The organism is Sorangiineae bacterium MSr11367, from assembly GCA_037157805.1.
GTDB lineage: Bacteria > Myxococcota_A > Polyangia > Polyangiales > Polyangiaceae > Pendulispora > Pendulispora rubella.
This window is the reverse complement of record CP089983.1, coordinates 2,593,172-3,515,917: the sequence shown is the minus strand read 5'-3', so window position 1 is coordinate 3,515,917 and position 922,746 is coordinate 2,593,172. Positions and strand designations below refer to the sequence as shown.

The following is a 922,746-nucleotide window of genomic DNA, read 5'->3' as shown; positions in this document are numbered from 1 at the left end:
ACCGCACCATCGGGAACCGTGGAAAAGCCGAACTCGACGCGCGGCCCCTCGACCTTGATGACCTCGCGCGCGATGCCCACGGGCTCCACGCGAAATGCCGCCGCCACGCCGGCCGCCTGCAAGGTGCCGCTCACACGGTGCACGGCGCCGCCGCCGACGAAGCGCAGATGCAAGGGCACGAGGCCGTCCTTGCCTTCCTTTCGCGAAACCGACTCGGCGCCGGCCACCGCGACATTTTTCTCGGCGGCGGCGAGGCGGGCCCGCATTTCGGCGACCAGGTCGGGACGGCCGGGGGCGATGTCATGGCGCTCGCCCGGATCGTCCTCCAGGTCGAACAGCTCCTCGCTCGCCGTCACCAGTTTGTCACCCTGGCGCGTCGTCTGCGCCTTGCCTTCGCGCGCGAGCAGCCGGTAGCGCCCCACCATGAGCCCGCGCGTGGCACGTCCCTCGGTGAGGACCACGCGCTCGTCCTCTTTGGCGCCGCCCATGAGCGGCACCAGGGAGCGGCCGGACATGCGCGTGGGCGGCGTGAGGCCTTGCAGCTCGAGCACGGTGGGGGCAATGTCGATGCTGCGAACGCGCTCGGTGACCGCCTTGTTGGCGGGGATCACGCCGGGGAGGACGGCAAGAATGGGAATGCGGCTCGTCTCCTCGTAGTTGCCCGCGGCGTGGTGGAAGCGCACCGGAAGCTCGTCGAGCGAGGTGACGCCATCGTGCGCCGAGGAAAGCGTCTCGCCGTGATCCGCGGTGACGACGATGAGCGTGCGCTCGCGCAGATGCGCCTCGTCGAGGGCGCGCACCACCTCGCCGATGGCCTCGTCGTCCTTCGCCGCCTCGGCCATGTAGCGGCGCACGTGCTTGTCGGAGGGGCCTGCGGGCGGCAACGGAACGCGGTCGAGGAACTTCTGCGGCGGCTCCCACGGCGAGTGGGGCGAGTTGTAGTTGCAAAAGAGAAAGAAGCGCTCGCTCGCGTGGTCGTGAATGAAGGAAACCGTATCGTGGGTGATCTCCGCGGTGTCGCGCGTGTGGTAGCGATGGTCGGCCACCCGCTCGAAGCCCATGTCGAGCCCCGCGGTGGCGTAACCCGCCATGAAAAAGTTGTTCACGAACGCGCGCGGGAGGACGCCGTTCTTGGCGAGGATGCGCGAGATGAGCGGCGGCTCGCTGGAGTAGTACCGCTCGATGTCGCTGTCGTGCAGGACGAAGTGCAGCGATTCGATGCCTATCTCGGAGGCACGGGCGCCGGCGAGCATGGCCAGGGTGCCCGGACGGGTCCACGTGGCGGCGGAATGCGCATTCGTGAAGCGGGTGCCGGCACGCGCGAGCGCATCGAGGGACGGGGTGAGGCCATCGATTTTCGGCAGGAGCGCATCGAGCGGTGGGTATGGGGCGGCGAGCTTCTTCACGTCCTCGGCGTCATCGTGAAAGCTTGGAATGACGTCGGGACGCAGGGCATCGACGACGATCCAAACGACGTTGTACGGGACGTTGGTGAGCTCCTTGGCCAGCAAGGTGGGGTTGCCCCACACCAGGAGCGGAAGGTTGGTGGCGAGGACGGGACCGAGATCGTCGTTCAGGGGGGCCTTTTCGGCCTTCGGGCGCCTCTCGGGGGGAGCCGGGACCGACGACGTTTGGAACCGCAATTCCACGTCGTGGCCGACCCACGGCTCCAAGGGGCACGTGACGTCGTGCCACACGGACGCCTCGGCGGAGGAGACGCGTTTGGAACAGAGCTCGTGCTCGGCGCCGCCGGCGTCGACCAGGGTCACGGTGAAGACGCCATCGTCGACGGCGCGGTTGACCATGGCCGCGGAAAACGAGAGCGCCGCGTGCGGGGGGATGCGAACGCGGTAGCCCACGGTGGCAGGCGGCGGGGCGAAGATGCCCTCGCGCTGATCGAAGCTTCCCTCGTTCATGTTCCAGACGCGCGCGTTGGGCATCCAGTTGCCGCCGCTGGGTGTCTTGGTGCTCCAGGCCTCTTCGTGGGCGCTGGTGCGCAGCACGATGCTCATGGCCAGCTTGCGCGCGTCGTCCGACAGCGACGCGAAGGGCACCCCCATCTTGCGCCAGTGCGGCTTCAGCATGGAGAGGCCCATCTTCGCGTTGGGGACGTCGAGGCGGGCGTCGCCGAGGGCGGACACGAAGCGGGTGCGCGCCTGGTAGGCCTCGCCCACGGCCACCGGTTTGGGGGCCACCTTGGAGGGCGCCACGGCATCGATTCGCGGAACGAGCGCGGTTTCGGCGCGGGTGCCGTAGCGATGGACGACGGCCAAGCCCGAGGCCGCGAGCACCACGCCCAAGCACGTCGACCCGAACCACGAACTCAAAGGGAAACCCCTGCGTTCAACGTCTGTCCCGGCGAGCCGGAAACCTCCGGACGCGCCGTGCTCAAGGCGTCGCGCGGAACGGCCACACCGTTGCGCATCGTCAGGCTCGGATCGCGCAAGATGTACGCGCGCAGCTCGGCCCCGAGGCGGGCCGCCTCCTCCGGGTATTCCGCCGAAACGTCGCGAAGCTCGTTCGGATCCGCCCGCGTATCGAAAAGCATGTACTTCGCACCCTTGCGGGTAGGCATGTACACGAGCTTGAAGCGCTCGTCGCGTGCCATGCGGTGCTTGGAGGCGATGATGGTGGGCATCATCTCCTTGCGCATCACCATCTCGCTGTGGTGGTCCTTGTCGACCTCGGTGACGTTCTCGATGTCGGGGTACGGGATGCGGAGACCGTTCGGGCTGAGCAGACCGGTCTCCTCCGAGAACCAGATTTCCGTTTCGGAGTACGCCAACACCGGGGCCAAATCGCCGCCGGTGAGGGCCGGCACGAGCGAGCGACCGTCCATGGGCTCGGAGGCGGGGGGCTGGGCCAGGTTGGTCAGCTCGTAGAGCGTGGGCGCCAGATCGACGGCGCGCGCAATGCGCGAAACGCGATGGCCGGTGCCGATGCGCGGATCGTAGATGACCAGCGGCACGTGCGTTTGCTCGTCACCGAACAGGTGATCGCCGTGGCCGAGGTTGCGACCGAATTCGAACAGCTCCTCGCCGTGGTCGCCGAGGATGACGACGATGGTGCGCTCGGCGAGATGGCGCGCGCGGAGCCCCTCGAGGATGCGCGCGAACGCGTGATCGACGCTGGCCACGGCGCTGTCGTAGAGGTTGCGAACGTGCGCGATGTCCTCGTCGGTTTCCTTGGAGGGGACGTCGAGATCCACGGGCCAGCTGTATTTGTACGGTCCGCGGTAGTCGGGCGACGTAAAGCGCCGGTGGAACGGCGCGGGCACCGGGTACGGGAAGTGGGACGTGCCAAAGAACACGGTCATGAAGAAAGGCTGATCGCGAGGCCCTCGATCCAACGCGTCCAGCGTATCTTCGACGAGGAAATCCGGATCGGCGGCGGCGCTGACTTCTCGCATGAGGGGCAGGACCCGGCGACCGACGCGCGTGTGCAGCATCGGCAGGAGCGGCGTCTCGCGCTGAATGAGATTCTCGCGCATCACCTCGACGAGATCGAAGGCCGGCGCATCGACCCCGGAGAAGCCGAGGTCGATGCGGGAGAAGATGTCGCCGACGAAGTCGGTCACGACCATGGTGCGGTAGCCGGCGCGGCGAAATCGGCTGGGGGCCGCGTCGAAGTCCTTCGTGCGGTCTTCCCATCGCGGAAACATCGTGACGATGCCGTGGTGGTGCGGCTGGCGCCCCGTGAGCCACGACGTCCACGACGGGAAGGTCCGCGGCACGGAGACGTAGGCTTTCTCGAACACCGTCGCATGCTCGGCGAGCTGCGTCATGTACGGCATCGTCCGCGCGTTGAAGCGATCGGCACGCAGCGAGTCCGCCGCGAGCAGCAAGATATTCATTCGGGCCTTGCGGCCCTCATAGGCCTCATCGGCCATCGATTTCTCATTCTGCGACCGGTTCATTCGGGCCTTGCGGCCCTCATAGGCCTCATCGGCCATCGATTTCTCATTCTGCGACCGGTTCATGGGCGCCTGACCAGGCGTCGGTGGCTTCGGTGCGGGAAAGGCGAGCTGCGGTGGCTGCGGGCGGGTGACGCCGAAGAGGAAGCCCGCGAGGACGGCGATGGCTGCGGCGCCGCCAACACCGACCGAGCGACGAAGCCGCCCCGGCCACCAAGGCCATTGGGCGCGGGGCCCCGCCAGGTACACGAGAAGGACCGCACACGCGAGGAGCGCCACGCCGGTGGGGCCGAGGACGTCGCACACCACGATTTGACCGAGGCGGCGCAAGCCACCCTTCATGTAGAACCACTTCGAGTACAACGCAGGGCGGCGTGACATGGTCCACGCAACCCAGGTGGCATGCAGGGCCACGACGACGCAGAACGACTCGAGGGCGAGGCCATACGACCCGCGCTCACGCCGGCGGGCCATCCGGTCGCGGCATGCCACGAGAAAGCGGGCCACGAGGCCTAGCAGTGCGCCCATGACCACGGAGGCGGCCAGGATGGCAACAGCGAACCGGTAAAGATCCGGTCCGAAGTGCCCCATGATGAAGGTGCGCAGCTCGTGCACGCGCGGACCACTCTCCTCCTCCGCCTGGCCCGCCCAGATCGCGAGCACGGAAACGTACGCGGCCCCGGTCGTCATCGGAGCGAGAAGGAGGTCCTTCAGTCCGCGCAAAACGCTAGTTCGAATGGGGCGCTGGACGGACCTTAATGGCATTCTACCTCTGGCGACGAAACATTAGACTTTAGCGAAAAGGCCAACATTGCCCAAGTACCCGCGCCTTCGGTCCGTTGAAACCCTCGTTGTGCCCGATCCGCGTCACGGACGGGTCCTGGTCCTCCGCGATACGCATGGAATCGCGAGCGGACACGCCTGTATCCCGCCCGCGCTGGTGCCCGTGGTGGCGCGATTTACCGGGGAACACGCGTACGAGCACATTGCACGCGATGCGTCAGCCGAGGCTGGGGTGCAGATACCGGTCGAGCTCGTTCGGAAGCTAGCCGATGAGCTCGACGAGGCGCTTTTTCTGGATAGCCCAACCTATCACCGAGCCCGCGCCAACATCGAACGAGACTTTGCCACGGCTCCGGTGCGCAAGGCGGCCCATGCGGGCGGCGCGTACTTGGGTGAAGCGGCGGATTTGCGCAAGTACCTCGACGAGAAATGCTTGGGCCGCGCGACCTTGGACGATCTCGATGGGCACGGTCGGAGCATCGTCGGGCTGGTGGCACCGCACATCGATCCTTGGCGCGGGGCGTTGGGGTATGGGCAGGCCTACTCTGCGCTGGCCTCCCGGCTGCCTCCCGAGGCGGACACGTTCATCGTCTTTGGCACATCGCACGCGCCGATGCGCGAGCCGTTCGCGCTCTGTCGAAAGACGTTCGACACGCCGCTGGGTGCCGTTTCGGCGGACTTCGAGGCCATCGATCAATTGGCCGGCGCGGCGCGGTTCGATCCGTATGCGGATCAGTTCAACCACAAGCGGGAGCACTCGCTGGAGTTCCAAGTCGTCTTTTTGAAGCACCTGCTCGGCGAGAAGCCGATTCGCATCGTGCCCATTCTCGCGGGGTTGGGAGAACATCAAGCCAACGGTGGCGATCCCTCCGAGGACACGCACGTGGAGGCCTTCCTCGACGGGGTGCGAAACCTCGTCGAGAGCCGGCCGGGCCGGGTGGTCCTCATCGCGGGTGCGGATCTCGCGCACGTTGGCCCGAGGTTTGGCGATGCGCAGGCGATGAACGAGCGCGAACGCGCCCACTTGGAAAAGACGGACCGCGAATCGCTGGCACGGGCCATCGAGCGCGATCCCAGCGCCTTCTGGGAAGACGTGGCGCGCGATCTCGATACACGCCGCGTGTGCGGGCTCGCGCCCATTTACGCGCTGCTCAAGTCTCTTCCGGCGAAGACGGCATCCCTCAAGGCCAAAGTGCGAAGTGCCAATGGCCACGCGAAGACGCGCACGAATGGCAAACACGCCGGCCGAATCGGGAATGGCAACGGGAATGGCCTCGCAAATGGGAATGGGCATGGCCGCGGCAACGGCGCCGCGTATGCGCAGCTCTTGCATTACGAACAGACTGTCGACAAAGAGGATGGCTCGATTGTCAGCCACGCGGGCGTAGCGTTCTTCGAATAATGAAGGTAGTAACGCCGTATTCCTATGAACTTGCGGAATACGGCGTGCACGCTTGCCATGGGCGCGATTGCGCTCGGGGTCGGATCGAGTTGCAGGGAAGCCTCGTTGGAATCGCCGGAAGATGCGATTTCGACACGCGAAACACCCCTCGTTGCCGAGGGCGAGTGGCCCGGGTACGGGCGCGATCCCGGCGGCGCACGGCATTCGCCGCTGGCGCAAATTGATCGAAGTAACGCGGCGCGTTTGCAGCCGGTTTGGACGTACCGCACGGGCGACCTTGCCCAGGGGATCTTCCAGCCGAACAAAAGCACCTTCCAGGCAACACCGATTTACCTTTGGAATACGCTTTACGTGAGCACGGGCTTCAACCGCGTGCTCGCACTCGATCCCGAAAATGGCAAGCCGCGTTGGACCTTCGATCCAGGGCTCGACATCTCGGTGCCGCGTCCCACGGGGCTCACGTCGCGGGGCGTCTCCGCCTGGGAGGACGCGTCGGCGCCCGAGACGGCACCGCGCAAGCGGCGCATTTTCCTGGGCACGCTCGATGCGCGCTTGATGGCCCTGGACGCGATGACCGGGCGGCGGTGCGCGGGGTTCGCGCAAAACGGCAGCGTGGACCTCACGACGGGGCTCGCGAACGTCACGCCGGGGCGTTACGGGGTGACCTCGCCGCCGGCCATCGTCAACGGGGTCGTCGTGGTGGGCTCGATCGTGCTCGATGGCACCGGGGTCGATGTGCCGAGTGGCGTCGTGCGGGCATTCGACGTGCGCACGGGCGCCGAGAGGTGGCGGTGGGATCCCATTCCGCGCACGCCGTCCGATCCAGGGTACGAGGCCTGGTCGCACGAAGAGGTGGCACGCGCCGGAGCGGGCAATGTGTGGAGCCTGATGGCCGTGGATGCTGAGCGCGACTTGGTCTTTTTGCCCACGAGCTCCCCTGCCCCGGATTACTATGGTGGATTGCGCAAGGGCCCGGGGCCGCATGCCAATTCGCTGGTGGCGCTGCGCGCCTCGACCGGGGCCCTCGTTTGGGCGTACCAAGTCGTTCACCACGACATATGGGATTACGACATTGCGTCGCCCCCCTTGCTGACCGCGATTCCACGCGACGGCGCGCTCGTTCCATCCGTTGCCGTGGCAACGAAGCCGGGCCATCTGTTCTTTCTGAATCGCGATACGGGAATCCCCATTTTTCCGGTGGAGGAGCGCCCGGTGCCGGCGAGCGACGTTCCCGGCGAGGCGGCCTCGCCGACGCAGCCTTTTCCGAGCCTGACACCGAACCTCGTGGGCGACACGCACGTCACTCCGGACGACGCCTTCGGGCTCACCTTGCTCGACCGCCAATATTGCCGCGGGCTTCTGGCCAGTGCGCGCTCCGAGGGACTGTTCACGCCGGCCAGCCGGGGCAGCTCGATCCAGTTTCCCGGCCCCATCGGCGGCGCCCATTGGGGCGGCATGGCCGTCGACGAAGCGCGCGGATTGCTGATCACCAGTGTGAACCGCGTGGCCGACATCGTGCGCGTGATTCCGCGCAACGAATTGTACATTCCGCTGCCCGGGGAGATGATCTACGAGCAAGTTGGCACGCCCTACAAAGTCGGTCGGCGCGTTCCGCGCGGGCTCGAAATCGGCTTTCCTTGCACCCCGCCGCCCTGGGGCAAATTGGTGGCCGTGGACCTGGCCACCGGCGGCATCCGCTGGGACGTGCCCATTGGGCAGTTCGCGGAGGCCAAGCTGATTCCCGGCTCCGAGAAATGGGGCTCCATGCTGCTGGGCGGCCCCATCGTCACCGACGGCGGGCTGGTCATCGTGGCGGGCACGATGGACGACCGCATTCGCATCTTCGACATCGAGACCGGCAAAGAGCTATGGCGCGCCGACCTTCCCGCCGGCGGACAGGCCACGCCCATGACGTACCGCGCACCGAGCGGCAAACAGTTCGTCGTGATTGCGGCGGGCGGTAGCACCTACCTCTCGCGCCCGCCGGGTGATTACCTGGTGGCGTTCGCGCTTCCGTGAACCTTCCAAGCCCCGACGTTTCGATGGCCATCGAAGTGTCCGTGCCGGCGGGGCGCTATAATACCCGGCGTGCCCCACGAACTGGTCCTCCTTGCCTCACGCTTCGACGTCGCGAACTTCGGTGAGCTCGTCAGCGATCCGTCGCGGGTGATCATGCTGCTTTCGCTGATGGACGATCGCGCGCGGCCCGCCACCGAGCTGGCCCAGCTCGCCGGAATCACGCCGCAGACGGCGAGCTTCCACCTGCAGCGGCTCGTCGATGGCGGGCTTCTTCGCGTGGAGCCGTTGGGCCGGCACCGGTATTTTCGTTTGGCGGGCGAAGAGGTGGCCGAGGCCATCGAGGCGATCTCGCTGCTGAATCCCCCGAAGCCCGCCCGCGTTCCCCAGAGTCCCGCAAGGCTCGAGCTCACGCAAGCGCGCATGTGTTACCACCACCTCGCGGGGCGCCTGGGAGTGGCGTGGCTCGCGGGCATCGAGCAGGCGCGCTTTCTGCGCGTGCGCGACGGCGCCTTTGCGCTCACCAAGCGCGGAATCGCGTGGTTCGAGGAATCGGGGCTTTCGGCGCCACGCTGGCGCACGGTGACGGGGAAATTTTGCCTCGACTGGACCGAGCGCCGCCACCACTTGGGCGGCTCGCTCGGGGCGCTGCTCACGCGGCATCTCTTCACCATGGAGTGGATCGCGCGGCGAGGCGGAGGCGCCAACGCACCTGTCAGCCGCGCGGTGCGCGTGACCTCGAAGGGCCGGCGCGAGTTCGCGCGCCAGCTAGCCTTGCCGAATGACGTTCTTTCGAATTAAGGAGCCCGGCCCGTAGTAACGTGTGGCGGTTCATGGATCGTCCGCCGCCCATCGATTACCGAGCCGCACTCATCGACGTGGTGGCCGTTGCGCAGAGTGCGCGCTCGGCCACCTTGGGGTGGCGGGCCATCTGCGTGCGGGAACGGCGGCGGGTCGGCGCCAAGTGGATCGAGCCGCTGACGACACTCGATTTGGACGAGGACGCTGCCAAGCTTTCGCGCGGTGTGCATCAGGTTGCGCGGCGCGCCAGTCGTCAGGTGGACACGCTGGTCTTCGGCCTCTTCGACGGCATCGACGACGGGAGCGGCGCCTACGCCGGATACCACGTGGCGGCCATCGCGACCAAAGGGCGCGCGGCGAACGACTTCATGCGCGATCCCTGGAGCGCGGAACGCCACTTCCTCCGAAGCGACGTGCTCGACACCATCGTCAAGGCCGCAGGGCGCGCGCCGAGCGATGTGCGGCCACTGCTCGAGTATTCTCTTTGCTTCGGCGCCGCCGCCCTGACGAGCCGTTTCGCCGCGGGCGGGCTTTCACACCGCGTCGTGGTGGCCTTCGACGACGACTACGGCCGCGCGCTGCCCAACGATGCACCACGTTTTGCCGAGCTCGTTCCGGTGCAACCCGTCGCCGAAGACGTGACGGATCTCCAAATGGCCATGAGACTTTTGACGCGCGTTTAGGTGTGCTGCAAGAGGTAGTTCGCGTGCCACTCGTCGGCCACCGCGCCGAGAGCCTCCAGGGCCTGGCAGAGACGGCGCAGGCGCTCCGTGGCGCTGTAGGTGACCTGCGGCGGAATGGTCTTCTCCTCGTGCCGATCGACGAAGCCCTGCGCCTCCAGCATGCGCAGACGCTCGGTGAGCAGACGGGAGGAAATGCCCGTGATGCGCCGTTTGAGGGCGCCGAATCGGGCGGGGCCTTCTTCGAACAGGCTCCACACGATGGGCATGGTCCACGGGCCCGACAGGAGGGCGAGGAGCAGGTTCGTCGGGCATTCGAGCTGGGGGTTGCAGCGGATCATGGTGGTTACTCTTCCGTGCCTACTTTACAGCGAGGGAGCGGGGCGCAACATCACGCGGCATGAAGCTTCTCGTTCTCGTGGGCAGCCCGCGGCGTGCGGGCAACTCCGCCACACTCGCGCAGGCCGTGCAACGCGGCGCCGAATCCTCCGGGGCCGACGTCGCCGTTCGCTTCATCGACGACTTCGTCACGAGCTTTCTGCGCGACTGCCGCACCTGCCGCGGCCCGAACGGAGAATGCCAAATAGCCGATCGCTTCGCCGAGCTATTCTTCGAGGATTTTTTGCCCGCACACGGCGTCGTATTCTGTTCACCCATCTATTGGTACGGGCTGTCGGCCCAGACGAAAGCCTTTTTCGACCGCACCTTTTGCCACTATGCAGCATCGTCTCCACGCTCGGCCGAGGTGCTGGAAAAGATGGGACGCAAGCGCCTCGGGCTGGTGTTGGCCTCCGAGGAAACGTACCCCGGCGCGTCGCTGGGCATCGTTCATCAGATGCAGGAATTTTCTCGATACACGTATTCCGAGTTGGTGGGTGTCGTGCGCGGGGTGGGCAACCGGCGTGGAGAAGTCCAATTGGATCCGGTGGATCCGGTGCGCGAGGCGGAGCGACTCGGGCGCGAAATGTTCGTTCGCGCCTACTCCGATTACCGGCTCGACACACCGCGCAGCCCGCGCGTGTGGCCTTGACGGGGCGGGGAATTACCGCCTCGCGTTCGAGAAGCGGTGACTTGCGCGGCGTAACGCTTCTGATCGCAAACGTGTGCGGCTCCCCTTGACTGTGATGATGACGAGCATCATCGATTGCTCGCCGTTCGTCGTCGAAGCTCAAGGAGGCGTCTCATGTGGAAGCGATTCTTCGCGCGTGGTGCTGCCCTGCTGCTCACGGTTTTGTGCGTCGGTTTCATTCTCCAATGTGCGCAGGATGAGCCATCGAGCGGCGTCGCCGAATCGAAGGCGCTGGCCGTCTGTGGCGCCACCAATGCCGCGTTGAATCGGCCGACGACGTCGTCCTCGCAGGAAAACGATACGTTTTCCGCGGGCGCGGCCACGGATGGGAATGCCGGCACGCGCTGGTCGAGTGCCTTCAGCGACCCACAATGGCTGCAAGTCGATTTGGCCTCGAATCAATCGATTTGCGGGATCCAATTGAACTGGGAGGCCGCCTATGCCCGGGCCTACCAGATTCAAACCTCTTCGGATGGTGTGAATTGGAATACGGTCTACAACACGACCACCGGTGCTGGCGGGACGGAAGTTTTGACCGTAAGCGGGAATGGCCGCTATGTGCGCATGTACGGCACCGCACGGGGCACGGCGTACGGATATTCCCTTTGGGATTTCCAAGTGTTCACCGGAACGGGCAGCGCCGGGAACCTCATTTCGCCATTTCGACCGGTGATGGCCTCGTCGTGGGAGGGCGGCAACGCGCCGGGGGCGGCGCTCGATGGGAGGGCGACCACGCGGTGGAGCAGCCAGTTCAGCGATCCGCAATGGATCTCCGTGGACCTGGGGGGCAACGCCACCATCACCGGTGTGACCTTGAACTGGGAGACGGCCTACGCCACGGGCTACCGCATCGAAGTGTCCAACGACGCGGTGACGTGGAATCCGATTCATTCGACGACCACTGGAAAAGGCGGCGTCGAAAACCTGGCGGTGAGCGGCACCGGTCGTTACGTGCGGATGCTCGGAACCGCCCGCGCGACCGCGTATGGGTATTCGCTTTGGGAATTCGAGGTATACGGGAGCGTCGATACCTCGAGCAGCACGCCGCCCATGCTGTCCGGCCCCACGCGCGCCCCGGGCAACCTCGGGCAATTCGCACTTTCGGCTCCGGCCGACGGCGCGATGGTCACCAACACGCGCCGGCCCGTGCTCTCGTGGGCCAGCGTCCCCGGGGCCGTACGCTACGAAGTGTGGCTCAACGTCAGCCGCACGGATTATGACTTTGCGGCACCGGGACGGTTGCTCGATTGGTATACGAAGGTGGCCGAGCCCACGGGCACGAGCTACACGCCAACGTGGGATTTGCCCGACCGATGGACATACCAATGGTTCGTCGTCTCGGTGGACGGAGGCGGCGCGACCCGCGCGTCGAACCTTCGCACCTTCGGTGTGTACCTTCCCACGGTGAGCACGGTGGCGGACGGTGTACCCATCGTCGATGGTTGCCGCGATTCGAACAAAGACGGGGCCATTCAACCCTACGAGGATTGGCACCAGCCCGTCGAAACGCGGGTGAGCGACCTTCTGGGTCGAATGACCACCGAGGAGAAGGCGTACCAGATGTTTTACAATGCGCAGGTGTTTCCGCGGGCGGGTTGGCACTTCGGCCCGGCGCAGGCGCAGGATCTCCATGGGTACCTGCTGGCGTCGTCGGGCTCGCGGCTGGGTATTCCGTTCATCTCCGCGGGCGATACCATTCATGGATATCAAACGACGTATCCGACGCAGAGCGGGTTGGCGGCGGCGCGGGATTATCCTTTGGATTATGCGCTCGCGGACATGCAGCGCCGCGAACAGCTGGAGGTGGGCACGCGCGGTGTGCTCGGGCCGCTCGCAGAGGTGGGGACGAAGGTGATTTACCCGCGCATCCAAGAGGGTGGCGGCGAGAATGCCGATGTGGCCGCGGCGCAAGTTCGAGCCTTGGTGGCGGGGCTCCAGGGCGGGCCGGAGTTGAACCCGCGATCGGTCCTCGCCACGGTGAAGCATTGGCCCGGTGAGGGCGCGGGCGGTGAGGCGCTGATTACCTACGACGCGGTGACCATCAAGTACCATATGATTCCGTTTCGGGCGGCCATCGAGGCGGGCGCGGTGAACATCATGCCCGGGTACGCGGGCAGCTCGTACCTCGATCCGGGTGGGCCCGGCGCGGGCAACAGCGCGCCGATCCTGGCGTACCTGCGGCAGAATTTGGCCTACACGGGGCTCATCACCACGGACTGGCTCCCATCCGGCGCGTGGGTGAGCGCGGCCAACGCGGGCTCGGACGTCATGGGCGGCGCCGATCCCGGTGCTCCAGGGTATTCCATCGCGACCTTCCTCGCAGGGGTGCCGGCGAGCCGGATCGACGATGCCGTGCGGCGGGTGCTGCGTCTGAAGTTCAAAATGGGCCTGTTCGAGAATCCATACGGCGATCCGGTGAATGGCCCCTACCGGTTTCACACGCCCGCGTATGCGGAATTGGCCAATCGCGCGTCGCGCGAGGCCATGACCTTGCTGAAGAACGACGGCGTGCTCCCGCTGCGCTTGGCGGCGGGCGACAACATCGTCGTCGCAGGCCCGCGCGCCGCGGACGGAAACGCCTGCTGCATCTGGACGAGCTATTTCCACCAGGAATATGGCTCGCTGACGATATTCGACGCCATCAAGACGCGCGCCGCAAGGGCCGGTGTGAACGTGTATCAGGACACGGGCCCATCGCCCAAGTTGGCCGTGGTGGCGGTCGGCGAGGCCTCGTACACGCACGCCACGAATTGGGTCAAAGAGCAGCCGTACCTGCCGGCGGAGCAATTGGCCGTGATCCAAAATTTCCGAAACCAGGGTGTCCCCGTGGTCGTGCTGCTGGTCCTCCCCCGCCCCTACGTCATCAGCGATTGGCAAGGGCTGGCCAGCGCCATCGTGGTCACCTACCGCGGCGGCGAAGAAATGGGCCCAGCCGCCGCCAGTCTGCTCTTCGGCGACTACACCCCGCGCGGACGGTTGCCTTGGCAACTGCCTCGCAGCCTCGACCAAGTGCTGAAACCCGGCGGTACCGATGTATTGGCCGACGCCAACGAGGGCTGGGATCTGCCGTACGATCTAGGCGCCACCGACGCGGAGCGTGCGGACATTCGCACACGCATCAACGCAGGCCAGACGGTGCCGGGCACCTATGGGAATCCATTGTATCCGTACGGGGCGGGCCTTCAGGGCTGGTAGCTCCGGTTCGAGAGGCGCGGGCTATTCTCGTAGGAGCCGCTCGTAGAAGAGGACCGCCGTGGCCAAGCCGCCCACCGGGGTGCGCTCGTCCGTGCCGTGGACCCTCGGGAGATCCTGAGGGCCCACGACGAAGGGGCTGAAGTGATACACGCCCTCCGCAAGCGATGTGTAGTGGCGTGCATCGGTCGCACCCAGCACGAGGGTCGGCGCGACGATGGCTTCGGGAAAGAGCTCGCGCACGGCGGCTTCGATCGCGCGGAATGCGGGCGAATCGTGGGTGGATACGGGTGGAGGGTCGCTGGCGAAGGTGTCGTGCAGTTTGACCTGTACGCGGTCGTCGGCGACCGTTTGCTTCGCGTGGGCGAGAACACCTTCGACGGTGTCGCCCGGCAAGATGCGAAAATTCACGAGCGCACGGGCGGTGGCTGGCAACACATTGGCACGCACACCGGCGTGGAAAACCGTGGGGGCCGTGGTGGTGCGCACGGCGGCGTTGCTCGCCTCGTGGGTGGTCATCGCGGAGACGACGAGGGGGCTGAAGAGCCATAGGTTCGAGGCGACCACGCGTTTGCCGAAGGACAGATCGGGCGCGATCGCCTCGAGAAGCTGGCGCGTCATCGGCGTGAGGCGCGGCGGCATGGGATGCGCCTCGAGCCGATCGATCGCGCGCGCGAGGACGCCCACCGACGTTCGGGGCGGGGGCATCGACGAATGCCCCGTGGGGGTGTCCACGGCGAGCTCGATGGTGGCCATGCCCTTTTCCGTCAAACCGATGAGGGCCACGGGCGACGACGCCTCCGGCACGATCCCGTGCGTGACCATGCTGCCCTCGTCGAGCACGTACTCGAAGCGCATCCCCTTCGCCGCGAAGCTCGCCGCCATGGCCTTCGCGCCCGCCATGCCGCCGACCTCTTCGTCGCAGCCGAGGGCAATGACCACGGATCGCCGCGGTGTGACGTGCTCCGCCAGCAGCGCTTCGACGGCCTCCAGGATGGCCACCACCGAGCCTTTGTCGTCAATCGCGCCGCGACCCCACACGAATCCATCCGCGACCATGCCCTCGAAGGGCGGGTGCGTCCACGTGCCCTCCGTCCCGGGTTCCACCGGAACGACGTCCTGGTGCGCAGCCAACAGGATGGGGCGAAGCGACGGGTCGCTCCCGCGCCACGTGTACACGAGTGCGCGCCCGCCGATGACCTCGCGCGCGAGGGCCGCATGGACCTTCGGGTACGTCTCCGCGAGGTATCGCTGCAGGCCCTCGAACTGTGCCGCGTCGTCCTCGCTTGGCTCGGCGTGCGACACCGTCTTGAACTGCAGTGCCCGGGCGAGATGCTCCGCCACGCGCGCGGCATCGACCGCGCCTGCCCGCGCGGGGGAAGGTGCGGCCGCTCCGCGCCTCCCCTGCCGAAGTGTATTCGCGATTAGAACAGCGACGAGCACCAGAAGCATCGCCGCCACGACCTTCGATCCTCGTAGGAACACGCGCCGAAATCTCATCTTTCGGAAGTGTACACCTTCAAGTTAACTTCAAGGTCAAGATGCGAATCGGTGAGCTTGCAAAACGACTCGGCGTGGCCACGTCGAAAATCCGGTTTCTCGAGGCTCGAGGGCTGGTCCACTCGACACGCCGCCCAAGCCAATACCGCGAATACGACGAAGGCGCCCTCGAGCACCTCGAATTCGTCCTCCAGGCGCAATCGTTGGGTTTCACGCTCGACGAAATATCGCGCGCCTTGATCGAGGCGGGAGGCCGCAAGCGCCTACGCTGCCATGAAATGGTTCGCCGTTTGAACGCGAAGCTCGAGGAAATCGATACGCACATTGCACAGACGCGCGCGTTGCGCACACGCGTGGTTCGGATGATCGCGCGCCTCGAGGCGAGGTAGGCGTTCTCCAGCGCAAATCCTCGATGGTGATTGTGAAGCCTGTGTTCAAAGCCCATCCCGCGAGGCGGGCGTAGTCGCCGCCGCGCCGAGACCGCATCTTCGTCGATACAAAAGGAGGCCTTTCGATGAAGACGTTCTCGGGGACGAACTTGGCGGCTTTTGGTCTGGTGCTCACGCTCGCAGGTTGCTCGGTGGCCCCGCCACCTGCGCCCCACACGGCGCCATCGCATTCCACGCGCGCGCTGGTGCAGGAGCTTTTCGACGCGTACGCGCAAGGGAACTCCCGACCCTTCTTCGATCACGTGGCCGACGACGTGCACTGGACCATCACCGGCACCAACATGCTGTCGGGCGAGTACCATTCGAAGCGCGAGTTTCTCGACGCCACGTACGGTCGCCTTGCACGCGTGCTGAAGGGCCCGGTGCGGCCGGCGGTGCAACGGATCGTCGTCGAGGGCAACGATGCCGTCGTTCAATGGCGCGGCTCGTCGACCAGTGTCCAGGGTCAACCCTACGACAATGAGTACGTCTGGGTCCTGCGGTTCGACGGCGCACGCATCGTGGAGGTGACCGCGTACTTCGACGGAGGGCGCCTCGATGCGCTGTTCCGGGCCACGGAGCCGCGCCCCGGCGGGTGAAGTCGCAGCTAAGCTCGCCCATCCCGCATTGCGCGCGCCCCGGTTTGTGGCATCGCTCTACATGGCGAGGGCGCGCCATGATTCCTGTCAGACACATCGACAAGTTCGGCGTCTCGGGGTCGATTTTCGCGGGGACGTGTTCCCTGGAGCTTCCACCGTTCGTCGCGATTTTTCCCGCGCTGGGCTTGGGGTGGCTCTTGGACGAGGCGGTGATCCACCAGATGCTCTTCGTGAGCCTGGTCGTCATGTTCGCGGGCCTCGTGGTCGGTGCGCGCTACCACCGCAACCCCTTGGCGCTCGCCATGGCCGTCGTGGGCGCTGGCTTGCTCGCCTCGTCGATGCTCGTCTTCCATGGCCCGTCGACGACCTACGTCGGCATGGCGCTGCTCATCGTGGCGAGCTGGCTGAACGATTTGCTCGGCCGTCCCCTGTTTTACGACCGGACCCATCCTTGATCGCCGTCAGGAAGGCCGCGACGCTCGGCGCCTGACGCTCGCGGTATGCCGCGCACGTGTTCACCGCGTCGACCGCCCGCGCCACCCCGCGCGCTCCCCCGGCATGCCGCGCGGAGCGCTCGCGGAAAAACGACTCCACGTCGGCTGCATGGGCTGCGTCGCAAAACGACGCACCGACCATCTCGGGAAGGTCCGCGGCGAGGTCGAAGGTGCTGTCCTCCTTGGGAAGGCGCGCCATGAGAGCATCGTAGTGCTCCTTGACGAAATCGAATGCGACTTGCCGCGTCACCGGCGTCTTCTGCGTCTCCCAGAGCATCCCGGTCGATTCACGCACCTCGAAATCGTCCTGCAGAATCAACGCGAGCGCCGCGCGCAAGGTGTCCGGTTCGCGAAATTGCCCCATCGCGCGCAAAATCGAATTTCGCTCCTTGCGATTCGAAGCACCGCGCGCGCGGGCCGCATTCCGCATCAGGTCCAACATCGCACGATCGCCGGAGCGTGCTGCGATGTTGAGAACCGATTGAACCAAAGCCGGCGGAATGGTCCCTTGGCCGTTCAGCCAGCGCTCGGCCAAGGCCTTCGCCTCGGCGCGCAGTGCCGGATCTTCCCCGGAGTCGGCCACCAAGAGCAGCAACTGCGGACGCAGCAATGCCTCATCCTCCGCTTCGCCCGCGCGCGGGACGAACCCAAGCCGCTTCGCCCGTGCGCCGTACGTGTCGCGCACGAAGCGTGCGTAGTTCGGCGCGAGCGACTCGGGGAAAATCTGTGCAACCCGCACCTGCGCGACAAGGTCGATGGTGGCGGCCGCAACGTAGTAGGTCGGATCGTCAGCCAGCTTCGAAACCGCCGCCAGGACGTCGGCGTACGACGATGCGCCACTGCGCACCTGCGCCCCCAGATCGCCGAGAAGGGCCACCTTCTCGGCGCGCGTGAGCACCTGGGGCACCGCGAGCAACTTCGGCAAAAGATTGCCTAGGTAACGAACGCGGTAGTAGCCGTGGGCATCGGAATTGGCATCGACCCACGCGGGGCAGGTCGCCGCGTCGTCGAGCACGAGCTGCCCTTGCCTCGCGCCCATCAACGCGCACGACGTCGCCTCGCCGTGCTTTCCCGGATAGCGTGCGCACACCGGAATTTGCCATACTGCATCGGATTTGCCCGATTGCCCGAGATCCAGCGCGGGCGGGCGACCGGCCTCGCAGCGGAGCGAGACATCCACCTGCGGCACACCGGGTTGATTCAAAAAGGACGCGAAGGCCTGGACCGTCGACGGCGGTGCGCCCTGCAACGCCGTTTCGAGGAACTGCTCGGCAGAGGCATTTCCGTACGCATACCTCGCAAGGTAACGCCGGAGCCCCTGACGAAACGCGTCGCGGCCGATCCATCGCTCGAACATATCGAGCACGGCGGCGCCCTTCCCGTACATCTCCCGGGTCCAAACGTCGCCCATATCGTCTTTGCTCTCCATCGGCTGACGCAAGCGTCGCACCCCGGCGATGTCGTCCCCAGCCATGCCGCGCACCGTTTCGGCCGCGTGATACGCATCGTGGTGCCACTCGGGTTTCCAGGCGTCGACGATGCGATCGGAGATCCACGGGGCGAAGGCCTCGTGGAGCCACATGTCGTTCCACCACCCCATCGTCACCAGATTGCCGAACCATTGATGGGCGAGTTCATGCGCGGCCGTGGTGGCGTAACCGCGCTGAAATGCGCTCGTTTCTTCGTTCGGACGGGCCAGAAGGGACCTCTGCACGAACATGATCAGCCCCGGACTCTCCATGGCGCCGCCAAAAGAGGGCACGTCGACGAAATCGAGTTTTTCGTACGGATACGGCATATCCAAATACGCTTCGATTCGATTCAAGATCGGGCCCGTCACCTCTTTTGCAAAGCGCGCCTCGGCGCCCCGACCCCGCGGAACGATGATGCGAATCGGGACGCGGTTCTTCCCTGCAACACCCGCGTCCACCACATCGAACGGCCCCACCGCCATGGCCAACAAAAACGATGGGAGCGGCTTCGTTTCCGCGAACTGGACGACTTTGTGCTCGCCGGAAATCTCTTCGGAAATCACGGGCGCGTTGGCAAAGGCCACGTCTTCGCGTTTCACCTCGAGCCGGATCTTCCACGGCGCCTTGAACGACGGCTCGTCAAAACATGGAAAGACGCGGCGCGCGTCCATGGGCCCCATGCTCGCGAAGGCGTACCGACGCCCGCCTTCCTCCTGCTCGAACAATCCGTTTTCGCCGTTGGCCGCGATGGCCCCCGAGTAATCGATGCTCACGGTGGCCGCCCCCGCAGGCAGCTGCCTTGGCAACCGAATCCCCAGGAGGTCGTTCCCGACCTGAGTCACCTCGGCCTTCTCCCGGTTCACCGTGGCCTCGCGGATCGTGAGGCCCATGGCGTGGAGCCACAGCGCGTGGGTCGGTGCCCGCACGTCGAGGGCGATGCGCATGCGCCCCGTAAAGCGCGGCTCCGTTGGGAGCACCGTCAATGATGCGTCATACCGGGTGGGTCGAACCGTGTCGGAAAGACGCCAGCCAGGGGGCTCTGGCCATGGCACGGTGGGCGAGGCCGAAGCCGCGACCGGCGCGGCCTCGCGTGCCGGGGTGCAATTCACCAACGCAACGAACAGAGCGGCAACGGCCAGGGACGGGGAGAATGTGCGCATCACCCCCTGTCCTTCGGCCGCCTTACCCCGGAAGTTCGGGCCTTTTTGCTAATCACGCGGCGCCGGGAGTCAAGGAACCCCCGGAAAACGCAGTGCCGGAAATGGGGACCGGCATGGCACCTGCATTGTATCGCAGCAAAACATGGCTCTCGCTTCCAGTCGCATTGCATCTCCGGATATGTCCGAGATTCGCTTGGTCGCTGCACCGGCGATGAATATTCCATTGAAGGTACTCGTCGTCGACGACCACGCTGCCTTCCGCGACGCATTGCAGGAGCTGATCGAAGGCTTCGGACACGAGTGCCGCGTAGCCCGAGACGGCCAGGAAGCCTGGGAAATGCTGGAGAACGAGCCGGCCGATGTCGTATTGAGCGATTGGCAGATGCCGCGTATGAATGGGGTGGAACTTTGCCGCTCCATTCGCAAAGCCGACGGTGAAGGCCGCTACACGTATTTCGTCGTTTTGACGGGAATGACCGACAAGGCGCGTTTTCTGCGCGCCATGGAGGCGGGGGCGGACGGATGTTACGCGAAGGGATGCGACCCCAACGAGGTGCGCGCCCACTTGATTTCCGCGGGACGCCTCGTCGGCCTTCACCGACGTGCGTACCAGGCTGCGCGGACGGATGCGCTGACCCAGATCGCGAATCGTTTGCGTTTGGACGAGGATTTGAACGCGGTTTGGTCGCACGCCAAGCGTTACCGGCGCAGCTGCTCCTTGGCCATCGCCGACATCGACGGGTTCAAGAATTACAACGATCACTTCGGTCACCTCGCCGGCGACGACGCGCTCCGTCGGATTGCGCGCACGTTGCGCCAAGAGGTCCGCGAGGTGGACACCGTCTATCGTTACGGCGGCGAAGAGTTCTTGCTGCTGCTCCCGGAGCAGTCGCTGGCGTCGACGAAGCTGGCCATGGATCGCGTGCGCGAGGTCGTCGAAAAGCTGGCCATCCCGAGTCCCTCGGCGCGGGGCGTGGTGACGGTGAGCGTCGGTGTGGCGGAGTTGAACCTCGCCACCGACGCAGACCCTTCGGCATGGATCCATCGCGCCGATGGCGCGCTCTATCGTGCAAAGGCGCTCGGGCGCAACCGCGTCGAGGTCGACGCGCGATGAACCGCATGCTCGCCGGCAAATGCTTTTGCGGCGCCGTGCACTATGCGGTGGCCGACGCATTCCTCTACGCGGCCAATTGCCACTGTTCCAATTGTCGGCGAACGACGGGGTCGGCGTTCAAGCCCTTCGCCGGCATCGAGCGCGACAAGCTTCGCGTCACCCAGGGTGGAGACCACCTCGCCCTCTTCGGCGAGGTGGATGCGAACGATACGCACTGCACGACGTGCGGCTCGTTGCTTTACTCCGTCGTCCGCGATGGCCAATTCGTGCACGTTCCCATGGGCACCTTGGTGGACGACCCCACCATTCGTCCGACGCACCACATCTTCGTGGGCTCCAAGGCACCCTGGTTCACCATCACGGATACGTTGCCGCAATACGAGGGGCACGTGCCCCATCAGGACTAGCCGGAATTAACTGGCGAGCAGGCGCCTCGATACGACGAACGTGAGCACGCCGCCGCCCAATCCCGCGACGCTCGCCGTCGCCACCCTGGCGCCCGACGAGAGGCGATCTTCCGCGCTGGCGTAGCCGGCAAAGATGATCAACGACAAACCTACGAACATGATCACGTAACCCGCGATATCGCGATACAGTTTCTTCATTGTATTTTCTCCGTTTTGAAAAGCCGTTTGCTCGTCGGAAACGGAGAGGCTCAATTCAGAAAGACCATCAAACGCGAGCGCGCACGCGACGGTGGAAGCGCGAAGGGCGGCGCGGTGCACGGCTCGCTCGGCAGCAAAAGACGCGCGCACGCGAGCATTCCCCCGCGCGACGGGACGAAGGCATCGCTGGAAGGCGCAGCGCCCGCCCCTGCGTGCGGCGAGCGCGGAGAGCGCGTCCTTTCGAGCCGAATCGGCGAAGGCGCGCGCGCGTAGTGCGTGTCCCGCTCGGGGGCGCGTTGAATGCGATCGGGCGCGGACAGCGGCCACACCGAGGCCGCGCCGGCCGGCGACGCGCGAAGGAACACGAAGAGCACGGCCAGTAGGCCGAGCACCATCGCGAGCCATCGTTTCACGTCACGGATCACGGAAAACGTCTAGCCGGTCACGCACCAAGGTCAAGGTGCGGGTCAGGGATTCCAGGTCGGCGTCGCTCAAGCCTTCGCAGAGCTTCGAGATGCGCCCCAAGTGATCGGGCAGCATATTCTCGAGAACCGAGCGCCCTTTGGGCTGCAGGTGCACGAGCACGACGCGGCGGTCGGCGGTGTCGGGCCGGCGCTCGACCAAACCTTCGCGCTCGAGCCCCGCAACCAGCCCCGTGACGGTCGCCGGGCGCACACCCAGCCCGCTGGCGATCTCGAGCGGGGTCAGCTGCTGGCCCTTCGCCTTCATCAGGAGGATCAGCAGCACGAACCGCGATTGCGAGAGGCCGTGGCGCCGAAAATGGATGGCTTCCGCCTCAGCGAGCTCATCCAGAACGATGCTCAGCGTGATGAAAGCGAGCACAGCACGTGGGGCGGCGCCGTACTGGGTCGCCATGGCGTCGATGGCCTCGTACTGGGGCAGCTCCCGGCGAGGGATCGGCTCGGAAATGGGATGACGCGGGGTTTGGCGATGACCTTGACTCATGTACTTAGGTCCCTAAATATATGGCGCCTAAACATTCTGTCACCCGGGGTTCCGACCCCGAAAAATCCGCGAGCTCATTGCCATGGACATCGACTCTACCATGCCCGCCACGGCGCCCGCCGTTCACACCCCCGCTGCCGAGGCATCCTCGCCGCCGAAAAAACGCCGTATCGCGCTGGGAGTGACCGCCCTGGTCGTGGCGGCGTCGGCCGCGTACTGGTACCGCGGCACCTTCTACGAGGAGACCGACAACGCGCAGGTCGACGGGTACATCTCCAACGTCGCGTCGCGCGTGGCCGGCACGGTGGTGGCGGTTCACGTCGACGACAACCAGGCGGTGACGGCGGGCCAGGCACTCGTGGAGCTGGACCCGAAGGATCTGCGCGTGGCGGTCGCCCAAGCGAAAGCCTCGCTGGCACAAGCCGAGGCGCAGCTCCGCGCCGAAGAGCCCTCCGTGGCCATCACCGAAACGACGAACGCCACGCTGGTGGCCACCACGACGAGCGACGTGGCCTCCGGGCGCGCGGGCGTGGCGGAGGCCCTGCGCTCGGTCGCGCAGGCGGAGGCGCAGTTGAAGCAGGGTGAGGCCAATTACAAGCTTGCCCAGCTCGATCTGGAACGCGCCGAGCGGCTCTACCAAACGGGGGCCGTGGCCAAGGCCGAATACGACAGCAAAAAGGCGGCTGCCGATGCCCAGACGGCGAACGTGCAGGCGTTGCGCGAAACGGTGGACGTGACCCGGCGCCGGGTCGAGGACCAAACGGCGCGCGCGCGGGCCGCCGGCAGCCGCGCCCGCGAAGCGACGGTGAATGCGTCGCCGCAGCTCGAGGCGAAGCGCGCCACGGTGGCCCTGCGGCAGGCGAACGTGGAGGCCAACAAGGCCGCGCTGGAGCAGGCGGAGCTCAATTTGAGCTACGCGAAGATCCCGGCGCCGGCGGGCGGCGTCATTGGAAAGCGCTCGGTCAACGTCGGCGATCGCGTGAACATCGGCCAGCAGCTGCTCGCGCTTGCGCAGACCGACAAGGTGTGGGTCACCGCCAACTTCCGCGAGACGCAGGTCACGCGCATGCACCCCGGACAACACGTGAAGGTGTACGTCGATGCACTCGACCAGCACTTCGAGGGCGAGGTGGAAAGCCTCGCTGCCGCCACGGGCTCCCGCTACAGCATTTTGCCGCCCGAGAATGCCACGGGCAACTACGTCAAAGTCGTTCAGCGGCTGCCGGTGCGCATTCGCTTGCTGCCGGGTCAGCAGGGCCTCGAGCGGCTGCGGCCGGGCATGTCGGTGGAGCCCGAGGTCCGCGTCAAATGAGCCAGGCGAACGCGGTGCCGGACGAGGGCTGGCACCCGGGGCACAACCCGATGTTGATTGCCCTCACGGTCACCATGGCCACGTTCATGGAGGTGCTCGACACGAGCATCGCCAACGTGGCCCTGCCCCACATGGCGGGCAACCTCTCGGTGAGCCAAGCGCAGAGCACGTGGGTGCTCACGGCGTACCTCGTATCGAACGCCGTGATTCTGCCGATCAGCGGATGGATCTCCGCCCGCATCGGCCGAAAACGCTTCTACATGTCGTGCGTCGCGCTCTTCACGATTAGCTCGTTCCTGTGCGGCATCGCGCCCAATCTCGGGTCGCTCATCTTCTTTCGCGTCCTGCAGGGCATCGGCGGCGGCGGGCTCGGGCCGAGCGAACAATCGATTTTGGCCGATACGTTTCCCCGCGCCAAACACGGTATGGCCTTTGCCATTTATGGCATGGCCGTGGTGCTGGCGCCGGCCATCGGCCCCACCCTCGGCGGGTTCATCACCGACAATTATTCGTGGCGTTGGGTCTTCTTCATCAATGTGCCCGTGGGCATCGTGTCGATGATCCTGACCAACAAGATGGTGGTCGACCCGCCATGGATCGCCCAGAAAAAGAGCACGCCCGTCCCCATCGACATTGCGGGGCTGACGCTCATCACCGTGGGGCTGGGAAGCCTGGAGGTCGTCCTCGACAAAGGGCAGGAAGAAGATTGGTTCCATTCGCCCTTCATCTGCGGCTTTGCCCTGGTCTCCGTCGTTTCGCTGGTGGCCCTGGTCCTGTGGGAGCTCAGAACGAAGCATCCGATCATCGACGTACGGCTTTTCAAAGATCGCACGTTCGCCGTGGCCTGCGGCATGATGTTCATGCTCGGTTTGTCGCTGTTCGCGACGACGTTGCTTCTTCCGCAGTTCACCCAAGTGATGCTCGGTTACTCGGCGCAGCAGGCGGGTATGGCGTTGTCCCCGGGCGCGGTGTTGGTCATCTGCCTGATGCCCTTCGTCGGGAAGACGGTCTCCAAGAGCGACCCACGAAAGATGATTGCGTTCGGCTTCTTCGTGCTCTCCATGGCGATGTTCTACATGTCCCATCGGCTTTATCTGGGCATCGATTTCAAGCATGCGATGCTCTTTCGCGTGTATCAGGCCTTCGGGCTCGCATTCCTCTTCGTGCCCATCAACACGCTGGCCTTTTCGTCCGTTCCGCCCGCAAAGAGCAATGCGGTGTCGGGCCTCATCAATCTATCGCGCAACATGGGCGGCGACATGGGCATCGCGCTGGTGACCACGATGCTGGCCCGGAGCGCCCAGGTGCATCAGGCGGAGTTGACCACGCACACGACCCTGTTCGATGCGCCGTTCCGCGACCGCTTGGCGGGCATCACCGCCGCCCTGCAGGCCGCGGGGACGAGCGCGGCCGATGCCACGCTCAAGGCCTACCGCGCGATTTACGGCACCGTGCTCGGGCAGGCGCAAACGATGGCGTACATGGACGTGCTCTACATCTTGGCGTGCGGCACGGTACTGATGGTCCCGCTCACGTTTTTCATGAAGCGCGCCCGGGGCCCGGCCAACATGGGGCACTAATTAGCGCCGCTTGGACGCGCGCCAGGCGGCGGGGGTGGCGCCGTGCGCGCGGCGGAACATGCGGATGAAGTGCGTGGGATCCGCGTACCCGACGCGCTCGGCGATGACGTCGACCATCTCGTCCGAGTGGAGCAGCATGCGGCGGGCCTCGGCCATGCGGCCGGCGACGATCCACTCGACGGCGCTGCGGCCGGTGGTCTGCGAGAGGGCGGTGGTGACGTACGCGCGACTGCGCCCGACGGCGGCGGCCACGTCGCCCAGTGTGATGCGCTCCAGGCAGTGTCGCTCGATGAAACGGAGTGCGTCGGCGACGATGCCCGCGGGCTTCGAGGGGCTTGCCTCCGCGCGGGCAGCACGCTCGACCTCGTACAAGACGAGGGTCAAGAGGCTATGCGCCACGGCGCGCGATTCGCCGTACCGTGCGGGCTCGGTCGCCTCCTGAAGCTCGGCGAACAGCGACTCCAGGAAGGCATGGCGCGCGCGGGGCACGCGCACGACGGGTGAGCCTCCCGCGCGCACGCGCTCGAAGGGACCGAGCAAGATACCCGCGTCCTCGGCGGCGAAGCATGACGCGCAGAAGCCAAGGCTCCATGCTTCGAAACCTTCGCGCGCGATGGCCCGATGCGGTAGGCCTGCGGGCACGAGCAGGGCCTCGCCCGCCTCCAAGGTCCACGCATCGGGCTGCTCCATGCGCAATCGACCCGCGGTGCAGAACTCCAAGGCTGCGAACTGGTGCGTCACCCGCTCCGCGCCGGAGCGCGGAATGTCGAGCGGGCGGCGCCTCGCCACGAAAATGGGCGCGCCGCCACCACGGAGATCATCGCGTTGGATCGGGTGCACGGCCATATGGCCAAGATGCCTCGGCCGCGCGCGTCACGCCAGAGCGTCCGTAGCCCGGCGATGCGTTCCTATCGAGCTGGGCGATGATTGGACACTTCGACGTATTGCCGAGTGTTCCGTATTGTCAGCCCCAAGCATCGAAAGGTTCGCCAAAATGCTCGAAGTGCTTGGAGCAGTAACGATTGGCGAACTCGAAGCTGTAGTCGGGGTGCTGTTCGCGTCCTTCGGCGGCAATCTCGTCGACGACCATGTCGACCAGACGAAGGTCGCCCTTCTCTCGAATCAGCTGGACGACCAGGGCGAGGCCCGCGGCCGATACATCGGTAAGGCTGATGGTCACCAGCGCGGCATCGAGTTCGCCAAGGCCTTGCACCTGAATGACCCGATCGAGATCCATTGTCACGCGCGCTCCCCCCGCTAAGAGTCACATCGGGCCCGCGCAGACGCAAACCAAAGTAGCAGTATTACACTACAATCCGTCGTTGCAGAGAGGCAACTCTTGGCTAGGCTCCCTCGCCACGAAAATCCGGCGTCTGGTCGAGCTGGGCAGCCAGTGTGGGCAGCCCGAAAGTTATGTAAGGATCGAGATGCGGCTGCAACTTGGCGCCGCAGCTCGAGTCCTTTGGGGGGAGGCCACGCCTGCGTCAAATCATGACACTCTGTGATTCGAATATAATTGTAGCGTTTCTGGACGGCGAGCTCTCGGCTCAGGAGCAGGCTGATTTCGAAGCGCATGTCGACACGTGCACATCGTGCCGCACGCTCCTGGCAGCATTGGCGCGATCCTCCGACGTCATGCCCTCGGCGGAGGGCGACCAGGATGCGCCGCTCCGGATCGGGGCCCGCGTCGGGCGGTACGTGATTCTCGATTGGCTGGGGGCGGGCGGCATGGGCGTGGTGTACGCGGCGCACGATCCCGAATTGGATCGAACCGTTGCCTTGAAGCTATTGCGCCCGAGCGTCTGCCGCACCCGGCCCGATCGGGGCGAAAGGTTCCTTGGCGAGGCACGCGCCATGGCCCGCGTGGGGCACCCGAACGTCATCACCGTCTTCGATGTGGGCACCCACGGCGAGAGCATTTTCATCGCCATGGAACGCGCCGACGGCCCCACCCTCGGCGACTGGCTGCATGCCGCCCCGCGCACGTGGCAGGCCATCGTGAACGTGTTCATCGAGGCCGGCCGCGGCCTGGAGGCGGCGCACGACGCGGGGCTGGTGCACCGCGATTTCAAACCCGACAATGTGCTCATTGGCAAAGATGGGCGCGCCCGGGTGAGCGACTTCGGCCTCGCGGGCTCGCCCGCCGGCGACGAGGACGGGGTCACTCCTCATCCGGCGTGGACGGCGGGAGGGCACGGCACGCCGGGGTACATGGCGCCCGAACACGCGCACCCGGACCAGATCGACGCGCGCACCGACCAATTCAGCTTTTGCGTGGCACTCTACGAGGCGCTCTGCGGCGTCCGTCCCTTCGCAGGCGGCGAGCTGGGGAAAGGGCCGGCGTACGGCCGCGTCCCCGAACCGCCCCCGCGCGTGCCCCGGCGCATCGCGCGCGCCGTCCTGCGCGGGCTTTCGCTGCGCAAGGAAGACCGCTTCCCATCCATGGGCGCGCTGCTCGCGGTCCTCGCGCCGCCAACCCGCGCGGGCCGGCGGCTGGTGGCCATGGGATGCGTGGCCCTGGCCCTGGGGATCGGTATTCCCTTGGCGATGCACCATCGCGCGGCGCGCCCCACGGTTTGCGCGGGCACCACGGAGTCGAAGCTCGCGGGCGTATGGGACGCCCCCGTGCGCGAGCGCGTGCACACCGCATTTCTGGCGACGAAGAAGCCTTATGCGGAGGATACCTGGCGCAAGACGGACCGCATCCTGTCGTCCTGGACGTCGTCCTGGCAGGCCATGAATACCGACGTTTGCGAGGCCACGCACGTGCGCCACGAGCAGTCGCCGGCGTTGATGGATCTGCGCACGCACTGCCTCGCCGACGAACTCCGCGTGATGAAAGCGCGGACCGCCACATTGGCCACCGCCGATGCGAAAACGCTGCACCGCGCCGTGGAATCCGTGCTCACCCTGCCGGGCGTGGACGCATGCGCCGACGGGCGCGCGCTCTTGACGAAGGAGCCGCCACCGGCCGATCCCATCGTGCGGGCACGCCTCGACGACATCGGCGATCGGGTGGCGCAAGCCGGGGCGCTGGAGAAAGCCGGCAACTACGCGCGGGCGCTGGAGATCGTGACCGCCGCCGTGCGCGATGCGGGGACCTTGGGCTATCCGCCCCTGCTCGCCGAGGCCCTCGGGTACCAGGGGAATATCCAAATGGAGCGTGGGGAGGACGCCCCGGCCGTCGCCAGCTTCTATTCGTCCATCGAGGCCGCCGAGATCGGTCGCGACGATCTCGGCAAGGCGCGCGCGCTCGTGGCTCTGCTGTGGGTCGTGGGCGATCATCAGGCGCGGTTCGAGGACGCGCGGCGCATTGCCCAGTTGGCCCAGGCGGCCGTCGAACGCGCTGGGGGCGATTCGGAGCTTCGCGCCCGTCTCGCCGCCGCACGGCATTCCATTTTCTTCGGCGAGGGCAACTACGAAGAAGCGCGGCGCCTCGGCGACGAGGCCGTGGCACTTTGGACCAAGGCTCGGGGCGCGGACTATTTCGAAGTGGCCATTTCGTTGAACAATGCGGCCCTGGCCGATCGACGCCTCGGCGATCTCGCAGGAACGCTGGCCAAAAGGGAAAAGGCCTGGAACATCCTGCAGCGCGCGATCGGGGAACGGCATCCGAAAACGGGTATCGTCCAAGGCAATGTGGCCGTCTCCCTCGCGGATGTGCGCCGCTTCGACGAGGCCGCCGCCGTGGCCGAGCAAGCGCGCGACATCGTCAGCGAAGCGCTGCGGCCCGATCACCCGCAGGTGGCCGCCATCGAGGACACGATGGCCACGATTCGTTTCGAACAAGGTCGCTATGCCGACGCGCTTCCCCACGCGCTGCGCTCCGCGGAGATCATGGAGGCCGAACTCGGGCCCGAGCACCCCGATCTGGCCGAGGCGCGCAACACCGTCGGGCGGATCGAGAACCGGCTCGGAAAACTCGCCGAGGCGTTGCGGCTGCACCAGCGTGCGCTGGTCGTCTGGGAGCGATTGAATGGCACGAGCACCGGATTTGCCAACACGCTGCAATACCTCGGTGAGGATTGGCTCGCGTCCGGTCGTCCGGGCGAGGCCATTGCTCCGCTGGAACGCGCGCTGAGCCTGCGAAGTGCACCGGACCGACGCCAAGACGATTGTGCCGAAACGCGATTCACACTCGCCCGCGCATTGGCGGGGGCACACCGCAATTCAGGCCGGGTGCGCACGTTGGCCGAAGAGGCTCTGTCGTATTACGAGAGAGCGCCAGGCCGCAATCGCGACCGCGACGAAGTCGCTGCGTTCTTGCGGACAGTGCGCCAGGCGACATCGCCATAAGTCGGAACGTTATTGGCAATGGAAGGCCAAACCCGATAGCGCGCTCGTGGGAACGGCGTACATGCCGAGGCCGGGGACAACAATCCCCTCGCCTTCGACTTCTTCACGGAGTTGGCCTGGCAAGAAGGGCCCGTGGACACGGCGGCGTGGTTCGCGCGGTGGGCGCACCTGCGCTATGGCGGCGCCGATCCGCATGCGGCGGCGGCGTGGGAGGCGCTGCGCACGTCGGCGTTCGCCATGTCCGGAGAGGACCGCTGGAGTGAGCCGCACGATGGTCTAAGCCGCACGCTGTTGCCGAAAATCGACGCGGCCTTCCGTGCAAAGGACGCCGCGGCGTTCGCGAAGCTCACCGAAACGTGGCTTCGCTTGATGGACCGCCTCGAAGCGGTCACCCGCACCGATCGGCGCTTCCTGCTCGGGCCCATCGTCGCCCACGCCTCGCGCGCGGCCGTGGGGCGTGCGGAGCGCGAGCAGCTCGAATACGATCTTCGTAGTTTGTATACCGTCTGGGGGACGCGGACGGCCTCCGAGGCGGGGCTCCACGATTACGCCAACCGCGAGCTCTCTGGGTTGATCGAGGGGCTCTATCGGCCTCGATGGCAGCGGTACTTCGAAGAACTGTCCAGCGCGCTCGCCGAGAATCGTGCACCGCGTGCGATGGATTGGTACGCCATGGAGGAGTCCTGGGCACGCACGCACGAGGAGCTGCCCACGGCCCCGAGCGGCTCGCCGTTCGAGGCCGCGCAGGCGGCGTTGGACGCGCTCACGCAGGAGTGATTCTCTTCGCGCGATTGGCGCTCCGAGGCACCTTTTTGGCGCCGTGGGGCACTTGAGCCGGATTCGCACGTCTACAATGCGAACCTCCCTTCCATGGAGGACCGCGTCGAACGCATCGTGCGAGCGCACTTGGCGAAGTTGCCGCTGGCCAGCCTGCCGGCGGGCCTCGATGGTGCGGCAGGCGCCGCGCTTTTGGCCTCGGCCCTCGGCGACCGAGAGCGGGCGCGCGTATACCTCGATCGGGCCATTGCTGGGGCGGAGGAGCTGGATGCGGGCCTGCACTCGGGGGTGCTCGGCATCTGCTGGGCGGCCGAGCACATCGATCCGGAGCGGGTCGCGCCGAACGCGTTGCCGCTGCTCGACGAATTGGTCGACGTGCCTGTGTGGAATAGCTATTACGATCTCGTCTACGGCTTGGTGGGCTTTGGCGTTTATGCGCTGGGCAGGCTGGCGGATCCTGGCGCCGAAGGGTGCGTCGAGCACATCGTTCGTCACCTGGAGGCGTCGGCGGTGGCGGCCGGCTCCGGGTGCGCGTGGCACACCGATGGCCGGCTCGTGCTGCCCGCATTGAAGGCCGCCGACGGGGGTTTCGACCTTGGCCTTGCGCATGGAATCCCAGGGGTCATCGCGTTTCTCGCGGCGTGCGTGCGGAAGAATGTCGCGGCAAAAGCGGCGCGCGCGCTGCTCGAGCCGGCGGTGTCTTGGTTGCTCGAGCAACGGTTGCCCCAAGGGACCTTCCCGGCCTTCGTGGCCCGCGGAGCCACCGCACCGCCGGGGCCGACCCGCACGGCGTGGTGCTATGGCGATCCCGGCGTGGCCGTTGCACTCCGCGCCGCAGGCCGGGCGCTGAACCGGCCCGCGTGGGAAGGAGAGGCCATCGCGCGGATGCGCGCCATCGCCGCGCGGCCGCTGGAATGCACGGGGGTCGAGGACGCGGGCATTTGCCATGGGGCGGCGGGGCTCGCGCTGATGTTCGAGGCCTTTGGCGAGTCCTCGGCGGCGCACGCCTGGCGCGAGCGCGCGGTGGAATGGCTCGAAACGAGCATACCGGATCTGGGGTTTCTGAGCGGTATGGCCGGAGTTGGATTGGCCTTGCTCCCGTCGATGGCAACATCGCTGCCCTTTCGCGAGTTGCTGCTTTTGGAGGCGCATGGCCCCTGAGCGCGAATTCGTTCACCACGGCGCGTGCGTCGTTCGAACACCCCTTCTCCCGTTTCGCATCCTCCGAGATGGTTTGACCCGCGAACGGCTCCTGAGCGTCCTGAAGAACCCCGTCGTACGGGAAGCCCTGTTTCTCGCCTCGCCCAGTTTGGATACCGCGATCGATGCGTGGATGCGCGATCCGAATGCCCCGCGCGCACACGACGTGGAGCTCACCGTGGCCCGCTACATCTCGCGCGCGGCGTCTCGGTCGACGCCCTTCGGGTTGTTCGCCGGGTGCGCCCTCGCCAGCCTCGGCGAGTCCACCTCACTCACGGGTTGCGCCCCCGGCGAGGCGCGGCGCAGCTCGCGGCTGGACATGCAGTACCTGTTCTTGCTCGCCGAAGCGGCCTTGCAGGACGACGCTGCGCGCGACACCGTTCGATTCCGGCCCAATTCGTCTTTGTCCCGTATGGGGGACGAGCTGCGCTATTACGAAGCACGCGTCGACGCGCGCTCGCGCACGCGCGGCTTTCACTTGGTGACGGTGGAGGCGACGGCCCCTTTGCAGAGCGCCCTCGATGCTGCCTCGTCCATGGAGGGCGCCAGCCGCGCGGCCATCGCGCGCGGGATCGTCGAGGCCGATGCGAGCATTCCGCCGTCCGCCGCAGCTGCCTTCGTCGACGAGCTGATTGAGGCGCGCATCCTCGAGCCGTCCCTTCAGGTCCCCGTCACCGGCGACGAGCCCCTCACGGCCTTCACCGAGTGCCTCCTAGCGAGCGGTGCCCGCGCCATGGCCGGGCGGATCGCCCGCGCGGGTCAAGCGCTCCGCGGCATCGACACGGAGGGCGTCGGCGTCGACCGCGATCGCTACCGCGCAATCGTCTCCGAGCTGGAATCCTTGCCGGTTCCCCTGGATCCGGCGCGTCTGTTCCAGGTCGACCTGTTCAAGCCCGCCACCACGCGTGTCGGAACGCGGATCGTGGCCGAGGTTCGACGCGCGGTCAGCCTCCTCCACGCCATGACCGACGTGCGCGGAGCTCCCGCGATGCAGCGCTTTCGAGAGCGCTTCGAAGCGCGCTACGGCGATCGCGAGGTGCCGCTGGCCCTCGCGCTGGACGAGGAACAGGGCATCGGCTTCGACGCGGAACGCTCGAGAGATCCGTCGCCGCTTCTCGATGGCATCGCGTTTCCGGCCGCGCCCGCACGCTCGGACGCACTGCGGGAGGGCGATGCGTACAAGCTCGAACGGCTCTTCGAACTCCAGGAACGCGGCCAGCGCATCTGGCAGCTCGACGAACGCGATCGCACCGCACTGGCCGCACCTGCGCCCTCTCCGCTGCCCGACGCCTTCTCGGCCATGGTCACCGTCGCGGCCCGATCCTGCGAGGCCATCGACCGAGGCGACTTCGAGCTGCCGGTCCATCAAATCGGCGGCCCCTCCGGCGCGCCGCTGCTCGCGCGTTTCTGCCATGGGGATCCGGCGATATCCAACTTGGTCGCGAGGCACCTGCGCGCGGAAGAGCAATGCCAGCCCCAGGCCATCTTCGCGGAAATCGTGCATCTTCCCGAGGGGCGCGTCGGAAACGTGATTTGCCGGCCGGTGTTGCGCTCCCACGAGATCGCCTACCTCGGCACGTCGGGTGCGCCGCCGGAGGCCTGCATCCCCATCGAGGATCTGCGCGTGAGCGTGCGCCACGGCATCGTGCGTTTGCGATCGGTGCGCCTCCACCGCGAAATCCGGCCCCGGCTTTCCAGCGCGCACAACCATCCGGCGTCTTCGCTGGCCATGTACCGTTTCCTCTGCGCGCTTCAATACGAGGGTGTCGCCCCCGCACTTCGATGGGACTGGGGCCCGCTCGAGCGCGCGCCCTTCCTGCCGCGGGTCGCATGCGGAAAGATCGTGCTGGCCCTCGCGACGTGGACCGTGAACGCGAGCGAGGTGGCCCAGCTGGCCACCGACGCCGACTTCCGCGGTGCGCGCGGCATTCCATCGTGGATCACCGTCAAGGATGGGGACCATACCCTTCCCATCGACCTCGATGGCGACGGTGCGGCAGCACAATTGAGCGCGCTCGCGCGCAATCGGCAAAAGCTGCGCATTCAGGAGCTCTTTCCCGATCCCGAACATCTCTGCGCGCATGATCCGCACAACGCCGAGGAGCGCTATGCGCACGAAATCGTGATTCCCTTCGTGCGCACGTCGAACGCCGCCGCGCGAGAGCCCGTCGTCGCGCCCCGTCGGGAAGCCCATCGCGCGTTTCCTCCGGGATCGGAGTGGCTATTCGCCAAGATCTATACGGGGCCGGTCACCGCCGATCGGGTCCTCCGGCACATTGGGCCGCTCCTGCGCGAGCTCACGGCCGAACGGGCCATCGAGCAATGGTTCTTCCTCCGTTACGCCGACCCCGAGCCGCACCTGCGCCTGCGGTGCCAAGGTGCACCGGACCGCTTGATGCGGGAGGTTTGGCCGCGGCTTTTGAGGCACCTCGAACCGTGGCTCGCCTCGGGTGCGATCGCCAAGCTCACACTGGACACGTACGAGCCGGAGACAGGGCGTTACGGCGGCCCACAGGCCATCGCGATCGCGGAGCGCATGTTTGCCGCGGACAGTGAGGCCGCGCTCGCCGCCGTCGAAGGCTCCGACGACGATTCGAGCATCGACGCGCGCTGGAGGTGGGCCCTGTGGGGCACGCACATGGCCCTTCGGGATGCCGGCTTCGACGATGCGTCGCGCCACGCCCTCGCGCAACGCGGAAGGGACGCCTACGCCGCCGAACATCGTTTGGACGCGAATGCGCGCAAAACTTTGGCGGCGCGCTACCGTTTGGAGCGCGCGCGCATCGAGCGCCTCCTCGAGGGCCACGGCGATCCTGCGCTGGCGCCGCTTCTTCCCCTCCTCGAGCAGCGCTCGAGAACTTGGCGCCCGGCATGGTCCGAGCTGCGCGCGCTGCACGACGCCGGTCGACTGGAAACCCCGCTCGACGACATGGCGATGAGTCTCGTCCATATGCACATCAACCGAGTGATTCGTGCTGACGCACGCGCTCATGAAATGGTGATCTACGATTTCCTACTGCGCACCTACGAATCATTCCTCGCGCGTAGACGGAAATAGCCTTGGCTTATCTCGTTTGAAATGTCAGAAAATCATCCAACGACTGCGAATACGAATCATGTCGTCCTTCGCAGAATTGCAATTCGCTCTATTGAACCATGGAGATTTCCACGATGAAAAAAGCAGAGTCGACGGGCGCCAAGCTCGAGTTGAAGCGCCTTACCGTTCGTAGCCCCGCCGACGTGAGCGCCCCGAACGGCCAGCCCGTTTCGCCGGCGAACCAGGTTCCGGGTGTCTCTCTGACCTGCTTCTGTCCGACCCGTTAGTCTTCAGCGCTCCCCGCCGGTGGCTCGCGCGAGGTTGGCCAACCAGCTTTCGACGAGCCCGGCGGCGGTGTCAGCCTGCTCGGTGAGGATCGTGAAGTGCGTGCCGGGTAGGTCGACGACGGCGTCGGCTCCGGCCCAGTGGGGCTGCCACGTGCCGCTGCCGGATACGATATCGCCTTCCATCCCGGGCATCGGTTCGGTGACGCGGAGAAACAGCGTGGGGCAGCCGAGACGCGCAGGTTCCCAATCTTCGAAGAGGTTCGTGTACCACGGCATGGCCGTGAACTCGTCCTCCGTTCGCGGGATGCTCGGGCGGTCACTCAGCCACGCGCGCCGAAACGTGCCGCCAATACCCGCGGAGATATCGCGCATTCGGTAGGTGTCGAGCAAGACGACCGCCGCCGGAAGAACGCCGAGGCGCTCGAGATGCTCCGCAGTCGCATGGGCAATCCAGCCACCCGACGAGCAGCCCACGAGGACGAACGCAGCGCCATTCGCGCATCGCACGACGTTCTCAGCGTGCGTGCGGGCTAGGCTCGCGAGGTCCTCGGGCAGACGTTCACCGCGCGCGAAACCGGGGTTCGGGAGAGCCCAGACATCGCGCTGACCGGAAAACGCGTTTGCGAATCGCGCATACTGAATCGAGCCCGTTGGCGGTGTCGTGGTGGGAAAGCACATGAGGGCCGGGGACGAAGGTCCTGCAACCAGCTTGACGGCCTGGGGCCGGGCAACGGGTTGTCGCGACGTGCGTTCACGAACGCGTCGAATGCGCGACGAGACGTCCACCAGCTCGAAGGCCAAATCGAATTCGCCGAGTGCGCCCAATCGTTCCACGTTGGGAAGGAGGGCGTCGTTGGCATGGGCGACAATGGGATGGGCGGTCGTCGGGATATCGAAGTTCATGTCGCGCATCACGCGATCGGCAATTTCCTCCGCCGTGGGGCATTCGAAGAGCAAGGTCGCAGGCAGCGACAGGCCCAATCGCGCCCCGAGCTGCCGTCGAATTTCGAGCGCCATGATGGAATTCAGGCCCAACTCGAGCAGTGCGCGGTGCGGGGCGAGATCCGCGGCCGTCCGAAGCCCGAGCCCCTTGGCCGCCTCCTCGCGCACCAGCTCCACGATGGCCGCACGGCGCTCGGCTTCGGAGAGAGCCGCCAGTCGCGCACGCGCATCGGCTCGTGCCGATGGATCACGCGCCGGGCTCGAAGGGGCCGCGGTGGGACGGAGCAGGCGCGCGAGAAGCGGCGGGACGCCTCGTTGCGAGCGCTCGAAGGCCGCGCGCATCGGGCCGAATTCCAGGGCGGCCGTGACTGCAACGATGTCGCCCGCATGAAGGGCGCTTTCGAGCAGCTGCATTCCGGCAGCCGCCGAAAGTGCGCCCAAGCCCGCGCGTTCCATGCGCGCGAGATCCGCATCACCAAGGCCCGCGGTCATGGTGCTTCGTTCGCCCCAGTAGCCCCAGGCGAGCGAGGTCGCGGGCAAGCCGAGGGCCCTTCGGTGCTGGGCCAGGGCATCGAGGAAGGCGTTGGCCGCGCCGTAGGTGCTCTGCCCCGATGCACCGAAAACGCCGACCAGCGACGAGAAGAGCACGAACGCGTCGAGGTTCAGGCCTTCGGTCGCCCGGTGCAGGTTCCACGCGCCCGCGACCTTGGGTGCCATGACGGAGGCGAAGCGCTCGGGGCTCTGGTTGAAGAGCACACCGTCATCGAGCACGCCGGCGCAATGAAAAACGCCGCGCAGCGGTGCCTGAGACGTCACGGTGCGAACGAGCGCGTGAACGGCGTCCGAGTTTGCGACGTCGCATGCGACGATGGTGACGTGCACCCCGAGGGCGGTGAGCTCCGCCTCCAAGCTGGCGGCACCGTCGGTGTCGCGGCCGCGGCGCGAGGTGAGGACGAGGTGCGACGCGCCCCGTTCGGTGAGCCAGCGAGCCGTGTGGCGTCCCAGCACACCGAGGCCGCCCGTGACGAGGAATGCGCCCTCGAACCGAAGCGGCGATTCGGAGCTCGGGGGCGCGGCTTTCGCACGGAGCAACCTCGGGACATGCAGGTGCTGGCCTCGAACCGCAACCTCCGGCTCGTCCTCGAGAGAGAGCGCGCGCATCAACGCGTCCGCGGTCGGGTCCTCGGGTCCCACGTCGATGATGCGGAGGTCGACGTCGGGGTGTTCGTGGCGTGCGCTGCGCAGAAGGCCCCAGAGCGGCGATTGCTCCAGCGCCGGCACGGCCTCGCCTGGCGCGGTGGCCACGGCACCGCGGGTGATCCACACGAGGCGCGGCGGCGGGTTTCCGCCCGCGAGCAGTGCTTGCAACGCCGCGAGCGCGCGGGTGGCTTCGGCGAAGGTGCGCTCGACGAGAGGCTCTCCCGGGTCGGTCGCATCGGGAGGAAGGCACAGATAGCCATCGACGTCCTCCGGGGTTGCGTGCGGCATCGTTCGAATGCGAAGGCCTGCCGCCTCGAGGGCACGCGCGAGAGCTTCGTTGCGCGGGCCGCCATCTCCCACGAGTGCCCAGCGCCCGGAAAGATGGCTCCGAGATCGCGCCGAGGTCTCTTCCCAGATGACGTGGTACCGATCGCGATCAGCGCGCGGACGCCACGCCGAATCGGGCGCTTGCTTCAGATGCAGCCCTCGCACCTCGCCGACGGGCATGCCTTGCTCGTCGTAGAGCATCGCGTCGAGACGCCGCAGCGTTCCGCCATCGTGCGTGTGCTCGACCCGGGCCCAGACCGCATGCGCGCCCTTCTGCCATAGCCGCAGCTCGGCGAGCGAGAACGGCAGATAAATACCGCCTCGCGCGTCGTCTTGCCAAAGGGCCGCGGCGTGAAGGACGCCGTCGAGCAAGGCGGGATGAATGCCATAGTCCTGCGCCTCTCCACGCGAGGCCTCGTCGAGTTCCGCCCGTACCCAGCGCACGGAGGGATTCTCACGCCACGATTCCCGCAGGGTTCGAAAGCGAGGACCGTAGTCCACGCCGTGGTCCTTCAGGGCGTCGTAACAGCCTTCGAGGGTCTCGCGTTCGCTCCCATCGGGGGGCAGCGTCGGCAAGGCAGAAGGCAGCGCGTGTTCCGCCGCGAGATGCGTGAAACGCGCTTCGGCGTGCAACGTCCACGCGAGCGTCTCGTCAGCTGGCGCGCTGTAGATATGGACCTCGACCGGATCCCCTGCCTCGGAAGGCGCCACGATCACTTGCAGCCGCACATCGCCATGCTCGGGTACGAGCAGCGGTGTATGCACCGTGGCGTCGGTGAGCGCGAACGCTTCCGCGCGACCGATGCCGGAGGCCGCGGCGCGCGCCCATTCGAAGAAGGCGACACCGGGCAGCAAGGTGCTCCCGCGAACGGTATGATCCCCAACCCAGGCCGGTGAACGCTGCGACAGGGTCGTCTCGAAGATCCACGCGCCCGTGTCCGCGGCCACGCGGGGTGGCCCAAACAACGGGTGCGCCTTCGGGTGCAGGGACGACCCGAGCCAGTAGTGTTCTCCCTGGAAGGGATACACGGGCAGATCCACGCGCCCACCCCGCGGAAGGACCTTCGCCCAATCGGGCGCAAAGCCTTGCGTGTAGAGCTCGGAGACGGCAAGCGACAGCCGTCGAGCATCCCCTTCGTCACGCCGCAGCGTGCCCACGACCGCGCCCTGGATCCCCAGCGATTCGAGCGTCTCCCGCAGGGCCATCCCCAGCACCGGATGCGGGCTCACCTCGACGAAGAACCGATGCTCGACGGCGAGCTGCGCGACCGCATCGCCAAAGCGAACCGCTTGCCTCAGGTTCTCGTACCAGTATGCCGCGCCGAGCTCCGTACCTTCGAGCTTGCTAGCTCTTACCGTGGAGAAAAATGGAATGCTCGCGGAGCGCGGTTGAACCCCGGCGAGGGACGCCAGGATCTCCTCACGCAGCTGCTCCACCTGCGCGCCGTGCGAAGCGTAGTCGACGCGCACTTTGCGGGCGAAAATCCGCGCAGATTCGAGCTCGCGAAGCAGTTCATCGATGGCCCCGGGTTCGCCCGAGACCACCGAACTGCGCGGACCGTTGACGGCGGCAATGGATAGCGCGTCGCCCCAGCGCCCGAGGCGCGCCTCGAGATCGGCGGCGGGCAGCTCCACGGCCGCCATGGCCCCTTTGCCCTCGAGGCGGGCGAGCGCACGGCTCCGAAGCGCAACGACCCTGGCCGCATCTTCGAGCGAGAGGGCACCGGCTACGTGCGCGGCCGCAATTTCACCTTGGCTATGGCCCACCACGGCATCCGGCGTGACGCCCATCGCACGCCAGACCGCGGCCAAGGAGACCATGACGGCGAAGAGCACGGGCTGGATCACGCCCGTCCGATCCTCGTCGTAGCCATGCTCGAGCACCGCGCGAAGTGACCAGTCGACGTGCGGCGACAGTGCACGCTCGCACGCGTCGATGTGCGTGCGAAAGACCTCGGACTCCTCGAGCAGCGCCCGCCCCATCTTCGCCCATTGCGAGCCCTGGCCGGGGAATACGAAAACGAGCTTGCCGCGCGCGTCCGCGGTACCGGAGACCAGGCCATCGAAGGAAGACGCATCTCCCCGCGCGAGCGCCTCGAGGGCGCGCAAGAGCCCCTCGCGATCGCGGGCGACCACCGCGCCGCGCTTCGCAAAATGCGTACGCGTGGTCGCAAGCGAATAGGCCACGTCGGTGAGGGCGAGCTCGGGATGGGCCTCGATGTGCGCGCGCAGCTGCCCGGCCTGCGCAAACAGCGCCGGCTCGGTGCGCCCCGCGAGGACGAATGGCCGCCACGAGGCATCCGCCGCTGGCGACGCCGGCGCAGCGCATTCGCGCACGGGTGCCCTCTCCAGAATGACGTGGGCGTTGGTGCCGCTGGCCCCGAATGCGCTGACGCCGGCAAAGCGCGCGTCGGGCCACGCGCGATGGGTGCGCGCCAACTCCAGAGAGAGAGCATCCCACGCAATGTCCGGATGCAGCTCCGCGGCGTGCAGGCTCTTCGGAATGGCGCGATGGCCGAGCGCGAGGGCGGCCTTGAGCACCGCCGCGATCCCCGCGGCCGCCTGCGTGTGTCCGAGGTTCGACTTGACCGAGCCAATGGCGAGAGGCTCCGTGCGGCCTTGGCCATAGACGGCACCCAAGGCGCGCGCTTCGATGGGATCGCCGAGGCGGGTTCCCGTGCCGTGCGCTTCCACGTAGCCAACGTGGTGCGGCTCGATGCCGGCCACGTCGAGGGCTCGGCGCAGCACGGCCTCTTGGGCGCGCCCATTCGGGGCGGTGAGGCCGGCACTGCGGCCGTCTTGGTTGACGGCCGATCCGCGCACCACGGAGACGATGGTGTCGCCGGCGTCCATGGCGTCGGAAAGCCGCTTGACCACCAGAACACCGGCGCCCTCGCTCCAGCCGACGCCGTCGCCTGCAGCGGAGAAGCTCTTGCAACGCCCGTCCGGCGCGAGGCCGCGCAGGCGTGAGAATTCCACGTAGACCCCGGGGGTCAACACCAAGGTGACGCCGCCCACCAGGGCCATGTCGCACTCCCCCGAGCGCAAGCTCTGACAGGCCACGTGCAAGGCCACGAGCGACGAGGAGCACGCGGTATCGATCGTCATGCTCGGGCCATGCGTGCCCAGCACATAGGACAGACGGCCCGAGGCAACGCTGCCCGTGTTGCCGGTCCCGATGTAGCCATCCAGATCTTCGAGGCCGAGCTGCGCCGGCAGGTAATCGTTCGACGACATCAGCCCGACGAAGACGCCGGTCTGCGTACCGCGCAGTTGCTCGGGCACGATGCCCGCGCGCTCGAGGGCCTCCCAAGCCGTCTCGAGCAAGAGCCGGTGGCGCGGATCCATCGCCTCGGCCTCGCGCGGCGAGATGCCGAAAAACTCCGCATCGAAGTGCCCCACGTCGTCGAGGAAGCCGCCGCGGCGCGCGACCATTTTGCCGACGGCGTCGGGGTCGGCGTCGTAGAGCGCGTCGACGTCCCAGCGCTCGAGTGGCACTTCGCGGGTTGCGTCGGTCCCGGCGAGGAGCAGCTGCCAGAGTGCCTCGGGATCGCGGATGCCACCGGGAAAGCGGCAACCAATGCCCACGATGGCGAGGGGCTCGTTCGCGATGGATGCGCGGGTCGGTGCAGGTTGCACCGTCGTGACGGGCTCGATCTCGCGCACCCTCCGACTCAACTCCGCGACCGACGGATGATAGAAAAGGTCGATCACGTCGAGCTTTAGCCGCAGTTGTTCGACGAGAAGCGCGTGGATTTGGACCAACGCCAGCGAGTCGGCGCCGAGTTCGAAGAAGGGACGCTGTCGATCGATGCGTTCACGTCCGAGCCGCTGCTCCACCACGGCCGCGATGCGGTCCTCGATGGATCCATGCGATGCCGCCGACGCTTGCGGCGCGGTGTCTTGAACCGGTGCACGCGTCGGATCGGGCAGCGCGCTGCGGTCCACCTTGCCGTTGGAGGTGATGGGAAGCGCCTCGAGCACGGTGACGTGCGTTGGCACCATGTACCCCGGCAAACGCCGGCCGAGCCAGCGCCGGAGATCGCCCGCGGTCAGTCGCAGCTCACTCCCCACTTCCTCGTGGAGCTGCGCGTCGGCAATGGGGCCCACCAGGAAGGCGTGAACGACGACGTGATCGGCCGTCCGCTCCGCGCCGAGGGCCTCGGGTGCCACCCACCCGATCGGGCACAGACCCACGCCGTGCGCGATGGCCGACTCCATCCAGCGATGCCCCAAACGACCCGCCCGATGCAGCTCCGCGGGGTCTCGTTTCCCGACGAGCACCAGCGCCGCAGGCGCGCCTGCAGCGACGGCCTCGTTGTTCGGAAATTGTTCATCGGCGATGCGGCCATCGGAGATCGGCACCCATCCGGTATCCGCATGGCGGTAGACCCCCGGCGACAGATCGGCCAGCGCCTCGCGAACCACGAGCCACGGCTCCACGGAAGCCTCTTCGGCAGAAGACGACGCGTGCAGACTCAGCGCGTAGAAGCCGTCGTCGCCAACCCAATGGGCCAAGGGCTCGGCGGTCGAGGCTAGCCCGAACGCGAGCCCGAGCTCTCCGGCACGGTCGATCAAGAGCTCCGCCAAGTAGCCCGCGTCGAGCTGGCATAGCGACTCGGCAAGATCGCCGTAGAGCGGCCGAACGCGGGCCACATCGGCCACGAGATGCAGGCCGAACGTCGTCACGGAAGCATCGCCGAGCCGCACCAGGCGATGGGCTTCCCGATCGTAGCCATAGCGGCCCGGGTGCAGATCGCCCATGGCCTCCGGAACATCGACGAGGACGTGCACCGCGTAGAGGCTTCCCGCCGACGCGTAGCGGTACTTCGGCAAGGGCTGCTGCGGTGCGGGCAACGGGCGCAGTACCTCGAGCCACGCCCCGAGGATCTCGGCCGAGGGCACGCGCTCGGGCGAGGTGACCGGCCGCGGCGCGGTCGTCACCACGCGCGCGAGCGCGGCGGCGGTGAGTCCTTGGCCCTCGAACACACGGTAGCTCTTACGCGGCCACGGCGGGGGCCGATCGCCACGCGCGGCGAGGTCGATCGACACCGCGCCCGAGGGCCGCCAGCCCTGTCCCAATTTGAACGCGGCACGCTGGGCGCGCGCATCTTTCTTGGGATCTGGGCCAGCAGCTGCGGGAACGAGGTAGGCGGCGAGCTGCTTGGGCCCCCTCGCCTGCCCCACCGTGCTCACCACCGCGCGCCCGACCAGCGGGTGCTGCTCGAGCTGCCACTCGATCTCGCCGAGCTCGATGCGGTGGCCACCCACCTTGACTTGATGGTCCTCGCGACCGAGAAACTCGATGTCCCCGTTCGCGTGAAAGCGCCCGAGATCGCCGGTTCGATAGAGCCGCTCCCCGCTGCGCGGGTGCACGATGAAACGCTCGCGGGTGCGTTCCGCATCGCCGAAGTACTCGCGCGCGAGCCCGATTCCGCCGATGTACAACTCCCCCGCCACCCCGTCGGGACAGGGCCGGAGCTGCGCGTCCAGGACGTGAAACGTCTGATTGCGCATCGCGCGGCCGTAGGGAATCGACGTCCAGCGCGGATCGACCTCGTCGATCGGATGCAAGATGGACCAGATCGACGCTTCCGTCGCGCCGCCCAGGCTCACGATGCGCCAAGAAGGAACGAGCGCACGTGCGCGATCGGGCAGCGCGAGGGGGATCCAATCGCCGGAAAGCATCGCCAAGCGCAAGGTGCTGGGCAGCACATCGGGGCGGCCCGCCGCGTAGTCGACGAGCATCTGTAGCAGCGCGGGCACCGAGTTCCAGACAGTGACCCCCTCGTTGCGCAGCCACTGGGCCACGCGCGCCGGATTGCGCACGGCACCAGGCTCCGGGAGCACCAACGTGCCGCCGGCACCGAGCACGCCGAAGACGTCCCAGACCGACAAATCGAACGACATCGAGGAGATCCCGAGCACGCGATCGTCGGGCCCGATGGCGAAGCGCTCTTCGAGGTCGAGCAGGGTGTTTACGGCGGCCCCGTGCTCGATGGCCACACCCTTTGGCTGCCCGGTCGAACCCGAGGTGAAGATGACGTAGGCCAGATCGGTCAGCGACTGCACCGGCTCGAGTGGACCTTCGTCCGCAGCATCGGACAGACCGCCAAGGACGTCGTCCTCCGTCAGCACGTGCCGCACGTGGCAGTGTGCGAGCAGCGCCTGCCGGCGCATTTCCGGTAGCTCGGGATCGATGGGCACGTACGCACCGCCGGCCATGAGCACGGCCAGGACGCCCACGATCTGCGGCCATCCCTTGGGCATCGACACGGCGACCAACTCGCCCGGGACGACACCGCCCGCGCGCAAGCGCCGCGCAATCGGGCGCGCCTCACGAACGAGCTCGCCGTAGCGAAGCCGCCGCCGCGCATCCACCACCGCCACGGCATCGGGGGTCCGCGAGGCCTGGAGTTCGACGCGCTCGTGCAACAGCTGCGTCGGAAGGGGTCCGGCCGTCGCATTGACCGCGGCGCGGCGCGCGAGCTGCTCGGGCGGCGTCAGGACCGCATCGGCCTTTGCCCACTCTTCGTCGGATGCCGCGAGGCGGCCGAGAAGCCTGGCGTAGGCCTCGAACATCGCCTCGATCATTCCGGGCGGGAACAAGCCCTCGACGATGTCCCACGAGTACGAGAGCCGGCCGGCGACCTCGAGAACCTGGTGATCGAGCCACACTTGCGGCGTCTGCGAAATCCCGAACGGCGTTCCGACGAGGCGCGTGCCATCGGACGGCGGGATGTCGGCCGTGAGATCGCCCACGCCAATCGAGCTGGTGAACACCACGGGGAAGCTCGCAAACCCGCCACGAGCGCGGGCAATCTCCCGGGTCACATCGAGACCGCCGACGAGATGGTGATCGAGGTCCTCGCCGAGTTGCCGCTGGTAACGCTGCGCGCGCGCCTCGAAACTGGGACCATCTCCCGGACCGATCTCCACCAGGATGACGGAGGTGAAGTCGCCGACGATTCGGTCGACGTCGGGGTGGACCGGTAGGCGATTGAACAGGGTCAGGTTGAGCGTGAAGTGCGGACGGCGGCTCCACGTCCCCAGGACCTCGGCAAAGGCGGCCATGAGCACGCCCGACGGCGTGAGCCCGCGCGCTTGCGCCCGGGCCTTGAGCGCTTTCCACGCCGCGTCGTCGAGCTCCGCCGCGAAGTGCTGGAAGCGGGGCGTCCCGATGCTTTCCGGCGCGACGGCGAGCGTCAGTTCGGGGCCGGGCGGCAACTTCTCGGCACGCGCGCGCCAGTACGCGAGATCGCGTTCGAGCGCCGGGGTGCCCGCCAGGCTCTCCTGCCAACGCGCGTAATCGCGAAACCCGAGTTCGAGGGGCGGCAGCTGGGCGTCCAGGTCCGCGTAGTACCGTGCGAGCTCGCGCACGATGATCATGAAGCTCTTGACGTCGGCGATCAAAAGATCGACGCCCACGTGCAAGCGGACCACGCCTTCCGGCAGTCGGGTGGCCTGCACCTCGAAGAGCGGCCACGTGTCCGTCGGCAGAACACGGTGCGACATGGCAGCCCGCACTTCGTGCGCGCGAGCTTCGGCCTCCGCGGGGGCCAGCCCCTGAACATCGAGGACCTCGATGGCCATGCGCGGCACCTCGGCCAGGACTTGCTGCAGGCCATCGCGATGGACGACCGCACGCAGCATGTCATGACGCGCGATCAAGCGATCCATCGCCGACTCGAGGCGCCCCAGATCCAGGCCGACGAAGTCGAGTTCGATGTAGAAGTGGGTCGCGACACCGCCGAGCGCGAAGAGCGAGCCACGACCGAGCCAATAGGCACGCTGGATCGGGGTCAGGGCAAAGGGTTCGTGGCGCGCGCTCGGATCCAAGGCCAAGACGGGCAGCCGCGTGGCCTCGCCGCCATCGTCGCGCATCGATTGGCCGAGCAGCTCGGCCAACGCACGCGCGCTGGTCTGCGCGAAGAAGGTCCCGACGGGAATGCGCGTGCCGGTCAGCTTGCCGAGGCGGGTGCGCAACTCGACGGCCATCAGGGAGTCGAGTCCGACGTCCCGAAGCGGGCGATCGAAATCGAGAAGGTGCGGCGCGGTGAGTCCGAGGACGGCAGCCGCCTGGACGCGAACGATGGGGACGAGGTGCGCCGCACGTTCGGCCGCGGGGAGGCGGCGTAGGGTCGCGCGCAGCTCGGTCTCCTGGGTGTCCGCAGACGGCGTCTCCGGAGCTCCCTCGAGGGCGCGACGCACATCGTCGATATCGTGGAGCAACGGGCGCGCCCGCGCTGCGGAGAAGGCGGGGGCGAAACGTGCCCAGTCGATGTCGGCCACGGTGAGGTTCGTCTCGTCGTGGTCGAGCGCCTGCGCGAGGGCCTGGATGGCCAGAGACGGGGCCATCGGCGCCATGCCCCGACTTCGCAGCTCGTCGACCGCGCGATCGACGACCATGCCGCCGCCGGCCCACGCGCCCCACGCCACCGACGTCGCCGCCAAACCGAGATCGCGACGCTGTTCGGCCAGCGCGTCCAAGAAGGCATTCGCGGCGGCGTACGCGCCCTGTTGTCCGCCGCCCCACACGGCAGCGCCCGACGAGAAGAGCACGAAGGCATCGAGCGGCTCACCCCGGAGCAGCTCGTGCAGGTGCTGCGCACCCGAGACCTTGGCGGCGGTGACGTCGGCCACCTCGGCCTGGGTCATGTCTGCCAGCAACGTCTGTTGGGGCATTCCACCCGCATGCACGACAGCCCGAACGAACGAACCTTCCGCCGCGAGTTTGGCGAGGAGCGCCGCGAGCGCATCGCGGTCGGCCACATCGCACGCCGCAAGCGTGACACGCGGGCCGAGGGTCGTGAGCTCGGCCCGGAGGTCCTCGGCGCCGGGCGCATCGGCCCCGCGGCGGCTGACGAGCACCAGGTGTTCGGCACCGCGTTCGGCGAGCCAGCGTGCGACGTGGGCACCGATGGCGCCGGTCCCTCCCGTCACCAGCACCGTGCCGCGGGGTGCGAAGGCGCGCGCGGGGCAGGCTTCCCCGAGCGGGCTCCGCACGAGCCGCCGCACGAAGATGCCCGACGGGCGCACGGCGACTTGGTCTTCTTCGCGATGGCCGTCCGCCAAAAGGGTCATCACGTGCTCGAGCGCACGCGTGTCGAGGGCATCCGGTAGATCGACGAGCCCGCCCCAGCGCTCGGGGTGCTCGAGCCCGACGACGCGACCGAGCCCCCAGATCATCGCGCGATGCGGATGCTCCACGCGTTCGGAGCGCCCGATGGCGACGGCGCCGCGGGTAAAGAGCCAGAGGGGTGCCTCGATGCGCGCATCGCCCAACGCCTGCACCAGGGCAAGTGTCACCGCAAGTGTCCCATCCGCCGGCCCGTCGACCGCCGCCAGCGAGAGCACACCGCGGAATGCCGCGCCATCGCCGGCGGCTTCGCGCGTGCGTGCCGCAAGGCGCTCGCGATCGGAGTCCTCTCGGGCGACGCCCATCACGACCACGGTGCCACCGCGCTCCGCGATCGCGCGCTGGAGGCCCGGCACGGGGTCGTCACCGTCGACGTGCGTCGGTGCGACGAGAAGCCAGCGACCCGCGAGATCGCGCGACGAACCGCCGTCCGTCAGCGGCTTCCACTGAATGCGGTAGCGCCAGGAATCAATCGGGCTTGCCGATGGGCGCGTCTCGACGGAGTCGATCCAGTACCGTTCACGCTGAAAGGCGTAGGTCGGGAGGGCGACACGCTGGGCCGAGCCCGGAGCGAAGACGGCGCTCCAGTCGACGGGATGCCCGAGAACGTGAATCTCGCCGAGGGATACGAGAATGCGACCGAAGTCCCCGTCGTCGCGGCGGAGCGTGCCGACGGCCGCCGCCGAGACGTTCGCGCTTTCGAAGGCATCCTGCAACGCCGGCGTGAGCACCGGGTGCGGGCTGACCTCGACGAAGAGGCGGTATCCATCGCCGAGAAGGCTCGCCGTGGCCTCTCCGAAGCGAACCGTTTGCCGGAGGTTGCGAACCCAGTACGCGGCATCGAGCTCGCCTTCGTCGAGCCGCGTTCCGGTCACCGTCGAGTAAAGCGGCACCGAGGGGGTGCGGGGTGCGAGCCCCGAAAGCGCCTGCAAGAGCGCGCCCTCGAGGGGTGCAACCTGCACGCTGTGGGAGGCGTAGTCCACCCGCACCTTTCGCGCAAAGATCTCCGCCGCCTCCAAATCGGCCAGCAGGGCATCGACCGCCTCGGGATCGCCGGAAATCACCGCGGTGTGCGGGCTGTTGATCGCCGCGATGGAAAGCCGCTCGCCAAAGCGAGCCAGGTGCGGTGCGAGTGCGTCCGCCCCGAGCTCGACGGCGGCCATGGCCCCTTGGCCCGCGAGCCGGATCAGCGCGCGGCTGCGCAAGGTGACCACCTTCGCGGCATCGTCGAGCGACAGCGCACCCGCCACGTAGGCGGCGGCGATCTCACCTTGGCTATGACCGATGACCGCATCCGGCTCGATGCCCATCGATCGCCATAGCGCGGCCAGCGAGACCATCACGGCAAAGAGCACGGGCTGCACGACGTCGACGCGGTCCAAGGACGCATCGCCGCCCTCCCCATGAAGCACCGCGCGCAGCGACCAATCGACGTACGGCGAAAACGCGCGCTCGCACGCCTCGAGCTGCTCGCGGAAGACCTGCGACGTTTCCCACAGCGGCAAGGCCATCCCGAGCCACTGCGAGCCTTGTCCCGGAAAGACGAAGGCAACGTGGCCGCGCGCCGCGGACGGCGGCGCATCCGCGGGAAGCCCACCCAAACGATCCATCAACGCCGCGCGATCGGCGGCCACCACCACCGCCCGCCGCTCGAAATGCGTTCGCGCCGTCGCGAGCGAATAGGCCACGTCCACGAGCCGCGCGTCGGGAGACGAGGCGAGGTGCGCCCGCAATCGCTCGACCTGGGCGCGCAGCGCCGCGTCTGTCCTTCCCGACACCACGAACGCCAGATGCCGATTTTCCAAATTCCCAATTTGGGGAGGGATCTGGCTCGCAGGCGCCTCCTCGATCACCACGTGCGCATTCGTCCCACTGATGCCGAACGACGACACGCCCGCACGCCGAAGCCCACCCCCCTGCCGACGTTCCCACGAACGCAGCGCATCGACGACGCGAACCGGCAACGCGTCCCAATCGATGTGCGGATTGCGCTCCCCGGCATGCAGCGACGCAGGGACGGCCTCGTGCTGCAAGGCCGCCACGACTTTGGCCACGCCCGCGAGCCCGGCCGCCGATTCGAGGTGGCCGATGTTCGACTTGATGGCCCCCAGCCACAGCGGCTGCCCGCCGTCACGCCCCTGTCCATACACCGCAGCCAGGGCCTGCACCTCGATGGGATCGCCCAACTCCGTGCCGGTACCGTGGCATTCGACGACGTCGACGTCGGCCGGGTCGAGCCGTGCATCGCGCAGGGCCTCGCGCAGCACCTTCTGCTGGGCCGTGCCGTTGGGCGCCGTGATGCTGCTGCTTTCGCCGTCGTGGTTGATGGCACTGCCCCGGACGACGGCCAGGACATTCCGCCCGTGCGCCTGTGCATCGCGCAGCCGCTCGAGGGTGACCACGACCGTGCCCTCCCCGCGGCCGTAGCCGTCGGCCTTCGCGGAGAACGTCTTGGAACGACCATCCGGGGCCAGGGCACGGATGCGCGACAACAGCACGAAGCCTTCGGGCGCACTCATCACCTGCACCCCGGCGGCCAGCGCGAGATCGCATTCGCCACGTTGCAGCGCGCGGCACGCCAGGTGAAGAGCCACGAGCGAGGACGAACACGCGGTGTCCACGGAAAGGGCCGGTCCTTGCAGACCCAAGGTGAACGCCAGCCGCCCCGCGGCAAACGAGGTATGCGTTCCCATGACGGCATAGGCCGCATCCGCGTGCCCGGCGCTTTGGAGCAACTCGTAGTCGCTCGGCCCAATGCCAACGAACACACCGGTTTTGGTGTCCCGGAGCGAAGCCGGAACGATGCCCGCGTCCTCGAGGGACTGCCATGCGACCTCCAGCAGCAACCGGTGCTGCGGGTCCATGTACGTCGCCTCGCGCGGGCTGATGCCGAAAAACGCGGGGTCGAACAGATCGACCCGATCGAGAAAGGCCCCGTCGCGGACGTAGCTCTTGCCCTGGGTGTCGGGGTGCGGATCGTAGAACTCGTGGGCGCGAAAGCGATCCGCGGGCATGGGGCCAACGGCATCGACGCCCCGCGCGAGAAGGTTCCAAAGCCCGCCCAGATCGACGACGCCCCCGGGAAGACGCAGGCCCATTCCCACGATGGCGATGGGTTCGACGTCATCGCCGGCGCGCGGCATGGGCGCGTCGATGGACGCTCGCTCGGGGGCTGCCGGCGCGAGGGCCTCGCGGAGAAAGGTCGCCACGCGGCGGGGCGATGGATGATCGAAGGCAAGCGTGGCCGGCAGGTTCACGCCGGTCACGAGCGCGAGCCGCTTGCGCAGTTCGACGGCGGTGAGCGAGTCCAGGCCCAGATCGAGAAAGCCCGTGTCCGGGTCGAGCTGAGAAGGATCCGGGTGGTGCAGGACCGCCGCCGTCTCCGCAAGCACGAGCTGCAAGATCTGCTGCGGCTTCGCCAGCCGCGCATCCACGCGCGCTGGCGGTGGAGCCACGGCGGTGCGGCGCGCCTCGGGAAGCTCGCCCAGGAGGGCGCGCGCGCGCGGCGACGCATAAAGGGGCGCCAGGAGATCCCAATCGATGTCGGCCACCGTGAGCGTCGTTTCATCGCGCTCGATGGCTTGCTGCAGGAGGGCGATGGCCGCTTGGGGATCCATCGGAAGCAGACCGCGCCGGCGAAGCAGGGGTTCGAGGTTGGCATCGGCCATGCCCGCCCCGCCGCCCCATGCTCCCCAGGCGATCGCCGTCGCCCGATGCCCCCTCGCCCGCCGCTGCACCGCCAGCGCGTCCAGATAGGCATTGGCGGCCGCGTACGCTGCCTGGTGCATGCCCCCCAGCACACCGGCGAGCGATGCGAAGAGGATGAACGCGTCGAGGGGCCGATCTCCGAGCAGCTCGTCGAGGTTGCGAGCCCCTTGCACCTTGGCCGCGACAACGTCGGCGAATTCGGCGGGGGTCATGGCCTCGAGCTTCGTTTGCTGGGTCACACCTGCCGCATGCACCACGATGCTCGGGGCATCCCCCCGCGCTTCGAGCGTTTCCAGAAGCGCGGCCAGGGCGTGGCGATCGGAGGCGTCGCACGCGACCACCGTGACCCGTGCGCCCGAGGCCTGCAGCTCGCGTTCGAGCTCGGACGCGCCCGGTGCAAGCAACCCGCGACGGCTGGTGAGCACGAGGTGCTCCGCCCCTTCTTTCGCGAGCCATCGCGCGACGTGCGCCCCCAGCGCGCCCGTCCCCCCCGTCACGAGTGCGGTGCCGCGTGGCTTCCAGTCGCGCGTGGGCTTTCCGAGCGGCGCCCGAAGAAAGCGGCACGCGAAGACGCCCGACGAACGAACGGCGAGTTGGTCTTCCCGGCGTTCGCCGCCCAAACCTGAGAGCGCAGCGACGAGCCACCCCATCGTTCGCGCGTCGAGCGCTGGCGGAAGGTCGACGAGGCCGCCCCAACGCTCGGGATGCTCCAGCGCAAGGCTCCGGCCCAGGCCCCACGCGAGCGCTTGCTCGGGATGCTCGAGCATCTCCGCGGGGTCGACACGAACCGCCCCACGAGTCAAAAGCCATAGCGGCCGGTCGACGTGGGCATCGCCCAACGCCTGCACCAGCGCGAGCGCGTCCCCATCGCTTTCCTCGAGGCCGAGCCACGAGACGATGCCGCTCGGTGCTCCCGACGCGACGGATGCCTCGCGCAGGCGCTCCGCCAGCTCGAACCGCGTCGCATGGCGGGACCATGTGAGGAGCACGACCCCGGCGCCGTGTTCCGTGAGCGCTCGTCCCAGTGCATCCGCCATGTCGTCGCCGTCCGGCGCGACGAGCCACCACGTTCCCGAGAGCGCCGCGGAGGGCGGGGGCGCAAGAGGCTTCCACACCGTGCGGTAGCACCAGCGATCGGCATCGACGAAGTGACGAACGATCGGCGGTGCCTCGAGCCAAAAGCTCTCGCGTTGGAAAGCGTACGTAGGGAGCGAGACCCTCCGGACGTCGAACGGTGCGAAGAAGGACGTCCAGTCGAGCGCGTGACCGCGAACGTGCAACGCCGAGGCGGCCGCCACCAGGGCTTCGCCCTCGGAGCGGCCTTTGCGCATGGCGGGCGCGAAGACCGCGGTGGTCGAATCCGACAGGGCGTGCTCTGCCAGCGCACAGAGCACACCGTGGGGCCCGAGCTCGAGAAAGCCGTCGACCCCTTCCGACGCCAAGGTTCGCACCCCGTCGGAGAAGCGAACCGCCTCGCGCACGTGCCGCACCCAGTACTCGGGTGAGCCCAGCTCGCGCGCGGAGGCGATCGTGCCCGTCACATTGGACACGATGGGAATGCGCGGCGCACCGTAGGACAGACCGCGGGCGACGCCTGCGAAGGCCTCGAGCATCGCGTCCATGCGGTGCGAATGAAAGGCGTGGCGGACGGACAACCGCGTGGCCTTGCCACCGCGCGCTTCGACGTGCGCCGCAATGGCCGCAACCGCGTCTTCCTCGCCGGAGACGACCGTGGCCCGAGGTCCATTGACGGCTGCGATGGACACCCGATTTCCGTGCGCTTCCAGCAGCGGAATGACTTCGTCCTCGGAAGCCCGAAGGGCCACCATGGCACCGCCCGGCGGCAAATCTTGCATGAGCCGCGCGCGCGCCGCGACCAAGGTGCACGCATCGTCGAGCGAGAGGACGTCGGCCACGTGGGCACAGACCAATTCGCCGACCGAATGCCCGATGAGGAAATCCGGCTCGAGCCCCCACGAGGCGACGAGCCGAAACAATGCGACTTCGAGCGCAAAAAGTGCCGGCTGCGTGAAACGCGTTTCATCGAGCCGTGCTGCGTCCTCCGAGCCATCGGCCGCGAAAAGCACGGTACGCAGAGGCCGATCCCCATGCGCATCGAAGCGCGCACACACGGCGTCGAGGGCGTCGCGAAAGACCGGGTACGTCGCGTACAGCTCCCGCCCCATGCCCGCGCGCTGGCTCCCCTGCCCCGTGAAGAGAAGCGCGAGTTTGCCCCGGCCCTTCGCGTGACCGACCACCGCGTGGGCCAAAGGCTGCCCCGCGGCCACGGCGCCGAGCGCCTCGAGCACCTGCGCGCGGTCCCCCGCGATGACCGCGGCGCGCTCTTCGAAGTGGGCGCGCGTGGTCGCCAGCGAAAAGGCCACATCGCCGAGCGCCCCTTCCGCCTGCGAGGCGAGATGCTCACGCAGCCGCCCCGCCTGCGCACGCAGCGCCGATTCCGATTTGGCCGAGAGCAGGATCGGCCACGACGGTGCAGCGCCCCCCGTCCGCGCGGCATCTGCACCGCGCGGTGCCTCCTCGAGCACGATGTGCGCGTTGGTCCCGCTGATGCCGAACGACGAGACCGCGGCGCGACGGGGACGGCCTCGCTCGTTCCACGGCACCGGCTCCGTCAAAAGGCGAATCGTGCCCGCGGTCCAGTCCACGCGACGCGACGGCACCTCGGCGTGCAGCGTCTTGGGCAGCACGCCATGGTGCATGGCCAGCACCATTTTGAGGATGCCCGCAACGCCCGCCGCGGCCTGGGTGTGCCCCAAGTTGGACTTGATGGTGCCCAGCCAGAGAGGCTGCTCCGGCGTGCGTCCCTTTCCGTACGTGGCCAGGAGAGCCTGTGCCTCGATGGGATCGCCGAGGGTCGTCCCCGTGCCATGGGCCTCCACCGCGTCCACATCCGCGGGGGTGAGCTGGGCATGGGCGAGAGCCTGGCGAATGACGCGCTGCTGGGCGGGGCCGTTGGGCGCGGTGAGCCCTTGGCTCCGTCCATCTTGGTTCACCGCCGAGCCGCGAATGACCGCAAGCACCGGGTGGCCGTGACGGCGCGCATCCGAGAGGCGCTCGAGCAGCAGCAAGCCGACGCCTTCGCCCCAGCCGACACCATCGGCGCCATCGGAGAAGGCCTTGCATCGCCCATCCGGGGAAAGCCCGCGTTGGCGGCTGAACTCGATGAACGCCGTGGGCGTGGCCATGACCGTGGCGCCGCCGGCCAAGACGAGCGCGCATTCGTTCTTGCGCAGCGACTGGCAGGCAAGGTGGATCGCGACCAGCGACGAGCTGCAGGCCGTGTCCACGGTGACGGCCGGCCCGTCGAGGCCGAACGTGTACGCGATGCGGCCCGACGCGATGCTGGCACCGCTGCCGATGGCGATGTTTCCCTCGAAGGCCTCGGGCGCGTGGAGCAGACGCGCGCCGTAATCGTTGTACATGACCCCGACGAACACGCCGATGGCATTCGCCTCACGGCCATGGCCCGATGCCGGATCGATGCCCGCACGCTCGAAGGCTTCCCACGACGCCTCCAGGAGCAAGCGCTGCTGCGGGTCGATGGTCAGGGCATCGCGATGGCTGATGCCGAAGAAGCCCGGATCGAAGTGGTGCGCGTCGTAGAGAAAGCCGCCATCGCGCACGTAGCTCTTTCCCTTGGCCTCCGGATCGGGATCGTACAGATCCGCCCAACCGCGTTCGCCGGGAAACGCCGACACGGCATCGACGCCGTCCTGCAACAGCCGCCAAAGATCTTCGGGAGAACGGACGCCGCCAGGAAAACGGCAGCTCGCGGACACGATGGCGATCGGCTCGTGGGCCTTTTCCTCGATGTCGCGGAGCCGCTCCCGGGTCTGACGCAGGGCGGTCGTCGCCTTCTCGAGGTACGCGCGCAATTTCTCTTCTTCGGTCACTGGCCAAGCTCCATGTCGGCGACTTCCTGGTCGATGAAGTCGAAAAGTTCTTCGTTGGTGGCGGTTCGAACCTCTGCGACGTCCGCACCGCCGGCGGCCGCACCCCACTTGGACAGAAGCGAACGCAGACGCGTACCGAGGCTCGCCCGTGTCGCTTCGTCGGGCGGCGCGGCCGAGAGCGCAGCCTCGAGCCTGTCGAGCTCCGCGAATGCCGGTGCGGCGAGCTCGCCCGCCTCGGGCTCCGTCTCCTCTTCGAGGCGCGCCGCCAGCGCCGCGGGGGTCGGATGGTCGAAGACCAAGGTCGCGGGCAGGCGCACGCCGCTCGCGGCGGCGAGGCGGTTGGTCAGCTCGATGGCCAACAACGAGTCGAGCCCGAGCTCCTGGAGGGGCCGGTGGGACTCGACGCTCTTCGGCGTCGTGAGACCGAAAACGGTGGCCACCTCACGGTGCACGAGCTCGAGCAGCGTCCGCTCGCGTTCGGCTCGAGACAGCGGCGCAAGTCGTTGCTTGAGCAATGAAAGCGTCTCGACCCGGTGCGCGACGGGCTGGCGCACGGGAATGCGCTGCAGGCGCGCGGGAACCAGCAAAGGCTCGGAGCGCGCGAGGGCCGCATCGAAGAGGGCAAGGCCGTCTTCGGTCGAAATGGCCGCGACCCCGGCGCGATTCATCCGCGCCAAGTCCGAACCGCCACGGCGCGTCGCCATGCCGCTTCCTTCCGCCCATGGGCCGAAGGCCAGCGAGACGGCGTGCAATCCGAGCGATCGACGATGGTGCGCGAGGGCATCGAGGAACGCGTTGGCGGCCGCGTAGTTGCCCTGCCCTGGCGCGCCGACGACGCCCGAGAGCGACGAAAAGAGCACGAACGCGGCCGGGTCGAGGTCCCGTGTGAGCTCGTGCAGATTCATGGCGCCATCCACCTTGGGGCGGAGCACGTGTGCGAGCCGATCGGCGGAGAGCGTGCGCAGCACCCCGTCGTCGAGCACCCCCGCCGCATGAACGACGCCGGTGAGGCGATGCTCGGACGGAATGGAGGCCACGACGCCTCGAAGCGCGTCCATGTCGGCCACGTCGCAAGCGCAAATGCGAACGCGGGCACCGCTCGCGGCCAGCTCGCGCGTCAAGGCATCGGCGCCCGGAGCTTCCGGTCCACGCCGCCCGAGAAGGAGAAGATGCCGGACGCCGTGCGCGAGCACGAGGTGCCGCGCAACCAACGCACCGAGGCCGCCCGTACCGCCCGTGATCAGCACCGTACCCTCGGGGTCGAAGGGGCGCGCCGTCCCCGCCCCTCCCGCGAGCCGCACGAGCTCGGGGGTCGATGCCAGGCCGCCGCGCAGCGCCATCTGAGGAAGCCCGCTGGCAATCGCGGCGGGCAGGACACGGAGCGACGTCTCGCTCGAGTCGAGATCGAGCAGCGAAATGGCCCGCTCCGGATGCTCCGATTGCGCGGTGCGAACGAGCCCCCAAAGGGCCGCGTGGCCGAGATCGGCGACATCGTCCTCCGGCCTCGCGGCGATGGCCCCGCGGGTCGCGAAGACGAGCCGCGCCTGCGAGAACCTCGGGGTCTCGAGCCATGTTTGGACGAGAGAGAGCGCGCGATGGGTCGCATCGTGGGCCGCGCGCGCGGGGTCGAGCCCATCGCGTTCGCACCGCACGACGACGACGTCCGGCACGTCGTCGCCCAGTGCCGCCAGATCGACGCATGTCTCGATCCGGAGCGGGGGCTCGGCGGCCTCCAAGGGCCGAGGCTCCCAGACGACGCCGTGAAGGTTCTTGCTCACGTCATCGCCGAGGAAGCGGTCTACTGGCGCACTCTGGGTCGTGTACGCTTCGATGTGCCCGAGCGGGCTGCCTGCTTCGTCCCAAAAGGTCAGATCGGAGACGTCGCGGTCGCCGTCACCCTTTCGCACCTCGTGCTCCGCCCATGACGGCGCATCGTGATGGCGTCCGTACCAAACGATGCGTTCGATGGCGAACGGCAGCTTCGGGACATCGGGGTGTGCCTCCGGCCCGCGCTCCGCGTCCATTTTGCTCCAGCGCACGAGGGCGAACGCGTTGTCGATCAAGCCGGGCGGCAGCGGCGCGTCGTTCGCGGGGACCCCCGGGGGCGCCTCGAGGTGCCCGAGGCCCGTGCGCTCCCGTGGCTGGCTCGCGCGACGGAGCCACCACCACGAGGGGCCCCATTCGATGTGCACCGAGCGCAGAACCTCGTCGAGCGATGTGCGCGCGTCACTTGCTTCGAGCGCGGAATCGGACGGCGGCCGCGGCGCACTCGTCCGCGAGGCGCCGGGGGCCATGCACGCGACGACGGCGGATGCATGAATGGTCCATACGCCGTCGATGCGCGTGGAAACGATGGCCGACCAGCCGGCGTCCTGCTCGGGAAGGGCGGTGAGCTGCACATGCAGAACGGCACGTTCGTCGGGGCGCTCGAAGCTGCGGGCGCGGAGGAACTGCACGTCGCGGATCTCGATGGCCTGCGAAGGCCAGTGGGACTCGCCGACGGCCAGGAGGACGGCCACGTAAAACGCGCCCGGCACCACGACGCGCCCGTAAACGACGTGACTCTCCAGGTAGGTCTGGACGCGAGGCCCGATCTCCAGCGTGTGAAGAACGGAGCCATCCGGCAGATCGTAGCGATCGCCCGCGAGAGGGTAACGCCCGCTCGACACCGCGGTCCCGCCACCGAAGGCGCGCGCGCTGGCACGCCAATGGCGCTCGCGTTGGAACGGGTACGTCGGAAGGTCCACACGGCGAGCTCCGAGCGGCGCGAAGAAGGCCGCCCAATCGACGGCGTGGCCGCGGGCATGCACCTCGCCGAGGGCGAGCAGCAACGTCTCCTCGTCCGGGCGATCCTTGCGCAGGGCCGGCGAGAACGTCCCCTGCACCGAGGCTTCGCGCCCCATCGCGCAGAGCGTTCCGTGGGGCCCCAGCTCGAGGTAGTGCCGAACGCCCTCGGCCTCGAGGCTCTGGAGGCCATCGGAGAAGCGAACCGCCCGGCGCACGTGGGCCACCCAATAATCGGGCGACGCCAGCTGCTCGAACGTCGCGACCTTTCCCGTCACGTTCGAGACGATGGGAATGCGCGGCGGGCGAAACGACAGACCGCGCACCACACCGGCGAAGGACTCGAGCATCCCGTCCATGCACGGCGAGTGGAATGCATGGCTCACGACCAAGCGCGCGGTCTTGCGGCCGAGTGCTTCGATCCGCCGCGCGATGGCCAGGACCTCGGTCTCCTGGCCCGACACGACGGTGGCGTTCGGGCCATTGATCGCCGCGATGGAGACCTCGTTCTCACGCCCCTCGAGGAGCGGGACGACGTCTGCCTCGGAGGCCTGAAGTGCGACCATCGCCCCCTCCGAGGGAAGCCGTTCCATGAGCGATGCGCGGGCGGCCACCAATGTGCACGCGTCGTCCAGCGACAGGAGCCCCGAAACGTGGGCCGCGACGACCTCGCCGATGGAGTGCCCGAGCAGAAACTCGGGCTCGACGCCCCACGATGCGACCAGGCGGAACAACGCGACCTCCAGGGCGAACAGGGCCGGCTGCGCGAACCCCGTTCGATGGATGCGCGCCGCATTCGGCTCTCCGTCCGATGCGAAAAGCACCTCGCGCAGCGGCGTCTCCAGCTCACGATCGAGGCGGGCGCACACCGTATCGAGCGCCTCGCGAAACACGGGGAAGGCCTGGTAGAGACCGCGCCCCATTCCGGGACGCTGGCTTCCCTGGCCGGTAAAGAGCAGCGCGAGCTTTCCGCCTTCCTTGGCGTGGCCGAGTGCCACGCTCCTCGGCGCCTCCCCGCGACCAAGGGCCGTCAGCCCCTCGAGCAACTCGGTGCGATCGCGCGCAACGACCGACGCGCGCCGCTCGAACTGTGAACGCGCCACGGCCAGCGAGAACGCCACGTCGACGCGGTGGAGCTCGGGATGCGCCTCGAGGTGCGCGCGAAGCTGCGTGGCCTGCGCGCTCAGCGCTGCATCGCTCTTGGCCGAAAGCAGCATCGGCAACGGACAGGGCGCGTCCTCGCGGGCCGCCGCCGGGGGCTCTCCCTCGGGCGCTTCCTCGAGGATCACGTGGGCATTGGTACCCGAGAGTCCAAAGGCCGAAACCGCCGCGCGCCGAGCTCGCCCCTCCGGCGCGGGCCACGGACGCAGCTCGTCGACGACGCGCACGGGCAGCTGCTCCCAATCGATGTGCGGGTTGCGCGGATTCGTGTGCAGCGTCGCCGGAAGCGCGCGGTGCCTCAACGCGGCGATGACTTTTGCAACGCCCGCGAGGCCGGAGGCGGCTTCGAGGTGCCCGACGTTGGTCTTCAGCGCGCCCAACCACAGCGGCCGTTCGCCGGAGTGTCCCTCTCCGTAGACGGCCGCCAGCGCGCGCACCTCGATCGGATCGCCCAGCACCGTGCCGGTACCGTGGCACTCGACCGCGTCGACATCGGCGGGGCCGAGCTTGGCGTCCTCGAGGGCGGCGCGCAGCACTTTCTGCTGCGAGGTGCCGTTGGGCGTGGTGAGTCCGCTGCTCGCACCATCGTGGTTGACGGCGCTGCCTCGGACGATGGCCAAAATTTTTCGCCCATGGGCGTGGGCATCGTGGAGGCGTTCCAGCGCAAGAACGACGACGCCTTCGCCGCGACCGTAGCCGTCGGCCTCCGCGGAGAAGGTGCGGGACCGCCCGCCGGGTGAAATGGCACGGCTGCGCGCGAGCAGCACGAAGGCCTCCGCCCGCGACATCACCTGCGCACCGGCCGCCAAGGCGAGATGGCACTCCCCCCGGCGCAGCGCCTGGCATGCCACGTGGAGCGCGACCAGCGACGACGAACAGGCCGTATCCAGGGAAAGCGCGGGCCCTTGCAATCCGAGGGTGAAGGCCAAGCGCCCCGCGGCGAACGACGGCTGCGTCCCCGTCATCGCGTAGATGTCCGCCTCGGCGTCGACGGCGCGCGCCGCACCGTACTCCCCCGGTCCGATGCCGACGAAGACACCGGTCGGCGAATCCTCGAGCGCCGCGGGGACGAGCCCCGCATCCTCGAGCGCCTGCCACGATGTCTCGAGCAAGAGCCGGTGTTGCGGATCGATGTGACTCGCCTCGCGCGGGCTGATGCCGAAGAAGTCCGCGTCGAACGCATCGACCCGATCGAGAAATGCGGCCTCGCACACCTCGTCGAGGTCGAGCCCGCGACCGGCCGGCGCCGGCCCCACCGCATCGACGCCCGATTGCAACAGGGCCCACAGCCCATCGAGATCGCCGACCCCACCCGGCAAGCGCAACCCCATGCCAATGACGGCAATGGCGTCCTCGCCGCCGCGTGGAGACGCCGAGGGCTCCGCTTTCGCCGGCATCGTGCCGAGCAACGGGGCCATGGCCTCGAGAACGAAGGCGGCGGCGCGACGGGGCGAGGGGTGGTCGAAGGCGAGGGTCGAGGAAAGCTCCGTTCCGCTCGCGGCTTGGAGTTGATCGACCAGCTCCACGGCCATCAGCGAGTCCAGCCCGAGGTCGACGAACCCCGTATCGGCGTCGAGCAGCGACGCATCGTGGTGGCCGAGGATCGACGCCGTTTCCGCGAGCACGAACGCCGTGAGGTGGCGCAAGCGATGGCGCGGCTCGAGGTCACGCAGTTGCGTGGGTAGCGCGAGCAGCACCTCGTCGTGCGCGGATGGCGCCAGGGTCGAGGCTCGCCGTGCCTCGGACAGCTCGTCGAGAAGGGGACGCGCGCGCGCCGCGGCGAACGATGGGGCAAACCGCGACCAATCCACGTCCGCCACCGTGAGCGTGGTCTCGTCGTGATCGAGCGCCTGTTGCAGAGCGGAAAGCGCGAGCTCCGGGGCCAAGGTCTTGATCCCGCGGCGCTCGAGCTGCTCGCGTGCGGAGGCCTCGAGCATGCCGCCACCGGCCCATGCGCCCCACGCGAGGGCCGTGGCCGTCAGCCCGCGTGCGCGGCGCTGCTCCGCCAACGCATCGAGGTAGGCATTGGCCGCCGCATACGCCCCCTGCCCGCCGCTTCCCCACGTGGCGGCGATCGATGAAAAGAGCACGAACGCATCCAGCGGCTTTTCACCGAGCAGCGCATCGAGGTGCGCGGCGCCCAGCGCTTTGCCCGCGACGACGCGTTCGAGTTCGGGAATGGTCATCGCATCGAGCGGCGTTTGCTGCGTGATCCCCGCCGCGTGCACGACGGCGCGCAAGGTATCTCCTGCGGCCTCCAGCCCTGCGAGGAGCGCGGCGAGCGCCGGGTGATCCGCGGCGTCGCAGGCGGCCACGGTGACCCGCACACCGAGCGCCTCGAGCTCACGCTGGAGCGTGCCGGCGCCTTCCGCTCGGACGCCGCGCCGGCTGGTGAGCACGAGATGCTCGGCACCATTTCGAGCGAGCCAGCGCGCCACCTGGCCGCCCAGCGCGCCCGTGCCGCCGGTGACCAGGACGGTGCCGCGCGGCTTCCACCGGCGGGCGGGCGCCGTGCTCTCCAGAGGCGCCCGGACGAGGCGGCGCACGTACCGATACACGCCGGAATCCAATCGACGGAGCGCGAGTTGGTCCTCGCCGTGCGGCATCGCCAATGCGGAGACCAGATGCTGCATCACCGCGTCGTCGGGCACCTCGGGAAGGTCGATGTGGCCTCCCCAGCGCTTGGGCATTTCGAGGGAAACGACGCGCCCAAAGCCCGCCGCGAGCGCCTGCGACGGATGCAGGACGGGATCCGAATCGCCCACGGAGACGGCGCCGCGGGTCACGATCCACAGAGGCGCATCGACCGTCGCTTGCACCAAGGCGAGCAACGGCGCCAAACCTTCGCCCACGGCGCGGTCCATGCCTGGGCCATCGGCGAGCAACGACACGATCCCCCGCACGTCGTCGAGCCCCTGGAGGGCATCGCGCAGACGTGGGGCCAGGCGCGCGCGGTCGGCATCGGCCTCGGTGAGCAGGAGTGGGACCACCCGCGCACCGCGTTGGGCAAGCGCGCGGGTCAGCCCACGAACGACGTTCGTTTCCGCCGCACCGGCCCCCAACGCCAACACCCACGTGCCCGAGGCATCGACCGGCGAATGGCTCGCGGGAGACGCCGCCGCGGGCTTCCAGTGGATCCGATAGCGCCACGCATCGAGCGCGCTCTCCGGCGCGCGCGCGCCATGCATCGCAGGGCCATCGGGCCAGTAACGTTCGCGCTGGAAGGCGTACGTCGGCAAAGGAACCGTCCGGCCTTGGGGCAGCACGCGGCTCCAGTCCAAGGGCAAACCGTGGGTGTGCAGCTCGGCGAGGGAGAGGAGGAGGCGCGAGAGGTCTCCCTCGTCGCGACGGAGCGAACCGACGACGGCGGCGGGGAGATCCGAAGCCTCGACGTTGTCGCGCAACGCGAGCGTGAGCACCGGATGCGGGCTCACCTCGACGAAGAAGCGATGGCCCTCCTCGAGCAGCCCCGAGGTCGCATCGGCCAAGCGGACCGTTTGGCGGAGGTTTTGGTACCAGTACGCGGAGTCCAGTTCGGAGCCATCGAGCCGCCCCGCGCGCACCGTCGAGTAGAACGGAATGTTCGCGGATTGCGGTGCGATGTCGGCAAGCGCGTGGGTGAACTCGGCCTCGAGCGATTCCACGTCGGCGCTGTGGCCCGCGTAATCGACACGCACGCGGCGGGCGAAGATCTTCGCCGCATCGAGCTCGCGCGCCAACGCATCGAGGGCTTCGGGCTCGCCCGAAACGTGCGTCGATCGTGGTGCATTGACGGCGGCAATCGAGAGGCGCCCGGCGAACGGTTCGAGGCGCCGGCGAAGGTCGTCCGCGTCGAGCTCGACGGCAAGCATTCCGCCGCGCCCCGCGATGTTCGTGAGCGCGCGGCCACGCGTCGCGATCACCTTGGCCGCGTCCTCGAGCGAGAGCGCACCGGCCACGTGCGCGGCGGCGATCTCCCCCTGGCTCTGCCCCACGACCGCGTCGGGGGTCACACCCCAGGAGCGCCAAAGCGCCGCCAGCGACACCATGACGGCAAAGAGGGCCGGTTGCACGACGTCGACGCGCTCCAGCCGCGCGCCATCACCGCGAAGAACTTCGAGCAGCGACCAATCGACGTGCGGCGACAGGGCGCGCGCACACGCTTCGAGGCCCGCGCGAAAGACGTCGGACTCGACGAGCAGCGAACGCGCCATGTCCGCCCACTGCGAGCCTTGTCCAGGAAAGACGAAGACGACCTTGCCGCGCACCTTGCCAGCACCGGTCGCCAGACCGCGCGCCCCTTCCCCCCGCGCGAGCGCCGCGAGCGCGTCGAGCAAGCCCTCGCGATCGTCGGCGACGACCCCGGCGCGGTGGTCGAAATGCGTGCGCGACGTGGCGAGCGAATGCGCGATGTCGGCGAGCGAATGCTCCGGGGATGCCTCCACGTGCGCGCGAAGCCGCGCCGCCTGCGCCCGAAGTGCGGCCTCGCTCTTGCCCGAAACGACGACAAGCGAGGGACCCGATGCATCGACCTGCGCCTGCGGCCGCGCGGAAAGCGCTGGGGCCTCCTCCAGGATGACGTGCGCATTGGTGCCACTCAGCCCAAAGGAAGACACCCCCGCGCGGCGAGGCTGCCCGTTCATCGGCCAGGGCATCGATTCGGAAAGAAGGCGCACCGTCGCTGGCGACCAATCGACGTGCGGCGACGCCTCGCCGGCATGCAGCGACTTGGGCAAGACCCCGTGCTGCATGGCGAGAACCATCTTGATCACACCGGCAACGCCGGCCGCGGCCTGCGTGTGCCCGAGGTTGGACTTGATGCTCCCCAGCCAAAGGGGCGTCTCGTGCGTGCGCGCCGCACCGTAGGTCGCGAGCAGCGCCTGCGCCTCGATGGGATCCCCGAGCGTGGTACCGGTGCCATGCGCCTCGACGGCGTCGACCTCGCGGGCCGAGAGGCCTGCGTCGGCCAAAGCTCGACGAATGACCCGCTGTTGCGAGGGACCATTCGGTGCCGTGAGCCCTTGGCTCCTGCCGTCTTGGTTCACGGCCGAACCTCGGATGACCGCGAGGATGGGATGGCCGTGGCGCTTCGCCTCGGAGACGCGCTCGAGCATCAGCATGCCGACGCCTTCACTCCAGCCGGTGCCATCGGCCGCGGAGGAAAACGGGCGGCAGTGACCGTCGTGGGAGAGAGCACGCTGGCGACTGAACTCGACGAACGTGACCGGCGTGGTCATGACCGTCACACCACCCGCGAGCGCGAGGGAGCACTCGCCGCGACGGAGCGCCTGACAGGCCAGATGGATGGCCACGAGCGACGAACTGCAGGCGGTGTCGACGCTCAAGGCTGGCCCCTCGAGCCCCAGCGCATAGGCAATGCGGCCCGACGCGATGCTGGCCGTACCCCCCGTTCCGATGTACCCCTCGAGATCAGGCGCCGCGTCGAGCAAGCGCGCGCTGTAGCCCTGCTCGATGATCCCGACGAAGACGCCCGTGGGGCTTCCGTGCAGCTGCGCAGGAATCATGCCTGCGCGCTCCACGGCCTCCCACGCGACCTCGAGCAAGAGACGATGCTGCGGATCGATGGCCACGGCTTCGCGCGGGCCGATGCCGAAAAAGGTCGGGTCGAAACGGTCGGCGTCCTGGAGGAAGCCGCCTTCGCGCACGTAGCTTTTGCCTTTGGCCGTGGGATCGGGATCGTAGAGTCCCTCGAGGTCCCATCCGCGCCCTTCGGGGAAGGCGGAGATGGCGTCGGCCTCTTGGTGAAGCAGGCGCCAAACGTCCTCGGGGGTGTTGGCTCCGCCGGGATAGCGACAGCCCATGGAGACGATGGCAATGGGATCGTCGCTGGGGCCGGCCATGGGAACCGGCGCCTCTGTGTGGGCACCGAAGAGTTCCCCGCCCAGGCGGCGCGCGAGCGAGCCCGGGCTCGGATGATCGAAGAGCAAGGTGGTGGGAAGACGGAGCCCGGTGGCCGCACCGAGGCGATTTCTCAGCTCGACGGCCATCAATGAGTCGAGGCCAAGCTCCTGCAAGGGCTGGGATGGATCGAGGGTCGCGGCCGTGGCCATGCCCAGAACGGACACCGCCTCGGCCGCGACGAGTTCGAGCAGGGCGCGTTCGCGGTCGCCTTCCGAGAGGGGCGCGAGGCGTTTCGCCAGCGACGCGTGCGGAGCGGTGCGCTCGCTTTCCTGCCGTGGCGGGCGCACGGCGGTGAGGTCGAGATGCGCGGGCGCGACGACCGGAAGCGAGAGGTTCAACGCGGCATCGAAAAGAGCGAGCCCCTCGGCGGGGGCGAGGACGCGGATGCCCATCCGCGCCAGCCGTGCGCGGGCGGCTTCGTCGAGCTGCGACGCCATGCCTGCGGATCCGCCCCAGGAGCCAAAGGCGAGCGAGAGGGCCGCCTGCCCGCGCGCAGCGCGATGATGGGCCAGCGCGTCGAGAAAGGCATTGGCCGCCGCATAGTTCGCCTGCCCCGGGCTGCCGATCAGCCCCGCCAGCGACGAGAAGGTGACGAAGGCACGAAGATCGAGGCCTTGGGTGAGCTCGTGCAGATGGAACGCCGCGTCCACTTTGGGCCGCATCACGCGGGCGAGCCCCTCGGCGGTCAGCGAGCCCACGACGCGGTCCTCGAGGACGCCTGCCGCGTGAACGATCGCCGTCAAGGGATGCTCCGCGGGTACGGTCGCCAAGATGCGCTCCAGCGAGGCGCGATCGGCGGCGTCGCACGCGAGCAGTGTCACCGAGGCGCCCGATGCCGTGAGCGCGTTCACCAAGTCGCCGGCACCCGGCGCCGATGGGCCCTGCCGCGACATCAGAAGAAGATGGCGAGCCCCGTGCTTTTCGACGAGGTGCTTGGCCACGAGCGCCCCCAGGCCACCCGTGGCTCCCGTGACGAGCACGGTGCCATGCGGGTCGATCCGGCGTGGGCTCTTCTCCGCCGACAGGCCAATGCGCGCCAGCCGCGGAGCGAGCACGCGGCCTTCGCGCAGCGCGAGCTGCGGTTCATCGACCGCGAGCGCCATGGGAAACGCGCGGAGCGAGTCTGCGTGCCCGTCGGTGTCGACGAGCGTCAAGGAAGCGTCGGGGCGCTCCTGCTGAACCGAGCGCACGAGGCCCCAGAGGGGTGCGGCACCGAGATCGAGGACGTCTTCCTCGGATCGCGTGGCCACCGCTCGGTGGGTGACGATCACCAGGCGTGAGGACACGAGGCGCTCGTCTCCGAGCCACGCCTGCAGCAGTGCCAGCACGGCCGCCGTTGCACCGTGCGCCGCGTCCACCGCGTCGCCCTGCGTCTGGCACTCCGCCACCACGATGGGCGGCGCCTCTTCTCCTTCGTCGAGCGCCCTTTGCAAGCCGCTCAAATCCATTCCGCGTAGGTGCAGTTCGCTCGACGCCGTAGCAGACGGCACCACCGATGGAGCGCCGGCATCCTGCCAGCTGGAAGCCGGCGATCCATGCTCGGCCCACTCGACCCACTCGACACGATAGAGTGATGGCTCACGTGCGCTCGATGGGCTTTCCGGTGCGTCGAGCCAATAGCGTTGCCGCTGGAATGCGTACGTCGGCAGCTCCACGCGACGCGGGCCAAATGGCGCGAAAAACGCCCGCCAGTCCACCGCGTGACCGCGCGTGTGCAGCTCTCCAACCGCCGACACCAGCGTCTCCACCTCCGAACGACCCTTGCGCAGCCCCGCCACGAACGTCGCGCCGGACTCCGTCACGCTCTGCGGCCCCAGCGCCGTCAACACTCCGTCCGGCCCCAGCTCCAGGTACCCACGAACGCCGCTCCCCTCCAGCGTCCTCACCCCATCCCCAAACCGCACCGCCTCCCGCACGTGACGGACCCAGTATTCTGCACGCCCCATCTCCTCGTCCGTCGCGCGCGCGCCCGTCACGTTCGACACGATCGCAACCTGCGCTCGTCCGTACGTCACACCCTCCGCCACACGCCGGAACGCCTCCAGCATCCCCTCCATCCGCGGTGAGTGGAACGCGTGGCTCACCACCAGCCGCGTCGTCTTTCGCCCCTGCGCCTCCACCGCGCGCGCCACCTCCACCACCGCCTCCTCGTCCCCGGAAAGAACCGTCGCATGCGGGCCGTTGACCGCCGCAATCGACACCTGCTCCTCCTTGCCAACGAGAAGCGGTCTCACCTCCGCCTCCGATGCTTGCACCGACACCATCGCCCCACCCGGCGCAAGACCCTCCATCAGCCGCGCACGCGCGCACACCATCGAACACGCATCCGTCAGCGACAGAACCCCCGACACGTGCGCCGCCACCAACTCCCCCACCGAGTGCCCAAGCAACGCGTCCGGCTTCAACCCCCAACTCCGCACCAGCCGATACAGCGACACCTCCAGCGCAAACAGCGCTGGCTGCGTGTTCCCCGTCCGGTGCAGCCGCTCCGAATCCTCCGCCGCGAACAACACCTCCCGCAACGGCCGCTCCAGATGCACGTCCAGCCCCGCACAAACCTCGTCCAACGCCTCCCGGTACACCGGGAACGTCTCGTACAACTCCCGCCCCATCCCCACCCGCTGGCTTCCCTGACCCGTGAACAGAATCGCCAGACCGTTGCGCCCCTCTCCCCGAGGGATCGCGGTGGAGTGGGTTCGCGACAATGCTTCGAGCTCGCCGTCGAGCGCAAAGCGGTCCCCCGCGCGCAGCACCGCACGGTGCTCGAAATGCGAACGGGTCGTCGCGAGCGAACAGGCCACGTCGAGCAACTCGAGCTCGGGGTGCGCGTCCAGATGCGCGCGGAGCCGCGCGGCTTGCGCGCGCAACCCCGCTTCGCTCCGAGCCGAAAGTGCAATCGGCCATACCGAGGGCAACGACGGCGGCCACTCGATATACGCCTCGGGCTCCGCCATCGGAGCTTCCTCCAAGATGACGTGGGCGTTGGTCCCGCTGATGCCGAACGACGAGACTCCCGCACGGCGCGGCCGCCCGGTATCGGGCCACGGAATCGATTCCGTCAAGAGGCGAAGGGCCCCCGAGGACCAATCGACGTGGGGGGACGGACTTTCGGCGTGAAGCGTCTTGGGCAAGAACCCGTGGTGCATCGAAAGCACCATCTTGATGATCCCCGCGACACCCGCCGCCGCTTGCGTATGACCCAAGTTGGACTTGATGCTTCCCAGCCAAAGAGGCCACTCCCGTGAGTGTGCCGCTCCGTACGTGGATGCGAGGGCCTGCGCCTCGATGGGATCGCCCAAGGCGGTGCCGGTGCCGTGGGCTTCGACCACGTCGATGTCGTCGGCCGAGAGGCGCGCATCTTCGAGCGCACGACGAATGACGCGCTGCTGGGCGGGCCCGTTGGGCGCCGTGAGCCCTTGGCTCTTGCCGTCTTGATTCACCGCCGAGCCACGCACCAGTGCGAGAACGGGATGACCTTTGCGCTGGGCATCGGACAGCCGCTCGAGGAGCACCATGCCCACGCCTTCCGCGAAGCTCGTGCCATCGGCCCCGTCGGAAAAGGCCTTGCAACGCCCGTCGGGCGCCAGCGCACGCAGACGACTGAACTCGATGAAGGCCGCGGGCGTCGCCATCACGAAGACGCCCCCCGCCAGCATGAGGGAGCTTTCGCCCCTGCGCAGCGATTGGCAGGCCAGATGGACCGCCACCAGCGAGGAACTGCACGCGGTGTCGAGGCTGAACGCCGGCCCCTCGAGTCCCCACGTATAGGCGATGCGCCCGGAGGCGACGCTGGCGGCGCTGCCGATGCCGATGTAGCCCTCGAAGGCCTCCGGTGCGCGCTGGAAGCGGCCACCGTAATCCTGCAGGCTGACCCCGACGATGACGCCGGTGGAGCTTCCTTGGAGCGAGGCGGGATCGATGCCCGCGCGCTCGAACGCCTCCCACGACGTCTCCAGGAGCAAGCGCTGCTGCGGATCGACGGCCAGCGTTTCACGCGGACTCATTCCGAAGAACACGGGGTCGAATCGATCGGCGTCGTGGAGGAAGCCGCCCTCGCGCACGTAGCTTTTACCTTTGGCCTCGGGATCCGGGTCGAACAGCGCGTCGTGATCCCAGCCGCGCGAGATGGGAAATCCTCCGATGGCGTCCGTGCCGCTCTGGAGCAGTTGCCAGAGTTCGTCGGGCGCATTCGCCCCGCCCGGGTACCGGCATGCCATCGCGACGATGGCGATGGGCTCGTCGTTTTCCACCGACGGCGGGGCGGCGGGCGTCAGCTCGGCGTTTTGGCGGCCGAAGACGCGTTCTTCGAGCCACCCGACGAGGCTCACCGGGGTCGGGTGGTCGAAGAGCAGCGTGGCCGGCAATGCCAATCCAACGGCGGCACCGAGGCGGTTGCTCAGTCGGAGGGCCATGAGCGAGTCGAGGCCGAGATCTCGAATCGGGCGATCGCGCTCCACGGCGTCCGAGGAGGTCAACCCGAGAACGGCGGCGATCTCGGTGTGCACGATGTCGAGCAGCGCGCGATGGCGCTCGCTGGGCGACAGCGGGGCGAGACGCTCCGCGAGCGGGCTAGCCGAAACGCGCTCCGCCGCGGGATTCCGCTCCGAGCCGCGGGCGAGGCGCCGGAGGAGCCACGGGAGAACGTCGTCGTCTTCGCGGGACGAGGTCACGGTGAGGTTGGCCGGTACCAGCAGTGGCTCGCGGCCCGAGAGACCCGCGTCGAACAAGGCGAAGCCCTCCTCGGGCGCGTGCGCGGAAACGCCGAGGCGCGCGAGGCGCGTGAGATCGGCCGGGCCGAGGTGCGTCGTTCGATCGCGGTCCGTCGCCCAAGGTCCCCAGGCCAGGGCGACCGCCTCGAGCCCCCGGGCCCGTCGATGGTGGGCAAGGGCGTCGAGAAAGGTGTTGGCCGCGGCGTAGCTGGCTTGGCTGGGCGCGCCCAGCACGCCGGCAAACGAGGAGAACAAGGCGAAGACGTCGAGGTCGAGCCCCTGCGTGAGCTCGTGCAGGTGGAACGCCGCGTCGATTTTCGGGCGAAGGACGCGGGCGATGCGCTCGGGCGAGAGCGCTAGCACGACGCCGTCGTCGAGCACGGCCGCCGCGTGGACGATGCCGGTGAGCGGGTGCTCCGCCGGGATGGACGCGAGCAACGTGCGCAGTGCTTCGCGATCGGCCACGTCGCACGCGACCACCGTCACATGGGCGCCGGCGGCGGTGAGCTCGCGCGTCAGGTCGTCGACACCGGGGGCGGAGGGTCCCTGCCGCGAGGCGAGCACCAGATGCCGCACCCCGCGCCGCTCGACGACGTACTTCGCGATGCGCGCACTCAGCGGGCTCGTACCTCCGGTGATGAGCATCGTGCCTTGCGCATTCCACGGTCGATGGCGCGCGGCGGCCTGCATGGGCACGCGTACGAGCTTCGGCCCGAGCAACGTCCCCTCGCGGAGCGCGAGTTGAGGTTCGTCGACGGCGAGCGCCATGGGAAGCGCGCGCACCGAGTCGGGGTGGGCGTCGGTGTCGAGAAGCACGATGGCGCGCCCGGGGTGCTCGGACTGTGCGGAGCGCACGAGGCCCCAGAGGGGTGCAGCACCGAGATCGAGGACGTCTTCCTCGGGGCGCGTGGCCATCGCTCGGTGGGTGACGATCACCAGGCGCGAGGACACGAAGCGCTCGTCTCCGAGCCACGCCTGCAGCAGCGCCAACACGGCCGCCGTTGCACCGTGCGCCGCGTCCACCGCGTCACCCTGGGTCTGGCACTCCGCCACCACGGTGCGCGGCGCCCCTTCTCCTCCGTCGAGCGCCTTTTGCAAGCCGCTCAAATCCGTTCCGTCGAGCCGCCAATACGCCGCCGGCGAAGTCCTTGCGCTCTGCGCGACCCACGCGACGCGGTAGAGCGATGGCTCACGTGCGCTCGATGGGCTTTCCGGTGCGTCGAGCCAATAGCGTTGCCGCTGGAATGCGTACGTCGGCAGCTCCACGCAGCGCGGGCCAAACGGCGCGAAGAACGCCCGCCAGTCCACCGCGTGACCGCGCGTGTGCAGCTCTCCAACCGCCGACACCAGCGCCTCCACCTCCGACCCACCCTTGCGCAGCCCCGCCACGAACGTCGCCCCGGACTCCGTCACGCTCTGCGGACCCAGCGCCGTCAACACTCCGTCCGGCCCTAGCTCCAGGTACCCGCGAACGCCGCTCCCCTCCAGCGTCCTCACCCCATCCCCAAACCGCACCGCCTCCCGCACGTGACGGACCCAGTATTCTGCACGCCCCATCTCCTCGTCCGTCGCGCGCGCGCCCGTCACGTTCGACACGATCGCAACCTGCGCTCGTCCGTACGTCACACCCTCCGCCACACGCCGGAACGCCTCCAGCATCCCCTCCATCCGCGGTGAGTGGAACGCGTGGCTCACCACCAGCCGCGTCGTCTTTCGCCCCTGCGCCTCCACCGCGCGCGCCACCTCCACCACCGCCTCCTCGTCCCCGGAAAGAACCGTCGCATGCGGGCCGTTGACCGCCGCAATCGACACCTGCTCCTCCTTGCCAACGAGAAGCGGTCTCACCTCCGCCTCCGATGCTTGCACCGACACCATCGCCCCACCCGGCGCAAGACCCTCCATCAGCCGCGCACGCGCGCACACCATCGAACACGCATCCGTCAGCGACAGAACCCCCGACACGTGCGCCGCCACCAACTCCCCCACCGAGTGCCCAAGCAACGCGTCCGGCTTCAACCCCCAACTCCGAACCAGCCGATACAGCGACACCTCCAGCGCAAACAGCGCAGGCTGCGTGTTCCCCGTCCGGTGCAGCCGCTCCGAATCCTCCGCCGCGAACAGCACCTCCCGCAACGGCCGCTCCAGATACACGTCCAGCCCTGCACAAACCTCGTCCAACGCCTCCCGGTACACCGGAAACGTCTCGTACAACTCCCGCCCCATCCCCACACGCTGGCTTCCCTGCCCCGTGAATAGAATCGCCAGCTTCCCCGGTTGCCTCGCGTCCCCGAGCAGCGCGCGCGGCGCAGGCCGGCCTTGGGCGATGGAGTCGAGCTCCGCGAGCAGCCCTTCGCGATTACCCGCCACCAGCACGGCACGCTGCTCGAAATGCGACCGCGTCGTGGCCAGCGAAAACACCACGTCCCGCAGCTCGAGATCCGAATGTGCCGCCAGGTGTTCCCGCAACCGAAGCGCCTGCGCCCGAAGCGCGTCCGCGTCCCGCCCCGAAAGCACGAGCGGCCATGCGTCGAGGCCCGCTGCGTTGGGCGCGGGCGTCGACTCCACGGCGGGGGCCTCTTCGACGATGACGTGTGCATTGGTCCCGCTGATGCCGAACGACGAGACACCGGCGCGGCGCGGACGTTCGCGCGTGGGCCATGCGAGGGGCTCCGTGATCAAGCGAAGCGTGCCCTCCGACCAATCGACATGGGGAGACGGCGCGTCCGCATGCAGCGTCTTGGGCAAGAGCCCGTGGTGCATGGCGAGCACCATCTTGATGACGCCCGCCACACCGGCCGCTCCCTGCGTGTGGCCAAGGTTCGACTTGATGCTCCCGAGCCAAACGGGGCTCTCCTTCGCGTGCGCCTTCCCGTAGGTCGCGAGGAGTGCCTGCGCCTCGATGGGATCGCCCAAGGTCGTACCGGTGCCGTGGGCCTCCACCACGTCGACCTCGCCGGGCCCGAGGCGCGCGTTGGCGAGCGCGCGTTGGATGACGCGCTGCTGGGCAGGGCCGTTGGGCGCGGTGAGGCCCTGGCTCTTGCCGTCTTGATTCACCGCCGAGCCCCGGAGCAGGGCGAGCACGCGATGCCCATTTCGCCTCGCGTCGGACAGCCGCTCCAGCAGCAACACGCCCGCCCCTTCGCCCCAGCTCGTGCCATCGGCCTGCGCCGAAAATGCCTTACAGCGCCCATCTGGCGCGAGGGCGCGCTGGCGACTGAACTCGATGAACGCGGCCGGCGTGGCCATCACGGTGATGCCACCCGCGAGTGCCAACGTGCACTCCCCTTGCCGGAGCGACTGACAGGCCAGATGAATCGCCACCAGCGACGAACTGCACGCCGTGTCGATGCTGACCGCCGGCCCCTCGAACCCGAACGTGTACGCGATGCGTCCCGTCGCCACGCTGGCCGTGCTGCCGAGCGAAACGTGACCTTCGAGCTCCTCTGGCGTCTGAAGAAGCCGCGCCCCGTAATCCTGGTACACCGTACCGACGAAGACCCCCGTCGGACTGCCCTGAAGCGAGGCCGGATCGATTCCTGCGCGCTCGAACAGCTCCCACGTCATTTCGAGCAGAACCCGATGCTGCGGATCGATGGTCCGCGCTTCGCTCGGGCTGATGCCGAAAAACCCGGGGTCGAATCGATCCGCGTCGTAGAGGAAGCCACCCTCGCGCACGTAGCTCTTGCCCTTGGCGTCGGGATCGGAATCGTAGAGCGCGGCCACGTTCCATCCGCGCTCCTCGGGAAACCCGGAGACGGCATCCACGCCGTCGCGAAGAAGCTCCCAAAGCCCCTCGGGCGTGGATACCCCCCCGGGGTATCGACAGCTCATGGACACGATGCCGATAGGCTCGTCGTTCTTTTCTTCCAGCTCGCGCACGCGCGCTTGGGTCTGCGTCAGCTCCTGCGTGACCCGTTTGAGGTACTCGAAGAGCTTGTCCTCATTGCCCATGGTTCGTTCCAGGCTTTCCCAAGTTTTGGTCGATGAAGGCGAAGAGTTCGTCGTGCGTAACGCCGTCCCCGAGCCCGGGCGCAGGCACGGCTGGACTTGGGTCGGCATGGAATTGCGCGAGCAGTGACTTCAGGCGTGCGGCCACCGAGGCGCGGGCCGCGTGCTCGGGCTTCAGGGCGGCGAGCAGCCCTTCCAGTTTTTCGAGCTCGTGGAAGATCGGGACCTCCGGCGCGGCATCGCGCGGAAGGAGCTCCGTCTTCAGGTACTGCACCAGCGCCGAGGGCGTCGGATGGTCGAAGAGCAACGTGGTGGGCAAACGAAGCGACGTCGCAAGACCGAGGCGATTCTTCAGATCGACCGCCATGAGCGAATCCAACCCGAGCGCCTTGAGCGGGCGCTCCGTTTCGATGGCCATGGGCGAGGCAACGCCAAGCACGGCCGCGGCTTGCTGCCGCACCAGTTCGAGCAACGCGTGCTCTCGCTCGGGATCGGAGAGGGCCGCCAAGCGCCCTTTGAACGAGGACGCGCGCGCATCCGGCGAGGGCACGTGCCGCGGCAGCACCGCGCTGCGCAGACGCGTGGGCCGCAGGCGCGCGGGCACGAGCAGCGCATCGGGCTGGGCCAGGGCCGCGTCGAAGAGGGCCAGCCCTTCGTCGTTCGAAAGTGCGACGAGGCCCAGCGCATCGAGGCGCCGTTGGTCCGAGGCGAGAAGGTGCGAGGTCATGCCACTTTGCGTGGCCCACAAGCCCCACGCCAGCGAGGTGGCGGGCAATCCGTGCGCTCGGCGGTGATGGGCCAGGGCGTCGAGGAACGAATTGGCGGCGGCATAGTTGCTCTGACCGGGGCTGCCCAGCACCCCCGCGAGCGACGAAAAGAGAACGAACGCCGCTAGATCAAGGTGCTCCGTCAGCTCGTGCAAATGGATGGCCGCGTCGACCTTCGCGCGAAACACCCGCGCGATGCGCTCGTCGGTCATCGACGAAAGAACGCCGTCGTCGAGCACCCCCGCCGCGTGTACGACGGCGGTGAGAGGATGCTCGGCCGGGACACCGGCGATGAGCTGCGCGAGCGCTTCGCGATCGCCGACGTCGCACGCGCAAAGCGTCACCTGGGCTCCGGCCGCCTCGAGGAGGCGCGCCCGCTCCACGACCTCTGGAGCCGCCGCCCCCTGCCGTGAGGCGAGAACGAGGTGGCGAACGCCGTGCTTCTCGACCAGGTGCTGCGCCAACGTCATGCCCAACGTGCCCGTGCCCCCCGTGACGAGCACGGTGCCGCCCGGGTCCAAGGGGCGCGGCACGGTGAGCACGATCTTGCCGACATGGCGGGCCTGGGCGACGAAGCGAAACGCCTCCGGCGCCTGGCGCACGTCCCACGCGGTCATCGGCAAGGGCTGCAGCACGCCCTTCTCGAAAAGGGACAACAGCTCGGTCAGCATGCGACGAATGCGCTCGGGCCCCGCGTCCATCAGCTCGAACGCGGCGTAGACGACCCCCGCATGGGCCGCGCCGACCGCGGCGGGATCGCGCATGTCGGTCTTGCCCATTTCGACGAAACGTCCCCCGCGAGGCAAAAGCCGCAAGGAGGCATCGACGAATTCGTGCGCCAGGCAATCCAGCACGACGTCGACGCCGGCGCCGCCGGTGACCCGCAGAAACTGCCCCTCGAAGTCGAGCGTGCGCGACGATGCGATGTGCGCGTCGTCCAGACCGAGCGCGCGCAGGCTGGGCCACTTGCTCGGACTCGCGGTGCCGAACACCTCCGCGCCGAGGTGCCGCGCGAGTTGGACGGCCGCCATTCCAACCCCGCCGGCTGCCGCGTGAACGAGCACGCGATCGCCCGCTTCGAGACGACCGAGATCGACCAATCCGTAGTACGCGGTCAGAAAGACCACGGGGACGGTCGCCGCCTGCGCGAACGTCCAATGGGCCGGCATGCGCGCCAGCAAGCGATGGTCGGCGACGGCCATGGGGCCGAACGCGCGCCGGAATACGCCCATCACGCGATCGCCCACGGACAGCGATGGCACGTCGGGCCCGACCTCGGTGACGATGCCGGCGCCCTCGAGCCCGAGCGGTCCCGCCTCACCGGGGTACATTCCGAGCGTGGTCAGGACGTCTCGGAAATTGAGACCCGTCGCACGCACGGCAATGCGAACCTGCCCCGGCTCGAGCGCGGCATCGGCCTCGGGGTGCGCCACGAACGCGAGATCTTCGAACGTGCCTCTGACCGGTGCATCGAGGTGCCACGCCGGCATGTGGCTCGGCACGGCGAGATGCGCCCCCGGGCGGAGCCGCGTGAGCCTTGGCACGTGGGGCACCCCCGCGCGAAGGGCAAGGCGTGGCTCACCGCATCCGATGACATCGGGCAAGGCGCGGCGCGAAGCTTCGTCGTCGTCGATGTCCACGATCGCCAGCGCGCAGTCCGGATGCTCCGCGATCACGGCGCGCATGAAGCCCCAACAGGGCGCGTGGACCCGATCGAGCACGTCCTCGTGGGGATGCACGGCCACCGCACGACGGGTGACCACCACCAGGCTGTGCGAAGCCAGACGCGCATCCGCGAGCCACGCGTTCACGAGCGCCAAAAGGCGCTGGGTGGCTTGGTGCACCGCGCTCGGATCGTGCGCGCCCTCGGCCATCCAGTGCGTGACGAGAATCTCGGGGACGACCTCCCCTCGGTCGAGCGCGCCCTCGATCGCTGCAAAGTCGGCGTACTCCGCCCACGCGCGCGGCGCTCTGGTGGGCATCTCGAGCACGGCCCAATCGACGCGGTGGAGCCACTCGTCGTGGGATGCGCGCTCGAGTCGATCGAGCGCGATCGGGCGCGTCACCAGGGCGTCGATCGCGGCGATGGGCTCGCCCGAAGCATCGAAGGTCTCGAGCGAAACGGTCCCCGATTCCGCCCGCGGCGAGATGCGCACCCGGAGCTCGGCGGTGCCGGTCTGGTAAAGGGAAACGCCGTTCCACGCGAAGGGCAGCACGAGCTCGCCCGAGGCCCGAACGGTATCCAGCGCGAAGGCGTGGAGGGCCGCATCGAGCAACGCCGGGTGGAGCGAGAAACCGTGCGTGTCCCTCTCGGGAAGGGACACGTCGGCGAGCCACGCACCGTCCTGCGTCCAAGCCGCGCGAAGGCCACGAAACGCACCCTCGTACGAGAACCCTGCCTCGGCGAGGCCTGCACGAACCTCGGCCACGTCGACCGCGACGGCTCCCGCCGGGGGCCACGCGCGCGCATCGGGCGGAGGCGCCGCGGCAACGGCGGGTGCCAGCACCCCCGTGGCATGACGGACGAAGGGCGCGTCGTCCGATGCGTCTTCGGGACGGGAATGCAGCACCAGGGAACGACGTCCGCCCTCGTCGAGCGGCCCGAGGGAGAGCTGAAGGCACACGGCCCCACGCGCGGAGAGCACGAGGGGCGCTTCGAGGGTCAGCTCGTCGATCCGCCCGAGCCCCACGCGATGCGCTGCGGCGTGGGCCAACTCGAGGAACGCGGTGCCGGGCAGGAGAACCGTGCCCCGAACGGCATGCCCGGCGAGCCAGGGGTGCGTCGAGAGGGAGATACGGCCCGTGAAGAGCCATCGATCGCCGTCGGCAAGCGCCACGGCCGTGCCCAGAAGTGGATGCTCGGCCGGGGCCAACCCCGCGGAGGCGACATCGGACTCGCGGGGGGCATCGAGCCAATAGCGCTCACGCTGAAATGCGTACGTGGGCAGCGGGACGTGCTTGCCCGAAAGGACCTTTCGCCAATCGAGCGGCAGTCCGTGGACATGAAGTTCGCCGAGCGAAAGAAGGAAGCGTTGCAGATCCCCTTCGTCGCGGCGCAGCGAGCCCGCGACGACGCACCCGTGCTCCGAGGCGTCGAAGGCTTGCTGCAGCGCCAAGGTAAGAACGGGGTGTGGGCTGGACTCGACGAAAAAGCGATACCCATCGCCGAGGAGGGCACCGACGGCGTCCGCGAAGCGAACCGTGTGCCGCAAATTGCGGTACCAATACGGGGCATCGAGCTCGGCGCCATCGAGTCGTTCGCCGGTGAGCGTCGAGTAAAATGGGATGTCGCACGCATGCGGATGCACATCGGCGAGGCATGCGAGAAGCTCGTCCCGAATGGCCTCGACGTGCGGGCCGTGCGACGCGTAATCGACACGCACCTTGCGTGCGAAGACGTTGGCCGATTCGAGACCGCGCAGAAGCTCGTCCACGGCATCGGCGTCCCCGGAGACGACGGCGGAGCGCGGACCATTGATGGCCGCGATCGCGATGCGATCCCCCCATGGCCCGAGCCACTCTGTGAGGGCTTCGCGCGAAAGGTCGACGGCGGCCATGGCTCCTTTCCCCGACAAGACGGAAAGAGCACGGCTTCGCAGGGCAACGATCTTGGCCGCATCGTCCAACGAAAGCGCGCCGGCCACGCACGCCGCGGCGATTTCGCCCTGGCTGTGCCCCACCACGGCATCGGGGCGCACGCCCATCGATTGCCACAGCGCCGCGAGCGACACCATGACCGCGAATAGAACGGGCTGCACGACGTCGACGCGATCCAGCGACGGCGCCGAGTCCTCCTCCTGGAGCACCGCGTGCAGCGACCAATCGACATGCGGAGCCAGAGCCTGCGCACAGGCGTCGATTCGCGCGCGAAACACGTCGGACGATGCGAGCAGCGCGCGCGCCATACCGGCCCACTGCGATCCCTGCCCTGGAAAGACGAAGACGACCTTGCCCGCGGTCTGGGCCTGGGCGACGACGGTCCGGGACGAGAGCTGCCCCTCGGCCAAGCCGCGGAGGGCTTCGAGCAACGCGGCGCGATCCGACACGGCGACCGCGGCACGGTGCTCGAAGTGCGCCCGCCCGGTGGCCAGCGCATGGGCGACATCGGCCAGCGGTAGCTCCGGATGCGCCGAAAGGTGCCCCAGCAGCCTTTCGGCCTGAGCACGCAGGGCCGTTTCGCTTTTCGCGGACAAAAGTAACGGTGATGCAGTTGCATCATCAGATGCAATTGCATCTATGAGCTCAATTGAATCTTTGATTGCAATTGCATCTCCACTGTCATTTGGAGCCTCTTCGAGGATCAGGTGCGCATTGGTGCCACTGATTCCGAACGAGGAGACGGCAGCACGGCGCGGGCGCTCCGCGCGGGGCCAAGGGGTCGCGGTGCGGAGAAGGCGCACGGTGCCCGACGACCAATCGACGTGGGGGGACGGCGTCTCGACGTGCAACGTCTTCGGCAGCGTCTCCTTCTGCAGGGCGAGCACCATCTTGATGACGCCGCCGACGCCCGCCGCCGCCTGCGTGTGGCCCACATTCGACTTGAGGGTCCCCAGCCAGAGGGGCCGCTCGGGCTTGCGCGCCGAGCCATAGGTGGCTTGAAGGGCTTGCGCCTCGACGGGATCCCCGAGCGCCGTCCCCGTACCGTGGGCCTCGACGGCATCGACGTCCGCGGGCGAGAGGCGCGCATCGTCGAGGGCGAGGTGGATGACCCGCTGCTGGGCGGGACCGTTGGGCGCGGTCAATCCTTGGCTTCGGCCATCCTGGTTGACCGCCGAACCGCGGATCAACGCGCGAACGGGGTGGCCGTTCGCGCGCGCATCGGAGAGGCGCTCGAGCAGCACCAGGCCCACGCCCTCGCCCCAACTCGTCCCCTCCGCATCCGCCGAGAACGACCGCGCACGACCATCGCGGGCCAACGCGCGCTGCCGGCTGAACTCGATGAAGTTCGCGCCGGTCGCCATCACCGCCACGCCGCCGGCCAGGGCCAGCGAGCACTCCCCGTTGCGCAGCGCACGGCAGGCGAGATGAATGGCCACCAACGAGGAACTGCAGGCCGTGTCGACGGTGATCGCGGGCCCCTCGAGTCCAAGGGCATACGCGACGCGTCCCGACGCAACGCTCGCCGCGCTGCCGATTCCGACGTAGCCCTCGAGGGCCGAGGGCGCCTGGAGCAAACGTGCTCCGTAATCGCTGTACATCACCCCGACGAAGACGCCGACGCGGCTGCCCTGGAGCGACGTGGGATCGATGCCTGCGCACTCGAGCGTTTCCCACGAGGTCTCGAGCAGGAGCCGCTGCTGCGGGTCGATGCAAATGGCTTCGCGTGGGCTGATTCCGAAGAACGACGCATCGAATCGATCCGCGTCGTGGAGAAAACCGCCCTCGCGCACGTAGCTTTTGCCTTTGGCGTCCGCATCGGGATCGTAGAGCGCATCCGCATCCCATCCGCGCCCCTCGGGAAAGGGGGAGATGGCGTCGGTTCCATCGAGCAGCAATTGCCAGAGATCTTCGGCGCTGCGAACGTCGCCCGGATAGCGGCACCCCATGGCGACGATGGCCATCGGCTCGTCGGCGGGTTCGCGGGCCGCCGCACGCGTCGAAGCCACCGATGCCGTACCCGCACCCGAAAGCCGGCGCGCGAGGGCGGAGGGCGTGGGGTGATCGAAAAGGAGTGTCGCGGGGAGGCGCAATCCCGTGGCGGCGCTCAGGCGATTTCGCAACTCGACGGCCATGAGCGAATCGAGCCCGAGCTCTTGCAAGGGACGATGCGCATCGATGGCGCTGGACCTCGGATGCCCGAGAACGGAGGCCACCTCGGCGCGCACCCTCTCGAGAAGAGCGGACTCGCTCCAATGTTCGCCCCCACGTCGCTCGACGCGACGATCGCGACGGATCACGGCCGGGGCCAGCCGCCGAAGCTCGAGATGCGCGAGAACGAGCGACGGTTCCTCGCGCCCCAGCGCCTCGTCGAACGCGCGCAACGCGTCCTCCGTCGAAAGGGGTGCAATGCCGCTGCGGGCCATGCGGCGCAGATCCGCCTCGTCGAGATGGGACGTCATCCCGCTGCGCGCAGACCAGTAGCCCCACGCCAGCGAGCACGCCGCAAGTCCCTGCGCCCTGCGATGGTGGGCAAGGGCATCGAGGAACGCGTTGGACGCGGCGTAATTGGCCTGCCCGGCGGTGCCCAGCACCCCGGCCACCGAGGAAAAAAGGACGAATGCGTCGAGGTCGAGCCCGCGCGTGAGCTCGTGGAGATGCATCGCGGCCAACGCCTTGGGGCGCCAAACGCGCTCGGTGCGCTCGGCGTTCAGCGATAGCAAGGCGCCGTCGTCGAGCACCCCTGCGGCATGCACGACGGAGGTCAACGGGCGCTCGGGCGCGATCGACGCGAGAAGCCCCTCGAGGGCCGCGCGATCGGCCACATCGCACGCGGCCACGGTGACGAGCGCGCCCTGGGCCTCGAGCTCCCGCGCCAACTCCGCGGCACCGGGAGCCGAAGGGCCCTGCCGTGAAGTGAGCACCAGGTGGCGCACGCCATGCACCGCGACGAGGTGCTTGGCCAAAAGCGCGCCCAAGGTCCCGGTCCCGCCCGTGATGAGGACCGTTCCCTCCGTGCGCAGCGGGCGAGACGGGCTGGGCGTCGTGGACGCGGCCGCACGCACGATGCGTGGAGCAAGGAGCTTTCCCTCACGAAGGGCGAGCCGCGGCTCCTCGGCCGCGAACGCCGCGGGCAGCGCCGCACGCGACGCCTCGTGGTCGTCGACGTCGAGCAAGAGCAGTGCGCGATCGGGGTGCTCGGATTGCGCCGTCCGCACCAGCCCCCAAAACGGTGCGTGCACCCGATCGAGAACGTCTTCACCGGGACCGGTGGCGACCGCACGATGGGTGAGCAGGACCAAGCGGCTCGACGCGAGACGATCGTCCGCGAGCCACACCTGGAGAAACTCGAGCAGCCGGCACGTATCCCGATGCGCCGCCTCCGCGTCGTGCCCGCCGTCCAATGTCCACGACGTGACGACGATCTCCGGCACGGACGCGTCGCGCTCGAGCAGCCGCTTCAGCGATGCGAGATCGTCGCAAGCTTCGACCCGGCACTCAGGGATCGCTGCATTGGGCACCACCGCCCAGTCGACGCGGTAAAGGGCATTGGGCCGCGACGAGCGGCGCAACACCAGCGACTCGATCGATGCCACCGGAGCCCCCGATGCATCGGCGACGCGCACGGAGAAGGCACCGCCTTCACCGGGAGACAGCTGCACGCGCAACGCCGAAGCCCCCGCGGCGTGCAAGGTGGCGCCGGTGAACGAGAACGGAAGCGCCACCTCGCCGGCACCCGCAGCGGCAAGGCTGTGAAGCGAGGCATCGAGCAACGCGGGATGCAGTTGGAAGCGCGCGGCATCCCGGTGGGATTCCCCGCCCTCGGGAAGGGCGACTTCGCCGAACACCTCGGGGCCGCGCGTCCACACCGCGCGCAGTCCTCGAAAATCGCCACCATAGGCGAGGCCTGACGCCGCGAGGTGCGCGTAGATACTCTCGACGTCGCACGCGACCGCGTCCGCGGGTGGCCACGCCCGCAGATCGAACGAGGGCGCTGCGGCCGCCGACGTCAGCGTGGCCGTCGCATGAAGGGTCCAGGGACCGCCGTCGTCGCGCGCATGCATGGCGAGCGAACAGTGCCCGGCCTCGTCGGGTGCACCGAGCGAGAGCTGAAGATCGACGCCACCTTCGACGGGCAGCGCGAGAGGTGCCAGGATCGTCAACTCCTCGACACGCGAAAGCCCCACGCGCTGCGCCGCGGTCTGCGCGAGCTCGAGGAATGCCGTGCCGGGAAGAAGCGTCGTGCCTCCGACCACATGCCCCGAGAGCCATGGGTGCGTGCGACGCCCGAGGTGCACGTCGAAAAGCCACCCGCCACCGGCCAGTGAAACACCGGCGCTCAGCAGAGGATGCATCTCGGACGCGCTGTCCACCCAATGCCGCTCGCGCTGGAAGGCATACGTGGGCAGCGGAACGGAACGCCCACCGGGAAAACACTTCGCCCCATTGAGGGGCAGCCCCTTCGCATGCAGTTCGGAAAGCGAGCGGAGAAACCGCCGCAGATCACCTTGATCGCGCGCGATCGACCCCACGACCGCCGCCTCGATCTCCGCCGCCTCGACGGTCTGCTGCAAGGCAAAGGTCAGCACCGGGTGCGGGCTCACCTCGACGAAGAAGCGATGCCCCTCCGCGAGCAAGGCCCGCGTGGCCTCTTCGAAGGCCACGGTGTGGCGAAGGTTCCGATACCAGTAGCTTGCCCCGAGCGCCTTCCCCTCGAGCCGCTGCCCGGTCACCGTCGAGTAAAGTGGAAGCGTGCCCTCGTGCGGGGTCAGGGACCCGATGCTCTGCACGAGCTCGCCCTCGATGCCCTCCACCTGGGCGCCGTGCGACGCATAGTCGACCCGCACGCGGCGCACGAAGATCCGGGTGCCCTCCAGCTCGCGAAGAAGGGTCTCCATGGCCCCGGGCTCGCCGGACACCACGCACGAGCGCGGCCCATTGACCGCCGCAATCGAGAGCCGCGCACCGAACCGTGCGAGCCGCGGCCCGAGCTCCGATGCCCCCAATTCGACTGCCGCCATGGCGCCTTGGCCGGCGAGACGGCCGAGCACCCGACTGCGGAGCGCGACCACCTTCGCCGCATCCTCCAGCGACAGGGCGCCCGCGACGTATGCCGCGGCGATCTCGCCCTGACTGTGACCGACCACGGCGTCGGGGACGACCCCCACCGATTGCCAAAGTGCCGCCAACGAGACCATGACGGCGAAGAGCACGGGCTGCACGACGTCGACCCGTTCGAGCGACGGAGCCCCCGGTTCGCCCCGGAGCACCGCCAGCAGCGACCAGTCCACGTGCGGCGCCAGCGCGCGCGCACACGCCTCGAGCTCGTCGCGAAACACGTCCGACGTCGCGAGCAGCGATCGCCCCATGTCCGCCCATTGGGAGCCCTGCCCCGGAAAGACGAACACCACGCGCCCCTTCGTGGTGGCGCGCCCCACGACGACGTTCGCCCCAGGCTCTCCGTGGGCCAGCGCGTTCAGCGCGTCACGCAGCTCGTCGCGATGCTCCGTGATGGCCACGGCCCGGTGATCGAAGTGCGTTCGCGTCGTCGCCAGCGAGTACGCGAGATCGGCCAGGTCGAACTCCGGGTGCGCCTCGATGTGCGCGCGCAGCCGCGCAGCCTGGGCGCGCAACGCCTCTTCGCTCTTGCCCGAAAGAGCAACCGGCACCACACCGCGGCGGGCGATGTGCACGCCCCGCACGGAGAGCGCGCCCAGGGTGTCGAGCATCGCGCGGCGCTCGTCGTCGTTGCGGCGCCACGACGGCAAGGTGACACCGTGGAGCCCCGCACAGCGCAAATTGGATTCGATCGCCGGCAAGAGCAGCGGGTGCGGGCTCATTTCGACGAAGGTGCGGAACCCCTCGCGCGAAAGACAGTCGACCGCCTTCCCGAACCACACCGGATCGCACAAGTTCCGAACCCAATGGCCAACATCGAAAGATTCGCCCTCCAGCACCGAGCCGATCACCTCCGAGGCAATCGGGATCGACCCGCGCCGCGGCTTCACGCTGGAAAGCGCCGCGAACAGCTCGGCGCGCAGAACGTCGAATGCCGGCGAATGCCCGGCCACGTCGATGGCCACCCGACGGCCGAAGACATTTCGGCGTTCGAGGACCTCGAAGAACGCGTCGAGGGCTTCGGGGGCTCCGGCGACCACCGTCGAGTCCGCGCTCTGTTGAATGGCACAGAAAAGCTGGCCCTCGTAGGCGAGCACCTCCCGCGAGGCATCCTCCCACGACAGCCCCACCACGCCCATGGCGCCCGTTCCCTGGAGCTGCCGAAGCGCGCGCCCGTAGACGCCTGCAATCTGCATCGCGTCTTCGAGGGTCAGAACACCAGCCGCTTGCGCCGCCGCGATCTCGCCGATGCTATGCCCCACCACCGCCGCCGGCCTCAGTCCCCACGCGCGCCAAAGCGCGACGATGGCGATTTCCACGGCCACGATGGCCGGCACGCCCACGTCGATGCGATCGAGCTGGGAGCGCTCGACATCGGCGGCCAGCTCGTCGAGCAGCGACCAGCCGAGATGCTCCTGAATGGCGCGGCTGCATCGCTCCAAGGTGGTCCGGAACGACGGTTCCCTTTGCAGCAGCGATTGACCCATCCCGAGCCATTGCGAGCCGTATCCTCCGAAAACGAAGACTGGCCCGGGTTCCGGACTCGCCAAGACTTCCGGTGCTTCGGCGGAGAACCTGGAAAGCTCGGCCCGCGCCGACGGCCCTTCCGAAAGCACGACGTGGCAATTCGTTCCCCCGAAGCCAAACGAGCTGACCCCCGCCGTGAGCGGCCGATTCATGGCGGGCCACGGTCCGAGGGCCCGTTGAACGCGGAGATTCAGCTCGTCGAACGCAATGTGCGGATTCGGTGTTTCGAAGTGAAGACTCGGCACCAGCTGCCGATGCTCGATGCACAGCACCGCCTTGATCAGCCCCGCAATGCCCGCGGCGCCTTCCAAGTGCCCGATGTTGGTCTTGATCGAGCCCACGTGCAGCGCACCTTCGCGCCCCGCCGCCCCACCGAGCACGGCACCGAGCGCGGCGGCCTCGATGGGATCCCCCAGCTGGGTGCCCGTACCATGCAGTTCCACGTATTGGACATCGGCCGGAGCCGTGCCGGCTCGCTGGTGCGCGAGCCGCAGAACCTCCTCTTGGGCTCGAGGATTGGGCGCGGTCAGGCCGTTGCTTGCACCATCGTTGTTCACCGCGGAGCCACGCAGGACGCCGCGGATGGGGTCGCCGTCGGCGAGGGCCCGCGGCAGCGGCTTCAAGACGACCACGCCCCCGCCTTCGCCCCGCACGTAACCGTTCGCGCGCGCATCGAAGGTGAAACAGCGCGCGTCGGGTGAGAGCGCCCCAAATTCGCCCACCCCGATGGCGCTTTCCGGGACGAGGTTGAGATTCACGCCACCCGCCAGCGCCAGCGACGACTCGCCGCGCCGCAGACTTTCGCACGCGAGGTGCACGGCCACGAGCGACGCCGAACACGCCGAATCGATGGCCATGCTCGGCCCCACGAGGCCGAGTGCATACGACACCCGGTTCGCGATGATGCTGCGATGATGCCCCGTTACCGTATGTTGGGAGATCTTCCCGCCCTGCCGATGAAGGAGGTGGGCGTAGTCGCTCCACACGGCGCCGACGAAGACGCCCGTTCGCGTGCCCGCCAAGCGTCCGGGGACGATCCGCGCGTCCTCCAGAGCCTCCCAGGCGAGCTCCAGCACGAGCCTCTGCTGCGGATCCATGGAAGCCGCTTCGCGCGGCGAGATGCCGAAGAACGCGGCATCGAAGCGATCGACCTCGTCGAGGAAAGCACCATGCGAGATTCCGTCGACGGATACGTCGTCGCCGGTCGCCGGCGTCCACCGACCCGGTGGTACTTCACGAATGGCATCGACACCGTCACGAAGTGCACACCATAAATGTTCCAAATTCGAGGCATTCGGGAAACGACACGAGAGCCCGATGATGGCGATCGGCTCGTCGCATGGATGTCCCTCGGCCACGGACGCTTTTGCGACCAGCGTCTCGCCGACGCTGCCCGACAGATACCGCGCGAGTGCCGAAACGGTGGGGTATCGCCAAATCAAAACAGGCGACAATGGCCGCTCGACGATTTGGGCCAACTCCGCCATGAATCCAGTTGCAGCCCTGGACTCTAATCCGTAATCGACGAATAATCCTTCGACGCTAATCGATGTCACATCGACTCGGCAATACTTCGCGAGCAGATCTCTTATCCATCTCGTTAAGCTCGTTAGGCGCGCCAGTCCGCTAACATCATCCTCGGTCCGCCGTGCGCCGCTTGCGTCGTTCGGGAGCGTCATTTTTCTCGGAATGCAGGAGAAAACTCACGCGGGTGATGGGTCACACGCGCGCCGACGACACCACGGCCATCGATGACGCGATTGTAAGAATTACGTCTATCGAGCCGCAGTGGTCGCGAATTTACTCTTCTCTAGATCTATATCGCCGAGACGGCAACGCTCCGGAAAATCTTTTGCGCTGGACAAGATTTTGTTCATGGGAAATGACAGTACCCACTAGCTAGCGATATTTAAATCACGATGCACCGCATTCGATTGCGTACTTATTTCTATGTTTGATTTGGATCCGTGACCGGAATGCGCTCAAGAGGAGAATGGCATGCACGTTGGAACGGGAGTCATCTTTCAATCCGAGCTCGAAGGTCGTACCGACCGTGACGTTTATCAAAACGAACTTCGCCTCGCCGACTTGGCCGAGCCGCTGGGTTTCGAGTCCCTCTGGGGCGTGGAACATCATTTCACCGGCCACGCCGTATGCCCCGACGTCCTGCAGTACCTGACGTACATGGCGGGGCGCACGCGAAGGATCCGCCTCGGGTCCATGGTGGTGGTGTTGCCTTGGCATCATCCCATGCGCGTGGCCGAACAGGTGGCCATGCTCGATACCATGAGCAACGGCAGGTTCATCTTCGGCATGGGGCGCGGCCTCGGACGCATCGAGTTCGAGGGGCTCGGGGTCCGACAAGAGGAGAGCCGTGGAAGCTTCAATGAGGCTGCAGAAATGATCCTCACGGGGCTCGAGCGCGGTTACTGCGAGTTCGATGGCAAGTTCATCAAGCAAGCAAAGCGCGACATCCGCCCGCGTCCCTTCAAGACATTTCGCGGACGCACCTACGCAGCCGCGGTATCGCCCGAGTCGGCACGCATCTTGGCCAAGCTAGGCATCGGAATGGTCATCATGCCCCAGAAGCCTTGGGACACGGTCGCCATCGAGCTCGAGGAGTACCGGCGCGTCTTCCGCGAGGTGAACGCGGCCGAAGCACCGCCGCCACTCGTCGTCGGCTGGGTGGTTTGCGACGACGACGTCGAGCGGGCCAAGACGCATGCCCGCGAGTACATCGGCGGCTATTGGCGCTCGCTGGTTCAGCACTACGAGCTCGTCGGAGATCACCTGTCGAAGATCAAGGGCTACGAGAGCTACGACAAACTGCAGGGCATGATGAGCGCCCCGCGCGGCATCGACTCGATGAGTGAATTCTTCGTCGGGCTGAACCCCTGGGGCACGCCGGACCAGTGTTACGAAAAGATCATCGATATCCAGACGCGCACCGGCGCCGAAGGCTTCATGGGCGTCTTCAGCATCGCCGGCATGCCCTACGACGCGGCCGAGAGGAGTCTGCGTCTCTTTGCCGCGAAGGTCATGCCGCGTCTGAAGCAGCGAATCCCCCTCGCCCAGCAGCGCATCGCGCGGCCAACGCCCTGACGCCAGCCATGGCGGGTCAGGTCACGGTGCGGCCGCCGTTGACGGCGAAGCGTTGGCCGGTGATGAAATCGGCTTTGTCGGACGCGAGGAACGCCACCATGTCGGCGATGTCCTCGGGCTTGCCGAAGTGGCGCAACGGCGTCCGCTCCAGATAGTCGTCACGGCTTCCTTGCGACGCGTCCACGTGACGCTCCACGGGAATCCAACCGGGGGCCACCAGGTTCACGGTAATGCCCTCGGGCCCCAATTCTCTTGCCCACGACCGCGTCATCGAAAGCATGGCGCCTTTGGCGGAGGCATAATTGCCGAAGTAGGGATTCCCCAATTCGGCCACCTCGGAGCCAATGTTGATGATGCGCCCCGATTTGCGCGCACGCCAATCGGGGAGTACGACCTGCAACAACTCGAGCGGCGCCTTGACGAAGAACTCCAATTGGTCGAGGTACGTCCGCCACGATTGCTCCAGGATGGGCATTTCCGGCTGCGGCCCGGTGGCGTTGTTGACGATCAAGTCCACCGGCCCCAATTGGCGCGCAATGGCCTCGAGGCCGGGGCGGAGCGCGGCGGAGTCGATCACGCTGAAGCGAGCCGCGAAGGCTCGGCCGCCGTGCGCTTCGATCCGGGAGACGACCTGGTTCGCCCCGGCGCTGTCGTTCGCGTAATTCACGGCGACGGCCCAGCCGTCCTTCGCCAGCGTCGTCGCCATGACCGCGCCCAAACCGCGCGATGCGCCCGTCACCAATGCCACCTTCATGAGCAAACTCCTCGGTTCAACGCGGGGGATTTCACCTCGCGAACGATGCATCGAATCAAGAATGCCACGAGAATCAGCGGCGTGAGAAGCATCCCGGCGCGAAGGTCCACCGCGTCGGCAATCATCCCCAAGCAAAGCGGCGCGAGGCCGATCGCACAGCCCGACGCAAGCGCGCCACGGGCCGCGGCCCGATGGGGATGGTCCGGCCAAGAGGCCATGACCGCGCCCAAGGTGAGCGGATAAAGCAACGCCACGCCGAGCCCCGTGGCGAAGAGCCCGAGCACGGTCGCTGCGGTATGATCGATTTGCCAGAAAATCGCATATCCGACCGTCGCCATGGCCGCCGAGCCGGCGAGAACGTGGCCCGGCCGCGGCACGCGTCGCAGCACCAACGTGCTGGCAATTCGCCCGGTGGCCATGCCCGATACGAAGAGCGCGACCATCGACGTGGCCGTGCCCGATGCGAGCTGGCGCCCGACCTGCAAGAAGTCCGCAGCCCAGAAGAGCACGGAGAACTCGACGGAGACGACGAGCACGACGTCGAGCCAGAGAAGGAAAAAGCCCGAGGGCGCCCGAGGGGCCTCGCGCGGTCTTCGCGTTTCTGGCGCCTCGCGCGTGTGCGCCGCGGGCATCGCTCGCACGACGAGGGGCAGCGCCGCCACCAGCGGGGGTGCGACGAAGGCCATGTGCCAACCTTTCCCCGCCGACAAGGACGCGCCCAGAACCAGCGGAGCGAGCACCGACGACGCGCTGGCCATGCCCGTGGCTTCGGCGATGGCCAGCGGCGCGAGATCGCCATGGTCCTCACGAAAACGCGCCGGTGCGAAGTTGACCATGATGGCCAGCCCCAGGCCGAACAGCAGCGCCCCCACGCCGCCGGCCAGGCGGCCGAAGCCCGACGCCAGGAGCAGCGCTCCGCCGATTTGCGCTCCGATGGCACTCCGCATGGCCTGCGCACCGAGCGCGCGCAACAAACCATCGCCGCACAAGCCCACGAGCACCAAGCCCAGGGCAAAGGCCGACGGGTAAAGCGCCACCTCGGCCCGCCCCAGGCCGAGGTCCTGACGCAGCTCCGGCAGGATCATGCCGAAGCCCGAGAGCAGGTACCCGAGAACGCCGTGCGCCGCGTAAATCCGCCGCGTGGACTCGCCACGGGAAAGCGCGCCCTCGATTTTACTCATAGCCCGAGTATAATAGCGCACCCCTCGAGGACAAGCCACACCGTGACCACGGACAATCACCACGCCACCGCCTTGCGCCGTCAGGGGGAGCTTGCCGTGTTGCGCTACGTGCACGCGAACCCCGGCTCAACCCGCGCGCAAATGGCCAAAGCCCTCGCCCTGGGCACGGGCTCGGCCACCGAGATCACGACACGTCTGCGCGCCAGGAAATGGATCGACGAGATCGAGGGCCCGAAGACGGGTCACCGTGGCCGCCCCTCACCGACGTTGGTCCCGCACCCCAAAGGGCCGTTGGTGTGCGCCGTGGAGATCGGCCACGAACGCTGGCGCATGGCCATCGTCGAATTGGGGGCGGGCATCGTCGAGGAGCGCTCCGGACGCCACGGCGCGACGGATGCGGATTCCGTGCTCGCCGTCCTGCGAAAGCAGATCGCGGGGGCGAGCCGCGAATGCGTGCCGCGGCTGCGGGCCATTTCGGTCGCCGTCTCGGGCACCGTGCAACGCGGCCGCGTCGTGCAATCCACCTTGGGCTGGAGTAACGTCGGAATCGAGGCGTTGCGCATTCGCCCCGGCATCACCTTGCTCTTGGGAAATGACGCCTCGCTCGCCGGCGTTGCGGAAGCCCGGCGCGGCGCCGGTCGCGGCGTGGGCGTGTTGTTGCATTTGACCATCGAGGTCGGCGTGGGCGGGGTTCTCGTCGTCGACGGCAGCCCTGCGCTGGGCTCGAGCGGCGCCGCGGGCGAGTTTGGGCACATGCCCTTTGGCGATCGCACCCTTCGCTGTCCGTGCGGCGCCCGTGGCTGCTGGGATCTCGAGGTCGACGGCCGCGCCATGGCCCGCCATCTCGGGCAGCCTCCCCCGCGCGATCCCCGCAGCGCCGCCGAACGGATCGTGCGCGATGCCCTGGGCGGCAACCCACGAGCCCGCAAGGCGGTGGCCTCGGTCACCGCCGCCTTCGGGCACGGCACCGCCGCGCTGGTCAACGCATTGGATCCCGACCGAATCACCCTTTCGGGGCTCGCGCGCGAACTCGCCACCGCCGCACCCGAGGCCCTCGACCGCGCCTACCGCGATGGACTCATGAGCTTTCGCCGCGAGGCTCCTCCGCCCTTCACGCTCTCCGCGCTGGGCACGGACGGCGTATTGCTCGGCGCCGCCGAGGTGGCCTTCGACGAGGTGCTCTCCGACGTGCGGCTTGCGGGAGAGCTTCGATGAGATCCGAACGCACGTAAGGCGCGTGCATCGCGTATCTTCGCCCCGGGAGGACTTCATGGCGAAGAAGCTGGCTGCGACGTCTCGAATTTTTGCTTGCACATGCGCCGTAGTCTCGTTGTTCGAACAGGACGCGGCCGCGCAGACGTTGCCCCCATCGACGGCCCCGCTCTCCGAGAAGCCTCCCGCGGCCCCGAAATTCGCCGTCCAGCCCGTCACTGACGGGGCCATCGTCGCCGTCAACGCGGGTTTCGCCGGCCTGCTCGATCTGGTCATGGGAACCGGGGAGATACGCCCGCAACAGATCAGCCCCACGTTCCAGACGAACAGTCTCCTGAAGATCGACCGCGGAGCGGTCACACAAACCATCGATCCGAATGCGGCCACGTACTCCAACATCGGCCTGGCCGCCTTGATCGGCTTCGCGCTCATCGACCCCATCGTGAGCGGCTTTCGCGAGAAGAGCGCCCACACGGTGTTGGTGGACGAAATCCTCTACGCCGAATCCGTCACCCTCACCATCGGCGTCACCAATCTCGCCAAGATTGCCGTCCGCCGCCCGCGCCCCATTGCGTACAAAGACTTGGACGAGCATCGGGACGATCCCAATTACTCGAACGCGAACACGGACAGCTCGCTCTCGTTTTTCTCGGGTCACGCGTCCGTCTCGGCGGCGATCACCGCGACGGCCACGTACCTCGCGTTCGTGCGCTCGCCGGGCTCTCTCCGTCCATGGATCACCCTGTTCGCGGGCTCGGCACTCACGACCTTCGTCGCGTTCGAGCGCGTTCGCGCCGGCGCACACTTTCCGACGGACGTGATCGCGGGCACGATGGCCGGCGCCGGCATCGGCGTCCTCGTCCCGCACTTTCACCGCGTGGATGCGTCCGCCCCGCGCACCTACTGGGTGGGCGCGGCCCCCGCCCCGAACGGCACCGGTGGCACGCTCTCACTGAGTGGCATTTTCTGAAACGGATTGCGCCGACCGGGAATGAATCCGCCCTAGGGCCTGTCCAGGGGATGGCTTCCTTCGGCGGGTTTCCCTTGCACATCAAGCAGACAACTCGGTTCATGGCGCTCGTGGCCATTTCAATCGTGGCCCACGTGAGTTACGCCACCATCGTGGAACGCATCGTGGCCGTCGTGGGCGAACGTGCGATTCTCCTGAGCGAACTCCGAAAAAGGGCCAAACCGCTCTTGATGCAGATTTACAAGAGCCCGACGAACCCGGCGACCCGCGCGGCGCAAGAGACGCAGGTATACCGAGAGCTTCTCGATCGCATGATCGACGATATGCTCTCGGAACAGGCCGCCACGCGGAGCAACCTCGCGGTGTCCAGCACGGAGATCGACCGCGCCATCCGGGCGGTGGCCGAAGGCCAAAAGCTATCCCCTGCGGCTCTTCTGAAAGCCGCCGAACGCGAAGGATTCAGCGAGGCCGATTACCGCGAGGAGCTGCGGCGTCAGGTGCTGCATGGGAAGTTGGTTCAATTGCGCATCCTCCAGCGCGTGCGCGTCGGTGAAACCGATATGCGCGCCGCATATGCGCGATGGCGCAAAAAAATGGAAGAAGGCCGTCCAGTCGATCTGCGGATCATCGCACTTCGACTCGACATGACGACCACCGAAGCGCAGCGGCGTGAGCGTGAACGCCTCGCCGCCGACATTTCACGGCGTGCGCGCGCCGGGGAAGACTTTTGCCAACTGGTGACCCGTCATTCGGACGACGTGTCCACCAAGAGCACCTGTGGCTCGAGCGGACCGCACCCGTTTTCCGATCTTCTCCCGGTGCTGCAGGACACGGTCAACTCGCTGAACGAGGGCGAAACGTCCCTCCCCGTCTTCGAGGGCGCGGACGCTATCCTGGTCGTGCAATTGGCCAAAACGCCGCCGATACCGGATTACGACTCCGTCAAACCACTCATGCGCGACGAGGCCATGAGGGACATCGTCGACCGCCAATGGAAAACCTGGCTCCAGGAGCAACGCCGCAACGTCTACATCGATGTACGGTTGTAGCTCTTTGCTTTTGCGGCGGCTACTCACTTCCGCGATAGGGAACTCGTTCGATATCGCGCATTTTGAACGCGGCCATGACGTACCGGACCCGCGCTCGAAGGATGTGGGCAGTCCCCAGCGGGTCGTGGTCGTCGTCGGCGACGCGACCGATGATCTGAATGGGCCATCGAGGCCCCACGAATTGGATGCCAAAGGCGCTCCCGTGCATCCGCCCCCTTACCCTCCGAGTCTTTATTTCGTAGGTCCAAATATCGCGACAATCGGACAGTTTCATCGTTCTCGTCCAACGCCCCCAGAGCACGCGAATCTCCTCGGGGGTGACGATCAAAGTGTGTGCACGTGCCAGCAGTCCGAGCTTGAAGCTCAAGAAGGGGAGAACAATCCACGCCGGAACGGACATGGACCGCACCGTATCGCGCCACGTTGCGCCGGGAGAAACCCGATCGACATACGCTAGTATGGCAGTGTTGAGGAGCGTGATGGCGAACAGGATGAGAAAGCACCAGCCTGCGGTGGCCCAAATCGGTGCGTCGATCACGATGCGCAACTCGGAGGGTGTCGATACTTCGTGGATACCCGGTATGCCAACGAGCGGGAGCGAGCCAGGTGCGGTCTTTTCGTTCGTGCTGCCCACCGAATTCACTCCTATTTTTCCAAACCGCGTACGGTGCAGCCAAACGTGCGCTCGGCAAACGTAGCCAATTGGTCTTTTCGCACGCGAATGCGCCGCATGACAATCGAGCTCGCGAGCCCGTGCATCGCGGACCATAGCGTGATCGCGCATTCGGACACGTCGGCCTCGTGCAGGAGGCCACGGGCCATGCCTGCGCGCAATTCGCTTCTCAAGAGATTCATGCCCACGTCGATGGGCACCTCCAATGCGGGAAAGCGGCCCTCCTCGTTGAGCCGCGGCCCGGTCATGACGCGGTAGCGCCCCGGCTCGCGGTACGCAAATTCGATGTACGTCCGGCCCAGCGCCAGGAGCCGCGCGTGCACCTGCTCCTCGGGGAGCTCGGCCAACACCGTGTTCCACGTTCGGGCGATGCGCTCGTAGCCCTCTTGAGCGAGCTCCGCCAAGACAGTGGCCTTGTCCGCAAAGTGCCGGTAGGCCGCGCGGTGATCGACCCCCACCCGGCGAGCGGCCTCACGCACGCTGAACGACTCCGGCCCGCTTTCGACCACCATGGTAAGCGCGGCCTCGAGCAGCGCACGGCGCAGGTCGCCATGATGGTACTCCCCCGGTTCTTTGCGCTTTGGAGCGCTCAATCGAGCCACGACCTCTACGGATAGCAGCTCCTCCCGTCCAGTGGGAGCCCTTGACGGCCGCCCGAAGCGCCCCCACCTTGGCCAATGTCACCACTGGGGACATTGATGATGACCATGCAAAGCATCCCATTCGAAAAGCGCTCCACTCCTCTTCCGCGCCATGCACGCGCGGGCGGCGGCGAGCCGTGGGCGATGGCCACGCGCGAAACCGAAATGCTCCAGGCCGAAGACGGCTACGAGCTCGGCACGAGCTGGTACTACCCGGAACGGCTCGCCCGCGGCGCCGTCCTGCTCGCGCCCGCAATGGCCGTGCCCCAACTCTATTACGACGCCTTCGCGCGCTGGCTTGCCGATCGCGGGTTCCTCGCCGTGACCTTCGACTACCGAGGTATCGGCGGCTCGCTCCACGGCAAGCTGCGCGACGTCGGCGGCGACTTATTCACATGGGCCCGCGACACGGGCACGGTGCTGTCGGTGCTGCGGCAACGCGCAAAAGGCCTCCCTATCACCTGGATCGGGCACAGCCTCGGCGGGCAACTCGTCCCCTTCGTGCCCGGCCACGAGCATGCGCAGCGCATCGTGACCATTGCAACGGGCACCGGTTACTGGCGTCACAATGCACGGCCCACGCGCCTGCGTGCCGGCCTCCTTTGGCACGCCATCGTGCCGCCGCTTCTTGCCGCGTACGGATATTTCCCTGGCAAACGATTCAACATGGTGGGCGACCTACCCCATGGTGTCATGAAGCAATGGCGCAGTTGGTGTATGCACCCCGAGTACCTCGTCGGCATCGAGGGCGACGCAGCACGACAACGCTTTGCATCGGTCACGGTGCCGTTGACGTCCATTTCCTTCACCGACGACGAAATGATGTCCAGCCGAAATACGGAGATCTTGCACGCTTTCTACACGGGCACCCGCCGCGAGATGGTACGGCTCACCCCGGGCGACGTGGGTCTGCCGCGCATCGGCCACTTCGGCTTCTTCCGGCGCAACATGAAAGACGCGCTCTGGAACCGGCTCATCGCACCGTTGCTTCCATCGTAAGCGCGACGCCTGGGCTGACCTTTCGCGCCATCGCACTCGCCCCCTCCGCGTCCCGTGGATATGCTGCCCGGGGCGAAACACCGATTCTGCGGAGCGAGCGATGGCGCAATCACATCTCGTCGCGGGCGTATTGGGCGTACTCCTCACCGTCGCATCGTACGAGATCCATCGCGCATGGACTCGAACGGGCGCGGCCAAGCCCTCGGCCTCGGGCCAGAGCAACACCTGCGCCGTCAGCGAAGACGCCTACCAGCGGGTGGCCGACTCCCTCGCGCGCTGCCAAGAGCGTTTGGCCGCGCACGAGTCCCCGTTCTCGCCCGGCATGGGCCCTTCCACCGAGATCACCGCCGCCACGGCCGCGGCACCGCCACCGTACGCGGGGGATCGATTCGACCCAAGCCCCGACGAGTGGAAAACACTGGCCGATGAGGGGCGCGTCAAATTGAGCCGCCCCTGCGCCATGACGGACGATTGGATGCCCGCACCGGAAGAATTGCATTCCGTGGGCCTCGGCCCCAGCGATGCCACGGCCGTCGCCGACGCGTACAAAGCGGCCGCCGCACGCGCATGGGAGGCGACGCGAACGCAATGCGCCGAATGGCTCGGGGTCGAGACGACGGTCGCCGAGCGCATCGGTGCATCGACGTGCGAATCGCTGCTCGACATGGCCGCGCAAAAAGACATGAGCGTCTTTCGACGGGTCGCCGAAACCCGCGCCGGGCGGCGCAAGGAGGGCACGTTGCCACCGGTCGAACGCTACTACCTCGCCAAGACGAAGGAGCTCGAGGACTTCGAAAGCGATCTCGCCAAACGGGTCGGTGCCGACGCTACCCGCAAGATCACCGAGTCGTCCACCTTCTGCATGTACCGCGAACTTTGGCCGGAGCTTCCACAGTAGTATCCAGAAACAACGGGGGAACCATGAAACCATCGATCTTCGCGCTCGCGCTGGGTCTGATCTTCGCCGTCGCCTGCACGCCGCCGCAGGTACCGAGCTCGCCCAACGGTGCATCCGCAACGCCGCCGTCGCCGGAGGTGAGAACGGCTTCCCATGCGGCGCCGCTCAAATCGGCACTATCGAGGCCCGAGCCGCGTGATTTTCCGTACCGCGACGCCACACCGGTGCGTTTGGGAATGGGGCACGTCACCATCGAACAGATCGTGCACATTGCCCGCGGGGGCGCGCCCGTTCGCGCGGAAGCTGCCCTGATGGACCGACTCGATCGCGCGCACCGATTGCTGCTGGCCGCCGCCCGGCACGATATCCCCGTCTATGGGTTGAACCGCGGGGTCGGCGAAAACAAAGATAAGACCATCTTTCAAGGGGATGCGCTCTCGGCCGAGACGAAGCAGGCTTCCGAGCGATTCAACGCGGCCTTGCTGCGCGCTCACTCGGCGGGTTTGGGCGACAACCTGCCCGAATCCACGGTTCGTGCCCTGATGGCCATTCGACTGAATACGATCCTGGCGGGCCACACTGGCTGTCAGCGAAGTGTCGCGCAGATGTACATCGAATTCCTGAATCGCCACATCCACCCCTTGGTTCCCTCGATTGGCTCCGTGGGAGAGGCCGATATTACGGTATTGCCCCACATCGGCCTGGCCATGATGGGCGAAGGCGAGGTCCTTCACCGTGGAGAGCGCATGCCCGCATCGCGGGCGCTGACCATGGAGGGCCTCTCGCCGCTCAAGCCGTACGCAAAGGATGCGCTGGCCATCACCAGCTCGAATGCGCATTCGGCGTCGCTCGCGCTGATGGCCTTGCACGATGCCGAACAGCTTCTCGATTCGGCCGAAGCGATTTACGCGCTGAGCCTCGAGGGATTGAACGGCAATGTCGCACCGATGCTGCCCATCGCGCAGGATCTGCAAGGCTATCCCGAGCAGAGCGCCGCGGCGGGGCGAATCCGACGCTACCTCGACGGCAGCTACCTCTGGCAGCCCGATCCGGCGCGCCCCCTTCAGGATCCCCTCAGCTTTCGCGATATGAGTCATTTGCACGGCGCCGCCCGCGCCGCGATCGAAGTCGCTCGCCGGTCGCTCACACTGCAGATCAATCAATCGGACGACAATCCCGCCGTGATCCTCGACGTCACACCGCCCGCCGAGGCTCCGCCCGCCCAGCGTGCCGCGTACGTGGTGGAAGGAGACGTGCGCGGGGCCGTGGTGCCCACGGCGAACTTCGAGCCGGTGGCTTGGGCCCTGCCGCTGCAAGCGGTGAACGTCGCCTTCGCGCATGTTTCCCGTGCGAGCTGCTACCGCACCCTCAAGTTGTCGATGAACCATTTCACCGGCCTCACGCGGTTTCTGGCACCGGATGACACGGCCATCGCGTTCGGCGCGATTCAAAAGCCGTGCGGCGCGCTCGACGCAGACATTCGAACGTTGGCCAATCCGGTTTCGCTCGATTTCCTTCCCGTGGCGGGCGACATCGAAGACCAAGGGACCAACGCACCGCTCATTGCGCATCGCTTGCGCCGCATCGGCGAACGCCTGGCCGGCGTTTTCGGGCTCGAGCTTCTTCACGCCGCGCAGGCTGTGGATCTGCGCCTGAGAAAGAATCCTTCCCTGCCCCTCGGCCGTTCCACGCGAAGGCTTCACTCGGCGTTTCGCACACAGGTCGCATTCCTCGACAAGGATCGCGCGCTCACGCCCGACATCCGCGCCTCACTCGAATTCGTCGCCGGCGGCCACGTTCTTCGCGCGCTCGAGCGCGATTGACGCATGCTAGAACGAGACGAGTGAGCGCCAAGGCCTTCGCCCGCGAGCAGGTGCATCAACTCGAAGCATCCGGCTGGAACGAATGCGCATCCATTCGAGACGGCCTGAAGCGGGTTCATTTGCCGGCGCCCACCCCGGCCTATTTGGCCAAGGCGTTCACGCCGGAGCATTGGGCCCGCGCCCACCGCGCGACACTGGCCATGAACGAGCGGTTTCGCGGGGCGCGATTTCTCGATGAAGCCAACATTGGCGTGGTCCTGGTGCCCGATCCCAAAAAGCTCGATACGCGCGGCGCCGTCGACGCGGCGATTCGACGCGATCAAGTCGAAGACGCCAAGGACTTCGTCGACCCTCGACTGCCCGCCGGCCCATTGCGCATCGCCTCCGGGCGCGATTGGACCCTGGTCGTCACCATCGCGGGCGCAGCCGGCATTGCGCTCGGCAGCTACGACGCCATTCGCGCGCGCCCCGCCGCCGACTTCACCGTGGATGGGGTGGACACCCGCACCCTGATGATCCGTCAAGTCTGGGGTGCCCGCGTCCTTCAGATGGGGAGCGAACCGCCCGACAGCAACGCGCGCGCGACATGGACTTTCACGCTCTTTCCGGGGGAAAAACCCGTCGATGGCGACGTGGCCTCCGGCACCGTGCTGCACGGGCGCGTCCGATTCCGCCTCGGACGCGCCGATCGCGGCATCTCCAGCGCACGCGTCTGCCCGGCTGTCGTCGTGGTGTGATGCTCTTTTGCGCAACCCCTGGCCATCCGCGGCCGATGTCTCGAATGTGCGTACGTCCCCCTGGTTGCTCGCCGTCGCCGCTCTCGCAGCAGGAGGGTGCGCCCAAGTCCCGACGGAACCGCCGCGAACCGCCCCCATCGTGGTCGTGGTGTACCTCACCAATCCGGAACCGCCGAGCCCCGCCGCCGGTCTCGTGTCCTGCGAGCCCACCGCACCGGCCCGCCCTGCCCGGCTCAAAAAGCGACTTCCTGGCTCAGGCATTTGAGGTAGCCATCAGGTCCTGAGGCTGACCTGCAAACAAGGGGTTGCACATCGAGGCGTGCGAAGTTAGATACTGCAACCAGGAGGTTGCACATGTCTTCGTTCGACCGAATCGAGAAAAAAGTCACGTTGCGCGCGCCGCTGTCCCGGGTTTGGCGGGCGATTTCCAATGCGGAGGAGTTCGGCCGTTGGTTCGGTGTCCAGCTCGATGGGGCCTTTGCGGTGGGCAAAAGCCTCCGCGGTAAATTCGATGCAGGCCTCAAGGAAGAGGCCATTCTCGCGTATCAAAAGAAACTCGGGCTGCCACCGTCGAAGGTAAAAATGCCCGACGAGGACATGGTCTTCTGCACCGTGGAACGCATCGAACCCGAGCACTACTTCAGCTTTCGCTGGATCCCCTACGGCATCGATGCCGAGATCGATCCAAAAGGCGAACCCACGACGCTCGTCGAGTTCCGGCTCGAAAAGGTGGCCGAAGGCACGTCGCTCACCATCGTGGAATCGGGCTTCGAGCGGGTGCCCGCGCATCGACGCGAACGTGCCTTCCGGATGAACGACGGCGGCTGGGCCGGGCAAGCGGAGAACATCAAGAAATATGTCGAGAGCACGTGAAGGTGCCGTCGCCGAGGTGTTCTTCGCCCTCGGCGACGAAACCCGCATCTCCCTGGTGCGCAAGCTCTGCGCCGACGGCGCGTCGTCCGCTACGGTGCTTTCCAATGGCCAAAAGGTAACCCGCCAAGCCATCGTGAAGCACTTGCAGGTACTCGAAGGCGCCGGCCTGGTCACGCACGAGAAGCGCGGCCGCGAGGTCCTTTACCTCATCGAAACGCGGCGCCTCGACGAGGCGCGCGTATTCCTGGATAGCGTCTCCGCGGCCTGGGATCGCGCGATCGACCGTTTGCGCTTCATGGTCGAAGAAGAAGAGACGCCTCCGCCGAGAAAACCGCGCTCGCAGTGACCGTCAGTTGAAGCTGCGGACGGCCTCGTCCTCGCTGTCGTACGCATCGAAGACGTTGATGAGCCCCGTGATCGTCAAAAGATCACGAATCTTCATGGGCAGGTTCATCAGCTTCAATTTGCCCCCTTGATTGGTGGTCGTGGTGTACGAATGCACCAATTCTCCGACCCCGGAACTGTCCATGAAAGACACGTCTCCGAGGTTCAAGAGGATGTTCTTCTTTCCCGCCTGTAGCAGGTGCCGCACCGTCTCACGCAATTGAACCTCGCCCTCACCAATCATGATTTTGCCGGCCAGATCCGCAATCGTGACATCGTTCACGTTTCGTTCTCGCACGTTCAGTTGAGCCATCGACTCATCCCCCTTTCGACATCCGCACGATCGTGCCACCACATGGATGCGTCGCGTATTCGACTTCATCCATATATGCCCGCATCAAGAAGACTCCGCGGCTGGATGGTTCCAGCAACCTATCGGGGGCGCGAGGGTCTGGCAAGGCCGCCGGTACGAATCCGATTCCGTGATCGCGAATCGTCACTTCGATATTTTTCGTGCCAATAACGAACTTCAGCTCGACGGGTTCGTTTGCACGGCTGCGATTCCCATGTTGAACCGCATTGACGATGGCTTCCCAAATAGCGAGCTGGATTCGTCCAGCTTCGACGTCGTCGAATCCACTCCGAGCCACGGCATCTTCTATGACGGGCGAGACGGCATCGAGCGACTCGAGCGTACTCGGGATGGATAGTTCGATGATTTCCCCCATGAGTCGTCCGAGTTTAGCAGCGTTGTCGTGGTCGTTCGTCCAGTCGCAACGAATTCACGAAACACGACGCGCGCTCGAGCCGAATAACGGAACGAGAGAGAAGCCCAACGTGGAAACGAGTACGCGACCCTCGCAAGTTGATAATCGGACATCACCCGAGCAGATCGCCATGCCGTTCGCCCGCGTGAAAGACGTCATTGCGGGACTATCCGTCGCGCTCGCCATGGTCGCCGTCGTCTGTTCCATCGAAGCGAAGTGCGACGAGTACGCGGCCCTCGAATGGAGTTTCGCGACCGAAGTACGAACCATCACGTTGGAGTGGTACGTCATCTTCCTTCTCTTCACTTAGAGCAGCATCGCGTCGTCGGCGTCGGGGACATGCGCGAGCTCGCGACGCACTTCCGAAAACCAGCGAAACGGACCACCTTCGAGGGGCCACGCGCGCGTGATGATTCGAAGGTACGGGCGGTCGTCGTGGATGCCTATGAGCAGTCGATTGGCCTGGTCGACCGATAGCTCGCGCCGCCCGGGACGGCGAGCTCCCACGTGCTGCTCGACTGCGTTCACCACAGCGGCCACCCGTTTGGGATCGGGTGCAACCGGACATTCGGTGAGAGGCAGAAGTGCGAGGCACGCTGGCAGGCCGTTTTCGAGCAGCGACGCCAGCAAGCGGTCATGCCCGTCCAAAATGACATAACGCTGCAAGCCGCTCATCCACATCACGAGCACCGGTGGCAGCACACCGTCGCGTGCGCTCTTGCGGTACGCTTTCACCCGACTGCTCGCCGGGTCCGACAAGGGACGAAGGGGCAGCGGCGCCAGTTCGAGCTGCCAGTCCGCAAAATCGTGGGGCAGAACCTCGTTCACACTCTCGAGGAAGTTGAACGGCGGCACGGCAACTCGGCCGCCGGCCGGCCCCCAGCTACCGTCGTCCCGCCAGGATTCCGCGCGCGCCAGCAGCATGGTCCCGTCCTGGAGCGGACTGCACGGACTTTGCGCCAACTCGTGGGCAAACGAGCGTGCCCACGCTTTGTACCAATCGTCCGAGCGGGGCACGGCGGCCTTCGAGCGGGCGTCGTCGAATCGAAGGGGTGGAAGGACACCCATGCCCCTGTGCGGGGGCGACGCACGAAGGTACGTATATCCCCAGTCCCCCCGTACGACGCGAGCCCACAGCAGGGAGGTCTCACCGCATGCGAGGCGCATCAACCGCGGGCCGCCAGCCTCCATCCGAAACGCGGGGCGGCGCGGGCATTCGGCCTTGGACGTCGCCACCTGCAACCCGACCCAAGCGTCGTTGCGCCGCTCATCGAGGAGATCCGTCCAGTGCATGGCCCGACGATGCCTCGGGATCGCGTACGCCGCAACGAAACAAGAACAGCGCGGACGCCATCGTGAGGAGTAGCGCGGCAAGATAAGGCGCGCTCGGGCCACAATGCGCATAAAGCTGGGTGGCGGCCAGAGGCATGGCGACGGCGGTCAATTCCTGCAAAGCGTGGTTGCCGCCTTGAATCTGCCCTTGGGCATCGGAACCTGCGGCGCGCGATAGAAACGCGGTCAACGTTGCGGTGAAGAGTCCCTCGCCGCAGGCCAAGGCCACGACGGCGGCGAGGAAGAATGCGCCGCTCGCAACGCTCAAGGCGCTCGATGCGCTCGTGGTTCGAGCGACGGCGACGAACCCACCGAAGCCCAGCATGGTGAGGCCCAGCCCGAGGGCGAGCACCCGCGTTGGACCGAGCACGCGCTCGAGAAATCCGAGCAGCAGACCTTGCACCAGGATATCGGCCAACCCCACGCAGATCAGCACGAAGCTCACCTTGTCGGCGCCCCACCCCAGGCCATCTTTGGCCAAAAGGGGAAAGGTCATGACGCAGGCGAAAGCAGCCATGAAAAGCACCCGCACGATCAAGAAGGGCCGAACATGGCGCCACGCAAAGAGCGTCGCGAGCTGGCCGAATGGATTCCACGTGGGCATCGAGCGCTTGCGGCGCTCTTTGGGTAGGCTCTCGGGCAGAAAGAAGAAGCCCAAGAGGGCATTGAGCGCCGTCGCGGCGGCTGCGCAGAAGAAGGGGGCTTTCAAGCCACCGAACCGCACGGCCAACCCGCCGAGTGCGGGCCCTACGATGAAACCTGCGCCGGCCACGGCCCCCATGCGCCCGAATGCGCGCCCGCGCTCTTCCTCCGAGGTGCGATCGCCGACGTACGCCAACAGCGCCGACGTGTTCCCCGCCGTGAGCCCGTCGACGATGCGGCTCGCGAACAGGAGCGGCAGCGCCCAGGCAAATCCGAAAAGGGCATACCCGACGGCGGATCCGACGATGCTCACCAAGAGCACGGGCCTGCGCCCCACGGCATCGCTCAACGCACCGAGCACCGGTGCCGCGAGGAAGGCGCAGAGCGCGTACGACGTCTCCAGCCACCCCACGATGCTGGCAACCCGAGCGGGCCCGAGTGCATAATGCGCTGCGAGAAAAGGCAATACGGGAATCGCCAGCCCCATGCCCGCCGCGTTCAGGAATGCCGTCGAATGGAGAACGAACCAGGTGGTCGCGCTTTGGGCGCGCGATGGCGAAGGAGCCTCGGTCATGCTGCGCGAAACCGTAGGTCGCGGCACGTACCGGGTATTGAACAAATGCGACGGCGTCAGCGCGTGTCAGCCAGGGCTTGCCTGCGCGCGACGAGAACTCCGCACCACCTGGGCAAACTGCCCCGGTGTTAGGCCGGCCAGCCCGCGAAAATCGCGATTGAAATGCGCTTGATCGGCATACCCGAGCTCGCATGCCAGCGCGGCGAGGCTGGTGCCGGGGTCGAGCTCGATGCGCTCCTGGGCATCGGAAAAGCGAATCAACCGCGCCATGGCCTTGGGCGAAACGCCGGCGGCGTCTTTGAACCGTCGCTCGAGTTGGCGCACGGAAAGGCCCAGCTCCGCAGCCAGTGGGGCGATGCGGGCGGCCCCGCGGGACTCGTGGAGCTCGAGCCCCGCCGCGTCCACGGCCTCCTGCGCATCGTCGCCCTTCGGCATGCGGGCGAGCAGCCAGGCTTCGACCTGGGCCAGGGCTTCCGGGCCGCCGCCCTCGTCGAGCAAACGCACCACGCGCCGCCCGAGCTCCTGCAGCTCGGGCCCCACGTCCGTGCAGATTCCTTGCAAATTTTCGATGCGCAGCAGGCGGGAGGCGCACCATCGGTGCATGGCCACCGAGGCCACCCGGGTCAGGCCACGCGCCACGAGGCACCCCGGCGCCGTCCGCGTTCCGAACACGAACACCGGCGGCAGCGCACGCGCTTGGCCATCGGCCCCCTCGAACCAGCACGCCCCCGTATAGAACTGAAGCTCGATGTACGCGTCCGGCAGGATCAGATGCCGCTCGGTGGCGGGGGTGTGAACCTCGGCATGCAGACCGCACCGGCGAACGGTGGTGCGCAAATCCGGATGCGCGGCCCGCCCGCCTTGGTCCAAAGCCTCAACCTTCACGTCGAGCATTTTAGGCACGCGCGTCGCGAAGTCGAGGTCCGTCCGGGACCGAGGCCGACGGATGCGGAGCCAACCGGGCGCGGTCGACGTCGGGGCTTCGGTACATCGACTCCTGGATCTGGCTCAACGTCGACGCGTGCACTTGCTCGTCCGCGAGCCCGTAGAATTTCTGAAAGCTCATGATGAGCGGCCGCCATTTGTCGGGGTCGACGCGATGGGAGTCTCCATCCATCAGAATCGAGGTTTCGAGGTGCACGCGCTGGACGCGCACCTCGAAGGTGACAATCCGGCCGGACAGCGCAGGATCGTCTTCCCCAATGCCGTGCTTGGCAGCGACCACCGCCTCGAGCTGCACGGGGCACTCGTGCACACGCGGCGCCGCCACCGTCTCGGACGGCACCGGGGTGAGCCCGGCCAATTCGAACTTGGCGCGCTCGTACCGATAGCCGCGCGCGACCTTGAACGGCGGCACCGGATTCATTCCCGTGGTGAGCGCCAATCGATTGACCGCAGCGACCTGCATCTCCGATGGCAAATTGAGCACGCATTGGCGCGTCCTGGTCATGTTCTGCGCCGTCTTCGAGCCTGCCCCCAACCCCAGCACGCAGCGCCATCCGAGCCAAAAGGCCGACGACATGGGCGCAAGATTGTACGAGCCGTCTTCGTTGACGGTGCTGATCAAGACCACGGGCGTACCGAAATAGAGAATCGCAGGTTCACTCGGGATGTGCATGGGGCACAATCATGGTGGTCCTCCTCGCGGGAAACACTCCGGACCTTGCTTTCGATTCGAACGACCTCAAAACCGGTGCATGGCTTTGCTTTTCGTACCTCGGAAGGTCTTTGCGTTGGTGATGGCGGGCGCCTCATGCCTGAGCATCGCGTCGTGCGGCGGCTCGGAGCGACATTCCTCGAATGTTCCCGGCGCGGCCGTGCCGGCGGAGCGCGTTTCGCGGTTCGAGGCACCGGAGCCCTTCTTTCCACGCGGCGAAGGCACGGAGCTCGGACTCGATTCCGATGCCCTTTCAGCGTTGATCGCGTCCGCGCAGGCGTCACGCTCGGATGCCCTCATTCTCATCAAAGAGGGTCATGTGGTCGTCGAACGCTATTTTGGCCATCGCCCGCGCCCCATCGCCACCATGTCCGTGACCAAGGGCATCGTCTCCCTCGCCATTGGCGCGCTCATCGACGAAAAGAAGATTGCGAGCATCGACGCTCCACTTGCAACCTGGTTTCCGGAATGGGCCGAAGGGCGGAAAGCCTCCGTCACGCTCCGTCACGTGATGACGCACACCTCTGGGCTCGAACATCAAGGCCCGGCGAGGAAACTCTACGACCAAGCAGACCGACTCGCGTATGCACGTCAATTGCCCGTGGTCGAACAACCGGGCAAGCGTGTCTCCTACAACAACGAAGCGGTGGAGCTTCTTTCGGGAATCGTTCGAATCGCCGCAGGAAAGCCGCTAGACGACTACATGCGTGAGAAGTTCTTCACCCCCATGGGTATCGTCGACTTCACGTGGGACAAGGACAAAGCGGGCAACGTGCAAGCATTTGCCGACCTAAAATTGTTCCCGCGCGATCTGGCGAAGTTTGGCCAATTGATGCTCGATGGCGGGCGATGGAACGGCCAACAGCTCGTCTCCTCGACATGGATTGCGCAGTCGACCTCCCCTGCCCGCGCGGACAGCGAAATAGGGTTGCTCTGGTGGGTCGCCTACACGTCGCTCGAGTATGTTCAGTCGGCCGCGACACGTGAAGCCTTTGGCCAATGGGGATTCACGGCAAGTAGCAAGCTCGCCCCGCTCGATGGGCGCATTTTCAACAATGCGACGAACTACTATGAGACTGCGACGGCCCTGCTCACGAACGACGAGATGTCGTCCTTGTTCCGCGTGCGCGGTCTTCCCGATAGCCCCAAATTGTTCGACGTCCGCCGGGGAGAGCCCATCGGCTTTCACCACGATGGCTCGAATGGTCAATTTCTCCTCGTCTACCGGCCTTGGCACATCGTGGCCGTGCGTCTGCACGATCCGGGCGATGAACCGCTCGAGACCCTGGCCCAATACATGGCTGAGGAACGAGAGCACGGATTCTCCGGCTTCCCGGAGGCCGTCCGCGCGACGGTTCGCCGTGGGAAATAGCGCGTGCGGCTTCTGCTGCGGGCATTACGCATCTGCTTCCATCGCAGCGGAGCCCATGTCATCGATGCAACGTTTTCGCTCAACCGCACGAAACAGCCTATTCACGCGTCGCGGGAGGAAGTAAAAATCGCTCACCATGCGAAACGTGTTCGGAGCTGCTCTGCCGAAAACGGACGCCGGCCATCGCGGTCCGCGCGATCTCTCCGCGCGCGTGCGTGCCCTGCTTGGCACCGTCGATGACGAAGATCGGGCGGAGCTCATCGGTTTGGAGTTGTGGGACCTATCGCCTGAGACGAACCCGTTCGGCGTCGAACAAATCGTCCTCGCGGCAGAATCCTTGGTGCTGGCGGTGCGGGGCCCCGAAGGGCACCCCATAGGCCCGGGCAGTACGCGCACACGCTCCCTTGCCGCCCACCATCGAGCCCAAGCGACCCAGGTGCAGCTGCGAGAACTCCTCAAGCAGCTCGATGAGGACGAACGCGCGCGGCTCCTCGCCGAGGCCATCGAGAATCTATCGGACGATATCGGCGATTACGCCATTCGATCCATCGAGCGTTACGCGGAAAAGGCACGACACGAAATCCTCGAACCGCATCGCTCTCACCTGGCCTCCGCGTGGCACGACGACGATCTGTGGGTCGATTGATTTCCAAATACGTCGAACGAATCCTGCGAGAACGCTATTCGTGCAGGACGTCTTCGGCGTCGGATGCCGTCGCCGCGCGATGAATCCAGCGGTCGAGGACGGCGAGATCGAGGCACGATAGGATCCGTGCCCGCACGGCACTGCTCACACGAACGTCGCGCGCCGAAAGTACGGCGAGAACGGCTCGAGCCTTCACCTTTGCAGCCTCTTGGCCGACAGCCAGCTCGAGCGCTTCGGCGAGCTGGCGCTTGAAGATTTCACTTTTGAATTTGTAATTGGAAAAATTCATTCTCCGAGGCTCCATCTCGGCCTGCGAAACGCCCACCATCGCGGGCCATCATGGGTTCACCTCTTTCGATGACAGGCGCGCCTTTCCGAGGCTCCAAGAAGCGCAGATTCGGGTTGCCTTCGAACCGATGTCACGAATGTTACGCCGCCGTCCTGCGACGATGGACGTTTCCTCGTTCCAGCGGCGTCGCCGATAGAAAAGTGGCGCGTGAGCCGGACGAAGCACGACGACGTGCGCTCGGATCCGATCAGAGGGTCACACCGTCGATTTCGAAGGTTTGAATCGTATTGGCGGGAAACCACGACCAAAAGCGTTTGCCCTGCAAATTTGTATCGGCGTGATATCCATAGTGCTCGCCCGCCCCGGTCCCGATCGTCGTAGCCCACCGTGGTACGAGCCCCGATTGCCCCGCGACGGAGGCAAAGCGCGACAAGTCGTAGTTGATCCATTGCGCGGTGCCATAATTCGTCGTCACGATGACCAATTTGCGCGCCGCCGCATCGTAGGCGGCCACCGTGTTGCCCTCGCCGCCGTCGAGGATGCGCATCCCGGGGCGAATGTGCCGCGCGTACTGTGCCAGCACGAAATACTTGTTGTTCACTTGCCCCAACGTGCCCGCCCCGCCGTTGGCGTAGATCAATCCCCAATTGAGGCCGTCGAGCGCTTGCCAATAGACCCACGCCGTGGGGTGGAGCCAGCGAAAATCCAAATTGAGATTCGACGCCAACGCATTTCCGCTGGCGTCGTTTTCTCCATACTCCGAGTTCCAGATCTTTCTCCCGGCGGCGGAGGCCGTCGAGTAGAGCAGATCGCGGCGCCCGTTGCCGTATTGATACCCGTGCACGTTGATGCGCCACACGTTGCCACGGGCCTCGGCGCTCAGCGCATTCCAGGTGTCCCGTGCCGTGTCGTAGGCGGTCTCGTCCGAGCCGGAGACCGCCATCCAACCAAGGCCGCGCGCATCGAGCTCCGCGCGCAGGTAGTTGATCACCTGCTGCTGAACGCCCACCCCGATGTGGCACCCTTCCTGTCCGCCGTCGGCCTTCCACCACGTGGCCGAGGGTTCATTGAAGGCTTCCACCGAGCTGAAATCGATGCCCCAGTGGTCGTGCGCATACCGCGCGATGGTTGCCAGGTACACCGCGTGCTGCCGGTAGTTCCACGATTGCAGATTCTCTCCGCCATCGGCCGCACCGGAGGGGTTGTGGTTGTAGAGCATCCACCACATGGGCGAGTTGGAAAAGAGTTCGAAGACGTTGGCACCGCGATCGCGTGCCTTCCACATCATGTTGCGCTGGGGCGAATCCGCGTACCAGTTCCAGCTGCTCGAGCTCGGGTCGGCACTGAACCAATCGAGCCAGTATCCTTCGATTTGCGTATATTTCGAAATATTCGGCGAGGCCACCATCGATTGGCCGTTGATGCTGTTCCACGTCGAGCCACCGGCGTTGTAACGCACGATGTTCAGACCCAAGCCGGGGATGTCCTGGTTGTCATAACGGACCACGTTGCGCGTAAAGAGAATATCTGCCACGTCATCGCGGTTGCCGAACGCATTTGCCCACCACGCCAACGACGTCCCCCACCCCTCCCACGTGCCCCAATGACTCTGAGCGTTCACCGTGGTCGTGTAGTCCGCATGCGCCACCCCCGGTGCAACCGCCAGAAGAACGCCGCACGTGCCAGCTACGAAGGCCGATACCCTCATGTTCATTTCCTCCTCTTCCTACCCAAGCGAGCCGCCGGTTACTTCATCACGATATCGCCAGGTTGGTTCGTCCATCGCACGCCGGTGGTTACTCGGTTGCGCAGTGTGCTTTGGCGCTTCCCTTTCGTGCGGCGGGTCGCCCGCACATCGGGCTGCCGCGCCCGACGCAGCGACGCCGGTATGCCAAACGGCGGCGAGCGCGCCGGCTTTGGCTCCTGCCGCCGGAGCAACGTCCTCGAAAATCGACGAGGTGGCCGCGGAATTGGTGCGCAAAATGAACGCCAAGGATGCACCGGGCATGGCTTCTCTTTTCGGGGACGGAATGCGCGAGGCTTTCCCCGTGGAGAAACTGACGCGCATCGTGGATGGCCTTCTCGAGGCCAAAGGGCGAATCGAAAGTTCGTCCCGCGTGGAGCCTCCGCAAGACGAGAATGAAGGCTTCTACCGCTTTCGAACGGAACGCGGTGAATGGCGCGTGGAGCTCCACGTCGACCCGAGCGGAAAAGTATCCGGATTGAAGTTCAACGAGCCACCGGCCCCGGCCCCTCCCGTCGTTACGAGTACCGTGTCGCTAGGACTACCCTACCGCGGACAATGGTTGGTCCATTGGGGAGGCGATCGTCGCGAGGTGAACGCCCATGTGGACAATCCGAGCCAACGACGAGCCGTCGACCTGGTGGTGGTCGGCCCCGATGGCAAAACACATCGCACCGACGGCCGGACGAACAAGGATTACCACGCCTACGGACGAGAGGTCCTCGCCGTGGCGGACGGCGTCGTCGTCGCCGCGGTCGACGGAGTTCAGGAGAATGAGCCCGGCGAGGAGAATCCGTACCTCGTACCCGGCAATATGGTCATCTTGAAGCACACCGATCATCTGTATTCGTTGTACGCGCATCTTCAACCAACCAAGTTGCGGGTGAAGGTCGGTGCACGCGTCAAGAAGGCGGCGGTCTTGGGCCTATGCGGCAATTCGGGAAACTCGACCGAACCGCATCTCCACTTTCAACTACAGGATGGCCCGCGACTCGAGGATAGCTGGGGCATCGAAGCCGTCTTCGACGACGTGACGGTGGCGCACGAGAAGAAGACGGGCCGCGTGATGCACTACACCTTTCTAAAAGGCGACCTCGTCGGCAATCCGGGAAACGCCTTGTAGGATCGGGCACAATCGATTGCTCCGGCATAATATCAATTACCAAAATTGGCGCATCGTGACACCCTTTTCGGTGAAGTATCGGCGATGCTGGGCCAAAAATCCGCCCCCGCGCCACTGGCCCTTGCCCACATTTGGGCTGCACGTCGACACACTCGAAGTGCGCCAGACCAAGGCCGCGGAAACGAAAAGGCGCTCCGATGGCGCAGAATTCATATCTATCTCTTGACGCCCGATAGGGTACCGGTAGCTTCGCCGTCTATGGATCTCAAAAATCAAATCAACAAACTCGCAGAAGATTTCGCGCAGGGCGTGCTCGCCGCCATGCGCAGTGCCTCCCTCGATGAGCTCGTGGGGGCAGGCGCCCGCACGGCTTCCGCGCCGGCAAAATCGAAGGCGGCCGCCGCAGCACCTCGGCCCGCCCGCGGTGGCGCGCCGGCGAAATCACCTCGTGGCCGTGGCGGGCGACTGCATCGCCGCTCGGACGAGGAGATTGGGGCCGTGGGCGATAACATCATCGGGCTCCTCAAAGCCCACCCCGAAGGTTTGCGCGCCGAACAAATCCGCGCGGAGCTGGGGCTCGAGGCCAAGGAACTTCCCCGGCCGCTCAAGGACCTCGTCGCTGGCAAGAAAGTCAAGACCAAGGGCCAGAAGCGCGCGACGACGTACTTCGCAAAGTGAGGGATGGCCGAGGCCCGCCCTCCAGCGGGCCTCCGGCGAATGGGTTGGAAATCGAGCCGGCGATGAATTGCAATCGTCCCAAAGCGTTGCGAAAAGGCCGCCGCACCTTGTGGGATGTCCGCACCTTGTACCTCCGGGTGCCGATGCGGCATCGTCGATGACGATGTACCGAGACGGATTGGCGGGGCTGTCGAACCAAATCGTAGAAAAGCGCGCAGCTTTCGCGAGCCTCGAGCGAGAGATTTCGCCGCTGTTGTATAGCCTCTTGCCGGCTCACGTCCGAGAGGCCGTCTCCGACTGCTACCCGCGTGCGTTCGCAGCCGTCGATGAGGGCAACATGGCGTCGCTCGTCCATATCGTGGGCGCGCTGGATGCGTTGCTGGCGATCTTCGAGGACGCGCGCCTGGAGGCACCGAATCTTCGACGGTGCCCCGACGAAGTCCCCAATCCGCCGTCACCCGCCGAGGAAGGGCCATGGCTCATCGAAGAACGGCCTTCACTCGAGTTTCGCGCCGCGGTGGCCAGTTGGCTAAAAGACTTCGTACCGGGTGCCCGCCTCGAGCGGTGGGGAGACTTCGGTTACATTTCGAAATTCCGTGTCGAGGATGTCCCGCTCATTTTCACCACGAGAATGGTATTCGCGAACGTATCGGGGCAGCCGACGTTCATCGAGATGATTTTGCCTGGGAGTGCAAACGGTTTTGCGAGCGCGTTGCGCACGAGCATTCCGGAGGCGCTTCCCGCCTTTGGCGTGCAGAAGGACCGCTTCTGGGGTGCAGAGACGTCTCTATCGGTGCTCACCGATCCGGTTCGTCGCGCCTTGATGGCGATGGTGGACGAGCGTCCCACGCTCCACGTCGGTCATGGTTTGGCGCATCTTACGTGGTCGGGGCCTTGGACGAAGGACGTTGGGGCACGTGCCATTCCCAAAGCGGCCCTCGACGCCGTGGTCGGCGTGCGACAAGCGGTCGCTTTCGCATAGCGGGCCGACGGCGAGTCCCTGATCGGCCGGTATCGCAATCCGCCGCCTTGGGAGAGTAGACACCCGGGCACTGAAGGATGCTACCGGGCTGCGCGTCCGAACAAGGGACGGCTTCCGCTTCATGCGTGTTGCGGGATCCTATGGCCCGGGCGGCAAGTACAAAGACGCTATCGCTCTGATGATGATTCTTCGCGCCGTCATCCATAGCGGCGCCTCGCCCCACTAGCGAAGAGCAGAGATCCAACGAAAAAAGCTAGCTAGGGTAGCGACCCTAACTAGCTCAATTTTCCGATGGACTTGGTTTAGTCTTAAGAGCGGGAGAAGGGATTCGAACCCTCGACGTCCACCTTGGCAAGGTGGCACTCTACCACTGAGTTACTCCCGCGTCTCTGAGGGCGCTGAATCTCGTCGATCGGACCTCTTCTGTCAACGCGAAGGTGGAGGGGCCGTGTCGTTTTTTCGAACCGAGGTCGCCCTCGCCTCAATCGAGGATGGCGCAAGCGGCTCGCCTTGACATCGCCGTCGCGCCTGCCAGGGATCGATGATGATCATCATCATTAAACGATTTCGTGGGATTTTAGGGGCACTGGCACTGGCAACGGTGGCGGCGGCGGGTTGTGTGGGCGCGGAGCAGGAGGCTGCGCCGGGTGCAACCGCTGCCCCGGAGGGCGAGACGAGGCAGGCGATCGTCAGCCAAGGCATCAAGGACAAAGTCATCGCGGGCTACCAGGGGTGGTTCACCGCCTACGGGGACGGCTCGCCCGTGGAGCGTTGGAGCCACTGGTCGCGCGGTACGTACCAATCGAATGCGGGGGCGCCGGCACCGGGGTATCAGTCGTTCGAGCTATACCCGGACGTCTCCGAGTATTCGGCCGCATCGCTCTTTCAGACCGGGTACGCGCCGCTCGGCAATGGATCGCCCGCGAAGCTCTTTTCGTCGTACCCGACGGAGGTCGTGAACAAGCACTTCGCCTGGATGCAGCAGTACGGCATCGACGGCGCGGCGCTGCAGCGGTTCGCGGGGGAGCTGCGCGATTCCGTCTTCAAGGCACACCGCGACAGCATCGCCACCAAGATGAAGAACGCGGCCGAGGCCACCGGGCGGCTCTTCTACCTCATGTACGACATCACCGGCATGGACGAGGCGACCTTCGTCCAGAACGTGCAGAACGATTGGACGAGCACCATCGTCGGGCAGCTAAGGCTCACGTCGTCGTCGCGCTATGCCGTGCAGGACGGCAGGCCCGTCGTCTCGATCTGGGGGCTGGGCTTTACCCACAATCCCGGAACGCCGTCGCAGGCCGCGGCGCTCATCGATTGGTTCCATGCGCAAGGGGTCTACGTCATCGGCGGCGTCCCCACGAACTGGCGCACGAGCACCGGGGACTCGAAGCCGGGATTCGAAGCGACCTACGCTAAGTTCGACATGATCTCGCCGTGGACGGTGGGGCGCTACAAGACCGACGGCGAGGTGGACAACCACCGCAACACCTACCTCGTGCCCGATCGCGACTACTGCAACGGGCGCGGCATCGCCTACCAACCCGTGTTTTTCCCCGGATTCGCCTGGTCCAATTGGAACGGTGGCCCGCGCAACGATTTCCCGCGACGCCAGGGAAACCTTTTCTGGAGGCAGGCCGTGAACATCCGCGAGGCGGGCATCCCGGCCGCCTACATTGCCATGTTCGACGAGTACGACGAGGGCACGGCCATCGCGAAGGCGGCCGAGGACTCGTCGATGGCGCCGACGAATCAGTACTTCCTGACACTGAGCTCCGATGGCGCGTACGTCTCCTCGGACTTCTATCTCCGCCTGGCCGGCAAGGCCACGCGCATGATCGAGCGGCTCGATCCGGTCAGTGCGCAGGTTCCCATCCCGCTCACCGCAGGGCCGGTCTTCTTCCGAAGCGGCGCCGAAGAGACGGATGCCGCGCTGTCCTGGAACAACACGACCGAGGCGATGCAGGGCGTGACGGGCGCGGAGTTCGGCGCGGTGTCGGGCGAGCCCGTTCATGCGGCGAGCCGCTCCTTCCGTCTCGCCGGGCGCGACACGCAGACCACCGCGTCGCATGCGTACTTCAAGGCGTTCGACGTCAACATCCCGGTGCAGTCTTCGACGCAGCTGTCGTTCTGGACGTACCCACAGAACAGCCTCGGGCAGCACATCACGGTCGATCTGATCATGACCGACGGTTCCACGCTCCGTGATTCGGGCGCGACGGACTTGAACGGCGTGAGCATGCACCCGGGCGCGCCGCGCGGAACCGTCAATGCGTGGACACAAACGCGCTCACGCATCGGCCAGTGGCTCGCCGGCAAGACGATCGACCGCGTCCTCATCGCGTACGATTACGGTCCGCTCACCGGCGACTTCCGCGGTTACGTGGACGACATCACGATCGCCAACCCGTAACGCGACGGCGCCGCGCGAAGAGAAACCCCAGCACCAGGGCGGATGCGGCCGCACCCGTGCCGCCTCCGCCCCGGCCAGGGGCCATGTCGCAACCGTCATCGCCACCGCCACCGCCCGCATCGGCGCCCGCGTCACGGGGCCCGGCGTCGAAGGAGGCATCGAGCCCCGCATCGCTACCAGCGTCCGTGCCCGCATCGGTATCGGTGCCCGTGCCCGCGTCAGCGTCCGTGCCCGCATCGACGTCCTCCTGCACCTCGTACGCGCCGATGTCGACCGCGGCACCGGAGATGCGCGCTCGCCCCCGTTGATCCGTGGCCGGCAATGAGGCGTTGTCACCCGCGTTGATTGCCGGGCTGCCGGCGAGAAGCGCATGCGTCTTGGTCAATCCGCCGTTGTCCGCGAGGTCGCCCGCCATGGGCGCCGTGCTCGGCTTGTCGGTGGCGTCGGCCAACTGGCACGTGGCATCACTGGAAAGGTTATGCCCCTTCGTGGTGATGTTCATCCGCGCGACCCGGCAGCGATCGCCCGTGCCGGAGAGGATCGTGTTGCGCAGCGAGAAGGTCGCAGCATGATCCGCCAGGACCGATGGCGCGGAGCCACCGATGGCCGTCACATTGAGAAGCTGGAAGGTGACTCCATCGCTATAGGTCCAAAAGTCACCGCCCAGACGACCGATGTTGCCCGAGAAGGTCGAGTTGGTGACGACCGCCGTACCGCCTTGAAGCTGCAGGCCGCCCACGCCTCGTGCGCCGTTGTTGCCCGATAGAGTGCACCGGTCGATGGTGAGCACGCGCGCCGCGGGCGGAAATACGATGGCCGTCGTCGCGTTGTCGGAGATGACGCTGTCGGTGATCGTGGCCGTGTTGAGGGCATAGATGGCGGCGTTCCCGCCCTTGTTCCCCGAAATATTCGTCCGCGTGATGGTCAGCGGTGCACTTGCGTAAATGGCCGAGCCCATGTCGGCCGCGTTGTCCGCGAGAACGCTGTCGGAGAGGCTCAACGAGCCGGAGCGAACCTCGATGCCACCGGCGCGGTCGCCGTCACCACCGGCAATCGTCACACCGGAGATCTCGACCGCCGCCGCGACGACGAAAACCGTAAAGCGCCCGCCGGTCTTTCCTCGCACCGACAGATTCGCCGCCCCCGGCCCGACGATTTTCGTCGCCTGAGCGATGTTCGGCAATGCGGTCGCCAGGCTGATCGCGCCCGTCGCCGTCAAGTTGATCGTGTGCGGCCCTGCCGCCGCATTCGCTTGCGTGATCGCATCGCGCAACGAGCCCGCCCCCGCATCCCCCGTCGTCGTCACCGAAAACGTGGCCGCGTGAGCACCACCGGCCATCGACGTCCCAACCGCCGCGATGCAAAGTCCGAAACGTACGCGCATCGAGCGAGCGTACCGCCACGCCCCCCGTCCACGGTAGAGCGGGCGCGAGCAATGGAGTGTTGCGCGGGTAACCAAAATGCTCCTTGACGATAATGATGACGTACATCATTTTTCCTCGGATGCGTCACCGCCCCTCGATGGTCACCTCGGCTCTGGGTTTGGGCGCGTGCCTCGCGCTCGCGGCCTGCAGCAGCGACGACGCACCGCAGGAAACCGCGGCGCAGGAAAACGTCCCCTCGGCTGTGGCCGCGGCAAGTCCAATTCAAGCGCCCGCGCGCACGTGGACGTGGGTCGACTTCCCCGGCGCGCGTTGCCGCGACGGCTCCGGCACCGGTATCGGCGTCAACTGGGTCCCCGGGTCGAAGAAGGTGCTCATCTACCTCGACTCGGGCGGCGCCTGCTTCAGCAAGTGGAGCTGCGACAACAACCGCGCCAACGGTGGGCCTCGTTCGGGCAACGATGGCATCTTCAACCGCGGCAATTCGGCGAATCCATTTGCAGACTACAACCAAGTGTTCGTGCCTTATTGCACCGGAGATTGGCACGCGGGCAACAGGCCCCAGGGCAACGTACCCGGCGTCGGCCCGCAGCAGTTCGTCGGGTACACGAACCTGGATCTCTTCCTCGATCGCATCATCGCCACGTTTCCCGATGCATCGCAGGTCGTTCTCACCGGCTCGAGCGCCGGCGGCCTCGGTGCCTTCTACAATGCGTCGCACGTCGCGCGCCGCTTCGGCAACGTGCCCATGGTCGCCATTCCCGATTCGGGCCCGCCCACCCCCACGCGAACGGCCCCCGCGTGCTTCCAGGATCTCATGCGGCAGCTCTGGAACCTGGATGCGACCGTGCTCGCCGACTGCGGCGGCGACTGCCCGAAGAAGAGCGACTTCCTCGTCGACCTCACGATGCACTACGCACGCGGTGCGAACCATCGCACGGGCATCGTCAACGCGTACGACGACGCCGTGGACATCGAGTGGTACAACATGGGCGGCCAGGCCTGCTCACCGCCCGCGGCGCGCTTCTCCACCGCCGACTGGGAAGCATCGCTCCGCGATCTGCGGCAGACCGGCGGGGGCGCCCGGAACCGCTTCGCCACGTACTACGTGCCCTCCACCGGCCACGTGTGGCTCGTGGGCGGCCAGTTTTTCTCCACCTCCGTCGGCGGCACGCGCATGACGGATTGGACGCGAGATCTTCTGAACGGCACGTTCCGCGACGTCGGACCGTAGTCTATTCCTCCAGCAGCAACGCGGGATCGGCCGTGACGCGGGAGGCGACGCTTCCCGCGGCGCCCAGCACGGCCGCGCCCCCCGCGAGCTCCGAGACGACCAGCGGCGGCAGCACATCGCGCAAGGTGCCCGCCCCCTTCGCGAGCGCTTTCTCGATCGACGGCTTGGCCCATGGTGCCAGCGGGGAAAAGATGCCGCCGAGCACGATGGCGTCGGGATCGAACAGATTGACCACCGCCGCGAGCGTCGCGCCCAGCGCCTTGCCTGCCCTCCGCACGGCGCTTCGCGCGCGATCGTCCCCCTTCGCGAGCCGATCGACCAACGCCGCAATCGACCCACCCGCGCTCGCCGCCGACGTGACCGCCACGGCATCGAGCCCCGCCGCGCGCAAGATGGCCTCCTGCCCCGCCATCTGCTCCAGGCAACCGCGTGCGCCGCACCCGCACCGCGCCCCGCCCGGCTCCACCACGATGTGACCGAGTTCGCCAGCGAATCCGTGCGCCCCGCGGAAGACGTTTCCGCCGACCACGATGCCGGCGCCAATGCCGATCTCGCCCGACACGTGCACGAAGTCCCCGAGCTGGGCACCCGCGCCAAACCAGAGCTCCCCCAACGCCGCAAGGTTGGCCTCGTTGTCGTATTCGACCGCGAGCCGAAGCTCGGGCAAGCCTTCCTGAAGAAGCTTTTGCACCGGAACGTCGCTCCATCCCAGGTTGGGCGCACGGCGCAAAAACCCGCGTTCGCGATCGAGCAGGCCCGGTAAGGCGACCGTGGCCCCGGCCACCGAGAGCCCTTGGTGCGACGCCGAGCCGAGGGCCTCTTCCGCGAGCCTCGCCAGCGATTCCACCACCGCTTCGGGGGGGCGGCCGCGGTGATCCGCCGCGACCACGTGCCGGTAGCGCACGCGCCGCGCGAGATCGACCACGCACGCCGCGAGGTAGTCGACGTTGATCTCGAGACCGAGCCCGGCGGCACCTGCCCCGTGAACGGAGACGGCCGTTCCCGGCCGCCCGCGGCGCTCTCCCTCGTACAAGATGCCGCCTTCGCGAACGAGCCCCGCATCCACCAGCACCGCCAACAGGTTCGAGACGGTGGTTTTGGTGAATCCCGTCATCTCGGCCAGCCGGGCGCGGGTGATGCGTTGATGACGCACGATCTGGTCCAGCACGAGCGCAAGGTTGCGGTCGCGCATGGTCCCATGACGCACGGGGCCAACGCCCCATCCTTGCTCGCCGGCCTTGATCGCCATCATTTGTCCATATAGTTTACGAATTCGATTTCGCTACAAAAGAGGCCTTATGAGCAGCGAACCATTGGTAGCAGGTATCGATTCGTCCACGCAATCGACGAAAGTGGTGCTCTGCCGCGCCCGTGACGGCGCGGTGGTCGACCAAGCGTCCGCACCGCACCCCAACGGCACCGAGTGCGATCCACGGCATTGGCAGCTCGCCTTGGAGCAGGCCAATGGCTTGCTCCGGCGCGCGGCGGCGGTGGCCGTGGCGGCGCAACAACACGGCATGGTCGTGCTGGATGCGGGCGGTACGGTGATCCGGCCCGCGATCCTGTGGAACGATACGCGCTCGGCACCGCAGGCTGCGGCCATCGTGAACGATCTGGGCGGCCCGGCCGCCTGCGCGTCGCTTCTTGGAAGCGTCCTCGTGGCCTCCATGACGGTGACGAAGTTGCGCTGGCTGGCCGAACACGAGCCGGCCAACGCCGCGCGTACGGCCACCGTGCTCTTGCCGCACGACTGGCTGACGTGGTTGCTCGGCGGGCGCAAGTCCCCCACGACGGATCGCGGCGATGCCTCGGGAACCGGCTACTGGTCCCCGGCCAAGAACGCGTACCGCCCGGAAATCGCGGCGGCGGCGCTGGGCCATCCCGTGGAGCTTCCGCGCGTCGCCGGTCCGAACGAGATCGTCGGTGAGACGGAATGGGGCGCCCTCGTGGCGCCGGGCACGGGCGACAACATGGGGGCCGCGCTGGGCCTCGGGCTCGCGCCCGGGGACGTGGTCGTGTCGATTGGCACCTCGGGCACTGCCTTCGCCGTGAGCGACGTCCCCGCGGCCGATGCCTCCGGTCTCGTGGCCGGCTTCGCCGATGCGACGGGCCGCTTCCTCCCGCTGGCGTGCACGCTGAATGCGACGGGCATCCTCACATCGACGGCCAAGCTGCTCGGCTGCTCCTTGGACGAGTTGTCCACGCTGGCCCTCGCGGCGCAGCCTGGGGCGGGTGGATTGACCCTCCTTCCGTACTTGGATGGCGAGCGCACGCCGAATCGGCCCGATGCCACGGGCGTGCTGCGCGGGCTCACCACGCGCAACGCCACGCGCGAAAATCTAGCCCGTGCCGCGGTGGAAGCGCTCCTCGCGTCCCTGGCGGACGCCGTCGATCACCTCGTGCAACAAGGCGCGCGCCCGCAGCGCGTGCTGATGATCGGCGGCGGCGCGCGATCGGAGGCCGTGCGGCGTTTGGCCCCGCAGATCTTCGGCATGAAGGTCAACGTTCCCGAGCCTGCGGAGTACGTCGCGCTGGGTGCCGCACGGCAGGCCGCATGGGCGCTCGCCGCCACGCCGCACCCGCCGGAATGGCCCGCCGCCCCCGCACGCGAGTACGAGGCCGCCCCCACGCCGCACGTGCGCGCGCGCTACGCGGACCTTCGCGATGCCACCGATGGATGGAAAGAAGCGCCACACGCAAACGAAGACGGAGGAGACAATCGATGAGCAAGGATCGCTATACCCCGCGCCGGGAAGACAAATTCTCCTTCGGGATCTGGACGGTGGGCTGGCAGGGCGTCGACGTGTTCGGCCCGGCCACCCGCGCACCGATGGCGGCCGATCGCGCGGTGCGCAAGCTCGCCGAGCTCGGCGCCTACGGCGTCAACTTCCACGACAATGACGTCTTCCCCTTCGAGGCGTCCGCCGCCGAACGGGACCGACGCGTCGGGGCCTTCCGCAAAGCCCTCGACGAGACGGGCGTGGTGGTGACCACGGCCACGACGAACCTGTTCTCCCATCCCATTTTCAAGGACGGCGCCTTCACCTCGAACGACCGCGACGTGCGCCGCTTCGCCTTGCGCAAGGTCATGGACAACCTGGACCTCGCCGCGGAGCTCGGCGCCTCGATCTACGTGTGTTGGGGCGGCCGCGAGGGCGCGGAGACGGGCGCGGCGAAGGACATGCGCGTGGCGCTGGATCGCTACAAGGAGGCGTTCGACGTCCTCGGGCAGTACGTGCTCGACAAGGGCTACAAGCTGCGCTTCGCCATCGAGCCGAAGCCCAACGAGCCGCGCGGCGATATTCTCTTGCCGACCATCGGGCATGCCCTCGCCTTCATCGAGGAGCTCGCGCATCCGGAGTTGGTCGGCCTCAACCCCGAGGTGGGCCACGAGGAAATGGCCGGCATGAATTACACCCATGGCCTGGCGCAGGCTCTCTGGCACAAGAAGCTCTATCACATCGATTTGAACGGGCAGCACGGGCCGCGCTTCGATCAAGACTTGCGCTTCGGCGCCGGCAACTCGCGCGGTGCATTCTGGGTGGTCGATCTGATCGAGTCGAGCGACTACGACGGGCCGATTCACTTCGACTACAAGCCTCCGCGCACCGAGGACGACGACGGCGTCTGGGTCTCGGCCGCCGCCAACATGCGCAACTGGCTCATTTTGCGCGAGAAGGTGCGCGCCTTCCGCGCGGATCCCGAGGTAAAAGCGGCACTAAAAGAGGCGCGCGTGGACCAACTCGCGATTCCAACCTTGGCCCAAGGCGAAACCTGGCGCACCGTCCGCGACTTCACCCCGGACATCGAGACCCTCGCCAAGCGCGGCGCCGCCTTCGAGCACCTCGACCAACTCGCCCTGGAACACCTCTACGGCGTGCGCAGCTAAGAGAGAGAATTCACGGGAAGACGGGAAGACGGGAAGATCAGAGAGAGTTTTTGGTGTTTTCATGGGTCTCGTTAGACCAATTGAAAACTCACAAAACCTTCCCGCCTTCCCGCCTTCATGTAAATCATCCGGCCGTTACTACGTGATGCGCCCGGTCTCGTTGAGCTCTTGGAGCAAGCGCTCGAGGAGGCCGATGACCGCGGGCGGCTGGACGATGGCGGCGCGAATCAGGTCGTCGAAGTGCTTCGTCAGGTGGCGAATGTGGTCGAGGCTGTTGAACACGAAATACATCTGCCCCACGTAGACAACGGCACGTTTGGCGCCGAAAACGGTGAGCGGAGCCGAATAGCGATTCCGTGAATCGTAGAGAAACCAGCGAAAGGCGGGATAGAGCTCGTCGGCCAGCGCGATCATGCGCGCGAGTTGCTCCTTGCGCGCCTCGAGCTCGAGGCCGCGCCATACCCCCTCGCCGCGGGCGAAGCCTTCGACGGCTTGCACGGAGTTGCAGACTTCGATCTCCGACTCCGAGCGCCGCTGAAGCTCGAGCTTCGCCTGGCTTTGCTCGAGGCTCTGATCCGGGTCGACGGTGGCGAACTGCCGGTACTCGTAGGCAATGATGCGATCGGTCTTCAACAGATCCGGCAACGTCGTCGGCACGTAGCGGATTTTGTAACCCGCGGCCTCCGCCTGCCATCGCGCGAGACGCTCGTCGGCGGGCGAAGGAGCGTCCGGCTCCACCTGCACCGATTGGCGAAGGATGTCCGCGCCAAGCGGTCCCCCTTGGCTGAGGCCCACCAGCCAATCGATGCTCACCTGTTCGGCGCTCGCGATGCTCGCCAACGTCTCCACGCGTGGAAGGCGATCGTTGTCCGGCGCGAGCAGCTGCGAGAGCGTCGACCGATCCATTCCGACCTTCTCCGCGAAGGCCGAGCGCGTGAGGCCAGTGCGCGCGATGACCTCTAGTAAACGCGTGCGGAATAACTCAACGGTCTCTTGCCTTCGCATCGGGCAATGCTCTGTTTACCCCATTTTGTTGGATTTTCAAACGTTGTGAGGTGAAACCAAACGATGCGCGTGATGTTGTGCTGATCTGCGATTCGTTGTGCGCATTGGCGCGTTGCAAGGTGGTCTATCTCATTGAATATGCTCTGTGTTCATGGTCCCGCCATCTTCGCTTCCGCGTCGTACTTACCTTGTTGAGCTTCCAACATTTGCTGTAGCGTTCGCCATTCACGCGCTATGGCTCATCCTGACCGCCCATGCCGCAACTCTTCCGTGGTGGCTGGTGGCACCGCTCGGTGGCCTGCTCGTGGCGTGGCACGGCTCGTTTCAGCACGAGACCATTCACGGACACCCGACCCCGTGGCGCAGGGTCAACGCGTGGTTCGGATCGATGCCGCTCAGTCTATGGCTGCCCTATGGCATCTACCGTGAGCAACACGAGGCGCATCACCGCACGCCGCATCTGACCGATCCCCTGGACGATCCAGAGTCGTTCTACGTCAGCAAAGAAACATGGTCCGAGATGAGCGCGCTGCGGCGCGCTTTTTTGCACGTGAACTCCACCTTGGTGGGGCGCTTGGCGTTCGGCCCCGCCATGGTCATCGTGCAGTTCGTGCTGGGTGAGGTGCGGCTGCTCCTTCGTGGAGCGTTCCCGCTCCGGCGCATGCGCGCATGGCTATGGCACCTCGTGGGGCTCGGCGTGGTGTTCGCATGGCTCGGACTCGTGTGCCACGTGTCGCTCGCGCGATACGTGCTGCTCTTCGTCTACCCCGGGCTCGGACTCACGTTGCTTCGTTCCTTCATCGAGCATCGCCCGGCAATGGTCCCCGAGCATCGGGTCGGCATCGTGGAGGCCGGGCGCCTTTGGAGCTTGCTCTTTCTGAACAACAACCTCCACGTGGTGCATCACGAAGCACCGTGGGTTCCCTGGTACGAGCTGCCCGCGGTCTACCGCGCGCGGCGACGCGCCGTGCTCGAGAGCAACGGCGGATTCGTCTTTCCTGGGTACCTCGCGGTGGCGGCGCGGTTCGCCTTCCGACCCAAGGACTCGCCGGTGCATCCATGGTGACCGCGTTCTCGCTGCCGTATGCCCAGGAAGCCGTCGCCCTCGACGGAACGCACCTCACCCTCGACGACGTGGTTCGCGTGGCACGCCATGGTGCGCACGCCGAGCTGACGCCGCCGGCCGAAAAGGCCATCGCGCGAGGGCATGCGCTCCTGCTCGGCCACGTCGCGCGCGGTGCGACGATCTATGGCCTGACGACGGGCGTGGGCGCGCTCGACGGCGAGACGCTTTCGAGCGAGGACAATCGCGCGTTCCAGCGCAACTTGCTCCTGTCGCACGCGGCGGGCACGGGGGCGCCCATGTCGCTCGAGGCGGTGCGCGCGATGCTGCTGGTGCGCGCCAACGTTCTCGCGCGGGGCCGAAGCGGTGCGCGGCTCGAAGTGGTGCGTGCGCTCATGGCCATGCTCGAGCGCGGCGTCTACCCGTACGTGCCGGAAATCGGTTCCGTGGGGGCCAGCGATCTCGCGGCGCTGGCGCACGCAGGCCTCCTTCTCGCGGGGGAAGGCTGGGCCCTCGCCTCGGGCGCACGCGTCCCCGGGGCCGAGGCGATGAAGGCTCACGGCATCGCGCTGCCGGAGCTCGCGGGGCGCGACGCCTTCGCGCTGATCAATGGGCCCGCGCAAACCCTGGGAACGGGGGCGCTCGCCGTGCACGATGCGGCACGCCTCGCACGCACCGCGGAGATGGCCGCCGTATCGTCGATGATCGGGGCGCGCAGCCGCACGGACTTTCTCGATGCACGGCTCTTCGAGGACGAGCACGACCCCTGCGCCGAAAGTGCCCGCCGCATGCGCGAGCTTCTCGCCTCACCGCGGCCGGCCATCGCATCGAGCAGCGTGCGCGAGCCGCTGTCGACCCGTTGCGCCCCGATGGTCGCGGGCGCTTTCCGCGCGGCCATCGCGCGGGCCGAGCATGTGCTGGGCGCCGAACTGAATCGCCCGGTGGACAACCCGACGCTGCTCGCCGACGGCAGCCTCACGAACAACTCGGGCGTGATGCACGCCGCCCCCGTGGCCGAAGTGCTCGATGCGCTGGTGACGTCCGTGACCAACGTGGCGCAGATGAGCGAGCGGCGCACGGCACGCCTCCTCGACCCCGCCCTCAACGATGGCCTGCCCGCGTTCCTGCTTCACCCGCGCGCAAAATCAGGACTTCACTCGGGCCTGATGATCCATCAGTACACGGCCGCCGCCCTCGTGGGCGAGCTCCGCACCGCGTGCGTCCCCGCCAGCGTGCAGTCGATCCCGGTGAGCAACGGCACTGAAGATCATGGCTCGATGAGCGCCCTCGCCGCCCGACGCGCCGTTCGCGCCATCGCGCTGGCAGAAACCGTCCTGGCCATCGAGCTCATCACGGCTGCGCAAGCCATCGACCTTCGTTCGCTCGCGAAGCCAGTGCCCGACGTGCCATCTCGCATCGATGCCATCCATCGCAACCTCCGCACCCGCGTGCCCGTTTTGGTCGAAGATCGCCTGGCCGCCGCCGACATCGAATCCATAGTGGAATTCGTCCGCGCTCAGTAAAGTAGGCGCAAGATGCGCCCTACCCTGCCGTTTTTCGCCGTCGCCGTCTCCCTGCTTGCTGCATCGTGTGCAGGCTCCACATCGCAGGCCGCCCCGCGCACCACCGCCGCGCGGGCTCCCAATGCGTACGATGCGTATGCGCGCGACACGTTGAAGGAGCTCATCGAGATCAACACCTCGGAGTCGTCGGGCGACACCACCAAGGCGGCACAGGCCATGGCGGCGCGGCTCCGCAACGCGGGCTTCCCGGAGTCGGACATCCGCGTCCTCGGCGAAGAGCCGCGGCACGGAAACCTGGTCGCACGCCTGCGTGGCAGCGGGAAAAAGCGTCCGCTGCTGCTCCTGGCCCACCTCGACGTGGTCGAGGCCAAGAAGGAAGATTGGTCGTTCGACCCGTTCGTCTTCCGCGAACAAGATGGCTACTTCTACGGGCGCGGAACCAGCGACGACAAAGACATGGCCGCCAACTTCGTCACCAACCTGGTGAAGATGAAGAAGGAAGGCATCGTCCCCAACCGCGACATCATCCTCGCACTCACCTCCGGCGAAGAGAGCGGCCCGTACGACGGCGTGCGCTGGCTGCTCGAAAAGCACCGCGATCTCATCGACGCGGAGCTTGCGCTGAACGAGGGCGGCGGCGGCCAGATCAAAAAGGGCAAGTACATCGCCAACGAGCTGCAGACGTCGGAAAAGCTTTTCACGTCGTGGGAAATCGAGGCGAAGAACAAAGGCGGCCATAGCTCCCTGCCCGGCCGCGACAACGCGATCTATCGCTTGTCCGACGCGCTCACGCGCATCGCCAAGTTCGCATTCCCCGTGGAGCTCAATGATACGACGCGCGCCTTCTTCGAGCGGCTCGCGGTCATCGAGCACAACGCCGACATGGCCGCGGTGGCCAAGGGCGGCGATCCCGCAGCGGCGGCGCGTCTCTCGGAGCATCCTCTCTACAACGCGACCCTGCGCACGACGTGCGTGGCCACCATGCTGCAAGGCGGGCACGCCGAAAATGCCCTTCCGCAATCGGCGCGCGCGACCATCAATTGCCGCATCCTGCCCGGCACCGAGCAATCGCGCATCGAGGAAACCCTCCGTCGCGTGATCGCCGATCCGCAGATCGAGATACGCATGATTCCCCACCTGCCCGCAGCACCGGCCTCGCCGTTGGCACCCGAGGTGCTCAAGGCCGTCGAGGGCATCACGAACTCCATGTGGCCCGGCGTTCCCACGCTCCCCGTCATGCTCACCGCCGCCACCGACGGCTCGCACCTACGCCGCGCAGGCATCGCCTGCTACGGCATCTCCGGCGAGTTCAGCGATATCGACGACGTGCGCGCGCACGGCAAGGATGAACGCGTGCTCGTGCGATCCTTCAACGAGGGGCGCGAATTCCTCGATCGCCTCGTGCGCAAGCTCGCTACCGGACCCTAGGGCTCGCCCGTGCAGCGCATAAATTTCATTTCATAGCAGTCGTTACAAAACGACCTTGACCACCGGTAGGTCGGAACTACATGGCTCCTACCCCAATGATGGAGCCTCGTTCCGTTTTGCAGTCATGGTTGGCGGTGGCCTCGATCGCGGTTGGCACCTTCGCGATGGTCACCACCGAGTTTCTTCCGATTGGCCTCCTCACGGACATCGCCCAAAGCCTGCACGTCTCCGACGGCACCGCAGGCCTGATGGTCACCACCCCCGGCATCGTCGCCACGTTTGCCGCGCCCGCTTGGATCCTCGCCGCGGGCAAACTCGATCGCCGGGTCGTTCTATGGTCGCTGACGATCCTGCTCATCGCCTCCAACGTCATCGCGGCGCTCGCGCCGAGCTTCTCCGTTCTCTTGGCCGGTCGCGTGCTGGTGGGCATTTGCATCGGCGGCTTCTGGACCTTTGCCATGGCCTTGGGCCGCCGGCTCGTCCCGGAGGAATCGGGCAATCGAGCCACCTCGATCATTGCGATCGGCGTTTCACTCGCCACGGTGTGCGGCGTCCCCGCGGGCACGTTGCTCGGTTCCATCGCCGGGTGGCGCGCCGTATTCGGCGCCACCGCCGGCCTCGCAGCGTTGGTACTCCTTGCACAGATTTCCCTTTTGCCGCGGCTGCCCGCCACGCAAGCCATCCGCGCCGGACAGCTTCTCGGACTCCTGAAGGTGCGCAACGCGCGCGTCGGTCTCGTGGCCGTGCTGTTCACCGCGGGCGGGCACTTCGCCGCGTACACGTATTTGAAGCCGTTTCTGCAGCAGGTCCCGGTGATGGACGAGAAGATGATCACCGCCGTGCTCTTCGCCTACGGCGCGGCCGGCTTCTTCGGCACCTTCTTCGGCGAGTTCGCCGCCGGGCGAAGCGTGCGCGGCGCCTATGCCGCAACCGCCCTCTTGCTGGGCGCCGTACTCGTGCTTTCACCCGCGCTGGGCGGAAACCGCACCGCGGCCACGGTTCTCGCGACGCTCTGGGGCTTCGCCTTCGGCTCCGTGCCCATCGTCGTGCAGGCCTGGATCTACAAGGCAGCGCCCGCAGACTTCGAAAGCGGCTCGGCCCTGCTGGTCTCGACATTCCAAATTGCGATCGCCTCAGGTGCGTTGCTCGGCGGCAGCATCGTGGACGGATTCTCCGTCTCGGGCGCCCTCGTCGCAGGTGGCCTCCTCACCTTTGCCGCATCGGCCACCCTGTGGTTCTTCGGCCGTGAAGACGCCGCCTCGACGGACGACGCGACGCCCCAATGGAGTGCGCAAGGCTCGCCGCACTGACGCAAAGCGCGATTGTCATATTTGACAAACACAATCAACTTGTCAATTTGTAACAAGTACCAATTGTAAACTCTGGCAAGTTCCGGCGGAGATGTAACACGGCAAAGCCGTTGCTCGGGCGCGAACGACCGAATACAATGACATACGTCATCGATGTTCGGAAGGAAGGCGCCCATGAAGCTCCGGCTTGGCCGATGTTCGCTGCCTGCGACTTTGTTGCTCCTCGCCTGTTCCGCCGAGCCCTCCGCCAACGAGGGCGCGCCCTCCGACTCCGCATTTACGAATAACAGCAAGCACGTACTTGCCGCCACGACGCACGCGTTCGATACGGGCGCTGGCAGCTTGAACGTGGACTACGCCGGCTTCCTGTCGAAGCACGACATCGTCTACGCCAAGGCCAACACCAATCCGGATTACGGACTCACCGTCGGCAATGGACGTATGGGTGCGATGGTGTGGAGCAACAACGGCCTCACCATGCAGGTCTCCGGCGTCGACAGCTCCGAGCAAACCGCGTTTTCGGCCGGGCTCGTCAACCTGAGCACGAGCCCGGGTATGGACTCGGGATACTCGAACTTTGCGCAACGCCTCGCGCTCTACGATGGCGTCCTCACGACGCGCTACGATTCGAATCGCACCGTCACCATCATGGGCTCGCCCAATTCGGAGGTGATGGGCATCCACGTCGACGATTCGCGCGGCAACGTGCAGACCATCTCGCTCGATTTGAGCCTGTGGGATCTGAGCAACCTCAATAACAACGGCGACGTCCCCGATCTGAACACGTGGAAAACGGTTTCTACGTACGCCGATGCGAACGGCGCCGGATTGAGCCGAGGTCAGACCGACGCGAATCACTTCGGCTACACCCTTGCGGCGACCGTCGAGGGGGCGAGTTTCACCACGCAGGTGGTAACCGGTAGCAAGGTGCGGCTGAACATCACGCCGTCGTCCAGCTACACGATTTGGGTCACCTGTGCGAGCCGCCTCAATGCGCCGAATTTCGATTCGGTGGCGCAGGCGAAGAGTCTTCTCGGCTCGGTCAAGAACACCGGGTACGCCACCACCCTGAACAACTACAAGAATTGGTGGCACGCTCTCTGGCGCAAGTCGTTCGTCCAATATTCCGGCCTATCGGGCGACGCCGACTACCTGGAGAACGTCTATTACCTGAGCACGTACCTCATCGCGTCCGGTGCGTACGGCAACTATCCGTTCCACTTCATCAACGGCGTGTACCGCGCCACCAACGACAACACGAAGTGGAGCAACTCGTACTGGTACTGGAACCAGCGCGACGTCTACAACTCGTTCCTCGCGTCGAACCACGCCGACATGATGGCGGTGTTCAATGGCATGCACAGCCGCAACTTCAATGCATTGAAGTCGTACACGCAAACGCGCTATGGCATCGACGGCATTTGGGTGCCGGAGACCATGGGGTGGGACGGCAATGCGCGGGGGACGATCAACAGCGATTATACGAAGAATATCTATTCCACGGGTACCGAAGCCGCGCTGAACATGGTTGCGCAGTACCGGTACACCAACGACAGCAATTACTTACGCAATACGGCGTATCCCTTCATGCGAGAGGTCGCCAAGTTCTACACGGCGAAGCTTTCGCGCGATGGCGCGGGCAAGTATTACATGGACGTCTCTAATTCCCACGAGACGTATTGGAACGTACGAAATGCGGTCACCGATCTGGTGGCCGTGCGCAAGATGTTTCCCATCGCCATTCAAACAGCGTCGTCGCTCGGCCTCGATGTCAATTTGCGATCGCAATGGCAGTCGGTGCTGGACAACTTGGTGCCGTACCCGAACGACGGGACCGATTATCTTCCGCATCAGGCACCCATTGCGCAAACACGCAACAACGAGAACGTAGCGGCCGAATTGATCTGGCCGTACAGCGTGACCGGCATTGGGGCATCCGATTATCAAATGGCATTGAACACCTGGAACCATCGACCTTTCCCCTACGGCAACGTGTGGGCAAACGATGCCATTCAGGCGGCGCGTCTGGGCTTGGGTGACCAGACCTACAATGGCATGAAGCTGATGCTCGGGAAGTATCAGAACTACCCCAATGGCTTCACGAACAACACGAACGGCGTGTTCGAGTACCACGGCGTTCATCTGTCGGCGGCGAACGAAGCGCTCTTGCAGAGCTACAACGACAAAATCCGCGTCTTCCCCGCCATTCCCAGCGATGGAAGCTTCGTCGGGCGCTTTACGCTCTATGCCGAGGGCGGCTTTGCCGTGAGCTCGGAGCGAGAAAGCGGCGAGATCAAGTACGTGGGAATCAAGAGCCTGTACGGCAACTCCGCCAAGGTGGTCAATCCTTGGGGCAATCAGGAGTTGCGCGTACGGCGCGTGTCGGACAATGCCACGATCACCACGACGGCGGCGGCCGAGGTCAGCTTCTCCACGACCGCCAATACCGTGTACGTCATCGAGCGTACGGCAAAGCCGCTGGGCAACTACACCTATACGAACATCTCCGGAACGGCGAACCAAGGCGCCAAGTATCTATCCGGTACCTCGTCCACCTTGGGCATTCCGGCAACACCGCCGCCCGACACCGGCAAATACGAAGGCGAGAAGGCGGCGTTGGTGAATTGCAATGCCGAGGGAGACAATGCCGCATCGAATCAGGGCCAAGTGGTCAACTTGCGCCAAGGCTCGTCGCTTTCGTTCTCCAATACGATCACGGGCAATACCCTGGACATTCGCTATTGCACGATGAACAACCCGGGGCGGCTCGGACTGTACGTGAATGGCTCGCTCAAACAGACCGTCGAGTTCCCCTCGACGAATAGCTGGAGCGGCACCTACACCACGAAAACGGTGAGCGTGTCGATTCCAGCCAGCGCCACCATCAAGTTGCAATATGACGCCGGAGGCGCGGGCGCGAACATCGATTACATTCAGGTGCGCTGATTAGGAAGGTTCCGTTCGTCAATGATCGCGAAAAGACCGCTTCGTGCGGATGCGCAGCGTAATCGGCAGATGGTCCTCGAGGTGGCGGAAACGGTGTTCGCCGCCGAAGGACTTGCCGTGCCCATCGACGAGATCGCGCGGCGCGCGGGGCTCGGGGTGGGCACACTCTACCGTCACTTTCCAACGAAGGAGGCACTCTTCGAGGCCATCGTGAGGCGACGCATGGAGCGCATGGTCGAAGATGCGCATGACCTCGTGCAGGCGACGGAGCCCGGGGACGCGTTCTTCGCGTTCCTCGCGCGCATGGTCGATGGGACGAAGAAGGACTTCGTCGACGCACTCGCGCGCTCCGGTGTCGACCTGAGCACCGAGTTGGCCGACGCCCGGGCGGAGCTGCGGCATGCCATGGGCGGGCTCCTCGAACGCGCTCAGCAGGCGGGCAACGTGCGCGAGGACATCTCGATTGCCGACGTCTTCGCGCTGGTCAGCGGCGTCTTCGTGGCCATCGATCAACGCGGCGGCGACGCCGCCGCGCGCCACCACCTCTTCACCGTCGTCTCGGACGGCCTACGCCCCCGCCCTAGCGCATCGGGCCCCGTCTAGAAGACGGCGAGCACGGTCCTCGACCAGGATCACGCGTTACAAAGTGAAGAAGGAAACCGCCAGGACGCCAGGGCCGCCAGGGGTTCCGAGGGCAACGGCAATAAACCAAATGAGGGTTTATGGTTGGTTCACTCGGCGATCCTGGCGCCTCTCGTTTGGCGTCCTGGCGGTTTCTCTTTCTATTCGAGAATTGGTCTAACCCGTCGCGGCGGAGCGATGAATGCGCAGAAGGCTCTCCTCACCAGGGACGCCGACGCGAAGGGGGAAGCCGTAGTGGCCGGTGCCGCGGTGAACGTAGAGGCGATTTCTTCCGAGGGCCCAGAGGCCGTGATCGGGGATGTCCGTGAAGGCGCTCACGAAGGTGTGCGGAAGGCCCAAGGTCAAAAGCCCGAGCTGCCCGCCGTGGGTGTGGCCCGAGAGCACGAGATCGGCCTCGCCGTCGGGTAGATGCTTGAACGCGCCGGGGTCGTGCAGCAGCACGAGGCGCAGGTGCCCGGGGATGCGTGGATGGCTCGCGCACGCGGCCCGCGTGCGTGCGGCGCGATCGCGGAAGTGAAAATCGATGCCCAGGATTTGCACGGGGCCCGCCGGGGTGTCGACCACCTGGGATTCGTCGATGAGGAGCCGTGCACCGATATCCTGCAACGCTCCCTCCACCGTGTCGGGAGCCTCGAGATCGTGGTTGCCGCGGCAGGCGAACACACGCCCCGGGGGAAGCGCCGTGAGGGGCGCGAGTGCGCGCGCGAGAACGGCGCGCGCCTCGTGCGATTCCATGGTGAGAAAATCGCCGGTGAGCAGCACGAGATCCGGATTGGCCGCAACGGCCCGCGTGGCAATGTCGCGAAGCCGCGCCTCGGACATGAAGGGTCCCAGGTGCGGATCGGTGATCTGGACGATGCGCAACGGGCGAGATGCCGGGTCCGCCGCGCCCAGCGACCAACGCGCGAGCGCGGGCGCCGAAGCATCGTCCAGCGCCACGTCGATTTCCTCGAAGCGATGCACGAGGCTCTGCACGAGCCCCACCGCCGCCACCGCGTACGGGATGAAGAAACCGTAAGGCTGCACGCCGAACGCAGCCGCCACGGCCCAGGGCAACGCGAGGAAGGTGCCCGCCGCGAAAAACGACGCTGGCAGGCTCACGAGGGCGCGGTACCAGACCGGCCGCATGTTCGGCCGCGTGAGAAAGGCGAAATGCGCGAACACAGCAAGCTGGAAATACGCGTACAGCGGCAGCAGCTCCCCGAACGAGGGCGCCAGCGCCGACGACACCAGCGTGTGAATCGTCAGGAGCACGGCCGCAAACATCGCGTAGAAGCGCCCGCGCAACCACGCGGCAAGGATGACGACCGCGAGCGCGGCCAACGCAGACAACCAGGGAAACCATTCCAACATGGACACCCGTGATTTAACACCAAGCGTCCTCCCGGCGAGCCCTGTCAACAATTCTTCACAGAGCGACCCGTAGAAGGCGGCAGCAGCACCAGGGTAAAGGCGTTTTCCACGAACTCGACGAGCGGCGTGGCGCTCTTTTCTACACGCATCGCCACGAGCGCGCCCTCCCACCCGCCGATGAGGAAGCGTGCGAGGCGATCCGGCGAGACATCGCGGCGCAGCTCCCCGCACTCTTGCGCCTCCGCCAAACAACCCGCGAGGCGTGCCGCCCATACCTCGAAGTGCTCGCGCAGGCGCTCGCGAATGGGCTCGCTCTCGTCGGTGCACTCCAGGCTGAAGTTGCCGAGCAGGCAGCCTTTGACGTAGCCGCGGCCGCGGTTCGCGGCGATGCGTGCCTCGAAGTACGCGCGAACGCGGGCGAGGGGCGAGCGCGATTCGTCGTCGACGAACGGCTCGAGCGCCCCGAGCACACCGGAGAAGAACGCGTCGGTGACCGCGGCGCCGAAAGCCTCCTTGCTGTCGAAGTGATTGTAAAATGTGCCCTTCGGAACCTCGACCCGCTCGACCACGTCGGCGATGCCGGTCGCGTGGTAGCCGCGGGTGTGCATCGCCTCGAGGCCCGCCGAAAGAAGGCGTTCGCGCGTGCCGAGCTTCGGCGGGCGACCGCGCGGGGCGGCTGCCTTGACATTTTTTGAACGACTGGTCATACAACAATTCTACCCATGTCGTCCTTGCCGTCAAGGTCGCCACGGATCCACTACGCGTGGGTCGTGGCCGCGGTCATTTTCGTGGTGCTCTTGTGCGCGGCGGGCGTGCGCGCCACACCGAGTGTTCTCATCGTTCCGCTGGAGCGCGAGTTCGGCTGGAGCCGGGCCCTGGTCTCCTCCGCGGTGTCGGTGAACCTCGTGCTCTACGGCTTGGTGGGGCCCTTTGCCGCCGCCATCATGCAGTCGTTCGGCATCCGGCGCACCACGCTGATCTCACTGGCGATCATCGCCGCCGGCGTGCTGCTCACCACGCAGATGCATGCGCCGTGGCAGCTGGTGACCTTCTGGGGCGTGCTCGTGGGACTCGGAACCGGCACCACCGCCATGGTGCTCGGCGCCACCGTCGTGCATCGTTGGTTCGTCGCACGGCGCGGACTCGTGATGGGCATGCTCACCGCCAGCACGGCCACGGGGCAGCTGATCTTTCTGCCGCTGCTTGCCATCCTCGTCGCGCGCCACGGCTGGCGGACCGTGTCGCTCGTGGTGGCCGGCGCCATCGCGTCGGTCATTCCGTTGGTCGCGCTTTTGGTCCGCGATCGCCCTGCCGACGTGGGCGCGCGTCCCTACGGCGCCGCCCCCGATGCCGAGGAACACGTGGCGGCGAACGTGAATCCGCTGGCCAACGCCATTGGTGCGCTGCGCCGTGCTTCCAAGCACCGTGATTTCTGGCTCCTCGCCGGCAGCTTCTTCATCTGCGGGGCGACCACGAACGGCCTGGTGGGCACGCACCTCGTGCCCGCGTGCATGGACCATGGCATCCCCGAGGTGCGCGCCGCCGGCTTGCTCGCGATCATGGCCGTCTTCGATCTGGTGGGCACCACCATGAGCGGTTGGCTGACGGATCGCTTCGACAGCCGCTGGTTGCTCTTTTGGTATTACGGACTGCGCGGCCTTGCGCTCCTTTATTTGCCCGCGGCGTTCGAAATGTCCCTTTTCGGCCTTCCGCTCTTCGCGGTGTTCTACGGGCTCGATTGGATCGCCACCGTGCCCCCCACCGTTCGCCTCACCACGCAAACGGTGGGCGCGGCCGACGGCCCCATCGTCTTCGGATGGGTCGTCGCCGCCCATCAAATCGGTGCGGGAGTCGGTGCCCTGGGCGCCGGCGTCGTCCGCACCACGCTCTCGACGTACACGCCGGCATGGGTCGTGGCCGGTGCCATCTGCCTCGCCGCCTCCGCGTTGGTGCTCCGCATCGGTCGCGGGCAGCGCCTCGCTACGGCATGAGCGAGACGACGCGCCCCTCCTCGGGGGCGCTCTCACCGCGCACGATGGCGTCGTAGTGCTGCTTCACCGCCTCGTCGCCCCGCCCCGATTCGATGCGCAGCCAGCCGCGCGACGGCTCCAAAATGGGAACCAAGAAGGCGTTCCATGCCTCTGCAACCCGCTGCCACATGACCGCCGGCGACCAATCCTCCGCACGCTGCTTGATGCGCGCCGGTGCGAAGAAGAGCGTTGGCGGCGGGCCTGGCAGAGGCTCTCCCTTCGTTTCGAGGGCGCCGGCATGCGTGGCGCCAATGGCGCTGCTGTGCGCGAGCGCATCGCCGAAGTGCCGATGCACGACGGCACGCGTGGCTCGACTGCCAGCAAAATCGATGTACACGGCTTTGCGCGACGGCGAAAGCGACGCCACGTCGTCGTAGGTGATCACGCGATCGTAGAGGCCCAGTCGCGTGACGAAGTCGACGTTGCGGCGTGACGTCATGCCGACGAGCTCGCAGTCGCGCGGACTCTGGCGCTTCAAGAGAAACGCCGTGCCGTACGCCGTCTTGGACGACGCGCTGGAGAAGAGGAGCTGCCCGGCCCCGAAAAAGCCCTCGGCCTGGAGGAAGTCGGTGAGAAAAAACGACGTCCCGAAGAGCGGCCGCAAGATGACCTGCTGGGGCTCCGTGTCGGGGCGGTAATTGGGATCGGTCGTCGTGAGCCGATAATGGTTGTACACGTTGCTCAACGGGCGCCGGTGTTCGGCACCATCGAGGAAGCCCGAGCCGTCGACCTTGTGCGGCTGCACGATCAGGTGCGTGGACATCGGGAAATATCCGTAGAAGCGCTGCCCGATCGCGACGTCCGGATGCTCGGAACGGGACACGGAGGCGAAGCCCCACACCGGGACGCTCCCCCACCCTGCCTCCCGCCGCGGGAAGAAATTCCAATACGAGAAGGAGTCGCCCAACGCCGCATAGGTGGCGTTGTTCGTGGTGAGCCCGAACCGGTCGATCTCGAGCTCCACCGTCCCCGACGCAAGCGGGACACGTTCCTCCGTGACAATCGTGTGTTCGGTCCAAACATCGCGCCGCACGATGAAGTGTTTGCTCAGCATGGGTCGATCCTTGTTCCTTTCCCTCCCCGCGGCAAGGGACATGGCGCCGCGACCCAGAATGACCGCGGCGCCATTTCGGGACACGGACTACTCGATGGTATCGACGAACGGCTGCAAGGATTTGAACTCGATGGTCGAGAAGTTCGTCACGCCCCGCAGCTCGAACGACGCCTCCGGAATCGCATCCTCGCTGGAGGACAAGTAATCGCGAGCGGAACCGTCTTCAAAGAGCGTAAGAACGCAGAGCACACGCGCGATGCCGCGCTGCACGTGCATTCGGCGCCGAAGTGGCTGCAATTCGAGCGCCAAACGCCCAGCCCCTCTGGCGACGAAGCATCGACCGTCAGCGACGAACGTTGACTAAAAAGAACGCGGGGGCGCAGCTTCAAGGTCTGCGCACAACATTTAGCACACAGGCTAACCTTGACATGGTTAGCGTTAACGCTAAATGACCATCCATGAGCAACGTCCATGAGTCCTCGGTGCTGGACACCGCCCATTGGGTAGCGGCCTATCGGGCCATCGAATCGTCGCGGAGCGACGCTATTTTTCGCGATCCGTTCGCCGCCCGCCTCGCGGGAGAAGGTGCGGTGCCCAAGACCGTGCCCACGTGGCCGATGGTCACACGGACCAAGGTGATCGACGACTTGGTCTACACCGCCGTGCGCGAGGGCGCCGATCGTGTGCTCAACCTCGCGGCCGGTCTCGATTCACGGCCGTACCGCCTGCAGCTTCCCGCATTGCTCGAATGGGTCGAGGGGGATTTCCCGTCGATGGTCGAACGCAAAGAGCGCATCTTGTCGACGGACAAGCCGGTGTGCCGTCTGCGGCGCGAAAAGGTGGACCTCACGGACAGTGCCGCGCGCGGGGCCTTCCTCGATCGAGCCCTCGACGGCGCCAAGAATGCGCTGGTCATCACCGAGGGCTTCTTGATCTACCTCGAAGATGCCGCCGTCACCGCCATTGCGAAGGACCTGGCCAAACGCCACGAGGTGGGTTCGTGGATCATCGATCTCGCGTCACCGGCCATGCTGCGTATGCTGCAGCGAATGACCGATCCGTACCTCGCCGCGGGCGACCGCATGAAGTTCGGGCCGGCGAATGGCCTCTCCTTCTTCGAGTCACTCGGGTGGAAGCCGAGGGAGATCCTCACCATGTCCAGCGAGGCGAAGAGGTACAAGCGCATTCCCTTCATGCTTGGACTCCTTCAGTCCGTACTCCCCGAGGTGGACCCTCGCCGTCCGGGAAAACACCGGTGGGGAGGGATCATCCGGCTGGAACGCGCGTGAGGAGCGGGGATTGACACGCTTAGCGCTACTGCTAAGCGTGTTTCATGCCCAAGACCACAGCCCTCACGGCCGTCTGCACCTACCGGGTCAAGCCCGGTAAGGAAAAGGAGATGCTTCGCCTGCTCGGCCAACAGTGGGCAACATTGCATCGCCACGGCTTGATCGTCGGAGATCGGCCGATCCGGCTGCGCGGCTTTCGGCAGCGTGCGAACCACTTTCGCCCGGCCATCGACGAGCGCACCATCGTGGAGATCGTCTCGTGGAAGAGCGCTCGGGCGTCCGAGCTGGCGCATCGCAACCCGGAGGTGCTCGCCATCTGGGAGCCCATGGCCCTGTGTTGCGAGTCGATGGAGTTCCCCAATTTCGTGGCACTCGAGAACTAGTGGCCACCTCCAAGTCGAAGCGCGCCAAACTCGATACGGTCGATACCGCGTTCGAGCGCACCGCACGCGCCGACGCCGAGCTCGAAGCCGTCTTCGAGGCCCTCGCCCATCGCCAGCGGCGGCTCATCTTGCTGGTGCTGAATTTCCGCGGCGGCTCGATGACCGCCGGCGACATCGCCCAACGCTTCGATTGCGCATGGCCCACGACGACACGCCACCTGCGCGTCCTCGAGGACGCCGGCTTGGTTCACGTCGAGGAGCGCGGCCGCGAACGCATCTACCACGTCGAACGCGAAAAACTCCGCCGCGTCCTCCTCAACTGGGCCAGCTGGTTCCGCGATCGGGAGCTGGAGTAAGTCGCCGAAGTACGAGGCGGAGCGCTCGGCCAAATAGTTAGTTCGATCGCTTGACGTTGATGTTGCCGTTCATCGTTTTAAGGGCGACTCGAGCGCCGCCGCGGCCGATTTTGGCGGAGATGCTCTCGGGGATGCCAGGCGGGCCGGCCGGCGCCGGGAGGGGGAAGTCCGATTGGATATGGCCGCTCATCGTGGAGGCGGAGAGTTCGAAGCTCGCGTCGCCGGGGGCGCGGAGTTCGATGGATCCGTTCATCGTTTCGAGTTGCACGGGGACGGTGAGTGAACTGGAGAGCGGCGCCACGATGCGGCCGTTCATCGTTTTGGCCACGAGGCGGCCCGTGGTTGCCACATCGAGATTCCCGTTCATCGTGTGAACACGCAGCGAGCTGCGCAGGTCTTTCGCGTCGATGTTCCCGTTCATCGTGGTCGCGTTCAATGAAACACCCGCGGGAACGCGCACCTCGAAGTCGATGGCCAAATCGCCATCGTCTTTGCCCTCATCGCCCCGGTGGCCGATGTGCCCCGCGTCACCCGGTTTGCAATCGTCGTCGGGCTGATTTGCAAACAGGGTACAAATCACCACTCCCCCCGAATGCTCCGTGGCAACGACGCGTTGACTTGCCAGGTCTCCTTTGCCGTTTGCGCGCTTCGTTCCGCGCACCTCGGCAGTGCCCGACGTCGTTCCCAGTATTTTCAAGTTGCCATTGATGCCTTTGATTTCGAGCGATTTCGGCGGAATGATCGCTTTCTCGAATTGAAAATCCCCGCTGGCGCTCGATACGGTTACCGGGGCTCCCGCCGGCGCTCCACCCGCTTTCGCGGGAGCGGCCGTCACGGTCTCCCCACCTGCGCACGCCAGCGCAGTACTCATCGTTCCGGCAACCGTCATGGTCCAGAGCCATCTATTCATCGCGGTCTCCTTGGAGGTCAGCCCGTGCACGGCGCGCACTAGGGTCGCGTGCTCGAGCATTCCCCTTTCGCCGAGGGTCCCCGCTTAATTTCACCTCCCCCTTCCGAATTTCGAAACCGCGCCGAATTTCGAAAGCTACGGATTCGGCTCTCGAACCACGGTTGCCACGAACTCGAGGACCGCGGGCTCCGCCAAGTCGATCATGTGCCCGCCAGGCACCAGGGCCGTGCGCGCCATGGGGATGGCTGCACCCATCGCCGCCACCACGTGACGAAACGCCGGCGGTGACTCGGCGGATGCGACGAGCAGCAACGGGATGCCCAGCTTCGACAGCGCCTCAGGCTCCGCCTCGAGGAAGCCACCGCGCATCTCCGCCACCACCGCCGCGCTGTTGGCCGCGAACATGCTTTGGAGTGGCGGGGGCAACTTCTCCCAGGCGCCCTCTCCGAGGATCTCGTGCACCAGAGCCTTCGCCGCATCGGACGGCTCGCCCTCGGCGGCCGCGAGCGTGCGCGCCATGACGCCTTCGGCCCAGGCCTTCGCCTCGGGAACGAGGTTCACCAGGCCTGCCTCGAGCAGGACCAGCGCGCGCACCGTTTCCGGATGGCGCAGCGCCAAGGCCAGCGCCACCTCGCCACCGTAGCTCCGTCCGATGACCACCGCCGGGGCGGCGTCGAGCGCGCGCAGCAGCGCGGCGGCATCGTCGGCCTGCTGCGTGATGTTCGTCGCATACGGCTGCGGGCGCTCACTGCGCGTGCAGCCACGTCGGTCGTAAACGATGGTGCGCCCCAGGGCAGCAACCTTGGCCACCGACGGTCCCCACACGAGGGCGGACGTGGACATGCCATGGATGCAGAGGATGGGCGCCCGCCCTTCCTGACCTTGGCCATGCTCCTCGAAATGGAGGCGCACACCGTTGACGAGGCAGTCGGGCATCAGCCTTGATTCAGTTGCGCGACGGAGGGATCGGGCCCTGGAAAACGCTGGGGCGCATGGCCCGCGCGGCCCGAAGCTTCACGTCCCAAAGCTCGTCCGAGGGGATCTCGCTGATGTTCGAAACCGTACGCGAATCCCCCTTGGCCCGGACGACGACCGAGAGGTGCCCCTTCTCCGCCGCCAAGGTCAGGACTTGCGCCTCTTGCAGGGTCACGCTCAGGGTGAGCAACGTGCTCTCCGCCTTGTCCATGTTCACGTTCGTCCCCGCGGGATCCATCACGTCCTGGGTCGAGATGTTCAGCCCCGACGCGAGCACGAGGACGCGCTGCAAAAGCACCACCGACGAGCGGCTCTCGCCCTGCCCGCCCCTCTCGGGACGGCCATCCGGCATGACGCTCAGAACGTCGACGTAGTCGCCAGGCCGAATCAGCGGCGTATTCGAATCTTCGCGCGAGGTGCGGATGGTGAGCGCGCGGCTGCCCGGCTGGATCGCACTGCTGAGGGGCTGCTGCTCCTCGCCCGACGTCAGGTCGGTCCACATGAGGGTCTCGTTTTCGCGCATCAAGTTGATGACGCGCAGACCGACGACCTTCCCGCGCTCCGCCTCTTTGATGGCCCGATCTTCGACGTAGGCCATGGGCACCTCGCGCACGGTGAGCATGTCGTCGACGATGACGGTCCCGCGCTCGACCTGCTTGGACACGGCGAGCAGCTTCACCTTCTCTCCGCCGGACGACGCCGCCTCGAACCTCCGCTGGTGCAGCGCCAGGAGGAAGATTCCGATGATGGTGGCAACGAGGGCGAGGAAAAAGATGCGACTTTTCATCAGGGCAGGCTCAGCTTCCCAGTCTACCTTCCCGCCCCCACCCTGGCCAGTGCCATCCGCCATCGCCGCCGGGACCGCCCATCCATGGTGCACATTGTGCGACTCCTGCGCCCTTGACTAGAACAATATTCTAGAACAACGTTCTAGTCATGCCGCCGGGCCGGGACAGACGATCCGAGATTCTCGATGCAGCCCTGGCCTGCTTCGTCGAACGCGGCATCGGGGCGACCACCATCGCGGACATTCGCGAGCGCGCGGGCGCCACCACGGGCAGCGTGTACCACTTCTTCGCGAGCAAGGACGCCATCCTGGGCGCGCTCTACGTCGATCGACTCGTTCGCTACCAGCGCGATCTCGCGTTGCGCGTAAAAAGGTATCGCACGGCGCGCACGTTCATCCGCGGCATCGTCGAGCACTACCTGGAGTGGGTGGACGCCGATCCGCCGTCGGCGCGCTTCCTTTTCGATGCCCGCCGCACCGAGGCCATCGCCGCGGTGGAAGCGGACATCGTGCGCGCCAACTCCGAGAGTTTCGCCATGGTTCGCGAGCTCGCGCGCGGCTTCGTGGCCAAGGGCGAATTGGAGAAGCTTCCCATGGACGTCTTCACGGCGCTGATCATCGGGCCCGCAGCGTCGTACGCGCGTCAATGGCTGGAGGGCCAATCGAAGACCGAGATGGTACGGGCCCGCGTGCTGCTGGCCGACGCCGCATGGGCGTCGGTGCGAAAACGAACGACGGAGGAGAGCGAATGAACACTGCCATGAGTCACTACGACGCCATGATCGAGGACTTTCGCGCGGCGGGTGCCGATCTCGTGAACGTCGCGTATCCATTCGAGGGATGCGCCGTCGTCCGCATGAACGATCCGGCGCGCCTCAATGCCCTATCGGGCCCTCTCACGGTGCGCCTGCGCGACGAGCTCGAACGGCTGGTGAACAACCCCGCGGTTCGGGCCATCGTGCTCACGGGCGCAAGCGGTGCTTTTTCCGCGGGGGGCGATCTTCGCTTGATGCGCGACACCGCGTGGCCGCTGCTCGATTCGAACGACGGGGCCACGGCGCTGTGGCGGTGGATCCGCACGCAGTTCGGCGGCATCGTGCGGCTCATCGCGCAGTCGGACAAGCCGTTCGTCGCGGCGGTCGATGGGGCGGCGGCCGGTGTGGGGCTGTCCTTCGCGCTCGCGTGCGATCTGGTTCTCGTCTCGTCGCGCGCACGGCTGGTGCCCGCGTTTGGCCGCATCGGGCTGGTGCCGGAGGTGGGAATGAGCTGGCTGGTGACGCGCAGGCTCGGGCATGCGCGCGCCTTCGAGCTTTTCGTCTCGGGCGAGCCCCTCGGCGGCGACGATGCCGTGCGCTTCGGACTCGCCAATGCGGTGCATCCGCCCGAGGCGCTGGAGGAAGCCGCCTTCGCCTGGGTGCGCAAGATCGCGGCGCTTCCCGAGCACGTGGTGCGCATGATGAAGCCTCTCCTCCGCGGTGCTCAGGACATGGCCTGGCCCCACGCCATCCTGGCCGAGGAGTTCGCGGAGCCGAATTGCTTCACCACCCGAGCGCACCGCGACGTGGTGTCGGCGATGCTGGAGAAGACCGGTCGTTAGCGGGTCGGGGTCGACTTGACATTGTCAAGGCGCCTCATGGTAAAGCATGGAGTTCGATGCCCAAGACGCCAGCCAAAGAGACGCCGCCCTTCGAGCGTGTATGGGAGATCCTCCAGCGCATTCCGCGTGGCAAAGTCATCACCTATGGTCAGGTTTCGCAGATGATCGACCGGCGCCTCACCCCGGTCGGCGTCGGGTGGGCGATTCGGGCGGCCCCCGATGGGGCGATTCCCTGGCAGCGCGTCGTGAACGGGCGCGGCGGTATCTCGACCGACGGGGAACATCCCGGATTGCAGCGGACCATTCTGGAGAAGGAAGGCGTACGCTTCAATCGGGATGGTACGATTGACCTCGAGCGCTACGGCTGGCTGTCCGAAGAGGAGACGCCACCACCGCGTGCGAAGAAGCGGGCAACGAAGCAGGTAAAGAGGCCAGTGAAGAAGCGGAAGAAAGCATGAGCGACGACCACGAACAGCTCCTCGAGATGATGCGTCTGGGGATCATCGCCGCGCGCAACTCCGAGCCTGCGCTGCTGGAGGCGATCCTGGCACCCGATTTCGTCATTTGCGTACCCGGCATGCCCAACATGACACGCGCGGAATTCATCGAATGGTTGCGCGCGTCCAAGGGAACCATCGTTTCGATGGAAGGCGAGGCGTTCGACGTGCACGTGTTCGGTGACACCGGCGTGGTGACGGGCATCCGGCGTGCGCACATGCGCACCGAAGCCGGCGATGTCATCGATGCCGACGGCTTCACGGAGGTGTTCGTGCGCCGCGACGGCCGGTGGCAGCTCGTTCATTCCCATTCGGTGCCTTGGACGGGATTGCCACCTAACGCGGCGTGAACGTCGCTATGACGGCATCGACGACGGGCTGGTAGCCCGGGGTGCCGCCGTCGGGAATCTGCCGGAGGCCGGGGCGCTGTTCGAGGTGAACGAGGCGGCCGTACTGCGTTCCCTTCTCCGTACATGCCTGGCTCGAACCGGCCGTCATGCGCGCTTCGACGTTGTCCGTCCCGCACAAGCTGCAACCCGTCTTCGGGTAACCCAGGCCGCAGCGGCCGACCGAGGGCCCCCTCGCCTCGATGGCCGCGGCGAGGCGCGCGGTCACCCCCGCATCGGAGTAGGTGCCCGATGCGTCGCTGATCAAGGCGTCGGGGCAGCTCTGTGCGTTGCCGTGCAATTGGAGAAAGGGTGCGTCGGTGCTCCTGGAAAGCTCGGCGTGAATGGCGAAGAAGGGCGACGTGGTCGCATGGGCCGTGTCCGATTCGCGATAGGGCGCCGAGTCGCCACCGCAGGCCGTGGTCGTGCCGTCGCAGCCGGCGCTGCCCTCATTGGCGCATCGATGCGCCCCCGCCATGAGAAACCACTCGGCACGCGCCTCGGAGAAGACCGCGCGCGATTCGTACGGTGTGTTCTTGTCGAACAAGGGATGCGGTGCCTCGACGACCAAGGCGCGCGTTCCGGGCGCGGGTCTCCGCGATGCGTAGGTACCCCAGAACGACTGCGGCGCGGGGTGCCCGGTGGCGTCGAGCTCGGCGACGAGGAGAATGTCCTCCGCCCCATCGTGGAGCGAGAAGGAGCGATACGATGCGGGGAGACCGCACGCCTTGTGCGTGTCGCCCGACAAGGTCGAAACCACGGAGGCCGCAAACGCGTCGCGGACACTCGGACTTGGGACCACGTACGCGTCGGAGCCAGCACCGGCCTTCAATCCCATGTTGGACACGATCGCGTGAACCAGATCGTCCAGGGACGCATTCAGCGCGATGGGTGGGCACGTGGCCTCTGCGTCTCGGATGTCGAGGACCGATTGCTTACGCCCATCATGGGTCGATTCCTGATTTGCGTGGCACGCCACGAGCAAGGCACCGAGGAAAAACCAGCGAAACGACATGGCATCGGGATGGTAGCATCCACCCCGTACGTTATGGGCGCTCTTCAGGGAGAAACCATGAACACCGACGACGTTGCCCAGCTGCTCGAAATCGTGCAGCTCGGGCTCATCGCCTTTCGAAACACCGAGCCGGCGTTGCTCGAGGCCTTCTTGGCGCCGGAAGCCATCTTCCGCACCGTGGGCGAGCCCGACATCGACCGCGAGGCCTTTCTCGACTGGGTGCGCTCGCCGCCCGCCATCGTCGTATCCAACGAAGGAGTCGGTTTCGAGGCACGCGTGTTCGGCGACGTCGGCATCGTGACGGGCATCACCCATACTACCCTGCGCGTCGATTCGCAGGAGATGGTCGCATCCATGGGCGTCACCGAGGTATTCGAGCGCCGCGAGGGCCGCTGGCAAATCGTCTACTGTTACAACGTGCCTCTGGGCCAGGCCCCAGCCGCGCCGCGCTGAAACAGGAGTTTCCCGCGCGCCACACCGCGGGCTCGAAAGCGTGCGCCACGTGCACACCGACTGAGGTCCTCATTTCACTAGGGCGCAAAATGCCTTACGCGCCGCGTGGCACGCGCATTGCGAAGTAGTGGCGTCACCATGACGTGGCTCTTCGCTTCTTCGCTTCTCGCAGTCCTTTCCCAACAGCCCGGTGAGATCGAACCGCGCGACGACACGCAGCTCGTGAACGAGGCGGCGCCCAAGAAAAAGCGCTGGAGCCCTGTCCGCGTGGCCGTCGGGGCCTACGGCGTCACCCCCAACATGAAGGGCTTTGCCTTCGGGTTCGACGCGTCCGTGCGTTACCACCTGCGGCGTTTCGCCATCGGCGGCGGCGGCCGCGCCGCGTTCCCCTCGAGCGACGCGAGCGAGACGCAACTCAGCTCCATCTATTTCGGCCCGCGGTACTACCCCTTTCCGGGCAGCATGAGCCCTTTGCTCGGGGCCGGCGTCGGCTGGTCCTGGTTCTCGACCCGCAACGCGCCCCTCGAAACCGGCCCTTCGGCCTACGTGGAACTCGGCATCGAGGTTTTCCGCAAAGACCAATTCCGCGTCGCCGGCTCCGCGCGCCTCGATCTTCCCTTTCACACGGTCCACGAGCGATACGACACGCCGGTGAGCCTCGGGCTCACGTTCTCGTTCTAATACCCAATCGTCAATCGCCGTTGGATGTATTTGGGGATCTCCACTTCATCGATCAACGCTACGGCGAAATCCTCGTAGGAGATGCGGCTCTTCCCGTCGGCGTCGAGCACCGGTTGATTCTCGCCGAGCCGGAATCGCCCAGTCCTCTCGCCGGGCCCAATCTGCTCGGCCGGGCTGAAGTACGTCCAATTGCGGTTGGACAGACGCAGCACGTTCAACGCATCCCGATGCCCGCGAACGGCCACCTCGTACTCGCGCGGTATTCCGATTTCGTCCAGGCGCTGCCCAACATCGGGCGAGTCGACCAACGCCAGACCGGGGCGCAGCTCCAAGCTCCCGGCCCCGCCCACCACGAGGAGGCGCAACGACGGTCGCGCGCTTGCCGCGATGGCCTCCAGCATCGCCGTCGCGGCCTTGGCGTACACGCCGGGATGGGCAATCGATCGGCGGATCACATCGTCGAGATCGCGCGCGCCGTTTCCAGGCTGGAAGGTGCTCACCAGCACGTCGAGATCTTCCAGCACGCGCCCGATGCTGGCGGCGTCGAGCACGTCGGCGACCTTCCACGTCGTCTTCGGCTGGTCGCGGAAATTCGAGGCGTCCCGGGTGATGGCGGTGATCCGATGTCCGCGCCGAAGGGCCTCCGCGGCAATGCGCTGTCCGATGTTGCCCGTTGCTCCAAGGATTCCGATGTTCATGCCCTGTACTTAGGTACGAACGCATCATCTCGGAAGTTGATATGATTGATCACGATGTTCAACCATCGTGATTATGCCAAACTGCGGCAGGTCGATCTCAATTTGCTGGTGGTGTTCGCTGCCGTGTTTCGCGAGCGAAGCGTCAAGCGGGCTGCCAAACGGCTCTTCGTCGGCCAATCTGCGGTGAGCATGGCCCTGGGGCGCCTTCGCCTTCTCTTGGACGATGCCCTTTTCGTCAAGGTGGCCACCGGGGTCGAGCCCACGGCGCGTGCGGTGGCCATCGAGCCGCTGGTGCGGCAGGCCCTCGAGCTGGTGCACGGCGCGGTGTTCGAGGCGAGCGAGTTCGATCCGAAAACCGCCTCGCGCACGGTCCGCCTGGCCCTGGCCGACGATCTCGATGTCTGGCTCCTGCCGCGGCTTCTCGACGACGTGCGCCGCAACGCCCCCGGGATCGTCGTCGTGGTCCAGGCCAGCAACTGGTACACCGGCACGAGCATGGTCGAGCGCGGCGAGGCGAACATCGCCATCGGCGTCTTGCCCAAGCCGGCGCACGCCCTGGTGGCCGAGGAGCTTTACGCACAGCGGTTCGTCTCCATCTTCGATCCGCGCCACGTCGAACGGCCGCTCACCATGAAGCGGTTCCTCGAGGTGCCGCACGTGATGGCCAGCATCACCGGCGACCTCGTGGGCCTGGTCGACGAGGCGCTGCGCACGCAAGGAAAGCAGCGGCGCGTCGTCGCCACGGTTTCCGGCTTCGCATCGATGGCGGCGCTGGTGAAGGGCCGGCCGCTCATCGCGACGGTCCCGCACGTGGCCGCGGCCATTCTGGCGCGCACCTACGGCCTCGCCACGGCCGCGCCCCCCGTTGCCATGGCAACGTATCCGGTGACCATGGTGTGGCACGGCAAAGACGACCGCGAACCGGCCCTGCGCTGGATGCGCGATCGCCTGCGCGGCATCGTCCACGCCGAGGCTAGCTCGGAAGCGTCTTTCCGTGCGTCTCGAGGGCGAAAGGAATGATGAGCAAGCCCAAAACGAAGGCCAGCGATGTGAGCGCCACGGGCGTACCCAGCGATCCCATGTGAAGGACCATGGCCCCCAGGGCGAAGTTGACACCGGCGCCGATGAAGCGCCCCACGGAGGTGCAGAAGGCAAACGCCGTCGCGCGCACCTCGGTCCCATATTGTTCGGGGAGCCATAGGCTGAAGAGGGCGAAGTTGCCGCCAAAGAAGCCGAGCAAGAACAGCAGCGCCACGAAGGGCCAGAGCCCCTGCTCGAGGTGGAAGGCCCACCCGAAGCTCAGTGCGATGGCCGCGGCCATGCCGATGAAGTAGAAGCCGAGGGTCTTTTTCCGCCCGATCCGCTCGGCCATGGGCGGCAGGGAAAGGCAGCCCAGGATCGTCCCGATGGCCAACACGCCGGTGGCGAGCGATGCCGTGCGTGCGGCGTCGGCCTTGTTCATCCCCGCCTTGAGCGCAAGCTGGGTGACGGCGGCCGGCTCGTAGACCGCGCCTGCCCAAAGTCCGATGATGGCGACGGTGAGGAGCGCCGCGTTCACGAGTGTACGGCGCCGGTAGTGGCCGCGGAAAATCTCGGCGAGCGGGCTTTTGCGCGGGGCCTTCTCGCGATCCTTCCATTTCTCCGGCTCCTTCACGCGAAGGAGCACGGCGATGGCCATGACCACGGGCACCGCACCGGTGAGAAACATGGCGCGCCAGCCGAAGTGCGCGCCAATGGTGTAGTTGAGCGTCGCCGCGAGAAAGAAGCCCGCGTAGTAGCCGGTCTGGAGGTAGCCCGCACCCATTTTGCGCCGATCTTCGGGCCATGCTTCTGCAACGTAGGTGCCGGCCAGCGCCCATTCGCCACCGATGCCGATGCCCGCGACGAAGCGGTAAAAGCCGAGCTCCCAAACGGATTGCGCGGTGGCCGAAAGCCCCGTGAAGATGGCAAAGGTGAAGATGGTGCCCGCGAGCACCTTGGTGCGACCGAACCGGTCCGCGAGCGGGCCCCAGATGAACGAGAGGCCCCAGCCCACGAGAAAGAGCGCAAAGAGGATGGAGCCGGCGAGCCCCACGTTGGCCGATGTGGCCGCATAGCCGGATTTGGGCAAGAGCTCGGTCAGCGCCGGGGCGAGCACGAGCGCGTAAATGAACGAGTCCATCCCGTCGAGCGTCCACCCGCCCCAGGCCCCCCAGAACCCCACGATCTGCGACCGATTGAGCGGCGTGCGTTTCTGACCGGCGCTTAAGGCCTGGGCCTGCATGTCCATCTCGACACCTCCGAAGTGAATATTATATATAATGTACACGTGAGCCGGTCCCCTGTTTCGCCCTCGAACGACAAAAAATCACGCAGCGGCCTTCAACGCGTTGCGGCGAAAGATGTACGCACAAGCATCCCGCAGACCATCGCACACGAACTTCGCCGGGCCATCGTCGAAGGGCGGCTCGCCCCCGGAGAGCCCTTGCGGCAAGATGCGCTGGCCAAGCACTTCGAGGTCAGCGCCATTCCGGTGCGGGAGGCTTTGCGCCGGCTGGAGACGGAGGGGTGGATCACGTTTTCGCCCAACAAAGGCGTTCAAGTGAGCCCCATGAGCGCGGACGAGGCCAAAGAGATTTACGAGATCCGCGCGGCGTTGGAGAGCTTGGCCATCGGCCTGGCCATTCCACGCCACACACCGGAGACATTGGCCGCGGCCGCCGCGCTGCTCGAGAAAGCCACGAGCGAGCGGGCCGAGGCACGCTACGTCGCCCACAACGAGCATTTCCACATGAGCCTTTATGCCCCTGCCGAGCGCCCCCATTTGATGGAGATGATCGAGAACCTCCACCGGCGGGGCGAACGCTACTTGCGCCTCAAGTTCGGATTGCCCAGCTACAAGGAGCAATCGGACGACGAGCACGCTGCGCTTTTCAAGGCGTGCCGAAAGGGCAATGTCGCACGCGCTCAGGAGCTGCTCACGAAGCACCTGCTCAGCACTGGCGAGCTGCTCGAGGCCTTTTTACGCGAGCGGAGCGCCCCGTGAGCCGGTGGGCCAAGCGCCGTGCCGACAAGGAACGCCGGCTGACGGCCGTCGGGGGTGCCGGCGAAATTCCGCGCGAACGCATCGTGGAAACGTTGCAAACGTTGATTGCGCCGGGCGATCGCGTGGCCTTGGAGGGGAACAATCAGAAGCAGGCCGACTTTCTGTCGCGCGCCCTGGCCGAGGTCGACCCGTCGCACGTGCACGACGTGCATCTGCTCATCTCGAGCATCGCCCGTCCCGAGCATCTTTCCTTGTTCGAGCGGGGCATCGCGCGCCGGGTGGACTTCTCCTACGCCGGACCGCAGAGCCTCCGCCTGGCGCAAATGGTGGAGGATGGGCAGCTGGAAATCGGAGCCATCCACACGTACGTGGAGCTCTACGCGCGCATGTTCGTCGATCTAACGCCGCAGGTCGCGCTGGTGTGCGCGGAAATGGCGGATACCGAGGGCAACCTGTACACGGGTGCCAACACCGAGGATACGCCCACCATCGTGGAGGCCACGGCCTTCCGGCACGGCATCGTCATCGCGCAGGTCAACGAGCGCGTGGAAAAGCTGCCCCGCGTGGACATTCCCGGTTCGTGGGTCGACTTCATCGTCGTGGCCGACAAGCCCTTCGCCGTCGAGCCCTTGTTCACGCGCGATCCACGGCACATCACCGAGCTGCAGATCCTGATGGCCATGATGGTCATCCGCGGCATTTACGAGCGCTACAAGGTCACCTCGCTCAACCATGGAATCGGGTTCGATACGGCGGCCATCGAGCTTTTGCTCCCCACCTACGGCGAATCGCTGGGGCTGCGCGGGAGCATTTGCACGCATTGGGCGCTCAATCCGCACCCGACGCTCATTCCGGCCATCGAGAGCGGCTGGGTGGAGAGCGTGCACTGCTTCGGCAGCGAAGTCGGCATGGAGGAGTACGTTCGCGCGCGGCCGGACGTCTTCTTCACGGGGCGCGACGGCAGCCTGCGCTCGAACCGTGTGCTGTGCCAGCTCGCCGGGCAATACGGCGTGGACCTCTTCATCGGCTCCACGTTGCAGATGGATGCCGATGCCAACTCGTCGACGGTGACGAGCGGCCGCCTCGCGGGCTTCGGCGGCGCGCCGAACATGGGGCACGATCCGCGCGGGCGTCGGCATGCGAGCCCGGCGTGGCTCCAATTGATCACGGGCGAAGGGCCCATCGTGCGCGGGCGCAAGCTGGTGGTGCAGCTCGCGGAGACGTTCCACAAGGGCGGCGTGCCGGCCTTCGTCGAATCGCTGGATGCCGTCGAGCTCGGGCAAAAGAGCGGCATGCCCATCGCGCCGGTGATGATCTACGGCGACGACGTGAGCCACGTGGTCACCGAAGAGGGCATCGCCTACCTGTACAAATCGGACAGCCAAGAAGAGCGGCGGGCCGCGCTTTCGGCCATTGCGGGTGTCACCGCCGTCGGCCTGCGGGCAGATCCGAAGCGCACCGCGCAGCTGCAGGCACGGGGCCTGGTGGCCTTCCCCGAGGACCTCGGCGTGCGGCGCAGCGATGCGCGGCGCTCGCTGCTCGCCGCGCGCAGCATCGACGACTTGGTCACCTGGTCGGGCGGGCTCTATGCACCGCCCGCGCGCTTTCGGAGCTGGTAGCGATGGAGCCCCTCGCGCGATTCGCGGTGCAGGCACTGATGGACGAGGCGACGCTCACGCCCAAGCCCGCGCTGGTCGATGCGCGAAGCAGCGGCGTGCACCGCGATCTGGATCTGCCGCGCATGCTTCGCTCGGCGGCGTCGCTGCGTCCGACGTTCGACGCGCTGGCGCGCGAAGCCTCGGGGCAGGCGCCGAGTCAACGGCTGCGCGAGCGGCTCGCCCACATCGGGCGGTGCGGCGAGGAGTCCATGCTCGCCGCGACGGGCGGAAGCAATTCGCACCGCGGGGCCATCTGGATCGTGGGCCTTCTCGTCGCAGGCGCGGCGATGCGCGGACCCGCGGCGGGTGCGAATGGAATTGCCGACACGGCCGCCGCGGTGGCGCGCTTTCCCGATCGACTCGCACCGCATCGCAGCTCCAACGGCACCCGGGCCTGCGCGCGCTTCGGCGTGGCGGGGGCGCGCGGCGAGGCCCGCGATGGCTTTCCGCACGCGGTTCGAATCGGCCTGCCGGCCTTGGGCGCGGCGCGCGGGCGGGGCATGCCCGAGGCGAATGCGCGGCTCGATGCGCTGATGGCCATCATGGCGCACATCGATGACACATGCCTTCTGCACCGCGGCGGCCAGCGTGCGCTGGACACCGCGAAAGCAGGCGCACGGCGCGTGCTCGACGGCGGAGGCACCTCGCGGCCCGAAGGTCAACGCGCCCTCCGCGCGCTCGATGCCGAGCTCGTGGCGTTGCAGGCTTCACCCGGTGGGGCGGCGGACATGCTCGCGGCCACACTTTTTCTGGATCGGTGCACCGCATGGAAACATTGACGTTCAAGTACCCCGCGGCGAGCCCCAAAGACGGCGTGCGTGCGCACGTCGGCGTCGTCGGCTCGGGCGATCTCGAGATTCTGTTCGAGCCTTGCGAGAACGACCACTCCGAGGTCACCGTGCTCACCAGCGTCGACGGATACGGCGAGGTGTGGAAGCACGTCCTGGAGCGCTTCTTCGCCCGCTACACTTCCGCGGTGCGCATCGAAATTCACGACTTCGGCGCCACCCCCGGGGTCGTCTTGCTCCGCCTCGAGCAGGCGGCGGAGGCGAGCCGCGCATGATCGCCGAAAGCTTCATCGAGAAACGCGCCCGCGAACGCGTGCGGAGTCTGCTCGACCCCGGCACCTTCCGCGAGCTCTTGGGGCCCTTCGATCGGATCATGTCGCCATGGTTGCCCATGCAACGAATCGTCCCGCAGGCGGACGACGGCGTGGTGATTGCGCGCGGAACGATGGACGGAAAGCCAGTGATGATCGGCGCCATCGAGGGGGCCTTTCAGGGCGGAAGCATCGGCGAGGTCTCGGGCAGCAAGCTCGCCGCCGCCCTCGAGCACACCCTCGTGGAGTGCGAGAACGGCCGCACGACGTACCCCGTCCTTTTGCTCGAGACGGGCGGCGTGCGGCTGCAGGAGGCCAACCTGGGCCTCGCCGTCATTGCGGAGATCCACGCGGCCATTGCCGCGCTGACACCCCGCGTGCCGGTGGTGGGTGTGATCGCGGGGATGGTCGGCTGCTTCGGGGGCATGTCGCTCGCCGCCGGTCTGTGCAGCCACCTGATCATGACGCGGCAAGGGCGGGTGGGGATGAACGGGCCCGAGGTCATCGAGCAGGAGGCGGGCATCGACGAACTCGATGCGGGCAACCCGCGGCTCGTGTGGAGCATTTTCGGCGGCGAGGCGCGGCATCGAGGTCACTTGGTGGACGCGTTGGTGCCGGACGACCTCACCGCGGTGCGCGAGGCCATTCGAGGAGCGTGGTCATGAGGGGCGCGACCTGGTTTACCGCGCTGACCGACGGACAGGCGCCCGAGCAGCGGCACTCCGCGGCGATCTGGGCGGCCGATGCGCCGCTCGGTGACGAGCAGGCACGCTTCATCGCGGTGGTGGCCGATCCGGCGAATCGATTTCCACGTGCGCGCCACGGCGAGGTCGGCATCGAGCAGGCGCGTGCGCTGGCTCTGGAGGTGCACGCGATCATCGGGCAAGCGAAGCGGCCCATCGTGGCCATCGTCGACGTGAGGAGCCAAGCCTATGGCCGCGAGGAAGAAGTCCTCGGGCTGCATCGCGCGTGCGCCAGCGCCGTGGCCGCCTACGCGGAGGCGCGCAGGGCAGGCCACCCAGTCATCGCGCTGATCGTGGGGCGCGCCATGTCCGGGGCCTTTCTCGCGCACGGCTACCAGGCGAACCGCATCCTCGCCTTGGACGATCCCGAGGTGCTCGTGCACGCGATGAGCAAAGAGGCGGCGGCCCGCGTCACACGCCGCACGGTGAAGGAGCTCGAGACCTTGGGCGAGGAAGTGCTCCCCATGTCGTATTCGATTCGCGCCTACGAAAAGCTGGGCCTCTTGCACGCGCTCCTCGGCGGTGTGAACGCCGACGCTCCGTCGAACGCGGACGTGGTGCGCGTCAAAGACGAGCTCGTGCGGGCCGTCCATGACGCCCGAATGAGCCCCGCCGATTTGAGCAGCCGCCTCGCCTCCCCCCAAGCGCGTCGAACGCGGGCAGCGTCCCTCGAAGTGCGCCGCCTCATGGCCCTGCAATGGAACGGGTAGCCACCGTCCACGATCTGCTCCGCATCGAGGGCGATCTCGGCGGCGAGGTGCCCGCATGGGTCGCGGCGTCCCTTCGTCGGGCGCCATGGGTCGTGGTGCGCCGCGGGGCATCACCCCCCTCGCACATCGCCGTAGGCATTCGCGGAACCTCACGCGATCAACGCTTCGCGGCCTTCGTCCCTGCGGAGCGCGTTCTCGAGCGCATCACCCCCGAGCACCTCGCCGCGTGCCGCACCTGGCGCACGAGCCACCGCCTTGGACGCGTCCCGGCGCTGTCGACGCTGGAGGCCATCGCGCCGGTGCTCGACGACACCGGCCTGCGCTGGGGCCCCGCCGGAAGCGTGGGGTTCGAACTCGCCAGCGGCGTCGACACCGCACGCGAGGGCAGCGATCTGGATCTCGTGGTGCGCGCGCAGGTGCCCATCCCGCGATCGCAGGCGCGCGCCCTCGTCGCCTACCTCGCGCGACAGCCCGTCGCCGTCGACGTGCGCATCGAGACACCGGCCGGCGCCATCGCGCTCCTCGAGCTTGCGTCCTCCACGGCAAGCCTCCTACTCCGCACCTCCACGGAGGGTGCCCGCCTCGTCGCCGACCCGTGGCAGGCACCATGAGCATCGCTTTTCTCTTTCCGGGACAGGGCGCGCAGAGCCCCGGGTTCTTGCACGCGCTTCCGCCGCACCCCGCCATCACCGCCACCCTCGAGGAAGCATGCCATGCGCTGAATGCATCGCTCGACGAACTCGATGCAACCGACGCATTGCACTCGACGGTCACCGTGCAACTCGCCACGCTGGTGGCCGGCGTCGCCGGAGCCCGTGCCTTGGCGGCGGAAGGAGCCCTCCCCTTCGCGGTGGCCGGGCTCTCGATTGGAAGCTATGCCGCGGCCGTCATGTGCGGGGCCCTCGCGTTCAGCGATGCCCTCCACCTCGCCCATCTGCGTGCATACTGCATGGAACGAACCTACCCGCGCGGCTACGGCATGGCCGCGATCACCGGCCTCACCGAGCGGCACGTTGCCCGCCTGATTCAGCCCATCGACGATGTCTACCTCGCCAACATCAATGCCCCCACGCAGCTCGTCGTTGCCGGCACGGATGCCGCCCTCGACGCTGCAATGGCCGCCGCACGAAAGGCCGGTGCACGCACCCTTCGCCGCCTCGACATCGCCGTCCCTTCGCATTGCATCCTGCAGCAAGATGCCGGTGCGCAGCTCACGCAGGCCTTCGACGCGGTGACGCTCGCACCACCGCGCATCCCCTACATCGGAAATCGGGGTGGGCGCGCACTCCGCACCGTCGATGCCATTCGCGACGATCTGGCGACGAACCTCGCCCATCCCGTGCGCTGGCACGACGCCACCTGCGTGCTCCATGAATTGGGCGCACGCGTCTTTCTCGAGTTACCCCCCGGGCACGCCCTCGCCGACCTTGCACGCGAAGCGTTCCCCGATGCGCGCGCCTTGGCCATGGAGAATCAATCCCCCGAGGCCCTCGCCCGCATTCTCACCGAGCCTCAGGGCACGGGCGTGTAAACCTGATCGCGGCCACCCGGCGTCGGTGTGTGGGCCGCATCCGCGCCGGCCGCGGCATGACAGCCCACGCAAACGCTTTTTGCGCTGCCGCTATTGCCCAAACCATCGGCCGAAATCTGATCCCCCGGAAGCCGCTCGTACCAATACCAATTGGCACCGCCCGCGCTGTCCGCACTCGTCTTCAAGTAAACGGCATATCCACTTGGGCTCGTGCTGGTGGCGCTGTCGTAAAGCTCTTTCACGGCGGCAGCACCTTCTGGCCAATTGCCCGTTCCCGTGGCATTCGCGGAAATGGCATCGTTCGAACAAATGCGGTTGTACCCATGCGGTGAAGGGCTTCGCGACGGGTGAATGGCGCTCTCGCAGTGCCACGATTTGTAGGCACCGGTCTGCAACCATGATTCCACGCTCGAACCGCCGGTGGCGGGTCGCTGCGCCGTTCCTGGGGTGGAGTAGGGAGAACCTTTGTCGTCGTCCGAGCTGCACCCGAACGCTTGAGCGGCCGCGGCAAGGACCATGAGGCAAGGCAACACTTTCATAAGAGCCCACTACGCCGCAGCCCCCGATCGGTTTCACGAAGCCGATGACGAATCTTCTTCTTCTTCCTCCGCACCCCAAGCGGGAAACGGATCGGGCAATCGACTCCATGCGTCGGTGCCCGCGGCCATCTCGGCATCGGTGAGCAGACACGACTGCAAACCCGCACGCAGGTCCGCCTCGTCCATATCCATGCCAATGAGCACGAGTTCCTGCCGGCGGTCGCCGTAGGGTAGCGCCCAATCGGCGCGAATCTCGGCCAGCGCCTCGGGGGCGGTCGGCCAATCCGACTCCGGGGAGGCCGCCCACCAGAAGCCCGCTCGGCCGGTTTGGCACGCCGCACCGGCTTGCGACCAGGAGCCCACCTCGTTCATGCGAGTGGCCAGCCAGAAAAAGCCCTTGGACCGGAGCACGCCTTCCCATTCGGTGCAGAGAAAATCGTGCAGGCGCTGCGGATGAAACGGCCGGCGCGCGCGAAAGACGAAGCTCGCGATGCCGTATTCCTCGGTCTCGGGCGTGTGGATGCCCGCCATCTCCTTGGCCCACCCCGCCGACGACGCGGCCTTCGCCTCGTCGAAGAGCCCCGTGTGGAGCACCTCGCGCAACGGCACCCGGCCGTGGGCCGCCCGCACGATGCGCGCATCGGGGTTCAGGTGGTGCAAAATAGCTTCGAGCCGCGCCACGTCCTCGGCCGGCACGAGATCCGTCTTGGTGATGACCAGCACGCTCGCGAACTCCACCTGATCGACGAGCAGGTCGCCGAGGCTCCGCGCATCGTCCTCCGAGAGCGCCATGCCGCGCGTCTGCAGGTCGTCCTCCGAGACGTACTCGGAGAGAAAGTTCACCGCGTCGACCACCGTCACCATGGTGTCGAGCTTCGCGATGTCCGACAGGGAGAAGCCCGCCTCGTCGCGGAACGAAAACGTCGCGGCCACGGGCATGGGCTCGGAAATGCCGGTGGATTCGATGAGCAGGCTGTCGAATCGCCCTTCCTTGGCCAGGCGCCCCACTTCGATCAAAAGGTCTTCGCGCAGGGTGCAGCAGATGCAGCCGTTGGACATCTCCACCAGCTTTTCCTGGGTGCGATCGAGCGAGGAGCCGCCCATTTTGACGAGCTGGGCGTCGATGTTCACCTCGCTCATGTCGTTGACGATGACGGCCACGCGGCGGCCCTCGCGCTGGGTGAGGACGTGGTTCAACAGGGTGGTCTTGCCGGCGCCCAAGAATCCCGAGAGCACCGTAACGGGCAGTCGTTCCATGGGCCGCCATTCAGTCATAAATGTAACTGTGTTGCAAATACTATTTGAGTACTGTTACATCACCATCATGCGCGACACCATCCAGCTCGTCTCCACCGCCGGCACGGGCTACAGCTACGTGACCACGAAGAACAAGCGAACCATGCAGGGCAAGCTCGAGATCAAGAAGTACGATCCGGTTGCTCGGAAACACGTGCTGTTCGTGGAAAAGAAAATCTCGAAGGGCTGAGGGTCAAGACCACGGCCAAGCCCGAGGCTGCGGCGCCCGCGACGAAGGCCGCGCCGTAGCCCATGGCCCGCACCAAGCCGCCCGAAAGCGGGACCAACAGACCGATGGCCACGTCGAAGAAGGCCACGTAGGCGCCGAGCACGACACCGCGGTTCGCGGGCGGTGCGTGCCGCACGGCTTCCACGCCGAGCGACGGAAAGACCAGCGAGAAGCCAAATCCGGTGAGCGTGGCACCGGCCATGGCGCCCGCGGGGCTGCTCGCCTGCGCGAGCAAGAGCTGTCCGACGATCTCGACGGCCAGCGAGACCACGGCCACACGCGCGCCGCCGAAGCGATCGGGAAAGGTGCCAAAGAAGAGGCGCGCCACGATGTACGCGGCGCCGAAGGCGGTGAGGGCCGCGGCGGATCCCGACCAGCCGTGCGCCTGGTAGTAGAGCGGCCCGAAGGCGGCGAGGGTCCCGAAGCCGAGCGTCGCCAGGGTGAGGCCCGCGCCCTGGCGCCAGACCACGCCGAGGACGCGATGAAACGGCGCGCGCGCGGCGCCCGTGGGCTTCACCTCGGGGATGGCGCGCATCACCGCGATGCCCAGAAGCGGCGCTACCATGGCGGCCAGCGAGACGCCGGCGAAACCGTAAGCCTTCGCAATGGCGGCCCCCACCGGCGCGCCGACGGCGAGCGCTCCGTACATGGAGATGCCCACCCACGCCATGGCACGGCCGGCGCGTTCGCGTCCGACCAAGGCCACGGCCCACGAGAGCACGCCCGTGGTGGCGAGGCTTTCTCCCAGGCCGAGAATGGCACGCCCCAAGAGGAGCACGTCGAGGCTCGCCGCCGGCGAATGGGCAGCAAACGGAATCGAGACGAGGTACACGCCACAGGCCAGCGCGCATACGAGCACCCCGGCGAACACCGCCCTGCGCGGCCCGCGCACATCGACCATCGTCCCCGCCATGTGACGGGTCGCCAAGGTCGAGACGGATTGAACGCCGATGGTGAGCGCTACGAGCAAGGCGTCGAAACCGAGCGCGTGATGAACGTGCCCGGGGAGCACGGGCAAGGGCAGGCCAATGGTGGCATAGCAAAGGAAGAGAACCGTGCAGAGAGGCAGCAAAAGTCGCGTCATGGCATGAAATGTAAAGAGCGAATCACATGCATCCAGTGCACTGAAAGCACGATATAAATGCGTTCCATGCACTCCATCGATGCGAACCTGCTTCTCGCGCTCGACGCCCTTTTGCGCGAGGGAAGCGTCCTCGGTGCCGCGCGGCGGATGAACCTCAGTCCACCGGCGATGAGCCGCACCCTCGCCCGCCTGCGCGAGGCCACGGGGGATGCGCTCTTCGTCCGCGCTGGCCATCGCATGGTGCCCACGCCCCGCGCCCTCGCGTTGCGCGAACGCGTGCGCGCGGCCGCCGATGAAGTGCAGAGCATTTTGCGGCCCGACGAGCCGCTCGATCTCACGAAGCTCGATCGGGCGTTCACCATCCGTGCGAACGACTACCTCTCCGTGGCGGTCGGCGACGCCTTCGATGCCATCGCCGGCAAGGAGGCGCCCCGTGTCCGCGTCGCCATCATCCCCGAGGGCCCCGGCGCGGAGGACGATGCACCGCTGCGCGCGGGGGAGCTCGATCTCGACATCGGCGTGCAAAGCGGGTTCGGACCCGAGATGCGCATCCAGACTTTGTACCGCGATCAGGTGGTCGCCATCGTGCGCGCCGACCATCGCCTCACGCGCAAGCGCCTCACGCCCGAGCGCTTCGCCACCGCCGCGGGCCACATCGGCATCTCACGACGCGGCAAAGCGAAAGGCCCCATCGATGCCATCCTCGCCGATCTGGGCCTTCAGCGTCGGGTCGAGCGCGTCTTTCCCTCGTACCTCGCCGCGGCCTGGGCGGCGGCGAACAGCGATCGCATCGCCATCGCCCCGGATCGCCTCGCTCAGCGCATCGCGCCCGTGCTCGGCCTTCGCATCCTCGCCATCCCCTTCCCGCTCGACCCCATCACCATCGCCCAGAGCTGGCACCCACGCTTCGACGGCGATCCGGCGCACACGTGGCTGCGCCACGCCATGCGCCGCGCCTTCGAGGCTCACGCCTTGCGGTAGTGATTCACCACGCGGTAGCCGTACGCGTACCAACCGAAGGCCGCCGCCGCCACCAGCGCAAAGCCCGCGAAGAAGAACATCTGGAAGGCGGTGACGCTGATACCGGTGCTCGCGATCTTCGCGGTGACGGCCTCGCTTTTGACACTGGCGTTGACCAAAAGCACCCAGAGATTGCCCACCGTGTTCGAGAGGAGCCAGAACGCCATGATGACCCCTTTCATGGACACGGGCGCCTGGCTGTAGGCAAACTCGTTCCCTGTCGCGGACACCAGCACTTCGCCGAAGGTGAGCAAGGCGTAAGGCAAGATCTGCCACGTGATCGAGAGCACCTCGCCCCGATCCATCACGAGCTGCATCGAGCCGACGACGATCCAAGCCAGCCCGGTAAAGGCGATGCCCGTGGTCATGCGGCGCAGCGCCGTGGGTTCGATCCCGAAACGCCGCAGCAGCGGAAACAGGACCGCGTTGTTGAAGGGGATGAGCGTCATCACCAGCGCGGGGTTCAGCGCCTGCATCTGCGCGGGCTGGAACCAATCGGGCGTGGACATCTTGTTCGCCTGGAGGATCCACGTGGAGGCCTTTTGATCGAAGAGCGACCAAAACGGCGTCACCAACGCGAAGACGACCAGAACGCGCAGAACCGCACGCACGCCCTCGCATACTTCCGCGGAGTGCTTCGATTTGGCCCGATCGAGCTGCATCCACGTGCCCACCCCGCCAAACGCGAGGAGCAGCACCAACGCCAGGCAGAACGCGGCAACGAAACCGATCTTCGGCAGCAGCAGAAACGACCCCAGCGCCAACACCGCGCCCACGGTGGCCAAGGCGAGCCCCGGACGCGACTGCCCCGGCTCGCGCGCGAGCAGTGCCGTGCGCACGACGTTGAGAAAGGAGTCCGGCTTCGGAGGCGAAGGCGGGATGATCACGTACCGCTTGCGACCACTCCAATAGATGAACGTCGCGACGAACATCAAGATACCGGGGATGCCGAAGGCCACCGACGGACCGTATTTGCGCAGAAAAATGGGCATCAAGAGCGACGCGAAGAACGAGCCGAAGTTGATGATCCAATAGAACGCGTCGAATACGACTTTCGCCAGATGGGCATTGCTCTTATCGAACTGGTCGCCCACGAACGACGTGATGAGCGGCTTGATGCCGCCCGAGCCCAGCGCAATCAGGAACAGCCCGGCGTAAAAGCCATAGCGATTGTTGTCGAACGCCGCGAGGCACGCGTGCCCGGCGCAATAGATCAGACTGAACCAGAGGGTCGTGTTGTACTTCCCGAAGAACCGGTCGGCCAGCCAGCCTCCGAGCAACGGAAAGAAGTACACGCCGATGACGAAGGAGTGAAACACCTCCTTGGCCATGGATCCCCGCTCCGACTCCGGCAGGTACAGCAGAAGACTGCCGACCAGAAAGGGCGTGAGGATGTTGCGCATCCCGTAGAAGCTGAATCGCTCGCACCCCTCGTTGGAGATGATGAACGGGATCTGCCGCGGCATCCGTGCAGGTGCGGCGGGCGTCACGGCGGCTTCACTGATGGCAGTCATGCAGGGTAGACTCTATGCCATGGCCGAACTCGCGGACAAAGTGGTACTGGTCACCGGGGCCAACTCCGGCATCGGGCTGGAAGCTTCGGTCAAGCTCGCGCGCATGGGTGCCCGGCTGGTGATGGTCGGGCGCAGCCGCCCGAAGCTCGACGCGGCCGTCGCGGAAGTGACGCAGCGCGCAGGCTCCCGGCAGGTGACGTCGATGCGATGCGATTTTTCGTCGCAGGCTGCGATCCGCGAGCTCGCGGAGGAGTTTCGTCGGTCGCACACGCGGCTCGACGTGCTCGTGAACAACGCCGGCTCGGTGAGCGATCGGCGGCAGGTAACGGTGGACGGCTTGGAGCAGACCTTCGCGGTGAACCACCTCGGGTACTTCCTGCTGACCAACCTATTGCTCGATCTGCTCAAGGCGGCCGCCCCCGCGCGCATCGTGAACGTCTCCAGCGATGGCCACCGCGGGGCCGATCTCGACTTCGACGATCTGCAGCTCGAAAAGGGATACCAAATCATGCGCGCGTACCGGCGCTCCAAGCTGGGCAACGTGCTCTTCACGCGCGAGCTGGCCAAGAAGCTCGCGGGCACCGGGATCACCGTCAACAGCCTGCACCCGGGCGAGGTGGCCACCAACATTTGGAGCCACGCCCCGTGGTTCGCAAAGCCCGTTCTGGCGGTGGCCAAGCGCTTCATGATCACCCCCGAGCAAGGAGGCGACACCATCGTGTACCTCGCGACGAGCCCCGAGGTGGAGGGCAAGAACGGCGGCTACTACGAGAAAAATCGCCTGGTCGAGCCGGCTCCGCTGGGCCGAGACGATGCGCTGGCCGAGAAACTGTGGCGGGTGAGCACCTCCCTCTGCGCCGGGGCCGGCGAGATCGTTTGAAAATCGGTTGGGTGGTGTAGCCTCGGAGCATGCAAATCATCGCGCTTCACACGAGACTTCGCCCCGGAAAAGAAGAGGAGTACGACAAAATCCACGCCGAGATCCCCGACGATCTCGACATCGCCCTGCGCGCCGCGGGCGTGTACGGATGGCGCATCTGGCGCAGCGGGCGCGAGCTCTTTCATCTCGTGGAGTGCGACGACTACACGCGCATGCGCGCGTACCTGCGCGAGCACCCGGCCAACGTGCCCTGGCAGGCACGCATGGCCGAGTTGCTCGAAGTCTCCGACGACTACTCCGGCAAGGACCCGGAGGTAAAATTGGTCTGGGAGCTACCGGAGCTGACCAAGTAGAAACGCGTAGTCGAACGCGGCATCTCGGAGCTTGTCGTAGCGCCCCGATTGCCCGCCGTGACCAGCTGGGTCCATGTTGATCTTGAAGAGCAACGGATTCTTCCCCGTGCTGGTCGCGCGCAGCTTGGCAACGTACTTGGCAGGCTCCCAATACATGACTTGGCTGTCGTTGTACGACGTGCGCACGAGCATCGTCGGGTAATTCTTCGGCGCCACGTTGTCGTAAGGGCTATACGTCATCATGTAATCGTATTGCTCTTTGATCTTGGGATTTCCCCATTCTTCGAATTCGCCCACGGTCAAAGGTAGCGACTCGTCCAGCATCGTATTGATGACGTCCACGAACGGCACGTGGGCGATGACCGCTTTGAAGAGCTCCGGCCGCAAGTTGGTGACCGCGCCCATGAGCAGCCCGCCCGCGCTTCCCCCCTCGATGGCCAGCTTGTTCTTGTCCACCCACCCTTCCTTCATCAGGTACTCCGCCGAATCGATGAAGTCGGTGAACGTGTTCATCTTGGCCATCATGCGGCCTTGATCGTGCCACTTCTTCCCGAGATCGCCGCCACCACGGATGTGCGCCACGGCGATGGCCACGCCCCGGTCGACCAGGGAGAAGCGGTTCGAGTTGAACCTCAAAGGATACGGATAGCCGTACGAGCCGTAGGCGTTGAGGAGCATGGGATGCGAGCCATCCGGCTTCCAACCCTTCTTGTAGAGCACCGAGATGGGCACCTTGGCGCCATCACGCGCGGTGGCGTAGAGGCGTTCGCTCTCGTAGTTCGACGGATCGTAGCCGCCCAGCACCTCGGTGCGTTTGAGCAGTTTTTTCTCGTGCGTGGCCACGTCGTAGTCGAACACCGATGGCGGCGTGATGTACGACTCGTAACCAAAGCGATAGAGCTTGCTCCCGAACTCCGGATTCTCCTCGCGTCGAATCGCGTACACGCGCTCCGGCATGTCGACCCGCTCCGTTTGCCCGGCGTGCGCCGCGTCGGTGTGCACGATGCGAATCACGGGCGATGCGTCCTGCCGCTCGTGGAGCACGTAGTGGTCGGAGAAAACGCCGATGTCCTCGAGCATCACGTCCTCGCGGTGCGGGAGCACCTCCTTCCACTTGCTGCGGGCCGGATCGCTCACCTTCGCGGTGACGAGGCGGAAATTTCGTCCACCGGAATTGGTGCGAATGTAAAAGAGCCCGCCGCCGTGGTCGACGTAATACTCGTGCCCTTGCTCCCTCGGAGCCAGAACCACAGGCGCCGCCTTCGGCTTGGCCGCGGGGACGATGCGCGCCTCGGTCGTGGTCTTGCTCTCCGAGCTGACGAAGATCCACTCCTTGCTCCGCGAACGCGTCACGTCGAGGGTGAATCGCTCGTCCTTCTCCTCGTACACCCGTTCGTCTTTGGAAGCGTCTTGCCCGAGCACGTGGCGATGAAGCTGATTGGGCCGCTTCGTGGTCGCGTCCTCGGTGACGTACAAGATCGTCTTGTTGTCCTTGGCCCAGGCCATGCTGTCGACGCGCGGGATGCGCTCGGACGATTGTTTCCCGGTCTTCAGGTCTTTGACGTGCAAAACGAATTGGCGATACCCCGTGGTATCCAAGCCATAGGCGAGTTGGTTTCCGTCGTCCGAGACTTCGAAGAACCCCAGTCCGACGTACTTTTCGCTTTTCCCAATTTCGTTCAAATCGAGAAGCACCGTTTCGGCGCCGTCGCCCGTAGCTTTCTTGCGGCAGTGAATGAGGTACTGTTTCCCCGCCTCGGTGCGCGTGTAATAAAGATAATCACCTCGCTTGACCGGCACCGAGAGATCGGTCTCTTTGACGCGCGCGAGCATCTCTTTGTAGAGCTGCTCCTGCAGGCCCTCGGTGGAGTGCATCATGTCGCGCGTATAGGTATTTTCGGCGGCGAGGTAGCCCAGCACCTCGGGTGAATCCTTCTTGCGGAGCCAGAAATAGTCGTCCGAGCGCTCCTGCCCATGAAGGCTCTCGGTATGTTTGACTTTCGCGGCCACCGGCGGCACCGGCTCCGTTTTCGCCGGCGCGGGCGGTGTCGCGGCCGCCGAAGCCGCGGGCTGCGCGGCTTGCTTGGCCTGTGGGCTGGACGCGGTTTCCGAACCGCACGCGAATAGAATGCACGGAAGGACGAAAAGAAGACGCTTCATGGGATTTTCCCACGGATAGCCCCTTCTGGTTCACCTTTCCAGAATTATAAGGAGCAGGTCGCCGAGCAATTGCGCTGGAGGCATTGCGCCAACTTGGTGACGTCGGCCTGGCCGCGGGGGTGGGCCGTGTAGCACCCGTAAATGCATCCGTTGTCGCCCTTCTGGCACTTGCTTTGGACGCACTCGACGATGGCGTTGCACTCGGGATTGGCGCGGCACGTCTCCGCCGGCTCGCAGCAATATTCGGCGAGGCAGGGATCGCATGCGGGATCGCCCGAGGTCGCCGTACAGGTTGGGCCAGGATCGCCCGCATCGATGGGCACCGGATCGGTACCGCTGTCGCGGGTTCCCGCGTCGCGACCGCCAGCGTCGGGTTTGCCGGCGTCGGATTTGCCGCCATCGGAACGCGATACGGGACCCGTGTCGGCCCCGCCATCGTTCATGGGGTTGCCGGGGTTTCCGCCGTCAGAAGCTCCGCCGTCGTTGCCCGGGTTGTCGAGTCCTTGTTGGTCGCCGTTGGTTTCGGTGCTTGAGCAGCCCGCGATCAAGACGAAAGCGCAGGCGATGCCGGCAACGATGCGCAGGGTGGTACGGCCCGTCATCATCGTTCCGATGCCTTGTTGTCGGACGGGGTCGCCAAGGTGTTTCGCGAACACGAGACGATGAGCCACATCGTGGCAGTCTGGTTCCGCCACCGCGCCCCCATTTGCAGCCCATTTGCGCCTCCACCTGCCAGGGGGCACGCGCCCTGCAGCTCCGCGCATTGCCATGAACCTTCCCCGCCCCGGGCTGTTCGGCGCGCTCGCATTTTTTGCGGCCTTGGCACCGTTCACGCTCACGCAATGCACCGTGCACACGACGCCCGAGCCTGCATATACCACCGTCTATGGCGCCGAAGTCTATTCCCAGCCCTATGTCGTTTATGAGGGACGGCCCAATTACTATGTTCACGATCATTGGGTTTACTCGACGCCGCAGGGATGGAGGACGTACCGCACTCCGCCACCCGCGCTCGAACGCCAGCGCCCGTACGTGCAGCAGGCGCCGCCCGCGTACCGTCAGCCGGCGCCGCCACCCGCATACCGTCAGCCGGCCTATCCCGCGGGGCGAACACCGAGGGCGGTGCGGGTGCCATGATGCGCGCGCCTTGGGCACTGGCTCTCGCAGCGCTCGCGTTGGCGTGCACATCGTGCATCGTTCATACGGACGACGACGATGACCATTACGGAAGGGACACGGGCAGCGTGACCCTTCGATGGACGATCAACGGCGCCGCCGATCCCGCGCAATGCCAATTGTCCGCGTCGGCGCGGATCTTCATCACGGTGTTGGCCGGCCCGTCCCCGCTCGATTATCGGCAAGACTGCACGGCCCTCGGTACGGCCATCGAGCTACCGCCCGGCACGTATTCGGGCGACGTTCACCTCGAAGATGCCGCGGGCCAACCCCGAACCACCGACATCCGCCTCGTTCCTTTCGATATCGTCGAAGGCTCCACCCTGAACATCCCCATCGATTTTCCGGCGGACTCTTTCTATTAAGACCACTAGACTCGTGGCGATGGACGTACGAATCGCCAAGTGTCTGCTCCTCACCAAGGTTCTCGTCGCCGACGGCATCATGACCGAGAACGAACGCGAGCTGCTCGAGAGCACGATGGAGCGGCATGGTCTTTCGCCCGAGGAAAAGCGCAGCGTCTTCGACTTGGAAGGGTGGGACGCCGCCGAGGCAGTCGTGGCCGAGCTGCCCGAGGACGAGAAGCGGCAACTGGTCGATCAACTCATCGACGCCGCCTCGGTCGATGGGCGCCTGTCTCCACTGGAGGCCGCCACGTTGAAGAGCATCACGGGCGCTCTCGGACTAGATTCCTGACTTTGTGAAGCAACCCTCGCAATGGCAATTCTGGATCGATCGCGGCGGCACGTTTACCGACTTGGTGGCACGTGACCCGAGCGGTACGATCTTCACGCACAAACTCTTATCCCACGCCCCCGAGCGCTACCGCGACGCGGCGTTGGCCGGCATTCGGCACTTCCTAGGCGTCGCCGAAGGCGAGCCGATCCCGGCCGAACGCATCGACGTCGTAAAAATGGGCACGACCGTGGCAACCAACGCGCTGCTCGAGCGCAAGGGTGAGCCCACGGCGCTGGTCATCACGCGTGGCTTCGGCGACGCGCTCCGCATCGCGTACCAGAATCGTCCGCGGATCTTCGACCGCCACATCGTGCTGCCCGAGCTGCTCTACACGCGGGTCATCGAGGTCGACGAGCGCATCGCCGCCGACGGCACCGTGCTCACACCGCTCGATCCGGTACCCGCCATCGAGCAATTGCGTGCGGTGTACAATGAAGGACTTCGCTCGGTGGCCATCGTCTGCATGCACGGCTACCGCTATTCGGAGCACGAGCGGCGGCTCGTGGAGTTGGCCCGCGGCATCGGCTTCACCCAGGTGAGCGCCTCATACGAGTGCAGCCCGCTCATGAAGATCGTGCCGCGCGGCGACACCACGGTGGTGGACGCGTACCTTTCGCCGATTCTGCGCAGGTACGTCGACGAAGTGGAAAAAGATCTCTCCGGCGTGCGCCTCATGTTCATGCAGTCCAACGGCGGCTTGGCCGAAGCCCATCGCTTCCGCGGCAAAGACGCCGTTCTGTCGGGGCCGGCCGGTGGCATCGTGGGCATGTCGAAGACGTCGGAACGCGCCGGCGAGACACACGTCATCGGATTCGACATGGGCGGCACGTCGACCGACGTCTCGCACTACCAGGGCGAATTCGAGCGCACGTTCTTCGCGCAGGTCGCCGGCGTCCGCATGCGCGCGCCCATGTTGAACATCCACACCGTGGCGGCGGGCGGCGGGTCGATTCTCACCTTCGATGGAAGCCGCCTGCGCGTCGGTCCCGAGTCGGCGGGCGCGGTGCCCGGCCCGGCGTGCTATCGCCGCGGGGGACCGCTCACGGTCACCGATGCGAACGTGATGCTCGGGCGCATTCAAACGGAGTATTTCCCGCGGGTGTTCGGCCCCTCGGGCGATCAGTCGCTCGATGCCGAGGTGGTGCGCGCGAAATTCGAGGCGATGGCCGCCGACGTGGGAAAACCCGTAGAGGACATCGCCGAAGGCTTTTTGCGCATCGCCGTGGCCAACATGGCCAATGCCATCAAGAAGATATCGGTTCAGCGCGGGCACGACATCAAGCGCTACGCGCTCACCACGTTCGGAGGTGCGGGCGGCCAGCACGCATGCCGGGTGGCCGACGAGCTCGGGATGACCAAGGTGCTCTTTCCGCCGTTCGCCGGCGTTCTCTCGGCCTACGGCATGGGCCTGGCCGACGCGGTGGCGATGCGCGAGCGCGCCATCGAGGCCGAGCTCACCGACGCGTTGGTTCCCGCGCTCACCGACGCGGGCGATGCGCTCTGCGCGGAAGCGCGGCGCGAGCTCGAAGGCGACGGAGTGGCTGCCGCGTCCATTTCGGAATCGCGCCGGGTGCACCTGCGCTACGCGGGGACGGACTCGAGCTTGCCCGTGCCCTGGGGTCCGCGCGCGGAGATGATGGCGAACTTCGAGCGCGTGCACCAACAGCGTTACTCCTTCGCGATGGATCGGCCGCTCGTCGTCGAAGCCGTCTCGGTGTCGGTCGTGGGCTCGGCCGAGGCGCCCGACGCGCACGTCAGCGCGCGCGCCCCGCGGCAGGGTGCGCTGGCATCGTGCGGGATCGCGCGCATGTTCCACGAGGGTGCATGGGAGGAGTCGCGCATCTACCGCCACGAGGACCTGCGTCCGGGCGATGGCGTGGAGGGCCCGGCCATCATCGCGGAGGCGAATGCCACCATCGTCGTGGAGCCTGGGTGGCGCGCCACGTTCCTCGAGGGCGACTACCTCACCATGACGCGGGTCCAGCCCCGCGCGCAGACGCATGCCATGGGCACGAGTGTCGACCCGGTGATGCTCGAGATCTTCAACAATTTGTTCATGTCCATCGCCGAGCAGATGGGCGTCATGCTGGAAAATACGGCGCACTCGGTGAACATCAAAGAGCGTCTCGATTTCTCGTGCGCCATCTTCGACAGCGAGGGCAACCTCGTAGCGAATGCGCCGCACATGCCCGTGCACCTCGGCTCCATGGGGGAGAGCGTGCAGGAGATCCTCCGCCGAAACGCGGGCCGAATGGAACCGGGCGACGCTTATGCCGTGAACGACCCGTACCACGGCGGCACGCACATTCCGGACATCACCGTGGTCACGCCGGTGTGGAGTGACGACGAAAAGGACATTCTCTTTTACGTCGCATCGCGCGGCCACCACGCGGAAATCGGCGGCATCACGCCGGGATCGATGCCTCCGTTCAGCAAGAACATCGAAGAGGAAGGCGTTCGCTTCGACAATTGGCTTCTCGTGCAGGGCGGTCGCTTTCGCGAGGACGAAACCCGCCAACGGCTCGAGGACGCGCGGTATCCGTCGCGAAACGCAAAAAGCAACTTGGCCGACTTGCGCGCGCAGGTCGCGGCCAACGAAGAGGGCATTCACCAGCTCCGCAAGATGATTGGGCACTTCGGGCTCGACACGGTGCGGGCGTACATGGGGCACGTCCAAGACAATGCCGAAGAGGCCGTCCGCACGGCCATTTCCGCGCTGCGCGATGGCCAATTCTCGTATGAGATGGATAGCGGCGCACGCATCGAAGTGGCCATTCGCGTGGATGCGGGCGCGCGCTCGGCGGTCATCGATTTCACGGGCACCTCGGCGGAGCTCGCGAGCAATTTCAATGCGCCCAAATCGGTCACCCTGGCCGCGGTGCTCTACGTGTTTCGCACCTTGGCGCAGGGCGATATCCCGCTCAATGCGGGCTGCTTTCGCCCGCTGCGGGTGGTCATCCCGGAAGGGTCGATGCTCGCGCCGTCGTACCCTGCGGCGACGGTCGCCGGCAATGTGGAGACCTCGCAGGCCATCACCGGCGCATTGTACGCCGCGCTCGGTCTTCAGGCGGAGGGCTCCGGCACGATGAACAACGTCACCTTCGGCAATGCGAAGCACCAGTACTACGAGACGGTGGCCAGCGGCTCGGGCGCCGGGGACGGCTTCGAGGGCACCGCGCTGGTGCAGACGCACATGACCAACTCGCGCCTGACCGATCCCGAGATCCTCGAGTGGCGCTACCCCGTCGTGCTGGAAAGCTACGCGATTCGTCGGGGCAGCGGCGGCGACGGTCGATGGCGCGGCGGCGACGGAGGAACGCGGCGCATTCGCTTCCTCGAGCCGATGACCGTGTCGCTGCTCTCGGGCCACCGGCGCGTCCCCCCGTACGGCATGGCCGGCGGCGCGCCCGGCGGCCTGGGAAAGAACTGGGTCGAACGCTCCAACACGGGAGGGGGCGGCGGCATCACCGAGATGAACGGCTGTGACTCCGCCGATGTCGAAGCCGGCGATGTCTTCGTGCTGCACACACCCGGCGGCGGTGGGTACGGCCCACCGCGCAAGGAGCCGTGACGTGAGCCGCAAGGCACGCCGCGTGGTCATAGCGAGCCTCGTGGGCACCTCGCTCGAATGGTACGACTTTTTTCTCTACGGTCTCGCCGCCGCGCTCATCTTCAAGAAGCTGTTCTTCCCCACGTTCGACCCGCTCGCAGGAACCTTGGCCTCGCTGGCGACGTACGCCGTCGGCTTCGTCGCGAGGCCCATCGGCGGGGCCATCTTCGGGCACTTCGGCGACACGATCGGCCGCAAGAACATCCTCATCTTCACCTTGGTGCTGATGGGAGCCTCCACCTTTGCCATCGGTCTTCTGCCGACCTACGACTCCATCGGCGTGGCCGCGCCCATTCTGCTGGTCGCGCTGCGCTTCCTGCAGGGGCTCGGCCTCGGCGGCGAATGGGGCGGCGCCGTGCTCATGTCCATCGAGCACAGTCACGAAGGGCGCCGCGGCTTGGCCGCGAGCTGGCCACAAGTGGGCGCCCCCGCGGGCAACCTCCTCGCCGCCGGCGTGCTCGGTGTGCTCTCGGCCGCGATGCCCGACGAGGCCTTCCATCGCTGGGGCTGGCGCCTTCCCTTCTTGCTCAGCGCCGCGCTCATCGTCGTGGGCCTCTGGATCCGCCGCTCGATCAGCGAATCGCCTCTATTTCTCGAGGCCAGGCAGAAGCACGACGTTCCCGAGATGCCGCTCCTCGAGGTGCTGCGCCAACACCCGCGCGAGCTCTTGGTCGTGCTGGGCGCGCGCATCGGCTCCGACGTTTGCTACTACATCTTCGCACTGTTCATCGTGACCTACGCCACGCAGCACGCGGGTCTGCCGCGCGAGGTTGCGCTGCATGCTGTGCTCATCGGGTCCGCATTTCAGCTCGTCTTCATGCCCCTCTTCGGCGCGCTGTCCGATCGCTACGGTCGCCGCCCCATCTCGATCGCCGGCGCGATCGGAGCTGCGGCATGGGGCTTCGTCTTCTTCCACTTGCTCGACACCAAGAAGGCGGTGCTTCTCTTCGCGGCCGCGGTCATCGGCCTCTTCTTCCACGCCGCCATGTACGGCCCGCAGGCTGCCTTCGTCAGCGAACTCTTCTCCACGCGCCTGCGCTACAGCGGTGCCTCTCTGAGCTACCAAGCCGCGGGCATCCTCGGTGGCGCACTCGCCCCCATGATCGCCCTCGCGCTCCTCACCTATTTCGGCACCTCCCTCGCCGTGAGCCTCTACCTCCTCGGCGCCCTCGTCATCAACATCGCCGCCATGCTCGCCGCCCCCGAAACCCGCCACGCGGACCTGCTGAAAAACTAGAGAGAATTTACATGAAGGCGGGAAGGCGGGAAGGACTTACGGCAGGGACGCGCGGAACGCTTTTTGAGGGTTTCCAGTTGGCCTACTGAGCCAATTGGAAAACCTCAAATCCTTCCCGTCTTCCCGTCTTCCTGTAAATCCCCCTCTTCTTTGCGGAGCGCGTCCTACCTCGCAGGTAATTGAGACGTTTCCCTTGGGGCACCATGGTGGGTGGTGTCGAAGATCGTTTCGACCCGAAGCAAGGAGCCTCTCATGAGCCGATCCGTCAGTGACTTGGTGCAGGGATACCTCGATAGCTGGAACGAGACCGATCCCAGCGCGCGTCGCACCGTCATCGAGAAAAATTTCACGAGTGATTGCACCTACACGGATCCATTGGCCGCCGTCGCGGGGTGCGAAGGGGTCGATGGCTTCATTGCCGCCGTGCAATCCAAATATCCAGGAATCGTCTTTACGCTCGGTAGTGCGATTGACGCCCACCACGACCAAGTCCGCTTCACATGGCACGCTGGACCGCCTGGGTCCAAAGAACCGGCCGCCATTGGCTTCGATGTTGCGGTATTGGAGAATGGCAAAATCCGTCACGTATTTGGATTTCTCGACAAGGCACCGCCCGCCTGATACGCGCTCGAAGCATCGAAGGCGGGTGTCCGCGTCGGCACGTGCAGAAGATTTTTCCGCTTCGCCTTGCCTGAAGATGGACGAATCGAGCAAGCTCCGGACATTCGAAATACGGGGGGAGACATATGACATCGAAATCTCGGCGGAGCTTCCTCGCGACGGCAGCCGGCGCATCGGCGATGGGAATGATGAACTGGGCGGAAGGCATTCCGCTGCTTCGAATTCCCGTCGCCAGCGCGGCATCCACATTGGCCGCGCCGTCCCGTTTTCCAAGTTTCATTCGACTCTACCAACAAGCGTATCAGAACTGGTCCGAACAAATCACCGTCGAACGGGTGTGGACGTGTGCTCCGGCGAATGCCCGAGAAGTCGTCGCCCTGGTCAATTGGGCCCATCAAAGTGGATATCGACTTCGTCCCAAGGGGATGAGTCATAATTGGTCTCCCGTCCTTTTGCCGAATGGCGCCGACGTCTCGAAGACCATCCTCGTCGACACCACACGCCTCGCCTCCGTGCGGGTCGATGCCCGCGGGCAGGTCAAGTCGGTCACGGCGGGTGCGGGCACACTGATGGCGCGGGTGCTCGAGGAACTCGAGGCGCGCGGCCTCGGTTTCGCGGCCATCCCCGCCCCGGGTGACATCACCGTCGGCGGCCTTTTGGCGATTGGCGCGCACGGCACGGCCATTCCTGCGCGCGGAGAAACCCCGACACCGGGACAGACGTATGGCTCGTTGTCCAATTTGATCCTCTCGATCACCGCGGTGGTCTGGGACGCATCCCGCAGCGAATACGTACTGCGCACCTTCCAGCGAAACGATCCGGACATTCGCGCCTTCCTCGTGCACCTCGGGCGCGCCTTCGTCACCGAGGTCACCTTGCAGGTCGGCACCAACGCGCGCCTGCGCTGCCAGAGTTGGTACGACATTCCCGCGCGCGTCGTCTTCGCGCCGCCGGCCTCCGCGGGTCCGCACTCCTTGGCCGCCCTCACCGAAAAAGCGGGACGGGTCGAGGCCATCTGGTTCCCCTTCACCACCGTGCCATGGATCAAGGTTTGGTCGCTGGCGCCGGAAAAACCTTGGCTCGCCCGCCACGTGCGCAAGCCCTACAACTACGGATTTGCCAATTCGATCAGCCAGGAGCAATCCGAGTGCATCGAGAAGATCAACGCCGGCGCGGCCTTCCTCACGCCGCTGCTCGCCAATTTGTTCACGGGCGCCGCCGGCGCGGGCCTCATTGCCTCGGGCACGTGGGATCTCTGGGGCTGGTCCAAAGACGTCTTGCTCTACGCCAAGGCCACCACGTTGCGCGTGGCCGCCTTGGGGCTCGCCATCGTGACGTCGCGTGAGAACCTCCAGCGCGTCGTCTCCGAGGTATACGCCGAATACACGCGGGCCATCTGCGCCTATCAGCTCAAAGGCCAATTCCCCATGAGCGCCCCGCTCGAAATCCGCATTACGGGGCTCGATCAGGCGCGCGACGTGCAGGTCGCCGGCGCGCAATCGCCGTTGCTCTCCGTCGCGAGACCGCGGCCCGACCATCCCGAGTGGGACACGTGCGTGTGGATCAACATGCTCACCATCCCGAAGATGCCGCACGCGAACGAGTTCTATGCGGAGATGGAGCGCTGGATGTGGACCAACTTTTCCGGCTCCTACGCCAGCGTGCGCCCCGAATGGTCCAAAGGCTGGGCACACACCGACACCGGCGCGTGGACCAACCAAGCGGTGCTATCCAGCGCCATCCCGGACACGTTCCGTGCCGGCCAAGCGCGGGGCGATGATTGGGATACGGCCCTCACGATCCTGGATGGCTATGATCCGCATCGCATTTTTGCCAATCCGTTCCTCGACTCGCTTCTCGTGTAGACGTCGACGCGACATTTTGCCGCTCCCCAACGCGACGGGAACGTGACAGAAGGGCGGCATGCGGTTGTTCGTTCCCCGTGCCCTCTTCGTCGCGTTCCTCGTCGCGTCCGCCTCGGCGCTCGCACATGGCGTACGTCCGCCCGTCGCCGAAGCGTGTGGCTCGGAAACGCACACGGCGCGGGGTGTGGTGCGATCGTTCGGGCCCGAACGAAAATTCGTGAACATCGCCCACGAGAAGATCGAGGGCTACATGATGGCCATGACCATGTCCTTCGAGCCGCGAGGCTCGGGCCAGCTCGAAGGGCTCGCCGTCGGTGACAACGTGGCATTCACGTTCACCGCAACGGAGGACGGACGCCGTCTCATCGACGCCATCACGAAGAAGTAAACGCCGTGACGGAAACACGTTCCTTTCTCCGGCGACACCTCCCCTGGGCGCTCTCGGCGTGGATCCTCCTCACGGCGGCCGTGGTCGGGGTCGTCGTGTGGCTCGATGCGCGGCGCCAACCGATGCCCGCCGCCGAAAACGAAGCATCCAAACACGAAGCGTCTGGCGTGATTCGCTCCTTCGGATCGGGCCGAAGCTACGTCAACATCGCGCACGATCCCATCGAAGGCTTCATGGCCGCGATGACGATGGCCTTCGAATTTCAGAGCTCCGAGCAATCGTCCGGCCTCGACGTGGGGGATCGCGTCACGTTCTCCTTTTCCGCGGATCGACAAGGCCGGCTGGTCATCGACTCCATCGCCAAAGCACCGTGACGAAAGCGGGGTCATGGGCTAAACCTGCCGAACACGACTTTTCTTCGTTCGGTAGGAGTTTCACCCATGCTCTTCTCTTGGCCCCGGCGCCACCTCGGTGCGTTCGCCGTCGTTGCAGCCTGCGCTGCCTGTAGCGCGAGTTCGTCGCCCGACGACGGCGGCGGCAACACCACGCAAGATTACGCCATTCGCACGCAGGCCATCGACAAGGTCGACCTGCTGCTCGCAGTCGATAATTCGTTTTCGATGGGCGACAAAGAGGCCATTCTGGCCGACGCCATCCCCGACTTGCTCGCGCGACTTCTCACGCCTCGTTGTGTGAACGACGAGGGCGCGCCCACCGGTGCATCGGCCGATGCCATGGGCAAATGCGTGGGCGGCAAACCCGAATTCGCGCCGATTCACGATTTGCACGTCGGCATCGTGTCATCGTCGCTCGGAACCTTCGCCGACATCTGCCCGCGCACGGAACCGGAAAACGACGACCGCGGGCATCTGCTCGCGCGTGTCGCCAGGGGCCAGCCTGCCGCGCTCTCCAAGCCGAGCAACTTCCTCACGTGGCTTCCCGAGACGCAGGAGAATCAAGGCAAGAGGCCCGTCGACGGCGCCACCACGGAACCGAGCGTCGAGAAGCTCACCCAGGATCTGTCCAACTTGGTGCGCGGCGTGGGCAATCACGGGTGCGGCTTCGAGGCGCAGCTCGAGAGCATGTACCGCTTCTTGGTGCAGCCCGATCCGTATGCGACGGCCGAGCGCGAGGGCGACAGCACCGTGCTGCGGGGCATCGATTCCGACATTCTCAGGCAGCGCCGCGATTTTCTCCGGCCCGATTCGATCGTCGCCGTCATCATGCTGACCGACGAAAACGAAGCTTCGCTCGACCCGCGAGCCTTGGCCGGCCGAGCGTGGCAGTACCAGAGCTCCGCGCACGTCAAAGGCGGTACGAGCCCGTGCGCGACCCATCCGAACGACCCCGCGTGCACGACCTGCTTTCTCGCGACGGCCAGCAGCCGTCCCGAGTGCGCGGCGGCCCTGGGCGACGAGGCCGATCCCCCCGCCCTGCGCTTCTTCGACATGAAGCGGCGCTTCGGCGTCGACGCACGTTACCCCATCGAGCGCTACGTTCGCGGGCTCTCCCAAGTGCGCATCCCCAACCGCGATGGGGAGCACCCCGGCGACGCACTCGCGTACTTGGGCGATGCCAATTGCAGCAACCCGCTTTTCGCGCGCGACCTCCCCTCGAGCGCGTCGGACACATCGCAGCTGTGCAACCTGCCGCGCGGCCCGCGCACGCCGGACATGGTCTTTTTCACGCTCATCGGCGGTGTGCCCTGGCAGCTTCTCACCACCGAGCCGGGTCGGTTCACCAACAACACCGGGTCGTTGAAGAACACGCTCGACGAGGCGGATTGGAAGCGCATCCTCGGGGCCGACCCGTTCCACTACGATTTCAACGGACTCGATCCGCACATGCGCGAGTCGATCACCAAGCGCGAGGGACTCCCAGCGCCCGATGATGCGCTGCCCCGTGAATGGGATACGCGTGGGCAGGACTTGCAGTATGCATGCACCTACCCGCTCGCCACCCCGAAGGATTGCTCGGCTTCACCGGACGGATGCGAATGCACCCAGCAATCGGACTCGTCGATTTGCGATCCGACGCGTCCGTCGATGCAGGTGCGCGGCAAGGCCTATCCCAGCGTGAACGCACTCGCCGTGGCGAAGGCACTCGGCCCGCAGGGCGTGGTCGCCTCGGCATGCCCGCGCACCATGGATGTGAACAGGCCCGAATACGGCTACCGCCCCGCGATCGAAGCGCTGGTCAGCCACATGAAGTCGGCCTTCGGCCCCGAGCAGTGCCTGCCCACGGCATTGGCCCCTCGGGAAAACGGCACGGTCGACTGCAGGTTGCTCGAGCTGCTTCCGGCGGGCGAGCAGGCCACCGCGTGCGATCCCGCCAAGGGGCTCGAGCAGCCCGAGGCCTCGGCCCTGACGCGCTTCCGGGAGAACCAGAAGGCCGCAAACGCCGACGCCGCATCGCTCGCCCTTCCCGTGTGCGCGCTGAAGCAGCTGCTTTCCGCGGATCTCGTGCAGGGCTCCTGCGAGTCATCACCCGCGCCCGGTTGGTGCTACGTCACGCGGGCAAGCCAGCCGGCCGCCAAATGCGAGCGCTCGATCCGGTTCTCCACCGGCGGAAAGCCGGCGCCGGGCACGGTCGTCGAGCTTCAGTGCACGCCGCAGGCTATATAGATCGTATGACCGCTTCCCCGTTGGTCCCGATCGTCCAAATCGGCGCCCCCGTGTTGCGTGGGGCCGCGCACGACGTCGACCCGGCGCGAATCGCCACCAAGGAATTCCGCGACCTGGTCCAAACGATGATCGACGTGATGCGCCAGGCCCCGGGTGTGGGCCTGGCCGCCCCGCAAATTGGCATTCCCCTCCGCCTCATCGTGCTGGAAGACCGCGAGGAATTCCTGACGCAATTGAGTCCGGAGGAGCGCGCCCTCCGCGGGCGCGTTGCCTTCCCCACGCGCGTCTTCGTCAATCCGGTGCTCACGCCCATCGGCGACGAGACCGCGACGTTCTTCGAGGGCTGCCTGAGCGTCAGCGGCTACGTCGCCCTGGTGGAGCGTTACCTCGAGGTGGAGGTGACCGGCCTCGACGAGAACGCCGCGCCGCAAACGTGGCGGGTGCGCGGCTGGCCCGCCCGCATCCTACAGCACGAGGTCGATCACATTGGCGGCACCCTGTACATCGACCGCATGAAGTCGCGCTCCTTCTCCACCGTCGAAGCGGCGAAGGAGCATTACGCGAACAAATCCATCGCCGAAATCGTCCACGCTCTCGACGCGAACCGTCCCACGTCCATCCCTTGACGACTTGCTCGTATGATGGTTCGTGAAAGCGATGAAAACGTACTCAGGCGGCTGCCATTGCGGCAAAGTTCGTTACGAAGTCACGGCTGAAATCGACAAGCTCATGCAGTGCAACTGCTCGATGTGCTCGAAGCGGGCTCACCTCTTGACCTTCGTGGGCGCCGACCAGTTCCGTCTTCTCGCAGGCAACGACGCCCTGCAGGATTATCAGTTCAACAAGAAGATGATCCACCACCTGTTCTGCTCGACCTGCGGCATCGAATCATTCGCCCGCGGCCAGAAGCCCGACGGCTCCGAAATGGTGGCGATCAACGCGCGCTGTCTCGAGGGCGTCGACGTCGGCGCCTACCCCATCCAACAAGTCGACGGCAAAAACTTCTGAGATCCCAGAAAGAGGATTCACAGGAAGACGGGAAGGCGGGAAGTTTTTTTTGGGGGTTGAGGACGATCTTCAATCCCCATCTCAAATCCCTTCCCGTCTTCCCGTCTTCCCGTCTTCCCGTCTTCCTGTGAATCCTCTCTTCTTCTTTCTTATTTGCGACCGGGCGTCAGGTCTTTGGCCAGTTCTTCGTACAAATAGATTGCGCTCTTGATCGCTTTTTCCCAATCGCCCAGGTGCAGGCTCTCGTTCTCGGAGTGGGCGTTGGTGTACGGATCTTCCACGCCGATGAGCAGCGCGGGCACGCCACCGAGCTCGTTGGCGAACGGCTCCACGAAGGGAATCGATCCGCCCGCACCAATGGTCAGCGGTTCACGGCCATAGCCCTTTCGCAAGGCGCGGAACGCCGCTTGGAACGCGATGTGCGACGAATCCGTGTACCACCAGCGGCCCGTGTGCTCGGCCTTGATGTCGATCTCGAGGCCCCACGGCGTGGCCTTTGTCAGCGCCTCGATCAGCCGGCCCTTCACGTCCTCCGGATCCAGATCGGGCACGATGCGAATGCCCACCCTCGCCCATGCCGATTCACAAATGATGTTTCGCGCGTCCTTGCGGCTGCTCGCCTGAATGGCATTGACCGAAATCGACGGGTGACGCCAATTGGTCTCCCACCAATGACGGCCACCGAGAAGTTCCACGCCGGGCAGCATCCCCGCCTGATCGCGGAAATTCGCTTCGTCACCCGGCAGCGCCTCGATGCTCACGCGCTCCGCCTCGGTCAGCGGTTTCACCTTGTCGACGATACCGGGAATGGCGATCGACCCGTCCGGATTGGTCAGGCTGGCCAGAATTCGGCATAGCCCCATCACGGGATCGGGAACCGGGCCGCCCCACATGCCCGAGTGCAGCGACTGCTTCAGCGCGCGCACCTCCACGTCGACGGCGATGATGCCGCGCAGCGACGTCGTGATCGACGGCAGCCCCGTCTCGAAGTTGCCCGTGTCGGTGAGCACGATGGCGTCGGCTTGCACCAGCTTCGAATTTTTCCGCAGAAACTCCGCCAGGTGCCCGGAGCCAATCTCCTCTTCACCCTCGATGACGACTTTCACGTTGAGCGGAAGGGAGCCCGCGCTCTTCAGCCAGGCGTCCACCGCCGATGTGTGCACGACGATGCCAGCCTTGTCGTCCGCCGCGCCGCGCGCGTAAAGCCGCCCATCGCGCTCGGTGGGCTCGAAGGGCGGGCTCGCCCACGCCTCGGCATCGCCCGTGGGCTGCACGTCATGGTGCGCATAGAGCAGGACCGTAGGCTTGCCCGGTGCCTTGAGCACTTCACCATAGACATAAGGGTGCGCGCCCTCGACCTCGAGAAGCTGCACATTGTCGAACCCGCGTTTCTCGAGAAGCCGCGCCGTCGCCTCCGCGCTCGCCCGTACATGGCGCGGATCGAAGCCGTCGAACGAGACACTGGGGATGCGTACCAGGGTCTTCAAATCCTCGAGGTACTCGCCCTTCCGCTCCTCGAACTGCTTGATTGCTCGGTCAATCGCCATGGTTCGATCCTCTAGCAGCTAACTTGACGAAAACCGAGGTCGTGCCCATATCATTGACTGTGTCAACCAATCCATTGACTGAAGCCAACGATACGAATCCCGTGACCACCGTCCGCGCGTTCAACCGCTTTTGGACGACCCGCATCGGCGCACTGGGCGGAAGCCACCTCCAGAGCACGTACTCGCTCACCGAGGCGCGCGTTCTTTTCGAGCTGGCCCAACGCGCGACCAACCAAGGCATGGAGGTGGCCGAACTCCGGCGCGAGCTCGAGCTCGATGCGGGCTATTTGAGCCGCATCCTCTCGCGCTTCAAGGCCGACCGCCTGGTGTCGCTCGAATCATCGGAGACCGATGCGCGCAAGCAAGTTGCGCATCTGACCCACAAGGGCCGCGACGTCTTTTTGGCGCTGGATGCCAAGGCCGTCGAGTGGGTCTCGACCATGCTTTCGTCGCTGTCGGCCGACGACAAGGTCCGCCTGGTGTCGGCCCTGCGCACCGCGCGCACCGTTCTCGAGGGCGCGCCGCAGCCGCCTTCGTACCTTCTGCGTCCCCTCCGCCCGGGCGATCTGGGCTGGGTCATCCGCCGCCACGGCATCGTGTACGGCGATGAATACGGCTACGACGCCTCGTTCGAAGCGTTGGTCGCGCGCATCATGGCCGACTACATCGACAACCACGACCCCGAGCTCGAAAGCGCCTTCATGGCCGAGGTGGACGGCGAGCCCGTGGGCAGCATCTTCTGCGTGAAAAAGACCGCCACCATCGCGCAACTCCGCTGCCTCATCGTCGACCCCAAGGCCCGCGGCATGGGCGTGGGCAGCCGCCTCGTCGACGAGTGCATCCGTTTCGCACGCCGCGCCGGCTACAAGAAGATGGTCCTCTGGACCCACAACTCCCTCGTCAGCGCCCGCCACATCTACGAGCGCGCCGGCTTCACCCTGCAGAAGCAGGAGAAGAACCACAGCTTCGGCCAAGACGTCGTCGACCAAACCTGGTCGTTGACCCTGTAGGACGCATCCGGCCACCGCAGAAACGCGGTGGGCACCGTTTCACCGCGGCAGGCAATGACCGTGGCCGCGATGGCCCGCGAGCAACTTGGCCCATGGGCCCCGGACCCGCGCGGGGAGGTGTCCCGGGACAGGCGGACGGCTGTCCTGGACAGGGACGCCGGTGCGGCTCGCGCCCTTTTTGCGGGCGATGCGGGTTGGCACTGCATTGGCAATGCATTGGGGCAGGCCTTGGAGTGCGGTGCTCCGGACACCACGCTCGCAAGGTCGCGGATCAAGATGATGGGTTGCCACAAGGTACGAGTGGGAGGCAACGGCCCTCCACGTGCCCGTTGACGCGCGGAGCCACTCCTACGGGAGTCCAGCCAGCGGGAACCACACGCGGTGGGTGAAGGGAAGCGCTGTGGGCGCGGACCGGTAGCCGAATTCCTCGTTGGGGAAGCAGCCAAAACTGCTCGCATCTACCGGAACTTTCTTACCCTCATTTTTATCTGGCAGAGAGAAGGCCAGAAGAAGACCGTCTGAGATTGCGCGGAGCGCGCGATCACGCACCCGTTTGTCCCCCTCCCCCCCTGTCATGCGCGCGCTTCACCCTCACTGCACACCGAGAAACGACAGGCCCCCTTCCTCCAGGTTCTTCCGCGCGAGCTCCCCAATATGCGCGCGCAGCCGCTCCTCCTCGGCGGCAGCGAGCGAGCCCATGGCCCGAGGAAACGCCGCCTCGAGATCGATGAGAACGTCCAGGACGACCTCGTCCAGCAACGCCTCCAGCGAATCGTCGCCCACCTTCGAGTGGGCACTTGCCAAGCGCGGCGGATTGACCAGCCGCGCCGCCCACATTTGCAGTTCATCCTCCGATAGACGAACACCCGAGTTCCAAGGCACGCTTTCGTCGAAACGCACCTCGCTGAACTCGGGGATCTTGACCTTGAACACCGGGCGGTCCGACGGCGCAAGATCGGCGTCCGGCTTCAGCACGAGCCCCTCGGCGAAATTGCCGGCCAACGCCGGCAGATCGCGCGGAACGCGCGTCTCGAACCTGGGTGCCAGCGCACTCACCTCGGCACGCGTTCCTTCGAGCAGGGTCGGCACCAGGCGCAACGCGGTGCCTTGCGTGAACGCGTCCAATTTGGAATGCGCCAGGAATACGCCGTCGTCGACGAGAATGTCGAACAGGGCAAATTGGATATCGGGCGCATACCAAATGCCTGTCTGCACGGCAGATACGCCGCGCATCGGCGTCACGTCGGGATGTGGGTATGCGCCGCCGTAGAGCTCCCCGTACAAATACATGGGACCGCGTCGCCCAACGCGCCGGTGCACCTCGCGGGCCGCGATCTCCAAGGGAGAGCGAAGCAGTTGCCATCCGAAGAAGGCATCGCCGGCACCAAGCCACGACTTTCGCTTCCCGAAATGGACCGAGACGCCGTCCGTGCCGATCACGACGTGTGCGCCGTGGATCTTTTCCGTCGCCACCCAACGGGAAGCCTTCGACGGCGCCGCGTCGCGTGGGTGCAGCGGAATCTTCGGGAAGGGTCGGTGTTCCATGGACAATGTCGGGCGGGCGATGGCAGAGGATGTCGGTCGTGCAACTTGACGTCGCTTCGCATGAAATTTTGCTTCCACGGGCGGATGCAGCCGATGCGTAGGCGCGCAAGAGCATGTCCGAGTCGATGCCCCAACCTGTAGACTCTCGGCAGCATGACCAGTGGACCTCTTTCGCCCGGAGACATCGTTGCCGGAAAATACCGCATCGAACGCCTGCTCGGCACGGGCGCCACGGGCATCGTCTTCGCTGCGCAGCATCTCCAACTCAACCAGCGCGTCGCGCTGAAGTTCCTCAACCCGACCTTCGCGGACGACCCCACCATCACCGCACGCTTCCTTCGCGAGGCACAGGCGGCCGCCCGCATCCAGAGCGAGCACGTGGCCCGCGTCTCCGACGTGAGCTCGCTCGAGTCGGGTCAGCTTTACATCGTCATGGAGTTCCTGGAGGGGCGCGACCTCGCCGCCCTTCTCGCCGGCGGAGCACGCCTCGAGGTGGCGACCGCCGTGGGCTATGTCCTGCAGGCCGCCGAGGCCATCGCGCATGCCCACGCGAACGGCATCATCCATCGCGATTTGAAGCCGGCCAACGTCTTCCTCGCCGTGCGCGAAGACGGCAGCATGAGCATCAAGGTGCTCGACTTCGGCATCTCCAAGTGGCTCGGCACGACGTCCCACTCGCTCACCGTCAAGGCCACCGGCCTCGGCTCGCCGGCGTACATGTCGCCCGAGCAGATCCGCTCCGCGAAAGACGTGGACCTGCGCACGGACATCTGGGCCCTTGGCGTCATCCTTTTCTCGCTCCTGACCGGACACGGCCCCTTCGAAGAGGACAATCTCAACGCCGTATTCCAGGCCATCATCCATCGCGCGACCCCGTCCCCGCGCGACAAGCGCGAAGACGTGCCGCCCGGCCTGGAGGCCGTCGTCCTTCGTTGCCTCCAAAAGTCGCCCGATGAGCGGTACGCCAACGTCGGCGAGCTCGCGCGCGCACTCGAGCCCTTCGGCCCCGCATCCGTGCAGGGCACCGCCGCAAAAATCGAACGGATCTTGGGCACCTCCCCGAACTCGAGCGAGCGAAAGGCATCTTCGCGCGGCGATCTCATCACCGCGCCCGCCACCGTCGTCGAGATCACCCGCGGGATGAGCCCGCCGTCGCATGCTGCGGGCCCCCCGCTCGGCGCCGTGATCCACGTCCTCGGCGGCCCGGCCACGCCCACGACGTTCCAGCTTTCCTCGGGCAGCTGCCGTGCGGGCAGCGGCACCGGCTGCGACATCGTCATCAACGAGCCCACCGTCTCACGGGTCCACGTCGAGCTCACGCTCCGCACCGAGGGCGTCGAGGTGCAAGACCTCGGGAGCACCAACGGCACGTTCTACCTCGGGCAACGCGTGCAGCGCATGGTGCTCTCCCTCGGCGCTCGCATCCAGATCGGCTTGGTCACCTTGGTGCTCGACGCCGATCGCGACCAATTGGAGCACGTACTCCGGCATTCCGAGACGTCGTACCGCGGGCTCTTGGGCGCGTCCGATCCGATGCGCCGCCTCTTCGGCATGCTCGCGCGCCTCGAGGCCTCGCTCACCCCCGTGATCCTGGAAGGCGAACCCGGCACCGGCAAGGAAGCCGTTGCGCGCGCCCTGCACGACGGCTCCAGCGTTTCGGGCGGTCCGCTGATCACCATCAACTGTGCCGCCCTCCCGCGGGAGCTCGCCGCGAGTGAGCTCTTCGGCCACAAGAGAAACGCGCTACCGGGTGCCGTCGAGGAGCGCATGGGCGCCTTCGAGCACGCCGACGAGGGCACACTCTTCTTGGACGAGATCTGCGATCTACCGCTCGACGTGCAGCCCATGGTGCTGCAGGCCATGGAGTCGGGCGAGGTACGCCGCGTCGGCGGCGACACGGCCCACCAGGTTCGGGTGCGCGTCATCGCCTCGACCAGCCGCGATCTCGCCGAGGAGGTGCGCCAGGGGCGCCTGCGCGAGGAACTCTATTTCCGCATCGCCGTGGTCCGCCTGCGCGTCCCGCCGCTCCGCGATCGCATCGAGGACATCCCGGCCCTGGTCGAGAAATTCGCCATCGACGCCGGCGTCGGGGCACTGCCGCAGCCCATCGTCGAGGACCTCAAGACGCGCGCGTGGCCGGGCAACGTGCGCGAGCTGCGCGACACGGTGCTCGCCTACGACGCCCTCGGCGCCCTTCCCGAGCTCACCCGTCCCAAGGGGGCGATCCTCGACCTCGCACTGCGCAAGCTCATCGATCCCCGCCGGCCCTACGAAGAGCAAAAGGCGGCACTGGTCGATCGCTTCACGGCCATCTGGCTCGAGGAGCTCCTCGAGCTCACCGCGGGCAACCACAGCGCCGCCGCGCGCTTCGCCGATCTGGACCGCGCCCACATCGCGCACCTCGCCACCCAATACGGCATCGGCAAGAGCCCGCGCAGCCGCTAAAGCGTCACCGCTTCGGGGTGTCCACGCGCGGCGACATGAGGTGACGGATGACCGCGCCCACCTCGTCGCGACGGGCGACGATGAGGACCGTCATCCCGCCGCGCAGAACCGAGGAGCCGCGGGGAGCATCGACGGCCCCGTGGGCATCGTAGAGACCTGCGAAGACGCACGACGGCGGAAAGCCCTTCGCGGCGGCAATCTCGGAGACGGGGCGCCCCACGACATCGGCGCCCTCGGGGATGGTCAGCTCGAACGCCACCGAGCCGCCGCCGCCGAGGATCATCGAGTGCTTCACCGCATCGTGCTCGATGGCCGTCGCGATACCGCCGACGAAGATCTCGATTTCCGACACGATGCGGTGCACGCCCGCGTCCATGTACACCTGGCGGTATTGCGGGTCGCGCATGCGCACCATGACGCGCTGGGCGCCCGCCGATCGCGCGAGCAGCGCCACCGCGAGGTTGTCCGCATCGCGTGCGAGCATGGTCACCACCACGTCGGTGCGCGACACGTCGGCCTCTTGAAGCAGCCCCGCATCGGTGGCATCGCCCGTAATGGCCACGAGACCGTGGCGCTCGAAGGCTTGCTTGGCGACCATCGGATCACGGTCGATGATGATCACGTCATGGCCCGTCGTCCGAAGATGACCCCCCACGCTGAGGCCCGCCCGCCCAGCTCCTGCAATGAGAACACGCATCGTTTCTACCGTTTCTCCTTATTCATGGTGCTCTTCGTTCATGAGGGCCATGCGCTGCTTGTCGAGCTCCCCCAGGCGCTCCTCGGCCACCTCGAGGGAGATGATGCCTCGCTGCCCCGCCTCCATGACGGCAGCCTTTTGCCCCTGCAGCAACGTCAATTCGAGGAACTGATCCTTCGCATCGATGGCACGCGCCTCGCGCAGGGCCAGCTCCGAGGCAATGATCTGCCGCTGAAACGCCGCGCGCCGCTCCGCGTGCTCGCGGCGTGAAACGAGGCCCGCGGAGAGCAGCTCGTCGAGCTCCGACTGACCGCGCCGCGCCACGATGAGCGTGGCCCGCGCCTCGTCCGTCGCCAGATCGGAGCGGAGCGAGATCCCCAACCAGCCGAGCATTCTGCGGAATGGAAGCGCCTGCGCGATCAACGTCACGAAGGTGCAACCGAACACGATGGCCACGAGGCGATGCCGGTATGGCAGGTCGGTGGGAAGTGCGAGCACGGCGGCCATGGAGAGGGCGCCCTTGATGTTGCCCAGCACCATGACGTGCTGCCACCGGATGGGAACGCGCTCGCCCTTGAGAATACGCAGGAGCCAAAAGCAGCCGTACACCGCCACCGCCCGGCCCGCGTGCAACGCCAGCACCGCGAGCACGATGGATCCCGCCTCGTCGAGCAGCATCGACGGCTGAATCTGCATCCCGACCAGGAGAAAAATGAGCACGTTGAGGCAGAAGCCCGCGGTCTCCCAGAAGCCTTGCAGGGCCAGCACGCGCGATGGCTCCAGCATGGTGCGCGCCGCGCGCCCCACGAGCACGCCGGCCACGACGACGGCAATGACGGGCGAGGCATGCACACGCTCCGCGGTGAGCGACGCCGCGAACACCAGCACGATGGAGGCCAATGTCGCGGTGAGCCGGTCCGGGGTGCGGCGGAGCACCACGTTCCCGAGCACCCCGAAGCCCGCGCCCAGAATGCCGCCGCCAAGCATGGTCACCACCAACGAGCGCAACGTACCGACGGCATCGAAGGTGCCTTTTTCGACCATCTCGGTCGCAATCAGCACGAGAACGAGCGCCGTCCCATCGTTGAAGAGGCTCTCTCCCTCCATGATGGACGCGAGCCGATGCGGCACACGCACGCTCTTGAACGCGAGGAGCACGCTCACCGTATCCGTAATGGCGAGCAGCGCGCCAAGAAGGACGGCGACGGCAAAGGGTAAATCGAGCGCGTACGTCGCCACCGCCGCCGTGCCCAAAAGCGAAATGGCCACCCCCGGCACGGCCAGCGCGAGAATGGGCCGCGCCGCCTGCCGGAGCGCATTGCCATCCGCGAAGAGCGCCGCCTCGAAGACGAGGATGGGCAAAAACGCCAGAAGTACGATTTCGGGATTCATCGGCGTGTGCGGAAGCACATTCACGAAGACGCCGAGCAACCCTACGATGACGAGGGCTACGTTGTAGGGAACGCCGATGCGCTTTGCGGCGATCGCGACGCTGGAGCCGGTGGCGAGAACGATGAACAGCGTCTCGAGGGCGTGCCTCATGATTTCGTACGTACCCTGATGCTTCCCGGATGAGAAGCTTTTCGCTCTCCTTCGAGGAAGACGCTGGCGCGCGCATTGCTGGTGCGCCGGCCGGAGGTGCTGTATGGGAATGCTTCATCAGGTCGCATCCGTCGTGGGACGCGCACTTCGCAACGTCCACGCGGGCGACGACAAGTTGGTCATCTCTCGCTTGCAACGAACCGTGGAAGCCATCGATGTTACGACTTCCGCGTTTTTGGCGCATGGGCCCATTCCGACGAAATACACCGCCGATGGGCTCGGCCTTTCGCCGCCCATTCGCTGGGGCAACGTCCCCGGGCGTACACGCTCACTGGTGCTCATCTGCGAGGATCCGGACGCGCCGCTGCCCAAGCCCTTCGTGCACTGGCTCGTGCATGGCATTGCGCCCGACATCCGCGAGATCCCCGAGGGGTCAATGACCGTCGGCATGGTGGGCCTGAACACGCGCCGCAAGATGGGCTACACGCCGCCCTCACCGCCGCCAGGGCATGGTCTTCACCACTACCATTTCCAGCTCTTCGCGCTGGACTTCGCCCCGGAGCTCTCCTCGGACGCCGATCGCGAAACCGTCGTGCGCGCGATGGAGTCCCACGTGCTCGCCTCCGGGCGCCTCATCGGCACGCACGAGCGGCGCTAACGCGGCTCGACCTGCAGCGGCAGTTGCCCGGCCCGCTGGCGCCATCCATCGATGAGGCGATGCAGGGCTGGGCGCGCCACGAGCCATTTGGCCACCCTGTGCTGAATCGGCAGGTCCATGACCAAAAGGCCCACGACGATGGTGAGCACGCCCTGGCCGGGCAGAACCAGCATGGCGATGCCGGCCAGCACGATCAGCACGCCCGCCACGGTCCGCAGGATGCGTGCGCCGGGGGTCCTCTCAGGCGCGGGGCGCAGGAAATAATCGGGCGGAATGCGCACGATGAACAGCTTGGCGCCCCACATCGCCGCAACGACCATCAACAGCGACAGTCCCCCGACCACGACCGCAAGCGCAGGCATCGAACGCATGTTCGCCTCTCTCCTCAACCATGCATTTGCAACACTGCGGCCCCGCGCACATCTCCCCGCGCAAGATCGCCGAGTGCGCGGTTGGCTTCGGCCAGTGGATAGACCGCCGTGGCGGTCCGAACCGGGATGTCTGCGGCAAGCTGAAGAAACTCGCGCGCATCCTGCCGGGTGAAATTGGCCACGCTGTGGAGCGAGCGCTCCCACCACAAATCGTCGTAGGAGAACGAGGGAATGCGATCCAGATGGATCGCATTGATGGCCACGGCCCCGCCGCGCTCGAGGGCTCGCAATGCGGCCACGACGACATCGCCCGACGGTGCGAAGGTCACCGCCGCGTCGAGCCGGACGGGCGGCACTTCGTCGTAGCCCTTGGCCCAAACGGCACCGAGGGCACGCGCGCGCGCCTGCTCCTCCGGATTGCGGGTGCAGACGTAAACCTCGCAGCCCCAATGAACGGCCACCTGAATCGCCAGGAGTGCGGAGGCGCCAAAGCCAAAAAGACCGAGCCTCCCCCCAGGGCGAATCCCCGATACCTTGAGTGCGCGATATCCAATGATGCCTCCGCAGAGCAGCGGTGCCGCGGCCATGTCGTCGAATCCATCGGGCAGCCGAAAGGCGAAATCCGCACGCAGCCGCGCACGCGTGGCATAGCCCCCATCGCGATCCCAGCCGGTGAACTCGGCGCGCTCGCAAAGGTTTTCGCGCCCCTCGGCGCAGCGCGCGCACGCGCCGCAGCTGCCACCGAGCCATGCCCCGCCGGCGCGATCGCCGAGCTTCCAATCGGTGACCCCTTCGCCCACGGCCGCCACCCTTCCGACGATTTGGTGACCGGGAACCACGGGACGCCGCCTCAACGGCACATCGCCTTGGCAAAGCTGCAAATCCGTTCGACAAACGCCGCACGCCGTCACGTCCAGGACGATTTCACCTGGCCCCGGCGCATCGTCGTCCGCGCGCTCACGAAGAACGAGCCACGGCACTTCCTCGGTGGCGTGCTTGGTCGGTTTTTCCAAGACCATGCAGTTCATCGCCTCATTCTAATGCCGTTGGCCGAAAGCGTGCCATTGCGCGCCACTCGAAAATCGGTCCCGCCGTGTGCGAAGATCCGTTTACGGAGCTCATGAGCGTATTTACGTTGCGATTCGACGAAAACGACGACGACTTCGACGAAAATCCAAACGGGCTTCCGCAAACGTTCGCGAGGCCACAACCATGTTTGCCTTTCTAAATCACTGGTCGAATGCACCGTTCCTGGTGATGCTCGGCCTCGTAGCCGTCATCGTGTTTTTGCAGGCCGCCGGATTGATGGGCCTCGTGGCAGAAGGAGGTAGCGATCACGAAGTGAATGTCGACGCCGATCACGACGTCGACCTGAATCACGATGTGGATGCAGATGGAGACGCGGACGCCGATCAAGATGCAGATTCCGACGCCGATGCCGATGGATGGCACGGCGCACTTTCGTATTTCGGAGTGGGTCGGGTCCCACTCATGGTGTTGGCGGTCACGTGGCTGCTCTTCACCGGCTTTTCCGGCATCTTGTTCAATAGTTTTGCGTACGTCCGCTTCGGAGGCACCTTCGTCTACCCGGGCTGGGTCCTCCCCGTCACCTATGGCACCTCTCTCGCGGTGGGCCTCGTCGCCACCCGCCTTTTCTCCCGCGTTCTCGGGAGGATTTTCGACCTCGGCACCCGCGGTGCCACGGCGAAACACGAATTGTCTGGACGCATCGGCGTCGTAGCAAGCCCCGAACTCGGATCGAAGTTCGGTGAAATCCGCGTTCGCGACGAACGCGGAAATGAGCTCTTGGTGCATGCCCGAATCGAAACGGGCGAAGATCCCCTCAAGCTCGGGGAAGAAGTCGTTTTGGTCGATTACGACACGGAATCGGAAATGTTCTTGGCCACGTCGGCCGCATTTGAAATCCGGCCCGGCCCAAAGCGGCCGGCCGGTGGTGAAATGGGCCCCCGAAAAGGGCTCGATGGTGAAAGGAAAGGGAGAAAATGATGTTCAATGGGTTCGAGGTCTGGCAGGTCGTTCTTGCGATCGTCGGTGCCATCGTTCTCGTGCTTTTCGTTTTTTTCGCGTCGATGGCGCGGTTTCTCAAGAGACCATCGCCCTCCGAGGCCATCATCCGCATCGGCCGAAACATGACCGACGTGTTCATCGGCCAGGCGTGTTGGATCGTCCCCGTGTTTCACCGGGCATCGACCATGTCGCTGTCCACCATCGGGCTGACCATCCGGCGTGCGAGCCACGACGCGCTCGTGACGAAAGACTACATCTCTACGAATCTTTCCGCGGAGTTCTACATTCGTGTCGAACCGAACGAGGACGACGTCAAGAAGGCCGCGCGCACCATCGGCATCGACGAGGGTCACGCGTCGTCTGATGCCATCCGCGTGAAGAGCCAACAGCTCCTGGAGCCGAAGCTCGTCGGCGCCCTCCGCGCCGTCGCCGCCCAAAACGACTTTCTCGCGCTGCACCTCAATCGCGAACACTTCGCCTTGGAGGTCTCCAATGCGCTGCGTGAAGATCTGGGCCGCAACGGCTTCACCCTGGAATCGGTCACCATCACGGAGCTGACGCAGACGCCCCTCTCCGAGATGCGCGCCGACGACATTTTCGGCGCCTCGGGCCGGCAAACGGTGACCAACACCGTGGTCGAGAAGAACATCGCCGTGAAGAAGAAGATCCAGGAGGAGGCCGAGCGCACCGCGGAAATCGCGCGCGAGCAGGAGATCAACGTCGCGACGCAGAACCGCCTCACGCGCGAGGGCAAGGCCAAAGAGGAAGAAGCGGCCATCAAGGCGGAGCTGGCGAAGAACGAGGCCATCGAGGCGCGCGATCTGCAGAGGCAATCGACCATCGCCGTCGAGCGCGCGAAAAAGGAGCAGACCGAGCAAGCCGTGGAAATCGGCAAGCAGAAGGTCATCGAGGCCGCGCAGGTCGACAAGGAGCGCGCCATCGAGGCAGCCCTCGTGGACAAGCAGATCACGCTCACCATGAAGGCCAAGGAGAGCGCCGAGGCAGACGCCCAAAAGGCCGCGGCCCTGGCGCTTCGCGAGAAGGCCGATCAGGAGGTCGTGACCGTGGCCCGCGTGGCGGAGGCCGAACGCCTCAAGCGCATCGCCATCGTCGATGCGGAGAAGCTCGGCGAGCAAGAAAAGATCGCCGCGGAGGTCGAGGCCTTCAAGAAGAAGGTGGAAACCGAAGCCATCGCCGCCGCCCAGCGCGCATCGGCGACGGGTACCGCAGAGGCTGCGCGCTTCCGCTCGCAGGGCGAGGCCGACGCGGTGAAGATCAAGGCGCAGGCCGATGCCGACGCCGCGGAGCTGCAAGCCATGTCCATCACGCGGCTGGCCGAGGCGCAGAGGGAGGCGGGCCTGAAGGAGGCGGAGGTGTTGCGCGAGAAGATCGTGGCGCAAAACTCCAAGTCGCGGGACATCCTTCTTCAGGAGACGATCACGACGCTCATCCAGAATGGGCCAGCCCTCGTGCACGAGCTGATGAAGCCCGCCGAACGCATCGGCGAAATCAAGGTGCTGAACCTCGCCGGAGGTCTCGGTGGCAACAACTCCACCGGCTCCTCCTCCAACGGCGGTGGCAATGGCTTCCCGCTTCTGGGCAACGCCCTCGGCCCCATCGCCAAGACCATGCTCGAGACGTCCGCCGTCATGCCGCTCCTCAAGGAGGTGATGAAGTTCGCCGACGTGGACGCGATCAAGAACATGGTCGCCCCCGTCCCGGGCCCCGTGAGCGTGTCACCGCCCACGGCCCGCCCCAGCGTGCAAACGCTGACCGAGAATGACTTCGTCTTCCACGAGGGCCCGGCCAAGTGACCACACAGGTTGCGCCTGCTGAAGAACTAGCGACGTTCACAGCATGGGCCACCGCGGTCTTCTACCTGGCAGAGTCCGACCACAACCCGCACATTCGCACCTACCTCGATGCGTACCACTACGTCGCCACATCACTGAGCGTCGGCTACGCCAACGTCTTCCCGGTCACCCAAATCGGGAAGGCGGTGGCCGCCGCCGTGATGATGGTCGGCCCTGCCCTCTCCGCCCGAGCCCTCGACGGCCCCAAGACGGAGAGCACCAACGACGCCCTCATCGCCAAGCTCGACGAAATCCTCATCGAGCTCCGCAAAAAGACCCCCTAAGCCCAATCTCCTCTCCCGGAGGAGATTGAACAGGAAGACGGGAAGACGGGAAGGAGTTCCGGCGCGAGCCGACGCGGAACGATTTTTTTGGTTTTCAATTGGCCCTCTTGGCCAATTGAAAACCTCAAAACCTTCCCGTCTTCCCGTCTTCCTGTGATTTTTCTCTTTAGGTTAGACCGAGTGCCGCGCGGACTTTGGCGGCGCGTTCGCCGACGCGGAACACGATTTCCTGGAACTCGGGACGCTTGCGGAGCGAGTCGAGCAAGGGACATCGGTTGCACCAGGCAATATCGAAGAAGCCTGCGCGATCCGCGTCGGCGAGGGCGGCGATGGCACCGTCTTCGTCGCCGCGGAAGCTGAGAACCTCCGCCTTAATCTGACGGAACATCGCCGTGCGGCGAAGCGCACCGCTCCCGGTCCTGGCGCGCGCGTCGAGGAACTCGAGCTGCGCGTCGAAGGCCTTGTCATCTTCCATCGACATCAGGATCCCGCGACCCGGTTCAATCGGCCCCGTCGGCCCCTCGTCGGCGAGGAGCGCACGGGCGGTCGCGTAGTCGCGCCGCCAGAAGACGATGCGCGCGCGCACCAGCCAATAGACGACGTGGGTCTGCGGATCGGGCGGAAGCGCCGCCAAAAGCTCGTCGGCGATCTGCGGCTTGCCCGAAAGCTCGTACGCCCGCGCCATCTCACCGCGGCTCACGAACGTGCGCGGCTCGATGGATAGCGCGGCCGATAGATGCTCGAGCGCCGTGTCGATGCGATCGCACTCCACCGCGATGCGGCCGTACATATCGTGCGCATCCGCCAACCGTTTTCCCGACCGCACCGCATCGCGGATGTCGCGGGCGCCGCGCTCGGAGTCGCCGAACGCGAACGCGACACACCCCGCCGCGAGCCGCGCCTCCGGCAGATCCGGCGCCAGCGCGATGGCCCGTTCCGCGGCGAGCCGCGTGGGATCGCCGCTCACCTCGCCGTCCGAGTACAGGTACTCCTTCAGGCGCGCGAGCGCGTAGCCCGAAAGAATGACGGCATCGTCCGGGCGCCGCTCCAGCGCCTGCTGGAACAACTCGAGGGCCCGCTGCGTGGTCTCCGGCGAGTAACGATGAAGCTCGTGCCGCGCCCGCAGGTACAGATCGTACGCGAGGGGATCCTCGATCGTCTGCCGGTTGCCCTCGGGCCGCTCGATGCTGAGCGCCCGCGAGATGGCACACGCGATCTCGTCGCCGACCTTGAGAAAGTCCGCCTCGGGCCGCTCGAAGCGCGAAGCCCAGAGCTGAAACCCGTCGCCCACGCTCACGATGCGCGCGCTCACGCGCAGCATTTCGCCGATGCGGCGAAGCGATCCCTCGACGACGACCTGCACGCCAAGCTCGCGCCCCACCTCCCGCGAGTCCGACGAGCGTCCACGCGCACTGATGACCGCGCCCAGCGGACGCACGCGGATGCCATCCATGACCGACAAGGTGTCGATCAAGTCCTCCGTGAGGCCGCTGGCCAGGTACTCGTCCTCCGGGCGCCCGCCATTTTGGAACGGGAGCACCGCGACCTTCTTGTCACCCGGCGGCGTCTCCGCCATCCCCGGCATCGACGGGCGCGCGACCGGCTGCGGCTTCGGCGCGCGCGGAGCCACGGCCGGCGCGACCGGAATGGTCAACGTCGACAGCGCAGCCGCAACGTCGGTCGCCGAGCCGTAGCGATCCTCCGGCTTGCGGGCCATGCAGCGCATGACGATCTGCGCGGCCCCGATGGGCACCGTCTGCCGGTGCGCCCGCGGATCGGGCGGCGGCTTCAGGAGACGCTGCGCCGCCACCTGGAAGATCGACTCGCCCGACCACGCCGTGACCCCGGTGAGCAGCTCGTAGAGGATCTCGCCCAGCGCATACAAATCGGCCCGATGATCGACGGAGAGCCCCTCGACCTGCTCCGGGGCCATGTATGCGGGCGTTCCCACGGGCGCGCCCATGGTCACGTGCGCGCTCAGCACCGCGCGCGCGATGCCGAAGTCCGTGATGGCCACGCGGTCGTCCTTGGTGACGAGCACGTTGTCCGGCTTCAAATCGCGGTGCACGACCCCCGCGCGGTGCGCGGCCTCGAGGCCTGCGCAAATCGCCAGGCCGATGTCGACCACCCGCGACAGCGGGAAAAGCTCCTCCCGCTCGTACAGAAGCTCCGCGAGGGACGTCCCATCGATGAACTCCATGGTCAAAAACTTCTCACCGTGGTGTTCCCCGATGTCGAACGTGCGGGCCACGTTCACGTGCGTAACGCGGCGGGCAAGCTTCACCTCTTGGCGAAATCGGGCGAGCATTTCCGGGGTGTTCACGAGCTCGCGCCGGAGCACCTTGAGGGCGACGACCTCATCGAGCTCCAGGTCGCGCGCTCGGTAAACGCTTCCCATCCCACCGGTCCCCACCAGGCCCAAAAGCTCGTAGCGGCCTGCGAGGACCTCGGCCACGGCGTGCTCTTCGTTCAACGGCGCGACGGCAGTCATTCAGTTTGGATTTTTAGCGCATCCCTGACTTTGGCCCAAGCGGCTTCGACCCGATGAGCAATGCAAAAGATCGCGGTGGCATCGTGTAGGTTGCGCCCGCTTGCAAAATCCCGTCATTTTCCGCGCAAGCGTCGCGTCGCCGGGTGTCCACCAGCACATGCCAGCCACCCTCGAGTTTGCCGGAGCTCTCACTTTTCTTTTTGTCGGACGGCCCGCCCGTATCTTGCGGAACGCTTGGCAAGCGAAATGCAACCTCGGCTTTGTCTCCGTTCAGAACGAAACAGAGCACGCTCTGGGGGTCTTCGCGCACCGGTTTCATCATCGCGGACAGGGCCATGACCTCGGGTGAGCCCCAATCTTCGAGCTGCATGGGGTGCCCATCGGCGTCGAGCCAGACGATGTCACCGCCGTCGAAGAAGGCATCACGCCGCAGGGCGGGAAAACGTTTGCGAAGCCGAGCCAGCGCCCCGCAGTAATCGCGCAGCGCACGCGCCTCGTCGTCGAGCGCCCAATTCAAATACGAAATATCGTCGTCGAGCACGTAGGGATTGTTATTCCCCTTTTGCGTTTTCCGTATTTCATCGCCCGACGTGATCATCGGCACGCCCGGCGTCAGATAGAGCATCGCCAGGAAATTGCGTATTTGCCGCCCGCGCGCCGCGACCACCATGGCATCGTCGGTCTCGCCTTCGACGCCGAAGTTCATGCTCAGGTTGTCGTTCGAGCCGTCGCGGCTGTTCTCGCCATTGGCGTCGTTGTGCTTGCGTGTATAACTGACCAAGTCACGCAAGGTGAAGCCGTCGTGGGCGGTGATGAAGTTGATGCTCGTCGTGGTCGTGCGTGCCGGCGTGTGAAAGAGATCGCTCGAGCCGGTGAGGCGGTAGCCCAAATCGGACAGCGATTTGTCGTGCCCATTCCAAAAACGCCGCATTCCATCGCGAAAACGCGCATTCCACTCGCGCCACCGGCCTGGAAAATGCCCCAGCTGCATGCTGTCGGGCCCGAGATCCCAAGGCTCGGCAATGAGCTTCACCCGGGAGAGAACGGGATCTTGGAAGATGGTGCGGAAGAACGCCGCATGCCGCCGGAAGTCCGCCCCTTCGCGCCCCAGGGTGGTCGTCAAGTCGAAGCGGAAGCCATCGACGTGCATCTCCGTCACCCAGTAACGGAGGCTGTCGCAAATCAATTTGAGCACCTGCGGGTGCTCCACCTGCAAGGTATTTCCGCAACCGGTGTAATCGACGCAGCGGGCGCCGTGGTCGCGCAATTTGTAATAGACGCGATTGTCGATGCCGCGCAAAAACAGAGTCGGCCCGGTTTCGTCGCCCTCGCACGAATGGTTGTACACGACGTCGAGAATCACCTCGATGCCGGCGGCGTGGAGCGCCTTGACCATGGCCTTGAATTCGCGCACCTGTTCGCCTGCGCGGCTGGCGAAACGTTGATCGGGCGCGAAGTACCCCAGGGTCGAGTAGCCCCAGTAATTCTTCTGACCGCGCCGGGCGACGCTCGGCTCGTCGGCCACCTCGTGGATGGGCATCAGCTCGATGGCCGTGACGCCCAGCCCGCGCAGGTGGGCGATCATGGGTGCGCTGGCCACGCCCAGGTAGGTGCCACGATGGGCGGGCTCCACGTCGGGGTGGCGAAAGGTGAGGCTTTTCACGTGCGCCTCGTAGATCACCGTGTCCCGCCAGGGTATGCGCGGTAGGGCGTCGCCCTCCCAGTCGAAGGGCTCGTCCAGCACGATGCCCTTGGGCACGAAGGGCGCGCTGTCGGTGTCGTCGCGAGCCGCGGTGGGAGCGTGATCGAAGATGGCCCCGGCGCGGTAGCTGACCTTGCCCTCGAGGGCCCGCGCGTACGGGTCGACGAGCAACTTGTTCGCGTTGAAGCGCTGACCGCGGCTCGGATCCCACGGGCCCTCGACGCGGAAGCCGTAGCGCTGGCCATGCCCGACGCCCTCGACGAAGCCGTGCCACACGTGGCCGGTGCGCCCCTCGAGCGGGACGCGCCGCTCGTGGCCGTCCTCGTCGAAAAGGCATACGGAGACCGCCGTCGCCGATTCGGAGTAGAGCGCGAAATTGGTACCGCCGGGAAGCGGCGTGGCCCCCTCGGGAAACGGGCTTCCTGCGCTCATTCGATGCGTCCGGACGACTTGGCCAAGGCGAGAAGGGCTCCCATGCGGGATCCGACGATGGGGTCGCGCTCCAGATCTTCCACCGGCTTGGGCAATCGGTAGGTCCAATTTTCCGGGCCGACCGTGCCCGGCGTGTTGATGCGCACGTCCTCGCCGAGGATCTCCGCGCTGAGGACCAGGGTCAGATCCGAACCCGCATGCAGCAAGCTGCGCATCAGCCCGAGCCAGCGCTCTTCGTCGCCCGCCTTGGGCTCGATGCCGGCCACCTCGGAGAGCCCCTCGCGCTCCCACGGCTGCAACTCGCCCCACCAGCTGACGATGGGCGCCGTATCGTGCGTGCTCCACGAGGCGACGCTCACCTCCTGAAACTCGTCGGGCGTCCGGTACATGTGGCGCACGTAATCGCGCTCCCACGGGATGACGCGGTAGCCGGGCATCTCCAGATCGCGCAGCGCCTCCCGCACGAAGTCGGGAATTTTGCCGAGATCTTCGGCGATGAGCTTGGCCGGGTGCGCCTCGTCAGCCATGCGCCGGAGCAGGCCCCGCCCGCGCTCGATCTGGGCGGCCTCGGTCGCGGGGTCGAACGTGCCCTTGGAGATGTGCCCCTTCTTGGGGGTCACGAACATGCGGAAGTACCCGACGACGTGATCGAGCCGGAACCGGTCGTAGAGCTTGGCCGCATGGCGCGTGCGGGCGACCAACCAACCGAGGTTGTCCGCATCCATCGCAGCCCAGTCGTAGGCGGGAAGCCCCCAATCCTGGCCCTCGGGCGAGAAGGCATCGGGCGGCGCGCCCAAGGTCACGTCCTTGCGGAATTGATGCGCGTGCGACCACACGTCCGCGCTTTCGTGCCCCACGACGAAGGGCAGATCGCCCATCAACTCCACACGGAGTTCCGCAAGGCCCACCCGCGCGCGCTGCCATTGCCGGTGCGCGATCCACTGCCCGTACTGATGCTCGAGGATGCGCCGTTCGAGCTGCTGGCCCTTGGCCGCGAGCGTCTCGGGATCGCGGTTGCGTTCCCCCTCGGGCCAGAGATCCCACGCGTGCTGCTGGTGCGACTCGCGCAACGCCACGTAGAGCGCGAGATCGTCCTCCCAATCGCGCTCACGCTCGATGAAGGTGCGCAGCTCCTGCCCGCGCGCGGTCCCGCGCAGCCATTCGTGCTCGTAGAACTGGGCGAACTTCTGCCGCAGCACGCCCGCCTTGAGCGCACGCACGGCGGCGTAGTCGACACGCGCTGCGTCACGCAGGCGTGCGAGCTCGCGGCGGCCGGCCTCGTCGAGCAGGGCCTCCGGATCGCCCAGGTCCTCGACGTCGGCGAGGTCGATGTAGACCGGATCGATGCCGAACGCGGTGCGTGCGCCGTACGGGCTCGTTTCCCCTTCGCAGAGCTCGTACGGCGGTAAAATTTGAAGCAACCGCATTCCACCGGAGAGGAGCCACTTGGCGGTGGGAACCAGATCCGAAATCTGCCCAATGCCCCAGCTTCGACGGGTTCGAAGCGAAAACAGCGGAATCGTGCAACCTGCAAGGCGGGTCATAAGGTCTAAGCTTATAGCGTGTCTCGTTCGCATCCCCCGGCATTCATGGTCCTCTCGCTGGCGATCCACATCGCGGCCGGGGCGGTCGTGTTGGGGCTCGGCACGGCGCAGGATCCCGCGGCCGAGGCGGATCCGCCCCCGAGTTTCGCGGGGGAGACGTTCGAGATCCCGGAGCTGGATCCGGAGAGGGCAGAAGAATCTACGAGCGCATCGCCCGCCGCCGCGAAGCCTTCGCCGGCCCGCGCGCCACGGCCCGCGCGAGCGGAACCGGTATCGACGACATCGAAGGCGCATGCGTCGGACGCGCCCGCGGCGGGTGGGGAGCCGAGTGCGCCACCGCTCTTTGGCGCCGTCGGCGAGCGCGGCGTCGTCGACCTCGCTACGGCGTTCACCCGAGCCTTTCCGCAGGCGGCGAGCGGGGATGCGAACTGGACGCGGGTGCCCTTCGGATCGGCCGGCGCGGCAGACGTCGCCCTGGAGATCGACGACACGGGGCATCTGGTGGACACCCACGTCACCGGCAGCCCGTCGCAGGCGCTGCGCGATGGCATTCAGCGCACCCTGGTTCTCATCCGGGCGCGCTCGTTCGTGGCCACGGCCGCCACAACGCGCCTTCACATCGTGTCCACCGTTTCGCCCGACGCCACGCACGACGGGCTTCACGGGGACGTGTTCGCCATCGGAGGCTCTTTCGCCGGCCGCGAGGGTAGCGCCTTCTTTGCGCTAGCCATGGGGCGGCGGATCGATCTGACCATCACGAGGAAATAGGGTTTAGGGTTTAGGGTTTAGGGTTTAGGGTTTAGGGGTTGAGAGGAGAGGAGAGAAATCCTTGCTCGTCTCCCTACCCCCTCTTTCTCTCTGCGCTCTCCCCTAACCCCTCCCCTCTTTCTTTCTGCTCTCTCCCTAAACCCTAAACCCTAAACCCTAACCCCTCTTTCTCCTCCGCTTCTTCCGTCCCGCCACGCGCGTCGGCGGCGTGCGCGGAGAGGCGGCGCGCACTTCCCACGCCGGCGGCGCCGGGGCGCGTCCCACCAGGTGCACGCGCTGGAAGGCGATGGTCTCGCCGTCTTTTTCGAACGAGGCATCGGCCAGGGAAACCAGGCCCGCGCGCGCAAGCCCGCCCACGACGTGCTCCAGCGAGGAGCGGTCCATCGTCTTGCCGGTACCGAACACGTCGCGGTGGATCTGCCCGACGGTGAGGCCATCGCGCTGCCGGAGCGCGTCCAGCACGCGCTCGGCCGCGCGCTGCTCGGCCGCCGTGGGCTCCCGAAAGCGCGCCGCAATCGCGTCCTTCGGTGCGCACACGTCGCAGAGCCCGCACGCCTCGCCGTCGTCCTGCTCGTCACCGAAGTGGCGAACCAGCTGCAACATGCGGCAAACGTGTTTCTCCGTGAAGCGGTGCATTGCCTCGATCTGCCCCGCGCGGTGCTTTCTCTGCGCTTCGTACGCGCGCTCCCAGCCGCCTTTGCCACGCCGCACCGTCTCGTCGGCCTCGACGATCGCCGCGCCAAGCGCACACAATTTGTCGAGGGCCTTTTCGAACTGCGTCTCCGGCACCTGCGTGGCGAGCCATGCCTTGGGCCGCGGCCCCTCGGACAGCGCGTCGAAGAGGCGTTGCACGATGTCGAGCGGCGGGTAGTCGCGGTCGAGAAAAAACTCGTGCATTTTGCGGTCGACGAACGACCCGAACAAGATGGCCCGCGACGGCTTTCCATCGCGCCCCGCGCGGCCGATCTCCTGGTAGTACCCCTCGAGCGACGCCGGAAGGGCCGTGTGGATGACCGTCCGCACGTCGGGCTTGTCGATGCCCATGCCAAAGGCAATGGTGGCGACCACGGCCTCGAGCTTGCCGCCGAGAAATGCAGTTTGCACCTTCGCGCGGTCCGCCGCGGGCAAGCCCGCATGGTACGCGGCCACGGGAAATCCCGCCGATCGCGCGAGCGTTTTCGCGAGCTCCTCGGTCTCCTTGCGGGTGGGCGCATAAAGGATCGCGGGGCGCCGCTCGCCCTTGGCCAAAAGCTTCGCCACCGCGGCAGTGCGGTCCTTGGGGTTCTTCTCGATGACCTCGATCGCGAGGTTCGTTCGCCGAAAGCCGTGGATGAACGCCGCCTGCGACGTCAGTCCCAACTGCGTGGCAATGTCCTCTTGCACCAGCGGCGTCGCCGTCGCGGTGAGCGCCATCACGGGCGCCGGCCGCAAGAGCGGCAGACGCTCCCCCAGGAGCCGATAGTCCGGCCGAAAATCATGCCCCCAATGCGAAATACAATGCGCCTCGTCCACGGCGATGAGCGCAGGCTTTCGCCGCGCGAGCATCTCGGGAAAACCAGGCACGCGCAGCCTCTCCGGCGCAATGAAGAGAAAATCGAGCGTGCCATCCAAATACGCCCGACACGCACTCCGCGACGCCTCCCGCTCGCGCCCCGAGTGAATCCTCTCCGCCGCAAGCCCCAGCGCTTTCAACTTCGCGACCTGATCTTCCATCAACGCAATCAGCGGGCTGATGACCAACGTCGTCCCTCCCCGCGCCAGCCCAGGCAATTGGTAACAAAGCGACTTCCCCGATCCCGTCGGCATGACCAACAGGACATCCTTCCCCTCCGTCGCCGTCCGACAAACCTCCTCCTGGTAAGGCCGAAACGCCCCAAACCCAAACACCTCCCCCAACAACGCCCCCAAATCCCGCGGCCTCTGACTCCGATTCGGACTCGGACTCGGACTCCGACCCGGAGTCGGCTTCGGTGTCGGACTCGCCGTCGGCGTCCGATTCGGACTCGGACTCCGATTCGGACTCGCACTCGCACCTGCACTCAGCACCGCCCCCCCCGCCCGAACCTTCCCCGTCACCTCCGTCACGAACTCCTCGATCCCCCTCATGAACCTCTCGAAATCCCCCTCCCCTCGCTCCAACCTCCGGAGCTCCCTCTCCCACTCCCCCGTGAGCACGGGACTCTTCACCCGCGGATGCACCGCCTCCACCAGCGCAATCCCGCGATCCGTCGCATGCAGCACCTTCTTGTCCCGCTCGAGGTACTCCCGCGCCAGCAGCGTCTCGATCGTCGCGGCACGCGTCGCCGGCGTCCCCAACCCGGACTCACGCATGGCCTCGGACAGCTCCTTGTCCTCGATCGTGCGCCCCGCGCTCTCCATTGCGGTCAGCAACGTCGCATCGGTGTAGTGATCCGGCGGCCGCGTCCTGCCCGGCTTGGCCTCCACCTTCTCCACCGACACGGCCATCCCCTGCGCCAGCCCCGGCGGCACCGTCGGCGCCGGTTCCTCCCTCCCGTCCTTTCCAGCCGACCTCGTCGATTTGCGGTCGAGCACCTTCCACCCGACGCGTTCCACCGACGTCCCCGTCGTCATGAAGCGATCCACATGCTCGCTGGACCGCACCGCCGTCACCACCGTCGTCGTCGCGTACCGATGATCCTCGTGCCACGCTGCGAGCAGCCGCCGGCAAATCAAGTCGTAAATATTCAGTTCTTCCCGCGACAACGCATCCCGGTCCGCCCGCACCGTCGTCGGAATGATCGCATGGTGATCGGTCACCGCCGCATCGTCCACGAAACGACGCCCCAACGGCCGCTGCCCCGTGCCCGGCGCCAAAAGCCCCTCGTACGCGGGTGCAATCGCATCCACCACCGCGCGAAGCGTCCCCGCCACCGAGCTGGAAAGCGCGCGACTGTCCGTCCGCGGATAGCTAATCAGCTTCCACCGCTCGTAAAGCGCCTGCGCCACATCGAGCGTGCGCTGCGCGCTCATTCCGAAAAGCCGGTTCGCGTGGCGCTGCAGCTCCGTCAGATCGTAGAGCCGCGGCGGCGGCATCGCGTGGTTCTCGCGTTCCACCGATTCGACCCGCGCCTGCCCGCCCCGCACGCGCTCGAGGATCTGCTGGGCCTCCTCGCCGTCGGGCGGCAACCGCACCGCCTCGCGTTTCGGCTTGCTCCCCTCTCCCTGCACCACACGAAACAGCAGACCGCGGTAATCGATTTCCGCATCCGCCTTCCCGAAGGTGGCCACGATCTCCAGATAGTCCTCGGGCACGAACGCGCGAATCTCCAACTCGCGCGCCACCACCATGGCCAAGGTCGGCGTCTGCACCCGGCCCACGGAATACAAAACATCGTGCGTGACCGTGTACGCCCGCGACAGGTTCATCCCCACGAGCCAGTCGGCGCGGCTTCGCGCCTTCGCCGCACGCGCCAGCGAATCGAACGCCGCCCCCGGCCTCAATTCGCGAAACGCCCGCGAAATGGCATCCGGCGTGAGCGACGAAAGCCATAGCCGCTTCACCGGCTTTCGGCACTTCGACGCCTCATACACGTATCGAAAAATGAGCTCCCCTTCGCGCCCGGCGTCCGTGGCGCAGACCACGCCTTCGACCTCGCGCGAATTGATGATGCGCTTCACCACGTCGAACTGCGACCGCGTCCCCTCGAGCACCTCCAGCGGCCACTCTTTCGGCAGCATGGGCAGATCGGCGAGCCGCCAAGACCGCCATCGCTCGTCGATTTGATGCGGCTCGGCAAGCGCGACCAGATGCCCGATGGCCCACGTCACCACGTAGTTGCCACCGCGCAGAAAGCCCTCCCCCCGCGTCGTTGCGCCGAGCACGCGCGCCAGATCCCGCGCCACCGCGGGCTTCTCCGCCAACACGGCGATCACGGCGCCGGCCTTCGGATTTTTATGGGGAGCCTGCTCTTCTTCACGCAGGCGGTATTAGCAGATTCTCGTCCCGGCCTGCGCAGGAGAACCATTTCGCGTCCGGGGTGGACGCGCGCGGGGACCAGATCGCGCGCGACGGATGCGATCGATGCGCTCCAACGCACGGATACACGCGACACCGGCCATCGTTATTTCGCGCCACGCATCGGCGGGCGCTTGCAGGTGACATGTCACTAACGTAATTAGTGAAAATTGATTTGAGTATGCGCGGTCACGCGCGTCTTTGGATGTCTGGGCGAGACCCGGGAAGAAGGATGATGGCATGACTCGACGCTTAAGTTTGGCGCTGCTATTGGCACTTTTGGCGATCATGGCCGTCGCCTGGGTGCCGGGATGCGGCAGCAACGACGGCAATGAATTCGAAGACCGAAACCCCGATGGTTCCCTTCCGGACGGCGGCGATCCGGGCGGTGGATTCGGCGATTCGGGCGGCGGTGGTGGCGGCGGCAATGGCACCGACGGAGATTTTTCCATCACGCCGCGCGACCAGACCATCGACGTGGCGATCGACCAGGAAAAGGTCACCGTCGCCCCGGCCACCTTGAAGTTCCAGGGCAAATGGCGAGACCAGGACGTCGTTGCCTCCTGGTCGCTCGACCGCGGTGAACTCGGTGTGGTCGACAACAATGGCGTCTTCACGCCGGCCAATACATTCGCACGCGCCATGAGCGGCGTGGTCCGCGTCACCGGACGTTACCAACGCGATCGCCTCTACCAAGCGTCCACCGCGGTGACGGTCCGCTTGCACATCACGCAGAACGGCAAACCCGCCGATCCCAATGGGCACGGCGTAGGCGGTGTGCCCATCGGCGGCACCGTCGACAACGCCACGAAAGCTCGCCTCAAGGGGACTCCGACCAATGCCCCCGATCTCATCGGACTCTATCCGTACGATGGCACGGTATGGCCGCGCGGCCTATTCGCCCCACTGCTTCAGTGGCAATCGGCGCATCCGGCCAAGGCGGTTTACATTCATCTTAAAGAAAACGGATTCGAATACGAAGGATTCTCCTCGGGGACGAATCTCGTCAATCAGCCGATTTGGCAAGCCATCTGGGACAAGGCCACGTACGGCAACAGCGGCGACCCCAAAGATCTCTTGACCCTGGAAATCAGAATCGACGACGGCGCCAAGACCTACGGAACCATCACGCGCTCGTGGACGATTGCTCCCGGTGCGCTCAAGGGCACGGTCTATTACAATTCGTACAATACGAAGCTCGCCGACGCGCCGACGAACGGCAACAGCGCCGGCGTCATTGCCATCCGCCCGGGCCAGAACCAACCGGTACTTGCCTTCCCGGAAAATAAGAACAAGTGCTTCGTCTGCCACACGGTGTCGGACGATGGCTCGACGCTATTTGCCCAGTACGGGGTGGAGGGCAATGACAGCACCGGTCGCCTCAACTACGCCAACGGCCGCTCGTACGACCTGCGCAACGGCCAAAGGATTGCCGATTATCCCGGCGATCAAGCCTCCAACGTGGCGAACAATCGCAAGTTCCTGTGGTCCGGTGTTTACAAGGACGGGAGCTTCGCCCTTCAGAGCTCACGGCACACGCAGGAATTCTACGATGGCGATACACACGTTTTTCGCCGCGACAATGGCCAGCCGGTGGCAGCCAGCGGCATCGATGGCGTCATCACCGAGGCCGTCACCCCCGCATTCTCGCCGGATGGGAAAAAGGTCGCCTTCAACCAGTGGACCGGCGGGCCGGGGGCTGGCAACGGCTACAGCCTCTCGATGATGGACTTCGCCTGCGGCGCGGGCGGAGGCGGCACCGGGCCGTCGTGCGGAAGCCTTGCGTTTTCCGGCCTGACGACGCTGTACACGAGCCCCGTTCGCGAAGATCGCAAGGGGTTCCTCGGCTGGCCCGCATGGCTTCCGGACTCGACGGGTCTCGTGTTTCACAACGTGATCAAGCGCCCGGACGGAAGCGACTCGCCGCTGGCCACCTGGAAGAACGCCGAGGCGCAAATCTCGTTCGTCGGAACCAACAAGGTCTTCAATGCGCTGAGAAACCTCAACGGCGCCAACCCGAACGGCAGCGAACGCTACCTGCCGACGAACGATTTGCACAAGAACGACGAGCGGCTCAACTACGAGCCCACCGTCAATCCCATTCCCTCCGGCGGATACTACTGGGTCGTCTTCACCTCGCGCCGCATGTACGGAAACGTTGCCCCCGGCAACCCGTACGAAGTCGGCAACGGTAGCGCCCCCGTGCCGAAGAAGCTGTGGGTCGCAGCCATCGACATCAATCGCACCGACGGCAAGGATCCCAGCCACCCTGCGTTCTATCTGCCCGCGCAGGAGCTCAACGCGGGCAACTTGCGCGGCTATTGGGTCGTCGACCCTTGCAAGAAGAACGGCAATTCCTGCGCAACCGGCGACGAGTGCTGCAACGGCTTCTGCCGCCAGAACGACCAGGGGGCATTGGTCTGCACGGACAAGCCGCAAGGCTGCGCCCAGGAATACGAGAACTGCGAGAAGGACTCCGATTGCTGCGGCGCCGGTGCGGGCTACGTCTGCATCAACAACCGCTGCGCGCGAAAGGTCAATTGAAGTAGGGAAGAACACACGGAGGTCGCTCGTATGCCGATACGATGCGACCCCCGTTGTTGTTGGGGCGAGTCGCGAGACTCGCCCTTCTTGTTTTGTCGATTGGACTCGATGGATGCTTTGGAGAGACCTCGCACGAGGCGTCTTCGGATGAGAACGAAGGTGCAGCGCGTGCCATGCTGGAAGGCATGCCGCTCGGCCACGTGGCTTCACGCGACGGGCGCGGCGCGGTGCGCCTCGTTCTGAGCGGAACCGACGAGGCAGCCCCCACGCTTCCCGTTCGCCCGGAAACGGCGGCGCGGCTTCATCTGGCGCGCCACGCTGCGCTTTTCGGGTGGTCCGAAGCGACGCTGCATTCGCTGGAGGTAACTCGTGCGCACGACGTGACCGGCGGCGCCAGCGTGGTGCAGTTCGCCCAGCGCGTGAAAGGCGTGGAGGTGTTCGGTACACGCGCCGGCGTCGTTCTGGATGCCTCGAGAAACCTCGTCTCCATCGCGTCGAATCTGAGTCGCGACGCGGAAGCCGTGGCAGGCACCCGCGCGCTGGAATTTCCTTTGTCGCCCGCGGCGGTGCTCCGCGGAACGGCAACGCCTCGAACGACGCCCAAGCGCGTCCTCGCCGCGGCCGGCCCCAAGTTAGTCCCCGCGTACTACGCGGAAACGTTGGAGCCTTCGCCCTTCTCCGGCGAGGAAGAGGGTTACGCGTACACCATCGATGCACGCGACGGCACCGTGCTGCGCAAAGTCTCCCTCACGGCGAGCGACAGCTTTCGCTACCGCGTATGGGCCAGCACCGACACGGGGCACGCGCCCCTCAGCGGCCCATGGGCGCCGCCGGCCCTCGTCTCGATGGAAGGATTCAACACGAATCCGCAGCGCAAGCCCGATCCATGGCTCGCCGCCGGCGCGACCACCACGTTCGGCAACAACGTGCACGCCTACGCCGACCGCAACGATCGACACGCCAACAAGGACGGCGCGAAAGGCCCCGGCAGCGGGTACGAGCCGGGCATCGATCTCGTGGCCGACGTCACCGCACCGCGCACCTTCGATCGCGTGTTCGACGTCACCGAGAGCCCCGACGGGAGCGAAGGCCAGATCAAGGCGGCCATCACGCAGCTCTTTTACGTGACCAACTGGCTCCACGACTATTGGTACGACTCGGGCTTCGACGAGGCCTCCGGGGTGGCTCAGGAGTCGAACTACGGACGCGGTGGCAAGGAAGGAGATCCCCTGCTCGCCGAAGCACAGGACGGTGCCGATTTCGGCAAGACCGACAACGCCCGCATGACGGCCTTCTCCGACGGCACGTCACCACGACTCGAGCTGCACCTGTGGAAGCGCGGCCGCTTCGGCCATGGGCCCGTCCGCGACAGCTCCATCGACGCGATGGTCGTCGCCCACGAGTGGGGCCACTACCTCCACCATCGCCTCCTGCCGTGCAGCACACCGTCGTGCCTCGGCATGAGCGAGGGCTGGGGCGACTTCGCCGCGCTCATGATGGTCCTCGACGAGCGCGATCTCGAAAGCGGCGCGCTCGAGGAGGGCACGTTCCCCATCGCGCAGTACACGGTGAGCGGCGTCGTACGCGACGCGAACTATTTCGGCATCCGGCGTGCGCCGTACTCCACCAATCCCGCGATGTATCCGTTCACGTTCGCCGACGTGCGCCGCTCGTCGAGGTTGCCCGCGGACGCGGTGCTCGCCCCCGGCCCGGACGACATGTCCGAGGCGCACAACGTCGGCGAGATCTGGACGGAGGCGTTGTTCGAGGGCTTCGTCGGCCTCGCCAAGGCCGGGAAAGCTTCCGGCCGCACCTTCGATGCCACCAAGCGCGCGATGGCCGACTACATCGTGGCGGGCCTGAAGGCGACGCCACCCGAGCCCACCTTCACCGAACAACGCGACGCCCTGCTCGCCGTCGTCCGCGCCACCGGCCACCCCGCGGACTTCGACGCCCTGGCACGAGGCTTCGCCAAACGCGGTTTCGGCCTTCACGCCATCGCACCCGAAGCCTCCTCCGAGGCCCTCGACGAAGCCGTCGCCAACTTCGAACGCGCCGGCACCCGCACCTTCCTCGACACGCACACCAAAGACTCCACCGTCCAGGTACGCTTCCGCAACATCGGCTGGACCGACCTCCCCGCCGCCCGCATGATCGTCCGCACCGGCGACTTCGCCGTCACGCAGACCATCCCCGCCATGGCGCCCTACGGCGTCGCCACCCTCATCGTCGAAGCCCCCAACGCCCCACGCGACGCCCTCTTCGAACTCGCGCCAGCTCAGTGAAAAGCCGAGAGAATTCACAGGAAGACGGGAAGACGGGAAGTTTTTTGGGATTTCAATCGGCCCAGTGAGCGAACTGAAAACCCCAAAGAAGCGTTCCGGTCCGGTCGCACCGTCAGCCCTTCCCGTCTTCCCGTCTTCCTGTGAATTTCTCTCTTCGGCGAGCCGTTGGCGGAGTGGCGTTAGTTGGCGGGGTCGTAATTGAGGTTCGGGCCGAGCCAGCGTTCGACTTGTTGATTCGTCATGCCCTTGCGCACGCCGTAGTCGGCGACTTGGTCGCGGTCGATTTTGCCGAGTGTGAAGTAGCGCGCTTCGGGGTGTGCGAAATAGAGGCCGCTCACACTGGAGCCCGGCCACATCGCGAAGGACTCGGTGATGAGGATCCCCGTGTGCTTCTCCACGTCGAGGAGGCGCCATAGGATGCCCTTTTCGGTGTGATCTGGGCAGGCGGGGTAGCCGGCCGCGGGGCGGATGCCTCGGTACTTTTCCTCGATGAGTTGCGCGTTGCTCAGGTTCTCCGTGCGGCCGTAGCCCCACTCCTCGCGCACCCGCTTGTGGAGGCATTCCGCGAAGGCCTCGGCCAAGCGGTCCGCGATGGCCTCGGCCATGATCGCGTTGTAGTCGTCGTGTTCGGCCTTGTACTTCTCGACCAGCTCTTTCAACCCGAAGCCCGTGCTCACGGCAAAGGCCCCGATATGGTCGGCGAGCCCGCTCTCCCTCGGCGCGATGAAATCCGCCAGCGAGCGATTGGCCTTCCCCTTCTCGGGCGCCGTCTGCTGCCGCAAGAAATGGAACCGCTCCAAAACATTGGAACGAGTTCCATCCTCGTAGATCTCGACATCGTCCCCCACGCGGTGCGCCGGGAACAAGCCGTACACCGCGCGCGCCTGAATCAGCTTCTTCGCGATGATCTGATCGAGCAACGCATTGCCCTCGGCAAAGATCTTGCGCGCCTGCTCGCCGTACTTCTCGTGCTCCAGAATGCGCGGGAACACACCCTTCAATTCCCACGTGTGAAAGAACGGCGTCCAATCGATGAACTCGCGCAAGGTGGCCAGAGGGAAGTCCTCCAGCACCCGCACCCCCGTGGATTCGGGCTGCGGCACGTCCTCCGCCCGCCATTCGATGCGCGGCCGATTCTCCCGTGCGGCCTCCAGCGAAATCAATTTGTGCTTCGGCGCGCCGTGGATGCGCCGAAGCTGCTCGTACTCGGCGCGGTGCTGCTGCACGAAGGCGGCGCGATTTTCGTCGCTGAGCAGGCTCGTGGTCACCGGCACCGCGCGACTCGCATCGAGCACGTGCACCACCGGCTCGCTGTAGTGCGGCGCAATCTTCACCGCCGTGTGCGCGCGGCTGGTGGTCGCCCCGCCGATGAGCAGCGGCAGCTTGAAGCCTTGCCGCTCCATCTCGCGCGCCACGTGGGTCATCTCGTCGAGGGACGGCGTAATGAGCCCGCTCAGGCCAATCACGTCCGCCTTCTCCTCCTTGGCGCGCTGAAGGATCTTCTCGCACGGGACCATGACGCCCATGTCGATGACCTCGTAGTTGTTGCACGCGAGCACCACGCCCACGATGTTCTTGCCGATGTCGTGCACATCGCCCTTCACCGTGGCCAGCACGATCTTGCCCTGCGTCCTCACCACCGCACCGGCCGCCGCCTGGGCAGCCTTCTCGGCCTCCATGAACGGCGTGAGGTACGCCACGGCCTTCTTCATCACGCGTGCGGACTTGACCACCTGCGGAAGGAACATCTTCCCCGCGCCGAACAAATCACCGACCACGCTCATGCCATCCATGAGTGGCCCCTCGATGACCAAGAGAGGTCGCCCCAACTTGACGCGCGCCTCCTCGGTGTCCGCATCGATGTACGCGTCGATGCCCTTCACCAGCGCGTGCGACAGCCGCTCTTCCACCGTGCCCTTGCGCCACTCTTCTTCCTTCTTCTCTCCGGCCGACGCCCCCGCCCCGGCCGCCTTGAGCTTCTCGCCGAAGTCGACGAGCCGCTCGGTGGCATCCGGCCGGCGATTGAGCAGCACGTCCTCCACCAACTCGCGCAGCCCCGGCTCGATCTCCTCGTAGACCTCGAGCATGCCCGCGTTGACGATGCCCATGTCCAGACCCGCCTGGATGGCGTGGTACAGAAACGCCGAGTGCATCGCCTCGCGCACGTGGTTGTTGCCGCGGAAGCTAAAGGAAATGTTGGACACGCCGCCGCTCACCTTGGCGTGCGGCAGGTTCTTCTTGATCCAGCGCGTGGCCTCGATGAAGTCGACCGCGTAGTTGTTGTGCTCCTCGATGCCCGTGGCCACCGTGAGGATGTTCGGGTCGAAGATGATGTCCTCGGGCGGAAAGCCCACTTCGTCGACCAGAATGCGGTACGCACGCGAGCAGATGCGAATCTTGTCCTGAAGGGTCGCCGCCTGGCCCTCTTCGTCGAAGGCCATGACCACCACCGCCGCGCCATAGTTCAGAATATGGCGCGCGTGCTTGCGGAACGTATCCTCGCCTTCCTTGAGCGAAATCGAATTGACGATGCCCTTGCCCTGAAGGCACGGAAGCCCGGCCTCGATGACCGCCCACTTCGAGGAGTCGATCATGAACGGCACCTTGGCCACCTCCGGCTCGCTCGCCAAGAGCGAGAGAAACCGGGTCATCGCCGCGACGCCGTCGATCATGCCCTCGTCCATGCAGATGTCGATCACGTTGGCGCCGTTCTCGACCTGCTGGCGGGCCACACTCACCGCCTCCTCGTACTTTCCTTCTTTGATGAGCTTTGCAAACTTGGGCGAACCGGCCACGTTGGTGCGCTCGCCGATCATCATGAAGACGCCCAGCTGCTGCGTGAAGGGCTGCGATCCCGAAAGCCGCAACGGCTTGTTGGGAATGGAGATGGTCACCTCCTTCTTCGCCAGGACATCGCGCGGGTGCCGGCCATCCAGCGCCTTGGCCACGGCGGCGATGTGCTCGGGTGTGTTGCCGCAGCAACCACCGGCAATGTTGATCAAGCCGCCCTGGGCGAACTCGCCGAGGTAGCGCGCCATGTCGGCCGGCTCCAAATCGAAGCCGGTGGGCGACAGCGGGTTGGGCAAGCCGGCATTCGGGTAACACGAAATCGCCACGTTGGCCTTTTCCGCCAACTCCGAGAGGAACGGGTACATCAAATCGGGCCCGAGCGAGCAATTCAGGCCGATGGAGAGCAGCTTCACGTGCTCCACCGCATTCCAGAGTGCCTCCGCCGTCTGCGCGGAGATCATCGTTTCCCCGCCGCGCCCCACGGCGGCCGACACCTGCACGGGCAGGATCTTGCCGTCTTGCGCGAAGACCTCCTGAATCGCGACCAAGGCCGCCTTCGCATTGAGCGAGTCGAAGATGGTCTCCACGAGCAACGTGTCCACGCCCCCCGCGATGAGTGCGCGCACCTGCTGGATGTACGCCCGCTTCACTTGATCGAAGGTGCACACGCGGAAGCCCGCATCGTCGGCATCGGGCGAATTGGAAAGCGACACGGTGAGCGGTCCAATCGCCCCCGCGACGAAGCGCTGGCGCCCGTCCTGGTTGGCCACGCGATCGGCCCACGTGCGGCACTGGCGGGCGGACTGCTCGTTGATCTCCCAGGCGAGGCCCTCGAGGAATGAATCGCCCACGATTTTGTCGTAGAACGCCGGGTCTTTCCTGCCGCCGTGCTCGCGCGGATCGTCGACGAAGAATTCGCTCTGGCCGATGCTGGTCGCGCCGAAGGTGTTCGTCTCGATGATGTCCGCCCCAGCCTCGAGGAAGCGCCGGTGGATGTCGCAGATCATCTCGGGCTGCGTAAGCGAGAAGAGATCGCCGTTGTTGAGCAGATCCTTCGTGGCGTTCGCGAAGCGCGTGCCGCGGATGTCGGCCTCCTTCATGCCGTAGGTGCGGATGGTCGTACCCATGGCACCGTCGATGATGGCGATGCGGTTCTGAAGGAGCTTCTCGAGGGGGTGAAGGGAGGTTGTCATTTGGTTTTCTCGGCGATGGCCAGCACGACCTGAAAATGCGGCTTCTTGCTTTCGCGGCAAGCGACCTGGGACGATGTAACGGCGAGCCCGGCACGCGCGAGCATGTTGCGCAAGGTGCGGGGCGAAAAGCCCGTGTGGCGCTCGCCATAGGGCGCGGTGATCTCGCGCTGCTCGTGTTGATCGAGCGAGAGCACCACGATGCGGCCGCCGGGACGCAGCACGCGCGCGCACTCGGCGAGGGCCCGCTCCGGGTTCTCGGCGTACGTCAGCGTGTGAAACACGAGCACCGCGTCGAACGACGCCTTCGCGAAGGGCAGCTCGTGCACGTCGGCCACTTGCGCGCGCACGTTCTCGTAGCGTGCGAGCCGCTCGTTCGCGGCCTCGATCATGCGCGCGTTCGCGTCGATGCAGGTGAGTGAACGGCAGTGCGGCGCGAGGTAGCCGGCGACGGCGCCATCGCCCGAACCGGCATCGAGCACGTCGCCCAGCCGCAGCAGCGCCGCGATCCCCACGACCAGCGACGGCCACGTGCGGCCCGGCGAATAGTGGAGATCCATCTTCCCGATGAACGATTCGGGAAGGGCGCCGCGCTGCTCGGCATCGAGCTCCGAGAGCCTTCGTCGATCGCCTTCCAACGTCGGATCGGCCGCACTCGTGGTCTCGTCGAGGATCGCCTTCGCCGTCGGCGGCAGGGTGTCCACCGCCAGCGCGTAAAACGAATGCTGCCCATCGCGCCGATCGCGCACGAAACCACCCTCGCGCAGCCGCGCCAGGTGCGTCGACACGCGCGACTGCGAGATCCCCGTCACGCGCACGAGATCCGTCACGCTCAGCTCGCGCTCGCGCAAGAGCGCACAGAGCCGAATGCGGCTCTCGTCGCCCAACAGGTTCAAGGTTCCGACGTACTGGGAGAGATTCATCTGCTTATCGGGATGAGCAGATTCAACTCTGGTACGCGCACGGATCCCTGTCAAGGCGCAGCCATGAGAGGGAGCGAACCGCCAAGACGCCAAGGACGCCAAAAGAGATGGATGAGCTCGAGTGTGGAGGAGCCCCCCCTCTCAAGCCCCCAACCCTTGGCGCGCTTGGCGTCTTGGCGGTTCGCTACTTCTCGACGGGCGAGAGGCGGCTCGCCTGCGCATCCGTGCGTCGGTAGATCGTCAGGTGCTCCTGCTTCAGCACCATCCGATACTCGGGCGGAACCAACGCCTGCACCTCCGGCGTGGCGTCCCACATCAGCACGGAGTCGAACTCCGGCGTGGCCATCTGCCAGAACTCTCGCCACTGGCGGCGCCAAACGCCTTCGCAGTCCTGCTCGTGGATCCCGCCCGTGCGCATGATGCCGCAGATCCAGTCGGGGTTCTCCATCGTTGGCGCGAAGCTCTCGAGCACCAGATGATTGAACTGCGGGTTCGGCGGATCGCGGTACATCACCGGGAACGACCGCGAGTGCGCGAAGAGCAGCGGCGCGCTGGTCTGCTTCTCCGACACGTAGAAGCCCCATGCATGCTGCAGGCTGCGCGTATTCTCGCTGGTCAGCTTCCGCTTGAAGATGAGCGGCAACAGCTTCGCGTTCTCCGGCACGGCGGACATGCCCGCGGTGAACTTGATGCGATCGTTGTCCAACCGCACGTAGTCGATGCCCATACCAACGGTGTACAGCCCCGCGCAGAGCGCCAGCACCTTGCCGAAACGCGCGTCAATGCGATCGGGCAGCCGAAGGAACGCTGCGACCCAGAGATACGGAATCACGCGCGAATTGACGTGGAACCAGTTCGTCGCGATGTAGGGCAAAAACAGGAACAACGCACCCAACAGGGCAAAGGCGAGCGGCGAGAAGAACGTCGGCGATTCACCCCGGCGCAGGTAGGCATAGAGGGCCACGCCCGCCGCCGGAACGAACGTCGAGATCGACAGCCAGGTGAAACCCCAGAACCACTCCGCCCACAGGTTGTACGCGAGCTCCCACGGCGGAATCATCATCCGCGTCACCGCGTAACCGGTCATCGCCCCGACGGGCTCGGTCATGTGGTTGTACAGAGAGATGAGCGTGAGGGCCGTCGCCGGCAGCAGCGGCACGAACATGCGCAGCGCCTCGGTGTACCGCTCGCGCCAGGTACGTCGCTGCACCACGTGAACCAGGAGCAGCATGCACGCGACCATCAAGGTGAAGACGTGCGCGTACCAATCGGCCAGAGCGATCACCGCCATCGCAACGCCGTTCCACCACGTTGGGGAGAGGCGCTGCCGATCCGCGGCCATGAGCAAGAGCAGCGAAAGCGGCACCCCCAGCGCGAAGTCGAGCATGCCCATCGACACGAACCAGTTGTGGATGGTCGGCCAGATGAAGAAGCTCGCGACGATGAGGCGCCGGCGGTTCGTGAACCGCAAAATGAACTGCGGGAAGACGAGCGCATTCAGCCCGAGGACGAGCAGCACGAACAGACGCGCCGCCGCCTTGACCCCGGTGAGCTTCCCCACGAGACACAACCAGCCGAACAATGCGGCGTTGGTCTTGAAAAAGCCGTTGGCAACGAACTCCGGGTAGTGCTCCGGATGCGTGATGACCGTCACCGTGGCGAGATGATTCGGAAGATCCTGTAACGGCGGCAACTCCACCAAGCTGAGCGGCCACGCAGCCAATAGAAAGAGAACGGCTCCGATGGCGAGCGCCAGCTTTTGGTCGCTCAGCCGGCGTATGAACGCTCGAGCTGGACCAAGAAGGGCTCCTAATTGGGGCCCCGCCTCGCCAATGGACGAGGGAAATTCGGGGGCAACGAGGTCCATCTTCTGCATGGGAAACGAATGGGAACCCCACTGTGGGGGAAGTGCCCGTGACTCCTAAAAAATGTGAATGGCGAAGGCTAGGGATCTTCAGCGCCTGGAGAAACCGGTGCTGCTAGGCAAAATCGCGGCCGATCTAGCAAAAGTTGCGTCCGCTTGTGGACTCGATCGACCAACGGGCTAGAAAACCCGCCGAAAATGCGGCCGGGCGACACTAGTACGGGGGTGGGGGGCTGTCCACCGGTGGGACTTTGCCACCACGCGTCGATGGCGAGGCCTGACAACTCGATCATGGTTTGTATTCCACTCCCCCCCTCTGGGGGGGACGCGTTGGCACATGGGCCGATAGCCGGGGGGAAGCCGTCCTGCTTCCTTCGCTCGTCTTCTTTTCGCGGCCGCTTAATGTCCGCAAGTGCCCCGCGGGATCAAAAAATCAGTGGGCCTCGTTCCAATTTTTCCCGCTGCCGATATCGACCACCAAGGGCACCCGAAGCGAAATCGCGTTCTCCATTTCGGAGCGAATGCGCTGCATCGCCTCGTCGACCCGATCCTCGGGGACCTCGAACACGAGCTCGTCGTGGACGGTCAGGATCATCTTGGCCCCCGGCACCACGGGGGCTTGGCCGAGTTTCACCATCGCCAGCTTCAAGATGTCCGCGGCCGTTCCCTGGATCGGCGAGTTCTTCGCCACGCGCTCCGCCTCCATGCGCAGGCCCCTGTTAGCCGAGTGCAAGTTCGGCAGAAAGCGCCGGCGCCCGAGCAGCGTGCGCACGGCTTCGCCCTTTCCCGCTGCCTGGATCGTTTCCTCCATGAAACTTGCGACGCGCGCGTATCTCCGGAAGTAGGCGCCGATGAAGGTTGCGGCCTCCGCCCGCGTGATGTCGAGTTGTCGCGCCAGGGCCGCGTCGCCCATCCCGTAGATCACCCCGAAGTTGATGGTCTTCGCGCGGCCGCGCATCTCCCGGGTCACTTGGTCGCGCGGCACGTCGAAGACGAGCGATGCGGTGTGCGTGTGGACGTCTTCGCCGGCGCCCGTGTTGGAGAACGCCGCGATCAGCTCGGGATCCTCCGACAGGTGCGCCAGCACGCGCAGCTCGATCTGCGAATAGTCGGCGCTCACCAGGACCTTGCCCTCGGGGGCCACGAACGCCGCCCGGATCTCCCGCCCGAGCTCCGTCCGAATGGGAATGTTCTGCAGATTGGGATCGCTCGAGGCCAGACGCCCCGTCGCCGCCACGGTCTGGTGGAACTGCGTGTGAATGCGCCCCGTTTCCTTGTTGATCGCCCGCGGCAAGGTATCGATGTAAGTCCCTTTGAGCTTGTCGATTTCGCGGAAATCGCAGACCACCTTGGGCAGCGGGTGCTTCTCCGCGAGCTCCTCGAGGACCTCGGCATCGGTGGATCGCCCGCCCTTCGGCGTCCGTTTGAGCACCGGCAACTTCAGCTCGTCGAAGAGAATCTTCTCGAGCTGATCGCGCGAACGCACGGAAAAATCCGACTTCGCGATCTCTTTCGCCTTGGCCTCCAATTCACGCAGCTCCACCTCCACCCGCTTGCCCAGCGCCTCGAGCACGCGCGCATCGACCAGCACGCCCGCGAGCTCCATGTCGGCGAGCACGCGCGCCAGCGGCAGCTCCACGTCGTTGAAAAGCTTGGCCAGCCCCTCGCGCTCGAGGCTCGGCGCGTAACGCGTGGCCAAGGTCACGCAGACGTCGGCCTCCGCCGCCGCGAACGGCGTAGCCTCCTCGACGGGCAGGTTGTCGAAGGGTACCGGCGCCGGGGCCTTCTTCCCGGGGGTCGCCTTCTTCTCGCCGTACACCGGAAGCTCGATGCCCAGTGCCTTGCGCGCCAGCTCGCGCAGCGAGTCGGGGACGTCCGGATCCAAGAGGTAGGCGCCCAACATCGAGTCGAACACCGCGCCCTCGATGCGCACGCCGTGCCGCAAAAGCACCAGATAGGCGCGCTTCAAGTGGTGCGACGTCTTCTCGATCGCCGGATCCCGGAACAGCGGCAACAGCGCTTCCTTCACCGTGTCCCACGACAGCATGGCCGGCGCACCGAGGTAGCGATGCGAAATGGGAACGTAGTACCCCTCGCCCGGCACCGTCGAAAGCGCGACCCCCACGATGGCCGCGCGCATCGGATCGCTGTCGCTCAGGATCAACTCGAACGCGAGCCGCTTGTTCGTCCGCGCATGCTCCACCACCTCCGCGAGCGCCTTGGCCTCGAGCACGCTCTGGTAGTTGCGCTCCACCGGCGCCGCTACCTGGAGCTGGTCCAGCAGCCGGTGAAACTCGAGATCCAAAAAGAGCTCGCGCAGCGCCATCGTGTCGGCGCCGCCGTACTTGAGGTGCTCGGGATCCCACGCGATCTCGCAGTCGTTGCGCAAGGTGACCAGCTTCTGGCTGATGCGCGCGTCGGCCTCGTGCTTCGTCAGCGCCTCGCGCAGCTTGGGCTTCTTCACGTTCGCGAGGCCCTCGTAAATCCCCTCCAGGGTGCCGAATTCGTTGAGCAGATCGGCCGCGGTTTTCGGCCCCACACTGGGCACGCCCGGGATGTTGTCCGACGTGTCGCCGGTGAGCGCGAGCAGATCACGCACCTTGCTCGGCGCCACGCCGAACTTCGCGCGCACCTCCTCGGGCCCGTAGGTCTTGTCGCGCATCGAGTCCCAGAGCAAAACGTCGTCTTTTTCGTCGTCGACGAGCTGCATCAGGTCCTTGTCCGCGCTCACGATCACCACGCGCATGCCGCTCTCGCGCGCCCGGCGCACCACGCACGCGATCAGGTCGTCGGCCTCGATGCCGTCGGCCTGGTAAATCGGAATGTTGTAGGCCTTGACGATGGCCTCGCACCGGGCCATCTGCAGGCTAAAATCCGGCGGGGGCGCGGGCCGGTGCGACTTGTAGCGCGCGTCGATCTCCTTGCGAAAGGTCGGTCCGCGCGAGTCCATCGCCACGGCGAGCATGGCGGGTTGGCGCTCGTTCACCACCTTCTGCAACATGTTGACCGTGCCCAAGGTGGCGTGGGTCGGCTCGCCCTTGGACGACGACAGTGGTGCGATGGCGTGGTACGCGCGGAACACGTAACCCGACAAGTCGATGAGGTACAGAATCCCCGGGGTCGCGGGGGACGGAAGGATCGTTCCGGCGGTAGCCATGACGCGCACCCTACCTCGAAGGCCCACCGCTTGCGGCAGCCGACTTTCAATGACGGCCGGCCCGTCATGTGTGCACTTTCGATTACGCTGCCGTATGGCGCTTAAACCGCCACAGCGTAGCGGGCGTCACGGTTTATCGGGCCGATTTCGCACGCAACGTCGCGGTGCTCATGTAGGCACGATGTGCGCGTACTCGAGAATTTCAGACGATTCGACATCATCACGAAACTGGCGCGGACATTGCTCGAGAAGCGTGCCGCACCGGTGGACGCCGAGTCGCACCCGAGATACGCTGCAAACGCTTTTCGCGCGCTCTTCTCTCGTTTCCGCATCCGTTTGCAAAGATGTCGACCTCCCCTCCTCCTCCCGCCGATCTCGTCGCTGATAAGTACAGGCTTGCCCGCTTAATCGGCCGTGGCGGTATGGGCTCGGTGTGGGAGGCGCGTCATGAGACCTTGGGCCTGCGCGTCGCCATCAAATTCATCGAGAAAGAGTACGCGGACAGCAAAGAGGCCCGCAGCCGCTTCGACAACGAGGCGAAGGCCGCGGCGAAGATTCAGTCGAAGCACCTGATCAAGATCTTCGACCACGGCGTGACGCCCGACGGCAAGCCGTACATCGTCATGGAGCTGCTCGAGGGCGAGCCGCTCGACAAGCGGCTGGACCGCCTCGGCCGTCTTCCGCTGCAGGACGTGGCGCGAATTCTCCAACAGGTCGCTCGGGGGCTGTCGCGCGCGCACGCCGCGCACATCATCCACCGCGATTTGAAGCCCGAGAACATCTTCCTCACGCAGTCGACCGACGACGACGAGGAGGTGGCCAAGGTGCTCGACTTCGGCATCGCCAAGATCCGCAGCACCGATCAAACGCTGTCGAACAGCACCAAGACGGGCGCGGTTCTCGGCACGCCGTACTACATGTCGCCGGAGCAGGCGCGGGGCCTGCGCGACATCGACCACCGGACGGACGTCTGGTCGCTCGGTGTCATCGTCTTCAAGTGTGTCACGGGCGTGCTTCCCTTCGAGGGCGAGTCGCTGGGCGATCTGCTGGTGAAGATCTGCACCGCGCCGCTTCCCGTGCCGTCGCATGTTCTGCCGGGGCTTCCGCAGGCGTTCGACACGTGGTTCGCCCGCGTGATGGATCGCGAGCCGGCGCGACGTTTTTCCAACGTGACGGAGGCGGCCGAGGCGCTCGCCTATCTGTGCGGTGTGACCGTGCGGCGGGGTCCCACGTCGGGCGCGTCGCGCGAGATCGATCCGGCCTCGATGTATCGGCCGAGCTCACCGAGTTCTCCGAGCAACCCCGGTGGCGAGGGACCTCCGCGCACCGTGCCGAGCGCACCGTTAGGAACGGCCCCCCAAGCGGGGCCTGGGGCTGCCGCCCACGCCTTCACGCCGCCCGCGTACGCGCAGCTGCAGGCGACCACGCCGCATCCCCATGCGACACCGCCGCAGCAGTATCGCTCGCCGAGCTCCCCGAGCTATCCGTCTCCGGGGCCCGGGCCGACGCCCACCACGCCGGGCTTCGCCGCCTCGACGCCGCGCGGGGTGAAGAGCTCGTCGGTGAGCTTGATCCTCGGCATCGTCGTCGGTGTCGTGGCCACCATCGTGCTTGCCATCGTGGCCTTCCGCGTGAGCCCGGGCACACAAGACAAGGCGAAAGCGGCGGCCATGGGCGGCGGTCACCACCCTGCGACCACCGCATCGGCGCCCAGTGACTCTTCGACCGCCTCCGCATCGGCGTCGACGCCGGGCCTTTCGCCCCTGACGCCTCCTGCGAGCGAGGCCTCCCCGACGCCGGACGAGGAGTCGTCCAAGACGGCGGCCGCGCAACCGTCGACGACGAAGACGGGACGCCGCACCGGCAAGGCCGACAAAACGGACAAGGCTGACAAGCCGGACAAAGCCGACAAGCCTTCGTCGAGCGCATCTTCGACGAGCACCAGCAACAACGCGACGGGCTCCGCGAGCGCGTCGCCGACCGCGAAACCTACCCCCCATCCTTCGACGCCCGGAAAGCAACCAGACGACAATCCGGGTTACTGAAACATGCTTAAAACTTCTCGTTTCTGCTTCGCCCTCGCGGCCCTTGGCATCGGCGTCGCGACGACCACCCCCCTCCAGGCCCAGCCCGTGAGCGACATGGATCGCGCCGCCGCACGCGATCTCTTTCGCGAAGGTGTGGAACTTCAACGCGCGAGCCGGTTCGCCGAAGCGCTCGATCGCTTCACGCGCGCCAACTCCGTGGTGAATGCGCCGACGAACATGCTGCGCATCGCCGAGTGCCACGCCGCCCTCGGGCACTTGGTGGAGGCGCTGGAGATGTACCGCGCGCTCCAGCGCTACCCCATGCCTCCGAGCCCGCCGCCCGCCTTCGTTCAAGCCGTCGAGCAGGGCCGCGAGGAAATGAAGACCATCGAGCCGCGCGTGCCCGAGTTGAAGATCGACGTCACGCCGCCGCAAGTGCCTACGCTGTCGGTCACCATCGACGAGCAGCCGCTGCACAGTGCGCTGGTCGGCGTCTCGCGCCCGATCAACCCGGGCGTTCACAAGGTCGTGGCCACCGCCCCCGGCTACACCCGCGCCGAGCAGACCGTCGACGTCAAAGAGCGCGCGCGCCAGGCGATCTCCTTGAACCTGACGAGCACCGGCGGCGTCATCTACGGCCCCGTGAGCGCCACGACGAACAGCCAGTACGTCCAGATTTCCCCGGCCTCCGGCTCCTCGCCATCGCCCATCGACAAGCCCCCCGCCTACACCGAGGGCGAGAAACCACGCCCCGCCACCGACCTGCGTTCGCGCACCAGCTTCTTCCTCGGCCCCCGCATCAGCGTCGCCATCCCGGCGGGGAAGTTCGTCACCGAGCAGGGCGGTGTCATTTCGATGGGCGACCTCGCCAATCCAGGCGCGGCCCTCGGTGCGGAAGCGGGCATTCGTTTCGCGCGCCTCTTTTACTTCAGCGCGCTGATCGAAGGCGCCAAGTACGGTGAGGTGAAGCAGGGCGCTACGAAGTACGACGCGAGCTCGTTCCTCGCGGCGGGCAAGTTCGGCCTCATCACCAACCCGGATGGGTTCGCTTTCATCGCGGACATCGGGATTGGCTACCGAAGCTTCTCGGTCGACGGTTCGGTGTCGAGCGGTGGGACCACCGCCAAGGGGAACAACTCCGCCAGCTCCGCGGATTTCCTGCTCGGCGTCGGCATGCACTTCAAGGCCGGCAAGATCCTGCGCCTCATTCCGAAGATCGACGTAAGCCTCGGCACCTTCGGCGACAGCAAATCGAATTTCAGCACGAACAGCACGACCGACTCGACGAGCCACGCCCTCTGGACGATCGGCCTCGCGGGGTACTTCGATATCAACCTCGATAAACGCGCTGCCGCTGCCCCGACCCCCGCACTCCCCCCTCCCTGATTTCGTTGAATGACGCGTCGAGACAACGACGTGCAACGAATTACAAGTTGGTGACAAAGTGTAGGGCCCTGGGTGCTTAGCTCCACGGGCATGTACCTGGCCCTTTGCGTAGCGTACTTCGTCGTCCTTCTTTTCCTCGCCATGTACGGCTTGCACCGATCGCACTTGGTGCTGACGGTGCTGCGGCATCGGAAGAAGCTGGCGGCCATGCGCGAGAACGCGCCCAAGCTCGAAGACTACGCCAAAAACGGCAAAGAACTGCCGCACGTCACCATCCAGCTCCCCCTCTACAACGAGGCGACGGTGGCAGCGCGCCTGCTCGAGCACGTGGCGGCCATCCGCTACCCGCGCGAGCTTTTCGAAATCCAGGTGCTCGACGACTCCACGGACGAAACGCGGGCCCTCGTGCGCAACCACGTTGCCGAGCTCGCTGCGACCGATCCGACGCTGGACGTCGTGTACATCCACCGCGTCGACCGCACCGGCTACAAGGCGGGCGCGCTGGATGCGGGGCTCAAGGTCGCCAAGGGCGAGCTCGTGGCCATCTTCGACGCCGACTTCCTCCCGCAGCCGGACTTCCTCGAGCAGGTCGTTCCCGAGTTCATCGATGACAAGATCGGCATGGTGCAAGCGCGCTGGGGCCACTTGAATCGCAACCACTCGCTGCTCACCCGCGTGCAAGCCCTCATGCTCGACGGCCACCACCTCGTGGAAAACCGTGCGCGCGCTGCCGCCGGCTGGTTGTTCAACTTCTCCGGCACCGGCGGCATGTGGCGCAAAGCAGCCATCGGCGCCTCGGGCGGCTGGCAGCACGACACGCTGACCGAAGACTTGGATCTCTCCTACCGCGCGCAGCTGGCCGGCTGGAAGTTCGTCTACCGCGACAACGTGGTGAGCCCCGCCGAGCTCCCGGAGGACGTCAGCGCCTTCCGCGCGCAGCAATTCCGTTGGGCCAAGGGCACGGTGCAGACCTCGCGCAAGCTGATGAAGCGCGTGATGACCTCGAACCTCTCGCTCTCGCAGCGCATCGAGGCCTTCTTCCACCTCACGCCGCACTTCGCCTACCCGCTCATGGTCTTCCTGAGCCTCCTGCTCCTGCCCGCGCTCGTCCTCATGCCGGCGACGAACCCGCAGGCCATGCTGCTCATCGACCTGCCGCTCTGCATCGGCACCACCGGCTCGCTCGCCGCCTTCTACGCGATGGCCGAGGCCGCACAGGGACGCCGCCGCATCGACGCGCTCAAGCAGCTCCCCGCACTTCTCGCGCTCGGTGCCGGCCTCGCGCCGCACCTCTCCAAGGCCGTCTTCGAAGGCCTGCACTCGATGGCCGGCGAGTTCGTGCGCACGCCCAAGAAGGGCATCGAGCTGAGCAACCCCGCCGCGAGCACGCCGCGTTACCGCGCCCGCGCCGATCTGCCGATGATCGAAGTCGGCCTCTGCCTCTTCTCGCTCGCCAGCACCGTCGCCTCCATCGAGACGGGCCACTGGTTCGCCACGCCGTTCGCGATGCTCTTCACGTTCGGCTACGGCTACGTGGCCTCACTCGTGGCGAGCGAGCAGGCCGCACGCCGCAAGGCCGCCGCCGAGATGCCCGCCCTCTCCCAATCGCCGGACAGCGTGCGCAACTTCGTTCCGACCCCGGCCGTTTCCACGGCCGACATCGCTGACGCGGAGTGATCGACCCGTCCTTGACGGTCGTTGCATCGCAGCAACCGTCTATGTTTGGCAAACGCGAATCCGAATCTGAATTCGTTTGCACTTGTCAAGCACAACCTCACCCTTGGGGGTGAAGGAGACGACGGCGCGGTGTTGTCAAGCCACAGCGAACCAAGCTAAACCGTTTTTGTTAGGCGGGGAGTTTTCCGGTAGCGCTTATCGAAGATTCCCGTTTACTATCCTCTGGATTGGTCCGGGTGGGTGCCTGTGCCATCGTAAGTGAGGTAGGTGCTGACAGGGGGTGGAGACGATCATGACGAAGGCTGAGATCGTCCAGGCGGTGTATGCGATAGGCGGATTCTCCAAGAAGGAGTCGGCGGATGTCGTCGACCTTGTCTTCGAGATGATGAAGGAGACCCTCGGGCGCGGCGAGAAGATCAAAATCAGCGGCTTTGGCAATTTTGTCCTACGCGACAAGAGGCAACGGCCCGGCCGCAATCCGCAAACGGGAGATCCCATCAAGATCAGCGAGCGACGGGTCCTCACCTTCAAGGCGAGCCAGATCCTGAAGCAAGTGCTGAACGCCAGCCCAACCGGAGCCGCAAACGCAAACACGCCGGGAAACCATTCCGCGCGCCCCTCACCCTCCGGGGTGCCCGGGCGCCTCGACACCGGCATCCCGCCGTCAGGAGCGGTCCCGCAGTCGGGACCTGGGACCGGAGACACCTCGGCGGGCAGCAGCTCGGGAGGACGCTTGTCGAACGGTCTCGCCACGGGGGAGCTCGCGGCCTCTGCAGCTCCATCCCCTGCAGCTCCGGCAGCGGGTCCCGCGCCCGCCAGCGTGACCCCGAGCCCGAGCGCCACCAACGAGTAACGGCGTGGGCGCCCCCTGGGCCGATCTCGAGAAGATCGATCCGTCGAAGCTCTATTTCCGAATCGGCGAAGTGGCCTCCATCGTCGGGGTAGAGCCACACGTGCTTCGCTATTGGGAGCGCGAGTTTCGAATGATTCGCCCCACCAAGAGCACAAAGGGGCAGCGAGTTTATTCCCGCCGAGATCTCGAAAACCTCCTTCGGGTGCGCGACCTCCTTTACAAAGAGGGCTTCACCATCGCCGGCGCGAAAAAGAGGCTACGCAACGCCGGGGACGAGCCGGAAGCACGCGAATCCGAAGAGCGCTCGGAGATCGAGGAACCGCCCCGTCACGGCGAACGCGACGGAGGCTCGAGCGAAACCAAGATGCGACAAACACTCGTGGACCTGCGCTCGGAGATCGAGGCGTTCCTCGCGGAAGACTGGTAGCCGTTTTCCTGCGCACTTCGTGGAAGTAGCCGTGTTACAAGGCCCTCCTACGATGCTTGGTCACGCGCGCACCCCGCGATCTAGAGTCTTCTCTTTGGCTTTTCCTTTCGCTCTCATGGGCGTCTTCGCCTCCACGGCGAGCACCGCACACGCACAGAGCGACGACAAAGCCACGGACAGCAAAGGGTCGCCCGCACCGCCGCCGTCTTCCTCGCCGCCCCCGCGTGGAAGTCTCCTGCCCAACCCGCAGGACGACGCCGCCCCGTCCACGCCTTCGCCCCCCGCAGCAGGCAGCGTCGACCCGGCCGCCGACCAACGCGAGCTCGAAGCGCAGGGCAGGCAGCGCCCCGTGGCCGATGGCCTCGTGGGCTCCCGCTCGCAAGACGTCTACAGCGAAGACTGGTTTAGCCGCATCCGCCCCGTGCTCGAGTTGCACGGCTACTTTCGCACGCGCGGCGAGCTATTTCACAACTTCGCCCTGGGCCGCCACGACGGCGCGAACAACGCCTTGTGGCCGCAGCCGATCGACAATTCGTTCGTTCCCGTCGGAGGCAACGCCAATGCGGTAAGCCTGGGCCTGTGCGGCTCGAACCCGAATGTCGCGGAGAGCTGCCAGGACAAGACGCAAGCCACGGCGAACATGCGCTTCCGCATCAACCCCGAGCTGCACATCTCGGACAACCTGCGGATCATGGCGCAGATCGACATGCTCGATAACCTGGTGTTGGGCTCCACGCCCGACGCCTATGCCATGCAGCCGGGCTCCGGTAGCAACGGGTACGTCCGGAGCGGCGGCAACCCGTATGCGCCCATCGCCCTTTTCTCCAACACGCAAGGACCACCCACGGCCGGCGTGAACGGCTGGCGCAACTCGATCGACGTCAAGCGCGCGTGGGGTGAATACATGACCCCCGTCGGCCAGATCCGTTTCGGCCGCATGCCGCACCACTGGGGCCTCGGCATGATGTGGAACTCCGGCGACAACATCGACGCCGACTACCACAGCACGATCGACCGCATCATGTTCACGTCGGGCATCAAGGCGCTCGATCTGTACTTCGGTGGCTCGTGGGACTTCGTCTCCAGCGGCCCCACCAACGCCAACGCGTACAGCGTCTACGGCGGCCAGCCGTACAACACGGGCAACCTGACCAACGTCAATCAGTGGTCGCTCTTCGTCGCGCGCCGGACGAACCCCGAGTTGCAGCGCCTGCAGCTGTCCCGCAACCAAGTCGTCATCAACGGCGGTCTCTATGCCGTTTACCGTAGCCAGTACTTGGACCTGGCCGGCAACAACGGCGTCACGGAGACACCGTGGACGTTCGGCAGCGGCGCAAACAGCGGCACCAACAATGGGCTGGAGCGTCGCAATGCGCAGATATTCATCCCCGACGCATGGGTGCAGATCCTCTTCAAGAAGTTCCGCTTCGAGGCGGAGTTCGCGAGCGTCTGGGGCAACATCGAGCGCGCGCCGAACGCCGCCGGCAACAACGCGAGCGACACCAAGGTTCGCCAATACGGTTTGACCACCCAGACCGAGTTCAAGGCGATCGAGGACAAGCTCCGATTGAACCTCGGCTTCGGTTGGGCGAGCGGCGATCCTTGGCAAGACAGCTTGCAGCCCCAGACCGGGCCGAACGCCTTCAACAGCGGCAACGGCCCCGTCTCGACGTTCCGCATGAACCCTGCGTACAACGTCGACCTCATCTTCTTCCGCCGCATCCTGTCGCGGGTCGAGGGCGCGTACTACTTCCGCCCCTCGGTGGAGTACGACTTCCTTCGCAGCCCCGGCGGGCAGAAGTTCGGAGGCAACGCGGCGGTCATCTGGAGCCGCGCGAGCGAATTCGTGCAGTCCCCGGGTCATAACCGCGACCTCGGCCTCGAGCTCAACTTGAGCCTCTATTACCAGGCGAAGGACGGCGCGTTGAACGACGATCCGGACAAGTTGGGTGGCTTCTTCGCCATGCTGCAGTACGGCGTCTTCTTCCCACTCGGCGGTCTGAACTACCTGCCGAACATCACCAGCGCGAACACGCCGGGCATCTCCGACTGGAGCACCTCCAGCGCCCACACCATCCGCCTCTTCATGGGCATCGTCTATTAACAGCACTTCAGGAACCGGGCACGGGCGCCGCCGCTTGGGCTAGTATTAGCCGCGGATGCGCCCGTTCGTTTTGGCGGTCGTCGCAGGTTGGGTCCTCCTCGCGTGCGGCGGAAGGTCCGAGGAAAGCCCGCAAAAAATGCGGCCCCCCTCTCCCGATGCCGGCGATGCGGGCGCAGCGGATGGCGACTCGGGCGCCGTTCCACTCTGCGTGGGCGCGGGCGCGCGCGGCACTGGCTTCACGTTCACGGAGCTCTACCAAGACTACTTCGGACGTGTCGGTCCCGGTGGTTGCGCCGGCAACGGACGATGCCACGGATCGAGCGATCAACCGGGCTCGCTCGGCAGCAACGGCTTCGTTTGCCCTCCCGAAAACGAACCCGACGGAAAAGATACGTGTTATCAGCACCTTCGAGATGCGGGGCTCGTTGCGGAGACCGAACAGACGGCGCCCGAACACTCGCCTCTCTACGTCGTACTTCGAAAGAGCACAGGCGGCGGCATCATGCCGAAGGCTCCTGTGTGCGCTTTCGACGAGGTCGACATGAAGCGCATCGCCAGCTGGATCCGGGCGGGCGCACCTGACAATTAGACGAGATCCATCCAGCCAGCCACGTACTAGACTGCCTTTGACCATGCCGAAGATTCTGATCGTCGATGATCAGCGCAACATGCGCACCACCCTGGCAATGATGCTCAAGGGGGCGGGATACGAAGTAGACGAGGCTGCCGACGGCGACGAAGGCGCCGAGCGGGGAGCCACGGGCGCATTCGATCTGGTGCTCACCGACCTGCGTATGGGCACGAAAGACGGCATGGAGGTGCTCGGCGCCATCAAAGAAGCGCAGCCGATGACCGAAGTCATCGTGATGACCGCTTACGGCACCATCGAGAGCGCCGTGGAAGCGATGCGGCTGGGCGCCTTCGACTACATCCAAAAGCCCTTCACGGAGCAGGAGCTCCTGGTGAAGGTCGACAAGGCCCTCGAGAACCGCCGCCTCGCCGGCGAGGTCGCGTTCCTGGCCAGCGAGTTCAAAGATCGCTACCGCTTCGAGAACATCGTCGGGCGTTCGGGCGCCATCCGCGATCTGCTCGGCCGCATCGTGCGCATCGCCCCGACGGACGCCATCGTCCTCATCACCGGCGAGAGCGGCACCGGCAAGGAGCTCGTCGCCAAAGCCATCCACGCGAACTCACGCCGGTGCGATCGCATGTTCGTACCGGTCAACTGTGCGGCCATCACCGAGACCTTGCTCGAGAGCGAGTTGTTCGGTCACGCGCGCGGTTCGTTCACGGGCGCGGTGAGCGCACGCAAAGGCCTCTTCGAAGAGGCGCACGGCGGCACGTTTTTCTTCGACGAAATCGCAGAGACACCGCTGTCGTTCCAGGCGAAGCTCCTGCGCGTCATCCAGGAGAACGAAGTGCGACGCGTCGGTGAGAACAAACCGATCCGCGTCGACGTGCGCATCATCGCCGCGACGAATCAGGATCTCTTGCGCGCCGTGCAAGAGAAGCGCTTCCGGCAAGATCTCTACTACCGCCTGAACGTGGCGCGCTTTCAGCTCCCTGCCCTGCGCGAGCGACGCGAGGACGTGCCCGAGCTGCTGATGCACTTCCTCGAGAAGTTCAACAAGAAGATGGGCGTGCGCGCGCGCCTTCATGACGGCGTGCTCGATGCGCTGGCCCACTACGACTTCCCGGGCAACATCCGCGAGCTGGAGCACATGATCGAGCAGGCGGTGGCGCTCGTGCAGAGCGGCACCATCACGGCAGATGACGTTCTGCCCCCGCCCATCGGTGAGGAAGCCCGCTCCGGTTCGAACCACGGCGGCCGAGCCTTGGCGGATGTCGTCGACACGGCCGAGCGCACGGCCATCGAAGGTGCCCTGCGCGAGAGCGACGGCAACCGCGAGAAGGCGGCGGAGCTCTTGGCGATCTCACCCACGACGCTCTGGCGCAAGATGACCCGTCTGGGCATCGTTTTCGATACGAAATAAAGCGCACTCGGCCTTCGCACGGGTTTCATTTTTGCGACCGCATTTCACGCTTGCACACTGAAACGTAGTCTTTTTGGCAATTTTTGTGCAGGTTACCGCCGGCACTAAATTTGCACCGCGCGAGTCCATCAGCGACCTCCGCTGCGTTGAAAATCGGTCGTCGCAAGCGGCGCACCCTGCGTTGAAAGTCGGGCGCCGCAAGCGGCGCACCCTGCGTTGAAAGTCGGGCGCCGCAAGCGGCGCACCTCCGGACCACGTGCCCGGATTCAGCAGCATTCGATAGAGAAGGATGAGAGGTGTTCTTGAGTGCAAAAGTTCTTGTCGTCGATGACGAGGTCAATCAAGGACGCGCTCTTGCGCTAGGTCTCCGCCTCGAAGGCTTCGAAGTCACCACCGTGCTCGACGCCGAATCGGCCCTCGCCTCGCTCGCTCTCTCGGCCGCCGACGTCGCCATCTTGGATTTGATGCTGCCGGGCATCAACGGCATCGAGCTCGCACGGCGGCTGTCGCGCCTCTACCCGAAAATGCTCCTGGTGCTGACCAGCGCCTACCATCTCAGCGAACGGCAACTGGTCCGCGCCGACTGCGGGGTCGTCGGATTCGTCCCCAAGCCGTACCGCCTCGACGAGCTCGCCGACTTCCTGCGCGCCAAGCTCGCGTCCGGTCCGGAGAGCGCCCGCCAGTTCCGCAAAGTCGCAAGCCACTGACCGATTACGCGGATAAGGCGAACGCACCATCCGCGGCGACGGCTCGAATCGAAACTCTCGCGGAAGCCAAGCAGCGGCAGCGGAACAATCCCGGCGAGGCCGGCGCCCTGCCCCATTGCTGAACGAAGGTCGTCAAACGCAATGGCGATCGTCGGCTCATTGCCACCTTCGTCCGGCTGCACAGTTCGATTGCACGCAAAGTTCAAGACCGGATGGTGAGATCCAAGTCAGTAGTGTTAATGTCCGCCCGCCTTGCGTATCGAAGCTTTTGATTACGACCTTCCGCCGGATCGCATTGCTCAGTATCCCACTCCGGAACGCGAGCAAGCGCGATTGCTCGTGGTGCCGCCCGACAGCGATGCGCTCGAGAATCACGGCGTTGCCGAACTCGCGGAGCTGATCCCCGAGGGCGCGCTCGTCGTGGTGAACGACACGCGCGTCATCCCCGCACGCCTGCTCGGCGTAAAGGCCGACACGGGCGGCAAAGTGGAAATCTTCCTCGTGCGCTTCGTCGAGGCGCGCACCTTGGAAATCCCCGGCGGCGATCCGCGCGAGGCCGAGGTGTGGCTCGCGCTCGGCAAGGCATCGAAGCCCCTGCGCTTCGGATCGGACGTCATCGCGGGCAACGTGATCATCCGCCTCCTCGGCCGCGGCGAAGACGGCCTGCTCGAGGTGGGCGTGAGCACGATGGCGCCCGCCCCCATCCGCAGCGCGATCGAGGCCGAAGGACACGTGCCGCTGCCGCCGTACATCAAGCGCAGCGACGAGGCGCTCGATCAGGAGCGGTATCAAACCGTCTTCGCGCGCGTGCCGGGCGCGCTCGCTGCGCCGACCGCGGGACTGCACCTGTCGCGTGCACTGCTCGGACGCCTCGCCGTGCGGGGCTGTGAGCTCGCCAGTGTCACGTTGCACGTGGGCCTGGGCACGTTCCAGCCCGTGCAGGTGGACGATCTCGATCAGCATCCCATGCACTCGGAGGTGTTCGAGATCTCCCGCACCACGGGCAGCGCCATCGCCCGTGCGCGCGAGCGCGGTAAGCCCGTGGTGGCCATCGGCACGACGGTGGTGCGCGCCTTGGAAAGCGCCGCGAGCCCGGACCGCGATGGGTACGTCGTGCCCACGCACGGCGAAACGCGGCTCTTGATTCAGCCTGGGTACCAGTTTCGCGTGGTGGACATGCTGGTCACGAATTTTCACCTGCCGCGCTCGACACTGCTTGCGCTGGTCTGCGCCTTCGGTGGATATGAACGCGTGCTCGCCGCCTACCGCCACGCCGTGCGCGAAGACTACCGCTTCTTTTCCTACGGAGACGCCATGCTCCTGACCCGTGCAACATGAAGCCGCGCGCTTCGGGGTTCGCCTTTCGCGTGCTCGCGCAGGATGGTCACGCACGCCGGAGCGTGCTCACCACGCCGCACGGTGACGTCGACCTTCCCACGTTCATGCCCGTGGGCACGCAAGGCAGCGTGAAGACGCTCACCCCCGACGAGGTGTCGTCGACGGGCGCGCGCATCGTGCTCGGCAACACGTACCACCTGTGGATGCGCCCGGGCCCGGAGACCGTCGCCGAATTGGGCGGGCTGCACGGCTTCTCGCGCTGGCCGCACGCCATGCTCACCGACTCGGGCGGCTTTCAGGCCTTCTCGCTTTCGAAGCTCACCAAGCTCACCGAGGACGGCTTCACCTTTCGCTCGCACCTCGATGGCAAGAAAGCCCACCTGTCGCCGGAAGAAGCCGTGCGCATCCAGGGCCTCATCGGCGCGGACATCCAGATGCAGCTCGACGTCTGCCCGCCCGGCGACTCGGAGCGCTCCGTCGTGGAAGAAGCCGTCGCACGCACCACCCGATGGGCGAAGCGTGCGCTCGCCGCCCCGCGGCCCGAGGGGCAGGCCCTCTTCGGAATCGTGCAGGGCTCGTGCTTTCCCGATCTGCGAAAGGCCCACGCCGACCAGCTCGCGGCGCTCGATCCGGGGTTCGATGGCCTCGCACTCGGAGGCTTCTCCGTCGGCGAACCGATCCCGCGCATGCACGAAACCTTGGCCGAGGTCGCGTGGTACCTCGATCCAGAAAGGCCGCGCTACCTCATGGGCGTCGGCACGCCGCTCGACTTGCTCGTGGGCATCGAGCACGGGGTCGACATGTTCGACTGCGTGCTTCCCACCCGCAACGCGCGCAACGGTCAGGCCCTCACCCGCTTCGGGCGGCTCATCATCAAGAACGCGCGCTACGCGAAGGACCCGCAGCCCATCGACCCGGAGTGCGGGTGCTCGGGCTGCCGCGCTGGTTTCAGCCGCGCGTACCTGCGCCATCTCTACATGTGCGGGGAAATTCTCGCCCTGCGTGTGCTGACGCTGCACAACCTGCACTACTACGGTCAACTCGTGGCGGGCGCGCGCCGGGCCATCGAGACCGGAACGTACGCCGCGTTCAAGAAGCGCTCGATCGAGCTGATGGAAGCCGGAGCGTAGCCTCAACACCCGCAACGCCCGCAATATTGGTGTACGATTCTTCTCGATGGCGAACGAGGAGAAGAAGCCGTTGGGGAGCATCCTTGTCGCACGCAAGCTCATCTCGTCGGATGTTCTTTCACAGTCACTCCGAGAGCAGAGGCAAGCAGGCACACATCGCATTCCACTGGCCTCGTTTCTGGTCGAGCGAGGGATCGTGCGCGAGGAAGACGCGCTGCGTGCCCTCTCCGAGCAGTTCGGCGTGCCGGGCATCGAGCTGCGGCAGCTCGCGATCCTGCTCGAGCACATTGCGGTCATTCCGCAGGCCCACGCCGAAACGCAGCTCATCTTACCCGTGCTCCTTCGTGGCGAGCGCCTCTTCGTGGCCACCGCGAATCCGTCCGACAAGCGCGCCATCGACGAGCTGGAGTTCGTCACGGGCAAGAAGGTCTACGCCTATGTCGCCCTCGCCCAGCCGCTGCGGCGCACGATAGCGGCCGCATACACGGCGAAAGAAGCGGGGGAAACCTATTACCTGGGCCCGCGCGTGCCGCGCGAGACCTTGGTTCGGCTGGGCATCGCCCCGGCGATCCCGGTGCCGCCCGCGCCGCCGCCGCCGCTGCCAAGCCGCGCGCGGACGACGGCCCCGCGCGGCATCGCCCTTCCTCGAACGATGCGGGAGGGCTCGGGAAGCGGGGTCGGAGGCCCGCCGCCCTCCACGGAGCCCGATGTCGTGGCCGCCGACGAGGCGCCTCCGGTGGTGGTCGACGATGCCATGCAGCGCGTTTCCTCGAATGCGCAGCTGTCGACCATGGAGTTCGGCCTGATGAGCCCCGAGGTCTCGCGCGTCGACGAAGCGCCCCCGCCCGCCGGCATCCTACCGATGTCGCCGGAGGACGCAGCGGGACCGCCGACCGTGGCTCGACCGGGAAAGACCATCCTCGTCGTCGACGACGAAGAAGAGATCCGTCGCATGCTTCGCCGCGTACTGCAGGAACGAGGCTATCGCGTCATCGAAGCCGACAGGGGCCTTCTCGCCCTTCGCATGGTCAAAGAACAAGTGCCAGACCTCATCGTGCTCGACGCCATGCTCCCCGAGCTGCACGGCTTCGACATCGCCCGCCGCATTCGCGGCAGCGAAAAGTACGGCACGATCCCCATCGTCATGGTGAGCGCCGTCTACCGCGGCTGGCGCATCGCACAGGACCTCAAGGACAACTACGGCATCGCCGCCTACATCGAGAAACCTTTCCGCATCCAAGAAGTGGTCGATGCAGTGGCACACGCACTCACCGAGCGCGATACACGACGTTCCGAGCACCCGGAGCGCGATGTGGACGTCATGAGCGCCGACGCGGAAAAATTGCTCGAACAAGGCGTGACGGCCTACCGCGCGGGCCACGTCGACGAGGCCATCGGTTTTCTCAGGCGAGGTATCGAGATCGATCCGCTCGCGTATCGGTTACACTTCCACCTGGCGCTGCTGTACGGGAAAAAGGGCGCCATCTACGAAGGCATCCACGAGCTCGAGCGCGCCATCGAACTGCACCCAAGGAACTTTGCAGCCCTCAAGAACCTCGCAGTGCTCTACGAAAAGGCAGGTTTTCGTCACAAGGCCGTCGAGGTATGGGAACGTTGCATCCAAGTAGCTCCCGACTCCGAAACGCGGGCGCAGGTGAAGGAACGCTTGATGACGCTTCTTTAATGAGGTCGCTTGACGTCACGCGAGATGTTGGGGTTGCTGCTGCTGCCACCGCGCTGACGGAACCGCTCGCACTCTCAACCCAGGATAAGTATCCTCCACGGACCTTTACGTGAAGTTTCTCTGCGAGCAGTGCAAGGCCAAGTACCAGATTTCCGACGACAAGGTCGCCGGCAAAACTGTGCGAATGAAATGCCGCAAGTGCGGCCATATGATTGAAGTGCGCGCAGAAGTCACCGAGACGAGTGTATCGCGCGGCATGCCCAAAGAACTCCAAGCCCGTGCCGCTGCAGAAGGCTCGGCGGCGGGCTCGGGTGCGCATGCTGCTTCCACTTCCGCTGCATCCGCAGGTGGCTCGGGCGCGCCCGTGCGAACGCCACCGCCAAGCCCGAGCCGGCCCGCAGGCTCGCCGCGCCCGCCGGCCGCCGGTGAAAACCATGGGACGAACTCGAAGGGAACGGGCCTCGCGACCAGCCTATCCGCGCGCAAGCCCCTTGCGCCGCGCTCGCTGATCACACCGCCGCCTACGCCCGCCCAGAACGTCGGTGAGGCCACCGTCGTCGCTCCCCCGCCCAACGTGGGTCCGGGATCGGGAGCCCTCGCGGGCGCGTTTCAAAAGAGCATCGTCAAGGACGACCCCGCGCTGCGCGACATCACCGGCCTCAAAGAGTGGTACGTCGCCATCAACGGCGTGCCCGTCGGGCCGGTGCGCATCGCAGAATTGCGCCGCAAAGCCTCGCTCGGTGCCGTCACCGAAGATTCGCTCGTGTGGCAAGAAGGCATGGAGGAGTGGCGCCCCGTCAAGGCGTACTCCGAGTTGCTCGCACTCGTGCGCGAGGCCGCGCAGAGCGGACGCCCTCCCCTCGCCGTCACCGGCGACGTCCGTCAGAGCACCCCGCCTCCGCCCGGCAAGGGCGCCTACGTTCCACGCGGCGCCGTCGCGCTGAACCGGCCACCTGCAGGTCCGGGTGGAGACACTTTCCGCCCGGCGCGCAGCAACGTGCTGCCGTTCGCCCCGCGCAACGCAGCCGCGGAAAAACTGGAAGATCCCGAGGCAACCGAGGTCGCCACGCAGGCGCTGCAGCAGCCCTCGCAGACGATTCAGACGCCCGTTCCGCCCGAGGTCGTCGATCCGTTCGCCGCACCGATGGTGGGCGGCCCCAAAGCGCAAGAGGATCCGTTCCGTGCAGGTCCGCCCGCGGGGACGTCACGGCCGCCGCTCAGCGTGCAGATTTCGCCCGCATCTGGAAGCGTCATCTCGCCGTTTGCGGCGGGTGCGAGTTCACCGGGCCCGGCACCCAACTTCGCGAGCAACGTCAACACGGGCGATCGCTCCTCGGTTTCGTTGGGCCCGCCCATTCTGGCGACGGAGCCGCCCCCGCAGAAGAAGGGCGTCCCGTGGATCCCACTGGCCATGGTCGCGCTGGCCGGTGCATTCGGCATCACCGCCGCCATCGTGATCTTCCGGCAGCCGGCACAAGCCCCCGCGGCCCCACCACCAGTCGCCGCGGCCTCGTCGACCCCGCCCGTGGCGAGCACACCACCGCCCGCCGCCTCGGCGGAAATCGAGCTGCCCGCAGAGTCACCTGCGGCCAGCGCCTCGGCGGACAAGGGCACGTCGACGGGCCCGAAGGTGGCCGCCGGCACCCCGAAGCCGGCCGCGTCGGCGTCGTCCAACGGCACCAAGACCGCGGACTTGAGCGACCTGCTCAAGGGCAGCGGCAGCGGCCCAAGCAGCGGCTCCGGCAACAGCGGAAGCGCTTCGGGCGGCGGAGGTTCGCTGACGGAGGATCAGATCCGCGCCGTGCTGAACCAGCACTCGCTCGGCGTCCGCCGCAATTGCTGGGAGCGCGGCAGCACCGGCCAGGTGTCGTCGGTCAACGTCGGCGTGCGCATCGTCGTGAACGGCCAGGGTCAAGTGACCAGCGCGAACGCCGACGGCAACGATCCCGCCATCGCCAAGTGCATCGAGACGTCCGTGCGCAGCTGGACGTTCCCCGCCACGGGCGGCACCTCGACGGTGAACATCCCGTTCAAGTTCGTACGTCAGTAAAGGCGAAGATCACGCCTGCCTGCACGGCGCCTGTCCCGGACAGGAGCAAATTCGTCCCGGACGGGGACCTCGAGGTGCGGACGAGCGCATTTGTCGATGGAAGGCATTGGCCCGCAATTGGCAATGCGTTGGGGCGGGCCTTGGTGCGCGTTGCTCCGGACAGCGCGCTCGCAAGGCCGCAGATCAAGATGATGGGTTGCCACAAGGTACGAGCGGGAGGCAACAGCCCTCCACGTGCCCGCTGATAGCGAGGAGCCACTCCTACGGGAGCCTCGCCAGCGGGACCCACACGTAGAGCGGTGACGGGAAACGCTGCGGGCGTGGACCGGTGGCCAGAAACCTCGTTGGGGAAGCAGCACACAACTGCTCGCATCCACCGGAACTCTTCTACCCTCATTTTTAATCTGGCAGAGAAGACCAGAAGAAGAACGTCCGAGGTTGCGCGGAGCGCGCGATCACGCACCCGTTCGCCCTCCCCTCCCCTGCTCGTGTAAAATCGCGCCCTCTCCTAGACGAGCGCGCTCGGCGCGAGCAACAGGTACGGCTCGGCGATCTCGTCCCCGCCATCGACGTGGACGAGTCGCAGCCCGTGCGCGCCGCCGTAGACCAACGTCGACGAACCCGCGCTGGAGTCTTCCACGGTGCTGCCCATCGCGGCCCCCCGCGTCCCGTCCGCATGCTCCGCATGCACGAGCCAAATGCCGTCGCGCCCGTCCTCCGACTCGTACCGCACGCGCTCCACGGTGAACGGTTCCCCCGTCCCGTGGAAGCGCATGCTGCAACCATCGGGCAGCACCTCGTGCTCCTCGACCTCGACGTGAATGAAGCGTCCTTTTTCGCGGAAAGTCAAAGTGCGACGAGGCTATCACCGCTCGGCGTTGGCTTCGACGGTGATCCCGAACGACGGATCCGCGTACAGCTGATCGAACACGGCGCCGAACGCCTTCTCGACGTTCTTTCGCTTGATCTTCAGCGTGGGCGTGATCTCGTCATTCTCGAGCGAAAACTCGCGGTCCATGATGTAGACGCGTTTGACCTGCTCGACGCGCGAGAGCTTCTGATTCCCGCGGCGAACGGCCTCGGCGATGCGCTGGCGAACGTCCGCCTCCAACGCGAGACGCTTCATGAGCGCGTCCAGGCCCTCGGGCTGGGACAAGGGATTCTCCATCAGCGCCTGCTTCATGCGGTTCGACACGTCGGGCCGTTCGACGAACCCTTTCTTCACCGCCCAATCGATGCCCTCCATCGGGCTGATCGAAACGAGTGCCGTGACGTACGCCCGACGATCGCCGTGGGCGTGCACCTGGCTGATGAGCGCATCCTCGGATTTGATCTCGTTCTCGATGTTGCTCGGCGTCAGGTTCTTCCCGCCCGCGGTGATGATGAGGTGCTTCTTCCGGTCGACGATGTAGAGGTAACCATCCTCGTCGTGCTTGCCGATGTCACCGGTATGAAGCCACCCCTCGGCATCGATCATCTCCGCCGTCGCCTGCGGGTCCTTGTAGTAGCCCTGGAAGACGACATCGCCGCGAACAAGGATTTCGCCGTCCTCCGCGAGCTTCTCCTCGCAGAAGTCGACCACCTTCCCCACCGATCCGAGGCGAACCGCCCCGGGCCGGTTCATGTGCGTGATCGCCGTGGCCTCGGTCATGCCGTACACCTCGAACACGGGAAAGCCGATCCCCCAGAAGAACTCGATGATCTTCTTGGGCGTGGGCGCCGCCCCCGTGAGAAGGAACCGCACGTTGCCGCCGAAGTGTGCGCGCAACTTGGAATACACCAAGCGATCGGCCACTTCGTATTGAACGCGCAGCGCCAGCGGCACGCGCTTTCCTTCTTGCCAATGGTGCACCGCATGCTGGGCCACACCTTCGGCCCAACGGAAGATGCCCTGCTTGAGCGGCGGTGCCTTGGTCAGCTCGTTCTGAATGCGCGCGTAGGCCTTCTCGAAGATGCGCGGCACGCTGCCGAAGTGGGTCGGCTGCACTTCGCGCAGTTCCTGGATGACCGATGAAGCGCTCGTCGCGTACGCCGTGCCCGTCCCGCAATTGATGCGGACGTAATGGGCGACGATGCGCTCGGCCGCGTGGGCCATGGGCAGAAAACTCAGGCAGACATCGTCCTGCTCGAGGGGGATGAAGCCGACCCCCCGAAGCAAGGTCATGATGTTGTGGTGCGAAAGCATCGCCCCCTTGGGCGGTCCCGTCGTGCCGCTCGTGTACACGATGATGGCGGTGTTCTTCTCGTCGACCTGCGATGCGCGCAGCTGCACGCCCACCACGTCCACCGCGGTGACCAACGCCTCGGTGAAGGGCCGCACCTTGGGGTGCGCGGCAAACACGGCTTCCAATCCGCGCGTCTCCCAAACCAGCACCGCCTCGACGTTGGGCAGGTCTGGCAGCAAGGCGAGCACCTTTTCGAGCTGCTCCGCATCCTCGACGAACACGAAACGGCTATCCGAGTGCCCGAGAATGTGCCCGAGTTGCGGCACGGACAGCGTCGGATACGCGCCGACCGTCACCGCACCGGCAAGCAGCCCGCCCATGTCGGCAATGCACCATTCGGGTCGGGTGCTGCCGACGATGGTGATCTTGTCGCCCAACGTGAGCCCCGCGTCCATGAGCCAGGTGGCGACGGCGGCGGCGGATTCGTAAAACTCGCTCCAGTTGGACTCGATCCAACGCTGGCCCGACTTCCGCTTCCAGGCCAACCGCTTCGGCGTGCGCAAGACGCGCTGGAGAAACATCGCCGGCAACGTCTTGCAGCCGTCCTTGCCCAGGGCGAGCGGTGTCGCCGGGTTCTTGGCGATCGCATTCGCATCGAACATCGCACGCCTCACTTAGTTAGTATTGATTGAGCGCCTTGTCGAAGTAGTCGCAATTCGCACCGCGCGGATTGTTCACCGTCGAAACGGTGGTATCGAGCACGATGGTCTTTTCGTCTTTCAAATCGTATTTCGGCCACTCTGGCAAACCCGCCACGTTGGGATTGCCGCCTACGAGGTGGGTCCAATACGTACGTGCCCGCGTGCCGAGAAGCTGCTCGACCGATGTTTGCGGATAGAGGAACGCGTCCGTCGTATTCCAGATGAACGGGAATTCAGCGGCGTGGAATGCGCCTTCGAGCGTCGAGAGAACGTGCGGCGGACGGTAGCCGTGGGTCCAAACGTAGCGGTACACGGCCGGCGTTCCACCTTTGAGCGCATTGCGTGCCACGCGCCGCTCGTCGCAGGCGAAGATGACGTCCGTCCCCGCCTCGATGACCGCCTGTCGGCCATTCGGAAATGGATTGAAATACGGATACATCTTTTTGATATCCGACGCAAAAGGCCCGCCCACGGCGCCAATCGCTATTTCGTACGAAGCGAGATCGGTCCCCAAAAGCGGAACGAGCGCCGCCTCCTGCGCATTGTGCCCGACGATGAGCGGCACCTTGTTGTGCCGTCCCTCGCGCATCGTCGTATACGGATCACCGGTGAAGACGTAGTTGTCGACGTTTGGACCGTACCAGAGCCACCACATGTGGCCTTCGTGAATCAAATTCACGAACAAGTCGGTGAGGAGCAGCCCATTGCCAATGGGATTCAAAAAGTCCGTCGCCGGACGTGAGCGCAGACAAGCCGGGACATCCTTCGCCCGCGCGCAGAGCTCGCGCGTGACCACGTCCTTCCCCTGGTTGTAGCGGTGCTCGCGGGGAGCCACGCCGATGCCGCCGCTCTCCATGATGGCCGCCGAGAACAGGCCGCTGGCCAACGGCGACACGAGAAGCAGCCCGACGCTGAGCGCACCCGCCGACTCGCCGAAGATGGTCACCTGATTGGGATCGCCACCGAAGTTCGCAATGTTGTCGTGCACCCATTGCAGCGCGGCAATTTGATCCAAAATGCCGTAGTTGCCAGAGGAGCCGTGCGGATCCTCGGCGGACAACGCGGGGTGGGCCGTGAATCCCAGCTCGCCCACGCGGTAGTTCATCGTGACGACGACGGTGTCCTGCTCCAGCGCGAAGGTTGCACCGTGGTACAGATTCCCGGTGCCGTTGAAGATGAGGTCTTGATCGCCGGCGCCCGCGGTGAAGCCGCCGCCGAAGAGCCAGAACATGACCCGCTTCTTGTTCCCGGAGGCGGAAGCAGCATTGGGGGGTGTGAACACGTTGAGGTAGAGGCAATCCTCACCGCCCAAGGTCGACTTCTGCGGCAGAAGCTGCAGGCACGCGCTGCCGTAGTGCGTCGCATCGCGCACGCCCTCCCAGTTTCGATCGAGCGGCTCCGGCGCACGGAAACGACGCTCGCCCACCGGCGGCTTCGCAAAGGGGATGCCCAGGAAGGCCGGAACCCCCTTGTCGATCTTGCCGCGAACCTGCCCGCGGGAGGTCGACACGACCAGAGGATCGGCGGCCTGCGCGCCGAGCTCGATCGCGTCCTGCTCGTGGATCGCTTCTCGAGGCGCATCGGCCGAACACCCGATGAATGCCGCAGCCAGCCCCGCGCCGAGGAAAAGTCTCTTCATGGCCCGTCTCCCTTTCCCACCGTGTTCGCTCCCAAAAAGAAGCTGTAACGAACGGACGCCCGCGTTCGACGGCAGACACGGGGCCTGGTTGGAAGCGCCAATCTTTTGAGCGCGGTTGCGGGTCCACCGGACGGTGGTCGAGAGTACGCGACGCATCGCGTCGTGAGCCGCGCCCTCCCTTTGAGGGGGAATCGACCAAATCCGTGAAAGTGCCGAGTGGCAGCGTTACTCTTTCCGGTGATGTCCGTCGCAAAGGAGCGCGAACCGACCATCGCTGCGGCGGCCTTTTGGCCCGTCATCGATTACCTCCGCGCCCGCGGACACGATCCGGATCGCATCCTCGCCAGCGGCAAAACCAGCATCGAGGAGCTGCGCAATGGCCATGCGCGCATTCCGCATGCGCGCGCGATGGCCATGTATCTCTCGATTCGCGCGGGCACGGACGAGGCGGGGCTCGGCCTTCGCTTTTCGTCGTTCGTGAAGGGCGAGACATTCGCCATCCTCGAATACGCCGCGCGCGCGAGTGCCACCGTGCGCGATGCCATCGAGGTGACCAACCGCTACGCGCGGCTCATCGACGACTCGTTCGCCTTTCGCCTCGAGCCGGCGGGCGCGTATGCGTTTTGGCGGCTGGACATGAGTTGGCCCGAGCCGGTGCGCGGCATCGTCACCGAGTACGTGCTGGGCATCGTCTCGCGTGCGAGCCGCATGCTCTTCGGCACCAAGCTGCCCTCGAAGGAGGTGTGGCTGCGCACGCCCGCACCGCGTGACACCCGCGTCTACGAAGAGCTGCTCGCCACCCCCGTTCGATTCTCCGCCCCCGATTACGGGCTGCTCATGTTCCCCGAGCTCCTCGAGCGCCGCCCCAACAGCGCCGATCCCGTGCTCGCGAATCTGCTCGGCCAGCAAGCCGAGTCGATGCTCGCGGGCTTGCGCCGCGAGAGCCTCTGCGACGAGGTCCGCCGCGTCGTCTCCGAGGAACTGCGCAGCGGCGCACCGGCCATGGATCGCATCGCACGCCGCCTGGCCACCACCCCGAGCACCCTGCGGCGCAGGCTCTCGGACGAAGGGGTCCGGTACAAAGACCTCCTCGAGGCCGCCCGGCGCGAATCGGCCTGCACCTACTTGAGCGATCAGCAGCTCACGGTCACGGAGATCGCCTTTCGCCTCGGCTACCGCGACGCCACCACGTTCTTCAAAGTCTTCAAACGCTGGACGGGGCAAACGCCCGCCGAGTACCGCAAGAACCTCGTCGGTTGCTCCCCTAACCCCTAACCCCTCATCCCTGCTTCACCGCGTACGCGACGCCGTCGCCCAAGGGCAGAATGACCGCGCGAAGCGACGGATGCTGCACCAGCGCGAGGTTGAACGCACGCAGCGCCTCCGTCGGGGCGCGCTGCGCGTCGGGCACCGAGGAGCGCGCCACATGACCGCCCCAGAGCACGTTGTCGGCCACCACGACGCCGTCGGGTGCCAGGCGCGGGACCAGCAGGTCGAGGTAGCGCGGATACTCCTCTTTCACGCAATCGATGTACGCGAGATCGATCGGCTCCTCGAGCTTCTCGAGCTCGTGCAACGCCGCGCCCTGGAGCACCGTGATGCGATCTTGAAGGCCGGCCTCGGCGATGAACTCGCGCGCCGTCTCGCAGAGATCGTGCGAAAGCTCGAACGTGAGCACCTTCGCCTCGGGCCCCGCCGCGCGGGCGAGCACGATGGCGCCGTACCCGATGTTGGTCCCCAACTCCACCACGAGACGCGGCCGCCGCGCCTGTGCCGTGACCGCGAGGAACGAGGCCACCTCGGGATCGCTCACCGGGTAACCTCGTTCGGCGGCACGCGCCTCCATTTTCACCAACAGCGCATCGCGCGGGGGCTCGAGGGCCTCCAGATAGGCGGCTTGCTCGGGACGGAGAATGGCGTCGGCGGCGGCTTTCATTCGTGCGATCGGCTACTTCTTCTTCTTCGGCCCGACGATGTCGGCCCGAAGCGGAGCAAAGAGCGCCATCAGCTCGTTCTTCTCGTTTTCCTCGATCTTGTTCTCATCCAGGGCCGCGCTGAAATCCTGAACGAAGGCATCCCACTGCGCATCGTTGATGCTGATACTCTCGTGGGCGGACTTCATGTCCTTGCCTTGGTACTTGCAGGGACCACCCGAGATCTCGCAAATTTGTTCGGAGAGGCTCGTCTTGAAGTTATTGAGTTTCTCCCCTTTGACCTTCGAGAACGATTTCTTGAGCTTGCCGTCCGCCGTCACGTTCTGGACGAGCGACTCGACCAGCTTGTCGATGCCGTCTTTGCCGCCGAGGCGCTCGAAAAGCGATTTGGGGGCCGGAGGGCCCGCGTCTTCCGGTTCCGCATCGAAGCCGGCATCGGCGCTGGTGTCGATGAGGGCCGGCTCCGCGGGCTTCGGGGGCTTTTTGCCGCCGCAACCAGCGCCGAGGAGCGCGAACGACCCGAGCGTGGCCGACGTGATCAGCGCAGCCAGAAACACTCGTTTTGCCGTGACATGTGGAGCTACCAGAGAGCGATTTCTCATGAGGGTCCTACGAGGGTTATAGGCGCGCTCTCCTACAAAGATCCACAATTCTGATGGTTATACTGCACTAGAAACGATGTCTCTTTGCGCACTCGAGATAGCCGGTCGCACCGTGCTTCGGTCCGACGCCGAATCGCCTCCAGCGGAGTGTGCGCTGTTCGTCCGTTCCGAGGCCGATGAAGGTGGATATCGCACGACCGCCGGAGCCGCCCTGGCCCGGCTCGAAGCTGCGGGCGTCACGGAAATGGCCGTCGACGAGGCCACGGCGGCGCTGCGCTGGACGGCGCATCGTTTCGCACGCGGAGCCGCCGCGCGGCAGGTGCTCCTCGAGCTAGGCCCCGCGGAACTTTTCGATGGTCATGTCTTTCATGGCGATGGCGCGGGCTACGAAGGACTCGTACTGGATTTGTGCGCCATTGCGGAGAGCCTCGGGCTGGCGCATGCGCCGGTGACGATGCAGTCGATTGCGCTCGCGAGCCTTCTGCGCCGCGCGCCGGCGGATGCGGAGGTGCTGCTCGTCGGTGCGAACGCGGACGTCGGCAAAGGCACGACTTCGCGGGAGATTCGCGCGTTGATTCATGCGTTGCGCAGCCTCGCCGGCGACCCATTCGACGAGGGAGCGGAAGCGCCAATCCGACGCGTCGACGATCTTTTGGAGGCTTTCCTTGAAAAAGGGCTTTCGCACGATGGCTTTTCGCGCATCCAACATTCGTTGACACTCCCGCCGCCTCCTTCCGCCGGACCTCTGTCCGAACCCGAAGCCTGGGCCATCGAACTTGGTCTAGGCAAAGGGGATCATGCCGCTTTGACGGGCGCGCTCGTGCGCATCGAGCAGCTCGAAAAATCGCGCGGCAAGAGACCCGTCACGGTGTACCTCCGATCCCGCGCCGCGCTGCTGCTCGGAGCCGAGCCACCGCGAATGATCGCCGAGAGGGTCGAGTCGCTCTGCGCGACGCAAGCCTTCCCCGAGCTGTCACTTTTGGCGGCGCAGGCATGGCTTGCGGCAGGCGAGCCGGATCGCGCGGTTCCGTTCGCGCGCGCGGTGCTGCTGAGCACCCAGTCCACGCGCACCACCCGCGAGCGCGCCGACGACATTTTGGCGTCGTCGCCGTCGTCGAGCCGAACGAGCTACCACGGCAACGACCGCGTCGATCGTTCCGAGGCGGTGATGTCGCCACTCGATCGCGGATGGGACGATGGGCATAGCCTTCCATCGCTGCACATCGCGAACAAGACGCGCGCCTCGCAGCGCATCGCCGCTGCCAAGGAGCGGCCGTCGTCGCGTTTCGCATTGGCGCTGCCGCGCAAGCCCTCGCGCCTCACCGTGCCGCGGCCCACCGCCCTGTCGCGACCACCGCCGCCGCCCATCTCGGTGCCCTCGGTGTATTCGGAGGCTCCGCCGGACCGCTCACGCCGCACGCGCGTGTGGAACTCGGCGGCCGCACCGCCGCGGCCCCCTTCGATCAACGTCATCGCTGCGGAAACGGAGCCGATGGTCCCCGTCGCACCGGTGATCACGGTGGAAGGACACGCCTCGCCCGAGGTTCCGCCTCCGCCCCGGCCGAACCCGGATCAGACCGAGAAGATGGAAGCGTCGGCGTCCACGCCCCTGGCGCTGGTCACGCAGCGCAGGCTGCCCACCGCGGCCGATACGCGGCAGACGCCTTCGGGCCCGGAGCCGAGCCTCGACAACCGCCCGACCCCGAGCGGTCCCACGCGCTCGCCGTCGTCGCCCGCCGGCACCATGCGTGGCGCGTCGATGCCGGCGTACCAGAGCGATCCGCCGCCGGTCCCGCCGATCGCACAGGGCCTGCGCCCGCAGCGTCTTCCACGCCTCACGCCGGCGCCGCCCGAATTGGCCGAAACCCTGAGCCTCCCGCCAGGCCTTCACGGCCAGATCGCACCGCTCGAGGGCGAGCTGCCCAAGACGTCGCTCGAAGCGCGCATCCTCTTCACGCACATGGCCCGCCGCCTCGGGCGCGAGTACCGCGAGAAGCACCAGATCCAACTTCGCACCACGGTGGAGAGCATCGAGCAGATCCAAGCGATCCTTCAGGACCGCTTCCCCGACGGCACCATCCGCACCCGCGAAGAGCACCTCTTCGTACGCCGCCACGGCGCATTCCTGAGCGAGATCCTCGCACGCACCTTGGAAGCCGAATGGGTCGACATCGCCCCCACCGAAATCGGCTACTGGGCCATGGTCGTGCCAGCCAAGACGCGCGTGTGGCCCTTCGGCCGCGTGCTCCGCCTTCTGTCGCGCGGCCACCGCGAACGCGACCTCGTCAGCTACTACCTCGAGCTGAAAAACCGCGCCCTCCGCGATCGAGAGTGAAGGGTTTAGGGTTTAGGGGTTAGGGTTTAGTGAAGAAGAGAGCCGTTTCTCTTCCCTAAACCGTAACCCCTAAACCCTCTCTTCGATGGCCGATCCGAACTACATCACGAAAGAAGGCGCCAAGCGCCTGCAGGACGAACTCGGGTACCTTCGCTCGCAGGAGCGACCCAAGGTCGTGCAAGAAGTCGCCGACGCCGCCGCGCAAGGCGACCGCAGTGAAAATGCCGAATACATCTACGGCAAGAAGCGACTGCGCGAGATCGACCGGCGCATGCGCTTCCTCACCAAGCGGCTCGAGGCGGTCCAAGTCGTCACCGAGCCGGCATCGACGGACCGCATCTTCTTCGGTGCCACCGTCGAAGTGGAGGACGAAGAGGGCGTGCGCGCCTCGTACCGCATCGTGGGCGAGGACGAGATCGACCTGAAACGCGGCCATATTAGCTGGCGCTCCCCCATCGGTCGCGCCCTCCTCAAGAAGGAAGAGGGCGACGTCGTCACGTTGCGACGTCCCAATGGTGAGATCGAGCTCACCATCGTGTCCGTGCGTTACTTGTGAGGCGGCGGAGGTACTTTGCCGGCCAGCTTGTCGCGCAAGACCTCGTAGCCGGTGCGTAGAACGAAGTCTTTGCTCTTCGTGGGATCGCTGGGAATGTCCCGCGTTTCGATGGGCTCGAGCGTGCCGCCATCGGGCGCCATGCGCGCGGCCGGCGCGTTCGCCACCGTCGTCGTGGTCTTGCGCGTCTCACCGGCGAGGTGGCCTTCGAGATCGCGCTCGTGCACGGCGCGCAGCGCATTGGGATCGCTCGACTTGGCCCCGAGGAGCACGTCGGGATGGATGCCCTCGGCCTGAATCGATCGCCCGCCCGGCGTGTAGTAACGCGCCGTGGTGAGACGCAGCCCCGCGCCACCGGGGAGCTCGATGATCGACTGCACGCTGCCCTTGCCGAAGGTGTTCGCCCCCACGACCGTCGCGCGCCGATTGTCCTGCAGCGCGCCCGCCACCAACTCCGACGCACTCGCACTCCACTCGTTCACCAGAACGACGATGGGCACCTCGCTGAAGGCCCCGCCCCCGCGCGCACGCACGTCGTCGATCGTCTGTCCGCGGTGACGCGTCGTGTAGATACCGCCGCTGGAGAGAAACTCGTCCGCGACCTCGGCCGCCTCGTCGACCAACCCGCCCGGGTTGCTCCGCAGATCGAGCAGCACACCGGCAAGCGATGCGGCCGGCGCCGGCTTCCCGTTGACGCTTCGAGTCGCTTCGCCCAATCGCGTGCGCAACTGCGCTGCGGCGCGCAAAAGCTCCTCGTGCGTCCGATCTTGGAACTGCTTGATCCGCACGTACCCGATATTTCCGTCGAGGACCCTCGACGTCACACTCGAGACGTGGATCACCTCGCGCACCAGGTCGAACGAGAGCGACTCTTTCACCCCCTCGCGGCGGACCGTGAACTTGATGTGCGTCCCCGGCTTGCCGCGCATGCGCTTGATCATCGTGTCGAGCGACGACGACAGTACCTGCTCACCATCGATGCCGATGATGCGGTCGCCACTGCGAATGCCCGCGCGCTCCGCCGGTGTTCCCTCGATGGGCGCGAGCACGGTGATGGCGTCGGAGCGCACGTCCACTTCGATCCCGACACCGCCGAATTTTCCTTCCGTATCGTCTTGAAACGCCGTGAACTCCTGCGGCGGCAAGTACGACGAGTGGGGATCGAGCTGCTCCACCATCCCTGCGATCGCACCATTGACGAGCTTCGTGCGCTCGACCGGCTCGACGTAGTTGTTCTCGACCTGAACCAGTACACGGCCGAGCTGCAACGTCGCCGCGTAGGGGTTCTCCGCTTGAGGCGTCGCATTGGCCAGCAGCGGTGAGACGAACACCGTCCCTACCAACCCACCGGCAAACGCCAGCGCACCCATGGCAACGCCACGAAGGATGGCGCTTCGATGTCGTTTTCGCCGATTCTCGCCGGGATTTCCTACTTCAAGCTCCGACGATTCGACGCTCCCTTGCGAACGGTCGCCCAGGTTTGCTTCGTTCATCTTGACCTATCGATGCTAGCAAACCTTTTGCTCCTCGCTGTTTATCGTAGTCAGGTCCAAAAAATAGCTGGTACTCTAGGGTGGCAGGTAGACGGAAAATGGAGGTCGACCTTGGGCATTGGTGACAAAGACCCGAGCGGTAGCGTTCGGAATGTGGAATCCAAGACCGACAAAAGGAAGCAAAGCCTCTACTTCCCTGAGTCGATGCTCCAGGAGATCAAGGAAGAGGCCGCTCGCCTCGACCGGTCACTCTCCTGGGTCGTGCAACGGGCGTGGAAGATCTCGCGACTTGAAATCAAGAAGCTCCCCAGCGTCAACGACGTTGAAGGGGGCGATGACGACGATACCGACGAGTAAGTAGTCCTGGTCGGGTGTAACGCGCTCCCGTGCAAATCGAAGCCACGCAGACGGGCCAATCCGGCCCGGAGGAGCAGACCATCGCCGTAGCTGACGACGACACGAAGCTTTTTGTCCGCTCGCGGACGATGGCATCCCCCCCTGATGGCCCTGATGTTCCTGGGACGGGCGGGATGCCGGATCTTCGTGTCTTTCTCTGCGACGGCATTCTCTGCGACGGCTTCATCTGGAAGTACTTATGGAACGATCTCGCTGAGATCGTGCCCCTTACTCATTGGCATTACCGAGGCCACGGTCGCAGTGGGGCCCCGCACGATCCGGACCGGATCGACGTGGCCGCCCACGCGGACGATCTGATGGCCGTTCGGCGTAAAGTTGGTGATCCTCCGGCGGTGCTCGTGGGCCACTCCATGGGTTGTCAGGTGGTTCTCGAAGGATATCGGCGTCATCCGAAGGGCGTACGCGGATTGGTTCTGATCTGCGGGACGTTCGGAAAGCTGACGAGCACCTTCAAGGGGCTACCTGTACTCGACATGGTGTTACCCAAGCTGCTCGACCTGGCGCTCAAGCGCCCCGAGTTGGTGCGTGCCCTTTGGTCGCGCATCCCTCCGGAGCTAGCCTTCAACGTGGCTGCGAAAATCGGCGAGATCGATCTCGGGCAAGTGTCGCGCGAGGACATCATGCCGTACCTGCAGCACGTGCCGCACGTCGAGCTTCCGTTGTTTCTGCGCATGCTGCGCGCCGCCGGTGAGCACACCGCGGGCGACTTTCTCGCGCAGATCGACGTGCCCACGTTGATCCTCACGGGCGAGCGGGACACCTTCACGCCCGCCTTCCTCGCCGAGTCGATGGCCAAGACCATCCCCGACGCGGAGCTGGTGGTGCTGAAGAACGGCACCCACGTCGCGGCGCTGGAGCAGCACGAGTTGGTCAACGCCAAGATCCGCGAATTCGTCCAGACGCGCGTGCTGATCTAGAGTTCCTGCGCATGAAGCGCGCAGCGTTGTGGGTGGTGCTTGCGGCACTGGTCGCATGCAACAAGGCACCGGAGGAACCAAGCAAGACGGAAACGGCGAAGGAGCCCCCCAAGGCGGAAACGCCGAAGGAAGCGCCCAAGACGGAAGCGCCGGCGCCGGCGGCATCGGACGCCGCGGATGCAGCGCCGCCCAAAGCCAAGGGGGAGTCGCCGCCCCCGAAGGTGGTGCTCGAAGAAAGCGCCTTCTCGGGCGCCACGCCGACGAGCGCCACGTCGATTGGGCACACGTCCGTCGTGTTCAAGGTCGACTTTTCCAACGGCCAGCGCGGCGCATGGAAGCCGCGCTCGAAGCGTGGAAAACTTCGCTACAAGGGCGAGATTGCCGCGTATCGATTGGGGCGCGCGCTGGCACTTCCCAACGTGCCACTCGCCTTTCCGTACCGCATCGCCAAAAAGGATCTGAGCAAGGCGACGAAGGGCAAGGACGCGAGCCTGCTCGACGAAGAGGCCATCGCCGAGAGCGACGGCACCGTGCGCGGTGCGCTCATTCCGTGGATTGCGAAGCTCGAGTTCTACCCCGTCGAGACGGAAAAGAGCCGCGCCGAATGGGAGCCCTGGCTCTTCACGGGTGCGGAGATCCCCGACAAAGATTGGATCGTCGCGGGGGACATCTCCACGCTCATCGCGTTCGACCTCATCACCGGCAACTGGGATCGCTGGAGCGGCGCCAACCTCGGGGCCAACGGGCCAGGCGGGCATCTGCTCTTCATCGACAACGACGGAGCGTTCTTCGATCCGGTACCACCGGGCCCCTTGGCCAAGCAGACCGCCCTGTTGGAGCGCACCGAACGCTTCTCACGAAGCTTCGTCGAAGCGCTCCGCAAACTGGAAGGCGATGCCCTCCCACGCGCCTTCGGCGAAGAGTCGGGCGAGCCGCTGCTCTCGGCGGCGGTCCTCAAGGGCGTCGCGGCACGGCGCGCCACGGTCCTGTCGATCATCGACAAGAAAATCGTCGCGCGCGGCGACAAGGCCGTGCTGTTCTTCCCCTAGAGCGGAAGGGTGATTCTCAGGGAAGAATGATGCCGCTGTACGGGCTGATCGTGTACAGGAAGACGAGCGCGAGACCGAGCGCGATGACGCCGAGCACGGCGAGCTTCGGGCCGGACCACTCGCCCCCGTCTTCATCGACCACGTCGTCCTTGCGGAGATCGGCCAGGGTGCGAACGGGGGGTGCGGATTCTTTCGTGGTCGTCGCCATGGTTGCGGGCGAAAAGAACCTCACTTTCGCTTCTGATGCAAGGGGGTACGACGCTCAGGCCGGTAGAATCAGCGAGGAATCACCGAATTCGTGCCCCAGGTACCCTTCCCGTTCGGCGTGGGCGTAGGCGCGCTCGAGCAGGGCCTGCGGCGCAAACGCCTGCAGCAATGAAAAATGGCTGGCCGCGGGATCGTGGACGCCGGTGAGAAGGCCGTCCGTCACGCGCGGACGGAAGCCCGGGCCGATGCGCAAGTTCGTCTCCCCGGCGCCGGGGACGAGGCCATCGTGGACGATGGCACACCCCTCGAGCGCGCGCACCACGGTGGTTCCCACGGCCACGACGCGTCCGCCTTCCCTTCGCGTTTTCGCCACCGCGCGCACCGTCTCGGCGGGGATCTCGTAGCGCTCCGCCAGCGGGAGACGCGCATCGAGCGCCGCATCCCCCGTCGACGAAAGCCCCGCCGCGTGCGTGAGCGACGCCAGGGCCACACCGCGCCGGCGCAGCCCGAGCAGCAGCCCCCACGTGAGAGGACGCCCGGCCGAGGGCATCTCCGCCGCCCACGGCCGTGACGCGTACGCCGTCTGCACGTGCCAGAGCGCGAGATCGCGCTCGATGTATGCATACTGCACAGGTTTCCCCATCCGATAGAGATCCTGCACGGTCGCCTCGGTTCGCAGCGTCACGAGCCGCGGCGATTGCGCATCCACCGCTTCGACGACCGCCGCGCGCGCGCCAAGCGCGAGACGGTCCCCGACGCGCACCTCGGGTGGCAGCAGACGCTCCTCGGTCTTCGTCCGCCAATCGCCCGGGCCGAAGAGAACCGCTTGCCACGTCGCGCCACCTCCGTTCCGCGCGAGCACCCGCACCTCCAGCGGCGCGCCCGAGGCGGTGCGCGCGGCGATCGCCGCGGGCAAGGTCGCGGCGTCGTTGACCACCAGCAGATCGCCCGCGCGAAGCAGCGACGTCAGATCCCCTACCCGCGCATCGCGCACCGTGCACGCGCGTGGGTCGACGTGGAGGAGGCGCTCCTCGAGCGGGCGATCGCGCGGAAACGTCGCAGCCTTCACGCGGTCACCTCCGTCGCAGCGCTGGAGGCCTCGAGCCGCGTCCCGCTGGGGATCCGCGCGCGCTGCTCCAGGATGGTGCCGATGCGCGCTGCCACCACCGCGGGATCGAGCAACGTCGCCGGATCGGCATCCGGAAGCGCGTCGGCGTGCATCTTGGTGTTCATGTCGCCGGGGTCGATGCTCAGAAACTGCACCCCCGCCTCCGCGAGCTCCGCCGCCCACACACGCGCCAGATGATCCTGCGCCGCCTTCGACACGCCGTACGCTCCCCAACCGGGGTAGCCATTCACGGCCGCGTCCGAGCTGATGAACAACACAACGCCGGCCCCGCGCAAGACCATCGGGCCGACGAGCGCCTTGGTCAGACGAAACGGCCCAATCAAGTTCGTCTCGAGCACGCTCGCCAGATCTTCGCACGCCATGTCCAGCAGCAGCGGCATGGGCAACGGCCCCAGTGCGCTGGCGCAGTGCACCACCAGATCGACGGGCCCGATCAGCTCGGCGGCCGTGCCCGCAAGGACGTACGTCGCGTCCTTGTCCCCGATGTCCGCGGCGATCGCCACGGCGGTTCCTCCTTCTGCCACAATCGATTCCTTGACGCGCTCGAGCTCATCGCGGCCACGCGCCACGAGGCCGACGCGTGCGCCCCGCTTGGCAAACCAACGGGCCAGCTGTTCCCCGAGCCCACGGCTCGCGCCCGTCACCAGCACCCCACGTCCAGACCATTCCATGGTGTCCTCCATCCGACGGACAGGGTGGGGCGCCGTCTCCGTTCTGTTGTCACGCTTGCCAATCTATTGGCACCGATCCAACCTGTCGTCATGAGCGACGAGCTGGCCACGCGGCTGGGCAAGAATATTCGGCAGCTGCGGGAAGCGCGCGGGCTCACCCAACAGCAAATGGCCAAGATTGCCAACGTCCCCCGCGCCACGTGGGCCAACGTGGAATCGGGCGCCGCAAACCCGACGCTCGCCGTCATGCATGCCGTGGCCGAAGCCTTTCAGGTCACCCTGGAGGAGCTCATCTCCACGCCGCGCGCCGCCTGCGAATTTTACCCGCGCGACACGCTCCGCACGCGGCAGCGTGGGGACGTCTTCGTGCGCAAGCTCCTGCCGGACGCCATCCCGGGCATGGAAATCGATCGCTTCGAGCTCCCGCCCAAGAGCCAGATGACCGGCGTCCCCCACACGCCAGGCACCCGCGAATACCTGACATGCGAGAGCGGCTGCATCGTTCTCGTCGCCGCCGGCGAGCGCTGGCAACTCGAGACGGGGGACGTCATCGCGTTCCGCGGCGACCAGCGGCACTCGTACCTCAACCCCGGTGAACGGCCCGCCGTCGCCTATTCGGTCGTCGCGCTCGCGCGCTCGTGAAGTTCGAGCGGCAACGCGGCCAGGGCGTCCGCCGGAGCAATGGCCACGCTCGGGGCCACGACACCGCGCGCATGCACCTTGCCCGCGAGCGCGCGCTCCACGAACAGCGCTTGAATCTGCGCGGTGAGGCCGTACGGATCGCGGCCCGTAAGGTAAACGCGCTTCACCGTATCTCCCGATCGGGCTTCGGCGAGGACGTCGAACTCCATGCCGCGCGCCTCGCCTTCGGGCCCCTCGGTCGTGCGACCGATCGCGCGCACCAAGAGCGGGCGCGCGACCCGCGCGAGGGCCGGCGCAACGCCCCGCGCCTTTTGAAGAAGGTGCGCGGCGGCCTTGTCCATGGCCATGAAGGTCCGCACCGTTCGCGCCGCCGTGTGCGACGGGACGACGATCGATTCGGGGCTCGGGATCGACATCGCCGTGATGGCCCGGCCCCCTTCCTCCCGCGCCGGAAAGGTGCGCACGGTGGCCGCCGGGGCCTCCCGGCGCAGGGCCCCGTCGATGTACTGTCGGCTCTCACCCGAGAAAATCGAGAGCACACTGAGCTTGGTCCCCCGCGTCGTGGCGTCGGCGAGGTTTCCACCCGCGCGCGGGATGTACACGATGTCGATCGCGTCGGGCTCTTTCCCCAGACGCTGCGCGGCCAAATGGGCCGCCCAGTCCGGCGGCGCAATCTCGTAGGCCATGGACGGCGCAACGCAGGCCCCGCTGGCTTCCGCCGTGGCGCGGTAGCGAAGGACCGCGAGGGCGACGAAGTTTTGCTCGCCCGTCGTGTCCGCGTAGTGGATGCCCATGCGCGCGCAACTCGCCAAAATGGGCTCGCCCACGTCGATGAATGGCCCGGCGCACGCGCTGACGACCTTGCGTCCGCTGAGGGCACGCACGATGGTCTCGGCGTCCTTCAGGTCGACGAGTGCCGTTTCGACCCCCCCGAGCGAGTCGGAAAGCGCATCGAGCTTGGCGCGGCTCCGGCCCGCGATGGCGAACGTCACCCCGCGTGTGCGAAGCGCATCGCAGACGAGCTTGCCGGTGAACCCGGTGGCCCCGAAGACCAGGACGTCGGCACGTGCGCTCGCCATTGCGATGTCGACTCTAGACCAGCGCGCCTTCGAAAAAGCCGAAAAAAAAGGCCCTCGCACTTCTGCGAGGGCCTAACGTGCTCCTTACCACCATGGCCGTCGGCGGTTTGCATGACCCCTAGCCGGTTGGCTAGGTGGGGGACCAATGATTGCGCATTAGGCTTCCGAGTTATCCGCGCGCGTAGGTAACTACGGTTTGCGGCCCGGCGTGCTCACAGAGCTATCGCTAATCCTCCGAAATCACGCCTGTAGGGATCATAATAAAACCGTCTCTTCTCGAACCGGGCAGAGGGAACAACAACCCATCATAGGAATCGGAATCGATGCGTCAACGGGGCAAGATCCAAACCTCTCATGCTAGGTACGCGAAAGCATGAACCTCCGGACCGACCCGCGGATCGCCATCTCGGATGACGAAGGCACCTGGACTTATGCGGATCTTCATGCTCGGGCGCGGCGCATCGCGGCCGCGCTGCTCTCAGCGAGTGGGCCGGATGGGGAGCGCAAGGATTCGCGGGCGGGTTTGGCAGGCGAACGCGTCGCCATTTTCGTTTCGCCCGGCGGGCACTTCGTGGCGTCGTTCTTTGGCGTGCTCATGGCCGGCGGCGTCGTCACCGTGCTGTCGCCCCTGCATCCATCGCGGGAGATGCTCTACTTCTGCGAGGACGCCGAGGTTCGCACCATCCTTGTTTCGCCGGATCTGAGGCCGCGGCTCGAGCAAGCGGCCGAAGGCCGGCGCGTCCTTTCCACCGACGAGGCGGTGTTTTCGGAGGGGCCGATGCTGGACGAAGGCCCCTCGCAAGCCCCCGACGCGCCCGCGCTGCAGCTTTACACGAGCGGAACCACGGGAAAGCCGAAGGGCGCCGTTCTGACCCACGGCAATCTGGAGACGCAGCAGCGGCTCCTGGCGGAGGCGTGGGAGTTCACCGAGCGCGACACGCTGCTCCATGCGCTGCCGCTGCACCACATGCACGGGCTGGCCATCGCACTGCTGACTGCGCTCGGTGCCGGGGCGACCGTGCGCATGCTCCCGGGCTTCGATGCGAAGCGCATCTGGAGCGAGCTTCCGCGGGCCACCGTCCTCATGGCGGTCCCCACCATGTATACGCGCCTCTTCAACGCCTTTGACGAGGCCGCCCCCGACCTTCGCGCCGAATGGCAACGCGGCGCACGCGGCCTGCGCCTGGCCACCAGCGGGAGTGCTGCCCTGCCCGCAACCCTCGCCGAGCGCTGGCAGATCATCGCGGGCGCCATCCCGGTGGAGCGCTTCGGCATGACCGAGATCGGCGTCGGCACGACCAACCCGGTGCACGGCGCCCGCAAGCCGGCCCACGTCGGCCTCCCCTTGCCGACGGTGCGAACGCGCATCGTCGACGATCAGGGCCAAGACGCCGAAGTCGGCGAACTCTGGATCGCCGGCCCCAGCGTCTTCTCCGGCTATTACAAGCGCCCCGACGCGACGCGCGACGCGTTCGTGCCCGACGCGACGGGCGAGCGATGGTTCCGCACCGGCGACACGGTCACCCGCGACGCCGACGGTTACTTCAAAATACTGGGCCGCACGAGCGTCGATATTCTGAAGAGCGGCGGCTACAAACTGAGCGCGCTCGAAATCGAGGAAGCACTGCGCGAGCACCCGGCCATCCGCGAGGTCGCCGTCGTCGGCGTGCCCGATGAAAACTGGGGTGACCGCGTCGTGGCGTGCGTGGTCGCGCACGAAGGCCGCGCGGGCGAGTGCGCGACGGAGCTCGTACGCACCTTCGCCAAGCAAAGCCTCGCCCCGTACAAGGTTCCCAAGCAGGTGGTGCTCATGACCGAGCTCCCGCGCAATGCCATGGGCAAGGTGCAGAAACCCGAGCTCACGAAGCAGCTTCTAGCTGAGGAGACCAAAGGCAGCGCTGAGCGCAAAGGCGAATAACCCCGTCGCCGACACGCGGTTGATCCACACCAGGTGCGCGCGTCGCAGGCGGTGGCGCAGCAGACTGACGCCTCCGCTGAGCGTGAACCACCACGCCGCCGATCCGAGAAACACCCCGCCCACGAGGGTGCCCGTATCGATCCACGCGCTCTCGCCTGGCTGGATGCCGAAGGACGAGAACATCGCGAGAAACGCCGCGATGGTCATGGGGTTCGTGATGGTGAGCGCCAAGGTCGACAGCCATGCCGAGAAGGCGCTGCCGCCGGCGACCTTGGCCCCCTCCTCCGGCACCGCGGCCGTCCAAATGCGAAACGCCAGGTAGCCGAGGTACAGCGCGCCCACGGTGCGAAACATGGCTTGATGCTCGGCAAAGGCCCGCGCGATGGCACTGACGCCAATCCCCGCAACGAGCCCGTAAATCGCGTCCGCCGTGGCCGCGCCCATACCGCACGCGAACCCCAGCTTGCGCCCATCGGTGAGCGTGCGCCGGATGCACAAGATGCCGATGGGGCCCACGGGAGCGGCCACCGAGAGGCCGAGAAAGACGGCTTTTAGAAAGACAGGAACCATCGTCATTCATCCGGTGCAAGGTGTTCGAGGGGCAGATGCGGAGCGTCCTTCAACGTGGAGAGCGCAATCGACGTGCGCGTCCCGATGACGCCATCGATGCCCTTCAGCGTTTCGCTGACCAGGGTCTCGAGCGTCTTGAGATCGGTCACGTGGACCTTGAGCAGGTAATCGTCGTCGCCCGCCATGTGATGGCACTCCACCACGGCCGCTTCTCGGCGCACCCGCTTCAAGAACGCCGCGCGATGCGTCGGCCGATCGAGCCGCACGGCGATGAACGCCGTGACTCCCAATCCGAGTCCCTCGGCATCGAGAACCGCCGTGTACCCGCGAATGAGCCCGAGCTGCTCGAGCTTCTTTACCCGATCCGCCGCCGCCGGCGCGGAGAGCCCGAGCTCGCTCCCGAGCTCGGCCCACGTCGTCCGCCCCTGCGCGGCGAGAAGGCCCAGAACCTTCGCATCGACGGCATCTAGCTTCTCGAACTTACGATTCAAAGGCATACATCAATACGTACGCCATTTTCGAATGTGCCGCAAATTTTACCAGTCCGTGCCCGTAAACGTGCCCGTGCCCCTGCCCGAACTCTCACGCCCGACGAACGGGCACGGGCACGGGCACGGGCACGGGCAATGTAGTTTCGTTTTGTGCAGCTAGGGATGGCTGCGGAGTTCGCGCCGGATTTCGTCGGCCTTCACCAAGCCGACGTTGCGCCAGACCACGCGGCCCTCGCGATCGAGGATTATCACTGTGGGCACGGCGTGGACGTCGCCGAAGGCGCCGCTGCCGGAGATGGTCTCGGCGTCACCGAGGGCGACGGGGAAGGTCACCCCCAGCTTGGTGCGATAGAGCTCGATGAGCTCGCGGTCCCGGCGCGGCTGCAGCGCCACCAGTGCGTAGGCCACCTGATCGCCGTCGCGCTTGGACATGGGCACGAGGTAATCGACTTGGGCTTGGCTCGAGAGATCCCAGGTGGTGATGAACGCGATGACGGAAAGCTTGCCCTTCATCGCCGCGGAGCTCACCGGACGCTCGTCCAGCGAGTCGTATTCGAATCGGACGGGCGCCTTGCGCTCGGTGCTCTGCACCGTGGAGACGCCCACCGGCGGCGGGGGCTTCGAGGAACCACACCCGAGAAGGCTGCAACCGCACGCAAAAGCAAGAACGTACCCGACCCGCATCAATCGTCTTTCGCGCCTTTTTGTCCGCTGAAGCCGTCTTCGCGCTCGGCGAACAGCACGTTGAACGTCGTCAGCGAGCCGTAGCACTGCGTGACGTACTGCTGCATCTGCACCTTTTCTTCGTCCGAAAGCTGCGGATGGGCGTTGAGCTTCTGTTCGAGCACGCGCAGCTTGTCGCGGACCATCACGATCTTGTGGAACAGCGACTCGATGGGGATGCGCTTTTCGGCCGTGCCTTCCTTGCCCGGCTTCAGGATCATCTCGCCGCCGCTCCAGCGGCCGCCGAGCTTCACCTCGCTCAGCCCGAGTTCGTCGCGGATGACGTAGCGGAGGACCCGTCGAAATTCGTCTGCGTCCATGTCCAAAAGCTCCTCTGGGATCTCCAGTTCGAAAGGCTCGCTCGTCTCGCTCGGCGCGACGGCCCCCGAGGTCCGGGAACTGCGCTCGGCGCGGGGTCTGCGCTCGGGTCGGCGGTTCGCTTGGACCGTCTTGGCGAACGTGCCGCGCAGCACGTACTGCGAGCAGGTGTTGGTCTCGCGGATCGGTGAGGGCCATACGCCGAGCAGGCACTCGCCCGTGCGATGCACCTCGCCGTTCGCGTCGATGGCCTCGACGACGCGCACGAAGCGCGCGCAGCTTCCGCATCGCTTCACGAGTTCGGGCGGTACCTCGTTCTCTTCGCTCACGTGCGCCCAGGATACACGGGCGTGAACAGATCGGAGAAACGAGCCATCACGTCCGGCAGGGTGTGCCCTTTTCGCCGCTCGGCCACCACCGCGTGCGCCAAGGCTTCCACCGCGTCCTCCAGGGGAACGGGCTGCAACTCCCCCGCGGCGAAGGGTTCACCGTCCACGGACTGGCCCGCCTCGAACGCGCGCCCATCGGAAAGCGGCTCGTGCACCGCGGACACGAGCACGTCATCGGGGGCCACGGTGCAGACCAAGAGCTCGACGAAGTGCAGGTAAAGCGAACGCACCAGCACCAGGATCATCGTCCCCTCGGGGGCGCCCGCCTGCGCCGAGTCCGCGCGCCACGCTTGCCATGCCGATTTTCCCTCGAGCGGTCCCATGGCGTGCACCATGCGAAGACGCAGCTCCTCGTCGGCCTCCACCGCGAGCAGCGGCGCGTAAACCGCCACCTTGGGCACGCCGAGGGTCGGAAGGTCCGCATCGAGCGCGTCGAGCCAATCCTGCCGGACGGCGCGGGGCAACTCCCCGTAGGTGAGGGCGGCCGCCCAAGCGGCTTCCGCATCGCTGGCCAACGCCTCGAGCCACACGCGCCAGGCGCCCAGCGACGGTTCTTGTGGGTCAATCGGAGGCAAAACGCGACTCTTCCCTAGGAAAAGGGTCCATTCCTCGGGTGCATGTGCGCTGCACATCGAAGAAGGGCGGAGAGCCTAGTACGTCGGAGGTCAAGTTCCTAGCTAAACTCCCATTCCTGCTGAGCCTCTGCGAGACTCTTGACAGCTGTTGCGCGGAACTAAGATGGTCTCCCATCTGATGTCCTCGAGCCCCGCCCCGAAAGCGCCCACACCGCCAACCAAGGCGGCCGCCGATTCTCCTGAGGTTCACGAGCGCGTCCTCGAGGGTATCTCGCTGGTCACGAGCCTGGCGCGTCAGATGCACCAACACCTCGGCGCCAGCTTGAGCGTCGACGACCTCGAGGCCATCGGCCGCGAAGGCCTGCTCGACTCGGCCCGCACGTTCGACCGTGAGCGGGGGATCCCGTTTTTGCGCTGGGCCAGCCTGCGCATCCGCGGCGCGATGATCGACGGCGCCCGTTCCCACGGTTCGCTTCCGCGGCGCGTGTACCGCAAGCTCCGCGCGTTGGAAGCGGCCGATCGCGTGCAGGAGGTCGTGGCCGAGGAACTGGCCGCCACCCCGCCGCCCAGTCCCGAGGCGGCCGATGAGAAATTGGGCGAGGCCCTGTCGAGCATGGCGCTGGCCATGGCGGCGGCGTTTCTCTCGCCGCAGACGCACGGGCTGGACGAGATCATCCACCCGGACACCGAATCGCCCGAGGAGGAGTTCGCCCACGCCGAACTCATGAACCGAGTCCGCGCCGCCATCGCAAAACGGCCCGAGAACGAGCGCACCTTGCTCGAGCGGCACTACTTCGACGGGGTCACCTTCGAGCAGGCGGCGCAGGAAATTGGCCTGTCGAAGTCGTGGGCGAGCCGGCTGCACGCCCGGGCCATCGAGGCCATCTCCCGCGAATTGAAACGGACCGGCATTAAGGATTGACCAATGCTATACGCACGCGCATGAAGCGCGAGCGCATCGTGGTGGCCATGAGCGGTGGGGTCGATTCCGCCGTGGCCGCGGCGCGGCTGCACGATGCCGGACACGAAGTGGTCGGCGTGACGTTGCACCTCTGGGACTACCCCGACGAGTTGGACGCCCCGGGCGGCCACGGGCGCTGCTGCGCACCGGAAGACCAGTACGACGCACGCCGCACGGCGGACGCGCTGGGCTTTCCGCACTACACCTTCGACCGGCGCGATCTCTTCGCCAAGGAGGTCGTGGCGCCATTCGTCGATGCCTACGTCGCCGGCGAGACGCCCAGCCCCTGCACGACGTGCAACCGCGAGGTGAAGCTCGCCGAGCTGTTCGCCATCGCCGATCGCCTCGGTGCGCGCGGGGTCGCCACGGGCCACTACGCGCGCACGGGGCGCGATGCCGACGGGACGCCGTTCTTGCTCGCGGGCCGCGACGACAAGAAGGACCAGAGCTACTTCCTCTACGCAACGCCCCGCGAAAAGCTCGAGCGCCTCGTCTTTCCCCTGGGCGAGAGCACCAAGGCCGAGGTGCGCGCCGAAGCCCTTGCGCGCGGCCTGCCCGGCGCCTCCAAGGGCGAGAGCCAGGAGCTCTGCTTCGTGGGCGGCGGCGAGCACGCGTACACGCGCTTCGTCGAAGAGCGCAGTGCCGACCGCGTTCGGCCCGGGCCCATCGTCGACGACACGGGGCGCGTGGTCGGGGAGCATGCGGGCGTGCATCGTTTCACCGTTGGCCAGCGCAAGGGCCTCGGCGTGGCGCTCGGGCGCCCCATCTGGGTGACGCAGATCGACGCCGCCACCAACACGGTGCACCTCGGCGGCGAGAAAGCCCTCGCCGGGGTGGGCGCCAAGCTCGACGATGTCGTGCTTGCCCCGGGCGTGTCCCTGCCTCTCTCGGCGCGCGTGCGCATCCGATACCGCCATCCGGGTGCGGAGGCCACCATCGTCATGTCGTCGGAGGAGCCGGGATCGGCCCACGTCACCTTCCGCGAGCCGGTGGCTGCGCTTACACCGGGCCAGATCGCGGTCTTCTACGATGGCGACCGCGTCCTCGGCGGGGGACGATTGCGCTCGCGCGACCTCGCTTCGTGAGTGCGCCGCGCCTCGATTGAGCGCTAGGATGCTCCACATGGGCCTCCTGCGCGGAATCGCTCCTGCCGTCGTTGCAACTGCGTTGGTCGGCGCCGTGGTCATTCCCGCGTGCGGCTCGCTCGGCGACGGCGAAGGCAGCATCTCGGGCACGCTCAACGTCCCCAATTGCTGGTCGGGCGACTTCAAACTCGCGCCGGACTTCTACGCGGGCATCCCCTACCGCGACAGCGTGCAGCTGCGCATCCAACACGGCGGCGACTTCGAGACCTTCAGCGACGGCGTCATGATCCTCGTCGACGACGTGCACGCCATCCGCGGCGATCCTGGTCACGCTTCGCGCCTCGGCCAGCCGCTCAAGGTCTCGCTCCCGGTGGGCGTTTACCCGCCGGGCGTGCCCATCACGCCCGATCCGGATCCAGGCCTGGTGCACCTCACCTTGTACCTGCAGCGCACTTGCCGCACGCAGAATGTGGCCCTGCACGCGGTCTCCGCGGCGAGCCTCAATGCCAACGGCACGTGCGACGCGATCGACAGCGGAGAGCCCTTCATCGGCCCGTGCCAAGGCGGCGCATCGCCTCCGGGTGCGGATGCGGGGGCCGGAGACGATGCCGGCGCCGATGGGGGGAACGGAAACGCGGATGGTGGCGCCGATGGCGGCACCTCGACCCCGCCCAAGGTTGGCTACAGCACCATCACGTTCGACCACCTGTACAACGCGGTGCCCGAGGAGTCGAACGCCGCCGAGCGCCTGAGCGAGGGGAGCTTCGAGGTGTACCTCGTCGATCCCAGGGAAATTTGTCCCGGAGGCCTCGGGCCGCCACCCCGCTGCCGCGGTCATCTCACCGGGAAATTCCGCTTTTACTTCGAGCGCGGGCGCCCAGGGCAGCCGTTCCCGTAGCACAGGCGCCACTCTCTCTCGCATTTCGGCTTTTTTCGTAGCCTTGCGCGCTTGGGGCGGGATCGATAACCTTCGCCCTAGAGATTTCAATCGTGCGAGATTTTCAGACGTTCTTTGCGCGCAGCGCGGGAGCGGTCCTTGCGGTCTGCCTGCTCGGGACCGGCGGACCACTCTACGCTCAGTCCGCCGGCGGCCCCGGCAGCGGCGCAGCGTCGGAACGGATCCGCAATGCCGACCCGCCGCGCGGTGGGCCCGCCCTCGATCGCGCCCAGGCCGCGTGGGGACGCGGTGACTTCGACGTCGCTGAAGCGCAGTTCGCCGAGGCCCTCGAGCAAGGCGGCCTCCCGCGCAAAGACCTCCTCAAGGCGCACGTCTACTTGGGCGCCGCACGCGCGGTCCTCGGAAAGCGCGATCGTGCCCTCGCCGCCTTTCGAATCGCCGCCACGCTCGATCCGTCGTTCAAGGTCCCTTCGGAGGCTGGCAAGAAGGCCACCCTCATCGCGGACACCGCCCGCAAACAGCACGGGCAACCCGTCGCGCTCCAGATGGAGGCCCCTGCGGACACCAGCGTGGGGCGCCCGTTTCGGGTGGAGGTCGCGCTTTCCGGAGCGGCGGGCTCGCAGACGATCACGCGCGTGATGCTCGCGGTGGGCGAGGGCCCGACGGCGTCGTACAGAACGGAGCAAGCGGCGAGCGCGCACATCGCGTTCGACGTGCCTGGCCGCATCGCCACCGACGGCGCGGCGCTTTCGGTGCGCGTGAGCGGTCTCGATGCCCGCGGCAACGAGTGGGTCTCCAGCGAATCGAACGTGCGCGTGGAGAGCGAAGGCCAAGGCCCCACGCCCTTGCCCCTGGCCGCGGTACCGCCGCCCCCCTCCGCGAACGAACCGGCGAAGTCCGGCTTCCGCGTGGCCACCGCCCCCGCTCCCAAGGACAACGCCGATCACGATTCGAAGGGGGGCTTCTGGTCCAGCCCGTGGCCGTACATCATCGGCGGCGCCGTGCTCGTGGGGGCCGGTGCAGGCGCGTACTTCCTCCTCCGTCCTTCGGACGACGTCACCGTCGCTCCCGTCCAAGTTCAAGCCATCCGATGAAGGAGATCCCAGACGTTGCCCCAAGATCGCGTCCACCGCCCCGACATCACAGGTAGCGCTTCCTCGGGTGGTGGCGGCAGTGGCTCGTCCACGGAACCGCGCGCGGGCACCTATTTTCTCGGGCGATACCGCGTCGTCGACGAAATCGGCATCGGCGGCATGGCCACCGTGCACCTGGCACGCATGGATGGACTGGGCGGCTTTCAGAAGTGGGTCGCCATCAAGAAGATTCACGCGCACTTGCTGGAGGACGAATCCTTCGTCCAGATGTTCCTCGACGAGGCACGCATCGTCGCGCGCATCTCGCACTCCAACGTGGCCACCGTCTTCGAGCTCGGGAAGCACGAGGACTGTTACTGGATCGCGATGGAGTACCTGCACGGCGAGCCGCTGCGCGAGCTGATGCGCCGCACCGAAGAAATCGGCACGCCCATGCCGCCGGAAATCGCCTGCCGGGTCATCGCCGATGCGGCGGAGGGCCTGCATGCCGCGCACGAATTGGTGGGCAAGAACGGCGAGAAACTGCAGCTCGTTCACCGCGACGTGACGCCGCACAACCTGTTCGTCACTTACGACGGGACGACCAAGGTCGTGGACTTCGGCATCGCCAAGTTCGCCTCGCGCATTTCCAACACGCGCGCGGGCACGCTCAAGGGCAAGCTGGCGTACATGTCGCCGGAGCAGGTGCACGGCGAGCCGATCGATCGCCGCACGGACCTGTTCGCGCTCGGCGTGGTGCTCTGGGAGCTGACCACCGGGCAGCGTCTTTTCCGCATGGACAACGATCTGGACACCTTGGCCAAGGTCCAGGAGTGCAACGTGCCGCGCCCGAGCACGTTGGTGCGTGGCTACCCGATCGACCTCGAGAAGATCGTCATGAAGGTGCTCGCGCGCAATCGCAACGAGCGCTTCAAGACCGCACGCGAGCTCTCACGGGCGCTGCAGTCGCTGCTGATGCGGCGCGGGCTCTTCATCGCCAGCGACGAGGTCGCGAGCTACGTGCAATCGATCTTCGCCGAGCGCATTCAGAAGCGCGAGGCGCACCTGCGCTGGGCGGCGGAGGTCACGCAGACCATCAACGTCGAGGGGCTCCGCGCCACGGAGGCGATCGCGCACCCGGTGGATCCGGCGTGGCCAAGCGCCGGACGCGAGATGCCCTTCCATCCCGACGCCAAGGCGGCGGCTCCGCCGCCCAATGCGCGCCTGCCGACGCCGAGGCCCGCGGCGGGCATGCCTGCCCTCGTGCCGCGCCGCGATCAGCAGATGCTGCGCAGCCAGGAAACGCCGTCGCTCGAGACGCCGCCCACCGGCGTGCGGCCGTACGACGATGGTCCGACGCTCCAGGGGTCGCTGCCCGACTTCGGCTACCACGGCGGCGAGGACTTCGACGACAACGACGATACACTCGTGGCCAAGGGGCGCGAGGGTGCGGCGAGCGCAAACCGGGATGCCCATCGCGAAAACGGCGCGGCGACGCAGCAAGCCGCTCCGCCGCCGAACAACACGGCGCAAAAGCCCGCGGTGCCGTTGCCCGCGGCCGGGCGACCCGTGGAGCCCTTCCCTCCACCGCCCCCCGCCGAAATGCACACCTTGGCGATGGAACAGGTTCCCGTCCCCATCCCCTCGCCGTTCGCCCCTCTCCCGGCGCCGAGCAACTTCTCGACCGACTTCGCGCATCTGGGGGCAGGAACGGCCCCCCAAGCGGGGCCTGGGGCGGCGCCGGCGCAGCCCAATCCGTTCATGGCCAGTCCGGTCTCGCCCGCACCGGATCCAGGGTGGAACGCGTCGGTGGGCATACCGGCACCCACGGGGCAGAGTCCGATGCTGCTGCCGCCGGATCTCGACAACCGCACCATGACGGCGCGCGCCCTGAAGCAGGGCATCCCCATGTGGGTCGTCGCGCTCGGATCGGGTCTTCTCGCACTCCTCTTCGTCGGCGCGATTTACCTACTTCTCTCGGGCACGCTGACGGAGAAGCCCGAGGCGAAGGTGGAGAAGTCGCCGGCCGCTTCGTCGAGCGCGGGCCCCTTTGGCGGGGCGCGCGATGCCTTTGCGGCCGCCATCGCGCCACAAACGTCCGTCACGGCGCTGCCGGCGGCGGAGGACAAGGCGCCCGCGCCACCCCCGGAGCCTCCGGCGGTCACGCCGCCCGCGTCGGCGAGTGCCACGGCGACGCCACCCTCGACGACAACGGCCACCAGCGCGAGCAAGAGCACCTCGTCCTCGTCACGATCCGCGAAGGAACCCAAGGAGACGGGGCCCGTCGAAATCCCGCGTGGGGGCGCCCCGACCGAGAAAAAATCGGAGCGCACGGGCCTGTTGACCATCATCTGCAAGCCCACGCAGTGCGACGAGGTTTACGACAACGGCAAGCTGCTCGGCTCCTCGCCGCTTTACCGGCAATCGGTTTCCGTGGGCGAGCATCGTTTGACACTCAAAACGTTGAACCCACCTGTAACGAAGACCCAAAAGGTCACCATCTCCGCCGACGAGCTCAATATCCAGCAAGTGACGATGTCGCCCTAACGTAAACGTCGACGGATCGTGGCGGATTCGCGAGCCGTTCGAAGGCGAGCAGCGGCAGCGAGACAATTCCGGCGAGACCGGCGCCTTAGTCCGTCCCCACGCGGCAGGATCGCCAGAGATATGGCGTTCCTGACCTTCTGGACCACACATCGCTCCGGTCGCCGGCTTCGTTCCGCTGCCGCGGTTCGCGTATCAGGTCATTGGACACCTGACATATTCCATCGACCGTTACCTTGACGCGTCGATCGAACGTTGCCTCGGCGGCGTGCTATCCACAAAGCCGTGCGCCGGCTTCTCTTTCTTGCCGCGTGGCCTCTCGTGGCCCTCGCGTCGTTCGCCGATACCGCCTGCAATCGCAAGCCGGAGCTCTCGTTCACGCTCCATGTGCCCGACGGCGTTCGCGATCAGGCCACGTGGTACGAGGTCGGCGTCTTCGCCGATGCGGCATGCCCATCGGGCGCCCAGCTCTCGGCGGGGATCCCCACGACGGGCACCCGCGCACGCGTCGCCTTCCGCAGCGGCACCAAGACCCCGCCCGCCATCGGCGATCTCCCGCGCGGCACCTATGCTTTCGCCGCCGTGGCCAAAAAGGACGACTGCACCGTGCTCGCCACGGGCTGCTCGTCGCTCGACGTGGGCGATGCCAACGAGGTCTCCATCACGCTGAAGGCCAAGGAAACGCCTTCGGGCGCCTGCGGCGAAGGCACCGTGTGCACCAATGCGCAATGCACCCCGTCCACGGACAACGATCAGCCGAGCGTCGGGGCGGGGTGCTCGCTCGAACTCGTCGGCGCCGGGCCGCTGGGCAATCCACTGGGCAGCGCCGGGACGATCATGAGCTACCCGGCCATCGTTCCCACGGAAAAGGGCTTCCTCGTCGCGTACCGCGAGTACGACGCAATCCAAGGCCGCTCGCGCCTCACCTTTGCGCCCATCGACTCGGGTGGGGGCTTGGGCACGCTCGTCACGCAGGATCTGCCCGATCGATGCAACACCGCCGAGGAGGCGGACGCCGTCGGCCTCGCCTATGAGAAGGATCGTGGACTTGCGGTGGTGGCGCGCGCGCTGTGCAACGACAAGGCGGGCTTCGATCTTCTGGCCGTCGATGCCGCGGGGACGATCACCAAGCAAGGCGCGGAGACGGGCGCGTTCGTCGCCAGCGCGCGGCTGTCGCTCTCGTCCGCCCACGCGGTGGCGAAAGCGCCGTCGGGCAAAGACTTCTTCGTCGCGGGGCTCAAGGACGGTCAGGCCCTGCTCAGCACCACGAACGACGTTCAGTTCGCCCAGAGCACGCCGGTCTCGGTCGGAGGCGCCGCGCCGCACAGCGATGCATGGGTCGCCACCAGCAACGCGGCCACCGCCGTGCTTTCCGCCGCACAGAGCGCCGGTGCCGCCGACGCCGGGGCGGACGCGGGCAAGGAAAGCGTGCTTCGCCTTCAAATGGTCGCGGGGGCGAGCGTCGGCAACCTTCCGCAACCGCTCGAAATACCGGGAACCTGGGGCTCGATGGCCCTGCAGGGAACGCGGCTCGTGGTGGCCAGCAATGGCAACACGGCCGGGCGCTCGGTCGTGTTTCATGTCTTCGACTTGGGCAAAAATGTGCCCACGGTCGAGGACGGCTTCAACACGGAGGCGCTCGGTAAGGTCTCGTTCGCCGACGTCGCGTACAACAAAGCGCACGCCTTTTTCGCGGTCGAGCAACCGGGGGCCATCACCATCGTGGCCTACGATCAGATGGCCACGGATACGCCCACATTTTTGCGCGAGGAGCAGCTCGCCCTCAACCCGCGCGTGCCCGCGCTCGCCCAGGTTCGCGACGGCCGCCTGGCCATCGCGGCCACCGACACGCGGGTCGCGGTGGTGTGGGCCACCGCACGCACCCTGACCGAGCACGATCCCACCGGCGGATACGCCGTGTTGGCATGCAGGTAGAGCGCGCGCTATGAACGGCGACGATGTCACGACCCCGTAAGGAAAAATCCCGGCCTTCGAACGACATGACGCTCGAGATCGCCGAGGTCGCCCCCGGCGGGGACGGCGTGGCCATCGTCACGCACCAGGGCGAACGCCGTGCGGTGTTCGTGCGCGGGGCGGCCCCCGGCGATCGCATCGAGGCCCGTGTGGATTTCGGCCCGCGTCCGGCGCGCGGGCAGCTGCGCAACGTCGTGGGCGCGGGCGTCGATCGGGTGGAGCCTGCGTGCCCCCACACGATGCGGTGCGGCGGCTGCAATTGGATGCAAATTGCAAACGATGCGCAGACGCGCATCCATTTGGAGCACCTGCGCGCCGCGCTTCCCGAGGCCTGGCGCGAGCATCCCGTGGAGTCCGTGCGCGCGACCTCGGCGCTGCGCTACCGCACGCGCGCGCGGGTGCACGTGCGCGCATCCGGCGGGCGCGCCATCGTTGGGATGCACGCGCCCTCGAGCCACGAGCCCATCGAGGTCGACGCATGCACCGTGCTCCATCCGACCATCGAGCGCGCGCGCCTCGAGCTCGAGCCTCGATTCGAGCGCGCCCACGGCACCGGCGACGTGGAAATTGCGTTGGGTCCACCCGTCGAGAACGACGACGAGCGCGGCCACGTGCTGTCGGTGCGCTGGAGCGGTGCGCTGCCGGGCGAAGTGTACGCGCGGTTCGAACGCGCGCTCACCCCGACCGGGGAGACCGGCTTGCGCGGGGCCAGCATCGTGTGCGGCGAGGCCACGCGCCCGGCGGTCATCGGCGATCCCACGCCGTGGATGGCCGGGGCCGATGGATCGCCGCTCCAACTTGCCGTCGGCGGCTTCGCGCAAGCGTCGGAGGAGGGCAACCTCCTTCTAGCCCGCCGCGTGGGCGAGCTTGCGGCGAGCGCGCTCTCCTCCGTGCCGAATGCCCACATCGTCGAGCTCTACGCGGGGGCGGGCAACTTCACGGTGCTGCTCGCGCCGCACGGTCAGCTCGTCGCGGTCGAGTCGCACGCGGGTGCGTGCCGCGCGGCGCAGGCCAACCTGAGCGCTCGCGGCCTCGCAGGCGCGAAGGTCGTCGAGGCCGACGCCAGCACGTACGCACTTCCCAAGGCGCTGCACCTTCTCGTGCTCGACCCTCCGCGAACCGGCGCCCGCGCTGTGTGCGAGCAGGTGGCCGGCCTTCGAAATCCGCCGCGCTTCCTCCTCTATGTGTCCTGTGATCTCGCGACACTCGGGCGCGATCTGCACACGCTGTCGCCGCTCTACCGACCGCACACCCTCGAAGCGTTCGAACTCTTTCCGCAGACAAGCCACCTCGAAACCGTGGTTCTGCTCGAGCGGGTGCGATGAAAACGAAGCTCGATGCCCGCTTGCTCCAGGAGGCCGAGCACTTCGCCTTTCGCTTCGCCTGCGAAGACTGCGTCCACTTCGACCCGGGGTCACCCGACGCGCCGGCTCGATGTGCACATGGCTACCCGCCCGGTCCACGCCGTGACCAGTTGGAAATCGCGCGCGGAGAGATCACCTTCTGCAAGGAGTTCGAGCTCCGATGAGCCGCCCCTCGCACCCGCCGACCTTGCTCACGATCGCGCGCCGCACCATCGTCGACGAGTCGCTCCTCGCGCCCGGTGATGCCGTTCTTCTCGCGGTGAGCGGGGGACGCGACTCGATGGCTCTTCTGCATGTGATGAGTCTTCTCGCGAAAAAAAATGCCTACCGACTCCTCGCCTTCGGCGTCGATCACGGTCTGCGGCCCGAGGCCGCGCGCGAGCTCGACCTGGCCGAATCGTTCTCACGCGAGCTGGGTGTCCCATTTGGGCGCGCCTCGGTCGACGTCGCGCCGGGCGGCAATTTGCAGGCGCGCGCACGTGACGCCCGCTACCTCGCACTGGAGGACGCCGCCGCGGCGTTTGGCGCATCCGTCATCGCCACCGCGCACCACGCGGACGATCGCGCGGAAACATTTCTTCTTCGCCTGCTTCAAGGTTCACACGCCGCGGGCCTCGCCGTGCTGCCGGCCAAGGCGCCCGCTGCGAATGAAGGGAAAATTACGCGCATTCGTCCGCTCATTCGGGCCAACCGCGAGAGCATTGACGCACACATAACGCGTCACGTCATTGCGTTTGCCAACGACCCTTCCAACGCGAACCCACGCTTCGCACGGGCGCGCGTGCGGCACGAAGTGCTTCCACTTCTTCGCACCATGAGCCCCAAAATCATCGAGCAATTATGCGGCTTAGCCGACGAGCTCGCTCCTTGCAGCGAAGCAGCGAACGCACGCGGTCACGCCTATCCGTTGTCCCGTGCGACCCAGCTCGCTCTCGCCGAACTCCGCAGGACCCAATCGGGCACGGCACGCATCCAACTGCCTGGAGGCCTTGTCGCGATGGCGGATCGGACGCACGTTTGGTCCGAGACCGCTGAGGCAACCTTATCGGAAACTGCTTCCACAAGGCCACTAAGGCGTCCCGCCCCTAAAGACTGATCACATACGCTGTTCCCCGTATGGATGCGCCCCTGGTTCGATGGTACTCGTTAAAGGACTCTTTTCCTGGCCGGCCCCCGAGGTAAAAACGTGAAGCAATCGCATAAAACGCTGCTGCTGTGGGTGCTGCTGATCCTCATGTTCTTGGCGATCTGGCAGTTTTTGAGCCCCGCAGACAGGAAGCAACCCGTCGCCTTCAGCGAGTTCCTCAATGAGGTTCACGCCGGCCACGTCGACGACATCAAGATCAAAGAACGCGAATACATCTTCCGCGTTCACACCAACGACGCCACCAAGTCGACGGTGACCAAAGAGACCGTCGGCCCGCTCGCCGACGAAGCGCTGCTCAACACCTTGAAGCCCGATTCGAAGGACGCCCCGGCGCCGAAGATCGCCTTCGAGAAGGAAGACGCTTCGCCCTTCTGGTCGAGCACCCTCATCACGCTGCTGCCGATGCTCTTCATCGGTGTGATGTTCTTCCTCTTCATGCGCCAGCTCCAAGCGGGCGGCGGCAAGGCGATGAGCTTTGGCAAAGCCAAGGCCCGCATGCTGAGCGACTCGCAGAACAAGGTCACCTTCGCGGACGTCGCCGGTGTCGACGAGGCGAAGGACGAAGTGGAAGAGATCATCGCCTTCCTCAAAGACCCCAAGAAGTTCCAGCGCCTCGGTGGCCGCATCCCCAAGGGCGTTCTGATGATTGGCCCGCCCGGCACCGGTAAGACGCTGCTCGCGCGCGCCATCGCCGGTGAAGCGGGCGTTCCCTTCTTCAGCATCTCCGGTTCGGACTTCGTCGAGATGTTCGTGGGCGTCGGCGCCAGCCGCGTGCGCGACCTATTCGAGCAGGGCAAGAAGCACGCGCCCTGCATCATCTTCATCGACGAGATCGACGCCGTCGGTCGTCACCGCGGCGCAGGCCTCGGCGGCGGTCACGACGAGCGCGAGCAGACGCTGAACCAGCTCCTCGTGGAGATGGACGGCTTCGAGTCGAACGAGGGCGTCATCATCATCGCCGCGACGAACCGGCCCGACGTGCTCGACCCTGCCATTCTCCGCCCCGGTCGTTTCGACCGCCGCATCACCGTCACGCGCCCGGACGTGCGCGGCCGCGAAGCCATTCTCCGCGTCCACGCGAAGAAGACGCCTCTGGCCCCCGACGTCGACCTCGAGACCATCGCCCGCGGCACCCCCGGTTTCTCGGGCGCCGATTTGGAGAACTTGGTGAACGAGGCGGCGCTTTTGGCGGCGCGTCAGGACAAGGACGCCGTGTCGATGGTCGACTTCGAGATGGCCAAAGACAAGGTGTACATGGGCACGGAGCGTCGCTCGATGGTCATCAGCGACGAGGAGAAGCGCAACACCGCCATCCACGAGGCGGGGCACACGCTCATCTCGGTGCTCATCAACCACCACGACCCGGTCCACAAGGTCACCATCATCCCGCGCGGCCCCGCGCTGGGTGTCACCTGGTACCTGCCCAAGGACGACCGCCACAACTTGAGCAAGGAGCAGGCGGAGTCCAGCATCGCCGTGGCCCTCGGTGGCCGCATCGCCGAGGAGATCATCTTCGGGCGGCTCACCACCGGCGCCGGCAACGACATCGAGAAGGCGACGGACATCGCCCGCAAGATGGTGTGCGAGTGGGGCATGAGCGAGAAGCTCGGGCCTCTGGCCTACGGCAAGCGCGAGGAGCAAGTCTTCCTCGGGCGTGACTACGGCTCGCGCCAGCAGGACTACTCCGAGCAGACCGCGGTGGAGATCGACCAAGAGGTGCGCCGCATCGTGGGCGATCAGTACAAGAAGGTCCGTGAGCAGCTCGACCTGCACAAGGACAAGCTCGAGTCCCTCGCCAACGCCCTCATCGAGCGCGAGACGCTCGATTCGGAAGAGATCGCTGCCGTGTTCGACGGTCGCGAGCTGCCGAAGCGTGAGCGCGTGGTGATCCCGACCTACGCCGAGAAGGAGAAGGCGGCGAAGGAGAAGCGCAAGGTCGCCAGCATCTTCGGCGGCCCGCCGAAGCCCGCAACCTCTGGCTGATAGGCGTTGACGAACAGCCGATAGTCAGGTGCGGCCCCCAAGCGGGCCTTGGGGAAACAAATGGAAAAACGGGACCTGGGAAACCTGGTCCCGTTTCCCTTTAAAGACTCGGGAAAAACGGCAAAACGAGCACGGCCAGGCATATTCGTGCGACAACGGGCGCGGGGTCTTGCTCGACCCGCGCGGTGGGGGTAGGTTGCGCGGGGCCTTCGGACGCAACCTCCGGCGGAAAGACGGTCGAAACCACACCGCCGGCTACGTCGGAGCCCGAGTCGAAGACAAACAGGAGAGCTTCGTCATGACGGTAAAGATCGGCATCAACGGCTTCGGTCGCATTGGACGGTGCATCGTACGCGCGCTCCACGAGCGCAACGTGAAGGACATCGAAGTGGTCGCGGTGAACGACCTGACCGATGCCAAGACGCTCGCGCACCTCTACAACTACGACTCCATCCATGGCCGCGCGGAGCCCCGCGCCAAGGCCGTCGAAGGTGCCTTCGAGATCGCAGGCAAGACTGTGAAGATCCTCGCCGAGAAGGAGCCCGGAAAGCTCCCGTGGAAGGCGCTGGGCGTCGACGTCGTGCTCGAGTCGACCGGCCTCTTCACCGACAAGGACAAGGCCAAGGCCCACCTCGATGCAGGCGCCAAGAAGGTCATCATCAGCGCGCCGGCGAAGAACCACGACATCACCGTGGTCCTCGGCGTCAACACCGAGCAGTACAAGCCGGCCGAGCACCACATCATCTCGTGCGGCTCGTGCACCACGAACTGCCTCGCCCCGGTGGCCAAGGTCCTCTTGGACAACTTCGGCATCAAGCAAGGCTTGATGACCACGATCCACTCGTACACGAACGACCAGGCCGTGCTGGACATCCCGCACCGCAAGGGCGACCTGCGCCGCGCCCGCGCCGCCGCCGTGAACATGATCCCGTCGTCGACCGGCGCCGCCAAGGCCCTCGCCGAGGTCATCCCGGCCCTCAAGGGCAAATTCGACGGCCAGGCCATCCGCGTCCCGACGGTGGACGTGAGCCTCGTCGACCTCACGGTGGAGACCGAGAAGACCCTCACCAAGGAAGCGATCCACGCGGCGATGAAGGCTGCGGCGGAAGGCCCGCTCAAGGGCATCCTCGGCTACACCGAAGAGCCGCTCGTCTCGAGCGACTACATCGGTGACCCACACTCGTCGATCTTCGATGCGACCGTCACCCAGGTCCTGGGCGAGCGCTTCGCCAAGGTCTTCAGCTGGTACGACAACGAGTGGGGCTTCTCCAACCGCATGATCGAGCTCACGCAGCTCGTCGGCAAGTCGCTCTAAAGGCTCCTGGTCGAACCATGGAAGGCTACCTCGAGGGGATCCGGCCGATTCGCGAGCTGGAAATCGAGAACAAGCGCGTCTTCATCCGCGTGGACTTCAACGTCCCGCTGGACGAAAACGGCAAAATCACGGACGACTCGCGCATCCGCGAAGCGCTGCCCACGATCAAGCATGCGGTCGAGCGGGGCGCGCGCGTCATCCTGGCGAGCCACTTGGGCCGTCCCAAGCCCGGCAAAATGTCCGATGCGGAGCTGAAGAAGCTCTCGCTCGAACCGTGTGCCGCGCACCTCGCGGGCCTTCTGGGCGCGGAAGTCACCCTGCCGGAAGACTGCATCGGCGATGCACCGAAGAAGGTCGTCTACGATCTTCGCGCCGGCCAGGTGTGCCTTCTCGAGAACCTCCGCTTCCACGCGGAGGAGGAGAAGGACGAGGAAGGCTTCGCACGCGAACTGGCGGCGCTGGCCGATGTGTACGTCGACGACGCGTTCGGTGCGGTGCACCGCGCGCACGCCAGCGTGCACGGCATGGCGAAACTGTTTCGCGATCGCGGGTGCGGATTCCTCCTCGAGAAGGAGATCCTCGCCCTCGGCAAGCTGGTGACCAACCCGGACAAGCCGTACGTGGCCATCCTGGGCGGCGCCAAGGTGTCGGACAAGATCGCCGTGCTGGATGCGCTGCTGCAGAAGGTGGACGCGCTCCTCATCGGCGGCGCCATGGCCAACACGTTCCTCGCGGCCAAGGGGCTCAACATGCAAGCCTCGAAGGTGGAAACGGACAAGCTGCCGCTCGCCCGCACCATCCTCGAGAAGGCACGTGAGGCCAAGGTCGACCTCGTTCTTCCGAGCGACGTCGTCACGGCCGGATCCCTGGCGGCGACGTCGGGCACGGTCGTGAACGCCGGATCGCTTCCGGAAGGCGGCATGGCGCTCGACATCGGACCGAACTCGGTGCGCGACTTCGTGCAGCGCTTCGCCAAGGCGAAGACGGTGTTCTGGAACGGGCCGATGGGCTTGTTCGAGAAAGAGCCGTTCGCCTCGGGCACCTTCGGCGTGGCCAAGGCCCTCGCCGAGTCGTCGGCCTTCACCGTCGTCGGCGGTGGCGACAGCGCAGCCGCCGTCTACGCGGCGGGCGATGCCGTCGCCAAGAAGATGGGGCACATCTCCACCGGTGGCGGCGCTTCGCTCGAGCTCATCGAGGGGAAGAAGCTGCCGGGAATCGAAGTGCTGCGGAGGCCGGAGTGAATCCGGAACGACGCCCACTCATCGCCGGGAACTGGAAGATGTTCCACGGTGGCAACAGCGGGCTCGCGCTCGCGGCCGACGTCGTGTCGATCGCGAAGCGCGTGCCCCACGCGGACCTGGTCATCTCGCCGCCGTACACGATCCTCGGTGCGGTCTCGCTCGATTGCCAGGGGAAGAAGGTCGCCGTCGCCGCGCAGAACCTCCACGCGAAGGACAAGGGCGCCTTCACGGGAGAGATCAGCGGACCGATGTTGGTCGAGAGCGGCTGCACCTGGGTCATCATCGGACATAGCGAACGTCGCCAGCTTTTCGGGGAGACGGACGCGACGGTGGCCGAGAAGACGGCCGCGGCGCTTCAGTACGGGCTTCTGCCCATCGTGTGCGTCGGCGAGACGCTCGCGGAGCGCGAGGCCGGCAACACGCTGGCGGTGGTGAAGCGGCAGGTCGAGGCCTTCCTCGACATTCTTGCCGGCTCGGACAAGGCCGCCGCCATCGCGTACGAACCCGTTTGGGCCATCGGCACCGGGAAAAACGCGGGGCCGGCCGAGGCGGAGGAAGTGCACGCGGCGATTCGGGCCTGGTTGGTCGAAAAGTCGCCCGCACTGGCTCAGCGCACCCGCGTGCTGTACGGCGGGTCGGTCAAACCGGACAACGCGAAGGCGCTTTTGGGCTGCCCGAACGTCGACGGCGCACTCATCGGCGGCGCGAGCTTGGATGCAGCATCATTTGGTGCTATCGCGGAGGCGGCCGAAGCCCTTGCCATCGCACGGTAGGGGCCTCACCTTGACGCCCCACGCCACCAGCCACGTACGCAGAGCGAGCGAGCACCGGTAGGACCTCATGCAATCGTCGATCTTAGAGACCCTTCTTCAAATCGTGCACGTGTTCGTCTGCTTGGTGCTCATGTTCGTCGTCTTGCTCCAGCAGGGGCGTGGCGGCGGCATGGGCGCCGCGTTCGGTGGTGGCGCTGCGGCGCAGGTCTTCGGCGGGCGCGGAGCGGGGAACATCCTCACCCGTGCCACCTCGATTTGCGCAGCCATCTTCATGCTCACCAGCGTGTCGCTGGCGTACCTCTCCTCCTCCGGCGACCGCTCCCTCCGCGCGAAGGCCGCCTCCGAGGACCGGAAGCGCAGCGAGCGCGGTACCGCGCGCTCGAAGGAAGACAAGCCCGCCGCGCCGAAGGAAGAGGCGCCCCCCGCGGGCGGCCCGACCGGCGCAAGTGGCCCGGGCGACCATGCGCCTGCGGCACCGGCGTCCTCTTCGTCGAGCCCGCAATAGCCTCCCTCGGCAACAACGAGCGCCGCGCCGTCTTTTTGGACGGCGCAGTCGTTTTTGCGCTGAAAGTTGCCCTTGGCCTTTGGCTCGTCCACCGCGGATTGAGCCATATCTCGGACGACGACTTCGCACGCACCGTCATCGCCGAGCGATTCGCGCACGCCCCGCGACTCGATCCCAGCGGAACCAGCTGGCTCCCCTTCCCGTTCTGGATCACCGGCGGGGCGATGATGGCCTTCGGGCGCTCGCTCGCGGTGGCGCGCGCGGTGGCCCTCGCGCTGGGCGGCGTGGGTGCGGTGCTCGCGTACGCGGCGTTGCGTGTGGCACGCGTCGATCGGCTGACAGCCCTGGGCGGGATCGCCTTGGCCATGGCCACGCCGTGGAACGCATGGCTTGGCGCGGCCACGGTGCCGGAGGGCTTCACCGGTGCCTTCGTGGCCGCGGCAGCCATCGCGGCCAGTGCGTGGCCCCGCGCAAGGGCGTCCATTGGAGTGGTGCTCCTCTGCGCCTCGCTCGCGCGCTACGAGGTTTGGCCCGCGTGCCTGGTGGTCACCGTGGCCTCACTCGCGCGCACGCGACCTCTCGTCTCGCGCGCATCGCTCGTTGCACTCGTGCCGGTGGCGGGCCCCCTCGCCTGGATGGCCTGGAACCTCCACGCCCACGGAAGCGCGACGCACTTTCTCGATCGGGTCACGGCTTACCGGCACGCAGTGGGCGCCGCAGGTGCGCCTCTGGCCGAGAAGCTGCTCGTGTACCCGCACGCGTTGCTGGGCGCTCCGGAGATCCTCCTCGTGGCGGCCGTCGGGCTCATGGCCTTCGTGTTCACCCCGGAAATGCGAAGGCGATGGTGGCTGCCGCTGACCGTGGCACTCGCGGTCTTGATCTTCCTCGTCTACGGCGAGACCAAGGAGGGCGCACCCACGCACCACCCCGAGCGCGCGTTGGTGGTCATTTGGTGGATCCTCGCGCCCTTCGGCCTCGACGGCGCACGCGAGCTCGTGGCGCGCCTCACCTTGCGCCCAGCCTACGGTGCGGTGAACGCCATCTGCGTGGCCGTGGCGGCCCTCGGCTGGAACGTCACGCAACCGGGCGCGTGGGATCTCTTCCGCGACAGCCAGATGGGCGAAGCCTCCCGGGCGGTGCAAGTTGCCCGCGGCCAGGAGTTGCGCGCGGCCGGTGCCCCGCACCTCGTCGTCACGCCGTGCGCCTACGAGCACTTTGCCCTCATCGCCGCCTACGGCGCGCCCGAATCGGTGGACATTCGCCCGCCCGAGCATCAGCCGATCCTTCGCGCGTGCCCCAAGGTCGAGCGATAGCCCGCCTCAAACGACGCGACCGCGATCGAGCACGACGACGCGATCTCCGAGCCGGATGATCTCGTCCGTGTGCGCCGCGATGCCCACCATGCGCCCCTCGGAGGAGAGCTCGTGCACGAGCTTGGCGAGCATCTCGACACCGGCTTTGTCCAGATTGGCATCCGGCTCGTCCAGCAGGACCAACGGCTTGTCGTTCGCGAGCACGCGCGCGAGCGCAAGCCGCTGCCTCTCGCCCACCGAAAGCGCCCCCACGTCCACCGTGAGCGGCTGCTCCGGCTGACGGCGCACGAGCACCTCGAGCAACCCCACACGCGCCAGCGCGCGCTCGATGACCGCGTCCACCGCATCGGGCGACACGATGGCAAACGCCTCGCGAACGCTTCCGCGTGCCGGCAGAAAGGGACGCTGGGCCACGTAGGCCACGCTCTTGCGCCATGCATCGAGATCGAGCTCCGCGAGCTCGACACCGCCGCATCGAACCGCGCCGCCATCGAGCGGCGCCACCGCGAGCAGCGTCCGCAGCAACGTCGATTTTCCCGAGCCATTGTGCCCGCGCAAAACGAGAACGGTTCCCGGTTCCCACACCAGGTGCACGTCTTCGAGCGCGCGCTCGCCGGCGCCGGCATAACGCACGGCAACGCCATCCCATGTCACGCGGGCGGGCAGCGCGACGTGCTCCGTGCCTCGGCCCGAAGGCAGCGGCGAGCCCCGAAGGAGCTCGGCAAATGGCGCGAAGCGCACGCCTTGCCGGGTCACATCGAGCCAGTTGCGCCCGAGATTCGCCATCGCGGGAATCGACGCACCGAACAACGCCGCGTGGGCGAGCATCGCCCCGGTGAGCTCCCCGCCCCGCGAGCGCTCGAACACGACGACCGCACCGACGACGAACACGACGACCGCCACGGGAAGCCGCGACGCCAAACCAATGAGCAACGTCGACCGATACACCGCGCGTTCCCACCGGTCCAAGTCGGCGCGCCGCCGAGCGCGAAACGGTTCGCCCACGCCATTGGCCACGATCTCCAGGCGGGCCCCGATCGCCGCCACGAGCCCGTCCACTACCGGCCCATACGCATCCCAACTCCGCGCCTCCTCGCGGCGCGCGATCCGATTCGAGAGCACCACCCCCGCCGCGGCCAAAGCCAGCGCAACCCCACCGATGGCGAGCAGCCGAATCGGTTCCACCACCGCGAGAATGGCGATCACGACGACGGAGGCCACCGCGTCGGCGAGGAGCTCGGGCAACACCGCCGACACCAGTGCCGTACCCGACCAGATCCCCTCGAAGATGGCGCCCTCGGTATCCGCCTCCACGATGGCACTCGCGGCCAAAAGATCGCCTTCGAGCAGCTTGTCGATCGCACCTCGATGCAACCGGGCCTGGACCCGCCGGCGCAATGTCACCCGCGCCGAGGTCCGAACCACGAACGTCAGCGCCAGCCCCAGCGCAGACAGCGATGTCGCCAAGGTGGACCCGTGGAGCAACCAGAGCGCCGTCCCCACGAGGACGAGGCGCTCCAAGAAGTGCAGCCCTGCATAGAGCCCCACCCAGAACGCCTCGTCACGGGCGAGCGACATCAACGTCGCACGGTATCCACCCGCCGTCATGCGCGAAGCAGCATGTCACCGATGGGGTGCCCGCGCATGCGGGCGCCCCATGATGGCCGCGATCCTTAGCGGGCTTGGTCGCCGTGGGGCCGCTTGCGCAGTCCGGGCTGATTCAACTCTTCCTGCGTCGCGCTCCGCTTGAACGACGACGACTCGGAGCGGAACGGCGGGCTCGCGTCGCCGGTCCCCGCATCCCGGACTCGAAGGATGTCGCAGAACTCGATGGCACCCACCAGCGGGTCGTTGGAGCAGTGTCCGTTGATCACGTATCCCGCATCGTCGACCGAGACGCCGTCGCAGTAGCTCGTGCTGCACTCCTGGTGGACGTAGCAGCCCGCGTCTTGGCCGGCGGGAGGTTGGCAAACGCGCCCGCCGTCCAGATCCCAGCCGTAGTACGTGTCGGCGTTCGCGCAGTATCCCGGATTGCCGCTCAGCATGTTGCCGCATTGCGCCTGCGGCTCGTAGTACAGATTCGCCGAGTTCGGGCGCAGGTTGCCCTCTTGGTCGTACTGGCCGTAGTCGCAGAGAGCGTTCGTCGTACGCGGGGCGACGCACGTTCCTAGCGTGGTGCCGTTGGGCAGACCACCATCGGCCAACTCGCAGTGAGCAGGCGGGACGCACTCCGGGGACCCCTTGCAACCCGATTGACCCACCGGGATCGTCCCCACCGCACCGGCCACGCAGTCGTCGTACGTCTTGCGAAGCGCCCCCGCCGTGGCGCCGCACGACAGTTTGTTGATGTCCTCGTAGCACTTCGTGGCAGCTGCGATGTCGAGCTTCATTTTTCCGCCGTCCAAGAAGGGCTGGGCGGGGTTGTTCTGCACGGCGCCGGGATTCGGCTTCGTCATGAAGATGCGCTTGCACTTCGCGTAGTCGAAATTGGATTCGCCGCAGCAGAACGCGGTCTTCTGGCAGTAAAGCTCGGTAGCCTGTTCGACCCACCTCTCGAGCGTCGGAAATCCCGCGTCGAAGTTCGTCGTCGAATCGGGGCCACCGTCGACCGGACCTGCATCGGCGTCGCTCTGTGCGTCGGTCTGCGCGTCGGTCCCAGTATCCTTGCCCGAATCCAGCGTCGCATCGCTGCCGCTGTCCTTTGGCGGGTGGACGATGATGTCATCGCTGGCGCACGCCGCCAGCATCGCTCCGCCAGCGCCACACCCCATCGCGACAGAGAAAAGCACCCAACGTATGCGAGCTAAGTTCTTCATGAAGACCTCTCCTCGGTGGCCTCAACGTAGCATGCGGCGTGACAACGCGATATGCGGGCGCCCTACTTACCTTGCGGCGCTTTCACTATCAACGTCGTTGCTCCGCGACACCTGCGTGTTCATGCTGTGCGCGCCATCCGTCCCAGACGCGCAATTTCCAGCCCTTGTGCGTCAGTCGGTCGGATGGGTACAGTACTTACTTCCACCCACGCATGAGCAAATAACGGCAACGCTGTATTCGCATTCGGATCGACACCAATCACCACCTCGGACGCGGGCAGACAGGCCGCAATGGTGAGTGCCCGGCTCAGGCAGGTTCCAGTTCCATCGAGTGAGGTCGCAGCCGCACAGGCCTCGTCCAGACTCATGAACGGTGGCAACAACCGGCCACATACATCGGTAATTCGTTTTGCACCACGCGGCTTGGCAATGCGAATTGCAATTCGCGCAATGCCATGAAGCAAGCGCACCCGAAACATCAGGGGCTCGGCTCCACCAGACCTTTGGCGATCAGTTCGTCGGTCAGTGCCACCAAATCGGCCAGTAGCTGCTCGGGTGCGGCTTCGTACTGGGGCGCCAGCTCTTTGGCAATTTCGGCGCACGAGTGGCCGCTCACCAAACCGCGCCAGAGGTGTGCACCAATCTCGTTGATACCGAAGTAGTCGCCTTTGGCGAGATCCAGAATCACGAGCTCTCCGTCGAATTCGCGCACGTGCACGTCGGACCCCACGTTCACGCGACCGTCTGCTCCAATGCTCATGGTTTACCTCCGCTCTCCGCGAGCGCACGAAGCGCGTCGCTTGCCGCCGCGAGTTGCTCGATGCGGTATGGCCGCGCAAGCTCGTAGACGGGTACGCACGAGACGAGTCGCGCGAGTTGCTCCAACTCGCGCCGGTGCCGCTCCGGCTCGTCCAGAATGAAACGCACCACGCTGGGAACGAGCCGCCCAAGGGCGTCGTGCCCGCGCAGCCGCCGCAGCTCGGGTGCGTCGATGTCGTCGTCGAAGGCGAGCATCACCAAGGCGCCGAGCGGCACCTCTCCCTGCGCCGCCCGCGCCGGCTCGACGGGAACTTTGGTCGCCGCATCATGGGCGTCGAAGCCGAGAGCGCGGCGCGACTCGGGCAGAAGCCAGGACACGGACTCCGTGGGCACGACGCCCGCGTACCCATCGCGGAGCACGATGGCCAAGGTGTCGTCCGACACGAGCTCCGCCCCGTGGTTCGCGACCAACTCGGCCGCGGCCGTGGACTTACCCGCGTGGCTCTCCCCTACACAGGCGATCGCAATGCCACCGACGGACGCGGCCGAAGCATGCAAGGTGAGCTCACCGGAAACGTGGCGCAGCAGCGCGCGCGCGAGCCCGCGGTGCAGTTTGGCGACCAGTTCGGGATCCGCGTCGGGTGCGGGAACGAGCTCGCTCGAGGTGCCATCGCGATCGGCCCACAGGGTGCAGATGCCAGGCCATTCGGCGATCAGGCGGTCCCCTTGGCGGCCGAGCCGAAAGCGGAGCTCGCCATCCTCGTGGGTCTCACTCGTCCAATGGACCTCGGGCCGATGCATCGCGGGAAGCGTAGCATGCCTCATGAGGTGGCCCCCGCCTGGTACCCTGCGACGAACGCTTCCACGGCGAGCGCCGGCCATACCTGCAGCCAACCAGCGCCATCTTCCGGCGCCCGCGCGAGCGCGTCGAACGCCTCACGGAACTTCGACGGCTCGATGAGCCCGAGGTCCGCGAGATGCGGCACCGCGGCGAGATCCGCGAAGGCCTCGAAACCGCCAGCAGCGCGCACGGCTTGCGCCATCGCAGGTTCGAACCAGGCCTTGTCGGTGCGTAGCCTCACCGTATCGGGAACGAGGCCCTCCATGGCGGCTCGAAGAAGGCCGCGCGCTCGACCTCCGTGGAAGAGCAGCTCGGGTGGTAGGCTCGAGATGAACGAGATCATCTCGTCATCGACCAACGGTTCGAGGTTGTCGAACCCCATCGCCTCGCGCAGATGGCCTCGAAAGTCGAAGAGCTCCATGAGGTGAGGCAACGTCACGAAGCGCGTATACCGCGCCGAGGCGGTGCTCGGCTCTGGAGCGCGCGCAGCATCGGCCACCCGCTCCAAGTGCGCGCGAAGCACGGGCCCGGCCCATGCGACCACACTGCGCCCGCGAATGCGGCGCCGCAGCCGGCGGACCGCGTGCGGGAGGCTGCGAACGAGCAGGGGGCGCACGACGAAATCCCACGCCTGGGTCACTCCGGGATCGCGCCAATGTACGCGCAACGCCACGGCCTCGCGGAGCGCGCGGATCGCATCACCATGAAGCGCGCGCTGGGGGAAGGTGTCCAGGCGTCCATCGTACAGATCGTCGCCCCCCGAGCCCCCCCACGCCGCATCGGCGCCTTGCTCGCGCGCCGCCTCGAGCATCATGCCGTCGTCGCATACGTTGGGCCACGGGCATGGCGCACCGTCGAGCGACATCATGCGCCGAACGAAACGCCCCGACCGTGACGGGGAAAGCCGAATGGGCACGATACCCAGCGCTTTCTCGAGCTCGCGCAAGTGCGGGCGGTCATCGCCGGGCCCTGCGAAATCCAGCGCGATAGCTTTAATCTCGGGCCCGTTTGCCCCCCGCGACCACGCCAAGGCGGTGGCCAACAGCGCACTCGAATCGACGCCACCGCCTGCGTAGATGGCAATGCAGCGTTTTCCTTCGGCATAGCGCGCGACGACCGCGGTGAGCCGGCGACGAAGCTCGTGCGCCGCGTCCTGCGCCGTCATCTCCGGCGCGCGCTCCAGCGATCGCGCGAACAAGGTGCTCGTCCGGCGACCATCGGGCCAAACGCGGACCGCATGATGCGAGGGCACACGATGGACGCCTTCGTACACGGTCGCAGAAGCGTCCTCCGTGGGCGTGAGCGAGATAACCGACGCGAGCCGCTCGACGTTCAGCGCGGGCCGCCGGCGAAGGCGCCCGACGAGCGCTGCAAGTGACCCCGACGCAAGGACGTGGCCGTGATCCGCCGTGTGGAACGTCGGCAGGGAAAGCCCTCGCCGCTCGAAAACGACATCCCGATCGTACGAAAACACCCGCCCTCCGGGCACTCCCGCGACCGACGTCGACTCCCCGTCCAAGGATTCAGTCGCCCTTGGCGTGCCGTGTCGTCCCTTCGCGAAGCTCGGCGAGCTGACGCTCGAGGCCTGCGATGGTCTGCTGCTGCTCCTGCAGTGCGGCCAAGATGGCCGAAGCGAATCCGTAGACATCCACCTGCTTGCGCTCGACGATGAACGGAGAGTCCGCTGGCGTGTCTTCGACGATGAAGCCGAGGCAACGGTGATCGAGCGGAAGCGGCGATGCAACCCCCTCCCGGTACCGGTAGTTGGCGAGACGCAGAGCCATCACCTCGTCGGCCAAGCGCTTGCGGGCGGCGTCATCCAAGTAGGCGATATCTTCCTTCGCCTCGCGCGACGACATCATCATCGTGCCGCCGCCCATGAATGTCCCTGCCTTGTCGCCAAGGCTGCCGGTGTCGCCTAGCGTGAGATGGCGCACCGAACCGAGATGCCGAAGCTGGGGCGGCACGTACGCGCGACGCACAGGCACCTGCGCCGCAGGTTGCTCCCCGGAAGCGTCAGAAGCTCGTTCGAAGTCCGCCGATCCAGTCGAAGCTCGTCGTTCGATTTCCATTCGTTCCCTCGGTCCCGGGCCTTGTCCCGCATACGATGCGAGGCCCCCGGCGAAAGTTCACCAAGCAAGTCGGCCGCGGGCTGCAACAAAGGACGAACCGGCTCGGGCGGAGAAAAGCACGGCTCGGCGCATCGCGCAATGCGAGAGAGCAACGGCCCCGAATCGATGGCGCAAAAGATGCCTCATGCGGAAATACGCCCTCACGTGAACTTCCGCAAAACCGCACGAATGGCGAACAGGGCCGCTTCGCGCGAAGGAAACTGCATCGGAAAGGCTTCTGCGAGCTTGGCCGCCGCCTCATCACGCGACGCTCCCGCATGCAGGAGTTCCAAGGCCCGCAACGTGTGGAGCCCCTCGGGGGCGAGCTTTCTCGGCCTCGGATCGTCCGCTCGGATGAGTTCGTCCATGCGCAGGCGGGTGAAGAAGTCGGTCTGCCGAAACTCCTGCGGCGAGGCCCCCCCGATTCGGGTGGTCCACGAAAATACGTAGTCATCTTCGGCGGGTACGGCGGACAGGTCCACCTCGATCGGCGTCCCCTCGTCGAGGGCGACGGCCGATGGCCACGGGAAGAACGCGCGACCGTGGATACCCGATTTGCCGGGTTGGTTCGAGAAATGGACGCCGTCGAGCAGCGTGGCATCGAACCATACGGCCAGCCCGTGCCCCGTGCCCGAACGCGCCGCCCGCAGCGCCCCGTGCCCGCGCACCTGCCGCTCCGTCACACGATCGTAGTCGATGGTGGCCCACACCGCGGACTCGGTGAGAAGGTGCGCTTCCGCGATTTCGTCCTTGCGATCCGGTATCCAGTTCGACATCACCGCGGTCGCCGCGGCCGAGGCGTCCATGCCGTAGTGGCTCTCGCGGTTCCAGGGTTGCAAGATGCTCTCGTACATCGATGGCACCTCCACCACGGCGGCGCGCAGCTCGTCGCGGCGCGGAAGCAGGACGCCTCCCGGCTTCAACCAACGAGAACGCGCGTCGATGATCGTGGAAAGGCTCGACCCGAAGGTGGGCAACACACCGCGCACGTCGGAGACGATGACGTCGGCCTTTTCGGGCAGCTCCACCTCGGTCGACATTTTCGGGATGATCTCGACCCGGTCGCGGAAGCCATTGTCCCGCACCAGCGCGCGCGCCACGTCGATGGCCGGGTTCGGGTCGATCGCGTAGACCTTCCGCGCGCCGAAACGGCACGCGAGGAGGGTGAAGATGCCCGTGCCTGCACCAATGTCGACGACGACGCTGCCCGGCTTCACCGATTGGCGAAGGGCCTCCTCGTAGGCGCCCATGCGCACGCGGTCGGCGATCATTTCGCCGAAGTCACGCACCGTGTACATGGGCGCAATCTTTCTGTCTTCGCGGCTTACGTCAAGCCGTCGAGCTTGCGCTACGGCTCTTTGGCCGCAGGGCGCGGCAAGCCAATGAGCAGCGAACGCCGCGCCCCCAGTGGAAACGTGAGCGTTGCCCACGCTTCACCGTGGCTCTCGACCCACGCAAAGGAGCCGCCGCACTTCATCGCGGTGCGCTTGGCGATGTCGATCCACAGGCCCTGGCGATCGCCCGGCGCGGGCACGGAAATGAGCAGGCGGTTCGCCTCGCGGCGGGTGCGCACGACGATGCGTCCTTTGCCGTCCAGCGCCTTGGCGCGCAGCTCGATGAGGGCGCGCACGACCACCGCGATTTCCCCTGGCGCCGATTCCACCGTGGAGCCGTTGGCGAGGCTCTCGATGCCCGCTCCGTTGGTCGCGTTGGGCTTGGTCACGACGAATGTGTCCGACTTGGCGTGCTCGGAGCCTTCGTGTTCGGCCACGACGACCAGCGCCGAAGGTTCGTCGAGGCGAACGAACTTGATCGCTTGCTCGACCGCATGAAGCGGATCGATGTCGGCCAGGCCGTGGTCCGGCGGAAAGCGTTCGTGCAGCCGCTCGAGCAGGTTGTCGGCGGCGAACACCTCTTCGTCGATGAGCGAGAAGAAGGTGCCCACCCGTGGGTCTTCGGCTTGGGGCACGCCCTCGAAGCGGCGCCGCAGCCAAAAGGCGGCGTTGCGAATGTTCCCTAAACGATTTCGCAGGTCGTGCCGCACGGAGGAGGCCAGCTCCTCCAAGATGACGATCTGCTCGGCCGCTCCCAGCGGGTCCTTCGTCAACATCGCTTCACCTCGACGAGCCGCTTTTTCGCGCGTGAGGGCTCCATGCAAGAGTGTCGGTCGGGATGGCGACCGGCGCTACCCACATTTTACCTCAGGGAGAACTATGCCGCCAGTTCGCATCTGCATACCTTGTGAGCTTTCGTGCGTGTCAGGCGCCGCCGCGCCGCGATTTGGGAAGGAACCCCGAAGTTCCGATGTTCGAGGAGCAGGGAATGATCATGCTGCCTCTATCTCGTTCGCGTTTCTCCGGTTCGTCTCGGTTTTTCTCACTCATCGCGCCCATCCTCGTTTTGGGCCTAGCCGGTTGCCAACCCGCCGCCGCAGCACCTCCCCCGTCGAATGGCGGGCAATCCTCCGCACCGTTCGCCTCGCCGCCCGTGCTTTCCGGTGCGCCGGACGTGGCCACCTTGGTCGCCAAGGTGAATCCGTCGGTCGTGAACATCACGGCGGTGCACGACGTGAAGCAACGCCGAATCCCCTTCCCCTTCGATTTCGGCGAGATGATGCCGCAGGGGGGAGGAGGAGGACGCGGGCGCGAGCGTGACAGCGTCACCCGGCAGCGCGCGCTGGGCACGGGGTTCATCCTCGATGCGAACGGGCACATCGCCACGAATGCCCACGTCGTCGAGGAGGCCGATCGCGTGCGCGTGCGCCTCGCCGACAAGCGTGAGTACGACGCCAAGGTCGTCGGGCGCGATGCCAACTTGGACCTCGCCGTGCTCGAGCTGCAAGGCGCCCCGAACAGGGAGCTGCCGGTCGCATCGCTCGGAGCGAGCGAGGGCGTTCGCGTGGGCGAATACGTCGTGGCCATCGGCAACCCCTTCGGGCTCGGCCACACGGTCACCATGGGCATCGTGAGCGCCAAAGGCCGCTCCATCGGGGCGAGCCAGTACGACGATTTCATTCAGACCGACGCCTCCATCAACCCGGGCAACAGCGGCGGTCCGCTCTTCGATTTGAAGGGCCAAGTGGTGGGCATCAACACGGCCATCAATCCGCAGGGCAAGGGCATCGGCTTCGCGATCCCCATCGATGCGCTCAAAGAGGTGCTGCCGCAGCTTCTCACCACGGGCCACGTGGCGCGCGGGCGGCTCGGCGTGAGCATCCAGGAAATCGACCCCACCTTGGCCAAGGCCCTGGGGCTCGATCGTGCGAGGGGTGCACTGATCGGCGACATCGATCCCGGCGGGCCCGCCGACAAGGCAGGGCTGCGCTCGGGCGACGTGATCCTCGAGGTCGACAAGGACCAAATCGACGACGCGCAGGAGCTTCCTCGTGTGGTCGCACGGCATGCGCCGGGTTCGCGGGTGACGCTGAAGGTGCTGCGCAACAAGAGCACGCAATCGGTGGACATCACCTTGGACAAGCTGAAGGACGCGGTCGCCGACAACGACGGCAGCGACACCAACACGGACGCCCCGAAAAAGAGCAACGCGGCGCCCACCGGCTACGGCATCGCCCTGGGCGATGCTCCCGGCGGCGGCTCGCGCGTGCAGCGCGTGCAACCGGGTGCTCCCGCCGACGAGCTCCTGGCCCCCGGCGACGTGATCCTGGAGGTGAACCACCAGGCCGTGGTCAATGCCACCGACACCGCAAAGGCGCTACAGGCCGCCCCCAAGGGCACCGTGCTCCTCAAGGTTCGGCGCGAGGGACGGACGAAGTACGTCGCGATCGATCGAAACTAAACGACGACCTTGAGCCGGGTACGCGTCTTGAGCACGTGCTGACTTCCTTCGACGTCGGGCGTGCGCAGGTACGTGGCACTCGGCTCCGCCGGGAGGGCGACGGCGTTCCACGCTTTCCAGTCCTCGGGCAGCGGCCCCGGGAGCGTGGGCTGCACGGTGCGCTCGAGGAGCTGAAAGTCGTGCCGCACGCTGAGCTGCAGGGGGAGCTTCCGCTCCGGGCCCCCCTGTTTGAACCAAGCGCGCGCCGCGTTCACGTTTTGGATCAGGACGAAGTGCTGCGGGTCGACCTTCGCCGCGTGGCTGAAATGGTCCATCATCCCTTGGAGATCGCCGCGCGCGTACGCGATGCACGCGAGGTGGTTGTACACGAGGCCCGGTAGCGGGTACCCGAGCTCCAGCGCCCGACGCACGTGGTGCTCGGCGCCGTCCATGTCCCCGGCCTGGTAGAGTGCGGCCCCCAAGTCCATGTGCGCGGCATGGTAGTCGCCGAGGCGCTCGAGGATGGCGCGGTAGTCGGCCACGCTGTCACGGTGCACCACGCGCAGGCCGCTGTTGGCGAAGAACCACGCGTTCATGCGCTGCGTGTCCTCGTCGGACGCGTCGAACGGCGTTTTCAGCTCCTGGAACGTCTCGGTGAAGAAGACCTCGCGGTCCACGAAGCCGGCTTTCTCCGCATCGTGAAAGTCGCGCGTGCCGGGGTAGATCGACAGGCAGGAGAAGATGTACTCGTGGGGGCTCGCCCGATCGAGAAAGTCCAAGGTTTCCTGGAAGGTGTGCTCCGTCTCCCCTCGGTTGCCGAGCATCATGTAGTAGCGGACCTTGATGCCCACCTGCTTGGCCATCTCCGTGGACTCGAGGATCTCGTCGGGCGTGATCTTCTTGTCGATGGCATCCAAAATGGCCTGCGAGCCCGACTCGACCCCGAGGCTCAATCGCTGGCACCCGGCCAAGCGCATCTCGCGCAAGAGCGGCTCGGTGAGCAGGTCCACGCGGGTGTCGCAGCTCCAGAAAAATTGAAGCCCGCGCTCGCGGATGCCATGGCAAAGCTCGAGGACGCGCTTCTTGTTCGTGGTGAACGTATCGTCCTTGATCTGGAGCATCTTCACCGGGAGCCGCGCGAGCACGCGCTCCAGCGCATCGAGCACGTAGCGCACCGAGTGCCCGCGAAAACCGCGTCCCCACGTGGTCTCCGCGCCGCAGAAGGTGCAGGCCCAGGGACAGCCGCGCGAGGTCATCACGATGTGCGTGTCGAAGTAGTCGTGCGGCGAGGCGAGCGTGTCCAGCTCGTGGATGGCCCGCCGCTCGGGGCCCTTTCGGATGGCATCGCCCTCGCGGTAGACCGTCCCGGCAATGCCCGATGTGGGCTTTCCCAGCTCCAGGCGCCCGATCAGCTCGAGAAAGGTCGCATCGCTCTCGCCGAGCGAGACGGTGTCGATCTCGGGGTGGTGCTCCAGCATTTCCGTGGCGAGCGGCGTGGCGTGCGGCCCGCCGACGATGATGTGCGCCTTCGGGTGGTGCTCCCGGATGCAGCGCGCGGTGAGGGCCACGCCGCGGCGGTTGGCCGTCCAGCACGACATGCCAAACAGGTCGGCATCGAGGCCGGCGATGATCTCCTCGACCCGCGACCACGCGTACGCCGATAAATTGAGCACCTTCACGCGATGCCCTGCCCGCAGCGCCTCCGCCCCCAGGGTGAAGAGGCCGTAGGGCGTCTGGTAGAAATCGGCGTCGAGATCCTGCGGCCGGTGGCCCGGCGGAGGCCCGTCGTGGCCGTAGGAAACGTTCTCCTCGCGCGCCGCGATCTTCCAGGGGGGAGGGTAAATGAGGGCTATACGCATCCGCCAACGGGGATGTTAGCGGATGCGTACCATCGTTGGACAGCTCAGCGTATGCGCTACTCGGTCACCCCCACCGCCGACCAGGCGTCGGCAACGGCGGAAATCTCCGCCTGCGTGTACCCGAGGTCCTGCGCAGCCTGCCCCGTCCACTGCTTGGCCTGGGCGAAGGTGGTGGAGGCGGTGAAGATTTGCGTGTTGGCGCGATAGAAGATCTGCGCGGCCTTTTCGATGCCGATGGCCGTCACGCTGACGGTGGTCTTGCTCCGTGGGTGCTTGCCACCCTGCGAGAGCAGGTAAAACGCGAGATTGGCAATTCCCGAGCTGTAGTGAACGTCGACCCCGGACGTGTAGTCCGGATAGTAGTCGAGCGAATCACCATCCTTGGCCGGATCGTTCATGTAGCGGAGGGCATCGCCCGCCGTGTTGGGGGTATAGACGTCTTCACCCACCTTCCAGGTGTTGTCGCTGACCACCTTTCCGGCGCCGTAATATTCGACGACATTGCCGAAGATGTCCGACATGGCCTCGTTCAATCCGCCGGATTCACCGGAGTATTCGAGGTTCGACGTGTTGGACGTCACGCCGTGGGTAAGTTCGTGGGCGGTCACGTCGAGCGAATTGGCCAGATTGGAAAACGTGCTTCCGTCGCCGTCGCCGTACACCATCTGCGTGCCATTCCAATACGCATTGTTGTACTTCGTACTGTAATGCACGGAGCTAATGAGCTTGCCGCCACTGCCATCGAGTGAGTCGCGGTTGAAGAGCTCTTTGTATGCGTCGTACGTCGTGCCCAGGCGATCGTAATTGTTGTTCACCACGGCATCCGACGTGGCGGCCTGCCCCTCCGTCCGCACGGTCGTTCCCGGCAGGGTGGTCTTGTTTTTCAAATCGTGCAGTTCGCGGTTCTTCGCGGTGTGAATCGTGGGCAGACGCGCGACCACCGAGCCGTCGACGGCATTGACGAGCACTTTGTCGAGGATGGGGGTTCCGTCGGCCTGGGTGCCTTTGACGGTCACTCGATGGAGGAGTTCGAGAGCGTCCCCCGTCCCATTCACCGTGCGGCGATACACCAATTGGGTGTTCGGGTCCGCCGAAGCGAAATCGCCGAGGTCGTACGCGGAGAGAGCACGGACGGCCGCCGCGGCCGCCGAAACCTTGGCGGCGGCTTCGGTGGGCGCCGAAAGGTTGCTGCGGGCGTTGCCATTGGCGGCGTAGATGACACCTTGGCGGCTATGCACCACCAATTCGCCACCCACGATTTCATATCCATTCTTTAATTGCGTGTAACGTTCGTGCACGGCACCCGATTCGTCTTGAAGGGTATTCTTCAATACCAATTCGGAACCACTTGCGTGCAGCGCGGAGGCGATGCTGGCCAATGCGCTCTTGGAGGCCGCGGCACCGAGTTGACCTTTCACGTAGGTGGGTATGCCGGAGAGCTTTTCCGTCGAGACGATTTGCATTCGGGTCGTCGACGGCTCCGGCGTATCGCTCGATTCACTGGAATTTCCCGAGCAAGCCACGGGTGCGCACGCCAAAATGGGCAATGCAACCAACGTCGCCCAGCTCCCGAAGGCGGGACGGCGATTGAGAATGGATTTCATGGCAAAAACCTCCCAGCGGGGGTCTCGTGGTGATGATGGCCGTGCCGCTCCGCGCAAACGAGCGACGATCATTAGGTATCATGATGTTACCCAATATTCATCCACGAATGACCATTTCGTCATTCGTGGAACGATCGAAGTTCGATTTACGGTCTAAAGGCCGAGTATTCGTGGGCCCAGGACAGCGCCCAGGATCGCGAGAACGACGGTCGGCAATACGTGGGAGAAGGCGATGTGGGGCACGCTCGCGCAGGTGCAGTGCAGGTCAATCAAGGTGCCCGCCCATGCCCCCATGGCCGCACCCAATGCCGCACCGGTCGAACGGGGATGAACCGGATCGGAGCCTCGGCGCGCGATGGTCAGCGCGATGAGCGGCAGAATGCCAAACACGCTCGTGAGCGTGAAGCAGCGGAGATAGTTCGGCCACGAGGAGTCGAAAATGGTCGCCTCGGGCCAAGGCATGGTCCACAGCACCGCCCAGGCAAACAACACGGGGCCCATCACCAGCGCGGAAAAGATGAGCGTCTGCCGGGTGGGCCCGAGCATCGATTTCCGGCGCGCGAACGCGAGATGGGTCGCGAAGGCCGCGACGAGCCCCCACCCCATGCCGGTGATGGCCACGAAGCCCAGGGGGCGCTTGCCGAGCTGGAATCCGCCCACGGCGAAGAACACGGTGAGCGCGGAGACGATGGCCAAGGCCACGAGCGAGCGGGTGGTCTGCGTCACCCGAGCGCGATCGGGCGAGGGCTCTTGCCGGGTGGCCTCGAGAATGCGCGCACGCAAATCCGCGCTCGGCTTCGGAGACGGCATCATGGAGACTCCTTCGACTCGGAAACGGGCCCGTCGTCCTCTGGGAGCACCGCGCCGAGTGACACGCGAAGCGCGGTGTACGCGCGGTGGGCGCGCAGTTTGACGGCGGCCACCGTGGTTCCGAGTACGGCTGCGGCCTCGCGCAGCGACAATCCTTCTTGCTTCACCAATTCGAAGGCGACCCGCTGGTTCTCGGGCAGACGTTCGAGCTCGCGGCCCAGGGCGCGGGCGACTTGGTTGGCCTCGGCCCATGCCTCCGGGCTGGCCTCCCCGGAGCTTGCCTCGGCCGACTTCTCGTCGTCATCGTCCACACCGATGACCTCGCGGCGTCCGCGGCGCATGCTGTCGATGAGGAGGCGGCGCGCAATGGCAAATGCCCAAGGCGTCACGGCCGACCCCGCCACGAAATGGCCCCGCGCCCGGTGGATGCGCAGAAACGTCTGCTGAACCAGGTCCTCGGCGCGGTCGCGCGAGCGGGTTTGGCGCAGCAGGTAACCGTAGAGCCGGGGGGATAGCTCATCGTAGACCTCTGCAAAGGCGGCGTCTTCGCCTTGCGCATAGCGGTCCATGGCAAGATCGAGCTTCGCCTCGTGCGGTTTTCGCCCGTCTCGTTGCCCGTCTTGCACGGACGGCTTTGTATCACCTTACCCACACCTTCCACTACGGAGGACAGCCGCCTCGGTTTCGGTGGTGTCGAAGAAGCCGTAATTATCCGGCGCCCCCTCCCGGGCTCATCACGGGACAGACAATCGCGGCTCATTCCCGTGGAGGTGGGCTTGGGACCCGCCGACCCACCTGAAGCGGCCATCGCTTCCGCGGCAGCGCTTAAAGAATCCGCGCACGTACCTACCAGCAGGTTTCAGGTGAGTCAGGTTATGCTATGTTTAGGGATTCACCATGGCCTCCCCTCTGGACTCCGGCCCGTTCCCCGCGGCGAATTCTCACCACGCACGGCTACGCGTCTTATGTGAGCACGCCGAGCCTTGCGGAGGCTGTCCCATCATTGGGCTTTCCTATGGAGAGCAGCTCACGCTCAAGCGCGGGCGTGTGGTGCAGTCGGTCTCGCGGTACACCGCGCTCGAGCTGCTCTACACCGAGCCGGTGATCTTCGCGGACTCCGTGACGGAGTACCGCACGCGGGCCAAACTCATCGTGGCGCCGGGCGGCAAGATTGGACTCTACGCGAAGGGCGGCGGTCACCAGATCGTCGACATTCCGCGTTGCCAGGTGCTCTCGCCGTCGCTGGCCCGCGTCACATCGCTGCTGCGGCGCATCGTCTCCCGGGACGAGGAGCGCGCGGGGCCGCTGGCGCCGTTCGACATTCTCGGCTCGGGCGCCCTGCGCGCGGTCGACCTGCGCGAAGTGCGCGATCGTCCCGATGGCCCGGCGCGCGTGCTCCTCACCCTCGTCCTGCAGCGTTCGCGCACGGCCGACTTGACGCAACTGCGCGTCGCCGCCGCGGAGCTCATGGCGGAAGAAACGCTGCTCATCGGCGTCGCCGCCAACTTCCACGAGGGCGAGGCCCCGCAGATCCTCGGCAACGAGACCGTGGTGCTCCGCGGCGCCACCTCCGCGCCCGATCGCGTGGGCGACTCCACACATCTGGCGACGTTCGGTTCCTTCGTGCAGGCACACCGCGATCAGGCGGCGCGCGTGCACCGCATGCTCATTACGGCGCTCATGGGCGGCAAGAATGGGGGAACGCGTCCGCGCATTCTCGACCTGTACGGTGGCAGCGGTGCCATTGCGCTGAGCCTCGCCACCGCCGGGGCCGAGGTAAAGCTGGTCGAGTCCTTCGCCCCCGCCGTGGCGCAGGCGAAGGCCGCTGCGGACATGCAGCACCTGCAGCTCGAGGCCGAATGCGGGGACGTGGCAGGGACGCTGCGCACCCTTTCGCAGCGCGGCGCGCGGTTCACGGCGGCGGTGGTCAACCCGCCCCGGCGCGGCATGAGCCCGGTCGCGCGCGAGCTCTTGTCGCGGCTGGAGATCGACACCATCGCGTACGTCTCGTGCGATCCGGACACGCTGGCGCGCGATCTGGACCACTTCGCGCGACTCGGCTTCACCACGACGCATCTGCGCCCGCTGGACATGATCCCGCTCACCGACGAGGTGGAGACGGTGGCCATCCTGCGGCGCTCGCAAGTACCCCGCGCGCGCGTCGTGTACGAGGACGACGACGTCCTGGTCGTCGACAAAGGCCCCTACGAGCCGACCACGCCGCAGGGCGAGTACAAGAGCTCTTTGGTCGTGCGCGTGCGCAAGATCCAAGGCGCCGAAGAGGCGGTGCCGGTGCACCGGCTCGACGTGGGCACCAGCGGCCTCGTTCTGTTCGCGCGCAAGCCGGACATGGTCGCGCGCTGGTCGGCCGCCTTCTCCGCGGCCACGGCGCGCAAGATCTACGTCGTCGGTGTGCGCGGCATCACCCCGTCGAAGGGCGCCATCACCCGCGATCTGCGGGAGGACGGCGTCGCGCACCCGGCGCGCACGCGGTATCGCCGCCTCGCCGTGGCCAGCGGCCATAGCGTGCTGCGGGTCATCCCCGAGCAGGGGCGCACACACCAGATCCGCCGGCACCTCGCAGCCATCGGCCACGCGGTGTTGGGCGACGATCGTTACGGCCACGCGCCGACGAACCGCTTTTTCGAGGAGCGCAACGGCCTCGATCGCACCTTCATGCATTGCGTGCGGCTCGAGTGCGACCACCCGATCACCGGGGCGCGCATCATCATCGAGGCACCCCTCCCGGGGGATCTTCGCGCGGTTCTCGAGCGAGCGGGCGGTCCGGGTACCCTGCGGTTCCTCGATCACAAGAATGCGCTGGGCACGGCGTCGAGCCTTCCGCCGCCGCCGCCGGATTCGCACCACGATCACGGCGCGCCCATCGACATCCAGCACGCGAACGAGACGGGCGCGCTCCCGGCGGTCAATCTGGATCCGAACGACACGGGCACCTTGCCGGCGATCATCCTCCCCGACAACGATCGCTCCAGCCGCGGTTTCTGACGCTACATGGCGCATTCGACGTACGAAACGCCCGTCTACGCGGCGACGGCCGCCATGCCCGTGCGCTCCCACATCGAGATGCACACCCTCATGGGGCTGCTCGGCGACGTCACCGGCAAGTCGATCCTCGACGTGGCGTGCGGCTACGGCTACTACAGCCGCGCGCTCGCGCAGCGGCATGCCGCCCGCGTGCTGGGCATCGACCTGTCCGAGAGCCTCGTCGGCGTGGCGCGCGAGCTCGAAGAGCGCGAGCGGCTGGGCATCGAGTACCGCGTGCTCGACGTGTTCGATGCGCCGGTGCTCGGGGCGTTCGACGTCGTGCTCGCGGCGTGGCTCCTGCCCTACGCCACCACGGTCGCGGAGCTCGAAGCGATGGCGCAGCGACTTCGCGCGCAGCTCGCCCCGGGTGGCATGCTGGCCGGCATCGTCCCCAGCGACACGCCGGATTTACAGAGAAACTACACGCAATATGGGATGACCGTCACCGCGCCGGATCCGCCCGGCGACGCGGCGGAGTACGACATCACGTTCCACGTCGAGCCACCGTTCGCCATCCGCTCGCGCATCTGGACCTTGCCCACGCTCGAGCGCGCGCTCGTGGCGGGCGGTTTTCGCGACGTTCGCTGGGTGCCCGCGCAGTGCTCGCCCGAGGGGCTCGCCGAGTTCGGCCGGGAGTACTGGGAGCCCATGCTCACCCGGCCGAACCTGGTGTTCTTCACGGCTAGAACGAAGTAACGGAGCGATCTCGAAGGTAGCCACGGGAAACGCGGCCGCGAAGGATTGCCGAACCGCCAAGGCGCCAAGGACGCCAAGGGTAGGAGTTTTGAGGCAGCCCGTTTCTCGGTGCACCAGCAAATCCATCCATCTTGGCGTCTTGGCGGTTCGATTCGCTCCGGTTTCCTCCGGCTTGGAATCGCTATCTGCGATTCAAAGGCGGAAGCCCGAGTCGACGCTGACTTCCTCGATGTCCATCTGCGCCTTCTGCAGCTTGCCGGCGTAGTCCCAGTTCATCGACTGCCAGCGGGTGAATTGGTCGAGAACCCAGACGCCCGATTGGCGTGAGCCGTTGCCCGACTTGCCGTTGCCGCCGAAGGGCAGATGCGCCTCGGCGCCCGAGGTGGAGTTGTTGATGCTGACCATGCCCGCGGAAACGCGCTCGCGGAAACGGAACGCATGGACCGGGTTGTTCGTGTAAATCGCGGAGGAGAGGCCATAGCCGTGGCCGTTGGCCAGCTCGATGGCCTCGTCGAACGACGAGAAGCGCATCACCGATACGAGCGGCCCGAAGGTCTCGTTCCGGTAGAGCGCATCCTCGGCGCGCACGCCGGTGACCACCGTCGGGTGGACGAAGATGCCCTTGTCGGGATCGCCGACGAAGCCCGCGCGCGGGTTCTTCGCGGTGATGCGCCCGCGCCCCGTCGAGCCGTGCACCTCGTGGTGCGAGGCGATGTGCCCGAGCCAATGCTCGAACGACTCCAGAAAGCGCTGCGCGAGCAGTGGTCCGTACAGGACGCCGCGGTGCGTGGGATCGCCGATGACCGCGGTCTGGACGCGCTGAACGAAGCGCGCGACGAAGGCGTCGTACACGCTGTCGTGCACGATGGCCACGCCCAGGGAGGTGCAGCGCTGGCCGGCCGTTCCAAAGCCCGAAAAGAGCGCGCCCTCGGCCGCGAGGTCGAGATCCGCGTCGGGCATGACCACGAGCGGGTTCTTTCCTCCGAGCTCGAGACACGGTGTCTGCAGGTGGCGGCCCGCGAGCTCGCCGATGCGGCGACCGATTTCCGTCGAGCCGGTGAAGCCAATTTTGTTGAGCAGCCCCGCCTCGAGCGCGCGCTCGAGCCCGCGGTACGTGGTGGCGCCGTCAGCGTGCACCGTATTGAGGACACCGCGAGGAACACCGCCCGCGACGAAGAGGCGCGTGAGCGCGTCGCCCAATGCAGCCGCATACTCGGCGGGCTTCCACACGACCGCGTTGCCGCAGAGCAGCGCGGGAACGAGGTACCAAGCCGGCACCGCCACGGGGAAGTTGCCCGCCGTGATGATGCCCGCGACGCCCACCGGGACGCGGAACGTGAAAAGCTGCTTGTCGCGCATCTCCGACGGCACGGTGTGCCCGTAGAGGCGCCGCCCTTCGCCGAGGAAGAAGTCGCAGGTGTCGATGATCTCTTGCACCTCGCCCAACGACTCGGCGTACGGCTTGCCGACCTCGCGCGTGACCAGCGCGGCCAGGGCCTCCTTGTTCGCCTCGACCAGCTTGCCGACGGCAGCGATCACGCGTCCGCGTTGCGGTGCGGGGGTTTGCGCCCACCCGGCCTGCGCCTTCTTGGCCGCGGCGAAGGCGAGCGCGATTTGGTCCTCGCTGGCGAGGGACACCTCGGCGACCACGTCATCGAGACGCGCAGGATTGACCGAGGAAATGGTGGACGCGGCACCGCGCAGGGGCTGGCCGTCAACGTAGGAGCTGAGGATCGAAGGCATGGTTACCGAGGGAGGGTATAGGGTTTAGGGTTTAGGGTTTAGGGGCGAGAATTAGGTGTTGGCGTCCCCCTAAACCCTCTCTCAATCGAGAACTAGGTTCCGGCGTTCTCCCTACACCCTAAACCCTAACCCCTTCTCTCAATCGACCCGCATGGCGCCAAGTTCGCGGCAGAGGTCGTCGATGATGGCGTCGAGTTCGCGTTCGCGGCCCTCGGGCGCGGCCAAGGTCAAGTCGCCGCCGCGCTCGGCGAAGACTTGCGCCACGCCTTCGAGCGCCTCGACGATGCCCTTGAGAAAGACGACGTCACGCGCACGCACACGAACCTGCCGCGTGATCATCCCGGGGCCAATGGCGGGGGGTACACTCATCCGAGGGGATCCTCCAACTCGCGATCGGCGAGGCGCTTTTCGCGTTTTTCACGAAGACGCACCTGCACGAACTCGACGAGGCGCTCCACGTAGGTCTCGAACGGCGGGCACTGGATGCCGGTCCCCGCGAGAATTTCGTCCGTGTTCGCCGTGCCGTAGACGACCGGCGTGCCCAGGGCATCGAGGAAGGCGCGCGGGCTCTTGGCGAAGCGGTCGATGCCCGGCGTGCGCAAAAGTGCCTTCGTCAGGTTGGCCGGGATGAAGCCACGCGGCAGGCGGCGTCCTCCCGCGCGTGCCACCAGCTCGAAGATGCCACGCGCGGTGAGCGGCCGCGGATCGACCACGTGGAACGTGCGCCCCACGCTGCGCGGATCGAGCCCAATGGCTCGCGCCACCTTGGCCACGTAATCGATGGGCACCAGGTGCAGCGGGGAATCGCCGCGCCCCGGCAGCGGCATGGCAAAGTCCGGCGGCGACGTCACCATCAGCAAAATGAGCAGGTACGGACCATCGAAGCGATCGACCTCCCCGGTCTGCGAATCGCCCACCAAGATGGCCGGGCGCACCACGGCGATGGGAAGGTTGGCCATCGCCTGGCGCATCATCCGCTCGGACCGCGCCTTGGTCTCTTCGACGACGTTGCGAAAGCCTTGGCCCTTGTCCAAGTCTTCCTCGCGCACGAAGCCGGTGCGGTCGCCCGAGACGGCGGCGGTCGAATGAAAGACGAGGCACTTCAATTGCGAGCAAGCTTCGGCGACCTCGAGGATCTCGCGGGTGCCACCCACGTTGGTCTGCTCGGCGATCGCCCGGTCGACACCGATGTACGAGACCTCGGCGGCGTGGTGAATGCGGTCGACCTCCTGCGTGAGGGTCCGCAGCTCCTTGCCCGAAAGACCGAGGTCCATCGCGGCGGCGTCGCCCTCGAGCAGGTTCACCCTGCGGCGTTGTTCGAGCGGCAGAATATCGAGCGAAAGCATGGCCTCGGCCATCGATTGCGGCCGCACGACGGCGTGCACGAGCGTCTTGGGCGAGAGAAGGATCTCCTCGCAGATCTTGCGTGCGCCGAAGGAAGGAAACCCCGTCAGCAATACGACTTCATCGAACCCCGGGCGTGACATGGCGCAGCGAGCGTACTCGTTCGCCGGTATTCCGGCGAGCGGAGCCTGACGAGTTTTTGTGACTCAGAAGCCTCCCGATCGCCGAATGAGCTCCCGTGCGAAGGCGTGGCTCGCTTCGATGGTGAGACGCGCATCGTTTCCCGTGCGCCCCCACCCCACCACGAGCGCAAGTCCCCCGCCCGCTCGCGCTGGGTCGATCGCCCCGCGGCGCAGTACGAGTGCCAACGAGACATCGGAGCCGAGTCGCTTCACCGCGCCGGCGAAGTCGGCGTCTTCGCCGGCCTTGCCCGAGCTTTCCGCGATCTCGCGAAGGACGGCCGCGGGATCTTCCGCCGCGGCCACCTCGATCTGCGGCGCCCCGCTCGTCCCGCCATGGACGGTCCATGCGATCCCTGCCTTCTTCGGCAGCGCGGCGGTCTTCGCCTTGGGATCCTTCGGCTCGGCCCGCGTCAGCAGCGCCTGCTCCACCTTGCCCAGGCCCGGCACGTCCACCTGCGACGTCGTCACCTGCCTCACTTGAAGGAAGGTCTCGAGCGGGCCTTTGAACGCGGGCTTGTCCGCCAGGGCCACCAGACCGCGCACCGCACGCGAGGCGCTTTCGGCATCCGTGGCGGGCGCGCGCAGGAGCAGACCCGAGCCGACCCATGCAACGGAGAGGACATCCCCACGCCCTTTGGACCAATCGGCCAGTGCGCGCTCGAGCTTGTCGCGACCGTCGGCATCGATGCGATCGCCCAGCGCCTTCACCACGGCGCCGGTCGCGTCATGCGCGCCCTCTTGCCGCTCCTTGGCGTCGCTTCGCAGAAGAAGCGCCGTGGCCGACGCCTTCGGCACATCGAGAAGCGGCGTGGCATCGCCCGCGTGCATCGCGCGGACGGTTTGCGCCGCAGGTCCGTCGGGCGATGCCGGCGTGAAGGTGCCCGCGATGCGCAGCCCCTCCTCCGAGGGATCGACGACGAAGTGGGCGCGTTCCAGATCGCCCAAGATGCCGAGCTTGCCCTTCACGAAGGCGTCACTCATCTCCACGATGGCGCGCGGATCGCCGAAGTCCGGGGCCTTTCCGCCGTGCGCCTCGCGCATGCGCGCATCCTTTTGCTCCATGTCGGTGCGGAACTGCGACCACAAGGAGGTGAGGTACGGACCAAAGGGGCCCGTGAAGGCCGCGCGGGGCACGTCGATCGCGATCGAGCCGCTGGGCGGCGGCTTCGCGGGCAAGGTGCGCGTGACGTAAGGCCCGAGGCGCGTGAGATCGGCTTCGGTGCGGGCCACGACGAGGAAACCTCCGCGCGCGACGGCCACCGCGGCGGGCATGGCCGGCGTGGCGGCCGCTCCTGCCTTTGCGCCCAGCACGGTGAAGCCGGCGGCATCGTGCGGTGCATAGCGCGGGTTTTGCCCTTCGAAGAGCGTCCCGCGTGTGCGGCGCTCGTCGAGAAGACGCACCGCCATCGCGTACGACAGAGGGCCTTCGGGCCCCGACGGCCCGGCCGCAAGAACGCCGAACGCGGGCGCGGTGCCGTCGATTTCGGGCCCGAGCCCCGGATCGAGCGAGGCCAGCGAGGTCAGGAGACCGCCCAGGGTCATGGGCATCAGCGCGAGCGCGCCGCCCGTCCCGCGCTGCACCTTGCCCCACGAGGCATTCGGGTCGATGACCACCGCCTCGGCCAGCAGACCGTCCGGAGCGGGCACCGGCGGCTCGATCGACGCGGCCGCATCGGGCGCAGCATCGGATTTTCCGCAGGCTTGGCAGGCGGCGGTAAGCCCAGCGACCATGAGCAAAACCAGGAAGCCGAAGCCGACCAATCCCCAACGACGATGGCGTGACACGCGCATTGTCTTACCTCGTCCATGGCAAAGCCAACAATCCAGCTGGAACTCCCTGGCAAAATGACGCTAAGGTGCGAGTTCCTACCTGGTTTGGCCCGGCCATTGCGCTAGCCTCACCCGCCAGAAAAAGGACCTGCGATGTTGGAGGACATACATAAAGACCTGTTCGGTGCCATCGGCAAAGCCCACGACAATCTTCGGAGGGAGTTAGCCAAGCTCCGGGCCGGGCGCGCCAACCCGAACCTGCTCGACAACATCCGCATCGATTACTACGGCTCGCAGACGCCGCTGAATCAGATGGCGCACGTCAACGTGCCGGAGGCGCGACTCATCACGGTCAAGCCGTGGGACAAGTCGCAGATCAAGCTGGTGGAGAAGGCGTTGCGCGAGAGCGATCTGGGGCTGAACCCTCAGGTCGATGGCGACATCATCCGCATTCCCCTTCCGCCCCTAACGGAAGAGCGCCGGCGCGACTTCGTGAAAATCGCGAAGAAATACGGCGAAGAATGCAAGGTTACGATTCGTAAGGCGCGTCACGACGCACTCGACATGCTGAATGAGATCGAAAACGAGGGGGGCGCAAGCTCTGATGATGTCGACCGAGCAAAAAAGAAGGCCGAGGAGACCGTGCAGGACGGGGTCAAGCAGGTCGATGCCCTCGTCGCGACAAAAGAGAAAGATATTCTCGAAATCTGAGCGCCTTCGTGAGAAACCAGAATTAAATGGACTCTACGGAGGCCCAGTCGCTTGCCCACCTTGACACACTCCCGGGCGAATGAAACCCTTGGGCTCTACTCAAAAGGAGCGACTCGGTTGATGCGGGCCATCGCAGCCGGGCTGAGCGACGTAGGGCTTCAGCGCGAGCACAACGAAGACTCCTTCATTGTACTCAAGGAGTACGATCTGTTCGTCGTCGCCGACGGCATGGGAGGCCATCGCGCGGGCGATGTGGCTTCCCGGCTGGCCACCGAGACGATCAGTGAATTCTTCAAGTCGACCGCGAACGAGGACGTGACGTGGCCGTTCCACTTCGACACGAATCTGTCGGAAGAGGAAAATCGGCTTCTCACCGGCATCCGCGTGGCGAATCGGCAAATCTTCGAGCGAAGCACGCGCTCGCGCGAATACCACGGGATGGGTACCACCGTGGTAGGGGCGATGTTCAGCCCCAGCAAGCGGCGCATGTACATCGGCCACGTGGGCGACTCGCGGTGCTACCGCATTCGCGACGGGCAGATTCGTCTGCTCACGCGTGACCACTCGCTCATCAACGACTACCTGCTCGCGATGCCCGACCTCACCGAGGAGCAACGCAGCGAGCTGCCGAAGAACGTCATCACGCGCGCGCTCGGTATGCAGGACCAGGTGGTGGTCGATCTGCAACACGACGATCCGAAGGACGGGGACGTGTACGTTCTCTGTTCCGACGGCCTGTCGGGGATGATCGTCGACGAGGAGATCAAGCGCATCGTCTCGCATGCGGCGAACATCTCCGAGGCGTGCCGAAAGCTCATCGAGAAGGCGAACGAACACGGCGGCGAGGACAACATCACCGCGGTGCTCATCAAGATCGAGGAGCGCGGAGACGAAGACGCACCTGTCGACGAAGGCAAGGCGTTGGCGTCCGAGAGCGAAGTCGACGGGGAGGACGATACGCCGGCTTCATTTGCGGATGAGCCTACGCATCCCGGTCTCGCCGGGTCACCCACCGCAGAGCCCTCTCTCAAGGGAGAGGGCAAGGGTGACAGCAAGAGCGAGCCCGCGACGGCCAAGTCCAAAAAAGAATCGACGTAGCGGCTCAGCTTGCCCCCGCCCTGCTGGGCTTCCGCTTGACCCAGTAGACGAGCCACGTTAGACCGCCATGGCTATTCATGGTCAAAGCCATCTTCCTCGTTCTTGGCGGCTTCTGCGTCTACGTCATGGGGACGCTCAGCTACATCGGTATTGCGCTGTTGATGGGCATCGAGAGCGCGTGCATCCCGCTCCCCAGCGAGCTCATCATGCCCTACGCCGGCGCGATGACGGAGCCATCGGTCAACGCGGAATTGTCGCGCCAGTTCAACATCGCGCTCCCGCAGTTCAATCTGTTCTTTGCCGCCGTGGCTGGCGCGCTGGGGTGCAACCTCGGTAGCGAGCTCGCATACCGCATCGGCGCCACCGGCGGCCGTCGCGCGATCGAGAAGTTCGGCAAGTACGTCCTTCTGAGCAAACACGAGCTGGCCATTGCCGATCGCTGGTTCGACAAGCGCGGCGACATCATCGTGTTCGTCGCGCGTCTGCTCCCCGTGGTGCGCACCTTCATCGCGTTCCCTGCCGGCGTGGCGCGCATGAATTGGACGAAGTTCCACATCTACACCTTCGTGGGTTCGCTCCCCTGGTGCTACGCGCTCGGCTACGTCGGCCAGCGTCTCGGCTTGTCGCTTCTCGACGAGAGCTCGCCGCTGAAGCACTTCATGCACAAGTTCGACGCGGTCATCGCCGCGGTCATCGTCATCGGCGCCGTCTGGTTCGTTCGCTCGCGCCTCAAGGCCCTGCGCGGTTACCGCGAAGAAGCCGCGGCGTCGGCCGAAAAAGCTCCGTAAATTCCCGCCTCGGGCGGCCAACTGGCGGGGGTGCTATCTTCACTCCATCATGAGCCAGCGACGCCGCTACCAGGTCGACCCGGCCGATCCACGAGCTCCGTCCATGGAGATCTGGGAGCAGCTCACGCCGGCGGAACGGACGCGGATCGTGGCGGAGCTTCCCGCGGAGGTTCCCTGGGAGCTCATGCCGCCCGAAGGCGATGCCCATCGCAAAGCAAAAGAGCGATCCGTGGATGCGCTCGATGGCTTCTTTCGCAAGGTGGGCCGCCGCGTTTACGTTTCCGCGGAGCTCGCGGTCTTCTATCCCGACGAGCCTCGATTTTCTCCGGACCTGCTGGCCGTGTTGGATGTCGACCATCACGATCGGTCGAAGTGGGTCGTGGCGACGGAGGGCAAAGGGCTCGATCTCGTCATCGAAGTCGTTTGGCAAGGCAGCGAGAAGAAGGACTACGAGTTCAACGTGTCGCGGTATGCGCGGCTGGGGATCGTGGAGTACTTCATCTACGATCGGAGACGAGGCCGGCTCGTTGGGTATCGGCTTCCGTCGTCCGACGCGAAGACATATCAGCCCATCGTGCCGCAGGGCGGACGTTGGAGCTCCCAGGTGCTTGACTTGGAGCTCGCGCTCGAGGCGGAACGCATTCGATTCTATTACGGAACGGCACCGCTTCCCGAGTCGGCCGAGCTCGCGGCGCGCACGGAAGGTCTGCTCCACGAGGCCATTCTCAAGAAAGAAGAGTCCGACCGGCGCGCCGAAGAAGAGACGCGGCGCGCCGAAGAGGAGACACGGCGCGCCGAAGAAGAGGCACGGCGCGCCGAAGAGGAGACACGGCGCGCCGAAGAAGAGGCACGGCGCGCCGAAGAGGAGACACGGCGCGCGGATCGTGCGGAGCAGGAGCTTGCTGCGGTGCGGGCGGAGCTCGAAAGACTAAAACGAGAGCGGCTCTAACCGAGGATCTGCCGGGCCACCGTCTCGGCCTGGCGGATGCAGTCGGGGATGCCCACGCCATCGAGACCGCTGCCGGCGGTGTAGAGACCGGGGTGGCGGGAGAGCTTTTCCGTCAGGGCGCGGATGCGCGGGAGGTGGCCGAGGTAGGGCTGCGGGCTCGCGCGGTGGAAGCGGAAGACGCGGGCGAAGAGCGGGCGGCCGTCGATCGGGGTGAAGATGCGGAGCTCGCGCAAGGCGAGATCGGCGAGTTCGTCGTCGTCGCCGGCGAGGATCTCGTCGTGGCCGGCGCCGCCCAAGAAGGCGCGCATGAGCACGTGGCCGGCGGGCGCGCGGTGGTCCCATTTGCTGGAGACCCAGGTGGCGGCCAGGATTTTCCGGCCGAGCGAGCGCGGCACGATGAAGCCGGTGGCATCGAGATCGTGGGCGATTTGCGCGCGCTTGAAGGCGAAGAAGACCGTCGCCGTGGAGGCGTAGTCGAGCACCTGCTCGAAGGCGTCGGCCAACGATGCATCGAGGCCGCGCACGATGTCGGCGCTGGCGTGGGTGCGGCTCGCGAGAACGACGTCGTCGGCGTACTCGACGCCGCGGGACGTTTCCACGGCGTAGCGGCCGCGCGGATCGGCCTCCAGGGCGGAGATGCTGCGTACGGGGCAGCTCGTACGGAGGTCGACGTCGTGAAGCTCGCCCTCGAGGGCCTCGATCATCGAGCCGAGGCCACCGCGCAGCGAGAGGAAGCCGGGCTTCGGCTTCTCGGCCTCGCCGTTTTCCGAGCTTGCCATGCGCGCACGGCGCTGGGCGCGCATCGCCAAAATGAGCGAGCCGTGATCGCGCTCCGCGGCAACGAACTGCGGAAAGGCGGCGCGCACGGAAATGGCCTCCGCGTCGCCCGCGAAGATGCCGCCGAGGAGCGGCCCGGCAAGACGGTCGGCGAGATCGTCGCCGAGGCGGCGCGACATGAAGGACGCGACCGATTCGTCCTCGTCACCGTGATAGACGCGACGCGGGACGAGCGGCTCGAGGGCCATGCGCAGCTTGGCGTCCCAGTCGAAGAGGCCCGTGGTGACCATCGGCCCCACGGCCGTGGGAACGCCGAGCACGAGGCCCTCGGGGATGCGGTGCAGATCTTTGCCCCACGCGACGTAGGCACCGCGGTGCGTTTCCACCGTGGAGATGAGCTCGGAACCGAGCTTGAGGGCGCGCACGAGGCGCTCGGCGTCGGGCTTCGTGGAGAGCCACGAATCGGGGCCGCCGTCGAGGATGAAGCCACTGCGGTTCTCGGTGACGATGTTGCCGCCAACCTTGCTCGAGCCCTCGCAGATGGTCACGCGGATGCCGCCGCGCTCCTTGCCCAGCCCCGCGAGCGCACGTGCGCAGGCGAGCCCGGTGACACCGGCGCCCACGACGAGGACGTGCCGTGTCGTCATGGGAGAAGCTCCTTCGCGACCGAGACGACCGCATCGACGAACCGCGGGGCCACGTTCAACGAGGCCGCACGGCTCGTGCCGAGGCCGCGCGCACGCCCGAGGGCGGCGGCCTCGATGTCCAAGTCGTAGAGAACCTCGACGTGGTCGCTCAAAAAGCCGATGGCCGCGAAGAGCACGTGCTTTTGCCCTCGCGCCGAGAGCGCGTCCAACGTCGACGGCAGATCGGGGCCGAGCCACTCCCCTCCCCCCATGCCTTGGCTTTGAAAGGCGACCTCGTACGGGATGCGCAGCTGCGCCGCGATGGCTTCGGCGCTCTTGCGCACCTCGCGCTCGTAAGGATCGCCGGCCTGGATGACCGACATGGGAACGCTGTGCGCGGTCATCACCACCGTCGCCTTCGCGCGGACGTCTTCCGCGAGCGCGTTCCAGGCTTCGCCGATCGACTCGGCGAACGCCGCGGTGAGATCCGGGGACGCGCCCCAATTCGTCGCGCAGCGCACCTCGAGAGGCTTGGCCACTTTGGCCGCCGCACGGTCCATCGCCTCCGCGTAGGCTGGCGTCGAGTGCTGCGCCAGCGGCACCACGACGACGCGCTCGATGCCTTCGTCGGCGAGCTGCGCGAGCACCTCCTCCGGGTACGGATGCCACATGCGCATGGCCATGCGTGTGGGAAGCCCGAGCCGTGCTTCGACGAGCCGTGCGAGCTCGCGCGTGATGTCTCCGAGCGGCGAGCGCCCGCCGATGGCCTGGTAGCGGTGCCGCAACTCGTCCACCACCTCCGTGGGCGGTGGTCGCCCGCGGCGGATGTTCGTCACGAACCCCTGCAGATCGTCCAGCTTTTCCACGGTACCGTGGGAAAAGAGGATCACGGCGGTCTTCGCCGGAGCGCTCACGTCGCGGCCGTTTCCGTGGAGCCGGTACGGAACCGCGGACTCTGCTCGTGCACGAAGTCGATGACCGCCTGCACCGTTTCGACCGGCGTCTCCGGCATGATGCCGTGGCCCAAGTTGAAGATGTGCCCAGGCCGCCCCGCCGCCTCCGCGAGCACGCGCGCGGCGTGGGTCTCGGCGACCGCGCGCGGCGCGAAGAGCACCGTGGGATCGAGGTTGCCCTGCACGGCGCGGTCGTAGCCGACCTTGCGCCAACCTTCTGCGAGCGGGGTGCGCCAATCGAGACCGATGACATGGCCGCCCGCATCGCGCATCGACTCGAGCAACGTGTGCGTTCCCGTTCCGAAATGGATGACCGGCACGCCGAGGGTCATCGCGTCCTGGAGGATGTGGCGCACGTGCGGTTGCACGTACTCGCGGTAGTCGTCGGGCGAGAGCTGGCCCACCCACGAGTCGAAGAGCTGCACCGCATTGGCGCCCGCTTCGACCTGCGCCCGCAAGTAGCGGCGCACGACCTCGGCCAGCTTGTGCATCAGCAGGTTCCACGCGTCGGGGGCGCCGTACATCATCTTCTTCGTCTTGGCGTACGTCTTGGTGCCGCCGCCCTCGACGAGGTAGCTCGCCAACGTGAACGGCGCCCCGGCAAAGCCGATGAGGGGCACGCGCCCGGAGAGCTCACGCTGGATCGTGCGAATCGACTCGAGCACGTACCCGAGCCCCTCTTGCGGGTCGATGATGCGAAGCTTCTCGATCTGCTCGACGCTCGCGATGGGCTCGTGGATGACCGGGCCCTCGCCCTTGGCAAACTCGAACGCGGCGCCCATCGGTTCCAGCGGCAACAGGATGTCCGCGAAGAGGATCGCCGCGTCGACCCCCAGCCGCAGGGGCTGCAGGGTGACTTCGCAGGCGAGCTCCGCGTTCTTGCAGAGCTCCAAAAGGGTGTGCTTGGCCCGCAGGGCGCGGTACTCCGGCATGTAGCGGCCGGCTTGGCGCATGAACCAGACGGGGGTCACATCGGTAGGTTCGCCTCGGCACGCGCGCAGGAATCGGTCGTTTTTCACGGGTGGAACTCTAATTCAGGGTGCGCGAATGTGCACCTGTCATCCGCTTCATCCGCGCCAAGTCAGAGTTTCATCCCGTTCGCGCGAAAGCAGGCGTCGTTCGCCGTCGAGCTGCGGCAGCCAGGATCGCCAGACGGAATGGCGATGCTGGATTTCTGAACGAAACATGGCCCCGGTCCCGCCGGTCATTCTCGCTGCCGCGGTTCCAGCACCAGGTCATTCCGAGCCTGGCGCGTCCGATGGACCGCTCCCTCTCAACTTTTCTGATTGTAGTTGGTGTTCTCGAGGAGAATCACGTTGGTCTTGCTGCGCGATTCGCCGACACTGGTGATGTAGACCGCCGGTTGATCCTGGACGGGGCAGACCTTTTCGCAGGCGCCGCACCCGATGCAGAGTGCCGGGTCGACGTGCGGGCGCTGAAGCTTGACGGTCTTCATGGCCGGCTGCTCGCCATTGGGGCCCGGCTTGGAGTCGCGCACGGGGGCTTCCACCTCCTCGACCCAGATGGCCTTGGGCGAGGTGGGGCAGAACTCTTCGCACACGATGCACGGCGTCTGCATGCTCCAGGGCAGGCAGCGCCCGTGGTCGTAGAACGCCGTGCCGATCTTCACCGGCGCGACGTCGATGCCGAGCTTCTCTTTCTCGGTGATCTTCTGGATGGCGCCCGTGGGGCAGACTTGGCCGCAGAGCACGCACGAGTGCTCGCAGTAGCCGATGCGCGCGATGAGGATGGGCGTCCACACGCCTTCCAGGCCCGACTCGAGGAAGGCCGGGTGAAGGGCGTTGTTGGGGCACACCTTCATGCATTCGGCGCAGCGGATGCACCGCTCGAGAAAGCCACGCTCTTCGACGGCGCCCGGGGGGCGAATCACCTTGGAGTGGTAATTCACGTCGAGGGCGTCGGCGATGCGCGAGGCCGGCAAAAAGAGCGCACCGGCACCGGCGGCGGCGAGTGCGGTGCGGCGCTCGGTGTCGGGCTTGGTGACGGTGCCTTTGCGGTTCGGCAGGAAGCGGAACTTGATGACGTCTTCCGGGCACGCCGTTTCGCAATTGAGGCACATGTGGCACTCGTCCTGGCGCCACTTCACACCGCCCTGCGGGCTATCCGCTCCCTGGCAGTTCACCAGGCAGAGGTTGCAATCGGTGCACTTTGCATGGTCTTTCTCCATGCCGAAAAGCGCGAACCGGGCGAAGACGCCGAGGAACGCGCCGAGCGGGCAGAGGACGCGGCACCAGAATCGCGGGATGAAGCGATTGGCGAAGAGCACTGCGATGAGGAGGAAGACGATGAGCCACGTCTGGTGGAAGTAAAACTGGTGCGACTGCCAGACGGAGCTGGCGAGGAAGTCCTGCGTGTGGTCGGCGACACCCTGCACCCCGCGCGAGGGCACCATGGAGGCCCCGCCGAGTGCGCGGCCGCCGATGTATTGCGCGGCGGGGATGACGCCGAGGCCGATCGAGCGCACGGCGATGCAGATGGGATCGAACAAGCCGCCGATGGCGCTGCCGAAGACGCCCGCAACGAGGAAGGCGTAGAGCAGGTAGTACTTGGCGCGCTGGTAGGTGTGCGTCTTGTTGGCTTCGACGCGCACGCCACCGCGCCCGCGGCGCGAGGGGAGCAGCCAGCCGAAGAAGTGATGGAGGGTGCCGAAGGGGCAGATCCACCCGCAGAAGACTCGGCCGAAGACGAGGGTGAGCGCGAGGAGGCCGATGCTCCAGAGCAAGCCGCGGTAGACGGTGTGCGTGGAGAGCACGGTCATCGCCGTCACGAAGGGGTCGGCGAGGAGGAAGGCTTCGACGGGGAGCGGGAGACGCACCGGCGTGTCCGCCTGGGCCGCGAAGGTGCCGCGGAACGCCGTCTGGAAGAGGAAGTACATGAACAGCGCGAAGAAGAAGACTTGCGACGCGCGGCGCACCCAGACGAGGGTGCGGATGCTCAGACGGGCTGGGATGCCGGAGCCGGGGAGCTTTTTCTTTTTGGGCTTTGGCTTTGCGGCGACGGGGATGGTGGGCGTGGCGACGGCGGTGGCCGTGACACTCCCCCTCCCCGGCGCTCCGGGGGAGGGAGCCGTAACGGCTTTTGCGCCTACGATCCAGGTGGTGTCGCGATCCAACGGGGCGACGGTGCCGGCGTGGCCGGTCTTCCAGGGGATGGGCTCCGGGAAGTCGTGCGTGTCGTGATGCACGTGGGCCAGCTTGGTCGCGGAGGCTGCCGCGACGTCGAGGGATACGCCGCCATGCTCGGAGGGGGCTACCATGACGTCACACCTCCTTTACGCGGAGGTTTTCCCAGTACATCGTGCCGATGCCGCGCTCGTGGCCCATCTTGAGGTACGGAAGGTTGTCGCGATGCTGCCCGATGAGGGTGCACGCGAAGGCGTCGGCCGCCACCTGATCGACGGAAGCCACGATGGTGTGCATCTCGCGCGTGTCGTCGATGTTGCCGCCCTGCGGGCCATTGCGCACGAGCACGCGGATCGCATCGACGACGGTGAGCGAAGGCCGCATGAACGTCGCCAAGTCGGCGATCGAGGTGTCGATGTTCTGGTGAAGCCGGTTGCGGCGGCCTCCGAGCACGCCGTACCAGTTCTTCATCGCGGCGGTGAACTTGGCCAGGTTGTGATGCTTCGCCACGGGCACGTTGATGACCTTGTCCGCGTCGACCAAGGTCGTGAAGATGGGCCACTCGTCGAGCACGTCGCCCTTGAGGCGCATCGTGCGGAAGCGGTGCTCGGCGGGAAGCACGACCTCTCCCCCCACCGCATACGCCTTGCGCCAGATGCCCGAGCGCTGAAAGCAGCGATTCGGATCGTTGCACGAGCCGTCGGCCACCACCACGCGCTTGGCGCCGGCCTCGTACGCGATTTGAACGACGGCGGCCACCACGTCGGGGTTCGTGTTGGCGGCGTGCACCGGCATCCGATCCCAACCGATGTTCGGTTTGACCACGACGATGTCGCCTCGACTCACGAAGCGCGCCATGCCACCCAGCGCCTCGAGCGCATTTCGCACGAGCTGCATCGGCGCGAGCGGCGGCTCGCCCGCCGTCTTCGCGAGCGGCGAACGCGCGATGGCCAGCTCCGCGAACTGCGTCTCCTTGCGCGCGGACGCCACGCGGAAGTCGCGCACCTGACGTGCACCCTCCGCCGAACCGACCCCGAAGCCCCCCTGGTCCCAGACCGCACGGCCGATGGCCGCCGACCCCGCGAGCACGCCGAGCGCAGCACCGCCGCGCACCAGCAATTCCCGTCGGGACGGCCGAACCAGCGTAGGCTCGGTCTTGACTTCCGGCTTCGACTTCACCCCTTTCTCTTAGCGCTTTTTTTGCCGGGCCGGCAACTTGTGGTGCAGCTTGTGGCCCAGCGCACGCCCCACTAGGCTCTACGGACGAGCGCCCCACGAGGCTCTCGCTCGCGCCCGCTTCCCTATGCTTGCCACCCGCCGAATTCTCGAGGGCCCCCTCGCGCGGGAGGTCGCACGCTTCGGCGTACCGCTTGCGGTGGGCATGGCGCTGCAGACCACTTTCAACCTGGTCGATGCCTACATGGTTGGCCAGCTCCCCCGGGAAGAGGTGGGCCCCGCCATCGGCGCCTTGGGCATCTGCGACCAGGTGGCAGCGCTGGGGACCATCTTCAGCTACGGCGTCTCCACCGCCTCGAGCGCCATCGTCTCGAACCGCGCGGGCGCGCAGGACAAAGAGGGCGTCGCCACCGCGGCGTGGCAATCGATCCTCATCGTCACCGCGCTCGGAGTGCTCTTCGGCATTCTCGGCATCGGCTTCGCGGGCACCATCGTCCGCGACATCATCGGCGTCAAAGGCAGCGTGGCCCTCTTCGCGACGCGTTACCTGCGCGTCGTCGTGGGCGGGAGCATCACCATCTTCCTCTTGTTGCAGCTGGCCAGCATCCAGCGTGCGCTCGGCTCGGCGAAGACGCCCGTGTCGCTCCTGCTCGCGGGCAACGTGCTCAACGTGGTTCTCGCCATCGTGCTCATGTTCGGCCCCGGGCCGGCGCCGGCGGCGTTCGCGTGGGCGGGCCCCATCGCCTCCTTCTTCCACATCCCGCGCATGGGCATGCTCGGTGCGGCGTGGGCCACGATCATCGCGCGCGGCGCCGTGCTCGTGCCCAACATGATCATCCTGGGGCGTCGCTTCCAAATCGTCATCCCGCCGCGGGGTGAGCGCGGGCCGCGCTGGGACGAGATCTCGCGCATCGTGGGCGTCGCGTGGCCGTCCAGTGCGCAGATGGTCATTCGCATCACCGCGATGCTGCTGGTCAATTCGCTGGTGGCGCGCTTCTTCACCAGCGAGACGGACCAAGTCGCTACCACGGGCCTCGGTCTGGTCTTTCGGGTCGACACGATGGCGCTCTTCGTCGCCATGGGCTGGGGTAGCGCGGCACAGACCTTCGTCGGCCAAAATATGGGCGCGGGGCAAGATGCCCGCGCCAGCTTGAGCGGCTGGACCACCGCGGTCTACGATGGCCTCACGAACATCGGCCTGATGGCGCTGCTGCTCCTGCATGGCGAAGCCATCTTGCGCATCTTCGACGACGATGCCGGCCCCGTGGGCGTCGCCTTGCGCTATTTGGCCATCATCGCGCCGACGTACATCGGCCTAGGCGTGGGCATCGTCCTCGGCAACGCCATGGCCGGCGCCGGCGCGACACGCACGTCGATGTGGATCGATGTGGCCGTCATCCTCGGGCTGCAAGCCCCTCTTTGCATCGTCGCGGTGGCGGTGTTCGACGCCTCGCTCGACACATTGTTCCGCTGCGTCGGCGCCACCAACGTCGTCAGCGCCCTGGTGTATGCGGTCGTCTACGGCCGTGGGAAATGGCGCCATGCGGCGGCCGCGCGCATCACGTAGCCGTTCATCTCATTCTCTCATTCGATGGGCTGGCCCCTAGCCGCATCTAGCCACCACCGCTACTCTCAGGGACGATGGTCGTTGTTACGTACGACAAGCTCCCGCCCCTCGCCATTGGACCGCACGAACGCGTCTTCGTGCTAACGGGCGCGGGCATCAGCGCCGAAAGCGGGATTCACACGTTCCGCGATCAGAATGGGCTGTGGCAACGCTACCGCATCGAGGACGTGGCCTCCCCCGCGGGCTGGCACAAGGATGCGAGCATGGTGTGGAGCTTCTACTCGCAACGCCGCGCGCAAGCCGAAGAAGTCTCGCCCAACCCCGCGCACCATGCGCTCGCCGAGCTCGAGGCCAAGCTGGAAAATCGCCTGTTCCTCTGCACGCAAAACGTCGACCCGCTGCACGAGCGCGCGGGCTCGCAGCGCGTTTGCCACATGCACGGGGAGCTTTTCAAGACGCGGTGCGAGAACGCGGAGTGCAGCACCCGTCCGCACGAAGACCACGGCGTTTACCTCACCAAGGAATCGATCCCGAACTGCGTGCTCTGCGGCCGTCGCTTGCGCCCGCACATTTGCTGGTTCGGCGAGATGCCCTTCGAGCTCGATCGCATCACGCGCGAGCTCGCGCGCTGCGACTGGTTCATCACCATTGGCAGCTCGGGGGCGGTTTACCCCGCGGCGGGCTTCGTGGAAGAGGTACGCTCCCACGGTCGCGCTCGGACCATCTATGTGGGTCCCGAACGACCCGACAATGCCGGGCATTTCGACGAATGCCGCCTGGGCAAGGCCGGGGAGGTCGTTCCGGTTCTGTTTGCGTAGGATTCCATTCTTTTCACGACCTGGCCGCTTTTTAGGATGACGGCTCTGGAAAAAGCGCCGCGGCACTTGAAAATTGCCCGTGCCTGAGCCATTGGACAGGGTCCCATGTCCATGAAGCGATCCAAGCCGCGTTCCAGCGGCAAAGGCCAAGATGCAGAGGGCGACAAAGATTTCTTCGCGAAGCCGAAAGAGGCCGAGAAGAATTGGGAAGCCGAAGTCGCCAGCAAACCCGATGAGGCGTTCAGCCCGTACGCCCTCACGACCCGATTCGACAAGGGCCAGCTCGTGACGCACCCCAAGTTCGGCAAAGGCCTGGTGACCTTCGTCGAAGGGACGCGCATCGAGATCCTCTTCCAAGAGGGAACGAAGAAGCTCGGTCACGCCGCGACCTGACGCGCTTCATCCCCTCGAACGCGATGTCTTCGTTACCGGCCGTGGCCCGGACCGAGGATGTCTTCCATCTTTCGCGCAGCGTCGAACTCGTGGACGTGCGGCGGATGATGGCATGCGAGGCAGCTTTCCGCGCTGGGCCTCTCGATCGGCATTTTGACCTTCGCAGGCGATGCCACGTGTTTCGAGCCCGCGCCGTGGCACACCTCGCATTGCACGTCTTTCAAGTCTTTGACGTGCGTCACCGTGCTTCCGCCGGGTAGATCGTAGCCCGTCACGTGGCAGCTCACGCAGTCGAGGTTGTACTCCTTGAACTGGTTGGAGAGCGTCGCGTAGGCGTGGGCGTGGGCGGTCTTGTCCCAGACTTTGCGGGCGTCGTCGTGGCACGTGGTGCAGGTTTCGATGCCCACGTAGGAAGCTTCGCCCTTGGGCGCGGGGCGCGGAGCCTTGTTGGCGAAGTTCTTTTTGTTCTCCTCGTTCACCTGCTTGTAATATGCAAGCATCTTCTCGGTGACCGCGGCATCCTTCCCGAGCGAGTCGCGAACCTCTTGCACGCGGTAGCGGAAGAAGCTGCCCTTGGCGGGTGTGGGGGCCTTTTCCAGCTCGGCGCGCTCCTTCTCGAGCACGGCGAGATCGCCGCGGCGTGCTTCGATGTCGGCGCGCGCGACCTTCTTGTCGCCCTCCCACTGCGCGATCTTGCCGCGTAGCTCGTCGATGCGGCGCATGACGTCAGTGCGCTTGCGCGCGAGATCGAGACCGGTGCCGTCGGCGAAGGCGAAGGAGCCTTCGCGCACGTAGAGATCCAGCGCGGCGGCGGTGGTGAGGTGGTTGCCCGTTTCGGCGATGAGGACGTTGCCGATGCGCTCCGCCGGCGGTGTCTCCACATTGACATCGCCGGAGCCGCCCGGCGATCCCACGACGATGGCGGTGAGCTCGGGAACGGCGTCGGCAAGGCGCTTCGCTTCGCCGCGGCCCACGGCGGCGAGTGCGACGATCACCTGCGCCCCCTGCCCGCGGAGCGAGGCCACGTCGGCTTTGACGGTTTCGACGGGTGAGGCCACGGTGATGCCCGCCGGCGAGCCGCCCTCGGCGCGATCGGGCATGGAGACCCCCAGGAGCCCGAGCTTCACGCCGTTGATCTCGCGCACGACCGGCCCTCGCCATGCGGGCTTCACCCCCTCGCCTCCGACGTTGGCCATGAGGATGGCGCCCTTGGTCTCGTTGCGAAAGCGTTCGAGCTCGGACACGCCGGCGACGAAATCGTTCTTGCCGGGGGCGAATCCGGCGAGGCCCAGACCCGCCAGCGAAGATGCGATGGTGGAGGCTTTGGCCACATCTTGTGTGCGCTTGTCATCCTTTAGAACAGGGTCGAGGAAAAAGAGTGGGCCTGCGGAAACCAGCACACTGTTCGGAGCCTTGGTGCGCTCCGCCGCGATCCAGGCGGCGAAATGATCCATGCCTCCGAGCTGATCTTTCACGCAACCGCAAGGTTCGAGTGCGCCGGCGAGATCCGACACGATATAGATACGGAGTGTCGGCGACGCGGGCTCCGGTGCGACGGCGCTTCCGGTCGCCGAGGTCGTTCGGCAACCTTGACACGCAGCCACGCCACCGATGCAAATCGCCATCGCGGGCAGGAGCCCTCGTACGAGTGCGGAGCGGGCCCAAACCAAAGACAAAGGATGGGAAGTCGGCTTGAGAGGATCGTGTTTCATTTGTGAACGTGAGGGCGAAAGGTAGTCTATCCATCGTGCAAGGCGAGAGTGTGCCCAAACGAGGGGTGCCCCAGCCCATTCGAGGAGGACCGATCAAGTTCGGCCGATACCTCCTCGAAGCGCGCATTGCCGTAGGTGGAACGGCGGAAGTGTACCTCGCGCGGCCCCTTCCGGAAGGCGCCGAGGCTGCCAGCCCGATGTCGAACGGCCCCACGAGTGGGTCCGCGGCACTGCTCATCATTAAGCGCTTATTGCCGCACTTCTTGATCGACCCCGAGGGTCGCACCATGTTCGAGCGCGAGGCTGCGCTCCACACCGCCGTGAACCACGAGAACGTGGTGAAGGTGTTCGGCTCCGGGCTGAGCGACACCGGCGAGCCGTACCTGGCCATGGAGTACGTGGACGGGGTCGACACCTACCGGCTTCTGCGCCGTTTTCGCGGTGACGGCAAGCTGCTGCCCGCGCACGTGGCCGTGCACATCGTGACCAAAGTGCTCGCGGCGCTGGAAAGCGTGCACACCGCCAAGGACGAGGCGGGCACGCCGCTGGGCATCATCCACCGCGACGTGACGCCGTCGAATTTGTACCTGTCGAAGGACGGGCGGGTGAAGCTCGGGGACTTCGGCATCGCGCGCTCGACCCAGCGGGCCACGATGCGCAACGCCGCGAGCGCGATGTTGAAGGGAAAAATCGCCTATTTGGCACCGGAGCAGGTGGCCGGGGAGCCCTTCGATTACCGCGCGGATCTTTTCAGCGTCGCGACGGTGCTGACGGAGATGGCCATCGGCAAGCCGCTTTTTCCCGGTGGTGGGCAGCTCGCCATTTTGCTGGCCATCCGCGATTGCCGGATCGATCCGCTGCGCGAAGCCAAGGACCTGGTGCCGCCGCTGCTCTACGACGCGCTGCTGTGCGCGCTCAACCGAGACCCCAAGGCGCGGTTTCAGTCGGCGGCCGCCTTTGCGCGGGCGATTGCCTCGCTCGATCCGGCGCCCGAGGCGACGGCCACGGAGCTCGGGTTGTACGTGACGCGCGCGCAGATGGGCGTTCCCGTCGATGGAGGGCGCGGGCCGGTGTCCAACCGACCCAAGGGGGTGCCCCCTCCGCTTCCGGCTTCCGCGGGAGGTTTGCGCAAGCGCACACCGCCGCCGCTTCGATCGCCGCTGCGGGATCCGTTCGAGGAGGAGGCGCCGGTCTCGCGATCGTCGCAGCTGCCGGAGCAGTCGCCCGAGCGAACGAGCCAGACGATGGTGCAGAACGGCCAGCGCCGGGCCGACGAGGACGACAACCCCAGCGAGCAGACGACCGCGCAGTATGCGCCGCTTCCGTCCCTCGTGGTGGGGGCCGATGGCGCACGGCGCGGGCCGTGGGCGTTTGCGCGGCTCGTCGAGGCTATCGCCACCGGCGAAGTAGGCCCGCGCGATCGCGTGTCGTTCATGGGGCGCGAGCTCGCACGCGTCGACGAGGTGGAAGAGTTGGTGCGCTTCCTTCCGGCCAAGACGACGACGACCACGAGCCAGCTCAAAGGGCCGGGCGCACCCGATTTTCACGATGATCTGCACACGACCACGATGGTGGACGTGCTGCTGCGCATTCTGGAGGTGCAGGACACCGGGGTGCTCTTCGCCGAGGGCAGCGTCGAAGAGAGCAAGGGCGACGGGAAGGCCACGAGCGGCCGCAAGGAGCTCTATTTCAAGAATGGGAAGCTGCTCCACGTGTCGTCGTCGAACGCGAGCGAGCTTTTCGGCGAGTACCTCGTGCGCCGCGGCACCTTGCGGCGCGATCAGCTGGACATCGCGCTCGACGTTCTTCCGCGCTACGGCGGGCGGATGGGCGACACATTGATCGCGCTCGGCTTGGTCGGCCCGGTGGACATCTTCCGAGCGATCCGTGAGCAAGGCCGCGATCGGGTGGCGGACATCTTCCGCTGGCAACAGGGCACCGTCTCCTTCTACCGCGGCCAAGCCCCGCCCCACGTCGAGTTCCCCCTCGACGTGGAGCTCGCGGATCTGATGATCGCCGGCCTCGAAGCCTCCTGGCCCGACGACTCACCGCTCGAGCGCTACGAGGGCCGCTTCGACGACCGACTCGTGCGCTGCGACCCAAGCCGCCGCGGCCTGATGAAAGCCATCAAGTGGCCCCCCCTCGTCGGCGGCGTCCTAAATCTCTGCGCAAGCCGCCCCGAGGGCCTCAGCGTGCGCGATCTGCTGCAAAAGACTTGCGGCGGGACGCTCGGCTCCGGCGACGTGCTGCGCGCCGTGGAAGTCCTGCTCGCTGCGGAATTCGTGACCTGGAAGAAGTGACCCGCGGGAGAACCGTAGAAGAGGAAACCGCCAGGACGCCAGGATCGCCAGGGGTGAACGGCGGGTGTTTGGGGTTGTTTTCTTGAGCCACAAACTCTCCCCAAACAAAAAACCAGGACCCAGAGGCGTTTCCGTTGGCCCCCCCTGGCGACCCTGGCGTCCTGGCGGTTTCCTTCTTCCTTTGGTGACGCGCGCTATCGACTTGGGGTGGCGCTGCCGGCGAAGGGGAGGATGGTCTTCAGGTCTTCGTCGGTGAAGCGGAGTTGCAAGCCGATGAAGTAGTCGCGCCGGTTGGGGAGGAAGACGTGGTCGACGCCGCCGAGCAGCCAGAGGCGGTGGATGAACTCGTAGCCGACGTAGACGCGGTAGCGCGGTTGGATCTCTTCGCCGAAGCCGAAGAGGTCCTGCTTGAACTCGAAGCGATCTTGCAGCAGGTGCAGGTCGAGCCCCACGCCGCCGGTGGACTCCTTGATGCCGAAACGGCCCGTGAAGGGGCCGAGGCGGCGCGCGAATTGGAGCGAGAAGCGGAAGGCGTCGGTCGTCGTGGTCGTGATGGTGCGGTAGTGCGCCGGATCCCGCGGGTTGGTCGTGTCGACGTCCGTCTGCGTGATGGTCGTCTTGCCGCGCGGATCGTTGATCAACTCGATGACGTAGTACTTGTCCTCGCGCGGCTGCAGTCGCAATTCGACGTAGTTTTTGACGGTGTTCGCGAGGAAGTTGTAGTCCGCGCGCAGTCCGACCACGGCCTGCAGGCGCGTGAGACCGCCCACGTAGTCGTTCACGCCCTCGGCAACACCCTGCACCTCGTTGATGAGGGTCTCGTCCTTCGAAAGACGCCCGAGCGTGCCCTCGCCGCGGTCGGCGCGGCCTGCAACGGTGTCGATGTGCCCCAGGGCGCTTTCGAGGCGCTTGCTCGACTCATTGAGGTGCGTGATGGTCTCGCGGATCTCGGCGCCGGTGCTCCCCTGCCCCGTCTGCGCGGTGATCTGCTTCACGTCCTCCGTGATGACCCGCACGTTCTCGAGGATCTTCGCAACTTGCGGCTCGCCGTTGGCCGCGATGGCCCCGACGTGCTGCAACGTCTCGCGGATGACCGTGCGGTTCTCGCGCACCGTCTGATTGAGCGCGTCGGTGGCATCGGCCAGGTTCTGCAGAATGAGGCGGATGTTCTGGCCGCCCTGCTCGGTGCCGACGGAGTTGGCGAGCTGCTTCGCCACTTCCTTCACCTGCTTGGCGATGTCCGCGACGTCGTTCATGATCTGGTCCGTCGAGGCTTGCTCGACGATGACGTTGATCTGGTCGCCGTCCTTGAGGCGGCGGTGGTCTTCGGTGCCCGGGGTGAGCACGATGACGCTTTCGCCGAGGAGTGACGCGTTCTTCTTGCCGATGGTCGCGTTGTCGTAGAGCGCCACGTCGCCGTTCACGCGAACGTCGATGCGGGCCATGCCATCCTCGAGCTTGATGCGATGGATGGTGCCGACGGGGATGCCGGCGATGGCCACGCGCGAGTGATTCGCGAGACCGGTCGCGTCCTTTAGCTTCGCAAAGATGATGTAGTTACCGCCGCCCGCGACGTCTTTGCTGACGGTGCGGTAGACGAAAAAAGAAGCGGCACCGGCCAAGACGACGAACGCTCCGACCTTCGCCGCCTGCGTGAGCTTCGCCATGAAGCGCGGAGGCTATCAGCCTTCGCGCCAGAAGGGGAATATGTGGGTCAGCCGTGATAGAGCTTGCCGGGGTATTTTTGTTCGAAGTGCCGGATCACGAGCTCCCCGAGGCCCTCGATCGTGCTCCCCGCAATGGCGCCCTTGACCCCCCACCCGATGACCGGAATGAAGTTGGCCCCCTCGTTGGCCACGGCTTTCAGGCCGACGCTCGCGAGCTCCAGGCCTGCGCCCAGCATGAGGATGTCCGGGCGGGAAAGCTCCTCGCCGTAGACGCGGCCCACCCAGTAAATCATGTGCGCCTCGAGTGCGCAGAGGCCGGCACTCGTCGCGATGGGAACCGGGAGCACCGCCCAGGCCGTGCCGAACAGAGCGTACTTGTGGATCAGGGACCGCGCCTTCTCGCGACAGGTCTCGCCGGAGGAACGGAGATCGGTACCGGACATTCCTTTAAGGGTAAGGCAAAGCGCGGGATGCGCCAGTGCGGCGTTTTGCCCGGCGCTAGTGCGCTTCCATGTCGTCGAGGATCTCTTCCGTCTCGTCGGGCTTCGGAGCACCCGCGTCGGCGGCGGCCGGCGGCGGCTCGGCCCCGGCGGGGAGACCGATTCCGTCCAGTTCGGTGTCGAGGCGCTTGCGCTCCTCGTCGAACTCGGCGCGCGCGAAGCTCGGAAGGACGCGGACCCCGTCGAGCTTGAGCGACAAGGGATCGATGAAGGCCCCGCGGCGCTTGACGGCAAAATGGAGGTGCGGCCCAGTCGCGCGGCCCGTCTGGCCGACGTAGCCGACGAGCTGACGGGCGTCGACGTTCTCCCCCGCGTGAAGGCCTGCGGCGAAGCGCGAGAGATGGCAGTACGAGGAAATGAGGCCGTTCTTGTGCTCGATCTGCACCATGTTGCCGCACGGACCGCCATCGCCCGCGTGCTTCACGACGCCGTCGGCGCTCGCATAAACGGGGGTGCCCGAGGGTGCGGCGAAGTCGACGCCATTGTGCGGGATGACGATGTGCAGCGTCGGGTGCTTTCGCTTCGGGTTGAAGCGCGAGGAGATGCGCGAGCCGGGCAACGGAGCACGCCATCCACCGCGGTAGGGACGCTTGCCCGCGGCATCGTAGTAGCCGCGCGCGCGGCGATCGTTCACGTAGTGGTAGACGCGTATGGGCGCAGCCGGTTCGGCGCCCGCCTTGCCGGAGGGCGCGGGAAAGTACTCGACGGCGTTGATGTCCGTGTAGCGCGTGAAGGCGCCGTCGATGCGCTCCTCGGTGGCGATGACGCGCAAGCGCGCGCCGGGGCGCACCTCCGCGAGCTCCGCGTGGCCGTCGAGTGCATCGTCGAGGGACTCGAGCAACGAGGGATCGAACCCAGCCTTCTTCACCGACTCGCGCAGATCGCCCTCGACGGGAAAGCCCGCCGTCACGTGTTTCTCTTCGACCGCGAGCTCGAGCTTCTTGCCTTCGAGCACGCCCAACTCGCTCTCGCGGGCCTGCCAGATCTGCGAAGGCGACTCGACGTACTCGAAGGCCAGCACGTGGGTCTTGCCCTTTTTGCGGGCGACGATGAACGTGTGCTTCGGCAGCGCGCGGTTGAAGTTTCGCACGTTGCGGAACGAGTTGAAGATGCGTTGCGCCTCGTTGCGGTTCACGCCCGATGCGGCGAGCGCCGTGACGAGCGGTCGCTTGCCGACGGCGGCTTCGACGATCTCGATCGACTTGTCCTGCGCAAGCTTCGCGATGCGCCACTGCGGTTCGTGCGGGGTGTTGGGCCGCTGCGACGTGGGCGAGCTCACGGTCGCTTCGGGCGCCGCGGCACTGGGCGACGCCGACGGCGATGCGGAGCCCGTGGCGAGGCTGGCGCTCGGAACCGGTGCCTTCGACCGGAACGGTGCCACGAAGATGAAGTAGGCGGCGATGAGCACGAGGCCGACGATGGCCGCCAGCATGGGCTTGTCGAAGCGGAACCGTCGTCGAGGAGGCTGAACACGCTCGAGCCGCGGGGACGGTGCCGGGGCAGCATCTTCCTCGCCGCCTTCGGCCTCGTGCGATGCGTGGCCGTTCTCGTCCGAGGGTTCGGCGTCGGCGAGCCCGTTGTCGCTCGAACCATTCGCAGCGTCGGGCTCGTTCGCATCGCCATGGCTCACGCCCGCGCCCTCGACCTCAGCTGCTTCGGGCGCATCCGGAGCGACGGGCACATTGGCTCCATCCTCCTCGGGCTTCTGAACGTCCTCCACTCATTCGCGCCTTAGCCTCGGTAGCGATGATCCGCAAGCTTGGAATTCGTTTGGAACTTCGTCAGCGTCGCTCTGAAAGGGGTGTAAGATTAGGTGGCTGCCATGGATGAACGCCTCAAGCAGGTCCTGCTCCTCGGCCGTGAACACTACGCAAAACGTGACTTCGAGAAGGCCGAAGAGCTGTTGCGTGAAGTGCTCAGCGCCTCGGAAGATCGCTTCGCCGATGTGCACGACATGCTGGGCGTGATTTGCCATTCGCGCGGTAACTACGTGCAAGCCGAACGGCATTTCGAGCGAGCTCTCTCGATCAACCCCGCGTACACGGAGGCCGCGCTGAACCTCGCTGTGACCTACAACGATCGCGGCAAGTACGACGCGGCCCGCGAGGTGTACACGCGCATCAAGGGCAGCCCGATGGGCACGGTGCAGACGCTCGATCCGTTCGCCCGCGGCAAGCTCGCCAACATGCACGCCGACCTCGCGCAGGCGTACGCCGACTTGGGGCTCACACGCGAAGCCATCGGCGAGCTCGAAAAAGGTGTGACCTTGTGCCCCACGTTCGCGGATCTCCGCACGCGGCTCGGCAACATGTTGCACCACGAGAACGATCTCGAGGCGGCGCGCGTGCAGTACGAGGCCGCGGTGGGTGCACGCCCCGAGTACGTCCCCGCGCGGGTGAAGCTCGGCGTGACGCTGTTGGCGCTCGGGCTACCGAACGACGCCGAAGACGCGTGGCAACGAGCGCTGGCCATCGAACCGGACAACGCGCAAGCAAAGATGTACCTGCGCATGTTGCAGCAAACGCGCTCGAAGGAGTCGCTCCGGGCGATGCCTGTCGCGAAGAAGGCGCCCGGGAGCGGCTGATACGGCGTGAGTACGGCGGAAGTTCGAGCGACGTCGTGGAAGGAGACCTTCCGCGCGGCATGGAAGCGTCTCCGCGGTGGCGAGCTGACCCCTGCCCGCGCGGCCGCCAGTGTGGCCGTGGGGCTCGCCATCGGCGTGACGCCACTCTACGGGGCGCACTTCTTTCTCGTGGTGGGCGTGTGCGTGCCGTTGCGGCTCGACGTGCCGGTCGCGTACTTGGCGGCGAACATTTCGCTGCCGTTCATCGCGCCGTTTCTCACCTTTGCGGAAATCGAGATCGGCGCGCGCCTCCTCGACGGGGCCTTCCTGCCGCTGACCTCGCGCGAGGCGATGCTCGCCCACGGGACGAAGCGGTTCCTGAAGGAGATCGCCGTGGGAACTTTGTTCTTCGCGCCGGCGATGGCGGCGCTCGGTGGAGCCCTGACGTACGTGATTGCCTCGGCCCGACGGAAACGCAGCGCGTTCGACGAGGTGGTGGATCGCGTGGCCGAGCGCTATGCGCGCGGCCGGAGGTTCACGCGCGGGTACGTGACGTCGAAGATGACGCACGATCCGGTGGTGCGGGCGGTGCTGGATTTGGCCAAAGCGGGAGGCTTTGGTGCGGTGGCGGACGTCGGCTGCGGGCGCGGGCAGCTGGGCATTGCGCTGCTCGAGTCGAAGGGCGCGTCCAGCGTCGGCGGCGTCGATTGGGACGCGGCGAAAATCGCGGAGGCGACCAAGGCGAGCGAAGGGCTGGCTGCGACGTTCGCGGTGGGCGATCTGCGCGAGGCACCGCGGGAGGCGTGCGACACGGCGCTGCTCATCGACGTGCTGCACTACTTCACCGAGGAAGAGCAGGATGCGCTCTTGACCCGCGTGGCGGGGCTTGCGCGCTCACGCATCGTCATCCGCGATCTGGATCCGGATCGCGGCTGGCGCAGTCAGGTGACGCGGCTGCAAGAGACCATCACGACGGGCTTGCGCGTCAACCGCGGGGCGAGGCTCTGCATTCGCCCCATCTCCGCCGCGACGCGCGTGCTCGAGGCCCACGGATTCCGCACGGAGATCACGCCGTGCTGGCAGGGGACTCCATTTGCGAACGTTCTGCTCGTGGCCACCAAGGCGCCGAGTCCTTGAGGCGAACGTTCGCGTCGAACACCGCCTCGACGTGGGGGAGTACCATCTTGGCCAGCTCGGACACCGGCGGCGCATCGCGATCGAGTGCTTCGAGCGAGGCGACGCCGTACTCCGTGATGCCGCACGGCACGATGAGCTGAAACGCGCGCAGATCGGTCGACGCATTGAAGGCGAAGCCGTGCATGGTGACCCATCGCGAGAGCCGCACGCCGATGGCGCCGATCTTCCCCGGGAAGACGCCCTTGGTCTCCGGTTGGCCGTCCCATGCCTCGGGGTGTTCCAAGTCGACCCACACGCCGATGTATTTGCCGTCGAGCATGTGCGCCGCGAGGCCGAAGTCCGCGGCGAGGCGGATCATGATCTGCCCGAGATCGCGCACGTAGCGGCGTACGTCGCAACGGTCCGGCTTCAAATCGAAAATCGGGTACGCCACGAGCTGGCCGGGGCCGTGGTACGTCACGTCGCCGCCGCGGCCCGTCTCGTGGAAGTCGATGCCGAGGTTTGCGCGCGCGGCGGCATCGAGCAACACGTTGTTCGCTTTGGCGCCCCGGCCCAAGGTGATGACCGGCGCATGTTCGAGCAAGAGCAACGTGTCGCCGATGGTGCCGGCGATGCGCTGCTGCACGAGCTCCTGCTGCAGCGCATGCGCCTCGGCGTAACGGATTCTTCCCAGCCAATGGGCATCGATGGTTCGCACGGCGTTGGACTTTAGCATCAGAGGTAGCCTTGCGCCTGCAGCGAGAAGAGGTGCGCGTAGCGGCCATTCCGCACGAGCAGCGCCTCGTGGGTCCCCTCTTCGACGACCTGGCCGTGTTCGATGACCAAGATGCGATCGGCCATGCGCACCGTGGGGAAACGGTGCGAGATGAGGATGCTCGTCTTGTCGCGGGTAAGCTCGCGAAAGCGCTCGAAGACCGCGTGCTCGGCCTCGGCATCGAGCGCGGCGGTGGGCTCGTCGAGTACGAGGATGTCGGCGCCTTCGCGCATGAAGGCGCGCGCCAGTGCGATCTTTTGCCATTGGCCGCCAGAGAGTTCGACGCCGTCCGCGAACCATCGCCCGAGGGGCGTTTCCAAGCCTTGTTTGAGGCTTGCGACCACGGCCTCGGCCCCGCCTTTGTGAACGGCGCGGCCGACTTGGTCGACGTCCTCGAGGTCATCGATGCTGCCCAGGCCGACGTTCTCGCGGGCGGTGAATTGGTATTGCGCAAAGTCCTGAAAGACGACGCCGATGCGCCGGCGCAGATCCGATTCGTCCCACTCGCGGAGGTCTTTGCCGTCGAGCAGGATGCGCCCTTCGGTGGGCTGGTAAAGGCGTGTGAGGAGCTTGATGAACGTGGTCTTGCCCGCACCGTTTTGGCCAACGAGGGCCAGGCTTTGCCGCGCGGGGATGACGACGTTCACGTGCCGGAGCGCCCATTCTTCGCGGCCCGGGTAGCGGAAGCCGACGTTGTCGAAGTGGATGCCGCGCTCGGCTACGGGGAGCGCGGGCACGGGCATGGGCGCGGACACGTTTACGGGAGAGAGGGGCGCGAGGTAGGCGAAGAGGTTGGACATGTACAGGTTGTCCTCGACCATTCCGCCGAAGGCGCCGAGCAGCGACTGAAACGCTTGCTGCCCCTGACGAAAGGCCACCATGCCCAAGGTGAGATCGCCCAGGGTGAGCGTGCCGCGCACCGCGGAAAGGGCCATCGACGCGTAGCAACCATAAAAGGTCAGCGTGGCCAGCATGGAAAGGAGGTAAGCCCACTTGGCCGCGCGCTTCGAGAGATCGGTGTCTTCGCGGTAGAAGAGCTCACCGATGTCGCGGTAGCGCGTCAAAAGGTGCGAGCCCAAACCGAAAAGCTTTACCTCTTTTGCGTGCTCGTCGTTGGAAAGGACGTATTCCAAGTACATGAGCTTTCGCGATTCGGGCGAACGCCAATTGCGCAGGCGGAAGGCCTGCGTCGAAAAGCGCATTTCGGCCACCGTTGCGGGAATGGCCGCGAGAAGCAGCGCCGCCACCGCCCACCCGCTGAACCGCAGCAGCAACGCCGCATATCCAAAGAGCGAAATCACGCTTTGCAGCATTTGAAACGCGCGCGTGATGACCGACAAAGGCCGCGACGAGGCCTCGCGGCGGGCCTTGGTCAGCCGATCGTAGAACTCGGGATCCTCGAAGTGGCGCAACTCCAAGGTCGTCGCCTTCTCCAGGATGGCCACGTTGATGTCCAATCCCAGACGCGCGCCCACGATGCGCCGCACCAAGCTCAAAGCCTGCGTCGACCCGGCCAGTGCGGCCACGAACCCGAGCTCCGTGAGCACCCAATGCCAGGTCACCTGCGCATCGCGCGCGACCACGGCGTCGACGATGCGCTTGCCCACGTAGGCGATGGCCAGCGGCAACACCGCATTCATGACGGTGAGCGCGCCGATTCCCAGCGTGCCCACCGGCGACGAGCGGAAGACGAGCCCCAACGCCTTCGGCGTATGTTCGAAACTGCTCCGCAAGGTCGACGTGAAGCTCCCTGCGGGCGGAGGCGCTCCCCCCTGAGCGCCCGGTGGAACTCTAGCTGCGGTAATTCGGAGCCTCCTCGGTCACGATTACGTCGTGCACGTGGCTCTCGCGCAAGCCCTGCGACGTGATGCGAAGGAAGCGCGTGTTCTTGCGCAGCTCCTGGATGGTGCGGCAGCCCGTGTAGCCCATGCCGCTGCGCAAGCCGCCGACGAGCTGGTACAGGATGGACGCGAGCGAGCCGCGGTGCGGAACGCGCCCCTCGATGCCCTCGGGCACGAGTTTCTCGTCCGCGGTGCCCGACTGCCCGTAGCGATCGCGCGAACCCTTGCGCATCGCGCCGAGGGAGCCCATGCCGCGGTACACCTTGTAGCTGCGGCCCTGCAGGAGCACGAGATCGCCCGGCGATTCGTCGGTGCCCGCGAAGAGCGACCCGATCATGACCGAGCTGGCGCCGGCCGCGATGGCCTTGGTGACGTCACCCGAGAACTTCACGCCGCCGTCCGAGATGATGGGCACGTCGTAACGATCGGCGACGCGGGAGCAGTCCGCCACCGCGGTGACCTGCGGGACACCGATGCCCGCCACCACGCGCGTGGTGCAGATGCTGCCCGGGCCGATGCCCACCTTCACGGCGTCCACCCCCGCGCCGATGAGCGCCTCGGTGGCCTCCGCGGTCGCGACGTTGCCGGCGATGACCTGCACGTCGGGGAACTCCTTCTTCGTCTCGGCCACCGCGTCGATGACCCCGCGCGAGTGCCCGTGGGCGGTGTCGATCACCAGCACGTCCACGCCGGCCGCAACCAGCGCCGCGGCGCGCTCCTTCCGATCGGGGCCCGGTCCGATGGCGGCCCCCACGAGCAGGCGACCGCGGCCGTCTTTGATGGCCAGCGGGTTCTTGTTCGCCTGGAGGATGTCCTTAATCGTGATGAGCCCGGCGAGCTTGCCGCCATCCACCACGAGAAGCTTCTCGATGCGGTGTTGGTGCAGGAGCTGTTTCGCCTGATCGAGCGGGGTGCCCGGCGGGACGGTGACGAGCTCCTTCGTCATGAGCGCGCTCACCGGTTGGTCGAGGTTGCGCTCGAAGCGGATGTCGCGCGCGGTCAAAATGCCCACCGGGTGGTCACCCTCGGTGACCGGAACGCCGGAAATGTCGTGCTCACGCATGATGGCGAGCACTTCGCGCAGCGACTGCGACGGCCGCACCGTGACCGGCTTGCTGACCATGCCGCTCTCGGCGCGCTTCACCCGTTCGACCTCCGCGGCCTGATGCTCCGGCGGAAGGTTCTTGTGAATGATGCCGATGCCGCCTTGCCGCGCCATGGCGATGGCGGTGCGGGCCTCGGTCACGGAATCCATCGCTGCGCTGAGCAGCGGGATATTGAGCTCGATCTTCTTCGTCAGACGCGTCCGAACGTCGGCGTCTTTCGGCAAAATCTCGCTGTAGGCGGGGAGCAGGAGAACGTCGTCGAAGGTCAAAGCCTCGCGCAGGGTATCGTCCAGCATGGTGCGCCGTGTTTTGACCCTAGCGAGACCTTTCGTCAACGCCCCCGACCCACTCTCACGGCCTATTCCGGCACCTTCTCCCCGGCGCTGGTGCGTTCTTCGCGATAATCGTCGAGGTGCTTGCAGAAGACAGCGGCCACTTCCGGGTCGAATTGCGTGCCCGAACAGAGCTCGATCTCGTTCACGGCGACCTCGTGGGGAAGTGCGCGCCGGTAGGCACGATCGCTCGTCATGGCGTCGTACGTGTCGGCCACGGCGATGATGCGCGCGATGAGCGGCACGTCATTTCCCTTCAAACGAAGGGGATAGCCGCGCCCGTCCCATCGCTCGTGGTGCAGGTGCACGCCCGGGATCAGCGGGTGCAGGAACTTGATGGGGTCCAGAATGTCCCGCCCGTAGCCGGGGTGGCGCTTGAAGATCTCGTACTCGTCCTGGGTGAGCTTGCCCGGCTTGTTCAAGTTCATCACGCAGCCGATTTTGCCGATGTCGTGCATCAGCGCGCTCTGCCGCACGGTTTCGACGACATCCGGCGGTAGGCCGAGCCGTGTGGCCAGATACACCGCATACAGAGCGACCCGCTCGGAGTGGCCCGAGGTGTACCGGTCCATCTTGTCGATGGCGCGGGCCAGCCCCTCGATGGTCTGCTGGAAGGTGGCCCGCAAATCCTCGTACAGGCGCGCGTTCTCGATGGCGGCCGCGGCCCGCGAGGCCACGATGGAGAGGAGCTTGCGCTGTCCCTCGTCGAACTTGCGCGTGCGCGTGAAGCTGGCGACCGCAATCCAGCCTAGAAGACGCGTTTTCATGCGCAAGGGCACGGCCAAGAGCGACTTGAGCGGCACCTCCGCCTCCTTGGCGAAAAAGATGCTGCCGCGCGTCCCCTGCTCCAGAAGCGTGGAGTCGTGGGCGAAATGATCGAGGAAGGCCTGGGCCGAAAGCTGGCCCATGTCCGCGTCGATGGCCGTCTCCGGTGAGGGCCCATCGGCCTGCGTGAGGCGCTGGCGCTCGAAGTAGCCGCCCTCCCCGTCCTCGAGCCACGTCGACACCAGATCGCCCCGGATCTCGTGCAAGGCGGTGTCGCCCACGGTGGCCAGCACCTCGTCGAGCGAAAGGCTCGCCGCAATGGCCTCGCTCACCTTGTAGAGGCTGAGGGCTTCACGCAGGCGCAGGTTTTCGGCCGAGAGCCTTTGCTTCTCCAGGCCGCGCTGCACGACGTGGATGACCTCCTCCACTTTGAACGGCTTCAAAATGTAGTCGTACGCACCCCGCTTCATCGCATCGATGGCGGTTTCCACCGTGCCGAAGCCGGTCATGATGACGGTAAGGGCATTGGGTGCGGTCGTCGCGATTGCATCGAGCAGCTCGATGCCGCCCATGCGGGGCATCTTCAGATCGCTGATGACCATGTCGTACGGCGCGGCCGTGAGCTCGGTGAGAGCGGCAGCCCCATCCTCGGCCGTTCGCACCACGTATCCTTCCATGCCGAGAAAATCTGCGAGGATGTCGCGAATGAATTTTTCGTCGTCGACAATGAGCACACGCGGACGCTCATCGTGCAAAGGCTGACCCATCGAGTGTACGATTCTACTTGGATCACGCAGCATCGGGGTGATCGCAATGACCATGCGGGTACTTTTTGACGGCGCCGGCGACGCCACGGAGAAATACCTCCTCGGCTTCGTGTATCTGGTCCTGGCAGCCGCCGGTGCCGGCGTCTCGCTCGCGCTGGGCCAGAGCCCGGTCACCATGCCTCCGTGGCTGCCCATCGGGCCCGAGACGGGGATTTGGGCCAGCCTGGCCATGGGGGCCTGCCTGGCCGGGGCCACGATCGTCGCCACCCGCTTCGTGGTCAGTCGATTTACCTGGGCACGCGCGCTTCACGTAGAACTCCGCCCGGTCGTTCGACGTCTCCGCGGCAGCTCCATCGCGGCCATGGCCCTCGCAAGCGGCATTGCGGAAGAGATACTCTTTCGCGGGGCCTTCCTGCAGGCCGTCGGCGGCGTGTTTGGCCTCGTGGTGTCGTCCGTCGCGTTCGGCGCCTTGCATCAAGTGCGGGGTGCCCGGTGGGTTTGGGCCGGCTGGGCGACCATCATGGGCCTCCTGCTCGGGTCCGTCTTCGCCCTCACCGGCAACCTCGCCGGCCCCATTGCGGCGCACGTCGTCATCAACGCGGTCAACCTACGCTTCTTGCGCGATCACGACCTGTGAGCCTACGAGACAGCGACGAAGCGTCTCACGGCTCGACGAACTCGGCCCCCTCGTCGTAGCGACTGCGGTCCGCGCATTTGGCCCGCACTTCGTCGACGGTTTTGACGCTGCTCTCGAACTCCGTGTTCTTGGCCCGCTCGAGATCGCTGACGTCGTAATACCAGTCATAGACCTCCGAGCCATCGTCGTTGGTGATCGACAGCTTGCAGCCGCCGATGATGCCCTCGCGCGGGCAGCGCCCTTCGATCGAGTGGGCGTGTTGGTTGTCCCGGCAATCGTCGCCAACCTGGGAGACGGCCACCGTGTCGATGACCTCCTGGCAAAACCCGGCAGGATCGGCCTCCGGGCCCTCGCCGTACCGGCGATCGCACGCCACGTCCCCTTTGCTTCCGACGACGTCACCTACGACGCTCGCCACCCATCCACCTGCGCGACAGCTCGCCGTGGCCATCACGAGGATGGCCATCGCGGCGAGTACCCGCGGTACTGCCTTGGTTGATTTCTGACCCATTTCGACACACGACCCCCGCCTCGTTTCCAAGAACGAGTGGCTCCCTCCCTTGTTCGAATGCGAAGCACAGCCGACGTGGGCAACAATCCGTAAGAAGACGGCCGCACAGCACCGTCGCCAGCTTCACTACATAGGATGCATGACCTCCGCCGTCGCGCTCACACAATGGCGAAAGGACGTGCTTTTTCTTTGCAGCTCTTGCGCTCTTCTTCCTCGGTCTTGCTCGGGTCCCGGAGAGCTACGGCTAGGCTGTGGTCACCAGCGCAGCCGCTTCGTCGAGGACCCGCACCAGCTCACGCGTCAGCCGTCGTACGGCGGAGATGGCCCCTTCGAGCAGCGCCGTGGCCTCGGTGAATTCCAGGTCGAGGCGCTCGTTCTTCTCATCGAGTTGGCGTTTGCGCATCTCGAGGCGCGAGGACAGGTCCGCGTCGACGAGGGAGGAGCGATCGCTCTCTCCGCGCAACGTCTCTTGTTCCCACGCCGATTCCGATGCCTGCTTTGGGCCAGGCTCCACGCCCCGCTCGGCGTTTTGCTCGCGCAGGCTGTCGAGGCGCGTGCGAATCGATGCAAGATGCAACCGTTCGCGCGAGCGCTCGTGCGACAGCTCGTCGATGGATCGCCCCAGCTCGGAGCGGAACTCGCGTCCCTGCGCCGCGAGGCGATCGACGCGACCCTGGTACTCGGAAACGCGGCCGGTCGCGCGTTCGACGGACATGATCAGCGCGCGAACCTGCACGGCGTGGTCCTTCGCCAGCTCCGCGCGCGCGGCCCTCTCGCCGCCTGCGGCACTGGCGCGAATGATGGCCTCCTCGAGGGCATCGAGCGCCGCGTTCCATCGCGCAGCGAGCGCGCTTTCACGCTGCGCGAGTTGCACGGTGGGACGCACCGACGGGCTCGGATGCTCCTGCATCGGCTCCTCGAAGGGATCGCCCTCGCCGATGGCCAGGGTGAGCGCATCGTCGCGCGCGGCCATGCTCGCGATGGCCGCATCGATGGCCAACGGTGTCACCTCGCTGTCGCGCAGCGCAGCATCCAGCGCGGCAGCGTCGAGGTGCGCGGTCACCGTCTCTTCATCTTCGGCGATGGTGGTGACCGGACGGCGAAGCGCGTGGATGAGCGCATCGTGCACGATGAAGGCGTCGGCCGGCCGATCGTCGCGCTGCCGGGCCAAAAGCGCGTGGACCAGCGCCTCGATGTCCGGAGGCACGTCGAGCCCGCGCTCGCGCAGGGGCACGGGCGCAGCCTCGAGCGGCTTGAAGAGCAGCTCGGCCTGCCCGCGCGCGTTGTACGGCAGCGTGCCCGCGAGCATCTCGTAGATGACCACACCGAGCGCGTAGAGATCGGCGCGGCCATCCGGTGCAAGGCCATCGAGGTACTCGGGCGCGATGTAGCCGGGCGTGCCGAACATCTGCTCGTGGAAGGTCAACGTCGGCGCATCGAGGATCTTGGCAATGCCGAAGTCGGTGAGCTTCACCGTGTCCTGGGCGTCGCCTTTGCTGACGAGCAAGATGTTCTCGGGTTTCAAGTCGCGATGGATGATGCCCATCTGGTGCGCGCGGCCGAGCGCCGAGGCGACCTGCGCCGCAATGTGCGCAACGCGCCGCCACGGAAAGCGGCCCACGCGCATGTGCGTGATGAGCGACTCGCCCTCGATGTATTCCATGACGAGGTACGCGAGGTTGTCGGTGTCGCCGAAGTCGGTGATCTCGACGATGTTGCGGTGGTTGATGCGATTGACCGCGCGCGCCTCGCGCAGAAAGCGCTCACGATGGCTCGGATTGAGCGAGAGCTCTTGGCGCAGGATCTTGATCGCGTTGAGGCGATCGATCATCACGTGACGCGCCAAATAGACGCTCGACATCCCGCCGGCGCCGAGGCGCTTGATCAGACGAAAGCGCCCCGCGATGGTGCGCCCGAGCAATGGATCGGTGCTTTTGGTGAGCGGTGTGCCTTCGAAGGGGCAAAAACCGGCATCGTCATGAAAGAGCTCGGAGCACTGCGGGCAAATCCGCATGTACTTCTTTCTACACAGCTCTCGGGTCCGAGGTCCAATGCGGCCGAGGGGAGCGGCTGCGATCTCGATCCTTTGGAGGCGTCGCCGCAGCGATCGCGATCCTGGGAAACCGCTTCTCGAAGCGCGATGACAAGCCTTGGCGATGTGTGCGATGCTCGCCGAACGCCCAAACTGAGGAGTTGACGATCTACGAGGGGGCGACACGCCTGGGCTGGGAAGCCCGCGGCGTCCCGACACGTAGACCGTTTCGCGAGGAGAAAAGAACCCCATGATGGTTTACGACCCGATGAGCGCAAACTCCACACATCACGCGGCAGGCGGATACGGGCCTCCCGGTGGCGGTGGCTTCCCTCCGCCACCTCCCGGTGGTGGCGGCGGTGGGTTCCCCCCGCCCGGCGGCGGCGGGCCGCCCGGTGGTGGCGGTTACGGGGGTCCTCCGGGCGGCGGCGGTCCCCCCGGCGGCTACGGGGGTGGGCCTCCCGGCTTTGGCGGTCCTCCTCCTGGTGGAGCCGGTGGGCCTCCCGGTTACGGCGGTCCTCCGGGTGGCGGTCCTCCTGGGTTCGGTGGCCCGCCGGGCGGCGGCCCTCCCGGCTTCGGTGGCGGCCCTCCAGGTGGCGGCGGCTACGGTGGCGGGCCTCCCGGTTACGGCGGCGGACCGCCCCAAGGCTACGGTGGCGGACAGCCGCCGCAAGGGTTCGGCCCGCCCGGCGGTGGCTTCCCCCCGCCCGGCGGCCCCATGGTCCCGGGCGCCGGTGGCGACGTCAACACGACCTTGCCGTTGGTGCTGAACATCGTCGCCATCTTCTGCTTCTGCATCGTGGGCATCATCGGGCTGGTTTTCGCGATCCAAGCCGGCACCGCGAAGAAGAACGGCGACATGGAGACGGCGCGCGCCAAGGCGAAGACGTCGCTCATCCTCGCCATCGTGGGCATTGCCCTCGGCATCGTGGGCGGCGCCACGAGCTTCATTCTGAACGCCGCGAACATGTAGCGTGGTCTAGAACGCGAGCCCGAAGGAGGCGCGGGGCTCGTACGACGTGATCACGCCGACGCTCTCGGCGCTGATCACGTTGATCCCAAGCGGGGAGAAGCCGAGCGTCACGTGGGAGCTGACGACCCACGCGACCTCGGCCCCCATGCGCAGCGCCCAAACGTTGACGTTGGAGTAAACCTTTGTATCCCAGACCAGCCATGTGTGGGTCGGGACGAAGATGGCGCGCACCTCGAAGTGGCGCCCCGCCTCGAGCGCGAATTGGAAGGGAACGCCGAGGCCGTAGTGGTACGCGACGTCGTTGGCGTAAACGCGCCCCTCGAGCCCCACATCGAACCGCGTCGAGCCGCCCAGACGAAGCCGGTAGAGGACATCGAGCTCCGAGGTGAGCCCCGACGGCACGTCCGGCCGCGCCAACGTGAGCGATGGCGCAATGGATACTTGAAGAGTGATGCGCCGCGCATGCTGCACGGATCGCGCATCACGCTCCGTCATCGGTGTCGGCGTCGGACTCGGCGTCGGGCTCGGTGTCGGACTCGGCGCCGTCGAAACCGGTTTGACCCACTCCGTCCGCCCTCCCCGTTCGACCTTGTCGATGAAGATCCATGAGATCGTCGTCACCTGCCCATTCGCCAAGCGAATCGCCACATGGTCCCCGGGGGAGAACTCGGTGATCGCCCCCGCGAGGCGCTCGCCCGTGTTGAGCACGATGGCATCGGTCCCCTGCGCAAACGCCGGGCGCGGGAGCAGCACGAGAAGCACGATCGACGCGATCCCCACACCACGCGCCAGCGGACGATGGAACACATCGATGCGCCAACGCCGCGACAAGACGAAGACGCCCGCGAGAAGCGCAAGGGACACGAACTGCGCGGAGCTCAAACCGAGGTACAGACCGCGATCGTCGTCGCCGCGCAGAAGCTCCAAGGCGAAACGCCCCGCGGCATACGCCGCCATCCACGCGAGAAAGGCGCCCCCGTCGCGGCGACGCACGAGGAAACGCCACGCGAAGAGCGAAGCGGCCAGCCCGACGAGCGACTCGTAAATCTCCGTCGCATGGACCGGCAAACTGGGCGCTCCGGCCGGGATCCAACCGCGCGCCAGGTGGTCCTCGGCGGCAATGCTGCCAACGGGAAAGCGCACGCCGAGCGGCGAGGAGGTGGGCTTGCCGTAGTCGCACCCCTCGAGAAAGCACCCCACGCGCACCATCGCGAAGGCGATGCCCATGCCCGGTGTCGCGCGATCGAGAAAGTGCCGGGCCGCCATCCACGAGGGCGCGCCGCCCTGAGGAACCCTGCGAAAGCGCAAGTAGAGCGAGGGGGCGAGAATGCCCGCGAGCAACCCTCCGTACGCCGCACGGCCACGGGTGACGATGGGATCGAACGAGCCGGCCGCCACCGCGTCGGGGATGGCCCGCACCCATTCGAAGACATACCCGCCGAGGAGGGCGCCGAGGTACGCGAGCACGAGGGCACGCGCCTGCACATGCAGAGACTCACCATCACGCGCGGCAAGGCGCAGCGCGATCATGGCGCCAAGCAAGGTCGCGAGGCCGCACATGGTCGCGTAGTCCGGAGCGAGCCAGCCGGGAATGCCATGGGCGGTGAGCCAGAGAACGAGTACGGGCCTCATGCGCGGCTCCCTTCGCGGCGCACGCGGGCGTTCTTCCCGAGGTAGACGAGCGGGAGGGCGAGCCAGAAAAACGAGGAGAACGGCGCCAGCGGCGCGGGATCCGGCGCTGTCTCGCATTTGCAATTGCTGCTGTTGCCACTCTTGCACGTGCCGCACGAGCTGGAGCTCGAGCCACCCGACGATCCCGAGCTGCTCGACGAGGACGACGAGCACGATTTGCACGACGAGCAATTCGAGCCCGACTCCGACGTGCCGCTCGAGGAGGACTTGCCGCATCCGCCGCCGCCCGAGGACGAAGATGAACCGCCGCCGCCCGTCCCACCGCCGCCCGTCCCACCGCCGCTTCCTCCGCCGCCACTTCCCCCGCCGCTGCTGCCCCCTCCACCGCCGGTGGTGCCGGTGGGCACCGGTGCGGGGTTGCCCGAGCCTCCGCTCCCGTAGCCCGAGGAGTCACCGCTGCGCGTGTTGGAGTCGCAGCCCGAGCACGACGAGCAGTTCTTGCACGACGTGCACGAGGGCCCACTACCGCCCGAGCATTTGCCCGAGCTGCACGCTTTGTCGCAGCCTTTGCACGACGAGGAGCATGCGGCCACGGGATCGGAGCACCCCGAGACCTTCACGTCGCCGAGCGAGAGCGGGCGCGGGCCGGCGTCGCCGCCTTCGTCGGAGCCCGACAGGCACAGGTTGAGCGCCCGCACGCACCGATCGTCCTGCAGAAACGCGTCGGCGGCCGGGAGGCTCGTCGACTTGCGCGAGCCCGTGGGCACGAGGCATCGCTCGTCGCGCACGCACTCGGCCACGGTGGAGACGCTGAGCAGCGCCATGGCGCACAACTCGTCGACGCGCGAGATCGGTGCCGCGTCGGGCCCCGCGTCGATGTCACCACGCGGCGCGAGAAGGTAGCCGCACTCCTCGCGGCCGTCGGCAAAGTCCTCGAGCGCCGCATCGTCGTCGCATGCCCCGTGATCGAGGCACGCCTGGCAACGCGAGGTCACGTCGTCACGGCATTCCCCAAGGGTGGCGTAAAGCCGATACGGATTGCCGCGCAAGCCCGAAGGGCGCACGTTGAAGGAAACGCCGTTCGCCGTCAGCGTGCTCGTACCGGCATCCTCGGGTTCGTTCATCGCCAAGAGAACGAGCCACGAAGCATTGACGTACACCGTGTCATCGATGGCCGCGGCGGCCGCGGGCCAGCCCACCACCCGCGCCACATGCTTCGCACCGGTGACCTTCATCAGCTCACGGACGGTGCGCCCGCCTTCCCCGGCAAGCGCCCGCGACTCCTCGCGCGCCGTTCCTTCGGGCGGTGTTCCCTCCACCGCGGGCAGCTCGGGAAGTGGATCGAGCCCGCCCGTGTCGCCGGCACGCGGATCGGGATGAGGCTCGGCCACAATGTTTCCATCGTCCACGCGCGCCTTCCACACCAACAGCGAATCTTCGTCGCGCTCCGCGCGTGCCCCGTCGACCTCGTTGACCTCCGCCGAGGGCGAGCGGCCCTTTTCGTTGGGCACCTTCTCGGATTGGGTCTGCGCACTGCGCGTCGTGAGCATGCGGTGGAGCAGCTGCTCGCGCGCGTCGGCCGGCAACGCGGTCACGACCGCGGGATCGGCCCCGAGGGCATCTCGCAGTCGCAAATCCTCGTACGGCGGGGCCTCCGCGCCGCACGCCGAGACGACTCCGCAGACGCAGACCACCCCCCACAGCCATGTTCCCCGCATGAACCCCGCGCTCCCACCAGGGGTCGTTGCGAGCCGCATACCAATGCTTGGGCTGGCTACAATCTAGCGTTATTTACGCAACGCAAGCAAACTCGACTGCGTAGAGCTCCGCGCGGTGGGCGGCACCGTACGCGCGGACCGCGCGGTCATTCGGCTTCGACGCCCAGCACGGCGAGATACGCCGCGCGCACTTCGGTGGTCACCCGAACGTAGCGCGCGAGCAGCGCTTCCGCGGCCGACCCGCGCGGGCGGCCATCGCGCATGCCCATGCGGCGCGCGAGCAAGGTCAACCCCGGGGCGCCCTCCTCGATGAAGGGGCTCGTGCTTCCGTGGTGGACGCGCGCACGCTGTTCCAATTGCCGGAGCAACCGGTAGCCCTCTCGCAACGATCCGGCGTGCCCCGAATCGATGTACCCGCACGCTTCCAGCGCGCCCAGCGCGGTCTCGGTGTCCTGGGTTCGCACCCGCGGATCGCGGCCATGCTTCATTTGCAGGTACTGCGCGGCGAATTCCACGTCGACCAAGCCGCCGCGTCCCAGCTTCATGTCGTAGCGGATCCGCCCCTCGCGGCGCTCGCCGGCGAGCTCGCGCTCCATGCGCATGCGCAGTCGATGCACGTCGGCAGCCGGCGGGGCGCCGCGGACGAAGGCGGCCTCGCGCGCAATGGCCTCGACTTGCGCGCCGAGCTCCGGATCTCCCGCGCATGCCCGCGCCTTGATGAGCGCCTGCCGCTCCCAGGCGGCCGCCTGCGTCTCCTGGTAGCGCCCGAACGCCTCGATGGACACCACCAAGAGCCCCTGGTTGCCCGAGGGGCGCAGGCGCGTGTCGAGTTCGTAGCCCGGCCCGTCGCCGTGGGGGGTGCCCAAAATGCGCAGCACCCGCTGGGCGCCGCGGATGGCGCGCTCCTGGGCCTCGTGCTCGTCCTCCCCCGCGGGGTCGAAGACGAAAAACAGATCCAAGTCCGATCCGTAGCCGATCTCACGCCCGCCGAGCTTCCCCATGGCGATGACGGCCATGCGGACGTCAGCGCCCAAGGTGAAACGAACCGTGTGGCGCAGCACCGCATCGGCCAGGGTGCTCAACGTCAGCGTGCACTTTCGCGTATCGAGCTCGCCCGCGAGATCCGCGATGCCGACCTCCATGGTCACCCGGCGCTTGGCCCGGCGCAGCGCGCCCACGAGGCGCTCCAGGCGCAAGCCGGCGTCGGTGATGCTCTGCAAATCGCCGAGCCGTGTCACCTCGTCGTCCACGACACGCGCCGCACCTTCGGGATCGCTCACCGGGGTGGTGCGAAAGAGCAGTTGGTCCACCAGATCGGGATGCAGTGCCGCGGCCTCGCCCAGGAAGGCGCTCGCGCCGAACAGCCCCGCCAGCCGACGCGTCCCCAGCGGATCCTCGGCCAGCGCGCGAACGTAGACGCTGGGCGTGATCATGCGCGCGAAGAACGTGGTCATCAGGCGCGCGGCCTGCTCGGGATCCGCCGCATCCGCGAGCGCGTCGATCAGCGTCTCCGCGAGCGAGGGATAGAGATCGCGCGAGACCGCGCCGAGTGGACCATCGGGGCGCTTGGCCAGGGCCAGCAGGTGCCGCAGCAATTCCGGCGCCCGAATCGGATCGAAGCGCTCCTCGAGGCACGTCAAAAGGCGGGCTTCGTCGCGTGCATCCAGCGCCACCAGCAGCCGCTCGATGGACGACGGCGCCGCGGCATCCGTCTTGGCCACGCCATGGCTCGTGAGCGAGGCCATGCGCGCGCCAATGCGCTTTCGCACGCGGTCGAGATCTTTCTCCAACTGCACCGTGCCGCGAAAACCCAGCGATCGGGCGATGCGCCCCAGAAGCGATGGATCCTCCGGCAAGGCGTGGGTCTGCAAACCCGTTGCAAACTGCACGCGATGCTCCAGACGCCGCAGTGCCAAATAGCCGTCGCCGATTTCACGCGCCTCGCGCTCGGTGACGAAGCCGCGCCCGCGAAGACGCCGCAACGCGTCCATCGTGTTGGTGCTGCGCACGACCGGATCGCGCCCGCCCCATACGAGCTGCAGCGATTGCACGAAGAACTCCGCCTCGCGGATGCCCCCGGGGCCCAATTTCAAATCGCGCCGCGGATCCTCTTCGCCGATTTCCGCGCGCGCCCGCAGCAGCATCGCGGCCATCTCGTTGGCCAATTGCGGATTCACTTCGCGCCGCCACACGAAGGGCGACAGCGCCGCCAACACTTGCTCCCCCACCGCCAGATCGCCCGCCGAAGGCCGCGCACGCACCAGGGCGGCGCGTTCCCACGTGCGGCCCCATGATTCGTAATAGCGCTCGGCCGCCGCCAGCGCGTTCACCAATGGGCCGCGCGAACCCTCGGGCCGCAGCCGCAGGTCGACGCGCCAGACCATGCCGTCTTCCGTGGGCTCCTCCAGGGTGGCGGTCAGCCGCTGGGCAACGCGCGTGAAGTACTCGTGCAGCGAGACCTCTTGCAGCACGGCGTCTTTGACCACGGAGCCTTCGTCCGTGTCGTAGAAAAGCAGGAGATCGACGTCGCTTCCCGCATTGAGCTCGCGGCCGCCCAGCTTGCCCATCCCGATGACGCAAAAGCCGTTGCGCGTTCCATCGAGCTTCGTCGGCACACCGAAACGGCGGTCGGCCCACAGCAGGGCCTCGCTCAGGGCCACCTCGATGCACACATCGGCCAGCTCGGAGAGCTCGCGCGCGGTCACGTCGACGTCGGTGCCACTTTCCAATTCGCGCGCCGCGATGCGCAATCGCTCGCGCGTGGCAAAGCGGCGCAATTTCCGCCGCACGTCGGCGGCGTCGGAGAGATCTTCGAGCTGGGGCAGCAGCAGCCGCCGATAGGCCCGAGCATCGCGGGCGCCGCGCCCGGAGTTGGCGATATACGACACGTCCTCGGGCCGGCTGCGAAGCGAGGGCCCGAGTGCGGGATAGGCCGATTCGAGCCAGTGCGAGAGCTCGACGGCGTCGCGGCGGAGCGGTCCGGTGATCAGAGGCCCGTCCCCCACAAAGGAAACATCACCACCATGCACCAGTCGAAGAGTGCATGTGCAATCATCGCGGCCACCAGACTACCGCCTTTCAGGCGCACCACCATGCCCCAAACGAGCCCTGCCCCCAGTGCCCCGATCGGCAAAAGCAGATTGACGCTTGCCCGCGGATCGGACAACGCCCACGCCGCCGGAAGGTGCGCCGCCGCATAGAAAAAGGCCGACGCGATCCACGCGGCGCGCGATCCCCACTGTTCGGCCAGCAAGGTGGTCACCAGACCTCGCCAGACGAGCTCCTCCGCGATGGATGCCGCAATGACCAGCGCCGCTACGGCCCCGGTGTGTTGCCGAAGCTGCGATAAATCCCCAATTTGCAGGTAAAGCCGGGCCAGCCAGACCTCACGCGGTCCGCCCACGGGCGCCACGATCCGCGTAAAATAATACGCGACTGCAACCAAGATTACGCCGCTCAGCACACCGACGGTGGCGTCGCCCCAACGAGGGCGAAGCCACTCGCGCAACTCCCCGTGGCGCTGGGCACGAACGGCCGCGAACACCGCGAGAAGAAGCGTGGGCACGACCACGAAGCCCCAGAACGCTGGGGTCCCGGCGCGTTGAATCTGCCAGCCGAAAAAGCCTGGAATCGAGACGATGAGGACGACGAGAATCGACAAAATTAGAGGGCGCATAGGATGCTCAGAAAGGCAAGTCGCGACAGACTAAGCCATTTGACGAGGTGCTTCGCCCGAGTTATAGCCACTCAGGCGTAGCTTTGTGAGGTCACGGGTTGCGCAAGCCACAGCCACCGCCGAGCGGGGCGTGGTGGGGATTCGACGGACGAAACCTGGGATTAATCTCGGCAAGAGGTTCACCTGGAGGTCGTCACGAGGGTCTCCTCGACGGGCGCAAGAGCCCCCCGATGCCACGAGGCGTCGTCACACAGACAAATGGAAAAACGACCATGACGTTCACCGAAGCCGCTGCAGAGGTCCTTCGACTCGCCGGCAAACCGCTTCATTACAAGGAAATTACCGAGCTTGCGATCGAGAAGAACCTCTTGTCCCACGTTGGCAAGAGCCCGGAGGTCACCATGGGTGCCCGGCTCGCCGCGTTGTTGAAGAAAGAGGACAAGACGAACCCGATCGTGCGGGTCAAGCCCGGTGTCTTCGCCCTCCGCGACTGGGATGGTAAGCGCGGCAAGAAGAAGAGCGAACCGGTCGCCGTGGCCGAGGTCGAGGACGAGGAGACGGGAGACGAGATCAACGCGCTCGAGGTCGAAGCGGCCACGCGCGAATCCACCCCGCCGCCCCCGCCGGTTGCCGAAGTCGAGGAAGAGGAAGAAGAGCGCCCCATCGTTTCGGGCGAGGACGCACTTCGGGCCGACTTGGCCGCCCAGGGCGCCGAGCTTTTCGACGACGAAGAGGACGACGATCAGCCGATTTTCGCCCCGCAGAATGCAGCGCCCGCCCAAGTGGGCGAGCCGCTCACCGAGGGAGGCCGCCGTCGCCGTCGTCGCCGCCGCCGCGGACGTGGCGGGAGTGGTGCCACGGACATCACCGCAGATGGTCTCTCGTCGCCGCGCCTCGAGGGTGGAGAGGCACGTGGGGCTACGCCGAACTCGTCGCGTTTCGATCCGGGACCGGGAACGACACCGCGTTTCGATCCGGGCCTCGCCGCCCAAGTCCTCAACGCGGGCGAGACCGAGGGCGGCGTCGAATCGCCGCGTGATCCGCTGGCGCCGGCTCCGCGCCCGCAAGTGCGCGATCGCCACCAGATCATGGCGGGCGGTGCACCCAGCGGCATCGAGGTTCCGATCGGCGAAGGCGAAGAGCTCTTCGGCCGCGACTTGGCGGATGCAGCGCTCACCGTCATGGCGTCCTTCGATCGCAACGCCGGCCCGGTGCCGCTCCGCGCCATCGTGGACGCGTTCATGCGCCGCGGTCGCCTCTCGGGCGATCCGTCGCTCGCGGTCATTCAGGTGGGCGCGGCCCTCCGCGCGGACAATCTGCGCCGCAACGCCGCCGGGCAACGCCCGCGTTTCCGCTTCGCCGCGGGTTCGCGCGTCGCCCCGACGGACTGGGTCCTCGGTTCGGATTTGGTCCGCCTCGAGCAAGAAGTGAACGGCGCGATCGAGCGCTACCGGGAGGCCACCCGCCGCGTGCTTCTGCGCCGCGTGCAGGAGCTGCCGGGCCACGCCTTCACCGAGTTGGCCCTGCTCGCCTTGGAGCGCGCCGGGATGTCGCAACTCCGCCCCGTGCGTCGCGCGGGCTCGCCGGGTGGCGAAGCGCACTTCAGCGCCATTCACCGCACCGGCAGCGACGAGATCCGCACGGCCATCGTGATCCGCAAGGACGGCCGCGAGCTCGGTCGCGAGCGCGTGAGCGATCTGCGTGGAGCACTGCATCATTACGGCCCTGCCGCAGCGGGTTGGCTCGTCACCACGGGACAGGTACTCTCCGGAGCCCGTGAAGAAGCCGGCGCCCCGAACGCAGCCCCCGTGGCCCTCTACGACGGACTTGCATTCTGCAAGCTTCTCGAAGAAGGCGACGTTGCCGTCGTCCGCACGCGGTTCTCGGTCACCATTCCCGACCTCGAGCTGTTCGAAACGTTGCGCGGGTGAGATGAAGCGCGCGACCAAAGCCGTCGTCGCGCTGGGTCTCGCGCTCCTTTCCTCGTTCGGATCGAGGGAGGCGGCAGCGGATACGTCCCTGCCGCCGCCCAAGGTGAATTTGACGCTGGCCACCGATTCGCTGAAGCGGTGGACGATGCGCCTGGAGAACACGGGCGAGTCGCCGCTGCGCATTGTGGCCGACCCGTACCTGCTCTCGTTCGAAATCATGATCCCCGAGGGCGCAGCGCCCTCGAAGGGAAAAAAGCCTTCGCCGGCACGCACGGTTCGCTGTTCGCTGCCGGCCGACATGCGCCCGTCGTCCGATCTGGCGCGGGGCCTCGTGCTCTTGCCGGGCAAGGCCTACAGCGAAGCGATCGATCCGCGCATGTATTGCTTCGGCGCGAAAGAAGTCGCCGGCCTCGTGCGCGGTGCGCGCGTGATTGCCCATTACGGATTTACGCCACCACGAGGGAAGGCCAAGCCCGCAGCTCCCTTCGCCGTCGCGCCGGTGGCCTCCGCGGAGCGCGCCGCCGACGTGACCATTGGCTCGCTCAAAGAGGTCATCTCGACGTCCTCCGTCGAGCTCTCGGAGGCCGCGCTGTCAGGTGTTTCAGGGGCGGTGGCCGATGCCACCTTGCCCGACAAAGGCAAGGACACCGTACCGGTGGCAAGCCGGACGACCTCCCCGGTCACCGAGAAAGACAGCCCTTCCTCCGGTGCCCCCTCCGCACCGAGCGACGGCCTTGAGCACGCGTTCGCGATCGCGCTTCCCGCACGAAGTGACGGGTTTCGCGGGCGGGACGTCAGCGTCACCGTCAGCCTGACCAACGTCGGAACGCGACGCGCGTCGGTGTACTTCCGGCCACAATCGGTTGCCTTCGACGTCATCGGTCCGGACGGCGAGGTCACCTGCCCCGCCTTGGGCGCCGGTGCCATTCGCGAGCTTTTCACCACGCTTTCGCCGCGCGGACGCGCCCAGGTCGTCATGCTTCCGTCGAGCTCCTGCCCGGATCATGCGTTCGACCTGCCTGGTCTCTACGAGGTTCGCCCCCGACTCGACACGCGGCACATCGCGGGGAGCCCAACCGCGCTTCACGCCTTTGACGGCGAGACCGCGGGCACCTGGTCGTTGGTGCGCATTCGCGCGGGAAAACCCGGCGTTTCGCGACCTCCGCCGACCGTGGAGTAACCGTTCGCATCCAATGCCGTACACGCCCGCTCCCTCGAGCTGGGGCGATAGGTTGCGGCGGCCCGGGCGACGGCGCGACCTTTGCTTCGATCTGGGGGGGCGATTCTGCCTTGAATCGACTCTTTCATGATGCAACGGATCCCTTGATGCAGAAGGCCACGGTGGACTTCGGGGTGTCGCTGATGCCCGAACACCAGGTCGAGCTCCTCGTGGCCGACCTGTCGCTGGCCCGCGCGCTCTTCGAGGGAGTCCCATCCGCGCGGCTTCTTTCGCGGGTCCAGCTCGCCCGGGACGAATCGAACCAGGCCGCGTGGGACGAATGGCTTGCGCGCGTCACGGCGCATCAACCCGAAGACCTGGAACGCCTTCGCCGCGCCATCGCGCGTCACGCCCGCCAAGCGCTCGACGAAGGGCCCATCGTCGCGGAAAACGGCACGGTCGCCGCCTTGGTTTTCGGCTTCTTCTGCAACGAGAGCGACGATGCCTCGCTGGCCGAGTCCAGCCATCCGCCACCCGAGGCCCTCGTGCGCGCCTGTTCGTTCTACGACGGCCGTCTGGGCGCAAAAGGCGACACGCGCGTGCCGATGCTCGAAGCCTGCATCCGCATCGCCACCCTCGCCTCGGCGGGGCCTTGGGCGCACGAACGGCTCATGGACGCCGTCGCGCAACTCGCCACCTCGGAAATCGGCATTCTCTGGCCGGCCGCCGAGCAGCGCCTGTTCCCCATCGATTTCCAGGTCGCGCCGGACCACGCGCGCATGACCCGCATCGACCGCGCGTCGCTCGATGCACTGGTCGCACGCGATCCGCGGGAGCTCGCCTCGGTGATCGCGCGGGCCGAACGCTCGCGACCCTTGCCGACGCCGATGGCGTCCTTGCCACCTTCGCGTCCGCGCGTGCGGCTGGACACGTTCCTGGCGGACCTCTCCGACCTGCTCTCCCGTCCGGGCACACTCGTGCTCGCGGTGCCGCTGGTGGATCCGGAGGTCGACGCGGCCGTGCCGAGCAAGCCCCCGTCGGATCGCCCGTCGAGCATTCCGCTCGACTGGTCGCAGCCGGATCTCGCGGAGAACATCGCCGAATCGATCGAGAATGGGCAAACCTCGTTTGCGCGGTTGCGCAACCTCATTGGCCGCGGCGGAGAGCCCGCCCTCGACGCCATCGGCGCGGAAATGCTGCGCACCTCGGGCCACGCGGCCGCCAATGCAATGTTCGCCGAGGTCCTCGCGCGCGCAGGCCGCCCGAGGGACGTGATCCGCCTGGTCACCCACTTCGCCATTGCATCGGATCCGCCCGTGGCGGCCCGCGCGCTGAGCGCCTGCAGCGCGCCCGAACTCCCCAGCGTCCTTCGCGCCTGGCTAGAAGCCATGCTCCCCACCGACGGCGCCGACGCCCAACTGGGTCCCGATCCGCACACGTCCAGCGCCGCACGCCTCACCGCCTGCGTCGCGTCCCTCGAGCCGTACCCGCACCTCTACGAAGCCGTCCGCCCCCTGCTTCTACGCGTCAGCGAACGCCCTCCCCCGAGCACCTCCGAGTAAGGCGGGTGAGTGCGCGCTCACCGCATCCAGTTGGTCACGGTTAGGTCGGCAAATACCTTGAAATCCTTCTCGTTGGCGGTCACGAGGGTCAGACGGTTCGCGGCGGCAATGGCCGCGATTTGCCCATCACCGTAGGGGAGAAGCCGTCCCTTCTTTTCCAGGCGCGCCCGCTCTTCTGCGTGCCATTCTGCCGCTCGTTGATCGTAGTCGAGGATCGGAAGGCGGATGGCTCGAAGGTACTCGTTCAGCTCTTTTTTTCGCCTGCCCTCTGGCAGCCGAGAAACGCCGCAACGCAACTCGTGCCAAGTAATCGACGAGATGGCCGCCGCATCCTCGTGTTCGCGCAGCTGTTCGAGCAAGTACTCGTTCGGCCGCGGTTTCGCAGGTTCCGAGACGACGTTGGTATCGAGCAGGTATTTGAGCAGCGCGCGATTCATACAACCGAGGGAGTAAGCGGTCCCGTGGACATCACCATTTCACGGCCCGAGCCGGCCTTTCCCCTCTCGTGCCCTCCAACGCACCGGCAAGGTCCAACTCCTCCATCTCGTCCTTGTGCTTCTCGCGCCAACGCATGATCGCGTCCCACGTGCCATTTCCCGGGCCACGCGACCGCCGCAAGCGCTCGTACTCGTCGTGAGCGACCAGTACCGCCACCGGCTTGTCGTGCCTCAGAATCTCGACCGGCCCCGTCTCTTCCGCCGCGTGAATCAGGGCAGGAAGGCGATTTTTTGCTTCGGCAACCGATACGCGCTTCATAGCCATAGGATAGCCATTTTCATCGCGTGAACAACTCCCCCGCTCTCACTTCCCCGTGAACTTCGGGGGGCGCTTTTCCAGGAAGGCCATGAGGCCTTCGCGGGCGTCGTCGGTGGCCAGGCATTCGGCGAGGCGTTCGCGCAATTTGGGAAGCGCGGTTTCGAGCGGCTCGTCGTCTTGCTCGGCGAAGGCGCGGAGACCCAGGCGCATCGTGCTGGGGCTCTTCGCGGCGAGCTTTTGACAGAGCGTGGCGACGGCGCCATCCAGGGCTGCCGGGGCGACGACTTGGTTCACCAGGCCGGCGGATTTGGCCTCCTCCGCGCTCAACTTTTCGCCGAGCAGCATCATCTCCATGAGGCGGCGGCGCGGAACGAGGCGGGCGAGAACGGCCATGATCATCATGGGAAAGAGGCCCACGAGGATCTCCGGGGTCCCGAACTCGGCCTCCGTCGACGCCACGACCAGGGTGCTCGCGGCCACCAGCCCCAGCCCGCCGCCCATCGCGGCACCGTGGACTTTGGCCACGATGGGCTTTTGCGCCCGCACCATGGCGAGCAGCAAATCGGCATAATCGCCCGGCTTCGAGTGGCGTTCGAGCTGCGGCGCGTCGGACGACGAGGTCATCTGCGCGAAGTCCCCGCCGGCGCAAAAGGCCTTTCCCTCACCGGCCAGCACGATCACGTGCACCTCTGGATCGGCGTGGGCCTCGGCGAGCGCGTGCAAAAGCTCGTTGACCATCTGCGGCCCAATGGCATTGCGCCGTTCGGGATACGCGAGCCGAGCGGTCAGAACGGGACCTTCCTTCTGCGTACGAATCTTCGCGTAGACGCTCATGGACTCTTTCTCCCTTGTTCAGGTTCGTGGACGCGCAAGGTGCATGCTTGTCGAAGCAGATCCAAACCGCTAGCTTCCAGCCGCACCGTTTACGTGCCCATGCGGCAATACGCGGTACGCCACGCTTCGTGCGCGTCGACCAGGAGACCCTTCGGATGTCATCGCCCCGTTCATCGGATCGTCCTTCCCGCCGTCGCATCGGCATTTATGGCGTTGGCGTGGTTGCGCCGGGGGGCCGCAACGTGCAGGCGTTCGAGGCGCTTCTTCAGCGCGGCGCCACCGCGCTCGGGCCCACGACCCGGCGCGAGTTCGGCAACGGTCTCTTCGCGGTGGGCGAGCCCGATTTTTCGTTCGATGACTATGCGGCGTGGATCGCCGAGCGGCATGGCGAGGCCTACGTGACGCGCCTCCGCGCCAAGATGGCCAACAATGTTCAGTTCGCCGTCGGCGCCACCATCCAAGCGCTCCAGTGCGATCCGAATTTGGAGCGCCTCGTGCGCGAGGTCGACGACGGATGCCACGTCTACGTCGGCTCCGGCGTGGGTGATCTGCCCGAGAGCTACCGGGCTGCCGCGTCGCTCGAGCGTGCGACCCGCGCGTGGAATCATTTCTGGGCGCAACCCGAACATTGTGCGGCGCGCAAACAATTCGATGCAAACGGCGCCGTTCCTACGGGCTCCGAAGCCCCGCCGCCGAACCCGACGACGTTCCCCGTCGACAGCGATGCACGCTTCGAGGCGCGCAAGGCGTGGGATGCGTATTGGGCCGCGCGTTCCGAGGTGCTGGACACCTTCTTGAAGCGGTTCGCGGCCATCGAGAAGCTCGACGCGGACGACGAGAACCAGGACAAGGCGCACATGAGCGCGATGCGCAAGCGGTCGCGCGCACACCGAGCGCTCGTCACGGAGTTCGGCTGCCCTCCCCCGCCGTGGACCGAGGTGAGCCCCAACCTGATTTGGAACATTCAAAACGGCCCCGCCGCGCAGATCACCATGCTGCTCGACGTGCACGGCGCGGCCTTCGCGCCCGTAGGGGCCTGCTCGACGTTCGGCGTCGCCCTCAAGTGCGGGCGCGACGCCATCCTCCGCGGCGAGGCCAAAATGGCCATCGTCGGCACCACCGACCCGCGCCCCGATGCGGCGCTGGTGGCTGCCTTCCACACCGCCCGCGTGATGCCGGGCATTCCCGAGGTGAACCTTCCCTTCACCTCGTTGCGTGGCACCCACGTTTCGGGCGGCTCGTGCATCTGGATCATCGGCGATGCCGAGTTCTGCGAGGCGCGCGATCTGCGCCCCATCGGAGGCTACGTCGAGGCCATCGCGCTCTCGTCCGACGCCGAGCACATCATCACGCCGTCGCAATCGGGCCCCAAGCGCGCCATTGCCCGCGCCTACGCGGAGGCCGGCATCGAGCCGTCGGACGTGGCGGTCATCGACCTGCACGCCACCGGCACGCCGGGCGACTTGAACGAGCTCGCGCTCATCGACGAATACGTCACCGATAAAACCCGCATCACCGCGCGCAAAGGCCAGCTCGGTCATGGCATGGCCAACTCGGGCGGTTGGGAACTCACCGAGCTCGCGCTGAGCCTCTCGCGCGGAACCGCATTCCCCACGGGCGTCGCCGATCACGCCCTGCACCCGCGGGTGCAGCGCAAAGGCTCCATCGTCATGTCGGAGACGCCGCTCGAGGGCGACATCGGCGTGAAGTTGATGCTCGGCATCGGCGGAATCACGGCATGCATCGTCATGCGCGGCGCACGGCAGAGCGCGGGCTAAAGCCCCAGAATCGCCTTCGCTTCGTCCACGGTCGCGACCTTTCGACCGACATCGCGCACCAGGCGTGCGGCCACCTCGATCAAGTCGCCGTTCGAGCGGGCCATATCGCCATTGGGCAAGTACAGATTGTCCTCCAATCCCGCGCGCACATTGCCCCCGAGAACCAGGGCCGCGGCCATCATCTTCCATTGGCAACGACTGATGCCAATGACTTCCCACTCGCTGCCCGGCGGCATGATGCGCGTCTGCAATTGCAGACTTTCGACCAACGGCGGAATGCCGCCCAAAACATTGACGATGAAGGAAAACTGCAGCGGCGGCCGGAGCACGCCCATGTCCAAAAGCGGCGCAATGCCCTGCGTGTGGCCGGTATCGAAACACTCGAGCTCCGGTTTGACGCCGCTCTCGTTCATCGCGGTCAGTAATTTGATGATCTTTTGATACGTATTCGAAAACACCATATCGAAGGCGAACTCTTTTCGCTTTTCCGAATACTTCGAATAATTCATCGTCCCCATGTTCAATGCGGCAATCTCGGGACGGCTCTCCCGGATGTAGGCGCATTGTTCGGAGACATCGTCGAAGATGGTGCCCGTCGAGAAATTGAGCAAGATGGGACAGCGCTCGCGGATCTCGCGCTTGATGGCCGCGAACGTGGCCGGGCTGAAGGTGGGCGAGCCATCGTCGTTGCGCGCGTGGATGTGCACCACCGAGGCGCCGGCGTCGTAGGCACGCTTGACCTCCTCGGCGATCTCCACCGGCGTGTACGGGATGGCCGGACACTGTTTGCGATTGGCCAGCACGCCCGTCACGGCGCAGGTGATGACGCAGAGATCCGGATCGCGGCGGGTCATGTGGGTCACTCCTTGGGATCACCCAGGTCGGGGAAGTCTCGCTTGATGATCGCTTTGATGCGCGCGGTGACCTTGCCGGCGACTTTGAGGGCATCGCGCAGCTCTTGAGGGCTGAGCGCTTCGAGCGCGCTCTCGAAGATGCCGATGGGCTCGATGGGGATCTCGCTGGCCAGCTTGTTCCCCTTCTCGGTGAGGTGGATGCGCACCACACGGCGGTCGTCGGTGGAGCGGACGCGTTCGACGATGCCCTCGCGTTCCATCCGATCGACGATGCCCGTGACCGTGCTGTTTTGGGCGCGGATGGCATCGGAAAGCTCCGACAGGGAAAGATCGCCCATGTGCTCGAGCATCTTCACCACGGTGAGCTGCGGCCCCGTCAGACTCGCCCGCGCGGCGAGAGCCTTCATGACGCGCCGGTTTTCGGTGTAGAGGTAGATGAGCGTCTTCAGGAGTTCGTCGATGTCTTTTCGTGCATCGGACGGGGAAGCGCTCGCGGCGGCGGCCTGGGATCGTTTCATGGTGGGCGCAGTCCAGAGAAGTTTCGTACGCGAAAATTCTAAAGGCGAACGGATTGCTCGTCAAACGCTCCCTTCATTCGCGTTCGAGCCAGCAGAAGAATGCGCTACGCTCTGTTTCCAAATGGTGGGCGGCGCACCTGTGCCCGAAAATCCAGTGCGACTGCTCGGTCGCTATGCGTTGCACGGGGAAATCGCCGTCGGTGGCATGGCGACCGTTCACTTTGGGCGCCTCCACGGAGCCATTGGCTTTTCGCGCACCGTGGCCATCAAGCGACTGCACAAACAGTACGCGCGCGATCCGGACTTCGTGTCGATGTTCCTCGACGAGGCCCGGCTGGCGGCGCGCATTCGCCACCCCAACGTGGTGCCGACGCTCGACGTGGTGGCCACCGAGGGTGAGCTCTTCGTCGTCATGGAGTACGTGCACGGCGAGTCGCTGTCGCGGTTGATTCGGCAAGAGACGCAGAAGGGCCAGGCCATTCCGCCGGCCATCGTGGGGAGCATTCTATCGGGCACGCTGCAGGGTCTGCACGCGGCCCACGAAGCACGCGACGAGCGCGGGCAGCCCCTGTCGATCGTGCACCGGGACGTGTCGCCGCAGAACATCCTGGTGGGCTCCGATGGGGTGGCGCGGGTGCTGGACTTCGGCGTGGCCAAGGCCGCGGGGCGGATTCACACGACGCAGCAAGGGCAGATCAAGGGCAAGCTGCCCTACATGGCGCCCGAGCAGCTCTCGTCGGAATCGGAGCTCACGCGGCAGGTGGACGTGTACGCGGCCGCGGTGTGCCTCTGGGAGGCGCTGACCGGGCGACGACTTTTCTCGGGCGACAACGAGGGCATCGTGCTGGCGAGGGTGCTCACGAGCGAGGTGGAACCGCCGAGCCGCTACGCGCGGGACGTGAGCCCCGAGTTGGACGACGTGGTGCTACGCGGGCTGGCGCGAGACCTGGGCCAGCGCTTTGCGACCGCGCGGGAAATGGCCATTGCGCTGGAGCGGGCACTGGGTCGCGTGGCGAGTGCCGCGGAGATTGCCGACTGGATGGAGGGGGCGGCCGGAGTGGTGCTGGCCGCCCGCCATCGAGCTGTGGCTGCGATGGAGCAGCAGACGCCGATCACGGGGCCGGTGAGCACCGAGCAGGTGCTGCACGAGATTTCGTCGATGCGGAAGGCGCCGGAGACGAGACCGACGGCCGAGATGGGTGTTCCGAGCGCTCCTGCGCCGGTGGAGATGCCTTCGGAGCCCGAGACGGCACCGTCGGCCATTTCGGCGTACTCGCAGGCGTTCTCGGAGTTCTCGCCGGGCGCCGAGCGGCGGCGGCGCGCGATCGTGGTGGCGGCGCTGGTGGGATTTGCCGGGCTGTTGGTGGTGTTGTTCGGGGTGGCGATTTGGGCTTCGCGAAAGGACGAGACGCGCGAGGAGCTCCGCGTGGGGCCGACGGTGACGGCGGAGCCGACAACGACGACCGTGGCGTCTGCGCCGCCGTCGCCGTCGGCGACCCCGTCCACGCCGACCACGTCGACGTCGACGTCCGAGGTGCCGAAGGCCGTGGGAAAGCCGATGGGAAAACCCAAGAAGAACTGTGATCCGCCCTATTCGATTGATGCGAATGGTCGGAAGCGGTTCAAGGCAGAGTGCCTGTGAGACGCGGGGCGTTGCTGCTGGTCTGCATGGCGTTGGCTGGGAATGCGCAGGCCAAGCCGAAAGGGGATCCGGTCAAGCAGCAGTGCATCGACGACGCCGAGGAAGGCCAGCGCCTCCGCGATGAGGGAAAGCTTGGGATGGCGCGGGAGAAGTTCGTGGGGTGCGCGAATCCAAGCTGCCCAGGGGCGGTGGTGAAGGAATGCCGCGCCTGGCTCACCGACGTGGAGGCGCGGATGCCCACGCTGCTGATCAGTGCGGTCGATGCGGCAGGAAATGACTTGGTCGACGTGAAGGTCTCCGTCGATGGGCGGCCATGGCTCGACAGGCTCACGGGGACGGAGACGGCCATCGATCCAGGGCCGCATCAATTTCGACTCGAGGCGGCGGGCGCCGAGGCGGTGGAAGAGACGCTCGTCGTGGCCGAGAGGCAGAAAGGACGGGCGCTGCGCGCCAAGTTCGCGCGCGTGAATGCGCCAGCACCCCCCAAAAAGCCGGAGGCGGCGTCGGCACCGGTCGCGGCGTACGTCGTGGGCGGCGTCGGGGTGGCGGCGCTGGCGAGCTTCGCATTCTTCGGATTGAAGGGAATCAGCGACTACAACCACCTCAAAGACACCTGCGATCCCAACTGCTCCACGTCGGACACCGACGCGGTCAAAACCAAGTTCCTCGTGGCCGACATTTCGCTGGGCGTCGGTGTCGTTGCGCTCGGTGTGGCCACGTACCTCTTTCTTTCGCACCCCGGAAAAAGCCCTTCACCAAGCCAGGCCACGATCACCCCATTGCGCGGTGGCGGCTGGCTCGCCGGATACGAGACGCGATTCTGAGCGCAAGAAGGCTTGCGTATGCCATGCGGCCGTGGAAGATTCCCCCGCCCTTCGTCATGGCCGAACTTCAGCGTCACCCCGAATTCCGAGTCCCGACTTCCGAACTCGATGTTGCCGGCAAGGATTACGACTTCCCGGTGCGGGCAAGCTGGGTGCGCGGTTTGCTCGAAGGAAACGAGGCGACACCGGCGGGCGACGATGGGCGCCTCGAGGTGCGTCTCTCGAAAAGCGGCAGCGACGTGGTCGTCTACGGCCGTCTCCGGTTCGAGCTGACCGCCCCGTGCGCGCGCTGCCTGGAGCCGTCCCGCATCCCGGTCGACGAGAAGCTCAGCCTCCTGATGGTGCCCGCCAGCCGGAACAAAGCCCCCGACGCCGAAGAGTACGAGTTCACGCCCGAAGAGGCGGATGTCGTGCCTTTCGACGGGGACAATGTCATCCTGGACGACGTCGTCCGGGATGAGCTCGTTTTGCAAATCCCGATGATCCCCTTGTGTTCCGAGGACTGCCCGGGTATGAGCGCCCCTGGTGTTTCCGGCGCGAGCCCTACCGAGGACACCAAGGAATCGTTGGACCCGCGCCTTTTGCCTTTGCTGCGTTTCAAGAATCTCAAGAAGGAGTAGCCGCCGTGGCCGTCCCCAAACGCCGTACCAGCCGATCCAAGCGCAACATGCGCCGCGCCAATCACGATAAAGTCACGGCAATCCAGCTCATTGCCTGCTCCAACTGCGGCGAGCCGAGCGTCCCGCACCGCGCCTGCGGAGCGTGTGGCTTCTACGCCGGACGCCAGGTGACCGCGGTCGCCAAAAAAGCCGACTGAGCGACGACCATGTCGGTAAAGACGGCATGGTTTTTCCCCGGTCAAGGCTCGCAAGCGGTCGGTATGGCCAAGGAGACCCTCCTTGCGTCAGCGGCCGCGCGTGGCGTCTGGGATCGGGTCGATCGCGAACTCGGGCCTGAACTCCGCACGATCGTGATGGAGGGCCCCGAGGACACGCTCACCCTCACCGCGAACGCGCAACCGGCCATCGTCACGACGAGCCTCGCCGTGTTGGCCGCCTTGCGCGAGCGCTTCCCCGACCTTCCCACCCCCGCGCTTGCCGCCGGTCACTCGCTCGGCGAGTACTCGGCGCTTGCGTCGGCGGGAGCCCTGTCCGTGGAGGACGCGGCTCGCTTGGTGCGCGCACGCGGCCTGGCGATGCAGGAGGCCGTGCCCGCCGGCGTCGGCGCGATGGCGGCCATCATGGCCCTCGATGCGACCGTCGTCACCGAGTTGTGCGCAGAGGCGGAGCAAGCCTCGCCCGCCGGTGAGGTGGTACGTCCGGCGAACTTCAACTCGCCCGGCCAAGTGGTCATTGCGGGCCACGCCGACGCGGTCAAGCGCGCGATCGACATCGCCGGAAGCCGCGGTGGAAAGAGCAAACTGCTCAACGTGAGCGCGCCCTTCCACTCTCCGCTCATGGAGCCTGCGGCCCGTGCTCTGGAAGCCCGGCTCGCCGAGGTGACCATTTCTCCCCTCGCCTTCCCCATCGTGACCAATGTCGAGGCACGCCCGAATCAAGATCCGGCGCGCGTCAAAGAGCTGTTGGTCAAACAGGTGGATGGCACCGTGCGTTGGGAGGAAACCGTTCGATTCATGCATGAGCAGGGAATCACCCGCGCCCTGGAAATCGGACCTGGAAAAGCACTCGCAGGGTTGAGCAAGCGCATTGCGAAGGACCTCAAAGTGTTGAGCGTCTGCGATCCCGCGTCGTTCGATGAGATTCCGGCGTTCCTTTCGTAGTCCGTCGCCCGTCCGTCCTGATCTCGCCTGGTCTTTTCCCGCCCGCCGACGTCGCTTGAAAGCGACCGGCCCCCACATGCTCCTCGAGCTGCGCGCGCCCCTTGGCTGATGACAAGTGACGAAAGGCGTGCGAGAAAGCGCCCCAAGATGTTTCGCCTGGATTCCAAAATTGCTCTCGTCACCGGCGGCTCGCGCGGCATCGGGCGGGCATGCGCTGAAGCCCTGGCCCGCCAGGGTGCGACCGTCATCATCAACTACGTCAAAGGTGAAGCCGCGGCACGCGAGCTTTCCGACCAGATTGTCGCCGCCGGCGGCAAGGCTGAAATCGCCGGCTTCGACGTCGCGGATAGCGCGGCGACCGAAACGCAGATCGAAGCGATCATCAAGCGTCACGGGCGGATCGACATTCTCGTCGCCAGTGCCGGCATCGCCATCGACGGACTCTTGCTTCGTCTGAAGGACGAAGACCTCGACAAACTCTTCACCACGAACGTGCGCGGTGCTCTCACCTGCGCGCGCGCGTCCACGAAGAGCATGATGCGCTCCAAATGGGGCCGCATCATCTTCCTCTCCAGCGTCGTCGGCGAGATGGGCAACGTGGGCCAGACGGCCTACGCGGCCAGCAAGGCGGCCCTCATCGGCGCGGCCAAGTCGATTGCGCGCGAGTACGCGACGCGCAACGTCACGGCCAATGTCATCGCACCGGGCTTCATCGACACGGACATGACCGCGGGCATGACCGACGCGCAGCGCGAAGCGATCAACAAGCTCGTTCCGCTCGGTCGCACGGGTAAGGCGGAAGATGTCGCGGCCGCCGCCGTGTACCTCGCGAGCGAGGAAGCAGGCTACATCACAGGTCAGGTCCTTCGGGTCAACGGCGGCATGTACGTCTGATTTTCGTTCAAGGATTCCAACGGGGTCCCCTAAGCTTTCCCCACGACGCACCCTTTTTCTGATACGAGGCACGCATGGCTCACGACATCCCCGCCGAGGTCAAACGCATCATCAAAGAGCAGCTCGATGTCGACGAAAAAGACATCAAGCCGGAATCGACGTTCATCGACGACCTCGGGGCCGACTCCCTCGGCCTGGTCGAGCTGGTGCTCGCTTTCGAAGAAGCTTTCGAGATCGACATTCCGGACGAGGACACCGAGAAGATCCGCACGGTGCAGGACGCCATCGACTACATCGAGAAGCACGCGAAGAAGTCGTAACGCGTCGTCCGCCGTTCGATCCTACGCCTCACCGGTTATGCCTCCCCCTGAGTGGGGAGGTGGCCGACTTTTTCGTCGGACACGGGGCGCGGCGGTCAGGCATTGGGCGGTCTTCGGCTATGTCCGGTTAACGCGGAACGGTACGGGCTAGCGCTCTCTGCCGCGGAGCCCAGCGCTCCGTGACAAGGCCCTCAGGCCGTACTAAAGACTTGCCGTTAACGCCTACTGCTCGGGAAGATTCATGGAACGCGTCGTCATCACCGGCATCGGTCTCATCACGCCACTCGGGATTGGAACCCAAGAGTCCTGGCGAGCTTTGCTCGCGGGCGAGAGCGGCATCGGTCGCATCACCCAGTTCGACCCCACGGCCTTCCGCGCGCAAATCGCGGGTGAAGTCAAAGGGTGGGACGGGACGCGCTTCGTCCCGAAAAAGAAGCTCAAGGAGATGGACCGCTTCACCGAGTTCGCACTCGGCGCGGCCGCCTTGGCCTTCGAGGACGCCAAGCTCGAATTGACCGAGGAAGAGCGCAACGAGGCAGGATGCTTCATCGGCGTCGGTCTCGGTGGCCTCTTCACCTTGGAGAAGACGAAGCAGACCGTCATGGAGAAGGGCCCTAGCAAGGTCAGCCCCTACTCCATCCCCGGCATCATCGCGAACCTCGCGGCCGGCCAAGTCTCCATCGCCCACGGTCTACGCGGCCCCAGCTACTGCACCACCAGCGCCTGCTCCAGCGGCGCCCACGCCATGGGCGAGGCCGCCGAGTGGATCCGCCGCGGACGCGTGCAAGTCATGGTCGCGGGCGGCTCGGAAGCCACGATCACCCCCGTCGGCATCGGCGGCTTCGAGGCCATGATGGCCCTGTCGCGGCGCAACGACGACCCCACACGCGCAAGCCGCCCCTTCGACAAGGGACGCGATGGCTTCGTGTGCGGAGAGGGCGGCGGCGTCCTCATTTTGGAATCGCTGACGCACGCCAAGAAGCGCGGCGCGAAGATTTATGCCGAGGTCACCGGCTACGGTGCCTCGAGCGACGGCCACCACATCACCCACCCCGCGCCGGATCACGAAGGCGCACAGCGCGCGATGCGTATGGCCCTTCGGGACGCGAACGTGGCGCCCGACCAGATCGACTACGTGAACGCGCACGGCACCTCGACGCCGGCGGGTGACACGGAGGAGTCGAAGGGCATCGTGGGCGTCTTTGGCGCGCACGCCCTGGACAAGAAGCTCTGGGTGAGCTCCACCAAGTCGATGATCGGCCACCTTCTCGGTGCGGCCGGCGCCGTCGAAAGCGCCATCGTCGCGCTGGCGATCGCGGAAGGGCGCATCCCCCCGACGATCAACCTGGACGATCCCGATCCGGAGTGCACGCTCGACTACGTCCCCAACAAGGCGCGTGAGCGACGCATCCGCCATGCATTGAACAACTCGTTCGGCTTCGGCGGGACGAATTGTTCACTGGTTTTCTCCAGGTTCGAAGGCTAGCGCGAAAGACGACAACACGATGAGCGAGCGGATCGTTTTGGCTTCCGACCACGGCGGCCTCGAACTGAAGAAGGAGCTCGTCGAGGGGTTGCGCGAAGGGGGATACACCGTCTTCGACATCGGCACCCACACGACCGAGTCGACGGACTACCCCGACTACGCGCACCAAGCCGTGCGCGGCATGCTCGAGGGCAGCTACGATCGCTGCATCCTCGTGTGCGGCACCGGCGTGGGCATGGCGATGACCGCCAACCGCCACCGGGGCGCCCGCGCCGTCAATTGCTCGGACGTGTTCACGGCGCGCTACAGCCGCGCCCACAACGATTCCAACGTGCTCTGCCTCGGCGGGCGCGTCGTCGGCTTCGGCTTGGCATGGGAAATCGTGAAGACTTGGTTGACCACGCCCTTTGGCGGCGACAAGCGGCACATACGTAGGGTCAACAAAATCGAGTCCGAATGAAGTGCCCATTCTGCGCGCACCTCGAGAGCAAGGTGACCGACTCGCGACTCTCCGCTGCCGGAGACGTGACCCGGCGCCGGCGCGAGTGCGAGAGCTGCGCGCGGCGTTTCACCACGTACGAGAGGGTCGAGGAAGTCGTCCCGCTGGTGGTGAAGAACGACGGGCGCCGGGAAAATTTCGACCGGCAGAAGCTCCTCGCCGGTATGCGCAAGGCTTGCGAAAAGCGCAACATCGCGCTGGAGCGCATCGAGGCCATCGTCGATCAAATCGAGCGTGAGCTCATCGACACGGGGGACAAAGAGGTTGGCGCCCAGCAAGTGGGTGAACGCGTGATGAATCATCTGCGCGCGCTGGACGACATCGCGTACGTGCGCTTCGCCAGCGTGTACCGGTCGTTCCGCGACCTGGATGAGTTCCGCGCGGAGCTCGAAAAAATCGCGAAGCTGCGCCAGATCGAGGAGACGTGACGATGAAAGAGCCGCCGGAAACCGGTGCGGCCGATGCCGCGGCCAAGGACCCCGCCGCCGCGGCCGATGTCGAATGGATGCGCCGCGCCTTGGAAGAGGGCCACAAAGGGCACCCTTCGCCGAACCCGCACGTGGGCGCGTTGGTCGTCAAAGATGGCGCCATCGTCGGCGTCGGTTTCCATGCGCGCGCGGGTGAAGTGCACGCCGAGGGTGCGGCCCTGGCCTCGGCGGGTGAAAAGGCCGAGGGTGCCACGGTCTACATCACCTTGGAGCCGTGCAACCACTTCGGAAAGACGCCCCCCTGCACCGACGCGATCATCGCGGCCAAGGTGGCGCGCGTGGTCATTGGCTGCGCCGACCCGAACCCCAACGTAGCGGGCGGCGGCATCGATCGCCTGCGCGCTGCGGGCATCGAGGTCACCACGTTCGTGTGCGAGGCGGAGGCCCAGCGCCTGATCGCCCCCTGGGGGAAGTACGTGACCCAGGGGCTTCCCTACGTCTCGCTGAAGCTCGCGCTCTCGCTCGATGGGCGCATCGCCACCCGCTCGGGCGCCTCCAAATGGGTCACGGGCCCGGATGCGCGGGCGCGCGTGCACGCCTTGCGCGCGCAGCACGACGCCGTGGCCATCGGCATCGGCACCGCGTTGGCCGACGACCCGCGGCTGACGGTGCGGGATTCCGTGGGGGCGAGCCCGGTTCGCATCGTGTTCGACACGAAGCTGCGTTTGCCGCCGGCGAGTCGCTTGGTCGAGACGGCGGTCGACGTGCAGACGTGGGTCATCTGCAACGCGGATGCATCGACGGCCGCGGAAGAGACGCTGACATCGCGCGGGGTCGAGGTTCTGCGTGCACCGAGCTCGGCAGAAGGCCGCATCGACGTCGCGGCCGCGCTGCGCCTTTTGGCGGCGCGAAGCATCGTGACCTTGATGGTCGAGGGTGGGGCCGAGCTGGCGGGAAGCTTTCTCGCCTCGCGGTTGGCCGACGAACTGCACGCCTTTCTCGCGCCGAGCCTCCTGGGCCCGCGCGGCCGTCCGGGCGCCGTGGATTGGGCTGGGCCCGCCACCCCCGCCGATGCACCGCACATTGCCGAGCCCACGTGGGAGCTCGTCGGCAAGGACGCGCACGTCTACGGGCCGCTCGTGTATCCGTAACCGGGTTGAAGACCGGGGGGCTCGCCAGAAGTCGATTTGGGGATTATTAAAAAGCTTCGGTCATGGCCATTCGCACGATTTTGCACTATCCGGACAAGCGCCTTCGCGTTCCGGGTGAAAAAGTAGACCCTGCCCGCATCGCGGATAAGGAAATCCAGACGCTCATCGACGACATGGCCGAGACCATGTACGCCGCGCCGGGCGTTGGCCTGGCCGCCACGCAGATCGGCGTTGCGCTGCAGATTTTCATCATCGACGTCGCGGGTGAAGACGAGCCGAGCGATCTGCGGGTCTTCATCAACCCCGAGATCATCGAGAAGCACGACGAAATCGTGTGGACCGAAGGGTGCCTCAGCTTCCCCGGCGTGACCGAAGAGATCGAGCGCGCCGCCCACGTGCGATGCCGTGCACTCGACCGCAACGGCAAGTCGTTCGAAATCGAAGCGGACGAGCTCCTCGCCGTGGCCATCCAGCACGAGAACGATCACCTGCTGGGCAAGCTGATGATCGACCGCCTCGGCCCGCTGAAGAAGCGGCTCCTGCACCGCAAGATGCAGAAGCGCGCCGAAGCGACGCAGTCTGCTTAGGAGCCTAAAAAATTCCGTTAAGTCGCAGCCTTGGCTGCACTTGTGCTACTGTAGCGGCGTGGACGTGGGGAGAATCCTCCTCATACATGGGGACGCAAACAAGGCGCAGCTGCTGGCTGCGAGCCTGCAAAGGCACGGTCACCAGGTGGACGTGCGGCAGAGCGCGCGCGCCGGGTTCGAGCGCGCGTGTGCGTGGTTGCCCGACTGCATCGTGTGCCATGTGAACCTGGAGGACATCGACGGCTTCTGGGTGGCCCGCCGCATCCGCACCGAGCTGGGAGACGTCGCGAGCACACCGTTTCTCTTTCTGACGTCGCACGAGGAGCGGCAAGCCCTGCTGCAGGGGCTCCACGTCGGGGCTGACGCCACCCTTTGCGAGCCGTTCACCGAGGAGGAGCTCGCGGCCCAAGTCTCGGCGCTCATCGAGATGGCCCGGCGACTTCACCAGCGGCGCGACTCGTTCATCGACGGCCCCGTGGACTCGTCGATGGGGGCGGCCTTCCGCGGCGATCTGGCCCAGATGTCGCTGGCCACGGTGCTGATGATCCTGGAAATGGAGCGCCGCACCGGCACCGTCACCGTCGTCACCGTCGGCGGACGAAAGGCCACCATGTCCGTGGCGGACAGCGGCTTCGTCGCGTGCACCTTGGACGAATCCGAGCGCCCCCCCACGGACGTGTTGCGCGAGGTGCTCCACTGGAAGCGCGGCCGCTTTTGGTTCCGCCCCGAGGACAAGGCCGACGACACGAAGGAGATCGCCATCCGCGGCTCCATCGGCGCCGTCATGCTCGACGCGATGCGCCTCGGCGACGAGGCGACCATCCTGGGCCCAGACGAAATCGAAGTCGATCTCTCACCGAGCTCGCGCCCAGCGATCCCGAGCAGCAAGCGCGGCGTCTAAACCGCACAGCTTGAGGCGACTCGGCAAATCGAGGACAGTCTCGGGGTGCAAGAGCAGGTGGCCGAGCTGGCGCGACCGCTCGTCGTCTACGATGGCGCCTGCGGCTTCTGCAAACGATGGATCGAGCGATTTCGCCTCCGCACCGGCGACGCCGTCGACTATGCGCCGTACCAGGACGTCGCCGAGCGCTTTCCCGAGATCGGCGAAGACGCCTTCCGCGCGGCACTGCACGTCATCGACCTAAACGGCATCGTGCACCGCGGCGCCGATGCCGTCTTCTCCGCCCTGGCGCATGCCCCGGGCGGCCGATGGCTGGCGATGCTCTATCGCGGTTCGCCGGGCTTCGCGCGGGTGAGCGAGGCCGTCTACGCGTGGGTCGCGTCCCATCGCATCGCGGCCTCGTGGCTGACGACGCTCTTCATCGGCCGCGACGTGCGACCCGCCACCTTCGTACTCACGCGGTGGATCTTCCTTCGCCTCGTGGGGATCTGCGCGCTCGCCGCATTCGTGTCGCTGGCCACGCAGATCGAGGGGCTCATCGGCTCGCACGGCATCGCGCCCGCGCCGCCGCTTCTCGGCATGGCCCTCGGCGACGGTGCGCTCGTGGGGATCGCGTGGGCGGGCGCCGCCGCCTCCGCACTGGTCGCCTTGGACGTGGCCACTGGATGGGCGCTTCTCGCCGCATGGCTGCTTTACCTGGCGCTGGCCAACGTCTCGGGGCCTTTTCTGCAGTACCAGTGGGACGCGCTTCTTCTGGAGACCTTGGTCGCCGCGCTTTTCCTCGCGCCCTGGCGGCGCATCCGGCCCTCGCTCGACCGAGAACGCCCGCCCGCACGCACGGCGTTGTGGCTCCTGCGGTTTCTCATTTTCAAGTTGGTATTCCTCTCCGGCGCCGTCAAACGACTCAGCGGCGACCCGAGCTGGCGCGATCTCACCGCGCTCGACTACCACTATTGGACGCAGCCCCTGCCAGCGTGGACGAGCTGGTACGTGGCGCAGCTTCCTCCGTGGGCGCACGCGCTCTCGGCGCGCGGCATGTTCTTCATCGAGCTTTATCTGCCGCTCCTGGTCTTCGTCCCGCGGCGCGGCCGATGGCTCGCATTCCTCGGCTTCCTCCTTTTGCAATTGGCCATCGGCGCGACAGGTAATTACGGATTCTTCAATGCCCTGACCATCGCCCTCGCCGTCATCCTCCTCGACGATGCGCAAATCCTCGGCGCCCTCCCTGCCCGCTTCGCGCGCAAACTCGAAGGCGTGCGCACCACCGCACAGCCGCTGCGGCGCCTCTCCATCGTGGCCAGCCTCGCCGGTGCCCTGCTCTTCTTCAGCGCCGAGCGAACGTGGTACGCCGTCCGCGGATTGCACGAGGAGCCCGCCGCGTTCCGAGCCATGGGGCACTCGCTCGCGCCGCTCTCGCTGGTGCACGCATACGGGCTTTTCGCCGTCATGACCACCACCCGCCGCGAGATCCACCTCGAGGGAAGCGACGACGGCATCACCTGGCAGCCGTACACCTTCCGCTACAAGCCAGACGACCCGCGCACCTCGCCACGTTTCATCCCGATGCACCTGCCGCGGCTCGATTGGCAGATGTGGTTCTTCGCCCTGTCCGAAGATTGCGCCGAGGACCCCGCGTACATCGCCTTCGTCGCGCGCCTGCTCGACGGCTCGCCCGCAGTTTCCGGCCTTCTCGCCGGCGATCCCTTCGCGGGGCGCAAACCGCGCTACATCCGCAGCCGCTCCGAGATGTACCGCTTCACCACGCGCGCCGAGCGCGCAGCCACCGGCGCCTACTGGGCGCGCGAGCCCACGAGCGACTATTGCCCCGTCTTGGGCGAACGCTGAGCAAGACCCGACAGATGATCCAGCACCGCGTGAAACTCGAGCCGCTGAAGCTCGCGGAGCAACCGCGCGCGCGTTTCATCGGGCCGGCGCGCCACCGCCTCGCACGCGTCCACGAACGCGCGCGCGTTCCATTCGCCGCGTGGAAGGAGCTGGACCTTCAGCGCATTCGTCTCGGCCGCGCCTTCCAAAAGCGCTCCGGCACCTGCAGCCAATGCGCGGAAGCTCGCATGGTCGCCCGCCTGGCCGAACCAGTACTTCGCATTGCCGTAGTCGGGCTCGCGCCGGTGCATCATGCCGTGGAGAAGGCTCGCGTCGGACGTACCCAAGGTCTGCGAAATCTCGTGCGAAGCATCCAGGTGGTCGTGCCAGAGAAGCACGAGCGCGCGGACGAGCGACGCCGCACGCACCGGCAACTCGGCGTCCCGAAGCAAACCATCGAGCTGCCGATTCAACGCGTCCTGCGACGTCACCCCCGGGCGCGGGCCGGGGCCTAGATCGGGCAGGTCACGCGTCTCGAGCAGATTCTTGAATTCCATGGCGGCGTTCATTCTAACGTGACCTCGGCAGAACATGATCGCGACCGCACGACTCGCCAAGGCCTACGGAGGCCGCACACTCTTCGAAGACGTCTCGCTCAAGCTCGTGGAGGGCTCCCGTTACGGGCTCGTCGGGGCCAATGGCTCGGGAAAGACCACGTTTCTCAAGATCCTCGCCGGGGATGAACCCGCCACCGACGGCAGCGCGACCATGCCGCCACGCGACCGGGTTGGCGTCTTGCGGCAGGACCATTTTCTCGACGACGCGCAAATCATCCTGAGCCTGGCCATGATGGGCGACGAGGTCGTCTGGCGCATGCTCCAGGAGCGTTCGCGCATCATCGACCACGGCGAGGGCGATCCGGCCCGCCTGGCGGATTTGGAGGAAGCGCTCGGGCTCGCCGGCGGCTACACCCTCGAGGCGCGGGCGTCGGGCATCCTCGAGGGCCTGGGCATCCCGCTGGCCGTCCACCGCATGCCGCTGTCCACGCTCTCGGGCGGGTTCAAGTTGCGGGTGCTCCTGGCCCAGGTGCTCGTGGGCGGGCCCGACGTCCTTCTGCTCGACGAGCCGACGAACCATTTGGACATCCTGTCCATTCGCTGGCTCGAGAAGTTCCTCATGGGCTACCGCGGCGTGGCGTTGGTCATTTCGCACGACCAGCGCTTTCTCGACAACGTGGCTACGCACATCCTCGACGTCGATTACGACACCATCACGCAGTACGTGGGGAACTACGCGGCCTTCGTCGAGAACAAGCGCCTCACGCGCGAGCGCAAAGAAACCGAAATCGCCCAGGCCGAGGCGGAAATCGCCCACAAGCGCGCCTATGTCGAGCGATTCCGCTACAAAGCCAGCAAGGCGCGGCAAGCGCAGAGTCGTTTGAAGCAGATCGAGAAGATCGAGGTCGAAGATCTGAAAACGAGCTCGCGGCGCACGCCGCTGTTTCGCTTCGAGCCGGAAAGGCCGAGCGGGCGCGACGTGCTCACCGTGGAGCACGTGTCCAAGTCCTACGGCACCAAAGAGGTGCTGCGCGACGTCTCCCTCACCGCGCGGCGCGGCGAAAAGGTGGGCATCATCGGTGCGAACGGACTCGGGAAGTCCACCTTGCTGAAGATCGTGATGGCGCGCCTCGACGCCGACGCGGGAAGCGCGAAGTTCGGCCACGAGGCGCGCGTGGGCTACTTTCCGCAGGACCACCACGAGGTGCTGCCCGATCCTTCCGTGACGGCGCTCGATTACCTGTGGAACACGTGCCCTTCGGAGGCGACGACCTACGTCCGGGGGCAACTCGGGCGCATGCTGTTCTCCGGCGAGAGCGTGGAGAAGCGCGTGGGCATGCTCTCCGGGGGCGAGGCCGCGCGGCTCGTCTTCGCGCGGGTCATCGTGGAGAAGCCCAACGTGCTCGTCCTCGACGAGCCGACGAACCATCTCGATCTGGAGGCCATCGATGCCCTGGTCGAGGGGCTGCTCGCCTTCGATGGCACCGTGCTCTTCGTGTCCCACGATCGCTACTTCGTCTCGCGCCTGGCCACGCGCATCGTGGAGGTCACGGCGAACGGACTGCGCGATTTTCCGGGCACCTACGCCGAATACCTGGCCGCGCTGGGCGATGACCACCTCGACGCCGACACGGTGGTGCTCAAGGCAAAAACCGCCAACGCCGTCGAACGCCGTGAGGAAGGGGCGAGCGCCAACGCGGTGAGCCGGGAGGAGCAACGCAAGCGCCGCAGCCGGGTCAATTCGCTGACCAACCGGCGCGACAAGCTGCTCGCGTCCATCGAGACCGCCGAGACGCGCAAAAAGGAGATCCTCGGCCTGTATGCCGAAGCGGGCTTCTTCGAGCGGACCGCCAAGGCCGACGTGGAGCGCCTGGAGAAGGAAAGCACGGACCTCGATGGCTCCATCGAAGCGTGGCTCGCCGAGTGGGAACAACTCGAGGCGGAACTGACCGATTTGCAGAAGGAGAGCTCCTGACCATGGAAAGCCTCGTTCATCACCTCGTCATCGACTCGTTCGTCCGCCGCGGGCATCCACCCACGGTCGATGAAATGGCCGCGGCCCTGAACATTCCGCGCGAGCGCGCCGCCGAAGCGCTCCGGCGCCTGCACGACGGGCACGGACTGGTGCTCCATCCGGGATCGCTCGAGGTTTGGCTCGCGCATCCCTTTTCGGCCTCGCCCACCGCCGTGTGGGTCGCCGCCGACGATGCGCGCGGCTGGTGGGCTCCATGCATGTGGTGCGCATTCGGCATCACCGTGTTGACCGCGCCCAATGCGACCATTCACGTGCGCCTCGGCGGGGAAAACGAGCCGGCCGACATTCGACTTCGCGACGGTGCGGTCGTGTCCGATCACGTCGTGCACTTCGCATTGCCACCGCGCGATGCATGGGCCAACGTCGTCCACTTTTGCTCCACCGTCCTCCCCTTTCGCTCCGCGGACGACGTGGCCCGCTGGTGCGAGCGCCACCGCCTTCCCCAAGGAGCGATCGTCTCGGCGGAGCGCACACTCGACTTGGCGCGTGCCTGGTACGGGCACCACCTCGATCGCGACTGGCGCAAGTGGACCTTGCACGAAGCGCAGGGCATCTTCGAGGGTGCAGGGCTCACCGGCGAGTTCTTTCGCCTTCCCGTCACGGACGGTACCTTTTGATGGGTCGTCCCGGTTCGGCAGCTCTTACCATCGAACGGCGGCAGCGGAACAGATCCGGCGGGACCGGCACCCTCGTCCGTCTCTCGCGCAAGGATCGCCGAGCGTGATGGCGATCCTGCTCTCTGCACCGAACAACGCGCCGGTCTCGCCGGTTTCATCCCGCTGCCGCGGTCCACGCACGAGCATAACTCGAAAGTCGATACGCTTCATTGCAAGTTGCCTTAGGGGGACCTTCTGAGAAATGGCCAATGCACTGTCGTCGATATTCGGGGGCTCGGTCGACGAGCTGTCGTTCAAGGTCAAGGCCGGAGAGCACGACGAGACGAAGCTGGTCGTGGCCAGCTTCAGCGCCCACGAGACGCTCTCGGCGTTGTTTCGCTGGGATGTCGACGTGGTCATCGACCCCGACGTCGTTCCATCGCTCGATGAAACGGTGGGGCTCGATGCGGAGTTTCGAATACTGCGCAACGACGAAGTACAGCGCGTCGTGCGCGGCATCGTCGGCGAGGTGATTCCGCACGGGACCGGGGAGCGCCAGCGGCTGGTGACCCTGGGCATCGTGCCCAAATTGGCCGAACTGCAATACACGTCGGACTCGCGCATCTTCCAGGATTTGCCGGTGCACGAAATCGTGGCGGCGCTGGTCAAGCCGCACGATATCGAATTGGAGTGGCGCGTCGATCGCCGGCCGGATCCGCGCCCTTACCGCGTCCAGAAGGACGAGACGGATTACGAATTTTTCTGCCGCATTCTGGCCGACGCGGGCATCCATTTTCACTTTTTCGCCGATGCGGATCATACGAAGTTGGTCATGGTCAACAACCCGAGTGGGTATACGCCCATCGACGGGGAGGAAACGCTGCCCTACCGCGAAACCGGTGGCGCCGTGACGACGGATCACGTCGGCAACGTATCGCGGGCGCGGGCCATTCGCCCCGGTGCGGCGGTGATGCGTGATTACGACTTCAAGCGGTCGCGGGCCGATTTGACGGCACGCTCGGAGGTCGATGGGCCGCACAATGCGGAGAATGCGCCCAAGCGCGAGCTCTTCCTCTTTCCGGGCGATTACACGGATGCCGCCGAAGCAGGGAAAACGCTGGCCGCGCGCCGCATGCAAGAAGCTCGCTCCGATTCGCTTCTTTTCCAAGGCAACAGTTCGTGCGTGCGGCTCCAGGTGGGGCGCAAGTTCACCCTGGCCGATCACCCGGACGAGACGTTCAACCAGGAACTCGTGATGACCGGTTTGCGCATGCGCGGCCAGCGCTCGGGCATTCTGGCCGAGACGGGACAAGGCGGCACCGGCCCGGGTTTCACGACGACGTTCTACGGGGCGCCGAGCAAGGCACGGCTGCAGCCCGCGCGTCCGAAGCAACCTTACGCCCCCTCGGAGTCCGCGCGGGTGGTGGGCCCGGAGAAAGGGACGCCGTTCGTCGACGAATTCGGGCGCGTGAAAGTGCAATTCCATTGGGATCGCGAGGGCAAATGGGACGAGAAGAGCTCGTGCTGGCTCCGCGTGATGACCCCCGCGGCCGCGGCCGATCGCGGCATTTGGTTTCCGCCGCGCGTCGGGGACGAAGTCGTCGTGCACTATTTGAATGGCGACATCGACCGACCTTACGTGGCCGGGGCCATTTACAATGCCCAGGAGCCACAGCCCAATGCCCTTCCGGCGGATGCATCGAAGAGCACCATCAAGACGTTGACCATCCCCGGCGGAAAGGGATTCAACGAGCTCACCTTCCAGGACCGCGCCGGCCAGGAGGAGATCTTCTTGCACGCGCAAAAGGACCGTAAGACGGTGGTGTTGCACAACCACTCGGAAACGGTGGGGGCGAATCAGACGTCGACGGTGGGGGCCAATCAAAGCATCACCGTGGGGGCGAACCGCACGGTGACCGTGGGGGCCAACGAGACCATCACGGTGACGGCCGTGCGAACGGAAACGGTGAAGAGCACGGAAAGCGTCACGGTGAACAAGGGGCGCGTGCACAACGTGCTCGAGGGCAATGACATTTTGAATCTGCCCACGGGCGATCACACTGTGAATGTGACGACGGGCAATCTGACGCACAACGTTTGCCTCACGGAAAAGACCGAGGCCAAGGACATTGCCCAACATGCCACCAACAAAGTGTCTTCGATTGGCGATACCACCGTGTACCTCGAACAGGGCGCTGCGAAGTACACGATGGAAGGGGCGACCATCGTTCTGACGTGTCCCTCGGGTTCCGTCAGCCTGAAGGAGAACAAGATTACCATCGATGCGGTGGACGAAATCGTTCTGCAATGCGGGCAGTCGTCCATTTCATTGAAGAACGACGGCACCATCGCCGTCACGGGCAGCAAGCAGGTGACCGTGTCGTCGGCATCGAGTGCGCTGTCCGTGGAGCCGGCGAAGGCGTCGCTCAATGGGCCGATGACCGACATTGCCGCCAAGGCCATTCTCAAGGTCAATGGCGCTTTGGTGAAGATCAATTAGCCATGCGCGCGCTCGAAGATCTGATGGTGCGCCTTCGCACCTTCGTGACCGACGAGGACGACAAGGTGCTGCTGGTCGTCGAGGTGAACGATGCTTCGAGTGGACTGGTGGTCAAATCGCTCGACATTTTGGACGAGGAGCTCGACGACGCGGTCTGGCTCTTCGTCGATGACTGCACCACGCCCTGGGAATTCGTCGATCGGGTCGCGTATCGCATTTACGAAAAGCGGGAATTGGCCAACGCGGCACTGGCCAAAGAGAACGAGCCGCCGTGGCCTCCCCTCCCCCGTGAGGCGTCGGATCGAACGATGCCGCACGTGGCGCGCATGCGCGCGCTCATGGCGTATCTGCGCGATCTGTCGCCGAACCTCGACGAGGTGAAGCTGGTGTGCGCCCTCTTTCCGGCGACCATCGCGGATCCCGCCGGGTACCGCGCGTTCGTGGTGGAGCTCATGGCGCATTCGTTCCCATTGCCGTGGTGCCATCACATGCGAATCATCCTGCGCGACGACAGCGCGCGGCCCGCCCTGAGCGATGCGGCGGACGTGCTGCGCGGAAGCGCGAGGTACACGCCGGATCTCACGATGGAGGACATGGAGAAAGCCGTGGAGGAGCAGGCCGCCGACGAGAATCGGTCCCTCGACGAGCGCATGCAGGCCTTGGTGACGTTGGCCGCGCTCGATCATGCCCACAAGCGATTTTCGGACGCGCTCGAGAAGTACGAGCTGGCAGGCAGCTATTACCGCGCCACCGGCAAGTTGGCATTGTATGCGCTGACTCTAAACGGCGTGGGCGAGGTCATGGCCCGCGCCGAGCAGCCCGAGGCGGCGCGGCAACATTTCGAGTCGGCGCTCACGCCGGCGGTGCAACGGCTCGCGCAGAAGGACGATCCCGCGCGCGGCGATGCCGTGCCGGTACTGTTGAACATCACGCTGAACCTGGGCAATTTGCATTTGTCGCAGCAGCGTTGGGTGGAAGCCGGCAATTATTACGAAGGGGCCAAAGGCATCGCCCAGGCCATGGCCAATGCGCAGGTGAAGATGCTTTGCCTGGAGAACATCGGCATATGCCATTACATGCTCGGGAGGCACGTCGAAGCCGTCAAGGCGTGGGAGGAAGGGACGGTGCTGGCACGCGGGATGGAGGCCGATGAACCGCTTCGCACGTTGCTTTCGAGGCAGCGCGATGCGTACCACCAGCTCAATCTTTTCGACCGGCGGGATGCCGTCATGGCCGAACTTCGGCAGGTGGAGGCGCGCGCGCCGCAGGGGGTCTCGTGAGCTATTTTTCCGAAACGGTGATGCCCGGGTTGAAGGCCACCGTGCAGGCCAAGATCGAGCCCGCGCAGCAGCAGGCCAAGGCCGCGGCGGCGGCCGTGAAGGGTGGCCCCGCCGTGGGGGCGGCTCCTGCCGCGGCTCCGGGCGAGGCACCTCCGCCCAAGCCACCGGTGAACCCCGTGGCCACGGTGATGGGCGCGGTGGGCGCCGTGCAAGAGGTCATGAGCATGCCCATCGAGTTGATCAACACGGGCGTCGCCATGGTGGCCAACCTCGTGCCGTATCCGTCGTTTCCGGCGGCGACGATGGGCTCGATGTACATTGCGCCACCGCACGCGCACTCGCACCCGCCGAGCCTCATACCGCCCGCACCGCCGGTGCCCCTTCCGAGCATCGGCGCCGTGCTCCTGGGGTGCACGATCAAGTGCCTCATCAACTACATGCCGGCTGCGCGCGCGGGCGACATCGGACTGGCGCTCACCTGTTGCGGCATCATGCCGATGTTCGAGATCAAAACCGGCTCGGCCACGGTGTTCATCGGCGGCGTGCGCGCCGCGCGCATGCTGGACATTGCGGGCGCTTGCATCAAAGCCACGAGCGGCTCGTTCCGCGCCGCCATGAAGGGCATGATCGGCGTCGGCACGGCGCTCGGTGTCGCGGGCATCGCCTCCGACGCCATCGATGCCTCCCAGGAACAAGACGCCGAAATGGCCAAGGCCAGCGCCAGCGCCGCGGCCATCGATGCCGCCGACATGGCCATCGACATGGCCGCTTCCGCCATCTCCGCCTCGATGGGCAGCGATCCGGCCATCCCTCCCCTGCCTGGCCTGCTCCTCACCGGCGCCCCCAATGTCCTCATCGGCGGAATCCCGCTACCGAACATCCCCGATCCCGTTCAATTGCTGCTCAAGAAGCTCAAAAGCAAATTGAAGCGAAAGAAAAAAGAAAACGGGGGCTCCGACGACGACATGCCCGGCGGCTGCCGCTGCCGCCGGGGGTAACGCCGCGACCTCCTCAGTTCGCGCAGGCCGACGGAGGGATGCCGCCGCATGTCGAAATGATGATGCCCTTGCAAGGCTGGGTGACGCACTTGTCGGCGTCGCCGCACTCTGCGTTGGTCTTGCAGATGCGACGGCTTTCGAACGGATTGCTGCACTGGCTCGCGGGCTTGCACTCGGCGGAGACGTCTCCGCCCTTGGCGGTCCCGCAGCACACGTCCCCGCCCTCGGTATCGCAGTCGGGCTGCTCGTCGCAGCCGACCTCGATGCCGCGGCACGCGCCCGCCTCCGGGCTGTTGCACGTCGCGCCGCCGTCCACCAAGCAGCAGTATTGCTCGTCCGTGTTGCAGACCTGATTGCCGCAGACGAGCTCCCCCGGATCCGATGCGCGCGCATCCCGCTCGGTGCGAGCATCCGTCTCGCTGCCGCTATCGTTGTCGACGGTGCTGTCGAGCCCCGCATCGGTGCGCGGCTTGGAGGGCGAGGAATCGTCGCCGCTGCAGGCCACGAAGCTGGTGCTGGCCGCGAGAATGCTCAGGCCAAAAGCTACCGCAAGTCGCGTCACATTCATGGATGTCCTCCCCAGATCGCCAACCGGCCAGTACCCTTGTATCATTTCACAAGAGGTGGCCTCGGCGCTAGCGCAGGGAGGTGAGAAAGCTCTGGATGGCCGCGTTCACGGCCTCGGGCTGCTCGACCGAGGAGCTGTGCCCCGCGCGCGGGATGCGGACGAGGGAGCTGCCCGCAATCGACCGCTGGATGCGCTCGGCCTTGGCCGGGACCGTGGCGGTGTCCTGCTCGCCCACGAGGATCAGCGTGGGGCTCGTGATGCGCGCGATCTCCGCCTCGATGCCTTCGCGCTCGATGACACCGTTGACGGCGCGGTAGATGGTTTGACGGTTGCCGAGGAGCTTCGACCGCCAGATGCGCCGGTCGACCTCGCGCGCAGGGTCCTCCAGGAAGTCGCGGCTGAACATGATGGGCATCACCTTGTTCGCCACGGGGGAGAGGCTCAAGTAGCGCGCGATGGCGTTGAGCATCTTGTACTTGCGGAGGTTCTCGCGAGGCTCGGGTTCCGCGCTCGTCTCGAGCAGGATCATCGACGCGAGCAGATCGGGCCGGCGCGCACCCAGGCGCATGGCCACGAAGCCGCCCATCGACAGGCCGGCGAAGTGGACCTTGCCCAGCTCGAGCGACTCCAACAGGGCGACCGCGTCGTCGTAGACCAGCTCGATGGTGACGATGCGGCTCGGGTGATCGTCGCTGCGGCCCTGGCCGCGGTGGTCGTACGCGATGCAGCGGTAGCCCAGACCGCGAAAGTGCGCGACCTGGGCGGCGAACATTTCGCCCGAAAAGAGCAGCCCGTGGCTGAAGACGATGGTCTGGCCGGTGCTGCCCGGGCCCGTGTCCTCGACGTAGAGCCGCGTACCGTTGACGGGAACGAGGGGCACGGTGCCCTTCCCTTTCTTTTTACGCGCGAGACGCCGCTCGCTTGAAGAGATTCGGGTCGACCTTGACGCCGCGGTTGCCGAACTCCGCCACCACGCGCGGAACGACGCCCGTCGCGTTGAAGGTGCCGTCGCCCCCGTCGGCCGCGGTGAAGATGTCGCGGACGACGACGCCCTTGGCGTCGGAGCCCGCGAATTCGGCGAGGCGCAGCAAACGATGGCGCCCGTCGGCGGTGGGTACGACTTCGACGGCGATGTCGAAGGCTTCGCCCACGATCTCACGGGCTGCGTCCAGGCTGGTGCCCGGCCGCAAGGAGGTGACCTGCGCCACGAGGCGCGAGACACCCTGTCGAAGCGACGGCGCCACGGAGGCGGCGAGAACGCCGCCGGTGCCTTCGGCAATCGCGTCCAAGGTGGCCACGGCCACGTGCCCCGCGAGCTGCGAGACGACGACGCGATCGGGATGGATCTTCGAGGCTACGCGCACCGCTTCTTCACCGCGTGCATGCACGTCGGAAAGAACGATCGACGTGACGTGTGCGTTGGGGACGAAGAACTCGTCCACCTCTTGAAGGACGCAGATGCGCTCGCCGGCGGGGCTCGCCGAGGTGAGCGCGGCCAGGAACGACGAGGCCGCGAGGCTGCTCGGACCGGTCACGAGCACGTTGGCGTGGGCCTGGAGGCAGTTCTCCAGGAAGGTCGCCATCGCACGCGAGAGGCCGCCGAGGCGCACGAAGTCGTCGAGGCTCAGGTCGAGCCGGCGGCGTTTGCGGATGACCAGAGCATGGCTCGAGGACGCGGGTGGCACGAGCGCGATCATGTTGGCGACGCGCGACAGGCGACGCTCGATGACGCTTTCCCCCGGACGCGGCGGATCGTCGGACTTTTGCACGAGGCGCCACACGATGCGCCGGAGCGCTTCGTCGCTGGTGAGCGGCACGTCCGACGCGGCGAAGGTGCCCCCGCGCACGGCGAGGACGTGGTCGTACCGCAGGCAGTGGATCTCGCTGACGTCGTCGTCGTCGAGCAAGGTGCCGACGGGCCCGAAGCCCGTGAGCTCGGCCATGGCATCGCCGACCAACGTATCGGCGTCGAGCCCTTCGGGGATTTCCCCGTCGCTCTGCATCGCGGTGGCTTGCTCGCGCGCGGTGCGGCCCAATCGATCGACGACCTGCTCGTCAACGAAGATGGACGCATTGAGCGCGCTCAAGTCGGTCGCATCGGCGATGCGATCGATGAGCGTCACGAGGGCGAGGCGCTTGGCGGCTTGCGCAGGCGTTTCACGCGGCGGAAGCCGCGAGGGAACTCCGCTCCCAGGGCCGGACGGCCGCGGCAGCGGCACCTGCTGGCCAGGGCTGGCCGGGCCGCCTCCCGCGGGCGTGCGCGCGAGACCTTGGCTCGGCGTGGAAGGAAGGGGCGCGGTTCCCGGTCCCGGAGCACGGGCTTGAACCGATGCGGGCGCGCCAGGCGCCGGGGCCGGCGCACCGGCCGAGGCCAGCGTGTTCGGCAGCCGAGCAGGCGCGGGAAAGCGCGCAATTGCAGGAGCGCTCGCGGCCGCTTGCGCGACCGCGCCACCACCGGCCGAAGGCGGCGGCGCCGGAATAGGAGCCATCGGTGCGGCGCCCGGGAATGGCGGCGCTCCCGCGGCCGGAGGAGCCGTGGCCAGCCCCGGCGGGGGTGCACCGAGACCAGGAGGCGGAGGCACCGCGGCCGGCTCGTTGTCGCGCGGAAGCGCGTCGAACGGCGAGTGGCCCAGCGGCGAAAGGCCGGGCGGCGGAGGTGGCGCACCGAGACCAGGAGGCGGAGGCGCACCGAGACCGGGCGGCGGCGGCGCGCCCATACCGGGAGCCGGCGACAACCCCAAGCCGGGCGGCGGCGGCGGAGGCGAGGCCCCGAGCCCCGGAGGAGCCGATGCATCGAGTGGCGGGAAGGCTCCACCCGGCCCCGGCATCGACGTATCGGCCGGGAGCGGCGGCATCCCCGCGGGACGACCGCCCGCGTTGTTGCCGGGCCCCGTACGCTGAAGGCTGCGACCGTCGTCGGGCGCACCACCGGTGCCATCGGCTGCGAGGGCCTCTTCGGAGGTGATCAGGCGAAGAACGAAGTCGCCGATGTAAATCTTGTCGCCCTCGCGGACGATGGTGGCTTGGGCAATTTTGCGCCCGTTGACGTACGTGCCGTTCGTACTCTTGAGGTCCGTAACGATGAACCGACCATCGCGATAAAGCAGCCGCGCATGATGCTTGGAGACGTTCCCCTTGGGGAGCATGAGATCGTTGCCCTGCACGCGGCCGACGTTGATCTCATTCTTGTCGAAGGTCTCCTTACGCTCGGAGCCTCCTTTTTCGCTGATCACGATCGAGAACATTGTCCCTCGGAAGAAGACACCGAATGCGGCGGCCCAATGAACCCGTAGGTTAGACCGCGTTCGAACGCTTCAACGCCGCATTCTCGGGGTGTGTTGCCAGCGTGTCAATTCTCCGACAGCGACCGAGCGCGCGGTCACACGGGCATCACGGCTTTTGAGGGGCTTTTTTCACGTCGCTCGCCACCATGCCGACCAACTCGCCGGCGAGGGCGATCACATCGCGCTCGGCGTAGCCGCTCGCGCGAAGCTCTCGGTAAATCGTCTTGGCCAGAATCGCGATGGCGCGCGCGTCGCGTGCGCCGTGGGTCTCGTCGAAGGGAAGTGCCATTCTCGTCCTGGACCTTTTTGCAGCCGCTCCAAAGCCGGCTTGTTGGGGTGCGGTCTACAAGGAACGTGCCACCTACCCCCACGCCGAAGGAGCGAACGGAGCGCGGACAAACGCGCACTTTGTCGAATGAATCCGCGGAGGATTGCGTACGTAGGTGCACGGCCCCGCTAACTTACATGCGAAGCAGCTTACGCGTCGGGAGCCCTAGCGGCTGTAGTACGGTCCGTCGCGCGATGAGCGAGACGGAGATCCAAGAGGAGACGCAAACCGAGCACCCTTCAAGCACGGCCACGACCAGCACGACGAGCGAGAAGGAGCGCGAGAGCGAGAGCACCCTTCCGCGGTGGCTCCGTCCCGGCACGCGGGCGCGCCGGCGCATCGTGGCGCTCGGCATCTACCTCGCCTGCGTGGTGGTCTTCGCCATCGTCGCGGGCAAGCAGCGCATCGCAGAGCACACGCCCTTCAACCACTACGCGCTCGTGGCCAACGCGTGGCTTCACGGCCGTCAGGATCTGCCGGGGGGCGCGCCGCACTACGCGCAGGGCAACGACTTCGCCGAGTTCGAAGGAAAGACGTACATCTCCTTTCCGCCCTTCCCTGCCGTGCTCATGCTGCCGTTCGTGGCCATCGCGGGTTCGCCCGAGGCCTTTCGCGATGGGCAGTTCATCATCTGGCTCGCGGGCATCGGGCCGGCGCTGCTCTTTCTCATCTTGGAAAAGCTGCGCGATCAGGGGCGGTCGGAGTGGGGCGAAACGTTCAACGCCACGCTCGCGCTGCTCTTCGCCTTCGGCACGGTCTACTTTTTCACGGCGGTGCAAGGCACGGTGTGGTTCGCAGCGCACGTCGTCGGCGTGGGGCTCGCCGCCGCGTACATGTTGGTGGCCATCGATGCGAAGCGCCCATGGCTCGCGGGCCTCCTCTGCGCCTGCGGCTGGGCCACACGTCCGACCCTTTTGCTGACGTCGATCTTCTTTGCACTCGAAGCGGTGCGCGTCTCGTGCGAGGCCAAGGGTGGCCTGCCCGCGGAGGGCACCTTCGTCGAACGGGCGCGCGAGACGTTGCGTCGGCTCGACGCCGGCGCCTTTCTGCGCAAGTGCATTCCCTTCGCGATCCCTATTCTGGGGGCCTTCGCGATCCTGAGCTGGATGAACAGCACGCGCTTTCACACGGCGAGTCCATTTGCGGGGCACGAGTTCCTCGGCATCCGGTGGCGTCCGCGCATCGATAAATGGGGCCTCTTCGGATACCATTATTTGGCAAAGAACCTGGGCATCATGCTGACGAGCCTCCCCTGGTTCCCGCCGGCGGGCACGCGCCCGCACGGAGCGCCGCCATTTCAGATCAATTTGCATGGGCTGGCGCTTTGGTTCACCACGCCGCTCTATTTTTGGCTCTTTCGGCCCAAGAAGGCCACGTGGCTCTATGGCTCTCTGGCCGTGACCGCCGTGGTCTGCGCATTGATGAATGCCCTTTATCAAAATAGCGGCTGGCTCCAATTCGGATATCGCTTTTCCAACGACTACGCGATTCTCCTGTTCATCATGCTCGCCTTGAGCGGGCGCAAGCCGGGGTTGGCGTTCCAAGTCGCGGCCATCTGGGGCATCGCGTGGAATCTCTTCGGCGCGATGACCTTCGACCGGGGCGGCCCGGCGGCGCAGTACTACTTCGCCGAGGGCACGCAATCCGTGGTGTACCAACCGGACTAGGCGCGTCGGGGGGCTCGGCGGCGCGTGACGACGAGGCCCACTGCCAGGAACGACGCCATCGCTACCGCGAAGCTTGCCGAGCGATCGTCCTGCGAGGCTGTCTCCGGCGAGTCCGACCCGGCGCGGGAGAACGAAGAGAACGAGGACACGGCGCAGCCTTTGGAGGATTCGCCGCCGCACTCCAAGGTGTAGCCGCCCGCCGGCGTGGGATCGCAGGCGAGGGCCTCCACCGGAGGGTCGCTGTTGCCGCGTTGGCCGTTGGGGAGGTACGAACCGCAGATGCCCGAGACGTCGTCCGGGGTGAGGTTGCGCATGTGCGTGGAGCCGGGACGGTACTGCGCGTACATCGTGGCGTGGTCATCGAGGGAGTGCGCCAGGCCGAGAAAGTGTCCTGCCTCGTGCGTGACGATGCTCGCGAGATCGTAACCGGCGGGCGGAATGGGATCGCGCACCGTCAGCGTTTGCTGTGCGGTGTTGAGCTCCATGTCCGCATCGAGGATCTCGCCGGTCTGCGGGTTGTACTGCACGCTGGTCAGCCCCAGCGTGTTGTTCGAGTCGACGTGGTTCCACTCGCCATCGCGAAAAACGATGACATGTTGATTCGGGCCGTTGTCGTTGAACTTCACGGTGCCGCAGTTGACCGGGCCGAGGTAGCGCACGTCGATGCTCACGCGCGAGGGACCGACGCCATCGGTGGGGCAGCTCGTGCCCGTCCATTTGTTGAACGCGGTAATGAGCGCCTGCTCGGCGTCGTTCAGGGATACTTGGTTGCTCGCATCCTTTTGCAGGCTGAATCCGACGCATGCGTTCTTCCAGTAGAGCGGCTTGCCGTAGGGGCAACACGAGCCCTCCACCGCCGCATTCCACGAGTCGCACTTGTTCCCTTTGACCGTCGGATCGCTCGGGTCGCGCCCGGTCATCGTTCGGCAGAACGCATCGGCGCGCGAGGCCGAGGTCACGATGGGGCCGGCGAGCGCGACGCTCACCAGGAACGTTGAGAGCCTCTGCATGTGTCCGCGATCGTACTCGGCCGAGCTGGAAGCATCGCTCTTATTTTTTTTCAAGATGTCGATGCGCGGAAGGACGGGTGCACACTGAGCGACATGCGTTACTTCTCATCGAACCTCGCCATCCTGCTCGCGGCAGCGTGCAGCACGATGGCCTGCAAATCGGTAGGAGGCCTCGCTCCGACCCCGGCCCCGGGCGTCACGGTCGCCACCATTGCGGTCACCAGTCAGGCCTTTACGGAAGGCGGTCCCATCCCCGTTGATGCCGGGTGTGATGGGAAAGACGTCTTCCCCGGCTTGATCTGGAGCGCCCCGCCCCCCGGCACGCGCTCCCTCTCGCTCATCGTCGACGATCCCGATGCGCCCGCGGGAACGTTCACGCACTTCATTGCCTTCAATCTTCCGCCCGAGTTGCGCGCCCTCCGCGAGGGTGCCGATCCCGTCAAGGAAGGGGGCCGCATCGGCCGCAACGACTTCGATACCCTACGCTACAACGGGCCCTGCCCGCCCAAGAGCACGGAGCACCATTACCGCTTTACGCTCTACGCACTGGATACTGCCCTCAACGCGAAAGACGGCACGCAGAGTGCCGACGTCATGAAGGCGATGAATGGGCATCTGCTTGGGCAGGGCACGCTTACTGGAAGATTTGGGCACTGAGAGAGGAAGAAGATCGAGCCCGTGCCCGTGCCCGATCCTCTCTCTCTTACTTCGCCGCGTCCTTGGCGCCGGCTTTGCCCGGCTTCTCACGCGCGACCTTGACGCTCTTGATCGTCACCGGGGTCTCCGGCGATTCGCCGCGGACCTTGACGCCGGCGATCTTGTGGATCGTGTCGACCGGCGAGCACTCGCCGAAAATCGTGTAGCTCACGTCGAGGTGCGCGGCTGCAGCGTCGGTGATGAAGAACTGCGCGCCGTTCGTGTTCGGACCGCGGTTGGCCATGCAGAGAAGGCCCGCGCGATCGTGCTTGCCGCCCGCCCACTTCTCGTCGGGGATGACGTAGCCCGGCTCGCCGCTGCCGTTGCCCTTGGCGTCACCGCCCTGGATCATGAAGCCCTTGATGATGCGGTGGAACGTCGTCCCGTCGTAGGCGGGGCGGTTGACCCAGGCTCCCTTCGGGTCCTGCCAGGTGCGCGCGCCCGTGGCGAGGCCGACGAAGTTGGCCACCGTCGTGGGGGCTTTGTCCTCGAGCAGCTTGCATTTGAGCTCGCCCTCGCTCGTGTCCATCGTCGCGATGAGGGCGCCCGTACCCGGAATATCCTTGGTGGCATCCGCGAGGGTGAACTTGCCCTCCAGCGGATCGCCCGCCTTGGCGGCGGCCGGTGGCTTCGACCCGAGCCCCGAGTTCAGCTCGGCGCCGCTCGCGGCCGTGGCGGGGGCCGCCGCGGCCGGATCTTTTTTCGTTTCGACCTCGGGCTGCGTGCGGCTACAGCCGGCCAGCGCAACGGCGAGAACGGCGGCGGACGATACAGCTCGAACGGAGAGGGTAAGGGAGATCATCGAGTTCATCGTCTTAGAACAAGGAAGCCTCAGTGGGGAAGCTTCATGCTCTGCCCGGCCCGCACCCCGTGGCGGCGGCACCAGCCGGCGTTCATCTCGAGCACCCAACCCGAAGGGCAACCCACCGTGCGCTCGGCGTCGTTCAACGTCGGAACGTTCTCCAGAATCCCGACGATCAGCCCGTCGGTGTCGATGAAGAGCATGTCCAGCGGGATGCAGGTGTTGCGCATCCAGAACGAGTGCTCCCGGCGCGGGGGCCCCAGATCGAAGATCATCCCCTGCTCTTCCGGCATTTGCGTGCGGTACATCAACCCCCGCTCGGTCTCGGACGCCGTCTTCGCCAGCTCTGCCTTGAACGGCACCGGCCCTCGCCCGGTTTCGATCGATAGGTCGACCATCGAGAGCGTGTTCGGGCTGGGATCCTTCGGGCAACGGCCTGCGGGCGCAGGCGCTGCCGCGGGCGGGGGTGTCACAGGTGTGGCCAAAATGCAGCGCGCGGGCTGCTCGCTCGGGCCGGCTGAAACAGCCTGCGCGGGCGCCGCAGGGCTCGACGACGCAGCCGAAGTGGACGTCGGCTCCGGAGGGGTACGGGTGCAGGCGCTAGCTACGATCAGCGGGGAAAACACGCCGACTGCCGCAGAACGAAGGAACCGTTTCATGGTCGTGCGCGCGACACTAACAGAACGCAGCGCACAAAAAGAAAACGGCACCACATAGGGGGCCCGGGGGGGGAGAGCCAACCTACGCGATGCCGCACCCTGTCTTAGCGATGTCCATGCCAGGACACCGCCAGCGATTTCCCCGACGTTTTTGCAAGGCAGAAGCGTCGGAATCGTTCAGAAGTGAAAACCCACATTACCGATCTGCACGACGCGGGTCGCCGGCCGGCAATGATTGCGCGGTTGGATCAATGACGGATAACGGGAGTCCCCCCTGGCTACGCACATTAGGCGCGTAGGCTTCGCACTCCTGATTGATGCACTTTCCCCGGAAGTGGTCGCCCAACAATGCTCTCGGCCGCCTTTCCGGCCCAAACGAGCTTCTCGAGGTCGATACCGGTCTCGATGCCCATTCCGTGGAGCATGTAAACCAGGTCTTCCGTAGCCATATTGCCGGCTGCGCCAGGCGCGTAGGGACACCCGCCAAGGCCGCCCACGGACGCATCGAAATCGCGAATCCCGATGCCAAGGCCCACCAGGATGTTCGCCAGCGCGGTGCCGCGGGTGTCGTGCATGTGCATCGCGATTTTCGACGCCGGAATGTCCTTGAGCATGCGCTCCAGGATCCGCGCCGTCTGGCGAGGCGTGCCGCAGCCGATCGTGTCGCCCAGCGAAATCTGGTAGCAGCCGAGCTCGATCAGCCGCATCGCGATGGCGTGCGCGCGCTCGACGTCGACATCGCCCTCGTAGGGGCAACCCCACACCGTCGAAACGTAGCCCCGCACGCGCATGCCTGCGGCCCGTGCCGGCGGAACGGTCTCCTCGAACTCGAGCAGCGTCTCGTCGATCGTCTTATTGATGTTCTTCTTGTTGTGCGTCTCGCTGGAGCTGAGAAACACGGCAATCTCTTCGAGGCCGGTCGCCTGGGCGCGCGCGAGGCCCTTCGGGTTGGGGCACAGCGCCGAAAACGTCACACCGGGTGGCGCCTTGATGTGGTCCGCAAGCTCGTCGGCGTCGGCAAGCTGGGGAATCCACTTCGGTGAGACGAAGCTCGTGATCTCGATGCGCTGGAGGCCCGCTTGGGCCAGGGCATCGATGAGCCGGATTTTGTCCGGCGTCGACACGGTGACTTTCTCGTTTTGAAGGCCATCCCTCGGAGAGACCTCGTAGATGGACACGCGTTCGGGGAGCCGCGACAGGTCGATCATTTCAGCTCCGTAGCTTAACCAGCCGAGAAGCTCAAAGCCCGTCACCCGTAACGCCACCCAAGGCCGGGCATCTCGTAGACCGAGCCCTCGCGCGTTGCCTTGTACGAACTGGGCAGGCCATCCAGGTCGACTTGGAAGAGCTCCACGCGACCCCAGAGCTTGCGGCCATCTTCGCGGGGCTTCGTGGCTTCGGTCTCGGTCGTCGTCGTCGTCTTCATGAGAACCATGATGGGACCACGCGCTGTCAGCCTTATGTCAGGTATATCCTACCCATCGACTGTCATCCTTATGTCAGGATATCCATGGGGCCGGGAAGGAGAACGGCGATTGCTTCTTGTCCGGATCGCATGCACGAGGACGAAAACGACCGTTCCACCATTCCAGAGCTCCGACTTCGCGGGCGGCTCGCGGCTGTGTATTACCCGGCCCTGCTCGCGCTCTCGCATCGCGCGCTCGCGCACCGCTTGGGCGAACGCGCCACCGTCTACGATCCCCTCGTCGGCGCGGCGGCGGGGTTATCGGCCATTGCTGCGACCCTCGAGGAGCTTGCGCGGCGCTTTGCCGACGCGAAGGTGTCGTACGAGCCGGCGCACGCGATCGTCGGCGCCTCACGGGATGTCACCGAAGGAACGCTGTCGCTCGATGCGCTCGATGGGAAAGGTGCCGCGCGCGTCAGCCTTCCCGTTGCATGCGTGATGCACCGTCGCAAAGAGCGACAGGCCGATCTCCGCACGTACCACGCGACGGTGCCTCTCGGGCGCGCGCAAGCCCACCGCACCGCGCGGGCCCCCGAAGAGGGATACGTGCTTCCCACCGACGTGGCGGAGCATTTGGCCGCGCTGCGGCTGGGTGATGCGGATGCGCTGGTGGCCAGCTTCGAGAGCGGCGGGCACCTGCGCGATGGGGCCGGGCGCATCCACCGCCGAGAGCACGACGAGCTGCACCACTTTTACGTGCGCACCCTGCAGAGCGAGCGCGGCGCGAACGACTGGGTACCCGTGGTCATCGCCACGGCGGAGGACGGGCGGCTCTGCGCCGTGGAGTACCGCACCGAGAAGTTGCGTGATGGCGAGACGTCACCCAAGGAAGGGCTGCTCGTCTTCGAGCGCGGCGACAGCGGACTCTTTCACAGTGTTCGCGTCTACGACGAATTGGGCCTATAGCTTCTTCGCATCGGTAGCATCGGCCGCACGCGCGGAATGTTCGCGTCCGCTTGCGAGTTACCGACATCGACCATGCACCCCACGCTCTTCACGTTCGACATTTTCGGCACGGTCCTCGACTGGCGCACCGGCATGCGCGACGCGCTTGCGCGGGCAAAACCCGACGGCATCGACGTCACCGACGATCTGTTCAACCGCATCGTCGACACGCAAGGCGCGCTCGAGTCGCGGGCTTTCCGTCCGTACGCGGACATCGTGGCCGAGAGTCTCATCGAGGTCGTCGGGCTGGATCCGGTGGCGGCGAAGGCCATCGGGGACGACGTCGGGCGGGGCGCACTTTATTCGGATGCCCGCGAGGGCCTTGCGCGATTGATGCGCGTTGCGCCGTGCGTCGCGATGACCAACAGCGATCGCGTGCATCGTCCGCAGGTGGAGGCGCAGCTCGGTTTCGCCATGTCGGACTGGTTTTGCGCGGAGGACACGCGCGTCTACAAGCCGGCGCACGAGTTCTGGCATCACGTAGCCCGCAAACGCGGTCTGCGGTTCGACAAGAGCTGGTGGCACGTCTCCGCGTATGCCGATTACGATCTGGACGTGGTGCGGAGCCTGGGGCTTACCGCGGTGTTCATCAAACGGCCGCACCGCCGCCCGGGTGGCGCAGATTACGAGTTCCGCACGCTGCTCGAGCTCGCCGACTACGTCGGCCACCCCTAGTCACGCCTCGTCACGCCTCGTCACCCATAGCGCCAACCGAGGCCGGGAAGCGTGTACGCCACCCGCCCCGTGCGCGCCGCGGCGAGCATGTCGAGATCGACCTGCGCGATCTCACAGGGCGGCGGGCCCGGGGGATTGGCCGCCGGCTCGGCCTTGGGCTCGTTGCGAGCCCTCCAGGGCAGTGGAAAGAGTGCCATCGTCTTCATGCAGAGCAATCTGCGCGCCCACCGCCATGGAGCCAAATGACACGTCCTGATCTTAGGGTTTAGGGTTTAGGGGAGAGTGAAGAGCGAAGATTTTTCCCTTCCCCCGCCCCCTCTCGTTCTTCCCCCCCCTCTCATTCTCTCTTCTTCCCCCTAAACCCTAAACCCTAAACCCTCTACCCTCTCCCCATGCACATCGCGTATCTGGGAACGGGCCTCATTGGTGCGGGGATGGTGGAAGGGATGCGCAAGCGCGGAGAGCGCGTGCGCGTGTGGAATCGGACGGCCGAAAAGGCGCGCGCGCTCGAAAGCGTCGGCGCCGAGGCGTGTGCGTCCCCGGTCGAAGCCGTGCGTGGGGCGTCGCGCGTGCACATTGCCGTGAGTGACGATGCGGCGGTGGACGCCATCCTGGCGGGCATCGACATGGCGCTCGATGCGAAGACGCCCATCGTCGATCATACGACGGCCTCGCCCGCCGGCACGGCCGCGCGCTATGCGCGGCTCGGGGAGCGCGGCGTTCCCTTTCTGCATGCGCCAGTGTTCATGTCGCCGCAGGCCTGCCGCGATTCGGGCGGAATCATGCTTGCTTCGGGCCCGCGGGCGACCTTCGAGGCGCTGGAGCCGGCGCTGCGTCCGATGACGGGAAATCTCTGGTGGATCGGCGAGCGCCCCGACCTCGCGGCGTCGTTCAAGCTGTTCGGCAACACGATGATTCTCACCATCACCGGCGGCGTGGCCGACATCCTCACCCTCGCGAGCTCGCTCGGCATTTCGGGCGAGCAGGCGCTGACGCTGTTTCAGCACTACAAGGCCGCATCGACCATCGACGTCCGCGGTGCAAAGATGGCGCAAGGCAACTTCGCGCCGAGCTTCGAGCTCACGATGGCCCGCAAAGACGTGCGCCTCATCATGGAGGCCGCCGCCCAAGGCGATGCGCCCCTGACGGTGCTACCGGCGCTGGCCAAACGCTTCGACGAGTTGATCGCCCGAGGTCACGGCAGCGAGGACGTCGGTGTCCTCGCCGTCGATGCCGTGAAGAAGTAGCGCGGCGGAACGCACGAATTGCGCGTCCGCGGCACCTCGCACTACCAGGAGGTGCCGTGTACGCCGATCTCGATGTTGCGCTCCGAGTCCTTCGGGTTGAGCCCGACGGAGGTGATCGTCAGTTTGACTTCCTTGGTCTCGAGGTCGACGCAGGAGTTCGGGACCAACTGAAAGAGCCCGCTACGCTGCGACGAGCTCAAGAGCATGTTGTACTGCGTGCCGTTCGAGCAGGTGACGTCGAAGCGGCCGCTCAACATGACCGGATAGAACGAATCGGACGTGAGGCCGAACGTGCGATGGCGCCGGCTCGTCGCGAAGCTCGCCGGGCAGCTGGGACAGCCCTCTTTGGTCACCAACACGCGCCCGAGCGCCGTCCAGTTGGCCAGGGAGGGTTGTCCCTCGGCGCGGCTCGTCTCGTGCCCCGCCACCAAGAAAAAACCAACCGCACCAACGAACCCAGCGACCTTGAAAAATGGATTCACGATTTACGCCTCAGATGGAGTTATTGCAGATAGTGAACCATCCTCGGCCCAACGCAACACCCCACGCGCTCCGCGGTTGGAATGTGCCTTAGACGCCAACGAGCCGCATCTGGCGCTTGCCGTTTGCAGGCGGCGTGAAAGCAATTGGGTATTCGCCCGAGAAGCACGCGTGGCAGTAGCCGGCGGGGGACTCGTTGCGAACGTCCGGCCCGCGGACCGCCCGGATCATGCCGTCGAGCGACAAATAAGCGAGTGAATCCGCGGTGATGTAGCGCGCGATTTCCTCGACGGTGTGGCTGGAGGCGATGAGCTCCCGACGGGTTGGCGTGTCGATGCCGTAGTAACAGGGCCACTGCGTCGGGGGGCTCGAGATGCGCATGTGCACTTCGCGCGCACCCGCATCGCGGATCATCTTTACGATTTTGCGCGAGGTGGTTCCGCGCACGATGGAGTCGTCGAGAACGACGACCCGCTTGCCGCGCAGGATGGTGGCGACGGGGTTCAACTTGAGGCGCACACCGAAGTGGCGAATGGACTGCTGCGGCTCGATGAAGGTACGCCCGATGTAGTGCGAGCGAATGAGCCCCATCTCGAAGGGGATGCTCAGCGCGGACGCGTATCCGATGGCCGAGGGCACACCCGAGTCGGGAACCGGGATGACCACGTCGGCATCGACGGCGCACTCGCGTGCGAGTGCCTCGCCGAGCGACTTGCGCACTTCGTAGACCGAGCGACCTTGGATGCGCGAGTCGGGACGTGCAAAGTACACGTACTCGAAGATGCACATGTGCGGCTCGGCCTTCTCGGTGAGACGCAACGAGCGCATGCCGTTTTGGTCGATGACCAGCATCTCGCCCGGCTCGAGGTCGCGCACGAACTCGGCGCCAATGAGGTCGAACGACGTGGGCTCGCTCGCGACGACGTGGGCGTCGCGGAGGCCGGACTGCTTCGAGCCCGGGAGGATGCCCAAACAGAGAGGACGCACACCACGCGGATCGCGCACGGCGACGATCATGTCCTCGGTCATGAAGAGCAGCGAGTAGGCGCCCTTGACCCGGGCGAGTGCGTCGGAGATGCGGTCTTCGACGGTGGTCTGCGTGGAGCGTGCGACCAGGTGGATCAGGACTTCGCTGTCGCTCGAGGATTGAAAGATGGATCCGCTGGCCTCGAGCTCGGCGCGAAGTTCGTCCGCGTTGGTCAGGTTGCCGTTGTGGCAGATGGCCAGGGAGCCGAGGGCGAAGTCGACGGCAAAGGGCTGCGCATTCTTCAGCCCGGAGCCGCCGGCGGTGGAGTAACGCACGTGCCCGATCGCGTAGCGGCCGGGGAGTTTCTCGAGCTGCGATTGGTTGAAGACGTCTTGCACGAGGCCCATCGCGCGGTGCACGAAGAGCTGCTCGCCATCGCTGGTGACGATGCCCGCGGACTCTTGTCCGCGGTGTTGCAGGGCATGGAGCCCGAGGTACGTGAGGTTCGCGGCCTCAGGGTGACCGTAGAGGCCGAAGACGCCGCACTCATCGTGAAAATGGTCGTCGTCGAGGTCGGCAGAACGAGCGGATGGGTGAATATCTTCGATGTCGTTGACCACGGGGCGCCGCTAACTTGGACGCAATGCGCCCGAACGGCAAGCCAGAACGCGCCTGTTCTTGCTACCGGCCGGCGTAGTTCGCCGTGACGGCGATCTTGTAACGCTCGTGCGCGTGGGGAATGTCGAGCGGGGTCGACGCTAGCTCTTTCTTCACCGCGAGCGCGCATGCGGATGCAAGCTTCGCGTTCTTCAACGTGCGCCCGTCGCGCGGGGCCAAGACGGCGATTTTATTACGGCTTCTCGCGAAGCCCACATCGGCGACGTACTGGATGGTGCCGCCGGTGGCGGAGGTGGGGACACAGTCGGCCTTTTTGACGATCGCAGCCGCAAGGGCCGTTTCGATCGCGGAGAGCCGGTCGCAGTCGCCCGGCGCCGTCTTGCGGGTGCCGCGATCGTGGCAGCTCAGAACGGTGATGTCCGAAAGGGAGATGCCCGAGGCTCCGGCATCCGGGGTCGTCGGTGCGGCCGTGTCCGCCGTGGCGGCCGCCGCGGTGTCGACGGCGACGGGGCGCGGGATGGGCGGAGCGTTGTCGTCGGAGCGAGGGCGGCGCCACAGGTACAGCGGAATGGCAACGAGCGCGAGCGTGAGCAGCCCCACGATGAGCAGCTGGATCTTGCCCACGCGATCGACGCTCGCGGCCAGGGCTTCGATGTCGGGCTTGGGGGGATCGCTCTTTGGGATCCCGATTTTCGGGTCGCCTTTGGCGAGCCCGAATCTTGACGGCGGGGACGACTTGAGCGGCATTTACAACTGCGGATCGACGAGCGTCCGAACGTTGACGCCCGGTTCGTAGCGCGCGATGGACGCCACCAGATCGAGCCCGTCCGGAAGCATGACCTGGACTTGCTGCACGACCTGCTCGACGAGGTTGCGCGCTTCCTGCGGCCCGGGGCCGGTCATGGCGACGACGAACCGCAGTGGGCCCGTGCGTCCTGCCGTGACGGCGATGAGCGACAGAAGGAGCATGTCCGTGAGTTCGACCACGCGGGTGGCCGCGCGGCGGAAGGCGAGCATCTCGAGGATGGTCGGCCGGTCCGAGACGAGGCGGTTCGGCCCGCGTAGCTCGTAGCGTGCGACGGTGAGCGGCGCATCGACCCACTCCGCGAACTGGGCCTCCTCGTCGAGCATCTTGAGGAGTTGATCGCGCGAGAGCAGCTGCGTGAGGCCGTCGCGTTTGGCCAGGTAGACGCGGGCGCGCTTGTGACCGACGCTGCCGGGCGCAAAGCTCACCAACTTGAAACGCAGCTCGCCGAGTTGCACTTCCCCGCCGTGCATCAGGTTGACCTGCTTGCGGCGCTCGTAGGTGTGATCGACGTACGTGCCGTTGGTGGAGCCCAGATCTTCGACGACCCAGGTTCCGTTCTGCCAGCGAAGCTGCGCGTGCTGGCCGCTGACCGTGGCCTCGGGCACGACGAGGTCGTTGTCCGAACGACGTCCGATGGTGATGGTCGGCTTCTCGAGGCTGTACAGATCGCCGACGCACTCGGAGGCGTTGGTCGCGTACGTCGAGAGGAGCGCCTGCTGCCCAGGCGAAAATTGCGCCGTGGCGCTGCGGCCGGGGGGCGGGCCCGGATCGAGCCGCTCACGCGGAACCTGGATGGGGTTCGTCGTGAGGGTGACCGGGTTGAAGAAGCGCATGTGCCGCGCCGGAAGGCGCTGCTGGGGATCGTCCGAGAGGCAGCGGAAGACCTGCTTGATCTCGTCGATGGACAGGCCCGCGGGCACGTCGAACATGATCTGCGCGCGCATCGGCTTGGAGCGCGGCTTGTAGCCGGGCTCGGGAACGCGGCAGGTCCACATCTCCCAGAGCGTGAGGCCGAGCGCGTAGACGTCGTCCTCCGGCGAGGCGCCGCCAGACCGAATACGCTCGGGCGCCATGTAGTTCGGCGTGCCGCCGTCGGGTGGGGCGCCGGGCCTTCGCCCGATCACGCGGGCGCGCTCTTTGGCGAACCCGAAGTCGAGGACCATGGCCTTGCCGAGGCCTCCGTCGGGATCCGAGGTGACCATGACGTTGCCCGGCTTGAGATCGCCGTGGACGAGGCCCTGGGCATGGATGGCGGCCACGCCCGACGCGATGTCGTGGGCAAGGCGGCGGAACTCATCAGATGTGTAGCCGCCTTGGGCTTTTTTCCGACGAATGTGCGTGTGCAGGGTCTGTCCGGTGATGTGCTCCATCACCAGGATCGGCCCGTACGCCGAGGGCGAAAGATCGTGCACCCGGCAGACGTTTGGATGACTGACCGAGCGGGCGTGCAAAAGCTCCTGGCGCAACGCCTCGTCATCGCCAGGCATGCGCGACTCCTCGCGCACGATCTTCAGGGCGACGGGCTGCTGGGTGGCACGGTCGTACGCCAGAAAGACCTCGCCCATTCCCCCTTTTCCGAGGCTCTGGCGAATTTCATAGCGGTCGTTGATGACCGTCCCCATCACCAAGGGGGCAAGATTGCTGCTACTCCGCGACGCGTCGGACACGGTGGCCTAGAGGGTCGTCGATCCCGTCGTCCGACGCAACCTTGGAAAGCGCCTTGTTCACCTCGTGCACGCCTCTTTTTCCGCTTGCGAAAGCTGCGCGGATCGCGGCGGCGTTTGCAGGTCCCGGTTGCGTCCGCATGACGTTTGCATAGTGCCCCAAATCTTCCGACCGCACTTGAAAATAGAACGACCGGTCGCAAAGTTGGCACCTAATTTGGACAACGATTGTCCTAGAGCTAAGCTGATTCCGTGGAACCGCCCGAGGTGCTCCGGGAACTCGAGAAGCTGGCCCGTCGCCTCGGCATGCGCGTGCGCCACGAGCCGTTCGACCCTCGTCTGATCGAAGGCAAGGGCGGCCTCTGTTGGGTGCACGGTCATCCCATCGTGATGCTCGACGGCGGCGCGCCGATCCTCGACAAAATTGGCGTGCTCGCCGAGGCGCTCGCGCGCTTCGATATCGTGCCGCTCTACCTGCCACCTGCCCTGCGGCAAAGCATCGAGCGACGCCGCACCGTACGCTCGGCCTAGTCATTCCGCGAGTTTGCGGATGGCGCCCACGCGGCGTTCGACCTCGGTGGGCGCGAGGTAAATGCGGAGGCTGTCCTCGATATACGGCAAGGCCTTGCGCAGGCCATCGGGCGTCATGGTGTCTACGTTGACGTTGGCGCGTGCACACGCGCGGCGAAGGACGCCATCGACGAAGATGCGCGAGAGGCCGCTCGAAGCGAGTACCCGTTCGTAGAGGGTCGTCGTGCCGTTGGCCATGATTCACCCGCGGACGAGGAAGCGCGCGCCGGCACCCATCATGTCGGCGATGTAGTCGGCGAAATAGCCCATCAGCCAATCGATGGCCGCGGGGCGCAGCTCGGGGGGAACCTCGGCGATCCAGTCGACGAGGAGCCCGGCCTGCGAGGCCACGGAGACGTGGACCAAGTAGTCGATGGGCACGCCGCTCTTGAGCATGCCCTCGACGATGCTGTCGATGTACGCCTCACGCCGCACGGTGCCCGTCTTCATCACGGTCTCTTCGAACACCGCGAGGTAGCCGCGCGCCAGCTGGCGATAGTCTTCGTCGACCCATGGCGGCATCGGAAGATCGAAGCGCCTGCGCGACTTGGGCACCGCTTTGCGCAGCGATTCGATCCACGCCTGCTCGTGGCCGCGTGCAATCTTCAAGAGCAAGATCGGGAGGTCGTTGGCTTCGGTACCCGCCACGATCCTCCCTTTTACCATCCCTCTGCTGTTGTGTACCCTTATGCGATCGCCGTGTAGAGACTGCTCAGGGCCTCATCGAGCTTGTCGGTCACTGTCCCACCTGCCTGGGCCATGTCCGGACGGCCCCCGCCCTTGCCTCCGACGATCTCGGCGACCGGGCGAATGAGTTCACCGGCCTTGTAGCGACCGAGCAGCGACTTCGACACGGTGAGGACGAGCGAGGCCTTGGGGCCGCTGACCGCGCCGACCAGCACGACAGCCTCGCCGAGCTTGTCGCGAAGCTTCTCGGCCATTTCGCGCAAGGTGGCGGGATCGTCGGTGTCCACTTTGACGGCGAGGACTTTCCCGCCACCCTTGCCTGCAATGTCGCGTGCGCTGCGCGTGAGCTCGTCGAGGCCTCCGCCGGATGCACCGCCGGTGGCGATCTTGCGTTTCAGATCTTGGACCTCTTTTTGGAGCTGACGTTCGTGCGCGGCGAGCTTTTCGACCTTGTCCGCGACGTCCGAAAGGCCGCTTCGGGCGAAGTCCGCGACGGTGCGGAGTGTCTTCTCCATCTGGCGGAACTGAGCGAGGGCGTTGAGACCGGTCGCAGCCTCGAGGCGGCGAACACCGGCGGCGACGCCTCCTTCGCTGAGGATTTTGAACAGGCCGATCTCGCCGAGGGCATGCGCGTGCGTGCCGCCGCATAGCTCGACGGAATCGCGGGTCATCGTGAGGACGCGCACGACGTCGCCGTACTTCTCTTCGAAGATGGCAATCGCGCCCTTCGCCCGGGCTTGCTCCATGGAGAGGATCTCGGTCTCGACGGGGGCGTCGGTGAGGATCTTCGCGTTGACCAAGTCTTCGATGCGCGTGATTTCCTCGGGGGTCACCGCGCGGCCGTGCGAAAAGTCGAAGCGAAGGCGATCGGGGCCGACGAGCGAACCTTTCTGCGCGGCCTGCTCGCCGATCACCTGGCGAAGCGCCCAGTGCAGCAAGTGCGTGGCCGAGTGGTTGCGGCGCGTGGCCGTGCGGCGCTCGTGATCGACCTCGAGTGCGACGGCGTCGCCCACCTTGATCTCGCCGGCGGTGACCTTGCCGCGGTGGGCGATGAGGCCCTCGATCGGCTTCTGCGTGTCCTCCACCGTGAAGAGGGTCCCCGCCTTGGTGCGAAGGACACCGCGGTCACCGACCTGGCCGCCCGCCTCGCCGTAGAACGGCGTGACGTCGGTGATGATGGCCACGGCGTCGCCCGCCTTTGCCGACGGAACCAAGGTGTTTCCCAGGACGATGGCGACGACCTTCCCCTCGCCTTCTTCGTGATCGTAGCCGGTGAAGCGCACCGCTCCACCGACGGCACCGATGGCTTCACGCCACACGGATTCGACGACGGCTTCGTCGTTGAGTTTCGATTCCTGGCTGCGCACGCGCTGTTCCTTCAGCGCCTTTTCGTAGCCGTCCTTGTCGACCTCGATGCCCCGCTCGGCCGCGATGACCTCGGTGAGGTCGACCGGGAAGCCGTACGTGTCGTAAAGCTTGAAGGCCGTAGGGCCGGGCAAGGTGTTCGCGCCCGCACTGCGAACGGTGGCGATCTCCTCGTCGAGGATGTGAAGGCCGCGTTCGAGCGTCTGCCGGAAGCGAACCTCCTCTTGCTCGGTCTGCGTCGCGATCAAATCTTTGCGGCGAACGAGCTCGGGGTACTGCTCGCCCATGAGCGCCACCACCTCGAGGGCCACCTCGTGAAGGAACGGACGCTCGATGCCCAGGCGATGGCCATGGCGGATCGCACGGCGCATGACGCGACGGAGGACGTACTCGCGGCCGTTGCGATCGGGCTGAACGCCCTCGGCCATGAGGAACGCCGTGGTGCGCGCATGGTCGGCGATGACCCGCATGGAGACGTCGTCGTCGCCTTGCGACGCGCGGTAAGCCTTGCCCGAGATGGCCGCGGCCTTGTCGACCAGGGCGCGCATCAAGTCGCTGTCGTAGTTGGAGAACTTGCCCTGGAGCACGCTGGCGATGCGCTCGAGGCCCATGCCGGTGTCGACACACGGCGCGGGGAGCTTCGCGAGGATGGCCTGGCCGTCGGGGCCGAGGCTTCGCTCGAACTGCATGAAGACCAGGTTCCAGATCTCCATCCAGCCATGGCCGGCGTCGTTGGGCTCTTCGTTGAAACGGGCGAGATCGGGCTTGTCGCCGAGGTAGTAGTGAATCTCGGAGCACGGGCCGCAGGGGCCGGTGTCGCCCATCTGCCAGAAGTTGTCCTTCATGCCGAGGCCGAAGATGCGCTCGTCGGAGAAGCCGGTGACCTTGCGCCAGATGGATCGCGCTTCGTCGTCCGCGGCGATGCCGCCCTCGCCGCCGAAGACGCTGACCACGAGGCGGTCTTTCGGGAGGCCGTAAACGTTGGTGAGGAGATCCCAAGCGTAGGCGATAGCTTCTTCCTTGAAGTAGTCGCCGAAGCTGAAGTTGCCGAGCATCTCGAAGAAGGTGTGGTGGCGTGCGGTGACGCCGACGTTCTCGAGGTCGTTGTGCTTGCCGGAGATGCGGATGCACTTCTGGCTGGAGGTGGCGCGCTTGTACGGACGCACGTCCTTGCCGGTGAAGACGTCCTTGAACTGGACCATGCCGGCGTTGGCGAACATCAGCGTGGGATCGTTGGCAGGCACCAACGGGCCGCTGGCACAGACTTCGTGCCCCTTCTTGCCAAAGAACTCGAGAAACGTGCGCCGGACTTCCGACGCGGGATGCACGATTTTTTCGCCGCCCACGGTGCTCATTGTACGGGGGCATTTAGCACGATCTGGCCCGATCTCGCTGGCCGATCCCGGAACTCTCCCCGTCCCTGGAGGAGGGTGCCTTAACGGAGCTGTTCGTAGAGCTCGTCGTACGCCGCGGCCACCGTGGGAGGGGTGAAGCGCTCGGTGTAGAGGGCGCGGGCGCGCTGGGGGCGATCCGCGGGGGCACGCAGGATGGCGACGGCGGTTCGGGCAAGGGCCTCGGCGTCGCCCGGATCGACGAAGTCGGCGGCGGAAAGTGCCTCGAGCGGACCGCCGCGGGCGAGGATCATCGGGATGCCCAGAGCCAGGGCTTCGAGGAGGACGATGGGAAGGTCGACCTTGCCGTAGAGATCATCCACGGGAAAAAGCACAGCCGAGGCGGCGGCGAGAAGCGGGACGATATCGGCCATCTGGCCCACGTGGCGCGTGCGGTGGAGCACGTGGGCGTCGGCCAAGATGCGCTCGACGTCGGCGCGGGCTTCCCGCGCGCGGGGTGACTTTGGGCGGCACGCGAAGACGATGCGCGCCTCGGGCACGGCCCGCGCGATGGCCGCGGCGGCGCGGGCCACGGTTTCGGCGCCGTGCGAGACCTCGTAGTCGCCCGGATAGAGGAGGATCGGGCCCGGGCCCAGGTCGAGCTCCTCGCGGAGCTGCGCCATTTCCGTGGGGGCCACCGCGCGGGGCGGGGCGCTGCACGGAGGGATGACCCGCAATTTCGAGCCGTCGACGCCCTCGGCGAGAAGGCGCGCGCGGGTCCACTCGGTGAGGGCGACGACGGCATCGCCGAAGAGCAGCGAGGGCGCGAGCTCGAACCGGCGCGGGGCGCTGGCGATGGTCTGCACGACGCGCCCGTTCCAGCCGAGGGCCCGCCGGGTCGCGATGGAGACACGCGCGGCGGCCGAGGAGGCCACGTTGGGCGCGAAGACGAAGTGCCACACGTCGTGCCCGCGATCGGACAAGAGGCGCCGCACGACGCGCGCGTTCGTGAGCACGCTGGGCGAGAAGCCCCCCGGCTCGCGGTAAATGGGATCCGAGGCGACGCGCCCGCCCAGCGGGGTCGCCCGTTCCGTCGTCATCACCGTGGGCCGCGCACGCTGGAGGTGCGTCGCGATGTCGCGAACCAAGTTTTTCGAGCCGTCGTGCCACGGCGGCACGATGGGCTTCGAGACGAACAGGACGTGTTTCATTGCAAGGCTTGCGAGAACCCTCGATCGGCGTTGCGCATGGCGCTCTCCACGGCCCCGTCGACGGCTTGGTCTTGAAGCGCGTACACGCGTTGTTCGTTCACCAGCGAGCGCGCGGTACCAATGCTCATCGCGTTGCCCGTGAGCGAGGCGCGGAGCGAGTGCTCGGGCACCTTGCGAACGCTGAAGTCGACCTGCGCGGAAAACCCCACGGTGCCGTTGGCCTGCGCCTGCTGCGACATGCGCACGAGCGTGCCGTCGATGACGAGCACCGGTACGTGCTGTTCGCTCGCACGGCGTGCCGCCGTCTGCGGATCCGGCGCGAGAACGGCTCCCGGCACGCTGGCCGCGCGCTCGCGGGCCGCCGAGCGCAGCACCTGCCCGAGTTGGTCGCCACGCGGGCCTCCCACACCGGAGGCCACGCGCATGGACCCGAGTTGCAATACGTACTTTGCGCTGCCCTTGGCAGCTTTGCCGCCGCCACCACCGCGGAGCGTGGACAGCGAACCTTCGAGCTGCGTGCGCACGCTGGCAGCGCCTTCCGTCGCGAGGTGTTGCTCGAGCGCCGGAATCGCCGCCGCGTCGCCATAAGAACCCAGCGCGGCCGCTGCAGCGGCCCTTACCGCGGGATGTGGATCGGACAGCGCTTTCTCTAGAAGCTGACGTCCGTCCGGTGGTTTGGTGCGACCAATGACGAGAGCAGCGCCGAGTCGCACACGAAAGTCATCGGCCTTCGTGATCTCACGGCGCGCGGCCGCCAGGTCTTGGGCAGGCGACACGTGTACATTCGCGGCCAGCAGCAACAAGGACGTGAGTCCTACGAGGCAGCGGCGAAAAATACGGGGGCGCCTGCGAATCATCCTCGAACGACCGTCCTCCTCGGGGCACTACAGGTACTGCGTGCTGCCAAGAGGACGGAGCGAAACTCAGAGAAGGCTCTTGATTTCCTTCTCGAGCTCGTCCTCTTCGCCATCATGATAGCCGAGATGGACGAAGCGCACGACGCCTTTTCGATCGACCACGAAGGAGGAGGGCATGCTCTTGGGCTCCCACTTCTTGGCGATGCCCTTCCCGTCATCCCACCCTATCGCGAACTTGGCACCATAGGTCGTACCGAAGTCCGAGATCTCCTTGCTCTTCTCGTCGTCCTCCGAGACCGCGAGGATCTCGAAGCCGTTCGCCTTGTACTTCGTGTGAAGCCCCTGCAGCTTCGGGAAGGATTTTTTGCAGGGCTCGCACCACGTCGCCCAGAAATCGACGAGAACCACCTTGCCTTCGAGGCCCTTGAACGACATTTTCCCCTGTCCGTTCACCGAGTCGACGGCGAAATCCGGACCGGGAGCTCCTACCAGCGGGTGCGCGCCTTCCGCGCCACCCGTCTTGGCTTCTCCACCTTCTCCACCGGTGCCTCCACCCCCGCACGCGCCGAGCGCGGAGGTGAGCACGGCCACTAGCACGACACGGAACAATGAAGTCTTCATACGCTGGGGTTTAGCACGCGTTTTTCTTCGGGAAATCCGGTAAAAAAAGGACCAGGGTGGTGGATCCAAGCATCCACCGTGCCTTGGTCGCTGGCGGCGAACGCACGCCAGATCGTCGAAAAACCCGGGAGTATCGCGGGCTTTCCAAACGGCTAATCGCTTGAAGCCGCGTTAGAGCGATAACAACCAGCGCTTGATGATTTGAAATCCGTCGTGCATGAGCGCGAGGGATGTCGATTCGTTCTTCTGGTGAGCCTGCGCATTTTCACCTGGGCCGAAGTTGACCGCCGGGATTCCGCGCGTCGCGAATCGGGCCACGTCCGTCCAGGCCTGCTTTGGTTCGACGGATTTCACACCAGCTTCGATCAACTTGGCAATCAACGGATGGTTGCCATTGGGCGGTGCGGCAGGGCTGCGGTCGGTGATGTCGATGCGCGGCTCGGGGCCATCCCAGCCGTGCTCGTGGGCGGGGCCAATGACCAGGGCGCGCAGCCGCGCTTCGGCGTCCTCGATCGAGACGTCGGGCGGGAATCGGTAGTTCAGGTTGAGCGCGAAGACGTCGGGCACGACGTTGCGTCCGCGGCCGCCATCCTTGGCCTGCGTGACGGTCACCACCCCGCGGTACGTGTGGCCGTCGAGAACATGGTCGTCGGGCTGGAGGCGCGCCAGCTCCGTGAGGAGCGCGCCGGCCTTCACGATGGCGTTGTCGCCCTGCCAGGGGCGCGAGCTGTGCGCGGTGCGGCCTTCGAAGGTGACCGTCGCGTGCAACGAGCCGTTGCAACCGAGTTGCAGGCGGTTGTCCGAGGGCTCGAGGCACACCGCGAGGTCGACGTTGGCGAGCTCGGGATCTTGCTCGAGCACGGGGCCGAGTTCGTTGCCCTCGTAGGGGCCCTCTTCCTTCGCGTAGAACACGAGGGTGACGTCGCATGGCAGCAGCGGGCGCGTGGTTTCGGCCAGCGCAATCATGACGGCGAGGCCGCTCTTCATGTCGGCGGCGCCGGCGCCGTAGATGCGGTCGCCGTCGATGCGCGCGGGACCATTTTCGGTGCGCACCGTATCGAGGTGACCCACCAGCGCGATGTGCGTGGAGCGTTCGCCGCCCATAGAACGCCGATGGCGCGTCAGCGGAACGACGATGGAATTGCCATAGCGGCGAATCGGCCCGGCGAGCTCCTGCTTCTGGAGCCGCGCTTGCACGGCATCGCAAATGGCGTCCTCTTCGCCGATGGGCGAAGGGATTGCACAAAGCCAGAGGAGCGTTTCGTCGAGTGCGCCGGAGAAGACGTCAAACGGGGACGTTAAAATCACGGAGCGCATCGTTCAGACTTACCTTCCGATCCGTACTCGGGTTTCGCTTCCCGATGATGAGGGCACAAGGTATCGCGAACTCCCCCGCCGGGAAACGCTTGGTGCGGCTTCCCGGGATGACCACGCTGCGTGCGGGCACGTGGCCTTTGCGCTCGACCGGCGTCGAGCCCGTCACGTCGATGATGGTGGTCGATGCGGTCAGCACGACGCCCGAGCCAATCACGGCCTCGCGTCCAATGCGAACCCCTTCCACGACGACGACGCGCGATCCAACGAAGGCACCATCTTCCACGATGACCGGGCTAGCGCCCGGGGGCTCCAGCACGCCGCCGATGCCCACGCCGCCGGACAGATGGACGTCTTTGCCGACCTGCGCGCACGAGCCCACGGTGGCCCATGTATCGACCATCGTGCGCTCGCCCACGCGCGCGCCGATGTTCACGTAACCGGGCATAACGATGCAGCCCGACTCGAGGAACGCGCCGTAGCGAACCACGCCGGGCGGCACCACACGCACGCCCGCGGCCTGGTAATTCTTCTTCAGCGGAATCTTGTCGTAAAATTCGAAGGGACCGACGTCGTAGGTCTCCATCTTTTGCACGGCGAAGAAAAGCAGGATGGCCTGCTTCACCCAGCTATGCGTCACCCACGAGCCGTCCTCTTCCCCCTCCGTTGGAGGTGATGCAACGCGAAGCTCGCCGCGATCGAGGGCGGCGATGGTGTCCAGCACCGCTTTCACGGTGGCCGGATCCTCGAGTCGTTTGCGATCCGCGAAGGCAGCCTCGATGAGAGGCCGCGACGTCTCGTGGGTGGTCATGAGGTTCTCAGGCCGTAGGGGAAACCAGCGAGCCAGGGAAGTAGTACGAGATCTCGATCTTCGCGTTCTCGAGGCTGTCGGAGCCGTGGACGGCGTTCTCGCCGACGCTGCTGCCGAACAGCTTGCGGAGGGTGCCGGCGTCGGCCTTGGCCGGATCCGTCGCGCCCATCACTTTGCGGTAGGCGTTCACGGCGTCTTCACGCTCGAGCACGGCGATGACCACCGGCGAACGCGTCATGAACTCGACCAATTCGCCGAAGAACGGACGCGCCTTGTGCACGGCGTAGAAGCCTTCGGCTTCGGCGCGCGTGAGGTGCGTGCGGCGGAGGGCCTGGATCTTGAAACCCGCCTCTTCGAGGTGGGCGAGAATTGCGCCGGTGCGGTTCTTTTCAACGGCGTCGGGCTTGATGATGGAAAGTGTCCTCTCGACGGGCATGGGGCGCCTTTTACGAGATGGATGGGGAAAGTGCAACCGGCCCCTCGCCGCTTCCTTCTCACCCCGTGCCCCTGCCCGTGCCCCTGCCCGCCCGTCGTGCCCCTACTCGCCCGTCGTGCCCGGCGGATTCTCGGGCAGGGATTTTCGGGCAGGGGCACGGGCACGGGCGCGTGTACGTGTGGGGAGGAGAGAGCTAGACTTGGCACATGGCAGACTCAGTAGATGCAATCGTGGTGGGTGCCGGGCACAACGGGCTCGTGGCCGCGCTTCTTTTGGCGCGTGCGGGGCTGAAAGTGCGCGTGCTGGAAGACAAAGGGGTCGTCGGCGGGGCGGCGCGCACGGAGCATCCTTTCAAGAAAGCGCCGAACCTCGGCATGTCGACGGGCGCCTACCTGCTCGGGCTCATGCCGCCGGAGCTGATTCAAAAGCTCGGCGTGGAGATGCCCGTCGTGCGACGTGACCCGCATTACTTTTTGCCCACGGAAGGCAAACGCTATTTGCTTTTCGGGTCGAACGCGGCGCAAACCAAGGAGCAATTCGTCTCGTTTTTCTCGGAGGCGGATTGGCGCGCGAACGTGGCGATGCACGAGGAGATCGCCCAGATTCGCGAGGACGTCGCGCCGACGTTCCTGCAGGAGCCGCTCACCATCGAGGAGACGGCGGAGAAGTACATCCGGCCGCAGCTTCGTCAGGTGTTCGTCGATCTATGCCGCAAGCCGGTGAACGAGTACCTGGAGCGCTTCCAGTTCAAGAGCGACTTGGTGAAGGCCATGTACGCGGTGACGGATGGCTTCTCGGGGCTCACCGGATCGTGGGGCACGCCCGGCACGGGGATGAATTTCCTCATCCACAACATGTGCCGTCTGCCCGGCGCCGATGGCACGTGGATGATCGTGCGCGGGGGCATGGGGACGGTGACGGGGCGCTTGGCCGAGGCCGCGCGCAAGCACGGCGCGCGCATCGACGTGAATGCCGGGGTGAGCAAGCTGATCCTCGAGGGCGGCGTCGCCAAGGGGGTGGTGCTGCACGATGGGACGGAGATTCGGGCGGAGGTCGTCGTGTGCAACGCGGACCCGTTCCGGATGCGGCAGCTCGTGGGGCGCGAAGCGCTGCCGGGCGACTACAACACGCGGCTCGACGAGTACGGGAAGAAGACGGGCACGACCATGAAGGTGAACCTTGCCCTGCGCGGGCTGCCCAAGTTCACCTGTTTGCCGGAGGACCGCGGGCAATACGGCGCCACGATCCATTTGCTGCCCAGCGAAGATCGGGTGATCGAGTCGCTCCGGACGGGCTTTGCCGACGTGCAGCAGGGCAAGCTCCCCGAGTTTCCGACCATCGAGTGGTACATCCACACCACGGTCGACCCCTCGCTGCAGGATGCGGACGGGAACCATAATTCCGCTCTCTTCGTGCAATGGGTGCCACGCGAACTTCGCGGCACGACGTGGGAAGCCGAGGAATCACGCTATGTGGCGCACCTGCTGTCGATCTGCGACCGCTTCGCACCCGGAACGTCGGATCTCGTGGTGGATACCTTCCCGCTGCACCCGCAGAAGATCGAGCAACACTTCGGCATCACCCATGGGCACATCCATCACGTCGACAATTCGTTCGGCTTCGCCGATCGGCTGCCCTATGTGACGCCGATTGCCGGGCTCTATTCCTGCAGCGCTGGCTGTCACCCGGCAGGCTCCGTGATTGGCGCGGCTGGACACAATGCCGCCATGCGGGTGTTAGGCGATCTCGGGCGCGCCGCCCAATAGCTGCTGGCCAATAGAATCGAGGAATCCTCCTTTACAGAAGGGCCAACTGAACGGATCCTAGTGCCATGTCGGGTCCTCGTGACCGGGATGGTGGGACATCGCAGCGTTCCCAAACGCTCATCGTGCAGGCGCCCGAGTCCATCAAGCGCACTCGTTCCAAGGCGGTGTTGACCACCGCCACGGGCACGCAAACCGCACGCGTTCACGTGCTCGCCCCATCGGAAATCGTCACGATGGGGCGCGGGGACGATTGTACGTTGCGCTTCGACGATGCCAGCGTTTCGGGCAGCCACGCGCGCATTCTGATGGTGGGGGCCGAATACGTGTTCGCCGACAATCGCTCGACGAACGGCAGCTACGTGAACGACACCCGCATCGACGGCGCCGTGGCGCTCAAAGACGGGGACCGCATTCGGCTGGGGCCGCATTGCATGCTGCGCTTCAACATCGTCGACGACGACGAGGAAGCCGCCCTCAAGCGGATGTACGAGGCCGCGCTCTACGACGGGCTCACGCGGGTGTACAACCGCAAGCACCTCGAGGAGCGGCTCGACGTGGAGGTCGCCTTCGCGATCCGCCATCAAACGGAGCTGTCGGTCATTTTGCTCGACGTGGATCACTTCAAGAACGTGAACGACACGTACGGGCACTTGGCGGGCGATGCGGTGCTGCGCACGGCAGCGCAAGTCATGTCGCATGGGTTGCGCCAGGAGGATCTGCTCGCGCGTTACGGCGGCGAGGAGTTCGTCGTGGTGGCCCGCGGGACCGCCGTGGCGAATGCGATGCTCGTGGCGGACCGTTTGCGCAATTCGATTGCCGCAACGATGATTCCATTCGAGGAGCACTTGCTCCACGTCACGGTGAGCGCCGGCGTGGCCTCCCTGCGCGACTGCGGTCCGCGCATCGAGAAGGCCACACCCACGAGCGTCCCGTCGCTGAAAACGAGCCTCCTCGGCGCCGCCGATCAGCGGTTGTACGCGGCCAAGCAAGCGGGCCGCAACCGCATCGTGGGTGTGTGAGTCGCGTGTGTGAGAGAATCTTCTAAGCCAAGCAAGGAAGCGGTACTCACGGACAGGTTCTCGTCTCGGCGTTGCACTCGAAGCCGCACGATCCCGTTTTGTATTGCGTGCCCGATTTGACGCAGTATCCGCCGGCGAGCAGTTCATCGGTCCCGGGGACCACCGCGCCGAGCTGCTCGCAGGTAAAGCCATCGGGGCACGCGCAATAGTTGGCGCCGTCGTCGGTGTTGCCGTCTTTGTTGGCGCAGCGGCAGGAGCAGTAGACGGCGTCGCTCGGCCTGCGCGCGCTGCACTGGGCTTTGACCTCGGCGCCTTCGTATCCAGATTGCGCGCCACCGACGACCGGCTTCTTGGCGACGGGTGTGACGCAAGCCTCCTTACCGCTGCGCGGAGTTCCGTCGGGGCGTTGGCCGTAAGGGCACGTGATGCGTCCTTGAAAGTGGTTCACGAGGCAGAGGCGCGTTCGGCATTGGTAGCTCCTCGACTCGACGACTTCTTGATCGATGTCGAAGCCGTTGAACGTGGCGGTGTATTCGATTTCCGGAACGCACGGATCACCGACGCCGAGATCCTCGCTGCAGCCCGACGCCGCGAAGATGGACGTCAGCACCGCAGCCGCGAGGCCGCTTAGGCATGCACGCTTCATCGTGCCGTCTCCCTTCTTTCCCATGCTTGGAACGAGGGAGCGCCGTTTGTCAGAAAATTATTCCATATCGCGCTGTGACGTTACGTCTCGACAGGATACGGGCCGTGCTCGAACGTCTCGGCGTGGTAGCCCTTCGAGCCGACCTGTTGCGCCAATTCGCTGCGCGGCTCGCGGCCGTGGCGCAGGCAGTCGACGACGTGGGCGAAGTCGTAGCGCGGGCGCCAGCCCAGCTCCGTGCGAGCTCGCTCGTTGACGTACACGCGCTCGATGCCAGGGAACATCTTCCAGCCGCGCTTCGCGTACTCGGCGGCGAACTCCGGGACGTGGCGCGCCACGACGGAGGAGGCATCGCGCTGGAGGTCGACGAGATCGCCCTGCGTGAAGGGCGTGGTGGCGCTGATGATGTACTTGCGGAAGCCGAGCGCGCGCGCCTTCTCGATCGCGAGCACGTGGGCGCTGACGATGTCCTCGATGTCGACGCGGCGGTAGAGGAACTCGTTGGCCTTCACGTTGGCGTCGTCGTACGCCTCACGCGTGTCCTTGTGGTCATCGGCCTCGGGAAAGAAGCGCGACGTCCGCAAGACGAGGCACGGCAGGCCGAGGTTTCGCTGAAAGAGCTCGCACAGATTCTCCGCGGCGAGCTTCGTGACGCCATAAATGTTCTTCGGAATGGGGACCACGTCCTCGGTGATCCACGTGGCGGGTGCGCCCGGCGGCGGCGTCAATGCGCGGCCGAAGGTGCTCGTGGTGCTCGTGAAAATGAAGGCACCGACGCGAGCTGCCACCGACTCCTCGAGCAGGTTCAACGTGCCCGTGACGTTGGTGTCCACGAAGTCCTGCCGCGTGTGCGTCGCCACGTGCGGCTTGTGCAAGGTCGCCGCGTGCAGCACGGCGTCCACGCCCTCCAAGGAGCGCTTCACCAGGGCCCGATCCGTGATCGAGCCCGTGACGTCCGTGAAGGGCGACGCTGCGATGTCCAGCCCGATGACCTGGTGCTCGCTTTCTCGCAGCGTACGCACGAGCGCCTCGCCCAAGTGGCCGGCGCTCCCTGTAACGAGAATTCTCACTTCATCATGGATTGCAGCGTGACGGCCATGTCGCTCGGCGTCGGAGCGACTTTGGCGCCTGCTGCTTCGAGGGCGCGGATCTTCTCGGCGGCCGTGCCTTTGCCGCCGGCGATGATGGCGCCTGCATGGCCCATGCGCTTGCCCGGCGGTGCGGTCGTACCGGCGATGAACCCCGCGACGGGTTTGGTCATCTTGGCCTTGATGAACTCGGCCGCGCGCTCCTCGGCGCCGCCGCCGATCTCGCCGATGAGGATGACGCCGTGCGTGTCCGGATCGGCCTCGAACAGCGCGAGCACGTCCACGAAGTCCATGCCCGCCACCGGATCGCCGCCGATGCCGATGCACGTCGACTGCCCGATGCCCAGTGCGGTCAGCTGACCGACGGCCTCGTAGGTGAGCGTGCCCGAGCGCGAGACGACACCGATGTTGCCGGCCTTGTGGATATGGCCCGGCATGATGCCGATCTTGCAAGCCTCGGGCGTGATGATGCCGGGGCAGTTCGGTCCGATGAGGCGCGGGATCTCGCCACCATGGGCCGTGCGCTCGGCCTGCAGCGCCTCGAGGAAGCGGCGCACCTTGATCATGTCGATGGCCGGGATGCCCTCGGTGATGCACACCACCAGCTTGCAGCCCGCATCGAAGGCCTCGACGATCGCGTCGGCGGCGCCGGGCGGCGGCACGAAGATGCAGCTCGTGTCCGCGCCGGTCTTCGCCACGGCTTCGGCGACGGTGTCGAACACGGGGACCTGCACGGCCTTGCCCGAGTGATCCTTCGCTTCGAACTTCTCACCGCCCCGTGTAGGCGTACATCCGGCGACGACGTTGGTGCCGTATTCGATCATCTGCTTCGCGTGAAACGATCCCGCACCACCGGTGATCCCTTGCACGAGCACGCGCGTTTGTTTTCCAACCAGAATGCTCATCGTGAAGTTCTCCTAGTTTTCCGCGTGGGGGATCAACCGGCAATCGCGCGCACGATCTTCTGCGCGCCGTCGGCCATGTCGTTGGCTGCCGAGATGGCCAGGCCGCTTTCGTTGAGGATCTTGCGCCCGAGCTCCACGTTCGTGCCCTCGAGGCGGACGACCAGCGGCACCTTCAGGCCGAGGTCCTTGGCCGCAGCGACCACGCCCGCGGCGATGACGTCGCACTTCATGATGCCGCCGAAGATGTTGACGAAGATGGCCTTCACCTTGCTGCTGGAGAGGATCATCTTGAAGGCTTTGGTGACCTGCTCCTGCGTGGCGCCACCGCCCACGTCGAGGAAGTTCGCCGGTGCCACGCCGCTCTTCGCGCCGTAGTGCTTGATGATGTCCATCGTGGCCATGGCCAGGCCGGCGCCGTTGACCAGACAGCCGACGTTGCCATCGAGCGAAACGTAATTGAGGCCCGCTTGCTTCGCCTCGAGCTCGACCGGATCTTCCTCGGCGGCGTCGCGCAGCTCGTCCCAGTTCGGGTGGCGGTAGTCGCCGCTGTCGTCGAAGTTGATCTTCGCGTCGAGCGCGACGATGTCGCCGCTCTTGGTGACGATCAGCGGGTTGATCTCGAGCAGCGAGCAGTCTTCCTTCACGAAGAGCTCGTACAGCGAGGAGACGAGCTTGACGAACTGGCTCACCGTCTCCTTCTTGTGCTTCAAGAGGCCCAGGCCGAACGCCAGCTGGCGCGCCTGGAAGGGCAAGAGACCCACGACGGGGTCGACGTGCACCTTGAGAATCTTTTCCGGCGTCTCCTCGGCGACCTTCTCGATTTCGACGCCGCCTTCGGTCGAGGCCATGAAGGCAATGCGCCGGCGATCGCGATCGACCACGGCGCTGAGGTACAGCTCGCGCTCGATCTCGAGCCCTTGCTCGATGTACAGGCGGCGAACCTTCTGCCCCTCGGGACCGGTTTGATGCGTGACCAACTGCATGCCGAGGATCTTCTCGGCGAGCTGCCGCGCCTCCGCGGCGCCGTTCTTGGCGACCTTCACGCCGCCGCCCTTCCCTCGCCCGCCGGCGTGGATCTGGGCTTTCACCACCACGATGTTCTTCCCCGTCTCCGCGACCAGCCGCGTGGCGGCCGCCTCGGCCTCCTCCAACGTGAACGCGGGATAACCTTTGGGGATCGGCACCCCGTACTTTTGGAAGATCTGCTTCCCTTGGTACTCGTGAATTTTCATAGAGGGCTCCGGTGGCGAAAAATCCTACCCGTACACGTGCCCGTGCCCGTGCCCGTCCCCCGACTCCGCGACCGATCTTCTGAAAGATCGGGCAGGGGCACGGGCACGGGCACGTGTACGGGAAGATGGAGAAAATCTAACTAGCTGGCCTTCTTCACGACGTCGATCACGCTCTGGACGCTCTTGGCGCTCTTCTCGAGCATGACCTTCTCGTCCGCGGTGAGCTCGATCTGGACGATCTTCTCCACGCCCTTGCCGCCGATGATGACGGGGACGCCCATGAAGATGTCCTTGTAGCCGTACTCGCCGTCGAGGTAGACAGCGCTCGGCAGGAGGCGCTTTTGGTCGAGGAGGTAGGCCTCGGCCATCGCCACCGCCGACGTGGCCGGTGCGTAGTAGGCGCTGGTGCCCATGAGGCCGACGATCTCGCCGCCGCCCTTGCGGGTGCGGTCGACGATGGCGGCGAGCTTCTCTTTGGCAATGAGCTGGCCCACGGGAACGCCGTTGATCGTGCAGGACCCGAGAACCGGAACCATGTCGTCGCCGTGGCCGCCGAGCACCGTGGTGCGTACGTCCTTCACGCTGACGCCAGCCTCGCGGGCCAAGAAGAGCTGCAGGCGCGCGGAGTCGAGCACGCCGGCCATGCCCACGACCTTCTCCTTCGGGGCGCCGACGACGCGCTTGTACTCGTAGACCATCGCGTCGAGCGGGTTGGAGATGACGATGACGAAGGCATCGGGACACACGCGCTTCGCGTTGCTGGCGACGTCGCGGATGATGGGCAGGTTGATCGCCACGAGGTCATCGCGGCTCTGGCCCGGCTTGCGCGGAACGCCCGCCGTGATGATGAGGACGTCCGCACCTTTCAGGTCGTCCCAGTTCGAGCTGCCCTTGATGTGCGAGTCGTAGCCGAGCACCGCACCGTTTTGCTCGAGGTCGAGCGCCTTGCCCTTGGCGAAGTTTTCCTTGGCCGCGATGTCGAACAGAACGACATCTCCGAGCTCTTTGTTCGCCACCAAGCGTGCGAGCTCGCCGCCAATGTTGCCCGCGCCGATCAGACCGATTTTCTTGCGAGTAGGCATTACCGTTTCTCCTTACTTGGAATCCCGCGAGCTCTCACATGTGCTCGATGATATTGTCGCCGAAAGCGCTGCACGCGATCTCGGTGGCGCCTTCCGTGAGACGCGCGAAATCATACGTCACGCGGCGGCTGCCGATGGCGCCATCCATGCCCTTGAGGACGAGGTCGGCCGCTTCGCTCCAGCCGAGGTGGCGGAGCATCATTTCGCCCGAGAGGATGACGCTGCCGGGGTTCACCTTGTCCAGATCGGCGTACTTGGGCGCCGTGCCGTGGGTGGCCTCGAAGATGGCGTGGCCGCTGACGTAATTGATGTTGCCGCCGGGCGCGATGCCGATGCCACCGACCTGCGCCGCGAGCGCGTCGGACAGGTAGTCGCCGTTCAAGTTCAACGTGGCGATGACGTCGAACTCCTTGGGGCGCGTGAGGACCTGCTGCAAGGTGATGTCCGCGATGGCGTCCTTGACGAGGATCTTGCCGCTCGCGAGGGCCGCCTTCTGCTCGGCGTTCGCGGCGTCTTCGCCCTTGGCTTCCTTGGTCTTCTCCCAGGTGGCCCAGGTGTAGACCTTGTCGCCGAATTCGCGATCGGCGAGGGCGTACCCCCACTTCATGAAGGCACCCTCGGTGAACTTCATGATGTTACCTTTGTGCACGAACGTGACGCTCTTGCGCTTGTTCTTGATGGCGTACTCGATGGCCGCGCGCGCGAGGCGCTCCGAGCCTTCGCGGCTGACCGGCTTGAGGCCGACGCCGGCGGTGGCCGGGAAGCGAACCTTCTTGTAGCTCGCCGGGAATTCCTTCTCGAAGAAGGCGAGGACCTTCTTGGCCTGCTCGCTCTCGGCCTCGAACTCGATGCCGGCGTAGATGTCTTCCGTGTTCTCGCGGAAGATGACCATGTCCACGTTCTCGGGGGCCTTCACCGGGCTGGGCACGCCCTTGAACCAGCGCACCGGACGGAGACACACGTACAGGTCGAGGAGCTGGCGCAGCTCGACGTTGAGCGAGCGGATGCCACCGCCGATCGGCGTGGTGAGCGGGCCTTTGATGCCCACGAGGTACTTACGGAAGGCTTCGACCGACTCCTGCGGGAGCCAGGTGTTGAACTTCGTGAAAGCCTTCTCACCCGCGTAAACCTCGTACCAAGCGATCTTGCGCTTTCCGCCGTACGCCTTCTCCACGGCGGCATCGAGCACGCGCACCGACGCGCGCCAGATGTCGCGCCCCGTTCCGTCGCCTTCGATGAACGGCAGAATCGGGTTGTTCGGCACGATGAGCTTGTGGTCGGCCCCCATGGTGATCGGCTCACCCTGGGAAGGAGGCGCAAAACGGGGAGAAGCGGTATCGGACGACATGGACTCTCCTTCTTTGACGTTATGTCTTGGGCTGGATGACTGACGTCGGGATGGGCCGAGCGCGTAGCATGCGGATAATCTCCGCTCAAGGCTCTCGTAGGGTCACTCCTATACTAAGGTGCATGGTGAAACCGAGGGTCGATGCGCTTTACTCCGATTAAGTGCCGCTATTTCCCTGTTCCGGCGGCGGTTTTCCTAGCAGCTGTTTCGCTGTCACCGGCGCCCGCCAAGGGGGCGGCCGACGCCAAGGACGTGGGCGCGCGATGGATCGCAGCCACCCCGGATCCGATGGCGAGCCAAGCTGTAGCGCGTGCCCTCGCGGCGAAAGGTCCCGCGGCCGAGCGGGAAGCGATCGCCGCCATGGCCATCTTGGTGAAGCTCGGAAGCCGCGCCTCGAATGGGCACGTGCGAACGCTGCTCGACGGGCTCGCGCGCAACACCACGTGGGCCGTGGGCGACGACGTGCGCGGGGAAGCTGCGCTGCTCGCGCGTTCCCTGGCGCCCGACGAGGGAACCGACGCGGGCATCCGCGCGGATCGGGCGGCTGGCATTTTGACCGACGTTTCGGTGCTCGGGCCCTTTCGGGACACGGGCGGCGGGCTCGATGCGCACGACGGACCGGAGGGGCCGGGCGGATCGTTTGCAGATACACGGACCAAGTATTCGTGGGGCGCCTTCGAGGTAGCTTGGCGCGCGGTACCACCGTCGTACGCGACGGCGTCGGGCGTGCCGCTCGATTTGTTCATTCATCCGCGCAAGGAAAGCTGCACCTGGGTGACGTCGCGCGTGCAGAGCGACAAGGCCGAGGTGCTGACCGTGCGCGTGGCATCGAGCGGGCAAGTGCGGCTGATGTTCGACGGGGCCGAGGTCGGACGAAGCGAAGACGTGCACGCGTCGGCGGTGTTCGATCGGCTGGCCGCGCGCGTGCAAGCGAGCGCGGGATCGCACGTGGTGGCCGCGAAGATCTGCAGTGGCGCGCTGGAGGACGATGGGCGGGTGCGCTTGCGGGTGACCCGCGAGGCTGCCGCAAAGGGGCCCGTGACGACCCCCCTCGGTAGGACGCTCGCGGCGAAAGACAGAGACCTGGACGCGATGCTCGACGCGGCGGTGGCGCGCACCTTCGGCGGGGCCGACGATTTGAAGAGCCCGCGCGCGCCGGGGCTGCTCGATGCGATCACGCGCGCGCCCAAGTTGGATGCGGACCGGCTCGCGCTGGCCGGTTGGATCGCGCCCTCGGGCTCGAACCGCAGCGGGTGGCTGCAGCGGGCCCTCGAACGGGCCGAGCAAAGCAACGACGAGGTGACGCGCGCATTCGTGCAGCGCCGGCAGGTGGCCGAGCATCTGCGGGCCAAAATGGCCGATTGGGCGATGGCCTCGCTGCGCGGGGCGAAGCTCGTGGAATCGCCGGACCCCGAGGCGGTGCTGCTGCGCGCCGAGACGTACGACGCCCTGGGCTCCGAGGCGCTGCGGCTCACGGCGATGGTCGAGGCGAAGAAGGCCGTCGATCGCGAGCCGGACAAGGTGCCGACGGCCTTGGTGGTGAAGCTTTTGTCGCTGACCTCGGGGCCCGATGCCGCGCGGGCGGCAAGCCTGGCGGCGCTGCTCGCCAAACGCGGATACGTGGGACAAGGCTACTTGAAGGCCGAGAGCCTGCGGGGCAGCAAGGCGGGGGTGGCGGCCGCGCAGTCCATTTTCGCGCGCGGGCTGGACGATCCCGACGATGGCGTGCGCATCGCGCGCGCGGTGTCGGCGCTGGGAGAGCACGAGGCATCGCGGGCGCTGTTCGCCCAATTGGTTGCCTGGGCACCAAATCGCTCCGAAGCGTGGGCGGGGCTCGCGGCGGAGATGGCGGCCGTCGAACCGAAGGCCAACGTCGTCGGGGCACTGCAGCGGGCGCGCGAGCTTTCTCCGGGCGATGCGAAGTACCGCGCCGAGTTGGCCCTGCGGCGCACGGGCACGAAGGAGGAGCGCGAGGCGGCGAGCGACGAGCGGTACATGGTGCCATCGCAAACCGTGCTCTCGCGCCGGCAAGGGGCACCCAAGGCGGGCGCGGTCCCCGACGTCGCCGATCGGCAGCTGTATTGGCTGCGCGCGGTGGTCACCCACGCGGACAAGCGCGTGTCGCAGTTGATTCAGTACGGGCGCGAGATCGTCATTGCGCCGCGCACGCAAGACGAGCTGTTCGAAGAGATCCCCGCCGAGGGCGATCTCACCGAGATCCTGCGTGCACGCGTGCACCGCAAAGACGGAGGCACGGCGTTCCCGGTGGAGGAGCACAACGAGGGCACGCGGCCGCGCATTCGCTGGCCCGAACTCGCCCCCGGCGACGTCATCGAGGTGGCGATCCGCACCTGGACCAGCCGCCCCATCGGCGGACGCGGAGATGCACCGTTCTACTTCCTCGACTACTCCGGTTCACCCTCGACGCACCCGCTGGCCTACAACGAGGTGGTCGTCGACACGTCGAAGGAGCACCCGATTTACCTCGACGTGGTGCAACCGAAATGGCTGAACGGCCTTCGCGACCGCTCCTGGGCTGGCCGGCGCGAGGAGCGCGACGAAAACGGGCGGCACGTCACGCGGCTCATTTGGCAAAACCCGATCATCGTCCCGGAGGAGCCGCTGGCGCCGGCGCTGAGCGAGACGGTGCCCTTGGTGGTGGGCTCGTCGTTCAAAGATTGGGACGCGTTCCGCAGTTGGTACCGCGAGGCGGTGCGCGGCTTCACGGAGCCGGACGACGAAGTGCGGCGCATCGCCGCGGAGCTCACCAAGGGCAAGACCTCACGCGAGGCGAAGCTGAAGGCGCTGTTCGACTTCGTGTCCGACGACATCCGCTACGTGAACTACGTGAGCGGCGAATGGTGGCTGCCGAACCGCCCGCAGCAGCTGCTCGCGCGGCGCGAAGGCGACTGCGACGACAAGGCAATTTTGCTCATCACCTTGCTGCGCTCCGTGGGCATCGAGGCGCAGGAGGTCATGGTGCAGACGCGGCAGACCGGGCAGCCATCGGTGGTGCGCGCGAAGAACGCGGCGGTGCCGATGTTCGACCATGGCATCGCGCTTTTGCCGGGCCCGAACGGCGGACGTTACCTCGATGCCACGAGCCCGCAGTCGCGTCTCGGGCCGATCCCGGCGATGGATGCGCGCGCGGTGGCGTTGCGCATGGACAGCGGACCCGCGGAAATCGTGGAGCTTCCTTCGAGCTCGCCGGACGACCACGGCGCCGACGTGAATTGGACCATCACCTTGCACCCCGATGGGTCGGGCGACTTGCTCGGCGAGGAGAAGCACGTCGGGGACGGCGCGTTCTGGTTGCGCACGTACCTGACGCAGGCGGATGCGCGCTCGCAGTACGTCGAGAACAGCTTGGTCGCAGGCTGGTTTCCGACGGTGCAGGTGGACAACAAGGTGGACTTCGACGGCGAGCGCCCGAACGGCGAAGCGTGGGTGCGCTACCGCGCGCACTCCGACGGACTCGCGCGGCACGAGCCGAACGAGCTCGTGGTGCCTCTCTCGCCGAGCATGACGCTTTCGTCGAACCTGGCACCGCTGGTGAAGCGCACCTTGCCGGTGTGGCTGCCTTCGCATCTGGCGCCGAGCCGGCAGCGGCGCACGATCAAAATCGTGGCTCCGCCGGGGTTCACGTGGGGTGAGCTGCCGCTGGGCGGCAAGGTGAACGGCGGCGACTTCGGCAGCGCGTCGCTCGAGATTGGCAAAGATCCGCGCGACCCGCGGGCGGTGCTCATTCGGCGCACCGTGGTGTTCGACAAGAGCCAAATACCGGTGGAGCAATACGAAGCGTGGCGGTCGTTCCTTTTGCAGACGGATGCGTTGATGCACAAGAGTGTGCGCCTCACCGAGCCGCCTCATCTCGATACGAAGGCGGTGGCAAAATGAGGGCGCTGGCATGGTTGGCGGTGCTGCCGATGCTGGCGACGGCGTGCGCGGGGAAGACGCCGCAGGCGCAAACGCCGGTGAGCGATCGCAGTGCGATCTCGAAGGTGGTGAACGCCACCCGCGAGGAGGCGTTGGGGGATCCCAACCGCGCGAAGCGGATGCACCTCGACGCGCTGGAGGGCCTGCCCCCGGCGACGGACCCATGGCACCCGATCCTGGTGCAAGCGTCGCTGGACGCGTTGGTGGCGCGGCGTATCTCCGCCCTGCAGGAGCTCACCGAGGACGCGGGGCTCGTGTACCGCACGCACGAGGCCAAGGATCCCGTGGCCGAGCGGCTGCCGCGCATCTACGAGAAGATCGCCGGACCGTTCGGCAAAGGCCTGGTGGCGCGCGCCCTGGAAGACATGGCGGTGCACGACGGCGATTGGGAGACCGCCGAGCGATGGCGCGCGCGAAGCGGCTGCGCGCGGGAGGCCACCGTGGTGGGACCTTTGGCGTGGGCGTCGATCACCGGCGTACGGGAAAAGGATCCCCTGGAGGCCTTCGACGCGCCACTCGCGGCGCGCTACGAGCCGGTGGGGCCGTTCGCGGTGCCCCCGGCACCGATTGCGGTGCGCGGGCACGGGTGCAACATCGATCTGTCGGCACCGAGCACGGACCGCGGCGTGCGCGATGTGGTGGTGGACTTGAAGGTGCCCGCAGCTGGGACCATCGGCGTGGCCCTGCGCGCGTCGAGTGCGGCCACGTTGCGCGTGGGCGGCAAGCTCGTGATCGAGCGGCCCTACGAGCTGGGCGACAACGCCGTGGTCCGCATGGCGTACGTGAAGGTGGAACGCGGCACGGTGCGGGTGGTGGCCCGCATCGGCACGACGGAGGACAACGAGACCGTCGAAATCGACGCCTGGGATGCCTCGGGCCAGCCGCTCGCCGCACACGCTCCGTCGGCGGGCGAGCGCGCAACGGCACGGGCCCTCGAGGGAGAGATGATCCCCTACCCCGCGGCACGAACGGCGGAGGAGAAAGTGGCGCTCGCGCTCGGCGCGATGGGGGCCAACGACGGGCGCACCGCCGAACGGGTTCTCTCCGAGAACGCGCGGGCCGGAGCGGCCACGCCCGAGACCTTGCTGGTCTACGCGCGCGCCGTGGATACCGCCCTGGATCTGCCGCCGGTGTACCGCTCGGAGCGCGCGCGGGCGGCGTACGAACGGCTGCTCGAGGCATGGCCGGGCGCATGGGAGGCGGTGCTTTCCCACGCGGTGCTCGCCGGCGTGCGGCGCGGTCAGGGCGAGGCGCGCATCGAGACGTTGCGCGATCTGGATGCCCACCGCGGCAAGGTCGGCCCGGCGGGTGCCGCAGTGCTGGACGCGTTCGACGCGGCCGAGAGCGCACGCGATGCTCTGTTCGACCGGGCGCGGACGGCGCTGGATCGGGCCGCGAAGCCGCTCGAGGGCACGGCGCTTCTGCATGAAGCGAAGCGTGTGGCCATCGAGCGCGGCCCCGTGGAGCGCGTTCGCTTCGCGTGCGGCGAGGCCCCGCCGAACGATCGCGCGGGCCTCATGTGCTACGACGCCCTGCGCGCCACCGGCGACGCGAAGGGTGCCGCGGTGGAGTTGGAGCGACTGCGCCGGCTTTTCGGCGCGCCGGACGTCTACCTCACGCTCTCCCTGCGCGATGCCCTCATCGCCGGCGACCGCGGCGCAGCACAATCCGCGTACGAGGCCATGCTGCCCGGCGAGCGCACCCTGCACGGGCTGACCAGCACACGCGCGCTGGAGAACTCGTGGCGCACGGGCTCGTGGCCCATTCCGAGCGTCGCGCTGGACAAGAAGCTGGTGCGCGATCTCCTGGCGCTCGCGCCGGACGCACGCGATGCCCCCTTCGGTGTCGCGCCGCTCTTGCTCGCGGCCGGAGAGGATCCCTTCGCGCCCTTCGCCGGCGTGGCCGAACGCGCCGTGGCCACCGACCGCGCGCAGCCCATCATGGCCCACGCGGCCACCGTCGTGTTGGCCCACGACGAGCGCTACGACATCGATCCACGCGGCCTGTTGCACTACCGCATGCTCGACGTGCGGCGCGTGAGCGGCACCACCGACGTGGAGTCCAACGCGCAAGCCGCCCCCGCGGCCATTTCGGGCAAGACGTCGGGCCGCGTGCTCCGGCGGCGCATTTTCAAGAAGGACGGACGCATCCTCGAGCCGGACGCCACCCCCAACGCCGCGCAGTCCCACGCCGATCTCGCGCAGCTCGAGCAAGGCGACACGGTGGAGGCCATCTACGAGGGCTGGGCGCTCCCCAGCGAGACCGGCGACATCGGCATCGACACACCGGACCTTCTGCCCGAGCGCACGGCCATCGCGAACGCATCCATCGAGATCCGCCTGCCCAAGGCGCTGAAGGTCGCGATGTGGAGCCACCCCCTCCTGGGCAAGGCCGCGCAGACCGCCGAAGGCGATCGCAAGACGCTGCGGTGGTCGCTCAAGGACCGCGCCGGACGCCGCCAGGAAGACGGCACGCCGAAGATGGACCGCAACGTCGCCGTGAGCCTCTCCACGACGTCGTGGGGTGAGGTTGCCCGCGCCCTGCGCGAGACGCTCGCCTCGTTCGACGAGCACGATCCCGAGGTCACCGCCTGGGCGCGCGAGGCCTCCAAAGGCAAGACTGCGTCGCGCGAGCTCGTGACCGCGGTGGTGGAGGCTGCGGGCACGACGGTGCGCGAAGCCTCGCAGGGCGTGCTCAGTGACTTCGGGGTGGGCGGCACGCAAGGTCCCCAGCAGAACACCGCCCGCACCATCCTCACGGAGCACGAGGGAAGCCGCACGTGGCTCATCGTGCGCGCGCTGCGCGAGCTGGGTGTCCCGGCCCGCATCGCCATCGCCGAGGAAGAGCCCTACAGCGCCGACCCGAATTTCCCGCCCGAGTTCGGGCGCTTCCTGCATCCGCTGGCCGTGGCCCGCGTGCCCGATGGAATGGGCGCCTTCGAGGACGTGTGGATCGATGCCGACGTTCCCGGCCCGCCCCTCCCCGCCGGGCGCATCTCGCCGGAGCTGCGCGGGCGCATGATGCTCGACCAAGACGGAAAAATGGTGGCCATCTCCGCGACCTCCGCGGGCCAGGGTGCGGCTTCGGCCGAGAGTGAACGCGACGAGGTCGACGTGCGCCTCGTGCTCGACGACAGGGGCGACGCCAAGGGCACTTTCCGCGCGACCCTGCGCGGGCGCGCGGCGCAGGACATCGCGGAGGCGCTGGTGCGGGTCGTCGGCGTGGAACGCCAGCGCGCGCTGCGCAACGTCGTCCTCGCGTGGGTGCCGTTTGCGAGCGTCGACGATGTCGCACTGTCGTCGACGGAGGGAAGCTGGCAGGTATCGCTGCGCGCGGACATCCGCGTCGGTGGCTACGCGCAGGTGGAGGGCGCCAAGCGCTCGTGGGTGCTTCCCGGCGTGGCCCCGATCCACGTGGTGTTCCCGCGTGCCTTCGTGACGACCCTCGGTTCGGCTTATGCCAGCGTGGGTGCACGGGAGGATGCACTGGCGATCAATCGGGCGATGCAGTACCACGCGCATTGGCGCATCGAATTGCCCAAAAGCGCGAAGGTGCTGGTGAAACCGGCTCCGTTCGAGCTGAAAACGGGCCCCCTCGACGCGCAGCGTCGGGTTTCGGTGGAAGGAACCGCCCTGGAAGACGATTTCGTCCTTTCCATCGCGACCTCGACCATTTCCAAAGGCCAATACGGGGCCTTCGTTGCGAACGCGCACCGCACGGACGACGCGTTTCTGGCCAGCACCCGGATTGCGCCGTAGCGCCTTGGTCCTGTAGGGTGTGTGTTCCCTACCCGTCCAGGCGGCGGCTCAGGGCGGCGATCAGAAAGAGGACATCATGAGCGGCCATTCCAAGTGGGCCACCATCAAGCACAAGAAGGGCGCACTCGACGCCAAGCGCGGGAAGCTTTTCACCAAGCTCATTAAAGAGCTAACCGTCGCAGCCCGCATGGGTGGCGGCGATCCGGGCGGCAACCCCCGCCTGCGAAAAGCGATTTCCGACGCCAAAGGGCAGTCGATGCCGAACGACACGATCAGCCGCGCCGTCAAACGCGGCACCGGCGAGATCGAGGGCGCGGCCTACGAAGAGGTTCTTTACGAAGGAACGGGCCCTGGCGGCACGCTGTTCCTCGTCGAGGGCATGACCGACAACCGCAATCGCACCGTCGCCGAGATCCGCAAGATCTTCGAGAAGAACAACGGCGTTCTGGGTGGCGGCGGCACGGCCGGGTGGGCGTTCGAGCGCAAAGGCGTGATCCAGATCGCCAAGCCCGACGCCAACGAGGATCAATTGATGGAGGTCGCCGTCGGCGCAGGCGCCGAGGATTACTCCGATCAGGGCGAAGAGTGGCACGTGACCACGCCGCCCGAGGCGCTGCACGGTGTGGTCGACTCCGTGGAGAAAGCCAAGATCACCGTCAAAGGCTCGCAGCTGTCGTACTTGCCCAAGACGAAGAAGCCCATCTCCGGCCGCGATGCCGAGGTGGCGCTCAACCTGGCCGAGGCACTCGACGACCACGACGACGTGCAGAACGTCTACGCGGACTTCGACGTCTCCGACGAAGAGCTGGCCCGCATCGCCAACGAAGCGTGAAAATGAGTACACCGGCAGGGTGCAGTCGCCTGCCGGCGCTGCAAAGCGTCCTCGGCATCGATCCGGGGACGCGGCGGCTCGGATGGGGCGTCGTCACCCGGAATGGTTCGCGGCTCGTGCATGTTGCGCACGGTGTGATTGCCCCGGGCGACTCGATGCCACTGCCCGATCGCCTCGTCGTGATCGAGCGCGAGTTGAACGAGGTGGTCGGCGCCCATCGCGTGCAGTGTGCAAGCATCGAGACGCTGTTCTTTCACAAAGATGCCCAGGCCGCTGCGAAGCTGGGCCACGCGCGCGGCGTCGCGATGCTGGTCTGCGCGCGCGCAGGGCTCGAGCTGGCCGAGTACGCGCCCGCCCGGGTGAAGCGCACGCTGACTGGCCGCGGGGCGGCGGACAAGGCCCAGGTGGCCCAGATGGTCCGTGCATTCCTCGGGCTTCCGGCCGCGCCCGCAAGCGACGCCGCGGACGCGCTTGCGCTCGCCGTTACGCACTTGCAAAACGCCCTGGCCAATGCCCACCTGAAGGCCGTGAAATGAATCCGCTGCGCCACGCGGCCGTCCAATCGCTCAATGGGAGCTCGTTTTAGGATGCGTCACCTTCGTTCATTCGCCCCCGCCACGCTCGTTTCCGTTCTCGCACTGGCTTCGCTCGCCGTCGTTCCGTCGGCAAGCCACGCGCAGCCCGCCGCCGCCGCAGCGGCGACGCCGCCGGTGGATCAAGCCGTCACCAAGGTGCAAGCCTTCTACGAGAAGACGACCTCGTTCAAGGCGGGCTTCACCCAGGAATTCTTCGTGAAGGCCTACAACCAGCGCAAGAACTCGCGCGGCAAGGTGACCTTCGCGAAGCCGGGCAAGATGGAGTGGGTCTACGACGAGCCCAAAGACAACAAGGTGGTCTCCGACGGCGCCACACTCCGCGTGTACGAAGCCTCGAACAAGCAGATGTTCGAGACGCCGGTCGACAAGAACCAAGGAAACTACGCCGTCGCCCTCTCATTCCTCACCGGCCAAGGCAAGCTCACCGATCATTTCACCTTCGAAATCGCCGGCGGCGACAAGATGGCCTTCCCCGGCGGCTACGTCCTCGTCGGCACCCCCAAGGTCCCGCAACCGGCCTACACGAAGGTCTTCTTCTACGTCGACGCCGCCTCGTCCCAAGTCCGCCGCGTCATGGTCCTCGACGGGCAGGGCAATCGCAATCGGTTCGATTTCGAGAATCCGCGCATCAACGAACCGGTCACCGAGGGCCAGTTCAAGTTCACGCCCCCTGCGGGGACCACCGTTGTGAAGCCTTAGGGCTCGCGCCCCTGACCTCTGCCTCTGCCTCGATCTCATACTCTGACTCGCACTCGCACTCGCGACAAAGCCCTGTGAGTACGGCGACCAGTTCGTCGGCGATGGGTAGGCAGGCATCGAATGCGCTTGGTTCGCAGTCTGCGGAGACGACGGCGATTTCGACTGCGGCTGCCGCCTCCATGGCTTCTCCGCGGGCGATTGCGAAAACCCGAGCGCGGTCTGCGGTCGAAACGCGCCCTGCGGCTTCGGCGATGTTCAATGCCGCGCTCTTGGCGGCACGCATCGCCTGATCGCGCAGCTTTCCGTCCCGAATCTGGGCGTTTCTTACGGCCGTGAGGAGATCTAACGCGAGTTGGTAGGCACGTAGTCTGTGATGGGGCAATTGGGAGCGCCCGGCCCGTCGTTCGGTCATACCGATCTTATCGGCCGAAGTGCGAGTGCGAGTGCGAGTGCGAGTATGAGGTTGAGGTTTGAGGCGGAGATCGAGGTTAAAGGGGGTTCAGCTCTGCCAGTAGCCCGCGGGGGCGCTGTGCTGTAGGGTGCGCGGCGCGATGGATGTCGGTGCGGAGGCGGCGGCGGAGTTGATGAAGCATCGGCCGTGTCCGCACTGTGGGGCGCGGGCGCGGATGGAGGAGGACTCCGAGCTGCGGTGGGTTTGCGGCGTTTGTGGTGGGCCGCGGGTGCCCGTGGAAGATGAAGCTGCGCACTCGGACCGCGAGCGGGAGGAGCTCGTCAAGGCGGGGCGGGCCAAGAAGATGGCGTTCACGTACCGCATCGCGAGCATTGGGCTGTCGCTCATGGGGGCGTTGCTGGCGGCGCTCGGCGTTGCGCTCGGTGCGGTGAGTGTCGCGGTGGGCGCGGTTCTCTTGGTGGCCGCGGTCGCCGGGATCGTCATGGGGATCGTCTACGGGCGGCGGGCGCACGGCAAGCGTGAGGAAGCCAAGAAGAGCACGTTCGAGGCATGGGAGAGCGTCGCGGAGGCTCTGCTCAAGGTGCGCGGGAGCGAAGCGACGGCGGAGCAGATTGCGCGGGAGATGCGGACCACGGTGGCCGACGTCGAGCGCATGATGTCCTTTCTCTCGGTGGACAACCGCGTGCGCATCGTCGTCAAAGATACGGAGCTGGTCTATACGACCGAAGCCGAAGCCGCGGCCATCGAGGCCCAGGCCATCATGGAAAGCGAGGAAGAGGATGTCGACGCCACGCATACGGCGGGCGCTGACGCACGTCGGCGGTAAAATCGAAACCGGCGGGGACCGAAAGGCCGCTGCACTCCTCGCGGCGGCCCTCGACGTGCCCAGCAACGAGGGCGACGACAGCGACCCCTCACGTGCCCACGTGCACGGCTTCCATGCGTACCCCGCGCGGATGCATCCCCTCACGGCGCGTCGCCTCGTCGAGCAGCTCGCCGCACCGGGCAAACGCGTGCTCGATCCGTTTTGCGGCTCCGGCACCGTGCTCATCGAAGCGCGGCTCGCGGGGCGGGAATCGGCGGGCACCGATCTGAACCCGCTCGCGATCAAACTCGCGCGGCGCAAGATCGCGCCCCTCTCGCCCGACGACGGCGCGCGCATCCTCGCGGCCTCGCAAACGATTCGGCAGAAGGCCGACGAACGCCGCATCGCACGCGCCGGGGCCACGCGGAGGCTCGCCGATCGCGACGTGGCGCTCTTCCCGCCGCACGTGCTCCTCGAACTCGACAGCCTGCGCGCCGGCATCGAAGCGCTCACCGCACCTGCCGACGCCATCGCGAAGGACGCGCTCTACCTCGTCCTCTCGTCCCTCTTCATCAAGGTCAGTCAAAAGAAGAGCGACACCTCGGAGGACGCCGCCCCGCGCCGCATCGCCGCGGGTTACACCGCGAAGCTCTTCTTCCGCAAAACCGAGGAGCTCGTGGCGCGCCTCGGCGAATACGCCAAGCTATTGCCCGCCACCGCGCCACGGACGCGCGTCGAGCTGGACGATGCCACCAAGCTCGCCACCGTCGAAACGGCGAGCATCGATGCCGTCGTCACGTCGCCTCCGTATGCGAACACGTACGACTACCTCGCGCACCATGCCGTGCGACTGCGCTGGCTCGGCCTCGACGAGCGGCTTCTGGAGCACGGGGAGCTCGGCGCCAAGCGGCGCTATGCGAAGATGCACCCCGATGCCGCCGAGGAAGCTTGGATCGAGGAACTCGCCGCGTTTCTTCGCGCCGCTTCGCGCGTGATGAAAGCGGGCGCGCCGTTGGTCATGCTCATTGGCGATTCTGCCATTGGTGCGCGTGCGCTGCGCGCCGACCAGCTCGTCGCGCGCGCCGCCGAGCGAACGAGGCTCGTTCCACTCGCGCGCGCCACGCAGCGAAGACCGCATTTTCACGGCCCGACGGCAAAGGCTTTTTCAGAAATTCCGCGTGGGGAGCATGCGCTCATGTTGCAAAGATCGTAAGCTTCGCGCGCTCTGCCATGCCTATCGTGATTTTCGAAGCCCTCGACAACAGCGACCCCGTTCGAATCGACGCGCCCGATGGCGGCGCCATCGCGGATCTCTGTGATGAAACCGATGCGCCCGTCCCCTTCTCGTGTCGGAGCGCCAACTGCGGCACCTGCCGCATCCACGTCCTCGAAGGGGCCGAGCTTCTTCTCGCTGCGGAAGACGAAGAACTCGACGTGCTGGATATCTTCGCCGTGGCGCCTCCCGCACAACGTCTCGCCTGCCAGGCGAAGATGCTTGCAGGTGCAGGTACCGTCCGCATTCGGGCCGTCGCCGACGACGAATAGCGTACGGCTTCCGTCACAGCGCGTACGCACCGCGTATCCATTTTCGCGGCTGTTTTGGTGTTTCCTACGTTGACGGGTCGCGCACATGCGCCATAGCGTCGGACAAGCTTCTCCCACGGATGGGCACGCCAAGTCCTCGAATCTTGGTCAGAAACCTGCATCCGTCCCGTCACCTCGAAGACACACCTCGGCTGTCCCGCCGGGGGCTGAGCCGACTGAATCGCCAATGACCCAGCAGTATCTCGACAAATCACTGTCCCGCGCTGACGCCACCGAGCTCTCGGAGGGTCGCAATGTACTCGCGGTCTTTGGCTCCCGGTTGGTGCGCAACCTGGCCGTCCAAGATTGGCTCGTGCTCGCCTACTTCACGGTGTTGCTCCTTGCCTTGGTGTTCGGCAGTGGCCCCGGGCGTGTGCGATGCATCGAGCACGTCCTCATCGACGTTGGGCTGGTGGGTCTCGGACTCGCGCTCTCGCGCGGCGGGCTCCTCCCGCACGGCAGCTTGGGCAACACCATCGTGTACCGCACCACCATGTTCGGCGCGGTGTTCCTCACGTACTTCCAGCTCCGCGACATCTTGCCCGCGGTCACGCAGCACGCCGTGGATGCCAACATCCTCGCGTTCGATCTTCGCGTCTTCGGGGTCGAGCCGTCGCTCGCGTGGGATCAGTACGTTACGCCCGCCACCACCGAGTGGTTCGCGTTCTTCTATTTCAGCTACTTCGCCATTCTCATCGTGCACGTCATTCCGTTCTTGCTCGCCGTGAAGAACGACAAGCTGATCACCCAGTTCGGGCTGGGCATCTGCGTCGTGTTCTGCACCGCCCACACGATGTACATGGTGGTGCCGGGCTACGGGCCGTACGCGCACATGGCGGGGCAGTTCAAGCACCAGCTGTCGGGCGGCCTGTTCTGGGGCCTGGTGCGCGAGGCCGTCGAAGCAGGCGGCGCGCAGAAGGACATTTTCCCGAGCCTCCACACGGCGGCGCCCACGTTCTTGGCCATCTTCTCGTACCGGCATCGGAAGCTGCTTCCGTTCAAGTACACGTGGCCCATCGTTGGATTTTTCGCCGTGCAGATCATCGGCGCGACCATGTTTCTGCGCTGGCACTACCTGATCGATATTTTCGCGGGCATCACGCTGGCCAGCTTCGCCAACTTCGTAGCGGCGAAGGTTCCGGCCTGGGAGTCCGCCCGGCGCGCGCGCCGTGGCCTGCCGCCGGTGTTCTCGCCGATTCAGTTCCGCGCCGCGGCTTCCACTGCAGAGTTGGCCGCGAAGGACTGAGTTTTTAGGCTATACATCGCATCGATGATGATGCGATGGGAACGTGCGCTCGGCGCCTTGGGCGGAACGGTGTTGGTGGCTGCGGGCGCGATCGAGCTCGCGGCGTGTTCGGAGGGCGGCACCGGGTTTCCCACGAAGCACGATGCAACCGCGAACCTGACGGACGCCGGGCTCGATGCCGCACCGGGCGACGATGGGGGCGGAAGCTCGGACGCGGGGACCGATGCACCGGTGGACTGTGGAGCGCCGTTGACGTTGCAGCCGTCGCCCGACGCGGGCGCGCTCTGTCCCTTCATGGCGGGGAGCACCAAGCGCAACTGCGCCCTGAGTGAGCATTGCTGCGTCTACCCCGTGGTGACGCCCAATGTGCCGTCGACGTGCAATGCCGCAGGCACCCCGTGCGAGGCGTTGGTGGACGCGGGCGGGGCCGACTTCGAGTGCGACGAGAAAGCGGACTGCGTCGATCCGAGCAAACCGACGTGCTGCCTGCAAGGGACCGCGACGGTCAATGCCGCGTGCAGCAACGGCTTCGTGTCGGGCATCAAGCGAACGTATTGCAGCGCCGACCCCACGTGCGGCGGCGGCTCCGCGATCTGCGGCACCAACGCCGAATGCGAGGGCGGCACCTGTGCGCCGGTCACCACGAAGACGAAGACGATTGGCGTCTGTACGCGCTAGAGAGCTGGACGCTACTTCACGCGTGCCAGGATCCAGTCGGACATGGTGTCGGCGATGTCGCGCCAGGCGAGCTCGTTGAGCACCTCGTGGAAGAGGCCCTCACGCGGATCCCAGGTCTTGTCGGCAGAGCGCACGGTGTCGAACCACTTCTTGCCGCCGTCGAACTTGGCGACGGGATCGGCCGCGCCGAAGACCATGTAGAGCGGCAAGGTGAACTCGGCGGCCTGCGTGAACACGCGGGCCTGAGCCTTCTGCGTCTCGCGGAACCAGCGAGCGCGGGCCAACGGGAAGACCAGCGGATCGTCGTCGTAGCTGCGCGCGCGCGCGGTGTCGTGCGTCAGGTCCTTGCCCTGCAAGCCCGAGGGAAGCCCCAGCTTGGGCACGATGCGCGAGGCGATGCGCCCGAGCGCGAGCTTGGCGCGGGGCACGTGAAGCGCGAGGTCGAAATAGGGAGCGCTCAGCAGAACGCCGCGCCACGTGCGCGCCGACTGAAGAACGCTGTGGGCGGCGACCAGGCCACCGAAGCTGTGCCCCATGAGGAAGAGCGGAACACCGGCCGCGCGATCGCTCAGCACACGTGCGAGCTCACCCGCGTCGGAGAGAAACTCCGTGAAGCGCCCGCAGTGACCCCGCGTGCCCTTGGCGCGACCGTGGCCGCGCATGTCGATGGCCACGCTGCCGACGCCGCGCTCGGCCCAAGCGTCCATCACGTGCGTGTAGCGCGCCGCGTGGTCGGCATAGCCGTGCAAAATGCCTACGGCCGCACGGGCACGCTTCGGCATGGCCGAAACGAAATACAAATCGGGTCCGTCTTCTCGTCGGTGCGTGATCGGGCCTTCGTCGCGCGCGATGGTCATGGCTCTTCTTTTGTAACATCGTAAACTCGACGAGTGTGAGAGGCGCTACGGGTGTTTGCGTCACCCTCCTCGCGGGGGTCGTGTCGAGTACGGTTGCGGCACCATTGGCCGCCGACGCCTCCGTGCCCCATTCCATGGGCCTCGCCAGCAAAAAGGCGACGCCGGTCCTCGACGACGGCCGCTCCCCGCCCGACCTTCCCCTCTTCGGGACACTGGTCCAAGTTCACACGAACGAGCGCGTGGCCTTCGATGCCACCGCGCCATCGCAGGAGCGCTTTTCCAAGCTTCTCGCGGATCGGGTGACCGGGTCGAGCATTCTGCTCGATGCACGCCTGCTCGAGCTATTGCGCACCCTGATTGCGCGCTATCCAGGGGCCCGGGTCGAGCTGGTAAGCGGCTTTCGCAGCCCCAAACTGAACGAAATGCTGCGAAAAAAAGGGCATCACGTGGCGTCCCACAGCCAGCACTCGCTGGGGCACGCGTGCGACTTTCGCATCGTGCCCGTTGGGACCGAGCGCCCGCTCGCGCCAGCCTTCGTGGAGCGGCAGATCCGCGACACGGGCTGGGACGGCGGCGTGGGCATTTACCCCACGCAAAAAGACTGGTTCGTCCACGCCGACGTCGGGCCGAACCGGCGCTGGGTGAGCAAGTAAGTCACGGTATGGTCAGCGTCGCCTGCGCGTAGCCGAAGTGCGCAACCGCCGCCGGCGCATACGCGGCCGCTCGGATGGTGCGCGCCCCGTCGCCCAGGATGAAGGCCGAGTAGCCCGCCCGCAGCTCGAGCGAAGGCCATGGGAGCCACGTGAGGAAGACGTCACCTTCCTGCCCCAACTCCGTCTTGTCGTTCGACGGTACGCGGCCGATGGTGCCGAGCGGCGCGGTGATCCAGTCGCCCGAGGCCTCCATCAGGCGCGCGTAGCGGTACTCGAGGCCGAACACACCGTCGGTCCACGGCACGAGGGTCAGACGCGCATGCAGCTCGGCAGCGTTGGACCACGCGAAGATGTCCATCGCCCCATGGTTCGTGTACACGTCGGGCAAGAGCGGATCGAACTGCGTGTACTTGCCCTGCCCATCGTCGCCAGAGGCAAACGAACCACCGACGCGCAACGTCGGCGTGAGCACCACGTTGTCGAAGGTGCGCCCCACGTACGCCGCCGCGGCATATGCCGCGCGATCGACGCCCAGCGCGCGCGCCGTGCCGAATTGGTACGCGCCCTCGATGGCATATTTGAAACCGCGCCCTTCGCCGAAGATGCGCAGATCGCCGGTGTACGCCTCGCCGTAAAGGCGCGACATGTCGAAGCGCGAGCCGGTGGGCACGGTGCGGGCGATGCGCGCGAGGCCCGAGAGCTCCACGCGCAGCAGAGGATCGAGCGCCCAGGCGATCTGCAGGCCATAGAGCTGCGTGCCCGTGGAGGTGCCGAGAAAGTCGGTCTGCCCAAAGGTGGGGCTCGCCGGCTGCGGCTGCTCGAGCATCGCCGCGAAGGCCTCGACGTCGAACGCGCCCGAGGCCACGTGCCCGCGCACCGCATCGAGCGAGCGCGCCACGGGGTGCCAATCGGCACTGCCGAGCAGCCGGCCATCGCCCCACGCAATGGCCTGCCGCCCGATGCGCAAGTACGCCGGCCGCGCGCTCGACGTGCGCGCCTCGGCGTAGGCCTCGAACGGCGCGAAGAACCGCGCCTGCCCGTTGGGGCTCGAGCCCCACGCGCGAGAATCCTGCAGCGTGATCTGCGCGTGCAGCGGCCCGCGGTCGGCTCCAAGGCCGAGCCGGGACCGTTCGAACACGAGCGCGGCATCCTCCACCCGGCGCACCGAGCCATCGGCGTTGCGGCCGCCCATGTCCACGGGATCGCGCCGGTACTCGCCCCGGGTGCGAAGCTGCAGGCTGGGCGTGAAGGTCCAATCGCCGATGGCGAACGTCTCCGGCGCAGGCGCGGCGGATTGCGCGAACGCGCGCGATTCGCCGAACGCGGCGAGCGAGAGAAGAGCCCCGAACACTGCCAGCGAGCGTCGATTCATGGTCCCGCGGCGCATCCTAGTCCTTCGCGAGCTCTTGCGCGCGGGCGAGAAGTGCACTGCGTTCGTTCAGCGCCGGTTCGGCGAGGACCTCCTCGAGCAGCTGCGTCAGAATGCGCCCCAGAATGGGCCCCGGCTTGAGACCGAGATCGCGCATCAGATCGTGCCCGTTGATCTTCAGCTCGCGCACGCTGAGGGCGTCGCCCGCGTCGATCACCTTTTGCACGTGGACCTTGAGGGCCTCGAGGCCGCGCAGCTCGTCCGCGACGTCCCTGCCCTTCCCGCGCAGATCAGCCTCGTTGAGTCGGTAGAGATCCTCCACCCGCTCGCGACCGACCCGGCGGATCCACCGGCGCACCGTGGAGTCGTTCCATTCGTCCGTGTAGTGAAAGAGGTGGTGGCGCACCAAATCGACGATGCGAGCGCGCTCGTCGTTGGAGAACTTCATGCGCGTCAGGATCGGGTCCGCGATCTCGGCGCCGATGCGCTCGTGATCGTAAAACGTGTAGTCCTGCGTCTTGTCGCTGAAGGCGCGCGAACGCGGCTTGCCCACGTCGTGAAGGAGCGCGGCGACGCGGAGCACGGCGTCGCCCTGGCAGGCGTCCATGCACTCCATGCCGTGGCGCCACACATCGTATTCGTGCCAGCGATTCTGCTCCATGCCGTAGCCCTCGAGCAGCTCGGGACAGGTGACGCCCAGAATGCCGGTCTCGCGCATCACGTCGAACGCGCGCGACGGCTTCTTCGCCTTCATGGCCTTGAGCCACTCGTCGCGCACACGCTCCATGCTCACCTTGCGGTACGTATCGAGCGTGGGTGCGATGGCCGCACGGGTGGCCGGCTCGAGATCGACCTCCAACGTCGCCACGAAACGCGCCGCGCGCAGCACGCGCAGGCCGTCCTCCGAGAAGCGCTCGCGCGGATCGCCCACGGCGCGCAGGACGCGCGCATCGAGGTCCTTTTGGCCGTCGAACGGATCGATGAGCGTGCCCGTCTCCGGATCGAGCGCAATGGCGTTGATGGTGAAGTCGCGCCGGGCCAAGTCGGCCACGATGTCGCTGGTGAAGTGGACCTCGTCGGGGTGGCGGCCGTCGGAATAGGTGGTCTCACCGCGGAGGGTGGTGATCTCGTAGCCGGTGCCCTGGACCATCACGGTGACCGTCCCATGGGCGATGCCGGTCGGAATGGCCCGCGGGAAGATCTTCATCAGCTCTTCCGGCAGTGCGTCGGTGCAGAGGTCCCAATCGGAGACGTTGCGGCCGAGCAAGAGATCACGCACGCACCCGCCCACGATCCACGCGCGCTTGCCGCGCTCGCGGAGGCGCCCGGCGAGCCCTTCGACTTCCTTGGGGATGCGATGCAACATGGTGGTACTTCTACCAAAAAGGCGGACCATACGATGCTCGACTTTTCCGAAGAGGAACGGACGATCCAGACCGCGATTCGAACGTATTGCGCCCAGCAAATCGAGCCCAAGGTGCTCGCCATGGAGGCTGGCGAAGCGAGCGTCTACCCGGTCATGCGCGATATGGCGAACACCTTCGGCCTGCCCGACATGGCCCGCGCGATGGTCGCGGGCGGCGGCAAACGCGAAGAAAACGACACGGAAAAGGGACCGAGCGCGAAAGGCCTGGGCATCAACACGGCGGTCATGTCGATCCTGATGATGGAGCTCGCCCGCGTCTGTCCCGGTTTCGCCCTGGCCTTCGGCGCATCGCTGGGCCTTTTCGGCGGCGCGGTCATGGCACGCGGCACGAGGGAGCAGAAAGAGCGCTGGGCACTGCCGGTGTTCACCATGGAAAAAATCGGGGCGTGGGGCCTGACGGAGCCATCCGCGGGCAGCGACGCGTTCGGCTCGATGAAGACGCGCGCGCGCAAGGTCCCGGGCGGCTACCGCCTGCACGGGAGCAAGACGTTCATCACCAATGCACCGTTTGCGGACTATTTCGTCATTTATGCGCGGCTCGAGCACGCGGAGGGCGCTGGCGCCGTGCGCTCCTTCATCGTCGAGCGCTCGGACGAAGGGCTCACCACCGGACCGCCCATGAAGAAGATGGGCATGCACGCCTCCCCCACCGGCGAAATCTTCCTCGACGACGTCTTCGTTCCGGCCGAACGCGTCATCGGTCGTGACGATACCTCCGACGCGCGCCAGGCCGCCCGCAGCTCCCTTCAGCAAGAGCGTTTCGCCATGATTCCCATGCTCTTCGGCATCGTGGATCGCTGCCTCGAGGAGTGCGTTCGCTTCGCCAAATCGCGCGAGCAATGGGGAAATGCGATTGCCTCCTTCCAGCTCGTGCAAGAGAAGATTGCGCGCATCTACACGGCGCGCACAGTCATGCATGCGCTGTGGATGCGCCAGATCGAGGCCGAGCGCAAAGGCGTGCACCTCCCCGCGCGCGAGGCCAGCGCCGCCAAGCTGTATGCCGCCCGGGCCACGACCGAGTGCGCGCTGGAGGCGGTGCAGATCTTCGGGGGCTCCGGCTATATGACGGGCAGCGTCGTCGAAATGATGGCGCGTGACGCAAAGCTCTTTCAAATTGGCGGCGGCACCGACGAGATTCAAATCTTGCGCATCGCGCGGGAACTTCTCGAGCCGTGATGCGTGGATCACTTCACCACCAGGGGCGAATTCCCGAGAAGGCGCGAAGCACAAGTTTCGGCGCAAACCGACCTGGGCAAAAAGGCACGCCATCTGCACGATGTGAGGCCATGGCTAGCCAACGCTTTTCCATTTTCGTTGCGACTGCGCTTCTCGTAGGCGTGGGCTGTTCGTCCGCGGATTCCGAATCACGGGACGTGGGCAGTAACGGCGTGCAGCAAGATCCCCTGGCCGGTGGGACCGTCGGCCAGGCGGTGCAAAACAGTTGTGAGACGAGCAGCGTTCGCGGATTGAGCGTGCAAATCATCGCCGAGGGGAACTGTTTGAAGCCAGGGGCCTACACGGTCGTCCCCAAGGCCGGCAAGGTCACGTTCGGCTCCAACGTATTTGCCAATATGCAGAAGCCTGGACGCGATCAATTGGTGGCCGCGCTGAATGCCAATCCGAGCAAGGCCATGGGCATCAACTCGATGCTTCGGACGGTAGCGCAACAGTATTTGCTTTATTCATGGTACCAAGCCGGGCGCTGTGGAATCGGTTTGGCGGCAACGCCGGGGAATAGCAACCATGAAACCGGATTGGCCTTCGACACGAGCCAATACGATGCGTGGAAGAGCATCCTGAAGGCACGCGGCTTTCGATGGCTCGGGAGCAGCGATCCCGTGCACTTCGATTACGTGGGCTCCGGGGCGAAGGATTACAAGGGGCTCGACGTTCAGGCGTTTCAGCGACTTTGGAACCGGAACAACCCGGGCGACAAGATTGACGAAGACGGCCTCTGGGGACCCAACACGAGCGCGCGCATGAAGAAGTCGCCCGCGGATGGATTTGCAAAAGGCGCTACGTGTGCGGCCGCTGCCGATGAATCCGAAATGGCGGCGCTGGATGAACGGGATACGGGCGGCGCGGTGACGGGCGGCCATGGGATTCTCTTCGACGACGGCCAGCTCCACGATGACCATGGCCACGAAGTGCTCGCCGGTTGGCTTTCCGCCCCCAACGACGTGCAGCCGGCCAAATCGGCCACGGCATGCGACGCCTGCATCGAATCGATATGTGCGGTCGATGCCGCATGCTGCGACGACCTTGCATGGAACGCCACGTGCGCGGCGCACGCCGAGTCACGCTGCAAGGAAACGTGCTTCTAAAGATTAGTGCCCCTGGCGCACGAACTTCACGGGGATTTGAACCGCACTGCCCGTGCCGCCCGGGGCCGTGAATTGTGCATTGCGCACGACACGCTGGATGCAGGCGATGACATCGCTCGACAGGCCGGTGGCGCGTGACGGCTCCGCCTCGAGCACCTCCCCGTTGGGTGCCACCTTTGCGACGATGGTGACCGCGCCGGCCATCTCCGGATCGGTGTTCAATCCGCGTTGGTAGCACCCGCGAAACCGCGGTCGCAGGGACAGAACGACCCGCTCGGCGTCGGCCACGGGTGCGGACCAGGTGGGCGGGTCGATGTGTGCTTCGCCGAGCGATGGGCCTTTGGTCTCGGTCGCGTGACCTGCACCATCGCGGTCGCCGATGCGGCGATTGCCAATGGCGGCAAGATCGTTGCGCCCTGCGCCGGGGCGAACGACGGGGTTGCCCGCGACGTGAATCTCATCGCCGGTGACGGCAGCCCCCGACTTCGCGGCCGGCGTCAGGTCGATCGTCGGGAGCTCGCCTCGGTCCAAGGCCTTCTGCACGGCGGGACCGGTGCGGAATGCACCGATCATCTGCAGGCGCATCGCTTCCGCACTCTCGGCCAGCGCGGCACCGTCGTCGCGGGGCGCAGGAGCGCCATGAGCACCTTTTGCGGCGGCGGACTTGGCCGCGGCGCTCTTTGGGACGTCGTCGGGCGCGACCTGTGTGGGCTCGGCCGGCGTTTCGGTCACCGGTTGCGGAATGCTCGGCGATGGATCGACGAGGCGCACGACGACGCCCTCGTCGACCGCGGGATCCATCCAATCCGAGCAGAGCGCCCCCACCAGACCGAAGTGCAGCAGAAAGCTAAACGCCGCGAGAATCGTCAGGTCCCAATCGATCTGACGCAGGATGCCGCCTTTGACCGAGAGCGGGAGCTGCGGGCGTGGCTGCGGAGGCGGCCTTAGGATGAATTGAAAGAGAAACGTCGTGCCGTCGCAAACGATGCGTCCGCGGGCATCGTCGGGCAGGCGAAGCCGCCGCGCATCGCCGGCTTGGGCAGCGAGGCTGCGCAAGGCATCCAGATCATGAATCACGGTGTCGAACGCGATGCGCGCGTCCACCGCGTGCTCGAGGTCCACGTGGTAATGACGGCCCACGCGCTCGAAGGGTGCCATGGCGCCGGTGAGCAGGAGTCGCTCCTCGAGGATGCGCCCGTGGCGCACCACGCCGATCCGCATCACCTTGGGGCCCCTTGGCGTAGGAACCGCGCGCATGGCGGCCGTCATCCGCCCCGGACGATTCGCTTCCGAGCCCGTACTTCGCTCCGTATGGACGTGCGCCATCCGCTGGTTTCCCTCGCTTGGAAGGGTCAGACCGGCGCCGATCGAAAAGGTTCCCGAGAAAGAAAAAAGTTTCAATCTTCGGGCACGTCGCCCGACGGGATGCACAAGACGATTCGCTCGCAGCTTCGCGCATCCAACGCATCCAACGCGCCGTGGAGGTCATCCCATGGGCGGGTTTGCCAGTCGCGCTTTGCTTCTTCGCCCAACGCCGCCGCGGCTTGCGCCAACGTTACCTCCGGTGGCACCACGGTGAGTGCCGCGGTGGGGATGGCCGCCCGCTCGGCCCATGCGCCTCCGTCCACGAGGCCGACGACCCGCGCACCGCGGGGAGGCCCCGAGCCATCGGCGGCAGCCTGGAGCACGAGGCCGGCGACGCCACGCCCGGGGATCCACGATTCGGTTTGCTGGCACAAACGATCCACGTCGTCGCGATCGAGGCCGAACGCGACCACGGAAACCAAGGCTTCATTGACGCGGGCAATGGGTGGCGGGACTTCACGGATCGCCACGCGCCACGGTGCATCGGGGATCACGGTCCAAGCTTTCATGTGCACTCTGTCATCTCGACCCACGCCAACGACGGTTGCCATAGATACGACGAACGAGCGACTGCGCATGGCGTCGATAGGGCAAAATCCTCGAAATCGACCCCATCTGCCGACCTCGGCCTCGTTCCGCACCATCCTCACCGGACGCGAGAGGGCGCGACGCGTGGGTGCCAATGCGACGCATTCACCAAGGCATCTCCGAATGGCCCGACGCGCAGGCGAATCGGTCGCGCGGCGACGTGGGACGTGGGACGTGCGCCGAGCTTGGTGCGGATGTTGCTGCAAGGCACCGGCATCATGAGATCGGAAATCATTGCCGAAGTGAAGGCGATTCGCTTCGCGATGTCGAGCTGCGCAAGCTTCCTCCTCTCGATCGGGCTTGCGGCGGCCGGGGTCGATCCGCTCGGCCGACGCCCGTCGATTCCGCAGCACCGAGAGGTCGTACGCCGTCCGACGCATCCCATCACAGAGGAAACGGGCTTTCAGGCGTTACAATCTTCGTCATGTCTTTGGCAATTCGAGACGTCGCCGTTCGACCGTCGTGCGGAATATCCGTAGTGAGCAGGATGACCAGCGACACGTCCCGTGAGACCCGATGAACCACCAGGCTCTCGAAGCCTGCAATCGATCCATTGTGCCCCAACCATCCCCCCGCATCGAACAGGCCGAGCGCGTAGGAGACGGCGGCCTTCTGGGAAATGAGGGCCCCCTTCAAACGCAGCGCGTACGTCTCCGGCGTCAGGAGGCGCCCCGTGGCCAGGGCCCTCGCCCAAAGTCGCATATCGTCCAACTTGGAAATGACGGCACCCGCCGCTCCCGCGGACCACAGATTCCATTCCGAGCCGTCCACCACCCGCCCATCGGGCGTCTGGTTCGTGTACGCATGTGGATGCGGCGCCGGAAAGAACGACGTGGTCGGATAGCTCGTATTCGTCAGGTGAAGTGGGGTGAATACGTGTTCCTGGAGGTACTCGCCCAACGGCTGCCCGCTGACGGTTTCGATCACCCGGCCGAGCAACACGGTGTTCGTATTGCTGTAGGCGAAGCGGGTCCCCGGCTCGAAGGACAATGGGTGCTGGAAGCCATATCCAAGTAGTTCGTCGGTCGTAAAAACGTGATGGGGGTCGCCGACCAGCGTCCTCGTGAAATCGGCATCGGCGTAAAAGTCATGAAGTCCACTCTGCATGCCGGCGAGGTGCCGCAACGTGATGCGGTTGCCCTCGGGCACGCCGGTGACGTATTTGAGAATGGGGTCATCCAGGCCAACCTTTCCCTGATCGACCAACTGCAGCAACGCGGTAACGGTAAACGTCTTGGTCACGCTGCCGATGCGCATGTACAGATCGGTCTTCATCGCTGCACCCGTGGCCTTGTCGGCCACGCCGAAGGCACGCACGTAAGCACCTCGATCAGGCATCCACAGGCCCACGAGCACGCCCGGGATATCCATCTCGTGCATGCCTTGAAGAACGGCCTCGTCGAGTCGCTTTGCCACGCTGGCATCGAGCTCGTCCAACTGCAGATCGGGCTCGCCGGCATCGGACGACGGTTGATCTTCGCGGCATGCCGCACTCCCAAATAGGGTTGCGGCCAAAGCCACGACCCACGACATACGTGTGAACGTCCGCATTTCGACCTCGCCTAAGAGATGCTCCCCCGCGAGGTTCGTCGCACCGGTTCACGAAATTCCGATTTGACGCATTCACACCGAAGCAGCGTCGCAGGTCGAAATCCACATCGACCGAAGAGCCGATGGCCCAGACGCCATACGACAAAAGACGAACGGCGGGACCTCTTGCGAGGGCCCGCCGCCGTTACGAATTTCAGCTGGTACGTTATTCCGCCGCGTCGGCTACCACGGGATTGGACTCTTTCTTCTCGGCGCGTGCGCGACGCGCTGCCTTCTTCTCCTCGGTGAAGGCGAGGATGTCTTGCTTCACGCGCTCCGTCACGGCCGGCGCATTCTCCGCCGCCGCCTTGACCATCTTGATGACCATGTGCGGCGACTTCTGCGCCAGCTCCTGGCTCTTGCGCGCCGTCACGCTGAGCCGATCGCGCAAACGCTCCCAGCGCGTTTGCGTGATGTGCGACGCCACCTCGGCGGCGAGATCGGCCGCGTTGCCTGCGTGACGGTGCGGTGCCTTGTAGAGCGGGCTCGCAAAGCTCGGCGTCGCGTCCAGGAAGGCCTGGATTTGCTCGCGCGTGAGCCCCTTCTCCTCGAGCACGCGCTCGTACTCGCTCAGGGCGGCCTGCTTCGCCTTGAAGAGGTACATCTGCACGCGTGAATAGAAGTTGACCCGGCCGTCGCCGCTCGTCTCCACGGGGCAGAAAATCGTCCCCGGGAACTTCTCGGTGATGGCCGATTGCACGCCGTCGGAAACGCCGGCGCTGGGCATGCAGCCGAACGGCTTCACGCTGAGCGTCATGTGCGCCTTCGCGTGCGTGACGTTCATGATGAGCTTTCCAACTTCCATGTGCCCTTCGCCGCCGCGAAGGTCGTTGTTGTAATACTCGTGGCTAATCTTCGCGATGACGTCCATGTCCGGCAGGTGGTAGCCATAGAGCCCGCCGGTATACGCGAAGGTGTGGAACAGCACGCGCACCAGCTTGTCCGCCGCCGTCACCGCGAGGATCTTCTTCATCGCGCCGAACGTGCCCAAGCCGCCCAGACCGAACTTGGCCGTGTCCTGCGCCTTCAGGTCCTTGCGCTCGATGGTGTCGCGCCGCGCTTCCCAGATCGTATAAAGGATCCACGCCGTCACCAATTGGATATCGGCTTCGGCGCCCTCGCTCTCCAAAAAGCGCTGGAGTTGGTAGTTGCCGTCTCCCTCGGTGGTCATCGCCCAGAACTCGCCGATGATGCTGACCTTGGGCTTGGGCAAGGTCTTGTCGACCTTGATCGCCTCGAACAGCGGCTTGCAGCTCCAGAGGGCCAGCAGAATGTTCGTGCGTTTCTCCATCGCCGCGTAGCAGATCTTCTTCGCCTGCTCGATCGCGCGATCGGTATCGCCCGCGGTGAGCTCGTAGGGGCGCAGGCGGTAGCCGATGGCATTGAGCACGTCGCCCACTACGATGCCCTTGATGATGGCCCAGAAGAACGTGGGGTTCATCTCCAGGCCGCTGGCCTCGCCCGTGGCTTGCTTCAAGCCGCCGGTCTGCTGGAACAGCATGACCCGGAAGCCGTCGAAGCCGGCATCGCGCAGCGCCTTGCGGTACTCGGTCACGTACATGCCGAAGCGGCACGGACCGCAGGCCCCGGCGGTCAAGAAGACGTACTTCTTGACGATCTCCTCGGAGCTCATTCCGAACTTGTCACGCAGAATCGTCAAATACTGAATCAGATTTCCCACGGTGAAATACGTGGGATTGCACTGCCCGCGGTTGCCGAACTCCTTACCGAACTGCAGCGCGGCGTTGCTCGGCGCGTCGAGCATCTGCACGTTGTACCCAACGCCCTTGAGACCACCCTCGATGAGGTAGTCGTGCGCGAGGGTCAACCCACCGATCAGCATGGTGATGTGCGCACGCTCGGACTTGGTGAAGGTGAGCCCGGCCATTTCCTCGAGCCACTGGTCCGTCTGTTGGTCGAGTCCCAGGCGCTTGCGCTCTTCTTCTTCGAAACGGCGCAGTTCCGCTTCGACGTCAATCACCGGGAGCTTGGCCTTCGGCCGTACTTCGTAATTCGTGGTCATGTTCGTTACTCCCCTTCTTGCGCCATCAGAAACGGTTGTTCTTCGATTTGTGCAGGCTTCGTCGGGATCCGAACCACCCCGCCTGCGGTTTTTCTTCCAAGCTGCACCACGCCCGAAGGCGGTTCGGCACGAGCCGGGGGCGCCGGCGGTGCCTCGTACGCGCGAACCTTCGCGCGCAGCGCCTCGATTTCCGCGAGCAGCGCCGGGTCGCCGTTGTGGCGATGGCGCGCCGCGATCTGCTCGTTGCGCAGCTCGAGCAGCATCAGCTTCTTCTTGTCGAGCGCGTGCATCAACTCCTCGCGACGCTTGGATGCATCTTGCAAGCGTTCTTCGTGGAGCCTCAGCGCGTGCGCGTAGGTCTTCACGCGGATCTTGATCGACCCGCCCGGCTTGTTCGCGTCGATGTCGTGGAGCGCGGCGTAAGGCGTTTTGCTCGTCTCGATGATCGAGTCGATGAGGCCGTACGTCGGCGCGTCGTGACCGCACTTGAAGGACGAAAGGTCCAGCACGACCACGTTGGGATGGTGCGCCGCGAAGTTCGCCGCCCACACTTTCTGCGCGCTGTTGGCCGAGTAGTTCTCCGGCCACACGTGATTGAGCTCGAGCGGGGTCTTGATCGTCCCCTTCTCCAGCTCCTCTTTGTAATACTTGTCCAGATACTCCCGGCTCTTCGGAATCGAACGAATCGACAGAACCGGATAGCCAAGAACCTGGAACTCCTCCGGAATGCCGTGATTGAGCCCCGGATCCGAGTGGTACGGCCGCCCGATCATCAGAATGGCGACCCGATCCTCGTGCTCCACCGTCTCCAGGATGGCCCGGCCCTTCTCCTCCACGTCGCGATCGAACTCGGTGAGCGCCTTCCAGGCCTCGCGGCACGCGTGCTCGTTCTCGTCTTCGGTCACCCCGAGGCGCGGGCCCCACGTCTCGAACATGCGGCGCGCCATGAGCGTCGGCTCGGCGAACGACAGCGCCGGGTCCAAGTACTCGATGCCGCGCTGCTTGAAGAAGTCGATCTCCTTGGTGAACGCCGCCTTCATGACGTCCGGCGCGCCGGCCACGATGGGGCAGCACGCGTTGTCCATCGTGTCGGCCACGAAGGAATTCACGTGCGTGAGGATGGGGAAGAAGATGTATTTGAGCGGCTTCTTCTTATCCGGCATGTGCTGGTGGAACAGCAAATGGTGGATGTGCGCCTGCGCCACCTTGGACGGGTAGCACGGGTCAATCGAGCCGTATTTGCCACCCTCGACCCACATTTCCTCGGTGGTGGCATCGCTGAAGACGATATTCTGCCGCTGAATGCCAATCGCCTCGAAGTACGCGCGAATCCACGGCCCCGTCGAGTAGACGTTGAGCACGCGCGGAACGCCGATGCGCACGCTGCGCCGCTTTTGCCAGACTTCCTCGCTGGCGCGGTTGAACGGGCGAACCGTCTCCACGCGGCGCGTGCCGAAGATGCCCTTCTTCACCTCGGTGGTGCGGATGGGCGACTTGTCCTCCGGCATGGGCACGCCCTTGTAGAAGTGCATGAAGGCGCGCTTCGACTCGTAGTCGACCATGTTGGGGAACTGCTGCGCGATCTTCTTGCGGTCCGCCACCAGCGCGAGCATCGCCTCCTTCGACTCGACGGTGCCCTTCTCGCACGAGAAACCGGCGATGTAGCGGCTGGTCGTGCCGTCGGGGCGGCGCGTGTCGATGAAGGTGCGCTTGCACTCGTTCTCGCAGAAGTGGCACACCGTCTCTTCGTCGTTCTTCGTGGTGAATTCCAGGTCCAACGTCGCCTGGACACCGATGAAGCTGGATTTGCCTTTGCGCTTCACCACGCGCAAGGTCTCCATCGCCGCGCCGATGGCGCCGGCCTCGCCCGTGTGCGGGTGCACGAACACCTCCGCCTCGGGCACGCGCTCCTTGATGTAGTCGACCTGCGCCTTCACCGCGGCCAAGTTGTATTGCGTGCCGCCCTGGAGCACGAACCTTCGCCCCAGTGCCGCGAGGCGCGGGATCTGCACCACGTATTGCCACACGTTCTTCGGCAGCACTTGGGCAAGGCCGGCGAGCATTTCCTCTTTGGAGAATCCCTCTTTTTGGAAATTGACCCGGTCCGTATCCAAGAACACCGCGCAGCCGTAAGAGAACTTCGGCGCGAGTTCGGCTTTGAAGGCCACGTCGGCGTATTGCGTGACCGGCACACCGAACGAATCGCTGGTGGCCTGGAGCAACATGCCATTTCCGGCGGAGCAGCTATTGGACAATCGGAAGTTGGCGATATCGCCATTCTTCATGAACAAGACTTTGATATCTTGCCCGCCGATGTCGCAGATGACGTCGACGTCGCCGAAGAAGTGCACGGCGCTCATCATGTGAGCGACGGTCTCCACCACGTTCACGTCGGAGTTGACGCACTCTTGCAGAACGTCGGCCGCGTAGCCCGTGGCGCCGAAGCCCATGACCTCGAGGGTTGCGCCCTGATCGACCTCCACGTAATCGCGGAGCTGCTTCAAAAGGTCCTTGGTGTCGACGATGGGATTGCCCTTGGAAAGTTGGTATCCCTTGCAAATGAGTTCGCCCGACTCGTAGTCGACCAACACCGCCTTGCTGGAGGTGCTGCCGCCGTCCAACCCGATAACCCCCTTCACGAGGGAGCCCGGTTCGAGCTTCATCGGCTGGAACTTGGCAATCGAATACAACTCACGGAACTGCAGGAGCTCTTCTTCGTTCTTCGAGAGCGGAGGGCCCGCCGATTCGCCCAGGCGCGCCTTGCGGCCCGTGGTCATGTAATCGCGCAGACCCTTGAGGGTGCTGTCCAGCACGCCGATGCTGGCATCCTCGTGCAGGCCGTAGAGCACCGCGCCCAGGGCAGCGTAGTATTGCGCGTTGTTCGGAACGAAGATGAGCTCTTCGACCGGCATGTCCTTCGGGTAATCGTAGCCGCGCTCGTCCCACGTTTGCGGGATGCGCAGGCGCCAGCAATCCTGCAGGAACGGCAGGTACGTATTGGGCCCGCCCAGGAGGCAGACCTTGTGCTTCAGGGTGCCGCCGCGCGTTAGAACGCTGAGGTTCTGCAGCACGATGGCGTCGGCCAAGGAGCAGAGCACCTCGGTCGCGGGAATGCCATTCTTGATCAGGTTGACGATGTCCGTCTCGGCGAAGACGCCGCACTTGGCGGCGACGTGGTGCAGCTTCGAGTCGTCGAAGCGCAGGGTCGTCACCAGCTCGGACGGGGCGTTCACCTTGAGGAAGCACTTGTCGATGGTGGCGCCCGTGCCGGAGGCGCACTTGTCGTTCATCGAGGCGGTGGCGGTCTTCTCGCCGTCCTGCCCCGACTTGAACATGATGATCTTCGCATCTTGCCCGCCGAGCTCGATGACCGAGCCGCAGTCCGGGTGGAGGTGCTCCACGGAGAGGGAGACGGCGTTCACCTCCTGGACGAACTTGCCGCCGGTGGGCCCGCAGAGCGGGCCGGCCCCCGAGCCGGTGAGGAACATTTTCCAGGGCGTCTCGGTGCTCCCCTCCGGAAACGCGCCGAGGATGGTCTCGAGCATCGCGAGCACGTACTCGGGCTGCTTCGTGTGGTGGCGCTGGTAGTCGCTCCACAATATTTCCTTGGTTTGGGCGTCGACGACGACGGCTTTGACCGTCGTGGAGCCTACGTCCATCCCAATGACAAGCTGTCGGCCTGCTCCCGCCATTGCTTTCTCCCGCTTGCGCGATCCGGTGCAGCCTGGACACGCGTGTCAGTTCCCAGCCCGTATCCTCGTGCCGGGGAGTAGCAAAGCGCAAGTCAAATGCATTCCCCCTCCGACTGACACGCGTGTCAGCGGGCGCGACGGATGACCTGCGCGTGGGCTTCGGGTGCGGCGTCGAGGCTGCATGGGTGCGGTGGCGAAGCTACGGCGTTGGGGGACGACTCCAGCAAGGCGACGCTCCAACTCGGCCACTGCGACGCTCCAATCCGGCCGTCGTATCGGCCGCCGGATGTGAAAGTTGCACGGTAATGCCGACATCCCGGCGCAATCTTGCTATGGTGGCGCCCTCTCCGACCCCAAGTTGCGGCGATCCATCGCCGCGATGTCACGTAGCACGTGCCTTGCTTACAAGGTGACCATGCAGCGGCTTCTCTCCCAACTCGAACGGATATCGCTCGACCCGGCGGAGGTGGCTGCTGCTTGCCGCGATGCCGGCGTCGCCTTTCTAGAGACCCGGCGCTGGAACAAGCGCGACCTCGCGGAGTGGTTGGTCGAATCCTACCAGTTCGCAACCTTGCGGGGTCACGGTGGTGGTGTTCCGAAGCATCAGGGCACCGTCGCCAAGGAGACGGTCACGGATCTGGTGGACCGGGTCCGCAACGAGGTGACCGACGCGCTCGACCACATCCTCACGGGCGACCCAACCTTCGCCGAGGATTGCGTCCGCGCCGGCCACGTGGCGACCCTCCAGATCGGAAACGGGCGCGTGATGTACGTGGCGATGAACCACAAGTCGCTGCGCCTGTCCGACCGGGTGCTCTCGCTCTTCGCGGCCGACTATCTGATGCGGCCGCAAGATTACCGCTGCAGGCTGTCCGTCTGCGAATATTGCCGCAAGGTCTCCTTCGACAAGGAGTGCGTGCATCCGCAGAGCGGTGTCTTCGCCCCTGGTGGCCGGGAGCTCGCCGGAGAGAGCCTTCCGACGCATACCATCGTGGTCGAAGAGGACGAGGTCGAGGAACTCGGCGTCGACGACATCATCGTGCTGGAGTCGCTGGCGAGTTAAGCGGGGTGGCTACTCGTGGTGCGCCGCCGCGCCATGAGCGTGATGGCGGCCCATGCGATGAACGCGAGCAGGCTCGCGGCGATCGCGGCGTGTATGTACAGTGAACCGCTCCACCTGGCTGGCTTCTCGTTCAATGACGACGGCGGGGGGAAGAGCGCGGGGAATAGCGAGAGGCGGTCGGCTCGCGCGGGTTCGCGAAAGGCCTCGGGGTGTACCCAAATGGGCGCGCCCGTGAAGGTATGAGCCTGGGTCTTTCCGTCGGCGAAGAAGATCCCGAGCAAGAAGACTTTGAACGGCTGGTCCGCCACGAAGGGACGAAAGTCGACCTCGACGCCCGCCTTGTCGATGCCACGGCAGCGTAATCCTTGGGGGTCGCAGGCCCGTCGGCAAAGTGGAACGTGACCGGCGATCCGGCCGGAAACGACGTTCCCGACGCCGACAACGAGGCGACGAGATTGCCCACTTGGAACGCGACGCGACTCCCCGGCTCGAAATAGCCGTCTTTGAGGAAATAGCCCCCCGAAGTAGAATCCCTTGGGCAAGCTGGCGAAGTCGAAGTTCCCCGCCGCCGATTGCGCGTAGGACCACGCCGTGGCCGACGTCCCCGCCCCCGGTGTTTGCCCTGCCCTGTAAATGCCGACCCAATCTTTGGCCAGTGCGGGCCCGCCCGCGAGCTTCACCGTGACGGTCTGCCCGACATCGTATTTCGCGGCGGTCGTTTGAAGAACGGGAATGTCGCCGTAATAAAACGATGCGCGCTTGGCGAGCTCTTTGTAGCCATCGTTCTCGAAGAGGTTCACCCAATAGAGATTGCTCGCCGGGAGCGCGAACGAGGTGGTCCCCGACGCGGTGGGGGAGTACGTCCAGGCCGTGGACGGCGTCGGGCCGGGCGTCTGCCCATCGACATAGAAAAAATGTCGACGTCTTTGTTCTTGTCGACCCACCAGTACTTCGGCGTGCCGCTTTCGCCCGTCGTTCCAAATAGGTCTTCGTAATCGCGGTACGAATCGACTTCGAGCGAGGTGAACGCCGCCGTGGGCGCGACCTGAAATTGCGTACTGTTGTTTGGCTCCTGGCTCGGGCTCGCGTACGCCGAGCTATGAAACGTGAACGGCAAGGTGACCGGCGCCGTCGGCGCTTCTTGGATGGCCGGCTTCTGCGGCGCGGCCTGTTGCTTGCGCCGGTGGAAGGAATCGATGAGCGTACTGGGGAAATAACCGAGCTTGGGGCTCCCCATGGCGTACGTCTCGTTGAAAACGTCGCCCTTCGCCTGATCGACGTCGACGATCTGGTAAGGCCAGAAGTCGATGGTCTTCTGCACGTCGTCGAAATCCGTTTCGTTCGACTGGCCCCAATATTGGTCCCACGCCGTGCCGCCCGAAATGAGGTTGTATAGCGGCTCGTTGCGAAGCTGGCCGCGCGCGTAAAGATGATGATGCGCACCGACGACGAAAACCGATTTGGGCGTCTTGGTGAGGATGGGCGCAACGATGTTGCGCATCCACGTGGAGATGTCACCGACGTACTGCTCGGCCTGATACGGGCGATGCCCGAGCGTGAAGCTCCAATCGACCCCCGTGTCGGCGGACGCATGGCCCACCAAGCGCTCCACGTAGCTGGCCTGCTCCGTCGACGTATGCTCCGTATCGGTCATGATGAAGAGCAGATTGGCCGCGCGAAGCGCGTAATACTTTTCGACATCGGCGGCGGGCGGGGCGATGCCGGCGTACTCCAATGCGTCATAGGCGAAGAGCTGCTTGTACAGCGCGAGATCCGTATCGTAATACGTCTCGTGGTTGCCGACGATGGTGGTCGTGGGAATGTACGGCGTGATCAAGGCCGATTGCTTGAAGTGAAGATTGCGCCAATGCTCGACATTCCCCACGTCGACTTGGTCACCCACGTTCACGTTGAGGCGAATCGCATCTTCGATGTACCCGCCGAACTTCTCCACGATCTTGTCGCGCGCGGCGGCGACCATCTTCGTGTGGCGCGGCTGATCGATAATCTGATGATCGCCGATGATGAGGAAACGAAAGTGGCCTTGTTTGTCGCCCGGCGGAGGGAGCGTGCGGAATCGGTACGTGCGCGAGACTTGGGTGCCGGTTTTGACGCGGTACCAATAGCGCGTATCCGGGGACAGGTTGTCGAGCTTCACGAGATGGTACGAGGCCGCGCCGAGATCCTGCGTCGATCCCGTGGCACTGCGATCCAGCGAAGCTTCCGCGATTCCGAATTCGACGTTCGACTCGGTCCCGGTATCGGTCCACCAGGAAACCCACATCGAGTCCTCGATCCGTCGGGCCCCTCGGTCGGCCACGTCTTTCGTCCTTCGACGGAGGAACTCTGGCTCGATCGCACCGCATCTTCTTCGGGCGAGACGTGGACAGCCTTCGTTGCGCAAGGCGTGCATCACATTCTGACCGGATTCGACCACCTGGCCTTCGTCATCTCCCTCGTCCTCGTGGTCACGAGCCTCCGCGAACTCGCCCTGGTGATCACCTCCTTCACCCTCGCGCACAGCATCACCCTCGCCCTGGGCGCGCTCGACATCGTCTGCCCGCCGGCGGCCTTCATCGAGCCCACCATCTGCGTGACCATCCTCTTCGTCGCCATCGAGAACCTGATCCTGGCCCGCGGCGTCTCGCTCCCATCGCTTCGCTGGCGCCCTACCCTCACCTTCGCCTTTGGGCTCATCCACGGCTTTGGCTTCAGCAACCAACTGCGCGAGCTCGGACTGCGCGCCCATGGCCTGGCAAAAACGTTGGTCGCCTTCAACCTCGGCGTCGAACTGGGGCAGCTCCTGGTCGTCCTCCCCCTCTTCTTCGCCCTGGGCTACATCGTTAAGTGGTTCACGAACCCCTCGCGGGCCAAACGCCGCATCGTCTTCGGCACAAGCGGAATCGTCGCCGCGCTCGCGCTCGTGTGGCTCACGGAACGCATCACCGACACACACATTCTACCATTCGGATAAGCTAGTATCTTCGATCCGTTGGAAAAGTCCGAGCGCCGGCAAAAGTTACTCATTCACGCGCGCGACGTGTTCGCGAAACGCGGCTACCACGCGGCCAAGGTGGAGGACATCGTCACCGCGGCCGGTGTGGCGCGCGGAACGTTCTACCTCTACTTCGCCGACAAGCGGGCCATCTTCGAGGAGATCGTCGATCGCTTCATCGCCAAGCTCGCGATGAACATCGTCCGCGTCGACCCCTACGACCAAGCGCGCAGCGTGGCCGACCAGGTCTCGGAGAACATCCGCCGCATCGTCAGCATCTTGCTCGAGGACCGCGCCACCACGAAGATCCTCCTCGCCGATGCCCTCGGTGTCGACCCAGCCTTCGACCGGCGCCTCCACTCCTTCTACGACGAAGTGGGCAAGCTCCTCGAACAGAGCCTGCGTGACGGCCAGGAGCTGGGCATCGTCGAAATCGGCGACGCCGCCATGTACGCCATCATGACCCTCGGCGTCGTCAAAGAGCTCCTGTATCAGGTCATCTTGCGCGGTTGGGATCACCCCGAGGAAACCATCGTCGAAGAGATCTTCACCTTCCTCCGACGCGGCTACCTACGGGTCGAACCCTCCAAATCACGCGCGCAGAAACGCCGCTGATTCCAAAAGAGCTGCCTCGCTGGGAGGCAGAGAAACACCATCGTGCATGTCGGCGACGTGACGCATGTCCCATTCTAACTGAACGGTACGCGGGAACATTTTTCGCGACTTCGCAGAAGAGCTACGTATAATGATCAGCATCATCGTCCGCTAACATTCGAATCTCCCGTACCATCGGTACCGACGGAGGGGATGCCGATATGCACGCTACACATGCTGCAATTCGATGGGTCTTTCCCATTGCCGCGTTGATCGTCGCGGCCTGCCACCGTGGTGAGGGCGCAAATAACAGCGCAAATGTGCCCATTCCGGTCAAAGTGCGCGCGGTCGAGACACCCGCCGATGCGCGCGGTGCTCGTTATTCGGGCAGCATCGAACCGGCCACCCGGATCGATTTGGCATTCAAGGTGGGAGGGTACATTCGCGAACTTCTTCAAGTGAAGGACAGTGATGGCAAAATGCGAAAAGTCCAAGAGGGCGATTTCGTCAAAGCCGGCACCGTCCTCGCGTCGATTCGTGAAAGCGATTACCAGCAGAAGGTCGCCCAAGCCAATGCCCAACTCGCGCAAGCAAATGCCAATCAGAAGCAAGCGCAAATCGATTACGATCGCGTGCAAAAACTCGTGGCCACCAACGCCATCGCCCCTGCCGAATTGGATTCGATGACCGCGAAGCTGGCCACCTCCAAGGCGCAAGTGCAAGGCGCCCAGGCCCAAGTCGGCGATGCGACGATTCTGCTGGGCGACACCACCCTTCGCGCCCCGATCGATGGGGTCGTCCTCAAGCGTGGCATCGAGGCCGGCACCTTCGTGGGGCCCGGCACCGTCGGATTCGTCGTCGCCGACACGAAGAAGGTCAAATTCGTATTCGGTGCACCCGACACCTTGATCGAAAAATTGAAAATGGGTGCCACCCTGGGCATCCGCGTGGATGCCTTGGGGGCCGACTTCGACGGCACCATCACCCGCATCGCGCCCTCGGCCGATCCCAAGAGCCGCGTGTTCGAAGTGGAGATTACCGTCCCCAACCCCAAGGATACATTGAAGGTCGGCATGGTCGCCTCGCTCAAGGTACCAGAGGGCGCCATTCAGGAGACCGCGCTGGCCTTGCCGCTCACCGCCATCGTTCGCTCGCCGAGCAATCCGCGGGGCTTTTCGGTATTCGTGGCCACCAAAGAGGGTGACCGCGAAATGGCCAATCTGCGCGACGTGGAGCTGGGTGACGTTTTGGGCAACGGCGTGCAGGTCACCCGCGGGCTCCAACGCGGAGAACGCGTCGTCTGCATGGGCGCGACGCTCCTCATCGACAAATCTCCGATTCGCGTTCTTCCCTAGCCAAAGGCACCCATCATGTCTCACGGCACCGAAGGAAAGTCGGACGAACAACGTATTGCCACCACCCGAAACATCGCACGCTACTTCGTCGAGACGCGCGCGGTCGCCTGGGTTCTGCTCATCGGCACCATCTTCTGGGGCATTTTCAGCTACATGGCGATGCCCAAGCGCAAAGACCCCGAGGTGCAAGTGCGCGTCTCGGCCGCCATCGTCGCCTGGCCCGGCGCCACCGCCGAGAAGATCGAAGATCTCATCGTCCGCAAGATGGAGACGACCATCGCAGAGAACCAGAAGATCGAAAAGATCGAATCCACGGTTCGCCAGGGCGTGGCGGTCATCACCATCACGCTGATCGAAGGCTTGAAGGACGTCAGCAAAGAGCTCGACGACTTGGCACTGCGCCTCGCCGCGCTCAATGGCCGCCTTCCGCAGGGCGCATCGCCCATTCAGTATTTGCGCGACTTCGGCGACACGACCAACATGATGCTCACCGTGGCCAGCCCGCGGGCGAACGACATCGAGATCCAGCTCCGGGCACGGCCCATCGAGCGGCTCATTCGCGAAACGCGGGCGGGCGCGCCGACGGAATTCCAGGCCAAACGAGGAAGCCTCGTCTACGCGTTTCCGGTCACCTTGGACCCGAAAGATCTGCGCCGCACCGTGCAGGCCATGGGCGATTACGCACGCCTTCACAGCGACGTGGCCATCGCGCACGACATTCGCTTTTTCGAGGGTCCCGGCTTCATGGGCCTCGACGCCCAGACCGACGCCAAGGAAGGACAGATCCGCGACATCGCCCTTTCCTTCGTGCGCGATCGCATGCGCACCTCGGAGATTCACCCCGACGTGTGGCGCGCTGCCATCGTCTTCGACCCCGCGGAGACGGAAACGCGCCTTCGCGAGGTGGCCGAGGCGAAGTACTCGTACCGCGAGCTGGACGACTTCACCGATGCCATTCAAAAGCGGCTCCTGGGCGTCCCCATCGTCTCGCGGGTCACGCGCAGCGGGGTGCTTCCCGAGCGGGTCTTTCTGGACTTCTCGCAGGAGAAACTCGCCAGCTACGGCCTCACCGCCGATCAATTGAGCCAGGCCCTTGCCGCGCGCAACATCACCACGCCCGCTGGTGTGCTCGATATCGGTGGAAAGTCCCTGGGCATCGATGCCTCGGGGGAGCTTCGCGGTACGGACGACTTGAAGAATCTGCTCGTCGCCACCTCGACCGGCGGACAGCCCATGTACCTGCGCGACGTGGTCGACGTGACCCGCGGTTACGAGAGCCCTCCGTCGTATTTGAATCGCCTCACACGGCGCACGCGCCCTTCAGGAAATGCCAATGCCGCCGAGGGCCAATGGGAGCGCACGCGCGCCGTCACGCTCGGCGTGTTCATGCGCTCGGGCGCGCAAATTCAGGACTTCGGCGAGCAGGTCGACGCCGCCCTGGCCGAGGTGGGGCACTCGCTGCCCGAGGACCTCGTCATTGCGCGCACCAGTGATCAACCGCGGCAGGTCGTGGAAAACGTCGACCTGTTCATGCGCAGCCTGTTCGAGGCCGTGGCGCTGGTCGTCGTCGTCGCCCTCATCGGCTTTTGGGAGTGGCGCTCGGCGCTCATGCTCGCCTTGTGCATTCCCATTACACTGACGTTGACCTTCGGCATCATGAAGCTGCTGGGCATCGACGTTCAACAAATCAGCATTGCCTCGCTCATCATTGCGCTGGGCCTGCTCGTGGACAATCCCGTGGTGGCCTGCGACTCCATCAAGCAGAACTTGGGAATCGGTCACCCGCGCACGATCGCTACCTGGCTCGGGCCGACCAAATTGGCCATGGCCATCATCTTCGCCACGATCACGAACATCGTGGCCTACTTGCCATTCCTCTCCCTACCTGGCGACGTCGGCAATTTCATTTTCACCCTACCGGTGGTGCTCACCACATCGCTCATTGCATCGCTCATCGTCTCGTACACCTTCACGCCGGTACTCGCCTATTATCTGCTCAAGCCTCCGGCGAAGCTCGAGCCGACGATGCACGAGCGACGGCAGCGCGGCTTCGGTCGCTTCTACGAACGCATCGTCGGTCGGGCCATCGACCGCCGCTGGTGGGTCCTCGGTGGATCGGTCGCGCTTCTCGTGGTGGCCTTTGGATATGCCAAGCACCTGAAGAATGCGTTCTTCCCGCACGACCTTTCCTACCTATCGTACATCGATGTCTGGCTGCCGGAGGACGCGCCCATTGGCGAAACCAACGAGGCGGTTCGCAAGGTGGACGAGGTCGTGCGCACCACATTGGATGCGTTCGAGAAGACGCACGTAGGGGAAAGTGGAAAGCCGGAAAAGGTCTTGAAAACGATGACCACCTTCGTGGGCGGCGGCGGCCCGCGATTCTGGTTCTCCGTGGTGCCGGAGCAACAACAGGTCAACTACGCGCAGGTGGTGGTGGAGGTCTACGACAAGCACCAGACCGCCGAGATCATCGGGCCCTTGCAGCAAGCTTTGTCGCGCGAGGTGCCGGGCGCGCGCATCGACGTGCGCGAATTGGAAAATGGCAAACCGGTCGGCATCCCCGTGGCGGTGCGCATATCCGGCGAGGATATGGGCACATTGCGTACGTTTGCAGAAAAGGCGAAATCAATCTTCCGCGAGGCCGCCAAAACGGAACGCGTACGCGATGATTGGGGTGACGAAAGCTTCCAGGTCAAGTTGGAGGTGGATCCCGACCGAGCCAACCTCGCCGGGGTGACCAATCTGGACGTGGCCCGCTCCTCGGCCGGCGCACTCGATGGATTGGCCGTGGGGACCCTACGCGAGCGCGATCACCTGATCCCCATCGTATTGCGCCTTCGTGCTGCCGAGCGCGCTGCGCTGTCCGATGTCGAAAATTTGTATGTACAAGGCAGCATTTCCAATCAGCGCGTCCCGCTGCGTCAGGTTTCCAATGTGACGTATGGGATGGTCACCGAGAAAATCAAGCGGCGAAACCAGTTCCGCACCATCACCGTGTCGGCCATGCCCGAGCGCGGGACCCTGCCCTCGGAGATCATGAAGCACGTGCATGCGCCCCTGGCCAAGTTGTCCGCCGAGCTTCCGCCAGGTTTCACGTTGGAAATAGCCGGTGAAGAAGAGGAGCAGGTCAAAGGCTTCAAGAACCTGGTCGTCGTCCTCGGGATTTCGATTGCCTGCATTTTTCTGGCGCTGGTCATTCAATTCAAGAGCGCGACGAAGCCCATGGTCCTCTTTGCCGCCATTCCCTACGGAGTGGCCGGTGCCCTGGTTTCCCTGACGCTCATGGATGCGCCCTTTGGCTTCATGGCTTTCTTGGGCATCATCAGCCTCATTGGCGTGATTGTCAGCCACGTCATCGTGCTGTTCGACTTCATCGAAGAGCGCCACGCGGAAGGCGATTCGCTGCGCGACGCGTTGATTGACGCGGGCATTCTGCGCGTGCGACCGGTGCTGATCACGGTGGCCGCTACGGTATTTGCGCTGTTTCCATTGGCGGTCGAGGGAGGCCCCCTCTGGGAGCCGCTCTGTTATGCGCAAATTGGAGGACTCACCGTCGCAACCTTCGTCACTTTGCTCATCGTTCCCGTCCTCTATTCGATTTTCGTGCTCGATCTGAAAATCGTAAAGTGGGAAGGCAAGCACACATAAAAAACCATCGACACCGGCACTAAGAACGGGCAACCTCGCTGCCCTTTCAAAGGCCGTATCACCCATCCTGGCGGGGGGTCGCGCTCGGCGACGCCTCCGGCCGTTTCTTTCTTTGGCCCACGTGGGCTCTCGAGAATGGAGGATGTCGATGGCGCATCGTAAGGCGTATCTCGGATTGTTTGGATTGCTCGTCCTCGCAGCCGCCTGCCAATCGGAACCTGGTAGTTCAAGTGGATCGGGCGCAAATTCGAATGATTTCAAAGTAGAGCAGCGCGAAGGCCAATCGACGTTGACCGTCGGGTCGGCCGTCGTGCGGACCACGCAAGCCAAAGTGGATGGCGCGTCCCTGGTAAAGATGCAGGGCGCCAAAGCCCAAACCCAGGTTCTTTCCTGGAACGAGACCATTTCGGGTGAGACCGTCCCCTACTACGCCATTCAAGACGCACGCGGATGGCACGCGGCCAAAAAGACATCGTACGACGTCGTCCTGCGCAATCGCCGCTTCGACCCGACGCAGGAAATCCAATCGCCGAGCCTTGGAAACGCCGCGTCGTCCAAGTTGCACATCGTCCAATACGTGTCGCAGCCTATCGAAGAGTACCGAAGCGCCATCAAGGCCGCCGGCGGCCAGGTGCATCAGTACATGCACGGCAACGCGCAACTTGTCCGCGCCGATTCGGAGGCGATTGGAAAGATTTCCGCGCTGCCGTTCGTCCGAGCTGTGACGCCGCTGAACGCGACGGACAAGACGGATGACGCGTTTGCGGCCGCCCGAAGCTTCGGTGGTTCCGTCCGCGTCAACGTCGTCATGGTCGACCCAAAGAACGATCGCGCCGTTTTGGCGGATCATATCCGTGCATTGGGTGGAAAGGTCATCATCAACGGCGAAGGCCTCTTGATTGAGGCGGAGGTTGCGCGCTCGCAGCTCGGTGCGCTGTCGCAGTTCGATCAGGTGCTCTGGGTCGAGCCGAGTTCGTCGATCGAAGAAGACTTCGAGAATGCACGCATCCAGGGTGGCGCGAATTATCTCGCTGCGCTGCCGCCCACGCTCCCCGACATCCCCAACTACACTGGGGTCGGTATCAACGGACACATCATGGAGGGCATCACCCCGACCCACAACGATTTCAAGGCCAACGACTACCGCGTCGTACCGTCAGCCTACCCGGATACCCCCGAGGCCAAGGCGTCCGATTCGCACGGACACCAGACCTTCGGCATCGTGTTCAGCGATGGCATCGGTAATCCGGCGGCGCACGGCATTCTGCCGAATGGCCAGGGGTACTACACGAACTACAACGGCACGGTCTTCGATCCCGATCCCACCCATGTCGGAGACCGCGCAGCGCTCGTCAAACAATTGATCGCTGAGCGCAAGGTCATGTTCCAGACGGCCAGCTGGGGCTACAACCGGACCCGCATCTATGACGCCAAGTCCGCGGAAATGGATGCGCTGATCCTCGAGCACGATATCCCGATTACGCAGAGCCAGAGCAATGCGGGTAATCAAGATTCGCGGCCGCAGGCGTGGGCCAAGAACATCATTTCGGTAGGCGCCGTCTACCACCAGGGAACGGTCGATCCGTCCGACGACAAGTGGAACCGCGGCGGCAGTACCGGTCCGGCGCAGGACGGACGCATCAAGCCCGAGCTCTGCGCCTATTACGACCAGACCACGACGGCCACGTCCACGTCCAGTACTAGCTACGGGACCTTCGGCGGCACGTCGGGTGCGACACCGATGGTCGCCGGGTTCGTTGGCTTGACCATCGAGCTTTGGACCAACGGCGCATTCGGCAACGAACTCATTCCGCGTGAAGAAGGGGAAAACATCGCGTCGTTCCGCTTTAAGAATCGTCCGCACGCGCAAACGACCAAGGCGCTTTTGGTGAACTCGGCCAGTCCCTACCCGTTCACGGGTGAGACGCACGACCTGACGCGCACGCACCAAGGTTGGGGCTTCCCTGACGTGAAGGGGCTGTATGAACGGCGCACGAACATCCTAGTGGTGAACGAAAGCGACGTTCTGCAGAACCTGCAAACCAAGGAGTACCGTCGCACGGTAGAAGCCGGCGCGACCGACTTCCGCGCGACCTTGGCCTACGCCGACAAAGAGGCCACGGTGCCGACGAGCACGGGCGTCCCGCATCGGATCAACAACCTGGACCTCAAGGTGACGGCCCCCGACGGCACCGTCTACTGGGGCAACAACGGCCTGAAGGTGGGGAACGTCTCCACCGCCGGCGGCGAGCACAACGTGCTCGACACCGTGGAGAACGTCATCGTTCCCAACCCCGCCGCCGGCGAGTGGATCGTCGAGGTCATCGGGGACGAGGTCATCGCCGACACCCACTCGGAAACGCCGGAAGTCGACGCGGACTACGCCCTGGTGGTGAGCAACGGCGCCCCGCCCCCGCCGGCCGCCGCACCGAAGAAGTAGGCTTACCGGTTGCAGCCTTCAGTCTACGGTCCCCGTCGGGGCCGTAGACTGTTGACTTTTGTGCAACCTGGTTGACGTTCGCAAAACGGACACCGCATGATGCGTCCACGAAAGATGGCGTCGCGGTCCGGAAGTACGAGCTTGCACCGATGCCGTTTTGCGTTCGTCTTCGCCGCAACGGTGCTACTCGGAGCGCCTGCCGTGAAGGCTGACCCCCCAACGACGCTCACGCGCGCCCAACGCGAATCGGGCGAGCACACCAAGCGGGCCTTCGATGCGGTAAGACGAGCCGACGCTGAGACGGCGAGGCTCGAGTTCTTGCAGGCGTACGCCCTCACTCCCACACCGAAGGCGCGATGGAATCTGCTGGTGGCCGAAGCGGACTCCGGTCATCCGCTGGAGGCGCTAAGGCATTTGCGAGCCTACCTCTCGGATCCGCGTGCGGACCCGAAAAAGAACGACAAGGCAAAGGGCCTGTTGGCTGAATTGACGGCGCAGGCCGGTCATTTGCGCATTGTTGCCCCTATCGGTGCGGCCGTGACCGTGGATGGCCTGGCCGTGACGAGCGAGGAACGTACCGACGGGATCGATGTTGCCCCGGGGGCGCACGTCGTCGAAGCCGTGATCGAAAGTGAAACCGAGCGCCGAGAGGTGGATGCCGCCGCCGGCGAACCGACGGAAGTATCGTTCGAGGCACCCTTGAGAGAAACGCCCATCGAGGCACCCGCGCCCATCATGGCGCCCGTCACGCCGGAACGGAAACCGGTGCCGCCGCCGGTCCGCGAGAGACCGTCCGGCGTTTCCACACCACCGGTGGCTACATGGATCCTGGGCGGTACGGCGGTGGCCGCGCTCGGAACGGGCATCGGGTTCTCGTTGGGTGCGAAGTACAACCGAGACAAGATGGATGAAAATCCGCGAGCGTGCGCCACGCCGAACAGTCCTGAGTGCGCACGTTCCAAGGCCCTCGCGAATGCGGGTGAGTTCGACTCGGTCGTTGCATGGATCGCATACGGCACGGCGGGTGCGGCGCTGCTGGCCGGTGGACTCATTTGGTATTTTTCGCCGAGGCACACGTCCGTGAATCGCGACGCGACTATCGTTCCCCTATTTTCACCGGGAATGTCCGGCGTCCAGGTTCGAGCGAACTTCTAGCAACGCGCGCCGTCGGGCGCGCATGCTACCGTAGGTGACGCGATCGAAGAACCATGCGTGCCACCACCATCTCTTCCTTACTCGGATTTGGAACATTGGCCGTCTTCTCTCTTCTCGGGGCCGGGTGTCCACCATCTTATTTCGAGACGTGCAAAGGTGCCGAGTGCGGGCAACCGGAAGACGACGGCGGTCTCGCATCGGAGACTGGTGGCGACGGCTCCGCTGCCGCGCTTCCCAAGATCACGGGTGTGACCATCTCGGGGAACCCGTCGAGAACGATTCGGCAAGGCTTCGGCGGTACGCCAACCAATCTCACGACGACGGTGCGCCTGTCAGGCGAACGTTTGGACCATGTCACAACCGTCGCGGTTGGGAACGCCCCGAGTGCCCTGGATGGAGTTATCTCCTCAAAGACATCGACGGAACTCGTTTTTACGCTGCTCGTTCGACATGGCGCCCCGATCGGATCGCTCCCTCTAAAGGTAACGAGTCCGTCGGGAACCGCAACGTTCTCGGATGCAATATCGATCACCGCCATTACAGCTTCGCCGCTGGGAACCGATGCGCTCGAGATTGGATTGGATTCATCAGGGACGAGCGAACACCCTTTCCGCTCCCTTTTGAAGGCAGCTGAAATCGCCGTTGCGGGTGATACGATATCCCTCAACGATGGCATTTACGACACAGAACACGGAGAACTGTTCACGCGGAATGGAAGAAGCATTCCTGCCGACATTACAATAAAAGGAGAGAGCCCCGGGGGAACTCTATTAATCGGACCTTCAAACGATTGCGGCATGATCAAAGACGGCCTGGTTTTGGTGGGAAGTGCGAGGCTCGAGAACCTGGTGATCCATCGTTTTTGCGGGACTGGTATCGTCACTTCAACTATCGGCACCGTCACGCTCAAGTCCGTAGACATCCACGACGTCGGCCAGGTTGGTCTGGCCGCGAACACCGAAACCATCCTCGATTCAGTCGACATCTCCGCCCCAATTGATGCGATCCACGCGGAGAATGCAAAGCTGACAATTGCTCACAGCCATATCCACCATAGCGCAACAGGAATCTTCGCAATGGGAGGAGCCCTCGCCGTCACAGCGAGCGAAATTGATCACCATTGCTGCTACCCATTTGACGATCGCGAAGGCAGCGCCGCAATTGTGACAGACAGCCCCGTCACACTCACCGACACACACATTCACGACAATGCTGCTATTGGATTGTTTATCAAATACACCGAACGGAGGGTACCGGTCCTCGTCGCAAAAAGCTCCTTCTCGGCCAATGACGAAGCCATCCGGTTCAGTGCGACCGTCGACGCTACAGTGCGCGACACGACGTTCGGCCGCGATAACAAGGCACTCATTCATGTGTACGGGGCGTCGGACCTTGATCTCGGAAAGCCGGAAACGCCCGGAAACAACAGATTCTGGCTCTGCGATACATGCGACGGCGTCATCGACTCTCGCTTTTCGCCCACCAACTTAAAGCCAATCACAGTATTTGGCAATTGGTGGTCCCTAGTTGACAGCATCCCCTTAGGTTGCATTGATCGTGACAGCCCCTCAGGCAAGACCAGCCCCCCTCGGCACTGGCATATCGACGCACCCGGCAAATGCGCATCGTCGACGGGAAATCGATTCTTCAACTGAAGCTACGACATAGCCCGCGGCGTCTTGCTACCACATTTGCTCATCTGCTCCTCACAACCAGGTAAGAAATGCAGAAGCTCAGATCGAAGGCTGCGTTCTCTGGCGAGTTATAGAATCTCAATTCATTTACGGCAATTCTAGCAGAATGCACCGTCGGAAGCGGCGCACGACTGGAGATCCAAAGGGCGCTAACGTTTGACGATCAAGACAAGGCGCTAGACATGGATACCTATAGTCTTTGCACTGAGGATGGCAAAACACACTATGGAGGGGTTCCCTCCTGACGCATGATCGAGAATATACTCGAAATACAATTGGACGAGTCTGCAGCCAAAGTGTTCGACGTCACCGGTGGATTCACAATAGAGCTGGAGTTGGATTCCGAAGGTCTTGCCTCGATAGAGGCTGGGGTGCGACGAGTGCTGGATGGGGTCCCGATGAGGATTTGAACTAAGACCCAAGGCTGGCTCACTTGAGCAGAAGCTCCGTCGCGTTCTGCCGGCGGCTATACCCGCGCAGAAACCACCAAGGATGGCGTAATCTCGGTTATCGTTCGATGCTTCTCAGGAGAAACTGCCCCATGAGCACTGTAAGGTGGATCGATTCGAATGGAGGGCCATTGGTATTCATGCCAGTGGAGGTGGTCTCCACGTGGGGTGGCATCCAAAAAGAAGGCAGTCAAATGACCGACTACGACCGTGCATGCACGGCACGAGACGAAATTGCAATCATTACCCTCCGGCACTGAAAATACAGATATCATCGTGCTAGGTGACGAACCACTCAGCACGGCTTGGATCTCGGAATCAAGCGCCCTTGTAAGATGTGTGTGGGCAGACGATGAGGCAGACTTACTTCAAGCAATTTCAGCACTTGACGTCGCTAGTTTCGAAGAAACTGAAATAGCAATAATGTCCCAAGGCAGCGGACAATGGATTTTGTTCGATTCGGCGGAGCTGGGGAATCAGATACTAGGTGCGAGTGAGCAGGCAGTGCTTCCGATCGGGGCCTACCGAGTCGAGTTTGGCGTTCGCAGATCGATGTCGGACGCAGCGCGAGAATCCTCGTGCATAGATTTCGTCCGTCGTCGACCTAAGTATCGTCCACGAATGCCTCAATGCAGGAGATTTCGAGAACCGGACGAAGCGGAGGCCATTCCTTGACGCCAAAACATTCGCTATTCGATGCTTTGCCATATGGACGTAACTGGACATATCGTAAACCCCGGCTCGTACAATGAACTATATACGCGTCAATTGGAGACACTCGCACCCCGATGAGCCCATTACCCTGTACAGCGAACTGAATGCAGAGCGTTGGGAGGTTCGAAAGGTAGAGGTCTTCAAGTGTGGGCGCTACGGATTCGCGGGTACCGAAGAGTCCAGTGGGGACACGAAGCTGGGCGAGATGCCAGTACCTGACCTGGATGAAATCGCGACGGATCCCCAGTTTGAACCTGCCGAGATCACGCGAGAGGAATTCGAAGATGCCTGGAATCAACGACACTCCGTACGTTGACCGCAGCGGACGTGGACATGGCAACGGTGCTTTCGCGGTGGGGCCATGGACCGGGCGACGCAAGTTACGCATCGTGCTATAGTGATGGGAATGTCGGGTACCATTGACTGATTACTCTCAGCCCGTCGGGCCTGGAGGTGCGTCTTGTCATGAGTGAGATGGGACCTTGGGACGGCACCAAGGAGCGATTGCTCAGGATACAGACCAGGCTCAACGAGTATCTCGCGTTCGCGCTTGATGGCGAGTTAAGTCGACGGTTCCCGGAGGACGTCGGAAAGAAGGTACACATTCGCATCGATTGCGATCACGTGCCGGACGATGTCTCTAGTGCTTTTCTGGAGCGGGCGCGGAAAGTTGCTGAGCTCAACGGAGTGTCCTTGTCCATTGAGCTCCTGCGGCAACTTGGGGAAGCGTAAGAATGTTCTTCGACAGGAACTACGTAATCCTGCTCTCGTTACGTCTGCACGAGGACAAGCTATGGCATCGGAGTACGTGGACTGCTCTCTCTGAGAGAATACTTCCCATCATATCTAAAGCTCGTGCGCCTGGGGCAGTCCGTTCCGATCAACTAGAAGGACGTAAGAAGGTTGCCTTTGGGCGTTTGGGACTCGACGACCGTAGTAGCTCAAAATGGGTCCAGAAACCCGCCGCTGACGAACAACGAAAATTCGTAAGTGCCGAAATTTGGTCTCCGCATTGGAATGCCTGCGTACGTGAGAACCTTGCTCCAGACGTATTCGCGCTCATGAGCGCACCCCCACTCTCATCGGTACTTGGCTTCGATCAAGCTCTGTTGTTCGCAGTTGAGGAGCGCCTTGCTGAGATATGCGCGGGGCACCTCGATGAGGTAGCGCGTTTTCTTGGGAGTGTGGCCGGTATACGACTCCTCGCCAAAACGAAGCGGCCTTGGGGTGAAAGGGTCCCAAATACCACGGGGTATACCAATGCGCTTCAGTTTTTTTTGTATACTGGTTTGTACTATCCAGGGATGAAGTGGCCTATCGATCTACAGAAGACACGTTGGCCAGATTGGGTATCCTTGGTCGTGAACGAATGAACGCTTTACGCGACCGCGTAGGGATGCGCGTTCGAAGAAACGATGAACAGATAGCCAGGTTCTCTGGAGGTGGCGGATGCCGGATTTCTCAGGTACTTTCGAGTGCCTCGCCCCATCCGTCATTGCTGCGGCCTGCCTGAGAGTTCGTTCCGCGTCGATGCGACATCACATCACAGATCTGAGATAAACTGAGTCGAGCATGATCCCTGCGAGAGCTGTCAAACGAAGGCTTTCCGTCGCGTTGGTTTCCATCGCCACCATTCTGGGCGTCAGTTCAGAGGGGTGCTCGAGTTCGGACGACAACGAACCCAACACGTATACCTACGACGAGCTTCGCACAGTGCTCGCTTCGTCGTACTGCGGTGCGCTGCGCGATTGCTGCACCGCGGCCAATACCGCCTACAGCGACACGTGTATTCATCAGGTCATCCCGGAGTGGTTCCTGCCTACGATTCAGGAGCAACGCTTCACTGCAACGATCGTCTACCGTCGAGAGGCGGCGGATCGCTGCGCGGCGGCGATCCATGCGCGCATGGCTCAGTGTACGGGCGAAGCCTCTTCCGCCGAGGCGTTCGCCGCAGATGCCGTCGCCTTGAACGGCGCGTGTGCAGACGTCGTGGACGGAACCGCACGACCTGGCGAGGCGTGTGAGCGAGATTACTCTCGTTACCCCGTAACGGTTACCACTTGCGCGCACGCCGGGCCGAATACTCGGGGTGTCTGTGGTTGGCTGCATCGTGACCCGAATGACCAGAGTCAACAACGCTCGGTGGGCAAATGCTATCAGGTGGCCATATCGAAATTGGACGAGCCGTGCGACCCACAGGGCACGCCGCTCGTAGAGGGGAAGTACGAAGGTTACCGGCGCTGCGATGGACTCGTGCACTATTGCGAGCTTCCCAATAGCGCGGCCACAAGCGGGATTTGCAAGCCGTTGAAGGCGGTCGGGCAGTCGTGCCGACCTTGGTCCGATCAGTATACGCAAAGTGAATGCTATCTTGGCGGATGCGATCGCGAAACGAATACGTGCAAGCCTTACGCTCGTGCGGGGGAGCGCTGCGGCGAGGACCTATCGATTTGCGCGGATGGACTCGAGTGCCAGGGGCCCGATGGGTGTGACGTGTTCGGCACTCCCGGATGCCCCACCGCTCAAGGGACGTGCGCCAAGCCCAAGCTGCCAATGTTCTCGACTGCCGCAACGGCCTGCCAATCCGGACCGCAACGGAACTAAGTACGAGCGCCTACGGCTCTCTTGTGAGGCTTGCCGGCCAGAGGCCGGCGGACCGCCGGCAAGATGCCGGCACTCCATGCGCCGGCATCTCGACTCCCGTCCCTCAGAACTGCATTCCCCAGCTGGCCTGCGCGCCGCCCTGGGCCGGGGCCACGGAGAACGAGCGCAGCGCCTTGGCCACGGCGGGCGGCGGGGCCTCTTCCACCGTGGGGCGCGTCAAATACAAATACACGGCGGCGACGCCGGAGATGACGCCGACGCCGAATGCGATGTCGGCGATTGCGTAGTTGCGGGACATGGAGTCCACGTCGCTCGGGTTGCACTGGGGTTTGCACTGATCCAAATCGCTCTTCTTCGAGTTGCCGCTCAGGGCGAAGAAGGTGCCGGCGGCGAGGCCGGCGACGCCGATGCCGCCGAAGACCCAGGTGGCCACGGGGACGGGGCGCGACTTGTTTGCGGCTTGGGCGCTGATCGATTTGTCTTCGAAGCTCGCGGAGACCTTGCGGTACTTCTCGCCTTCGCGGATGACGATGGTGGATTCGCGGGTGGCGTCCTTCAAGGCGCCGCCGGGAACGAACTTGAAGGTGTGCGTGCCCGGGTCGACGTCGAGGGCCTTGCCGTCGAGGCGGTCGACGACCTTCTTGCCGTCGAGGAACACCGTGACCTGCGTGAGCTCTTCGCCTGCGAGGCCGCGCACGTCGAAGATCACGGTGGGGATGCTGTTGTCGAGCTCCGTGATCCAGCGCTGGCAGTCGCGGGACAGAACCGCGGGGCACGTGTCGCGGGCGCACTCGAGGGCGCGCTGCCGTGCATCACGGAGCTTGCCGCCTTTGCGCAAACTCTGACTCTGTTCGTAGCTGCTCACGCACACGTTGGTGTCGGCCGCATATGCCGCAACGGGCGTCGCCGCCAGCACCGTCCATGTCGTCAACGCCGTGATTAGTTTGGTCCCGGAGGAGATGGAGAAAGAGCGCATCACTAGCGACGGGATGCTAGTCGCGAAGTGGTCAATCTGCCACCGCTACTTGGAACCAAAGCACTGCGGCTTGGGACGTTTGATACCCGATGAGTCGATGATGAACGGGTTCTCGCAATCCACACCGGCCGAAGGCGTCGTTCCCGTGTGCGAACGGTGCTTTCGCGAGGTGTTCGCTGGCGCAGTGGCGGTATCCGTCGGAACGGCCGCCGACGACGAAGCGTCGCTCGGTGCGGATGCCGACGCCGCTGGCGCAGTCGGTACAGGCTGTGGCGGAGCCTCTGTCGTGGCCACCGCAGGAGCAGTCTCCGTGGCCGCAGGCACGGGCGCGATGGGCTCGGGGCCCTTCGGCTTCCAAATCTGCACCATCGTGTAGATACCCGCGAGGCCTATCACCATCAGCAGCGCCAACGCGCCCAGCGCCTTCCACCAAGGAACGATGGATTCCGAGAAAGGCTGCAAGATGGACCGTGAGCCGGTCCCGGGGTGCACGTTCGACTGGTACGACGACGAGGACGCCGAAAGGCTACTCGCCGACGCCGCGATGGACCGCGAATGGCTCCCCGAGTGAAACGAGGGATCCTGCGGCCGCGGGCTCGCCGTCACCGCGCTCGCCATCTCCGTCATCGCGTTGGCGAAAACGGGGGCCTCCGCCGGTTGCGACGTCTCGCTCTCGATGCGCTCGACCAGCGACCGATTCGTACGCAGCGTGTTGCCGACGAGGAACTCGACCCATTCGGCGACCTCGCGCCCCGAGGCGGGCCGGCACACTTGCTCCAGCGCCACCGCGAACTCGTGCGCCGACCCGTACCGGCGATCGACCTCGCGCGCGAGACCTCGCATCACCACGGCATCGAGCTCCGGCGTCAAATCGGGCACGCGCGCGCTCGGCGTCGGTACGTCCTTGTTCACCACCGCGTTGACGATTTCGGCGAGGTTGTCGCCATCGAAAAGGCGCTCGCCGGTCAGCGTTTCCCAGAGCACGATGGCCGCGGCAAACACGTCCGTGCGTCGATCGACGTCGGAGCGTCCGAGCTGCTCCGGGGACATGTACGCGAACTTGCCCTTCACCGAGCCGTCCTTCGTCTCGTGAACGCGGCCCGCGGCCTTGGCCACGCCGAAGTCGAGCACGCGCGGCACACCGTCGGCCCCCACGATGATGTTCTGCGGCGAAATATCGCGGTGCACGATGTTGAGCGGCGTGCCGCGCTCGCTCGTCGCCTCGTGCGCGGCGTGCAGACCGTCGAGCGCGCCCACGAGAATGGCCGAGGCCACCGTGGGCGGAAGCTTCATCCCTTGCGTGCTGGCCGCACGGATGATGCGCGCCAAGCTCTCACCCTGGATGTACTCCATGACGATGAGCAGCTCGTTCTCATCCGAAACGACATCCAGCGTGTGGACGACGTTCGGATGTCGGATGCGCGACACGAGCCGGGCCTCGTCGAGGAACATCGCCACGAAGTCCGGGTTGCGGGCCAAGTGCGGATGGAGCCGCTTGATCGCGACGGTGCGCGAAAAGCCGGCCGACCCCATGAGACGCCCCAGGTGCACCGAGGCCATCCCGCCGCTCGCGATTTCCGCGAAGACGGTGTAGCGGCCCAGCCGCTGGGGCCCTCGTTGCGGGAAGGGATTTTGCGTCATCCTGGAACAGTGAGGAAATTAGCAGAAATCGGTCGACGACGAAGGTATCTCAGCAGATAAAGCGAGCCCAGCGCATTTCTACATACGCGGGCAAGGCTGCTTTAACCCTCTACGTAAGTCGCGCCGACCCCATTTGTCGGCTCACGGCACCGGTCGCTAATACGCCGTCGCTGCAATCTGCGACCGTGCGGCCGGCAGGGGTTCGCTCGACTGGGCGTCCCACCCCCCGAGCGTTCCATCCGGCAGAATCGGCGCCCAAAACACCGAGGTCGAACGCTCCGTCGCCCCTTCTCCGCCGATCACGTAGAGCCGCCCATGCGCAATGAAGCAGCCGGCCCCGGCGCGGCCCGCGGGCAACTTGTTCATGGCTTGCCATGGACCAAGCTTGCCGTTGCTCTCATCGATCCGCGACATGAGGACCACGTCGGTGGCCGATCCGACAGGCCGTCCGCCGATGACGTAGAGGGTCCCCTCCCCGGTGCAGACGGTGAAGTTCTCCACCTTGTTGGGCTGTCCTTGCACCTGCATCGCGGTGGTCTCGACGAACGGAGAAAGCGTCTTGTCGGTAAGCACGGACAACTCCACGGAGGGGGACTTGGTGTCCTCCCCCGTGATCGCACCGCCCATGACATAGACGAAATTCTTGTACGCCACCACAGTCGGATGCCCGCGTTTTTTCAGGAGCTTCAGCCCCGCATCCACACGCGGAGAGAACTTCTTTTTCGCCGCGTCGAACGCCGAGAACGAGACGTCATCGATATAGTCGAGGGTGGTCTGACCGTCGAAGCCTCCGAACGACCAGACCCCCGCAGGCAAGAAGAGCAGGCCCCCATCGCCGTTCGCCGGGAGGCCGGCAAACGTCACGTCCCACGAAGGGCCGAGCGACTCGTTCGCAAGCGGAAGCACCCCAATTCCCAGGCGGAACGTCGGATCGCCGCCCACGTCCCGATATCGAACGCCGGGAACGTAGAGGTTCCCGTCCAGGAGCAAGGTCGCCCGCGAATTCTGGAGCACCGGGGCCGAGGGCATCGCCGTCCACCCGACGATGCTGCCATCCGCGCGGAGACGCCCGGTCCATGCATCACTGGTCGGAACGTCGCCCAGCCCCCCGGGGAGGGGATCTCGCAGCCCCGCCACGACGAGCACGTGCGAGGGCGTCGCCGCAGTCTGCGGGGTGAGGTACTCGCTCGAATAGTCACCCGGCGACGAGGTCAGTGAGCAATGCACCGTGAACGCCGCGATGCACGCGAACGAAAGCGCGAAAAACCGACCCCTCATGGAAGCACCACCGCTGCGAGACCGCCACGTGGGGCGGGAAGTTTGCCTGCCTGGCTCCATGCGCCCAGGGTCCCGTCGGCGGCCACGTCGAGCGCGGAGATGCCGTCCGTCGGATTTTGATCGATGACGCCACCCGCATCATCGAACTTTTGCGCAACGCCGCCGAAGTAATAGAGCTTGTTCTTGTGGAGCAGCGGCGCTCCCAGCGCGAGCGGCTCGGGCATGGCGGGTCCCTCGACCCAGGGGCCGAGCGTCCCATCGGCTTCGTTGATGGGCGCGGAGAAAACCTTGGCGGTCACGTGCGAATCGCGCCCCACACCACCCACGACGACGAGCTTGCCGGCAACGGCGATCACCTCGGGGACCAACGTCGGAGCAGGAAGCTTCGTCGTCGCCGCAAACGCGCCCGGTTTGCCGTCGGCTCCGAGCCGTGCGACATCGACGACGTCGCTGACCCCCGCTTCGTTGCGCCCCCCGACGACGTAAAGAAAGTCCTTGTAGACGAGAGACCGTGCGCCGCTGCGTGCTGCGGATAGAGGGCCGCTCGATGGCACCCAATCGCCCATTTTGCGGTTTTCCAGATCGACACTCGCGGAAAACACGTTCGCGTTGAACTCGGTCGTCGGCGGCCCGCCATCCTCGCCGCGGATGTTCAGATTCCCACCCGATGCCACGAGCAGGGTCGGACGCACGAGGGATACGCTGGCCGACTGCTTCAAGGCCGAAGCATCGCCCACATCCACCGTCGACCAATCGTTGACGATGGCACCGGAGGCCGTATCCACGCGGGCGAAGGCAAGCCGTGGCGGTGTGAGGTCGAACGTCCCCCTCGTCCGAACGAGAGAGGCCACGAGCAACCTTCCGTTGTCGACCGTAGCCTGCACGTAATCCGTGGTTTCGACGGGCGGCACGCGCTCGTAGAAGAATTGCCCGACGGTTCCATCCGCCTCGATGATCCCCGCGATCGTTTCCTTGATGGCCCACTCGTTGTCGAGACCATCGACGGTTTTCCGCTGACCTCCGACCAGAAGAATCCTGGCCCCGCCCGCAGGCACCGGCGGTCGCGGGGCGGCAGCATCCTTGTTGCCGCCTTGCGCGTAATCACCCGGCGACGCCGTGAGCGAACACGCGGCCAGAGCCGAAAGAACCAGCGACGCTGCCGCGACGACCCCTCGTGTAACCGTAACGCGATGCATGGATCCGTTGCTCCATAGCATCCCATCCGAACGACAGTCGAGCGCACTCGCGGTTGCCGTCGCGCGCGCGGCCCGCGCGATTTGCGCGAGCTCTGCCCGTCAATTCCCGCGAAGGACGAAGTTTCGCACGAAATTTCGCAGGGTTTGCCCGTTCTCGGGTGCGGGACGGATCGCGCCGAGGATGGCCTCCGGATCGAGGCCTTCTCCGCGAATAATCTCGGCGCGGGCCTCGACGTAGCCGCGGATGATCGCGTCGTTCATCTCCGGGTGGTGCTGCACGCCGCGGATGTGCGCCCCCACGGAGAAAACGGTGTTCGGCTCCAGTGGGGTCGATGCGTGGACGACGGCACCGGGCGGCAAGCGAACGACGGAGTCGGAGTGCGTGGTCTGCACGTCGAAGGTGCGCGGCTGCCCCGCGAGCAGCGGATCGTCCTTGCTCACCTCGAGCCGCACGGTTCCAATTTCGCGCCCGTTCGGATTTCGCGCGACCTCGCCCCCCAGCGCCTGCCCAATGAGTTGGTGCCCGAAGCAAATGCCCAAAAGCGGCACCTCGGCGTCGGCGATGTGACGAATGTAGTCTTCGGTTTGCAACATCCAGGGTGCCCGCTCCGTCACACTGGACGCCGACCCGGTGATGATGAAGGCCGCAGCCGTCTTGAGAGCGGGCAACACCACATCGGGCGTGCGAACGTCGATGCACTCCCAGTCGTACGGCCACGAATCCGCCGCCGTGGTCTTGATGAAATCGAAAAACTGCTGCCCAGTTTTTTCCGCTACGGAAGGGATGGCGTCGCCCGTGCGCAAAACGATGATTCTCATTTATCGGCCCTGGTCTTCTCCCCTAACAAGCGTCGTTTAGAGTCTGTCTAGCTTTCCGGTCCAGTGCAAATTCACAGGCGCTTCGTCGCCGGGGTCCGATTCACTGGCCCACGTTTCGCGACGTCGACCTGGATCATCCGGCCGATGTGGTCGCCATCGGCGCCATGGGACCGCCGATCACCCTGACGCCATCGTCGTGGGTGAGGCCGAAACCGTGTTTGCCCGTGCCCTGGACGATCTCGCGGCAGGCCGCAGTGCGGGCGTGTACCGAGCGGGCGAGTTCGTTCGCATGGGAAAACGCTCTCACGCCCCAAAAATGATGACCGCACCATCGCGGAAATGCCGCATCCGGACATCTATCAGAACATCGACTACCACGATCTACGCGGAGGACCTGGCGGCACTCCAGGCCAAAGGGCATCCAGGTCATCGCTTTGATGATGTTCGGCATGGATGGGCAGACCGCCGGCGTTTTCGACGAGACCTTGAAATTTCTGGTGGACCAGAAAGTCTCACGGGTGAAATTCTTCACACCGGCGCCTCACCCCGGGACGGCGTATCATGAAGAGATGCGCCAGGCAGGCCGCATTTTCCCTTTCTCGTTCAGCCGACGCGGATGGACGCACGGAGCTTGCGAAGCGGCTTCGACCGAACGTACAAATATTTCTATGGGTTACCGGCCATGGCCAAGCGGACGTTGGCCCTTCCGCGCCGAAACCGCCGCGAACATGCGGCTTACCTCGTCGCCAACCTGAAAACGTGGCACTTTTTGAAGAAGAACCCCTCCGCCTGGGGAACCATTTCGTAGTGAACATATGACGGACCGAGTGAAAGCGTGACCGAAGCGCGGCCTTTGACAGCCATTCCGACGACACCTGCGACGGAGCAGCTGGTTCTCCCGATCGAAGACTTTCTCTCGCGGCCCTCGACGCCCGGCATCGTCCGCTCGCGCCGCGTGTTCGCGAATCGGGACATGCGGATGAGCGGCATCACCTGGGTCGGGTTCGACATGGACTACACCCTGGCGATCTACGACCAGCCGCAGATGGACCGGCTCTCCATCGATGCGACGGTCGACAAGCTGGTGCGACGGGGCTACCCGCATTTCATCGTCGACATCCCGCAGGAGGTCGACTTCGCGGTGCGCGGCCTGCTCATCGATAAACGCTTCGGCCACATCCTCAAGATGGACCGGTACAAGCATGTCTCGAAGGGCTACCACGGCTTCCGCCAGCTCACGAAAGACGAGCTGCGCGGGCTCTACCACGCGAAGAAGCTCCGCCCGGCCACGCCGCGCTACCACTGGATCGACACGCTGTACGCGCTGAGCGAGGCCTCGCTCTATGCGGCGCTGGTCGATGCGCTGGAGAAGCGCGGCCAAGCCGTCGACTACGCGAAGCTCTTCACCGACATCCGCGAGTGCATCGACGAGGCGCACCGCGATGGCACCATCCTGGATGCCGTGGTGAGCGACCTACCGCGCTTCGTGCACCGCGATCCGGATCTCGCGCTGACGTTGCACAAGCTGCGAAGCGCGGGAAAAAAGCTTTTTCTGCTGACGAACTCGCGCTGGCCGTACACCGAGAAGATGATGACGTACCTGCTCGGCGGCGCGATGGTCGAGTACCCGTCGTGGCGCAACTACTTCGACATCGTGGTGGTCGCGGCGACCAAGCCGGCGTTCTTCCAAGAGCGCCGCCCGCTGCTCGAGCGCATCGTGTCGGAGCGCGACGAAAAGGTGCGACCGGCCACGTTCCCGCTGGAGCGCGGCAAGGTCTACGAGGGCGGCAACCTGCACGACTTCGAGCGGGCGCTCGGCGTCAGCGGCGATCAGGTGCTGTACGTGGGCGATCACATCTACGGCGACATCCTTCGCTCCAAAAAGGAGAGCGTGTGGCGCACGGCGATGATCATCCAGGAGCTCGAAACCGAGGTGCATGCCCACCAAGCCTGCGCGGACGACTTCGAGCAGACGTTGCACCTCGAGGACACCCGCGAGCACCTCGAGGATGATTTGCGTTTCTACCAAGCGCGCTACAAGGAGCTCTCGCGGCTCATCGACGCGAAGCCGACCGGAAACGGGGCGCGCCTCACCGAGCTCGAGGCGGAACGCGGGCGGGTGAAACGCTCGGTGGAGCGCGTGCGCGGATTGCTCCGGGCGGCGGAGTCGGAGCTGTCGGTGCTCGAGCGGCGGATCGATTCGCGCTTCCACCCCTTCTGGGGATCGCTGCTCAAGGAAGGAACCGAGGAATCCAGCTTCGGTGCGCAGGTGGAGGAGTATGCCTGCGTGTACACTTCGCGGGTGTCGAACTTCCTCGCGTACTCGCCGCAGCAGCATTTCCGTGGTGCGCGCGACGTCATGGCCCACGAGCAAGGTGGATAGCCGTGCCGCCGCAGCGCCTTCGGCGGGGGCAACGACTCGGTCGCTACGAGCTTCTCGCCCAAGTGGGCGAAGGGGGAATGGCTTCCGTGTGGCTCGCGCGCTCGCACGGGCTGCGCGGTTTCGAGAAGCTGGTCGCGTTGAAGATGATCAAGGCGCAGCTGGCCGACGATGCGCTGTTCGAGCGATGGTTCCTCGACGAGGCGAAAATCGCGCAGCGGATCTTCCACACCAACGTGGCGACCACGCTCGATCTGGGCGAGGAGCATGGCTCGCTGTTCCTGGTGATGGAGTGGATCGACGGTGATTCGCTCGGGCGGGTGCGCCGCTCCTACCACCGAGCCTCGGGAAAGCCGCTGCCGCTTCCCATCGCGCTGCGCCTCGTGGCCGACATGTGCAAAGGCCTGCACGCAGCGCACGAGCTGAGCGACGAGCGCGGCGAAGGGCTTCACATCGTGCACCGCGACGTGTCGCCGAACAACGTGATGATCACCTCGAGCGGCGCGGTGAAATTGATCGACTTCGGCATCGCCACCGCACGCGATCGCAGCAGCCCCGAGACGACGTTGGGCATCGTGCGGGGGAAGATCAACTACTTGGCGCCGGAGCAGATCCACCGACGCAGCGCGCTGGATCGGCGATGCGACGTGTGGGCGGCGGGCGTATGCCTGTACGAGCTCGCGGTGGGGACGCTGCCGTTCACGGGCAAGGACTCCGAGGAGGTGATGCAGAAGATCGCCTCGGAAGGTGCTCCGCCGCCGTTCGACAGCGATCCGGACGTCGACGAAATTTTGTGCCGTTCGCTGGCGCACCACCCCGAGGATCGTTTCGCGACGGCGCTGGAGATGCAGCGTGCGATCGAGGCGCTTCTCGATGCCGGCGGCGGGGTCACGGAGCGGGACGTCGCCATCTTCCTGGCGCGGGAGGTTCCGGGGCTCGCCGAAGAGCGGCGCGCGTTCATCGACGATGCACTGAGTCCGCCCGTACCATCGCCCGCGAGCACGGGGCCCGCACTCGGTGCCGAAGTGGTGACGGGAGACGATCCCGATCGCACGCGCCCCGATCGCCCGGCGCGCTCGGGGCCGACCCGACCGACGCGGCCGACCCGAGCGCCGCGCGGCGTATTGGCCGTGGTTCTTCTCCTCGCCTTGGGCGCGGTGGCTGGCGTGGTGATGTTCACGCGGGGCCCCACAGCCTCCCCTTCGAGCGAGGTCCATGCGGAGGGTCCACTCACGACGACGGGTGCGCAACCCCCCGTCGCCTCCGGGGCCGCATCGACCGCGGCCCCGGCAAACCAATCGGTTGCGACGGCAACGGCCACCCCAAGCAAAAAGTCCGCTCCGAACGTCGGCACGAAAAAGGCCGCGGGCCGGGCCCCTTCTCCTTCGGCAAAGGCGGTATCCTCCTCCGCTCCGAAGGAGATCGACTTTGGCTTTTAGGCGGGCGCTTGGATGGATGGGCGCGTGTGCCATCGCGGGCGTGGCTCTGCTCTACGCTCCCGGTGCGCAGGCGCAATCGGCGATGGAGCGCGAGACCGCGCGGCAGTTGATGCATGAAGGCTATGCGCTGAAGAACAACGGACAGCATGCAGCGGCGCTCGAGGATTTCCGGCGCGCACACGCCATCATGAACGTGCCAACCACCGGCATCGAGGTGGGGCGTGAGCTGGCCGCGCTGGGCAAGGTGGTGGAGGCGCGCGATGTGCTGTGGCGCGTGGCGCGCATGAGGGACGCGCCGGACGATCCACCGGTCTACCGCACGGCGAAGGAGGAGGCGCGCAAGCTGACCGAGGCCCTCGCGCAGCGGCTGGCGTCGTTGCGCATCGTGCCGAAGGGGGCCGGCTACCGAATCTCCATCGATGGCACGGAGCTTTCGGAGGCAGCCATCGGGGTGTCGACGAAGGTGGATCCGGGCGAGCACGTGATCGTGGCGCAGCGCGATGGCCGCAGGGCCGAGGTGCGCGTCAGTGTGGGCGAAGGGGAAGTGCGGGACGTGCCGGTCGAGATCGAGGGAGCGCCGGCGGCGCCGCCCGCGCCCGTAGCGCGCAGCCCGGAGCCGAAGGCCAAGCCGCCGGCATCGACCGGCCCCAGCGCGTGGTTTTGGGCGGGGATCGTCGGGGCCGGCGCGGCCGTCGTGCTGGGCGGCGTGACCGGCGGCCTTGCCGTTGCGCGCAAGTCCGATGCATCGCAGCACTGCCAGGGGGACCGATGCTTGCCGGCGGCGCAAGATGCGCTGGACAGCTCACGGACGTTCGCCGGCATTTCGACGGGCGCGTTCATCACGGGCGGCGTCCTGGCACTCGCCTCGGGGGTGCTGTTCCTTATCGAAACGAGTGGAAAGAGCGGCAAGAATGCAAAGGCGCACGCCTTCGTCGCGAAGGACCATGCAGGCCTCGTCGGTACTTTTTAGCGCACTGGCGGGCAGCCTCCTCGCATGCGGCACGCTGCTTGGGCTGGACGACGTCACCATCGTCGACTGCCTCGCGTGCGGTGGCGATGCCCTTGCGCCCGACGCCTCGGATGCCGATGCCACCGACGCATGCCCCTCGGAGCGCGGCCCCGTCATGGCACGCGTCGGCAGCTACTGCATCGACACCACCGAAGTCACGAACGCGCAGTACGCCCCCTTCCTCACGGAGGTGCTGGCCAACCCGGCCATCGCCCGGCAGCCTGCCAACACGTGCAGCTGGAACACGGATTTCAACGTGTACACCGCCGGCTACCCCGATCCCCGCACCGGCTCCCCGGACGATCCGGTACGCGGCGTCGACTGGTGCGACGCCTATGCCTTCTGCCAGTGGGCCCACAAGCGACTCTGCGGCTCGCTCGGCGGAGAGGCCTCGGGCTACGGGGACTTTGCCTCCCCCCAAAACGAGTGGTATCTCGCGTGCTCCTCAAGCGGGAAGTACACCTACACGTTCGGTAAGACGTTCGACAGCCGCGCGTGCAATGGGGCTGGCACGGCCGATGGGAGCGTCCAGCGCGTTAAGGCATTTGCGCGTTGCCATTCACCCGATCCAACGTTCGCTCCCCTCTACGACATGACCGGAAATGTGTTAGAGTGGGAAAATTCTTGTGCAAGCGCTGCCGTGGACTCAAAGTGCTTGACACGTGGTGGCTGGTTCAGATCTCCCGAGCCCGCCTCTCTTGCATGCGACAAAAACGGTGAACGTGATCGCAACGACGCAGCCCAGGGCGTCGGAATCCGCTGTTGTTCTCCTTAATGTTTTACAATGAAAACACATGTCATCGTTTGACGAGACTCTGTCCAAGCGCCCGGGGGAGCTGAATGCCTATTGGCTGAAACCCGTCGCCGCTTACCTCGTTCTCGCGCTGCAATGTGACCGGCCGTTGGAGAGCGCCTCGCGGTACCGGCTCGAAGAGCTGGACGAAGTGCTCATCGGTCGAGGCGCAGCGCTCTCGACCTCGCGCGAAGCCGTCGAAGGGCGACGGGTTCTTGCCGTGCGCGTTCCCGACGGACGCATCTCCCGCGAGCACGCGCGCCTCGTCCGCGCGGGCGATCGCTGGGTGCTGGAAGATTCGAACTCGAAGAACGGCGTCATCGTGAACGGCTCCGTCACGCAGCGCGCGTGGCTCAGCGACGGTGACCTCTTCGAAATCGGCCACACCTTCTTTTTGTACCGCGAGGAAGCGTTTACCGGCGACGAGGAGAGCGCCCAGTCACGCCCGCAACCCGACGACGTGCCGAGCGTACCCGTACCGGCGATGCTGCCGGAGGGCCTGCAGACGCTGCTTCCGTCGTTCGAGCGCGAGCTGGCCAAGCTCGCCAAAGTCGCGCGCACCCCGGTGCCCGTGTTGCTCGAGGGCGAGACCGGCACGGGCAAGGAACTCATTGCGCGCGGCTACCACTATTTGTCCGGGCGCGCGGGGCCGCTCATCGCGGTCAACTGCGGCGCGTTGCCGAAGACGCTGCTCGAGGCGGAGTTGTTCGGCCACAAGCGCGGTGCCTTCTCCGGCGCGAGCGAAGACCGCTCCGGGCACGTGCGGAGCGCCCACGGCGGCACGCTTCTCCTCGACGAGATTGCCGAGCTGCCCTTCCCTTCGCAGGCCGCGTTCCTGCGCGTCCTTCAAGAGCGCGAGGTCGTGCCGGTGGGAACCACCCGCCCGGTGTCCGTGGACTTTCGCCTGGTTTCGGCAACCCACGGCGACCTGGCCGCCTTGGCGAGCCAGGGCGTCTTTCGCGAAGACTTGTATGCGCGCCTCGCGGGCTTCAAGCTGCGCGTACCGCCGCTGCGTTCGCGCCGCGAAGACCTCGGGCTGGTCATTCCGGCCATCCTGCGGCGCGCGCTGCTCGACGGCACGGAGCCGCGTCACGTGCGCCTCTCGCCGGATGTGGTGCGCGCCTTCTTTGCCTACAAGTGGCCGCACAACATCCGCGAGCTCGAGCGATGCCTCACCACGGCCGCCGCCCTCGCGCACGACCGCATCGATCCCGAGCATCTGCCGCAAGCCATTCGCTCGGAGCTCGTGATTTCCACGGAGCTCGACGAGGCCGAGTCGGTCCCCATGCTCGATCGCCCGCCGAAGGACGAGAAGCACGAGGAGCTCGTGGCACTGCTGCGCGAGCACCGCGGCAACATCAGCCGCGTGGCGGAAGCCCTGGCGACGTCGCGTGCGCAGGTGCATCGCTTGATGGACCGCTACGGGATCGAGCCGGAGAAGTTCCGGCAGTAGCCTCCGCCTTGCGCCCCCAGAGAAGGAAGCCGCGCGCCTTCGCCTCGTCCGCGAGCGCGCGCAGACGCGCGCGCCCTTCGGCGGTCCGTCCCGACGTCATCTCGATCTCGCCGGCCGCGAAACGCGCTTCGAGCTCCATCGTGTAGTACCCGAACGCGTGCGCCATCCCCACGAGCGTCTTCAGCGTGACGAGCGCTTGCTCCGCCCTTTCCGGCTGCTCCGCCACGAGGAGGGACGCCTCGACGATGCGCTGCTCCCATCGAATCTCGACCGAGAGCGCCGACGTGCGCACGTCGTTCGATCGATCGAATGCCGCGCGCGCAGAGGCCATGTCGCCCATGGCCAAGAGAGAGCGCGCCCGTAGAAGTTCGGCCCACGCGACCTCGGCGACCTGCAGGCGAGGTATCCGGGCGCGCAACTCGGTGGCGATCCGCAAGGCCTCGTGAGGGCGACCGTCGTCGAGGAGCCACCGCACGTGCGCGACCTCGAGAAGGTTCAACGTCCAAACCGCACTGCGCCGCGCGATCTCGAGGGCCGGTGTCAGCAACGATGCGGCATTCCCTCGCTCACCGCGAAGGCGCAGGACTTCGGCCTCGAAGCACATCGCGATCGCCAGGTTCTCTTCGTCGTGCTGCTCCATGGCCAACGCCCGCGCCTCTCGGGCCGCGGCGGAGAGAGCTTCCAGATCCCCGAGGTGAAGATACGCGGCCATCACGAACACGAGACGAGTTCGCTGAAGGGCATGATCGCCGATCTCACGCGCAAGCCCGGTGGACTCCTGCGCGAAGCCGAGTGCATCGCTTGCCTTTCCCGCCCGCAACGAAATGCGCGCGAGGGAGTACGCGACGTGGCCAAGCGCGCGAAGGTCGCCAAGCTCGCGGTAGGCATCCAACGCCGCACGGTAGATTTCCGCGGCCGCATCGAGATCGCCCGCTTCCTCGCGCTCTTGGCCGGCCAGGTACGACGCGGAGGCTCGGCTCGATGCATCGCCGGCACGCTCGTAGAGGGCAACGGCCTTCTGCCGGGAGTCCTCGGCCTCCATCGTCTTTCCGAGGAGCGTCAACGCGGAGCGTGCCGCATTGTAATTGGCCGCCGCACGCGACCATGCCTCGCGCCTCTGGGCCGTGTCCGCCGCGCGCAGGGCGGCGGTCTGGGCGCGCGGCAGGTCCGTCTCGCGCTCGGCGATCTCGGATTCCGCCTCGTCGATATCCAGAGCCGCGGACGGGTCCGTGGAGGCGCGGAGCTTGGCCAATGTCGCGAAAGCCTCGCGCGGATTTCCCGCACCTTGCAGATTGCGCGCGAGTGCGATTCCGTACTCGAGCTGCCGCGGGAAAAACTCGAACAGCGTGCGAAACACGCGCACGGCCGCCTCCCACTGGCCTGCAGCCTCGCGGTAGCGCCCCTCGATGAGAAGAGCCTCCTCGCGCGAGACCGGTTCATCGTTCGTCAAGGCGAAGGCTCTTTTCGCCGCCTCGAGCGCGCGCGGGCCGTTTCCCAATTGGCGATACGCCTCGGCCAATTGCGTGTGGCCGAGCGCGTAACCCGGCTCGAGCCCGACGACCCGCTCGAAGCGATCGCGCGCCGCGAGCGGCTCGAGGTGGCGCAGTTCGAGCAGGCCCTCGCCATACCATCGTGCGGCGTCCGCCTGGAGTGGACGCGAGGTCGGCGCGGGCATCGCCATCGGCGGCGGCAGGGATGCTGGAGCCTCGGACGGCGCCAGCTGCATCCGGGCGAGACGGCCTCCCAAGAAGGCGCAGGCCATCAGGGCCGAGATGGACGCCCACGTGCGCACGTAGTGCATGGGCGACTTCTGTCCCGTGTGTGGACGCGGCACCTCACCCGGCAGCGCCCGCGCGATGGCGTGAACGCTGGAAAAACGATGCTCCGGATCCTGCGCCAAGCAATGCGAAAGAAGGGCTTCCCACGCAGGACCGAAGCCGGGCACCCCGACCGGCCCCCGCGGCCGCACGCCCGTGAGCATCTCGCAGATGACCACGCCGAGCGCATAGATGTCCGTCGCGGGCGTGATGCGCCCCCCATCGAGCTGCTCGGGGGCCATGTACCCCGGCGTCCCCTCCGGGCTCTCCAACGGCGTGCTCGCGTGCCGCGCGTCGCGTGAGCGGGTGGCGAGGCCGAAGTCCGCCACCACGACACGCGGACCGAGAAAGACGTTCCCGCTCTTGAAGTCGCGATGCACGATGCCGACCGCATGCGCTGCACCGAGCGCGTCGATCATCTGCCGGATGCAGGGCAGCGCCTCCTCGAGCGGCAGCGGGCCCGTACGCCGGAGCCGGTCCGCGAGGGTCTCCCCCTCGATCAACTCCATGGTGATGAACGGAATGCGCCCGGCCTTCGACGTGCCCTGGGGCATGTGGAAACCGACATCGAAGATGCGGCAAACGTTGGGGTGGGTCACCTTGCGGGCGAGGTACATCTCGCGTTTCAGCTGCTCGAATCCCCCTTCATGCAAGGCCCGCTCACGGCGCACCACCTTGAGGGCAATGCGTTGACGCAGCTCGAGATCCTCCGCCTCGTACACCTCGCCCATGCCACCTTGCGCAATGGCGCGAACGATCCGATAGCGAAAGGCGATCAATTCGTCCTGCGCGAAGATGCGGTGCGTGCCCGAGGCTCGGCTCTCCGCGGCGGGCTTGCCCGGAACGGACACGCGCCCACTGGAATGCACCGCGCCAACCGTCAGCGTGGGGTCCGGCGCATCGCTCGATGCCGACGTTGCGGCCTCCAGCTCCTCCAGCTCTTCCGACTGGCACGCGTCGCCCATGCCGTTGCCGCTCATGCGTTCCCCGAACGATAGGACCAGACGGTCAAACGTCTTCCCAGCCTTCCTCGTTTTCCAAGATAGCGCGCTTGCGGCCGCACCCCCAACGGTCCAAACATCCGATTGCGCCAGCGCATTTGTGTGGACATCCCGCGCAAAGTTGCCTAGGCAATGTTGTTAGATGTATATATGACAACGTCGTAAGCTCGAACGAGCGCTGTTGCAGACACGGTGGATGACGTGATGGTGGACGCGATCGTGTCCTCTTGCGGCCGCTAATTCCGCAACTTACCAAGTTGGATTGGAGCGGCGGACCGATCCGCCACCCGACTGCTAGCGGTCAGGGTTACCAGCATTCGACCCGCTCCAATCCAGCCGACGTAACGCAGTGCTCGGGAGCCGACGTGTACCCGGGCGAGGGGGGGCACTCGAGTGGCTCATGCCGCGGGACCGTGCCTTCTGCAATCGATCCAACGCGAAGCACGAGCAGGACAACAAGAGAAGGGTTGCTCCATGTCGCTTATTCTCGAAAAAGGCGACGTCTATGACGTCGTAGGAATCGGCCTCGGGCCGGCGAATCTCGCTTTGGCCGTCGCACTCGAAGACGAGGCGGTGAAACGTGATGGCGTAAGTCTTCGGCGTCTATTCCTGGACGCAAAACCGTCCGCCGCATGGCATCCCGGAATGCTGCTCGAAGGGTCGGTATTGCAAGTATCGGTACTGAAGGATCTCGCAACGTTACGAAATCCTTGCAGCCCGTTCACATTTCTCAATTATTTGAAGAACAAGGGCCGTCTTCTCGAGTTTTTGAATCTTCGCGACCTTTATCCCACCCGCGTCGAATTCAACGATTATCTCGTTTGGGTCGCCCAGCAGTTGCACGATCGCGTGAGCCACGGCTGCGAGGTGCTAGCCATCGATCCGGTGCGGGTCGAAGGGAAAATCAAGGCAGTTCGCGTGACGTATCACGACGCCAAGACGGGCGAGGCCGCCTACCGGCTCGCGCGGAACGTGGTGTTGGCCACGGGCGGCGTTCCGTCGGTTCCGGACGGAATTCAGCTTCGCCCCGGCGGGCGTACCTTCCACTCGTCGCAAACGCTGCAAAAGCTCAAATCGGACTATCCGGACACGAATGCCCCCTATCGATTCGTGGTGGTCGGAGGCGGCCAGAGTGGAGCGGAACTATTCCACTATTTGATGACGCACTATCCGAATGCCGACGTGACGGCAACGATCCGTGGACTGTCTTACAAGCCGATCGACGACAGTCACTTTTCCAATGAAATATTCCACCCCGAGATGGTCGGCTATGTCTACGACCTGCCCGATTCCGTCCGCCGCCGGGTGCTGGGGCACTGCAGGGACGTGAACTACGGGGTGGTGAGCGCGGACCTGATCCGCCGCATTTACAATACGCTCTATCAAGAGAAGGTGGCCGGGCGAAGCCGGGCGCGCGTTCGGGGCTTCCTCGAACTGGAGCAGCTTTTGGAGACCGACGACGTGGTCATGACGCGCTTCCGCGATCTGACGACCAACGAAGTGGTCACCATGAAGGCCGACGGTGTTCTCATGTGCACCGGCTACGAATGGCGCTTGGAGCACCCGCTCTTGCGCGAGCTTTCGCCGTTCATCGAGCGCGAGGCGGACGGCAGCTACAAAGTGGAGCGAAATTACCGGGTGGCGACGGAATCGGGGTTCGAGGCCGGCATTTTCCTCCAGGGGTTCGCCGAGGCCACGCACGGCGTCACGGAAACGGTGCTCTCGCTTTTGTCGGTGCGCGCGGGGGACATCGTTCAGTCCATCCTGGAATCGCAGTCGCACGCGGAGCACCTCAACTCGGCCAATTACGCGTTCGGGCACACCCGGCATTGAGCGGCGAAGGGAACGATGAGCATTCAAAGGCTGGATTCGTCCAAATTGCAGTCGGCATACGGGATTCGCGTTCAATCGCTCTATCCATGGCAAGGGGTGGTCGAGCCCCCGTTCGGGGCCGCGTGGGCGGTGGTTGCCCCCGGCGAGCAAACGAAGCACCACGCCCACCAGGACGCGGAGACGTTCTTCATCGCCAAAGGGCGGGGCGTCATGCGCATCGGCGACGAGGTCTACGACGTCCAGGCGGGGGACGTGCTGTACCAGCCGCCGTTTCAATCGCATACGTTGGTCAACACCGGCGATGCGGAGGAGCTGCTCTTCCTGACGGTATGGTGGGAAGATTTGCAATTGTGGGCCCATGAGAGGCCCGCGCCCAACCATCGGCCGCGGCGCACCATGGTCACCGCGGCGCCCCCCACGCCCAATGGCGACTTGCACGTGGGGCACATCTCCGGGCCGTATTTGGCCGCCGACATTCATGCGCGCTACCTGCGGTTGCGCGGCGTCGACGCACGGTACATCTCGGGCAGCGACGACAACCAGAGCTACGTGAAGACCAACGCGGCGCGTCTCGGTATGGGGCCACAAGCGTCGGCCGATTTGCTGTCACACGATATTTTGACGACGTTAACGGAGATGGGCATTCAACTGGACCAATTCGTCCGGCCGAATGCCTCGCCGCATCACGGGCGCCTGGCACAGGACCTATTCCGCAGGCTCAAGGTGCATGGCCATTTGCTGGAAAAGGAAGCCGACTCGCCTTGGTGCGAAAAGTGCGATCGCTATTTGTACGAGGCGTACATCGGCGGGCGCTGCCCGCACTGCCATGCGCCGTCGGGCGGGAACATCTGCGAGGAATGCGGCCGCCCCAACGACTGCGCCGACTTGCTGGAGCCGCGTTGCACGCAATGCGGTAGTGCCCCGGTGTTCAGGCCCACCGCACGACTCTTCTTTCCATTGAGCCGGTGGGAGAAACCGCTGCGGGAATTCCATCGCAAAGTGGCCATGAACCCGAGCCTGCGGTCACTCTGCGAGCAGGCCATGGCGGCGGGGCTGCCCGACATCGCCGTCACCCACGTGACCGATTGGGGCATTCCGGTTCCCGTGGTGGGCTACGAAGATCAATGCATCTTTGTGTGGTGCGAAATGGCGGCACGTTATTTGGCGCACGCCCGCCATCTGTCCAGCGTGGAGGATTACTGGAAATCCGACGACGGGAACATCGTTCAGTGCTTCGGATTCGACAATGGCTTCTTCTACGCCGTCCTTCTGCCGGCGCTCTTCATGGCCTTCGATCCGACGCTGCGCCTTCCGTCGGCGTACTTGATGAACGAGTTTTATCACTTGGACGGGCGCAAATTCTCCACCAGCCGCCGCCACGCCATTTGGGCGCGCGAGCTGGCGGCCCAAGTGCCCGCGGACATGGTGCGCTTTTACCTTTCGTACACCCGGCCCGAAGTGGAAGCGACGAACTTCACCCGCGAGGACTTCAAGGCGACGTGCGAGCGCGAGTTGGTGGGCGTGTGGCAGCCTTGGCTCGAGAGCCTGGGCCAGCGCATCGCCGCCGACTTCGAGGGCGTCGTGCCATCCACCGGCGATTGGACGGCAGAACACCGTGCTTTCTACAATCGACTCGGAGAGCTCCGCGATGCGGCCGCCGCGTCGTACGAAGCCAGCTCCTTCTCACCGCAACGCGGCGCGCGCGTGCTCTGCGAGCTCGCGCGCGAGGCGCAGCGCTTCGGGCAAGCAGAAACGGTGTGGCGGCGGGTACCGACCCGAAAGGAAGAACGGCGCACCGCCGCCGCGCTGGAGTTGCTCGCCGCCAAAGTGCTCGCGGAGATCGCCGCGCCCATGCTTCCCGACTTCGCCGCACGACTCTGGGGCCACCTCGGTTACTCGGCACCGCTCTCCGAGCACCGCTGGGAGGTGCACCTCTCGTGGGTGCCGCCGGGACAGAAGACGCGCCAGCTCGGCGCGGCTTCGTACTTCACCGAGATAACGTAAAGGTCGAATCGATCGTGACAGAATCACAAAGTACTTCGATGTCCAGCAGCGGCAGCGGAACAATCCCGGCGAGGCCGGCGCCTTAGTCCGCTCGTTGCTCGACGATCGCCAGACGGGATGGCGATCCTAAGCAGCTGAAGCACACATCGCGCCGGTCCCGCCGGTTCGTTCTCGCTGCCGCGGTTCCAGCACGACGAAGTCTCAAAACTTGAAACGTTCATTCGAGCGACACCTTAACGTTAGGAAAATCGATCATGCGAGTATCCATTTTGGGTGCGTGCGCCTTCGCACTATGCGCGGCCATCGTGGGCTGCGGTGACGACAACAAGAGCGATCCCGGCCCGGCCGACTCCGGGAGCCCCGGCCAAGACAGCGGACCGGGCTCCGACGCTGGAACGGATGCCGGGACCAAGTTTGGTGGCAATGCCATTCTGGTCAACTTGAGCACCAAGGTGAGCATCGGCGGTACGCCGACCCCCGTGCGCGTCTTGAAGCCCGTGGTGGGCTTCAGCGCCCTGGGCGCGCTCAAGCACCAGTACGACGGCCGCACGGGTCTCTTTGGGTGCTACGCCGATCACTTCGGCGAAGGGCAGAACTTGGGAAGCGACTCCAATGCCGGCACCATCACCATCACCGACTACTCGCAGGCCAATTTCCTCGACGGCACGGCGGCGCCCAAGGAAATCAATTGCGTGCCCATGAGCACGTCGGGATTGTCGCTCTACCAATGCGGCTACGGCCCGCTCAAAGATGGGAAACCCGGTGCCACCGTGAATACGCCGTACCGGGGCGATGCGCAGCTCACCAAGGACAAGCAGATCATCCACGTGAAGGTCGCTGGCGGCAGCGATATCGGATCCATCGACACGGCCGCCGAGCTCACCTCGGTCGACAGCGCGCAGGTCGAGGAAGATCTGGCCACCGTCAAGTACGATCCGACCAAGGATACGACGCTCCACATGAAGGCGTGCGACAGCTGCGGGCTGGTCACCGCGGTGAACATCATTGCCAATCGGAATGCGCCGGACAAATTCGACGAGCCGTCGGCCACGTCGGGCGCCATCGTGTGCACGTTCCTGGGCTACGACCCGATTGTCATCAAGAAAGAGGCCATTTCGGCCATGTTGGGCAGCGACGCGGCGCTCAAGTCCGTGCAGACGTCCATCGTGCGCTTCGGATACCCACTGGCCAAAGCAGACACCAAGGGCAGCTCCGTCCAGTTTGCCGCCGGCGGTGGCGTCATCGGCGTGGCGCCTCGCTGAACCTCCACATCCTCTCCAAGCAAGAATGAGAAACCATGGGCATCAAGGACATCACGATCGAGACCGTCACACGGGACAATTTCGAAAAGGTGTTGCCGCTCATTGCGGATTATCAGCGCTTCTACGGCTGCACGCCGGACACCGAGCGAAATCGCACCTATTTTTCACGGTACTTGGACGACCATACGATGGGCATCCTCTTCGCCGCCTTCGACGGCGACGAAATCCTCGGCTTCGCCACACTGTATTTCATTCCGTCCTCGCTCTCCGCGCGCACGGCATGCACCTTCAATGATCTGTACGCGGTGCCCGGTGAACGGGGCCGATCCGTGGGCCCGGGCCTCGGTTTCCATGCGCTGCGCTACGCCAGCGACCGCGGGTACCCGAATGCCAGCTGGCTCACCAAGCCCGACAACCTGACGGCGCGAAAGATTTACGACAACTTGGGCGCGTCGCGCTCCGAATGGATCATGTACGAAGCGACGCTGGCCGGCGGTTACGCCCCAAGTTCCGAAGGGCCATGAAAGCGTTCGACGTCATCGTCCTCGGCCTGGGAGGTGTCGGCGCGGCGGCCGCGTATCATCTCGCGCGGCGCGAAGGCCGGCGCGTTCTCGGGCTCGAGCGCTTTGGCGTTGCACACGATCGCGGAAGCTCGCACGGCGAGACACGCATCTTCCGCCGCTCGTACGATCACCCAGGCTACGGCCCCTTGCTGGATCGCAGCCTCGAAGGCTGGCAGGCGCTCGAACGACACGCCGGCCATCCCCTGTTTCGTCGCACCGGGCTGGTCCTGGTGTCGGACGCCGCGGGCATGAACTACGAGCCCGACGCGGGCTACCTTCTCGTCGAAGAGAGCGTGCGCGCCCACTGCGACTTGGCCCGCGAGGCCGGGGCCGAGCTGCACTTCGACGAGCCGGCCCTGGCGTGGCACGCGACGGAAGACGACGGCGTGTGCGTAACGACGCCGAAGGGCCGCTACCTCGGTGACGCGTTGGTGATCGCCGGCGGTGCGTGGAGCGCCGACCTGCTCGCCGCCCTGGGGTTGCCGCTGGTCGTCGAGCGCATTCCGCAGGCCTGGTTCGCGTCGAGTCCCGTGTGGGAGGCCGACGCGCCTTGCTTCATTTTCGACATCGAGCGCGGTTACTTCTTTGGAGTACCCGGGCCCGTGGCCGGCCGGATCAAGGTCGCGGGAAGGGCCAAGCGCACCAAGGTCGCCGATCCAACGCAGCTCGATCACGCCCTCGCGCGGGACGAGCTCGAGGCCATCGGCGACTTCATCGACGAGCACCTTCACGGCGTATCGCGGACGCCGCTCGCGCAATCGGCGTGCATGTGCACCATGACACCCGACGAGCATTTCATCGTGGACGCGCATCCCGCATTCCCGCAGGTGGTGTTCGCCGCGGGGCTGTCCGGACATGGCTACAAGTTCGTTCCCGTTCTCGGGGAGGCGCTGGCGGACTTGGCCACGCGCGGCACCACCCAGCTTCCAATCGATTTTCTTCGCATGAGGGATAAACCATGTTGAACAAGGCTTTTGCCGTGGTGCTTGCACTTGGTCTCGCAGGCGTCGCCGCATGCAGCAGCAGCGACAGCCCGAGCCAGCCGCCCGCGGCCTGCGACGCGACGAAGGCGAGTCTCTGTTACTCGCGCCAGATGATCTGCGTCGCGGGTAACTCGGACACGAAATGCGAGACGTGTCCGGCAGGCTCGTATGCGTCGTCGTCGGGCGCTTGCGAGAATTTGGGCGCGCCGAAAATGCAGCATCAATTCCAAACATGGACCATTCCGCCCTACACGGAATATCGGGGCAAGTGCCAGAGTTGGACGTTGAACAACGCCGAGCCCCTTTACGTCAACGCAGTGGAACTCGAGCAGAACGAAGAGTCGCATCACTCGATTTGGACCTTCGTGCCCGACGACCGTTTCGCGGGGCCGGACGGCACGTGGGATTGCGCGGAGCGGAGCTACGACGAAATCAAAGGCGCCCTTCTCGGCGGCGTGCTGCTCGCGCAATCCACGCAAGCGCCCCACCAGGTGCAGAAGTTCCGCAAGGACGCGGCCGTGCGTATTCCGCCCTATTCGCGCATCATCAGCGATATCCATTTGCTGAATGCGACGGCGAAGGCCGTCACCGGCAGCTTGACGCTCAAGATTTACGATATGAACCCCAACGATGTGAAGGTGCAGCTCGTCCCCTTCCAAGTCGACGACCGCGCCATCAACGTGCTCGCGCGCGCCAAGACCCGGCTGGTGAATCATTGTCCGCTGGACAAGGATTTTCAGGCCAACGGCACGCCGTTCACGCCGAAGATCCATTACATCCTTCCCCATACTCACGGGTACGGAAAACGCTTCTACGTGAAGACGCTCGGCGGGACGCGGGACGGTGAGACCATTCTCGACGTCGATCAGAGCGCCGGTTACGAGGCGTACGGGCGCGCCTTCGATCCGCCGTTCGACATGACCGGCGCCGCCGGGTTGACGGTGGGCTGCGAATACGAGAACAACACCGATCAGACCTTGGGCTGGGGGTGGAGCGACGAGATGTGCCAGACACTCGGCTACATGGAATCGCCCGTCGCCTTCGTGGGAACGATCAGCACCGCCGCGCAAGGTGCGGCCGATGGATCCATGCAGGTGTTCACGGGCGAATGCGACGTACTCGCGACCCCGTGGGATTTCAACCGACCTGGCGGCCCGCCGCGCTAGCAAGCTTGGCCCAGTACGCGTACCCGCGGGCGCGCGCATCGTGCTCCAGTTCGCGCATGCGGGTGCGTGCGCGTTCGGCGTGGCCCGCTTGACGCTCGAGTTCGCCCGCGGTGAAGCGCGCCTGCAGCTCCATGGTGAAGAAACCGAGGGCGTGCGCGCGGGCGATGACTTCCTCGACATTGGCCAGGGCAACCCCGATCCGATCGGGCGAGGAGATGGCCAAGATGCGCGCGTCCAGAAGGCGCTGCGTGAGCACGAGATCGCCGCGACGGCTGCCGGGCGCGACGTCCTTCGAGCGATCGAGTGCGGCCTTGGCGCGGTCGATGTGTCCGAGGCCGAGCAGCGCCCGGGCGCGAAGCAACTGGGCGCTGGCCAGCTGGAGGCTCTTGTGCGGAGGCGTCCGCGCGAGAAGCCCCGAGGCTGCGCGCTCCGCCGCCTCCAAGGTTCCGTGGTCGAGCAGAAGCTCGGTCACGTCGAGCTCCAGCCAGAGAATGGCGCTGCGACGGCCCGCACGTTGGGCCGTGTCGAGCGCCTTCTTCTGCATGCGCATCGCACCTGCGACGTCATCCTGTTGACGGAGGATGTCGCCGCGCACCTCCATGGCGAGTGCTGCCAGCCCCGGATTGTGAAACCGCGTCGCCAGATCCAGTGCATCTTGCACGTACGCGGCGGCCCCAGCGAGATCGCCCGCGTTGAGGAGCGCGTCGGCGACGTCGATCAAGCGGCCGCCCAGCTCTGGATCGCCGATACCGCGCCCGATGGCCACCGACTCTTCGACCGCATCGAGCGCCTCGTGGAGCCGCCCCTGCTTCCACAAAACGCGGAACGCGTCGTACGCGGACAGGGCCACCTCCCGCATGTCGCCGGCCTGCCGGTGCTGCTCTTGAAGCTCGCGGTACATGTCCAGGGCGAGGTCGAACTCGCCCTCCTCTTCGCACTCGCGCGCAGACGCAAGGAACGCGGCCGCGAGGCTCGTTCGGTCGCCGGCGCGCTCGAACATGGCCACGGCTTCGCGCCGGTGCTCGTTCGCCGCCTCCGTCTTTCCTTGGGCGGCCAAAATGCCGGCCAGGAGGTAGCGGTTCTGACCGGCGCTGCGCCATGCACCGCGCGCCTCGGCCATCGTCGCTGCGCGCAACCGAGCCATCTCGGCGCGCCGAAAGTCCGAGAGGGCAATAGCCATGGCCGCCTCGGCCTCGTCGATGTCCACGGCCGGCGCGATGGCATGCGGCACCGCGCGCAACTTGGCCACCGTGGCCAGGGCCTCGTCGAGCTTGCCTGCGCGTTCCTGCGCGCGCGCGAGGGCCAATCCGTATTCGACGCTGCTGGGGAAAAATTCGAACAAGGTGCGATACACGTCGACGGCCTTCTGCCATTCGCCGATGGCGTCGTCGTAGCGCCCCTCGATCAAGAGCGCCTCCTCGCGCGAGAGCGGACCCGCGAGCCCGTAGGCCGTTTTCGCCTCGGCGGCGGCGCGCGCACCGTAGCCGAGCTTGCGGTACGTCTCGGCCAACTCGGCATGGGAGAGCGCATGCCCCGGCTCGAGCGCCACCGCATGCTCGAAGTGCTCACGCGCGGAGATCGCATCGAGATCGCGCGCGGCGGCCAGTCCCGCTGTGTAGTGCCGCGCGGCCTCGGGCAGGCGCGGAAGGGAACGCCGGACGCGGCCATCCCCTTCGGCGAGAATTCCCACGGGGCTCGGCACGCTCTTCGCGGCCATGGGGATGGGGCGAAGGTAATCGCGCCCGGCGATCCCACCGGCCGCCAGCGCAGCCATCGCGCACACCACGAGCGCTGGGGCCGACCACCGCGACCAGCGGCGGCGCCCGCGCGACAACGATGTCAACGCAACACCGAGGTCATGAACGCTGGCAAAGCGGTCCGCCGGCATCCTCGAAAGGCAGCGCAGGATGATGGCCTCGAGGCGAGGGTCGATCTCCTTGCGCAGGGTGCGCGGCGGCACCGGCGGCTGATCGAGGCGCGCCACGGCCGCTCCAAGCGAAACGTCGCCCGAGAAGGGACGCACGCCCGTGAGCATTTCGTACATGACCACGCCCAGCGCGTAGATGTCCGTGGCCTCCGACACGGGGCGGCACTCGATCTGCTCGGGCGCCATGTACGCGGGCGTCCCGCGCAGACGGCCCGTCCCGGTGCGCACGAACTCGGGGGTGTTCGCCGGCAAGGTGAGCTTGGCCAAGCCGAAATCGGTGACCACGACCCGGGGCCGCCGCCTCTGCCCCGTGTCCGCGGTCTCGCCCGTATCGCCCGTGGAATGCGCGTCTTCGAGGAACACGTTCGCGCTCTTGAAATCGCGGTGCACGATGCCCACTGCGTGCGCGGCGCCCAGTGCGCCAATCATTTGCAGAACGCACCCGATGGCTTCGCGCGGGTCCAGCGGCCCGACGCGCTTCAGACGCGCGGACAAGGTCTCGCCCTGGAGCAGCTCCATGGTGAAAAACGGAATGCGCTTCTCGCCGCCGGCGCGGGCCACGAGGTGGAAGCCCACGTCGAAGATGCGGCACACGTTCGGGTGCGTCACCTTGCGGGCGAGGAAGATCTCGCGTTTGAGCTGCTCGAAGACGCGCGTCTTCTCGTGGCGCTCCTGGCGAACGACCTTGAGCGCAATCCGCTCCCCCAGCTCGAGGTCGTGGGCTTCGTACACCTCGCCCATGCCGCCCTTTGCGACGAGGCGCACGATGCGGTAGCGATAGGCGACGAAATCGTCGCGTTCGAAGGTACTCCCTTCTCGAGCTCGCCGATCGGGACGGAGTTGCGCGCGGGCCTGCCGCAACTCGTCATCCACCAGACGGGCAGACTCCTCCAACAAGTCCACACTCCGTGCGCGTTGCTCGTGTTCGTCGTGCCTCGTCATGGCCAGGATCCGTGCACGTTGGACCATGACAGGACCGCGCCGCAATTCCAGCCTTTATCGCGCTTCAGGCAAAAGTGTGCACTGCGCGGTCTTTCACCCGGTCGCACTCTTGGAGGTGTACATCCTCGGGCGTCAAACCAGACCCACCTCCAGGTGTGTACTCCCTCGCCGGGTGCTTAGGTGTACCGGCGGTGTACCGGTTTGGTACGCGTGTACCAAGGCGCTTGGCGCGTTTGATACACCGAAGGCACATCTGCCGCGCGCTCCGATGTATTTCGAAACGCCGGATTTCCCGGGATCTGACGCGCCACCAACCGCGCTCGACATCATTTCGACATCGTGGCGCCCAGGCGGGGATGGTCACTCGAGTTGGCACCCAACTTGATGAATAGGGGGCATGTCCACCGCGCTGGAACCCCGAAAGTCCACCGATAGCAAACCGTCGCTGCCGCCTTCGAGTGGGCGAGGACGGGGAGGCCCTCGCTCGGTGCCGGGAGCGCGCCCGGAGTACGATGACGAGCAGCTCGCTGACCGACTCGGCATCAAGATCACGAGCTGGGATCCCGATCGCCTCGTCGGCACGATGCCCGTCAAAGCGAACCGGCAATCGTATGGCCTCCTTCACACGGGGGCGAGTGCGGCGCTCGCGTCGACGCTGGGTGGTATGGCCGCGGCCATGCGGGCGGGACCCGACCGCATGGCGCTGGGACTCGAGCTCTCGTGCATCAACCATCGCACGGTCTACGAGGGTCTCATCACCGCCGTGTGCACGGCCGTGCACGCCGGCAACAACGTGGCGACGTACGAGATTCTCGTGACCGACTCGAGGAATCGCCGCATCTGCACCGCACGATTCACCTGCGTGCTGCGCGATCGCACGACGGACGACCCGTCCACCATGTGATCGCGCGAAGCGCCCTCAGGTTTTAGTCACCAATCGAAGATGCTGGTGTTCGACGAACCGTATTGATTGACCTTCTCGTTCCACGCTTCGAGCGCGAGAGGCGAACCCGCGCGCGCAGAAGTGGTGGGACTCAGCTGAAAGACCCCCTCGTCGTTGCCGACTTGGTTCCACCACAGGACCATCCGAATCTTCGGTTGCCCCCAGACGTAGTCGAGGCTCTTTCGAATCAGGTCGGCACGCCGCGAATCGGGAATCTTCTGCGACAAAACGATGCTGTATTCGGTGATCAAGATGGGCTTTCCCTTGGGGAGCGCCCATTGGTACCAGCGCTGGAAATCCCCCTGTTGCGAGAGGTCGACGATGGGCTTCCAATCGCGGATGTACGCGTCGATGGCCAGATAGTCGGTGGCGTCGGCACCGATCCACCAGTCGTCGGGATTCTTGGTGCTCGCGGAGCCTTCGCGCCATTGGTAATCCATGGCGACGTAGCCCACGAGGACGTTCGGATTCGCCTTCTTGGACACGGCGTAGAAGTGGCGAAACATCTGCACGAAGGTGGCGCCGTCCATGTCGTTTTCGGGCTCGTGGTACATGGTCAAGTACGAGCCGCTGGGCATGCTCTCGGCGAGCGAGGTGATCTTCGCATCGTAGACGCCGTCGATGACCCCTTTGACGTCGTCGTTCGGGGGCTTCACGCTCAGGAACGATACGTTGCCGCTCGCGGGGTCCTGGCCGCCCGCGCTCTTGGCGTACGTGTCGGGGAAGTTCGAATACGTGTTGAAGACACGATGAACTTTGGTCTTGCCGCCGACGAAGTACTCGTCGGCGACCGCGCGAAAGGTGGAGGCATTCGCCGACTCGGTGCCGGGCGCGATGGCCGTATTGTTGTACATGCCAAGAACGAGGGGCTTTCGTTCTGCGGCCGTCAAAGAGTCGTCGTTTCGAGGGATATCGTGGTCGCGATCACCTGCGGCACACCCGGCACCCAGGCAAAGGGTGAGTGCGAACGCGGCGGTTTTGAGATGGAAGTCGAGCATGGCAACTCCGCAGTGCAAGACGGACGCCCTTCTCGAATGTGCGTAAATTCAGCCTCGTTCGCGATGGCGGCGTGCAAGGCTCGCTCGAATGATTGAGCAAGATTCGCTCAATCACCGCCGCTGCGCGGTCGCGGAATGTTGTACCGGCGCAACTTGTCGACGAGTGTGCGCCGCGGCATACCGAGAAGCTCCGCAGCGCGCGATTGGTTGCCGTTGGAGCGCTCGAGCGCGTCCACGATGCGCTGGCGTTCGAGCGACTGCATCTGCCCGCGCAGCGGCGTGGACGAGGGGGACGATGCCGGGGGCGCGCCACCTCCCGCCCAGGAAGACGGAGAGGACGACGGAGAAGACGAAGGCGGCTCCTGTTCGAGCCGGAGGTGTTCGGGGAGGATCACCCCGTCGGACAAAGCCACGGCCTGCTCGACAGCGTTGCGCAGTTCGCGCACGTTGCCGGGCCACGGATAGCGGAGCAGCGCCTGCTGCGCGGAGTCGGTGAGTTCGGGCGGGGCCTCCGGCGCGGCGAAGCGGGCGGCGAACATTTTCGCCAAGGGGACGATTTCCGACGGACGCTCGCGCAGCGGCGGAATGGGGATGGTGACACCGCTCAAACGGAAATACAGGTCGCGCCGGAATTGTCCGTTTTGGCTTTCCGCCTTCAAGTCGCGATGGGTCGCCGTCACCAGGCGGATATCCAGCTCACGCGCCTCGGTGCCTCCGACCCGGCGAATGCTGCGCTCTTCGATGACGCGAAGCAGTTTGACCTGGGCGCTCACCGGCAACTCGCCAATCTCGTCCAGGAACAGGGTGCCACCCTGCGCCTGCTCGAAGACGCCAGCTTTGGCGCGTGTCGCTCCGGTGAACGCGCCCTGTTCATGGCCAAAGAGCTCGCTCTCGAGCAATTGCGGGTTGTACTGCGCGCAATTGACGCGAACCAGGGGCCCGCCCGAGCGGCGCGAACAACGGTGCACCGCCTCGGCGACCACCTCTTTGCCAACTCCGGTTTCTCCGAGCAGGAGCACGTTGATGTCGCGCACGGCCACGCGCCGCACCAGATCGTGGAGGCGAAGCATCGCCGGATCGCACACGACGAAACCCGCGTCTTCGCCCGACGAGGACACGGGCGGCGGCGCGATGGTGGGCACGTTGCGCCGCGGAGACTCGGCCGAACGGCGCTGAATGAGCACGGTCACGCGTCCGAGATCGACGGCCTCCCCTGCCCCAATCTCGACGATCTCCGAGGCTTCGAGGCGCCGTCCGCGCACGAAAATTCCGTTTTGACTCCCCAAATCACGAATGCGAAACGTCCCATTCGAAACGAGCAGCTGCGCATGCTGCCGCGACACGGAGCCATCGCCGATGGGCACCGCGCAGTCATCGCCTCGCCCGAGCACGAGCTCGCCCGCTTCGGGCAAAGGCACTTCCAGAGCACTCCCGCCATCGCCTGACGGCAAGAGCACTAGCAGCCGAAACCCCTCGACGGAGGCGGGCGCACGAACGATGTCCGTCGGCCCTTCCCGATCGACCTTATTGGGACCCTTGGTACCGTGATCCATCGCTTCCCAGGGCACGTTACCATACGGAGCCGTTTGGGCTACACTTAGGGCATCATGACGCAAACCTCTACGAAACCGTACGTCACGTACCGTGATTACGTCGACGCCGAGGCCAAGAGCGAGACCAAGCACGAGTGGCTCGACGGCGTCGTGTACGACATGGCGGGCGGTACGCCGGACCATGGCGCGTTGGCGTTGGCGATGGCTCGCATCATCGGCAACGCCTTGGAAGGCCGCCCATGCCGCATGTTTTCATCCGACGTGCGCGTCCGCGTTCGGGCCACCGGCCTCGCGACCTACCCTGACGCAAGCATCGTGTGCGATCGCCTGGAGCTCGATCCCGAAGACGATCATTCCATCACCAACCCCGTCGTTCTCGTCGAAATTTTATCCGATTCGACCGAAGGCTACGACCGCGGCAAGAAGTTCGAAAATTACCGCCGCATCCCATCGCTCCGTGAGTACGTCCTCGTGAGCCAACACGAGCCGAGGATCGAAGTCTACCGCCGCAACGACTCGGGCTTCTGGGAGCTCCACGAATGGGGTGTCGGCGAGTTCGCCGAGCTCACCTCCGTGAACGCGCGGATCGGTGTCGACGACGTTTACCGCAATCCTCTCACGTCCTAACTCGTTGCCGAAAACGCACCTGAGGAGGTGCAACGGCCGAAGAATCTACAGTGAGGCGGGGAGTTTTTTTTGTGTTCCGTTCGCTCACTGAGCGAACGGAAAACCTCAAAAATCTCCCCGTCTCCCAGTTCAATCTCTGATCTTTAGCGCGACGCCTGCACCACGAGGCCGGGGCACGTGGTTCGATCGTCGATGATCGACGGGAACGGCAAATTCGTAATCCCCGCGAAAATGATGTTGTCGATGTCCCACCCCGCCGCGCCGGCGGCTTCATCGCTGCCGATGCGGAAACGCACCTTGACCGTCTTGCCCTGAAGCTGGGTGCCCAAGTTCAGCGACACCGTCGTGTAGTTCGGATACCCCGACGAATCCCCCGCCCAGGCCTTGCGCCCGCTGAGGGGATTGCCCGCCCCGGTCGTGAGCGTCTGCGGGTAGCCAGGATCCGTGTAGTTTGCAACATCGGCCCAGGTGCTACCGCCGTCCGTCGACAGCTCGAGCACGCCACCGTCCCAGTAGACGGCCGGGGAGCCACCCGAGGCCGGCGTCGTCTCGAATTGGAAACGATGCTTGAACGTGATTCGGAAATTGCCCGGCCCGACGACGAGATCCGGTGAGACGAGCCGCTCGTCGCCGAGCGCGCCAATGTCGTTGCCGTGCCAGACGTGGTTCGAGGCATCGCCTTGACGCGACCAAGCGCGCAGCGGCGGATTCGCATGCTCGAAGGTCCAGACCGGCGTCTCGCTCTCCACGTTGTCGACGGGCGACGAATTGCGCACGTCGTCGTAATTGTAGAGCAGATTCACCTGCACATCGGCATCTTTGGGAATCGCATTGTCGTTGTGAATCTTGATCGCGATGGGCAATTCTCCGCGCGAAAGCGGAATCGCATTGGCGGAGATCCCGATGCTGGCCGTGGCCACGCCGAACGCATCGATCGACTCGATGGTCACCGCGCCGTTGTTCTCCAAGGTGACGAACGGATCGGTCGTGGCTGCGCTCACCGCCGAACCGCGCAAGGTGATCCACCCCAGGTTGCGCACGCGGATCAAGAGCTTGCCGCTCTCCCCCGCATCGAGCACGCCGTCGTGGTCGCACGACGAGCCCGAGTCGTCGATCTTCGCGTCGATGAACTGGAGCTTGCCGCGAATGTCGAAGTTCTCCACCGCCTCGTCGAAGGATATCGACGACGTGGGCGGAGCCACCGCGTTGGAGCCGAGCCCGCGCTTGGCAAAGCCGCGCGCCAGCGCCAGGAAGTCTTCCTTTTCGCCCATGGCCCAGACGCTGGCCAAAATCGCATCGCGCTGCTCGGTGAAACTCGGCTCGGGCGGTGCGGCCTTCATGCCCGCCACGATGTAGTCGCTCATCCGGCGCTTGCTCTGCTCGAAGGTGCGGCCCAGCACCTGCCCGGCGTGGAGCACGTTGATGTACCCCTCGAACAGCGTCTCGGCCCAAATCTCACCGACGTTGTGCACCTCCGCCATGTTGGGTGCGGCCGGGGAGAGCGGCGCCCCTGCGGGGAGCGTGGAGCTCTGTCGAACGTGCCCGAAGGTGAACGGATTCTTCGCCCGATTGGCCGAATACGGCGCACGGCGAATACCGAAGTACGCCCCGCTGTTCGTGATCCCCGCCGCGGCATATTGCGACAAGGGGAATGCCGCGCCGAACAACTCGTTGTCCAGATCGCTCTCGCGAACCACCATGTGCAGCGCGGTGAAGTCGGCCCACCCTTCGCTCATGCCACCGCACGAGGCCGATCCGCATTGCACCAAGCGATGGTGAAGGTAGTGCCCCCACTCGTGCGCGACGATCGTATTGTCGATGGTCCCATCGTGCAGCACCTCGGGACCGCGCTTGATGTGCGCCGACAGCTCGCCAGCCGCCAGCGCCGCCTTCAACGTCGTGCCGTCCTCCAGGCTCAGGCCGATGAGCGGAATCGTGATCGTCGGGTCGCCCACGCCCGGGCTCACCGGCACGTGCCCCGCCACGTTGTTGATCATGAGGATGCCCGCGGCGCCCGCGTTCTGCGCGTTGATCGCTTTCTGCACGAAGGGGCACGTCCCGCGGTCGATCACGGCGATCTTGCCGGTCAAATCCGCGAGCGGCTCGCACGCGTCGGACGTCGGCGTGGTGCCGTCGTTGGCCAGCACCGCCGGCGCGGTCACATCGAATTGCTGCGGCCCGAACACCGCGGCCCCCAGCGGATCCGAGTAGGTGCGCGCCGGCGTGGTCTCGATCGCGCGATTCGCCACGCCCGACCACACGAACATCTGCATCCGCGGCGAGAGGCCATCGGACGGCGTCGACATGTTCGCATTGTTCGCCTGCCCGAAGTCGGCCCCATCCTGCGCCTCGGCGCGCAGCGGATCGCCCTCCACGCCCCCGCGGCCATAATTGGAAAGCTGCGCGACGCCCGACGCCTCGTCGAACCCCGAGTCGTACCAATAATCGTGCAGCCAGTTGTTCACGTAAAAGAGCTGCGTCGCCGCTGCCTTGATCTGGTCGGGGCTCGCGTTCGGCGCCTTCGTCGGGTCGAAGCTTCGATCGAAGGTCTTCGGCGCCGTGACGTCGGGCGCGATGTCGCCCGAATCGAACCCGTCACCGATGCCATTGTGCTGATCGTTCCGATCGCTGTAGGCGCGCACGTTGTTTCCGAACGTCGTCGTGTCGCTCGGCCCAAGCCACGGGTCGGCGTGCACGTTGAATCCGTCCGCCGAAACCAGAATGGGCGCCGCATAATCCGGCAGTTGGTTGTTCGGTATTCCCGTGGGGTGCGGCGACGAATCGACGTAAGGCCCGTCCGCTGGAATGTGATTCCCCGTGGGGTCCGCCCATACGCGGTATTTGAACGAGTCGCTCGCCGTGAGCGACGCGCGGTAAAGCACGCGCCCGTCGGCCGCGCCAATCACGTAGGCGTACGCCTCGTTTTCGGGCGAGCCATTCGCGCGGGCCGCGAGCTCGATGTAATACGCGGGAAGGAGCTGCTCTCCTTCCGGGAACAACACGCGCTTGGCAGCGGCCTCGAGCACCGCGGGGGTGTCCTCCGCCGTCGTCACGGCATAGCGCCGAAATGCGCCGCGCCCGCCCGCGTCCTTCACCGCGGTGGCCGAAATGGAGACGCCGAACTGCCCCGCGTAGGCATCGGCCAGCGCCGATTCCGCACTCTTGGGGAAGTCGAGCGCCTTCAGCGCGTGCGTCTGCGCCGCCTGCGGATGCAAGTTGGCGCCAATCGACACGAGGTTCTTCGAAGCATCGAGCACCACGCTGGCGCGCGCATGGAAGACATCCATGTCCCCCGCGCGTTGTGCAAACTGCACGATGGTGGCGCCGCCGGCGAGCTTCTGCAGGCCCACGCGCGAAATCTCGTAAACGGCAGCCTCGGTGATGCCCAAAAGCGCGGCGTGCCGCGAAAGGTGCACGCGCGCTGCCGTTTCCTCGGACACCGAAGCATCGAGCACCGCGGCGGTCGCTTCGTTCGAGCCCACGATCCAACGGGCCGCTCCGCGCGCGTCGCGCGAGACCACGTACCCGAGCGGCGTCGACGCAAGCGCCGCACGTGCGCCGCTATCGTCGGGTCTTTCCTCGGCCTTCGGCGGCGACGCCGGCGACGGCGCATCGTTCGCGCACATCGGAAGGCCCACGAGGAAAGCGCCAGCAGCCGCAAGCAGACCAAGACGAGAAACACGTGTTCTCATACGTCCCCCTCAAATTTTCAAGCGTTTAACGTTGCTGCGGGAGGTTACGTTTCGAATCGAAATCCTCGCTCAAACCAAGCCGCGGCAGCGAGATAATCCCGGCGAGGCCGGCGCCCTCGCCCACTGCCTGATGCGAGGGTCGCCGAACGTTATGGCGACTTCCGCCCGTCACAAGGGGCATGGCGGCGGCCCCACCGCGGTTGTCGCGCTGCCGCGGTTCGACATTCGAGGAGACTTTCGGTCAGAAACGTAACCTTCCGCAGGAGTGCCGAGCGTCGGTGTGCCGCGCAATTTCCTTCAATTCCGGTCTGCGGAAAAGAGCTTTGCTGCGGTTGCGCTTACAATCACGAACGGCGCCGCGCTGGCGCAAAAGGAAGTATCCCTGGAAGGTGCTCCCGCTCGGGCCCTCCCACGAGAACCGCGTATTCGGAGTCGTCCACCAGCGAACGCGCAATCGCCTCGTCCACCCAGACGCCGAGACCTCGGACCTTCCCACCTTCGACAGCGACCTCCTCCTTGAGGTAATACGAGCTGCCCGCCTCCGCCCGGAGCTTGGCGCTCGCCCACGCGTCGGCCTCGATGGAAAGATCGTGATCGCCGGGCTCGGCGTAGTAGCAAAAATACGTGGGCCCGCGCGTGGCCCCGACGAGCACGCCGTTGTCGCGTGAAACGAACGTCACTCCATGTTCGAGAACGGACGTTCGAATCACGCAGACTTTCGCGACGTGCGCGGGATGCGGCAAGAAGGGGTGAACGGCCACGGTATCAGGCTCGGAAAGCTTCCAACTTGCGCATGCCGTGGTGGAGGTCGCGACGACGCCCGCCAAGAAGGCGAGGCGCGTGAAGAAAAAAGTGTTCAGCAGCATGGCAGGTGTACAGCAGTCAAGAGCAGGATCGAGGCCACAGCGGCCATACAATCTCTGCGCGCCGGGCGCGCTCGAGCTGCGTCCTATAGATGGCCGCCGCTCCGCGCATTTTTATTGAACGAAGTGAAAACCTGGCGGCACTCACCTCCGACAGCACCCCATGGCACGTATCAAAGTTCTACCCGAAGACTTCATCGTCGAAGAAATCCCGCTGTATGAGCCCTCCGGCACGGGCGAGCATCTTTACATCCGCTTTACGAAGCGGGAGATGACCACCGACGCCGCCGTGGACGTGATAGCCCGTGCGGTCGGTGTCCGCTCCCGCGACGTTGGGGTCGCCGGGATGAAGGATCGCATGGCCATCACCACGCAGACGATTTCGGTCCCGCACGCCCCCGAACGCGACACGCGCGCGATGGCGCTGGTGCACGAGCGCATCAACGTGCTCGAGACCAAGCGGCACACGAACAAGCTGCGAACCGGTCACTTGCGGGCAAACAAATTTTCCATCCGCATCCGCGAGGTGGGCGACGTCGATGCGGCCATCGCCGCGTTCGAGCGCATCGGGCGCGAGGGTGTGCCCAACGCCTTCGGCGCCCAGCGATTCGGCCGCGAGGGCGACAACGCCGAGCGCACGCGCGCATGGCTCACCGGCAAGGCCCCCGCCCCGCGCGATCCACGCTTGAAGCGCCTCCTCTTCTCCGCGCTGCAATCGGCCGTCTATAATGAGGTGCTCGAGCGCCGCGTGCGCAACGGCACCTGGAACACGTGCCTCGAGGGCGATCTCGCCAAACGGCACGATTCCGGCGGCCTCTTTCTCTGCACCGATGTTCAGGAGGATCGCGCGCGTGCCGAGAGGGGAGAAATATCCGCCACTGGCCCGCTACCTGGTGCAAAGATGCGCGAGCCTGAGGGCGAGCCGCGCGAGCTGGAGCAACAGGTCGTGCGCGAGTTCCTGGGTGACGACATCGATCTGACGAAGTTGGTACCGCTCGGCGAGGGTACGCGCAGGCCCCTGCGCCTGTGGGTGTCGGATCTTCGTCTAGAAAGAGGACTCTCGGACAACGGCCGGGAAGAAGAGGACAGCATACGGGTTTACTTTGTGCTACCGAAAGGCGCCTATGCCACCACCGTGATCTCGGCCGCCATCCCTCTCGATGCAGAGGTCGGCAAGGTCACGGAACACCTCCCTGGGAATGGGGAGCCTTTCACCTGCGAGGACGGAGCTATCGAAGCCCATGGGCAACAACGAGATCATTGAGCGCGTCAAAAATGCGATGGTGGGGGCTGGGGCCGCTTGGGTCCTGTGGTTGATGCTGATTTTGAGCGTGGTCTCGTTGGCCATCATGCTCGAGCGCGCCTGGTTGTACTTCTCCCTGCGTGATGACGTCGGCGCGCTGATGCGCGAGCTTGGAAAATTGCTTCGTGCGGGCGATCTGGATGGTGCACGCAAGCGCCTCGAGGGCTCGCCGAGCGCCGAAGCCGCCGTGGTGCTGGCCGGCGTGGTCGAGGCGTCGTACGGCGCCGAAGCCGCCGAGCAAGCCATGGCCGGAGCGAGCGCGCTGCAGAGGACGAAGCTGGAAAAGCGCCTGGCGTACCTGGGCACGTTGGGCAACAACGCGCCGTTCATCGGGCTGCTCGGCACCGTCATCGGTATCGTCGGCGCCTTCGAGGAGCTCGGAAAAGCGAACGCGAAACCCGTTGCTCAGGCAGCAGGCGCCGCGGCGGCAGCGGCGGGTGCTGCGGCCCAGTCGGCCGGCGCGCAGATCGCATCGCAAGCGGTCATGACGAACATCGCCGAGGCGCTGGTCGCCACCGCGGTCGGTCTGGTCGTGGCCATCCCGGCCGTCGCGGCCTTCAACATGTTCCAGCGCATCGTGAAGACGACCCTGTCGAACACCGACGCGCTCGGCCACGTCCTCCTCGCCTACCTCAAGTCCACGGACAAGGGCGTCGCCCACGCGGGAGCCACCGCAGCCGCCGTTCCCGCAGGTACCCCCTCGGCGCGCCGCGTGTCATCGAACCCGCGCGAAGACGATGAGGGGGCCAACTAGCCATGGCCGGTGGTGCATCCGACGATACGGATGACGCGATCACAGCGATCAACGTCACCCCACTGGTCGACATCACGCTGGTGCTTCTGATCATCTTCATGGTGACCGCGAAGATCATCGTGAAGTCGGAATCGATCCCGCTCGATCTTCCCGGCGCCGCCTCCGGGTCGGACGTGCAGACCGTGTTTTCGGTCGCCCTCGGCGCCGACGGTCAAACGCAGGTGGATCAAAAGGCCGTCCAGAACGACGACGCGATCCTCGCGCTGGCAGCGGAAGCGCACAACAAAGACCCGCAGCTTCGCGCGGTCATCAAAGCCGACAGCGCCGTGCCCCACGGCCGTGTGATCCACGTGCTGGACTTGCTCAAGCAGGCCCACGTTGCGAAGATCGCCTTCGGCGTGACGCCTGCACCGCCCTTGGTCCCGGTCAACAAACCCAACAAGTGAGTTCCCACCGAGCCACATGATCGACGCCTCGCACGCGCAAACCAACGGTATCCATCCTGGCGCACCGGGCATTGCGCGCGCCGCACTTCTCGTCGATCGCGATCCGCTCGGGCGCGTGTTCGAGCTGGGCAGCAACGCGTCGAAGGGCATCGCGGTCGCGCTGCTCATCGCGAGCGCGGCCCATGCCGCCGCCGCCGTCCGCACCGCGATGATGTCGCTCGACATGTACCGATTCGCGCGCTCGGTGCAGGAGCATGTGGCCCAGCGACTCGTCGACATTTACGAAATCGACGAAGTGAAGCCTCCGGAGCCGCCGCCCCCCGAGCCGGAGCCGGAGCCCGCGAAGGCCGCCCCGCCTCCGCCGAAGGCCCCGAAGGACGCGCCGCCTCCGCCGCCTCCGCCACCGGAGGCCGCGAAAGCCGCGGCGGCGCTCACCGCCGATCCCAACGACGTCGTCGACTTCTCGAACACGATCATCACCGGCAAGAGCGACTCGTTCGGTGGTGGCGTCACCCAGTCGAATGGCACGGGCAAGGCCGTCTACAATCCGGCGGCCCGCGCAGGTGGAACCCCCGGTGGTACCGGCACCGCGCCTCCCCCGCCCCCGATGGACCGCTCCCGCGCCGCAGGTTTGCTCGGCGACCAAAATTGGAACTGCCCTTGGCCCTCGGAGGCCGACTCCGAGTCGGTCGACGAGGCGTACGTCACCGTCGAGGTCCTCGTGGGCACGAACGGCCGCGCGCAGCAAGTCACCGTCGTGAAAGATCCGGGCCACGGTTTCGGCCGCGAGGCGCGCCAGTGCGCCATGCAAAAGCCCTTCGCGACACAGCTCGATGTCAACGGAAATCCCGTTGCCGGCAAGACGAAGCCGTTCCGGATCCACTTCGAGCGCTGAGCCACGAAAAATGGCTTAAGATATCGGCGATGTCGCAGGACGATCCCCGAACCGAGCTTGCCCAGATCGCCGCATCCTTGCGCGCGTACCTCGAGTGGCAACAGGACTCCGGCTCCCTCGGCATCCCCCGCGGCAAGCGCCCCGCTCCATCCGTAGGCGCGAAGCAAGAAGGAAACCGCCAAGACGCCAAGGACGCCAAGGTGGATGTTGAAGCACCGCGGCACGCCCTGCCTCAGGAACCCCCAACCCTTGGCGCACTTGGCGCCTTGGCGGTTCCTCCCTCTCCGCCTCCGCCTGCACCTGCGCCGGCCGCCGTAGCCGCGCCCGTTTGGCACGACGAACCAAGGCCTTCGCCGCCTGTTGCCGCCCCGACCACCGCGCCGGTGATCCCCAGCACGGGCGCCGAAAGGCTGGTCCGTCTCGAACAGATCCGCGAGGAAGTCCGCAATTGCGCCAAATGCGAATTGGCCACCACGCGGACGAATACCGTTTTCTCCCGCGGCAATCCCGAATCCAAACTTTGCTTCATTGGCGAAGCCCCCGGCGCGGATGAAGATGCGCAAGGCCTCCCCTTCGTCGGTCGCGCCGGTCAGCTCTTGGACAAGATGATCGCGGCCATGGGTCTATCGCCCGAGGGCGACGTCTACGTGTGCAACATCATCAAGTGCCGGCCACCCGGCAACCGACGCCCGACGCCCGACGAGTCGAACACCTGCATCCCGTACCTGCACGAGCAGCTCGCCCTCGTGCGCCCGCGCGTCATCGTGGCCATGGGCAACACGGCCGTCGCGGCGCTTCTGCAGACCACCATGGGCATCACGAAGCTCCGTGGCCAATGGAAGCTCTATCGCGGAAGCACGTTGGTGATGCCGACGTACCATCCTTCGTACCTGCTTCGCCCGAGCGCGCAGCAACAACAGGCCAAACGCGAAGCGTGGGACGATCTCCAGCTGGTCATGAAAGAGCTGGGCATCGAGGCGCCGAAGCGCCGCTAGCCGTCGCGCCTAACGCAAAAGTCGATTGAACGTGGCAGATCGACGATTGCCTCGCAGTCGAGCAGCGGCAGCGGGACAACCCCGGCGGGGCCGGCGCCTTAGTCCGTCTCCAAGGAGAGGATCGCCAGGCGGAGGGGCGATCCCGGCGTTCAGCCCCGACACGTCGCGCCGGTTCCGCCGGTTTCCTCTCGCTGCCGCGGTCCCAGCACCAGGCAGGTTCGAGCCTGACACATTCAATCGACCGTTGCCTTAATCACCTCTGCGCGACGTCGACCGCTTCGCGCTCGGCGGCGCCGAAGGCTACGCGGGCGAGGCGCGCGTACGCGTCCACGCGCGTGTACACGTGGTTTCCATGGCCGGAGCAGCTCCCGCCGCGGGAGACGACGCCCACGATTTCGCCCGTGCGCACGTCGATGGCGGGACCGCCCGAGTCGCCGCGGCACGTCGCCGCATCGACCTCGAACTCACGCGGGCCCAGGACCGCGCCGGTGTCTTGGTTCGCAGCCGGACCGACGGCGAGCACGGTGCTGCGCTCGCGCGGGCGGCGCTGGCCGATGACGTTCGTCGCCCCGCCGCCGAATCCAACGGGGACCACTTCGTCACCCGACTGCACCGAGTCGTGGAGACGCAGCGGAAGAATCGTCACGCCCGTGATGGGGCGATCCAAAATGACGTACGCCACGTCCGCATCGCAAAGCACGTGGCCCGTGGGATGAAGCGTGCGCACGGCCCGCGCGCGCGGCACGTCGCGATCGACCTGCACGCGATCGCCGACGTACACCACGATGGCCGCAGGATCGGCGTCCTCGCCGATGTGGGCTCCGTTGTGCGACCGCCCATCGGCGTCGCACGACGGCATCGTGGTGATGGCCTTCGCCACGCAGTGCCGAGCCGTCAGCACCAGGTTGGGTGCGACCAAGGCCCCGCTGCACAACGTCACACTGGTTGGGTTACCATCGTGTGAGGTAGCTACGGCCAATACACCTGCGCTAGCGTGTTCGATTGTCCGTTGAAGTCGGATATCGGGCCCCCTCACGCAACCGCTGCCGATAATCGCCAACGATCCCGCGAAGATGGCGAGTGCAACGCCACGCGGAGTCATGCTTCGAATGCCTCTTTCATCTTGGATGACGGCATCCGAGGGCGCTTGCGGTCGAAGTTATTAAACGACCGAAGTTTGCGCGGGCGCATATACCGGCGAGATCGTCCGACATGTACCGCAACGTGCTTCCCCACACCTGTATACCGGAAGCGCGGGTTCGCTCGCACGTTGGTCGCTCTGTCTCTCTGTTATCGTGCACTCGGATGAAACCTGCTCGACCTGCCCGTTGCTCTAGCCCCTAATGTTCTTTCAATCCGACTTCGCATCGGTCGCCCGGGCGGCAGCTACCCGCATCGCCACCGCTATCGCGCGGGCCGAGGAAAGAGCCAGCGAAGAAGAGATCGCCAAGCGACTCGCGGCCGATGCACGTCTGACCGAGGCCGCGCAACGTGAGCGCGCTCGCCTCGTGGCAAAGATCGAGGGAGAGCTCGGGCCGTTCGACGATGCGCAGCTCCAAGCCTTGCTCCAGGTTCCACGCGAGCGGTTCGTGCGCCTTCAAGATTTGCCGCGGGCGTACGAAGACGTTCCTCTGCCGCTCGACGACGAGGGCTTCGCCACCATCAGCGCACCGCACGCATACCTGCTCTCGTTTCGCGTGCTCGCGTTGCGCGAAGGCGATTCTCTCATCGAGCTAGGCACCGGCTCGGGGTATGGCGCTGCACTCGCGTCCACCGTCGTGGGCGAACGCGGATCGGTGCGCACCTTCGAGATCGATGGCGCGCTCGCGGGCCGGGCGAGCCGGTTGCTCGCAGAGCGCTCCAACGTCCAGGTCTTTCATTTGGATGCGGCCGATTCGGCCTCCGTTTGGGGTCCTTTCAACAAGGTGGTCGCCACCTTTGCCGTCGACCCGGTTCCACACGCGTGGCTCGCAGCCCTTCCCGTGGGAACGGTGCTCGTCACGCCCGTGGGCCCGCGCGACAAAGATCAGCGGCTCGTGCGCATCGTGCGCACCGAGACGGAGCTCCTCACCTCGGACCACGGCGGGGTTCGCTACGTGAGCAACCGCAGCACCATTCCACCTAGCAGCGCCTAGACCCAACCCGACTAGGATTTCGGCTCTTCGTTCGTAGGCGAAGGCGGCGCATTCTCCGCGGCCGGCGGCGCTTGCGGGGCTGCGTTGGCACCATCACCACTACCTGGGGGCGGCGGTGCCTTCTTGCGACCGAGCACCTTTTCGTCGATGGCTTCCCCCACGGTCTCGAAAACCTTGCCCACGTCGCGGGCGCCCTGCTTCACCGCCTCTTCGATTTTCTCGGTGGGGAACTCATCGACGGCCGTCTTCGCGGCGCGAAAGAGAAGCCCCAGCCCGGTGCGAAGATCGTCCATCGGATCAGGTTTTTTCGGCTCGTCCGGCATGCCCCCATCATGCGCACGGCGCCGCGATGTGTCGAGCCGTAGACGCTACCGCGCCCGCGCGGTTTTTGGGAGGCGGCTAGCCCCCGCCGATGGCTCGGTTCGCGCAGTTGCCGCAGGAGGGGGCGGGGCACCCGCTGCGGTGCACCGATTCCGGCCCGTGCGCTTCGAAACGTAGAGCGCTTCGTCCGCGGCCTTGAACAGCGCATCCCAGCCGTTCATCTTCGCGGCCGATGCCGACGCCGGACGCGGGTTAAAGGTGGCGATGCCGATCGAACACGTAACCTGGAGCTTGCCGTTCGCCGAGTGAAACACGGTTTTCCCCAGCTCCTGCCGGATGCGCTCTGCGAGGAGCATCGCCCCCTCTTCGTTGGTTTCCTCGCAGAGCACCACGAACTCCTCGCCGCCGAAGCGCGCCACCAAGTCGGTCGCCCGACGCTGGCGCTGCAGGATGTCCGCGAGCCCCTTGATGACCACGTCGCCCACGTCGTGGCCGTAGGTGTCGTTCACCTTCTTGAAGAAGTCGATGTCCGTCACCATCACGGACAGCTTGCGGCCGAAGCGTGCCGCCGCGGCCACCTTTTGCGTCGCCGCCTCCAGCATGGCGCGCTTGTTGAGCAACCCGGTGAGGCCGTCGGTGGTGGCCATCATCTCGAGCTTGTGCACCATGCGCGCGTTGGAGAGGCTCACGGCCAGGTGGCTGGCCAACACCTCGAGGGTCGGCCGAACCGACTCCCCGAAGGCATTGCGCCGCCGCGCCCCGAGGATGAGCGTCCCCAGCGGTTTCTCGTGCTGCAGCAGCGGCAGCACGAGAAGCGACGGCAACTTGGGCCACGGGTGGCGCCGCGTGAGCACGGTCTGGTGCGTCGGGTCGTACTGGCCTTTGTACGGAAGCGGGAACCGATTCTGCACGACCATGGAGACGAGCCCCGTGTTGTGCGAAAAGCGCATTCCGACCAAGTCGTCGATCTGCCCATTCGCACTTTTCGCCGCGCACACCTCGTGGATGCGCGTGGCCTCGTCGTAAATGGTGACGGCCGCCAAGTCGAAGCTTGCAATCTCACGCGCCGCACGCACGCCGGCCTCGAGCACGTCTTGTTCGCTGGTCGCCGCGCCCAGCGCCTGCGCCGCGCGGTACAGTTTTCCTTGCTCCACCTTGGCGCGTTCGAGCTGCACGAAGACGCGCTCGTTCTGGATAGCGCGCAAGCAGTACCGTGCCGCCTGCGCCGCGAGGTCTTCTTCATGCGCGGTAAAGGCACGGTTCTCGCGGCGGTCGATGACCAACACGCCGCGCAACGCATCGAGTCCCTCGAGCACCGGGATGGCCGAGAGCACGCTCACCGGACAGGCCCCCGCATAGTACGGCACCTTGTACGACGGCTTGAGACCGCCCAAGGTCACGCGCTCACGCCTCGCCGCCACGGCGCCCAGCACACCATCGCCCACGGCGATGGGTGCATCGTGGATGTCGTCCGATTCGGTGGACAGCTCGCTGATCTTGAAGTGCGTCTCGGCATCGTTCAACCAGAGCAACACCGCCGTGTGCAGGCCCAAGGTGTGGCGCAGCAAATCGAGTGCATAATGCACGGATTGGTGAATCTCCTCGACGCTGGATCGCGCGAGCCGCTCCTCGGCGTCGGGGTTCGCCTCCCCTGCCCCGAGCAGACGGTAGCTGCGCGCATCGTCCTTGAGGCGGCGAAGCTCCGCCTCGACGCGTGCGCGGGCGGCTGCCCGGGTGCGGGCAACCTCGACGCGCAAGAACGCGAGGTTCAAAATGGCGAAGGTGATCGCGAAGACCGCGTGCGGGATCAGGCTGTCGAAGTTCGTCTCGAGCAAGAGGTAGTGCCGAACCAGCGCCTCGAAGCCGATGACCGACGCCAGCACGAGGATCGCGGCCGCCGGTCGCGCGAGCGCGGCCACCAGCGCGACCAACACGTAGATCACCGGAGCGAACACGCCATCGAGGGTCCCTTCGAAGCGAAGGAGCGAGGCGTTCAAGCCGATGGTGAGCAGCACCCCCAGCTCGAGATCGAGCAAGAGGGGCACGTCGGGCACGCTCTCGGGCGAGCGCGGCGAACGCGTCCGATCGTGCGACCAGCGCGCCCGAAGGCGCGGCACCAGCAGCACGACGAAGAGCGTGACGGCCAGTGCGGTCGCCATGCCCAACGGCGCGGTGGCCCCGCCCGCGATCACGTATGCGCCGAGCGCACACCCGAACGCGAGCCCGTGCCCACGCCGAATGATGCGCCGGACGAGGAGCGACCCTCGGACGAGCGGATCCATGCAGGGATTCGTCCGTATCAGGGGGCCGGCGGCGGGGCCAAATTCCAAGCGTCGCGCCGCCGCCACTCCTCGAGTCGGGCGGCAATTTCCGCGACCTTGCTCTTCGAAAGCGGAAAGCGCAGCGACTCCCCCGAAGCCGCGTGCGGGCCCATCCCCGTAGCTGAGGAGTTACCGCCCTCTGGGACTGCGAGCGGGCGGGGCACCACCACGAGGACCGCACCTTCGTGGCGGATGGCCTCGAGGCTGTCCCATGCGAAGAAGGTCTCCTCGTTTCCGAGGTGCACGAGAAGACCGCCCTCGACCACCGCGAGGTAGCGGTCGTCGAACATGAGCATGCCAATGCCGAAGAACCCGATGACGAGCCCTGCGATCATGAGCGCCGCGCCGAGCACCCCTATGGCCGTGCTATGCGGGAATTTGCGAACCGCGGCCGAGAAAAGCACCATGGGCGGCCCCACCGTGAGGAGCACCAGCGCCGGGATCAAGATGCGCTTCGTCGGTCCAGACTGGTCGACGCGATAAAATTCGAGATGTTCCCGAGTCTCCACGGCACAACCTGGCGTCGTCTTACCGCATGTAAAGAAGTTCGAGGAGTGGCGCCGTTCGATCCATTTCGTGTCGGCTGATTCGTACGATGGGCATTAGAATCGCACGGTGTCAAACGCTCAGGAGGAGACCGAAGAGTACGTAGCGCCGCGCGAGAAGGCCGGCGCCTATGCCGGCGCGCCCTTCACGCTGTTCGCGACCGTGGCCTGCATCCTCGTGTTCCTCGGCGAACTGTGGCTTTCGCTGGCGCCCGAGATGGACTGGTCGCAGCTGGGCAAGATCCTCTTCGATATTCCTCGCCCCGTGGTGTTGGCCTTCGGTGCCAACAACGCCACCTCCACGCTCTACGAAGGGCGCATCGACACGCTGGTGACCTCGTGCTTCGTGCACTTCGGCGTGCTGCACATGCTCTTCAACCTGTACATGCTGCGGGTCGTCGGATCGTTTCTCGAGCATGAGGTCGGAACGGGGCGCACGAGCGTGCTCTACCTTGGTTCGGGCATCGTCGCCAACATGGTGAGCGCGCTCTACCATGGGTGGTACGATCAGGGGCAGGGGCTACTCGTAGGGGCCTCAGGTGCATTGTGGGGCCTGATTGGGGGCGCCTTCATCCTCGGTTATCGGACCCACGGCTGGAAGAGCATGCTGACGCTCATCATGGGCATCTGGCTCGTGATCAGCTTTTCGCTGGGTTGGTGGAAGCCCGAACATTTCGACAACCCCGTACACATCGGCGGTGCCGTGGCCGGCGCAATCATCGCCGTGGCGTGGCGCCCCGGCCGGGAATCGGAGACGCTGCGCCGAATTTCCACGGGGCTGGTCATTGCGACCGTCGTGGTGTCCAGCATGGCCGTGGTGTACTTCGACTTCAACCGGCCCTTCGCAACGATGGAGGTGGCGCAGCGGCTGGCATTCGCGCAGAGAGCGGTCCACCTCGGCGCCTGCGACGAGGCGTGGGCGGCCGTTCGAACCGCTCGGCGGACGACGCCGCGGGCCCCCGACGTGCTGCAGGCCGTGCAATACGTACGCGCTCATTGTGGGCACGATCCCCATGTCCCGCTCGACGGGAGCGGCGCTTCGCGGTAAATCCCCTGCTGCCATGGCGCCGCCACCACCTCCGCACACCCGGCTGACCGCGACCGAGATACACTTCTTAACGAACCCCACATTCGGGCCATACAGTGGGGGAATATCGTGTGCCCTGGACCTGCTAACCATTCGTGCTTAGCAGCATGGAGCGCTCATGATCGACAAGACCGTCCTCATTACCGGCGCAACGTCGAGCATCGCATTGCTCACCGCACGGGAGCTTGCGACGCTCGGCGCGCAGGTGATCATCACGGGACGTGATGTGCGACGGGGCGATCGTGCCGCACAAGAGCTGCGTCGCTCCGCCAGTCACGATCGGGTGCATTTCATCCGGGCCGATACCGCCACCCTCGATCAACATCGCGACCTCGCGGAAGCGGTGTCGGTGCGCTTCCCGCGACTCGATGTGCTCATCAACCACGTCGAGGTGTCGTACGAACGGCGGTGGGAAACGGAAGATGGCCACGAGGCCACCCTGGCGACGAATCTGCTTGGCCCCCACGCACTCACATCGGGGTTGATGCCCCTGCTCCGCAAAGGGCATGACGCGCGCATCATCAACGTCACCTCGGATGCGTTCGCGACCATCATGCGCGACCCGTTCGACGACGTTCACGCCAAGCGCCACTACGACGGGCTCGAGGTGTTCGCCCGCTCGAAGATGCTGCGCATTCTTTGGACCTTCGCACTGGCCCGAAAGCTCGAGTCCTCGCAGGTGGTGGTCAACGCAGCCGATTCGAACAATCGGTGGCACACGGCGTCGAATGCCTCGGTCTTTCTGGCGATGGCCGACGCACGCACGGGCGTCACGGGCACGTACTACGAGGACTCGGGCAAGCCCGCCCGCAACACCATGCGAACGCTCGACGTCGAAGACCAGGATCGGGCGTGGGAACTTTGCACGTCGCTCACCGGTTCGCACTTGGGGGTAACCCCGGAATCGCCGCCACCGCGCTCCTCAGGTGGAAGCGGTGGGGAGACACCTACCTTCCCCCGTTCCACGGTGCGCGTCTCCAAGACGGCAAAATCGAGTTGGCTGTAATTGGTTGCGATTGGCGGCAATTGAACGGCACGATTACCGCGGAGTGATTCCCGATTAGTCCGGAGGAACCGGGGTGCAGGTCCGCCGATCCACCGATGGCCGGGTACGAGGTCGCTACACGTGACGCCATTGCGCTCGCGACCCGAGCGGATGCGCGGACACGCGTGGCAAAAACGTGGCGAAGTTCGCAACGTGCCGAAAAAAAAGGCCGAATTGTTTGTCGGCATGACTGTTGTGCAACGCATATGCCTCGGCAATTTGGCGCCCATTTCACGTGCGCGTGTCGTGGTGCGTGGCACGTGTGGCACTCGTTGCACATGCCCTTGGCGAGATGGTGCGTAATTTGCGCAGGCTGTGCTTTCACCGGAAACGCCGTATGATGAGGGCTTCGAAGTGGCGCGAGAAACAAGCAAAAGGGAAACGAATGGCGACGAGGGCACCTGGGGCGATGCCTTCTCGCGCGGAGTCATTCCAAAGAGTCCGCGCGTGGTGGTCCTCTGGGAGGGCGGCGAAGCGCAAATCGCCGCTCCGCTTTACGGCTCCTCCGTCACCATCGGCCGCGGCTCGACGTGCGATCTGATCATCCAGCACCGCTCGGTTTCGCGGCTCCACGCCAGGCTTCACGCCGTGCGCGACGGCTTCGTCATCGAAGATCTGGGCAGCTCCAATGGCACGCGCGTCCAAGGCGAGCCACTAGAGCGCGGCACGCGCACGCCGGTGACGTATGGGGACGTCGTCGAGATCGGCGGCACCTTGCTGACGTTCCAAGACGCCGGGCCGATTCCGTCGGAACTTCCGCCGCCGGCCGAGCCTTCGAGCCCGAAGATGCTCGTGGCCGATCCATCCATGTCGAAGGTGATGCAGCTCGCAGAGACGATCGCGCCCGGCCCGGTGAGCGTCGTCATTCATGGGGAGATGGGCGTGGGCAAGGAGCTGGTCGCCGAGACCATCCACCGCCTTTCCGGCCGCACCGGCGGGCCGCTTCTTCGCCTCGACTGCGCATCCCTCTCGGGTGAGCTCCTAGAGCGAGAGCTCTTTGGCTACGAAGAAGGCGCCTTCTCTGGAGCTACCAAGACGAAAATCGGCCTGCTCGAAGCCGCCAACCAAGGCACCGTCCTTCTGCACGACGTCGACGAGATGGCCTCGAGCACGCAGGACCAGCTTCTCCAGGTCATCGAATCACGCGAGGTCACCCGCATCGGCGGCACCGCCGCCCGGTCCATCGACGTACGCTTCCTCGCCGCGACGCATCGCGATTTGGCCGAGTTGGTGAAGAAGTCGCGATTCCGCGCGGAGCTGTATTCCAGGCTGAACGGGGTCACCCTCGAGGTGCCGCCCTTGCGCCGCCGCTCCCGCGAGATTCTGCCGCTGTTCGAGCGCTTCGTCGCCAGCGCCTCCTACGCCGCGCGCAAGCCCACGCCGGAGATCGCCCCCGCCGCACAAAATTGGCTGCATCAGTACACGTGGCCCGGCAACGTGCGCGAGTTGAAGAGCGTCGCCGAACGCGCCGCCGCGCTCTCCATCACGGGCATCATCCGCGTCGAGCACCTCGCCCCCACCGTCGCCGATACCTTGCCCATGGAGACGCGTGTCTCCGAGCCCTGGCGTTCGCAGCGCACCGACCCGAGCGACGACGTCGCCGAGAAAGTGCGCATTCTCGAAGTGCTCGCACAATGCTCGGGGAATCAAACGCGCGCCGCTCAGATATTGGGCATTTCGCGACGCACGCTGGTAAATCGGCTGGATACGTACAATATCGCGAGGCCGCGCAAGGGGGGATAGCGCTATTCGCCCTTTGCGCACCCCTAATTAGCGATGACGAGAACGCCTCGGCGCCGGAACGGAAGATGCCGGAGCTGAAGGTGCCAGGGCGGCCGGCGCTGCAGCCCCCCCCGCATCGTGGACATCGGTCGCGGAGGCAGAGGCGGCGGTGGTCTCTGGGGCGGAGGGCGCGATTGTCTCTGGGGCTTGCGCGGACGCCGGTTCGGCAGGCGCGCTCGGCGGCGGTGCCGGTTCCGTGGCGGCAGGGGACCGACCTAGGCGCGCGACGAATCCGACGAGAAGAACGACGGCGGCCGCGGCGAGGAGCATCGAGCGGCGCGGCGTGGAGGAGGTGGCCCGCGGCGAGGAAGCCGCGGGCGGCGGCACGGCCGTGGTCGCCCCGGGTGCCGTTCGATCCGGAGGCACCGACGGAGCGCGCGATTCGGGCTCCGAGCTCGCCTCGGCCTCCGTCGCGGGACGCGCGCTTTCCTCCGCGGGAGGCGCCTCCTCGGTGCGTGCAACAGTGCGGTCTTCGCCTGGATCGGGGAGGGAAGCGGAAGAAGCGGGAGGCTCGACCACCGGCGGGGACGCCGCTTCCACGGAGACGCTCGGCGGCATCGCAAACGGCGCGAGCGTGTGTGCGAAGTCCGCAATCGACGCGGTCCGGCCGTCGAGATCCGCAACCAGGGCGCGCTCGATCACCTCGTCGAGCTCACGCGGAGTCTCGGGAACGAGTTCGCTCAGCTTCTGAAACGCGCCGTGTGCGATCGCCTCGCGGACTTCCGTCGCGGTGGCGCCATCGAACGGGAACTTGCCCGCCACCAGCACGTAGAGCGTGACGGCGAGAGACCACACGTCGGTCCGCGCATCGAGCCCGCCCCGCGGACGTGCAGCAAGTCGCTCCGGCGAAGCAAACTTCAGCGCGTCGAGAAGCGCACCGTCGTGCTCTCCCTCGAGCGCGAGCTCGGTGCTGGAAAGCCCGACATCGAGGATCTTCACGAGCGGCCCACCGTCGGCCGCCTTCGTCAGAAAAAGATTCGACGGCTTGATGTTTCGGTGCACGACATGCGCCGTATGCAACTCCTGCAGACCGTTGCACGCCTGCAACACGTACCCCAGGGCTTCGCCCACGGGAAAGGGCCCGTACTCTGCCGCAAGCTCGGCGAGATTTTTCCCCTCGAGCCATTCCGTGACGACGTAGGGCGTGTCGTCTTCGACACCAACGTCGTACACGAAGATGACATTCTCCGAGCGAACCGCCTGCGCCGCCTCGGTATCGCGCATGAACTGCCGCGTGCGAATCGATGCCGGTAACCGCGCCACCTTGATGGCGACCCGTTGCGCTCGAAACCGTTCCTCAGCCGCAAAAATGGCTCCCGTGGGCCCCTCGCCGATGATGTCCCCGAGCGTATACTTGCGGCCGAGGATCGCTCCACGCGTGAACGCTGCCTCGACCATTGAGCGCATACTAGTACACGGAGCCGCCCATGATCACCTCCTCTCTCCTCAAAGACGTGACGCCCATCCACGACTTCGACACTCCCCGGGCGGAGCCTCTGCAGGGTCGTCGCTTCCGCGCCGTTCGCACTGCAGCCGAACGCGTCCGTGACCGCTTCGCTGCAGGCCCGCGCGTCGTTTGCGCGCGCACCATCAACCAAACGACGCTTCCCTACCCCACGAAGTACGCCTTCTATTCGGCCGCCTTCTCGCCCGCGCCCTTCGTGACGCTCACGCACCGCTGTGTTCTCGTGCAGTTCATGCAGCGCGGGTCGTTGAAGAACCTCCTCTTCAATCCGACCGACATCATCGCCGCCCGCCGCGCACCCTACTTCGCGCGCCTCGTCGAGCGATTCCGCGTCGTCGAGCCGCTCTTATCGAAGCAATGGGACTCCGTCCCCTACGTTCTCGCGTCCATGGGCCTGCGGGCCGCGGACATCGACTACGTCGCGTTCGATCACTTCCATACGCAGGACCTGCGCGGTCTGCTGGGCACACGCGACGGACGGAGGCAGGCGCTCTATCCCAACGCCGTCCTGCTGGCCCCTCGGGTCGAGTGGGACGACTGGGACGAGCTGCATCCGCTTCAGCGCGCCTTCTTCGTCCCCGATGGGAAAGAAGGTGTGCGCGAAGATCGCGTGGCGTTCCTCGATGGCGATCTGTCGCTCGGCGATGGCGTGATGCTTCTGCGAACGCCCGGGCACACATCGGGAAATCAGACGCTGTTTCTCAATACGGATAGTGGAGTCTGGGGCATCAGCGAAAATGGCACTTCCGCCGACAACTGGTCTCCGCTCGAGAGCAAGATCGCAGGCCTCGCGAGTGCCTGCCGCAATCAAGATCTGGACGTCATCCTCAACTCGAACACCCCCGAGTCGGCCGCCGATCAATATACGTCGATGATTCTCGAGCGAACCATCGTGGATCGCGTCAAGCGGGCGCCGTCCTTCGTGCAAATGTTCCCATCGAGCGAAGTGACCCCGAGTTTGCTCGCACCAGGACTGAACCCCACGATCCTTCATGGCGAGATCCGCAGCGGCGAGTTCACGAAACCGGAGGCCCGGGTTCCGCAGCGCGAGACCGAGATACGCGTGTAGGGCCGTCGCCATGTGACCAGGCGCCCGGAGGAACCATGCTAATTTGTCGGCGATGCATGACCGTTCGTCCGACCGCGAGGCGCTCGCGCGCGATGCGCTGAGCGAGGTGCTGCAGGATCTGCGCATTGCCAATGGGACCTATGCGCGATGCGGGCTTGCGGGCACGTGGGGTATCGACTTTGCGGCGCAGGGGCAGGCGCGGTTTCACTTCGTGGCGGCCGGCCATTGTTGGCTGCGTGGCCCCAAGCGCGCGTGGACGGAGTTGTACGCGGGCGATGTGGTGTTGCTCCCGCACGGAAAGGGGCACGCGCTCGCGTCGAAGGCGCGGGCGCGGCGGATACCGCTCGAAAAGATGCCCATTCAGCCCATTGGCGAGCGGACATACCAGATGCAGGCAGGCGTCCGCGGCTCGCCGACGACCCTCGTGTGCTGCAGTGTCGACTTCGAGCAACCGGCCGCGCATCCGCTCTTGGAGCTCATGCCCCCCATGCTTCTCGTGCGCGGTGGCGGCGCGCACGATGCTGCGCTGTCGCCGATTCTCGAGGCCATGGCCGCGGAGGTGCTCGCGCGGCGCGTCGGGGCGGCCACCGTGATGACCCGTCTCGCGGACGTGGTGATTGCGCGGGTCGTGCGCGCGTGGGCCGAATCGCGCACCGAGGATACGCGCGGATGGCTGGCGGCGATTCGCGATCCGCAGATCGGGCGCGCGATCGCCGCCATTCATCGAAAGCCGGGGGAGCCCTGGACCGTCGAATCGCTGGCCGATGTCGCCGGAGCGTCGCGTTCCGTCTTTTCGGAGCGATTCTCCGCGTTGATGGGGGTGCCGCCGGCGCGCTACCTCGCCCAATGGCGCATGCATCTGGCCAGCAGCTGGTTGCGCAACGACCGTGTGACCGTTGCCGAGGCAGCAATGCGCCTCGGCTACGAATCGGAGGCCGCGTTCAGCCGCGCCTTCAAGCGATTCACCGGGGTGCCGCCCAGCGCCATGCGCCGCGAGCCGGCGGCATCCCTCCCCCGTTGGCTCAACTAGCGAGCGAGCGACGCGTTGTCGATGACGAAGCGGTACTTCACATCGTTGCGGACCATGCGCTCGTAGGCCTCGTTGATCTGCTGAATCGGGATCACTTCGACGTCCGAGACGATGCCGTGCTGGCCACAGAAATCGAGCATCTCCTGCGTCTCGCGGAGGCCGCCGATGAGTGAACCTCCAATGCTGCGCCGTTTGAAAATGAGGTTCGTGATGTTGGGCGACGGGTGCGGATGCTCGGGTGCGCCCACCAGGACCAAGGTGCCGTCGCGCTTCAACGCACCCACGAACGGATCGAGGTCGTGCGACACGGCCACGGTGTTCACGATGAGATCGAAGCTGCCCGCTTGTTTGGCCATTTCGTCCGCGTTTTTCGACACGACGACTTCGTCGGCGCCAAGCCGTTTGCCGTCTTCGATCTTGCTGGGCGACGTGGTGAACAAGACGGTGTGTGCACCGAAAGCGTGCGCGAACTTCACCCCCATGTGACCGAGCCCGCCCAGGCCGACGATGCCAACTTTCTTTCCCGGGCCCGCCTTCCAATGGCGGAGCGGTGAGTACAAAGTGATGCCTGCGCAGAGCAACGGGGCCGTTGCCGCAGGATCGAGCGACTTCGGAACGCGCACGACGAAGCTCTGGTCGACGACGATGCGGTCCGAGTAGCCGCCGTAGGTCATCGCGCCAGGCAAATCCTTGTCCGGGCTGTTGTAGGTCAGGACGAATCCCGCCTCGCAGTACTGCTCGAGGCCCTCTTTGCATGCGGCGCAGGTTCCGCAGGAGCCGACGAGGCATCCGACGCCCGCGAGATCGCCAACGGCAAATCCGGAGACTTCACGGCCAACTGCGGTGACCCGGCCGACGATTTCATGGCCCGGAACCACGGGATAAACGGTGCCTTTCCATTCGTTGCGCACGCTGTGCAAGTCCGAGTGGCAAACACCGCAATAGAGAATTGCAATCTGGACGTCCCGTGCACCGAGCTCGCGACGCTCGAACGAGAAGGGGCCCAGCGGAGAGGTTGCGCTTTGTGCTGCGTATCCAAGGCTTTTGCTCACGGTCATCTCCTCAGTCGTCGAATCGTTGAAGGCTCGACGTGTGCTGGGAGATATGATGATCGCACCTGGCGTCCTCAAGGCACGATCGTCCGGAACGCTTGCCTGATCCTACGGTCGGCCACATTTAATGGATCGTGGAATCGATACCTGAATCGGGCGTGACGAAAAGCCGAATGGTTTCGCTACTGGAGGCGCTGACGTACCAACAAGGCATGCAGCCGTCGGCCCTGCCGGGTGTAAACCTGATGCGGGCAGACACCATGTGCCGGCAGCCGGTCGTGTACGAACCGAGCATCGTGATCATCGCGCAAGGACGAAAAATTGGGTACGTGGGCGAGCGTCTTTATACGTATGACGCGAACAACTACTTGGTGCTCTCGGTCCCGCTGCCGTTCGAATGCGAGACGTACGCCGCGCCCGGTGAACCGCTGCTCGGCCTCAGCATTTCGGTGAGCCTAGGCATGCTGGGTGAGCTGCTGCTGGAGATGGACGACCGCACGCCCAGCACGGAAACGATCTCCAGCATCTATGCGACCCCGCTGACCGAGGAGCTCACGGGTGCGGCGGTTCGCCTTTTGGAAGCGTTGCGATCGCCCGCGGAGAGCCGCATCCTCGGTCCGCAGATCGTGCGCGAGATCACGTACCGCGTGCTCTGCGGCGAGCAGAGTGGCGCGCTTCGCGCGGTCGCCACGCGACAAGGGCACTTCGCACAAATTGGCAAGGTGCTGCGCCGCATTCACGAGAACTACGCAGAAGCCTTTCAGGTCGAAGACTTGGCGCGCGAAGCCAGCATGAGCGTGACCACGTTTCATCAGCACTTCCGGGCGGTGACCTCGACGACGCCGTTGCAATACGTGAAGACGATCCGCCTTCACAAGGCGCGGCTGCTCATGGCGCAACAAGGGGTCAGCGCCAATTCCGCGGCACGGAGCGTGGGCTACGAGAGTGCTTCGCAATTCAGCCGCGAATTCAAACGATTCTTCGGCGACACGCCGTCGGAAGAAGCAGCCCGAATGCGTGCGTTCCTCGCGTAACGGAAACGGAGAATGCGAGATAAGGAAGCTAGACGAAGCTAGTCCATCGCGAAAAGCTTCTTGGATACGACCTTGTGGTCTCGCTCTTCGCACAAGGTCCGCGTCGCTTCAACGAAATTCTAAACTCCAGGAAAGCAACGGCACGGTGTCGTGCGAAAAGCCGATGTCTTTTCGCTATTTGTAGCTGCACCGGTGACGAAGTCGCGACGCCGCGACCATCAGGCAACGGAAGACGCCGCGAGCTCCTGCAAAACATCGAGCGCGTAGGGCCCGGGTTCCCCCGCCAACTCCGAGACCGCGGTCGCAATCGCGCGCCGCGAAGCATGCGCCGGAATGGAGAGAATCGCCCAGCGCGCCCCCGGTCCCCTTCCCCACGCGCGCCCACTCTGCACGGTCACCCGCGGCAGCCGCCCCGCCCCACGCGAACGCGTCGCCTTCTCGACACAGATGGCAATGCGCGTTCGCAATGGATTCACCAGGTCCAGCGCCCTCTGGGCGAACGCCAGCCGATCGAAGCGCTCGTCACTCGTTTCGAGCAACGCGCGCTCCTGCTCGGTGTACTCACGGATGTCGCCGAAATCGATCTCGAGCTTGGGCATGGAGGACTCAGTTTGGCAGGCCCACCGTGCCTTGGCGGATGATTTCGTAGAACTGTTCGAGCCCGCGCTCCTTGTCGAGCATGAACTCGCTCATCTCTTTCATCATGGTGCCGTAGTCCGGCCCTTGCAGCTTCGAGGCAAAGTCGTCGGGCGCGACGCGGTTCACTTCGGAGATGGTGTCGATGATGACTTCGAGCGGCGTTTGCGGGACCTTGCCGTCCTTGGCGGGCATGGGCTTCACCAGGTTTTGCAAGGCGAGGGTCAGCACCTGGTTCGGGTCGAGTTCGCGGTTGCAGTTCTCGATGCCCTCGGCGGTGAAGGCGCGGCCGCTGAGGCGGGCGAGAAGCGCGGTGACCGCGTCGACGACGCCGGTCTGGAGGAGGTTGCCGTCCTTGTCGACGAGCGACGATGCGGCGCCTTCCGACAAGGTGCGGATGAGCGGGGCGAGGCTGTCGTCGGCGAGGAGCTGCGGGAAGTCCACCAAGGTGGTGAGCATCGTCTTGCGGGCTTCGTTCACCGAGTTGGGATCCGTCATGTAGAGAAGGAACTTGGCCAACTCGGAGCGCGCGTTCGCGTCCTGACGAACGGCCTCGGTCACGTCGAGGATGGTGCCGAAGAGCGGGCCGCTGGTGACGTCACCGAACTTCTTCGTGATCTCGTCCTTCGCCCAGCCGCACGCCGTCGTGCTGTTCGTGGCGTACGTGTCGGGGCAGTGCGCCAACAGCTGCTCGCGGAAAAGCTGAATCAACTTCGGCAACAGCGGCGGCGTCACCCGATTGGCAAATGCCGAACCGGCGCCGCTGCCGTTCACCGTGAGGAACTGGTCGACCAGCTGCGAACGCGCACGCCGCCAGAGTTCGAGCCGGTTGTCGTTGGGATGCGTCGTCGACCAATCCGCAAACGACTGATCGAACTTGTTCAGCGCCTGCAGCACCAGGTACATCGGCGTGACCTGCGGGTTCTTCGTCCCGTCGTTGCGCAGGCCTTCCTTGCTGCCATCGCGATTCGTGACATTGCGCGCCTTGGCCAGTGCGGGGTCCAAGAGGATGCGCGTCCCGTCGACGAGGACCTTGAACCCGTCGGGGTTCTCCGTACCCGCGCACTTGTGAGTCTTCGGATCGATGGACGTGCAACGCGGCACGGTCACGTTCTTCTTCAGGACGGTCAGAATGTCGCGAACCGCCGGGAGCAGATCGCTCACGAATTGCTCACTGATCAGCGCCTCGTAGCTGGATGCGCCGTCCTTCGTGCAGAAGCCGTTGACGCATTCGGCCGCCGTCCCCTTGCTGCTCTGCCAATGCTTGTTGAGCGCGGTCATCAAGTCGATGAAGATGTCTTCTCGATTGCGCTTGGTGAACGGCAGAAGGAGAGGCTTTATCAGCTCGAAGAAGCGAAAATTCTCGGTAATGAACAGCGTATTGTCGTCACGCTGGTCGAGCCACTGCCCTTCCTCGCAGTCGCGCAGATGGTGAATCATGCCGTCGGGCGAGGGGTTCGGCCCCGGCTGGCAGGCATTGTCCCGACCGGCCTGACCGATGCACGGATCGGGAATCACGCGCTCCTTGCACAACTGGGTACCCGTGTGCGGATTCAATCGCTGCTTGTTGGCGTCGAAACGTCCGAAGAGATCTTTGATGAACCGAGACGTGGTCGCATTCTTCGTATCGGGCGTCGTGTAATCGAAGAACTGCAATCGCGTCAGGAACCGCGGCGTCGGTAGGAACGTCCTGCTGCCGGAGTCCACACCTTCGATGCTGTTATCGCTGTACGGATCGGAGCTCTGCCAGAATCCCCGAATGACGCTGGACTTCTCGAACACGCTGACCGTCGCCGGCGAAAGCCGAAGTCCGAGTACGTTGATGCCCAATCGGGCATCGTCGTAGCGCACGTACAGGTCGGCTTTGTGAACGATGGAGTCCAAGAAAAACGTGGCGGCATCGTCGATCTTCGTGAAGCTGCATTCCTTGAGCGGCTTGCCCACGAAGATGCCCAACAAATTGATCGGTATATCGGTATCTCCGATCAGCGTCCCCTTCGCGTGAACGACGGCACCATCCGAATTGCACACCGTCACGTTGTGCGCGTCCGTGACGAGCTGGGCAAACCGCTGAAAGAGACTCCGATTCAACCCGCTGTCCGGCTTGGAGCGATCCACCGGCGTCCGGGGCTCTTCGACCCGTTTCGTCGTGAGATTGTACGGCAGCACCCAGGGCAAGCCGTTGTTGGTCATCGCGCTGAGGTTGTCACGATCGTAAGAAATGAGATCGCTGTATTTCATTTGATTCGAAAACAGCGTTCCCAGGTCTTCGATTTTGGCAATTCCCTGATTCGGATCCCATAGAACGTTCAGCATGTCCTCGAGAAGGCGATTCCCTGTTTGCGGATCGACCTGCGTGTCCTGGGCAATCTTCACCAGCACATCGTGAATCTCGTCCCACAAGGTCGACTTTTCCGGGATGTCCGCCTCGGGATGCTTGTCGGCGATGGCCTTCGCCGCCAACCCCATGCCGGTCAGCCGTGCGACGTTCGGCAAGCGCTCCGTCACCAACTTCTGCGCGAGGGACAAGAGATCGTCGCCCGTCGGGTCTCCCACCACCGTGCCCAGCGCCCACATCAAATCGAGCAGTGCTGCACTCTCGCGATGGTACGCATCGTAATTCACGGCCACCTTGGACGTGCCCAAGTCGCCCGGGGGGTTCTCTCCGGGGTGCGTCACTTTCCAATCGTCGATGCGCGTCGGGTCGGGAGTGTACTCGCGCACCGACTTGTACCCGTTGTCGCGCGAGCCCATGAGCACTTCCAGGCCCGCAATGGCATCCATCAAGGTCTCGTGCTTCTTCGAGACGTCGGGATCGATCAGCGGCGGCAGATTCTTCATCAGCGCGTTCGCGAACGTCTGCGACGTATCCGTCATCGTGTAGATCGGCGCGCCACCCGCACCGTCCAGCGCGCGGCCGAACTGGTCGCGGGCCAGGGCGTCGGTGCCATCCACGGCGGGGAATGGAGAGGGCGCGGGCTTGCCGTCCTTGGTTAGGAATCGACCCAGGAAATCGATGGCTGGCAGCTTGGGATCCTTCGCGTCCGGCGTGAAGAACTTGGCCAAGGCGTCGGGCGAGACCGAGGCGTACCCGCGCGAATCGCGCGTCACCAGGTACAGCGGAGCGTCAGGCGGTGCGTTGCCATCGTTCTGCGCGTAGATCGGGTCCTGCATGTTCAGGAGGTAGCTCACGACCTCCAAGGTCGTGCGCGGCCGCGAAAGAATCGGGCGTCCCGCGGCGTCGGTGAGCGTCGTCGGGGCGGGTGACCACGGATCGGGCGCGAACGTGCGCAGCTCCTCGTGCGTCACCTCGAGCATCTTGGCGAATTGCGCGTGCGCCGGACCCGGAACCGGGACGCGACTGCCGTTGCCGTAGCGCGCGGCATTGAGGGCATACGGATCCGAGTCCCACGACAGAAGGCGCAGCGCGGCGTTCGACAGATTGCGCAACTGGGGATACGCCACCACGGGGCGGATGGCACCTTGCTCGATGATGTCCGGCTTGTAGCCGCGGCGCGATTCGAATTGCGCGAGGCCGTCGCGGGTCGCGTTGGCGTTGGGGTCCGTCGCGCGGATGTCGTCCATCACGCGGGCCACCGCTTGCGTCGTGCGCGGGATGGTGCCGTCGTTGTAGAGCGCCTGCAGCTTGCCCAGCATGTCGCTGAGCTGCTGCGTCAATTTTCCGCGATCGCCCGCCTTGTCGTCCGGAATGACGTTGCACGTCTTCGTCGCGTCGTCGTTTCGCTCGTCGACCACGGGGATGCGCACGTTGGGAAAGGTCGCGTCGAAGGCGGCGATCAACGAATCGCGCCGGCGCACCATCGCGTGGATGCGCCCCATCGCGTAGTTGCGCCACTCCTGCTGCTTCTGCAGCGGAACGGGCTGGCCCTTCACGTCCTTCAGGTTTTCGTCCAGCGGTGGAAGCCGAGTCTGATCCACGTCGTTCGCGTACGTCCCGTTGGGGCCGGGCGACTTGTGACAGATTGCGGCAAACGACGAGCCGTTGAGATCCTCCCGCAGCACCTGCGCGGAAACGCGATCGCAAAGGATCCCGTAGAGATCCTCGCCGACGGTGGTCTTACGATCCGGGACCGTGCGGTTCGTGTTGAAGTCCGAGCAGGCAGCACCCGTGGCCGCAAGAAGGAAGAGCGGAAGGAGCGAAGAAACGAGGCGCCTTTTTCCGAAGGTCGTACGCATGTGCAACTCCTCAAAGCCTCAAGAGGGGTGAGAGCGCGGCCGGCTTGGCTGGTCGTCGTTCGAATGTACCTGCCAGCGATTCGCATTGCAGCGCTGATTCGGCGTCAATAACGACGTTTCGGCTCAACCGATAATGCGACGCGTTATTACTGGCGCGGCGCGTCTATCGCTTTGGGTGCAACGAAGCAAAGCGCTAGACGCGCGACCTCACGACCCCGTTGATCGCATATCGAATACCTACGAAGCCGCATCCCGCGAGCGGTCTGACAGGCTCGGTGTGAATCGATATCACCTTCGAGGAGCGCTACTTCGCAGCGATCAGCACGATCACGGTGAGGAGCAGCAGGAAGCCGATCGACACCATGAGAATGATGTTCAGCCTGCGCGATTGCTCCGTGAAGGGCGTAAACGACATGCGCCCTTCTTCCACCTGACTGTCCGTGAGGGGCCGCATCGGGCCGGGCACGGGAAGGTCGAGATCTGCGACCGGCGCATCGACCGGCACCACCAGCGGAGCCGCGGGTCCGGCTTGCGGGCCGGATCCCGGCTGAACCGATGTAGGGGCTACATCGTCCGTGGAGGTCGTTGGGGCGGCGGGTGAAGGAACGATCGCGGGGGCGACCATCGGCACCGCAGGAACGATTTGGCCAATCTGCACGGCCGGGAGGCCAGCAGGTGCTGTAGGAGGAGAGGCCGCAGGGCCCGTTGCGGCGCCGAGCATCGAGCCCACGTAGTCCTGATCGTCGGAGGCGAGGCCCTCGAGGGTGAACTCCGCAGGTCCGTCGGTCCTCTTGGGGGGAGCCGGCGACCCGGCGGCAGGGCCAAAACTGGGCAGACCGAAGCTCGGGATCCCCTCAGCGATCGCCGGCGTGGTCTCGGGCGGCGGTGGGATCGTCGGCGTCACGCGCGGCACGGACAGCGGCCGCGGCACCGTGCGGGAAGCCGGCACGCTCGGACGTGAAGAAACAGCCCCCTTGTCCCCCAACGCCGCCACGAGATCGGGCGGCAATGAAGGACGCCCCGCCTCGCTGGCGTGCGCACGCTTCATCGCCTGCAGCAAATCCGAAGGGATTTTGCCGATGCGCGTCTCGGCACTGTACGCATCATCCTCGCCCGGAGGAGGAGGGACGGTGTCGATTTGATGCTCGTCCTCATCCCTCTTGTTCATCTCGTTCTCACGACTCTACCAAAGCCTTTGTCGACTCGCTAACGCCGCCGCGAACATGAGGTCCAGCGCCGCCGTGCGATCGCGCCTCCGTTATCCACCAAGTTGCCATCACTGCAAGCAACATAACCGCCGCGAGCAGGATGATTTTCGCCAATGGATCGGGTTGGAGACGCTCGAGCAGCACCCGTGCTGCATCCCGCACCGCAGGGTCCGTCGCACGAGAGGCAAGCTCGGGTGCTTGATCATGGACCTTGCGATAATTGCCCGAAGCGAAGGCTCGAACCAAGTCATCGAGCGCTCCATTGCGCGGAAATGACCGAGCAAAAGAAGGCACAATGGAATTTTCTTCGAGAAGCGCTCCAGGTGTTGCCAAATCGTTGCCTTGGTGTGGGTCCTTCGTCACATCACTCACGTTCGTCGGACCGTCCACGGCCGGCGCAGCATACCTGGTGCGCGGCCAGAAACGCGAACAATCGGGGCGAGCCATGCGAGACTGAGCTCGCATGCTCAAGTCCTTTCTGACGACATTCACCATCGGGGCCCTCGCATTGGCCCTCATCGGCGGCGGCCTTTACGGCTGGGTGCGCAAGAATCGCTACGAGAAAGATCTCTCGGAGGAGCGTGCGCACTGGACCAACCTGGAACAAAAACTCGACGAGTGCACCAAGGGGCGGGAGCAGGAGAAGACCTCGCGCGAGGGTTCGGAGCGGGTGGCGGCCGAGACGCAGTCCAACCTGGAGGCCTCGCGCACGGAGCTCGAGGAGTTGCGCGCCGAGCACGCGGAGGCGGAAAAACGCCTCGCTGCGTTCAAAGCCATCACGGAGAAGTTTCGCAAGATGATCGACAGCGGCAAGCTCGCGGTAACCGTGCGGCATGGACGGATGATCGTGAAGCTTCCTGCGGGCATCCTCTTTCCTTCCGGCAGCGCCGATCTTTCCAAGGATGGCACCGAAGCAATCAGCGACGTCGCGCACGTGTTGCGCCAGTTCCCGGATCGGCGATTCATGGTTGCCGGACACACCGACAACGTGCCCATCGGACCGCCGTCACCCTTCAAGAACAACTTGGAGCTGTCGACGACGCGCGCGCTCACGGTAACGCAACAGCTCATCAAGGCGGGGATGAACGCCGGACGGCTCGTGGCCGCCGGCTACGGTGAGTACGAACCCGCGACCCCCAATGTGAACGAGGCTTCGCGCCAGGAAAACCGTCGCATCGAAATCGTGTTGCTGCCGAACATCGCCGAGCTTCCGGCGATGCCGGGCGACGACGCCGGCGCCCCCGACGCCTCCGCGAAGGACATGAAGGACGGAACGGCGAAGGCCGTCAAGAATCCGTAGTCGTGACGGCGGCGGTGTGGCCGCCTTCGAACCCGAGCTCGGTGAGGTAATTCTTGTCGAGCTTCGAGGTGCTGCGCGCGAATTGGCTCCGCAAAAAGAGGGCGATGCCGAAGAGCATGGCCCAGAGGCGAAAGAGGAGGCCGGGGCGCTTGGCGGGGACGAAGCCGAGCTCCTGGCCCTGACGCCGCACGCGCTGGCGCACGTACTCGAGAAAGGGCCCGAGGTGACGAAGGACGCGGTGGTTCGACGCGCGCTTCTCGAAGGCGCGAACCATGAAGGGCAGCACGCCCATCTGCAGCTCGAAGAGGCCATAGTACGGCGTCTTCAGCCAGGGGCGCTCGGTGAGAAGACGGCGCGTTTCCTTTTCGCCCCAGGAGACGTGCTCGATTTCCTCTTTGCAGACGACGCGCAGCTTCTTCTTGATGAGAGGAATGTGCGCGTGTTCGTCGGGCAAGGTTTGCAGCAGTAGATCTTTGAAGATGTCGAGCACCATGCCTTCGCCGATGGCGTGCTCCATGAAGACTTTGAGCGGGTAGTAATTGTTGTGTGCCGCCAGAAGGCGGATGACCCAGTGGGCGGGGCTGGGGGTGATGCCGAGCAGGCGAAAGATCTCGGCGAAGAGCTGCAGGTGCGCGAGCTCTTGCTTGGCCTGGCGCACGTAGAATTTGGCAGCCTCGAGCGTGCCCGCGGCGTAGAGCGACTTTCCGCAGAAGACGCCCGTGGCCTCGCCGTAGAGCGCTTGGGAGAGGACGAACCGCACGATTTCGCGGTCTTCGGCGTTCTCGAGATCGAATCGGTCTTCGCCGAAGTCGTAACCGGGTGTGAGGTCGTCCACGTTCATTTTGTAGCGTACGGGCGCGCGCCCGTCTCGTTCAAACCGGATCCCTGCGCTTGAGCAAGATGAAGAGAAGCCCGAGCATCACCACGGTCATACCGTAGAGCACGACGAACGGGACCCAAGGCGTGGCCCATTCCACGAAGCCCCATGCGCCTGCGATGGAGTCGCTCTCGATTTGCGCAATGGCGCAGTGGAATTGCCCGTTGTGAACGAAGTCGGCAGGGCTGTTCAGGGCGGGCTTGGCCAGGTCGATCACCCACGCGGGTGCGTTGGCCAGCGCCGCGCGTTCCTCGGCGATGCTGCCCTGGAAGCCCCAGCGTGCCGGCATGATGTACATGAGCGGCTTGAGCATGGGATTCGTGGTCATAGGCACCATGAGACCGCCCAAGACGACCTGCGGGATGAGCGCGATCGGCGTGAGCGCCATCGCGGCCTCGGCCGAGGTGACCAAGGTCGACACCAAGAGACCGAGCGCCGTCGCATTCATGGAGACGGCGAAGAGCACCATGAGCTCCATGACGAAGGCCGACGGACCGCCCTCGAACCCGAGGACCGGAAAGACGATGGCCAGCAGCATGAAACACTGCAAAAAGCTGACGAAGCTCAGGATGATGTATTTGCTGATCACGTAGTTGAACAAGCCGAGATTCACCATGCGCTCGCGCAGGTAGATCGCCCGCTCGGTGACGATCTCGCGCGCCGAGTTGCTGGTGCCGAACCACACGCAGCTCACCACGAGGAAGAACATCGCGGCGGTGTGGTCGTCGGTCGGCTTCATGTTCTTCAAGAAGTCGGCGGTGTTGGATGCGGCGTCGGCCCTGCGGTTGGCCAAGTCCTGAATGGCGCCGAGGCACCAGAATGGGATCGCCGCTTTCTGCCCGGCGAAGACGCCCGCGAGCATGATGCCGATGATGGGCGCCTGCAGGAACATGATGGCCGCACCGGCGCGGTCGCGGATTTTCACCTTCCAGTAGCGCGACATCAGCAGCATCAGCTGGTGGAAGAGCGCCACGCCGGAGCGATGCGGCGTTCCCCGTGCGGCAGCATCGTTGCCCACGGCCCGCGGGCCGGAGTACATGCGCTGGTAAACGGGATTCGTATTTTGGAAGAACTCGTTCCGCCACGCGCGCGCCGCGTCCAATCGGGCGGGGATGCGCGGCGCATTGGGATCGCGGCGCTTCATCTCTTCGTGCACGGCGCGCTCGCGCACGTTGAGCATGTCGAACATGTCGCGCGGGTTGTCGACTTTGCGCGGCGTGCTGCGGGTGCCCATCTCCGGGTGGCGTTCGATGATCGAGCCGAAGAACCGATACGACGAGTCACCCGTGGGGCCGAAGTACGTCGGGATTCCGCCGTAGCCCATGATGAAGCAAAGATTGAATTTCTCGAATTCGTCTTTGGCCGGCTGGTGGATCGTCATGATGATCGTTTTGCCGGTCTTGCGCGTCAAATCGGACAATAGATTGATGAGCGCCGTCGTGTCGTCGGCGGCGAGGCCGCTGGTGGGTTCGTCCAAAAAGAGGATGACCGGATCGGTCACCAGCTCGAGGGCGATGTTGACGCGCTTTCGCTGTCCGCCGGAGAGGACCTTCTTTTCCGGTTTGCCAATTTGAAGATTCTTGACGCCCTCGAGGCCGAGATCGCGCAGCGTTTCCTCGACGCGGCGATTGATTTCGTCCTCCGAATAGTCATTGGGCAGTCGGAACCGTGCGGAGTACTTCACCGCCTCGAAGACGGTGAGCTCGGGGTGCACGATGTCGTCCTGCGGGACGTATCCAATGGATCCGCGGAGGGCATCGTAAATCGTATAAAGGTCTTCACCGTTGATACGCACTTGGCCGCTGGTGGGCGGCATGTAGCCATTGAGCGTCAAGAGCAGGGTCGTTTTGCCTGCGCCCGAGGGGCCCATGAGCGCAATCATGTCTCCGGGCAAAGCCTTGAAGGAGACGTGATCGAGCAGGGTTTTCATCGCGGCTTTGTTGTCGCGATCGGGGACCTCGAGGAAGAGGTCCCATGCTTCGATTTCGTAAAGCGGTTTGCCGGCCCACGAGGCCTGTTGGTCCTCGACGACGACGTTGACCTGCTGGCCGGCGATGTGAATCAGCAGCGGCATGGGGCCGATGAAGACTTTTTCGCCGTTCTGCACGGGAACGCGCTGGCCGGGCGCGAGGCGCTGGCCGCGTACGAAGGTGCCGTTGGCCGAGCGCAGGTCTTCCAAGAAGAGCTGCTCGCCTTGTTTGACGATTTGCGCGTGGCGCGACGACACCTGGGCGTGCTGAACGACGATCTTGTTCTCCGGCGTTCGGCCGATGCTGATGACGTTGGACGCGAGCTCCGCGAGGGATAGCTCACCGATGACGGTGCGGTGCTTGCGCGGGCCGCCGCCACCACCTTGGTCACCGCCCGGTGGATTGCCGGCGGCTGGTGGAGGCGCAGCGTGTCCGGCGGGGGCTCCGCCCTGCGAGGCTTGCGCGTACTGTGCGAGCAGGCCCACGGGCACGGGGATGGATCCGAAGGCGACGATGCCGTTGGGATCGAGCGGCACCGGCTGATTCGCGGGGATCTGACGGCCCTGAAGGTACGTGCCGCTGGTGGAGCCTTGGTCGACGACCATCATGCGGTCGAGCATCACCGTGGCGTGGAGCGCGCTCACCGAAGCATGCGCCACGACGAGCGATGCGCGCGCAGGGTCGCGGCCCACGACGACATGCCCTCGCTGCACCTGCGCGCTGCCCTGCGAGAGGAGCATGAGCGCGATGGCCGGATGGGCAAGCGGCACGGGCACTTGGCCCACCGCGAACTGGACGCGAAAGTCGTAGGGCACCGGCTGCTGCGGCGGCAGCGGTGCACCGTTCGCGAAGCTCGGGCCTTGCCCCAGGTCGACGAAAAAGATCTGCCCATTCTGCCGAACGACACGAGCATGGTGCGGTACGACACCAGGCCCCGCGAGGACGATGTCGTTATCCGGTGCGCTGCCGATGGTGACGGTTTCTTTGCCGAGCCCGGGAATCATCGGGGAGCACTCTATGCGCTTTCGAGGGGTTAGGGTTTAGGGTTTAGGGGTTAGGGAGGAGAAACGGAGAACCGTCTCTCTCTCTTCTTCCCTAACCCCTAACCCTCACCGATCGCGTTTGAGGCGCGGGTGCGTCGCGGGATGGATGAGCGAAGGGAGCGGTGCGGCTTCGGCGTCGGCCCCCGACGTGAAGGGGGTCGGGGCCGGGGCGGCTTGGCGCTCCATGGCGGGGGGCGGCGGAGGTGCGGCGGAGGCGCCGGCGTCGTCCTCGAGGACGGGATGGCGCTTTCGTGCGCCACCGCCCAGGTCGAGCAGGACGTAAATCGCGATGATGATGCCCACGCCGGCGAGGCCGAGGAGGACGCCGACGATGACGATGGGCGAGCGGCGCGTGGGCTGCGTCTCGGCGTGGTGCTCGTCCTCGTCCGTCGTGGTGGGCGATACGGGGCGTGCCACCGAGGGAGGGATCGGTGCTGCAGGGATGACCACGGTGCCCGAGGGGCCGACCGGCGGCGGGGGCTTCGTGTCCACCACCGTGGGCGCGAGAAATTGCGGCTGCGCGAGGGCGCTTTCGCGGGCTCGCAGCACCTGCACGGAAATGTTGTCGTGGCCGCCCCGCGCATTCGCGAGATCGACCAGCTGCCCCGCAGCCTGCGCCGAGGGCTGCACGCCAAGACGCAGAATGTCCGATGGCTCGACCATGTCGCTCAGCCCATCGGAGCAGAGCACGAAGACGTCGCCCACCACGTGCTGCACCGGTTGCGGGCGCAGTTCGACGTCGATGTCGGGCTTCATTCCCAGGGCGCGTGAAATCCGGTTGGCATCGGGGTGCACCGCGGCTTGCTCGGGTGTGAGCAGCTGGGCATCGACCATCTGCTGGACCATGGAGTGGTCCTTGGTGAGCTGCACGATGTTGCCCGCGTGAATCAGGTAGCAGCGGCTGTCGCCGGCATGCGCCACCTCGGTGCCGCCGTGATGGTGCAGAATCGCCACCACCGTCGCGCCCGGCCGCGCCGCCTCGGTGGAGGTCATGGCGTGCACGCGGCGGTTCGCCTCCTCGATGGCCTCGCGCAGAACGCGCGCCGGCTCACGGCCGTTGCCACCCAATGAAGCCGCGCCGCCGGGACCGATCAACGTGGCGCCTTCGCGCGGCTCGGCACCGGAGCGATCGAAGACCTCGAAGATCGTCTTGAGGGCCAGCTGCGAGGCTTCCCGCCCGCCCTCATGGCCACCCATTCCGTCGCACACCACCGCGAGATAGCCGAGGGCCGTCTCGCGGTGGCCGCAGGAATCTTCGTTGATCTGTTTGCTCGGATCGCGCCCCGGATGCGTCCGCTCGGCGAACTCGATGGCCGGGATCGTCACGCGGGCGTTCTCCTATGCGTCGAGGCGGACGGTGAACTCCACCGGGCCGAAACGGAGCTGCGCTCCGGGTGGTACCGGCACCCAAGTCCCCGGCTCGATGCGCGAGCCCGCGACGTAGGTGCCATTGTTCGACGTTTCATCCCGCACCCAGAGCTGCGAACCTTCCAGCTTCAAGGTCGAGTGAACGCCGCTGACCCGAGGTTCGGACAACGTCACCGGGCACTGCGCCGGATCGCGTCCGACCCGGATCTCGGTGCCCGGGCGAATCGTGTATTGGCCGGCCGTCCCCGAGAGAACGGCCGCCGTGGCCACACCGCCACTGCTGTACGAGCCATAGGGTGACGGCGGAGGCGCGAGCGGTTGTGCAGAGAGCGCTCCCGTCAATGGAAACGCCGGAGCGTTGCCGCCCCCACCTCCTCCCGCGAGATCGGCCGGCAAGGGCTGGCCGCATGAAAAGCACACCGAGGGCTGCCCCGGCGTGGCCATCGTCATCGATTGGCACGATGGGCAACGAACCTGCACCACGCCGCCCGGCACCTGCGGTGCGGCCGCTGCCACGGGCGCAACCGGAGGCGGCGCATACGCGGGCGCCTGCGCCTGCATCGGCGGCGCCGCATAACCGCCGCCTCCTCCCGGAGGAGGCCCTCCTGGCGGTGGATACCCGCCGCCGCCCGGCGGTGGATAGCCGCCACCGCCTTGTTGTGGAGGCCCACCGTAGCCACCGCCTTGTTGCGGAGGCCCACCGTAACCACCACCTTGTTGCGGAGGTCCGCCGTAGCCACCGCCCTGTTGCGGAGGTGGCGCGCCGTAGCCGCCACCCTGCGGACCATAGCCACCCGCCACCACCGGCGAAGGCGGCGCGCCACCGCGCTTTTTCGAGCCCTTTCCACCGCCGCGGATCAACACGATGACCAACAGCAGAATCACGATGACGCCGCCGGCGATGCCCAGAATGAGCAGCAGGTTGATCGGCTTCTTCCCCGCCCTGAGCGTGAGCACCGACTGCTCGTCGTGGCCGCTCGCGCGGTGGGCGACGTTGTCGTAAACGAGCACGCGCAGCACCATGTTGTCGCCCGTGCCCTCGAGCATCTTCTCCTCGTCGGGCACCTCGAACTCGACGAACGAATCGTTCGCATCCTTCGCGGCGCCGCGAAGCCCCTGGTTGATCAAGTTCTTCTGCGCGCGCTGAAGGGCCGCGAGATCCGTGTTGCTGAAGCTCGGATCCGGCTTCGTGCCCGCGGGCAGGAAGTACGCCTCGGCGCGCTTCGAATCACCGCCCCAGCAGAAGGTGCCGTACACCTTCAAGGTACCGCCCGGGTACACCGGATTGGCGGTCGCCTCGGCCTTGGTGCGCCCCATTTCGATGTCGAGCGGCCACTGCGAAGGATCCGCGCCGACGGGCACGTCCTTGAACGACGCATCGCCTTTGATCTGCGTCTTGCCGCCCATGAACTGCAGGCTGAACGTCTGCTCGAGGGTCGGGTTCAAACAGGAGACGCGCCAGCGCACGAGGTACATCGAGTTGAAGCGCTGCTTGACCAGGCCGATGATCGTCTTGCCCTTCGTCTGCCCCTGCCCGTCGCGCACGATGTCGAAGAATCCCCCGATCTCGGGGTTGGACAGCTCGCGCATGAACTGCTGATCGTTGTTGCGGAGCGCATCGTTGACGATGCCACCCGCCGTCGGAAGCCAGATGGAGACGACCGGCAGCGGCGTCTTCGGCGCCGAGGTGTTGTCCTCGGGAAAGCGCCCTTTGGTGACGAACTGCTTGAAGATCGTCGCGCTGGGGGCGGCGCTGGAGGCGTCCTCTTTGCCCGACCCGTTCGACAGGACCACCATGGCTTGGTGAAGCGGGATGTCCGGTCCTTGGATGTTTCCCAAGCTTCCAAACGCGTCGGTGGCGATGCCCTTGAGAAGGTTCATCAACGGCTTGGCCGCACCGGAAGACGGGGCCGTCGATTGCTGGTCGTTCAACGCCGTCACGAGCTCATTGCGCTGCTTGAACGTTTTCCACTTGGAGTCCTTGATGACCTGGCGATCGCTGAACATCTGCACGTTCATCACGTCGTTGGGGCCCATGGCCTCGACGAACTGGTGCGCGATGGTCCGGGCATCGTAGTAGCGCGAGCCCATGCCCGACGAGGCATCCAGCGCGATCAACCACGCGGTGCCGACGCCCTTCTCCTTGGAGTCGCCCCATTTCTGGATGTTGCCGTCGATCGCCGCCGGCGTGTCGGAGCCATTGACCTTCACCAGGAGCTGCGCGTTGTCCTTGGGGAATTGGAACGCGGTCCAGTTCGCGCCCGGCTTCTCCATGGCCTCGCTCACGCAGTCGAGGGCCGCGTTGCCCTTGAGCAGTCCACACGGGGTGACGTCCGGCGTGTTGGCCTGGATGACCTCGACCACGGTGGTGAGGAGCGGCGCGCCGTTTTGCACGCCGGCGCGCGGGTCGATGCGAAGGATGTGCGCCTCGGGTGCGGCAAAGGCGATGGCCGAGACCAAGACGAGGGCCATCGTGGTGACGATGGCAAGAAGGCTGGATCGAACGGTCATTGGAGCGGACCTATCACTTTAACGAGGGTCGTGTAGCCGCCGAAGCGGAGTCGATCTCCATCACGCAGCTCGCGACGGCCGTTGGGACCGATGTTTTCGTCGTTGACGTAGGTGCCGTTGGTCGACCCCGTGTCCTCGACGAAAATGGTTCCACTCGGGCCGTCGATCACCAGCGAAGCATGTCGCGACGAGATCGTGGCATCGGCCAAGGGAATATCCAGCTCGCCGGTGTTGGCGCGCCCCACCTGGAGGCGCCCGCCGAAGAGCGGCCAGAATTCACCCTGCGGGTTCGATTGAAACGAGATGAGGAAGCCGCGCAACATGTTGGTGGGCCCACCGCCCATGAGCGGCGCGCGGGCTGCAGGCGCTTGCAGTCCATATTGAGGCGCCTGCGGCGGTTGCCCATAACCCACGGGCGGACCGAATCCTCCGGGAGGCCCCGGCGGTGCGAGCGGCGCGCCGAACGGCTGCGGAGGTCCACCACCGAAGGGCGCGGGCCCGGCCAGTGGCGGCGACGGCGGAATGTCGCCAAAGGGCGGCGGCGCCGGGGGAAGGCCCCCGCCGTAGGCTTGCGGCGGCTGAATGCCGGGCGGCATCCCCGGCGCTCCTGGATGCGGTGCACCACCGAAGGGCGATCCGACGAACGGCGACTGCGGCGGGGCTCCGTACGCGGGCGGCGCTCCAAAGGGCGGCGGCTGTCCGTAGCCTGGCGCGGGGGGCGGCGCGGCGGGGGCGCCGTACATGTCGCTGCCGAAGTTCATCGCGTCGAGCGCGAGGGGGTGCCCTTCGCGGCAGTAGCTCTGGCCCGGGGCGATGTCGTGGCCCTGCGCGCACCGCGAACCACCAGGCGCAGCCCCCGGAACGGCACCGGGCGGCGGACCGTAGGGGCTACCGCCGCCTCCTTCGAACGGAGGCGGTGGGGGCGGCGGACCACCGAACGGGGATGCGGCCGGAGGAGGAGGCCCGCCAAACGGCGATGCAGGCGGCGGAGGCGGCGCGCCGAACGGACTCGCCGGGGGAGGCGGAGGGAGGCCACCGGCACCAGCGCCGGCGCTTGCGAGGGAAAAGCCGCACGAGTTGCAGAACTTGTCGCTGGGCTGTGTCGGCTGGCCGCACTTCGGGCAGGGCATCTTTCAAACCGTGGCTTTCCGCGCGTGTCGGGTCCGCGCACACCGGCAGCATAACGGAAAAAATCCTTCCGCAGAGGGGCTTTCGCCGCCCAGCGTCGCGTGTGCTCACGCGTGCGAATGCCCTGCGGCGGCGACGAGCGCCGCGCGGATCACCTCGCGCACCGGGACGTGATGTGCCTTCGCTGCGGCAGCGCAGGCGTCGAACTCGGGCTTCACTTGAGGCGGTCCGTAGGGGCCCTCGGATACCTTGACGGGAATTAACCCGAAGGGCGTCTCGACCTCGATGCGGCGGCGCGGTCGCTCCACCCGTGAGACGTCGTACCGACGCACGCCGAGGCTCGTCGTCTCGCGCAAGAGCAGCGCACTCATCGCCTCCGCGCGGGGAGTCGCCACCAGCGCGCTCAACGTGAGCGCCGGCCGCCCCTTCTTCATGGTGATGGCCGTGGCCCATGCATCGAGCGCACCTGCCTCGAGCAAGGTCTCGATGGCGCTCGCCACCAGCTCGCCGGTGGCATCGTCCACGTTGGTCTCGAGGACGGTGTGCGTCGCCCCCGTCGGATCCACGGAGGTACCGAGCACGGCGCGCAGCAGGTTCGGTCGATCGGCCAACTGCGCCGTGCCCGCGCCCCACCCCACCGCCTCGGGGACGATGGACGGCCAACGCGACGAGCCGCGTGCGTGCGCCCCCACGATGGCGGCCCCCGTGGGGGTCACGAACTCGAAATCGAGGCCTCCATCGACGGTGACGAGCCCGCGCAGGCACTCCACGGTCGCCGGCGCCGGCAGGGGAAGAATGCCATGGCGCGCCGGCACGAAGCCCCGCCCCATCGGCAGCGGCGAGACGATGACGTCCGCCCCGAGGTACTCGAGGGCGGCCGCGCTTCCGACGACATCGACGATGGCATCGACCGCGCCCACCTCGTGGAAGTGCACGTCGTCGAGAAGGCTCTTGTGAACCTTCGCCTCGGCGAGGGCGAGCCGCTGAAAGGTGGCCTGCGCCATCTGCAGCACCGCAGGCTCGAGTTCCGACTGCTCCAAGATGCCGCGGACGGTCGCATAGGTCCGCTCGGGCTGCGGCGTTTCGCCGTGCACCTCGAAGGAGGTGCCCACGATGCCGCTGCGCACACGCGTTCCGAAGTGGATGTGAAAGCCCGAGACCGGGAGCTTCGCCACGGCATTGGCCACCACGACCTCGGGCACGCCGAGATCGATGATGGCCGCGATGATCATGTCGCCGGCGAGGCCACTCGGTGCATCGAGAAAGAGAATCTTCCCCTTCCCTGCCCCGCGCGGCAGCTCGGCGCGCGGCGGCGCCCGACGCGAGTGCGGGGGGTGATCGTGGTCGTGAGGATGGGAATGCCCATGCTCGTGATGCCCGTGCTCATGCTGCCCATGCTGGTCATGACCGTCGTGCGGCATTAGCCTCGCGCTCCTGCGCGTAGGATCCGGGCGGCGGCGAAGGCCGCACCGAACCCGTTGTCGATGTTCACCACCGTTACCCCGGAGGCGCAGCTCGTCAACATCCCGAGAAGCGCCGCGAGGCCTTCGAACGCTGCGCCATACCCCACCGAGGTGGGCACGGCAATCACGGGCCCCTCGACCAGGCCGCCCACCACGCTGGCCAAGGCGCCTTCCATCCCGGCGATCACGATGATGACGCTGGTCGCGTCCAGCGCCTGCCGGCGGTGAAGCAGCCGATGGATGCCCGCCACCCCCACGTCGTAGACGCGCTCCACCTCCGCCCCGAGCATGCGCAAGGTCTCGGCGCATTCTTCGGACACGGGAAGGTCGCTCGTGCCGGCGGTCACCACCGCCACGGGGCGCGTTCCAAGACGCGGGATGGGCGCTTGCTCGAGCGTCGCCACGCGGGCCATCTCGTGGTAGCGGAGCGCCGGCATCGCGCGACAGACCTCATGGGCCTTCGCCGGATCGAGCCGGCTCACCAGGACGTTCTGCCCCGTGCGCGCAACCTCCGTGGCGATGCCCACGATCTGGGCCGCCGTTTTCGACTGGCCCAGGATGACCTCGGGCACCCCTTGGCGGAGGGCGCGATGATGGTCCACCACCGCGTATCCGAGATCGGCAAAAGGGAGATCCTTGAGCGCCAAAGCCGCGTCGTCGACGGACCGCGCGCCACTTTGCACCTGTTCGAGAAGCTCACGAAGCTTGGCAGGGTCCATCGAGGCGAATCCGGTCCTTTGAACGGACCGATCCCTTAGCACGTGGATTTTCCCCGGGGGAACCTCCATCATGCGCCTTTGCCGTGCCCATCCTCTTTGCACCGTTGATCGCCATCGCCCTGGGAGCCTTTTTTGCGTGGCTGGCCCGCGGGGAGCTTGCGCGCCATGAAGCCTCCGCGGTCGCCTCGCGCGGCTTTGGGGTGGTCGCGCTGTTCGCCATTTTCGTGTACGCGCCCATCGTCGGGTACTTTGCGGCGTTCCACGCGGACTGGGCCTACCTCTATTGGATCCGGCCGCGGGCGATGGCGTCCGCCATCGATTTGGCCCTGGTTCTCGCCTCCGGGGGTACGGTTTTGCTGGGCTTCCTCGCCGCCGCGCGGTGGGCTCGCATCGAGCGGCTCGGGCCCGTCGCCATCATCGGGGCGGTGCCCGTCGCCGTCGTGCTGAGCCTGGCCATGGTCTGGCAGCGGCGCCTCTCCACCAGCGCGACATTTGCTCATTTTCACGGGGATTTCGGCACCGAACCCATCACGAGCAGCGTGCTCGGGCGGGGGGTCCTCCTCATGGACGTGCTGGGCCTGGCCGGCATCGTTTGGTGCGGCCTTCAGATGCGAAGCATGAGCCGTAGACGGTCCCACGCTTCCGCTGGTCCGCTTTCCGGGACAGCCCCTCCATCGGGGGCGGGGCCATCCAAGCGCTGGCAGAAGAGAAAACACTGACGTAACGTGTGAATGTGTGGGTTCGGGGTGCGGCCATCCGACCGGTTCCGGGTTTCGCTGTCATTCACGGCGCCGTACTGGAGCGCATCGAGCGTGAGCTCGCGCACGATGCGGGCACACCGCACCGCGCGCTGAGCGCGCCCGATCCCATCGATCTCGAGGCGCTCTTCACGCGCTTCGAGCAGACGCAGCCCGCCCTCGCCCGCCGCGTGACCGACGTGTTGGATCGCCCGCTCGATCAAACGGCCATCGCGCTGGGGTGCTTTCTCAGCGTGACCATCTGGCTCGCCTTCGAGCGCACCTTCGGCAAACGCCTCATGGAGGTGAGCGAAGATGCACTGCGGGCGAGCGAAGCGGCGCTCAATCTGGAAGAAGAGATCCGCGCGGGGCAAGACACCGAGCCGTTCGAGCTGGAAGACATCATCGAGCAGCAGCAGCCGGCCATCGTCGACTTCGTCCACGAGCACCTGGAGGCGGCACTCGAGGGCGACGCCGAACCGGCGGAGCGCAATGTCGATGTCGACGACGTTCACCTGGTTTACCGCGCCATGCTGGTGCTCACGATTGCGTTGTCCCACGCCGTGAAGTCCGACGACGCGAGCTCGGTGGGCCCCGAGCTTTTGGCCTGAGCCTCGGACGAACGCGCGACTCGGGTATAGTGCGCGGGTGGACGTCTTTCTCCTTCGCGCTTCCCTTTCCCACGACGAGTCCGTCGCCGAGTCCCACCGTTACCTTTCACCCGAAGGCCGCCGCATCGTGCGCGCGCTGGGCAACAAGGTGCGCCTCGACGACGAGCCGAACTTCGACCACATCGTCTCGAGCCCGTTGCCCACGGCCTTGCAAACGGCGGAGCTCTTTGCCGATCGGGTCGACTACGTCGGCGTCATCGAGGTGCTTCCGTCGCTGACCTCGCGCGTGCCGCCCGAGCTGGTCGTGCCGACGCTTCTCCAACGCGGAAACACCATCGCCGTGGTCGCGGACGAACCCGTGCTCTCGGGCTTGGGCGCCTTCCTCATCGGCCGGCCGACGTTCCCGCCCCTTCTGCACGCGCAGGTCTCCGTGATCCGCGATCGCCAGCCCGCATGGTGCCTGCGTCCTGGCGAGATCGCGAAATCACTCCTCTTGGTCGCTTGACGCGCTACCCGACCGAAATCGCATCCACCTTGTTCGGGTAGAACGCGACGTGGTCCTTGATGACGGCCACCTCGTCGTAAGGGTGCTCATAGCTCCAGACAACGTTCTCCACGAGCTCGCCTTTGGCGTCGCGGAGACTGAAGTACGACGCCGTGCCCTTGAAGGGGCACTCCGTGTGGAGCTGCGTGCGCACGAGGCGATCCATCTTCACGTCCTCGCGGGGCACGTAATACACAGCGGGGTACGTGGCCTCCTGGAGACGGATGGCGTTCGAGCTGTCGGCGATGACCTCGCCTCGAAACGTGACGCGAACGCGTTGCGCCTCCGACTGCGTTTCGACACGATGCTGGGGATTCTTCGCATACCCGGGTCCGCTATTGCCCGCCATGGCTTCCTCCTTTTTGGTGCATAGACGTCTAGGGGCATCGCCAATGGGTTGACCAGCGCGAGCGTGACTCACTATGGATGAGGCCCTCCTTGTGATGCCCCGATGGACGCCTGCTCCATGGGCGATGGCCATCACGGCATCGGCCTCTTTTTCTTGCTTCAGCGCGGTCGCGTTCGCTGAAGACGAGCCGGGGACATTTCGCATTCCGGAAACGACGACCACGTTGACGTTCAGCGGGTATGCCCAACTCGATGTGGCGTACGACTTCAAAGCGCGCAATCCGTACGTCGAGGCAGACGATTACGCCATCATCGCGGCGCGCATTCCCCTGAGCTCGAGCTACGAAGCGCGAAAGAAGTCCGGCCAACTCTATTTGACGGCGCGCACGAGTCGACTCGGCCTTACGACATTGACGACGACACGGTGGGTCGATATCGGTGCACGGCTCGAAGCGGATTTCTGGAGTGGCAATCTTCTCACGAGCCAAGAGTTCACCAACTCGGTGCTGGCGCGTCTGCGGCATGCGTACGGCACGTTGAGCGGAAAGTACGGCACGCTCCTCGTCGGGCAAACGTGGTCCACCTTCATGGACCTCAACGCCGCCGCGCAGACGGTCGACTTCAATGGGCCGGGATCCGGTCCCGGGCTTCGCATGCCCATGATCCGCTACACCATCCCGTTGCAGGAGAATTTCACGGTGGCGCTCGCAGCGGAGAACGCGGCGGGCACCGACCAAAACGGCATCACCGATGGCCCGGGCACGAAAACGCCCTACACGCGCAAGGTTCAGCGGATTCCCGATCTGGTGGGCCGCGTGGAGACGGCGGGAACGTGGGGCTCGGTCTCCGCCGCCGGCGTGACGACGCACTACGAGGACGTGGGCGCCCCCGGCGGTGATTCGTATTCCAAACAGGGCTGGGGCGCGAGCCTCTCCACGGCGTTGAACGTCTTCGGGGACACCTTTCGCGCGAGCGTCACGGGGGGGCGCGGCCTCGGGCGCTACATGTTCGCGGCCGGCTCCGCGCAGGGTGTGACGGATACGGGCGAGCGCTTCGTGCTCTGGGATGCCCTCGGGTACCACGTCAATTACACGCACGTGTGGAATCCCCAATTTCGTTCCAACGTCGTTTGGAGCCAAACCTTTTTCAGAAACAACGGCGCAAGCTCGCCCGAGCACCCCTACGAGCCGACCTTCAGCCCGGAGACGATGGACATCGTCGATCCCGAGGTCAATCAGCAGCTCGAAGAATTGTACGTGAATACGTTCTGGACCTTGACCCGCCAAGTCGAGTTCGGGCTCGAATACACCTTCGGGCGGCGCCACACCTTCGGCAACGACGAGGCACGCGGCCCTTGTGTGCCGGGCATCCTATGCGCGGCCGAGGTGGGAACGATGCACCGCGTGACCAGCACCGCGCGGTTCAATCTGTTCTAATCGAAAGAATGATGAATTGAACGGGAAGACGGGAAGGCGGGCCGTCTTCCCGCCTTCCTGTAAATTCTCTAGTAGTTGAATTGGCATTGCAGGCGAAGAAACCGCCCGCTCTCTTGCGGATAGGGCTTTTCGGGGAAGGTTCGTTCGGCTTCGTTGTACGCCACGGTGAGCTCGAGCGCCTTGAACACCTGCCATTCGACGCCGGCCTCCACCTCGCGAACTTTGTAGAGCGGCGAATTCGTCTCGAACTTTCGTCCGCCGTCGTACATGGAGACCCGCACGTACGGAATGACGTTGCCTAGCTTCAGCGTGGCCAGCGCGTATCCACCGCTGAGCCAATCCTGCTTGATGCGATTATTGGCCTTGTCGAACTCCGGGCCGCGCCCAATGTTGTATTCGACCTGCAAGCCAATCGGCTGCGGGTACAGAATGAAGGCACCGTACGCGCGAACGTCCCGAATCTCGTTTGGGCCGCCGACGTCCTTGTCCTTACCGACGTAGTATTTACCCGTGTAGCCGCCGAGATTGAGCTCCACGATCTGTTTTCCGATTTGGAATGGATACGCGGCGCGCGCGACGACGTGAGGCTCGTCGTTCAACTCTCGTCGGTTCGCCGTCTGCCCGTTGTAGACGCCGAGGGCAACCATGCCATAATCGCCGGAGCCTTTGAGGCCGCTGTCCACGAGGTATTTGAAACGCTCGCGAATGGCTTTCGGCGCGTAGTAAACGAAGACGCCAATATCGCGCTCGTCCTTGGGCGCGCTGTTGATGGGATCGGAGCGATCGAACGGCACGCGATTCTGACTCGATTGCATGTTCTCGAAGCCGAATGGCACTTTGGACTGCCCGACCCGAACGCGAAGCTCCTTCGACTTGTCCAAGAAGACATCGGCGTACCAGTCGCGGAGAATCGTCACATTGAGCTGGTCGTTGATTGCCGAGGCAAAGTCCGGCTGCAGGTAGACGGAGACCTGCTCGTGCACATCGCCGTAAAGGACCACGCGGGCGCGCCGGAGGAAGAAGCCTCCGCCGTCCCCGATGGACCGATCGCCTTGAATGTTGACCAGTCGATCGTTGGATTCGAAAAGTCGGTTGTACCGAACCTGCGTATACCCGCGAATCTTGAGCTTGTCGTACCAGTGCTCTTTCTTCTCCGCAGGAGCGGGGGCCGCGGCCGCAGGGGCGGGAGGTGCCAGTTGGGCGTGCACCGTTCCCGGTTGGAGGGTGAACCATGCAAATGCGGCGGCAGCCGTCGCGCGGAGGAGCTGGGGGTATTTTCGAGGGAATTTCACGGCAAACGACCAAAACCTTACAGCGAGTTAAGGAAGCCGTGCTTTAGCCCTCCGCGTGTGACAGCGACGTGACGATTCCCCGACGATTCGACAAATGATGTCCGAATCGCACGAGCCGTTGGAGTTTTTCCGCCGTGCTGGAGTCGGGAGCGCGTCGCGCGAGTGATTTAGAGTGCGCAGCCATGAAAACCGAAGCCATGGTCATTCGGGAAAACGGTGGGGCCGAGGTCCTGAAGCGCGAAACCATCGACATCGCGGAGCCGGGGCCGCGGCAGGTGCTCGTGCGCGTGCGGGCGGTGGCGTTGAACCACATCGACGTGTGGGTTCGGCGTGGTCTGCCCAACGTCAAATACGACTTTCCGCATCGACTCGGTTCGGACATCGCGGGCGAGATCGAAGCACTCGGCCCGGGTGCAACGGGATGCAAGGTCGGGCAAAAGGTGCTCGTCTCGCCCGGGGTCTCGTGCGGCGTGTGTGCGAAGTGCCTCGCGGGCGAGGACAACCTCTGTTCGCGGTACAACATCCTCGGCGAGACGACGCAGGGAGGCTATGCGCGGCACGTCGTCGTGCCCGATGCCAACATCCTTCCCTACCCCAGCGCAGGGCCCGGCGGCGATCTGCCGTTCACCGAAGCGGCGGCGATCCCATTGGCCTTCCTCACCGCGTGGCAGATGGTCGTCACGCGGGCCCGCGTCGCCCCAGGCGAGACGGTGCTGGTGCAAGCCGCGGGGAGCGGCGTCTCGAGCGCGGCGATTCAAATCGCGAAGCTATTCGGTGCGCGCGTCATCGGCACCGCGGGCAGTGACGAAAAACTCGAACGGGCGCGCGCCCTGGGCATGGACGTGGGCATCAACTACACGACCACCGACTTCGTGGCCGAGGTGAAAAAGCTCACCGAGAAGCGCGGGGTCGACGCGGTCATCGAGCATGTCGGCGGCGACGTCTTCGTCAAGAGCATCCTGGCCACGCGTTGGGGCGGGTGCGTCGTCACGTGTGGGGCGACCATGGGGCATTCGCCCACCATCGACCTGCGGCACATTTTCTTCCGCCAGGTGCGCGTTCTGGGATCGACCATGGGTTCGAAGGGGGACCTTCACCGCATGATGCCGCTATTTTCCCAGGGTAAATTGCGCCCCGTGGTCGACCGCGTCCTGCCTTTGTGGAGCGCGGTGGAGGCCCACCGCGTCCTCGAAGAGCGAAAGGCGTTCGGTAAAGTCGTCTTGGAAGTGGAATGAGCGAGCCCGGCAGCGTATGTAAGAGAGCGATGGGACGGCGTCCGCTTCTTCTTCTCTCCCTTCTTCCGTGTCTTGCCTCGGTCGTAGCCACGACCATCCTTCTCGGCATCGGGGCCGCGGGCTGCGATGACAAGGATGATGGCCTGCCGACCACCTTGGGCTTGCCCAGTGCCATCAACTACGACGCGCTCTACGTACTGAACGGCAATGGCGATACGATCACCGTCGTCGACACCGAGAAGGAGTACATCAACCCTTCACGGATCCACCTTCGCAACGCGTCGTTCCCGCACTACCTCGCGCTCAGTAGGGATCGGCAGCAGCTCCTGCTCTCGGCGGGCTCCCTCGTCCCCGGAGTGGCGCCCGACGCCGGGGTCGATGCCCGTGCGGATGCGAAGGTAGACTCCGGGTTCGATGCAGGCTTCGACGCCGGCGGCGAGCCTCCCGACGCGGGTGAAGACGCGGGCGAGCAAGAAGCCGGCACGCCCCTTCGCATCCTGGCGGACAACCCGAGCTCGAAGGGCGCCCTCCTTCTCTTGAAGGCCACCACGGGTGTGACCATCAAAGGTCGCGTCACCGAGGCTCCGGTCTTCAACGCCGTCTTCTCCCCGGACGAGGAAGACATCTGGGCCACCTCGATGACCGCCCCGGGCAACGCGCTCCTGATCACCCCGACGACGTTGGTGGATCGGTTCAAGGTGGAGGTGGAGAACCAGCCCGCGCGCATCACCATCTCCAAGAACGGGCGCTATGCCTTCGTGGTGAATGCCGGGTCCAACTCGGTGACGGTCATCGACGCGGCGAGCAAGGTCGTGCGGGCCACCTTGAAAGTCGGCTCCGGCGGGGGCGTCTGGCAGGGCGAGAACGATCTCGCCTACATCGACGACGCCGAGAAGAAGACGCTGACCTCCGTGCAGACGACGAACCTCGGCATCCGCCGCACCTTTGAGCTCGGTTTCCGGGTCGGCACCGTAGTGCCCGGACCGGACGGTTACCTCTGGATCACCGACCCGGAAGGCGGCCGCGTGGTTCTGTATCAAACCGACACCGACGTGCAGGTCTTCGAGATCCCCACGGGCAAAGGCGCCTACGGCATGGCCTTCTCGGACGACGGCAAGTGGGGCTACGTCTCCAACACCGCCGAAGATACCGTCTCGATCATCGACATCAAAGGCCGCCGGGTACACCGGCGCCTGCTCGGGATTTCAAGCCCCAACTGGATCGTCTTCCGCAAGAAAGACAACGCTCCGCAGCTCCCGACGGACGCCGGCAAGAAGTAGCTGGCAGGATTCTCGGCAGGATTTTTCGGCGGAATTTTTTGATAAAGTTAGGCCATGCGTCCTGGTCTGGGAATGTTTCTCTTTGGCCTTGCGTTGCTGGCCGCGTGTGTTGGCGTTGCGCTCTACACGGAACACGGCGGTATCGTCATCGGGAATACCGTGGTCGTCTGGTGGGGGGCCGTTCCGCTCGGGCTCTGGTACGCCATCAAGGGCGTGGTCGTGCTTTCTCGTGGATCGGGTTAGCCGCGGAGTTGTGCTAGTGACGTACGCGCCATGCACGATGTCCGCGCTCTAAACGAGCTCGTTGCCAAAGAAAGCGCATTCGTCGACCGACTCACCACCGAGGTAGGAAAGGTCATCGTAGGTCAGTCCTACATGATCGAGCGAATCCTCATCGGATTGCTCACGGGCGGCCACGTGCTGCTCGAGGGCGTGCCCGGTCTCGCCAAGACGCTCACGGTCCGCACCCTCTGCGACGTCATCGCCGCGAAGTTCGCGCGCATCCAATTCACGCCGGATCTGCTCCCCGCCGACGTCATCGGCACCGTCATCTACAACCAGCAGAAGGGCGACTTCACCCAGAAGCTCGGGCCGGTGTTCGCCAACTTGGTGCTCGCCGACGAGATCAACCGCGCCCCGGCCAAGGTGCAGAGCGCGTTGCTCGAGGCGATGCAAGAGCGCCAGGTCACCATCGGCGACAAGACGTATCCCCTGCCGCAGCCGTTCATCGTCATGGCCACGCAGAATCCCATCGAGCAGGAGGGCACGTACCCACTGCCCGAGGCGCAGGTCGACCGCTTCATGCTCATGATCAAGGTGGGCTACCCCTCGCGGGAAGACGAGCGCAAAATCATGGACCGCATGACCGCGCTCGAACCGGCGAAGGCCGAGCCCATCGTGCACCCGGCGGATCTGCTCAATGCGAAGCAGATCATCGGCCAGGTGTACGTCGACGAGAAAGTGAAAGACTACATCGTCGAAGTCGTCTTCGCGACGCGCGAGCCTGCGCGCCACGGGCTGAAAGATCTCGCGCCGCTCATCGAGTTCGGCGCCTCGCCCCGCGCATCCATCGCGCTGAACTTGGCGGCGCGGGCGCACGCGTTTTTGCGGCACCGCGGCTACGTCACGCCGGAAGACGTCAAGGCAGTGGGGCCGGACGTGCTGCGCCATCGCTTGGTGCTCACCTACGAGGCCGACGCGGAAGAGGTCACCGCCGAGCAGATCGTCCGCCGCGTCTTCGAGGTGGTGGAAGTTCCCTGATCCGAGCCGTCGAGTTGACGCCATGATCCCCCGAGAGCTCCTCGCCGCGCTGCGCACCATCGAGATTCACACAGCGCGGCTGGCCAACGAGAACCTTTCCGGTACGTACACGTCGAGCTTCAAGGGCCAAGGCCTCGCCTTCCGCGAGGTGCGCCCGTACCAAATGGGCGACGACGTGCGCTCCATCGACTGGAACGTGTCGGCGCGCATGAACGAGACCTTCGTGAAGGTCTTCGTCGAAGAGCGCGAGATGACCGTGATGCTGGTGGTCGATCTCTCGCCCAGCGAGCGCTTCGGAACGCAGCGCGCACCGAAGACGCGCGTCGCCTCCGAGGTAGCCGCACTTCTGGCCTTCAGCGCCATCCGCAACAACGACCGCGTGGGGATGATCCTCTCGACGAACCAAGTCGAGCGCATCGTCCCGCCCAAAAAGGGCGAAAAACACGTGATGCGCGTGGTGCGCGAGATCCTGGGCTTCGAGCCCAGGTCCGCCGGCGTGGTGGCCGCACGCGCGCCGGATGCACCGCCGCCGCTGGGCGCGCAGACGGATCTGAAGACGGCCTTGGAGGCGCTGGTCGGCGTGGCACGGCGGCGCAGCATTGCGTTCGTGGTGAGCGACTTCTTTGCGCAGGGCTACGAGCGGGCGCTGGCGGTCGCGGCGCGCAAGCACGACGTGATCCCCGTGGTCCTGGTGGACCCGCGCGACATGGAGCTGCCCGACGTGGGGCTCGCGACGTTCGAGGACTTGGAAAGCGGGGAATCGGTGCTGGTGGATACGTCCGATCCGCACGTGCGGGCGTCGTATGCGGATGCGATGAAAAAGCTGGCTCTGGCGCGGAGTCAGGCCTTTCTGAAGCTGGGCGTGGACACCGTGGAGATCCGCACGGGGGGTTCGTTCGTCAAACCGTTGCGCGACCTCTTTGCGCGCCGCGCACGAAGGATGCGAACGCGATGACCCCGCGCCGGAGCTGGAGAGGATCACAGGAAGACGGGAAGACGGGAAGTTTTTTTGGATTTTCCGTTCGCCCCCTGACTCATTCTTCATCCCCAAACACCCTTCCCGTCTTCCCGTCTTCCTGTTCAATCACTCTGGCTGTTTTTCTGACGCTTTGTGCGTCGACGGCGAGGGCGGAGGAGGATGCGGGGGTGGCGGATGCGGCGCCGCCGCAGCAGGTGGGTGGGTGTGTCGAGACGGTGCCGAGTGGGGCGTTGCGGCCGGCGTTGAAGGAGACGTTTCCGGCGCGGGGGCTGAGTGGGTATGCGGCCACGCTCACGGTGGTGGTGGAGCACGGCAAGGGTGAGACGGTGCTGGCGCGCGGGCTCGAGTTTCAGAGCCAGAGCGAGGCCGCCAAGACGCTGAAAGGCGCAGGGTTCCATCTGCCGAACCAAGATGGCGGCGCGGCGGCGCAGCTCACCGTGGGGGCGCCCGATCCTGCAACGCCGGATCGCGCGAAGACGATTTTGGATCTGCCGCTGCTCGTGCTGCCGGCGGAACCGGGGCGCCACACGCTGACGTTGCCACCCCTGCCCATCGCGGTATCGCGCGCGAGCGGCGAGATCGCCACGGTTTGCACGTCGTCCCACTCCATCGTCGTCGAAGATCCCATCGCGTCGACGCCGGATGCCAAGCCGCTGCCCAACCCACCGCCGCGGCCACAACGGGAAGAGTGGACGGCGCTCAAGCGCGGGCTCATGTATGCCGCGATGGGCATCGCGGCGGGTGCGCTGCTCGCGTATGCCATCTGGTGGTACCGCCGCCGCCCCAAGCCGGTGCCTCCACCGCCGCCGCCGAGACCCGCGTGGGAAGTGGCCATCGAGAAGCTCGACGAGGTTCGCCATGCCGGCTTGCTCGAGGTGGGGCGCTTCGGCGAATACTTCGACCGCGTGAACGATGTCATTCGCTCGTACCTGGGTGCGCGCTACGGCTTCGACGGGCTGGAGTCGACCACCGACGAAACGCTGACCGCGCTGAGCAAGGCCCAGCTGCAGGGGATTTCGTACCCCGAACTCGTCGCGTTCTTGCGCGAATGTGACCTGGTGAAATTCGCCAACATGGTGCCCTCCACCGAAGAGTGCTCCCGCGCATTGGAAGCCGGCGAGCGCATCGTGCGTTCGACCACGCCGCATCTGGCACCGCTTCGTGCGGCCGCAGCCGTCGAAGAGCCGAAAGGCGGTGCGGTATGACCGCGAAACGCGTCCTTCGCGGCGTGCTGATCGTGCTCGGCATGGTGCTCGCCATCGTGCTCGGCCTGGTCTATCCGGCGCTGGCGCGCGGCGAGGCGTGGCACAGCGCCCAGTGGTCGTCGCGGTGGTGGCTCTTGGCGCTGCTCGCGGTGCCGCTGGTGGTATGGCGCATGACCCTCGGTGCGGATCACCGCGTGCCGAGGCTCGCCATCCCCACCATCGCCCCGCTGGCACTGGGCCCGCGCGGACTGCGCACCCGCCTGCGCGATGTTCCGGGCGCCCTGCGCGGTGCGGCGTTGGTGCTGGGCATCCTCGCGCTGGCGCGGCCGCAGAACGTGCTGCGGGGCGAAAGCGCCGAGGAGCTGGGCATCGACATCGTCATCGTGCTGGACCTCTCCGGCTCGATGCGCGCGGTGATGGATCAGCCTTCGCCCGCGGCCCGTGCTCCGCAAGCGCAGAACAACCGCAGGCCCACGCGCCTCGACGTCGCGAAGGAAGTCATCATGGACTTCATCGCGAAGCGAAAGACGGACCGCATCGGCGTCGTGGTCTTCGGCCCGATGGCCTACGTGCTCTCGCCGCCCACGCTCGACTATCCGCTGCTCACGTCGCTCGTGCAAAAGATGGAGCTGAGCGTCATCAGCGGCGACGGCACGGCCATCGGCGATGCGCTGGGCACCGGCGTGGCGCGCCTTCGCCAGAGCAATGCGCGCTCGAAAGCCGTCATCCTCCTCACCGACGGTGACTCCAACGCGGGGAGCATCTCGCCGGAGTACGCCGCGCACCTGGCGCAGACCCAGGGCGTCAAAGTCTTCACCGTGCAGATTGGCAACGGCGACGAGGTCGACGTGCTCGAGGGCACGGATCTCTTCGGGCAGCCGCGCTACGTGCGGGCCCACTTTCCCGTGAATCCCGAGCTGCTCAAGAAGATCGCCGGAGACACCGGCGGCGAGGCCTTCGTGGCCAACGACAAAGTCGCGCTCGAGAAGAGCATGCACACCATCCTGGATCGCCTGGAGAAGACGCGCTTCGAAGCGCTCTCCGCGACGATGGAGGATCTGTTCCCGTTCCTTCTGTTCCCCGCGGTCGGGCTCATTGCGCTGGAAGCGCTGGTGCGTCTGCTGCTGGTGCGGAGGTTTCCGTGAGATTCGCGTACGACCTTCTGCATTTCCCCGGGTTGCTCATCGCCATCGGGTGCGCGCTGTTCGTGGTGGCCTTTGCGGCGTCGCTGCTGCTCGCGTCGCTGGCGCGGGTGCGCGCGGAAAAGCGCTTCGGCGATCCGAGCCTCGTGGCCAAGCTGGCCACCTTCGATGCCGCCGGGCGGCGCGCGGCCAAGGGCGTGATGCTCGTCTTGGCGCTGGCGCTGGCCTTTGGCGCGCTCTCGCGGCCGCAGTCGGCGGGGCAGCGCGTGCTGCCGGCGACGAACCTCGATGTGGTGGTGGTGCTCGACTATTCGAAGAGCATGTACGCCCGCGACATTTTGCCGAGCCGCATCGCGCGCGCCAAGGCCGAGGTGAGCGAGTTGATTCGCAAGCTCAAAGGCGCGCGCTTCGGTGCGGTGGCCTTCGCGGGCGAGCCGATGAACTTCCCGCTGACCAGCGACGGTGCGGCCATCGCGCAGTTTTTCCGGCAGCTCGAGCCGAACGACATGCCCGTCGGCGGCACGGCCATCGCGAAGGCGCTGGAAAAAGCGCGGGACACGCTGGCGAGCGATCCCAAGTCGAAGGACCACGTGCGGGTCATCGTTCTCATCACCGACGGCGAAGACTTGGAGGGCGATCCGCTGAACGTGGCGCGCGAGGCCGCCAAAGAGGGCACGCGCATCGACGTGGTGCAGATCGGCGGGCGCGCACCGGAGGTGATCCCCGAGGTGGTGGACGGCAAGATCACGGGCATCCGCCGCGACGCCGCGGGCAAGCCGCTCACCACCGAGCTGAGCGCCGAGGGCGAGTCGCAGCTCGCGGGCATCGCGAAGGAGACGAACGGCAACATCGTGCGCTCGGACAAGGGGGAGACGGGCATCGACACGATTGCCGCGGGTCTGTCGCGCATGATGAAAGAGGAGCTCTCGGAGAAGATTCAGATCGTCGGCGAGGAGCAATATGCGTGGCCGCTGGCGCTGGCGTTGCTCCTGCTCATTCTCGAGGCGCTGATTCCAGAGGCGCCGCGGCAGAAGGTCGCCGTGCTCAAGGGCGCGCCGGCCCTCACGAATGCACGAAAGGGGGCGAACCGTGCGCGCGCATAGGGCCATTTTTCTGGCGCTGGCCGGGGCGTCGTTCGTCGTGGCGTGCTCGTGGGATCCGACGAAGCCGTTCGAACGCGAGGCACCTGCCGTGCGCGAGGCCATTTCGGCGCTCGATGCGGGCGATGCCTCGGCGGCCGCCTCGACCTTGCAGGAGTACCTGTCCACGGGCCAGTGCGAGTCGGGCAACATCGGCACCCCGACCTTCTTGAAGCAACGGCCCAATGGTTCGTTCGACCTGGGGCTCTCGCTGTTTCACATCGGCGAGGCCTTCGGCGGACGCTTTGGCGACGAGGAAGCCGACGGAGGAAAGCCCTCGCCGCAGCGCGATGCCCAGATCGATTGCGCACTCCGCATCGTGCGCGCCGTCGCGGAGGATGAGACGGCGCCCATCGACCTGCGCGCGCGCGCTCGCTACCTCGAAGGGAATCTGCTCTTCCTCGGCGGGCGTTACGAAGGGGCCGTGACCGCCTACAACCAAGCGCTCACGCTCGCCCCCGGGCAGGTCGATGCCGGCGATCCCGTCGGTCGCGACGCCGCGTGGAACCGAGCCATTGCGCTGCGGCGCATCGAAGACAAGAAAGACTCCGGCCCGCCCGATGGCGGCGGCGACAGCGGAGACTCCAAGGACCCCGACGGCGGAAACAACCCGCCGGACTCCGGCCCGCCGGACTCTGGACCGCCCGATGGCGGCGGCGACAGCGGCAAAGACGGCGGCGGCGACAGCGGCAACCCGAACCAAGGAAACGATGGTGGCGGCGGCGACAGCGGCGGCCCAGACGCATCGCCCAATCCGCCACCGCAACCGCCGGACGCAGGCGCCCCTCCCCCGCCGAGCAACCAGGATCAGGACGACAGGATCCTCGACCAACTCGAAAAAGCTCCCACTGTCCAACAGGAAGCCGCCAAGAAGATCCCGCGTCGTGCACGCATGCGGGGCGGCATGGAGGACAAATGAGACCGCGATTTCTGCTGTTTGTTCTGCTCGCGCTCCCCATCCTCGGCACCGTGACGTGGCCCGTCGCCGCCTTCGCGGCGGCGCCGCCGGAGCTGCAGGCGTCGGTGGACGATGATGTCGTGGGCGTGGGCGACGACTTCGAAGTCCACCTCAAGGCCATCGCCCAGGGTGAGGTCTCCGGCGTAAAGCTCAGCGAAGACCCACACGTCGCGCAGCTGGGGCGCCCGAGCATCGGCACCTTCCATGAGATGAACCTCCGCAACGGCGTGATGGTGCAAAAGCAGGGCGTGAACGTCACCTTCCGCCTCAGCGCGGTCAAAGTCGGTGCGGCGAAGCTCACGCCCTCCATCACGGTGGGCGACGTCACGTACCGCGCGACCCCCATCACCGTGCGCGTCGTGCTCCCGGGGCAGGCACCGCCGCGTCAACAACGGCGAGGGCAAGATCCCTTTGGCAACTTGCCCGATCCGTTCAGCGGCTTTCGCGGCCTGTTCGGCAATCCGTTCGGCGATCCCGACGACAGCGCGCGCCAGCCGCGCAGCACCTTCGAGATCCCCACCGATCCGAAGTACGCCCTGCCCGCGGCACGTGCACGCGGCACCTTTTTGCATGCGGGCATCGACAAGGGCAACGCCGTCATTGGCGAGCAGGTCACCTTGTCGATTTACCAATACATCGACCTCGGATTGAACCGCGAGCTCGAGTTCAACGACGTGCACGACGTCACCACCAGCGATTTTCTTCGCAAACCGCTGATGGAGGAGAGCCCCAACCCGAAGATCGTCGGTAACACGCGCATCGGCGACCATATTTGGGCGGTGCGCCTGATTCGCAAGATGGCGCTCTTTCCGCTCAAGGCCGGCGAGCTCAAAATAGGGCCCATGAGTCTCGGTATCGCCAAGTCCACCGGCGGCGTCACCGACAAGCGCGAAAGCGAGACCCTCACGGTGCACGTCGCCGAGCCCCCGGTGAACGGGCGGCCGCCCGGCTACGCCATCGGCGACGTCGGCCAATTCGAGCTATCGGGCAACGTCGAACCGCGTGAGATCGCCCACGGCGGCGTGGCCAGCGTCACCTTGGAGCTCTCCGGCACGGGCAACTTGCCCGCGAGCATCGTCCCGGCGGCGCGCCAGGGCGTCGAATGGCTCGCGCCCGACGTCAAAGAGCAAATGGGCCCGCAGCAGAACGATCGCTACGGCGGCAAGCGGACGTTCAACTTCGTGGTCCGCCTCACGCGCGAAGGCACCATCGAGCTCGGCGACGTGGCCATCCCTTTTTACAACCCCGATACGAGGGCCTACGACGTGGCGCGCGCCTCGCTGGGTTCCGTCGTGGTGAAAGCGGGAGGGGCTGCGGATAGCCATGTTGCCAGCGCCGCGGATCCTCTGCCCAACCTGCCGCCCCTACGCCTCGATCGCGCACCGGAGGCGGTGCCGCACGGACACCTCACCGACATGCGCGGCTTTTGGTTCGCGCTGGCGGCGCCGTCGCTTTCGTTCGTGGTGTTCGCCGGAGGGCGCGTCGCAGGGCGCCGCCTCAAGGAGCGCATCCGAACGCGCAACGGCTCGCCGGACACGCTGCTCAAGCAACGGCTGCAAGAGGCCGACGCGGCAGGTGCCGGCACCGATGCGCGGGCGGCCGATGCGGCCATTGCGCGCGCGCTCGAGCAAGCGATCATCGTGAAGGCCAACGTGAACGTGCGCGCGATGGCCACGCGCCAGATCGCGACGGCGTTGATCGAGCATGGAGTGGCCGAGCCCGTGGCGCAATCGATCGAAGAGCTGCTCGCCGCGTGCGAAGCCGCTCGATTTGCGCCAACTGGAAGTGATATTGCCGTCTCCCGCGAACGCTGGAAGGCCGCCCAGGAATGCATCTCCAAACTGAAAAGAGGATAGTCGCATTCGTCCTGGCGTCCGCGCTCGCGGGAAGCGCGTACGCGGGAGAGGCGCCGCCGGCCGAAGTCGACGCGCCGGACGCCGTCCTGGGCCGCGCGACCGCAGCGCTGGCCGGCGGCCGCCCGGGCGATGCCATCGCGCTTTTCGAGTCGCTCGCCGATCGCGGCATGGTGGACGAGAACGTCAGCTTCGACCGCGGCCTGGCCTACGCCGAGCGCGTGCGCATGGGCGCCGAGCAACCGGGAGATCTCGGGCGCGCGGCCCACGGCTTCGAGGAGGCGCGCTCGCTCGCGCGCAACAAGCCGCTCGAGCGCGATGCCACGGCCGCCCTCGGAGCCATCCGCACCGAGGTGGCACGCCGCCGTGCACGCAGCGGCACCGGCACGGAGGTCGAGCCCAATCCTTCCGTGGGTGAGACCCTCGTGCGCCTCGCCTCCGAGGATACGTGGGCCATCGCCGCGGCGCTCACCTCGCTGGTGGCGGGCATCGGTCTCTTCGTGCGGGCCGAGGCCAAACGGCGCCGCATGAAGATCAGCGGCACCACCGCGTTCGCCGTGTCGGCGCCGCTGTGCGTTGCACTCGCCGTGATGGCCTGGGCCGCGCGCGACAACCGCCTCAACCTGCGCGAGGGCGTGGTGGTCAATCCGAACGCGCGCCCCCTCGACGAACGCGGGATCGCGCTTCCCAATGCAAATCCGCTGCCGGAAGGGGCCCGCGTGCGCACCCTCGGGGTGAGCACCGGCACGACCGAGATCCAATGGGGCCGTCTCCATGCCTGGGTCCCCTCGGCGGCCATCCGCCCGATCGCGCGGCGCGACGCGCCTTAACGCGCGTTGAGGATTCTCCGGGACCACTCGGTAAAACGCGCAGCCCTCGACGGCGGCGCGTTTTCACCGTGTGTGCACGTTCTTGCAACTTGATCTCGATATGAACTTGTTATACCTGTCGGCGAACCTCGGTGTGTCATTCGCGTCATCTCCATGCTGCCAAGCACCTGGCCCTCGCGGCCGTGGCCGCCCTTTCCGTCGTTGCGCAGCCGGCGTTCGCGCAGCCAAAGGGCGTGGTTCCTCCCCGGCCCGTGTCCCGTGTGGATGCGACCTACCCGCGCGAGGCCAACAAGCAACACGGTGAGGTCGTGCTCGGCGTCACCATCGACGCCGAAGGGCATGTGCAGGCCGTGGAGGTGCTCGATTCCGCCGGCAAGCTGCTCGACGACGCGGCCGTGCGTGCGGCCTGGCAGTGGACGTTCGAGCCGGCCCAGCGCAATGGCACGCCCGTCGCCGCCAAGGTTCGCATCCCCTTCCACTTCGCCCCGCCCGAGGATCCGCCGCACGATTCGGTGCCTTCGCCGCCCGCGCCCCGCCTCGCACCGTCGAACACCGTCGAGGAGGCACCGAGCCCCGGGGCACGCGCCATCGGTACGGAAGCCGCAGCACCTTCCGCGCCCGCACCGGCGCCCGCAGGTGCCCCCGCCGCCGCATCGGAGACCGATCCCCACACGGTGACCATCATCGGTCACACGCGGCCGCCGACGCGCGGTGCGTCGGACTTCAACATCCGCGTCGGCCAGCTTGCCAATGTTCCCCGCAAAAATGCCGCGGAAATGCTCAAGCTCGCGCCGGGCATTCTGCTCACGAACGACGGCGGCGAAGGCCACGCCGAGCAAGTGTTCCTCCGCGGCTTCGACGCACGCGAGGGGCAGGACGTCGAGTTTACGGTGGGCGGTGTCCCCATCAACGACGTAGGGCATCCCCACGGGAACGGCTACGCGGACACGCATTTCATTCTGCCCGAGGTGGTCGAATCGCTGCGCGTGGTCGAAGGCCCCTTCGATCCGCGGCAGGGAAACTTCGCCGTGGCCGGCAGCGCCGACTACGAGCTCGGGCTGCGCGAGCGCGGATTCACTGCAAAGTACACGCACGGTTCGTTCAACACGCAGCGCATGCTCCTCTTGTGGGGCCCGCAGGGCGAGACGACGCACACCTTCGGCGCCGGGGAGCTCTTCAAGACGGACGGCTTCGGCCAAAACCGCGATGCGCGGCGCGGCAGCGTGATGGGCCAATACGAGGGCCACATCGGCGAGCGCGGAACCTATCGCATCACCGGCCAGGCATTCGCCATCGACTACCACTCCGCGGGCGTGCTCCGTCAGGACGACGTGGACGCCGGGCGAAAACAATTCTTCGATACGTACGACTTCAATCAAGGCGGCAACAGCTCGCGCTATTCTATCGCCGCCGATTTGGAGACGCGCACCGGAAATGCCTTTTTCCGGCAGCAGGCCTACGTCATCGCGCGCACCCAGCGCATTCGCGAGAACTTCACCGGCTTTCTGCTCGATACGCAGACGCCCTTGCAGAATCCGCACGGCCAGCGGGGCGATCTCATCGACATGAACATGACGTCGACGACCTTGGGCCTCAAAGGCTTCGGGCGCTCGCGGCAAAAGGTGCTCGGGGAGACGCAGGAGGCCGAATTCGGCTATTTCGCGCGGGCCGATCGGGTATCGGGCACGCAACACCGCATCGAGAATGCGACGCAGGTGCCCTACCACGTCGACAGCGATCTCGATTCGACGATGACCGATCTCGGTCTCTATGGCGATTTGAATCTGCGCGCGAACAAGTGGATCACCTTGCGCGGTGGCGCCCGGGCCGATCTGTTCACGTACAACGTGCTCAATAATTGCGCGGTCGACAGCATTGCGCATCCCACGCGGGACAATCCGCCAGGGGATGCGAGCTGCCTCTCGCAACAGGACTTCGGTCGCTACCGCGAGCCCGTCCAGCGCACCACCACCGCCAGCACCGCGGTCATGCCCCGCGGCTCGCTCTTGTTGGGGCCCTTTGCGGGATTCACGTTTTCCGGCAGCATCGGCAAGGGGGTGCGGTCGATCGACCCTAACTACATTACGCAGGACGCGCGCACGCCCTTCGCGGACATTCTCGCGTACGAAGGCGGCGTGCAGTTTGCGCGCGAGATCAGCAAAGTCGAAATCGTCGCGCGTTCGATCTTCTTTCAAACGAAGGTCGACCGCGATTTGATCTTCAGCGAAACCGCCGGCCGCAATGTTCTCGGCGGCGGGACGACGCGCACGGGCTGGGTGGGTGCGCTGCGGGCCACGGGCAGCTTTTTCGACGAGTCGTTCAACGTGACGTTCGTCAAGTCGACCTTCGACGATACGCATTTGCTCGTGCCGTACGTGCCCGACGTGGTCGTCCGCAGCGATACGGCCCTGTTTGCCCCCATGCCCTTCCGCATCGCAAACAAAGAGGTGCGCGGCACACTTGGGATTGGAGTCACCAACGTGGGACGGCGGCCGTTGCCCTACGGGCAGCGAAGCGACACCATCTTCACGGTGGATGCTTCGGCATCGCTCAAGTGGACGGCGTACGAGGTGGCGTTGACGTCGACGAATCTGTTCGATTCGAAATACCGTCTCGGCGAATACAACTTTGCATCGGATTTCCACAGCCAGGCGTCGCCCACCTTGGTGCCCATGCGGCATTTCTCCGCCGGCTCGCCGCGCGCGATCTTCGTGACCTTCGGGATCACCTTCGGAGGTGAGGGATGAAGGGGTTCTTCGCCGTTTTCGCCTTCGCGATACCCGTGGTGGCCTGCGTGGGCACCACCGGGAGCGATTTGATCACGTTCCAGGCGTCTGCGGCGGGGCCTGCCGACGTCACCGCCCCGCTGGTGATCAACGCGCGCAATGGATACCAGGTAACGCTGACCCGCGCCCGGATGCACATCGGGGCGATTTATTTGAATCAGACGGTGCCCATTTCGGGCTCGCAGGAAACGAGCTGCGTGCTACCCGGCATTTACGTGGCGCAGGTCTCCAGTGGGCTCGATGTCGACGTGCTCTCGCCGTCGCCACAACCGTTTCCCGTGCTCGGCCAGGCATTCGTCGGGCGTGCCGCCACGGGCGAGGTTTGGCTCTTCGGCAATACGGACATCAACGCCGCCGAGGACACGACGCCGATTTTGTCCATCGAGGGCACGGCCGAGCGGGGCGGGGTGAGCTACCCCTTCCGCGGCACCTTGACCATCGGCAAGAATCGAAACGCCGGGTCGACGGATCCCTCGCGCCCCGGCGCCAACCCGATTTGCAAACAGCGCATCGTCTCCCCAGTCGCGGCGAACCTGCAGGTCGAAGACGGCGGTTCGTTGGTGGTCCGCATCGACCCGCGCCGTTGGTTCGATGCGACGGACTTCTCGTTGTTGCAGCAAGTTCAGACTTCACCGCCCCTTTATTCCTTCGACGACCAATCGGCGAATCAGGCGAGTCAAAATCTGTATTCGGCGTTCCGCTCTCGTGTGGGGGTGTACTCGTTCTCTTGGATCAAGGAGTCTTCACCATGAAAATGATCAAGCGATCCGTGCTCCCGCTGGCACTGCTTACGATCGGCGCGCTCGGCGTCGCCGCCTGCTCGTCCGACGATGACAACACGTCGGGCAAACCGGGCGGGAAGATCCAGTTCAGCATCTCGGGCGAAGCGCTCGCCTACACAGGTTACAGCTTTCCGGCAGGCGAACCTGTGTTTGTCGATGGTTGGGCACTCGAATTCGATCGGGTGCTGACCACGGTGGACAAGATTACGCTGTCGCGAAATCCCGACAAGGCACCCACGGACCAATCACAGACGGACAATCTGGTCGCGGAACTCAATGGGCCGTGGGCCGTGGACCTGCACAAGCAGGGAACGCTCGAAGGCAAAGGCGGCAACGGCGAGACGGCCGTACTCATTGGTGAGCTCGCGAATCAGAATAGGAATGGCGGCGCGAACTTCAGCAACACGGACCGGTATGCCTTCGGCTTCGATGTCGTGACCGCGTCGGCTACCGCGACACAATTGAATCTCGACGATGCGGCCAAGACCGATTACGGCGACATGGTCACGAATGGATATACGACTTTGTTCGTGGGTACGGCCACGTTCAAAGGCGGCGACACGTGCACGTCGTCCGATCCGAAATACGACTTCGGGCAGCTGCCCAAGACGGTAAAGTTCCGATTCGGGTTCAAGACGTCGGCGACGTACGTCAATTGCCAAAACCCGGACAACACGGGCACGCCATTCGCCGGTGAGGAACATCAGCGCGGCGTCCAGGTCGTCGACAACAAACCGGTGACGGCGCAGCTGACGCTCCACACGGACCACGTCTTCTGGGATTCCACCTTGCACGATTCGCCACTGCACTTCGATCACATTGCGGCGCGCTTCGTGGGCCAGATCTCCGCGGGCGTGCCGACGGCGACCTTGCAGGACTTCGAGGGCCGCGCGATCAACCCCGTGGTGGACGGAAAGGGCGCTCCCCTTCCCTGGCGATCGTGCGTCGATACCGCCGCGTATTCTCTCCCCAAGGGCAACGTCACCTTCGAAGACAACGTCGGGCTGCAGAGCCTTTCCGAGTTCCTCAGCTACAACGAGCGCACCATGGGCCACTTGAACGCGGACGGCCTCTGCGCAGTGAAACCGAAGTAGCTTCGGGGCGTCAATCGCGAAAACACCCCATCTTCAGTGATTCATAATAACTCGGCTCGCGAAAATTGGGCACGTGGCGCCGGGCGATGTCCGTCGCAAATGTGAAATAGGCCGTGTGCGGCTTCTTCACCAGAAGCCGCCCCACGGCATCGCCCAATGCCTGCTGAATGCCGAGGCGCGGCAACACGGTGAGGATTTCCTCGAGAGCCTCGCTCGGCAGATCGCGCACGTGCATCTGCGAGGACTTCACGGTTACGCCGACAACGTCGAGCTGCGTTCCCAGATGAACCAGAGCCACCTCGGGCTCTTTGCGGTCAGCGATGCCGACGGTGGTGTGCAGTGCAATGGCGTCCCAAATGAGGGCGGTCCTCGCAACATCGACGCCGCGCTCCAAGAGAAACGTGCGCGCGGCGTCGGCGCCGTCGACTTCGAAGCGCTCGTCCGCGGCGAAGCGCTCGGTGAGTCCCAAATCGTGGAGCACCGACGCGACGTACAGCACCTCGAGGTCGTGGCGGACGTCGAGTTTCTGCGCGGCCAGCTCGGCGAAGACGTACGTGCGTACGACATGGTTGAAGATCGTGGGCTCGGAGCAGGCGTGCGCCAATTCCGTGGCCTCGCGTGCAAGCTGGCTGTCCGGGATGCGCACGCCGGCGATTCGATTGGGAAGGATCATGAGAGCACTCCTTTCGTGCTCGCCAAAAGTGCCTCCGTCCCGATCTGTCTGCTATGACAACGATCCCATGATTCCTGCCAAAAGGCCTTCGCGGTCGGTGGTGGTCCTGGCGATCCCGCCCGTCGAGGAGCTCGATGTCATCGGGCCGGTCACCGTCTTTGGCGCGGCCCGACGCATTTCGCCAAAGTTTGCCTACGACATTTCCTTGGTGGGCCCCAAGAAGGGTGCCATCGAGGGCGATGCGGGCGTGGCGCTCGTGGCGCATTCCCACTATTCCGACGTGAAGGGCAAGGTCGACACGTTGCTCGTCGCCGGGGGCGTCGGTGCGGAACGATGCCGGGACCCGGGCGTGGTGCGCTGGCTTCGCGCGACGGCACGGCGCGCACGACGCGTTGGTTCGATTTGCAGCGGTGCGTTCCTGCTGGCCGAGGCAGGCTTGCTCGATGGGCGACGCGCCACGACCCACTGGAGCCGCACGAAGCGATTGGCCGAGCTGTACCCGCGCGTCCAGGTCGATCCCGTCCCCATCTGGACGCAGGACGGCAACGTGTACACGTCTGCAGGCGTGAGTGCCGGCATGGACTTGGCGCTCGAATTGGTCGAGCAGGACTACGGCGGCGAAATCGCATTGCAGATTGCGCGCGCGCTCGTTCTCTTCCTGCGCCGTCCCGGAGGGCAGGCGCAGTTCAGCGTGGCCCTCGCGGCGCAAAGGACCGAGTTGCGGCCCCTACGCGACCTGCAGGTGTGGATGGCGGAGCACCTCACGTCGGATTTGTCGGTCGAAAAACTGGCCGCGCGGGTAGCGATGAGCCCGCGCAACTTCGCGCGCGTCTTCCGGCGCGAACTGGGAACCACACCGGCGCACTACGTCGACCAACTCCGCATCGAGGCCGCGCGGCGACTTCTGGAGCAAACGCAGCGCAGCACCGAGGAAGTGGCCGCGGCCTGCGGATACTCGAGCGCCGAACTCCTTCGCGTCGCCTTCCTCCGCTCCGTGGGCACCGCTCCGAGCCATTACCGGGAGCACTTTCGCCACCGCCCGAGCGGGCAGCGCGGGTAGTGCGCTGTGGACGGCCGGGGGGGCTTGCACAAACCGGTGCGTGATCGCGCTCCGCGCAATCTCACACATGCTGCTGCTGGCGACCTTTTATTTGCCAGACGAAAGGGGGTGAAGAAGAAAGTTCCGGTGGATGCAATCAGTTTCGCGCGACGCAGCTTCCCCAACTAGGAATTCCGCCACCGGTCGGCGCCCGCTGCGCTTCCCGTCACCCGCTGCGTGTTGGGTCCCGCTTATTCGGGGCTCCCTCAGGAGCCGGATTCCGACGTTCACGGGACACGCTGCGAGCTGTTAGCTCCCGATTGTACCAAATGCTAACCCATCGTCTGCAGCCCCAACGGCGTGGTGTCCGGAGCACCCGCCACGGGACTTGCCGGGGGTCATTGCGAAGTTGATGCCGGGCGGCAACCTCGCGCGCCGCGCAGAAATTCCCTCTCGCACGAGCATGCCCTCCTGTCCCGGACAAGCCCCCCCCTGTCCCGGACACCTACTCAACGCGCTGCGGCCCCCGCAACGCAGCCCGCAAGGAAAAGCTGAAGCAACGCGAGCAACGTACCCGGGGCGTCCTCCTGCGGAAAGTGCCCCGCCTCGGGAAGCTCGATCACCGGCGCATCGGGATATGCCATGCGAAATGCCGGAACGACATACCGCGGAAGCAGCGCAGTATCACCCATACCCTCGGCGAGCATCGCAGGCTTGCTCCGCACCGCGGCCACCGCCTCGGCATCCAAAGGCAACGCCCCATCGACAGGCACCACGAGCTGCTGCGGAAAGCGGATCACCCCCTCGCATTCCGCGCGCCCGACGAAGTGACTCGCATAGGCCTGCACCCACGTTGGAGTCATGACCTCGGGCCGCCGGATCGTCTGCAGCGCCAACATGAGATGCGTAACGGTGCTCCCCGCATTCCCCAGCACCTGCTCCAAGGTACCGTTCGCCTCCGCCGCCGCCACCCATCGGAACCAGGCGCTTTCCAGGAAATTGGCCCGAATCAAGTCGTCGTAGCCGGGCATCCCGAGCGGCAGCACCGTGTTCGTCGCGAAGAGGCCGGCCACCCGATCGGGATACCGCAGCGCAAACCCAGTGCCGATAGGCCCGCCCCAATCGTGCAGCACCAAGATAACGTTCTTCACGTCGAGCTCCCGGACGAGCAGCTTTTCCAGATTGTCGATGTGCTCGCCGGCAAGGTACCTCCGTCCCGACGGCGTCGCACTCTTGCCGAACCCCATGTGATCCGGCACCACGACCCGGTGGTTCCGGGCCAGGGGTGCAATCAGATGCCTCCACAGGTAGCCCCACGTGGGCTCACCATGCAGCAGCACCAAGGTGTACTCCGCATCGCGCGGGCCTTCGTCGACGTAGTGCTGCCGGAAACCGGCCACCTCGCTGTAGTGGGGTGAATACGGCCATGTACCTTCGAACGTCGCGTGGCTGGGAATCATGGCGATGTCCGTAGCCGCCCATCAGGTCAGGTTCCGCCCCAATTCGAACGCCGTGCCGCCCTGCGCCAAGCCCCCGCGCGCCACCCCGCCGCCAGAAAGCGCATACTGCATTCCAGTGGCGCCGGAATGGCCCCGGCTTGTGATACTTTTCCGGAGTTATGCCGAGCCGTGTGGACCAGCTCGCGCTTCTGTGGAGGCGCAACCCGGATGAGCAAGCGACGATCGCGCTATGCGACGCCTTGCGGGCGGGTGAGCACACGGAGCTCATGATGGAGGTCGGCGCCTTCGCGCGCGACAAACACGCGACGAGCGTGCCCTGCCTCGTGGCCGCCGCGCGCATGTACATGCGGGGCCTGCGGCTTGCGGAAGCGCAAAGCCTGCTCGTGCGCGCAGGCCGGCAAGCACCGCGCGAAGGCCGCATTTACCGCGTGCTCGGCGAAGTGCTGTTGCGGCGCGGCGACGCCGAGCGCGCGGAGAAAGTCTTCGAGCGCGCGGTCGCCTTCGGGGTGTCCGACTCGGAGACGCGCCTCTGGCTCGAGCGCTCGCGCGTGTTCAAACCGATGCACACCGCCGCGGGAACGCGCGCGGTCGCCGCGGAAGTCGAACGCACCGCGCCCGCCGCGCGCGAAGGCGCGCACCCCTTCGAGGCCCTGGCCGAATTGGACACCTCCGTGCGCGATGCTCCGACGGAGCCGCGCGGCGACGTCGCGCAGATCATCGCCAACAGCGGACCGTCCACGGTGCGCGGCATCGCCCCACCGTCACCCGCATCGCCGGTATCACCGGCGGCACCGACGCGCCCGCCCGAGTTACCGCTCATATCCGGCTTCAACGATGGCATGGATGCGACCGCCGTCGCTCCCCCGTCGCACGGCTTCGAAGCGATGCCCTCCCCCGTCGGGCGGGATCGCCATACGCCCATCGGCCTGGGCCCGGCGCCGACCCCGGCGCCTGCGCAAGCGGCCGCCGTCGTGCCTCCGCGCGCCGTCGGCAACGTGAACCTCGGCAACCTGCCGAACATCGGCATTCCGCGCATCGCGGACATCCCGAACATCGACGCCATCCCCAACATCGGCCTCCTCGAGCCGGACAGCAGCTCCGCGCTGCCGGTGTTCTCACCGCCGACGCGCCCCATCGACATTCCCATTCACGTCGAGTCTCCGGTCAACGGAGTCGTCACCGAGCAAGCCGTCGCACGCGTCCCCACGCCGAAGGAGCTGCTCAACGCGCTCGAGTTGGTCGGTGTGTACGAGCCCGCCGCCACCACCGGCCGCCCCAAGTGGGACAAGCCGGCGCGCCGTTTGCGCTGGAAGAGCGCGCTCTTTCTCGTGACGATGATGCTGGCCTTTGGCGGCGGCGTCTATGGAACCTTCCGCCACGTGAACGAGAAGCGCGCGGCCGCGCACCAAACCGCCGAGCGCATGCTGTCGAAGATCGAAGACGATCTGCGCGCCAGCAAGGCCTCCTTGCTGCCCGAAACCGAAAAGGCGTTTGGCCAGGTATTCGACTTGGAATCGCGCTCGCCGCGCGCCGCCGTCGATTGGCTGCGCGAGCGCGCCCTCCTCGGGCTGCTCAATGGCGGGCGGGACATCGCCTTCGAAGATGCCATTGCACGTGCACGCGAGTTGCAAATTCCCGAACGCGACTATGCGTTCGCGCAAGTCGCATCGTTCCTTTTCCAGAGCGACACCAGCGGTGCCGCGGCCCTGCTGCCGCGCTTCGATGGTCCCGCGGAAAAGGATGCACACTACCAGCTTTTTGCCGGCGCGACCCTCGAGCGCGCGGGGGATGCGCGTGCCGTCGAGCGCTACCTCGCCGCGACGCATCTCGATCCGGAATGGCTCCTCGCCAAGGTGCTGCACGTGCGTCATCTCGCCCTCGCGGGCGAATCCGCGAAGGCCTCGGAACAGGCCAAGGCCTTCCGCGCGAAGTACCCGGACCGCGCGGAGGGAGCGGCGCTCATCGCGCTGGCGTGGGCGCGCGATCCTGCGCGCAAAGACAAGCCGCCCGAGGTGAACGAGGTCATCGAGCGCGCCTTGGAGCTGCCTTTGCCGCTTCGGGTCGTACCGCACGCCGTCAAGGCGATCCTCGCCATCGACAAGCACGTGCCAGCGGACGCCAAAGCGGAAATTGAAAAGGGCCTCGCCGTCGTCGATGCACCGGGCATCGCGGTATGGCTCGGCGAGTTGGGCATCTCGCTCGGGGACGAGCAGCTCGCGCGAAAGGCCGCGCTGGTGGCCGTCTCGTTCTCCGCCGTCTATCCGCCGGCGCGCGTGCTTGCCGCGCGGGTCGCGCTTTTGAGCGGGCGATTCGACGAAGCGCTGAAGGCGACGGAGGGCCTGGAGCCCACCTCCGAAGACGTCGCCATCGTGCGCGCAACGGTGGCCTACGAGCGACTCGACGTCGATGGCCTCGAACGCGCCCTTTTGGCCCTTCCGGAGGCCACTCCACTTACGGCGGCGCGTGCGCCGATGATGAAGGCGCGCCTTATCCTCGTGGGCAAGATGCCTCCGGCTCCGACGAAAAAGAAGCCCGAGCCCAATGCCGACGCCGAGCCTTGGAACGACATCGTCGCCATGGACGCCGCGCTCGATCGCGGCGACCTCGACGCGGCGAAGAAGATCGCTGCCCCATGGCAAGCCGACACCACGTCGCTGGCGCGCGCCATTCGACGCTCGCGGCTTGCCCGCTACGACGGCCACCTCGACGATGCCGACGAGTCGAGCCGCGCAGCGCTGGCCGCCGGTCCCACGCCACGCGCCCTCGTCGAACGCGTTCTCGTCCTCGTCGCACGCGGCAAGGCCGCGGAGGTCGCGCCGCTCCTGGCCAAGCAAGGCCAACCCCTTGGTCCTCTGGCCACATGGCTCAATGCGTACGCGGCGGCGTCGGCCGACAAGATGAACGACGCGCGCGGAAAAACCGCCGCCGTCGATCCTCCGCCCGAACTCGCGCCGCTGCCCGCGCGCATCGTGGCCGCGCTGGCACTGGGCACCATGAAGGATGCGCGCCGCGGTTACGTCTACGTGCGCGCGCTCTACGATCTCGGCATCGTCGACCCGGACACCGCCGCCGCCGGCGCCCCACTCGGCATGCGCCCGCCGCCGGTCTGGCGTCGTTAGGCGTTACTCGTAGCGCAGCGCATCGATGGGATCGAGCTGCGAGGCACGCCGCGCCGGGTAGAGCCCGAAGATGATCCCCACGGCGCCGCTGAAGGCCGCCGAAAGGAAGATCACCTGCGGCTGCACCAGCACGGGCCAGCCAAATCGCCCTGCGAGCCATCGTGCAACGCCCACCCCGAATCCGACGCCCAAGATTCCGCCGGCCATCGCCAGCGACAGCGCCTCCACCAAGAACTGCAGCAAAATGTCCGCCGGCTTTGCGCCCAACGCCATGCGCACGCCAATCTCGCGCGTACGCTCCGTGACGCTGACCAGCATGATGTTCATGATGCCGATTCCGCCGACCAACAGCGAAACGGCCGCCACACTCGCCAGGAGCGTGGTCATCGTGTCCGTCCCCTGCTGCTGCGCGCCGGCGATTTCGGCCAGGTTCCGAATCGAAAAATCGTCGTCCGCTCCGTCCCCGAGATGATGCCGATCGCGCAAGAGCGCGGTCACCTCGGTCTGCGCGCGGGATGTGGCCTCGCCGGAAATCGCTTCCACGAAAATCGTGCCCTGGAGGTACTTCCCCAGGCCGCCCTGGATTTTGCGCGCGAACGTCGTGTACGGAATGAACGCGGCGTCGTCGTAGTCCTGCCCGCTCGCCGATTGCCCCTTTCGTGCGGCAACCCCCACGATGGTGAACGGCGTCGTGCCCACGCGCACCGACTGGCCCACCGGATCGGCATTCGCACCGTAAAGCTTCTCTGCCACAGTTTGCCCGAGCACGATGACCTTGGTGCCACCCTCCACGTCCGTGCTGGTGATGTTCACACCGCTCGATACCGGCCAATTGCGAATATCGAAATACTCGGGGCTCGTCCCGGTCACGCTGGTGGTCCAATTCTGCTCTTCACTGACCAGCGATTGCGTCGATCGAAGCGCCGCCGCCGCGCGCTTCACGCTGGGGACCTCGCTGCGAATCGCTTCCAGATCGTCCCACGTCAAGGTGGGCATCGAGCCGAACCCGCCGCGCGAACCACCGGTCGTCGTCGATCCTGGCATGACAATGAGCAAGTTCGTCCCCATTGCCGCGAAAGCCTGCTCGATTTGCGATTTGGCCCCTGCGCCAATGGCCATCATGGCAATGACCGCGCCCACACCGATGATGATACCCAACGTCGTGAGAAAGCTCCGCATGCGATTGCGCCATATCGCGCGCAGCGCCACGCGCAGCGTTTGAAACCAGGTCATGTGGGCGCTTCCTTGGGCGTCTGCCGTGTGTCCGATAGAATGTGCCCATCGCGGACCACCACCACACGCGATGCGTATTCCGCAATGTCCGGCTCGTGTGTGACCACCGCAATGGTGATGCCCGAACGCCCCAGCTCCTGAAAGAGCGACATCACCTCCACGCTGGTCTTCGAATCGAGGTTTCCCGTCGGCTCGTCGGCCAAAATGACCTTGGGCTCGGCGACCAAGGCGCGCGCAATCGCCACGCGCTGCTGCTGCCCGCCCGAAAGCTGGTTCGGGTGGTGGTCCAGCCGCGAGCCCAGCCCCACGCGCTCGAGCGCATGTTTGGCACGGCGATGCCGCTCCGCCGAGCGAATCTTTTGATACAGGAGCGGCAACTCCACATTTTCGAGCGCGCTCGTGCGCGACAGCAAATTGAAACTCTGAAATACGAAGCCCAACACCTGGCTGCGCACCTCGGCCAGCTCCACCTTGTTCATGCGCGAGACCTCGCGCGAGGCCAGCCGATAGCCACCCGAGGTGGGGCGATCCAGGCAACCCAAGATGTTCATCAAGGTGGACTTCCCCGAGCCCGACGACCCCATGACGGCCACGAACTCGCCAGCCTCGATGTCGAGCGAGACGCCGTCCAGCGCGCGCACTTCCACGTCGCCGCCGGTTTGGTAGACCTTGGTGACGTTGTCGAGTTCGATCAACATGGCCTAGAACAGCCGCCCTCCGCCACGGGGGAGCGACGTCGAGGGCGTACTCGGCGCGGCATTTTTGCCGGTCAGCGTGGCATCGATGATGGGCTGATCCCCCTCCTGCAGGTCACCGTTGACGATTTCGGTGTACGTGCCATCGCTCAAGCCGACGTGCACCCGCACCGGCACCGCATTGCCATTGCGCAAAACCCATAGGGTCTTGCGGTCACCGTGCGTCCCATCCTGCTTCGTCCCGCGCGCGGGCCTCGTGCGCCGCGGTACGGGTGGCCCGTTGGGATTCGCCGACGCCGGCGGAGCCTCGGCGCTCGACGGCCCCGCGTCCGCATCCGCGTCGACATTCGGCGGCCGAAAGCGCAGCGCCGCATTGGGAACGGAGAGCGCGTCGTTTCGCTGGGCGTAGACGATGGTCGTATTGGCGGTCATCCCAGGACGCAGCTTCAAATCGGTGTTGTCGACTTCGATGACCGCGTCGTACGTCACCACGTTTTGCACGGTCTGCGCGGCATTGCGAATCTGCCCGATCTTGCCCTTGAAGCGCTGGCCCGGATACGCATCCACCGTGAAGTAGACTTCCATGTTCGACTCGAGCCCGCCCACGTCGCTCTCGGCCACGTTGGTGTCGACCTTCATTTTGCGCAAATCTTCGGCAATCGTAAAAATGACTGGGGCCTGCAGCGAGGCCGCCACCGTCTGCCCCACGTCCACGCTGCGCGAGATGACCGTGCCATCGATGGGTGAAATGATGCTCGTATACGACAGGTTCACCTTGGCCTGATTGAGCTGTGCACGCGCCTGCGCCAGCCCTGCCTCCGACACACCGACGGACGCACGGGCCACCTGCGCGGCCGTCTCGGCGGTCTCCAAATCTTTCTGCGAGGCAAGCTCGGAATCGCGCAACGCCTTGGCGCGCACGTACTGGCGATCTGCGTCCATGGCCGTGGCCTTGGACTTGTTCAAATCCGCCTGGGCGGACAGATAGTTGGCATTGGCCTGCTCCACCGCCGCCTCGAACAGCAGCGGGTCGATCTTGGCCACGAGCTGGCCCTTTTTTACCGGTGAGTTGAAATCGGCATAAAGCTCTTTGATGCGCCCCGATACCTGGGTACCGACTTGCACCGTCACCGTCGCAGCCAATGTGCCGCTCGCGGTGACGCGCCCCACGATGCTGCGCTTTTCCGCCTTTGCTGTTTTGTAAACCACGGGAGGCTCTTTGTGAGCCTCGTGGTAACGCCACGATCCAAAGGCAAGACCGCTCAACAGCGCGATGGCAATCACCATCGTGACGACTTTTCGAATCTTTTTCATCGAAGTTTACATGCGTTTACATAGGACAATTACATACGCCGCAGTCCTGCCGTATTCGCCAATAGCATTTCGCGAATCGCCTGGGCCCGATCCCTAGCAACGGGCACCCGCACTCCATTCCCCTCGTCACGTAAACCCACGCCCACGAACAAGTGAGTCTCGTTGCCGTCGCGCTCCAGTTCCTTGACGGCAGCGGCGTTCACCAGCCAATTGCGATGAACGCGCGGAAACGCGTGACCGAACGAAGCTTCGATGGCCGAAAGCGATAAATCGATGTCGAACGTGCCGTGCACGGTGTGGACGAAGGTCAGCCGGTCGGCGGCCTCGAAGGCCCATATCTCCGGCGCGTCGAGAAAGACCAGCCTATTTTTCCGGCGGGCCACGATGCGCGAAGGCCCCGACGAGGGCGCCGGCGTGCTGCCCGGCGGAAACAGCGACGCACGCCGATCGCGCACGCGCAAAAGGCACTGCAGGACGCGCTCCTCGGTGAACGGCTTGAGCAGGTAATCGACGACGCCCAGGTCGAACGCCTCCAGCGCGTGCCGCTCGAAGGCCGTCGCCAGCACCACGGCGGGCGAGCGCGGTCCCGGGGTCATCGACCGCACCAGGTCGAGGCCTGCTTCGTCACCGTCGCCGGCGAATTGCACGTCGACGAAGAGCACGTCGAGCCCGAAACCGGGCGACTCGATGCGCATCGCCTCACGCGCCGATTCGATATCGCCGACGGCGCCAATCACCTCCGCGAGGCCCGTGCCGTGGAGCAGCTCCACCAGGTAGTTGCGGGCGGGCCATTCGTCCTCGACCACCAGTGCGCGAAGCCTTCCCCCGTCTTCCGATTTCATGATGTCCCCGATTTGACGAGTGCCGCCCGCGGAATGGCCACGGTGGACACGGTGCCTGTCGCCGAAGAAGCCAAGCGAAGCGCCGACCCCGGATAGCGCAGCGAAAGGCGTTGCCGCACCGAGGTAAGCCCGAAGGTGCCATTGCGCGTCTTTTCGGGGACGCCGGGGCCATTGTCCTCGACCACGAACACCGCTTCCTCACCTTCCACGAAGGCCCGCACCGTTACCTCGCCGCCGCCGCCCTTTCGCCGCAACGCACCGTGCTTGACGGCATTTTCGACCAGCGGCTGCAGAAGCAGTCGCGGAAGCTGCACGTCGGAAAGCTCTTTGGCGATGTGCCACTGAAAGAGCAACTCGCCACGATGGCGCGCCTCGAGGATGGCGGCATACCGTTTCAGCCAGGCCACCTCTTCTTTCAGCGATTGAAACTCGTGATCGTCGCGCAATGCATCGCGCAACAGATCGCCGAGGCAGGCGATGAGGCGGCGCGCCTCGCGCGGATCCTCGGTGACCAACCCGGCAATGGCGTTCAACGTATTCAGCAGAAAGTGCGGCTCGAGGTGCGCGCGCAGCCGGGAAAGCTCGGCCATGCTGCGAAGTTTGTCGGCCTCGAGCGCCCGCACCCGCGCGTCTTCTTGCGCGAAGGGGTACACGAAGGCGAGCGCCCAGATACCGAAATAGAGTTGGCTGAACGAGAGGCCGAACAGCGTCGCCTTCTCCAGCGGAACGTTGCGTACGCCCAGGTATTGCTGGACGAACCAGAGGAGTGCGCCGCCGACGAAGCCGATGGTGCCGGCCACGAGAGAGCCCGATACGATGGCGCGCGCCGAGGACATGTTGCGCCGGAGCGCCCATGCGTGGGTCGCCGACAAAGCCACCATGAGAATGGGCACCTCGATGGCGAGGTACATCGAGTGGACCGCCGCGCGGAACTTGTCCGGAATGACGTAAAATTGCGTCCCCGCCTGCAGCAGCACCGCGCCCGTCACGACGGCGGCGCCAAAGAGCCTTCGCCGCTGCGGTGTGAACCGCGCCTCCGCGCCCTCTGGCGCCGACGCCACCGGCACGACGTCCTCGCGCGCCTCACGCGCGGGATGACGCTGCTGCGTGGCAGCGATGGTCAGATCGCTCTTGGTCGCGGACATGACGTTAATCGTACTCATGGCCGCCCTTCGCGTCCCACGGCCGGTCTGCATGGGAACCCCCTTCGTCGGATCCGAACGACCTCAGCATTATTTCACCGGACAAACACGTGCCATTGAAGCGGACCGCTTGCGCCCCTATCGAGCCTGAGTGAATCGCGCTCTTGCATTCGTTGCTCTTACAATCGTGTCAGCCTGCGGAGGATCCGCATCCACCCACAGGGAGGGCGCCCGCCCGGTGCTCGCCGCGCCAGCCCCGGCACCGGCCGCCACGGACACGGCCTCGACCGCAGACGATGGCTTCCGGGCCCTCGAGCGCCGCTACGTGCTGGAATTTTTGCGCCGCAACCCGACGGCCAACACGTACCTCGGCGGCGCCGGATTGGATCCGTCGCTCGCCGAGGCCGACGGTCGCCTGCGCGATCACTCGAAGGCTGCGCTGGAGGCCGAGGATCGATGGCTCGCCGCGATGGACAAGGAATTCCGGGCGGCGACCGACTTGAAGACTCCGGCACTGCGCATCGACCGCGAGGTGGCGCTGGCCCAAATTCGGTTCCTTTTGCACCAGCACCAAGTGCGGCATGACCAAGAGCGCGCCCTCGACACATACGTCGACGAGCCCTCGCGCGCCGTGGACTTCACCCTGCAGGGCATGACGTCCTCGGGAACGCGCATCGGCACGCCCGAGGAATGGCGAAGGCTCGCCGCGCGGCTTCGCCGTGTGGGGCCCTACTTCAAGACGGCGCAGGAGAACCTCGCCATGGGCGTGGCCTCGGGGCGCACCCCCGATGTGCGCATGCTGGTCCGCAATGGCCTCACCGCCACGGAAGCCGGTGTTCCCTATTTCGAAACGAAGTTCCCGGGCATTGCGGCGGTGAACATCTCCGATGAATCCCTCCTCGCGGAGGTCCGCGAAGCGTCTCGCACGGCGGCCGCCGGCTACCGCGATTTTCATCGTTACGTGGCCACCACCTTTTTCGACGATCCCGCGAAGGGTGAAAAAGGCGTCAAGAAGGCCTTCGCCGGCGACCGTTATGCGATGGGTGAGGCCGAATACGATTGGGCCATCACGCACAATCTGCGATTGAACACCACGGCGGCGCGCCTCTACGAAGAATCATGGCCGGTCGTGCAGGCGACGCGCGCGAAGATGATCAAACTCGCACGCGAAATCGGTGCGAAGCGCAAGCTCGCACTCCCGGCGGACGACGATAGCGCCGTTCGGGCGGTGTTTGCGGCACTCGATCGCGATGCCCCGGCGACGAACGACGAGATGTTCAAGGCGTACCGCACCACGTGCTTCCGCCTCATCGACGGAGCGCGCCGCGCGGGCCTCTTCGAGATACCCACCGATTACCGACTCGACATCATGGAGACGCCCGAGCCGCTCCGGGTGAGCATCATGGCCGCGTACTATCCCGCCCCGCCCTTCAAGGCGAGTGGGGTGGGCCACTTCTACATGACGCCGACCGACCAAAAGCACCAAAAGGCCAATTTCCACGAGATGGCCGATTTGTGCGCGCACGAAGCCTTTCCCGGACACGACTGGCACTACAAAACGATGACCCGCTTCAAGGACGAGATAAGCCCCTTGCGCTGGCTGACGCCGGGCGCGGTGGAGGACTCGTCTTCGATGTGGGCCGACTCCATGGCCGTGGAAGGTTGGGGCGTCTACGCCGAGTCCTTGATGGCCGAGCCACTCGGCGATTCGCCGCACGGCTTGCTCACCCCCGAGGAGCACCTCTACGTGCTGCGCGGCATTCACTTCCGCGATTTGCGCGTGCGTGTCGACACGGGCATGCACATCGGGCGCCTCTCGTACGACGACGTCGTCGAGCTACTGGCCAACGGCCCCACCTTCCTAACCGGCTCCTGCCGCGACCGCAAGGCCAGCCCCGAACAACGCGCCGCCTGCGAGCGCGGCGCACAAGGAGCCGCCCGCTACGCCCGCTCGCCGACGCAAGCCATCACATACCGCCTCGGCAAAGAAGCCATCGAGGCCATGCGCCGGGAAGTCGGCGGCGATCACGCGAAGCTCCAACGCTTCCACCTCGCGTTCATGCGCCAGGGAACCATTCCGCCGGGCTACTTCCGCGACGAACTTCTCCGCGAGCTCCGCTAGGAGAGGGATTCACAGGAAGACGGGAAGACGGGAAGGTCAGAATTTTTTTTGTTTTTCTCCAGGTCGTCCCAATTGGACGACTGTTGCTAAAACAACAAAAACTTCCCGTCTTCCCGTCTTCCTGTGAATTCTCTTCTAGCCGCGAAAGAGTGAGGGCATTTCCAGATCGAGGAGCCAGCGCTTCGTTTCGATGCCGCCGCCGTAGCCGGTGAGGCTGCCGTTTTTGCCGATGACGCGGTGGCAGGGAATCACGATGGCGATGGGGTTGCGGCCGTTGGCGGCGCCCACGGCGCGAACGGCGTCGGGGCGGCCGACGGCGCGGGCGATGTCGGAATACGAGCGGGTCTCGCCGAAGGCGATGGTGAGCAGTTCGCGGTAGACGGCGCGCTGAAATTCGGTCCCGTTGGGGCGCAGCGGCATGTCGAAGACATGGCGTTTGCCCTCCAGGTATTCGTTCAATTGTGACTCGGCCGCGTCGAGCAGCTCGTGCCGTTTGGCCGGCTCGGAATCGCTCGCATCGCGGTCGTGCTCGAAATGAATCGCCGTAATCGCTTCGTGCGCCGCGACGATGCGAAGGGGCCCGAAGGGCGCCATCATGTCTCGGTGGTAGCGCGTCGTCGTCATGTTGGTCTCCTTGTTTATCCGCCCGAACCGAGCGACGTCCATAGATGCAGGACCGCGTAGGCGCGCCATGGGCGCCAGGGTTCGGCCATTTCGCGCACGGCCTTTGGCGGTGCCATGCCCAGCGCTTTGCGCACGCCCAGATCGGAAGCCGGAAACGCGTCGGGCCATCCCAGAACGCGCATGGCCATGTATTGCGCGGTCCAATCTCCGAATCCTGGCAGCGCCTCGATGGCGTTGATCTTCACTTCGGGTGCCACGCCATCGTCTTCCAGCACGAGGGTCCCATCGGCCACCACGCGCGCCAGCCCGATGATCGCGGATGCACGCGTCCGGGGGAAACCCTGCGAGGCCACTTGATCGACGGATGCGCGCGCGAGCACCTCGGCGGACGGAAAGAGGCAGTCGCCATTTTCCAGCGTCTCCCCGAAGGTGCGCGCGATGCGGCCGCTCAACGTCGTCGCCGCGCGCACGGAGACCAGTTGCCCCGCAATGGCGCGGACCGCCGTCTCGAAGCGGTCGAACGCGCCCGGAACGCGCAGCCCCGGGCGCGCCGTCACGAAGGCGCCCAGCACCGCGTCATGGCCCAGGTGCTCGGCGATAGCCAGCGGGTGCGCGTCCAGATCGAACAGCGCGCGCAACCTCGCACGGAGCGGCATGAGCACGCTCGCCAACGACAGCGACACGCGCGCCCAGAGGACCGGCTTCACCGGATCGTGGTGCACGGACACGACGCCGCACTTCCCATCGATGCGCACCGTACGCCGGTAGACGCCGTCCTTCACCGATTCGACACCGGGAATCGCGCGGTCGCCGATGAATCGAAGCAGCGTTTCCCATTCGAGCGGCGGCCGGTAATCGAGCCGCAGCGCAATCGGTTCCTCGGGCGCGTCACCCCCTGCCGCACGGCGCCCGCCGTGACCGCGGCGCACCGCCGACGGCGGCTTTCCAAACCGCGCCGAGAACAGCGCATTGTAGCGGCGCACGCTGGAGAAGCCGCTCGCGAACGCGATGTCAGTCAGCGAAAGATCCGTATCTTGCAAAAGCTGTTTCGCCAGCGCCAGCCGCCGCGACTGCGCCAGTTCCACGGGCGAAACGCCGAGCTCCGCCTCCGTCGCGCGCCGCAGATGCCGCGGCGTGACCCCGAGCTCGGCCGCCAGCTCGTCCACGGAGTGCTCGTTCAAATAGCCGCGATCGATGCGGGCGATCGCCGCCTGCACCAGCGCGGGAAGCGCATCGACGTTCGCCCCGCCCGGCGCGAGCTCGGGCCGGCAGCGAAAACAGGCGCGAAACCCATCGCGCTCGGCCTCGGTCGCCCGCCGAAAGAAGACGCATCGGTCTCTACCGGGCGTGCGCACCGGGCAAATCGGGCGGCAGTAAATGCCCGTCGTCGTCACCCCGACGAAAAACGCTCCGTCGAACCGCGCATCGCGCGCGCTCAGTGCTCGGTAGTAACCTTCGGCATCCACGCCACCTTACGTAGCGCCGCCGGGGGAACAAATCTGGCCATTTTCGGACCTGGCCACGAATCCCGCGTCAGGCCGCGATGAGCCCCGCGCTTTCCAGCAATCCGTCGCGCACTTCGTAGAGCCGCACGCGGATCGTATCTTCTTTTTCCGACACCACGGCCGGCGCCCCGAAGATGCGGTCTCGTCCGCCGACGACCACCCGATTCACCGTGTAGTGCAGGTGCCCGTGCAAGAGCTGCACGTCGCGGTGCTCCTCGAGGAGCTTCATCATCCGCGCCCAGCCGCGCAGCCCGTCGATCCACTGCCACGCCGGCACCTTGTGCGGGTGCGGCGGGTGGTGCTGCACCACCACGATGGCCTTGCGCGAGAACGCCGGATCCCGCAGCCTCCGCTCGAGCGCCTCGGCGTTGTCGTCCGAGAGCTCTCCCGACGAGCGGGTCACCGGCTGGTGACAGGCCACGTCGAGCGGCATGATGCAGAAGTTCGGACGCTCCACCACCGCCCCCGGACCATGGGCCGACGTCGGCGCATACTCGCGGAGCGGACCTTCGAGTGCCTTTTGCCAGGCGCCCGGCGACGTGTACGCGTCGTGGTTGCCCGGGACCATCGTCACGTCGGAGGGCGCGATCCCCGAACCGTGAAAGACTTCGGCCACCGCTTCGAACTGCCGAGCCGTCCCCGTCTCGGTCAAATCACCCGAGACGACGACATGATCGACGCCTGCGCGCCGCGCCGCCTGGAGCGCACGCGTCACTTTGCGCATGCGCTCCCGTGCATCCAACTTTCGACCAATGCTGACAAAGCGCACGTCGAATCCGTAGCTCCGGCTCCCGTCCGGACACGGCTCGAGCAAGTGCAAATCCGACAAATGAGCGATGCGGGTCGTCTTCACCGACATGGCTACCTCCAACGCGAGCACCCGGCGTTGAAAGTCGGACGCGGCAAGCCGCGTACCTCCGGGGCGCTCGTTGCACCCATATTTCGCAACGCCAGGTGTCTCGGTGACGGCGCACTCGCAACGAGTTCGCACCAATCCGGGCGCTTTCGAGAAACGTGCAAGTTACACGTGGGTGACCGCGACCCTCGAAGCGCGGCTGTGACTTTCGCGCCCCCGCAAAACCCGTAGCAAACCCGACCACACGGCAGGCAGGCCCATCTTTAGCCCTTGCAAGCTTGCATCGTGTGGGCTTTCAGGTAACCTCTCTTCTAACTCACGACCGCCGGGCACCACGCTTTCGCATTTTTCAACGGTTCAGACCGGCGAAGCACTGAGGTCAGACGATCGGGAGGTGGCGAGACCCGCCGCGCCCTCTCCTTCCGACTCTGCGGCTCAATTGGATGGTAGGTCACTTGAATGCGCGTCAGCATCTGCGCACTGTTTGCGAGCCGTAAGCGAGAAGAAGGATCATGGGGAATCGTCTCTACGTTGGAAATCTGTCATTCCACTCCACCGTTGATTCCGTGCGCGAAGTCTTCGCGAAAGTGGGAGAAGTGACCGACGTCCACATCGTTACGGATCGAGTGACCGGGCAATCACGCGGGTTTGGCTTCGTTACCATGGGTTCGGCCGCAGATGCCGACAAGGCCATCAAAACCTGCAACGGCATGAACGTGGACGGCCGTTCGCTTCGTGTAAACGAGGCGGAAGAGCGTCCGGCTCGTGGCGGTGGCGGCGGCGGTGGTGGCTACGGCGGCGGTGGCGGCGGTGGTGGTTACGGCGGTGGCGGCGGCGGTGGGCGTGGCGACCGCGGTGGTGACCGTGGTGGCCGCAATGGCGGCGGCGGCTCAGACCGGCGCAACCGCTGGTGAGCGCTCTTCCGTCGCAGCAGCCGGAAAACGGCGAGCCCACGGACCCGCGGCGTCGAGTCATCGAAGAAAGCGCAGCGGCCGTGGGCAAGCAGTGGGTGCGAACTTGGCGCGAATCTCTGCGCGCTGACGGTCGCCGCGTGGTTGGCGGTTGGCCGGGCACCCTCACGGAGGCGCGTGCGCGAGCCCGCGCTTACGTTACGGCAGAGCTTCGGCGACATTCGCTGGAGGCTCTCTCGCAGGCGGAATTCGAGCAGGTGGCCCGCGCCACCTACGCGTGCGCCCGCGACGAGTGGTCCTCCCAGGCGGAACCCGATCCGGACACGGATCTGGCCGCTCGCGATATTTAGCAAAAAATACCCGCATTCGAGGCGACGCGGGCGCGGCTCTACGCTAGAGAAGCGCCCGTGATTCGCCTCGATGCCATTTCAAAGCAGTACGCCGGACAGATCCTCTTCGTCGACGCCTCCCTCGCCCTCTTCCGGGGCGACAAGATCGGGCTGATTGGCCCGAACGGCTGCGGCAAGTCGACCGTCTTCCGGATGATCCTCAAGCACGAGGAGCCCGATTCCGGCCAAGTGGCCGTCGAACGCGGCGTGACCATCGGCCATTTCAGCCAAGACGTCGGCGAGATGAGCGGCACCTCCGTCGTCGGGGCCACCCTCGACGGTGCGGGCCCCATCTCCGAGGTGGCGTCGCGCCTTCGCGATCTCGAGCACAAGCTGGGCGATCCCGAACACGCCGACGACATGGAGCGCCTCATCGAGGAATTCGGTGAGGTGCAGGCCCGCTTCGAGGAACTCGGTGGCTACGCGCTCGATGCGCGTGCGCGCGAGATCCTCGCGGGCCTCGGCTTCAGCCAAGAGGTGATGGACGGCGACGTCGGCGCCCTCTCCGGCGGATGGAAGATGCGCGTGGCATTGGCCCGCATTCTCTTGATGCGGCCCGACGCGATGCTCCTCGACGAGCCCACAAACCATTTGGATATCGAATCCATTTTGTGGCTCGAGCAATTCCTCAAAGACTACGAGGGCGGGTTGATCCTCACCTCGCACGATCGCGAATTCATGAACCGCATCGTGACGAAGATTGCCGAAATCGATGGCGGCGAGCTCACCACGTTCACCGGCGACTACGAGTTCTACGTGAAGCAGCGCGCCGTGCTCGACGCGCAGGCGGAGAGCCAGTTCGAGCGGCAGAAGGCCATGCTGGCGAAGGAAGAAGCGTTCATCGCGCGCTTCAAGGCGCGCGCGAGCCATGCGGCGCAGGTGCAATCCCGCGTGAAGAAGTTGGAAAAGATCGAGCGCATCGAGCCGCCGCGGAAGCGCAAGAAGCTCTCCTTCCGTTTCAACGAGGCTCCGCGCTCGGGCGATGACGTGGCGAATCTGAATGGCGTCAAAAAGGCGTACGGAAGCAAAACCATCTACAACGGTTTCGACCTCCTGATTCGCCGCGGCGAGCGCTGGTGCGTCATGGGGGCAAACGGCGCCGGCAAATCGACCTTGCTCAAGCTGGTCGCCGGTGCGTCGAACCCCGATGGCGGAAAGGTCACGATTCCGCCAAGCGTCAAACTCGGATACTTCGCCCAGCACACGATGGAGCTACTGCAGCCCACGGACACGGTTTGGGAGTCGCTGGTGAGCAAGTTTCCCCATGCGTCCATCGGGTCGCTGCGCACGTTGGCCGGCGTCTTCGGCTTTTCGGGCGACGACGTGGAGAAGCCTTGCCGCATTCTGTCTGGCGGCGAGAAAGCGCGGCTCGTGCTCGCGCAAATGCTCTACGATCCGCCGAACTTCCTCGTGCTCGACGAGCCGACGAACCATCTCGACATCGACACGAAGGAGATGCTCATCGACGCCCTGTCGGAGTACGCCGGCACGATGCTCTTCGTCTCGCACGATCGCCACGTGCTTCGCGCCGTTTCGAATCGCGTGCTCGAGCTGACGCCCGACGGCGTGCACAAGTACGGTGGCGGATACACGGAGTACGTGGCCCAAACCGGACGCGAAGCGCCAGGCATGCGCTCTTAGTCGTAACGAAGGCGCCAATCGACCCTCGCCAGGAAATGTTGTGACGGAATGAGCGTGGCCATCCCGAGTCATGGGTATGGTCAAATCATTCTTCCTCGGGGGGACCCTTCTCACGCTGGGTCTGGTGTCGGCATGCAGCGCATCTTCGGAGAGCGGGGAGGGCGCGAGCGCCGAGGCTCGCTCCGACGCGCTCGCGACGGTGGCCGCTACGCTGACGCCGTCCAATCTGCCTGCGGATGCGTGCAACACGCCGGGGGCCAAGGACTTCACGGGCGGTCGCCTCCCCGAGGCGTGTGACGCGGTGGTCCATCAGACTGGGGCGCCGGATATTTGCGTGTACAAGTTCGCAAATGTCTCGGGCAACATCGAGCGAGGCAACGTCGAGTATGAGCTCATCGCGGTGGTGGCAACCCACGCGATGCAACTGGGTTCGTACACGGTGCCGTTTGCCTTCGGTCAGCGCGAGGGCCAAGGCTGGGGGCAATCAGGCCAGCCGTTCTGCGGCGGCAGCGGTGGTGGCTACGGTACCGCGGGAGGCGGCCCGGCCGGCGGCGCAGCGTTCGGCGCAGAGACCGCGATTCCGCTCCACACGGGCGGTTACGGCGGCTTTGGCGAGGGTGGCGGAGGCTCGCCGCAAGTGGCGGGTGGCATGGGCGCTTCGGCGGTCCAATTCGTATCGTGTGGCGAGCTGACGATCACCGGTTCGGTACTTGCCAACGGTGAACGAGGCGGCATGGGAGGCCCGGGCGGTGCCGGGGGCGGGGGCGGCGGCGCCGGTGGAACGATCCTGATCGAAGCCACCAAGGTGACGGCCCAAGCAGGCAGCGTGCTGCAGGCCAACGGCGGCGACGGTGGAGCCGGCGGTAGCGGCGCAGGAGCTTCGGGCGGAACGAGCAGCTCGGCGCCGGGGGCCGCAACGTGCGGCGATCCCTCGGGCGGCGGTGCGGGCGGCGCGGTGGGGAGGATCCGCATCAACGTGGCCGCGGGAACGCAGCCGGAGCTGCTCGGGACCGTGAGCCCCGCGCCGTCGATCGGGACGATTGCGACACACTGACGCGAAGCCGTGACGGAAGTCCGGCGGTGGCCCCAATACGAGATATGCGCCACGCATTCGCCATTGGGGCTGCGACCCTCGCATGGGTCGTGGTTGCCGCGTGCAGTTCGTCGAACGACGAGAACAACGGGCAGCAGTCGGACCGCACGAACACGTCCGACGCGTCCCTGGACGGTCGCGTCGCGACCGATGCTCCGGCAACGAGCGATGCCTCCGACGGGGACGTCGTTCATGCCTCCGACGCCGCCGTCGAAGAACCCTGCGATGCAGGGATGGAATGCCCACTCGGCTGCCGCGCGGGGCGATGTTTGGTCCTCACGCCGTCCAATCTCCCACCGGACATCTGCGACACGCCGGGAACGAAGGACTTCACGGGCGGTCGGCTTCCCGACGAACCCGACGCCGTGATCCACCAAATCGAAGGACCGGATATCTACCTCTACAAGTTTGCCAACGTTTCGGGCGACTTCAACCGTCAGAACGTGGCCATCGTCGCGACCAAATCCATGCGATTGGGCTCTTCCCCATCCGGCGGCGACTACTACTTACCCCCATCCCATCCCGGTAAAGGAAAACAAGTGGATTGGACATGCGGCGGAGGTGGTGGCGGGCACGGGACGCCGGGAGGTCCCCATGTGACATCGCATGGAACGTACACCGCCCAAGCCTACGGATCCGAGACCGGTATTCCATTGCTGCCCGGTGCAGAGGGCGCCATGACGGTCGACTACGAGCAGGGGGGCGGGATCCCGGGAGGATACGGAGGACGCGCGCTGCAACTCGTTTCGTGCGGAACGCTCACCATCACGGGCCACGTCAGCGCGGATGGCCTTGCACCTGAGCTTGGGAGTTGGCGCACCTCCGGGGGGGGTGGGGGAAGCGGCGGAACGATCGTCATCGAAGCCGCGAGCATTTCGGTGAGCGCCTCCGGTTCGGTGACCTCCAATGGCGGACCGGGTCTCGGGGGAATGAGTCGCGACGGGTTCATTCCAGGGGGTGCAGGAGGCACGGCAAACTCACCGCCAGCGGCGAGCACCTGCGGCACCGGAGAACTCGCCTGGACCGATGCAGGTATGCAATTCTTTGATGTGGGAGCGGGTGCCGGTGGCGCGGTGGGCCGCATTCGCATCAACGTGCGCGCGGGCACGCAGCCCGAGCTCCTCGGCAGCGTCAGCCCCCTGCCATCGATTGGCGCCGTCGCCACGCACTAGGCCCAACGCAGGGAAGAAATTCGCCGCGTTTGCGTAGAAGACGCCAGCGCATGGGCATGCTCCTTTTCGGTCAGCAAGAGACGGTGACGTGCATCGTGGATGTCGAAATCCACGGTCAGCACGACGAGCCGCTTTGCCTGGCGTACAAGACCAGTGTCTTTCACGCCGGCGCCGGCGTGTACTTTCGTGACGACGGGTACGTTCTCAAGCCGCGCAACAGCGCCAAGGAGGTCTACTACCCCCTCACGCAGGACGACATTCTTCTGCATCAGGGGGAAGGCAGCCTGCCGACTCCCCTGCCCGCGTACTCGATTCCTGCCTTCGAGTACGTCTGGGGCTATTTTCTTTGGATTGTCATCGCGGCCGTCATCCTTTGGGAAATCGGCAAGAAGAGGTGGCAGGCCCGCACGTTGCGCCGTCTTCAAAGCGAACTTGCGCAGGAGCCGCCGCGCCAAGGCGGGCCGAGTCTTCGCACCGATGCGGATCAGTTCATCTATGCGAGCGTGAAACCGCTCTTACGCCAGGGTGAGCAGGTGCTCCACCAGGCGTACGCACTCGACCGGTACAACGGTTCGGCGGGATATTTCGGCGCGCTGTTGGCGCGCGGGATGTTCGTGGCCTTGACGACGCAGCGCCTTTTGTTCTTTCCCTCGAAGCATCGCTTTCGCGGGGTCGTGCTGCAAACCACGGGATCCGAGGCCATCGAGCTGCAGCATGTTCAAAGCGTCGGACTCGATGGCAACGTACCGCTCGTCTATTTGACCAACGGCGACATGAAGCCCATCGTCGTTCCCCTCGGCGAAAGCGCGCTATCGAATCAGCGCGACTTCATTCGCGGCCTCCTCGAACTCGGCGATTCACGCGCTGCGGCCTAGAGCTGCGGCAGTTGGTCGAGCGAGGTGAAGACGCGCTTTCCCTCGCGCCTGGCCTGCGCCACCATTTCGTCGGCGCCGGCCGAGGGGCCGCCGATGCGAAGGACGGCATCGCAGTGTGCGAGGAGGCGTCGCGCGAAGGGGTGAAACACTTCGTCGAAGGCCGCGTCGCCCACGCAGGTGGAGCCGGCCAGTTCGCACAACGGCAAGGCGAGCGCCTCCCCCGTCACGGGCATGTGGCCTGCGCGGTACACGTCGAGCGCGGCCCGGTTCATCGCCTCGACGTTGTCGGCCAGCTTGCGAAGATCGTCCTGGGTACCCGAACGGTATGGGCCGGCGACCAAGATCAACAGCGGTTCATTCGACATAGGCGTACTCCCTTTCTAAGCAAGAACGACTTCGACGCCGGCCTTGCGAATGGCGGCAAGCGTTTCCTCGGCCTGATCGTCGCCCTCAACGACAGAGTCGGTGACGAAGGTGTCGACGGCATCGAGCGGGGCGACCCGCGCAAACGCGCGCACACCGAGTTTGCTCCCATCGGCGACGACGATGGTGCGCGCGGCGCGGCGAAGGCCGTGCTGCTTCACCGTGCCATCCTCGATGGAGAATTCGGACCAGCCGAGCTCGCGGTGCACGGCGCCGATGGACATGAGGAAGCAGTCGAACCAGAGCTCCTCGAGCATGCGCAAGGTGAGCGGGCCCACAAGGCTGCGTTCGCCCGGTCGTGATTCGCCGCCCAACACGAGCAAGCGGATGCCTGGCTGATCGGCCAAGCGCTCGGCGGCCTGCAGGCTGAGCACAGCGACGGTGAGCGGCGCCTTGGCGACGAGCAGACTGGCCATGGCCGCGGTGGTGGTGCCCGCATCGAGCAGCACCGTTTGCCCGGGTTGAATGCGCTCGATGGCGACCGCCCCGATGCGACGCTTGATGGCGAGCTGCCAGCGCTCGCGTGCGGCGAAGCCCGACTGCTCTTCCGGCATGGCCAGCGAGACGGCCCCGCCGTGCACCCGACGAACGAGGCCTTGGCGTTGAAGCTCGTCGAGATCGCGCCGCACGGTCATCGCCGAAACGCCCAGCCGCTCCGTGAGCTCGGTGAGCGAAATGCGCCCAGCGTTTCGGACCAAACGCAACGTGAGATCGAGGCGGTTTTCAGCGGCCACGGTGCATTTCTACCACAATGATGTGCGTTTTGTTAATTATTTGGTAGGTTCCATATCACCCATGAACGAGCATCCGCGCGTGCGCATCCAGAAGGTCGAAGTGCTCTCCGACGACTGGTACGTCCTCAAGAAGACGACCTTCGAGTACCTGCGGGCCGACGGCACCTGGCAGCGACAGAGCCGTGAGACGTACGACCGCGGCAACGGTGCCGTCGTCCTCCTTTACAACCGCGAGAAGAAGACGGTCGTGCTCATTCGGCAATTTCGTTTTCCGGCCTTCGTAAACGGCTTGGCCGACGGCTTGCTCATCGAAGCGTGCGCCGGTCTGCTCGACCGCGACGATGCCGAGACGTGCGTCAAACGCGAGGCCGAGGAAGAAACCGGCTACCGCGTGGAGCACGTTCGCAAAGTCTTCGAGGTGTACATGAGCCCCGGCTCGGTCACCGAGAAGCTCTACTTCTTCGTCGCCGAGTACGATGCCCGAAGCCGCGTCGCCCAAGGCGGGGGCGATGCCACCGAGGCCGAAGACATCGAGGTCCTCGAACTCCGCCTGGACGACGCGTTGCACATGATCGACCGTGGCGACATCGTCGACGCCAAGACGATCATGCTGCTGCAGTATGCAAAGCTACATCGGCTCGTGGATTGATTTACGGGTAGGCCAGCTCCCCGCGGTTCCACCCGGCGAGCGACGCCCCCGCGTCGTACGTGCCCTCGGCGAATTGGAGAATCATGTGCGCCGGATCGGCCGAGGTGCGTACCCTCTCGTAGGGCAAAAGGAACTCGCGGCGTTTCTCGTCGAAATAGGCACCCCCCACGTCGACGGGGTATTTGGTGAGCCCCGCGGGCTCGGGCACCGTGTGCGAATAGAACACGGCGTCGAGTGCCCGTTGGTCGCTCGAGCCCCACGCATCGCCCGGCCAGAAGCCGAACGAGATGCTCTCCTCGTCGTACCGATCCCGCAGAACGCGCGGTCCCGGCGGTGACGGAATGCGCCAACCGTTGAAGCGCGTCACCACCAAGTCGAACTGGCCCCAGAAGAACTGCACGGGACTGCACTTCCCCCGGAAACGCGAGCGGAATGTCTCGAGCACCGAGGCAACGCGGCGCAGCACCTGGAAGAACGCAGCCGCATCGTCGGGCAGGTACGTGTGATGCTCCGAGTCACGTGAAAACGGCATGGTCATCGGGATCCCGCACGCCGTTTGCCGGATGGCGACCTCGATGCCAAGCCCCACCAGAATGCGATTCAACTCGCGGTAGAAGTCCGAGACCGGCAACGCCGGCACCAACGCCAACGTCCGCACGCGCCCGTCACAATCCGAGATTTCCAGCTCGTGCCGGATGAAGTCGAACGCCATCTCGAAGGTGCGCTCGCCGACCAAACCGGGCTGCGGCACCGGCCCGGTACGAAGCCCGCGCGTGCTCACGTAAAAGGGCACATTCCACCATTGGTTCGTCTTCGGCGTCTGCGCGAGTTTGATCTTGCCGACGATCTGCGCGTAGAGATGCAGCGTGCGGTACGTCTCACGCCATCGATCGATGTGCAGCGCCGGCCACGACATCGCGCGCGCGGGCCGGCGATCGAGCGCGGGCGCCCGGCCGTCCAACTGCGAATGCATGGTGGCCATCAGCGATGATGCCTACCGAGCCGCCGCGGACCTTCATGGGCCATTTGCCATGTTGCAATCGACGAAGCGACAGCCACCGAGGCCGTTGCGAGCGCCACGACGATGGCGAGTTGGACGGTGAGACCGCTGCCAGCGAGGCCAATGGCCAAAGCCACGAGCGAGACGACGGCCGCAGAAATCGCAATGCCGAGCATGGACCACCTCGGTTCTTTCTGACCCTGATGAGCGCGTCGAAGGAGGGATACGCTCCGGGCGCCAGAGACAATGTGGGTAACCACCTTGCCGTCCGCAACCGCTTCCGCGCGAAATGTACTCGTGGTCCGCAGGGTCTAATGCCTGTGCAGCGCGAGCTTCTCGATGGCACGCATGTGCCGATGAACCTCTTCCGGGTTCATGTAGATCGCAAGAGCCTGGCGAATCGCAGGAATCGCCCGCGCGAGATCCGCGGGCGTGGACAGCGAAGCATGCACCCCGGCGCGCAGGCATGCGCGGCGAATCACCTCGGGCGCGATCAACAGCGCGAGCCCGCTCGTGGCGACCACGGCGTCGAACAACGTCCCGTTTTGGCTGTCGAGTTGCATTGCCGTTGCCCTCTTAACGACATGACCCCCTTCGCGAGCCGTCTAACCGATGCCCCCGGCGACGATCGCGTTGCAGCGGCCCCGATGCCTATCATTGGCATGGCGAAGCGGGAAAATTCACAGCGTGAATTCTCCCGCCATCAACATGGGTCCATGTAGTCGAGCAGACAACCCTCTACGCGCAACTACGAACTGTGCTCGATGCGCTTCTCGGTTTTCGCGTCGAAGAGCGTCAGGCGGCTCGGATCGAACTGCAGCCACGCGGTGTCACCGGAATGGCCCGCGTACGCTGCGCCGCCGCGCGCCGTCACACGTTCGCCGCCGATTTCGACCATGACCCACGTCTCGGCACCCATCGGCTCCACGACGTACACCTTGCCCGTCGGTGCATCCGGCGGCGGTGTTCCGGTACCTACGGAGATGTCCTCGGGACGAATGCCCACGAGCACGTCGCGCCCGCCGGAAAGGCGTCGCACGGCTTCTTCGCAACGCAGCGTCTTCGCCTTCACCATGTTGATCTTCGGAGAACCGAGGAAGTTCGCCACGAACACGTTGGAGGGCCGCGCGTAAATCTCCTTCGGCGGCGCGAGCTGCTGCACGATGCCTTTGTGCAGCACCACCACGCGATCCGAGAGGGTCATCGCCTCGGCCTGATCGTGTGTCACGTAGATGAAGGTGGCCTTCAAGTCCTCGTGCAGCTTCTTCAGCTCGGCGCGCATTTGATTGCGGAGCGCTGCGTCGAGGTTGCTGAGCGGCTCGTCGAACAAGCAGAGCTTCGGTTTGCGCACGAGCGCGCGCCCCAAGGCGACGCGCTGACGTTGACCGCCGGACAGTTCCTTCGGTTTGCGATTCAGCAAACCGTCGATGCCGAGGCGCTCGGCCGTCTCCTTCACGCGCGACTCGATCGTCTTGGGGTCGAGTTTGGCCACCTCGAGCGGGAAGGCCATGTTGCGGCGCACGTCCATGTGCGGGTAGAGCGCGTAGCTCTGGAAGACCATGGCCACGTCCCGGTCCTTTGGAGACCAGTCGTTGACCACTTGTCCGTCGATGCGAATCGTCCCCGACGTAGCCTCCTCGAGGCCGGCGATCAGGTTCATCGTCGTCGATTTGCCGCAGCCCGAGGGCCCGACCAACGTGACGAATTCGCCGTCGGCGATGTCCACGTCGATGCCTTTTACGACCTCGACGCCGCCCGGATAGGTCTTCTTCAGATTTTCCAGTGTTACGGATGCCACGGTTACCCCTTTACCGCGCCAGCGGTGAGACCAGCGACGATCTTGCGTTGAAAGAACATGGTGACGACGATGAGCGGCAGCGTCGCGATGACGGATGCCGCCGCGATCTCACCCCAAGGCTCTTTGTGTTCGCCCGCGAAGAGGCTAATCGCCACCGGAATGGTTCGCTTTTCCGGCGTTGATATGAACGTAAGTGCGTAGAGGAATTCGTTCCACGAGAAGATGAAGACGAGAATGGCCGTGGTGGCCAATCCAGGGGCCGCGAGGGGCAAGAGCACCTTGCGGAAAGCTTGAAACGGACTGCACCCGTCCACGCGTGCTGCGCGGTAAAGCTCGTCGGGGATGTCCTCGAAGAAGCCGGTGAGGATCCACAACGTGAGCGGCAGTGCGAACGTGGTGTACGGGATGATGAGCGACGTCAGGTTGTCGAGCAACCCCACGTTGCGAATGATGAGGTACAGAGGGCTCACCGTCGCAATCGGCGGAAACATGGAGACCGCGAGCGATGCAAAGAGCAGCACCTTGCGCCCGCGGAATTCGAGCTTGGCCAGCGCGAAGGCCGCCGAGGCGCCCACCGCGAGGCAGAAGAGCGTGGTGATGACCGCCACGATCACGCTGTTCAAGATGACTTGCCCGAACGGCCTTCCGTGAAAGGCACCCGTGTAGCTCTCGAAGGTCATCGTGCTGGGCAGGCCCAGGCTGGTCAACTCGCTCTCGGGGCGAATCGACGTGATCATCTGCCACACGAACGGACCGGCGCAAAACGTAATGGCCGAAATGAGGCCAAACCAAAGTGCTGCCTTCTTCATTATGCGCCCTTCCCTCTCTCCACACCGAGCACCTTGAGATAGACGAGGCTGATCCCCATCACGCACATGAACGTCACGACCGACAGCGTCGAGCCGTAACCAAAGTCACCCACGCGCATCAGCGTCTTGTACGCATAGATGGACAACGTCTCCGTGGTGTTCGCCGGGCCGCCCTCGGTGAGGACGTACACCGCGTCGAACACGCGCGAAGCATCCAGGGTGCGGAAGATCAAGGTGACGACGATGGTGTTGCGCAGCAGCGGCAACGTGATGGAGACGAACTGACGAATCGTCCCCGCACCGTCGACCTGCGCCGCCTTGTAGATATCCTGCGGAATGGTCTGCAGGCCGGCGAGCAAGAGAAGCGCGACGAAGGGCGTCGTCTTCCACACGTCGACCAAGATGGCCGCGTGCATGGCATAGCCCGGCATGCCGAGCCAGTTCACGTCATGACCGGGGAGCAAGTGCGTGACCAATCCGTATTCCGGATTGAAGAGCCACGCCCACAGCTTCGCCGAAACGACGGTGGGGATGGCCCACGGCACCAGGATGGCCGCACGCAGCAGGCTGCGCCCGGGGAATGCCGCATTGAGGATCAGCGCGAATCCGAGACCGAGCACCAGCTCGATGGCCACGGCCACCGCCGCGAAGTACGCGGTGTTGCTGAGCGCCGACCAGAAACGCGGATCGCTGAGAAGGAATCCGTAGTTGCCCAGACCGACGAATGTCTCCTCGTGGAAGACGAGGATCATGCGGTGGAGGCTGAGCCACATGGTGGCGAGAATGGGATAGAACGCGACGACCACCAGAATGACGACCGCCGGCAGCACCATCAATTGTGCCTGGCGGCGATCGGACTGGCCTGCGTGCTTCTTCTTCGCGTTGTCGAACGGGGCGTCACCGCTCTTGCGAAGGCCGGAATGTTCCGGGGTCAACTTCGGGGTTAGGCTCCCGCGGTCCAAGTTCTCGGCGTGCTTCGCTGTCATGACCCACCCTGCGTAACGTGGTCGAGGAACTTCTGCGCGCGATCCAAGGCCGACTCGGGCGTGCGAATGCCCGAAACGACCGCGGAAAACTCGCTCTGCAATACGTCGGACAGCATGCCGTAATACGGCGTGACCGGACGCGGCTTCGCGTTCTCCAGCACGGGCAGGAGATCCACGATGAACGGAGCTTCCTTGCGCAGGCCCTCGTCTTTGTAGGCATCCTTGCGCGAGGGATTTCGGCCGTAGTGAATGGCCAGGGCGACCTCGGCTTTCTTCGAGGTCATGTATTTCATGAATTTGACGGCGGCCTCGCGGCGCCAGCTCGGCGTGAAGGCGTTGAGCGCGAGCTGCCATCCACCGAGTGCGCCGTGCCCCGGCTCGCCATTGACGGTGGGCAAGGTGGTGAATCCGACTTTGCCCTTGATGGGCGAATCCGGCTTTTGCGCCTCACCCCATGCGTAAGGCCAATTGCGCATGAATACCGCTTTTCCATCTTGGAACGTGCGGCGCGCCTCTTCCTCGCCGGCGGAGGTGACCGACGGCGGCGAGATGCCCTCGGTAAACAGCTTTCGCTCGTAGGTGAGCGCGGCGCGTGCTTCCTTGGTGTCCACCGTCACGCGCTTGCCCTGCATCGACTCGCCGCCGAAGCCCCAAATGGCCTCGTAGGTGTCGCACACCAGGCCTTCGTATTGGCGGCCTTGCCACACGTAACCATAAAGCGACGGGTCTTTTTGCTTGGCCGCCTTGGCGAATTGGACCAATTCGTCGAAGGTCTTCGGCGCCCGCGGCACCAGGTCGGTGCGATAATAGAGAAGGCCCGCGTCCACGTACCACGGGAGCGCATAGGTCTTTCCTTCGACGGTTACCGCCTCGGCTGGGCCGGGGAGGAAATCGCGTTTGACGCCATCGGGCGGGAAGGTGTCGGAGATGTCCGCAATCCACCCCGCGCGGGCAAATTCTGGCACCCAGACGACGTCCGCGATGAAAACGTCGTATTCGCGCGTTTTCCCTTCCAGCGACGTAAGGAAATACTGGTGTACGGCGTCCGACGCATTCGGAAGGACTTCCGTCACCAGATCGATATCGGGATTCTCTTGCGAGAAGCCCGCGAGCAATTGCCGAAACGGTTCTGGCTCGCCCCACATCGGTTGGTGTTTGAACACCACCCGAATCTTCCCGGGCGGCTTCGCCGGCTCATTCGCGCCTGCAGCGCCTCCGCCCCCGGTGTGACATGCGGCCAGACAGACCAAACCCACCAGCGTGAGAATACGCATCACGCCGCAGCCCGCCTTGTGCATCGTATAGCCTCCGACATCGTCTCGTACGGTACTGCAAGTCATACGATGGCGAAGACAACAATCGCCGCACACGGGAATAAAATGAATGACCTATTGCGTCATTCATTCTTTCCCGTGTGTTTGATTGAGATGGAGATGCGACTGCTGGGAACTACGAATTCACGCTGTTCCAGAAAACATTCAGTTATGCGCGTCCACTGGATTGGCGCCCTCGGCGCGATACCGAGTCGATGACCACAGCCGCAAGCAAGACGGCGCCGGTGATCATGAATTGAACGGAGGAGTCGAGCTGCACGAGGTACATGCCGTTGGAAATCGAGCCGATGACCAGCATACCCAGCAGCGCCGAATACGTGCTTCCGCGCCCGCCGAAGAGGCTCGTTCCACCGATGACGGCGGCGGCGATCGCATTGAGGAGTTCGTTGTTACCGCCCGAGCTTTGATTGACCGCGAAGAGGCGCGATGCCGCCATCACGCCACCGGCAGCGCCCATGGTGGAGGAGAGCACGTACACCGAAATACGCACCAAGCGCACGTTGATGCCGGCGCGGCTGGCTGCCTCGGCGTTGCCGCCGACGGCGAAGATCATGCGGCCGTAACGCGTACGGCGAAGGATCCAATCGAAGGCGGCCACGAAGCCGATGAAGAGCACGAGGGCCAGCGGAAGCCCCTCGGCCTGGTTCAGCACGTAAACCGCAACGAAGATGGCGACGCCGATGAGCAGTGCGCGGATGACCGATTCGGAGATCGGGCGCGAGGGCAGCCCAGCCTTCGCACGCCGGCGCGAGGCGGCCATGTCGAGCAGCAGGTACACCGCGACAATCACGGCGCCGATGGCGAAGCCCACCGCGTGCGGAAAGAAGGTGTGCGTCAACATGGCGACGCCGCCTTCGTACGGCAGGTTGATCGTGCCCTCTTTGCCGAGCACGTAAAGCTGGAGGCCCTGCCAGCCGATGAGACCGGCCAACGTGACGATGAACGATGGAACGCCGACCCGCGCGAAGAAGAAGCCGTGGATGGCGCCAACGATCGCGCCGGCGACCAGCGCCGCCAGGATGGCCACCCCGGCGGACATACCCTGGTTGACGTTGAGGACCGCCAACACCGCGCCCGTGAGACCGCTGACCGAGCCCACGGCCAGATCGATCTCGCCCAGCAAAAGGACGAGGACGATGCCGACCGAGATGGTGCCGGTGGCCGCGATCTGCAGGGCCAGGTTCGACAGGTTTTGCGGCGAGAGGAAGTTCTCGTTCAGCGAATAGAACGTCACCCAAATGATGACGAGACCGATGGCGACGGGCAGCGCCCCGAGATCGCCTCCCTTGAGGCGACGCTGAAAGTCTTCGATGTAGCCTTTGACGCCGCTCTCACGAACGAGCAGGCGCGGGTCGACGGCGGCGGGGGCGGCGGAACTGGAGTCTTTCACTTCGGTGCTCATGCTTTTGCTTCCTCGCCTTCGGCCTTGCGAGACGTACGGGCCTGGCGGCGCGCGACAACGTTGTCTTGTGCACCGGTGATGGCGGCGACGATTTGTTCGTGCGTCACGTCCGCGACGCGGAAGTTACCGCCGTTCTTGCCGAGGCGCAGAACGACGACGCGATCGGCCACCGCGCGAACATCGGCCAGGTTGTGGCTGATGAGGATGACGCCGAGCCCCTGCTCGCGCAGCCGCTCGATGAGGTCGAGCACTTGCGCGGTTTGCTCCACGCCCAAGGCGGCGGTGGGCTCGTCGAGCAGCACGATCTTGGGCTGCCCCAGGAGCGAACGCGCAATGGCCACCGATTGCCGCTGTCCACCGGAGAGCGAGGCGATGGCAATGCGCACGCTCGGAATCTTGACGGAGAGTGTGCGCAAAAGCTCACGCGCACGCTTTTCCATTTCGATTTCGTCGAGCACACCGCCGGCACCGAGCTCGCGTCCGAGAAACAGATTCCCGACGACGTCGAGATTGTCGCAGAGGGCGAGATCTTGAAACACCGTGGCGATGCCAAGCGTTTGCGCGTCATGTGGACGCGTGATGTGCGTGGGTTTGCCTTCCCAGGTAATCGTTCCGCCGTCGGGCGTGATGACGCCGCTAATGACCTTGATCAAGGTCGATTTGCCCGCGCCGTTGTCTCCGACCAGCGCGACGACCTCACCGGCATCGACCTTCAAGTCGACATCGGTGAGCGCCTGCACGGCGCCGAAGCGTTTGGATATCCCACGTAGTTCGAGAACGGTCGTCATCGTGTCATCACCACCGCGGTTATTCCCCGCTCCCCCTCCCGCTCCCTCTCCCGAATTTTCAACCGAGTGGACTCGGCGAAAGCTCGAGAGGGGGAGCGGGAGCGAGAGCGAGAAGATGCAAACGAATCTAGTTCAGAGAACGCCCGCAGTCTTGCACGCGGCCGCGAAGGTCCCGGTGCAGATTTGCGGTGCGGTGTAGAAGTTATCCTTAACGACGGTGTCTTTGACGTTCTCTTTCGTCACGACCTCGGCGTCGAGCAGAACCGATGGGACGTCCTTCGTCCCGTTGTTGATGGGGACGGTTTTTTGCTCGGTGTAGGGTTTGCCCTGCGCCATGGAGTAGGCCATTTCGGCGGCGACGATGGCCTCCTTCTTGATGGCCTTGTACACGGTCATGTACTGCTGTCCCGCCACGATGCGTTGGATGGCTGCGAGCTCCGCGTCCTGGCCCGTAACGGGCGGAAGGTCGGCAAAGCCTGCACCCTTCATGGCGGCAATCGCGCCCGACGCGGTGCCGTCGTTCGCACAATAGACGCCAATGATGTTCTTCTTGCCGATCGCGGTGATGGCCTGATCCATCTCCTTCTGCGCGACGTCGGGGCTCCAATCGGGGGTGTCGTACTCCTGCCCGATGTTGACCTGTCCATCGAGCACCGAGTGCATGCCCTTCTTGAAGGAGGCCGCATTCGGATCCGTGGGGGAGCCGTTGATCACGACGACCTTGCCGCGCTTCGGATCGCCGCCCTTTTTGAGCGCGGCGAGGAGCGATTCACCCTGCAGACGGCCCACGCGCTCGTTGTCGAATGAAACGTGATAATCGGCCGGGCCCTGCGAGAGGCGCTCGTAGGCGAGCACCGGCACGTTCGCCGACTTGGCCTTGGCCACGATGGCGCCAGCGGCCTTCGCGTCGACCGCGTCGATGACCAGGACTTTCACCCCGTTCGTGAGCATCGATTCGGCCTGCGCCTGCTGTTTGTCTGCCTTCTGGTCGGCATTTTGATAAAGGACTTCGCACTTCGGGCAGATTTGCTTGAGGCGCTCCACGAAGAAGGGCTTGTCCGCGGCCTCGTAGCGCGCGGTCTTCGTCTCGGGGAGCAACAGCCCGATTTTGAGCGCGCCCTCTTCCGCGGGCTTGGCCGCGGACGCGGTGGACGCGGTCGACGACGAGGACGACCCAGGCTGGCTACCCTGGTCCTTGTTGCAAGCGAAAAGGCCGGTAGCAATCACCAAAGAGCCGATGAGACCAAGATTGCGACATGCGATAGCTTTCACGGAACCCTCCTTGGCGATCGCGCGGCATTGTCCGCGAGACGGACGTTTTCACGCGCGAGGTTCACCAATTTGGGAGCGTACGATAGACGATGGATCGCTCCCGTGAACAACGAACAGCGCCCCAAGCACTCGCCGGAGGACGATTTTTTGGTCGGGTATCATCATTGGATGAATGACGCGCTGCGCAATTAACCCGCGCCTCTCGTGACGCCGATTTAAAGAGGCGAGCTCTTGAGAGTGATTTTCACTTGCGATACTAGCCAACGGATGAAGATCCGTCTTACCTCGATTGGACTTGCCGTAGCCCTCACCTTAGGCACCGCCATCGCGGCGTGCAGCAGCGACGACAGCCCCGGGGCCCCGCCGGCCGGCAACGACGCGGGCGACAGCGGCAAGGGCGATGGAGGCACGGGCGCGGTCACCGCCGCGGACGTGGTGAAGAACTACGCCACGATCGTCCACGAGAACTACGAGGACTCGATCGCGCAGGCGAAGAAGCTGCAGACCGCCGTGGACGCGTTCCTCGCGGCACCGTCGCAGGCGACGCTCGATGACGCACGCAAGGCCTGGACGCAGGCACGCCCCTCGTATGGACAAAGCGAAGCTTTCCGCTTCTACGGCGGCCCCATCGATGCGGACAACACGGGTCCTGAAGGTGCGATCAACGGCTGGCCGCTCGACGAGGCCTACATCGATTACGTGTTGAAAGACCCCGCGCACCCCGAGCAGGGCGAACTCAAAGGGGGCATCATCAACACGAACACGGGCGAAGCGATCACGAAAGAATCGATTGCTGCGAAGAACGAGCAAGGCGGGGAGAAGAACCTCTCCACCGGGTGGCACGCGATCGAGTTCCTCCTCTGGGGACAGGATCTGAGCACCACGGGCCCCGGCAACCGCCCATACACGGACTACGTTACGGGCACCGGCGGAACGCACGACAACCAGCAGCGTCGCCGCGATTACCTCAAGGCCGCCGTCGATCTTCTCGTCGATGACCTCGAGAGCGTCGAGGTGCAGTGGCACACCGATACGGCGGACACGTACGCGTCGAAGTTCATTGCGGGCGATACCAACGCCGCGCTCACGAGCATCATCAAGGGTCTCGGAAGCCTGAGCGGCGCCGAGCTCTCGAAAGAGCGCATGAACAATGCCTACGAGACCAAGGATCAAGAGGAAGAGCACTCCTGCTTCAGCGACACCACGCTTCAGGATTTGACGGCCAATGCCAAGGGCATTGAAAATGTGTACCTCGGCCGATACGGAAACATCGATGGCGCGGGCCTCGACGATCTGGTGAAGGCCAAGGATGCCGCGCTGGATGCGAAGGTGAAGCAGCAGCTGGCCGCGTCGCTTGACGCGATCGCCGCCATACCGGCACCGTTCGACCAGGCCATCACGAACGATGCGGCGCGTCCGAAGGTCAAGGCCGCCATCGATTCGCTCGGGGAGTTGACCAAGTCGATCGTGAAGGTTGCCACGACGTTGGGGCTCACGATCAACATCGAGTAGCGTACCCTGCGAATTCTGCGTGTCCGCAGGGAGTAGTTGAGGTAGGTGAATGGCCGAGATGATGCGCTTTCTGGATCGTCGCCGTCCGTTGGTTGGACTTGGCGTGCTCTCGGCCATTTCGCTCGTGTGGGCGTGCAGCTCGTCGTCCGGCGGCGATCCACCCCCCACCGTCGACGCGGGGACGGATGCCGGCATCGAGCCGGGGGCCGAGCTGCTCGGCGGCGAGACGACCATCGTCGACAGCACCAGCAACGCCTTCACCTTTGCGGCACGCAATCTGGATGACGACGCGCGCGGTGCGTTTGCGCTGGGTGACCACTTTTTCAACCGCAATTGGGTGACCGCCCCCGCGTCGGCCTCGGGCAACGATGGCCTGGGGCCCACGTTCAACGCGACGTCGTGCTCGGCGTGCCATTTCAAGGATGGCCCGGGTCGGCCGCCGACGTCGAACGACGAGAAGTTTCTCGGCCTGCTGATTCGATTGAGCATCCCCGGGCAAGACGCCCACGGCGGTCCGCTCGACGAGCCGAATTACGGCGGGCAATTCAACCACCAGGCCATCCTCAACGTGCCCTCGGAAGGCACCTCCAGCGTGTCCTACGTCGAGGTTCCGGGCACCTACGCCGATGGGGAGGCGTACAGTTTGCGCCGGCCGGAGTACAAGCTCGAGGGCGCCTTCGGTCCCTTCGCGTCCAGCATGATGACATCGCCGCGCGTCGCGCCGGCCATGATCGGGCTCGGCCTCCTGCAGGCCATCTCGGAGGAGACGCTCTCCGCGCTGGCGGACGAGAACGATCGCGATGGCGACGGCATTTCGGGCCGGCCGAACCACGTGTGGAACATCCGCGCGCAGAAAGCGACGGTGGGCCGATTCGGGTGGAAGGCGAACCAGCCGACCATCGAGCAGCAGAGCGCCGGTGCCTTCCAGGGCGACATCGGCATCACGTCGGAGCTCGATCCCAACGAGAATTGCCCCGCCGCGCAGACGGCCTGCAAAGCGGCGCCTTCGGGCGGTACGCCCACAGATGGGGGCCCGCACGAGCCGGAGTTGTCGAACCAAAAGCTCGATGCGGTCACCCGTTATGGGATGACCGTCGCCGTGCCCGCACGCCGCAATTGGACCGATCCGGTGGTGCGCGAGGGCGAGCAAGCCCTTGCGCAGGCGAAGTGCACCTCGTGCCACGTCGCCAAGGTTCGAACGGGCGTGCTCGACGGGTATCCGGCGCTGTCGAACCAGACCATCCGGCCTTTTACGGACTTGCTGCTCCACGACATGGGGCCGGAGCTCGCCGATGGCCGGCCCGATTTCGAGGCCACGGGTACGGAATGGCGCACGTCCCCGCTGTGGGGCATCGGCTTGACGCAGGTGGTGAGCAGGCACTCCTTTTTCCTGCACGATGGTCGCGCCCGTGGCTTCGCCGAGGCGATTCTCTGGCACGGGGGCGAGGCCGCGGCCTCGAGGGAGGCGTTCCGAACCATGCCGAAAGTTCAGCGAGAAGCCCTCATCAAATTCCTCGAGTCGCTGTAAAAGAGCATGAGTCATGCATAGACGGTCTTACCTCGCCCTTCTCTTCATCCTTTCCGCGTGCGGCAGCAGCGGCAGCGGCAACAACTCGAACCCGCCGCCCTCGGACACGAAGCCTGTTCTCGCGGATGTGACCACCGACGTCATCCTGCCGACGTACCGCACGCTCGACACCGACGCGGGCAACCTGCGCGACGCCGCCGAGGCCCTGCGCACAGCGCCCAGCGCAGATGCGTTGGCGAAGACGCAGACGGCGTGGCGGGCGGCGCGCAAGGCCTGGCGCAAGTCGGACGCGTTCCGCTTTGGGCCCGTGGAGGCCAAGGAAATTACGGCGGCCGTCGACTACTGGCCGGCGAGGCCGGCGACCATCGACTCGATCATCAACGGCGCAGACGCCATCACGCCCGAATCGTTCGACAAGCTGGGCGCGAACGTGAAGGGCTTCATGGCGCTCGAATACCTGCTCTTCGACAATGCAGGGGCTGGCGACGCGGGCATCCTCGCCAAGCTGACCACCGAGGCCGGTGCGGAACGGCGACGTCTGTACGTTGCGACGGCCGCGGGCAACTTGAAGGCGAAAACAGCGGAGCTCTACAAGTCCTGGGATCCCGCCGGGGAAAACTTTGCGGCGGAGCTCTCCAATGCGGGCTCCAGCAGCGCGTCGTATCCGTCGGCCAAATCGGCGATCGATCAATTGGTCAACAAAGCGGTGGTCGCCGGCGACACCGTTGCAGGCAACAAGATTGCGAAGCCGTTCGGCAAGCGAAGTGGCGGCGTCGTTCAGCCCGATCAAGAAGAGACGCCGCGCAGCGACAACTCGCTGGCCGACATGCTGGCCACCCTCGAAGGGGTGCAGGCCGTCTACGACGGGACCAACGGCAAAGGCATCACGACCCTCGTGAAGGCCAAAAATGCGGCCCTCGATGATCGGATGCATGCGGCGCTGACCGATGCGCAGGCCAAAGTGCAGGCCGTTCCGGCGCCGTTCCGCACCTCGCTCACCGGGCAAGCGGCCGCGGTCGACGCGTCGTACGAGGCCGTGCGCGGGATGAAGAACTTGATGGGCACCGAGGTGGCCGGCGCGCTCGGGACTGCGCTGCAGTTCAACGACAACGATGGCGATTGAGAAACGCATCGCCGGCGTTGGCCTCGCCGCGGTGCATCTCGTCTGGGCGGGTCCCTTGCTCGCGCAAGCGGCCCCGCCCACCGAGGAAGTACGCGTGCACGGCGACGCGGCGGACAATTTGGAGCGCGCCTCCGGCTCGGGATCGCGCGTCTCGGAAACGGATATGCGGCGCGCGCAGCCTCAGAGCGCCGGTGAGATGTTGCGCCGCGTGCCCGGCCTGGTGATCCGCCAGGAAGATCCGATGGGGCTGCGCCTCAATTTGGGTGTGCGCGGGTTGAGCCCGACGCGCGGGCGCCTGGTGTTGGTCGAGGAAGACGGCGTGCCGGTGGTGGTGAGCCCCTACGGCGAGCCCGAGCTCTATTACTCGACGCCGGTGGAACGGATTCAGAACATCGATGTCATCAAGGGACACGATGTTCTGCTCTACGGCCCGCAGACCGTGGGCGGCGTAGTGCAGTTTCACACGTGGGCGCCGCCGACCCGCGAAGAGTGGAACGTCGAGGGAACGTACGGCGAGCGCAATTTCGGCAAGGCGCTCGCGCGCTACGGGAACACCGCCGCGGGCGGCGACGTGCGCTACGTGGTGCAGGCGTTCCGCAAGCAGGGCGACGGCTTCCGCAACATGCCATTCGAGCAGACGGACGTCATGGGCAAGGTGGCCTTCGCCACCGGCCGCGATGGCGAGGCCACCTTGAAGCTGGTGGCCTACGACGAGCTTTCGCACACGACTTACGTGGGCCTGACGGAGCCGCTCTACCGCGCCGACCCGCGGCAGGACACCGTGGCACCGGACGACACCTTCGGGATCCGGCGCTACGAGGCTTCGCTGCGGCACGAGCAACGCCTCGGCGAGCACACGAAGCTGAACACGCTGCTCTTCGCGTACACGATGAACATGGGCCTGCGGCAGCAGGACTTCGATCGCACCAAGGTGCAAGGCACGGAGTACGTGCGCATTCTCGGGCCACAGGGCATCGACGGCGCGGGCCTGTACTTCAAAAAGACGTCGCAGATCCGCGAACGCAATTACAACGTGGTCGGCGTCGAACCGCGCGTGGAACACCATTTTCACACCGGCCCCATCGCGCACAAGCTCGTCCTGGGCGGGCGTATGATGTTCGACTCCGCGCGCCGCCGCGCCTTTGCCGCAGGCTCACCCACGGCGGACACCGGCGATCTGCTCACCGACGACACGACGAGCATCCTCGGCCTCGCGGCCTACGGCGAAGACCGCATCGCCTTTCGAAACGACCTGTTGGTCACACCGGGCGTTCGCGTCGAACATGCGATCAGCAAACGCTATTCGAAGCGCATTTACGAGGGTGGCGTGGTCAGCGACGTCGACCTCGAGGGCAGCTCCACGTCCACGGGCGTGATGCCGGGCATCGGGATGATCTACGGCAAGCCGTCGTTCAACCTTTTCGGCGGGCTGCATAGTGGCTATTCGCCGCCACGCATCAGTCAATCGATTACGCCGACGGGGCAGGACGTGGGCCTGTCCGCGGAGCGAAGCATCAATTGGGAGCTGGGAGCGCGCGTGCGGCCGCTGCGCTGGGCGCGGCTCGAAGCGTCGGGATTCCTCACCAACTTCGACAACCAGCTCATTTCGAACAATACGCTGAGCGGAAGCGCCGCCGAGTTCAAAAACGGCGGAAAGACGCGGCACCTCGGCACCGAGCTTACGGCGATTGCCCAGATCGGCCGCGGGCTGAAGCTGCCCGTGGACGTGGACATCGCTGCACAATACACGTGGTCGCGCTCGACCTTCGTCGGCGGCCTGTACGACGGCAACTTCGTTCCCTATGCGCCGCAGCACCTTTTGACGGCGACGTTGGACGTGGAGCACAAAAGCGGTTTCGGCGGACAAGCCACGTTCGGCTACGTCGGCTCGCAATTCGCCGACGAGACGAACACCGTGGAGGCCGAGATCTCCGGACGCGCCGGCGAGATCCCCTCGTACCGCACCCTGGACTTGGGCGCGCGCTACCGGCATGAGCCCACCGGTTTGTCGGCGCTGCTCACCATCAAGAACGTGCTCGACGACGTGTACCTCTCGGGGCGCCTTCCCAACGGCATCTTCACCAATGGCTTTCGCCAGGTGTTCGTGACGTTGAAATGGTCGGGGCCGGGCTCGTGAAAGAGCGGCTCGGGGTAGTCGACCGGGCCGCCGATATCGCATCGCTGGCGGCGTTTCGCATCGTGTTCGGCCTTTCCATGGCCTTCTCGGTGGGGCGCTTCTTCGCGCACGGATGGATACCCGAGTACTATTTCGTGCCAAAGCACTTTTTTCATTATTACGGCTTCGAGTGGGTGCGCCCTTGGCCCGGGTTTCTCATGTATGCGCACTACGCCATCATGGGCATGGCCGCGCTCGCGGTTGCGGTGGGCGTGGCGTACCGGGCGAGCGCCATCGTCTTTTTTCTATTTTTTACGTATGCGCACCTCATCGACAAGACGAACTATCTAAATCATTACTATTTGGTGAGCTGCCTGGCGCTGCTCATGATCTTTTTGCCGCTGGATCGAGCCGCATCGGTGCGGACGTGGAGGCGCCCTGATGACTCGTGGGATCGCGTGCCCGCGTGGATGCTCTCATTGGTACGCTTTCAAGTCGGCGTAGTCTACGTGTTCGGCGGCATTGCCAAATTGAAAAGCGATTGGCTGGTCCATGCCGAGCCGCTGACCATCTGGCTCGGGGCCAATCAGGAATTCCCCATCATCGGACCATGGTTTCGCTACAAGGAATTCGCGCTGGGCTTCAGTTGGGCCGGGGCGGCGTTCGATCTGACCGTGGTTCCTTTCCTACTATGGAGGAGGAGCCGGCCCTTTGCGTATACCGCGGCCGTCGCGTTCCACGTGATCACGGCGCGCTTATTTCAATTGGGGATGTTCCCCTGGATCATGATGGGTTCCGCGTTGATCTTCTTCGACGCGAGCTGGCCCCGACGCGCCTTGGAGCGCCTGGGTATCTTGCGCCCATCCGCCGGCGAGCCGGCGACCTTGCCGGTGCTTCCGCCCTGGGGACGTGCGCTCACGGGTATTTATGTTGCGTGGCACGTGCTGGTGCCGCTTCGCCATTGGCTCTACCCGGGCAACGTTCTCTGGACGGAGCAAGGCTACCGCTTCGCGTGGAACGTCATGCTCATGGAAAAGAATGGTGCCGTCGATGTCACGGTGGTGGATCCCGCGAGTGGGCGCAAGTGGACGGTCTATCCCACCGATTACCTAACTCGATATCAGAGCAAGATGATGTCCACGCAGCCCGATATGATCCTCGAGTTCTCACATGTCGTCGCAGACGACTTCGCGCGCCGCGGCCATCCGGGGGTCGAGGTCCATGTCGAGGCTCTCGTCGCCATGAATGGGCGCCCTGCGCGACCTCTCGTGGACACGCGCGTCGACTTGGCAAAAGAGAAAGAGGGCTTTGGCGCAAAGCGATGGATTCTACCGTTCGACGAGACACCGCCCGAAATGTAAAACCGGTTTCATGAAGAAGTGCGCACTTCTTGTCTTGTTGTTGGCTGCACATTGCGGGAGCGATTCGAACGACAACGGGGGAACGACGAACTCGTGGACGCTTACCCCACGGACGACGCTCGAGGGATTCTCCGTCACACCGCTGCAGATACGTCCCACCGAGCGTGGGTTTCTCGGCGCCTTCCTGACGCAGGATGCTGCAGGGGAGCCCGTCGAACGCCACGTTCGCCTCGTTGGTGTGGACGGCAACGTGGCCTATGACCATGCCTACCCTTTCGATCTCGTGTCCGGCCGTCTCAGTGAGACGGCCGGCGGCTCCGTCTTTCTGAGCGAAGCGGCGGAGGTCATCGACGATGCCAGCTTCCGGGTGCGCATCCGAAAAATGTCGCTGGCGGATGGTGCCTTGCAGGACTACGCGTTATTCCGCGAGCCCATCTTCGACTTGCCCGAGAACGCACTTCATCTCGGCAAAGATGGGCAGCTTTGGTGCCTTGGCATCAATACGGACCTCGTCCTCACCCTCTTTGGGCTCGGTCCAAACGGGCCCACGACACAGATTCCCATTGCGACGATGAAGGCGTTGGATCTCGGCAGCCAAATAATCGGCCTGCGCGATGGCTTCGCCGTAGTCACCGAGGCCGACGGCGTGGACGCACGCTTTGGGGTGCCTTCATCGAGTGCAAGCGCAGAGCAAATCACCGTGTTGACCTTCGATCACGCCGGCAACTTCATCGAGGCAAAGACGACCGCCTTCGGCGCGCGCACGGCGCTCGGGGCCGTCCGCGTCGACGACACACGCATGGTCATCACCGGATCGCTGAAGCACGCGCTCAACGATCATTCGCTGTTCCTGCAATCGTGGACGATCGGTCCGGATGCGCGGCTGACGCCCGAGGCGGAAAGGACATTCGACGTTGGCAACGATCAGGTCCAGGTGTCGGCCCTCGACGTGGCGCCCGATGGCCGATGGATCGCGGGCGGCGAAGAGGGGCTTCGCCAAGCCGAGACGCATAGCGTCCTTCAGGGAAGCCGCGCATTCGTCGCCACGCTGTCGGCGCCACCTGCGTTCGCGCTCGAAGGGATTGCCACCTTCGGCACGCCGCAATCGCATTAGCGCTCTCGCGCCCGATCCCAACGGGGGCAGCCACGGGTACGCCTTCGTGCATCACGATTTTCCGAAGACGCACGACGCGGACGGCCGCCCCGATCAGGCTTATTCACGCACGGTGCTTTATCAATTGCAGGTCTGGTCGCAATAATCCGCGACCTCGCTCACGCAATAGCTATCCCAGCTCGTGTTGCAGCAATACGAATCATTGTTGCACACCGCGGTAGCGCACGCGCTGCACGACTTGGTGAGCTTTGCCCCCGTGGAGCAAACGTTGTGTGCGCACGTACCGCCCGAGCCCGAATCGGTCCCCGTTCCCGAATCGGTGCCCGTGCCTGCGTCGGTGCCACCGCCGCCGCCGGCGAGCGCCGTGGCGTTCGGGGTCCCCCACCCCGTCGGCCCGTCATAGCCGGCGGTGCCTTTGCAAAGGTAGCTGGGCGAGCAGCTGCCGTTGCTGCCGCTGGTCACATCGTAGAAATTCGCGGTGTGCGTCCATGCGTACGAGCCATTGTCGCCGCCGTGGCCGGTCTTCGCGTAAATCGATGCCACGATGGGTGAGCTTGCGCTGGTGCCTCCGTAGACCGCCCACCCCGAGGCGCCCTGCGTGACGTAAACGGCCACACCGGTGTTCGGATCGGCGACCGCCGAGACGTCGCCCATGGCCTTCTTCGAGCAACCGGTGTCGTTCTGCCATGACGGCTTGGAGATGTATTTGCTGCAGCCGGAGCCGGCCCCGTTCCACACCGACTCGGCCCACCCGCGCGTGCTGGAGGATTTCGTCAGACTGGTGCCTCCGACGCTGATCACGCCCGCGGACGCGGCCGGGTACGACGTCCCATAACCGTCGTCGCCCGTGCTGGCGAAGATACCGACGCCGGGATGAACGAAGTAATCCGTATCGGCCTGCGATTCGGTCGAGTCTTCGGCGCCGCCATAGCTGTTGGACACGACGGTCGCGCCCAGGGAAACGGCGGTGTTCACGGCCTTGCCAAGATCGTCCAGCGACGCCGAATTGGCCTCGACCAGGATGATCTTGCACTCCGGGCAAATGGCGCTGGCCATATCCAGGTCGAGCGCGATTTCACCGGACCACCCGTCGTCGGCCGCGGGAAGCGGCGACGTTTGGCCATTCTGATTCACCTTTTTGAAGCAGCCATTCGCCGTGGTGCACGAGGAAAGGCCGAATTGCGAACGGTACACGCCGAGGTCCGCCTCGGCCTTCGGGTCGTCTTGCGCATCGACGATGGCGATGATCTTCCCCTCGCCGCCGCCGGAAGGCACTTTGTACGCGGCCTGCAGATCGGACGGCCCGAACCCGCTGGGCGTGGCGAACGCCTTGACGTTGCCGCTCGGCTCCGTGCGCACCTTGGCATGGCACGCGGCAAATCCCGGTTTGAGGTTCGTCCGATCACAAACACTCCTACTTGGCTCTTGTTGAATTTGACTCAAAGCTTCTTGGTCAGGGTCGCTCACATGGCTGGAAACGTCATCGCGTGACCCACTGGAGCACGCGAGCGGAATGCACGCTAGCGGTACGAGCGCCGCAAGTGCGGTAACCGAAATGAACGAGACGGCGGTCTTTTTCGAATAAAGAGACATGTCATGACTCCATGCAATATTCGACCGTGCCTCGAGCTCTCTTCGGTAGTGGGCAATACCGGAGAAGCCGAAGTGGCCTGTTGGATTGGCGTTGGACAGAGGGCTAAATTGTGCGCCCATGAAGGTGCACTCGGCACCTCCATGCGCGCTCGACAGGGACTCGGCTACATACGATCACGGCCGTGAACTTTCGACATCGAATCACGAGGCCGCCTAAAATGAGTGAGTTCATGCGGGCCCAAGTGAGGACACAGTTCCCACTATGCCACCCATATCCTTACAACGTTGTTAGAGCCCACAGCTTGTCTTACACGAATGTAACCGCAATCCCATCTTGGTTGGATCGTCATTTGCGACTCCAACTTATCCCTCGCGACTCCTCACGAGCGATACCGCGTTACCTCGCGACTGCATAAATCAACAGCTCAACAGTCTCGCGATGAAGGAGAGAGAGAATTCACAGGAAGACGGGAAGACGGGAAGGCCTGACGACATTCGCGTCAGTCGCGAGTTTTTTTATTTTGATTATACATTCATGTTCCAATCACAAATACAAATAACCTCTCCTACCTTCCCGTCTTCCCGTCTTCCTGTGATCTCAAATCCCCATCGCACATCGCCGCGGCGCGCTTTTTACGACAGTGTGACGAGAGGCTTCCCGACTTGGCGGTCGGGACGCACCAAGTCAGTACCAACTCACCGCGCCAGGTCCGTGTCACCGTCGCTGTCAGTTCGGAGTCGACCGAATCGCTCCAAAGTTGTGTACGGACGAATAGCGACTTGGGCACATTCTCATATCTCGGCGGGACGATATCGAGTAATGAAGGGACACGTCGCCCTTCCATCGGACCGCGAGGAAACGTTCATGAAAATAGCCTCCTTGTCGCGCTTTTCGACCGTCGCCTACACGACAGCACTCATCGTTACAGCTTCTGCGCAGGCAAGCGCTCAGGAACGCGGTCAGGAATCGGGCGCGACTCCGGCACCTTCAACGTCTTCAGCATCGGGCGAACCGAGTGCGTCTCCCCCGGCTTCGAGTGCGCAAGCCGATCCCCCAAATCCAGTGCAAGTCGAAGCGCCGGAGGCGATGTCGCCGCCTCCCGCCCCGCCGCAGCATCATACGCTGCCGGGGCCTGGGCCGGCCGAAAATCCCAAATATTTCCATGCGACGGAAGTTCAATATCTGCACGGCTGGCGGTACAAGGAGCCGTCGTCGGACCCCACCGGCGACCATGTGCAGAAGAACATTTTGACCTTTCAGCACTACAGCGAGTGGGCGCTGGGTCGCAATTTCTTCTTTTTCGACTTGATCAAGTCCGACTCCGCCGACAACGACGCGAACGAGATCTACGGCGAGGCCTACACGTCGCTCAGCGCCAGCAAGATCCTCGGAACCTCCCTATCCGCGGCGATTTTCGACGACATCAACGTCACCATGGGCGTCAACGCGGGAGCCAAAAGCAATGGCGCCGCCCCCTTCATTCTCCTTCCGGGCATAACGACCGATTGGAAAATCCCTGGTTTCACCTTCTTCCACGTCGACGTCCTGGCATACGTCGATCAGGGCCGTTTCGCCGGCCGAAGCAATCAATGCCAGCCGGCGACCTTCCAGATCACGCCAGCGTGGGACGCCCCCTTCGAGCTCGGCCCCGTGCGCATGGATTTTCAGGGCTTCGTCGACATCATCGGCGGGCACGGAGCCTGCGAATACCAAGTTCTCACCCAGCCGCAACTCCGCATCGACGTTGGCAATTTCTTCGGCAAACAAGACCGCATCTTCGTCGGTACCGAAGTTCAATACTGGGTCAACAAGTACGGCATCAAAGACCTGAACGAGTTCAACCCCCAAGCCCTCGTCGTCTGGCGTCTGTAACCGCGGGCGTTTTGTAGCGGCGCAGAAGAAGGAGAAACCGCCAGGACGCCAGGATCGCCAGGGTGAAACGAAGTTTTTTGGTTTGTTTGAAAAACAAAAAAACTACGCCCCAGCGCCGTTTCCGTTGGCCACCCCTGGCGACCCTGGCGTCCTGGCGGTTTCCCTCTTCTGAGGTTATTCCGCAGTTCCCCCGGCGCGGCGGCGAGAGGTCACCACGAGAACGCCGATCATGAGCGCAAAGGGTGCCACGCCGAAAACCTGGGTCGGCACCTGCGGAATGGCGCTCTGCGCGACCGTCGCCACCGATTGCAAGATGCCGAAAAGGTATGCGCCGGCGGCAACTTTGGCGGGGTGCCAGCCGCCGAAGATGACGATGGCCAGCGCAATCCAGCCGTAACCCGCGGTGTGGCGGTGGCTCCAGCCGGCCTTGAAGTCCAGAGAGAAGGCGGCGCCGGCAATGCCCATCAGCGCGCCACCCAGAAGCGTGTAGGCGTAGCGGATACGCGACACGTTCGCGCCTCGGACATAGGCGGAGGTGGGCTTTTCGCCGGTGGCGCGCAGAAGCAGGCCGGCACGCGTTCCATAGAAGTAGATCGTCGAGCCGATGACCAGCAGGTAGCTCGCGTAAACCAGCGCGTCGCCCCGGAACAAGAGTGGGCCAAGCACCGGAATGTCGCGCAGCACCGGAATGGAGAGCTCGGGCACGGTGGGCCCCGGCACGCGCACGAACGGATTGCCCAGCACGGACGACAGATCCGCCCCGAGCAGGGCCAGCACGAACCCAATCGCGATTTGCGATTTTTGCAGAGTGATGCTCCCGAAGGCCACGATGAGGGCCACGGCCACCCCGGTCAGGGCTGCCGCGGCGAAGCCCACGAGAAGGCTGTCCGTCGCGCGCGCCGCGGCGAATCCGGTCATCGCGGAGAGCATGATCGTGCCCTCGGCCGACAGATTGATCACGCCGGCGCGCTCCGAAAACGTCTCACCGACCGACGCGAAGACCAGCGGCGTCGACGTGGCAATGGCGGTGGCCAGAATGGGAACGAAGTCCATCGCGGCTACGCTCCCCGCCCCTGCTCGGCCGGTGCGCGCCCCAGGTCCCGCTTTGGGGACCGTTCCTGCCTAGGAAGAAGCAGCACCACGAGCGCCAGCGCGCCCTGAAGCACACCGGAGAGGGACGATTCGAGGCCCAAGGTGAGCGGCAAACGAAGGCTCCCCACATTGAGCACGCTGAAGAAGATGGCAATCGGCAGAACGAACCGCATGTCGAAGCTGGCGAGCATGACCACCAGAAGCGCCAGGTACCCCAAGTTGCTCGAGATGTTGGGAATCAACCGGTGGAAGACGGCCATCACCTGCAAGGCGCCCGCGAGCCCCGCAAAGAGCCCGCACGCGGCAAACACGATGAGCAACTGCTGCACGGCCGGCACACCGAGCACGCGTGCGGCGCGCAAGTTCTGCCCAACGGCGCGCGTGCGCAAACCGAAGTACGTGCGCTGGATGACCACCGCCGTGAAGAGCGCGGCCAGCAACGCGAGGATCAGGGCCGTGGGGCTCGCGTCGGTGCTACCCACGGTCTCCATCCAGAGCGAGCGATCCATCGGCTCCGTGCCCGCCATCGAGGCCACGCCCGGGCGCTTCCACGGGCCGAAAATCAGGTAAATCGCTGCGCCCTGGGCCATGAAGTTCATTCCCAGGCCGGCGAAGATCTCGTTCACCCGCCCGAACACGTGCAGCGCACCAGTGAGCACGCCCCAGAGCGCCCCGGCCACCATGCCGCCCACGAGCGCGAGCCCGATGACCAGCCATCCAGGCGAGCCCGATGGGAAAAAGTGCGCAACGCCGGTCGCTGCGATGGCGCCGGCCACGAGCTGCCCTTCGACGCCCAGGTTGTAGAGGCCCGCGCGAAAGGTGAAGAGAAGCCCCGATGCACACAGAAGCAGCGGCGAGAGTGTGCTCAACACGCGCGCCGTTTGATCCATGGTCCCGAAGGCGCCATCCCAGAACGACACCGCGACGTCGACGGGCGAGGCGCCCATGACGACGCAGATCAACGCGACGAACGCGAGCGACAGGCCCACGGCCCCCACGCGAAGGAGCCAGGATTTCACGATGCCTCTTCCAGGTGGCCGCCGATCATGCGACCGAGTCGTTCCGCGCTCAGTTCCGTGGCGCGCACCGGCCGCGAGGCGTGCCCGCCGCTAAAGACGATGACGCGATCGCTGTACGTCAGCACCTCGTCCAGATCCGACGACGCAAAGACGATCGCCGTCCCCGTCTTGCAACGCGCGATCAACTGTTGCCACACCCACTGCGTGGACTCGATGTCCAGCCCGCGCGTCGGATGCTCCATCAGGAGCAATTTCAATTGCGCCGGAAGGAGCGCCAGCTGGGTTCTCTGCTGGTTGCCCCCCGAGAGCTGCTCCGCGCGGGTAGTTGCCCGCCCGCGGATGCGGAACGTCTCGATGGCCTGCTCCGCGGCACGGAGGGTCTCCTTGGCGCGAAGGAAAAGGCCCTGCACGGGCGCACGCAACGCCACGTGCTCCTCGATGGTGAAGCCACCGATGAGGCCTTCCCGCGCGCGATCGGCTGGCACGTAGCTCACGCCGGCCCGCAGAAAATCCCGGTACGGCCGCCCCGCAAGCGAGGCATCGCCCACCACGAGACGCGCTCCCCCGGTCACGGGCAGCAGCCCTGCGCACACCTGCAGAAGCAGCGCCTGCCCGCTCCCTTCGAGCCCGGCCAGCCCGACGATTTCCCCTTCGTGCACGGTGAAGTCATCCATCGCCAGCCGCAACCGGCCGCGCGCCACCTGGGCGCGCTCGAGCCGCACGGCCACCTTCTCGCGCGCCGCGCCCGCAGGCTTCTCGGGACGGGCCGCCGCGGAGGAGCCGAACATCATCTCCACCAGCTTATCGGCCGTGATGGGCAGCTCCGCCTCGCCCACCAACTTGCCCTGCCGCAGGATGCTCACGCGATCGCAGAGCGCGAGCACGTCCGGCAACTTGTGCGACACGAGAAGGATGGAGCACCCATCTTTGGCCAGCTGCTTGAGCGCCGCAAAGAGCGCATCCCGCTGTTGATCGGAAATGCCCGTGGTGGGCTCGTCCAAAATGAGCGTGCGCACGCCCAGCGAGAGCAACCCGAGGAGCTCGAGCTGCTGCCGCTCGCCCATCGAAAGGCGCCCCACGCGCTCCTCCGGGTGAATCGTGAACCCGAAGCGCTGGCGCAACTCGAAGAAGCGCTCGCGCACCTCGCGCCGTGGTTTGCCCAGGAACCAAAAGGGCCCGGGCCGCGCGGCGGCGAAGCTCTCGAGCACCGTGAGCTCGGGGAAATCGTGCGGCTCTTGGTGGAGCATGCCCACGCCGGCGGCGAGCGCCCTGGCAGGGTCTCCTCCTTCCATGGGACGGCCGTCGAGCAACACCGAGCCGGCATCGCGGCGAACGAGGCCGCTCAAGATGCCGGCCAAGGTGCTCTTGCCCGCGCCGTTTTCCCCGAGAAGGCCGTGGATCGACCCCGCCTGCAACGTCAACGAAACGTCGTCGTTCGCACGAACGGGGCCGAAGCTCTTGGAGATCTGACGGAGCTCGACGCGCATTCGAAACGAAGAAGGTCCTTACCTACTTGCTGTTGCCGGTGATCCCCTGCAGCAGCTGAGGCATGTACCAAATTTTCTGGACCGTCGCTACTTCGCCGGGCTTCAAGAAGTCCGATCCGTCCTGGTACTTCATCGGACCGACGAAGAAGTTGACGCTCTTGTCGCCCAGACCGCGGATCACCTCGTCGACCGACGCCTTCTTGTCGCCCAGCGCCTTGCCGAACTCGAAGCCGATGGACGACTTCTCGCCGTTCATGTTCGCGTAGTCAGGTTCGGCGAGCACGAATTCGCCCACGTACTTTCCTTCCTTCGCCTTCGAAATCGCATCGAAGTACGAGGGCACCCAGTTGTAGTAGATGACGCCGAGGCAGGCGTCCGGCGCTACGTCGCAACCGGTCTTGTGGTCGTAGTGCACGTAGCGCACCTTCTTGCCCGCCTCGTTGGCCTTCTTGGCTTGGACGGCGGCTTCCGGTGTATCGAGGCCGCTAATCACGACATCGAATCCGCCGTTGTAGTAATCGTCGGCCACCTTGGTGGGATCGAGCGTCTGGCCGGGGATGTTGAACCAGAAACCGATCCACGTGATCTTGAAGGTGAGATCTTTGGCCGGCTTCTTTCGGTACTTCTCCCAGCAATATTTGGCGCCAAGGTATGCTGAGGACGCGATGCGGCGCGTCTCGTCGTTCACGAGCGGGCCGAGGTAGCCGATCTTGCCCGTCTCGCTGGAAAGGGCGGCGGCGCAACCACCGATGGCCTCGGCGGGCTCGATATCGCCCATGATGTTGCCGAGGTTCTTTTGATTCTTGAAATTCTGCCCGTCTTTCCACGCGTAGTCGCCGGAGACGTGCACCACGCCGACGTCCGGATGTTTCTTTGCCGTGTCGAGCGCGTCATCTTTGTAGTCGTCAGAATTGAAGACTATGAACTTGGCGCCATGTGAAATCATATCATCGGCGACTTGCGAGCCCTTGACGTTCGGACGGTCGGCCGGATTTACCTTGTCGACGTACTCGAACTTCGTATTCGGAATCTTGGCGAGCGCAGTCTTGAGTCCGTCATAATGGGCTTGGTTCCACCCATGGTCGTTCCAGGGCCCGATGAGCACCATCCCCACGACGAACGGGGAATCTGGGGATTTTGCGCCAGGTGTGGCGGCCGATGCTGCTGCGGTCGCTTTCTGCGACTCGGAGTTGCCCTTGCAGCCGCTCCCGATCACGCCGGCGGCCAATACGGCGGAACATCCGATGATACCCCACTTGTTCGATTTCATAATCGCCTCTTCAAGTTCTTCCTGCTCTTCGCCTTCTTCCGTATTGCAGCCGTCCGACGTTTTGCCGTGGATGGTGCCCGGAAGCTCAGGAGCCGTCAATCGACTCCATGAATCGATCAATTGCCTCGTTCCGTGATGTTTGTCGGCCTTCGTGCACGCGGGTTGCTTGCAATCTGCAGGCAATTTTTGTGTCGCTCGTTGTCAAATGAACGCACTTTTCTGGTCTCACACGATGCTGCCCCTTCGCGTAGGTAGGACAGCGTCCGACGTATTTGACGCGTTGTCGTAAAAACCTACGTCCAACTTCCCCGTGCAGCGCTTTCGCCATGGCTTTTGGAAGCAAATCCGACGAACATAGGACGGGGATGGGAGCGGAGCAGAACGAAACTTTTCAGGCTCTTCCGGCAATGGTCGGGAAGTATCGCCTCGTCGCGGAACTCGGCACGGGTGGGATGGCCCATGTTTTCCTCGCGGTCATGCGCGGACCTCATGGGTTCAACAAGTTGGTCGTTCTGAAGGTGCCGCGTGATTCCGTGGCGTCCGATCCCAACCTGCTCGCCATGTTTCACGAGGAAGCGCGCCTCGCGGCGCGCCTCAATCACACGAACGTGGTGCAGACCTACGAGGTCATTCACGAAGAAGGCCGTGACATCACGGTGATGGAATACCTCGATGGCCAGCCGCTGCACAAAGTGCTGGCCCGCGCCCGCAAGATCGGAAAGCCCCTGCCGCTCGGCATGCATCTGCGCCTCATTTGCGATGCGCTCACCGGTCTCCATTACGTGCACGAGGCGAAGGACTTCGACGGCACACCGCTCGAATTGGTCCACCGCGACGTGTCGCCGCCCAACCTCTTCGTCACCTTCGATGGCAGCGTGAAGGTGCTCGATTTTGGGATCGCCAAAGCCGTCACCTCGGTGCACGAAACGCAGATTGGCACCTTCAAGGGCCGCATCCGGTACATGCCGCCCGAGCAGTTGATGGGCGGCAAGATCGACCGGCGGGCCGATATTTTCGCGCTGGGCGCCATCCTGTGGGACGCCGCGGTGGGCGAAAGCATGTGGAAGGGCCGCACGGACGTGGAGGTCATCAGCGCCGTCGTGGGGGATGAAGTCCCCACGCCGAAGAGCATCCACTCCGACGTACCCGACGAGCTCGACACCATCGTGCGCAAGGCCATGTCGCACGAGCCTCAAAAGCGTCATGCCACGTGCCTGGAACTGCAGGCCGAAATCGAAGCGTTTTTGGCGAAGCTGCCCGACAAGCACAGCTCGCGCGATCTCGCGACGCACATGTCCGAATTGTTCGCGCAGATTCGCGCCGAGCGGCAGCGCATCATCGAAAGCCAACTCGCCAAACTGAGCTCGTTGCCCACGGGCGAATATGCGCCGCTGGCGCAAATGGATCTCCCGCGGTCGTCGCTCGCCTCCCTCACGGGCTCGTCGCGCATTCCGTCGGGTTCGACCACGCCATCGGGCCCGCGCTCGCTCGAGGCCATCACCGAGGGCTCGCTGCCCTCGACGAGGCGGCTCTCACTCGATACGGCGATATCGGCCGCGCAACCGACGAAGCGTTCGAACGCGTCCATGATGCTCCTCGGCCTCGGCGCGATCGCCGTGGTGGGTGCGGCGGTGTTCGTGGGCCGATCGTACAAGGGCGGAACGGACGCCCCGGCCCCGGTGGCAGCACCGTCGGCCCTCGGGGCTGGGGCGGTCAACGCGCAAGCGTCGTCCGTGACGAGTCCCGCCGCCGCGGGAGGCAGTGCCGCGACGCCTGCGACGGAGATCGTGACGGTGCTGCGTGCGGAGCCGAGCGATGCGCGGCTCTTTTTGGACGACACGCCGCTGGCGAGCAATCCGTCGATTCAACGCGGTCCGAGGGACACGTCGACGCACACGGTTCGCGCAGAGGCCAAAGGCTACGCGAGCAAGTCGACGACGGTGGTCATGCACACCGATAGCGACGTGGTCTTGCGATTGGAAAAAGAGACTCCGACGTATCAGCCGCGCTCCTACGCTCGTCCAGCACGCGCGCAAAAGGAGCCCGCCGTCAGTGCGGCACCCACACTACCGCCGCAGCCCCCCTCCGCCACGGCGAGCGCGCCGCCGCCTGCGGAAAACAAGACGAACAAGAAGCAAGCTCGCCCAATCGATACGGACAATCCCTGGTCGAAATGAAAATACGTTCCGCGCATTCGCGCGGTGATGTATGCCTCGACCAAAGAAGAAGACCGATGGAGACGCTGTCCATGACGAGATTCATTCGATCCTCGAATTCGTACCGGTCGCTCGGCATTCGTTCCGCAGTCCTTGCGAGCGCCCTTCTCGTTTCCGGTGCCGCGTTCGCACAAGTTCCTGGGATGTCGGGACCTGTACCCCCGGCCAATCCCGCCAATGCCGACGAAGCGCAAATGCGTTTCAAGCGCGGTTTGGAGCTCTATGACGAGCAAGACTTCCAAAATGCGCTCATCGAATTCCGGCGCGCGTACGAACTGCAACCCACGTACAAGATTCTCTACAATTTGGGCCAAGTCTGTTTTCAATTGACCGAATATGCGTGTGCACTCCGCAATTTCGAGAAATATTTGAAAGAAGGCGGCCCCAACGTGGCGAGCGACCGCCGCACGGAAGTCGAGCGCGACATTGCCAAGTTGCAAACGCGTATCGGCCGTATCGAAATCGTCACCAGCGTACCGGGTGTCGATATTACGATTGACGATACGTACATCGGAAAGACGCCGCTCGACGCCTCGGTGCCCGTGGGTGCAGGCCGGCGCAAGATCACCGCGACGAAAGAGGGCCGCGCCCCGCTGACCCGCATCGTGGAGGTCGCGGGGACGGAGTCGACGCGGGTCACGCTGGACATGGTGAGCAACGTGACGACGGTCACCGCGCCGGAGACGCCGTCGAAGTGGACGACCTGGTCCACGGTGGGCGTGATTGCCGCCGGCGGCCTCGCCGCGGTGGCCGCGACGACCGGTGTTCTCGCCTTGAAGGCCTCGAGCGACTTGAAGGACAGCCGATTCGCCGGCAACACGCCGGACAGCTCCACGGAGAGCCAGCAGTCCAAGGTGAAGACGTTGTCGGTCGTCACCGACGTCTTCATCGGCGCCGCCGTCGCGACCCTCGGCACGACGCTCATCTGGACCTTCACGCGCGATCCCAAGCCGGAAGAGGCCGAGAAGAAGCCCGAGGAGAAGAAGAAGGAAGAAGCGCGCGGGCTGCAGAAGCTACAGGTGAACGTCGGCATCGGCCCCGGCAGCGTGACGTTCGGCGGACGCTTCTAAGAGCCTATCCCACGAGGGGATTCGAACCACCAAGACGCCAAGAACGCCAAGAGTTGGGAATTCGTGAAGGAGATGCTCCTCACCCACCCCATCTATCTTGGCGGCCTTGGCGTCTTGGCGGTTGAATCTCTGCCTTCGACTTGAGCTCAATGCGGTTCACGTAAAGCGCGGCACGTTTCATCCAAAGGATGCACCGATAGCCCGTCACACGCGAGTTGCCCGGTCCGCTATCGGAGGCATCGGCACATCGCTCATCGGGCCAGATAATCGGGTATGTCCGATTCGACTCGTGACCCTGCTCGCGGCCATGATCGGGGTGATCATGATCCCATCGATCGCTTTATTTGCCGGGTTTTCCATTTCCAATTTGAATGGGCACCTACCGACTGATATCGTGGTTCGTAAACTCTAAAGTGAGGTAGGCCAATGAAAAGGTCCCTGCTTGGAATTTCGACTATCGTTGCCTCTGCATGGTTGGCAGGGTGCCAGGGGGGTGATGGATCCGTCTCGTCACGAGACACAGGCGTCGACTCTCCGGAGGAGAGCACGCACCAGACTTCCGATGGCATCACCACGGCTGCGCGTGGGCCCAATATTTCCGTCGTTTTCCACCCGGTGGACAACACCGCGGCCAACGATGGCTCTTTCTTTTCGGCAGAGCTCACCATCGTCAACGACAGCGCCGTCCGGCTCGGCGCCGACGGATGGCAGATCTACTTCAACTTCGTGCGCCGCATCCTCAATGAGGGTGAGGGCAACCCGATCAAACAGCAATTGGCGGCCCAAGGTGTCAAATTCAGCAAAGCCGACACCGCCAAGAGCGGCGACTACTGGGTATTGGAGCCATTGGCCAATTTCGTCCCCATCGAGCCGGGTGGAAAACGCGTCATCAAGCTGCTCGCGGAAAACTGGGCCATCCTGAAGACGGACGCCCCGGCCGCATTCCATATCGTCCTCCCGCCGAGCAAGGAAGCCTGGGCGATCAAATCGTCCGTCGAGATGGATGCGTCGGATCCGAAGCAAACGAAGCGCTTCCCCGGCGACGTGGTCCCCGCGCAGACGCCGCAGCTGCGCTACGACGAGAACCGCCCGCTGGACAAGGTGCAGCTCAGCGTGGCCACTACCCTTTTGCCGACGCCGCAATCGGTCACCCAGGGCACGGGCCAATACCGGCTCGGGGGGCCGCGCGTCGCCATCGAATACCAGCGCGGCCTTGCCAAGGAGGCGGCCTACCTCAAAGCTGCCTTGGGCGACGTCCTCGCGAGCTCGGTCGACGCGAGCGAGCGCAGTCAGTGCGGCTCGGAGATCCGGCTCGTCATCGACCCGAATGCGCACACGGGCTCGGAGAGCTACACCCTGGAGGTCGACCCGCAAAAGGGCATCGAAATCCGCGGCGTGGATGCAGCGGGCGTCTTCTACGGCATCCAAACCCTGCGGCAGCTCATTCCCACCGAGGCTTATCGTGCGGCAGCAAGCGCCGGTCCGCGCAAGCTGTCCGTGCAAATTCCCCAGGTCACCGTGGCGGACGGGCCGCTCTTCGGCTACCGCGGAATGGCGCTCGACGTGGGGCGGCACTTCCAATCCAAGGCGACCGTCAAAAAGCTTCTCGATTTGCTCGCCTTCCACAAGATCAACAAGTTCCACTTCCATTTGACCGACGACGAGGGCTGGCGCCTCGAGATACCGGGCATTCCCGAGTTGACGTCGTACGGCTCGCGCCGCGGTTTCGATGTGGGCGAGAGCAAGCAGCTCCACGTCGGCATGGGCGCAGGAAGCGATCTCGCTTCCGGCGACGGGATCCGCGGAAAGGCGCGCTCGGAAGCGGAGGCCAACGGCGGAACCCAACCCGTCTACCAAGGCTACGAGCCCGCCGTGCTCAACTTCGTGGGCAAAGGCAGCGGCTATTACACGACCAAGGACTTCGAAGAGATCCTGGCCTACGCCACCGAACGCCACATCGACGTCATTCCCGAAATCGACGTGCCCGGCCACGCGCGCGCAGCCGTCAAGTCGATGGAGTATCGGTACAAGAAGTATGCGGCCAGCGATCCGGCGAAGGCCAAGCAGTATCGGCTCGTCGATCCCGACGACACGTCGAAGCACACGAGCGTGCAGGGCTATACGGACAACTTCGTCAATCCGTGCTTGCCCTCGAGCTATGCCTTCCTCACCAAGGTCGTGCAGGAGGTCAAGGCCCGCTTCGACGCCGTTCCGGGCGCCAAACTCACCTTGATCCACGGAGGCGGCGACGAGCTGCCGAGCCTCTCGGGCAACGTGTGGTGGAAAGACTCGCCGCTGTGCAAGACCAATCCCGAGACGAAGGATTTGGGCGACGAGGCCCTCAAGGATTACTTCTTCAAGAAGTGGCAGCCGATCATCGCCAAGACTGGCGCGCGCATGACCGGATGGGATGACATCATCCACAACGGTCTGCAGCTCGACGGCTTCGTTCCCATGCCGTGGAGCAACGTGTGGGGCTGGGGGCGCGAGGACGACGCGTACAAATACGCCAACGAAGGGCGCTCGGTCATCCTCTCCCACGCGACGAATTTGTACATGGACCTGGCCTACAACAAGGACCCGGACGAGCCGGGTTACTATTGGGCCAACTTCGTCGACGAGAGCAAGACGTTCAATTACCTGCCCTTCGACGTATTTGCCATTGCCTCCCACGATCGCATGGGCAACGCCATCGATCCGGCCACGTGGACCTCGAAGATCCATTTGACCGAGGCTGGAAAGGCCAACATTCTCGGCATGCATGGGCTCCTCTGGGGTGAAAACCAAAAGAGCCCCGAACTGCTCGAGTACTTCGCCTTCCCGAAGATCCTCGGTGTGGCCGAGCGCGCGTGGAATCGCAACACGCCGTCGGCGGCCGATCTGCCGGCTGCGTGGAAGCAATTCGTCAATACGCTCGGCCAAGCGGAGCTTCCCCGTTTGGACTTCTATCGGCCTGTGGATACGCGCCACGAGCTTTCGCGGGCCGTAGGCGTGAATTACCGCATTCCCCTGCCGGGCGCGAAGATCGAAAACGGGCAGTTGCTCGCCAACGTGCGCTACCCGGGATTGGCCATCGAGTACTCGACCAATGGCGGCAAGACGTTCAGCACGTACCAAGGCCCCACCCCGGTCTCGGGCTCCGTGGTCGTTCGCTCGAAGACACCGGGCGGACACGTGAGCCGCGTGGCCACGATCAACTAGCCTCAAAAGCCGATTGGTTGTGGCGAGTTCGCGAATCGTTTGCAGTCGAGCAGCGGCAGCGGGACAAGCCCGGCGAGGCCGGCGCGCTCGTCCGTCAGCAGGCAGGATCGCCAGGCGGAATGGCGATCCTGTCCTTTCTGAACCACACATCGCTCCGGTCCCGCCGGTTCATTCTCGCTGCCGCGCTTCCAGCACCAAGTAGTTCCAAGCCTGGCACATTCAATCGACCTTCACGTTACCGACGTAAACCGACGAGGGGCGAATCAATCGCCCCTTGTCGCGTTGTTCGGCAATGTGGGCACACCAGCCGGCGACCCGCCCCACGGCGAAGGTGGGGGTGAAGGACTCGCGCGGCAGGCCAATGGCATCAAGCAGCACGGCCGTATAAAACTCGACATTGGCCTCGAGCTTGCGATCCGGATACTTCGCCGCAAGGGCGCTCTTGGCCACGCGCTCTACAGCCCGCGCGAGGGCGAGCCGCTCGGTGCGAAGCCCTGCGTCGATGAGCGCGAGGGTCGCTTTTTCGAGCACCTGCGCGCGCGGATCGCGCACGCGGTAAATGCGATGGCCCATGCCCATGATGCGGCGGCCCGCTGCGAGCTCGGAGGCGATGAACGATTCGGCGCGCGAAGGGTCGCCGATGGCATCGAGCATGTCGAGAACCGGCCCCGGCGCGCCGCCGTGCAGCGGCCCTTTGAGCGCACCGATGGAGCCCACCACCGACGAGACGATGTCCGAGTTCGTGGAGGCCACCACGCGCGCGGTGAAGGTGGACGCGTTCATGCCGTGATCGGAGACGGTCACCAGGTACGTCGACATCCCCCGGACCGCGGCGGCGCTGGGCGCAGATCCCGTGATCATGCGCAAGTAGTCTTCGGCGTGGCCGAGGCTCGGATCCGGAGCCACCGGCGCTTTGCCGGCACGAATGCGCGCCCACGCGGCCGCGTACACCGCGACCGCCGCCGTCACACGCGCCGGCGCATCGTCGGCCGCGTCACCGAGGCGAAGATGGCTCACGGCCGCGCGCAGCGCATCCATGCCATCCGATGCGGAGAGCGCATCGCCCAGGGCGCCGAGCCGGTTCCATGCCTCGATGCGCCCCGCGCCGAGCCGTTTCTGGATGTCCACGCTGGAGCGCGGACGGCCATCGGCCGCAGCCCACAGGAGGGCGCACGCGTCCTCGAACGAGGCCGTCTCCGCCCATCGCTCGACGTCGCGCCCCGCGATGATCAACCTTCCTGCGGCCCCGTCGACGTCACTCAAGGCCGTCGAGATCGTGTCATTTGCCGTTTCGCCTGCCCCGGTTGTCCCATTTGCCATGACTTTTGCTCCTCTCGAGGATTTATTTGGGCCGGTGCGTCATGTTGATCAACGTTGATTCGACAATCCATACGACCCAGTTCGTCTCGTCGCCGGAAGCGTGTGCCATGCTCGGGATACGCCGGGAGACGCTCTACGCGTACGCCAGCCGCGGATTGGTTCGCAGCTATCCCTCCGCCGGCAAAGGCCGCGGGCGCATGTACCTTCGAGACGACATTCTTCGTTTGAAGGCACGGCACGACGCACGCTCCGGGCATGGTCCCGTCGCCGCCGGCGCCCTGCGCTGGGGCGAGCCCGTGCTCGACTCGAGCATCACCGAGATGACCGTCGACGGCCCCCGCTACCGCGGCATGCTTGCCACGGACCTGGTGGCACGCGGCGCGAGCTTCGAGCAAGTCGCCGAGTTGCTCTGGAGCGGGGGCGGAGTGCTGCCACCGACGTCACCGCACTGGCCCACCGCCGCGATTCCCGAGGCCGAGTTGGCCCCCCTCGCCGCGCGGACGCGACGCCCCCTTGCGCGCATGCCCCTTCTCCTCGCGGCCTGGCAAGCGCATTCGAGCTTCGGCCGATCGCGGCGCGGCGCGAGCCCGCCGTCGGCCGAGGCCACGCGACGCCTCGCCCGCAGCCTCATCGCCGCGCTGCCCTGGATCGTAAACCCCGCGCGATGGCCCGACGCCGCGCCCCGTACCGCGCGCGTGGCCGAACGCATCTGCCTTCTCTTGAATCGCTCCGCGCAGCCTGCGCGCGTGCGGCTCATCGACGCGGCACTCGTTCTTTGCGCGGACCACGAGCTCACGGTCTCCTCGTTTGCCGCGCGGGTCGTCGCATCGTCGGGCGCCGATTTGTACGCGGTGCTCTTGGCCGCGGCGAGCGCCTTCTCCGGACCGCTCCACGGCACGGCCAGCGAGGCCGTCGAAGCGCTGGTCGAGGATATTCCGCAGCCGCACCGTGCCAAGCGCATGGCCGCGGGCTACGCCATGCGCGGAGAGGCTATTCCGGGTTTCGGCCATCACTTGTACCGACAAGGAGATCCACGCGGCCGCGTCTTGCTCGACTTGTCCACCGAGGCCGCGGGGGACAAGCGCGAGCTTCGCATCCTGAACGCCCTCGTGGAAGCGGCCGAGCCCCTGGGCCAGCACCCGTCGGTCGACGTGGCCCTCGTCGCCGCGGCGTATGCCCTGGGCGCGCCCAAAGGCACAGCAAGCACTCTCTTTGCGTTGGGCCGTGCGGCCGGTTTGGTCGCTCACGCCCTCGAACAGCGTGAAAGCGGAGTTCTCATCCGCCCGCGGGCACGTTACATATCTCCGGGATAAGCGATTTGGCAGTTGCTCATTTCGATTCCAACGATAGCCTCGTAGCGTATGCGTGTGCCGGCCGCCCTACGGGGAGTGCGAAGGCGAAGAATTCGACACAACGTCCTCGTGGTTGCCGTGCCTTGGTTGGTGGTGCAGATCACGGGGTGCAGCTTCCTCGCGGATCTCGAGTTGCCCGAGGGCGGCGATTCGCCCGGCGGCGGCGATGGTGCGGGCCCCCCGGTCAAGGACGAGCCTCCGCCGGACGGCGGCGGCCCTTCGTTCGATGCGTCCGACCCGGATGTCCGCGAGACGGGCACGGTGAGCGATGCCTCGACGGACCGCAACGACGCCAAGGTACCACCACCACCCCCCAAGTATGCCAATGAGGTGATGGCCGACCAACCCAGCGCCTATTGGCGATTGGGCGATGGCTCCGGGACGAGCGCCAAGGACTCGGCGGGCTCCCACCCCGGCACCTACCAACAAGGCTTTACCCTCGGCGGCAACGGCGTCGTCTCCAACGACACCGCCGTGCGGTTCGATGGTCAATCCGGCCGTATCCGCCTCGGTGATATTTTCGATTTCAGCAACAATGTATCCTGCACGCTCGAAGCATGGGTCCAGTGGTCGGGCGGCGGCACGGGCAACATATTCTCCAAGCGCGCGAGCGACCGTGGCGGAACCGGTTATGCGTTGTTCGTCTCCGGCGTCGACGGGGGGCGGTTTCGATGGACGTACCTCCGTCAGAATGGCGACCGTGGAACCTCGGTGACCTTCGACACCGCGGCCAAGACGGCTTTCGTGCACGTGGTCGCCACCTACGACGGCAACATCGGCCGACTGTACCTCGACGGCGCCGAGGTACAGACTTCGGAGTTCCGCGATAGCCTCGTGGGCGGGCAATCCGAGCTTTACCTCGGCAACAACGCCTCTGGTGACGGCGGCTTCTCGGGCATGCTCGACGAACTCGCCATCTACGAGCACGTCGTCTCGGCCAATCGCATCCAAGCGCACTACAAGGCCGCCGATTCGAAATGAAGGAGCCGTTCGAGCCATCCCTTCTTCTTCGATGGAAAATTGCGACCAATAGCGATTAGTTTTTCTAATATACGGAGGATATACCTGCGTGCGATGGCTTCCTCGCGCCACTCGACAAGTGCAGCTCTCGAGCTATCCTCGAGTCAGAATGCGGGTGATGCCTTCCATCCGTCGAAGATGGCGCCTTCGAGACGTCGTCGTCGCGGGACCATGGCTCGCAGCGCTGGCTAGCGGTTGTAGCTTTCTCGCTGATTTGGATTTCCAGAGCGGCGACGTTGTCTCCGGCCCTCTCCCGGACGGAGGGGACGCCAAGCCCCCGACGGATGGCGCAAAACCCCCGGATGGCGATCCCTATGCGCAGGCCGTGCTGGCCGACCAGCCGAGTGCGTATTGGCGATTTGGCGAGACGTCGGGCACGACCGCCAACGACGAAATGGATGCGTACCCCGGAGTCTACGAACGAGGATTTACACTCGGCGCTCCGGGCATCGTGGCGGGCAACCGGGCGGTGCACCTCGACGGCCAAATTGGCACGCGCATCGTCATCGGCGACGCCCTCGATTGTCGCAGCCGCGGGCCTTGCACGCTCGAGGCTTGGGTCAAGTGGGAGGGCAGCAGCCGTGGATACATCATGTCCAAGAATGGCGAGGCCACGGGAAACGGGTACGAGCTGTTCACCTACTCCCCGGACACGAATAGCGTCCAATGGTTCTATTCGCGCGTCACGTCCGGCAGCTCCACCGCGGTGACGTACACGACACCGGCGACCCGTGATTACGTGTACATCGTTGCCACCTTCGAAGGCTTCGAGGGCACGGTGGGTCGCCTCTATCTCGATGGGAACGAAGTCGCGAACACGACGTTCGGCGACAGCCGAGTCGGTTCGAACGCCACCCTCGTGCTCGGGGGCAACTCCGCAGATAGCGGTGCCTTCCAAGGCACCCTCGACGAAGTTGCCATCTACGACCGGGTGCTTTCCCCCGACCGCATCCGCGCGCACTACCTCGCAGCCACGTCGAAATAGGTCATTGGCGCGGGCGAGGGACGTTCGCGAATTCGTCGCCCTTCTTCCACGTGGGAAGCTCCGGGGCGTTGGCGATGCGCCAGCCTGCGAGGAGGAGCAGTTGGGCGTCCTCGACGGCGCCGCGTAAGTCCCAGTTGGGGTCGAACTCGTCGGAGGGCTGGTGGTAGCGCGTTCGCTCGAAGAGCTCTTGCTGCTCTTTGCCCCACCCCGGCGGGCGCCCCACGTACTCGGGGCCGCCTTTGATGTAAATCGAGGGGACACCGATCTTTGCAAAGCTGAATTGGTCGGACCGGTAAAAGGACCCCCGATCCGGGAAAGCATCGCCGTGCAACGTGCGCCCCTGGGCCGTGGCCAGCGCGGTCACCACATCGTCGAGCGACGATTTTCCGAGGCCCACAAATCCCAAATCGCGGGTCGGGCCGAAGATGTTCATCGAATCCATATTGAGATCGGCCGCGATGCGGCCGGCGGGAAAGGTGGGATGCTCGCAATACCATTGGGAGCCGAGCAACCCCTGCTCTTCCGCGGCCACCGCGGCAAACACGATGGACCGCCGCGGCTTCGACTCGGCACCCGCGAAAGCCCCCGCCATGGCGACGAGCGTCCCGCTTCCGGAGGCGTTGTCCACCGCACCGTTATAAATCGAATCGCCGTTTCGGGGCGCGCCAATACCGAGATGGTCATGGTGCGCACTGTAAACGACCGCCTCGCGCGAGAGCTCCGGATCGCGGCCCGGCAGGACGCCGAGAACATTGGCGCTTTCGATGTCGCGGCGCTTGTTGGTAAAGTCCAAGTCCAATTTGACATTCAGCGCGCGCGGTCGAAAATCACGCCGCTCGGCCGCCTGCCTCAATGCATCGAGGTTCTCTCCGCCCAGCGCCGCGATGCGCCGGCTCGCATCCTCGGTGGCCCACATTTTCGCGAGCAGACGCGGCTCACCCTTGGTGGCGGGAAGCTCGAACTTCTCCAGTGCGTTCGACGTCACCACCACCTGCCACGGATACCCCGCCGATTCCGTCGTGTGAACGATGATGACCCCCGCCGCGCCTTTCTTTGCGGCTTGCAAGTATTTGTAATCCCACCGCCCGTACCACAGGCGGCGCTTGCCCTCGAAAAGCGTGGGATCCGACGATGGGTCGTTGTTCATCACGACCACCACCTTCCCGCGAACGTCCACGTCTTTGTAGTCGTCCCATTGGTATTCGGGCGCGACGATGCCGTAACCCGCAAACACCAATTCGGCATTGGCCATTCGAACGCGGGTTTCCTGGACACCCGACATGATCACCAGGTCGTTCGCCGAGGCCAGGGAAAGGCTATTTTCCTTTTTCGTCACACTCGAGAACGTCACGGGCCCTTTCACCTCCGGGGTGAGGGCCACCAGGGGGACACGCTGGAAATACGTCCCCCCATCGCCACCGGGCTGAAGCCCCAAACGCCGAAACTCCGAGGCCAAATACTCCACGGCCAACTGACCACCGCGCGACCCGGGCGCACGGCCCTCGAGTTTGTCGTCGGAAAGAAATCGCGTTGGGCCCGCAATGCTCTCGGCCGTCATGCGGGCCGCCAACGCTTTTTCCTCGGCGCCGATCGCCACGTTCGAAGACGCCGACGAGGTGGCGGCCGCCGAAGAGGGCGCGCCAGCTTGCGGAGCGCTTGCGCCGCATCCCTCGAGAATTCCAAGCAAAAATGATACACAGACCGACGGATGCACGCGCATGGTTCGCGGAGACGTAGCGGCGGCAAGCTGTGGCGTCAATGTGCCATCGCAGCCGGGCGTGGGGCAAAACACACCAACGAGACGGTGCGTGTGGCGAAATGTCACGCGCTCGCTACGTCATTCTTGCTGAGATGAGCGCAATTGCGGGCACAAATTAAGGAGGCATATCCATTGCTCCCGCACCCGTGAAAATCTTTCCCTTTTCCTTCCGGGCCTTCTCCCCTAAAGACGGGCGCCTCGGGAAGATTTGCTTACTTCTTTGGGTAGTACGCCAGTGAATCGAATCGAGAACGTGAAGTAAGTCCTCACGTTATTCATTGTTGGGGGGGCCCAGGAGCCATGATGCAAGGCAGTGCACCCCATTCTATTGAGCGATCGCGCGCGCGTTACGCCAGCGTCCCGGTTCCCGGGCATCGCGTGGCCACCCCGCGCTGGACGCTTGGTTTGCTCGCAGCCAGCGTCGCGTGCGGAGTTGCAGGGAGCGCCATGGGCGCCGCCCCTTTGTCGATGGTATTGCTCATCGCGTCCACGGCATGCGCCGCGATGGCCCTCGTCATTTATTTCGTCGAGACTCGCCGCCCGCGCCTCGGTCGACTTCGCTGACCGACGTATCGGCGACCCATCACGTGCCGCGCGCGTCCGCGAGCCATGCATCGATCAAGCTTCGCGCAATGCTGAGGCGCGGCGGGATCGGCGGAAGTGCGTCGGCACGGAACCAGTCGGCGTGCGCAATTTCGGCGCCATCGACTTGAATCTCGCCTGACACCCAATCGGCCACGAAGCCGATCATGAGCGAGTGCGGGAACGGCCAAGGCTGGCTCCCGAAGTAACGGGGGTTGGCCACGTCCACGCCGACTTCCTCGCGGACCTCCCGCACGATGGTTTCTTCGAGGGACTCGCCCACCTCCGAAAATCCGGCGAGCACGCTGTAGAAACCGAACGTGGAACGAGCGTTGCGTGCGAGCAGCACGCGGTCGCCACGGCGCACGAGCACGATGATGGCCGGCGAGATGCGCGGATACGACAGCAAGCCGCACGCGGGGCAACGCAGGCAGCGCTCGTTCTCCATCGCGACGGTGGGCGTCGCGCAGCGACCGCAGAATCGGTGCGTCTTCGCCCAGTCGACGACCTGGGTAGCGCGGCCGGCCAGCCAGAAACGCTCGTCCCCGAGCGGGATGTAGATCTCACGAAGGTTGGCCACGACCAATGGCGGCCGCAGCTGGGTCTCTTCATCGAGCGACACGGCGAAGGACTCCGTGTCGCGCCCATGTTCGTCGCGCAGGGGCCCGAGGTGGTGCGCAGCCTTGGTGTCCACCCCGAGCTGCGCGATGTCGTCGTCCGTCGGGAAAAACACGGCGTCATCGCCCTCGCGGCGGACGACGAGGCCCTTCGGGTGCACGAGAAGCCAGGTTCGATGCGGGGCATCGGCGGGGGTTACGCGACGAGCGGAAGTCATGCGACCGTGGATCGTGGGACCATGCGGCCGCCGCGACAAGCGCTGGCGAGCATCAAGCGGACGCGGCGCGCCTGTACTCGATGTAATGCGCGGTCTCGTCGGCGACCTCGCGCCCGCAGCGCTTCTCCACGAGGTAGAAGGACATGTCGATGCCCGAGGCGACGCCGGCCGACGTGATGATCGCGCCCTCGTCGACCCAGCGCACGTTGCGTTCGACGCGAACCTCGGGATCTACTTTGGCGAGCTCGTCGAGCGCGGCCCAGTGCGTGGTCGCCCCCTTGCCGCGCAGGAGCCCGGCCTTGGCCAGCAAAAGCGCGCCCGTGCAGACGGAGGCGACGAGCTTCGCGGAGCCGGCGCGCTCGCGGATGAAGTCGATCGTCGTCGCGTCGTTCACCAACGGGCGTGTGCCGATGCCACCCGGAACGACGAGAAGGTCGATGGGCGGTGCGTTGGCCAGCGAAAAATCGGGCGTGATCTTGAGACCGCCGATGGCCGAAACCGTGCCTTCGCGCACGCCGATGGTGAAGACGCGGAACGGCGCATGTTCCTCCGAGCGGCGCGACGCTACCCCGCCGACGAGCCTGGTCCTAGAAAAGACTTCGAACGGGCCCGCAAAATCCAGCACTTCGACGTCGTCGAACACGACGATCCCGGTGTTCCATCGTTCCATTTGGGAGATCTCCATGAGTAGCTTGAGAATCGCGACCGCGCAGTTCGAGAATAGGAGCGGCGACAAAGACTTCAACCTCGGCGTGATCGATGGCCTGGCGGCGAAGGCCAAGCAGCAGGGCGCCGACGTGGTGGCATTCCACGAGTGCTCCGTCACGGGTTACACGTTCGCGCGCCACCTCTCGCGCGAGCAGATGCTCGCGCTGGCCGAGCCGGTGCCCGAAGGGCCAAGCATCGAGCGATTGGTGGCCATCGCCCGAAGCCGGCAGATCGTGGTCTTGGCCGGCCTGTTCGAGAAGGACCGCGAAGACCATCTCTACAAGGCCTACGTCTGTGTCGACGGGAACGGGTTGGTGGGCAAGTTTCGAAAGCTGCACCCGTTCATCAATCCGCATCTTCTACCGGGCAACGAATACGTCGTATTCGACATTCATGGTTGGAAGTGCGGTATTTTGATTTGCTACGACAACAACGTCATCGAGAACGTGCGCGCCACGGCATTGCTCGGGGCCGAGGTGCTCTTCATGCCGCACGTCACCATGTGCACGCCCTCCACCCGGCCGGGCGCGGGCTTCGTCGATCCGGAGCTGTGGAAGAACCGCGAAAGCGATCCGACCTCGCTGCGGCTGGAGTTCGACGGCATGAAGGGGCGCGGCTGGCTCATGAAGTGGCTGCCCGCCCGCGCGTACGACAATGGCATCTATGCAGTATTCTCCAATGCCATCGGCATGGACGACGACCAATTGAAGAACGGCTGCTCGATGGTGGTCGACCCATTCGGCGACGTCATCGCCGAGTGTCGAACGTTGGGCGATGACGTCACCGTCGCAGTGTGCACGCGCGAGAAATTGGAGAAGGCCGGAGGCCACCGATACCGAAAGGCGCGCCGCCCGGATCTCTATCGAGAGATCCTCGGGCAGGCGCACACGCCGGAGCAGCAGGTCGTCTGGTTAGCGACGCCGTCGTCGGGAAGCACAGAGGGCGGCGACGCCGGCCGCTAGGCCGACCCAACCCGAAACGCCGTTTCCAGGTGCGGCGGCGCAGGAGCCTCCTGCGATCTCGGTGCCGTCGTCCTCCGCGCCGGCGCCTTCGCCTCCCGCGCCGCTCGCGCCGGGACCGGTGCCGGCATCGCGCTTTCCGCCGCCGCCGGTACCACCTCCGCCACCGCCTCCGGTGCCACCGCCCACGGATCCTGCGTCGGGGTCTCCGCCGCCACCGGAGCCTGCATCCGGATTTCCACCACCGCCGCCGCCGCCCGCGTCGGGATTTCCACCGCCGCCACCGGCATCGGGATTTCCGCCTCCCCCGCCGCCGCACGCATTGTGCGGGCCATCTTGCCAATCGGCGCACGATGCGGGGCCAATGCCCAGGGTGCCGGTTGTCGGATAATCGACGATGGCGTTGCTGCTATCGGTGAATCGGAAGAAATACCGACGGCAGCCCGAGGCCACGTTGGTCAGCGTCGCGCTGTAAGCGGCATTGGTGTCCGAGCCCCGCTTTTTCGTCATCGTGGTGCACGCCCCATCGACGTTGACCACGGCGCCCTTGGGCGCAGCATTGGAATACCAATTGGCCCAGGCTTCGACCGAGGCTGCCTGACGCGGAAAATGCGACCCCGATGGGACCTTCGGCGGCGCGCCCTGGCCCGAGAAATCCTGCACCGCCATGAATTTGCCGGAGCCCACCACCACGCCGACGCCGAGCGATCCCGTGTTCTTTAGAATGTTCCACCGGTGCCCATTCTCGCCGGTGAATTCGCAAGCACTCGTGGACGACTGCTCGTAAATCCACATCTTGAAAATGCTGTCCGGGGTGCCATTCGAATCCCACGCAATGTTCTCGGCACCGCCACTGGCCCCGAAGAGGGACATGCGCTCCCCCGGGCCGGGGCACGAGCCACTGCACGTCGCCGTACCGCCCTGGCAGGCGCACGATTGCTGCCCTTGGCAGCTTCCGGGATAGATATCTTTGATATTGCCGACAATGGAACACTTCGACGAATGGTCGAAGAAATCCATTGCAATCATATTGGCTGCGTGAAAGCGCGCGGCTCGGTTGGCGGCTTCGCCCCACGCCACGGGGGCGATGGCGGTGTAGCAGGATTTCTCCGGGCAATTGCTACCGCACGCGGACAATTCGGCTTGCGGATCCACGTGGGCGCGATTCGTCCATTGGTGAATGACGCGCTCCGCCCAATTGGGGAATCCATTCTTCTCTTCGCCGTACGCGGACGCCGGTCGAGAATAGGTCGAGAGCCCGAGCAATGCGGCCCCGAATGCCGCCAACCCAATGAATGTGCGCATGCCTCCTCCTTACCGAGGGGTACGAGTAGTTCGAATTCTTTGAAACGCCCCCGAAGGACCGGCGTCGTCCCAATACTGGAATCCAGTCGCACCATAGCGTCCCGACGGATACGCGCAAGCCTCGTGAGAAGCCGCAGCACTCATATTCGGCCACCACTCCGCCCTTGGTAACTATTTGTCGCAAGGACGTATACGGAGTGGACGATGCCACGTCCACCAACACACTACGAATTACGGCACTCTCGTAATCACACCAGAGGATTGAACAGGGAGATCGGGAGTTTTTGTTTATTTCATTCACTGCTCCCGACCTCCCGATCTCCCTGTCAATCCTTCTGGGTCTCGCTCACGCGGCGCCTGACGACCTCGGCAAGCTGGAGCGGACAGTTGCACCTAAAGTGCAAGACTGTTTGCGTTCGTGTGCGGCGTCCGGGTAATCCTTCAAGTATGCGGTTCGGGCCGAACGGGGAGCGAGGAAGCCACGTGGACTGATGCGGCTCGTCTGGCACGTTCTGCTCTTCCTCGTCTTGAGCCTCGGAATCGCTCGCGTGGCGCAGGCCGAGACGTTGCAGGCCCCCTTCGGCGGGCGCGCCATCCCGCTGGGCGGGAACCGTGTGGCTTGCGGAATCATGCCGGGCGGATGGGGAATCGAAGCGCTGGGGCGCTCCGTCAGGCCTCCTGTCGCCGTGTCCGCCATCGGGCAGGCGGTGGAACTCAAGGTCGCCCCCACCTCCGAAGCGTGCGCCCGCTCGACGGATACGGTGAAGCTGGTCACCACCGGGCGGTGGCCCCGCATCGATCGGGGCAGCTTCAGTTTGTCGATTGACGAAGGGAGGCTCGAGGGACGCGGCCACGAAATGCGCAACACCGTGGTGACCTTTCCCGGTGAGCAGGGTGTCGCCTTCGACACGTGCCGCGAGCCGCAGAACGACGCCGGCGCCGAGCTGTGCACCTGGCGCGTGCCCAAAACGGTATCGGCGGACCCGGCAGCCCGCGCGCTCCGCTGGCTGCCCGCCGGCGCGGACGTCAGTCCCGACGCCGTGACCTTCGGCATCGACGGCCGGCGCGCCGACCCTGCGACCTTCGTCATCGCCTCGTCGCGCGTTCAAGTTTCGCAGCTGGTTCCACCCGACGCGGCCGTCGATGTCTCCTCCGGCACCGGGCTCGTACCGCTGCTGCACCCGGAGATCATCAGCACCGTGGAGTGCGGCACCTTGCGGTGCACCGTCGAAGCGGGCCGGCTGACGGTGCAGGCGCCGCCCGCCTCGGTCACCGCGCTGGACATCAAGTTTCGCCTCGCACCGCACGTCGCCTATACGAAAAAGGGAACGCAGGATCCGCAGCCCACCGTAAAGCTCTCCATTTTGCGCTGCCCCATGAGCGTGGCGTCCGGCAATGCGCTTCGCGGCGTCGACAGCGCGCGGGTGGTCGTGCGCCTCGAAGGACAATGCGCGAAGGACGTGAGCCAGCTGCGCTTCGCCATCGGCACGCACCGCACCGACCTCGTGCAGGTCGAGACGATTCAGGACGTCAGCTACGCCGTCTTGGGCGTGGGCAACCTGGACGGTCCGCAGCTCTCCATCGTGGCCTCCCGCGGCGACGGTGAAGGCTCCGTCGTGGGCATTGCCCGCGTCGACACGCAACCGGCGCCGCTGGTTCGAACCATCCTCGAGCTACCGGGATTTCCGCCCATCGACTTCATTCCGAACAACCGCCCCGCACGCGTGCATCATCCACGCATCAACGGCGTCGTTCTGGCGCTGCTTCCCGTGCAGGACGTCTACACGGCGACGAACGAGGGCGACTCGTCGATGGTGCAGGGCGAGATCAACGCCGCCGGCTACGTGGCCTTGCGTTTCGGCTACCGCGTTCCCACGCTGCCCGCGCCGCTGGACCAGGTCGACTTGGCCGTCTTGGTGGATCCGCTGCAGCGCAACGTCAAAGAGGCGACCATCCCCGCGCCCATCAGCCTCTCGGCGCACACCGATCGGCCGTTGGTGGAGCTCATTTGCTACGAGAACGGTCGTCCCTTTTTCGTGCGACCGGGCATCATCGAGCACCTCGGTTTCGAGTCGAGCGATAGCTGCCGCCTGGTGTTTCACCGCGAGCGGCTTTTGCCCGAATATGGAACACAGAAGCTCCAAGTCGACATCGACGTACGAAAGATCGACGGCAGCGTCCGCCCCGAAGCGCATGTGTCCCAAACGGTGAGTCTGCGCGCAGGAAACCAGCCGCGGATCGCCTGGATCAAAGGCGTGACCACGCCGTACGACCGCATCGTGGTGCGCATTGCGCACGTGGCGGACGAAACGCACTACCTCGGCGCTTCCGAGATTCTCGGCGAGCCCTCCGTACAATGGAACATCGTCCTCGGCCGAGGAAGCGTGCGCCTCTACGCCACGACGGCCATTCCGACGGGCCTATATCGATTTTCGGACTCCGACCATAGTGGTGTATTGTCGCTCAACTTCGGAATCATTTCGCGTTTGACCTGGCTCGACAGCGACGGCAAAGAAGGCCTCTTGGGCCTCGAGGGCGGCATCATGGCCTTCGGTCTCACGGGCGCCACCAACCCTGCCGGCCAAAGCCTGACCCAAGTCGGCGCGGTCCTGGGCATCGGCATGGCGATCCCCATCGCCAACGCCCAGTCGCCGACGCAGGCCTCGATCAACCTGCACGGCTGGGTGGAACAGCGCCTCACGGGCAACGACGATGGGGGCAACCCCAGGGCCATCATCTTCGGCCCCAGCATCTCCATCGGCAACGTGGGAACGACTTTCTGAGAATTCACAGGAAGACGGGAAGACGGGAAGTTTTTTTTGTTGAGGCAACGGGCATCCCAATTGGGCCCTCTGACTCAAGAACAAAAAATCTCAGGTCTTCCCGTCTTCCCGTCTTCCCGTGAATTCTCTCTCTTCTTAGATGCCGTGGCCGCGGGCCATGAAGGTGGCGATGAAGACGATGACGACGACGGAGGCGATCTCGAGCCGGTTGAAGAGGCGCATGCGGCTGAGAGGTGAGGGGTCGATGCTCATGTTCTTCTTCACGCGGATGCGCCACTTGATGAGCATGGTCATCGGGTAGGCCTCGAGGGCCAGGATGAGGATGAAGAGCGTGAGCTTGGCGTGGAAAAGCGGGTTGTGCAGGTACCAACCGGTGGGCTTCTCGATGCCGCCGAGAAAGCGCCACAACCCCGTGACCAGCCAGAGAACCGCCGCCACCCCCCAGGCATTGTCCGCCGCGAACAGATTGCGGAGCCGCGCGTCGTCCAGCGGATAGCGAAGTTGGCGCCCGCGAACGTACACGCCACCCAAGCCAACGCCCAACGCCAGCAGATGAAGGGCCGCGAGGATACTCGACATGCTCCTCTTATTACGACGAAACCCTAGGCCATGGCACGGCTATCCGCGCGTTCCGTCCGTCCGATAGCGACCCAAATCGATGTGGAAGTGGTTGCGATGAAGGGCGTCGAAAAACGGCGTAAGTACGTTGGAAAAGAGGTTCTCGTCGTAGGCCCGCTGCGAGATCTGGCGGAGGAAGCGGCCCTCGGCCTTGGCGGGCGCATCGGCCTTATCGAAGTGGCGGAGCACCGAGATGACTTTGCCGTCCTCCAGCGTGAAAGTCTCCAGATCGATGGCGTTGGCGTAGGAGTGCTCACTCACCCATCCCGGATAGGCCTTCATCTCGCGGCACGCGAAGGTGCCCAGTTGATGAATGCGCACGATGCGCTTGCCAAAGGCGCGTTTCGCTTCCTCCTGCACCACGGCATCGAGGCGTGACAAGGCCAGTGCCATGTTGCACGTGAGCATCGCCGGCGGGTCGTACGCGATGCCCGCCGCGCTGCGGTGGTAGACGATCACCTGCTCGGAGCCGCACGTCATGGTCTTGCGCTTCTGAACGCCGAGGCGTGCGGTCGAGAAGCGGATGCCCTCCGCTTTCAGCGCCGCCTCGCAATCGTCGCGCGGCACGGGTGGGCCGACGATCATGTCGTCCGCAGGATCCGCGTTTGCAAAGCCCGCCGGCTTGGCCGGGCCATCGCCCTTGGCGTCCCCCTCCCCCGCAACCAGCGTAGCCAGCACGGCCGATACGAGGCCGACCCACCGCAGCTTCTGCATCCTGGATTGGACGGACGGGACGGCGAAAAGTTTTGCATCTCGCCGATGGGCCGGTGTGTCACTATTATGTCAGGAATGCGCCGCACCGAGCGCCTGTTTGCCCTCGCCGAATACCTACGCGGCCGCCGCACCGGCGTCACGGCCGAAGTTCTCGCGGAGCGCTTCAACGTCACCGTTCGCACGATCTACCGCGATCTCGACACCTTGCGCGACGCCTCCATGCCGCTATCGGCCGAGCGCGGTCGCGGTGGCGGCTATGCGCTCGACCGCAGCTACAGCCTCCCGCCGGTGAACTTCACCGCACGCGAGGCCGCGCTCATCGTGGCACTGGGCCGCTTCGCCATCGACATGCGGCTGATGCCCTTCGCCGACACGCTGGATTCGGGCCTCGACAAAGTACGCGCCGCCCTCTCCACGTCCGCGCAGCGCGAGCTCCTCACGCGCCTCAAGGAGCTATCCTTCCAAGGCGTCCCCGCCCTCCCGAGCAAAAAAGCCGTACGCGCCGCCATCGAGCGCGCCTGGTTCGAGCAGCAACCGGTTCAAATCACCTACGTGGACAGCAACTACATCCAAACGACGCGCGACGTCCGCATCGAATCCGTCATCATGGACCGCCACGAAACGCGCATCGACGCTACCGACCTCGCCGCCGGCGAACGCCGCCACTTCCGCCTCGACCGCATCGAACACGCCGAAATCCTACGCCCCAATACCCTCTGACACGATCACGGCTTGGAGAGATTCACAGGAAGACGGGAAGGTAGGAGATAGGGCTATCCGTCGAAGGCCGTCTTTGAGAACGGTCTCGCGAAAGTTCACGAGCAATCCGGTTGGAAGCGCCGATAGTCGCAAGTAGGTTAACAGCTGAGCCTTGTGGATCGGAAGCAGCTGATCGACGCATTTGATCTCGACGATCAGAGAATCTTCGACGACCAGGTCGAGGCGATATCCGCACTCCAGCTTCGTTCCCTTGTATTCAAGTGGCAGAGGCCGTTGCCGCTCAACGCGAAGGCCCAACCCATGCAGCTCGTGGGCTACACAGTGCTCGTACGCCGACTCGAGTAACCCAGGTCCGAGGTGGCGATGAACCTCGATACACGCTCCGATAACGGCCTCCGAACAATCACAAAAACTTCCCGTCTTCCCGTCTTCCTGTTCAATCATCTCTCTGGGGTTATCGGCCCCATCGAGCGCCAGGTTCGCGGAAATGGGTTAGCTGTTGGCCTTGCGGCGGAAGAAGCGGGCGACGGGGCCGACGCCGCCGGCGATCAGGGCGCCGAGGAGGCTCAGTAAGAAGAGGCCCGCGTCCCAGATGCCGTGGGAGAGCTCGGAGCTGCTGCGCAGGAAGACGGTGTAGAGTACACGGATTAGGAGGCCGCCCATGCCGTAGAAGACGAGGGCGGCGGCGGCGGTGCGGCGCAGGTCCGACGCGAGTTCGACGGCGCGCGGGCTGTTGGGCCACACGGAGCGTCGCACGTGGAGTGCGAACAAGGCGGTGGGCGTGATGGCCAGTAGGGCGGTGCCCACGATGAGCATCACGGCCTCGGTGCCGGTGATGTCGCCGGGCCGGAAGTAACGAATGGTGCCGCCGAGCGCACCGGAGACGCCGCCGATGAACCACAGCACCAGCGCGATGGTCATCGTCACGATGGTGGGACGCGCGTATTGCGCCGCGGAGGACGTGGCCTCCATCGCATCGAGCGCTTCCTTCGAGATGGCCGGCAACGAGCCCGTACCGCTGGTGGGCCCGGGCAGTGATCCCAGGGCGGCGCGCATGGTCCGCGCGGAGGGATCGTGCGGATTGCCGTGGCCGATGACCGCACCGTCGCCCTTGCGCAGGATGGTCTGCATCTCCGGCGAGGAGAACGCGCCCGCGTCGAACGGAGCGAGGGCCACGTCGAGATCGACCATCGATTGGTAACGCTCGCGCGAATCTTTCTGCATCGCGCGCTGCACCACCAGCTCCAGCGCCGGTGGGATCGCCGGGTCGATCTGGCGCGGACGGATCGGCTCCTCGGTGAGGACCTGAGAAAGCGTGGCCGTCGGATCGTCGTTGTCGAAGGGCCGGCGGCCGGTGAGCAGCGTGTACAAGAGCGCGCCCACGGCATAGATGTCCGCCCGCGAATCGACCTTTTCGCCGCGGGCCTGCTCCGGCGCCATGAACGACGGCGTGCCCATGATCATGCCGGTGCGCGTGAGGTGCGTGTTGCGGTGGCCCACCTTGCTGATGCCGAAGTCGAGCACCTTGATATGCGGCAGCCCATCGCGCGCGACGACGAAGACGTTCTCCGGCTTCATGTCGCGGTGGATGATGCCGCGCACGTGCGCCGCATTGAGGGCGCGGCAGATCTGACGCGTGATGGCCACGGCCGTGGCCACGTCGATCCGGCCCACCTTCTTCAGGTGCTCGCCCAGCTCCTCGCCCTCGAGGAACTCGCCCACGAGGTACGGCCGGTTCTCCGGCCCGCGCGAGACGTCGTAGACCTCGATCACGTTGGGATGGTTGATCGCGCTCGAGCTCTCCGCCTCGCGCTGGAAGCGCTGCACCACCTCCATGTCGCGGGCGAACTCGGGGTGCAGGATCTTCACCGCGAGGCGCCGCTCACGCAGGCGGACGTGACGCGCCTCGTAGACGCGGGCCATGCCGCCTTCGCCGATGAGGCGCTGAATTTGGTAGGCGTCGCCGAGAACCATGCCCAGCAGCGAATCGCCCGCCTCACCGGAGTCGCTCACCAGCGAGCTGGCGTCTTTGGGACAGACCAGAAAGTCGACGGGGTAATGCGTGCCGCACGTGGGGCACCACTTGGGACCGCCCGCGGCCACGAGCTGGCCCATGGCTTCGGCCTGGGCAAAAGCCTCGGCCGGCAAGCTCGAGGCGCGCTCTCCGCTTGGGGGTCTATCGAAACCTGGTGTGCTTGCAGCGCGATCTCGAGCCCCTTGAGCAGGAGCAGGAACCGTCGCGGACACGCCGGACGTGGGAATTGGAGCGTTTGCCAAAGCGGGACTTGCCGATGCTTGCGAAGGTGGTGGAGACGGAGATGGTACCGGCGCGGGCGCGACAGCAAGAGCGGGCTTGGTCACGACGCGGGGCCCCGGATTGGACATGTCGCTGCATCGTAACACGGCTCGGAACGGTGCACTCGCGCTAGACTCGCGCTTTGGCCCGTCGGTGGAGCCAGGCGTTGACGGGCGCATACTTCCGCCTATACTGCCCGCCGCCTTGGCTGGCCCTTTTTACGGCTGGACCATGCGCCGGACGCGCAATTCAGCGCGGACGCTCTGAAGAAGGTTCCACGTATCATGCCGCTTCATACCGAGAAGAAGTCCGAGCTCATCGACAAATTCCGCACCCACGAGACCGACACCGGCTCTCCGGAGGTGCAGATTGCGCTTCTTACCGAGCGCATCGGTTATTTGACCGAGCACTTCAAGACCCACGTGAAGGATCACCACTCGCGCCGCGGTCTGCTCCGGTTGGTCTCCAAGCGTCGCCGCTTGTTGAACTACCTGAAGAAGTCGAGCTTGGACCGCTACCGTAAGACGGTTAGCGCTCTCAACCTCCGTAAGTAAGCCCCCCAAAGCGGGCTGGGGCCTCCTCCTTAAAAGATGGGGTCCCGGATTGGTGGGAGGCGGCGTATATTCGTCTCCCACTCAATTCAAACGCACATCCGAGCAAGCCTTTACCTCTTTCTCGCCTTGCTCTTCGCTCCCTGCACACGAACCCTCTCGAAAACGGAGCAAAGGTTCGGGTTCAGCGACCGAGGAACGAAGGCGTCTCCTTGGTGAGGAAGCTCGGCGTCTCGGCCGCACGAAGCGGCCCGCGCGAAGGAGCGCAAACTCACCATGTCCTTTGTTCGTGAATCGGTCATCGTCAACGGCCGTCCACTCACCATCGAGACGGGTCGTCTGGCCAAACAGGCCCACGGCGCCGTTCTCCTCAGCTACGGCGAGAGCGTGGTTCTCGTCACCGCCGTGTCGGGCGACGAGCGCCCCGGCCTCGATTTCTTTCCGCTCACCTGCGAGTACGTCGAGAAGACGTTCGCCGCTGGCAAAATCCCGGGCGGATTCTTCAAGCGCGAAGGCCGGCAGCGCGACGACGAGATTCTGACGAGCCGCCTCATCGACCGTCCGTGCCGCCCCCTCTTCCCCGAGGGCTTCAAGAAGGACACGCAGATCATCGCGACCGTCCTCAGCTCGGACAAGATCAACCCGACGGACGTGCTCGCACTCACCGGCGCCAGCGCCGCGCTGCACATCTCCGACATCCCCTGGGCCGGCCCCCTCGCTGGCGTGCGCGTCGCGCGCGTTCACGGTGAGTTTATCGCCTTCCCGACCTTCGAGCAGCAGTCCCAGTCGGACATCGACATGGTGGTCGCGTGCTCCAAGGACGCCATCGTCATGGTCGAAGGCGGCGCCGCCGAGGCCAACGAGGGCGACGTGCTCGATGCCCTCTGGTTCGCGCACAAGGCTGCGCAGCCGATCCTCGAGCTGATCGAGCGCCTGCGCGCCGCGGTTGGCAAAGAGAAGCGCGTCTTCGAGGCGGTGAAGCTCGATGCGAAGATCGCCGGGCGCGTGAAGGACCTTTCCGACACGGGCATCCTCGAGTCCGCGCTCATCAAAGAGAAGAAGACGCGCTACGACTCGTACAAGAGCGTCAAGACGAAGCTCACCGAGACGCTGCTCGCGGAACTCGGGGCCGAGACGTTCGCGGCCAACGAGAAGCTCATCAAAGAGGAGTTCGAGGAGCGCAAGTACCACGTCGTCCGTGAGTACGTCCTCGGGCAGAACAAGCGCATCGACGGCCGCGCGATGGACGTCATCCGTCCCATCACGACCGAGGTGGGCTTGCTCCCGCGCGTTCACGGCTCGGCGCTCTTCCAGCGCGGTGAGACGCAGGCGGTGGTCACGAGCACGCTCGGCACCAGCGCCGACGAGCAAAAGATCGACGCGCTCACCGGCGAACGCTGGAAGCGCTTCATGCTGCACTACAACTTCCCGCCCTTCTCCACCGGCGAGACCAAGCCGCTACGCGGCCCCGGCCGTCGCGAAGTCGGCCACGGCGCGCTCGCCGAGCGTGCACTGGCTCGGATGATTCCGGAGCAGGAGAAGTTCCCGTACACGATCCGCGTCGTCTCGGAGACGCTCGAGTCGAACGGCTCATCGTCGATGGCCGCGGTGTGCGGTGGCACCCTCTCGCTGATGGACGCCGGTGTTCCCATCAAGTCACCGGTCGCCGGCATCGCCATGGGCCTCATCGCCGATGCGGCGCCGGGCCCCAACCAGCGCACGGCCATCCTGAGCGACATCCTCGGTGACGAGGACCACCTCGGCGACATGGACTTCAAGGTCTGCGGCACCGAGCGTGGCATCACCGCCATCCAGATGGACATCAAGATCGCGGGCCTCTCGCGCGAGATCATGTCGCGCGCGCTCGATCAGGCGCGTGCGGGCCGCTTGTTCATCCTGGGCAAGATGCTCGAGTCGCTCACCACGCCGCGCACGGAGCTGTCGAAGTACGCCCCGCGCATCACCACGGTGAAGGTGAAGCCCGATCAGATCCGTCTGATCATCGGCCCCGGCGGCAAGACCATCAAGGGCATCATCGACCAAACCGGCGTCGCCATCGACGTGGAAGACGACGGCACCGTGAATGTCGCCTCGAGTGATTCCGAGGCGGTGAAGAAGGCGCTCGACATCATCAAGGGCCTCACCGCCGAGCCGGAAGTGGGCGCGGTCTACAAGGGCGCCGTGCAGCGCGTGACCGACTTCGGCGCCTTCGTCGAGTTGCTCCCGGGCACCGACGGCCTGCTCCACATCTCCGAGATGGCGCACACCCGCGTGGAACGCGTCACCGACGTGATGAAAGAAGGCGATGTCGTCGAGGTGAAGGTTCTCTCCATCGACCGCGACGGCAAGATCCGCCTCTCGCGTCGCGAGCTCCTCCCGCTCCCCGAGGGCGAAGAGGGCGAGCGCGCCAAGGAGCGCATGCTGGCCGCCCGCGAAAGCGGCGGTGGCCCGCCCCCGCGCCGTGGTGGTGGCGGCGGCGATCGCGGTGGTCCGCCGCGCGGCGGCCCCCGAGGCGGCGGCGACCGACGCCGCTAAACGCCCTACGTAGTTGGCAACGACGGCCCGCCGATCCTCGCGATTCGGCGGGCTTTGTTTTGCGCGCTGCCAAACGGGCACGCAACCTTTCGGCCAGCGCGGTCGAAAGCTCCATCGCGATGAAAATACATCCTCGATCCCATGCGATGGTTGCATTCCTCGTACTCTTCCTCACGGCGTGTGAGGAGCCGTCAGCGGGCTCCGACAAAGACGGAGGCGCACGGAATTGCCTGCCGGGCTACGTCGTCTGCGACGATCAATGCATCCCCCAACGAGTCGTCGAGTATTCGGGGTGCCCGAGCCCGAGCGTCGACGGCGGGGTCCCCACTCATGACGCAGGCCAAGACGCGGGGCCGGACACACAGACCGATGGCGCCAACTGCGGCCAGCTGGGCCATGCATGTGCGGATTCAGAGTTGTGCATGGCAGGCCAATGCGTGCCGGACACACTCGACAAACTCCGCTTCGATGTGATCGATGCCCAATACAGCCGCGCACTCGACCGCATGATTCTCGCGAGTGCGTCGCCCATGGCGCTGCACGTTTACGATGTTGGCGCGCGCAAAGACGTCGTCGTAAACCTTCCCGTGATCCCAACGGCCGTGTCACTCACCCCGGACGGGCGTCAAGCCGTCGTTGGCCACGACGGATACGTTAGTTACGTGGACCTAAGCGGAGCAAAGGTACTCGGCACGTTTCACGTATCGGCTCCGGTTGGGGACGTAGTGGCAGGTGGAAACGGGAAGGCCTACGCATTCCCCTCCAGCGATCAGTGGGTGGGGATCCACACGGTCGATCTCACGACGGGGACCGAAGACATCAGTGGTCAAGCGACCATTTACGCAGGCAGCGTCGCTGCTCTGCACCCGAACGGCAAAGCCATGTACATGGCCGAGCGCAATCTCTCGCCGTCGAGCATGGAGAAATTCGACATCACGAGCGGCAAGCCGGCATCCGTAGGTCGCAATTGGGGCGGCGACTACCCCGTGTGCGGCAACCTTTGGATTTCCAAGAATGGCCTGCGAATCTTCACCGGATGTGGCAACGTATTCTCGGCCTCCGACAATAAGTCGCTGGACATGCAGTATGCCGGTTCGATCGGCAAGGTGACTGTCGTATCGCTCGACGATACGGCCGACCGTGTCGCGGCCGTCATCGAGCTCCCGCCATCGACCTATAACGCTCCAAAAAGCTACGAGATTCGCTACTACGAATCGCAATACCTCGCGCAGGTGGATAACAAGCGGCTGCCAGGCTATCGCGCAGGAACGAAGACGGTACCGACGAAGGGGCGCTTCTTCTTCTTCCGCGCAGATGGCGCGCATGCTGCCGTCGTCGTTCAGGCCGATCCGTCGTCCAATGCTCAATACCCGTTTGCAATCGCAACGTTGTAGGCCGCTGGGCCGAGCATCGCGCGTGCCCGAACTCGCGGGCACGCGCCTTGACCCTCAGGACTCCCAGTTCGACTTCCGCGCATGGGAGGCTTTCGCCGGCGGGTACGTCACGTATGCGCAGGGAGATCAGGTCGAGGACCCGGGGCGCCCGAACTTCGATTTCGCGTGGATCGTCATCGCCGGGGCGAAGCCGCCTCTATAGTCCGCTGCATGGGAAAGCATCTTGGACTTGGCGCGGTAGGCGTCTTCTTGCTCTTCGGTTGTGCGGCGCACGCTCCGGCAGAGGTCCGACGTAGCTCGGAGCCGGCGATTCCGTCGATTTCGTCCTCTCGAACGACGACCCCCTCGCGCGCGGAGCCTCGCAGCAGCGCCCTCACACCCGAGCGCGCGGTGCGGTTTCGTCGTGTTCTGGAGTTGCGTTTTTCACCCAATGGCTCTCGGTTGGCGTGCGTCGTTTCCGAAGCCAAAGGGGCGGCGGTGGAAACGCATATCTGGATGGCGGACGTCCGGAGTGGTGACATTCATCCCTTCACCGATTCTCCGAAATCGGAGCGCGCACCGCGATGGGCGCCGGACGGGCGATCGCTCGCGTTCTTGTCGAGTCGCGGCGGCGAGATGCAAGTCCATGTCATGCCGGCGGATGGCGGCGAAGCGCGCGAGATCACCTCGCACGAGGGCGGCGTGAGCGACTTTCGCTGGGCGCCCGACGGCAAGTCGATGGCGTTCATCGCGTACGAGCCCGATGCGAACCGGAAACCCGACGCTCCGCAGGTGGCCGATCGGCCGCAGGACGTCCCGCGCCTTTGGACGGTCGATCTCGCGTCGAAGACGACGCGGCCGATCACGCGAGATTCCCTTCGCATCGACGAATTCGACGTTGCTGGCCCTGGCCACCTTCTCGCGATTGCCAGCGAACAACCGAAGAGCGAGACGTGGAATACGGCCATTTATGACATCGCGATGGCCGACGGAACGACACGGCTGCTCACGCGCCCGGCACCACCGTTCTCGGACCTTCTCTCGTCTCCGAGTGGGACGCGCTTCGCGACGGTGCGAACGCGCGACCGGGGTCCCATTGGGCACGACCTGTTCGTGCAGAGTGCAAGTGGCCACGAAGAAGCGCGCAATGCCACGGCCAAAATCGATCGCGCCGTGCGCAATGCGCGCTGGCAGAACGATGCCGTCGTCGTCGCACGGGTCGCCAATGGATTTCGCAACACGTTGCACCGAATCGACCTTCGCGGTGCGTCCACGCCCATCGAACTTCCTCACTCCGCCGCCGTGTTCGACGTCGCACGCGATGGCACGATCGCCTTCGCAGGGGTCGACTTCGATCGGCAGGCGGAGGTTTACGTCAAACCGACGGCAGGACCGATTCGCCAGCTCGGGCACCTTCAAGAAGGATGGGACGATACGCCATTGTCCTCCGCGGAGGTCTTTCGCTTCCAAAGCTTCGACGGACGCTCCGTCGAGGCAGCGCTCATGAAACCCCCGCCATCGGCGCCGAAATCCGCCGAAAAATCACCTCTCGTGCTGCTCGTCCACGGGGGTCCGAATTCGAACTTTTCCGCGATGTATTACTGGTTCGGCGCGTGGGCGCAATTGCTCGCGGCGCGCGGATACCAGGTGCTCATGGTCAACCCGCGCGGTTCGACGGGGTATGGTGAGGACTTCATGAAGGCCAACCGCGGCGATTGGGGTGGCGGCGATTTCAAAGACCTCCTCGCCGCGCTCGACACCGTTCTCGCACGTGGCGAGGTGGATCCGGAACGACTGGGCATCGCCGGTTGGTCCTACGGCGCCGAGATGGCCCAGTGGGCCATCGGTCACACCCCGCGATTCAAGGCTGCCGTGTCCGGGGCCGGCGTGTTCGATCAATTCGCGGAGTTTGGGACGCAAACCGATCCCACCACCGACGAATGGCACTTTGGAACACCGTGGGAGCAACCCGAGACGTTCCTACGGAATTCGCCCTTTGCCTTCATTCGAAACGCCAAGACCCCTACCCTCATTCTTCATGGCGACGCCGACCGCAACAACCCCGTCGGACAGTCCAAGGCGCTCTACCGGGCGCTGAAGCGGCTCGGCGTCGAGACCGAATTGGTCATCTACCCCGGCGAGCCGCATGGTCCGCGAAAGGTGAAGAACCAGATCGACATTCTGGAACGAATGGTGCGCTGGTTCGACACGCACTTGTCTAGCCGACTTGCGTCGCCTTGAGGGCCGGACGGCTCGAACAGCGGTCGACCCAAGCGGAGACGCGCGGGAAAGGCGTTAGGTCGTAGTTGAAGAAGCGGGACCAGGCGAGGACGGCAGAGACGGCCACGTCGACGAGGGTGAAGTCGTTGCCCATGACGTACGGCCGACCTTCGAGGTGACGCTCGAGGATCGCGCAACAGGCGTTGGAGCGCGCAATGGCGAGTTCCTTGGCCGGGGGCACTTCCTGGAAATTGAAGAGCATGGCGATGGCCATCCCGAGCTCGGTGGTGCCCCACGTGGTCCAGGAGAGAGCTTCGAAACGCGCCGGATCGTTTGCGGCGGGCCAGAGGTTTTTCTCGGGACCGAAGTGCTCGCCCAAATAGAGAAGAATGGCCAGCGACTCGAACAGCGGTTTGCCGTCGATGACCAAGAGCGGCACCTTGGCGTTGGGGTTCATCGCCACGTAGGCGGGCGACCTCGTCTCGCCCGCCTTGAGGTCCATCTTGATCTTGTTGTACGGAATGCCGAGCTCCTCGAGGGCCCAGTGGACGCGGGAGGCACTGCTGAACGGTGCATAGTAGAAGTCGAGCGACATCGTGACCTGCCTTTCGTGGGAAACGAAGATAGTCAGGGCCGATGACAGCATGATGTCAGGATAGGGACCAGGCTCATTTCCGCACGAGGAGCAGGTAGCCCGTGCCGGTGCGGCCCAAGGCGAGAAACGCGCGCGGCGCGTAGTGGGCCGCGATGAGCTCCGAGTGCGCAAGGCGCGCCTCGACCGCGTACGCGTAGCGCGCGTCTTGCCAATTCGCCGGCATCGGTCCTCGAACATGAAAGAGAAGCGCCTCCGGGTTCTTCGACAAAAGCAGCGCGGCGTCGATTCGCTTCGAGGTGTGGCCGCCCGGAAGCACGGCCACGTCGGGATCCGTGACCCCGGCAAGGTCGATCACCGGCGCCTCCGTCGCCGCGGACACCCAGCCGATGTCCACCGCCGCAACCGACCCGAGCGCCTCGAGCCGGGGCCGTGCGAGCTCGATGAGCGCGCGGCGATCGTCGCCGACGCCACGGCCCGCTGGCCCCGCGTTCGCGAAGTTCGCCGCGCCCACCAGCAGTGCGAGCCCGGCTCGGACCGCGGACGCACCGCGATGCACCTGGGGAAACGCGAGCACGCCCACCCAGGCGAGCGACGGCGCGATGGGCGCGAGGAGGCGCGCGTACGGCATCCAATCGCCCCCCACCGCCACGATGGCGGCGACGTGGGCCAGCGCGGCCAGCGCCGTCACCTTCAGCCCGCGCGCACCGCGCAAAATGCCCCACGGTGCCATCGCCACCATCGGTGTCGCGGCCACGAGGAGCGCCGCCGCCGCGTACACCGCACCGTGCGCGAGATCGCTCGGTTTGGCCAGCACCGCCAGCGGCGCCGCGCGACCGAACACCGCGAGCCGCACCAGTGCGCAAACCAGAAACGGCACGAACGCCACCACCGCGTTCGTCCACCCCGCCCCCACCCCCATCACCAGCGCCCACGGCGCCATCTCCGGTCGAAACGCCGCCGCAACCCCCGCGAGCGCCGCGCTCGCCCGCCGATGCCCCTGGGCGCAGAGCACCGCGCCGGTCGCGCAAGCCATCGCGAACGCGGTTTCCATCCCGCTCACCGCGTGGGCCGCCACCGGCAGCGACAACGCGACACTACCCAAGGCGGCTGCTTTGAACCACGGAGCCGCGGGCGCACGCCCCACGGCCACCCCGAGCGCCGCGCTCGCCGCAGTCCACGCGGCCAAGCCCATGCACTTTGCACATATTAAAACGTCGAGCGCGGGCCCCTTCGCCACCGCGGCCAGCAACCATGGCCACGGCAGAGGCGTGACCCCGTCGGTGACCGGCCCTCCGGCATTGAAACGGTAGCCCGCGCCCGATGCGAGATGGCGCGCGTAACGTACGGAAATCAATGCGTCATCGACGGTGAAGCCCCACATGAACAGGCACGGAACGAGGGCGACGACGACGCCCGCCAAGGCCCAAGCCGCGTCAAGTTTCGTCATGTGTCGGGCCGGCGAGGCGCCGCTACCAGTGCCCGCAAGTCTTGTCCAATCTCTTCCATAGTGTGCCGAAAACTACGCTCCTCGAGATGGAGTTTTTACGATGCCTCTCCAGCAGCAGGATTCTCTCTACGGAACCACTGTCTGCATACCGCCAAACATGATGCGCTCGTTTGAGATCCTCGTCGCTAGCGACGAAATTGCGCCCGCCTTCGATCCCGAATCGACCAACCCTTCACCGCATCCCAAGAGACGTCGGGGTGCACGCGAAGTGCTCGACATCTTCATCGGCGGCGTCAACGTGACCGCCCGCGTGGCCGACCGGCAAGCCCCGGCCGTGCTGCGTGATCTGGGGTTGTCACTCGCCCGGCTCGCCCGTCAGCGGCGCGGCAAAATCTTGGTTCGCTTCTACGACGACCCGTGGGAGCTGTGCGTCGAACGCATGGGCAAGGTGGCCGCGCTCAGCGTCTACCGAACCGGCGCCGATCCGTTCGTGGTCGCCTACGACGAACGCGCAAGCTTCGCCGAGATCCACGCCCGCGTTCGCGAAGCCGTGAAAAAGGCCATCGAGCGCGGCTCCGCGCCCGCGGCCGTCGCCGTCGAGCTTCGCGCAGCGGAAGCCGCCCTCGATGCCGTCGACCCCGAGGACCTCACCCTCGAGGACGATCCGCTCTCGGCGCTCACGCCGGTCAGCGTCGAGGTCGAGCGCGACTTCCCCGTGGCCCTCGGCACCGAGTTCATTCTGCGCAAGTTCAGCGACGCCGAGGACGATGCGGCCCCCGTCGAACGGGCGGATCTGCACGCGCTGCTCTTTCGCGGGCGCATTCGTGCCGAGGTGCGCGGGCGCGCCGTGGACCTCGGAGAAGGGCACCCGTTTCTCTTCGCCGAGCGGCTTCTCGCCATGTCGGCCGATGCGCTGCAGGCCTGGGAGCACGGCCAGCCGCAGTACGTCCGCGCGGAGGCTGGCGGTGTCCTCATCGCCGTCCGGCTCTCCACCGACGGCGACGCCGCACTGACCTTGGGCTCCGCCACGCGGGCGCCCGAGCAAAGCTTCACCTTCCCTGCCCTCTCCGTCTCCGACTTGGTGGAGGCGTCGCTCGCCTTCGGACGCGCCCTCTCCCGCGCGGTGTTGCGCCGGGACCGTGCACAATGCACGAACTTGCGGCTAAGCGCCTTCCGCCGCCAGCTCCGCGAGACCGCGGACTGCCTGCGCGACGTCTGCCGCGACGACGCCAAGACGAACCCCACGCCGGAACCGTACCGCGCCTTCGTCGCCGCCTCGCGTCCTTCGCGCTCGCCCGAGGTGCAGGGCACCTCGCAAGCCCCGCCGGCACGTCTGCGTTACAGCGAGCGATGGCGCGCACTCGTACCGGGCATCGACCTGCGCGCGACGTTCCTCTGCGGCGATCGGGTCATCGCCTCGGCGGCCGCGGAGACGTTCTGCCTCGATCGCACCAGCGGCAACGTGCTCTGGCGCGTCCCGACGACCCGCGCGACCAGCGTGGTCACGCCGGGCGGGCTCGCACGCATCTCCGGTGACGGAGAGATCCGCGTGCACGACTTCGGCAACGGCGAGGTCACCATGCGCGCGCAGATCGATCCGCGCCTCGGCGCGCCGCCCGCGGGCGCGGTGGTCAGCCTCCCCGGCCTTCCGCGGCTGCTCATCGTCACCGAGGGCGAGCGGCATCTCTCGGCCATCGATCTGACCAATGGTGAGCCGCGCTGGCGGTTCACGTGGGGACGCGGCGGTGCACTTCGCATGCGGCGCGCGGGCCGTCTCCTCTACATCGCGAGCGGCGACAGCGCGCTCACCGCCGTCGACGTGCAATCGGGCAGCGTCGTCTGGCGCGTGCGGAACCGACTTCGCTTCCGCTCGAGCCCCACGCTCGATCACGACGTGCTCATGGCCGTCGCCGGCGGGGCCAACTCGGCGGCCGAACTCTTGGCCATCGATCCGTACTCGGGCGACGTGCGATTCCAGTGCCCCATTGCTCCGTCCGCTGCCACCGTGGAGGGCGGTCCCCTCATCGCGGGCCGGGTCGTCGCTTGTGCCGTGCGCATGCGCCACGGGTTGCGTCTTGCCGCGTTTTGCCGCGAGACCGGGCGCGAGCTCTGGAAAAGCGAGGGATCCGTCGCCCCGGTGGGGACCTCGTGGCTCGCCGTCGACGGGCTCTTCATCGGAAATTGCCCCACCGGCGAACTCGTCGCCGTGGAGGCGGAGTCCGGTGCCCTTCGCTACCGTCACGTGCTCGGCCGCATGGTGGACTCCGATGTTCCGCGGCGGCTCGAGCCGGTGCTCCGCTCCGGCGCGCTCTTCGTCCCCCACACCGACGTGCACGTTTTTCGACCGCACGACGGCACCGAAATCGCGACGATCGGTCCCTGCGACGCCATTCCGGATCTTCTTCGCGTGGACGAGCAGTGCAACGTCTACGTCGCCGAGGAAAGCGGCCACCTCGTGTCCTTCGCCGTCGGCCCGCGCCTCACGTTGGTCAAAGGCTAAGAGACTCGGTACGTCGGTTGCAGCCTCCCCACCAGGAGGCAGCCATGAAACGAACCCTTCTTATCGCTATGGCTTCGCTGCTCGCCGTCTCAGGCGCGATCGGCGCGACGGCTTGCGACAACAAGACCGCTCAAACGGAGCAGGACCGAGCGGCCGAGGCCAAGCGTGAAGCCGAGCAGAAAATCGAGCAAACGCGGCGTGAGTCGACGACGAAGATCACCTCCGCGCAGCTCGAGGCCGAGAAGAAAGTCGCCGAGGCGAACGCCAACTTCGTGAAGCTGCGCGCCGAGACGCTGCAGAAGGTTCAAAGCGACGCCACCGACGTCAACCACCGCATCGATCAACTCGAGAACGATGCGCGCAAGCGCACGGGCGCGGCCAAGACCGAATTGGAGCAGAAGCTCCAAACCATCCGCGCCAAGCGCGATGCCTACCAGTCGAGCACGGACAGCCTGGAGCATGCCACGTCGCAAACCTGGGACGACGCGAAGGCGCGCACGCAAAAGGCGTGGGACGACCTCAAGTCCTCCGTCGACGACGCCGTGCCCATGCGCGAGCGCCTGTCACCGAACTCGAACCCCCGCCCCATGACGCCCTAGCGAACCTCGTGCATGAGTTTCTGCACGGGGCGCACCAAGAAGAAGAGCAACACGGCGCCGACCGCGGAGCTGGCGACGAAGATCATGAAGTAGTTCGTCGGGGTGACCTTGCCCCACGACTCGCCGATGCTTCCGCCGATGTACTGTGCGACGGAGTTCGACAGGAGCCACACGCCCATAAACAGTGAGGCGAACCGGGTCGGCGCCAACTTCGTCACCATCGACAGGCCCACCGGTGAGATGCACAGCTCACCAAAGGTCGCGAGGACGTAGCTCAAAAAGAGCCAAAAGCCGGTCACGCGGGCTGCGTCGCTCGACTTCGACAGCTCGCGCACTGGCTTGCGCCATTCGGCGGGGGCTCCCTCGCTGAGAAGCGCGACCCGCGACGGCGGGTCGATGGGCTTCTTCACGCTGAGCGTGCCCGTCGCGGCATCCCACGTGGCTCCGTTTTCCGCCAGCGCGGCGGCGGGCTGATAGTCCGCGGGCACGCCCTCGAGCTTCGCCGACACGGGCTTGTCCGCCGTCGCCTTGGCGGATTCCGCGACGAAGGACTCCACGCTGCTGACGTACTTCGGGTCTGCGCTCTGCTTGAGCAAATCGTTCACCACGAACGAGGCGAGCACACCTTGCGTCACCAGCTCGTGCTTGGCCTGATCGTACGTGAGACGGCCCGCATTGAACTTCGACAGATCGATGTTCGAGGGAACCGCGCCGAGCGCCACGCGCGACTCGCCCGTGTTCTCCGTCGCCGTGGCGCCCACCATGGCGAGCGACGACAGGGCCATGAACACCATGGATACGCCCATCTTCATCGGCGTCGACGGCTCGCGCCCGATGCGATTGAGGCGCAACCACAGCCACGCGAAGAGCGGTGCGAAGAGGACGATGCTGATGCCGTTGATCGACTGGTACGCCTCGGCCTCCATGTCGAAGAAGACGACCTTGCGCACGGTGTGATAGGCCGCCCACAAATTGAGCGCGTTGCCCGCCTGCTCGAAGGACATCCAGAAGAGCAGCATGAAGACGAACAAGACGAAGATGACGATGCTCTTGTCGCGCGAGGCGCCCTTGATGCTCAGGAGGCTGAACGTCATCCACACGGCGATGCCCGCCACAGCGATGGGCATGATGATGCCAGTCACCGGCACCTCGCCCTGCATGAAGCGGTAAATGAAGAGCACGGGGATGACCACGGCGAAAAGAAGGCCGGTGATGATGATGAAGGCGCGCCCCAAGGTCGGTGCCAGCCCCGTGGCCGCCGGCTTGGCCTCGTCCTCTTGATCCTTCGCGGCGCGCGAGGTCACGGGCTCGTCCTTCTTGACGATCTTGGCGCCGACCTCCAGGCTGTTGCCCGCCGCGAGCACATCGCGCTCCACTTGCTTTCGGAAGAGCACGAAAATGAGCAGGCTAAAGATCATCCCCACGCCGCACGCCCCGAAACCCGCGTGATATCCGTAGTTGGCGCGCAGCCATTGGCCGCACACGATGGGTGCGATCAGACCGCCGAGGTTGATGCCCATGTAAAAGATGGTGAACGCACCGTCGCGCCGACCATCGCCGGGTAGGTACATGCGTCCGACGAGGGTCGTAATGTTCGGCTTGAAAAAACCGTTGCCCACGACCAGAAGACCGATGCCCGTATAGAAGAACGACAGCGACTCCGTCGTCAGGAAGAACTGCCCGATGCCCATCAAGATGGCACCGATGACGATCGACAGCCGCAATCCCAGATACCGGTCGGCGATGAATCCACCGAGGAGCGGGGCCAGATAAACGAGGCTCGTGTACCACTTGTACACGCTGGAGGCCTCCGACGGCTGCCAGCCGTGGTGATCGATCAAGTACAGAACGAGCAACGCTCGCATGCCGTAGTAGCTGAATCGCTCCCACATCTCCGTGCCGAACAGCACGTACAGACCGCGCGGATGCTTTTGCGACGCGGTAGGCGATGTACCCGAATTTTCGGGCTGCGTTTGGACGGGCAAAGGGGTGAGATTCGACTTGGCTGCTGTACTCATACGCGCGCGAAACGAGAAACCGACGAGCCTGGACTGTCAAGGTGGATCTGGGCGTAAGCTAGTCAGATCGTGACCCCGCCCCGCACCTCTCGCTCCGTGCCGCCGCCCGAAACCGCTATGACGCATAGCCCCACGAGTGAGTCATCGCACGACGATGACGCGCACATGCTCTCGCGCCTTGGTTATGCGCAAGAGCTCTTGCGCGCGATGGGAGGCTTTTCCAGTTTTGCGATCAGCTTCTCCATCATCAGCATTCTCACGGGCATCATGACGACGTACGCCGTGGCCCTCGGCGGCGGCGGGCCCGCAGCGTTGGGCTATGGATGGCCCATCGTCAGCGTGGGGACGTTGATCGTGGCCATGGCGATGGGAGAGCTTGCCAGCGCCTTCCCAACGGCCGGTGCGCTCTACCACTGGTCGGCGCTCCTCGGCGGGCCGGGGTGGGGATGGTTCACCGCGATGATGAACCTCGCCGGCCAATGCGCCATCGTCGCCGCGATCGATCTCGGGTGCGCGCAAGCCATCGCGGGCACCTTGCGTTTGCCCCCGAGCGCGAACGTGCCGCTGCTCTTCGCCGTGCTGCTCTCGCATGGGCTCATCAACGCGTTTTCGGTGAAGCTCGTGGCCTGGCTCAATAGCTTTTCGGCCACGGTGCACATCGTCGGTGTGATCATCATCGTGGGCGCGCTCGTGCTCTGGGGCCGCGCGCAGCCGGTGTCGTTCCTCGGAAAGACGGGATTCACCTTGCGCGAAGACGGCAATTACACGCTCGGCTTTCTCAATGCGCTCGTGCTCGGGATGTGGACTTTCACTGGCTACGACGCCTCCGCCCACGTCAGCGAGGAGACGCACGATCCCGCGCGGCGGGCGCCGTGGGGCATCGTCTCGTCGGTCGCGGTCAGCGCGGTGGCAGGCTATGCGCTCATCGCGGGGTTGACCCTCGCCATCGTCGATCTGCCGGCGACGGCCAACGACAAGGAGCCGCCGCTCTACATCTTGCGGCACGCCTTCGGGGAGACCACGGGTGACCTCACCATGGGCCTCGCCGTCGTGGCGATGTGGTTCTGCGGTCTCTCCAGCGTCACCAGCGCCTCGCGCATGCTGTTCGCCTTTTGCCGCGACGGCGGGCTGCCTGGCTCGGCCACGTTGCGGCGGGTAAGCCCGTCGCACAAGACGCCGCTGTTCGCGATTTTGGCCTCGACGCTCGGCCCCTTCCTCCTGGTGCTGCTCACGTTGCCCTTCAGCGACAAAGTGTTTCTCGCCGTCGCATCGCTGGCCACCACGGGCCTCTACCTCTCGTACGCCATGCCCATCGCCCTGGGCATCCATGCCCGGGCCACGGGAAAGTGGCGCCATCGTGGTCCCTGGAACCTCCGAGGTCTGGGCATCCCGATGGCCGCATGCGCCGTGGCCTGGTCGCTGGCCGTGCTCGTCATCTGCTGCCTTCCGCCCAATTGGAATGCCGCCGTGATGCTCGGTTCGGTCGTGGTGGTCATCCTGGCGCTGTATTTCGTGTTTGCGCGAACCCGATTTGCCGGCCCGCAGGTCTCCATCGTGGGAATCGAAGCGTCGTTTGACGCACGCAGCCAATCCGACCATTCCTGAATTGCCGGACAGGCCGCTGCACGGCTGCACGGGCGGCCCCATCTAAGGTATTCTTCGCGGCTTAATGGCAACCGCGAATCCGCCCGTCTCCCAGACCAAGTCGTTCAGTACCGTCTTCCTCATCGAGCTCTGGGAGCGCTTTGGCTATTACGGCATGCAGGCCGTGATGGTCGTGTACATGATCGAGAAGCTCGGCTTCTCGGACAGCAAGGCCAACCTCACGTGGGGCGCCTTCACGGCGCTGGTGTACGCGGCACCGGCCATCGGCGGATGGGTCGGCGACAAGGTTCTCGGTTCGCGGCGCACCATGAGCCTGGGCGCGATCATCCTGGCCATCGGATACTTGCTGCTGTCCGTGCCCTCGGACGATATTTACTTCCTCTACTGGGCGCTGGGCGTGGTCGTCGTGGGCAATGGCTTCTTCAAGGCCAACTCGGGAAACCTCGTGAGAAAGATCTACGAGGGCGACGATTCGAAGATCGATGCGGCGTTCACCATCTACTACATGGCCGTGAACATCGGCTCGACAGCGTCGATCCTGCTCACGCCGTGGATCAAAGTGCACTGGGGATGGCTCTCGGCCTTCGCGGTGTGCTGCGGCGGTCTCGTGGTGGGCCTGGTGAATTACTTCTTCATGCGCCGCACGCTCGCACACATCGGGTCGCCGCCCGACAACGAGCCGGTCAACAAGACCAAGCTCGCCATCGTGCTGGGCATCGGCTTCGTGACCACGTTCCTCGTGGCGTTCGTGCTGCAGAACCAGGGCGTGGCCAAGGCGTGCATCTGGCTGGCGGGCATCATCGTTCTTTCGATTTTCGCTTACCTCATCGCCAAGGTCGATCGCAGCGAGCGTGCGGGCCTGCTCGCGGCCCTCGTGCTCACCGCGCAGACGCTCCTCTTCTTCATCTTTTACCAGCAGATGTCCACGTCGCTGACGTTGTTCGGCGTGCGCAACGTCGACCCGAATTTCTCCATTTTCGGCATTCACCTCTTCACGTGGATCCCGGAGCAGTTTCAGGCGCTCAATCCGATTTGGATCATGGTGGCGAGCCCCATTCTGGCCTGGGCGTACACGGCGCTGGGCAAGCGCGGGAAGGATCTGCCCATCGCGGGCAAGTTCGCGCTGGGCTTCGTGGTCGTGGCCATCGGCTTTTTCATCTACGGCATCAGCGGCAACTTCGCCGTAAACGGCATCGTGTCGGCATGGTTCATGGTGTGGGGTTACGGTTTCTATTCGCTGGGTGAGCTCTTCGTGAGCGCCCTCGGCCTGGCCATGATTGCGCGCTACGTGCCCGCCCGCATGGGCGGCTTCATGATGGGCGCGTATTACGTGGCGACAGGTCTTTCGCAATACATGGGCAGCGTGATCGCCAACTTCGCCAGCGTGCCCGAGGACATGAAAGATCCCGTTCAGAGCTTGCCGCTCTACACGGCCCTGTTCAACAAGCTGGGCTTCCTCGCCGTGGGTGGCACTTTGCTCGCGATTCTGCTTCTGCCGCTGATGAAGCGCCTCTCCGAGAGCCACCACGGCGCCGCCGCGCCGGTGAAGGATGCGGCGGCCGCGGAAGCGGCGGAGTGAATCAGCGAGAGGGCGGGCGCGCGTAGCGGGGATCGGCGGCCGGGAACGGGATGGCGGTGTCGCGCAGGTAAAGTTCGCGGCCGTCGTATGGAACGAAGGTGTCGCCCGCTTCGGCGAAGAAGGCGACACCGATGACGCCGACGTTGCGTGCGCTGCCGGTCTTGGAGGCGTAGGAGTCGGCCACGCTGGCGAAGCGGAAGGCGGCCACGACGTTGCTGCTCTGGCGGAAGCCGTCGATGGTGAGCGTGGCGAAGGGCATGAGCACGTAGCCGCGGTTTTCCAAGGTGCCGGGGCGGCCGTTGATGACGTCGAGGCCATCGACGGTGGCCACGGCCTCGAAGCGATGATCGGTGTGGTTCGTGAGGACGATGCTGTAGCGATCCCCCGGGTGGCCGACGACGAGGGTGCGGTCGCCCAGCTTGACGGCTTCGAGTGGATCGCCATCCTCGTCCTGGATGGAGACGGTGATGGCGCCGCCGCCGGTGACGTAGTCGCGACCCCAGCTTCGGTGCGCCACGTGTGCGGCCAGGGCATCGACGCCGTGGCGGTCGTTGTAATTCAAGGTGGCCATCGCGAAGGGGCGGCTTCCATCGGCGCGGGTGAAGTGCACGTCACGCACGCGGGAAACGCGCGTCTCGCCCCACTCGGTGCCCAGGCCAGGTCGCTCCCTCGGCGGCGGCGCCATCGGCTCCGCGGCCGGAGCGGGCGCCCGTGACTCGACGGCGCCGCCGGCGGATTCGGAGGCGCTATCCTGCGACGAGCGATACGATTTGGCAGCTGGAGCCGGAGACGATGCCGGTGAGGGACCGGATCCGTAATCGGATTCTGCCTCGATGGCCTTGGGTGGTGGACTCGAATTTCTCTCCCCACCACAAGCGCCGAGCGAGATGCAAAGGAGACAAACGAAGACCCGCAGCCAACGCGTGGACATGGAAGAACCCTCCGATGCTGCGGAAAACGGAGGGCGCGGCAAAACCTTACACAGCATAATGCGAAGGATGCGCGCCTTCGTTGCGCTCGACCTGGATCCGGGCACGCGGGCTCGTTTCGCCGAGTCCCTCGCGGACCTGCGTGCATCGCCTTCGTCGCGGAGCCTGCGCTGCGTCGATCCCGAGCAGATGCACCTCACCGTGAAATTCCTGGGCGACATTTCGCAGGAGCAGGCCGACGCCGTCGCCCGGGCGATGCAAACGCTGGCCACCGAAGCGGCGCCGCGCATTCACGGCGCCACCTTCACCGGCTTTCCGCAACCGGGGCGCGCCCGCGTGCTCGCCTTCGAGCTCACCGACGATGGCCGCTCGGCGCGCCTCGCCTCCCTCGTGGAGGACGCGCTCGCGCCGCTCGGCTTTCCGCGGGAGACCCGCCCGTTTCGTCCCCACGTCACCCTGGCGCGGTGCCGGCAACCCATCGATGCCCGCACCTTCAGCGTTGCGCCAATCGCACTGGATGCGGCGTGGGCCGGGCTCACGCTCTACCAGAGCCACCTCACACCGCCGCCGCCTCGTTACGAGCCGATCCATCGACTCTCACTCGGGCCCCCTCGCCTCACGCCCGCTTGGGACTAGACTCCTCCCCCATGGCCCGACCCATTCTTGCCGTCCGTCCCCTGGGGTTTCCCTGGGAGACACCGGATCCTTTTCTCTTTTGCGTCCATCACCGTGATGCCTACCCCGCGGGCAACGAGCACATGGGGCCCGCGGCGTCGCTCGCCGGGCGCAACCTGGGCCAGGATTTCGAGCTCAAAGATGGCTGGCGCATGTACCACGGGGATACCGTGCCGGGCTTTCCGCAGCACCCGCACCGTGGCTTCGAGACGGTCACCATCGCGCGGCAAGGCTACATCGATCACTCCGATTCGTTGGGTGCCGCGGCGCGCTTCGGCCCGGGCGATGTGCAGTGGCTCACCGCGGGGGAAGGCGTCGTGCACTCGGAGATGTTTCCACTGATCCATCGCGATGCGCCGAATACGGTGGAGTTGTTCCAGATTTGGCTGAACCTCCCCGGCGAGGACAAGCTCGCGCCGCCGCATTTCTCCATGCTGTGGAACAGCGACGTGCCGCGCGCGCCCTTCGTCGACGGCGCAGGCCGCACCACAGAGGTCACCATGGTCGCGGGCACGCTCGACGGCAAGCGCCCGCCGTCACCGCCCTCGCGCTCCTGGGCCTCACGGCCCGATACCGACGTGGCCATTTGGTGCATCCGCATGGAGCCTCGGGCCACGTGGACCTTGCCGCGTGCGGCGCATCCCGCGGCCGTGCGGCAGCTCTATTTTTTCGAGGGCGATACCTTCCGCGTCGCGGACGACGTCGTCGATCGGCATGCGGCCATTCGGCTCGACGCGGGCGCCGACGTTTCGCTCGCCGCGGGCGAGATGCCGTGCGAAATGCTCCTTCTTCAGGGCCGGCCCATCGCCGAGCCGGTGGTGCAGTACGGCCCTTTCGTGATGAACACGCGCGCCGAAATCGAGCGGGCCATCCAAGACTACCAGCGGACGCAATTCGGTGGATGGCCCTGGCCCAAGAACGATCCCGTTCACGCGCGCGACGCCGGGCGCTTCGCACGCCACGTCGACGGCCGCATCGACAAGCCGACTCGCTGAGCCGCGGGGGAGCGACTCGAGAATTTTCACAGGAAGACGGGAAGGGCTTACGGCCCCAGGCGTCGCGGAAGGCTTTTTATTGGGGTTTTCAGTTGGCCCACCGAGCCAATTGAAAACAAAAAAACTTCCCGTCTTCCCGTCTTCCTGTGAAGACTCTCCTCCGGGGCCGAGCTATTCGACCGTGAGGAGAACGCTCTTCATGTGCGGCTCGCCGCCCGCGGCCACGGGAAACTCGCGCGGCAGCGCCAGGTCTTTCATCTGGCGCACCTGCCGCCGCGCGGTCTCGGCACCTTTCGCCACCAGCTTGCGAAAGCGCCCCGGCGAAATGCCGCGGTGGTTCGTGCATGCCAGGATGCGGCCGCCGCGATCGAGGACGGCCAGCGCATTGGCGACGAGCTCGGGGTAGTCGTCCGCCGCGACGAAACGGCGGTTGCGCGTCTTCGAGTAGCTCGGCGGATCGACGATGATCAAATCGTACTTCTGCCCGCGGCGTGCCATGCGCGCGAGCCAAGCGAAGGAGTCCTCGGCGTGGAACGTGTGGGCGTCGTTGGGCAGCAGCCCCAGGCGCAGCATGTTGGCGCGCCCCCGCTCGAGCGCCACCATCGATGCATCGACGCTGGCCGTGGACACCGCACCACCCAACGCCGCCGCCACGCTGAAGGCGCACGTGTACGAGAAGAGATTCGCCACGCGCAGCCCACCGGAAAGGCCACGCACGCGCGCGCGGTTTTCTCGCTGGTCCAAAAAGATGCCCGTGGAGAGACCATCGCCCAGCCGCACCAAGTAGGAGATGCCATTCTCCAGAACCGCAAACTCCTCGGGCGCGGCCGTGCCCCGCACCGGCTCGCGCGGGGCAAGCTCGTCGCGCCGCGTGTCCACCAAGGTGTTCGCCTGCCGCGGGCGCCGCTTCACGTACACGCCGTCGAAGCCCAACGTGGCCAGCCGATCGAGCACGCGATCGCGAAACGAGGGGTCGTCGTCAAGGTGAAACTCGGCCACCAAATGATCGCCGTACGCATCCACCACCAGGCCCGGAAGGCCGTCGCCCTCGCCGTGGACCAAGCGAAACGCGGTATCGCCCTCACTATGGCCCAGGATGTACCGCCGCAGGATGGCGCGATCCAGCGCACTGACCACGACCCGCCCGTCGCCGGACATTTCCTCGCGGGAGGCGCCTTCCGCAAGCCATGCCTCGAAGTCGTGCGGCAGCGGCGCCGCATAGGTCACGCGCTTCTTCGACGAGGGGTGCGCGAAGGAAATCGCTTGCGCATGCAACAAAAGCCGCGGCGCATACTCCCCGCCGTAGAGCGTATCGCCCGCGATGGGCGCGCCGGCGTGGGCGAGCTGCACCCGCGCCTGGTGCATGCGCCCCGTCTCCAGCACCAGCTCGAGCAGCGCACGCGGACCTTGGCGCTTCTTCACCTGCACGTGCGTCACCGCCAGCTTCGGCTTCTTGTCCTTCTCCGAAACCAGCTTCTCGCGCAGGGTGACCCGGTCTTTGCCCTTCGGCCAACCCGTGACGCAGGCGATGTAGCGCTTTTCGACGTGGCGCCCTTCGAACTGCCCGGCCACCGCCGCATTGTGCTCACGCGCGCGGGTGAAGACCATCACACCCGACGTGTCCTGATCGAGCCGCTGATGCACGCCGAGGTACGGCTCGCCAAAGGCTTTGAGCCGCGTCACCACGTCGTCGGGGTGTGCGGGATCGGCCGCTTGGCTGGGGATGCCCGCGGGCTTGTCGATGACCAGGAGCGCATCGTCACGATGCACGACCCAATCGTCGCGAAAATGGGGAAAAATTGTTCCGACGTCCAACGTCAATGGTCCGGCTCGATGCCCGTCTCCTTGTGGTCGACCTGCCCGCGGTCGACCTGGCCGGGCGGCGCGTGACCATACACCCGCTCGAGGCGATCCAGACCGCGTTTGTGCAGCACCAAGGTGACTTGCTCGGTCGAAACCACGTCGCCGCATTGCACACGCACGGTCACCGGCAGCTTGTAGCAGCGCGGGGCATCGATGAAGCGCACGCGACGGGGCGCCCGATCGAGCACCGGCACCTGTTTCACGGGATCGTCCAGGCGCGCGAACAGCGGCGAAAAGTCGTAGCGGAACACGTGCTTGATGCGACGCACCCCCGAGGCACCGAGCCCGGGCTGCGGCGAGACGGTCCCTTTGTGCATGTAGCGCAGCAAGGTGCCCACCAACGAGGCGCCGCTTTCGGGGTTGAGCGGATCGGGCCGGCGGCTGGTCACTTGGTCGAACGACTCGCGCGCGCTCACGATGACGTCGCGCTTGGGCAGCCGGCGCGCCGGCGCACGGTAGCGGGCCACGCGCTGCGCGTAGAAGCGGTGCACGTTGCCCGCGATCCAGGCGCGGCCAAATTCCTTGATGCGATCCTTCACCGCATACACGAGCCCCGCGAACACGGCGACCATGACGATGCCCGAGCCCACTTGGCTCTCCGTCGTGGGCCGGTGGTTCACCAGCGCGATCTGCCAGGCGAACGCCCACGTGGAGGCCACGACCGCCACGAAGGCCGCCACCCAATGATGGATGCGATCCGCCACCTGGTAGATCTCGGCCTCGAGGAAGAGCACCTCCTGGAAGTGCTTTTTCAGCTGGCTCGCGCGATCGAGGTACTGCTCCAACGTGGACGGCGACATGGGGTCGGCGTTCACGTAGCCCTTGCTGGCGCGGTAGGAAAGCTCGCGCCCGAGGGCGTCGGCCACCTTGGTGCCCACGGTACTGACCACCGCCGGGAAGGCCTCGAGGCGGGGGGATTCGGACTCGAGCAACGTCTCCAGCGCGCGCACGATGCCGGCGAGCAACTCGAGCAGACGCACGCTCGCGTATTCGTCGACGAGGGCGCGCTCGCGCACCAGCTCCTGCGCCTCGCCCGATGCCGCGATCGTCAGCTTTTTCCGTGCATCGACGACCATGGCCAACGCGGCATCGACCCAGATCGAGAGCGTGGCCTCGAGCTCCTCGATCGGCTCCGGGCCGGACAGCGAGATGGCGAACCGGCAATGCCGCGCGAAGCCATCACTCGCACGCGCAAGCCGATTGGCCAAGGCCACGGCGCCGCGGCGCAGTGAATCGATGGTGACCACCTCGGGCACGCGGATGGTCTCGGCCGGGCCATCGAGCCGCGTGAACGACTGCAGCTGGTCCCACGGGGCGTGGCGCGCAAAGGCGTTCGATGGGATGTCCAGCTCGACGTCGATGACGTACTGGACTTCGTCACGTTCAGGCAGCGGGACGGACACACTCCACTCGAGGCGGGTCGCGTCGTGGATGCCTACGCGCACCTCGACGTCGGGACTCGCGGTTTCGAGCTCTGCGGTCGCGGATCTTGCCGCGGGTTCTGCAAGCGCACTTGCGGGCGATGCTGCCATCTCTCGTTGTTGTGGAGTCTGCCTTTCAGAGATGCTCGAGAAGCACAATGTGTGCAAGGGAAATATGACCGACAATCAGACGGAAATCCTCAAGAAAAACTGACGCATTGAACTCGTCCGTTGCCGACCTATCTTACCCGCCCATGAGTGACGTCGCCTCCCGCATCCAGGACCTGGTCCAAACGAACCATGTCATCCTCTTCATGAAGGGGACCAAGAACTTCCCGCAGTGCGGCTTCTCCAACGCGGTGGTTCAGGTTCTCAAGAAAGAAGGAGTCCCCTTCGAAACGGTCAACGTGCTGGCCGATCCGGAGATTCGCCAAGGCATCAAGGAGTTTTCCAACTGGCCGACCATCCCGCAGCTCTACGTCGACGGGAAATTCGTCGGCGGTTGCGACATCGTGACCGAGATGCACACCACCGGCGAGCTGTCAAAAGTTCTCAAGGGCTGATTCGCAGTCGCGACGTCGCGACTCCCGAGCCTGCGAAGGGCCAATTTCGCGGATATTTCCGTTGTACCCATTGTTTTTGTGGCGCGGATGGAGTCGTTGCTGGATTCTGCCGCGCCATGTTCGTCCGTCGGGGGCTCGTCCCGCTCGTTCTCGCTTCCTTGTGCATCGCCACCTCGGCCTTTGGCCAGGAGGCATCTGACGTCGTTCGCCTGAAGAACGGCAGCATGATGCGCGGCACCATCGTGGATCTCATGGTGGGTGATCACGTCGAGATCCGGCTTGGCTCGGGTGAGACGCGGCGCTTCCCGATGGCGGAGGTCGACTACGCGGGCCCCGACAAGACGGCGCCGGCAGCGCCCCCGCCGACGGCCCCCCTTACGACGATCCCGACGACGCCGCCACCGGCCCCTTCACCGCAGACCGAGGAGCAGCCGAAGCCCCGATCCAAGCTGAGTTTCGTGGCCAACGAGCCCGGCGTGGTGGTCAAATCCCTCGTCAGCCAGACGAATTTCGAAGGGCATGGCTGGTCGTTTGGCTGGGGCAACCACGTCGGCGGCCCCGTGCTGTTCTCCGGCAAAGGAAAGACCTACGCGAACGTCTGCGCCGCGCCCTGTGAGGCCGAAGTTCCCAAGGGCGAGCAGACGCTCGCGGTCTCTTACGAAGGGCGAAAGCCCATCGACGTGCCGCTCATCGTGCGTGGGCCATCGAAGATCCAAATCGACTACACGTCCAACTTGGACGTGCGCGTCGCGGGCCTGGTCATCGGCATTGCGAGCGTCGGCGGCGGCATCGCGGCGGCGGTCGTGGGTCACAATCAAGGAGACATCAACTGTGGCCAGGATAGCGCCGGATCTTACCGTTGCCGCGAAACGGAGCGGGACTACACCATGATTGGCGTGGGCCTCGGCGTCGCCCTCGTCGGCGGCATCGTTGGAACGATCATGGCGCTTACCCACGACGAGGCCAAGCTCACCGTCGCGCCGCCCGAGTCGAAAACGGCACAGGCCCCCTCGACGACGTCAGCCCGCGCGGATGCCGTCGAACATTAAGTTCATCGCCGCGTCGACCCAACGGCGCCGCGCATCGGCGTCGGGCATGCCGAGCGCGCGGCGGGTTCCTTCGAAGATGAGCGCCACCAGCACCTCCGCGGTGGCGCGCACATCGAGGTCCGCGCGCAAGAAGCCTTTGTCGACGCCGTTCTGAAGAAAGATCGCCGTCTGCAGCGTGTACGCCTCGATGACATGGGCGAGGCGATCCATGTCGACGGCCACCGTCTGCTCGTGGAAGAAGCGAAGCAGGTGCGGCTGCTCCTCCGCGAGCGCGAGCCACCGGTGCAGGATGCGCATCGTCTGCGCGCGGTAATCCTCGATCGAGTTGCTCGCCCTCGGGTCTTCCTCCAGCCCGATGGCGGTGAAGCGCATCATCACCCGGTCGAAGACCTGCAAGGCGATGTCGTGCTTGTTCTTGAAGTAGCGGTAGAACGTCCCATGCCCCAGCCCGAGCTCGTCGGCGATGTCGGCGATGCCCGCCGCGTGGTAGCCCTTGCGCGCGAAGATACGTTCGGATGCGTCGAGGATCTCCTCGCGGCGCTGGTCGAGTTTCTCGGTCTGGAGCCTTCGCCTCATGCTGGGAACCACGCATCTAGCATCGATGCGCGGCGCCGGGGATCCATGAAGTTCGCCCCCATGAGCGCGAGCTCCGGCGCCGTCGGCTCGATGCGCAGCACACGTTTTCCGGCGCGCTCGCAAGGACGCACCTCGCGCTCGAGCGCCGCGGACATGACATGGCGCAGGCCGCGCTCGAAGAACTCGCCAATGGACGAAGCGCGGACGTAGCGCGTCGATGTCATCGGAGAGATGACGTACACCTCGTCGAGCGCCTCGTGCGCCACCAAATCGAGGGACGTGGCCGAAACGGCGCCGCCATCCATGTACCGGCGGCCGCCAATCGCGATGGGCGCGTACCAACCGGGCACGGCGCACGACGCGCGAACGGCCTCGCGCGAGCTAGTGTGCTCATCGCGACCGAAGGCGACGCGCTTGCCGGATTCGCAGTCCACGGCCACGACGAGGCAGTTCGGATGTTCGACCCATCGGCCTTCGGGAACGAGGCGGTCGATCGACCGCGCCAGCGCACTGCTATCGCCACGCCCCTCGGGCAAGAGCCCCACCATGGCGGCATGGATGGGGATCTCGCGGCGCAGCCCGGCGCGGACCATGGGCAAGGACAGCGGGCGCCAACGAGGGGTCGGCGGCAGGTGATCGCGCGCATCGGGTGCGACGCCGCGGTGCACGCTCTTGCGGAGCGACTCGAGCAGATCGGACGTGCTCACCCCCGCGGCCAGCGCGGTCGCCAAGATGGAGCCCGCCGAGGTGCCCATGAGCAGATCGGCCTTGCGCGGATCCCAACCGGTCTCGGTTTCGAGACGGCGCAGGGCACACACGGTCCAGGCGTAGCCGACGACGCCGCCGGCACCAAGCACGAGTCCACGCCTCATTCTGCCGCCATTCCCACTTCGAGCGCGGCGCCGGAGCCTTGTGCACGCACGGCAGTTTCGTATTCGGTGCGCGCACGCTCCGTGGCGCCGCCGAGCATGCGCTCGGAATCGACCGCGTTGATGATCCAGCGAATGAGCGCGCGGGGAGCCGCGGCATAGAGCGGCACGAAGGCACGGAAGGCGCGCGGCACGACGACGTCGGGTTGGCGCGTGCGCACGCTGTCGACGATGGCGCACGCGACCTCGTCGGGATCGCGAGCGAAGAGGCCGTCGAGTGGAATACCGGCGCTGAGGCGCGTTTTGATGGCGGCAGGCATGACGGCGGTGAGGGTAACACCGGTGCCGTCGATCTCGTGCCGAACTGCACCGGTGAGGCCCACCGTCGCATGCTTGCTCGCGACGTAGGTGGCCATCCAGGGCACCTCGAACTTCCCCGCGAGCGATGCCACATTGACGACGTGCCCTCGCCCACGGGCGATCATCCGTGGCAGCACGAGCTTCATCCCCAGCGACGTTCCCCAATGGTTCACGCCCATGGCCGCCCGGTCCGTCTCGTCGGACTCCTCGAGAAAGCGCCCGGTGGGCATCACGCCGGCGTTGTTCACGAGCACTTCGATGGGCCCCACCTCGGCCTCGACCGCTGCGACGAAGCGCTCGAACGACGCCCGCCGCGCGACATCCAGCTCGAAGCCCCGCGCGTACGGCCCCAAGGTGCACGCTGCCTCGCGGGCGGCATCCCCATCGAGATCGCCGATGCACACGAAGGCGCCCTTCTCGACAAAACGCCGCGCCGTCGCCAGGCCGATGCCGCGTGCACCGCCAGTGATCGCCACCACCGCGCCCTCCAGCGCAATCGGTACGGGCGCACGCCGCACGGGCGAACTCTGGTAGTGGAGCTCGTAGCGGTCGGCGTCGAAGCGGCGCATGCGGCGTTGCATGTCGATGGTCGTCCACGGGTAGATGGTGCTGTTCTTCCCGTGATCGTCGAGGTAGTAGCTCGCGCAGCCGCCCGCATTGAACACGCTGGTGGACAGCGCCGCTTGCACGCGCTGGTTCCAGGCATGCTGCGCGCCCGGGCGCACGTCGATGGAGGCGATGTGCTCGCGGCGGGCGGTGGCGATGGCGTCGGCGATGTAACGAGCTTGCGCCTCGATGATGGTGAACGCCGAACCGTGGCCGTTGCCCGTGTTGGGGCCGATCATGCAGAACGCATTGGGGAAGCCGTGGCACGTCGTCCCGAGGTACGCGCTGGGGCTGCCGCGCCACACGTCGTCCAGCGTGCGTCCCCCGCGCCCGACGATGCGCTTGGGCACCGACGAATCGGTCACGTGAAAGCCGGTGCCGAAGATGATCGTGTCCACCTCGCGCTCGATGCCGTCGGCCCCCACGATGCCGCGCTTGGTGATCTCCGTCACCGCCTGGGGCACGACCTCGACGTTCGGCGCCTGCAGCGCGGGGTAGTACGTGTTGGAGAGCAGGAGGCGTTTGCACCCGAGGGTAAACTTCGGCGTGAGGGCGCGGCGCAGTTCGGGATCGCGCACTTGGCGGCGCAGATGCGCGAGGCCGATGCGCTGAACCTGCTGCATCGCCGCGGGGTTGCGCTGGGCGATTTGCAGCATCTCCGTGAGGGCATAAATCGTCCCGCGCAATCCGCGGCGCACGAGCGGCACATGATCCAGGACCCAGGTCTCGGCCTTGGGGATGCGATGATCGAGCTTGGGAAGCACCCACGGCGCGGTGCGCTGGAAGAGCACGAGGCGCTCGGCTTTGGGCTGAATGTGCGGAACGAATTGAATCGCCGACGAACCGGTGCCAATGACCGCGACGCGCCGGCCGGTGAGATCGCGATCGTGACGCCACTGCGCCGAGTGAAATGCGACGCCACCAAACGCGTCGAGGCCGGGCAAGTCGGGAATGCGCGGCTCGTGCAGCGGCCCTTGGCCGAGCACGATGAACTGCGCGTCGTAGATGCCGTTGTTCGTTTCGACCCGCCAGCGTTGCCGATCCTCGTCCCAGACGCCGCGAAGGGCCTCCGTCCCGAAGTGCACGTACGGCAGCACGCCATGCCGCGCGGCCACGTCCAACGTGTACTGCTGGATCTCCGGCTGCGGGGCGAAGACGCGGCTCCAGTCCGTCTTGGGCGCGAACGAATACGAGTACAGGTGCGAGGGCACGTCGCAGGCGCAACCGGGGTACGTGTTCTCGCGCCACGTCCCGCCGAGCTGAGCCGCTTTCTCCAGAACGATGAAGTCCTTCACCTTCTGCTGGAGAAGGCGAATCGCCATCCCCAGGCCCGAAAAACCGCCGCCAATGATGAGAACCCGGGTCGACGTGGTCTGCATGGGTCAAAAGAATGACACGTCATTCCGTTAATTCAAACCCAATTGGACGGCTCCCAGAGAGAGATTCACAGGAAGACGGGAAGACAGGAAGGTTGAGAGGGTTTTCCGATGGGCCCAGCAAAACCCAATAAAATTCCCTCTGATCTTCCCGTCTTCCCGTCTTCCTGTGAATTCTCTCCTGGTTCTTACATGTTGAGGCCGCCGTCGACGTCGATGGTGCGCCCGTTGAAGTAGTCACACTCGAGGACGAACTTCACGGCGACCCAGATGTCCTCGGGCAGACCGATGCGCGCCACCGGAATCGCGGCGACCAATGCATCGCGCGCCTTCTGGTTCATTCCCTGCGTCATCGGCGTCTCGATCATGCCGGGCGCGATGGCGCCGACGCGGATGCCGAAGGGCGCGAACTCCTGCGACCACGTGCGCGTGTTCGCCGCCAACGCGGCCTTGGCCGCCGAGTAGTTCGACTGCCCGCGGTTGCCGTAGCGCGCGATGCTCGACATGTTCACGATGACGCCGGGCTTGGTCCCCGTTTCGGCCATCTTCTTCACGGTGTCGCGCACCACCAACGTGGCGCCGGTGAGGTTCACGCCGATGACCGCGTTCCATTGCTCGAGGGTCAGCGTCTTGATTGCGCCCGTCTCCCGGTCCTTCTTGACGAGGAGACCATCGCGCAGGATGCCTGCGTTGTTGATCAGGCCATTGAGTCCGCCCATGGACGCATGCGCCCATTCGACCAACTCGGCCACTTCCTTCTCGTCAGCCACGTTGACCTTGCGGCTGTGGATGCGCGCGGCCAGCGTACCGGGATCCGTAGCCCCTTCGCGTGACTCGGCAACGATCGCATCCCGATCGACTTCGAGCACGTCCGCGATCGCCACGTGCGCCCCCGCCTGCGCGAGCCGCACGGCGAAGTGACGGCCCATTCCCTGCGCTCCACCCGTGATGATGACCTTCAGCTCGTTCAATTTCATGGTTTGCCTCTCGTCTACGTTTCGTTCCTTACCGTGCTTTACCGTGCTTTGAAGCGAGTGAGAGCTACCCAAGCGGAAAAAGTTCGAGTACACCTGGCGCCGTGAGAACCCGCTTTCTTGTCGTGGCCTTCTGCGTTTTCGGCGCCCTCGGAGCAGCATTTGCTCCCGGATGTTCCAATCAGGCCGAGGGAGAACGCTGCTCCATCGACAACGGCAATTCCGATTGCGAGTCGAACCTCGAATGCGTCTCCGTCGGAAACGGCCCCTCGGGCTCGCAGTTCCGCTGCTGCCCGAACCCGCGCACGTCGTCGTCGTCGGCCGCGTGCCGTGGCGAGACCACCGCGAACGACGCCACCACGCCGACCGACACGGGCGCGCCAGGCGACTCGGGCTCGGATGCCGATGGGCAAACGCAAGACAGCGGGCAAGACGCACCGGTCGACGCCCCGAGTGACTCTGGAACCGACGCCGACGCCGCAGGCTGACCATCGACGAACCCGCCCACGAAAGGGACGCGCATGCCCATCGGATCGCTGATCCAACATGCACAAGAAGCGCTGATGCTTACGGTCGCGCTTTCCCTCCCTGTCGTGGCCGCAGCCGCCGTCGTGGGCTTGCTGGTCGCAGCCTTTCAAGCCGCCTCCCAGATTCAGGACCCAACTTTGGCCCATCTGCCGAGGCTGCTTGCCGTCATCGCCGTTCTCGCGATTTTGGGCCCGTGGATGGCCCACGAAGTGGCTGCATACGCCGCGAGGGTCTTTCTCATTGCACGCGGGTGATTGACCTCTAGCACACGTTTTGCTACGTCCGCCAAGTGACTGAATCGTCACTCAGTCGAATGCGACGGACAGCCGCCACCCCCCCCGCCACGCCCACCAAGCCGAATTCGAGGCGCGCCGAGAGTGCGCCCGCTGGTTTGAAAGCCGGCTCCGGCAAGCCGGAGGCCTCTGCGTTGAAAGTCGGCTCCGGCAAGCCGGAGGCCTCTGCGTTGAAAGTCGGCTCCGGCAAGCCGGAGGCCTCTGCGTTGAAAGTCGGCTCCGGCAAGCCGGAGACCTCCGGGTTGCCTACGAAGCCGCCGCGCACGCGCGGTGGCGACAAGCGCGAGCGCATCCTCGCGGCCGCCGTCAAAGTCTTCGCCAAGAGCGGCTTTCACGGAACCCGCGTGAGCGAGGTGGCCAAGGCCGCGGGCGTCGCCGACGGGACGATCTACCTGTACTTCCGATCGAAGGACGAGCTCCTCGTGTCCTTGTTCGAGGACCGGGTCGACAAGTTGCTCGTGCACATGAACGCGGAGCTGTCGAACCTCCCCGACGCCCCGGCGAAACTGCGGCGCGTGATCGAGCTGCAGCTCGGTTTGCTCGAGGGCGAGCGCGATCTGGCCGAGGTCATCACGGTCATCATCCGGCAATCGTCGAAGCTCATCAAAGAGTACGCCGCGCCCAAGTTCGGCGCGTACCTGGATGCCATCGCGCAAGTCGTGGTCGAAGGTCAGAACGCGGGCGACTTCCGCAAGGACGTCTCGCCGCACCTGGTGGCGCGGGCCACCTACGGGGCGCTCGACAGCATCGCGCTGCTCTGGGCCTTGGGTCGCGCGGAGCAAGGTGCGCTGGTGCGCTCCGCCAAGCAGCTCGCCGACGTGCTTCTGCGCGGACTCTTGCCGTGAGGGAAAAACAGCTTCGGCGCCGCGCCGAGCTCCTGCGTGAGGTACGCGCGTTCTTCGACGGGCGCGACTTTCTCGAGGTGGAGACGCCGCTCCTCATCCCCTCCCCCGGCCTGGATTTGCACCTGCAAGCCTTCCAGGTGGGGACGCGCTACCTGAGCACCTCACCCGAGTACCAGATGAAGCGCCTCTTGGCCGAAGGCTACGAGCGCATCTACCAGATCACGCGCGCGTTCCGCGAAGGGGAGTTTGGCTCGCGGCACAACCCCGAGTTCAGCATGCTCGAATTTTACCGGGCGAACGCAGGGGTCGAGGACGTGATGAAGGACACCGAGGACCTCGTCGAGGCCGTGACCGGCGGCGAAGTGGTGCTCGGCGAGCGCCGCATTTCGACGCGCGCCCCCTTCGCGCGCATGACGGTGTGCGAGGCCTTCGAGGCGTACGCGAAGGTCACGCCGGACGAGACGCTGGAGATGGCCGGCTCCGACGAGGACCGATTTTTCTTCACCTTGATCGACCAGGTCGAGCCACGCATCGCGGAGCTCGATCATGCCGTGTTCCTCACCGAGTACCCGGCACCGCAGGCGTCCCTCGCGCGCAAAAAGGCAAGCGATCCGCGGGTGGCCGAACGGTTCGAGGCGTACGTGGCCGGCGTCGAGCTCTGCAACGGCTTTGGCGAGCTCACGGATCCCATCGAGCAGCGGGCGCGCTTCGAGCAGGATCAACGCGAGCGAAAAGCCCGCGGCCTGCCGGTGTACCCCATCGACGAGCGATTCCTCGAGGCGCTCGAACGTGGGATGCCCCCTTCGGGCGGCAACGCCGTGGGGCTGGATCGCCTGATTGCCGTCGCGTCGGGCACGACGGAGATCCGCAACGTGATGGCCTTCGCCGACGACGAGTTATAGCGTTACGGCCGTCATGCTGAACTTTGGTGAGGCGCAGCAACGGGTTTTGGCGATGGCACCCCGCATGGGTGCAGAGCGCGTGGGCCTCGAGGAGGCCGCCGGGCGCGTGCTGGCGGAAGACGTGCTCTGTCCGGTCGACGTTCCCGCGTTCGACGGCAGCGTGATGGACGGCTACGCCGTGCGCGCGGCGGATTTCGCGGGCGATGGGCCTTGGGAATTTCCGGTGCGCGGTGAAAGCCGTGCCGGCGAGCCGCTGGATGCGCTCACACCGAACACCGTGGCGCGCATCTTCACGGGTGCGCCGCTGCCGGCGCAGGCCGACGCCGTGGTCATGCAGGAGCACGTGGAACGCGACGGCGACCGCGCGCGGTTCACGCGCACGGTGAACTCGGGGCACTTCGTGCGCAAGCGCGGCGACGACCTGCGGGCGGGCTCGGTGGCGATCGCCAAGGGCACGCGCCTGCGACCGGCCCACGTGGCGCTGGCCGCCACCGTCGATCGCGCATGGCTCACGGTGACGCGGCGTCCGCGCGTGGTGCTCTTGGCGACGGGCGACGAGCTTCGCTCCCCGGGCACACCCGGCCCCGTGGGGTCGATTGCGGAGTCGAACACGCTCGGCCTCGCCGCAATGGCACGGCGCGCGGGCGCGACCGTGGCCGTGGCGCCGCTGGTGCCGGACGATCTGAACGCGACCATGCAAGCCTTCGAGGCGGCGCTCGCGGATGCCGACGTGGTCATCTCGGTGGGCGGCGTGAGCGTGGGCGATCACGATCGCGTGCGACCGGCGCTCGAGGCGATCGGCGTGCAGCTCGATTTTTACAAGGTGGCGATGAAGCCGGGCAAGCCGCTGGCGCTGGGCAAGCGCGGGAGCACGGTGGTGTTGGGGCTCCCGGGCAATCCCGTGTCGGCGATGGTGACGTTCGCCTTCTTCGGCGTGCCGCTGCTGCGCGCGATGCAGGGCGACGGCGATCCCCTTCCCCGCTCATGGCGGGCGCGAACCGGCCGAGCGATCACCCGCGAGCCGGGGCGGCTGGAGTTCGCGCGGGCATCGCTGGTGCGCGAGGGGGCTTCGTGGATCGTGACGAGCTTGGAGAACCAGGCGAGCGGCGCGGTGGCGATGCTGGCGCGCGCCAACGCCTTGATGGTCGTACCGGCGGAGCGAACGGAGCTCGCCGAGGGAGAGGACGTCGAGGTGTATTTGCTGGAGGAACTCGGGGCATGAAGCTGACGCACTTGAATGACCAGGGCGAAGCCCACATGGTCGACGTTGGCGCGAAGGACATCACCGTGCGACGGGCGTCTGCGCACGCGCGGGTGACCATGCAGCGCGCGACGGTGCGCCTGATTCGCGCGGGCAAGGCCCCCAAGGGCGACGTGCTCGCGGCGGCGCGCATCGCGGGCATCATGGCGGCGAAGCGCACGCCGGAGTTGATTCCGCTTTGCCACGGCATCGCGCTCACGCGCGTGACCATCGAGCTTACGCCCCGCGGCGACGGCGTCGACATCGCCTGCACCACGGAAGCACGCGACCGCACCGGCGTCGAAATGGAGGCCATGGTCGGGGCGAGCGTGGCCGCGCTCACGCTCTACGACATGCTCAAGGCAGTGGACCGCGCCATCTCGTACGAGGTGGCGTTGGTCGAGAAGACCGGCGGCAAGAGCGGCGACTACACGCGAAAGCCGAAACGATAGGAGCATCCATGCTGCTCGACATTCGAGAAGAGCCTATTTCGTCGGACGAGGCCGTGCGCGACGTTTCGCATGCGGGCGCCGGCGGCGTGACGACGTTCCTCGGGGTGGTGCGCGAGCAGAACGAAGGACGCGCCGTCGTCAAGCTGGAGTACCAAGCCTACGTGCCCATGGCCCGCGCCGAGCTCGTACGCATCGCCGAGGAAATCGAGCGCGAGATCCCCGGCGTGCGCCTGGCCGCGCTCCACCGCGTCGGGGCCTTGTCGGTCGGCGACATCGCCGTCGTCTGCGCCGCGAGCGCCCCCCACCGCGGCGAAGCGTTCAAGGCCTGCCGCCTGCTCATCGACCGCATCAAAGAGCGCGTCCCCATCTGGAAACGCGAATACGGCCCCGAGGGCGCCTGGTGGGTCGGCTGGGTCGACGCCCGCTGCGGCCACGATCACGAGCACGGCCACGACCACTGATCAGGCGCCGCCCGAAACCGGCGGGATCAGCGCGAGCACGTCGCCGGGCTCGAGGATCTCGTCCTGCGTGGCGAACGCTTCGTTCCGGGCGATGCGAACGTGGCCCATGCGGCCGGCCAGCTCGGGATGCACCGACGCGATGTACGTGTAAAATGCACCAACCGTGGCGACGTCGCGGGGTAGCTCCAGCGACTCTTCGTCACGGCCGACGAGCTCGCGCACCGCTGCGAAATAGAGAACGCGTACGTGCATGCTCAGTGACCTTCCCGGTGATGATGGTGCTGCACCTTTTGGCCCGACACCAGCGCCACCGCGTGTTCCAAGGTCTTCGCGATGATCGCATCGACGGCGAGGCGCACGGCGTTGGGGCTGCCCGGCAGCGAGAAAACGACGGTCTTGCCGACGATGCCGGCCGTGGCGCGGGACAGAATGGCCCGGGGACCGATGCTGTCCCACGACAGACGTCGGAAGGCTTCACCAAAGCCGTCGAGGCGCTTGTCGAACATCGCGTCGAGCACCTCGTAGGTGTTGTCGCGGGGCGCGATGCCCGTCCCGCCTGAAAGGACGACCGCATCGATGCCCCCGTCGGCCAATCGGCGGACGAGCGTACTCACCTGGTCGGGATCGTCAGGAACGATGTGGTGCTCCACGACGGAAAAACCCGCGGCCAGAAGACGTTCGGCCAAGATTGTGCCAGACTCGTCCGTCTCCTTCGTGCGGGTATCACTCACCGTGACCGTTGCGATGCTTAACTTGCGTGTCTCGCTTGCCATGACCAAAGACCCTTCCCACAACTAGGTACGCACGCTACGCGTAGATCGAACCAGGCCTCTTGACCACGTCGTTTCATCTCCCCATCGCACCAGCCGCTCAGACCGAGCGCGCCCAACCTCGTGCCGTGCGTCTCTCGCTCACGGATCGGTGCGATCTGGCGTGCCTGTACTGCCGCCCGAACCGGCACGATGGGTACCTCGAGCGCCGGCTCGATCTCGATGCGTGGGCCACCATGGCGGCCGGGCTCGTTCGGGCCGGGGTGCGGAGGGTCCGGCTCACCGGCGGCGAGCCGCTGCTCCATCGCGATGTCGTGCAGGTCATCGAGCGCCTGGCCGCACTCCCGCTGGAAGACCTGGCGCTCACCACGAATGCCACGCGCCTCGCCAAGCTTGCGCGCCCGCTTCGGGACGCCGGCCTCCGGCGCATCACGGTGTCACTGGATACCTTGGACGCCGAGCGCTTTGCGCGGCTGACGCGCGGCGGGCACCTCGACACGGTGCTCGAAGGCATCGACGCCGCGTGTGCGGCCGGCTTCGACGAAGTGAAGCTCAATGCCGTCGTCCTCCGCGGTGAGAACGACGAGGAGCTGCCCGATCTTCTCCGCTATTCATGGGATCGCGGCATCGTGCCGCGTTTCCTCGAGGTGATGCTCATCGGCGAGGGCGCCACCATGCGCGACCGCGTCGTGCCCGCCGCCGAAATGCGCGAGCGACTCGCCGAGTGGCTCGTCGACGAGACGCCGGTGCGCGAGACCGACCGCGGCCCCGCGCGGTACGTGCGCGCCCGCCACGATGCACGGCTCAAGGTCGGCTTCATCAGCGGCACGAGCGACACCTATTGCAAGGGCTGCGACCGCCTTCGCGTCTCCAGCGACGGTACGCTGCGTCCGTGCCTGGCGACGAACGACGGCCTTTCCGCGGAAGACGCCGCACGCGCCGGCGATGCCATCCTCATCGACACCCTCGTGCACGAGGCCTGGAAGATGAAGCCCGACGGCGAGACGTTCCGCGGCTGCACCGAGGAAAGCGCCGCGACGGTTTCCATTCGGGCCATCGGCGGGTGAGACGGGCCAGGCGGGTGCGATGAGCGGCCACGACGAAACCTGCGGAGCCGAGCAAGCGCGTTTCTGGCGCGATGCGGATCTCGGGGGCACCGAGTTTCTGCTGGCGCGCTTCGTCTCGCATCGATTTTCGCCGCACTGCCACGACGAATACGCCATCGGCATGATCGAACGCGGCGTGGAAGCGTACCGCTACCGCGGGCACAATCGCGTGGCGGAGGCCGGCGAAATGGTCGTCGTCGAACCGGGCGAGGCGCACACCGGCGAGCCGGGCGCGCCCGATGGCTGGCAGTACCGCATGTTCTACATTCCGACGCACCTGTTCGAACGGGCCGCGGAGGCGGCGGGGAAAACGGGGCTGCCGCACTTCGGAAAGACCGTGATCAACGATCCCGAGGTCGCGTCGGCGATGCGCGCGATGCACGTGGCCTCGCAGCACGGCGAGCCGCAGCTCGAACGCGAGTCGCGCTTCGCGGGGCTGCTCACCACGTTGGTCGAGCGCTACGCGGAGGGCGTGCTCGTGCTGCCGCGGCACCCCGCGCGGGCATCTGCAGGGGTGCGCCGCGCGATCGAGCTGGCGGAGACCAGCTACGCGGAGCCGCTCACCTTGGGCGAGCTGGCGCACGCGGCGGGGCTCTCCAGTTTTCACTTCGCGCGTCAGTTCGCCGATGCCACGGGCATGAGCCCGCATCGGTACGTGGTGCAGCGGCGGGTCGTCGAAGCGTGCCGCTTGCTGCGCGCGCGATCGAGCCCTGCCGAGGTGGCCATGCAGGTCGGGTTCGCCGACCAGGCCCACATGACGCGACATTTCAAGCGAACCATGGGTGTGACCCCGGCGCGATTCGCGGGGCGCTAGGCACCGCACGAACGTTCAAGACCCGGGACGCAGGGATCCACACCATGGACTGCGATGACCCGATGGAACGAGTTTCTGCTCGGCGTGCGGCGCGAGCTGCCCATGCAGCTGGGCGTGGTCCCCTTTGGCATGATCTACGGTGTGCTCGCCGTGCAGTCGGGCATGTCGCCGCTCGCGGCGCAACTCTCGTCGTCGATCGTGTTCGCCGGCTCGGCGCAGCTGGTCATCGCGCAGATGCTCGCGGCGGGGGGCTCGCCGTTCGTGATCCTGCTCACGGCGATCATCTTGAACGTGCGCCACGTGCTCTACAGCGCCTCGCTGGGGCCGCACGTCGGCCGGCTTCCGCGAAGGTGGCGCCTGGCCCTCGCGTACCTGCTCACCGATGAAGCGTACGCCGTGGCCATCGGGCGGTACGTCGAGACGGCGGAGAAGCCACCGCAGCCCGACGAGCGTCATTGGCATTTTCTCGGGGCGGGGCTCACCCTGTGGTCCTTTTGGAACGCGTCGACGCTCCTCGGGGTGACGATGGGCGCGCAGCTTTCGCCGGCGTGGGGGCTGGATTTCGCGATTCCCCTCACCTTCGTCGCGCTCCTGGTGCCGTCGTTGGGCGATGGCCCGAGCCGCGTGGCCGCACTGTTCGGTGCCGTGGCGTCGGTGGTGCTGGTGGCCGTGCCGCTGAAGTTGGGGCTCTTCTGCGCGATGCTGGTCGGCATCGCCGCGGGGGCCATGTGGGAAGTCTTCATGGGCGGCCCGAAGCCGTCCGCGAATCCGGAGGGCACGCGCGCATGAATGGGACGTGGTTGACACTGTTCGCCGTGGGGGCGGCTACGTTCGCCTACCGGCTCTCGTGCATCGAGTTCGGTTCGAACCTCGAGGCCAGCGTGTTGGGCAATCCGCGCGTGAAGCGCCTGTTGCGGTTCGTGCCGCCGGCGGCCTTCGCGGCGCTGGTGGCGCCGGCCATCGTGGTGCGCGATGGCGCGCTGGTCACGAATCCGCTCGACCCGCGTTTGCTTGCGGCATTGGTCGCCCTGGTGTGCGCGCTGGCCACGCGCAGCGTGCTACTCACCCTGACTTCGGGCATGCTCGCGCTTCACGCCGTTCGCTTTCTTCTTGGGGGCTGACGCGATGGCAGACGGCCACGCGTCGAGCGCGCGGCGTGCGATGGCCTCCAGGTCTTCGCGGCTCGCGCCGTCGCGGGCTTGCACGGCGATGCCCTGGATGACCGCGCCGTAGAACTTCGCCAGCTCCGCGGCGTTCGTGTCGGCGGGCAGCTCGCCCTGCTCGATGCCGCGCACGATGCGATCGCACAGGATTTTCTCGCTCGCGCGACGCTTGTCGCGCAGCGCTTTTTCGACGTCCTGCGAGTCGGCGCAACAGTTCGTGGCCGCGAGCACGATGAAGCAGCCCGCAGGGTGCTCGGGGTTGGTCGACGATTCCGCCAAGAAGGCGAAACAGCGTTCGAACGCTTGCTTCGCCGTGCACCCCTCGTCCTGAAGGGCTCGCAGAGACAGCAGGCCGTGTTGGCGCTCGTAGAGTGCGACCGCCTCGAGGAACAGGTCTTTCTTGCTGCCGAAGGCGGCGTACAGGCTCGGGGGCGTGATCTTCATGGCCGCCGTCAGCTCGGCGACCGACGTGGCGTCGTACCCACTGCGCCAAAACAGGTCCAACGCCGCCTCGAGTGCGGCCGCTCGATCGAACGAAAGCGGTCGTCCCCGCGTGCGATCCGATTTCATAGTGTTCACTATATATTCACCTTGACGGGTTGCTAGGGGTTCCTTACCGTAGCGATCACTATGAAATTCAATTTCGCGGTCGGCCTCATCGCGTTCTCTCTCTCCACGGCGCTTTTCGGATGTGCCGAGCCGAGGCCGGTGGTGAACACGGCCTCGACCTCGTCCTCCAAGGTCGCCGCGCCCGCCCCCGCGAACGAGGCCCTCGCACGGCGGGTCGATGCGGTGCTCGACGCGGCCGTCGCCGAAGGCCGCATCGTCGGCAGCGTGACCATCGTGGCCAAGGACGGCGTGATCGTTTACCGCCGGGCTGCAGGTTTCGCCGACCGCGAGGGCCACGTGCCCATGCGCGAGGACACGCCGTTCCGCCTGGCCTCGGCGACCAAGCCCATCGTGACCGCCACAGTGCTCGCGCTGGTCGATCGCGGCGCGCTCAACCTGGACGATCCGGTGACGAAGTACCTGCCGAGCTTTCGCCCGCACCTCGCCGACGGCCGCGTGCCGGTCATCACGGTGCGGCAGCTGGTGACGCACACGTCGGGCTTGAACTATGGCTTTTTCGAGCCCAAGGGCGAGGGCCCGTACCACCGCGAGCGCGTCTCCGACGGGTTGGATCAACCGGGCCTTTCGATCGAGGAGAACCTTGCGCGCCTCGGCCGCGCGCCATTGCTCTTCGAGCCGGGCACGAAGTGGAACTACTCCCTGGGCATCGACGTGCTCGGTGCGGTCATCGCGAAGGCCGGCGGCGCACCGCTCCCCGACGTGGTCGCGCGCCTCGTCACCGGCCCGCTAGGAATGGACGCTTCGTTCTCGCCCCCCGCCGATCACGCGCGCCTCGCAGTGCCATACGCCGATGGCAATCCGCGTGCGACGCGCATGGCCGATCCGCAGCCGGTCTCGCTCTTCGACGGCATCGTGACCTTCTCGCCGTCGCGCGTTTTCGACGCGCGCTCCTACGCTTCCGGCGGCGCCGGCATGGTCGGCACCGCCGACGCGTACATCAAGTTCCTCGAGGCCGTGCGCACCGGCGCAAGCACCATGCTACGCCCCGCGAGCGCCGCCTCGATGACCACGAACCAAGTTGGCAATCTGGAGGCCCTGCAAAGCGGCGGCAAATGGGGATTCTCCTATGGCTTCGCCGTCTTGAAGACGCCCGACGCCGGCAACCCCGCCCACCCGGGCACATTGCAGTGGGGCGGCGCCTGGGGCCACAATTACTACATCGACCCTGCCGAAAAGCTCAGCGTCGTCGTCCTGACGAATACCGCCTTCGCCGGCATGATCGGCGCATTCCCCGACGCCATGCGGAATGCGGTTTACGGTACGAAGTGAACCGCTAAAGCCACCAGCTTCCGACGTTGATCGGAATGGCGTCGAATGGCTCGATGCGAGCTTCGGTCTCATCGCCCCAGACCCCCAATTCGACCCACCGCGACGATTCGAGTCGATACGCCGTCAAGGTTCGCGCCTCCAAGTCGATGAGCCAATGGTAGTTGACCCCTACGCGGGCATAGTAGGGCTTCTTGATGAGCACATCATGGCGACGCGTAGTGGGCGACAGGATCTCGCAGACCCAATCGGGAACGACGTTGATCGCCGTGTCCTTCGGAAGAACCGGCAGCCGCTCACGCCGCCAACCTGCCACATCGGGAGATACCTCGGGCGTATTCGGCAGCTCGATGCCCGGCTCGGTCAGGATCCACCATCCACCAGGACCACCACGACCGCCATCGAAGGGCCCTCTTAGCTCACTTCCAACGGCAAGGGTGGTGTGTTGATGTTGCGCACGAGGGCGCGTCATCGTGTAAAGGACCCCCTCGATGATCTCGCCCTTGATGTCGGGCGGCAGCGCGTCGAGATCGGCTAGGGTCGGTACTTTGCGCGCAGGATCCATGAGCTCGTGCTTCAGGGTACGACGAGTTCAGGCGAAACGCGAGCCGCCGCGTTCAATGTGCAGCGGCTTGGCCATATCCAACTTTGAAGACGCGGCCGCCGCTGTCGTCGGAGAAGTAGAGCGCGGAGTCGGGCCCTTGCCGCACGTCGACCGGGCGCGCGTCCCATGACCCTTGGATCATCCGGCCGGTGCCGTCCTTCTGCCCGACGATGGGCTCGACCGAGACGATGGTGTCGTTCTCCACGTGGGCTCGAGCCAGCAGCCGTCCCACGGCGGGCGAGCGATTCCACGAGCCGTGGACGGCGATGATGAAGTCGCCCGCAAAGGGCAACGAGGTGCCCGTGTAACGCACGATGCCGAGCGGAGCCCAGTGGGCGGGCATCACGAACGCGGGTGGGTGCACGTTGTTTCGATCGGCGCACCATGCATCGGTCTTTTGCAATGCATCGGGCATCGAGGGATCGGCCCACTCGGTTCCTGGTCCCTTGCCCGTCGAAACGGCATATTCGCTGTAGCAATAGGGATATCCAAAGAACGACGCCCCGTTGCCGTCGACCACGTTGATCTCTTCGCCGGGGTTGTCGGTGTGAATGTCGCCACCGAAGTCCGGATCGGCGAGATTGTCGCGCCCATTCTCCACGCCCCAGAGGCGATCTTGCGCGTCGATGTAGAGACCGACCTCGTTGCGCATTCCATCCGCGGCTACTTCGCCCGATGCGTAGTCGATGCCACCCGACGGGAGAGCCTCGGGAATCGTGAACCTTCGCACCTGCGCGCGCGTCGCCATGTTGGTCGTATCGATGTTTTCCGCAGACCCAACATTGACGTAAAGCCGCCCCCGCGAATCGAACACCAAGGTGCGCGAGCTATGCGATCCGCCGCCAGGTATGCCCTGGACCACGACCTCCGCGGCGCCGTTCGCCTGCCTCGAGCCGGGGGTATATGCCCATCGGTACACCGTCGTATCGCTCGAGGCGTACACGAAGCGCCCATCTCGGGAGAACGCGAGGCCATGATTCAACCCCGGCGCCGCACCGAAAGGGCTTTGCTCGTTCGCCTCGCTCGTCCCGCTCCCGTCGGCATCCCACAATGCGATGATGCGCCCATTGTTGACGAACAGGTCCCCATTGGGCGCAAAGGCCATCTGCCGCACCTCCCCCAACCCCGAGGCAAAGGTGTGCACACACAGCTTCGGATCGGAGACCCACGCATCATCCTGCACGGGCCCCGCACAATTCGTCGACGCGGACCCACCGCCACCCGGCGAGTCCGACGAACTGCATCCGGCAAACGCCATGAAAAGAGCCCCAGGCAAGGCAAGGAAGATGGCTCTCGACTTCATTCGAACCATCTTAGCTCACGCCCTGCCGAAGGCCTGGGCTCACATTGGAACTTGGTCTGCAGTTGGCGCGGACGGCGCATCGGCGATGTCCAGGCCCACCAGCTTCATCAAGATGAGCGCATTGGAACTTTGCACGACGCCTTCGCGGAGTTTGTAGTCGAAGGTCATTTTGTCGCCGGTGACTTGTTCCTGGAAATGTACGTTCCGCACCGCGTGGGGCAATTCGGTTTCCAGATCGGCAATGCCCAAGTCGTGGGTCGAGACTGCGCCCATGGCTTTGTACGCCACCAATTTGCGCACGATGGATCGGGCGCCAATCAAACGCTCGCGGGTGTTCGTCCCGTGGAGAATCTCGTCCAATAGGAACAACACGGTGCGCTCGCCGCGCGACATGTCGACGACCATCTTGAGACGCTGCAGCTCGGCGTAGAAGTGTGAGACGCCTTCGGCCAAAGAGTCGCGCACGCGCATGCTGGTGACCACGCGCAAATCGCCAATCACCAGCGACTGCGCGCACACCGGGGCGCCGGCCAAGGCCAATACGGCATTGATGCCCACCGCGCGCAGCAACGTCGACTTGCCCGACATGTTCGAGCCCGTGACCAAGAGCACGCTGCCGGGGTGCTCCAGGACCACGTCGTTGTCGACGCGCTTCGAGGACACGATGAGCGGATGCCCGAGCCCCCTCGCATCCAAATGCGACACGTTCGACAAAGTCGGCCAGGCGAACTCCGGGTGATCGTGCGCGAGCGCCGCGAAGCTCGATAGCGCCTCCACTTCACCCAACGTGGACAACCACGTGCGGGCGCTCGTACCGGCGCGCAAACGCCATCGCTCCAGGGCCACGGCGCAGTTGAAATCCCACAATAACAATGGCCCCATCGTCAAACGGAATAACGCGTTTTCGCGCGCGCCCACGAACGACAGAATGCGCCCGAGGCGCCCCATTTCGTGCGTGGCGCTGGTGCCTGTCGATGACAATCTCTTTTTGCACTGCACGAGCAGCGGCGCCTCGAAGGACTGCCCCTCCACCGCAGCGAGCATTTCCGCAAAGCGCGAAAAGCCGCCCTCCATCGAATTGACCGACCCGACGATGCGCCCGACGACCGCGCGCTTCGGCGACACGATGATCCATTGAAGGATCAACAACCCGACCCAAATGCCCGACGGCAACGATTTCGCAAAGACGAGCGACGCCGTCGTCAAAATCGGAAGAGCCTTGGCCGCGAGCACCAGGATTGGACTCGCCTCGAGCGGGGCCGCGCCGCCCGCCCACGTGAGAAACGGTTCCGGATCCGGCTTCTCCTCGCCGAGGATCGCGCCGGTGGCCGAAAGCCCCTCGCGGAAGGCGTGGCGGCCCGCGAGGTCGCGTGCGGCCTCCTGGCGCTCACGCACTCCATTGGGAAAATCGCTCCCCGCGCCTTTGAGCCACGCCGCGAGGTGCGCGGAGCCGAAGCGCGTCTCGGTCAGATTCAAAAACCGGTAAAGCGAATTGGGACCAAAGATGTCCAGGTCCCCTGCGTACGGGTGATTCGGCGTGGCAAACTCCTCACCGCTCGCCCCGTGCTCGTTCCACTTGCCCTCGAGCCGCGCCAAACCGCGCTCGTGAAAGCGCAGTGCCGCCTCGACCAGGTCTTTTTTCGTTTGAAGCCGGCCGTGCGCCACCCAGAGCACGACGAAGCTCATCACCAACAGGAACTCGACACCCCAGAAGATGCTCGGAAGAGGCATCCAGACGATGACGCAGATGAACACGACCCAGGCGACGCCCGCGATGGTCGTGAGCATCCCCATGGATCGCGAGCGCAACTCCAACGCCGCGATCTCGCGCGTGCGTGCCGCTTTCCCCGCCTCGTACACGTCTCGTGCCTGCATTTGGCCGCGAGGCTACTCGATCGAGCGGTGCTACTCGAGCATGGAAAACGTGACAGCCTGGACGCGACGCGCCTCGGCATCGACGAGCAGAACGCCGTCGACATCGAAGGCGATGCGGTACTCCAGGAGCTGGCGGCGGGTGGCCGCCGTATCGATGCGCGGGGCGAGCTTGCCGGTTTTCACCTCGGCCACGAAGCGCGCGCCCTTTTTCTGGACGAGATAATCGGCGCGAAGGCCGACGGTGAACGGTTCGCGGTCGATCCAGACCACGTATTTGGCGGCGATTTGTGTGCCCAATATTTCGTAGCCGAGCTCGGACAGCCACTCGGCGGCGTCCGCCTCGCCCGCAAGCGCGCGGGAAGCGCGCGTGCGGGCACGAAGGCGGCGGAACCACGCGCCGGCTGCTCGAAGGACACCGTGAACGAGCAGGCCGGCAAAAAGGAATAGGGATAAGGCAAGGAAGGCAAGCGAACGCCCGTCGAGGTCTAGGGGGGAATGGCTACGCGACGAGGCGGGGGCTTGAGGGACGTGCATGACGAGATGGACCAGCAGGCTGCGAAGGCCGCTCGCGGGCGGGCTTCAACGAGGTGTTGAAGCATGCGACGGCCATGGCGAAGCCGGACGCGGTGAGGCGAATCCGGCCATCGGGAGAGATTTCCACCAGCTCCGCGCGCTCGAGGGCACGGAGCGTGGGTCGAAAGGCGGCAGGCCAGCCCTCGCCAGCGCGACCGCGAACACGGAGGTGTTCGGCCACGCAGAGCAGCAGCTGGCCCACGTCCGCCGGGGAGCGATCGCGGGCGAAGTCGAAGAGAACGCGCAGTACGGGGATCGCAAAGGGAATGTCCATGCGAGGTACCCTACTCGTGACCCTGAACAGGTGTCCAGTATGCCGTTCTCTTTTTGTCGATTCAGCGGTTTTTCCCTGGGTTTACTTCACTCCTAGCTCATGGAACAGGAAACCCATCTCGTCGGCCAACTCTTCGACCACTTTGCTCGTGGGCTTGCCGGCGCCATGGCCCGCCTTGCTCTCGACCCGCACCAAAATCGGGCGGTCCGCCGCCGCACCCGCCTGCTGAGCCTCCTGCATGCGTGCCGCCATCTTGCGGGCGTGCATCGGATCGACCCGGGCGTCGCTCTCGGCGGTGGTGAACAGCATCGCCGGGTAGCGGGTGCCGTCTTTCACGTGGTGGTACGGGGAGTACGCGTACAGCACCTTGAACTGGTCGGCGTTGGCGGGATCGCCATACTCCGGGATCCAAGCCTGCGCGATGCGGTAGTGCGTGTAGCGCACCATGTCGGTGAGCGGCACCAGCGACAGGCCGGCGCGGTAAAGCTCCGGCCGCTGCGTGGCCACCGTCGCGGTGAGCAGGCCACCGTTGGAGCCCCCCGCGATGCCCAGATGCGCCGGGTTCGAGATCTTCTGCGCCACCATCTCCTCGGCGCACGCAATGAAGTCGTCGAACACGTTCTGCTTGTTCGCGAGCATCCCCGCCTTGTGCCAGTCCTCGCCGAACTCCCCGCCCCCGCGCAGCACCGTGAAGACCCACACGCCGCCGTGCCGCACGGTGAGCAGCGCGCGCGCACTGAACGCCGGCGTCATGTTGATGTTGAAGCCGCCATAGCCCCAGAGCACCGTCGGCGTCTCCCCGTTCTTCGCGAGGTTCTCGCCCGCGACCACGAACATGGGGACCTTGGTGCCGTCCTTGGAGGTCGCGTGCATCAACGTCACGTTGATCTTTTCACCGGCGAACTTCTCCCCCACCCGGTCCCAGAGTTCGACCTTGTTCGTCTTCAGGTCGACCCGGGAAACCTGCGTCGGGGTGGCGTACGAGTAGAAGTTGAAGAACATCTCGTCGCCTTCGTACGGTCCGCTCACGCTCGCGGTGCCAATGCCCGGAAGCGGAATCGCCCCCTTCGATTTGCCGTTGATGTCGAAGCGCTCGATCCGTGTGGACGCATCGTGCAGGTACGTGGCCACGAGGTGCTTGCCGATGATGGAGACGTCGGTGAGCACGTCCGCGCCCTCGACGATGAGCTCTTTCCAGTGCGTGCGATCCGGCGTTTTGTAGTCGACCGCGAAGAGCCGGTAGCGCGGCGCCCCATCGTTCGTATGGATGTAGAGCCGGTCGTCGCGCGCGATGGCGTCGAAGAGCGCCTCGGTCTTCACCGCGACCTCGACCCATTTGCCGGCGGTCTTGCCCTTGGCCTCGAGATCCTGCAGGTACACCTCGCTCTTGGCCCAGCCCTGGTGCACCGTCACCACCAGCCAGCGGCCGTTGGGCGAGATGCTCAGGGAGGGCGTGTCCGTCTTCTCGCGACCTGCACCGAAGACGAGCACGTCGGACTTGGGGTCCGTGCCGATGACGTGCTTGAACACCTTGGAATAATATTTCTCGTCACCCGGCGGCACCGAACCCGGCTCGGGATGGCGAGTGTAATAGAATGCCTTGTTTCCCGGCACCCAGGCCACCGAAGCGTAGCGTGTGTACGGGATGCGATCGGGCAGGTCTTTCCCCGTCTTCACGTCGCGGACGATGAGCGTGCTCTCCTCGCTGCCGTTCTCGCTCATGCCCCAGGCGACGAACTTGCCGTCGCGTGAGGGGTACCACCAGTCGATGGCGTTGGTGCCGTCGGCGGAGAGGGCCGACGCGTCGATCAGCACCCGATCGGGACCGCCCACCTTGTCGCGCACGTACAGCGTCGGCTGGTTTTGCTCGCCCTCGCGCTTCGTGTGAAAGTAGCGGCGCTCGCCGGGAATGGCCACCGCCACGTACGGAGCGTCCACGTTGCCGATGTGAATCAGTTCGGCGATCTCGCGCTTGAGTGCTTCGCGCGAAGGAACGGCATCGAGAAACTGACGCGTCTTCGCATTCTGTTGATCGGTCCACGCCTTCACCTCGGGCGAGTCGCCATTTTCGAGCGCGCGGAAAGGATCTTCGACGGTCACGCCGTGCAAGGTCTCGGTCACGGATCCGGGGTGCGGCAAGCGAGTGGTCCTTTCGGTGGATGCATCCGCCTGCGGCGCGATGGCTTGCTCGGGATGCGCGGGCGCAGGCTCGCCTCCGCAGGCGCCGAGGAGCATGGCACCTGTACCGTACATGCCGAGAAGGAGCATCGATGTGGGACGGATGAAACGCATGGCGTGGCATCCTCGCTCAGCTCTTCGATGCGGAGTAGACCTTTGTTCGCATCTCAAGGAAGATTCCACGATGATTCTTCTTCGCGGTGCCGCAGCCTTGCTTTTTGCCTTCGCGTTCGGCTCGCACCTCGACCCGTGCAGTAAGCTCGGCATCCGGGCCGAAAAACCCGGGGAAAATGCGCCCGTGAGCGGAAGCGCCGTCGTAGCATCCGGAGCGCCCATGTCGGCGGAGCAGGTCTCCATCGAAGAGGCGAAAAAGCTTTGCGCGAGCGGAGATTGCCTCACCGCGCACGATCGCATTCACATCGCCTTTCCGCCCAATGCGCCGTTTCGGCAGACCGCCGAGTTCAAAACCATCGAAAACCAATGGGCCAAGGCGGCCATCGACGGCGCGGCAAGCGATCCCGACGTGGCGGCGCGGCGCAAGGTTCTCGAGGAGGTGATGGCCTCCACCGTCGTCGATGCGCCCTACAAAACGCAGGCACGCGATACCTTGGCCAAGCTCCCGGCGGGCCAAGCCGCGAACACCGACCCGGACGCGAGCGCGGCAGATGCATCATCGGCCGACGCGGGGGATGCGAAATCCAAAGAGAAAGACAAGGACCGCGGGCACCGACATCGTTCGCGCTCGCGAGAGGAGAAGTGAGGAGACGTGACGCGTCCACTATTCGTACTTTCGAACGACGACGGCCATACGAGCCGCGGCATCCGCACCATGCGCGATGCGCTTTCCGAAGTTGGCGACGTGGTGCTCATCGCACCGGAGACCGAGCAGAGTGCCTCGAGCCACGCCTTGACGTTGCACCGCCCGCTGCGCCTTCGCGAGGTCGAATCGGGCATTTTCGCGGTGGATGGCACGCCCGCCGACTGCATTTACGTGGCACTGCACGCCGGCACGCGCGTGCTACCCCGCCCGCCCGACGTGGTGGTCTCGGGGCTCAATCATGGCCTCAACCTCGGGCAAGACGTCTTTTACTCGGGCACCGTCGCCGCCGCGCGCGAGGGTGCGCTGCAGGGCATTCCGGCATTGGCCACCAGCGCGCACACCGGCGCGGACTTCGAGACGGCCTGTCGGCTCTGCGCGCAGCTCGCACTGGGGCTCTACGGGTCACGGTCCGGCGTGGGGGTGGCCCCCTTGCTCTCGGTGAACGTGCCGCGCGAGTGGAATGGCCAGGTGGAGCCGTCGCGCCTGGGGATGCGCAAGTACGAAGAGCTGGTCGACTTCCGCAACGATCCCCGGGGTCGCGAGTATTTCTGGCTCGGAGGCCCTGGCGTGCGGCACGAGCACGCGCCAGGGACGGACACGGATGCGTTCGATCGCGGGTACGCGACCCTCACCGCACTCATGCTGGACTTGACCAACACGGCCTCCGGGGAGCTCGTCGATCGGCTATCATCCCCGTTCCGACAAGCGAAGGAGCGCTGAACGATGAGTGCCAAGAAGAAAACGCCCTCGGAGCACCCCGCATCGAACGAAGCCGCGGACCTCGCCGTGCCGCGCGATGCGCTCGCCTTCGCGATGTCGAAGATCCGCAACATCGCGGACTTCCCTAAGCCAGGCATCCTCTTCAAGGACATCACGCCGCTCTTGGCGAGCCCGCGTGCGTTTCACATCGTGCTCGATGCCATCGCGGAACGATTCATCGGCGAGCACATCGACGCCATCGTGGGCGTGGAGGCCCGGGGGTTCATCTTCGGCGGCGCCCTCGCCGCGCGCCTCAATGCGAGCTTCGTCCCCGCGCGCAAGCCGGGCAAGCTTCCCGCCGCCTGCGACGAGGTGCAGTACGAAACCGAGTACAGCGTGGCCACGTTGGAGATGCACAAGGGGTCCCTCGCCGAAGAAGCGCGCGTGGTCGTGGTGGACGACTTGCTCGCGACCGGTGGCACGGCAAAGGCCGCGGCCGAGCTGGTGCGCAAGCAAGGCGGATACGTGGTGGCCTATGCCTTTGCCGTCGAGCTCACGTTCCTCGGCGGGCGCGAACGGCTCATGCCCGTCAAAGTGGAGAGCGTGATTCAATATTGAGGGACACGCCGCGCCGCAGCCCGAGGGTGACCGCCGTCTTCTCGGGCACGCGGACCAGCGTGCGATAGATGTAACCGTTCGCACCGACGACGTCCTGCCCGTCCACGGAGGTGATCTCGTCGCCGACCTGAAGGCCCGCCTTGGCCGCGGGCCCGCCGGGCCGCACCACGCTCACCACCCAACGCGCCTGCTGAAGGTCGGCTTCCGGCGCCATTTCCTGCGTCTCGTAGCCCAAATCGCCGTGCTCTTGCCCGGGTGCAACGCGATTGCGCGGGACCCGCAGGGGGGGCAACTCGTTCGTGGTGCCGGCTTGGAGCGTGGCCGGAACGCGGACATCGCGCGAGTACTCCATCCTCGAACCAAAGTCGGGAAAGGCGACGACCACGACCTGTCCGACGGGGGCGTTGACCACCTCGAAGCGTCCCTCGGCGTCGCTGATGAATTTTCGTTCGCCCGCGGAGGAGTAGCTGACGCCGGCGGGCGCGCCCTTCGCGGCCTGCACGGCGACGACCATTCCGGCGATGGGCTGTCCGTTATCCATCGCGACGACGCGCCCGCGCGCCGTGGTGTTCTCGGTCATCTGCAAGCGCACGTCGCGTTTCGTCTGCCCTTGGTCGAGGTGGATGTCGGCCTCGGCGCGGCCGGACGGGGCTTCCGCGGCGACGTGGTAATCGCCCGCGGGCAGATCGCGCAGGGCAAAGGCGCCGGCGCTGCGGAAGTAGTTCTCGCGGCGCGAGAAACCCGATTTGGCGTCTTGGATGGCAATCGTGAACCGCTCGACGGGGCTGCCGTTGCTCGCCACGGAAGCACCCGAGATGGTTCCCGTCGCGCGGATGGTGAGCGTCACGTCGTCTCCGAGCCGCACCTTTTCGGCGATGGCTTCGCCCCCGCCCTTGCGGTACCCGCGCAGCACGTACGTGCCCGGTGAGAGCTTCTTCACCGCGAACGCGCCGTGGACATCCGTGAGCACCGATTCGCCGGACCACGACCAGCGCACATTGCGGCGGGTGTGGCCTGCGGCGTGGCTCGCGCTGTCCGACTCACGCTGCGCGTCGATGAAGGCGTCGGTCACCGGATGGCCGCCCTCGTCCACGACGCGTCCGTGGATCTCGCCGCGCCGGCTCTCCACGACGAGCTTCACGCGCGCCGCGGCATCCGCACGCACCGTGGTGGTGACACCTTGAACGTCGTCGTCTTTCGTTCTGGGTGCGCGCATCGCACTTTCCTTGTAGGTCCACACGCGGTAGTCGCCGGGGGGGAGATCCTTCACGACGAAGGACCCATCATCGACGCTCGCGGCATAGCCATAGCGACCGTTGCCCTGCGCTTGAATCTCGACGCCGGAGACGGGGGCGCCGTCGGCATCCACGATGGTGCCCTCGATCGTGCCGGTGGCGGGGTCGGCGACCGGCGGCGCCACCACGCGCACGCCATCCACGTCGCGATCGACTTTGACCACGGTTTGCGTCTTCGTCACGATACCTTTTCGAACGATGTCGATCGCGTAGGTGCCGGGCGAGAGGCCTTCGATCTGGAAGGTGCCATCGCTCGCGACCTTCGCGCTCTCGGAGGCGCCGCGCACCCGCGGATTGCTCGTTTGGGCGGTTGCGGAAACGTGTTCCGCCGTCGCGGGCCGGCCCGTCGTGTCGACCAACGTTCCACGAAGGGTCGATTCTGCGCTCACCTTCCACGTCACGCCGGCGATGTCGTCCTTGGTCACGACCAGCGGCTCGAACGTCGTGTTCTGCCAGCTGCTCTTGCAGAACACGCCTATCTCGTACCTGCCGGGAAGCAGCCCTTCGAGGCGCACGCTCCCGTCCTCTTGGGTCTGCCCGCCGTGCGAATCTTTGCTCGTGGTCTCCGTGGCTTGGACCGACCCAGGATGGCACCCGCGTCCGTCCGCGAACACGAGCCGGCCGGTCACCGTGGCCGTGGGGTGCACCTCGATGCGCAAATCGCTGGCCGTTTCGCCCAAGCCGAGAAGAACGCTCTCCGCGGCGACGCCCCACGTCTGCGGCGTTCGGGCCTCCGCCTTGTAACGCCCGGGCGCGAGCTGCGAAATGCGAAAGCGCCCTTCCACGTCGGAGGTGGCCGTGTACGCACCCGAGCCGCTCATGACGAAGCGTGCCAGATCGCCCGAAGGGTTGGCCGCGACGCGCGCCCCCGCCACGGGGTTCCCCGTCGCAGCCTCCACCACGCGTCCCTCGAGCACGGATTCCGGCGTCAGGCCCACCTCGATGAATTGGCCCGGTGCAACACCTCCGCTCGACCCGGGCGCATATCCATCGGCCGAGGCATCCGCCACGATGCGCCCCGGAGGGAGCCATGCGTGCCACTCGCCCTGCTCCCCGCTGCGCGTGAAGGTCCTTCCGCCATCGCTATTGGCATCCGAGGAATAAAGGCCGACCAAGGCCCCCGCAACGGGCCCACCCGAGATGTCCACGACGCGGCCCCGCACCTCGACCCCACCGGACGCCAGGACCAGATTGACGTTCTGGCGGTTCTCGCCAGCCTTCAACAGGAGGTCGTCCTGCTCGCGCCATCGCGCGGGCGCGTAGTTCGGCGCCGAGGCATTCACCTCGTACTTGGCAGCGTGGAGCTCGCCCAGGCGGTAACTGCCGTTGGTCGCGGTGAGCGTGCACCGAGGCTCGCGGAAATCGCCCGAAAAGATGAATACGCACACCGAAGCGCCAACGACGGGCGCCCCCTTCGCATCGGTGACTCGTCCGGATATCGCCCCATGCGCCGGTCCTGTCTCATCGATAGCCTGTACCGTCGGGCTACCGCTCGAGGCGCTGGATGCGGGCACGTCGCCGACGCTCAACGCATCCGGACGGCGAAGAAAGACGATTGCGCCAATTAGAAATATCGACACAAGCAGTCCAATGAAGACATTACGCATCGAATCTGAAGCAGTCATCGTGCTTTAGACGGGCGCCATACGAATCGCATTCCAGCGCAATCCGTGTTAACGCATTTCGAATGAGGGGATACCAAATCATCGGAGCACTCGTTGTCGCCTTTGCATCGCCGTGCCTCGTGGGCACGGCGTCCGCTTCGGCGTGCGATGATTCGTGCCGCATTCGCGCGGCCGACGCCTATGTCCGCGCACTCGTTTCCCACGATGCGCGCGATGTTCCTTTTGCCGACGACGCGCGGCGCATCGAAAATGGTCTTCTCACGGGCTGCTCGGGCGACGACATCCGCGTTCAGCTCGAGCACGGGCCACACTATTGGTTCATCCAACGTATTTACGACGTACGATGGTCGGTCATCGGGAATGAAGTCCAGGGCACGTACCTGCTGGACGCCTCCCTACCGGCAATTCCCATCCGCCTCGCCACAGTGCAGATCACCGAGCGTTTCGTCGTGTCCGACGACGGGCGAATTCGCTTCATCGAGGCGAGCATTCGTTGAAAAAAAAAAAGAGGGCGCACCTGGGTGCACCCTCTTTCTCGTTTTTCGCGAAACGAAACGACGCCGTTACTTGTTCGGTTGCGGCGTGATGCGCAGATACGGCTTGAGGACCGTGTGGCCCTTGGGGAACTTCTGCTTGATGACGTCCGGATCCTGAATGGAGGGCAGAATGACCACGTCGTTGCCCTGCGTCCAGTTGGCCGGCGTCGCCACGGAGTGGCTGTCGGTGAGCTGCAGCGAGTCGATGACGCGCAGTACTTCGTCGAAGTGGCGGCCGGTGCTCGCCGGGTAGGTGAAGGTCGCGCGCACCTTCTTGTTGGGATCGATGATGAACACGGAGCGCACGGTCAGCGTGTCGTTCGCCTCGGGGTGAATCATGTCGTAGAGCGTGGCCACCTTGCGATCGGCGTCGCCGAGGATGGGGTAGTTCAACTTCGTCTTCTGCGTCTCCTCGATGTCTGCGGTCCAGCGCTTGTGCGAGTCGACGTCGTCCACGCTCACGGCGAGGACCTTCACGTTTCGCTTGTCGAACTCGGGCTTCAATTTCGCCGCGGTGCCGAGCTCCGTCGTGCACACCGGGGTGAAGTCCTTCGGGTGCGAGAAAAGCACCGCCCAGCTATTCCCGATCCACTCGTGGAACGAGATGGACCCTTCGGTCGACTGCTGCGTGAAATCGGGCGCAATGCTTCCAATGCGAATGGTCATGGCAGGCTCCTTCGGTCCGGTATACTAGAGCACCGTCTATAATAACGGATACCTCGACCGACAAGCGGGACCTTGAAGAAGCGGAAGCTCAGCGTCACGGTCCTGCCCGGGAACGCGAACGACTTGGCGGCCTGGGCGCGCCCTTACCGTACGAACACGTCCATCGCGATGTTCTTGTTGGGCGACTCGCCCTCGTGCTTCCAGACCGAGAGTTGCCGCACCAAATGCATCCCCTCGTTGTTGCCGCACGCCCAGTAGATGGCGGGGTACTTGTCGGTGATGGCGCAGGAGAAGCCCAGGGTCTTGTCGTTGGCGAACACGCCCGTCCAGCGCGCCACTTGCGCCGCCGTGCCGAGGGACTCCATGCCCGCATTCGCCAAGAGGCCCTTGCGCAGGTTCGTGATGGGCTCCGAGTCGCGGGTGCTCGTGATCGATTGGTCCGGCTTGCCGCTCTCGCGCACGTGCACCTGGCTGGAACGTGCGGCGAGCGCCTTCATGCGATCGGGGCTCATGTACTTCTTTTTGCCGGGCGCGATCTCTTCTTTGGAAGAGGCCGGGGTGAGATCGTCCGGGCCGCTGTCGTTCGTGGTGGCCAGAATGAGCGTCCAGCCGCCGCCGTCGTACGCCATATCGCAATAGGCGGTGACGTCGCTCTCGCCGTCGGGGCTCATGAGGTACACACCGTTGGGCAGCGCGGGTACGTCCTTGTGCAGTTCGTTGCAGCTCGGCAGGAGCGCGCAGGTGACCTCGACGTCGAGCACGTTCTTGTCGCCCGCGGTCCCTTCGCCGCCCTTCACGTTGCAGCGCTGGTACGTCTCCGTCGGTTGTCCCTTTACGGAAACCGAATAGGTCGTCCCCGCCGCGACGCCGGTCGAAAAGACGAAGGGGCCATCCTCCGCGATGGCCAATTCGTCGGCGCCGTTGATCTGCAAGGTCAGGCCATGGCCCAGGAGTCCGCTGACCCGACCGCCGACCTTGCGCAGCTCCCCGGGTTTCGGATTTTGGTTGGGCCCACCATCGCCGCCGGACGCACCGGCACCAAAGCCACCTTCCTCGAGACCGCATGCTGCGAGACCGATGCACCCCACCCAAACGACGAACGCGGCTTTTCTCTGAGACGAGCGTGGCTTTTTGGACGACATGGACAGCTCATCCCAGCATGATTCATTCTGCTCCGACCGTCACCTCCTTGATGGGACGCAACGCTCTACTGCGCGAGCCGCTTGTCGGGTTCGCTCGACCGCCGGCTCGAGCAACGCTCTGACCTGCGCGGTTAATTGCGGCCCGGCTGTTTCGGGACGTCCCGTTCCGAAGGGCGGCTCCGGTGCATATTCAAAAATAAGCTCCTGCTGTTTGGCATAGTCCGCACCGCGTAGTTCGGCCGAGACCGTGAGTCCGAAGTCGAGGCCCGCGGTGACGCCACCGCCGGTGATGCGATTGCGGTCGCGCACCACCCTGTCGGCAACGGGGATGGCGCCGACCAGCGGCAGCACGTCGCGGTATGCCCAGTGGGTGGCCGCGCGGTAGCCACAGAGAAGCCCCGCCGCCCCGAGGAGCAAGGAGCCCGTGCACACACTGGTCACGAAGCGCGCCCGCTCACCGCGGTGACGCAGAAACGCGAGGATCTCGGGATCGTTCATCATGCGCCACGTGCCGCTGCCGCCGGGCACGAAGAGCACGTCGAGCTGCTTCGGGCAATCGCGGAGCGCGGTCGTTGCCTGAATGCCAAGTTGGCTGTCGCTGGTGACCACCGCGACCTCCTTCCACAACACGTGCACGCGCACATTCCCCAACGAGCCGAAGACGAGCTGGGGCCCCACGAAGTCCTGCGAGGTAAACTCGGGATACAGAAGCATCCCTATTTGCAATTCCTTGGAATCCTTCGCCTCGAGCTCCTGCGCCTCCGTCGATGCCGCCACCCGCGACTCCTCACCAGGCTCGAACGAACACCCTGCCAGCAACGCCGATATCCCCGCCCCAAAATGCCGCCGACTCATATCCATGGTCAGACCTCCTGGTAATCCCACGTTTCTAAAACGCGAATACGGAGAGCCCCGTGCGGCACATCGTCGCTGCGTCACATTGCCGCGCGGCAACGGCTAAAGAATGGGAATTGAACAGGGAGGGGGGGAGGCGGGGGAGATTAACAACGCGAATCCCACCGCGCACCGAAGCTTCTTTTGTTTTTCAGTGGGCTCAGTAGGCCCATTGAAAACCAAAAAAAGCCTCGGTGCGCGGTGGGATTTGTGCCGTTAACCTCCCCGCCTCCCCCCCTCCCTGTTCAATCCTCTCTTCTTAGGAGCCGAGTTGGCGGCTGGCGAAGAAGGCGTCGGAGTCGATGCCGAAGGCGCGGATGTTCAGCTTTTCGAAGATGTCTTCTGCGCGGCGGGCGTACGATTCCGCTTCGGCGGTGATGTTCGGGTCGGCGTGGAACTTCGAGGCTGCGCGAAGCATGTCGGCGTAGGCGCGGCAGCTGCGGGCGAGTTCCACGTCGTTGCCGCTTTCCTCGAAGATGCCAATCGATTGCAAAAGGTACGATTGTGCGTCTTTTTGCCAATCGCCGCCCGCACTTCCCTCCGCGCTGACCTCGGCCAGAGCGCGCAGGGCAATGCCGACTTCCACCTTGTTCTGAATTTCGTTGAAGATATCCACCGCGCGCATCATGCAATCGCGCGCCTTGGTGTATTCGCGGCGCACCAGGTAGGCGCGGCCGAGACCGCGCACGGCCTCGGCGAGGCCGATCTTGTCGCCCAGTTCGTCGGCAAGCTCCTCGGCCTGTTTCAAATAGAAAATGGCCTTTTCCGCCTCGCCGACCCGGTTGAGGATCTTTCCCAAGTTGGTGAGCACCAGGGCGATGCGGTTGCGATCCGCCGTGCCCTTGGCCACGTCGTAGGCCTCTTGGAAGAGGGCGCGCGCGCGGTGGTCGTCTTGCTGATCCTGCGCGACCATGCCCAGATCATTCAGGCTGATGGCCACGCCGACCAAGTCGCCAATCTCGCGACGGATCTGCAAGGCCTGCTCGAAGCATTCGATCGCGCGGCTGAACTGCCCCGAGTCTTGGTACACCTTTCCGCAATTGTTGAGCGAAAGGGCAATCGAGCGCCGGTCGCCGATTTGCCGGCGCATGGCCAGGGCGCGCTCGGTGTACTCCAGGGCGCGGTGGTAATCGCCGCGCAGCCAATGCAGCTTTCCGATGTCGTCCACCGTGCTGGCGATGCCGCGCTCGTCCTCCGATTCGGCGAACAGCGCAAGTGCCGAGTCGAGGTGCCGCTTGGCTTCGTCGAGCTGGCCGGTGTCGCGATAGAGGCGGCCGATGCGGCCGTGGGCGGCGCCGCCGCGCGCGCGCAGGTCGAGCCGGTACGCGCGGGTGAGCATCTCGCGGAAGGCGTTGAGCGCGTCCTCGTTGCGGCCGAGGGCCTGGAGCACGTCGCCGTAATGGTGCAATCCGAAAATGCGCTGATCGGGATTCGCTTCGATGCCCGCGCCGCTCAAAAGGGACAATCCCAATGCGTAATACTCGACGGCCTTCGTATTGGAATAACGCGAGCGCGCCACGTCCCCCGCTTCGAGGAACGCCGCCGCCGCCTGCGAGGGCGCCCCGGCCGATTCGCGGTGCCGGGCCAGCATCCCCACCGTTTCCTCGTGGGCGTGCACTTGCGCTTTGAACGAGAGCCAATCCGCAATTTGCGCATGGTAGCGCCGTGCGGTGAGCGGCGGCGTCAACTTGACCAAGGCCTCGCGCTCCAAGTTGTGCTTGAAGACGTATTCCTCGTCGTGCGTGAACGTGCTGTCCGGCAATTTGAGGATGTAATCGCGCTCGTTCAATTCGCGCAGCATCTGACGGATGCGCACGATGTCCGGCGAATCCCCGGCGGCCCAAATGTCCGGCGTCGGATGGTCCAGGCGGTGAATGGCCACGAGCCCGCCGAGCCAGAACACCGCCCCCATGGCCGCAGCGCGCTCCAGCAAATCGCGCTCGGCCGGGGCCAGCGCGGCGATGCGCGCCTGCACGGCGTCTTCGACGGTGAGCGGAAGGCGCACGCTGGAAAGCTTGTCGACGTGGACGCGCCAGCGATCTTCCTCCGCCAACTCGTCTTCGGCTTCGAGCACCCCCATGTCGAGGAAGATGCGCACCATCTGCTCGAGCAACGCCGGGTTGCCTCCCGCCAGGGTGCACGCCGCCACATTCAGGTCCTCGCGCCCCGGATCGTCGCCGGCAGGGGCGAGCAGATCGTTCATGGCCAGCTGCGCATCGCCATCGGACAGCGGCGAGAGCTCCATCCAGTGGTGCCGTCCGGCGCCGTGCGAAAACCACGTATCGCGGCGGGCAAGGATCTCCGGGCGCGCCATGCACAAGACCAGGATGGGCGCCTGCAGGTTGTCGATGAGGTAGCTCAGGAGATCGAGCGACTCGTCGGGGGCGTGGTGCAAATCGTCGAACACGAGGACGAAGGGTGCAGTCGCCCCAGGACCCGTCTGCGGGCCCGCTCCTGAATACCCACCGGCCGAAGGCGGCACGTGCACGCCGGCGTCGGCCTCGAGGAAATGCTTGATGATCGCGCGCCGGAGCAGCACCACCTCGGGGTTCGCGCTCTCCACCGCGTGAACCAGCGGCGATGCCGGGAAATCCAGCCCGACGAGCTTTCCCAGGAAGTAACAGAGGTCGCCCACGTTCGCGTCGTCGAGGACGCTGCTCACCTGGGTGCGGAGCTGCGCCATCGCAGCCTCGGGCTCCATGCCTTCGCCCAACCCGAAACGCGCGCGCAAGATGCGCGAGAAGACGCCGTACGGCTCGTCGTCTTCGCGGGCGGCGCTGCGAAACACGCGCGGGGCCTTATCCTGCTGCGCGCGCATCTTGATGAGAAAATCGCGCACGAGCCGCGTTTTTCCGATTCCCGCGGCGCCCAGGATGGTAACCGTGCGCGCACGGCCTTTGTCGCGCACGTTGCGAATCGCATCGTGCAGCTCGTGCATCTCCGCCGCGCGACCGACGAGCGTGGCTCGATGCTCACCCGGGGCGAAATTTGGAGCAAAACCTAGCGATTCGGCCATGGATGGTCCGTCATTCTATCATTCTTGTGGGGCCGTGAGCCCGGTATGGCTACAGGTCGCCGTCCGCGTCGTCGATGGCATCGGACGAATCGGTGGATTCCTGGGAGGGCACCGCCAAGACGGCCGCCGGAGGTTCGTAGGGCTTCTTGGGAGAGGGAGGAGGGTTCGCCTTGCCGCCGCGGTTGCGCTCGTGCGCCGCAGGGCCCTTCTTGGCCCATCTTCCCTGCGGAAATTCGATGCACTCGTGCATGCCCGACGGGCAGCCGATGCGCACGTGAAAGTGATCGTCGTGCGGCAACGAGCCGCGCGGTTGCATCAAAAGCTCCGCCGCGCGATGGCGCACCGCGGGGGGTGCACCGATGCGCGCCGCATACGCGAGAAGCCGCGCGCGCAGTGGCGCCGCCACGAAAATATGGCTCACACGCGCTTCCTTGTCGGTGACCAACGCAGTGACCAGGAGCCAATTGCGCGCATCATCGAAGGTGGCCCCCGGCCATGTGGGGGCCGTCCCATCTGCGCGGAAGGGCACGAAACTGCTGGCGACCACCGGCTTGCCCAGATGGTTCTTCACGTAAAACAAGATGTCCGCATCGCGCCCGCTCTCGTGCGACGCGTGCCGATCGACCTCGCCGCCCCCTGGCCGCGAGAGATGCCCGACCGTGAGCACCGCATCGGAATACTTGCGCCTCACCTGCCGCGCCGCCCGGTCGATCATCGTCACCAGTGGCGCGAGCCCCCAGCGCACGTCGCTGTTCGCACAAGATGGCACGATACGCAGGTACGAGGTCTCCTCCACCTGCATCCCGCCGATGAGATGCCCCGTGGTGGGCGACCCCACACTGCGCCCGACCCGCATGGCCGCCGCACTCAACGCCGCATGCCCACCGTGCACCGTGTGCGGCACGGAGAGATGCGCCAGTTGCGTATGCGCGGCCGCCGGCCATGCCGCCACCGAAAGGGTGAGCACCACGGCGCAGACCGCCACGACAAGGCCAGGCCGCACGTGCACCATGCCCCCACCGAAGCACGCCGCCCCCCAGCGGGCCAAGAAAACGCCACGGCCCGATCTGCACGTTGACGTTGACGTCTTACGTTGACGTTGACGTAGTCGTTGACGGCGACGGCGACGTAGACGACATAACGTCATCGTCGTCGTTGACCAGCCTCTGCCATGCGGCACCGCGGAGTCGCCACCGATAGCCGCGGGGCGTCAACGACGACGTCCACGTTTTGACGTCTACGTCGCCGTCGCCGTCAACGTTCACGTCAACGTCAACGTCAACGTCATTACCCATATCTACCGATGGGTGGACCTTGCCTCTCGACGCACTGACAAGGGTCGGGCTAGGTTGCACACCAAGGAGGCTTCCGTGGACAAGGTAGTCAAGAACGCCCGAGAGGCGTGCGCCGACATTCGAAGCGGCGCGACGATACTTGCGGGCGGGTTCGGGCTTTGCGGCATCCCCGAAAACTGTATCCGCGCCCTGAGAGAACTCGGGCCCAAAGACCTCACGTTCGTCTCGAACAACTGCGGCGTCGACGACTTCGGCCTCGGGATCCTGCTGGCCAACAAGCAGATCGTGAAAATGGTCTCGAGTTACGTCGGCGAAAACAAGGAGTTCGAGCGCCAATACCTCTCCGGCGAGCTCGAGGTCGAGCTCGTGCCGCAAGGCACCCTCGCCGAGCGCCTTCGCGCCGGCGGCGCCGGAATACCTGCGTTCTACACGCCCACCGGCGCCGGAACCGCGGTGAGCGACGGCGGTCTTCCGTTGAAGTACGCCGCCGACGGCTCCGTGGCCAAGGCCTCGCCGCCCAAAGAGGTGCGCGAGTTCAACGGGCGCCCCTACGTCCTCGAGCATGCCATCCGCGGCGACTTCTCCATCGTGAAAGCGTGGAAGGGTGACCGCTTCGGCAACCTCGTCTTCCGCCACACCGCGATGAACTTCAACCCGATGATCGCGTCGGCGGGGAACTTCACCATCGCCGAGGTCGAGGAAATCGTCCCGGTGGGCGCGCTCGAACCGTCGCAGATCCACACGCCGGGCATCTACGTGCACCGCATCTTCCAGGGGACGAACTACGAGAAGCGCATCGAGCGCCGCACGGTGAGGGCCTGACCATGCTTACCCGCGAACAAATCGCCCAGCGCGCCGCCCAGGAACTCCGGGATGGCTTCTACGTCAACCTCGGCATCGGCATGCCCACCCTGGTGGCAAACTACATCCCGCAAGGTGTCGAGGTCGTGCTCCAGAGCGAAAACGGCTTGCTCGGCATCGGCCCCTACCCCACCGCCGCCGAAGTCGACCCCGATCTCATCAACGCCGGCAAAGAAACGGTGACCATGCTCCCCGGCTCGGCGATCTTCTCCAGCGCGGAAAGCTTCGGGCAAATCCGCGGCGGCCACATCGATTTGGCCATCCTCGGTGCCATGCAGGTCTCCGAGGCGGGCGATCTCGCCAACTGGATGATCCCTGGCAAAATGGTCAAAGGCATGGGCGGCGCGATGGATCTCGTGGCGAGCGCCAAACGCGTGGTCGTCATCATGGATCACGCAGCCAAGGGGGGCGCGCCGAAGATCCTCCGCGAGTGCAACCTGCCCCTGACCGGCCGCCGGGTCGTTCATCGCATCATCACCGACTTGGCCACCATCGACGTCACACCCGACGGGCTCGTTTTGCGCGAAGTCGCACCTGGGGTGAGTGCACGCGAGGTGCAGGAGAAAACCGAGCCCACCCTCAAGGTCCCGAGCGACCTGGCGCAAATGTCGTTGTAATATGTGACTCCGTGCGACCTGTTGCACGGAGCGATCGTGACGCGCTCGTTGTGCTGCTCGAGTTGACCGAGCAGCTCACCGACGGGCGCCGCTTGGAAGACGCGCTCCAAACGGTGACCGATGCCGCACTTCGCCTCTTGCCTGGCGACCATGCGTCCATTCGGCTGCTCGACGCCTCGCACCACGAGCTACTCGTGGGTGCGAGGTCGGGCGAGGGCCGACAGCAGAAGCCGATGACCTTCCGCAGGGGTGAAGGTCTCATCGGCTGGGTGGTGGAGCACGCCGAGGGCATCATCGTCGACGACGTGCACGAGGATCCGCGCTTCTTGCCCGACCGCACGCCGAATCAGCAACAGGGATTTCACATTCGGTCCTTGCTGGCCGAACCCCTTTGGTCCGCGGGAAGCGTGATTGGCGTCCTGTCGGTGTCGTCGCCCGATCCCGCGCGATTCACCTTGGATCATCAGCTTCTTGCGCGGCTTCTGGCCAACTGCTCGACCCCGCCCATCGAGCGTTCGCGCCTCGGGCGCCTGGCGATGACCGACGATCTGACCCTGGCGTACAACCAACGCTACCTGACCCCGCGCCTCCACGAAGAGATGGAGCGCTCCCGCCGCACCGGCAGCCCGTTGAGCATGCTGCTGATGGACTTGGACCACTTCAAACGCGTCAACGATCACTACGGCCACGCGACGGGCGACGCCGTGCTGCGCATCTTCGCCGACCGCGTGCGCGCGGTGGTGCGCCGCATCGATGTGTTCATCCGCCGCGGGGGCGAAGAGTTCACGCTCATCATGCCGGCCACCAGCCGCGCCAACGCGCACGCCACCGCCGAGCGCATCCGCCTCAACTTGAGCGAGCAGCCCATCGACATCTCCCACGACGACGTGCTCACGCAAACCGTGAGCATCGGCGTGGCCACCTGGGACGGCGAGGAGACCTTGCAGTCGTTCCAGCAGCGCGCGGACATGGCCATGTACCGCGCGAAGGAGATGGGCCGGAATCAGTCGGTGGTCGCTTAGTAGGGTTTAGGGTTTAGGGTTTAGGGCGCTGCGGTCGTCCTTCTTTTCCGCGGCCTTCACCGGCATCCCACGCCACGCTTCGGCGTAGTTGCACCCGGGATTCCACATCAGCCAACCGGTGCTCCCGGATTTCTCGGCCTCGGTGGCTTCCGTAAGTAGGTATTTGGGTCCGTAGTTCGGGGCGCGCCAGCCGAAGGCCTGAAGCCAGGGTCGCACCACGGCCATCCCCTGCCCTTGGTCCTGCGCCTTGCCCAATTTGACCAAGGTCTCGCGGGTGCCAATCCCGACGATCTCGGGGTGCGTGCCCGGGGCGTCCCAGCCCATGAAGCCCTTGTCGTAGTGGGCCGGGTAGGTCATCGGCGAAAGCGCTTCCACCTCGGGGCCGAGCAAGGTGATGTCCTGCCCCAGGTTGTGCACGTCCTCCATCGTACCGGTGGCCGTCACGCCGAAGATGTCCAGCGACAGGGGCACGTTGTGCGCCTTGGTCACGCGGTGCACCTTGCGCACGAACTCGACGATGACCTTTTCGCGCGAGCCATCGGCGGGCGGGAGCACGGCATTGCCCAACCCGCGCTGGACCGGAAAGCGCACGTAGTCGAGTTGAATCTCGTCCGCCCCGGCGGCCATTTGCTCCTTGGCCAGCTCGACGATGTAGTCCTGCGCCTCCTCGTTCGCCGGGTCCAGCCAGTCGACCGGGTACGGCCCACCCCACTTGCCACGAATCGACAGACGCGGCGCCTTCACCGACGCCCACGGATCGTGGAAGCAGGCGATGCGCATGATGACGCGCACACCGCGCGCATGCGCAAATCGGATCGCGCGAGCCAGATCGACGATGGGCGCCCGCCGCGTGGCGTTCGTCTCGACGGCCACGGCCACCTTCGACGGATACGTGACGGGCCCCTCGTAGTCTTTGCCATCGAGCACGACCGCGTTCATGCCGTGGGAGGCCACGCGATCGAGCGTCTCGATCCAAGGTTTCGCCGCCATGGCGCCGACCAGGAAGATGCCGCGCAACGTCTTGTCCTCGGGCCAGCCAAGGCGATCGTGCTCCGGATCCTTGTACGGCTCGGAGAGCACGTGGGGGATCTCCACGGTGCCCGACAGCCGCGGGCTCTTCTTCTTCAACTCCTTTTCCAAGTCGTCCGCGAGGTAGACATCGGTGATGTCGAGGTACGCCTTGGCGATGCTCAGATGCGTGTCCTTCGGACCGACCTTGTGCACCACGCGGGGCTTGTCCCCATCTTCGATCGACCCTCCGGATGGAAGTCGCGCTTGAAGCCAAGTGCGAAACTCCGCACGCGGATCCTTTTTCTCCACGTCGTCCGTGGGACGTCGGGCCTCCTCCGCACGGTGAACCGCGGAGAGCTCCAGGTGCGCACCATTTTCCGCACCTGTTTTTTCCGGGCCGACGGCAGGATGCGCCACCTCCGTGGCGCCGCCGTGGCCGCCGCACGCCGACGCAATCGTTAGGAAAATTCCCGCGAGACCCACCCGTAAGGGCATTGCACTCTGCATCGTTCGAAAGGATTCCGCTCCTCGAGCGAATGGGCAACAATTTGTGCTAGGACAGGGCACCCACGTGATGGACTGGCCGAGCCGAAAAGCATCCGAGCTGGATGCGAGCGAGAAGAAAAGTTTCGGAAAAGGCGTTTTCCGGAAGTGCGACGGATGCGGGGTCACCATCCCCACCGAAACCCTCCACGCCAACTTCGAAGTGTGCCCTGACTGCGGACAGCACCACAAGCTCGCCGCGCCGCGTTGGCGGGACCTGCTGCTGGACCGTGGCGAACTGGAGGAGTGGGACGCGCATCTCAAGCCCACCGACCCTCTTCAATTCTCCGACGGCAAGCCGTACCACGAGCGCGTTGCCGCCACCCAGAAGGCCTCACGCGCCAGCGACGCCATCGAGATCGGGCGTGGCAGCGTCGGCGAGCACCCCGTCGCCTGGGGAGCGTTTCTATTCAGTTTCATGGGCGGGTCCATGGGGTCCGTCGTCGGAGAGAAGATCACCCGACTCTTCGAGCGTGCGACGAGCAGTCGCCTTCCGGTCGTCCTGCTGCAGGCCTCCGGCGGAGCACGCATGCAGGAAGGCATCTTCAGCTTGATGCAGATGGCCAAGACGGTCGCCGCCCTCGAACGGCATCGCGCGGCGCGCCTTCCGTACATCAGCGTCCTTCTGCATCCGACCACCGGCGGTGTCGCGGCCAGCTTCGCGCTCCTCGGTGACGTGAACATTGCCGAGCCCAAAGCCCTCATCGGCTTCGCCGGCCCCCGCGTCATCGAGACCACCATCCGCCAAAAGCTCCCCGAGGGCTTCCAGCGCAGCGAGTTCTTGCTCGCCCACGGCATGATCGACCGCATCACCAGCCGCCTCCAGATGAAGGAGGAGATCTCGCTCTTGCTCGGTCACTTCGCGCCCTTCGTGCGCCCCGCGCGCCCGTCCGAGTTGAATACCGCGGAGTAGGCCTTTGGGCGACCGTCTCAAGGCCGCCCTCGAAGGGCTCTATGGCCGTGCTCCGCGCGGCATGGACCTGGGCCTGGATGCGATACGTGCATCCTGCACGCGATTCGGCTTCCCCGAGCGGAGCTTTCCCGCGGTGCACATCGCCGGCACCAACGGCAAAGGCTCCACGTCGGCCATGGTCGAGCGCATCGCCCGCGAGGCCGGTCTCAAAACGGGCCTCTACACGTCACCGCACCTGCATCGCTTCGCCGAGCGCATTCGCATCGGCGGTGAGCCCTTGGAGGATGCGACCCTGGCGACCATCCTGAGCGACGTCCTCGCGCGCGAGCTCGGGCTCACCTTCTTCGAGGTGGCCACGCTCACGGCGTTTTTGGCCTTTCGCGAGGCCAAGGTCGACCTGGCGGTGCTCGAGGTGGGGATCGGTGGCCGGCTCGATGCCACCAACGTGATCCCTCCGCCGCGCGCCGCGGCCATCACGCGCATCGCCTTCGACCATCAGGACAAGCTGGGCGAGACCTTGCCGCTCATCGCGCGCGAGAAGGCGGGCATCGCCAAACCGGGGGTCGACGTGATCCTCGGACCGATGGAGGCCGACGTCGAAGCCGCGATCGCCGAGGTGGCGCACGGCGTGGGCGCCACGACATCCCGCGCACGGGAGCTCACCGCCGGCGTCGCGATCGAGCACATCGGCCTCGCCGGCGCGCACCAAGAGGACAACGCGCGCATCGCCTGGGCCATCGGCGAGCGCTTGGGGATCGCGCGCGAGATCATCGCGCGCGGCATCGCCAACGTCACGTGGGCCGGCCGCCTCGAGCGCCTGGAGACGGCCGATGGCCCCGTGCTTCTCGATGCCGCGCACAACCCCGACGGCATGGAGGCCCTCGCGCAGCAGTTGGCCGCGTGGAAGATCGACCCCGCGAACATCGCGCTCGTCTTCGGTGCCCTCGCCGACAAGGCGTGGCCCGTGATGATCGATCGCATCGGTCCCTTTGCGTCCACGCGCATCTACGTGCGCCCGCCCTCCAACACGCCGCGTGGCCCGGCCGATCCCGCTGACATCGCCGCACGCTGCCCCGGCGAGACCGCCGACTCGTTCGAGGAAGCACTCGCGCGGGCACGGAGCAAGGTTTCGCGCGGCCTGGTGCTCGTCACCGGTTCCATTTTTCTCGTGGGCGAGGCCCGCGGGAAAATCCTTGGCATCACGGGGGATCCGGCCCTAGCACTCTGAGGCGATGATCACGCGCCTCACCGGGTTGACCGGGCTCCTCTCGATGCTCGCCGCGTGCGGGTCCACCCCGAGCCGCGATGCGGCGGCCCCCACGGAGACCGCCATGCACGATGGCGTGGTCGCATCGGCGGACGGCACCAAGATTCACTACCTGGAAGGCGGCCGCGGAACCACCACGCTGTTCTTCCTCCACGGATGGCTCGGCAACGCCCACTGGTGGGACGAGCAGTTCGCCCACTTTTCGCCACGCTACCGGGTCGTCGCCATCGATCAAGCAGGCCACGGCGAATCGGGGCGCGATCGAAAAGCGTGGACGATGCAAGCATGTGCCCAAGACGCCCGCGCGGTGGCCGACAAGCTCGGGCTCGATCGGGTCGTGTGGATCGGTCATTCGATGAGCGGCGGAACGATCCTGGAGTTGGCGAACCTTCTGCCCGAGCGCACCGTGGGGCTGATCCCCATCGACATCTTGGAGGATGTCGGTCAGGTCGCAACGACGGAAGAGAAAGCCGCGTTCTTCGGCGCATTGGAAAAAGATTTTCCCACGGCGGTGCGTGCGGTGTTCAAGGAAGACTTCCCGCCGGGCGCCCCGGAGCCGGTGGTTCGGCGCGTGCTCGACGAAGCTGCCGCGGCACCTCCGGCCATCTCCATTCCGATTCTGCGCGCCTTCTTCGACTACGATGCGGCCAGTGCGATGCGCAAGGTGAAGGCGCCCATCGTCGCGGTGAACTCGGAGATGCACCGAACGAACGTCGCGGGTAACCGCAAGTTTGCGCCACAGTTCGACGTCGTCCTCATGAAGAACGTCGGACACTGGCCGATGTTGGAGCGCCCGGGCGAGTTCGACCTACTGCTTCAGCAAGCCATCGATCGCGCAACGGCAAAGCTTCGTTAGTCACCTTCTGTGGTACCTTGGTGGACCACTTAGGCCGCACCCCTTCAGGTTCGCCGGGTCCGCCGCAAATCCCTTGGGAGGTTTACGTCATGCCGAGCTTCGACATCGTCTCGAAGGTGCAGTGGAACGAGGTCGACAACGCCCTCAACCAGTCCCAAAAAGAGATCGCACAGCGGTTCGACTTCAAGGACACGGGGACAGCCATCGAGCGCAACGACGACGGCATCAGCCTTCGCTCGTCGAGTGATGAACGGGTCAAGGCTGCGTTCTCCGTTCTTCAAGACAAGCTCATAAAGCGCAAGGTAAGCCTGAAGCACTTCGACCCCCAGAAGCCCGAACCCACCGGCAAGGGCGGTTCGAAGATGCTCGTGAAGGTCAAAGAGGGCATCGACGGCGACCACGCCAGGGACCTCGTCCGCCGCATCAAGGACAGCAAAATCAAGGTACAAGCCTCGATCCAGGAAGCCCAAGTGCGCATCACCGGCAAGAACCGCGACGATCTCCAAGCCGCGATTCAACTCGTCAAAGAAGCCGATTTGCCGCTGGAGCTCCAGTTCATCAACTTCCGCGACTAGAAGAATGGGGATTCACAGGAAGGCGGGAAGACGGGAAGTTTTTTTAGATTTTCAGTGCGCCCAGCGTGCCAACTGAAAATCCCAAAACCTTCCCGCCTTCCCGCCTTCATGTAAAATCTCCGAGCCGTTTCCCCGGCCTCAGCGCGACTCGAATTTTTGGTCTTCGACTTGTTCGTTCTGGTGGTCCTCCGCGCGGAGGATGGCGGGGCGGGTGTCGCAGGAAGGGAGTGGGGCGAAGGCGTACCAGTTCATGCGCGTACGTTGGACCAGCTTGCGGGTGGCGCGGCCGCTCTCGCGTTCGACCATCACCGCCTCGAAGCGGCCGTCCGTCGACAGAATGGCGTGCCATTCGACCACGGGGTTCTTCAACCCGGCGCGTGACGCGTTCACGTAGTTGCTCTGGATCAGGGCACCTTCGAGTTGGGCCACGATGTCGCGTTTGCCCATGATGTTCGTGAAGCCCACGTTGGAGAACTCTTCGACGGACCAGCCTTCCTTGGCATTCGCCTCGCTCCAGGCCACGCGCAGTGGGCTACCGCGACGCACGGCGGCGAGCAAGCTTTCGCGGCTCCCGGAAAGGTCGTTGCCATGGCCATCATTGGCAAAGAGAAAGCGCCACTCGGACACCGCGCAGCCGTCGGACTTTGGCTCGTGCGGTGGGGGCGTATTGCCGGAAGCGGCGGCGGCACAGGCCCCCATCGCGGGTGCCAAGAGGGCGAGCGCAAGGGATAAAAGCGTGCGTTTTTGCATTTACTTTCGTGTACTGTCACGCGGGCATGAAATCGATCGAGAAGTCGTCGCGCAGCAACCGCAATCAGCAAAATGGAGCGTCCGAAGAGCCGGTGTTGCCGACCCGCCCGGTTGTGATGCGCAACCTCTTTGGAACCGACGGTGTGCGCGGCACCGCGAACGAAATGCCCATGACGCCGGAGCTCTCCATGCAGCTCGGGCGCGCCGTCACCTTTCTCGTCGGCCGCGGCAAAAAGCACGTGCCGCGCGTGCTCATTGGAAAAGACACGCGCCTTTCCGGCTACATGCTCGAGCAGGCCCTCGCCGCGGGCATCTGCTCCATGGGCGGACGCGTCATCCTCTGCGGCCCGGTGCCGACGCCCGCCGTGGCGCACCTCACGACGACCATGCGCGCCGACGCGGGCATCGTGATCAGCGCGAGCCACAATCCGTATCAAGACAACGGCATCAAGATTTTCGGCGCCGACGGCTTCAAACTGCCCGACGAAGAGGAAGCGGAAATCGAGCGCCTCATGGGCAACGACGCGCTCCTCAGCCCCCGCCCCACGGGCCCCGGCATCGGGCGCGCGGAGAAGCTCGAGGACGCGCGCGGACGTTACGTCACCTTCGCGAAGAACACCTTCCCGCGTGACCTCACGCTCGACGGCGTCCGCGTGGTGGTCGACGCCGCACACGGCGCCGCCTACAAAACGGCGCCCAGCGTCTTCGCCGAGCTCGGGGCGAGCCTCTGGTGCCTCGGGGTGAAACCGAATGGCACCAACATCAACCGCGACTCGGGGGCCCTCCATCCCGACAACGTGCGCGCCGAAGTGGTGCGCCGCCGCGCGCACATCGGCATCGCGCTCGACGGCGACGCCGACCGGCTCATCGTGGTCGACGAGAAGGGTCAAATCGTCGACGGCGACGCGGTCATGGCCATCTGCGCGAGCCGCATGCTGCAAGCGGGCGAGCTCAAAAAGAACACCTTGGTGGCCACGGTGATGAGCAACCTCGGCCTGGAGCGCGCCATCGAGGCGATGGGCGGCAAGATGATCCGCACCGCCGTGGGCGATCGCTACGTCGTCGAGGCGATGCGCGCCGGTGGCTACAACTTGGGCGGCGAGCAATCGGGGCACCTGATCTTCCTCGACCACGCCTCCACCGGCGACGGAACCATCGCGGCCTTGCAGGTGCTTGCGCTGATGATGCGCACCGGCAAGCCCCTGTCGACGCTCGCGCAGTCCGCCATGGAGCGCGTGCCCCAGGTGCTCGAGAACGTAAACCTCCCCGCGCGAAAGCCGCTCGAGGAAATGCAGTCGCTCAACGCCCTCGCGGAAAAGGTGAAAAAGGGATTGGGCGAAGAAGGCCGCATCCTGATCCGCTGGAGCGGCACCGAGCCCAAACTCCGCATCATGCTGGAGGGCCCGAACCCCGATCAACTCGTCGTGTGGGCCAAGGAGCTGGCCGGCGCCGCCAAGAAGGACACGCGGCCGGAGTAAAATGGAAAAAGGCTACGGACTGCGACACGGCAGCCCGTAGCCTTTCCAACGGTTGCGGATTTAGTAGCGGTAGTGATCGGGCTTGAACGGCCCGGTGACCGGCACGCCGAGGTAGGCGGCCTGCTCGGCGGTGAGCTTCGTCAGCTTCACGCCCAGCTTCGGCAGGTGCAGCGCGGCGACCTTCTCGTCGAGGATCTTCGGCAGAACGTGCACGCCGACCGGGTACTTCTTGGTCTCGGTCCAGAGGGCGATCTGCGCGATCGTCTGGTTCGAGAAGGAGCTCGACATGACGAACGACGGGTGGCCGTTCGCGCAGCCCAGGTTCACGAGGCGGCCACGCGCGAGCAGCGTGATCTTCTTGCCGTCCGGGAAGATGAACTGGTCGACCTGCGGCTTGATGTTCTCTTCTTTGACTTCCGGGTTCTTCTCGAGCCAGGCAACGTCGATCTCGGTGTCGAAGTGGCCGATGTTGCAGAGAATGGCCTGGTCCTTCATGGCCTTCATGTGCTCGCCGCGGATGACGTTCATGCAGCCCGTGGCCGTCACGAAGATGTCGCCCACCGCCGCCACGTCTTCGAGCGTCGCGACCTGGTAGCCTTCCATCGCCGCCTGCAGGGCGTTGATGGGGTCGATCTCGGTCACGATGACGCGTGCGCCGAGGCCGCGCAGCGACTGCGCGCAGCCCTTGCCGACGTCGCCGTAGCCACACACGACGGCAACCTTGCCCGCGAACATGACGCCCGTCGCGCGCTTGAGACCATCGCCCAGCGACTCGCGGCAGCCGTACAGGTTGTCGAACTTCGACTTGGTGACCGAGTCGTTGACGTTGATGGCGGGAACCTTGAGCTCACCCTTCTTGTGCATCTCGTAGAGACGGTGCACGCCCGTGGTGGTCTCCTCGGAGAGGCCGCGGATCGGATCCGGGCCGGTGAAGAGCTCCGGGTGCCTCTGGTGGACGATGATGGTCAGGTCGCCACCGTCGTCGAGGATCATGTTCGGGCCTTTGCCGCCCTTGAAGGCCTTGAGCTGGGCCTCGATGCACTCGTCGTACTCGGCCTCGGTCTCGCCCTTCCAGGCGAAGACGGGAACGCCCGTGGCCGCAATCGCCGCCGCCGCGTGGTCCTGCGTCGAGTAGATGTTGCAGCTCGTCCAGGTGACTTCCGCACCGAGCGCCGTCAGCGTCTCGATGAGGACCGCGGTCTGCAGCGTCATGTGGAGGCAGCCGGCGATGCGCGCCCCCTTGAGCGGCTGGCTCTTGCCGTATTCCTGGCGGAGAGCCATGAGGCCGGGCATCTCGGATTCGGCAATCGTGATTTCCTTGCGTCCCCACTCGGCAAGTTTGATGTCTCGGACTTTGTAATTTTCAGCCATCGGTCTCTCCCACTGTTTTGCGTTTTCGCAAACGCTACATTCCGGATCCGTTTCCTTTGGACGCGCCCTTCGTGGCGACGAGCACTTGCCAAGGGAGGTGATGATCCGGCCCTGACGGTATCAATGCAGACGGAAGCGGCGTTACTTGAGGCCACTCGAGCCCCGCCGCTTGGGCGAATTTCTTCAACTCGGACGGCTCGAACCCGAGCCAGATGTCGGCGGCATCGCGCATCGACTCGTCCTCGTGGTGCGCGTAGTCCAGCACCACGAGCGAACCGCCCGGCGAAAGCAAACGCGCCAGCGAGGCCACGAACGCCGCAGGCTTCGGTGCATGATGCAACAATCGCGCGGCAAAGACGGCATCGGCGCCGCTGCCCACGGCCTTCTTCACCTCGGCTCCGGTGAGGTCGCCCTCGAGCAACGTCACGTTGGTGAAGCCGCGGGCGCTCACCCGCTCTTGCGCCTCGGCGAGCTGCGCGCCCGAGCGATCCAGCGCGATGACCCGCTCGTAGACCGGCGCGAGCACCTCGAGCAGGCCGCCGTCGCCGGTTCCGGCATCCACTGCGAGTTTGCGGCGCGGCAGCAAGAGCGAAAACGCGGCGAGGTACGCGCCCAGTTCGACGGGCGGGCGCAGGCCCTTTTCCGTCTTGTCGGACGCAGAATGCGGCCGGGCGAAGTACTCACGCGCCATCGCATCGCGGGCGCGGAGCACGCCTTCGATGCGCGCGGGGAGCGACTCGGTCGAATCGGACGCGCATAGCTCGCGGCCGCTCGCCAGCGCATCGGCGACCACCGCATCGGAGCCCGCGCCTTCGCGCAGGCGCACCAACGCGCGCGTCCCTTGTTTGCGCACCACCACGAGCCCGGCCTGCTTCAACGGCGCGACATGACGCGACACGTTGGGCTGGCTCTCACCGAGAAGCTCCGCAAGCTCCCCAATGGCCAGCTCCTCTTCCGCCGCCAGGGCCAGGAGACGGAGACGCACCGGCTCGGAAAGAACACGGTAGAGCTCCCATCGATTGGGGACGGCGGTGCTGTCGAGCATCGCCGGTTGATATATGCGACGATGCGAATAGAAGCAAGGATGGCCCGGCGGATTTGTGAAGCGCCCATCCAGGCCGGATTGTCAAAAGGCCGGGATGGGGCGCGGGCTCTCCAAGGTTAAGCGAAAGAGATCAAGAAAGGGAGCGAAGGAAGGCGAAGCGAAGGGGGAAAAGCGAAAGGAAGGAATAAGGAAGGGGAGAAAGGGCAAGCCATCGTGTGCGCCAGAGCGCCCGAGTAAGCCCATCTCTTCAAGGGCCGTACCAAGCAGGGCTGCCGGTAAATTCCGGGCAATTCGCCCGTCGACCGCGCGAAGTGTGAACGTTGGTTCTCCTGGTGCCCTGACACCGGGCGACACGGCCATTGCCAAAGCGTGCCATCTGCTTGCAGGGGCGGCGGGCGCGTGGTGTATTGGGCGACCCCGTTGCGCGGCCGCCACTTCATCGTTGCGGCGTCGTAACAAAGCCTTGCCGTTTCCTGCCTGCCATGCCGTCGAGAGGATCCAACGCCGAAGCGGACGTCGCCTCGAGCGATAGCGCCCTGCCCCTCTTGCCGTGCGACCAACGTCTGCGCACCCTCGCGCGGGTGCGGCGCCGCATCGGGCGGACGCTCCTTCTCCTGGCCCCCCTGGCGATCGCGCTGGCCGACGCCGTCCGGCGTCCCGGCCACCTCGGGCACTTCGGCACGCGGGGTCTCGTCTTCTATGGCGTGAGCGTCCTGGTCAGCGGCGCCCTCTGGGTCTCGCTGGTGGTGATGGCCGCCCGCAAGCGCGGGCTCACGCGCTGGCTCGCGTGGATCACGCTCGTCGTCCTGGCAGGGTTCGCGCTGGGCGCGCAGTCGTATACATACGCGCGCTACATGGCCTACATGGATCATCAGGCGGTGCTCGTCGGCACGTCGATGATGCCGAGCATCGGGCAACAGCTCTGGAGCGACCGCGCCACCTTCGCGCAAACCGTGCTGCCGCCCGTGTTGGTCGCACTGCTGCTGCCGTTCATCGTGCGCACCCTCGCGCCCCCGCGGCGCCGGAGCACGCACATCGCCAAGGACTTCGCGGTCATTGCGCTCCTGTGCGCCCTCTTCGTTTCGCCCACGCATGGTGCGGAACAAGGCCAGCCGCCCGACGTGATGTACCTCGCGGCGATGGGCCAGCTTTCGCGCGCCCGCTGGGATCACAACGAAACGGTGGAACGCGTGCACCCAGGTCCGCGCTCGCCGGAGCCGGTGCCCGACGTGCGCGCGCGCCCGCACCTCGCGCGCAACGTCGTCTTCGTGCTCACCGAGTCGGTGCGCGCGATGAGCGTGTGCACCCGCCCCGGTGACAAGGAATGCCTCTTCACGCCGTACTCGAATGCGGCGGCACCGAACCGCATCATGCTGCATCAAATGCGCAGCGTGGACTCCACGACGGCGATTTCGCTCTCCGTGTTGTGGAGCGGTCTGCCGCCCGACGAGTCGCGGCAGATGATGCACTCGGCCCCGCTGCTCTGGGAGTACCTGCACGCCGCGCAACTCGACTCGGCGTATTGGACGTCGCAGAACATGCTCTTCGGCAACTCGGGCGCGTGGCTCGGCGGCATCCCGATGTCCCGCACGGTGAGCGCCACGCAGCTGGAACGCGAGCCAAGCCTCGAGGTCGGCGCCGACGACGGCAAGCTGGTCGACTACGTGCTCGGCGACATCGGCCAGTTGCGCGAGCCGTTCACCGGCGTGGTGCACCTTTCGAATACGCACTTCCCGTACAAGGTCGATCACGCCTTCGCGCCATTTCTGCCCGAAGACGAGGCTACCGGCCCGGGTTACGAGCGCGAGATCCGCAATCGGTACCACGACGCCGTTCATCTCCAAGATCGCGCGGTGGGCCGCCTCGTCGAATCGATCCGCTCCCGCCCGGAGGGCGCGCGCACCATCATCGTTTACGTGTCCGACCACGGCGAGCAGCTCCGTGAAAAGGGCGCCGTTGGCCACACGGGGACGCTCTACGAGGAGGAGATTCGCATCCCCTTCTGGATCGACGCCCCGCGCGGCACCTTGAGCGAAGAGGAAGAGCGAAACCTTCGCGCCCTGGAGAACCGCCCCGTCACGACCCTCGACGTCTTCCCCACCGTCCTGGATCTCATGGGTCTCCTCGACGAGCCGCGCCTCGCCCCGTTCCGCGCGCGCATGCCCGGCGAGAGCCTTCTGCGCGGTGGCAGCCCCCCCGATCGCGCGGCATTCCTCACGAACTGCACCGAGCTGTGGGCCTGCGCGTTCAAGAATTGGGGCGCCATCCGCGGTTCACGCAAGCTGATTGGCAATCAGGCCGACCACGCGTGGAACTGCTTCGACGTGGAAAGCGATCCCGAAGAGCACCAACCGCTGCCCATCGAGGCCTGCGGCGACCTCGTCCAAGTCGCCGAATCGCGCGGCCACGGCCGCCCGTTCTAGAGGAGACGAACCGCCAAGACGCCAAGAGCGCCAAGGATTTTGGGGGTCGTGAACCCACACCTCCATCAAATCTTGGCGTCCTTGGCGTCTTGGCGGTTCCATCATCTCCGGCTCGACATTTAGCTCGACCGGGGGAGCTCGAGGATGACGCGGCAGCCGCTGGGTTCGGCGGTTTCGATTCGGACGGAGCCGCCGTGTTGGGCGGCGATGCGGCGGACGATGGCCAGGCCGAGGCCCACGCCGCGGCCCTCGGAGTGCAAGCGCACGAAGGGCTCGAAGACGCGTTCGCGCTCGGGCTCGGGGATCCCGGGGCCATCGTCGTCGACGACGATGCGCACGCTTTCGCCCGCACGCAGGGCGCGAATCACGACGCGGCTTTTGGCATACCGAAGCGCGTTGGACACCAAGTTGCCGAGGGCGCGCGCGAGAAGGCGTCCGTCTCCGTGCACCTGGAGGCCATCGGCGACATCGGCCAGCTCGACGTCGGGGAAGGCGCCCTCGAGATCGAGAAGGAGCGACTCCACGGCGAGCGTCTCGAACGGCGGGGCGGCGCTCTCGAGACGCGACCATGTGAGCAACTCTTCCACCAAGTCGTCGAGCTCCGCGAGATCTCCGTCGATCTCGTCGAGTTGCGCCGCGCGCGCCTCGCCCGATTCGGTGGTGGCGAGGCGGTCGACGGCAAAGCGAATGCGCGCCAGCGGTGTCCGCAATTCGTGGGAGACCGTGCGCAGAAGGTCACGCTGCGCATCGATGTGGCGATGCAGGTCCTCCGCCATCACGTTGAACGCCTGGGCAATCGGGCGCGTGGAGGCCGCCGCTTCGTTCGCCCGTGCCCGCAGATCGCCGCCTTGCAAACGACGCGCGGCTTCTTCGAGGGCGCGAAATTGTCTGGCAATCGGCCAGAGCAGAAGCCACGCGCCAAGGGCCAGGGTGAGCCCCACGCCACCGACCACGCTCGCCCAGCGCGGGTACGTCGGCGGCGAGGAGCCCGGCAAGGGGCCCAATCGAAGCACGTCCCCCTGCGGCACAATGGCGGTCGCCAAGAAGGTGCCCCCGTCCGGCTGGGGATCGAACCACGTCGCGAGGTGTGCACCTCGTGCGAGCTGGGCGCGCGCGCCTGCGTCGATTTGGTCGGACTCCCAAGGCACCACGTCCAGCGGAAAGGCAAACTGGGTGCGCAGCCGCTGCACCACGCCCGGCCGCTGCTCGTGCGGCACGGACGCGAGCTGCTCACGCGCGAGCGACACGCCACCTCCGTACACGCGCTCGTACGTCTCCGCGGACGACGTCAGTGGCTGGTGGTACAGAAGCCGAGTGCCTACGAGCAGCGCGATCACGTAGGTGACGCACAGCCCAAGGTACGTGCGCAAAAAGAGCCGCTTCACGGGTGCGCCGCCAGCATGTACCCCACGCCGCGCACCGACACGATGAGCGTGGGTCGATCCGGATCGTCGCCCAATTTGCGACGCAGCCGCGAGATGCGCAGGTCGATGGATCGGTTCAACCCGTCGTAGCGGATGCCGCGCGCCTGGCCCAAGAGCTCCTCGCGCGGAACCACATGACCGGCGCGGCGCGCGAGGATCTCCAGCAAGTCGAACTCCGACGTGGAAACGGGCACGTCGGCCCCGCGGTAGGTGACGGCGCGCCGCCCCGGGTCGATCGACAGCTCGCCGACGACCAGGCGCTCGTGCGCCTTCTCCCCTGTCCTCTTTTCAGCGACGCGGCGCAGGTTCGCGCGCAGGCGCGCCACCAGGACGCGCGGCTTCACGGGCTTGGCCACGTAGTCGTCGGCGCCGAGCTCGAGGCCCAGCACCTCGTCGATCTCGTCGCCGCGCGCGGTCAGCATCACGATGACGCCCGCATAGTCAGGGCGCACGGCGCGGCAGACGGACAATCCGTCCTGCCCGGGCAACCCGATGTCGAGAAGGACGGCGTCGGGGGGCGCCGCTCGGATGCGCTCGATGGCCACGTCGCCGCGCTCCACGACCTCCACCTCGAAGCCGTGCTCCGTCAAGTGCGCACGTACTAACTCCGCCAGGCGCGGGTCGTCTTCGACCAAGAGAAGCCTTTGCGGCGCGTCCTTCACCGGCACTCCGCGGCGGGCCCGGTTCCCCCGCATGCCGTCGGACAATCCAACGAGCTTCCCGGTTCCTGCTTGCCCCGCCGGCAGGTCATCATCGTCCTTCCAGCGTCGACGCCAAGCTCGCGCGCGCACCACGTTCCGTCGGCGCGGCCCGGACAGGGATCGCACGTTCCCGGCAGCGGCGAGGGGTAGATAGCGCAGCCTTGCGCGCACGATGTCACTTCGACGATGGTCCCGTCGTTCGAACAGGTGACGAGATCGTTCGCGGAAGCCTGGTAATTGCGCACCAAGCCGTCGCATGCGCAATACGTTCCCGCGCCACGACCGCGCTGGAAGGAACAGGGCTGCGCGGCCGGATCCGCCTTGTAGCCGGCGCAATGCACCTCGCGCGGGGGAGGGTCGTCGAACGTGGCCAAAAAAGTGCAGCCAAACATGAGCGCCATGACGACCGTCACGGCGAGGGAGCCCGACGCGACGCACACGAAGCGGGCTTTGGAGCGAGAGGGGTGGATCGGCACAAGGCCATCTTATCCGAGACGAAATCGTGCAACGATGAGGCCTTTCGTGCCAGCGTGAAGGTTGCAACGATCCGTGGACTCTGTAAGTGGCGTCTCTTCCATTGACCATCTCCTCGCAACGACGGCGAACGAGGCGTGGGACATCGACCGCGAAGTGCATGTGCTGCGGGCAGCAGCACTGCCGATGGATCGGCACGAGCCCGATGCAGCGCCACGAAAGATGGCCATCGTGCTGCCCGCGCCCTTCGAGCTCGCACCGGCGCGTCCGCCGGGCCTCGAAAATGGAACGCACGCGTCGAATCCCGATCTGACGCAACGGACGGTGGCCCGGCGCGCCGCGCAGGATGCCGCGCACCCCGAAGGGCTCATCGAGCTGCTGCGTGCGCGCATCGAGATCCTCCAGACCGAGGCCGACAAGGTCGGGCTGGCGCGCGCGTACATCGAGCTCGCGGTGGCCTACGAGATCCTGCTCGGCGACGACGTACAGGTCATTGCGAGCGCCCAGGCCGCGCTGCGGGTGAACCCGCGGCTTGCGGCGGCGCATGCGATCTTGCGGCGGAAGTGTCACGGACGCGGGGCGCTCCCCGCGATGCTCGAGCACCTCGAACACGAGCTCGCGGCATCGACGGAGGAAGGCTCGACCATCGAGCTGCTCGTCGAGAAGGCGCGCCTCCTGGACGCCCGCGGCGAGAGCCCCGACTTCGTTCGCTCCATCTGGGAGCAGGCGCGCACGCGGGCGCCACACCACCCCGCCGCGCTCAAGGGCCTCGAGTCGGATCTGGCCACGCGCGCCTACGCGGCCAACAGCCGCGCCTCGGAGGATCCGAGCGGCTACGCAGAGGCGTACGGCGCGCTGGCGCGGCACCTGGCCAGCATGGCCGATGCGTACGTCGCGGAGCCGAAGCTCGCGGCGTGGCTCCACGCGGAGCGGGCGCAGATCCTCGAGTTCAAGCTGTACAAGTCGGAGGAGGCGCGGGCCGCGTTGGAGCGTGCGGTGGCCCTCGACTCGAGCGTGGGGCCGGTCCGCGACGAGGCCGTGCGCCACGTGGCCTCGCACGACGACCCGGCGGCGCTCTGCCTGTTGCTACAGGAGGAGGCGGAGCTCGAGACCGATCCGAACCGCGCGGCGCGGCTGGAGCTCGATGCCGCGTGCATCGCGTACCAGCGGCTGGGCGAGGCGGAGCGCGCCATCGCCTTTCTGGGGCGCGCCGCCGCGCGTGCGCCGACGACGAACAGCGTCGACCGACGCGTGCTTGACGAGTTGGTGCGGCTGCACGAGCACTTCAACGAGTGGGCCGAGGTGGCCCATGCCCGGCGCGCGCGATTGCGCTTTTTGGCGGATCCGCTGGTGCTCACGCACGAGCTCCGCATGCTGGCGCGCATCGACGAGCAGCTCGGCGAAATCGGGTCGGCCATCGAGCACACGCAGGCCGCGCTGGCCATCGAGCCGCGCGATCTCACGTTGCACGAGACGTTGGACCGACTTCTCTCCGCCTCGAGCCTGCACGAGCGACGCGTCGAACTTTGGGTGAACGAGGCCGCAAAAGCCGAAGACAACGCCAAACGCGCACGCGCGCTGATGAAGGCTGCGCAAATCGCCGAGCACGAGCTGGCGAAGCCGGGTGCCGCGGTGGAACACCTGCGCGCGGCATGGGTCGTGGCCCCGGGCCATCCCGAGGTGCTGGAGGCGCTCGCGCGCCTTCTTGCTCCCGCGACGTCGGAAAAGACGGACCGCGAGGCGCGCGCGGTCATCGACTTGTACGCGCAGGCGTCGGAGCTGACGTCCGATCCGAGCCGCAAGGTGGCCAGCTTGGAGAAGATTGCGCTCTTGTGCGAGGAGCTGCTCGGTGACGTGCGCCGCGCGGCGCGCACGTACGAGCAGATTCTGCGCCTCGAGCCGGACCGGCGCGGCGCCGTTCTCGGGCTGGCGCGCACGGCGACGAAGATTGGCGATGACCGCGCGCTGTCGCGGGCGCTGCTCGACGAGGCGCGCCTTTCGAGCGAGCGCGGTGAAGCCATGGCCCTGCGCGTGCGTGCCATCGACGTGCTCGCGCGGGTCGAGCGCGAGCGGGCGCTGTCGCTGCTCGACGAAGTGCTCGCGATGGATCCGGCGAACGAAGCCGCGCGCGCGCTGGAAACGCAGTTTCACGCGGAGGCCGGGCGCTGGGAGCGCGCGGCGTCGTCGCTCAAGGCGCGCATCCAGATTGCGAAGGCGCCGAAGGACCAGCTGAATTACTGGCTCGAGCTGGCGCAGATCCAAGAGCTGCGCCTGCGCTCGCCCAAGGAGGCGATGGTGTCGCTCACCGCGGCGCGGGCCATCGATCCGAACCATCCCGTTCCGCCGGACGAGATCGTGCGCATGCTGGAGGCGGCGGGCGATCACGTGATGCTGCGCGACGCCATGGAGACCTTGGCCAACGACTGCTCGGGCCTGGAAGATCGCGCGCGCTACCTGGTGCGCGCCGCCGAGATCGACGAGCACCGCCTGGGCAACGACGAGCGCGCAGCGGCCACGTACGCGCGCGCGCTGTCCGAGACGCCGGAGGACGAGCTCATTGCCGAGCGCCTGGAGCGCGTTCTCATGCGGCATGCAGTGTCCATGGCGGCGAAGGGCAAGCCGCTTTCCTTCGGCACGAACAACGTGCTGAACCTGCAGCTCAAACGGCTGGAGACGAAGATGACCACCGCATCGGCGGTGCGCCTTTCGTTCTCGCTCGCCCAGCTCTATCTGCGAACGGGACGCGACATCCCCACGGCGACGCGGCTGCTCGAGGCGGTGCTCGAATACGACAAGCACCACATCCCCGCGCTGCGCACCATGGAGGGCGTCTCGCGGCGCACCAATGATTGGGCGCGGCTCGCACTCGTGCTCTCGCAACAGGGCGAGGTCTTTTCCGACATTCGTGCGCGCCTCGGGGCCCTCTGGCAGCTGTCCAGCTTGGAGGAATGGCAAAAGGCGGGCGGAGATCCCCTACACACCTACCAGCGCATTTTGCACCTCGACCCCACCGAACCGGGCGCGCTCTACGCGACCGAGCGGCGTGAACTTCCCAGTGCGCGAAAGGGCGATCGGCGCGCGCGCAAGGTGGCGCTGACGGCCCTGCGTGCGCTGCATGCCCTCGCGTCGGACGAGGGAACGCGGCGCTCGGTGCAATTGAAGCTCGCGATGCTCCTGGAGAATGCCGCGAGCGATTCGGGCGGGGCCACCGTGGTCGTCGAAGGCGTGAACGATGCGGCGCAGCAGGCGCTGCTCAAGGAGTCGCTCGATCGGTACCTGTCGATCCTGCTCGCCGATACGCTCAGCGTGGCCGCGGCCACGGGCATCGCGCGCATCGCGCCGCGGTTGTCCAACGTGGAGGCTGCCGTGATGGCGGCGATCTCTCTGGCCGATCTGGCCAGCGTGCCCGTGGCGCGTTCACGGTACTTGGTGGACGCGGCGGATCTTTTGCTCGGCCCCATGGCCGAGGGCGTGCTCGGCTCCCCCGAGCATCGCTGCGTGCGCGCGGCCGATCTGCTGGAAAAAGCGCTGACGGCAAGCCCGGACAGCGTCACGGCGGCAAGCCGTCTGGCCAATGTGCGGCGCGAGATGAATCAGTCCGAGCAAATCGTCGAGGTCTTCCGCACCGCCCTCAAACGGGCGCGCTCGGTGGATGCCATCGTGCTCCTGGGCGCCGAGATTGCCCGGGTCGCGCGCGACAAGCTCGCGGATCTGCCGCTGGCCATCAACGCCATGCGGCGGGTGCGCGAGGCGGCGCCGAACCACATTCCGTCGCTGCTCACGCTGGCCGAGTTGTGCGTGGCCCAGCGCACGTGGCCCGAAGCGGTGGACGCACTCGAAGCCGTGGTGACGCGCGGCACGGAGGCGGCGCCGCGTCTCACCGCGCTGTTCTCGCTCTCGAGCATCTACGAGCACGTGCTGCAGCGTCCGCACGATTCGGAGCGCGCGCTGCGCAAGGCGCTGGAAATCGATGCGCTGAATGCGCGGGCGCTTCGCGGCGTGCTGCGCCACATCACCGCGCAGCATACGCCGCCGCCCGATTTGGAAACGGGGGTCGCGGTCGATCCGGCCAGCGTCATGGACGACGAGACGCGCGCCGAGGTGGCCGATCTGGTCGAGCGGCTCTCGCGCGTGGAGGAGGATCCAGAGCAGTGTTGCGAGCTGCTGCTCAAGCTGGCCGACCTTCGCATGCGGCTCGGCGATCCCGCCGCGGTGGAGCGCGCACTGGTCGAAGCCGTGGCACGCACGCCCACGAGCATGATGGCCTTCGCGCGGCTGTCGGCGCACTTCCGCACGTCGACGGGGCACGATCACGCGGCGTTCGCGCGGGCACTGCTCGCGGTCATCGCGCGCGGTCAGCAGCTCGGCAATGTGGACGCGCGGTGGTACGCGACCTTGGGGCACTTGGAAATCGAGTCGCTGGGGCGGCTGCGCGAGGGCATTGGCCATCTGCAGAGCGCGGTGCAGCTCAATCCGTCCTCGCCCGCCATCTTCGAGACGCGCTTCGAGCTCGGGCGGGCCTACGCGCGCGCCAACGCGAACGAAGACGCCGCGCGGCAGCTTCTCGGCATGGTGCTGCCATCGTCCACGCCGCTTTTGGGCGTGAACGAGCCGCAGGCGCTGCTCGCCCTGCTCGAGCGCGTCCTGCAGAACGAGCGGCGCATGGAGGAGGCGCTCGTGGTGAGCGAGCTGCGGGCCGTCGCCGGCGACGTCGACGAAGGCCGGCATGGGTGGCTGCGTTCGCGGCGCCTCGTGCAGGTCGAGGGCCTCGATGCGCAGCTCGATCGGCCGACCCTGGTGACCAACGTGCTCCCGCCCGAGGGCCGTCACGTGCTGCTCGAGGTCGCGGCCGCGGTCGCCGGCATCGAGTCGAAGATCCTGCGCTCCGATCTGACCGAGCTGGGCATCACCAGCCGCGACCGCATCGGCTCACGCAGCGGGCACCCGACGCGGGCCCTGTTCGACCGGGTGCTGCGCATGTTGGGCCTGGAAGACCTGGAGCTGGTGATCTCGCGCACGGTGACGCGCACGCGCATTCTCGCGCAAGACACCCTGTGGATCGTGGTGCCGCGGCATCTCTCGGAGATGCCCGAGCCGGCGCAGCTCGCCTCGATTGCGCGCGCACTCACGCGGGCGTCGCTGGGTGTGCCCTGGCTCGAGGAGCTTCCGCCGCCGCACATCGAGGGATTGCTCATCGCCTGCGCGCGGCAGGTGGTGCACGGCTACGGTGCGGACGATCTCGACGTCCTTTCGCAGAAGCTCGTGGCACAGTACGAGCCCAACGTGGCCCGCGCGATCTCGCGAAAGCAAAAGAAGCTGCTCGAGGAGCTCATGCCGCATTTGGCCGCGCCGCAGGGGCGGCCGCTGCCCATCGACGGATTCATCAGCGCGCTCGCCCGCGCGGAGATGCGCGCGGCAGCCCTCGTCACCGGCGATCTGCTCTCGACCATCGAGGAAATCGCCTCGATCGACCCGACGCTGGGCCATGCGACGGAGCGCCTCGGCGTACCCGCCCTGGGCGCGGTGCTCGAGCATCCTTTTGCCGGCGACGTGGCGCGCTTCTTTCTTTCCGGCGAGGCCATGGGATTGCGTCGCCGCATCGGAACGACCTGGACGACGTGACCATGCGCCGAGCGATCCTCGTCGTCGGGGCCGTGGTGGCGGTGGCCATCCTCGCGGTGTTCTTCGCGGTGCCGGAGATTGCGCGCCGGCGGGCCATCTCCGATGCGAAGGCCCGCGGGGTGACGTTCACCATCGCCAAGGCGCGGCTCACCGGTTCGGGCGTGCGCTTCTTCGATCTGGAGGCGCGCCTCGACAAGGTGCCGGGCGCGGTGGCGCATGCGAAAGAGGCGAACGTCGAGCTATCCGGGCTTTCGCCGCGCGAGCTCACCTTGCAGGGACTCGACGTGAGCATTCCCGATCTTCTCGCCGCGCTGCCGCAGCTCGAGGCGCAGCGCGCGACGGGCACGGCCATCGAAAACGACCTGCAGCGCATCGTCTTCAAAGACGCGCTGGTGCACCTCGCGCGCTTCGCGGGGGAGAGCACCTCGCTCGAAGTCGCAGGCGCCACCGCAGAAATCGGCGACGAGACGCACCTGCGCGCGGACAAGGTCACCGGGACCTTGGGTGCGAGCCCGTTCGGGCCGTGGAAGGTCGTCGTGGACCGTGAGCGCGAGATGCTGACGACGCGCATCGCGATGGATCCGTCCAAGCCGGAGGTGCCCCAAGTCTCCATCGGGCAGACGCCTTCCGCGACGAACCTGGACATCAACGCGCCGCGCACGCACCTGCGCGCGCTGGGGCTGCCGTTCTCGGCCTTCGGGTTGGCGGCGGACGAGGATCCCGAGATCGAGGTCGACGCGAGCTCGATGTCGACGAACGGGGAGTCCGCGGGGGCGATGCTCTTTCAAAGCTGGGGAGCGCACGTGGGGCCCTTCCCCAACCCGATCGATGTGAAGGTCGGCGGAAAGTGGAAAGGCCAAGGCGAATCGCTGGCCGTTCGCGATGGCGTCTTCCAAGTGGGCCCCTTTGGCGGGAGCCTGCGTGGGAACGTGCGCTCGGGGCTCGCGCCACGCTTGGATTTCGCCTTCGACAGCGAGCCCATCCCCTGCGGAGATTTCGCCTCTCAGGCGGCGCAGCCCGGGCTCATTGGAGCCATTCTTCAGCGAAAAACCACAGCCGTCACGGGGACCGTGGTGCTCACGGGCAGTCTGGTGTTCGACGCGTCCAACCCGGCCGAAAATCGTCTCGACGTAAAGCCGTCGGCGGACTGTTCCTTCACGTTGCGCTGAGAGCAACAGCCATCGACTTTTGCCGGAGGGGGCTGTATACCCCATCCCCTTTCAGGAGATTTGCCCAATGCGAGGATTCCTTCAGCCGTCCGTCCACGCCCCCACCACCGATTCGCAGAACGCGTTCCGCACCCTCGGACGCGGCCGCCGCGCCAAGGTCGCGCGCGCTGCCCAGACGACGTTGGTCAAGGCCGATCAATGGGGCCGCGGCGACGCCGTCCCCGCCGACCTCGCCGACGCCATCGAGCGCGCCGTCAAAGCGGCAACGACCCCGAAGAAGAAGTGAAAAACTAAAGAAGAGAATTCACAGGAAGACGGGAAGACGGGAAGGTTTTGAGGTTTCCAATTCAGCCCACTGGGCCAACTGGAATCCCCAAAACAATTCTCATTCCTTCCCGTCTTCCCGTCTTCCTGTGAATTTCTTTTCTTGGTCTTAGCCGCGCTTGGCGAAGTCGCGCATGAAGTCGGCCAGCGCGGTTGTCCATTCCAGGCTGACGGCGTTGTAGAGCGAAGCGCGGATGCCGCCCACGGAGCGGTGGCCTTTGAGGCCGACCATGCGAAGCTTCTTGGCCTCCGCGAGGAAGCGCGTCTCGTGCTCCTCGGACGGAAGACGGAAGACGATGTTCATCGTCGAGCGGCTCGCCTTCTCCACGGGCGCCGCGTAGAAGCCCGCGTTCTCGTCGAGGACGCCGTAAATCAACGCGGCCTTCTTCCGATTCTGCGCCTCCACGTGCGAAAGCCCGCCGCTCTCCTTGATCCAGAGGAGGACGTTGCGAATCAGGTAAATCGCGAACGTCGGCGGCGTGTTGTAGAGCGAGTTGTTCTCCGCCACCGTGCGGTATTGGAAAATCTTGGGCAGATCCTTGCGGCCCTGCGCGATGAAGTCCTTCTTGGCGAGCACGATGACGATGCCCGAAGGGCCCACGTTCTTCTGCGCGCCCGCATAGACGAACGAGAAGCGCGAGAGGTCGGTCTTTCGCCATAGAAAATCGCTCGACATGTCACAGACGAGCGGCACCTTCCCCGTCTCGGGGAAGTCGTGGAACTGCACGCCGTGGATGGTCTCGTTGCTCGTCAGGTGCACGTAGGCCGCCTTCGGATCCAGCTGGAGCTCGGAGGGCGACGGCACGCGCGTGTACTGCTTGCCCTGCGCCGTGGTCGCCGCCACGCGCACCTTGCCGCCGGACCACTTCGTGGCCGCTTGCGCCTCGGACAACGCCTTCTCGCCCCACGCGCCATGAACGACGTAGTCGGCCGAACCGCCATCGGGCAAAAAGTTCAGCGGTATCTGAGCAAACTGCTGCGACGCACCGCCCTGGATGAAGAGCACCTCGGTGTCGTCGCCAATGCCGGCCGTCTCGCGCAATAGCCCGATAGCCTCATCGTGGACCCGTTCGTAGTCTTTGCCGCGGTGACTGTGCTCCATCACGCTCATGCCGGTGCCGGCGAAGTCGAGCAACTCGTCGCGGGCGCGCTCCAGCGCGGCTAGTGGAAGGGCGGCGGGACCAGCATTGAAGTTGATGGCGCGTTCCATGAACGCGATGCTAACGCCACTGTGGAAAATTTACGTTTCGAATCTAGCTCGTCGCTCAAGTCGAACCGCGGCAGCAAACAATCCCGGCGAGGCCGGCGCCCTACATTCGCCGCTAGTCGATTCGGAACGTGACCTCTCGCAGTAAAGCTAAGGGGGAACGAGAGAGAGCGCTATCATGCGCGCCATGTCCGATCTTTGGAGCGAGCTCGAGCAACGCTTTCCCGGCATCGTCACCCGCGATCGCGCGGAGCTCATGGAGTACGGCCGCGATTTTACGCGGGTCCATGCGCCGGATCCCTCTGCGCTCGCGCTCCCGCGCACCACGGAGGACGTCTCCGCGATACTTGCATTCTGCAATGAACACGGCCTCCCCGTGGTCCCCTCCGGCGGACGCACCGGCCTCTCGGGCGGCGCCGTCGCCGCCAAAGGGGAACTCGTGCTGTCGCTCGCGCGCATGCGCCGCATGGATCCGGTCGATACGGTGGGCAACACCGTGCGCGTGCAGGCCGGCGCGATCACCGAGGCGGTGCATGCCCACTGCGAGCCGCACGGGCTGACGTGGCCCGTCGACTTCGCGTCCAAGGGCTCGAGCCAGGTGGGTGGCAACATCGCGACCAACGCCGGCGGCGTCAAAGTGATCCGATATGGCCTCACCCGCCAATGGGTGCTCGGCCTCCAGGTCGTCCTGGCCAATGGGCAGGTGCTCGAGTTGGGCGGCGCGCTGGAAAAGAACAACACGGGCGCCGACCTGAGGCAGCTCTTCATCGGCAGCGAAGGCACCCTCGGCGTCATCACCGAGGCGACGTTGAAGCTTTCGCGCCGCCCCGGGAAGCTCGACGTGTTCCTCTTCGCCGTCGACGACCTGGCCGCCGTGCTTCACCTCTTTCGCGAGGTGAAGCAGACGCCGTACCTCATCTCAGCGTACGAGTTCTTCACGCAGCCGTGCCTCGAGCGCCTTACGCGCCACCGCGCCGTGCGGCCGCCCTTCGGCACCCCGAGCCCGTTCTACGTGTTGCTCGAGCTGGAGGGCGCGCCCAGCACCGACGCGCTCGAACCTTGGCTCTCCTCCCTCTTCGAGCGCGGCCTCGTGACCGACGGAACGTTGGCGCAGCATTCCTCGGAGGCCGCCGCCCTCTGGCAACTGCGCGAGGGCATCAGCGAGAGCCTTTCCGCCACCGGGCTACCGCACAAGAACGACGTAGCCCTCCCCATCGCCTCCCTGGAGTCGTTCTGCGCCGAGTTCGAGCGCGTCTTCACCGCGCGCTATCCCGGTTTGGAGATATGCCTCTTCGGCCACATCGGCGACGGCAACTTGCACGTCAACGTGATGAAACCCGACGCCGTCTCCAAAGAGGAATTCCTACGCGACGCCAAAAAGCGCGACCTCGACCTGTTCGCCGTCGTACGCGCCCACCGGGGCAGCATCTCCGCCGAACACGGGATTGGCCTCTTGAAAAAGGACTACCTCCACTTCACCCGCTCCCCCGAAGAAATGGCCCTCCTGCGCGGTATCAAAGGCGTCTTCGACCCCAAGGGCATTCTGAACCCGGGCAAGGTCATCGATTAGTTTTGAACCGCCAAGACGCCAAGAACGCCAAAGGATTTAGGGGAGTGTTCTTCGACACTCCCCCATCAACGTCCTTGGCGTCCTTGGCGGTTGATCTCTAATTGCTGATGCGCGTGCGGATGTTCGTGGACAATGCGGCCACGTCGCGGCACACGTCGGCGGAGACGTCTTGGTCGAGGTCCATGATCAGGTAACCGATGTTGGCATCGGTCGAGAGGACCTGGCTGTGGATGTTCGCGTTGCGGTCCGACACGATGCGGTTGATGTCGCGCAGAACGCCGGGCACGTTGCGGTGCACGTTGAGGACGCGGTGGGTGCCGCCGACTTGCGGAAGCTCGACGGTCGGAAAATTCACCGAGCCCGTGGTGGTTCCCGCGGTGACGAACTTGGTCAACGCAATGGAGACCTCGCGCCCGATGGACTCCTGCGCTTCCTCCGTGGACCCGCCGACGTGCGGCGTGAGGATCACGTTGGGGAGGCCGCGCAATTCGCTGGCGAATTGGTCGCCGTTGGACTCGGGCTCCTCGGGGTACACGTCCACCGCGGCGCCGCCGAGGTGCTTGTCGCGAATCGACGCGGCGAGCGCGCCGATGTCCACCACTTGCCCGCGGCTGGCGTTCAGCAGATACCCGCCGCGCTTCATACCCGCGAGCTCGCTGGCGCCGATCATCTTCGTCGTGTCGCGCGTGGCCGGCACGTGCAAGGTCACGTAATCCGAGTTCGCCAGCAGCTCCGCCAACGATGCCACGGAGCGCGCGTTGCCGATGGGCAGCTTCGTTGCAATATCGTAATAGAGGACGCGCATGCCGAAGGCCTCGGCCAGAATGCTCACTTGGGTGCCGATATGGCCATAGCCCACGATGCCGAGCGTCTTGCCGCGCACCTCGTAGCAGCCGCTGGAAACCTTGCGCCACCGGCCCTCGTGCACCTCGCGCGAACGGTCGCCGAGCTGGCGGGCCAGCATGACCACCTCCGCCAAGATCATCTCGGCCACGCTGCGCGTGTTGCTGAACGGCGCGTTGAACACCGGTAGGCCCCGGCGATTCGCATCCGCCAGGTCGACCTGGTTGGTGCCGATGCAAAAGCATCCGATGGAGAGCAGCTTGTCGGCGTACGCCAAGGTCGAGGAGCGCACGTGCGTCTTGCTACGGATGCCCAAGACGTGCACGTCGCGCAGACGTTCACGCAGCTCTTCCTCAGTGGGAGCATAGGAAATGCTCTCGATCTGCAGGCCGGCTGCGGAGAAGGCTTCGTGCGAACTCGAATGAACGTTTTCGCAGAGCAGAATGCGGAGGGGTTCTTTCGAACCAGAAAACGGATTGGTGGCGAGCAATGGCTGGTCGGAGGGCATGAGAGAGCGCTATGGAAGGAGCGCGATGTTACCTCAAAACCTTCCCGCCGGCACGAGCGTCGAGTCGTTCTTCGAAGACGTCTTGCCCGAGGCCCACCGCCGCCTCGTTCCGGCGGACCCGAGCGCAGGCGAGTACGTCGTCGCCATTCGGATGGAAGGCCCCGGCACGGACAGCACGCGTTACGCGTACACGATTCGCGGGCGCGAAATCTCCGTGAAACAGGGCGACGCGTCGGCCGACGTCCAGGCCCACTTGTGGATCGCCGGAGAATACGCCGCGCTGGCTTTTTTCCTGGAGGATTGGAGCGGCCCACGCCGCTTTGCCCCAACCTTCGAGCCGGCCCAAGGTGTCAAGCTCATCACCGATCCGCGGGTACTGAAACGCCTCTCCCAGGCCACCGGCAAGATCGAGCTCGGCCTGGTCGACTTCGAGGGCGGCGCAGGCAACCTGGTCATCTCGGCGGGCGGGGCCAAAAAGCACGCGCTCAAGGACGCCGCCTCGGACGCGGTCATCGAGACACGGGTGTCGGTGTTCGAGAAGCTCCTCGCCGGCAAGCTCGGGCCGGACGAAGCCATTGCGGATTCGCACGTGGCGGTGCGCGGAAAGAAGCTCGTGGCCATGCAGTTCGCCTTCGCGCTCGCACCATTCTTCCCTGCAGCCGCGCGAGAATGATGCTCCGTTCACGCAACCGCTCCCGCGGCCGCCTCACCGCCATCGGTGCCGGTGCCGCCGGCGTGCTCCTCCTCGTCGGCCTCGTCCTCCTCTTGCGCGACCGCGCCGCAACGCGTGCACAATGCACGGAGATGTTGGACCGGTACATCGACATGACCATCGACGCCGATCCGGAGCTCGCCCGCCTCACCCCCGCACAGCGCGAGGCCGCCCGCGAGATGAAGCGCGCGATCCGCAGGGGCGAGAAAAGCTTCGCCCAAGTGCAAGGCAAGTGCGAGTCGGAGGTGCGACGCCACGAATACGACTGCGCGATGCAGGCCAAAACCCCGAACGACTGGGAAGCGTGCCTCGACTAGGTCCACCTCGCGCAGGCTGTCGGTTGGGGCAAAAAGAAGCTAAACTGTCCGGCGATGATGTCGCGTCTTTTGCCCATCGCCCTCGTGGCTGGTTTTCTCGTCGCTTGCGGCAAGTCCACCCCGCCGCCCCGCACAGAAGAGGTGCCCATGGGCACCGAGTCGCAAAAACGTGAGTCCCGCCGTCCGGATCCGGAAAAAGGCGAGGACGTGACGGCCGGTGCTCTGACGCCCGCCCCTGCACCTGCACGCGATGCGGAGGACGAGGCGCCCTTTCCTTCCGCGCCCGCCACCTCGACCCCGTCCAAAAGCAGCTCGAAGGGTGGATCGAAAGCCGGCTCGAAGGGAAGCGTGGCCTCCGGCAGCACGCCAAAGGGCAGCGCCAAAGGCGGCGGCCCGCTCAACAAGGCCGAATGCGACCAGTTGATGGATCGATACATCGACGTGGTGGTCACCGGCGAGGGCGCCCCGCTCAAAGGGATGAGCGGCAAGGAGCTGGACGACGCCCGCAACATGATCAAATCCACCGTGGCATCGGATCCCAACTACAAAGGCATGAAGGAAGCGTGCCTCCGTGACTTGACCAAAGGGCAATACAGTTGCGCCATGAAAGCGCGTGCCATGGAGGAATTTCAGAACTGCATTCGCTGACGCAACTTAGGATGACCGCCATGAACCGAGTCGCCACTGCTGTCCTGCTCTCGTCCGGCATCGTCGCCATGTTCGGCTGCGGAGGTTCGAACGAGGCCCCGCCCGCATCCTCTGCCGGTGCGACCTCGGAGTCATCTTCCGCCATCGCGCAGCTGGCCGACGCGGGCGCCCCCGCCGCGCCCCAGGGGGAGCCGGAGGTCACCACGACCCGCGCGGTGTGCACGGGACGCGACATCGATCTCGACACGGCGCTGATCCAAAAAGTTTGCGAAATCGAGACGGACAAGGACGCGAAGTACCAAGAAGTCGCCAAGGTGCTCGAGGTGAAGGTCAACCTCGGCTCCAAAAAGATCACGCCCGGTTCGCACGTGGACGTGGTGGTCACCTACACCAACAAGGGGCAGTTGCCCCTGGCGCTCGACTTCATGATCGACCCGGTGCCCCGCTTCACGGTGGAGGCGTACGACGCCAAGGGCAAACGGGTCGACGTGCCCAAGGGCGATCCGCCGCCCCCGCCGAAGGACGCGACGGAGCGGCTGCCTTCACCGCAGAGCACCGCGCGGGTCATCATCAGCCCCTTTGGCATCGCGCGCGTGAAGCTCGGATGGGACGCCGTCCGCACGAAGTGGGCGCCGGAGAAGTACAAGGGCACCCCCGTCGAGGTGGGCTATCCGCGCAAACCGGCCGGCCCGCTCCCCGCGGGCAAATACCAACTTCGCATTGCCACACCGCTCGTGCACGTGATGGAGGGCACGGATCACGAGCTCAGCGGACCCAAAGTCGATATCGAGGTTGGTAAATAGTGACGACGATACGCACCATCTTTTTCGGAACCCCTGGCTTTTCGGTCCCCTGCCTCGAGGCCCTCACCGAGGTGGCCACGGTCGTCGGCGTCGTTTGCCAGCCAGATCGCCCGGTGGGGCGCGGGCTCACGCTCACGCCGCCGCCCGTGAAGGTACGCGCCACGGAGCTGGGCATTCCCGTGGTGCAGCCCACCAAATTGAGAACCGGTGCGTTCGGTGCGTGGGTGCGCGCGCAGGCCGTCGACGTCGCGGTGGTCGTTGCCTACGGACGCATTTTGCCGTCGGACGTGCTCGCGGGCCCGCGCCTCGGGTGCCTCAACGTGCACGCGTCGCTCTTGCCGAAGTACCGCGGCGCGGCCCCCATCGCGCGCGCGGTCATGGCCGGGGAAACCGAGACGGGCATCACCTTGATGCAACTCGACGAGGGCATGGACACCGGCAACATGATTGCCAAGTTCCCGACCGCGGTCGGCGAGAACGAGACCGCGGCCGAGCTCGGCGAGCGGATGGCGCGCATTGGCGCAGACGCGCTCCGTTCGAGCTTTGCGGGCTACATCCGCGGAGACTTTCTGCCGGAGAAGCAAGATGATGCCCAGGCAACATTGGCCCCTCCGCTGAAGAAAGAGGAAGGCAAAATCGACTTCACCCTCCCTGCGCGCCGCGTGCACGACCACGTGCGCGGCGTCAATCCATGGCCCGGCGCCATCGCCATGCTGGGCGACAAGAAGGTGAAGATCCACGCCACGCGCGTTTCCGACTTTTCGCGACCGGGCGCCGCCCCGGGCACAGTCATCCTGGCCGACAAAACGCAAGTCGTCGTGGCCGCGGGCGAAGGCGCCTTGGAGCTCGTGACGGTGCAGCTCGAAGGTCGAAAAGCCGTCCGCGCGAGCGACTGGTACCTCGGTCGCGGCGTCGCGGAAAACGACGTCCTCGCGTAGCGGATCTCGCGGGGCTCGGCGGGGTTAGCCGAGCTTCGTCTCGATGCGGATCGTGTTCGACAGTGTCTTGTGCACCGGGCACTTTTCCGCAATTTCGAGCAAGCGGGCGCGTTCGGCTTCGGACAACTCGCCCTCGAGGAAGAGTTCTCGGTGGATGATGAAGGCGTCGGCCGTCTTGTCACCGCGCAGCTCGACGCGAACGGACGTCAGGGGATAGTTTTTTCGCTCCGCGTACATCTTTACCGTCATCGATGTGCAAGCGCCGAGCGCGGCCAGAAGAAACTCGTGCGGCTCGGGCCCGGCGTCCTCCCCGCCCAGCTCCGTCGGTTCGTCGGCGTGGAGAAGGTGCGGGCCGATCTCGATGTTCTGTCGAAACTTCGCCGAATCACCGAAGACGTTCACGGGTCGCATCCCACGAATATAGGTGCCGAGCCGCGCCCCTCCAAGACCAACAACCATGCCGTCACCAGAAGCGCGGAGCGCGTCCGTTCTCTCTGGCGCATCGGAGACAAAGGCCCAAGTATGTTTCGGCCGTGCCGAAGCGCCTCACGACCCGGGTCCACACCCGCGACGACCGCGAAACAGCCTTGGAGCCGTTTCATGAGCCCGTGCGCGCGTGGTTCGAGCGGGCGCTCGGTAAGCCGACTCGTGCGCAAGCTCTGAGCTGGGGCCCCATCGCGCGGGGCGAGTCCACCTTGCTCCTGGCCCCCACCGGCTCCGGCAAAACGCTGGCCGCGTTTCTCTGGGCCATCGATGCGCTGATGTGGACGACCCCGCCGTCGCCGCCATCGTCGGGCAAGCAAACCATTTCGCGCATGCCCACGCGAACGCCCCAGCGCGGCATCCGTGTACTTTACATCTCTCCGCTGAAGGCCCTCGCGGTCGACGTGCAGAAGAACCTCGAGCGCCCGCTCGCGGGCGTCCTCGAAGAGGCCCGGCAGCGCGAAACGGTGGTGCACGAGCCCACCGTGGTCGTGCGCACGGGCGACACCACGCCGGCCGAGCGCGCGCGGATGAAACGGCACCCGCCGGACATCCTCATCACGACGCCGGAGTCGCTCTACTTGATGCTCACATCGGCGGCGCGCACCATCCTGGCGGACGTCCAAACCGTGATCTTGGACGAGATCCATCAGCTCGCACCGACGAAGCGGGGCGCACACCTCGCGCTCTCGCTCGAGCGGCTCGAGGCGTTGCGCGCGCAGTCCGCGGCTTCACGAGAGAAGCGCGCCCCCATCCAACGTATCGGTCTTTCCGCGACGCAGCGCCCACTCGAAGAGGTGTCGCGGCTCCTGGGCGGATTCAGTGCGGGTGAGAAGCCGCGCCCCGTGACCATCGTCGATGCGAGCGAACCAAAGCGCATCGAGCTGCGCGTCGAGGCGCCGCAGATGGGCGGGGCGACCGCCATGGACGGGGGCGCGACACGGTCGGTCTGGCCCGAGGTGCACGAGCGGCTGCTCGCGCTCATCGGCCAGCATCGCTCCACCATGGTGTTCGTCAACAGCCGTCGCCTGGCCGAGCGCCTCGCGGCCGCCCTCAACGAGCGCGCGGGCACCGAGATGGCGCTCGCGCACCACGGCTCGTTGGCACTCGACAAGCGCACCGCCATCGAGGAGCGCCTCAAGTACGGCGAGCTCCCGGCCATCGTCGCCACGTCGTCGCTCGAACTGGGCATCGACATGGGCGCGGTCGACCTGGTCGTTCAAATCGAGGCACCTCCGTCGATTGCCTCCGGCATTCAGCGCGTCGGACGCGCAGGCCACCATGTCGAGGGCATCTCCACCGGCGTGCTCATTCCCAAGCACCGCGCCGATCTTCTCGCGTGCGCCGCGGCCAGCGCCGCCATGCGCGCGGGCGACGTCGAGGAGACCTTCTACCCGCGTTCCCCGCTGGACGTGCTCGCGCAGCAGATCGTCGCCATCGTCTCGCTCGATACCATGACCGCCGAGGCGCTCTACACGCTAGTGCGCAAGGCGGCGCCGTTCGCCGAGCTCCCGCGTTCGGCCTTCGACGGCGTGCTGGACATGCTCTCGGGGCGCTACCCCTCCGACGAGTTTGCCGGCCTGCGCCCGCGCCTCACGTGGGACCGCAAGAGCGGCAAGCTCACCGCGCGCACGGGCGCGCAGGCCCTGGCCGTCGCCAACGCCGGCACCATCCCGGATCGCGGGTTGTACGGCGTCTTCTTGGCCGACGGCGAAGGCTCCGGCCGGCGCGTGGGCGAGCTCGATGAAGAGATGGTCTACGAGCTTCGCCCGGGCGAAATCTTCCTTCTCGGCGCCTCGTCGTGGCGCGTGGAGGAAATCACCACCGAGAAGGTGCTCGTCTCCCCCGCCGCGGGCCATCCCGGCAAGATGCCTTTCTGGCGCGGCGATCGCGCGGGCCGCTCGCGCGCCTTCGGCGATGCCATCGGTGAGTTGACCCGCACCGTGGCCCGCTTGGAGCCCGAGGCCGCGGCCTCACGCCTCGTGAAGAAACACGGCCTCGACGAACCGGCCGCCCAGAGCTGCGTTCAGTACGTGCGCGACCAGATCGACTTCGCCGGCGACGTTCCCACCGATCGCGCCTTGATCATCGAGCGGTTCGTGGACGAAGTGGGCGACTTCCGCATTTCCATCTTGAGCCCCTTCGGTTCGCGCGTGCACGCGCCCTGGGCCACGTGCGTCATCGCACGGCTGCGGGCGGAGCATGGCGGCGAGGCGGACGTCATCTTCAACGACGACGGCATCGTCTTCCGCGTGACCGGCACCGACGAACCACCGCCCACCGAGCTCTTTCTCCCGCCGTCGGAAAGCGTGGAGGAATTGGTCACCGGGGCCCTCGGACAGAGCGCCCTCTTCGCCGCGCGCTTCCGCGAAAACGCCGCGCGGGCGCTGCTCCTTCCGCGGCGCCAAGTCGGCAAGCGCACCCCGCTCTGGGCACAGCGCCGGCGCGCACGCGATCTGCTGAGCGTCGCCTCCCGCTTTCCGAGCTTTCCCATCTTGCTCGAGACGTACCGTGAATGCCTGCGCGACGTGTTCGACCTGCCGGGCCTCGTCGACGTGCTCCGGCGCATCGAAACGCGGAAGATGCATGTTGCCACCATCGACACGAACCGCCCCTCGCCCTTCGCGGCGTCGCTGCTGTTCATGTTCGTGGGCAACTTCATGTACGAGAACGATGCGCCGGTAGCCGAGCGGCGCGCGCAGGCGCTCACCATCGACCATGCGCAGCTTCGCGAGCTGCTGGGCGACGACGAGCTGCGCAAGCTGCTCGATCCGGAGCTGGTGCGCGAGCACGAGCGCTTCTTGCAGCACCTCACCTACCCGGTCCGCCACCTCGATGGACTGCACGATCTCTTCCTCGCCGTGGGCGATCTCACGCTCGACGAGGTCAACGCACGGCTCGACCCCGATGCAGCGGTGGGCAAGGACGGCCCCGCGAGCGGGTCCTCGGCAGCCGCCGAGTGGCTCGAGGAGCTGGTCACCACGCGACGGGTGATCGCCGTGGAGATCGCGGGCCAAAAGCGCTACGCGGCCATCGAGGACGCCCCGCGCCTGCGCGATGCCGTGGGCGCCGTGCTGCCGCGGGGCATCGCGTTCGAGCTGCTCGAGTCGGTGGGCGATCCCGTGGGGGATCTCGTGGCGCGCTACGCACGCACGCACGGCCCTTTCACCGCGGAGGCCGTGGCCCAACGATTCGGCTGGGGGCCCGCCGTGGCCATCGTCACCTTGGAGCGCCTTATCGCCGAAGGGCGCGTCGTGCAAGGCGCTTTCACCATCGGGCGCGAAGACACGAACGAGTTTTGCGACGCCGAGGTCCTTCGCACCCTGCGGCGCAAGGCGCTCGCGCGGCTGCGGCGCGAGGTGGAGCCGGTCGACGCCGACGCGCTCGGTCGCTTCCTCCCCGCATGGCAAGGCGTGGGGCGCAGACGCCGCGGCCCGGAGGCGCTGCTCGCAGCCGTCGCGCAGCTCGAAGGCTGCCCGCTGCCGGCCTCCGTGCTCGAGAGTGAAATCCTCCCTGCACGCGTCGAGGGCTTCCGCCCGTGGGATCTCGACGCGCTCTGCGCATCGGGCGAGGTCACCTGGGCAGGCATCGAGGCCTCCGGCCAGAGCCAGAGCGACGGCCGCATCGCGCTCTACCTCGCGGAAAACGAACCGCTGCTCGCGTTGCCGTCGAAGCCCTGCGAGGGCAAGGTCCACGCGCGCATCCGCGATCTCCTCACACGCCGCGGCGCCGTCTTCTACAAGGACATGGCGCGCGAAGTCGGCGGCTTCCCCGGCGAGATCAAAGATGCCCTCTGGGACATGGTCTGGGCCGGCGAGGTCACCAACGACACCTTGGAGCCGTTGCGAAGCCTGCAGAATGCACGCAGTTCCGAATCCTCGCGCCGTCGCCCCGGAGCCATCGGATCCATGGATTTGCAGCGCCGAGGACCGCCGGGCACGGAAGGCCGGTGGTCCCTGCGCAGTGCGCGCGCCGCCAGCCCGCCACCTTCGCCCACGGCGAAACGCACCGCGCTCGCACGCGCCCTGCTCGAACGATACGGCGTGGTCACACGCGAGGCCGTGCAGGCGGAGCACATCGCGGGCGGCTTCTCCGCGGTCTACGACGTGTTCAAGGCCATGGAAGAAGCCGGCAAGATCCGCCGCGGCTACTTCGTGGCCGGCCAGGGCGCCGCACAATTCGCCTTGCCCGGGGCCGACGAGCGCTTGCGCAGCTTCCGCTCCCCCGAGGACGATCCCCGCTCCTTCATCCTCGCCGCCACCGACCCCGCCAACCCCTACGGCGCCATCCTCCCGTGGCCCAGTCTTGGTTTGCCTGGTTTGCCTGGGCAGAACGCAGAGGCCCAACGCGGGGGCCCCAAGCGAACCGCCGGCGCCTGGGTCGTCATCTGCGACGGCAAGTTGCTCGGCTACCTCGGCCGCGGCGCCGACTCGCTGCTGACCTTCCTCCCGGCCCACGAGCCCGCGCGCGGCAGCGCCGAGCGCGCCTTGGCCGAAGCGCTGGGACGCCTGGTCGACTCCGGCCAGCGCAAGGTGCTCTTCATCACCACCATCGACGGCATCTCCGCGAACACGAGCAACCTGGCCAGCGCCTTCACGCGCGCCGGATTCCGCTTCACGGGGCTCGGATTCATGCGCCGGCGCACTCTGGAATACGACGGCGAGGAGGACGCATGACCGCACGCGCCGAGTCCTTCATCGACGAGATGAAGGAAGAGTTTCCCACCTTCGAAATCTTGAAGAAGCGCGACAGCACCATGCAGCGCGCCATCCACCACGCCCTCGTGCTGTTGACCTTGGGCCGGATGCGCACGTACCTCACGCAGTACCATACGGTGCTCTTCGGCAAGCTCTGGGTGCCCGACAGCTTCGACACGATGAGCGACGCCGATCGCTACATCCTGTTGCGCCACGAACGGGTCCACCTTCGCCAGCGAAAGCGTATGGGCGATATCCCCATGGCCTTCGTCTACTTGATCCCGTTCTTTCCCCTCGGCTTGGCCTACGGCCGGGCGCGCATCGAGTGGGAGGCCTATGCGGAAACCATCCGGGCCACCTACGAGGTCTTCGGCCTCCCCCACGCCAAACTGCTCCGGAAGCACATCGTCGACCGCTTCGCCGGGCCCGACTATGGCTGGATGTGGCCTTTCCGCCGAGCCGTCGGCCGCTGGTTCGACGACGTCATTGCCGATTTGGCAGCCGAGTCGGCGAGCCAGGGCTAGATTCAAGCTAGTTTCAGGTACGGGAAGCGACTAGTTTCGCTCGAGAACATGAAGAAATCCGCGCGCGAAAAAGAGGTGACGGCGAACATCGTCTTCATGGCCCTCTTGGGGACGGCGACGCTGCTCTTCATCGGCGCCATCCACGCCGTCTTCCTGTTCGCCCCCATCGAGAAGACGATGGGCATCGTCCAGAAGATCTTCTACTTCCACGTCCCCAGCGCGTATTCGATGTACATCGGCGCCGCGGCGTGCTTCTTCGGGTCGGCGGCTTACCTGATTCGCCCGACGGACGCGCGCGATGCCTTGGCCCGCGCCGGTGCCGAGATGGCCGTGGTGTTCGGCGCCATCGTCCTCACCACCGGCCCGCTCTGGGCGGCCAAGGCCTGGGGCTATTATTGGACGTGGGATCCGCGGCTGACGACGTCGCTCCTGTCCGTCCTTATTTACGTGGCATACCTGGTCCTTCGCGCCTTCACCGGTGACGGCGAAGGCGAGCGCCGGTTTGCCGCCGCACTCGGCATTTTGGGCGCCGCCAATCTGCCCATCATCCATTTCAGCGTTCAAAAATGGAGCGGGCAACACCCGGCGGTCATCACCGGCAAGGGCGGCGGGTTGGACCCCGACATGCGCACCACGCTGCTCCTCGCCTTCCTCGCCTTCACCGTATTTGCGATTGCCCTGCTCTGGGCGCGCGTTCGGCTCGAGGTGGCGAAAAGCCGTCTCGCCCGCGCCGAGGAAGACGCCATCGACCTCGGTCTCGACGACCGTCACGATTCCGACTCCGAAGAAGTGCCTCCCCGCCACGCTAGGACCGACGCATGACCGTGCAACATTCAAGCAGCCCCGCAACCGGGTCTGGGGCCAATCCTCAGGAGTCCGCAACCCCCGGCACCCAGTTTCAGGCCGTCGACGCCGGGGGCGAAACCCGAAGCGGCTCCACCCTCATGGTGGAAGCTTACGTCGTCCTCTGGGTCATCCTCATGGGATGGATTCTCTTGTTGTGGCGCAAGCAGGCCGCGCTCAACGCCCGCATCGACGACCTAGACCGCGTGCTCGACAAGGCCGCGGCGAAACAGGGATCCAAATCTTGACGGTACCCCGCCGCGCTCCCCGCGGCGGGTCTCGCCCTTCTGTCGCTTGAGGCGGCTCAGGCCACCTTGATGATCGGCAGCTCGACGGACACCCGGTCGGAGCTGGGGGTCTCGTCCATGGTCACGCGAACGGGGCGTTCGCTAACGACAAGGTGGGTGCTCGACGGCGAGCGCATCGTCGGGGGAACCTCTTCCTCTTCCTCGAAGAGGCCCACGGCGTTCACCACGTCCACATGGGACACCAAGCCGATCTCGAACGCACCCGATCCCGCCGGGGCCACGACAGCCGGGAACGGCATTCCCGTGCACGGGCTAACGGACTCGGACACGACCGGTTGGGAATCGAAGGGCTCGTAGCTCGGCACCTCATCGAAAGATCCCTCGAAGTGCACGGCGGCGAGCGCCGCCTCATACTCCGCGAGCTCCTCGGCGAGGGCGGTGGCAGTGAGAGTAGGTGGGAGCAGATCGACTGTATCGAAGTGGCCTTCGGACATCGCACCTAATCGATGTGCGAGAAACGATCCAACTCTGGTAGCGCCCGATTTTAGCGTTTTATTAAGTGTGCATCGGAAGTGGTATTCAAGTGCGCGTGCAAATCGGAACGCTTTCGACACGCGCTCGCCCCGAGAGGCGCAAACCTTCTAACACGCCCACATGCGTTCCAGAAGTGTGACAAAGGTTCAATGACTCCCGAACATCTGATTTTCATCCCCGGTGTTCTCCTCATCGGAGTGACACTCGGTTACATCTTCGGCACGCGCGTCGCGCGCGCCGACATCGAACGAAGGCAAAAACGCGCGAGGGAATGAACCCAATTCCCTGACACGCGCACTGTCCACTGGCACGCCCGAGGAGCACCCGATCATGATCGATTTCGAGTTGAGCGAGGAGCAGCGAGCACTTATCGATACGGCGCGTCGCTTTGCACGCGAGCGGATCATTCCCATCGTGCCCGAATGCGATCGCGAGGCCCGCTTCCCGCGTCATATCTTCGAAGAAGCCTGGAAAATCGGCCTCGTAAACCCGACGCTGCCGGGTGAATACGGAGGCCAAGGGCTCTCCGACGTGGACTCCTCGTTCATCACCGAGGAACTCGCCTACGCGTGCACGGGAATTCAAACCAGCATGACGGCGAATACATTGGGCCTCACCCCGATTCGCCTGGGCGGCACCGAAGAACAGAAGAAGAAGTACCTCGGCTGGCTGTCGTCGGAGCCTGTCATGTGCAGCTACGCCACCACCGAGCCGGCCGCCGGAAGCGACGTGGCGGGCATTCAGACGCGCGCCGTCAAAGACTCGGGAGGCGGTTACGTCCTCAATGGGACCAAGTGTTGGATTACCAACGCCTCGCTCGCGAGCTTCTACACGATTTTCGCCACGGAGAATCCCGAGTTGCGCCACAAGGGAATTGGCGCCTTCATCGTCCACCGCGATGCCGTGGGGCTCAAAGTTGGCAAACACGAGGATAAAATGGGACAGCGCGCCAGCGACACCTGCCAGGTGATGCTGGACGACGTGCACGTTCCCGCCTCGCAGGTCTTGGCGCCGCCCGGCCATGGATTCAAGCTGGCGATGGAGACGTTCAACCAGACGCGCCCCGACATTGGCGCCATCGCCGTGGGGCTCATGCGCCGCTGCCTCGACGAGAGCGTGGCCTACGCGAAAGAGCGAAAAACCTTCGGTGTGCCAATTGGCCAACACCAATTGGTCCAAGCGATGATTGCCGAAATGGCCATTCGCATCGAGGCCACGAGTCTGCTCGTGCGCAAGGCGGCGTGGAACCTCGACAAGGGCATTCGCAACCCGATTGTCTCGAGTTACGCGAAGGCATTCGGGGCCGACGCGGCGATGCAAAGTGCGCTCGACGCCGTGCAGATCTTCGGCGGAAATGGTTACGTGAAGGAGTACCCCGTCGAGAAATTAATGCGCGACGCAAAGGTGCTTCAAATTTACGAGGGCACGAGCCAGATCCAGCGCATCATCATCGCCCGTCACGCCCTTGGCACCGGGTGATGGGTCGGTTCGCGCCACGCACGATGTGTCTCTTTGTTAGCGGCGCATGCGCATGCGCGTGCTTGTTGGGCAGCGGCAGCGGCTGCGCCAGCGGAGGGAGCCGTGACGTGGTGACCGAGTCACGAGATGTGCGCGGCGTCGATCCGGCCAATGCGCCCGCCGCCGCGCCATCGAGCGATGCCTACGAATACGTCGCCCGCCGTCCGCTCACCACGGTCGGGCTGGCCGAGGGCCGTGGCTTGCCCCGCGAGATTGCGCAGCGCGCGACCGATTCCGTCGCCGACGCGATGCAACGCTGCGGCGCCGATGCCGCGGCCCAAGGAAAATGGGCCCGCGGCGCCGCCCGCGTGGTCGCGCGCATCGCACCCGATGGGAATCTATCGGGCCTCCAGGTCAGCAAGGTTTCCCCCGGCGCCAACGTCGCCGCCAACGTGATCCTCTGCTTCATCGCACCGATCAAAGCGCTGACGTTTCCCCCCGCCGACACCGACGCCGGAGTCACCCAACGGGGCATCGCCTTCGAAGCGGCGTGGGGCGGCTAAAAGCGCTCGATTTGCTACGCTGTGGCCGTGCAGCGTTGGGAAAGTGAACCGCCAAGACGCCAAGAACGCCAAGATCTACGGGGTGTGAATCACGCGTTTGATACCGCGTCGAAGAACTGGCACGTTGAAGGAAATTAGGAGGCCGACCGCAAGTCGGCAGGCCTTCAAGTAGGAGATCACCTGCGCGACGTGAATGGGCGCGATAGCCTCCACGGCCTTGAGCTCGACGATAAGGCACTCGCCCACGAGCAGGTCCAGGCGTGCTTCTCCAACGGTTTTTCCCTTGTAGGCAACGCCAACCGGCACCTGCCGGGCAAAGGGGACTCCGCGCAACGACAGCTCGAAGCAGAGCGCCTCCTCGTACACCGATTCGAGAAAGCCTGGGCCGAGCAGGCGATGCACTTCTAGCGCCGCTCCAATCCACGCGATGGCAGAGCGCATCGACGTCCCTGCCCGGTTCATTTCTTGGCGTTCTTGGCGTCTTGGCGGTTCATCACAACAGCCAATCGACACACGACAAGCCAAGGTTGCGCCCCGGACCCCCGTTTTGGCTATTAACGCGGTTCGGTGGCCACCACGCGGGCGAGCATGTCGGGGGAGAGCAACGTAGACGGCGGCTCGAGCATGTGGACCACTCGAAGGACGCAGCGCGCGACCTCGGGATCGCGGGCGGCGGTGGCATGGACGCGATCCATGTAGGAATGCATGAAGTCCATGTCCGCGGGGCGCGTTCCCTCCACCTCGGGGTAGCGCATGTCTTCGCGCGTGGCACTTTGCCATGCGACGTCCGTAATTTTGGCCATCTCGTCGCGGAGGCAATGCGAGAAACCACGGAGACAGCCTTCGCGTCGTTGCTTTTCCAGGCATGCATCGAGGACGAGGGCGTGCAGGGCACTTATCGTGATGCCCTGGCCGTAAATCGGATTGACGCTGCAGACGGCGTCGCCGATGACCGCGAGCCCCTCGGGGAAGCGGGTCAATCGTTCGTAACAACGACGTTGGTTCGACGGAACCTTGTAGTGTGCAATATCACCGAGCGGTGCGAGTGATTCGACGGTGCCGATCACGTCGGGAACCGGCAAGCTTCGTGCGAAGTCGAGAAAACCTTTTTCGTCGCCCGGCGGATGGTCGTAAAGCCAACCGATGAGCGACACCATCCAACGCTCCCCCTCGATCGGTATCACCATGCCGCCGCGTTTGGCCGGCCTGCTCGGCAGCACGAACAAGCCTTTCCACTCCGGTGGGCGCGTTCCGCGCGCCCCAGTTCGCGAATAGATGCGCGTGGCATAGCCCACGTGCATGCGCACCTCGCATTGCTCCGGCGCGGGGTAACCGAGCGCCTTCAGCCAGCGGGGCAGCCGCGAGGCCCGCCCGCTCGCGTCGACGACGAGCTCCGCATGCAAGAGCTCCTCGGCTGTCCCGTTCGTCCCGTCGCGGCGCACCTTCACGCCCGCTATCGCGCCGCCGTCCGCCGTGGGCACCAACTCGACGGCGTCGCACGATGCGAGCACGCGCACGTTGGGCCGCGCCATCGTACGCCGGGCCACGCGCCATTCGAGCAAGGGCCGGCTCATGAACGGTGCGGACACACCACTCGGAAACGGCGTTTTGAATCGCCCCGAATGGTACTGGCGAAACTCCGACCCCATATCCATCCAGGTGGCGCCGGCCTCCCGCAGCTCCTCTTCCAAGCCGGGAAAGAGGCTCTCGAAGATCTGCCATCCGCGGCTCAGCAGCCCATGCGCGTGACGGCCGTGCGGCACCGCCTTGCGCGGCTCGGGCCCTTCGTGGAGCGTATCGCGCTCGATCACGGTGACCTCGGCGAAGTGCTCCGAAAGCACACGCGCCGCGAGCATACCCGACAGACTCCCCCCTACGACAATCGCGTGACGGTACGGTTCGCGGCGCGCACAGGGAGAACCCACGATGGACAGATGGCCACCGCAGGTGCCTCGCGCAAACCCTCTCGCAAGCGGAAGCGGACGAAATCTTTAGTTCCCGATCCAGACGCCGCGTTGGTTGGCCGTGTACACCTCTTGACGCAGTCGCGCCTCCTTCAAGTCGAGCCCCTTGCCCCGTTCGCCGCGGCGCCGGCGGTTCTTGATGAAGGCCAATTCCACCAAGGCGAGTTGCTTGTGGCGGCGCTGACGAAAGGCCGTCCAGCCGCGCGACATGAGGGTCGCCCAATTTTGCCAGCCGATGGTCACATAGGTGCTCACCAGGGCAAGCTCGCGCGGATGGATCAAGCCGCCCACTTCCCCGGCGAGCTCACGGATGACGATGGTGCGATCGCGCACGACGAGCACGGCGAGCAGGACGAAGAAGAAGAGAACGATGACCCAGGTGATGAGGATCATGATGACCGCCCCCTCCTCACCGAAGAACGTGGGCAGGCCGTTGTGGAAGGCGTGCATGGCCACCGCCATGATGTAGCCGCCGATGGGCGCCGCGATTTTGACGAACCAACTGCGCGACTCGGCGGCGATGCCGAACCCTAGGCCCGTGCAGGCGGTGAACGTGCAATGCGAGAGGCCGAGAAGAACGGTCCGCAGGATGAACAGGACGACGAATCCCCCCACCCCTGCCTCGGCGAACTGGTTGGCCACGTAGAGGATGTCCTCCGTCAACGTGAAGCCGAGACCGATGATGCCTCCATAGATGGCGCCATCCAGCGGGCCGTCGAACTCGCGCAGGCCCATGGCGCTGATACCGGCGACAAGCGCCACACCGATGCCCTTGAAGCCTTCCTCGAAGACGGGGGCGAGCACGGTGGCGCCGAAGGCCTGGATGCCGGGATCGTCTTCGGCCGCGCCGGTGAGGTTGCTCGCGATCGTTTCGCCGATGTGGCTGGAAAAGCCACCGCCGAGCGTGGCGAAGAGCGCACCCCAGACGAAGGCGGCGATGAGAAGCCACCAGGGCTCCGGCTCGAAGCGGTCGCACCAGCGCACCAGCAGCGCGTAAAGGATGACCAGCGGCGTGACGAAAACGAGTCCCAGAACGATCCCGACGAACATGCGCTACCGCGTAACGTAGCGGATTGCTCTGCTGGCTAGTATAGAGATCCGCCGAGATCGAATTCGTGCCCGAGCGCGAAACCCGAATCCGAACCGCGCGTAGGCCGGGGTCATGCGTACACGGATGACTTTCTTGTTCCCTTCAGGCCTGCTCGGCTTGGCCGCCATCGCTTGCGGCGGCTCGAGCACCAACGGTCGACCCGCGCAGACCGCCGCGGTATCCATGGACATGCCCGACGCCTTCATCGAACGCGACACCGGCAGCACACGCGTGAAGATCCATTACACGGACGAAGGCCACGGTCTTCCCGTGCTGCTCTTGCACGCGTACCCCGTCCAAGGCCCCATGTTTCGGCCGCAAATCGCTGCACTGGGCTCGAAATACCGCTTCATCGTGGTCGACCATCGCGGCTTCGGAAAATCCAGCACCTCACGCTCGGCCCAGGACGCAACGCCCATGGCGGAGATGGCCGACGATGCGCTGGCCGTGCTCGATGCGCTGAAGATCGATCAGGCGGTCGTGGGCGGCGTTTCCATGGGCGGATACGTCGCCATGGAGGTGCTCCGCCGCGCACCGCACCGCGTGAAGGGCCTCGTTCTCTCGGACACGCAGTCCGGGGCGGACGACGACGCAGGGCGCGCCAAACGGGAGGACGCCGCGAAGAAGGCGCTGGAGTCGGGCATGCAGGGCGTGGCCGACGCCATGGTGCCGAAGCTTCTCGCGCCGAGTGCGCCGGCGGACACGCGGGCGCGCGTCACCGAGTGGATACTCGGCAACTCGCCGGAGGGTGCGGCCGCCGCGCAGCGCGGCATGGCGAAACGAAGCGACAGCGCCGACGTGCTCTCGCACTACGAGGGCCCGGCGTTGGTGCTGGTGGGGGAGAAGGACGAACTCATTCCGCCCGAGAAGGCGAAGACGATGGCCGCCCAGTTGAAGCATGCCACGCTCGCGGTGATCCCCCGAGCGGGGCATTTGCCGAACATCGAGGCGCCGGACGAATTCAATCGGGAACTGGATGCCTTCCTGAGTCGAATTCGTCCTTGATGCCCCGGCGGACCGTATTGGGCGGTTTTATTTGATTGCGGTTCGTTGGGCGTCGGCCGCGCGCATCGCTTCCACTTCGGCGGATTCTTCGGCTTTTTGAACCCGCCAGAGGAGGAAGAGTGGTGGCCCCATCAGGATGAGCGCCGGGAGCAATGCTACGAGCGCCATGCCCATGGCGAACGTGAGCATGCCGCCGAATGCAATCAGGGTGATGACCAGAAAAATGCCAAATAACACCTTACTCATGGTCATCGCACCAAGAGGTGGGTGGGGGCCAAGAGCAAATACATGATGCCGAGTGTGGCCACGAGGGCCACGAGGATCGCCACCATGGCGAGAACCAATGCATGGGAGCGCTCTTTCCGTATGACATCGAGCGCCTCGGGAACGTCTCCCCCATATGCAAATATGGGGTGATCATGCGCCTTCGCGTGAGCCATGACTCGCCTCCTCTGTTTCGGCTGGGGCCGTCGGGCGAAGGGTAAAAAGAAGCACGTTCCGCACCGCGAGCGGCGCACCCGTTGCTTGATGCAGCGGGATGAACACGACGCAACCCTACCCGCCGCCCCCTGTCGAGGTCCCGTCGCAAAATCCAGGGGAACAACCGATACACCGGCCCATCCCCGACCAGCCGATCCACGCCCCCATTCCACCCGCAGCACCCGAACCCCCGCTCCCCGAAGAAGAGCCGCCCCAAGAAGTGTGAGGCGAAATGCAACAAGGGTGGCGAAATGGATAATGGCTAAAAATGAGAGGAGAGATTGAACATGAAGGCGGGAAGGCGGGAAGTTTTTGTTGTTTTCAATTGGCTCAGTGAGCCAATTGAAAACAAAAACACCAGCGTTCCGTGCCGGGGCACGCCGTAAGTCCTTCCCGCCTTCCCGCCTTCATGTAAACCCTCTCTCAGCCGTACGCGCCGAGTTTGCCTTTGGAGCGGGCGGCCAGGGCGCGCATGACTTCGACGACGAGGCGCTCGGGTGAGGAGCGGCCGATGGCGGCCGAGAGACCCAAGACGGTCGCGCGTGCACCCGATACGCGATCAGCATCGTCGACGACGGCGAGGATGGGGACGACGGTATCCTCGAGTTTCGCGCAAAACTCGCTGAAAGACGCGTCTTCTTCGTGCTCCACGATGTTCATGTCGAGAAGCACCAAGGACGGTGACGACTCACGCACATGATCGACGGCGTCCTCCAAGTCGGTCGCGCCGAGGGTCGTAAAGCCAGCACCATCGAGCACGCTTTTCACCACCTTGCATCGCGCTTCGTCGCAATCGACGTAAAGAACGAGAGGTGCCTTCGGACGTGTCGCGGAGCGTTCCTGTCGAAACGAGGGCGGCGAACGATCCATGAGCCGAAAAGCTTAGCGCGTCCTCGCAAAGCCTAAAGCGCAAGCATGCGTTTCCATCGCTTCGGGTGCGTCGTTTACGCGCTGCGCTGTCGTATTTTTCGGCAGCCGCAGCGCTCTACGGACGAGCTGCGAGCTGCCCGCATGCCGCGCCGACGTCCGATCCACCGCTGTATCGCTTGTGTGTGAACACACCGCGCTGTCGCAGGATCTCGCGGAATCGATCCTCGCGCTCGATCGGTGTGCGCGTAAACGGATCATCGTCTTCGTCGATGCGGTTGTACGCGAGAATCGAGAGACGTGGGCGCACGCCCGAGCGCTGCGCGAAGTCGAGCACGCGATGGGCAAGGGCCTGGGCGTGCTCCTCGCCGTCGTTCACGCCGTGGAGCAAGGTCATGGCCCACATCGGCGACAAGCCCGTCGTTCGAGCGTGCTCGATGGCGGCGTCGAGGACCGCATCCAGTGAGAAGCTGTCGTCGATGGGCATCAAGCGGCGACGCGCCTCGGGGATGGCGCTTCCCAGCGAGAGTCCGAGGCGCACCTTGGGGAGTTCGCGCGCGAGGCGTCGAATGCCCGTCGGCAGCCCGGAGGTGCACACGGTGATGGCGCGCGCATCGATGGCTTGCGCGCTGGGATCGCAAAGTACGCGGATGGCCTCGATGACCCGGTCGAGATTGGCCATGGGCTCGCCCATGCCTTGAAAGACGACGCCGTGCACGCGCTCCCCAGGGCCGAGGCCGCGGCGTACCCAGCGCACCTGCTCCACGATTTCCCAGGACTCGAGATTGCGGCGCAGCCCGAGCCTCCCGGTCGCGCAGAAGGTGCACGCGAGCGCGCAGCCGACCTGCGAGCTCACGCACACCGAGAAGCGACCGGGCCGCTCGAGCGGGATGCGGACCGTCTCGAACAACTCGTCTTTCGAGTCGTCCATGTTGGCGCGCCGGAGCAGCAGTTTGCGAAACGGGTCGAGCCGGCTCGATTCTTCACGGACCAAGGCGAGCGCGGGGACATGGCCGTGTGTACGCACGGCCTCCATACTCACGCGACGAACTTCGGCCAGCGGGACGCCCAGATCGCGGTCGCGGTGGACCGCACTGACGATTTTGCGAGCCTCTGCGAGCGAAATCGCCAACGATTCGGCGAGCGCGACAGGGGTGAGACCTTGAAGGGCGAGCATCCGTTTGCCTGGTTTGCCTGGAGGGAGGCCTGTATAGCTCGGGAACGGGTTCTCTTCACGTGGCATGTGCTACGTTTCGCCCGACTTCGACCATGTTCGGAATGAGCTTCGGCGAGCTGGTGGTGTTGATCGTGGTGGCGATCGTCGTCATTGGCCCCAAAGAATTGCCCAAAATGCTCGGGAAGCTGGGACGCTTCGCCGGAAAAATGCGGCGCATGGCGTCGGAGCTGCGCTACCAAAGCGGCATCGACGAGGTGCTCCGAGCCGAAGGCATCCAGGAGAATCTGACGGAGATCCGCAAGCTCGCACGCGGAGAGCTCGATCAGATCACCGAGGCTGCGCGCATGCCCACGGCGAAGCCCTTCGATCCCGATCCCGCGGCGGCCCCCGCCCCCGTGCCCGCGGGAATCCCGGGAACGGAAACCGCGGCGGCCGCGGCGGTCGCACCTGTCGCGTATGGCGGCGATCCCTACGGTAGCCATGGAGATTTCTCCGGCCTGGTGGGCGCACGCGATCGCGAGTACCCGCGCGAGGGTGCCGACGACTACGGCGCCCTGCCGGATACGGCGTTCATGTATACGCAAGGATTCGAACCGAGCGCGCTTGCCAGCGACGCCCTGTACATGACGGGCGATCCGAACGGCATCGTCGTTCCCCCACCCGCGCCGCCACCTTCCGAGCACGCCGAGCCTTCCGAGCAGCAGCAGCACGTCGAACCTTCCGATCCCACCGACTCCTCCGAGCAGCAGCCGCCGTCCCCATGAGCGCCGAGACCGAGAGCGACGAGTCGTCGCAAGAAGCACTCCCCGAGGCCGACATCAAGATGACCATCTGGGAGCATCTCGGCGAGCTGCGCGTGCGCGTGTTTCGCGCGGCCGGGGCGCTCTTGCTATGCACCGTCGGGTGCTGGGGCTTCCGCGAGCGCATCCTCGCGTGGTTGATGCGCCCTTACGAGCAGCAGTGGATCGCGCGCAAGTTCCCTGGACCGCCCGAGCTCATGACCTTGGGCCCGGCCGACGTCTTCGTCGGGTACATGCGCATGTCGCTCGTGGGCGGCGCCATCCTCGCGGCGCCGGTCATCTTTTATCAGCTGTGGTCGTTCATCAGCCCGGGGCTGTATTCGCGCGAGAAGCGCTTCATCGTGCCCTTCGTCTTCTTCTCGACGTTCCTCTTTTTGTCGGGTGTCGCGTTCGCGTACTACGTCGCGTTTCCCTTCACGTTCAGCTACTTCTTCTCGCTGCTCGGCCAGATCAGCGAAGCGGGCACGGTGCTGACGCAGCGACCCACCCTCGAGCTCTATCTCGACTTCGCGACGACCATGCTGTTGGCCTTCGGCTTCGTCTTCGAGCTGCCGCTGTTCATCACCTTCTTGTCCATCGCGGGCCTGGTCACGCCGAAGCAGCTAGTGAAATTCAGCCGCTGGGCGATCCTGCTCTCGTTCATCGTGGGCGCCATCGTCACGCCGGGACCTGAAATCTCGAGCCAACTCGCCGTGAGCCTCGCGCTCATCGTTCTCTACTTCTGCTCCGTCGGCATCTCCTTCTTCGTCGCCCCGAAGCGCAACTTGGACGACGACGACAGCGCGAAGAAGGAAACCTGAGGATTTCACAGGAAGACGGGAGGACGGGAAGGACTTACGGCAGGGACAGCACGGAACGCTTTTTTGAGGGTTCCAGTTCGCCCAGTGGGCGGATTGGAACCCCCCAAAAAACTTCCCGTCTTCCCGTCTTCCTGTGAATTCGCTCTTTAGCGGAGGTCTTCCGGGATCGGCACCGAGAGGCGGCGGGCGTCGAGCCAGAGGCCCTCGAGATCGTAGAGGCCGCGCGTCTCGTCTTGGAAGATGTGGACGACGACGTCGCCGAAGTCCATGAGCACCCAGTTGGCGTGGGGCAGGCCTTCGACCGAGAGCGGGCGGCGGCTCTTCTTGCGCAAGGCTTCCTCGATGCCCTGCGAGAGCGCGACGACTTGGCGATCGCTTCGACCCGTCATCAAGACGAGGAAGTCCGCGTAGTCGACCTTGCCGGCGACATCGAGGATCTCCAGGCCGACCGCCTTCTTGTCGAGGGCGGCCACGGCGATGGCAATGGCCGTCTGGCGCGCTTCATCGCTCGCGACGCTGGTCGATTCCACGGGCGGAGTGCGCAGCGCCTTCTTCGTCTTCGGGCCCGCGGCAGCTTTCGCTCCCGCAGCGACCTTCGGCCCCAATGCGGCCTTCGCGCCCAGGGCTCGACGGGGTGCGAGGTGCGGAGTCTCGTCCTCCGTGCCCTTCGCGGGTTTCACTGTTTTCGCCGCCCGGGGAGGAGCGCCATGGGAGGAGCGGATGCGAGGCTCCCCGGTGCTCGTGCGCTTGGGCGGACCGCTTCGGGTCGTTTTGTCTTTCGTGGAGGCCAAAGTCCCTCCGGCTTACCTTGTTTGCCCGCTTCCGTTCAAGAGCCACTTCATCGTGGTGAGCGCTTCCAGACCCATCGGTCCGCGCCAGTGCAGCCGGCTGGTCGCAATTCCAATCTCGGCACCCAAGCCGAGTTCCCCACCATCGTGGAAGCGCGTGGACGCGTTCACGGCCACACACGCCGCGTCGACCTCGCGCCGGAAACGCTCCGCGTTCGCGTCATTTTTCGTGCAAATCGCCTCGGTATGGCCCGAGCCAAAGCGCGCGATGTGCTCCAGCGCGCCGTCCAAGCCGGACACGACCCGCACCGCCAGCACGCGATCGAGGAACTCGGTCCCCCAGTCTTCGTCGGTCGCCGGGCGCGCCTCAGGGACCAGGGCCCGCGTGCGCTCGTCGCCGCGGAGCTCGCAACCACCGGCCAAAAGCGCCGCCGCCACCTTGGGTAGGGTGCGCGCGGCGTCGGCCTCGTCGACCAAGAGGCACTCGAGGGCGTTGCACACGCCGGGACGGGAGAGCTTCCCGTTCACCACGAGCTTTTCGGCCATGTCGAGGTCGCAGCCCGCGTCCAAGTACAGGTGGCAGACACCTTTGTAGTGCTGCACCACCGGCACCCGGGCATGCTCCGTCACGAAGCGGATGAGCGCTTCGCCGCCGCGCGGAATCACCAGGTCCACGGTCTCGCTCTGTTGCACGAGGACGCGCACCGCATCGCGGTCGGTAAACGGAATCACCTGCACCGCATCGCGCGGAAGGCCCGTCGCTTCCAGCGCGTCGGCAATCACGGCGGCGAGCGCGCGGTTCGAGTGCAGTGCCTCGGAGCCACCCCGCAGCACGATGGCGTTGCCCGATTTGAGGCAGAGCGTGCTCGCCTCCACGGTGACGTTGGGGCGCGCTTCGTAGATCATCGCCACCACGCCGAGCGGAACGCGAACGCGCGACAGCTCGATGCCATTGGCGAGGGTGCGCTGCTCGATGATGCCGCCCACCGGATCGGGAAGCTCGGCCACCTCTTCGACGGAGACGGCCATGGCCTCGAGCCGCTTGTCGTCGAGCGCGAGCCGATCGAGCAAGGCCCCGCGCGTTCCACGCTGGCGCGCGTTCTCGAGATCCAGCGCGTTCTGCTCGAGGATTTCCGGCTTGCGCGCGCGCAGGCCGGCGGCGATGGCCCTCAGCGCTTGGTCCTTGATGGCGCGCTCGCGTGGGCCCAGGCTCCTCGCGGCACGGCGCGCAAGGGCGCAACGGGATGCAATTTCAGAGGCGAGGGTGGCATCCTCGATGCCGGCGGTCCGAGCAGTCACCCGCACAGGTTAACCCGAGCGTTACCGCTCGTCGAGATAGCGCGCCAGGCCCTGGACCATGGGCCCCATCTTGGGACTCTCCGGAACGACCCGCGGCGGTGTACCGAGCGAACGCAACGTTTCCGCGCACGTCGGCCCCACCGCCACGACCACGGAGAGCTCGTTGAGGGCCTTCACCAGCGCCTCGCGCTTCCCGATTTCATCGGCAATCGCAAAGAGATGGCGCGCCTGCACTTGCGTGGTGAACGCGACCGCACCGATCTGGCCGGCGATGATCTCCCCCACCAGCGCGGCGAGCGGCGCCGTGTCCTCGGGCAGCTCCCACGCGTACAGCAAGAGCTCCACCACCACGGGGCTCTTGGCCTTGACGGCGTCGACCAGCACGTCGCTGCGCTCGCCGTGATGCACCACCAGCGCCGCCTCCAGCGGAAGGGGCTCCGTGGCATCGAGCGACTCGATGGCGTCGAGCAGCTCGCGCGTCGTGTGCGGCGAGGCCGCGCGCACCGACACCGGCATGCCGAAGCCCTTCAACGCGGCCACTGGCTTGGGCCCGCGGCATACGTTGATGGCGCGCCGGAGGATCGCCTCCAGATCCGCCTTTCGACCGAGTTTTTCCGCCATGGCGAACAGCGCCTCGACCCCGACGCCGGTGGCGAAGATCGCCACCGGACGCGGCACCGAGCCGAAGCGATCGAGCGCCGCCGCGACATCGTCGAGCGGCTCGCGCGGGGTCTCTCGCATCGCCGGCACCGAATGCGGCTCGCCACCGTTGCGCCGAACGAGGTCGGCCAGTTCGCTGCTGCGCCGCGCTTCGAGCAGCGCCACGCGAAGTCCATTCAGGGCAGTCGTGTCCCCCATGTCAGACATGGAGTAACACATCGCCGGCGCTGTTGACCTCCACTTCGTAGGTCCGCAGCGCCTCACAGGTGCCATTTTTCGGGCACCCCGTGTGCAAGTCGAACGTGTACGCGTGCAGCGGGCAGATGACCTGGTGCGCGCCCACGATGCCGTCGGCAAGCGGCCCCTGCTTGTGCGGGCAGCGCGCCTGCGTGGCAAAGACGCCGCCGGTCCGCGTTCGGAAGACGGCCACCTCGTGCTCACCTGCGCGGTACGCGCGTCCCTCGCCAAGGGCGATGCGATCCACCGGCCCGAGATTCCACGTCGTCATGGCTTCACCCCTCTTCATCGCTCGCCCACCGCGCGGGCCGTTCGCAGCTGCACCAACTCTCCGCGTGGCTCGAGGGCCTCGGAGAACTGCGTCTCGTGCGGCGTCTCCTTCCAAGGATCCACGTACGCGGCGACCGATGCGGCCATCGCGGCGTCGAGCCGCTCGCCGATGCCCTCGGCGTCGTCCACGACCACGGCGCGCACTTTCTCGATGCCCACGCGTTCGAGGAAGTCGTACGTGCGCTCGAGGTACTTCCCGTTCTCGCGGTAGTACTGCATGAAGCGCCCCGTGTAGTGCAGCACCTCGTCGTGCGATGACACCGTGCAAAGAAGGTCGCCCTTGCGTACGCGCGCGCCGGCCGCACCGCCAACGTAAATCTCCCAGAGCCCGCCCTCGATGGCCACGGCGCCGATGTCCTTGGTGGTGGCCTCCGAGCAGTTGCGCGGGCACCCCGCGGTCGCCAGCTTCATCTTGTGCGGTGACTCGATGCCTTGGAAGCGCTCTTCGATTTTGATCCCGAGCTCCGTGCTATGCCCCACGCCGTAGCGGCAAAACTCGCTGCCCACGCACGTCTTGCAGGTACGAAACGCCTTCGAGTACGCGTGCCCCGAGGGCATACCGAGATCGCGCCACACGTTGGGAAGGTCTTCCTTTTTGATGCCGAGCAGGTCGATGCGCTGCCCGCCGGTGATCTTCACCATCTTGGCGTCGTACTTGTCGGCGGCGTCGGCGATGGCCCGAAGCTGCTCGGCCGAGGTCACACCACCGTAGATGCGCGGAATGACGCTGAAGGTGGCATCGCGCTGGATGTTCGCGTGCACGCGATCGTTGATGAAGCGCGCATCGCGCTCGTCGACGTACTCCTCGGCCCAGAGGGTCTTCAACAGCGACGCCAACCCGGGTTTGCTCGCCGGATCTTCCTTGCCACTGGCCAGTTCCCGAAAGACCGAGGAGACGCTCTTCAACCCGCGCGCGCGGATTTCTTCCACCAGATCCGGCTTGGTCATCGGCACGCCGGGCACGTAATAGTGCACCGAAGGGTCCTCCACCTTCGAGTCGCCCGCCGCGAACTCGAGCAGGCATTCCACCTGCTTCTTGCACGTGCCACAGCCCATCCCCGCGCGCGTGGTGTCGCAGAGGACCTTGAGCGAGCGGACGCCGTTGCGGACGGCCCCGAGGATGTCGCCCTTCGAGACGCCGTTGCAATTGCAAATCTGTGTATCGTCGGGCAAATCCTCGATGCGCGTGGTGTTGGCCGCGCCGGCGTCGAGCTGGAAGAGCAGCTCGGCGCGGTTGTCGGGCACCTCGGCGCCGCGGTCGAAGGCTTGCACCAGGCCGGGGGCGGCCGCAGGATCGCCCAGCAGAATGGCGCCGACGATGCGTCCGTCGCGAACGATGACCTTCTTGTACACGCCGCGTTTGGCCTCGGCGTAGGTGACTTCTTCGTCGTCGGGCTCGGAGCTTTCGCGATCGCCCATCACGGCCAGGTCGACGCCCATCACCTTGAGCTTCGTCGCGACCTTGGAACCATGGTACGTGGCCTGCGGCCTGCGCGCCGAGAGGCGCTCGGCGAGCACGCGCGCTTGGTCCCAGAGCGGCGCGACCAAGCCATAGGTCTTGCCGTCGTGCTCCGAGCATTCGCCGATGGCAAACACGTTGGGATCGTCGGGCGATGCGAGATCGTCGCCGACCACGATTCCGCGCGCCACGGTGAGGCCGGCCTCCTTGGCCAGCTGCGTGTTCGGGCGAATGCCCGCGGAGATGACCACCATGTCGCAATCGAGAATGCCGCCGTCTTGGAAGCGCAAGCCGGTGACGCTGCCATTGCCCAGGATTTCACTGGTCGCCTTCTCGAGGTGAATCTGCAGGCCCATGCGCACCATGGTGCTTCGCAAGATGGCACCGGCCATGCGATCGAGCTGCATCTCCATGAGGTGGTTCATCAAGTGAACCACGTGCACTTGCAGCCCGCGCTCCATCAGGCCGCGCGCAGCCTCGAGGCCCAGCAGGCCGCCGCCGATGACCGCCGCCGTTTTGCGGCCGGCCGTGTACTTGATGATCGAATCGCAATCGTCGAGCGTGCGGAACACGAACACGCCGTCCTTCTCGGTACCGGCCATGCGGGGCACGAAGGCCGAGCTGCCCATCGCGAACACGAGATCGTCGTACGTTTCGACGACGCCATTGTCGCCGTGCACCAGGCGCGCCGCGCGATCCACGGATGCCACGCGCACGCCCGCGTGAAGCTTCACGTGGTTGTCCTCGTACCATTTCAGCGGATTGATGAAGATGTCCTTCGGGTCGTGCGCACCCGCCAGAACGTTGGACAGAAGGATGCGATTGTAATTGCCATACGGCTCGTCGCCGAACATGACGATTTCGAAGCGCTCCCCGCCGCCGCGAAGAAGGATCTCCTCGACCAAGCGGGCGCCGGCCATGCCATTCCCAATGACAACGAGTTTCCTTTTCATGTTCCGTGTTCCTTGTTTTTTGGCTCGAAGGCAGACGTCCCGCGCTCGATGCGCACTGCACAAACTTTGAATTCCGGCATGCGGCTCGTGGGGTCGAGCGCATCCTGGGTCAGGCGGTTGGCCGATCCCACGCCGCCCCAGTGAAAGGGAACGAAGACCGTGTCCTCGCGGATGTTCGGCGTCACTTTGACGGAGAATCGAGCGCGGCCGCGTCGCGTGGCCAAGATGACGGCGTCGCCGTCGGAGAGACCGTGGCGCCGTGCTTGAAGCGGGTGCATTTCCGCGAGCGGCTCGGGGTTGACCTTCGCCAGGGTGGGCACGCGCCGCGTCTGTGTGCCCGATTGGTACTGCGCGAGCACGCGCCCCGTGGTGAGGTAGAGCGGGTACGACTCGTTGGGCTCCTCGAACGGGTGCACGTCGTGCACGACGTGAAAGCGCGCGCGCCCGCTGGGCGTGGGGAATCGCTCGTGGAAGAGCCGCTCGCCGCCCCAATGCACGCCGCCCTTCGCATCGAGTTCGCCGTAGCTCATGGCCGAGTAGTCCGCGGGCCCGCCCGCGCTTGCTCGACACAACTCCACGAAGACCCGTTCGGGATCGCTCGACGGGAAAAACTCGCCTTTGCCCAGGCCCGCGGCCAGCTCGCACAACAGATCCAAGTCGGTGCGTACGGCCTGCGGGGGATCGAACACGCGACGGCGCAGGATGACTCGGCCTTCGACATTGGTCGTGGTGCCGGGTTCCTCCGCCCACTGCGCCGCCGGAAAGACGACGTCGGCGATGTCCGCCGTCTCGGAGCGGAAAAAGTCGGAGACGACGAGAAACTGGAGCTCGCGCAGGCGCGCTTCGATCCGCCGCGCGTTGGGCGCGGAGACCACCGGATTGGAGCCCATCACGAACAACGCGCGAATGCCTTCCGCCTCGCCAATGCCGTCGAGCATCTCGTACGCGGACTTGCCCGGCCCGGGGATCGATTCCGGGTCGATGCCCCACACGCCCGCCACGTGCGCGCGGGCCGCGGGATCGTCGATGCGGCGGTAGCCGGGCAGCTGATCGGCCTTCTGACCGTGCTCCCGCCCACCTTGTCCATTGCCTTGGCCCGTGAGGCAGCCATAACCGGCATTGCGCTTGCCAACCATGCCCATGGCCAGGGCCAGATTGATGTACGAAAGCGCATTCTCGACGCCATGCGACTGCTGCTCGGGCCCCCGCCCGGTCAGCACCATCACGGTCTCGGCGTGGGCCAAGATCTGCGCGGCCCGCAGGAGATCGGCCTGGGGCACGCCGGCGAGGGACTCCACGCGCTCGGGCCAATAGCTGGCCACGACCGCGCGCACCGCCTCGAAGCCCTCCGTCCTTTCGCGGATGTATTTCGCATCGACGGCGCCGGCGCGAACGAGCAGGTGCAAAAGGCCATTGGCCACCGCGGCATCGCTCCCGGGTGCGAGACGCAGATGCAGATCCGCCGCCAGCCCCGTGGACGAGCGCCGCGGATCGACGACGATGAGCTTTCCGCCGCGCGCCCGCTGCGCCTCGAAGTACTGCATGAGCGGCGGCATGGTCTCCGCGACGTTGCTGCCCACGAGCAGAATCGCATCGGCCTGCGCGATGTCGGCGAGGGGGAACGGCAGACCGCGGTCCACACCGAGCGCCTTGTTCGAGGCCGCGGCCGCCGACGACATGCAGAAGCGGCCGTTGTAATCGATCATCCGCGTGCCCAGCGCCACGCGCGCGAATTTCCCGAGGTAGTACGCTTTCTCGTTGGTGAGCGAGCCGCTGCCGAAGACGCCGACGGCGTCCGCACCGCCCTGCGCTCGCGCCTCGCGAAAGCCCTCCACGGTGCGCGCGATCGCTTCATCCCACGTCGCCGGCTCCAGAAAGCCGCGCACGTTGCGCACCAGCGGTGTGGTGAGCCGCTCGGGGTGCGCGAGGGTAACGCCCGCCGACCATCCCTTCACGCACAAGGCGCCTCGATTGGTCGGAAAATCGGGATCCCCGGCTATTCGCGGCTCCTGCGGAGAGCCCTCGATGCGCATTCCGCATTGGAGCGCGCAATAGGGACAGTGCGTCTTCACCCCGCTCATACATTAAAAGGAGATACGCATCATTTGTTTCGCAGTCGTTTCATTTGCAACGCGACGTGTTATTTAAAATAGACGCGTCGCGTTGCCGAGAAACACGGGCAAAACATTGCCGAAACATTGCATCTGCATCTTTTTCCCAAACTGGGAGAATAGCCATGACGACGAGCTTCGAAGCGACCCAAGAGCTCGTACTGCCTGCCCGAGGTTCTCGCTGGATTGAAGATTGGAATCCCGAGGACGAAACATTCTGGCAACGCAGCGGGGAGCGCATTGCACGACGAAACCTGATTTGGTCCATCCTGGCGGAGAACATTGGATTCTCCGTTTGGCTGATGTGGAGCGTGGTGGCCACACGACTCCCCAAAGTGGGATTCACCTACTCGACCGATCAGCTTTTTCTCTTGGTGGCCCTTCCGGGGCTCGTGGGCGCGATGATGCGCTTCCCCTACACCTTCGCCGTTCCCAAGTTCGGCGGGCGCAACTGGACCATCGTCAGTGCGCTGCTGCTCTTCGTCCCCACCACGCTGCTGGTGCTCTTGGTCGACCGACCGACGACACCTTTTTGGCTCATGGCACTCGCCGCATCGACCGCGGGCCTCGGCGGCGGGAACTTCGCCTCGAGCATGGCCAACATCTCCTTCTTCTATCCCGATCGGAAGAAGGGGCTCGCGCTCGGACTGAACGCCGCCGGCGGAAACATTGGGGTGAGCAGCGTTCAACTGCTTACGCCGATCGCCATCGGCATCGGCGGGCTACATCTTGCGAACGCCGGACTCATGTGGATGCCGCTGGTGGCACTGGCCACGTTCGGCGCCTTTGCATTCATGAACAACCTGCGGGTCGCCAAGTCGCCCTTCCGCGATCAGCTCGCCATTGCGAAGCGAAAGCACACGTGGGTGATGGCGTGGCTCTACATTGGCACCTTCGGTTCGTTCGTCGGTTATTCGGCGGCGTTCCCGCTGCTCTTGAAAACGCAGTTCCCCGACGTTTCGACGAACCTCGCGTTCGTGGGACCGTTGGTCGGATCCATCGCGCGGCCGCTCGGCGGTCTCATCTCCGACAAAGTCGGCGGCGCCCGGGTCACGTTCTGGAACTTCGTCGCCATGGGCTGCGCCACCGTGGGTGTCGTCTATTTCGTCGGCGCAGGCAACCTCCCCGGGTTCCTCGTTACCTTCCTTGTCTTGTTCGTCACCACGGGCTTCGGCAACGGGTCCACCTTCCGCATGATCCCGGTCATCTTCCGCGCGGAAGCCTTGCAAGCCGACCCGGAGCATCCCGACCTCGCGATGACCCGCGCACGCCGCGACAGCGCCGCGGTGCTCGGATTCACCTCCGCCATCGGTGCCCTCGGCGGCTTCTTCATTCCGCAAGCCTTCGGCGCCTCCATCCGAGCCACCCACGGCCCCGGCATCGCCCTCGCGTTCTTCTTCCTCTTCTACTGCACCTGCGTCGCCGCCACCTGGTGGTGGTACCGCCGCCCCGGCGCCCTAGGCACCGCCAACGTGTGACGATTTAGGATTGAACATGAAGGCGGGAAGGCGGGAAGGACTTACGGCACGAGCCGTCGCGGAACGCTTTTTTGGGGTTTCAGTTGGCTCGCTTTGGCGAACGGAAAACCCAAAAACCTTCCCGCCTTCCCGCCTTCATGTAATTTCTCTCCCTCAGAGTCGATCGCGTAGCGCGCGGACGAGGTCGGCGGAGATGGGGGCGGACCATGAGCCATCCGGGCGGGCAGCGCTTCCGAAGTGGAATGCGGTGACGCCACCTGCGAGGAGCGGGGCGAGGTGGGGGACGCGCAGGCCGCCGCCGACGAGGATCTCGGGGCCGCCGCGGGCGCGTTCGCGTGAGGCCTCGGCGGTGAGTACGTCGAGTGCGACGTCGGGGCCACCCGAGGTGAGGACGGTGTCGAGGCCTGGCAGGTCGCGGATGGCGTCGTAGACGGCGTCGCGATTCGAGGCGTGGTCGATGGCTTTGTGAAACGTCCATGCGCAGCCGTCGAGGTGTGAGACGACCGTACGCACGGCGTCGAGGTCGACGTGCCCGCGATCGTCCAGCCAGCCGAGGACGAATTCGTCCGCCCCGGCCCGGCGAAGGGCCTCCGCGGAAGCTACGAGCGCGTCGAGGCCCGCGCGGCCGCCAGCAGAAAAGCCTCCTTGAAGGCGGATCATCACGCGAATGGGCACGTCGACCGCATCGCGTGCCGCCCGGAACGTGTCCACCGAGGGGCTCAAGCCAGCGACCTCCATGCCGCTGACAAGCTCGAGGCGGTCGGCGCCGCCGAGAACCGCGTGATGCGCATCGATGGCGTCGATGGCAATGATTTCGAGCAGAAGACGGGACGGCATGCGTGCGATATTTCATCGCACGATGGCGGCGTCAATTCCGAAAGCGTGGCTCGAGGCTCTGTCCCGTGAGCGAAGCGCGTCCTGGTTCCAAGAACTGTGCACCTTCGTCGACGGCGAACGCGCGCGCGGTCCGGTGTATCCGCCCGAGGTCGACGTGTTCGCAGCGCTGGAACACACGCCGCTCGACGACGTGAAGGTCGTTCTCGTGGGGCAGGATCCGTATCATGGCCCTGGGCAAGCGGAGGGCCTCGCCTTCAGCGTGCGCCAGGGCATCAAGCCGCCGCCTTCCTTGGTCAACATGTTCAAGGAGCTCGCCGCCGACGTCGGCTGTCGGCCGCCGAGCAGCGGCTCGCTCGTGCCGTGGGCGAAGCAAGGCGTGCTCCTTCTCAACACGGTGCTCACCGTGCGCGAGGGAGAAGCGAACTCGCACAAAGGCAAGGGCTGGGAAAAGCTCACCGATGCCATCATCCGCACGGCCAGCGAGAAGTGCGCGCCCTCGGTCTTCGTTCTCTGGGGCGCGCACGCGAAGAAAAAGAAATCGCTGGTCGACGCCTCACGCCACCGCGTGCTCGAAGGCGTCCACCCTTCGCCGCTATCCGCGCATACGGGCTTCTTCGGCAGCCGCCCCTACTCGAAGATCAACCAGTTGCTCGCGCAAGTGGGCCGCGCGCCCGTCGAGTGGGCGCTTCCTTAGAAGCCGATGGCCACGTTCGCGCCCACGAGCGCGTACGGCTTCACGTTGGACACCTCCCGATCCGAGGGGCCGGGAAGCACGCCGGTGATGCCACCGCCGAGACGCACGTCCGTGTCCTCGAGCCCGAGCGAATACTCGAGCCCGAAGCGCGCGATGCCGATGCCCACGTTGCCGCTCCCTTCCGGCCTGCTCACGCGCGCCACGCCGAAGCCGACGCCGAACACCGGGTGCACCTGCCCACGCTTATTCAAGTCGAGCGTGAGCTCACCTGTGTACTGACCGATCCCTGTGTCCTCGCTCTGCCGTTCGCCGCGCAGCCATGCGGCGGCAAGGCGAGCGCCCACCGTACCTCGTCCGAAGTCGGCGGCAACGCCGAGGCCCATGCCCAGACCACGACCGGTCGTCATCGCGGCGGGGCCGAGTTGAAGGCGAAACGGTGAACGGTAGACATCACGTTCCACGAACGAGGGACGCTCGACTTCGGTGCGCGCTTCGACCGAGTACGCGTACGTCGCAATCGGTGGGTCCGGGTCCGGAGGGCGCGCAAAGCGTCCGTGCGTGTAGCCGTACTCCGGTGGCCCGACCGATACCGTAGCTTCATCCGCCCGCGCCTGGCGCGTGGTGGTGCAAGCCAACAAAGATCCTACGACCGAGAGAAAGAAAAACGACCGCGCCGCCATCATAGTCGAACAACGCGTGCGAGCGACGCGTCTTACAGCGAAACGATTTCCTGAGCTCCCAAAACGAATGGGTAGGCTATGCTGACGAAGCTTAAGATGGAGTGGGTACGGAAAACTTCCGTCCTTCTCGCCCTGGCCATCGCCAGCACCCCCGCCCCGGCGTTTGCACAACGCAAAGGTTCCCGGTCTTCCTCCCCGTCATCGACGGCAGGAAAACCGGCGCCGACGGGAAGTGCCGGCAGCAACTCGGGCGCGAACGCGACGACGACGAGCACACCGCCAGCCGGTTCCACCGCCACCGCCTCCGGGAGCATCGGAGGGCCCGACGCGGAGACGGCCGCCAAAGCGCAGCAGCATTTCAAGCATGCGCGCGAACTGTATCAGCAGGGCAGCTATACCGAGGCCATCAGCGAGCTCGAGGCGGCCCACAAGCTGGACCCAACCGCCAAGGACCTCGTCTACAACCTCATCTCGGTCAACGAGAAGCTCGGGCGCATCGATGCCGCGCTCGAGCATATGCGGACCTACATGAAGATGGATCTGGACGCGACCGAACGCTCGCGTGCGGAGGCCACCCAGCGCCGCCTCGACGGTGCCAAGGCCGAGCTCGAACGGACGCGACCGAAGCCGCCGCCGCCCGAAAAGCAGATCATCATTCAGGAGAAGAAGGTCAAGATCGAGTACGGCCGCATCGATGCGCTGACCGTCTCGACGGCGGTGGTTGCCCTCGCCGGCATCGGCGTGGGCACTTTTTTTGGCATCAAGGCGATGAACGATCGCCCCAGCGACAGCTTCACGACGGGCCGCGATGGCACCTACGACGACCTGACACGGAAGGCAGATGACGCGCACAAAAGCGCGCAAATCGCCGACATCGGATTCGCCGTGGGCGCGGCCGGCGCGGTGGCCACGCTCGTCCTTTACTTCGCACGTACGAAGCATCCAAAGGGCAGCGAGGTCACCGTCCAAGGAGGCAGCGCCTTCTGGCGCGTGACGTTCTGAATGGCTCTTCGTCGCTTCTTGGTTTCGGCCCTGGTCGTCCTCGTCGGTATGGTGTTTCTTCTCGCTTCGGGTGGCTGTGAGGCCATCATCACGGCCGACCCACCCGGCGGGTGGAGCTGCGACGGTGCCTTCGACGGCGGCATTTGCCCGCAAGGGCAGCGCTGTTTCAATTCGAAGTGCATCCCGTGCATCAACGGCAACTGCGCCGTGAGCGAGTGCGAGACGACCGACAAGGACGGCGACGGCTATTTCCTCTGCGGGCACCCCAACGACACGGGCACCGCGCTGATCGAGGCCGACTGCGACGATACGGATCCGGATCGGCATCCGAATGCCCCGCTGCAATGCAACGGCAAGGACAACAACTGCGACGGCATCGTCGACGACCCCTGCCCGACCGGCGAAAAATGCGCGGCCGACAAGAAGATCTGCCAACCCGGCGGCTGCAGTGCGGGCACCTGCCCCTCGCCCCAAGTTTGCGACCTGGGAACGCGCCTCTGCGTCGTCAAAGAGTCGGCAAAGCTCGGCGACAAGTGCCGCGCCAGCGCCGAGTGCACGACGGGCACGTTCTGCGCCGACGCCAACCAGCTCGGCAGCGCCGTCGTCCAAGCCGATGGGCTTTGCTCGAAGGCGTGCTGCACGAGCCGCGACTGCCCCAGTGAGTTCGTGTGCTTGGCCGCAGGCACGGGCGGCAGCTACTGCGTCCGCGGCGGTGCCATCGCGCGCCCCAGCTTGGGGACGACGAACGGCGGCGAGGTCTGCCAGCAGGACGCGCAATGCCGCTCGGGCGTTTGCTCCGGGGGCCGCTGCCAAGACACGTGCTGCAGCTCCAGCCAATGCGCCAGCGGCACCAAGTGCCGCGCGATGGACGTGCGTGGTGCCACGGCGGGCGCCACCAACTGGGCGCTTTCGTGCGGCGTTCCGGTGAACAACGCCGCCGTCGAGGGCGGCCGCTGCGAGGCCAGCGCCGGTTGCGGTTTGCTCGGTCTCGGAAACTGCCCGCCGTGCGGCGAAGGCGTCTGCGACGAGAACCCCGCGTGCCGGGCCCCGTGCTGCAGCTCGAGCCAGTGCGGAACGACGTGCGACAACATCAAGCCGCGCGAGAAGCTCCAGGTGAGCTCGGCATGCACGCCCTCCGGGACGAAGGGGACCATCCCGACCGGCGACGGCTGCGTCGTCGATGGCGACTGCATCGGTGGGCACTGCTTCCGCGACAGCGCCGGCAACCCGTACTGTTCGGACATCTGCTGCACCGACGCCGATTGTCCGAAGACCATGGCATGCAGGCCGTACGACAGTGGAAATAGCCGCTATTATCTGCGCTGCGTTCGGCCGGCCGTCGCCTCCGCCGTTTCCGCCCCCGTGACCCCATGACCTACCGAGCCCAATTCCGCTGCTTCTCCGGTTGCCCCGGCACCCACGCCCTCACCGAAGCGATCTACCGTTGCCCCACGTGCGACGGCCTCCTCGAGGTGCACCATGACATCGAGGCACTGCGCGATCGCAGCCCGCGTCAGTGGAAAGAGCTGTTCGATCTGCGCTACCGCGGGCACGAGTTCCCGTATGGCTCGGGCGTCTGGGGCAAGCGCGAATGGATCGCGCCGCAGGTGCCGGACGACCTCATCGTCTCCACCTACGAGGGCGCGACGAACCTCTTTCACGCGCGCAGGCTCGGCGCCGAGATCGGCGTTCCCGAGCTGTACGTGAAGCAGTGCGGAAACGCGCACACGGGTTCGTTCAAGGATCTCGGCATGACCGTCCTCGTGAGCGTGCTCCGTTGGGCGCTGCGCACGGGCGCGCACAACACGCGGGTCATTGCATGCGCGAGCACCGGTGACACATCGGCGTCGCTGGCGGCGTACGGGGCCATCGCCGGGCTGCCCGTGGTGGTGCTCTTGCCGCGCGGCCTCGTTTCGCCGGCGCAGCTCGTGCAGCCGCTCGCGCATGGTGCCACGGTGCTGGCGCTGGAGACGGACTTCGATGGCTGCATGGCCGTCATCCGCGAGCTCGCCAAGCGCGGGTTGATCTACCTGGCCAACTCGATGAACCCTCTGCGCATCGAGGGGCAGAAGACCGTGGGCATCGAGCTCACGCAGCAGCTCGAGTGGGAAGTGCCCGATTGGGTCGTGCTCCCCAGCGGCAACCTGGGGAACGCCGCCGCGCTCTACGCGGGCTTCCGCATGATGGTCGACCTCGGGTTGACCAACAAATTGCCGCGCATCTGCGTGGCGCAGGCCGAAAATGCCAACCCGATGTACCGCGCCTTCATGGCCGGCTCGGAAAAGGTCGAAGCCATCGCGGCCAAGAAGAGCCACGCGAGCGCGATTCAAATCGGCAACCCGGTCAGCGCACCGCGCGCCATGGCGGCCTTGAAGGCGATGAACGGCGTGGTCGAGCAAGCCAGCGAGGACGAGTTGGCCGACGCCTGCGCTCGCGCCGATCGCACGGGGCTCTACACCGATCCGCACACCGGCGTCGCCCTCGCGTGCACCTTCAAGCTACGCGACCGCGGCCTCATCGGCTCGAACGACCGCGTCGTCGTCGTCTCCACGGCAAACGGCCTCAAATTCACCGAGTTTAAACTCGGCTACCACGAAAAGACGCTGGCCGACGTGAGCCCCCGACGCGCCAACCTGCCCATCACCTTGCCGGCCGACGTGGAGCGCATCGCCACCACGCTGCAAGAGCTCTCCGCCAAGGCGGGCTCGTAAAGAAGCGCATACGAAGAAGCGCACGCGTCTCGACGCGTGCGCTCCTTTTCTCAGCGTGACGCGAGCGATCAGCCCGCGGCGTCAGCGTCCGCTGCGGCGTCGCCCGCATCGCTGCCAGCGTCGTTGCCGGAATCCGTCCCGGTGTCGGTGCCCGTGTCGGTCGGGGTGCTGGTGTCCTGTACCCCGGTGTCCGTCGCGCCGCCGTCGTCGACGGGGATCTTCGTTCGATCGAAGTCCACTGCGATTTCGCAGCCCGCAACGATCATCGCCGCAACGAAGGGCACGAGCAAGGCAAAGCGTTTCAGCATCATCTTGTTCATCGTGGTCGTCCTCGAGCGCTCGTGAAGATCAGAAGCGGATCAGCGCACCAGCGCCGCCGCCGTGGGGGGTGACAATCGGCGTCGGCCGAATGGTGACCGGCGGCGCCTTCGGGGCCGCGATCACTTTACGCGGAGCAGCCTTCGCGGCGGGCTTTGCCGCCGGCTCCTCGGCGCTGAAGAAGAGGACCGCGCTGGTGATGCCCAACGTGATCGCCACGCCGATGGCCATGTCCGCGATGAGCGCGTGGTTCTCGCCGTCGTCGGCCTTCGAGCTCGTCGGGGTCTTGTCGAAGTCGCTCTTGTCGCTCAACGCCATGATGCCGAACACCGTGCCGACACCCGCCGCGGCGAGGGCCACACCACCGGTGACGAAGGCCGGCACCTTGCTGCGCGGCGCAGGCGCGGGCGTCTCCGGCGGCGGGGGCGGCGGCGCCTCGGCCACCGGGGGCGGCGGCGGGGGCGCGGGCGGCGGAACCGCCTCGAGCTCCACCTTCACGTCCTGCTTCGAGCCGTAGGCGACCTCGATGTCCTGGTCCTTGGAGACGTAGCCGTCGGCCGCAATGTGGAGCGCGTGCTTGCCGGGCGGCAGATCGATATCGGCCGGCGTCGGCGAGGCGGCGGGCCTGCCATCGACGGTGAGCTGCGCGCTCGCGGGCGTCGACTCGACGTGCACCTTGCCGGGCAGCGCCTTGATCTCGGCGACGCGCGCGGTGGCCGCCTCTCCGTCCTTCTTCATGTTCGCGGGCACCTCGGCGATGAAGCGCTCGTAGGCGGCGACCGCCTCCGGGTACTGGCCGAGTTTGTCTTGGCTAAGCGCGATGTAGCGCGCATTCTGCGGCGTGGGCTTGATGGCATCCGACGCCTGGAAGGCTGCGAGCGACGTCGCGTAATCGCCTTCTTTGAACTTGGCCTCGCCCGTTTGGAACTGCTTCTTCGCCTCGGCCAAATTCGGCTTCGAACCGGCAGCCGCGGCACCCGGAGCGGTCGCTCCGGCTGCCCCTGCGGGTTTCGCCGCGGCGCCAGACTTGGGCTGCGGGGCGGGCGCGCCGCCAGGAGGCTGCTGCGCGTACGCCACGCTCTGAATCAGGCACAATGCGCCCGCTAAAACGCCAACGCGCGCACCAACGCCCTTCCATCGGCGGTACCGCGCGGTTCCATCCATGTTCGCGCCATCAGGTCTCATTGGTTTTCACTCTCCGCAAGTTTCGCCGCAACTTACACAAGCTCGACGGCTAGCCATAGAGCGAATTTCTGATGTTCGACAACTTCGTGGCTAGTGTTCGACGAGTTCGACGAGGACGCCGCCCATCGCCTTGGGATGGATAAACGCGACCTTGTGACCCCGGGCGCCGATGCGCGGCGTCTCGTCGATGAGCGCCACGCCTTTTTCTTTGAGCTCCGCAAGGGCCTTCACGATGTCCTCGACCTCGAAGGCGACGTGATGGAGTCCGGCCCCTCGTTTGGTCAGAAACTTCTCCAGTCCTTCATTACCTTGCGGACTGATGAGCTCCACACTCGCGTTGCCAACGGGAAGGAAGCAAACGTCCGTTTTTTGGGATGCAACCAGCTCCCGGTCGACGGCCACGAGGCCCAGGGCGGAGAGGTAGTTCTCTGCCGCTTGGTCGATGTCGGCGACACAAACGCCCACGTGGTCGATCTTCTTGAAGGTAAAGGCCATGGCGGACGGCAGCCTACCTCGTCTATCGTGACGCGCAGCCCTTATTTATACGAGGAGGCTACAATGATCGTTTCGCTTGTTCGGTCGCGCTGGACGAAAGCATCTGCCATGTTCCTCATGCTTGCCTGCGCGGAGGGGTGTGGCCCGAGCCTCGCCCAACCATTCGACAAGATGGAGCAGGCGCCGATAACCGCATTCCGCCTCCAGAACTTCGAGCCGCCCGCGGCCGCCACGCCGAACGCGCCCACCGGATTCCAACTGCCCCCGCAAATTCAATCGTGGGTGAGCGCGGGCGCCGCGCTATTGCCGCCGGGCCTCCTGCCGCCGGGCCTCTTGCCGGGAGGCGCCGCGGCGCCGGCCCCGCAACAGAACGTTCCTCGCTTCCACGACTTCCGCATTCTCGGATCGATGAACATTGGGACGAAGAGCCTGCACGAGGAGGTGCTCAGCATCTTCGGCACGGAAAAGAACTTCGATACGCCGCGAGAAAATTGCATGTACGCCGAATTTGGCGTCTCGATTGGGCAAATCAATCAGCCGCCCGCGGATATCCTGGTGTCGCTCTCATGCAATCAGGTTCGTACATTCGGCTTCGCGTGGCCCTTCGGCGCCAAGGTCGGCCTTACGCCCGACGCGTCCAAGCGCATCGTCGAAGTCATGAAGAAGTCCTTCGGCGGCTGAGGACAAAGCGATAAGAAAGGCGCACTGACTTGAGCGAGCGTCCCCTCGTTGCCTATGAGCCGAATGCCATTCTCGGCTGGCTCTATCATCGTTTCTTCGACCACATCGAGGTCGACGAGGCATGGGCCGCTGCGGTCCGTGAGGCCGATCGGCGCGGCACGGTGGTCTACGTGCTGCGCAATCTGTCCTTTTTGGACTTCCTCGCGCTCGACCACCTCATCAAGCGACTCAACCTGCCCCAGGTTCGCTTCGCCAACGATCTCGGCCTCTGGGTGCTCGAGCCCATGGGCCGCGGGTGGCTCAGCGCCCTCGGTCGCACGGGCGCCCGCAAGGACGAGGAGGACGGGCGCGATCTCCGCCGCGTGATCCGCGATGGCTCGTCGGCGGCGCTCTTTCTCAAGCGACCGCCGTCGCTGGTGGCGCGTGCGTCCACGCGAAGCAGCGGGCGCGGGCGCATCGAGGGTGACGCGTACATGCGCACCTTGTTCGAGATGCAGCGCGAGACCGAGCGGCCCATTTTGCTCGTGCCGCAGGTATTCGTCTGGTCCAAACAGCCCGACGCCGCGCAGCACAACATGGTCGACGCGATCCTCGGCCCGCGCGAGTGGCCCGGCAAGGTCCGCACCTTGGCGCAGTTCCTGTCGAACTACAAGAACGTCACCTTGCGCGCGGGCGAACCCATCGACGTGAAGGCGTTCCTCGCGAACGAAGCGGCTGCACAAAACGGCCACGGCCCCGTCTCGGACGACGTGTTGGTCCGGCGTATGACCTACACCTTGCTTCGAAGGCTGGAGCGCGAGCGGCGCTCGGTCATCGGCCCGACGAAAAAGCCACCGGATCGCATGCGCGAAGAGGTGGTGCGCAGCCCCAAGCTGAAAAAGGTCATCTACGACATGGCCGGCCCGGGCGAGGCGGAGCGTCAAGTGCTCACCCTGCGCGCCATGTCCATGCTGCGCGAGATGGAGGCCGATCTCGACATGGGCACCATCGCGGCGCTCGACGTCACCGTCGAGCAGCTCTTGCCGCGCATGTTCGGCGCCCTGGAGGTCGATCAGGCGGGCATCGAGCGGCTGCGCAAGGCCATGCGCGAGGGCACGGTGGTCCTGCTGCCGAGCCACAAGTCGCATATCGACTACATCGTATTGGCGTACGTTCTGTATACGCATCATTTGCAATTACCGATCATCGCGGCGGGAGAGAATCTCAACTTCTTCCCCGTGGGTCCGATCCTGCGGCGCGCGGGTGCGTTTTTCATCCGGCGCAATTTCAAGGGGGATCGGCTCTACAGCGCGGTGGTCGACGCGTACATCCGCCGGCTCATCATCGACGGCTTTTCGCTGGAGTTCTTCTTGGAAGGCGGACGCTCGCGCACGGGCAAGCTGCTGCCGCCCAAGGTGGGGCTCCTCTCGCTGTCGGTGGATGCCGCGCTGGGCGTGCGCCCTCGGCAGATCTTCTTCTGCCCCATCTCGGTGGGCTACGAGCGCGTGCCGGAGGAAAAGTCGTACGTGCACGAGCTGTCCGGCGGCGAAAAGCAAAAAGAGGACATGCGCGGCTTCCTGGGAGCCTTCAGCGTGCTCCTGCAGCGCTACGGGCGCATCAGCGTGCAGTTCGGCGAGCCGCTGTCCTTGGAGACGGTGCTGCGCGAAGACGAAGAGAGCCACCGCGCCAAGAATGGCGATGCGGCGCCGTCCTCCGCGGGGGGAACGCTCAGCCCCGCGCGGCGCAGGGCCGTGGTCACGCGCGTCGCCTACCGCGTGATGAACGAGATCAACCGCGTCACCGCGGTGACCGGCGGTGCCTTGGTCGCCACCGCGCTGCTCACGCACGACAAGCGCGGCATGCCGCAGGCCGAGTTGACCGAGAGCTGCCGCCGTCTGGCGCGCATCCTCCAGAGCTTCGGCGCGCGCTTCTCGGCGTCCCTCACGCCTCCGCACATCGTTCCGAGCCGGCGCAACGGGTCCAACGGAAATGGGCAGGTGGCCATCTCGGAGGATGCCATCCGCGAGGCGTGCGCGCTGTTCGTGCGCGCGGGCCACGTAACGGTGCGACTGCCGGGCCGCGAGGTGCACCCCGACGAGCAACTCGGGCTCGCGCGGCATGGCACCGACACGATTTTCGTGGTGCCCGACGAAGCGCGGCTCTCGCTGGACCTGGCGAAGAACATCGTGGTGCACTTCTTCGTCTCACGCGCCATGGTGGCCACCGCCTTGCTGGGCGGCCCGCCGAGCCGCGAAGGACTCAAGCAGCGCGTGCTTTCGCTGTCGCGCTTGTTCAAGTACGAGTTCCAGTTCCGGGCCGATGCCACGTTCGACCAGATTTTCGACGAGACGTTGGCCGAGATGATCGCCGACGGCGAACTGGCCAGCGAGGGCACGTTCGTGCGCTTCGGCAGCGACGAGGGGCGAAGGCGCGTGATGCTCTACAAGAGCATCGTGAAGAACTTCGTCGAAGGCTACCGGGTGGCCGCCCGGGGACTTTCGGCACTGCTCAAAGGACCGCTCGCGCCGAAGGAACTCACCAAGCGTGCCATCGCCGTGGGCGAACGGCTCTACCTCGCGGGCGAAATCGAACGACGCGAGGCCATCAGCGCCCCGCTCATGGAAAATGCCTTCTCTTCCTTCGTCGACCAGGGGTACCTCACCCGACTCGACGGTAAGTTGAAGCTCGCCGAATCGTACGCCACCGCCGACGCCGTCCGCACCGTCGAGTCACGCATCGCCGGCTTCCTCGAGTCGACTTGACCGGAACTGCTACATTGTTTCGGGTGAGGAGTCTCGGTGTGGGTGTGCTCGCGTGGGTGCTGGTTGGCTGCGGGCGGTCGCCTTCTCCTCTGTACCCGGCGCTCGAGGGCAGCATCGGCATGACCCACCGCGGGGTGCTCACCGGCTCGATGGAGATCCCGAGCGAGGGCCCCGGTTACAGCTTCCTGCGCGACAACGACCGCCACCATGCCACGCCGCGCTTTGCCCAGGCGCTGGTGCGCGCAGCGGCGCACGTGGAGGAGCAACGGCCCGGCAGCGTGCTGGTCTTCGGGGATCTCTCCAAGGCCACCGGCGGCACGCTCTTGCCGCATTTCTCGCACCGCAACGGGCGCGATGCCGACCTTCTGCTCTACGCCACGACCTTGGACGGCATACCGGTGGCGAGCCCCGACTTCATTCATTACGGGCCCGATGGCCTCGCCTTCCACAAGAAGAAGAAGCGCTACTACCGCCTCGACGAAGAGCGCGAGTGGCTGCTCGTCAAAGCGCTGATCGAAGATCCGGACGCGCACATCCAGTGGATCTTCGTGCACCGCCACGTGAAAGCGCGGCTCATTCAATGGGCGCGCGCGTCGGGCGAGTCGCCCGAGCTCATTGCGCGCGCCTTCGAGGTGATGGCTCAGCCTCGGCCGCCCGGCGGCCTGCACGACGACCACACCCACGTGCGCACGACGTGCACGAGCGAAGAGGTCCTCCGCGGGTGCGAGCCGTTCGGGCCTGCGCGCGCGTGGCTCGAGGATCCGCTGGATGCACCGCCACCGCTCCCCGAGACCAGCGATGCCGAGCTCGTCGCCGAGTTGAGCCGCCCGCTCCAATCGGCCGGAGCCCCTGCCCGCTCGGCTGCCGCTGCGCCATGACGGTGCGGCTCATCCAGGGCGACGCCCTCGACATCGGCACGCACCTCGCGACGGAGAGCGTCGACCTCGCGTACCTCGATCCGCCCTTCGCCGTCGGCGTCACCTTTCGCGCGCGCGCCGAAGCACCGGGGGCGACGTTGAACCGCGAATCGGGCGAGGTCGCCTACCACGACCGCTGGCCATCGCTCGAAGCGTACCTCGCGTGGCTCGAGGTGCGCCTCGAACGCGTCCGCGACGTGCTCTCGCTCCAGGGCACCCTGTGGCTTCACCTCGATCAGCGCGCGGTGCACGAGGCCAAGGTCGCGTGCGATCGCGTCTTCGGGCGGGCGTCGTTCCTGGGCGAAGTCATCTGGGTCCCCGGAAACGGCAGCAAGAAGCGGCGCGGCCCGGGAATGAGCCACCAGACGATCCTGCTCTACACGCGGGGCAAGGAATACGTGTGGAATGCACACGATCCTGCACTGCGTGCACCCTTTGCCTCCACGAGCCTCGCCATGCATTTCAAGAACACCGACGAGCAAGGCCGCTCCTTCCGCGAGCGCACCTTGGGCGGCAAGACGTACCGCTACTACGCGGACGAAGGGCGCGCGATCGGGAGCGTGTGGAGCGACTGCCCGGCCATGGTTGCCAACACGCCGCTGCGCAAGGAAAGCACGGGCTACCCCACGCAGAAGCCGCTCAAGCTGCTCGAGCGCATCGTGCGCGCATCCAGCGTGGAGGGCTCCCTGGTGCTCGATCCCTTCTGCGGCTCGGGCACCACCTTGCACGCGGCGGCCATGCTCGGACGGCGCGCCGTAGGTTCCGACATGAGCGATCTTGCCATTGCCACCACCCGTCAGCGATTGTCCGACGCGAACATCCCCGTATCCATCGAATCCAGAACGGCCCCGCACGCGGGCCTGGGGGACGGCCGTGGCTGAGCGAAACCTGTATCCCCTGTTTCTTCACGTGGAAGACCGCGAGGTCCTCGTGGTCGGCGCCGGCTCGGTGGCGGAGAAAAAGGTGGACGATCTCGTCGCCGCACGCGCGCGGGTGCGCCTCGTGGCTCCACGCGCGACCAAGCGCCTGCGCGCGCTCGCCAAGGAGGGCGTCATCGCGCACCATGCGCGCGTCTTCACCGAGGACGATCTCGATGGCGCATGGCTCGCCGTCTCCGCCACCGGCGCCCGCGGTGTCGCCAAGCGCGTCTTCAAAGAGGCCGAGCGGCGCCGCATCTTCGTGCTCGCGGTGGACGATCCGAAGCATGGCTCGGCGATCTCCAGCTCGGTGGTGCGGCGCGATCCCTTCGTGGTCGCCATCTCGTCGTCGGGTCAGGCCCCTGCCCTCACCCGCCTGGTGCGCGAGCTCGTCGAGCAAGTGCTCCCCGAGGACCACTGGGTGCGCGCCGCCCGCGAACTACGCGCGCGCTGGCGCGCCGAAGAGGCTCCCATGGGTTCACGCTTCGCCGAGTTGGTGCGCGCGTTCAAGGCTCGCGCGTCGAAATAACGCCGCGGCCGGGCAGGCGAAACGTGGCCACGAGACCCCCGCCCTGGCGATTCTCCAGCCGAAGGCGGCCGCCGTGGGCCTCGACGATTTCATTGCAGAGTGCAAGCCCCACCCCGGTGCCCGTGGGCTTCGAGGTGTAAAACGGCAAGTGCGCTTGCGACAGGGCATCCGGCTCCATGCCGCGCCCGCGATCGAGGACGCGCAGCACGATGCCGCCGTCGAGCGTCCCATCGAGGCTCACGGCAACGTCGTCCGCGCCGCTGCCCGATTCGCGCGCATTTTTGAGCAGATTGATGAGCACCTGCTGCATCAGCCCGGGGTCGAAAAAGCCGGTGTGGTGCGGCGCCTTTCCCTCGATCCGAAAGGGGCTGATGCGTTGCACTTCCGCGAGGAACTCGTCCCACGCCACTTCCTGCCGCTGCGGCCGCGGCACCTTGGCCACCTTCGCGTACGCATCGAGGAACGCCGCCAAGTGCTTCACGCGCTCCTCCACGGCCTGGAAGATCTCCGTGAGGCGCCCCGCGTGCTGCGGGCGCTCGAGCACGCGGCGGCCCGAGTGCACCAGCGACTGAATCGGCGCCAGCGAGTTGTTCAACTCGTGGTTGATCACGCGGATGGCGTTCTTCCACACCTCCACCTCGCGGCGGCGAAGCTCCGGGGTGAGGCGCTCCACGGTAAATAGGGTGTGCGTCTGCGCATTGATCTGGAACGAGCGCCGCGTGGCGCGGAACGTCTCGTCGCCCTGTTCGTCGGGGGACTTGAAGAGCACATCCTCGGAGGCGAGCAACCCCACGCGCAGCGCCTTGGGGCACGCCGCGAGGATGTCGTCCCAGCGTTTCTCTTCGAGCCGCTTCCCACCGCCGAGGTATTCGCGCGCGGCGCGGTTGGAAAAGACGACGCGGCCGGCCTCCGACGTCAGGATGGTCGCCACCGGTGCACCCTGCAGCAAGGTGTCGAGCAAGAGCTCGCGCTGAAAGACCTCACGCCGCTCCTCGCGCATCGCATCGGCCAGCTTGTTGTAAAGGCGCAGAAGCTCGCCGATTTCGTCGTCGCGATCGACGGCCAGCCGCAGACTGAAATCGGACGCCTGAAAGCCGCGCACGCCGTCCGCCAGCGCGGTGAGCGTGCGCCGCACCGAGCCTGCGGCCGTGCCCATGGCCACCAAGGTGAAGAGACCGCCCGCCGCGAACGGCGCCCACAGCACGAGGTTCGACTGCGGCCATCGGCGCGCGACGTACGCGGCCACCACCGCGGTCAAAGCCACCCCAGTCAGCGCAATGGTCGTAAACCTCGACGAGAGACTCATTTCATCCCTTGAAGCGTCGCTCCAAGACGATACCGAGCCGCTGCATGCGGCGGTAGAGCGCTTGTCGGCTGATCCCGAGCCGCGCCGCAACCCGCGAGATCATGCCATCGCACTCGTGAAGCAAAAGCTCCAGTTCGCGCCGCTCGCTCGATCCTTCCGACGAAGAAGGCTCCGCCGGCTCGGCCGTCGCGGCAGGACTGCCGCACGCAAGCCCAAGGTCCTCGGCGGTGATCTCCGGCCCCGTGGCCACGATGCTCGCGCGCTGGATCCGGTTCATGAGCTCGCGCACGTTGCCAGGCCACGCGTAATCGGTGAGCGCGGCCCGAGCCTCCAGCGACAGGGGCTTCGGCTTCTCCGCTTGCCCGCGCGCGAGAAACTCCACGGCGAGGGGCAACACGTCCTCGCGACGTTCGCGCAGGGCGGGCACCTCGATTTCGATCACGTTGAGGCGGAAGAGCAAATCTTCGCGAAAGGTGCCCTTGGCAATCGCCGCGCGCAGGTCGGCGTTGGTGGCGGCCACGATGCGCACGTCCACCTTACGCGTCTCGCTCGAACCGAGCCGTTCGAACTCGCCGCGCTGCACCGCCCGCAGAAGCTTCATCTGCCCGGCGAGCGACAAGTTGCCAATCTCGTCGAGAAACAAGGTGCCGCCGTGCGCGGCCTCGAAGCGGCCCACGCGCCGTTTGACCGAGCCGGTGAACGCGCCCGGCTCCGCCCCGAAAAGCTCCGCCTCGAGAAGGTCGTCGGGCAGCGCACCCGCGTTCACTTTGATGAACGGCGCCGCGCTCCGCCGGGAATTCGCGTGCAAAATCTCCGCGATCATCTCCTTGCCGGCACCGTTGGGCCCCGTGATGAGCACCGGCACGTCGGCCGACGCCACCTGCCCCGCGAGCGACACCACGCGATGCATCGCGGCACTTCGGTACACGACGCCGCAAAGCTCGTACTTGCGGGCAAGCTCCCCGCGCGCAAACGACTTCTCGTGCTGCAGGCGCGCATTCTCGAGGGCGAGCTCGCGCATGCGCAGCAAGTTTTTCACCGACGCCACCAGCTTGTCGTCATCCCACGGCTTGGCCAGGTAGTCCGCTGCACCGGCCTTCACCATTTCCACCGCCGACTCGAGCGACGACCACGCCGTCATGGCCAACACGGGCAACTCCGGATCGAGCGTGCGCAGCCGGCGAAAGAGCGCGAGCCCCTCCGCACCGGTGGTCGCCCCCTCGCTGAAGTTCATGTCCTGGATGACCACACCGATGTCGTCCTGCTCGACGCACTCGATGGCCTTTTCGGGATTGTGCGCGATCACCGCCTCGAGGTCGTTCACCTCGAGAAGAACCTGAAGCGCCTTGGCCACCGCGAGCTGGTCTTCGACGATCAGGACCTTCATCACCCGCATGTTCGCACGATCTCCACGTCGCTAAATATTCCGCGTTGCCACAGCCGGGGAAATGCGCGCGCCGCGCATCGCCGGCGAAATCGCCGAAACGAGCCCCACGAACCACAGCAGGACCATGCTGAAGACGAGGAAGGCAAAATCGAGCTTCGCCTGACCTTCGATCATCGAAGTGACCGCCAGGTTCAGTGCTACGGCGAACACGGCGCCAAGGGCCAGGCCCGTGCTCGTGACGAGCGATGTCTCGATCAAAAAGTAGCGTACGATGACCCCCGCCGTGGCGCCCAGGGCGCGTCGCGTACCAATCTGGCGCGTGCGCTCGGTCACCGAAAACGAGGTAAGCCCGGCCACCCCGAGCGCGGTGACGAGAACGAGGAGCACGTTCACGACGGCCATGGATCCGGCCACCAGGCGCTGCGGACCGAAATACATCGTATGGATATAGGAAATCGTCTTGGCTTTGATCTCCCGAGGTAGATCGGGACGGAACAATCGCGCGGGAAGGGCATCCGCCACCTCGGCCGCGCGTCCTGGCTCCGTTCGAACCAGAAAACGAGCCGTCACGTGCGGGTTCGCCGATCGGTAGGGGTGAAAGGAAACATACCCGGATACGGGCGAGTGTTTGTCGATGTACGGCTTGTAGAAGTGATCGATCACCCCGGTGACGCGCGAGCGTGAGCCGTCACTTTCGACGAAGGTCCTTCCGACCCAAGGCGGCTCGCCGAACGCACGCCGGGCAAAGGCCTCCGAAACGATGACGTCCGTGTCGAAGGTGATCTTGAGGGTGCCATCGGGTTTGCGCTCACTCATCTCCGCGGCGTAAAGGCGTCGCGTCGACTCGTCGATTTCCTCCGTGGTGAACATGCGTCCCTCGATGAGGGACACCTGCAGCGCGTCGAGCAGCCCTTCGTCGGTCGAATACATCTGCACGCGAAGAAACTCCCCCGAGCCCCCTTCTGCCTGCACCAAGTTGGTGGACATACTGTACGAGCTCCAAGGAACCATGTACGTGTTCACCACCGCGCGGACACCCGGCATGGCGCGAACTTTCTCGCGATCTTCGCGCAGCATTTCGTTGATGCGCGTTTGATCGGTCAATGATCGATCGAGCGGCCGCCCGACGACCGAAACGAGGTTCTCGTCGTCGAAGCCCGAGGGGATCCGAAGGTCGCGGCGCGCTTGTAGGATCATCGAGGCGCTGTTGGCCATGATGGCCACGGTCAAAGCGATCTCCACGATGATGAGACCAAATTTGACCTTGTGCCGAAGCATCGCACGAAAAATGGGGCCGACGTCGATATCCATGTCACTGCAGCCGAAGGTAGACGGACGGTGGTACGCGGCAGATGCGGTAGGCGGGATACACCCCCGCGATCAATCCGGCGACGAGGGAGCTGACGATGGCAAACCAAAGCATGGACCAATCGATGTGAAAGAGATCGTCGCGATAGAAGATGTCCTCCGCGTAGTGATTGACCCCGATGAGCGCGAGGGCAGCCAGCAAGACGCCGGCGATGCCGCCCGCGACGGCGATGATTTCGCACTCGAGAACGAGCTGCAGGAAGATATCGCGTTTGCTGGCCCCCAATGCACGCTGCACGCCGATCTGCGGTGCCCGAGCGAGAAACTTCGCCATGAGCACGCCCATCAAGTTCATCGAGCACACGACGAAGAAAAGGACTGCGACGAGCGTCATCGCATCGGTCTCCGGCGGAATGCCCTGCCGCTCCATCATCCAATCGAGGAGTGGGGTCACGCGATTGTCCATGCGCGCCAGAAAACGGCCGACCTTGCGTTGGCCCATCGCGTACTCATCGAGGAATCGCTTGTACGAGTCCACGGCCTCCACGTTCGGAAGCTCGACCCACACCTGGAGCCACGTATCCTCCGAGGCGAGCACGCCCTCGTAGCCGGGTGCCGGCTCGACCTTCCAGCCTTGGAACGACCCCGCGCTCCGAAGTTGCATCGGACGCAAGAAGTGGAACGGTATGTAGATGGACTCGGGTGGCGCCGTGGCTTTGTCGACGACCGTCAGATCGTAGGCGCGGATGGTGGGCGACCATCGGTCCAAGACGCCGACGATACGAAAGGTGCGCCCGTCGATGAGCAGGCGCTTTCCGACGCTGTCGGCGCCCCCGAAAAGCCGCTCGTTCAGGCCCTCGTTCAAGACGGCCACGGGTTCGAGTCCTTCGTCGGCCTTGCGATCCCATGCCGCCCCATATTTGAAGGGCACATTGAACATGGCGAAGAAATCGCCGAAGCATGGACGCGCCGACTCACGCTTCGGATGGCTGCGATCGTCGTCGCGGGAGACGATGAGCTCCGAGGAAAACATGGGCGACTGCCGCACGGGGATGCTCGACTTCGTGATGGCCGTCGCATCCATGTACGTGACCATCGGCGGAATCCCGTTCTCGTGCGGGAGGACGGGATCCCAGGCGTTGAGGCGCACGTAATAGAGCACGCTCGATTTCGACGGCACCGGGTCCTTGGCGTACGTGTGCCGCACGGTGGAGAACATCGTGGCCACGGCCACGCCGAGTGCGACGCCCGCCATGACGAGGAGCGCATAGCCGGGGCTGCGCCGCAGGCTGTGGGCCACCATTTTGAGGTGATACCCGAACACGGACGCTCACCCCACCGCGGCAGCGAGCCGCAGATCCTGACCTTTCACCAACGAGGGCGCGCGCTCGACCTCCACTGCGCGCCCATCGAGGACGTGAATCAGCCGGTGCGCCCGCACGGCGCACTCGGCGCCGTGCGTAACCATGACGATGGTGGTCCCTTTTTCATTGGCGCGCTCGAGCAAGTCGAGGATTTCGCGCGTCATGAGCGAGTCGAGATTCCCCGTGGGCTCATCGGCCAAAATGAGCTTCGGATCGCCCGCGAGCACACGCGCGATGGCCACGCGCTGCTGCTGCCCGCCGGAAAGCTGCGAGGGCAGATGGTGCGTGCGCGAGGAGAGGCCCACCTGCTCCAAGGCGCGGGTGATGCGGTCCTTGCGCTCCGAGGCCGGCAAGCGCCGATAGCGCAGGGGCACGTCGATGTTGTCGAAGACGTCCAGATCGGGAATCAAGTTGAAGCTCTGGAAGATGAAGCCAATCTTCTCATTTCGGATGCGCGACATTTCATCGTCGGAGAGGCGACTCACGTCTTGCCCGTCGAGCCGGTATTCGCCTTCGTTGAAGTTGTCGAGCAGGCCCGCAATGTTGAGAAATGTCGTCTTGCCCGACCCCGACGGCCCCATCACCGCCACGAACTCGCCGGCCTTCACGTGCAAGGTCAGGTCGGAGAGGGCATGCGTCTCCACGAGGTCCGTTCGATAGATCTTCTTGATGCGGGTCATCTGGAGCATGACGACGAGTTTCCTTTTTCCCACCTCGAACGACAACCGGGCCGGATGCCCCGAGGTCTGCACCGTATACGCAAGATCGGCGCGCGCCCAACGCCTCACCGCGGGCATGGCGAACACGAGGCTCACCGCCAGTATGATCGCCCCGATCACAAAGAGGTCGCCCTTTCGTGGATTCATCGTGTGCGGGCTTGAGCAACCGGCGTGCCGTCCGCTTTAACGCCAATTCCCCATCTTAACGCGAAGTAACCGTCCCAATCGCGGGACGCCGCGTCCCACCGACCGGACAACTGTCCGTCGTACGCGGACACGTGTCCGCGAGCTCATCCCAACCTCGCGAACGCCTCCGAAGAAAAAGCAGGTTCACAGGAAGACGGGAAGGCAGGAAGGATCGAGAGGTTTTCCTCTCATCTCAGTCCCACAATCCAAAAAACTTCCCGTCTTCCTGTGAACTCTCTCTGTGGACGCTGCGACTCAGCCCGAGATCAGCGCGTAGTTGGCGATTTCGCCCAGGAGGGCGTCTTTGGTCTCGGGGCTGGCGACGGCGCGGGAGATGACTTCGCCGATGATGACCAAGGCGGGGGCTTCCAGGTTGGCGGCTTGGACCAACTCGGCGAGGGTGCCCAGGGTGCCGAAGACGGAGCGCTCGTTGGGAAGCGTGGCGGATGCGATGGCCACGGCGGGGGTCGAGGCGGGACGGCCGGCGCGCACCAACTCGGAGAGGCGGTCGCTTAGTTTGCCGAGGCCCATGTAGAAGACCAACGTGCCGTCCGTGGGGAGGTAGCTCGGCAGCGAGGCTTCGCCCTCCGGTGTTGCCGCGTGCGCGGTGGCGAACGTCACCGACGAGGACACGTTGCGATGCGTGAGCGGCACATGCAAACGCGCCGCGGCGCCCAGCGCCGCCGAAATGCCGGGAACCACTTCGAAAGGGATGCGCGCCGCGAAGAGCTCCTCGGCCTCTTCGCCGCCGCGCCCGAAGATGTACGGATCGCCGCCCTTCACGCGGATGATCTCACGGCCCTCCAGCGCGAGCTCGAGCACGCGCGGGTGAATCTTCGCCTCGTGATGGCGACAGCCGCCGCCGCGACGGCCCACCGGAATGCGCTCCGCACCCGCGGGCGCCAAGGCCAGAATCTCGGGCGAAACCAGCTCGTCGTACGCAAGCGTCTCCGCGTTCGCGATCAGCCGGTGCGCGCGCACGGTGAGCAACTCGGGATCACCAGGGCCCGCGCCCACCAGCCAAACTTTGCCTCGTTGCATCCGGCGGTATCCAGTATCGCGAAACACGGCTTCAAGATAACGAACTCGCCGCGATGCAGCAAGTCGCGCCGAAGCTATCGTTCGTAAACGATCACGTTGTGGTACCGCGCTTCGGAGCCGCCGGGGTTCTCGTACGCGTGCCCGACATCAGCCGGAAACGAAATGGAATCACCCGCGACAAGATCGTAGGCCTCCCCCTCGACGCGAAGTCGGAGCGAGCCCGTAAGGACCACCACCAACTCATGGGTGCCCGGCGCGTGCGCCTCCGACACGTGGGTCGAACGGGCGGACAGACGGAGCTCGTACAGCTCCACCACCGGCGACGCCCCAGCGGGCGCGAGCGGACGGCTTTCCAGTTTTCCATCGAGGGAACGCAGGATTTGAGCGTCCCCACGCCGCAGAATCGAAACGCCGCCCTTGGCTTCCCCGATCAAGTCCGCGAAGGGCACGCCGAGCCCCACCGCGATCTTCCAGAGGATGCCCAGCGTAGGGTTCGACTTCTGGGTCTCGATCTGCGAGAGGGCCGCGCGGCTCACCCCCGAAGATTGAGCCAGATCGTCGAGCGACATGCCGCGCGCCTTGCGCCGCTGGCGAAGGTTCTCGGCGACCCGCCGCCCCAGCTCCGCCGCACCAATGTCATCACCCAATGCCTCGGCGGCACGTGCACGCGCTCCCGGATTGCCCTTGCGAACAGCCAACCTGTCCTCCATTATTGTGGACTCAAAGTACGGTATAGCAGAACCCACACCGCCGCTGGAGACGCACCCTACCATGGAAGAGGACACGGAATCGCGGGGAAGCCGCGACGGACGCTGGAATCGGAGGCCGGTCCCTCAACGGGCCTGAACAGACGGCATGTCCGGTACACAAACCTCGAAAAACGGGGCGGTCGTGTGGTTCACGGGGCTTTCCGGCGCAGGCAAGTCCACCTTGGCCGAGGCCTTGCTCCCCCGGCTCCGGGCCGCGGGAAAGAAGGTCGAGCTGCTCGATGGCGACATCGTTCGCACGCACCTTTCCAAAGGGCTCGGCTATTCCCGTGAAGATCGCGACATTAACGTGGATCGCATCGCCTTCGTTGCGCACCTTCTCGCACGCAACGGGGTCAACGTCCTCGTGGCCGCCATCTCACCGTACCGCGCGGCGCGCGACCGGGCTCGAGCGACCATCGGCTCCTTCGTGGAGGTGCACGTCGCACCCCCGGTGGACGAGTGCATCAAGCGCGACGTGAAGGGCCTCTACCAGAAGGCCCTCGCCGGCGAGATCCCCCAATTTACCGGGGTCAACGACCCCTACGAACACCCCCTTTCCGCCGAGCTCACGCTCGATACCAGCACGATCTCCGTCGAAAAGGCCCTTTCCCAGATTCTCATCACACTGCGCGAGCTCGGTTACCTCGAGGAATCCGAATGGGCTCGTGCCGAGGCGCCCGGCGACGCGGCGAGTCCATCATGAGCGAACAAGCACCGTACCTCCCCCGTTACTCCCATCCCAAAGACATCGACGACTTCGTCGTCCAGCTCGAGCGCTTCGAGCGCGGTGAAATCGGGGCCGATGCCTTCCGTGTCTTCCGCCTCCAGCGCGGCGTCTACGGACAGAGGCAGGACGGCGTGCAGATGATCCGCGTGAAGATCCCCTTCGGGCTCCTCGGCGTGCCGCAGCTCGATGCCCTGGCCGACGTGGCCGAACGCTATGGGCACGACCTCGGCCACGTGACCACGCGGCAGAACGTCCAGTTTCACTTCGTGCAGATGAAGGACGTCGAGCCCGCGATGCGGCGGCTCGACGAAGCGGGACTCACCACGCGCGAAGCCTGTGGCAACACCGCGCGCACCGTCACGGGGTGCGAGGTGGCCGAAGTTTGCAAGACCGCGCCGTTCGACGTCTCGCCGTACGCCGAAGCGCTCACCCGGTATTTCCTGCGCCATCCGCTTTCCGGCGGCCTGCCGCGCAAGTTCAAGTCGGCCTTCAGCGGCTGCGCGAGCGACTGCGCGATGACGCAGATCAACGACCTGGGCTTCATCGCCACCGTCAAGGACGGCGAGCCAGGCTTCAAGGTCGTGGCGGCGGGCGGCCTCTCCACGAGCCCGCAGGCGGCCATCACCTTGCACGAGTTCGTGCGGCCGACGGAAATCGCGCGCATCGGCGAAGCGATCCTGCGGCTGTTCAACAAGCTCGGAAACCGCGAGAACAAGCACCGCGCGCGTCTGAAGTACGTGCTGCGCAAGCTGGGCGAGGAAAAGTTCCGCGAGACGTACGCGCAGATCCGCGCGGAGGTCGACGCCGAGGCGACCGCGGAGCTCAAGTTGCCGGCGGCGCCGGGGCGCGTCCCCGCACCGCCCGTGGAGCCCCCGGCCGAGCGCCCGTCGGGCTTCCTCGCATGGCGGGCCAATGCCGTCGTGGATCAGAAGCAGGACGGATTTGCCGCCGTGTACGTGCGCCTGCATCTGGGCGAGCTCACGGCGAAGAGCATGCGCGGGCTTGCTCGTATCTTGGAGCGGTACGGCGACGGCTCGCTCCGCGCCACCATCGACCAGAACGTGCTGCTCTCCTGGATCCACCAAAAGAGCCTGCCGGCGCTGTACCAGGAGCTCTCCGCGCTGGGGCTCACGCGCAGCGGCGTGCACTCCGCGCGGGACGTCGTGTCGTGCCCCGGTGCGGAGTCGTGCAGCCTGGCGGTGACGTCGTCGCGTGCACTGGGAGCGGCCATCGGCGAACGCCTCGAGAAGGACGACGTGCGCGAGCTTTCGGCCATGCGCGACACGACGATCAAGATCAGCGGTTGCCCGAACAGCTGCGGGCAGCACCACGTGGCGGATCTCGGCTTCCACGGCGGCGCCAAGAGCTTTGGCGGCACGACGGTCCCCGTTTACCAACTGCACCTGGGCGGCGGGGTCGACGAAAACGGTGCGCGCTTCGGCAAGCAGGTCATCAAGATCATCGCGCGGCGCGTGCCCGATGCCGTGGTGCTACTGATGAAGCTTTTCGAGACGGATCACAAAGAGGGCGAGCGCCCGCGCCAGTTCTTCCAGCGCGTCGATCCGAAGCGGGTCACCTTCGCACTGGCGAGCTTGGCAGGGCCGCCCGGTGCCGACAGCAACGAAGCGGTGGACATCGGCGAGACCGCGGGGTTCGTGCTAGAGACGAAAGATGGCGAGTGCGCTGCCTAACCAGGCCGATCTAGCCGACGCGAACGCGCGGCTCGAGAAGGCAAGCTATGCGGAGCGGCTCGCGTACGCCGTCGAGCGCTGGGGGGATCGACTGCTCTTCACGTCGTCCTTCGGTGCCGGCAGCGGCGTGCTGCTGCACTTGTGGAGCGAGGTGGCGCCGCACCTGCCCGTAGTGTTCATCGACACGGGCTTCCTCTTCGACGAGACCCTCGCCTACCGCGATCGGCTCGCGGCGTCGTTGCGGCTGACGATCCGCACGCTGAACCCGTCGATCCCGCGCGACGATTTCCTCGTCGAACATGGCGCGGACATCCAAGCAAAAGACCCCGACTTTTGCTGCAAGATCAACAAGATAGACCCGCTTGCCCCCGTCTTGCGCGAGGCGCGGGGTTGGGTCTCCGGGCTGCGGCGCGATCAAAGTTCGACACGTGCCGACGTTCCGATTTTGCTCGCGACCGACGAGGGCCACGTCAAGGTGCACCCCATCGCCAGCATGACGGCCCAGGAGGCCACCGAGTACATGGCGCGGCACCACATCGAGGAGCACCCGCTTCGTGCGCGTCGCTTTCTCTCGATTGGGTGCTGGCCATGCACGAGCGCGGTCCCCGAAGGTCAAGACGAGCGCGCTGGACGATGGGCCGGCCGCGCAAAGACCGAGTGCGGGCTGCACTCCGCGATCTATTCCCCGGAAGCGCGTCCCAGCTCTAAAACGAGCCCCTCACGCTGACACCACGGCTCGACCGGTTTGACGCGCTTGCGGCGCCGAATCGAGCCATTGGCCCAAGTCGACCAAGGCACGCTCGGCCAAGGCCGCATAGCGTTCACGCTTCTTGAGGCGCCGATTTGGGTGCGGCGGAAGGCACGCCCAGGTGATGTTCGACGGCTGGTAGTCCGGCTGCTTGCGCGAAAGGTGCGTGCGGATTCCCCCCAGCGCCGTCGACTCCGGAGGCGGCACGAACGCATCCCCGGCCAGGGACTGCGCCAACAACACCGCGCACAGGTACCCGCCCGCCGCACTCTCGACGTAGCCCTCCACCCCGGTGATCTGCCCGGCGAGGTACACGTTGGGCAGCATCCGCAGCTGCATGCGCTCGTCCAGCAACTCCGGTGCGTTCACGAAGGTGTTCCGGTGCACGCTCCCGTAGCGAAGGATCTCGCACTCCTCCAGCCCGGGAATCATGCGAAAGATGCGCGACTGCTCGCCGTAGGTCATGCGCGTCTGGAAGCCCACCAGGTTGTACGCTGTGCCTGCCGCGTCCTCCTTGCGGAGTTGCACCACCGCAAACGGCTGCGCGCCGGTGCGCGGATCGGTGAGCCCCACGGGCTTCATCGGCCCATAGGCCAAGGTCAATTCGCCGCGACCGGCCATGACCTCGATGGGCAGGCAGCCCTCGAAGTAGCGAATGTCTTCGAACGAGCGCGGCGCCACCTTCTCCGCGCCCACGACGGCGGCCACGAAGGCTTTGTACGTGGCCTCATCCATGGGGCAATTGATGTACGCCTCATCCCCGAGTGCGGCGCGATCCCGAAGCACTTCGCCCTTGTCGGGCCCATCGTCGTCGCCGCCCTTGCCCCATCGCGACTGGTAAAACACCTTCGACTCGTCGATCGAGTCCTGGCTCACGATGGGCGCAATCGCATCGTAGTACGCCAGCTGCGACACCCCGATCTTCGCCGCCAAGTCCGCGGCAAGCTCGTCACCCGTGAGCGGGCCCGTGGCCACGATCACCGGCTCGTCGTTCGAGGCTTCCGGCACGTGCGTCACCACGCGATGCTCGACTTGGATGCGCGCATGCCCGCGAATGCGCTGGCTCACGGCCTCCGCGAACCGCTCGCGATCGACGGCCAGCGCACCGCCCGCCGGCACGCGGGCCTCTTCGGCGCACGTCAGGATCAGCGAGCCACACCGCCGCAGTTCTTCCTTCAGCAGCCCAACCGCGTTGACCCACGCGTTGGAGCGCATCGAGTTGGAGCACACCAACTCGCAGAGCCAATCCGTCGTCTGCGCCGGCGTTCTCCGCTCGGGTTTTTGCTCGAGCAGCGTCACCTGCACGCCCCGCTCCGCGAGTTGAAACGCCGCCTCGCAGCCTGCGAGGCCTCCACCAACGATACGCACGTGCTTCATGGTTCTTCAGTGCGTGATAGCAGAGCCGGTGTGTCTTTTGGCGGCGCGCAGCAGATCGTCGAAGCTGAAGGGCTTGACGATGACGTCGACCACGCCAAACGCGGAGCGGGAAAACGTCACGGCGTGGGCCGACATGACCACCACGGGCACCTTGCGCAGCTCGCGATCGCGCATGCGATGCTCGAGGAACTCCGCCCCGGTCATCACCGGCATGTGCATGTCGAGAAAGATGACGCTCGGAAGGCCGCCCTTTTCGATCTCCGACAGCGCGTCTTGCCCATTGCGGGCCCAACCCACGGTGTATCCCGCCGCGGCCAGAAGGTCGACCAACACCTCGAGCAGGTCTTCGTCGTCATCCACGACGAGGATGGGTCGAGTGCTGTTCGCGTCTGCGTCGAGGGGACCCGTCACGTGCCTTTTCGCGTGCTGCACGAATGCAGTTTACCGCGACCTTTGCACCTCGGGTCCACAGTTTCACCTCCGCCGAACAGCTTTCGCGAGCCTCCCTCTGAAACCATCCCAGGTGCTGCCAGGCGACCGCCCTCTGGAACCGCTACGCACGCTCGACGGCGACGACCCCTTCCACCTTCTGTAGGGCCTTCATGACATTCTTGAGCTGGTTCATGTCGCTGCATATGAACGTAAATACGTTGACAGCGCGCCCGTCGTCGCCTGCGCGGCAGTTGGCTTCACTGATGTTGATGCCCTGGGCGCTGAAGGTGTGGCCCACCGTGGCCAAAATGCCCGGGCGGTTTGCGGTGGTCACGCGCAGTTGTACATTCCGATTGATTTTCGCCTTCGCATCCCACGCGATTTCCACTCGACGTGCAGGATCCGTGTCGAACGCCTTGGGACAGCCACGACGGTGGATGGTGATGCCGCGCCCGCGTGTGATGAATCCCAGGATGTCGTCCCCAGGCAGCGGGTTGCAGCAGCGCGCATAGCGGACGAGGACGTCGTTGATTCCATTGAGGCGGATGCCCTCTTCGTCGCGCTTGATGACCTTGCGAACCAGGCCCTCGATGCGACCTTCGCGAAGGTCCGCCGGCGGGATGCTCTCGCGCCCGTCTTCTTCGGGTGGGGCCACCACCGCGAGCACGTCGGTCGGCTTCAATTTGCCGTAGCCGATGCCGATGAAGAGCTCCTCTTGATTCTGCACCTTGAGCGACTCGAACAGCTTGGACAGCTCGTGGTCGTTCTTCAGCAGGCGGTTCAAGCTCAAACCGGATTTTCGCAGGTCCCGCTCGAGCAGCTCGCGCCCGAGACGCAGCGATTTCTCGCGCTCCTCGGTGCGGAGGAAGTTGCGAATCTTGGCGCGCGCGCGCGTGGTCCCGGCGAACTCGAGCCAGTCTTTCGACGGATGCTGGTTCGGGTTGGTGATGATGTCGACGACGTCGCCGTTGCGCAGTTTGTAACGAAGCGGCTCGAGTTTGCCGTTGATGCGCGCACCGGTGATGTGCTCGCCGAGCTGCGAGTGGATGGCGAACGCGAAGTCGATGGGCGTGGCCCCGCGCGGGAAGACGCGCACGTCGCCCTTCGGCGTGAAGACGTAGACTTCACCCTCGAAGAGGTCGACCTTGACGCCCTCCAGGAATTCCGCCGGATCCTTCAGCTCTTTCTGCCACTCCATGAGCTGGCGCAGCCAACCGAAGCGCTGCGCGTCTTGATCGGGAACGCCGCCGCCGTTTCGTTCTTTGTAGCGCCAGTGCGCCGCGATGCCGCGCTCGGCCACGCGGTGCATTTCGTGGGTGCGGATCTGGATTTCCAGCCGCTCGCGCGAGGGGCCGATGACCGTCGTGTGCAGCGACTGGTACATGTTCGGCTTGGGCAGCGCGATGTAGTCTTTGAAGCGCCCGGGCACCGGCGTCCACTTGGAGTGAACGACGCCGAGCGCGGCGTAACAGTCGCTCACCGACTCCACCAGCACGCGAAACGCGATCAGATCGTGGATCTGATCGACCGTGCAGTCCTGCGCCTTCATCTTGCGCCAGATGGAGTAGAGGTGCTTCGCCCGGCCGCTGACGTCGCACGCGAAGCCCTGCTCGGCCAGGCGGGCGAGCAGCGTCTTGCTGACGTCGGCGATGTACTTGTCGCGTTCGCGCTTGGTGCGGCTGATGGTGCTCGCGAGCTCGGCGTACACCTCGGGCTCAAGGTACTTGAACGAGAGGTCTTCCAGCTCGCTCTTGAAGCTCTGCATGCCGAGCCGGTTGGCCAACGGCGCGTAAATCTCGATGGTTTCGCGCGCGATGCGCTCCTGCGCATCCGGCTTCATGAACTCCAGCGTGCGCATGTTGTCCACGCGATCGCAGAGCTTGACCAACAGCACGCGGATGTCGCGCGCCATGGCGACCACCATTTTGCGGAAGTTCTCCGCCTGGCGATCTTCTTTGGAGGTGAAGTTGATCTTGGAGAGCTTGGTGACCCCGTCGACGAGGTTGGCGATCTCGTGGCCGAACTCGCGCTCCAGATCCTTCGTGGAGGCCAGCGTGTCTTCCACCACGTCGTGCAAGAGACCGGCACAGACGCTCGCCGTGTCCAGCCGCAGTTCGGTGATGATGCCCGCCACCCCGGCCGGATGGACGAAGTATGGATCGCCCGACTTACGCACCTGGCCCGAGTGAGCCCGATAGCTAAAGTCGTAAGCTCGTTTGATCAGCTCGGCATCGGCCAGCGGCTGATACCCACGAACGCGCTGGATTAGGTCATCGACTTGGAGCATTGGTTAGCCTCGATGCCAGGTGCCGAGCGAAGTCCGGTGAGTCTGGGCTTGGAGGCTGAAACGGAAACGTAACATTCGTCCTATTTCCCGGCAATTGAAGAGTCCATCCGGACTCCGCCCCGAACGATGGCTAGGCGGCTCGAGCGCAAATTTCGCGTACTTTTCTTGTATTTGCTTCGTGCTTGCCATCGTTTTGAGCGTTAGACGGTCCTCGTAGATGAAACATAACCAGACCGGCGTGTACGTGCATTTCCCGTGGTGCCTCGCGAAGTGCCCGTACTGTGACTTCGTAAGCTACGCGAAAGATCGCGCTTCCATTGATCATGCCGGGTACGCCGATGCGGTTTTGCGGGAGCTGGACGCACGCGCAGAGGCCATCGGCGATCGCGTGGTGGGCAGTATTTTCTTTGGCGGTGGAACGCCGAGCCTCTGGGAACCCCACGAGCTCGGTCGCGTGCTCGACGCCATCCGTGCACATTTTTCGTGTGCGCCCGATCTCGAGATCACGGTGGAGTGCAACCCCACCTCGCTGGATCGTGCACGCGCTGGCGCGCTCCGCGACGTGGGGGTGGATCGTCTTTCCATTGGGACGCAATCCCTCCGAGAGGAGCAACTTCGATACCTCGGCAGGCTGCACGATCCGGCGGGGGCTCTCGCCGCCATCGAGGGGGCGATGGCCGCCGGCGTTCCACGCCTCTCGACGGACATCATTTTCGGCCTTCCCGAGCAGGCGCCGGAAGATGCGCGCGATCAAGCGATCCGTCTCGCCGAGCTCGGCCTGACACATCTCTCGTGCTACCAGCTGACCATCGAGCCGGGGACGCAGTTCGGGGAGCTGGCACGCCGTGGAAGATTGCCCCTTGCCGACGACGGGCGCACGGCCGACGCCTTTTTGGCCATCGACGAAGCGCTCGGCGCGCGCGGTTTCCGCCACTACGAGATATCCAACTACGCACAGCCCGGCGAGGAATCTCGCCACAACCTCGGTTACTGGCGCGGCGAAGAGTACATTGGGCTCGGCTGCGCGGCCTTCGGGTGCGTGCGGAATGGAAACAGCGTAGAGCGTGTGCGATACCGCAATGCCGTCGATCCGAAGAAGTACGTCGAGGCCACCCGCACGATGCGTCGCGATCGCGTTGGCGACGGCGATGGACTCTCGACGTTGTCCGAAGCGGTGAACGGCGAGGCACTTTTGCGCGAGCGGATCATGCTGAGCCTTCGCACGGAGGAAGGGCTCGATCTGGAGCAAAGCGCCACGGAGCTGCACGTGGAGCCATGGCCGCGTGAACGCCGGCGCGCCGCCGAGCGCCTCGTCACGATGAATCGATTGCGCGTCGACGGGCCTCGGCTGTCGATTCCCCGCCCTGCGTGGCTCTTCACGGACGACACGGCGGCGCGCCTGTTCTAGAACACCGAACAGGTTGCTCCCGTCGCCTTTCCGCCGAAAATACTCGGTCCACAACCTGTTCGATGTTCTAGAGTTCGGCTCATGACGAGCCGATGGATCGCGCTTTCACTCGCCGCCCTTCTGGCTACCGCCTGCAGCTCCTCGGGTCCGACGGCGTCGAGCGAGGCCTGGAGCGCAGAACTGGAGGCGTTGACGCCGGCGCAGCTGGCCGGCCAGCGCATCGTTTACTCGTACCCGGGCCTCACGCCGCCGGCGAGCTTGCTCGATCGCATCCGTGCGGGCGAGGCGGCGGGCGTCATTTTTTTCGGCGAGAACATCTCGACCCCGTCGCAGATCAAGGGCGTCATCGATCAACTGGTGGCCGCGCAGAAGCAGAGCCCCATTGCGGCGCCGTTGCTGCTGATGACCGATCAAGAAGGCGGCATCGTTCGCCGGCTGCCGGGTGAGCCCGTGATGTCGGCCAAGGACGTGGGCGCATCCTCGAACGCGGCGACCTTGGCCACGAAGACGGGGACCGACGCAGGCAACAATTTGCGCGGCGTCGGGATGAACGTGAACCTTGCGCCGGTGATCGACGTCTACCGACGCGAGGGCGACTTCCTCGACCGGTACGAGCGGTCTTACAGCAAAGATTCCGCGGTGGTGAGCAACCTGGGCAAGCGCTTCATCACGGCCGAGCAGCAAGTGGGCGTGGCCTCCACGGCAAAGCATTTTCCGGGGCTCGGCTCCGCCAGCACGAACCAGAACACCGACGAGGGGCCGGTGACGCTCAACGCGTCGCTGTCCACCTTGCGCAACGTGGACGAGTCGCCCTACCCCGCCGCCATCGCGGCCGGGGTGAAGCTGGTGATGCCCTCGTGGGCCGTGTACCCGGCGCTGGATCGCAATCGTCCAGCCGGTTTGTCCTCGACCGTGCTGCAGCAGGAGCTGCGCACCCGCCTCGGCTTCACGGGCGTCATCGTCAGCGATGCGCTGGAGGCAGGGGCCCTCGATGCGTACGGCACGGCCGGACAACGCGGGGTGCTCGCGGCCAAAGCGGGCATCGATCTGCTGCTCTGTTCGGCGCGCGACGTCGGCCAGGGCCAGTCCGCGGCAAGCGCCCTTACCACGGCGCTTCAAAACGGGGAGCTCGATGCCACGAGCTTCAACGCCGCCGTCCAGCGTGTCACCGACCTGCGGAACGATCTACAGTAACGTTCTCACGATCGGAGAACGAAACGTCATGTCCGAGGAACTCGTCATCACCGCCGTAGGGCCAGATCGACCGGGAATCACGTCGGAGTTTTCGGGGCACGTCCATGCCACCGGCGCCAACTTGGCCGACTCGCGCATGATCAACTTGCGCGGACGCTTCGCGTTGGTGGCCCTCGTCCTGGGCACGAAGGAGACGCTCGAGGCCACGCGCAAGGCACTCACCAGTGCGGCTCGCAGCATGGGCCTGAGCATCGAGTTCTCGAGTGCCGAGAAGACCGCACCGCGCAGCGGCGTTCCGTTCCGACTGCGCAGCTACTCCATGGATCAACCGGGCATCGTGCACAAGCTCACGCGGTATTTGCACGAGCAGGGCGTGAACATCGAGGAGCTGGAGACGCGGCTCGAGTCGGCGCCGTTCATGGGTACGCCGGTGTTCACGATGACGTTGATCATGCTCGTGCCCAGCGAGGTGTCGGTGAAGACGTTGCGCAGGAACCTCGAGGAGCTGGGGGGCACGCTCAACTGCGATATCGATCTCGATCCCGCGTAGCCGCGCACCGATCGCCGGAACGTCGCGAAGTCGCATCCGGCTACGGGCAACTCGAGCGAATCGAACCGCCAAGACGCCAAGAACGCCAAGATGCATTGAGGGTGCTGGAGCGCGCGAGGAACGCGCTTCTTCATGCCCCTCGATCCTTGGCGTTCTTGGCGTCTTGGCGGTTGGACCATTGGGGAAAGTTTGTGGAGAACGCCTGAACAAGTGGCGAGCAAGTTGCGGACCGCTTGTATAGAACCTGTGTTCACCCCTGGACATCTTTTAGGGATCTCGGATACTTACATGCCCTGTTGACATCGCATCCGGTGACGCTCCCAAGGGGTGGTGTTGAACGGTGTAGACGACCACAATGGTTTGTGGTTAGAAGGACTTCCGCGACAGGTGCTGCTTTGCGCACCGCGTCAGACGGTTCTTCGAGGGGCGGGACACGAAACGATAACTGGGGGGCTGTTCAGGGGCGTGTTCAGGTTTTACGTTTGACTCCGTTCAGGGGTCGCTTTCCAACGGAGACTGAACGGACCCCCCATTAAGAGCACCAGGAGGCGGTCATGGCAGAATCGGACTTCGGCAAAGTTTCGAATGGGCGAACCCACGCGATGACGGCGAAGCAGACGAAAAAGAGTCCCTCGAAATCGTCGCCGCCGGCCGTGCATGCGAGCCAGCCGAAGAACGAGTCTCGCCGTCAGGAAGAGGTTCCTGTGCGGCGCTTCTTCACGCAGCCGGGCCTCGATCCGCTCGAGCAGGTGCTCTACGAGCGTCGCTCGAGCACGATTTCGAATCCGGATGGCTCGGTGGTCTTCAAGATGGAAGGCGCCGAGGTGCCGGTGGGCTGGAGCCAGCTCGCCACCGACATCGTGATTTCGAAGTACTTCCGCAAAGCCGGCATCCAGAAGATGCCCGCCGCCCTCGCACGCCCCGATGGCGCGCCGGAAGCGGGCGAGCGCAGCGTGCGGCAGGTCGTTTACCGCGTGGCGAACACCATTCGCCAGGCGGCGGATTCGTTTGGCGGCTACTTCGCCACCAAGGAAGCGGCCGACACGTTCGAGGCCGAGCTCTCGTATTTGCTAGTGCACCAGTACGGCGCGTTCAACTCGCCGGTGTGGTTCAACTGCGGGCTCTATCATCAGTACGGCATCGAAGGCTCCGGCGGAAACTGGGCCTGGGATCCTGCATCCGGCGATAGCGATCTCGCCGCCGACGGCACCTCGACCAGCACGGTCGTCGAGACCGAGAACGCCTACGGCCGCCCGCAGTGCTCCGCGTGCTTCATCCAGTCCGTGCAAGACGACTTGATGGGCATCTACGAGCTCGTGAAGTCGGAGGCCCGCCTCTTCAAGTACGGCTCGGGCACCGGGACGAACTTCAGCGCCATCCGCGGCAAGCAGGAGAAGCTCTCCGGTGGCGGCACCTCCAGTGGCCTCATGAGCTTCCTCGAGGTCTTCGATCGCGCGGCCGGCGCCACCAAGAGCGGCGGCACCACGCGACGCGCCGCCAAGATGGTCTGCTTGGACGTCGACCATCCGGAGATCGTCGACTTCGTCGAGTGGAAGATGCGCGAGGAGAAGAAGGCGCACGCCCTCATCCGCGCCGGCTACTCGAACGACTTCAACGGCGATGCGTACCACACCATCAGCGGGCAGAACTCGAACAACTCCGTCCGCGTCACGGACGAGTTCATGAAGGCCGTGCTCGCAGGCGGCAAGTGGCACACGCGCATGCGCCTCACCGGCGAGGTGTGCGAGACCTTCGAGGCGAAGGATCTCTGGCGCAAGATCGCCGAAGCCGCGTGGGGATGCGCCGACCCGGGCCTGCAGTACGACTCCACGGTGAACCGTTGGCACACGTGCTCCAACACGTCGCGCATCAACGCGAGCAACCCGTGCAGCGAGTACATGTTCCTCGACGACTCGGCGTGCAACCTGGCGTCGGTCAACTTGATCAAGTTCCTCCGCGACGATGGAAGCTTCGACGTCGAGGGCTACCGGCATGCGTGCCGCATCTTCTTCATCGCGCAAGAGGTGCTGGTCGACCTGTCGAGCTACCCGACGAAGCGCATCGCGCAGAACAGCCATGATTATCGGCCGCTCGGCCTCGGCTACGCGAACCTCGGGTCGTTGTTGATGATCCTTGGCGTGCCGTACGACAGTGACCAGGGTCGCGCGATCGCCGGCGCGCTCACCGCCATCATGTGCGGTCACGCGTACAAGACCAGCGCGGAGATGGCCAAGAGCAAGAGCCCGTTCGTGGGCTACGCGAAGAACCGCGAGCCGATGCTGCGCGTGATGAACATGCACCGCGATGCGGCCTACGCCATCTCGCGCGACGATTGCTGGCTGCCGGGCGAGTCGAAGGATGCAGGCGTGGGCGCCCTCTACCGCGCGGCGTGCGAGGATTGGGACGACGCCGTGCACTTCGGCGAGCTCCACGGCTACCGCAACGCGCAGTCCACCGTGCTCGCACCGACGGGCACCATCGGTCTGTTGATGGACTGCGACACGACAGGTATCGAGCCGGACTTCGCGCTGGTGAAGTTCAAGAAGCTCGCCGGTGGCGGGTACTTCAAGATCGTGAACCAGTCGGTGCCCGCCGCGCTCTCGCGCCTCGGATACTCGGCGACGGAGGTTCAGGAGATCGTGGCCTACGTGAGCGGGACGAACACGCTGCTCGCCGCGCCGGTCATCAACCGCCGCACGCTCAAGGAAAAGGGCTTCACGGACGAAGATCTCGCCAAGGTCGAGGCAGCACTGCCGGGCGTCTTCGATCTCGACTCGGCGTTCGCATCGTGGGTGCTCGGTGAGGCGGCGCACACGCGCCTGTTGAATGGGGTGACGGGCTCCCTCCTCGAGAAGCGATCCCTGCTCGAGAAGCTCGGCTTCACCAAGGTGCAGATCGCCGAGGCGGGTGACGTCATCATCGGGCGGATGACCATCGAGGGTGCGCCGCACCTGAAGGTGGAGCACTACCCGGTGTTCGACTGCGCAAACCGCTGCGGCAAGATCGGCCAGCGCTACCTGGCGCCGATGAGCCACGTCAAGATGATGGCGGCCACGCAGCCGTTCCTGAGCGGCGCCATCTCGAAGACGGTCAATTTGCCCAACGAAGCGACCATCGACGACGTGGCGAAGTTGTACGAGGAGGGCTGGAGGCTCGGCCTCAAAGCCGTCGCGCTCTACCGTGATGGATGCAAAGCCTCGCAGCCGCTCTCGAGCTCGGGCGAGTCGAAGAGCGACGCAAAGGAGACCCCGGCGAAAGAGGGCCTCGCGGCCAGCAGCGTCGAGCGACTGGAGCCGGTGCCCACCACGGCCGAGCAGAGCCCGCAGCTCTCACTGGCACTCACGCCGAAGGGCACGCGCGAGTACGGTATGCGCATCCGTCTGCCGAAGAAGCGCCGAGGCTTCACGCAGGAAGCACGCGTGGGCGGGCACAAGATCTTCCTCCGTACCGGCGAGTACGAAGATGGACGCCTCGGCGAGATCTTCATCGACATGCACAAGGAGGGCGCCGCCTTCCGCTCACTGATGAACTGCTTCGCCATGAGCGTCTCGGTGGGCTTGCAGTACGGCGTGCCGCTGCAGACGTACGTGGATCAATTCACGTTCACGCGCTTCGAGCCGCAGGGCGTCGTCGAAGGCCACCCGAACGTGAAGATCGCGACCAGCATCGTGGACTATCTGTTCCGCGTGCTCGGCGTCGAATACCTGAATCGCTACGATCTGGCGCACGTCAAACCGGAGGAGTCGAACCCCACGCTGACCGCGGGTGATTCGCGCCCCGTGTCAGGAGAACAACGTCCAGCGCCAGAACTGGGTTACACGAAAGATTTCGGCTACACGAAAGAAGCCACCGCACGCAGTGCGGCAATGAGCGAAACGCTCGAAGGCCGCGGCGAACCGAGCGCGGGCTCACACGATGGGGCCGCAACGCAAGGCAACGCGAACGTGGCGGGCGGCGTCCTTTCGGCGCACCTCGACGCGATGATGGGTGACGCACCGGTTTGCGATGTATGTGGCCACATCACGGTCCGAAATGGTGCATGCTACAAATGCCTGAATTGCGGAAACAGCATGGGGTGCAGCTAGGCCCCGTAGGACTTACGGCTTGAAGCTCTTTTTCGAAGCAGGGACGGTGAGCGCAGCGGACGAAAGTTTCGCTGCCAAATACAGCCTCGCGAGCGAGGCGCTGCAAGCGGGGCGCCGTCCCTCGTCTTCGAGGGAGTTGAACGAGCTGCAAGAGTTGCAAGACTGGCATGAGATGGGCGAGCCGGAGCCACCACCAAAACGGCGACGTGCCGACGATGGCTCCAGCAAGGGCGTCAAGCCGATCATCATGGAGTGGGACGAGTGGGCGCTCGCCTTCCAGAGCGAGCCAGTGACGATCGACTACGGCAGGCAGGTGCCGGACGATGCGCCCACGACGCAAGACCTCATTTCTTCGGGCGTGCGGCTGCACATGGCAGCGCAACCGGAGCCCCTCGAAGCCGAGACCGTGCGGTCGACGGTGGGTGCCTCGCCCGATCGGGAATGACGAAACGTCGACGGGATGCGGCGAACCTTGTAGGGTCCTCGGCCAACAGGAGGCTCTCAGAATGACTCGCTCCCCGCTCCGCTCCCTCTTTGCGCTGTCGTTCATGATCGGCATGCCGATGCTCGTCCTCGGTTGCCCCAAGAAAAAAGAGGCGGTTGTGGAGGTTGATGCTGCACCGCCGCCCCCGCCGCCCGCCGCGTCCTCGGCCCCCGCCGAGTTGGTGCCACTCGACGTGCCCGACGCCGGCGAGGACGCAGGCACCGATGCGGCCACCGCCAAGAAGCCGGGCTCGGGCCTCACGACGAGCCAGTCGCGCGTCAAGCAGTGCTGCAACGCCATGCGCGCGCAGGCCAAGGCCATGGGCAACTCGCCCGAGTCCGCGCAGCTTCAAGCCATCGCCGCCCAGTGTGACGTTTTCGCCATGCAAGTGGGTCCGTCGAAGGGCGCTCAAGCTCCCGAGCTCGAGCCGCTCCGTCAGATCCTCAAGGGCAAGCCGACGCTGCCCCCGCTCTGCTCGGGTCTGTAGGAGACCGACTCCGACTCCGAAGGCCGACTCCGAAATCGGAGTCGGTATCGGTATCGGAGGTCGGTATCGGAAGTCGGCGTCGGTTTTCGGTATCGGCGTCGGTATCCCCCGCGTTACGGCGTGGTGCAGTTGAAGAGCACGCGATTGACGTTGGCACCGTCAATCTTTCCTTCGGCCGGCTGCGAGCCGGCCCCCGTGTTCGCCGTGCACGTCTGGCCCGCGGGCTGGGTGTGCACCGTGACCTTGTAGGCGGCCCCGTCCTCCAACGTCGTCGGGAACGTGTATTGAACGGGGTTTGCTCCATTGGCGGTGACCTTGGTGTCATCGCCTCCGTTGTTCTGAAGGATCACCGAGTTGGTGCCCGTGAGGCCCTGGACGGCGCCTCCGACCGTGTACGCAGGCACGCAGGTGACCGTCACGTTGACCGTGGCCGCACCGACCGTGCCGCTGCCGTCGGAGCCAACTGTGCATTTGCGCCCGCTCGGCTGCTGCGCGATGGTCACGGCGTACTTGTCACCGGTCCCGAGCTGGTGGGCAAAGTTGTTCTGATTGGCATTCTGCGTGTCGGTGATCACGCGAAGATCGTCGCCGCCGTTGTTCCGCAAAATGAGCGGCTGCGCGGCGTTCCCCAAGCCGCTGACGTTCGTGTGAACCACGTACGTCGGCGCAGGGACGCAGTGCACCAGTGCCGCCTCGGGGTTGGCACCTTTGACGGTGCCAGTGCCCTTCTCCACCGTGCAACTGCGACCGGCGGGGCGTTGATAGACCGTCACCGTATACGTCGCATTGTTGGGCAATCGCTGGGTGAACTGGGACGTGCCATCGGTGGCCACGGTGAGGTTGTTTCCGCCGTTGTTCTGAAGCACGAGCCCTTGTGCAGGCGCACCACCGGCATCCGGCGTTAGGCCGTCGACCGTTGCGCTCACGATGTAGATGGCGGGGCCCGCATCGACGATTCCGCCGTCGCCCGTACCCGAGTCTCCGCCTCCCGGACTGCCCGAGTCTTCCGAATTACCGCCCGAATCGGGCTGCGACCCTCCGGAGTCGGCGCCTCCCGAATCATTCTTCGCCCCGCTGTCGGGCGTCGTCGTGAACCCCTCACCATCGTCGCCGCAGCCAACGTTGGCGAGGACTGGAGTCAGCGCGGAAGCAAACAAGATTATCCAATGCGAGGACCGAAGTTTCATTTATGCCTCCTAAATCAAGAATCCAAGGAACGAATCCCCCCCGTCTCGTTTGCTTTCGCGTCACTCGACTCGCCCGTCAGGGCGACGGCGGCGTCGGAATCGTCGGGGGAGCGGGCGGCTCTGGGATCGTGGGCGGATCCGGCGGCGTGGGCGGCGTCGGTGGTGCGGGCGGCGTCGGAGCGTCGGCGGCCGCGCCCTGCACGGGGGCGGGCGGCGTCGGGATCGTCGGCGGATCCGGCGGCGTCGGGATCGTCGGCGGATCCGGCGGCGTCGGAGGCTCGGGCGGCGTAGGCGGTGCGGGATCGTCCGCGGCGGTCACATGCCCGTCGAGCGATGATGCCTGGGTACCCGATTTCCCAGAATCGTCCCCGCCAGCGCAGCCGAGCATTGCGATCGGCGCGGTGACGAGAAGAGCCAAGAGAACCAGTCCCGGTGAGCGGTGTCGTGCCATGGTTTGCCTCCTCGGAGAAGGGCGAACGGAGTCGGGCGCCCGAAAGCCCGTCATCGCAACAAGGAGCGAATGCGATAACGAACTTCCGAGCGACCGACTTCGTTCTCGTTTATTTCTTCATTGGTACCGCCGCTCTCACGGGAGCAGGCAGCCCTCCGGTACATTTTTCAATCCGCCGGAATCACGAAGCAGGTATTCGACCGAAAATCGCACACCGAACCATCCGCACAATCGCTTTGCGAAACGCATTGTGCGCACAATCCGCGCGTTCGGTCGCAGTGCGGACGGCCTGCGGGGCAATCCCCATCGACCGTGCATTGCTGACACGAACCGGTGGCCATTTCGCAAACATCACGATCGGGAAGTTGGCATTCCATCTTCGATTCGCATTCGATGCAGATGTTCCGCCCCGTCTGGCAGTGGCGGTTGCCCGGGCATGCGCCTGCATCGCACGTGAATACGCATTGTCGTGTAACCGGTTCGCACGTCCCAATTGGGCAATCGCTGGGCACTTTGCAGACGACGCACCGATGAAGTTCGGTATCGCAACGCGGCCAGCTTGCATCGAAGCCGGTGCAATGGCCATCGTTCACGCACTCCACGCACGTGTGCGAGGCCACGTCGCAATGCAGACCAGGAAGCTTGCAATCCACATCTTTCGTACAGCGCGGGGCCGCACCGTCGCCAGGTTGGGGCCCGCCATCGCCGCCGTCCGGCGAGCCTCCGCGTCCGTCCAAGGTCGCATCGAGGCCATCACCGTTTCCCCCTCCGTCGCCGAGCCCCGCATCACCTGCGAACCGCAGATCGCCCGTGCACGCCGCCATCCACCCGAACCAGGTACATCCGGCAAGAGCCACAAGAAAGGCTTTAGGGACTCGTCGCAAGGATCTTCTCCGCATCGACACGGGCGAAGCCCCGAGGATACCGCGTCAGGTAGTCGCGTGCTGCGGTTCGTGCGCGCGCCGGGTCGGAGGTCGCGAGGATCTTCATGCGCTCGGCGACGGCGTTTTCCGCGAGCGGGCTCGCCGGATACGTCGCGGCGAATCGATCCAGGGTCGCCACCGCGGCACCGGCGCGGCCGCTCTGCTTCTCCTGCATCGCCCGGGCGAACATGTCATTTTGCGCCGCCAAATCCGAGCTGGCCTGCTCGCGCTCCGCGGGCGCGGGATTCTCGTGTGCAGGGCGCGGCAGGCGCGCGGGCGCGACCTTCTTCGGAACTTGCGCAGCGGCCGGCGGCGCCGACGCACGCGGTGGCGGCGGCGTACAGGGCGGCGGCCACGATTCACCGGGATGCAGCGACACCTCCGTCGCGCCATGGCGAACGGCCACGACGCCCTCGGTGACCTCCACCCGCGTCGCCACCGGCACGGGGCACGACGTATCGGCTGCGACCACCGCCACGCGGAACGACGTCCCGCGCACTTCGACCTCGGCGTCGGCGGTGCGAACCAAAAAGCGCTCGCCCGCCTTCAACTTCGCCACGTCGGCCCGCACCGCCCCCTGCACCAACGTAAAAACCGTCATGGCCGGATGGGACTGCGTCATCGCCAGATCCGACGTGCCCTCCAGCGCCAGGCGCGTTCCCGTCACCAAGGTCACGCTGGCGCGCGCCGCACCATCGGCGAGAACATGGTCGCCCGCGGAGAGCGGCGTCCCTTGGGCAATGGCACGCACCACATCGCCCGATCGCACGCGCACGTCGCCCACCAGCGGCGTGGCAATGGGCTCCACGCTGGGCGCGAGCGCCGGCGCCTTGGCGGAAAGCGCGCCCTCGCCCGAAGGCGCACGATGCGACAGCACCCGCACGGCGCCGAACACCAGCACCGCGGAAGCGGCGAGCGACAACACGACGAAGGCGCCCCGCGTACGCCGGCGACGCTTGTCCCGCTGCGCGATGGCCTCCGACACGACGTCGATCGCGCGGGCGCGCTCGCCCGGAGACACCACCGACACGTCATCCCGACTTTCCTCCGCGAGTACTTCCGCCGCGAGGCGTGCATAGAGTGGACGCGGATTCATGGTTCCTCCCTCTTCGTATCGCTCGCCGATGCTTCGCTCCCACGCCGGCGTTGGAGCTGATCGGCCAGCTCGGGGTCCGCTGCAATGTGCGCGTGCAGGTCGCGCCGTGCGCGCACCAGCCGCGATTGCGCGGCTGCCACGCTCACACCCGTAATTTTCGCAATCTCACGCAAATCGTAACCGCACGCATCGTGCAGGAGAAACGTCCACGCCTTGTCCGGGTCGAGGGCGTCCAGGTGCCGCCGCACACGCGCAACGAGATCGCGCGCCATCACCACGCGCTTCGAACTCGGCCCCATGTAGGCTTCCTTGTCGGTATCGTCGCTGCCCGCGAAGATGCGGCGCTCCGTTCGGCGCCGGCGAATGTGCTTGTACACGATGTGCGCCGTCACCGTGGAGACCCACGAGTTCAGCGAGCAGTCGCCGCGGAAGCGATCCAGTGTTTGCACGAGCTCGATCAGACTGAGCTGCGCGAGATCGTCGTGGTCGACGTCACGCCCGCCGAGCAGGCGATACAGCGTCGAATCAATGCGCCCGCGAACGCGATCGTGAAAGGCGGCGGCGGCCGACCGATCGCCCGCGCGCACCGCGGCAATGAGCTCGCTGTCGTCGAGGGCAAGCACGGGCGTCTTCCGCTCCCCCTCGCCAGGGGCAGGCTGACTCTCGCGGACCAGCCGCAATCGAGGAACGCCGCGCGCCATCTCGAACACGATGTACCGCAACCCCGGGGAAAGCAGGCACGGACGCGCGAAACGCCCTCAAAATCGCAGCCGAAAACCTGCTTTGACCAGCGTTTGAAACGGCGTGAGCGTCGCCACGCGGTCGGGGCCGACGAACACGCGCGTCGCACCGAATGCGAGCTCTTCGCTGACGGCCCCCACGATGCCTACATGATGGACGAAGAACCACGCCGCCTCGGCCGTGGCCTGCACACCGAGCAGCCAGCGTGACTCGGTCACATCCTCGCGTCGAAGCGATTGCCGCAGCGCCAACACATCGCCGGAGAGCCCAAGCTCCCAGCGCGGTGCGTCGCTGGGAGATGCCGCCACGCGAAACGCGGCACCGCCCCCGAACGACACCGTCGTCGCGTCGGCATCGGCATCGGGGACCGACCCGAATCGAACCCCGCCGAGGGCCCGAAGCCCGACGACCCGCGTGATATCCACGCGCACCACCGCCTGCCCGCCCCACGCGGGCCGAGCCCCGCCCAAGGCCACCAGGCCCGCGAGATCGATCGCAACCTTTTCCCGCCAGGGCTCCTTCACAGGCGGCGGCGGCGTCCTTTTCTCGGGTGGCGGAGGCGCCACGCGCGGCGGTGGCATGCGCCACTCGAGCGGCATCATCGAGGCCACGGCCAGCCCCGCCGTGCGTCCTCGCTCCGACGGATCGTCGATGCTGGAGAAGGTCAGCGTTCGATCGATCCAACCCCCTTGGCCGGGCACGTGCGCATGCAGCAGCATCCGTGTCCCGCTCCCTCCCGTTGCAGCGCGCAGTTCGACGACCGCCTTCGCATGCGCTTTGGTGGCCAGCACCAGCGCTTCTTCGTCGGAGGGCAGATCCCTCCGATTCTCCACGAGCACGTGCGCCTGGGGACCCAGCGCCTCGCGCGCCGACGCGCTCATCGACGACGTGACGTTGTCGCCGACCTCGGGCGAGGCCACCAAGAGAAGAATGATGAGCGGGTCCGCCATCTCTCGAATCCGCCGTCAATACCAGGTTCGAAGACGAACCTCGCTCGACCCGGCGGCGCGAACCGGCGCTTCGAACTCCGACACGTTCGAGTCTCGGTAATGGTACGGAAATACCACCTTGGGCTTGAACGCCTTCACGCACTCCGCAGCCTCGACCGGCGTCATCGTATAAGGAAGATTCATACAGACGAACGCTACATCGATATCCTTCAACGCGCGCATCTCGGAGGTGCACTCCGTATCACCCGATACGTACACGCGCTTGTCGCCAAAGGTGAACACGTACCCATTGCCGCGCCCCTTGTCGTGAAAAAGCTTTCCCGGCGTGGGACCGCGCTTCAAATTGTACATGGGCTCCGTCGCCACGGAAAATAGCCCGAAGTCCTTCGACTCCCCGTTCTTCAAGGTCACCGTGAGCGGCGTCTTCTCGCCCACCGCCGGCGGCCCCACGAGCACCGTCCCCTCTTTCTTCAACAGGGCAATCACCTGCGGATCCTGGTGGTCCTGGTGAATGTCCGTGATGAAGAGGTAATCGGCCTTGGGCCGCCCACTGAAATCCGCATCGGCCGGGTCGACGTAGATCACCTTGCCGCCGAATTCGAACGCCAGCGACCCATGATGAATGGGCACCACCCGCAGCTCCCCCTTCGCCGTCGCGAACGTATCGCCCGCCTTCGCGCCCTCCGTCGAGGCAGCAGGAGCAGGCGCCGCCGCCGGTGCCGACGTGGACACGGCCGGCGCGGGTGCGGGCGGCTCCTTCGAGCAAGCCGCCAAGCCAATCGAGACGGATACCCCCAAGCAGAAGACGCGCATGCGCCAAGACTACATGCGCGGACGGAAGTGATCGAACCCCAGCTCGAACAGCTCCCGCTCTCGACCGGTGGTTCGCTTCAAGGCCACCCCCTGCCCTTCCACGAAGGTTCCCGCACGCCAGAATCCCTCGAGCGGCTCCTCGCTGGCCGCCGCCAGCGCGTAATCCTCGCCCCCGGCCAACATCAGCTCCAGGGGATCGACGAGCACGAGCTCCCCGATGGAATCGAGCCCGGTGCGCTTGGCATGCTCACGCAAGGCGCCCTCGTCGAACACCGCGCGCACCCCACTGGCCTCGGCGATGTGCCCCACGTCCTGCGCGAGCCCATCGGACACGTCGACCAGCGCCGACGCGCGACCCGCCGCGTGCCGGCCCTCGCCGATGCGCGCCCACGGACGCAGCCACGCCTCCTTCACACCGTCGAGCCGATCATCGTGCAGCCTTCGCTCGAGTGCGAAAAGCCCTGCCGCCGCCAGCCCCACGCGCCCGGCCACCCAGATGCCATCGCCCGGCCGCGCCGTGTTGCGCAGCATCGGCTTCTCCGCCGTGCCCAGCAACGTCGTGGTCACCGTCACCACCTCGCCACGGGTCAAATTCCCTCCGACGATGCTCGTCCCGAGCCGCAACGCCGCCGCGTGCTGCCCCCGCGCGAGCGCGTCGAGGTCTTCGTCCTCGAAATCCGCGGGAAGCGACAGCGCGCTCAGCGCACACCATGGCTCGGCCCCCATCGCCGCCAGATCGCTGGCCGCAGCCATGAACGAGCGCCAGCCAATGTCGATCCACCCCGCGAGGTCCCGGCGAAAGTGCGTCTTTTCCACCTGTTCGTCGATGGTCCACACCAGCTTGTGCGACGCCTTCGTCGCCACATGCTCGAGCACCGCCGCATCGTCCCCGATGCCGAGAAGAATCCCCGCGGCATTGTCCGAACGGAATCGCTCTTTGAGTCGCAAAATGGTCGCAAATTCGCCAGAGCGCACGCTTCCTCCGAGTTGCCTATCTGCTGCTGCCAAGATCGTCGGTGCTGTCCCCGCCGCTCGCCACCGACGGAAGACGCACCACGAACACCGTACCCTGTGGAACGTTGTCCTCGATGTGAATCGTCCCCCCGTGGGCATCGACCAGCCGTTTCACGATCGATAGGCCCAGCCCCGTGCCGCCGTACTCGCGCGTCGACGACGAGTCGACCTGGTAAAAGGCATCGAACACGCGCGTTCGCTCCGAGGCCGGCACACCGATGCCCGTGTCGATCACGCGCAGCTCCACCCGCATCTGCGCCGGCGCCAGCAGCGCAAAGCCGGTCACGTCGGGATCGCGCGAGTCCACGCCCAGATTGCGCGCCAGAAGGCGCACCTTACCGCCCTCCGGGGTGAACTTGATGGCGTTGTCGACCAGGTTGACGAACACCTGCCGCAGCCGCTCGGCGTCCGCCTTGAGCTCGCGCACGTCCGGCTCCACCTCGATGGCCAGTTCGATCGACTTGCGCCGCGCGGACGGTGAAAGCGTGGACACCACCGCCTCGAAAAGGCCCTTCACCGATGCCGGCACCAGGTGAATGTTCAGCGAGCCGCTCTCCAGCTTGGACAGATCGAGCAAGCTGGTGATGAGCGCGAGAAGCTGCTCGCCCTTGTCGTGGATGGTGACCACGAACTCCTTTTGCTCCTGCCCCAGTTCGCCGGCGATGCCCTCGGTGAGCATCTCGCTGTAGCCGATGATGCTCGTCAGCGGAGTGCGCAGCTCGTGGCTCACCGTGGCGAGGAAGCTCGACTTGAGCCGGTCGAGCTCGCGCAGCCGGTCGTAGGCGTCTTGCAGCCGACGCGTCTTTTCCTCGAGCTCGCGGTAGCTCTCGCGCACGCTGGCCAGGTGCATTTGGCTGGTGAGCATCGCTTTGTGGCCGCTCCAGAGCACCAGATCGAGCGCGCACTTGAGATGGTGCGCCATCCGCGTGACCGTCTCCTCCTTGGCGCGCGGCACCTTGTTGAGCAGGGCGCGCGCCCGCGTCGGGGACACGTCGGGGTCCGCGTGCAGCAGCGACGGCGGCACCTCCGTCACCCCCGAGGGCAGGTACGGCCCGAGGATCAAGCGGCCGATGCGCCGGCCCTCGTAGTCGATGCCCACGATGCGGTACGCATTGCCGCTGAAGCACGCGTGCGTCACGCCCATGGCCCGGCGCCCGGACTCGGGATCGAGCGACTTGGCCGCGCTCACCGTGCCCGCACAAAGCGCCCCCGCGCGCGGCAGCGAACCGAGGTACGCGCAGATCTCGTGCTCGCGCGAGGCGTCGGCGAGCAGCACGCCTTCGCTCGAAAAGATGCGCACCGGGATGCCGAACAACCCGAAAAAGCTGGTGCACAGCTCCGCCAGGCTCTCGCGCGCCACCAGCTCCTCGAGGTGCACACCGTCGCCGTCGTCCTCGCGTGGCTTCGGCGGCACCGTATCGAGGATGAGTCCTTTGCCCAATGTCAGCGGCACCCCCGGCAGCAGCGCGGCCACGTTGGTGAGCGACGCCGCGTCGCGTTCGGCGGATGACGCCAAGTCGGGCGTCGAGGCCAGCGGCAGCAGCGGATCGCGCGACGTGGGCGGTCCCTCTTCCGACTCGGGCAACTCGATCTTCGTGTCCCGCGGCGACGGCGCGCTCATGGCCGGGGCTCCGATCGCGGGAAATCCAGCGAGCCGCCCACGCACGCGGACAGCAACGTCTGCACATTTCCACTGTAACCGAGCTGCTGCGCGGCCAGGGGCATGAAGGCGCTGGCCTCGATCCCCAGGGTGCGCGCCAGCTGGTGCTCCGAATCGAGCTTCGACCACGTCAAACTGAGGAGCCCGAAGAACGACTCCAGCACCCCGTCCCCGTTCACCGCGGAGGCCTTGAAGACGGGTTCACGCCCGCGGCGGGCCAGATCGACGATTTCCGTGTCGGAGCGAATGCTTCCCAGGTCGCGCTTGTTGAACTGGATGACCAGCGGCGTTTCACGAAGGCGCACGCCGAGGTCCTTCATGTTGGAACGAAGATCGAGGAATGAAGCCGCGTTGTTCTCCGTTTCGGTCAGTTGAGAATCGGCGATGAACGCCACGCCGTCGGCCCCCTGCAGCACCAAGCGGCGCGTCGAGCCGTGGATCACCTGCCCCGGAACCGTAAAGACTTTGACCCGCAAGCTGAGACCCAACGGTGTCTGGAAAACGAGCGGGAGCATGTCGAAAAACAGGGTGCGATCGTCGCGCGTTTCCAGGGTCATCAGCCGCCCGCGGCTCTCGGTGGCCGTCAGCCCATGGAGCGCGCGGAGGTTCGTCGTCTTCCCGCTGAGAGCGGGACCGTAGTAGACGAGCTTGATGGTGACCTCACGGGCGGCGAAATTGAGCTGCACGGAGAGTTTATCCTAGCTGACGATCCTGGCGGACCGCGAGGCCGACGATGAAAGGCAGCAAACCCGCATGCTTAGCGAAGGCGACAAAGCTCCCAATTTCAAGCTCGAGAGCGATCTCGGCAAATCTTTCGAGCTGAAGGACTTCAAAGGACAGATCCTCGTCCTCTACTTCTACCCGAAGGATAACACCCCCGGCTGCACTCGCGAGGCACAAGCCTTCAACGATGCCGCCAAGAAATTCGCGAAGGCGGGGGCGCAGGTGGTGGGCGTCTCCAAGGACTCGGTGAAGAGCCATGGCAACTTCCGCGAAAAATACGGGCTCAGCTTCCCGTTGTTGAGCGATCCAGAGCTGACCTTGCACAACGCCTTTGGCGCGTACGGCGAGAAGAACATGTACGGCAAGAAGGTGATGGGCACCATCCGAAGCACCTTCATCATCGATGGGAAAGGCAAGATCGTTCGCGCCTTCCCCAACGTAAAGGTCGATGGTCACGCCGAAGCCGTACTCGACGCGATCAAGCAACTCAAATAACCGCGACACGCGCGATTGTGTTCGCCCTGCGAAAGGTTAACCTCCGGATATGGCCCAACTACCCGAGCTCGATTTCAAGGCCTACGTCGAAAAGAAAAGAGCGGAGCGTGCGGGCGGGGGGCCGGAGACGACGGGGCATGAATATGCCTACATCTCCGATCGTCAGACGCGCGCGGCGTTCGAGAGGATGAAGGCGGTCGAACTCGCAGTGCAAAGCACCGTTCGCGTCTTCAAGCAGGTCGGCAAGGGACAGCTCCTCGGAAACGCGGTCAAGGTTTCCGAGCGGCAGTTCCCGCGCATCGGCCGCATCGTTCAGAGCTGCGCCGACACGCTGCACATCACCGCGCCCACCGTCTACATCGTCAACAGCCCCGTGCTGAACGCCGCCACCTACGGCACGAACGACGATGCCTTCATCATGGTGCACTCGGCACTCATCGATCATTACACCGACGACGAGCTGCTCACCGTCATCGGCCACGAGTGCGGGCACATTCACAACCAGCACGTGGTCTACCTCACGGCGCTGCATTACCTGACGCACGCGGCGGGCGCGCTTCTCCGCGTGGTGGGCTGGGCGCTCGAACCGGCGCTCATCGCATTGCGAGCGTGGTCGCGCCGCGCGGAAATCACCAGCGACCGCGCGGGCATGCTCTGCGGCAAGAGCGACGCCGTCGCCGCCCGCGCACTGACCAAGCTGGCCCTCGGTTCGAAGAAGCTCTACGAGGAGTTCAACCTCGACGCCTTCCTGGAGCAGTACGAAGAGGGCAAAAACGACACCGTCGGCCGCTACATGGAGGTGTTCGCCACACACCCTTGGCTGCCCAAGCGCGTGCTGGCGATGCGCGTGTTCGCCGAGAGTGAGCTGTATCGGAAGGCCGCGGGCCTGGGCACGGACGGCATCGCCATGAGCGAGGTCGACGATCGCGTGCTTGCCCTCCTCAAGGGAGACGCCTGATGACGACCACGCAAGGAGACTCGATGGACGACGCACTCGGGCAGTTCCAAAAGAGGCAAAACGAAGTCACCGGTGCTCTGGAAGAACTGAGCGACCTTGCGCGCTCCCTGGGCGCGAAAAGCCTGAACGAGCGCATCGGGCGCGACCTGGTGCGCAAGCTCGCCGAAGATCGCTTTCACCTTGTCGTCGTGGGTGAGTTCAACCACGGCAAATCGACCTTCGTGAATGCGCTCCTCGGGCATGCGGCGCTGCCGGTGGGTGTCACGCCGACGACGGCGGCGATTCACCACTTGCGCTATGCGGACCAGCCGGAGGCCACCGTGGTCTTCAGCAACGGCCGCCGCGAATCGTTTCCCTTCGAGCAGGTGCGGCGGTTTTCAGTCGGGGGCGATTCGCATCCCGACGAGGTCGACTTCCTCGAGGTGGGCTACCCGGCGCCGCTCCTCAAAGAGCGCATTTTGCTGGTGGACACACCAGGCGTGAACGATCTGTCGCTACAACGCGCGGACATCACCTACAGCTACATCCCGCGCGCGGACGCGGTGTTGTTCCTCTTGGACGCGGGGCAAATCCTCAAGGAAAGCGAGAGGGTGTTCCTGCAGGACAAGCTGCTCAAGGCCTCGCGGGACAAGATCGTCTTCGTCATTACGAAGTGGGATCTGCTCAACAAAGACGAACAGGGCGAAGCGCTCGGGTACGCGAAAGAGCAACTCGCGAGGTTGATCAAGGACCCGGTGGTCTTTCCGGTCAGCGCGGAGGAGTCGCTCGTACGCGCCGAGAAAGGTGAAACGGGGCCCGAAAGCAGCGGCATGCCCGAGCTGGTGACGCACCTGACCCGGTTCTTGGCCGAGGAGCGCGGGCGCATCCTTCTCGACAACGCGTTGGGCGAAGGGCTCAACGTGGTGAAGCTGCTGCAAAAGGGCATCGACGCACGCGCGCGGGCCATCGCCATGAAGAGCGAGGACCTCGCACGGCGCATCGAGACGCTCACGAAGGATCTGCAAGGCCAAGCCGGGACCATCGAGCAGCGGAGGGTGCAGATCAAGGAGGAGGTCGCCGGCATCAAGGCGTCGGCGCGCAAAGATCTGGAGCGGTTCGTCGACGACGTGATCCGCCAGCTTCCCAACGTGGTGGACAGCGCCAAGGGCGAGGATCTGAAGCAGTATCTGCCCTCGTTCCTGTCGGACACGTTCCAACGCTGGGCCGAGGCGGAGACGAAGGAGATCGCGACGGCGCTCGAGGCGCTGGCGGAGAAGACTGTGGCGCTCGTGAAGGACGATGCCCACGAGAGCGCCAAGCGCATCGCGGAGACCATGGGCACGGGCGAGGTGAAGAGGCTCGACGTGCAGGTCGACACGTTCCGCTACGACATGGGCATCGCGGCGCTGTTCACCGTGGGCATCGGCGTGATGTTCGCCAACGTGCTTCTCGGTGGGCTCCTGGCGCTGGCCGCGCCCATCTTGGCCCTGGCGCTGCGCGGGCGGTTCGAGGGTGAGTACCGCAAGAAGGCGCTGGAGCAAGCGCCCGAGGTGCTGCGTGCGGCCGCCGCGAAGGTGGGCCCGAAGATCGACGAGATGGTGGACGACTTCGCGCAGAAGCTGGACACCTGGGTCGTCACCGCGGGCGAGGAGCTCCACCGCGAGGTGCTCGAGGTTCTCAAGAGCACCGAGGATGCGCGCAAAAGCGGCTTGAAGGACGAGGCGGCCACGAAGAAAGACGTGGAGGAGCAGAACGCACGCCTCGGCGCCGCGGAAACGCGCATCACGACGATGCGCGCCGAGCTATGGGCACCGGCGCCAGCCAAGGAGCCCGACGCCGACCGCGTGCGCGTCGCCGATAGCGATTTGAATTGAACGGCGCGGCGTAACGAGGAGGCTCGCTGGTATAGACTCCGGGCATGAAAACCAGCCTGGATACGTACCGGCAGCTTGGTGAGAGCGGGCTGTTCGTGAGCCCGTTGTGCCTCGGGGCGATGAGCTTCGGGGAAGAATGGGGATGGGGGGCCAACGAGGCGGATTCGATCAAGATCATCGATCGCTACCTCGAGGCGGGCGGGAACTTCATCGACACGGCCGACGTGTACACCAACGGCACGAGCGAGCGCTTCGTCGGCAAAGCGCTCGCGGGACGCCGTGACGAGGTGGTGCTCGCGACCAAGGCATCACTGAACTTTCGCGTGAAAGATCCCAACGCAGGCGGCAACTCGCGCAAGCACCTGACGCGTGCGCTCGATGGAAGCCTGGAGCGGCTCGGTACCGATTACATCGACCTGTACTGGCTGCACATGCACGACGGCGTCACGCCGCTGCACGAGACGTTGCGCGCGGTCGACGATGCAGTGCGGGCGGGAAAGATCCGCTACATCGGGCTCTCGAATTACCCCGCGCGCAAGGTCGTCGAGTGGCAGCTGCTCGCGCGCCAGCACGGGCTCACGCCGGCGATCGGCGCGCAGTACGAGTACAACCTGCTCACCCGCGGCATCGAGATCGAGCACTCGCCGGCGTTCGCGGAGTTCGGCATTGGGCAAGTGCCCTGGGGACCGCTCGCGCAGGGGGTGCTCAGCGGAAAATACACGCGCGAGAACCGCCGCCCGAGCGATACGAACCGCGCCGACGGCGAGCTCACGCAAAAGCGGCTCACCGAGAAGGCGTTCGACGTGCTGGACGTGCTGGGCGCCGTCGCACGCGAGCTCGGTGAGACCTACGCGCGGGTCGCGCTCACGTGGCTCCGCGCGCAGCCGACGGTGGTCTCGCCCATCGTGGGGACGCACAAGCAAGCGCAGCTCGACGACCTCATTGGGTCGCTCGCCATCGACCTCGGACCGGCGCACTTGGCCAAGTTGGAGGAGGCGAGCCGCGCGGAGTACCCCTACCCCTTCTGGGCGACGCCGCTCGAGTTCCTCAACCAGAAGACACGCGGCGGCTTGAACACCGTCCCTTGGCGTCAGTAACGCGAGCGCAGTGGGTCGCGGGGGCCGAAGAGCTTGTACAGCATCGGCAACACGAAGAGCGACAAGGTCAGCGACGAGAAGAGGCCGCCCACCACCACGATGGCGAGCGGCTTCTGCGAGTCGGAACCGATGCCCGTGCTGATGGCCGCCGGGATCAAGCCGAGGGTCGCCACCAGCGCGGTCATCATGATGGGCCGCAGGCGCAGGTCGGCGGCGCGTTCGATGGCTTCGTCCAGAGGCATGCCCTCGGCGCGCTGCTCTTTGATGTACGAGACGAGGATGACGCCGGTTTGCACCGAGACGCCGAACAGCGCGAGGAAGCCCACGCCGGACGACACGGAAAAGTTGGTCCCCGTGGCGAGAAGCGCGGCCATACCGCCGCACGGTGACGTGAGCAGCACGTTCACCAGGATGATGAGCGCCTCGCGCGGGCGCCGGAACATCGCGAAGAGCAGAATGAACACGGCCGCCACCGTGAGCGGAATCACGATGGCCAGGCGCCGGCCCGCGCGACGGGCGCTTTCGAACTCGCCGCCCCACGTCGCCGTGTAGCCCGGCGGAAGGTGCACGGCGTTGGCGACACGCTTCTGCGCCTCGGCCACGGTGCCGCCGAGATCGCGCTCGCGCACGCCGAACTTGATGGCGATGTAGCGCCGGTTGGACTCGCGGTAGATGCGCGAAGCGCCGCCGAGAATGGTCACGTCGGCGACCTGCGACAACGGCACGAGGTTACCGCCGGATACCGGGATGAGAAGCTGCCGAATCGCGTCGACGCTGTCGCGCACGTCGGAGCGGTAGCGCACCACCAGATCGTGGCGTCGTTCGCCCTCGATGATCTCGCCCACGCCATGGCCGCCGATCCCCTTTTCGACCGCGTCCTCCACGTCGGCCACCGTCATGCCGTAGCGCTCCGCGCGCTCGCGCACGATGGAGACGTGCACGTTGGACTGCCCGAGTTCGCGCAAGACGCCAAGGTCCACCACGCCCGGCACCGTGCGAATCGCACGGGCCATTTGGTCGGCAATGTCGTCGAGCGCATTGAGATCGTCGCCCACGATCTTGATGGCAAGCTGCCCTTTGACGCCGGTGATGGCCTCCTCGATGTTGTCGGAAATGGGCTGCGAGAAGCCGAAGCTGACCCCCGGGATCACCGACAGATCGGCGTTCATCGCCGCGATCAGCGCATCTTTGTCGCCGTGAAATTCCGGGCGCCACGATTTCTTGTCGTGGAGGACGAGCAAGAACTCCGCGTTGTAAAAGCCGGTCGGATCGGTGCCATCGTCCGGGCGGCCGATCTGTGCGCTCAAGGTGCGCACCTCCGGGTAGCGCCCGAGGATCTCGCGCATGCCCGCCATGTCGCGCGCCGGCGTGTGCACACCGTCGACGAGCGTCTCGGCCTCCTCGAGCGAGATGTTCGACGGCATCGATGCGCGCATCCAGATGGAGCCCTCGTCAAGGTGCGGGAGGAACTCGCTTCCGATGGCCCGCGCCATGATCACGTCACCCAGGATGAGCACCCCCGCAACGACCAGCACGAGCCGCGGCCGCGTGAGTGCACGCGCAAGCGCCGGTAGGTACGAGCGGCGCACCAGCTCCAGCAGCGGGTTGTGAAACTCTTTCAGCCGCTTGGTGAAGAGCAGCGACGTCAGCACCGGCACCAAGGTGATGGCCAACACGAGCGCACCGCCCAAGGCGAAGGCCACCGTCCACGCCATCGGGCTGAAGAGCTTTCCCTCGACCCGCTCCAAGGTGAAGATCGGCAGGTACGCCGTCACGATGATGGCAATGGCGAAGACCACCGGGCGCGCCACCTCGCGGCTCGCGGCGCGCACGAGCAGCGGCAAATCGTAGGACTCGCCGCGCTCCTGCTTTTCCGCGAGCTGGCGAAAGACGTTTTCCACCATGACGATGGATCCGTCCACGATCATCCCGAAGTCGACGGCGCCGATGGACAGCAGGTTCGCGGGGATCTTCGCCGAGTCCATCAAGATGAACGCGATGAGAAGCGACAGCGGGATGGTCACCGCCACGATGAGCGCCGCGCGCGTGTTGCCCAGGAAGAGAAAGAGCACCACCGTCACCAGGCCGATGCCCTCGACCAGGTTCTTCATCACCGTGTGGGTGGTGAGATCCATCAGCTCGGTGCGGTCGTTGTGCGGGCTCATTTTCACGCCGCGCGGGAGGATGCGGCGGTTGATCTCGTCGATGCGCTCGTGAAGCGCCGCGAGCACCGTGTCGGTCTGCGCGCCCTTGCGCATGAGCACCGTGGCCGAAACGACGTCGTTGTCGGCGTCCACCGAGACGCGCCCGAGCCGGGGCTGGTGCCCCACTTTGACCGTGGCCACATGACGGACGCGCACCGGCGTTCCATCGCGCACCGCGATCGACACGTCGCCGATCTGGTCCGGCGTGAGCAGCCCGATGCCGCGCACGTTGAGCGCGGCCCGCCCGAAGTGCACGATGCCGCCGCCCGCGTTGCCGTTGGCCGCGGCCAGCGCCTTCTCCACGTCCTCGAAGGTCAGGTTGCGCGCGGCGAGCTGGGTCGGATCGACCAGCACCTGGAACTGCTTCACCGTGCCGCCGAAGCTCACCACGTCGGCCACCCCGGGGGTGGCGGCCAGCTCGCGCTCGAGCACCCACTCTTCGAGGTCCTTCAGCTCGTTCAGCGACTTGGGCTCGATCCGCGCATCCTCGTCGGTGCACTCGGGGGTGTGCGTGGTCTGGCAATTCACCAGCCGATAGCGCAGGATTTCACCCACGGGGCTGGCGAGCGGTCCGAGTGTGGGGGACACACCATCGGGCAGCGAGGCCTGCGCGAGGCGCTCGTTCACCTGCTGGCGCGCGAAGTAGCTGTCGGTGCCGTCCGAAAAGATGAGCGTGATGACGCTGAGCCCCGCAATCGACGTGGATCGCACGGCGACCTGCTTGGGCACTCCGTTGAGGACGCGTTCCGCCGGAATGGTGATCTGCCGCTCCACCTCCTCGGCAGCATGCCCCGGCCACTGCGTGATGACCTGGACCCATGTATCGGCCACGTCGGGGTAGGCCTCGATGGGCAGCCGCTGAAAGGCGAAGAGCCCCAGGATGCCGATGATGGCCGCCGCCACCACGATGACCGCGCGCTGCCGCAGCGCGAATTCGACGATGCGCTCAATCATGTGGGCTAGAGCGCTTCGTTGCTCTCGGCGTCGAGCAAGATGGCCCCCTCCGTGACGACTTTGTCGCCGGATCCGATGCCGGACACGATGGTCGTATGCTCACCGTGCTGCTCGCCGATGTGCACTTCGTGCTGGCCGTAGGAACCGTCGCTGTTCTTCAGAAAGACGAAAAATTGGTCCCGCCGCGCCAGCAGCGCACTGGTGGGCACCTCCGCGGCGGCGCTGGTGTTGCCGCGCACTTCCACCCGGGCGAACATGCCGGGGCGGAGCGACCGATCCGGATTGGGGAGCTCCACGCGCGCCCGTGCCGAGCGCGTTTGCGGATCGACGATCTCGCCCACGTTGGTAATCTGCCCTTCGAGCTTTCGATCGGGGTATGCGAGCATTTGCACCGTCGTGGCATCGCCGACGTGCACCTGCGGAAGATCGCGCTCGTAGACATCGGCGAGCACCCACACCGTCGCGAGATCCGCCACCGTCACCAGCGGCGTTTCTTGGTCCGCGCTCACCGCGGTACCGACGGTCACGTTGCGCTCCACCACGGTCCCATCGATGGGCGAGCGCAGCGCGTAGTCGCTCGTGCCGTGCGCACCACCCAGCGCTGCGAGTGCGGCGGTGGCGCGCTGCTCTTCCGTCTGCGCTTGCACCAGCGCCGCGTCGGCCTGTTGCTTCTCGGCCTCGCTACCTGCCCCTTCCTTGACGAGAAGCGCCGCGCGCGCCGCGACCTTTTCCGCGAGCAGCCGCGCCGAGTGCGAGTTGGACACCGCCGCTTGCGCGCTGGCGATGTCGGGCGCGTGGATGGTCAGCAGCACGGTGCCGGCCTTCACCGTATCGCCGGTCACCACGTTGATTTTCGCCACCCTTCCGCCCACCGGCGGTCCCATCTTGGCAACGTGCCTCTCGTCGTAGGACACGTGCGCGACCAGCGAGCGCGAGTGCTCGAGGCACGCCGGAGAAGCAGGCTCCACTCGGACATAGGCCGCGCTCTCCCCCGAGAGGATGAGCGAGCCATCCGGGCGGCGCTCGTGGGTCACTTTGGACTTCGCCTCCCCACGGCCATGGCAACCGATGAGCAGCAAGGCGAACAGGAACGCGACAGCTCGAAATGGATGCATGTGAACGATAGATGCGCCGGGGTGCCCAGCGCGGTTCTCCCGTCCTCATAACCACCGTGCTCTAGAAACACCGCTTACATCTTCGTAAGCGCTCGAAAGCTTAAGGACCTGTAAGTCAGCGCGCGCCGTATTGCTTTACGAAGAACCACGCGGTCATGGCCCAGGCGACGAGCAAGATGAAACGACGCATCCACTTCGGATCGCTCATCCGCGCGGCAAAAGCCCCCATGTAGCCACCACCGGTGGCACCGATGGCCATGAGCAAGGCATAGCCCCAGGCGATTTTCCCCGCGGCGATGAAGGCCACGATGGCGATGCCGTTGATGACCGTGGTGAGCACCGTCTTGAGCGCGTTCATCGCATGAATGCGCGTCATGCCCATCACCGCGAGCGAGGCAAGCATCATGATGCCCATGCCTCCGCCGAAGTAACCGCCATAGACACCAATGACGAATTGCACGGCGACGAGAGAACCCAGTTGTGCGTGCGGGCTGACGGGGGCCCCCGTGGAGAAGCTGCGTACGCGCTGCGTGACGATGCCGCCGAAGGAGAAAAGAGAGGTCGCCGCGAGGAGGAGCCACGGAACGAGCCCCATGAACGCCGCGTCGGACGTGCGCAGAAGAAGAAGGGCGCCCACGAGGCCGCCCAGGAAGCTGCTGGCGCTGAGTGCGACGAGCTCGCGGCGCATCTCGTGCAGTTCCGTGCGGTATGCAAACGCGCCGGCCACACCGCCGGGCCACACGGCCACGGAGTTGGTTGCGTTGGCAATGACCGGGGGCACGCCGGCGAAGATGAGCGCGGGAAACGTGAGGAAGCTTCCCCCACCGGCCACGCTGTTGAGGGCGCCGGCGACGGTCGCGACGGCAAAGAGGAGAGCGCCCTGCGCGATGGTCACAGTCCAGCTGTAGGGCTGGAGCTCGCCAAGATCTAGACGGGGAAGAGCATCTGCGACAGGCCATCGGGCCCCATCCCCATGAGCGCTTGGTAGCGCAAGATGAACCGGCGGTAATCTTTGATGGTCCGCGGGCCGGCCTCGTCCCCGCGCATGGCGAAGTCGGTGATGCGGGTGATGGCGAACCGCAGCGAGGCAAAACACGCTTCGGCGTGCAGCCCATCGCGCTCCTCCGGGGTCAGGGATCGTACGGATTCGTAGCCGGCGACCATGGCGCGGGCCAGCTCCGGGGAGAGCGCATCACCGACGCACCACGAAAGCACGGTCACCGCCAGGTCGAAGACGAAGGCCCCTGTGCAGGCGCTCTCGAAGTCGAGCAAGGTGACGATGGTTCCCTTCTCGTCCCAGAGGACGTTGTCCCGAAAGAGATCGCCATGAACCAAGCCCTTGGGCAAATCGGTTCGGCGGCGCGCCTCGTTGGCGTCGAGGGCCCGCCGCAGGGGCTCGGCCTCGGCGGCCAGGGTGGGATGGTCGACCGCTGCGGCGATGCGATCAAGGCGCACACGCAGCTCCGCGGGTCCGAAGCGTCCCACGCGACCAGCCATCGCACTTCCTGCGACATGAATGCGCGCGAGGGCCGCGCCGACCTGGGCGGTGTCGGCCGTCGAGACGCTGGCCTGGCACCGCATGCCGCCGGCGCACCAGGCGAACAGTGCGGCCGGTTTGCCGGCGATGTGACCGGTCCGATCGCCGTCTTTGCGCAGGAGCGGCGCCTCGCAGGGGACGCCGTGCTCCGAAAGATGGAGCACGGTGATGCCCTCGTTGCGGGCCCCCTCGAAGGCCTGCTCTTCGTAAACGCGTAGAAAAAACGCTCCCGTGGAGGTCTCGACCCGATAATTCGAGTTGACGCTCCCTTCGGGGATGCCGGCGAACGCAGCGAGATTTCCGAGCTCGCTGTATTCGTCGAGAAAAACGCGGAGCTGGTCTTCGGAAATTCGGGTGAGCGTGGCCACGGCTCTATTTGCCGCATCTCGCCATCGGTCCTCAAGTGCCGCCTGATCTCCGGTAATTTTTCCGGGAGGGGCAGATGTGCTCATATAGATGGACGTGAACGGATACCTTCTGGTAATTGGCCGGGCGGGCGTAAGGTGCCCCCTAAAGCATTGGCTTTGACGATGGCGACGACGAAAAAGGGTGGGAGCAAAAAAGCCGCGGCCAAAGGTGGGGATAAGCCCGCAGGCAAAGCGGCAGGGAAATCAGCGGGCGGCAAGGCTGCTGCCGCTGGTAAAGAGGCCGCGGGCGGAAAGCGCAAGCTCGGATTGCGCGGTGCCGCACCCTGGGCCGCGCGTCACGCCGCCAAGCACGCCGCCGAAGCACGTGCCCGGGCGGCCGAACCGCCGCTCCCCGGCAGCGCACGCGCCACCATCCGCACCCCGACGGGGGCCGAGGACATCAAGCAGAAGATCGCCGATCTTCACAATGCCCTCCAGACCATCAAGGGACTGCGGAAAAACTTCAACAAGTCGTTTTACGATATTGGAATTATCCTGAAGGATATTCAAAGTCGTAAGCTTTACGAGGCCAAAGGCTACGGGACGTTCGAAGCCTTCCTCGAGCGCGAAATCGACTTGGGGAAGATCACGTCGCTGCGCCTCGTGCGCGTGGTCGGTGTCTTCATCAAAGAAGGCGCCCTCGAACACGGCGTCGATCGTGTGCTGAATGCACTCGTCGCGCTGGAGACGGCCACCGAGTCGTCGCTCGACGTGAACAAGGGCAAGGCGCCCCCGCCGCCGATTTCGACCGCCGCCCTGCCGCTCAAGCCCCCGGGTCGTTGAGCCGCTGAGCGCGAAATGCGCGACGGCTCCCTCCCAACCGGGAAGGAGCCGTTGCTCGTTTAACCTCTGCGAACGAAGCTAGCGGCCCGAAGGGACGCGCACGCGGACCTGGGTGCCCTGGCCCTTTTCGCTCGTGATGGAGACGTCGCCGCCGTGTTGGTCGATGATCTTTCGCACGATGGAGAGGCCCAAGCCGGTGCCGCCTTCCTTCGTGGTGAAGAACGGATCGAAGACGTTGTCGACCAATTCGGGGTCGATGCCCGGGCCGGTGTCCACGATTTCGAGCACGACGTTCGAGTCGCCGCATTTGACCCGCGCGGTCAGCGTCCCGCCGCCCTTCATCGCCTCGATCGAATTGACGACCAGGTTGATGATCACCTGCTTCAACTTCTCGCGGTCGCCAATGGCCACGCCGCAGCCGTCGGCCACGATTTGCCGCTCGATGCGGATGCCCCGACGCTCCGCGCTCTCCCGCTCCAGCTCCAGCACGTCGTCCACCAGGCTGCCGATGTGCACCGGCTCGCGCCCGATGCCGCGCGGGCGCGCCAGCTCGAGGAACTCCGTCAAAAGGCGATTCAGCCGGTTGATCTCGCTGCCGACGATCTCGACGCGGCGGTGCATCGCCGCACGGCGCTCGTAGTCCGCCTCCAGCTTGTCGATGTCGCGCCCCATGAGATGCAGTTGCAACACGGCGGCGTTCAGCGGATTGCGGATCTCGTGCGCGAGGTTCAACGCCAGGGTTCCCATCGCGCTCAGCGCCTCGGCGTCCGCGGCGCGCTTTTCCAACGCGCGGCGCTCGGTCACGTCGATGCCGATGAGGTAGACGAAGTGGTGCCGCTTCTCCTCGCTGTCGCGCGCGGGCAGCAGCTGCCAACGCACCCGGCGATTCGGCTCGACGAAGCTCGTCTCCACCTCGCGCAGACGCTCCCCGCGGTGCGCCTGGCTGAGCGACTCACGCAGGCGGCCGCGGTCTTCTTCCGGGATCCACGTGTCCACGAAGTCGCGCCCGTACGCCTCCTCCGAGGCAATCTCCGCGAGGGCGGCGGCGCGGCGGTTGAAAAGGGCCACGTGCCCGGTTTCGTCGAGGCCGATGACCAACACGTCGGTGAGCTCGACCAGCGCGCGGTAGCGGCGCTCGAGCTCCTCGCGGTCGCGCATCAAGCGGACCTTCGTGATGGCCTGCTGAATCGTCGAAAGAAGCTCCTCGGGGCGGAACGACTTCAAAATGAAGGCGAACGCACCGGAGCGCAGTGCCGCAATGGCGGCATCGACGCTGGCGAAGCCCGTGACCAGCACGACCTCGCTCGCCGGCGAGGCTCGGCGCAACGGCTGAATGATGTCCACACCGCTCGTGTCGGGCAGCTTCACGTCGACGATGGCCACGTCGAAGCCGTCCGTTTCGGCGATGCGCAGGGCATCTTGCCCCTTGGTGGCGTTGATGACCACGAAGCCATGCGGCTCCAGCACCTCACGCAGGGTGGTAACGAGATCCGTGTTGTCGTCGACCACCAGGATGCGTCCGAGCATGCCCCGGCGGCATATGCCAAACCCGGTGCGCGGCGTGCGAAGCGACGGCGGCGTGGGAACGCCCGGCGACGTCGTGTTGGCCGCCTTCATCTTCACCGACTCCGTGAGGTTCAACCCACCGAGCGTGGACATCTTCCAGTTGGCCGATTCGTTCACGACAACACCCCCAACACCTTCTGGAGCAAGTCGTTGACCATTTGCGGATTGGCGCTGCCCTTCGTCTCTTTCATCACTTGCCCCACAAAAAATCCCATAAGCGCGGTCTTTCCGCCACGCAAGGCGGCAGCCTGCTTCGGATTTTGCTCCACGACCCTCTGGCAGATGGCCAAGATGGCGTCCTTGTCTGTCACCTGAACGATGCCGAGCTCGGCTACGACATCCTCGGGCATCTTTTCGGTGCGAAGAATCTTCGCGTAGACCTCTTTGGCCTGCTTCCCACTGATCTTGCCTCGGTCGACGAGCTTGAGGAGTTGCACGACCTGCCGCGCCGAAACCGGGATGTCCGCCGTGAGACCGTGGGTCGTCACGTCGCGGAGCACCTCGTTCTGGATGAAGTTACCAACCTTCACGCCATCCCCGTATAGGGTCGCTGCTTCCTCGAAGAAGGCCGCAATGCGCGGATGTTGGGTCAGCACAGCGGCCGCGCTCGGTAGAAGGCCCAATTCCGCCACGAAACGGGCGCGCTTGTCGCGCGGAAGTTCCGGCATTTCGGCCCGAACCTGGTGGACGAAGGCCTCGTCGAGGAGCAGCGGGGGCAGGTCCGGTTCGGGGAAATAGCGGTAGTCCTGCGCGGTCTCCTTGCTGCGGAGGGAGAAGGTGGTGCCGTTCTTTTCGTCCCAACCGCGCGTCTCCTGGGTGAGCCTCCCACCCGAATCGAGCACGGCCTCCTGCCGCAAAATCTCGTAGGAGATGGCCTTTTCCACGAAACGGAACGAGTTGATGTTCTTCAACTCGACGCGCGTACCGAGCTTTTCCTCGCCCTGGGGACGGATCGACACGTTGGCGTCGCACCGGAAGGAGCCCTCCTCGAGGTTGCCATCGTTGACCCCCAAGAAGACGAGCACGTCGCGCAAGGAGCGCAGGTAAGCGGCCGCTTCCGCGGCGCTGCGCAGATCGGGCATGCCCACGATTTCGACCAGGGCCACGCCCGACCGATTGAGGTCCACGATCGACTGGTCGCCCCGGTCGTGCAGGTTCTTGCCGGCGTCTTCCTCCATATGAACACGTTCGATGCGCGGCGAGATGGTGCGGCCGTCGATCTCCACCTCGAGAACGCCCTGGCCGCTGAACGGCTCGTCGTATTGGCTAATCTGGTAGCCCTTGGGCATATCCGGGTAGAAGAAATTCTTCCGCGCGAACCGGCTGGTGCCGCGGATGGCGCAGCCCAGGCCCAAGGCCGCACGCACCGCGAGCCGCACCGCTTCCCCGTTGAGGACGGGGAGGGCGCCGGGCAATCCGAGGCAGGTGGGGCAAACGTTGGTATTGGGCTCGGCGCCGAAGGCCGTGGAGCATGCGCAAAAGGCCTTGGTGCGCGTAAGCAGTTGTGCGTGCACCTCGAGGCCGATGACCGCTTCGTAGCGAGAGGACATTGTCCCCCGAGAATACCTCGAAACTGGTCCCGCCAAGCCTCGGTATGCGACACTGGGGCCGTGTCCGAGGACTTCTCCCTCTCTGACTTCGTCCAGCGCGCCCTCCCGCTCGCCATTCTCGGGATCGCGCTGATCGGCGCACCCTTGCTCATCTTCGAGCCGGAAGGCCTGCCTCGCATGCGATCCCTTTCCAAGGAGCTGGCGCAGGTTCGGGCGGAAAATGCGGAGCTTACCCGCGATGTGAGCAAGCTTCGGGCGGAGGTGCGCGAGCTCCGGGATGATCCGGCCGCAGTGGAACGCATTGCGCGGGGGAAGCTCGGGTTGGTGCGAAAGAGCGAGGTCGTCTTTCAATTTGGAAAACCGCGGTAGTATTCAGGGGACGTGCCCTACGAGCTCGGTCGCGCCCTGCTGCTGTCCGAGGCGGTAACGCCCGCCGCACTTGCGCGCGCGCTCTTCGTGGTGGCCACGGAAGGCGCGCCGCTCCCGCGCGTGCTGGTGGCGCTCAACTTCATCACGCCCGAAAAGCTGGACGAGGAGTTGGCGCGCGCCGACGCCCCCGCCGTGCAGAACGTCGTGCCGGTGCAGGACCTCGTCGATGCCCTGCCGCCGGGCCTCTGCAGCCGTCTCTTGGCGTTGCCCATCCGCATCGATGCGCGCACGGGGACGGTGGACGTGGCGGTGGCCGACGCGCGCGATCCCCATGCCGCCCACGAGATTGGCTTCTTCCTCAAGGCGCCGATCCGCATCGTGCGCGCGCCCTTCGCCGCCTTGGAGCGCGCGCTCGATCGAAGCACGGCGCCCCATGCGCTGGCCGCCCGCAGCATGACGCCGATAGAAGCACCGCGCAGCATCTACAAAGCCCACAAGGTGCAACGCTCGGTGAAGGAGACGCCGGCGTGGGGCACGCCCGTGCCGCGTTCTTCCCCCTCGTCGCAGAGCGGGGTGCATCGCTCGTTCGGCGGCATGCACGGGGCGCAAGAGTCGGATCTCCCGCCGGTGCTGCAAACGGGGCTCTCGGGACTGGCGCTTCCGCCTACGCCACCGCCGCCGCCCGCGCGACGGTCGCGCCCCTCGTGGCCGGTGTTGGCGCACGCGCTGTTGTCGAACGAACCCGCCGACGCGCGGACATCGTCCGCACCGCTTTTGTCGGCGCGGGCCGACTCATGGGTGCCGCCGCCGCCGGCCCTCCCCTTCCCCGAGCCATCGCGCGTGCTCGCCGCCATGCGCAACGCGGCCGATCGCGATGAGGTGCTGCAGGCGCTGCTCACCGGCGTCCGCGTGGTCGCGCGCAAGGTTGCGCTCTTCGTCGTGAAGCGCGACGCCTTCATCGGGTGGTGCTGCACACCGGAGTTTGGCGACGAGGCCGAGCTGCGCAAGATCCGCATCTCGAACAACTTGCCGAGTGCCCTCTCGAATGCGGCGGCGGCGGGGCGCTACCTCGGCCCCATCTACAACAACGAGGCGCATGCGCCGCTGCTGCAGGTCATGGGCAAGGCGTCCCGCGACGTGGCGATGACCGCCGTTCGCCTCAAGGGACAATCGACGCTGGTGGTCATCGCGGACGAGCTCGGGGACACGGCGCTCGGCACCAAGCGCATCGACGAGCTCGCGCGCGCCGCGGGCGATGCGCTCACCCGCATCGTCAAGCGGGCGCGTTAGCACGCACACACGCTCGCCACGTCGACCCGGAGCGCGGACGAGAATTTGCTTCAGCGCCTTCGAGAGGCGAGAAAGCTTATGCTACCGAGGGGACGTTTTCGCGAGTGCTCAGCCGAGTTCGGGGCGAACCCATCGACCATTCCTGATGTTTGCACGCGCACCGGAGGCGTCTCGTGACGGCGCGCCTCACGTGGGGCACGGTTGCAACCTGTGGCTGCATGGCGCTGGTCGCCCTGGCAGCTTGTTCGACCATCCTCGGAGTCGAAAAGGGCGAGCCGTACGAGGACGCCGGCTTCTTCGAGGACGTCACGCTGCCGCAAGACGCCACCAATGGCAGCGACGGTCCCGTGGATGCCGGCTGCGATGCGGGTAAGTCCGATCCGAATCTCTGCAACGGGCGGTGCGGCAAGTTCTTGGACAGCTGCGGAAATGAGGTCGACTGCGGGACGAAGTGCGCGGGCAACGGCATCTGCAACGAGGCGAAGCGTCTTTGTGAATGCACGGCGCCCAACTGGTGCACCGGTCGCTGCGGCAAGAGCATCGACTACTGCGGCGTGGAACAGACGTGTACCTGCCCCACGGGAACCGTATGCAACATCTCGGGCTTCTGCGGCAATTGCGTCCCCAATCCTCTAGCGTGCAATGGAAAGAATTGCGGATACGCGGACAATGGATGCGCCAAGCAATCCTGCGGGACGTGCGGTGCGAATCAGTTTTGCCGATTGGCAAAGACCGGCGATACGGCCGGTAATTGCTGCACGCCATCCACGCGCGAGCAGCTCTGCGCTGGCAAATGCGATGGCCTCGTCGTTGACGCGTGCAACAGTCGCATCTACGACTGCTCCAACGTCAATCAGTGCCCCGCCAACGAGACGTGCAAAGACGATAAGTGCTGCCTCAACGAGGGCCAGCCTTGCGATCTCGCAGCCGGTGCCAAAGCTTGTTGCAATGGACATTGCGCCGCCCCGATGGATGCGGGCGACGGTGAAGTGACTCCGCAAGTGTGCGTGCCATGAGCCAACTTCTCGGCGAGACCATCGACGGAAAGTATCGAATGGATCGGGTCATCGGCGAGGGCGGGATGGGTCTCGTCCTCGAGGCGATGCACCTGCAGCTCGAGCAGCGTGTGGCTATCAAGGTGCTGGCCGGCGAAGCGCTGAAGAGCGAAGAAGCGGTGGCCCGCTTCGCGCGCGAGGCTCGGGCGGCGGCGCGCATTCAGAGCGAGCATGTGGTGCGGGTGTTCGACGTCGCCACGCTCGACAACGGCGCACCGTATCTGGTGATGGAGTACCTCGAGGGACGCGATCTGGAGGCCACGCTTCGTGACGAGGGCGCGCTGCCCTCGGCGGATGCGGTGACCTACGTGCTGCAAGCCTGCGAGGCGCTGGCCGAGGCGCACACGAACGGCATCGTGCATCGCGATCTCAAGCCGGCGAACCTCTTCGTGGCAGAGCGCGCCGATGGGTCGCTGCGCATCAAGATTCTCGACTTCGGCGTGTCGAAGCTTCTGCCGCGCGGCAGCGAGGACGATCCGCGGGTGACGCGGACGATGTCGCTCATGGGCTCACCGCTGTACATGGCACCGGAGTTGATGCGCAGCGCGAAGGGGGCCGACCTTCGCGCGGACATCTGGTCGCTGGGGATCATTCTGTACGAGCTGCTCGCAGGCGTGGCTCCGTTCGAAGGGGAAACGTTGACGGAGGTGTGCGCGGCCATCGTGGCCGATCCGCCGCACTCGCTGGCGACCCACCGGACGGATCTTCCGGAGGGTCTCGAAGAGGTGGTGATGCGCTGCCTCGACAAGGATCCCGGACTGCGCTTTGCCGACGTGGCCGAGCTTGCGCAGGCCTTGGCACCGTTCGCGCCGGAGCAAGGGGCCATCTCGGTCAAGCGCACCTCGCGCGTGATCGAGCGCCGCAGCTCACGCGCGCCTGCGCCTTCCGCGGTTGCGCCCGAAGAGGCGGCGGATTTCCTGCGGAGGAGCCGACGCTCGTACCGCGACCACCGCATGGTGGCGACGTTGCCCGAGGTGGAGCCGCATTTGCGCTCGACCGTGGGGACCTTCGGCCTGACGGACAGCGGGGAGAGAAAGCGCCCGGGGCTTTCGCCGCACGTGCTTCTCGCCGCGGTGGGGGGTGCGCTTTCGGTGATGACAGCGGTGGCCGTCATGGGGCTGGTGCGCCCGGTGGAGCCGCCGCACCGCGCCCCGGTGATGGCAACGGCATCGACGCGTGCGACGGAGGAGCCCGTCGTGCTGGAACCCATCGTGGAGGCACCGCCGGCGCCCGTCGAACCGGTGGCGAAGAAGGAGCCAGCCACGCCGGCCCCGTCACGCGCCAAGGCCGAGAAGGCCTCCATCAAAGTCGCGGCCGACGCAGGACTCCCCACGACGATCCCCGAGGAGCCGCAGGGCCTCGAGTATCGCTTGTAGCTACCGCTCGACGGCGGTGATGGCCTCTTCGTGCACCGGACCGATACCGCACTTCTCGATGACCGAAGGCCCTTTGAAGGTGCACTTCACGGGTGCCGTCATGCGCGTGTCGGGACGGCCGTCCTGGTCGACGTCGCCAAAGGCCTGCACCTCGCCCGACTCGGCGTCGTGACGCTTCCATCCGATTTGGAAATGGCAGGTGGCATCGGTCGGTGCGAAGTGCGCACAGCGAAAGGCCTCCGCGGCCCAATCCTGGGCGCTCGACGTGTAGCCTGGCCCTTTGAGCTGGTCGAACTCGGCAGGCACCAACGGCGAGCTCGGCGGAAGTCCCGTGGAGACCGCACAGTGGGCCACCCCCTCGCCAAAGTCGCCGAGGCGCCTTCGTCCTTCCGAGAGAAACGAGGCGCGCACCAGCTGCTTTCGCCCGATGAAGGCGAACGCGAGAAAGATACCGAGTGCAAGGAAGGCAATCACGCCGGCGCCGAGGAGCACCAAGCGTTTGCCAGAGAGCGGCTTCGAAGGCATCGTGCGGGTCAAAACGAAAGGCGAACCTAGCGTGATCTCGTCCAAGTCGCAGAGTGATTCCGTCACCGATATGACCGAATACGTCCTTCCGCAGCACGCCAATGCCCTGGGCAACGTGTTCGGCGGGCAAATCATGGCCTGGGTCGACTTGTGCGCGGCCATCTGCGCGCAGCGCCACTCGGGCCGCATGGCGGTCACGGCCTTCATGGACGACGTGAAGTTCCAGCAGCCGGTCAAGGTTGGCGAGGTGGTGCGCTTGCGCGCGCGGATGACGGCAACGTTCCGCACCTCGATGGAAATCGAGGTCGTCGTCGAGGGCGAGGACTCGCGCACCCTGCGCCGGTGGCCCTGCGTGCGGGCGCGGCTCGTCTTCGTGGCCATCGACGAGGCGGGGACCCCCACGCCGGTGGTGCCGATGCTGCTCGATACAGAAGAAGTAAAAAAGTCGCAAGCCGAAGGCGAAGCCCGGCGCCGGGCCAGGCTCGAACGCGCAGGCTCGTAGCTTCCACCCTTGCGCGGGCGGCATGCTCGCTCGCTATAATGCGCGCACCATGTCGCCCAGCGCCACGCCCATCGTCGCCATTGCCGAGCTTTCCTCCCACGTCGGGCAGGACGTCACCGTCCGCGGATGGCTCTACAACAAGCGCTCGAGCAAGAACGTGCACTTCCTCGAAGTGCGCGACGGCTCGGGCATCGTGCAAGCGGTCGTGTTCAAGGGCAATGTCACCCCCGAGCTGTTCGCCCTCGCTGAAGGCCTGGCGCAGGAGTCGAGCCTCGAGGTCTCGGGCCTCGTCAAAGAGCACGGCAAAATCAAGGGCACCTACGAGATCGACGGCAAGGACGTGCGCGTCGTCGCCCACGTGGCGCGGCAGTACCCCATCTCGCCCAAGGAGCACGGCACCGACTTCCTCATGGATAATCGGCACCTCTGGCTCCGCAGCAAGCGCCAGCACGCCATCTTGCGCATCCGCCACACGATCATCAAAGCCGTGCGCGACTTCTTCGATGGCCGCGGCTTCACCTTGGTGGACGCGCCCATCTTCACGCCCAACGCCTGCGAGGGCACGAGCACGCTCTTCGAGACCGACTACCACGGCGAGCCGGCCTACCTGACGCAGTCCGGGCAGCTCTACATGGAGGCTGCGGCCGCCGCCGTCGGCAAGGCGTACTGCTTCGGCCCCACCTTCCGCGCCGAGAAGTCGAAGACGCGCCGGCACCTGGCCGAGTTCTGGATGGTCGAGCCCGAAGTCGCCTTCCTCGATTTGGAAGGCGACATGAAGCTGGGCGAGGACTTCATCACGTACATCGTCGAGCGCGTTCTCGAAACACGGCGCGAAGAGCTCAAGGTCTGCGAGCGCGACACCACCTTCCTCGAGAAGGTGAAGACGCCCTTCCCGCGCATCACGTACGGCGAAGCGATCAAGATCCTGCAGGAGAACGGCCACCCGGAGGCCAAGGTCGGCGACGACTTCGGCGGCGACGAGGAGACGATCATCTCGAACAAGTTCGATCGCCCGCTCATCGTGCATCGCTACCCGGCGGACATCAAAGCCTTCTACTTCAAGCGCGCCCCGGAGAACGAGTCGCTCGTGCTCAACATGGACATCCTCGCCCCCGAGGGCTACGGCGAAATCATCGGCGGCGGCCAGCGCGAAGACAGCCTAGAGCGCCTCGAATCCGCCATCGCACACCACAAGCTGCCGCCCGAGGCCTTCGAGTGGTACTTGGACTTGCGCCGCTACGGCAGCTTCCCCCACGCGGGCTTCGGCCTGGGCATCGAGCGCACCGTGTCGTGGATCTGCGGTCTGCCGCATGTGCGTGAGACCATTCCGTTCCCGCGCATGCTGAATCGATTGGCGCCCTAGAGCGACGGTCGATTGATTGCGGCAGGCTCGCGAGCCGTTCGCAGTCGAGCAGCGGCAGCGGAACAACCCCGGCGGGGCCGGCGCCTTAGTCCCTTCCGTCGCGGGAGAGCCGCCAGACGGGCGTGGCGATCCTTGTTCTCCGCACAACACGTCGCACCGGTCTCGCCGGCGTCTTCTCGCTGCCGCGGTTCCAGCATCCGAGCATGCCAAGCCTGACACCTTTAATCGACTGTTGCCTCAAGTTGGCGTAGCGAGTCCTTGCGTCGATGCGCAGGCGATATCAAAGGTATCGCCCATGCGCATTCGTCGTTTGGGGATCGTGGTGGCGGTGGCTTACGTCGTCGGCTGTCAGGGCGACGACGATGGTCGTGACTCGAACAGCACGGCGTCACGTGTCGTCGTTCGCAGCGAAGGGGACATCGACGCGCTGCTCGCGCAGATGACCTTGGAGGAAAAGGCCACGCTGCTGCAAGGCATCCCGCGACCGGCCGGAGAGCACGCCGTGGGCAATGTTGCGGGGGTGCCGAGGCTCGGTATTCCGGCGCAGAGGCTCACCGATGGCCCGGCGGGTGTGCGCGATGGGCAGCCCGCCACCGCGTTTCCGGCACCGGTATCGATGGCCGCGAGCTTCGACCCCGCGCTCGTGCGCGAGGTCGCGACGCACATGGGGCACGAGACCAAGGCGCGTGGGTATCAGGTTCTGTACTCGCCGATGATCAACATCGTGCGCGTGGCCGAGGCCGGGCGAAACTTCGAGTCCTTCGGGGAGGATCCACACCTCGCGGGCGAGCTCGCCGTGGCGCACATCCAGGGCGTGCAGTCGCAGGGCGTGGCCGCGCAGGTGAAGCACTTCGCCGCGAACAACCAGGAGAAGGATCGCAAGACCAGCACGTCGGACGTGGACGAGCGCACCCTGCGCGAGATCTACTTTCCGGCCTTCGAGGCCGCCGTGAAGCGGGGCGGCGCCTGGTCCCTGATGTGCGCCTACAACCAACTCAACGGCGTATTCTCCTGCGAGAATGCGTCGCTGCTCCATGACCTGCTCAAGGTGGAGTGGGGCTTCGATGGGGTCGTCGGATCCGACTACCCGGCCGTGCACAGCACCGTCGCATCGGCCAAGGCGGGGCTGGATCAGGAGTTCGGCGGCACCACCTATTTCAGCAAGCTTCCCGATGCCGTGCGCTCGGGGGAGTTGCCACAGTCGGTGCTCGACGATCAAGCGCGGCGGGTGCTTCGCATGATGTTTCGCACGGGGCTCCTCTCGGCGGCCCCGGCGGAACCGGCCGCGGTGGATCCCAAGGTGGGGGCCGACCTCGCGCGACGCGCGGCTGCACGCGGGTCCGTCTTGCTCAAGAACGACGGCGCGCTGTTGCCGCTCGACGCGGCGTCGCTTTCGCGCATCGCCGTCATCGGGCCGTACGCCAAGCAAGCGACCACCGGCGGCGGGGGAAGCTCGAAGGTCACGCCCTACGCCGACTACGTGGTCAGCCCCCTCGACGGCATCACGAAGCGCGCGGGAAGCGGCGTCGCAATCCATTACGTCTCCGGCGCCAACGCGGCACCGGTCACGCCGATCCCGGCGGGCGCGCTCGAGGCTCTCACCGTCGAGTACTTCGCCAACCCCACGTTGACCGGCACGCCGGTGGCCGTGGGCACCGACAGCGTCATCGCGCACGATTGGGGCAACCAGCCGCCGGCGAGCGGTGTACCCGCAACGAATTGGTCGGCGCGCTGGACGGGCACCTTGCACGCACCGGTCACGGGCGACTACCCCCTCGCAACGACCAGCGACGATGGCAGCCGGCTTTACCTGGACGGGCGCCTCGTCGTCGACAACTGGGGTGCGCATGGAACGCGCTCGGTCTACCGCACCGTGCACCTGGAGGCGGGACAGTCGTACGAGGTGAGGGTCGAGTACTACCAAGCCAACCAGGGTTCGAATCTGACCGTGAGCTGGATGCTCCCCGGCCAGCTGGACGCAGGGATTCAGAGCGCGGTCGACGCGGCAAAAGCCGCCGACGTGGCCATCGTCCTGGTGCGCGACGAGGCCGCCGAAGGGCGCGACCGCGGGACCATCAGCCTTTACGGCAATCAGAATGCGCTGGTGGCGGCGGTGGCCGCGGCCAATCCGCGCACGGTGGTCGTGCTCAGCTCGGGTGCGCCGGTGAACCTGCCGTGGGCCTCGGCGGTGCCGTCGGTGCTCGAGAACTGGTACGCGGGTGAGCAAGACGGCGCGGCCCTCGCCGACGTGCTCTTCGGCGATGCGGAGCCTGCGGGGCGCCTGCCGGTGACGTTCCCCGTCGAAGCGGCGGATGGGCCGATTCGCTCGCCGGAGCAGTACCCCGGCGTCGATCAGAGGTACACGTACGCCGAGAAGCTCGAAGTCGGTTACCGCTGGTTCGATGCCCACGCGGTGGCACCGCTGTTTCCGTTCGGGCACGGCCTGTCGTACACGTCGTTCGCCTATTCGCATCTGTCCGTCGAGAGGCCGGCGCGAGACGGCAGCGTGCGCGTCTCGTTCGACGTGCAAAACACGGGCGCGCGCACGGGCACCGCGGTACCGCAGGTCTACGTCGGCTTCCCGGCCCGCGCGGGCGAGCCTCCGCAGCGCCTCGCGGCCTTCCGCAGTTTGACCCTCGAACCGGGCGCCACCACCCGCGTCACCGTTCCACTCGACCGGCGCGCGTTTTCGATCTGGGACGTGGCGGCGAAGGCGTGGAACGTCCCCGGGGGCTTCTATTCGATCCGCGTCGGAGCATCCTCGCGCGATCTCCGCCTGCGCGGTGGCCTCGCGAGAACCACCTCGGGAGCCCCGGCGAGCCGCATCACCACCGTCGACGGCCAATGCCTCGAGGCCCTCTCCAACGCGTCACCGCGCACGACCTCGTGCAACACGCTATCCCCCAGCCAACGATGGCACATGGCCGACGACGCCTCGCTGCAGATCCGCGGCAAGTGCGCCACCGTCACGGGCACCGCGATTCACCTCGCCGACTGCAACGCCACCGACGAGCAAAAATGGCACGCCAATGCCTCCGGCCAGATCGTCCACGCCACATCGGGCCTCTGCCTCGCCTCGAACGGCGCACACGTGACACTCGCCACCTGCGGGCGCGACACGCTCCTCCCCGCGAACCAACTCTGGAACGTGCCGTAAGCGCCGCAAGGAGCGCTCTCCCTATTTACAGGCCCGCGCGCAGCTGGGTGATGGGGCGGTAGATGCGCTCCATGTATTCGTCGGCGGAGCGCGTCCAGGAGAAGTCTTTGCGCATGCCGCGCTCGATGAGGCGGCGGAAGCTGCGGCGGTCGTGGTACGCGGTGAAGGCGTCGTCTGCGGCGATCAAGAGCGACAGCGGATCGCGGTTGCGCGCGACGAAGCCCGTGCCCTCGTCGCGGACGGGGTTGTACGGCGTGACGGTGTCGTGCAGCCCGCCCACGTCGGTTACGATGGGCACGCAGCCGTAGCGCATCGCGTACATCTGCGTGAGGCCGCATGGCTCGTAGCGCGAAGGCACCATGAGAAAATCGGAGCCCGCGTAGATGCGGCGTGCCAGGCCCTCGTCGAAGGCCACGCGCGTGGCGATGCGCCCGGGAAAGCGCCCGCCGAGCTGATAGAGCGCGCGCTCCAAATTGGCGTCCCCCTTGCCGACCAACGCCACACGCGCACCGCCCTGGATCAAATTGCCGAGGATAGGCAAAATGAGATCGATGCCCTTTTGATGCGTGAGCCGCGACACCAACGAGAAGAGCGGCGCCCGCGGCTCGTGCAGACCGAGCTCCTGAAAGAGCACCTCCTTGTTCTGGAAACGCGCGGCCTCGAAGTTCTCCACGCTGTACTGCGCGGCAATGGATCCGTCGGTGCGCGGGTCGAACGTCTGCACGTCGACACCGTTGAGGATGCCCGCCGTCTTGTACGACTGCGTCCGCAGAAAGTCGTGCAGCTGAAATCCGCCCTCCGCGGCGAGGATCTCGTGCGCGTACGTGGGGCTGACCGTCGTCGTCCGATCCGACAGTGCAATCGCGCCCTTGAGCAGGTTCACCAACCCGCGGTGCTCCAGAATGCCGGGATGGTACGCCCCCCGCGGCAACGCGAGCCGGTCGAGCGAATCGAAGCCGAGCACCCCCTGGTAGGCCAGGTTGTGAATCGTGAACGCCGTGGGCACCTCACTCCACGCCTGGCCCATGGTGAGGCGCGCGTACAAGATCGCGAAGGTAGCGTGCCAATCGTGCGCGTGGATGACGTCCGGCCCGCGATCCGGGCCCACGCCGCCCCAGAGCCTCTCGGCGATGGATAACGCAGCGCGCGACATCGTGGCGAAGCGCAGCTCGTTGTCGCCGAAGGTGCCGTGGGCATCTTCGTAGATACCATCGCGCTGGAAAAGGCCCGGATCGTCCACCAAAAAGACGCGCACCCCCGGCGCCAGGCGCACCTCGACGACGCCGCACTCGCGCACGTCGTCGGGTCCCCACCCCACCCGCGCCGGCACGGTGCCAATCCAGCGATGCAGATCGTCCGAAGGAATCTTCGTCGTGCCGTAGAGCGGCGTGACGATAGCGACATCGACACCGCGCTGTCCGAGCGCACGCGACACACCGAGAACGACGTCGCCCAGGCCCCCCGTCCGGGCAAACGACTCGACTTCGGACGAAACCATGAGAAGGCGCAGGGGTCTTGCCATAGACCCCGCACTTTACACAGAAGCCTCCCCTTTGTTCCCGTAAACGTGCCCATGCCCGTGCCCGTCCCCGTCTACACGTCCCTCCGCAAGGGCCACGGGCAGGGGCACGGGCACGTTTACGGGGTGGCTAGCTCGCCTTGGTCTTCAGAAATGAGTACGCGCGCGTGGCCGTGTGGAAGAGCGGAGAATCCGGGCGAATCAAGCTTCGCAGCTTCTGCACGCCCTCGTGCTCGAGGCGGTGCAGGAGATAGTCGAACGGCGCCCGCCGCCGGTAGGCGCTGAAGTACTCGCGGAGCTCGTCGTGCGTCTTGACCTGCGCATTGTCGGCGTAGCGCACGATCCACGGCGTGAAATACGGATAGAGAACATTCGGCGCCTGCGCCGTGCCCCAGTCACCGTGGAGCGTCGTCTTCATGAAGTTGCCAATGAGCAGGTCATCGAAAATTTCATATTGGACGGCCGTCATCAGCGACGCGCGCGGCACCTCGAACGACAAGCTGCGCCCCGCGCGAAGCGGGCCGATCCGCGACGTGGAGTGCAACTCGACCACGTGCTCCTTGCCGCCGACGATGAAGCGCAGATGGTCGATCTTGTCGGCGAGGAACTCGATGGATTGGAAGTACCGCGTCAACTTGGAGATCTCGTCGCGCTCCAGCGGCTCGGACCAATGGTCGCCGAAGCTCGCCGCCGTTTGAATCTCACCTTCGATGCGCGCCGGTGAAAGGCACTCGTACGAGTCTTTCTCGCAATCGTATTGCACGAACGCCGGCAGCATTTCACAGCCGCCCCGCGTCTCCGTCGCCTCCAGCGCCGAAAGCGGCGTCACGTACTCTTGGCACCAGATGCTGTCATCCCGCTGGTAGCGATGAAAGCTGCTGAACGGGATCATGTACGTGGTTTGGAAATAATTGGTCCAGAAACCCACCTTCTCACGGAGGTATGCGTCCCAATAGGCTTTCGACTCCGCACTCGCCGTCGGGGCCGGCGGTATCAGCTTCACGCCGTTTTCGTCGACGACGTTGATCATATCGACGTCGCCATAGCCGAACAGCTTGAGCAAAAAGGATATCTTGTATTCCGATATCACCTTCTTGACGAATCGACCCCAACCGCGCTCCACCGCATCGTTGAGATTGACCACCAGCCGGCCGCCCACGTCGACGAGCAAAATGGCATCTTGGTGGTAATCGGAAATGCACATCGCGCGGATGTTCTTGGACAGCTGCATCCACGTCCGATCCCGCATCACGGTGACGTCGAAGCCCCGCTCGGTCAGATCGGTGAGCATGCGCCCGCCTTCGTGGTTCGGCAGCAGGATCTTCTTGTTGGCCAGTCGGTCCAGCGCCGCCGCGTGCACGTGATCGGGATGGCCGTGGGAGAGCCACATGTATTCCGCCTGGAAGATATGCTCCAGCTGCGCCGAAGGTATCTCGTTGCGCATACCCCAGCTCCCAAAGTAGGGGTCGCCGCAAATCCACGGATCCGTCGTCAAAATCGGCTTGTCATCGATGCACGTGACGGTTGCGTTCCCAATCGTCTCGAACCCAATCATTCTTTCCCGCCCCCTACTACTTGCCTGCCAGGTGCTGCGAACTGCTCCTACGCTGATGCCGATCGAGGCGGAAACGGCGCGAGGTAAGGCAATTTTTCCAGGTATCTATGGTCTCGAGTCCTACTTGTGCGTGTGGACGGTATAGTCGTCGTACCGTGGGTGTCTTCGATCGGATCTTTGGCAAGGGTGGCTATGCGCAGGTGGCGCGGCGCGCGGAGTTGCGCGGCGATTTGGCCCGTGCGGCCGAGCTCTGGGATCTCGCGGGCCAGCCGGAAGAGACCGCGCGCGTCATGCTGCTTCGCGGCGATGCCGAGCTCGAGCCCTCGGCGCGCCGGCAGCATTACCTGCAGGCCAAGAGCATCGCGCCCGAGGGGCACTCGGTGCGCGAAGAAGCGCGCCGCAAGCACGCGCTGCTCACCCTGGCCATGGCCAAGGACGGCGCCCTCTCGACGGCGCTGCGCCAGGAGCTGCTCGCCGCGGCGCGGGAGCTCGAAGAGCTGGGCGAGCCCCTCAAGGCCGCCGACGGATACCGCCTCGCCAGCGACGAAGAGGGCGAGGCGCGCGCGCTCACCCAGGCCGGCGAGATCGAGAAGCTCGAGAGCTTGCTCACCAGCGAACAAGATCGCCAGCGCCGCGAGCGCGCACGCCAGCAGACCGCGGCCGAGGTGGAAATGATGGTCGCGGGCGGCCGCCGCCGCGAAGCACTCGCCACTGGAGAGGCCTGGCTGGAGACGGATCCGGACGACCGCCTTTTGCGCGAGCGCTGCGATGCCCTTCGCGCGCGCCGCACGCGAGGCGCGGTGTTGCGCGTGGTGCTCGAGGGGCGCGATCTGCTCTTTGCCTTCGGTCAGGAGATCGTGCTCGGGCGCGCCGAGCCCACCCTGAGCGCCATCGGACCGGAGACGGGGCACATCGCGGTGGCATCGCACGCCGTCAGCCGGCGCCACCTTCGCATCGTGCGCGAGGGCGGCGAAACCTTCGCCATGGACCTAGGGAGCCGCAACGGCACCTACCTTCGCGGCATGCGCGCGGCCGGAAAGGTCTCCATGGGCCCCGGCCTCGAGCTGCACCTGGGCAACGAGGTGCCCGTGCGCCTCACGCCGAGCACCCAGATCGCCGGGGCCATCGTCATCGAGATCGCCGGCCGGCGCTACATCGCGCCCTTCGGTGCTGCGCGCCTTCCCGTGGCCGATTGGCAGCTCGACCTGGGCGCGGGCGGCTGGCTCGAGTTGATCGGCGGCGCGCACGCCTTCTTGGGCGACGCCGCCCTCGCCTCGCGCGCGACCTTGCTCGCGGGCGATCGCATCGCGCGCGCCCGCGGCGGACCTTGCGTGCTCGAGATCGCGGGAGAGACGTGAACCGCCGCCCGTACCCGCACCCCGACGTCACACGCTTGCTCGACGTGGGTCGCCCGAATGGCCCCTCGCTCGACGAAGCAATGGCCCTCTTCCAGCGGATCCGCCGCTCGCCGCACGAAGCGCGCGCCCTGGAGGAGCTCACCTTTCGCCAGGACGCACTGCCGCTGCCCGATCCGCTGCTCGTGGCCGCGGCCTCCGCCATGATCGATCGCGGCGAGACGACGGCCGCCATCGCGTTCCTGCGCGCGGCCACGTCGGCGCCCGCTCTCATGTTGCGTGCGGACCTCGAGGCCGAGCGCGGTGACGCGAGCGCGGCGCTCGCGCTCGTCGAACGCGTGCTCCTGCGCGACATCGAGCACCCGGGCGCGCGCGAACGCCACCAGCGGTTTCGCGAGTCGCTGGGCATCCCCGCCTTCGGCCCCGAGCGCGCGCGCCAGGACGACCCGAAAGCCTCGACCTGGCTCGCGAACGAGCCCGACACGCCCTACGTGCTCCATCGCGAGGTCGCACGCGGCGGTGCCGGCGTCGTCTACGAGGCCGAGGATCGCGATCTCGGACGGAGCATCGCGCTGAAGATTTACCACGACCCTCATCGGCAGCGCGATCAGCTCTTGCACGAAGCCCGCGTGGCCTCGGCGCTCGCGGGGCCGGGCGTCGTGCGCATCTTCGACGTCGATCCGGACCATGGTTGGATCGCCCTCGCGTGGGCACGGCGTGGAGCCCTTCGCGACCGCATCCGCGTCGTGGATCGCGACGTCCTGTTCCCCATCGAGTCGTGGGCGCTGCCGCTCGCGCACACGCTCGCGCGCGTGCACGATGCCGGGTGGCTCCACCTCGACGTCAAACCCGCGAACGTGCTCTTCGACGACCACGGCGCGCCGCTCCTCACCGACTTTGGGATCGCGCGACGAAACGGAGAGCCTCCTGTGGCAGGAAGCCTCGGTTATGTTTCTCCCGAACGGCTAGCCGGGGCCCCATCCGCGCCGAGCGACGATGTATACGGATTCGGGCGGCTCATCGAGGATGCGCTGCAAGCGCTGAACACTCCCGAGCTTTTCGCGCGATGGCGCCCCCTCGTCGCCGCCTGCATGGCCCCACGCGACGAGCGTCTCGGCTCTGCGAAGGCCCTTGCACAGGCGATGGCGGAGCTCAAGGCGGACTAGAAAGTATTTACGCGATGCATTGTTTCTAAACGTCGACGAAACACATGGGAAACATGGCGAACGTCACGTTAAAGCCATGTCACAAATCAACACCGGTGATACGGCCTGGCTCCTCGTGAGCTCCGCTCTGGTTCTTCTCATGACCCCCGCACTTGCTCTCTTCTACGCGGGGATGGTGCAACGCAAGAATGTGCTTTCGACGCTCATGTACTCCATGGCGGCGATCCCGGTGTTGGGTCTGAAGTGGTGTCTCTTTGGATACACCCTCGCCTTCGGCCCATCGAAGTTCGGCCTGATTGGCGGGCTCGATTTCATCGGCCTGCAAGGCCTCGCGGCCGATGTGCACGGCAGCGTGCCGACCTTGGCCTTCGTCGCGTTCCAGATGATGTTCGCCATCATCACGCCGGCCCTCATCTCGGGCGCGTTCGCGGAGCGCATGAAGTTCAGCGCGTACATCGCGTTCGTCCTCCTGTGGTCCACCTTCGTGTACGACCCGGTCGCGCACTGGGTGTGGGCCGAGGGCGGTTGGCTCTTCAAGATGGGCGCGCTCGACTTCGCCGGGGGCACCGTCGTTCACCTCACGGCGGGCATCTCGGCGCTCGCGTGCGCCATCGTCATCGGCAAGCGCTACGGCTACCCGCAGCGCAAATCGGTGCCGCACAACCTGACCATGACGCTCACCGGTGCAGGCCTCCTCTGGTTCGGTTGGTTCGGGTTCAACGCGGGCAGCGCGCTCACCTCGGGTGCGCTCGCGGCACTCGCCTTCATGACCACGCAGCTCGGTGCGGCGGGCGGTGCGGTCGGCTGGCTCGTCGTCGAGACGGCGCACCGGGGCAAGCCGACGGCGCTCGGCATCGCGTCGGGCCTCGTGGCCGGCCTCGTCGCCATCACGCCGGCCGCCGGGTACGTGGCGCCCTGGGCCGCGATCCTCATCGGCCTCTTCGCGGGCAGTGTTTGCTACTTCGCGGTGCTGCAGAAGGACCGCTTTGGCTACGACGACTCGCTCGATGCATTCGGCATCCACGGCGTGGGCGGTCTCGCGGGTGCGCTCCTCACGGGCCTCTTCGCGCAGAAGAGCCTCAATGAAGCCGGCAACGACGGCGCCCTGTTCGGCAACGGCCACCAGATGGTCACCCAGCTCATCGCCTGCAGCGCCAGCCTCGTGTACGCGTTCGTGATCACCTTCGGCATTCTCAAGTTGATCGACGCGGTCATCGGTCTGCGCGTGAGCGAGAACGACGAACGCGAAGGCCTCGACGCCGCGCTCCACGGCGAGGAGGGCTACGTGCTCTCGGGCTCCGCCACCGCCGGGGCCGAAGCTCCGCCCGAGCCGGTCCCCTCTGCGCCGCCCGTCGCCGCGACCATCGTGAGGGCCGACGCCACGTCCACCTGAGCGCCGGTTCCATCTTTACAGGTCTTTTAGATCGTTTCCCGTATTCGAGGACCGCCATGATCAGCTTGAAAAACGCGCACCTGCGTGCGCGACCGGGACTCCTTTGTGCCTTGATCGCGACGTCGACCTTGATCGCACGCTCCGCCCAAGCGCAGTCACCCCCCGATGCACCGCCTGCATCATCGTCCGCACCCGAACCCGAGAAGCCCGCGGAGGCCACGGCGCCTCCGCCCCCGAGCGTCGCCGCGGAAGCTCCGAAGCCCGCCGAACCTGAAAAGCCGGCGGCGACCCCTGCCGCGGACGCCTTGAAGGTGACCGTCGGCGGCTATGCCGAGGCGTATTACGCGTACAACTTCAATCGGCCGGAAAACGGCGTCACGAATTTTCGCTGGATCGACAACCGGCACAACACGTTCAAGCTGCAAACCGCGGTGCTCGACGTGCAGGCCGAATACGGCGCCTTCCAGGGCCACATCGCCCTGCAAGCCGGTCCCACCGCCGAAGGTTGGTACGCCGACTCGGTGGAAGCCCGCGCCGGGGCATCGGGTGCGGCTTCGCTCTCGGCGTCCACGTGGAAGATCCTCCAGCAGGCCACCGTGGGATGGAAGGCGCCCGTGGGCAAAGGGCTGCTTCTCCAGGCGGGCCTCTTCGTCACGCCCATCGGGTTCGAGGGTGCGGCGGTCAAAGACAATTACAACTGGTCGCGCTCGAACCTCTTTTTCGCACTGCCGTTCTACCACGCGGGCGTGCGCGCCTCGTACGAGGTGGCCGAGAACCTGACCGTCGCCGCGTGGCTCGTCAATGGCTGGAACCAAGCCACCGATGGCAACGACGGCAAGTCGGGCATCGCGCAGATCACCTACAAGATTCCCGACCTGCTCTCCGCGCAGGTGCTCTACATGGGCGGGCCCGAGCGCGGGCAAGACAGCGCCGAGGGTCGCCCGTTCCGTCATCTGTTCGACGGGTGGGCGGAGTTCTACGCGCACAAGCTCGTGTCGCTGGCCGTGCACGGCGACGCGGGGTTCGAGAACGGCGCCTTCGGCTCGCACTCGTGGCACTCGGGCGCGGTGTATGCGCGGGCCCAACCGCTTCCGTTCCTCTACATCGCGGCGCGCGGCGACGCCTTCGTCGAGAGCGTGGGCACGAAGGACGGCGGCACGGCGTCCTCCATCTTCTTCGGCAGCGACGTCTATTCGTTCACCGGCACCGTCGACCTGCGCCCGATGGACCACTTGTCCTTCCGGACCGAGTACCGCCACGACTCGGCGCAGAACGACATTTTCTTCAAGCATGGCTCCGTCAAAGACAACGACGGCAACTACGTCCCCAACGCCGACGCGCAGGACACCGTGACCGTCGGCGTGACGGGTTGGTTCTAAGGGATCGCGCCGCGAAACACCTCGCCGCGGAGGGCGCCGCCAATGCGCTCGCCCGTGGCGAAGGATTTCACGCCCATGGACTCGGCGCCGCGTTTCAAGTTGGCGAAGAGGAAGCGCACGGCGCCGCTGCCGTGCGAGCTGGCCGCGAGGCCTTGGTGCGCGAGCAAGGTGGCGAAGGAGCGCGTGGCGATGGGAGCCCAGTTCATGCCGTCGGTGCTCGCCGACGACGATGCGGTGGTCTCCCCTCCCGCGGTGGACAGCTCGAGACGGGCGAAGAAGGTGCTCTCGGCGCTTAGGCCCGCCGGGGGCGGTGCCTCGAGCTCCGTGGTGGGGCCGCCCTTGGCCAGGCGGTACTGCACGCGAATGCGCCCGTTGTCGGCGGGGCGGCACACGGCGAAGTAGGGGCTGTCGGCATCGCGCGTGGCGCGCGCCATGATGCAGCCCTTGGCCCATCGTTCGACGTTGGAGCTGGGCACCGCGATGGCGGTGCTCCACGTCGTCGCGTCCGTCGCGTTCTCCGCGGGCGGTTCCGATTCGGCGAAGTAGAAGCTGTCGTTCGTCCCGGCGATGTCGCCCGACTCGACCGAGACGCCCACGAGCTCCCCCTCCTCGACTTGATTCGGCTCGCAGCCCATCAAGAGGCAGAGAAACGGCCAGCCCGTTCGCGTCTGCGTGGTGGAAGCCCAAGGATCCACCTCGGCGTTCACGCGGTCGGTGGCGAGAAAATTCGCCCGGTGGGCGCGCGCCGCGTTCCACTGGAAGGGGTCGTCGAGACCACCGCCCATGGTGCCGCCACCGTAGACCCGGCTGACCAGGCCCGCGCGGTGGACTTCCTCGCTGCGCCACGCATTCTCGGCGTCGGCGTTGAAGAAGACGATGTTCGGCCGGCGCGCATAGGCCGGAAAGGTGCAGTTCGAATCCAGATCGGGTGCGATGAAGGCCACGCGATCGGCGTCACCTTCGCCGAGGTACGTGTCGAGCTTCGAGCCATGCGAACACGCCGCCCCGCCGGTGAGCGCGACGATGACCTTGCCGCGCAGGTCCTTCGTCTCGGGCCACGCGCACTTTCGTGACGGCTGCTCCTCGGAAACGGCCTCGCGCAGGTTCTTGGCCCCCGGGCAAGCCCGCATCAAGTCGCGCGGACGGAAGACGGCGTCTTCGCCGAACACGCTGGAGATGGCGGCATCGAGATCCGACGCATCGTGCCCGTTGGCGGCGAAGTCGTCCTTCAAGTCGAGCCAGAGCGTCACCACCTCGTGCTGCGGGAAGGCGTCGTGGAACGTCTTGACGGCGCGGAGGCAGTCGCTGAGGCGCACGCACTGCGTGTCGTCGTACGGCGCCGCGAACACGTGGTAGACGAACCAATCGCGCGCGCTGGTGGCGTAGCCATTGCGGTCGACGTGGAGGTCGAACTCCAGGGCGCGCACGCGGTGGTAAACCAGCTCGTCGAAGATGGTCTCGTCGCGCACGTAGCTGTTGTGCGTCGCTTTTTGCTGCACCTGGTTGAAGCGGACGCCTTTGGGCTTGGCCACGCTGGCGGCCGCGCTCAATGTGCGACGAAGGAGGCCTTCGTCATGGCGTGCCCATGGGCCGCCGCCCTGGGTCTCGGCGCACGCCGCCGCGAGCAGAAGTACCCCCGCTACCTTCCAGGGACGCCCTCGGTCACGCCCCCCGCTCACCCGCCACCCGTTCCGACCACTCCCGATACCCCAGACTTCGACACCTTCTCATAGTGTCGTTGGTGTTTCACTTGACGCAAGGAGGATATGCCCAAAGATCGTGTACCTACGATGCCTACCACGTACACAGATCTGCTCGCCGACGTTAAAAAGACCACCAAAGAGGTATCGCTCGACGAGCTCAAGAAGCGGCTCGCGGCAGGTGAAAAGATCACGCTCCTCGACGTGCGTGAAAAGGAAGAATATCGGGCCGGGTACATCCCCGGTGCCATTTCGATTCCGCGAGGCTTCCTCGAGATGCAGGTCGAGTCGAAGTTGCCGGAGAAGGGCGCAAAAATCGTGGCCTACTGCGCCGGCGGGACGCGTTCGGCGCTGGCCGCAGCGACCTTGCAGCAACTGGGTTACACGAACGTGGAGACGGCGATGCCGGGCTTCGTGCGGTGGAAGGACGTGGGCTACCCGGTGGAGACGCCGCCTCAGCTCACCGATGCCCAGCGCGATCGCTACTCGCGTCATATCCTCCTGCCCGAGGTGGGAGAGGTTGGGCAGGCGCGCCTGCTCAAGAGCAAGGTGCTGCTCCTCGGCGCCGGCGGCCTCGGATCGCCCGCCGCGCTTTACCTGGCCGCCGCGGGCGTCGGCACCCTGGGCATCGTGGACGCCGACACGGTCGACGCGTCGAACCTGCAGCGCCAGATTTTGCACTCCACGAGCCGGGTGGGCATGACCAAGGTCGAAAGCGCGGCCAAGGCCATCGCCGAGATCAACCCCGACGTGAAGGTGATCGGTCACGAGGAGCGCCTCACCAGCGAAAACGTGGAGCGCCTCTTTGGCGACTACGAGCTGGTGGTCGACGGCACGGACAACTTTCCCACGCGCTACCTGGTGAACGACGCCAGCGTGTGGATGGGCAAGCCCATCGTGCACGGCTCCATCTTCCGCTTCGACGGCCAGGCCACGACGTTCCTCCCGCCCAAAGCCGCGGAGAAGTTCGGGCGCCAGAGCGGTCCTTGCTACCGTTGCCTCTACCCGGAGCCCCCGCCCCCGCACCTCGCGCCGAGCTGCCAGGAGGCCGGTGTGCTCGGCATCCTTTGCGGCATCGTCGGCACGTTGCAGGCGACGGAGGCCATCAAGCTTCTCCTCGGCAAGGGCGATCTACTCGCCGGCCGGCTCATCACCTACGACAGCTTGAAGATGCAATTCCGCGAGCTCAAGCTGCGCAAGGACCCCAATTGCCCCGTGTGCGGCCCGAACCCCACGATCAAAGAGTACATCGACTACGAGGGCTTCTGCGCCATCGGCGTGTAACCCACTCGGCCTACTAGGAGAGAGAGAATTCACAGGAAGACGGGAAGACGGGAAGGTTTTGAGGATTTCCGATCGCGGCGCTTGGCCGATTGGAAACCCTCGAAATCTCTCCTCAGACCTTCCCGTCTTCCCGTCTTCCTGTGAATTTCTTCTAGCTTTTCAGTGCTGGAAGCGGATGCCGTCGGTCTTCTTTTCGGCGGTCTTCGTGGGTTCGTCTTCTTTGGCCGGAGCCTCTTCGCCGCCCTTGCCGTCGTGGTCCGAGTGTTCGTCGACCGGCAGGGGCGGGAGCATGCTGTCGAGCTTGGCGAGCGCTTCTTTCAAGGTCAGGGTGGCGGTCGCCTCGTCGGGGAGGGCGTTCGGCGAGGAGGACTTGGGGGGCGGCCATGCTCCGACGTAGCGCGGCGACTCGCCGGGGCCGCTGGCGTCGATCCAGCCCACGTGGCCGGTGCCCGGCTGGCGAACGTCGATGTGGATGAACGAGCTGTTCGGGTAGTAGCCGCAGCCGGTATCGGGCAGCGTCTTGCAGAAGGCGACCAAGGCCTCGTTGGAGACGCCGTCGAGGCGCATGTCGAGGGCGCGGCCCGTGGCGTGGTAGCTGCCGGCGCTGGCGGGGCGGTAGCCGGAGATGACCTGCAGGCGGGCGTGCTTGCCCTTCGAGAAGTGGTCGACGATGGTCTGAATGCGCTCGACGAGCTTGGGGTCGATGCGGCGGATGCCGGTCGCGATCTTGTCGCCTTTGGCGTTCGCGAGCTCGGTGGGGTCGACCTGCGGTTTGGGAGCGCTGCCGGGGCGGGCCAGAACGGAGAGGCGCTCGACGGCGAGGTGCGCGACGCTGCCGTCGCACTTGGTCAGCGGGAAGGTGTCCTCTTCGGCGAAGTGCATCACCGTGACGGAGTCGTGGAAGCACGGGGGCTTCACCTTGGGGGCGCGGATCGTGGGCGGGTTGCTCTTGGCGCCCGCGCGCTCTTTGGCGGCGCCTTCCTCGAGCGTGCGCCCCGGGACGGCGCGGTTGGAGCTCAACGCGGTCTTGCCGTGGGGCTTGTGCACCGCGGCTGCGGCGGGGGCCTGCGCCGGGGCGGGCGCCTTGGCGGCCGGCTTCGCGTCGGATTTGCCGGCGTTTTTCGTCGTAGGCGGCGCGGCATGGGCGCCGATCGAACCGAGAATGACAGCGGCACAAGTCGAAAGAGCACCGAGCGCGGACAAAGCCTTCATGGTCAGGTCTCCAGCGCACGCCAGAGAGGGCGCGCTAGACACACATGCACTTACCAGCGTGATTGGGCCAAAAAAATGGCAAAGTCCGTCCCCTCCCCATGCTGACCCGCACCGAATTCGAGGCGTCGTTGAAGGCCCTGCGGGCCGATTACGCCGCCCGCAAAGACAACGTGGCCTGCATCGGCTGCGAGCGCTGCGCCCGCTGCTCGGAGTCCATGTTCTGCACGGACAGCCAGGGCCTGGTCCGCTGCCAATACTGCCATCGCTCCGCCGACTGCACCGACTGCGCGCACTGCACGGGCTGCACGGCCTGCCTCAAGTGCACCCACTGCGAGGACTGCGAACGCTGCAGCGCCAGCGCCTACCTGGTGAAGTCCGTCGGCTGCACGGAGTGCACGTACTGCTACGGGTGCGTGGGCCTCACAAAGAAGGACTTCCACATTTTGAACCGCCCGTACGACCGCCAGACCTACTTCGCCATCGTGGCGAGCCTAACGTAAGGACCAACACGATGTTTCGGTTTGGAGAGTACGGCGCGACCAAACAGCGGCAGCGAGACAAGCCCGGCGGGGCCGGCGCGCTTGTCCGCATCTCGCGAGAGGATCGCCAGGCGTTATGGCGTGTCTTTCTTTCTGGACCACACGTCGCGCCGGGCTCGCCGGTTCGGTCCCGCTGCCGCCGACCACGCACGGACAGGACTCGAGACCGGTACGTCCCATCGAACGAAGCCTTGGGAGGCAGATGATATGCGGGCGGTCATTCAGCGGGTGTCGTCCGCACGGGTCGAAGTCGACGGCGAAGTCACGGGGGCCATCGAGCGGGGGCTTCTCGTCTACCTCGGCATCGGCCGGGGCGACGGCCCAAAGGACAGCGCCTTCCTGCTGGAGAAAATCGTCAACGCCCGCATCTTCGAAAACGCCGAGGGCAAGTTCGACAAGAGCCTCCTCGACGTCGGCGGCGCCCTTCTCGTGGTGAGCCAATTCACCTTGTACGGCGACCTTCGCCGCGGCCGCCGCCCCAGCTTCGACGGCGCCCTGCCCCCCGAGGAGGCCGAACCGATGTACGACGCCTTCGTCCGCGACGCCCGCACCCGCGGCCTCCCCGTCGCCACGGGCCGATTCCGCGCTCATATGCATGTGTCGAGCCTGAACGACGGGCCCGTGACCCTCTGGCTCGACAGCGCGACCTAAGCCGCGCCTCGTCAACGTAAGCGTTGACGTCTGACGTTGACGTTGACGTTGACGTTGACGGCGACGGCGACGTGGACGGCAAGACCTTGACGTCGTCGTTGACGGCATATCGCGTCTCCAAGACGTCAACGACGACGACTACGTTGGGTCGTCTACGTCGCCGTCGCCGTCCACGTTCACGTCAACGTCAACGTCAACGTCAACGTGAGCGGGGGCGCTTGGGCTGGCTCGAGCGGGCCAGGGAAAGGCGCGTGGCGAGGGAGATCGCTTCGCGCGTGCCCCTGGGATCGGCTTTGCGTTTGCCCGCGATGTCGTAGGCGGTGCCGTGATCCACGCTGGTGCGGATGATGGGGAGGCCGAGGGAGATGTTCACAGCCTCGCCGAAGCCGAGGAGCTTCATCGGGATGGTCGCTTGGTCGTGGTACATCGCGAGGACGGCGGCGAAACGGCCGGCGGCGCCGAGGCGGTAGGCGCTTTCGGCGGGGACCGGGCCCTCGAGGAGCACGTTGCGGGCGTCGCGCTTCAACCGGCGGCGCGCCAGGGCCATGCCGGGGGCGATGGCCACCGTTTCCTCGTTGCCGAGGAGACCGCCCTCGCCGGCGTGCGGATTGAGCGACGCCACGGCCAGGGGGAGCGGCTGCTTGCTCACCTTGCGCACGCGCCGGCCCGTTTCGTCGAAGGCGGCGAGATCCGTGATGAGGACCCCGAGCCAGTAGGCCGCGGTGGCCACGCTCTCCGGCGTGATGGCACGCGGCACGGCGCCGAGGCGCAGGTGCGTCGTCACCAAGGCGGTGGTCAGCTCTTTCGATGCGAAGGCCATCACCACCTCGGGCGCACGAAGGCGCCGAGCGAGGTGCTCGGTGTGCCCCAAGAAGGCCCGCGCCGTACGCCCGCCCGAGCTGGCGATGACCTCCTTGCTCACCGGGCCCGTCACCATCGCATCGGCCTCGCCGCGTGCGGCGAGATCGCAGGCCTCGTCGACCCACGCCAGCTGCGCCGCGCCGCCCGCCCGCGTGGGCTTGCCCGGCCGCGCTTCGGATGCCCGCAGGCTCGCCGTCGGCTGCCACACCCGCACTTCGCCCGCCGACCGACGCGCATAGCCCTCGGACGCCGATTCCAGCCGCACGATGCGCGCATCGACGCCCCGCGCTTTCGCCGCCGCGGCCATCACGCCGTGATCGCCCACGAGCACGATGCGCGACGAAGCCGGCGCCTCGAGCGCAGCGAGCAAGCTCACCTCGGGGCCGATCCCCGAGGGACACCCAATGCTCAGCGCAATGCGCGCATGGTTGCTCACGCGCACGCCGGAGGTCCGGCGCTTGCGACGGCCGACCCGCTCCTGACCGAGGCGCGCATCAGGATGTTCTCGTTTGCCCCACGGGCGCCGCGGCAGGTATGCCACCGTTCGGCGTTTCCGACATGACCGCGCCGTCGCTGCCCTCGTTGGACTCGTCCGAAGGCATCTCGGTCGGTGCGCGCAACTTGTAGCCCGTGCCGCGCAAGGTCTCGAGCGGAAGCGCGTCGCCCAGCTTGGCCCGAAGCCGCCGCACGTGGATGTCCACCGTACGGGCCCCGCCCTCGTAGCGAACCCCCCACACGCGGCTGAGAAGCGTCTCGCGGCTGAAGACGCGGCCGCGATTGGCCGAGAAAAACGCCAGCAGCGCGAACTCCTTCGCCGTCAGCACCACGCGCCGCCCGTCGAGCGACACCTCGTGCGCGGCGCGGTCGAGCACGATGCCGCCGATCTTGATGCGCTCTTCGTTCGCGAACTCGCTGCGCTGCCATTCGAGCTGGCGGATGCGCGCGTACAGTTCGGCCGGGCGATATGGCAGCACGATGAAGTCGTCGAAACCACTCGATGGCTCGACGCGTGCAACCTGACGCTCTGGGATGGCCAGAATGGCAGGCGTGTCCTCGAGACGACTTTCGCGGCGTGCCGCGCGCAGGGCGCTGACGGCAAAGTCGGGGCGGTCGCCCGCCTCGATCACGATGGCGCGGAACGAAGCCTCTCCGTCACAGGCCGTCGAAAAGTCGTCCCAAAAGTCGAGGGTGCGAACACTCGCTCCGAGCTGCCGCAGGTGGGATGCAGCACCGTCCTCGGATTCGTGCTCTTTCCCATGCCCCACCACAAGCACATATCTCGATCCTGACATCGCTCATTCTTCGATAGCGCGCTGCGGCGCGCTCGTCGAGAGAGAGTCGGCGCTTCATTTGCTTCTTCGTGTGCGATCGGTGGCGAAGGTCGTACTTGCGCGTAACCTATGTCGTAGCAGGCCGTAGAAGTGAGAGTCGCCCGGATGCCACCCAATCGATCGCGTCGTCTTCTCGGTGTTCTCTTGTTGTCTACGGTTGGTCTGCTCGCCACCGCGTGCTCGACCACGGTTCCGCCGAGGGCGCGAATCCTCTATGTGGCCATCCCGCCGCCGCCCGATCCCGTGGAAATCGAGGGGAGCGCGCCCTCCCCCGTCTACGTCTGGGTCACCGGTCGCTACGATTGGAACGGTGTCGAGTACGTTTGGATCCCCGGCCAATGGGAACCGCGGCCTTACGATCGGGCGGTCTGGATCTCCGGCAAATGGACCCAGACCCGCCGCGGCTGGATCTGGGTCGATGGCCGTTGGGCGCTCGGTAACCGAACCTAGACCTTCGTTCCGCCCACGGTGATGGCGGAAATCTTGATCGTCGGGCACCCCACCCCCACGGGAACGCTCTGGCCGTCCTTGCCGCAGGTCCAGATGCCGTCGGAGACGCCGACGTCGTTGCCCAGCATGCTCACCTTGCGCAGCACGTCGGGACCGTTGCCGATCAAGTTCACGCCCTTGAGCGGCGCGGTGATCTTGCCGTCTTCGACGAGGTAGCTCTCGGTGAGCGAGAAGACGAAGTCGCCGTTGGAGATGTCGACCTGGCCGCCGCCGAACTTCTTCGCGAAGACGCCGCGCTTCACCGTCTTGATGATCTCGTCCGGATGGTGCTCGCCGGCCAGGAGCAACGTGTTGGTCATGCGCGGCATCGGGGCGCACGCAAAGCTCTCCCGTCGGCCATTCCCACTTGGGGTCAGTTTGAAATGGTTCGCGCTCAGCCGATCGTGCATGTACCCGACGAGCTTCCCCTTCTCGATGAGCACCGAGGAGCGTGGCTCGTTGCCTTCGTCGTCCACGTTGATCGAGCCGCGCGACTGAAGCAGCGTCGCGTCGTCGATGACCGTGCAAAGGTCGCTCGCGACGAGCTGGCCGATCTGGCCGGCGTAGTTGCTCGTGCCCTTGCGGTTGAAGTCCGCCTCCAACCCATGGCCCACGGCCTCGTGCAAGAGGATGCCGCTGTCGCCCGGCGCGAGAACCACCTCCATCGTGCCGGCGGGCGCCTCCACCGCATCGAGCATGCGGATGGCTTGCTCGGCGGCCTCGCGCGCATGCCACTCGGGGCTCTTGCCCTCGAAGTAGCCCATGGTCGTGCGGCCACCGCCACCCGACGAAGCCTCCTGGCGCTTCTGATCGCGCTCGGCCACCACGCGCACGCCGAAGCGCACCAGGGGCTGCGTGTCGCGCGCCATCTTTCCGTCGCTGGTGACGATGAGCAGCTCGCGGATCTCTTCCGCCAGGCTCGCCTCCACCTTGATGATGTGCTTATCGAACGCGTGCGCCGCTGCAGCCGCGCGCTCGAGCAGCTTGCGCTTGTCCATGCCGGGCACGTCGAGGGTGACCTTGTCCAGCTCGTAGCGCGACGGAAGCGAGAGCGATCGCAGCGCCACGGGGGCCTTGGCGCCACCGCCCGTTGCGATCTGGGCGGCCGTTTCCGCCGCGCGTTTCATCGCGTCCCAGTCGAACTGCTCCACGTAGGCGTATCCAGTCGAGTCACCTTTTTGTACGCGGACACCGAGCCCCATCGTCACGCCGCGCGAGGCGCTCTTCAGGATGCCCTCATCGAAGAGAAGGCCGCCACCGGCGCGGTACTCGAAGAACAAATCGGCGTAATCGCCACCAACCGCGAGCGCGATGGAGAGGAGGCGCTCAGCGAGCTGGACGTCGATTTCGTTCGGTCCGCCCGGAGCGAACGGCGCCTTGTACAGGGAAGATTGGGTCGGCATGACAGGATTGGAACATATAAACCTCCATCGCGACACGTCGAGTACAGTCACGCCCCAGGCACTCGATGATCACGCTCGCGCTCGCCCTCGTGGCCCTGCATCTCTTCGCCAACCTTCTCTGGATCGGCGCCATCACAGTCGTGGCTTGGCTGGTCCTCACAGCGTCCGGTCGCGCGTCCTCCACCCCGCAACCCAGTGGTGCGTTGGAGCTCGCCCTAGGAACCGACACTCGCTCCGCCGCCGCGCACCTGGCGCGGACCATCTACCTTCGCTTCGCCACGCCGGCGTTTGGGGCCAGTTTTCTCTTCGGCGTGGCACGGCTGGCGATGGATCCAGGCACGTACATTCACATGCATTGGTTCCACGCAAAGCTTACCGCCGCCCTCGGTGTCATTGCTCTGCACCATGTGATCGGTGCGAGGGCCAAGCGACTTGCTGCGGGAAGTATGCAAGCACGGGGAACAAGCGCTATTCTTTTTGGTGCCCTCCTTGCGTGCGTTGTGCTGACTTGCCTCTTCGTCATTTTCAGGAATGAACTCATTGGCTGATTCGGAACAAGTGAGGAGTGCGTTCATCCGTGCCGATTGACCGCGAATCGGTGCTCCAGACCGCTCAGAAGTACGCCGAGAAGAAGAAGTACGATCGGGCGATCGTCGAGTACCAGAAGATCATCCAGGTGGATCCGAGCGACGCTCGCACCCTCCTGAAGATGGGCGACCTCCAGGTAAAAATGGGCGCCTACGCGGATGCGATCGCGACGTACGAACGCGTCGGCAAGCACTACGTCAGCCTCGAATTTTTCGTCAAAGCCGTCTGGGTCTACAAGCAGATCGGCGAGATCCTGCACAAGCACGTGCCGCATCTCGAAGAGCGTTACGCGCACATCGCACCGCAGCTCGCGCAGCTCTATCAGAACCTCGGTCTGACGAGCGATGCCATGGCCACCCTGGACGAGGTGGCCACGCGCCTGCAGAAGCAGCAACGCGACAGCGAGGCCATCGAGGTCTTCCGCAAGACCATCGACCTCGACCCGAACAACCCCATCCCGCATCTGCGCCTGGCGGAAGCTCTCTCTCGTGCACGCGATCCGGAGGGGGCCGCAACGGTATTTTCCACCGCGGCCTCGCTGTTGATCCGTCGCGGCCGCCCCGATGACGCCCTGAAGGTGCTCGAGCGGCTCCTGCATCACAAGCAGGATCCCGCGCAGGCGCGCATCGCCGCCGAGCTTTACCTGCAACGCGGGTCGCAGGCCGACGGGCTGCAGGCGCTGGCGAAGCTGCAGATTTGTTTCCAAGCGAACCCAAAGGACATCGACACCCTGGCCCTCCTGGCGCGGGCGTTCGTGGTCATCGGGCAAGCGGCCAAGGGCATCGAGGTCCGCAAGGAGATGGCGCGCATCGCGCGCGAGCAGGGCAAGACGGACCTTTTCCGTCGCCTCGTGAACGACCTGCTCGAGGTGGCCGGCGACGACGACCAGGTGCAGCAGCTCGCCATAAGCTTGCCGCCGGACGATGACGACGACGAAGAGTCGCAGCTCGCGCCACCGCCGGCCCGTGTTAACATGCCGCAGGCGTCGTCGCCCATCATCGAGGCCGTGGAGCTCGATGAGGAGCTGCTCGCCGACGACGATTCGGCCATCGAGTCCATCGAGGCGCTCTCCGCGCCGGCGACGTCGCGTGCGGGGCAGACGTTGTCGCTGCCGGGTCTGACGGACACGGACGACGTTCCGGTGTTCGACGTGCCGAGTCGGCTGTCGCAGGTGGGTCCGCGGGCGTCGGCGCCGGATCTCACGGAGCGGCACGCGTCGATCTCCGACGACTACCCCGAGATGAGCATCGAGGAGGCCGACGACCTTCTCGTGCCGACGAGCAGCGAGGAAGCCATCGCCGAGCTGCTCGAAGAAGCGGCATCGCTGCGGCGACGGCGGATGTACACGTCGGCCATCGAGTCGCTACGCATTGGGCTCGAGCTCGATCCGTACGCCATGGACCTGCGGCATGGGCTGCGGGACGTGCTCATCGAAGCGGGACGCATCGACGATGCCGTGGACGAGTCGTTCGCCACGGTGTCGCTGCTGCTCGATCGGCTCGATGGCGAGGGTGCCGCGCGCGCGTTGAGCGACATCCTCGCGATCGATCCGGGCAACGAGCGCGCGGTCCACATGCTGCGCGAGCTGGGGTACGACGCGCCGCTTCCGGCATCGGACTCGCGCCCGGCGACCGAGGCGAACGACGATCTGGACGACCTGTACGATCCGGACGCGCCGCTCCCCACGTACGAGCTGGACGAGCTGGGTACGGCGCACATCGAGCCGCCGTCCTTCAGCGATCAAACGGTGCCGCGCGGAACCTTGCCCGGGCCCCCACCGCGGACCATGGCCGCACGGCGCGAGCTGGCCATCGACGATCCTTTCGGCTCGTCCGAGCTGCCGCTCCCGGAGTTCCCCCTCGATCCATCGGCGATGGACGGGGCGCGCCACGCGGACACGTTGCTCGATCCGGCGGCGCCGGATCCGCTGATGGATCCGATGGAGGTGACGAGTCGCCAATCGGCGAGCTCGCGCCCCGTGGTGGAGCTCGAGGACGCGCTGGAGGAGGCGGACTTCTTCGCCTCGCGCGGCCTCTACGGCGATGCGCGGGCCGTGCTCCGCGAGCAGCTGTCGCGCAATCCGAACCATCCGCTGCTGCTCGAGCGCATTCAAGAGCTCGAGATGCAGGAGCACGGCGGCGCGGCGCAGACGTCGGGCACACGCGCAGTGCCCAACAGTGTCGACGAGCGCAGCTTCGACATTTCCGCGTCGCTCGATGCGCTGGAAAACCTGGAAGAGGTCACCGGCCCGATCGACTTGGCCGCGCTCGGCGGGCAGGTCGACGTCGAAGAGGTGTTCGCGAAGTTCAAGGAAGGCGTCAACAAGCAGATCGACGTCGACGACGCCGATATGCATTACGATCTGGGCATCGCCTACCGCGAGATCGGCAAGTTCGACGATGCGATCCGCGAGTTCGAGCTGGCCGCCAACGATCCGACCCGCACCTGCGTGTGCGAGTCGATGATCGGGCAGATTCACATGGACCGCGGCGCCCTGCCCGACGCGATCGATGCCTTCTCGCGCGGACTCGCCGCCAAGACGCGCACGCCGGAGCAGGAGACGATGCTCGCCTTCGAGCTGGGCAACGCGTACGAAGAGAAGAACCTGCCCAAGGATGCACTGCAGTCGTACCAGCGCGTGGCACGCTGGAACCCGCACTACCGCGACGTGCAAGAACGCATCCGCCGCCTCGCGCGGCACGAATCGACGCGCACACCTTCGCGGCCACTCGCCGTCGGGGCCGAGGACGACGAATTCGACCGCGCCTTCGACGAGATCATCGGGGACGGCAAGCTCCCCTAGTCGCGTGGCCGCGATGTCCGAGGTACATTGGCCGGATGATCTGTCGTCTCTGGCGGGGTTGGACCACCAAGGAAAACGCGGATGCCTACGAGCGTGTGGTGCGCGGGGAAGTCATTCCCGGCATCGAGGCGCGGCGGATTCCTGGTTTTCTGTCGATTGATCTGATGCGGCGCGAGCGCGAGAACGACGTGGAGTTCGTGACGCTGATGTGGTTCGACGCGCTCTCGTCGATCAAGACGTTCATGGGCGACGACTACGACGTGGCGCACGTGCCGGCAGCGGCGCGGGCGGTGCTTTCGCACTTCGACGAGCGCTCGGCGCACTTCGAGGTGCTCGACCGACGCGCGCAGTAGATGCTCTCCGCGCGGCAGATGTCCGCGGTATTGAGCAAGGTCGCGCGCTTCGTCGAGGGCCGCGATCACCTCGCGGTGACACGGGTGTCGCTGGACGGCGATCCCTTCGCGGTGCTGGCGTCGACCATCATTTCACTGCGCACACGCGACGAAGTGACCGACGTGGTGAGCCCAAAGCTGCTCGCCGTGGCGCCCGACGCGGAGACGATGTCCGAAACGCCAGTGGAGCGCATCGCCGAACTGATTTACCCCGCGGGCTTCTACCGCAACAAGGCGCAGACCCTACGGGACATCGCGCGCACCTTGCTGGAAGAGCACGGAGGGCGCGTCCCCGACACCCTGGAAGGCCTGCTCGAGCTGCGCGGCGTGGGCCGCAAGACCGCGAACCTGGTGCTAACCCTAGGGCATCGCAAGCCGGGCATCTGCGTCGACATCCACGTGCACCGCATCTCGAACCGCCTCGGTTTCGTGCGCACGAAGACCCCAGACGAAACGGAAATGGTGCTCCGCGCGCAGCTTCCGCGCCGCTGGTGGATCCCCATCAACGACATCCTGGTCACCTTCGGCCGCGTCCACTGCACCCCCCTCTCCCCCCACTGCTCCACCTGCCCCGTCGCCAACGTGTGCCACCGCATCGACGTCGGTCGCACCCGCTAACGGCTAGAGAGAATTCACATGAAGGCGGGAAGGCGGGAAGGTTTTTGGGATTCCAATTCGCCCAGTGGACGAATTGGAAACTCCCAAAAAAGCGTTCCGTGCCGGCCACGCCGTAAGTCCTTCCCGCCTTCCCGCCTTCATGTGAATTTCTCGGAGGGTTAAGCGAGTGCAGCGAGTAGACGCGTGACGAAGGGGTTCGCGCGTAGTTCGTCGGGGAGCTCGGCGATTGCTTGGGCGCGCGGGCGGGAGGTGCCGAAGATGGCGGCGTAGGCCTTGGACAGGGCGGCGATGTCCGACTCGGGGAGGCCGCGGCGTTGGAGGCCGACTTTGTTCAGGGCGCGGATGCGGGCGCGGTCGCCTTGGACGACGACGAAGGGGGGGACGTTGCGCTCGCACATGGCGCCGGCGGCGACGAAGGCGGTCTCGCCGACGTGGACGAATTGGGCGACGCCGCTCAAGCCGCCGAAGGTCGCGTAGTCGTCGACCTTGGCGTGGCCCGCGAGCTGGACGCCATTGGCCAAGGTGATGTGCGAACCGAGCACGGTGTCGTGGGCCGCGTGGGCGCCGGCCATGAACAAGTTGTGATGGCCGATCCGGGTGGCCCGGCCCGAAGTGCCGCGATGAATCGTCACGTGCTCGCGAAACACGTTGAAGTCGCCCACCTCGAGCGACCCTGGGGCGCCCGCGTGGCGCTTGTCCTGCGCGACGCTGCCGACGACGGCGAAGGGAAAGAGCACGTTGCCCTCGCCGAGGCGCGACGGCCCCTCGACGATCGCGTGCGACTGCAGCCGCGTACCGCGACCGAGGTGCACCCGCGCGCCCACAACGGCGTAGGGGCCGAGCTCCACGTCTTCCTCGAGCGTGGACTCCGGGTGCACGATGGCCGTGGGGTGGACTTTGGTGCTCATCGCCCTTCCCGATACAGCTTGGCCAGACCGCGGAGCCATCGCATGCGTGGTACCGCAGGATAGCCTGCCACGGTCGCGCCGGCCGGCACATCGCCGATGACACCGCTCTTCGCCGCGATGCGGGCGCCATCGCCCACGCGAACGTGATCGGCAAAGCCCGCTTGGCCGCCGACGCGAACGCCACGCCCCAACGTGACCGATCCCGCAAACCCGGTTTGCGCCGCCACGAGGCAGCCCTCGCCGATGACGCAATTGTGGCCCACGTGCACCTGGGCATCGAGCTTCGTTCCGCGGCGGACCACGGTCGGGGACAAGGTTCCCGCGTCGATGGTCGAAAGCGGCCCGACCCCGACGCCGTCCTCGAGAACCACCCCGCCCAGCTGCGGCACGGCGCACACGCTCCCGTCCGGCCCCTCCGCCCAGCCGAAACCGGGGTGGCCAATCACGGCGTTCGCGCCGATGCTCACGTTCCTTCCAATCCGCACGCCGGGATGAATCACGGCATTCGGCCCGATCACCGAGCCCTCACCCACCTGCGGCTCCGGTCGTGGCGCGGTGCAAAGGCTCAGCACCTGCGCCATGGCCCAATTCGCGTGGGCCTGGACCCAGCGTGGGGCCCGTTCGGGCACGCGTGAGGCCAGCGAGGCCTCGACGAGGAGCACGGCGCCGCGCGCGAGCGCCGCCTCCACCTCTCCCAAACGATCCACGCGAAGCACCGGCGCGAGGTCACCCGCACCGGCGCTTTCGAGGGAAGCGATCGACGTCACCGAGGTGTCCAAACGCACGTCGCCGCCCCATCGGGCGGCGAGCTCGGACAGACGAACGGGGTCGAACCCCAAACCTGACTGCGAAATCGAAGATGGCAGGGGGGTGCTACTTCTTCGGTGCGGGCGCTGCGGGGGCCTTGGGGGCCGCGCCGCCGCCACCGCTGTTGTACGCCTGGATGGCGCGATCGGTCAGGTCCAGATCCGCACGCATGTAGGCGACAGCCTGCTTGTCGACCACGATGTCGAAGCCTTCGGTCGAAGCAATGCGCTTCACGATGGCCATGATCTTCTCGACGATGGGGTCGGTGAACTCCTTCTGCCGCTTCTCCAGGTCCTTGTTGTACTCGACGAACACGGACTGAAGCTCCACCATCGCCTTCTGCCAGTCCTCGACGCGCTTCTGGAAGGCTTCCTTCGAGAGAACCTTCTGCTGCTTTTCGAGGTCTTCACGCTGCTTCTGCAGGTCGTTCTGCTTCTTGTTCAGCTCTTGCTGCTTGCTGTCGAAGATCTTCTTCAAGGACGCCTGGGCGCGCAGGCCGTCTTCGGTCTGCATGACCGCGCGTTGAACGTCGACCACGGCGACCTTCATCTCCGCGCGAGCGTCGAAGCCCAGGAGGAACAGACTGGCCGCGAGCCATGCCGCGAAGACTTGGGGAAACAATTTCATGGGAAACCCGCGTACCCAAGGATAAGCAAGAGGTCAAGGCAGCAAACGCGGGAAGCGCTCGAGGCGACCGGAAACGCGTGAAGTTCCGGTGGCAGGGTAGGGCGTAAACGGCCGGCTACACCCGCACCGGCAAGAACGTCGTACACAGGTCACGGTGGGCAGGGTGGGATACGCAATATTCCCGAGAAATCCCGTCATGTGGCGAGCTTGGCGAGATGGCACGGGGCGTGGATACTAGGAAGCAAACTTTTGGTCCTTGCCGGAGGCACCGTCAAAAATGGATCGTCGTGGTTGGCAAAAGCTGGGTCGACTGTCGGGGGCTGCCTCGTTCGTGGTGGTGCTCGGCACGGTCCTATGGGCAGGCGGCTGTAGCGACTCGGACGCCTATTGCGACGGCTACGGGTGCAGCGGGTCGGGCGGCGGCAACGGGGGCCCCATCGACGCCAGCACCAACACCGACGCGGGCAAAATCGACTCGGGCAAGGACGACGCAGGCTCGCCGCAGTGCGAGTTCCCCGGCGATTGCCCGAACGGGAAATCGTGTGTGAACGGCCAGTGCTTGCCCACCTGCAAGGAAGACGCCGGTAACACCTGCGGCAACGGCTACAAGTGCGTCAAAGGCGTTTGCCAGCCGGAGCCGGGCCAGCCCCAGTGCAACGTGGACAAAGACTGCAGCGAGGCGGGGAACACGCCCAAGTGCCGCGGCGGCCGTTGCGTCCAGGCGTGCGATCCGGCCAACCCCAAGTGCCCCGACGGTCAGGTTTGCGATCAAGGCGGGGCGTGCGTTCCGGATACGGGGCCCAAGCCCAACTGCACGGCGACGGACTTGTCGAAGTGCCGGGCGAACCAGTCATGCGTCAATGGCTTCTGCCGCTACCCCTGCGACAACAGCGAAACGTGCCGCCTGATCGACGCGCGCCTCTCGTACTGCGGCACCGACAAGGTCTGCCACCTGCAGTGCCAGCAGTCGTGCCCGTCGCCGCAAACCTGCATCGACGGCGCCTGCAAGTAAGAGAGGGATCAGGGATTCGGGGTTAGGTCGTGTGTTCTCTCTCCCTAACCCCTAAACCCTAACCCCTCCCCCCTAATCCCTAGAGGGCGCGTCGCACGACGCGTCCGTCTTCTCGACTTGGACCGTGACGTACTCGCAGGAGAACTCCTCGCGGAGCTTCTTGCTCAATCGGCTGGCCAGGGTGGAGAACTCGGGATTGTCGCCGTCGGAACGCACGTGGACGATGAGGGCGTCGTGACCGGCGCCCAAGGTCCACACGTGCATGTCGTGGACTTCGCGCACGCCCGGGAACGTGCGTACGATCGTGCGGACCGCGTCCACCGGTAGGTGCACCGGTGCCGCCTCGAGCAGCACCAAGGTTGCGTCGCGAAGCAATCCGAGGGCGCCCAGCACGAGGATGAGCGCGACGAGGAAGCTCGCCACCGCGTCCACCGCGGGAGGGCCTCCCAGACGGATGATCACGGCGGCCACCAATGCCGCCAGCGAGCCGAGGGCATCGCCGAGCAGGTGCAACCTCGCACCGCGCAGATTGAGGCCATGACCGCTGTCATGGGCATGGTCGTGATGATCGTGACCGTGATGATGGTGCCCGTGCCCGTGGTGGCCGATCACGTCGTGAAGGAGCCACGCGCTCACGCCGTTGACGACGAGCGCGCCCATCGAGACGAGCAGCATGATCGTCGCCGCCGGCGGCTCCCCTACCCCGCGCAGCGACTCGATGGCGTCGTGGACGATTTCGACGGTGACGACCAGCACGAGGAGCGCGTTGAAAATGGCCGCCACGGGCTCGGCGCGGCGCAGCCCGAAGGTAAAACGAGGGGTCGGGCGGCGCACGGCGAGCTTCATCGCGACGATGCTCATCGAGATGGCCAGCACGTCCATCAGCAGATGGAGCGCATCGGCCTTGAGCACTTGGCTTCGCGCCGCGATCGCGCCCGCGAGCTCGAAGACGAAGAAGACGCCGATGATGCCCAACACCAGCCCGAGCCGCTTCGCCTGGCGAGCCTCCGCCGCGGTGAACTTCGCCGCGCCCCGCGAGTGCGATGCCGCAGCGTGCTCCCCGTGCCCATGCCCGTGATGGTCGTGCGGGCCGTGGTGGTGGTGATGTTCGCCGTGATGGTGGTGGTGATCCGAGGCGTGCGAATGGCCCCGGCCCGGCTCGGGGGGCCGTTCTTGCTCAGAAGGTTGATGCGCCATCGGGGTCTGGTTAGACAGCGTTATACAAGAATGTAATCGTCTGTCACCCGGGTCGTCGCGTTGGCAATCACCGCCGTCGTCTCGTCGTCACGCTGAATCGCCGAAAGATAAAGGCTCCCCAAAATGGCCGGGTGGTCCTTGATCAAGGAGATGAAGTCTTCTCGCGGCAGGTGCAGCGTTACGGTTGGATGCACCGCCACGACGTCGGCGACCGCCTTTCGACGCAAAACGAGCGCGACCTCACCGACCACCTCACCCGCCCCCAAGGTCGAGATGACCAGCGGCTCCTCGCCCGGTTCGTAGCCGACGACCGCCACCTCGCCCGAGGCAATGAGGTGCAATCCGGACGCCTCTTCCCCGACCCTGATGAGTTTCTCGCTCTTCTCGAAGACGCATGTCTCGAAGCGCTCCACCAGCGCCGGGCGCGCGTCGGGGTGCACGTCGATGAGCACGCGCGAGGTGCGCACCAGGTTCGCCACCATGCGGCGCCGGCAGTGCGCGGCCAGCTCGATGCCCACGTCGGGCCGCGCCTGGGCCACTTTTTCGAGGGCGTCGCGACGGGCGACGAGCAGAATCGACGGGCGACAGGCCACCACGCTGGCTGCGCGCGGCGTTCGCGACAGGAGCGCCATCTCGCCGAAGAGCGAACCATTGACCAAGCGAGCAAGCGTCACGTCACCGCCGTCGTCCGGCGGGGGCTTGCGCCGCACCTCCAGCTCACCGCGCGCGACGATGTACGCCTCGGCGCCTTCTTCGCCCTCCACGATGACGGACTGCCCCGCGGGCACCGTGATCATCTCGAAGGCCGCAATGAGCGCGCGCAGGCCCTCCATCTCCAGCGCGCTGAAGAACGGGAGCGGCGCGATGGGTGGGAGCTCGCGGCCCTTTTGATAGCGCTCACGCGCGCCGTGCACGATGCTGGTCGCCTTCGACAAGAGCGCGGGGCCGGCGAGAAAAGAACTCATCGGCTGGAAGGTTTCGAAATTTGGCAACGGAGGTGGCGGCGAGGACATGTCCGACAGCCGCGACGAGCCCACGCAAAACGACGCCGCGATCTCGTCGAAGTAGCGATCGACGGTGCGCCCCAGTTGGCGAAGATCGGCCACCGCCGCGACGGCCAGCGGCAAATTGCCCGCGTCGATGGCCTGCTTCACGGCAAGCTCGAGCCCCTCGGTGGCGGCTTCGGTGCGGCCGGCATCGGCCAGCAGACGGCACGTGAGAATGAGCGCGCTCGGCGTGACGTCGTGCTCGACCACGGCGGCCGCCCACCGCAGCGCGGCCTCCCCTTCGTCGGCGAGCATCAGCGCAAGCGCCCGATCGACGGGCGAATCTGTGGTCTGGCTGCCGGGAAGATCCGGGGGTGCCGTTCGCATTTGTTACGAACAGTATACTGAGTTGGCACGGGGAACTGAGCCCGTTTTATTTCACGGAACCGCTGCCGCTTCCGCCGCCACTGGAGCGATCCATGTACTCGGTCATGGCGCTTGCGGTCGCCTCCACCAGGGGGACCACCTTGGGGTAATCCATGCGGGTGGGGCCGATGATTCCAATGGTTCCTACGGTGCGGCCATGGTCCAGGAACGGGGCGCGGACGATGGCGAGCTGGCCACCGCCGAGCTCGCCTGCTTCCTGACCGACCATCACGGTGGGGCCTTTGGCGGTGATGGTCGCGTCGAGCAATCGCACCAAGCGCTCCCGATCGTCGAAGGCGCTGACGAGTTGTTTCATCCCCGCCGCGTCGGCGAACTCGGGCCGGTCGAACAGCTTCGACTGCCCCTCGATGACCACGTCGGCCTCGGTGGGCGGCGTTTCGCTGACCGCGGCCTCGGCGAGCGAGAAGGCGCGCCGGCGCAGTTGGTCCTGCTGGATGCGCTCCGTCGCGAGCTTTCGCGCGAAGAAGTCGCGCAGATCGCCCAGGGTGCGGCCGTCGGTCACGTCGTCGAGCAAGTTGTGAATGCGCGTGAGTTCCGCGTCGCTGACCTGCGCCGTGATGAAGCGGTTTTGCACCGAGCCATTGGACATGACCAGGACGGCCAAAAGCTCGCCCGGGTTGGTGCGCAGAAAGCGCAGCTGCTTCAACGTCAGCGCTTCGAGGCGCGGGCTGACGACGACGGCGACGGCACCGGTCAGCTCGGAGAGAAAACGGCCGGTCTCGCGCATCATGCTGTGGCCCGGCGTCATCTCTTCGAAGCGGGCCCGGATGCGGGCGTGCTCCTCCTGCGAAAGGGCCCGCACTTCCATCAACGCGTCGATGAAGAGACGGAAGGCCCGATCCGTCGGAACGCGGCCGGCGCTGGTGTGAGGCTGCTGCAGGTACCCCGCCTCCTCCAGGTCGGACAGGACGTTGCGAATGCTCGCCGGCGACAGCTCGATGCCGCATTTTTTGGAGAGGGTTCGCGAGCCAACGGGTTCCCCCGTCGCGACGAACTCGGTGATCGCCGCATAGAGGATCTGCTTCGCACGCGCGCTGAGCTCGGACATCGCTGAGCCTCTAGCTTAGCACCCTACCCGGGGAAGTGTACGGCGCACCGCTTCATCACGGTGGGCCGGCGCCCTACGGCGCGTCGCGCAAGGTCGGGCAATTTGGATATCGAGTCCTGTCGTGACGCGGCAGCCGGCCGGAGACCGCGCGATGAAAGGCGATACCGGTGCGCCGGCTTCCAAACGGTCCTCGACGGGAAGAGAGAACCGCCAAGACGCGTCGCCAAGATGGATTGAAGGGCTGAGGGACGGCCGATTCACCAACCGCTTGGCGCTCTTGGCGTCTTGGCGGTTTTCTCTTTTCGCCCGCAGAATGAAGTCCATTCGAGAATCGCGCTCGGCCCTCCAGCCGGCTGTCTCCCCCATGCGAGGCGGCCCCGCCGCCGAGCATTTGGGGGAGACCGCCACGCGCCCGCAGGCGCCCCCGGCGCCGAGGACGCGTGGCGAGTGGGGGCAGCTCATCTCCCCTCTCTTCCCCTCTTCCTCTTTTTCCTAGCTACGGGATGCGGAGGCGCGTGAGTGTCTCTTCGATGTCGGCGGGCGGAGGCTGCTCGAACGACATGGGCTTCTGCGAGGCGGGGTGCACGAAGCCCAATTCGGCGGCGTGCAGCATGAGGCGCGGTGCGGGGAGGGATTCTCCTGCGAAACCGCGGATGTAGACGCGCTCGCCCAGGAGAGGGTGCCCGGCCTCGCTCAGGTGAATCCGAATCTGGTGCGTGCGTCCCGTTTCGAGGCGGCAGGCGACGAGGGTGGCGCCGCGCAGTTTTTCCACGGGTTCGACGTGCGTGATGGCGAGCTGAGGTGAGCTTCCGCCCTTCTCGAGCTGCCCGGGGCGTTGGGTCGAACCACGAAGGCCGTCGCCGCGATCGGCCACGAGGTGGGAACGGAGGGTGCGCGCGGTTCGCAGGTCGCCGTGCACGATGGCGAGGTAACGGCGGCCGATGGTGTGCGCGCGAAACTGGTCGGTAAGGCTCTTCTTCGCGAGCCAGGTGCGCGTGAAGACGATGAGGCCCGACGTCTCTTTGTCGAGGCGATGCACGATGCCCAGCGCGGGACGGCCACCGCTGCGATCCGTTTGCTGGCGCGCGAGGTAGGTGCGGACCTTCGCGTCGAGCGTGTCCGGATCCTCTTCGTCGCCGTACGGGATGGTGCTGATGCCCGCGGGCTTGTTCACCACCACGACGTGGGCGTCGACATGGACGATGCGATGGGCGTCGAGTTCTCCCGGGCGTGGCCGGGGGGCGCTCATGCGCAAAGTGACATCAACCCCCGCCCGCACGCGGCGCGTGGTGTTGGTCACCGTTTGACCATCGAGCTGAACTTTGCCGGTCTCGATGCACGACCGCGCTTTTCCCCAGGTCAGGGAGAAGAGGGTCCGCACGACGGCGTCGAGAGGTTTCCCTGAAAGGTCGTCGGGTACGCGCATCAGGCGGCAAGTCTGTAACGCTTTTTTTTGGGATGGGCGAGGTCCAGGTGCTGTATCGTACGCGTTCGAAGACTCATTCTTCCGGCATCTTCAGGCTTTTTGAGGAGGCAGCACGTGCCCAAGACACTGCTCGCTGTCGATGACAGCGTCACGATGCGTAAGGTTCTCGAGATCACGTTCAGCGGGGAAGATTACCGCGTGATCACCGCCGATGGTCGGAACGGCGCCTTTGCCGCGTTGAACGAAGAACCGCAAGTCGTCGTCATCGACACCGTGCTTTCCAACGAAGATGGCTATGCCCTCGCAAAAGACGTGCGTGCGCGCGTTCCGGCGGCGGCCATCGTGCTGCTCGCGAGCCGGTACAACCCGTACGACGCCGCCCGTGGCAAGGATGCGGGTGCGGACGACTTCATCGATAAGCCCTTCGATACGCAGCAGTTCATCGACAAGGTGAAGAAGGCCCTCGCCGCGAGAGAAGCCGCCGGCGTGCCCGTCGCCGCACCGACGCCGGTGGGCGTGGGCTCGGCCCCTGCGGTTCCTGCGGCCGCCGCCGCACCGCGAGCCCCCGTTGCACCGGCAGCGGCAGCTGCCGCCGCATCGACGGGTGCGGGCGGTCGGCCGTCGCCGCGATCGCCCACGTTGGTCTTCGGCCAGGACGCGCCACCGAATGCCGCGGTTGCCTCGCCCGCGAAGCCGTTTCAGGCCGCGTCGGGGTCTTCGCCCGCCGCACCGGCCGTCGCCGCATCGAGCGGCAGCACCGCGGTCGCCACAGCCGTGAATGGCCATCTGGCCGGCAAGTTGGGCGAGCTCGGACTGAGCCCGCAGCAGGCCGACGCCGTCCTCGCGCTTTCGCGCGACGTGGTGGAGCGCGTGGTGTGGGAAGTCGTTCCGCAGCTCGCCGAGACGCTCATCAAGGAAGAGATCGCGCGTCTGACCCGCGATTGACCGAGTAGGCACCGCTGCCGAGAAGCACCTGCGCGCCGAGGGCGGCAATGAGGAAGGCTACGTACTCCCATCCGCCGCCCGCGTTGCTGAACATCCAGCCATTGGGCGCGTGCACCCGCAGGGCGCCGAACAGCACGGCGATGAGCGCGGCCGCGACGATGCGCGTGCGCAGGCCGAGAAGCAGCGCCACGGCCCCCAGGAGCTCCGCCACCGTAACCGGGTAGGCCGTCCAGCCGGGAAAGCCGTGCGCCGCGAAAAATTGGGCCGTGCCGGGCAAGGTGAAAACGAAGAGCTTCGCGTAGCTATGCCCGAAGAAGACCGCGGCGAGTCCGAGCCGGAGGGCCGTCGTGCCGAGCGCGGAGAGGCGTTCCGAGTTCCAGTTGTTCATGCCGCAAAATGTGATGTGTGCATCCTCGCCCTACGAGAGGGCGAAAATGCATTATCCATGTGCGTGAATGCACAGAGGCAAGCCGGCCCAAAAACCTGCCCAAAAACCTGCCCAGAGACCAGCCCAAAAACCCGACTGGGACGATTTTCGCTTCGTGCTGCGCGTCGCCGAGAAGGGCTCCCTCGCCGCAGGTGCGCGTGCGCTGGGCGTGAACCACACCACGGCGCTGCGTCGCGTGCACGCCTTCGAACGACGGCTCGGGGTGCGATTGTTCGAGCGGCTCCCCCAAGGCTACGTGCTCACGGCCCCGGGCGAAGAGCTCATGCGCACCGCCCAGCAGATGGACGAGATGGCCACCACGGTGGAGCGGCGCATCTCCGGCCGCGACCTGCGGCTCACCGGCAGCGTGCGCGTCACCACGACGGACTCGCTCGCGGTCTCCATCGTGCCAGGCCACCTGGCCGCCTTTCGCGCGAAGCACCCCGACGTGCACCTGGAGCTCACCACGTCGAACGCCGTGCTGAGCTTGAGCAAACGCGACGCGGACGTGGCCATCCGCCCGAGCGGCCGACCGCCGGAAAACGCTAACCTGGTCGGGCGACGCATCGCCGAGATCGCCTTTGCGCTGTACGCGGCGCCGTCGTACCTCGCCGAGCACCGCACCCGCGACCTGACCCGGCACCTCTGGATCGCACCGGATGACAGCCTCGCGCAAACCGCCGTGGCCGAGTGGATGGCCAGCGAACTTCCGCACGCCCCCGTCGCCCTGCGCGCCGACTCGTTCGTGGCGATGCGCACGGCTGCGGCGGCCGGCTTGGGCGTCGTCGCCCTCCCCTGCTACTTGGGCGATCTCGAACCTAGACTCGAGCGTATGCGCGGTCCCGTCGCCAACCTCACCAGCGAACTCTGGCTGCTGACGCACGAAGACTTGCGCGGCACGGCACGCATCCGCGCCTTCACCGAGTTCATGGGCACTGCTCTTACCAGGGAGCACCGCGCCTTGATCCAAGGTCGCGGCCGCACGTAGCGATGCTGTTGAACTCGAACGAATCCTGCATCACTATGGCCTGCTGACCGAGGTGTCCCATGCATGGAATGCTCGACGCAGAGCGCATCGTTGCCGAACCTGGATACAGCCGATGGCTGATTCCGCCGGCTGCCCTCGCCATTCATTTGAGCATCGGGCAAGTCTACGCCTTCAGCGTTTTCAAGCGCCCATTGCAAGCCCACTTCGGCACCAGCCTGACGGCCATCGCTTGGGTCTTCAGCATCGCCATCGTGATGCTTGGCCTGTCGGCGGCCTTCTTGGGCACGTGGGTCGAGCGCAATGGTCCGCGCAAGGCGATGTTCACCTCCGCATGCTGTTGGGCTAGCGGCTTCGTCATCGGCTCCATCGGCATCGCGACACGGCAGCTATGGCTCTTGTACCTCGGCTACGGCGTCGTCGGAGGCATCGGCCTCGGCGTGGGGTACATCTCGCCGGTCTCCACGCTCATCAAATGGTTTCCCGATCGGCCGGGCCTCGCGACCGGCATGGCGATCATGGGCTTCGGTGGCGGCGCCCTCATTGCCTCGCCGCTCTCCGTGCGGCTGATGCAAGCCTTCGATCCGGCGGTGGCCGCCAGCCCCACCGCGATTGCCTCGGGCGCAGCCGTGATGAAGACGTTCCTCGTGCTGGGCGTCGCCTACTTCGGCGTGATGATGTTCGGCGTCCTCAACGTGCGCCTTCCACCGGGCACGCGCGTCGCCCATCCCAGGGACAAGCAGGGCAACTCCTTGGCGAAGTACACGCCGCTGCAGACGGGCGTGAACATCTCCGCCGCGAACGCGATCCGCACGCCGCAATTCTGGATGCTCTGGGTGGTGCTCTTCTGCAACGTGACCGCGGGCATCGGCATACTCGAGCAGGCCGCGCCGATGATTCAGGACTTCTTCCGCGCGCCGTCTTCGCCAACCACGGCCGGAGGCGGTGCCCCCGCATCGAGCGTCTCGGCGGCGGTCGCCGGCGGCTTCGTGGGCCTTCTTTCGATGTGCAACATGGCGGGGCGGTTCATCTGGTCTTCCACGTCGGACCTGGTCGGCCGCAAGCGTATTTACATTCTCTACCTCGGGCTGGGCATGGTGCTCTATGCACTGCTCGCCTCCGTCGGGGCGCACTCGACGGCTTTGTTCGCCACACTCGCCGGCGTCATCCTCTCGTTCTACGGCGGCGGTTTTGCCACCATTCCGGCCTACCTGAAGGACCTCTTCGGCACGTTCCAAGTCGGGGCCATCCACGGTCGCCTGCTTACGGCGTGGTCATGCGCCGGTGTGGCGGGACCGCTCATTGTGAACGCCATCATCGAGGGTCGAGGCAAGCCGGGCGCGCTCACCGCGCAGGATTACCAGCCTGCGCTTTTCGTCATGGTGGGTATTCTCGCCGTTGGCTTCGTGGCCAACCTTTTCGTCCGCCCCGTTCACGGGCGCTACTACGAAGGCACCGAACCCGCGCCGGTGTCGGCCCCGGTTCGATTCAAGAAGGTGGGACCATGAGCACGGCATCCGTCCGCGCCAATCCCGGGAATGGGCAAATTGCGCGCGCACGCCTGGTAATATCGTGGCTTCTGGTGGGCATTCCGCTCGCGTACGGCGTCTACGAAACGCTCCTGAAAGCGTCGAAGCTTTTTACGGGTTAGCGTCGCGACGGGTTAGCGTCGCGCTGGCGCCTAACGCAAAAGTCGATTGAACGTGGCAGATCGACGATTGCCTCGCAGTCGAACAGCGGCAGCGGGACAACCCCGGCGGGGCCGGCGCCTTAGTCCGTCTCCAAGGAGAGGATCGCCAGGCGGAGTGGCGATCCTGGCGTTCAGCCCCGACACGTCGCGCCGGTTCCGCCGGTTTCCTCTCGCTGCCGCGGTCCCAGCACCAGGCAAGTTCGAGCCTGATACATTCAATCGACCGTTGCCTTAGTTCGCGATGCGAAAGGTGCCGCTGTCTTTCCCGCGGTCGACGCATGTGTCGCACTTGGGAACGTCCTCGCGCAGCTCCACATCGAGCACGAAGCGCGAGGCCCGGCGACCGCATTCGTTGCACCGACGATCGCACGCGCAGCGATGTTCGAACGACGTGCGCGCATTGAACGATTCGCCGCAGCGGGAGCACGTTTGAATCTCGTATGCTCTGACCCTCATTGCGCCCCTCTTCGATCGTTCTGATGCAACGCGCACATTTCGCGGCACCGGTGCACGTGCAAATTTTTCCGAGTCAAGCGCCGCGAAGCTAAGCCGAAAGACGCGTGGGGAGTTCGGTAACCAGATGGTTCCCAAAGGCGCGCACGCGTGGTGCCACGAAAGCGCGCGTTGGCTGGACGGCGAAGACGGACGTGCGATGTGGGATCGCATTTGGAAACACTTCGACAATCTGGCCGGCCGCAAGATCGCGTTCGACGAGAAACGTGGGAAGACGCGCGATGCCCAGGCCTGCAAGCGCCACGCGATGAAGGGCTACGACGCTGGATGAGACGAGCGGGCCACGCACGTCGACCTCGACCTCGCGTTTGCGAAGGCGGATCTGCCAGCGGCCACGGCGTTCGTCGTGCGCGAGCTCGAGGCAGTCGTGGCCGGTGAGATCCTCCGGACGCGTCGGCATGCCCCGCGCGCTCACATAAGCTGGGCTCGCGAAATAACGCCACGACAGGGTACCGATGCGGCGTGCGGTGAGCCCGCTCTCGGGCAACTCGGCGGCGACGCGGATGGCCAGGTCGAAGACCTCGCCGACGAGATCGACGAAGCGATCGGTGAGCTCTAGGTCGATCCGCACGCGGGGGTGCGCTTTGAGAAAGTCCGCCACGATGGGCGCCACGATCTCTTGCCCAAGCAACGAAGGCGCACTCACCCGGATCGGACCGGCCAGGGCCGTTTCTTCCGACTGCACGTCGGCCTCGGCGCTTTCGAGCGCCTCGATGACCCTTCGCGCGTGGGCGCGGTAACGCTCCCCCGCCGCCGTCGCCCGCAACGTGCGCGTGGTCCGTTGAAGCAGGCGCACGCCGAGACGCGCCTCGAGCTTCGCCAGCTGCTTGCTCACCGCCGACGGCGTCACGCGCAGGGCTCGCGCCGCCGCCGCGAGGGTCCCTCCGTTCGCGATCGCGAGGAAGACTTCCATGTTCCAGAGGGCTTCGCGATCCATCATCGAGATTGTTGCCTCATGGGCACGAGTATAGTTCCAACTCACGCCTTTCAGGAACGCCTCCGGGGCCGTACATCGAGGCCATGAAACACGGTTTCCTCGCTTCGCTCCTCGCGCTCGCGGGATGCGCCTCGTCGGCCCCTCGAACGCTCACCCCGGCCGCCGGCCCGGTCCCCAAGGTGACGACCATCGATCGCGCCGTCTCGCCCGATCGGGCGCGTGCCGCCGTCGATGCCGCGGGCTTCTTCTACGCTTTTTGGGACACGGGCGATGTCACCTACGCGGACCGCGCACTGGCATCGTCGTTCGTGGACCACACGCTGCCGCGCGGAAGGCCGCAGGGGCCCGAGGGCGTGAAGTTCGCCTCGAAGGGATTCCGCATGGCGGTGCCGGATCTGCGGTGCAGCATCGAGGACCTCATGGTCGTGGGCAACGAGGTGGTGGCGCGCCTCGTGTTCACCGGCACGCACACGGGTCCTTTCATGGACAAGCCCCCGACGGGAAAGGCGATTCGCTTCAACGCCATCGACATTCTGCACGTGGAGCAGGGCAAGATCGTCGAGGACTGGCACATCGAGGACAACGTCGAACTTCTGCGCCAACTGGGCGCGCTCTAACCGGCCCCGGGCCCCGGCCTTCGGCGGCTTCAGCGGTGAATCCGCGCCTTCCGCAAGGCCGAACGGCCCGAGATTCCTCGGGATGTCCGGCTCCCGCGCTTCGTGGTAATCCCTCTGCGCATGAGCGAGGAGCTGAAGTCCCCGGATTTGAGCAAAGGCTACGATCCGGCGGAGGTCGAGGGGCGCTGGTACTCTTTTTGGGAGAAGAACGGCGTTTTCAAGGCGACCGACGACCCGGCGGACACCCGACCGGCGTACGTCGTCCCCATGCCGCCGCCCAATGTGACGGGCTCGCTTCATATGGGCCACGCTCAACGATGCACCCTCGAGGATGCCCTGGTTCGCTGGAACCGCATGCGGGGCTACAACACGCTCTGGCAGCCGGGGATGGACCACGCGGGCATTGCCACGCAAACCGTGGTCGAGCGGCAGCTGCAGCGTGAAGGGAAAAGCCGGCACGACCTGGGACGCGAGGCCTTCGAACAGCGCATCTGGCAATGGAAGGCCGAGAGCGGCGGGCGCATTGCCATTCAGCAGCGCGAGCTCGGGGCCTCGCCCGATTGGGACCGGTCCAAGTTCACCATGGATGCGGATATGGGCCGCGCCGTGCGGGAGGCGTTCGTGCGTCTGCACGAAGAAGGCCTCATGTACCGCGCCACGCGCCTCATCAATTGGTGCCCCGAGTGCCAGACGGCCCTGAGCGATCTCGAGGTGGAGACCGAAGAGGGCGCCCAGGGAGAGCTGTTCCAATTCGCCTACCGCGTCGAGGGCGAAAACGAGGAGATCGTCGTCGCCACGACGCGCCCCGAGACGATGCTCGGCGACACGGCGGTGGCCGTGCACCCGGCCGATCCGCGCTACACGCACCTGCACGGCAAGCGGCTCGAGCACCCGTTCCTGCTGCGCACCGTGCCGGTCATCACCGACGAGATTCTCGTCGATCCCAAGTTCGGCACCGGCGCCGTGAAGGTGACCCCGGCGCACGACTTCAACGACTTTGCCACGGGCAAGCGGCATCGCCTCGAGGAGATCAACATCTTCAACCTCGACGGCACGTTGAACGACAAGGCCGGCCCCTTCGCGGGGATGGACCGCAAGAAGGCCCGCAACGCCGTGAAGAAGGCCCTCGATGAAAAGGGGCTCGCACGCGGGTCGAAGCCGCACGTGCTCACCCTTCCGAAGTGTCAGCGCTCGGGCGGCGTGGTCGAGCCGATGATCTCCACGCAATGGTTCCTCAAGATGGAGGGCATGGCGAAGGCCGCGCTGGAGGCCGTGCACGGCACCGAGACGACGCCGCCGAAGACGGAGATCATCCCCGCGGAATGGGTCAAGACGTACGACCATTTCTTGGAGAACATCCAGGACTGGTGCGTGTCGCGTCAGCTCTGGTGGGGCCACCAGATCCCCGCATGGCACGGCCCGAATGGGCAGATTCGCGTCGCGCGCGAGCGGCCGCCGGAGTGCACGCCCGAGGCCGGGTGGACGCAGGATCCCGACGTGCTCGATACGTGGTTCTCCTCGGCGCTATGGCCGTTCTCGACATTGGGTTGGCCCGACGCAACCCCGGCGCTGAAGAAGTTCTACCCGGCGAGCGATCTCGAGACGGGCTACGACATTTTGTTCTTCTGGGTCGCCCGCATGATGATGTTCGGGCTCCACTTCATGAAAGAGGTGCCCTTCAAGCGGGTGCTTCTGTCAGGGCTCATCGTCGACGAGACCGGCGAAAAGATGAGCAAGGTGAAGGGCAACGTCATCGACCCGCTGGATTTGATCCACGGCGCGGACTTCTCCGAGGTGGTGAAGAAGACGCTGCCCGGTGCGCCGGAGCAGGAGGCGCTCACCAAGTTCAAAAAGGCGTATCCGTCGTCGGCGCAGATGGGCAAAGGCTTCCCGCCGTTCGGCGCGGACGCATTGCGCTTTACCTTGGCCACGTTCCCGCCGACGAACAAGCGAATCAATTTGGCGCTCAAGCGGCTCGAGGGATATCGCTTCTTCGTCAACAAGATTTGGAATGCGACCCGCTTCTCGCTCGACAACTTGAAGGGGCTCGAGCGCGTGCCGGAAGGGACGCCGCAGCCGAAAGGCTTTTACAATCGGTACATTCTGTCGCGGCTGGCGCAGGCGGCGAACGTGTCCAATCGTGGAATCGAAGGGTTCCGAATCGATGAAGCCGCCAATGAGGTCTATCGGTTTTTCTGGAATGACTTCTGCGATTGGTACGTCGAATTGACGAAGATCGTGTTCCATCCCCCCCACCCCGGCCCTCCTCCGGAGGGGGAGGGAGCCCTGGTGGAAGAGACGCGCGTTGTTTTGGCGCACGTGCTCGAGAGCTCGCTGCGGCTGATGCATCCGCTCATGCCGTTCGTCACCGAGGAGCTCTGGCAGCGTGTCCCCAAGCCGGCATCGCGGCCGGTGTCGGTGGCGCTGGCGCCCTTCCCCACCGAGGCCGATGGACGCATCGACGAAGGGGTCGAGCGCGAGATGGCGCTGGTGCAGGCCATCATCGGCGCGGCCCGCACCGTGCGCAGCGAGCACGAGATCAAGCCCGGCGAGAAGGTGCCCGTCTGGCTGCGCGCCACGCAGGCGCAGGCGGACACGATTTTGCGGCACGTGCCGGCGATCCGCACCTTGGTGAAGACGGCGGACGACCCGAAGATCCTCGGCCTCGAGGATGCGCGCGAGGCCGGAACGGTGGTCACCGTGGTGCCGAGTGAGTTCGGCACCGTGGAGGTGCTCGTCGGACTGCGCGGCCTCGTGCCCAAGGACAAGGAGCTCGCGCGCATCGATCGCGAGATCAAGCGCATCGACAAGGACCTCGCGGGACTCGACAAGAGGCTGCAATCGAGCGGCTTCGTCGATCGCGCGCCGAAAGAGGTGGTCGAGGAAGCGCACGCCCAGCGCAAGGCCATGGCCGAAGCGCGCGAGCGCCTCGTGGCCTCGCGCACTCTGGCCGACGAGCTCGAGGGATAAGCCATGACCCATGTCGCGTTGCTCGGGTACGGTCGCTTTGGACGCGCCTTCGGCGAGTTGGTGACGGAGGCCGGCTTCCACCTTCGCGCGTACGACCCGTACACGGAGGTGCCGGAGGCTCTGCGCGCGAACTCCGTGGCCGAGCTCACCGCGGGCGCCGACTTGGTCGTCGTGGCGGTGCCCGTGCCGGTCATGACCGCCGCGGTCGCAGAGCTGGCGCCCCACCTGACCCCCGAGCAACTCGTGCTCGACGTGGGCAGCGTCAAGGTTCGACCGGTGGCGGCGCTCGACGGCGGCCTCGGGGCGCGCGTTCCGTGGGTGGGGACGCACCCGCTGTTCGGACCTTTGAGCCTCACTTTGGCCGAGCGCCCGCTGCGCGTGGTCATCTGCCCGAACGACGTGCATCCGGAGGCCGCACGCCGCGCGCGCGTGTTCTACGAGAGCCTCGGCTGCGTCATCATCGAGCAGAGCGCCGAAGAGCACGACCGCGCCATGGCGCGCACGCACGCACTCGCGTTTTTCATCGCCAAGGGGGTCATCGATGCGGACAAGGCGCTCGCGGACGACCCGCCGCCGTTCGTGCCCCCGTCGTTCCAAGGTCTCGCGCGGACGATGCAGTCGGTGCGCGCGGATGCCGGGCACCTTTACCGCGCCTTGCACCAGGACAATCCGTTCTCGGCCGACGTGCGTCAGGCGCTGATCGAGGCGCTGGTGCACGCGGATCGCAACCTGACGAACGTCCAGGTGGCGACGACGCCGGAGTCCATGGCCATCCCGGATTTGGGCACGCGCTCACCGGAGTTGCACGAGGCGCGGGCGCACATCGACCAGCTCGATCGCGATCTCTTGGTGCTCCTGCGGCGGCGGGCGGATCTGGCGGCACGCGCAGGGCGCGCCAAGCGGGCGCTCGGCCACGGGGTGCTGGACACCGGCCGCGAGGCCGAACTGCTGAACCAACGGCGCCGTTGGGCGGAGGAGCAAGGGCTCGACCCGGCCGCGGTGGACGACGTCTTTCAGGCCATTTTGCGGTTGTCCCGAAGCGTGCAACGCCAGGGTGACTGAGGGATGTGGCCCATGGTAATCGTCGTGTCCCCCAACGAGGGGGCTTAACCTCATGAGTAGCAAGCAAGAAATCGCCGACGACGAAAAAGCCGCCGCGGGCGAGCCGCCGCCCGCGGACGACGCGACGACCGCCGTCGAAATCCCCGTGCCCAAGGAAGAGACGCTCGCCTCGCAAGAGAAGGACGAGAAGGAAGAGCGTCCTTCGCCCACCGAAGAAGGTTCTTCCAACGGTGAAGAGCCCCCGCCCGAGAAGGAAGCGACACCCGAGCCCGAGAAGGAAGAAAAGGAAGAAGCAGAGGAGGAAGAAGAGCCTCTCCTCGCCAAGGGCAACCCGCTTCGCTGGACCCGCGGCGGCATCACCGCGCTGCTGGGCAGCCTCGTCGCCTTCGTCTTCATGGCCCACAATGGCCAGTTCCGCCTGGGCGTGCCCCTCGGGTTCCTCGCGGTGGCCGTCGCCTCGTGGGGCGTGATGGACCTGCTCGGCACCTTCGACGACGCCGAAGACCGGGTCGTGCATTGGACCTCGCTGGGCGCGCTCACGCGTCCGCTGGTGCAGCTCGGCGCGATGACGCTCCTGTTCGGCCTCTCGCTCATGGGCGCCCAGAGCGGCCTCTCGAAACAGTGGCTCTGGGGCATCCTCGTCACAGCGGCGTTCATCGCGCTCGTCGCCGCCGTCTTCGAATTCGGCAAGGCCCTGGGCCCATGGAAGCTCGACGAACGCGGGGACGATCGCCCCGTTCATCGGCGGCACGGCTTCTGGGTCATGGTCGCCGCGGCGGGCCTCTACCTCCCGTGCCTCGGCAGCTACTCGCTGTGGGACCCTTGGGAAACGCACTACGGCGAGGTCGCGCGCGAAATCCTCGCGCGCGATGATTGGATATCGCTCTGGTGGGCCCAAGACGGCTGGTTCTTCTCCAAGCCGGTGCTCAACTTCTGGATCCAGTCGCTCGCCATGGCCACCTTGGGAACGGGTTACCTGCCCGACCAGATGCTCATCGGCGCGGGCGGCCATGCGGCTGCGCACCCCGAGTGGGTCGTGCGCACGCCGAATTTCCTCATGACCGCGGTCGCGATGTACCTGATTTACAAGGGCGTCGCGAAGGTCTTCGGCCGCCGTGCGGGCCTGTTCGGCGGCATCGTGCTGGCCACCACGCCCGACTGGTACTTCCTCGCGCACCAGACGATGACCGACATGCCCTTCGTGGCCGCGATGACGGCGGCCATGGGCCTGCTCTTGCTCGGCCTGCACACGAGCGACGACGTCACCCTGCGCGCGTACGAGGTGAAGGTCGGCTGGCGCACATTCCGCCTCACCGGCTGGCACCTCGTCTTCGGCATCATCCTCGTGAGCGCGGTGCCGCAGATCATCTACCTGATCTCGCGCAACCTCGAACTCGCCTTCCACGGCTGGTTCCCCATCGGCTTCGATCCGCACCTCGATCAGTTCCGCAGCGGCTCCGGCGGCGGCAACTGCGGGATCCCGGGCAACGAAGCCTGCAACATGGTGAATCCGGCGAGCGTCCCCAAGTCGGTCGGGGCGCATCCGGCGGGGCTGGTGCCATCGCTGATTCGTTTCTTCGGTGCCTTCGAGCCCTCGCTGCAAGCGGTGCTCTGGGGCGTCATCGTCGGCACGCTGCTCTACATCAACTGGGGCGAGCGGCGCACCAAGCGCATGTACTACCTCGCGGCGTGGTACTGCGCCGCGGTGGCCACCATGGCCAAGGGCCCTGCGGGCTTCGGTCTGCCGATGATCTGCGCCTTCGCCTACGTGTGCACCAAGAAGCACTGGGCGGAGTTGCTCAAGCTCGAGATCCTCAGCGGCTTGCTCGTCATTCTGGCGGTGGTGCTCCCGTGGTGGGTCGCCATGTACGTGCGACATGGCTCGCCGTTCACGGACCGGCTCATCTTCCACGACATGTTCAACCGCGCCCTCCACCACGTGCACGACACGAACGAGGGCGACGACACGAGCTTCCGCTTCTACATCTGGCAGCTCGGTTATGCGGTCTTCCCCTGGACGGGGCTGGCGCCGCTCGGCCTTCTCTGGTGGCTGCGCCGCAGCGACTCGGCGGACCGGGGCAAGGGAGACGTCTCCGTCTTCCTCGCCATGTGGTTCATCTTCTCCTTCGCCCTGTTTTCCTTCATGGGGACGAAGTTCCATCACTACATCTTCCCGGCGGTCCCGCCGGTGGCCATGCTCGTCGGCATCGCGCTGAGCGACATGATCGGCGACGCTAAGCTCGCACCGCGCACGAACCGCGCGGTGTACTTCGCCGCGCTCGCGGGGGTGATCTTGCTCGGCGTCGTGGCGGTCACCCAGGCGTTCCACGGCTCCGTGTGGGGCGGCAAGTCGCAAGGCGTGCACGTCACACTCGCCATCGTGGGCGTGGTGCTCGCGGCGGCGTGGTTTGCCAAAGGGCTCTTCCCTGCCCCCGCGGCGGAGGCGCCCTTGGCCGGCTCACCCGATGCGAGTGCGCCCGTGGAAACGCACGCGGATGCCTCTCCCGACTCGGAGAAGCCGACGCACGAGCGCACCGAGCACGAATCGCTCATGCTGGGCGCCGCGGCGGTGGGCGCCGCCCTCGTGTTGGGGTTGGTCGGACGCGATCTCGCCATCAAAGAAGCCGCCGATCAGCCGGGGGCGATCCGGTTGCTGCAGCTCTTCACGTACAACTACCGGCGCCCCTGGCCCGACGACATCGACTTTTCGGCGGTGCTCACGGCGCTCGGTCTCGTGGCGCTGGTGCTCTCGTTCTTGTTGGCGGTGCGCAAGATCCGGCAGCACGCGGTGGTGGCGTTCACCGTCTTCGCCGTGCTCTGCGCGGTGTGGGGGCTCGACGTGTACATGGTCGAGACGGCCCCGCACTGGGGCCAGCACGAGGTCATTCAGGCGTATTACGACAACCGCGCGAACGACAAAGAACCGCTCGTCGCGTACCAGATGAATTGGAAGGGCGAGAACTTCTACACGGGCAACAAAGTGCCTGCGTTCGTCTCCTCGGGCTCCAACTTCACCACCTGGGTCAAGCAGCAGCGCGACAAGGGCGTTCGCGTCTTCTACTTCGTCACGGAGCACTCACGGACCGGTGGACTGAAATCCGAGGTCCAGGCACGCACGTATCGGGAAGTGACGGACAAACACGTCTGCAACAAGTTCATCCTGGTCCGGGCCGAGTTTTAGTATTCTCTCGGGTAGCGTGCTTCGATCGGAGTAACCCATGGCGTCGCAATCGTTCACCAAGAATTACCGCGATCACTCCAACGACCAAGGCTTTCAGTTCGAGTTCTTCTGCGACAAATGCGGGAACGGCTTTCGTTCCAGCTTCAAGGGGAACAACCTCGGCGTGGCCGCATCGCTTCTGCATGCGGCCGGATCCATCTTCGGCGGCGTCGTGAAGGACGCCGCGTGGGGCGCGGACCACGCGAAGGACGCCTTCCGCGGCGGCGCCTGGGACGACGCCTTCAAAGAGGCCATCACCGAATGCGCCCCGCGCTTCCGGCAGTGCACGCGCTGCGGCCAGTGGGTCTGCCCGGAGATCTGCTGGAACGAAAAGCGCGTCATGTGCGAGGACTGCGCGCCCGATTTGCAGGAAGAAGCCGCGGCCATGCAGGCCGAGGTCGCCGTCGAGCAACTGCGCGACAAGATGCGCGAGGTCGATCAGACCGCCGGTCAGAACTTCACGGATCCGCAAGCCGCCGCGTGCGGGCGATGCAATGCCCGGCTCGTGCCCAATGCGAAGTTCTGCTCCGGCTGCGGAGCCCCCACCGCGGCGCCGAAGAAGGCGTTTTGCCATCAGTGCGGCACCGAAACCCCGCCCGGCGGCCGATTCTGCTCGGGCTGCGGCACGAAGATGGGATGACGCCGCCCCTTCCCATGACGCCCATCGGCGTCCTGCGCACCCCGTTCAAAGAGAAGATGCACGCGCCACGGCAAGCGGTGATTGCCCGTGACGTGCCCGGGACCATCGAGCTTCTGCCCGAGTACGAGCACGCGCTCACCGATCTGGAGGGCATCGATCGCCTCTGGGTCCTCTTCTGGTTTCACATGGCCGAAGGATGGCGCCCGAAGGTGCTTCCCCCGCGGAGCGAGCGGCGTCGCGGCCTCTTCGCCACGCGCTCGCCGCACCGGCCGAACCCCATCGGGCTCTCGTGCGTGCGCCTCGTGCGCGCCGAGGGACTGATTCTCCACATCCTCGACGTCGACATGGTGGACGAAACGCCGGTGCTCGACATCAAGCCGTACGTCCCCTACGCCGACGCCTTCCCCGACGCACGCACGGGGTGGCTCGACCAAGTGCGCGATCCCGTCGGGCCCTATGCGGTGGTGTGGTGCGAGGAAGCGCGCCTTCACGTCGCGTGGCTCAAAGAGACCCATGGGCTCGACTTGGTGCCGCACATCGATTCGGTGTTGGAACTGGGCCCGCAGCCACACCCGTACCGGCGCATCAAGAAGCACGGCAGCGGCTTTCGCCTCTCGTACAAGGACTGGCGCATCTTTTTCCACGCCGAAGAACCGCGCACCATCGTGATCGACTCGCTCGAAACCGGGTATCGCCCGGGGCAGCTTCTCGGCACATCGCCGCTGCCGGCCGATCGCGACGCGAACGCGGTCGCCATCCATCGCGCCTTCGTGGCGGCATTTCCGCGGCTGCCGCGGCCGGACAAAGCTCCATAATGGCGGGATGCCCGCCCTTATCCATGCCGCCGCCGTCGCCGCTGCACGAAAAGCTTATACCGACGCCAACCCACTGAGCCGCGCACGCTACGAGGCCGCGTGTGCGGTGATGCCCGGAGGGAACACGCGCACGGTGCTCTTCTTCGAGCCGTTTCCCCTGTGCATCGCGCGCGGCGAAGGCTGCCGCCTCTGGGATGCCGATGGCCACGAGTACCTCGACTTTCTCGGCGAGTTCACCGCGGGGCTCTTCGGGCACTCGCATCCGGCCATCGCGCGCGCGGTGAAAGACGCGCTGGACAACGGGATTCTGCTGTCCGGGCACAACATGGTCGAGGCGCGCTTTGCCGCGGCCGTGTGTGCGCGCTTTCCGTCGCTCGAGGCCGTGCGCTTCACCAACTCGGGCACCGAGGCGAACGTCCTCGCGCTGGCCACCGCCAAGGTGGCGACCGGTCGCAGCAAGGTGCTCGTCTTCGACGGCGCGTACCACGGCAGCGTGCTCTCCTTCGCGCGCGGGGTGTTGCCCATCAACGTGCCCCACGCGTGGGTCGTGGGCACCTACAACGACGTCGCGGGCACGGAGGCACTCTTCGATGCGCACGGCGACGAACTCGCGGCCGTCTTGGTCGAGCCGATGCTCGGCTCCGGCGGCTGCGTCCCCGCAGAGCGCGCGTTTCTCGAGATGCTCCGCGCACGCACCCAACGCTGCGGGGCGCTGCTCGTTCTCGACGAGGTGATGACCTCGCGCCTTGCGCCGGGCGGCCTGCAGAGCGAGCTCGGGATTCGCCCCGACCTGACGACCTTGGGCAAGTACATCGGCGGCGGCATGTCGTTCGGCGCCTTCGGTGGCCGCCGCGAGCTCATGGATCGCTACGATCCACGCCGCACGGATGCGCTTCCGCACGCGGGCACGTTCAACAACAACGTGCTCACCATGAATGCCGGCCTCGCGGCCCTGGAGCTCCTCACCCCGGAGACCGTCCGCGAGCTCAGCGCGCGCGGGGATGCCCTGCGCACACGGCTCAACCGGCTATGCACCGAGGCGAGCGTCCCGATGCTCTTCACCGGCCTGGGCTCGCTGCTGACCGTGCACTTCACCGCCCGGCCGGTGCGCTGCGGCGCCGACGCCGCCTCGGGAAATGCCGAGCTGAAAGAGCTCTTCTTCTTCGACATGCTGACGCGCGGCATCTACCTCGCGCGCCGCGGCATGATGACGCTGTCCCTGCCCAACGGCAACGCGGAGTGTGACGCGCTGCTCGTTGCCGTGGCATCCTTCCTCGAGGAGCGACGTTCGCTGCTGCTCCAGCTCGAGTAGGTGTCCATGACCGTCCTCGGCGTCCTGTTCATCGTGTTCCTTCTCGGCCTGCTGCAGGCGCACGAACGGCCCGCGTGGCGGCGCCGCGGACGGCTCGAGACGGAGCCCATGATGGTGCTCGAGGATGGCCTGCTCTTTCGCGCCGATCTCCTGCCGCCGGGCGATGGCCATCACGAGACGATGTCGACCCACGGGCAACGATGGGCGGTCATCCCCTTTTGCGAGGTGCGCTCCGCGCGCATGACGCCCGATGGATGGGTGCTGCGCCACCAAGGCCGGCGGCGGGTGCAGCTGCCCCTGCACCTCTTGGAAGGCCTGAAGACCGACGTCTTGGAGCACTTCGAGCGCGCATGGCAGGCGTGGAAGGTCGCGGCGCCGCCCCAAGATGCGGCCCTGTTCGAGCCCATGGCCGAAGAGGACGTGGCCGCGTGGTTCGGCCGATGCCGTGCGCTCGGCGGCCGCGCTGCCTCCGATTACCGTGGCGCGGTGCTACCGGCGGAGGCGATCTGGCGGGTCGTGGAAAGCGCGGCGGCGCGTCCGCTTGCGCGCATCGGTGCGGTGGTGGCGCTGGGCTTCGAACTTCCGATCGGCGGTGCGATGGAATCCGGCACGGGCCGGCTGCGCCGCGCGGGAAATGCTTCGGTCTCGCCCCAGTTGCGTGCCATCTGCAACGCACAACGAAGAGCCGGCACCGAAGAAGATGTCGTCCGCTGGGGCATGAGAGAGCTTTGTACTCACACGAAAAGCGCCTACGATGATTGAGACATGCGGCTAAGCCCGGACGCGGGGGGAAAGCGTCTTCGACATGCCAAGCTTCTCGTTGCTTTAGGCGAACTCGGCGAAGCCGAAGATGAAGTGGCGGCGCGACTCGAAGAGGCGCCGGATGACCTCACTGCGCTCAATCTCTTCGCGAAGATCAAGCACATCAAGGGCGAGCTCTCGGAAGCGGTCGCCTGTTGGGCGCAGCTCCACACGCGCTCGCAACACAACGAGCTCACGCTCATGCGCCTTGCGGTGCTGCTCGAGCTCGCGCGCGATCCGGAGCGTCACGCGGGCAACTACCTCGCGCTCGGCCAGTTCCCGATGGGCCAGAGTCCCACGGCGCCGCTGGAGCTGGAGGAAGCCTTCCGTCACCTCCTCGCGCGCCGCCCGTTGGAGGCGAAGGCCACCTGCGATCGCCTCGCGGCCCGGCACCGCAACAAGGATCCCGAGCTGTACAAGCTCTGCATCATGGCCAAGGCGTGGATCGCTGAGCTCTCGGGGGAGCTCGACGTGGCACGCAGCGCGCTCGAGGGCCTCGGCCAAGAGCGGGGCTTCGAGACGGACACCGACCGCGTGCTGTCGCTGGCTCGCGTGTACGAGCGCTCGAGCGATCCGGCCGCGTGGGAAAAAGCGGTCCACATTTACCAGTACATCACGCGAAGCTTCGAGAAGCTCTCGGCGCAAGCGCACCTTGCGACGTTGCATCGCAAGCTGGGCAACACCGCGCTCGCCGAAGATCACGAGCTGGCCTTTCTCATCGCCTTCGAGCGGCGCATGCACCGGCTTTCGCGGAGCGAGGTCGCACGCGCCGCCGCCCATCGGTACGTGCCGCTCGAGCGATTGAAGTCCATCCGCCCCTCGACGGAGGCCGCCGGCACCGAGGTCGCCCCCGGCCGCGAGCGCGCGCTGTACGACTACCTCTGTGGCAACGAGGAGGCCGCGCGGACCTACTTCGAAAGCGCCACCGAGCTCCTCGATCGGAAATACATGGCCGATCTGCACGCCGTCGGGGGAAGCTTCGATGGCGCGGTGGACGGCTTTTTGAGCGCGCTGAAAGAGGATCCGGATGACCACCACGTCATCTCGTTCCTACTTTCCCACTGGGACCACACCTACGACGCGCGCATCGCGAGTGCGCTGACTGCAACCCCTCTGGGCGAGCGCGTGCGCGAGGGGCTCGAGGCCGTCCTCCACGTGCGTCCACGCAGCACGCGCATTTGGTTGGTCTTGAGCCTGTTGCTCGAGCTCCAGGGCGCCGCCGAGGAGGCCAACCGCCACCGCGAACGCGGCCGCGCCCTGCAAATGGCCGAACAGCGCGACGCGAGCCCCATCGGCCGCGTACTCGCCGCCGCCGTGTACCATTTCGTGGGCAAGGCCAAGGGGCTGATTCACCAGATTTGGGTGGACCGCAAGCCGGTGGCACCGGGCAAGGGCGGATTCCTTCACGCCGAGGACATCTTCGGCAACGTCACCAAGGACATGCAGCAGGCCGTGCGCAATACGTTCTTGGCGGTGCGCGAATACGCACGCTCGCGATTCCCCCACAAGACGACCGATATTCTCGATTACGACTACACGTACAAAGTAACGAAGGAAGACGAGCCATCGGGGGGATTGTCCGCCGGCCTTCCCACGGCATTGGCGTTCTTGTCGGTTTTCCTACAGCGCCCCGTACCGCAAGACATGGCCTTCACCGGCGTGATCATCGCCGACGCGCACAACGTCCTCATGGTGCGTGGCGTGGGCGAGGCCGAATACAAAGTCAAAGGTGCGTACCATCGCAACTTGTACGCCATCGTGCTTCCTGCCGAGAATCAAAAAGACTTGGCCCAAACGCAACAAGTGCCCCGTGCGGTCATGACCGAATTGGTACGATTTGCATCGCGATTGGAAGATGCGATTACGCTGACCTTCGGCGAGCGTATTTGGCTGGATTAGCATCGGCTCGCATTCGGCGCATTTACGGTCGTCCATTCGTTTCTCGCCATGGTGTATGCAGCACCCATGCGACCAGTTCCCCTCGGGAGGACACGCCGAGTTTGCGAAATGCGCTGGCCATTTGATTCGCGACGGTGCGAGCAGCGCTCTTGCGGGTGCGTGCGATCTCGGCGTTGCTCTTGCCGGCGAGTGCCCCAAGGACGACCGCGCGCTCGGAGGCCGAGAGGCCTTGGGGCAACCGATCGTCCTCGATGGGAAAACGAAAGACGAGCACGTCGACGTCCGCAATGGTCCCCGTGAATGCCTCGAGCGCGGCAGGCGCCGCGAACTTCGGAATATCGCCAGCCATGCCGAGTTCATCGGACCTACGCCCAACATGGTTGTGCAAAAAAGAGCCTAATTAAGGCAACGGTCGATTGAATTTGTCAGGTTCGAATCTGCCTGGTGCTGGGACCGCGGCAGCGAGAGGAAACCGGCGGAACCGGCGCGACGTGTCGGGGCTGAACGCCAGGATCGCCACTCCGCCTGGCGATCCTCTCCGTGGAGACGGACGAAGGCGCCGGCCCCGCCGGGGTTATCCCGCTGCCGCTGCTCGACTGCGAGGCAATCGTCGATCTGCCATGTTCAATCGACTTTTGCGTTAGGTTCGCGGCACCAGGCTATCTCGATACAATCGCACCAAGGCCACCCGCGAATCGGCGCCGAGCTTCTTGGCGGCCCGCGCCAAGTAGGCTGAAACCGCGGACACCGAGAGCCCCAGTTCATAAGCGATTAGCTTGTTCGAATGGCCCAACGCGGCGAGCGTTGCGACTTGACGCTCGCGTTGGCCGAGGTTGCAAAATGTTGCAGAAGGAGACGCAACATGATTGCGATATGCAACCATGAATCGCTTGCCGTCATGATCGAATTGCTCCACGAGGGTCCACCGTCCCGCCACCATCGCTCCCCAGAGCGCAAGGGCCGTTTCCGGTTCGGTACGCCGCAACTTTCCCCGCGCTCGGTCGACCATGCGCGCTGCGTGTTGCAGCGCATCGCGAGATGCATGCGTCGTCGCGTCCGCGCGGGCGTGCGAGAGCTTTCCGTCGAATGTAAGAATCGCATCGCCCCCCTCGGGCCCACGTTGCATCGCACCGCCCTGTCGCCGCCCACGCAAACGCAGCATGGCCCCGAGGTGTGACGCCAATCGGGGCGCCAAACCCTCGATGTCTTTCGGCACGCCTCCCGACTTGCGCCCCGCGCCAAAGACGACTCCTCGCCCCGGCTCGCCGTCCGAACGCACCTGAAGGATATCGTCCAAACGCGGTCCTGCCGTCCCTTTCGTAGCTCGCCAATCTCGTAGAAAGGGGTCCTCGGCGCGTGCATCCTTCGTCCGTGCACCCGAGCGCGGCGGGGCGCGAAACGTGGCATGAGACATCGAACACGGCGGCAAATCCAGGAAGAACCTGGATTCATGGCACGGCGGCGGAGGTGCCTGGCCGTTGTCGTATTCGAAGCATCTTTGCTCGTGCAGCTTGAACAATTCCGTACCTTGTTCGGCGATAGGGCCGCGAAAGCGAAGTGACGAAACCCGCGCAACTTCTCCACGGGTCTCGAAGGCGACCAAAGCCGTCCCGAATCCATCGTCCAGGATCGGCCCGAACGCCGCATGCACCTCATCGAGCCAGGTGTCATCGTCGTGTTCGAGCGAATAAATCGCTTCGAGTACCGCTACCGGATCTCCACGTCTCCCCATATCGCTTCTCCATGCGAGAACGAAGCCATGCAGCGACGGGTCACATGCGTAGGATGAGGCAATCCCAGCGCAGCAAAATGACCATGGCAAGCGCGAATCGAAGGATGCACATAGGCGTACGTCCACAGCGACCTATTCCGGATTCGCCAACGAATCCGCCTTTGACCATGTTCGCCAATGAATTGGCGAGAACAACGGAGTCATGACCATGTTGCGTTTGGCAAAAGCGTCTACAGCCGCATTCGTTCAATTTGCGCTACTGGGAGCATTGGGAGGAACTCTGGCCGCGTGCAGCGCGGATGGCGGCACCTCGGGAAAGCTCGAAGGGACCGAGCCCAAGTCGTTCGAAGAGTTCGTCGCCAGCACTTACAAGGAACCCGGGGAATCGGGACTCTACATTTACGACGGCGACACGCCGGCCCGGTCGATCGAAGAGCTCCGTGAAGTTTACGACAAGGCCTTCAAGAGCCAGCAACCTCTGATTGTCAATCGCATCCCCAACCGTGCCGACGTATGGGACGGAGAACGAAGCAACCTTCGTTACTGCATCGGAAACGGCTTTGGGTCGAACAAAACCGCGGTCGTCGATGCCATGGCTCAAGCCGCGGGAAATTGGGAATCCTACGCATACGTTCATTTCGTTTACGCATCGGATCAAGATGCCTCGTGCACCAGTAGCAACCCCAATGTCATCTTCGACGTGAACCCCACTTCGGCGGGACGATTTCAGGCTCGGGCTTTCTTCCCAAGCTATCCACGCGTCAACCGCAACATCCTCGTCGACGACTCCGCATTTTCCTCCGGCGACCCGCTCTACGGCATCATGATGCACGAGCTCGGCCACACCCTGGGCTTTCGACACGAGCACACACGCCCCGAAGCGCCTTCGCGCTGCTTCGAAGACAACTCGTGGCTCGTGCTGACACCGTACGACCGTGCATCGGTCATGCACTATCCGGAGTGCAATGGCACGAACACTCACTTGTCGTTTTTGTCCACGAGCGATGCGGAGGGTATCGCGCACGTTTACGAGAGCAAGCGCATGGCGCGCCCCGTGCCACCCGCCGCCTGCGGCATCGTCTCGGCAGACCACGGCCTGGGTAGCAACAACCAGGGCATTCGCTCGTGCGATGGCCGCTTCCTGCTCATCATGCAGAGCGACGGAAACCTGGTGCTCTACCAAGGGAACACGGCGCTCTGGGCTTCGGGCACCGCCGGGCAGCCGTCGTACGGTGCATACATGCAGGGCGACGGAAATCTGGTCATCTATTCGGGACTGCCGCGAGCCCTCTGGGCTTCGGGCACCGCCGGTAATCCCGGCGCATATTTGCAGGTTCAGAACGATGGCAACGTCGTTATTTACCGAAGCGACCATGTCCCCATCTGGGCCACGAACACCTCTGGACACTGAGCTTCGACATAGAAGGCCCGGAATCGAGAACGTGAGCAGTTGGCGGCACGGCGGGGATTTCCCCGGGTACCGAATGCGAGTGGCCGGATATGAGCAATCGCTCACATTACACGCATGATCACGAGAGCCCCTTCGTTTCCCTCCGCTGCGTCGTCTCGCCCCCAGGACGCGGCGTCGGCTGTCGTCGTTGCCGCCGCCCTCGGCGCGTGTGCCTTCACCCTCGCCGGCCATTGGCGACTCGCGCTTGCCGGTGCCGGGTTGGCGGCCGCCGGCGGCGCGGCCGCGCTCCGCTGGAGTCGAACGCATCCCGGGCCGATGCCTTATGCGTTTCGCTGGGTCCTGCGCCTCCCGCGCGGCCCTCACGCGCCGCGCCATGTCGTCGAATTCCTTGCGCCCCGGCCCGGCGAGCGGATCCTCGAGATAGGCCCGGGCATCGGCGTCCACGCGCTGCCGGTGGCCAACGCACTCGCGCCCGGCGGCCGGCTCCAGGTTCTCGATGCCCAGCAGGCGATGCTCGATGCCCTTTCCGCGCGCGCCGAGCAGGCGGGGATCGAGAACATCGACCTTCGTCTCGGCGATGCGTGCACCCTGCCCTTCGCCGACGCGAGCTTCGACGCGGCCTACCTCAATGGGGTCCTGGGCGAGCTGCCCGATGCGCCCCGTGCGCTCCGCGAACTCCGGCGGGTGCTGACACCGGAGGGCCGCCTGATGATCGGCGAAACGATGCTCGATCCGGATTACGTCCCAGAGCGCAAGTTGCTGCAGCTCACGCGAGACGCCGGATTCGTCGTCGAGCGGAAACAGGGCTCGTGGTGGGCCTCGCTCACACGCTTTCGTGCGATGGGGACCGCCATCGCCTGACGAGATAAGCCCTCACGTCAACCTTATTGACGTGAAGCGCCGCTACGAGAACTCTACACTGATGTACGCTTGGTAGCGCGCACCGTCGCCGGTGAGTTGGAGGCAGAAGCCTTGTCCCAAACCGGCGGTGATGTTCTTGTTTTTCTCCCAAGCGTCGTCGTCACGCCAGGCTCGCTCCTGTTCGTCGGAGCGCAATGTCCAGATTAGCGAGCCACCGGCATTGTGAAGGGTAAGGCAAGCGCCCCCCAGCACGTCGTCCGTGTTCTTGGGGACCACCTTGCTCAATGCGTCGAGCACGACCGCGACGACCTTCACGGGCGCGACGGCGGATCCAATGGCATCGGCCAGGGAGGCTGCGGCGCCGATGGCTTCTCGGACGCCGCCGCCGTCTTGCTCCCCGAAGACGATTCCCACCTCGGCCTTCGAGTCGACGGCAATGTCGGCATCGTAAAGCGTCGCACGGAGCCATCGCTCCCGAAGCGCCCCCGAATCGTTGATGTCCCAGCAGGAGCGATCGTCGCCGGCGTCGCCATGATTCGGTCCTGGAACGATCCGACTGGCGGTCGAACCGTCGCAATGCTTGCAGCCGATCATGACGTACAACTCGTCATGCCCCAATTCCGTCGTCTCGTCGCAATGAACGAACTGTAGAATGACGCGCGCTCGTGCCATGTTTTCGCTCACGAGCGTGGTCATCGCAACGGGCCCGCGCAAGCTCATCGAGGGAGATCCTCGAGCGTGCGCGGATCGATTTCGCTCGGGATGTTACCGCGACATGAGCGTCGAGCGATGGCCGAGAATGGCCAAGCTTAGAGCGCCCAGTGCGGGACGGGGTATCCGCCTGCGGCGGCCGCGGCGTGCGCCGTGCCTCGGATGAGGGCCGCGTGCGGCTGGAGGAGCACTCCTTGGCTGCCACTCGAATTGCCGTCTGCCGCCATGGTTCCGATGTTGTTGACGGCGACCAGAATGTGCCACCCCTTCTCGAAGAACATTTGCGGAATGACGCCGGCGCCCGAATCGCCCGGTGCGGAGGCCACGCCATAGGCCATCGCGCCCGGCGGCACGTCCATGACCGGCGGCGAGCTCCAATAGTCTACGACGCTGCAGGTGTGAGGCGCCGTCGGGGCGCAGACGAAAGGAATTCCCACGAGCTTTCGCCGCTCGTGGCCGCCATTGTCGAACGCGACGCGCTCCAAGGTGACCGGATCGTAGCGCTCGACGATGGCGCCCCGGCCAACGATGGCGACGCCGCGGCTTAGATTGTAGTCACTGATCTTGCTCTGAATGTCGACCGACGCTGGAGCAACGGCCGGAACGTTGGTGGCCAACGTGAGCAGCGCAATGTCGTCGGTGCAGCCATTGGTGCCGGCCGGCTTTCGAATCGATTGAACGGTGTACCAAGTCGACCCGGGTCGAACGACGGACGACCCGGTGGTGATCTGCATCACGCTGTTGATGGGCGTACCGTTAAACGCGCTGGTACAAAAGTCCGACGTTGTCGGATCGCTGACCCGCTCGGTGCAATGGCGCGCCGTGATGACCAGATTGGGCGCGATCAGCGTGCCCGTGCATCGCGACGTACCCGGTGTTCCGGTGGGCGGGCAGCTGCCATCCGCCTGCAACGGCCCGGTGCAAATACCCACGGAAAAGGGGTGCCCCGGATCGAGCGGTGCGCCGAGAAGTGCATCGCTCGACGCATTGACCTGCTTTTCCTCCGCAGCGCCCTCGGACGCGCAACCGGCTCCAAGACACGCCGCAAGAAATGCCCCCGTTACCATAAGAAGATGCTTTGACTGTCGCATGGACGTTCCCTTCGTGAACTGATGTGTCGTCCACAGCCTTTACGGGGACGTCACTCGGTTCTTTCGAAGGTGCGCGCATTTTCCTCCGGACAACACCGTCCAAAGAATCCGCTCCTCAGGGGCAGAGCCGCGCGTTGGGGCTCATGCCCACCGAGCCCTGTTCGGCCGCGGTGCAATGTGCGGTGCGCGTTCCGACCTCGCGGGTCACGGTGACCGCCAGCGGCCGGTAATTCGGCGACGGTTGATACAGAGTCGAAGCATCGTAGCTGGCGACGGAGGCTCCCGTATGCGGTTGTCCAACGCCTTGCGCCGCGCACCCCATCAAACCAAACGCGACGGACGCAACCAGCGATGCACTTCGTAGAGCAAGCATAACAACTCTCCTTTGATGGGTGCTACGCCGCTCCTTCGCGGTGGTTACAGGCTTCTAGGAAGATTTCCAAATCTAGAAAGAAAAAGGGCGTCGAGTTTTCTCGACGCCCCTTTCGAATCTGCGAAGTTGCTTCGTTTTTCGAATGCGGGTTCAGGGACAGAGACGTGCGTTCGGGCTCACGCCCACCGAACCTTCTCCCGCGACCGTGCAATGTGCGGTGCGATTTCCGCCTTCCAGGGAGCCACCCTCCACCGCCCCCGTGACGGTGACCGGCGGCGCGACCGCCAGCGGCCGCGAGTTCGGCGACGGTTGGTACACGCTCGAAGGATCGTAGTTGGCAAACGAGGCCCCCGTCTGCGCTCGCTCGGGGAGACCGGCATTGCCAACGCCACCCGTGACGGTGACCGGCGGCGCGACCGCCAGCGGCCGCGAGTTCGGCGACGGTTGGTACACGCTCGAAGGATCGTAATTGGCGATCGAGGCGCCCGTCTGAGGTTGTCCGACCCCTTGCGCGGCGCAAGCCATCAAACCAAACGCGGCGAACACGAATGAACCAACCAGCGACGCACTTCGAAGGGAAAACATGAGCAACTCTCCTATCCTTTTGATAAGCGCTACGCTGCACCTTCGAAAGGGTTACGCAGGCCGAATGAGAAATTTGTAAGGCAAGCGAAAACCCAAATAGAAAAAGGGCGCCGAATCATCGACGCCCTTTTCAAACTACGAAGTGGTTGCTGCTCGTCTTCGAATCAGATTCCTCAGGGACAGAGGCGCGCATTCGGGCTCACGCCCACCGACCCAACTTCCGCGTCCGTGCAGTGTGCGCTGCGCGTGCCTGCTTCGGGGGAACCATTCCCCGCGGCGACCGCGCGGACGTTCGGCGACGGCTGGTACAAGCTCGAAGGATCGTAGCTCGCCGAAGGATCGTAGCTGCTGGCGACGGATGCCCCCGTCTGCGGCTGTCCGACGGCTTGGAAAGAGGACGCGGCGCACCCCATCAAACCAAACGCGGCAAACGTGAACGCAGCGACCAGCGACGTACTTCGAAGGGAAAACATGAGCAACTCTCCTTGGGCCGTTGATAGGGGTACGCCGGCCGCTCGAGAAGGTTACGCACGTCAAGAAAAATATTTTTACAGCGAATCAAATGAAAAGCGAGCCCTTCAACACGTGCCGCCCAAAGCGGTCGCGGCGTGACAGAGTACTGCGGTCTTGGCCTGCTTGAACACCGTCAGATCCTGACGATGCTCGTCGGAGCGCGGTACATCGTACCGATACACCGTCCGAGACAATCGAAACAAAAAGAAAAGAGGGCGTCGAAACCTCGACGCCCTCTTTGGATGGTAGTTGGTATCAGGCGCTCAGAACAATCCGGGCACGGCCGATTGCGCGAACGGGAAATTCTGGAGGATGCGCGCATGGGTGAACGGATCGAGTCCATAGCCGACTTGGCCAAGACCCACCTGGCCGAGGCCGAGTTGGCCTAGACCCAATTGACGATTCTGGAGCTCCAACACGTCTGGGGAGGTGTGAGCCAAGCCGCCGCCGAACACGTTGGGGACGCCCCAAACGTTGTTCTGGCCCTGCAGGCCCTGCAGGCCCTGCACCGGCCAGCCGCCAGCTTGCTGCTGATAGCCGAAGCCGTACGGCGAGGTGTGCTGCAGGCCCAGGCCCGGAATCACTCCCGGGATCCCTTGCTGGTAGCCGAAGGGCGAGGCGTGTTGGAGGCCCGGAATCATTCCCGGGATGCCCTGCTGCAGGCCGAGGCCCGGAATCATTCCCGGGATGCCTTGCTGCAGGCCGAGGAAGGGGTTGGAGTGCTGCAGGCCCAGGCCGGGAATCATTCCCTGGAGGCCCTGCTGGTAGCCCGGGATGCCTTGGAGGCCTTGAAGGGCCTGAAGGCCTTGAAGGCCCTGCTGGTACCCGAACGGAGAGGTGTGCTGGATGCCGATGTTCTGGCCCCAGGGAACGGCGCCCTGGAGACCGAAGGGAACGCCGCCCTGGAAGCCCAGGCCGACATTGCCACCGACGTTGCCGAGGCCGAGGCCCGGAACGTTGCCGGTGGTATGTGACAGGCCGAGGCCGTGCACCGAGAGACGCACTTGATTGAGCGCCTCGATGGTCTGCGCAATACGGTCATTGAGGAGCTGCAGCTTGCGAATATCAACCTTGGCCGTTGTATCCATGTCTTCTGTCTCCTTGAGGGGTTTGGAAACCACTGCGGACCGACCCCCCCGATGGGCCGGGGCACTCTGTGCGGGCGACAACCGAGTGTCGTCGTCCGGTAAATTCCCGTTATCTTCTTCGTCGGTCGCACGCGCGTCCGCGGGACCCGCGTCGCTCATGTGATCGGAATCGGCCGCGCGTTGCTCGCGGTCGCCTGCGGCTGCCGCGGAATACGGACCAACAGCACGCCGTCCTGAAGGGTGGACGTGATCTGCTCCGTCTTCGCGGTGAGAGGAAGCGGGATCACCCGCCGGAGCACCCCGATCGGATGCTCCACGCGAAGCGGCACCAACTTGCCTCCGTTGTTCGTCGTGGGAGGCTGGCGCCGTCCCGTCACGATCAGGACGCTGCCCTGCGGCGTCCCCTGGATGTTCACTTCGACCCCCTGGCGATTCACCCCTGGGAGATCGATCGCGAGGAGAAGCTCCTCGTTCGTCTCCCACAGGCTTAGTAGGGGAGTCCACCCCTGCGGCTGCTGTTGTTGCTGCGCGGTCGGCTGACCGCTCGCTGTTCCGAGCAGATGATTCAGCCGCTCCATCTGTTCCTGGACGTGTTCCACCGGGTCCCTCTCTGCGGGGATCGGGGCGAACGGCGCCTTCAGTTCCGGGGCTTCTTGCCCCGTGAGGGATCGGTACAGATTTTCGACCTTTCCGATCGTGTCTTCGATTTCGGTCATCGCTCATCGCCTCCCCACGTAGAAATGGCCCGTCACGCGGGCGCCAACGTGTTCGCTGCAGGAAAACTGTCTCGTCCCGACCCGAGAGACCTTTCGCCCCTGCGGTGAGATTCGAGGACGCCGACCTTACAACGAAGAGCGAGGCCGAAAACCAATTAAATTAGCTCGACCATGAAATAAAATTAACATGGCGCACCTCGACCGAAAGCCGAGAGAAAAGTCGATGAGACGTATTCAGCTTTAGGCCTCATGCACGAGCCGCGGGGGCGCGACAGCGTTGTCATTCGACCGCCATCGTCGTGGTCACTGCGCTGGCCACTGCAAGCGTCCGTTCTAGCGGATTTTCCGCGTGACGCGGCTCGTCGCTCTCCCTCGATTCACCGCGGGAATGGCACCTCCGGATCGCACGGCTGGCGTGACGATCGCGTGGCACATCCTGCGCGAACACGAACGCGGCAAGTGGCTTATTCGGAATTCGCGCAAATATCGAATCAACTGAATCGAATCAATTCATCCGATGGGCGCCTCTACGGGATCGCCTGAACCCAAAGCCCCTCGTCGGCGGCGCCCTGTTCGCCTTCGCCGCGCGGGATCGCGTAGACGATTTTGTCGCGCTGAGGTGTAAGTTGCACCGTGCGCCCATCGAGAACCTTCGCGCGGAGAAGGAATGGAGCTTGGCCGGTCGCCAGATTGACGACCTTCACGTCGCTGGTGACCGGGTACGCTTGCGGATCGCTGCGGTTGTCGGAGAAGACGATGGTGCTTCCCGTGGCCGCGAGAACGCTGTCGACGTCCGGAAATTTCCGCGCGGTGCCACCGGCAACGGGCCGCGCGTTCAGCGTGCCTCGGTCGGGCTTGATGTCCGTCAGGTAGAGCACGTTGGAGCTATCGTCGGTGAAGGCCGAACGCGAGAGCTGTCCGTTTGCGCCCTCCACGAGCTTGTCCGGCGCGGGGTTCAACTTCGATGTGGACGCGAGATAGAGATCGCGATGTTCCCCGCCATCGTAGGTGACCACCGTCGAGTAAAGCGCGAACGCATAATTGGGGCTGAAGGGCGCGCGGGCTGCGAAGCCGACGGTCACCACCGGCGTCGGGTTGACCGCCGGTAGGCTGGTGCGCCTCAGTTGATCGTTCACCGTATAGAGCAACGAGTTGCCATTGTCCGCGAACGTGGCCCACGTCACGCCGTTGTCGACGAGGACGACGCCGTTGGTATCCGCGATCATCCCGCGCGAGTTGTTGGTGACGAAAAAGACTCGATCGCCCTGCGCATCGGCAACCCATGCGGGCTGCACATCGGAGGCGATGGACGACGCGGTCCAGGTGGCCGCCGCGGTCGCAGGCGCTTCGTAACGCGCCAAGGTCGCGGATTGGCTGCCGTTGGCGCACCACACGGCAATCGCGCGCTGGCCGGCGAATCCAAAGCGAGGGCGACACGTTGTCGCCGAACCGCGGCCCATGGCCGGAACCAGCGTTTGCCGTTTGTCGGGCGTGCGACTCGAGGCGATGTTGAGGCTGGCGGTGCTCGCGGTCACATCGGCCGTGAAAAGGATCTGCCCGCCGTCGTCGGTCGCCGCAACCATGTCGTCGGAGAGCAAGGTGGGTCCCACGAGCTTGACGCCACCGGCCGCGCTCCAAACCGTCAGGGTGCCGGTGTTGTTCGTGTAGTTGACATTCGTGTACGCAAACACGACGGGACCACGCACCACGGCGATGGCCGAGTTGGTGGTGATGCGCACCGGCGCCGACGCCGGCTTGGCCGCAACGGCGTAGAGCCCATCGGCGGTGTGGTAGACGGCGTAACCGTCGCTGGTCATCCCGGACAGCGTGGCCGTCGCGGCTGTGATCTTGTACGGGGTCGTGTCAACGGGCGCCTTCGCATCCGGGCCGGCATCCCCTCCGGGGACGAAGCCTCCACCGTTCCCCGTTTCAGGGCCTTCGCCGTCGACCGAACCGCCGCTCGCGCATCCGTAGACCGCCAACGGCATGACGCAAGCGAGACATAAGAACCCCAACGCATGCTTCATAGCAATTAGGATGCAAGAGCAAGGTGTGTGCGGGGCGCACACTCCTCATTTTGCTCCTTGCACTAATCGCTATTCGAATTAGCAGAGCGAGAGAATTGAACAGGAAGACGGGAAGGCGGGAAGGTTTTTGGGGATTTCGGTCGTGGCTATGACCCAACTGGAAACCTAACCAAAATCCTTCAGGTCTTCCCGTCTTCCCGTCTTCCTGTGAATTTCTTTAGTTCTGCTCGAGCAAACCGCGGAGTTTTGCGGGTGCAATTTTGTATTGGCGACGGCAATAGTCGCAGGCAATCTCCAGCACTTCGCCCTGTTCGATCAGGTGTTGCACGTCCGTGCGAGGCAACGTCGAGAGACCGAACAGAATGCGTTCTTCGCTACAATTGCACCCGAAGCCGTGGCCGGATTCGCCTACTTCGGTGTAAGGCATGCCGTAGAGCAGCTCGGAGAGAAGCGCACGTGGCTCGGCCATTTTCTTTTCGAGCAATGGTGTCATCGAGACGAAGTCTTTGAGCCGCTCGGTCATCAGCATGAGCGGGCCCTCACCGACGTCCGGCAAGAGCTGCACGATGTAACCTCCGGCGCACATCGAGTCGCCTTCGCCGTACGTGCCTACGGCAATCATGGAGACGACTTGTTCCGACGTCTGCATGTAGCTCATGAGCGCTCCGGAAATGCCACCGGATGCCGGCACCGCCACCACGCCTTGATGGAGCGATCCGTTGTAGAGACGGCGCGCCACCTGAAGACGGGCCTCGGCCCCCAAGTCGAACGAACTCGCCTTTGGCGCGAGTTGCACCAACCCGCGGGTCCACGGGCTCATGTCGGGGTTCGAGTCGGCCACCATGCGGCTCGTCTGATCAGCGGCCTGCAGAATGATCTGCACCCGCTGATCGGGCGACATGGTCTCGCGCACCAGGATGGAGCCGGTGATGAGGTCCGCAAAGAGCAACGCCAGGTCGCCCTGGGGTCGCTGGGCCTCGATGGCCGCACGCACGGTGCGGGAGCTCTCCACGGTGATCACGCGGAAGGCGCCGTCGTCGGTGATGGCTCGGAGGACACGGTCACCTCCGGCTTGGTTGGAGTCGGTGTGGGTCTTCGGATCGGGATCGGTCACGCCTCCTCATCATAGCAAACGGCCCCAAGGCCCGCGTGGCTGAAGAATTGTCCCGCAGCGGGCTCGTCGTCGCGCATTCGACCTAGCCAACCGCGTCATCCGGCTTTAGACTGAATGGCGATTCATTCATCACCATCCCGGAGCGTGACGTGTCGAAGCCCATTCCCGCCATCAACCGATACAAAGCCGACCTTCGTGAGCTCAATTTCTTGCTGTTCGAGCAGTTTCGGCTCGGAGAGATCCTGGGGCGCGGCCCCTATGAAGCATGGGGGGAAGACGAGGTTCGGACGTCACTGGCCGAATGCTACCGCTTCGTGAAGGAAGTGGTCGGCCCGCTCAATGCGACGGGCGACGTCAACGGCTGTCGCCTCGAAGGCGGCCGCGTCTTCGCCCCGCCGGGCTTCAAAGAGGCCTGGAAGCAACTGTATGCCGGCGGTTGGAAGCTGATTGGCGTCTCGCCGGAGTTCGGCGGCGCAGGCTCTCCGCACTCCGTGCAGGTCATCGTGGAGGAGTTCATCACCGGCGCCAACACGGCCTTCAGCATGTACGGCGGCCTGGCGCACGGCGCGGGTGAGGTCATCGAGATCTTCGGCACCCCCGAGCAGCGCGAGACATACGTCCGCCGCATGTACGACGGCACCTGGGGTGGCACCATGAACCTCACCGAGCCGCAGGCCGGGAGCGACGTGGGCGCGAGCACCACCACCGCCAAGCGCAACGCCGATGGCAGCTACACGATCCGCGGGACGAAGATCTTCATCTCCGGCGGCGATCACGATCTTGCCGACAACATCATCCACCTGGTTCTGGCCCGCGTGGAAGGCTCGCCGGCCGGCACCAAGGGCCTCACCCTCTTCATCGTGCCCAAGGTCCGCGTGAATGCGGACGGCAGCCTGGGCAAGCCCAACGACGTGAGCGTGGGCGCCATCGAGCACAAGATGGGCATCAACGGCTCGTCCACCTGCGTCCTCAACTACGGCGAGAACGACGGCTGCATCGGCTGGCCGGTGGGCGGCGACGAGAAGATCAATCAGGGCATGCCGCAGATGTTCCGCATGATGAACGGCGCCCGCATCGGCGTGGGCGTGCAAGCCATCGGCGTGGCGTCGACGGCGTACCTGAATGCGCTGGAGTACGCGAAGGATCGCAAGCAGGGCGCGTCCATCACGCATTGGAAGGACGCCACGGCGCCGCGCGTCTCCATCATCGAGCACGCGGACGTGCGACGCATGCTGCTCGACATGAAGGCGCGCGTGGAAGGCATCCGCGCCTTGGCGATCAAGCTCGCGCACCACACCGACCAGGTGCACGTCCTCGAGAACGAGGATCCGGAGAAGGCCGCCTACCACCAGGGCCAGGTCGACCTGCTCGTGCCGCTGGTCAAAGCCTACGGTTCGGACCAGGGTTTCCGCGTCTGCGAGACGGCCATTCAGACCTACGGCGGCGTGGGCTACACGCGCGACTTCCCCGTCGAGCAATACTGCCGCGACTCGAAGATCTTCAGCATCTACGAGGGAACGAACCACATTCAGGCGATGGACCTGGTGGGCCGCAAGCTCGGGCAGGCCGGCGGGGCGAACCTGCAGGCCTACCTCGGCGACATCGCGAAGTTCGTGGCGAAGAACAAGGACCACGAGGTGTTCGGCGACGAAGTGAAGCGCGTGGACGCCGCACAGCAGGCCCTCGCAGCCTCGGCGATGAAGCTTCTCACCTGGTTCCAGTCGGGCCAGATGGAGCTCGTGCCGCTCAACGCCAACCGGTTCCTGGAGATGATCAGCGAGCTGACCGTGTCGCAGCTGCTGCTCGAGGGCGCCATCATCGCCGACGAGAAGATCAAGTCCGTGTCGAAGGAGCATCCGGATTACGCCTTCTACGAGGGCAAGAAACACGCGGCGCTCTACTTCGCACGCACCGTGCTCCCGGGCGTGGAACTCAAAGCCAAGCTGATGCTCGACGAGGACCGCAGCGCCCTGGAAATCTCCGACGCGGCCTTCGCCACGGTGTAACGACTCCGGAGAATTCACAGGAAGGCGGGAAGTTTTTTTGGATTTCAATTTGGCCCAGTGTGGGCATTGAAAATCCCTAAAATCTTCCCGCCTTCCCGTCTTCCTGTTCAATTATCTCTTCTTCTTCGGGCCGGAGCGTGAGCTTCGGCTTTCGGGTTTTGTAGGCTTGGGTTCGGCGCGGTAGCAGGGCAAGCGGTGCTTGCGGTCGGAGGCGTAGATGACCGAGGTTTCGCAGTGCACGACTTGGGGGCGGGTGGCGACCCTTTCGAGAATGAGCTCGCGCAGGTGCTCGACGTTGCGCAATGCGACGTGGACCTGGAGATCGTTTACGCCGGTGACGTGGAAGACGGCGAGGGTCTCGGGTAGGCCGAGCATGTACTGGTAGAGGGCGCGGCACACCTCGCTGTTGTGCTTCACCAGGCGGATGGCGAGCAGCGCCTGCAGGCCGATGCCCAGCGCGGAGGTGTCGACGTCGGCGTGGTGGCCGCGGAGAATGCCCGCTTCGCTCAACGCGCGCACCCGGGTAAGGCAGCTGGACGGCGCCAAATCGACCTTTGCAGCCAGTTCTTTGTTCGAGAGCCGTGCATCGTTCTGCAAAGCGTCCAAAATTTCGAAGTCGATTCGGTCGAGCACCATGAAAGCCGATCCTTTCCGAAGCCTATTCGTTGGAAAACCCGTCCTCCGAATATCATAAGTATGTTGGCTTTTTGAGCCGAACAAAAATCGGAAAGTGAGGATTTAGTCCAAATGGATGCAGCCATGTCGAACCTGTACCAGCGCATCGTGGGATGGGAGCAGGGCGTACGGAGCGTGCCGGTCACACCGCGCATGTCGCGCAGCGAGATCCGCGAGGAGCTCGCCCCGTTGGACTTCTCGCGCCCGCGCGATCTCGGGGAGCTCGTGAACCGCGTGGCCGATCTGCTCGAGAAGGGCGCGGTGCATCCGAATCATCCGCGGTACTTCGGCCTGTTCAATCCGGGGGTGCGGCGCGCGGGCATCGTCGCCGATGCGCTGGCCGCCCTGTACAATCCGCAGGTGGCCGGCTGGTGGCATGCGCCGGCCGCGTGCGAAATCGAAGCGCACACCCTGGCGCATCTCGGGCGCAAAATAGGCCTCGATCCGTCCACGTCGTTTGCGACGTTCACCACGGGGGGCTCGGAGGCAAACCTCACGGGCGTGCTCTGCGGACTCGCGCACGCCTTTCCCGGATATGCAAAAGGCGGTGTGGCCGCGGCGGGGAAGGCGCCGGTGTTCTACGGCTCGGACCAAGCGCACGACTCGTTCGTCAAGATTGCGCGCACCACCGGCCTAGGGGAAAACGCCTTTCGCCGGGTGCGCAGCGATGCTCGTCAGAGGCTCGACGTCGACGATCTGGTTGCGCAGATCGCCCGCGATCGCGCCGACGGGAAATCCCCCTTTCTGGTGGTGGCCACGGTGGGCACGACCGCGACGGGGGCCATCGATCCGGTGGCCGCGCTCGCGGCGCTCTGCAAAGCCGAAGGCCTGTGGCTCCATGCCGATGCGGCATGGGGAGGGCTCGCCCTGCTTTCGGAGACACGGCGTGCGCACGTCGCCGACCTCGCCCTCGCCGACTCGATCACCTGGGATGCCCACAAGACATTCCCCGTGCCCATGGGCGCGGGCATGTTCTTCGCGCGCACCCAGTCCCCGAGCGAGGCGGTCTTCTCCGTACACACGGCATACGTGCCCGACGCCGAACCGGGAACCATCGACCTTTACCAACGGACCATCCAATGGTCGCGCCGGTTCATCGGTCTCAAGATTTTCCTCACGCTCGCAGAACTCGGCGATGCCGGCATGACGAAGCTCGTCGAGCATCAAATGCGCATGGGCGTGCACCTGCGCGAGGCGCTCGCCGGCGCCGGCTTTCGGCTGACCAACGATTCGCCGTTGCCCATCGCCTGTTTCACGCGCGACGGCAACGGCTTGAAACCCGCCGAGATCGCGCGGCGCATGGCCGCCGAAGGTCATGCATGGCTGTCCGAGGTGCGCTTGGGCACGGGGGCCCATTGGCTGCGGGCCTGTATTACGCACCACGACACGGGGCCGGAGGACATTCGCCAACTGGTTGCGGCGGTGCAAAACATTACAACCATGTAAGTTATTACAACCATGTAAGGTTCGCGCGATCCGGCGTAAATCACGCATCTCGAGCGTACTCTGGCGGCGCCATGGCGCTCCACCCGTGTCACAGATGGCCTTTGGCGCTTCTGCTCACCACGTCGGTCCTCTGGTTTGCGTGCTCCAAGAAGGAGACGACGTCGACGGTGACGGACCATCCTCCGCAAGAGCCGAAGGCCTCCGCGGAGCCGCCTCCGCCCGCGGTGCCCCCTCCCCCGGAGCCTGTGCGGCCAAGGATCGCCTTCGTCGGCCAAAAGCGTTGCGCCGAGTGCCACGCCAAAGAGAACACCGCCTTTTCGCACGACTGGCATGCGCGCGCCCTTTCGCGCGCCACGCCTTCGTACGTGGTCGGCCGCTTTGGCAACTTGCATTTCAAAGGCAGCTCCAGCGAGGCGTGGATGCTTCGCGAAAAGAATTATCAAGTACGAACCACCGGCGCGGACGGCGCGCTCACCAGCTTTTCCGTCGATTGGGTGCTCGGCGGAAAGCGCATGCAAGACCCCGTCACCGTTTTCCCCGATGGGCGATGGCAGGTGCTGCCGGTTTATTACCACGTGACCGGCAAGGGCGAATGGGTCGACTACACTGAGAACAAACAGGGGTCTCTCTCACCGGATCACCCCTTTTTCTGGGCCAATTTCCGCCGCATGGCCAATCGCGAATGCCTCGATTGCCACGTCACCGGCATGGATGCCCGCTACGAGCGCGCCTCACACCAATGGCGCACCGAGATGGCCGACCCTGGGGTCACCTGCGAGAGCTGCCATGGCCCCGGAGGCAAACACGCCGAGTCGCTCGATCCCGATGACATCGTGCGCCCGCACAAGGTGTCGCCCGAGACGGCTCTGGGCATTTGTGCGCAATGCCATGGTCCGCGCAATCCGCTTTATCCCGTGCTCGATGCCGAGCACCATTTCGTCGCGGGGCAAGCTTACGAGGAGCACTTTCAGCCGCTCGGGTACGTCGATGGAAAGCAGCATTCGGGCGACTTCTTCGCCGATGGGCGCCCCAAGACGTCGAGCTTCGAGTACCAGGCGCTCCTTCAATCGCGCTGCCACTCCAAGGGCAAGGCCACCTGCCTCACCTGCCATACGGCTCCGCATGAAAAGCACGACGCCGATGAAATGAAAATCCCCAGCGCCGCCGTCGCGAAGGATGCTCCCTCGAAGACCGATGCGAGCGCGTGCAAAGGTTGCCACGAGAACATTTTTGCATCGGCCAAAGCCCATTCGCACCACACGGCACCGGCGGCGCAGAGTTGCGTCGCGTGCCACATGCCCAAGGTCGTCGCGGGTGTGCTCGACACCTTCGCGGATCATTCCATCGACGTGCCCGCGCCGGAGAACACGACGAAACACGGTATTCCCAACGCGTGCAACGCCTGCCATCAGCACGAGAAGGAAACGCCGGAGGCCATGGCCAGCGCCATCGCCTCGTGGTGGCCGCAGGCCTCCACACGCACGCAGCGGCGCGTTCGCATTGCCGACGCCTTCGACGAGAACACCAAGGCCCAGAGCCTCGCCGCGCTCAAGGCCGTGATGGCCGACGACACCGAAGCGGCCATCGTGCGCGGCGCCGCGGCACAGCTTCTCGCCGAGCGGTTTCCGAAAGAGGCCCACGCCATCGTGCCGCTCTTGCGCGCGACCGATCCGCTCTTGCGCACGCGTGCGGTGCAGGCGCTCGGCATGGCCGAGACGAAGAACTCCGCCGACGACGTGGCGCGCCTCTCGCGCGATCCATCGCCCTTCGTGCGCGAGGCCAGCGCCCTGGTGCTCGCGCAGTTCGGCGACGGGCGCGCGGAGTCGAACCTGCGCGCGCTCACCAGCGCCGCACCGGCGAACGCGTTGCCGCGTCCACACGCCATCCTGGGATTTGCGCTGTCGAAACGCGGTCAACTCGACGACGCGATCAAAGAGTTGGAACGCGCGGTGGACATTCAACCGTACTTCGTCGACGCGCTCGTGGTGCTCGCCGATCTCTACGCGAAGCAAAACCGACTCGACCAGACACGCGCACGCCTCGAGGAAGCGCTTCGGTTCGACGCGCAAAATCCCGCAGTAAAACAGCGGCTTCGCGTGCTGTCAGGCGGGGCTCCCTGAAATTTTCTAATGACCGGCAGAAAAAAGGGTGAACGCAGCTGTCGAGTGAATGTACCCGTTCTCGAGTCTCCGTCGTGCATGGAAGGCGGCAGCGGGACGAAACCGGCGAGGCCGGCGAGGGACACGGTCAGGAAACGAGAGTCGCCATCACCTTTGGCGATCCTCGCACGCAAGGACGGACGAGGGCGCCGGGCTCGCCGGACTGTCCCGCTGCCGCCGCTTGAATGCAAGGGACTCGCAAGACCGGGACAATTCCTCGAATGTTGCGTTAGCATCGGCGCCACGATGAGCCTTCCCCAACACCCTCGAGCGGTCGTCACAGGCGGCGGCGGCGGCCTCGGTCGCGCGCTCTGCATCGAATTGGCCAAGCGCGGCGCGCGCATCCTCGTCGCCGACGTGCGCAAAGACACCGCGGAAGAAACCGCGATTTTGGCCCGCGATGCCGGCGCCCGGGACGTCTTCGCCATGGGCGTCGACGTCGCCAAGTCCGACGAGGTCGAGAAGCTCGCGGCCGAAGCCGAATCGCGCTTTGGCGGAACCGACTTGCTCGTGAACAACGCCGGCGTCGCCACCGCCGGCATCACCGGCGAAGTGCCGCTCACCGATTGGGAGTGGATCGTGGGCATCAATTTGTGGGGCGTCGTCTACGGCTGCCACCACTTCGTGCCGAAGATGAAAGAGCGCCGCGCCGGCCACATTCTCAACGTCGCCTCCGCCGCGGGGCTCCTCTGCGCACCGCAAATGGGCCCGTACAACGTGACCAAGGCCGCGGTGGTCGCCCTCTCCGAGACGCTCTACGCCGAGCTCGGGCCGCTCGATATCGGCGTCACCGTGCTCTGTCCGATGTTCTTCAAGACCGGCATCATCGAGAATTCACGCCTCTCGAATCAGCAAGATCGCGCCCTCGGCCAACGCCTCCTCGACCGCGAAAAGCTCAGCGCCGAAGACGTCGCGCGCAAGGCCCTCGAGTCCGTCGAAAAGAAGCACCTCTACGCCGTGCCCATGGCCAACGGCCGCTGGCTCTGGCGCATGAAGCGCACCGCCCCGGAGACCTTCCACTGGGCCTCGGGCGGTATCCTCACCAAGGTGAAACAGCGCTTCTCCCGCGTCACCAAGTAGGAGAGAAATTCACATGAAGGCGGGAAGGCGGGAAGGTTTTTTTGGGATTTCAATCCGCCAGCGGGCGAACTGAAAACCCCAAAAAAGCGTTCCGTGCTGTCAGTGCCGTAAGTCCTTCCCGTCTTCCCGTCTTCCTGTTCAATCTCTCCCTCTCACAAAAACCGCGCCGCGTGCTCGCCGAGGAGGTTGGCGAGGGTCTTCAAGGCGACGGCTTTCAGCTCGGCGCTCGAGACGTCGCGGTGATCGATCCAGTCGAGGGCGATGGCCTCGACGAACCCGATCCAACCGCGGAGGGCGGAGCGCATCACCGGGGTCTCGCGCACGCCCTGGGGGAGCTCCGCGAGGATCACCTTGAGGATGTGCGTGCGCGTCAGCTCGACGATCTTCAAAATCTCGGGATCGCTGCCGATGCCGCCGCGCAGGAGCGCCGAATACCCGGACGCGTGCTCCTCGACGTAGCGGAAGTGTCCCTCGAGTCCGAGATTCAACCGCTCGAGCGGCGTCCCCGCCTCCTCCACCGTGGCCGCGAGAAACTCGGATGCGGCGGCCTGCATCGTGGCGATGTAGAAGTCGCGCTTCGTGGGGAAGTAATGAAAAATGAGCGCGCGTGAAACGCCGGCGGCGCGCGCAATTTCGTCGAGGGAAACCTCGTCGTAGGGCTGCGCCGAAAAGGCCGCGAGGCCCAATGCCACGAGCTGCTCGCGCCGCTCGTCGACGCTCATGCGCTCGCGAGGACGCGCGGCCTTCGACTCGCGTTTTCCCTTTGCGGGACGCGAGCGGGCCCCCCCTTTCGATGCTGCCCCCACGGCTCCACCGGAGCCGGCCGAGCCGGCAGAACCTGCGGAACCAGCAGAAATACCCGTTTTCATAGAGCTTTCCTACGCGTTATTGACTCCATGTCAACAGACCGTACACTCGTGGACATGGGTCAGCATGTCACCGTTGCAATCATTGGCACTGGTTTTTCGGGCTTGTGCATGGCCATCAAGCTCAAAGAAGCGGGGATCGACGATTTCGTGCTGCTCGAACGCGCCGGCGCCATCGGCGGAACCTGGCGCGACAACACATACCCCGGTTGCGCCTGCGATGTGCCCTCGCACTTGTACTCGCTCTCGTTCGAGCCGAGCGCCAGCTGGTCGCGTGCTTACGCCCCGCAGTCGGAGATCCGCGCCTACCTCGAGCGATGCTTCGATAAGTACCACGTCCGTCCGCACGTTCGTTTCCACGCCAAGGTCGTGAGCGCCGAGTTCGAAGACGAGCGGTGGCGCATCCGAATCGAGGGCGGCGAAGACCTCACCGCCGACATCCTCGTGAGCGGCGTCGGTGGGCTCAGCAACCCGGCATACCCCAAACTGCGCGGGCGGGAGCGCTTCCGCGGCGAACAGTTCCACTCCGCCCTGTGGAATCACGACTACGACTTGACCGGCAAGCGCGTCGCGGTCATCGGCACCGGCGCCAGCGCCATCCAGTTCATTCCGGAGATCCAGCCCAAGGTCGGCCAGCTCACGCTCTTCCAGCGGACCGCGCCCTGGATCATCCGCCGGGACGATCGAGCGTTTCATCCGGTGGAGAAGTTCCTCTTCGAGAAGGTGCCGGCCGTCCGCTGGCTCTATCGCCAAAAGATTTACTGGCAGCACGAGTGGCGCGCCTTCGGCTTCACCATCTACCCGCCGATGTTGAAAGCCGCGGCGCTCATGGGCAAGGCGAACATTCGCCGCAGCATCAAGAACCCGGAGTTGCGCAAGAAGGTCACCCCCAACTACACCCCTGGTTGCAAGCGCATTCTCAAGTCGGACGATTACTACCAGTCGCTCGACAAGCCAAACGTCGAGGTGCTCACCACCGGCATCGCCGAGGTGAAGGAGCACTCCATCGTTACCGACGACGGCCGCGAAGTCCCGGTGGACGCCATCATCTACGGCACCGGATTCGCCGTCCACGAGTACATCGGCCCGGTCCAAATCCGCGGGCGCGACGGTGCCGACCTGGCCACCGCCTGGAAAGATGGAGCGGAAGCTTACTTGGGCACCACCATTTCAGGCTTCCCCAATTTATTCATGCTGACGGGGCCCAATACCGGCTTGGGCCACAACTCGATGGTCTATATGATCGAGTCCCAGGTGCACTACGTCATGGAGTGCATCAAACTGATGCGAGAGCGCTCTCTTTCCTTCGTCGACGTTCGTGAAGATTTGCAGAAGCAATACAACGAGAGCCTCCAGAATCGACTCAAGGGATCCGTCTGGAGCACGGGATGCGCAAGCTGGTACCTGAACGAGCAGGGCAAAAATACGACTCTCTGGCCGAGTTTCACCTTCGCGTTCCGCGCCCGCACCCGCCGCTTCGTGCCCGCCGATTACGAGCTCGGCAAGAGCAAGCTGCACATCGTCAAACCGAAGCCGAAAGAGCGGGCCACCGCCAAGTTGAACGGGCGGGCCAATCCCGCTTAACCCCTCTTCGACTCGCGGGGGGCTTCGCGGCACTGGTTCTCGCCGCCGGCTGCGATCGCAGCAAGGTGCACGAGCCGGGGCCGACGCAGCAGGTCGCATCGGCCGCCGCATCGACCCACGCCGCCCCGGCGAACGCGGCGCCGAAACCGCTTTCGGCCCGCATCACGCGGGAGACGCCGGCGCGCATCGTGGCCATTGGCGATCTCCACGGCGACTTGGACAAGGCGCGTCGCGTGCTGCGCCTTGCCGGTGCCATCGATGCGAACGACGTGTGGATCGGCGGAAAGCTGACCATCGTTCAAACCGGTGACGAGATCGACCGCGGGGACGACGACCGAAAGATCCTCGACTTGGTCGAGAAGCTCAAAGGCGATGCGAAGAAGACCGGGGGCGAATTCATCGCGCTGGTGGGCAATCACGAGCTCATGAACGCGGTGTTCGATTTCCGCTACGTCACCCCGGGCGCGTTTCGCGCGTTCGCCGACGTCACGGCGGGCGATCCGAACACGGCGGCCTTCCTCTCGCAGCTCGATCCGAGTGCGCGCGGACGTGCCGCGGCGTTTGCCCCCGGCGGGCGCTACGCGGCCATGCTCGCGGACCGCCCGCTATTCGTGAAGGTCGGCGACAGCGTGTTCGTGCACGGCGGCATCCTGCCGAAGCACGTGGCTTACGGGCTCGACAAGATGAACGACGAAGTGAGCGCGTGGCTTCTGGCGAAGAAAGAACGCCCACCGCAAGTGGTGGTCGCCGACGACGGGCCGGTGTGGACGCGCGCGTACTCCACGCCCGGCGAAGAGCGATGCACCACCCTGGAGGAAGCCCTCCAGGGTATCGGCGCCAAGCGGATGATCATGGGCCACACCGTCCAGAACGGCGGCATCACCGAAGCGTGCAGCCGCAAAGCGTGGCGCATCGATGTGGGGCTATCGCACTATTACGGAGGGCCGGTCCAGGCCCTCGAGATCAAGGGCGATACGATCACGCCTCTCAAGGAACCAGGTTGAGCACCGGCATCTGATTCAGGGCGCCGAGGGCACGCAGCCTCTGCGATCCATTCGACACGGGCTGACCGGTCATGCCGCCCCAGATGACGGGCGGCGTGGGGGCCGAATCTTTCGGCGCCGTGGACGATTCCGGGCCAATCGACACCGTCGAGATCTCTCCATGGGAGAAGGTCCACGCGCCGGGGCCACCGGAAACGCGAAGCTCCGCGCAACGGAGATCGATGCGCGCCATGCCATCGTTTCCACCGCCTGAAAGATCGACGCCGACGGCGCTCATGCCCACGACGACTTTGGGCCGTTCGCAATGGGCACTGTAGGCGTCGAATTTCGTCGACCCGTGAGCGCTCCCGGTGTCGTACGGCTCGCCCGTCCACACCACGCGGTATTGAAACCCTGCGTCGACACTTTCCCGCTGAAGCCCGATGGGCGCGCAGCGGATCAGCACCGACTCCGTATAACTGATGGAATCGGTGCCCACGGATCCGACGACGGCACCGCCAGGATTGCACGGGGACCGGAAGTAGCTATCGGCCGTATCGGGAACACCGAGCATGGTGCCTGGGGCGGACGGCTCGAAGGTCAGCGCGCCTTTGCAGATTCCGTCGAGTACATCGCTGCAATTCGGACAGCCTTCGTCGACGACGCCATTTCGATTGTCGTCTTCGCCGTTGCAGATCTCGTTGGGAACGGGGCCGCTCTCGGATCCGCCGTCACCTGGGATCGGAGGATTCCCAGAGTCGCCGCCCGAACCGAAACCTCCCGATTCGAGTCCGCAGGCCACGATGAAAACCGGCAATGCGATGCCTAGGACCGTGGCGCTGGCCACGGCGGTGCATTTCCAACCCCGCAGGGTACGGCTCATGCGAAGGTTACTTGCCATGCTCGTCGATCATCTTCAAGGCGTGCTCGTTGCTCGTGTTTCGATTGTCCTCTTTGCGCTGGTCGCTTCGACAACAGGATGCAACTCACCGCGTGCCACATCGGCCCCTTCGGAGGACGCCGCAGCACCTTCGTTGTCGAGCGTACAGCCGGCGGAGACGCTCGAACAGCGTGCTGCGCGCGTTCACAAGGAAGCCATCATCATCGATGGCCACAACGACATCACGATGCTGATGCTCGCCCACGACATCGACCTGGCCGATCCTGAAGCCAAAAACAAGGTCGTCGCGCTGCAGACGGATCTACCGCGCATGAAGGCCGGCGGCATCACCGGCGAGTTTTTCTCGATTTACGTGGAGCACACGCTCGCAGAGAAGCCGACGTCCCTCGGTGGAGGGCCCGCGCGGCGCGCCCTCGACATGATCGACCGCGTCTACCAACAGGCCGAGCGCCATCCCGAGTCGCTTCTCATGGCCACGCGCGCGGAAGACGTTCGCAAGGCAAAGCGGGAGGGCAAGGTCGCGTGCCTCATGGGCATCGAGGGTGGACACGCCATCGAGAACTCGCTCAGCACACTGCGTGAGTTCCACCGGCTCGGGGTGCGTTACATGACGCTGACGCACACCAACACGAACGATTGGGCCGACTCCGCGGGCATCAATGCCGCCGCCGCAACGCGGCACCATGGCCTGAGCCCCTTCGGCGAAAAGGTGGTGCGCGAGATGCAGCGCATTGGCATGTTCGTCGACATTTCCCACGTGTCCGACGAGACAGCCGAGCACGTGCTGAAGATCGCGAAGGCCCCGGTCATCGCTTCGCACTCGTCGACGCGAAGCATCGCGCCACACCGGCGCAATCTGAGCGACGACCTGTTGAAGGCCCTCGCCAAGAACGGCGGGGTGGCCATGATCAATTTCTATTCGGGATTTCTCGATACCAAGTTCGGTGAGGCGGAAGAAGCTTACGCCGAGCGGCACAAGAAGGAGCTCGCCGAGCTTCGGGAGCGCGCCAAGACGGATCCCGTGGGGGCGCGGGAGGCGCGAGCACGCCTTCGGGCGAGCGATCCGCTTCCGAGCGTGCCCTTTTCGGTCCTCATCGATCACATCGAGCACGTCATCGCCGTGGCGGGCATCGATCATGTGGGGCTGGGTTCGGACTTCGATGGCGTCGGCGCGATGCCCGAGGGCATGGAGGGCATCGACAGCCTGCCGAAGATTACTTTGGAGCTTCTGCGGCGTGGTCACAGCGACGAGGACGTGCTCAAGGTCCTGGGCGGCAACTTCATGCGGGCCTTCGAGGCCATCGAGGCTTACGCCAAATCGACGAACACGACCCTGTCCGGCAACGGCGATACGACCTTGATCGAATCGACGATGCCGGACGCTGGTACGGGGCCGATGAACTGAGGAGCCTATTTGCCGCTGAAACGCGCGGTGCGGCGCTCGATGAAGGACATGAGGCCTTCGCGGGCGTCCTCGGTGGCCATGAGGCGGATGATCTCGGGGATGAGTTCGCGGACAGCGGCCTCTTCATCGATGGAGCGACGGGCCGATTCGAGGGTGGCTTTGACACCGAGCGGCGCCTGCGCGGCAATGGTCTCCGCGATGGCGAGGGCCCGCTCGAGCGGGTGCCCTTCGCGCACCACCTCCTGCACGAGACCGATGCGCAACGCCTCGTCGGCGCCGAACTCGTCGCCGGTGAGGAGCCAACGCATCGCATTGCCCCACCCTGCCGTGTGCACGAGCCGGAAGGTGGCCCCGCCAAAGGGGTAGATGCCGCGCTTGATCTCGATTTGCGCAAAGCGCGTATCCGCAGCCGCGACCACGATGTCTTGGGCGAGGCATAGCTCGATGCCCAACGTGAGGCATCGTCCATGCACGGCAATGACGGTGGGCTTGGTGCGGCGCGTCCCATGGATCCCCCAGGGGTCGATGGCGCCATCGCCCAAGACGATCTTCCCCTCGGTCACGTGCGGCGCCACATTGGCCAAATCGAGGCCCGCGGTGAAGTGATCCCCATGCGCGAAAACCACGCCAACGCGCAACTCGGGATCCTCTTCGAGCACGCCGAAGGCGTCGCCCAACTGGCGAAGCATGTCGACGTCGAACGCATTCATCTTCTTGGGCCGGTCGAGCCCAATGAGAAGCACATGCCCTCGCTTCTCGGTGGTGATCTTCCGCTCGGTCGTCGCACCCGCCTCGGATTTGTTCTCGCTCATGCCGCAAGATCTACCACCGTCCACGCGGAGCACGAGCGCGAGACTTGGCTCAAGGACATCCGACACCCGCGTCGGTCGAACGACTCGTTGTCGCCAATGCCCAATACCGGTGTGGCGTAAATCGCAGCAGAGGAAGAGACCTTCGCGCCACAAAGTTTTCCGGGACTTGCAATTACCGTCGAGAAACTTTGGACATGACGATGGGCGCAGGTCATGTGTTCGGCACGTGTACCTACATAAGATTCACTTCATCGATTTCGACATTGTTCCGGGCCCCATCGAAGCCGTTTGATATGTGCATACTGCATGAAAAATATTTCATGCAATTAATCCAAACATCGCCATAATCGCCGCCGCCCACACCTGAAGGCCGGCGCGGTCCGATGAGAAGTGGATCGCAACGGCGCGCGAAATCGAACCCCGTAGACATGAATTTGCGGGGGAAAGGACATCCACGATGGATCAACGAACGACTTTCGTCCGCAGCGCTTCTCTCGTTGTTTCGCTCCTCGCGATGATGAGTGTGGGGTGCGCCGCGGAATCCGATGCATCCGATGCAAGGAGCGACACGGATTCGGAGATCGGAGCGACCTCGCAAGCCGTGGTCGGTGGAACGCGGGCCGCCAAAGGAGAGTTTCCCTGGATGGTGCGCCTGTCGATGGGATGTGGTGGCGCGCTCTACACGAATCAAATCGTGCTGACGGCGGCGCACTGCGTCGGTGGTACGGGCAACAACACCAGCATCACCGCGACGGTCGGCGTCATCGATTTGCAAGATACGTCGGCCACGAAGATCAAGTCGAAGTACGTCTACCGGTCGCCAACCTACAATACGGCGACGGGCGGCGACTGGGCCCTCATCAAGTTGCAATCCCCCGTTCCCAACGCGGTGACCTTGCCCATCGCCACCACGACGGCCTACGACAGCGGCACGTTCGGGGTCGCCGGATGGGGCGCGGCGAGCGAGGGTGGCAGCCAGCAGCGCTATCTGCTCAAGGCCTCGGTTCCCTTCATCAGCGATTCGCAATGCGCATCGGCGGGAGGGAGCTACTCCGATTTGATCCCCAGCGCCGAAATCTGCGCCGGCAACTGGGACAAGGGCGGCATCGACACCTGCCAAGGTGATTCCGGCGGCCCGATGTTCAACAAGGACGAAAACGGCAACTGGGTCGAAATCGGCATCGTGAGCTGGGGCGAAGGCTGCGCCCGCGCCAAAGCGCCCGGCGTCTACACGCAAGTGAGCACCTTCGCCGCCAAAATCGCCGAAGCCGCCACCAGCATCGCCAACAAGTAACTCTCCGCCGAAGAGGGAGAGAACAGGAAGACGGGAAGACGGGAAGGTTTGAGATTAGGGATTGTGATTGGGCAAACTGCGATGAGCGGATGCCCTCTCAGACCTTCCCGTCTTCCCGTCTTCCTGTGAATTTTCTTCTAGCTTTGCCTATGGCTGGCTTGCCGGATCCGAGGGGTCCGTGGCGGCGTCTTGTTCGTCGCCGTCCCAGGTGCCGTCGCTGTCGCGATCGAGGCCGATGCGGATGCCCGAGCCGGGCGGAACGCAGGTGTACGTCACCGCTTGACCGCCCGAGGTCGCAGCGCGGCGAAGCAGTTTCTCGTCCACCGGCGGAAGGCCACGGTGGTTCGTCGTGAATTGCCCATTTCCCAAATAGAGAAAGCCGGACTCGGACCGGCCGAGGTGCGTGCGGGCCACGAGATCGCAATCGTGCGCATCGGCGCGTGCCAGCAAAAGATCGATGCGCGGTGACGCCGAGGCTTTGTTGCGCGCCGTGAGGGTCACTTGCTGGCCGACAATCGGCTTCAGGTTCGAATCGAAGGCCAGCTGAAACGATTCCAGTTGCCGCCGTGTGCGGTCGCCTTCGGGCCCCGTGGGCATCCCCTCGGGATTGCCCGGTCCGCGGGTGAACGCCGTGAGGCTCACGAAACGAAACACCGAGTCGAACGAGCCATCGTGGCTAAAGCCAAAGCCGCGCACTTGGTCGCCTAGGAACTCGTTGTTCCCCGGATTGATGAACGGCGCCTCGGCCATGCCGAACATGCCCACCTTCTGGTACTGATTGCGCAGGTGCGGAATCTTGAGCACCTGCGTGATGCAGTCGAAGGACGACTCCCCGGCCGTGCCGAAAAACCCGGGTGCGCTCGAACCGGGGTTGCCCTGTGGATCCAGCTTGTGGCACGCCACGCAATTGAACTCGCCCTTGAGCGAGGGCGGCCCGAAGAAGAAATCGCGACCCGCCTTTTGATCCGCGGTGAGCGAATCGTCCAGAGCCCGAATCGGGTTGGGCGGGTACGTCACCTGCAGGATGAAGTCGGTGAAGGATTGCATGTCCGCATCGGGAATGGGCTCGCTGCGGCCTACCAGATCTGCGAAGGCCGGATTGAACTTGAGGAACCCGGCATTCTCGTCGAAGGACCCGCTGTCCGGCTGCGCCGACGGTGTGTCGTTGCCGCCCGTACGATCGCCGCGCCAGTGCATCGGGCCATGATTCGCCATGCCGCGCAGACTCTGCGTCGTCATCGGCCCCTTCATGGGGTGGAAGTTCGGATCCACCGTGGTGGGTGGCCCCACGAACGGCCCGGGGTTGTTCACCACTGGGTTGTCCGGATTGCCCAGATCCCAGGCGAGGCTGTCGAAATCGCCGAACACATGGCAGCTTGCACACGCCGAGTCACCGTGCGCCGACGAAAAGCGCGCATCGTAGAGGAACTTGCGCCCGCGCACGACGGCGAGCGGCTCCGGATTGTACATCGGCACGTGCGCGATCTCCCGACGCGACGCGGGATCCAAAATGGATATCGCGTTGTCGAAGCGGGTGAGCACGTAAAGGTGCTGCCGGGCGTCGTCGAGCACGAGCCCCGTCGGGCCGCCGCCGCTCACTGGGATCTGATCGCCCTCGTTCGGCACGAAGCTGTCGCTCTCCAGCTCCGCGGTGCGAAAGATACCGACCTTGCTCGAGCCCAGCGCCGAGACATAGAGCAACCTTCCGTCCGCGCTCACCGCCATGCTCTGCGGAAACGCCAGGCTCTTCTCGGTTTCGGCATTGGGCACGGGCGCACAACAGGTGCCATAGTCGATATGCTTGTTCAAATGGCGCGGGGTGACGGTGCCCATGCCAAGTACGGTGATGCGGCTCTCGTGCAGGTGCCCGCGCACGCTGCTTCCGGAGAAGTTGCCCGCGCCCTCGAAACGGACCTCGTTGAACGCTTCCGTGTTCGACACGTACACTTTGCCGCTCACCGGGTTCACCGCCATGTTGAATAGGACGGTGCCCACTCCGGCAAAGGCCCCCGGGCGCAACACCGGTGGGTTGGCCGTGGCGTCGATGGCGAAGACGTCTTTGTCCGGCAAGGAAAACCGAACCGCGGAATCCCAACTTCGTCCCAGCTCGTCCACCCAATTCGCGCCATTGTGGCGCACGATGAGCCCCACCTCCGGCTGCACGATGCCCTGGAAGTTCGTATTGGGCGCGGGAAGCCCGCCATTGGCCTCGCCGCCGTTGGGAATGAATCCCTCGTTGATGGTCTGTGTCTTGTTTCCCGAGTGGAACCCCGCGGCGTAGACGGTGGTGCCGTCCGTGCTCACGGCGAGGGCGCGCGGGGTATCGGTGAAGAGATTCAAAATTGCCTGCGGCGTCCCTCCCAGCGTGTCGCCGGGGCGGTTTGCGTCGAAGACCCAAACGTCGGCGCGCCCGACGCCCTGCGTGGAAAGCTGCGGATCGTACGGTGCATTCTGCCCGCGGTGCGCGGTGGTGATGAAGGCTTTCGCCCTTCCGCGGCCGGCAAATACGATATCGCGCGGCTCGTCGCCCACGTGGAGCGTGCGCACGACGCGGCCATGCCCCGGATCATCGAACGAGACGATGCTGACGCTGTCGGACAAATGGTTGACGACCCAAACCTCGTTTTCGGAACGTACTGCGACGGCGACGGGTTCGAGCCCCGTGGGCACCGAACTGCGATGAACGAGGGTATTCGAGCGAACCTCGAATACCTCCAGGCGATTGTCTGGCGTATTCGTCGCAAAGAGCAGACGCCCGCTCGGAGACAATGCCAATGGCCGAACTTGACCGGATTCGAAGGTGGTAAAGCCGGAACTGCCGCTGCCGAAAGAAGCATCCGCATTGGCGGATCCCGCAAAAGAAGAGCCCACGAAAAGGGCCAGCGAACTGACGACGGATCGACGCAAAAAGGACCGGGCGTGGCCAGGACACACCATGAGCACCTCCTCTTTCATGTCTAAGCTTTGCCTAGATGGCAGATCGCCGTTTGGCCTTTGTCGCTAAAAGCCAATACCAACGCAGAATTCCAACGTTACCATGATCGCACCGTGTGCAAGCACGAGCGTTTGCACACGGCGCAATTTGAGTACGTGCGTCGCGGTGCGCTGTCACCGCGTGTAGGGAGAGAAAGGGGTTAGGGGATAGGGTTTAGGGTTTAGGGGAGAAAAGAGCCTCCCCTGCCACTACTCCGCCGAGGAGAACTCTGCGCCACCTTCGGTGTCGGCCGAAGGCGCCTCTTCATCCGAGGCGGGCTTCTTCGACGAGCGCGAAACCCATTCGCGCAGCTGTTCGACCAACACGTAGAGCGTCGGAATGAAGAAGATGTTCAACACGGTCGATAGCGCCATGCCGCCGAAAACGGCCGTGCCGAGCGAACGACGGCTCGCCGCGCCCGCGCCGCTCGCCACCAACAGCGGGACGAGGCCGAGGAGGAATGCGATGGATGTCATCAGGATCGGCCGGAGACGCGTCTCGGATGCCTGAATCGCCGCCTGCACAATCGGCATGCCTTTATCACGCAACTCTTTGGCAAATTCGACGATGAGGATCGCATTCTTGCTGGCGAGGCCGATCATCATGACCAATCCGACCTGGCAGAACACGTCGTTGGCGTAACCCCGGGACCATTGGCCCAAAAGAGCGCCGAGCAGACCAACCGGGACACCCAAGATGATGATGAGCGGCAATACGAAGCTCTCGTACTGTGCCGACAGCACCAGGAACACGAACACCAGGCCCAGGCCGAAGATGATGAACGTCTGCCCGCCCGATTGAAGCTCCTCACGCGAGAGGCCCGACCACTCGAATGCCATCCCCGGCGGCAGCTCGCGCTTGGCCACTTCGCCCATCGCGGCCATCGCCTCGCCCGAGGTCTTGCCCGGCGCCGGAGCACCGGAGATCTCCACCGAGCGAAACAGGTTGTAGTGGGTGATCGTCTGCGCGCTCGTCGTCTGCTTGACGTGAATGAGGTTGCCGAGCGGGATCATCTGCCCCGTCTCGGAGCGAACGTAATACGACTCGATGTCGCGGGGCTTGGAGCGCTTCTCCGCCTCGGCCTGCACGTAAACGCGGTAGGTGCGCGTGCCGAAGACGAAGTCGTTGACGTACTGCGACCCCATGTAAATCTGGAGCGTCGAGAAAAGCTCGTCGAGCGAAACGTCGAGCGCCTTGGCCTTCTCGCGATCGACCTCCACCAGAAGCTGCGGATCGTTCGCGGTGAAGGACGAAAACACCGAGGCGAGCCGCGGATCCTTGTTCGCCGCGTCCACCAGCTTGTTCATCGACGCGGCCAGATCGTCGACGCTCGGATTGCCCGATTGATCCTCCACCTCGAATTGGAATCCGCCGAAGCCACCCACGCCATCGATGGCCGGCGGCGCGAAGGGGAAGGCCATGGCCTCACCAATACCCATCAAGGGTTCGCGCAATCGGTCGATGACCGCGGACAAATGGTGCTCCTTGCCCGGGCGGTGATCCCAATCGTGCAAGTTGCAGAACGCGACGCCGCGGTTCGGGGCACCGCCGCCGATGACCGACCATCCCGCAATGGAGAAGCAGCCGATGATCTCGGGCGCCTTCGCGGTGATGGCGTCGACCTTGTCGAGCGCGGCGCGGGTCGTCGAGGTGCTTCCACCCTCGGGCGCGACCACGGCGATGATGAACCAGCCTTGATCTTCCTCGGGGACGAATCCGCTGGGCACCTTCTGGTAGACCCACCCGGTGAACGCGGTAAGCCCCAAGAACGCGGCCAACGCGATGAACCGGTGGCGCAGCACGCGCCTGAGCATGGCCCCATAGACGCCGCGCACGGCGTCGAGCACGCGATCGAAGGCGCGGAAGCCGGCCCATTTCGATCCATGATGGCCTTTGAGAAGGCGCGCAGACAGTGCCGGCGTCAACGTAATGGCATTGAAGGCCGAGAGCGCGATGCTGAAGGCGATGGTCAGCGAGAACTGCTGATAGATCTTTCCCGTCGTGCCGGGGAAGAACGACACCGGGATGAACACGGCAATGAGCACCAGCGACGTGGCGATGACCGCGGAGGTCACCTCCTTCATGCCGCGCGAGGCGGCCGCCATGCCTTTGAGCCCGTGCTCCTCGGTCACGCGCGAGATGTTCTCGATGACCACGATGGCATCGTCGACCACCAGGCCCGTGGCCAGGGTGAGGCCGAACATGGTGAGCGTGTTGATCGAAAAGCCGAACAGCTTGACGAAGATGAACGTGCCCACCAGCGAAACCGGAATGGTGATCGCCGGAATCAAGGTGGCGCGCCACCCGTGCAAGAAGACGAAGATGGTCGCGATGACCAGCAGAATCGCCTCGAACAAGGTGATGAGCACCTCGTGGATCGAGGCGCTCACCGGCGCCGTCGAGTCGAAGATGATCTCGCGCTCCAGGCCCGGCGGGAACGCCTGGGCCAAGCGCGCGATTTCTTTTTCGACCAGCTCTTTGACCTCGAGGGCATTGGCACCGGGCAGCTGGGTGATGCCCAGTCCGACGGTTTTGTGCCCCTTCCAGCTGGAGAGCGAATTGTAGTCCTCCGACCCGAGCTCGACCCGCCCGATGTCGCGCACGCGCACCAAGGTGCCGTCGGGTTGCGACTTCACGATGACGCTCGCGAAGTCGTCCGCCTCCACGAGGCGTCCGAGGGCGCGCACGGAGAATTGATAATTGAGATTCTCCGGCGCCGGCTGGGCACCAATCGATCCCGCCGCCACGCGGAAGTTCTGCTCGCGCAGGGCCGTCACGACCTGGCTCGGGCTGATGCCGCGGGATGCGAGCTTCGCCGGATCGAGCCACACGCGCATGGAGAAGCGACGCTCGCCGAAGATCTCGACGTCGGATACGCCGGGAATGCGCTTGAGCACCGTCTTCATGTAGACGTCGGCGTAGTTGCTCATGAACTGCTCGGTGTACCGATCGTCCTTGGTGAAGAGCGCGACGCCTTCGACGAAGGTACCGCTGGACTTCGAGATCACCACGCCGAGCGTGCGCACGTCGACCGGGAGAAGGCCGAGTGCGGTGTTGACCCGGTTCTGCACGTCGACGGCCGCGAGGTCGATGTCACGCGTCGGGGAGAACGTGATGCTGATCTGGCTCGAACCGTCGTTGCCCGAGGTGGACGTGATGTACTGCGCACCGGGCACGCCGTTGATCTGCTGCTCGAGCGGAATGGTGACCGAAGCCTCCACCTCCGCCGCGCTCGCGCCGATGTAGTTCGCCGACACGTTGACCTGCGGCAGCGCGATATTTGGATATTGCGCAATGGGCAGTCCGGGGATGACCACCGAGCCGGAAAGCACGATGATCATCGCGCAGACCATGGCGAACACGACCCGCCGAATGAAGAAATCGACCATGTTGGTTCGCCTCGTACTACTTGGACAAGGCCGTCGAAGCGGCCTCCGTCGGCTCGACGGGCGCGCCGTCGCGGAGCTTTTGCAATTGGCTCGTCACGACTTTGTCGCCTGCCTTGAGCCCTTTGAGAACCGTATAGCGTTTATCGTCGAGCGGGCCGAGCTCCACGGGGCGTTGCTTCACCACCGCACCGTTCTTGCCGTCACCCTCCGAGACGAAGACGAAATACTGCCCGACCTGCCGCGTGATGCTGGACGCCAGCACGCGCACACCGGGGTGCGTGTTGAAGACGACCCGGGCGCGCGCCACCTGCGCCGCACGCAGCGTGCCCGTTTCGTTGGGGATGACCGCCTTCACCAGAACGGACTGCACCGCCGGATTGGCCTCCGGCGCGATGAAGTGGATGGGCGCCTGCCCCACCACCTTGCCGAACGGATCGAGGATCTCGATGCGGCTCTTGTCGGTGAGCTCCGCCAGCTTTTCCACCGGCAAGTTCACGTAGGCCTCGAGGTTCGTGTTGTCGTCGACGCTGGTCAGCTTGGTCTGCGCCGAGACCAGGTCGCCGATCTTGATGGGGATGTCGCCCACCGTGCCGTCGAAGGGCGCGGTGATTCGGAAGTAATTCAGCTGCGTATTCTGCGCGGCGATGCTCGCCTCCTGCGCATTCACGTCTTGTTCGGCGACCGCGCGCGCGCTCCGCGCTTGGTCGAACTGCGCTTGGGTCACCAGCCCCTCGCGGAACAGACGGGTGGAACGCTCTTCGTTGCGCTTGGCCAGCTCCAGGCTCGCCTCGCGCTGGCTCTTCGCCGCGACCTGGTTGGCCAGGTTCGCCGCCTCGCGGCGCGGATCGATCTGGAGGAGTGCGGCGCCGCGCTTCACGCTCTCGCCGGGCTTGACGAGGATCTGCACCACCACGCCGGTCACCTGCGGATAAACCGCGACATGATGGCGCGAAACCAACTGCGCCAAGTACTCCGTGCCGTCGACGAGCTCTTCGTCGTGCAGCGTCTGCACGTCGACGGGAAGCTTTGGAGCCTCGCCGCCGGCCGCCTCCGTTCCTCCCGCCGCTTTCCCACATCCGCAAAGCGCGCCCAAAACGAGTACCGCCGCTAAAGTTCGCATCCGTCGCTCTCTTCGAAACCCTTCGTTGACCGGCCCTCTGAAATTTCAGCAACCGAGCTTGAGGGGGCCAGAGTTCATGGGGCCTCTCCCGACCGACTGCAAGTCCAACGATTACAAATCGTTAAGGTCGTGGACCGAAGACTTCGTCTGCGCGGGCCGAGAACTCTCGTGTTATTTCATAGGCTTGCCGTTCGAGAGGCTCGATGCCCACGAGCCGGAGGACGCGGCGTGCCCCCTCGGTCCTAGCATCGTTCAGCGCTTCACACACGGCATCGAAAATCGTGGATGCGTGATGTTGCGAGGCCGTCACGAACGGCAGTGCCGGGCTTGGACGCGTCTCATGTAGGATGCGGATCGCGTCCTTCAAAGTAGGATGGGCCCGCAAAAAATGCGCATAGGAGACGTTGTCGATGGCCGCAACGTCGGCGGAATGTTCCGCCACATCGCGAAGGCTCCGAGCGTGGCTGCCGCTGACCGACACCTCGTGGAAGAAGGGCGCGCGCGCCCCGACGGACGCAAGCGCGTCGCCAAAAAGGTTCCGACCCGAGTTGGACTCGGGGTCGTTGATCACGGCGTGACGGCCGAGGAGATCTTCGAGACGGCGAAACGGGGATGCCGCCGCGACGACGATGAAGCTGCGATGCGTGGCGCCTTCGCAACCCGGCCAGTCGTAGACCGGTGTGCCGACGATCTGCAAGGTGCCGGCGAGGCGTGAGATGAACGGGTAGCCACAGGTTTGCCCGAAGAGGAGGCGCTCGTTCCAGATGTCCTCGAGCGGTCCGCGCGTGAGGGCCGCGGGCACATCGGCAATGCCGCGCGCACGCAAATGCTCCGCGATGATGGCCCAGAGTTCGTCGTTGGCGCGCGTCAAATCGCCGCCGTCGTACATCCCGAGGTTGGCGAGGTGGCTCAAAGGTTCTCGATGTCGATGATGGGCTTTACCGCGTGGGCGCGCACCAGCGAAAGATAACCCGCCGAGTGAACGACGTGCGAGCTTCGAATGCGGGTGCGCTCACGCCGCCACATCGCGGGCAGCTCGAACCAGGGGACGTGCGGAGCACGGTGGTGCAGCACGTGGAAGTTGTTGTTCAAATAGAGGAGGCGAAAGAGCCATCCCGCCTCGACGACGGTGGTTCGCCGCTCGCGGATCGCATCGACGCGGTGCTCGGCGAGCGAGCGCAACAAGGTCAGCGCCGTGCCGGGGTAGACGAAGACGAGAAGGTATTTCCAGAGCGGCATGCCGGCGACGCCGAGGACCCAGCCGAGCACCCACGCGATCGCGACGGCGTGAAGCGCCCAGATGCGGCGCCGTCCGGGTTCGCTACGAACCAGGAGCACCACCTCCTCGGCGAGAAATCGGCCGATGGTGACGAAGGGCCCGAGAACGAGCCGCCCGAGCGCCGTGGTCTGGGTGAGAAAGAGCACACGCTGCCATCGCGTCATACGCCTCCACGCCGCGCGGCTGCAGAGCAGCGACTCGGGATCGTGCTCCGGGTGCGTCAGGTGCGCGGTGGCGTGGTGACGCCTGTGGCTATCGCGGTAAATCTCGTACGGAAGCCATAGCGCGAGTGGCGGCGCTCCAAGGGCACGCCCGAGCCACTTGGCCCCGGCCGGATGACCATGGATCGTCTCGTGTTGGAGCGAACCATGCCACGCCACCACGAAGCCGCCGAGCAGCGCGAGGATGGGCAGCGGCAGCGCGCGGTGCGCATAGGTCAGCGCAAGCCATCCGCCGTAGGTTAGAAGGGCAACGAGCCAGGTCGGACCGTGAAGACGCGCCCACATGGCACGTCCCGTTTGACGGACATACGTCTGTTATAAAGGAATTTCCATCCCACGCAACCGCGGATGCAGCCAAAAACAGCCAAGGTCCACACATAGAATTTTCGTACTCGAACCATTTGAAGAGGCGGCCCGGGCGCGGCAATCTAGCGGGGTGAGCTCACAAGTGATTCGTGAACCCGTGACCTCGAAGGATGGCGCCACCTCGGAGCTGCAGGTGTTTCGCGCAGCCGATGAGCATGCGCCGGTGCTGCTGGTGATTCCCGCGATGGGAACGGCGGCGGGCTATTACGACAAATTGGGCGCCGCCTTCGCCGAGCGCGGTGTGCATGCGGCGCTGTTCGAGTTGCGCGGCAATGGCACGAGCAGCGTGCGCGCCTCCCGCGGGACCGATTTCGGCTACGGCACCCTCATCGAGCAGGACATTCCGCCGGCGGTCGAGCGGGTGCGGGCGCTGCTTCCACGCGCGCCGCTCTTTCTACTCGGGCATTCGCTGGGCGGGCACCTGGCGTTTTTGAGCCTCGCGCGCGAACAACTCGGGCACGACGTGCGCGGGGTGGCCCTGGTGGCGAGCGGACTTCCGCATCACATGGCGTGGCCCGGCATGGCCAGCCCGGGCATTCGCGTGCTCGCGCGCTTCATGAAAGCGACGTCGGCGGCCGTCGGGCACTACCCCGGCAAGCGTCTCGGTTTCGCCGGCCGCGAAGCACGCACCGTCGTCTCGGAGTGGGCGCACGCGGTGGCGACGGGCGAGTTCTCCTTCCCCACCACGTGGACCGGCAGCGTCCCGCCCGAGCAAGCCCTCGCGCGCGTCGAGTGCCCGGTGCTCGCGGTGACGTTGGCCCGCGACACGTTCGCGCCGAGCCGCTCGACCGAGTTGCTCTTGGCCAAGGTGCCCCGGTGCAGCGTTTCACGCATTCGCTACATGCCCGATGCGGCCCTGCCGGAGGCGGCGGGCAACCACAATCGATGGCCGCGCTACCCCGACGCGGTCGCGACATACGTGTCGAAGTGGGCACTCGGCATCACGCGTCCCGCGTCCGTACACCCGCCGGCCGCGGGCTCGCCATCGTGATCATCGCGACGGCGATCACGATGAGCACCGTCGCGAGCAGCGTCCGCCCCGACATGCCCTCCCCGCCGAAGAGCCATCCGAGAAGCAGCGCCACCACCGGATTGACGAAGGCGTAGGTCGAAACGGTGGCCGCGGGCACCTGCTCCAGCAGCCAGACGTACGCGCCGAACGCCACGATGGAACCGAAGACGATGAGGTATGCGAGGGACACGATGGACCGCTGCGTGACCCGCGCCACATCGAGCGCGCTCCACTCGCCGAAGGCCCCCGAGACGAGAATCAAGAGCACGCCACCGGCAAACATCTGCATGGCGGCGGCTTGCAGCGGCGCCTTGGGCACCAAGCGGCCGCGCGCGTAAAACGATCCCGCTGCCCAGGAAAGAGCGCCCAGGACGAGCGCCACCGACGCAAGAACGTCCACGTGGGCATGCTTCGCGTCCGGGCGGATCAGTGGAAGCAACCCCGCGAAGCCCAGGACGAGCCCCATCGCCACCCACCGGTTCGGCATCGCGCGCGCGCGCAGGGCGCCGAGAACCACCATCCAGAGCGAGATGCTCGCCGTCAGCAGCGCCGAAATGCCCGACGGAACGCGCTGCGACGCCCAACCGAGCACGCCATGGCACCCGACGAACAGCATCGCACCGGAAACCGTGGCCATCGACCAACTCCGCCACGACGGCGCCGGCACGCCACGCGCGCGCAAGTACCCATACAAAAGCGCGCCGCCCACCAGCACACGCACCCCGGCCGCCATGAGCGGGGGAATGGTCGCCGCCGTGTAGCGAATGGCGAGAAAGGTGGAGCCCCAAAGGATGTAAATCGCGGCAAAGGCAAGCAGGCGTGGCAGCCAACCCGTGGTATCTCGCGAGGGCATAACCGTTGTAGCAGTCGTCACAGGTTAGAGGTAGGGAAGGCTCTATAACCTGTCAACGGCCTTTGGTCCTGGTTACATTGCGCACGTGGACCGCTACGTATTCGATTTTCTGGGGGGTTGCACCTGCCTTGATTTCATCAACACGGTGAGCTGGCGTGACTCGGAAACGGCGGCCGTGGAGCGGTTGTCGAGCTACTCGGATATTCTTTCGTGGGCCACCGCCGGCGGTCATCTCGATCGGCAGCAGGCGCGACGGCTGCGCGCGCGGGTCTTGAGCCATCCCAAAGAGGCCGATACGGCCTATGCCGACGCGGTGCGATTTCGGGATGCCCTCTTCCGCGTCATCGTGGCCGAGCTCGAAGGGCAGACGTCCGATCCCTCGGACCTGGCCCACATGAATGCGTTGATCGCGGAGGCCGCGGCGCCGCGCCGGCTCGTGCCCACGGACTCGGGTTTCGTATGGCGTTGCGATGACGCAAATCTGCGTTCGCCGCTTTGGCGGGTGGCGCTTTCCGCGGCCGACCTTCTGCCGTCATCCGATTTCGCCCGCGTGCGAAAATGCGGATTGAAGGATTGCGGCTGGCTCTTTCTCGACACGAGCAAGAACAAAACGCGCCGTTGGTGCCGTATGGATATCTGCGGAAATCGTTACAAAGCGCAGCGCTTCTACGAGCGAAAGCGGCTAGCTGCGGCCCGGCTTGGGGATGAGTGACGGAGGGAGCTCGCCTTTGGCTTCGCGCTCCCGCTCCTGCAGCAACGCCCGCAGCGCGTCGTTGTACGTGGCGTAAACGTTTGCCTGCACTCCATCGAGGACGGCGCTCGTGTACACGCTCGTTCGGGTGTTCAAATCACCTCCGAACCGGTAGGTGCGCCGGCAGAATTCCTTAATGAGGATCACGCGGTTTTCCCCGTAGGCGCGCGCGCCCGAGGGCTTCACGACGAGACCTCGAAGGTCGATGATGACGTCGACGGGAATGCGCCCGATCTGCCTGAATTGCGCGGACACTTCGCGCCGCCATCGTGTCGCGTCGCGCTGATCGCGCAAAATGACATCGTCGTACGAGGTCAGTACGAAGTCGTGCTCGGGCACGTAGCGGAGGGTGACCGTCCAGGCCATATTTTTTCGAATCTTCCTCCCCGTCGGACGAACGGGCAACCGACCGTATTGAACCAAAAATAGGAAACGGTTGCTTCCTTCAGTCTGCCACGCACGCGGCCTCCAAGGTAGACTCGTTTCGTGGACTCCAGGAGAACACGCATCGTTCGGCTGCTCGCCGAACGCCGGCCGTACTACATCGAAGGTTGTGAGCGGCTCATCGCCGAGGCCCCGCCCGAAACCGTACGGGATCACACGCCCGAAGCGGCCCGGCAGATGACCGACGGCCTCTTGAAGCTGCTGGTCGAAGGCCTCGAAGATCGCGGGGCGGACGTGCGTGCACTCTACATCGATACGCTCATCCCGGCGCTCGTGGCTTCGGGCGTGCCCATGCGCGGAATCGTCGGAGGGGCGGTCCATTTGGGGTTCATCATTTCGCACGACGTAGCGCGTCATCTCCCGCCCGAGGAGCGGGAGATGGCCTCCGAGTGGTTCGCCAACTTCTACGCGGACTACATTACCGAGCTGGCCACGGCGGTCGCGAAGGAGCAGGCGGCGCTGGGAGCGTTCCGAGCATGACGTTGGCGGCGATCCTCGGGAATTCGCTTTTCGACGCCGTCGTCGAAGCCAGCGGGCTCGCATCGGTGTTCGGCCCCGCGGTGATTGCGCGAGCCCTGAATCGCGTTGGCGTGAACAGCAGGACGATGACCCGGCAAGATCTCGCACGCGCCCTGCCCGCCCTCGAGCAAGCGCTGCTCATCTACCTGCCGCGTAACGAAGTGCGCGCGCGTCTAACCGCCATCGAGCAGCTCGCGGCGGCGCGCTAACGTTCCTGACTTGTTTCGAGTCGGAAAGGCAATAGCCGCCAGTAAAGCTGGCGTAATTCGGCAATTAGCAATTACCGCGCGTGGCGCTATTTGAGGAATAAATAGCAGGAAGTCTCGAAAGCGCCTCGGCGTAAGAAGGAGTCGAGTCGGACAACGAGCCAATGGCGGCTCGTGGGCTGCGCCGTTGGCTCGTTGCCGCTCGTACATCCGAGGGAGCTTTCATGCATTCGACGAAACTCATTTCGTGTTTTGCGTCGTTTTCCATTCTTGGTCTCGTGGCGTGCGCGAACGTCGCCGACGAAGCCGTGGACCCGCAGCAAGAGACGGTCGAAACCACCGCCTCCGAGCTGCGTGCTCTTCAAGACAACGAGAAATTGGGGCCAATCAGCTACGGCCAGAGCAAGACCGTCACGTACACGGAAAATCCACTTTATCGCGCCTACAGCTTTTCGGGAACGGCAGGGGATTCCATCGAGATCACCGTTCACTCGACGACGTCCACCGACGCCATGGCCTGGCTTCTCGCGGCGGATTACACGACGCTGGCCTCCAATGACAATGCGAACAGCAGCACCAAAGATTCGCGCATCGTCTTTCAAATCCAAACGACGGGCACGTATTGGATTGCAGTACGTGAGGCCAATCAGGAAGATGCAACGTTCACGGTCACGCTGAATGGGAATGGCAGCGGAACGCCGGACGGGATCTTCGATCCGAACTATTGCTCGGGAGGAACGCCTTTCACCTTGCAACAGGCTTTGCGCTATTTCGCGCCGGGCGCGAACACATCCAGCACCATGGTCAACCTCACCTCGCACAAGCGAAGGCGCTCGTGCAACAAGGTCACCGGATGCGGCGCTTGGCAGACGAACAACGGCGCCATCGTCTGGACACACGATTCGACGACAACACTCGATACGGCGTCGATCCTTGCGAAAGTGGAGTCCGACTCCTCCGTCCAACTCTATGTCCAGGGCAGTGGATCCAAACAGGCTCTCCGCTGCGGCCCGGCCGACAGCGACGGAACCTTCCCCTGCATCGGTAACCCAAGCCAGGGGTGCGACGGCAGCCATGGCTTGAAAGACTCCACGGCCATCGTCAACGCGCTACCCGAGCTCCACGCGTCGACCACGTGTTTCCATGCGAAAATGAGCGGATCTACCATCAGCTCGAGCTCCGCGGACTACGTCGAGACCGAGGCGGTCCTGTACGGGACGACCCTCAGCCCGACCAACTGACGAAGTCGCGCACAGAGCGGACCGGGGGAGGTAAGCTGCGGGCGAAGCCATGCTCGTTCGCCGATTCGTCGTCTTCGCACTGACCTCGATCTCCTCCCTCGCGTTCGTGGCGTGCGGTTCCACGCCGCCGCCCGCCCCCAAGCTCACCCAGGCCGCGCCCGAACCACCCCCACTCCGCCCCCTGCCGGAAGAAGTCCATCTGGCCGACCTGCGCCAGCTGACCATGGCCGGCGAAAACGCGGAGGCCTATTGGGCGTGGGGCGGGCGTGAGCTCATCATGCAGGCGCGCACCGGCGACAGCGGTTGCGACCGCATTTATCGGCTTCCCGTGGCCTCGCCGACGCCCATTCCGGTGTCCAGCGGGAAGGGCGCCACCACGTGCTCCTTCTTTCTGCCCGACGACCAGGAGGTCATCTACGCGTCGACCCACCTGGGCGGCGAAGCCTGCCCGCCCAAGCCCGATCACAGCCAGGGCTACGTCTGGGCGCTCTACGACACGTACGATATTTTCAAGGCCAAGGCCGATGGCACCGGCGTCCAGCGCCTGACGGACACCAAGGGCTACGACGCCGAAGGCACCGTCTGCAAGAAGGACGGCTCCATCGTCTTCACCTCCGTCCGCGATGGCGACATCGATCTGTACCGGATGGACAAGGACGGTAAGAACGTGCGCCGCCTGACCACCGGGGTCGGCTACGACGGCGGCGCGTTCTTCAACGACGATTGCTCGAAGATCGTCTGGCGCGCCTCGCGACCGCGCCCGGGCAAGGAGCTCGACGACTACAAAGCGCTCTTGGCGAAGAACCTCGTGCGGCCGTCGAAGCTCGAAATCTACGTGGCCAACGCCGACGGGAGCGATCCCGTGCAGATCACCTATTTGAACGCGGCGTCGTTTGCGCCGTTTTGGCACCCGTCGCAGAAGCGCATTCTCTTTTCGTCGAACTTCGGCGATCCGAAGGGGCGCGAATTCGATATTTGGGCGGTCAACCTCGACGGCACGAACCTCGAGCGCATCACCTACGCGGGCGGCTTCGATGGGTTTCCGATGTTCTCGCCCGACGGCAAGTCGCTGGCCTTTTCGTCGAACCGGGCGACCGCGCCGGGCAAGCACGATACGAACGTGTTCGTGGCGCGCTGGGTCGACTCCGGAGGCACCATCGAGCCGCGCGCGGCCGATCGCATCGCCACCGACATTCGCTGGCTGGCCGATCCCGAGCGCGAAGGACGCGGCATCGGCACCAAGGGACTGGAAGCCTCGGGCGCCTACCTCGAGGAGCAATTCCGCACGGCGGGCCTCGCCCCCGCGGGCGACGATGGCACCTACCGCCAGGGATTCCCCGTCACGACGGAACTCAAGGCGAGCGGCGAGACGAAGTTCGTGGTGGGCAAGACGGAGACGAAGAAGGAAGACTTCGTCGTCATGGGGTATTCCCCTGCCCAGGCCGACGTGAAGGGCGCATTGGTCTTTGCCAATTATGGCATCGTGGCCAAAGAGCTGGGTGTCGACGACTATGCCAAGACGAAGGTCAAAGGGGCCATCGCCGTGGTGCGCAGGTTCGTGCCCGAGTCGCAGAAGTTCACCGCGACGGATGCCAAACGGCGCTACGGCGACATTCGGCTGAAGGCATGGGCGGCCAAGGAGCGCGGAGCGAAAGCGCTCATCGTGGTGGACGATCCCGCTCCGCCCGAGAATGCCAAGGCCGATTGGAAGGCGCCGCCGGATGCACGCCTGCCATCGCTCGACGTGGAGGGGTATGGCGATGCAGGCATCCCCGTGCTGGTGGTGAAGCGCGATGCGTTCGCGGCGACGATGGCCAAACTGAAGATCAAGGCCAAGGTCGGCGCGCAGCTGCGGGTGGCGCTCTCCGAAGTGAAGTCCAATGCGTTCAACGTCGTGGCGCGCATCGAGGCCGGCGGCGACAAGCTCCCCGGCACCGTCGTGGTGGGTGCGCACTACGATCACCTCGGGCTGGGCGGGCACCATTCGCTGGCGCCTGGCAGCAACGCACCGCACGTCGGCGCGGACGACAATGCCTCGGGCGCGGCAACGTTGCTCCACGTGGCGCGCACGCTCGCGGCCAACAAGGCGCAGCTCCGGCGCGACGTGGTATTCGTCGCGTTCTCGGGCGAAGAGTCGGGCATTTTGGGCTCGTCGTACTTCGTGCGGGCGGCGAAGGAAGGGAAAAAGGGCGCGCTCGATCCGAAGAACATCGTGGCCATGCTCAACATGGATATGGTCGGCCGCATGCGCGACAACCGGGTCCAGGTGCTGGGCACCGAGACGGCGCGCGAGTGGTCGGAGGTGGTGTCGGCGCAATGCGGAGTCGGTGCACCACTCGACTGCGCCATGGGCGGCGACGGCTACGGGCCCAGCGATCACATGTCGTTCTACACGGCCAACATACCGGTTTTGCACTTCTTCACCGGAACGCACTCGGACTACCACAAGCCGAGCGACACGCCGGACAAGATCAACTACGCCGGGGCGGCCCGCGTGGGGTGGCTGGTGGCCGACATCGCGCGCAAAGCCGCAGTGGATGAAAAGCCGCCGACCTTCCAAGGCGGCGCCCAGGGCCCCTCCCCGCGCGGCGACATGCGCAGCTTCAACGCGTCGCTGGGGACGATTCCCGATTACGGCGGCCCCGGCGCGGGCAAGAAGGGTGTGCTCTTGTCCGGCGTGCGGCCAGGCGGCGCCGCCGACAAGGGCGGCATGAAGCGCGGCGACATCGTCGTGCGCCTCGGCGCCCACGAAATTGGCAGCGTCGAAGATTTGATGTTCGTCCTCAACGCCAGCAAGCCCGGAGAAACGGTGCCCGCCGTGGTCATCCGCGAGGGCAAAGAGGTCAAACTCGACGTGACCTTCCAAGAAAACCCCCGCCCCCGCTGACGAAAAGAGAGAGAGAATTCACAGGAAGACGGGAAGACGGGAAGGTCTGAGTTTTTTCAGTCAGCTCCGTTGGCCAACTGGAAACCCCAAAAAAGCGTTCCGCGACGGACGTGCCGAAACCCCTTCCCGTCTTCCCGTCTTCCTGTGAATCTCCTCTCTTTAGGCTATAGAGGGCTCCACTGTGCAAAATCTTCAGATTCCGTATCGGTCGGTTCAGCGCGTCTATTTCGACGATTTGGATGCGCTCAATCTCCTGCACAACGTCAAGTTCGTGCTCTTCATGGAGCGGGCCCGCGGGGCGTTCATCCATTCGCGCGGATTTCGCTGGGAGGATGAACTGGCGATCAATCCGGACAAGTTTCACGTCATCGCGGCGCACGAGATTCGTTATCTGAAGCCGGTGCGCGGGGAGTGTGAGCTGGTCGTCGAGATTACCCCGACGCACCTTGGCACCACGTCGTTCATCGTCGAGGCGCAGGTGAAAGCCCTGCACGGGCCCACCTTGCACGCGACGGGGACGACGCGGCTCGTGCGGCTCGACCCGACCACGCACACACCGTGTCCGTGGAGCGACCGGTTCCGCGCCAGCATGGCACCGCTGATTGTGACCAAGAGTCCATAGAGCGCTCCGTAGTCCGCGCGACACGCGAGAAGTTGTATACGCACACGAAAGTGCGGAAGAACCGAGCGGATGCGTAGACACCTGCCGAGCTGAGCGTTGAGATCGCTCCTTGCTACGCGGTGTTTACCCCCATGAAGAACCTTCGACGTGTCCCTGGTGTGATCGTGGCCGTGGGCATCGCGCTGGTCAGCAGCGCATGCCTATTCTCCTCTTCTTCTTCGGACGACGACCCGGGCTACGGCGGCTGCCGCACCGACGCCGAGTGCACGCCGCCCGGCCAACCGTGCCGGGAGAACCGATGCGTGGCCGGTGTTTGCACGGAAGGAAACGTCCCCGCGGGGGTCGACTCGCGAAGGTCGGCAACGAACCTCGTGTGCCATCGGCTGGTGTGCGACGGCAACGGCGCCGAGAAGTCCGTCGTGGATGTCACCGTCGTCAACGACACGCCACATGACTGCAAGCAGACGTCGTGCACCACCGAGGGCAATCCCGCCTTCACGCCCAGCACGGGCGACGTACCGGAGGACAAGGCCGGCGATTGCAAAAGGCCCACGTGCAGCGCGGATGGTCTCCCCGCGAGCACGAACGACGACGCGGATCCTCCACCGCCGAGCGACTGTATGAGCTACACCTGCGCGAACAGCACCATCAAGGGCACGCCGATCAACCAAGGCAAGGTGTGCGCACCCACGGGCTTCTCCTGCGGTGCGAGCGGAAAGTGCGACACCTGTCCGGCCCCCGACGCGAGCTGCACCGACCCGGGCCCTGGCAAGAACGCGCGCTCATTCAGCACGGCATACCATTGGGGCGACATCGGACGGTGCGATAGCGGCGGCCGCACATTTTGCGGCGTGCTCGCAGCAGGGCAGACGGCCTATTTCCGATTCCGCGACGACGGGACTGGAGCATTTTGCCAGCTCGATCCGCATATCGAAGTATCGCCCACCGCAGAAGTTTCGCTTTGTGTCGGTAGCCAATGCACCACCACCGGTGGCATGTCCTTCTCGAGCACGTCCGGCCAGGAGATCACCTTCTCCGTAACCGCAAAAACTGCGTGCACGGGCTACACCCTGTCATTTCACCTTTGAGCTAAGAGGCTTTTGAGTCGGGTAGACGCCAAGAACGCCAAGAGTGTGAGGTTCATGGACGAGCGCTTTCTTCACTCCACCCCATATCTTGGCGGCCTTGGCGCCTTGGCGGTTCGACCCATCTTTGGCTGAAGATACGAAGCTGTTGCAGTTCATGTGCCTCGGTTAAGTGGAGACTTCCTGCAGCGCGCGTGCATCATACGACTCGCGCGCGCGCCGCACGGCGTCCTGGTGGTCGTTCGCCCATTGGCAGAGCGATCGCACATTTTCCATGAGGGCGCGGCCCAGCGGCGTAAGCCGATACTCGACGTGCGGTGGAATGACCGGCTTGACCTTGCGCGCGACGAACCCATCGCGCTCGAGATCGCGCAACGTCACCGTGAGCATCCGCTGCGAAATGCCGCTGATCAACCGCCTCAACTCGGTGAAGCGAAGCACCTCGTGCTCGCCCAGGTGAAGGATGCAGATCACGCTCCATCGGTCGCCGATGCGGTCGAGTACGTCTCGCGCAAGACATGCGCATCCACTTTCCACATTCGATTTCGCCGCTGCTTTTCTCATTGGTTACTTTAACCTTCCTTCGTTCCGACGGGATGCCTCCTTGCCGCTCGACGCCGCAGACAGCACCTTCGGTTCCTAAGAGTAACGAAGAAGTTCCTAAAGGGAACCAAGAAACGGTCGAGAACCATCCCGGGGCTGGACCAATTTTCGACCGACCCTATCGTAGGCACCATTGCGCCCGTCCCTTCTCCAAGCGGAGAAGGCCGGGGCGGTGGTTCGACCTTCGAGGATGGTCGAACGGGCAGGCGCGCGTGAATTGGACCGCTGGAGATCTTTTTCAAATGATCGAGTGGAAGAGCGTTGGATTGATTGGGGCGATGTTGGCGATTGCCGGCTGCGCGAAGGGCGACGCCGCGCCGCAAGGAGGAGGAGTTCCGGTCAAGGTCCAGACGGCTGTCTTGGCCGACACCGATGAAACGTCGGAGTTCGTCGCGGAGGTCAAGTCGCGGAACTCGGTGGAGCTGCGGCCCCAGGTCGAGGGGCACGTTTCCAAAATTCTCGTTCAGTCGGGAGCGGCCGTAACGGCAGGCGCGCAGCTTTTGCAGATTGACCCGCAAAAGCAGCAGGCGGCCTTCACCAGCGCAAACGCGGCATCGGGCTCGGCGGAGGCCGAGTTGTCCCGAGCGCGATCGACGCTGGCCGCCTTGGAGTCGACGCGCGATGCACGGCGCGCCGCGCTTCGATTGGCGCAAACCGAGCAGAAACGCTCGGCGTCGCTCTTGGGGTCGAATACGATTTCGCAGCAGGCCTTCGATCAATCGCAGACGGCGCTCGATCAGGCCAAAGGCGATTTCGATGCGGCGGAGCAACAGGTGGCCGCGCAAAAGTCGGCCATTGCCAGCTTGGAAAGTGGACGGGCGCAGGCACAAGCCAGTGCGCAGGTGCAACGGGCGGAGCTCAAATATTACAACATTGCGGCGCCCTTCAACGGCACCGTCGGTGACATCCCCGTCAAGATCGGCGACTTCGTCACGCCGCAGACGCTGCTCACCACCCTCGACGATCCGAAGATGCCGCTCGAAGCGTACATCTCGGTGCCCGTCGAGCAGCAGGCGCGCTTGAAGCTCGATTTGGCGGTGCGCCTCGTCGATGCCGATTCCAAGCTTCTCTCGAAAGGTGCCATTTCGTTCATCGCACCGCGGGTCGATTCCGCGTCGCAGACGGTGCTGGTGAAGGCCCGCATCGACGATGCGTCTCAGCTGCGCACGCAGCAACTTTTGCGCGCGCGCATCGTGTGGAAGTCGACACCGCAGGTGAGCATCCCCACCACGTCGCTCTCGCGGCAGAGCGGGCTCACCTTCGTCTACGTTCTCAACGATGCCAATCCGCCCACGGTGGCGCAGCGCCCGGTCAAGCTGGGCTCGACCACCGGAAACGACGTGGTCGTCTTCGACGGCGTGAAGCCGGGCGAACGCTTCGTCACCGCCGGTATTCAAAAGCTCCGCGATGGAGCCCCCGTCACGCCGGAAGCGCCGACAGCTGAGAAGGCCGCGGACGCGAAATAAGGAGAGCACGCCGTGTTCGTCGAATTTTTCATACGCCGTCCGGTATTCGCGAGCGTCTGCTCGCTGCTGATCGTCCTCGCGGGCGCGATCTCCATTCCATCGCTGCCCATCGCGCAGTACCCCGAGCTTGCGCCGCCGCAAGTCGTGGTGACCGCCACGTACACCGGCGCCAGCGCCGAGGTCCTCGAGAGCGCGGTAACCACCCCGCTCGAGCAACAGATCAACGGTGTCGAAGGCATGAAGTACATGCAGTCGACCAGCACGAACGACGGTGTGAGCACCATCACCGTCACCTTCGACGTCGACCGCGACCCCGACTTGGCCGCCGTCGACGTGCAGAACCGCGTGTCGCAGGCCACGGGTCGATTGCCGAACGAGGTGAAGGTCACCGGCGTCTCGGTGAAAAAGAACTCCGCGGCCTTCGTTCTGGGCATCGCGTTCTACTCGGAGAACGACGTCTACGACAACGTGTTCGTCAGCAACTACGTCGACCAGTACGTCAAAGACGAGGTCAAACGCGTCAAGGGCGTCGGCGACGTTCCCATGTTCGGCGAGCGCAAATACTCGATGCGCCTCTGGCTCGATCCTGCGCGCCTCGCCACGCGGCAGCTGACCGCCGGCGACGTCGTGCGGGCGCTGCAAGATCAGAACGTGCAGGTTGCGGCCGGGCAGCTTGGCCAGCAGCCGGCGGTGAGCGGCCAGCAATTCCAGGTGAGCGTGCGCGCGGTCGGCCGGCTCAAGGACGCTTCGGAGTTCGACGACCTGGTGGTGAAGTCCACCAGCGACGGGACGCTGGTGCGACTGCGCGACGTCGGTCACTCGGAGCTCGGCGCCGAGGACTACAGCCTCTCGGCCATCTATCGGAACGTGCCCAGCATCGGCATGGGCGTTCTGCAGCTGCCGGGCGCGAACGCGCTCGACGTCGCCCACAACGTCAAGGCCGAACTCGAGCGGCTCTCCAAGAGCTTCCCGCCCGGTCTGAAGTACAAGGTGGCCTTCGACTCGACGCCGTTCGTCGAGGACTCCATCAAGGACGTGGTCGAGACCCTCGCGGTTGCCATCGTGCTGGTCATCGCGACCATCTTCCTCTTCTTGGCCACCTGGCGGAGCACGTTCATCCCGGCCATCACCATCCCGGTGTCCTTGGTCGGCACGTTCGCCTTCGTGAAGGCGTTCGGCTTCACCATCAACACGCTCACGTTGTTCGGCATCACCTTGGCCACGGGCCTCGTCGTCGACGACGCCATCGTGGTCATCGAGAACATCGAGCGGTTCATGCGCGAAAAGCACATGAGCCCGCGCGAGGCCGCCGGCGCGGCCATGAAAGAGGTGTTCGGCGCGGTCGTGGCCACGTCACTGGTGCTCATCGCGGTGTTCGTGCCCATGGCCTTCTTCCCGGGAACGACGGGCCGCATCTACCGGCAATTCTCGGTGACCATTGCCATCTCGGTGGCCATCTCGGCGTTCAACGCCATCACCTTGACGCCCGCGCTGTGCGCGCTGCTTCTGCGGCCGCATGGCAAGGTCAATGCGTTCTTCGAGCGGTTCGAGCGCATGCTCGAGGTGGTGAAAGACCGCTACGGCCGGGTGCTGCGCACGTCCTTGCGATGGCGCGGGCCCGTCACGGTGGCCTTCGTGATCTCGCTCGGCGTGACGTACTGGATGAGCCGCGTGGTTCCGACCGGCTTCGTGCCGGAAGAGGATCAAGGCTACTTCATCGTGGCCGCGCAGACGCCCGAGGGCTCGTCGCTCGAGTACACGAGCAAAGTGTTCAACAAAGCGACGGATGTTCTCATCCAGCAGCCCGAGGTGCTCGGCGCCTTCGCCGCCGTCGGATACGGCTTCGCCGGCAACGGCGCGAACAAGGGCGTCATGTGGGTCATGATGAAGCCGTTCGCGGAGCGCCGTGGCGAGCAGCACTCCGTGGCCTCGGTCATCGCCCGCACCCGCGGCGCGTTGTTCGGGATCCCCGAGGGCTTCGTCGTCGCCTTCCCGCCCCCGCCGATTCAAGGCATCGGCAACCTCGGTGGTTTCCAATTCGAGGTGCTCGATCGCGGCGGGTCCAGCTTGCAGCAGCTGGCCGGCGGGACCTGGGGTCTCATTGGTGCAGGCAGCAAGGAGCCGCAGCTCAAAGGCCTGTTCTCGACCTACAGCGCCAACGATCCGCAGCTGGTGGTGGAGGTTGACCGCGGCAAGGCGCGCGCGATGAACGTGCGTCTCGACGAGGTGTTCAGCACATTGCAAGTCTTCATGGGCTCGCAATACGTGAACGACTTCGACTTCTCGAACCGTTCGTACCGCGTGTACGTGCAAGCGGACGCCCGCTTCCGCGCGCAACGCGAGCACCTGAGCGAATTCTATGTGCGCTCCGAGTCGGGGCAGATGATTCCGCTCGGAACGTTGATCAACGTTCGCGAGACCGTCGCCCCACAGGTCATCAGCCATTACAATCTGTTCCGCTCGGCGGAGATCAACGGAACGTCGGGCGATGGGTTCAGCAGCGGGCAGGCCATCGAGCACATGGAAAAGCTCGCAGCAGATCTGCCCAACACGATGACGTTCACCTGGTCCGGCCTTTCGCTCGAGGAGCTCGAGGGCGGAAAGCAGACCACGTTGCTCTTCGGCCTGGGTTTGCTCGTCGTGTTCCTGGTGCTCGCGGCGCAGTACGAGAGCTTTGCCCTCCCACTCATCGTCTTGCTCGGTGTTCCGGTCGCCGTTCTCGGCGCACTCGGTGCCCAATGGGCGCGCGGGCTGCAAAATGACGTATTCTGCCAAGTGGGACTCGTCATGCTCATCGGCCTGTCGAGCAAGAACGCGATTCTGATCGTCGAGTTCGCACAGCAACTCCGCGAACGCGGCGAGACCATCCTCGACGCCGCAGTGGTGGCCGCACAGACCCGTCTGCGCCCCATCCTCATGACGTCCCTCGCCTTCATCCTCGGCGGCCTCCCCCTGGTCTTCGCCAGCGGCGCCGGCCGCGCCGCCCGCCACTCCCTCGGCACGGCGGTCCTCGGAGGCATGATCGTCTCGACCCTCCTAAACCTCCTCCTCATCCCGGTCTTGTACGTCCTCATCGAGTCCGTCCGCGAACGCCGCAAGGCCCCGAAGACCGCGTCGATTCCACCGAGCGAGGGCGGCCCAGAACCCCTCGCAAGCCCGGCAGAGTAACGGCTGGGAATTTACAGGGAGATCGGGAGATCGGGAGCAGTGAGTTTTTGGTGTCAGCGCGACTGCGTTGAAAACCCAAAAACCTCCCGATCTCCCTGTTAAATTTTCTTATGGTTAACGGGGAGGAAGGACGGCGACGACGCGGACGGGGCCGCCGGAGCCGCCGCCGATTTTCATGGGCAGCGCGATGACCAAAGCGCCCCGCGGTGGCAGCTCCTTCATCGACGCCACATTTTCGAAAGCGGGGATGTCGGCGCCCAGCAAGATGCGGTGGGTCATGAACGTCTTGGACGGGCCGTTGTCGATGCTCGCGGTGTCGATGCCCACGGCGGCGACTTGGCGGGCGACGAGGGCGCGGGCGGCGTCTTCGCCAATGCCCGGGAAATGCAAATTGGAGGCGTCGCCCGGTTTGTCGTCGCCGAGGTAGCGCTTGCGATCGGGCCAGCGTTCGGACCAACCGGTACGAACGAGGACGATGGTCTTTGGCTCGATGCGGCCGTGGGCGCGCTCGAAGGCTTCGATGTCGCGGACGCTCAGCAAGGTGTCGCGGTTTTGCGCGGCTGCGGCAGAAATGTCGATGACCGTCGCCGGGGCCATCAATCGGTCCAATGCAATCTTGTCCGCCGTCGCTTTGCCTTCGGCGAAGTGAATCGGCGCGTCGAGGTGCGTTCCACCATGCTCCGCGCTGCACATTTTCGCGGAGGCGTAGAAATAGCCGCCCTCGGTTTGGCCCCAATGAAGCTTGTCCAGCACGAAGCCGCTCGTATCGGTTGGCCAATACACCGTGGTGGTGTCGTACGGATACGAAAGATCCACCAGGCGGGCGCCCGGTTGCCATGCAATGGCATCGACATGTGCGGCGTTAAGATGCGGCGGTTGCGGCGAATGCGCCGGCTGGGGCGGTGAATTCGCGGCGCACGCCGTCAGCGCAAGCGCAGCGGCAAGCGAAAGTCGGATCATGGTGCTGCCTCCTCTTCGCGAGAGGTATAGCGCCGCTGGTTAGGAACGAAATCGATTTTTCAAACCAAGGAATGGCATTTCGAAAAACCGGTACGAGCCCCACGCGAGTGCAAACGTAATGCACGTCGCCAGGACGAAAAGGACCGGCGCCAAACGCCATGCGTCAGGCAGCAGCCATTTGACCCCGGTAATCACCGATACGTGAAAGAGGTACATCCCATAACTGACCACGCCGACGAGCCGCAACACCGGAATATCCAAGAGCTTCGACAGTCCATGGTCGCCTCGAATGCACACCGATGCGACGAGGAGGGCCATCACGATATGAATGACGAAAAGAGGTGTCCCATCCGCGGCGAGCAGCCCAGCCAGGGCCAAAAGAAGGATCGGCGCGCTGCATCGTCGACCTAACATCGTATCGACGGCCGAGAAGCTCTTCCGGAAATGAAGCGCATAGGCCACGACGGCCCCCAGGCAGATGGGCGTCGCCATGCTCGTCAGTATGCGATGCGCCAAACCCGTGGAATCGACGTACGCGGCCAGATGGCCGTGTTCCAACGTGTAATCCAGCGCGAGGCACCCCAGCATGAACACGGCGGGAAGGTGCATCCGGCCGCGCGCTCGGAGCACCCAAGGCCAAACGAGATAAAATTGCTCTTCGACGGCCAGTGACCACGAAAAGCCGAACACAATCGCGTGGGGCACGTCGAAATCAACGAACCAATTCGACGTGTAGGTCGAATAGAACGGCAAGTTGCGTAAGAAATGACTGCGGATTGGCGAATCTGGAAGAAGGAGCCAGCCCCGTAACGCATAGAGACCGAGCACCGCGTAATAGAGTGGGAAGATGCGCAGCGCGCGGCGCACGTAAAAGTTCTTCAGCGAGAGGCCTTCGCCTTCGCGAAGAAGCAAGGTCGTGATGAGGAACCCGCTGATCGCGAAAAAGAGGTCCACGCCAAAGGGGCCGCGCCCCAAGATGCCCTCCAGCGGTCGCGGCGTCGCGTGGTGCCAGATGACCGGGAGAATGCTCAGGCAGCGCAGCCCGTCGAGCGAGGCGAAGCGCGCGGTGCGATGGTAGGCCTCGAAGCGCACTACAGCTTGGTCTTGGCTTCGCGCAAGATGACGCGAAGCTCGGCCTCGGTCACCGGCGTGACGGAAAGACGCGAGCGCCGGACCAGCGCCATGTCGGAAAGCTCCGGGTGGGCCTTGATGCGCTCGAGCGTGACCGGCTCACTCAGCTCTTTGACGGGGGCGACCTCGACCACGCTCCAGTCCTCACCGTCTTCGCTGCTCGGATCGGGGTAGGCCTCCTTGACCACGCGCGCGATGCCCACCACCGCCTTCCCCTCGTTCGAGTGGTAAAAAAGGCAGGTATCGCCCTTCTTCATCTTGCGCAGGTTGTTGCGCGCTTCGAAGTTGCGGACGCCGTCCCACACCGTTTTCTTGTCCGAGACGAGCTTCGAAAACGGATAGACCGACGGCTCACTTTTTATCAGCCAGGCACTCATGAATTCGGAGATTAGCCTGACGGAAACGTACGCGACATCTCGCACTCTCAAGATGATGAAAGAGCGGGCATGGACCGGGACGCGGGCAGGTTGAGAAAGGAGAAGGCGGACGCCTCTTGTCAAGGCCGCAATATTCGCTAAAGTAGACGCAAGTTCATCATAACAGAGGACGCCATGGCACTCGTCGAAGCTCGAAAAATGGACACGGAGATCGAGGAAACCGCGGTTCCTCGCTTTCGCGGTGCGGTGAGCGAGGCCATCGGGCGCACGCCGCTCATCGAGTTGAGGCGGCTTGGCGCCGGTTTGCCTGGACGGATCGCCATTAAACTAGAATCCCGCAACCCGAGCGGGAGCGTCAAGGATCGGGTCGCCGCCGCCCTCATCGACGATGCGGAGCAGCGCGGTTTGCTCACACCGGGCAGCACCATCGTGGCGCCCACCAGCAGCAACACCGGCATCGCCATGGCCCACATCGCGGCCGCGCGCGGCTACAAGCTGCGCCTCACCATCCCCAGCGACTGGGCCAACGAGCGCATCGCCCTGCTCCTCTACCTGGGGACGGACGTGGTGGTGACCCCGGGCGGGGACATGATCGGGGCCCGCGAACGGGCCAAGGCCCTCGTTCAAGCCACGGCTTCAAGTGGACAGGCCGCGGTGCTCATCGATCAATTCGTCTCGCCGGTGAATCCCGAGATCCATCGGCGCACCACGGCCATGGAAATCTGGGAAGACAGCCTCGGCCAGGTCTCCGCATTCGTAGCCGGCGTCGGCACGGGCGGTACCATCACCGGCGTCGGCCTCGGGCTTCGCAGCCGCAAGCGCGACGTCACCCTCGTGGCTGTCGAGCCCAAAGGCTCGCCCGTGCTCTCCGGCGGCGTCGCCGGCAAGCACGCCATTCAAGGTATCGGCGCGGGATTCGTCCCGCCGCTCTTACGGCGCGACCTCATCGACGACGTCATCACCGTGTCGGACGACGAAGCGTTCGCCCATGCCCATCGCTTGGCGCTCGAAGAGGGAATCCTCGCGGGCGTATCTTCGGGAGCTTCCATCGCTGCGGCGCTCGCCCTCGCCGCGCAAAAGCGCATGGCCGGAAAGCTCATCGTCACCATCGTATGCGATTCGGGCGAACGGTACGTCACGACACCGCGCGCCGAAGCGCGCCCTACCCGTGGAGGACGGCGATGATCAAGAAACCTAGAGTCGTATTCGTAGGCGGCGTCGAACGCGTGGAACGTTCGCTCAAGGCATCGGGCGAGGAGCTCGGCGTCGATGTGGACGTTCACGCCGGCCACATGCAAGGCAACGCCGGCACCCGCCTGGCCGCACTCGTTCGACGGGCCGATCTCGTTATCCTGGTGACGGGCGTCAATAGCCACAACGCCGTGCAAACCGCGAAAAAAGAGGCGGCCCGCAATGGCACACCGCTCCAGATCATGAAATTCTGTGGTGCCGCCGTAGCCCGCGCCCTCATCGCCGAAGTCGCCCGCGGCGCCGCCGCCGCCTAGGCGTGCTAACAACCTCCGTATGCGCGCATGGCGATACGGAATGGCTTGCAGTTGGCTGTTGGCAGTTTGCGCTTGTGGCGCCAGTGGGCCCGCCGTCAAGGGCGGAGCGACTCCTGCCGCAGCCTCGCGGATCGACGGGACGGCCCGAAGCAACGAAAACGCGAAGGTGCTGCTGGATCTGGAAGCGCGGTTCGAGCCGGAGTCCGCGAGCGGTGAAGGGTTCGACGGCTACGACGAACAGGTTATCGACCTAGGGCCGGATCTCACGGAACGGTCGCTGCGCGCGTACCGCGACGGTGAGGTCATTTTGAGCGCGCGGCTCGCCCGCGAGTCGGATCCCGCGGTGCGTGCCGATCTGGAGCTGCTGCTCCAAGCGTCGCAACTTCACCGCGAGCGCATCGAGCTCGATGAGAAATGGACGGTGCCGTTCGTCGATGTCGCGAACATCGTATTTCGCGGCCTGAGTGTCCTTTTGGACGACAGCCTCCCCGAGGCTCGCCGTCGCGCGGCCGTGGTTCGGCTGCGCCGTTACGCGGGCATGACCGCAGGGCAGCACTCGATCGTGGACCTCGCCATCCAGCGGACGCGCGAACGGCTCGATCGCCCGGGCCTCGTTTTTCCGGCCAAGGCGCGGGTCGAAAAGGTTCTCACGACCATGCCCATCATGACCGAGGGTGTGGGCAAGCTCCTGAAGAAGTACGCCATCCCCGGCTACGAGGAACCGCTCGCGCGTTGGAACGAGCAGGTCGCCGCGTATACGAAGTTCGTGCGCGAGAACATTCTGCCGCGCGCCCGCCTGGACTTCCGTCAGCCACCCGAGCTCTATCGGCTCGCGCTGAAAGAGGCCGGCATCGACGCCCCGCCCCGCGAGGTCGCGGCCAAGGCGCGCGAAGCCTTCACCCGCGTCCAGCGCGAGATGCAGGAACTCGCCCCGCGCGTGGCGCGCGAAAAGGGTCTTTCGGTCACGGATTACCGCGACGTCATTCGCGCGCTCAAAAAGACGCAGCTCGAAGGCGACGATTTGCTCGCCACGTACCGCCGGCGCATTCCGGAGATCGAGGCCATTCTTCGGCGCGAACACCTGATTACCGTGCCCGCACGGGCCATGCAGATTCGATTGGCGACTGACGCCGAAAGCGCGCGGGTCCCCGCGCCGTTCTTCAATAGCCCGCGCATCATCGGCAACACCGGCGAGCAGGGTGAATTCGTTCTGCCGAAGCAGCTCGCGGCCGATCCCTCCAAGCGGCTGGACGATTTCAGCTATGAGGCCGCATCCTGGTGGCTCACCGCCCATGAGGGCCGGCCGGGGCACGAGCTTCAATATTCGACGATGATCGAGCGCAAGATCTCCATTGCCCGCGCGATCTTCGCGTTCAATAGCGTCAACGCCGAGGGCTGGGGACTCTATGCCGAGGACATGATGCGGCCCTACATGCCCCTCGACGGCCAACTCATTTGCTTGCAAGCGCGGCTCATGCGCGCCGCCCATGCCTTCCTGGACATCGAGCTCAATCTAGGGCTCATCGGCACGAGCGAGGCGCACCGCGTGATGCACGAGGAGGCCGTCTTCTCCGAGGCCTGGACCAATTCGGCCGTCGAGCGTTACACCTTTTGGTGGCCCGCCCAGGCACCCTCGTACTTCTACGGTTACATGCGCCTGATGGAGCTGCGCGCCGATGCGCAGAAGGCCATGGGCAAGCGGTTCGACCTCGCGGCCTTCCACGATTTCGTGCTGGCCCAAGGCCTGGTTCCGCCACCGCTACTTCGCAAAGCCGTCTTTGCCGACTTGGTGAAGCAGACGGGTTAGACCCCACTGACCAATAAGAGATTGAACAGGGAGATCGGGAGATCGGGAGGGTTCTTGGTTTTCAACGCAGTCGCTCGGGCACCCAAAACTCACTGCTCCCGATCTCCCTGTAAATTCCCAGCCGTTACCCCGTCGGACTTGTGACCGGTTCCGGATCGCCGGCTAAGCCGCCGAAGCGGCCGGCAGCAGGGTGCGGACGGCGTCCTCGCTTCGCTCGAAGACCTCCCGTGCGAGGCATTCGTCGCGGGCGAGACGGCTTACGCGCCCCTCTTTGCAATCATCGTAATAGAGGCCGGAGCTGCTCGACAGCTCCGGCGCGGTGGCGCAATACAACGTCGTTTTCGCGCCCTCCTCGTTCGAGATGAAGAAGAGCTTCATCACATTGGCGACGGGCCAAGGAACTTCGCGCCACAATTCGGAAGCCACCACCCCCGGGTGAAGCGAATACGTCGTCACACGCGTTTCTGCGAGGCGATTGGCCAACTCCTTCGCGTGAAGAATGTTCATCAATTTGGTCACGCCGTATTGCGTGAAGCTATGAATCTTCTTCACCGGCAGGGACATCTGCCCCCAATCGACGGCCTTCGCGCGAAAGTGCGCGCGGCTGGCCACGTTGACCACGCGCCCCTGGGGAGCCTCGACGAGCTTCGGCAGGAGCAGCTTCGTGAGGAGAAATGGGCCCAGGTGGTTCGTCGCGAACGCGATCTCGTAGCCGTCCTTGGACAGCCCCGTGGCGCCAACGAGGCCGGCATTGTTGATGAGCACGTCCAGCGGTCGCGACGACGCGAGAAACGTCTCCGCCGCGCGCTTCACCGAGCCGAGATCGCCCAGGTCGACGGGGAGAAATTCGACGTCCGCCTGCGAGGATGCAGGGTGCAAACGCCGAATTTCCTCCATCACCGCCCGCGTCTTCTCTTCCGAACGCGAGGCCAGCACCACGCTGGCACCCCGCGCGGCAAGCGCACACACCGTGGCGCGCCCGATGCCCGCACTGGCGCCGGTGACCAGAAAGGTACGGCCTTCGAGATCGCGTGCAGATTGCATTAATTTTGCGTGGTCTTCAGTTTGACGATGTCGTCGAGCACCACCTGCTCGTGCCCCTGCGGGTTTACCTTGGTGTAGACCTTGCGCACGATGCCCGTGGGATCGACCACGAAGGTCGTGCGGTCCCAATACAGCGTCCCTTTGTAATCGCTTTGCCCGACGCCTGCGGCGGTGAGCAGCTTGGCCTCGGGATCGGCCAGAAGATCGATGGTGAAGGAGTACTTCGAGCAGAAGCTCTTGTGCGAGTCCGCATCGTCTGCGCTGACGCCGACGACGGTGATGCCATTCTTCTCGAACTCGCTTTTGGTGGCGGTGAACGACTTACCCTGAACGGTGCACCCGGGGGTGTCGTCCTTGGGGTACACGTACAGAACGAGCCATTTTCCTCGGTAATCTCCGAGGCCTACCTCCTTTTTGTCCTGGTTCTCGAGACGAAAATCCGGAAAACGTTGCCCGACTCCGATCATGGTGGACCTCCGGTGCGTTTAGGTGCGGCTCGACGGCTTTACTCTACGCCAACCACGCCGCCTTCCACGCCGTTTCCACGGCGGGCAGGACCGCGTATACATTCCGCTTCAGTCATGAAAAGGCTCGCTCGCATCTCACGCTTTGCACTCTTCTCGACGGTCGCGCTCGCCGCGTGTTCGCGCTTTGGGGCGGTGTATCCGCCGCGCCCGCCGGAGACCCCCGCGACACCCGTGGCCGATCCGGCGCCCGCCCGCATCGTCACCCACGTGTCGGTCACCTCGGGCGCGCTCCGGTCATCGCTCGATGAAACGGTGCCCGGCAAGGGCGATGGGGATTTTCCGCTCGCCGGCACCACGCGGCGTTATTCGTGGACGCGCAATCCGCTGGCGGTGAGCTTTTCGCAGGGCCGGCTGGTGCTCGACACGCGGGTCGATGCCAAGGTCGACGTGCGCGTGGGGTCGCTCGACTTTCCCATCGATCTGAAGGTGGCCGCGGAGCCGGTGGTCAACACCGACTACAAGGTGAAGCTTCAGTCCATCGACGTGAAGGTCACCTCGACGGACCGCCGCCTTCGGGTGGCCGATTCCGTTGCCGGTGTGTTCGAGGCCATCCGCACCCAGGTGCACCAGAAGCTCACGGAGTTCGAGTACGACCTGCGGCCGACGCTCGCGGAAGCGTACGCGCGCGTGGCGAAGCCGCTGGAGATCCCCATCGGCGACGCCAAGGGCTGCGCGATGCTGAAGGTGCTCGGGGTGGAGGCCGGTCCCACCGTGATCGCCGATGGCCTCGAGAAAGATCTCGCGCTGGTGGTGGCACCGTCGGTAACCCTTCCCTGCGCGGAGACACAGGATGCACCGGCGTCGAGCCTCCCGCCGCTCGCCAACGTGGCGACGATTCAACCGGGGCCGTTCACCGTCACGGTTCCCATTGCGGCGCGGTACGACGAGTTGACGCGCGCCATGTCGGTCACCTTCACCGACGGGAAGTATTTCTTCTCCGAGGAGTACCCGAAGCTTTATCTGGAGAAGCCGGAGATTTACGAGTCGCAAGGCCTGCTGGTGCTGAAGATGCACATCGCAGGGCCCATTCATGCCGCGGGCATCGACACGGACATCAATGGCGACATCTTCCTCTCCGGGCATCTCTCCGTGGTGGACAACGAGTTGAAGATTCCCGATTTGGAGCCCACCATCGAGACGTCGAACTTCTTCTTGTCGCTCAAAGCGATGGCCGATGGTTCGAAGATCCGCGACCAAGCGCGCGCCGCATTGCGGCTCGACATCGGCGACCGGCTGCGAACCGTGCGCACGAAGTTGTCGTCGGATCTGACGTTCGGCGGGCCGCGTGCCTGCTTCAAGGGCGACGTCGACCGCATCGAGGTCACCGGAGCCTACGCCCACGGCAACTACGTGCGCGTCTACGTCGCCGTCACCGGCCGCGCCGCCGCCTCGGTGCCGTGCCCAAACGCAGGGTGAGAGAGCAAGATTGGGGGGTCACATCGCACCCTCGGTGAGGTAGCTCACAGCGCGTTGGATCAGTGTGGCGTCGTGCAGGATGCGGACGTGGCCGAGGTGCTCGGCGCGTTGAAGGGTGGCTCCGGGCCAGCGGCGGGCGAGGTCTTCGCCTTGCTCGATGGGGACTTCGCGATCGTGCACGTCGTGCAGGATGAGGAGCGGAGTGCTCATGTGCGGGGCGAGTTGGGTGGGCTGGATGGACTCGAAGGGGACGTCGAGCCAGCCTTCGGCCTTGCGCTGGATTTTGTGCCAGATGGCGTCGGAGACGCCGACCTGCGTGCGGAAGTGCCCCCACCACGTGTGAAAGTCCGAGGGCGGCGCGAAGAAGACGGCGCGCGACGTTTGGAGGCCGCCGTGCGCGAAGGCGTAGGTCACGGCGGCCGCACCGAGCGAGTGGGCCACGATGCCGTGGAACGGTTTGAAGATCGCGGACGCACGCGCCATGGCCCGGGCGAAGTGGACCAATGAGGAGAGGCGGCCCTCGGATTCGCCGTGGCCGGGGAAGTCGATGGCCACGGCCCGAAAATGCGCGGCGACCAGGGCGTCGACGAGGGAAGTCATCTGGCCGGAGTGACCTCCCCATCCGTGGGCCAAGAGCACGGTGGGGCCTTCGCCCCAGGCGCGTGCGACGATGCGTTCGCGATCGACGTCGAAGGAAAAGCGCTGGCCTCGCGCAAGCACGGCGCGTTCTTCGTCGCGGGGGCGGAGGCGCCGCGGTGTGAAGAGGAGGCGATGCCCGAAGGTCGCTGCGGCCGCCGGCGCCATGGCGCCCATGACGCGGAAGCCGCTGCGGAACCAGGGCGGGACGTGGCGTCGTTGGGCACGACCGTTCGTGCTATTAATACGACCGTTCGTGCTATTATTAAGTACGGCGTTGGCCATGGCGGGTTCTCCTAGCTGGGATTCAATTGCATCCGTCGTTCATTTGCGACTGCGGCGGCATCGGGCGAAGAGGGCTTCGAAGGCGGCGCGGGCTTTCTTTTCCGCCGAGGGATCGGCGAGCAGCTTGAAGCTTTGCTCGAAGGCCATGCTGATGCCGATCACCTCGAAGGTGAATTGCGCCTCGTCCAGGTCCGCCCGAAAGTGGCCTTCTTTGACGGCGAGACGCGCGGATTTGGCGACGGTCTCGTGCCATTCGCGCTGCGACTGCACGAGGCGGTCGCGGAGGGGGCCGGGGCGGTCGTCGTATTCGTGGGCGAGCGACATGAAGAAGCAGCCGCCCATTTTGTCCCGCACCTCGGAGCCTCGGATCCAAGTGAGGTAGCGATCGAAGAGGGCTTTCACGCGCGGCTCGCCCCGCGGTTTGGCGACGGCGGGGACGACGACGTTCTCGACGAAAAGCTCGATGGCGCGTTCCAGAACTTCGAGCTGCAAGGCTTCTTTGGACTTGAAGTGGGCAAAGAGTCCGCTCTTGGAGAGATTCGCACGCTCGGCGAGGACACCGAGGGTGAGGCCCTCGAGGCCGACTTCACTGGCGATGGAGAAGGCACGTCCGATGATGTCTCTGCGCGTGTCTTCGCCTTTGCTCACAGGGAGAGAATAAGCACGAACGGTCGTTTTTCAAGAAGAGAGAGAACGAGATCACAGGAAGACGGGAAGACGGGAAGGATTTTTGTGGTTTTCAAGCCCGAGCAGGGCTCAGGAGCCTGAGAAAAAATCACAAAACTTCCCGTCTTCCCGTCTTCCTGTGATCTCAACTCTTCAGGCAGCTCGCGTTTAGGAGCGCGCTTCCCGCTGGGACACGGACCTCAAAATCGCTGCCGCTTTCCCCGCGGTCTCCCGTTGGGCCACATCCGCGAGACTGATGACCCCGATCGGGCGGGACGAATCATCAACACAGACGATGCGGGACTTTTTGTGCTTGCTCATCAGTTGCTCGACGACAGACAGATCGTCGTCGGCTTTGCACACCACCGCGTCCGCCGTCATCACATCTTTCGCCCGCGTCGAGCCGGGCGAGCGGTGTTCGGCCAGCACGCGGATGGTCAAATCGCGATCGGTCAAGGTTCCGATCACGGCCCCCTTCTCGTCGCAAACGGGGACGAAGCCGATGTTTTTCGCGCGCATCTGCTCGGCCACCGCTTCGACCAAGCTGCCCGCAGCGCAGCATTCGACGTCCTTTGTCATGAGCTCGGAGCACTTCATGGTCTCCTCCTCCGGTGGCCGGAACCACCAAGCTTCGGGAGATGAATCTCGGTTGAGCCTGTCGCCGTCAGGCGGAGTCCTGGCGGCGGAGGATTCTTTAGCGAACCGCATGCCCAGAGCGAACCGCATGCCGACCGACGGCGCATCCTTGTCTTTTTGTCCGGATGCGGCCGCTCGCTCTAGAATTGGGGTAGAACCGAATTTGCCTACGATAGGAGCGTAGCCCTGCCCTTGTCACGGCGCCCCAACCCAAAACAACGCGGTGGCTTCCACCACCCCTGTAGCGAGTAGGAGCTCACTCATGCAATATCACCTAGGCAGGCTGCTCGATCACGTCCACCTGCGCGTCCGCAACCTCGAAAAAAGCCGTCGCTTCTACGATGCCGTCCTTCGTGCGCTGGGGCGTGAGCTGTCTGGACAGAGCGAGCACGGATTCTTCGCCGACGAGTTGTTCGTCGACGACGACGGCGAGCCGACGGGCCGCGTGCACCTCGCGCTGCAAGCCCAAGATCGTGAAACGGTGAACCGGTTTTACGAGGCCGCGATCGCTGCCGGCGGACGCGACAACGGCCCGCCAGGCGAGCGCGATTATCACCCGGGCTACTACGCGGCCTTCGTCCTGGATCCCGACGGCAACAACATCGAGGCCGTCTACCACGGCAAGACGAACCGCTCTGCGACGTCCGTCGTGGTGACCCCCGTCAGCCGGCTCGACTAGGCCGGCTAGTCGACCCGTTCGAGGACGGCTGCCGCCCCGAGTCCGCCCGCTGCGCAAATGCCCAGGAGCGCTGTTTTCTTCTGGGTGCGCGCCAGCTCGTTGGCCATGGTGGTGACCATGCGTGCGCCGGTGGCCCCGAAAGGGTGCCCCAGCGCGATGGAACCACCGTGCACGTTGAGGCGCTCGGGATCGACCTCGCCCACGGCCTCGTCCAGGCCGAGGCGCGATCGTGCGAACGCCGGGCTTGCGAGCATCTTGAGGACGCTGAGAACCTGCGCGGCAAACGCCTCGTGCATATCGACCAGGTCGATATCGGCGAGGCGAAGACCGGCGCGCGCCAGCGCCTTGGGCATGGCCAGCGCAGGGCCCATGAGAAGCTGGTCGGAAGGGTCGACCCCCGTGTACGCCCACGAGGAAAACGCCGCGAGCGGCTTGTACCCGAGCGCACGCGCCTTCTCCTCGCTCATGAGCAGCACGGCGGCCCCGCCATCGGTGAGCGCGCTGGAGTTGCCCGCGGTGAGC

At 65.6% G+C, this 922,746-nt stretch carries 749 protein-coding genes, 1 tRNA gene and 3 pseudogenes (2 of these 753 only partly in view); 399 read left to right on the top strand and 354 right to left on the bottom strand.

Annotation, left to right across the window (positions count from 1 at the left end; all coding sequences use genetic code 11):
• Together LVJ94_14075 and LVJ94_14070 are read right to left on the bottom strand one after the other, a co-directional pair.
• Positions 1-2,327, bottom strand: partial view of a sulfatase-like hydrolase/transferase gene (locus LVJ94_14075; protein ID WXB08360.1) — the 5' portion only. The gene continues 349 nt to the left of window position 1, outside the view; 2,327 of the gene's 2,676 nt are visible here — the first part of the coding sequence; it begins with the start codon at positions 2,325-2,327; the stop codon falls past the left edge of the window.
• A complete protein-coding gene (locus LVJ94_14070) occupies positions 2,324-4,603 on the bottom strand; it encodes a sulfatase-like hydrolase/transferase (protein ID WXB08359.1) in 2,280 nt (759 codons plus the stop codon). Before LVJ94_14070 ends, LVJ94_14075 begins: the two co-directional genes overlap by 4 nt.
• Before the next feature lie 163 nt (positions 4,604-4,766).
• Here LVJ94_14070 and amrB point away from each other — a divergent pair, with 163 nt between their 5' ends.
• The 4 genes from amrB to LVJ94_14050 all read left to right on the top strand — a co-directional run bounded on the left by amrB (position 4,767) and on the right by LVJ94_14050 (position 9,598).
• On the top strand, positions 4,767-6,098 hold the full coding sequence (gene amrB, locus LVJ94_14065; protein ID WXB08358.1) for an AmmeMemoRadiSam system protein B: 1,332 nt from the start codon (positions 4,767-4,769) through the stop codon (positions 6,096-6,098).
• A gap of 24 nt (positions 6,099-6,122) precedes the next feature.
• Positions 6,123-8,117, top strand: a complete 1,995-nt coding sequence (locus LVJ94_14060) for a pyrroloquinoline quinone-dependent dehydrogenase (GenBank protein WXB08357.1) — start codon at positions 6,123-6,125, stop codon at positions 8,115-8,117.
• Positions 8,118-8,186: 69 nt separating this feature from the next.
• A complete protein-coding gene (locus LVJ94_14055) occupies positions 8,187-8,915 on the top strand; it encodes a winged helix-turn-helix domain-containing protein (protein ID WXB08356.1) in 729 nt (242 codons plus the stop codon).
• Between the two features lie 32 nt (positions 8,916-8,947).
• The gene (locus LVJ94_14050) at positions 8,948-9,598 is read left to right on the top strand and encodes a hypothetical protein (protein WXB08355.1); all 651 of its coding nucleotides are present in this window, start codon (positions 8,948-8,950) and stop codon (positions 9,596-9,598) included.
• Here LVJ94_14050 and LVJ94_14045 read toward each other — a convergent pair.
• Positions 9,595-9,936 carry a helix-turn-helix transcriptional regulator gene (locus LVJ94_14045; protein ID WXB08354.1) on the bottom strand — a complete coding sequence of 114 codons (342 nt, stop codon included), beginning with the start codon at positions 9,934-9,936 and terminating at the stop codon, positions 9,595-9,597. The two genes, LVJ94_14050 and LVJ94_14045, sit on opposite strands and share 4 nt — an antisense overlap.
• A 59-nt stretch (positions 9,937-9,995) precedes the next feature.
• Here LVJ94_14045 and LVJ94_14040 point away from each other — a divergent pair, with 59 nt between their 5' ends.
• Both LVJ94_14040 and LVJ94_14035 read left to right on the top strand, forming a co-directional pair.
• The gene (locus tag LVJ94_14040) at positions 9,996-10,625 is read left to right on the top strand and encodes a flavodoxin family protein (protein ID WXB08353.1); all 630 of its coding nucleotides are present in this window, start codon (positions 9,996-9,998) and stop codon (positions 10,623-10,625) included.
• 153 nt (positions 10,626-10,778) lie between these two features.
• Entirely contained in the window at positions 10,779-13,859 is a 3,081-nt protein-coding gene (locus LVJ94_14035) for a discoidin domain-containing protein (protein WXB08352.1), read from the top strand.
• 21 nt (positions 13,860-13,880) lie between these two features.
• Here LVJ94_14035 and LVJ94_14030 read toward each other — a convergent pair whose 3' ends face one another.
• Positions 13,881-15,356 (bottom strand): M20 family peptidase, encoded by a 1,476-nt coding sequence (locus LVJ94_14030; protein WXB08351.1) that lies wholly within the window; start codon positions 15,354-15,356, stop codon positions 13,881-13,883.
• 41 nt (positions 15,357-15,397) lie between these two features.
• Here LVJ94_14030 and LVJ94_14025 point away from each other — a divergent pair, with 41 nt between their 5' ends.
• The 3 genes from LVJ94_14025 to LVJ94_14015 all read left to right on the top strand — a co-directional run bounded on the left by LVJ94_14025 (position 15,398) and on the right by LVJ94_14015 (position 16,838).
• Entirely contained in the window at positions 15,398-15,745 is a 348-nt protein-coding gene (locus LVJ94_14025; GenBank protein ID WXB08350.1) for a MerR family transcriptional regulator, read from the top strand.
• A 125-nt stretch (positions 15,746-15,870) separates the two neighbouring features.
• A complete protein-coding gene (locus LVJ94_14020; GenBank protein WXB08349.1) occupies positions 15,871-16,383 on the top strand; it encodes a nuclear transport factor 2 family protein in 513 nt (170 codons plus the stop codon).
• A gap of 77 nt (positions 16,384-16,460) precedes the next feature.
• Positions 16,461-16,838 (top strand): MerC domain-containing protein, encoded by a 378-nt coding sequence (locus LVJ94_14015; protein WXB08348.1) that lies wholly within the window; start codon positions 16,461-16,463, stop codon positions 16,836-16,838.
• Here LVJ94_14015 and LVJ94_14010 read toward each other — a convergent pair.
• Positions 16,771-19,509, bottom strand: coding sequence for a M1 family metallopeptidase (locus LVJ94_14010; protein ID WXB08347.1), 2,739 nt, complete (start codon positions 19,507-19,509; stop codon positions 16,771-16,773). The two genes, LVJ94_14015 and LVJ94_14010, sit on opposite strands and share 68 nt — an antisense overlap.
• A gap of 178 nt (positions 19,510-19,687) precedes the next feature.
• Between LVJ94_14010 and LVJ94_14005 the strand changes: the two genes are divergently transcribed.
• Positions 19,688-20,623, top strand: a complete 936-nt coding sequence (locus LVJ94_14005) for a diguanylate cyclase (GenBank protein ID WXB08346.1) — start codon at positions 19,688-19,690, stop codon at positions 20,621-20,623.
• Complete coding sequence (locus LVJ94_14000; protein WXB08345.1) at positions 20,620-21,030, top strand: GFA family protein; 411 nt, start codon at positions 20,620-20,622, stop codon at positions 21,028-21,030. Before LVJ94_14005 ends, LVJ94_14000 begins: the two co-directional genes overlap by 4 nt.
• A gap of 6 nt (positions 21,031-21,036) precedes the next feature.
• On the opposite strand, the gene LVJ94_13995 is transcribed toward LVJ94_14000, so the two are convergent.
• The 3 genes from LVJ94_13995 to LVJ94_13985 are packed head-to-tail and all read right to left on the bottom strand — an operon-like array spanning position 21,037 to position 22,104.
• Positions 21,037-21,228 (bottom strand): hypothetical protein, encoded by a 192-nt coding sequence (locus LVJ94_13995; GenBank protein WXB08344.1) that lies wholly within the window; start codon positions 21,226-21,228, stop codon positions 21,037-21,039.
• Positions 21,229-21,278: 50 nt separating this feature from the next.
• Positions 21,279-21,641, bottom strand: coding sequence for a hypothetical protein (locus tag LVJ94_13990; GenBank protein ID WXB08343.1), 363 nt, complete (start codon positions 21,639-21,641; stop codon positions 21,279-21,281).
• Position 21,642: 1 nt separating this feature from the next.
• Positions 21,643-22,104 (bottom strand): MarR family transcriptional regulator, encoded by a 462-nt coding sequence (locus tag LVJ94_13985; protein ID WXB08342.1) that lies wholly within the window; start codon positions 22,102-22,104, stop codon positions 21,643-21,645.
• Positions 22,105-22,276: 172 nt separating this feature from the next.
• Here LVJ94_13985 and LVJ94_13980 point away from each other — a divergent pair, with 172 nt between their 5' ends.
• Together LVJ94_13980 and LVJ94_13975 are read left to right on the top strand one after the other, a co-directional pair.
• Positions 22,277-23,506 carry an HlyD family secretion protein gene (locus tag LVJ94_13980; GenBank protein ID WXB08341.1) on the top strand — a complete coding sequence of 410 codons (1,230 nt, stop codon included), beginning with the start codon at positions 22,277-22,279 and terminating at the stop codon, positions 23,504-23,506.
• Entirely contained in the window at positions 23,503-25,086 is a 1,584-nt protein-coding gene (locus LVJ94_13975; protein WXB08340.1) for a DHA2 family efflux MFS transporter permease subunit, read from the top strand. The genes LVJ94_13980 and LVJ94_13975 overlap by 4 nt, the downstream gene beginning before the upstream one ends.
• Here LVJ94_13975 and LVJ94_13970 read toward each other — a convergent pair whose 3' ends face one another.
• On the bottom strand, positions 25,087-25,926 hold the full coding sequence (locus LVJ94_13970) for an AraC family transcriptional regulator (GenBank protein WXB08339.1): 840 nt from the start codon (positions 25,924-25,926) through the stop codon (positions 25,087-25,089).
• A 124-nt stretch (positions 25,927-26,050) separates the two neighbouring features.
• The gene (locus tag LVJ94_13965) at positions 26,051-26,329 is read right to left on the bottom strand and encodes a hypothetical protein (protein ID WXB08338.1); all 279 of its coding nucleotides are present in this window, start codon (positions 26,327-26,329) and stop codon (positions 26,051-26,053) included.
• A 371-nt stretch (positions 26,330-26,700) separates the two neighbouring features.
• On the opposite strand from LVJ94_13965, the gene LVJ94_13960 reads away from it, so the two are divergent.
• The 5 genes from LVJ94_13960 (at position 26,701) to LVJ94_13940 (ending at position 34,683) form a co-directional block, all read left to right on the top strand.
• Positions 26,701-29,382, top strand: coding sequence for a tetratricopeptide repeat protein (locus tag LVJ94_13960; GenBank protein WXB08337.1), 2,682 nt, complete (start codon positions 26,701-26,703; stop codon positions 29,380-29,382).
• A 132-nt stretch (positions 29,383-29,514) separates the two neighbouring features.
• On the top strand, positions 29,515-30,159 hold the full coding sequence (locus tag LVJ94_13955; GenBank protein WXB08336.1) for an alpha-N-acetylglucosaminidase C-terminal domain-containing protein: 645 nt from the start codon (positions 29,515-29,517) through the stop codon (positions 30,157-30,159).
• Between the two features lie 93 nt (positions 30,160-30,252).
• Positions 30,253-31,320 (top strand): hypothetical protein, encoded by a 1,068-nt coding sequence (locus LVJ94_13950; GenBank protein WXB08335.1) that lies wholly within the window; start codon positions 30,253-30,255, stop codon positions 31,318-31,320.
• Complete coding sequence (locus LVJ94_13945) at positions 31,310-34,417, top strand: lantibiotic dehydratase (protein ID WXB08334.1); 3,108 nt, start codon at positions 31,310-31,312, stop codon at positions 34,415-34,417. The genes LVJ94_13950 and LVJ94_13945 overlap by 11 nt, the downstream gene beginning before the upstream one ends.
• Before the next feature lie 113 nt (positions 34,418-34,530).
• Complete coding sequence (locus LVJ94_13940; GenBank protein WXB08333.1) at positions 34,531-34,683, top strand: hypothetical protein; 153 nt, start codon at positions 34,531-34,533, stop codon at positions 34,681-34,683.
• A 3-nt stretch (positions 34,684-34,686) separates the two neighbouring features.
• On the opposite strand, the gene LVJ94_13935 is transcribed toward LVJ94_13940, so the two are convergent.
• From LVJ94_13935 to LVJ94_13925, 3 genes are read right to left on the bottom strand one after another with little or no spacing between them, the layout of a single operon-like run.
• On the bottom strand, positions 34,687-53,913 hold the full coding sequence (locus LVJ94_13935; protein WXB08332.1) for an amino acid adenylation domain-containing protein: 19,227 nt from the start codon (positions 53,911-53,913) through the stop codon (positions 34,687-34,689).
• Complete coding sequence (locus tag LVJ94_13930) at positions 53,910-72,419, bottom strand: SDR family NAD(P)-dependent oxidoreductase (protein WXB08331.1); 18,510 nt, start codon at positions 72,417-72,419, stop codon at positions 53,910-53,912. The genes LVJ94_13935 and LVJ94_13930 overlap by 4 nt, the downstream gene beginning before the upstream one ends.
• Complete coding sequence (locus LVJ94_13925; protein WXB08330.1) at positions 72,409-85,104, bottom strand: SDR family NAD(P)-dependent oxidoreductase; 12,696 nt, start codon at positions 85,102-85,104, stop codon at positions 72,409-72,411. The genes LVJ94_13930 and LVJ94_13925 overlap by 11 nt, the downstream gene beginning before the upstream one ends.
• Positions 85,105-85,423: 319 nt before the next feature.
• On the opposite strand from LVJ94_13925, the gene LVJ94_13920 reads away from it, so the two are divergent.
• The gene (locus LVJ94_13920; protein WXB08329.1) at positions 85,424-86,527 is read left to right on the top strand and encodes an LLM class flavin-dependent oxidoreductase; all 1,104 of its coding nucleotides are present in this window, start codon (positions 85,424-85,426) and stop codon (positions 86,525-86,527) included.
• 16 nt (positions 86,528-86,543) lie between these two features.
• Here LVJ94_13920 and LVJ94_13915 read toward each other — a convergent pair whose 3' ends face one another.
• Both LVJ94_13915 and LVJ94_13910 read right to left on the bottom strand, forming a co-directional pair.
• Complete coding sequence (locus LVJ94_13915; protein ID WXB08328.1) at positions 86,544-87,281, bottom strand: SDR family oxidoreductase; 738 nt, start codon at positions 87,279-87,281, stop codon at positions 86,544-86,546.
• Complete coding sequence (locus LVJ94_13910) at positions 87,278-88,462, bottom strand: hypothetical protein (GenBank protein WXB08327.1); 1,185 nt, start codon at positions 88,460-88,462, stop codon at positions 87,278-87,280. Before LVJ94_13910 ends, LVJ94_13915 begins: the two co-directional genes overlap by 4 nt.
• Before the next feature lie 42 nt (positions 88,463-88,504).
• Here LVJ94_13910 and LVJ94_13905 point away from each other — a divergent pair, with 42 nt between their 5' ends.
• Genes LVJ94_13905 through LVJ94_13895 form a run of 3 tightly spaced genes read left to right on the top strand, consistent with a single transcriptional unit; the run spans position 88,505 to position 91,693 of the window.
• A complete protein-coding gene (locus tag LVJ94_13905; GenBank protein ID WXB08326.1) occupies positions 88,505-89,677 on the top strand; it encodes an ROK family protein in 1,173 nt (390 codons plus the stop codon).
• A 55-nt stretch (positions 89,678-89,732) separates the two neighbouring features.
• A complete protein-coding gene (locus tag LVJ94_13900; GenBank protein ID WXB08325.1) occupies positions 89,733-90,644 on the top strand; it encodes a phosphatase PAP2 family protein in 912 nt (303 codons plus the stop codon).
• Positions 90,645-90,694: 50 nt separating this feature from the next.
• On the top strand, positions 90,695-91,693 hold the full coding sequence (locus LVJ94_13895; GenBank protein ID WXB08324.1) for a SurA N-terminal domain-containing protein: 999 nt from the start codon (positions 90,695-90,697) through the stop codon (positions 91,691-91,693).
• A gap of 19 nt (positions 91,694-91,712) precedes the next feature.
• On the opposite strand, the gene LVJ94_13890 is transcribed toward LVJ94_13895, so the two are convergent.
• Both LVJ94_13890 and LVJ94_13885 read right to left on the bottom strand, forming a co-directional pair.
• Complete coding sequence (locus LVJ94_13890; protein WXB08323.1) at positions 91,713-92,327, bottom strand: hypothetical protein; 615 nt, start codon at positions 92,325-92,327, stop codon at positions 91,713-91,715.
• 11 nt (positions 92,328-92,338) lie between these two features.
• Positions 92,339-92,968, bottom strand: a complete 630-nt coding sequence (locus LVJ94_13885; GenBank protein WXB08322.1) for a TetR/AcrR family transcriptional regulator — start codon at positions 92,966-92,968, stop codon at positions 92,339-92,341.
• 105 nt (positions 92,969-93,073) lie between these two features.
• Here LVJ94_13885 and LVJ94_13880 point away from each other — a divergent pair, with 105 nt between their 5' ends.
• From LVJ94_13880 to LVJ94_13855, 6 genes are all read left to right on the top strand, one after another.
• Complete coding sequence (locus tag LVJ94_13880; protein WXB08321.1) at positions 93,074-94,006, top strand: alpha/beta hydrolase; 933 nt, start codon at positions 93,074-93,076, stop codon at positions 94,004-94,006.
• Between the two features lie 100 nt (positions 94,007-94,106).
• A complete protein-coding gene (locus tag LVJ94_13875; GenBank protein WXB08320.1) occupies positions 94,107-94,904 on the top strand; it encodes a hypothetical protein in 798 nt (265 codons plus the stop codon).
• Positions 94,905-94,927: 23 nt separating this feature from the next.
• Positions 94,928-96,727, top strand: a complete 1,800-nt coding sequence (locus tag LVJ94_13870; GenBank protein ID WXB08319.1) for an aromatic amino acid lyase — start codon at positions 94,928-94,930, stop codon at positions 96,725-96,727.
• 20 nt (positions 96,728-96,747) lie between these two features.
• The gene (locus tag LVJ94_13865) at positions 96,748-97,464 is read left to right on the top strand and encodes a hypothetical protein (GenBank protein ID WXB08318.1); all 717 of its coding nucleotides are present in this window, start codon (positions 96,748-96,750) and stop codon (positions 97,462-97,464) included.
• A 354-nt stretch (positions 97,465-97,818) separates the two neighbouring features.
• Positions 97,819-98,337, top strand: a complete 519-nt coding sequence (locus tag LVJ94_13860; GenBank protein ID WXB08317.1) for an SRPBCC family protein — start codon at positions 97,819-97,821, stop codon at positions 98,335-98,337.
• A complete protein-coding gene (locus tag LVJ94_13855) occupies positions 98,321-98,683 on the top strand; it encodes a metalloregulator ArsR/SmtB family transcription factor (protein WXB08316.1) in 363 nt (120 codons plus the stop codon). Before LVJ94_13860 ends, LVJ94_13855 begins: the two co-directional genes overlap by 17 nt.
• A 3-nt stretch (positions 98,684-98,686) precedes the next feature.
• On the opposite strand, the gene LVJ94_13850 is transcribed toward LVJ94_13855, so the two are convergent.
• Both LVJ94_13850 and LVJ94_13845 read right to left on the bottom strand, forming a co-directional pair.
• Positions 98,687-99,034: an STAS domain-containing protein gene (locus LVJ94_13850; GenBank protein WXB08315.1), complete on the bottom strand. Its 348-nt coding sequence runs from the start codon at positions 99,032-99,034 to the stop codon at positions 98,687-98,689.
• A 4-nt stretch (positions 99,035-99,038) separates the two neighbouring features.
• On the bottom strand, positions 99,039-99,449 hold the full coding sequence (locus tag LVJ94_13845; GenBank protein ID WXB08314.1) for an ATP-binding protein: 411 nt from the start codon (positions 99,447-99,449) through the stop codon (positions 99,039-99,041).
• 169 nt (positions 99,450-99,618) lie between these two features.
• Between LVJ94_13845 and LVJ94_13840 the strand changes: the two genes are divergently transcribed.
• Complete coding sequence (locus tag LVJ94_13840; protein ID WXB08313.1) at positions 99,619-99,798, top strand: hypothetical protein; 180 nt, start codon at positions 99,619-99,621, stop codon at positions 99,796-99,798.
• Here LVJ94_13840 and LVJ94_13835 read toward each other — a convergent pair.
• The 4 genes from LVJ94_13835 to LVJ94_13820 all read right to left on the bottom strand — a co-directional run bounded on the left by LVJ94_13835 (position 99,795) and on the right by LVJ94_13820 (position 103,654).
• Positions 99,795-100,781 (bottom strand): hypothetical protein, encoded by a 987-nt coding sequence (locus tag LVJ94_13835; protein WXB08312.1) that lies wholly within the window; start codon positions 100,779-100,781, stop codon positions 99,795-99,797. The genes LVJ94_13840 and LVJ94_13835 overlap by 4 nt on opposite strands.
• On the bottom strand, positions 100,756-102,036 hold the full coding sequence (locus tag LVJ94_13830) for an MFS transporter (GenBank protein ID WXB08311.1): 1,281 nt from the start codon (positions 102,034-102,036) through the stop codon (positions 100,756-100,758). Before LVJ94_13830 ends, LVJ94_13835 begins: the two co-directional genes overlap by 26 nt.
• A 66-nt stretch (positions 102,037-102,102) precedes the next feature.
• Positions 102,103-102,921 carry a helix-turn-helix domain-containing protein gene (locus LVJ94_13825; GenBank protein ID WXB08310.1) on the bottom strand — a complete coding sequence of 273 codons (819 nt, stop codon included), beginning with the start codon at positions 102,919-102,921 and terminating at the stop codon, positions 102,103-102,105.
• A 10-nt stretch (positions 102,922-102,931) separates the two neighbouring features.
• Positions 102,932-103,654, bottom strand: coding sequence for a flavin reductase family protein (locus tag LVJ94_13820; GenBank protein WXB08309.1), 723 nt, complete (start codon positions 103,652-103,654; stop codon positions 102,932-102,934).
• Between the two features lie 79 nt (positions 103,655-103,733).
• On the opposite strand from LVJ94_13820, the gene LVJ94_13815 reads away from it, so the two are divergent.
• Positions 103,734-105,065, top strand: coding sequence for a beta-lactamase family protein (locus LVJ94_13815; GenBank protein WXB08308.1), 1,332 nt, complete (start codon positions 103,734-103,736; stop codon positions 105,063-105,065).
• Positions 105,066-105,201: 136 nt separating this feature from the next.
• A complete protein-coding gene (locus LVJ94_13810; protein ID WXB08307.1) occupies positions 105,202-105,711 on the top strand; it encodes a hypothetical protein in 510 nt (169 codons plus the stop codon).
• A 34-nt stretch (positions 105,712-105,745) separates the two neighbouring features.
• Here LVJ94_13810 and LVJ94_13805 read toward each other — a convergent pair whose 3' ends face one another.
• Both LVJ94_13805 and LVJ94_13800 read right to left on the bottom strand, forming a co-directional pair.
• Positions 105,746-106,000, bottom strand: coding sequence for a hypothetical protein (locus tag LVJ94_13805; protein ID WXB08306.1), 255 nt, complete (start codon positions 105,998-106,000; stop codon positions 105,746-105,748).
• Positions 106,001-106,247: 247 nt separating this feature from the next.
• Entirely contained in the window at positions 106,248-107,708 is a 1,461-nt protein-coding gene (locus LVJ94_13800) for a beta-1,6-galactanase (GenBank protein ID WXB08305.1), read from the bottom strand.
• Between the two features lie 274 nt (positions 107,709-107,982).
• Here LVJ94_13800 and LVJ94_13795 point away from each other — a divergent pair, with 274 nt between their 5' ends.
• The 3 genes from LVJ94_13795 to LVJ94_13785 all read left to right on the top strand — a co-directional run bounded on the left by LVJ94_13795 (position 107,983) and on the right by LVJ94_13785 (position 110,527).
• A complete protein-coding gene (locus LVJ94_13795) occupies positions 107,983-108,867 on the top strand; it encodes a M23 family metallopeptidase (GenBank protein ID WXB08304.1) in 885 nt (294 codons plus the stop codon).
• Between the two features lie 258 nt (positions 108,868-109,125).
• Positions 109,126-109,545, top strand: coding sequence for a hypothetical protein (locus tag LVJ94_13790; GenBank protein WXB08303.1), 420 nt, complete (start codon positions 109,126-109,128; stop codon positions 109,543-109,545).
• A gap of 157 nt (positions 109,546-109,702) precedes the next feature.
• Positions 109,703-110,527: a hypothetical protein gene (locus tag LVJ94_13785; GenBank protein ID WXB08302.1), complete on the top strand. Its 825-nt coding sequence runs from the start codon at positions 109,703-109,705 to the stop codon at positions 110,525-110,527.
• 313 nt (positions 110,528-110,840) lie between these two features.
• Here the strand turns inward: LVJ94_13785 and LVJ94_13780 are convergent.
• Positions 110,841-110,912 (bottom strand) — tRNA-Gly (locus LVJ94_13780).
• Positions 110,913-111,068: 156 nt separating this feature from the next.
• Between LVJ94_13780 and LVJ94_13775 the strand changes: the two genes are divergently transcribed.
• Positions 111,069-112,940 carry a glycoside hydrolase family 71/99-like protein gene (locus tag LVJ94_13775; GenBank protein WXB08301.1) on the top strand — a complete coding sequence of 624 codons (1,872 nt, stop codon included), beginning with the start codon at positions 111,069-111,071 and terminating at the stop codon, positions 112,938-112,940.
• Here LVJ94_13775 and LVJ94_13770 read toward each other — a convergent pair.
• Positions 112,921-114,324, bottom strand: a complete 1,404-nt coding sequence (locus tag LVJ94_13770; GenBank protein ID WXB08300.1) for a right-handed parallel beta-helix repeat-containing protein — start codon at positions 114,322-114,324, stop codon at positions 112,921-112,923. The genes LVJ94_13775 and LVJ94_13770 overlap by 20 nt on opposite strands.
• A gap of 137 nt (positions 114,325-114,461) precedes the next feature.
• Here LVJ94_13770 and LVJ94_13765 point away from each other — a divergent pair, with 137 nt between their 5' ends.
• Complete coding sequence (locus LVJ94_13765) at positions 114,462-115,556, top strand: pectinacetylesterase family protein (protein ID WXB08299.1); 1,095 nt, start codon at positions 114,462-114,464, stop codon at positions 115,554-115,556.
• A 1-nt stretch (position 115,557) separates the two neighbouring features.
• Here LVJ94_13765 and LVJ94_13760 read toward each other — a convergent pair whose 3' ends face one another.
• A complete protein-coding gene (locus tag LVJ94_13760) occupies positions 115,558-116,808 on the bottom strand; it encodes an ROK family transcriptional regulator (GenBank protein WXB08298.1) in 1,251 nt (416 codons plus the stop codon).
• A 46-nt stretch (positions 116,809-116,854) separates the two neighbouring features.
• On the opposite strand from LVJ94_13760, the gene xylB reads away from it, so the two are divergent.
• Both xylB and xylA read left to right on the top strand, forming a co-directional pair.
• The gene (gene xylB / locus LVJ94_13755; protein WXB08297.1) at positions 116,855-118,282 is read left to right on the top strand and encodes a xylulokinase; all 1,428 of its coding nucleotides are present in this window, start codon (positions 116,855-116,857) and stop codon (positions 118,280-118,282) included.
• Positions 118,279-119,445, top strand: a complete 1,167-nt coding sequence (gene xylA / locus LVJ94_13750; protein WXB08296.1) for a xylose isomerase — start codon at positions 118,279-118,281, stop codon at positions 119,443-119,445. The genes xylB and xylA overlap by 4 nt, the downstream gene beginning before the upstream one ends.
• A 138-nt stretch (positions 119,446-119,583) precedes the next feature.
• On the opposite strand, the gene LVJ94_13745 is transcribed toward xylA, so the two are convergent.
• Positions 119,584-120,351: a hypothetical protein gene (locus tag LVJ94_13745; GenBank protein WXB08295.1), complete on the bottom strand. Its 768-nt coding sequence runs from the start codon at positions 120,349-120,351 to the stop codon at positions 119,584-119,586.
• Between the two features lie 379 nt (positions 120,352-120,730).
• On the opposite strand from LVJ94_13745, the gene LVJ94_13740 reads away from it, so the two are divergent.
• The 6 genes from LVJ94_13740 (at position 120,731) to LVJ94_13715 (ending at position 129,323) form a co-directional block, all read left to right on the top strand.
• Positions 120,731-121,516 (top strand): fatty acid desaturase, encoded by a 786-nt coding sequence (locus tag LVJ94_13740; protein WXB08294.1) that lies wholly within the window; start codon positions 120,731-120,733, stop codon positions 121,514-121,516.
• Entirely contained in the window at positions 121,510-123,036 is a 1,527-nt protein-coding gene (locus tag LVJ94_13735) for an aromatic amino acid lyase (GenBank protein ID WXB08293.1), read from the top strand. Before LVJ94_13740 ends, LVJ94_13735 begins: the two co-directional genes overlap by 7 nt.
• 12 nt (positions 123,037-123,048) lie before the next feature.
• A complete protein-coding gene (locus LVJ94_13730; GenBank protein WXB08292.1) occupies positions 123,049-124,464 on the top strand; it encodes a M20/M25/M40 family metallo-hydrolase in 1,416 nt (471 codons plus the stop codon).
• Positions 124,465-124,559: 95 nt separating this feature from the next.
• Positions 124,560-125,774 carry an MFS transporter gene (locus tag LVJ94_13725; GenBank protein WXB08291.1) on the top strand — a complete coding sequence of 405 codons (1,215 nt, stop codon included), beginning with the start codon at positions 124,560-124,562 and terminating at the stop codon, positions 125,772-125,774.
• 174 nt (positions 125,775-125,948) lie between these two features.
• Entirely contained in the window at positions 125,949-128,720 is a 2,772-nt protein-coding gene (locus LVJ94_13720; GenBank protein WXB08290.1) for a DUF5010 C-terminal domain-containing protein, read from the top strand.
• A gap of 21 nt (positions 128,721-128,741) precedes the next feature.
• Positions 128,742-129,323 (top strand): TetR/AcrR family transcriptional regulator, encoded by a 582-nt coding sequence (locus LVJ94_13715; protein WXB08289.1) that lies wholly within the window; start codon positions 128,742-128,744, stop codon positions 129,321-129,323.
• Between the two features lie 195 nt (positions 129,324-129,518).
• On the opposite strand, the gene LVJ94_13710 is transcribed toward LVJ94_13715, so the two are convergent.
• Both LVJ94_13710 and LVJ94_13705 read right to left on the bottom strand, forming a co-directional pair.
• A complete protein-coding gene (locus LVJ94_13710; GenBank protein WXB08288.1) occupies positions 129,519-130,715 on the bottom strand; it encodes a metallophosphoesterase in 1,197 nt (398 codons plus the stop codon).
• 44 nt (positions 130,716-130,759) lie between these two features.
• Positions 130,760-131,422, bottom strand: coding sequence for a TetR/AcrR family transcriptional regulator (locus LVJ94_13705; protein WXB08287.1), 663 nt, complete (start codon positions 131,420-131,422; stop codon positions 130,760-130,762).
• 15 nt (positions 131,423-131,437) lie between these two features.
• On the opposite strand from LVJ94_13705, the gene LVJ94_13700 reads away from it, so the two are divergent.
• The gene (locus LVJ94_13700) at positions 131,438-132,706 is read left to right on the top strand and encodes an MFS transporter (GenBank protein ID WXB08286.1); all 1,269 of its coding nucleotides are present in this window, start codon (positions 131,438-131,440) and stop codon (positions 132,704-132,706) included.
• Here the strand turns inward: LVJ94_13700 and LVJ94_13695 are convergent.
• Both LVJ94_13695 and LVJ94_13690 read right to left on the bottom strand, forming a co-directional pair.
• Positions 132,696-133,799: a DUF2855 family protein gene (locus tag LVJ94_13695; GenBank protein WXB08285.1), complete on the bottom strand. Its 1,104-nt coding sequence runs from the start codon at positions 133,797-133,799 to the stop codon at positions 132,696-132,698. The genes LVJ94_13700 and LVJ94_13695 overlap by 11 nt on opposite strands.
• Positions 133,800-133,886: 87 nt before the next feature.
• Positions 133,887-134,069: a hypothetical protein gene (locus LVJ94_13690; GenBank protein WXB08284.1), complete on the bottom strand. Its 183-nt coding sequence runs from the start codon at positions 134,067-134,069 to the stop codon at positions 133,887-133,889.
• A 188-nt stretch (positions 134,070-134,257) separates the two neighbouring features.
• On the opposite strand from LVJ94_13690, the gene LVJ94_13685 reads away from it, so the two are divergent.
• The 3 genes from LVJ94_13685 to LVJ94_13675 are packed head-to-tail and all read left to right on the top strand — an operon-like array spanning position 134,258 to position 135,827.
• Positions 134,258-135,088, top strand: a complete 831-nt coding sequence (locus LVJ94_13685; GenBank protein ID WXB08283.1) for an SAM-dependent methyltransferase — start codon at positions 134,258-134,260, stop codon at positions 135,086-135,088.
• A 44-nt stretch (positions 135,089-135,132) separates the two neighbouring features.
• Positions 135,133-135,471: a hypothetical protein gene (locus LVJ94_13680; protein ID WXB08282.1), complete on the top strand. Its 339-nt coding sequence runs from the start codon at positions 135,133-135,135 to the stop codon at positions 135,469-135,471.
• On the top strand, positions 135,471-135,827 hold the full coding sequence (locus LVJ94_13675) for a metalloregulator ArsR/SmtB family transcription factor (protein ID WXB08281.1): 357 nt from the start codon (positions 135,471-135,473) through the stop codon (positions 135,825-135,827). Before LVJ94_13680 ends, LVJ94_13675 begins: the two co-directional genes overlap by 1 nt.
• A gap of 37 nt (positions 135,828-135,864) precedes the next feature.
• Here LVJ94_13675 and LVJ94_13670 read toward each other — a convergent pair whose 3' ends face one another.
• From LVJ94_13670 to cpaB, 3 genes are all read right to left on the bottom strand, one after another.
• Positions 135,865-136,737, bottom strand: a complete 873-nt coding sequence (locus LVJ94_13670; protein WXB08280.1) for a DUF4097 domain-containing protein — start codon at positions 136,735-136,737, stop codon at positions 135,865-135,867.
• Positions 136,738-136,872: 135 nt separating this feature from the next.
• A complete protein-coding gene (locus tag LVJ94_13665) occupies positions 136,873-137,673 on the bottom strand; it encodes an alpha/beta hydrolase (GenBank protein ID WXB08279.1) in 801 nt (266 codons plus the stop codon).
• A gap of 10 nt (positions 137,674-137,683) precedes the next feature.
• Complete coding sequence (gene cpaB, locus LVJ94_13660) at positions 137,684-138,499, bottom strand: Flp pilus assembly protein CpaB (GenBank protein WXB08278.1); 816 nt, start codon at positions 138,497-138,499, stop codon at positions 137,684-137,686.
• A gap of 149 nt (positions 138,500-138,648) precedes the next feature.
• Between cpaB and LVJ94_13655 the strand changes: the two genes are divergently transcribed.
• From LVJ94_13655 to LVJ94_13640, 4 genes are read left to right on the top strand one after another with little or no spacing between them, the layout of a single operon-like run.
• Positions 138,649-139,251, top strand: coding sequence for a TetR/AcrR family transcriptional regulator (locus tag LVJ94_13655; GenBank protein ID WXB08277.1), 603 nt, complete (start codon positions 138,649-138,651; stop codon positions 139,249-139,251).
• Positions 139,248-140,096, top strand: coding sequence for an enoyl-CoA hydratase-related protein (locus LVJ94_13650; protein WXB08276.1), 849 nt, complete (start codon positions 139,248-139,250; stop codon positions 140,094-140,096). Before LVJ94_13655 ends, LVJ94_13650 begins: the two co-directional genes overlap by 4 nt.
• Before the next feature lie 56 nt (positions 140,097-140,152).
• The gene (locus LVJ94_13645) at positions 140,153-140,554 is read left to right on the top strand and encodes an MGMT family protein (GenBank protein WXB08275.1); all 402 of its coding nucleotides are present in this window, start codon (positions 140,153-140,155) and stop codon (positions 140,552-140,554) included.
• Positions 140,551-140,943, top strand: a complete 393-nt coding sequence (locus tag LVJ94_13640) for a nuclear transport factor 2 family protein (GenBank protein ID WXB08274.1) — start codon at positions 140,551-140,553, stop codon at positions 140,941-140,943. Before LVJ94_13645 ends, LVJ94_13640 begins: the two co-directional genes overlap by 4 nt.
• Here the strand turns inward: LVJ94_13640 and LVJ94_13635 are convergent.
• Complete coding sequence (locus tag LVJ94_13635) at positions 140,930-141,994, bottom strand: hypothetical protein (GenBank protein ID WXB08273.1); 1,065 nt, start codon at positions 141,992-141,994, stop codon at positions 140,930-140,932. The two genes, LVJ94_13640 and LVJ94_13635, sit on opposite strands and share 14 nt — an antisense overlap.
• 57 nt (positions 141,995-142,051) lie before the next feature.
• On the opposite strand from LVJ94_13635, the gene LVJ94_13630 reads away from it, so the two are divergent.
• Both LVJ94_13630 and LVJ94_13625 read left to right on the top strand, forming a co-directional pair.
• Complete coding sequence (locus LVJ94_13630; protein ID WXB08272.1) at positions 142,052-142,447, top strand: nuclear transport factor 2 family protein; 396 nt, start codon at positions 142,052-142,054, stop codon at positions 142,445-142,447.
• A gap of 138 nt (positions 142,448-142,585) precedes the next feature.
• Complete coding sequence (locus LVJ94_13625) at positions 142,586-143,128, top strand: hypothetical protein (protein WXB08271.1); 543 nt, start codon at positions 142,586-142,588, stop codon at positions 143,126-143,128.
• Here LVJ94_13625 and LVJ94_13620 read toward each other — a convergent pair.
• Positions 143,125-143,826, bottom strand: a complete 702-nt coding sequence (locus tag LVJ94_13620; protein ID WXB08270.1) for an NAD(P)H-binding protein — start codon at positions 143,824-143,826, stop codon at positions 143,125-143,127. The two genes, LVJ94_13625 and LVJ94_13620, sit on opposite strands and share 4 nt — an antisense overlap.
• 54 nt (positions 143,827-143,880) lie before the next feature.
• Between LVJ94_13620 and LVJ94_13615 the strand changes: the two genes are divergently transcribed.
• A complete protein-coding gene (locus LVJ94_13615; protein ID WXB08269.1) occupies positions 143,881-144,846 on the top strand; it encodes a LysR family transcriptional regulator in 966 nt (321 codons plus the stop codon).
• Here the strand turns inward: LVJ94_13615 and LVJ94_13610 are convergent.
• Positions 144,800-146,095, bottom strand: coding sequence for an MFS transporter (locus LVJ94_13610; GenBank protein ID WXB08268.1), 1,296 nt, complete (start codon positions 146,093-146,095; stop codon positions 144,800-144,802). The two genes, LVJ94_13615 and LVJ94_13610, sit on opposite strands and share 47 nt — an antisense overlap.
• A gap of 39 nt (positions 146,096-146,134) precedes the next feature.
• On the opposite strand from LVJ94_13610, the gene LVJ94_13605 reads away from it, so the two are divergent.
• From LVJ94_13605 to mdcH, 8 genes are read left to right on the top strand one after another with little or no spacing between them, the layout of a single operon-like run.
• A complete protein-coding gene (locus LVJ94_13605) occupies positions 146,135-146,851 on the top strand; it encodes a GntR family transcriptional regulator (GenBank protein WXB08267.1) in 717 nt (238 codons plus the stop codon).
• Positions 146,848-148,470 carry a malonate decarboxylase subunit alpha gene (gene mdcA / locus LVJ94_13600; GenBank protein WXB08266.1) on the top strand — a complete coding sequence of 541 codons (1,623 nt, stop codon included), beginning with the start codon at positions 146,848-146,850 and terminating at the stop codon, positions 148,468-148,470. Before LVJ94_13605 ends, mdcA begins: the two co-directional genes overlap by 4 nt.
• 2 nt (positions 148,471-148,472) lie before the next feature.
• Positions 148,473-149,288, top strand: coding sequence for a triphosphoribosyl-dephospho-CoA synthase (locus tag LVJ94_13595; protein ID WXB08265.1), 816 nt, complete (start codon positions 148,473-148,475; stop codon positions 149,286-149,288).
• Positions 149,276-149,572, top strand: coding sequence for a malonate decarboxylase subunit delta (locus LVJ94_13590; protein WXB08264.1), 297 nt, complete (start codon positions 149,276-149,278; stop codon positions 149,570-149,572). The genes LVJ94_13595 and LVJ94_13590 overlap by 13 nt, the downstream gene beginning before the upstream one ends.
• Positions 149,569-150,273, top strand: coding sequence for a biotin-independent malonate decarboxylase subunit beta (locus LVJ94_13585; GenBank protein WXB08263.1), 705 nt, complete (start codon positions 149,569-149,571; stop codon positions 150,271-150,273). Before LVJ94_13590 ends, LVJ94_13585 begins: the two co-directional genes overlap by 4 nt.
• The gene (mdcE, locus tag LVJ94_13580; protein WXB08262.1) at positions 150,270-151,061 is read left to right on the top strand and encodes a biotin-independent malonate decarboxylase subunit gamma; all 792 of its coding nucleotides are present in this window, start codon (positions 150,270-150,272) and stop codon (positions 151,059-151,061) included. Before LVJ94_13585 ends, mdcE begins: the two co-directional genes overlap by 4 nt.
• Entirely contained in the window at positions 151,049-151,672 is a 624-nt protein-coding gene (locus LVJ94_13575; GenBank protein WXB08261.1) for a malonate decarboxylase holo-ACP synthase, read from the top strand. Before mdcE ends, LVJ94_13575 begins: the two co-directional genes overlap by 13 nt.
• Positions 151,669-152,592, top strand: coding sequence for a malonate decarboxylase subunit epsilon (mdcH, locus tag LVJ94_13570; GenBank protein ID WXB08260.1), 924 nt, complete (start codon positions 151,669-151,671; stop codon positions 152,590-152,592). Before LVJ94_13575 ends, mdcH begins: the two co-directional genes overlap by 4 nt.
• Here the strand turns inward: mdcH and LVJ94_13565 are convergent.
• Positions 152,574-153,131, bottom strand: coding sequence for a cytochrome P460 family protein (locus LVJ94_13565; GenBank protein ID WXB08259.1), 558 nt, complete (start codon positions 153,129-153,131; stop codon positions 152,574-152,576). The two genes, mdcH and LVJ94_13565, sit on opposite strands and share 19 nt — an antisense overlap.
• 33 nt (positions 153,132-153,164) lie before the next feature.
• Complete coding sequence (zigA, locus tag LVJ94_13560; protein ID WXB08258.1) at positions 153,165-154,388, bottom strand: zinc metallochaperone GTPase ZigA; 1,224 nt, start codon at positions 154,386-154,388, stop codon at positions 153,165-153,167.
• A 67-nt stretch (positions 154,389-154,455) separates the two neighbouring features.
• On the opposite strand from zigA, the gene rpmG reads away from it, so the two are divergent.
• A complete protein-coding gene (gene rpmG, locus LVJ94_13555) occupies positions 154,456-154,617 on the top strand; it encodes a 50S ribosomal protein L33 (GenBank protein WXB08257.1) in 162 nt (53 codons plus the stop codon).
• On the opposite strand, the gene LVJ94_13550 is transcribed toward rpmG, so the two are convergent.
• Positions 154,550-155,740, bottom strand: a complete 1,191-nt coding sequence (locus LVJ94_13550; GenBank protein WXB08256.1) for an MFS transporter — start codon at positions 155,738-155,740, stop codon at positions 154,550-154,552. The genes rpmG and LVJ94_13550 overlap by 68 nt on opposite strands.
• 66 nt (positions 155,741-155,806) lie before the next feature.
• Here LVJ94_13550 and LVJ94_13545 point away from each other — a divergent pair, with 66 nt between their 5' ends.
• Positions 155,807-156,721 carry a LysR family transcriptional regulator gene (locus LVJ94_13545; GenBank protein WXB08255.1) on the top strand — a complete coding sequence of 305 codons (915 nt, stop codon included), beginning with the start codon at positions 155,807-155,809 and terminating at the stop codon, positions 156,719-156,721.
• Here the strand turns inward: LVJ94_13545 and LVJ94_13540 are convergent.
• Positions 156,706-158,274, bottom strand: a complete 1,569-nt coding sequence (locus LVJ94_13540) for an oligopeptide:H+ symporter (GenBank protein ID WXB08254.1) — start codon at positions 158,272-158,274, stop codon at positions 156,706-156,708. The genes LVJ94_13545 and LVJ94_13540 overlap by 16 nt on opposite strands.
• On the opposite strand from LVJ94_13540, the gene LVJ94_13535 reads away from it, so the two are divergent.
• Positions 158,273-159,154, top strand: coding sequence for an SDR family oxidoreductase (locus LVJ94_13535; protein ID WXB08253.1), 882 nt, complete (start codon positions 158,273-158,275; stop codon positions 159,152-159,154). The genes LVJ94_13540 and LVJ94_13535 overlap by 2 nt on opposite strands.
• 29 nt (positions 159,155-159,183) lie before the next feature.
• Positions 159,184-159,507, top strand: a complete 324-nt coding sequence (locus LVJ94_13530; protein ID WXB08252.1) for an L-rhamnose mutarotase — start codon at positions 159,184-159,186, stop codon at positions 159,505-159,507.
• Here LVJ94_13530 and LVJ94_13525 read toward each other — a convergent pair.
• Both LVJ94_13525 and LVJ94_13520 read right to left on the bottom strand, forming a co-directional pair.
• Entirely contained in the window at positions 159,487-161,667 is a 2,181-nt protein-coding gene (locus LVJ94_13525) for a S9 family peptidase (GenBank protein WXB08251.1), read from the bottom strand. The two genes, LVJ94_13530 and LVJ94_13525, sit on opposite strands and share 21 nt — an antisense overlap.
• A 44-nt stretch (positions 161,668-161,711) precedes the next feature.
• Positions 161,712-162,272 (bottom strand): hypothetical protein, encoded by a 561-nt coding sequence (locus LVJ94_13520; GenBank protein WXB08250.1) that lies wholly within the window; start codon positions 162,270-162,272, stop codon positions 161,712-161,714.
• A 163-nt stretch (positions 162,273-162,435) separates the two neighbouring features.
• Between LVJ94_13520 and LVJ94_13515 the strand changes: the two genes are divergently transcribed.
• From LVJ94_13515 to LVJ94_13460, 12 genes are all read left to right on the top strand, one after another.
• Entirely contained in the window at positions 162,436-162,804 is a 369-nt protein-coding gene (locus tag LVJ94_13515) for a hypothetical protein (protein WXB08249.1), read from the top strand.
• Positions 162,801-163,208 (top strand): hypothetical protein, encoded by a 408-nt coding sequence (locus tag LVJ94_13510; GenBank protein WXB08248.1) that lies wholly within the window; start codon positions 162,801-162,803, stop codon positions 163,206-163,208. The genes LVJ94_13515 and LVJ94_13510 overlap by 4 nt, the downstream gene beginning before the upstream one ends.
• Positions 163,209-163,227: 19 nt before the next feature.
• Entirely contained in the window at positions 163,228-163,539 is a 312-nt protein-coding gene (locus LVJ94_13505) for a TerB family tellurite resistance protein (GenBank protein ID WXB08247.1), read from the top strand.
• Between the two features lie 4 nt (positions 163,540-163,543).
• Positions 163,544-167,152 (top strand): hydantoinase B/oxoprolinase family protein, encoded by a 3,609-nt coding sequence (locus tag LVJ94_13500; protein WXB08246.1) that lies wholly within the window; start codon positions 163,544-163,546, stop codon positions 167,150-167,152.
• A gap of 1 nt (position 167,153) precedes the next feature.
• Positions 167,154-168,428, top strand: a complete 1,275-nt coding sequence (locus LVJ94_13495; GenBank protein ID WXB08245.1) for an MHS family MFS transporter — start codon at positions 167,154-167,156, stop codon at positions 168,426-168,428.
• Between the two features lie 252 nt (positions 168,429-168,680).
• On the top strand, positions 168,681-169,049 hold the full coding sequence (locus LVJ94_13490) for a nuclear transport factor 2 family protein (protein WXB08244.1): 369 nt from the start codon (positions 168,681-168,683) through the stop codon (positions 169,047-169,049).
• Between the two features lie 125 nt (positions 169,050-169,174).
• Positions 169,175-170,914, top strand: a complete 1,740-nt coding sequence (locus LVJ94_13485) for an FAD-binding protein (protein ID WXB08243.1) — start codon at positions 169,175-169,177, stop codon at positions 170,912-170,914.
• A 58-nt stretch (positions 170,915-170,972) separates the two neighbouring features.
• Entirely contained in the window at positions 170,973-171,302 is a 330-nt protein-coding gene (locus tag LVJ94_13480; GenBank protein ID WXB08242.1) for a copper-binding protein, read from the top strand.
• A gap of 5 nt (positions 171,303-171,307) precedes the next feature.
• Positions 171,308-171,676, top strand: coding sequence for a copper-binding protein (locus tag LVJ94_13475; protein ID WXB08241.1), 369 nt, complete (start codon positions 171,308-171,310; stop codon positions 171,674-171,676).
• A gap of 66 nt (positions 171,677-171,742) precedes the next feature.
• Positions 171,743-173,926, top strand: a complete 2,184-nt coding sequence (locus tag LVJ94_13470; protein WXB08240.1) for a hypothetical protein — start codon at positions 171,743-171,745, stop codon at positions 173,924-173,926.
• A gap of 5 nt (positions 173,927-173,931) precedes the next feature.
• Complete coding sequence (locus LVJ94_13465; protein WXB08239.1) at positions 173,932-174,552, top strand: peptide deformylase; 621 nt, start codon at positions 173,932-173,934, stop codon at positions 174,550-174,552.
• A gap of 22 nt (positions 174,553-174,574) precedes the next feature.
• Positions 174,575-174,934: a GFA family protein gene (locus tag LVJ94_13460; GenBank protein WXB08238.1), complete on the top strand. Its 360-nt coding sequence runs from the start codon at positions 174,575-174,577 to the stop codon at positions 174,932-174,934.
• 149 nt (positions 174,935-175,083) lie between these two features.
• Here LVJ94_13460 and LVJ94_13455 read toward each other — a convergent pair whose 3' ends face one another.
• A complete protein-coding gene (locus LVJ94_13455) occupies positions 175,084-176,481 on the bottom strand; it encodes a M20/M25/M40 family metallo-hydrolase (protein ID WXB08237.1) in 1,398 nt (465 codons plus the stop codon).
• A gap of 101 nt (positions 176,482-176,582) precedes the next feature.
• Here LVJ94_13455 and LVJ94_13450 point away from each other — a divergent pair, with 101 nt between their 5' ends.
• On the top strand, positions 176,583-177,491 hold the full coding sequence (locus tag LVJ94_13450; GenBank protein WXB08236.1) for a helix-turn-helix domain-containing GNAT family N-acetyltransferase: 909 nt from the start codon (positions 176,583-176,585) through the stop codon (positions 177,489-177,491).
• A 591-nt stretch (positions 177,492-178,082) separates the two neighbouring features.
• Here the strand turns inward: LVJ94_13450 and LVJ94_13445 are convergent.
• Entirely contained in the window at positions 178,083-179,036 is a 954-nt protein-coding gene (locus tag LVJ94_13445; GenBank protein WXB08235.1) for an RNA ligase, read from the bottom strand.
• A gap of 153 nt (positions 179,037-179,189) precedes the next feature.
• Between LVJ94_13445 and LVJ94_13440 the strand changes: the two genes are divergently transcribed.
• Positions 179,190-181,481, top strand: coding sequence for a sigma 54-interacting transcriptional regulator (locus tag LVJ94_13440; GenBank protein WXB08234.1), 2,292 nt, complete (start codon positions 179,190-179,192; stop codon positions 181,479-181,481).
• A 4-nt stretch (positions 181,482-181,485) separates the two neighbouring features.
• Here the strand turns inward: LVJ94_13440 and LVJ94_13435 are convergent, their stop codons facing one another.
• Entirely contained in the window at positions 181,486-182,178 is a 693-nt protein-coding gene (locus LVJ94_13435; GenBank protein ID WXB08233.1) for a TrkA family potassium uptake protein, read from the bottom strand.
• An 18-nt stretch (positions 182,179-182,196) separates the two neighbouring features.
• Positions 182,197-183,720 carry a sodium:proton antiporter gene (locus LVJ94_13430; protein WXB08232.1) on the bottom strand — a complete coding sequence of 508 codons (1,524 nt, stop codon included), beginning with the start codon at positions 183,718-183,720 and terminating at the stop codon, positions 182,197-182,199.
• A gap of 103 nt (positions 183,721-183,823) precedes the next feature.
• Between LVJ94_13430 and LVJ94_13425 the strand changes: the two genes are divergently transcribed.
• The gene (locus LVJ94_13425) at positions 183,824-184,378 is read left to right on the top strand and encodes a YbhB/YbcL family Raf kinase inhibitor-like protein (protein ID WXB08231.1); all 555 of its coding nucleotides are present in this window, start codon (positions 183,824-183,826) and stop codon (positions 184,376-184,378) included.
• Here the strand turns inward: LVJ94_13425 and LVJ94_13420 are convergent.
• Positions 184,375-184,749, bottom strand: a complete 375-nt coding sequence (locus LVJ94_13420) for a PGPGW domain-containing protein (protein WXB08230.1) — start codon at positions 184,747-184,749, stop codon at positions 184,375-184,377. The genes LVJ94_13425 and LVJ94_13420 overlap by 4 nt on opposite strands.
• Positions 184,750-184,763: 14 nt before the next feature.
• Complete coding sequence (locus tag LVJ94_13415; protein WXB08229.1) at positions 184,764-185,777, bottom strand: zinc-binding alcohol dehydrogenase family protein; 1,014 nt, start codon at positions 185,775-185,777, stop codon at positions 184,764-184,766.
• A 184-nt stretch (positions 185,778-185,961) separates the two neighbouring features.
• On the opposite strand from LVJ94_13415, the gene LVJ94_13410 reads away from it, so the two are divergent.
• From LVJ94_13410 to LVJ94_13400, 3 genes are read left to right on the top strand one after another with little or no spacing between them, the layout of a single operon-like run.
• Positions 185,962-186,756 carry a YqiJ family protein gene (locus LVJ94_13410; protein ID WXB08228.1) on the top strand — a complete coding sequence of 265 codons (795 nt, stop codon included), beginning with the start codon at positions 185,962-185,964 and terminating at the stop codon, positions 186,754-186,756.
• Positions 186,753-188,591, top strand: coding sequence for a hypothetical protein (locus LVJ94_13405; GenBank protein WXB08227.1), 1,839 nt, complete (start codon positions 186,753-186,755; stop codon positions 188,589-188,591). The genes LVJ94_13410 and LVJ94_13405 overlap by 4 nt, the downstream gene beginning before the upstream one ends.
• The gene (locus LVJ94_13400; GenBank protein WXB08226.1) at positions 188,588-188,914 is read left to right on the top strand and encodes a potassium channel family protein; all 327 of its coding nucleotides are present in this window, start codon (positions 188,588-188,590) and stop codon (positions 188,912-188,914) included. The genes LVJ94_13405 and LVJ94_13400 overlap by 4 nt, the downstream gene beginning before the upstream one ends.
• A 166-nt stretch (positions 188,915-189,080) precedes the next feature.
• Here LVJ94_13400 and LVJ94_13395 read toward each other — a convergent pair whose 3' ends face one another.
• Genes LVJ94_13395 through malQ form a run of 3 tightly spaced genes read right to left on the bottom strand, consistent with a single transcriptional unit; the run spans position 189,081 to position 195,083 of the window.
• On the bottom strand, positions 189,081-191,405 hold the full coding sequence (locus LVJ94_13395) for a protein kinase (protein WXB08225.1): 2,325 nt from the start codon (positions 191,403-191,405) through the stop codon (positions 189,081-189,083).
• A gap of 13 nt (positions 191,406-191,418) precedes the next feature.
• Positions 191,419-193,539, bottom strand: coding sequence for a glycogen debranching protein GlgX (gene glgX, locus LVJ94_13390; GenBank protein WXB08224.1), 2,121 nt, complete (start codon positions 193,537-193,539; stop codon positions 191,419-191,421).
• Positions 193,536-195,083 (bottom strand): 4-alpha-glucanotransferase, encoded by a 1,548-nt coding sequence (gene malQ / locus LVJ94_13385; GenBank protein ID WXB08223.1) that lies wholly within the window; start codon positions 195,081-195,083, stop codon positions 193,536-193,538. The genes glgX and malQ overlap by 4 nt, the downstream gene beginning before the upstream one ends.
• A gap of 18 nt (positions 195,084-195,101) precedes the next feature.
• Between malQ and LVJ94_13380 the strand changes: the two genes are divergently transcribed.
• The gene (locus LVJ94_13380; protein ID WXB08222.1) at positions 195,102-195,851 is read left to right on the top strand and encodes a hypothetical protein; all 750 of its coding nucleotides are present in this window, start codon (positions 195,102-195,104) and stop codon (positions 195,849-195,851) included.
• A gap of 156 nt (positions 195,852-196,007) precedes the next feature.
• Here LVJ94_13380 and LVJ94_13375 read toward each other — a convergent pair whose 3' ends face one another.
• The gene (locus tag LVJ94_13375) at positions 196,008-199,745 is read right to left on the bottom strand and encodes a DNA topoisomerase 3 (protein ID WXB08221.1); all 3,738 of its coding nucleotides are present in this window, start codon (positions 199,743-199,745) and stop codon (positions 196,008-196,010) included.
• A 322-nt stretch (positions 199,746-200,067) separates the two neighbouring features.
• Here LVJ94_13375 and LVJ94_13370 point away from each other — a divergent pair, with 322 nt between their 5' ends.
• Both LVJ94_13370 and LVJ94_13365 read left to right on the top strand, forming a co-directional pair.
• Complete coding sequence (locus LVJ94_13370; protein ID WXB08220.1) at positions 200,068-202,371, top strand: hypothetical protein; 2,304 nt, start codon at positions 200,068-200,070, stop codon at positions 202,369-202,371.
• A gap of 173 nt (positions 202,372-202,544) precedes the next feature.
• Positions 202,545-204,656, top strand: a complete 2,112-nt coding sequence (locus LVJ94_13365) for a M36 family metallopeptidase (protein WXB08219.1) — start codon at positions 202,545-202,547, stop codon at positions 204,654-204,656.
• 179 nt (positions 204,657-204,835) lie between these two features.
• Here the strand turns inward: LVJ94_13365 and metH are convergent, their stop codons facing one another.
• From metH to polA, 4 genes are all read right to left on the bottom strand, one after another.
• Positions 204,836-208,639 (bottom strand): methionine synthase, encoded by a 3,804-nt coding sequence (metH, locus tag LVJ94_13360; GenBank protein WXB08218.1) that lies wholly within the window; start codon positions 208,637-208,639, stop codon positions 204,836-204,838.
• Positions 208,636-209,559 carry a metalloregulator ArsR/SmtB family transcription factor gene (locus tag LVJ94_13355; protein ID WXB08217.1) on the bottom strand — a complete coding sequence of 308 codons (924 nt, stop codon included), beginning with the start codon at positions 209,557-209,559 and terminating at the stop codon, positions 208,636-208,638. Before LVJ94_13355 ends, metH begins: the two co-directional genes overlap by 4 nt.
• Positions 209,560-209,743: 184 nt before the next feature.
• On the bottom strand, positions 209,744-211,435 hold the full coding sequence (locus LVJ94_13350; protein WXB08216.1) for a hypothetical protein: 1,692 nt from the start codon (positions 211,433-211,435) through the stop codon (positions 209,744-209,746).
• 421 nt (positions 211,436-211,856) lie between these two features.
• Entirely contained in the window at positions 211,857-214,580 is a 2,724-nt protein-coding gene (polA, locus tag LVJ94_13345; GenBank protein ID WXB08215.1) for a DNA polymerase I, read from the bottom strand.
• 422 nt (positions 214,581-215,002) lie between these two features.
• On the opposite strand from polA, the gene LVJ94_13340 reads away from it, so the two are divergent.
• The 13 genes and pseudogenes from LVJ94_13340 (at position 215,003) to LVJ94_13280 (ending at position 231,957) form a co-directional block, all read left to right on the top strand.
• Positions 215,003-216,625 carry a protein kinase gene (locus LVJ94_13340; GenBank protein ID WXB08214.1) on the top strand — a complete coding sequence of 541 codons (1,623 nt, stop codon included), beginning with the start codon at positions 215,003-215,005 and terminating at the stop codon, positions 216,623-216,625.
• A 3-nt stretch (positions 216,626-216,628) separates the two neighbouring features.
• Complete coding sequence (locus tag LVJ94_13335; protein WXB08213.1) at positions 216,629-217,993, top strand: hypothetical protein; 1,365 nt, start codon at positions 216,629-216,631, stop codon at positions 217,991-217,993.
• Between the two features lie 72 nt (positions 217,994-218,065).
• Positions 218,066-219,670 (top strand): glycosyltransferase, encoded by a 1,605-nt coding sequence (locus LVJ94_13330; protein ID WXB08212.1) that lies wholly within the window; start codon positions 218,066-218,068, stop codon positions 219,668-219,670.
• Positions 219,671-219,962: 292 nt separating this feature from the next.
• Positions 219,963-220,232: pseudogene (locus tag LVJ94_13325) on the top strand (integration host factor subunit alpha).
• Positions 220,233-220,527: 295 nt separating this feature from the next.
• A complete protein-coding gene (locus LVJ94_13320) occupies positions 220,528-220,950 on the top strand; it encodes a MerR family transcriptional regulator (GenBank protein ID WXB08211.1) in 423 nt (140 codons plus the stop codon).
• 94 nt (positions 220,951-221,044) lie between these two features.
• The gene (locus tag LVJ94_13315) at positions 221,045-223,054 is read left to right on the top strand and encodes a TIGR04551 family protein (protein ID WXB08210.1); all 2,010 of its coding nucleotides are present in this window, start codon (positions 221,045-221,047) and stop codon (positions 223,052-223,054) included.
• A gap of 55 nt (positions 223,055-223,109) precedes the next feature.
• Positions 223,110-223,643 carry a hypothetical protein gene (locus LVJ94_13310; GenBank protein ID WXB08209.1) on the top strand — a complete coding sequence of 178 codons (534 nt, stop codon included), beginning with the start codon at positions 223,110-223,112 and terminating at the stop codon, positions 223,641-223,643.
• Between the two features lie 43 nt (positions 223,644-223,686).
• Positions 223,687-225,048 carry a sigma-54 dependent transcriptional regulator gene (locus tag LVJ94_13305; GenBank protein ID WXB08208.1) on the top strand — a complete coding sequence of 454 codons (1,362 nt, stop codon included), beginning with the start codon at positions 223,687-223,689 and terminating at the stop codon, positions 225,046-225,048.
• 302 nt (positions 225,049-225,350) lie between these two features.
• Positions 225,351-225,755: a response regulator gene (locus LVJ94_13300; GenBank protein WXB08207.1), complete on the top strand. Its 405-nt coding sequence runs from the start codon at positions 225,351-225,353 to the stop codon at positions 225,753-225,755.
• 252 nt (positions 225,756-226,007) lie between these two features.
• Positions 226,008-227,093 carry a tRNA preQ1(34) S-adenosylmethionine ribosyltransferase-isomerase QueA gene (gene queA / locus LVJ94_13295; protein WXB08206.1) on the top strand — a complete coding sequence of 362 codons (1,086 nt, stop codon included), beginning with the start codon at positions 226,008-226,010 and terminating at the stop codon, positions 227,091-227,093.
• Positions 227,090-228,223 carry a tRNA guanosine(34) transglycosylase Tgt gene (gene tgt, locus LVJ94_13290; GenBank protein ID WXB08205.1) on the top strand — a complete coding sequence of 378 codons (1,134 nt, stop codon included), beginning with the start codon at positions 227,090-227,092 and terminating at the stop codon, positions 228,221-228,223. Before queA ends, tgt begins: the two co-directional genes overlap by 4 nt.
• A gap of 46 nt (positions 228,224-228,269) precedes the next feature.
• Positions 228,270-229,907, top strand: coding sequence for a response regulator (locus LVJ94_13285; protein WXB08204.1), 1,638 nt, complete (start codon positions 228,270-228,272; stop codon positions 229,905-229,907).
• Between the two features lie 109 nt (positions 229,908-230,016).
• The gene (locus LVJ94_13280) at positions 230,017-231,957 is read left to right on the top strand and encodes a zinc-ribbon domain-containing protein (protein WXB08203.1); all 1,941 of its coding nucleotides are present in this window, start codon (positions 230,017-230,019) and stop codon (positions 231,955-231,957) included.
• 508 nt (positions 231,958-232,465) lie between these two features.
• On the opposite strand, the gene LVJ94_13275 is transcribed toward LVJ94_13280, so the two are convergent.
• The 3 genes from LVJ94_13275 to LVJ94_13265 are packed head-to-tail and all read right to left on the bottom strand — an operon-like array spanning position 232,466 to position 236,462.
• Positions 232,466-232,807: a hypothetical protein gene (locus LVJ94_13275; GenBank protein WXB08202.1), complete on the bottom strand. Its 342-nt coding sequence runs from the start codon at positions 232,805-232,807 to the stop codon at positions 232,466-232,468.
• 15 nt (positions 232,808-232,822) lie between these two features.
• The gene (locus LVJ94_13270; protein ID WXB08201.1) at positions 232,823-234,784 is read right to left on the bottom strand and encodes a long-chain fatty acid--CoA ligase; all 1,962 of its coding nucleotides are present in this window, start codon (positions 234,782-234,784) and stop codon (positions 232,823-232,825) included.
• Positions 234,785-234,800: 16 nt separating this feature from the next.
• Positions 234,801-236,462, bottom strand: a complete 1,662-nt coding sequence (locus LVJ94_13265; GenBank protein WXB08200.1) for a carboxylesterase family protein — start codon at positions 236,460-236,462, stop codon at positions 234,801-234,803.
• Between the two features lie 240 nt (positions 236,463-236,702).
• Between LVJ94_13265 and LVJ94_13260 the strand changes: the two genes are divergently transcribed.
• Positions 236,703-237,737: an AraC family transcriptional regulator ligand-binding domain-containing protein gene (locus tag LVJ94_13260; protein WXB08199.1), complete on the top strand. Its 1,035-nt coding sequence runs from the start codon at positions 236,703-236,705 to the stop codon at positions 237,735-237,737.
• Positions 237,738-237,741: 4 nt separating this feature from the next.
• Here LVJ94_13260 and LVJ94_13255 read toward each other — a convergent pair whose 3' ends face one another.
• Together LVJ94_13255 and LVJ94_13250 are read right to left on the bottom strand one after the other, a co-directional pair.
• Positions 237,742-238,398, bottom strand: coding sequence for an O-methyltransferase (locus LVJ94_13255; GenBank protein WXB08198.1), 657 nt, complete (start codon positions 238,396-238,398; stop codon positions 237,742-237,744).
• 12 nt (positions 238,399-238,410) lie between these two features.
• A complete protein-coding gene (locus tag LVJ94_13250; protein ID WXB08197.1) occupies positions 238,411-238,998 on the bottom strand; it encodes a group 1 truncated hemoglobin in 588 nt (195 codons plus the stop codon).
• A gap of 112 nt (positions 238,999-239,110) precedes the next feature.
• On the opposite strand from LVJ94_13250, the gene LVJ94_13245 reads away from it, so the two are divergent.
• Positions 239,111-241,333, top strand: coding sequence for a hypothetical protein (locus tag LVJ94_13245; protein WXB08196.1), 2,223 nt, complete (start codon positions 239,111-239,113; stop codon positions 241,331-241,333).
• A gap of 85 nt (positions 241,334-241,418) precedes the next feature.
• Positions 241,419-241,889 (top strand): transcription elongation factor GreB, encoded by a 471-nt coding sequence (gene greB, locus LVJ94_13240; GenBank protein ID WXB08195.1) that lies wholly within the window; start codon positions 241,419-241,421, stop codon positions 241,887-241,889.
• On the opposite strand, the gene LVJ94_13235 is transcribed toward greB, so the two are convergent.
• Positions 241,880-243,379 (bottom strand): S41 family peptidase, encoded by a 1,500-nt coding sequence (locus LVJ94_13235; protein WXB08194.1) that lies wholly within the window; start codon positions 243,377-243,379, stop codon positions 241,880-241,882. The two genes, greB and LVJ94_13235, sit on opposite strands and share 10 nt — an antisense overlap.
• A 111-nt stretch (positions 243,380-243,490) precedes the next feature.
• Between LVJ94_13235 and LVJ94_13230 the strand changes: the two genes are divergently transcribed.
• The 3 genes from LVJ94_13230 to LVJ94_13220 all read left to right on the top strand — a co-directional run bounded on the left by LVJ94_13230 (position 243,491) and on the right by LVJ94_13220 (position 245,762).
• Entirely contained in the window at positions 243,491-243,736 is a 246-nt protein-coding gene (locus tag LVJ94_13230) for a TIGR04563 family protein (protein WXB08193.1), read from the top strand.
• Between the two features lie 173 nt (positions 243,737-243,909).
• On the top strand, positions 243,910-244,713 hold the full coding sequence (locus LVJ94_13225; GenBank protein ID WXB08192.1) for an alpha/beta hydrolase: 804 nt from the start codon (positions 243,910-243,912) through the stop codon (positions 244,711-244,713).
• Between the two features lie 11 nt (positions 244,714-244,724).
• Positions 244,725-245,762, top strand: coding sequence for a hypothetical protein (locus LVJ94_13220; protein ID WXB08191.1), 1,038 nt, complete (start codon positions 244,725-244,727; stop codon positions 245,760-245,762).
• Positions 245,763-245,778: 16 nt separating this feature from the next.
• On the opposite strand, the gene LVJ94_13215 is transcribed toward LVJ94_13220, so the two are convergent.
• Genes LVJ94_13215 through LVJ94_13205 form a run of 3 tightly spaced genes read right to left on the bottom strand, consistent with a single transcriptional unit; the run spans position 245,779 to position 247,769 of the window.
• Positions 245,779-245,970 (bottom strand): hypothetical protein, encoded by a 192-nt coding sequence (locus tag LVJ94_13215; protein ID WXB08190.1) that lies wholly within the window; start codon positions 245,968-245,970, stop codon positions 245,779-245,781.
• Between the two features lie 54 nt (positions 245,971-246,024).
• A complete protein-coding gene (locus LVJ94_13210; GenBank protein ID WXB08189.1) occupies positions 246,025-247,038 on the bottom strand; it encodes an S-adenosylmethionine:tRNA ribosyltransferase-isomerase in 1,014 nt (337 codons plus the stop codon).
• Positions 247,035-247,769 carry an SDR family oxidoreductase gene (locus tag LVJ94_13205; protein ID WXB08188.1) on the bottom strand — a complete coding sequence of 245 codons (735 nt, stop codon included), beginning with the start codon at positions 247,767-247,769 and terminating at the stop codon, positions 247,035-247,037. Before LVJ94_13205 ends, LVJ94_13210 begins: the two co-directional genes overlap by 4 nt.
• 90 nt (positions 247,770-247,859) lie before the next feature.
• Between LVJ94_13205 and LVJ94_13200 the strand changes: the two genes are divergently transcribed.
• Positions 247,860-248,411 carry an XRE family transcriptional regulator gene (locus LVJ94_13200; protein ID WXB08187.1) on the top strand — a complete coding sequence of 184 codons (552 nt, stop codon included), beginning with the start codon at positions 247,860-247,862 and terminating at the stop codon, positions 248,409-248,411.
• Here LVJ94_13200 and LVJ94_13195 read toward each other — a convergent pair.
• Complete coding sequence (locus tag LVJ94_13195) at positions 248,381-249,490, bottom strand: saccharopine dehydrogenase NADP-binding domain-containing protein (protein ID WXB08186.1); 1,110 nt, start codon at positions 249,488-249,490, stop codon at positions 248,381-248,383. The genes LVJ94_13200 and LVJ94_13195 overlap by 31 nt on opposite strands.
• A 373-nt stretch (positions 249,491-249,863) precedes the next feature.
• Between LVJ94_13195 and LVJ94_13190 the strand changes: the two genes are divergently transcribed.
• On the top strand, positions 249,864-251,408 hold the full coding sequence (locus LVJ94_13190) for an acyl-CoA synthetase (GenBank protein ID WXB08185.1): 1,545 nt from the start codon (positions 249,864-249,866) through the stop codon (positions 251,406-251,408).
• On the opposite strand, the gene LVJ94_13185 is transcribed toward LVJ94_13190, so the two are convergent.
• The 5 genes from LVJ94_13185 to LVJ94_13165 all read right to left on the bottom strand — a co-directional run bounded on the left by LVJ94_13185 (position 251,364) and on the right by LVJ94_13165 (position 254,474).
• Positions 251,364-251,978, bottom strand: coding sequence for a LysE family transporter (locus tag LVJ94_13185; protein ID WXB08184.1), 615 nt, complete (start codon positions 251,976-251,978; stop codon positions 251,364-251,366). The two genes, LVJ94_13190 and LVJ94_13185, sit on opposite strands and share 45 nt — an antisense overlap.
• 2 nt (positions 251,979-251,980) lie before the next feature.
• Complete coding sequence (locus LVJ94_13180) at positions 251,981-252,475, bottom strand: Lrp/AsnC family transcriptional regulator (GenBank protein WXB08183.1); 495 nt, start codon at positions 252,473-252,475, stop codon at positions 251,981-251,983.
• A 150-nt stretch (positions 252,476-252,625) separates the two neighbouring features.
• Positions 252,626-253,153, bottom strand: a complete 528-nt coding sequence (locus tag LVJ94_13175) for a TlpA family protein disulfide reductase (GenBank protein WXB08182.1) — start codon at positions 253,151-253,153, stop codon at positions 252,626-252,628.
• Positions 253,153-253,839 (bottom strand): hypothetical protein, encoded by a 687-nt coding sequence (locus LVJ94_13170; GenBank protein ID WXB08181.1) that lies wholly within the window; start codon positions 253,837-253,839, stop codon positions 253,153-253,155. The genes LVJ94_13175 and LVJ94_13170 overlap by 1 nt, the downstream gene beginning before the upstream one ends.
• Complete coding sequence (locus tag LVJ94_13165; GenBank protein ID WXB08180.1) at positions 253,836-254,474, bottom strand: hypothetical protein; 639 nt, start codon at positions 254,472-254,474, stop codon at positions 253,836-253,838. The genes LVJ94_13170 and LVJ94_13165 overlap by 4 nt, the downstream gene beginning before the upstream one ends.
• Before the next feature lie 178 nt (positions 254,475-254,652).
• Between LVJ94_13165 and LVJ94_13160 the strand changes: the two genes are divergently transcribed.
• The 15 genes from LVJ94_13160 to LVJ94_13090 all read left to right on the top strand — a co-directional run bounded on the left by LVJ94_13160 (position 254,653) and on the right by LVJ94_13090 (position 272,650).
• Positions 254,653-255,396, top strand: coding sequence for a sigma-70 family RNA polymerase sigma factor (locus LVJ94_13160; protein WXB08179.1), 744 nt, complete (start codon positions 254,653-254,655; stop codon positions 255,394-255,396).
• Positions 255,397-255,416: 20 nt separating this feature from the next.
• The gene (gene mnmA, locus LVJ94_13155) at positions 255,417-256,520 is read left to right on the top strand and encodes a tRNA 2-thiouridine(34) synthase MnmA (GenBank protein WXB08178.1); all 1,104 of its coding nucleotides are present in this window, start codon (positions 255,417-255,419) and stop codon (positions 256,518-256,520) included.
• Positions 256,521-256,557: 37 nt separating this feature from the next.
• Positions 256,558-257,418: a hypothetical protein gene (locus LVJ94_13150; GenBank protein WXB08177.1), complete on the top strand. Its 861-nt coding sequence runs from the start codon at positions 256,558-256,560 to the stop codon at positions 257,416-257,418.
• Positions 257,419-257,510: 92 nt separating this feature from the next.
• The gene (locus tag LVJ94_13145) at positions 257,511-258,512 is read left to right on the top strand and encodes a hypothetical protein (protein WXB08176.1); all 1,002 of its coding nucleotides are present in this window, start codon (positions 257,511-257,513) and stop codon (positions 258,510-258,512) included.
• Positions 258,513-258,527: 15 nt separating this feature from the next.
• The gene (locus LVJ94_13140; protein ID WXB08175.1) at positions 258,528-261,038 is read left to right on the top strand and encodes a protein kinase; all 2,511 of its coding nucleotides are present in this window, start codon (positions 258,528-258,530) and stop codon (positions 261,036-261,038) included.
• Between the two features lie 282 nt (positions 261,039-261,320).
• A complete protein-coding gene (locus LVJ94_13135) occupies positions 261,321-262,970 on the top strand; it encodes a hypothetical protein (GenBank protein WXB08174.1) in 1,650 nt (549 codons plus the stop codon).
• Positions 262,971-262,993: 23 nt separating this feature from the next.
• Positions 262,994-264,334, top strand: coding sequence for a class I SAM-dependent RNA methyltransferase (locus tag LVJ94_13130; GenBank protein ID WXB08173.1), 1,341 nt, complete (start codon positions 262,994-262,996; stop codon positions 264,332-264,334).
• Positions 264,331-264,537, top strand: coding sequence for a hypothetical protein (locus tag LVJ94_13125; protein WXB08172.1), 207 nt, complete (start codon positions 264,331-264,333; stop codon positions 264,535-264,537). Before LVJ94_13130 ends, LVJ94_13125 begins: the two co-directional genes overlap by 4 nt.
• A complete protein-coding gene (gene tilS / locus LVJ94_13120; GenBank protein ID WXB08171.1) occupies positions 264,534-265,469 on the top strand; it encodes a tRNA lysidine(34) synthetase TilS in 936 nt (311 codons plus the stop codon). The genes LVJ94_13125 and tilS overlap by 4 nt, the downstream gene beginning before the upstream one ends.
• A 90-nt stretch (positions 265,470-265,559) precedes the next feature.
• Positions 265,560-267,503 carry an ATP-dependent zinc metalloprotease FtsH gene (gene ftsH, locus LVJ94_13115; protein ID WXB08170.1) on the top strand — a complete coding sequence of 648 codons (1,944 nt, stop codon included), beginning with the start codon at positions 265,560-265,562 and terminating at the stop codon, positions 267,501-267,503.
• 298 nt (positions 267,504-267,801) lie between these two features.
• On the top strand, positions 267,802-268,818 hold the full coding sequence (gap, locus tag LVJ94_13110) for a type I glyceraldehyde-3-phosphate dehydrogenase (protein ID WXB08169.1): 1,017 nt from the start codon (positions 267,802-267,804) through the stop codon (positions 268,816-268,818).
• A gap of 17 nt (positions 268,819-268,835) precedes the next feature.
• Entirely contained in the window at positions 268,836-270,059 is a 1,224-nt protein-coding gene (locus LVJ94_13105; protein ID WXB08168.1) for a phosphoglycerate kinase, read from the top strand.
• The gene (tpiA, locus tag LVJ94_13100) at positions 270,056-270,832 is read left to right on the top strand and encodes a triose-phosphate isomerase (GenBank protein WXB08167.1); all 777 of its coding nucleotides are present in this window, start codon (positions 270,056-270,058) and stop codon (positions 270,830-270,832) included. Before LVJ94_13105 ends, tpiA begins: the two co-directional genes overlap by 4 nt.
• A 67-nt stretch (positions 270,833-270,899) precedes the next feature.
• Positions 270,900-271,337, top strand: a complete 438-nt coding sequence (gene secG / locus LVJ94_13095) for a preprotein translocase subunit SecG (GenBank protein ID WXB08166.1) — start codon at positions 270,900-270,902, stop codon at positions 271,335-271,337.
• Between the two features lie 98 nt (positions 271,338-271,435).
• A complete protein-coding gene (locus tag LVJ94_13090; GenBank protein ID WXB08165.1) occupies positions 271,436-272,650 on the top strand; it encodes a hypothetical protein in 1,215 nt (404 codons plus the stop codon).
• A gap of 6 nt (positions 272,651-272,656) precedes the next feature.
• On the opposite strand, the gene LVJ94_13085 is transcribed toward LVJ94_13090, so the two are convergent.
• The 9 genes from LVJ94_13085 to LVJ94_13045 form a co-directional block, all read right to left on the bottom strand.
• The gene (locus LVJ94_13085; protein ID WXB08164.1) at positions 272,657-274,258 is read right to left on the bottom strand and encodes an ATP-binding cassette domain-containing protein; all 1,602 of its coding nucleotides are present in this window, start codon (positions 274,256-274,258) and stop codon (positions 272,657-272,659) included.
• Positions 274,259-274,323: 65 nt separating this feature from the next.
• A complete protein-coding gene (locus LVJ94_13080; GenBank protein ID WXB08163.1) occupies positions 274,324-275,466 on the bottom strand; it encodes a hypothetical protein in 1,143 nt (380 codons plus the stop codon).
• A gap of 119 nt (positions 275,467-275,585) precedes the next feature.
• Positions 275,586-275,945, bottom strand: a complete 360-nt coding sequence (locus LVJ94_13075; GenBank protein ID WXB08162.1) for a lasso peptide biosynthesis protein — start codon at positions 275,943-275,945, stop codon at positions 275,586-275,588.
• Positions 275,945-276,226 (bottom strand): PqqD family protein, encoded by a 282-nt coding sequence (locus LVJ94_13070; GenBank protein WXB08161.1) that lies wholly within the window; start codon positions 276,224-276,226, stop codon positions 275,945-275,947. Before LVJ94_13070 ends, LVJ94_13075 begins: the two co-directional genes overlap by 1 nt.
• Positions 276,223-277,026 carry a hypothetical protein gene (locus LVJ94_13065; GenBank protein ID WXB08160.1) on the bottom strand — a complete coding sequence of 268 codons (804 nt, stop codon included), beginning with the start codon at positions 277,024-277,026 and terminating at the stop codon, positions 276,223-276,225. The genes LVJ94_13070 and LVJ94_13065 overlap by 4 nt, the downstream gene beginning before the upstream one ends.
• 20 nt (positions 277,027-277,046) lie before the next feature.
• On the bottom strand, positions 277,047-278,540 hold the full coding sequence (locus tag LVJ94_13060) for an asparagine synthase-related protein (GenBank protein WXB08159.1): 1,494 nt from the start codon (positions 278,538-278,540) through the stop codon (positions 277,047-277,049).
• Positions 278,541-278,589: 49 nt separating this feature from the next.
• Positions 278,590-279,054, bottom strand: coding sequence for a tail fiber domain-containing protein (locus tag LVJ94_13055; GenBank protein ID WXB08158.1), 465 nt, complete (start codon positions 279,052-279,054; stop codon positions 278,590-278,592).
• Between the two features lie 284 nt (positions 279,055-279,338).
• A complete protein-coding gene (locus LVJ94_13050; GenBank protein WXB08157.1) occupies positions 279,339-280,475 on the bottom strand; it encodes a 50S ribosomal protein L11 methyltransferase in 1,137 nt (378 codons plus the stop codon).
• Between the two features lie 50 nt (positions 280,476-280,525).
• On the bottom strand, positions 280,526-281,287 hold the full coding sequence (locus LVJ94_13045) for a hypothetical protein (protein WXB08156.1): 762 nt from the start codon (positions 281,285-281,287) through the stop codon (positions 280,526-280,528).
• Between the two features lie 212 nt (positions 281,288-281,499).
• Here LVJ94_13045 and LVJ94_13040 point away from each other — a divergent pair, with 212 nt between their 5' ends.
• On the top strand, positions 281,500-282,972 hold the full coding sequence (locus LVJ94_13040) for a Do family serine endopeptidase (protein WXB08155.1): 1,473 nt from the start codon (positions 281,500-281,502) through the stop codon (positions 282,970-282,972).
• Here the strand turns inward: LVJ94_13040 and LVJ94_13035 are convergent.
• The 4 genes from LVJ94_13035 to LVJ94_13020 all read right to left on the bottom strand — a co-directional run bounded on the left by LVJ94_13035 (position 282,969) and on the right by LVJ94_13020 (position 287,850).
• On the bottom strand, positions 282,969-284,810 hold the full coding sequence (locus LVJ94_13035) for a radical SAM protein (protein ID WXB08154.1): 1,842 nt from the start codon (positions 284,808-284,810) through the stop codon (positions 282,969-282,971). The two genes, LVJ94_13040 and LVJ94_13035, sit on opposite strands and share 4 nt — an antisense overlap.
• 56 nt (positions 284,811-284,866) lie before the next feature.
• Positions 284,867-286,414 carry a M4 family metallopeptidase gene (locus LVJ94_13030; protein ID WXB08153.1) on the bottom strand — a complete coding sequence of 516 codons (1,548 nt, stop codon included), beginning with the start codon at positions 286,412-286,414 and terminating at the stop codon, positions 284,867-284,869.
• Positions 286,415-286,567: 153 nt separating this feature from the next.
• The gene (locus LVJ94_13025; protein ID WXB08152.1) at positions 286,568-287,227 is read right to left on the bottom strand and encodes a DUF1109 domain-containing protein; all 660 of its coding nucleotides are present in this window, start codon (positions 287,225-287,227) and stop codon (positions 286,568-286,570) included.
• On the bottom strand, positions 287,224-287,850 hold the full coding sequence (locus LVJ94_13020) for an RNA polymerase sigma factor (GenBank protein WXB08151.1): 627 nt from the start codon (positions 287,848-287,850) through the stop codon (positions 287,224-287,226). Before LVJ94_13020 ends, LVJ94_13025 begins: the two co-directional genes overlap by 4 nt.
• 271 nt (positions 287,851-288,121) lie before the next feature.
• On the opposite strand from LVJ94_13020, the gene LVJ94_13015 reads away from it, so the two are divergent.
• Both LVJ94_13015 and LVJ94_13010 read left to right on the top strand, forming a co-directional pair.
• Positions 288,122-290,230 carry a pseudouridine synthase gene (locus tag LVJ94_13015; protein ID WXB08150.1) on the top strand — a complete coding sequence of 703 codons (2,109 nt, stop codon included), beginning with the start codon at positions 288,122-288,124 and terminating at the stop codon, positions 290,228-290,230.
• 6 nt (positions 290,231-290,236) lie between these two features.
• The gene (locus tag LVJ94_13010; GenBank protein ID WXB08149.1) at positions 290,237-290,965 is read left to right on the top strand and encodes a class I SAM-dependent methyltransferase; all 729 of its coding nucleotides are present in this window, start codon (positions 290,237-290,239) and stop codon (positions 290,963-290,965) included.
• 192 nt (positions 290,966-291,157) lie between these two features.
• Here the strand turns inward: LVJ94_13010 and LVJ94_13005 are convergent, their stop codons facing one another.
• The 4 genes from LVJ94_13005 to LVJ94_12990 all read right to left on the bottom strand — a co-directional run bounded on the left by LVJ94_13005 (position 291,158) and on the right by LVJ94_12990 (position 296,019).
• A complete protein-coding gene (locus LVJ94_13005; GenBank protein WXB08148.1) occupies positions 291,158-292,708 on the bottom strand; it encodes an aldehyde dehydrogenase family protein in 1,551 nt (516 codons plus the stop codon).
• Positions 292,709-292,846: 138 nt separating this feature from the next.
• Positions 292,847-293,077 carry a DUF4911 domain-containing protein gene (locus LVJ94_13000; protein WXB08147.1) on the bottom strand — a complete coding sequence of 77 codons (231 nt, stop codon included), beginning with the start codon at positions 293,075-293,077 and terminating at the stop codon, positions 292,847-292,849.
• Positions 293,074-294,195 carry an SDR family oxidoreductase gene (locus LVJ94_12995; protein WXB08146.1) on the bottom strand — a complete coding sequence of 374 codons (1,122 nt, stop codon included), beginning with the start codon at positions 294,193-294,195 and terminating at the stop codon, positions 293,074-293,076. The genes LVJ94_13000 and LVJ94_12995 overlap by 4 nt, the downstream gene beginning before the upstream one ends.
• 63 nt (positions 294,196-294,258) lie before the next feature.
• A complete protein-coding gene (locus LVJ94_12990; protein WXB08145.1) occupies positions 294,259-296,019 on the bottom strand; it encodes a hypothetical protein in 1,761 nt (586 codons plus the stop codon).
• 138 nt (positions 296,020-296,157) lie between these two features.
• On the opposite strand from LVJ94_12990, the gene frr reads away from it, so the two are divergent.
• From frr to LVJ94_12970, 4 genes are all read left to right on the top strand, one after another.
• A complete protein-coding gene (frr, locus tag LVJ94_12985) occupies positions 296,158-296,715 on the top strand; it encodes a ribosome recycling factor (protein ID WXB08144.1) in 558 nt (185 codons plus the stop codon).
• Between the two features lie 120 nt (positions 296,716-296,835).
• Positions 296,836-297,813, top strand: coding sequence for a Stp1/IreP family PP2C-type Ser/Thr phosphatase (locus tag LVJ94_12980; protein WXB08143.1), 978 nt, complete (start codon positions 296,836-296,838; stop codon positions 297,811-297,813).
• A 77-nt stretch (positions 297,814-297,890) separates the two neighbouring features.
• Complete coding sequence (locus tag LVJ94_12975; protein ID WXB08142.1) at positions 297,891-298,601, top strand: DedA family protein; 711 nt, start codon at positions 297,891-297,893, stop codon at positions 298,599-298,601.
• Positions 298,602-298,650: 49 nt separating this feature from the next.
• Complete coding sequence (locus LVJ94_12970; protein WXB08141.1) at positions 298,651-299,550, top strand: Uma2 family endonuclease; 900 nt, start codon at positions 298,651-298,653, stop codon at positions 299,548-299,550.
• On the opposite strand, the gene hemG is transcribed toward LVJ94_12970, so the two are convergent.
• The 5 genes from hemG to LVJ94_12945 form a co-directional block, all read right to left on the bottom strand.
• The gene (gene hemG / locus LVJ94_12965; GenBank protein ID WXB08140.1) at positions 299,547-300,974 is read right to left on the bottom strand and encodes a protoporphyrinogen oxidase; all 1,428 of its coding nucleotides are present in this window, start codon (positions 300,972-300,974) and stop codon (positions 299,547-299,549) included. The two genes, LVJ94_12970 and hemG, sit on opposite strands and share 4 nt — an antisense overlap.
• The gene (gene hemH, locus LVJ94_12960) at positions 300,971-301,867 is read right to left on the bottom strand and encodes a ferrochelatase (GenBank protein ID WXB08139.1); all 897 of its coding nucleotides are present in this window, start codon (positions 301,865-301,867) and stop codon (positions 300,971-300,973) included. The genes hemG and hemH overlap by 4 nt, the downstream gene beginning before the upstream one ends.
• Positions 301,864-302,925, bottom strand: a complete 1,062-nt coding sequence (hemE, locus tag LVJ94_12955; GenBank protein ID WXB08138.1) for a uroporphyrinogen decarboxylase — start codon at positions 302,923-302,925, stop codon at positions 301,864-301,866. Before hemE ends, hemH begins: the two co-directional genes overlap by 4 nt.
• A 254-nt stretch (positions 302,926-303,179) precedes the next feature.
• Complete coding sequence (locus LVJ94_12950; protein ID WXB08137.1) at positions 303,180-305,183, bottom strand: 4Fe-4S binding protein; 2,004 nt, start codon at positions 305,181-305,183, stop codon at positions 303,180-303,182.
• Positions 305,184-305,187: 4 nt separating this feature from the next.
• Positions 305,188-306,228, bottom strand: a complete 1,041-nt coding sequence (locus LVJ94_12945; protein ID WXB08136.1) for a DUF362 domain-containing protein — start codon at positions 306,226-306,228, stop codon at positions 305,188-305,190.
• A gap of 124 nt (positions 306,229-306,352) precedes the next feature.
• On the opposite strand from LVJ94_12945, the gene LVJ94_12940 reads away from it, so the two are divergent.
• The 3 genes from LVJ94_12940 (at position 306,353) to LVJ94_12930 (ending at position 309,003) form a co-directional block, all read left to right on the top strand.
• Positions 306,353-307,792: an MATE family efflux transporter gene (locus LVJ94_12940; protein WXB08135.1), complete on the top strand. Its 1,440-nt coding sequence runs from the start codon at positions 306,353-306,355 to the stop codon at positions 307,790-307,792.
• A 74-nt stretch (positions 307,793-307,866) separates the two neighbouring features.
• A complete protein-coding gene (locus LVJ94_12935) occupies positions 307,867-308,610 on the top strand; it encodes an NAD-dependent deacylase (GenBank protein WXB08134.1) in 744 nt (247 codons plus the stop codon).
• 111 nt (positions 308,611-308,721) lie between these two features.
• Positions 308,722-309,003 carry a hypothetical protein gene (locus LVJ94_12930; protein WXB08133.1) on the top strand — a complete coding sequence of 94 codons (282 nt, stop codon included), beginning with the start codon at positions 308,722-308,724 and terminating at the stop codon, positions 309,001-309,003.
• A 32-nt stretch (positions 309,004-309,035) separates the two neighbouring features.
• On the opposite strand, the gene LVJ94_12925 is transcribed toward LVJ94_12930, so the two are convergent.
• Entirely contained in the window at positions 309,036-310,457 is a 1,422-nt protein-coding gene (locus LVJ94_12925; GenBank protein ID WXB08132.1) for a hypothetical protein, read from the bottom strand.
• Between the two features lie 266 nt (positions 310,458-310,723).
• On the opposite strand from LVJ94_12925, the gene LVJ94_12920 reads away from it, so the two are divergent.
• Positions 310,724-313,015, top strand: coding sequence for a protein kinase (locus LVJ94_12920; GenBank protein WXB08131.1), 2,292 nt, complete (start codon positions 310,724-310,726; stop codon positions 313,013-313,015).
• Between the two features lie 194 nt (positions 313,016-313,209).
• On the opposite strand, the gene LVJ94_12915 is transcribed toward LVJ94_12920, so the two are convergent.
• The 3 genes from LVJ94_12915 to LVJ94_12905 are packed head-to-tail and all read right to left on the bottom strand — an operon-like array spanning position 313,210 to position 316,902.
• Complete coding sequence (locus LVJ94_12915) at positions 313,210-314,682, bottom strand: MlaD family protein (protein WXB08130.1); 1,473 nt, start codon at positions 314,680-314,682, stop codon at positions 313,210-313,212.
• A gap of 47 nt (positions 314,683-314,729) precedes the next feature.
• Positions 314,730-315,125 carry a hypothetical protein gene (locus LVJ94_12910; GenBank protein ID WXB08129.1) on the bottom strand — a complete coding sequence of 132 codons (396 nt, stop codon included), beginning with the start codon at positions 315,123-315,125 and terminating at the stop codon, positions 314,730-314,732.
• Between the two features lie 55 nt (positions 315,126-315,180).
• On the bottom strand, positions 315,181-316,902 hold the full coding sequence (locus tag LVJ94_12905) for a peptidoglycan DD-metalloendopeptidase family protein (GenBank protein WXB08128.1): 1,722 nt from the start codon (positions 316,900-316,902) through the stop codon (positions 315,181-315,183).
• A gap of 102 nt (positions 316,903-317,004) precedes the next feature.
• Here LVJ94_12905 and LVJ94_12900 point away from each other — a divergent pair, with 102 nt between their 5' ends.
• Complete coding sequence (locus tag LVJ94_12900; protein ID WXB08127.1) at positions 317,005-317,766, top strand: tetratricopeptide repeat protein; 762 nt, start codon at positions 317,005-317,007, stop codon at positions 317,764-317,766.
• 6 nt (positions 317,767-317,772) lie between these two features.
• Positions 317,773-318,882 carry a DUF2062 domain-containing protein gene (locus tag LVJ94_12895; protein WXB08126.1) on the top strand — a complete coding sequence of 370 codons (1,110 nt, stop codon included), beginning with the start codon at positions 317,773-317,775 and terminating at the stop codon, positions 318,880-318,882.
• Here the strand turns inward: LVJ94_12895 and lipB are convergent.
• From lipB to LVJ94_12875, 4 genes are all read right to left on the bottom strand, one after another.
• Positions 318,812-319,597, bottom strand: a complete 786-nt coding sequence (lipB, locus tag LVJ94_12890; GenBank protein ID WXB08125.1) for a lipoyl(octanoyl) transferase LipB — start codon at positions 319,595-319,597, stop codon at positions 318,812-318,814. The genes LVJ94_12895 and lipB overlap by 71 nt on opposite strands.
• Positions 319,597-321,369: an ABC transporter ATP-binding protein/permease gene (locus LVJ94_12885; GenBank protein ID WXB08124.1), complete on the bottom strand. Its 1,773-nt coding sequence runs from the start codon at positions 321,367-321,369 to the stop codon at positions 319,597-319,599. The genes lipB and LVJ94_12885 overlap by 1 nt, the downstream gene beginning before the upstream one ends.
• 58 nt (positions 321,370-321,427) lie before the next feature.
• The gene (guaB, locus tag LVJ94_12880; GenBank protein WXB08123.1) at positions 321,428-322,879 is read right to left on the bottom strand and encodes an IMP dehydrogenase; all 1,452 of its coding nucleotides are present in this window, start codon (positions 322,877-322,879) and stop codon (positions 321,428-321,430) included.
• A 62-nt stretch (positions 322,880-322,941) separates the two neighbouring features.
• On the bottom strand, positions 322,942-324,447 hold the full coding sequence (locus LVJ94_12875; GenBank protein WXB08122.1) for a response regulator: 1,506 nt from the start codon (positions 324,445-324,447) through the stop codon (positions 322,942-322,944).
• Positions 324,448-324,499: 52 nt separating this feature from the next.
• On the opposite strand from LVJ94_12875, the gene LVJ94_12870 reads away from it, so the two are divergent.
• Positions 324,500-325,084: a CPBP family intramembrane metalloprotease gene (locus tag LVJ94_12870; protein ID WXB08121.1), complete on the top strand. Its 585-nt coding sequence runs from the start codon at positions 324,500-324,502 to the stop codon at positions 325,082-325,084.
• Between the two features lie 25 nt (positions 325,085-325,109).
• Here the strand turns inward: LVJ94_12870 and LVJ94_12865 are convergent, their stop codons facing one another.
• The 3 genes and pseudogenes from LVJ94_12865 to LVJ94_12855 all read right to left on the bottom strand — a co-directional run bounded on the left by LVJ94_12865 (position 325,110) and on the right by LVJ94_12855 (position 328,341).
• Positions 325,110-325,595 (bottom strand): hypothetical protein, encoded by a 486-nt coding sequence (locus LVJ94_12865; GenBank protein ID WXB08120.1) that lies wholly within the window; start codon positions 325,593-325,595, stop codon positions 325,110-325,112.
• A 244-nt stretch (positions 325,596-325,839) separates the two neighbouring features.
• Complete coding sequence (locus LVJ94_12860; protein WXB08119.1) at positions 325,840-327,609, bottom strand: protein kinase; 1,770 nt, start codon at positions 327,607-327,609, stop codon at positions 325,840-325,842.
• 357 nt (positions 327,610-327,966) lie between these two features.
• Positions 327,967-328,341: pseudogene (locus LVJ94_12855) on the bottom strand (hypothetical protein).
• Between the two features lie 4 nt (positions 328,342-328,345).
• Here LVJ94_12855 and LVJ94_12850 point away from each other — a divergent pair.
• Positions 328,346-328,600: a CD225/dispanin family protein gene (locus LVJ94_12850; GenBank protein WXB08118.1), complete on the top strand. Its 255-nt coding sequence runs from the start codon at positions 328,346-328,348 to the stop codon at positions 328,598-328,600.
• Between the two features lie 6 nt (positions 328,601-328,606).
• Here LVJ94_12850 and LVJ94_12845 read toward each other — a convergent pair whose 3' ends face one another.
• From LVJ94_12845 to LVJ94_12830, 4 genes are all read right to left on the bottom strand, one after another.
• Positions 328,607-330,232 carry a prolipoprotein diacylglyceryl transferase gene (locus tag LVJ94_12845; GenBank protein WXB08117.1) on the bottom strand — a complete coding sequence of 542 codons (1,626 nt, stop codon included), beginning with the start codon at positions 330,230-330,232 and terminating at the stop codon, positions 328,607-328,609.
• A complete protein-coding gene (locus LVJ94_12840; GenBank protein WXB08116.1) occupies positions 330,229-331,950 on the bottom strand; it encodes a hypothetical protein in 1,722 nt (573 codons plus the stop codon). The genes LVJ94_12845 and LVJ94_12840 overlap by 4 nt, the downstream gene beginning before the upstream one ends.
• A 146-nt stretch (positions 331,951-332,096) precedes the next feature.
• The gene (gene glnE, locus LVJ94_12835) at positions 332,097-334,955 is read right to left on the bottom strand and encodes a bifunctional [glutamate--ammonia ligase]-adenylyl-L-tyrosine phosphorylase/[glutamate--ammonia-ligase] adenylyltransferase (GenBank protein ID WXB08115.1); all 2,859 of its coding nucleotides are present in this window, start codon (positions 334,953-334,955) and stop codon (positions 332,097-332,099) included.
• Complete coding sequence (locus tag LVJ94_12830; GenBank protein WXB08114.1) at positions 334,937-335,626, bottom strand: CPBP family intramembrane metalloprotease; 690 nt, start codon at positions 335,624-335,626, stop codon at positions 334,937-334,939. Before LVJ94_12830 ends, glnE begins: the two co-directional genes overlap by 19 nt.
• A gap of 272 nt (positions 335,627-335,898) precedes the next feature.
• Between LVJ94_12830 and LVJ94_12825 the strand changes: the two genes are divergently transcribed.
• The 3 genes from LVJ94_12825 to LVJ94_12815 all read left to right on the top strand — a co-directional run bounded on the left by LVJ94_12825 (position 335,899) and on the right by LVJ94_12815 (position 340,278).
• A complete protein-coding gene (locus LVJ94_12825) occupies positions 335,899-337,557 on the top strand; it encodes an HTH domain-containing protein (GenBank protein ID WXB08113.1) in 1,659 nt (552 codons plus the stop codon).
• Position 337,558: 1 nt separating this feature from the next.
• A complete protein-coding gene (locus LVJ94_12820; GenBank protein ID WXB08112.1) occupies positions 337,559-338,737 on the top strand; it encodes a hypothetical protein in 1,179 nt (392 codons plus the stop codon).
• A 146-nt stretch (positions 338,738-338,883) separates the two neighbouring features.
• Entirely contained in the window at positions 338,884-340,278 is a 1,395-nt protein-coding gene (locus LVJ94_12815) for a hypothetical protein (GenBank protein WXB08111.1), read from the top strand.
• 17 nt (positions 340,279-340,295) lie between these two features.
• On the opposite strand, the gene LVJ94_12810 is transcribed toward LVJ94_12815, so the two are convergent.
• Genes LVJ94_12810 through LVJ94_12800 form a run of 3 tightly spaced genes read right to left on the bottom strand, consistent with a single transcriptional unit; the run spans position 340,296 to position 341,868 of the window.
• Complete coding sequence (locus tag LVJ94_12810; GenBank protein WXB08110.1) at positions 340,296-340,715, bottom strand: type II toxin-antitoxin system VapC family toxin; 420 nt, start codon at positions 340,713-340,715, stop codon at positions 340,296-340,298.
• Positions 340,716-340,746: 31 nt separating this feature from the next.
• Positions 340,747-341,034: a type II toxin-antitoxin system Phd/YefM family antitoxin gene (locus LVJ94_12805; protein WXB08109.1), complete on the bottom strand. Its 288-nt coding sequence runs from the start codon at positions 341,032-341,034 to the stop codon at positions 340,747-340,749.
• Between the two features lie 45 nt (positions 341,035-341,079).
• On the bottom strand, positions 341,080-341,868 hold the full coding sequence (locus LVJ94_12800) for an enoyl-CoA hydratase-related protein (GenBank protein ID WXB08108.1): 789 nt from the start codon (positions 341,866-341,868) through the stop codon (positions 341,080-341,082).
• 155 nt (positions 341,869-342,023) lie between these two features.
• On the opposite strand from LVJ94_12800, the gene LVJ94_12795 reads away from it, so the two are divergent.
• Complete coding sequence (locus tag LVJ94_12795; protein ID WXB08107.1) at positions 342,024-343,646, top strand: beta-ketoacyl synthase; 1,623 nt, start codon at positions 342,024-342,026, stop codon at positions 343,644-343,646.
• Here LVJ94_12795 and LVJ94_12790 read toward each other — a convergent pair.
• Entirely contained in the window at positions 343,643-344,500 is an 858-nt protein-coding gene (locus LVJ94_12790) for a 3-keto-5-aminohexanoate cleavage protein (protein ID WXB08106.1), read from the bottom strand. The two genes, LVJ94_12795 and LVJ94_12790, sit on opposite strands and share 4 nt — an antisense overlap.
• Positions 344,501-344,505: 5 nt before the next feature.
• Positions 344,506-345,018 (bottom strand): MarR family transcriptional regulator, encoded by a 513-nt coding sequence (locus LVJ94_12785; protein WXB08105.1) that lies wholly within the window; start codon positions 345,016-345,018, stop codon positions 344,506-344,508.
• Between the two features lie 139 nt (positions 345,019-345,157).
• Between LVJ94_12785 and LVJ94_12780 the strand changes: the two genes are divergently transcribed.
• The 14 genes from LVJ94_12780 (at position 345,158) to LVJ94_12715 (ending at position 357,375) form a co-directional block, all read left to right on the top strand.
• Entirely contained in the window at positions 345,158-346,660 is a 1,503-nt protein-coding gene (locus tag LVJ94_12780; GenBank protein ID WXB08104.1) for a serine/threonine protein kinase, read from the top strand.
• Positions 346,657-347,484, top strand: coding sequence for a hypothetical protein (locus LVJ94_12775; GenBank protein ID WXB08103.1), 828 nt, complete (start codon positions 346,657-346,659; stop codon positions 347,482-347,484). Before LVJ94_12780 ends, LVJ94_12775 begins: the two co-directional genes overlap by 4 nt.
• Positions 347,485-347,507: 23 nt before the next feature.
• Complete coding sequence (locus tag LVJ94_12770) at positions 347,508-348,104, top strand: DUF177 domain-containing protein (protein WXB08102.1); 597 nt, start codon at positions 347,508-347,510, stop codon at positions 348,102-348,104.
• A 5-nt stretch (positions 348,105-348,109) separates the two neighbouring features.
• The gene (gene rpmF / locus LVJ94_12765; GenBank protein ID WXB08101.1) at positions 348,110-348,301 is read left to right on the top strand and encodes a 50S ribosomal protein L32; all 192 of its coding nucleotides are present in this window, start codon (positions 348,110-348,112) and stop codon (positions 348,299-348,301) included.
• A gap of 9 nt (positions 348,302-348,310) precedes the next feature.
• Positions 348,311-349,264: an ACP S-malonyltransferase gene (fabD, locus tag LVJ94_12760; protein WXB08100.1), complete on the top strand. Its 954-nt coding sequence runs from the start codon at positions 348,311-348,313 to the stop codon at positions 349,262-349,264.
• Between the two features lie 147 nt (positions 349,265-349,411).
• Positions 349,412-350,158 carry a 3-oxoacyl-ACP reductase FabG gene (locus LVJ94_12755; protein ID WXB08099.1) on the top strand — a complete coding sequence of 249 codons (747 nt, stop codon included), beginning with the start codon at positions 349,412-349,414 and terminating at the stop codon, positions 350,156-350,158.
• A 74-nt stretch (positions 350,159-350,232) separates the two neighbouring features.
• Positions 350,233-350,478, top strand: coding sequence for an acyl carrier protein (gene acpP / locus LVJ94_12750; protein ID WXB08098.1), 246 nt, complete (start codon positions 350,233-350,235; stop codon positions 350,476-350,478).
• 241 nt (positions 350,479-350,719) lie between these two features.
• The gene (gene fabF / locus LVJ94_12745; protein ID WXB08097.1) at positions 350,720-351,964 is read left to right on the top strand and encodes a beta-ketoacyl-ACP synthase II; all 1,245 of its coding nucleotides are present in this window, start codon (positions 350,720-350,722) and stop codon (positions 351,962-351,964) included.
• Positions 351,965-351,983: 19 nt separating this feature from the next.
• Entirely contained in the window at positions 351,984-352,424 is a 441-nt protein-coding gene (gene rpiB, locus LVJ94_12740) for a ribose 5-phosphate isomerase B (GenBank protein ID WXB08096.1), read from the top strand.
• Positions 352,421-352,891, top strand: coding sequence for a transcriptional regulator NrdR (nrdR, locus tag LVJ94_12735; GenBank protein ID WXB08095.1), 471 nt, complete (start codon positions 352,421-352,423; stop codon positions 352,889-352,891). Before rpiB ends, nrdR begins: the two co-directional genes overlap by 4 nt.
• A gap of 2 nt (positions 352,892-352,893) precedes the next feature.
• The gene (ribD, locus tag LVJ94_12730; protein ID WXB08094.1) at positions 352,894-354,042 is read left to right on the top strand and encodes a bifunctional diaminohydroxyphosphoribosylaminopyrimidine deaminase/5-amino-6-(5-phosphoribosylamino)uracil reductase RibD; all 1,149 of its coding nucleotides are present in this window, start codon (positions 352,894-352,896) and stop codon (positions 354,040-354,042) included.
• 62 nt (positions 354,043-354,104) lie between these two features.
• Positions 354,105-354,629 carry a peptide deformylase gene (def, locus tag LVJ94_12725; GenBank protein WXB08093.1) on the top strand — a complete coding sequence of 175 codons (525 nt, stop codon included), beginning with the start codon at positions 354,105-354,107 and terminating at the stop codon, positions 354,627-354,629.
• A 64-nt stretch (positions 354,630-354,693) separates the two neighbouring features.
• Entirely contained in the window at positions 354,694-355,530 is an 837-nt protein-coding gene (locus LVJ94_12720) for a response regulator (GenBank protein ID WXB08092.1), read from the top strand.
• Between the two features lie 45 nt (positions 355,531-355,575).
• Positions 355,576-357,375, top strand: coding sequence for a lipase maturation factor family protein (locus tag LVJ94_12715; GenBank protein ID WXB08091.1), 1,800 nt, complete (start codon positions 355,576-355,578; stop codon positions 357,373-357,375).
• Here LVJ94_12715 and LVJ94_12710 read toward each other — a convergent pair.
• A complete protein-coding gene (locus LVJ94_12710) occupies positions 357,348-357,911 on the bottom strand; it encodes a hypothetical protein (GenBank protein ID WXB08090.1) in 564 nt (187 codons plus the stop codon). The two genes, LVJ94_12715 and LVJ94_12710, sit on opposite strands and share 28 nt — an antisense overlap.
• 34 nt (positions 357,912-357,945) lie before the next feature.
• Here LVJ94_12710 and LVJ94_12705 point away from each other — a divergent pair, with 34 nt between their 5' ends.
• The 5 genes from LVJ94_12705 (at position 357,946) to LVJ94_12685 (ending at position 365,320) form a co-directional block, all read left to right on the top strand.
• Complete coding sequence (locus LVJ94_12705) at positions 357,946-359,886, top strand: ATP-binding cassette domain-containing protein (GenBank protein ID WXB08089.1); 1,941 nt, start codon at positions 357,946-357,948, stop codon at positions 359,884-359,886.
• A gap of 2 nt (positions 359,887-359,888) precedes the next feature.
• Positions 359,889-360,563: an alkylmercury lyase family protein gene (locus LVJ94_12700; protein ID WXB08088.1), complete on the top strand. Its 675-nt coding sequence runs from the start codon at positions 359,889-359,891 to the stop codon at positions 360,561-360,563.
• A gap of 241 nt (positions 360,564-360,804) precedes the next feature.
• Complete coding sequence (gene vgrG, locus LVJ94_12695; protein ID WXB08087.1) at positions 360,805-363,042, top strand: type VI secretion system tip protein VgrG; 2,238 nt, start codon at positions 360,805-360,807, stop codon at positions 363,040-363,042.
• Between the two features lie 2 nt (positions 363,043-363,044).
• Positions 363,045-364,322 carry a tetratricopeptide repeat protein gene (locus LVJ94_12690; protein ID WXB08086.1) on the top strand — a complete coding sequence of 426 codons (1,278 nt, stop codon included), beginning with the start codon at positions 363,045-363,047 and terminating at the stop codon, positions 364,320-364,322.
• Complete coding sequence (locus LVJ94_12685; protein WXB08085.1) at positions 364,319-365,320, top strand: PAAR domain-containing protein; 1,002 nt, start codon at positions 364,319-364,321, stop codon at positions 365,318-365,320. The genes LVJ94_12690 and LVJ94_12685 overlap by 4 nt, the downstream gene beginning before the upstream one ends.
• Before the next feature lie 13 nt (positions 365,321-365,333).
• Here the strand turns inward: LVJ94_12685 and LVJ94_12680 are convergent, their stop codons facing one another.
• The 4 genes from LVJ94_12680 to LVJ94_12665 form a co-directional block, all read right to left on the bottom strand.
• Complete coding sequence (locus LVJ94_12680; GenBank protein WXB08084.1) at positions 365,334-365,888, bottom strand: hypothetical protein; 555 nt, start codon at positions 365,886-365,888, stop codon at positions 365,334-365,336.
• A gap of 67 nt (positions 365,889-365,955) precedes the next feature.
• Complete coding sequence (locus LVJ94_12675; GenBank protein WXB08083.1) at positions 365,956-366,768, bottom strand: alpha/beta hydrolase; 813 nt, start codon at positions 366,766-366,768, stop codon at positions 365,956-365,958.
• A gap of 19 nt (positions 366,769-366,787) precedes the next feature.
• Positions 366,788-369,133 carry a Flp pilus assembly complex ATPase component TadA gene (tadA, locus tag LVJ94_12670; GenBank protein WXB08082.1) on the bottom strand — a complete coding sequence of 782 codons (2,346 nt, stop codon included), beginning with the start codon at positions 369,131-369,133 and terminating at the stop codon, positions 366,788-366,790.
• Positions 369,134-369,278: 145 nt separating this feature from the next.
• The gene (locus tag LVJ94_12665; protein WXB08081.1) at positions 369,279-369,461 is read right to left on the bottom strand and encodes a hypothetical protein; all 183 of its coding nucleotides are present in this window, start codon (positions 369,459-369,461) and stop codon (positions 369,279-369,281) included.
• Positions 369,462-369,694: 233 nt separating this feature from the next.
• Here LVJ94_12665 and LVJ94_12660 point away from each other — a divergent pair, with 233 nt between their 5' ends.
• Positions 369,695-371,167 carry a hypothetical protein gene (locus LVJ94_12660; protein WXB08080.1) on the top strand — a complete coding sequence of 491 codons (1,473 nt, stop codon included), beginning with the start codon at positions 369,695-369,697 and terminating at the stop codon, positions 371,165-371,167.
• Here the strand turns inward: LVJ94_12660 and LVJ94_12655 are convergent.
• Positions 371,164-372,177 (bottom strand): matrixin family metalloprotease, encoded by a 1,014-nt coding sequence (locus LVJ94_12655; GenBank protein WXB08079.1) that lies wholly within the window; start codon positions 372,175-372,177, stop codon positions 371,164-371,166. The two genes, LVJ94_12660 and LVJ94_12655, sit on opposite strands and share 4 nt — an antisense overlap.
• A gap of 93 nt (positions 372,178-372,270) precedes the next feature.
• Between LVJ94_12655 and LVJ94_12650 the strand changes: the two genes are divergently transcribed.
• A complete protein-coding gene (locus LVJ94_12650) occupies positions 372,271-372,834 on the top strand; it encodes a YbhB/YbcL family Raf kinase inhibitor-like protein (protein ID WXB08078.1) in 564 nt (187 codons plus the stop codon).
• A gap of 46 nt (positions 372,835-372,880) precedes the next feature.
• Here the strand turns inward: LVJ94_12650 and LVJ94_12645 are convergent, their stop codons facing one another.
• The 4 genes from LVJ94_12645 to LVJ94_12630 form a co-directional block, all read right to left on the bottom strand.
• Positions 372,881-373,675 carry a peptidylprolyl isomerase gene (locus LVJ94_12645; GenBank protein ID WXB08077.1) on the bottom strand — a complete coding sequence of 265 codons (795 nt, stop codon included), beginning with the start codon at positions 373,673-373,675 and terminating at the stop codon, positions 372,881-372,883.
• 29 nt (positions 373,676-373,704) lie between these two features.
• Entirely contained in the window at positions 373,705-374,334 is a 630-nt protein-coding gene (locus tag LVJ94_12640; GenBank protein WXB08076.1) for a DUF192 domain-containing protein, read from the bottom strand.
• Positions 374,335-374,621: 287 nt separating this feature from the next.
• On the bottom strand, positions 374,622-375,542 hold the full coding sequence (locus LVJ94_12635) for a hydroxymethylglutaryl-CoA lyase (protein WXB08075.1): 921 nt from the start codon (positions 375,540-375,542) through the stop codon (positions 374,622-374,624).
• Between the two features lie 41 nt (positions 375,543-375,583).
• Positions 375,584-375,769: a hypothetical protein gene (locus LVJ94_12630; GenBank protein WXB08074.1), complete on the bottom strand. Its 186-nt coding sequence runs from the start codon at positions 375,767-375,769 to the stop codon at positions 375,584-375,586.
• Between the two features lie 120 nt (positions 375,770-375,889).
• On the opposite strand from LVJ94_12630, the gene LVJ94_12625 reads away from it, so the two are divergent.
• Positions 375,890-376,705: a hypothetical protein gene (locus tag LVJ94_12625; protein WXB08073.1), complete on the top strand. Its 816-nt coding sequence runs from the start codon at positions 375,890-375,892 to the stop codon at positions 376,703-376,705.
• A 72-nt stretch (positions 376,706-376,777) separates the two neighbouring features.
• Positions 376,778-377,419, top strand: coding sequence for a hypothetical protein (locus tag LVJ94_12620; protein WXB08072.1), 642 nt, complete (start codon positions 376,778-376,780; stop codon positions 377,417-377,419).
• A gap of 20 nt (positions 377,420-377,439) precedes the next feature.
• Here LVJ94_12620 and LVJ94_12615 read toward each other — a convergent pair whose 3' ends face one another.
• Positions 377,440-377,625, bottom strand: a complete 186-nt coding sequence (locus LVJ94_12615; protein WXB08071.1) for a hypothetical protein — start codon at positions 377,623-377,625, stop codon at positions 377,440-377,442.
• A 186-nt stretch (positions 377,626-377,811) separates the two neighbouring features.
• Between LVJ94_12615 and LVJ94_12610 the strand changes: the two genes are divergently transcribed.
• Complete coding sequence (locus LVJ94_12610) at positions 377,812-378,666, top strand: NAD(P)-dependent oxidoreductase (GenBank protein ID WXB08070.1); 855 nt, start codon at positions 377,812-377,814, stop codon at positions 378,664-378,666.
• 41 nt (positions 378,667-378,707) lie between these two features.
• Here the strand turns inward: LVJ94_12610 and LVJ94_12605 are convergent, their stop codons facing one another.
• The 4 genes from LVJ94_12605 to LVJ94_12590 all read right to left on the bottom strand — a co-directional run bounded on the left by LVJ94_12605 (position 378,708) and on the right by LVJ94_12590 (position 383,206).
• Positions 378,708-379,148, bottom strand: a complete 441-nt coding sequence (locus LVJ94_12605; GenBank protein ID WXB08069.1) for a hypothetical protein — start codon at positions 379,146-379,148, stop codon at positions 378,708-378,710.
• Between the two features lie 88 nt (positions 379,149-379,236).
• Positions 379,237-380,712 carry an amidophosphoribosyltransferase gene (purF, locus tag LVJ94_12600; GenBank protein ID WXB10712.1) on the bottom strand — a complete coding sequence of 492 codons (1,476 nt, stop codon included), beginning with the start codon at positions 380,710-380,712 and terminating at the stop codon, positions 379,237-379,239.
• Positions 380,713-380,794: 82 nt separating this feature from the next.
• Positions 380,795-381,478 carry a hypothetical protein gene (locus LVJ94_12595; protein ID WXB08068.1) on the bottom strand — a complete coding sequence of 228 codons (684 nt, stop codon included), beginning with the start codon at positions 381,476-381,478 and terminating at the stop codon, positions 380,795-380,797.
• Positions 381,479-383,206 carry a protein kinase gene (locus tag LVJ94_12590; GenBank protein ID WXB08067.1) on the bottom strand — a complete coding sequence of 576 codons (1,728 nt, stop codon included), beginning with the start codon at positions 383,204-383,206 and terminating at the stop codon, positions 381,479-381,481.
• 249 nt (positions 383,207-383,455) lie between these two features.
• Here LVJ94_12590 and LVJ94_12585 point away from each other — a divergent pair, with 249 nt between their 5' ends.
• On the top strand, positions 383,456-383,734 hold the full coding sequence (locus LVJ94_12585) for a hypothetical protein (GenBank protein WXB08066.1): 279 nt from the start codon (positions 383,456-383,458) through the stop codon (positions 383,732-383,734).
• On the opposite strand, the gene LVJ94_12580 is transcribed toward LVJ94_12585, so the two are convergent.
• The 9 genes from LVJ94_12580 to ndk all read right to left on the bottom strand — a co-directional run bounded on the left by LVJ94_12580 (position 383,735) and on the right by ndk (position 392,406).
• Entirely contained in the window at positions 383,735-383,971 is a 237-nt protein-coding gene (locus tag LVJ94_12580) for a hypothetical protein (GenBank protein WXB08065.1), read from the bottom strand.
• A 3-nt stretch (positions 383,972-383,974) separates the two neighbouring features.
• Entirely contained in the window at positions 383,975-384,421 is a 447-nt protein-coding gene (locus LVJ94_12575) for a hypothetical protein (protein WXB08064.1), read from the bottom strand.
• 38 nt (positions 384,422-384,459) lie between these two features.
• On the bottom strand, positions 384,460-387,180 hold the full coding sequence (alaS, locus tag LVJ94_12570) for an alanine--tRNA ligase (protein WXB08063.1): 2,721 nt from the start codon (positions 387,178-387,180) through the stop codon (positions 384,460-384,462).
• Positions 387,181-387,260: 80 nt separating this feature from the next.
• A complete protein-coding gene (locus tag LVJ94_12565) occupies positions 387,261-388,367 on the bottom strand; it encodes a glycosyltransferase family 4 protein (GenBank protein WXB08062.1) in 1,107 nt (368 codons plus the stop codon).
• Entirely contained in the window at positions 388,364-389,143 is a 780-nt protein-coding gene (locus tag LVJ94_12560; protein ID WXB08061.1) for a HEAT repeat domain-containing protein, read from the bottom strand. Before LVJ94_12560 ends, LVJ94_12565 begins: the two co-directional genes overlap by 4 nt.
• A gap of 147 nt (positions 389,144-389,290) precedes the next feature.
• Positions 389,291-389,845 carry a TlpA family protein disulfide reductase gene (locus LVJ94_12555; protein WXB08060.1) on the bottom strand — a complete coding sequence of 185 codons (555 nt, stop codon included), beginning with the start codon at positions 389,843-389,845 and terminating at the stop codon, positions 389,291-389,293.
• A gap of 171 nt (positions 389,846-390,016) precedes the next feature.
• Positions 390,017-391,153: a succinyl-diaminopimelate desuccinylase gene (dapE, locus tag LVJ94_12550; GenBank protein ID WXB08059.1), complete on the bottom strand. Its 1,137-nt coding sequence runs from the start codon at positions 391,151-391,153 to the stop codon at positions 390,017-390,019.
• Entirely contained in the window at positions 391,131-391,970 is an 840-nt protein-coding gene (locus tag LVJ94_12545) for a 2,3,4,5-tetrahydropyridine-2,6-dicarboxylate N-succinyltransferase (GenBank protein WXB08058.1), read from the bottom strand. Before LVJ94_12545 ends, dapE begins: the two co-directional genes overlap by 23 nt.
• 7 nt (positions 391,971-391,977) lie before the next feature.
• The gene (ndk, locus tag LVJ94_12540) at positions 391,978-392,406 is read right to left on the bottom strand and encodes a nucleoside-diphosphate kinase (GenBank protein ID WXB08057.1); all 429 of its coding nucleotides are present in this window, start codon (positions 392,404-392,406) and stop codon (positions 391,978-391,980) included.
• Positions 392,407-392,612: 206 nt separating this feature from the next.
• On the opposite strand from ndk, the gene LVJ94_12535 reads away from it, so the two are divergent.
• Together LVJ94_12535 and LVJ94_12530 are read left to right on the top strand one after the other, a co-directional pair.
• Entirely contained in the window at positions 392,613-394,172 is a 1,560-nt protein-coding gene (locus LVJ94_12535) for an NAD(P)/FAD-dependent oxidoreductase (GenBank protein WXB08056.1), read from the top strand.
• Positions 394,173-394,237: 65 nt separating this feature from the next.
• Positions 394,238-395,191 carry a diguanylate cyclase gene (locus tag LVJ94_12530; protein WXB08055.1) on the top strand — a complete coding sequence of 318 codons (954 nt, stop codon included), beginning with the start codon at positions 394,238-394,240 and terminating at the stop codon, positions 395,189-395,191.
• 46 nt (positions 395,192-395,237) lie between these two features.
• Here LVJ94_12530 and LVJ94_12525 read toward each other — a convergent pair whose 3' ends face one another.
• The 6 genes from LVJ94_12525 to icd all read right to left on the bottom strand — a co-directional run bounded on the left by LVJ94_12525 (position 395,238) and on the right by icd (position 401,489).
• Positions 395,238-395,837, bottom strand: a complete 600-nt coding sequence (locus LVJ94_12525) for a hypothetical protein (protein WXB08054.1) — start codon at positions 395,835-395,837, stop codon at positions 395,238-395,240.
• Between the two features lie 80 nt (positions 395,838-395,917).
• Positions 395,918-396,904: an NAD(P)-dependent oxidoreductase gene (locus tag LVJ94_12520; GenBank protein WXB08053.1), complete on the bottom strand. Its 987-nt coding sequence runs from the start codon at positions 396,902-396,904 to the stop codon at positions 395,918-395,920.
• The gene (gene sucD / locus LVJ94_12515; protein WXB08052.1) at positions 396,901-397,827 is read right to left on the bottom strand and encodes a succinate--CoA ligase subunit alpha; all 927 of its coding nucleotides are present in this window, start codon (positions 397,825-397,827) and stop codon (positions 396,901-396,903) included. The genes LVJ94_12520 and sucD overlap by 4 nt, the downstream gene beginning before the upstream one ends.
• A gap of 32 nt (positions 397,828-397,859) precedes the next feature.
• Entirely contained in the window at positions 397,860-399,059 is a 1,200-nt protein-coding gene (sucC, locus tag LVJ94_12510; protein WXB08051.1) for an ADP-forming succinate--CoA ligase subunit beta, read from the bottom strand.
• A gap of 140 nt (positions 399,060-399,199) precedes the next feature.
• Positions 399,200-400,141: a malate dehydrogenase gene (gene mdh, locus LVJ94_12505; protein WXB08050.1), complete on the bottom strand. Its 942-nt coding sequence runs from the start codon at positions 400,139-400,141 to the stop codon at positions 399,200-399,202.
• 34 nt (positions 400,142-400,175) lie between these two features.
• On the bottom strand, positions 400,176-401,489 hold the full coding sequence (gene icd / locus LVJ94_12500) for an NADP-dependent isocitrate dehydrogenase (protein WXB08049.1): 1,314 nt from the start codon (positions 401,487-401,489) through the stop codon (positions 400,176-400,178).
• A 141-nt stretch (positions 401,490-401,630) separates the two neighbouring features.
• Here icd and LVJ94_12495 point away from each other — a divergent pair, with 141 nt between their 5' ends.
• The 10 genes from LVJ94_12495 (at position 401,631) to LVJ94_12450 (ending at position 416,035) form a co-directional block, all read left to right on the top strand.
• The gene (locus LVJ94_12495; GenBank protein ID WXB08048.1) at positions 401,631-405,386 is read left to right on the top strand and encodes a hypothetical protein; all 3,756 of its coding nucleotides are present in this window, start codon (positions 401,631-401,633) and stop codon (positions 405,384-405,386) included.
• Positions 405,383-409,183, top strand: a complete 3,801-nt coding sequence (locus LVJ94_12490; GenBank protein WXB08047.1) for a hypothetical protein — start codon at positions 405,383-405,385, stop codon at positions 409,181-409,183. Before LVJ94_12495 ends, LVJ94_12490 begins: the two co-directional genes overlap by 4 nt.
• 76 nt (positions 409,184-409,259) lie before the next feature.
• The gene (locus LVJ94_12485) at positions 409,260-410,015 is read left to right on the top strand and encodes a YebC/PmpR family DNA-binding transcriptional regulator (GenBank protein WXB08046.1); all 756 of its coding nucleotides are present in this window, start codon (positions 409,260-409,262) and stop codon (positions 410,013-410,015) included.
• Positions 410,016-410,017: 2 nt separating this feature from the next.
• A complete protein-coding gene (gene ruvC / locus LVJ94_12480) occupies positions 410,018-410,551 on the top strand; it encodes a crossover junction endodeoxyribonuclease RuvC (GenBank protein ID WXB08045.1) in 534 nt (177 codons plus the stop codon).
• A 51-nt stretch (positions 410,552-410,602) separates the two neighbouring features.
• Positions 410,603-411,310: an outer membrane lipoprotein carrier protein LolA gene (locus LVJ94_12475; protein WXB08044.1), complete on the top strand. Its 708-nt coding sequence runs from the start codon at positions 410,603-410,605 to the stop codon at positions 411,308-411,310.
• A 551-nt stretch (positions 411,311-411,861) separates the two neighbouring features.
• The gene (locus LVJ94_12470; protein ID WXB08043.1) at positions 411,862-412,548 is read left to right on the top strand and encodes a hypothetical protein; all 687 of its coding nucleotides are present in this window, start codon (positions 411,862-411,864) and stop codon (positions 412,546-412,548) included.
• The gene (locus LVJ94_12465) at positions 412,502-413,740 is read left to right on the top strand and encodes a site-specific DNA-methyltransferase (protein ID WXB08042.1); all 1,239 of its coding nucleotides are present in this window, start codon (positions 412,502-412,504) and stop codon (positions 413,738-413,740) included. Before LVJ94_12470 ends, LVJ94_12465 begins: the two co-directional genes overlap by 47 nt.
• A 17-nt stretch (positions 413,741-413,757) precedes the next feature.
• The gene (locus tag LVJ94_12460; protein ID WXB08041.1) at positions 413,758-414,072 is read left to right on the top strand and encodes a (2Fe-2S)-binding protein; all 315 of its coding nucleotides are present in this window, start codon (positions 413,758-413,760) and stop codon (positions 414,070-414,072) included.
• Positions 414,073-414,298: 226 nt separating this feature from the next.
• On the top strand, positions 414,299-415,357 hold the full coding sequence (locus LVJ94_12455) for a phosphatase PAP2 family protein (GenBank protein WXB08040.1): 1,059 nt from the start codon (positions 414,299-414,301) through the stop codon (positions 415,355-415,357).
• Positions 415,358-415,381: 24 nt separating this feature from the next.
• Positions 415,382-416,035 carry a hypothetical protein gene (locus tag LVJ94_12450; GenBank protein ID WXB08039.1) on the top strand — a complete coding sequence of 218 codons (654 nt, stop codon included), beginning with the start codon at positions 415,382-415,384 and terminating at the stop codon, positions 416,033-416,035.
• A gap of 11 nt (positions 416,036-416,046) precedes the next feature.
• On the opposite strand, the gene LVJ94_12445 is transcribed toward LVJ94_12450, so the two are convergent.
• The gene (locus LVJ94_12445) at positions 416,047-416,892 is read right to left on the bottom strand and encodes a lysophospholipase (protein ID WXB08038.1); all 846 of its coding nucleotides are present in this window, start codon (positions 416,890-416,892) and stop codon (positions 416,047-416,049) included.
• Between the two features lie 80 nt (positions 416,893-416,972).
• On the opposite strand from LVJ94_12445, the gene LVJ94_12440 reads away from it, so the two are divergent.
• Complete coding sequence (locus LVJ94_12440; GenBank protein ID WXB08037.1) at positions 416,973-417,545, top strand: DUF882 domain-containing protein; 573 nt, start codon at positions 416,973-416,975, stop codon at positions 417,543-417,545.
• 1 nt (position 417,546) lies between these two features.
• Here LVJ94_12440 and LVJ94_12435 read toward each other — a convergent pair whose 3' ends face one another.
• Complete coding sequence (locus LVJ94_12435) at positions 417,547-418,917, bottom strand: alginate export family protein (protein WXB08036.1); 1,371 nt, start codon at positions 418,915-418,917, stop codon at positions 417,547-417,549.
• A gap of 16 nt (positions 418,918-418,933) precedes the next feature.
• Positions 418,934-420,280 (bottom strand): HD domain-containing protein, encoded by a 1,347-nt coding sequence (locus LVJ94_12430; protein ID WXB08035.1) that lies wholly within the window; start codon positions 420,278-420,280, stop codon positions 418,934-418,936.
• 33 nt (positions 420,281-420,313) lie between these two features.
• Here LVJ94_12430 and LVJ94_12425 point away from each other — a divergent pair, with 33 nt between their 5' ends.
• A complete protein-coding gene (locus LVJ94_12425; protein ID WXB08034.1) occupies positions 420,314-421,516 on the top strand; it encodes an acyl-CoA dehydrogenase family protein in 1,203 nt (400 codons plus the stop codon).
• A 110-nt stretch (positions 421,517-421,626) separates the two neighbouring features.
• Positions 421,627-422,664: a M15 family metallopeptidase gene (locus LVJ94_12420; GenBank protein ID WXB08033.1), complete on the top strand. Its 1,038-nt coding sequence runs from the start codon at positions 421,627-421,629 to the stop codon at positions 422,662-422,664.
• Positions 422,665-422,667: 3 nt separating this feature from the next.
• Here LVJ94_12420 and LVJ94_12415 read toward each other — a convergent pair whose 3' ends face one another.
• The 5 genes from LVJ94_12415 to LVJ94_12395 all read right to left on the bottom strand — a co-directional run bounded on the left by LVJ94_12415 (position 422,668) and on the right by LVJ94_12395 (position 431,889).
• The gene (locus LVJ94_12415) at positions 422,668-423,921 is read right to left on the bottom strand and encodes an AgmX/PglI C-terminal domain-containing protein (GenBank protein WXB08032.1); all 1,254 of its coding nucleotides are present in this window, start codon (positions 423,919-423,921) and stop codon (positions 422,668-422,670) included.
• Positions 423,922-424,061: 140 nt separating this feature from the next.
• Positions 424,062-424,538, bottom strand: a complete 477-nt coding sequence (locus LVJ94_12410; GenBank protein WXB08031.1) for a hypothetical protein — start codon at positions 424,536-424,538, stop codon at positions 424,062-424,064.
• 463 nt (positions 424,539-425,001) lie between these two features.
• Positions 425,002-426,168 carry a beta-lactamase family protein gene (locus LVJ94_12405; GenBank protein WXB08030.1) on the bottom strand — a complete coding sequence of 389 codons (1,167 nt, stop codon included), beginning with the start codon at positions 426,166-426,168 and terminating at the stop codon, positions 425,002-425,004.
• A gap of 205 nt (positions 426,169-426,373) precedes the next feature.
• Positions 426,374-428,230: a 2-hydroxyglutaryl-CoA dehydratase gene (locus LVJ94_12400; GenBank protein WXB08029.1), complete on the bottom strand. Its 1,857-nt coding sequence runs from the start codon at positions 428,228-428,230 to the stop codon at positions 426,374-426,376.
• Between the two features lie 5 nt (positions 428,231-428,235).
• Positions 428,236-431,889, bottom strand: a complete 3,654-nt coding sequence (locus tag LVJ94_12395) for an acyl-CoA dehydratase activase-related protein (protein WXB08028.1) — start codon at positions 431,887-431,889, stop codon at positions 428,236-428,238.
• Positions 431,890-432,337: 448 nt separating this feature from the next.
• Here LVJ94_12395 and LVJ94_12390 point away from each other — a divergent pair, with 448 nt between their 5' ends.
• Positions 432,338-432,985, top strand: coding sequence for a hypothetical protein (locus LVJ94_12390; protein WXB08027.1), 648 nt, complete (start codon positions 432,338-432,340; stop codon positions 432,983-432,985).
• Here the strand turns inward: LVJ94_12390 and LVJ94_12385 are convergent.
• Both LVJ94_12385 and LVJ94_12380 read right to left on the bottom strand, forming a co-directional pair.
• On the bottom strand, positions 432,982-433,785 hold the full coding sequence (locus LVJ94_12385; protein WXB08026.1) for a hypothetical protein: 804 nt from the start codon (positions 433,783-433,785) through the stop codon (positions 432,982-432,984). The two genes, LVJ94_12390 and LVJ94_12385, sit on opposite strands and share 4 nt — an antisense overlap.
• Positions 433,782-435,269, bottom strand: coding sequence for a fibronectin type III domain-containing protein (locus tag LVJ94_12380; GenBank protein WXB08025.1), 1,488 nt, complete (start codon positions 435,267-435,269; stop codon positions 433,782-433,784). Before LVJ94_12380 ends, LVJ94_12385 begins: the two co-directional genes overlap by 4 nt.
• 123 nt (positions 435,270-435,392) lie before the next feature.
• Between LVJ94_12380 and LVJ94_12375 the strand changes: the two genes are divergently transcribed.
• The 8 genes from LVJ94_12375 (at position 435,393) to LVJ94_12340 (ending at position 448,764) form a co-directional block, all read left to right on the top strand.
• Positions 435,393-435,959, top strand: coding sequence for a HupE/UreJ family protein (locus LVJ94_12375; GenBank protein WXB08024.1), 567 nt, complete (start codon positions 435,393-435,395; stop codon positions 435,957-435,959).
• An 18-nt stretch (positions 435,960-435,977) separates the two neighbouring features.
• Complete coding sequence (locus LVJ94_12370) at positions 435,978-436,595, top strand: TetR/AcrR family transcriptional regulator (GenBank protein ID WXB08023.1); 618 nt, start codon at positions 435,978-435,980, stop codon at positions 436,593-436,595.
• 200 nt (positions 436,596-436,795) lie between these two features.
• On the top strand, positions 436,796-437,929 hold the full coding sequence (locus LVJ94_12365; GenBank protein WXB08022.1) for an efflux RND transporter periplasmic adaptor subunit: 1,134 nt from the start codon (positions 436,796-436,798) through the stop codon (positions 437,927-437,929).
• 15 nt (positions 437,930-437,944) lie between these two features.
• Positions 437,945-441,580, top strand: coding sequence for an efflux RND transporter permease subunit (locus tag LVJ94_12360; GenBank protein ID WXB08021.1), 3,636 nt, complete (start codon positions 437,945-437,947; stop codon positions 441,578-441,580).
• Between the two features lie 148 nt (positions 441,581-441,728).
• Positions 441,729-444,020 (top strand): S8 family serine peptidase, encoded by a 2,292-nt coding sequence (locus LVJ94_12355; protein WXB08020.1) that lies wholly within the window; start codon positions 441,729-441,731, stop codon positions 444,018-444,020.
• Between the two features lie 201 nt (positions 444,021-444,221).
• Positions 444,222-445,175, top strand: a complete 954-nt coding sequence (locus LVJ94_12350; GenBank protein WXB08019.1) for a hypothetical protein — start codon at positions 444,222-444,224, stop codon at positions 445,173-445,175.
• Between the two features lie 53 nt (positions 445,176-445,228).
• The gene (locus tag LVJ94_12345) at positions 445,229-446,830 is read left to right on the top strand and encodes a right-handed parallel beta-helix repeat-containing protein (protein WXB08018.1); all 1,602 of its coding nucleotides are present in this window, start codon (positions 445,229-445,231) and stop codon (positions 446,828-446,830) included.
• A 1,667-nt stretch (positions 446,831-448,497) separates the two neighbouring features.
• Positions 448,498-448,764, top strand: a complete 267-nt coding sequence (locus tag LVJ94_12340; protein WXB08017.1) for a hypothetical protein — start codon at positions 448,498-448,500, stop codon at positions 448,762-448,764.
• Between the two features lie 1,975 nt (positions 448,765-450,739).
• Here LVJ94_12340 and LVJ94_12335 read toward each other — a convergent pair.
• The 6 genes from LVJ94_12335 to LVJ94_12310 all read right to left on the bottom strand — a co-directional run bounded on the left by LVJ94_12335 (position 450,740) and on the right by LVJ94_12310 (position 457,078).
• Positions 450,740-451,567 carry a hypothetical protein gene (locus LVJ94_12335; GenBank protein WXB08016.1) on the bottom strand — a complete coding sequence of 276 codons (828 nt, stop codon included), beginning with the start codon at positions 451,565-451,567 and terminating at the stop codon, positions 450,740-450,742.
• A gap of 90 nt (positions 451,568-451,657) precedes the next feature.
• Complete coding sequence (locus tag LVJ94_12330; protein WXB08015.1) at positions 451,658-453,253, bottom strand: serine/threonine protein kinase; 1,596 nt, start codon at positions 453,251-453,253, stop codon at positions 451,658-451,660.
• Between the two features lie 156 nt (positions 453,254-453,409).
• Positions 453,410-454,531 (bottom strand): hypothetical protein, encoded by a 1,122-nt coding sequence (locus tag LVJ94_12325; protein ID WXB08014.1) that lies wholly within the window; start codon positions 454,529-454,531, stop codon positions 453,410-453,412.
• On the bottom strand, positions 454,528-455,727 hold the full coding sequence (locus LVJ94_12320; protein WXB08013.1) for a hypothetical protein: 1,200 nt from the start codon (positions 455,725-455,727) through the stop codon (positions 454,528-454,530). Before LVJ94_12320 ends, LVJ94_12325 begins: the two co-directional genes overlap by 4 nt.
• Before the next feature lie 99 nt (positions 455,728-455,826).
• Complete coding sequence (locus LVJ94_12315; protein ID WXB08012.1) at positions 455,827-456,546, bottom strand: glutamine amidotransferase; 720 nt, start codon at positions 456,544-456,546, stop codon at positions 455,827-455,829.
• A gap of 133 nt (positions 456,547-456,679) precedes the next feature.
• A complete protein-coding gene (locus tag LVJ94_12310) occupies positions 456,680-457,078 on the bottom strand; it encodes a hypothetical protein (GenBank protein WXB08011.1) in 399 nt (132 codons plus the stop codon).
• 303 nt (positions 457,079-457,381) lie between these two features.
• Between LVJ94_12310 and LVJ94_12305 the strand changes: the two genes are divergently transcribed.
• From LVJ94_12305 to LVJ94_12285, 5 genes are read left to right on the top strand one after another with little or no spacing between them, the layout of a single operon-like run.
• Positions 457,382-458,929 carry an HAD-IG family 5'-nucleotidase gene (locus tag LVJ94_12305; GenBank protein ID WXB08010.1) on the top strand — a complete coding sequence of 516 codons (1,548 nt, stop codon included), beginning with the start codon at positions 457,382-457,384 and terminating at the stop codon, positions 458,927-458,929.
• Positions 458,930-458,931: 2 nt separating this feature from the next.
• Positions 458,932-460,365 carry a protein kinase gene (locus tag LVJ94_12300; GenBank protein WXB08009.1) on the top strand — a complete coding sequence of 478 codons (1,434 nt, stop codon included), beginning with the start codon at positions 458,932-458,934 and terminating at the stop codon, positions 460,363-460,365.
• 40 nt (positions 460,366-460,405) lie between these two features.
• Positions 460,406-461,335 (top strand): hypothetical protein, encoded by a 930-nt coding sequence (locus LVJ94_12295; GenBank protein WXB08008.1) that lies wholly within the window; start codon positions 460,406-460,408, stop codon positions 461,333-461,335.
• Entirely contained in the window at positions 461,310-462,149 is an 840-nt protein-coding gene (locus LVJ94_12290) for a formylglycine-generating enzyme family protein (protein ID WXB08007.1), read from the top strand. Before LVJ94_12295 ends, LVJ94_12290 begins: the two co-directional genes overlap by 26 nt.
• A 19-nt stretch (positions 462,150-462,168) precedes the next feature.
• Complete coding sequence (locus LVJ94_12285) at positions 462,169-463,620, top strand: sigma 54-interacting transcriptional regulator (protein ID WXB08006.1); 1,452 nt, start codon at positions 462,169-462,171, stop codon at positions 463,618-463,620.
• Here the strand turns inward: LVJ94_12285 and LVJ94_12280 are convergent.
• Entirely contained in the window at positions 463,526-466,417 is a 2,892-nt protein-coding gene (locus tag LVJ94_12280) for a protein kinase (protein ID WXB08005.1), read from the bottom strand. The genes LVJ94_12285 and LVJ94_12280 overlap by 95 nt on opposite strands.
• A gap of 495 nt (positions 466,418-466,912) precedes the next feature.
• Here LVJ94_12280 and LVJ94_12275 point away from each other — a divergent pair, with 495 nt between their 5' ends.
• From LVJ94_12275 to LVJ94_12250, 6 genes are all read left to right on the top strand, one after another.
• On the top strand, positions 466,913-468,271 hold the full coding sequence (locus tag LVJ94_12275) for a lysine N(6)-hydroxylase/L-ornithine N(5)-oxygenase family protein (GenBank protein ID WXB08004.1): 1,359 nt from the start codon (positions 466,913-466,915) through the stop codon (positions 468,269-468,271).
• A 15-nt stretch (positions 468,272-468,286) separates the two neighbouring features.
• Positions 468,287-470,275 carry a class I tRNA ligase family protein gene (locus LVJ94_12270; protein ID WXB08003.1) on the top strand — a complete coding sequence of 663 codons (1,989 nt, stop codon included), beginning with the start codon at positions 468,287-468,289 and terminating at the stop codon, positions 470,273-470,275.
• A 254-nt stretch (positions 470,276-470,529) separates the two neighbouring features.
• Complete coding sequence (locus LVJ94_12265) at positions 470,530-471,537, top strand: hypothetical protein (protein WXB08002.1); 1,008 nt, start codon at positions 470,530-470,532, stop codon at positions 471,535-471,537.
• 35 nt (positions 471,538-471,572) lie between these two features.
• Complete coding sequence (locus LVJ94_12260; protein WXB08001.1) at positions 471,573-472,061, top strand: GNAT family N-acetyltransferase; 489 nt, start codon at positions 471,573-471,575, stop codon at positions 472,059-472,061.
• Positions 472,058-473,065 carry an FAD-dependent oxidoreductase gene (locus tag LVJ94_12255; GenBank protein ID WXB08000.1) on the top strand — a complete coding sequence of 336 codons (1,008 nt, stop codon included), beginning with the start codon at positions 472,058-472,060 and terminating at the stop codon, positions 473,063-473,065. Before LVJ94_12260 ends, LVJ94_12255 begins: the two co-directional genes overlap by 4 nt.
• Positions 473,059-474,249 carry a hypothetical protein gene (locus LVJ94_12250; protein WXB07999.1) on the top strand — a complete coding sequence of 397 codons (1,191 nt, stop codon included), beginning with the start codon at positions 473,059-473,061 and terminating at the stop codon, positions 474,247-474,249. Before LVJ94_12255 ends, LVJ94_12250 begins: the two co-directional genes overlap by 7 nt.
• On the opposite strand, the gene LVJ94_12245 is transcribed toward LVJ94_12250, so the two are convergent.
• A complete protein-coding gene (locus tag LVJ94_12245) occupies positions 474,221-477,118 on the bottom strand; it encodes a protein kinase (GenBank protein ID WXB07998.1) in 2,898 nt (965 codons plus the stop codon). The genes LVJ94_12250 and LVJ94_12245 overlap by 29 nt on opposite strands.
• Before the next feature lie 397 nt (positions 477,119-477,515).
• Here LVJ94_12245 and LVJ94_12240 point away from each other — a divergent pair, with 397 nt between their 5' ends.
• Entirely contained in the window at positions 477,516-478,022 is a 507-nt protein-coding gene (locus tag LVJ94_12240; protein ID WXB07997.1) for a hotdog fold thioesterase, read from the top strand.
• A gap of 26 nt (positions 478,023-478,048) precedes the next feature.
• Here LVJ94_12240 and LVJ94_12235 read toward each other — a convergent pair whose 3' ends face one another.
• Together LVJ94_12235 and LVJ94_12230 are read right to left on the bottom strand one after the other, a co-directional pair.
• The gene (locus LVJ94_12235) at positions 478,049-479,059 is read right to left on the bottom strand and encodes a hypothetical protein (GenBank protein WXB07996.1); all 1,011 of its coding nucleotides are present in this window, start codon (positions 479,057-479,059) and stop codon (positions 478,049-478,051) included.
• Between the two features lie 107 nt (positions 479,060-479,166).
• Entirely contained in the window at positions 479,167-480,612 is a 1,446-nt protein-coding gene (locus tag LVJ94_12230; GenBank protein WXB07995.1) for a sigma 54-interacting transcriptional regulator, read from the bottom strand.
• Between the two features lie 54 nt (positions 480,613-480,666).
• On the opposite strand from LVJ94_12230, the gene LVJ94_12225 reads away from it, so the two are divergent.
• Positions 480,667-481,239 (top strand): Uma2 family endonuclease, encoded by a 573-nt coding sequence (locus LVJ94_12225; protein ID WXB07994.1) that lies wholly within the window; start codon positions 480,667-480,669, stop codon positions 481,237-481,239.
• 143 nt (positions 481,240-481,382) lie between these two features.
• Here LVJ94_12225 and LVJ94_12220 read toward each other — a convergent pair whose 3' ends face one another.
• Positions 481,383-484,526, bottom strand: coding sequence for a M36 family metallopeptidase (locus LVJ94_12220; protein WXB10711.1), 3,144 nt, complete (start codon positions 484,524-484,526; stop codon positions 481,383-481,385).
• Between the two features lie 749 nt (positions 484,527-485,275).
• Positions 485,276-485,797, bottom strand: a complete 522-nt coding sequence (locus tag LVJ94_12215) for a DUF2846 domain-containing protein (protein WXB07993.1) — start codon at positions 485,795-485,797, stop codon at positions 485,276-485,278.
• Positions 485,798-485,957: 160 nt separating this feature from the next.
• On the opposite strand from LVJ94_12215, the gene LVJ94_12210 reads away from it, so the two are divergent.
• Genes LVJ94_12210 through LVJ94_12190 form a run of 5 tightly spaced genes read left to right on the top strand, consistent with a single transcriptional unit; the run spans position 485,958 to position 490,187 of the window.
• Positions 485,958-487,058: a tRNA pseudouridine(13) synthase TruD gene (locus tag LVJ94_12210; GenBank protein WXB07992.1), complete on the top strand. Its 1,101-nt coding sequence runs from the start codon at positions 485,958-485,960 to the stop codon at positions 487,056-487,058.
• Positions 487,036-487,851 carry a MotA/TolQ/ExbB proton channel family protein gene (locus LVJ94_12205; GenBank protein ID WXB07991.1) on the top strand — a complete coding sequence of 272 codons (816 nt, stop codon included), beginning with the start codon at positions 487,036-487,038 and terminating at the stop codon, positions 487,849-487,851. The genes LVJ94_12210 and LVJ94_12205 overlap by 23 nt, the downstream gene beginning before the upstream one ends.
• Positions 487,852-487,853: 2 nt before the next feature.
• A complete protein-coding gene (locus LVJ94_12200) occupies positions 487,854-488,297 on the top strand; it encodes a biopolymer transporter ExbD (protein WXB07990.1) in 444 nt (147 codons plus the stop codon).
• A gap of 16 nt (positions 488,298-488,313) precedes the next feature.
• Positions 488,314-489,192, top strand: a complete 879-nt coding sequence (locus LVJ94_12195) for an energy transducer TonB (protein ID WXB07989.1) — start codon at positions 488,314-488,316, stop codon at positions 489,190-489,192.
• Between the two features lie 29 nt (positions 489,193-489,221).
• A complete protein-coding gene (locus LVJ94_12190) occupies positions 489,222-490,187 on the top strand; it encodes a uracil-DNA glycosylase (GenBank protein ID WXB07988.1) in 966 nt (321 codons plus the stop codon).
• 253 nt (positions 490,188-490,440) lie between these two features.
• Here the strand turns inward: LVJ94_12190 and LVJ94_12185 are convergent, their stop codons facing one another.
• Complete coding sequence (locus LVJ94_12185) at positions 490,441-491,127, bottom strand: S1 family peptidase (protein WXB07987.1); 687 nt, start codon at positions 491,125-491,127, stop codon at positions 490,441-490,443.
• A 403-nt stretch (positions 491,128-491,530) separates the two neighbouring features.
• Between LVJ94_12185 and LVJ94_12180 the strand changes: the two genes are divergently transcribed.
• Positions 491,531-492,322, top strand: coding sequence for a hypothetical protein (locus LVJ94_12180; protein ID WXB07986.1), 792 nt, complete (start codon positions 491,531-491,533; stop codon positions 492,320-492,322).
• Between the two features lie 11 nt (positions 492,323-492,333).
• Here the strand turns inward: LVJ94_12180 and LVJ94_12175 are convergent, their stop codons facing one another.
• From LVJ94_12175 to LVJ94_12165, 3 genes are all read right to left on the bottom strand, one after another.
• Positions 492,334-492,615: a hypothetical protein gene (locus LVJ94_12175; GenBank protein WXB07985.1), complete on the bottom strand. Its 282-nt coding sequence runs from the start codon at positions 492,613-492,615 to the stop codon at positions 492,334-492,336.
• Positions 492,616-492,690: 75 nt separating this feature from the next.
• Positions 492,691-494,925 (bottom strand): sensor domain-containing diguanylate cyclase, encoded by a 2,235-nt coding sequence (locus LVJ94_12170; protein ID WXB07984.1) that lies wholly within the window; start codon positions 494,923-494,925, stop codon positions 492,691-492,693.
• A gap of 17 nt (positions 494,926-494,942) precedes the next feature.
• On the bottom strand, positions 494,943-495,473 hold the full coding sequence (locus LVJ94_12165; GenBank protein ID WXB07983.1) for a hypothetical protein: 531 nt from the start codon (positions 495,471-495,473) through the stop codon (positions 494,943-494,945).
• Positions 495,474-495,579: 106 nt separating this feature from the next.
• On the opposite strand from LVJ94_12165, the gene LVJ94_12160 reads away from it, so the two are divergent.
• The 3 genes from LVJ94_12160 to LVJ94_12150 all read left to right on the top strand — a co-directional run bounded on the left by LVJ94_12160 (position 495,580) and on the right by LVJ94_12150 (position 499,384).
• Complete coding sequence (locus LVJ94_12160; GenBank protein ID WXB07982.1) at positions 495,580-496,557, top strand: rhomboid family intramembrane serine protease; 978 nt, start codon at positions 495,580-495,582, stop codon at positions 496,555-496,557.
• A 157-nt stretch (positions 496,558-496,714) separates the two neighbouring features.
• Positions 496,715-497,602: an SDR family NAD(P)-dependent oxidoreductase gene (locus LVJ94_12155; protein WXB07981.1), complete on the top strand. Its 888-nt coding sequence runs from the start codon at positions 496,715-496,717 to the stop codon at positions 497,600-497,602.
• 393 nt (positions 497,603-497,995) lie between these two features.
• On the top strand, positions 497,996-499,384 hold the full coding sequence (locus tag LVJ94_12150) for a sigma 54-interacting transcriptional regulator (protein ID WXB07980.1): 1,389 nt from the start codon (positions 497,996-497,998) through the stop codon (positions 499,382-499,384).
• Positions 499,385-499,411: 27 nt separating this feature from the next.
• Here LVJ94_12150 and LVJ94_12145 read toward each other — a convergent pair whose 3' ends face one another.
• Positions 499,412-500,821, bottom strand: coding sequence for a protein kinase (locus LVJ94_12145; GenBank protein WXB07979.1), 1,410 nt, complete (start codon positions 500,819-500,821; stop codon positions 499,412-499,414).
• A 29-nt stretch (positions 500,822-500,850) separates the two neighbouring features.
• Between LVJ94_12145 and LVJ94_12140 the strand changes: the two genes are divergently transcribed.
• Both LVJ94_12140 and LVJ94_12135 read left to right on the top strand, forming a co-directional pair.
• Entirely contained in the window at positions 500,851-501,957 is a 1,107-nt protein-coding gene (locus LVJ94_12140; GenBank protein WXB07978.1) for a hypothetical protein, read from the top strand.
• Between the two features lie 52 nt (positions 501,958-502,009).
• Positions 502,010-502,987, top strand: a complete 978-nt coding sequence (locus LVJ94_12135; GenBank protein ID WXB07977.1) for an AraC family transcriptional regulator — start codon at positions 502,010-502,012, stop codon at positions 502,985-502,987.
• Here LVJ94_12135 and LVJ94_12130 read toward each other — a convergent pair.
• On the bottom strand, positions 502,984-504,039 hold the full coding sequence (locus tag LVJ94_12130; protein ID WXB07976.1) for an NAD(P)-dependent alcohol dehydrogenase: 1,056 nt from the start codon (positions 504,037-504,039) through the stop codon (positions 502,984-502,986). The genes LVJ94_12135 and LVJ94_12130 overlap by 4 nt on opposite strands.
• A 173-nt stretch (positions 504,040-504,212) precedes the next feature.
• On the opposite strand from LVJ94_12130, the gene LVJ94_12125 reads away from it, so the two are divergent.
• Complete coding sequence (locus LVJ94_12125) at positions 504,213-505,073, top strand: AraC family transcriptional regulator (protein WXB07975.1); 861 nt, start codon at positions 504,213-504,215, stop codon at positions 505,071-505,073.
• 218 nt (positions 505,074-505,291) lie between these two features.
• Here LVJ94_12125 and LVJ94_12120 read toward each other — a convergent pair whose 3' ends face one another.
• The 4 genes from LVJ94_12120 to LVJ94_12105 all read right to left on the bottom strand — a co-directional run bounded on the left by LVJ94_12120 (position 505,292) and on the right by LVJ94_12105 (position 511,504).
• On the bottom strand, positions 505,292-505,672 hold the full coding sequence (locus tag LVJ94_12120) for a hypothetical protein (GenBank protein ID WXB07974.1): 381 nt from the start codon (positions 505,670-505,672) through the stop codon (positions 505,292-505,294).
• A 7-nt stretch (positions 505,673-505,679) separates the two neighbouring features.
• A complete protein-coding gene (locus LVJ94_12115) occupies positions 505,680-509,906 on the bottom strand; it encodes a hypothetical protein (protein ID WXB07973.1) in 4,227 nt (1,408 codons plus the stop codon).
• A 304-nt stretch (positions 509,907-510,210) separates the two neighbouring features.
• A complete protein-coding gene (locus LVJ94_12110) occupies positions 510,211-511,074 on the bottom strand; it encodes a hypothetical protein (protein WXB07972.1) in 864 nt (287 codons plus the stop codon).
• Positions 511,075-511,081: 7 nt separating this feature from the next.
• Positions 511,082-511,504 (bottom strand): hypothetical protein, encoded by a 423-nt coding sequence (locus LVJ94_12105; protein ID WXB07971.1) that lies wholly within the window; start codon positions 511,502-511,504, stop codon positions 511,082-511,084.
• Positions 511,505-511,577: 73 nt separating this feature from the next.
• Between LVJ94_12105 and LVJ94_12100 the strand changes: the two genes are divergently transcribed.
• The gene (locus tag LVJ94_12100; protein WXB07970.1) at positions 511,578-512,414 is read left to right on the top strand and encodes an OmpA family protein; all 837 of its coding nucleotides are present in this window, start codon (positions 511,578-511,580) and stop codon (positions 512,412-512,414) included.
• Here LVJ94_12100 and LVJ94_12095 read toward each other — a convergent pair.
• The 7 genes from LVJ94_12095 to larB all read right to left on the bottom strand — a co-directional run bounded on the left by LVJ94_12095 (position 512,401) and on the right by larB (position 523,493).
• A complete protein-coding gene (locus LVJ94_12095) occupies positions 512,401-513,249 on the bottom strand; it encodes a ferritin-like domain-containing protein (GenBank protein ID WXB07969.1) in 849 nt (282 codons plus the stop codon). The two genes, LVJ94_12100 and LVJ94_12095, sit on opposite strands and share 14 nt — an antisense overlap.
• A 37-nt stretch (positions 513,250-513,286) precedes the next feature.
• A complete protein-coding gene (locus LVJ94_12090) occupies positions 513,287-516,265 on the bottom strand; it encodes an FHA domain-containing protein (GenBank protein ID WXB07968.1) in 2,979 nt (992 codons plus the stop codon).
• Between the two features lie 105 nt (positions 516,266-516,370).
• A complete protein-coding gene (locus LVJ94_12085; GenBank protein ID WXB07967.1) occupies positions 516,371-517,630 on the bottom strand; it encodes a protein phosphatase 2C domain-containing protein in 1,260 nt (419 codons plus the stop codon).
• 12 nt (positions 517,631-517,642) lie between these two features.
• Complete coding sequence (locus tag LVJ94_12080; protein WXB07966.1) at positions 517,643-520,183, bottom strand: FHA domain-containing protein; 2,541 nt, start codon at positions 520,181-520,183, stop codon at positions 517,643-517,645.
• Positions 520,180-521,313 carry an FHA domain-containing protein gene (locus LVJ94_12075; GenBank protein WXB07965.1) on the bottom strand — a complete coding sequence of 378 codons (1,134 nt, stop codon included), beginning with the start codon at positions 521,311-521,313 and terminating at the stop codon, positions 520,180-520,182. The genes LVJ94_12080 and LVJ94_12075 overlap by 4 nt, the downstream gene beginning before the upstream one ends.
• Before the next feature lie 105 nt (positions 521,314-521,418).
• Positions 521,419-522,732, bottom strand: coding sequence for a nickel pincer cofactor biosynthesis protein LarC (gene larC, locus LVJ94_12070; protein ID WXB07964.1), 1,314 nt, complete (start codon positions 522,730-522,732; stop codon positions 521,419-521,421).
• On the bottom strand, positions 522,732-523,493 hold the full coding sequence (gene larB / locus LVJ94_12065; protein ID WXB07963.1) for a nickel pincer cofactor biosynthesis protein LarB: 762 nt from the start codon (positions 523,491-523,493) through the stop codon (positions 522,732-522,734). The genes larC and larB overlap by 1 nt, the downstream gene beginning before the upstream one ends.
• 83 nt (positions 523,494-523,576) lie before the next feature.
• Here larB and LVJ94_12060 point away from each other — a divergent pair, with 83 nt between their 5' ends.
• From LVJ94_12060 to LVJ94_12050, 3 genes are read left to right on the top strand one after another with little or no spacing between them, the layout of a single operon-like run.
• Positions 523,577-524,212, top strand: coding sequence for a hypothetical protein (locus LVJ94_12060; protein WXB07962.1), 636 nt, complete (start codon positions 523,577-523,579; stop codon positions 524,210-524,212).
• Positions 524,213-524,226: 14 nt separating this feature from the next.
• Positions 524,227-524,841 carry a hypothetical protein gene (locus LVJ94_12055; protein WXB07961.1) on the top strand — a complete coding sequence of 205 codons (615 nt, stop codon included), beginning with the start codon at positions 524,227-524,229 and terminating at the stop codon, positions 524,839-524,841.
• Positions 524,842-524,878: 37 nt separating this feature from the next.
• Entirely contained in the window at positions 524,879-525,346 is a 468-nt protein-coding gene (locus tag LVJ94_12050) for a histidine phosphatase family protein (GenBank protein WXB07960.1), read from the top strand.
• Between the two features lie 4 nt (positions 525,347-525,350).
• On the opposite strand, the gene LVJ94_12045 is transcribed toward LVJ94_12050, so the two are convergent.
• On the bottom strand, positions 525,351-525,734 hold the full coding sequence (locus LVJ94_12045) for a DUF427 domain-containing protein (protein ID WXB07959.1): 384 nt from the start codon (positions 525,732-525,734) through the stop codon (positions 525,351-525,353).
• 94 nt (positions 525,735-525,828) lie between these two features.
• Here LVJ94_12045 and LVJ94_12040 point away from each other — a divergent pair, with 94 nt between their 5' ends.
• Positions 525,829-527,169, top strand: a complete 1,341-nt coding sequence (locus tag LVJ94_12040) for a DcaP family trimeric outer membrane transporter (GenBank protein ID WXB07958.1) — start codon at positions 525,829-525,831, stop codon at positions 527,167-527,169.
• A 68-nt stretch (positions 527,170-527,237) separates the two neighbouring features.
• Here the strand turns inward: LVJ94_12040 and LVJ94_12035 are convergent, their stop codons facing one another.
• Entirely contained in the window at positions 527,238-528,461 is a 1,224-nt protein-coding gene (locus LVJ94_12035; GenBank protein ID WXB07957.1) for an OprO/OprP family phosphate-selective porin, read from the bottom strand.
• A gap of 182 nt (positions 528,462-528,643) precedes the next feature.
• Here LVJ94_12035 and LVJ94_12030 point away from each other — a divergent pair, with 182 nt between their 5' ends.
• The 14 genes from LVJ94_12030 to LVJ94_11965 all read left to right on the top strand — a co-directional run bounded on the left by LVJ94_12030 (position 528,644) and on the right by LVJ94_11965 (position 545,004).
• Positions 528,644-529,696, top strand: a complete 1,053-nt coding sequence (locus tag LVJ94_12030; GenBank protein ID WXB07956.1) for a zinc-binding dehydrogenase — start codon at positions 528,644-528,646, stop codon at positions 529,694-529,696.
• Positions 529,697-529,725: 29 nt separating this feature from the next.
• A complete protein-coding gene (locus LVJ94_12025; GenBank protein WXB07955.1) occupies positions 529,726-530,976 on the top strand; it encodes a YncE family protein in 1,251 nt (416 codons plus the stop codon).
• A gap of 54 nt (positions 530,977-531,030) precedes the next feature.
• Entirely contained in the window at positions 531,031-531,219 is a 189-nt protein-coding gene (locus tag LVJ94_12020) for a hypothetical protein (protein WXB07954.1), read from the top strand.
• Positions 531,220-531,249: 30 nt separating this feature from the next.
• Complete coding sequence (locus tag LVJ94_12015) at positions 531,250-532,236, top strand: MoxR family ATPase (GenBank protein WXB07953.1); 987 nt, start codon at positions 531,250-531,252, stop codon at positions 532,234-532,236.
• 22 nt (positions 532,237-532,258) lie between these two features.
• Positions 532,259-533,191, top strand: coding sequence for a DUF58 domain-containing protein (locus tag LVJ94_12010; GenBank protein ID WXB07952.1), 933 nt, complete (start codon positions 532,259-532,261; stop codon positions 533,189-533,191).
• A 191-nt stretch (positions 533,192-533,382) separates the two neighbouring features.
• Positions 533,383-534,420, top strand: coding sequence for a hypothetical protein (locus LVJ94_12005; protein WXB07951.1), 1,038 nt, complete (start codon positions 533,383-533,385; stop codon positions 534,418-534,420).
• Positions 534,417-535,565: a VWA domain-containing protein gene (locus tag LVJ94_12000; protein ID WXB07950.1), complete on the top strand. Its 1,149-nt coding sequence runs from the start codon at positions 534,417-534,419 to the stop codon at positions 535,563-535,565. Before LVJ94_12005 ends, LVJ94_12000 begins: the two co-directional genes overlap by 4 nt.
• Positions 535,562-536,665, top strand: a complete 1,104-nt coding sequence (locus LVJ94_11995; protein ID WXB07949.1) for a VWA domain-containing protein — start codon at positions 535,562-535,564, stop codon at positions 536,663-536,665. Before LVJ94_12000 ends, LVJ94_11995 begins: the two co-directional genes overlap by 4 nt.
• Complete coding sequence (locus tag LVJ94_11990) at positions 536,652-537,620, top strand: tetratricopeptide repeat protein (GenBank protein WXB07948.1); 969 nt, start codon at positions 536,652-536,654, stop codon at positions 537,618-537,620. The genes LVJ94_11995 and LVJ94_11990 overlap by 14 nt, the downstream gene beginning before the upstream one ends.
• Positions 537,617-539,515 carry a hypothetical protein gene (locus LVJ94_11985; GenBank protein WXB07947.1) on the top strand — a complete coding sequence of 633 codons (1,899 nt, stop codon included), beginning with the start codon at positions 537,617-537,619 and terminating at the stop codon, positions 539,513-539,515. The genes LVJ94_11990 and LVJ94_11985 overlap by 4 nt, the downstream gene beginning before the upstream one ends.
• Complete coding sequence (locus tag LVJ94_11980) at positions 539,488-540,342, top strand: hypothetical protein (protein WXB07946.1); 855 nt, start codon at positions 539,488-539,490, stop codon at positions 540,340-540,342. Before LVJ94_11985 ends, LVJ94_11980 begins: the two co-directional genes overlap by 28 nt.
• A gap of 182 nt (positions 540,343-540,524) precedes the next feature.
• Positions 540,525-543,089, top strand: a complete 2,565-nt coding sequence (locus LVJ94_11975; protein ID WXB07945.1) for a TonB family protein — start codon at positions 540,525-540,527, stop codon at positions 543,087-543,089.
• Positions 543,086-543,880: a hypothetical protein gene (locus tag LVJ94_11970; GenBank protein WXB07944.1), complete on the top strand. Its 795-nt coding sequence runs from the start codon at positions 543,086-543,088 to the stop codon at positions 543,878-543,880. The genes LVJ94_11975 and LVJ94_11970 overlap by 4 nt, the downstream gene beginning before the upstream one ends.
• On the top strand, positions 543,877-545,004 hold the full coding sequence (locus LVJ94_11965) for a hypothetical protein (protein ID WXB07943.1): 1,128 nt from the start codon (positions 543,877-543,879) through the stop codon (positions 545,002-545,004). The genes LVJ94_11970 and LVJ94_11965 overlap by 4 nt, the downstream gene beginning before the upstream one ends.
• A gap of 10 nt (positions 545,005-545,014) precedes the next feature.
• Here the strand turns inward: LVJ94_11965 and LVJ94_11960 are convergent, their stop codons facing one another.
• On the bottom strand, positions 545,015-545,677 hold the full coding sequence (locus LVJ94_11960; protein ID WXB07942.1) for an HD domain-containing protein: 663 nt from the start codon (positions 545,675-545,677) through the stop codon (positions 545,015-545,017).
• Between the two features lie 67 nt (positions 545,678-545,744).
• On the opposite strand from LVJ94_11960, the gene LVJ94_11955 reads away from it, so the two are divergent.
• Positions 545,745-546,737 (top strand): GlxA family transcriptional regulator, encoded by a 993-nt coding sequence (locus LVJ94_11955; GenBank protein ID WXB07941.1) that lies wholly within the window; start codon positions 545,745-545,747, stop codon positions 546,735-546,737.
• Between the two features lie 488 nt (positions 546,738-547,225).
• On the opposite strand, the gene LVJ94_11950 is transcribed toward LVJ94_11955, so the two are convergent.
• The gene (locus LVJ94_11950; GenBank protein ID WXB07940.1) at positions 547,226-548,176 is read right to left on the bottom strand and encodes an alpha/beta fold hydrolase; all 951 of its coding nucleotides are present in this window, start codon (positions 548,174-548,176) and stop codon (positions 547,226-547,228) included.
• A gap of 158 nt (positions 548,177-548,334) precedes the next feature.
• Between LVJ94_11950 and LVJ94_11945 the strand changes: the two genes are divergently transcribed.
• Complete coding sequence (locus tag LVJ94_11945) at positions 548,335-551,295, top strand: hypothetical protein (GenBank protein ID WXB07939.1); 2,961 nt, start codon at positions 548,335-548,337, stop codon at positions 551,293-551,295.
• 3 nt (positions 551,296-551,298) lie between these two features.
• Here the strand turns inward: LVJ94_11945 and LVJ94_11940 are convergent, their stop codons facing one another.
• Genes LVJ94_11940 through LVJ94_11920 form a run of 5 tightly spaced genes read right to left on the bottom strand, consistent with a single transcriptional unit; the run spans position 551,299 to position 556,542 of the window.
• Positions 551,299-552,528 carry an ABC transporter permease gene (locus LVJ94_11940; GenBank protein WXB07938.1) on the bottom strand — a complete coding sequence of 410 codons (1,230 nt, stop codon included), beginning with the start codon at positions 552,526-552,528 and terminating at the stop codon, positions 551,299-551,301.
• Positions 552,525-553,223 carry an ABC transporter ATP-binding protein gene (locus LVJ94_11935; GenBank protein ID WXB10710.1) on the bottom strand — a complete coding sequence of 233 codons (699 nt, stop codon included), beginning with the start codon at positions 553,221-553,223 and terminating at the stop codon, positions 552,525-552,527. The genes LVJ94_11940 and LVJ94_11935 overlap by 4 nt, the downstream gene beginning before the upstream one ends.
• 6 nt (positions 553,224-553,229) lie before the next feature.
• Positions 553,230-554,537: an efflux RND transporter periplasmic adaptor subunit gene (locus LVJ94_11930; GenBank protein WXB07937.1), complete on the bottom strand. Its 1,308-nt coding sequence runs from the start codon at positions 554,535-554,537 to the stop codon at positions 553,230-553,232.
• A gap of 29 nt (positions 554,538-554,566) precedes the next feature.
• Positions 554,567-555,379 (bottom strand): LytTR family DNA-binding domain-containing protein, encoded by an 813-nt coding sequence (locus tag LVJ94_11925; protein WXB07936.1) that lies wholly within the window; start codon positions 555,377-555,379, stop codon positions 554,567-554,569.
• Positions 555,376-556,542, bottom strand: a complete 1,167-nt coding sequence (locus LVJ94_11920; protein ID WXB07935.1) for a histidine kinase — start codon at positions 556,540-556,542, stop codon at positions 555,376-555,378. Before LVJ94_11920 ends, LVJ94_11925 begins: the two co-directional genes overlap by 4 nt.
• A 217-nt stretch (positions 556,543-556,759) precedes the next feature.
• On the opposite strand from LVJ94_11920, the gene LVJ94_11915 reads away from it, so the two are divergent.
• Positions 556,760-558,643 (top strand): DUF885 domain-containing protein, encoded by a 1,884-nt coding sequence (locus LVJ94_11915; GenBank protein ID WXB07934.1) that lies wholly within the window; start codon positions 556,760-556,762, stop codon positions 558,641-558,643.
• 135 nt (positions 558,644-558,778) lie between these two features.
• Here the strand turns inward: LVJ94_11915 and LVJ94_11910 are convergent, their stop codons facing one another.
• From LVJ94_11910 to LVJ94_11900, 3 genes are all read right to left on the bottom strand, one after another.
• Positions 558,779-559,240, bottom strand: coding sequence for a methylated-DNA--[protein]-cysteine S-methyltransferase (locus LVJ94_11910; GenBank protein ID WXB10709.1), 462 nt, complete (start codon positions 559,238-559,240; stop codon positions 558,779-558,781).
• A gap of 41 nt (positions 559,241-559,281) precedes the next feature.
• Positions 559,282-560,733, bottom strand: coding sequence for a helix-turn-helix domain-containing protein (locus LVJ94_11905; protein ID WXB07933.1), 1,452 nt, complete (start codon positions 560,731-560,733; stop codon positions 559,282-559,284).
• 67 nt (positions 560,734-560,800) lie between these two features.
• A complete protein-coding gene (locus LVJ94_11900; protein ID WXB07932.1) occupies positions 560,801-561,631 on the bottom strand; it encodes a metallophosphoesterase in 831 nt (276 codons plus the stop codon).
• A gap of 509 nt (positions 561,632-562,140) precedes the next feature.
• On the opposite strand from LVJ94_11900, the gene LVJ94_11895 reads away from it, so the two are divergent.
• The 3 genes from LVJ94_11895 to LVJ94_11885 are packed head-to-tail and all read left to right on the top strand — an operon-like array spanning position 562,141 to position 564,569.
• On the top strand, positions 562,141-562,542 hold the full coding sequence (locus LVJ94_11895; protein WXB07931.1) for an RNA-binding protein: 402 nt from the start codon (positions 562,141-562,143) through the stop codon (positions 562,540-562,542).
• A complete protein-coding gene (locus tag LVJ94_11890; GenBank protein ID WXB07930.1) occupies positions 562,539-562,889 on the top strand; it encodes a hypothetical protein in 351 nt (116 codons plus the stop codon). Before LVJ94_11895 ends, LVJ94_11890 begins: the two co-directional genes overlap by 4 nt.
• Before the next feature lie 57 nt (positions 562,890-562,946).
• Positions 562,947-564,569, top strand: a complete 1,623-nt coding sequence (locus tag LVJ94_11885) for an ATP-binding cassette domain-containing protein (GenBank protein ID WXB07929.1) — start codon at positions 562,947-562,949, stop codon at positions 564,567-564,569.
• A 726-nt stretch (positions 564,570-565,295) separates the two neighbouring features.
• On the opposite strand, the pseudogene LVJ94_11880 reads toward LVJ94_11885, so the two are convergent.
• Positions 565,296-565,457: pseudogene (locus LVJ94_11880) on the bottom strand (response regulator).
• 210 nt (positions 565,458-565,667) lie between these two features.
• Here LVJ94_11880 and LVJ94_11875 point away from each other — a divergent pair.
• Complete coding sequence (locus LVJ94_11875; GenBank protein ID WXB07928.1) at positions 565,668-566,834, top strand: hypothetical protein; 1,167 nt, start codon at positions 565,668-565,670, stop codon at positions 566,832-566,834.
• A gap of 50 nt (positions 566,835-566,884) precedes the next feature.
• Positions 566,885-567,709, top strand: coding sequence for a hypothetical protein (locus tag LVJ94_11870; protein ID WXB07927.1), 825 nt, complete (start codon positions 566,885-566,887; stop codon positions 567,707-567,709).
• Here LVJ94_11870 and LVJ94_11865 read toward each other — a convergent pair.
• Positions 567,706-568,074 (bottom strand): DUF4406 domain-containing protein, encoded by a 369-nt coding sequence (locus LVJ94_11865; GenBank protein ID WXB07926.1) that lies wholly within the window; start codon positions 568,072-568,074, stop codon positions 567,706-567,708. The two genes, LVJ94_11870 and LVJ94_11865, sit on opposite strands and share 4 nt — an antisense overlap.
• A 15-nt stretch (positions 568,075-568,089) precedes the next feature.
• Positions 568,090-568,866 carry a DeoR/GlpR family DNA-binding transcription regulator gene (locus tag LVJ94_11860; GenBank protein WXB07925.1) on the bottom strand — a complete coding sequence of 259 codons (777 nt, stop codon included), beginning with the start codon at positions 568,864-568,866 and terminating at the stop codon, positions 568,090-568,092.
• 61 nt (positions 568,867-568,927) lie between these two features.
• On the opposite strand from LVJ94_11860, the gene nudK reads away from it, so the two are divergent.
• Positions 568,928-569,515, top strand: coding sequence for a GDP-mannose pyrophosphatase NudK (nudK, locus tag LVJ94_11855; GenBank protein WXB07924.1), 588 nt, complete (start codon positions 568,928-568,930; stop codon positions 569,513-569,515).
• A 1-nt stretch (position 569,516) separates the two neighbouring features.
• On the opposite strand, the gene LVJ94_11850 is transcribed toward nudK, so the two are convergent.
• From LVJ94_11850 to LVJ94_11805, 10 genes are all read right to left on the bottom strand, one after another.
• The gene (locus tag LVJ94_11850; GenBank protein WXB07923.1) at positions 569,517-570,497 is read right to left on the bottom strand and encodes a DUF5996 family protein; all 981 of its coding nucleotides are present in this window, start codon (positions 570,495-570,497) and stop codon (positions 569,517-569,519) included.
• Positions 570,497-570,691, bottom strand: coding sequence for a hypothetical protein (locus LVJ94_11845; GenBank protein ID WXB07922.1), 195 nt, complete (start codon positions 570,689-570,691; stop codon positions 570,497-570,499). The genes LVJ94_11850 and LVJ94_11845 overlap by 1 nt, the downstream gene beginning before the upstream one ends.
• 135 nt (positions 570,692-570,826) lie before the next feature.
• A complete protein-coding gene (locus tag LVJ94_11840) occupies positions 570,827-571,078 on the bottom strand; it encodes a hypothetical protein (GenBank protein ID WXB07921.1) in 252 nt (83 codons plus the stop codon).
• A 185-nt stretch (positions 571,079-571,263) separates the two neighbouring features.
• Complete coding sequence (locus LVJ94_11835) at positions 571,264-572,313, bottom strand: ABC transporter ATP-binding protein (protein WXB07920.1); 1,050 nt, start codon at positions 572,311-572,313, stop codon at positions 571,264-571,266.
• 2 nt (positions 572,314-572,315) lie between these two features.
• Complete coding sequence (locus tag LVJ94_11830; GenBank protein ID WXB07919.1) at positions 572,316-573,122, bottom strand: carbohydrate ABC transporter permease; 807 nt, start codon at positions 573,120-573,122, stop codon at positions 572,316-572,318.
• Positions 573,122-573,955 (bottom strand): sugar ABC transporter permease, encoded by an 834-nt coding sequence (locus LVJ94_11825; GenBank protein WXB10708.1) that lies wholly within the window; start codon positions 573,953-573,955, stop codon positions 573,122-573,124. The genes LVJ94_11830 and LVJ94_11825 overlap by 1 nt, the downstream gene beginning before the upstream one ends.
• A 149-nt stretch (positions 573,956-574,104) precedes the next feature.
• Positions 574,105-575,406 (bottom strand): ABC transporter substrate-binding protein, encoded by a 1,302-nt coding sequence (locus LVJ94_11820; protein WXB07918.1) that lies wholly within the window; start codon positions 575,404-575,406, stop codon positions 574,105-574,107.
• Between the two features lie 184 nt (positions 575,407-575,590).
• Positions 575,591-576,844, bottom strand: a complete 1,254-nt coding sequence (locus LVJ94_11815) for a sugar ABC transporter permease (GenBank protein WXB07917.1) — start codon at positions 576,842-576,844, stop codon at positions 575,591-575,593.
• Positions 576,841-577,632, bottom strand: coding sequence for an ATP-binding cassette domain-containing protein (locus tag LVJ94_11810; GenBank protein WXB07916.1), 792 nt, complete (start codon positions 577,630-577,632; stop codon positions 576,841-576,843). The genes LVJ94_11815 and LVJ94_11810 overlap by 4 nt, the downstream gene beginning before the upstream one ends.
• 132 nt (positions 577,633-577,764) lie before the next feature.
• Positions 577,765-578,904, bottom strand: coding sequence for a sugar ABC transporter substrate-binding protein (locus tag LVJ94_11805; GenBank protein WXB07915.1), 1,140 nt, complete (start codon positions 578,902-578,904; stop codon positions 577,765-577,767).
• A gap of 267 nt (positions 578,905-579,171) precedes the next feature.
• Between LVJ94_11805 and LVJ94_11800 the strand changes: the two genes are divergently transcribed.
• Genes LVJ94_11800 through LVJ94_11775 form a run of 6 tightly spaced genes read left to right on the top strand, consistent with a single transcriptional unit; the run spans position 579,172 to position 587,658 of the window.
• Positions 579,172-580,416, top strand: a complete 1,245-nt coding sequence (locus LVJ94_11800; GenBank protein WXB07914.1) for an iron-regulated protein — start codon at positions 579,172-579,174, stop codon at positions 580,414-580,416.
• Positions 580,417-580,465: 49 nt separating this feature from the next.
• Positions 580,466-581,944, top strand: coding sequence for a thiol oxidoreductase (locus LVJ94_11795; GenBank protein WXB07913.1), 1,479 nt, complete (start codon positions 580,466-580,468; stop codon positions 581,942-581,944).
• A 13-nt stretch (positions 581,945-581,957) separates the two neighbouring features.
• Entirely contained in the window at positions 581,958-583,067 is a 1,110-nt protein-coding gene (locus LVJ94_11790; GenBank protein ID WXB07912.1) for an imelysin family protein, read from the top strand.
• Positions 583,057-585,204 (top strand): TonB-dependent receptor, encoded by a 2,148-nt coding sequence (locus tag LVJ94_11785; protein ID WXB07911.1) that lies wholly within the window; start codon positions 583,057-583,059, stop codon positions 585,202-585,204. The genes LVJ94_11790 and LVJ94_11785 overlap by 11 nt, the downstream gene beginning before the upstream one ends.
• Positions 585,201-586,544, top strand: coding sequence for an HTTM domain-containing protein (locus LVJ94_11780; GenBank protein WXB07910.1), 1,344 nt, complete (start codon positions 585,201-585,203; stop codon positions 586,542-586,544). Before LVJ94_11785 ends, LVJ94_11780 begins: the two co-directional genes overlap by 4 nt.
• A gap of 37 nt (positions 586,545-586,581) precedes the next feature.
• Positions 586,582-587,658 (top strand): hypothetical protein, encoded by a 1,077-nt coding sequence (locus LVJ94_11775; GenBank protein WXB07909.1) that lies wholly within the window; start codon positions 586,582-586,584, stop codon positions 587,656-587,658.
• Positions 587,659-587,778: 120 nt separating this feature from the next.
• Here LVJ94_11775 and LVJ94_11770 read toward each other — a convergent pair whose 3' ends face one another.
• A complete protein-coding gene (locus tag LVJ94_11770) occupies positions 587,779-589,251 on the bottom strand; it encodes a S53 family peptidase (GenBank protein ID WXB07908.1) in 1,473 nt (490 codons plus the stop codon).
• 1,063 nt (positions 589,252-590,314) lie between these two features.
• Here LVJ94_11770 and LVJ94_11765 point away from each other — a divergent pair.
• A complete protein-coding gene (locus LVJ94_11765; GenBank protein WXB07907.1) occupies positions 590,315-591,124 on the top strand; it encodes a hypothetical protein in 810 nt (269 codons plus the stop codon).
• Positions 591,125-591,298: 174 nt separating this feature from the next.
• Here LVJ94_11765 and LVJ94_11760 read toward each other — a convergent pair whose 3' ends face one another.
• Genes LVJ94_11760 through LVJ94_11745 form a run of 4 tightly spaced genes read right to left on the bottom strand, consistent with a single transcriptional unit; the run spans position 591,299 to position 595,992 of the window.
• Positions 591,299-592,177, bottom strand: coding sequence for an ABC transporter permease (locus LVJ94_11760; GenBank protein ID WXB07906.1), 879 nt, complete (start codon positions 592,175-592,177; stop codon positions 591,299-591,301).
• 5 nt (positions 592,178-592,182) lie between these two features.
• On the bottom strand, positions 592,183-593,235 hold the full coding sequence (locus LVJ94_11755) for an ABC transporter permease (protein WXB07905.1): 1,053 nt from the start codon (positions 593,233-593,235) through the stop codon (positions 592,183-592,185).
• Entirely contained in the window at positions 593,232-594,722 is a 1,491-nt protein-coding gene (locus LVJ94_11750) for an ATP-binding cassette domain-containing protein (protein ID WXB07904.1), read from the bottom strand. The genes LVJ94_11755 and LVJ94_11750 overlap by 4 nt, the downstream gene beginning before the upstream one ends.
• Before the next feature lie 22 nt (positions 594,723-594,744).
• A complete protein-coding gene (locus tag LVJ94_11745; GenBank protein WXB07903.1) occupies positions 594,745-595,992 on the bottom strand; it encodes a BMP family ABC transporter substrate-binding protein in 1,248 nt (415 codons plus the stop codon).
• Positions 595,993-596,399: 407 nt separating this feature from the next.
• On the opposite strand from LVJ94_11745, the gene LVJ94_11740 reads away from it, so the two are divergent.
• From LVJ94_11740 to LVJ94_11730, 3 genes are all read left to right on the top strand, one after another.
• On the top strand, positions 596,400-598,169 hold the full coding sequence (locus tag LVJ94_11740) for a serine/threonine protein kinase (protein WXB07902.1): 1,770 nt from the start codon (positions 596,400-596,402) through the stop codon (positions 598,167-598,169).
• Positions 598,170-598,351: 182 nt separating this feature from the next.
• A complete protein-coding gene (locus tag LVJ94_11735; GenBank protein ID WXB07901.1) occupies positions 598,352-599,278 on the top strand; it encodes a PEGA domain-containing protein in 927 nt (308 codons plus the stop codon).
• Between the two features lie 615 nt (positions 599,279-599,893).
• A complete protein-coding gene (locus LVJ94_11730) occupies positions 599,894-602,479 on the top strand; it encodes a carbohydate-binding domain-containing protein (protein WXB07900.1) in 2,586 nt (861 codons plus the stop codon).
• A gap of 219 nt (positions 602,480-602,698) precedes the next feature.
• Here LVJ94_11730 and LVJ94_11725 read toward each other — a convergent pair whose 3' ends face one another.
• Positions 602,699-603,799: a citrate synthase gene (locus tag LVJ94_11725; protein WXB07899.1), complete on the bottom strand. Its 1,101-nt coding sequence runs from the start codon at positions 603,797-603,799 to the stop codon at positions 602,699-602,701.
• A gap of 41 nt (positions 603,800-603,840) precedes the next feature.
• Here LVJ94_11725 and LVJ94_11720 point away from each other — a divergent pair, with 41 nt between their 5' ends.
• The 3 genes from LVJ94_11720 (at position 603,841) to LVJ94_11710 (ending at position 607,156) form a co-directional block, all read left to right on the top strand.
• Complete coding sequence (locus tag LVJ94_11720) at positions 603,841-605,112, top strand: citrate synthase family protein (GenBank protein ID WXB07898.1); 1,272 nt, start codon at positions 603,841-603,843, stop codon at positions 605,110-605,112.
• 108 nt (positions 605,113-605,220) lie between these two features.
• Entirely contained in the window at positions 605,221-606,132 is a 912-nt protein-coding gene (locus tag LVJ94_11715) for a LamG domain-containing protein (GenBank protein ID WXB07897.1), read from the top strand.
• Positions 606,133-606,385: 253 nt separating this feature from the next.
• Positions 606,386-607,156: a LamG domain-containing protein gene (locus tag LVJ94_11710; protein WXB07896.1), complete on the top strand. Its 771-nt coding sequence runs from the start codon at positions 606,386-606,388 to the stop codon at positions 607,154-607,156.
• A gap of 1 nt (position 607,157) precedes the next feature.
• Here the strand turns inward: LVJ94_11710 and LVJ94_11705 are convergent, their stop codons facing one another.
• The 4 genes from LVJ94_11705 to LVJ94_11690 all read right to left on the bottom strand — a co-directional run bounded on the left by LVJ94_11705 (position 607,158) and on the right by LVJ94_11690 (position 611,002).
• Positions 607,158-608,753 (bottom strand): M28 family peptidase, encoded by a 1,596-nt coding sequence (locus LVJ94_11705; GenBank protein WXB07895.1) that lies wholly within the window; start codon positions 608,751-608,753, stop codon positions 607,158-607,160.
• Positions 608,754-609,262: 509 nt separating this feature from the next.
• Positions 609,263-609,433: a hypothetical protein gene (locus LVJ94_11700; GenBank protein WXB07894.1), complete on the bottom strand. Its 171-nt coding sequence runs from the start codon at positions 609,431-609,433 to the stop codon at positions 609,263-609,265.
• A gap of 65 nt (positions 609,434-609,498) precedes the next feature.
• Complete coding sequence (gene nudC / locus LVJ94_11695) at positions 609,499-610,332, bottom strand: NAD(+) diphosphatase (GenBank protein WXB07893.1); 834 nt, start codon at positions 610,330-610,332, stop codon at positions 609,499-609,501.
• A gap of 52 nt (positions 610,333-610,384) precedes the next feature.
• A complete protein-coding gene (locus tag LVJ94_11690) occupies positions 610,385-611,002 on the bottom strand; it encodes a DJ-1/PfpI family protein (protein ID WXB07892.1) in 618 nt (205 codons plus the stop codon).
• Between the two features lie 13 nt (positions 611,003-611,015).
• Between LVJ94_11690 and LVJ94_11685 the strand changes: the two genes are divergently transcribed.
• Positions 611,016-612,002 carry a nitrilase family protein gene (locus LVJ94_11685; GenBank protein WXB07891.1) on the top strand — a complete coding sequence of 329 codons (987 nt, stop codon included), beginning with the start codon at positions 611,016-611,018 and terminating at the stop codon, positions 612,000-612,002.
• Here LVJ94_11685 and LVJ94_11680 read toward each other — a convergent pair.
• A complete protein-coding gene (locus tag LVJ94_11680) occupies positions 611,952-613,304 on the bottom strand; it encodes a CAP domain-containing protein (protein ID WXB07890.1) in 1,353 nt (450 codons plus the stop codon). The two genes, LVJ94_11685 and LVJ94_11680, sit on opposite strands and share 51 nt — an antisense overlap.
• 491 nt (positions 613,305-613,795) lie before the next feature.
• Here LVJ94_11680 and LVJ94_11675 point away from each other — a divergent pair, with 491 nt between their 5' ends.
• Positions 613,796-616,087, top strand: a complete 2,292-nt coding sequence (locus tag LVJ94_11675; GenBank protein ID WXB07889.1) for a hypothetical protein — start codon at positions 613,796-613,798, stop codon at positions 616,085-616,087.
• Positions 616,088-616,222: 135 nt separating this feature from the next.
• Here LVJ94_11675 and LVJ94_11670 read toward each other — a convergent pair whose 3' ends face one another.
• Entirely contained in the window at positions 616,223-616,666 is a 444-nt protein-coding gene (locus LVJ94_11670; GenBank protein WXB07888.1) for a DUF2214 family protein, read from the bottom strand.
• 39 nt (positions 616,667-616,705) lie between these two features.
• The gene (locus LVJ94_11665; GenBank protein ID WXB07887.1) at positions 616,706-617,419 is read right to left on the bottom strand and encodes an extensin family protein; all 714 of its coding nucleotides are present in this window, start codon (positions 617,417-617,419) and stop codon (positions 616,706-616,708) included.
• Positions 617,420-617,494: 75 nt separating this feature from the next.
• Here LVJ94_11665 and LVJ94_11660 point away from each other — a divergent pair, with 75 nt between their 5' ends.
• Positions 617,495-618,139: an HTH domain-containing protein gene (locus tag LVJ94_11660; protein WXB07886.1), complete on the top strand. Its 645-nt coding sequence runs from the start codon at positions 617,495-617,497 to the stop codon at positions 618,137-618,139.
• On the opposite strand, the gene LVJ94_11655 is transcribed toward LVJ94_11660, so the two are convergent.
• Positions 618,119-618,583 carry a GxxExxY protein gene (locus LVJ94_11655; protein WXB07885.1) on the bottom strand — a complete coding sequence of 155 codons (465 nt, stop codon included), beginning with the start codon at positions 618,581-618,583 and terminating at the stop codon, positions 618,119-618,121. The two genes, LVJ94_11660 and LVJ94_11655, sit on opposite strands and share 21 nt — an antisense overlap.
• Positions 618,584-618,631: 48 nt before the next feature.
• Positions 618,632-620,287: a protein kinase gene (locus LVJ94_11650; protein ID WXB07884.1), complete on the bottom strand. Its 1,656-nt coding sequence runs from the start codon at positions 620,285-620,287 to the stop codon at positions 618,632-618,634.
• A gap of 432 nt (positions 620,288-620,719) precedes the next feature.
• Here LVJ94_11650 and rpsO point away from each other — a divergent pair, with 432 nt between their 5' ends.
• The 5 genes from rpsO (at position 620,720) to LVJ94_11625 (ending at position 627,135) form a co-directional block, all read left to right on the top strand.
• Entirely contained in the window at positions 620,720-620,989 is a 270-nt protein-coding gene (rpsO, locus tag LVJ94_11645; protein ID WXB07883.1) for a 30S ribosomal protein S15, read from the top strand.
• Positions 620,990-621,262: 273 nt separating this feature from the next.
• Positions 621,263-623,521, top strand: a complete 2,259-nt coding sequence (gene pnp, locus LVJ94_11640; GenBank protein ID WXB07882.1) for a polyribonucleotide nucleotidyltransferase — start codon at positions 621,263-621,265, stop codon at positions 623,519-623,521.
• 146 nt (positions 623,522-623,667) lie between these two features.
• The gene (locus tag LVJ94_11635; protein WXB07881.1) at positions 623,668-624,915 is read left to right on the top strand and encodes a hypothetical protein; all 1,248 of its coding nucleotides are present in this window, start codon (positions 623,668-623,670) and stop codon (positions 624,913-624,915) included.
• 22 nt (positions 624,916-624,937) lie between these two features.
• Positions 624,938-625,117, top strand: coding sequence for a hypothetical protein (locus LVJ94_11630; GenBank protein ID WXB07880.1), 180 nt, complete (start codon positions 624,938-624,940; stop codon positions 625,115-625,117).
• 8 nt (positions 625,118-625,125) lie between these two features.
• Positions 625,126-627,135 carry a S9 family peptidase gene (locus LVJ94_11625; GenBank protein WXB07879.1) on the top strand — a complete coding sequence of 670 codons (2,010 nt, stop codon included), beginning with the start codon at positions 625,126-625,128 and terminating at the stop codon, positions 627,133-627,135.
• Here LVJ94_11625 and LVJ94_11620 read toward each other — a convergent pair.
• Entirely contained in the window at positions 627,113-627,709 is a 597-nt protein-coding gene (locus tag LVJ94_11620) for a glutathione S-transferase family protein (protein ID WXB07878.1), read from the bottom strand. The two genes, LVJ94_11625 and LVJ94_11620, sit on opposite strands and share 23 nt — an antisense overlap.
• A gap of 73 nt (positions 627,710-627,782) precedes the next feature.
• The gene (locus LVJ94_11615; protein ID WXB07877.1) at positions 627,783-629,156 is read right to left on the bottom strand and encodes a hypothetical protein; all 1,374 of its coding nucleotides are present in this window, start codon (positions 629,154-629,156) and stop codon (positions 627,783-627,785) included.
• A gap of 157 nt (positions 629,157-629,313) precedes the next feature.
• Between LVJ94_11615 and LVJ94_11610 the strand changes: the two genes are divergently transcribed.
• Positions 629,314-631,656 carry a PQQ-like beta-propeller repeat protein gene (locus tag LVJ94_11610; GenBank protein ID WXB07876.1) on the top strand — a complete coding sequence of 781 codons (2,343 nt, stop codon included), beginning with the start codon at positions 629,314-629,316 and terminating at the stop codon, positions 631,654-631,656.
• 44 nt (positions 631,657-631,700) lie between these two features.
• Complete coding sequence (locus LVJ94_11605; protein WXB07875.1) at positions 631,701-632,255, top strand: hypothetical protein; 555 nt, start codon at positions 631,701-631,703, stop codon at positions 632,253-632,255.
• On the opposite strand, the gene LVJ94_11600 is transcribed toward LVJ94_11605, so the two are convergent.
• Positions 632,252-634,273 carry a peptide MFS transporter gene (locus LVJ94_11600; GenBank protein ID WXB07874.1) on the bottom strand — a complete coding sequence of 674 codons (2,022 nt, stop codon included), beginning with the start codon at positions 634,271-634,273 and terminating at the stop codon, positions 632,252-632,254. The genes LVJ94_11605 and LVJ94_11600 overlap by 4 nt on opposite strands.
• A gap of 165 nt (positions 634,274-634,438) precedes the next feature.
• Between LVJ94_11600 and LVJ94_11595 the strand changes: the two genes are divergently transcribed.
• On the top strand, positions 634,439-635,878 hold the full coding sequence (locus LVJ94_11595) for an amino acid permease (GenBank protein WXB07873.1): 1,440 nt from the start codon (positions 634,439-634,441) through the stop codon (positions 635,876-635,878).
• A 64-nt stretch (positions 635,879-635,942) separates the two neighbouring features.
• On the top strand, positions 635,943-637,457 hold the full coding sequence (locus tag LVJ94_11590) for an oligopeptide:H+ symporter (GenBank protein WXB07872.1): 1,515 nt from the start codon (positions 635,943-635,945) through the stop codon (positions 637,455-637,457).
• Position 637,458: 1 nt separating this feature from the next.
• Here LVJ94_11590 and LVJ94_11585 read toward each other — a convergent pair whose 3' ends face one another.
• Positions 637,459-638,388, bottom strand: coding sequence for a hypothetical protein (locus tag LVJ94_11585; GenBank protein ID WXB07871.1), 930 nt, complete (start codon positions 638,386-638,388; stop codon positions 637,459-637,461).
• A gap of 67 nt (positions 638,389-638,455) precedes the next feature.
• Between LVJ94_11585 and thpR the strand changes: the two genes are divergently transcribed.
• Together thpR and LVJ94_11575 are read left to right on the top strand one after the other, a co-directional pair.
• Complete coding sequence (gene thpR, locus LVJ94_11580; protein ID WXB07870.1) at positions 638,456-639,022, top strand: RNA 2',3'-cyclic phosphodiesterase; 567 nt, start codon at positions 638,456-638,458, stop codon at positions 639,020-639,022.
• A gap of 11 nt (positions 639,023-639,033) precedes the next feature.
• On the top strand, positions 639,034-640,056 hold the full coding sequence (locus LVJ94_11575) for a pirin family protein (protein WXB07869.1): 1,023 nt from the start codon (positions 639,034-639,036) through the stop codon (positions 640,054-640,056).
• Positions 640,057-640,227: 171 nt separating this feature from the next.
• On the opposite strand, the gene LVJ94_11570 is transcribed toward LVJ94_11575, so the two are convergent.
• Both LVJ94_11570 and LVJ94_11565 read right to left on the bottom strand, forming a co-directional pair.
• Positions 640,228-641,826, bottom strand: coding sequence for a class I SAM-dependent methyltransferase (locus LVJ94_11570; protein WXB07868.1), 1,599 nt, complete (start codon positions 641,824-641,826; stop codon positions 640,228-640,230).
• Between the two features lie 47 nt (positions 641,827-641,873).
• Entirely contained in the window at positions 641,874-643,451 is a 1,578-nt protein-coding gene (locus LVJ94_11565; protein ID WXB07867.1) for a hypothetical protein, read from the bottom strand.
• A gap of 143 nt (positions 643,452-643,594) precedes the next feature.
• Between LVJ94_11565 and grxD the strand changes: the two genes are divergently transcribed.
• Together grxD and LVJ94_11555 are read left to right on the top strand one after the other, a co-directional pair.
• Positions 643,595-643,903 (top strand): Grx4 family monothiol glutaredoxin, encoded by a 309-nt coding sequence (gene grxD / locus LVJ94_11560; protein WXB07866.1) that lies wholly within the window; start codon positions 643,595-643,597, stop codon positions 643,901-643,903.
• Positions 643,904-644,019: 116 nt separating this feature from the next.
• A complete protein-coding gene (locus LVJ94_11555) occupies positions 644,020-644,952 on the top strand; it encodes a hypothetical protein (protein ID WXB07865.1) in 933 nt (310 codons plus the stop codon).
• Here the strand turns inward: LVJ94_11555 and LVJ94_11550 are convergent.
• From LVJ94_11550 to LVJ94_11535, 4 genes are all read right to left on the bottom strand, one after another.
• The gene (locus LVJ94_11550) at positions 644,923-645,528 is read right to left on the bottom strand and encodes a TetR/AcrR family transcriptional regulator (protein WXB07864.1); all 606 of its coding nucleotides are present in this window, start codon (positions 645,526-645,528) and stop codon (positions 644,923-644,925) included. The two genes, LVJ94_11555 and LVJ94_11550, sit on opposite strands and share 30 nt — an antisense overlap.
• Positions 645,525-646,400 carry a patatin-like phospholipase family protein gene (locus LVJ94_11545; GenBank protein WXB07863.1) on the bottom strand — a complete coding sequence of 292 codons (876 nt, stop codon included), beginning with the start codon at positions 646,398-646,400 and terminating at the stop codon, positions 645,525-645,527. Before LVJ94_11545 ends, LVJ94_11550 begins: the two co-directional genes overlap by 4 nt.
• Complete coding sequence (locus tag LVJ94_11540) at positions 646,397-648,742, bottom strand: SDR family NAD(P)-dependent oxidoreductase (protein WXB07862.1); 2,346 nt, start codon at positions 648,740-648,742, stop codon at positions 646,397-646,399. Before LVJ94_11540 ends, LVJ94_11545 begins: the two co-directional genes overlap by 4 nt.
• A gap of 185 nt (positions 648,743-648,927) precedes the next feature.
• Positions 648,928-649,716 carry an SDR family oxidoreductase gene (locus LVJ94_11535; protein WXB07861.1) on the bottom strand — a complete coding sequence of 263 codons (789 nt, stop codon included), beginning with the start codon at positions 649,714-649,716 and terminating at the stop codon, positions 648,928-648,930.
• 101 nt (positions 649,717-649,817) lie between these two features.
• On the opposite strand from LVJ94_11535, the gene LVJ94_11530 reads away from it, so the two are divergent.
• The 7 genes from LVJ94_11530 to LVJ94_11500 all read left to right on the top strand — a co-directional run bounded on the left by LVJ94_11530 (position 649,818) and on the right by LVJ94_11500 (position 654,434).
• The gene (locus tag LVJ94_11530) at positions 649,818-650,201 is read left to right on the top strand and encodes an MSCRAMM family adhesin SdrC (GenBank protein ID WXB07860.1); all 384 of its coding nucleotides are present in this window, start codon (positions 649,818-649,820) and stop codon (positions 650,199-650,201) included.
• Between the two features lie 33 nt (positions 650,202-650,234).
• Complete coding sequence (locus LVJ94_11525) at positions 650,235-650,495, top strand: flagellar biosynthetic protein FliQ (GenBank protein ID WXB07859.1); 261 nt, start codon at positions 650,235-650,237, stop codon at positions 650,493-650,495.
• A 173-nt stretch (positions 650,496-650,668) separates the two neighbouring features.
• Positions 650,669-651,379, top strand: a complete 711-nt coding sequence (locus LVJ94_11520) for a TetR/AcrR family transcriptional regulator (GenBank protein WXB07858.1) — start codon at positions 650,669-650,671, stop codon at positions 651,377-651,379.
• Positions 651,376-652,281 carry an EF-P lysine aminoacylase GenX gene (genX, locus tag LVJ94_11515; protein ID WXB07857.1) on the top strand — a complete coding sequence of 302 codons (906 nt, stop codon included), beginning with the start codon at positions 651,376-651,378 and terminating at the stop codon, positions 652,279-652,281. Before LVJ94_11520 ends, genX begins: the two co-directional genes overlap by 4 nt.
• Before the next feature lie 13 nt (positions 652,282-652,294).
• Positions 652,295-653,503: a molybdopterin molybdotransferase MoeA gene (locus LVJ94_11510; GenBank protein ID WXB07856.1), complete on the top strand. Its 1,209-nt coding sequence runs from the start codon at positions 652,295-652,297 to the stop codon at positions 653,501-653,503.
• The gene (moaC, locus tag LVJ94_11505) at positions 653,500-653,973 is read left to right on the top strand and encodes a cyclic pyranopterin monophosphate synthase MoaC (GenBank protein ID WXB07855.1); all 474 of its coding nucleotides are present in this window, start codon (positions 653,500-653,502) and stop codon (positions 653,971-653,973) included. Before LVJ94_11510 ends, moaC begins: the two co-directional genes overlap by 4 nt.
• 8 nt (positions 653,974-653,981) lie before the next feature.
• The gene (locus LVJ94_11500) at positions 653,982-654,434 is read left to right on the top strand and encodes a molybdenum cofactor biosynthesis protein MoaE (GenBank protein WXB07854.1); all 453 of its coding nucleotides are present in this window, start codon (positions 653,982-653,984) and stop codon (positions 654,432-654,434) included.
• Here the strand turns inward: LVJ94_11500 and moaD are convergent, their stop codons facing one another.
• Positions 654,435-654,686 carry a molybdopterin converting factor subunit 1 gene (gene moaD / locus LVJ94_11495; GenBank protein WXB07853.1) on the bottom strand — a complete coding sequence of 84 codons (252 nt, stop codon included), beginning with the start codon at positions 654,684-654,686 and terminating at the stop codon, positions 654,435-654,437. It abuts the gene before it with no gap.
• A 2-nt stretch (positions 654,687-654,688) separates the two neighbouring features.
• The gene (locus LVJ94_11490; protein WXB07852.1) at positions 654,689-655,207 is read right to left on the bottom strand and encodes a molybdenum cofactor biosynthesis protein MoaB; all 519 of its coding nucleotides are present in this window, start codon (positions 655,205-655,207) and stop codon (positions 654,689-654,691) included.
• A 125-nt stretch (positions 655,208-655,332) separates the two neighbouring features.
• On the opposite strand from LVJ94_11490, the gene moaA reads away from it, so the two are divergent.
• Genes moaA through LVJ94_11470 form a run of 4 tightly spaced genes read left to right on the top strand, consistent with a single transcriptional unit; the run spans position 655,333 to position 658,245 of the window.
• Complete coding sequence (gene moaA, locus LVJ94_11485) at positions 655,333-656,271, top strand: GTP 3',8-cyclase MoaA (GenBank protein WXB07851.1); 939 nt, start codon at positions 655,333-655,335, stop codon at positions 656,269-656,271.
• Between the two features lie 19 nt (positions 656,272-656,290).
• Positions 656,291-657,124: an AraC family transcriptional regulator gene (locus tag LVJ94_11480; GenBank protein ID WXB07850.1), complete on the top strand. Its 834-nt coding sequence runs from the start codon at positions 656,291-656,293 to the stop codon at positions 657,122-657,124.
• 54 nt (positions 657,125-657,178) lie between these two features.
• A complete protein-coding gene (locus tag LVJ94_11475) occupies positions 657,179-657,913 on the top strand; it encodes an AzlC family ABC transporter permease (protein ID WXB07849.1) in 735 nt (244 codons plus the stop codon).
• Positions 657,910-658,245, top strand: a complete 336-nt coding sequence (locus LVJ94_11470) for an AzlD domain-containing protein (GenBank protein ID WXB07848.1) — start codon at positions 657,910-657,912, stop codon at positions 658,243-658,245. The genes LVJ94_11475 and LVJ94_11470 overlap by 4 nt, the downstream gene beginning before the upstream one ends.
• On the opposite strand, the gene LVJ94_11465 is transcribed toward LVJ94_11470, so the two are convergent.
• Positions 658,183-658,857 carry a TetR/AcrR family transcriptional regulator gene (locus tag LVJ94_11465; GenBank protein WXB07847.1) on the bottom strand — a complete coding sequence of 225 codons (675 nt, stop codon included), beginning with the start codon at positions 658,855-658,857 and terminating at the stop codon, positions 658,183-658,185. The two genes, LVJ94_11470 and LVJ94_11465, sit on opposite strands and share 63 nt — an antisense overlap.
• Positions 658,858-658,917: 60 nt before the next feature.
• On the opposite strand from LVJ94_11465, the gene LVJ94_11460 reads away from it, so the two are divergent.
• Positions 658,918-660,186 (top strand): beta-lactamase family protein, encoded by a 1,269-nt coding sequence (locus tag LVJ94_11460; protein ID WXB07846.1) that lies wholly within the window; start codon positions 658,918-658,920, stop codon positions 660,184-660,186.
• 4 nt (positions 660,187-660,190) lie between these two features.
• Here the strand turns inward: LVJ94_11460 and LVJ94_11455 are convergent, their stop codons facing one another.
• The 6 genes from LVJ94_11455 to LVJ94_11430 form a co-directional block, all read right to left on the bottom strand.
• Complete coding sequence (locus LVJ94_11455) at positions 660,191-660,748, bottom strand: Uma2 family endonuclease (GenBank protein ID WXB07845.1); 558 nt, start codon at positions 660,746-660,748, stop codon at positions 660,191-660,193.
• A gap of 52 nt (positions 660,749-660,800) precedes the next feature.
• Positions 660,801-662,090 carry a PQQ-dependent sugar dehydrogenase gene (locus LVJ94_11450; protein ID WXB07844.1) on the bottom strand — a complete coding sequence of 430 codons (1,290 nt, stop codon included), beginning with the start codon at positions 662,088-662,090 and terminating at the stop codon, positions 660,801-660,803.
• 39 nt (positions 662,091-662,129) lie between these two features.
• Positions 662,130-663,965: a MutS family DNA mismatch repair protein gene (locus LVJ94_11445; protein ID WXB07843.1), complete on the bottom strand. Its 1,836-nt coding sequence runs from the start codon at positions 663,963-663,965 to the stop codon at positions 662,130-662,132.
• Between the two features lie 30 nt (positions 663,966-663,995).
• On the bottom strand, positions 663,996-664,499 hold the full coding sequence (locus LVJ94_11440; protein ID WXB07842.1) for a hypothetical protein: 504 nt from the start codon (positions 664,497-664,499) through the stop codon (positions 663,996-663,998).
• Complete coding sequence (locus tag LVJ94_11435; GenBank protein WXB07841.1) at positions 664,465-664,812, bottom strand: hypothetical protein; 348 nt, start codon at positions 664,810-664,812, stop codon at positions 664,465-664,467. The genes LVJ94_11440 and LVJ94_11435 overlap by 35 nt, the downstream gene beginning before the upstream one ends.
• A gap of 81 nt (positions 664,813-664,893) precedes the next feature.
• Positions 664,894-667,104, bottom strand: coding sequence for a prolyl oligopeptidase family serine peptidase (locus LVJ94_11430; protein WXB07840.1), 2,211 nt, complete (start codon positions 667,102-667,104; stop codon positions 664,894-664,896).
• 70 nt (positions 667,105-667,174) lie between these two features.
• Here LVJ94_11430 and LVJ94_11425 point away from each other — a divergent pair, with 70 nt between their 5' ends.
• From LVJ94_11425 to LVJ94_11415, 3 genes are all read left to right on the top strand, one after another.
• Positions 667,175-667,750 (top strand): hypothetical protein, encoded by a 576-nt coding sequence (locus LVJ94_11425; GenBank protein ID WXB07839.1) that lies wholly within the window; start codon positions 667,175-667,177, stop codon positions 667,748-667,750.
• Between the two features lie 6 nt (positions 667,751-667,756).
• On the top strand, positions 667,757-668,530 hold the full coding sequence (surE, locus tag LVJ94_11420) for a 5'/3'-nucleotidase SurE (GenBank protein ID WXB07838.1): 774 nt from the start codon (positions 667,757-667,759) through the stop codon (positions 668,528-668,530).
• 93 nt (positions 668,531-668,623) lie between these two features.
• Entirely contained in the window at positions 668,624-669,127 is a 504-nt protein-coding gene (locus tag LVJ94_11415; protein WXB10707.1) for an adenine phosphoribosyltransferase, read from the top strand.
• Here the strand turns inward: LVJ94_11415 and LVJ94_11410 are convergent.
• Positions 669,099-671,810, bottom strand: coding sequence for a carboxypeptidase regulatory-like domain-containing protein (locus LVJ94_11410; protein WXB07837.1), 2,712 nt, complete (start codon positions 671,808-671,810; stop codon positions 669,099-669,101). The genes LVJ94_11415 and LVJ94_11410 overlap by 29 nt on opposite strands.
• 299 nt (positions 671,811-672,109) lie before the next feature.
• Between LVJ94_11410 and LVJ94_11405 the strand changes: the two genes are divergently transcribed.
• On the top strand, positions 672,110-672,544 hold the full coding sequence (locus LVJ94_11405; GenBank protein ID WXB07836.1) for a hypothetical protein: 435 nt from the start codon (positions 672,110-672,112) through the stop codon (positions 672,542-672,544).
• A gap of 66 nt (positions 672,545-672,610) precedes the next feature.
• Here LVJ94_11405 and LVJ94_11400 read toward each other — a convergent pair whose 3' ends face one another.
• The 5 genes from LVJ94_11400 to LVJ94_11380 form a co-directional block, all read right to left on the bottom strand.
• Positions 672,611-673,249 carry a peroxiredoxin gene (locus LVJ94_11400; GenBank protein ID WXB07835.1) on the bottom strand — a complete coding sequence of 213 codons (639 nt, stop codon included), beginning with the start codon at positions 673,247-673,249 and terminating at the stop codon, positions 672,611-672,613.
• 143 nt (positions 673,250-673,392) lie between these two features.
• Positions 673,393-674,391 carry a hypothetical protein gene (locus LVJ94_11395; GenBank protein WXB07834.1) on the bottom strand — a complete coding sequence of 333 codons (999 nt, stop codon included), beginning with the start codon at positions 674,389-674,391 and terminating at the stop codon, positions 673,393-673,395.
• Between the two features lie 39 nt (positions 674,392-674,430).
• Complete coding sequence (locus LVJ94_11390; GenBank protein ID WXB07833.1) at positions 674,431-675,252, bottom strand: DJ-1/PfpI family protein; 822 nt, start codon at positions 675,250-675,252, stop codon at positions 674,431-674,433.
• Positions 675,253-675,544: 292 nt separating this feature from the next.
• On the bottom strand, positions 675,545-678,301 hold the full coding sequence (locus LVJ94_11385; GenBank protein ID WXB07832.1) for a tetratricopeptide repeat protein: 2,757 nt from the start codon (positions 678,299-678,301) through the stop codon (positions 675,545-675,547).
• Between the two features lie 49 nt (positions 678,302-678,350).
• Entirely contained in the window at positions 678,351-679,304 is a 954-nt protein-coding gene (locus tag LVJ94_11380; GenBank protein ID WXB07831.1) for a penicillin-insensitive murein endopeptidase, read from the bottom strand.
• Positions 679,305-679,671: 367 nt separating this feature from the next.
• Between LVJ94_11380 and LVJ94_11375 the strand changes: the two genes are divergently transcribed.
• From LVJ94_11375 to LVJ94_11365, 3 genes are read left to right on the top strand one after another with little or no spacing between them, the layout of a single operon-like run.
• Positions 679,672-680,418, top strand: a complete 747-nt coding sequence (locus LVJ94_11375; GenBank protein WXB07830.1) for a CoA transferase subunit A — start codon at positions 679,672-679,674, stop codon at positions 680,416-680,418.
• 2 nt (positions 680,419-680,420) lie between these two features.
• Positions 680,421-681,074 (top strand): CoA transferase subunit B, encoded by a 654-nt coding sequence (locus tag LVJ94_11370; GenBank protein ID WXB07829.1) that lies wholly within the window; start codon positions 680,421-680,423, stop codon positions 681,072-681,074.
• 11 nt (positions 681,075-681,085) lie between these two features.
• Positions 681,086-682,096 carry a sensor domain-containing diguanylate cyclase gene (locus tag LVJ94_11365; GenBank protein WXB07828.1) on the top strand — a complete coding sequence of 337 codons (1,011 nt, stop codon included), beginning with the start codon at positions 681,086-681,088 and terminating at the stop codon, positions 682,094-682,096.
• 6 nt (positions 682,097-682,102) lie between these two features.
• Here LVJ94_11365 and LVJ94_11360 read toward each other — a convergent pair whose 3' ends face one another.
• Entirely contained in the window at positions 682,103-683,602 is a 1,500-nt protein-coding gene (locus LVJ94_11360; GenBank protein WXB07827.1) for a putative glycoside hydrolase, read from the bottom strand.
• A 79-nt stretch (positions 683,603-683,681) separates the two neighbouring features.
• Here LVJ94_11360 and accD point away from each other — a divergent pair, with 79 nt between their 5' ends.
• The 4 genes from accD to LVJ94_11340 all read left to right on the top strand — a co-directional run bounded on the left by accD (position 683,682) and on the right by LVJ94_11340 (position 687,261).
• Complete coding sequence (gene accD / locus LVJ94_11355; GenBank protein ID WXB10706.1) at positions 683,682-684,563, top strand: acetyl-CoA carboxylase, carboxyltransferase subunit beta; 882 nt, start codon at positions 683,682-683,684, stop codon at positions 684,561-684,563.
• Between the two features lie 4 nt (positions 684,564-684,567).
• Positions 684,568-685,791, top strand: coding sequence for a bifunctional folylpolyglutamate synthase/dihydrofolate synthase (locus LVJ94_11350; GenBank protein WXB07826.1), 1,224 nt, complete (start codon positions 684,568-684,570; stop codon positions 685,789-685,791).
• A 4-nt stretch (positions 685,792-685,795) separates the two neighbouring features.
• Positions 685,796-686,686 carry an alpha/beta hydrolase gene (locus tag LVJ94_11345; GenBank protein WXB07825.1) on the top strand — a complete coding sequence of 297 codons (891 nt, stop codon included), beginning with the start codon at positions 685,796-685,798 and terminating at the stop codon, positions 686,684-686,686.
• An 89-nt stretch (positions 686,687-686,775) separates the two neighbouring features.
• Complete coding sequence (locus LVJ94_11340) at positions 686,776-687,261, top strand: YajQ family cyclic di-GMP-binding protein (protein WXB07824.1); 486 nt, start codon at positions 686,776-686,778, stop codon at positions 687,259-687,261.
• A gap of 138 nt (positions 687,262-687,399) precedes the next feature.
• On the opposite strand, the gene LVJ94_11335 is transcribed toward LVJ94_11340, so the two are convergent.
• Entirely contained in the window at positions 687,400-688,011 is a 612-nt protein-coding gene (locus LVJ94_11335) for a hypothetical protein (protein WXB07823.1), read from the bottom strand.
• A 116-nt stretch (positions 688,012-688,127) separates the two neighbouring features.
• Between LVJ94_11335 and glmM the strand changes: the two genes are divergently transcribed.
• Positions 688,128-689,489, top strand: a complete 1,362-nt coding sequence (gene glmM, locus LVJ94_11330) for a phosphoglucosamine mutase (protein WXB10705.1) — start codon at positions 688,128-688,130, stop codon at positions 689,487-689,489.
• Between the two features lie 60 nt (positions 689,490-689,549).
• Here the strand turns inward: glmM and ahcY are convergent, their stop codons facing one another.
• Entirely contained in the window at positions 689,550-690,860 is a 1,311-nt protein-coding gene (ahcY, locus tag LVJ94_11325) for an adenosylhomocysteinase (GenBank protein ID WXB07822.1), read from the bottom strand.
• Between the two features lie 34 nt (positions 690,861-690,894).
• Positions 690,895-691,905 (bottom strand): metalloregulator ArsR/SmtB family transcription factor, encoded by a 1,011-nt coding sequence (locus tag LVJ94_11320; GenBank protein WXB07821.1) that lies wholly within the window; start codon positions 691,903-691,905, stop codon positions 690,895-690,897.
• 482 nt (positions 691,906-692,387) lie between these two features.
• On the opposite strand from LVJ94_11320, the gene LVJ94_11315 reads away from it, so the two are divergent.
• Entirely contained in the window at positions 692,388-694,328 is a 1,941-nt protein-coding gene (locus LVJ94_11315) for a sulfatase-like hydrolase/transferase (GenBank protein ID WXB07820.1), read from the top strand.
• A gap of 119 nt (positions 694,329-694,447) precedes the next feature.
• Here LVJ94_11315 and LVJ94_11310 read toward each other — a convergent pair whose 3' ends face one another.
• The 3 genes from LVJ94_11310 to LVJ94_11300 are packed head-to-tail and all read right to left on the bottom strand — an operon-like array spanning position 694,448 to position 696,929.
• Positions 694,448-695,713 carry an ATP-binding protein gene (locus tag LVJ94_11310; protein WXB07819.1) on the bottom strand — a complete coding sequence of 422 codons (1,266 nt, stop codon included), beginning with the start codon at positions 695,711-695,713 and terminating at the stop codon, positions 694,448-694,450.
• Positions 695,710-696,414, bottom strand: coding sequence for a response regulator (locus LVJ94_11305; GenBank protein ID WXB07818.1), 705 nt, complete (start codon positions 696,412-696,414; stop codon positions 695,710-695,712). Before LVJ94_11305 ends, LVJ94_11310 begins: the two co-directional genes overlap by 4 nt.
• Entirely contained in the window at positions 696,411-696,929 is a 519-nt protein-coding gene (locus LVJ94_11300; GenBank protein ID WXB07817.1) for a hypothetical protein, read from the bottom strand. The genes LVJ94_11305 and LVJ94_11300 overlap by 4 nt, the downstream gene beginning before the upstream one ends.
• Positions 696,930-697,002: 73 nt before the next feature.
• Here LVJ94_11300 and LVJ94_11295 point away from each other — a divergent pair, with 73 nt between their 5' ends.
• The 3 genes from LVJ94_11295 to LVJ94_11285 all read left to right on the top strand — a co-directional run bounded on the left by LVJ94_11295 (position 697,003) and on the right by LVJ94_11285 (position 704,004).
• Entirely contained in the window at positions 697,003-702,549 is a 5,547-nt protein-coding gene (locus LVJ94_11295) for a hypothetical protein (GenBank protein WXB07816.1), read from the top strand.
• Positions 702,550-702,551: 2 nt separating this feature from the next.
• On the top strand, positions 702,552-703,718 hold the full coding sequence (locus LVJ94_11290) for a hypothetical protein (GenBank protein ID WXB07815.1): 1,167 nt from the start codon (positions 702,552-702,554) through the stop codon (positions 703,716-703,718).
• Between the two features lie 67 nt (positions 703,719-703,785).
• Positions 703,786-704,004, top strand: coding sequence for a hypothetical protein (locus LVJ94_11285; protein WXB07814.1), 219 nt, complete (start codon positions 703,786-703,788; stop codon positions 704,002-704,004).
• A 147-nt stretch (positions 704,005-704,151) separates the two neighbouring features.
• Here LVJ94_11285 and serC read toward each other — a convergent pair whose 3' ends face one another.
• Positions 704,152-705,252: a 3-phosphoserine/phosphohydroxythreonine transaminase gene (gene serC / locus LVJ94_11280; GenBank protein WXB07813.1), complete on the bottom strand. Its 1,101-nt coding sequence runs from the start codon at positions 705,250-705,252 to the stop codon at positions 704,152-704,154.
• Between the two features lie 184 nt (positions 705,253-705,436).
• Here serC and LVJ94_11275 point away from each other — a divergent pair, with 184 nt between their 5' ends.
• A complete protein-coding gene (locus tag LVJ94_11275; GenBank protein WXB07812.1) occupies positions 705,437-706,819 on the top strand; it encodes an FAD-binding oxidoreductase in 1,383 nt (460 codons plus the stop codon).
• A 97-nt stretch (positions 706,820-706,916) separates the two neighbouring features.
• Here LVJ94_11275 and serA read toward each other — a convergent pair whose 3' ends face one another.
• Positions 706,917-708,170, bottom strand: a complete 1,254-nt coding sequence (serA, locus tag LVJ94_11270; protein WXB07811.1) for a phosphoglycerate dehydrogenase — start codon at positions 708,168-708,170, stop codon at positions 706,917-706,919.
• A 25-nt stretch (positions 708,171-708,195) separates the two neighbouring features.
• Between serA and LVJ94_11265 the strand changes: the two genes are divergently transcribed.
• Genes LVJ94_11265 through fmt form a run of 5 tightly spaced genes read left to right on the top strand, consistent with a single transcriptional unit; the run spans position 708,196 to position 711,588 of the window.
• Complete coding sequence (locus LVJ94_11265) at positions 708,196-708,843, top strand: SCP2 sterol-binding domain-containing protein (GenBank protein WXB07810.1); 648 nt, start codon at positions 708,196-708,198, stop codon at positions 708,841-708,843.
• Positions 708,840-709,199: a hypothetical protein gene (locus LVJ94_11260; protein WXB07809.1), complete on the top strand. Its 360-nt coding sequence runs from the start codon at positions 708,840-708,842 to the stop codon at positions 709,197-709,199. The genes LVJ94_11265 and LVJ94_11260 overlap by 4 nt, the downstream gene beginning before the upstream one ends.
• A 54-nt stretch (positions 709,200-709,253) precedes the next feature.
• Entirely contained in the window at positions 709,254-709,847 is a 594-nt protein-coding gene (locus LVJ94_11255) for a hypothetical protein (GenBank protein ID WXB07808.1), read from the top strand.
• 20 nt (positions 709,848-709,867) lie between these two features.
• Entirely contained in the window at positions 709,868-710,650 is a 783-nt protein-coding gene (locus LVJ94_11250; GenBank protein WXB07807.1) for a hypothetical protein, read from the top strand.
• On the top strand, positions 710,650-711,588 hold the full coding sequence (gene fmt / locus LVJ94_11245) for a methionyl-tRNA formyltransferase (protein ID WXB07806.1): 939 nt from the start codon (positions 710,650-710,652) through the stop codon (positions 711,586-711,588). Before LVJ94_11250 ends, fmt begins: the two co-directional genes overlap by 1 nt.
• Before the next feature lie 24 nt (positions 711,589-711,612).
• Here fmt and LVJ94_11240 read toward each other — a convergent pair whose 3' ends face one another.
• A complete protein-coding gene (locus tag LVJ94_11240; protein ID WXB07805.1) occupies positions 711,613-711,999 on the bottom strand; it encodes an OsmC family protein in 387 nt (128 codons plus the stop codon).
• Positions 712,000-712,121: 122 nt separating this feature from the next.
• Between LVJ94_11240 and LVJ94_11235 the strand changes: the two genes are divergently transcribed.
• The 4 genes from LVJ94_11235 to LVJ94_11220 are packed head-to-tail and all read left to right on the top strand — an operon-like array spanning position 712,122 to position 718,383.
• Entirely contained in the window at positions 712,122-716,747 is a 4,626-nt protein-coding gene (locus tag LVJ94_11235) for a DEAD/DEAH box helicase (protein WXB07804.1), read from the top strand.
• The gene (locus tag LVJ94_11230; protein ID WXB07803.1) at positions 716,744-717,292 is read left to right on the top strand and encodes a hypothetical protein; all 549 of its coding nucleotides are present in this window, start codon (positions 716,744-716,746) and stop codon (positions 717,290-717,292) included. The genes LVJ94_11235 and LVJ94_11230 overlap by 4 nt, the downstream gene beginning before the upstream one ends.
• Positions 717,293-717,340: 48 nt before the next feature.
• The gene (locus LVJ94_11225; protein ID WXB07802.1) at positions 717,341-718,114 is read left to right on the top strand and encodes a cytochrome c biogenesis protein; all 774 of its coding nucleotides are present in this window, start codon (positions 717,341-717,343) and stop codon (positions 718,112-718,114) included.
• Positions 718,111-718,383: a hypothetical protein gene (locus LVJ94_11220; GenBank protein WXB07801.1), complete on the top strand. Its 273-nt coding sequence runs from the start codon at positions 718,111-718,113 to the stop codon at positions 718,381-718,383. The genes LVJ94_11225 and LVJ94_11220 overlap by 4 nt, the downstream gene beginning before the upstream one ends.
• Positions 718,384-718,439: 56 nt before the next feature.
• Here LVJ94_11220 and LVJ94_11215 read toward each other — a convergent pair whose 3' ends face one another.
• Entirely contained in the window at positions 718,440-718,877 is a 438-nt protein-coding gene (locus tag LVJ94_11215; GenBank protein WXB07800.1) for a hypothetical protein, read from the bottom strand.
• 370 nt (positions 718,878-719,247) lie between these two features.
• Between LVJ94_11215 and LVJ94_11210 the strand changes: the two genes are divergently transcribed.
• Together LVJ94_11210 and LVJ94_11205 are read left to right on the top strand one after the other, a co-directional pair.
• Positions 719,248-720,396, top strand: coding sequence for an acyl-CoA dehydrogenase family protein (locus tag LVJ94_11210; protein WXB07799.1), 1,149 nt, complete (start codon positions 719,248-719,250; stop codon positions 720,394-720,396).
• A 110-nt stretch (positions 720,397-720,506) separates the two neighbouring features.
• Complete coding sequence (locus tag LVJ94_11205) at positions 720,507-720,938, top strand: hypothetical protein (GenBank protein WXB07798.1); 432 nt, start codon at positions 720,507-720,509, stop codon at positions 720,936-720,938.
• A 75-nt stretch (positions 720,939-721,013) separates the two neighbouring features.
• Here LVJ94_11205 and LVJ94_11200 read toward each other — a convergent pair whose 3' ends face one another.
• The 3 genes from LVJ94_11200 to LVJ94_11190 all read right to left on the bottom strand — a co-directional run bounded on the left by LVJ94_11200 (position 721,014) and on the right by LVJ94_11190 (position 723,952).
• Positions 721,014-721,379: a GxxExxY protein gene (locus LVJ94_11200; protein WXB07797.1), complete on the bottom strand. Its 366-nt coding sequence runs from the start codon at positions 721,377-721,379 to the stop codon at positions 721,014-721,016.
• Between the two features lie 113 nt (positions 721,380-721,492).
• Positions 721,493-722,794 (bottom strand): hypothetical protein, encoded by a 1,302-nt coding sequence (locus LVJ94_11195; protein ID WXB07796.1) that lies wholly within the window; start codon positions 722,792-722,794, stop codon positions 721,493-721,495.
• 135 nt (positions 722,795-722,929) lie between these two features.
• Positions 722,930-723,952 (bottom strand): PrsW family intramembrane metalloprotease, encoded by a 1,023-nt coding sequence (locus LVJ94_11190; GenBank protein ID WXB07795.1) that lies wholly within the window; start codon positions 723,950-723,952, stop codon positions 722,930-722,932.
• A 229-nt stretch (positions 723,953-724,181) separates the two neighbouring features.
• Here LVJ94_11190 and LVJ94_11185 point away from each other — a divergent pair, with 229 nt between their 5' ends.
• A complete protein-coding gene (locus LVJ94_11185; GenBank protein WXB10704.1) occupies positions 724,182-724,997 on the top strand; it encodes an alpha/beta hydrolase in 816 nt (271 codons plus the stop codon).
• Positions 724,998-725,024: 27 nt separating this feature from the next.
• On the opposite strand, the gene LVJ94_11180 is transcribed toward LVJ94_11185, so the two are convergent.
• The 4 genes from LVJ94_11180 to LVJ94_11165 all read right to left on the bottom strand — a co-directional run bounded on the left by LVJ94_11180 (position 725,025) and on the right by LVJ94_11165 (position 727,521).
• On the bottom strand, positions 725,025-725,249 hold the full coding sequence (locus LVJ94_11180; protein ID WXB07794.1) for a hypothetical protein: 225 nt from the start codon (positions 725,247-725,249) through the stop codon (positions 725,025-725,027).
• Entirely contained in the window at positions 725,246-725,437 is a 192-nt protein-coding gene (locus LVJ94_11175; protein WXB07793.1) for a hypothetical protein, read from the bottom strand. Before LVJ94_11175 ends, LVJ94_11180 begins: the two co-directional genes overlap by 4 nt.
• Positions 725,438-725,900: 463 nt before the next feature.
• The gene (locus LVJ94_11170; GenBank protein WXB07792.1) at positions 725,901-726,347 is read right to left on the bottom strand and encodes a hypothetical protein; all 447 of its coding nucleotides are present in this window, start codon (positions 726,345-726,347) and stop codon (positions 725,901-725,903) included.
• Between the two features lie 115 nt (positions 726,348-726,462).
• Entirely contained in the window at positions 726,463-727,521 is a 1,059-nt protein-coding gene (locus LVJ94_11165; GenBank protein WXB07791.1) for a radical SAM protein, read from the bottom strand.
• Positions 727,522-727,613: 92 nt separating this feature from the next.
• Between LVJ94_11165 and tatB the strand changes: the two genes are divergently transcribed.
• Positions 727,614-728,285: a Sec-independent protein translocase protein TatB gene (tatB, locus tag LVJ94_11160; protein ID WXB07790.1), complete on the top strand. Its 672-nt coding sequence runs from the start codon at positions 727,614-727,616 to the stop codon at positions 728,283-728,285.
• A complete protein-coding gene (tatC, locus tag LVJ94_11155; GenBank protein WXB07789.1) occupies positions 728,282-729,121 on the top strand; it encodes a twin-arginine translocase subunit TatC in 840 nt (279 codons plus the stop codon). Before tatB ends, tatC begins: the two co-directional genes overlap by 4 nt.
• 146 nt (positions 729,122-729,267) lie before the next feature.
• On the opposite strand, the gene rsfS is transcribed toward tatC, so the two are convergent.
• The 6 genes from rsfS to LVJ94_11125 all read right to left on the bottom strand — a co-directional run bounded on the left by rsfS (position 729,268) and on the right by LVJ94_11125 (position 736,928).
• Positions 729,268-729,801 (bottom strand): ribosome silencing factor, encoded by a 534-nt coding sequence (rsfS, locus tag LVJ94_11150; GenBank protein WXB07788.1) that lies wholly within the window; start codon positions 729,799-729,801, stop codon positions 729,268-729,270.
• Between the two features lie 123 nt (positions 729,802-729,924).
• Entirely contained in the window at positions 729,925-731,208 is a 1,284-nt protein-coding gene (locus LVJ94_11145) for a glutamate-5-semialdehyde dehydrogenase (protein WXB07787.1), read from the bottom strand.
• Between the two features lie 21 nt (positions 731,209-731,229).
• Complete coding sequence (locus LVJ94_11140; protein WXB07786.1) at positions 731,230-732,066, bottom strand: uroporphyrinogen-III synthase; 837 nt, start codon at positions 732,064-732,066, stop codon at positions 731,230-731,232.
• Between the two features lies 1 nt (position 732,067).
• Complete coding sequence (locus tag LVJ94_11135; GenBank protein ID WXB07785.1) at positions 732,068-732,376, bottom strand: nitrite reductase (NAD(P)H) small subunit; 309 nt, start codon at positions 732,374-732,376, stop codon at positions 732,068-732,070.
• A 14-nt stretch (positions 732,377-732,390) separates the two neighbouring features.
• Positions 732,391-734,847 (bottom strand): nitrite reductase large subunit NirB, encoded by a 2,457-nt coding sequence (gene nirB, locus LVJ94_11130; GenBank protein WXB07784.1) that lies wholly within the window; start codon positions 734,845-734,847, stop codon positions 732,391-732,393.
• Entirely contained in the window at positions 734,844-736,928 is a 2,085-nt protein-coding gene (locus LVJ94_11125) for a molybdopterin oxidoreductase family protein (GenBank protein ID WXB07783.1), read from the bottom strand. Before LVJ94_11125 ends, nirB begins: the two co-directional genes overlap by 4 nt.
• A gap of 155 nt (positions 736,929-737,083) precedes the next feature.
• Between LVJ94_11125 and LVJ94_11120 the strand changes: the two genes are divergently transcribed.
• Positions 737,084-738,436, top strand: a complete 1,353-nt coding sequence (locus LVJ94_11120) for an MFS transporter (protein WXB07782.1) — start codon at positions 737,084-737,086, stop codon at positions 738,434-738,436.
• Between the two features lie 153 nt (positions 738,437-738,589).
• Here the strand turns inward: LVJ94_11120 and LVJ94_11115 are convergent, their stop codons facing one another.
• The gene (locus tag LVJ94_11115; protein WXB07781.1) at positions 738,590-739,273 is read right to left on the bottom strand and encodes a copper homeostasis protein CutC; all 684 of its coding nucleotides are present in this window, start codon (positions 739,271-739,273) and stop codon (positions 738,590-738,592) included.
• Between the two features lie 22 nt (positions 739,274-739,295).
• Between LVJ94_11115 and ung the strand changes: the two genes are divergently transcribed.
• A complete protein-coding gene (gene ung / locus LVJ94_11110; protein ID WXB07780.1) occupies positions 739,296-739,967 on the top strand; it encodes a uracil-DNA glycosylase in 672 nt (223 codons plus the stop codon).
• Here ung and LVJ94_11105 read toward each other — a convergent pair.
• Positions 739,964-740,602: a hypothetical protein gene (locus LVJ94_11105; protein ID WXB07779.1), complete on the bottom strand. Its 639-nt coding sequence runs from the start codon at positions 740,600-740,602 to the stop codon at positions 739,964-739,966. The genes ung and LVJ94_11105 overlap by 4 nt on opposite strands.
• A 123-nt stretch (positions 740,603-740,725) precedes the next feature.
• Here LVJ94_11105 and LVJ94_11100 point away from each other — a divergent pair, with 123 nt between their 5' ends.
• Genes LVJ94_11100 through thrC form a run of 3 tightly spaced genes read left to right on the top strand, consistent with a single transcriptional unit; the run spans position 740,726 to position 744,360 of the window.
• Positions 740,726-741,649 carry a tetratricopeptide repeat protein gene (locus tag LVJ94_11100; GenBank protein ID WXB07778.1) on the top strand — a complete coding sequence of 308 codons (924 nt, stop codon included), beginning with the start codon at positions 740,726-740,728 and terminating at the stop codon, positions 741,647-741,649.
• A complete protein-coding gene (locus tag LVJ94_11095) occupies positions 741,650-743,023 on the top strand; it encodes a putative metal-binding motif-containing protein (protein WXB07777.1) in 1,374 nt (457 codons plus the stop codon).
• Positions 743,020-744,360 (top strand): threonine synthase, encoded by a 1,341-nt coding sequence (gene thrC / locus LVJ94_11090; GenBank protein ID WXB07776.1) that lies wholly within the window; start codon positions 743,020-743,022, stop codon positions 744,358-744,360. Before LVJ94_11095 ends, thrC begins: the two co-directional genes overlap by 4 nt.
• Positions 744,361-744,428: 68 nt before the next feature.
• On the opposite strand, the gene LVJ94_11085 is transcribed toward thrC, so the two are convergent.
• From LVJ94_11085 to mce, 3 genes are all read right to left on the bottom strand, one after another.
• On the bottom strand, positions 744,429-744,680 hold the full coding sequence (locus LVJ94_11085) for a hypothetical protein (protein ID WXB07775.1): 252 nt from the start codon (positions 744,678-744,680) through the stop codon (positions 744,429-744,431).
• 28 nt (positions 744,681-744,708) lie between these two features.
• On the bottom strand, positions 744,709-745,863 hold the full coding sequence (locus tag LVJ94_11080) for a PEGA domain-containing protein (protein ID WXB07774.1): 1,155 nt from the start codon (positions 745,861-745,863) through the stop codon (positions 744,709-744,711).
• A 90-nt stretch (positions 745,864-745,953) separates the two neighbouring features.
• Positions 745,954-746,358: a methylmalonyl-CoA epimerase gene (mce, locus tag LVJ94_11075; protein WXB07773.1), complete on the bottom strand. Its 405-nt coding sequence runs from the start codon at positions 746,356-746,358 to the stop codon at positions 745,954-745,956.
• 108 nt (positions 746,359-746,466) lie between these two features.
• On the opposite strand from mce, the gene LVJ94_11070 reads away from it, so the two are divergent.
• From LVJ94_11070 to LVJ94_11050, 5 genes are read left to right on the top strand one after another with little or no spacing between them, the layout of a single operon-like run.
• Complete coding sequence (locus LVJ94_11070; GenBank protein WXB07772.1) at positions 746,467-747,039, top strand: hypothetical protein; 573 nt, start codon at positions 746,467-746,469, stop codon at positions 747,037-747,039.
• 29 nt (positions 747,040-747,068) lie between these two features.
• Positions 747,069-749,780 (top strand): 1-acyl-sn-glycerol-3-phosphate acyltransferase, encoded by a 2,712-nt coding sequence (locus LVJ94_11065; protein WXB07771.1) that lies wholly within the window; start codon positions 747,069-747,071, stop codon positions 749,778-749,780.
• Positions 749,781-749,803: 23 nt separating this feature from the next.
• The gene (locus tag LVJ94_11060; protein ID WXB07770.1) at positions 749,804-750,658 is read left to right on the top strand and encodes a penicillin-insensitive murein endopeptidase; all 855 of its coding nucleotides are present in this window, start codon (positions 749,804-749,806) and stop codon (positions 750,656-750,658) included.
• On the top strand, positions 750,655-751,578 hold the full coding sequence (locus LVJ94_11055; GenBank protein ID WXB07769.1) for a site-specific DNA-methyltransferase: 924 nt from the start codon (positions 750,655-750,657) through the stop codon (positions 751,576-751,578). The genes LVJ94_11060 and LVJ94_11055 overlap by 4 nt, the downstream gene beginning before the upstream one ends.
• Positions 751,571-752,143, top strand: a complete 573-nt coding sequence (locus LVJ94_11050; GenBank protein WXB07768.1) for a bifunctional precorrin-2 dehydrogenase/sirohydrochlorin ferrochelatase — start codon at positions 751,571-751,573, stop codon at positions 752,141-752,143. Before LVJ94_11055 ends, LVJ94_11050 begins: the two co-directional genes overlap by 8 nt.
• Here LVJ94_11050 and LVJ94_11045 read toward each other — a convergent pair.
• The 7 genes from LVJ94_11045 to LVJ94_11015 all read right to left on the bottom strand — a co-directional run bounded on the left by LVJ94_11045 (position 752,121) and on the right by LVJ94_11015 (position 760,152).
• Positions 752,121-753,449: an ATP-binding protein gene (locus LVJ94_11045; GenBank protein ID WXB07767.1), complete on the bottom strand. Its 1,329-nt coding sequence runs from the start codon at positions 753,447-753,449 to the stop codon at positions 752,121-752,123. The two genes, LVJ94_11050 and LVJ94_11045, sit on opposite strands and share 23 nt — an antisense overlap.
• A 1-nt stretch (position 753,450) precedes the next feature.
• Entirely contained in the window at positions 753,451-754,836 is a 1,386-nt protein-coding gene (locus LVJ94_11040) for a sigma-54 dependent transcriptional regulator (GenBank protein ID WXB07766.1), read from the bottom strand.
• Between the two features lie 30 nt (positions 754,837-754,866).
• The gene (locus LVJ94_11035; protein ID WXB07765.1) at positions 754,867-756,147 is read right to left on the bottom strand and encodes an ABC transporter permease; all 1,281 of its coding nucleotides are present in this window, start codon (positions 756,145-756,147) and stop codon (positions 754,867-754,869) included.
• A 1-nt stretch (position 756,148) separates the two neighbouring features.
• Entirely contained in the window at positions 756,149-757,468 is a 1,320-nt protein-coding gene (locus LVJ94_11030; protein ID WXB07764.1) for an ABC transporter permease, read from the bottom strand.
• A gap of 6 nt (positions 757,469-757,474) precedes the next feature.
• A complete protein-coding gene (locus tag LVJ94_11025; protein WXB07763.1) occupies positions 757,475-758,374 on the bottom strand; it encodes an ABC transporter ATP-binding protein in 900 nt (299 codons plus the stop codon).
• A 294-nt stretch (positions 758,375-758,668) separates the two neighbouring features.
• Positions 758,669-759,481 (bottom strand): uroporphyrinogen-III C-methyltransferase, encoded by an 813-nt coding sequence (gene cobA / locus LVJ94_11020; protein WXB07762.1) that lies wholly within the window; start codon positions 759,479-759,481, stop codon positions 758,669-758,671.
• A gap of 47 nt (positions 759,482-759,528) precedes the next feature.
• A complete protein-coding gene (locus LVJ94_11015; GenBank protein WXB07761.1) occupies positions 759,529-760,152 on the bottom strand; it encodes an XRE family transcriptional regulator in 624 nt (207 codons plus the stop codon).
• A 157-nt stretch (positions 760,153-760,309) separates the two neighbouring features.
• Here LVJ94_11015 and cysC point away from each other — a divergent pair, with 157 nt between their 5' ends.
• From cysC to LVJ94_11000, 3 genes are read left to right on the top strand one after another with little or no spacing between them, the layout of a single operon-like run.
• A complete protein-coding gene (cysC, locus tag LVJ94_11010) occupies positions 760,310-760,906 on the top strand; it encodes an adenylyl-sulfate kinase (protein ID WXB07760.1) in 597 nt (198 codons plus the stop codon).
• Complete coding sequence (locus LVJ94_11005) at positions 760,903-762,621, top strand: nitrite/sulfite reductase (GenBank protein WXB07759.1); 1,719 nt, start codon at positions 760,903-760,905, stop codon at positions 762,619-762,621. The genes cysC and LVJ94_11005 overlap by 4 nt, the downstream gene beginning before the upstream one ends.
• The gene (locus tag LVJ94_11000) at positions 762,602-763,348 is read left to right on the top strand and encodes a phosphoadenylyl-sulfate reductase (protein WXB07758.1); all 747 of its coding nucleotides are present in this window, start codon (positions 762,602-762,604) and stop codon (positions 763,346-763,348) included. Before LVJ94_11005 ends, LVJ94_11000 begins: the two co-directional genes overlap by 20 nt.
• Here the strand turns inward: LVJ94_11000 and trmFO are convergent.
• From trmFO to LVJ94_10985, 3 genes are all read right to left on the bottom strand, one after another.
• Positions 763,340-764,746: a methylenetetrahydrofolate--tRNA-(uracil(54)-C(5))-methyltransferase (FADH(2)-oxidizing) TrmFO gene (trmFO, locus tag LVJ94_10995; GenBank protein WXB07757.1), complete on the bottom strand. Its 1,407-nt coding sequence runs from the start codon at positions 764,744-764,746 to the stop codon at positions 763,340-763,342. The genes LVJ94_11000 and trmFO overlap by 9 nt on opposite strands.
• Before the next feature lie 6 nt (positions 764,747-764,752).
• Positions 764,753-765,157: a response regulator gene (locus LVJ94_10990; protein WXB07756.1), complete on the bottom strand. Its 405-nt coding sequence runs from the start codon at positions 765,155-765,157 to the stop codon at positions 764,753-764,755.
• Positions 765,158-765,299: 142 nt separating this feature from the next.
• Entirely contained in the window at positions 765,300-767,465 is a 2,166-nt protein-coding gene (locus LVJ94_10985; GenBank protein WXB07755.1) for a bifunctional (p)ppGpp synthetase/guanosine-3',5'-bis(diphosphate) 3'-pyrophosphohydrolase, read from the bottom strand.
• 217 nt (positions 767,466-767,682) lie between these two features.
• Between LVJ94_10985 and hemW the strand changes: the two genes are divergently transcribed.
• The 6 genes from hemW to LVJ94_10955 all read left to right on the top strand — a co-directional run bounded on the left by hemW (position 767,683) and on the right by LVJ94_10955 (position 775,673).
• Positions 767,683-768,873: a radical SAM family heme chaperone HemW gene (gene hemW / locus LVJ94_10980; GenBank protein WXB07754.1), complete on the top strand. Its 1,191-nt coding sequence runs from the start codon at positions 767,683-767,685 to the stop codon at positions 768,871-768,873.
• 81 nt (positions 768,874-768,954) lie between these two features.
• Complete coding sequence (locus tag LVJ94_10975; GenBank protein ID WXB07753.1) at positions 768,955-770,067, top strand: hypothetical protein; 1,113 nt, start codon at positions 768,955-768,957, stop codon at positions 770,065-770,067.
• Positions 770,068-770,095: 28 nt separating this feature from the next.
• Positions 770,096-770,617, top strand: a complete 522-nt coding sequence (locus LVJ94_10970; GenBank protein ID WXB07752.1) for a hypothetical protein — start codon at positions 770,096-770,098, stop codon at positions 770,615-770,617.
• 554 nt (positions 770,618-771,171) lie between these two features.
• A complete protein-coding gene (locus tag LVJ94_10965) occupies positions 771,172-774,702 on the top strand; it encodes a vitamin B12-dependent ribonucleotide reductase (GenBank protein ID WXB07751.1) in 3,531 nt (1,176 codons plus the stop codon).
• A 19-nt stretch (positions 774,703-774,721) separates the two neighbouring features.
• A complete protein-coding gene (locus LVJ94_10960) occupies positions 774,722-775,147 on the top strand; it encodes a hypothetical protein (GenBank protein WXB07750.1) in 426 nt (141 codons plus the stop codon).
• A 61-nt stretch (positions 775,148-775,208) separates the two neighbouring features.
• The gene (locus tag LVJ94_10955) at positions 775,209-775,673 is read left to right on the top strand and encodes a hypothetical protein (protein WXB07749.1); all 465 of its coding nucleotides are present in this window, start codon (positions 775,209-775,211) and stop codon (positions 775,671-775,673) included.
• A 113-nt stretch (positions 775,674-775,786) separates the two neighbouring features.
• Here the strand turns inward: LVJ94_10955 and LVJ94_10950 are convergent, their stop codons facing one another.
• The 9 genes from LVJ94_10950 to LVJ94_10910 all read right to left on the bottom strand — a co-directional run bounded on the left by LVJ94_10950 (position 775,787) and on the right by LVJ94_10910 (position 785,194).
• Positions 775,787-776,860 carry a hypothetical protein gene (locus tag LVJ94_10950; protein ID WXB07748.1) on the bottom strand — a complete coding sequence of 358 codons (1,074 nt, stop codon included), beginning with the start codon at positions 776,858-776,860 and terminating at the stop codon, positions 775,787-775,789.
• A gap of 76 nt (positions 776,861-776,936) precedes the next feature.
• Positions 776,937-777,311, bottom strand: coding sequence for a hypothetical protein (locus LVJ94_10945; protein ID WXB07747.1), 375 nt, complete (start codon positions 777,309-777,311; stop codon positions 776,937-776,939).
• Positions 777,312-778,178: 867 nt separating this feature from the next.
• Positions 778,179-779,330, bottom strand: coding sequence for a FecR domain-containing protein (locus tag LVJ94_10940; protein ID WXB07746.1), 1,152 nt, complete (start codon positions 779,328-779,330; stop codon positions 778,179-778,181).
• Positions 779,327-780,031, bottom strand: coding sequence for an RNA polymerase sigma factor (locus LVJ94_10935; protein WXB10703.1), 705 nt, complete (start codon positions 780,029-780,031; stop codon positions 779,327-779,329). The genes LVJ94_10940 and LVJ94_10935 overlap by 4 nt, the downstream gene beginning before the upstream one ends.
• A 57-nt stretch (positions 780,032-780,088) precedes the next feature.
• Positions 780,089-781,021, bottom strand: coding sequence for a hypothetical protein (locus tag LVJ94_10930; GenBank protein ID WXB07745.1), 933 nt, complete (start codon positions 781,019-781,021; stop codon positions 780,089-780,091).
• A 15-nt stretch (positions 781,022-781,036) separates the two neighbouring features.
• On the bottom strand, positions 781,037-781,834 hold the full coding sequence (locus LVJ94_10925; protein ID WXB07744.1) for an MBL fold metallo-hydrolase: 798 nt from the start codon (positions 781,832-781,834) through the stop codon (positions 781,037-781,039).
• 9 nt (positions 781,835-781,843) lie between these two features.
• Positions 781,844-782,809: a thiamine-phosphate kinase gene (gene thiL, locus LVJ94_10920; GenBank protein WXB07743.1), complete on the bottom strand. Its 966-nt coding sequence runs from the start codon at positions 782,807-782,809 to the stop codon at positions 781,844-781,846.
• 16 nt (positions 782,810-782,825) lie between these two features.
• The gene (locus LVJ94_10915; protein WXB07742.1) at positions 782,826-784,469 is read right to left on the bottom strand and encodes an ATP-binding protein; all 1,644 of its coding nucleotides are present in this window, start codon (positions 784,467-784,469) and stop codon (positions 782,826-782,828) included.
• Positions 784,466-785,194 (bottom strand): gliding motility protein, encoded by a 729-nt coding sequence (locus LVJ94_10910; GenBank protein ID WXB07741.1) that lies wholly within the window; start codon positions 785,192-785,194, stop codon positions 784,466-784,468. The genes LVJ94_10915 and LVJ94_10910 overlap by 4 nt, the downstream gene beginning before the upstream one ends.
• 67 nt (positions 785,195-785,261) lie before the next feature.
• Between LVJ94_10910 and LVJ94_10905 the strand changes: the two genes are divergently transcribed.
• From LVJ94_10905 to LVJ94_10890, 4 genes are read left to right on the top strand one after another with little or no spacing between them, the layout of a single operon-like run.
• Complete coding sequence (locus LVJ94_10905; protein WXB07740.1) at positions 785,262-785,726, top strand: peroxiredoxin; 465 nt, start codon at positions 785,262-785,264, stop codon at positions 785,724-785,726.
• Between the two features lie 49 nt (positions 785,727-785,775).
• Complete coding sequence (locus LVJ94_10900; GenBank protein WXB07739.1) at positions 785,776-786,684, top strand: M48 family metallopeptidase; 909 nt, start codon at positions 785,776-785,778, stop codon at positions 786,682-786,684.
• Positions 786,684-788,537, top strand: a complete 1,854-nt coding sequence (locus LVJ94_10895; GenBank protein WXB07738.1) for a dynamin family protein — start codon at positions 786,684-786,686, stop codon at positions 788,535-788,537. Before LVJ94_10900 ends, LVJ94_10895 begins: the two co-directional genes overlap by 1 nt.
• Positions 788,538-788,581: 44 nt before the next feature.
• Positions 788,582-789,634 (top strand): aldo/keto reductase, encoded by a 1,053-nt coding sequence (locus LVJ94_10890; GenBank protein ID WXB07737.1) that lies wholly within the window; start codon positions 788,582-788,584, stop codon positions 789,632-789,634.
• Here the strand turns inward: LVJ94_10890 and LVJ94_10885 are convergent.
• The 4 genes from LVJ94_10885 to LVJ94_10870 all read right to left on the bottom strand — a co-directional run bounded on the left by LVJ94_10885 (position 789,628) and on the right by LVJ94_10870 (position 795,812).
• Positions 789,628-792,792 carry a CusA/CzcA family heavy metal efflux RND transporter gene (locus tag LVJ94_10885; GenBank protein WXB07736.1) on the bottom strand — a complete coding sequence of 1,055 codons (3,165 nt, stop codon included), beginning with the start codon at positions 792,790-792,792 and terminating at the stop codon, positions 789,628-789,630. The two genes, LVJ94_10890 and LVJ94_10885, sit on opposite strands and share 7 nt — an antisense overlap.
• Before the next feature lie 5 nt (positions 792,793-792,797).
• Positions 792,798-793,907, bottom strand: a complete 1,110-nt coding sequence (locus LVJ94_10880) for an efflux RND transporter periplasmic adaptor subunit (GenBank protein WXB07735.1) — start codon at positions 793,905-793,907, stop codon at positions 792,798-792,800.
• A gap of 115 nt (positions 793,908-794,022) precedes the next feature.
• Positions 794,023-794,802: a sulfite exporter TauE/SafE family protein gene (locus LVJ94_10875; protein WXB07734.1), complete on the bottom strand. Its 780-nt coding sequence runs from the start codon at positions 794,800-794,802 to the stop codon at positions 794,023-794,025.
• Between the two features lie 32 nt (positions 794,803-794,834).
• Positions 794,835-795,812, bottom strand: a complete 978-nt coding sequence (locus LVJ94_10870; GenBank protein WXB07733.1) for a homoserine kinase — start codon at positions 795,810-795,812, stop codon at positions 794,835-794,837.
• Between the two features lie 162 nt (positions 795,813-795,974).
• Between LVJ94_10870 and LVJ94_10865 the strand changes: the two genes are divergently transcribed.
• Entirely contained in the window at positions 795,975-796,634 is a 660-nt protein-coding gene (locus LVJ94_10865) for a hypothetical protein (GenBank protein ID WXB07732.1), read from the top strand.
• A 78-nt stretch (positions 796,635-796,712) separates the two neighbouring features.
• Here the strand turns inward: LVJ94_10865 and LVJ94_10860 are convergent, their stop codons facing one another.
• Positions 796,713-798,317 carry an ATP-binding protein gene (locus LVJ94_10860; GenBank protein ID WXB07731.1) on the bottom strand — a complete coding sequence of 535 codons (1,605 nt, stop codon included), beginning with the start codon at positions 798,315-798,317 and terminating at the stop codon, positions 796,713-796,715.
• Positions 798,314-799,750 carry an Asp-tRNA(Asn)/Glu-tRNA(Gln) amidotransferase subunit GatB gene (gatB, locus tag LVJ94_10855; protein WXB07730.1) on the bottom strand — a complete coding sequence of 479 codons (1,437 nt, stop codon included), beginning with the start codon at positions 799,748-799,750 and terminating at the stop codon, positions 798,314-798,316. Before gatB ends, LVJ94_10860 begins: the two co-directional genes overlap by 4 nt.
• A gap of 60 nt (positions 799,751-799,810) precedes the next feature.
• Here gatB and LVJ94_10850 point away from each other — a divergent pair, with 60 nt between their 5' ends.
• From LVJ94_10850 to LVJ94_10835, 4 genes are all read left to right on the top strand, one after another.
• Complete coding sequence (locus LVJ94_10850) at positions 799,811-800,119, top strand: septum formation initiator family protein (protein ID WXB07729.1); 309 nt, start codon at positions 799,811-799,813, stop codon at positions 800,117-800,119.
• Between the two features lie 12 nt (positions 800,120-800,131).
• Positions 800,132-801,409: a hypothetical protein gene (locus LVJ94_10845; protein ID WXB07728.1), complete on the top strand. Its 1,278-nt coding sequence runs from the start codon at positions 800,132-800,134 to the stop codon at positions 801,407-801,409.
• A gap of 173 nt (positions 801,410-801,582) precedes the next feature.
• Positions 801,583-802,425: a hypothetical protein gene (locus LVJ94_10840; protein ID WXB07727.1), complete on the top strand. Its 843-nt coding sequence runs from the start codon at positions 801,583-801,585 to the stop codon at positions 802,423-802,425.
• Positions 802,422-803,840 (top strand): protein kinase, encoded by a 1,419-nt coding sequence (locus tag LVJ94_10835; protein WXB07726.1) that lies wholly within the window; start codon positions 802,422-802,424, stop codon positions 803,838-803,840. Before LVJ94_10840 ends, LVJ94_10835 begins: the two co-directional genes overlap by 4 nt.
• Here LVJ94_10835 and LVJ94_10830 read toward each other — a convergent pair whose 3' ends face one another.
• Positions 803,841-804,365 (bottom strand): hypothetical protein, encoded by a 525-nt coding sequence (locus LVJ94_10830; GenBank protein WXB07725.1) that lies wholly within the window; start codon positions 804,363-804,365, stop codon positions 803,841-803,843.
• Between the two features lie 31 nt (positions 804,366-804,396).
• Here LVJ94_10830 and LVJ94_10825 point away from each other — a divergent pair, with 31 nt between their 5' ends.
• From LVJ94_10825 to LVJ94_10815, 3 genes are all read left to right on the top strand, one after another.
• Positions 804,397-804,867 carry an acyl-CoA thioesterase gene (locus LVJ94_10825; protein WXB07724.1) on the top strand — a complete coding sequence of 157 codons (471 nt, stop codon included), beginning with the start codon at positions 804,397-804,399 and terminating at the stop codon, positions 804,865-804,867.
• 49 nt (positions 804,868-804,916) lie between these two features.
• Entirely contained in the window at positions 804,917-806,230 is a 1,314-nt protein-coding gene (gene asnS / locus LVJ94_10820; protein ID WXB10702.1) for an asparagine--tRNA ligase, read from the top strand.
• Between the two features lie 295 nt (positions 806,231-806,525).
• Positions 806,526-809,387, top strand: coding sequence for a glycoside hydrolase family 3 C-terminal domain-containing protein (locus tag LVJ94_10815; GenBank protein ID WXB07723.1), 2,862 nt, complete (start codon positions 806,526-806,528; stop codon positions 809,385-809,387).
• A 25-nt stretch (positions 809,388-809,412) separates the two neighbouring features.
• On the opposite strand, the gene LVJ94_10810 is transcribed toward LVJ94_10815, so the two are convergent.
• Positions 809,413-810,885, bottom strand: a complete 1,473-nt coding sequence (locus tag LVJ94_10810) for a glycogen synthase (GenBank protein ID WXB07722.1) — start codon at positions 810,883-810,885, stop codon at positions 809,413-809,415.
• A gap of 151 nt (positions 810,886-811,036) precedes the next feature.
• Positions 811,037-812,461 (bottom strand): MBL fold metallo-hydrolase, encoded by a 1,425-nt coding sequence (locus tag LVJ94_10805; protein ID WXB07721.1) that lies wholly within the window; start codon positions 812,459-812,461, stop codon positions 811,037-811,039.
• A 155-nt stretch (positions 812,462-812,616) separates the two neighbouring features.
• Here LVJ94_10805 and LVJ94_10800 point away from each other — a divergent pair, with 155 nt between their 5' ends.
• The 4 genes from LVJ94_10800 (at position 812,617) to LVJ94_10785 (ending at position 817,754) form a co-directional block, all read left to right on the top strand.
• Positions 812,617-813,819: an FHA domain-containing protein gene (locus LVJ94_10800; protein WXB07720.1), complete on the top strand. Its 1,203-nt coding sequence runs from the start codon at positions 812,617-812,619 to the stop codon at positions 813,817-813,819.
• Positions 813,816-814,982, top strand: coding sequence for a protein kinase (locus tag LVJ94_10795; GenBank protein WXB07719.1), 1,167 nt, complete (start codon positions 813,816-813,818; stop codon positions 814,980-814,982). The genes LVJ94_10800 and LVJ94_10795 overlap by 4 nt, the downstream gene beginning before the upstream one ends.
• 76 nt (positions 814,983-815,058) lie before the next feature.
• The gene (locus LVJ94_10790) at positions 815,059-816,375 is read left to right on the top strand and encodes an ammonium transporter (protein WXB07718.1); all 1,317 of its coding nucleotides are present in this window, start codon (positions 815,059-815,061) and stop codon (positions 816,373-816,375) included.
• A 56-nt stretch (positions 816,376-816,431) separates the two neighbouring features.
• The gene (locus tag LVJ94_10785) at positions 816,432-817,754 is read left to right on the top strand and encodes an outer membrane beta-barrel protein (GenBank protein WXB07717.1); all 1,323 of its coding nucleotides are present in this window, start codon (positions 816,432-816,434) and stop codon (positions 817,752-817,754) included.
• On the opposite strand, the gene LVJ94_10780 is transcribed toward LVJ94_10785, so the two are convergent.
• Positions 817,751-819,433, bottom strand: coding sequence for a Ca2+-dependent phosphoinositide-specific phospholipase C (locus tag LVJ94_10780; protein ID WXB07716.1), 1,683 nt, complete (start codon positions 819,431-819,433; stop codon positions 817,751-817,753). The genes LVJ94_10785 and LVJ94_10780 overlap by 4 nt on opposite strands.
• Before the next feature lie 111 nt (positions 819,434-819,544).
• On the opposite strand from LVJ94_10780, the gene moeB reads away from it, so the two are divergent.
• Positions 819,545-820,738: a molybdopterin-synthase adenylyltransferase MoeB gene (gene moeB / locus LVJ94_10775; protein ID WXB07715.1), complete on the top strand. Its 1,194-nt coding sequence runs from the start codon at positions 819,545-819,547 to the stop codon at positions 820,736-820,738.
• A 159-nt stretch (positions 820,739-820,897) separates the two neighbouring features.
• Here the strand turns inward: moeB and LVJ94_10770 are convergent, their stop codons facing one another.
• Positions 820,898-821,950 carry a DUF882 domain-containing protein gene (locus LVJ94_10770; GenBank protein ID WXB07714.1) on the bottom strand — a complete coding sequence of 351 codons (1,053 nt, stop codon included), beginning with the start codon at positions 821,948-821,950 and terminating at the stop codon, positions 820,898-820,900.
• A 98-nt stretch (positions 821,951-822,048) separates the two neighbouring features.
• On the opposite strand from LVJ94_10770, the gene LVJ94_10765 reads away from it, so the two are divergent.
• Together LVJ94_10765 and dtd are read left to right on the top strand one after the other, a co-directional pair.
• A complete protein-coding gene (locus LVJ94_10765; protein WXB07713.1) occupies positions 822,049-822,450 on the top strand; it encodes a hypothetical protein in 402 nt (133 codons plus the stop codon).
• Positions 822,451-822,696: 246 nt separating this feature from the next.
• Positions 822,697-823,140: a D-aminoacyl-tRNA deacylase gene (gene dtd, locus LVJ94_10760; GenBank protein ID WXB07712.1), complete on the top strand. Its 444-nt coding sequence runs from the start codon at positions 822,697-822,699 to the stop codon at positions 823,138-823,140.
• Between the two features lie 199 nt (positions 823,141-823,339).
• On the opposite strand, the gene LVJ94_10755 is transcribed toward dtd, so the two are convergent.
• Both LVJ94_10755 and LVJ94_10750 read right to left on the bottom strand, forming a co-directional pair.
• Complete coding sequence (locus LVJ94_10755) at positions 823,340-824,542, bottom strand: 4-hydroxythreonine-4-phosphate dehydrogenase PdxA (protein ID WXB07711.1); 1,203 nt, start codon at positions 824,540-824,542, stop codon at positions 823,340-823,342.
• Positions 824,496-825,293, bottom strand: a complete 798-nt coding sequence (locus tag LVJ94_10750) for a winged helix-turn-helix domain-containing protein (GenBank protein WXB07710.1) — start codon at positions 825,291-825,293, stop codon at positions 824,496-824,498. Before LVJ94_10750 ends, LVJ94_10755 begins: the two co-directional genes overlap by 47 nt.
• Positions 825,294-825,476: 183 nt before the next feature.
• Between LVJ94_10750 and LVJ94_10745 the strand changes: the two genes are divergently transcribed.
• Positions 825,477-825,782 carry a hypothetical protein gene (locus tag LVJ94_10745; GenBank protein WXB07709.1) on the top strand — a complete coding sequence of 102 codons (306 nt, stop codon included), beginning with the start codon at positions 825,477-825,479 and terminating at the stop codon, positions 825,780-825,782.
• Here LVJ94_10745 and LVJ94_10740 read toward each other — a convergent pair.
• Positions 825,779-827,224, bottom strand: a complete 1,446-nt coding sequence (locus tag LVJ94_10740; protein ID WXB07708.1) for a metallopeptidase TldD-related protein — start codon at positions 827,222-827,224, stop codon at positions 825,779-825,781. The two genes, LVJ94_10745 and LVJ94_10740, sit on opposite strands and share 4 nt — an antisense overlap.
• A 65-nt stretch (positions 827,225-827,289) precedes the next feature.
• On the opposite strand from LVJ94_10740, the gene LVJ94_10735 reads away from it, so the two are divergent.
• From LVJ94_10735 to LVJ94_10720, 4 genes are read left to right on the top strand one after another with little or no spacing between them, the layout of a single operon-like run.
• Positions 827,290-827,772 (top strand): CopD family protein, encoded by a 483-nt coding sequence (locus tag LVJ94_10735; GenBank protein ID WXB07707.1) that lies wholly within the window; start codon positions 827,290-827,292, stop codon positions 827,770-827,772.
• Between the two features lie 29 nt (positions 827,773-827,801).
• A complete protein-coding gene (locus LVJ94_10730; GenBank protein WXB07706.1) occupies positions 827,802-830,615 on the top strand; it encodes a tetratricopeptide repeat protein in 2,814 nt (937 codons plus the stop codon).
• Positions 830,616-830,650: 35 nt separating this feature from the next.
• Positions 830,651-830,968: a hypothetical protein gene (locus LVJ94_10725; GenBank protein ID WXB07705.1), complete on the top strand. Its 318-nt coding sequence runs from the start codon at positions 830,651-830,653 to the stop codon at positions 830,966-830,968.
• The gene (locus LVJ94_10720; protein WXB07704.1) at positions 830,969-831,625 is read left to right on the top strand and encodes an endonuclease III; all 657 of its coding nucleotides are present in this window, start codon (positions 830,969-830,971) and stop codon (positions 831,623-831,625) included. It begins immediately after the preceding gene.
• Between the two features lie 158 nt (positions 831,626-831,783).
• On the opposite strand, the gene lpxA is transcribed toward LVJ94_10720, so the two are convergent.
• The 3 genes from lpxA to LVJ94_10705 are packed head-to-tail and all read right to left on the bottom strand — an operon-like array spanning position 831,784 to position 833,967.
• Entirely contained in the window at positions 831,784-832,533 is a 750-nt protein-coding gene (lpxA, locus tag LVJ94_10715; protein WXB07703.1) for an acyl-ACP--UDP-N-acetylglucosamine O-acyltransferase, read from the bottom strand.
• Positions 832,530-833,372, bottom strand: a complete 843-nt coding sequence (locus LVJ94_10710) for a hypothetical protein (GenBank protein ID WXB07702.1) — start codon at positions 833,370-833,372, stop codon at positions 832,530-832,532. Before LVJ94_10710 ends, lpxA begins: the two co-directional genes overlap by 4 nt.
• 34 nt (positions 833,373-833,406) lie before the next feature.
• Positions 833,407-833,967 carry an OmpH family outer membrane protein gene (locus LVJ94_10705; protein WXB07701.1) on the bottom strand — a complete coding sequence of 187 codons (561 nt, stop codon included), beginning with the start codon at positions 833,965-833,967 and terminating at the stop codon, positions 833,407-833,409.
• 277 nt (positions 833,968-834,244) lie between these two features.
• Here LVJ94_10705 and LVJ94_10700 point away from each other — a divergent pair, with 277 nt between their 5' ends.
• Positions 834,245-834,979, top strand: coding sequence for a hypothetical protein (locus LVJ94_10700; protein WXB07700.1), 735 nt, complete (start codon positions 834,245-834,247; stop codon positions 834,977-834,979).
• A gap of 72 nt (positions 834,980-835,051) precedes the next feature.
• On the opposite strand, the gene LVJ94_10695 is transcribed toward LVJ94_10700, so the two are convergent.
• The 4 genes from LVJ94_10695 to LVJ94_10680 form a co-directional block, all read right to left on the bottom strand.
• Positions 835,052-836,176 carry a cation diffusion facilitator family transporter gene (locus tag LVJ94_10695; protein ID WXB07699.1) on the bottom strand — a complete coding sequence of 375 codons (1,125 nt, stop codon included), beginning with the start codon at positions 836,174-836,176 and terminating at the stop codon, positions 835,052-835,054.
• A 20-nt stretch (positions 836,177-836,196) separates the two neighbouring features.
• Positions 836,197-837,549: a cyclic nucleotide-binding domain-containing protein gene (locus LVJ94_10690; GenBank protein ID WXB07698.1), complete on the bottom strand. Its 1,353-nt coding sequence runs from the start codon at positions 837,547-837,549 to the stop codon at positions 836,197-836,199.
• Positions 837,550-837,595: 46 nt separating this feature from the next.
• Positions 837,596-838,657 carry a heat-inducible transcriptional repressor HrcA gene (gene hrcA / locus LVJ94_10685; GenBank protein WXB07697.1) on the bottom strand — a complete coding sequence of 354 codons (1,062 nt, stop codon included), beginning with the start codon at positions 838,655-838,657 and terminating at the stop codon, positions 837,596-837,598.
• A gap of 496 nt (positions 838,658-839,153) precedes the next feature.
• On the bottom strand, positions 839,154-840,083 hold the full coding sequence (locus tag LVJ94_10680) for an RluA family pseudouridine synthase (GenBank protein ID WXB07696.1): 930 nt from the start codon (positions 840,081-840,083) through the stop codon (positions 839,154-839,156).
• 114 nt (positions 840,084-840,197) lie between these two features.
• Between LVJ94_10680 and LVJ94_10675 the strand changes: the two genes are divergently transcribed.
• Complete coding sequence (locus LVJ94_10675) at positions 840,198-841,028, top strand: response regulator (protein WXB07695.1); 831 nt, start codon at positions 840,198-840,200, stop codon at positions 841,026-841,028.
• Here the strand turns inward: LVJ94_10675 and LVJ94_10670 are convergent.
• Positions 840,994-841,416 carry a DoxX family protein gene (locus LVJ94_10670; GenBank protein WXB07694.1) on the bottom strand — a complete coding sequence of 141 codons (423 nt, stop codon included), beginning with the start codon at positions 841,414-841,416 and terminating at the stop codon, positions 840,994-840,996. The two genes, LVJ94_10675 and LVJ94_10670, sit on opposite strands and share 35 nt — an antisense overlap.
• A gap of 154 nt (positions 841,417-841,570) precedes the next feature.
• Between LVJ94_10670 and LVJ94_10665 the strand changes: the two genes are divergently transcribed.
• From LVJ94_10665 to LVJ94_10655, 3 genes are read left to right on the top strand one after another with little or no spacing between them, the layout of a single operon-like run.
• On the top strand, positions 841,571-842,443 hold the full coding sequence (locus LVJ94_10665) for a LysR family transcriptional regulator (GenBank protein ID WXB07693.1): 873 nt from the start codon (positions 841,571-841,573) through the stop codon (positions 842,441-842,443).
• 59 nt (positions 842,444-842,502) lie between these two features.
• Positions 842,503-843,948 (top strand): OFA family MFS transporter, encoded by a 1,446-nt coding sequence (locus LVJ94_10660; GenBank protein WXB07692.1) that lies wholly within the window; start codon positions 842,503-842,505, stop codon positions 843,946-843,948.
• The gene (locus LVJ94_10655) at positions 843,945-844,091 is read left to right on the top strand and encodes a hypothetical protein (protein ID WXB07691.1); all 147 of its coding nucleotides are present in this window, start codon (positions 843,945-843,947) and stop codon (positions 844,089-844,091) included. Before LVJ94_10660 ends, LVJ94_10655 begins: the two co-directional genes overlap by 4 nt.
• Positions 844,092-844,361: 270 nt before the next feature.
• On the opposite strand, the gene LVJ94_10650 is transcribed toward LVJ94_10655, so the two are convergent.
• On the bottom strand, positions 844,362-844,586 hold the full coding sequence (locus LVJ94_10650; protein WXB07690.1) for a hypothetical protein: 225 nt from the start codon (positions 844,584-844,586) through the stop codon (positions 844,362-844,364).
• 88 nt (positions 844,587-844,674) lie between these two features.
• Positions 844,675-845,583 (bottom strand): LysR substrate-binding domain-containing protein, encoded by a 909-nt coding sequence (locus LVJ94_10645; GenBank protein ID WXB07689.1) that lies wholly within the window; start codon positions 845,581-845,583, stop codon positions 844,675-844,677.
• Positions 845,584-845,663: 80 nt separating this feature from the next.
• Between LVJ94_10645 and LVJ94_10640 the strand changes: the two genes are divergently transcribed.
• The 9 genes from LVJ94_10640 (at position 845,664) to LVJ94_10600 (ending at position 858,916) form a co-directional block, all read left to right on the top strand.
• Entirely contained in the window at positions 845,664-846,197 is a 534-nt protein-coding gene (locus LVJ94_10640; protein WXB07688.1) for an ester cyclase, read from the top strand.
• 120 nt (positions 846,198-846,317) lie between these two features.
• Positions 846,318-849,167: a valine--tRNA ligase gene (locus LVJ94_10635; GenBank protein ID WXB07687.1), complete on the top strand. Its 2,850-nt coding sequence runs from the start codon at positions 846,318-846,320 to the stop codon at positions 849,165-849,167.
• Between the two features lie 3 nt (positions 849,168-849,170).
• Positions 849,171-850,229, top strand: a complete 1,059-nt coding sequence (locus tag LVJ94_10630; protein WXB07686.1) for a prephenate dehydrogenase/arogenate dehydrogenase family protein — start codon at positions 849,171-849,173, stop codon at positions 850,227-850,229.
• A 52-nt stretch (positions 850,230-850,281) separates the two neighbouring features.
• The gene (locus tag LVJ94_10625; GenBank protein ID WXB07685.1) at positions 850,282-853,410 is read left to right on the top strand and encodes a glycosyltransferase family 39 protein; all 3,129 of its coding nucleotides are present in this window, start codon (positions 850,282-850,284) and stop codon (positions 853,408-853,410) included.
• Between the two features lie 37 nt (positions 853,411-853,447).
• Positions 853,448-854,089: a zinc ribbon domain-containing protein gene (locus tag LVJ94_10620; GenBank protein WXB07684.1), complete on the top strand. Its 642-nt coding sequence runs from the start codon at positions 853,448-853,450 to the stop codon at positions 854,087-854,089.
• Positions 854,086-854,904 carry a tRNA (N6-threonylcarbamoyladenosine(37)-N6)-methyltransferase TrmO gene (gene tsaA / locus LVJ94_10615; GenBank protein ID WXB07683.1) on the top strand — a complete coding sequence of 273 codons (819 nt, stop codon included), beginning with the start codon at positions 854,086-854,088 and terminating at the stop codon, positions 854,902-854,904. The genes LVJ94_10620 and tsaA overlap by 4 nt, the downstream gene beginning before the upstream one ends.
• 7 nt (positions 854,905-854,911) lie before the next feature.
• Positions 854,912-856,216 (top strand): aspartate aminotransferase family protein, encoded by a 1,305-nt coding sequence (locus tag LVJ94_10610; protein WXB07682.1) that lies wholly within the window; start codon positions 854,912-854,914, stop codon positions 856,214-856,216.
• Positions 856,217-856,222: 6 nt separating this feature from the next.
• Positions 856,223-856,978 (top strand): hypothetical protein, encoded by a 756-nt coding sequence (locus LVJ94_10605; GenBank protein ID WXB07681.1) that lies wholly within the window; start codon positions 856,223-856,225, stop codon positions 856,976-856,978.
• Between the two features lie 3 nt (positions 856,979-856,981).
• Complete coding sequence (locus tag LVJ94_10600; GenBank protein WXB07680.1) at positions 856,982-858,916, top strand: hypothetical protein; 1,935 nt, start codon at positions 856,982-856,984, stop codon at positions 858,914-858,916.
• Between the two features lie 22 nt (positions 858,917-858,938).
• Here LVJ94_10600 and LVJ94_10595 read toward each other — a convergent pair whose 3' ends face one another.
• Both LVJ94_10595 and LVJ94_10590 read right to left on the bottom strand, forming a co-directional pair.
• On the bottom strand, positions 858,939-859,265 hold the full coding sequence (locus LVJ94_10595; protein ID WXB07679.1) for a helix-turn-helix transcriptional regulator: 327 nt from the start codon (positions 859,263-859,265) through the stop codon (positions 858,939-858,941).
• 291 nt (positions 859,266-859,556) lie between these two features.
• Positions 859,557-860,648 (bottom strand): LuxR C-terminal-related transcriptional regulator, encoded by a 1,092-nt coding sequence (locus LVJ94_10590; GenBank protein ID WXB07678.1) that lies wholly within the window; start codon positions 860,646-860,648, stop codon positions 859,557-859,559.
• A gap of 202 nt (positions 860,649-860,850) precedes the next feature.
• On the opposite strand from LVJ94_10590, the gene LVJ94_10585 reads away from it, so the two are divergent.
• Positions 860,851-862,059, top strand: coding sequence for a hypothetical protein (locus tag LVJ94_10585; GenBank protein ID WXB07677.1), 1,209 nt, complete (start codon positions 860,851-860,853; stop codon positions 862,057-862,059).
• A 114-nt stretch (positions 862,060-862,173) separates the two neighbouring features.
• The gene (locus LVJ94_10580; protein WXB07676.1) at positions 862,174-862,920 is read left to right on the top strand and encodes a methyltransferase domain-containing protein; all 747 of its coding nucleotides are present in this window, start codon (positions 862,174-862,176) and stop codon (positions 862,918-862,920) included.
• Between the two features lie 42 nt (positions 862,921-862,962).
• Here the strand turns inward: LVJ94_10580 and LVJ94_10575 are convergent, their stop codons facing one another.
• The 9 genes from LVJ94_10575 to LVJ94_10535 all read right to left on the bottom strand — a co-directional run bounded on the left by LVJ94_10575 (position 862,963) and on the right by LVJ94_10535 (position 871,138).
• The gene (locus LVJ94_10575) at positions 862,963-863,640 is read right to left on the bottom strand and encodes a hypothetical protein (GenBank protein ID WXB07675.1); all 678 of its coding nucleotides are present in this window, start codon (positions 863,638-863,640) and stop codon (positions 862,963-862,965) included.
• Positions 863,641-863,729: 89 nt separating this feature from the next.
• Positions 863,730-864,698: a trypsin-like serine protease gene (locus LVJ94_10570; protein ID WXB07674.1), complete on the bottom strand. Its 969-nt coding sequence runs from the start codon at positions 864,696-864,698 to the stop codon at positions 863,730-863,732.
• 139 nt (positions 864,699-864,837) lie between these two features.
• A complete protein-coding gene (locus tag LVJ94_10565; protein ID WXB07673.1) occupies positions 864,838-865,095 on the bottom strand; it encodes a hypothetical protein in 258 nt (85 codons plus the stop codon).
• Positions 865,096-865,245: 150 nt separating this feature from the next.
• Positions 865,246-865,680: a hypothetical protein gene (locus tag LVJ94_10560; protein ID WXB07672.1), complete on the bottom strand. Its 435-nt coding sequence runs from the start codon at positions 865,678-865,680 to the stop codon at positions 865,246-865,248.
• Positions 865,681-865,853: 173 nt separating this feature from the next.
• A complete protein-coding gene (locus LVJ94_10555) occupies positions 865,854-866,153 on the bottom strand; it encodes a hypothetical protein (protein WXB07671.1) in 300 nt (99 codons plus the stop codon).
• Positions 866,154-866,456: 303 nt separating this feature from the next.
• Positions 866,457-867,281 (bottom strand): hypothetical protein, encoded by an 825-nt coding sequence (locus LVJ94_10550; GenBank protein WXB07670.1) that lies wholly within the window; start codon positions 867,279-867,281, stop codon positions 866,457-866,459.
• A gap of 155 nt (positions 867,282-867,436) precedes the next feature.
• On the bottom strand, positions 867,437-867,997 hold the full coding sequence (locus LVJ94_10545; protein ID WXB07669.1) for an Hsp20/alpha crystallin family protein: 561 nt from the start codon (positions 867,995-867,997) through the stop codon (positions 867,437-867,439).
• A gap of 527 nt (positions 867,998-868,524) precedes the next feature.
• A complete protein-coding gene (locus LVJ94_10540; protein ID WXB07668.1) occupies positions 868,525-869,985 on the bottom strand; it encodes a hypothetical protein in 1,461 nt (486 codons plus the stop codon).
• A 256-nt stretch (positions 869,986-870,241) separates the two neighbouring features.
• Positions 870,242-871,138: an Hsp33 family molecular chaperone HslO gene (locus tag LVJ94_10535; GenBank protein WXB07667.1), complete on the bottom strand. Its 897-nt coding sequence runs from the start codon at positions 871,136-871,138 to the stop codon at positions 870,242-870,244.
• 149 nt (positions 871,139-871,287) lie between these two features.
• Here LVJ94_10535 and LVJ94_10530 point away from each other — a divergent pair, with 149 nt between their 5' ends.
• Complete coding sequence (locus tag LVJ94_10530; GenBank protein WXB07666.1) at positions 871,288-873,144, top strand: acyl-CoA dehydrogenase; 1,857 nt, start codon at positions 871,288-871,290, stop codon at positions 873,142-873,144.
• Positions 873,145-873,255: 111 nt separating this feature from the next.
• On the opposite strand, the gene LVJ94_10525 is transcribed toward LVJ94_10530, so the two are convergent.
• Positions 873,256-873,780 carry an Lrp/AsnC family transcriptional regulator gene (locus LVJ94_10525; protein ID WXB07665.1) on the bottom strand — a complete coding sequence of 175 codons (525 nt, stop codon included), beginning with the start codon at positions 873,778-873,780 and terminating at the stop codon, positions 873,256-873,258.
• A gap of 123 nt (positions 873,781-873,903) precedes the next feature.
• Between LVJ94_10525 and LVJ94_10520 the strand changes: the two genes are divergently transcribed.
• The 3 genes from LVJ94_10520 (at position 873,904) to LVJ94_10510 (ending at position 878,504) form a co-directional block, all read left to right on the top strand.
• Positions 873,904-875,265 (top strand): pyridoxal-dependent decarboxylase, encoded by a 1,362-nt coding sequence (locus LVJ94_10520; GenBank protein ID WXB07664.1) that lies wholly within the window; start codon positions 873,904-873,906, stop codon positions 875,263-875,265.
• Between the two features lie 71 nt (positions 875,266-875,336).
• Positions 875,337-877,385, top strand: a complete 2,049-nt coding sequence (locus tag LVJ94_10515) for a tetratricopeptide repeat protein (protein WXB07663.1) — start codon at positions 875,337-875,339, stop codon at positions 877,383-877,385.
• A gap of 285 nt (positions 877,386-877,670) precedes the next feature.
• Entirely contained in the window at positions 877,671-878,504 is an 834-nt protein-coding gene (locus LVJ94_10510; GenBank protein ID WXB07662.1) for an SDR family NAD(P)-dependent oxidoreductase, read from the top strand.
• 152 nt (positions 878,505-878,656) lie between these two features.
• Here LVJ94_10510 and LVJ94_10505 read toward each other — a convergent pair whose 3' ends face one another.
• Positions 878,657-879,226: a TetR/AcrR family transcriptional regulator gene (locus tag LVJ94_10505; protein WXB07661.1), complete on the bottom strand. Its 570-nt coding sequence runs from the start codon at positions 879,224-879,226 to the stop codon at positions 878,657-878,659.
• Positions 879,227-879,400: 174 nt separating this feature from the next.
• Here LVJ94_10505 and LVJ94_10500 point away from each other — a divergent pair, with 174 nt between their 5' ends.
• Together LVJ94_10500 and LVJ94_10495 are read left to right on the top strand one after the other, a co-directional pair.
• Positions 879,401-880,954, top strand: coding sequence for an NAD(P)/FAD-dependent oxidoreductase (locus LVJ94_10500; protein WXB07660.1), 1,554 nt, complete (start codon positions 879,401-879,403; stop codon positions 880,952-880,954).
• A 65-nt stretch (positions 880,955-881,019) separates the two neighbouring features.
• Positions 881,020-881,958 carry a metallophosphoesterase gene (locus tag LVJ94_10495; GenBank protein WXB07659.1) on the top strand — a complete coding sequence of 313 codons (939 nt, stop codon included), beginning with the start codon at positions 881,020-881,022 and terminating at the stop codon, positions 881,956-881,958.
• Here LVJ94_10495 and LVJ94_10490 read toward each other — a convergent pair.
• Positions 881,942-882,820 carry a hypothetical protein gene (locus LVJ94_10490; GenBank protein WXB07658.1) on the bottom strand — a complete coding sequence of 293 codons (879 nt, stop codon included), beginning with the start codon at positions 882,818-882,820 and terminating at the stop codon, positions 881,942-881,944. The two genes, LVJ94_10495 and LVJ94_10490, sit on opposite strands and share 17 nt — an antisense overlap.
• Between LVJ94_10490 and LVJ94_10485 the strand changes: the two genes are divergently transcribed.
• Positions 882,819-884,243: a dipeptidase gene (locus LVJ94_10485; protein ID WXB07657.1), complete on the top strand. Its 1,425-nt coding sequence runs from the start codon at positions 882,819-882,821 to the stop codon at positions 884,241-884,243. The genes LVJ94_10490 and LVJ94_10485 overlap by 2 nt on opposite strands.
• Before the next feature lie 5 nt (positions 884,244-884,248).
• Here LVJ94_10485 and LVJ94_10480 read toward each other — a convergent pair whose 3' ends face one another.
• A complete protein-coding gene (locus tag LVJ94_10480) occupies positions 884,249-885,055 on the bottom strand; it encodes a crotonase/enoyl-CoA hydratase family protein (GenBank protein WXB07656.1) in 807 nt (268 codons plus the stop codon).
• Positions 885,056-885,512: 457 nt separating this feature from the next.
• On the opposite strand from LVJ94_10480, the gene LVJ94_10475 reads away from it, so the two are divergent.
• Positions 885,513-886,349, top strand: a complete 837-nt coding sequence (locus tag LVJ94_10475) for a serine protease (protein ID WXB07655.1) — start codon at positions 885,513-885,515, stop codon at positions 886,347-886,349.
• 147 nt (positions 886,350-886,496) lie between these two features.
• Here LVJ94_10475 and LVJ94_10470 read toward each other — a convergent pair whose 3' ends face one another.
• The 5 genes from LVJ94_10470 to LVJ94_10450 form a co-directional block, all read right to left on the bottom strand.
• Positions 886,497-889,304 (bottom strand): hypothetical protein, encoded by a 2,808-nt coding sequence (locus tag LVJ94_10470; GenBank protein WXB07654.1) that lies wholly within the window; start codon positions 889,302-889,304, stop codon positions 886,497-886,499.
• A 228-nt stretch (positions 889,305-889,532) separates the two neighbouring features.
• The gene (locus LVJ94_10465) at positions 889,533-892,712 is read right to left on the bottom strand and encodes a multidrug efflux RND transporter permease subunit (GenBank protein ID WXB07653.1); all 3,180 of its coding nucleotides are present in this window, start codon (positions 892,710-892,712) and stop codon (positions 889,533-889,535) included.
• Between the two features lie 16 nt (positions 892,713-892,728).
• On the bottom strand, positions 892,729-893,832 hold the full coding sequence (locus tag LVJ94_10460; GenBank protein ID WXB07652.1) for an efflux RND transporter periplasmic adaptor subunit: 1,104 nt from the start codon (positions 893,830-893,832) through the stop codon (positions 892,729-892,731).
• 121 nt (positions 893,833-893,953) lie between these two features.
• On the bottom strand, positions 893,954-894,745 hold the full coding sequence (locus LVJ94_10455) for a PhnD/SsuA/transferrin family substrate-binding protein (GenBank protein ID WXB07651.1): 792 nt from the start codon (positions 894,743-894,745) through the stop codon (positions 893,954-893,956).
• On the bottom strand, positions 894,742-895,617 hold the full coding sequence (locus LVJ94_10450) for a fatty acid desaturase (protein ID WXB07650.1): 876 nt from the start codon (positions 895,615-895,617) through the stop codon (positions 894,742-894,744). Before LVJ94_10450 ends, LVJ94_10455 begins: the two co-directional genes overlap by 4 nt.
• Before the next feature lie 178 nt (positions 895,618-895,795).
• Here LVJ94_10450 and LVJ94_10445 point away from each other — a divergent pair, with 178 nt between their 5' ends.
• Positions 895,796-896,689 carry an alpha/beta fold hydrolase gene (locus tag LVJ94_10445; protein ID WXB07649.1) on the top strand — a complete coding sequence of 298 codons (894 nt, stop codon included), beginning with the start codon at positions 895,796-895,798 and terminating at the stop codon, positions 896,687-896,689.
• Here the strand turns inward: LVJ94_10445 and LVJ94_10440 are convergent.
• Positions 896,640-897,563: an EamA family transporter gene (locus tag LVJ94_10440; protein WXB07648.1), complete on the bottom strand. Its 924-nt coding sequence runs from the start codon at positions 897,561-897,563 to the stop codon at positions 896,640-896,642. The two genes, LVJ94_10445 and LVJ94_10440, sit on opposite strands and share 50 nt — an antisense overlap.
• A gap of 85 nt (positions 897,564-897,648) precedes the next feature.
• Between LVJ94_10440 and LVJ94_10435 the strand changes: the two genes are divergently transcribed.
• Positions 897,649-898,275: an ABATE domain-containing protein gene (locus tag LVJ94_10435; GenBank protein ID WXB07647.1), complete on the top strand. Its 627-nt coding sequence runs from the start codon at positions 897,649-897,651 to the stop codon at positions 898,273-898,275.
• Here LVJ94_10435 and LVJ94_10430 read toward each other — a convergent pair.
• Complete coding sequence (locus LVJ94_10430; protein ID WXB07646.1) at positions 898,246-898,680, bottom strand: hypothetical protein; 435 nt, start codon at positions 898,678-898,680, stop codon at positions 898,246-898,248. The genes LVJ94_10435 and LVJ94_10430 overlap by 30 nt on opposite strands.
• A gap of 120 nt (positions 898,681-898,800) precedes the next feature.
• On the opposite strand from LVJ94_10430, the gene LVJ94_10425 reads away from it, so the two are divergent.
• From LVJ94_10425 to LVJ94_10400, 6 genes are all read left to right on the top strand, one after another.
• Entirely contained in the window at positions 898,801-899,238 is a 438-nt protein-coding gene (locus tag LVJ94_10425) for a hypothetical protein (protein WXB07645.1), read from the top strand.
• Positions 899,235-899,486 carry a hypothetical protein gene (locus tag LVJ94_10420; GenBank protein WXB07644.1) on the top strand — a complete coding sequence of 84 codons (252 nt, stop codon included), beginning with the start codon at positions 899,235-899,237 and terminating at the stop codon, positions 899,484-899,486. The genes LVJ94_10425 and LVJ94_10420 overlap by 4 nt, the downstream gene beginning before the upstream one ends.
• Before the next feature lie 221 nt (positions 899,487-899,707).
• The gene (locus LVJ94_10415) at positions 899,708-900,724 is read left to right on the top strand and encodes a PPC domain-containing protein (GenBank protein WXB07643.1); all 1,017 of its coding nucleotides are present in this window, start codon (positions 899,708-899,710) and stop codon (positions 900,722-900,724) included.
• A 49-nt stretch (positions 900,725-900,773) separates the two neighbouring features.
• Positions 900,774-903,611 (top strand): M20/M25/M40 family metallo-hydrolase, encoded by a 2,838-nt coding sequence (locus tag LVJ94_10410; GenBank protein WXB07642.1) that lies wholly within the window; start codon positions 900,774-900,776, stop codon positions 903,609-903,611.
• 181 nt (positions 903,612-903,792) lie between these two features.
• Positions 903,793-904,233 (top strand): acyl-CoA thioesterase, encoded by a 441-nt coding sequence (locus LVJ94_10405; protein ID WXB07641.1) that lies wholly within the window; start codon positions 903,793-903,795, stop codon positions 904,231-904,233.
• Positions 904,234-904,364: 131 nt separating this feature from the next.
• On the top strand, positions 904,365-905,321 hold the full coding sequence (locus LVJ94_10400) for a hypothetical protein (GenBank protein WXB07640.1): 957 nt from the start codon (positions 904,365-904,367) through the stop codon (positions 905,319-905,321).
• A 165-nt stretch (positions 905,322-905,486) separates the two neighbouring features.
• On the opposite strand, the gene LVJ94_10395 is transcribed toward LVJ94_10400, so the two are convergent.
• The gene (locus tag LVJ94_10395) at positions 905,487-905,882 is read right to left on the bottom strand and encodes a helix-turn-helix transcriptional regulator (protein WXB07639.1); all 396 of its coding nucleotides are present in this window, start codon (positions 905,880-905,882) and stop codon (positions 905,487-905,489) included.
• 281 nt (positions 905,883-906,163) lie between these two features.
• On the opposite strand from LVJ94_10395, the gene LVJ94_10390 reads away from it, so the two are divergent.
• Complete coding sequence (locus LVJ94_10390) at positions 906,164-907,387, top strand: efflux RND transporter periplasmic adaptor subunit (GenBank protein ID WXB07638.1); 1,224 nt, start codon at positions 906,164-906,166, stop codon at positions 907,385-907,387.
• 12 nt (positions 907,388-907,399) lie between these two features.
• Positions 907,400-910,555: a multidrug efflux RND transporter permease subunit gene (locus LVJ94_10385; GenBank protein ID WXB07637.1), complete on the top strand. Its 3,156-nt coding sequence runs from the start codon at positions 907,400-907,402 to the stop codon at positions 910,553-910,555.
• A gap of 114 nt (positions 910,556-910,669) precedes the next feature.
• Here the strand turns inward: LVJ94_10385 and LVJ94_10380 are convergent, their stop codons facing one another.
• Genes LVJ94_10380 through LVJ94_10370 form a run of 3 tightly spaced genes read right to left on the bottom strand, consistent with a single transcriptional unit; the run spans position 910,670 to position 913,023 of the window.
• Complete coding sequence (locus LVJ94_10380) at positions 910,670-911,515, bottom strand: cyclase family protein (GenBank protein ID WXB07636.1); 846 nt, start codon at positions 911,513-911,515, stop codon at positions 910,670-910,672.
• Positions 911,516-911,554: 39 nt separating this feature from the next.
• Entirely contained in the window at positions 911,555-912,607 is a 1,053-nt protein-coding gene (locus LVJ94_10375) for an acyltransferase (GenBank protein WXB07635.1), read from the bottom strand.
• Entirely contained in the window at positions 912,607-913,023 is a 417-nt protein-coding gene (locus tag LVJ94_10370) for an EVE domain-containing protein (GenBank protein ID WXB07634.1), read from the bottom strand. Before LVJ94_10370 ends, LVJ94_10375 begins: the two co-directional genes overlap by 1 nt.
• A gap of 198 nt (positions 913,024-913,221) precedes the next feature.
• On the opposite strand from LVJ94_10370, the gene cysK reads away from it, so the two are divergent.
• From cysK to LVJ94_10355, 3 genes are read left to right on the top strand one after another with little or no spacing between them, the layout of a single operon-like run.
• Positions 913,222-914,208: a cysteine synthase A gene (cysK, locus tag LVJ94_10365; protein WXB10701.1), complete on the top strand. Its 987-nt coding sequence runs from the start codon at positions 913,222-913,224 to the stop codon at positions 914,206-914,208.
• Positions 914,205-914,528, top strand: coding sequence for a DUF2325 domain-containing protein (locus LVJ94_10360; GenBank protein ID WXB07633.1), 324 nt, complete (start codon positions 914,205-914,207; stop codon positions 914,526-914,528). Before cysK ends, LVJ94_10360 begins: the two co-directional genes overlap by 4 nt.
• A gap of 19 nt (positions 914,529-914,547) precedes the next feature.
• A complete protein-coding gene (locus LVJ94_10355) occupies positions 914,548-916,335 on the top strand; it encodes a DUF885 domain-containing protein (protein WXB07632.1) in 1,788 nt (595 codons plus the stop codon).
• Between the two features lie 162 nt (positions 916,336-916,497).
• Here LVJ94_10355 and LVJ94_10350 read toward each other — a convergent pair whose 3' ends face one another.
• On the bottom strand, positions 916,498-917,379 hold the full coding sequence (locus LVJ94_10350; protein ID WXB07631.1) for an SDR family NAD(P)-dependent oxidoreductase: 882 nt from the start codon (positions 917,377-917,379) through the stop codon (positions 916,498-916,500).
• Complete coding sequence (locus tag LVJ94_10345) at positions 917,379-917,846, bottom strand: peroxiredoxin (GenBank protein ID WXB07630.1); 468 nt, start codon at positions 917,844-917,846, stop codon at positions 917,379-917,381. The genes LVJ94_10350 and LVJ94_10345 overlap by 1 nt, the downstream gene beginning before the upstream one ends.
• Before the next feature lie 114 nt (positions 917,847-917,960).
• Here LVJ94_10345 and LVJ94_10340 point away from each other — a divergent pair, with 114 nt between their 5' ends.
• Positions 917,961-919,322, top strand: a complete 1,362-nt coding sequence (locus LVJ94_10340) for a DUF4403 family protein (protein WXB07629.1) — start codon at positions 917,961-917,963, stop codon at positions 919,320-919,322.
• A gap of 18 nt (positions 919,323-919,340) precedes the next feature.
• Here the strand turns inward: LVJ94_10340 and LVJ94_10335 are convergent, their stop codons facing one another.
• From LVJ94_10335 to LVJ94_10325, 3 genes are all read right to left on the bottom strand, one after another.
• Positions 919,341-920,243: a lysophospholipase gene (locus LVJ94_10335; protein ID WXB07628.1), complete on the bottom strand. Its 903-nt coding sequence runs from the start codon at positions 920,241-920,243 to the stop codon at positions 919,341-919,343.
• 39 nt (positions 920,244-920,282) lie between these two features.
• Positions 920,283-920,891 (bottom strand): TetR/AcrR family transcriptional regulator, encoded by a 609-nt coding sequence (locus LVJ94_10330; GenBank protein WXB07627.1) that lies wholly within the window; start codon positions 920,889-920,891, stop codon positions 920,283-920,285.
• A 186-nt stretch (positions 920,892-921,077) separates the two neighbouring features.
• Positions 921,078-921,635: a CBS domain-containing protein gene (locus tag LVJ94_10325; protein ID WXB07626.1), complete on the bottom strand. Its 558-nt coding sequence runs from the start codon at positions 921,633-921,635 to the stop codon at positions 921,078-921,080.
• A 172-nt stretch (positions 921,636-921,807) separates the two neighbouring features.
• Here LVJ94_10325 and LVJ94_10320 point away from each other — a divergent pair, with 172 nt between their 5' ends.
• On the top strand, positions 921,808-922,224 hold the full coding sequence (locus LVJ94_10320) for a VOC family protein (protein ID WXB07625.1): 417 nt from the start codon (positions 921,808-921,810) through the stop codon (positions 922,222-922,224).
• A 5-nt stretch (positions 922,225-922,229) separates the two neighbouring features.
• Here the strand turns inward: LVJ94_10320 and LVJ94_10315 are convergent, their stop codons facing one another.
• A protein-coding gene (locus LVJ94_10315) for an acetyl-CoA C-acyltransferase (GenBank protein ID WXB07624.1) crosses the window boundary here: on the bottom strand, positions 922,230-922,746 show its 3' end. 782 nt of this gene lie beyond the right edge of the window; 517 of the gene's 1,299 nt are visible here — the last part of the coding sequence; the start codon falls outside the window, past its right edge — the gene reads right to left on this strand; it ends in the stop codon at positions 922,230-922,232.

What these genes read in the sequence shown, in the direction of transcription:
- LVJ94_14070 (WXB08359.1), bottom strand. Translation starts at nt 4,603, where the DNA reads ATGACGACCGGGGCCGCGTACGTTTCCGTGCTCGCGATCTGGGCGGGC.
- LVJ94_14060 (WXB08357.1), top strand. Translation starts at nt 6,123, where the DNA reads ATGAACTTGCGGAATACGGCGTGCACGCTTGCCATGGGCGCGATTGCG.
- LVJ94_14050 (WXB08355.1), top strand. Translation starts at nt 8,948, where the DNA reads ATGGATCGTCCGCCGCCCATCGATTACCGAGCCGCACTCATCGACGTG.
- LVJ94_14045 (WXB08354.1), bottom strand. Translation starts at nt 9,936, where the DNA reads ATGATCCGCTGCAACCCCCAGCTCGAATGCCCGACGAACCTGCTCCTC.
- LVJ94_14040 (WXB08353.1), top strand. Translation starts at nt 9,996, where the DNA reads ATGAAGCTTCTCGTTCTCGTGGGCAGCCCGCGGCGTGCGGGCAACTCC.
- LVJ94_14035 (WXB08352.1), top strand. Translation starts at nt 10,779, where the DNA reads ATGTGGAAGCGATTCTTCGCGCGTGGTGCTGCCCTGCTGCTCACGGTT.
- LVJ94_14030 (WXB08351.1), bottom strand. Translation starts at nt 15,356, where the DNA reads ATGAGATTTCGGCGCGTGTTCCTACGAGGATCGAAGGTCGTGGCGGCG.
- LVJ94_14025 (WXB08350.1), top strand. Translation starts at nt 15,398, where the DNA reads ATGCGAATCGGTGAGCTTGCAAAACGACTCGGCGTGGCCACGTCGAAA.
- LVJ94_14020 (WXB08349.1), top strand. Translation starts at nt 15,871, where the DNA reads ATGAAGACGTTCTCGGGGACGAACTTGGCGGCTTTTGGTCTGGTGCTC.
- LVJ94_14015 (WXB08348.1), top strand. Translation starts at nt 16,461, where the DNA reads ATGATTCCTGTCAGACACATCGACAAGTTCGGCGTCTCGGGGTCGATT.
- LVJ94_14010 (WXB08347.1), bottom strand. Translation starts at nt 19,509, where the DNA reads ATGCGCACATTCTCCCCGTCCCTGGCCGTTGCCGCTCTGTTCGTTGCG.
- LVJ94_14005 (WXB08346.1), top strand. Translation starts at nt 19,688, where the DNA reads ATGTCCGAGATTCGCTTGGTCGCTGCACCGGCGATGAATATTCCATTG.
- LVJ94_14000 (WXB08345.1), top strand. Translation starts at nt 20,620, where the DNA reads ATGAACCGCATGCTCGCCGGCAAATGCTTTTGCGGCGCCGTGCACTAT.
- LVJ94_13995 (WXB08344.1), bottom strand. Translation starts at nt 21,228, where the DNA reads ATGAAGAAACTGTATCGCGATATCGCGGGTTACGTGATCATGTTCGTA.
- LVJ94_13985 (WXB08342.1), bottom strand. Translation starts at nt 22,104, where the DNA reads ATGGCGACCCAGTACGGCGCCGCCCCACGTGCTGTGCTCGCTTTCATC.
- LVJ94_13980 (WXB08341.1), top strand. Translation starts at nt 22,277, where the DNA reads ATGGACATCGACTCTACCATGCCCGCCACGGCGCCCGCCGTTCACACC.
- LVJ94_13975 (WXB08340.1), top strand. Translation starts at nt 23,503, where the DNA reads ATGAGCCAGGCGAACGCGGTGCCGGACGAGGGCTGGCACCCGGGGCAC.
- LVJ94_13950 (WXB08335.1), top strand. Translation starts at nt 30,253, where the DNA reads ATGGAGGACCGCGTCGAACGCATCGTGCGAGCGCACTTGGCGAAGTTG.
- LVJ94_13945 (WXB08334.1), top strand. Translation starts at nt 31,310, where the DNA reads ATGGCCCCTGAGCGCGAATTCGTTCACCACGGCGCGTGCGTCGTTCGA.
- LVJ94_13940 (WXB08333.1), top strand. Translation starts at nt 34,531, where the DNA reads ATGAAAAAAGCAGAGTCGACGGGCGCCAAGCTCGAGTTGAAGCGCCTT.
- LVJ94_13930 (WXB08331.1), bottom strand. Translation starts at nt 72,419, where the DNA reads ATGGGCAATGAGGACAAGCTCTTCGAGTACCTCAAACGGGTCACGCAG.
- LVJ94_13925 (WXB08330.1), bottom strand. Translation starts at nt 85,104, where the DNA reads ATGACGCTCCCGAACGACGCAAGCGGCGCACGGCGGACCGAGGATGAT.
- LVJ94_13920 (WXB08329.1), top strand. Translation starts at nt 85,424, where the DNA reads ATGCACGTTGGAACGGGAGTCATCTTTCAATCCGAGCTCGAAGGTCGT.
- LVJ94_13915 (WXB08328.1), bottom strand. Translation starts at nt 87,281, where the DNA reads ATGAAGGTGGCATTGGTGACGGGCGCATCGCGCGGTTTGGGCGCGGTC.
- LVJ94_13910 (WXB08327.1), bottom strand. Translation starts at nt 88,462, where the DNA reads ATGAGTAAAATCGAGGGCGCGCTTTCCCGTGGCGAGTCCACGCGGCGG.
- LVJ94_13900 (WXB08325.1), top strand. Translation starts at nt 89,733, where the DNA reads ATGGCGAAGAAGCTGGCTGCGACGTCTCGAATTTTTGCTTGCACATGC.
- LVJ94_13895 (WXB08324.1), top strand. Translation starts at nt 90,695, where the DNA reads ATGGCTTCCTTCGGCGGGTTTCCCTTGCACATCAAGCAGACAACTCGG.
- LVJ94_13880 (WXB08321.1), top strand. Translation starts at nt 93,074, where the DNA reads ATGCAAAGCATCCCATTCGAAAAGCGCTCCACTCCTCTTCCGCGCCAT.
- LVJ94_13875 (WXB08320.1), top strand. Translation starts at nt 94,107, where the DNA reads ATGGCGCAATCACATCTCGTCGCGGGCGTATTGGGCGTACTCCTCACC.
- LVJ94_13870 (WXB08319.1), top strand. Translation starts at nt 94,928, where the DNA reads ATGAAACCATCGATCTTCGCGCTCGCGCTGGGTCTGATCTTCGCCGTC.
- LVJ94_13860 (WXB08317.1), top strand. Translation starts at nt 97,819, where the DNA reads ATGTCTTCGTTCGACCGAATCGAGAAAAAAGTCACGTTGCGCGCGCCG.
- LVJ94_13855 (WXB08316.1), top strand. Translation starts at nt 98,321, where the DNA reads ATGTCGAGAGCACGTGAAGGTGCCGTCGCCGAGGTGTTCTTCGCCCTC.
- LVJ94_13850 (WXB08315.1), bottom strand. Translation starts at nt 99,034, where the DNA reads ATGGCTCAACTGAACGTGCGAGAACGAAACGTGAACGATGTCACGATT.
- LVJ94_13845 (WXB08314.1), bottom strand. Translation starts at nt 99,449, where the DNA reads ATGGGGGAAATCATCGAACTATCCATCCCGAGTACGCTCGAGTCGCTC.
- LVJ94_13840 (WXB08313.1), top strand. Translation starts at nt 99,619, where the DNA reads ATGCCGTTCGCCCGCGTGAAAGACGTCATTGCGGGACTATCCGTCGCG.
- LVJ94_13835 (WXB08312.1), bottom strand. Translation starts at nt 100,781, where the DNA reads ATGCACTGGACGGATCTCCTCGATGAGCGGCGCAACGACGCTTGGGTC.
- LVJ94_13830 (WXB08311.1), bottom strand. Translation starts at nt 102,036, where the DNA reads ATGACCGAGGCTCCTTCGCCATCGCGCGCCCAAAGCGCGACCACCTGG.
- LVJ94_13820 (WXB08309.1), bottom strand. Translation starts at nt 103,654, where the DNA reads ATGCACATCCCGAGTGAACCTGCGATTCTCTATTTCGGTACGCCCGTG.
- LVJ94_13815 (WXB08308.1), top strand. Translation starts at nt 103,734, where the DNA reads ATGGCTTTGCTTTTCGTACCTCGGAAGGTCTTTGCGTTGGTGATGGCG.
- LVJ94_13810 (WXB08307.1), top strand. Translation starts at nt 105,202, where the DNA reads ATGCGAAACGTGTTCGGAGCTGCTCTGCCGAAAACGGACGCCGGCCAT.
- LVJ94_13805 (WXB08306.1), bottom strand. Translation starts at nt 106,000, where the DNA reads ATGAATTTTTCCAATTACAAATTCAAAAGTGAAATCTTCAAGCGCCAG.
- LVJ94_13800 (WXB08305.1), bottom strand. Translation starts at nt 107,708, where the DNA reads ATGAGGGTATCGGCCTTCGTAGCTGGCACGTGCGGCGTTCTTCTGGCG.
- LVJ94_13795 (WXB08304.1), top strand. Translation starts at nt 107,983, where the DNA reads ATGAACGCCAAGGATGCACCGGGCATGGCTTCTCTTTTCGGGGACGGA.
- LVJ94_13790 (WXB08303.1), top strand. Translation starts at nt 109,126, where the DNA reads ATGGATCTCAAAAATCAAATCAACAAACTCGCAGAAGATTTCGCGCAG.
- LVJ94_13785 (WXB08302.1), top strand. Translation starts at nt 109,703, where the DNA reads ATGACGATGTACCGAGACGGATTGGCGGGGCTGTCGAACCAAATCGTA.
- LVJ94_13775 (WXB08301.1), top strand. Translation starts at nt 111,069, where the DNA reads ATGATGATCATCATCATTAAACGATTTCGTGGGATTTTAGGGGCACTG.
- LVJ94_13770 (WXB08300.1), bottom strand. Translation starts at nt 114,324, where the DNA reads ATGCGCGTACGTTTCGGACTTTGCATCGCGGCGGTTGGGACGTCGATG.
- LVJ94_13765 (WXB08299.1), top strand. Translation starts at nt 114,462, where the DNA reads ATGGTCACCTCGGCTCTGGGTTTGGGCGCGTGCCTCGCGCTCGCGGCC.
- LVJ94_13760 (WXB08298.1), bottom strand. Translation starts at nt 116,808, where the DNA reads ATGATGGCGATCAAGGCCGGCGAGCAAGGATGGGGCGTTGGCCCCGTG.
- xylB (WXB08297.1), top strand. Translation starts at nt 116,855, where the DNA reads ATGAGCAGCGAACCATTGGTAGCAGGTATCGATTCGTCCACGCAATCG.
- xylA (WXB08296.1), top strand. Translation starts at nt 118,279, where the DNA reads ATGAGCAAGGATCGCTATACCCCGCGCCGGGAAGACAAATTCTCCTTC.
- LVJ94_13745 (WXB08295.1), bottom strand. Translation starts at nt 120,351, where the DNA reads ATGGATCGGTCGACGCTCTCGCAGCTGCTCGCGCCGGACAACGATCGC.
- LVJ94_13735 (WXB08293.1), top strand. Translation starts at nt 121,510, where the DNA reads ATGGTGACCGCGTTCTCGCTGCCGTATGCCCAGGAAGCCGTCGCCCTC.
- LVJ94_13730 (WXB08292.1), top strand. Translation starts at nt 123,049, where the DNA reads ATGCGCCCTACCCTGCCGTTTTTCGCCGTCGCCGTCTCCCTGCTTGCT.
- LVJ94_13725 (WXB08291.1), top strand. Translation starts at nt 124,560, where the DNA reads ATGATGGAGCCTCGTTCCGTTTTGCAGTCATGGTTGGCGGTGGCCTCG.
- LVJ94_13720 (WXB08290.1), top strand. Translation starts at nt 125,949, where the DNA reads ATGAAGCTCCGGCTTGGCCGATGTTCGCTGCCTGCGACTTTGTTGCTC.
- LVJ94_13715 (WXB08289.1), top strand. Translation starts at nt 128,742, where the DNA reads ATGATCGCGAAAAGACCGCTTCGTGCGGATGCGCAGCGTAATCGGCAG.
- LVJ94_13710 (WXB08288.1), bottom strand. Translation starts at nt 130,715, where the DNA reads ATGTTGGAATGGTTTCCCTGGTTGTCTGCGTTGGCCGCGCTCGCGGTC.
- LVJ94_13705 (WXB08287.1), bottom strand. Translation starts at nt 131,422, where the DNA reads ATGACCAGTCGTTCAAAAAATGTCAAGGCAGCCGCCCCGCGCGGTCGC.
- LVJ94_13700 (WXB08286.1), top strand. Translation starts at nt 131,438, where the DNA reads ATGTCGTCCTTGCCGTCAAGGTCGCCACGGATCCACTACGCGTGGGTC.
- LVJ94_13695 (WXB08285.1), bottom strand. Translation starts at nt 133,799, where the DNA reads ATGCTGAGCAAACACTTCATCGTGCGGCGCGATGTTTGGACCGAACAC.
- LVJ94_13685 (WXB08283.1), top strand. Translation starts at nt 134,258, where the DNA reads ATGAGCAACGTCCATGAGTCCTCGGTGCTGGACACCGCCCATTGGGTA.
- LVJ94_13680 (WXB08282.1), top strand. Translation starts at nt 135,133, where the DNA reads ATGCCCAAGACCACAGCCCTCACGGCCGTCTGCACCTACCGGGTCAAG.
- LVJ94_13670 (WXB08280.1), bottom strand. Translation starts at nt 136,737, where the DNA reads ATGAATAGATGGCTCTGGACCATGACGGTTGCCGGAACGATGAGTACT.
- LVJ94_13665 (WXB08279.1), bottom strand. Translation starts at nt 137,673, where the DNA reads ATGCCCGACTGCCTCGTCAACGGTGTGCGCCTCCATTTCGAGGAGCAT.
- cpaB (WXB08278.1), bottom strand. Translation starts at nt 138,499, where the DNA reads ATGAAAAGTCGCATCTTTTTCCTCGCCCTCGTTGCCACCATCATCGGA.
- LVJ94_13655 (WXB08277.1), top strand. Translation starts at nt 138,649, where the DNA reads ATGCCGCCGGGCCGGGACAGACGATCCGAGATTCTCGATGCAGCCCTG.
- LVJ94_13650 (WXB08276.1), top strand. Translation starts at nt 139,248, where the DNA reads ATGAACACTGCCATGAGTCACTACGACGCCATGATCGAGGACTTTCGC.
- LVJ94_13645 (WXB08275.1), top strand. Translation starts at nt 140,153, where the DNA reads ATGCCCAAGACGCCAGCCAAAGAGACGCCGCCCTTCGAGCGTGTATGG.
- LVJ94_13640 (WXB08274.1), top strand. Translation starts at nt 140,551, where the DNA reads ATGAGCGACGACCACGAACAGCTCCTCGAGATGATGCGTCTGGGGATC.
- LVJ94_13635 (WXB08273.1), bottom strand. Translation starts at nt 141,994, where the DNA reads ATGTCGTTTCGCTGGTTTTTCCTCGGTGCCTTGCTCGTGGCGTGCCAC.
- LVJ94_13630 (WXB08272.1), top strand. Translation starts at nt 142,052, where the DNA reads ATGAACACCGACGACGTTGCCCAGCTGCTCGAAATCGTGCAGCTCGGG.
- LVJ94_13625 (WXB08271.1), top strand. Translation starts at nt 142,586, where the DNA reads ATGACGTGGCTCTTCGCTTCTTCGCTTCTCGCAGTCCTTTCCCAACAG.
- LVJ94_13620 (WXB08270.1), bottom strand. Translation starts at nt 143,826, where the DNA reads ATGAACATCGGAATCCTTGGAGCAACGGGCAACATCGGACAGCGCATT.
- LVJ94_13615 (WXB08269.1), top strand. Translation starts at nt 143,881, where the DNA reads ATGTTCAACCATCGTGATTATGCCAAACTGCGGCAGGTCGATCTCAAT.
- LVJ94_13610 (WXB08268.1), bottom strand. Translation starts at nt 146,095, where the DNA reads ATGGACATGCAGGCCCAGGCCTTAAGCGCCGGTCAGAAACGCACGCCG.
- LVJ94_13595 (WXB08265.1), top strand. Translation starts at nt 148,473, where the DNA reads ATGGAGCCCCTCGCGCGATTCGCGGTGCAGGCACTGATGGACGAGGCG.
- LVJ94_13590 (WXB08264.1), top strand. Translation starts at nt 149,276, where the DNA reads ATGGAAACATTGACGTTCAAGTACCCCGCGGCGAGCCCCAAAGACGGC.
- LVJ94_13585 (WXB08263.1), top strand. Translation starts at nt 149,569, where the DNA reads ATGATCGCCGAAAGCTTCATCGAGAAACGCGCCCGCGAACGCGTGCGG.
- mdcE (WXB08262.1), top strand. Translation starts at nt 150,270, where the DNA reads ATGAGGGGCGCGACCTGGTTTACCGCGCTGACCGACGGACAGGCGCCC.
- LVJ94_13575 (WXB08261.1), top strand. Translation starts at nt 151,049, where the DNA reads ATGGAACGGGTAGCCACCGTCCACGATCTGCTCCGCATCGAGGGCGAT.
- mdcH (WXB08260.1), top strand. Translation starts at nt 151,669, where the DNA reads ATGAGCATCGCTTTTCTCTTTCCGGGACAGGGCGCGCAGAGCCCCGGG.
- LVJ94_13565 (WXB08259.1), bottom strand. Translation starts at nt 153,131, where the DNA reads ATGAAAGTGTTGCCTTGCCTCATGGTCCTTGCCGCGGCCGCTCAAGCG.
- zigA (WXB08258.1), bottom strand. Translation starts at nt 154,388, where the DNA reads ATGGAACGACTGCCCGTTACGGTGCTCTCGGGATTCTTGGGCGCCGGC.
- rpmG (WXB08257.1), top strand. Translation starts at nt 154,456, where the DNA reads ATGCGCGACACCATCCAGCTCGTCTCCACCGCCGGCACGGGCTACAGC.
- LVJ94_13550 (WXB08256.1), bottom strand. Translation starts at nt 155,740, where the DNA reads ATGACGCGACTTTTGCTGCCTCTCTGCACGGTTCTCTTCCTTTGCTAT.
- LVJ94_13545 (WXB08255.1), top strand. Translation starts at nt 155,807, where the DNA reads ATGCACTCCATCGATGCGAACCTGCTTCTCGCGCTCGACGCCCTTTTG.
- LVJ94_13535 (WXB08253.1), top strand. Translation starts at nt 158,273, where the DNA reads ATGCAGGGTAGACTCTATGCCATGGCCGAACTCGCGGACAAAGTGGTA.
- LVJ94_13540 (WXB08254.1), bottom strand. Translation starts at nt 158,274, where the DNA reads ATGACTGCCATCAGTGAAGCCGCCGTGACGCCCGCCGCACCTGCACGG.
- LVJ94_13530 (WXB08252.1), top strand. Translation starts at nt 159,184, where the DNA reads ATGCAAATCATCGCGCTTCACACGAGACTTCGCCCCGGAAAAGAAGAG.
- LVJ94_13525 (WXB08251.1), bottom strand. Translation starts at nt 161,667, where the DNA reads ATGAAGCGTCTTCTTTTCGTCCTTCCGTGCATTCTATTCGCGTGCGGT.
- LVJ94_13520 (WXB08250.1), bottom strand. Translation starts at nt 162,272, where the DNA reads ATGATGACGGGCCGTACCACCCTGCGCATCGTTGCCGGCATCGCCTGC.
- LVJ94_13515 (WXB08249.1), top strand. Translation starts at nt 162,436, where the DNA reads ATGAACCTTCCCCGCCCCGGGCTGTTCGGCGCGCTCGCATTTTTTGCG.
- LVJ94_13510 (WXB08248.1), top strand. Translation starts at nt 162,801, where the DNA reads ATGATGCGCGCGCCTTGGGCACTGGCTCTCGCAGCGCTCGCGTTGGCG.
- LVJ94_13505 (WXB08247.1), top strand. Translation starts at nt 163,228, where the DNA reads ATGGACGTACGAATCGCCAAGTGTCTGCTCCTCACCAAGGTTCTCGTC.
- LVJ94_13490 (WXB08244.1), top strand. Translation starts at nt 168,681, where the DNA reads ATGAGCCGATCCGTCAGTGACTTGGTGCAGGGATACCTCGATAGCTGG.
- LVJ94_13485 (WXB08243.1), top strand. Translation starts at nt 169,175, where the DNA reads ATGACATCGAAATCTCGGCGGAGCTTCCTCGCGACGGCAGCCGGCGCA.
- LVJ94_13480 (WXB08242.1), top strand. Translation starts at nt 170,973, where the DNA reads ATGCGGTTGTTCGTTCCCCGTGCCCTCTTCGTCGCGTTCCTCGTCGCG.
- LVJ94_13470 (WXB08240.1), top strand. Translation starts at nt 171,743, where the DNA reads ATGCTCTTCTCTTGGCCCCGGCGCCACCTCGGTGCGTTCGCCGTCGTT.
- LVJ94_13465 (WXB08239.1), top strand. Translation starts at nt 173,932, where the DNA reads ATGACCGCTTCCCCGTTGGTCCCGATCGTCCAAATCGGCGCCCCCGTG.
- LVJ94_13455 (WXB08237.1), bottom strand. Translation starts at nt 176,481, where the DNA reads ATGGCGATTGACCGAGCAATCAAGCAGTTCGAGGAGCGGAAGGGCGAG.
- LVJ94_13445 (WXB08235.1), bottom strand. Translation starts at nt 179,036, where the DNA reads ATGGAACACCGACCCTTCCCGAAGATTCCGCTGCACCCACGCGACGCG.
- LVJ94_13440 (WXB08234.1), top strand. Translation starts at nt 179,190, where the DNA reads ATGACCAGTGGACCTCTTTCGCCCGGAGACATCGTTGCCGGAAAATAC.
- LVJ94_13435 (WXB08233.1), bottom strand. Translation starts at nt 182,178, where the DNA reads ATGCGTGTTCTCATTGCAGGAGCTGGGCGGGCGGGCCTCAGCGTGGGG.
- LVJ94_13430 (WXB08232.1), bottom strand. Translation starts at nt 183,720, where the DNA reads ATGAGGCACGCCCTCGAGACGCTGTTCATCGTTCTCGCCACCGGCTCC.
- LVJ94_13425 (WXB08231.1), top strand. Translation starts at nt 183,824, where the DNA reads ATGGGAATGCTTCATCAGGTCGCATCCGTCGTGGGACGCGCACTTCGC.
- LVJ94_13420 (WXB08230.1), bottom strand. Translation starts at nt 184,749, where the DNA reads ATGCGTTCGATGCCTGCGCTTGCGGTCGTGGTCGGGGGACTGTCGCTG.
- LVJ94_13415 (WXB08229.1), bottom strand. Translation starts at nt 185,777, where the DNA reads ATGAACTGCATGGTCTTGGAAAAACCGACCAAGCACGCCACCGAGGAA.
- LVJ94_13410 (WXB08228.1), top strand. Translation starts at nt 185,962, where the DNA reads ATGTTTGCCTTTCTAAATCACTGGTCGAATGCACCGTTCCTGGTGATG.
- LVJ94_13405 (WXB08227.1), top strand. Translation starts at nt 186,753, where the DNA reads ATGATGTTCAATGGGTTCGAGGTCTGGCAGGTCGTTCTTGCGATCGTC.
- LVJ94_13395 (WXB08225.1), bottom strand. Translation starts at nt 191,405, where the DNA reads ATGACTGCCGTCGCGCCGTTGAACGAAGAGCACGCCGTGGCCGAGGTC.
- glgX (WXB08224.1), bottom strand. Translation starts at nt 193,539, where the DNA reads ATGAGCGCAGGAAGCCCGTTTCCCGAGGGGGCCACGCCGCTTCCCGGC.
- malQ (WXB08223.1), bottom strand. Translation starts at nt 195,083, where the DNA reads ATGACCCGCCTTGCAGGTTGCACGATTCCGCTGTTTTCGCTTCGAACC.
- LVJ94_13370 (WXB08220.1), top strand. Translation starts at nt 200,068, where the DNA reads ATGACTCGACGCTTAAGTTTGGCGCTGCTATTGGCACTTTTGGCGATC.
- LVJ94_13365 (WXB08219.1), top strand. Translation starts at nt 202,545, where the DNA reads ATGCTGGAAGGCATGCCGCTCGGCCACGTGGCTTCACGCGACGGGCGC.
- metH (WXB08218.1), bottom strand. Translation starts at nt 208,639, where the DNA reads ATGACAACCTCCCTTCACCCCCTCGAGAAGCTCCTTCAGAACCGCATC.
- LVJ94_13355 (WXB08217.1), bottom strand. Translation starts at nt 209,559, where the DNA reads ATGAATCTCTCCCAGTACGTCGGAACCTTGAACCTGTTGGGCGACGAG.
- LVJ94_13350 (WXB08216.1), bottom strand. Translation starts at nt 211,435, where the DNA reads ATGCAGAAGATGGACCTCGTTGCCCCCGAATTTCCCTCGTCCATTGGC.
- polA (WXB08215.1), bottom strand. Translation starts at nt 214,580, where the DNA reads ATGGCTACCGCCGGAACGATCCTTCCGTCCCCCGCGACCCCGGGGATT.
- LVJ94_13340 (WXB08214.1), top strand. Translation starts at nt 215,003, where the DNA reads ATGGGCTCGGTGTGGGAGGCGCGTCATGAGACCTTGGGCCTGCGCGTC.
- LVJ94_13335 (WXB08213.1), top strand. Translation starts at nt 216,629, where the DNA reads ATGCTTAAAACTTCTCGTTTCTGCTTCGCCCTCGCGGCCCTTGGCATC.
- LVJ94_13310 (WXB08209.1), top strand. Translation starts at nt 223,110, where the DNA reads ATGCGCCCGTTCGTTTTGGCGGTCGTCGCAGGTTGGGTCCTCCTCGCG.
- LVJ94_13305 (WXB08208.1), top strand. Translation starts at nt 223,687, where the DNA reads ATGCCGAAGATTCTGATCGTCGATGATCAGCGCAACATGCGCACCACC.
- tgt (WXB08205.1), top strand. Translation starts at nt 227,090, where the DNA reads ATGAAGCCGCGCGCTTCGGGGTTCGCCTTTCGCGTGCTCGCGCAGGAT.
- LVJ94_13285 (WXB08204.1), top strand. Translation starts at nt 228,270, where the DNA reads ATGGCGAACGAGGAGAAGAAGCCGTTGGGGAGCATCCTTGTCGCACGC.
- LVJ94_13270 (WXB08201.1), bottom strand. Translation starts at nt 234,784, where the DNA reads ATGTTCGATGCGAATGCGATCGCCAAGAACCCGGCGACACCGCTCGCC.
- LVJ94_13265 (WXB08200.1), bottom strand. Translation starts at nt 236,462, where the DNA reads ATGAAGAGACTTTTCCTCGGCGCGGGGCTGGCTGCGGCATTCATCGGG.
- LVJ94_13260 (WXB08199.1), top strand. Translation starts at nt 236,703, where the DNA reads ATGTCCGTCGCAAAGGAGCGCGAACCGACCATCGCTGCGGCGGCCTTT.
- LVJ94_13255 (WXB08198.1), bottom strand. Translation starts at nt 238,398, where the DNA reads ATGAAAGCCGCCGCCGACGCCATTCTCCGTCCCGAGCAAGCCGCCTAT.
- LVJ94_13250 (WXB08197.1), bottom strand. Translation starts at nt 238,998, where the DNA reads ATGAGAAATCGCTCTCTGGTAGCTCCACATGTCACGGCAAAACGAGTG.
- greB (WXB08195.1), top strand. Translation starts at nt 241,419, where the DNA reads ATGGCCGATCCGAACTACATCACGAAAGAAGGCGCCAAGCGCCTGCAG.
- LVJ94_13235 (WXB08194.1), bottom strand. Translation starts at nt 243,379, where the DNA reads ATGAACGAAGCAAACCTGGGCGACCGTTCGCAAGGGAGCGTCGAATCG.
- LVJ94_13225 (WXB08192.1), top strand. Translation starts at nt 243,910, where the DNA reads ATGCCGGATCTTCGTGTCTTTCTCTGCGACGGCATTCTCTGCGACGGC.
- LVJ94_13220 (WXB08191.1), top strand. Translation starts at nt 244,725, where the DNA reads ATGAAGCGCGCAGCGTTGTGGGTGGTGCTTGCGGCACTGGTCGCATGC.
- LVJ94_13215 (WXB08190.1), bottom strand. Translation starts at nt 245,970, where the DNA reads ATGGCGACGACCACGAAAGAATCCGCACCCCCCGTTCGCACCCTGGCC.
- LVJ94_13205 (WXB08188.1), bottom strand. Translation starts at nt 247,769, where the DNA reads ATGGAATGGTCTGGACGTGGGGTGCTGGTGACGGGCGCGAGCCGTGGG.
- LVJ94_13200 (WXB08187.1), top strand. Translation starts at nt 247,860, where the DNA reads ATGAGCGACGAGCTGGCCACGCGGCTGGGCAAGAATATTCGGCAGCTG.
- LVJ94_13195 (WXB08186.1), bottom strand. Translation starts at nt 249,490, where the DNA reads ATGGCGAGCGCACGTGCCGACGTCCTGGTCTTCGGGGCCACCGGGTTC.
- LVJ94_13190 (WXB08185.1), top strand. Translation starts at nt 249,864, where the DNA reads ATGAACCTCCGGACCGACCCGCGGATCGCCATCTCGGATGACGAAGGC.
- LVJ94_13185 (WXB08184.1), bottom strand. Translation starts at nt 251,978, where the DNA reads ATGGTTCCTGTCTTTCTAAAAGCCGTCTTTCTCGGCCTCTCGGTGGCC.
- LVJ94_13180 (WXB08183.1), bottom strand. Translation starts at nt 252,475, where the DNA reads ATGCCTTTGAATCGTAAGTTCGAGAAGCTAGATGCCGTCGATGCGAAG.
- LVJ94_13175 (WXB08182.1), bottom strand. Translation starts at nt 253,153, where the DNA reads ATGCGGGTCGGGTACGTTCTTGCTTTTGCGTGCGGTTGCAGCCTTCTC.
- LVJ94_13160 (WXB08179.1), top strand. Translation starts at nt 254,653, where the DNA reads ATGTCCTCGAGCCCCGCCCCGAAAGCGCCCACACCGCCAACCAAGGCG.
- mnmA (WXB08178.1), top strand. Translation starts at nt 255,417, where the DNA reads ATGAAGCGCGAGCGCATCGTGGTGGCCATGAGCGGTGGGGTCGATTCC.
- LVJ94_13150 (WXB08177.1), top strand. Translation starts at nt 256,558, where the DNA reads ATGGGCCTCCTGCGCGGAATCGCTCCTGCCGTCGTTGCAACTGCGTTG.
- LVJ94_13130 (WXB08173.1), top strand. Translation starts at nt 262,994, where the DNA reads ATGTCACGACCCCGTAAGGAAAAATCCCGGCCTTCGAACGACATGACG.
- LVJ94_13125 (WXB08172.1), top strand. Translation starts at nt 264,331, where the DNA reads ATGAAAACGAAGCTCGATGCCCGCTTGCTCCAGGAGGCCGAGCACTTC.
- tilS (WXB08171.1), top strand. Translation starts at nt 264,534, where the DNA reads ATGAGCCGCCCCTCGCACCCGCCGACCTTGCTCACGATCGCGCGCCGC.
- gap (WXB08169.1), top strand. Translation starts at nt 267,802, where the DNA reads ATGACGGTAAAGATCGGCATCAACGGCTTCGGTCGCATTGGACGGTGC.
- LVJ94_13105 (WXB08168.1), top strand. Translation starts at nt 268,836, where the DNA reads ATGGAAGGCTACCTCGAGGGGATCCGGCCGATTCGCGAGCTGGAAATC.
- secG (WXB08166.1), top strand. Translation starts at nt 270,900, where the DNA reads ATGCAATCGTCGATCTTAGAGACCCTTCTTCAAATCGTGCACGTGTTC.
- LVJ94_13085 (WXB08164.1), bottom strand. Translation starts at nt 274,258, where the DNA reads ATGACGGCGGGTGGATACCGTGCGACGTTGATGTCGCTCGCCCGTGAC.
- LVJ94_13080 (WXB08163.1), bottom strand. Translation starts at nt 275,466, where the DNA reads ATGAAGAACTTAGCTCGCATACGTTGGGTGCTTTTCTCTGTCGCGATG.
- LVJ94_13075 (WXB08162.1), bottom strand. Translation starts at nt 275,945, where the DNA reads ATGTTTCGGGTGCGCTTGCTTCATGGCATTGCGCGAATTGCAATTCGC.
- LVJ94_13070 (WXB08161.1), bottom strand. Translation starts at nt 276,226, where the DNA reads ATGAGCATTGGAGCAGACGGTCGCGTGAACGTGGGGTCCGACGTGCAC.
- LVJ94_13065 (WXB08160.1), bottom strand. Translation starts at nt 277,026, where the DNA reads ATGCATCGGCCCGAGGTCCATTGGACGAGTGAGACCCACGAGGATGGC.
- LVJ94_13050 (WXB08157.1), bottom strand. Translation starts at nt 280,475, where the DNA reads ATGTACACGGTGCGTGACTTCGGCGAAATGATCGCCGACCGCGTGCGC.
- LVJ94_13045 (WXB08156.1), bottom strand. Translation starts at nt 281,287, where the DNA reads ATGTTGACGAAGGACCCGCTGGGAGCGGCCGAGCAGATCGTCATCTTG.
- LVJ94_13040 (WXB08155.1), top strand. Translation starts at nt 281,500, where the DNA reads ATGATCATGCTGCCTCTATCTCGTTCGCGTTTCTCCGGTTCGTCTCGG.
- LVJ94_13035 (WXB08154.1), bottom strand. Translation starts at nt 284,810, where the DNA reads ATGCGTATAGCCCTCATTTACCCTCCCCCCTGGAAGATCGCGGCGCGC.
- LVJ94_13030 (WXB08153.1), bottom strand. Translation starts at nt 286,414, where the DNA reads ATGAAATCCATTCTCAATCGCCGTCCCGCCTTCGGGAGCTGGGCGACG.
- LVJ94_13025 (WXB08152.1), bottom strand. Translation starts at nt 287,227, where the DNA reads ATGATGCCGTCTCCGAAGCCGAGCGCGGATTTGCGTGCGCGCATTCTC.
- LVJ94_13015 (WXB08150.1), top strand. Translation starts at nt 288,122, where the DNA reads ATGGCCTCCCCTCTGGACTCCGGCCCGTTCCCCGCGGCGAATTCTCAC.
- LVJ94_13010 (WXB08149.1), top strand. Translation starts at nt 290,237, where the DNA reads ATGGCGCATTCGACGTACGAAACGCCCGTCTACGCGGCGACGGCCGCC.
- LVJ94_13005 (WXB08148.1), bottom strand. Translation starts at nt 292,708, where the DNA reads ATGCCTTCGATCCTCAGCTCCTACGTTGACGGCCAGCCCCTGCGCGGT.
- LVJ94_13000 (WXB08147.1), bottom strand. Translation starts at nt 293,077, where the DNA reads ATGAGTGTACCCCCCGCCATTGGCCCCGGGATGATCACGCGGCAGGTT.
- LVJ94_12995 (WXB08146.1), bottom strand. Translation starts at nt 294,195, where the DNA reads ATGTCACGCCCGGGGTTCGATGAAGTCGTATTGCTGACGGGGTTTCCT.
- frr (WXB08144.1), top strand. Translation starts at nt 296,158, where the DNA reads ATGTTGGAGGACATACATAAAGACCTGTTCGGTGCCATCGGCAAAGCC.
- LVJ94_12980 (WXB08143.1), top strand. Translation starts at nt 296,836, where the DNA reads ATGCGGGCCATCGCAGCCGGGCTGAGCGACGTAGGGCTTCAGCGCGAG.
- LVJ94_12975 (WXB08142.1), top strand. Translation starts at nt 297,891, where the DNA reads ATGGTCAAAGCCATCTTCCTCGTTCTTGGCGGCTTCTGCGTCTACGTC.
- LVJ94_12970 (WXB08141.1), top strand. Translation starts at nt 298,651, where the DNA reads ATGAGCCAGCGACGCCGCTACCAGGTCGACCCGGCCGATCCACGAGCT.
- hemG (WXB08140.1), bottom strand. Translation starts at nt 300,974, where the DNA reads ATGACGACACGGCACGTCCTCGTCGTGGGCGCCGGTGTCACCGGGCTC.
- LVJ94_12950 (WXB08137.1), bottom strand. Translation starts at nt 305,183, where the DNA reads ATGGTAGCCCCCTCCGAGCATGGCGGCGTATCCCTCGACGTCGCGGCA.
- LVJ94_12940 (WXB08135.1), top strand. Translation starts at nt 306,353, where the DNA reads ATGCTTGCCACCCGCCGAATTCTCGAGGGCCCCCTCGCGCGGGAGGTC.
- LVJ94_12935 (WXB08134.1), top strand. Translation starts at nt 307,867, where the DNA reads ATGGTCGTTGTTACGTACGACAAGCTCCCGCCCCTCGCCATTGGACCG.
- LVJ94_12930 (WXB08133.1), top strand. Translation starts at nt 308,722, where the DNA reads ATGAAGCGATCCAAGCCGCGTTCCAGCGGCAAAGGCCAAGATGCAGAG.
- LVJ94_12925 (WXB08132.1), bottom strand. Translation starts at nt 310,457, where the DNA reads ATGGATCATTTCGCCGCCTGGATCGCGGCGGAGCGCACCAAGGCTCCG.
- LVJ94_12915 (WXB08130.1), bottom strand. Translation starts at nt 314,682, where the DNA reads ATGGCGAAGCTCACGCAGGCGGCGAAGGTCGGAGCGTTCGTCGTCTTG.
- LVJ94_12910 (WXB08129.1), bottom strand. Translation starts at nt 315,125, where the DNA reads ATGTCCGGTACCGATCTCCGTTCCTCCGGCGAGACCTGTCGCGAGAAG.
- LVJ94_12900 (WXB08127.1), top strand. Translation starts at nt 317,005, where the DNA reads ATGGATGAACGCCTCAAGCAGGTCCTGCTCCTCGGCCGTGAACACTAC.
- lipB (WXB08125.1), bottom strand. Translation starts at nt 319,597, where the DNA reads ATGCTAAAGTCCAACGCCGTGCGAACCATCGATGCCCATTGGCTGGGA.
- guaB (WXB08123.1), bottom strand. Translation starts at nt 322,879, where the DNA reads ATGCTGGACGATACCCTGCGCGAGGCTTTGACCTTCGACGACGTTCTC.
- LVJ94_12875 (WXB08122.1), bottom strand. Translation starts at nt 324,447, where the DNA reads ATGGGTCAGCCTTTGCACGATGAGCGTCCGCGTGTGCTCATTGTCGAC.
- LVJ94_12870 (WXB08121.1), top strand. Translation starts at nt 324,500, where the DNA reads ATGCGGGTACTTTTTGACGGCGCCGGCGACGCCACGGAGAAATACCTC.
- LVJ94_12865 (WXB08120.1), bottom strand. Translation starts at nt 325,595, where the DNA reads ATGGGTCAGAAATCAACCAAGGCAGTACCGCGGGTACTCGCCGCGATG.
- LVJ94_12860 (WXB08119.1), bottom strand. Translation starts at nt 327,609, where the DNA reads ATGCGGATTTGCCCGCAGTGCTCCGAGCTCTTTCATGACGATGCCGGT.
- LVJ94_12850 (WXB08118.1), top strand. Translation starts at nt 328,346, where the DNA reads ATGGTCCCGGGCGCCGGTGGCGACGTCAACACGACCTTGCCGTTGGTG.
- LVJ94_12845 (WXB08117.1), bottom strand. Translation starts at nt 330,232, where the DNA reads ATGAGGCCCGTACTCGTTCTCTGGCTCACCGCCCATGGCATTCCCGGC.
- LVJ94_12840 (WXB08116.1), bottom strand. Translation starts at nt 331,950, where the DNA reads ATGCGGGGAACATGGCTGTGGGGGGTGGTCTGCGTCTGCGGAGTCGTC.
- LVJ94_12830 (WXB08114.1), bottom strand. Translation starts at nt 335,626, where the DNA reads ATGCGCCCTCTAATTTTGTCGATTCTCGTCGTCCTCATCGTCTCGATT.
- LVJ94_12825 (WXB08113.1), top strand. Translation starts at nt 335,899, where the DNA reads ATGACGTTCACCGAAGCCGCTGCAGAGGTCCTTCGACTCGCCGGCAAA.
- LVJ94_12820 (WXB08112.1), top strand. Translation starts at nt 337,559, where the DNA reads ATGAAGCGCGCGACCAAAGCCGTCGTCGCGCTGGGTCTCGCGCTCCTT.
- LVJ94_12815 (WXB08111.1), top strand. Translation starts at nt 338,884, where the DNA reads ATGCAGAAGGCCACGGTGGACTTCGGGGTGTCGCTGATGCCCGAACAC.
- LVJ94_12810 (WXB08110.1), bottom strand. Translation starts at nt 340,715, where the DNA reads ATGAATCGCGCGCTGCTCAAATACCTGCTCGATACCAACGTCGTCTCG.
- LVJ94_12805 (WXB08109.1), bottom strand. Translation starts at nt 341,034, where the DNA reads ATGAAGCGCGTATCGGTTGCCGAAGCAAAAAATCGCCTTCCTGCCCTG.
- LVJ94_12800 (WXB08108.1), bottom strand. Translation starts at nt 341,868, where the DNA reads ATGAGCGTCTACGCGAAGATTCGTACGCAGAAGGAAGGTCCCGTTCTG.
- LVJ94_12795 (WXB08107.1), top strand. Translation starts at nt 342,024, where the DNA reads ATGTCATCGCCCCGTTCATCGGATCGTCCTTCCCGCCGTCGCATCGGC.
- LVJ94_12790 (WXB08106.1), bottom strand. Translation starts at nt 344,500, where the DNA reads ATGACCCGCCGCGATCCGGATCTCTGCGTCATCACCTGCGCCGTGACG.
- LVJ94_12785 (WXB08105.1), bottom strand. Translation starts at nt 345,018, where the DNA reads ATGAAACGATCCCAGGCCGCCGCCGCGAGCGCTTCCCCGTCCGATGCA.
- LVJ94_12770 (WXB08102.1), top strand. Translation starts at nt 347,508, where the DNA reads ATGCGGCCGTGGAAGATTCCCCCGCCCTTCGTCATGGCCGAACTTCAG.
- fabD (WXB08100.1), top strand. Translation starts at nt 348,311, where the DNA reads ATGTCGGTAAAGACGGCATGGTTTTTCCCCGGTCAAGGCTCGCAAGCG.
- LVJ94_12755 (WXB08099.1), top strand. Translation starts at nt 349,412, where the DNA reads ATGTTTCGCCTGGATTCCAAAATTGCTCTCGTCACCGGCGGCTCGCGC.
- acpP (WXB08098.1), top strand. Translation starts at nt 350,233, where the DNA reads ATGGCTCACGACATCCCCGCCGAGGTCAAACGCATCATCAAAGAGCAG.
- fabF (WXB08097.1), top strand. Translation starts at nt 350,720, where the DNA reads ATGGAACGCGTCGTCATCACCGGCATCGGTCTCATCACGCCACTCGGG.
- rpiB (WXB08096.1), top strand. Translation starts at nt 351,984, where the DNA reads ATGAGCGAGCGGATCGTTTTGGCTTCCGACCACGGCGGCCTCGAACTG.
- nrdR (WXB08095.1), top strand. Translation starts at nt 352,421, where the DNA reads ATGAAGTGCCCATTCTGCGCGCACCTCGAGAGCAAGGTGACCGACTCG.
- ribD (WXB08094.1), top strand. Translation starts at nt 352,894, where the DNA reads ATGAAAGAGCCGCCGGAAACCGGTGCGGCCGATGCCGCGGCCAAGGAC.
- def (WXB08093.1), top strand. Translation starts at nt 354,105, where the DNA reads ATGGCCATTCGCACGATTTTGCACTATCCGGACAAGCGCCTTCGCGTT.
- LVJ94_12710 (WXB08090.1), bottom strand. Translation starts at nt 357,911, where the DNA reads ATGGAATTCAAGAATCTGCTCGAGACGCGTGACCTGCCCGATCTAGGC.
- LVJ94_12705 (WXB08089.1), top strand. Translation starts at nt 357,946, where the DNA reads ATGATCGCGACCGCACGACTCGCCAAGGCCTACGGAGGCCGCACACTC.
- LVJ94_12700 (WXB08088.1), top strand. Translation starts at nt 359,889, where the DNA reads ATGGAAAGCCTCGTTCATCACCTCGTCATCGACTCGTTCGTCCGCCGC.
- vgrG (WXB08087.1), top strand. Translation starts at nt 360,805, where the DNA reads ATGGCCAATGCACTGTCGTCGATATTCGGGGGCTCGGTCGACGAGCTG.
- LVJ94_12690 (WXB08086.1), top strand. Translation starts at nt 363,045, where the DNA reads ATGCGCGCGCTCGAAGATCTGATGGTGCGCCTTCGCACCTTCGTGACC.
- LVJ94_12680 (WXB08084.1), bottom strand. Translation starts at nt 365,888, where the DNA reads ATGAATGTGACGCGACTTGCGGTAGCTTTTGGCCTGAGCATTCTCGCG.
- tadA (WXB08082.1), bottom strand. Translation starts at nt 369,133, where the DNA reads ATGTTCTCGATCGTGATCAGCGAAAAAGGAGGCTCCGAGCGTAAGGAG.
- LVJ94_12665 (WXB08081.1), bottom strand. Translation starts at nt 369,461, where the DNA reads ATGGCACTTCCCTTCGACGAGACCCACGGCGCACGCGACGCGCGCGCC.
- LVJ94_12660 (WXB08080.1), top strand. Translation starts at nt 369,695, where the DNA reads ATGAGCGAGACGGAGATCCAAGAGGAGACGCAAACCGAGCACCCTTCA.
- LVJ94_12655 (WXB08079.1), bottom strand. Translation starts at nt 372,177, where the DNA reads ATGCAGAGGCTCTCAACGTTCCTGGTGAGCGTCGCGCTCGCCGGCCCC.
- LVJ94_12650 (WXB08078.1), top strand. Translation starts at nt 372,271, where the DNA reads ATGCGTTACTTCTCATCGAACCTCGCCATCCTGCTCGCGGCAGCGTGC.
- LVJ94_12645 (WXB08077.1), bottom strand. Translation starts at nt 373,675, where the DNA reads ATGATCTCCCTTACCCTCTCCGTTCGAGCTGTATCGTCCGCCGCCGTT.
- LVJ94_12640 (WXB08076.1), bottom strand. Translation starts at nt 374,334, where the DNA reads ATGAAACGGTTCCTTCGTTCTGCGGCAGTCGGCGTGTTTTCCCCGCTG.
- LVJ94_12635 (WXB08075.1), bottom strand. Translation starts at nt 375,542, where the DNA reads ATGATCGACCTGTCGCGGCTCCCCGAACGCGTGTCCATCTACGAGGTC.
- LVJ94_12630 (WXB08074.1), bottom strand. Translation starts at nt 375,769, where the DNA reads ATGGTTCTCATGAAGACGACGACGACGACCGAGACCGAAGCCACGAAG.
- LVJ94_12625 (WXB08073.1), top strand. Translation starts at nt 375,890, where the DNA reads ATGCACGAGGACGAAAACGACCGTTCCACCATTCCAGAGCTCCGACTT.
- LVJ94_12620 (WXB08072.1), top strand. Translation starts at nt 376,778, where the DNA reads ATGCACCCCACGCTCTTCACGTTCGACATTTTCGGCACGGTCCTCGAC.
- LVJ94_12615 (WXB08071.1), bottom strand. Translation starts at nt 377,625, where the DNA reads ATGAAGACGATGGCACTCTTTCCACTGCCCTGGAGGGCTCGCAACGAG.
- LVJ94_12610 (WXB08070.1), top strand. Translation starts at nt 377,812, where the DNA reads ATGCACATCGCGTATCTGGGAACGGGCCTCATTGGTGCGGGGATGGTG.
- LVJ94_12595 (WXB08068.1), bottom strand. Translation starts at nt 381,478, where the DNA reads ATGCCGCTCAAGTCGTCCCCGCCGTCAAGATTCGGGCTCGCCAAAGGC.
- LVJ94_12580 (WXB08065.1), bottom strand. Translation starts at nt 383,971, where the DNA reads ATGGCCAACGGCACGACGACCCTCTACGAACGGGTACTCGCTTCGAGC.
- alaS (WXB08063.1), bottom strand. Translation starts at nt 387,180, where the DNA reads ATGAGCACCGTGGGCGGCGAAAAAATCGTGCATCCCGCGTCGGAAGTC.
- LVJ94_12565 (WXB08062.1), bottom strand. Translation starts at nt 388,367, where the DNA reads ATGAAACACGTCCTGTTCGTCTCGAAGCCCATCGTGCCGCCGTGGCAC.
- LVJ94_12555 (WXB08060.1), bottom strand. Translation starts at nt 389,845, where the DNA reads ATGAAGACTTCATTGTTCCGTGTCGTGCTAGTGGCCGTGCTCACCTCC.
- LVJ94_12545 (WXB08058.1), bottom strand. Translation starts at nt 391,970, where the DNA reads ATGACCACCCACGAGACGTCGCGGCCTCTCATCGAGGCTGCCTTCGCG.
- ndk (WXB08057.1), bottom strand. Translation starts at nt 392,406, where the DNA reads ATGCCCGTCGAGAGGACACTTTCCATCATCAAGCCCGACGCCGTTGAA.
- LVJ94_12535 (WXB08056.1), top strand. Translation starts at nt 392,613, where the DNA reads ATGGCAGACTCAGTAGATGCAATCGTGGTGGGTGCCGGGCACAACGGG.
- LVJ94_12530 (WXB08055.1), top strand. Translation starts at nt 394,238, where the DNA reads ATGTCGGGTCCTCGTGACCGGGATGGTGGGACATCGCAGCGTTCCCAA.
- LVJ94_12525 (WXB08054.1), bottom strand. Translation starts at nt 395,837, where the DNA reads ATGAAGCGTGCATGCCTAAGCGGCCTCGCGGCTGCGGTGCTGACGTCC.
- sucD (WXB08052.1), bottom strand. Translation starts at nt 397,827, where the DNA reads ATGAGCATTCTGGTTGGAAAACAAACGCGCGTGCTCGTGCAAGGGATC.
- sucC (WXB08051.1), bottom strand. Translation starts at nt 399,059, where the DNA reads ATGAAAATTCACGAGTACCAAGGGAAGCAGATCTTCCAAAAGTACGGG.
- mdh (WXB08050.1), bottom strand. Translation starts at nt 400,141, where the DNA reads ATGCCTACTCGCAAGAAAATCGGTCTGATCGGCGCGGGCAACATTGGC.
- icd (WXB08049.1), bottom strand. Translation starts at nt 401,489, where the DNA reads ATGTCGTCCGATACCGCTTCTCCCCGTTTTGCGCCTCCTTCCCAGGGT.
- LVJ94_12495 (WXB08048.1), top strand. Translation starts at nt 401,631, where the DNA reads ATGCGCTTTACTCCGATTAAGTGCCGCTATTTCCCTGTTCCGGCGGCG.
- LVJ94_12490 (WXB08047.1), top strand. Translation starts at nt 405,383, where the DNA reads ATGAGGGCGCTGGCATGGTTGGCGGTGCTGCCGATGCTGGCGACGGCG.
- LVJ94_12485 (WXB08046.1), top strand. Translation starts at nt 409,260, where the DNA reads ATGAGCGGCCATTCCAAGTGGGCCACCATCAAGCACAAGAAGGGCGCA.
- ruvC (WXB08045.1), top strand. Translation starts at nt 410,018, where the DNA reads ATGAGTACACCGGCAGGGTGCAGTCGCCTGCCGGCGCTGCAAAGCGTC.
- LVJ94_12475 (WXB08044.1), top strand. Translation starts at nt 410,603, where the DNA reads ATGCGTCACCTTCGTTCATTCGCCCCCGCCACGCTCGTTTCCGTTCTC.
- LVJ94_12470 (WXB08043.1), top strand. Translation starts at nt 411,862, where the DNA reads ATGGATGTCGGTGCGGAGGCGGCGGCGGAGTTGATGAAGCATCGGCCG.
- LVJ94_12465 (WXB08042.1), top strand. Translation starts at nt 412,502, where the DNA reads ATGTCGACGCCACGCATACGGCGGGCGCTGACGCACGTCGGCGGTAAA.
- LVJ94_12460 (WXB08041.1), top strand. Translation starts at nt 413,758, where the DNA reads ATGCCTATCGTGATTTTCGAAGCCCTCGACAACAGCGACCCCGTTCGA.
- LVJ94_12455 (WXB08040.1), top strand. Translation starts at nt 414,299, where the DNA reads ATGACCCAGCAGTATCTCGACAAATCACTGTCCCGCGCTGACGCCACC.
- LVJ94_12450 (WXB08039.1), top strand. Translation starts at nt 415,382, where the DNA reads ATGATGATGCGATGGGAACGTGCGCTCGGCGCCTTGGGCGGAACGGTG.
- LVJ94_12445 (WXB08038.1), bottom strand. Translation starts at nt 416,892, where the DNA reads ATGACCATCGCGCGCGACGAAGGCCCGATCACGCACCGACGAGAAGAC.
- LVJ94_12435 (WXB08036.1), bottom strand. Translation starts at nt 418,917, where the DNA reads ATGAATCGACGCTCGCTGGCAGTGTTCGGGGCTCTTCTCTCGCTCGCC.
- LVJ94_12430 (WXB08035.1), bottom strand. Translation starts at nt 420,280, where the DNA reads ATGTTGCATCGCATCCCCAAGGAAGTCGAAGGGCTCGCCGGGCGCCTC.
- LVJ94_12425 (WXB08034.1), top strand. Translation starts at nt 420,314, where the DNA reads ATGCTCGACTTTTCCGAAGAGGAACGGACGATCCAGACCGCGATTCGA.
- LVJ94_12420 (WXB08033.1), top strand. Translation starts at nt 421,627, where the DNA reads ATGGCTAGCCAACGCTTTTCCATTTTCGTTGCGACTGCGCTTCTCGTA.
- LVJ94_12415 (WXB08032.1), bottom strand. Translation starts at nt 423,921, where the DNA reads ATGCGCGCGGTTCCTACGCCAAGGGGCCCCAAGGTGATGCGGATCGGC.
- LVJ94_12410 (WXB08031.1), bottom strand. Translation starts at nt 424,538, where the DNA reads ATGAAAGCTTGGACCGTGATCCCCGATGCACCGTGGCGCGTGGCGATC.
- LVJ94_12405 (WXB08030.1), bottom strand. Translation starts at nt 426,168, where the DNA reads ATGCGGACGTTCACACGTATGTCGTGGGTCGTGGCTTTGGCCGCAACC.
- LVJ94_12400 (WXB08029.1), bottom strand. Translation starts at nt 428,230, where the DNA reads ATGACCACGAATTACGAAGTACGGCCGAAGGCCAAGCTCCCGGTGATT.
- LVJ94_12395 (WXB08028.1), bottom strand. Translation starts at nt 431,889, where the DNA reads ATGGACGTAGGCTCCACGACGGTCAAAGCCGTCGTCGTCGACGCCCAA.
- LVJ94_12390 (WXB08027.1), top strand. Translation starts at nt 432,338, where the DNA reads ATGCAGCGGCTTCTCTCCCAACTCGAACGGATATCGCTCGACCCGGCG.
- LVJ94_12380 (WXB08025.1), bottom strand. Translation starts at nt 435,269, where the DNA reads ATGTGGGTTTCCTGGTGGACCGATACCGGGACCGAGTCGAACGTCGAA.
- LVJ94_12365 (WXB08022.1), top strand. Translation starts at nt 436,796, where the DNA reads ATGCACGCTACACATGCTGCAATTCGATGGGTCTTTCCCATTGCCGCG.
- LVJ94_12360 (WXB08021.1), top strand. Translation starts at nt 437,945, where the DNA reads ATGTCTCACGGCACCGAAGGAAAGTCGGACGAACAACGTATTGCCACC.
- LVJ94_12355 (WXB08020.1), top strand. Translation starts at nt 441,729, where the DNA reads ATGGCGCATCGTAAGGCGTATCTCGGATTGTTTGGATTGCTCGTCCTC.
- LVJ94_12345 (WXB08018.1), top strand. Translation starts at nt 445,229, where the DNA reads ATGCGTGCCACCACCATCTCTTCCTTACTCGGATTTGGAACATTGGCC.
- LVJ94_12340 (WXB08017.1), top strand. Translation starts at nt 448,498, where the DNA reads ATGAGTGAGATGGGACCTTGGGACGGCACCAAGGAGCGATTGCTCAGG.
- LVJ94_12330 (WXB08015.1), bottom strand. Translation starts at nt 453,253, where the DNA reads ATGACGCAAAATCCCTTCCCGCAACGAGGGCCCCAGCGGCTGGGCCGC.
- LVJ94_12325 (WXB08014.1), bottom strand. Translation starts at nt 454,531, where the DNA reads ATGAGGGGTCGGTTTTTCGCGCTTTCGTTCGCGTGCATCGCGGCGTTC.
- LVJ94_12320 (WXB08013.1), bottom strand. Translation starts at nt 455,727, where the DNA reads ATGCATCGCGTTACGGTTACACGAGGGGTCGTCGCGGCAGCGTCGCTG.
- LVJ94_12315 (WXB08012.1), bottom strand. Translation starts at nt 456,546, where the DNA reads ATGAGAATCATCGTTTTGCGCACGGGCGACGCCATCCCTTCCGTAGCG.
- LVJ94_12290 (WXB08007.1), top strand. Translation starts at nt 461,310, where the DNA reads ATGCAGGCCTCGTCGGTACTTTTTAGCGCACTGGCGGGCAGCCTCCTC.
- LVJ94_12285 (WXB08006.1), top strand. Translation starts at nt 462,169, where the DNA reads ATGTCATCGTTTGACGAGACTCTGTCCAAGCGCCCGGGGGAGCTGAAT.
- LVJ94_12280 (WXB08005.1), bottom strand. Translation starts at nt 466,417, where the DNA reads ATGAGCGGCAACGGCATGGGCGACGCGTGCCAGTCGGAAGAGCTGGAG.
- LVJ94_12275 (WXB08004.1), top strand. Translation starts at nt 466,913, where the DNA reads ATGTCGCTTATTCTCGAAAAAGGCGACGTCTATGACGTCGTAGGAATC.
- LVJ94_12270 (WXB08003.1), top strand. Translation starts at nt 468,287, where the DNA reads ATGAGCATTCAAAGGCTGGATTCGTCCAAATTGCAGTCGGCATACGGG.
- LVJ94_12265 (WXB08002.1), top strand. Translation starts at nt 470,530, where the DNA reads ATGCGAGTATCCATTTTGGGTGCGTGCGCCTTCGCACTATGCGCGGCC.
- LVJ94_12260 (WXB08001.1), top strand. Translation starts at nt 471,573, where the DNA reads ATGGGCATCAAGGACATCACGATCGAGACCGTCACACGGGACAATTTC.
- LVJ94_12255 (WXB08000.1), top strand. Translation starts at nt 472,058, where the DNA reads ATGAAAGCGTTCGACGTCATCGTCCTCGGCCTGGGAGGTGTCGGCGCG.
- LVJ94_12250 (WXB07999.1), top strand. Translation starts at nt 473,059, where the DNA reads ATGTTGAACAAGGCTTTTGCCGTGGTGCTTGCACTTGGTCTCGCAGGC.
- LVJ94_12245 (WXB07998.1), bottom strand. Translation starts at nt 477,118, where the DNA reads ATGACGAGGCACGACGAACACGAGCAACGCGCACGGAGTGTGGACTTG.
- LVJ94_12240 (WXB07997.1), top strand. Translation starts at nt 477,516, where the DNA reads ATGTCCACCGCGCTGGAACCCCGAAAGTCCACCGATAGCAAACCGTCG.
- LVJ94_12235 (WXB07996.1), bottom strand. Translation starts at nt 479,059, where the DNA reads ATGCTCGACTTCCATCTCAAAACCGCCGCGTTCGCACTCACCCTTTGC.
- LVJ94_12230 (WXB07995.1), bottom strand. Translation starts at nt 480,612, where the DNA reads ATGGATCACGGTACCAAGGGTCCCAATAAGGTCGATCGGGAAGGGCCG.
- LVJ94_12225 (WXB07994.1), top strand. Translation starts at nt 480,667, where the DNA reads ATGACGCAAACCTCTACGAAACCGTACGTCACGTACCGTGATTACGTC.
- LVJ94_12220 (WXB10711.1), bottom strand. Translation starts at nt 484,526, where the DNA reads ATGGATGTCTTCCATGCGCGCGCCAGCGTGGTGCTCGATGCTTCGAAG.
- LVJ94_12215 (WXB07993.1), bottom strand. Translation starts at nt 485,797, where the DNA reads ATGCTGCTGAACACTTTTTTCTTCACGCGCCTCGCCTTCTTGGCGGGC.
- LVJ94_12210 (WXB07992.1), top strand. Translation starts at nt 485,958, where the DNA reads ATGGCACGTATCAAAGTTCTACCCGAAGACTTCATCGTCGAAGAAATC.
- LVJ94_12205 (WXB07991.1), top strand. Translation starts at nt 487,036, where the DNA reads ATGGGCAACAACGAGATCATTGAGCGCGTCAAAAATGCGATGGTGGGG.
- LVJ94_12200 (WXB07990.1), top strand. Translation starts at nt 487,854, where the DNA reads ATGGCCGGTGGTGCATCCGACGATACGGATGACGCGATCACAGCGATC.
- LVJ94_12195 (WXB07989.1), top strand. Translation starts at nt 488,314, where the DNA reads ATGATCGACGCCTCGCACGCGCAAACCAACGGTATCCATCCTGGCGCA.
- LVJ94_12190 (WXB07988.1), top strand. Translation starts at nt 489,222, where the DNA reads ATGTCGCAGGACGATCCCCGAACCGAGCTTGCCCAGATCGCCGCATCC.
- LVJ94_12180 (WXB07986.1), top strand. Translation starts at nt 491,531, where the DNA reads ATGTTCTTTCAATCCGACTTCGCATCGGTCGCCCGGGCGGCAGCTACC.
- LVJ94_12175 (WXB07985.1), bottom strand. Translation starts at nt 492,615, where the DNA reads ATGGACGATCTTCGCACCGGGCTGGGGCTTCTCTTTCGCGCCGCGAAG.
- LVJ94_12170 (WXB07984.1), bottom strand. Translation starts at nt 494,925, where the DNA reads ATGGATCCGCTCGTCCGAGGGTCGCTCCTCGTCCGGCGCATCATTCGG.
- LVJ94_12155 (WXB07981.1), top strand. Translation starts at nt 496,715, where the DNA reads ATGATCGACAAGACCGTCCTCATTACCGGCGCAACGTCGAGCATCGCA.
- LVJ94_12145 (WXB07979.1), bottom strand. Translation starts at nt 500,821, where the DNA reads ATGGTCGAGGCAGCGTTCACGCGTGGAGCGATCCTCGGCCGCAAGTAT.
- LVJ94_12140 (WXB07978.1), top strand. Translation starts at nt 500,851, where the DNA reads ATGATCACCTCCTCTCTCCTCAAAGACGTGACGCCCATCCACGACTTC.
- LVJ94_12135 (WXB07977.1), top strand. Translation starts at nt 502,010, where the DNA reads ATGCATGACCGTTCGTCCGACCGCGAGGCGCTCGCGCGCGATGCGCTG.
- LVJ94_12125 (WXB07975.1), top strand. Translation starts at nt 504,213, where the DNA reads ATGGTTTCGCTACTGGAGGCGCTGACGTACCAACAAGGCATGCAGCCG.
- LVJ94_12120 (WXB07974.1), bottom strand. Translation starts at nt 505,672, where the DNA reads ATGCCCAAGCTCGAGATCGATTTCGGCGACATCCGTGAGTACACCGAG.
- LVJ94_12115 (WXB07973.1), bottom strand. Translation starts at nt 509,906, where the DNA reads ATGCGTACGACCTTCGGAAAAAGGCGCCTCGTTTCTTCGCTCCTTCCG.
- LVJ94_12110 (WXB07972.1), bottom strand. Translation starts at nt 511,074, where the DNA reads ATGAACAAGAGGGATGAGGACGAGCATCAAATCGACACCGTCCCTCCT.
- LVJ94_12100 (WXB07970.1), top strand. Translation starts at nt 511,578, where the DNA reads ATGCTCAAGTCCTTTCTGACGACATTCACCATCGGGGCCCTCGCATTG.
- LVJ94_12090 (WXB07968.1), bottom strand. Translation starts at nt 516,265, where the DNA reads ATGATTCCCGGGCTCGGCAAAGAAACCGTCACCATCGGCAGCGCACCG.
- LVJ94_12080 (WXB07966.1), bottom strand. Translation starts at nt 520,183, where the DNA reads ATGACCGTTCGATCCAGCCTTCTTGCCATCGTCACCACGATGGCCCTC.
- LVJ94_12075 (WXB07965.1), bottom strand. Translation starts at nt 521,313, where the DNA reads ATGCCCTGCCCGAAGTGCGGCCAGCCGACACAGCCCAGCGACAAGTTC.
- larC (WXB07964.1), bottom strand. Translation starts at nt 522,732, where the DNA reads ATGCCGCACGACGGTCATGACCAGCATGGGCAGCATGAGCACGGGCAT.
- larB (WXB07963.1), bottom strand. Translation starts at nt 523,493, where the DNA reads ATGGACCCTGCCAAGCTTCGTGAGCTTCTCGAACAGGTGCAAAGTGGC.
- LVJ94_12045 (WXB07959.1), bottom strand. Translation starts at nt 525,734, where the DNA reads ATGGCGGGCAATAGCGGACCCGGGTATGCGAAGAATCCCCAGCATCGT.
- LVJ94_12040 (WXB07958.1), top strand. Translation starts at nt 525,829, where the DNA reads ATGCCCCGATGGACGCCTGCTCCATGGGCGATGGCCATCACGGCATCG.
- LVJ94_12030 (WXB07956.1), top strand. Translation starts at nt 528,644, where the DNA reads ATGAAAACCGAAGCCATGGTCATTCGGGAAAACGGTGGGGCCGAGGTC.
- LVJ94_12025 (WXB07955.1), top strand. Translation starts at nt 529,726, where the DNA reads ATGGGACGGCGTCCGCTTCTTCTTCTCTCCCTTCTTCCGTGTCTTGCC.
- LVJ94_12020 (WXB07954.1), top strand. Translation starts at nt 531,031, where the DNA reads ATGCGTCCTGGTCTGGGAATGTTTCTCTTTGGCCTTGCGTTGCTGGCC.
- LVJ94_12015 (WXB07953.1), top strand. Translation starts at nt 531,250, where the DNA reads ATGCACGATGTCCGCGCTCTAAACGAGCTCGTTGCCAAAGAAAGCGCA.
- LVJ94_12010 (WXB07952.1), top strand. Translation starts at nt 532,259, where the DNA reads ATGATCCCCCGAGAGCTCCTCGCCGCGCTGCGCACCATCGAGATTCAC.
- LVJ94_12000 (WXB07950.1), top strand. Translation starts at nt 534,417, where the DNA reads ATGACCGCGAAACGCGTCCTTCGCGGCGTGCTGATCGTGCTCGGCATG.
- LVJ94_11985 (WXB07947.1), top strand. Translation starts at nt 537,617, where the DNA reads ATGAGACCGCGATTTCTGCTGTTTGTTCTGCTCGCGCTCCCCATCCTC.
- LVJ94_11980 (WXB07946.1), top strand. Translation starts at nt 539,488, where the DNA reads ATGCATCTCCAAACTGAAAAGAGGATAGTCGCATTCGTCCTGGCGTCC.
- LVJ94_11970 (WXB07944.1), top strand. Translation starts at nt 543,086, where the DNA reads ATGAAGGGGTTCTTCGCCGTTTTCGCCTTCGCGATACCCGTGGTGGCC.
- LVJ94_11965 (WXB07943.1), top strand. Translation starts at nt 543,877, where the DNA reads ATGAAAATGATCAAGCGATCCGTGCTCCCGCTGGCACTGCTTACGATC.
- LVJ94_11960 (WXB07942.1), bottom strand. Translation starts at nt 545,677, where the DNA reads ATGATCCTTCCCAATCGAATCGCCGGCGTGCGCATCCCGGACAGCCAG.
- LVJ94_11955 (WXB07941.1), top strand. Translation starts at nt 545,745, where the DNA reads ATGATTCCTGCCAAAAGGCCTTCGCGGTCGGTGGTGGTCCTGGCGATC.
- LVJ94_11950 (WXB07940.1), bottom strand. Translation starts at nt 548,176, where the DNA reads ATGATTCCCAGCCACGCGACGTTCGAAGGTACATGGCCGTATTCACCC.
- LVJ94_11945 (WXB07939.1), top strand. Translation starts at nt 548,335, where the DNA reads ATGCCGAGCCGTGTGGACCAGCTCGCGCTTCTGTGGAGGCGCAACCCG.
- LVJ94_11940 (WXB07938.1), bottom strand. Translation starts at nt 552,528, where the DNA reads ATGACCTGGTTTCAAACGCTGCGCGTGGCGCTGCGCGCGATATGGCGC.
- LVJ94_11930 (WXB07937.1), bottom strand. Translation starts at nt 554,537, where the DNA reads ATGAAAAAGATTCGAAAAGTCGTCACGATGGTGATTGCCATCGCGCTG.
- LVJ94_11925 (WXB07936.1), bottom strand. Translation starts at nt 555,379, where the DNA reads ATGAAATCGGAAGACGGGGGAAGGCTTCGCGCACTGGTGGTCGAGGAC.
- LVJ94_11920 (WXB07935.1), bottom strand. Translation starts at nt 556,542, where the DNA reads ATGAGTACGATTAACGTCATGTCCGCGACCAAGAGCGATCTGACCATC.
- LVJ94_11910 (WXB10709.1), bottom strand. Translation starts at nt 559,240, where the DNA reads ATGATGGCGCCCTTCGGGCCCCTTCGCATCGTCGCGGCGCACGAAGCG.
- LVJ94_11900 (WXB07932.1), bottom strand. Translation starts at nt 561,631, where the DNA reads ATGTCGGTGAAGACGACCCGCATCGCTCATTTGTCGGATTTGCACTTG.
- LVJ94_11895 (WXB07931.1), top strand. Translation starts at nt 562,141, where the DNA reads ATGGGGAATCGTCTCTACGTTGGAAATCTGTCATTCCACTCCACCGTT.
- LVJ94_11875 (WXB07928.1), top strand. Translation starts at nt 565,668, where the DNA reads ATGCGCCACGCATTCGCCATTGGGGCTGCGACCCTCGCATGGGTCGTG.
- LVJ94_11870 (WXB07927.1), top strand. Translation starts at nt 566,885, where the DNA reads ATGGGCATGCTCCTTTTCGGTCAGCAAGAGACGGTGACGTGCATCGTG.
- LVJ94_11865 (WXB07926.1), bottom strand. Translation starts at nt 568,074, where the DNA reads ATGTCGAATGAACCGCTGTTGATCTTGGTCGCCGGCCCATACCGTTCG.
- nudK (WXB07924.1), top strand. Translation starts at nt 568,928, where the DNA reads ATGAACGAGCATCCGCGCGTGCGCATCCAGAAGGTCGAAGTGCTCTCC.
- LVJ94_11850 (WXB07923.1), bottom strand. Translation starts at nt 570,497, where the DNA reads ATGGCCACCATGCATTCGCAGTTGGACGGCCGGGCGCCCGCGCTCGAT.
- LVJ94_11845 (WXB07922.1), bottom strand. Translation starts at nt 570,691, where the DNA reads ATGCTCGGCATTGCGATTTCTGCGGCCGTCGTCTCGCTCGTGGCTTTG.
- LVJ94_11840 (WXB07921.1), bottom strand. Translation starts at nt 571,078, where the DNA reads ATGCAACTCGACAGCCAAAACGGGACGTTGTTCGACGCCGTGGTCGCC.
- LVJ94_11830 (WXB07919.1), bottom strand. Translation starts at nt 573,122, where the DNA reads ATGAAGAAGGCAGCACTTTGGTTTGGCCTCATTTCGGCCATTACGTTT.
- LVJ94_11825 (WXB10708.1), bottom strand. Translation starts at nt 573,955, where the DNA reads ATGGTGCTGCCGGCGGTCGTCATTCTGGTGGTCGTCGCGTTCTATCCC.
- LVJ94_11820 (WXB07918.1), bottom strand. Translation starts at nt 575,406, where the DNA reads ATGCACAAGGCGGGCTGCGGCGTGATGCGTATTCTCACGCTGGTGGGT.
- LVJ94_11815 (WXB07917.1), bottom strand. Translation starts at nt 576,844, where the DNA reads ATGAGCACCGAAGTGAAAGACTCCAGTTCCGCCGCCCCCGCCGCCGTC.
- LVJ94_11810 (WXB07916.1), bottom strand. Translation starts at nt 577,632, where the DNA reads ATGACGACCGTTCTCGAACTACGTGGGATATCCAAACGCTTCGGCGCC.
- LVJ94_11800 (WXB07914.1), top strand. Translation starts at nt 579,172, where the DNA reads ATGAAGATCCGTCTTACCTCGATTGGACTTGCCGTAGCCCTCACCTTA.
- LVJ94_11795 (WXB07913.1), top strand. Translation starts at nt 580,466, where the DNA reads ATGGCCGAGATGATGCGCTTTCTGGATCGTCGCCGTCCGTTGGTTGGA.
- LVJ94_11790 (WXB07912.1), top strand. Translation starts at nt 581,958, where the DNA reads ATGCATAGACGGTCTTACCTCGCCCTTCTCTTCATCCTTTCCGCGTGC.
- LVJ94_11785 (WXB07911.1), top strand. Translation starts at nt 583,057, where the DNA reads ATGGCGATTGAGAAACGCATCGCCGGCGTTGGCCTCGCCGCGGTGCAT.
- LVJ94_11770 (WXB07908.1), bottom strand. Translation starts at nt 589,251, where the DNA reads ATGTCTCTTTATTCGAAAAAGACCGCCGTCTCGTTCATTTCGGTTACC.
- LVJ94_11760 (WXB07906.1), bottom strand. Translation starts at nt 592,177, where the DNA reads ATGGACTTCGTTCCCATTCTGGCCACCGCCATTGCCACGTCGACGCCG.
- LVJ94_11750 (WXB07904.1), bottom strand. Translation starts at nt 594,722, where the DNA reads ATGCGCGTCGAGCTCCGTCAGATCTCCAAGAGCTTCGGCCCCGTTCGT.
- LVJ94_11745 (WXB07903.1), bottom strand. Translation starts at nt 595,992, where the DNA reads ATGAAATCGAACAAGTGGGGTATCATCGGATGTTCCGCCGTATTGGCC.
- LVJ94_11740 (WXB07902.1), top strand. Translation starts at nt 596,400, where the DNA reads ATGGTCGGGAAGTATCGCCTCGTCGCGGAACTCGGCACGGGTGGGATG.
- LVJ94_11735 (WXB07901.1), top strand. Translation starts at nt 598,352, where the DNA reads ATGTCGGGACCTGTACCCCCGGCCAATCCCGCCAATGCCGACGAAGCG.
- LVJ94_11725 (WXB07899.1), bottom strand. Translation starts at nt 603,799, where the DNA reads ATGGCAAATGGGACAACCGGGGCAGGCGAAACGGCAAATGACACGATC.
- LVJ94_11720 (WXB07898.1), top strand. Translation starts at nt 603,841, where the DNA reads ATGTTGATCAACGTTGATTCGACAATCCATACGACCCAGTTCGTCTCG.
- LVJ94_11700 (WXB07894.1), bottom strand. Translation starts at nt 609,433, where the DNA reads ATGACGAGGGCCATCGCGGCGCATGCCGTGGACGCGATGAGCAATACC.
- nudC (WXB07893.1), bottom strand. Translation starts at nt 610,332, where the DNA reads ATGACTTCCGCTCGTCGCGTAACCCCCGCCGATGCCCCGCATCGAACC.
- LVJ94_11690 (WXB07892.1), bottom strand. Translation starts at nt 611,002, where the DNA reads ATGGAACGATGGAACACCGGGATCGTCGTGTTCGACGACGTCGAAGTG.
- LVJ94_11685 (WXB07891.1), top strand. Translation starts at nt 611,016, where the DNA reads ATGAGTAGCTTGAGAATCGCGACCGCGCAGTTCGAGAATAGGAGCGGC.
- LVJ94_11680 (WXB07890.1), bottom strand. Translation starts at nt 613,304, where the DNA reads ATGCGCACATTCATTGGGTTGGCGGCATTCGGGGCCGCATTGCTCGGG.
- LVJ94_11675 (WXB07889.1), top strand. Translation starts at nt 613,796, where the DNA reads ATGCGGCTCGTCTGGCACGTTCTGCTCTTCCTCGTCTTGAGCCTCGGA.
- LVJ94_11670 (WXB07888.1), bottom strand. Translation starts at nt 616,666, where the DNA reads ATGTCGAGTATCCTCGCGGCCCTTCATCTGCTGGCGTTGGGCGTTGGC.
- LVJ94_11665 (WXB07887.1), bottom strand. Translation starts at nt 617,419, where the DNA reads ATGCAGAAGCTGCGGTGGGTCGGCCTCGTATCGGCCGTGCTGGCTACG.
- LVJ94_11660 (WXB07886.1), top strand. Translation starts at nt 617,495, where the DNA reads ATGCGCCGCACCGAGCGCCTGTTTGCCCTCGCCGAATACCTACGCGGC.
- LVJ94_11655 (WXB07885.1), bottom strand. Translation starts at nt 618,583, where the DNA reads ATGATTGAACAGGAAGACGGGAAGACGGGAAGTTTTTGTGATTGTTCG.
- rpsO (WXB07883.1), top strand. Translation starts at nt 620,720, where the DNA reads ATGCCGCTTCATACCGAGAAGAAGTCCGAGCTCATCGACAAATTCCGC.
- pnp (WXB07882.1), top strand. Translation starts at nt 621,263, where the DNA reads ATGTCCTTTGTTCGTGAATCGGTCATCGTCAACGGCCGTCCACTCACC.
- LVJ94_11635 (WXB07881.1), top strand. Translation starts at nt 623,668, where the DNA reads ATGGTTGCATTCCTCGTACTCTTCCTCACGGCGTGTGAGGAGCCGTCA.
- LVJ94_11625 (WXB07879.1), top strand. Translation starts at nt 625,126, where the DNA reads ATGGGAAAGCATCTTGGACTTGGCGCGGTAGGCGTCTTCTTGCTCTTC.
- LVJ94_11620 (WXB07878.1), bottom strand. Translation starts at nt 627,709, where the DNA reads ATGTCGCTCGACTTCTACTATGCACCGTTCAGCAGTGCCTCCCGCGTC.
- LVJ94_11615 (WXB07877.1), bottom strand. Translation starts at nt 629,156, where the DNA reads ATGACGAAACTTGACGCGGCTTGGGCCTTGGCGGGCGTCGTCGTCGCC.
- LVJ94_11610 (WXB07876.1), top strand. Translation starts at nt 629,314, where the DNA reads ATGATGCGCTCGTTTGAGATCCTCGTCGCTAGCGACGAAATTGCGCCC.
- LVJ94_11605 (WXB07875.1), top strand. Translation starts at nt 631,701, where the DNA reads ATGAAACGAACCCTTCTTATCGCTATGGCTTCGCTGCTCGCCGTCTCA.
- LVJ94_11600 (WXB07874.1), bottom strand. Translation starts at nt 634,273, where the DNA reads ATGAGTACAGCAGCCAAGTCGAATCTCACCCCTTTGCCCGTCCAAACG.
- LVJ94_11595 (WXB07873.1), top strand. Translation starts at nt 634,439, where the DNA reads ATGCTCTCGCGCCTTGGTTATGCGCAAGAGCTCTTGCGCGCGATGGGA.
- LVJ94_11590 (WXB07872.1), top strand. Translation starts at nt 635,943, where the DNA reads ATGGCAACCGCGAATCCGCCCGTCTCCCAGACCAAGTCGTTCAGTACC.
- LVJ94_11585 (WXB07871.1), bottom strand. Translation starts at nt 638,388, where the DNA reads ATGTCCACGCGTTGGCTGCGGGTCTTCGTTTGTCTCCTTTGCATCTCG.
- thpR (WXB07870.1), top strand. Translation starts at nt 638,456, where the DNA reads ATGCGCGCCTTCGTTGCGCTCGACCTGGATCCGGGCACGCGGGCTCGT.
- LVJ94_11575 (WXB07869.1), top strand. Translation starts at nt 639,034, where the DNA reads ATGGCCCGACCCATTCTTGCCGTCCGTCCCCTGGGGTTTCCCTGGGAG.
- LVJ94_11565 (WXB07867.1), bottom strand. Translation starts at nt 643,451, where the DNA reads ATGGCAGCATCGCCCGCAAGTGCGCTTGCAGAACCCGCGGCAAGATCC.
- grxD (WXB07866.1), top strand. Translation starts at nt 643,595, where the DNA reads ATGAGTGACGTCGCCTCCCGCATCCAGGACCTGGTCCAAACGAACCAT.
- LVJ94_11555 (WXB07865.1), top strand. Translation starts at nt 644,020, where the DNA reads ATGTTCGTCCGTCGGGGGCTCGTCCCGCTCGTTCTCGCTTCCTTGTGC.
- LVJ94_11550 (WXB07864.1), bottom strand. Translation starts at nt 645,528, where the DNA reads ATGAGGCGAAGGCTCCAGACCGAGAAACTCGACCAGCGCCGCGAGGAG.
- LVJ94_11545 (WXB07863.1), bottom strand. Translation starts at nt 646,400, where the DNA reads ATGAGGCGTGGACTCGTGCTTGGTGCCGGCGGCGTCGTCGGCTACGCC.
- LVJ94_11540 (WXB07862.1), bottom strand. Translation starts at nt 648,742, where the DNA reads ATGCAGACCACGTCGACCCGGGTTCTCATCATTGGCGGCGGTTTTTCG.
- LVJ94_11535 (WXB07861.1), bottom strand. Translation starts at nt 649,716, where the DNA reads ATGAAATTGAACGAGCTGAAGGTCATCATCACGGGTGGAGCGCAGGGA.
- LVJ94_11525 (WXB07859.1), top strand. Translation starts at nt 650,235, where the DNA reads ATGCCCATCGGATCGCTGATCCAACATGCACAAGAAGCGCTGATGCTT.
- LVJ94_11510 (WXB07856.1), top strand. Translation starts at nt 652,295, where the DNA reads ATGCTGAACTTTGGTGAGGCGCAGCAACGGGTTTTGGCGATGGCACCC.
- moaC (WXB07855.1), top strand. Translation starts at nt 653,500, where the DNA reads ATGAAGCTGACGCACTTGAATGACCAGGGCGAAGCCCACATGGTCGAC.
- LVJ94_11500 (WXB07854.1), top strand. Translation starts at nt 653,982, where the DNA reads ATGCTGCTCGACATTCGAGAAGAGCCTATTTCGTCGGACGAGGCCGTG.
- moaD (WXB07853.1), bottom strand. Translation starts at nt 654,686, where the DNA reads ATGCACGTACGCGTTCTCTATTTCGCAGCGGTGCGCGAGCTCGTCGGC.
- LVJ94_11490 (WXB07852.1), bottom strand. Translation starts at nt 655,207, where the DNA reads ATGGCAAGCGAGACACGCAAGTTAAGCATCGCAACGGTCACGGTGAGT.
- LVJ94_11480 (WXB07850.1), top strand. Translation starts at nt 656,291, where the DNA reads ATGAGCGGCCACGACGAAACCTGCGGAGCCGAGCAAGCGCGTTTCTGG.
- LVJ94_11475 (WXB07849.1), top strand. Translation starts at nt 657,179, where the DNA reads ATGACCCGATGGAACGAGTTTCTGCTCGGCGTGCGGCGCGAGCTGCCC.
- LVJ94_11470 (WXB07848.1), top strand. Translation starts at nt 657,910, where the DNA reads ATGAATGGGACGTGGTTGACACTGTTCGCCGTGGGGGCGGCTACGTTC.
- LVJ94_11465 (WXB07847.1), bottom strand. Translation starts at nt 658,857, where the DNA reads ATGAAATCGGATCGCACGCGGGGACGACCGCTTTCGTTCGATCGAGCG.
- LVJ94_11460 (WXB07846.1), top strand. Translation starts at nt 658,918, where the DNA reads ATGAAATTCAATTTCGCGGTCGGCCTCATCGCGTTCTCTCTCTCCACG.
- LVJ94_11455 (WXB07845.1), bottom strand. Translation starts at nt 660,748, where the DNA reads ATGGATCCTGCGCGCAAAGTACCGACCCTAGCCGATCTCGACGCGCTG.
- LVJ94_11450 (WXB07844.1), bottom strand. Translation starts at nt 662,090, where the DNA reads ATGAAGTCGAGAGCCATCTTCCTTGCCTTGCCTGGGGCTCTTTTCATG.
- LVJ94_11445 (WXB07843.1), bottom strand. Translation starts at nt 663,965, where the DNA reads ATGCAGGCACGAGACGTGTACGAGGCGGGGAAAGCGGCACGCACGCGC.
- LVJ94_11440 (WXB07842.1), bottom strand. Translation starts at nt 664,499, where the DNA reads ATGCACGTCCCTCAAGCCCCCGCCTCGTCGCGTAGCCATTCCCCCCTA.
- LVJ94_11435 (WXB07841.1), bottom strand. Translation starts at nt 664,812, where the DNA reads ATGGACATTCCCTTTGCGATCCCCGTACTGCGCGTTCTCTTCGACTTC.
- LVJ94_11430 (WXB07840.1), bottom strand. Translation starts at nt 667,104, where the DNA reads ATGCGTTTCATCCGTCCCACATCGATGCTCCTTCTCGGCATGTACGGT.
- LVJ94_11425 (WXB07839.1), top strand. Translation starts at nt 667,175, where the DNA reads ATGATTCTTCTTCGCGGTGCCGCAGCCTTGCTTTTTGCCTTCGCGTTC.
- LVJ94_11415 (WXB10707.1), top strand. Translation starts at nt 668,624, where the DNA reads ATGTCGAAGATCCGCAACATCGCGGACTTCCCTAAGCCAGGCATCCTC.
- LVJ94_11405 (WXB07836.1), top strand. Translation starts at nt 672,110, where the DNA reads ATGAGGGGATACCAAATCATCGGAGCACTCGTTGTCGCCTTTGCATCG.
- LVJ94_11400 (WXB07835.1), bottom strand. Translation starts at nt 673,249, where the DNA reads ATGACCATTCGCATTGGAAGCATTGCGCCCGATTTCACGCAGCAGTCG.
- LVJ94_11395 (WXB07834.1), bottom strand. Translation starts at nt 674,391, where the DNA reads ATGTCGTCCAAAAAGCCACGCTCGTCTCAGAGAAAAGCCGCGTTCGTC.
- LVJ94_11390 (WXB07833.1), bottom strand. Translation starts at nt 675,252, where the DNA reads ATGGATATGAGTCGGCGGCATTTTGGGGCGGGGATATCGGCGTTGCTG.
- LVJ94_11385 (WXB07832.1), bottom strand. Translation starts at nt 678,301, where the DNA reads ATGGCCGAATCGCTAGGTTTTGCTCCAAATTTCGCCCCGGGTGAGCAT.
- LVJ94_11370 (WXB07829.1), top strand. Translation starts at nt 680,421, where the DNA reads ATGCTTACCCGCGAACAAATCGCCCAGCGCGCCGCCCAGGAACTCCGG.
- LVJ94_11360 (WXB07827.1), bottom strand. Translation starts at nt 683,602, where the DNA reads ATGCCCTTACGGGTGGGTCTCGCGGGAATTTTCCTAACGATTGCGTCG.
- accD (WXB10706.1), top strand. Translation starts at nt 683,682, where the DNA reads ATGGACTGGCCGAGCCGAAAAGCATCCGAGCTGGATGCGAGCGAGAAG.
- LVJ94_11345 (WXB07825.1), top strand. Translation starts at nt 685,796, where the DNA reads ATGATCACGCGCCTCACCGGGTTGACCGGGCTCCTCTCGATGCTCGCC.
- LVJ94_11340 (WXB07824.1), top strand. Translation starts at nt 686,776, where the DNA reads ATGCCGAGCTTCGACATCGTCTCGAAGGTGCAGTGGAACGAGGTCGAC.
- LVJ94_11335 (WXB07823.1), bottom strand. Translation starts at nt 688,011, where the DNA reads ATGCAAAAACGCACGCTTTTATCCCTTGCGCTCGCCCTCTTGGCACCC.
- glmM (WXB10705.1), top strand. Translation starts at nt 688,128, where the DNA reads ATGCGCAACCTCTTTGGAACCGACGGTGTGCGCGGCACCGCGAACGAA.
- ahcY (WXB07822.1), bottom strand. Translation starts at nt 690,860, where the DNA reads ATGGCTGAAAATTACAAAGTCCGAGACATCAAACTTGCCGAGTGGGGA.
- LVJ94_11320 (WXB07821.1), bottom strand. Translation starts at nt 691,905, where the DNA reads ATGCTCGACAGCACCGCCGTCCCCAATCGATGGGAGCTCTACCGTGTT.
- LVJ94_11315 (WXB07820.1), top strand. Translation starts at nt 692,388, where the DNA reads ATGCCGTCGAGAGGATCCAACGCCGAAGCGGACGTCGCCTCGAGCGAT.
- LVJ94_11290 (WXB07815.1), top strand. Translation starts at nt 702,552, where the DNA reads ATGCGCCGAGCGATCCTCGTCGTCGGGGCCGTGGTGGCGGTGGCCATC.
- LVJ94_11285 (WXB07814.1), top strand. Translation starts at nt 703,786, where the DNA reads ATGCGAGGATTCCTTCAGCCGTCCGTCCACGCCCCCACCACCGATTCG.
- serC (WXB07813.1), bottom strand. Translation starts at nt 705,252, where the DNA reads ATGGAACGCGCCATCAACTTCAATGCTGGTCCCGCCGCCCTTCCACTA.
- LVJ94_11275 (WXB07812.1), top strand. Translation starts at nt 705,437, where the DNA reads ATGTCCGATCTTTGGAGCGAGCTCGAGCAACGCTTTCCCGGCATCGTC.
- serA (WXB07811.1), bottom strand. Translation starts at nt 708,170, where the DNA reads ATGCCCTCCGACCAGCCATTGCTCGCCACCAATCCGTTTTCTGGTTCG.
- LVJ94_11265 (WXB07810.1), top strand. Translation starts at nt 708,196, where the DNA reads ATGTTACCTCAAAACCTTCCCGCCGGCACGAGCGTCGAGTCGTTCTTC.
- LVJ94_11260 (WXB07809.1), top strand. Translation starts at nt 708,840, where the DNA reads ATGATGCTCCGTTCACGCAACCGCTCCCGCGGCCGCCTCACCGCCATC.
- LVJ94_11255 (WXB07808.1), top strand. Translation starts at nt 709,254, where the DNA reads ATGATGTCGCGTCTTTTGCCCATCGCCCTCGTGGCTGGTTTTCTCGTC.
- LVJ94_11250 (WXB07807.1), top strand. Translation starts at nt 709,868, where the DNA reads ATGAACCGAGTCGCCACTGCTGTCCTGCTCTCGTCCGGCATCGTCGCC.
- LVJ94_11240 (WXB07805.1), bottom strand. Translation starts at nt 711,999, where the DNA reads ATGCGACCCGTGAACGTCTTCGGTGATTCGGCGAAGTTTCGACAGAAC.
- LVJ94_11230 (WXB07803.1), top strand. Translation starts at nt 716,744, where the DNA reads ATGACCGCACGCGCCGAGTCCTTCATCGACGAGATGAAGGAAGAGTTT.
- LVJ94_11225 (WXB07802.1), top strand. Translation starts at nt 717,341, where the DNA reads ATGAAGAAATCCGCGCGCGAAAAAGAGGTGACGGCGAACATCGTCTTC.
- LVJ94_11220 (WXB07801.1), top strand. Translation starts at nt 718,111, where the DNA reads ATGACCGTGCAACATTCAAGCAGCCCCGCAACCGGGTCTGGGGCCAAT.
- LVJ94_11215 (WXB07800.1), bottom strand. Translation starts at nt 718,877, where the DNA reads ATGTCCGAAGGCCACTTCGATACAGTCGATCTGCTCCCACCTACTCTC.
- LVJ94_11210 (WXB07799.1), top strand. Translation starts at nt 719,248, where the DNA reads ATGATCGATTTCGAGTTGAGCGAGGAGCAGCGAGCACTTATCGATACG.
- LVJ94_11200 (WXB07797.1), bottom strand. Translation starts at nt 721,379, where the DNA reads ATGCGCTCTGCCATCGCGTGGATTGGAGCGGCGCTAGAAGTGCATCGC.
- LVJ94_11195 (WXB07796.1), bottom strand. Translation starts at nt 722,794, where the DNA reads ATGCTCGCGGCGCGTGTGCTTTCGGAGCACTTCGCCGAGGTCACCGTG.
- LVJ94_11190 (WXB07795.1), bottom strand. Translation starts at nt 723,952, where the DNA reads ATGTTCGTCGGGATCGTTCTGGGACTCGTTTTCGTCACGCCGCTGGTC.
- LVJ94_11185 (WXB10704.1), top strand. Translation starts at nt 724,182, where the DNA reads ATGCCCGACGCCTTCATCGAACGCGACACCGGCAGCACACGCGTGAAG.
- LVJ94_11180 (WXB07794.1), bottom strand. Translation starts at nt 725,249, where the DNA reads ATGACCATGAGTAAGGTGTTATTTGGCATTTTTCTGGTCATCACCCTG.
- LVJ94_11175 (WXB07793.1), bottom strand. Translation starts at nt 725,437, where the DNA reads ATGGCTCACGCGAAGGCGCATGATCACCCCATATTTGCATATGGGGGA.
- LVJ94_11170 (WXB07792.1), bottom strand. Translation starts at nt 726,347, where the DNA reads ATGGATCGTTCGCCGCCCTCGTTTCGACAGGAACGCTCCGCGACACGT.
- LVJ94_11165 (WXB07791.1), bottom strand. Translation starts at nt 727,521, where the DNA reads ATGCTCGCCCTTCAAGGTCTCACCCCTGTCGCGCTCGCCGAATCGTTG.
- tatB (WXB07790.1), top strand. Translation starts at nt 727,614, where the DNA reads ATGTTCGGAATGAGCTTCGGCGAGCTGGTGGTGTTGATCGTGGTGGCG.
- tatC (WXB07789.1), top strand. Translation starts at nt 728,282, where the DNA reads ATGAGCGCCGAGACCGAGAGCGACGAGTCGTCGCAAGAAGCACTCCCC.
- LVJ94_11140 (WXB07786.1), bottom strand. Translation starts at nt 732,066, where the DNA reads ATGGGGGACACGACTGCCCTGAATGGACTTCGCGTGGCGCTGCTCGAA.
- LVJ94_11135 (WXB07785.1), bottom strand. Translation starts at nt 732,376, where the DNA reads ATGACGACGTGGAATCTCGGGCCGGTGGATCGCATCGCCCTTGGCGAG.
- nirB (WXB07784.1), bottom strand. Translation starts at nt 734,847, where the DNA reads ATGAAAAGGAAACTCGTTGTCATTGGGAATGGCATGGCCGGCGCCCGC.
- LVJ94_11125 (WXB07783.1), bottom strand. Translation starts at nt 736,928, where the DNA reads ATGAGCGGGGTGAAGACGCACTGTCCCTATTGCGCGCTCCAATGCGGA.
- LVJ94_11120 (WXB07782.1), top strand. Translation starts at nt 737,084, where the DNA reads ATGACGACGAGCTTCGAAGCGACCCAAGAGCTCGTACTGCCTGCCCGA.
- LVJ94_11115 (WXB07781.1), bottom strand. Translation starts at nt 739,273, where the DNA reads ATGCCGTCCCGTCTTCTGCTCGAAATCATTGCCATCGACGCCATCGAT.
- ung (WXB07780.1), top strand. Translation starts at nt 739,296, where the DNA reads ATGGCGGCGTCAATTCCGAAAGCGTGGCTCGAGGCTCTGTCCCGTGAG.
- LVJ94_11100 (WXB07778.1), top strand. Translation starts at nt 740,726, where the DNA reads ATGCTGACGAAGCTTAAGATGGAGTGGGTACGGAAAACTTCCGTCCTT.
- LVJ94_11095 (WXB07777.1), top strand. Translation starts at nt 741,650, where the DNA reads ATGGCTCTTCGTCGCTTCTTGGTTTCGGCCCTGGTCGTCCTCGTCGGT.
- thrC (WXB07776.1), top strand. Translation starts at nt 743,020, where the DNA reads ATGACCTACCGAGCCCAATTCCGCTGCTTCTCCGGTTGCCCCGGCACC.
- LVJ94_11085 (WXB07775.1), bottom strand. Translation starts at nt 744,680, where the DNA reads ATGAACAAGATGATGCTGAAACGCTTTGCCTTGCTCGTGCCCTTCGTT.
- LVJ94_11080 (WXB07774.1), bottom strand. Translation starts at nt 745,863, where the DNA reads ATGAGACCTGATGGCGCGAACATGGATGGAACCGCGCGGTACCGCCGA.
- mce (WXB07773.1), bottom strand. Translation starts at nt 746,358, where the DNA reads ATGGCCTTTACCTTCAAGAAGATCGACCACGTGGGCGTTTGTGTCGCC.
- LVJ94_11070 (WXB07772.1), top strand. Translation starts at nt 746,467, where the DNA reads ATGTTCCTCATGCTTGCCTGCGCGGAGGGGTGTGGCCCGAGCCTCGCC.
- LVJ94_11055 (WXB07769.1), top strand. Translation starts at nt 750,655, where the DNA reads ATGACGGTGCGGCTCATCCAGGGCGACGCCCTCGACATCGGCACGCAC.
- LVJ94_11045 (WXB07767.1), bottom strand. Translation starts at nt 753,449, where the DNA reads ATGAGTCTCTCGTCGAGGTTTACGACCATTGCGCTGACTGGGGTGGCT.
- LVJ94_11040 (WXB07766.1), bottom strand. Translation starts at nt 754,836, where the DNA reads ATGAAGGTCCTGATCGTCGAAGACCAGCTCGCGGTGGCCAAGGCGCTT.
- LVJ94_11035 (WXB07765.1), bottom strand. Translation starts at nt 756,147, where the DNA reads ATGGATATCGACGTCGGCCCCATTTTTCGTGCGATGCTTCGGCACAAG.
- LVJ94_11025 (WXB07763.1), bottom strand. Translation starts at nt 758,374, where the DNA reads ATGAATCCACGAAAGGGCGACCTCTTTGTGATCGGGGCGATCATACTG.
- cysC (WXB07760.1), top strand. Translation starts at nt 760,310, where the DNA reads ATGTCCGGTACACAAACCTCGAAAAACGGGGCGGTCGTGTGGTTCACG.
- LVJ94_11005 (WXB07759.1), top strand. Translation starts at nt 760,903, where the DNA reads ATGAGCGAACAAGCACCGTACCTCCCCCGTTACTCCCATCCCAAAGAC.
- LVJ94_11000 (WXB07758.1), top strand. Translation starts at nt 762,602, where the DNA reads ATGGCGAGTGCGCTGCCTAACCAGGCCGATCTAGCCGACGCGAACGCG.
- trmFO (WXB07757.1), bottom strand. Translation starts at nt 764,746, where the DNA reads ATGAAGCACGTGCGTATCGTTGGTGGAGGCCTCGCAGGCTGCGAGGCG.
- LVJ94_10985 (WXB07755.1), bottom strand. Translation starts at nt 767,465, where the DNA reads ATGCTCCAAGTCGATGACCTAATCCAGCGCGTTCGTGGGTATCAGCCG.
- hemW (WXB07754.1), top strand. Translation starts at nt 767,683, where the DNA reads ATGAAACATAACCAGACCGGCGTGTACGTGCATTTCCCGTGGTGCCTC.
- LVJ94_10975 (WXB07753.1), top strand. Translation starts at nt 768,955, where the DNA reads ATGACGAGCCGATGGATCGCGCTTTCACTCGCCGCCCTTCTGGCTACC.
- LVJ94_10970 (WXB07752.1), top strand. Translation starts at nt 770,096, where the DNA reads ATGTCCGAGGAACTCGTCATCACCGCCGTAGGGCCAGATCGACCGGGA.
- LVJ94_10965 (WXB07751.1), top strand. Translation starts at nt 771,172, where the DNA reads ATGGCAGAATCGGACTTCGGCAAAGTTTCGAATGGGCGAACCCACGCG.
- LVJ94_10955 (WXB07749.1), top strand. Translation starts at nt 775,209, where the DNA reads ATGACTCGCTCCCCGCTCCGCTCCCTCTTTGCGCTGTCGTTCATGATC.
- LVJ94_10950 (WXB07748.1), bottom strand. Translation starts at nt 776,860, where the DNA reads ATGAAACTTCGGTCCTCGCATTGGATAATCTTGTTTGCTTCCGCGCTG.
- LVJ94_10945 (WXB07747.1), bottom strand. Translation starts at nt 777,311, where the DNA reads ATGGCACGACACCGCTCACCGGGACTGGTTCTCTTGGCTCTTCTCGTC.
- LVJ94_10940 (WXB07746.1), bottom strand. Translation starts at nt 779,330, where the DNA reads ATGAATCCGCGTCCACTCTATGCACGCCTCGCGGCGGAAGTACTCGCG.
- LVJ94_10935 (WXB10703.1), bottom strand. Translation starts at nt 780,031, where the DNA reads ATGGCGCGCGGCGTTCCTCGATTGCGGCTGGTCCGCGAGAGTCAGCCT.
- LVJ94_10930 (WXB07745.1), bottom strand. Translation starts at nt 781,021, where the DNA reads ATGGCGGACCCGCTCATCATTCTTCTCTTGGTGGCCTCGCCCGAGGTC.
- LVJ94_10925 (WXB07744.1), bottom strand. Translation starts at nt 781,834, where the DNA reads ATGCGCGTCTTCTGCTTGGGGGTATCCGTCTCGATTGGCTTGGCGGCT.
- LVJ94_10915 (WXB07742.1), bottom strand. Translation starts at nt 784,469, where the DNA reads ATGAGCGCGCCGTCGCCGCGGGACACGAAGATCGAGTTGCCCGAGTCG.
- LVJ94_10905 (WXB07740.1), top strand. Translation starts at nt 785,262, where the DNA reads ATGCTTAGCGAAGGCGACAAAGCTCCCAATTTCAAGCTCGAGAGCGAT.
- LVJ94_10900 (WXB07739.1), top strand. Translation starts at nt 785,776, where the DNA reads ATGGCCCAACTACCCGAGCTCGATTTCAAGGCCTACGTCGAAAAGAAA.
- LVJ94_10895 (WXB07738.1), top strand. Translation starts at nt 786,684, where the DNA reads ATGACGACCACGCAAGGAGACTCGATGGACGACGCACTCGGGCAGTTC.
- LVJ94_10890 (WXB07737.1), top strand. Translation starts at nt 788,582, where the DNA reads ATGAAAACCAGCCTGGATACGTACCGGCAGCTTGGTGAGAGCGGGCTG.
- LVJ94_10885 (WXB07736.1), bottom strand. Translation starts at nt 792,792, where the DNA reads ATGATTGAGCGCATCGTCGAATTCGCGCTGCGGCAGCGCGCGGTCATC.
- LVJ94_10880 (WXB07735.1), bottom strand. Translation starts at nt 793,907, where the DNA reads ATGCATCCATTTCGAGCTGTCGCGTTCCTGTTCGCCTTGCTGCTCATC.
- LVJ94_10865 (WXB07732.1), top strand. Translation starts at nt 795,975, where the DNA reads ATGGCGACGACGAAAAAGGGTGGGAGCAAAAAAGCCGCGGCCAAAGGT.
- gatB (WXB07730.1), bottom strand. Translation starts at nt 799,750, where the DNA reads ATGTCCTCTCGCTACGAAGCGGTCATCGGCCTCGAGGTGCACGCACAA.
- LVJ94_10835 (WXB07726.1), top strand. Translation starts at nt 802,422, where the DNA reads ATGAGCCAACTTCTCGGCGAGACCATCGACGGAAAGTATCGAATGGAT.
- LVJ94_10830 (WXB07725.1), bottom strand. Translation starts at nt 804,365, where the DNA reads ATGCCTTCGAAGCCGCTCTCTGGCAAACGCTTGGTGCTCCTCGGCGCC.
- asnS (WXB10702.1), top strand. Translation starts at nt 804,917, where the DNA reads ATGTCGCCCAGCGCCACGCCCATCGTCGCCATTGCCGAGCTTTCCTCC.
- LVJ94_10815 (WXB07723.1), top strand. Translation starts at nt 806,526, where the DNA reads ATGCGCATTCGTCGTTTGGGGATCGTGGTGGCGGTGGCTTACGTCGTC.
- LVJ94_10810 (WXB07722.1), bottom strand. Translation starts at nt 810,885, where the DNA reads ATGGTTTCGTCCGAAGTCGAGTCGTTTGCCCGGACGGGGGGCCTGGGC.
- LVJ94_10805 (WXB07721.1), bottom strand. Translation starts at nt 812,461, where the DNA reads ATGATTGGGTTCGAGACGATTGGGAACGCAACCGTCACGTGCATCGAT.
- LVJ94_10790 (WXB07718.1), top strand. Translation starts at nt 815,059, where the DNA reads ATGTCACAAATCAACACCGGTGATACGGCCTGGCTCCTCGTGAGCTCC.
- LVJ94_10785 (WXB07717.1), top strand. Translation starts at nt 816,432, where the DNA reads ATGATCAGCTTGAAAAACGCGCACCTGCGTGCGCGACCGGGACTCCTT.
- moeB (WXB07715.1), top strand. Translation starts at nt 819,545, where the DNA reads ATGCCTACCACGTACACAGATCTGCTCGCCGACGTTAAAAAGACCACC.
- LVJ94_10770 (WXB07714.1), bottom strand. Translation starts at nt 821,950, where the DNA reads ATGAAGGCTTTGTCCGCGCTCGGTGCTCTTTCGACTTGTGCCGCTGTC.
- LVJ94_10765 (WXB07713.1), top strand. Translation starts at nt 822,049, where the DNA reads ATGCTGACCCGCACCGAATTCGAGGCGTCGTTGAAGGCCCTGCGGGCC.
- dtd (WXB07712.1), top strand. Translation starts at nt 822,697, where the DNA reads ATGCGGGCGGTCATTCAGCGGGTGTCGTCCGCACGGGTCGAAGTCGAC.
- LVJ94_10750 (WXB07710.1), bottom strand. Translation starts at nt 825,293, where the DNA reads ATGTCAGGATCGAGATATGTGCTTGTGGTGGGGCATGGGAAAGAGCAC.
- LVJ94_10740 (WXB07708.1), bottom strand. Translation starts at nt 827,224, where the DNA reads ATGCCGACCCAATCTTCCCTGTACAAGGCGCCGTTCGCTCCGGGCGGA.
- LVJ94_10735 (WXB07707.1), top strand. Translation starts at nt 827,290, where the DNA reads ATGATCACGCTCGCGCTCGCCCTCGTGGCCCTGCATCTCTTCGCCAAC.
- LVJ94_10725 (WXB07705.1), top strand. Translation starts at nt 830,651, where the DNA reads ATGATCTGTCGTCTCTGGCGGGGTTGGACCACCAAGGAAAACGCGGAT.
- LVJ94_10720 (WXB07704.1), top strand. Translation starts at nt 830,969, where the DNA reads ATGCTCTCCGCGCGGCAGATGTCCGCGGTATTGAGCAAGGTCGCGCGC.
- lpxA (WXB07703.1), bottom strand. Translation starts at nt 832,533, where the DNA reads ATGAGCACCAAAGTCCACCCCACGGCCATCGTGCACCCGGAGTCCACG.
- LVJ94_10705 (WXB07701.1), bottom strand. Translation starts at nt 833,967, where the DNA reads ATGAAATTGTTTCCCCAAGTCTTCGCGGCATGGCTCGCGGCCAGTCTG.
- LVJ94_10700 (WXB07700.1), top strand. Translation starts at nt 834,245, where the DNA reads ATGGATCGTCGTGGTTGGCAAAAGCTGGGTCGACTGTCGGGGGCTGCC.
- LVJ94_10695 (WXB07699.1), bottom strand. Translation starts at nt 836,176, where the DNA reads ATGGCGCATCAACCTTCTGAGCAAGAACGGCCCCCCGAGCCGGGCCGG.
- LVJ94_10690 (WXB07698.1), bottom strand. Translation starts at nt 837,549, where the DNA reads ATGCGAACGGCACCCCCGGATCTTCCCGGCAGCCAGACCACAGATTCG.
- hrcA (WXB07697.1), bottom strand. Translation starts at nt 838,657, where the DNA reads ATGTCCGAGCTCAGCGCGCGTGCGAAGCAGATCCTCTATGCGGCGATC.
- LVJ94_10680 (WXB07696.1), bottom strand. Translation starts at nt 840,083, where the DNA reads ATGCGCGTACCCGACGACCTTTCAGGGAAACCTCTCGACGCCGTCGTG.
- LVJ94_10670 (WXB07694.1), bottom strand. Translation starts at nt 841,416, where the DNA reads ATGAACAACTGGAACTCGGAACGCCTCTCCGCGCTCGGCACGACGGCC.
- LVJ94_10660 (WXB07692.1), top strand. Translation starts at nt 842,503, where the DNA reads ATGCATGGAATGCTCGACGCAGAGCGCATCGTTGCCGAACCTGGATAC.
- LVJ94_10655 (WXB07691.1), top strand. Translation starts at nt 843,945, where the DNA reads ATGAGCACGGCATCCGTCCGCGCCAATCCCGGGAATGGGCAAATTGCG.
- LVJ94_10650 (WXB07690.1), bottom strand. Translation starts at nt 844,586, where the DNA reads ATGAGGGTCAGAGCATACGAGATTCAAACGTGCTCCCGCTGCGGCGAA.
- LVJ94_10645 (WXB07689.1), bottom strand. Translation starts at nt 845,583, where the DNA reads ATGATGGATCGCGAAGCCCTCTGGAACATGGAAGTCTTCCTCGCGATC.
- LVJ94_10640 (WXB07688.1), top strand. Translation starts at nt 845,664, where the DNA reads ATGAAACACGGTTTCCTCGCTTCGCTCCTCGCGCTCGCGGGATGCGCC.
- LVJ94_10635 (WXB07687.1), top strand. Translation starts at nt 846,318, where the DNA reads ATGAGCGAGGAGCTGAAGTCCCCGGATTTGAGCAAAGGCTACGATCCG.
- LVJ94_10630 (WXB07686.1), top strand. Translation starts at nt 849,171, where the DNA reads ATGACCCATGTCGCGTTGCTCGGGTACGGTCGCTTTGGACGCGCCTTC.
- LVJ94_10625 (WXB07685.1), top strand. Translation starts at nt 850,282, where the DNA reads ATGAGTAGCAAGCAAGAAATCGCCGACGACGAAAAAGCCGCCGCGGGC.
- LVJ94_10620 (WXB07684.1), top strand. Translation starts at nt 853,448, where the DNA reads ATGGCGTCGCAATCGTTCACCAAGAATTACCGCGATCACTCCAACGAC.
- tsaA (WXB07683.1), top strand. Translation starts at nt 854,086, where the DNA reads ATGACGCCGCCCCTTCCCATGACGCCCATCGGCGTCCTGCGCACCCCG.
- LVJ94_10610 (WXB07682.1), top strand. Translation starts at nt 854,912, where the DNA reads ATGCCCGCCCTTATCCATGCCGCCGCCGTCGCCGCTGCACGAAAAGCT.
- LVJ94_10605 (WXB07681.1), top strand. Translation starts at nt 856,223, where the DNA reads ATGACCGTCCTCGGCGTCCTGTTCATCGTGTTCCTTCTCGGCCTGCTG.
- LVJ94_10600 (WXB07680.1), top strand. Translation starts at nt 856,982, where the DNA reads ATGCGGCTAAGCCCGGACGCGGGGGGAAAGCGTCTTCGACATGCCAAG.
- LVJ94_10595 (WXB07679.1), bottom strand. Translation starts at nt 859,265, where the DNA reads ATGGCTGGCGATATTCCGAAGTTCGCGGCGCCTGCCGCGCTCGAGGCA.
- LVJ94_10590 (WXB07678.1), bottom strand. Translation starts at nt 860,648, where the DNA reads ATGGGGAGACGTGGAGATCCGGTAGCGGTACTCGAAGCGATTTATTCG.
- LVJ94_10585 (WXB07677.1), top strand. Translation starts at nt 860,851, where the DNA reads ATGACCATGTTGCGTTTGGCAAAAGCGTCTACAGCCGCATTCGTTCAA.
- LVJ94_10580 (WXB07676.1), top strand. Translation starts at nt 862,174, where the DNA reads ATGATCACGAGAGCCCCTTCGTTTCCCTCCGCTGCGTCGTCTCGCCCC.
- LVJ94_10575 (WXB07675.1), bottom strand. Translation starts at nt 863,640, where the DNA reads ATGAGCTTGCGCGGGCCCGTTGCGATGACCACGCTCGTGAGCGAAAAC.
- LVJ94_10570 (WXB07674.1), bottom strand. Translation starts at nt 864,698, where the DNA reads ATGGTAACGGGGGCATTTCTTGCGGCGTGTCTTGGAGCCGGTTGCGCG.
- LVJ94_10565 (WXB07673.1), bottom strand. Translation starts at nt 865,095, where the DNA reads ATGCTTGCTCTACGAAGTGCATCGCTGGTTGCGTCCGTCGCGTTTGGT.
- LVJ94_10560 (WXB07672.1), bottom strand. Translation starts at nt 865,680, where the DNA reads ATGTTTTCCCTTCGAAGTGCGTCGCTGGTTGGTTCATTCGTGTTCGCC.
- LVJ94_10555 (WXB07671.1), bottom strand. Translation starts at nt 866,153, where the DNA reads ATGTTTTCCCTTCGAAGTACGTCGCTGGTCGCTGCGTTCACGTTTGCC.
- LVJ94_10550 (WXB07670.1), bottom strand. Translation starts at nt 867,281, where the DNA reads ATGGATACAACGGCCAAGGTTGATATTCGCAAGCTGCAGCTCCTCAAT.
- LVJ94_10545 (WXB07669.1), bottom strand. Translation starts at nt 867,997, where the DNA reads ATGACCGAAATCGAAGACACGATCGGAAAGGTCGAAAATCTGTACCGA.
- LVJ94_10540 (WXB07668.1), bottom strand. Translation starts at nt 869,985, where the DNA reads ATGCCGTTGGCGGTCTACGGATGCGCGAGCGGCGGTTCGGTCGACGGC.
- LVJ94_10525 (WXB07665.1), bottom strand. Translation starts at nt 873,780, where the DNA reads ATGGTGCTCGACCGAATCGACTTCGAAATTTTGGACGCTTTGCAGAAC.
- LVJ94_10520 (WXB07664.1), top strand. Translation starts at nt 873,904, where the DNA reads ATGTCGAACCTGTACCAGCGCATCGTGGGATGGGAGCAGGGCGTACGG.
- LVJ94_10515 (WXB07663.1), top strand. Translation starts at nt 875,337, where the DNA reads ATGGCGCTCCACCCGTGTCACAGATGGCCTTTGGCGCTTCTGCTCACC.
- LVJ94_10510 (WXB07662.1), top strand. Translation starts at nt 877,671, where the DNA reads ATGAGCCTTCCCCAACACCCTCGAGCGGTCGTCACAGGCGGCGGCGGC.
- LVJ94_10505 (WXB07661.1), bottom strand. Translation starts at nt 879,226, where the DNA reads ATGAGCGTCGACGAGCGGCGCGAGCAGCTCGTGGCATTGGGCCTCGCG.
- LVJ94_10500 (WXB07660.1), top strand. Translation starts at nt 879,401, where the DNA reads ATGTCAACAGACCGTACACTCGTGGACATGGGTCAGCATGTCACCGTT.
- LVJ94_10485 (WXB07657.1), top strand. Translation starts at nt 882,819, where the DNA reads ATGCGAAGGTTACTTGCCATGCTCGTCGATCATCTTCAAGGCGTGCTC.
- LVJ94_10490 (WXB07658.1), bottom strand. Translation starts at nt 882,820, where the DNA reads ATGAGCCGTACCCTGCGGGGTTGGAAATGCACCGCCGTGGCCAGCGCC.
- LVJ94_10480 (WXB07656.1), bottom strand. Translation starts at nt 885,055, where the DNA reads ATGAGCGAGAACAAATCCGAGGCGGGTGCGACGACCGAGCGGAAGATC.
- LVJ94_10475 (WXB07655.1), top strand. Translation starts at nt 885,513, where the DNA reads ATGGATCAACGAACGACTTTCGTCCGCAGCGCTTCTCTCGTTGTTTCG.
- LVJ94_10470 (WXB07654.1), bottom strand. Translation starts at nt 889,304, where the DNA reads ATGAAAGAGGAGGTGCTCATGGTGTGTCCTGGCCACGCCCGGTCCTTT.
- LVJ94_10465 (WXB07653.1), bottom strand. Translation starts at nt 892,712, where the DNA reads ATGGTCGATTTCTTCATTCGGCGGGTCGTGTTCGCCATGGTCTGCGCG.
- LVJ94_10460 (WXB07652.1), bottom strand. Translation starts at nt 893,832, where the DNA reads ATGCGAACTTTAGCGGCGGTACTCGTTTTGGGCGCGCTTTGCGGATGT.
- LVJ94_10450 (WXB07650.1), bottom strand. Translation starts at nt 895,617, where the DNA reads ATGTGGGCGCGTCTTCACGGTCCGACCTGGCTCGTTGCCCTTCTAACC.
- LVJ94_10440 (WXB07648.1), bottom strand. Translation starts at nt 897,563, where the DNA reads ATGCCCTCGCGAGATACCACGGGTTGGCTGCCACGCCTGCTTGCCTTT.
- LVJ94_10430 (WXB07646.1), bottom strand. Translation starts at nt 898,680, where the DNA reads ATGGCCTGGACGGTCACCCTCCGCTACGTGCCCGAGCACGACTTCGTA.
- LVJ94_10420 (WXB07644.1), top strand. Translation starts at nt 899,235, where the DNA reads ATGACGTTGGCGGCGATCCTCGGGAATTCGCTTTTCGACGCCGTCGTC.
- LVJ94_10415 (WXB07643.1), top strand. Translation starts at nt 899,708, where the DNA reads ATGCATTCGACGAAACTCATTTCGTGTTTTGCGTCGTTTTCCATTCTT.
- LVJ94_10410 (WXB07642.1), top strand. Translation starts at nt 900,774, where the DNA reads ATGCTCGTTCGCCGATTCGTCGTCTTCGCACTGACCTCGATCTCCTCC.
- LVJ94_10400 (WXB07640.1), top strand. Translation starts at nt 904,365, where the DNA reads ATGAAGAACCTTCGACGTGTCCCTGGTGTGATCGTGGCCGTGGGCATC.
- LVJ94_10395 (WXB07639.1), bottom strand. Translation starts at nt 905,882, where the DNA reads ATGAGAAAAGCAGCGGCGAAATCGAATGTGGAAAGTGGATGCGCATGT.
- LVJ94_10390 (WXB07638.1), top strand. Translation starts at nt 906,164, where the DNA reads ATGATCGAGTGGAAGAGCGTTGGATTGATTGGGGCGATGTTGGCGATT.
- LVJ94_10380 (WXB07636.1), bottom strand. Translation starts at nt 911,515, where the DNA reads ATGATCCGACTTTCGCTTGCCGCTGCGCTTGCGCTGACGGCGTGCGCC.
- LVJ94_10370 (WXB07634.1), bottom strand. Translation starts at nt 913,023, where the DNA reads ATGAGTGCCTGGCTGATAAAAAGTGAGCCGTCGGTCTATCCGTTTTCG.
- cysK (WXB10701.1), top strand. Translation starts at nt 913,222, where the DNA reads ATGGACACGGAGATCGAGGAAACCGCGGTTCCTCGCTTTCGCGGTGCG.
- LVJ94_10360 (WXB07633.1), top strand. Translation starts at nt 914,205, where the DNA reads ATGATCAAGAAACCTAGAGTCGTATTCGTAGGCGGCGTCGAACGCGTG.
- LVJ94_10355 (WXB07632.1), top strand. Translation starts at nt 914,548, where the DNA reads ATGCGCGCATGGCGATACGGAATGGCTTGCAGTTGGCTGTTGGCAGTT.
- LVJ94_10350 (WXB07631.1), bottom strand. Translation starts at nt 917,379, where the DNA reads ATGCAATCTGCACGCGATCTCGAAGGCCGTACCTTTCTGGTCACCGGC.
- LVJ94_10345 (WXB07630.1), bottom strand. Translation starts at nt 917,846, where the DNA reads ATGATCGGAGTCGGGCAACGTTTTCCGGATTTTCGTCTCGAGAACCAG.
- LVJ94_10340 (WXB07629.1), top strand. Translation starts at nt 917,961, where the DNA reads ATGAAAAGGCTCGCTCGCATCTCACGCTTTGCACTCTTCTCGACGGTC.
- LVJ94_10335 (WXB07628.1), bottom strand. Translation starts at nt 920,243, where the DNA reads ATGGCCAACGCCGTACTTAATAATAGCACGAACGGTCGTATTAATAGC.
- LVJ94_10325 (WXB07626.1), bottom strand. Translation starts at nt 921,635, where the DNA reads ATGCGGTTCGCTCTGGGCATGCGGTTCGCTAAAGAATCCTCCGCCGCC.
- LVJ94_10320 (WXB07625.1), top strand. Translation starts at nt 921,808, where the DNA reads ATGCAATATCACCTAGGCAGGCTGCTCGATCACGTCCACCTGCGCGTC.